Raw genomic sequence first — 878,061 nt, forward strand, 5'->3', positions numbered from 1 at the left:
ATTACTAATTGCCCGTTCACTTTCTTTCGGACTTGTACGGGGCGCGATATATACGTTTAGCGATTACTCCCTCAAAAGAGTAACAGACTATAATTTTACTTTTCATCATGTCATAACCTTATTTAGGTGGTTATAGCACGAGGGTTCCACCTCTTCCCATTCCGAACAGAGAAGTTAAGCCTCGTCACGCCGATGGTACTGCGTAACAGTGGGAGAGTAGGTAGCCGCCATTTTGAAGAAGCCCCTTGATTCGTAAAGAATCAAGGGGCTTTCTGTTTTTATACACCTCCTATTTTCCTCTATACACTTTGTTGTTTACTCTATATTTTCATATTTTACCCTTGTTTTCTACATACACGCCTCCTATCTTTTTCCTTCCTAAATACCTCATTTTGTTATTTAATCTTTAATATATCCGTTTTAGTATTCCGTTTGTCGTTTTCGGTATTTGCTTGTTTTCAGATGTCTTTTGTATTTCCTATATTTGCTTTCTCGCCTGATAAAATCAGAAAAGTGTCATTTCGTTATAAGAAAGGGGAAAAAACGGAATAAAAACGGTGTATAACTGTGATTTTTTCGCAAGGGAATCTATTTCTTTTCATCTTTCTCTTTTTTATCAAATTGATTTTTGTAAATTTGGCGAGAATCTAAAAAGGTACACAATTAATACAGTAATAATACTAAATACTCCTGTTGATATGGAAAACAAAATTCAAGAGTTGACCGATAAGATTTATCGTGAAGGCGTGGAAAAAGGAAACGAAGAAGCGCAGAAACTTATCGCGAATGCTCAGGATGAAGCAAAAAAAATCATTGAGGATGCTCGCAAAGAAGCAGAATCAATTGTAAATTCCTCTCGTAAATCTGCCGATGAATTGGTGGAAAATACAAAATCAGAGTTAAAACTGTTTGCCGGTCAGGCTGTTAATGCACTCAAATCTGAGGTCGCTACTATGGTAACTGACAAGTTAGTAACTACTTCTGTGAAGGATTTCGCACAAGATAAAGATTATCTGAATGCGTTTATCGTTGCATTGGCTTCTAAGTGGAGTATAGACGAACCTATCGTCATCTCGACAGCCGACGCAGAATCACTGAAAAAGTATTTTGCTGCTCATGCAAAAGCTTTGTTGGATAAGGGTGTGACTATACAGCAAGTAAACGGTATCAAAACTTTATTCACTGTTTCTCCGGCGGACGGTTCCTATAAGGTGAACTTCGGAGAAGAAGAATTCATGAATTACTTCAAAGCGTTCTTGCGTCCTCAATTAGTAGAAATGCTATTTTAAAAGAAGCGACTATGAGTAGTAAGTACTATTACTTGGTAGCAGGTTTGCCGGAGCTTTCGCTGGAAGACAGCAAACTGAGCTATACAGTAGCCGATTTTAAAACTGAAATCTACAACGGATTGTCTGCTTCAGACCAGAAGTTGATTGACTTGTTTTATCTGAAGTTTGATAATGCTAATGTGCTGAAACTTCTCAAAGATAAAGAAGCCGAAATCGACAAACGGGGAAACTATTCTGCTGCGGAACTCACCGAATATATTTCTATTCTGAGGGAAGGCGGAGAAATCAGTCCAAAAGAATTTCCGGCTTATCTCTCTACATTTATCATTAATTATTTGGATACGCCTGCTGAAAGTACGGCTTTGCACGAAGACCATCTGGCTGCATTGTATTACGAATATGCCATGAAGTGTGGAAATAAGTTTGTTTCTGCCTGGTTTGAATTCAACCTCAATATTAATAATATCCTTGTCGCATTTACAAGCCGTAAATTCAAATGGGATATTGCTTCCAACGTCGTAGGTAACACGGAAGTATGCGAAGCTTTGCGTACGTCGAGTGCTCGCGATTTCGGATTGTCCGGCGAGGTGGAAGTTTTCGAATCGTTGGTGAAAATCAGTGAGATTACAGAATTGGTGGAACGTGAGAAGAAACTCGATGCTTTGCGGTGGAACTGGATGGAAGATGCTATTTTCTTCGATTATTTCACTGTCGAACGCATTTTCGCTTTCTTGTTGAAGCTGGAAATGATTGAACGGTGGATCTCATTGGATAAGGAGAGAGGAAATCAGTTGTTCAGAAGCATCATCGAATCGCTGAAGAACGAAGTGCAGATTCCTGCAGAATTCAGATAATAAATTATTAAAAATATATGGCAACAAAAGGAACTGTTAGTGGCGTTATTGCCAACATGGTGACCCTCGTCGTTGACGGCCCGGTAGCTCAGAATGAGATCTGTTATATCTCGACCGGTGGCGATAAGTTGATGGCGGAGGTGATTAAGGTTGTAGGTTCGAATGTGTATGTTCAGGTGTTCGAAAGTACCCGTGGACTGAAAGTGGGAGCCGAAGCCGAATTCACAGGACACATGCTCGAAGTGACATTAGGTCCGGGTATGTTATCGAAAAATTATGATGGTCTACAGAATGACCTCGACAAGATGGACGGAGTTTTCCTGAAAAGAGGAGAATATACGTATCCGTTGGATAAGGAGCGTGTGTGGCACTTCGTACCATTGGCAAAGGTCGGTGACAAGGTGCAGGCTTCTGCATGGTTGGGACAGGTAGATGAGAACTTCCAGCCATTGAAGATAATGGCTCCGTTCACAATGAACGGAACGGCTACCGTAAAAACAATCATGCCGGAAGGTGACTATAAGATAGAGGATACGGTTGCTATCCTGACAGATGAAGAAGGAAACGATATCCCTGTGACTATGATTCAGAGATGGCCGGTGAAACGTGCCATGACGAACTACAAGGAAAAACCGCGCCCTTTCAAATTGCTGGAAACAGGTGTACGTGTAATCGACACGCTGAACCCGATTGTGGAAGGTGGTACTGGCTTTATCCCCGGCCCGTTCGGTACGGGTAAGACAGTGCTTCAGCACGCTATCTCCAAACAGGCGGAAGCGGACATCGTTATTATCGCTGCTTGTGGTGAACGTGCAAATGAGGTTGTGGAAATCTTTACGGAGTTCCCCGAGCTGGTTGACCCGCACACAGGACGTAAGTTGATGGAACGTACTATCATTATCGCCAATACTTCAAACATGCCGGTAGCTGCCCGTGAAGCATCTGTATATACAGCGATGTCACTGGCGGAATATTACCGTTCAATGGGATTGAAGGTTCTGTTGATGGCCGACTCTACTTCCCGCTGGGCACAGGCTTTGCGTGAGATGTCCAACCGTATGGAAGAGTTGCCTGGACCGGATGCTTTCCCGATGGATATTTCGGCTATCATCTCCAACTTCTACGGTCGTGCAGGATATGTAAAACTAAGCAATGACGAAACAGGTTCTATTACGTTCATCGGTACGGTATCTCCCGCCGGTGGTAACTTGAAAGAACCGGTAACTGAAAATACGAAGAAAGTAGCCCGCTGTTTCTACGCTTTGGAACAGGACCGTGCCGATAAGAAACGTTATCCGGCTGTGAACCCGATTGATTCTTATTCTAAATATATCGAATATCCGGAATTTGAAGAATATATCAAAAGTCATATCAATGGTGAATGGATTGGTAAGGTAAATGAATTGAAAACACGTTTGCAACGTGGTAAGGAAATTGCCGAACAGATCAATATCCTTGGTGACGACGGTGTACCGGTAGAATATCATGTTACTTTCTGGAAATCAGAATTGATCGACTTCGTTATCCTGCAACAGGATGCTTTCGACGAAATCGACGCGGTAACTCCGATGGAACGTCAGGAAGATATTCTGAATATGATTATCGACATCTGTCATACGGAATTTGAGTTTGATAACTTCAATGATGTAATGGATTACTTCAAGAAGATGATTAACGTATGCAAGCAGATGAACTATTCGAAGTTCAAATCTGAGGAGTATGAAGGATTCCAGCAGCAACTGAAGGAATTGATTGCCGAAAGAAGTGTCAAATAGTAAATAGTAACTAGCTAAATAGTAAATATATAGATGGCAACAAAAGCTTTTCAAAAGATATATACCAAGATTACTCAGATTACCAAAGCTACTTGCTCGCTGAAAGCGACTGGAGTAGGGTATGACGAGCTTGCCACTGTGAACGGAAAACTGGCACAGGTGGTAAAGATTGCCGGTGACGATGTCACTTTGCAGGTATTTGAAGGTACGGAAGGTATTCCTACCAATGCCGAGGTAGTATTCCTGGGCAAATCGCCTACATTGAAAGTAAGCGAGCAGTTGGCTGGACGTTTCTTCAATGCTTTCGGTGACCCGATTGACGGTGGTCCTGAGATTGAAGGACAGGAAGTGGAAATCGGCGGACCTTCCGTGAATCCGGTTCGACGCAAACAACCGTCGGAACTGATTGCGACAGGTATTGCAGGTATCGACTTGAACAATACACTGGTATCCGGTCAGAAGATTCCATTCTTCGCTGACCCGGACCAGCCTTTCAACCAGGTTATGGCAAACGTGGCACTGCGTGCCGAAACGGATAAGATTATCCTGGGAGGTATGGGTATGACGAATGATGACTACCTGTACTTTAAAAATGTGTTCTCTAATGCAGGTGCGCTCGACCGTATCGTGAGTTTTATGAATACAACTGAAAATCCGCCGGTGGAACGTCTGTTGATTCCGGATATGGCACTGACGGCTGCCGAATATTTCGCTGTAAATAATAATGAGAAAGTCTTGGTACTGTTGACGGATATGACTAGTTACGCCGATGCGTTGGCTATCGTATCCAACCGTATGGACCAGATTCCTTCTAAAGACTCAATGCCGGGTTCACTTTATTCGGATTTGGCGAAGATTTACGAGAAAGCGGTACAGTTCCCTTCAGGCGGCTCAATCACAATTATTGCCGTGACTACGCTGTCCGGTGGCGATATTACACACGCTGTGCCTGATAATACGGGTTATATCACTGAAGGTCAGTTGTTCCTGCGTCGTGATAGCGATATTGGTAAGGTTATTGTTGACCCGTTCCGTTCGTTGTCCCGTCTGAAACAGTTGGTTACCGGTAAAAAGACACGTAAAGACCACCCGCAGGTGATGAATGCCGCTGTACGTCTGTACGCCGATGCCGCTAACGCTAAGACGAAGATGGAAAATGGTTTTGACCTGACTAACTACGACGAACGTACGTTGGCTTTTGCGAAAGATTATTCTAATCAGTTGTTGGCTATTGATGTCAATCTGGATACTACTGAAATGCTCGATGTGGCTTGGGGCCTGTTGGGCAGATACTTCCGTCCGGAAGAAGTAAATATCAAGAAAGACCTGGTAGATCAATACTGGCCAAAAGGCGAATAATAATAAACTTGTAATTAATAATTTATAATTAGTAATTAACAACGTGGCTATAAAGTTTCAATATAACAAAACCTCTCTTCAGCAGCTCGAAAAGCAACTGAAAGTGCGGGTGCGTACGCTTCCTATCATCAAGAATAAGGAAAGCGCCCTCCGCATGGAAGTGAAACGCTGCAAAACGGAAGCGGCTGATTTGGAGGATAGGCTCGAACAACAGATTCAAGCCTATGAAGCCATGTTCGCCCTTTGGAATGAGTTTGACGCTTCATTAATAAAGGTAAATGATGTTCATCTTGGCGTGAAGAAAATTGCCGGTGTACGTGTACCGTTGCTCGAAAATGTAGAATTCGAGATACGTCCGTACAGTATGTTTAATGCTCCCAAGTGGTATGCCGACGGTATCCACCTTTTGGAAGAGCTTGCCCATACGGCAATCGAGCGTGAGTTTATGCTCGCCAAGCTGAATTTGTTAGAACATGCAAGGAAAAAGACCACTCAGAAAGTAAATCTTTTTGAGAAGGTGCAGATACCGGGCTATCAGGATGCATTGCGAAAGATCAAGCGATTTATGGAAGATGAAGAAAACCTGTCGAAATCTTCGCAAAAGATCATGAAGTCCCATCAAGAAAAAAGGAAGGAGGTAGAGGCATGATTACAAAAATGAAGAAACTCACATTCCTGGTTTATCACAAGGAGCATGAAGGATTCCTGAACAGCCTGCGCGAACTTGGTGTGGTCCACATTGTGGAGAAACAGCAAGGTGCTGCCGATAACACGGAGCTGCAAGAGAATATCCGTCTTTCCAACCGCTTGACGGCTACTTTGAAGTTGCTTCAGAATCAGAAGCACGAAAAGAATGCCGTGATTGCTACGGAAGGTGGAACGGCTGCACGTGGTATGCAAGTGCTGGACGAAGTGGACGCTTTGCAGACGGAACACGGAAAGTTGTCTCAACAGTTGCAAAGCTATGCGAAAGAGAAAGAAGCACTGGAGGCCTGGGGTAACTTTGAGCCGGCAGGTATTCAGAAACTGAAAGAGGCAGGTTATGTGATAGGTTTCTATAGCTGTTCGGAAGGTAACTACAACGAAGAGTGGGAGACGGAATACAATGCAATGATTGTGAACCGCATTTCTTCCAAAGTATTCTTCGTGACTGTAACGAAAGCCGGACAAGAAATAGACTTGGACGTGGAGCAGGCAAAACTTCCTGCATACTCTTTGTCGCGTCTTGAAACGCTTTATGATACTACCGAACAGGCGATTGAAGAGAACGAAAAGAAACTCGTAGCACTTTCCGAAGCGGATGTTCCTTCTCTGAAGGCGGCTTTGAAAGAGTTGCAGAGTCAGATTGAATTCTCCAAAGTCGTGTTGAGCTCTGAACAGGCTGCCGGTGATAAACTGATGTTGATTGAAGGATGGGCGCCTGCTTATAGTAAGGTAGAGATAGAAGCTTATCTGAATGACGCACATGTATATTATGAGATTACCGATCCGATGCCGGGTGATAATGTTCCTATTCGATTGAATAATAAGGGATTCTTTGCCTGGTTTGAACCGATTTGTAAGCTGTATATGCTTCCGAAGTATAATGAATTGGACTTGACACCGTTCTTTGCTCCGTTCTTTATGGTCTTCTTCGGACTATGTCTGGGAGACTCGGGATATGGTTTGTTCCTGTTCCTGGGTGCTACGGCATACCGTTTGATGGCGAAGAAGGTGACTCCGTCAATGAAATCAATTATATCATTGATACAGGTATTGGCAGTTTCAACATTCTTCTGCGGTTTGCTGACAGGTACATTCTTCGGAGCGAATATCTACGATTTGGATTGGCCTATCGTTCAACGCCTGAAACATGCTGTCCTGATGGATAACAATGATATGTTCCAGTTGTCGTTGATTTTGGGAGCTGTTCAGATTCTGTTCGGTATGGTGCTGAAAGCAGTAAATCAGACGATTCAGTTTGGTTTCAAATATGCGGTGGCAACAATCGGATGGATTCTTCTGCTGGTTTCACTGGCTGTTTCGGCTCTGTTGCCGAAAGTATTGCCGATGGGAGGCACGGTACATCTCGTTATTCTGGGTATTTCGGCCGCTATGATATTCCTTTATAACAGTCCGGGAAAGAATATTTTTATGAATATCGGACTGGGATTATGGGATTCATACAACATGGCTACCGGTTTGCTGGGTGACGTCCTGTCATACGTTCGTCTGTTTGCCCTCGGTCTTTCCGGCGGTATCCTGGCGGGAGTATTCAATAGCCTGGCAGTAGGTATGAGCCCGGATAATGTAATAGCAGGCCCTATCGTGATGGTGCTGATTTTCGTTATCGGTCATGCAATCAATATGTTTATGAATGTGCTTGGTGCCATGGTTCACCCGATGCGTCTGACGTTTGTTGAGTTTTTCAAGAACTCGGGATACGAAGGCGGCGGCAAGGAGTACAAACCTTTTAGAAATTAAGATTTTAAGAATTAAACAATAAAAAATAGAATAAGATTATGGAAATGAATTTGTTTATTGCCTATATTGGCATCGCGATTATGGTTGGTTTGTCAGGCATTGGTAGTGCTTACGGAGTAACTATTGCAGGTAACGCTGCTATCGGAGCTTTGAAGAAGAATGATAGTGCATTCGGTAACTTCCTGGTATTGACAGCCCTTCCGGGTACACAGGGTCTTTACGGTTTTGCCGGTTACTTTATGTTCCAGACTATTTTCGGCATCCTGACTCCTGAAATCACAGCTATCCAGGCATCTGCAGTTCTTGGCGCAGGTATTGCTTTGGGACTGGTTGCTTTGTTCTCTGCTATCCGCCAGGGACAGGTTTGTGCAAACGGTATCGCTGCTATTGGCCAGGGACACAATGTATTTAGTAATACATTGATTCTTGCTGTATTCCCGGAACTTTATGCAATCGTAGCTTTGGCTGCCACCTTCTTGATCGGTAGCGCATTGGTATAATTTTTTCAGAGGGATTATTCCCGATAAAAAAACATTCAATCCCCTTGTTTATGCAGCTTTGCATTCACAAGGGGATATTCTTTTTTTACTGCATGCTAACGCTTCTTTCTTCTTCTTAACTCATATTTTTTGTATAAAGCATTATTTTTCAAAGAATAATGCGTACTTTTGCACTCGCATACTAAAAAGAGTTTTAATATATTATATGGTAAAAGATTTATTAACCCCCGATTATATCTTCGAGTCCAGCTGGGAAGTATGTAATAAAGTGGGAGGGATATACACGGTATTGTCAACCCGGGCAAATACATTGCAGGAAAAATTCCGTGATAGAATTTTTTTCATTGGTCCTGATGTATGGCAAGGAAAAGAGAACCCTCTGTTCATCGAGTCGGATAATCTATGTGCAGCCTGGAAAAAGCATGCACTTGAAAAAGACGAACTTTCCGTTCGCATAGGACGATGGAATATCCCCGGTGAACCCATAGTCATTCTAGTCGATTTCCAACCTTTTTTTGAGAAAAAAGACGATATATACACAGAAATGTGGAATCGTTTTCAAGTAGATTCGTTGCACGCTTATGGCGATTACGACGAAGCTTCTATGTTTTCGTATGCTGCGGGCAGAGTGGTGGAGAGTTTCTATCGCTACAACCTGACAGAAACGGATAAGGTGGTATATCAGGCTCACGAGTGGATGACAGGAATGGGAGCACTTTATGTACAAGAAGCTGTACCCGAGGTGGCGACTATTTTTACGACTCATGCTACTTCTATCGGTCGTTCGATTGCAGGTAATCATAAGCCGTTGTATGACTATTTGTTTGCCTATAACGGCGATCAGATGGCGCAGGAACTGAATATGCAATCGAAACACTCGATTGAAAAACAGACAGCTCATTATGTGGATTGCTTCACCACGGTTAGCGAAATCACCAACAACGAATGTAAGGAACTGCTGGACAAGCCGGCAGATGTAGTCCTTATGAATGGTTTTGAGGATGATTTTGTGCCGAAAGGAAGTACATTCACCGGAAAACGTAAACGTGCGCGTTCCTTGATGCTGAATGTAGCGAATAAATTATTGGGAACAAATCTGGGTGACGATACGTTAATTATCGGAACCAGTGGACGATATGAGTTCAAGAATAAGGGGATCGATGTGTTCCTGGAATCATTGAACCGCTTGAACAGGGATAAGAACCTGCATAAGAATGTATTGGCATTTATCAATGTTCCCGGTTGGGTAGGCGATCCTCGTGAAGATTTGCAGGAACGCCTGAAGAGCAAGAATAAGTTCGATACTCCGCTTGAAGTGCCGTTCATTACTCATTGGCTGCATAATATGACGCATGACCAGGTGTTGGATATGCTGAAATATTTAGGAATGGGAAACCGCCCGGAAGATAAGGTGAAAGTTGTTTTCGTACCTTGCTATCTGGATGGTCGTGACGGTATCATGAACAAGGAGTATTATGATATATTGCTGGGACAGGATTTGAGTGTTTATGCTTCTTATTATGAACCTTGGGGATATACCCCATTGGAAAGCGTAGCATTCCATGTGCCGACAATCACTACTGACTTGGCAGGATTCGGACTTTGGGCTAATAGCCTGAAAAACCAGCATGGTATCAATGATGGGGTAGAGGTGCTTCATCGTTCGGACTACAATGATTCGGAAGTAGCGGATGGTATCAAAGATACGATTACGCTGTTTGCGGATAAGACGGAAAAAGAAGTGAAGGAAATTCGCAAGCGTGCCGCTGAAGTGGCGGAACAGGCTTTGTGGAAACACTTTATACAATATTACTATGAGGCTTACGACATTGCCTTGCGCAATGCTATGAAGCGTCAATTGAGTTAAGGGAAATTTATTCATCAATAAGTAAATAAAAACATTATGAAAATTAAAGTTAGTAATGTGAATACTCCCAACTGGAAAGAGGTTACTGTAAAATCACGTATACCGGCCGAGTTGGAGAAGTTGTCTGAAATCGCACGCAACATTTGGTGGGCATGGAATTTTGAAGCGACTGAACTGTTTAGAGATCTAGATCCGGAACTTTGGAAAGAATGTGGACAGAATCCTGTACTGTTGTTGGAACGTATGAGCTATGAAAAGCTGGAAGCTTTGGCAAAAGACAAGGTGATTCTGCGAAGAATGAATGAAGTTTATACGAAATTCAGAGATTATTTGGATGTAAAGCCGGATGACCAACGTCCGTCTGTTGCTTATTTCAGCATGGAATATGGCTTGAGCAGCGTCCTGAAAATATATTCCGGTGGTCTGGGTGTTTTGGCCGGTGACTACTTGAAAGAAGCTTCCGACAGCAATGTGGATTTATGTGCAGTAGGTTTCTTGTACCGTTATGGTTACTTTACTCAAACGTTGTCTATGGATGGACAGCAGATTGCAAACTACGAAGCACAGAACTTCGGCCAGCTTCCTATCGACCGTGTGATGGATGCAGATGGCAAACCGATGGTAGTGGATGTTCCTTACCTGGATTATTATGTTCATGCTAACGTATGGCGTGTCAATGTAGGACGTATCTCTTTGTATCTGTTGGATACGGACAATGAATTGAACAGCGAGTTCGACCGTCCTATCACTCACCAGCTTTATGGTGGCGACTGGGAAAACCGTCTGAAACAGGAAATCCTGTTGGGTATCGGTGGTATCCTGACACTGAAAGCATTGGGTATCAAGAAGGATATTTATCACTGTAATGAAGGACATGCTGCATTGATTAATGTTCAGCGTATCTGTGATTACGTAGCTACCGGATTGACTTTCGATCAGGCTATCGAGTTGGTTCGCGCTTCTTCTCTTTATACGGTTCATACTCCGGTTCCTGCAGGTCACGATTATTTTGACGAAGGCTTGTTCGGCAAATATATGGGTGGTTATCCTACCAGAATGGGTATCTCTTGGGACGACCTGATGGATCTTGGACGTAACAATCCGGGTGACAAGGGCGAACGTTTCTGTATGTCTGTTTTTGCTTGCAACACTTCTCAGGAAGTGAACGGCGTAAGCTGGCTGCACGGAAAAGTTTCTCAGGAAATGTTCTCTTCTATCTGGAAAGGTTATTTCCCCGAAGAAAGCCACGTAGGATATGTGACGAACGGTGTTCATTTCCCTACTTGGAGTGCAACGGAATGGAAAGAATTGTACTTTAAATATTTCAACGAAAACTTCTGGTTCGACCAGTCTAATCCTAAGATTTGGGAAGCTATCTATAATGTGCCCGATGAAGAAATTTGGAAGACTCGTATGACGATGAAGAATAAGTTGGTTGACTATATCCGCAAGTCATTCCGCGATACTTGGTTGAAGAATCAGGGTGATCCTTCACGTATTGTTTCGTTGATGGATAAGATTAATCCGAATGCGTTGCTGATTGGTTTCGGTCGTCGTTTTGCTACTTACAAACGTGCGCACCTGCTGTTTACTGACCTGGATCGTCTTTCCAAGATTGTGAACAACCCTGACTATCCGGTACAGTTCCTGTTTACAGGTAAGGCTCACCCGCACGATGGAGCAGGACAGGGCTTGATTAAACGTATCATCGAAATCTCTCGTCGTCCTGAATTCTTAGGTAAGATTATCTTCCTCGAAAACTACGATATGCAATTAGCTCGTCGTTTGGTTTCAGGTGTTGATATTTGGTTGAATACTCCGACTCGTCCGTTGGAAGCATCCGGTACATCAGGTGAAAAAGCATTGATGAACGGTGTTGTCAACTTCTCTGTATTGGACGGATGGTGGCTGGAAGGTTACCGCGAAGGTGCAGGTTGGGCGTTGACGGAAAAACGTACGTATCAGAATCAGGAGCACCAGGATCAACTGGATGCTGCTACTATTTACAGTATTCTTGAAACTGAAATCCTGCCGTTGTACTATGCTCGTAACAAGAAGGGATATTCTGAAGGCTGGATCAAGGTAGTGAAGAATTCTATCGCACAGATTGCTCCTCATTATACAATGAAACGTCAGTTGGATGACTATTATAGCAAATTCTATTGCAAAGAAGCAAAACGTTTCGCAGCTTTGTCTGCCGATAACAATGCAAAAGCAAAAGAAATCGCAGCTTGGAAAGAAGAAGTGGTTGCTAAATGGGATTCTATCGAAATCGTATCTTGTGATAAAGTAGAGGAATTGGCTAAGGGCGACATCGAAAGCGGAAAAGAATATACTATCACTTATGTAATCGATGAAAAAGGCTTGAACGATGCAGTAGGACTTGAATTGGTGACTACTTATATTACTGCCGACGGTAAACAACATGTTTACTCTGTAGAACCGTTCAGCGTAATCAAGAAAGACGGTGACTTATATACATTCCAGGTTAAACATAGCTTGTCGAATGCAGGTAGCTTCAAGGTATCTTACCGTATGTTCCCGAAGAACCCGGATCTCCCTCATCGTCAGGACTTCTGCTACGTTCGTTGGTTTGTGTAATTGAGAATAAAGTAGGGGAGAGCAAATCTCCCTGTTACTTTCAGATATAAAATTAGCCCCTGCAATCTTAGAAAATGCAGGGGCTAAATTTTTTCCAGCTTGGAGAGGATGTGTCAAAACTCCCCTTCTAACGAAATCATCCTCGCTACAACTATCTGTGGCGAGGATGATTTTTTATTTATAAGGGTTTTAACGCCCTCTCTCTTTTATTATTTTACAGCTTCTGCTATTTTAGCTTGAAGTTCTTCTCCATGTAAACCGCGGGCGATAATTGTACCGTCACCATCGATCAATACTGTGTGAGGAATACTGTTTACAGCGTAAAGTTGTGCGCCTTCACTTTGCCAGAACTTCAGGTCGGACATTTGCGGCCAAGTCATGTTCATTTTCTTGATTGCTTCTTTCCAGGCAGCATCGTCCTGATCGAGAGATACGCCAACGATTTCGAAGTTCTTGCCTTTGTTTTTAGCATATACTTCTACTAGATTAGGCATTTCGCGACGGCAGGGACCGCACCAGCTTGCCCAAAAGTCAACCAATACTACTTTACCTTTGCCTACGTAATCGGACAATTTCACTGCTTTTCCGTCAGGAGTCTGCATCTCGAAGTCAACGAACTTGGTGCCTACGGCAGTCTTTTTCTGCTTGTCAGTCAGTTCTTTGATTCTTGTGATTGCTTCATCATTCTGGAAGTTAGCGGGAATCTGTTGTAACAATGCTTCGTTTTCAGCAGTAGAATTATTGTAGAAAGTCTGTCTGAACAAGAATACGCCAACCGGGTTGGTGATATTCTTTTGTACGGCTTCTTTAATAATAGTGTCGTACTCTTCTTCCAGTTTGGCACCTTCCTTTTGTTTCGCTTCTTTCTGTTCGTCACTCAAAGTAGTGTCACCCATTGATTCATAGATGCCATTCATTTTTTTGCTGACAGCATTGATTTTAGCTCTGAGTTCCTGATAAGCATCATTGTTGATAGTACCGGTAACGGAATCATCATCTTTACCCAAAGTAACGTTAATCTTTCCGTTTTCAAGGAAGAAATCAACCATCAACGGTTCTCCGTTTACTTCACAAGTGACATAACGGTTTACAGCAGAATCCTGTGTACCTTTAAAAGTAAAAGTACCTTTGGAGATAACAGCCGTATCGAGTTTAGTCAAATTTCTGCCTGTAGCTTCCTGGAGATAAACAGTGTCACCGTCGGTTGCGCCCTCTACTGTACCGGTAACAACGTAGCCGGCTTTGTTTCCGGTACAAGCTACCATACCCAGGGCGGCTGTTGCGATAACTAAATAAGTTAATTTTTTCATGCTTTTGTAAGATTAGTGAATAAATATTTATGCAAAGATAGATTTTTTTTCTCTCGACTGCCGAAAAACACTGTTATATTAGATTAACACGTAGGTGAAAACCGCAGAAATGTGTACCTTTGCAGCCCAAACTTTAGTATGAATATGCAAGAAGATAAATCCATCATTGAGGTAAGCCATGTCTCGAAGTTTTTCGGCGAGAAAACAGCATTGGATGATGTGACACTGAACGTGAAAAAGGGCGAGTTTGTCACAATACTTGGACCTTCCGGTTGCGGAAAAACCACGTTGTTGCGTCTCATTGCCGGTTTTCAGACAGCTTCGGAAGGCGAAATCAGAATTTCGGGGATGGAAATAACACAAACTCCCCCTCACAAACGTCCGGTGAACACGGTATTTCAGAAATATGCCCTGTTTCCACATTTGAATGTATACGACAATATCGCCTTTGGCTTGAAGTTGAAAAAAACACCGAAACAGACCATTGAAAAGAAGGTGAAAGCTGCTCTGAAAATGGTAGGTATGACGGATTATGAATACCGCGATGTTGATTCCCTTTCCGGTGGTCAGCAGCAGCGTGTTGCCATCGCCCGTGCCATTGTCAACGAGCCGGAAGTGTTGCTTCTGGATGAACCGTTGGCAGCACTCGACCTGAAAATGCGTAAGGATATGCAGATGGAACTCAAAGAAATGCATAAATCTTTGGGAATCACATTTGTCTATGTCACTCACGACCAGGAAGAGGCGCTTACGCTAAGTGATACCATTGTCGTGATGAGTGAAGGGAAAATTCAGCAGATCGGTACGCCGATTGATATTTATAACGAGCCTATTAATTCGTTTGTCGCGGACTTTATCGGAGAAAGTAACATCCTGAATGGTACGATGATTCATGACAAACTGGTGCGTTTCTGTGGTACGGAGTTCGAATGTGTGGACGAAGGATTTGGTGAGAATACTCCGGTAGATGTAGTGATTCGCCCGGAAGATTTATATATTTTCCCGGTTTCGGATATGGCACAGTTGACAGGAGTGGTGCAGACTTCCATATTTAAAGGCGTGCATTATGAGATGACCGTGCTTTGCGGCGGCTATGAATTCCTTGTGCAGGATTACCATCATTTTGAGGTAGGAGCGGAGGTTGGTCTACTGGTGAAGCCGTTCGATATTCATATTATGAAGAAAGAACGTGTCTGCAATACTTTTGAAGGAAAGTTGCTGGATAACACTCATGTGGAATTCCTCGGTTGTAACTTTGAATGTGCTTCGGTGGAAGGTATTGAACCCGACACAAATGTCAAAGTAGAAGTGGATTTCGACAAGGTAATTCTTCAGGATAATGAAGAAGACGGAACATTGACGGGTGAAGTGAAGTTTATCCTTTATAAGGGTGACCATTATCATTTGACGGTGTTCTCTGACTGGGACGAGAATGTGTTTGTAGATACGAATGACGTGTGGGACGACGGCGACCGTGTAGGTATTACCATCCCCCCGGATGCTATTCGTGTAATTAAAATAATCGATTAACAGGAAAGGAAGTGAATAAGAGGTTTTTAGTCTTTTTGTCATCACGTAAGAGTTGGACTCTCCCTTACATTATTTTTTCGGCGATCTTTGTGGTCATACCGTTGTTCTTGATTGTTGTGTATGCGTTTACCGACGATAACGGTCATTTGACACTCGCCAATTTTCAGAAGTTCTTCGAACATCCCGAAGCAATCAATACCTTTGTTTATTCTATAGGTATTGCTATTATTACCACCCTTATTTGTTTTTTGCTGGGTTATCCTGCTGCCTGGATACTAAGCAACAGTAAGCTGAACCGTTCTAAGACGATGGTCGTTCTGTTTATTCTTCCGATGTGGGTGAATATCCTGGTGCGTACCTTGGCTACAGTTGCCCTATTCGACTTTTTCAGTGTGCCGTTGGGCGAAGGAGCATTGATATTTGGTATGGTGTACAACTTTATCCCCTTTATGATTTATCCTATCTATAACACTTTGCAGAAGATGGATCATAGTTATATCGAAGCTGCGCAGGATTTGGGTGCCAACCCCGTACAGGTCTTTCTGAAAGCTGTTCTTCCGCTTTCCATGCCGGGGGTGATGAGTGGTATTATGATGGTGTTTATGCCTACTATATCGACTTTTGCCATTGCCGAGCTGTTGACGATGAACAATATCAAGCTGTTCGGTACGACGATTCAGGAGAACATCAATAACAGTATGTGGAATTATGGAGCGGCACTTTCGCTTATCATGTTGCTGCTGATTGCCGCTACTTCTTTGTTCAGCGCTGACGATAAAGACAACTCTAACGAAGGAGGTGGGCTATGGTAAAGAAAATATTTGCGCAGACCTACTTGTGGATATTGCTGTTGCTGCTTTATTCTCCTATCGTGATAATCGTAATTTATTCATTCACCGAAGCGAAAGTATTGGGTAATTGGACGGGATTCTCCACCAAGCTTTATACTTCACTTCTTACTACCGGTGCGCATCACTCCTTGATGAATGCACTGATTAATACGATCACTATTGCCCTGCTGGCTGCAACAGCTTCTACCTTGTTGGGGAGCGTAGCTGCTATCGGCATCTTTAATCTGAAATCCCGTTCGCGCAAAGCGATTAGTTTTGTGAATAGTATTCCTATTCTGAATGGAGATATTATTACGGGTATTTCGCTTTTCCTTCTATTTGTTTCTTTGGGAATCACACAAGGATATACAACTGTAGTGCTTGCTCACATCACGTTTTGTACGCCTTACGTTGTGTTAAGTGTTCTGCCGCGTCTGAAGCAGATGAATCCGAATATTTATGAAGCTGCCCTCGATTTGGGAGCAACTCCCATGCAAGCCTTGTGGAAAGTCATTGTACCGGAGATTCGTCCGGGAATGATTAGTGGTTTCATGCTTGCATTGACACTGTCTATTGACGATTTTGCTGTAACTGTGTTTACTATCGGTAATCAAGGTTTGGAGACACTCTCCACTTATATTTACGCCGATGCCCGCAAAGGTGGTTTGACGCCGGAACTTCGCCCGCTTTCCGCTATTATTTTTGTTGTAGTGCTGGCGTTGCTTATCGCGATCAATTACCGGGCAGGGAAAGCGAAGAAAAAAGATTAATGGATTACTAAATGTGCTACTACGTAAATAATATGAAAAGAATAATTCCTGTTATCCTGTTATTGTTGAGTTTGACCGGGTGTTATAACTCCGGTGAACCTCGCGAGCGGGTTCTCAAAATCTATAACTGGGCGGATTATATCGGAGATAGTGTACTCGAAGATTTTCAGGCGTATTATAAGGAGCAGACGGGCGAAAATATCCGCATCGTTTATCAGACTTTCGACATCAACGAGATTATGCTGACGAAGATCGAGAAAGGCCATGAAGATTTTGACGTGGTTTGTCCTTCGGAATATATCATTGAGCGTATGTTGAAGAAGCATTTGCTTCTGCCTATCGATACGAACTTTGCCCATTCTCCCAATTATATGAATAATTTGTCTCCGTTTATTCGTGAACAAATCAATAAGTTGAGCCAGCCGGGAGAAGAAGCGAGCCGATATGCGGTATGCTATATGTGGGGAACGGCGGGTCTTTTGTACAATCGTGCTTATGTTTCCGATTCGGTTGCTTCCTCTTGGGATTGTCTTTGGAATAAAAAGTATGCCGGAAAAATCCTGATGAAAGATAGTTATCGTGATGCTTACGGTACGGCTATTATCTATGCGCATGCCAAGGAATTGGAAGAGGGGACGGTGACAGTGGAAGAACTGATGAATGACTATTCTCCACGTGCGATGGAACTGGCGGAAAAGTATCTGAAAGCATTGAAGCCGAATATTGCAGGTTGGGAAGCAGATTTCGGCAAGGAGATGATGACGAAGAATAAGGCTTGGTTGAATATGACCTGGAGCGGTGATGCGATATGGGCTATTGAAGAAGCTAATGCGGTAGGAGTGGACTTGGATTATGAAGTTCCCAAAGAAGGAAGCAATATATGGTATGACGGTTGGGTGATTCCGAAATATGCGAAGAATCCGAAGGTGGCCAGTTACTTTATCAATTTCATGTGTCGTCCGGACATCGCTTTGAGAAATATGGATTTCTGCGGATATGTAAGTTCGATTGCTACTCCCGAGATTTTGGAAGAGAAGACAGATACGACACTTACTTATTTTGCCGATTTGAGCTATTTCTTCGGACCGGGTGCCGATAGCATACAGATTGATAAGATACAATATCCCGATCGCAAAGTGGTGGAACGATGCGCTATGATTCGTGATTTTGGTGACAAGACGAAAGAAGTGCTTGATATTTGGTCGCGCATTAAGGGAGATAATTTAGGAGTGGGCATAACCATTCTTATTTTCGTTGTCGTTGCTTTGATGAGCGGTTGGATGATATATAAGAGATGGCAACGTTACAGTCGTCAGAAGCAACAGAGCCGCAGAAGCAGAAGAAAAAAGGTAAAGAGGAATCAACGCTAATTTCTCCGTATATATATTGAAAATAAAATAGCCCGGTGAACAGAATGTCGATAGCAGAATGTTCACCGGGCTATTTTTATATTGTCATTATTGTCATTATCGCCGTTTCATGTTTCGGAGCACGTCTTTAGTTTCCTTATCTACGCGAAGAGATTCGATCGTTTTCTGCAATGATTTATTATAAGTCCAGTTATCCAGTTTACTCTGTTTCAGATATTCCATTGTTTTTTCGGGGAACTTGATGAAGCAGATGGATATCATCCATGCCATAGCCATGCGTGCATAATAAGCATCGTGACAGAATGAGTCTGCGTATGCCAGCAATGAGTCGATATGCTCTTTGTCCACATAATGGAAAAGCATCACAATTCCGAATCGTATTTCGAATTCTTTGGGTGATGTCAGATAAGGCTGAATAAACTGCCACATAGTTTCTCTCCCCTTTTTTACGGCGGTCTTCAGTTCTCCGCAAAAGATGTCGCAAACAGCCCAATTGTCGATGCGGGGAACGAACATACTAACGTATTTCATTCGTTCGTCAATTTCCATTTTGGCTAATCCGATAGCCATTCCCTGAAGCATTGTCTCCTCATAAAACTTGGTATCTGTTGCTTCCACGAACATACGCCAGTCATCTCTTTTTACGATTTCTTTTGCCAATATTCGCAGTTGCGGAATACGTACACCGAGAATGTTTTCGGTTCCGGGGACCAGGGCAGAATGAAATTCCTGATACTTGGAGTCCACTAAAGCCTGCAATTCTTTCCGAATATTTTCTGTTGTAGTCATTTTTGTATAGTTCGTTATTTCGCAAAGGTATAAAAAAAAGAGTATGTCTTGTGCACAGACATACTCCATTTTTAGTTTTTTTCTTTCAATAATAGTTTTGTATTACTCCTTGACTATATTGAAAGTGAATGTTGTAGCAGGGAAATCAGTGAAATCTGCTTCACCGACTTTTACTTCTGTTGCTTTGATAATAAATGCAAGTTTTTTACCATCATAAGTGTACGTGCCGTTCTTTTCAGCTTCGATAGTCACTTTGATAATAATTTCGTCAGAGGGTTCTTCACCTTCTTCTGCTTGAGTCGGAGCAGGTTCATTAACGAATTTAATTTCTAGCGGTTCAGGTTTTAGTTGAAGTAAGATATTTGATTTACTTTCATCAAAAGCCGGTGTGTAAGGAATGTTGTAGTTAATATCACCCAGGTTTTCAATGATAGCTCCGGCATTTTCTTCACCAACGATGCTTTTGATAAGGTCGTCAACCGGGAGTTTCTTAATCATAATCTGATTGTCTTTTACTTCGGCAGTAATATCGGCTCCTGCCGGTTCTTCTCCCTCTCCTTTACTTTCCAAAGTTGAGACGAATGGTTCTGTCAGCATTTTGCCGGAATAGTTGCCATCAACATCTTTAAGGGAATATACAGGAATGTTTGAATCATCGTCATCACTGCTACACGCAGTAAAAGTAGTTACCAGGCTTAGTGCCATTGCAAATAAGACAAAGCGATTAAAACAACAAACTTTTTTCATTTTAGTTAAAGTTTTCATACTGTTTAAAAAATTAGATTATTAATTCTCAAAATTAAGGTGTACGTACATAGTGTAAATGCTACGATTAATAAAATACTGCATGAAGAAATAAAAAAAGAAAGAATTTTCTATATAAATATTGCATGAAGATCCCATAAACAGGGATCTTCAACTATAAAACTTTATTTTTCTTTTATTGTTTTTTCGTGATAGACTCGCTTGGCGTTATCCCAAAATACTCTTTGTACTTATGGCGGAAATTCTTCAGATTCTTCAATCCGATCATTTCAGGAAGAACATTGACAGAGTATTTCCCGCTTTCCAATAACTCACGTGCTTTTTCCATGCGGATCCGGTAAATAAAATATTTGGGCGCTTCTCCTGTCAGTGCTTTCCATTTATTGAAAAAAGCGGTTCTGCTCATATACAGTTCAGAGGCAATCTCATCTATCGTCAGATTTTCCTTATCTATATTTCTTAGAATAAATTCTTTCACCTGATTGATGAATGTATAATTACTTTCATCCAAGACTTTCTCTTCCTCCACCTCTAAAAACTGCTTCCCAAATACTTTTTGCAGGAATGATCTTCTTAGAAAGCGGTTGTTTTTGATAAGCACATTCATTTCTATCTTTAAATCTTCAATGTGGAAAGGCATATATAAGAATATGTCGGCCAGGGAACTTTCTCTTTTGTTACGTTGTCCTATGTCTATACGCGAACCGTAAAGGATAATGGGGATAACGGATGTCTCTCCTGATGTCTTTAGTCTTGACGACAGTTCATAGCCATACATTCCATGTAGCATTAGGTCGCAAATCACTAAATCGGGATACTCTTCTTTTATACATTCTAAGGCTTCAGCGCCATTTCCGAAACTTTTTACATTATAGTATTCTGACAAACGTTCTTCCAGGTAAAGTCTGAATTTCTCATTGCTGTCGGCGAGAACTATTGCGGGTTTAGCCGAGTTTCTTTTTTGTGAATCGTTACCGAATAATGCATCAATTTTTTCTTCTACCGGATTTGCCGCGATCTGTATGTTGGTATGCCTGGGAGTACTTTTCGGCGAATCTTTTGAAGGGAATTTCAGAGTAATGGTACGGTTGGGATGATTAATCAGAATCTTTCCATTACACATTTTTATTAGCCTTTTGCAGAATATATTTTTTGCAAAGTTGTATTCGAGTTCTTCTTTTCGTTTGAGTCTCTGCCGATTTTTGCATTTATAGCATTGAACTAATTTTATATTTTCAAAATCAGTGATTTTAATTTGCCAGTTTTCGGAATTTGAAGTGATTAGTAAAGTAATCGTTTTTTTTTGTTCGGTGTGGTCTATGGCGTTTTTTATAAATTTGTCGATGACCGGGGATATTTTGCTTTGGTCGAACCAGGCGCTTGCATAATGAAAGTCTGTTTTCATATTCAGCTTTACCGAGTTGTTGGCGGCATGCGTTCTTAAAGTATCAATCCTGTTTTTGATAAACTTCCCCAGTTCATATTCTGCGGAGTCCAACCTTTCGGAATTGACAAACAACTGTTTTAAATCCATTAACCACGTTAAATGTCTGTTGAGACAATCTATATTTTGAATGGCTAATGACAACTCTTGTTTTATATTTTCGGGACAGTTATCATTGCATACTATTTTCAGTGGAGTATGAATCAATGTGAGTGGGGTACGGATATTTTCAAAAGAGTCTATAAAATATTGAGTTCCCTCTTTGAGAATATTTTTTTCTTTCTGTATTGTAATGATATGATTTATAATCCAATAAATGGATATTCCTCCTGCCAGGAGCATTGAAGTAATATTTAATTGGTGAATAATAATTATCGCTATGGCGCTAGAAATGAGTGGGGACGTTTTAATTAAGTATTTCATATTAATTTCTGTTTAAGTAACGTCACTCAGATGAAATAAACCCATTCCTTTCGTTTGAGAAAAAAAGAGGAAATTCACTATCCTGACATTTTGAATCATTCTTTTGAGAAATGGTGAATATCCTCTAAGTAACAATAATTGATTTTATCAATTTTATTTAATGAACGCTTTGTTTACTGCATAAAAAAGTGCGTAGGGGAGCGTATTGTATATTGGGTATTATTGGAAAATATCTCAATAAATACCGTTTTGCATTTCCTCATATATATAAACTGAAAAGATAATCTGGCTTAGGTTTCTATAAGAAGGTATGATTGGCATCTTTTCTACGAAGTAAAAATACTTATAAGTTGTAACAAGTAGATGTTGCAATTTGCATTGAATCCTAGTTAGTTCTTATTTGGTTTCAATAAAGAGATAATTGGTGTGATGTTGCTGTATTTTATTAATAAATTGATGTTCAAATACCTGTAAAAGCGTAAAAGAGATGTACCATTTTTCCATCAGGTACATCTCTTCTTTATTTAAACAGTGCCAATACTGTATTTTTCGGCTATCAAATCTTTCTCAATGTTTCCAACAACTCACGTGGTTTTTCCATACGGACACGGTTTATAAATTCTACAGGAGCTTTTATATTGTTAGTTATTCGGTTATCATATTTTTTAATTCTTCGCAATCCGCCTCATATTGTTTAAGTTTCAGGTACTTGATCCAACTTTTTAGGATAGTAATTTCTTTTGCTTTTTTTATTGCATTGAGTAGTTTTTTGAAAGTGGGATCCTCTTTGCTCGTTACTTGTTTGGTTCTTTTGGTGAAAGACTTTAAATCAGACGGCAAACCGAAATCTTCCATTGTAACATTTGTTTCTGATGCACATTTAAGTATAAAACTATCCATTGCGGGATAAATCATTATCAGAAAATGAGGTTTTGATGGATGTTTGTATAAATAAAGCGATTCACTATGGGCTACTTCTTCAAATTCTTCTACATATTTTACTTGCTTTTTATCTTTGTCGACGATGCCTATGGCAAAACTATCTTTTAGTTTCTCCTGCATTGTTTTTACAACAGTATTACAACCTTTTTGGTGATTATAACCTTGAGGGGTTGGAACTAATGTTTCAATACAATTGGTGTCGATGAAACATTCCGGAATAATATATAATTCGGCCATTATTTTAAGAATGTTTCAGTATTAAAGAAAATATCAGCCCCATATTCATACATTTCTTGTAGTTCATTAGAAGTCGCTCTTTTAATAATAGTTTCTCCGTTTTTAAAGTCTATTAGAAAAATAGCCAAATCTTTTTCGGCTTGTTCCAATAAATCGTTTACCACATAAGGACTGTGTGTTGTTATAAAGAATTGGTTCTGTTCCGAGTTGATAATCTCTTGTGTAATTTTTGAAATGTAGGGTGGATATGAATGTGCTTCCGGTTCCTCGAAAATTAATACAGAGTTTTGATTACTTTCAATCGCAGCTTTATAAAATATCATTCGTTGCAGTGTATCAGCAATAGAATGAAAGGGTATTAGAAAGATTTCTCCAGCACCTTTTTCTTTCATTATTTTTATTTCCTGACTATTTGTGTCGAAGACATATTTCAGCCCGTACTCTTTGAATGTTTCAGTCAACTCTTTTTTTAGTTCAGTTTGCTGGGTGACTACTGTCATTAAGTTACTTCCATCGGGTGGGAGAAGATAGTTTATTGAAACTTTATCCTTCTCAAAGATTGTTGGGTAGAAATAACTTTTAAATGGATTGACAGCTGAAAGGTCATCTATATTTTTCTTGGTAGATAATAATAAATTGCTGAAAGGTAATGTGATAGTTTCTTTATCGGAATAAGACAAAGTAACATTGATGCCTTTAGAGTCCATTTCAATTTTTGCCTCCATATTGTCTGCTTTCACAGATATATTCTGGTCGATATTGCCATTAAAAAAAAGTTCCGCATCGTTTTCTACCCGGATAAATTGTTGGATACTTTTTTTCTTGCCATATTTCAAATAAGGTAAGCAAAAAAGTGACAAAGCCTCCAATATGTTACTTTTTCCAACATTTGGCCTTCCGATCAGCAAATTTACTCTTTTACACTCGTTGAGTGAGATTTCTTTAATAGATTTAAAATTACTGATATGTATGGAATTTATAAACTTCTGCATAGGGCACTCTTTTGAATTTGACATGATTGCAAAGATAGATAATCTATGTTTGTAAAGCAAAAAAAGGATAAGCTTTCTACTATCTACCTTATCTATCGGAATAAAATCAAAAATCAATCGCAGGTTGCAGAATGAATAGCTGCATAAAAGAATATATTCATTAGGTCAATTTAAGGTTTTCTATAGCATAAACTAATACATTCAGGCGTTCTATTAGCTATCTTATACGGGTGATTTAGTCTGCCGCTGTTGAGTAACTGTCGGGATACACAACTGTGACACGCTTGTTGCACCAGTCTGTCCGGATGGATGCACAAGTGTAACTTTATAGCTCCTTTATTATTGGATAGGCTATGTAGTGAAAAAGTGCAGTTTTCTTCTGATAAAAGGTGAAAAGACTATAGATGATTTTTGTAAACTTATAGAAAAGATGGCGGCTTTTGAGGGGTAAAGTGCTGATTATTAATAATGCCACATTTTTGTTTCTCCCCTTATAATATTTAAAATAAGAGCAAAAATGTCACAGCGTTTAAAGTTTAAAAATCTCCGGTTGTTATTACTCTTGTTTTTGCTTGAAACTTTCCCTCTGTTCATGTTCAAGGTAAATAAAGGCGGTACGCGCTTCGGTGTTGTAAACCACGGCTAGTGATACTATTTGTTGGAGAGTACCAGTTTGCTATTGTCGGCGTAGTGTGTTTTGTTTTCCTCGGCGGTGAATTGTAATTACTGCAAGGGGAATTCGGTGTCACCAAGATGAAAAAAATAGTACTACTTTTTGTTGGGTATCGTCGATGTAGATGCATCGAATAGGGGAATTGTTGTAGTCTTTGCCTTGTCAATTATTGATACAATAAAATGCAGAGGAAATTTATATCAAATAGAATAGAGCCTCCTTCTTTTTGGGAAGGAGACTCTATTACGATTATTTCATCAGAGATGATTTATAGAGAACTTTCAATTAATAATTCTTTGAATAAGATTTTCCGTCATAAGTACAGGTGGAATTAAATGCGCCTTGTGCAGCTGCATTCAAAGTAGTTACTTGACTTGACATTTTTAGATCGTAATAGCAGATTGCACCATAACCATTGTTAAGTGTATTTTGTGCATTACTTTTGACTGTTCTTATTGATTGCGAACTATTAAAGTTGATGGTATAAGGTGCCCATTTTGATTTTGGCATTCCAAAGTCTGTTCCATCATAAAACCAATTGAATGAAGAATTCATCCCGTAGTCTATGTTGTCTGTTACGCCTGAAAGTTCGGAAGTGTAACCATAGTCGAATACAGTAATAGTTTTGTTTGGCATCTTATTACGAAGTGCAGTTATTAATTTAGAGAAAGAACCCGTACTTCCGGATGGATATCCGTTTCTTCCATATTCTGCCCATTCGTCATCAAAATCAACACCATCCAGATTATAAGTAGTAACTGCATTGGCAACAGCTGTTGCAAATTGTTCAACTTGGGCGTCGGTCATATTAGCAAATCCCAATCCCGTATGGTCACCTAATAATCCCAGTAATACCTTGATTCCTTTGTCTTGAAGCGGCTTCACAAGCGTATCCTTGTTGTCAAGAATGTGTTGTATATTAGGATTATTATAAAGAATAGCATTGTCACCATCGCCACGAATATTGGCTGCGAATAATATCACATGAGTGAAGAATGATTTTCCATCCATTACGTATGAACCTGCATTCAAAGGATTGACATCATTTGCTTCTATATAAACGATGTTTTGGATAGAAGTTGCAGCACGTGTTGTAGTAGTCTGCTGAGCGCTGGACTGGTCTACTAAGTTCTCATCATTGGTACATGCATTGGTAACTAATGCCAATGAACATAAGCTTACAAAATAATAAAATAATTTTTTCATAAATCTTTCATATTAGATTTGGTGAATTGGTTTATTATTGAGTCTTTTATTTTTAGAGAAAAGGCTGATAAATCTCAAAAAGCAGTGAATGTTTTCCTCCTTCCTTCTGGGGATTTAAAGTTAGTAATTAGTTTGTTATATGCGCATATCAATTTTTTCAATAATCTTTTGGTACTAAAGGGATATATATGCTTTCATATCCACGTGGACCTATTTGTGTGGCATCATATTCATCATACAAGTTATTGTCACTACCCCATATCATATACCATACATATTTGTTATCAGTCGCTAATGATACATTTTCCACTCTATTCACTACGAATACATGATTTATATTTTCATCTGTCATAGAAAGATTATTTTCAATTTCATTTATTAAATAATCAATTTCTTCATTCGTTGCGTGTATATCAGAGTTTAGTGCTCCCCATTTCTCTTTGCTAATTCCGGCAATGGGATTGCTCCACCACGAGTCGGGATGTTCCCAAGGGTTAATGATTTTGTTGAGTTGGTCTGTCCAAGCATAATCAACAAGGTTACCTAATTTGATTTCACTTTGGTCATTCATAATTCCTTCCGGTGATTCTTTAGTTTGTGTATAACTGATAATTTTATCACTGCCTAAAGTCTTTCTTAGTGATGCAACAAATTTACATAAACCTTTTGATAAATCAAAATTATTCTCTGTATTTTTTATCTCAAATTCACAATCGTATAAGTTTACACCATCTAAATGATATTTATCTACTATTTTCTTTATTTCGTAAATAAATTTATTCATTTGATATTCATCTAAATTGGAGAATCCAATCCCTTCTTTTCCACCCTTGATAGCAATGCAAACTTTATGTTCCGCTTGTTGTAAGGGGGTGATGTATTTATTCCTGTGAGACAATACATATTCCAGGTCGTTTTTAAAATATAGATAAGGAAGATTGCTCTCATCCTTCCAGACGGTGGCAAATTGCAAGTTGACGATGTCGGCTACATTAAAGTAATAAGTAGGCTTACTTGTCGTGAATATGTGCAATTTGTTTATAATTAGAGGATTGGTGAGCTCCGGATCTACTCCAACTATTTGAATATAGTTTTTTTCTGTCCACTCATATTCCGGCATCGTTTCTCCCCATACGTTTATTTTATAATACAATGTATTTCGTTCTTGTGAAAGTGCGGATGCGCCGTTGTTGGCTTTCACTGTAAGGGGAAGGAGATAAGTGCCTGCTTCAAGGGATTCATCGAAAACGAATGTGGTGGTTATCGTGTTCGATAATTGCTTTCCACTCTCCAAAGTAAGTTTTCCCTCACTACTCAACGTGACGAACTGTGACGGAAACGATTTGTACTCTGTCTTGTTTGCTTCGTTGTAGGTATCTACCTTGGAATCATCAATGGCTACGGTGTAGGTGGATGCTTGTATTGCCGGCTCGGTAAGTTCGATACGAAGTTCGTCGCTTGCGTTGGCTTGCTCTAAATTTATGAGAGGGTTTTCTGCATAATTAATGCTCCGGAGTATCCCCATGGATATGCCGATTCCTCCCGTTTCAGGAAATGTTCCGTTTATGGGAGTGATATCGTCTTCTTCGCAAGCGGTGAAAACAAAACCTGCGGCAAAGGCAAATGGCAATATGTATTTCAATATTTGTTTCATATCTAAGTCTTTTAAATTAAAGATTCATACTTTTTATCACTTATTCTTTTTTGTTCACCTGAGGTACTTCGAGCCCTGACGGCCAAAGATCTTCGTCTTTCACTTCATACTCGTTTTTGGATTGGCTATCTTTCCAATAACGTACAATTTGTGCATTATTGCCCCATCGGGAATAGTCTTTGATGTCGTTGCCTGTTCCTTCATTAAATTTCCAGTAGGCAGCGAGATGCTCTTCGGTAGTAGGATTATTTATGTCATACATATTTTCCCATATCTCTTGTGGTGTGCGTGCTACATCCCAAATTCGAACTTCGCAGACGTTACCATTCAGCTGGCGGTCGATAAGCCAACGGTCGTTGTAAGAGCGTCCGATGTAGAAGAGCCAGTCTCCGTCACCCTTTCCGGGAGAACTTTCCTGCACGCGGTTAGCAAGGTTGATTTCGTTAAAACTGGTGCTGGAATAGTCTGTGTTGCGGCTTTGTTCTTTTCCGTTGACATAGAAGATTATAGTCTTTGTGGCAATGTCGTATGTAAGAGCAAGGTGATACCATTCTCCTGCGTTAAGAAGTTTTGCTTTACTGCTTTCAGGAAATTTGCCGGCAGGAGTTTCTACTTGTAGCTGCTGACGTGGAAATCCTGCATCTCCGACACGGAAGCAGAGGTGCCCTTCGATGCCCATCAGGCTGGAAATGTCAGTGTTGTCGTCAAATTTATTAATGCGTACTATCATTTCATAGGTGACTGCTTTCATCCCGTTTAGATGAGCGGCGTTGCCGCTAGGTTCCTGGCTTCCGTTGGGAACGTAAAATCCCGGTACTTCAATATAGCAATACTGAAGATTGACGGCGGTGGTGATAGCACTGGAACGTTTTACGACATACCAATAAGTGGAAGAGCCGTCAAGTAAACCGATTCCCTGTGCTGAAGTGAGGGTGACAGGACAGAGGTAGGCTTTGTCAATTTCAAGTTCTGTAAGATCATTAAAATAGATATGTACAGGTTGAGAATTAAGCTTTCCGGCAGGTATGGCAGTCTCGTTAGCCTCCAGGCGATAGTGCTTGGTAGGCAGAACATCGTATGAAGTATTATTACGCATATTATAATCGACTACTCGGGAAGGATCAACAGTAATACCGACACTGACTTCCGCATCTGCGGGGAATGCCAGGCGGGCAGTGAATTCTTTTTCGAGTTTAGTGATTGTTTTGTTGAAGGTCATCGTTTCCGACGTTTTGGTTTCGGCCATGCTGAGGTATATGCTGTTGTCACAGGGGGTGCGCTCGGTATAGTCGGTATTATCACAGGCACCGGCAGCGAATAGCATAAGAAGAGTTACCGGTAGTATTGATAGTTTTCTTTTGTTTTTCATATCTGTTCCTCCTGTTAGTTATTTTAAGGGTGATGGATTAAGGGTCTGTATCGATTTCCGTGTCTCTTGGTAAGTCGCATTGGCATGTGCATAATCTGCTATTACATTTTGTATCAACAAACCTTTCACGGGACCTGCGTCTATCACTTGTCGGGTAAAGGCAGGCAGCTGGTCAACGGCTTTCATATCTACCGTAACGGTTTTATCCGGATTGGTAGTGATAAGTAGGCGGTTGGCTGCTATGCCGGCATAGTCGGTAGCTTGTTGAATTTGTGAGTGAAGCCGGCTGATGTTATCTGCGGAAACAGTGTTGAGTATATAGTAAGAGAACACATCCCGATCAGCTTGGGGGATGAATAGTGGATCGGCCTCCAGATAAAAGGTTTTGCCCGTTTTTGCCTGTTGGATTAACTTGTCCAGTAAAGTACGGCGCATTTCTGAAACAGATGTATAATCGGGGTCGTCGCTGTTGATGCCCAGACTGCCTGTGTAGATGATGGAAGCCCCGTCAAGATTATGCTCATTGATAATGGTGAAGAGTTTGTCGAGTGTGGTGCCAACCTCTGTAGCCGTTTTTTTACCGGAACTGACGGCTTCATCGTAAATGGTGCTTAAGTTGAAGCTTGCCATTACTTTAGTGCCGAAATGCTGCTGTAAAGGCGGAAAGTCTTCAAGATCGGATTCTGTCAGGGCATCGGCATGTTCCAGAATAACTGCATCGAGGCTGTCTGGCAAGGAACGAAGATAGTTTTGTTCTCCGGCATTATCGGAACGTCCGTTGTCGAAGCGTGCGAAAACCAGATAGTGGGCACGCGTTTTGTAGTCGCGTATGGCTTGTGCATAGCGGGCAAATAGCTCCGGATTCTGGTCTTCGGGCAACTGGGGAGCTATGGTCAGGCTTTCCGTTTCGGTCCAGTCGTCACATGAGACGGTGAGGAGCCCGGTTCCCAAGGCAAGGGTAGCGGCTGCCAGTAGGTTGAATAGGATATTTCTTTGTTTCATAACTTTTTATGCTTTTATTTTATTTAATCTGTCGTTTTCTTGTCCCACCACACTTGAGTGCCTCCGGTGTCGCCGCCACTGTTGTGGCTGCTTTCTTGTATTAGCAGATTTACGGCATCAGGCATATGAGCGGCGTTCTGCTTGTATTCTTCCGAAGGGTACATGAGTCGGCGCATGCCACGTTCGGTGCTCACATTGCGTCCGTTGTTAACTTTGACAGGGAGTAATTGGGGGTACCCGGTCCGGCGATGTTCGCTCCATGCTTCAATGCCGTTAGGGTATAATGCAATCCACTTTTGTGTAATGATACGCTCGAGATTCTCTTCGAATGCTGCGTCGTTGGTAGCGGTGTTCCACTGCACGCAAATTGTGCTGACGGGTGCGGATTCTGTGTAAGGACCCAAGTTGTCTTTATATGCCATGGGCGTTGCGGTGCTTTGCAAATATTCATTGCTTGCGCTGACGCCATGTTCCTCGCAGGAAAGTTTAATACCTGTTTCATAGAATGTTTTTGCTTCTCCGCCCATGTTCCATTTACGTAATGCTCCTTCGGCGCGAAGGAATGCTACCTCAGCAGCAGTCATCCACACATAAGGATCGGTAGCTGTCATCAGACGATTGGAATATGACTTGATGAGCATATCGTCATTCATTACTGAATTAATGCCAATGCGAATACCAAAATAGCTTTCTGTATCCCCGCTTTTTATTTTTGTGAAATAGGCGGCACGACGTGGATCGTTATAGCCGTTCATGTATGAAACGATGTCGGCGCCTGCACGGTAGTCATTCCAGTCGTTGAAACACAAAGCGGAGCGGTTCTCGGCTACATGGAACATGGCATTGTCTGCATTCTTTTCGATTACTCCTGCTGCTACGGCATTCTCAGCGATAGTCTGAGCTTCTCCTGTCATATCGGTATAGGTAAGACGCATAGCAAGGCGAAGTTGTAGTGAATGAAGGAATAATCTCCATTGTTTTAGATTGCCATAGTAAACATCATCCAGTTTCTCATATCCGCTTTCGCCTTCGACCAGATTGTCGGCGAGGACTTGGTCTGCTTCTTCCAGTTCTTTAAACATTTGTATGTAGACATCTTTCTGTGAGTCATATGCAGAGCTTAGTCCGTCGGTTTCTATGGCGCTTCCGTCTTTTAAAACTTTGCTGTAGGGGATAGGTCCATAAACATCTGTGATGCGATGCATGATGGCTACTCTCAATAATTTTGCCAAAGATTGGGCTATCGGACTATCTTCCTTTTTAAGAATTTGAAAATAAAAAGGATAGGTGTCGGAGATAACATCGCAGAATGGAGCTTTCAGCCAGTCTACCTTAGGATTATAGGTGGAATATTTTTCGAGCCATGCTGTACGTGTGTCGCCAAAATATCCGCTGTAAGAACCACCGCACATGGCTTCCATGAATTGGTAAAGATGTTCCTGCGTTGGTATAACAAGACCTTGCATTCCTCTGATGACGGATCCCAGATCATAATTATCCTGACCAAGTTGTTTTTGGGTTACTTCGTATTTATTGCGGTTGATGTCCGCATCCATGCAACTTTCCAATGTCGGAAACAGCAATAGTACGGTTAGTGTAAATAGTGTATACTTTATTTTTTTCATGTGATTCGTAGTTTTAGAAGTTTATCTTTACGTTGAATCCGATATTACGTGTGCTTGGCATCATAAAGTAGTCGATTCCTTGATAATAATTGTCTGTAGTAGCTACCGATTCAGGATCGAAAGGAGCTTTACAGTAAATCATCCAAAGATTTCGTCCTACGAGGGATACGTTAATATCGCATATGTTATTTAGCCAGCGTCGAGGGATGGTGTATCCGATATGAGCTTCCTGTAGACGAAGGTTTGTAGCATTGTACGTGTAGTATTGGGGTAATCCGCCTCCGCTTCCAACAGCTTCGTACCATCTTTGTGCGGATATTTTGGAACGTCCGTTGATTATAACCCCGCCTTCATCGCGCGCTTTGGCCGAAGCTTCTGAAACTCCGTACTGGTCAAGAGCAGCTTGTGTCGCGGAGTAAACAATACCTCCCAAGCGGCAGGACAGCAGGAAGCCGGCGGAGATACCTTTGTATGAAAATTCATTATTCCATGCTAGATGAGCTTTCGGAAAGACACTGCCTAACTTGATAGGAGCCACATTGGCGTCTTTTGATAAAGTGCCGTCAGCATTTAGTTCGATATATCCTTTGTCGTTGGTTAGAAGAGCTGCCTCAGAGTATAGGTCGCCCAATGTTCCCCCTTCTTTCAGTATAAAGCGTGAACTGCCCAGGCCGCTCATTTCCAGTTCAGGCATATTGATGATCTGTCCGGTTTCTGGGTGGAGATAGTTTTTTACCAACTCTATGATTTTGTTCTTGTTCCATGAGAATGTGATGCTGCTATTCCAGCCAAAATCACTCCAATGATGCCCGTAAGATAACATTCCTTCCACACCCATGTTGCGTACATAGCCGGTTTGTACATAAAGCGTCGAATAGCCGGAAGATACGGAAATCTTCGGGTCGAAAGTTTGGTTATAAGTGTTAGCGTAATAGAAAGAACCACTCAAACGGAAATCTCTGAATATGGTGGCATCCACACCTGCTTCCCACGAATCTGTGCGTTCGGGATATAGCTTTCCGATTGGATAGTGTGTCTTGGGTGTCCATGATTGTGTGTTGGCATCGTATTTATATGTAGGGACAGTTAGAAAGCGTGGATAAGGCATGCCTACGGAACTGAATGAACCGCGCACTTTCAGATAGTCTATCCAGCTTGGCATTTTCACCATTTCACTAATAACTGCTGAAAGTCCTACAGAGGGATAGAAAAAAGATGTCTGGGTAGATCCTTTTAGTTGTGAAGCCCAGTCATTACGACCGGTCAAGGTGAGGTAGAGCATGCTTTTCCATCCTACTTCGACACTGGCGAATATAGACTGAGTCATTTCTTCCCAGCCTTCCTGGGTAGCACGTTTTTTGGTATTGTCTAAATCAAATACGTTGAATACATTCGGAATACCTTTTTCTTGTATTGGACCGTTATAACCTAACATGTCATAGCTGTTATTGCTAAGCGATGTACCTATATTGGCTACGATGGTAAAGTCGTTTAGTCGTTTGTTAATGTTTACCAGAAAGTCGGCATATGTTTGCGTATTATTACTTTTTTCTATGCCGTAAAAACCCTTATCACTGCCTTCTGTCAAGGTAGCGATAGTTGTAGCATAAAGCTTTTGCTCGTAAGTGTTGTTTGAGTTATCTATGCGGATGCGTCCGGAAAGGTTCATCCAGTCGAACACGTCGTAAGTGAGCCCTGCCGAAAGCATGTAGCGTTTTTTATTGTTTTCACGAAGGTTGCGGTAAGCTATCCAATATGGGTTTTGCATACGAAGATCACCTTCTCCCTGTGGCCAGAATTGCACATTGATTTTGCGTGCTTCATTATAACGTTCAAATGTTTTCACTACCGAAAAATCGTCGCCACGCGGGAAAAGATAGGCTGATACCAATGGGTTGGAATATTGCCCCTGATTGGTCATGTTACGGTCATTTTGGATAATGTAACTAGCTCCTACGTCAAGTTTTAGTTTATCATTCAGAAAACTAGTCGTATTGCGGAAGGTGAAGTTATATCTGTTGTACCTATTGTTTGGAACTAGTCCGTCTGAGTTTAAAGCGGCTGCTGAGAAGAAAGTCTGATTTTTCTCAGTACCGGTGGATAGGGTAATGGAGTTGTTATATATGGCTCCTGTCTCAAAGAAATCAGTTGGTTCATATCCGGGGCTGTTGCTCATTTTGGGTCCCCAACTCCAAATAGTTGACCCACTAGTTTTTCCATTACTTCCTGTGCCATAGCGGTTTTGGAATTCGGGCATAGAGAATGGTTTTAGCCAATCAATGCCACTGGATACACTAGCCTGTAGTTTCCCTATTTTTCCTTTTTTGGTCGTAATTACAATAGCACCATTAGCTGCATTGCTGCCGTAAAGTGCTGCCGCTGCTGCGCCGGTTAGTACGGACATGCTTTCGATATCATCTGGATTGAGATCGGCGATAGCTTCTGTGGCGCCACGTGAACCGAATTCTGTATCACCGCCGCCACCGAAATTGTACATTGGTATACCATCGATAACATAAAGTGCATTACTGCTCTGTTCGATAGATTTAGTACCACGCATAACTACTTTGCTGGCGCCACCCACACCAGAAGAACTGCTGTTGATTGTTACACCTGCTACTTTCCCGTTCAGGCTGTTGACGAAATTGGCATCTTTGATTGTTGTTAGTTGATCGCTTTTTACTTGTTGTACATTATAGCTCAAAGCTTTTTGCTCGCGTTTAATACCGAGGGCGGTGACAACTACTTCATTAAGTTGTTTTGCGTCTGATGCCATTTGTATATTGTATGTGTTCTGCATACCTACTTTGACGCTCTGCGGTGTGTAACCCACGTAGCTGAAGTTTAGCAAACTTCCAACAGGGCTTTCGATAGAGAAATTGCCGTCAATATCAGTGATTACTCCGGTAGCGGTTCCTTCTATATGAACGTTTACTCCGATAAGCGGCTCGCCTGTTTCATCCTTTACATGCCCTGTGATACGTTTGACAGCTGCTTCCTCCTTTTTTTTCTGTTGGGGGATAATCATTATATACTTTTCTTTATACTGGTAGGTGAATCCTGTTCCTTCCAGTATCTTTGAGAGGGCACCATCTAATGGTTCATTGGTTATGTTGAGACTGATAGCTGTTTTGTTTTTTAGCTGAGAATCGTTGTATCCGACGGACATGCCGGATTGTTTTTCAACGAATTTAAGGGCCTCAATGACTGTGATATCTTTCTTCTGGATCGTAATCCGGATGTTGTTTTTCTGGGCGAATACTGCTGTCTGCGTCAGCAAAAAGCCTAAAAGAAGTATAAAGCTTCCTATTTTCGCCGTTTTATCTGCTATAAATGTGTATTTTTGTAGCATTTACTTTCGTATTAGTTTGTTAACTTAGGGTTTTATTCTCATAGTAACGAATGAATGGGGCATCTCATCTTAAGTCTGTCGCCATTCCGAGAGTAAAAAAATGATTTCATATCCGGGATGAAGTGTCGGCTTCGTTCCGGATACTTTTTTTTATGCTTTTCTTGATTTAATGGTTAGTATATTTCAAACTAGTTAAATGTATGTATTTATTATTTTATATATTAATGATTATATTGTTTTTATATATTTACAAATTTGTACTTTTTGTTTTGCTGAAATATGTAAATATATAAGTATTCAATATTATTATTTTTTATTTATAAAACAAATGTCTTTGTCTATACGATACTTGAGACCACCTACTACTCCAGTGACAATGTCCATCACTTCATTGAGCGGTGCTTTATCACGGAAGCGGAAACTATACCGATCTTGCTTCAACTCGTGCATACTATAAACGAAGGTATAGTTATATTTGCGTTCAAGTACATTAATAATCTCCTGTACATTCATTTCGCGGAATACGAGCTCACCTCTTTGCCAAGCTGTTATATCATCCATATCCGGTATAGATAATAAGTGGCTTTTATTGTTTCTGTTATATGCCAATTGCTCGTTAGGTTTCAGAATCATTTGAGAGTTTAATTCGTTATATTCCACGAGCACACTTCCTGAAATCAAGGTTGCCGCTACTATCGGATTCTCGGGGTATGCGGCTACATTAAATTCAGTTCCCAATGCTGTTACCTGAAAGTCGTTCGACTTAACGATAAACGGATGTTTTTTGTCCGGCTTCACTTTGAAATTGGCTTCACCGATCAAGAATACACTACGGTCTTTACCTGTAAATTCCTGCGGATATAATAGGGTGCTTTGTGAGTTCAGTTGTACTTTGGTGCCGTCGGGCAAGGTGAGGGTTCGCATTTCTGCTGTCGGGATGTATTGCTGCAATAGATTAGGTTCTGCATCTTTTCCTATAGTAGCAAGATATACAGAAGAAGAAGCTACTATAAAGAATACGGCTGCGACTACCTGCCAAATATGGATTGGGCGGATTCTGCGTTCTTTACGTACGGAAGGAATACCTGCGTTCTTTCTTAATTGCTCGTATGAACGGTGTATGCTTTGGGAAGGTTCCTGCTTTAAAGCTTCTTCCCAGAGTTTTTGTAATACCTCGTCTTTCTCGGAAGCATGTTCTTTATCTACCAACCATCTATAAAATTCTTGTTGAGTAGATTTCGGATACTCATTTTTGGTGAATAAGGTCAATATTTTCTGGAAATAATTCTTCATTTATGCTATTTATTATTGGAGTTACATAAATAGCACACTTGAAGCGGACTAACTACTTACACGAAATAGAAAAAAAATGCAATAAAAATAGTTTTTTTTAATTCCAGCATGGTTCGGTAGATTTGATGCTCTACTGTGCGGATGGAAATGTTCAGTTTTTCGGCAATCTCCTGGTTGCTCATATTTTTAAGACGACTTAGTACGAAGATTTCTCTACGACGCTCAGGAAGGCGGCTCAGGACGAGACGTACCAATAATTCTGCTTCTTTATAATAGATAGGTTCGAGCGTACTGTCTGTTTGAAAGAGTTCTTCGATGAGGCTTTTTTCGATAACACTTTCCTGATATTCTTCTACTATTCTTTTATGTTTGATGAAGTTGATAGTGATGTGTTTGGTCATGGCAAAGATATAATTGGATATCTCTGCGCTATCCCGATTCGTCCATATTTGAGGTTGTGTCCATAATTTGGTAAAAACATCTTGGGTGATGTCTTCCGCATCCGCTTCGGACTTTAGCAGCATAAAGGCGAAATATTTCACAGCCGAATAGTATCCGGTAAATATCGTCTCAAATTCTTGCGCTAAAAGTATGTCGTCTCGGTTTTCGGTCATTAGATTAACAAATTACAGGAAATTAAATGACAAATGTAAACAAATTAATTAAGATACGAAGAAAAAAGAATAGTTTATATAAAAAAAGAAAATAAAATAGTGACGCTATCCGGATGGGATGGCGTCACTATAAGTGTTGGATGGTGACGGTATCTTATCCGGATAGCGTCACTATTTTCAAGTCTGTATTTTACCAGTTTCTTTTCACCGTGCGATATCCGTATCCGATAATCACAAGGAAGCAAATAAACGGTAGAACGAATGATACATTGACAGCCGGCATCCAGCCGATTTCTTTCATATCAATGATACTTGCTTGTAGTGGAGGGAGAATAGAACCGCCTAAAATAGCCATGATAAGACCGGCTGCTCCGAACTTCGCGTCGTCTCCCATACCTTTCAGGGCAATGCCGTAAATAGTGGGGAACATCAGCGACATACAGGCGGAAACTGCAACTAAACAGTAGAGGCCGAAGATATTCTGTAGGAAGATGGTGCCTAACGTGAAAATACCACCGAAGATGGCAAGTATCATCAATAACTTTCCGGCATTGAGATAACGCAGGATGAAGGTACAGATAAAGCGGCTGATACAGAAAATAACCATTGCTATGATGTTATATTGCTGTGACAATACTTCCGCACTCTTTTCGTCCATACCGAAGTCCGGTGACATAAACAGGCGGGTTCCGTATTGGATAATAAATGTCCAACACATAATCTGTGCACCCACATAGAAGAATTGCGCAATCACACCTTCACGATAACGCGTTTCCTTGAAAATACGTTTTAGTGTAGGGAAGAAATCAATTTTATGATTCTGATCTCCATTTTTAGGCATTTTGACGAATCGTATTAATAGCAGCATGGCGACGATGACCAGTCCGATAATAAGATAGGGGGCAATAAGGACGGCAAGGTCGCTTTCCTTGATTGCTTGAAATTCACTATCGTTGAGCAAGGCACGGTCGGCTGTATCCATCGGGTGCAGTTTTGCTTGAATAAACTGCATCGCTACATACATTCCAAGTAACGAGCCCATCGGATTGAAAGACTGTGCGAGGTTCAGACGGCGGGTGGCTGTCTCTTCCGTTCCCATAGAGAGGATATACGGATTACAACTCGTTTCCAGGAAAGAGAGACCGCAGGTAAGGATGAAGTAAGCAATCAGGAACGGATAATATTCTCCCGTCATTTTTGCGGGGAAGAATAAGAAAGCGCCGAAAGCGTACATTCCAAGTCCTAGCAGGACACCGGCCTTGTAGGAAAATTTGCGGATGAATATCGCAGCGGGAAAAGCCATGGCAAAATATCCGCCATAGAAAGCTACCTGTACCAATGCACCATCGGTAGCGCTCATTCGGAAAATTTTGGAGAAAGCCTTCACCATCGGATTGGTAATATCATTTGCAAATCCCCATAACGCAAAACAAGAGGTAATGAGAATAAAGGGGATAAGGTAACTGATGCCATCTTTTGAAATGATGGACTGCTTAGTGTGTTTCATGGTCGTTTTGGGTATTTTTTTAGGTATTATATAAATGGAACATTCTCTCCATCGGTTTCCATTTTTCTGCAGAACTCATTCCGGGGGCGACTTGCTGGAAGATAGCCATGTATTCTTCCCATTCTTGCTGTCGGGGAAGTGTGTTCAGGCGTTCCATTGCTGTGTCCCAGTCAAAGTCGACAGGAGTTTCGACAATCATAAACAGGCGGGTACCGAGAATGTAGATTTCCATTTCGAGGATGCCTACTTCCCGGATGCCGGCAAGAATTTCAGGCCACGCTTCCGGTTCACTGTGCCTTTTGCGATATTCGGCAATTAATTCCGGGGAATCGCGTAAATCGAGCGTTTGGCAGTAACGTTTGACGGGAACGTTGTAAGATTGAACTTGATAACCGGTTTTGGGTGTTTCCATATACTTCTATTTTTTAGGATAATATACTTGCGGTGTAACGCTGTGAGTTACAATTTCTCTCAATTCACGAAGGTCGGCAATCTCACCTTTTGCCATGGCTTGTGTCAGGATGTTTCCTATCGCGGTAGCTTCTACCGGGCCGGCATATACGGGAATACCGAGCTTGTTGGCTGTCAGTTGGTTGAGAAGTTTATTTTGCGAACCACCGCCAATGATGTTCAGTTGACGGATCGGGGAGGGGAGACAACGGTTAAGTTGTTCTACTGCCTGCCGATATTTGAAAGCTAATGATTGGAGCACACATTTCACCATTTCTGCTTTATTCCGGGGAATCTGAAGTTTATGTTCCCGACAATAATCGGTGAGGGCAGTCTCCATATTTTCAGGATTCATAAATACTGTGTCATCTACCGGGATGATAGTGTCGATTTCTGCTTCAGCAGCTTGCGGAATGATGATATCGTAGTCTTGTTCTTCGCCACGCGCTTTCCATTCATTCATCAGGCGTTGCAGAATCCACAATCCTGTGATATTTTGCAGGAACCGGATACGTCCTCCCACACCGCCTTCATTGGTGAATTGAGCCTGGCGCGCTTCTTCTGTCAATATGGGTTCGTCTACTTCGACTCCTAATAGTGACCAAGTGCCGGAGCTTAGGAACGCGATGGGATATTCCGTAGCAGGAACAGCTGCCACAGCACTGGCTGTGTCATGTGAACCTACCGCAATGACATCTACAGAACCTAATCCTGTTTCCCGGGCAATATCCTCTTTGAGCGTTCCTCTGATTGTTCCCGGGAAGATGATTTCTCCGAACAGATGTTCGGGAAGTCCGAGAGTGCGGATGGTCGATGCAGACCAGTTTCGTTGGCGTGCATCGAGTAGTTCGGATGTAGAGGCAATGCAGTATTCGTTATTGGCTACTCCTGTTAGGAAATAGCTGAAAAGGTCGGGCATGAATAAGAGCTGACGGGCAACGTCCAGTTGCGGGTCTTGATTCAGCTTCATGCTGTATAGCTGGAACAGCGTGTTGATAGCCATCACCTGTATTCCGGTGTCAGTATAATGTTGTTGTTCGTCTAAAATCTTAAATACTTCTGCAGGTATTCCGTCTGTCCGTGCATCCCGGTAACAAACCGGATTTCCTAGCAGGTTTCCGTGTTTGTCAATCAGTCCGAAGTCTACTCCCCAGGTATCAATGCCGATTCCTTTAATGTCGTATCCCTTTTGTGCAGCTAGTTTTAATCCGGTTTTCATGTCCTCGAAGAGGGCAGGGAAGTCCCAGTAGATATGATTTCCGAGTTTAACCTGACGGTTGGGGAAACGGTGGACTTCTTCCAGTTCCAGCTTTCCGTGGTGAAGAAAGCCGGCGATAATTCGTCCGCTTCCTCCGCCAAAGTCTGCTGCCAGATATGTGTTTTTACTGATATTTTTCATGGTATGTATTCCCGGATACTATTTTGTTTTCTTTCCTAACACGTAGATTTCCAGGTCTTCTATTTCAGCCGGTGTCAGTACTGAATAATCACCGCCGGACTGAACGATAATGCGGCAAGCCATTTCGAAGAAGGTGGCACGTTCATAGACTTGGTCGAAGTCTTTTCCGCATACCACTTGTCCGTGGTTGGTCAGCAAGACGGAGTTGTGATTTAACATCGCTTCCACTACTGCTTTGGCCAGTTCGGGGGAACCTGGACGGTAGTAAGGAATGATAGGAATCTCCGAACCTACATGACAGGGAATTTCTGCTGTGACGTTGAAATTAGTCGGCTTGTTTTTCATGCAGGAGATAGCTGTGGCATATTCCGACTGGAAGTGGAGAACTACATTGACGTCCGGGCGTTCGCGGAGGATACCCAGGTGGAAAGTACTTTCCATGGATGGTTTTACACCATTAGTCGGTGTTCCGCTGGCTATATTACAGATGGAAACTTTTTCTTTATAAAGGGTAGGAACCCAGGAACCTGTGCCGGAAATCAGAGCTTCTTCGCCGATTCTCCAGGAAAGGTTACCGCTACTGCAAAGCATTAGTTTTGCGTCTCCGTAGCGGTGCGCTTGTTCAATGAACTGTTCGATATGTTCGTTGGTAATCATAATTGCAAAGATAAATCATTAATTGATAAGTAAATTCGTTTTAGGCACGGATTACACGGATTTCACGGTTTTTAGAAATATGCGTTGCATAAAGCAACAGCGTAATTCGTGGAATCCGTGCCTGAAAATTATTTGTAGATAGGACCGTAAGTGGTGCAAGCTCTGTAGTCTGCTCCTTCTTTATCCATGCCGAATGCATTCCATGCAGCCGGACGGAAGATTTGGTCTTCTTCTACATTGTGCATACATACCGGAATACGGAGCATGGAAGCAAGAGTGATTAGGTCCTGACCGATGTGTCCGTAGCTGATAGCTCCGTGATTGGCTCCCCAGTTATTCATTACTGAATATACATCTTTGAAAGCTGATTTGTCGCACAGACGGGGAACGAACCAAGTGGTAGGCCATGTCGGGTCGGTACGCATATTCAGTTTTTGGTGGATTTCCGGGTCGATTTCAACTGTCCATCCTTCTGCGATTTGCAGGACGGGACCAAGACCTTTAATCAGGTTCAGACGCATCATTGTAACAGGCATTCCGCCTTTTGACAGGAAGTTGGAGGAGAAGCCGCCGCCACGGAAGTAGTCACGGTCTGCCGGATACCAGGTTGTTGCTTTCAAACAATTCTCTACGTCTGCGTCAGTCAGGTTCCATGGTTCTTTCATTACCGGGTTGCCTTCTGCATCCAATGACTGGCCGGAACCGTCGAGAGTCGTTGCGCCGGAGTTGATAAGATGAATAATACCGTTTGCTGCCAGGCCGCTCAACTCTTTGCCGGTTACACGCTTCACAGCTTCAGGACTCCAATAAGTACGTACATCGGAGAATATTTGAGCACGGTTAGTCAATAAGTGACCGAACAACATGGCTACACCGTTGCAAGCATCGTTTTCAGTAGCTACGACATATGCTTCGCGGATACCGTTCCAGTCGAAAGAAGTATTCAGCAGAGCTTCAGGATAATCACCGTTCGGATAAAAGTCTGTCCATTGGCGTTGTCCTTGGAAGCCGGCTGCGATGGCGTTGTGTCCCAATGCTTCTTCCTTGAATCCCATTTCTTTCAGTTTCGGGTTTCCGGTCATCAGGTCGCGCATGATAATGGTCATTTTTACGATAAATTCCCAGTCAGCGTCTTTTTGTTCGCGGGTTTTACGTTTTTCGGGGCGATTCTTGAAGTCGTCGCCTTCGTTTACTTTGCAGTTCTTTTCAGTCCATGCCATTGCTTTGGCATATTCTTCATGGTCGTAGATACCTTCGTCCATGCGGCGTATAATCTCTGTCAGGTCGATAGATTCATTACGCATGCCCAAATACTCCTGGAAGAAATCAGGATTAACGATAGAACCGGCAATACCCATAGATACGCTGCCCATAGACAGGTAAGACTTACCTCTCATGGTAGCCACTGCCTGTGCGGCGCGTGCGAAGCGGAGAATCTTTTCCGCTGCATCTTCGGGGATTGTATTATCATCCAAATCCTGAACGTCATGTCCGTAAATGCCGAACGCGGGAAGTCCTTTTTGTGCGTGCCCTGCCAATACGGCTGCCAAATATACAGCACCCGGGCGTTCTGTTCCGTTAAATCCCCAAACAGCCTTCGGATAATGAGGATTCATATCCATTGTTTCCGCGCCATAGCACCAGCAGGAAGTGACGGTGATAGTAGAGCCTACACCTTCTCTTTCGAATTTCTCTGCACAAGCAGCGCTTTCAGCCACACGGCCGATAGTGCTATCGGCAATCACACATTCCACAGGACTTCCGTCACCGTTCTTCAGATTGTTGCTGATTAATTCGGCTACTGCTTTAGCCAGGTTCATTGTCTTTTCTTCAAGGCTTTCACGAACGCCACCCTGGCGACCGTCGATGGTGGGACGAATCCCGATTTTCGGATAATTTTTCATGGTTTCTTTTTAATTATATGGTTAATTAATATCTGTGCTGAACTGTGCTGATGGTATGGCAAAAAAAATTAGAGTGACTTTCGAAGCCTGACTTCGGTAGGCAGATACTTCTGTACAGGCGCATCATTGAGAACGAAGTTTGCCGCTTCATTCCCCATCATTTCCCAGTCGATACTCAATGCTGTAATTCCTTCGTCGATAACTTCGTAAGAAGGAATGTCATTGTATGCCAACAGACCGAAATCTTTTCCGCATTTCAGTCCTTCCAATCTTCCCTGTTTCACTACTTTCACTACATCTTGTTGCTTGATAGCGATGTAGGCTGTTCCTTTTCGCACCACCAGGTTTTCAATGTCTTCCTGTATCTCATAAGAGATTCTTTGTTCCTCGCAAAAGCGGATGAAATACTCTCTGCTACTTTGCGGATGCTTCAGTCCTTTGGAGAATAGAAAAACGATTTGGTGGTATTTGTGCATCTTTTCTTTCAGTGCCAGTAAAGCCTGATAGAATGACTCGTCAAAATCCTGACAGATATAGAAATACTTCTCCTTTTCGAACTTACCGAAGTCGAGTAGTAGTAGCCTGGCAGGATTAATCTTATTAAGAGCTGCGCTGAATTTCTCGTTATCGAAATTCATCACTATATATTTATTATATTTTCCGATGGATTCACGAATGATGGTATTGAATAACCGTTCGTTGTATTGATGAAACAGTAAGTCTACCTTATAATTAATAGGCAGATGCTTGACAAAGCTATTATATAATGCTTCTTTAAATGGAGTGTATTGGTCGAGGAGCAGTAAGACGTTTGTTACCTGGCTCGTCACATAGTATCCTTTTCCGGGAGTGGAGTCAATCAGTCCCCGTTCGCGTAAATCAAGAAAAGCCTTAAATACCGTATCACGCGATACGCCATAGTGTGCACTCAACTGATTGATAGAAGGCAAAGAATCTCCTTCAAGAAATTCTTTCCTGGAAATAGCCTGACTAAGTGCGTCCGCCAACTGCGTGACCTTACTCGACTGCTGTCCGAATGTTGCTTTCCTATCAGTTCGTTTCATACTAATTATATAAGTGATAACTGTGCTGAACTATGCTGATGCAAAGAAAGGCATTTTATTCTGAAAGAGATTAATTATTTACTATGTTTTATAGCATAAAAGAATAAAAAAATCCCCTCCGGCGAACCGGAGAGGATTTATAGCTTTTTCCTGATTTCTTATTCGGAATCTGCCGAAATTTATTCAGCAGCAGCTTCTGTTGCAGGAGCTTCTTCAGCCGGAGCTGCAGCTTCTTCTGCGGGTGCTTCAGCAGCAGCTTTTTCAGCAGCCTCAGCAGCTTTCTTTTCAGCGAGTGCTTTTGCTTTCACTTCGTTGATTTTCTTTTCTGCTTCCAAACGTGCTTTAGCTTCAGCTTTCTTAGCTTCGTCTTGTTTAGCTTTCAAAGTAGCCAAACCTGACTGCTTGTTGCTTTTCCAAGCTTCGAATTTAGCTTCAGCTTCTGCTTCTCCGAATGCGCCTTTTGCTACACCGCCCAGAAGATGTTTCTTCATGTAAACTCCTTCACGAGAAAGGATGTTACGTACAGTGTCGCTTGGTTGTGCACCTTTCAGTACCCATGCCAATGCAGCGTCGAAATTCAAATCTACTGTAGCAGGATTGGTATTAGGGTTGTAAGTACCAATCTTCTCAATAAATTTACCATCACGTGGTGCTCTGCTGTCTGCAATTACAATTGAATAGAACGCGTAACTTTTACGTCCGTGTCTCTGCAATCTGATTCTAGTTGCCATTTTAAATAATTGTTTTTAATGATTGATTTGAATTATGCCATTATCTCGTAATAGCGGGCACAAAGATACGGCTTTTCTTTTGATTGACAAACATTTCACTTCTTTTTTACGAATATCGCCTCGGATAGCGGAACAGGATAGCGAGCAACGCACAGGCTCCCATCGTAAAAGGATAATAGAGATTACCGATGATACTGATAGGGGAGATATTGGCAAGTCCCGCCGCAATCAGCATCTGCGCCCCATAAGGAATAATTCCTTGTATCAAGCAGGAGAACGTATCGAGAATGCTGGCGGTTTTTCTGCGGTCGAGATGGAACTTTTGGGCAATATCCTTGGCTATCGGCCCTGTTGTGATAATGGCAATGGTATTGTTGGCGGTACACAAATTGGCAATACTTACCAAGGCGGCAATACTCAATTCCGCCCCTCGCTTGCCGTTGACATGACGGGTAAGTTTCCGGATTATAAAGTCGATGCCACCGTTATAGCGGATAGTTTCCAACATACCTCCTGCCAACAGGGTAATGATAATTAATTCTCCCATTCCCGTTATTCCAGTTCCCATGGCTCCAAACCAGTCGAATACTCCGAAACTTCCGGTAGCGATACCGATAATACCGCTTGTCAGTATACCTATAATTAATACGAGCATCACGTTCATGCCGGCAACGGCCGTTCCTAATACTATTATATAAGGTATAACTTTTATCCATTCGATTGTCTGCACCTGTGCAGGAGCAGTAATGGATAATCCTTGAAAGATATAAATGCCCAGCACAATGATGGCTGCCGGAACCACTATCATCGAGTTTACCCGAAACTTGTCACGCATGACGCATTCCTGTGTCTTCGTAGAGGCAATAGTGGTATCTGAAATAAACGACAGATTATCTCCGAAAAAAGAACCGCCGACCACGACAGCTACCATAAAAGGCAGGGCTATTTCTGTTTTTTCCGCCAGTCCGACAGCCACAGGGGTAAGGGCAACGATGGTGCCTACACTCGTTCCGATGGATAGGGAGATAAAACAGGCAGCGATAAATATACCTGCCAGCAGCAAGTTATCAGGAAGAATATGTAGTGTCAGGTTGACGGTCGCGTCAATGGCTCCCATCTGCTTGGCGCTTTGCGCAAAGGCTCCGGCAAGAATAAATATCCATATCATCAGGAGAATATTCTTATTGGCGGCTCCCACGGAAAATTGGTAGATACGTTGGTCTAGCTTCAATCCCCGGGTGATAGCGATTGCGTAGCAGGAAGAAACGAGGAAAGCAACCGTGATAGGTACTTTATAAAAGTCATTGACAAGGATGGAAGTAACCAGGTAAAGGCACAAGAATACGAGCAACGGACTTAGCGCCCACCAGCTTCCGGTACGGTCTTTATGTATTTTTTCTTCAGTCATAAATGGATATTGCAGTAATAATTCAAGCTGCAAAGATAGTAAGGAAACACATAAGTACGATAAAAGGCTCAAAATTTCATCCTTTCTTTTTCCGTTTCGCCTCCTTCTTTTTCCGTCTCGGCAATTTAAAAACGGATACTTTTTCTCTTTTCGTCTATTTTCGCGCCGTTGATAACATAACTTATTTAGAATAGAATGACAACGACTAGATTCTTATTATGTATTTTTTGCCTTTGCTTGCTTGCCTCTTGTGGAAAGGGGGAGAAGAAGGCGGATGAACCTGTACGCGTGAAAGTAGCGGAAGCGGAAACACTGATTCCTTCCTCAGAGCGTGAGTTTTCGTTTATCTCAAAACCATTTAAAGAAACAGAGCTTTCTTTCAGAGTGGGTGGCCCGATTGACCGTTTCGAAGTGTATGCCGGAAATTTCTACCATCGTGGAGATATGATTGCTGAAATAGATTCCCGTGATTTCCGTATTCGCAAAGAACGTGCGGAAGCTATCTACAATCAGGCAAAAGCTGAGTTTGAACGGATAAAAGTGCTGTATGAGAAAAATAACTTGTCAGCTAGTGCCTATGAAAAGGCGCGTGCTGACTATACTTCTGCCAAAACAGCTTTCGAGACAGCAACGAATGAATTGAATGATACCCGGCTGGTTGCCCCTTTCGACGGATATGTAGGAGAAGTATATATTGAGAAATTCCAGGATGTAAAAGCGACTCAACCGGTCGTTTCTTTCATTGATATTACACAACTGAAGATAGAAGCTTATGTCACACAAGATATAGCATTGCAGGCGGAAAAGATAAAAGAAGTCGGCGTCCGTTTCGATGTTCGTTCGGATGCCGTGTATCCGGCAAAAGTGGTGGAAGTCTCCAAGAGTACTACCCGGAATAATCTTTCTTTCCTGTTGACTGCATTATTACCTAATAAGCAGGGAGAATGGCCGGCAGGTATCTCCGGGAAAATGTTACTAGACCTTCCTGTTGCATCACCTGCTCCAATGGTGGCCGTACCGCAAACTGCTCTTAGTCATCGTCCTACTGAAGGAGATTATGTTTGGACAGTGGATAATACGACAGGAACAGTCTCAAAGAAAAAAGTAGTGTTGGGTGAATTGCTTCCGAATGGAAAAGTAGAAGTGAAAGGCGGATTACAGGCAGGAGAAACGGTGGCTGTCAGTAAACTGCGTTTCTTGTCGGAAGGAACATCGGTAGAAGTCATGGGTAAGAAACAGGAAAAGCCGGTAACTGCTCAAAAGTAAGTGGAAGGGTATGAAATTCGTTAAATATTTCTTGCAGAAAAAGTCGGTGACTATTCTGCTGTTACTACTGGTATTGGGCGGTGGACTGTTTTCCTATGTCAAAATGGGTAAGTTGGAAGATGCCCCGTTTACAATCAAACAGGCATTGGTGTTGACTCCTTATCCGGGAGCTTCTCCTTCCGAAGTTCAGTCGCAGGTGACAGATGTATTGGAAGAATCCATACAGTCATTGGGAGAACTATATTATCTCAAAACGGAGAATCGCGCAGGACTTTCCAAGATAACAGTCTATGTGAAGAAAGAAATCCGTGCGGACGAAATGCAACAGTTATGGGATAAACTTCGCCGAAAAGTCAATGATGTACAGTCGAAACTTCCTGCCGGAGCAGGGCCGTCGGTAGTAAATGATGACTTTGGAGATGTGCTGGGCGTTTTCTACGGATTGACCGGAGAAGGACATTCTTATCGGGAACTCGAAGAACAGGCAAAGCTTATCAAGAATGAACTGCTAAAAGTGAAAGACGTAGCGAAGGTAGAAATCTACGGCGTACAGCCACCTACGATTGATGTAATCCTTAGTCCGTCTGTGATGGCGAGAAGCGGCATTACCACAGCGGATATTTCCTGTGCTTTCGAAGCGCAGAACCGGGTGGTGGATGCCGGTGGTATTGACGCCGGAGTAAACAGAATACGTATCGAATCTACCGGAAACTTTTATTCTTTGGATGATATACGAAATCTGACTATTGTATCCCGTACAGGAGAACACTTCCGGTTGGCGGATATTGCCGAAATAAAAGAAAGCTATCAGACACCACCGGGCAATAAGATGCGGATTGATGGAAAGCCTGCGGTAGGAGTGGCTATTTCTACCGTTCCCACAGGTAATGTGGTAGATATGGCGGATGCGGTTAAAATAAAGATAGAACAATTCTCGGAGACAATGCCCGAAGGCTTTGAACTGCAAACGATTTATGACCAGGGGTATGAATCCGCCGTAGCCAATCAGGGATTTATTTGGAACCTGATAATTTCCGTTGTAACCGTAATTGCTATTCTGCTCTTTTTTATAGGATTCAAAAACGGTATTCTGATTGGTAGCGGGCTGGTCTTTTCCATTTTAGCCACATTGATAGTTATGCTGACACAGGGAATCGCCTTGCAGCGTATGTCACTGGCAGCTATTATCATTGCCATGGGGATGTTGGTAGACAATGCCATTGTGGTTTCCGACTCGGTATTGGTAAATATGCAGCGTGGAATGCGTAAGCGGGTGGCTATCTTGAGAGCTTGTTCTGCCACAGCGTTACCATTACTTGCGGCAACTGTTATTGCGATTTTGACCTTTTTACCTATCTATTATTCGCCGCATATTACCGGCGAGTTGTTGTCATCCTTAGTTGTAGTTATCGGCGTTTCGCTGATGTTCAGTTGGGTCTTTGCGCTGACGCAGACTCCTTTCTTTATTCAGGAGTTTGTCCGTCGGCCAAGACCCAACGAACTTAAGGCTGCTCTTTTTTCCGGTAAGTATTATAATAAGTTCCGTTCAGCCTTGGGGTGGGTGATTAATCACCGGTATGCAACCGTAGGGTGTATGGTTGTAATGCTGGTATTAGCGGCTTGGAGTTTCAAGTTTATTCCGAAAGTGTTTGTACCTGCCTTGGACAAACAATATTTCACATTGGATATGTGGTTGCCCGAAGGAACACGGATAGAAGAAACGGATAAGATGGCAATGGAGATGGCAGACTTTATCCGTGGACAGGAAGGAACGGAAATGGTATCTACCTATATCGGAAGAACACCGCCACGTTATTATCTGTCTAACGTATCGTTCGGCCCCCAGTCCAATTATGCGCAGATATTGGTGAAATGCAAGACTTCGAAACTCTCCCGCCAGTTGCATGCCCGCTTGCAGGATACGATTTCGGTCAAGTTCCCGGAGCCATTGATAAAAGTAAATAAGTTTGAGCTAAGTCCGTTGACGGAAGCTGTCATTGAAGCCCGTTTCTTAGGCCCTGATCCTGCCGTGCTTGATTCATTGGTCGGACAAGCGATAGAAGTGATGCGGCGCAATCCCAAAGTAGCGGATGCCCGTAACGAATGGGGGAATATGTCGATGGTCATCCGTCCGGTGTACGATCCGGTGAGGGCAGGAGCGCTGGGGATTACCAAGGCTTCCATGATGGAATCGGTGAAGTCTATCAATGACGGACTACCGGTCGGTATCTATCGGGATGATGAAAAGAAAGTACCCGTATTGTTGAAGTCGGGCAATGTAGATATAACCGATGCGAGCTCTTTAGGAGATTTCTCTATTTGGAACGGAGAAAGATCGGCTCCGCTTTCGCAAGTGACGGAACAGATAGAAACAACCTGGGAATTTCCACAGATGCGAACCTACAACCGCCAACTTTCGATGGCTGCCATGTGTGGCGTAAAACCAGGACATACGATGGCGGAAGTACATGGAGAAATCCGGGAAGAAATTGAAAAAATGCAGCTTCCCGAAGGCTATACTTTCTTTTGGGATGCCCAGTATAAAGACCAGGGAGAAGCAATGCAAGCCATTGCCAAATATTTCCCGTTAGCATTTCTTGCATTGGTTCTTATTTTGGTCGCATTGTTCGGCAACTTCCGCGAGCCGATTATTATCATTTGCATCTTGCCCCTTTCCTTGATTGGTATTGCTGTCGGTATGCTGCTGACAGGCTTTGATTTCGGCTTCTTTCCGATAGCCGGTTGGCTGGGATTGCTCGGGATGATTATCAAGAATGTAATCGTGTTGATTGATGAAATTAATGTGCAGCATCGGAGTGGAATCGACCTGTACACCTCTATTGTTGAGGCTACGGTTTCCCGAACCCGTCCGGTCTTAATGGCGGCTACAACGACCATTTTCGGTATGGTACCCCTGCTGTTTGATGTAGCGTTCGGCGGAATGGCTGCCACTATTATCTTCGGACTGACGTTTGCTACGGGACTGACCTTGTTTGTCACTCCTGCACTATATGCCATGTTCTACAAAGTAAAAGGAAAATAAAAATGAAAAAGAGAATATTTTATCCGTTGTTTTGCTGTTGTGCTTTTTTGTCTTTGCCTGCTTTTGCACAGCAAAGCCCCTTGCTGGAGAAATACCGGATGATGGCACTGGACTATAACTATGACTTGAAAGCAGCAGAAAAGAATATTGCTGCCAGTGTAGAAATAGAGAAATCCGCACGTGCGGATTTAAAACCGAAACTTTCGGGAGCCGCTAATTTTCAATACACGGGCAATCCGTTGGAATTAACTTTGGATGTCCCTTCCATGGGATTGTCCAAGACGGTGGAAGGAAAGCAATTAAACTATGGAGCTTCGCTTTCCATCCTGCAACCGGTCTATACAGGCGGACGTGTACTCGAATCTATCCGTATGGCACAACATCAGCAGTCCCTTGCCGGCAATCAGGCGAAAGTGCTGAATGATGCAGTCTGTTATCAGACGGATATGCAATATTGGAGTGCCGTAGCCCGGCAGGAGATTGTGTCCGTAGCCGAAGACTTTCGTAATTCAATAGCATCTTTGGTAAAGACTATCAAAGAAAGGGTAGAAGTGGGGTTGGTAGATCCTCAGGACTTACTGATGGCGGAAGTGAAACTGAATGAAGCGGAATTTCAACTGCTTCAGGCACAGAGTAACTTTGAAACAGGCAGAATGGCTTTGAATTCCATGATCGGAGTGCAACTGGAACATACGACAGAATTGGATTCACAGATACCGATGGTAACCGTCAGCGATTCCATATGGTTGTCTACGGGTACAGGCCGCCCTGAAATCCAAATGGCGTATGACCATATCCGCATAGCCGAAAGTTCCAAAAAGTTGAATGACTCACAGTTTAAACCCCAGTTTTATGTAGGGATAGACGGCAGTTACTCTTCTCCCGGTTATAATTTCAAAAAAGATTTAGATCCTAACTATGCCGTTTATGCGAAAGTATCCGTTCCTATTTTTGAATGGGGAAAACGGAAAAGTGAGAAGCGTGCTTCTTCTTTCCGTATCGGCATGGCGGAAGATAATCTGAATAAGGTGATGGATCAGGTGGAACTGGAAATTGGTGTGGCGCGTAAAGCATTATCACAAGCCATCGAGCGTGTCCGGCTAAGTGAAAGTTCACTGGCAAAAGCAGAAGAAAATGAAGCCAAAGCTGTGGAGCGTTACAATGAGGGAAAGGTATCCGTAGTGGAAGTTATCGACGCGCAGACTTACCGTCAGACCTCCCAAGTGAACTATGTGCAGGCTAAAGCGGCAGCACAAGGACATTACTCGGAATTAATAAAAGCACTTCATGGCTATGATTATCAGTAAAAAATAGTAATTTTGTATGAAAAGAACCGACTGTAGTATGAATATAAAGTTGAATACCTTATTATATGTAGCATTATTTTCAGGATTGGGAGTTTTCTCTTTTCTGTTATTGATAAATTATGCTACCTTTCCCGATAAGGTTGCCGATGTATTTCATTCCGTCGGCACACTGGCTTTCTTTATACTGACATTTAATGTCTTGGGATATGCAACGATGCGGCTAAGTACATGGGTGGATAATCAGTATGCGCTGAATCTGCATCGTCGTTGGAAATTAATATCTATCTATATCATTGTAATGGGGATGTTTTTCCTGTTGAACTACGGATTGCTTGTTACTGCCAAACTGTTGGCAGGGGCTACCTATCCGTTTATGTTTCCCAATGGCGGATGGCGGATTCTGATTACAGTATGGCTGGTGGAGTTAGTTATTCTAGGATTGCTACTTGCCAACCGTTCCATGCAGAATACGTTGAAATTGCAACAAGAAGCGGCTGCCTTGCAAAAAGAAAACAATACGGCTCGTTATACGGCCTTGCAAAATCAACTGAATCCCCATTTCCTGTTTAATAGCCTGAACACATTGATTTCTGAAATCCGTTACAATCCCGCCAATGCGGAACGGTTCACCCAGCATCTTTCTGATGTATATCGTTATACACTTCAGTGTCAAAATCAACGGCTGACCACTTTGCGGGAAGAATTGGAATATTTAAATTCTTATATTTTCCTGCATCGTGTACGCTTGGGAGATTGTATCCATATTGATAACCGCCTGCCGGAAGCCTGCCTGGAATTTCAACTTCCACCGCTGACTATCCAGTTACTGGCGGAAAATGTGATAAAACATAATGTTATCCATATGGGCAAACCGATGACCATTGAACTTTTCTATATGGAAAAGGAAAAAGAACTGGTAGTCCGAAACCGGATACAGGCCAAAAAGAGTGCAACTACTTTCGGTACAGGATTGAAGAATCTTTCTGCCCGGTATAAGTTATTGTGTAATCGTGATATTGTGATAGAGAATAATTTGCAAGAGTTTACAGTAAAAATACCATTGCTTCATGAGTAAGATAAAAGCCGCCATAATAGAGGATGAAATTCCTGCCGCCCGTTTGCTTCGTGACACCTTGTTGGCGCTGCGTCCCGATTGGGAAGTACAGTTATTACCGGGAAATATTGAGGAAGCGGTGGAGTGGTTCGGTCAGCATCCCCATCCAGAACTTCTTTTTCTCGATATTCAGTTGACGGATGGTAACTCGTTCCTTTTTATCGAACAAGCCCATCCTGAAAGCATGATTGTCTTTACCACTGCTTATGATGAATATGCTGTGCGTGCTTTTACGGTCAACAGTATTGATTATCTTTTAAAACCGATTCATGAAGAGCGGTTGTTGCAGGCTATCTTGCGTTTTGAGGGATTGAGCAAAAGCTATATCCATGATTTCAAAGCTGAAAGCCGGATGATGGAAGTCTTGCAACAGCTTACTGTCGCACAAGAATCTTCTTTGTCCGCAGCTAAAAAGTATCGTACACGGTTTTTAATCTCCAGTGGGGAGAAGCTGCTAACTCTGCAAGTCAGTGACATTGCTTATTTCTATTCAGAGAATAAGCTGACTTTTGCCGTGACACATAAAAACCGTGAATATCTTATCGACTTGGCTTTAGACAGACTGTATGAGCAACTTGATCCCGATCGGTTCTTTCGCACGAACCGTCAGACTCTTGTCTGTATTGATGCAATTCAGCGTATTGAATCCTACTTCTTGGGAAAAGCAGTCGTACATGTGCTGCCCCCTTTCAAAGATAAAATCATAGTCAGTAAAGACAAAATGGCTTCTTTCAGAATGTGGCTGAATTACTAAATATCTGAAAGAATCAATGCTTGATTTATCAAATGACAGATGGTAACCTTACAACAAAACAATACGCTTCTGCATGATGTCTTTTAGCTGTGCCTTCAACAAGCGGGCATTAATCGGTTTCGGCATATAACCGTCAAAGCCACTTTCCATCACCCGCTGTTCATCCGAAGCAAAAGCAAAGGCTGTGATAGCTATAATCGGCACTTTGGCAGAAAAATTACGAATTTCCTTGGTCGCCTCATATCCATCCATGACAGGCATATTGATGTCCATCAGTACGATTTGCGGATTATACTCCTTAAACAGATTAATAGCCTCCTGTCCGTCCCAGGCATGTATCAAATGATAATCATATTTTAGAATCGACTCGAATAGTTTATAATTGCTTTCGTTATCTTCGGCAACCAGTATGACGAGTTTGTCTTTCTCTATACTGATGGTCTGTATCTCCTTTTTAGGAGCTTTTTCTACAGCCTCCGCCTGTTTGTAGGGTAATGTAAACCAAAACGTAGACCCTTTTCCCATCTCTGATTCTACACCGATCTTGCCACCCATATTGTCAACAAGCGTCCGGCAGATAGAAAGTCCAAGCCCTGTACCTTGCGCAAATGAGTTCAGCTTGACAAAGCGTCCGAAAATACTATCCTGTTTATCTTGCGGAATACCACAACCCGTATCAGCGACATAAAAATACAACTCATTATTTTCCCGTTTATATCCGAAACGGATACTACCCTGTTCGGTGAATTTAATGGCGTTTGTTATAAGATTGATGATTAACTGAGATAATCTGTTCTTTTCTATATGTGCGCAACAAGGTTCTTCGGGAGCTACAAACTCCAGTTTTACCTTGTCCGATTTGAGTTTTAACACGCAACTGTTTTCCAAGTCACTCATCAAATCATTAATCTCTACATTGGAATAATTAAAATCCAGTGTTCCCGCTTCTATCTTGGATAAATCCAATATATCACTGATAAGTTGCAGCAACAAAGTGTTATTACTTTCGATGATACTCACATATTCCTGTTTCTCTTCTTCCTCTTCAGTAGAAGCCAATATACCCGAGAAACCAACAATGGCATTAAGAGGCGTGCGTATCTCGTGGCTCATATTTGCCAGGAAAGCCGATTTCAGACGATTCGATTCTTCTGCACGGTTTTTGGCATTCACCAATTCCAGCTCCATCTTCTTTCGTTCGGTAATGACTAATGAAGAACCTACCAAAGTCAACGGATCTCCCTTTTCGTCCCGGGTTTCAACGGCTGCCTGAGCTTCCACCCAGTCTATTCTATGAAGTCCCTTATGAGTGTTGACTATGCGATATTCTTCTTTTACCTTATTCGAACGTCCTTCTATCAAGTCTTTGTAGGCTTGCTCCACCCGTGTCCGGTCTTCCTTGAATATTTTGGAGAAATATTGATTATCGGGCACTGCCAGTTGTTCTTCGGATACATCTTTTCCCAATGTACTGAGCTCTATCGGTTTATTGATGTCGCATAGGATAGTATGGCTTTGTAAGTCCCATTTCCAGGGTACGATATTAGCCACATCGAGAGACATGGAGAGCTTATTGTTGATAGTGCTTAGCTTTTGTTGTGCTCTGTGCAGTTCTGTACTATCCAGGCAGAATACATCAATAATATTGCTGTGCTGTGTCCCTTTGAGTATCACATCATAGAAAGTGTCGATTTTCTTAAAATAATAAGGAAAAGTGATTGCCTTATTTTCATCAAGTGCTTTCTTTATGAAATGCAAAAATTCCGGCATTGATTCCGGGAAAATCTCACTTGCCTTTTTACCGATCACATCTTCTTTGCGGAGGAAGTTCTTCTCGAAGTGCGCATTGACTTTCCGATAAATCAACTCGACAGGCACCCCTTTTTCATCCGTGATAAGTTCTTCCTGCATATAAAGGATAGGCATATTGTTCACCAAATTTTTGTAATTGGCCATAGCGTCTATTTCCTTCTGTTGCATTTTCTTTATGATATTAAAGTTGCGGATGCGATAAAAGAAAAACAGGGCAAGTAGAAATATAAAAGATAAAGAACTTATGATGAAATATTGGTTTTGTTCCCAAAACGAAAGTGGCTTATGCAAAAAGAGTGTGTTTGATGGACAGAGGGAAGGGGAGATCCCTTTGCGGAGTAATGATGCATAGTTAATGATGGGACGGCCGTCTGACGGCATATAAAAAGGAAGTTCGCGAGCCTGTTTCCCTTTAAGAATGGCTGATATGGCATGAACTAATTCCTGATTGTATCTTTTTTGATTGTAGGTATAGCCGCCTATCATTCCCCCGTTCTCTTCAGTAATATCTGTCATGTTCAGGGTAAATATAGGAGCGGTAGTTGTCACGATAAGTTTGTGATCGTTGGATACCAGTGATGCATTGCCGGCAAATGTTGTTTTATAAAACCAGGACGCGAATAATACACCTGTTGTTTGGCAGTCGACACGATACAGAGAGTCCAGTAGTTGATTGGTAGTCATCTTCTGTGGCGTTAAAAACTGATATTCGATCTGTGGATAGTTTGTTTTTAATTCATTTTGGATATCCAGGCTATTACTTAAATTAATTTCCCGTTCATCGCCAATGAATATAAATTTCTTGATATTGGGCTTTAGGTGATTGATAAACTGTACATTTTCCCGAAGATAAAGGTTTGAATACAGGAAAACCATATTATACAGATCGGCGAACTGCGATATTGGAATACGGTCGGCCGGCGCAATCATTTGTTTCCGGAAGTAGGCTTCTTGCGGCCCTTGAAAAGCTTCTTCCGAACAGAGAATAATAGGTATATCTCCCCAACATTTTCTGTATTCATCCCTTAACGTAAATGCGGGACTTCCCAATAATACCAATAACCGGGGACGTGGTTGCGAGTATTTTTGGGAAACCATATTTTTAAATTCTCCTAAAATAGAATCATTGTCCATCATCAACGTGTTCATATGCTCCGCATACAACGCCAGTTGGGGATCTTTCTGTACATATTCCGATATCGTAGAAATCATCCGGCTACTCCACGGTGTAGATTCTGCATAGGAATTGATACATAGAATGTAATTGGAAATATCAATATCGTTTCTTTGAGCTTGGATAGACGATGCAGAGAAGAAACATAAAAAAAAGAGCCATAGGCATTTTCTTATATCCATGAGAGATGTTTGTTTGTGGTATCCTTATTTTATTGTTTTATTTTAGTAGGGCAAATGTAGTGAAAAAAAGGATTGAAAAATTATTTCTATGATTAATTTTGCCGGAATACTTGTTTTATCGGATACTTTCGCTCTTTTTTTTATGCTAAACTCGCATTTTGCGAGTACTAGCATATCTTTTTTATCAGGCTGTATAGGGGTGAGTGAACCAAAAACGACTGCCGATTCCCAATTTGGATTCGACGCCGATAGTACCACCAAGGTGCTCGATAATACTTCTACAAATGGACAATCCCAATCCTGTACCTTTTGAGAAAGAATTGAGTTTTACGAAACGGTCGAACACTTTATCTGCTTTTTCGGGAGCAATCCCCATACCTGTATCTGTAACGGAGAATTCTATTTCACTCGTAATTTCATTTAGATGATATTCAAGAGTAATCTGTCCTGTCTCCGTAAATTTGAGGGCGTTATTAATGAAGTTCGTAATCACCTGCATCAAGCGTTTCTTGTCTGTATAGATATAATATTCGGGCAAACCGGATGCCAGCAAAACCGGTACGGGCTTATCCTCTTTTATATCATAATTGCGCATAATATCTTCACAGAAGCTCTTGATATCCAAATGATCCATCGTGAAATCGAGTGTTCCTGCTTCTATCTTTGATAAATCGAGAATGTCGGATATTAGTTGTAAGAGCAGGTCTGTATTCTCATGCATGATATTCACGTATTCCTGGCGTTCTTCTTTATCGTCCGATTCTACCAGTAGACTGGCAAATCCGACAATCGCGTTTAATGGCGTACGTATTTCATGACTCATATTAGCTAGAAAAGCAGATTTCAGCCTGTCCAGGTTTTCCGCTTTCTCTTTCGCTATCCTCAATTCTTCTTCTATCGTTTTCTGATGGTCAATATCGACACTGGTGATTACGTGTGCCATTTGTCCGTCTATCCAGGCAAACGCGGCACTGAACACACGAAACCAGCATTTGTCAAACGGGCGTTGGTAATCCCAGGAATAAACCTTGGTTGGCAACCCGTTTTCATCTATCAAATGCTTTTTCGGACAAAACTCACATTCTCCTTTCTTATCCGTGTAAAGAGCTTCCCAGCACTTCTTTCCTTCGAAATGTTTAATGCCGCCATAGGGGGCGGCCATAGATTCATTGGCATATAACATGTCATGAGAATCGAAAGAATTCACATAAATATCAACTCCCATATTGTTCATAATGCTGCCTAAAGTCTTACTGGCCCGCACTTCTCTTTCTTTATATTCGCGGACGGCAATTTCTTTAGACAGAGAATCTAATAGCAGATGAATAATTTGCAATTCATCATCAGTGAATTTTATTGTTTGTTCTCTGTCAGCAAATCCAACAAATCCGATGATTTTTCCTTCTGAATCTTTAAACTGGCGGACTAATAATGACTCCGCATTATAAAAATCCATGATGGCAATATCGTTCGGGGAAGTGGTCGTATTTCTATGACTATAAAAAGGAGTATTTCTATTCTTTGTATAGTCAATGTGTTCCCTGGTCATCTCGTTTATTTCAAAACGAGGTCTTAGGGTATTTCTCTCATTCCCAATGGTTTCCTTTAAATAAAAATAACGGAATCCGTCTGTCTGATACACGAATCCTCTTTTGAATCCATAGTACTTGCAAATATCTGTCAGAGATTCAGTGACTTTCTTCTCTATGGATTCACAGCCGTTCAATCTTTCTAAAAAATGAAGTAAAAATACATTAAAACCCTCTTTCTCTTTAATCATATAATTTTTTTAACACCATTAGTTTGTAATACCCTAGCTGAACATCCCACTTTTTTTCATAAAACTTCAAGCTGCTAATATACAAACTTTTAAACTGTTAGAATTTTTATTTCGGTATTTTATGATGTATTGTTTTTCTTTATTTTGGCACGAAAAGAGAAGTGATTTTTGAAAGTAAGATTGAAGGAGCAGATGTATATCGAATATCCATACATCTCTTTGATGGTATTTATTGTTGAATATTATTTGTGTTTGCTATAGGATATCTTCTTTTTGAATTTGATTTTCCAACTACTTGAATATTAGTGGAATACGGATAGCCTTTTTCCTTTAAAACCAACGGGTCGTTCCTTTTAAAGGAACGACCCGTTGCTCACCGAGAAACACACTGTTCCTTTTAAAGGAACGGACTACTCCATAAACAGGTATTTATATCCTATGTGTTTTGTTCGTTTTTATTGTCCGAATTTGGCTATGACCAACTTTTATTTCAATGCATCGATAACCTGCGGCATCATTGTCCAAATGGTGTTTTCATCTTGAGCCGTGAAGAAGTTACCATCCACCTCTGATTTTTCGTCAGTAGCCGTTCCGTTTTGAATAGCCGGTTTGGCTAATGGATGAACAGCTACTTTTTTACCTTTTGTAATTCCTGCAAAATCAAACATCATTGCACCTGCACAATGCCCGATCATCATTTTTCCTTTATCTCCGAATGTCTTGATGACCTGCATCAAATCTACATTATAAGGTTTATCCGCATTTTGCTGGAACACGGGAACTGCATCTCCGCAAGAGAAGACAAGTGCGTCAAATTCATCTTCATGTCCTTTAAGATTTGCAATCACATCGTCCACTGTCAGGCTGATTCCCGAATTTGTTTTAATCTCTTTAGTATCCGATACGGCAAATACTTTATACGAAATACCATTCTCGAAAAAGGCTTCCAGATATTGGAATAACCCACAACCATTTACCGGATTCACTGCTAAAACTGCTACTTTCTTTGCCATAATGATAATTATTTAAATGAAACAATAGTTATTATTAGTAAGTTTATTACTTTTGTGATGCAAATGTATCTTTCTTGATTGAGAAATGCAATAACGCACCTCTAAATAAGGAAGTTACATGAAGGTAACCATTGTTGAAACTCAATGAAATACAAAACGTTAAAAGATGAAAAACTTTTTACCTACAGGGAATTGTCCGGTCAGGAATGTACTTTGTCGCTTGGGCGATAAATGGTCAATGCTGGTATTGATTACTTTGAATGCCAATGGAACGATGCGTTTCAGTGATATTCATAAAACGATAGACGACATCTCTCAGCGGATGCTGACGGTTACTTTGCGTACGCTGGAATCGGACGGACTGGTAGAGCGTAGGGTGTATGCCGAAGTACCCCCTCGTGTAGAGTATTACCTGACAGCTACCGGTGGTACACTGATTCCGCATATTGAAGGCTTAGTAGGATGGGCCTTGGAACATATGGATGGGATTTTGGAACATAGAAATCATGAATAACTTTACAAAAAAATGGAAATACAACCAATTACTACAGACAAAAAACAGTTTTTAGATTTACTGTTGTTGGCGGATGAACAGGAAGATATGATTGATAGGTACCTGGAACGTGGCGAAATGTTCGCTTTATATGATAATGGTATAAAAGCGGCCTGTGTTGTCACCAGTGAAGGCCCCGGAGTTTATGAAATCAAGAATATCGCTACGATTCCTGCTTTTCAAAAACAAGGATACGGAAAACGTCTGATAGAATTCTTATTTGAATATTATAAAGGTAAATGCTCCGTTATGTTGGTGGGCACGGGCGATGTTCCTGCCTCTACTACTTTCTATCAGCGTTGCGGTTTCACCGTTTCACATCGGGTAAAGAATTTCTTTACGGATAATTATGACCATCCGATGTTTGAGGACGGGGAACAATTGGTCGATATGGTGTATTTGAAGAAAACATTATCATCAAGTGAATAAAAGAATAATATTGTTTGTTTATATTACTATTTAACGTTTGGACTTAATTCCTGTTCCTAATTATAAAATTTGCTGTTCCTGTATTTTTACAGGAAAAACGGATTCTCTTAATAAACGTGATTTCCGTTTATAATAAACTTTTTGATAGTTTATTAAAAACGGTATCAGAGTTTATTAAGAACTATTTTTTTGCTTTTTCGGGTTGAAACAAGATTCTTCGAGCTGAAATATATACAAAATGGGGCAATAATCATTCGACTATTGCCCCACGCTATATTGGAACTGGTACTTATCTGTACTAGAATAAAGACTAATTATGTATCTATTTTTCTTATTTTATTCATGCTGTTTTTTGTTTTTCTTTTCTCAAAGATACAACATAAAAAGTCATTTGTCAAGTGTTTCATCGAAAATACCGGTTATTCGTTGAACCAATCTATCTTCTTTGAGAAATACATTACCATTGCTAAAATGATAAATAATCCTAAGCTTCCTGCCAGTAGTGCGTAGGTTTCCAACTGAATCAGGACGAATATATAGAGATAGAGTACTCCCAACAGACCTGACATAATCAGTGCAGGTTTCTTTCTTTTGGTAATTCCGAACATATATCCACCGACCAGTACAATTGTTAGTGCAGCAGATAATAAATAGGCTGGATTGAAGCCGATATGCTCGGAGAAGGAGAGTAGTAGGCTATAGAACAAGCAGAGTGCCAATCCAACCAATAAATATTGTAAAGCATGAATCCGGGTTTTATTCATAATTTCGGTAAAGAAGATCACTCCGAATGTCAGCAAGATAATCAGGATAGCATACTTTGCAGAACGCGTGGATTGCTGATACTGTTCTACCGGAATTTTGAAGTTGACACCGAAACTGGAGTTTTCGATATCCTTGAGGTTGGAATTGTTGTAATCCACCATTACCTGTGAATAATTCCGGTTCAGGTTCAACACTTGCCATTGAGCCGAAAAGTCCTTTTCGGTAATGTCACGGTTATTGGGCAGGTAGCTTCCTGTGAAGCTGGGGGTATTCCAGTTAGCTTTCAAATCTACACGGGTCGTTTTGCCCAGGGGGATGAAGTTGATGGACTGCGAACCTTTCAATTTGATTTTTATTTCATAAGGCAGCTTTTTATTCTGCTTCAGTTCCGATAAGTCCGCGATGGCATGTACTCCGGTGCTACCTATTCCCCTGTTATCCATTCCCGGTTCGAATACATAGACAGAATCTCCCAGGGTAATGCTGATTTGTTCGCTGATACCTCGCATATCAGTCAGATTCAGGCAGATGGCTGCCCTGTCAAACTGCAACTGACTCATATCTATTCTGCTCTTTTTCAATTCTTCCGAGCTGAATGAACCTTTCATTGTTAGTTCCGATTGATAGACATTGACTTCGTAGATACTTCTTTTCAGAATCTCGGTTTTCAGTTGGCCGTTAACCAAAAGCTCATCGGGGAAAAGTATCAGGTCTTTAATAGAAACCTTTTTCTCTCCGTTGTTTTCTGTGACAACCGGAAACTGTAAGTTCAGATAAGGGCCGGTGATGGTCTGTGCAAGACTCCATTTTTCGCTTACCTCGTCGATAGCTTCTTCCTGTGTTCGTCCCCGTTCGGAAATAAGATTTTCAATCATGAACATCGGTATCATCAGGAGAATAATCAATATTCCGATAATGACCACCTTGATTGTTTTGGAGAAACGGTGAAGGCATCCCATAGGTTGCTGTGCCTGTTGCTCGTTTAAGTTTTCATTGAAATCGTCCATAAGCCAGTAGTGTTTTGATGAATTATTTATTTTGATTTTAAAAATTTCTCCAGGGCTTCAATATGAGATTTGAAAGCGTCTCTGCCCGACTTTGTTGCTTGAAAAGCAGTCCGTGGCTTTCGTCCGACAAAACTTTTGTTGCATACGATATATCCCAGTTCTTCCAGGGCACGGGTGTGACTGGCAAGGTTGCCGTCGGTCAGTGAGAGCTGTTCTTTCAGAAAATTGAAATCAGCTTCCTCATTCACCATCAGAACAGCCATGATACCCAGTCGCACCTTGCTTTCGAATGCTTTATTAATATATTGGAATGATTCTATCATTTATGATTTCTTTCTTTCGTAATGTAAATAGAACAATATGCCATAGAGGATATGGAAACCGCCGAAGCCTATCGTCCAAAATAGCAGTGAATGACCTGCCCAAAAGCAGTCGATAGCACCCAGGCAGATGAAAGCATAGCCCAACCATGCCACGCTGGAATAGGTAAACTTGGAAACATTGACCAATGCCAGTCCGTAAAATAAAAGCATGATGGATGCTAGGATATCGTAATACTCGTGCATCAGGATGGAAATACATACAATACCACCGGTCAGCATCGGAAGGGAAAAATTCCATAATGCCCGATAGGTGAGCCGGCTAAAAAACTTCTGTCCTGTCTTTTTTGATTTACAATAAGACAGGATTCCGGCAGTGACGGCAGCGGCTGCCAGTACCGACAGGGCTATGATAGCCATTAATTCCAACGCGACGATTAAATACGTGTCCGGTGTGATAACTTGTGTCGCGATGTACGCGCCAGCCAATGCGTAAATGCCTGCCATGATGGCGGCCAGACCACTAACGGAGATAAACTTTGAGGACTTTTCCATCAACTCTTTTATCTCAAAAACCGATTCTAATGCTTTATCTTTATTTATATTAAAAGTACTTTGTAGTGCAAAGTAAAATAAAAGATTTAAGATGAACAAGATTTTATCTGATTATTTCAATAAATAGATTCAAAAAAGAAGTTGGATAGATGAAATTAGTCAAATGTTTGACTAATTCGATGGGAATACGTACCTTTGTGCCCGAAAAAGATAAAAACGATTTTTGGAATGAGAGAAGGAGCGGAGTTCAGAGAACTCATGTTACAGATTGTCCGCACACGTATGGCTTTTCGCCGGTCTATGCAAAGGACACTAAAGAAGAATAACGCAGGTATTACATTCGAAATGCTTCAGGTATTGAGTAGTTTATGGCACGAACAGGGCATCAGCCAACAGATATTGGCGGAACGTATAGCGAAGGACAAAGCATGCTTGACTAATCTGATGAACAACCTGGAAAAGAAAGGGTATGTCTGCCGGAAGGAAGATCCGACCGACCGGCGTAATAAACTGGTGTTTCTGACTCTGGCGGGTGAGGAGTTCAAAGAGCAGATTCGTCCGGTTTTGGATCAGGTTTATGTATATGCAGAACGTGTTATCGGTATTGAAAGTATTGAAACAATGTTGTCTGAATTAAATAGTGTCTACGATGTTCTTGAAAAAGTCTAAACTATATCCGGCAATTTTATTCGGTTTGTTTTCTTTCCCCCAATGGATAAACGCGCAAACAGACTCTTTATTTCTTACTGTCGACCAGCTTTTCGAACGGGGGGTGCAGCATAGCCTGCAACTCCAGGCAGACGCAATGAAAGAATCTATGGCACAGGAACGGGCAAAGACTGCGAGAACCGCACAACTGCCGGAACTGCAAATCGGACTGAAAGGCGGATTCGTCGGGCAGCCCGTCGTTTGGGAACGGGGATTGTCCGACCCGCTCTATCCGGATGCGCCGGACTGGTCGCAAAACTATGCGATTGATTTGGCGCAACCTATCTATCAGGGTGGCAAAATCCGAAGTGCTATCCATAAGGCGGATATAGAGAAGCAAGTTGCTGAATTGCAGACTTTGACCGATCAGGCGGAGATTAAACTGAAATTACTGAATCAGTATATGAATCTGTTCAGTCTCTTTAAGCAGCATGATATCTTGATGCGGAATATAGAAGAGTCGGAACTCCGGTTGCGTGATATTCGCCGGATGAAAAAGGAAGGACTGATTACCAATAATGATGTATTGCGAAGTGAAATGCAGTTGACGAACGACCGCTTGTCTTTGCAGGAAACGGAAAACAGTATCACGCTTGTATCGCAACAACTCGATATTCTGTTGGGACAGGATGAGAACTTGTTATTGAAACCGGATACCAGCTTGCTTTATCAGGCAGTTGCCTTGCAATCTTATGATGATTATATCGTTCAGGCGTATGCGAATGAGCCGGCTATGAAGTTGCTTCGTGCACAAACGGAACTGGCAAGGAATGAAATCCGCTCTATCCATTCTCTCTCACTCCCCAGCGTATCGCTATATGCGTCGAATACACTGGCACGTCCCGTTTCGCGCACATTGGCGGATATGTACAACAATAACTGGAATGTAGGTGTGTCGGTTTCTTATCCTTTATCGTCATTGTATAAGAACAATCATAAAATAAAAGAAAGCAGAATGATGGTGTCGTTACGGAAGAATGAGGAAGAGCAGAAGATGCAGGGGATACGCATGGATGTACGTTCCGCTTTCTTGCGGCATCGGGAAGCATTGCAGAGGGTAGAGGCTTTAAAACTGTCTGTCCGGCAGGCAGAAGAAAATTATCGTATCATGCAGAACCGTTATCTCAATCAACTGGCTATCCTGACTGATTTGCTTGACGCAAATTCCGTCCGTCTGAATGTCGAGTTGCAGTTGGTTACTGCACGTACCCGTGTGATTTATACTTATTATCAACTTCAGAAGGCTTGTGGTCGTCTTTAATATACAGAACGGATATGGCAAATGAATGGAAAGAAAAACAGCAGAAGCTGAAGAAACTTAGAGTCCGTAACATTATTTTAAATTTGGTATGTATCTGTTTGGCGGGTTCCGGCCTTTGGTGGACTGCTACTTACTTTTGGCGTTATGTCAACTATGAGGTGACGAACGATGCTTTTGTAGACCAGTATGTGGCGCCCTTGAATGTACGGGCTTCGGGCTATATCAAAGAAGTGCGTTTCAAAGAACATCAATATGTTCATCAGGGAGATACGTTACTGGTGCTCGATAATCGTGAATATCAAATAAAGGTAAAGGAAGCGGAAGCTGCCTTGTTGGATGCACATGGTTCGCAGGATGTACTTCATTCGGGGATTGAAACTTCTCATACGAACATTGCCGTGCAGGACGCCAATATTGCCGAAGCTAAAGCAAAACTCTGGCAACTGGAACAGGACTATCATCGCTTTGAACGCTTATTGAAAGAAGAATCCGTCCCGGAACAACAGTTTGAGCAGACTAAAGCAGCTTATGAAGCGGCAAAGGCACGTTATCAGGCATTGGTTGCGCAGAAACAGGCGGCATTGTCGCAATATGCGGAAACAAGCAAGAAAACGACGGGTGCGGAAGCCGCTATTTTACGGAAAGAAGCGGATCTTGACCTGGCTACACTGAATTTGTCCTATACGGTTCTGACTGCTCCCTATGACGGATATATGGGCAGGCGTACACTGGAACCCGGTCAGTATGTGCAAACCGGACAAACTATCTCTTATCTGGTACGTAACAAGGATAAATGGATTACCGCCAATTATAAGGAGACACAGATTGCCAATATCTATATCGGCCAGCAGGTACGTATCAAGGTGGATGCAGTGCCCGGAAAGATTTTTCACGGCGAGGTCACTGCTATTTCTGAGGCGACAGGTTCTAAATATTCATTAGTTTCCACGGATAACTCCGCCGGGAATTTTGTAAAGGTACAACAGCGCATACCGGTACGAATCGAACTGGAAGATGTTTCTTCGGAAGAAATGGCACAGTTGAGAGCCGGCATGATGGTGGAAACAGAAGCATTGCGCAAATGATAACGATGAAAGAATTGGAAGCACCTGTCCGTCAATGGGTGCCCGATTGGCTTGGACTTGTCAGTATCTTCATCGTGATTCTTCCGGTCACCATGCTCAATGGTTCTTATACGGGTAGTATGCTGGAAGTTTCGAACACATTGGGGACTAATTCGGAAGATATAACGATGGGATATTATGCCGCTTCGGCAGGTATGGCTATTGCTTATCCTATCATTCCGAAAGTCTTGGCTGCCTTTTCCGTGAAATCGTTGTTGCTGATTGACTTGTTGCTGCAATTCTTCCTGAGTTGGATTTGTGCGCGTACGCAGAATGCGGATATTCTGATTGTCTGTAGCTTTGCCGTCGGTTTCCTGAAGGGATTTCTTATGTTGTGGTTCATTCGTTATGCCCAAAAGATTTTCAGCCGGAAGAATGTGCGTAGTGAGTTCTATTCTTATTTTTATCCGTTGGTTTACGGTGGGGGACAGGCTTCGATGTTGGTAACCGCTTTGCTGGCATATCATTATAATTGGAAATATATGTATTACTTTATGATGGTGCTGATTCTGATAGCCATTCTGTTCGTTATCATCTGCTTCCGTCATAATCGTCCTATCAAAGCTGTTGCATGGGCTGGCCTGCATATTCGTGAGATGTTTGTTATTTCGGCCGGGTTACTGATGTTGATGTACGTTATCAATTACGGAAAAGTGCTCGACTGGATGGCTTCTGACAAGATATGCATATATATCATTATCGCCCCTATGCTGATTGCCTTGTTCATTTGGCATCAGAGCCATTCGGAGAACCCTTATGTGAGCCTTGCGCCATTATTTCAGGCAAAAGCGATTGTCGGCTATCTCTATATGATGCTTGTCATGTTTTTCAGTACCTCGACCACGCTGCTGACTAACTATCTGACTGTTATTCTGAAAGTGGATACTACGCATACCTATTCCCTTTATATTTATTTGCTTCCGGGATATATAGTCGGTGCGTTTATCTGCTTTTGGTGGTTTCGCTGGCAGCGTTGGCGTTTCCGTTTTCTGATAGCGGGCGGGATGAGTTGTTTTGTGATATTCTTCGGTATCCTGTATTTCGGCATATCGCCGACCAGCACTTATGAAATGCTGTACTTGCCTATATTCTTCCGTGGCTTGGGAATGTTGACTTTGATTATAGCTTTTGCCTTGTTTGCCGTTGAGGATTTGAATCCGAAATACTTGTTATCGAATGCTTTCTTTCTGATTATTTTCCGTTCCGTACTGACACCTATTATGGCTACTTCTTTTTATAGTAATGTGCTGTATCGGCTGGAACAGAAATATATGTATTCACTTTCGGAGACTGTAACGGCTACCGACCCGTTGGCAGCATCCCGGTATAGCCAGTCTTTGAGTAATGCACTAACGCAGGGGCGCGGATATGATGAGGCTGCGCAACTGGCAACTAATTCTTTATATACTACCTTGCAGCAGCAAAGTTTATTACTCGCACTGAAAGAAATATTGGGCTACCTGCTGGTCATATCAATCATCATAGCCATTGTCTCCCGTTTTATTCCGTTTCATAAAACGCTTCGTGTCACATTTAAGAAAACAGGTGACGATATGGTTTAATACAAAAAAAGTTGCTATCCCGTTCAACTTATCGTTGAGTGAGGGATAGCAACTTTCATTATATAGTTCTAACAATATTACAAAGTCACGCCTGTCTTAAAGATTGCAATTTCGCGATAACCTTTCTTTTCGTTATTTACGAACTCGCCGCTTGCCACTTTGACAACATACTCAATGAAGCGTTCGCAAGTCTTTTCCATGGGTTCGTTCTCAACGATAACCCCTGCATTGAAGTCAATCCATCCCGGTTTGTTTTTAGCCAAAGTCGAATTGGTGGAAATCTTCATTGTCGGAACGAAAGTGCCGAATGGTGTTCCGCGTCCGGTTGTGAAAAGTACCATGTGGCATCCGCTTGCTGCAAGAGTAGTGGCTGCAACCAGGTCATTGCCCGGAGCAGAGAGCAGGTTAAGCCCTTTCTTCTGCAAACGTTCGCCGTAAGGCATTACGCCGGATACATAACTCTTTCCGCATTTCTGTGTACATCCCAGTGCTTTTTCTTCCAGTGTAGAGATACCGCCGGCTTTGTTTCCCGGAGACGGGTTTTCACCGACAGGCTCTCCGTGAGACAGGAAGTATTCCTTGAAGTCATTAATCAGATGTACTGTCTGCTCGAACAAATCTTTGTTTTCGCAACGGTTCATCAGAATCGTTTCCGCACCAAACATTTCGGGAACTTCCGTCAATACGCTTGTACCACCTTGTGCAATCAGGAAATCGGAGAACATACCCAGCAACGGATTCGCCGTAATACCGGAGAAGCCATCGGAACCACCGCATTTCAAACCTACACGAAGTTCGGACAAAGGAACGTCAGTACGTTCGTCTTTGGACGCTTTCGCATATAAATCGCGCAGGATTTCCATACCTTCCTCATATTCATCGCCTACCTTCTGTGTAACCATAAACTTCACGCGGTCTTCATCATACTCGCCCAGAAATTCACGGAATACATCCGGCTGGTTGTTTTCGCATCCTAAACCGACTACCAGTACAGCACCCGCATTCGGATGAAGCACCATGTCACGAAGAATCTTCTTGGTGTTTTCGTGGTCGTCACCGAGTTGCGAGCAACCGTAGTTGTGCGGGAAAGCGACAATGGCATCCACGCCTTTGCCTTCCGTTTCGCGACGCAGTCCTTCGGCTAATTGTCCGATGATGCCGTTCACGCAACCTACAGTCGGGATAATCCATATTTCGTTTCTAATACCTACGTCACCGTTTTTACGGCGATACCCTTTGAAGGTGAGGTTTTTGTGGGCGATATTCAAAGAAACCTGAACCGGGTTGTAGGTATAGTCCAGCAATCCGGCGAGATTGGTCTTGATATTCGTTTCGTTCATCCAGTCACCCTGTTGCTTAGCCATCAAGGCATGACCGATGGGGTAACCATACTTGATTACATTTTCACCCTCTGCAAAATTCTTCAATGCGAATTTGTGTCCGGCGGGAATGTCTTCGTTCAATGTAATCTCAATGCCATCTACAGAAAGATGCTCTCCTGCCGGGAGGTTAACAATGGCAACGGCAACGTTGTCGGCAGGATTAATTCTTAAATACTTTGTTTCCATGTAATGTACTTGTAAAGTTGTATTTCGTTGTTATTTGCTATGGTAATAGTCAATTGTTTCTACTGTTAACAAGTCGATGGGCATATAGTTGATGCAAATTACCTCTTTTTTGAAGATGAGGTGGTCGCAAAGAGCTTTTATACCGTTGGCGCCTTGTAGTTCCGGTTGCTGGGCAATGAGGAAAGAGATGTTCCCTTCTTTCAGGCAGGTGACGTTTCGTTCCAGGAGGTCATAACCTATCAGATTAAAATCTTTCTTTCCGCGGCTTTGCAGGTATTCGCCGACGATGTAGACTTTGGAGTTGAAGGTGATTCCGTTTTTCACCGTCGGGTGGGCACGGAAGAATTCATCCAGCATCTCGTTGTCTTCGTCGTTGCGTTCGGCATGCAAGTCGAGCTCCAGTATATTACAAGACGGATGATGTTCTTCCATGTACTGCCTGAAACCGATTTCTCTGTTCTCTTGCTGGTTAGAACCTACAATTCCTTCATGTATTTTACGGAAAATGACGATTTCCTTCTCGTCCCGTGCCAATAACATCATCATCCGTGCGGCAAAATATCCGCTTTGGCGCGAGTTCTGACCGAAGAAGGCGAGGGGAGGAACGTCCTTGATATTTGAGTCTATATATATATAAGGTATATCCAGTGCCTGCAACTGGTCCGTGAATCCCTTTGTATATTGGGGAGCGGTAGGAGCTACCATGACTCCGTCCGGCTGAAGCTTCAGAATCGCTTCACTGGCATCGACAAACGAATGATAGTCGTATGGGTCGTAATAGTTGATCTTCACCGAAGTGTTGAAATCCGAATAGGTGGCGATAGCTTCATGGATACCCAACTCAACGGCTGTCCAGTATTCGCCTTCCAGGTGTTCCGGCAAAAGACAGATAAACGTATATTTCTTGTTGGATGCCAGGGCACTGGCGTACATGTTGGGCTGATAGTCGAGTTGCTTCAAGATTTCTTCTACGCGTTTTTTGCTTGCTTCCGATACTCCGCTGCGTCCGTGAATGACGCGGTCTACCGTTCCCACTGATACGTCCGCCAGGCGGGCGATGTCTTTGATTCTAATCCTTTCGGGCAATTTATTCATACGATAACCTTATTTATATAGGTATATGTGCTCGCACACAATAATAATCTTAATATTTTCGATACAAATATATAACAATTTTTGTAATTACGAAAATTGTTGTATCTTTGTGCCCGCACACGAAAGGTATGCGATGTTAACCTTTTGATGGTTTAATAATCATGTTATCAGTGTGTTAACCCTAAAAATAGGGCTAAAATGATAAATTGAAAGTTCATAATATTAATAACTTAGAAATTAAAACATAAAATTATGGGAAAGAAAGTCGTTACGTTAGGCGAAATCATGCTTAGATTATCAACTCCGGGTAATACTCGTTTTGTTCAATCTGACTCTTTTGATGTAGTATATGGTGGTGGAGAAGCGAACGTTGCAGTGAGCTGTGCCAACTACGGACATGAAGCTTATTTCGTAACTAAATTGCCGAAACACGAAATCGGACAGTCTGCTGTGAACGCATTGCGTAAATATGGCGTGAAGACAGACTTTATTGCTCGTGGTGGCGACCGCGTAGGTATCTACTACCTGGAGACAGGTGCTTCTATGCGTCCTAGCAAGGTTATTTATGACCGCGCTCATTCTGCAATTGCTGAAGCTGACGCTGCTGACTTCGATTTTGATGCTATCATGGAAGGTGCTGACTGGTTCCATTGGTCAGGTATCACTCCGGCTATCTCTGACAAGGCTGCCGAACTGACCCGCCTGGCTTGCGAAGCTGCAAAACGTCATGGTGTAACTGTTTCTGTTGACTTGAACTTCCGTAAGAAACTGTGGACTAAAGAAAAAGCACAGTCTATCATGAAACCGCTGATGCAGTTTGTAGACGTATGTATCGGTAACGAAGAAGACGCAGAACTTTGCCTGGGATTCAAACCGGATGCTGACGTTGAGGCAGGCCACACAGATGCTGAAGGTTACAAAGGTATCTTCCAGCAGATGATGAAAGAATTCGGATTCAAATATGTAGTTTCTACATTGCGCGAATCTTTCTCTGCTTCTCACAATGGTTGGAAAGCTATGATTTACAACGGAGAAGAATTCTATACTTCAAAACGTTATGATATCGAGCCGATTGTAGACCGTGTAGGTGGTGGTGACTCATTCTCTGGTGGTATCATCCACGGTTTGATGACTAAGCCTAATCAAGGTGAAGCTCTTGAATTTGCTGTTGCTGCATCTGCTTTGAAACATACTATCAATGGTGACTTCAACCTTGTTTCTGTAGAGGAAGTTGAAGCATTGGCTGGTGGTGACGCAAGCGGTCGCGTACAGAGATAAGTCGGGAACTGAGAGTTGAGAGTTTGAAAAATCAATTCATTTAAAATAAGAAAATTAAAATGGCAAAATTCGATAAAATAGCCGTATTGAATAAAATCGGCTCTACAGGTATGGTTCCTGTATTCTATCACAAAGACGCAGAAGTTGCAAAGAAAGTAGTAAAGGCTTGTTATGATGGTGGTGTTCGTGCTTTCGAATTCACAAACCGTGGTGACTTTGCACAGGAAGTATTTGCTGAAATCGTGAAATTCGCAGCAAAAGAATGTCCTGAAATGGCAATCGGTATCGGTTCTATCGTTGACCCGGCTACTGCTGCTATGTATCTGCAAATTGGTGCTAACTTCGTAGTAGGCCCGTTGTTCAATCCTGAAATTGCTAAGGTATGTAACCGTCGTTCGGTAGCTTATACTCCGGGTTGTGGTTCTGTATCGGAAGTTGGTTTTGCTCAGGAAGTAGGTTGCGACCTTTGCAAAGTATTCCCGGGTGACGTTTACGGAACTAACTTCGTAAAAGGCTTGATGGCTCCGATGCCATGGTCTAAGTTGATGGTAACCGGTGGAGTAGAACCTACTAAGGAAAACTTGACTGCATGGATCAAAGCCGGCGTATTCTGCGTAGGTATGGGCTCTAAACTGTTCCCGAAAGATAAAGTGGTAGCAGAAGACTGGGCTTATGTAACTGCAAAATGTGAAGAAGCTCTCGGCTATATTGCTGAAGCTCGTAAATAAGATTAGAGGGCGGAAGCCATTCTATATAGAAAAAGGGGCTGATGCGACAGTCTCTTTAAAATATGCCTCAATGGGTTAGTTAGTTTAGTTAGTAAATGAGGCATATTTTCATTTTGTTTAAAGGTGTTTAAAGGGGATAGGCCATCGGAATGAGCGACTCATTTCGGTGGCTTGTTTTTTATTTTTCGGGTACGTAGATGATTTCTCCATTATCTAACTCGTAGGCGATACCTACTTTCTTACCTCGTTTTCCTTCTTTCTTATCCTGGTCTTCGGATGGAGTATAACGGTTTATCTTTTCTCCTTCCTTAGTGATGATTTCCATGTTCTCCTTACCGGGATTCTTCACCATCGTGAAGTCTTCCTGCGAAAACACTTCCGTCATGTTGTACCGGGTGACAAGAGCCACCATCAAGGCAACCGCGAAAACCATAGCAACGTCGAACAGGTTGGAAACTACGCTGATTGGGTCGGCGTCCTCTTCTTTTCGTAATAAGTTGTGTTTCATTTCTCTACGGTTTTAGTATTGTTTCTCTTTTCGTTGAGTAACTCGGAGATAAATTCCAGGTTGGTCATATCCTGCAAATACCAGCGTTGTTTTACCTGTTGTGTGAGGAAACCTACGGCACCGGCTACCAAACCGACTACGGTCGTTGCAAAAGCTATCTGCATATTATAAGCCATGGAAGCGATATCACCACTCGCCAGCCCTGCGAGGGCAGGTCCCATTGGAATTAGTGTTCCCATGAGTCCCAGGATAGGGCCGAGTTTCGTCAGCGTTTTAGAGATGGCAAGGTCTTTGTCGGCCGCGATTTCAAAGTTGGCGAGCAAACGCTGTACCTGTGCCGGGGTGTCGCGGGCATCCAATATCTGGCGCATATACATAATAACGAGTGACCTTGATTTCTCCGGTAGTTTGGAGCTTAAATCCACGACGGTGTCTGAAGTTAATTTTCCCAGTTCATTGCGAAGCAGAGCTTCTGTTTTGCGGATAGATAAGTATTGACCGTAGAAACTGCCGGCAAGTAATATGGCACGGCAGAAAAGGATGATTAATAACACGATGACAGGAACGAGTAATCCTGTAGAAATCCAATATAAAATATCTGATATGTAGTTCATTGTTGTTGATTATTTAGTAAGTTATTTCTTTTTTTATTTCATGCTTTTTTCTTTTCGTTTGCTGCGGATGTTCCACCAGATAAGCCCTAAGACTCCTCCGGCCAATGCGATAGCTATCACGCCCAATAGCGCTTTCCAGTCTATCTCGCTGACACCTGCTGCCGAAGTCTTTCCGTTTACAGTGGCTACAATACCCAGTATGGCTACCAGTGCATTGGTCAGGAAGAAAAGTTCCAGTCGCAGTTCTTTTTCAGGCAGGAGGTAGAGTAGCAGGTATCTTCCGCACGGTATCACTACCAGTATGAAAGCTGCATAGCTCCAGGCTATCGTTTGGAAAGAAATACCGGGAAATGCGAAGATGAGGTAAACCAATCCACTGAATAAAACCGGGAAAATCAATAATCCCGGAAACCAGCGGAGGAAACGGTACATCACTATCATGCGCGGCTTGACCGGATAGTCATTGGCTACGTGGACAGCCAGCATGGCATAAGCCATTTGTATGCAGACTTCAATACTTAGAATCACAGATGTATCCAGCATCAAAGGCTGGTTACTGAGCCAGTTGGCTATCTGTGATTTCGACTGCTCGATGGCATACGGCCACATCAATCCGGCAAACACAGCGCAGATAGCGGCGATAATGCCCACCGCTATTGCTTTCCAAAACGTTTGCTTCAACAGAAAATTAAATGCTGTAAGAAGCATAAGTACAAGGACAACTGTATCCATTATTGTTAATTACAAATTACTGATTACAAATTCTAAATTACCGGTTTTTGATTTATACCTGACCGCTTTTGCGTCGTTTGCGTACAAAGAGTATCAAAGCAAGTATAACGATGATAACGGCGATGCCGACGGCTACATTGCTCAATGTATTTGTCTGCTGTTCCGCTGTCTGATTTATCTCTTCTTTTTTCATAACCATTCCTTTATCCTCTCCGCTTGTTTTAGCTTCGCGGATTTTGGAGATGTTCTCTTTATACTGAGCGGCAGTTTGTGCATTGGATTTTGAAGCGATGAAATCGCGGAGCTTTGCATTGTCGCAGACAAATCCCGAACAGGACGGACGATAGGTATTTACTATCTCCGTGTGCAATTTGCTCAATTCTGCTACTTGTTCCTCGCTTGCTTTCCACAATCCTTTGCGGACACTTTCCAGCATAACGGCTGTCATTTCTTCCAGGGCGGCAGGGTTCTGTTGCTCAAAGTATTTCTTTACTCCCAGGTTGAGCTCGTCCTTTACATATACATTATAGATGTTATCCCATAGTTCCTTGTCGATAGCGGCAGGTTTCATCACGTTCCATCCGTATGTATTGGTGATAACATCCGCAAATTCACTGGCTGAGGAAGCTCCACCTTTCATCTTCTCTTTGATATACGCAGGATTCAGAATCGTTGTACGGCTTTCCACTCCGACAGCTTCTTTAAGCTCCTGCATCTTCATATTGTTGCGGTTGCGGTAATCGCTAAGATAAGCATCCGGGTCTTTGCCGGTTACATTCCGCACCGCAAGGTTCATTCCACCCATAAATTCATAAACATGGTCAAGGCTTAAAGCTCCCCATGTATTGCTTTGGCGGGGCTGGACTACGACATCTGTACGGGTTAACGCAGCTTCGAAAGCAAATTTCTGAAAGGCTTCCCAATTCTTCTCGCTGCCATAGTAAGCTCCCATATTATTGAGATAAGTGGCGGCGATTTCCGATTCATTTTCCCAGCGGTCACCGGCTTCCACCATTTCCTGAATACCCGAACCATACGAACCGTTGGCTCCACCGAATACGCGGAATGTAGATATTTCACGGGCATCTTTCGGACTCAATCCTTTTTCCGTTAGTACACGTTCGGCTTCGACCACACTGGTAGCAACCTGATTTTCAAACTTGTCATCTTTCGCGGCGGCAGCCATTTCTACTGCCCGGTTTATTAAGAACAGGCGGGAAGCGGCAAGGTCACGGAGTTGTCCGGAAGTCTGTACTACTACATCAATGCGTGGACGTCCCAACTCTACGGAAGGAATCAGCTTCAAATCACTGACACGACCGAAGGCATCACGTACAGGCTCTACACCCAACATATAAAGAACCTGTGCAATAGTAGCACCGCCTGTCTCTATAAATTCGGATGACCATAAAGTGTAGCTCACTTTGCGTGGTATGGAATCGTTGTGACGTTGCTTGTAAGTATCAATCGTTTGTTTGGCAAGAGCGATACCTTTTTCCCAGGCAGACTCCGTAGGGGTTGCTTCGGCATTGATGGCATACATATTACGTCCCGTAGGTAATGTATTCGGATTGGCAATCGGGTCACCGCCCGGAGTAGGAGCGGTGTAGCCGCCGTCCAGTGCGTTAATCAAACTGCTAAGTTCCTTTTCGGGACTTGTGAGAAGTGCATTCTTATAGTTACCCACATTCTTGATGGTACGTTCCACTTCAGCTATTGCAAGTGCAAATTCCACTTCTTCCTTGCTATATTCTTTCGGAGCTTGTCCCATAGCCGCCATCATGGCTGCCATACCTTGTGGCTTTTCCTTTTTATCTGTTGCAACTTCTTTACCCTTTGCGGCTTCTTTATCTGTTGCAGCTTCCGGTTTATCCAAAGAATCGGCAGCTTTCTCTTTGTGAGCCTTCATTCCGGCTTCCATCTTTTTCAGAGCTTCAGGACTTGCTCCCATTGATTTAGCCATTTCCATAGCTTTTTCCGGGTCCATATTAGCCCCCATCTTCTTCATGGTTTCTCTCATACCTTCAGGCATTTTGCCGTGCGGAGATTTCTCTTTTCCTGCCATGCCCGGATGGCCACCGGTTTTTCCTTCCTTTGCATTTTCTTTTTTGGCTGCCGCAGCCATCATCATAGCCATCATGCCTTTCGGGGCATTGCGGTCGGCTTCTATCTGACGTGCTTTGGACAGTTCTTGTGGTGTAATTCCGGCAGTACGGCAAATAAGTTCGTCCGTAGCTAATGCAGGATTGGCCATCAATCTTTCTACCAGCAGACGGGCAGGAGTCAGGTATTGTTGTGTAAAGAGACTACGGTGTTTGCTGACAGCATCCGTAGCTTTTCCACGCTGCTTGTCGAGAGCCAAAAGACTGTAAGCAATCGGTTCTGTTGCCATTGCATAGACGGAAGACGTAATTCGTTCCGGTTCGTATGGGACTCCCATTGTATAGAGCTGTCCGGTAATTTTCTCCGTAGCCAGTTCCTCTGCGAAGTTCTCTACGCGGGCGATTTCATCTTCTGTATAAGGTTGGTTGGCAATGCTGTCCAGTCCCAAATCACGATGAATACCCATTTTTACAGTCAATGTCTTGACAGCCAATGATTCCTGGTCTTTATTTTCTTTCTGCGAGTTATTATAGATTTTAATCTTTTCCATCAGCTCCCGGTAGATACCGCGTACACTGCTTTCGAGGAAAGGAGGGGTGAGATAAGACTGTATCGTTGCATAAGAGCGGCGTTTAGCCATCATGCTTTCTCCTACATTACCGATAGAATAGATATAGAAGTGGGGCACTGCACCTACCAGGCGGTCGGGCCAGTCATTGCTGCACAATGCCACCTGTTTTCTCGGGGTAAATTCAAGACTACCGTGCGTACCGAAATGAATCAGCGCATCAGCCTTGAAGCCATGCTGCATCCATAGGTAAGAAGCGACATAAGTATGCGGTGGAGCCATATCCGTGCCGTGCACCACCTGAAAAGAGTTATCACCGCTTCCGGCAGCATTTTGCGGCAGCAGGACAACATTTCCGAATTGCAGGCGGGCGATGCCCAGTTTGCCATCGGGAGTCACCATGTAATTTCCGGGGAACTCACCGAAAGCATCCACTACTTCCTTATATTTCTCCGGACGGAGCGATTCTTTCACCCAACTTTCGTATTGCTCTTTGGTTATCAGCTCGGGGTGTCCGTCCTGCATGAATTCATTGAAAGCTCCTTCGGCATAAGTGTTGAAAACAGCCCCTTGTGCCTGTATCATCTTACCTAATTCTTCAGCATTGGCAGGCAGATTGGAGACGTTGTATCCATCCTGTTTCATACGAACCAAAAGATTGTAAAGAGAAGGAACCACTTCCATTCCGGCGGCGGTCAGTGCGTTCTGCCCGGGGCCTTTGTAATAGTAGATAGCAACCTTTTTCTCATTATTTGGCTTGACATTCAGATTCAGGTAATTGTTTATCGTAGAAACGAAAGTCTTCAAGCGTTCGGGGACAGCGTAAGAATGGCGCAGTCCTTCTTTATCTTCGTACTGTGCAAATAACGCGAAAGGACGAACCGCACCGTCGATTTCCGGGGTTACGATACTTTGCGACATGAATCCGCCTGCCATTCCCATCGGGTCTTTTTCCCATTCATCTACAAGGCTGTTGATGGTGAGCGGTGCAAATAGCAGGATATTCTTTGCTTTCAGGTAATCCACCATTTTGTCGCCCATACGTCCATGAGCCATGTTGATGATAGCATTTGGCTCTATTTCGTCAATGAAAGACATAAATCTCGTCATTGACTGGACAGGATAAACATTGTAACCTTCTTTTTCGAGAGCTTCAATTAATCCGGTGGCATCCGCCATCTGTCCGGTAATCATAATTTTTTTTGCACCCTCTTTATACAGGTTGTTTTCCTTCATGAATTTCTCATAGTCTGCGACAGAGAGAAATTCCAGCTCATCATCCGGGTTCGTGAGTCCCGCATGATACAGCATATCGCTCGGTCTTTCCGCCGGGTCTTCCACTTCCGGAACGGAAGACATTTTACCGTCAATCGCTTTACGGATATAGTTCAACATATTCCGGTAGTTGGTTTTCCCGCCGTTCGTCAGGTAGCCGCGTATCAGATTCTGCTGCACGCTGTCAAGGTTGCAAATGTTGTTGGCGGGATTCGTTGCCATGGAAGTATATACAGGTACGCCTTTGTCAGCCGCCTGCTGTATTTGCTGACGCTGTTCTTCGACAACGCGCAAGCCCATGCCGTTGACAAATACCATATCGTAACTTGCCAGGCGGTCGAGGTTGTCAAGAGATACTTCACTCAGTTTGATGGATGAATTATCGTTGGCTTTCGAGATGCTTCCCTGTTGTATGGTCTGGAAGTTGACAAAGGCAACCTTTGTAGCGCTGAACCAGGCATTCCATACGGATATTCCTATCAGAGCCGCAGCAACGATGCATACACCTAAGATGATTTTGCTTTTCTTTTTCATTTCTCTTATTTTTAGCTTTGTATGTAGTTTTATTGTTGTCTATTTTTTGAAGAAACGGTCTATGTCCAGTGAGAGACCGAGAGTAAGATTGGTTCCCATTGTAGTGGGGGAGTTGAAATAATAGAAATCCGGTACGTAATCGAACAGGTTGTTTATCGCCAGGTTCATGTTAACTCCTTTGAATACTCCCAGCGAGAAAGTAAGGTCCCATATCATATATCCCGGATATGTGGCAGCATGACTTCCCGCAGAAGGGTTGTTGAAGCTGTCGTTATATACGTTCGTCTTTACCTTAGACAACACACGTCCGTTGAGCGAATAATTGAAATCCAGGTTATCCAGGTTTTTGCCCCAGTCTATTCTTACGGTTGCCGTGTGTGGGCGTGTATCCGTAAACTTCTTTTGACCGTTGCGCATAAATTCATGGATATACGTATATGACATGCGGAAACCCAGCCCGCAGGGATATTTGGCAGAAAGATTGGCATCTACTCCCGCGATGTCCACTTTGTCGGTATTGGTATATATCTGCCCTTTGGGATTGTCGCTGTAAACAGTGTTGATACGGTTGTGTACCAAATTATAGTATCCCGTAACAGAGAAGTTATAGCGGTTCTTGGTGTACTCGGCAGACAGGGAAAAGTTGTGGCTTGTTTCCGATTTAAGGTCAGGATTACCATAAATCATCATCATGTTAGCCATGTTGAACACCATATACATTTCTTTTAATGTCGGTGAACGGAATCCCTGAGAGTACGAACCTCTTAATGAACAGTTACCTATTTTATACATCATTCCCAAGTGTGGGGATAGATGGCGGACATTGGAGTCAGAGAAATAGTCGAATCGCAGTCCGGCTATCACATTCAGCCTATCTGTCGGATTCCAGTCGAACTGTCCGAAAGCATCCACTGTATGCATGGTATAGTCAGCATCGTCCGTGAACTGGTAGGACATCAGATAATCACGCAGGTAATCGGCACCGACAGTCAGTGTATGCTTGTCATTGAAAGTATAATTATAGAGTGCGTGTGCATTATGCTGAACATTGCTATAATCGCGCACGTCGTTTTTATAAAGCATCTGGTAGTCGCTCTTGTCATACTGGTCGAAAGTATAGCCGACTTCAAGATTACTCAATGTATTAAAGGTATAGTTGGCTTTCAATCCACCGCTGAAATCCCGGTATCTGTCTTGGGTATCTCCCGGCTTGTTCCGTTCGCGGAAATAATATCCGGCTCTTGCAGTCAGTTTGAGACTTTCCAACGGATGGTAAATCAACCGCTCCTTGAAGTTCCATACCCGGCTTCCGAATACAGTGGAGAAATCCCCCGTATTGTCCACATTGTAAGTATCTACATTATTATATTGTATATTCGTCAGACTGCTGAATTTACCAGCTTTAAATCCTACGCTACCGCCATATCGTTGGTCGTTATGCTCAGAAAAGCGTGAATTGAGATTCAGATTCCAGGGGTCATCCGATTCACGCGTGATGATATTGATAACACCACCGATAGCACTCGAACCGTAAAGAGTGGATGCCGCGCCTTTTACTATTTCGATGCGCTCCACATTGTCGAGATTCAGACGCTCGTAATCCACATTGTTCAGAGTTTCTCCTGCCAGGCGTTCGCCGTCTACCAGGAACAATACGGAATTACCGCCAAAGCCTTGCATATTGATGGCAGTCTGTTGGTCCATGGAGAAAGTGAACTCGATGCCGGGAAGCTCTGTTTTCAGCAGGTCGGCGACATTGTTGGCGTTTACTTTTTTAATATCGTCCGATGTAATCACCCGTGTGATGATAGGAGCGTCCTTCAGCAGCTTAGGAGTACGGGTACCGGTGACAACAACTGTTCCGAGGTCAACTTGATTCTCAGATAAACGGAAATTTATTTTCTTTCCCTTCTCAGTTGTGATTGTTTTTTCTTCTGTTTGATAACCGACATAAGAGGCGGTGATGATATATGTACCAATTCCGGGTAATTGCAATGTATATGTTCCGTCAGGTGCGGTGACCGCCCCGATTCCTGCTCCTTTGATAGCGATGGTAGAGCCGGGGAGTGGTTCGCCGTTTACATCAGTCACGCGTCCGCTGACGTGATAGGTTGATTGTTGGGCAAATGTGGAACAGGTTGCTATAAAAGAAAAAAATAAGATTGATACGATAAATATATGTTTCATTCCTGGTTATTGTTTTCTTAGTTATTTTAATCGAACTCAATTGGATATGAGAAATCGAAGTCGATGTATCCTTTTATGCCTTTAGCATTGGTGTAGTTGGTAAAACGGATAGCCGCATACGTATTGTCTTTCAAGCGTAACAGGTAGGCTTGGCTGGACATTGTATAGATAGGTGGCATAGTAGAAGTATCCACGTTCAGCCAACTGGATAAAGCGGCATTATAATAAGAGTCTGTATAAACGATATTTCCTTCCATCATGCCGGACATATCAATGGCTATTTTGTTTGTTGTCCATTCGTCTTCGACAAATTTTTCAGCTTCGGGCAGCTTTCCTGCTGCGATAAAATCATCAATGCTCGTATAGGTAGTCTGAAAAGCAGCGCCACCATTAGTCTTTATATCATAGCGGTGAATAGCAAAATCCCACTCTTCGGGAATTTGGCTTTCATATTCTTCTCCGATTTGTACAGTAGTAACTTTACGGGCAGACAGGTCGATGTATGCCCATTCTGTATATTCAACAGTCTTGACCTGTGAGAATTTATTCTCTTTGATTTCCATTTCGGTTTCTATGGGGTCATCATAGATATTTTCAAATATTCCATTACAAGCAGAGAGCGACATAGTCGCTCCCAGTATTATTGTATATTTGAAAATAGCGTTCCTGCTTCTTCTCATTTTTCCAGTCCGATTATTTATTCTACACTTGCTGTTTTGTTTCCGGTAAAGTTTGCAGTTATTGCCATTGGCATGCTACCCGGTTTGAAATCAGTAGTAATAGTAGCCGTACCATCTGCTGCGATTGTACCGCTGAAACTTACCCCTGTGATAGCTTTTCCTGTACTGTCGGTAGATTCATATCCTTCTTCCAGGCTAAGTGAATATGTTCCGTCTGTTTCGGCTGTTACTTTTACTCCACTGATTGTGAAATTACCAAGGCTCATACTACTGCCACCACCTTCTAAGTTGCCAAAACCATTCAGGGTAACGTCTACTGTTGTGTCCGATGCACGTGTGATAACAGCTTTGCAATCAGTGGTTAAACCGTAGGATGTATTCATAACAAATATCTCCAATGAACTGTTATATTGATAGGTAGCCGCTATATTATAAATGAACGGTACTTCTCCTTGAGTAAATACAATTGTCATCTCTCCCATAGGTGCAGGAATACTCACTTTAGCCTTCAGAGTTAACACTTTAGAGTCATTAACGCTACCTTCCAATGTGTAATCATAACTATTGCCTGTGCTACTACCGCTCATAGACATCGCTACTTCACCTGAACCACTGAACGATTTAGCAGAAAGTTTTAAATTATTCAGAGTGAAATCTCCTGCCCCCGACTTATATGCCAGGTTGATAGTTCCATCTTCGTTGGCAGTAATAGTCGCACTTGATTTATCACCCATTAAATAGTCAGAGAACATGTTGCATTCGCCGATTGAATATCCATTGTAGATACCTGCAATTTCTTTTGCAAGGTTTGTATCGTCGTCGTCGTTATCACTGCAAGAAACAAATGTTGTTGAAAGTGATAGTGCCATAAGGGCAACCATCCAAAAGTTTAAGATTTTCATACTTAATTTTGATAGATAATGATTAATTAATTTTTCAGCTGCAAAGTTACTGGGAACTGTAAAGAGAGAAAATACCTAAAAAAAATGAAAAACGCCTATGCTCTTAATCATATGTAGGTATTATGAAAAAGTTTGAACTAAATTTCTTGCTGAATGTTTTTCTATATATGATATAAAAAATACATAATATGGAATCTCATCATCATCACGAACATAATCATCGGTTAACGTCGCTCAATAAAGCCTTTATCATTGGCATTACTCTGAATATTGCCTTCGTCATCGTAGAATTTGGAGTCGGCTTTTATTATAATTCCCTCGGATTGCTATCCGATGCCGGACATAACCTGGGCGATGTAGCAAGTCTTGTACTTGCCATGCTGGCTTTCCGTCTCGAAAGAGTTCACGCCAATAGCCGCTACACTTACGGCTATAAGAAAAGTACCGTACTTGTCTCTTTATTAAATGCAGTCATACTATTAGTTGCCGTCGGCATCATCATTGCCGAGAGCATAGACAAACTGTTCCACCCGGTTTCGGTCGATGGCTCTGCCATAGCCTGGACAGCCGGGGTAGGAGTGATTATCAACGCACTCACCGCCTGGCTCTTCATGAAAGACAAAGACAAGGACTTGAATGTGAAAGGAGCCTACTTGCATATGGCAGCCGATGCATTGGTATCAGTCGGCGTAGTTGTCTCCGGGATTATCATCATGCATACGGGGTGGAGCATTATCGACCCGATTATCGGACTGGTGATAGCTGTTATTATCATTATTTCCACTTGGGGACTGCTTCACGATAGTCTCCGCCTGTCATTGGATGGCGTTCCGATGGGCATTGATACCCAGAAGATTCAGCAGTTGATAGTGGAGCAACCCGGTGTAGTAAACTGCCATCATTTACACATATGGGCATTAAGCACGACAGAAACCGCATTGACCGCCCATATAATCATTGATAACATTACACAAATGGAAGAAATAAAGCATCACATAAAAGAAGTTCTCGAAGAATCAGGCATCCAACATGTCACCCTGGAATTTGAAAATAAAGAGGTTACTTGTAATAAAGATTGTTGTGCGGATTGAAATAAAATCAGTACCTTTGCGCCCTTAAAACAAACTAACCTTTATTTTTTATGTTTACTGACTTATTACACTCCTCTTATTTCTCCGTTTTCCTGATTGTCGCGTTGGGATTTATGCTGGGAAGAATTAAGATTAAGGGGTTATCTCTTGATGTGTCTGCGGTAATCTTTATCGCGCTTCTTTTCGGACACTATGGTGTCATCATTCCCAAAGAACTGGGAAATTTCGGTTTGGTACTTTTTATTTTTACCATCGGTATTCAAGCCGGGCCCGGATTCTTCGATTCTTTCCGTAGCAAGGGAAAGACGTTGATTATCATTACCATTCTCATTATCAGTTCCGCCTGTCTCACGGCAGTAGGACTGAAGTACGCGTTCGACATCGACACACCCAGTGTGGTAGGTCTGATTGCCGGGGCATTAACCAGTACGCCGGGTTTGGCAGTCGCTATCGACAGTACACATTCACCTTTGGCATCCATTGCTTACGGTATCGCATATCCGTTTGGCGTGATTGGGGTGATTTTGTTTGTCAAACTGCTGCCTAAAATCATGCGGGTGGATTTGGACAAAGAAGCACGTCGCCTGGAGATAGAACGCCGCAGCCAATTCCCGGAGTTGACTACCTGTATCTACCGTATCACCAATGCGAATGTATTCGACCGCAGCTTGATGCAGATTAATGCACGTGGCATGACGGGAGCTGTCATTTCACGACTGAAACATAAGGAAGAAATATCCATTCCTACCGCTTCAACCGTACTGCATGAAGGAGACTATATACAGGCAGTAGGCAGCGAAGAATCACTAAACCAACTCGCAGTGCTGGTAGGTGAACGGGAAGAAGGTGAACTCCCTTTGGACAAAACACAGGAAATAGAATCCCTGTTGCTGACTAAAAAGGACATGATAAACAAGCAACTGGGAGACTTGAATTTACAGAAAAACTTCGGTTGTACAGTGACTCGTGTTCGTCGAAGCGGTATCGACCTGTCTCCATCTCCCGATTTGGCATTGAAGTTTGGTGATAAGCTAATGGTAGTAGGAGAGAAGGAAGGACTGAAAGGCATAGCACGCCTGTTGGGAAATAACGCGAAGAAGCTATCCGACACGGACTTCTTCCCGATTGCAATGGGTATTGTACTGGGAGTATTGTTCGGCAAAATAAATATCTCTTTCTCTGAGAGCCTGTCATTCTCACCGGGACTGACCGGAGGAGTGCTGATGGTAGCCCTTGTATTGAGTGCTGTCGGTAAGACAGGACCTATCATTTGGTCTATGTCGGGGCCTGCCAATCAGTTGCTGCGCCAGTTGGGACTACTTCTATTCCTTGCCGAAGTGGGAACTTCCGCCGGAAAGAACCTCGTAGCCACTTTCCAGGAAAGCGGATTGTTGATGTTCGGAGTAGGGGCTGCCATCACTTTGGTGCCGATGCTTGTTGCTGCCATTGTAGGACGTTTAGTATTTAAAATCAGTCTGCTCGATTTGCTGGGAACCATTACCGGTGGTATGACAAGTACGCCCGGCTTGGCCGCTGCCGATTCGATGGTAGACAGTAATATCCCCAGTGTGGCCTACGCAACCGTTTATCCGATTGCTATGGTATTCCTGATTCTGTTTATACAAGTGATAGCTTCAGCCGTATATTAACAGTATTCTGTCTGGACATTGATTGTTAAAAGAAATATTTGTATCTTTGCCGTCCCAAAGCAAAAATGAGGTGAAACGATTGTTATTGAATATTACACGCTACTTCTTGCCGATACTCTTTGTGTCGTATTTGGTAAGTCTTACATTCTTTGCCCACGTGCATGTGGTCAATGGCGTGACAATCGTCCATTCACACCCGTTTAAGAAAGGGGCGGCACATAAGCATTCAACAGTCGAACTGTTGCACATTCACTTCCTGTCTCATCTGACAACGGACGGTGCGGCTGTTGTTTTTGCTCTTACCCTTTTCATTCCTTTTTTATTGTGCCTGTTGCTCAAACGTCCGCAGCATACACATTTTCATGCTCCTTATCATGGAGTGACAGCACTCCGTGCTCCGCCTGCCATTCGTTTTTCTGTTATTTGAATGATACCATTCTGCCTTGTCTTTAGGGATTCAGGTAGGATATTATGTGATTTTTCACGCGAATACTTAACGAAGAACGAATTACAAACGAAAAATGAAGAAATACATCTTTTCGCTTGTCTGCTTGTGCTGTGCACTGTTGCCTGCCCATGGAGGACAAGCCCATGAACATCCCAATCATCCCGAATTACGTAAGTCGGATGCCAATATAATAGGTCATATCCTTGATAAAAACACGAAAGAACATCTGCCATATATCACAGTGGCACTGAAAGGTACTACCATCGGTACTGTCACCGATGTTACGGGACACTACTTCCTGAAGAATCTTCCCGAAGGAAATTTTGTGCTCGAAGTAAGTTCCGTCGGCTATAAAACCATAAGACGCAACGTGACACTGAAAAAAGGTCGCACCCTGGAAGAAGACTTTGAAATAGAAGAAGATGCAGTTGCCCTGGATGGCGTCGTTGTATCTGCCAATCGTAATGAAACCACCCGTCGCCTGGCTCCGACATTGGTCAATGTCGTTGATTTGAAAATCTTTGAGAACACGAACTCTACGACTCTAGCTCAAGGATTGAGCTTCCAGCCCGGAGTACGTGTGGAATCCAACTGTCAGAACTGTGGATTCCAACAGGTACGCATCAATGGACTGGACGGCCCTTATACACAAATCCTGCTGGATTCACGCCCTATCTTCAGTGCACTCTCCGGTGTATATGGCATCGAACAGATTCCTGCCAGTATGATAGAGCGGGTAGAAGTGATGCGTGGCGGTGGCTCGGCATTGTTCGGCTCGTCTGCCATTGCGGGTACAATCAATATTATTACCAAAGAACCGATTCGCAACTCAGGTATGTTGTCTCATACGATTACAGGAATCGGTGACGGAGACGCTTTCGACAACAGCACTTCCCTGAACGCGTCATTAGTGACGGACGACCAGTGCGCCGGCCTATATATCTTCGGACAGAACCGCCACCGTTCCGCATACGACCATGACGGAGACGGATATTCTGAAATTCCCAAGATACACGGACAGACCATCGGTTTCCGTTCCTTCCTGAAAACAACCACTTATTCAAAACTGACTTTCGAATACCATCATATGGAAGAATTCCGTAGGGGAGGAGACTTGTTGAACCGCCCGCCCCATGAAGCGAATGTGGCGGAACAGACCGAACACTCCATTAATGGCGGAGGTGTGAAGTTCGATTATTTCTCACCTAACGAGAAGCATCGTTTCAATGTATTCGCTTCCGCACAGCATATCAATCGCGACAGCTACTATGGTGGCGGACAAGACCTGAATGCTTACGGAAACACCACCGACCTCAACTGGATGGCAGGCTCACAGTATGTTTACAGCTTCGGCAAATGCATCTTCATGCCTTCCGACCTGACAGCAGGAATAGAATTCAACCAGGACAAACTGGAAGATAATATGTGGGGATACAACCGTACAGTAGACCAAAAAGTAAATATCGGTAGTGCCTTCCTTCAGAATGAATGGAAGAACGAACACTGGGGATTTTTGATAGGCGGCCGTTTGGACAAACATAACCTGATAGACCATATCATTTTCAGCCCGCGCGCCAATCTGCGCTACAACCCGACAGAGAATATCAATCTCCGTTTAAGTTATTCATCCGGTTTCCGTGCTCCGCAGGCTTTCGACGAAGACTTGCATGTCGAGAATGTAGGCGGTAACGTGGCAATGGTCGAACTTGCCGATGACCTGAATGAAGAAAGGTCACAAAGTTTGAGTGCTTCGGCAGACATCTACCATCGTTTTGGCGCATTCCAGGTAAACTTCCTCGTTGAAGGATTTTACACTAAATTATCCGATGTTTTCGCCCTTACCGATGGGGAGGTAGTCAATGGTATCCTGACACGAACACGTCACAATGCATCAGGAGCGAGAGTAATGGGATTGACACTGGAAGGAAAGATGGCTTACCTGAATAAAATTCAACTTCAGGCAGGAGTCACTTTGCAACAGAGCCATTATAGCGACCCTCACGTATGGAACGAAGATGCTCCGGCCGTGAAGAAAATGATGCGTACGCCGAATACTTACGGCTACTTCACAGCCACCTATACTCCGATAAAACCGCTGTCTATCGCTCTTTCCGGCACCTATACCGGTTCGATGCTGGTTCCTCACGAACCTGTTCCGGGATTCCTTGAAAATCCGATAACGGTAAATACGAAAGATTTCTTCGACATCGGACTGAAAGCTGCTTACGACTTCAAACTCTATAAGTCAGTAAACTTGCAGGTAAATGCCGGAGTACAGAATATCTTCAATGCCTATCAGAATGACTTTGATAAGGGAGCCGACCGTGACTCCGGTTATATCTATGGTCCTTCCTTGCCGAGAAGTTTCTTTGCCGGCGTGAAGATTAGTTATTAATAATGGTTTAAGAACATTTCAAGTCCTCAAATCATTATATATAGGGATTGATACATCATTAAACAATCCCTATCTTTGTCGCACAAAACTAAACCTTGATTTTTATCTGACGAATGAAACAACTGTATCTGAATATAATGAAATGGTTTCTGCCTGTACTGTTTATCTCGTACATGGCAGGAATCACTTTGTTTACTCACTCCCATGTAGTAAATGGGGTTACGATTGTCCATTCGCATCCATTTAAGAAAGGCAGCGAACACAGTCACACGACTGTTGAGTTCCAGTTAATCCATCTCTTGAATCATGTCCTGACGACAGATAATGGATTATTGCCGCTATTTACCGCTGCCGTTTTATCCTTATTATGCATCCTGATTGCCCGTCCGCAGAGTGCGCGTTATTGTCGTACCTGTCTGGGCATTATATCTCTCAGGGCTCCCCCTGTTGCTTAGTCTACATTTTCGGAAGCAGGAATTATTAGATTTAGAATCAACGATTACTTATCGCTGCTTCCCCATTCTTATTACTTCTTTATTTAAACATTTAAAAGATTAACGACAATGAAAAAATATCTTTTAGTCCTGGTCAGCCTGTGTTGTGCTGTGTCGCATGCATTGGCTGAACATCCCGACTACCCTGAATTGAGAAAATCTGACGCGAACATTATAGGTCATGTATTAGATAAAAAAACGAAGGAGCATCTTCCTTATATTACAATAGCCCTGAAAGGAACTACCATAGGAACCGTTACCGATGCTACGGGACATTACTTCCTGAAGAATCTGCCGGAAGGCAATTTCGTACTGGAAGTCAGTTCGGTGGGCTACAAAACTGTTACCCGCAACGTAACCCTGAAAAAAGGGAAAACACTGGAAGAAGATTTCGAAATAGAAGAGGATGCGATTGCCCTGGATGGCGTCGTAGTCTCTGCCAATCGCAGTGAGACAACCCGGCGTTTAGCGCCTACTTTGGTGAATGTCGTTGACCTGAAACTTTTTGAAACGACTAATTCTTCCACTTTATCGCAAGGACTAAACTTCCAGCCCGGTGTGCGTGTGGAAACCAACTGTCAGAACTGCGGCTTCCAACAAGTCCGCATCAATGGACTGGACGGGCCTTACACACAGATTCTGATAGACTCCCGTCCGGTGTTCAGTGCCCTTTCGGGTGTCTACGGACTGGAACAGATTCCTGCCAGCATGATTGAACGTGTGGAAGTGATGCGTGGGGGAGGGTCGGCGTTGTTCGGCTCTTCGGCTATCGCAGGCACGATTAATATTATCACTAAGGAACCTTTACGCAATTCCGGTCAATTATCGCATACCATCACTTCGTTGGGTGGAGGTTCTTCATTCGATAACAATACCTCTCTGAATGCTTCATTGGTGACGGACGACCATCGTGCCGGATTATACATCTTTGGTCAGAACCGCCACCGGTCGGGATATGATTATGACGGAGACGGATTCACCGAACTCCCCAAATTGAAGAACCAAACGGTAGGCTTCCGCTCTTATCTGAAGACAAGTACTTACTCCAAACTGACATTTGAGTATCATCATATGCAGGAGTTCCGTCGTGGCGGAGATATGATGAACCGTCCCCCTCACGAAGCCCATATCGCCGAGCAGCTTCAACATTCCATTGATGGTGGAAGCCTGAAATTCGATTACTTCTCACCGGATGAAAAGAACCGTTTGAGTGTTTTTGCCTCGGCAGCCAATACAGACCGTGACAGTTACTACGGCCCCGGCAATGACCCCTTGAAAGCCTATGGAAAGACTACGGATTTGACAGCTATGGGTGGCGCACAGTATGTGCATACGTTTGATAAGTGTCTATTTATGCCTTCCGATTTGACAGCGGGACTTGAATACAACCGTGACCGCCTGAAAGATAATATGTGGGGATATGACCGTTACACCGACCAAACAGTAAACATCTATAGTGCTTTCCTACAAAATGAGTGGAAGAATGAGCATTGGGGAATCCTGATCGGTGGTCGCCTGGATAAGCACAATATGGTAGATAATGTTATCTTCAGCCCGCGTGCCAACTTACGTTTCAATCCTACGCAGAATATAAACCTGCGTTTGAGTTATTCTTCGGGATTCCGTGCCCCACAAGCCTTTGATGAAGATATGCACATCGAGAATGTAGGCGGAACAGTGGCAATGATTGAACGGGCAAAGGATTTGAAAGAAGAGAAATCTCAAAGTTTCAGTGCATCCGCCGATATGTATCATCGTTTCGGAGCGTTCCAAACGAACCTGTTGGTCGAAGGCTTTTATACAAGACTGACTGATGTTTTTGTATTGGGTGAACCTTACGACCGTGGTGACGGCATATTGGTGAAAACACGTAGCAACGGCCCCGGCGCTAAAGTTATGGGATTGACGCTAGAAGCTAAAGTTGCTTATCTTTCCTTACTGCAAATACAAGCCGGACTGACTTTGCAGCGCAGCCGGTACGATGAAGCGCATAAGTGGCACGATGATGCGCCGGCAGAAAGGAAGATATTCCGCACTCCCGATACATATGGTTATTTCACTGCCACTTATACTCCCATCAAGCCTTTGTCTATCGCTCTGTCAGGAACATATACCGGCAGTATGTTGGTACAGCGTATGGACATCAGCGCTGAGAACGCAAAACTGGGTGAAATGCCCGAAAGGAAGGCGGAAGCAATCAAGACACCACGCTTCTTCGATTTGGGAGTGAAACTTGCTTATGACTTCAAGCTATACAAAACTGTCGATTTACAACTGAACGGCGGAGTTCAGAATATCTTTGAGTCTTATCAGAAAGACTTCGATAGGGGAGCCAACCGGGATTCGGGTTATATCTACGGGCCTTCCATGCCGAGAAGTTTCTTTGCCGGGGTGAAGATTAGTTATTAACTATATAAAAGAACGACTCATGTATTAAGCATGAGTCGTTTTTTATAAGAAAAGCCCGGAACTTCACAGCCCCGGGGATTTTATTCTTAAACATCTCCTTATCCATAGGAAATAAGGGACTTCGCTTTTTGGAGCAAAAAAGGAGATGTTTCAGAAATGTAGCCAAAGGAATACCAATAAAAAATATAGGGAAGTACTCCTTTGCATGATTTTAAAAGTTCAGACTTTCACAAGCCCGAACTTTCTTGAGATGAGTTTCAGCCATTTCCATATATTATGGAAATTCTGAAACAGGGTTTATTTCGTTTTACGTTGAAAGTTCAAATTCTAAATTATTCTTGTTCGGTCTAAGATTCTGTGACTATTAAAGAAGGAACGATCATTTTCTATTTATGATTGCCTTAATGTCCGTTCGCCTGGCTTTCTCCGAGAATCGCAGGTCTTTCTCTATTTTCATATCTTTTCCCATGCCATAGGTGTGAATCCGGGAGCCTTCAATACCTACCTTTACCAGGAATTTCTTCAAAGCTTCCGCCCGTTTCTTTGTAATTTTGGCGTTGATTGCTTCTCCACCGGTATGGTCTGCGAATCCTAAAATATCAATTTGGGATGTAGGATTGCCCATCATCGCCTGAGCTATGGAAAACAATTGGATGGCATATTTATCCGTATCCAAATTTGATTTGCCACGTTCAAAATAGATAGCAGGCAGGTCGGGCAAGCCTTTACAAACTACCACTTCGGGAGATTTCTCTATGACTTTCTTTTCTATGTAGACAGTATCATGGATAATCTTTGTCACTGTACGCGTTGCACGCTTCCATTCCGGCAAATATCCCGGAGCATACATGATGTTCTCTTTCTTCTTATTTGTGCCATTGCCTATTTTCCAAACAACACCTGCCTGGACGGTTATCATACTGCTGTGCTTACAATCGCAAATTGTTTTCACTCCGTCGATGGTATTGTTATTTACCCATATCATGCCCCCTTTCACCTGTAAGTCGATGCAGGAGTTGATTCGATAGCGGACAGCCAAATCGCCGCCTAAGCCGAGATTCAGTTTATTGCTGACTTTGGAGGCAAATTGCTTGTCATCCGACTTCAGCTTTACCGTTGGCGAGAATTTTTGCAGATAGATGCCCGGAGATAAAATCACTCCCCAACGACGGTTGCCGTCACTTCTGCGGAATAGATTCAACAGGTTTGTTTCGAAATTCAAACCGACATTCCACATTTTGATGGAACTGTAAAGATTGCGATAGTATTCAGCGCCTTCAGGAAGGTCGATATTATAATAAGTTTCCGCATTGGGCAGTAAGATAAAACCATCCTCATAGTTTTTAGAACCGGCTTTGTTTACTCCGTAATCTATGGACATACGCACTCCGAAGAGAGGGTTAATCTGATACCCTGCCTGTATGCCGGCCATTCCGCCCCAATAGTTATTCCCCAATGACACGGAGCGGAAATCGCCGGCAAAGAAAGGGATACCGCCATTCAGCCCGACACTCCAATGCGAATAGTCAGCATACATTGCTTTCTTGGAAGGGTAGTTCGCATAGGGGTCTGAGATCTGTACATCTTGGGCTGAAACAGTCATATCCGGCAGATATACCCACCATATTATTGCAGCTATATAACGTAATATTTTCATTTGTATCAATTTTATTGTTTACAATAAATTCGGAATTAGTCTTGATTGTCTTTGTCGCCGAGTTTTACACAGATATAGACATGCTGACCATATTTGGTAGAGTTCTTTTTGGCTTGTAAGCCAATAAATATTTTAACGCCCTTCAGCGTTTTTGCATATTGGGAAGCATCTTGTGTTTGTGTGATAAACCCGCTGCTGGATATGGTAAAGCAATTTGCTAAATTAGCATCCACCACATCATTAGTGGTAGCAGCGGCAGCGATGGAAAAATCAACATTGTATTCTTCTTCAGAAAATCCTGATTTTTTAGCTATAATGGTAGCATCCTCAAAAATGGGATACGGTTGATTCAGGAAATTGCCTTGCTCATTTAAAAAGTTTCCCGAATAAACAATCGTTTCTGAAGAGGGTATGCTTTTTATAACCGTTAGTTTCTCTTCACCACCTTCCTTTGTCTTTTTATAGAAGTCATAAACTACATCTACATCAACAGATTCCGGCGCAACATAGTACACACCCATATATTCAGATAGTCTGTCATTCTTTGAAGCATTGTTGTCCACATCATTCAAAGCAAGAGCTACTTGGAACTTCATAGGAGCTGAGTAATCACCAACATTTTCAATGCCTGATGCTGATGCTGTGATTGTAAAAGTATGTTTCTCTTCATCTGCTATTTTAGACGTGATAGTAAATGTAGGAAGAATGGCAGTCGCGCGGGTTGGAGTGGGTTCTACCGATTTTACGGAAATTGAGAACGAGCCCATTTCAATTGCTTTCGCTATATCGAAAGGTCTGATATCAACTTCCATTGTTAGTTCATAAGTTTGTTTTGAGACATCGCCTTTAGACTCTAGCTTAACATAATTTCCCGTGTACTGTGGAATAATCACCATACTTTGGATGCGGTCAAACAGGCTCTTTATATCTTTTTTTATTGATTCTACTTCCTTTTCTATCGTTGAAATCCTTTGTTCATGCTCTGTAACTACTTCATTCAGTTTTTTAACCTGTGTCTTAACATCTGCCACAATATTGTTTGTAGATATAATGTCGGCTTTGTTTGTTGCAACACCTTCGGACAAATCATTTAAAGCCTGCTTGATATCTTCAATTTCTTTTGCTATTTCAGTCGGGTCTACTTTGCCAATCAGTTCTTCAAGTTCAGCTATTTTTTGACGGTACTCGCTTTCCAACTCATTGAATTTGTTGTTTAACTCTCCGAATTTTCCATCCCACTCCGCATATTTTGCTTTGATTTCATTGATGGCATTCCATAAATCTTCAAACTCGACAGCATTATCTGCCATTACTTGCTCTATTTGGATAGTAAGATTCGCAATCTGCTGTGCAACGTCCTTTATCTCCGACTCATGGCGTTGTACGTCCGTAGCAATATTTTTCACTTGTTCAGTAAGTCCATCTATCTTTGTAGTCAACTCATCTTGTACGCCTGTTAAATCAGCTACTGCCTTTTTCAGTTCGTCAATCTGCTCTTGAGAGTGTTTGTCGCCATTTGCTATTTTTTCTTCCAAGTCAGCTATTTTGTTCTGAATAGCTTCCTGCATATCTTTCAGTGCTTTCACTTGTTCTTCCAATGCATTTACGCGTCCGTCCAAGTGGTCGAGGTGAATGTCAATGCGTTGGATGTCAATAGAAATAGCCAGTAATTTATCATTAAACTGTTGTTCCAAAGACTGAATCAAGTCTTTAATACCAATCAACTCTTCATTGTTATCCGCAATTTTCTTTTCCAGGTTGGCGATGCTTCCTTCCAGTTCCGTTTTCACATCATCCAGTTTCTTCAGAACTTCCTGAATATCTTTTTTGTGTTTTTCCGTAGTTTCAACCTCTTCCAGTGCTTTTTGCAATGCCGTGACTTGTTCGTCAATAAGAGTTACTTTTGAATATAAATTATCCAAACTGATTTCTCCGCTCTTAATTTGGTTACGGATAATTTCCAATTGCCCGTCGTAGTCTTTCTGACAACTGCCCATTATAACATTTGTTGTCCCCAACAAGAACAACACTATAACAAAAATAAAATTGTATTTCTTAATATCCATTTTGCAGCCCTCCTTCTCTCATATCTAATCTTAATTATATTTAATTGTCTAATAAGGTCTTATCCCGCTAATGATGCCACGTTCAAACAGTTCTTTCAGTATGTCCGAATCCACATTAGTTACAGCCCGACTTCCATGTGCAAGTTTATAAATCTTCCAGGGAGAGACTTTAAACTTGATAGCTAGTTCATTATAAACACTGCGGTGTCTTGATTTCCAAAATTTCCGAATCTGTTGTATCATATCACTTTACGATTAATTATACCATCCCTTTTCTGTTACTTTGTAGGTAACAGAAAAAAACGTTATTCGTGCTTTTTCGGAGGAATTAGTACGGAAAACAATCCAATTAATGGTGAAACATTCTTACCCCTGCTTCCGAAGGGTAGTAGAGGAAAGGGGCTTTTTGCCAAATTCAGAGTGTAGATGAGCTTCCAGGCAAAAAACTATATGTTCTATTGTGTCAGTTCCTTTTTAGATTGATAATAAAGAAAAAAAAGTCGTCTTTTATTTGTTTAAATTAAGAAATATGCTCATATTTGCAGCGGAATTAAATCTCTGTTACCTACAAAGTAACAGTCTTACTATTAGGCTATTGCGCCACCTATCGCCCGCTTCACAAAGGTTATAATCTGCCTGTTTGCATCATCAATTTTCTGGCTATGAAACGGTTTCAAATACGTCTCCGTCACCATAATGGACGAATGTCCCATTGCTTCGGAGATAATGCCCGGGTGAATTTCGCAGTAATAAGCAGTCGTAGCCCATGTATGGCGAGCGGTATAAGAACTCAAGTGCTCTTTAAGTCCCAGGAATTTTCCCAGTAAAGCCAGTTGATAATTAAAACTACGCAATGCCAGTTGATATTCTCGATAGGCTTCCTCCGTACTCTCTCCACTTTTCAGAACGGGAAATAAATAAGGAGATGCAACATCACGGTTCATATGCTTTTGCAACAGAATCATTGCTTCCGGTGTCAGTGTCACTGACAATGAACGTCCCGTTTTGCGTCGGCGATACGTAATGACATTTCCCCGTAAATCGCTTTTGCGCAGATAAGCAAAATCGACAAACGGCAATCCACGAAGCAGAAACATTAGGATAAACCATTCTTGTGCATCTCGCATGGCGGAAGTGACTGGTGAACCAGTTGCCTGCTGCAACCGGATAAACATCTTCTTTATATCTTCGATATCTAACGCACGCTGACGGTCTGCGCGTGTACCCGTATAGACTGAACGAAACAATTGAGGTACATATACCGCTACTTTTCGTTCTATTGCCCGATTGTAGACCGCGCGCAAGGTGCGGATATAGGTGGACACCGTATTCCAACTACATCCACGATGCCGAAGGCTACCTTCAAAATGTTTCAACCATTCAGGCGTCAACTGGTGGAACATTAACTTTTCAGAACCATGGAAAGTGAGTATCGCATTCAAGCTGCTTCTATATACATGGGCAGTCCCTAAATTCCCACTTTTCTTTAATTCCCCTGCAATCTCTCTCATAAATGAGATTAAACTTTCTTTCTTCATTGATTTTTTTTACGATAATTATTATTTACTAATCTCCATGATTTTATATTCTGTAAAACAAAATTGCAAATATAATTTAACAGTCGCAATTTGTGACATGAAAAAATAAAATATTTGTGACCTTTGAATTAATATAATTTTATACTTTTGCAAAGAATTAAACCGACAAATGAGGTTTAATAAACTAAATAAAAGTATTGCAATGAAAGAAGACAAAGTAGTCTTAAAAGACTACGTCATTAACGGCTTCAAGCTCTTTTCACAGTTAGCCCTGGAATATTTTCCGGGTTATTCGACTCTGAATGGGGCTAGAAAACAAATGCGTGGCAGAATAGATCAAAATCTGTCACTGACTCTCGAATTGAACGCAGTAGGCTATACATGCCACACTACGCATTTATCTCCGAGAATGCAGGAAATCCTTTTCCGACACTGGGGGCCACCCCATATCATATTGCCCGGCAACCACCTGGAGCAACCATTCAGAATTGAACGATAATCTTCATAAAAACAAGAAAATCGAACTATATATTTTCAAATATATAGTTTTATTGTTTATATACTTATTATTGTTTCACAAAGTGTTTCAGGGTGCTTTTTGAGAGGGGGCATAACAAATTGTCATACAGATGATTATCTGACTCTTCAAGGTGTTTCACAAAGTGTTTCACAAAAAGGCCGTTTTTCACCCCTCAGACAGAGGCTCTGAAACCACTCGGTAGAGGGTCTGTTTCATGCAAACGGAGGTTCTGTTTCGTACAAACGGAGCCTCTGTTTTATCCAAACTAAGTTTATGCTCGTCTTCTCCATTGCCCGTTTTCCCCAAGCGTCTGATTTGGTATTATAAACGTTCGGGTATGGCAAATAGCATCCAAATGCGTCCGGACACGTCTACTGTTTTTGGTAATCGTCGTCGGGAGTTATAACTTTACCGAAAATTTTAAAATCATCGTATATGCCAAAGAACATTCATCTTCAAACCGCCGCCGGACAGTCCGGACAAAATGCCTGTGAAATAGAAAAATACCGGGTAAATGATTGTGGGGATTTTATTACAATATGTTTTAGGGGTAATAGTCTTGTTTTATTTTAAATTATTGAAGAATAGAAAATGAAATATCTGAATTTATCTCTTGGGGTTTCTGTCTTTCAGAAATTAAAATGAAGAAAGAAATATTATTACTTAAACCTTTCAGACCATATCTTTATCTACACCAAACTTCTCATCCGACTGACATTCACCGGCAGGTTCTACATGCACCAGGATATCATAAACATTGTCTACGGAGCTTTCTATGCTTTTTTCCACTGCTTCGGCAATCTCATGTGCCTGCGTGATGGTTATCTGCGGATTCACTTCAATGTCAAGAGTGATTATATATCGGTTGCCTATCATTCTCGACCTGACCCGATGCGGGTTGCTTGCTCCCGGTACTTTCTCGACAGCTTCGAATATCTTATTATATACATTGACATCCTTAACGCCATCCATAAGCTCCACATTCGAATCAATAAAGATTCCGATAGAAGATTTTATAATAAAGAGGCTGATGATTAATCCTGTTATCGAGTCGAGTATAGGTAATTTGAATATAAAAGTAAAAAGCAAACCAATCAAGACGCCTGCGGAAATGACAACATCATTACGCATATTAATCGCATTCGCCGTCAGCATGGAGCTGTCTATTTTCTTTCCTTGCTTATACTGATATGAAGCCAGTAAGAGTTTGCCGACAATAGAGAATATAGTCACATAAATAGCAATGGCCGATGGAATTTCTTTCACTTCATCCGAAAAGATGCTCTTAATAGATGACAGTAACATCTGCATACCGGCATAGAATATCACAAGCGATAGAATCTTGGTTGCAATCCCCTCAGCCTTGTCGTAGCCAAACACATACTTCTTTGAAGGCGGGCGACTGATGACACGTGCCGTAAATATCATAACGACAGAGATAATGACATCCGTTGCCGAGTCGATACCATCTCCAACTACGGCCAAACTCCCGGCTAATAAACCAATAATGATTTTTGATGCGGACAGGATTGCATTGCCAATGGTGCTAATCCATGAGGTTTTGATTAAAATATTCTCTCTTGACATTTAAGCAGGTCTTTATCCTTATTTGTTGTGATAATTGGTAACAAAGATAATCATTTATAGCAATTTGTGAACCTAAGCCACAAAAAACTTTTCATTTCCTTTTAGTAGTTTGAGGTGTTTAGTTGTATTATATATAGATGGTCAATTAAAACAGGACAATTAATTTATTAAATAGTTAACCTCATGTTCAAACAACTAAGTACCTCTCTACTGATTGTATCAGCTTGTGTGTTTTCTGCTTGCATGCCTACCGTCAAGCAAGAAATCGCAATTTTACCTACCCCCGTAAGTCTGACCGAGCAGTCGGGCGATTTCGTTTTTAAGGATGAAATGAAGATAGGAGTTTCCGACCAGTCGCTATTTCCGGCAGTCGGATACCTGCAAGAGATTCTTCGAAACGTAGTGTCGTCTTCTGTGGAAGTCACTGCTGATAAAAATCAGGTAGATGTCTATTTCCAATTGGGGAATACCGAAGGGAAGCCCGGCTCTTACAAGCTCCAGTCTACACCCGAATTTATTCAGGTGGAAGCCAATGACTATTCGGGCATTATTTCCGCTATTACCACTATCCGCCAGTTACTTCCCGCCGAAATAGAAATACAGGGCGTGAAGCAGACTTACTCCATTCCCGCCGTACAGATAGAAGATGCTCCCCGTTTTGAGTGGCGCGGATTTATGCTGGACGCTTCCCGCCATTTTTGGAATAAAGACGAAGTGAAGCATGTATTGGACTTGATGTCTCTGTATAAACTGAACAAATTCCACTGGCATCTCACGGACGACCAGGGCTGGCGCATAGAGATTGAAAAATATCCGTTGCTGACTGAAAAAGGAGCATGGAGAAAATTCAATACGCACGACCGTACCTGCATGGCACGCGCGATAGAAGAAGACAACACCGACTTCCTGATTCCTGAAAATAAGATACGGATTGTGGAAGGAGACACGTTGTACGGTGGTTATTACACACATGATGATATAAAAGAGATAGTAGCTTACGCTGCACAGAGAGGGATTGATGTGATACCTGAAATTGATATGCCGGGACATTTCCTGGCAGCTATCAGCCAGTATCCTGATTTAGCCTGTGACGGATTAATCGGATGGGGAGAGATATTCTCTTCTCCCATCTGTCCGGGCAAAGACGCGACTTTGGAATTCTGTCAGAATGTATTCAAGGAAGTTTTCGAACTTTTCCCTTACGAATATGTACATATGGGTGGAGACGAAGTAGAGAAGAACAACTGGAAGAAATGTCCCCGTTGTCAGAAACGTATCCGCACCGAGGGACTGGGTTCGGTAGAAGAACTTCAGGCATGGTTTGTACGTGATATGGAGAAATTCTTCCTTGCCAACGGAAAGAAACTCGTTGGATGGGATGAAGTGGTAAAGGACGGATTATCTTCGGATGCTGCCATTACCTGGTGGAGAAGTTGGGCGAAAGAAGCACTGCCTACGGCAACAGCGCAAAAGCAGAAAGTGATTGCTTGCCCGAACGAATATTTTTATTTCGACTATGCGCAAGACCAAAATTCGGTAAAGAAGATATTGGCATTCGACCCGTATGCAGACGACAGACTGTCGCAGGAACAGAAAGAATATATTTGGGGTGTGCAGGCTAATCTTTGGGCGGAATGGATTCCGACAATGAAACGCATTGAATATCTGATTGTTCCCCGCATGATTGCATTGAGTGAAATAGCATGGGCAGAACCGGCAGCGAAACCGGGGCTTGATGAATTTTACCGTCAGCTCGTTCCGCAATTCAAGCGCATGGATATCATGGGAGTGAATTACCGTATCCCCGATTTGCAGGGATTCTATAAGGTGAACGCATTTATTGATGATGCTACGGTGAATTTAACTTGTCCGTTGCCCGGCACTGAAATCCGCTATACGACGGATGGAAGTATGCCTACCAAGAAATCGTCTCTATACAATGGTTCACTGAAAATAAAGGAAACGACAGACTTTGCTTTCCGTACTTTCCGTCCGGATGGTTCTCCTTCGGATATAGCACGTACGAGATACGTCAAAGCTCCTTATGCAGAAGCAGTCGCTGCTCCGGCTTCTTTGCAACCCGGACTGAAGGCTGTATGGCATAACTTCCGTGGAAATCTCTGCGCGGATATTGACGCTGCTCCCGTAAAAGGAGAGTATGTCGTAGAATCTGTATCCATCCCCGAAGAAGTGAAAGGGGATATCGGACTGGTAATGACCGGTTATTTGGAAGTTCCCGCCGACGGTATTTATACCTTTGCCCTTCTCTCGGACGACGGTAGCACATTGATGCTTGACGGTGAACTGCTGGGAGACAACGACGGCGCACATTCTCCGGTAGAGATTATCGTGCAGAAAGCATTGAAAGCCGGATTGCATCCGATGGAAGTACGTTACTTCGATTGCAACGGCGGTGTGCTGCAAATGGAATTAGTAAATGATAAAGGTGAAAAGGAAGTTTTGCCCAAAGAATGGTTGAAACATGAATAAACGTTCTCTATTAAAATCAGTTTTCATTAGTAATGTAATATTAGGTCAAGTTTAGGTTAGGTCAGAAGCGGGTGAAAGTAGTGATACTTTTATCCGCTTTGTTCAATGAAGGCATGGCAAATAGCTATAAATAAGGAACGGATACTTATAGAATCAGTATTAATAGGTATTGCTCGAAAGTGTTGTATGGACTACTTTTGTAGCGTTATATATTCACACTGACTCTATGCAAATCTTAAAAGGAGATATACAGGAAAAAATAATAAATGCAGCCGAAGAGGTATTCTTGGAACGAGGTTACAAGGATGCCTCTATGCGTGAAATTGCATTGAGGTCGGGAGTGACGGTAAGCAATATCTATCATTATTTCACGAATAAGGACGAGATATTCCGTATGATTCTGAAACCGGTATTGAACGAACTGTATGCCATGATTTACAATCATAATGCCGAACAGATGACAATAGATGTCTTTATCAACCAGGATTATCAGAAAGCATGTGTGCAGGAATATATCGAACTGGTTTCCGTGCATCGGGAGCGCCTGCGCCTGTTGCTTTTCCAGGCACAAGGTTCATGCATGGAAAACTTCCGTTCCGAATATACAGACTTGATGACGCGCACGATTTCTGTTTTCTTCCAGGGAATGAAACAGAAATATCCGCATATCAATATAGCGATTACCGGTTTCTTTATTCATCTGAATACAGTCTGGCTCTTTGCCTTACTGGAAGAGTTGGTGTTGCATCACATAAAGAAAGAGGAGATGCAGAAATTTATAACAGAATATATAGCCTTTGAAACGGCTGGTTGGAAGGAGCTCATGAATGTATGAGCTCCTTCTTTTTTTGAACGAATCGGAATATTGTTCCTTTTTAAAAAACTTAGATATATAATGAATGAAAGAATGAAAAAGAAAAGTGGTGTAGCTCGTCTGTTCGAGATAGCGGGTGAAAAGAAAGGGTTACTGGTGTTGGCCGGGATACTTTCGGCAGCCAGTGCTTTATGCATGTTGGTGCCTTATTGGTCGGTGTACCAGGTGTTAAGAGAATTATTATTGCATGGCAGTAAGATAAGCGAACTGGATAGCGGGATTCTCGTCCACTGGGGATGGATTGCGTTTTTCGGCCTGGTAGGAGGATTACTTCTGCTGTATGCGTCATTGATGGCATCTCATGTGGCGGCATTCCGTATTCTTTACGGGCTGCGTATCCGGTTGTCGGAGCATATCGGGCGCTTATCTTTGGGATATCTGAACGGTACTGCAACAGGAACCATTAAAAAGATAATGGAACAGAATATCGAGAAGATTGAGAATTTTGTTGCCCATACCATTCCCGATTTGGTGAATGTGCTGGCAACGGTTATTTTGATGTTTATCATCTTCTTCTCCTTGAACGGATGGATGGCAGCGGTTTGTGTGGTATGCATTGCTTTGAGTATCGGTTTGCAGTTTATGAACTTCTTCGGTAAGAATGCGAAAGAGTTTACGAAAATCTATTATGATACACAGGGGCGAATGAGTGCTTCGGCTGTGCAATATGTACGTGGGATGCCCGTAGTGAAGATATTTGGTCAGAGTGTGCGTTCGTTCCGGCGATTTAATGCCGAGATTGAAGCATATAAAAACTATGCGTTGAGAGTTTGCGATACCTATTTGCCAGGTATGGTTGCTTTTACCGTATTGCTGAACTCGCTGGTAACTTTTATCTTGCCGATAGGCTTATTGCTTTTGAGCAGAGAACCGCAGAACATTGGCCTGGCGGCTATTTATCTCTTTTTTATTATTATGGGACCCGGGGTTGCTTCTCCTATTTATAAGTTGATGTATCTCGGTTCGAGTACCAATGAAATCGACGAAGGGGTGAAACGCATCGACCGCATATTCGATGAACAACCACTTGCTGAAACGGAAATCTCACATTTGCCTTCGTCCTATGATATTGAATTCTGCAATGTCTCATTTGCTTATGAGAATAAGACGGAAGCTACACGCACTGAAGCGTTGAAAGACTTGTCCTTTACGGCACGCCAGGGTGAGATAACCGCTTTGGTAGGTCCGTCCGGTTCGGGAAAGTCTACGGTAGCTAACTTGATTCCACGTTTTTGGGATGTCAATGAAGGTGAGATTCGGATAGGGGGAGTCAATATAAAACAGATAGCGACCGAAGACCTGATGAGCCTCGTATCTTTTGTCTTTCAGGACAACTTTCTCTTCTTTGATACGCTTTATGAAAATATCCGTGTGGGGGATGCTTCGGCTACACGGGAACAAGCGATAGAAGCTGCATGTGCTGCGCAATGCCATGAGTTTATAGAGAATCTGCCGGGCGGTTATGATACCCGTATCGGAGACAAGGGCGTATATTTATCGGGTGGAGAAGCACAACGTATCTGCGTGGCAAGAGCCATTCTGAAAAATGCTCCTATCCTGGTTTTGGATGAAGCGACGGCTTTTGCCGACCCGGAAAATGAATATAAGATGCAGCAGGCCATTCAGCAACTTATCAGGAATAAGACCGTCATCATTATCGCCCACAGGCTTTCATCCATCATCTCAGCGGAACAGATTCTTGTATTGAAAGAGGGGAAACTGGTGCAAAACGGACGTCACGAGGTACTGAGTACGACGGAAGGAGTTTATAAAAAAATGTGGAATGCCTATACCAGCGCATTCCGTTGGCAATTAACTATCAAGAAGGAGGAAAAGAAATGAATGCAATTAAAAATATAACGGTGGGGCATACCGAGTGTTTACGTAAGCCGGTAGGATATACGATGCTCGCCAATTTCGTGAATATTATCCCGTTTTGCCTTTCTATCGAAGCTATCAATGTTATATTCCGTACATTCGATGGTAGCGGTACTCCGCTGGATACCAGTCGACTTTGGATGATTTTTGGTATCCTGGTAGTATATATGTTGGTGATGGCTGTTGCCGAACGTGCCGCTTATAATGCCAATTTCCGCGGCGCTTATGAGATGAGTGCCGAAGGGCGCATTAATCTTGCCGAACATCTGCGTAAATTATCATTAGGATTCCTGTCCCGCCGCGACCCGGGCGACCTTTCTTCGATGCTGATTACTGACTTTACAATGGCTGAAACGGGCATTTCACATCATTTGCCCCAATTGATGGGTGCATTGGTGATGCCTGTACTTGCCTTCCTGGGTTTACTTTGGATTGACTGGCGCATGGCGGTAGCTATGTTTATTGCCCTTCCGCTTGCGGTTGCCGTTCTTTTGCTAAGTAGTGCCATTCAACATAAACTGAGCAGCCGTCAGATAGAAGCCAAGATTAATGCGGGGAATCGTCTGGAAGAATACCTGCAAGGTATCCGGGTAATGAAAGCATATAACCTGATAGGTGGTAAATTCGAGCGGTTGAAGAATGCATTCAGTGACCTTCGTCGTGCCTGTATCCGGCAGGAAGCGCTTCTCGGTCCTTTTATTCTGTTCTCCGTTACGTTGATTCGTGCCGGGCTGACGTTGATGATACTTTGCGGTACTTATCTGCTGATTGGGGGGGATCTTTCATTACTGACTTTCGTCATGTTCCTGGTAGTAGGTTCGCGTGTATTCGACCCTTTGACGTCTGCTCTGACTAATTTTGCCGAGTTCCGTTACTTCTCAATTGCGGGTGGTCGTATCCTTACTCTGATGAATGAACCCGAAATGAAAGGCACCCGTGAAGTTCCCGAAAGCGGGGACATTACATTTGACCATGTATCATTCGGTTATCAAGAGAAGGAAATATTACATGATATTTCCGTAACCCTGAAGAAAGGTACACTCACCGCTTTGGTAGGTCCTTCGGGAAGTGGTAAGAGTACTATGCTGAAACTTTGTGCGCGGTTCTATGACCCTAAGAAAGGCTCGGTTTATTTTAATGGGATGGATATGAAAGAACTGGAACCGGAGTCATTGATGAAGCATTGTTCAATGGTCTTTCAGGATGTATACCTGTTTCAGGATACACTGAAGAATAATATCCGCTTCGGCAAGACGGACGCTACGGATGAAGAGATTATTGCGGCAGCCAGGAAGGCTTGTTGCCATGAATTTATTATGCGGCTGCCTAAAGGGTATGATACGATGGTAGGAGAGGGCGGTTGTACACTTTCGGGTGGAGAGAAGCAACGAATTTCCATTGCCCGTGCCATTCTGAAAGAAGCTCCGGTGGTTCTACTGGATGAGGCTACTGCTTCACTCGACCCGGAAAATGAAGTGGAAGTACAACAGGCCATTAATACATTGATAGCAGGACGAACGGTAGTTGTAATCGCCCACCGGTTGAAAACGGTTAAGAATGCCGATAAAATTATTGTGCTTGAAGAGGGGAGAATTGCCGAGCAAGGTATGCATGAAGAACTGTTGAGTCAGCCCGGACTGTATGCCAGACTTTGGAATATACAAGAACAAACATTGGGATGGAAACTGTAAAGTTTCCATTTCCATATTCTGCTTGCAGTTTGCCGAATTAAGGAGATGGACAGGTGGCATAAAAAAACGTCCGGCTTTCACAAGCCGGACGTTTTTGCCTCTTTTAGAATATGTCATCTATTCATATTCCAAAATGAATACATTATATGGTTTTTTCAACTTAACAACCAAATAGAAGAAATACGGGTGAATCACTTCGGCCGATTCCTATGTATTTTTAATGTGGCTACGTAATATAATTATGACTAATTAATTCAATTCTGATACTGCAAAGATAGGGGCTTTCCGTTGCTCCCGCAATCCCCTAAAGTGGGTATTCTAATAGGTATTAGTAACTATTTGTAGGGGGTGGCAGCTTTATTCTGAGATTTAAGTGGAAGTATCTGTTAATCTATTCAGATGACATACCAATAAAAACTATTGATAGATTATTATTCATTATTGCACTGTTATGAATGAATTCAACGTAGGTTAAAACCGTACAGTTAAGAATGTATTTTATCATTACAGGGTCGAATACATTTTCCTACTGGAAATTTAATATCCATCTTTCTGCCTCCCCTTCACTTTATCTCTGTATCTTCGATGAATAAGGGGCTGCGGGTGAAACTGCCAGTTTTAATAATTGTTCCTCATAATGGAACACTTTGTTTCTCGGTGTGGAACACTCTGTTTCATTTAAAGGAACACATTGTTTCTCGGTGTGAAACAATTAGTTTCAAACCCAGTTGAAACTAATTCTGAAATAACTTTACTAATCATATTCATTTGAGAACCGTTTTAACCTGCGTTGAATTTATTAATTTCTGTACGGAAATGAATAAATTATTGTGGTATATCTTTAGACGCGGATGACGCGGATTTTAATAGGCTGCGCAATAAAAGAATCCGCGTAATCTGCGTCTAAAAAATATATTCATAACCGTACAGTTTTGAACTCTTATCTCTAAAACTGAGGGTCAACCATTTGCGTAGCTATGCATTCCACCCAACAGGAAGTTTACACCGAAATAAGTTATTAATACCGTCAAGAAAGCGATGACTGAGAAAATATGAAAAAACATCGGTTTGCGGAATAGAGGGAGTGAAGAAGGATGCAGTGCGAAGGCATAAACTAGCATCGTGATAAGTGCCCATACTTCTTTCGGATCCCATCCCCAATATCGTCCCCAGGAAACATTAGCCCAGATAGCTCCTACGAAGATACCGACAGTGAGTAAGAATACGGCAGGATAAAGGATAATCTCACTAATAATTTGTAGACGTTTTATCTGAATCTTGCTGTCTTTGCTGAAATAACGTAGTATTATGGCCGTCACTCCGTTTAGCATAATGAAAGCCAATAGTGAATAGGCAACCATTATTACCATTACGTGGATACTTAGTAATGGCGAAGAGAGTACTGGCATCAATTGAGTAATTCTTGGATTAGCTTCTCCGAGCATGGAAACTAGTAGTGTGAGTCCGCAGATTAGAAATCCGAATGGAATCGCCATGCTGAATCTGCGTTGTAATATGAAAGTGAGTAATATGCTACACCAAGCCATGCATTGCATTGTTTCAAATCCGTTAGAGAGGGGGAGATGCCCACTTATATAACCACGGAAAGCAATGATGGTACTTAAATAAATGAAAATAACTGCCAGCACAATATTCAATAAAAGATTCGTGCGTGTGTTTCCACTTTTTTGTACGATCATCCGTTGGCAATAAAAAATAAAAGCTAATAAGCCAATTGTGATGCAAAACATAGCCAGCGGGCGGTTATAGTTTATGTTATTATATATCTTCTCGACATTGAAACGTGTATCTGTGGGAAGTATTGCTTTAGCCTCTTTACGTTGATACATTTTAATTTTCTCCAGCAGCTTGTTTACTTCTTCATATTTCTTTTTGGCAATCATTTCGGCTATATAATTCATGCTTTTTCTAATGAAGATCCATTGCCCTTCAGGCATATCTTGCGGTAGCTTGTCGGCTAATGAATACCATATCACTTGTTGACCTTCTTCTTTACAATATGGATAGATTGTCAATAAGCTTCCAGTGCTGATCATACTGATAAGATTGAACTTTTCATTGGCACTTTCAATGCTTGCCCGATCTTTGATTTCGGTGTTGCCCTGTATGGCAGATTCTAGCTTATATCCATTTACATCTACAAAATCAGATAGGCATGCATACCCCTGTTCTATACCTAATAGTTTCTGTACATCTTTGCTTTTGATATGGATGATCGGTTCTTTTTTCCAATCATCGTAATAAAAGAACCAACCGGTTAGTACTTGCTCGGCGGTGAGCGTTTTATAGCTTGATTTATCATATAGCTTTATGGTAAAGTCTTTGGCCAATGTCTGTAACGGACAAATGCGATCGTTATAATATAGATATAAATTACCAAACTGTTCCGCTATCTGCTTCGGCAGTGTTTCCGGGTGTTCTGCTGCTTTCATGCTGTGAACGGAATAACAGGAAAACAGCAGGTATACGACCGCTGCTTTATGCAATAGAGGGTGGTGTAGCAGACTATAGAAGTAGCTTCTTTTCTGAAAGAAGAAAGAAAGTATACAGCATAACAGGAGAATATATCCGATATAGGTAATTGTTATTCCGTAGGGGTCATGTGATATTGCAAGAGTAACGCCTTTGCAATCTTCATCATATTTCGACTGATAGAAACGATAATTGCGATAACTATATATATGATTCATGGAAACTTTTCCTTCATGGTTTTCTTTTGCTCCATCATTGATGATGATAGTACTGATAAAATCCATTGGGGCGGAAGTTCCCGGATAATACTCTAAACAAAACTCTTTGAGGGAAACCTGAAAAGGAAAACTGGGTGTGTCTCCGTCAGGTACTATGAATGTAGTGACAGGGGAGGTGGCATCCTGACGCAGGTGCACTGCACCTTGAATACCGGACAAATGAGTAGTTAATGCGCCTGCCAGAATTAGGATAAAAGAAAGGTGTAGGCAAAAAGTGATAGCTTGTTTTGTGGCCTTTCGCTTGAGCAAATAGATGAAAGACGTCACGGCTACAACTCCCCATGATAGGATAAAAAGTGGGGAACCGTAGATGTAGCGGATTACGAATGTGGTATCTTGCGTCTTTTCAAGTATGGTTGCAGTGATTAATGCGAGTATAAGTACACCTGTCAGTCCGAAAGAGGAATATTTTAGTAGTTGATTGCTGGTAGTCATTGGATTGGAGTCGATAGTTAGGGCTGGCTAAAATCGTTTCTCAAACTTTTTTAGTCAGCCCCAATGTTTTGTAACCAAATTAGATGGAATCTATGAATTTGACCATTGCATCACGGTCAGCTTTAGATAGTTCGCGGAATTTTTCTATAGATTTGCGGGCATCACTTTGTGTATTTCCATGCCACATGATCGCTTCGACAACGTTACGTGCACGGCAGTCATGCAGACGATCGGATGTAGTCGAACCTGTACATTTCTGATGCAATCCGCGTCCCCATAATGGAGTCGTACGGCACCAGCCGGTACGAATATCGTTTTCCATGTGGAGTTTGTGCTGTATCATGTCTGTATAAGGCCATATCTTCTGATTCGGATATCTAGGCAATTTGGAATTATCAGTGAAAAACCTGGCCGGGTCTCTGATGTCATCTGTCCCAGTAGTCCATGAGGGGCGGTGGCAATAAGTGCAACCTATTTCTTCAAATAACTCTTTTCCTTTTAATACTTCTTTGTCATTGATGTTGCGGGCTGCTGGAACAGCTAACCCTCTATGCCATACCATCAGGTCAGTGTATTCTTCATCACTCATTTCTACAGGTAGGTCTTTAGCTGTCAGATAGGCTTTGATTCTTTCTTCCATTGTGCCATTCCACCATGTAGGATGCTCTTTGTTAGGATCCACTTGGGTAATATATTCATCGAATCCGCTCTGTACATCCGGGTCTTTGGCCGAATATTCGGCATAAGTACCGGCTCCGTCCAAATAGTGGAAACGGCGGTCGCTACGAGTTACGTTTGTGATATTCCAAATGGCGTTAGCTCCGGCGGCATCTTGCAACGGACCACGACTTAGAGCGTATGTATATCGGCGAGGGTATTTCGTTCCGTCACCTCCTTGCGCAGTATTGCTATATTGACTCACCCATTCGCCATTTTTAAAGAAAGCTGTGTTCAGCCCATTTTTCATGTATCCGTCATTCTCTTCTTTCGTATATTGGACTTTTAATTCTTCATCACTGATAGCATCCAGCAGACCTGTACCGTAGATACCAATTGTCGATTCCAATTTGACTACATAGTCTTTTGGAATTTGATAACCTTGATTCGCGACGTAAATAGCTTCTTTGGGCATGGTTACTTCCGGATATTGCAATTCGTAAGTTTCACCATCCGGGAATTTATTGCCCCATTCATCTGTATGGTTCTTCCATTCTATGTTAATCATGCTTTCGTTCAGTGGATTCTTGAATGGAGCTACTGCATGGCTTTGGGGCATACCGGACAGCCAACTTACATAATTATCGTCATCCGGAGTGTATACTACTAGCAAACAGCCATTACCTATTTCATTGGTATTGAATGAGCCGGCAGCAATACGTTTCCCATGTCCGTATCCCGGATGGCAATGCATACAGGAATTGCGCACATATACCGGACCCAGTCCTTTTCGTACGCCGGTATTATTTGTCATAAACGGTTTTTCGAACAATTGTTCCCCATTCTTAAAAGATTGGAACAATCCTGCGTTTTCTACGGCAGGAGTGGGTTGTTCGAAAGCATTGAAGGTAGACAGATAAGCTGTACCCAATTCGCCCCCTGTATAATACCATTCGGGGAGTTCATTTGGTTCCGGTTCGGGTGTCGGTTCGTTATTGTCATCACTACACGATACCAGTCCGGTGAATAAACAAAGACCGAATAAATAATGAATCTTTTTCATACTTTGATTTGCTTATTAATAATAGTTTGTTATAATGCATTGACAGCGGATAGGCTGTATTGTCAGCCTACCCGCTGGGGAATGTGAATTCTTCAGATTTAATATCTGGATAAAGCTGCCATAACTTTCTCCAGGACTTTTACCAGGTCAGTACCTACGATTGTAACAGCTGCCTTGGCGTCAGCGTTTGTCGTAGCGGTCTTGGCAAATGGCTCTGGAATTTTCTTAATAGCAGTAATTGCATTGTTGATGGCTGCTCTCATTGCTTCATCTAAAGCCGGATCGATATGTTTGATATAGACGCTGATAGACGCATCACCCGCATTGCTTCCCTGATATGCGTTTTGGATACTGATAATATTGTCAGTAAAGTCAACGATGGAGTTTAGGCTATATGGAGATTCAATATAATTTTTGTCTTCTTCTGAAGAACCATTAACAGGTCTGCCAATTTTAGTATTACCAACTTCGTCGGCAATATCTATACAGCCTTGGATAATATCTTCCGCTGCATCCTGATAATTTACATACTTGCTACCTCCATTTCCTGAATTCAACATACTTGAACCATAGTTGAAGGTGGGCTTGATATCCGTCAGTATCTCCTGTTTTTCACTGCTAATGTTTTCCAAACCTGCCCAGGAAGCTTCCAGACGAACGCATTGATTGCGTAAGTCGCCTGCAACAGATGTTAAGTAAATCATTTCTTGAGTTGTAAATTTATTAATGGCACGGGGAGCTGATGTTGTTTCGTTGTTTTCAAGTTGGAATAACATATATTCTACTGCATGGAATCCAAGCAAACCATAGCCCAGGTTATTGGCTACATAATCAGGACTCATTTGAGCCATTTGTCCGGGGTTGTTTAGCATTCTGTCCATAGCTGTCTTGTCCAAAGGCCATGAGTCGATATGCGGGTCGATATTGTAATCGGCAGCGGCACCAAACAGGAATGCTTCGCTCAATTCCCAGTATTTGCGTGATGTATTCCATGATTCTCCGGCTGTTTTTATCATATCTAAGGTTAAGTTGCCTGCTTTAAAAGCTTCCTGCATAATCACACATTTATCATACATCTCAATGGCAGCATCGGCCATAGCTTTATATGTGGGAATTACAGTCTTGTTGACATAAGGATTGACGGCAGCCTTCAATATGGTTTCTTTTGTTTCCTGATCAGAAGTATCTCCTTCACTATCACTGCAAGCAGTCATGCTTGTCACCATTAATGCACCCAAAGCCATACATATTGGCCATTTCATAAAAGTTCTCATTGTTTTTTGTTTTTAATTAGTAATACCTATTTTATTTTGTAAAAAAGCCTGCATAAGCCACTCCTAAAGATATAGAAGGCTCATTATTATAGTTGCTTTTTAATAATCCGATGGAATATTCACCTTTAATTACGATATCTTTAATAGGATAGTAATTAAGACCCGCTGCTATACGGTTTCGTCCGCACCAGTCGTAGTTGGTCACACCTTTAGTCTTGTACATGGAATCGTAATAATCATAACGCCCGAAGATATACAACTTCTTTTCGGTATCTTTCAGCTTGCTGAATTGTGAGAGTATATTATAGCCAGCTTCTAACCCGGTGGCGATAGCATCGGAAGCGACTCCTTGTTTTGGGGAAGGTGATGCATTAGGCATGCCTATGTTGTATTGGGAAATGAGCTTTGAGTCGGTCAAATGTCCATAATCGAAGTTTCCACGCACAATCCAGTTATGTGCATTATAATGAAAGTCGAAGGCACCGATAACGACTGTACCTTTTACATTTTTATAAGCTTGGCTTTCATTGGTATTTAGGGTATTGCTAAATGTATTACCTATATATCCACTGACAGACATACGAAGTCCGGGCACTGAAAAATTGTCAATTCGGAAGGCTCCGGCATAAGCATTGGCTATTTTAAATTCATAGGGGCTTCCGGCACCATCATGAATCCAGCCTTTACGTCCAAAGCGGTCAGAATCCAATCCGGGTAGAAAAAGTGCCTCATAACGCCAGTCTCCTGTACGCCCCCAAATGCTTATTCCGGTTTCATGCCATGTACATGGCATTATCGTATTTTCTCCTTCCGGACGATACACTCCGAAAAATTCGGTAGGCATATGGTGTTGGTTGGTTCCACCAACGGGGATTATGATATGTCCCATTCTTATATTAAATGCCGGACTGAATGATTTCTGAATCCAGAATTGTTCCAGAGCTACTTCACCACCGCGTTCTATTTCTGATTCATATTCACCTCCTTCTTCTTCTTCTATTTCGACAGCGCTTTCAGTTCCTCCGTGCTCAAATTCTATTTCACTACCCATGCTCCAACCTTTACCAAAGTCATAACCGATAAAAAGTACTACATGGGGGAGATCAAAGCGACCGTGACTTTTTGCATTTTTGTATTTTTCTGCATCATTATAACGTAAATAATTGTCGCTGAAAAAGTTTCGTGTCATTACCGCTTCACCATAACCGCCTATTGTCAGACGGGATTTCTTGGGACTGTCTTCTGTTTTCTTAGTGCTATCATCCGTATTTGTGTCTGCTAAATTTGTTGCAAACCCCTTTGATATTCCAGCTGCCAGACATAAAGAAAATAGTAATACTTTTCTTTTCATTTACTTTAATTTTTATAATTTTAAACTGCTGCAAAGGTATGTGAAGGTGAAATAACGGACAATACCTAAAAATAAGTATCTTTTCCTGAAGTGTGGTTATTAGTAGGTATGTGTTTTTTGTCCTAATTAATCTACTGTCGGAGACAAAACAAACAAAGGCGTATGTCAGTAAGAAGAAAATTACTGATATACACCTTTATATATGATAGTGTGTTAAGTTATCTGCTTTTAGTGGATGGCAATGTTTTGTTTCCAGGTAATACCGCTGATGTCAGTCAAAATTAGTTCATACTGACCTTCAGGCAAGTTCTTCAGCGCATTGTCTCTGATCGTCAGAGTTGCTTTGCTGCCTAGTGGAATAATAAGGCTGTGTTTGCCCGGAGCCACTTTGGCTACATAATCATTCTTTATATTGGTAAGTGGAAATTGTGCCAGTTCTTCTCCATCTTTTTGAATCACGACTTTGCCATTGGCCTCTTTTAGCGTAATACCTATAAGGAAAGAACCGTATACGTCGACACCTTCTACACGATATACTTTAAAGGAGAGAGTCCCATTATCAATCTTTGCATCCGAGAGTTCGATTTTGGGTTTTACGGATTTGTTATGTAACGGCCCCCATACACCATTATGAAAAACCTGATTGGTGTATAGCGCAAGTATGAACAATACGACTGCGCCGCTGATTGCCACTTTACTGACTCGTTTTATAGACAACGGAAGTTCGCCGGAAGTAATCCATACCAGCCATTTGTTTTTGGGTAACTTGGATTGTAACAGATAGTCCAAAGAATATTTGCCACCTCCGGAAAGGAAGATAGTAAATCCCGCCGATACGCCTAAAATACCTATTTGCCATTCATCGAGACAAGTGGTTCCCAACCAGCCGGAGCCTAACAGGATACCGAATGCAAGACTGAATACACCAATGCTCATCAATCTTGTAAAGAAGCCGAACATATACAATAATCCGACTATACCTTCGACGATGGTGAAGATAACCATTGCCCACCAAAGTAAATCGGGGGTGCTGACAAGATATTCAATGATAGGTTTAATTCCTAGTGAGTTAGGAAGGAAATGATTGAACTTTTCTCCGATGTATCCGGCAGAATCCGGGATGAGTTTGTTTTCGAGAACGAGTCTTCGCCAAAAGGCGGAAAAATAAGTCCAACCGACAATAAGTCGTAACGAAAGGGTGAAAATACCGGCCAATGTATAGGCGGTGAGTTGTTCTTGTTGTTGCTTCATTGCAATGTTTGATTTGGTTGTAATTGAGGGAATCGTTTCTTTTATAACAAGTTTCCATTGGAAAATGTTCTGACAGAAACCTGTTTTTTTGAAGAAACGATTCCACTCAAGACAAACTACATACAAACAAAGCTAAACTTATGCTAGGGTTATCGCTTACACTGCAATCTTTATACTTTCTTTTTTATTGCAATACCGTTTGCATTGCTGGCAAAGGTCATATCCCAGCATAGCTCCTAAAATAAAGTCTTCTTCGGCGGTCAGTTGATTCAAAGGGCGAATGATGATATGCCGCATAGCTTCCATACATTCGGGCTTTCCAAAAAACAGGTTGATTTTATTAGTACCTACTTCTTGTATCATATAACTGATTTTTTGATTTTTCAACCGGCGGATGGCAAACTCTTCGTGCTCTCTGCTCATTGTGTAGAGTACCATGTTGCGTACGCCTTTCTTAAACTCATAAATGTGATTAAGGAAAATCCTGATTTCACCGGGAATGATTCTTTCAGTAGCCATGATGCAAAGTATTCTTTAATATATGAAGGTAAAGTTAGCTAATTTCTTGTTTCACTTGTTCAGCCCATGCGCTGATACGTTCGTCTGTCAGGTTGTCTTCGTTGACTTCGTCGAGCGGAAGTCCTACGAACTTACCGTCCACAACAGCGATGGAAGCGTCGAACGTATAGCCTGCCGTATCTACCGAACCGCAGAACTTGCAACGGGTATCTTTCAAATCTTCATAAAGAATTCCTATTGCGTCACAGAATGTATCTGCATAAGAATCCGAATCCCCGCAACCGAACAAGGCTACATATTTGTGAGACAAATCACATTTCTTTAAAACTTTCACACCGTCATACCAGTCGTCCTGAAGTTCGCCTGCTCCCCATGTGGAAGAACCAAGTACTAACACATCATATTCATTTACTAATGCTTCCGTAAGTTTGGATACATCAAATACATGTTCCGAAGAAACATCCAACTTATCTGCAATTCGACGGGCAAGGTCTTCTGTTGTTCCGGTAGTGGAACCATAAAATACTCCAATTTTATTCATCTTGAATTTGTTTTTAAATGTAATGCCACAAAGATAGGGTGTCCTTTAGAAATAGAAAATCCCTATTTATAATGGAATAATTGTCTCATTCTCATTATAAATAGGGATATAGTAGGAACAGAAATTGAAGTTTACATTGGTAAAAGTCAAGATTCACAGATGTTAATCCTAACTTTTATATGAAACTGTTATTTAATGGTGGAACAAACGGATACCTGTAAATGCCATTGCCATATTATATTTGTCGCAAGTACTGATAACATGATCGTCACGTACGGAACCACCCGGTTGCGCAATATAGCTGACACCGCTTTTGTGTGCTCTCTCTATATTATCTCCAAACGGGAAGAAAGCATCCGAGCCTAAAGCTACGCCCGTCATGGTATCCAACCAGGCACGTTTTTCTTCGCGAGTCAACACTTCCGGCTTTTCAGTAAAGAACTGTTGCCAAACGCCATCTGCCAATACGTCTTCATAATCTTCTGAAATATATACGTCGATGGTATTGTCGCGGTCTGCACGACGGATTTTTTCAATCCATGGCAGGTTCATAACTTTCGGGTGCTGGCGTAAATACCAAATATCAGCTTTATTACCAGCCAGGCGTGTGCAGTGAATACGGGATTGCTGACCTGCGCCGATGCCAATTGCCTGTCCGTCTTTTGCATAGCATACGGAGTTGGACTGCGTATATTTCAAAGTGATTAAGGCAATAATCAAATCACGTTTGGCATCAGCCGGAATTTCCTTGTTGGCTGTGGGCATCTCTTTCAGAAGACTTTCATCAATCTTCAGTTCGTTTCTTCCCTGTTCGAAAGTCACGCCGAAAACATCTTTGTGTTCGATAGGAGCCGGGTGGTAAGCAGGATTCATCTTGATTACATTATAGGTTCCTTTTCTTTTATTCTTCAGAATTTCCAATGCTTCGGGAGTATAATCCGGTGCAATGACACCGTCAGATACCTCACGGTTGATGATACGTGCTGTTTCTTCATCACAAGTATCGGACAATGCGATAAAATCCCCGTAAGACGACATTCGGTCTGCGCCACGTGCACGTGCATATGCTGTTGCTAGCGGCGACAGTTTCACATCATCCACAAAGTAAATCTTTTTTAATGTATCGCTCATTTCTACTGCAACAGCAGCACCTGCCGGACTGACATGCTTAAAGGAAGCGGCAGCCGGTAGTCCGGTAGCTTCTTTCAGTTCTTTTACTAACTGCCAACTGTTGAATGCATCCAGCAGATTGATGTAACCGGGACGTCCGTTCAGTACTTCGATAGGGAGTTCACCTTCTTTCATGAAGATACGGGCAGGCTTTTGGTTAGGGTTGCAACCGTATTTCAATTCGAGTTCGTTTGCCATTTTATTAATTATTACGAGTTATTAATTACAAATTGATAGCGACAAAATTACTAAAAAAAGAGATGCTCGCCTATACTTGGGATACAAAATAGTAGCATGTAATTAGTATTTAGTAATTTGTAAAGAATCAAAATACCTATAAATGATGATTGTATATCCGTGAAATATTCCGTTTCTTTGTAGTCTCTAATATAAAGTAGGTATCGATGGATAATTTACAAAAATATAAATCAACTGATAAGATGATTGAACTTATCAGTGATGACTATTCTTTATTGCAAGTGATGAGCCGCTTCGGGCTATCATTAGGTTTCGGTGATAAAACAGTAAAAGAAGTCTGTGAACAGAACGGAGTAGACTGCCAGACCTTTCTAATTGTGGTCAATTTCATAGCTGAAGGCTTTTCACGGTTGAATGGTGATAAGGATAATATTTCCATACCGGGATTGATAGACTACCTGCGACAAGCGCATAGTTATTTCCTTGATTTTTCTCTTCCCGCCATACGGCGCAAACTGATCGAAGCTATTGATTGCTCACAGGATGACGTCGCTTTTCTTATTCTGAAGTTTTTCGATGAATATACACGCGAAGTGCGTAAGCACATGGATTATGAAGAGAAAACCGTATTCAAGTATGTCAATGCGTTGATTGCGGGGAATGCTCCGAAGAATTATCAAATCAGTACATTCTCCAAGCATCATGACCAGGTAGGAGAGAAGTTGACGGAACTGAAGAATATTATTATTAAATATTGTCCTGCCAAGGCCAATGAGAATCTTTTGAATGCGGCTCTTTTCGATATTTATGCTTGTGAGGCCGGTTTGGAATCTCATTGCAAGGTAGAAGATTATATTTTTGTTCCTGCTATTCTGAACTTGGAAAGGAGGATTAGAGAAAATGAAAAATAACGAAGTTGTCCGAATAGCGATTGCTGAAACCTCTGTGATTATTCGCGGCGGATTGACTGCCGCTTTAAAGCGTCTTTCTAATGTAAAGATACAACCCATAGAATTGCTTTCTGTCGAAGCGTTGCATGATTGTGTACGGACGCAGTGTCCTGATATGCTGATTGTCAATCCGACTTTCGGTGATTATTTTGATGTGGGTAAGTTTCGGGAAGAAACATCCGGCAAAAGAATACGTGTGATAGCTTTGGTTACTTCCTTTGTAGACGCTTCTTTGTTGAGCAAGTACGATGAATCTATCTCTATTTTCGATGACTTGGAGATACTTTCAAAAAAGATTACCGGTTTGTTGGATATGGCTTCAGAGGAAGAAGAAACAGATAGCCAGGATGCGCTTAGTCAGCGGGAGAAAGAAATTGTGATCTGCGTAGTGAAAGGAATGACTAACAAGGAAATTGCGGAAAAACTGTTTTTATCCATTCATACAGTCATCACTCACAGGAGAAATATTAGCAAAAAATTGCAAATACATAGCGCAGCCGGTTTGACTATCTATGCTATTGTAAATAAGCTGGTTGCGTTGAGTGACGTGAAAGATTTATAACCTGGAAAAGTGTTATAAAATACAAAACCGTTTGCGCACACGAAAATTATTCGTACCTTTGCAGAGTAGTTGGGAAATTGCTATTTAGTTTTATAAGGTAAAAGAAAATATGAAGGTATTAGATTAGATAATAAATTTAGGGTATTAAAGTTTTTAGTTCAATAGGAAAGTTTTTAATAGAAGGTAAAAGATAAAAGGATAACAATAGGTAAAATGTTTTAGGGTAAAAAGAAGATTAGTTTTCAGGAAAAGTGTGGTACTATGGAAAAGCCTCTAGGCTTTTCTGATGCAGTGGCGAGTGATTCGATAAAGAATTAGCTCGTTTTTTTATTTGTATGAAGTGATAGCTCTATAAGAAGTATAACGGAATTAAAGAGTGCGGCGATTGCGGGTTATAAAAAACAAAATCCCGACGAAATCGCTTCGGCGGGACTCTATTTCATTTTTACTTAAATGTGGCTACGTAATAAAATTATGACTAATTAATTCAATTCTGATACTGCAAAGATAGCGTGTTTCAGTATGTGTCACAATCACCTATATAAGGTATATTACGCAGCTATTCTCATTATTTATGGTTACCGATAGGCGTTTTCTCTACTTTCTCCCATTCTTTTGTTTCAAAATTGTATGCTTTGATGATTCTTGCAGGGCATCCCGCACATATGGAATAGGGTGGAACGGAATGACTGACTACACTTCCGGCTGCCACTACGCAATGTTTACCCAAAATAACTCCCGGAAGAATCACTGAATTGGCGCCTACCCATACATCATCCTCGATAACGACCGGTTGTGTACTCACCCCCTGTTCATCAATCATCTTTTCCGCATCCTGATAATTGTGGTTGAGTCCGGTGGCAGTTACGTTTTGTGCCAGGTTGACATGATTACCAATGGTAACGGGGCCTATGATTGTATTTCTTAGTCCGATACGGGTATAATCCCCGATAGCCAAATCTCCGACTGCATTGTTAAGGCAGGAGAAGTCTTCCACCACAGAATATCTTCCTAAAGAGAATCGATTGAAAGGAGGAAGGTCTTTGCGTACACTCCGGTAGATAACGGAACCTTTTCCACGTTTCAGATAGAGGAAATCGAAAAGACGTATCCACCAATTAGGGCGTGTCTTGACGGGATGCATGATGAAACGATGAATAGCCTGCTTTAAACCGGGGTTTCCTTTAATTCGCTGTTTAAGTGTTTTTTTCTCCATATTGAATGTTTTTTCTTCTTCTTATCTTCTACCAAATAATCAGGGATTGCCAGGCTGTATGCGATTAGTAAACCGAAGAGTAGAATCCACCAGCCAAATGATGAAGTCCAGTCGTATCCTGTCATCAATGTAGCCCATACACCTACGAAGATACACAATTTTAGCGGAGAAGGTATCAATTGCTGTATGATTCGGTTAAAGAAGCTCCAGTTTCCTTCTAATAGCGAAGGAATCAGATAGGAAGCCATCTTCCGGATACGTTTCCGATAAGGGCAGACAGGGGAGGACTGGCAGTAAACGATTGCGTCCGGCAGGTAATCTATATAAATATTCTGTCGGAGTAGCTTCCGTTCAATATTAGTTTTAGAGCTTTTCAAATTCTTTTGCAGCCATTGCAAATCAATAGCCATATTGGTCCCGAGTAAATTGGATGATAATCCAAACTGAGTGTTTCCTGCTCTGCAAATGCTGTTTTTTATTTCATCACACAGGATGCGAAAACGGTTTCGAAAGCCTTTGCGGTTTTCGGTAATTGAATGTAATTGGATTGCCTGTATGCCTGAATCGTAGGCATCGTATATCTTGTCCATCAATCGTGGTGACAGGGCACAAGCTGTATCAGATAGAATAACTACCAGGTCATACTGTTCTTTGTCCAAACTGTTGATACATTGGTACAAGTCATTATAGGTGATAAACTCGTAAGGCTCTTCTTTATAGGTAGTTATAAGTGGACTATCTTCCGGGATAAGAATCGCACAATGGTACTTTTTCTTGGTTTTTGAATAGATGATATGCTTGAAATGTGACGCCACTGCCAATACAAAAAGATATAGAAATAAAACTCCCGTGAAGAAGAATATCAAATCATCTAGTATATAGATATAGGAGTCCATCGTCCGAAAGGGAATTATACGTTCTCTTTTTGAATAAATGCAGTGACTGTCTTCAGGATGATTTTTATATCCAGCCAAAAAGAGAAAGTCTTTGCATAGGTGATGTCCAACTGCTTACGCTCTTCGGCGGAAAGTTTGCCGGCTTCTCCTCTTTTTTCCACTTGCCACAGGCCGGTTAGCCCTGCCGGACCCATAAAGCGGTCGATATGTTCGTCGCTGGTCAGCAGTTCAGCTTCATAGAGTGGGAGAGGACGGTTGCCCACTATGGACATATCCCCCTTTAATATATTAATGAGTTGTGGTAACTCATCAATACTATATTTGCGGATAAAACGCCCTATTTTTGTGATTCTGGGATCATTCTCCAGTTTCACGAAAGCATTGCTCTTTTCTTTGGATTTCTTGTGAATATAATCTTCTTCGGTGATAACGAAGTCGTCAGATATCAAGAGAATTTCTTCTTCGTCAGCATTCTCATTAAGTTCTGCTTCCGGTTCTTCTTCCTCTCCCCAAATATCCTGCTCTTCTTCCTGATATTGGTTGAGAGCGTTGAAGTCTTTTAGATGCTTGTCGGCATCGGTGTACATCGAGCGGAACTTGAGGAAATCGAATATCTGATAATTGCTTCCTACACGTTTGGATTTGTAGATAATCGGTCCTTTGCTTTCTATCCGGATGGCTAGTGCTGTAAATATCAAAAGAGGAGAAAGACACAATATTGCCATTCCCGAGAAAAATATGTCAAAAGCTCTTTTCCATAATGGTAGTTTGAAAGCATTTATATTTTGCGCTTTAAGTTGAAGAGCTTTTATTTTCTGTTCTTTCCTGCGTTTGAGGAAGGTTGATAAGTCAGTCAGAGCTTCGTGTGTAGTCTCATATTTGACTGTATTATTAATTCCTGCTTTAAGATACTCTGATGCTTCCTCTTTGGATAACGAATCAATGACTAGTACCATATAAAGCCCCGGATACTTTTTGCGCATATAGCGTATATCAGCAATATCTTTAGATAGGCTTATCTGCTCAAAAAATAGAGCAGCGTCATATTTCTCCCGTATCTTATCCAGTACTTTGATAGCTTTGTTACAATTCGATGCCGCATAGAATACTCCTATACTTAGTTTAGAGAACAGCTCGATTGTTTTACTATCTTTGCCTATGTAAACAAAATATTGCATGTAGAAGCCCGGTATTAGTCGATAATCTTTTTTATTCGGATTTTGAGTTCCAATGGATTGAATGGCTTCAAAATGTAGTCTTCAGCTCCTTCTTCCAGTAATCTGATTCTCTCTGTTGTACTCTCTTCACTGGACAGCATAACAATAGGAATTGATTTGAATAACTCGTTATTCTTCATGTACTTTAAAAATTCATCTCCCATCATAAGTGGCATACGGATATCCGAAATGATAAGATCGGGCATATTTCCTTCATTAAGCCACTCTATAGCTTTAATAGGATCTTCCAAATAGGTAAAATCATAGTCTTTCCCTAAATAGACCCCTGCTACTTTTCCGATTGTCGCCTTATCGTCGACTAGTAATATTTTTTTCTTCATACGAATAGATCTTTCTATCGCTTGCTTTGTTATTTGATATATAGATTAATTTGCTATCACATTAAATTTGGCGATGCAGTGCAAATATAGATATTATTTTAGAATAATCTCTCATTATAGGTATCTAAAATTTATGATATGTATAATTTTCTCTATAAAATACTAATCAGCGATATATTAGTGAGAAAAACATGGATTTCATCAAGGATGAAATCCATGTCAATAATTTATGTTTAGTTTTTATTTGTATAATTTGGAGGAATCGAAAGTCTTCCACCAATCTTGATTCTTAGTACCGCCACTTGTCACCCAGCTTTCAAACAGCGAGTAGGCATTTTTAATGTTCGTATATTCCAAAGGCCATTGGAATTCAGCCGGAACCATGATTCCCCATGCCAGATTCTCCTTACTGATATAATATCTCTTACGTGAAGTAGAACTGTCATCATTGTTTCCACCAAACAAATCAGTATTCGCCAGTTTGCTTGGCTGATAACCGGCAACGTGAATTTCTTTACGATTGTTTCTGTTTCCTTCTACAAAGATGAAAACATTCAACTTATTAATGTTGAGTTCGTCAACAGAAATCGGATTACTGAATTTAATCGTGAAACTAATCTTTTTAGGGCTTTTATTGTTTGAACTGTTTTTGATGGTGTTAATCTGTTCATAACGATTGATTCCCAATGCTTTATGCGCATCGTCAAACAATGGAATAACAGCAAATTCCTGTCCGTTTTCAATTCGGTTATTATTCACATTGAAGTTTTGGATAAGCGAATTATCATCGAACTCTACTGGTTGCGTGATGGCACTGGCAGGAACGCCGTCCAGCATGATAGCAGCTCCGATACTCTTCATTGCTCCGGCAGCTGCTAGATCAATACTTAGTTTGAACTCTTGCGCCTTATTATCTTTATTAATTAAAATCTTTCTTTCTTTGATAATCAGAACAGCGTCATTCATATCATAATCTCCGTATAGCGGCCATTGATCCTCAAATAAATAGGTATAGTTATTAGTATCATCTATTGTTATCGGATAGTCGGGATCTTTAGGGGATTCACCTTCGTTTCCTCCGTTCTTAGTACCTGTACAAACTTCGATTATTATTTTGGATTCTCCTATTTTAGTGATGTATGCGCCATTTTGTACGTGATAATTAGCCCACCATCGTTCTTTCGCTACGTGACTATCAGACTCAATTGCTAAATTGCCGTCGTATGTGAAACCTTGCCCGGTTATTACCGGAGATTTTATCATAGAAGTATTTTCACCTTTTCCATAGAATTTGGCAGTACCCGGCGGTATAGCCAGGCTTGTAGTTGCGTCCAGCATTGAACCGTTAGTTAGGTTGACCACACCATTTTCAAATTTCATTGTAGGTGCTTTTAGGTATCCTTTGTTGAAGTTGAATGTAGCCCCATTGGCATGGAAAGAAGTAGTTGCTTCCATACTACAGGAATTGTTAACAGTAGTATTAGTGAAATTCATCGTTTCAAATACCATTATATTCGTGTTAGTAATAACGGCATTTGCATTGGCGATTATTTTTTTTCCATAAATCTCTCCATTATTTTCTAATGAAAAATTAGATGGTAAGTTAAAATCTCCCGTAAGCTCAATCTTGTTATCATTTACAATTTGCGTATTAGAGTTGATTGAGATGTCTTTACTTGTGATCGTTCCTTTGTTATAGAGTGATGCACCATCATGTAGTGTAGTTCTAGCTGCTACTGATAATGTACCCCAGTTTCTTAATGCTGCGGGCTCACCATTCGTGAATGATATATCATTCGTTGTAACACTGCCTTGATCCATAATGGTCAGCACTGAATTTCTAACAAATGACATTGTTCCTGACGCTTCAATTTTAGCACCATTCATGACGATGATTTCAATACCATTCTGAAACTGGAATGCTGACGGAATAGTCCATTTTGCATCTACGTAGACTCTAGTAGTGATTGCGCCTTCGTAGCCATGATAAGTAAATGTACCATTATAATCCGATGTAATTTTATAAGAAGAGCTAGATTGCAAAGCACTTCCGCCCATATCAGAGATTTCTTTTGCATCACCCGGTATAGTAGAATAATCTGGCTTTTCAAATGAAATACCTCTTGTTGCGACAGCACGGCTCATTAACGCTCTATTTTGTGCAGCGGATTCTACATAATAGAGTTTACAAGTCATATTATCACTGTTTTCCGGTACGTCGAACTGATATACCTGTTCGCGTCCTCTAGGGTCGATTTGTTTGATGTAAATCCCCTTTTGAGTGGATAGCAGGCTGATAGCTGCTGTAACTTTGAAGTTATTGCCTTTGTTAGCCGTCATTGTAGTAAGTGCGGAAGCACTTTCGTTAGCAAGAGGATCATCTGCGTATATTTCTACTAAATAAGCAAAAAGACCACCTTCTTCATCTTTCACTTCAACTGAAACATTCTTTGTTACCATCATGTTCCAATCAAAACCGTCGGGAGCGGCAAAGCCATCGCCCATAGGATTAGGTGTTTCATAAGACGGATCGTACAAATCCTTTCCCGAATCGACACAACTTAACATAGTACCTACCATTGCTATTGCAATGATTGGTATGAATTGAATAGTTTTTTTCATCATACAGTTATATTGCTTGATTGTTTGTAACCAACATCTTATACAAAAATAGTCGCATATCTTATATTTAAGATACATTTCATACTGTTTTATGTAAGGAAAACAAATCTACTTCCGTTTTGGCTTCATTTTGGCTCCATTGGGATTACCCGAGGCTCTGCATGAATACAAAAGAAATCCCCTAATGCTCTCTTTTACAGGAATCTGCAAAACGAAAATTAGGGGATTGTACTAAATCAGTTTATCTTTTAGGACTTGGTGATTTCTCCTGTTAAACAGGAGTTCATTTTGTATCGGATGTCTTGGTTGGATAATCCGTGTCCCAATAAAAACATGAGTTTGGTTATAGCACATTCGGGAGTACTATCATATCCACTGATAACACCGGCTTCCAACAGATGTATCCCTGTCTCATAGCGTCCCATCTCTACCGCTCCCGAAGCGCATTGGGTGATGTTTACAATAATAATCCCCCGTTCGGTAGCTTCCTTCAATTGGCGGATAAACCATTCTTTTTGTGGCGCATTTCCCGATCCGAAAGTCTTCATTACTACCGCTTTTAATCCGGGAACATGTAGGAGAGAAGTTACTATACTCTCTTGGATACCAGGGAAAAGCGTTAGTATAACCACATTTGTGTCAAATAGATAATGTGGTTTTAAAGGCTTGGTAAGGTCGGGCTTACGGATAAGGTTAGGCTCATATTTGATATGAATACCTACCCGTGCTAACGGTGGGTAATTAAAAGACCGGAATGCATTAAAGTTTTCCGCGTTTATTTTGGTAGTACGGTTACCGCGCATTAAGTGATTCTCGAAGAATATGCATACTTCGGGAACAATGGCAGTGCCGTCCGGGTTCTTGGCAGCGGCGATTTCAATAGCGGTAATGAGATTTTCCTTTCCATCCGTCCGTAAAGTTCCGATAGGGAGTTGCGAGCCGGTGAGGATGACGGGTTTGCTTAGGTTCTCGAGCATAAAGCTTAAGGCAGAAGCAGTGTAAGCCATGGTATCCGTTCCATGAAGAATAACAAAACCATCAAAATAATCGTAGTTATAATTGATAATCTTCACCAGTTTGGCCCAATAAGCAGGTTCCATATCCGAAGAGTCGAGAGGTGGCTCGAATTGATAGGAAGAGATGCGATAGTTGAATCTTTTCAGCTCGGGAACATGATTGAGCAGATGGTCGAAATTGAAATTCTCTAAAGCACCAGTTTCAGGATTTTCTATCATTCCGATAGTTCCACCCGTATAAATTAACAAAACAGAGGGAGTATCTACTTTCATAACCGTTGAATTTCTGTTAAAACGCTGACAAAGATACCGATTAATTGGATATTATGAATAGTAAATGACGAATTTGTTTGTAGATTAGATTGAAATGTTTTAAACCTGAATATTTATACGGGCTTATCCGATGATTTAAAAGAAAAAGCTCCTGTGTCTTTAAAAGTAAGTAGTTAAAGACCGGTTGACTGTGCGAACATATCCGTCCCGGTTACTTTAACTGCTTACTGTTGATTATCCTTATTTATTTCAGTGCTTCTTTCAATTTGAGAATAGCCTTCTCCGGATCTTTTTCTTCTTCGAGCAGAGTGACAAATTTGCTACCAATGATTGCTCCCGAAGCATATTCGCATGCCGCCTGGAAAGTGGCTTTGTTCGAGATACCGAATCCCACCATCAATGGATTGTTCAGATGCATATCTTCTATCTTTTTGAAGTAAGACCGCTTCTGTTCGTTGAAGTCCTGTTGTGCTCCGGTAGTTGCTGCGGATGAAACCATGTAGATAAAGCCGTCTGTATGTGCATCGATTTCACGTACACGCTCTTCACTGGTTTCCGGTGTGATAAGCATAATAACTTTGATGTTATAACGTTCGGCGATGATGCGGTATTGTTCCTGATAATCACGGAAGGGAAGGTCGGGAATGATAACTCCGTCGATCCCACATTCTACACATTGACGGCAGAAGTTCTCAAATCCGAACTGCATGATTGGATTTAGGTAACCCATAAATACAAGTGGTATTTTCACATCCTTGCGAATATCGCGCAATTGTTCGAAAAGGAGTTTTAGGGACATACCGTTGCGCAGTGCCTGGGTAGCGGCATTTTGAATAACAATACCATCCGCCATCGGATCACTGAAGGGAATCCCGATTTCAATCATACTGACTCCGTGCTTTTCGAGTGTACGGATTACATTGGCAGTGCCGTCCAACGTTGGATCACCTGCACAGAAATAAATGGAAAGTATATCTTTCTTATTACTATTGAAAAGTTGATTAATTCTATTCATGATTATTGGAAATTTAAAATTAGGATTTTAGTTCATTCAGGAATGTCCGGATACGTTCCGTATCCTTCTTTCCCGGTTTTAATTCAAAACGGCTGTTGAGATCATATCCGGCAAGGCGGGGATGCTTAAACTCTTTCAGCGCATTGACACTGTAAGGATTGATGCCACCGCTTAATAGAAAAGGTACATGTCCGTTATACGTGTGCAGGATACTCCAGTCGAACTGATTGCCCGAACCACCATACTGTTCGCATTTCGTATCGAACAGGAACAAGTCGCAGACCTTTTCATACTCATATACCTTTGCCAAATCCTTAGGACGGGCTATTGAAAAGGCTTTGATGATTTTCAATCCCGCCATATGCAATGACCGACAGTATTCCGGTGATTCGGTTCCATGCAGTTGCACATAGTTCAGTCCGAAACGATCGGCATACATGCTGACCACTTGCTTATCCTCATTCACAAACACTCCGACACGTCGGGTGTAGATAGGGAGATAAGCCGGAAGCTCGTAGACATATCGGGGAGATTTGGGATAAAAGATAAATCCCAGCATATCGATGCCTTCAAGTGATTCTACATCCCGTATGTTTTCAGCTTCACACATTCCACATACTTTGATAATTTTTCCGTTGATCATAGGGCAGGCCGTTTTGAATAATTAGTTTATTGTATGGCTCGCAGGAAATTCTGTAAGGTTTCTCCCGGTTGCTCAGTTTTCATAAATGTTTCACCAATCAGAAATCCATGGAATCCGGCTGTCCGGAGACGTTTTACGATTTCAGGATCGGAGATACCGCTTTCGGATACCAATACCGCGTCTTGGGGAAGTTGCCCGGCCAATCGGAACGAGTTTTCCACATCGGTGAAGAAAGTTCCCAAGTTACGATTGTTGATTCCTACCATATCTATCTCTTTATTAATATACGCCAATTCTTCCGAACTGTGGATTTCCAGCAGAACTTCCAGTCCCAAAGAATGAGCTTTCTCTGTAAGTTCATTACATTTTTCCTGTTCAAGTGCGGCTGCAATAAGAAGCACAGCGTCCGCACCGACAATTTTTGCCTGATAAAGTTGATATTCGTCAATGATGAAATCCTTTCTAAGAATAGGAATCTCTACCAAAGGGCGCGCAATACGAATATCTTTCAGACTTCCCCCGAAAAACTTTTCATCGGTGAGGATAGAGAGGGCAGAAGCCCCTACTGTCGCATAAGAGAGAACAATTTCTTCCGGGCGGGCGTCCTGCTTTATCCATCCTTTAGACGGAGAACGTCGTTTAAATTCTGCAATCACGCCCGACTTTGAAGAAGCCAATGCCTGTTTCATGGAGCGAATAGCCGGAGCCTCACTGATACCTTCCTGCAACTGTTCGATAGAAATAGCCTGCTTTTGCAGGTCTACTTCAAATCGTTTGTTGGCTATTATTTCGGATAATATATCTTTCATTGATTTTGAATGATTAGTTTTGGATAGTGGATTTACAAAAATACAATATTAACTGTTTAATTCAATGAATTTCTTCAAAGTTGTTAATGCCCGTCCACTTTCCAGTGACTCTTTAGCCATGGCAATGCACTCCTCAATCGTCTTTTCCGGACAAACTACATGGATGGCAAAAGCAGAGTTGATAACTACCACATTCTTTTGGGCTTCGGTCGCTGTATTATTCATGATGTTATCGAAGATTTTTGCGGCATCTTCCGGTGTCTGTCCGCCATCCAAGTCGGTATCTTTGTAGCGGGAGAACCCGAGACTTTCAGGAGTATAAATCTTTTCGTTGGCACTGGTTGCCACTTTAAATTCATTGGTCAGGGAGATTTCATCATATCCGTCCAAACTATGAACGACGGCAAATTTCGTTTTACTTTCCTGATAAGTATAGGTATAAAGGCGCAGCAGCGGGAGATTATAAACTCCCAGAAGCTGATAAGCCGGCAATACCGGATTCACTAACGGACCGAGCATATTGAAGAAAGTACGCACTGCCAGTCCCTTACGCACCGGAGCGACAGCCTTCAGAGCCGGATTGAACAAAGGAGCATGCAAATAAGCAATATTACACTGCTCCATGCTGCGACGCAATTGATCTACATCATTGGTAAACTTCACGCCATGCTGTTCCATCACATTGCTGGCACCACTGACTGACGTTGCCCCGTAATTACCATGCTTCACCACCGGAAAGCCTGCCCCGGCAACCGTGAAACAGGAAGCAGTAGAAATGTTGAATGTATTTTTTCCGTCACCGCCTGTTCCTACAATATCTATCGGAGCAAACTCGCTCAAATCTACCGGAACGCGCATCTCAAGCAATGCATCGCGGAAACCGCATAATTCTTCAACGGAAATATTGCGCATCAGGAAAACTGTGATTAGCGAAGCCACCTGTACATCATTATATTTTCCTTGTGCGATGTTTTGTAAGATAGTACGGGCCTCATCGCGTCCCAAATACTGATGCTCAAAAAGCTTATATAGAATCTGTTTCATAACTTTAATCGTTTAAGAAGTTCTTGATAATTTCTTTTCCCTGAGGAGTCAATACCGATTCGGGATGGAACTGGATGCCATGTACATCATAAGTTTTATGGCGGATTGCCATAATTTGCCCCTCCTTGCTTTCTGCCGTTATTTCCAGGCAATCGGGAAAATTTTCCCGGCTCACTACCCAGGAGTGATATCGTCCGACGGGAATTTCCTTCCCCAATCCTTCGAAAAGTATATCCCGGCTGAGGATGCTGATCGGAGTCTGTACCCCGTGATATACTTCTGTCAGGTTTTCCAAACGTGCTCCGAAAGCTTCGCCGATGGCCTGATGTCCCAAGCAAACCCCCAAGATACTTTTGGTGGACGCATACCTTTTAATAATAGGTAATAGCAATCCCGCTTCTTCGGGTATACCCGGGCCGGGAGACAGAATGATTTTATCGAACCGTTCTACTTCATCAAGCTCTATTTGGTCATTGCGGACTACTTCTACATCCGTAGCTCCCAGTTCTTTCACTGCGTGCAGTAAATTGTAGGTGAAAGAGTCGTAGTTATCTAAAAGTAATATTTTCATTTTTTCTAGTCTTTGTAAAATTGTTGCTCAAATCGTTTTCCTTGTTTTCGCTTAATTCTTTAATTTTACAGCCAAATCAATTGCCTTCTTCAACGCTCCCAATTTATTATTCACCTCTTGCAATTCATATTCATCCTGGCTGCGTGCCACGATACCACCTCCGGCCTGGAACCATAATTCATTGTTACGGCTCACAAACGTACGGATTGTGATAGCCTGATTCAATTCACCGTTCAGCCCGATAAAACCGATGCATCCGCCATACGCTCCCCGGTTGTGAGGTTCGATTTCACTGATAAGCTGCATGGCACGAACTTTAGGCGCACCGCTTAATGTGCCGGCAGGGAAAGTATCGATGAAAGTCTTTATTTTATCCGCCCCCTCGTTCAGTGCGCCACTGACACGGCTAACCAAATGGATGACATGACTGTAGTATTGCGGCTCTTTGTAGAATAGCACCCGTACATCATGGCAATTTCGTGAAAGGTCATTTCGTGCAAGGTCTACCAACATCACGTGCTCTGCATTCTCTTTTGGGTCGGCAAGTAATGCTTCTGCCAGTTCACGGTCTTTTACAATATCTCCGGTACGACGGGTAGTTCCTGCAATCGGGTCGATATACGCCCGGCCTTCTTCAATCTTGCAGTGTGTTTCAGGTGAAGAACCAAAGATACGGTATCCGCCGAAGTCGAAATAGAAAAGATAAGGAGAAGGGTTAATGCTGCGGAGTGCGCGATAAACTTTGAAATCATCTCCGGCGTAAGGCTGAATAAATCTTCTGGAAAGTACGATTTGGAAAACATCGCCACGCATGCAATGGGCAATTCCTTTACGGACATTCGCTTTATGTTCTTCATCCGTGATGGGGCTGGTGACGGGGCCTGTCACAGAGAAATTGTATGAAGCAAAATTTCGGTTTTCGATAGCTGCTTCCAGTTCCGGCAGACCGCTTTCTTCTCCTTCGGCCGACATCTCTACTAATGTCAATTCATTCTTGAAATGGTTGAAGACAATGATATACTTATATAATATGTATAGCAAATCCGGTGCGTCGTTCTCTTCATCGTGACTTTCTTTCACTGGGATATGCTCGAAATACTTCACAGCGTTGAAAGTGGTATATCCATAAAGTCCGCATACATTTTTGTTTTCTCCGCTCACCTTGAACTGACTGATAAAGCGGTTCATGGCTTTTTCTACGGTGAATGTTTTAGTCAGCGGCTCTTCTGTACGGCTGCCGTCCGGGTAATTGGTGGTAACAATACCACAGTTTACGCCGATATTTGCCAGTGGACAAAGAGCGATAAATGATAAAGAATTCTCTCCGGCATGAAAATCAGAACTTTCCATTAATGCAGATTGCGGATACATATCGCGCACTTTCAGGTAGATGCTGACGGGAGTATGCATATCTCCGAGCACCTGTTTGCTATGGGTAGTATAATTAAATGTTTTCATATCTGCTTTTATTAATTACAAGTTATAAATTACGATTGGTTCTCTTATTATTCTTCATTGAAAGATAAATAAGTCTCGATGTCCTTATCGCCCCGTCCCGAAACCGTCAGTACAACCACATCTTCCGGTTTGAACTTCAGTTTCTTTAAAGCGCCCAGCGCATGAGCCGATTCGAGTGCGGGGATAATCCCCTCCAGTTTGGTCAACTCGTAAGCAGCTTCTATGGCTTCGTCATCGTTGACAGCTAATACATTGGCGCGTCTTTGTGCGGCGAGGTTGGCATGTATTGGACCAATTCCCGGATAATCCAGCCCGGCAGAGATAGAGTAGGGCTCTTCAATTTGTCCGTCCTCGTTTTGAATGACGTAAGTACGTACACCGTGGATGATTCCCATTTTTCCGAGTTGGATGGTAGCGGCAGTCATTCCTGTCTCTATACCTTTGCCGCCTGCTTCTGCCAAAATAATACCTACCCGTTCGTCATTGATATAGTGATAGATCGTTCCGGCAGCATTACTTCCACCGCCTACGCAGGCTATCAGATAATCGGGATATTCGCGTCCCTCTTTCTCCTGAAGTTGCTTTTTGATTTCTTCGCTGATAACAGATTGCAGGCGTGCCACCATGTCAGGGTAAGGATGAGGACCAACGGTAGAACCGATGATGTAATAAGTGTCGACGGGATGACAACACCAGTCGCGGATAGCTTCGTTCGTGGCATCTTTCAGAGTCATGTTTCCTGAAGTGACGGGAATCACGGTTGCTCCCAGCATCTTCATTTTCTCTACGTTGACATGCTGGCGTTCTATGTCCAGTTTTCCCATATAAACGATACATTCCATATCCATCAACGCACATACGGTAGCAGTTGCCACACCATGTTGTCCGGCACCTGTTTCGGCGATGATGCGTTTCTTTCCCATGCGACGCGCCAGCAGAATCTGTCCGATTGTATTGTTGATTTTGTGAGCACCCGTATGGTTCAGGTCTTCCCGTTTCAGATACAGTTTGCAGCCATACTTTTCAGAAAGGCGTTTCGCCAAATAGAGTGGGGAAGGGCGTCCTACGTAGTCACGTAGCAACTGGTCGAACTCTTTTTTGAAGTCTTCACTTTCAATCACTTCGAGGTACTTATTCTTCAGTTCCTCAACACATTTGTGGAGAATCTCCGGTACATAAGCTCCACCGAATTCTCCGTAATAGCCATCCTGGTCAACTAAAAAACTTTTCATAATCCTATTTTTTTTATGTTATTATTTGGTCTTGTTCAAAAACGGGCAAATAAAAAGAGCCCTGTCGCAAGCTGCGACAGGGCTCTTTTTAATCTGTTATATCTTTAATGAGGTATATACATACGAGCGCTGCTCCCTTACGACTGTCGGAGTTGTAAAGAGCGCCACCAATATGTATTTACTAACATTGTTCTCATTGTCTTTTGTTATTTTATGGGGGCAAATATAGACACTTTGTTTGAAACGACAAACAAAATATTGCTTTTTTTCTCTTTTGCCTTCATTTTTCTGATTATAGAACAATTTCAAATCTGAACTGTTCTTATAAATATTGAATTTTTAAACAAAAACAATTATGAAACAGAGAAAAGTCTTAGTAGGCATTGCTATTGCCATTTTCGTTATATTATTGCTTTATTGGTTATTAGTGGCAGAAGATATGAAACCTTGGTTGTCGGCTATGGTTCCTTCCGTTGCGCAACAATTCATGGCTTGATTCTGACGGGTTTCAGATAATTCGAGTATCTTTGCAAGGATAGTGACTAATAAACAAAATAAGAACAAAAGACAAGATATGGAAAATTTTATCTTTCAGAATCCTGTGAAACTGATAGTGGGTCACGGGATGATTGCCCGACTGGCTAAAGAGATTCCGTCCGACAAACGTATTATGATTACTTTTGGCGGCGGAAGCGTGAAGAAAAATGGTGTGTACGACCAGGTAAAGGAAGCACTGAAGAATCATTTTACCGTAGAGTTCTGGGGGATTGAACCCAATCCCTCCATTGAAACTCTCCGTAAAGCGATTACTTTGGGAAAAGAAGAGAAAGTGGATTACTTATTGGCTGTGGGCGGTGGTTCCGTTATTGACGGCACGAAATTGATTTCTGCAGGTATTCTGTATGACGGTGATGCCTGGGACTTGGTACTTGCCGGACGTCGTGTCACTCATACCGTGCCGCTGGCTACTGTTTTGACTCTTCCCGCCACTGGCTCGGAGATGAATAACGGAGCAGTTATCTCCCGTCATGAAACAAAGGAGAAATATCCTTTCAACGCTAATTACCCGGTATTTTCTATTCTTGACCCGGAAGTAACCTTTACGTTGCCACCCCATCAGGTAGCGTGTGGACTGTCAGACACCTTTGTTCATGTGATGGAACAATATATGACTACTCCCGGACAGAGCCGTATTATGGATCGCTGGGCGGAAGGAATTCTGCAAACATTGGTGGAAATAGCTCCCAAAATCCGTGAGAATCAGCATGATTATCAACTGATGGCAGACTTTATGCTTTCGGCTACAATGGCATTGAATGGTTTTATAGCTATGGGAGTGTCCGAGGATTGGGCGACTCATATGATTGGTCATGAAATCACCGCATTGCACGGATTGACGCATGGTCATACACTGGCAATTGTTCTTCCGGCTACCCTGCAAGTGCTTCGTGAAGCAAAAGGCGATAAGCTGGTACAATACGGTGAAAGAGTATGGGGAATCACTTCCGGCACGAGAGAAGAACGGATTGATAAAGCGATTTGTTGTACGGAAGACTTTTTCCGTTCACTGGGACTCACTACTCGCCTGCATGAAGAAAACATAGGGCAGGAGACTATCCTGGAAATTGAACGCCGTTTCAATGAACGTGGTGTTAAATATGGAGAGAACGGAACTGTGACAGGAACTGTTGCCCGTGAGATATTGGAGACTGCTCTTTAATTGTCTTCCCTGTCTATAAGAGAATAAATGACTGTCCTGTAAGTTTCATAAGAAAAGTGCAGGACAGTTTTATTATTTCACAATAATCTCCCGCATCGGAATCCTGAACCAAAAACAAGAGCCTTCCCCTTCTTTGGAATCTACACCAATCACTCCGCCTAATCGTTCCACGATAATACGGCAGATAGCCAGTCCGAGCCCTGTTCCTTTTATAAAAGAGTTCAGTTTGACAAAGCGTTCAAATACCTTGTCTGTCTTATCAGCAGGAATCCCGATTCCTGTATCTTTTACATAAAAGTATATTTCATCTTTTTCCTCTTCAATCCGGTATCCCATTTGGATAGTGCCTTTCGGAGTAAACTTCATGGCATTATTGGCGAAGTTTATAATAACCTGTGACAGGCGCACGCGGTCAGTGTTAAGGATACATTGCTCTGCTTTTTCCGCAAAAATGATTTGTACGTCCGGTGAGGTATTCTTTTCTTGCATTTGCCGGCAGATACCGTCCATCAATTCATTAATATCAGTCGGCCCTAATGTAAATTCCATAGTACCCGCTTCAATTTTTGACAAGTCGAGGATGTCATCTATCAACTGCAATAATAATATATTGTTGCTGGAGATGATTTTCATGAATTCCTGTTTTTCTTCTTCCTCCTGCGATTGGCAAATCATCTCGGAGAATCCGACGATAGCGTTCAGTGGCGTACGTATTTCATGGCTCATGTTGGCAAGGAAAGCTGATTTCAACCGGTTGGATTCTTCTGCTTTTTCCTTAGCTTCTTGCAGCATCTTGTCCATTTTTAATTTCTCGGTGATATTTTCGAAACGGAGTAATCCGCCTATGATTTCAGTTTCATCTTTATCGCTGAATACGGGAGTTGCCGTCACTTCAAAGTCAACATCATCCACTCTGATTGTGTGTCGAATAATTTTCCCTTGCTCGATTGCTTTTTTAAAAGCACATTGTTCGCATGGTTCATTTCGGAGAGCACTGGTCTGATAGCAAATCTTTCCCGGAATGTATCGTCTTCCTTTTACCAAACTGGTAATCTGCGTTGTCTCCTCCCATTGTACACGGTAATTTTTATCAATATAGATAAGCCCGAAATCAATACTTTTCAGAGCTAACTTCTGTTTTCTTAATACCTTCTCCAACTGCTCTTTGGCGGCCACCACTTCTCTTTCATAATTCTTGAGTTGGGTAATGTCCCACCGGATTGCCAGCAACCATTTTTTCTCATCTTCCCACGAGATTACTGATTTCACGGCGATAGTATCATGTATAATTCCATCCGGAGTTATGTATTTCTCTTCTCCGCGATATACTTTTCCTTCGTGTACAAGTTCTTTGTCGATATTACGGTACTTTTCTCCCCGTTCTTTGCCGTATATTTCATAGTCTGTATGTCCGGTAGCCTCTTTACTGTCAATCTCTGATTGAATAGACGCTTCTTTGTTCCAGTAATAATACCTGAAATCGTTTGTAATGTCTTTTACTATGATTGGGAAAGGGAGATTATCGAGAATATCAAATGAGAAGCGATAGGAGTGATTGGTTTTCTGAATAGTTTTTCGCAGTTTATGAACTCTGTACAATAGGATGCATATAATAAGGAGTAAAATAATTATTAGTAAATAATTATAACCCATATAAAATTCGTGAATCCAGGAAATCAATAAAATATTGTTTGCCATACTATGTTTGCTATAAATACGGCGTAAAGATATAAATTGTTCTGTAATTTTCAAAAGATAATACATAAATATATTGTTTATCAATAATATATTGTGTCGGTGTAATGATATATGATGTGCTAGATGTGGTGCTATGGTATTGTATATTTCTTGTCTAGTATTATATTATTGAGCAATTTCTGCTTTTTATGTCACGGAAGAATGTATTAATATATTAAATGATGTCTTATGAACTAAAAACGGGTTGGATTTGTTTTAATCAAGTGGAAGTATTTTCTATTTTTGTCGACCCAAATTGATTTTTCAAAAAGTCAGAATAAAACAATCATTTAATTACTTATGTTAATAACCATTATTATTCTTGTTCTTTCGGCTATCTTTTTCGTGAACGGAAAGATTCGTTCAGATATTGTGGCATTGTGTGCATTGGTAGCCTTACTCATTTTTCAGATATTAACCCCTGATGAAGCTCTTTCCGGTTTTTCTAATTCGGTAGTCATTATGATGATCGGATTGTTCGTAGTGGGCGGAGCTATTTTCCAGACAGGGTTGGCAAAAATGATAAGTTCACGTATTCTTAAACTTGCGGGAACGAGTGAGACTCGTCTGTTTCTGTTGGTGATGCTGGTAACTTCCGCGATTGGCGCTTTTGTCAGTAATACCGGAACGGTAGCACTGATGCTTCCTATTGTAGTCAGTTTAGCCATGAGCGCCGGAATGAATCCGAGCCGGCTGTTGATGCCGTTGGCTTTCGCAAGTAGTATGGGTGGTATGATGACCTTAATCGGTACCCCGCCTAACCTTGTGATACAGAATACACTGACTTCGGCAGGTTACGAACCACTTTCTTTCTTTACTTTTCTGCCGGTAGGTCTTATCTGCGTAGCTGTCGGAACACTCGTGTTGATGCCGCTTAGTAAATGGTTCCTTTCAAAGAAGGGGAAGAAAGACGATAACAGCCGTTCGGGTAAATCACTGAAGCAATTGGTCAATGAATATGGTCTTTCCAGTAATTTGTTCCGTTTGAAGGCGATAGGAGACTCCCGTCTTTTGGGCAAAACCATTATTGATTTGGACATCCGTCGCAAATATGGTCTGAATATCATAGAAGTGCGACGTGGTGATGCATCGCAACATCGGTTTTTGAAAACGATCACGCAAAAGTTTGCCGCGCCGGATACTGTGTTACAAGCGGAAGATATTATATATATAACGGGAGATTTTGAAAAGATTCAATTGTTTGCTGAAGATTATCTGCTGGAAATTCTGGGTGACCATGCAACAGAGGAAACAAAAAGCTCTGCGAATTCTCTTGAATTTTATGATATAGGTATTGCGGAAATCGTATTGATGCCTGCATCCAATCTGATAAATCAGACCATTAAAGAAGCAGGATTCCGTGATTTATATAATGTAAATGTATTAGGCATCCGCCGTAAAAAAGACTATTTATTGCAAGACTTGGGGAACGAACGGATTCATAGCGGCGATGTTCTTTTAGTGCAGGGTACATGGAACAACATAGCCCGCCTTAGCAAAGAAGATTCCGAATGGGTTGTTTTAGGTCAGCCATTGGCGGAAGCCGCTAAAGTTACTTTAGATTATAAAGCTCCGGTAGCCGCTGCTATCATGGCGCTGATGGTGGCAATGATGGTATTCGACTTTATCCCCATCGCTCCGGTTACTGCTGTGATGATAGCAGGTATATTGATGGTACTAACCGGGTGTTTCCGTAATGTAGAAGCTGCTTATAAAACAATAAACTGGGAAAGTATCGTGCTGATTGCCGCCATGCTTCCTATGTCTCTGGCTTTGGAGAAAACAGGAGCTTCAGAGTATATATCCAATACATTGGTGAATGGGTTAGGAGCTTATGGACCTTTGGCTTTGATGGCAGGTATTTATTTTACGACTTCATTGATGACGATGTTTATCAGTAACACAGCTACGGCAGTACTGCTTGCGCCTATCGCTTTGCAGAGCGCAATACAAATAGGAGTCAGTCCGGTGCCGTTCCTGTTTGCCGTAACATTGGGCGCAAGTATGTGTTTTGCTTCCCCTTTCTCTACACCACCTAATGCATTGGTGATGCCGGCTGGGCAGTATACCTTTATGGATTATGTAAAAGTGGGGTTGCCGTTACAGATTATCATGGGTATTGTGATGATCTTCGTTTTACCTTTACTTTTCCCCTTCTGATAAAAGAGTAAAAAAAATGTGAAGGCTGTATTGAAAAATGCAGCCTTTTTTTATTTAATATCTGCAAATACGATTATCTTTGCAGACAGATTACCAGCATATTAATGGTAGCGGATTTTTTCGCATAAATAAAACGAACTCAAGAATTAAGGGATTATGAAACAGAACATTGCAAAAGTATTGACTTTATCATTGTTGGCAACCTCTGCCAGTTTTATCAGTTGTGTGGATAATGAGAAAAATCTGTTTAATGCAGATCAACTAAGGCAAATTTACGAAGAAACTTTTCCGGTAAAGAATATCGATCCTGACGGAGACTGGACTATGTCTCGAAGCGTTGCTGCGCAGGTGGCTGTGGTCGGTGACTTAGGAGTAGATTATCCGATACGGATATTTGATGCAAATCCATTGACTTCAGGAAGTACAGCGAAACTTTTAGCAGAAGGTGCTGTGAATCTAAATACATCATTGGATGTTGTGATGGACTGTCCGACAGCGCTTGACAGAGTGTTTGTAGCACGTGTAGATAAGAAAGGGCGTTATCTTGTGCAGCCGGTAGCCGTTCAAAATGGAGAGGTAAGGGCTTATTTCGGAGATAAAGATATATCTACACGTTCTACACGGGCTACGACGGGGATTCCTACCATGGAAGCTCCTTATACTGCTGAGTTTATCAGTAGTAAAAAATCAACAGCTACTGAAATTCAAGCAGATTGGGATTTGGGGGCAGGCTCAGGTTGGAGCGGTAACTATAGTGAATATCCTGTTTTCGGGCAAAGTGAACGTTGGTTTATGATTAAAGAGGGAAAGACTTTTAAAGGAGGATTCAAAACCAGTGGAACTAGTGGTGGTGCTCAGACCGTGAAAGCGATTATTTCTCAAGGAAGTACATGGGTTATTGAAAACAGCTATCAATTTGATAATATTGCAGAAATTATAGTTGAGGACGGTGGAAAGATAGAGATTACTAAAAATGGAAATCTGATATTGACTCAAGCTTCCTACATAACTGTAATGCCGGGAGGAAGTATTACTGGTGAAGGAAGTATTAAAATAACCAATGGGTCTGCTGATCGTAAAAATTATAATGCAGGTACTATACAATGTTCTTTGTTAGATTTCAATGGCGGAGGCGCTGGTGGATTCTATAATTATGGAACACTTAAACTGGATCGTTACGATGCTTCTACTAATGATATGTTGTTGGTAAATCATGGCACTATTGAAGCAGGTAGCATTAATGGTAATAACAATACCCACATAAAGAACGGATGCTATATGAAGGTGACAGGAATGTTCCAATTTGGCACCCTTGTGATGGGGAATACCTCCGAAGCTATTTGTGGAGAACTCGGTTATAATGGAAATAACAATGATATTGTGATGGAAAAGCAATCCATGTTAACTTGTACAGGACAAGCCAGCCTATATAGAAATGTGACCGGTCCAACAGAAGGAACTGCCTTATTAAAAATTCATACGATTGCTAATACTCAAGGTTTGGCTTATTCCAATTCTAAAGTGACGAATAATATCATTTGTGAAATAACAGACCAAACATCGAATGGTAAAAATCAATGGGAATGGAGTCCTTTTGATTGGTTGGTATATAAAGGATTGCAAAACTCCGCAACCTATTGTAATCCGGGCAAAGCCGATTTTATACTTCCTGCTGACGGAGACTGTATAAAGGGTGGATATGATTCAGATGAAGAACCGGATAATGTAGAAACTCAATATGCCGTTTATTCATATGCTTTTGAAGACAACTATCCCAAAGCTGGTGACTATGACTTTAATGATATTGTGCTGAATGTAACTTTACCGGCAGCTGGTAATGAAGTGAAAGAGTTGAAATATACCATTGACCTGCGTGCGGTTGGTGCTGTCAAGCAGCTGGGTGCCGGACTTAGAATACTGGGAATAGATAAAAGCAATGTGGAATCAGTAAGCTTTGATAGAGGTGCTACTCAACGTACCGGCTCTTTGAATTCCGGTATATTTGAAAATGCGTCTTACGAGACGAATGGTAACGAACTGGTAATTCCATTATTTGGTGATGCACATTATATATATGGATATACAGGGGGACAGCGTCCTATGATAAATACAGGAAATACAACTACTTCTCTCACAGATATATATACTCTTGATGTAACGATCAAACTTAAAAATGCCATATCCATTCCCAGTGCGACAAAGGCTTTAGACTTCTTTATTGCCTATCAAAGTATCGGCAAAAAGAGAACGGAAGTCCATTTGAACCAGTTTAATTCGGCAACAGCGAATGGTCAGCTAGCGGATAGTAATGTACTTGAAGTTATTAAAGCGGTCAATAACACATGGGCTCTTTGTGTTCCGGATAAATTTGCTTATCCAACAGAAAGTACAGTGATAACGGATGCCTATGCAAAATTTGCAGACTGGGCACGTGACCAAAGTACGAATACTGATTGGTACAACACACCGATTAGTACTAATAAGGTGATACGCTATTAATAGATTAAAATCATACTTGGAGTGATGATAATTTCTAAAATCCTCTGATAACGAGCTGGCTTTTTATATGGTAATTTTTAATCGTCCATACTACCATATATCCACCTGCTCCGTCGCTATTCATCATAAAGAGGAAGAAGGTATTGTCATCACTCAAAGCTATGTGAGTAAAGTTATCACCAGGTTCATATAAGTATTGCAAATTCTCTTTCGGGAATTGTAATACCCCACCGGGATAAGTAACAGTGACAGACTCATATTCATATCGGGGAATATTACCATCTATTCCCCATAAACTTTCCACTCCGTCAATACTCTTCAACCATCCGTTTTCCTGATCTTTCACCAGTTTGTGACTCTTGGCATTGAATGGTCGTCTTTTGATTTCTATACTCAAAGTATCATTCCCATACTTGAAGATGTCTTTAGAAGATGATATTTGAGGTAACTGTTTCAATTCAGAAAGATAACGGATACGGCTTTTATGTATTCTTCCCGTTTTCGATTCTGTTCCTGAATAAATCATTGTCATACCATTTTTTGCTCCATATTCGATATGATGCCAATTATCCTTAGCCTCATCCTCTATTTCCGAACGAGTATTCCAGTCGAAAAATACCTGATTGTTATAAAGCTTGTCAATAATCAGCATGCTGCTGTCAGCACGTACATTGGTGTATCCATCAGGATCATAGATAATTCCCAACCATTCAATTTGGGCATGAACAGAAAATATACTCAGGAATAGTAGTATTGATAGTACAATTGGCTTCATAAATAAGGACTTTTTCCAAAAGTATGAAAAAGTAACGTATCTGATACTATATTTATGTATTATTTTAGTTCAAAAATTATTTTCTCAATATGTTTGATAAAAGCCTGTTTATGTATCTATTTTCTATGAAATAGTCAGAAATATTATTCCATATGTTTTTAGTTTTTCCTCTATTAGATGAGAAAAGTGCTTCCGTCTACCTAAATATACGGTTGTTTTAGGGAAAAAGACCGTATGATTACACTAAAAAGACCGTAATGTTTGTTGAAAACATGTGGATGAAGTAAGCAAAACATGCGGATGGCGTCACTAAAAGCTATGTATAAAGACACTAAAGCATTGCTTTAGCGTCACTATACCTAATGGTTTGTTGGCATTTCTCATTTTAGAGCCCGTTAATTCTCTATTTATACCGTTAATCTGAATAAATGAAATCTGATAAATTGACCTCTATTGGCTTAAATTGTAACTAATGGAAAAGATAAGGATGAAAGAAATGTCTATTTGTGAAAAATAGAGCCTTTTGACTAAATTGGTGATTTGTACAAAAGGCTCTGTAATGGCGAAAAAATAGTAACCTTGTAATCGGATTCAGAAAACGCTCTTCTAGCCGATTACAAATTACAAAATGTCAGAATGTCAAAGAACGAGGCTAGTTATCTGCTTTATTGAAGCAGAATAATAATTAGTACTTTTATTATCGGATTGAAAATCCTAATGTTTAAAACTGCTGGATAACATATCCAGCAGGACGGGCTGAAATAGTCAATCTATAATTAGAGTAAAATACATGTGCTAATAAATTTATAATTTCCCACCTCCTATTTTAAACATCATTTCATAATATTCAATTTTATCTTTGGGAAATACTATTACTATTTTTTTTTCTGGGATTCTTTTTTTACCAAAACCGCCAAGCAGAATTCCTAATTTGTAAAAATTCATATATTTCCCATTGTCTGGCGTTGGCGTGTCGAATTTTGATAACTTACATACGGCCTCTTTGTCGTTTAAAATTTCTATATCTTTAAATAAGACTTTTAAGCCACTATTTATAGGTATCTCTATAGAAAATAAATTATTATTTTCATATTTAAAGATTGCACCATTTCTTGGTTCATGAATTTGATTAATCAAATTATTTACATGAAATGACGTAGGAGGGCCTAATAACAGTTCAACTTTTTGTTGTGTCATACCAAAGACTATTTCCTTTTCTTTAAAAAAGATACCTTTAAGGGGGTTGATTATAATTTCCATATTTACAAAATTTATGAACCTTTGCATTGATTTTTTAACATTTTTGCTTCTTCTGGGGTTACCATTTTTTCTTTTCAGCATAATCAATAGCCTCCATTAGGTCATTATCATATTTATTACTTATACTTTGTACATCTGCAATATCTCTTGACATTGCTTCATAATACGACTTAGTATTTGCAATACTTACAGCTTGTATATTTACATAATCTTTACCACTTCCTCCGTATGAGGCTGTTTTGGCATGATCTTCTGGAGATATTGCTATAGCAGGAGTTCCATATTCTGGTTTTCCATTTGCTGCTAATGCAGCTCTTGGTGGAATATGGTGAATTTCTACATTTTTCCCTCTGTGTTGCCTTTTCTTTGAACTATAGGATCCTATTAAGCCTAAAATATCAACATATTTATTGGCATTTACTACATAACTATAAAGATTGCAGCGTTCACCTTCTAATCTTATCGGATCTTGAGAAACATACATTCCCTCCTCAGCCGAGTAGTACCTGAACCGATTATAGTACAACCCCGTCTCCTTATCCTCATACTGCCCCTGATAGCGGAACGGACAATCCCTCTCAACTCTTCATCATACCAACAGAATCAAAGAACGCAATTCAAAGATACGAGCTTTTTCATGAATCCCCAACACACAACTACATTTTTTATAGGAAAGCCGAAATTCTTATTAGTATCTACAATAATTCTTAGTTGATAAACCCAGCAACATTTTTAGAACGGCTAACAATAATGAATAACTTCAAGTATCAGGCAAATTAAGTTCAGTTTATCCCTTTGTCTATATATCCAAAACAAACTAAACTCATTTATACCGACAGTAACATAGATGCTGGCGAAAAAAGAAAGATTATTTTCTTTTCGCCTGTTTTATTTCTCTACCTTTACCATAGAGAATGCACAGAGAAAGAATACCAATACTTAAAAAAGACTAATAACTCCTTGCACCCAGAATCAAGTATTCACTTGCCTACAATCTCTATATATGTATGCAAATTGTATGTGTTTTAAGATAATATAAATCTAATATTTACAATATAAATATTTAATTATCAATAATATAATAAGCGTCATTTAACATTTTGTATTTTAACATTTTGTTATTAAGATTCTCGGTTTCATTATAATCCGAAGGTTGTTCTGTTCTTAGTTTTATACCCATAATATTTAAAGTGTGTGGTATGGATGCAAATATAAAGAACAAAATCCGAATATCTGATTAATAAAGATTAAGATTGCTGGGAAACAGGCTTATTCATATTCTGCGTATATAGACTATCAATAATACCGTCGGACAGTCCGATAGTAGGTACGATGATTCCAACAGCTTTTACTTGAGTGGCTATCTCAAGGAATATTTCCGCAGCAGGAACAATGACGTCCGCCCGGTCCGGTTTCAGCTTATATTGTTTGATGCGCTGTTCGGTGGGAAGAGTTTTTAATGCTTCATATATCTCTTGTAACGATTCTACGGGTAGGAGAGAAGCCTTTTTGTCTTTCTTGTCTGCAAGTCGAAATAACTTATTAATATTACCGCCCGAACCGATGATACTGACAGGAGCATATTCGGTGGCAAGACCGATCAGGTCAGTGCGTAATGCCTCCTTTTCTTCTTCTTTTACCATGCCACTCAACATACGTACTGTACCGATATTGTATGAACGGGAGCTTTTCAATTCGCCGTTGCTGATAAGATTAATTTCTGTACTACCACCGCCTACATCTACATATAGATAATTTTGTCCTGAAGTGAATAACTGTTCGATGTGATTATCATAAACGATGTGTGCTTCTTCCTGTCCGTCGATAATCTCCACACGGATACCTGTTTTCTTGACTATCTGCCGGACGATGTCTTTACCATTGCGTGCATCACGCATGGCAGAAGTGGCGCAGGCACGATAATCCACTACATCATATATTTTCATCAATTGTTTGTAAGCTTTCATCAGTCGAATCAGTTTCTTTTCTTTTTCTGCTGAAATCACGCCTATGGTGAAAGCGTCTTCTCCCAATCGTAGAGGGATGCGTATGAGCTGTATCTTGCTCATTAATTCGGGTGCATTTTCTTCGTTTACACATTTAATCAGCAATCGAACGGCGTTGGAACCGATGTCGATAGCTGCATAATTAACTTTTTTCATACTTATCATAATGTATTCTTGTATTCGTTGTATAATTCTTCCTGGGAACGGAAGGAAGCATGTCCTTCTTCACATTCTTTTTCATGGTTTTCACCTGTACCGTCCACAATCCGGCCTTTGGCGGTATCCTGAAATCCGTAGCAGACGATTCGTTTCAAATCAGCCTGTATCTCTTTATCATATACAGGGGCCAGGACTTCGATACGATTATCCAAATTTCGGGGCATCCAGTCGGCAGAGCCGATATAATACTTTTCGTCTCCATCATTGGCAAATATGAAAATGCGCGAATGTTCGAGATAGCGGTCGATAATTCCATTGATATGTATATTTTCACTAACTCCCGGAACTCCTCCCACTAAGGAACAGTTGCCACGTACCACCAAATCTATCCGGATTCCGGCGGCTGAAGCTTCGTAGAGCTTTTCTATAAGTGCAAGGTCGGTGATATGATTTACTTTCGCCAGGATATAGGCATCTTTTCCCTGCTCTTTGTTTTTTATTTCTTTGTTGATAAGGGCGATTAAACGTTTACGCATATCATTGGGAGAAACAAGCAACTCTCTGAAGTTGACAGGCGTGTAAGGTTTTTCTATAAAATCGAACACTGCATTGACTTCCCGGACAATGGGACGATGGGCAGTCATAATGGTGTAGTCGGTGTACATACGTGCATTTCCTTCGTGGAAGTTTCCCGTGCTGATGCAGGCAATATCTCCGTGCCGGGTACCGATATATACCAGCTTGGAATGAATCTTCAAACCTTCTACTCCGAAAATCACATGAATTCCTGCGTCCTGCATTCTTTTGCTCCAGTTGATATTCGACGCTTCGTCAAAATGGGCAAGCAACTCGATGACTACGGTAACTTTCTTTCCATTTTTGGCTGCGCAAATCAATGCTTTTATTACTTTAGACTCTTTAGCCAACCGGTAAAGAGTCATTTTGATGGTCTTTACTTCTTTGCTGATAGCGGCTTCACGCAATACACGGATAAAAGTATCGAAACTATGGAAAGGATAATGTAACGAACGGTCTTTCTGACGAATTAGAGCCAGCAGGCTTTCCGGCCCGTTCAGTTCCGGTTTGAAGATGGGTTCCCAAACCGGATATTTCAGTTCGTTGTGTCCACAGACCGGGAATTTCATTAAATCCTTGAAGTTATGATAACGTCCGCCGGCTACACGGGTGTCGTTCTTATCCACATTCAGCCGGTCAACCAGTTTTTTCAGTAAGTCTTTGGGGATTTGCTCGTCATAGACAAAGCGAATTGGTTCTCCTTTCTTACGGCTTTTCACTCCTTTGGAAATTTTCTGAAGTACGCCTGTGCGCATGTCGCTGTCTATTTCCATTTCCGCGTCTTTTGTGAATTTGAAAGTATAGGCTTCGTAGTCGGTGTACTTCATGCCGACGAAAATCATCGGCAAGCAATAACGGATTACATCATCAAGAAACATCAGAAATGTTTTGCCTTCCGAATCGGGAAGTTGGATAAAGCGGCCGAATTCTCCGGTAGGGAGTTCAATAACCGCATAGTCTTTTTCCCTAATCTTTCCTGTTTCGTCTTTGCGGAGCAGGCGGATGGCAAGGTAGATGTCTTCATCTGTCTGATCGTCCAGCGGACGGGTACCACTAAGGAAAAGAGGGTTGGTAGACCCATTCAGTTTGTTACGGTAGAAAGAGGTAATGAACGTTTTCTGTTCACTCGTCATCTCCGTTTCTTTGATAACGTAGATGTTTTCTTTCTTTAATTCTTCCATGATAGAAGCGAACGTTTCTTCGAACTGGTTGTAGTAGCGATTGTGAAGTTTACCGATCAGCTTCAGTGTACGTGCAGCGATTTCTCGTTCTTTCTGTATGTTTTTATCAGCGTATTCAATAATCCGGTTGAGTGTTGCTATACGAACACGAAGAATTCGTCGAGATTATTAGAATAGATGCCAAGAAAGGTGAGCCGCTCCAGTAATGGTACTTCCGGGCGGGCTGCTTCGAGTAGAATACGCTGGTTGAAATACATCCAACTGATATCACGTTCTACATAAGGACACTTCTTTTTTGTTTCGCTTGATTTCATGATGAAGAATCTATTTTATTTTTTGCAAAAATATCGGAATGAGATGTAATGGTTATAACGATTTTGTTACGAACTAATTACAATGTTTATTTGTTATTTTTATATATCAATAGAAACACTTATATTCGCAAAAGTATTGTAACAGACCCGGTTAAAAAATATAGAATTTATGAAAACAATGAATTATTCCCTTATTCGTATTCTTTTTGCACTCGTGATAGGTTTGGTCCTGGTGATTTGGCCGAATGCAGCAGCTAGTTATATTGTCATTACAGTAGGAGTCGCTTTTTTGATTCCTGGTGTTATCACTCTTTTCGGTTATTTCGGACGAAAAAGGACGGAAGGTGAAGTTGCTCCCCGTTTCCCGGTTGAAGGTATCGGCAGTTTATTATTCGGACTTTGGCTGATTGTGATGCCGGAGTTCTTTGCAGATGTCCTGATGTTCTTATTAGGATTTATCCTGATTATGGGTGGTGTGCAACAGATTGCTTCTCTGTCTGCTGCTCGTCGCTGGACGCCTGTTCCCGGAGCATTTTATCTGATTCCTGTTTTGATTCTTATTGCGGGTATCGTTGCTTTGTTTAATCCGACAGGTGCACGTAATACTGCATTTATCATTATCGGTATCAGTAGTTTGGTTTACTCGATTTCTGAATTGATAAACTGGTTTAAGTTTGCACGCCGTCGTCCCAAGACTCCGATTGTACAAAATGATGATGATATTGAAGATGCGAAAATTGTAGAATAAAAAGAAGAGGACTGCTTCACAGCACCCCTCCCCGCAAACTTAAAACAACCAACAAAAGAAATAGATAATCTCTATTCCATGCCCAATGAAAAGTTTTCATTGGGCATTTTCTTTTTCTATCTTACAAATAATAGTTCCCTGTATTTCGGAAGTGTCCACATTTGGTTGTCGACAATAAGTTCCAACTTGTCAATGTGGTAACGGATTTCTTCCAGTGCCGGAACGATGGTATCGTGATAAGCAATGGCTTTCTCGCGTTCACTTTCCATCTTGTTTGCGACTTTACGGGCTTCAACCATTGTATCTACATGCTCTTTGATGAAAGCTGTACGGTCGGCAATCTCTTCGATAAGTTCCAGGTTTTTGGATGACAGTTTGGCTGCCTTTTCTGCCGGGAACAGAGATTGCATCTTGTAGACGTTGTTAATCAAATCCGTCTGATACTGCGTAGCTACCGGGATGATATGGTTCATCGCCAGGTCACCCAATACACGGGCTTCAATCTGAATCTTCTTCGTGTAGGTTTCCCATTTCACTTCGTTGCGGGCTTCCAGTTCTTTCTTTGTCATTACGCCGGTAGCTTCAAACATCGCAATAGTTTCGGGTTTAAGGTAATTGTCGAAGATGAGAGGAACGCTTGTTTCGCAGTCCAGGCCACGGCGGGCAGCTTCTTTTTTCCATTCGTCGCTGTAACCGTTGCCGTCAAAGTGAATGGCTTTGCACTCTTTGATGTATCCGCGGATAATTTCGAGGATAGCAGAAATCTTCGGCTCTCCTTTTTCAATTAACGCATCTACGTCTTTCTTGAATTTCGCCAACTGGTTGGCTACCGCAGAGTTTAATGCAATCATGGCAGAAGCGCAGTTTGCTTCAGAACCAACGGCACGGAACTCGAAACGGTTGCCGGTAAAGGCGAAAGGAGAGGTGCGGTTACGGTCGGTATTGTCAATCAGCAATTCGGGAATCTGTGGTATATCCAGTTTCATGCCTTGTTTGCCGCTGAGGCTGATTAAATCATCCTTTGTGCTGTTTTCTATATGATCCAGTACTTGCGACAACTGCTTGCCCAGGAAAGACGAGATAATTGCCGGCGGTGCTTCATTCGCTCCTAAACGGTGGGCGTTGGTGGCACTGGAGATGGATGCTTTCAGTAATCCGTTATGATGGTAAACTGCCATTAGCGTATTTACAACAAATGTAACGAAACGCAGATTATCTTCCAGAGTCTTGCCCGGGCCCATCAACAGGATACCCGTGTCGGTTCCCAATGACCAGTTATTGTGTTTGCCGGAACCGTTGACTCCTTTGAACGGCTTCTCATGAAGCAGTACGCGGAAGCCATGACGGCGGCTAACTTTACGCATCAATGACATGATTAGTAAGTTGTGGTCGTTTGCCAGGTTACATTCTTCAAAGATGGGAGCTAACTCAAACTGGTTGGGCGCCACCTCGTTGTGACGAGTCTTTACGGGGATGCCCAGTTTCAGGGCTTCAATTTCAAGCTCTTTCATAAATGCGGCAACACGGGTGGGGATAGCACCGAAGTAATGATCTTCCAACTGCTGGTTCTTAGCGCTGTCATGTCCCATCAATGTACGGCCTGTCATTAGCAAGTCCGGACGTGCGGCATACAATCCTTCATCTACCAGGAAGTATTCCTGTTCCCAACCCAGGTAAGCTATTACTTTCTTTACTTCCGGGTTGAAGTAGCGACATACGTCTACGGCTGCCTTATCCACAGCACGAAGTGCTTTCAATAGGGGAGCTTTGTAGTCAAGAGCTTCACCGGTGTATGCGATAAAGACAGTCGGGATGCAAAGCGTGTCATCCACGATAAATGCAGGAGATGAAGGATCCCATGCACTGTATCCGCGAGCTTCGAACGTGTTGCGGATGCCACCGTTCGGGAAAGAAGAAGCATCCGGTTCCTGCTGTACAAGCAACTTACCAGTGAATTCTTCCATCATACCGCCTTTACCGTCATGCTCAACAAAGGCGTCATGCTTTTCTGCCGTACCTTCGGTCAGCGGGGCAAACCAGTGTGTGTAATGAGTGACACCCATTTCGATGGCCCACTTCTTCATACCGGCTGCTACTTCGTCGGCAATGCTGCGGTCTAGTGGAGCACCGTTGTCAATAGCGTCAATCAGTGCATTGTACACCTTACTCGGAAGGTACTTGAACATCTTCTCCTTGTTGAATACATACTTGGCAAAATACTCCGATGGGCGTTCAACAGGGGTTGCCACCTCAACCGCTTTCTTCTTGAAAGCAGTTTCTACTACTCTGAATCTTAGTTTTGACATAATACCTAATTTGATTTGTTGTTAATATGTTAGAGCAAATAATCTTTCTCTTTATAGTTCCCGGGAAGGCGACCAAACCCGCCCGGGATAGAAATCTGTTTTTAAATCTATATAGTCTGTGTCATTCATATGTGAACAGACGTTCTTTTTTTTAGTTGTAAGCGGATTCTCCGTGTTCGTAAATATCCAGACCTTCTTCTTCGACACGTGCCGGAACGCGAAGACCGTGAATTTTATCAAGAACTTTGAAGATGATGAATCCCATACCTGCTGCCCAAGCTCCGACTACAAGTGCTCCGAAGACTTGCGCTCCGAGGAATCCGATCCCATATCCATAGAACCACCCTTCGCTGGTGGAGAATAAGCCTGTGAGAATGGTTCCTAAAAAACCACATACACCATGCACGGAGGAGGCGCCTACCGGATCGTCGATTTTCAGGATTTTATCAATAAAGTCTACCGAGAAGATCATTACCACTCCACAGATAGCGCCGATCAGTACAGCTCCTGCGGGAGATACGGCGTCGCATCCGGCAGTGATACCTACCAAGCCTGCCAATACACCATTTAGTGTGAATGACAAAGAGGGCTTTCCGTATTTCATCCAACTGACTATCAGAGCGAAGAAGCCACCGGCGCAAGCTGCAAGATTAGTTGTCAGGAATACGTGTGAGATTGCATTTGCGTCTGCTTCGGTACTTGCAGCCAATTGAGAACCGGGATTGAATCCGAACCATCCGAACCAAAGGATAAATACACCCAATGCGGCAACTGTCAGGTTATGTCCCGGAATAGCTCTTGATTTACCATCTTTTCCGTATTTACCGATACGCGGGCCGAGAATGGCAGCACCTACCAGGGCAATCCATCCACCTACCGAGTGAACAACGGTAGAACCTGCGAAATCATGGAAGGTAGTTCCAAAAAGGTTCATCATAAAAGAATCTGCTTCACCGTTCATCAGCCAACCGCCACCCCAAGTCCAATGACCGGAAATCGGGTAGATCAGTACACTGATAAAGATTGTGTAAACCAGATACATGGAGAATTTGGTACGTTCAGCCATTGCCCCTGATACGATGGTAGCGGCCGTTGCACAGAACACAGTTTGAAAAACCAGGAAACCTTCTTTGGGCAGACCGTTATCCATGAAAGACAGGTCGAAGAAGTGTGGCATTCCGATGAATCCGCCTGCGCCGAACATAAGCCCGAAACCGATAAACCAGTAAAGTAGAGAACCAAACATAAAATCTACAAAGTTCTTCATCAGAATGTTAGCGGTGTTCTTCACTCTTGTGAAGCCTGCTTCTACCAAGGCAAATCCCGGCTGCATGAAGAACACGAGCATAGCTGCAAGTAACATCCAAACCGTATTTAATCCTAAAGCCAGTTCGCCGATAGTATCCGGAGCCTCTGCTACTGGAACCTGTGCGGCAGAAGCCTCAGCAGGGGCAACTGCAACTTCCTTTACTTCAGTAATTGTCTTTGTAACTGCTGCAACAGTATCGGCAATAACTGTATCCTGTGCTAGCGCGCCAGTAGCAAAACAGCACAACATGAACATAGTAGTGGCTATCCACAGCTTTACGAAGCCATGGCTTTTATATTTTGTATCCATAATAATTATCTTATTTTATACCTATTATTAGTGATGTTGTAAACCTCTTTTATAAACGTTATAATCCGCAAAGAAACCTGGTAGCGGCACCTTGCCGCTGCCGCTGCGTTAGCGTTCTTGTTCGGCGTTGTAGAGGGCAATGTCGCCGCGTTCGGCAGTACGGATGCGGATGGCGTCTTCGATGGGGATGACAAAAATACGTCCGTCGCCGATTTCTCCGGTTTGTGCAGCCTTGATGATGGCTTGCACCGTTTTCTCGGCATTCTTGTCGCGTACAACAATAGAGATTAAGATTCGTTCGATGGTGCTGGTGTCATAGACTACACCGCGGTAGATGCGTCCTTGGCGTGCTTTCCCAATACCTCTTACATCATAATAAGAGAACCATTCGATGTCCGCTTCGAGAAGAGCGTCTTTCACGTCCTCGAATTTAGTTTTACGGATAATAGCTTCAATCTTTTTCATATACCTTAAATATTAGTGTTGATCTGTAAAGAAAGAGGTATAGGGTAGTGGCAGCCATAGCAGGTTACCATACAACAAACCGATAAAATCTAAACTCTAACTACCTTTATCCCTATACACTCTTTTGATATTCTAAATTCTCTCTCTTAAAAACTTAGTCCGAATGTGAAGTAAGCTCCTTCCGTACGTGGATTGACCGATACTTTGGCAAATGCCGGGACGGAGAAGGAATCTGTTATTTTGATGTCCTTGGAAGCTCCGAGACTGACGTCTGATACACAGAACCCACTTGTATAACCATTGTAGAAAGTCGTTTCCCAAGGTACCATACCTAAATCTACTGCCCATTCAAGGCCACCCAATCTGAACGGTGCGCTAAGGGCAAGATAGGAAGAGTAAGCCCTTTTACCATTCTCTTTCACGCCGTCAGCACCTGCAAAGTTCGTGTACCAGTTGACGGCTAGCAGACCGAAATCATATCCAACTTGTGCTTCAAACACATGAGCCGTAGAATGAGCGCCATACTTAAAATACTTATTGGTTGCATAAAGCGTTTCTCCATCATCGTCTACACCAGTTGCCACCTGTATGTTAAACCAATAATCCGTCACCGAAACGCTGAAACCACCCATCGAATAACCAAGAGTTAAATCCAACTCTTTCGTATCTGTCGATTCGAATCCTACAGACCCCCATGCTCCGAGTGAGAAACCTTTGTAAGCGATTCCCAGTGAGGGCTGAATACTTACTCCGCCCAAATCCTGGCCACGCCAAATGTAACCGCTTACTAAATCAGCTCCTACGGAAGCTTCTACCTTATCTTGTGCCATCGTTGCCGGTGGGACAAGCCCTGTCAGTAATAATGCTACTGTTATTACCTTCATTTTTTTGTTAATCGTCGTTTTCATCGTCTTTTTACCTTTAATAGTTAGAAAAAATGTGGATGTACGGTCCATGTATATAGTAGCGCGCGAAATACTATCAAAAAAATGAAGAATTCTTTATGATCAGAGCCAGTTCTTAATTCTTTTCATGGCTTCAATACAATCGTTGCGTTCACCAAATGCAGTCAGTCGGATATATCCTTCACCACTTGGCCCGAAGCCTACACCGGGAGTGCCGACAACATTGGCTTCATACAACATCTGTTCAAAGAATCGCCATGAAGAAAGCCCATTCGGAGTTTTCACCCATAAGTAGGGAGCGTTGACTCCGCCATATACTTTCAATCCGGTGGCTTCTAGACCTTCCTTCATTATTTTGGCATTGGTCATATAATAGTTGATCGTTTCTTTAATCTGTGCTTTGCCCTCTGCACTGTAAACAGCTTCCGCAGCCCGTTGGGTGATGTAGGAAGTACCGTTGAACTTAGTGCATTGGCGACGGTTCCATAATCTGTTGAGCGGGATACGGTCGCCTCCCAAAGTGGCGGCTGTAAGCTCTTTCGGCACCACGGTATATCCGCAACGTACTCCGGTGAATCCGGCTGTCTTTGAGAAACTGCGAAATTCAATGGCGCATTTCTTCGCCCCTTTAATTTCGTAGATAGAGTGGGGGATACTCTCATCCTGTATATACGCTTCGTATGCGGCATCAAACAGTATTAACGTATCGTTTGCCAAAGCATAATCCACCCACTTTTTCAGTTCCGGCTTGGTTAGTGTGGTACCTGTCGGATTGTTCGGATAGCAGAGATAAACAATGTCTATCCGTTTGTCAGGGATTTCAGGAATGAAGTTGTTCTCACTCGTACAGGGCATGTATGTGACATTGCTCCATTTGCCGGTTTCCTCTTCCAAAACTCCGGCACGTCCGCACATGACGTTACTGTCGATATATACCGGATAGATGGGATCTGTAACCCCTACACTATTGTCGTGGCGAAGAATATCACCTATATTTCCGGTATCGCTTTTTGCTCCGTCACTGACAAATATTTCAGAAGTCGAGAAGTGAATCCCGCGCGGAGCAAAATCGTTCTTTATGATTGCTTCAATCAGAAAATCATAACCCTGTTCAGGACCGTATCCACGGAATGTATCTTTGCTTGCCAGTTCTTCTACCGCCTTGTGCATGGCTTCGACACATGCTTTCGGAAGCGGTTGGGTGACATCACCGATACCCAGCCGGATAATATCCTGCTTGGGATGCGTTATCTTGAACGTATTTACCTTTTTCGCTATGTCCGAGAATAAATAACTTCCCGGTAGTTTCAAAAAATGTTCGTTTACTAATGCCATCTTGTTATTGTTTTAAGTTTTGCAAAATCTAATGCCTGATACTTGATACTTAATCTCTAATCATTATCCTCAATCTCCCCATCAAAAACCTTCGTTGCCGGCCCCGTCATTAAGATATGACCGGAGGATTCCTCCCATTCGATGGTGACGGTACCCCCGTCCATTATAATCTCACTCTTTCTTCCTGCCAGTCCGTTGATAAAGGCGGCCACTGCTGTGGCACAGGCTCCTGTCCCGCAGGCTTGAGTAATTCCCGAACCTCTTTCCCATACTCTCATGCGTATCGTATCTTTACCGATTACCTGTGCGAATTCTACATTCGTTCTGTCCGGGAAAAGAGGATGTTTTTCCAGTTCAGGACCAATCTCCGGCAGATGGATTTGGGTAATATCCTCTACAAAAGTGACCAAATGAGGATTTCCCATGGAGACTTGAGTCGATTGGAAAGGGTATTCATCTCCGAAACTGATTTCTCCCGTTTCTAACGGACTGCCCATATCCACCGTGACTTCGGTTACCGTTTTTCCTTCTACGTGAAGTTTCAGGATTTTAATACCCGACAGTGTATCCAGTGTAATCTCTGTTTTATCCGTCAAACCGTATTCATATACGTATTTGCCTACACAGCGGCTACCGTTTCCGCACATCATGGCTTCCGAACCATCTACATTGAAAATGCGCATGCTGAAATCTGCCTTTTCTGAAACTCCGATCAAGATAAGTCCATCGCTTCCAATCCCTGTGTGAAACTTACTCCATTCGATGGATTTCTTTTCAGGATTTGCTATGGGATATTTGGTAGTGTCTACGTAGATGTAGTCATTGCCTGCTCCATGCATCTTGGTGAACTTAATCTTATTTATCATTTTGGTTGATAATTATTGGTTGTTGTATCCTTTTGTTTTATTACGATGCAAAGATATGACTTTTTGCTTTATATTTTATTGGAAAGTATATCTAATATCTATTTATTTTTATAATACTTTCAATCGCTCCGTATATGTGGCCTGTAAGTTTTAATATGAAATAATATGGTATCATATATCTTTAAATTATTATTTGATGGATGCATTTTGTATATCTTTTCATTATATATGAAGGATTTTAGAGGTGTTTTCCTTCTGTTTCTAATCTAAAAACAAGAAAAAGTCCCTTTTGGTTTTGACGATATGCAAGCGGATCGGCTGTTTTTTGTGACATACTGCTTATTGGATATTCTGAAGAACCTTTTTTTATATTCATTGTTCTACCACATACAATATTACAATAATATAGAAGATTATGGATATACAAAGACAACTGGAAGTAGCTGCAAAGACCAACCATTTAGTATTGGTTGTATTTTATGCAGACTGGTCTCCCCATTATGAGTGGATAGGACCTGTGCTCCGGACCTATGAAAAGAGAACGGTAGAATTGATAAGAGTGAACGCTGAAGAAAACAGAGTAGTGGCCGATGCGCATAATATAGAAACAGTACCGGCTTTCCTTTTATTACATAAAGGACATGAACTTTGGCGGCAGGTAGGAGAGTTGACAGTAGAAGAACTGAAAGATGTATTGGATGATTTCAGATAACGATATTGTCCTGATATATTTTTAATACAGATAACGTGGATAAAATGAGTACTGATACTCACTTTATCCACGTTATTTTATATCTGAAAGTCCGTTTATTTTAGTATTTCTTGCAATACAACCGGCTCATTAGTAGTAATAAAGTCTACTTTCTGTTCAATCAACCATTTCATATCCTCTGCTTCGTCTACCGTCCAAACGTTTACCTTCAAGCCGAGGTCATGGGCTTCTTTGATCCATTCGGGGTGTTTCTTAATCACTCCCATGTGATAGTCGAGGCCGGCAGCACCGAGTTCTTTCAGTTCTTTCGGAGAGAGTTCTCCGTTGAGGTAGAATACCGGAGTTCCGGCAGGTGCCAGGCGGATAAACTCTTTCATAGCATGCAGCGAGAAAACGATATATTCCATACGGTCCTCCAATTGCATCTTCTTTACCATAGCAATGATTTCCTGTACGGCTTTTGTTTCGCGCTTCTTGGTGCTATGTGATTTCAGTTCAAGTATCAGTTTAGTGGTGCATTTGCTTCCTGCTTCCAGATATTGCTTCAAGCTAGGGAGGTTTTCTCCGTTAGAGAGTTTCAGTCCGGTTAGTGCATCGCCTTTGGAATATTCCATCGGTCTCATTTTATAAACCGGATCATGGTTGACAACCAGCTTATTATCCTTGGCAATCCATACATCAAATTCTGAACCGTAGCATCCGATGGAATCAGCTTTCTGAAGTGCTGTAATACTGTTTTGTGATGAACCCGGAGTTTTCCAAAAACCGCGGTGGGCAATTACTTTTGTCTGTGCCTGCATACAGCAAGCAGCCATTAAAAGGGCAGAAGCCATCATCATTTTCTTTAAATTCATTTGTTCTATCTTTTAAAAGTTTTATAGACTTAAATTAGGTTGGCGTCAAAATTATAAAAAAGAAAACGCAAATCAGACAATAAAATGCTAATCTGCGTTAATCTTCTAGGTTTTGGAATAGAAATGTTGCATTTGAATAACAAAAATCTCCTTTGTTATTCTTTTTATTAGTTAAGTATAGGCTTCTTCGTGTACACCCTTTACTGCCCGTCCACTTGGCTCGTTCAGATTTCTAAAAGTAGCATCCCATGCCAATGCTTCTGCTGTGGAACAAGCTACACTCGGAACACTCGGCACGGTACGTGCCGCACTCTCACTGGGAAAATGTTCTTCAAAAATGCTACGATAGTAATATTCTTCCTTGTTCTGCGGCGTATGGATGGGGAAACGTTCGGCGGCGTGCTCCATTTGTTCGTCGCTTATGGCTGCCGATGTAATCTCCCTTAATGTATCAATCCAAGAATAACCCACACCGTCACTGAACTGTTCCTTCTGTCTCCACGCCACACTTTCCGGCAGCATATCGGCAAAAGCTTCCCGTACAATACGTTTCTCTATTTCCTTTCCGGGGCACATTTTAGCTTTCGGATTCAGCGTCATTGCTACGTCGAGAAACTCCTTGTCGAGGAAAGGAACACGACCTTCTACACCCCATGCGGATAAACTCTTATTAGCCCGGAGACAATCATACAGATACAATTTTGAAAGTTTGCGTACGGTTTCTTCATGGAATGCCTGTGGGGTAGGGGCTTTATGAAAATACAGATAACCTCCGAAAACTTCATCAGCACCTTCACCGCTCAACACCATTTTGATGCCCATTGATTTGATGACACGCCCCAGGAGATACATGGGAGTGGAAGCACGAACAGTTGTCACGTCATACGTCTCGATGAAATAAATCACGTCACGCAGGGCATCCAGTCCTTCCTGCACTGTATAGTTTATTTCGTGGTGGACCGTGCCGATATATTCGGCTACTTCACGCGCTTTAATCAAGTCGGGTGCGTTCTTTAGTCCGATGGCAAAGGAGTGAAGTTGAGGCCACCATGCATCACTTGCTCCGCCTGTTTCTATACGCTTCGCCGCATATTTCTTGGCGATAGCGGAGATGACGGAACTGTCCAGTCCTCCCGAAAGAAGTACTCCGTAGGGTACATCACTCATTAGCTGGCGATGAACGGCATCTTCCAATGCTGTTTTCACATCACGGGTCTGCGCGCTATCAGCTTTTGCGGCTTCGCAGTCTTTTACGGTTTTATCGTCTTCTATTGTTTCATAGCCTTTTACAGCTTCATAATCTGTCCAGTCGCGCGAATACCATCGTTTCATTTTTCCCTCTTTACTGTAAAAGTAATGTCCGGGAAGGAATACTTCATATTCGTCGCAAAATCCTTCAAGGGCTTTCAGTTCGCTGCCGAAGTAGATTTTCCCGTCTTTGTCTTTACCTATATATAAAGGTATGACACCTATCGGGTCACGGGCAATCAGAAACTCATCCCGCTCTTCGTCATAAAGGACGAACGCAAAGATTCCGCTAATATCTTCCAGAAAATGAATACCTTTCTCTTTGTAAAGGGTAAGAATAACCTCGCAGTCGCTTCCTGTCTGAAAATCGTATTTCCCTGCATACTTCGCACGAATATCCCGATGATTGTAGATTTCACCGTTCACGGCGAGCACTTGTTTACGGTCGGGCGAGTATAAAGGCTGTCCGCCGCTTTGCGGGTCGACGATAGAAAGGCGCTCATGTGCCAGGATGGCACTTCCGCCTACATAGATTCCACTCCAGTCCGGTCCGCGATGACGGATTTTCTGAGCCATTTTCAGTGCTTTATCCCTTAGTTCTTTTGTTTGGGATTTTATGTTGAGTATACCTGCTATTCCACACATAACTTTAAGTTTTTGGGGGTTATTGAAATAAGTTGATTGTTTATTCGCTATGATTAATGGGCTTATTTGCCATGGTTAATAAGTTTATTAGCTATTCTTAATTCGTTCCACAATGGTTTTCCTTTCGTTCCACCTAGGTTTCCTTTAAGTTCCACCCATGTTGTTCTTTAGTTCTACCATGGTGGAACGAACCAGTAATAACGGTTAAACTTCTTAGTATTTCTTACTTCGGAGATTATTTCATCAAGTAAGCGTCTATATCCGAAACCGCCTTTCGTCCGCCTGCCATAGCACGCACAACGAGACTCGCTCCTGTATCCGCATCTCCGGCAAGGAATACATTTTCTGCAAACTTCGGTTGTTCCGGTTTCAGAAATCCCATGGCGAGCAAGACCATGTCCGCTTCGATGACCTTCTTTTTTCCTGTTGGCTGCATCGTAGGACGTCCGCCATCCGCTGCCGGAATCCATTCTACTTCCTCCACTTCAACACCTGCCACTTTTCCATTTTTTCCGAGAAATTGATTGGAAGTCAGGCACCAATGGCGTGTACAACCTTCTTCATGGCTCGAAGTCGTCTTGAAAACTACCGGCCATTGCGGCCACGGGGTAGCGGGATTGTATCTGACGGGTGGTTTCGGCATGATTTCAATTTGAGTAACACTTACTGCTCCTTGGCGTATACTGGTTCCGATACAGTCAGAACCGGTATCACCACCGCCAATCACGAGCACTTTCTTTCCTTTGGCATTCACTAGCTTGTCTTTAGGGAAAGTCTGCCCTTCCAAAATCCTGTTTTGTTGCGCCAACATTTCGAGGGCGAAGTGAATGCCTTTCAGTTCCCGTCCCGGAATATTCAAATCCCGTGCCGTCGGTGTTCCCGTGCAGATGCAGTAAGCGTCGAAACCTTCCGGCAAATGATTGACATCTATTTCCACACCCATCTCAAACTGAATACCCTCTGCTGCCAATATTTTCATACGCCGGTCGATTACATTTTTATCCAATTTGAAGTTGGGAATACCAAAGCGCAGCAATCCGCCGGGAGCTTCGTCCTTATCAAATAATGTGACGCTGTACCCTTTCAGGTTCAACTGGTTGGCTACGACCAATCCGGCAGGGCCTGCGCCAATTACTGCAACTTTCTTTCCGTTTCTTTCGGGAGTTTGTACCTGTATATATCCTTCACGGAAAGCAGCTTCCACAATCGCAGCTTCATTCTCACGGATAGTCACCGGTTGGTCACACGAAAGTTTCAACACGCATGATTTCTCGCAAAGAGCAGGGCAGATACGCCCCGTAAATTCCGGAAAATCGCAAGTAGATGACAACACTTCATACGCTTCTCTCCATTTGCCCCTGTACAACGCATCCTGCCATTCGGGTTGTTTATTCCCTATCGGACAGGTCCAGTGACAGAAAGGTACGCCACAATCCATGCAGCGCGAAGCCTGCAACTTACGGCTATTCGTATTCAACGTCTGTTCCACCTGACTATAGTCAGTGATTCGCTCGCTCACAGGACGGTATCCCGCCTCTTGTCGAGGTATATTTAGAAATGCTTTAGGATCTCCCATATAAATTAAAAATTGAGAATTAAAAATTGAAAAATAGTTGCTAAATTGAAAATTGAGAATTAAAAGTTGAAAAATAATAGAATCGGAAACCACTATTCACTACATTTATTTCTCAATTTTTAATTTTCAATTCTCAATTAACCTAATAGTCTCTTTGCATGTCTGCGATTTTCTGTTGTAGCTTTCTCATTTGTTCTTCCTGCAATACCTTTTTGTATTCGATAGGTACTATCTGGATGAATTGGTCTACGTAATGATTCCAGTCATCGAGCATGGTTCGTGCCAGTTTGGAACCTGTGTACAGGTAGTGTTGGCGAATCAGTTCGTGTAATTCTTTCCGGTAGCCGGCTTCTTCGATAAGAGACAATTCTACCATTTCCATGTTACAGAAATAATCGAAATTACCGTCTTTGTTCCATACATACGCCACACCGCCACTCATGCCGGCTGCGAAGTTACGTCCGGTTTGTCCGAGAACTACTACACGACCGCCGGTCATGTATTCGCAACAGTGGTCGCCTACACCTTCTACTACAGCGACAGCACCCGAGTTGCGCACGGCAAAACGTTCACCTACACGACCATTAATATAAACTTCCCCGCTCGTGGCACCGTAAAGCAAGGTGTTGCCTGCTATTGTGTTCTTATCAGCTTCGAAGTTGCTGCGGATCGGGGGAAGTACGGCGATACGTCCGCCACTCAAACCTTTACCCAGGTAATCGTTTGCTTCACCTTCCAGTTTAAAGTTAACACCCGGCACAAGGAACGCTCCGAAAGACTGACCTGCCGAACCTTTGAACTTCACATTCAGCGTATGTTCCGGCAATCCCCTGGTACCCTGCTTCTTCGCAATCACTCCTGAAAGCATAGCACCTATGGCACGGTCTGTATTCGCAATCGTATATTCTAACGAAATTTCTTTCTCGTGTTCGATGGCATCCCGGGCAGCATCAATGATAGCCACATCTTTGACAGTAGAAATTCCATGATCCTGGTCGATGACGTGACGGATAGCGGCACTGTTGTCAATGCGTGCCAGCATCTTCGTGAAATCAATTAATGCATGTTTCGGATTCGGAATATAGGCTTCGGAACTATGCTCAATAGACATATGTTCAACGGATTTAAGTTCGGCAGACTTACGTTCAATCAAATCCGTACGCCCGATAATATCATCCATCCGAGTAAATCCCATTTCAGCCAAATGCTCACGGACTTCCTGAGCGAGGAACGTGAAAAAGTTGACTAAATATTCGCTGCGTCCGTGGAAACGTTTGCGCAACTCCTCATTCTGTGTGGCAACTCCTACCGGGCAAGTATTCTGATGACATTTGCGCATCATTACGCAACCCAATACAATCAGCGCAGAGGTGGCAAAGCCATATTCTTCAGCTCCCATCAACGCCATTAAGATAATATCCCGTCCGGTTTTCAATTGTCCGTCAGCTTGCAGAATTACCTGACTGCGAAGCCCGTTTAGAACCAAAGTCTGCTGAGTCTCGCTTAATCCCAGTTCGGGAGAGATACCCGCATAGCGGATAGAAGAAGCAGGAGAAGCTCCCGTGCCCCCTTCGGCACCGGAAATAACAATCAAGTCCGCCTTCGCCTTTGCCACACCCGCGGCAATCGTACCTACGCCACTTTCCGCAACCAACTTCACACTGATTTTAGCCTGCGGATTCACATTCTTCAAATCAAAAATCAATTGAGCCAAATCCTCAATCGAATAAATATCGTGATGGGGCGGGGGAGAAATCAGAGAAATTCCCGGAATGGAATGACGTGTCTTAGCAATCACATCATTCACCTTGAATCCCGGAAGCTGTCCCCCTTCACCCGGTTTCGCACCCTGTGCCACCTTAATCTGAATCTCATCCGCATTTACCAAATATTCCGCCGTCACACCGAAACGTCCCGAAGCCACCTGCTTGATGGCACTTCGCAAGGAACTGCCATCCGGCAGCGGTTGAAAACGCGAAGCATCTTCGCCACCCTCACCGGTATTACTGCGTCCGTGAATCTTATTCATAGCGATAGCCATTGCCTCGTGCGCTTCCTTACTGATGGAACCGAAAGACATGGCACCCGTAACAAACCGATGCAGAATATTCTCTACCGGTTCTACCCGGTCGATAGAAATCGGATTGCGTCGGAATCCCAGGAAATCACGCAAGAAGATAGGTTTCTCCTTTTCATCCACCAAGTGCGTGTACTCTTTGAATTTCTTATAACTACCCAACCGGGTAGCCAATTGCAGCGTACTGATCGTTTCCGGATTCCACGCATGTTTTTCTCCGTCTTTCCGGAAAGCATACAACCCTTTGTTCGGCAGCAAGCTACCGACTTCCTTCGCAAATCCTTCCTCATGGAAGGCAATGGCATCTCTGGCAATCTCTTCTAGACGGATACCCCCAATCGGTGAACCGAGCCCGCCGAAGTAAGCCTTGCTCAACTCCTCGCTCAAGCCGACCGCTTCGAAAATCTTTGCCCCCCGATAGGAACGAATGGTAGAAATACCCATCTTACTCATAATCTTGAACAGACCTTTGCAGATGGACTTCATATAATTCTTCTCTGCCGTAGCATAGTCTAACTGAATATCTCTGCCTTTCACCAATTTGTCAAGAACTGCAAATGCCATATACGGATTCAGTGCGCTTGCCCCGAAACCAAGTAATAATGCCGCATGCATCACTTCGCGTATCTCACCGCTTTCTACTACCAGTGCGGTCTGAACACGTTTGCCTACCGAAATCAAGTGATGATGAACAGCACTTACCGCCAAAAGAGACGGAATTACCGCATGTTCGGCATCCACGTCACGGTCGCTCAGGATGATGTAGTTCACACCTTCCGTCACCGATTCTTCCGCCATTTTGCAAAGACTGCCCAATGCTTCCTGCAATCCGGCTTTCCCTTTCGCTACCTCAAAGAGCATTGGGAGTTTGACTGTCTTGAATCCCTTATAGCGGATATTACATAAAATATCCAATTGAGTATTGCTTAGAATCGGATGATTCAAACGTACCATTTTACAATGGCTTTCGCTCGGAGTGAGAATATTCATCCCTACGGCTCCGATATATTCAGTCAGTGACATGACCAGTTCTTCACGCAATGGGTCAATCGGAGGATTGGTAACTTGCGCAAACTGTTGGCGGAAATAATTGTAAAGCAATTGCGGTTTGTCTGAAAGAACAGCCAAAGGAGTATCGTTACCCATCGACTGAATCGGTTCTGCGCCGGTACTTGCCATGGGCATAATCAGTCGTTCTATATCCTCTTTCGAGTAACCGAAAGTGCGCAGCATCCGGTCATAATTCTCTATATGATGAGGCACTTTACGTCCGCTTTTCAATTCGTCCAGTTCGATGCGGTTGGTAGACAACCACGTGCGATACGGTTTGGCTTCCGCCAATTGTCTTTTCAATTCGCCGTCATAATAGATTTCACCTTTCTCCGTATCCACCAATAAAATCTTGCCGGGTTGCAAACGGCCTTTCTCCCTGATATCCCCCGGTTCAAAATCCATCACGCCCACTTCGGATGCCACTACCATCATATCGTTTTTTGTAATCAGATAGCGGGCGGGACGAAGACCGTTACGGTCGAGCATACCACCGGCAAAGCGTCCGTCGCTGAAAAGCAGGGCAGCCGGACCGTCCCACGGTTCCATCAGGATGGAGTGGTATTCATAGAATGCTTTCAATTCTTCACTGATAGGATTCTTCTCATTAAATGATTCCGGCACAAGCATCGCCATTGCATGCGGTAAACTCAATCCCGACATTACGAGAAATTCCAGTACATTATCCAATGAAGCGCTGTCACTCATACCCGGCTGTATAATCGGACGAATCTCCTTGATGTCTCCCAAAGTGGGACTGGAAAGCACGCTTTCGCGCGCTTCCATCCATCCGCGGTTGCCACGGATGGTATTGATTTCACCATTGTGTGCCAAGAGACGGAAAGGTTGCGCCAACCCCCATGTCGGAAACGTGTTGGTACTGAAACGGGAGTGTACCAATGCCAGTCCGCTGGTAAAATAACTGTTCGTCAGGTCGGGATAGTAGTTGCGCAGTTGCAACGACGAAAGCATACCTTTATATATAATACTTTTTGTAGAGAGCGAAACGACATAAAAATCATCTTTTGCCGGAATGGATGACAATCTGACTTTATTCTCAATTCTTTTACGGATGAGATACAATTTCCGGTCAGCCGTTTCTGTCTCCGTAAATCCGGTGATAAACACCTGCTTGATGTCCGGCTCGTTGGCTAAGGCAGCTTCTCCCAGGATTTCAGGACAAGTGGGCACGTTGCGCAGATGCATCAATGTAAGTCCTTCTTTTTCAATTTCCTCAATAATGATACTTAAAATAGCTGCCTGGTCTTTTTCATTTTTCGGGAGAAAGAGCAGACCGGTACCATACCGCCCCTTTTCCGGGACGGGAATACCTTGCAATAAGATGAACTCATGCGGAATTTGCAGCATAATACCTGCACCGTCCCCGGTCTTGTTATCCGCACCTTCAGCACCGCGGTGGCGCATGTTTTCCAATACCTTTAAAGCCGACTCAACAACGTCGTGTGACTTTTCTCCGTGAATGTTGACCAGCATACCAACACCGCAGGCATCGTGTTCGTATGCCGCATCGTACAATCCCGCTTGGCGGGGCTGTCGTTGGTAAGGGAATCCTTTTGTTTCGTTGTTAAAAAGTTCTTGTTTTTTCATTCTTACTAGCTTTATTGTATGATAATACCTATTTGATGTGTCAATTTGTTCGGCAAAATTAAATATTTAATTTCATAATGATAGTAAAATATTGCTTTTCTGTGACACGAAATAACAACCAAGTTCTTTCCTCTTTTAATTTGTAAACAAAAACACGGAGTTTGCTTTTAATCTGTTATTTAATACGGGATGATTCTATTCTAATTGTAATCTGTTTCTTTTTGAGCTTAAAATAATATATTATTTAACTTTTTGATGTGTTTACAACTTTTTTATGCGTTTATGTCAAATAAATATTGGTTTTGTTGTCTTTGTGTTATTTCTAATATGTATATTTGCAGCCGAAATAAAAATATCATAATATGTGTGGAATAGTAGGCTATATTGGTAAAAGAAAAGCCTACCCTATCCTTATCAAAGGGCTGAAGCGACTGGAGTATCGTGGATATGACAGCGCAGGGGTAGCATTAATTAGTGATGACCAACAGTTAAATGTGTACAAGACGAAAGGAAAAGTCTCCGAACTCGAAAATTTCGTCACACAGAAAGATATTTCCGGTACAATCGGAATTGCCCATACCCGCTGGGCTACCCACGGGGAACCTTGTTCAGCTAACGCTCATCCTCATTACTCTTCTTCCGAAAAACTCGCTCTCATTCACAACGGTATCATTGAAAACTACGCCGTTCTCAAAGAAAAACTTCAAGCCAAAGGCTATATCTTCAAAAGCAGTACAGATACCGAAGTTCTCGTTCAATTAATAGAATACATGAAAGTAACCAATCAGGTCAGTCTACTGGCAGCCGTTCAGTTGGCGCTGGGAGAGGTGATTGGTGCTTATGCGATTGCTATTCTTGATAAAGAGCACCCGAATGAGATTATTGCGGCACGCAAAAGCAGCCCGCTGGTAGTGGGGATTGGCGAAGATGAATTCTTCTTGGCTTCGGATGCCACTCCGATTGTAGAATACACGGATAGGGTGGTTTATCTGGAAGACGGAGAGATTGCCGTTATAAACAGGGGAGAAGAATTGAAAGTAGTCGACCTGAATAATGTCGAAACGACTCCTGAAGTGAAGAAGGTGGAATTGAAACTCGGCCAGTTGGAGAAAGGCGGTTATCCGCACTTTATGTTGAAAGAGATTTTCGAGCAGCCGGATTGTATCCATGACTGTATGCGCGGACGTATCAATGTGGACGTGGACAATGTAGTGCTTTCGGCTGTGATAGATAATAAGGAAAGGCTGCTGAATGCCAAACGGTTTATTATCGTGGCTTGCGGAACTTCCTGGCATGCCGGACTTATCGGCAAACAACTGATTGAAAGTTTCTGCCGCATACCGGTAGAAGTAGAATATGCTTCCGAATTTCGTTATCGCGACCCTGTGATTAACGAAGAAGATGTCGTGATTGCCATCTCGCAAAGCGGTGAGACAGCCGATACACTGGCTGCGGTGGAATTGGCTAAGAGCCGCGGAGCATTTATATATGGAATTTGTAATGCCATCGGCTCATCCATTCCGCGTGCCACTCACACCGGTTCGTATATCCACGTAGGCCCGGAAATCGGAGTGGCTTCTACCAAAGCGTTTACGGGGCAGGTCACTGTGCTCGCCATGTTGGCATTGACACTTGCCAAAGCGAAAGGAACCATCGACGAATCCTATTATCTTTCAGTCGTGCGCGAATTGAACCATATCCCGGAGAAGATGAAGGAAGTCTTGAAACTGAATGATAAACTAGCGGAACTCTCGAAAACTTTCACCTATGCGCACAACTTTATTTATTTGGGACGCGGATATAGTTATCCCGTAGCTCTCGAAGGTGCGTTGAAATTGAAAGAAATTTCGTATATTCACGCCGAAGGTTATCCGGCTGCGGAGATGAAGCACGGACCGATTGCCTTGATTGACGCGGAAATGCCGGTAGTGGTGATTGCCACCCAAAACGGTCTGTACGAAAAAGTACTGAGCAATATACAGGAAATCAAGGCACGGAAAGGACGGGTGATTGCCTTTGTGACAAAAGGCGATACGGTTATCAGCAAGATTGCCGATTGCTGTATCGAGCTTCCCGAAACAATAGAGTGTCTTAATCCGTTAATTACTACGGTACCTCTCCAATTACTTGCGTATCATATTGCCGTATGCAAGGGAATGGATGTAGACCAACCGAGAAACCTGGCAAAGTCGGTGACAGTAGAATAAATTACCAGATGGCAAATTGGCAAATAGTAAATAGTAAATTGTCAAATAGTAAATAAATAGATGGAACAATTGAAACATGAATGTGGCGTTGCCATGATACGCCTGCTCAAACCGTTGGAGTATTACGAGAAGAAGTACGGGACATGGATGTACGGTCTTAATAAACTCTACCTGTTGATGGAAAAACAGCATAACCGCGGACAGGAAGGTGCAGGATTGGCGTGTGTGAAACTGGAGGTGAATCCGGGTGAAGAATATATGTTTCGTGAACGTGCCTTGGGTTCGGGAGCCATCACGGAAATCTTTGAGAATATCCAGAGCAATTTCAAAGACCTTACTCCCGAACAACTACATGACGCGGAGTATGCCAAACGTACTTTGCCTTTTGCCGGCGAAGCCTACATGGGACATCTCCGTTACTCAACCACAGGAAAGTCGGGAATCTCCTACGTACATCCGTTCTTGAGAAGGAATAACTGGCGTGCCAAGAATCTGGCTCTCTGCGGAAACTTCAATATGACGAATGTGGACGAGATATTTGCTCGTATCACTGCCATCGGCCAGCATCCGCGTAAATATGCCGATACATATATCATGTTGGAACAAATGGGACATCGTCTCGACCGTGAAGTGGAACGTGTCTTCAATCTTGCTGAAGCAGACGGGCTCACCGGCATGGGCATCACTAATTATATAGAAGACCATATCGACCTTGCCAATGTCCTGCGTACTTCCAGTCGTGAATGGGATGGGGGATACGTTATCTGCGGACTGACCGGAAGCGGTGAATCTTTCGCCATCCGCGACCCGTGGGGGATTCGTCCCGCATTTTGGTATCAGGATGATGAGATTGCCGTATTGGCTTCCGAACGTCCGGTGATTCAGACTGCCTTGAATGTTCCATTCGAAGAAATCAAGGAACTGCAACCGGGACAAGCGTTACTGATTAGCAAAGAAGGCAAAATCCGTACTTCGCAGATTATCAAACCGCGTGAGAAACACGCTTGTTCTTTCGAGCGCATCTACTTCTCCCGTGGCAGTGATGTCGATATTTATAAGGAAAGGAAACAACTGGGCGAGAAACTAATCCCGAGAATCCTGAAAGCTGTCAATAACGACATCGACCATACGGTTTTCTCTTTCATTCCCAACACCGCAGAAGTCGCTTTCTACGGAATGTTGCAGGGATTGGATGATTATCTCAACGAAGAGAAAGTGCGGCAAATCGCCGCATTAGGGCATAACCCGAATATGGAAGAACTGGAAGTGATTCTTTCCCGCCGTATCCGTAGCGAAAAGGTGGCTATCAAGGATATCAAACTCCGCACTTTCATTGCCGAAGGAAATAGCCGCAATGACCTGGCAGCCCATGTGTACGACATCACTTACGGAAGTCTTGTCCCCGGTGTCGACAACCTGGTGATTATCGACGACAGCATCGTGCGTGGCACCACCTTGAAACAAAGTATTATCGGTATTCTCGACCGTCTCGGCCCGAAGAAGATTGTTATCGTATCTTCTTCCCCGCAAGTGCGCTATCCCGACTATTACGGTATAGATATGGCAAAGATGAGCGAGTTTATCGCTTTCAGAGCGGCTGTCGAACTTCTGAAAGAACGCGATATGAAAGACGTGATTGCGGCTGCTTACCGTAAATCCAAAGACCAAGTAGGATTGCCGAAAGAGCAAATGGTGAACTACGTAAAAGATATCTATGCGCCTTTCACCGACGAAGAAATCTCTGCCAAAATGGTGGAACTGCTGACACCGAAAGGAACGAAAGCGAAAGTCGAAATCGTCTACCAACCGCTCGAAGGACTCCACGAGGCTTGTCCGAATCATACGGGCGACTGGTACTTTAGTGGCAATTATCCTACACCGGGTGGTGTGAAGCTGGTGAATAAGGCATTCATCGACTACATCGAGCAGATGTATCAATTCTAACAACCATACAACGATTCAATAATAAGAATGAGAAATGTGACATTAATCCTTGACGACGGGAGCCGGTTTTCCGGCAAGTCGTTTGGCTACGAGAAGCCGGTGGCGGGCGAAGTAGTTTTTAATACCGCCATGACCGGATATCCGGAGAGCCTCACTGACCCTTCATATGCCGGACAGTTGATGACTCTTACCTATCCTTTGGTGGGTAACTACGGTGTTCCGCCTTTTACAATCGAACCGAATGGACTGGCTACTTTCATGGAAAGTGAAAAGATTCATGCGGAAGCGATTATCGTAAGTGACTATTCTTATGAATACAGCCACTGGAATGCAGTGGAAAGCCTGGGCGATTGGTTGAAACGCGAACAAGTTCCCGGCATCACAGGTATTGATACCCGCGAACTGACAAAAGTGCTTCGTGAACATGGGGTGATGATGGGAAAGATTGTCTTTGACGACGAACCAGACAATGGAGAGTTGAGAGTTGAGAGTTATGAGGATATTAATTATGTAGATAAAGTAAGCTGCAAAGAAATAATCTCTTATCTTCCCGACGGAACCTCTCAGGGTTTCCCTACAACCACTCCTATTGCGCAGCTCAACTCTCAACTCTCAATTCTCAATTCTCAACTTAAGAAGGTTGTCCTGGTGGATTGCGGTGTAAAGACGAATATTATCCGTTGCCTGCTGAAGCGCGATGTCGAAGTGATTCGTGTGCCTTGGGATTATGATTATAACGGACTCGAATTTGACGGACTGTTTATTTCCAACGGCCCGGGTGACCCGGATACTTGTGATGCTGCCGTCCAGAATATCCGCAAAGCAATGAAGAACGAAAAACTCCCTATCTTCGGAATCTGTATGGGTAACCAACTACTTTCCAAAGCAGGTGGAGCGCGGATTTATAAATTGAAATATGGACACCGCAGCCATAACCAACCGGTACGCATGGTAGGCACGGAACGTTGCTTCATCACTTCACAAAATCACGGTTATGCCGTAGACAACAATACGTTAACAGCAGATTGGGAACCGCTGTTCATCAATATGAATGATGGCTCCAACGAAGGAATCAAGCACAAAAAGAATCCTTGGTTCTCTGCACAGTTCCATCCGGAAGCTGCCAGTGGTCCTACGGATACAGAATTTCTGTTCGACGAATTTGTAAACCTGCTTAAATAACCGACCATTATGAAAGAAAATATAAAGAAAGTATTACTGCTGGGTTCCGGTGCCCTGAAAATCGGTGAAGCTGGCGAGTTCGACTATTCCGGTTCGCAGGCACTCAAAGCCTTGAAGGAAGAAGGGATTGAAACGGTTCTTATCAATCCGAATATTGCTACGGTGCAGACTTCAGAGGGAGTGGCAGACCAAATCTACTTCCTTCCCGTGACTCCGTATTTCGTAGAAAAGGTGATTCAGAAAGAGAAACCCGAAGGTATCATGTTGGCATTTGGCGGTCAGACAGCTCTGAACTGCGGTGTTGCCTTATATAAGGAAGGGATTCTTGAAAAATATAACGTCAAGGTGCTCGGTACTCCGGTACAAGCTATTATGGATACCGAAGACCGCGAACTTTTCGTTCAGAAACTGAATGAAATCAATGTAAAGACCATCAAAAGCGAAGCCGTAGAAAATGCGGCAGACGCCCGACGTGCAGCGAAAGAACTGGGCTATCCGGTGATTGTCCGTGCTGCCTACGCATTGGGTGGCCTGGGTTCAGGTTTCTGTGACAATGAAGAACAACTGGATGTCTTAGTAGAAAAAGCATTCGCTTTCTCCCCCCAAGTGTTGGTCGAGAAATCACTCCGCGGTTGGAAAGAAGTAGAATATGAAGTAGTGCGTGACCGCTTCGATAATTGTATCACCGTTTGTAATATGGAAAACTTCGACCCGCTGGGTATCCATACGGGTGAATCTATCGTTATCGCTCCGTCTCAAACGCTGACCAATAAGGAATATCATAAGCTTCGTGAACTTGCTATCCGCATTATCCGTCATATCGGTATTGTGGGTGAATGTAACGTGCAATATGCATTCGACCCTGAATCCGAAGATTACCGTGTGATTGAAGTAAATGCCCGCCTTTCCCGTTCATCGGCTCTGGCATCCAAAGCAACCGGTTATCCGCTAGCTTTCGTTGCTGCCAAGTTGGGATTGGGCTACGGTCTCTTCGACTTGAAGAACTCTGTAACAAAAACGACTTCCGCTTTCTTCGAACCGGCATTGGACTATGTAGTATGCAAAATCCCCCGTTGGGACTTAGGCAAATTCCACGGTGTAGATAAGGAACTCGGCTCTTCCATGAAATCTGTCGGTGAGGTAATGGCTATCGGCCGCACCTTCGAAGAAGCTATCCAAAAAGGTCTTCGTATGATTGGACAGGGAATGCACGGATTTGTGGAAAACAAAGAACTGGTTATTTCTGATATTGATAAAGCTCTGCGCGAACCGACCGATAAACGTATCTTCGTTATCTCAAAGGCTTTCCGTGCTGGATATACTATCGACCAGGTGCATGAACTGACGAAGATTGACAAATGGTTCCTTCAGAAGTTGATGAACATTATGAAGACTTCGGAAGAACTGCATAGCTGGGGAAACAACCACAAACAGATTGCCGACCTGCCGAACGATTTGCTTCGCAAAGCAAAAGTGCAGGGCTTTTCCGATTTCCAGGTTGCCCGTGCCATCGGCTACGAGGGCGATATGGAAGACGGCATCCTCTATGTCCGCAAGCATCGTAAGAGCGCGGGTATCCTTCCGGTAGTAAAACAGATTGATACCCTGGCGGCTGAATATCCGGCACAGACCAACTATCTGTACCTTACTTACAGCGGTGTAGCCAACGACGTACATTATCTGGGCGACCATAAATCCATTGTCGTACTTGGTTCCGGTGCGTATCGTATCGGTTCTTCCGTAGAGTTCGACTGGTGCGGTGTTCAGGCATTGAATACTATCCGTAAAGAAGGGTGGCGCAGTGTTATGATTAACTATAATCCCGAAACCGTATCTACAGATTATGACATGTGCGACCGCCTGTACTTCGACGAACTAACCTTCGAACGCGTCATGGATATTCTTGAACTTGAGAACCCTCACGGCGTCATTGTATCTACCGGTGGGCAAATTCCGAATAACCTCGCCTTGCGCCTGGATGCACAGAATATTAATATCCTCGGCACAAGTGCCAAGAGCATCGACAATGCCGAAGACCGCGAAAAATTCTCTGCCATGCTTGACCGTATCGGTGTAGACCAACCACGTTGGCGTGAATTGACATCTATGGACGACATTAATGAGTTTGTCGATGAAGTAGGTTTCCCGGTGCTTGTTCGTCCGTCTTATGTACTTTCAGGTGCCGCAATGAATGTCTGCTCCAATCAGGAAGAACTGGAACGTTTCCTGAAACTGGCAGCCAATGTATCAAAGAAACATCCGGTAGTAGTAAGCCAGTTTATCGAACATGCCAAGGAAGTGGAAATGGATGCCGTGGCACAAAATGGAGAGATTGTAGCTTATGCTATCAGTGAGCATATCGAGTTTGCAGGAGTACACTCCGGTGATGCTACTATCCAGTTCCCACCGCAGAAACTCTACGTGGAAACAGTTCGCCGTATCAAACGTATCAGCCGTGAGATTGCCAAAGCATTGAATATCTCCGGTCCGTTCAATATCCAATACCTGGCAAAAGACAATGATATCAAGGTGATCGAATGTAACCTGCGTGCCAGCCGTTCTTTCCCGTTTGTCAGCAAGGTACTGAAAATAAACTTTATCGAACTGGCAACGAAAGTAATGCTCGGCCTTCCTGTTGAGAAACCGGAGAAGAACCTCTTCGAACTGGATTATGTCGGCATCAAGGCTTCACAATTCTCCTTCAACCGCTTGCAGAAAGCCGACCCTGTCTTGGGTGTAGATATGGCTTCTACCGGTGAAGTAGGGTGTATCGGCATGGATACTTCTTGTGCCGTTCTGAAAGCAATGCTTGCCGTAGGCTATCGTATTCCGAAGAAGAACATTCTGCTTTCAACAGGTACGATGAAGCAAAAAGCCGATATGATGGACGCTGCCCGTATGCTGGTGAACAAAGGATACAAACTCTTTGCAACCGGAGGTACACATAGGACACTTGCTGAAAATGGTATTGAAAGTACCCATGTCTATTGGCCGAGCGAAGAGGGACATCCGCAAGCATTGGAAATGCTTCACAGCAAGGAGATAGATATGGTAGTCAACATTCCGAAGAATCTGACAGCCGGAGAATTGAGCAACGGATACAAAATCCGCCGTGCTGCCATCGACTTGAATATCCCGCTGATTACGAATGCCCGTTTGGCCAGTGCTTTTATAAATGCTTTCTGTACAATGAGCATTGATGATATTGCCATTAAGAGTTGGGCAGAATATAAATAAGAAGATAAGTTGTTGTATAATAAGTAGAAAGAGTCGTCTTCATGTTTTGGAGACGGCTCTTTTGGGATGATATGCCAATTTAAGTATTAAATCGTATAGGATTTTAAAAACTTTATAAGAAAACTGTAGTTAATTACCTTATTTGTTGGAAATTCGTTCTATTTCTCGTAATATCATACTGATTTTATAAATTAATAGATTAAAAATTATGAGAAAAGACGGATTTACCGTATGTGCAAACAATTATGTGGAGTGTTTGCGCCGGGAAGGGCGCTATGCAACAGCACATGTTTATGAGAATGCACTTCGCTCTTTCACAATGTTTTGTGGAACAGCGTGTGTGTCATTCAGCCAAATCACTCGTGAGAACTTGAAGCGATACAGCAATTATCTGCTGTCTTGTCGCTTGAAGCTCAACACCATTTCTACGTATATGCGAATGTTGCGCTGCATATACAATAAAGGGGTAGATACACATCAAGCCCCCTATGTTCATCGTTTGTTTCGTGATGTTTTTACCGGAGTGGATACCCGTCAGAAGAAAGCCATTCCTGTGAACGAATTGCACACATTACTTTACAAAGACCCACAGTCCGAAAAACTGCGCCGAACGCAGGCTATTGCTAATTTATTGTTTTTATTCTGTGGAATGCCTTTTGCCGATCTCGCCCATCTGGAAAAATCGAATTTAGAAGGGAATATTCTGAAGTACAATCGTACCAAGACAGGAACTCCCATGAGTGTGGAAATCCTAGATTCGGCATCAGACATCGTTTCCCGGCTTCGCAATTCCCATCCGGCAGTTCTACCCGAACATCCCGACTATCTTTTTTATATATTAAGTGGGAAAAACAAACGAGATGAGGAAGCCGCCTATAAAGAATACCAATCCACCTTGCGGCGTTTCAATAATGAGTTGAAGATTTTAGCCAGGAAATTACGTATCCGTTCATCCGTAACTTCTTACACGTTTCGTCATTCCTGGGCTACTACTGCTAAATACCGGGGTGTTCCTATTGAAATGATAAGTGAATCACTAGGACATAAATCTATTAAGACAACACAAATCTATTTGAAAGGCTTTGACCTGAACGAACGTACAAAAATAAACCGACTGAATTATTCTTACGTGAGGAATTATAGGGGAATTCTGTGAGAAACATATTAAAGTTCTGATATCCAGTCGAATTGCACGGTTGTTACTTCTTAGGTAACGGAAATTATTCGGTGCAAATATAGACAAAATAGTTAATAGCGTACAAGCAAAATTCCTTTTTTTTCTCTTTTTATTTAAATATATAGTAAAAATGTATCCGAACATGAAACACTTTTGTCTCATGTTCAATGATTTCTATTGTCTGCACTGAACGATTTTCCTCTGTAAATCAGGCAGAAAACTCCCAAACTTCCCTATTTGTATGCATTTCTTCTTCTTATTGTGGTAGGTTGTCAGTAGCCTATATTTCCGTTACCTAAGAAGTAATGGAAATATAAGGGGTAAAAAAGTATGATTCTAAGAAAAGAAGGAACTTTAAATGCTGGGCCTAATATTGGGACAGGGGAAGGCGTAGCACACTCTAAGCGCTGGTATGTAGCTCTCGTGCGAATGCACCACGAGCGGAAAGTAGCAGAACGTTTAGCAAAGATGGGAATTGAAAATTTTGTACCAATTCAACAGGAGGTACATCAATGGAGCGACCGTCGCAAAGTAGTTGAATCTGTGCTACTTCCAATGATGGTATTTGTGCATGCAGATACGAAAGAACGTAAAGAGGTTCTTTCCTTTTCTACAGTAAGTCGGTATATGGTAATGCGTGGTGAGAATAGTCCGACTATTATTCCGGATGATCAAATGGCCCGTTTTCGTTTTATGCTTGACTATTCAGAAGATGCAATTTGCATGAATAGTGCTCCTTTGGCACGTGGAGAAAAAGTACGTGTTGTCAAAGGACCTTTGACAGGGCTTGTAGGGGAACTTGTAATGGTAGATGGAAAGAGTAAAATTGCTGTTCGACTAAATATGTTAGGATGCGCTTGCGCAGATATGCCGGTGGGGTATGTAGAGCCAATTGAAGAAAAGAATTAAGCCTAAAATACGATAAATTATTATGATGTATATTTATATTGGAGGTACTTTTTTACTTTCAGTACTGTTAGCTACTATTGTTATTCCAAGAATAATATTTATTTCTTATAAGAAACGTCTCTTTGACGTTCCTGATGGTCGTAAAGTACATAAAACTCCCGTCCCTCGTTTGGGCGGTCTGGCTTTTTTGCCCGTTATATTAATTTCTCTCTGTATTATTACAGGAGTTCGTTATTACATGAATGAACCTGTTGCTCCCGTATGGTCATCCTGTTTATTTATGCGTTATCTTTTCCTTGTTGCCGGAACAACATTGCTTTATCTTGTTGGTGTAGCGGATGATTTAGTAGGGGTGGGGTATCGATACAAATTTGTAGTACAGATTCTTTCTGCTTCTTTTCTTCCACTTTCCGGTCTATGGATTAACGATTTAGGCGGATTATTAGGGCTTCATGCCATCCCAGCATTTATTGGTATGCCTCTAACTGTTTTTCTTGTAGTCTATATTACGAATGCAATTAACTTGATAGATGGAATTGATGGTTTGGCTTCAGGGCTTACTTGTATTGCGTTGGGTTTACTCATTATTGTATGCATGTTTGTAGGTCAATGGACTCATGCCCTTTTAGCCTCTGCTACATTAGGAGTTGTCATTACTTTCTTCTATTATAATGTGTTCAGTATATCTGGTCGAAAGCTGTTTATGGGAGATGCGGGAAGTCTGACTCTCGGCTATATCCTTAGCTTTTTGATTCTTCATTTTTGGACAAGACAAGAGTATTGGAATCCGTTCGAACTAAATCTAAATATGGTGACTATATCTACATTGCTTATTCCTTTACTTGATGTAGTACGTGTGTTTTATTCTCGTGCTAAAGATGGACGCAATCCTTTTTTGCCAGATAAAAATCATATTCATCATAAATTGTTACGTACTGGAATGAGAGTGCGTAGCGTGATGGTTACATTGCTATTATTATCTTTATTTTTGGTAGTGTCCAATTTTGTATTATCATTTTATATTAATGCAACTTTCATGCTTCTTTTCGATTTGATATTTTGGTGTACTTCACATCTTGTTATTAATCGAGCTATCGTAAAGCACGAAAAGCTAACTGGGAAAAAGTGGTACAAGACTTATATACATGTGCCATCCAATAAGTAAATTCAATCATATTCAAAATAAAATAATCATGAAAGCTTGTTTTATGGGGTTAGGCTATATTGGCCTGCCTACAGCTATTATTGCCGCTAAGCACGGTATTCAGGTAGTCGGAGTTGATATCAATCCGAAAGTCGTTGAAATGACCAATCAAGGCAAATTGCATATCATAGAGCCGGGGATGGAAGATATGTTGCAAGAAGTTGTTAAAACGGGTAGCTTGAAAGCTGCTACTGTTCCTGAAGTAAGTGATGCCTATTTTATGGTGGTTCCTACGCCGTTCAAAGGAAATCACGAGCCTGACATTTCATATGTTGAAGCAGCGACTCGTGCTGTGCTTCCTTTATTAAAGGAAGGCGATTTATATGTTATAGAATCTACTTCACCTGTAGGTACTACCGATAAGATGAAAGACCTTATTTTTTCAGAACGTCCTGAACTGACTGATAAAATTTATATAGCTTATTGCCCCGAACGTGTATTGCCTGGTAATGTTATTTACGAGCTTATACATAATGATCGTGTTATTGGTGGTATGGATGATTCGTCTACTGATAAGGCTATTTCTTTCTACAGCCAGTTTGTACAAGGTACACTTCATCGTACAAATTGTAAAACTGCCGAAATGTGTAAACTGACTGAAAACTCAAGTCGTGATGTACAAATAGCTTTTGCTAATGAACTTTCGCTTATTTGTGATAAGGCTGGCATTAATGTATGGGAGTTAATTAATTTGGCAAATAAGCACCCGCGTGTTAATATTTTGCAGCCGGGATGTGGCGTAGGCGGACATTGTATTGCAGTGGATCCATATTTTATAACTGCTGAATTTCCTATGGAATCTAAGATTATCGGTCAGGCGCGTGAAATTAATAATTATAAATCATTTTGGTGTGCTGAAAAAGTTCAGAATGAAATGTTGAAATTCGAACTTGAACATCATCGTAAGCCTTGTGTTGCTATGATGGGACTTGCTTTTAAACCCAATATTGATGATTTGCGTGAATCTCCTGCCAAATACATCGTAACTAAAGTAATGCAAAGTTGTAATAATGCTAATATTTTGGTTGTTGAGCCTAACGTGAAAGAACATAATGTATTTAAGCTTACAGATTATAAAGAGGCTTATGAAAAGGCAGATATCATAGTTTTTTTGACCGCTCATGAACCGTTTAAAAATCTTGATTGTCGTGAAGATAAAGTTATTTTAGATTTCTGCGGTATTTTCAAAAAATAAAACACACATAATGAAAAAGATAATGTTGGTCTTCGGGACTCGTCCCGAAGCTATTAAAATGGCACCATTGGTGAAAGAGTTTCAGAAACACCCTGATAAATTTCAAACCATTGTCTGTGTTACTGGACAACATCGTCAAATGTTAGATCAAGTGTTGGGCTTATTTGAAATCACGCCTGACTATGATCTTAATATTATGAAACAAGGGCAGGATCTTTATGATGTGACAGCACGTGTTCTTATTGGTATGCGGGATATTTTAAAAGAAGTGCAACCAGATATTGTATTAGTGCACGGTGATACTACTACCAGTACTGCTGCTGCTCTTGCTGCTTTCTATCAACAAATACCTGTAGGACATGTAGAAGCGGGACTTCGTACACATAATATCTATAGTCCGTGGCCAGAAGAAATGAATCGTCAAATAACAGGTCGTATTGCTACTTATAATTTTTCACCTACATCTTTGAGTAAGAGTAATCTTTTGAAGGAAAATATTAATCCTGATTCAATTGTTGTTACTGGAAATACAGTTATTGATGCCTTGCATCAGGTCGTTACAAAGATAAAAACAGATACTACTCTTGCCACTGAATTAGATAAGGTTCTTGAACAAAGCGGATACGATGTAAAACGTCTGCAGAATGATAGGAAACTAGTACTTATAACAGGACATCGTCGTGAAAATTTTGGCGATGGTTTCATTCAAATGTGTACTGCCATAAAGGATTTAACGCAAAAGTATCCTAATGTCGATTTTGTTTATCCGATGCATCTTAATCCTAATGTGCGTAAACCTATTCATGAAGTATTTGGTGAGAATCTCTCTGATTTGAGTAATATGTTTTTCATCGAGCCTCTTGAATATTTGAGTTTTGTCTACCTAATGGAGAAATCAACCATTGTATTGACTGATAGTGGTGGTATTCAAGAAGAGGCACCGGGATTGGGTAAGCCTGTATTGGTAATGCGCGATACGACGGAACGTCCGGAAGCTCTATCTGCAGGGACAGTTAAGTTAGTAGGAACAGATTATAGTAAAATACTGAATGAAGTATCTACTTTATTGGATGATGTAGAAGCCTACAAGAAGATGAGTATGGCTGTCAATCCTTATGGAGATGGATTGGCTTGCGGAAGAATTGTGAAGTCCTTAGGGTAATTAATAGTGAGCTTATATTGCAAAATGTAATACGAAATAGTTGAAAAAAGTCTTGATTATAGTGAAAGTTCTAATTCTATTTGCACAAATAAGGCTTAGAATAAATGTATAGTTAAGTGTTGTTTTAATAATAATGAACACGAGAATAGATAAAAAAAACACTAGTTTCAAGGAAATGGCCAAGTCTTCAGGTATTGTGGCTTTTGTGCAAATAGCTAAGATGATATTTGGTTTATTAAGGAATAAACTGATAGCACTAATGATAGGGGCATCTGGATTTGGAATTTGGAGCTTATATTATACTTTTATAGAAATGGTTTCAACATTCTCCGTATTCGGACTTGATCAAGGGGGCGTTCGCGAAATAGCAAAGTCAAGTAATGATAAAGAATCAATAGGAAAATGTATATATACCTTTGGATTAGCTATTTTGTTAATATCTTTTCTATCGGGCCTTATCGTTTTTATATTGGCAGAAAAAATAAGCTTATATCTATTCAATACGTTAGAATACATAAATGGCATACGCATTATCTCAGTAGTGGTGCTTGTATACGGGATCTCTAAAGGTGGATATGCAATTTTAAATGGTGTGCATGCTTTAAAATATTTAGCTATAAGTCAGATTATTAGTGCTATTGTAGGTTCTCTTTCTGCAATTTTATTGGTTTATTGGGGAGGGACATTAGGCATTCCGTATGCTTTAGCAACAGTTATTATATCTTCTGCTATAATGACCGTTTTCTATGTTAGAAAACTAAAAATCAAGATTGTAGTTCCAAAGAAAGCTGAATTTTATTTACGTATAAGGTCTTTGTTGTATTTGGGATTAGGATTTACTGTAGCTGGGCTTATATCATCTGTAATGACATTACAATCAAGAAGTTTTTTGAGCTCTCATTACAATATGGATGCTGTGGGAATATATCAAGCGAGTTGGACTATTTCAAATCTATATATAGGAATAATCTTATCTGCGATGGGAATAGATTTTATGCCTAGGTTAGCTAAAGTTTCTGATGATAATCAGGCTATGAATAAGCTAATTAATCAACAAATAGAATTTGGAGTGGCTTTGTCCTCTATAGGGATAACTTTTATCCTATTATTATCTCCTATAATTCTGCAGATTTTATATTCTTCAGAATTTATTGCGGGGAGTTCAATCATTAGGTGGCAAGTATTAGGCGTAGCTTTGAGAGTATTGGCTTTTCCATTTAGTTATTCCATTATGGCAAAAGGAAAATCTATTCAATATGCATTTATTCAAGTATTTTTTTGGACTGGGGATTATTTATTGCTTATGTTATTTTCTCATCTATGGGGATTTGATGCTTTAGGAATCAATTATTTTGTTGCATATTGCTTTTATTTAGCTTTCACTTATTGTGCATGTCGCTATAACCATAGTTTCGCTTTTAGTCGAAATTCATATCTCGTTATTTTGCTCTCGGCTATTTTTATTATTATAACTTTAGTAGTATGCTTCGGGATTAAGAGTTATTGGGTATATGTGGTCGGATGTTTCATATGGTTAATTCAATTTGCTCTTACTTATTTTTATGTGAAAGAAAAAATGGGGATTGATATTTTGCAGTTAGTTAGAAAAAGAATTTTAAAGAAATAGGTGAGATGAAGATTCAATTAGCGTCTCGATTTGAGTGTACAGGATGTATGGCATGTGCTGATGCTTGTGCTCATAAAGCAATAAATATTGTTATAGCAGATGATGGGCATTATTATCCGCGAATAGAAAAAAGTAAATGTATAGAATGTGGATTATGCATGAAGAGCTGCCCTATAATATCTGATTTTTCGTATGAAAGAGAAGATAAAATGTCTAGACCTTATGCGGCTTGGGCAAAAGACGATAAAATAAGGTCTAAAAGTTCTTCTGGAGGGGCTTTTGCTGCTATAGCTCAACAAATATTGCAAGAGGGAGGCATTGTTATAGGTGTTACTATTGAGAGTTCTATAGCTAAGCATATTGCTATTGAATCAATATGTGAATTATATAAGTTACAAGGCTCAAAATATCAACAAAGTAAGGCTGTAGGAATATATCAACAAGCTTTGTCGTATTTGAAAACAGGTAGAAAAGTTTTATTTTCTGGTACTGCTTGCCAAATAGCAGGATTATATGCTTTTCTTGGTAAACGAACTTTTAAGAATCTTGTAACAGTAGATTTAATTTGTGCAGGAGTACCATCACGTCTTCCTATTGATAAATTTTTGTGTCAAAAAGATTTTGTTGAAATAGTAAGTTATAGAGATAAGGTGGATGGTTGGGGAGGGTGTTGTTTAACAGTTCTCAATCAGAGTAGAAAGATGGTAAGAAAACCTTTGAATGGGGAGCTGGTGATTTCATCTTTTTCGTCATCATTGACAGATCGCTATTCCTGTTTTAATTGTAAATTTATTGGATTGTATCGTAAAGCTGATATAACTTTAGCTGATTTCTGGGGAGATAAAGACTTTAAGGAAGAACATAGAGCAGGTATTTCATTAGTTATCATTCATTCTTTGTTAGGAAAAAACTTAGTAAATACTTCAGATTTGAAGCTGTACGAGTCAACATGGGAAAAGTGTTTATTACATAATCCAAGACTTGTATATGGTAAAGTTTTAATGGCTAAATATAGATTGGAGCGTAGGCTATTAGGGTATTTTTGGGGACGAAAATCTTTATCTTTTTTGTTAGCTTTATATTGTGGTATTTATTCCAATAAGCTATGGTATCCATATAAAGTTTTTAAATATCTGGTATGGAAATATAATATGTATGTAATAAATAAGAAACTAACAGAATTTATATCTACATTAAAATAATTATGAAGGCTATTATATTGACTTTCTCAAAAGAAGATAATCGGGGAGCAAATTTACAGGCATATGCATTGTCTAGCTATTTGAAGAAAAATGGTTTTTCTGTTGATTTTTTAGATATTCAACTTCCCGGTAAAAAAATAAATTTTAAGGGAAGAATATTACAAAACGTGAATAAATATTTGGCAGGAAGATTTAGGAAGAAAAATGAATTTACATTTACTAAGAAATATTACACTTTAGATGAGTTAAAGTTGAATCCACCCAAAGCGGATTTATACATTGTAGGAAGCGATCAGGTTTGGAATACTGAAATAACTAATAGCTTAGATCCTAGAATTTATTTTCTGACTTTTCTCCCAGATAGGGTGCGTAAAATAGCATATGCGGCTAGTTTTGGAAGAAATAAATGGGCTATAACTGCTTTTGATTCTGAAATAAAGCAAAGTCTTCATACGTTTCATGCAATAAGTGTAAGAGAAGATAGTGGTATTATTATATGTAAAGAAAAATTTGATATTGATAATGTGGAATGCGTTTTAGATCCGACATTACTTTTGGATGACAAAAGTCTTGAATCACTATTGCCCAATAATCGGCTTGTGCGGAATCAAATTTTTGGATATTATTTGTATAGGAATGAATCAATCCATAATATGTCAATTCGCATATCAGAAATTCTTCATCTACCTTTTGAGAAAACTTTTAAAGCTAAAGGTGCATTTCGATTTTTTCATTTTTACGGTATTAAAACTTGGATAAAAAAAATCTGTCAGGCTGAATTTGTAATAACAAACTCTTTCCATTGTATGGTTTTCTGCATTCTATTAAGAAAGAGTTTTGTTGTATTGCCAACATTTCCAGGGAGAGAGATAAGGATGTTATCCTTATTGAGGAAAATAGGACTGGGTGAACGTTATTTTGATAATATAGAAGATATTGAAAAAAGACAAATAGTCTTATTTGAGAAAATTGATTATAATTTGGTTTTTAAATTGTTAGAGAAATACAGATCTAATTCCATTCAATTCCTTCAAAAAGCAATTACATTTTAATGGATATATTTCTGTTTCTAATTGGAGTTTATTTTTTGTTGAAGGGTAGATATGCTTATGTGCTATCTATTGTGGTTGTATTAACCACCAGTTACCTTCAGCTTCCGGTAAATAGCAAATATCTGAATGTTTTGTTTGTACATAATGTATCGGATTTCGGATTATTGCTGTATTTATGTTTTTTTGGAAAGCTAGCAAGAAAATATGGAATTACAACAAAGTTCGTAATAACAAAATATGTCAATATTTTTTTTCTGTTCATTCTTCTGAATGGAATTTATGATTATGCTAATGGAGTAAATATTGGCGACATAATAAAATATGAAAGGAATTGGGTATTATTGTCAATTGTTTATATTGTTCCTTTTGTAAAAGAAAAGGATATTCTTAAAAGTCTGAAAATTATATATAATATAACATTGTTATGTTGTTTGTTGTTGATTTTTCAAAGACTAACGGGGGTGGAATTAATAGAATTACGTTTTGATGCAGGACGTGGAACTAAACCTCCCAGTTATAGTATTTATTGTGCGGTTATGGCATTAATAAATATATGGAAGTTTAAACAAGGTAAGAGATTGCTTCATTCGTTGATATTCATTTTACCGATCATACTGAATCTAAAAATGACGTATGCGATTTCTGTTTTTGGAATATATATGTTATATGTATTGCTGGCTTCTAAATGGTCTTTCAAACGTAAACTGGTTGTTTCGATAGGTTTTGCTTCATTATCATTATTCTTTTTATTATCCTTTTCATCATTTACGGAGCGTTTTTTTAATATGACGCAGGAAGTGAGTACGATTAAAAATTATGAGACATCAGGAAATTTCTCTTATAGAATATTACATACTAGGGAGAGACTAGAATATATTTCTTCTGATCCAATGATGTTACTTCGTGGTATAGGATATGTTTCAGAGACAAATTTCAATCGTAATATTTTCACTTTAGGTACTTATGACTCTGATTCCAATACTTACGCTCAGTTAGATACTGGTGATATTGTTTGGTCGTTATTATTTGTACGACTCGGCTTATTAGGAACGTTGTTCTATTTATTGATATATTTTGCATTGATTCGTGTCTTTTATAGATATAGAGATAGAAATATCTTTAATGCTTATTGGTTTTCTTTGCTTATTGTTTTTTTAGTTTTTACTTCCTTGGGAAATGCATTGATTGGTTATGATAATTTCTTCTTATATCCAATATTATTTGCTAAGTTAAATTTTTATTTAAAATGAGAATAATACACTGTATATATAGTTTGAATACTGGAGGGGCTGAGACTCTTTTGATTGATATATTGAATGAACAGATCAAGAAAAATCAGGTTTTCTTAATAATAGTAAATGCTGTTTATGAATCTGATTTGCTCTCGAAAATAAATAAACAAGTTAAAGTTTTTTTTATTAATCGGTCTCCTTCTAGTAGATCTATATTTCCGTTACTTCAGTTTAATTATAGGTTATTATCTTTGCATCCTGATGCGATTCATGTGCATAGTACTTCCTTGGCTGCTGTAATGTTACCGTTTTTTCGTCATAAAATGTTTTTCACAGCTCATTGCATTGGTATTTCCAGCTTGCATTTTCATTGTTTTAAAAAGATTTATGCTATCTCTGATGCAGTTAAGAGAGATATTTTATCTAAAGGTGACTTTCCTGTTATTGTAATTCCTAATGGAATATCGGTGGGACAAATTTTGCGTAGGTCTAATTTGATGATTTCAGGTACTTTTAAAATAGTTCAGGTTGCTCGATTATATAGTGAGGTGAAAGGGCAAGATATATTAATCCAAGCAGTTACATTGTTGAAAAGACAGAGGCCGGATATTAATTTTCGAGTCGATTTTATAGGTGAAGGTATTTCCAGAGAAAGTTTGGAAACGCTTGTAATCAAAAATAAACTTGTGAAATGCGTTCGTTTTTTAGGACTTCGAGATAGAAATTATATTTATAGTCATTTAAAAGATTATGATTTGTTATGTCATCCTGCGCGAACTGAAGGGTTTGGTCTAACTGTAGCTGAAGCAATGGCTGCGAATTTACCAGTTTTAGTAGCAACGGGGGATGGACCTTTTGAAATTATAAAAGAGGGCGAACTTGGTTCGTTTTTTAAGAATTCTAGTGTTGAGGATTGTGCAAACAAGATAGCATTAGTTTATGATAGATACCAAGAAATGCTAGGTAAAACTAGTGGAGCTAGGAATTATGTCCAAGAGAAATATTCAATAGAAACCATGGCTCAACAGTATACTGAAAACTACAATTAATGTAAAGACAGAAGATTATTACTAATTTCATATTAAAATAATATTTCGATATTATATTAATATGAAATTCTAAATTGAGTACTAACAAATAACGGTCAACAAGAATGAGAATTTTAGTTAATACCCCTCGCTTGATTCCTCAAGGGGGGGTTGCAAATCATTATTTGGGTTTGCAGGATTATTGGACGGAACAAGTGTGTTATAATCCAATTGGGAAAAAAGGTAGTAAATCTGGAACAGGTATTTATCGGTTACCTTTAAATATACTTGTATTTATATTTAAGATATTCAAATATAGACCTGATGTTGTTTTGCTTAATCCTTCATTGTCAAAATCTGCAGTAATACGGGATATGATTTTTTTATCTATAACAAAACTCATGGGATGCAGGGTTGTGGTATTTTTTCATGGATTTGACAAATCTGAAATTTCTAAGATGAACACAAAATCATTGGCTAGAAGACTTAATAGGTGTAAATGTATCTTTGTTCTAGCTAAAGAATTTGCTAATATTCTGAAGTCTTGGGGAGTTACTGTTCCTATTGAGCTTACGACAACCAAGGTTGATGATAAACTGATTGAAAGTTTTGATATTAGAAGCAGAATAGGTGAAATTGAGACAATTTTATTTCTTGCAAGAATAACGGAAGAAAAAGGTGTTTTTATAGCATTGGATGCTTTCCAAAAATTGAAAGTTAAATATCCGCAGCTAAAGATGAGGGTAGTTGGAGATGGCCCAGCATTAGAAAAGGCAAAACGAAGATGTTTATCTATAGGTATTGATGATGTTACTTTTTTAGGGGCATTATCGGGAAATAGACTTGTGGAGGAGTATAAACATTCGGATTTATATTTGTTTCCGACTTTTCATTCGGAAGGTATGCCTACTTCGGTATTGGAAGCTATGGCTTTTGGTTTACCTGTGGTTACACGTCCCGTTGGTGGAGTTTGCGATTTCTTTCGAAATGGAGATATGGGGATGTTGGTAGATAGTTTGAATCCTGAAGATTTTGCAGCAGCTGTTGAATATATAATGGAAGATAAAAAAAGAATAGAAAAAATGTCACATATCAATTATGAATATGCAATTAATCATTTTCTGGCATCAAGAGTGGCAAAGCAAATAGAAAATATTCTAAGGAAAAACCTTTAATTCAGATGATTCCAGATACTAACATAGAAGATAATTGTGTAATAGGACTTCTATTCTTTACGAAAGGAAAATTTTAATTAAGAAGGTTCTAAATTGGTAATAATGTTTGGATTGAAAATATTGACTAAAATTTAATGATATGTTTGATTTGATGCTTCTTTATAGAATGGCTAATTGGTGTTATATACATCGGATACCAATTATACCATCCTTATGTAGACTTTGTATGTTCATGTTTCATGGTTCTCGGGTGCCCGCAAAAACTCAGATAGGTAAAGGTACTAAATTTACTGCTAGAGGGATGGGGGTTATAATGAATGGTGATGAAGTAATTGGTGAAAATTGCCAGATTGGTCATCATGTAAAGATGTTGCGTAAAAATCCATATAAGTATTGTGCCCATATCGGGAATAATGTTTATATCAGTTCAGGGGCTGTTTTAATGGGGAATGTGAGAATTGGTAATAATGTAATAATTGGAGCTAATTCTGTTGTTACTAAAAGTATACCTGACGGTTGTATTGTAGGTGGAATTCCTGCGAAAATAATAGGACATACAGCTGACCTGGATTATGATCTTTTTGCAAATTCTAGAGATAGAGATGGTTTTGCTGATTATATGGTTGAAAAGAAATGAGTATGCTTGATTCTTTTCGTTTATTACGTTCTTATTGTGAAAAAGAACAGTTTAGAGGATGGGATCCTTATGATGGACTGAATTCACGACTGTTTAATGCAATACCATTTTTGAAGGAATTGCCTTTATGTAGATTAATTGTAATTCAATGGTTTAAGCGTTCTCCTCTCAATTTGCGTTTATTAGCATTAGTCCCTAAAGAATATAACGCTAAGGGGATAGGACTTTTTTTACAAGGATATTGTAACTTGTATAAAGCGGTTTCTGTAAATCCAGATTTAGCAGATAAATTGGGAACAAGAGAAATCTTGCTAGAAAAAATTCAAAATCTGGCAAATTTGTTAATTTCTCTTCGCTCGAAAGGAGATTATAGTGGAGCTTGTTGGGGATATAATTTTGATTGGCAGGCACGTCGGTTGTTCTTATTTCCCAAATATACACCTACAGTAGTGGCAACAAATTTTTGTGCTACTGCTTTGATGGAAGCCTATGAAGTAACAGGAGAAAAGAAGTTTTTGGATGTGGCACTTTCAGCAGCAAACTTTGTTATGAATGATTTGCATCGGACTGATTTTAATGGAGGCTTTTTATTTTCGTATAGTCCTTTACAAGGTAATGATACTGTGTTTAATGCTTCGCTGTTGGGAGGTAAACTACTAGCTTATTGCTATCACTATACAAGGAATGAAGAATATAAGAATGCTGCAAGAAAGTCTGTAATAGCTTGTTGCAATGCTCAAAATGAAGACGGTGGGTGGGTATATGGAATGTTGCCTGTTCAATCGTGGATTGATAGTTTTCATACCGGATATAATTTGGATGGGCTAATTGCTTATGAAGAGCAGACTGGCGATGATTCATTTCATTTATATATTGAAAAAGGATTTGATTTTTATATCAAGAATTTTTTTGAAGAGAACGGTGCTCCTAAATATTATTATAATCGGATGTATCCGATAGATATTCATTGTCCAGGACAATTGCTAATTACCTTATATCGTTTGCATAAATTCGAACAATATAAGGAATTGGCAAGTAAGGTGGTAGAATGGACGATACAGAATATGCAAGATAGAAAGGGGTATTTTTACTATCAGCTAAAGAAAGGTATTAGTTCTAAGATTTCTTATATGCGTTGGAGCAATGCATTTATGTTTAACAGTTTAAGCTATTATATATTATCACAATGCAAGACAGTAGAATAACACTGAATGGTGTGAAGGTGCATCCATTCAAGGGTTTCACCGAACTATTAGATTATGTGCAGGGGCGTAAAGGTATTTTGGTCGCAATAAATGCGGAAAAAATACTCCATGCGACAGAGCAGACACGAGAGATTATCAATCGAAATATTGGTTATTGTGATGGTATCGGAGCAGTGATGGCTTTGGAAAAACATGGCTATAAAGATGTCGTAAAGATACCAGGATGTGAGTTATGGTTAAAAATAATAGGTTCTCTTTATAAAAAAGGAAAGAGCTTTTATTTGATAGGAAGCCAACAATCTGTGATTGGGAATACAGTAGTGAAATTGAAAGAAGAGTTTCCTGGCATTAATATTGTTAATTATCGGAATGGATATATTAGAACGGAAGAAGAGAAAAGACTGCTGATTACTGATATTGTAGAAAAGAAACCGGATGTGGTTTTCGTTGCAATGGGATCTCCTAAACAGGAATTGTTAATGGAGGAAATGTATCAACAACATGAGGCTATCTATCAAGGATTGGGAGGGAGTTTTGATGTATATACCGGAAATGTGAAGCGTGCACCAAAATGGTGGGTAGATCATAATTTGGAATTTGCTTATCGGTTAGTCAAACAACCTTCGCGTATCAAGCGACAAATTCATTTAGTTCGTTTTCTATTGATGGTGAAGTTAGGAATGATTTAATAATAAAAATAGATATGATGAGAAATATAGACGAAAAATTGTTTTGGTTAATATTGCCTTTTCTTTTGGTTGGATGCCAATCTTACAAGAGAGTTCCCTATTTGCAGGACTCCGAAATTATAAATCAGTCAATGCAACAGACGGAAATATATGATGCAAAGATTATGCCGAAAGATTTATTGACGATTGTAGTATCTTGTACAAGTCCCGAATTGGCAGCACCTTTTAATTTAACGGTAGCAAGTCCGGTGGGTATTGCTACTAGTAATATGAATACAACAGCTCAACCAACTTTACAGACTTATTTGGTTACTAATAATGGTACGGTAGACTTTCCGGTATTGGGTGAACTGAAACTTGGAGGAATGACAAAAAAAGAGGCTGAACAGTTGATTGTAGAAAAGTTGAAGCCATATATCAAAGAGACTCCTATAGTGACTGTTCGTATGGTAAATTATAAAATATCTGTAATAGGTGAGGTAACCCGGCCTGGAACATTTACTATTAATAATGAGAAAGTAAATTTGTTGGAAGCTTTGGCTATGGCTGGTGATATGACGGTTTGGGGACTTCGCGATAATGTGAAATTAATTCGTGAAAACGCCGATGGCAAACAGCAAATAATAACACTTGATCTTAATAAGGCGGAAACAATCCTTTCTCCTTATTATTGGTTGCAGCAAAATGACATTGTATATGTGACTCCTAATAAAGCAAAAGCCAGGAATTCAGATATTGGTAACAGTACAAGTCTTTGGTTTTCTGCAACTTCAATCATTGTATCTTTGGCAAGCTTGCTAGTAACAATCTTCAAATAATAAAAGTATATGATAGAGGAAAAAATAGAAAAACACGGAGAACATTCTGAGGAACAAGTAAATGTCCAGGAGATTCTTTTTCGCTATTTGATTCATTGGCCATGGTTTGTTGTTACAGTAGTAGTCTGTGTGATATTAGCTTGGACTTATTTACATATGGCGACTCCTGTTTATAATATTTCAGCTACCGTTCTTATAAAAGACGAAGAGAAAGGTGGTGGGGCTAGTATGGCATCCGAACTGGAGAGAATGGGGTTGGATGGTTTTGTTTCTTCATCAAAGAACGTGGATAATGAAATTGAAGTATTGCGCTCCAAATCATTAGCGCGGGAGGTGGTTGGCCACTTAAACTTATTTGTTACTTATATGGATGAAGATGAATTTCCTAAAAAAGAATTATATTGTACTTCTCCTGTGCAAGTGACTTTGACTCAACAAGAAGCAGAAAAACTTCAAAAACCCATGGAGGTGGCGATGACTCTATTTCCGACTGGAGCAATGGATGTACAAATTAAGGTAGGAGAGAACGAGTATCAGAAACGATTTGATAAACTCCCTGCTGTATTTCCAACTAATGAGGGGACATTAGCTTTTTTTGAGAATAAAGATACGTTGGCTGTAGTTTTACCGACTATAAAAGGAGAGGAACGTCATATTACTGCATTAATTAATAATCCTTTATCTGTGGCTAAGGAATACTGTAAAAATATGTCTATATCTCCGACATCGAAGACTACTTCAGTAGCAGTTATTTCTTTGAAGAACTCGAATACACAACGTGGAAAGGACTTCATCAATAAGTTGCTTGAGATGTACAATATCAATACCAATAACGACAAGAACGAAGTGGCGCAAAAGACTGCGGAATTTATAAATGAACGTATTGGTATTATTTCGAAGGAATTAGGAAGTACAGAACAGGATTTGGAAAACTTCAAGCGTAGTGCTGGTATTACTGACTTAACAAGTGAAGCTCAAATAGCATTAACGGGTAATGCAGAATATGAAAAGAAGCGTGTAGAAAATCAGACTCAAATTAATTTGGTGATGGACTTACAACGCTATATGAAAGGTAATGAGTATGAAGTGCTGCCAAGTAATATTGGACTAAGAGATGCTGCATCAGCTGGCGCAATAGATCGATATAATGAAATGTTGGTTGAAAGAAAACGTTTACTTCGTACATCAACTGAGAATAATCCGACAATTATTAATTTAGATACTAGTATTCGAGCAATGCGCAGCAATGTGCAGGCTACATTGGATGCTACATTGAAAGGATTGCAGATTACAAAAGACGATTTAGCTCGTGAAGCAAATCGTTACTCTCGTCGTATTAATGATGCACCTACCCAAGAACGTCAATTTGTTAGTATTGCCCGTCAACAGGAAATTAAGGCCGGGCTTTATCTGATGTTACTCCAAAAACGGGAAGAGAATGCCATAACCTTGGCTGCTACTGCTAATAATGCAAAGATTATTGATGAAGCATTGGCGGACGATAAACCTGTTTCTCCTAAAAAAATGATAATTTATTTGGCTGCATTAGTAGCAGGAATGGGGATTCCTGTTGGTGTTATTTACTTGATTGGATTAACTAAATTCAAGATTGAAGGCCGCGCTGATGTCGAAAAATTAACTTCACTTCCTGTAATTGGTGATGTTCCATTGGCTGATGAAAAGTCCGGTTCTATTGCGGTATTCGAGAATAAAAACAATCTAATGAGTGAGACTTTCCGAAATGTACGTACCAATCTTCAATTTATGCTTGAGAATGGTAAAAATGTAGTTTTGGTAACTTCCACTATTAGTGGTGAAGGTAAGTCTTTTGTATCCGCCAATTTAGCTATCAGTCTATCTTTATTAGGCAAAAAAGTAGTGATAGTCGGTCTTGATATTCGTAAGCCGGGATTGAATAGAGTGTTCAATCTTTCTAAGAAAGAACATGGTATTACTCAATATTTGACCAATACAACTACAAATTTGATGGATTTGGTACAGCCTTCTGATATAAACAAGAATCTGTTTATCCTTCCTGGTGGAACGGTTCCGCCTAATCCGACAGAGTTATTGGCTCGTGACGGATTGGAGAAAGCTATCGAAACATTGAAGAAGAATTTTGATTATGTGATATTGGATACGGCACCGGTAGGTATGGTTACTGATACTTTACTTATAGGACGTGTAGCTGATTTATCCGTATATGTATGTCGTGCAGATTACACCCGTAAGGCAGAGTTTACTTTGATTAATGAACTTGCTGAAAACAATAAATTACCTAATCTCTGTATCGCTATTAATGGTTTGGATTTGAAGCGAAGAAAATATGGCTATTATTACGGTTATGGTAAATACGGTAAGTACTATGGATATGGTAAACGTTACGGTTATGGCTACGGCTATGGCGAACAACACAATAATGATAAAGAATAACTGTCATTTATTGTTGTTTAGAAACCCCGAAAGATTTATCAGTCAATAAGACATAAAGCGCTAAAGTAAAGTGCTTTACCCCAAGTGAGATGAAATATGTAGGTCCCTAATCTTCATGCTACACACATGGAGAACCCTACATTTTGTAGGTCAGGAAATGTACAGCGGTATGTTCCTGATCCACGCCCTCATGTCGGCGAAAAGCCGGTGTGATTTCCATTTATATCAACTGTCTGTGAAGATCGTTGATATATTGAAATGACAATATTCAAACAGGGCATACGCTCAAATAAAAAATACGTTCACCAAAAATATTTTGAACGCAATTTGCTCCCATGCTACCACTATTTCATTCAAATGCCCTATCCATCAATGTTCCGGATATGGCAGCAAGAATGGTGGTAGAGTGGGAGCAACTTTTTGCCCTCATCATTCCGTCTTTACCAAATGATAAACTGTCCCCCAACTAGCCTTCCGGCTAGGAATATTCAGTTTCTGAAGCGCGCGGCCAAACGTGGCTACTTTGTTGATAGCCAACTTATCACGTGTCTTTGTCTGCAAATAATTCAAAATTTGCATGGACGTCATCCACTCGCTGGCCTCGCCTTCTTCTGCCGGACGGAGATAACAATGAAATAATTGTTCCAGCGGACTTGTCTGTTCGAATTCACGGTTCGTCTGTTTCAGAATCCGCTCATCCTCTTCGTTCAACCAGTATCGTTCACCTTTATAAATAGCATCCATTGCTTGGGCATAAAGCTGCTCGTAGTTAATGGTGACATTGGTGTTGATAGGCGCTGTCACCTCAATGCAGATGAAACGGCGGCTGCCACTGGGGTCGGTCAGCAAATCTTTCTGATTGCTTGTACCGATAAAAGAAGCATAGCGACGCATTTCACGGATAGTGTTGCCATATGGCTTGCGCAGGTTCGCAACCGGTTTTTGCAGTAAATGTTTCAGAAATCCCTGTTGGCTGACGTTGATTTGATCGAATTCATCAATATTAATTAAGAAAAAACGACCTAAATAACGTTCGGCTTCCTGCTTGCTTTTGAAGTCGATACTGTCTGTATAGCCGAAACGCAATTCCGGTGGCAGGATGATGCGGCAAAACGTTGATTTACGAAAACCCTGCGGACCGACAAGCAGAGGGGAAGTACTGTTTCCATGCTGTTTATCAACTCCACGCCAATGAGCCACCGTACTAAGGAACCAACGATAAAACAACTCCTGCCAGTATGGGTTATCGCAGGGAACCAAACTTGCCAATGCACGAATGCGGTCTTTCCCATCCCAATGACCAACTTCGTAAAGATACTCCTCAACGGGATTATACAAAGGGATATATTCTGAATTCAGAAAACGATCTACATCACGATCCCATACACTAATGCCTTCTTTCAAGGCGCAGATGGAGATACTGTTGCGAACACGTTTGTCTACAGGCTTAAAGCAAAAATGGATCGAATCACGCTGACGGTATTCCAAATCATCCAATACGGTGTTATAGCGGAACTCATAGCGACGGTTCATGAATTCTTCGAGTAGGAAAGCCGCTTCCTGTTCTCTGCTTAGGCTGCTTTTCTTGCCAAAACCTTTACATTCCTGATAAAGATTATGCAATTCCAAGCGTATCGTCTGTTCCTCTTCCTGATGGTAATAGTGGATAAGCGTTTGTCGTACAGCCTCTTCTTCGGGAATGCCTGCTTTGAAACAATGTTCGGCAAGATGCACAAGTAAAGGTTGCAGGGCATCCCCCCGTTTCCAGTCCTCCATTTCCTGAAATGCGCGGTTCAATGCAGCTTCAAAAATCTTAGTGAAAGTCTTTGCCGAGTCGTATCCCGGAGTCAATCGCATTAATGGATTCTTCTCACCCTGTTTCCGTTGTCGGAAAGTTTCTTCGCCCGGCATGGCAAGTGGCTGTTCCAGACAAAAAGGGACGGCATTGGGGTTATAGTAGGGCAATGCGTCCAGTGTCATGCGGCACTTTTGCGTCAATACCGGTTCTTTCAAGTTAATGGCGAAAGGGAACATAGGCTGATAACATTTCACTGCCAACCGATAAGCATGGACATGAAACAATTCAGCTTCCAGTTCCTTCGTCGGTAACCCTCTGTCGTCCGGCAGGGCAAAGCGTACCCATATCTTCACGCTGCGACCACTGGAGCCGCAAAAAGCTGCAAAAGTCTGCGGTAATAGTGCCGCCTGCTGTTTCACATATTCCATTTCGGACGGGTTGGCGAGTCGTTCTACTTCCAGTTGTACCAGTCCGTTATATTGTTTCATTTTTCGTTCGCCTTCTTTGGTACGGGTATATTCTACGGCGGAGTAGATGTACGGTAGTTTATCTATGTGTTCGTACTTCCCATATGTACCTTCCAGCATAGGTATGATATTTCGCAAAGCCGTGATGTGTCCCGACTTTGTTTCTGTCTTTATTTTTTCGAACAATGTATTTGTCTCACAAACGCTTAGAGTTTCTTTTCCACTCCCGTTATCTTGTCTGATTAATGTAATTTTCATCCTGTTTTTACCTGTTTTTTCTTTTAAAACGGCGTGCCGTTAAATCTCTGTAAAGGTACGCTATATTCTTGTTGAATGCAAGTAATTTTCTTAATAAATACTAGTGTTTTATTTGTATTCACCCTATTGTTTATGTATCTTTGCTAAGTAGTTATGAAGGGCTCACTACTGTGAATAAATAAGCTCTCATTTGTAGATAAATATGTCTACATACGTGAACGAATTTATTCACAATAGTGAGCCCTCGTTAAGCATTATACGTTAACAGAAGAATCATAGGGCGTTGATGCATTTACTATAAGAGATAACAGAATAATGACAGGTACTTAAAACATAAAATTATGGCAATATTATTTGATTGGTATGAAGACCCGAAACCTTCGGATAAACAGCAAGGGGAGAAAACGTTGCATCCGCGTATAAAATATAATGGTTCGATAGGAACAGACTTGGTTCGCCACCGTATTCAGGAACGTTGTTCGTTGACTGAAACTGACGTTACTGCTGTGCTCGATGCCCTTTCGCATATATTGGGGGAGGAATTGGCAGATGGAAAACAGGTGCATTTGGATGGTATCGGTTATTTTCGTCCCTGTCTGACTTCTACGGAACCCGTAACGATAGGTACGAAACGGAAAGCGACTAAAGTTAAACTGAAAGCCATCCAATTTCGCGCCGATCAGGCATTGAAAAATGAATTTGGCATTCTAAAGGTGCAGAGTCTCAAAGGAGGGTTGGATTTTAGTCAATTGACGAATGATGAGATAGACCGTCAACTGACAGGGTACTTCAAAACACATCAATTCATGAGAAGAAATGACTTTCAAAGTCTCTGCGGAATGGCAAGAAGCACTGCAATGCGTCACATCAGGCGTTTGCGTGATGAAGGAAAGCTAAAAAATGAAGGTAGTATGATGCAGCCGATATATGTGCCGGGAAGTGGGTATTATGGTAGTAATGAGTGAATTATGATACAATTGCATAAGTCTGCATAGTGAGGGCAACTGTTTGCTACCACTCTGCTACCATAGTTACTACCATAGGTGTAACCACGATGAATAAGCGGTTTGAATGGTTAGTGGGAGCATGGGAGCAAAATCATCAATAACATTTATTTGTTGTTGCTCTTGATGGCGAATCCCCAGGGTATTTATATTATAAGTAAAGAGATGAATTGCCATTAGATAATTATCGAATGTTATCTAATGGCGATTTTTATATGCAATTGAGTCAAATCGGCTGAAATTTTAAATAATAGTTTATATTTGCCACCAATTCATGCTAAAAGCGCCCTGTTTCCTTGTCTTTTAGGATATTTTGGAGTAAATTGCGCAATTATTTTTAAAACTGGAGAATAACAGGTATGGATAATCATGTTGTGATAATGGCTGGCGGTATTGGCAGCCGTTTTTGGCCGATGAGTACACCGGAATGTCCAAAACAATTTATTGATGTAATGGGATGTGGACGGTCACTGATTCAGTTGACCGCTGATCGTTTTGACGGTGTTTGCCCGAAAGAAAATATGTGGGTGGTAACTTCTGAAAAGTATATAGATATTGTTCGGGAGCAGTTGCCGGAGATGCCGGAGAGTAATATTTTGGCGGAACCTTGCGCACGGAACACCGCACCTTGCATTGCTTATGCCTGCTGGAAAATCAAAAAGAAACATCCGAATGCAAATATCGTAGTGACTCCTTCGGATGCATTGGTTATCGATACGGGAGAATTTCGCAGGGTAGTGGAGAAGGCTCTTCGCTTTACGAATGATAGCAGCGCTATTGTTACATTAGGTATCAGGCCGACTCGTCCGGAGACGGGATATGGATACATTGCTGCCGGAGATCAGATAACGACGGATAAGGAAATCTTCACAGTAGACGCATTCAAGGAAAAACCGGATAAGGAGACTGCGGAGAAATATTTGGCAGAAGGAAATTTCTTCTGGAATGCCGGAATTTTTGTTTGGAATGTACGTACCATCACTTCAGTGATGCGTGTATATGCTCCGGGCATTGCACAGATTTTCGACCGTATCTTCCCGGATTTCTATACGGAGAAAGAGGGCGAAACGATTAAAAAACTGTTCCCGACTTGCGAAAGTATCTCTATCGACTATGCAGTGATGGAGAAGGCGCAGGAAATCTATGTGTTGCCTGCTTCTTTCGGCTGGTCGGATTTGGGTACGTGGGGAGCGCTTCATGGACTGCTGCCACATGATAAATCAGGAAATGCTACGGTGGGAACTGACATCCGTTTGTATGACAGTAAGAACTGCATTGTGCACACCAGTGAAGAAAAACGGGTGGTAGTGCAAGGACTGGATGGATACATCATTGCTGAGAAAGATAATACGTTGCTGATCTGTAAACTGGAAGAAGAACAACGTATCAAGGAATTCTCGAAATAAGAGTTATTTCGAGTTCTGATATTCATGTGGTGTCATTCCCGCCATCCGTTTGAAAAACTTGCAGAAAAAAGAAGGATTAGGGAAATTCAACTCATCAGAAATTTGATAAACAAGCAGGTTGCTATGTTTTAGCAATACTTTAGCTTCTAGTATAATGGACTGGTTTATCCAGTCCATTACTGTTTGTTGACTGGCTTGCCGGACGACTGTATTCAGGTAACGCGGGGTGAGGCATAGTTTGTCTGCGTAGAAACTGACATTGCGCTCTTTCTTGCTATAAGTATTGACGAGGGAAATAAAGCGTTGGAAGATTTCTTCCTGACGTGTCTGGCAGGACTGTTCTTTTTGATTATTATTTTGAGCGAGGTATTCTATATTACACAGGAGACTGGTCAGTAAATGTTGCATGGTTTCGCGGTGAAAAGCCGGTTCCTGCAATATATCCCACATTAGGGCGAAATAACTTAGAAATTGCTTGTTCTTCTGTGGTGTCAGAGATAGTATGATATTTTTCTGTAATTGCGAGAGGTGGGTGAAAAAGTCATCTTTTCCGGATAAAAGGAGAAAATCGTTATCCATAGCTACCATTTGCATGTCGAAATCGGGAGAAACTTCTGTAATCTGAAGAATGGAGTTCGGGACAATCAATAGCAGTTTGTTAGGTTCAAACGTTTGTTCGATCAGATTAATGAGTACGCGTGCGCATCCTTGTTTGATAATTGCGACACGTCCTTCTTTTATACGATAAGGCTGATCCAGCACGATGAGACTGGATTTTAATTTAGCGAAGCTGTTCACAAAACCGAAATGCGGGGATATGAAGCGGAATTCATTATACTGCACAATATCCGGATTATCTAATATATCAAGACCTATGTTTAAAGGAGTTTTCTTTTCCATTTCTATCTGTTTTTTCCGGTAAAGATAATAAAAAGCCCCCAATAACCTCTTTTTCTTTAGTCTTATCGAACTATCGGAACATATTTACCAACTCATAGAATGTGAACGTATCTCCGAAAGGCCTATCTTTGTCCTTTGAAGAAATCGAAGAATTTAAAGTAATGATGCGTATGAAAAGAATGATTTTCAGTTTCTCCTTTTTATTGTTTGTATCGGGCATGTATGGGCAAATTACGTTGGAAGAATGTCAACGAAAAACGCAGGATAATTATCCGCTGGTACATCAATATGGTTTGGTGGAGAAAACAAAGGAATATAGTTTGGAAAATGCAGCCAGGGGATATTTACCTCAATTGGCTCTTTCTGCCAAAGCTTCTTATCAGAGTGAAGTGACGGAAATCCCTGTGAAAATTCCCGGAGTGGATATAAAAGGTTTGCCTAAAGACCAGTATCAAGTTGTGTTGGAATTGCAACAGAAGATTTGGGATGGTGGCGGAATCCGTATGCAGAAGAAACAGACAACGGCGGAAGCTGACATAGAGAAAGAAAAACTGAATGTGGATATGTATGCACTGAACAGTCGTGTGAATGATTTGTATTTCGGAATCTTGTTGTTGGACGAGCAATTGCGACAAAATGCATTGTTGCAGGATGAACTGGAACGGAATTATCGTCAGATTACTGCTTATGTAGAAAATGGAATAGCCAATCAGGCGGATTTGGATGCAGTGAAAGTGGAGCAACTGAATACCCGTCAGAAGAGAGTGGACCTTGTTTCTTCACGTGTTGCGTATTTGAAAATGCTTTCACTGTTGGTGGGAGAAGAACTAACACTGGAGACTACTTTAGAGAAGCCCGTTCCATCGAATGAGGTTTCGGCTATCAGTGAAATACGCCGACCGGAATTGTCTCTGTTTGATGCACAGGGAGCTGGATTGCAAGTTCAGGAGAAAGCGCTTAATGTGCGCCATCTTCCGCAATTCGGATTGTTTGTACAGGGGGCTTATGGAAATCCGGGACTGGATATGCTGAAAAACGAATTCTCTCCTTATTATATAGCGGGTGTACGGCTTTCGTGGAATTTCGGTAGCTTGTATACGTTGAAGAATGACCGTCGGGTGATTGAAAATAAGCGTCAGCAATTGAATAATAACCGGGATGTGTTTCTTTTCAATACGCGGTTACAAATAACACAACAGGATCAGGCAATCCGTTCGTTGGAGAAACAGATGCAGGATGATAGCGAGATTATCCGTTTGCGTACCAATATCCGTAAAGCGGCAGAGGCAAAAGTGGCTAATGGAACATTGACTGTGACCGAGATGCTTCGGGAGTTGACTAATGAGAGCCTGGCACGTCAGTCGAAAGCCCTGCATGAGATTCAGCGGTTGATGGGTATTTATCAATTGAAATATACTACGAATTATTAAATAACTTCTCTGAATATGAAAGGAATAACAAAGATAGGAATGTGGGGGATGGCATTGATAATGTTGTCTGCCTGTGGAAATGGAACACCTGATTATGATGCTACCGGTACGTTTGAAGCTACGGAAGTCATTGTTTCTGCCGAAGCTGCGGGAAAATTACTGAAGTTGGATATAGAGGAAGGAACAAGATTGAAAGCAGGTGAGGAAGTGGGGTTGGTTGATACGGTACAGTTGTATTTGAAGAAGTTGCAACTGGAAGCCAGTATGAAGTCTGTGGAAAGTCAGCGTCCTGATCTTGCCAAGCAGATTGCTGCTACCAAACAGCAGATTGCTACGGCCGAACGCGAAAAGAAGCGAGTGGAGAATTTGCTTGCTGCGGGTGCAGCCAATCAGAAACAGTTGGACGACTGGGATGCACAAGTCAAACTGCTCGAAAGACAGCTTACAGCGCAGGAATCATCCTTGCTGAACAGTACGAATAGTCTGACAGAACAGGGAAATTCGGTGGCTATACAAGTGGCACAGGTGGAAGACCAGTTGGATAAATGTCATATCCAGTCACCTATTGAAGGTACGGTGCTCGCTAAATATGCGGAAGCCGGTGAACTGGCATCTGTCGGCAGGCCGTTGTTTAAGGTGGCAGAAACGGATGGAATGTACCTGCGGGCTTATATCACTTCCGAACAGTTGTCACAGGTGAAGTTGGGAGATAAAGTGACTGTTTATGCCGATTATGGAAATTCGGAACAGAAAGCCTATCCGGGCGTGATTACTTGGATTTCCGATCGTTCGGAATTCACTCCCAAGACTATTCTGACAAAAAATGAACGTGCTAATTTGGTCTATGCGGTGAAGATAGCTGTGAAGAATGACGGAGCGCTGAAGATAGGCATGTATGGTGGAGTGAAAATGAAAGTTGAGAACCAATAAGAAGGAATTTAGATGAAAGGGGCGGATGAAAGAGAACCCATAGTGGTTGTGGAAGAAGTCAGCAAAAGTTATGGAAAGGTGGAAGCACTGAAAGGAGTTTCTTTTGCGGTGGAGCAGGGAGAAATCTTCGGACTGATTGGACCTGACGGTGCGGGAAAGAGTACCTTGTTTCGTATCCTGACTACTCTATTACTGGCTGATAAGGGTACGGCAACTATCGGCGGATTGGATGTGGCTTCAGACTACAAGCAGATTCGTACACGGGTAGGATATATGCCCGGCCGCTTTTCGCTCTATCAGGATCTTTCGGTAGAAGAAAATTTGGAATTTTTCGCAACGGTATTCCATACGACTATTCAGGAAAATTATGATTTAATCAAGGATATTTATCAGCAGATAGAACCGTTCAAGAAGAGAAGGGCAGGAGCCTTGTCGGGTGGTATGAAACAGAAGCTGGCATTAAGTTGCGCATTGATTCATAAACCGGATATTTTATTTTTGGATGAGCCTACTACCGGTGTAGATCCTGTGTCGCGTAAAGAGTTTTGGCAAATGCTCAGGAATTTGCGGCAGCAGGGAATTACGATTATCGTTTCGACTCCTATTATGGACGAAGCCCGTCAGTGTGACCGGATTGCTTTCATCAATCATGGACAGATTCATGGCATTGATACACCTGAACGTATTCTCCAACAATTCGCTTCTATCCTTTGTCCGCCTTCGTTGGAACGGGAGGAAGTACGGCATGAGATGACGCCTGTGATTGAAGTAGACCGGCTGACAAAATGTTTCGGGAATTTTACGGCAGTAGACCATATATCCTTCCAGGTGAACCGGGGAGAAATCTTTGGCTTTCTGGGTGCTAACGGAGCAGGGAAAACAACCGCTATGCGTATGCTTTGCGGATTGAGCAAGCCGACATCGGGTGTGGGGAAAGTTGCGGGATATGATATTTTCCGGGAAGCTGAACAGGTGAAGAAGCATATCGGATATATGAGTCAGAAGTTCTCTTTATACGAAGATTTGAAAGTATGGGAGAACATTCGCTTGTTTGCCGGAATCTATGGAATGAAAGAACAGGAGATAGAACGAAAGACCGAAGAACTGTTGGAACGTTTGGGATTCTCTGACGAACGGGATACTTTAGTGAAGAGCCTGCCTTTGGGATGGAAACAGAAATTGGCCTTTTCGGTTTCAATCTTTCACGAACCAAGAATCGTTTTCCTGGATGAACCTACGGGTGGTGTGGATCCTGCCACACGAAGGCAGTTTTGGGAGTTGATTTATCAGGCTGCCGACCAGGGAATCACGGTTTTTGTGACTACGCATTATATGGATGAAGCGGAATACTGTAACCGGATTTCTATCATGGTGGATGGGCAGATTAAAGCGCTTGATACACCTGTTCGTCTGAAGCAGCAATTCGGAGTGGAAACGATGGATGATGTTTTCCAAAAAATAGCCCGCGATGCGGTGCGTAAAGCAGATTGATTATGAGACAGTTTATAGCTTTTGTAAAGAAAGAGTTTTATCATATTTTCCGTGACCGACGAACAATGCTGATTCTGTTGGGGATGCCGGTTGTGCAGATTATTCTGTTCGGTTTCGCTATCAGCACGGAAGTCAAAAATGTTCGGTTGGCGGTGCTCGATCCTTCGAATGATATGGTGACACGGAAAATCATTGATCGCCTGGATGCGAGCGAGTACTTTACTGTTGCCGACCGTTTTCATTCGCCGCAGGAGATGGAGGCTGCTTTTCTGAAAAGTGAGGTTGATATGGCAGTTGTTTTTGGTGAACGTTTTATGGATGGACTTTATGCGGATGATGCCCGTGTGCAGTTGATTGTGGATGCGACGGATCCGAATATGTCTACTTCGCAGGTTAACTATGCGACCGGAATTATTTCTATGGTGGGGCAGGAGATGCTACCCCCGAATGTTTCGGCTGCCCGTCTGACTCCCGACATCAAACTGCTGTATAATCCTCAGATGAAGAGTGCTTATAATTTTGTGCCCGGAGTGATGGGATTGATTTTGATGCTGATTTGTGCCATGATGACTTCTATTTCTATTGTTCGCGAGAAAGAAACGGGTACGATGGAGGTACTGTTGGTTTCGCCCGTGAAACCATTATTTATTATTTTGGCAAAAGCCGTACCTTATTTTGTTTTGTCATTTGTCAATCTGATAACGATTCTCTTACTTTCGGTTTTTGTACTTGATGTCCCGGTGGTGGGAAGTTTATTTTGGTTGATAACAGTGTCCTTGTTGTTTATCTTCGTATCCCTGGCTTTGGGATTGCTGATTTCGTCGGTCACACAGACGCAGGTCGCTGCTATGTTGGCGTCCGGTTTGATGCTGATGATGCCCACGATGCTTTTGTCGGGAATGATTTTCCCTATTGAGAGTATGCCATTGATACTTCAGTGGATTTCGGATATACTTCCGGCACGTTGGTATATTCAGGCGGTGCGGAAGTTGATGATTGAAGGCGTTCCGGTTATATTTGTAGTGAAGGAGATTGGTATTTTATTGTTGATGGCGACGGTACTTATAACGGTCAGCTTCAAGAAATTCAAGTACCGGTTGGAATAATAATGGGCTAAATGGAGAATTATTTATGATAAAGTTCCTGATAGAAAAAGAGTTTAAACAGTTGCTCCGCAATTCGTTTTTACCTAAATTGATTCTTGTTTTTCCATGCATGATTATGCTGTTGATGCCTTGGGCTGTGAATTTGGAAATCAAGAATATCCAGTTGAATATAGTGGATAATGATCATTCGGCTATCTCTCAACGACTGGTGAATAAGATTGCTGCTTCCACTTATTTTCGTTTGGTGGAAGTGCCGGTTTCCTACGAAGAAGGTTTTCGGAATATTGAAAACGGAACGGCGGATATTGTAATGGAGATTCCGAGACATTTGGAACGGGATTGGATGAACGGTGAAGATGCTCATATCTTAATCGCTGCCAATGCTGTGAATGGAACGAAGGGGGGACTTGGAAGTTCTTACTTAGCTTCCATAGTTAATGACTATGCTGCCGAATTACGTTCGGAACGTCCTGAAACTGCTGTCGTTTCTGGTACTTTTCCTTCTATTCGCATTGATACTCAGGGATTGTTTAATCCGAATTTGAATTATAAGCTATACATGATTCCGGCATTGATGGTTATGTTACTGACATTGATTTGCGGATTTCTACCTGCCTTGAATGTAGTTAGCGAAAAGGAAGTAGGAACGATTGAGCAAATTAATGTAACACCGGTTCCGAAATTCATTTTTATTATTGCCAAACTGCTGCCTTACTGGTTGATTGGATTTATAGTGCTGACTTTATGCTTCCTATTGGCATGGCTGATTTATGGCATAGTGCCTGTCGGGCATTTTATAGTGATTTACTTCTTTGCGGTTCTTTTTGTATTGGTAATGTCCGGTTTCGGACTTGTTATTTCCAACTATTCAGCCACGATGCAACAGTCGATGTTTGTGATGTGGTTCTGCCTGTTGATTCTGATATTGATGAGCGGGTTGTTTACTCCGATCAGCAGTATGCCGGAATGGGCACAATGGATTACCAGGTTAAATCCCTTGCGTTATTTTATGGAAGTGATGCGAATGGTATATCTCAAAGGAAGTGGGTTCTTTGATTTATTGCCACAGTTGGGAATATTGCTGTTCTTTGCAGTTGTGTTTAATAGTTGGGCGGTGGTTAGTTACCGAAAGAATCAATAGAAGAATCAATAAAGGATATATCTGTAAGTATATAAAAAGACAGCTCGTTTCCTTCTATCGGAAAGAGCTGTCTTTATTTTTATCTATCACCGTTTTCGGTGATGAGTTGGTTCTGTATTATTTTATTTCAATTTGTCTATTGGGCTTCTTCACTTCTTCTTCAGAGAGTTTGGGAAGTTCGACATTCAGAACACCGTTATCTACGGATGCAGCAATTTTTTCTTTGTCTACATTATCCGGTAGAATCATTGTTTGCTGGAACTTGGAGTATGAGAATTCACGACGCAGATAGCGACCTTCTTTCTTCTCCTCTTTGTTTTCAGTCTTCTTCTCCATGCTGATGACGAGGTTGTTGTCTTCATCAATGCGAACATTGAAATCATCCTTTGTCATACCCGGAGCAGCCAGTTCTACTTTGTATTCCTTTTCTGTTTCCAAAACGTTAATTGCAGGTGCGGTAGCATTTGCTTTTACCATCCAATCGTTATCAAAGAAATCATTAAAGATACTTGGTAACCAACTTTGAGTTCTTCTAACAGGCATCATAATTTTAGTCTCCTATCTTTAAGTTAAACATTCAATTAATTCAAATTTTGACTCCGGTACTTTCACTTCCAGTGACAGGAATTATCCCGACTTCCACCGTCCGTTTTTGAACCGTCGTTCACTCTTAAATATGCAAACCTCATGCCAAGAGATTTTAGAGACTAAAATTGCCTATTTGACATTTATACAATGCCAATTTTACTTATTCGATGACAAAATGTATCCTGTTTTTATTTATTTTATATAAGATAGATATTAATTTGATAATCTGCTTACTACTTTCCGATTAGCTTGAATCTTAATCTAAGCGTCTGTCTTTCCTCATCATAATCATAACTGATGATTTTGAAAGTTCCCACTTCTGAAGTGTTGGATACGTGTAATCCTATACAGGCACAGGCATCGTAATCTCCAATGCGAATGATACGAAGTGTTTCGCTGGCATCAGCAGGTAGCTTACTGAGGTCTACGATGTCTTTAGCCTGCTCATGCGTCATAAATTCAATAGTCACCGGCAAATTCTGACTGATAACTTCATTCACTCTATCTTCGACAGATTGTATCTGTTCCGCTGTAGGGCAAGATGAAAGAATATAATCGCACTTACTCTTTTTTCTTTCTATATGGGCATTACGGGAGCGGGGGCAACCAAAGGTCTTTACCATGGTAGCGTTAAGTAAATGCTCCGCTGTATGCATGGGTGCGATTGACACATCCTGAAATTTTGGGGCTGCTTGGTTTATTTCCATCATGGACAAGTTTTTATTTTTAGACATAAAGACAAAAGTACATATTTGATTTCATTTTTTTGTTCTTCTGTTCTTTTACCTTAAAAAATATATGTCTCTTTGTTTTAGACATAAGAACAAAAGAACATATTTTTCTGATGGGTGATTATATATGTTTATATTCTCTGAATTTTCTTTTTATTTCGATACGTTCACCACCAAAGTTTATTAATAAGCCGTGGTCTGTATTGGTAGCAGTTAAGTAATTTACTAATTGGGTTTCGTGTATGGGAAGGAGATGCTGTACCGCTTTAAGCTCAATGATTATTTCTCCTTCTACGATTATGTCCGCTCTAAATTCTCCTACAATTTCATTTTTGTAATATACATTTATAGGAGTTTCTGTATCTGCACGGATACCTTTTTCTTTTAATTCTATCATCAATGCTTTCTGATAAACATTCTCAAGAAAACCCGCAGCAAGATGTGTTCTTACATTATAAGCACACTGAATAACAGTTTTTATCAGACTTTCTATTTCCATATTTCTTTTTTGTTCTTATGTTCTTCTGTCTTATAGACAAGATAATATGTCTCTTCTGTGTGCATCGGAGGATATTTCTGTTTGTTGTGATCGTTGAGTTGAATTTCTTGTTCCATTGGATTTACTTATTTTGATTGATTATTTTTCCAATTATTATCTTTTCCCCTAAGAAATGAGGTTGTTTGTCTATGGCTAAATCAATAAACATTTTCACTCTTGCAAGTAATTCACGGATATTGGTCTTCAGTCCTGCATAGGCGTTCACGTCTTTGGCATTGTAACCGATAGCATTTATTCCATTCTTTTCGGCAAGATATATAGCACGTTCATTATGGAAGCGCTGGGAAATAATAGTCAGTTGATTTTGTCCGAATACCTCTTTGGCGCGTACGACAGAGTCAAGCGTACGAAATCCGGCATAATCTAAGTAGATAAACTTTTCGGGAACTCCTTTTTGCATGAGAGCTTTCTTCATTTCTTCCGGCTCATTGTATTCTTCCCTACGATTGTCGCCACTAATAAGGATATATTTTATTTTTCCTGCTTTGTATAGTTCAACTGCTGCAAGAATACGATAGTCGAAATATAGATTATTATTGCCATTCTTTAGTTTTGGAGAAGTGCCGAGCAATAATCCTACTTTGTTTTGAGGAATAGTAATAACCTCACTATAAATCTGTGCAGCAGTATGTTTCTTGATGGTTTGGTTACAAACAATCAGGCTGATTACACATGGAATTGCAATTATAAGTGTTATATAAAGTAGTTTTCGTTTCATGCGATAAAAATACAGATTTTTGTGAAATAAATAAGGCAGAATGAAAGAAGTTTAACATCTTTCGTTCTGCCTTATTGGTTAGATGAGTATTACTTTCTAGAAAGTAATACCGATACGGAGTCTAGGTTCGATATAAGTTTTGAAGTTAGTTATCCGATGGTTATCGGTTGTTTCTTCATCTATAGTATCTTCAGTTGTAGTCGTTTTTCCATCTGAAGTTGCTTTGCTGATCTTTGTTGCATCGAATTCCATTTTTAAACTTTTCTGAGAGCTGTAGCCTATTCCTAATTCTGTTCCGATATAAAGTCCTTTATATATGTAGAAATCTAAACCGGCAAAGATAGCAGCATTGATATTCCATGTGGCTCTTTCGGCATTATCAAAAATATTATTGCTTGTGAGACCTGTGATGGCACCATTCTTAAGTTTTCCTGAATAAGATATTTCAGTTGTGTATGAGTAATTGTATTCATAGGTTGTATATTTAGAATAAGTCTCAATCTTGGTTGATGCAAAGTTTTTCCCAACCCCAATACTACCACCAAGATATGCATCCAATTTTTTTCCTAAGTTAAAATGGCGTTCATATCCTAAATCAATATTGAAATTTCCTTTCTTGTAATCATATTGATAATCATGACTTCTACCTGTTTCTTCATTGGAATCTTCATCTGTGTATTTGGAATTTGTAGTTGAGAATCCTATTTTCAGCCGTATAGCATTCTTGTCGTTGAAGAAATAACGTACTTTCAATCCATCCAAGCTAAATGTTTCTCCATCTTGATCAAAAGGATTGATTTGAACTTCAGTGCTCCATGAACCTTTCGTGGGTTTGTGTTGTGCGAATGTAGTTCCAGTCATCAATAGGGTGGCTAATAGGATAAATGCTAGTCTTTTCATAAACTTAGTTTTATTTGTTTTGGTGAATAAAATTAAAAAACGGTGCAAATGTATGAAATATTTGCAGAATTGAATGAAAAATGTTTTGTTTATAAAAAGTTAACGTAATGTTGGGCTGTTTGGGAAAACAGTAAGGTGTGCGTGCTGTGTAAACGTATAGGCATAAAAAAAGGAGCAACGCCTTGCTCCAACCTTTGTTAACCTTAAATCTAATACTATGAAAAACACATTGCAAATGTACGGACTTTTGTGATATCTGCAAATAATCCAAGAAAAAACGCATGTTATATAACATAGATTAAGAAAAACGAGTCTTGCCTTAACGGTTATTCGTCATTTAGGCACCTATTTATAGAGATTTTTTTATCTTTGCACGAAATATCATATTACTAATACTTAATATAAACATGAATAAAAGTAGATTAGGCCAATGGTTATTGTTGGCCATTGTTTGTTTGAGTTTCTCGATAGGAGAAAGCTATGCGCAAAAAAAGGATTTTGCAAATTTAGGCCGTTATTCAAAAGAAAATGCGGCTCTTCCGCAAGCGACAAAGAAGGAAAAGAGAGTTGTTTTTATGGGGAACTCCATTACAGAAGGCTGGGTAAGAACTCATCCCGACTTTTTTAAATCGAACGGCTACATCGGTCGTGGAATCAGTGGACAAACTTCCTATCAGTTCCTGGTACGTTTCCGGGAAGATGTGATTAATCTTTCTCCGGCACTGGTCGTGATTAACGCCGGAACAAATGATGTTGCTGAAAATACACAAGCTTATAATGAAGATTATACGTTCGGAAATATTGTTTCTATGGTAGAGTTGGCCAAAGCAAATAAGATCAAAGTGATTCTGACTTCCGTATTACCTGCCGCCGAATTCAAATGGAGAATGGAAATTAAGGACGCTCCTCAAAAAATCAAATCATTAAATGACCGGATAGAAGCTTATGCAAAAGCTAACAAGATTTCGTATGTGAATTATTACCAGGCATTGGTTGTCCCGGAGAATCAGGCTTTAAATCCCCAATATACAAAAGATGGAGTACATCCGACGGGTGAGGGATATGATGTTATGGAACCAATGATAAAGAAAGCGATTGAAAAAGCACTCTAAACGAGTTTGTTGATATTACAATGTAATCTATGAATGCTGCTTGATACTCATCTAATCAGGCAGCATTTTTTATGAAGTTATCCGTTGAAGAGTAGGGTAGCAGAGGTATGGACATAAAAAAAGGAGCAACGCCTTGCTCCAACCTTTGTTAACCTTAAATCTAATACTATGAAAAACACGTTGCAAAGATACGGACTTTCCGGATATCTGCAAATAATCAGTCTATAATTGGTGTTTTTATAACACCAATTAATAAAATTGCCGGTCTGTTATAGATTTGTTGACATTTTAAGTTGTGGGATAGAAGAAAAACGGAGACTTCCTATCCCCATTTTTCCTTCATTAAATCCTCCAGTTTCAATAACTCGTCACGATATTGTGCGGCTTCGATAAATTCCAGCTTCTTGGCAGCTTCCTGCATGAGTTTGCGGGTACGTTCGATGCTCTTTTCCATTTGTGGTTTGCTCATGTATTGTACTATCGGATCGGCTGCTATATTGGGTGTAGCAGGTTCGATATAAGCATGTCTTTCTTTCAGCAATTCATTAGCTTCAGAACTTGCATTGCCAAATACAGCCAGATTTCTGGCTTTCTTGATCTGTTGCGGAGTAATACCGTTTGCTTCATTATAAGCCAACTGTTTCTCGCGACGGCGATTCGTTTCGTCAATGGTCAGTTTCATGCTATCCGTCATCTTATCGGCATACATGATAACCTTTCCGTTCACATTACGTGCGGCGCGTCCTGCGGTTTGTGTCAGGGAGCGATGGGAGCGAAGGAATCCTTCCTTATCTGCGTCAAGAATAGCTACGAGCGATACTTCAGGAAGGTCTAGTCCCTCACGAAGTAGATTCACTCCAATGAGTACGTCGTAGATTCCTTGACGGAGATCATCCATGATTTTGACACGTTCAAGCGTATCGACATCGCTATGGATATAATTACATCTTACATTATTATTAAGAAGATATTCCGTCAACTCTTCCGCCATCCGTTTGGTCAGCGTAGTGACAAGTACACGTTCTTCTTTCTCGATCCGCAGTTGGATTTCTTCCATTAAATCATCAATCTGATTAAGGCTCGGACGAACTTCAATAATAGGATCCAGCAAACCAGTAGGACGAATTACCTGCTCCACAACAATACCTTCGGATTGAATTAATTCATAATCTGCGGGTGTAGCACTGACGTAAATGACTTGTTTTGCCATCTCTTGAAATTCTTCAAATTTCAACGGGCGGTTATCCATGGCGGCAGGCAGGCGGAAACCATATTCCACAAGATTGATTTTACGCGCACGGTCACCACCATACATGGCGCGGACTTGTGGGACACTTACGTGACTTTCGTCAATTACAATCAGGAAATCATCCGGGAAGAAATCAAGCAAACAGTAAGGACGGGTACCTGCTGTGCGACCGTCGAAATAACGGGAATAATTTTCAATGCCGGAACAATGCCCGAGTTCCCGAATCATTTCCATATCGTAAGTAACCCGCTCATATAATCGTTTAGCTTCATACTCTTTGCCGATAGACTCAAAAAATGCCACTTGCTTGGTCAAGTCATCCTCTATTTCATGGATGGCACGGAGAGTCGCTTCCTTAGTAGTCATAAACAAGTTGGCCGGATAAATTTTATAAGCATCGAAAGGAGCGATAGTGACACCTGTAATAGGATCTACCTCTTCTATGCCATCAATTTCATCTCCCCAGAAGGTGACGCGAAGCAGATTGTCCGTGTAAGCCAGATAAACATCCACCGTATCACCTTTCACGCGGAAATTGCCACGATTGAGATCAATATCGTTGCGTACATACAAGCTATCCACCAAACGGCGAAGAAACACATTGCGATCCATCATGCGTCCCCGTTCTATTTCAATCACATTTTTATAGAAGTCCGAAGGGTTTCCCATACCATAAATGCAGGAAACGGAAGAAACCACTACCACATCTTTTCTTCCGGAGAGCAGGGCAGAAGTGGCGGCAAGACGAAGTTTATCTATTTCGTCATTAATCATCAAGTCTTTTTCTATATATGTGTCACTACTTGGCAAATAGGCTTCCGGTTGGTAATAATCATAATAAGAAACGTAATATTCCACTGCATTATTTGGAAAGAAACCTTTAAACTCGCCATACAACTGTGCAGCCAGTGTTTTATTATGGCTCAAGATTAATGTCGGTTTATTGATATTGGCAATTACATTGGCAATGGTAAATGTTTTTCCCGATCCGGTGACTCCCAATAAAGTTTGTGCAGGAACTCCCTGAAGTACCCCTTCAGTCAGTTGCGCAATAGCTTCCGGCTGATCCCCGGTAGGCTTGTAAGCTGATGTTAGTTCAAAATTCATAGTTAATCCTAAAAAGTGGAGCAATATTCGGCAAAATAATCGAGATTACAAATCATTTTTCCAAATAAATCCTTTACTTTGCAACATATTAATATCAAAAAACAGATTCATACAACTAGTAATACCAGAAACACATGATTTGGAATGAGAGCATTGAGTGTATGGACCGCGAAAGTCTTCGCAAGATTCAAAGCATACGACTCAAGAAAATTGTAGATTACGTTTATCACAACACGCCCTTCTATCGGAAGAAGATGCAGGAAATGGGAATTACTCCCGACGATATCAATAGCATTGATGATATTGTAAAACTGCCGTTTACCACGAAACATGATTTAAGAGATAATTATCCATTCGGACTTTGTGCCGTGCCGATGAGTCAGATTGTACGTATCCACGCATCTTCCGGTACTACCGGAAAACCGACAGTCGTTGGATATACCCGTAAGGACTTGTCCTCATGGGCGGAATGTATCTCCCGTGCTTTTACAGCCTACGGAGCTGGCCGTTCTGATATATTTCAGGTATCTTATGGATACGGGCTTTTCACGGGTGGACTGGGTGCGCATGCCGGAGCCGAAAATATCGGAGCTTCCGTTATTCCGATGTCCAGTGGTAATACCGAAAAACAAATAACCCTCATGCATGATTTCGGCTCTACAGTACTTTGCTGTACACCATCTTATGCACTCTATCTGGCGGATGCCATTAAGGATTCCGGTTTGCCACGCGAAGATTTCAAACTGAAAGTAGGAGCTTTCGGTGCAGAACCCTGGACGGAACATATGCGTCATGAGATCGAGGAGAAACTCGGTATTAAAGCTTACGATATTTATGGTTTGAGTGAAATAGCTGGCCCTGGTGTCGGTTATGAATGTGAATGCCAACAGGGTACTCACTTGAATGAAGACCATTACTTCCCTGAAATTATTGCTCCGAATACGTTGCAACCGGTAGAACCCGGACAAACAGGTGAATTGGTATTTACCCATCTGACGAAGGAAGGTATGCCGTTGCTTCGTTACCGTACGCGTGACTTGACTGCCTTGCATCATGATAAATGTTCATGTGGACGTACATTGGTACGTATGGATCGTATCTTGGGACGTAGTGACGATATGTTGATTATCCGCGGTGTGAACGTATTCCCGACACAGATTGAATCCGTTATTCTTGAAATGGCAGAATTCGAACCGCATTATCTGCTGATTGTAGATCGTGCAAACAATACCGACACCATGGAACTTCAGGTGGAAGTACGTCCTGAATTCTATTCTGACGAGATTAACAAGATGCTGGCCTTGAAGAAGAAACTGGCGGGACGTCTGCAAAGCGTACTCGGATTGGGAGTCGGCGTGAAGCTGGTAGAGCCGCGTAGCATTGAACGTAGTGTAGGCAAAGCGAAACGAGTGATTGATAACAGAAAAATTTAATACCTGAACTTACATATAATACTTTACGATCATGGTAGCAAAACAACTTTCTATCTTTTTGGAAAATAAGTCAGGCCGTCTGACGGAAGTGACTGAAGTGCTGGCGAAGGAGAATATCAACCTTTCTGCCTTGTGCATCGCAGAAAATGCTGATTTCGGCATTTTGCGTGGAATAGTATCCGACCCGGATAGAGCATATAAAGCTTTGAAAGATAATCATTTTGCAGTGAATGTGACCGATGTGGTCGGCATTAGCTGTCCCAACGTACCGGGCGCTTTGGCTAAAGTTCTGGGATTTTTATCCGATGAAGGAGTGTTTATCGAATATATGTATTCGTTTGCTAATAACAATATCGCTAACGTAGTGATTCGCCCGAGCAATCTGGATAAATGTATTGAGGTACTGAAAGAAAAGAAGGTCGATCTGCTGGCAGCAAGCGATTTGTATAAACTGTAAATATAGCAGTGAGTGATAAACATAGAAAAAATAGTGACGCTATCCGGTGGGGATAGCGTCACTATATAATAACGATACCGTCACTATCCCGGGCATATACCGTCATTATTGTTTATTGACCCCGTTTACGGTTTATCACTAACAATTCACCGTCATTTTCTCCCCTTTTGTCGATGTTTAACGCCTTTTATGTATTAAAAAACATAGATTAATTGCTAAATTCCCGGCGAATAAGTAACTTTGCGCATTATTTTTAAATAGGATGAAGAAAAATATCATTATAACTTTGCTTGCGGCAGCCACTCTTACGTCATGTGGGGAGTATAATAAATTGCTGAAAAGCACCGATTACGAATACAAGTACGAAGCCGCCAAAAACTATTTTGCGAAAGGACAGTATAACCGTTCGGCTACTCTGTTGAATGAGTTAATTACCATTCTGAAAGGAACAGACAAGGCAGAAGAGTCTTTGTATATGTTGGGAATGAGCTACTATAATCAGAAAGATTATCAGACGGCTGCCCAGACATTTATCACCTATTTCAATACCTATCCGCGTGGTACTTTTACCGAGCTGGCACGTTTCCATGCAGGTAAGGCATTATTCCTGGATACTCCGGAACCACGTTTGGATCAATCAAGCACTTATCAGGCTATCCAGCAGTTGCAGATGTTCATGGAATACTTCCCGAGCAGCACAAAGAAGCAGGAAGCACAGGATATGATTTTCGCTTTGCAAGATAAGTTGGTGCTGAAAGAGCTTTATTCAGCCAAACTATACTATAACCTGGGTAATTACATGGGTAACAACTATGAGTCTTGTGTCATCACAGCACAGAATGCCCTGAAGGATTATCCTTATACAGATTATCGCGAAGAACTTTCCATTTTGATTCTGCGTGCAAGACACGAAATGGCTATTTTTAGTGTGGAAGATAAGAAGATGGATCGTTATCGTGAAGCGATTGATGAATATTATGCTTTTAAGAATGAATTCCCTGAAAGCAAGTACCTGAAAGAGGCAGAAAGAATATTCAATGAATCACAGAAAGTAATTAAAGACTAAATTTAAATAGATTTATGGACTACAAAAAGACGAATGCTCCTGTTACAACAGTAACTCGTGACATGATGGAACTCTGTTCTGATACAGGGAATGTTTATGAAACTGTTGCCATTATCGGTAAGCGTGCAAATCAGATCAGTGTGGAAATCAAAAGTGATCTTTCTAAGAAATTGGCAGAGTTTGCTTCTTACAATGACAACTTGGAAGAGGTATTTGAAAATAGAGAGCAAATCGAAATTTCTCGTTACTATGAGAAATTGCCGAAACCGGACTTGATTGCTACGCAAGAATACATCGAAGGGAAAATATATTATAGAAATCCTGCTAAGGAAAAGGAAAAACTTCAGTAATCTATTTTCTGACGAAAAGATTGATAGTCAAGTAGTAAGTGGGATAATAATCCCTGCTCCTTATTGCTTGGCTATTATTGTTTAACTTAACTACTATAAAAAAGACTTATGATTCAACGGATTCAAACAGTTTATTTACTGATTGTTGCAGGTTTGCTGATTGCGGCAATGTGTTTGCCGATGGGCTACTTTACTGATACAATGGGAGAGCATCCTTTTAAGGCTTTAGGAATGGGCGTAAACGGCGCTTTCCAGTCCACATGGGGGTTGTTTGGCATTTTAATGCTTAGCACCTTGGTTGCTGCCGCTACAATCTTATTGTTTAAGAACCGTATGTTGCAGATTCGTATGACGATTTTCAATAGCCTGCTGTTAGTCGGTTATTATATTGCCTTCCTTGCTTTTTATTTTGCATTGAAGAATGACGCGAACTTGTTCCGTATTGGTTGGGCGCTATGCTTGCCGCTTATTTCTATTGTTCTGAATGTATTGGCTATTCGTGCCATTGGACGGGATGAAGTAATGGTAAAAGCTGCGGATAGATTGAGATAATTTGAGCATTCATATTTGATACAAAAAGCACCGCTTTAGCCATTCTAAAGCGGTGCTTTTTGATCTCTAAAGCGGTGCTTTATTTCTTCAGATCGAACAAGTAAGTGAGCTTTATGGTAATTGTGCCATGCGCCGCACGTGCAAAATAATCTTTTTTCGTAGTACTATAGAAATCGGACAGGGCAAAGTAATAACGCCCTTCTACAATAAAACTACCTGCTTTCTTTGTTCTGAGTTCCACACCGCCACCGCCGGCAATACCATAATCAAATTTATTCTGAATCTTGACGCCATATACTGCTTTTTGAGTGTTGGACAAGTTATCCATATTTATTCCATCTATTGTCTCGGATTCACTGATTAGGAAACCAATTTGAGGACCTGCATGGATGAAAAATTGCAATCCTCTGTCTCGCCCGAAAGCAAGATGTGCGAGGAAGGGAATATCAATATAGGTCATTTTACGAGTATAGATTTGACTTGGGTCCTTTACTGGTTCTCCATTTTCTCCGGGTATTTCGAAATACTGTTCCCAACCTCGTTGCGAGACGTTCAGTTCGACTTGTGCACCGCAAATCATGGCAAAATACTTTTCGGAAATATAACGTGCTGTCAATCCACCGGTAATACCCATCAGGCTATTTTGCTTGATGGTCGGAGTGAAAGAGGCGCTATTTAGGTTGACGCCGCCGTTGATACCCACAGATAAATTACTTCGTGCTTCTCCGATTTGGGCAGTAGCAGGCAGAGTAAAACCTGTAAGCAGGAGTGCTGCGATCAAAAATGGTTTTATCTTTATCATTTTCGTATTATTCGAAGTCTAGTTTTACTAATTCAAAATTCTTAGTGAAACGTATGAAGAACACCTTCTTATTAATAAATCCACCCCAGTTGTTCACACGCTGGAATTTGAATCCCGTCTGAATAGGAGTCAGGCTCATTTTAGGCAGATTATTTTCAAGTTCCGAGCCATAGCGTGACAAGCCTTTCAGGAAGAAGAAACCAGTATCAAATCCAAGCATTGCATAGTTTGGAAATTTGCTTGTTAAATCCTTGCTGTACCATTTATGGTAGTCATTGGTGAATTGCACAGCCGCCGGGAATAATGTATTCGTATAAAACGAAGAGTAGAAATATACATCCAGTTCAAAGAAACTATCTAAATGGTCTTTAGTATAAATTTGCCATTCCGGGTAGCCAAACAAGTGAATATTTTGTTCGGGGTTGTCTCTGACTAACAGAGTTAACTGTGGTAGTGCCTTAATTAGTAACACATTCGTGCTTGACGTTGGAATAAAGATGTTCTCTTTGTCATTACGAAGTGCTGCCTTCAGTGTTTCTTTCGTAGCGCTTTCGTTGACTGTCTGCATTGAGATTCCCTTGCTTTTCAGCTCCTGCTTCAAGCCACTGATAAATTCCGCTTTCTCCTTATCGGCAATTGTCGGCTCAATAAAGATAACGTGTGCATTAGGAAATTGACGGGTAAAATGCTCATAGACTTCCGAATACAAATAAGATTGTGGCGTATTGATTTGATAAACGGCAGGATTATTGAATACCTCTTCACCTTTCTGTGAGAAAGGAATCACCAGACGGATATCATTCTTTTCTGCAAAATCGGATAAAGGTTTAATTTGGTTCTGATGCATCGGGCCAAAGATTACATCCATCTTCTTCATCTCGTTTTTGGCAAGAATCGTATTTAAGGTAGAAATATCCTTACCACTGTCATATACATATAAATCGAGCGAAGTACCAGTGCGTTTCAGGCTATCTACTGCCATGAGGAAACCTTCGTAATATTCCACCATACGTTTGTCTTCCTGGAAAGGCAGTATTAATGCAGCTTTAATGGTAGACATCTCTTTGGGAGTCTCTTTGCTCTTACGGAAAAGTTCGCTGTTGCTCGGTGGAATAGCATAAGGATCTTCTTTTTGAGTAGGCTGTACGGTAGTTGCTGCCGGGTAGGGGATACAAAGGAACTGTCCTTTTTTCATTCCCTTTTTCAATTCGGGATTGGCGGCAATCAATTCCTGTTCGCTGATACCATATTCACGGCTCACACTGAAAATAGTTTCTTTACGTTTCACCTTATGCATATCCTTGCATCTGGGAACCACAGGGCCTTGGATATTGCTTTGCTCAACCGGTGGTGTCTGCACGGCAACTTCCTTTTCCTCTTTCTGTGGAATCAGGATTACTTGTCCGATACGGAAATTCTCGGCACTTAAACCGGGATTGGCTTCACAAATATCTTTCGCGGATACATTATACATGGTTGTCAGTTTGTACAAAGTCTCTCCGGCTTGAATCGTATGGAAGGTTTCTCCTTTCTGGCTTTCTTTTCCTTTAGGAATCTTAATCGTTTGTCCGGCATAGATTTTCTTGTCACAACCGGGATTCAAACGGATAATATCCGATGTAGTGACATTGTACATCTTGGAAATAGAGTATAAACTTTGTCCTTTTTCGATGGTATGCAAGAAATATGACTGGTTTTCCTGTGCATAACTGACGGCGTATGAAACGCTTATAAAAAGCAGAAATAAGAATATTCGGTTTATCGGTTTCATCAAATTATAACTATTGGTTCTTGAAATCAAGGAACAAAGGTACAAATAATGCCCTATATCTTCATAAGATTTGAGTTAAGAAAATAATATTGTGCTTTTTTAGGAGCATATTTCGGGCGGAAACATTAATTTTGCAACATTTATGGAAGATATGAATATGCAGGAAACAGAATATATCAACGTGTACGGTGCGCGCGTACACAATTTGAAGGATATTGATGCCGAGATTCCCCGCAACAGTCTGACTGTCATCACAGGACTAAGCGGAAGTGGTAAATCTTCTCTGGCTTTTGATACGATTTTTGCTGAAGGACAACGCCGCTATATCGAGACCTTTTCAGCGTATGCCCGTAATTTTCTGGGTAACCTGGAACGTCCGGACGTCGATAAGATAACAGGCTTGAGCCCGGTTATTTCCATTGAACAGAAAACAACGAATAAAAATCCTCGTTCTACCGTAGGGACAACGACCGAGATATACGATTATCTCCGTCTGCTCTACGCCCGTGCGGGAGTGGCTTATTCGTACCTGTCCGGTGAGGAAATGGTGAAATATACTGAAGAACAGATTCTGGACTTGATCCTGAAGGATTATAAGGGAAAGAAAATATATCTGCTTGCCCCGCTGGTTCGTGCCCGTAAGGGACATTACCGGGAACTGTTCGAGCAAGTACGCAAAAAAGGATACTTATATGTACGGGTAGATGGTGAAGTGCGTGAAATAACGCATGGCATGAAACTCGACCGCTATAAGAACCACGATGTCGAAGTGGTTATTGATAAATTGGTGGTGACTGAAAAGGATGACCGACGCCTGAAACAGAGCGTGGCAACTGCCATGCGCCAAGGTGACGGCCTGATGATGATTCTGGATACCCAGTCGGAAAACATCCGTCATTACAGTAAACGTCTCATGTGTCCGGTCACCGGATTATCATACCGTGAACCGGCTCCGCATAATTTCTCGTTCAACTCTCCGCAAGGAGCGTGTCCGAAGTGTAAAGGACTGGGTGTAGTCAATCAGATTGATGTGGATAAAGTGATTCCCGACCGTGATCTTTCTATTTATGAAGGTGCAATAGCGCCTTTGGGAAAATATAAGAATGCCATGATTTTCTGGCAAATCGGAGCGCTGCTTGATAAGTACGACGCAACATTGAAAACTCCCGTAAAGGAATTACCCGATGATGCGATTGACGAAGTCCTGTATGGCTCTGACGAACGGATTAAAATCAAAAGCTCCCTGATCGGAACTTCCTCTGACTACTTCGTCACTTACGAAGGTGTGGTGAAGTATATCCAAATGTTACAGGAGAAAGACGCCTCTGCTACGGCACAGAAATGGGCGGAACAATTTGCTAAAACAACTGTTTGTCCCGAATGTAAAGGCGCCCGATTGAATAAGGAAGCGTTGCATTTCCGTATTCACGATAAGAATATCAATGAACTGGCCAATATGGACATCAACGAGTTATATGACTGGTTGATGAAAGTCGATGAATTCCTTTCCGATAAACAGAAGAAAATTGCGGTGGAAATCCTGAAAGAGATCCGTACCCGTTTGAAGTTCCTGTTGGATGTCGGTTTGGACTACCTGGCGTTGAACCGTAGTTCTGTCAGCCTTTCCGGTGGAGAGAGCCAGCGTATCCGTTTGGCAACGCAAATCGGCTCCCAATTGGTGAATGTACTTTATATTCTTGACGAGCCGAGTATCGGTCTGCATCAACGCGATAACCTACGTCTTATCAATTCATTGAAAGAACTCCGTGACATGGGAAACTCCGTGATTGTAGTGGAACATGATAAAGATATGATGTTGGCTGCCGATTACGTTATTGATATGGGACCGAAAGCCGGTCGTCTGGGTGGAGAAGTAGTCTTTGCCGGAACTCCGCAGGAGATGGTGAAGACCGACACAATGACTTCCCAATACCTGAATGGACAAATGAAGATAGAAGTTCCCGCCAAACGTAGAAAAGGGAACGGAAAATCTATTTGGCTGAAAGGGGCGAAAGGCAATAACCTGAAAAATGTTTCTGTCGAATTTCCATTGGGAAAACTGATTTGCGTAACGGGAGTATCGGGAAGTGGAAAGTCTACCTTAATTAATGAGACATTACAACCCATCCTTTCGCAGAAATTCTATCGTTCCTTGCAGGATCCTCTGGAATACGATTCTATTGAAGGATTGGAAAATATAGATAAAGTGGTCAACGTTGACCAGTCTCCACTGGGGCGTACCCCCCGTTCCAATCCTGCCACTTACACCGGTGTGTTCTCGGATATCCGTAACTTGTTTGTCGGATTGCCGGAAGCGAAGATTCGCGGTTATAAACCGGGGCGTTTTTCCTTTAATGTTGCGGGCGGTCGTTGCGAAGCGTGTACGGGGAATGGCTATAAGACTATTGAAATGAATTTCCTGCCGGATATCTATGTGCCCTGTGAAGTCTGCCACGGCAAACGTTACAACCGTGAAACACTGGAAGTCCGTTTTAAAGGGAAATCCATAGCCGATGTACTGGATATGACAATCAATCGTGCCGTGGAATTCTTCGAGAACGTACCGCAAATCCTGAATAAAATCAAAGTCATACAGGATGTCGGACTGGGATATATCAAGTTGGGACAATCTTCCACCACTCTTTCCGGCGGCGAGAGTCAACGTGTGAAACTGGCAACGGAACTCTCCAAAAGAGATACCGGCAAGACCCTCTATATCCTGGACGAACCGACTACCGGACTCCATTTTGAAGATATACGCGTATTGATGGGCGTCCTGAACAAACTTGTAGACAAAGGCAACACGGTAATTGTGATCGAGCATAATCTGGACGTGATTAAAATGGCGGATTATATCATCGACATGGGGCCTGAAGGTGGTAAGGGCGGGGGAGAACTCCTTAGCTACGGAACACCCGAAGAAGTTGCGAAGAGCCCTAAAGGATATACACCTAAGTTTCTTCGCGAAGAACTGGGACTTTAATCGGAATCATAAAGTGCCAACTTGTCGGACAGTCTCCGGCGGGTTGGCACTTATCATAGTATACCTTATAAATACAACGAAAATGAAAATCAATAAAACGAATGCCGCACGGCTGCTGGACAAGGCGAAAATAGCTTATGAGCTAATTCCCTATGAAGTAGATGAAAATGACCTGAGCGCCGTTCACGTAGCAGCAAACTTAGGCGAGAACATAGAGCAAGTATTCAAAACGCTCGTTCTTCACGGCGACAAGAGCGGATATTTTGTCTGCGTCATACCGGGCGAACACGAAGTCGATTTAAAATTGGCAGCAAAAGCTTCCGGTAACAAGAAATGCGATTTGATACCTGTGAAAGAACTTTTGCCGCTTACAGGCTATATCCGGGGTGGTTGTTCTCCTATCGGCATGAAGAAACATTTTCCTACCTATATTCATGAAACTTGCCGGCAATTTCCGTATATCTATGTCAGTGCCGGAGTTCGGGGACTTCAGATAAAATTGGCTCCGGCAGATTTGATTCGCGAATCGCGGGCGGAAATTTGTCGTTTATTTGAGGAATAAATCCTATTATTTATAGAGCAAATATGACTGCATATTCTTTGAATGAATTAAAAAAAGTATATATTTGCAGAAAATATCAATTTTATTAATCTAATATTCTAGTTTATATGTTTGAAGGACAACCGAAAGGGCTATACGCTTTAGCCTTGGCTAACACGGGCGAACGTTTTGGCTACTACACGATGCTTGCTATCTTTACACTTTTCTTACAAGCGAAATTTGGTTATACAGCAGCAGAGACTTCTACAATTTTTGGTTCATTTCTGGCAGCAGTTTATTTTATGCCTCTCATTGGCGGTATCTTGGCTGACAAGTGTGGTTATGGTAAGATGGTGACGACAGGTATTGTTGTCATGTTTATCGGTTATCTGTTGCTGGCGATTCCTACGGCAGCGAGTCTCACCGGTAAGATGATGATGTTCGGTTCACTGTTTCTGATTGCTTGCGGAACAGGACTCTTTAAAGGAAACTTGCAGGTAATGGTAGGTAACCTCTATGATTCTCCGGAATATAGTTCAAAGCGCGACACTGCTTTCAGCTTATTCTATATGGCAATCAACGTAGGGGCTTTATTTGCTCCGACGGCTGCAACCAAAGTTACCAACTATATCTTAGGTGGTGCAGGATTTACTTATAACGCTCAAATTCCTTCATTGGCACATCAATTCCTTAACGGAACTATTACTCCGGAAGGAAACGCCGCCCTTAGCGGATTGCAGGCTGCGCAAGGCTTTGCCGGTGATACAGCCGCATTCTGTAATATCTATATTGAGAAACTGTCAGAAGCCTATAACTATGGTTTTGCCGTAGCCTGTATTTCTCTGATTATTTCAATGGCAATCTATGTGTGCTGCCGTTCCATGTTCAAACATGCGGATTATAACTCCAAGCAGGCTAAAGCTGTAAACAGCAACAATAATGAACCGGAATTGACTCCGGCACAGACGAAAGAACGTATTGTTGCTTTGTTGCTTGTATTTGCTGTGGTTATCTTCTTCTGGATGGCATTCCATCAGAATGGTTTGACAATGACATTCTTTGCACGTGACTATACGACTCAATCCGTGACTGGACTTGATCGTCTTGGATTCGATGTATGGAATCTGGTTCTTGTCATTATTGCCGTTTATGGTGCATTCTCTCTTTTCCAGTCCAAAACAGGTCGTGGTAAAGCGATTGCAGGTGTTGCTGTGCTAGCTTCATTGGGTATATTGGCGTGGAGCTATTCTTCCATGGATTCAACCGTAGAAATCCTTCCTCAAATATTCCAGCAGTTCAATCCGTTCTTTGTAGTGGCTCTGACTCCGGTTTCTTTGGCTGTCTTTGGTTATTTGGCCAAGAGAAAGAAAGAACCTTCCGCACCCCGTAAAATCGGTATCGGTATGGTGATTGCAGCCTGTGGTTTCTTGATTCTGGCTATTGGCTCTATGGGGTTGCCTACTCCGAAAGAAGTGGAAACAGCAGGTATTAGCCCGGATGTCTTGGTTTCTCCCAACTGGTTGATCTCTACTTATCTCGTATTGACTTTTGCAGAGTTGTTGCTTTCTCCGATGGGTATTTCTTTCGTGTCGAAAGTAGCTCCTCCCAAGTATAAAGGTATGATGATGGGTGGCTGGTTCGTAGCTACGGCTATCGGTAACTATCTGGTTGCCATTATCGGTTATCTGTGGGGTGGCATGCAACTGTGGATGGTATGGAGTGTATTGATCGTATGCTGTCTGTTATCAGCCCTGTTCATCTTCTCTATCATGAAGAAACTTGAAAAAGTAGCTTAAAATAAATCTAGTAAATAATACCGGATTATAATCATAAGAAAAGGCTTGCAGATTGTGTTCTGCAAGCCTTTTCCATTAAATATCCAGTCCCATTATATAATCATTCATATAATAACCGTTACCAATTGGAAAATCCCCTTCCCGCAGTTTCCTCATTCCCATATGCTCATAAAACTGCAATGCCTTATTGTTACGATTCACATTCAACTCCATCAGGCAAGGTTCCGGATGCACTTCCTTTATATACTTGACCGCTTCTCTAAACAGGAAACTACCACAGTGCGTTCCCTGAAAGCGGGGTAGGACATAAATCTTCTGAAGATGAAAAACGTCTTTTTCCTGTTGCTGCACAGAAACATATCCGCATAGTTCACCGTCTTTGTGAGCGATGAAATAGACATGCCCTTCTTCTTCCATCTGCTTGAGAATATTTCGGGGGGCATACATCCAGTCCATCATATAATCCAGTTGTTCGGGAGATAAAATCTCATTGTAAGTGACGGGAAACACTTCCTTTGCCATCTTATTGATAAGTTCGCAATCGTCGGCCGTTGCTCTTCGAATAGTAAACATACGTATTTTCTTTTTTGTGGTTTAACGGGCACAAATATAGACATTATTTCTTTTTATAATAAGGTGTAAGCTCTCTAATGTTTTAATTATTATTAATTTATAGTACTTTGCAATGCAAGGTACTAAAGTAATGCATATATTTGTGCCATACAAAAGAAGAGAATAATGAAAGTAGACAATGTAAAATCCCAGATGAGAAAAGGCATGCTTGAATATTGCATCATGCTTTTGCTGCATAAGGAGCCTGCTTATGCTTCAGACATCATTCAGAAACTGAAAGAGGCCCAACTAATTGTGGTAGAGGGTACTTTATACCCTTTGCTGACACGTTTGAAGAATGATGATTTGTTGAGCTATGAATGGGTGGAATCCACGCAGGGGCCACCCCGCAAATATTACAAACTCACAGAGAGAGGAGAAGCCTTCCTGGGAGAACTTGAAATCTCCTGGAAAGAATTGAACGAAACAGTGAACCATATTGCCAATAGATAATCCGAAAAGAAAAAATTAAAATGAAAAAGACTTTGACCATCAATTTAGGAGGAACTGTCTATCATATAGATGATGATGCCTACCGTCTGTTAGATAATTACCTGTCTAATCTGAAGCATTACTTTCGTAAACAGGAAGGTGCGGAAGAAATCGTAAACGATATTGAAATGCGTATTGCCGAACTGTTTGCCGAAAAAATAGCCGAAGGAAAACAAGTCATAACTGTATCGGATGTGGAAGAAATTATAGCGCGTGTAGGTAAACCGGAAGACTTCGGAATAACTGACGATGACACGGATTCACAGAAAAAGACGGAACAGTCAGCTTCCGGCAATCAGAGTTATGCACATACTGCCGCTCCGCGCCGTTGGTTTCGCGATCCGGACAATAAGTTACTGGGTGGTGTAGCATCAGGACTGGCGGCTTATTTTGATTGGGATATCACCCTGGTGCGTATCCTGATGATCATTCTGGTATTTGTCCCTTACTGTCCGATGATCATACTCTATATTATCGGATGGATTGTTATACCGGAAGCTCATACAGCGGCAGAAAAGCTGAGTATGCATGGAAAAGCGGTGACCATCGAAAATATTGGTAAAACGGTGACAGACGGCTTCGAACGGGTAGCGGACGGAGTCAATAACTATATGAATTCCGGAAAGCCCCGTACCTTTCTTCAGAAAGTAGGAGATGTGTTTGTTTCCATTGCTGCCGTCCTCTTTAAGATATTTCTGGTAGCTTTGGTGATTATCTGCTGCCCTGTATTGTTCGTATTGGCTGTCGTATTGGTAGCCCTGGTGTTCGCTGCTGTTGCGGTAGCGGTCAGTGGTGGGGCATTGCTTTACGAAATGCTGCCTGCCATCAATTGGATACCGGTTACTTCCGTATCTCCTATGATGACATTGCTTGGCACGATTGCCGGAGTCGCCCTGATTGGTATTCCATTGGGAGCTTTCCTTTATACTATTCTTCGCCAGTTATTCCATTGGTCACCGATGGGGACAGGCTTGAAATGGTCGTTGCTGATTCTATGGATATTGGGTGCAGTCATTATGGTAATTAACCTTTCAGCCCTCGGATGGCAACTGCCTTTATACGGCTTACACTGCTCTTAACTAACTCTTGTTCTATTAAAAAAGGATAATATTTATTCTTTTATAACTAAATGTACCCCGATAGTGTGTCCGGGGTACATTTTTTGTTTGTTCTTATTTATAGTAAATCGAGAATTTTTTATTAAGTTTGTAAAGACGTATTCAAGAAATAAAAATGGGTGAACATATATGTTTTAGGAGAAACGAACGTTTGGCTACCGTCAATCCTTATTGGAGAGGAAACCCGATGGTGCGCGGACGCTTTTTTAACAGACAGCATCGCTTCCGTCCGGGGATGGGAAGTGTACTGAAATGGCGTCTTTCGCCCAATCCACAACGAAAAGAAAAGAAGACGGTGAAGTGGAATCCGAAAGTCTGCTATCTTCGTTCTCTGGACGCAGTGGTAGGGGGCTCACTGGTATGGTTGGGACATAATTCCTTTTTTCTCCAATTGGCAGGCAAAAGAATCATGTTCGATCCGGTGTTCGGCAGCATCCCTTTTGTAAAGCGTCAGAGCGAATTTCCCGCCAATCCTGACATCTTTACAGGGATTGATTATCTGCTCGTCAGCCACGACCATTTCGACCATTTGGATAAACAAAGTATCGCTCGTCTCTTGAAGAACAATCCGCAAATGAAACTCTTCTGCGGACTGGGAACAGGAGAATTAATCCAGAATTGGTTTCCTGAAATGAAGATAATTGAAGCCGGCTGGTATCAGCAGATGGAAGACGAAGGACTCAAAATAACCTTCCTTCCGGCACAGCATTGGAGCAAACGTTCCGTGCGTGACGGCGGACAACGATTGTGGGGAGCCTTTATGCTGCAAGGCGATGGCATCTCACTCTATTATAGCGGTGACACAGGATATTCCAGTCACTTCCGTGAAATCCCGGACTTGTTCGGTTCACCGGATTATGCTTTGCTGGGAATCGGTGCATACAAGCCCCGTTGGTTTATGCGTCCCAATCATATCTCGCCTTACGAATCCCTGACCGCTGCCGAAGAAATGCGCGCCGGGCTTACTATTCCGATGCATTATGGTACGTTCGACTTGTCTGACGAACCTTTGCACGATCCCCCGAAAGTCTTTGCGGCAGAAGCAAAGAAAAGAAAGATTCCGGTAGAGATTCCATATCTGGGAGAAATTGTAAAACTGAATAAGAAGAAATAACTATAAACGAACGAATAAAGAGATGAAGAAGTTAGAAGTTAAAGACCTGAAAGAGAATTTTTTCGAAACAATCGGAAAAGAATGGATGCTGGTCACAGCCGGCACAAAAGAGAAGTTCAATACAATGACAGCAAGTTGGGGTGGCATCGGCTGGTTGTGGAATAAGCCCGTAGCCTTTGTTTTTGTTCGCCCCGAACGCTATACATATGAATTTATAGAGAAAAGCGACTATTTGACGTTGTCCTTCTTAGGAGAAGAAAATAAGAAAATTCATGCAGTCTGTGGCTCCAAGTCGGGACGGAATATAGATAAAGTGAAAGAAACCGGATTGAAACCTGTATTTACAGAAGAGGGAAATGTATTGTTCGAGCAAGCCCGTCTGAGTCTGGAATGTAAGAAACTCTATGCCGACGGTATCAAACCGGAATGTTTCTTGGATAAAGAATCAGTAGAAAAGTGGTACGGTGGCGCCCACGGCGGTTTCCATAAAATGTATATTGTAGAAATTAAAAATATATATTCGGAATAAATTTAGCGGATTTTTTATGAATGTAACGGAGAAGGCTCTGAACTCAAGAGATTGAGAACAGAGCCTTCTTTTATTTTGCTATGTTTTTATACTACTATGATTAGTATCTTAAAAACTTATTTGGATGGAGCTTTCTTTACCCATGTGTCCAACCATTCAAAGAAAGTACGTTGCCACAATACCCCGTTTTGAGGTTTCAGTACCCAGTGGTTTTCATCCGGATAAATCAGCAGCTCGGCAGGGACACCACGCATCACGGCAGCATCGAAAGCAGCCATTGCCTGATTAGCCAGGATACGATAGTCTTTTTCTCCATGGATACAGAGAATCGGAGTATCCCATTTTTCTACGAAGAGGTGAGGGGAGTTAGCGAAAGTACGCTGTGCCACCGGATTTTGTTTTTCCCAGTAAGCGCCGCCCATATCCCAGTTGGCAAACCATTTCTCTTCAGTTTCCAAATATTGCATTTCCATATTAAAGATACCGTCATGGGCAATAAATGCCTTGAAGCGCTTGTCATGATGTCCGGCCAACCAATATACAGAGAATCCTCCGAAGCTGGCACCCACACATCCCAAACGGTCCTTATCCACATACGGTTCTTTAGCCATCTCGTCAATAGCCGTGAAGTAATCCTTCATACACTGGCCGCCGTAATCACCGCTAATCTGTTCATTCCATTCCACACCGAATCCCGGCAGACCGCGACGGTTCGGAGCAACGATGATATAATCATTAGCTGCCATAATCTGGAAGTTCCAGCGATAAGACCAGAACTGACTTACCGGGCTTTGAGGGCCACCCTCGCAGAACAACAAAGTAGGATATTTCTTATTCGGATCGAATTGAGGCGGATAGATTACCCACGTCAACATCTCCTTACCATCTGTTGTCTTCATCCAGCGACCTTCCACTTTTCCCATCTCCAACTGGTCATAAATCTGCTTGTTTTCCTGTGTCAGTTGAGTGGTTGTTCCGTCCAGTGCCACTGTATAAATCTCATCACCCATACTCATGGAATGACGTTTAGCAATCAGCTTGTCACCGAAAAGAGCCACACCTTCGTAGTCATACATTCCCGAAGTAATCGCCTTTACCGAATCATTCGCCAAATCAAGCGCATAAATCTGCGATTCTCCATGCCATACACCTGTGAAATAGATTGTCTTGGCATCTGCACCCCAAACAAAAGCATCCACATTCGATTCGAACGCCTTGCTGACAAAACGCTTTTCACCCGTTTCCAGGTTCATGATAAACAGACGGTTCAAATCAGCCTCGTAACCGTCACGCTCCATGCTCTGCCAAGCAATATACTTGCCGTCCGGTGAATATTGTGGATTGGTATCATATCCTTTATTCTCTTCGGTGATATTCTCCGTCTTCTTCGTATTCAGATCATAGATATAAATATCCGAATTGGTAGAAATCGCATACGCCAGTCCGGTCTTCTTGCGGCAAGTATAAGCTACTTTGTCCGAAGTCGTGTTCCAGGCAAGTTGCTCGATGCCACCCCAAGGCTTCATCGGACTTTCATACGGCTCACCGTCCAGAATATCCACGACATTGGAAATACCGTTACCGTCAAAATCAGCAACGAAAGGATGCGGAGCAGTCGTCACCCATTCATCCCAGTGCTTGTACATCAAATCAGTGATGATAACCCCCGAAGCTTTCGGCAGATCCGGATATTTATCGGCTGTACTTTCTTTCGTCTTGACTTGTGAGATAAACAAGAGTTTCTTGCCATCCGGCGAGACAGAATATCCTTCGATGTCACCGTCGTAGTTGGTCAACTGCTTGCGTCCACTACCATCAGGATTCATCTCATAAAGCTGGCTGCTTCCGTTGTCATTGCTTAGAAAAGCGAGCTTGGTACCTCCTTTAATCCATGTCACCTCATTCTCCTGATAGGGGGTACGGGTGATTTGCTGATTGTCGCTTCCGTCTGCGTTCATCACGAAGACTTCGCGGTTACTCTTGTTTTCCGGTACACTGTAATATGCCACCGTATACGCAATTTTCTTTCCGTCGGGCGATACCGCGAATCCGCCGATACGTCCCATGGCCCAAAGTGCTTCGGGAGTCATGCGCTTCCCTTCAATCTTAATATCCGATTTCTCGATAAGCACCTGGTCCGTCTTGCCTGCGTCTTTGGTTCCACCGCAGGCTGCTAACAACATTGCTGCCGACATCATAAATAAATTAGCTTGTCTCATATATTTTATAAAATGTTTATTTTCTTGCGAAGATAGTGAAAAAAGGATTTAAATCTTCTTTTTCTGCCAGTTTCCTTTCTTCATATACTGATAACAGAAGATGAGGATAAAAATACCGTATATATGTTCCGTAGTCCAGCAGAAGGCAATATCAACTCGCAGATAATAGATAAAGTATGACGCGTAAGCCACATAGATAGCCAGTACACAAAGCTCCATAGCCAATGCGGTACGCGTGTTTCCCGTACCCGATACCGACTGGAAATAAACGTTGGCAGGTACTAACACCAGATAAGCCGAACACAATACCCAAAGCGAAGGCACAGATGCCGCCCTCAAATCCGGTATATCCGTATAGATACGCAGAATCAGATCCGGGAACAGACAGAAAAAGAGCAATATCGGCAGTACAAATACATACCCGATACGGATATGTTGCCGGATTGTTCCCCGTACACAATCCTGTTCACCTGCGCCAATCAGGTTACTGACCAGTGAGCCGCAAGTAGCGGCGAACGCCATCGCAACCATAAACGGAATCCCCGACACATTACGGATAATATTAGCGATTGCCAACGAACGTTCTCCCAAATGTTCCACGAACAGGAAGAACATGAACCACGTAGACAACGAAACGAAATTCTGAATCATCGTCCACACGGAAACATTGAGAATCCGTTTCAACGTATCCCCCTTGAACTTAGGCAGGATATTCAGCGCATACTTCTTGCAGTCGATCCGTTTCCATGTATAGATGATAAAGAAAATCACCGACACCATCTCCGCCAGTGAAGAACCGATGGCAGCACCGGCAATTCCCAGCTGTGGGAAACCGAATTTACCGAAGATCAGGATATAGTTGAATACCACATTCGAGAGTACCATCACGATGGAGTTCAACGTCAGTGTCTTGGTTTGCGTCGTACCTACGAAGAAAGCGCGGAACATCACCATGACAAAAGAGAAGAAGAATCCATATACACGCCAATGAATATAACTCTCGGCAGCTTCATAAATATGAGGTGACGAAATAATATTCTTCAATATATGCGGTGAAAATACAATAGAAAGCGTGAATAAAATCGCGGCAACTACCAATAAGAAGTAAACACCCTGATAGAAAATCGGTCCGATTTCCTTGTAGTTTCCTTCCCCGTTGCGGCGGGCAATCAATATCTGCGCACCGATACTGAAACCGAATGCCATCATAAAAATAGCCAGATAATATACACCGGCAATAGCGGACGCGCCCAACTCGATTTCACCGACACGTCCCAAAAAAGCCGTGTCCGTCATACCAATCATTTGCTCCATAATCAGACTGATTAGGATAGGGTAGGTGATTGTCCAGATTTGTTTATACGTATATTTAGTTTTCATCATGTCTTGTTTTTTTAGAGAAAGAAAGCCGGGCAACCAAAATAGGATGTCCGGCTTTCGTAGAATATAATAGGATTTTATACCTTATTTCTTATTCTGTCTTTGCTGCTGCATTTGCTCCTGTTGCTTTTGCATTGCTTCCAGGCGTGCAGCAAATCCGGTCTTTTTCGCTTGTTTCGGGTCTTTCTTTTTCGCTTCAAGGATAGACAACAATTTTGTTTCGTTAGTCGTCTTACGAAGCAGAATCATAGTACCCACACTAATCAACGTCGACACGAAATAATAATAATTCAAACCTGACGGATAATCGTTCAAGACAAACAAGAACATAATCGGCATCAGATACATCATCCATTTCATGGCAGCCATTTGCGGTTGCGCGCCTGTATCCTGCATAGACATTGTGTACTTCGTGTTCAGTACATTGGTCACCGTCATCAGCAAGCAGAACAAGCTAAGGTGATTGCCCAGGAACGGAATATTGAATGGGAATGTAATGAACGCATCATAAGTGGAAAGGTCATCCGCCCACAAGAAACTCTGCTGGCGCAACTCGATAGCACTCGGTACAAACATAAACAAAGCCATCAAAATAGGGAACTGCAATAACATCGGCAGACAGCCACCCATCGGACTTACTCCGTATTGGCTGTAAAGGCCCATCACCTCCTGCTGTTTCTTCATTGCATCTTCCTGCTTCGGATACTTCTTGTTGATTTCGTCGATTTTCGGTTTCAATACACGCATCTTGGCAGACGACATATACGTTTTCCAGGTAGCCGGATAAACCACGACTTTCACTATGATAGTCAGAATTAACAGCACAATACCCATGCTCAAGCCCCAACCTGACAACCAGTCGAATACGTTGATCGTGATAAATTGGTTGATCCAGCGAATCAACGGCCAGCCCAGATATACCAGTCTGTGAAGTTCCCATTTCTCGGTACGACCTTTATCCAGCGCTTTCAGCGTCTTGAAGTGGTTCGGACCAAAATAGAAATACATCTCAGTCGGCTCTTTGCCTGTCGGGTCGAAGAATGTGTTCATTTCAGCAGAGTAATCCTTGATATATCCGCTTCCCTGCTGTTCCATTCTCGATTTTACAGAAACCTTTTCGAAGTCCTGTTCGGCGATGAATACAGAAGAGAAGAACTGGTTCTTGAAAGCCACCCAGTCAATGCGGTTTTCCAACTTCTTGTCATCATCTTTGGCAGCTGACAAATTATCTACACTTTCTCCCGTAACCTTATAAGTCAGTTCAGACAAACGATTTTCATAAGTGAATCCTTTTTCCAGTTGGCGGGCACGTTGTGACCAGTCAATGTCCACATACTTGGTGCTTGCCAGTTTGTCTGCCATACCTGTAGCCTTGATTTCAAAGTTCATCAGGTAGCTGTCCGGTTTCAGTGTATAGATGAAGTCGATATAGCTTTCGCTGTTCGCAGCCAGACGCATGGTAACACTGCTATCCGTCTTGTTCACTGCTTCAAAGAAACAATCCTTTGTCTGAATAGCCCCTTCCTTGTTGTAGAAGTTGAAGTTCATCGAAGCATCATCACCGTCGAACAGCATGACCGGAGTCTTCTTATCCTGTGCCATGTAATCCTTCAGCATAGCTGAATATACACGTCCGCCCTTCGTCGTGAAAGTGATTTCCGCTACATTATTCTGAATGCTGATTTTAGAGTCTGTTCCATGCATGGCATTGAAAAACAGGGCGGAAGAATCGGCTACTGATGCAGCTACTTCTTTATTACTGTTAGCCAGTGCAGCTTCCGTTTTCGCCTTCAGCGCTTCCTCTTGCTGCTGTACCACGGCAATAGAATCGTAGTATTTCTTTTGTGCAGCTATCTGCTCCTCGCTGGGACGGCTCAGAAAACTGAATCCTACCAATAATATACCTATTAAAACGAGACCTGTGATGGTGTTTTTATCCATTCTTATTTTAATTACAAATTACTAATTTACTTTTCGTTTTCGATAGCAGCTTTCACAAACGCTACGAACAACGGGTGCGGGTTCAATACCGTACTACCGTATTCCGGATGGAACTGTGTACCAACGAACCACTTTAATGCCGGGATTTCTACAATTTCCACCAAATCCGACTCAGGGTTGATACCTACACATTTCATGCCGGCAGCTTCGTACTGTACTTTATAGTCATTGTTGAACTCATAGCGGTGACGGTGACGTTCCTGAATGTGTTCCTGTCCGTAAGCCTGATAGGTCTTGGAGTCTTTATTCAATACACATTCGTAAGCGCCCAAACGCATCGTTCCACCCATATTGGTGATTGCTTTCTGTTCTTCCATGATGTCGATCACGTTGTGCGGAGTCTTTTCATCCATCTCGCGTGAGTTGGCATCGGCAAAACCCAGTACGTTGCGTGCAAATTCGATAGCGATACATTGCATACCCAGACAAATACCGAAAGTCGGAATATCATGTGTACGCGTATATTTGATAGCCACAAACTTACCGTCAATACCACGTTGGCCGAATCCCGGGCCAATCATAACACCAGCCATGCCTTTCAACGCTTCACCTACATTCTCGTCTGTCAGCTTTTCACTGTTTACGAAATGCACTTCCACCTTGCGGTCATTGTAAGTACCGGCCTGTGACAAAGCTTCACGGATAGATTTATAAGCATCCTGCAAATCATATTTCCCGACTAAAGCGATATTAACCGGCTCTTTTGTCTCTGCAGCGTGACGGCGTTCCAGGAATTTGCGCCATGGGCCTAGTCCCGGAGTTTCTCCTACCGGCAGTCCCATCTTTTCAAGAATGGTGCTGTCCAGTCCTTGTGCTTGCATCAGGATAGGTACTTCGTAGATTGTTTCTGCGTCGATAGACTGTACTACGGCCTTATCGTCCACATTACAGAACTGTGCCACCTTTTTGCGCAATCCGTCGCTTAGCGGATGTTCGGCACGGAGTACCAGTACATCCGGCTGAATACCTACACTCTGAAGTTCCTTCACCGAATGTTGTGTCGGTTTCGTTTTCAGTTCTCCGGCAGCAGCAAGATAAGGAACATAAGTCAAGTGCACGCAAAGAGCATTCTTGCCAAGTTCCCATTTTAACTGACGGATACTTTCGAGGTAGGGGAGTGACTCGATGTCGCCGACCGTACCACCGATTTCAGTGATTACAAAATCGAATTTGTACTTGTTGCCGAGTAGTTTCACATTCCGTTTGATTTCATCCGTGATATGAGGAATCACCTGGATTGTCTTACCCAGATAATCTCCACGGCGCTCCTTATCGATAACGCTCTTGTAGATACGTCCCGTAGTGATGTTGTTCGCCTTTGTCGTTTGAATGCCCAGGAAACGCTCATAGTGTCCCAGGTCGAGGTCGGCTTCGTGTCCGTCTACGGTAACATAGCACTCTCCGTGCTCATATGGATTCAATGTTCCCGGGTCGATGTTGATGTACGGGTCAAACTTCTGGATGGTTACATTATAACCTCTTGCTTGTAGCAACTTACCGATGGATGATGAGATGATACCTTTTCCTAATGAAGAGGCAACACCACCGGTGACGAAAATATACTTTGTTTCTCCCACAGCTATAACTGTTTTAAAAATTGTTTACTTAGTAGTATTCTTACGAACTTAAAAAGCGCAAAATTATAAAAAAAAGAGGAAGAATGCTGTCTTTCACCGCTACAAATTTATTAAAAAATGCAATTTTAAAAGATTCCTATGATTTCTAAACAAAATAATGTAGCTTTGCACCCTAAACCATAGACAAATATGATGAGAATTACTACTTTATGTTCAGCTTTTATCCTGTTCTTATTATCGTTATCGCTTTCTGCACAGGAACCTGTCGATAATTCTGCACTTCCGGTCGATTCAGTACAACCTGCCCCCGAAGTGGTCAAACCTGTCAAAACTACTAAGTCTTCAACCGTTGTGGCAAAAGCCAGAGTTGTGAAAGCGGATACGCTTTCTGCGGAGCTTCAGAAATATTTGATGCTCAGACTTAATATGTCGGGTCCGACACCCAAACTGGATACCGTTTCTTATTTATATAATAAGTATATCGCCCAGTTGGACTATCTGAATGACCTGTCCGTGCCCGTACGTTATATTCCGTCCGATCCCGACTACTTCCGCCTGTTTACCCCATTAGCATATTATTATGCTCCGATGGAACAATATTCAAAATTGGAATGGAAGCCTGCACAACCGGATACCACTCCGCAACTGACAGCGGAACTCCTTCCTTATGATACTTTGGCATTTACCAAAACCAAACGTGCCAACACATTGGTCAATAAGGCGCTGATGGATCTTTATCTGCAAAAACCGCAACTGGTAGTCACTACGGAAGACCGTATTATGAGCCGTGATGTTTTCCGTCGCGACGTGAAACCGAAAATTTCTCCGAAAGCTAGCGTTGTCCACTTGTTCCAACGGGAAAATATGGATGACAATGTAGGTAAGGCCGATATAAAGATTAGCCGTCCTAACTGGTGGGTAACCGGTGGTAACGGATCGCTGCAAATCAGCCAAAACCACCTTTCGGACAACTGGTACAAAGGAGGTGAGAGTAACTTCTCCGGTCTGGCAACTTTTCAGGTGTTTGCCAACTACAACGACAATGAAAAAGTCCTGTTCGAGAATCAACTTGAAGCCAAAGTGGGTATGACTTCCACTCCTTCGGACGAATACCATAAGTATCTGTTTAATACCGACCAATTTCGTCTATATAATAAATTAGGTCTAAGAGCCTTCAAGAACTGGTACTATACCATTTCTTCCGAATTTAAGACCCAGTTCTTCAACGGATACAAAGCAAATAGTGAAGACCTCGTTTCGGCATTCATGTCTCCGGCGGATTTGGCAGTCAGTATTGGTATGGACTACAAACTGTCCAAGAAGAAATTCAACCTCTCCGTATTTGTGGCACCATTGACCTATAACCTGCGTTATATCGGCAGCTCTGAAGTAGACGAAACCAAATTCGGTCTGGACAAAGGAAAATGCTCCAAGAATGACTTCGGTTCCCAATTGCAATCGACATTCAACTGGACCATTATCTCTGCCGTAACATTGGAATCCCGTCTCAACTACTTAACCAACTACCATTGGGCACGTGTAGAATGGGAAAATACCTTCAACTTTGTTCTGAACCGCTATCTTTCTACCAAGCTTTATCTACATACCCGTTTTGATGACAGCTCCAAACCAACTGAAGGCGATAGCTTCTTCCAGTTGAAAGAGTTGCTTAGCTTCGGTATTAATTATAAATGGTAAAAAAGGCAGGAATAACTTGAAAACAAAATAGGAGGCTGAATAACAATTAAAGTTATTCAGCCTCCTATTTTTATCCCCCATATTTGTAAACCATTAGTCATGTTCAAAGCCGATTTAACCACATATTTAGAATTGTGAGTAAAAAGAAAGTGTTTTTTCTTGTTTACTATTTATTATTTTATCTATATTTGCAACCAAATTCATTCCGTTGCCGAATAAGTGGCGGAGAAATGAAGGGTAAAAATACATGATCATTAACAAAAATGACGATCGAAAAGTTCTGCCAACAGATGTGATTGGCAGAAGCGTAGCACGCTCAAAACGTTGGTTAGTGGCTATTGTGCGCATCTGTCACGAGAAAAAGACGAGCGAACGTCTCACTAAAATGGGGATTGAAAACTTTCTACCAATTCAACAGGAAGTCCATCAATGGAGCGATCGCCGTAAAGTTGTTGACCGGGTATTACTTCCGATGATGATCTTCGTTCACGTTGATCTGAATGAACAAAAAGAAGTTTTGACATTATCTTCCATTAGCCGTTATATGGTACTACGTGGTGAAAGTACTCCGGCTATCATTCCTGACCAACAAATGTTGCGATTCAAATTTATGCTCGACTATTCGGATGAAACGATCAGTATGAGCACATCGCCATTGGCACCGGGAGAAAAGATAAAGGTGATCAAAGGGCCATTAGCAGGACTGGAAGGGGAGCTGGTAAATGTGAATGGAAAATCAAAGGTTGCTGTCCGCTTGACAATGTTAGGGTGTGCATGCGTAGATATACCGGCAGGATGTGTAGAGTCGGTATCAGGAAATGGGGAATTACACGATTAATCAACCAATTTATTTTATGGGGGTATGGGGATTTTACTACAAGAACGTAATGAAAGGCTGCAAAATCTAGCAGGCTGTCTATCTGACATCGGTGATAAAAAGCTAGGTATGTGCACCGATGACCTCTCTCGAGTGAATAAAAATCCATGAAAGTATTTATGAATTGTGTCTTTTGAAAGATGCAGTGTAGAAGTGTATGTAATTGATAAAGATCTCTTTGTACGGTTGAAATACCGACATTGACGTCTTGATCATATCCTTTGTGCTGATAATTGTCGATCAGATAAATCAATTTCGAAATATAATTTATTCGTTTATACTACAATGGAAAAAACATTGAAGGGCATAGTACAATATGTTCGTAAAAATTATTTTAGCTATTGGGCTATTTTAGGTATTGATACAGTAATATCTGTATTATGCTCATTGATAGCTTATGCTGTCATTCATTATATGGCACATGTTCCAATGAGCGATTGGATGCTTTGCCAATTTGTAGGCGTTTCTTTAGTGGCAAGTATTGCGGGAGCTCTATTATTTCATACCTATCGTAACACCATCCGCTTTTCCCAGGCACGTGAGCTTTGGCGCATCATGTGTGCTGTACTATTCAAAGTCGGATGTTTATTAGTAATTTCTTTTTTGATTATATCCGAATCCCAATTACAATACAATTATATAACAGCCTATCTCCTGCTTGACGGTTTGCTGACTTTGGCTGCTTTAACCGCTTTCCGTGTATCACTCATCATCGTTTATGACCTTCTGCTGGATTGGATGAATAAAAAGAATACCCGTATTCTTATCTATGGCATTGATGAGAAGAGTGTGGCCTTAAAACTCCGCCTCCGGGATAGTGCACATTATAAAGTTGTAGGCTTCTACATATATGGAAAAAATAATAGTAGACGTCGCTTGACAGATCTTCCCATTTATTATTTTGAAAATGAAGAAGATTTCAATAGCGTTATAAAAAAGCATAGTATCCAGGGAATTTTGTTTTCTCGTTATGAAGATACCCGCTTAGAAGAAAATCGTCTTTTAGAATACTGCAAAAGTAGTGCTGTCAAAACTCTGATTGCTCCTACTATCAATGAGGCTGATTCTGACGGAAACTTTCATCAATGGGTGCGTCCTATTAAAATTGAAGATTTATTGGGACGTGCTGAAATCAATATCAATCTTCGTCAGGTTGCTGAAGAATTCAGAGGTAAAGTCGTATTGGTAACTGGTGCAGCCGGTAGTATCGGTAGTGAACTTTGCCGTCAATTGGTACAGATGGGTATTCAAAAACTCATCATGTTTGATTCAGCTGAAACTCCTTTGCATAATGTCCGTCTCGAATTTGAGAAAAATTATCCTGCTATAGATTTTATTCCTGTGATTGGTGATGTGCGTGTGAAGGAACGGGTACGTATGGTATTTGATCTATATCATCCTCAGATTGTCTTTCACGCTGCCGCTTACAAGCATGTACCTTTGATGGAAGAAAATCCTTGCGAAGCTGTACTTGTCAATGTTACCGGTTCCCGTCAGGTAGCTGATATGGCAGTAGAATATGGTGCTGAGAAGATGATCATGGTTTCTACAGATAAAGCTGTGAATCCTACCAATGTGATGGGCTGTTCCAAACGTCTGGCCGAAATCTATGTACAGAGTTTAGGCTGTGCTATTCGTGAAGGAAAAGTGAAAGGTCACACCAAATTTATTACCACCCGTTTTGGTAATGTATTGGGTAGTAATGGTTCCGTTATACCTCGCTTTAAAGAACAGATTGAGAATGGCGGTCCTGTCACTGTTACTCATCCTGATATAATCCGTTTTTTCATGACTATTCCCGAAGCTTGTCGTTTGGTGATGGAAGCTGCTACAATGGGAGAGGGGAATGAGATTTTTGTCTTTGAGATGGGGAAAGCTGTGAAGATTGTTGATTTAGCTACTCGTATGATAGAGTTGGCTGGTTATCGTCCGGATGAGGACATAAAGATTGAATTCACAGGTTTACGTCCTGGTGAGAAACTTTATGAAGAGGTGTTGAGTGATAAGGAAAATACGATTCCGACCGGGAATAAGAAAATCATGATTGCAAAAGTGCGTCGGTATGAATATACTGATATTCTTGATACTTATGAGGAGTTTGAAGAACTGTCTCGTGCTGTAAAGATTATGGATACTGTGAAGCTAATGAAGGAAGTGGTACCTGAATTTAAGTCGAAGAACTCACCTAAGTTCGAGGTACTGGATAAAGAATAATAAACTTGGTAATTTTATGAATAAATCATTTTACATTAATATGAGTATACAAAGAATGGGTAGAAATATGATTGCCTGCTTGGTTGCGATATTTCTGTTCGCCTCCTGTCAGTCATACAAAAAAGTTCCTTATTTGCAGGATACAGAGGTTGTAGAACGAACAGTTCAACAGGAGAAGCTGTATGATGCTAAGATTATGCCGAAAGACTTGCTAACTATTGTGGTGTCGTGTACCAATCCAGAGTTGGCGGTTCCGTTTAATTTGACGGTGGCTAGTTCTGTTACTGGTAATGCACAAGGTGCTTCTCAATCTAACCTACAAGCCTATTTGGTCGATAATGAAGGAAAAATTAATTTTCCTGTTTTAGGTGAATTGAAAGTAAGCGGCTTAACAAAGAAACAGGCTGAACAATTAATTGTGGAAAACTTAAAACCTTATATCAAAGAGACTCCGATAGTTACTGTTCGTATGGTAAATTACAAAATCTCAGTAATCGGAGAAGTTGCCAGTCCCGGTACATTTACTATCAGTAATGAAAAAGTGAATATGTTTGAGGCCTTGGCTATGGCGGGTGACATGACTGTTTGGGGAATTCGTGATAATGTAAAATTGATTCGTGAAGGTATTGATGGCAGACAAGAGATTGTGACATTGGACCTGAATAAGGCGGATATAATTCTTTCCCCTTATTACTGGTTGCAGCAGAACGATATTGTCTATGTAACTCCTAATAAGGCGAAAGCACGTAACTCAGATATTGGTAACAGTACAGGTCTGTGGTTCTCCGCTACTTCTATTTTAGTGTCATTGGCAAGCTTATTAGTAACAATCTTAAGGTAATAGTGTCGTATGATTGAGGAAAAAAAAGAGAAATTTGGAGAGCAGTCGGCAGAGCAGGTTAATATTCAGGAAATTCTTTTCCGATATTTGATTCATTGGCCATGGTTCGTAGTTTCAGTCATCATCTGTGTTGCCTTTGCATGGGGATACCTGCGTCTTGCTACACCGATTTACAATATTTCTGCCACTGTTCTGATAAAGGATGAAAAAAAAGGAGGTGGAGCAAGCATGTCCTCTGATTTGGAGAAAATGGGACTGGATGGTTTTGTCTCCTCATCGAGCAATGTAGACAATGAGATTGAAGTTTTGAGATCCAGATCATTGGCAAGGGAGGTGGTTAATCACCTGGGACTATTTGTTACTTATATGGATGAAGATGAGTTTCCTGTTAGAGAATTGTATCGCACTTCTCCGGTATTGGTGAGTTTGATCCCCCAAGAAGCAGACAAACTTCCACAGACAATGAAAGTGAGCATGTCTTTGCAACCTACAGGTGCTATGGATGTACAGATTACAGTGGGGAAAAAGGAGTATCAGAAACAGTTTGAGAAGTTACCGGCTGTGTTTCCAACTGATGAGGGGACAGTTGCTTTTTTGGCGAATAATGATACCTTGACAATGGTTCGTCCAGAGAGTGTTACAAAAGAACGTCATATCACGGCTTTCATAAACAGGCCTTTATCGGTGGCAAAAGGATACGCTAATTCTCTATCAATAGTTCCCACATCGAAAGCGACTTCCGTAGTGTCTGTTTCACTGATAAACTCGAGTACTCAGCGTGGTAGGGACTATATAAATAAGTTGCTTGAGATGTATAATATTAATGCTAACAATGACAAGAATGAAGTAGCGCAGAAAACAGCAGAATTCATAAATGAACGTATTGGTATTATTTCAAAGGAGTTAGGCAGCACAGAACAGGACCTGGAGAATTTCAAACGTAGTGCAGGTATTACGGACTTGAGTAGTGAGGCTCAAATTGCATTGACCGGTAATGCTGAGTATGAGAAGAAACGTGTGGAGAATCAGACACAAATCAACCTAGTGACAGACCTTCAACGCTATATGTCCGGGAATGATTATGAAGTGTTACCTACTAATGTCGGATTACAGGATACGGGGTTAGCTGGTGCGATAGAACGATATAACGAAATGCTGGCTGAGCGTAACCGTTTGTTGCGCACATCCACGGAAAGTAATCCAACCATTATAAATCTTAATACCAGTATTCGTGCTATGCATGGTAACGTAAAAGCGACTTTGGACGCAACCTTGAAAGGATTGGAGATAACGAAAGCGGATTTAGCTCGTGAAGCCAGCCGTTATTCCCGTCGTATCAGTGATGCTCCTACTCAGGAACGTCAGTTCGTGAGTATCGCTCGTCAGCAAGAAATAAAGTCCGGTTTGTATTTAATGTTACTTCAGAAGCGTGAGGAAAATGCGATAGTCTTGGCGGCTACAGCCAATAATGCTAAAATTATCGACGAGGCTTTGGCGGATGGTAGTCCGGTTTCTCCTAAACGGATGACGATTTATTTGACGGCTTTGTTATTGGGAATAGGGATTCCGGTAGGTATCATTTATCTGATCAGCCTGACTAAGTTCAAGATCGAAGGTCGCACTGATGTTGAGAAATTAACTTCATTTCCTGTTATTGGTGACATTCCATTGGCAGATGAGAAGTCAGGCTCTATTGCGGTATTCGAGAATAAGAATAATCTCATGAGCGAGACTTTCCGAAATGTTCGTACGAATCTCCAGTTTATGCTCGAGAATGATAAGAATGTGATTCTGGTGACTTCTACTATTAGTGGTGAAGGTAAGTCTTTTGTATCAGCCAATTTGGCTATCAGTCTTTCTTTATTAGGAAAAAAGGTTGTGATTGTAGGTCTTGATATTCGTAAGCCCGGTTTGAATAAAGTATTCAACATACCTAAAAAAGAGCATGGTATTACACAATATTTGACTAATACTACGACGAATTTGATGGATTTGGTACAACCTTCTGACATCAATAAGAATCTGTTTATTCTTCCCGGTGGAACGGTTCCTCCTAATCCAACAGAATTATTGGCTCGTGAAGGATTGGATAAGGCGGTCGAAACTTTGAAGAAGAATTTTGATTATGTGATATTGGATACGGCACCTGTTGGCATGGTGACAGATACTTTACTCATAGGACGTGTAGCTGACTTATCGATTTATGTATGTCGTGCTGACTATACTCGCAAGGCAGAGTTTACTTTGATCAACGAACTCGCTGAAAATAATAAATTGCCAAATCTCTGTATTGCTATCAATGGCTTGGATCTTCGGAAGAAGAAATATGGTTATTACTATGGTTATGGTAAATATGGTAAGTATTATGGATATGGTAAACGCTACGGTTACGGCTATGGTTATGGAGAGCATAAAGTAAAGAATAAGTAAATAAACAGAATGTGTAACCAAAAATAACATCAAAGATATGTCAGTGTTTAAAGACAAAGTCCTGCTAATTACAGGTGGTACAGGCTCATTTGGTAATGCTGTACTCCGCCGCTTTCTCACAAGTGATATTAAGGAAATTCGTATTTTCTCACGAGATGAGAAGAAACAGGATGACATGCGTCATCATCTTCAGGCACAACACCCTGAACAAGCATCTAAGGTGAAGTTTTATATTGGTAATGTTCGCAACCGTGAATCTGTAGATGTTGCGATGCGTGGGGTGGACTATGTGTTTGCAGCTGCTGCTCTCAAACAGGTGCCTTCCTGCGAATTCTTCCCTATGGAAGCAGCCATGACCAATGTGATGGGCACAAGTAATGTGTTGCTTTCAGCTATTGACCACGGTGTGGAGAATGTCGTTGTTCTTTCTACTGACAAAGCCGCATACCCCATTAATGCTATGGGTATTTCTAAGGCTCTGATGGAAAAGGTCGCTATTGCGAAGGGGCGTGAACTAGGTGAAGATGCCCGGACAACTATCTGCTGTACCCGTTATGGTAATGTAATGGCATCGCGTGGTTCGGTTATTCCTTTGTGGGTAGAACAAATTATGTTAGGTAAATCTATTACCATTACTGATCCTAATATGACTCGCTTCATGATGACCCTTGATGACGCAGTAGATCTCGTAATCTATGCCTTTACCCATGGTCGCAATGGTGACCTCTTTGTACAGAAGGCCCCTGCCGCCACCTTGGATGTGCTTGCTGAAGCTTTGAAGCAGATTTATTCTAAAGTTGATTATAAATATGGGGAGACCGAGGTTAAAGTCATCGGTACACGTCACGGTGAGAAACTTTATGAGACTCTTGTTACTCGTGAGGAAATGGCAAAGGCTATTGACTGCGGCAACTATTATCGCATCCCTTGTGACACCCGTGACCTTAATTATGACAAATTCTTTGTGGAGGGTAACGAGAAGGTTTCAACAATTGAAGACTACCACTCGCATAATACCGCACGTTTGGATGTTGAGGGAATGAAGGAACAGCTCATGCGCTTGCGCTTCATTCAGGAAGATCTCGGCTTAATCGACCGCGCAAAGTCAAAAGAAATTCGTTCTGAATAATGAAGATACTGGTAACAGGTGCTAAAGGATTCGTAGGTGAGAACCTTTGCGCCGAACTCTGCAATATCAAGGAAGGTAAGGCTCGCTGTTATGGTGGGCTTGTCATTGATGCTGTCTATGAATATGATATAGACAGTAGTCTGGAGGAACTGGATGCCTACTGCTCTGACTGTGATTTCGTTTTCAACTTGGCAGGTGTCAACCGTCCCAAAGAGAACAGCGAGTTTATGAGCGGCAATTATGGCTTTGCGTCAACACTGCTCGATAGCTTGAAGTTTCACAAGAACAATTGCCCCGTGATGCTGTCAAGTAGTATTCAGGCAACTCTGATAGGGCGGTATGGTACCAGCGATTATGGTAAGAGCAAGTTAGCTGGTGAGGAACTATTCTTTGAGTATGGCGAGGAAACAGGTGCTAAGGTATTGGTATATCGTTTCCCAAACCTCTTTGGTAAATGGTGTCGCCCCAATTATAACAGCGCAGTTGCTACATTTTGTAATAACATTGCCAACGATCTTGCTATACAGGTTAATGACCCTAGCGTAGAACTTGAGCTCCTTTATATCGATGATCTTGTAAAAGAGATGATAGATGCTTTGCAAGGTAATGAACATCACTGTGAGTTCAACGGTGTGGAGACAGTTCTTAATGTTAATGGCCGCTACTGTACCGTGCCCACCACCCACAAAGTAACTCTTGGTGAAATCGTTTCATTACTCGAATCCTTTAAGTTACAGCCTCAAACATTGGTAATGCCTGAGATTCCCGACAACTCATTTGCAAAAAAACTATATAGTACTTTCTTGAGTTATTTGCCCAAGGAGAGGGTCATCTTTCCATTGAAGATGAATGTAGATGATCGTGGGAGTTTCACCGAACTGTTGAAGACCGCCAATTGCGGGCAGTTTAGTGTGAACATCAGTAAACCCGGCATCACCAAGGGGCAGCATTGGCATCATACGAAATGGGAGTTCTTTATTGTTGTATCGGGCAAGGCTCTCATTCAGCAACGCAGGATAGATACTGACGAAGTGTTAAACTTTGAAGTAAGTGGTGATAATATAGAGGCCGTACATATGCTGCCTGGTTATACGCACAATATAATAAACCTCTCTGATACCTGTGATTTGGTGACCCTCATGTGGGCCAACGAGGCATTTAATCCGAATTGTCCCGACACTTATTTCTTACCTGTAGAATAATACAATTATGGCTGACATTAAAACAGATTATAGCGGCATAAAGTTTGCAGACAATGGCAAACTGAAACTTCTTATCATAGTAGGTACAAGACCTGAGATTATTCGTCTTGCAGCAGTTATCAACAAATGTCGCAAGTACTTTGATACAGTTTTGGCTCATACTGGTCAGAATTATGACTACAATCTTAACGGAGTATTTTTCAAGGATTTGAAATTAGCAGATCCTGAGGTTTATATGGATGCCGTGGGTGATGACCTCGGTTCAACTGTTGGTAACATTATCAACTGCTCATATAAGTTAATGAATGCAATCAAACCTGATGCATTGCTTATATTGGGTGATACTAACTCTTGCTTGAGCGCCATCGCAGCCAAGCGTCTGCACATCCCCATCTTCCACATGGAAGCAGGTAACCGTTGTAAGGATGAATGTCTGCCTGAGGAGACTAATCGACGCATTGTTGATATCATTAGTGATGTGAATTTGGCATACAGTGAGCATGCAAGAAGATATCTTCATGAATGTGGTCTTCCCAAAGAGCGTATCTATGTTACTGGTAGCCCCATGGCTGAGGTATTGCACGCAAATCTCGCTGACATAGAAGCCAGCGACATTCATCAACAGCTTGGCTTGGAGAAAGGTAAATATATCTTGCTTAGCGCCCACCGCGAAGAGAACATTGACACGGAGGAAAATTTTCTTTCGTTGTTTAATGCTATTAACGCCATAGTCGAGAAATACGATATACCTATCCTTTATAGCTGTCATCCTCGCTCACGCAACCGTATAGAAAAGAGTGGTTTCCAGCTGGATAAACGTGTAATCCGTCATGAACCTCTTGGTTTCCACAATTACAACTGCTTGCAGATGAATGCTGCCGCTGTCATCAGTGATTCAGGAACTTTACCCGAAGAGAGTAGCTTCTTTACCAGTGTGGGACATCCTTTCCCGGCTGTCTGTATTCGTACTAGTACCGAGCGTCCCGAATCGTTGGATAAGGCTGGCTTTATTCTTGCTGGCATTGACGAAAAATCTCTTATTCAGGCTGTTGATACAGCTATAGCTATGAATGCCGAGGGCGACAACGGAATACCTGTGCCTATGTATGTGGAAGATGTTGCTAATAAGGTGGTGAAGATTATTCAGAGCTATACGGGGGTTGTTGATAAGATGGTGTGGAGGAAGAGGTAATTTTTGTGTAAGTAGAAAAAGATACACAAAAGTGCTGAAGTATTAATAGCGGATGATGTGGTAATTGCTATAAATGCAGTATATCTCATTTAAGAAAACCAACTACGGAGTATTGTAGTTAGTTATTCTACTAAAAAATGTGTGATACTGACTTTTTTATTATTCAAACAAGAAGTAATTGGATTTTACATAAAGTTTTTAATGACAAGTAGAATACAGAAATCTATAAAAAATGCCAAAGTGAATGTGATTTTTTATGTTGTCACGGCTGTTTTGGCTTTCTTTTCTCGTAAATTTTTTTTAGATAACCTTGGAACGGAGTTTTTGGGATTATCATCAACATTAGGTGATATACTTAATCTGATGAACATAACCGAACTTGGTATTGGTACAGCTGTGGGTGTGACCTTATATAAACCTCTCTTTGACGATGATCATTCGAAAATAGCCGATATTATCTCTGTGTATGGTTTTCTCTATTCGCGCATTGGTGTGATAATAGCAGGAGTAAGTATCATATTATCATGTTTCTTCCCATTAATGTTTAAGGATATTGATATGCCACTTGGATTGGTGTATTTTATGTTCTATTCAATGGTGTATGGAGCTTTACTCAGTTACTTTGTTAATTATCGTCAAATTATACTTAGTGCCTCACAAAATAACTATGTTATTATGTATCGTTATCAGACTATCAATGTAGTCAAGATATTATTGCAGATAATATGTTCATTTTTTCCATATTCGTATATTTGGTGGATTGTGATGGAAATTGTGGCTGGTACAGCTAACTCTGTTTTCTTGTACTATTCTGTAAAGAAACGCTATCCTTGGCTACAGACTCAAATCAAGTTAGGTAAGGCTAAATTCCAAGACTACAAAGACCTTTGGATAAAAACTAAGCAGATATTTGTGTTGAAGTTGTCCCATCTTATGTTCACTGGTTCTATCAATTTCTTTATAGGGATGTTGGTTTCATTACCAATGGTTGCTCTATATGGTAACTATAATATGGTGATGGCAAAGATAACAGGCTTTGTGGATGGGCTTTTCATAGGTATGGAAGCTAGCGTGGGCAATATGATTGCAGAAGGTGACAAGAAAAAAACTCTTGGAGTATTCTTTGAGTTACTAAGTATTCGCTATTTCCTTGCGAGTCTGTTGAGTATAGTACTATATTTTACTACACCTGTGTTTATTCTTGTGTGGTTAGGTGAGAAATACATATTGGATCATTGTGTATTGATTCTGCTCTCACTTCACGTATTTTTCCAGCAGGGACGCTTAACTGTTGATAATTTCAAAAATGGCTATGGCTTATATTCTGATGTGTGGGCTCCAATTGCAGAGGTAGTAATATGTGTAGTCTTGTGTGTTTGTTTGGGGAAATACTTTGGATTGGCTGGTATTCTTGTAGCTTTTGTTATTTCAGAGTTCCTTATCAAGATGTTATGGAAACCATATTTTCTTTTCAGCAGATGTTTTGAGGTATCGGTTGTTATGTATTATTGGCCTGTGTGGATTAAATATATTGCTATAATGGGTGTTGTGGCTACAGCAACTTTTTTTGCAAGTAATCAGTTGTTGCATTGGGTAGATTCTGCTACTTGGCTTGGTCTTGTGACATACTCATTGTGTATAGGCTCTTTGGTATTGATTCTCATGGCGGCAATGTACTGGATATGCGATAGCCACTTTCGTGCATTTGCTAACCATATTAAAAGTTTTAGAAAATGATGGCACAGACGAATTATAATATTGCAGATCGTTTTAGAGTTTCTCTTGTTTATGAGGGGGCTTGTTCTGTTGTTAATGAGATACAAGGTCAGTATGCTTTCTACAAAACGGAAGATACGTCACTGCCTGTTATTGGCATAATCATGCAAAAGTCTAAGATCAAATTGCCAGAGGGAGCACTTGAATTGGTAAAAGATACGCTTTATGAAAATAAAGAAAGCCTATATGTAACCCTAAAAGGGGTGTTTAAGATAGTTGCACAACAGAATAACTTTACCATTGAGTATTCGACGGAATCAAGTGGTGAAATCGTGTTCCACGTAATGGAAGTGCTGATACGTTTTTATGCACCATTGTATGACTTTATGTTCATGCACTCATCTGGCTTTATTAAAGATGGTAAAATCTCGCTTATAAATGCTTTTGGAGGTTCTGGAAAAACAGAGGTTATGCTCAAAGCGTTGCTTAATGGCGCACAGTTTATATCGGATGACTTAGGTATAATCAATAAGGATGGTAAGGTTTATCCATATCCGGTATTAATACCTCTTCGTGTCCATCATTATGACGTAGAGTTACGCAGAAAATTGAATGTATCAGAGCATTATTACCGCTTTGCTATCTGGTGTATGAAAAAAAATGGTAAAATCACACGTCGCTTATATAATGCTTTCAATTTGAGATGCTTTGTACGTAATTTGCCTTATACAGCATTTACTGATAAAACCACAGAACTGCGATATTATGATATAGATCACTTTTATTGGGTACAGAGTAGTGATACAACAGCTTTAATAGAAGTTTGTAAGAAAGAATTCTACGACAGAATGGTGGTTTGTTTGGAAAATGAGTCACATAAGTATTTCGATTTAGATGGTTTTCTTCGCTATAAGTTTCCTTTCTTGAACGATTACAAAGAAAAACAGAACGAACTGATGATACAGATTCTTGAAAAAGTATCTATTCAAGGTGCTACAATAAAGGAACGCTATTTCGATGAACTTGCACAATTATTATTTGATAACAATAAAATATGAAATATGGATTATCGTATCAATCATGCAGGAATGGACATTGTTTTTAAGCTCAATGACATTCAGAATTCATACCTTAGAGAATGCGTATTAGACGCCTTAAAACGTTTCTATGGTCATTTCCTTCAAAATACAGGTGAACAGCCTGTAGTTATGACATATCGTTTAACAGACCATATAGATGATTATTTCGATAAAAATGCCAATAATGTATCTATGACTGAGGCTGCAAAAATAAATGATTACCAATGCTTTTTTGCAGGTCATGGGAATCGTTTCGGTTATGAGTTTACAAATGGATTATTGTCAACTATCTATTATAGTGTATATACTCCAGGTCGAGTGAATAATACTAAACAAAGAATTGTTTCACGAGATTTTGCATCAAATATAGAAAAACAAGTCGCAGCAATGTACACACGAGGTTTTTTACATCCAATGCAACTTGTTAATCTTCAGAACGGAGGTACTTTTCTTCATGCATGTGGCTTTTCTATTGGTGAAAATGGTTATATTGTAGCAGCAACTCCAGGAGCGGGAAAGAGCTCGTTACTTTTATCTATGGCATTTTCTAATAAGGTTGATGTACATTTCATATCTGATGATTTTTCTTGCGTAGATGCTAAAGGTTATGTCCATCAGATAGGTCGTTCTATGGCAATAAAAAGTCATCAGATCCAATATTTCCCTGAACTAAAAGATAAACTCCAAGATATGTCGTTTTGGCAAAAAATGCAATGGTTTACTTTAAAAAAAAGAGGTTTACATAGATATGCTGCACCTGAAGATATATATCCGAATCGTATAGCAACGAATAAAAAGGTTAGTGGTATTGTTTATCTCACCAATCATGGAAAAAATACTTTTGAGCATACATCTATGTCTGTCTCGGACTTTGCTGATTTAAATGCAAATATGCTGTTTGGAGAATTATTTCTTGGTATTCAAATTGCTAATAATGCTTTGATTATACCAGGATATAAGAATGTCAAAAGTGTAGATGCTTTTATTTCTCAAACAAGAACAACTATTGAAAAGATATTTAAAGATGTACCATGTACACTTGTAAAACTACCATTTCGTTCGGATCCAAGGCTGGCTTTTGAATATCTCGTAAATCAAAAGATTATAAAATAAAAATGTATCAGCTTGAAGATTATATTAAAGCGGATTTGCGAAAAGAAAAGGTTTGTTCTAAATTTTTTTTGATTCGAAAATGGGCTTGCTTATGGATAGATCCAATTGGTGATAGAAGATATATTGTTAAGTATATGCTTGCTCTTCGTCATACAGAATATTGTATAGATAGAATTAGTTCTATTCACAACCCTTTCTCAAAAGTTTGTTATCAGATAAAATCATTCTATTGGCTGTCGAGGTTAAGAAAACTGTCATATATTACGCAATTTCAAATTCCACCTTTTACAGTTGGAAAAGGTTTGGTAATATGGCATTGGGGACCAATTATTATTAATCCTAATGCGCGAATTGGTGAAAACTGCACGCTCAATCCAATGGTTGTAATTGGACATAAAAATCCCGGTGAAGGGGCTCCTAAGATAGGAAATAATGTTTTCATTGGAGCAGGGTCTAAAATAATAGGGAATATACATATTGGGAATAATGTAATAATAGGACAGAATGTGGTGATAACGAACGATATACCAGACAATACTATAGTCGTGTCACAAAAGCCAAGAATATTATAATAACAAATATAGAAAATGATTATGAAAATCGTAGCACTTTTGACAGGTCGTGGTAACAACACGATGAAAGACAAGAACGTGAGAACTGTATTGGGTAAACCTTTACTTTATTATCCTGCTATGGCAGCTAAGACTTGTAGTCTGATTACTGATTTTTATGTAAGTAGCGACTGTGATAAGATTCTTAATGCGGCCGAGGAATGCGGATATAAAAAAATAGTGCGTCCGGCTGAGTTAGCTATGCCTACAGCGCAGCATGTGGATGCGATCACTCATGCACTTAGTGTAATGAAGGATGATGGTGTTGAACCAGATATTCTTGTCGTACTTCTTGCTAATTCTGGGATTATTAAGACTGAGTGGATTGAAGAGTCAGTGCAGAATCTTCTTAAGAATCCTGACCTCTCAGCATCATGTCCCGTTGTGCTTGAAATGGATAACCACCCATATCGTTCAAAGTGCCTTCGTGAAGATGGGTGCCTTGGTACATGGTTTGATTTTAAAAACAGGAATATTTCTACAAATCGCCAGGATTTGCCAATGAACTTTGTACTCTGTCATAATTTTTGGACTCTTAATCTTAAGAATTCGCTTTACGAAGAAGAGGAAGGACAGCAGCCTTGGACATTTATGGGTAATAATATCAAGCCTATTGTTGTTAAGGAAAGTTTCGATGTGCATGACGAAGAGGATATCATCCGTACGGAAAAGTGGTTACAAGAAGAAGCTATTTCATATGAATAATGATAGATGATATACTGAAATCATTTGTACAGTTTGCTAAACATGTATTGTTGGGTAAACGTCCAGATGTTATATTGTTTTATCCACAGCACTTTAATCGTTCTGTAGATGGTACTAATCCATATTTCGCACCATTAGTTAAGCTGTGTAAGGATAATGCTTTGCATTACCTTGAGATGGAAGAACCGGATGGAGGAACACCACAGCCTCGAGACCCTCAGTGTATGAAGGCTGATGTGTTTTTCTGGTTTGTTACGGTATTGAGAAAACTGATAAGGAGCTGTAATAAGAATAAATCGCAGGTTGTAGTTGACAGGCAGATAGCAAAAGTGATAGATTTTTTGACTTTTCACAAACTGAGAGCGAAGTGTTATGTCACGATATCAAATTCTATGATTGATGTACTTGCGGAAATAAATCCGCGAGGTATCGCTTACGACTATCAGCATGGTATTATATACAATGGTCATGAAGGGTATTTCGTTGAAAAAAATGTGGTCACATTGTCTCATACCTTAGCGAATCGGCGTATACTATTGTGGGGTGATATGTACAAGAAATGTTTTACTACTGTGCAAATACCTTTTAATGCTGAAAAACAGATTAAGGTTGTCGGCTATCCAATAACAACTGCTGTTATAGAGCAGAAAGAACGTAAAACTATTGTAATATGTTTGCAGTTTAGGTCAGGAGGAAGTTATGAACTGCACGCAAATATGCATGATATGCTTTGTGAATGCCTTGATGTTCTTAAAAAATATAATTATAAAGTATTATTGAAGCATCATCCTCGTTTTAACGATGTATATGATTTAAGTGACATTACACAAAAATATGGATTTGCAGAGTATACGGATTTTCAGATGCAGGAATTGGTAGAAGAGGCTTTTTTGCAAATCACTTGGAATTCAACTACGATATTTGAATATGCAAATTACGGTATCCCATCTTTTTTACTGACTGACGAACGGTTGGATTGGGGTGAAACAACGTTCTATCAACAATATTATTATCCGCTGTATCATAATGAGAAATTGGAGTTTGTTATGGAACGAATTGCTTCTAAAGAATCCTATGGACAGGATTGTGTAACAGTTAAGGATTGGTATGATAGTGCATATGCTCCGTTTGATAAGAATTTAATGCTGAAAATATTAAAAGGTAATGACTAAAAAGATAAAAGTATTTCTTGGAGGGTATGTCAATTTTACAAATGCACAGAACTTGAACTGTCGTGCTTTGGCAAAATATTTAAATAAAGATAAGTTTGAGTGCGCTGCAATGTTGTTCCCTAATGGTAATCTTACAGTAGATGAAGACCTTGATGGTGTGAAATTAATAAAGCGGCATCGACCATTGCGTATATCGGCATGGTTGGTATATCTTAAAGGGATTATGTGGTGTGATGTGGCTTATTTACCTAAGGGAGAACTTTGGCATTTTTGTAACAAAATTCTCCGTTTGTTTGGTAAAAAGTCATTTACCACAATGGAAGGCGTCTGTGATGATGTTTACGCCCAAAGTATGCGCAATGTATATGGGACGGATAACGATGTTAGAGCAGGGTATAGTTACACAACTAAAACATACTCTATAACCAAATATATGGCATCTGAAAACGAGCGTCTGATGGGTATAGTTGCTCCAGAAGTTCTATATCTTGGATGTGAGGTTGAAAAGTTTGTAGCAACTCCCCGGGAACATAAAAAATTGCGTAATGTTGTATTCATAGGTACGGATATGCGAAGAAAGGGGGTAGTTGATATAATGGAGTTGGCAAAACGTTTTCCTGAACTTACTTTCAATCTCGTAGGTGGAGGATTAGGTTTTGATGCAATATCAGAGATTAAGCGATTGAATTTAATGAATTGTAAGTATCATGGTGTGTTGAGTCATGAGCAGATTGCGGAGTTGGTTGAGAATATGGATTTACATATCTTTCCCTCACGTTCTGAGGGATTCCCAAAAGTAACACTTGAAACTGCTGCCATGGGTGTACCATCTGTAGTTTATTCTGATTATGGGGCTGCTGAGTGGATTACTACAGGCAAAAATGGTTATGTTGTTGATACTATAGATGAGATTGGATCAGTTATTAAGCATTTGCAACAGTATCCTGAGGAACTTGATACTCTTGCAGAGGAGGCTATTAAATTAGCTAAATCTTTTGATTGGAAGGTATTGGTGAAGGATTGGGAAAAGGTGATAGAGGATATGGAAAGATGAGATTCATTGGGTATAATTAGTCGAAATAAATATGGGAGTTAAACGTATTAATGAGCTTGATTATATAAGGTGCATTGCAATGTTTATGGTTGTGATGGGATATGTGTTGTTGTTTAGTCTAAAAATTGAGTACACAGTTTTAATTGGGATTATTGGTTGATAGAATATTATCGCTTAATCCAATTATACGTGTGATGTTTTTTTGAGAAAGTAAAAAACGTTGTTGGTAAGTTTATAAATTAAAGATTAAAATGTATAATACTCTCATACTTCTCTTACTTTTATCTGCGATATTTGTATTTGCAAAAAATGTACAAAATGCTGATAATATCCCCCCTCTATCTCACAATTCGGATGAGTTGTTAGCAAGAAAAAACACAGATGTTTATCGTGGTTGGGCTATACTCATTATTATGATAGGACATATCAGTGGGTGTTGGAATTGGGTGGGACTTGGAGGCATGGGGGTAGCGATGTTTCTGCTTTTGAGTGGATATGGATTACATGAGTCCTATAAGAAGTGTGGAATAGAGGGATTCTGGAAGAAAAAACTATTGAGAATTGTGTTTCCTTATGTGGTTTTCCGTATAATTTGGATGATGGTGGACGGAGACATGAGTCTTCATAGATGGCAAAGTATCGTTGATTGTGCAAACTCTTCGTTTTGGTATATTGATTATTTAGTACGTTGCTATGTTGCTTTTTGGGTGGCGTGTTTATTGGATAAATGGCATATAAAATATGTGGTGTTGATTGTGTTTGCGTTGTATTCGTTTTTCGGTTTGTCGATTCTTTGTGGACAACAGGCATTGAGCTTTATTGTCGGCATTGTTCTTTCAGATAATGCAAACAAGGTTTCTGACGTGAAGAATAAAGGTTGGGTAATGGCAATGTCAATATCTGTTGTTTTGGGTCTTGTAGCATTAGTAATTAAGCATCATCCTATGATATATGATAATGGTGGTGTAATGTTTGTGGCTATGCTATTGGTGCAGAATTTTACTTTGGCTATAACTTTTATTATTGCGTTATACTTCACTCGTAGATGGGTAGGTGGTCAGTTAATAACACTGTTTGGAGCGTTGAGTTTGGAACTTTATATTATCCATATGCGTTTACTGAAACCAATGGTTGGAGATAGTGTTTGGCAGGGATTGGCAATGATGATAACTACAACATTATTGGCTTATGCGTTTAAAAAAATGACTCAACAGCTTATAAAGTATAAAATTATTTTCAATTAATCTAATATGTCTGATAGAAAATACATATATCCATGTTTGTCGTCTCAAGATTGGGGGTGGTTTCGCTTAAGTGGTGCTGGACTTGCAAACACAATGTTTGTAGCCGCTCGTGCATATATTAATGCTAAGGAGCAAGGTCTTGAGATGTTATCGCCTACATGGCGTAAATGGAGTATAGGGCCTTGGTTTCGTCGTGAACGCGATAAGCGTATATATAGTTGTTTGTTCTATAATAAAGGCATATCAGGTTTTCATAAGTTGTGGATATTGAAGTTCCAAAAAACGAAGTTGTTGACATATCAGGGTAATGGTGTTCATTTTGTAGACTTGGAACCACAGCATGAGTTAGTGTATGAGTATTTTCGTGAAATTACTCGTCCAGAAGCTATTGCTCAAGTACCTAATGTAGAAGAACTGAGGAATTGTATAGCTGTACACGTGCGTATGGGTGATTATAGTGCGAATTGGCGTATCCCAGTTGAATGGTTCAAAGGTATTATAGAGAATGCACAGAAATTAAATCCCAAAAGTAAGTTCTTAATATTCTCGGATGGCACTGACGAAGAATTAGCTATGCTTACTGCGTTACCTAATACAGAACGGGTGTTCTATGGTAATGCGTATGCAGATATGGTAGCAATTTCTCGTTGCAAAATGTTGATAGCTTCAGACTCAACTTTCTCCTGTTGGGGTGCATTCCTTGGTAGAGTGCCAACATTATTCTACAGAAGAAACTTTCCTTCGATATTTTCTGGTAATGTGCCTGAGGAGATAATTGGCGCTTCGACTGAGATTCCGGAAGTCTTCAAGAATATCATATTAGGCAATAAATGAAGCCAATATATTTAGTAATTACTCCTTTTTTTCCTACTGTGGAGTCATTTCGAGGTCCTTATATATATGATCAGGTGAGGGCTTTGGAGCGTGACGGACGTTATCATGTAGTGGTGCTCAAACCTACAAGCTGGATACATAAGGAAGAGAATTATGAGTATGGTGGGGTGAAGGTATATCGCTTTACCACTTTTGACCTACCTACGAATGCTTGGCCGGGATGGGGGGATTCGTTGAGTTATCGTTCACTTAACAAGTGTCTTAAGAGATTGAATATTGATTGTGATAATATAGCGGTAGTCCATTCACATGTAACGGCTTTAGGTAAGTTTGCAAATTTTGTCAAATCAAAAAATCCGAAATGTCTGACAGTGCTGCAGCATCATGGGTATGATGTGCTTGGGGTGACAGATGGACGCTTCGCTGGGAAAGAATGGCATAAAACACATTGTATCAATTATGGTGTGAATATTTGCAGTAAGATAGATTTACATATAGGTGTCAGCCAAGAGATTCTTAGGTATCTTGGAAAATATGAGGGGATTATGTTGAGGGATAAGTATGTACTTTATAATGGAGTTGATACATCTAAGTTTTATCCTATGGGTGCCAGAAAGAAAGTTAATGATATCTTTAGAATAGGTTGTGTTGCTAATTTTTGGGAATTGAAAGATCAAATTACTCTAATTAAATCGGTGGAGATACTGGTAAAGAGTGGTATGAAAAATATTAAAGTTTCGTTTGTTGGAACAGGTTATACTCGTGAATCGTGTGAGCAGTATGTTAATGAGAATGGTTTAAACAACTATTTCGAATTTAAAAATGAGGTTGACCATTCGCAATTAAATGCCTATTATAATACTCTTGACCTATTTGTATTACCATCATATTGGGATTCCTTTGGATGCGTTTATACTGAGGCATATGCTTGTGGAGTTCCGTTTATGACAGCGAGGGGGACAGGAATAACGGAACTGATACCGGAAGAGGATTTTTTTAAATGGATTATTGAACCAAAAGATTATGCGGCATTAACTCGTAATATCATGTATTATATAGATAATCGTGAGAAACAGCTATTAAATACTTCGATAGATATCAAAGTTTTGGTTACCGAGTATTTAGATTATCTACAATTAAAACTCCATAAATAGAATATAAATTGACAGGAAGGGTTAATTTGTAACAAATTCCATCTGTTTCTAAAAATATTCAATTACATTATTGAAATGGAAAAACTAAAAAAATATCTTTTATTCCTATTCTTGCTAGAAAACGTGGCAGCACAGACTCGTTTGATGGGGGGGATCTCTACATACTTTTTTTATGCATTCTTGGTATTAGGTGCTATGTTTATATTACAAAGAGATTTATGGAAGAGTGAAACGATGAGTACATATTGGCCTTTATATGTAATGGGTGGAATATATGTGTTGTACGAGTTTACCTTTGGTCAAAGCACAATAAGTACGCAGACATTGGTATATCTAATAGCAAAACTCACAACATTTGCTATTATTGTGGTGAGTGTGGACAATAATTTTAAGTTCTATGAGCGGAACATGCTTTACGGATTATCTGTTTTTATTTGTTTCTTTGTACTTTATGGTATGCTAACAGGAGGTTTGGAACACTCACATTCAACTCGTATGCTTGTGGGGTTTGGCAATGCAAACTCTACGAGTGGTATGGGGGCATTTGTGTTAGGTGCAATGTTGTTTATTACTGAAAAATGGAATTTGAAAAGCCTCTTGATTACAGGTATTGGACTTTACGCTGTATTGGCAGGTGGTAGTCGTGCGAGTATTATGGTAGTAGCTATTCTGATGTTTATTAAATATGGTTTTTCTCCTAAAATGGTATTGGTTGTTGCTGCGATTGTTTTTGCTGCTGTTTATATTCTGCCAGCAATTGGCCTGAATACGGTAGGTGTAGAACGATTTTTGCATACAGTAGATGGTACAGAGGGTTCTAACCGAGATAATGAACGGGAAGCTTGCTGGGTGATGATTCGTGAAAAACCATGGAATGGTTGGGGATTTGAGGCTCAGAATCAAGGAATAGCGTTAGAAATGTCTGAACTTGGGTCGCACAATGGGTATTTGGAAACTCTCAAATTTATGGGGTATCCTTGTGGAGGTGCTTGGCTTGGCATTCTTGTACTATCTATCCTGGTAATATTCAAACGTTATCACAAACTTGGTATTGCACGGGATATGTTTGTTGGTATTGTTCTAGCTTTTGCAGTAAATGCATACTTTGAAGGCTTGTTTGTTGGTGTACATGAGTTTGCTACTAATGTGTTTTTTGTGTGTCTTGCTGTAGCTTATAAGAAAGCTGCACTTTATGAAAAGGGATATCTCTTTAAAGAAAACAATAAGTAACTATGATCAATATATTAAAAACAAAAGATGAGTTCATTGCTTTCAAACAGGATTGGAACGATTTCTATTCTCAACTTGATTATGTGACTCCGTTCCAAAGTTATAGCTTTAATTTTGATAGTTGGAGTAAGTTGGAGAGTAATGAGCGATTACATATTATTTGTATTTATCGTCAGGTAAATATGTCGCTTCAAGCAATCTTTCCTTGTATCATAACGAAGAAGGGCATATTGCAATTTATCAATGGCATTCATTCCGACTTCTGCGGTGCCTTAATACTTGAAGATGTGCGCAAGGATTATCATCTATATAAGGAGTTTGTAGACTATATTAATGATACTGCGGATATAAAAGGCTTCATATTTGACAACTTGAAGGAAGATAATTATATGTCTGCGGTGTTTGGGTATTTTTTCAAAGGGTTGCAGACTCGTATGACTAATAAATGGTCATACCTCCATGTTAATGCTAAACAAGAGTCAGATAAAACCTATTTGGATAGTATGATTCACATATCCAAGAAAGATAAATATAAACTTGTTAAAATAAACAAGATGCTTGTTCCGTATAACATGAAGTTGTTCAAGATTAGCGAGAATCCTTATCCAAAGGATATTGTTGATAGTATAATACATGCTATGCTGACATTTGGCATTCGTACAGAGGCATATTTTTCAGATGATTTTAAGAGTATCATTGAAAATTTGTATAATGATGGTGTTTTATCTGTGGCTGTGACATACAAAGGAAATGAACCTCTTGTGGCAAATTTATACTTGATACAAGATAACGAATATATCAATTGGCTTGTTGTATATAAAGAGGGACGGTACAATACGATGAATCTTCTACAATCGGTTGAATATATATATAACAACGGTGGAGGAATACTGAATTTTGCTCGCGGTATATATGAGTATAAAGTAAGCAATTTTCGTCCAGAAATCCATAACTTGTATCGTGTAGAGTATTCAAAGAGCTTTATGGGGAAGGTGGGGGATCTGCTTTCGTTTTATAAATATTATTTAAAGGTTTTCCTAAAGCCTTATATTAGAAGGTAATGAATAAAATATTTGTATTTCTATATGAACCAGCCAGTTATACGGTAGACCGAAACCTAAAGATGTATGTACCAATAGGTGTGGATTATTGCTATTTGCATGGTGACAGTGAGGCAAAGAATACTACCGAAGGGGAGTGTAATAAGGATAATTTGGAGAGGATGAGTCGTTGGAAGCAGTGGTGTTATATACTGAGGGTGCTGAAAAAGTATGATAAAATTATCTACAATGGCTATTCAGATCTTGGTTTTATTATGTTGTTTATTCTCAACCTTTGGTATCGTAAGCCCATAGGTATAGATTCAGACACACAGTATCGTGAGCCGGTGAATTTAGTGATTCGATGGATAAAACACATATATCTGAATGTGGTATTTGGTAACAGGAATATATATGGTTTGGCAGGTGGTAACTATGCGCATAAGGATTTGTTCCGCAAATTTGGTATGAAGGAAGATAGAGTTCGGTTGATGCCAATGATGGTGGATAATGTACACTTTGATAATCCTGATTTTCGCAAGAAGAAAATGGAACCTTTACGCTTTGTGTATGTGGGTAGATTGATAGAATGCAAAAACATAGAGTTTATGATTCATGCATTTTTGAAGTATCGTGCTGAATGTGTAAAAAGTGAACTGCATATCGTTGGCAGAGGTTTGCTTGAGGACGAATTGAAGGGCAGGTATGCTGTCTGTGATGGAGTGTGTTTTGATGGTCCAAAATATGGGGATGAGTTGCTTGATGTTTATCGTAAAAATCATGTGTTGATATTGCCTTCTACTTATGAACCTTGGGGATTGGTTGTAAATGAAGCTATGTCGGCAGGAATGCCGGTATTGGTGAGTAACGAGGTAGGGGCACATTATGACCTTGTAGACGGTAACGATACAGGTTTTGTATTTGATGCATATAATGAACAGTCACTTGTTGATGTCATGAAGCAAATATCAAATATAGATACATACAAGGAATATTCTGATAATGCATACGAGTTTATGCATAATTATTGGAACTATTCACTCTACCGTAAATGTTTGGAAGATTTTATAAACGAAACTGCACAATGAGAAAACTAATAAAAAAAACTCTGTTATGTTTTTCGAGCATATTGCATCATAATGAGAAGAGTAAAATAGTGTATTATCATGATGTGTATAGCGATAGAAAATATACTGATATGGGTACTTCGCTCAGTATGTTTGCACAACATATTAAAGTGATACATGATGAGGGATTTACTATAAAAGCGAAAATACAGAATCCTAACAAAGAAGTAATGATATGCTTTGATGATGGATTCCGTGGTATTTATGATACCAGACAGTTTTTTATAGATAAAGGTTTACGTCCAACAGTATTTCTTGCAATAAGCCTGATCGGAAAGCCGGGGTATCTCAATAAAGCCGAAATTCTTGAACTCCAGAAGGAGGGTTTTATATTTCAGTGCCACGCTTGGAGTCACAGTGATTTAACAGAATTTACTAAAGAGGAATTGGTACGTGAACTTTGTGAATCGAAAAAAAAACTTACTGATTTTCTGGGTAAAACGGTGGATGAGATATGTTTCCCTATAGGTTATTTTTCTCAATTAGTACTTGAAGAATGCAAACGGTATGGTTACAAGACTTTGTATTCCAGTATACCAGGTAATTACTTTGATCAACTGTATGTAGATGGTTTACGAACCCGTAACCTGTTGCAGTTTGCTGATCCCAATGAAGCAAAACTCATACTGCATGGTGGCAACGATATGATACATAATAGATACGTTAAAATGCATTGGAGATAGTCATAATTATGAATATTTTTGTAATAGCCACAACCTTGCAAGCTGGTGGTGGCATAACCATTTATAAACAATTCTTGTCGCATTTGCCTGAGCATATAGGGCAAAACAAGTATTGGATATTTGTTAATCCTGTATTACCACAAGTGGTAATTGAAGGGGTAATATATATATCATTCCCTTTGCAGTCCAAGATAAAACGCACTTTATTCGAGGACAAATTGTTAAAAGCAGAGATTACCAAGTTGAGGGTGAAGCCTGATGTGGTGGTGTCGCTTCAAAACAAAGGATATAAATGTTTTAATGCTTGTAAACAACTCGTTTATTTTCATCAGTCGTTACCGTTGTATCCTGGTTCTTATAATCCTTTTAAACGTAGTGAGAGATATTTATTTAACTACAAGCATATATTTCCTCGTTTAGTGAAACGTACATGGGTTAAGAATACGCAGTTTGTTGTACAAACCCCTGTTGTAAAGAAACGTTTCGCATCATATTTTGATATTCCTTTGGAGAATGTACATGTTTGTTTTCCTGATATTGAAAAGATTGATCCCTCTCAAGGTGAAATTCATGATTGGGGCGATGAATGTTTTCATTTTTTATATGTTAGTGCTTGTGCAAAATACCAGAACGGAATTACACTTATAAAAGCAGTTGAACTATTATATAAGAAGAATCCGGATTTGGCAAGTAAAATTAGAATACACATAACAAGCAACCCTCATCGGGCTCCAGTAATGTATAAACAGATACAAAAGCATGGTGTAGCAGACAATTTTATATTTGAAGATTCTATCAAGCATGATTTGTTGATGAATTATTATAAATCTATATCAGCATTGCTTTTTCCTAGCTCCATTGAGACAGTAGGGTTACCTATGCTTGAAGCTGCGGCATTTGGTACACCAGAGATTGTGGCTGATGTGGATTATGCTCATTATGTAGTAGATGGATACGAAGGGGTTACATATAAGAATGTTGAGGATTATGGTGCATGGGCTGAAGCAATAGAGAATGCTTGTAATAATAAGAGGATAATAATCCCTCTTGTTCAAATACGGGAAAGTGAGTGGTTTACTTTTTTTAAACTTACACAAGGATAAAATGAAGAAAATTGGAATAATAACCATAGTACGCGTAAATAACTATGGGGCAGAGTTACAAGCATATGCATTACAGCGTAAATTGGCCAATATGGGATATGATTCAGAACTTATTGACTATTTGTACTATATACATCCCAATTATATAAAGGAGAAGAAAGCAGTGCCACAGTACGCGAAGTATTACCCTTTAGTGAAACGTATAAAGGGGATTCTTTTTCCAATGATGGAGACGGCGAAATCATACATGAACAAGGCTGTATATGAAAAACGTAATGCTCGTTTTGTTGCATTCCATAAGGCTAATACACGTTTCTCGCGTTGCTATGATAAATTTTCTGCATTATATGAAAATCCGCCAAAATATGATGTGTATTGTGTTGGTAGCGACCAGGTGTGGAATCCGTTTAGCTATACGTCACTAGACCCTTATTTCTTGACATTCGCTCCCAAAGATGCGGTGAAGTTTGCTTATGCTTCAAGCTTTGGAGTGTCGGAAATTCCAGCTATGGCTATAGAGTCTTTCAAACAAGGTCTACAGAATATCAATGCAATATCAGTACGTGAGAAAACAGCTGTAAGTATTGTTAAGGCAATGACGGGGCAGGATGCTGTTGCTGTAGCCGACCCAACCTTGTTACTCAATGCATATGAATGGAGTGAAATTTTGGATAATAGTATGGTACCGCAAGAAAAGTACATGCTTCTTTATGTATTAAAAGAATCGGCATATATCACTGAAACTGCATTGCGTATAGCAAAAGAAAAGCGGTTGAAGGTGGTGAGAATATGTAGAGGAGCATATCGTCAGGATCCTAAGAATAGTTCGATACTGAATATTATGGATGCAGGACCGGCAGAATATTTGGCATTATTTAAAAATGCAACGATGGTGATGACAAACTCATTTCATGGCACTGTGTTCTCTATACAGTTCAATAGAGATTTTTACACAATTGTATCTCGAAATACTAGTAATAATTCGCGTCAAATTGATTTGCTTTCAACGCTTGGTATTGACAGAATAAAATATACTGATACTGAATTTTCAGAGAAATCGGCCATTGAATGGGATGTTGTCAACAAACGTGTGGAGGAATATCGCTTGGAGTCTATTAACTATTTGCAAAAAGCAATAAACAATGGAAAATAAACTGCCACAACTTTGTGACTTGGATAAATGTACTGCTTGTACTGCTTGTGTGAATTCATGTGCTCAGGTTGCGATAACGATGTTAGAGAATGAGAAGGGAGAATTGCATCCTGTGATTGATGCAGAGAAATGTATCGGGTGTGGATTGTGTGAAAAGATTTGTCCTGAGAAGAATGATTCTCTTTCTCGTAATGAACTGCCCACAGTGTATAGCTGTTGGCTGAAAGATTCTGTAAATCGCAAGCAGAGTACATCAGGTGGTGTAGCTTATGCCATAAGTTGTTCAGTAATAGAACTGGGTGGCCATGTCTGGGGGGCTGCTTATGCTGACGATATGTCTCCTGTATATATTGAGGCAAATACAATTGAAGAATTACGGCCAATTCAAAAGTCAAAGTATGTGCAATGTGCTCCTCGCGATTGCTTTAAGAAGATTAAAGAAGAATTGAAGAGAGGGGAGCTTGTGCTTTTTACAGGTACATCGTGTCATGCAAAAGGTTTGTTGTCGTTCCTTCGCAAGAAATATGATAATCTTCTAACCCTTGATTTGGTTTGTCATGGTGTACCGGGACAAGGAGTGTTCCGTAAGTATAAAGAGTATCTTGAGAGTCGTTACAATGACGATTTGGATTTCTTTACTTTTAGACCCAAGCGAATGAGAGATGGCCAGGAAGAAACATACTATACATTAGCTCACTTTAAGACTAAGGGCGATGTGAAAGTACAAAAAGTGGAGAATGGATATTTTGTGGGCTTTCAACGTAATATATTTTTGCGAGAATGCTGTTATAACTGTCTAGGTAATGGTTATCAGCGTTATACTGATTTTACTGTAGCTGATTTTTGGGGCGTTGGTAAAGTTAAACCTTTCCCTAAATGGCGAGAACGAACTCGTGGCATCTCTATGTTAGCTCTCAATACCCCCAATGCAAAAGTTTTCTTTGAGAAGATTAAGGATAAGATGGAATATGAATTACGTTCTATTGAAGAAGCTGTATTTAGTAATCTACCCTATACCAAATCTTCTGTAAAATCGCCAAGAGCAGAAGCTTTTTGGGCAGATTGGCAGACTTTGACATGGGAAGAACTTACTGCCAAGTATTTTATGATGGTTAGAAAAGATAAGATATTGTACAACATCAAAAGGATATTTCCTCCTATCTGCTATTATATGATGAACTATTGGCGAAATGGATCAAGTGGGTAATAATTTTCAACAAATGCAAGACCTTTCAATAATAATCCTAACCTATAATGAGGAAAAACACATTGCACGAAGCATTGACAATGCAAAACGTATAGCCAAGCAGGTGTATGTCGTAGATAGCTACTCAGCCGATAAAACTTGCGACCTAGCGCGTGAACATGGTGCAATAGTACTCCAAAACAAGTATGTGAATCAGGCGCAGCAATTTATTTGGGCGATGGAGAATTGTCCAATTAAAACAGAATGGACCATGCGCTTGGATGCCGACGAATACCTTACTGATGAATTGATAGCAGAGTTAGAGGAAAGGCTGCCTTCACTGCCTGCTAATGTTACAGGCTGCAAGATGCCTCGCAATGTGATGTTATTGGGGCGCGAACTAAAACATGGGAAGTTGCGTACAATTCGCTTGATGCGCTTATGGCGTACGGGAAAGGCGATGATGGAACAGCGATGGATGGATGAGCAAATTTATGTCACCGAAGGTGACACAGTGGATATGAAGCATTTATTTATTGATGAAAATCTAAACGGACTCACTGAATGGACTCAAAAGCACAACAACTATGCCAACCGCGAGATTGTAGCAGCTTATGAAAGCTATTGGAATGATACTGTTTCGGGAGGAAATGGATTAGAGAATCGAAACCAAGAGAAAGGAAAATATTATAAGCTACCCAAATTCTTGCGTGCGTTCATCTATTTTTTTGTCCGCTACATCTGCTTTGGTGGTTTTCTCGATGGTAAGCCCGGCTTTATCTGGGCTACGCTGCAGGCATATTGGTACCGGTATCTTATAGATGCAAAGATTGAGGAGATGGAATATTATATAGGAAAGAACCCTACACCGCAAGAGATGCGGACATATTTTAAAGAACGATTCAATATCAACGTTGATTAAATGAGCAAGAAAGTCTTAATCCACAGTCTTATCTTCAGCCCCGACGGTGTTTCCACTGCATATCTCTATAACGATATTGCGCTTAGATTTCAAAAAGAAGGTTACGAGGTGGTAGTGCTTTCCACAACGCCACACTTTAATGTGGTGAAGGAGCAGCTGGCGAAGCAACCACTAAAGTGGAAAATCCCCGGAATATATAAAGAAAGCAACTTCCATGGCATAAAGGTGATACATGTACCACAGAAGAAGTTCAAGAGCACCGCGTTACGTATCCTGGGTTTTGTATATTGGCACATCATTTCGTTTATCCTTGGTTTGTGTGTACGCAATGTGAGTGTAATAGTATCACCCTCACCACCACTTAGTATAGGAATGCTCAATCTCATCCTCGGTAAGCTAAAAGGCTGCAAGGTTATATATAATGTGCAGGAGATTTACCCCGATATTCTAAAGAAAAAAACAGGACCGATAATTGCTTGTTTAAAGAAAGTCGAACGTTGTATTTACAACAAATCTGCTGCTATCACTACTATTGATGATGTTTTTTACAACACGATTGTAGATCGCTTTAAAGATCCGGGTAAGTTACATGTTATCCCCAATTTTGTAGATACTGACCTCTATAATCCAATTAATGTCGAACCTCTTGACGAAAAAATATTCCCCAAGACCAATTCCTTGAAGTTGCTTTATGCCGGGAATATAGGACATGCGCAAGACTGGCGTCCGCTGGTGGCGTTGGTAGAAAAAACAAAAGAACTGAATGTTGAGTACTTTGTGATAGGTATGGGGGTGCAGCGACCCTATTTGGAAGAACAGAAAGCAGGGAAGGGATTGGACAAGTTGCATATGCTTGATTATCAACCTCGCCATCTGATGCCAAGTATATTGGCATACAGCGATGTACAGTTCATCTTTATGGCCCCCGAGATGGAGATGATGGGATTTCCGTCTAAGGTTTATACTATTATGGCGTGTGAGAGACCGCTGCTTATATGCTCCGGTGACAAAACTCCTATCGTAAACTTCACCAAAGGTCATAACTGCGCAAAGCTCATTACCGAGAAAAATTTCGATAAGAAGGTAGATGAAATGGCACAGTGGCTGGCATCGGTATCCCGTGAAGAACTTCAGAAGATGGGGCGCAACGGATACGATGTGATACAGCGCTATTACACTAAAGAAAAGGTTACAAAACAATATGTTGATTTGGTGAATAAAATAATATGAAGATACTTATAACCGGAATCCACGGCTTTGTAGGAAGTAATCTTGTAAAAGTCATGGGACAGAATAATGAAATTTACGGTCTTGACATTGTTGCTCCTGAAAAGGAGGGTGTAGTTAAAACCTTTTCTTGGAACGACCTTGATGAAGATAAAGTTCCACAAGTAGATGCAATTATTCACCTTGCCGGTAAGGCGCATGATTTGAAAAAAAAATCGGGGCCGGAGGTCTATTTTAAGATTAATACTGGGCTGACGCAGAAAATTTACGACTGGTTCCTTAAATCATCAGCCAGAAAGTTCATCTTTTTTTCGTCAGTAAAAGCCGCTGCCGATTTTGTTCCAGGTGATATTCTTACTGAGGATATTGTTCCCAATCCTGTGGGGCCTTATGGTAAGTCCAAGATTAAGGCCGAAGAGTATATCTTAACTCATCCCGCAACCGGTAAACAAGTTTATATCCTGCGTCCCTGTATGATACACGGTCCCGGTAACAAAGGAAATCTAAATTTGCTTTATGGCGTGGTAAAAAGGGGGATACCTTGGCCACTGGGTACATTTGAGAACCGTCGTTGCTTTACTTCTATTGGTAATCTTTGCTTTGCCATCGAAGGGTTGCTCACCAAAGATGTCGCTTCGGGAATTTACAATATGGGAGATGATGAGTCTTTGTCAACCAATGAGCTTATTGCAGTCATTTGCAATGCGCTGGGTAAGAAAACACACATCTGGCATCTACCTAAGGGGCTGATGAATGGTATGGCGAAGGTGGGAGATGTGCTGCACCTGCCGCTGAACTCGGAGCGTTTGACAAAACTTACCGAAAACTATGTGGTAAGTAATGCTAAAATTAAAAAAGCATTGGGTATAGATAAAATGCCCATTCGTGCCGAGGAGGGACTCGCACAAACCATTAAATCATTTGCAAATATAAAATAAGCATGGTCACATATCTGTTGATAGCAGTGTTACTGCTTGTCCTTGAATTGGTCTATTTTAAGATTGCCGATAAGTTCAATATAATAGACAAACCCAATTTGCGTTCATCTCACAGTTCTATTGTGCTGCGTGGCGGAGGTATTATTTTCTTGTTTGGGGCCTGGCTTTATGCTGCTTTTTATGGTTTCACATGCCCTTGGTTCTTGCTGGGGCTCACTATGCTGGGTGGCATTAGCTTTGCCGATGACATCCATTCGGTACCCAACAAGTTTCGTTTGGTTGTGCAGTTCACCGCTATGATACTTATGTTTTATCAATGGGGGATTCTGCTGCCCGAATATTGGTGGATAGTTATCGTTGCGCTCATAGTATGTACCGGTATTATTAATGCATATAACTTCATGGACGGCATTAATGGTATTACCGGCGCTTATTCATTGGCAGTATTGATTCCATTGTTGCTCTTAAATATGCAGGAGAAATACACCGATAACAATTTCATTATTGTGATTTTGCTGAGTGTGTTGGTGTTCTGTCTTTTCAACTTCCGCACTAAGGCAAAATGTTTTGCCGGTGATGTAGGTAGTGTCTCCATCGCATTTATTCTGCTCTATTTCCTGGGATCTTATATTATAAAGAGCGAGAACTACTGGGCTATTCTGCTGTTGATGGTATATGGTGTGGATAGTGTGCTTACTATCTGCCACCGCATCATGCTACACGAGAATATTGGTCAACCCCATCGCAAGCATGCTTATCAACTGATGGCTAATGAGCTGCATATTAAGCATGTGATAGTGTCCACCATTTACATGGCTTTGCAGTTGGTAATTTCTTTGGGTGCCATCTATCTGCCGGTAAACAAGTATCTGTATCTCGTAGTGGTATTGGTATTGCTGTGTGTAGCCTATATATTGTTCAAAAAGAAGTATTATCATTTGCACGAAGAGTATCTGCGTGCTAAAGCTGACGAAAAGAAAGATGGAAATTAATGACAAATTGCTTGATGAATTATTGTCTCAGGCCGAAACTAATGAGAGACGCCGTGTCAATCTTGATTTGCGTAACGGCGATGGAGACACTTCACAACGTATGCTCAATGCCTTGCAACCGGGAACGCTTGTTCCTATTCATCGCCACACAACAACTAGTGAAACCGTAATTTTGCTTAGAGGCCATGTCACCGAACTTTTTTATAATGAAAAAGGAGTTGAATGTGGGCGCTATGAATTGAATATGGGAAAAGGTATTTACGGTGTTCAGGTTCCTGTCGGGATGTGGCACACGCTTGCCGTACATGAACCTTCCGTTATCATAGAGATGAAAGATGGCGCTTATGTACCTATTACCATGGATGACATTTGGCAATACGAATAAATCCAAACTTATTATTGGGAAAATTATAGTATGAGGCGAATGTTTAATAAAAAAGAATGGCTGACAGAATTTTATTGTCAGCCATTCTTTTTTATTTGCTTATACTTGCGAATACTCTTTTGTACAGCTAAAACACGGACACCCTTTCATCGGATTCAAATCACGATGCCCCACAATCAACGCTTTCGGAAACTGTCTCCTTAACTCACGCAATAAAGCGAGCAGTGTTCCTCGTTGTGCCAATGTACGAGTATCCTTCGGCTTTCCCTCCGCATCCAATCCACCCTCATAGCAAACACCTATCGAGTGAGCATTATGATTCCGGCAATGTGCCCCGACCTTCTCAATAGAACGTCCCCTGTGGATTTCCCCATCCCGTGTGATATAAAAATGGTAACCGATGTCACGGAAGCCACGGTGATGGATGTGATCCAGGCGACAGGCTTCCGCCGAAAGGGATTTCCCTTCCGGCGTGGCACTGCAATGAATGATAATCAGTGTAATAGTCCTCATCAGCCTACATACAACTTTGTACACCGAGCAACCCGCCAATGGCGGTAGCTACAGTAATGATGACTTTGAGAACGAAGCTCCATACAGAGCGGGGAGATTTGGGAGATTGTGACGATGAATTGCTCATAAAACTACATTTTTAGTGATAAGATAATAAGAATTTAAAAGTAAGTCCTTCCTTAAATGAAGGACTTACGCATAGATAGAGGCGGGGGATTAAGCTGCCGGGTCAGGAGTCTCTCCGCCATCATCCGGGTTCGGGTCAGGCGTATTGCCCGAATCGGAACCACCGCCACCGGAAGTGGTAGGCTTCTGATACTCCGCCTGCTGTCTTAGTTGGCTGTCGAGCCTCAGGTTGGTCGTTGACAGATTGCCGGTGGCACGTGCCTTGAGCTTCATACCGGTGATATTCTTCTCCAGCGAGAATTCTTCCAACGTTTCAGCAGCCTTGCTGCGGATACCTACACCGAAAATGGCAAGGTCGTCAATTTTCACGCATTTGCCGTCGAGCAGCAACTCCTTGATGCAGTCTACCATATCGGTGAGCACACCCTTGATGACACCGCCGGAATACGGTGAATTGTGCTTCGACATATGTTCGGCAAGCTTGGCCAAATCATACGTCTCATCGCTTACCGCACGGGCGAACCACTTTCCCGCATTCAAGCCTTTCTGTTGCTGGTTCTGATAAATTTTGTAACGAATCATAAAACAATAAATTAATGGGTTATACATGGTGTCTCCGGGATTCTTTCCCCTTTTGACGATACAAATATACAACCCCGGAATACCGGAAAATCGGTTATGTACCGTTATGCTCATACCTTGTCGGTTATATGCAATTAGAGTCGGTTATTCAAAGGAAAATCGTTGGGTATGTGGATATATTTTGTTACTTTTGTGACAGTAAATCAGAAACTTATCCATCATGAAAGAATTCAGAATACGTGCGTATGGACGCATGGAGCTGGCACAACTCTATTCTCCCGAACTTACCGATATTGCCGCTTACCGGAAAATGAAAAAATGGATCGCACGCTGTCCCGGACTTTTACAACGCTTGTATGATTTGGGCTATCAACCGGAGCGGCGCTCTTTCACACCGTTGGAAGTGAGGGTGATTGTGGATGCGTTGGGCGAGCCTTAGAAGGGCTGTATCTTACAAGTGCTAAGGCTGCGTTTTACGAGTGCTAAAGCGACGCTTTAGAGGACGTAAAGCTAAGCTTTAGCACTCGTAAAGCGCAGCTTTGATACAGACAAATCACTGCGTTGTTCGAGTCACTGCGTTGTTAATAACGGGCAGGTACAGAAGGTACACTTTTCCAGGCCTTCCTTACACACACACACATGCGCATACACATGCGAGCATACATACGCACACACACATACGCACGTATTCACGCGCGCGTATAAGTCCCTTTGCCATCTATATTAATAAAAACCCCGTTTTGGGTCAGTCGTTTCAGCCAGGTGAGTGCGGTGTTTTCCTTGATTTCCATGTCGGCAGCCTGCTGGCGTACTTGTGCACGGGTAAATGTTGTTCCCAGTTTGTTGAAGAAGAAATCCTGGTCGGCGTTCATCCGGTGGCTGATTTTCGTAGTAGGAAGGAAAGACAGGATATGCGTGGCATGGCAGTAGAGAGGCTTCGCAAGTTGAAGCACAGCTTTAAAGTCATCGGGAGTAATGATTACATCCCAGCGGGTGATGATGCCGTCGTTGATGTTGTCGGCAGGAATCGCCTTGTCCGGAGTCAGATAGGGGTTGGGAGATGTTTTGAACTGGTAGGGGTGAGGACTTTCGAGTGCACGCAGTACGGCTACTTCCGCCATGATACGGCATATGTTGACACCCAGGCGGGCTACGAAACTGTACATCTCGTTGCCGTTGGCTATGCTCGAACGGGAGAACAGGTCGGAAAAGAGGGTGTCGAATTCCTGTTTCTGTTCCTTCGTGAGCCGGAGTGTGTGGAGTCCGTGGGCTTTCAATTCATCCAGTTTCTGTTTCCATTCCAGGCCTATGGAAATAAAGACTTCTTCCAGATTTGTCTCATCCTCGGAAAACTGGCTTACCCATCTCCAGATACCGGGCATGTAGTAGAACAACTGGCGGGAGAAAAGCCCGTTTTCTGCTGATGGGATGAGGGCTTTTACTTGTCCTGGTGTCCCTGAAATCAGGACGGAAAGATAGCTCTTTTTTACTTCCCGGTATTCCCGGTCGGTGCGGCGGTTGTAAGACAGGCGGTCATGGTCGAAGGCTTTGCGGAGGGTGTCGCTCCAGTGACCGTAATCCGAACCTATGGCGGTGGACAGGGTGTCTGCTTCGGCTTCAAAGATAAGTCCTGTTCCGTTGGCGTCCATGATGTTTTGCAGAATGCCCGTGCCGGTATTGTTGCCCGAGATGAGGAACATTCTGTCGGCGGGCATTTGCGGGGCTTCCATAGTAGCCCGTTCTTTGCCCATCGCGTCGTAGGCGGCTTTCTCTTTTTTATAAACTTTCATTTCTGCCGCAACTTCTGCACGGAGCTGGTCGTGGATGGGTTCTACGAGTTGCCGGATGTGCGCAAGGGCATGCTTGCCGGAAGCGGAAGGGGCAATGAAGAAGCTTTGCATGCAGGGGGACTGGAATTCACCACCATAAGGGCATCGTACGTATCGTTCCATACTCGAACCCAAAGTTGTCAATGTTCCCAGTAATAGGGCGTCGTGCTGTACTGCGGTGCTTCCGTAGCTCATGATACGTTGCAGGAGTTCCGGCCAGTCGGCTTCGGGGAAAGTGGGCAACGGGTGTTTCGGTTCGCTGCCAGGCAGCAATTCTTCTTCTCCTTCTTCGTACATTTCGTCATTTCTCGCCTTATTATACGCGCACGTGTGTGTGAAAAAAATGTGCGGTGTACCTGCTGTACCTCTTGTACCTGCCGGGCTGTTCATAACTTCGTCTTTGCGGATGGTGACTCCTGCGGTTTCGGCGAGGTGGAACACTGTGCCTAGATGTATGTCGCCATGTTTCGTGGTGAGTGCGTTGGAGAATACCCTGTCGGCTTGTTCACGTTGATATTTGGCGGACATGCGGCAGAGACGGTGAAAATAGTCGCGCCCGGCTTCGCCGCAATCTGTGGCGATGGCAAATGCCAGTTGTACGTACTCGATGTAAGTCGGGGCGATATCCGCTCCTGCCGCTTCGACTGTCTCGGTGAGGTGGCGTAGTGATTCAATGTCGTTCATTTTTCTTGGATTGGGAATTATAGATTATATCAGATGTTTCTGAACAAAGCTTCGGGGTCGTGGCTGAGGAAACAGGCTCTTACCAGGTCTTTTCCCGAACCGTCCACGCCTTTGGCAGTTGTCCGGGCAGCGATGTCCGTTGCCGTGGTGTAGGCCATTTCGACATATTGCATGGCTCTGTGGATGCTTTCTGTGACATTCTGTATCTCGTCTGCCGGAAATGGCGTGCCGCTCGGGACGAATGCTTTCACGCCCCGACCGCTCGGACTGATATAGGCAAGCACGGGGCAGAGGAAGGGATCGTCGAACAGGGTGCGGCGCATTCCGGCGGCTTCTTCGTAGGAGTCGAGATGGTCTACATCTATCACTATCAGCCGTGAGGGAGATACGAAACACTTGCTGGCGCGGCGGGTGAATGTGCCGCAGGGAGTCACGTAGGGCAGGAGTGTGGTTTTTGCCGTTCGTATATCCGGGGCGTTGTGTACCTGTTCGGTCAGGAGCCTGAGGTCTTCGTTGCAGGTAATCATCTGGAAAACCTGTTCTACGGAGACTTCGCAGAAGGGGAGAAGGGTGGCGGGAGTGACGATACGTCCTCGTTCGTCTCTGACAGGCGCGATGGGTGGCATGAAATAGGACATTCTGTAATTGTTTGACATATTGTTTTGCTGTAATAAGTTTAAATTTTTACCTTTGCGGAAAAATACAAATGTGCTTCAAAACACGGCGTAAAATTAGCAAAGACAAAATAAACATCATCCCGACATACGGGATGAAAGTTGAAATAATTAATTGTTATGGTGTATTTTTAACAATAAATAAGTATGAAGAAAGAAAAAGCATGTTATGAAAATTTGGGCGCTTGCATTTCGGAGTTGCAAGACCGTTTGGACTTGAAGAATCCTGAAGTGTATAAGGCAATAAACATCGGCCATTCTACCTATAATAATGTAAAAAAGGGATGGATGGCAGATTGAGTCATTACGTAGAAGTTGTCGATTTCTTTTTTGACTCCTTTAGTGAGGAGGAAATCGAGGCGTATTGGGATAAATGGAAGTTGCTGTATCTGGAGCACAGGAAGAGAAGAGAGGAGGAGCGGGGAGAACAGTGAAAAAACAGATAAAATAAACGAGTTGCAGGCGGGAAACTTTTTCCCGCCTGCTTTTTTCTGAACGGATATTTTTTGTAGCTTTGTGAAAAATATGATTGATATGGAAGATTTGCAAAGATTATACCCTATTGGGATACAGACATTTTCGAAGATACGTGAGGATAATTTTCTTTATATTGATAAGACGGAATATGTGTACCGACTGACACATTCGGCTTCCAGCTATTTGTTTTTGAGCCGTCCGCGACGTTTCGGTAAATCTTTGCTTACCAGTACCTTTCATTGTTATTTCGAGGGGCGGAAAGAGTTGTTTGAAGGACTGGCCATGGAGACATTGGAGAAGGAATGGATACAGCATCCGGTATTACACTTCGACATGAGTACTGCCAAACATGTAGACAAGGAACAACTGAACGCGGAACTGGAATTGAAACTCATGGCTTATGAGGAGATTTATGGACGTGTAGAAGAAGAACTGTATGTCAATCAGCGTTTGGAGGGGCTTATTAAACGTGCTTACAAACAGACCGGCAAGAAAGTGGTGGTCTTGATAGACGAATATGATGCCCCTTTGCTTGATGTGGTTCATGAAGAGAAGAACCTGCCGCTGTTACGTAACGTGATGCGTAATTTTTATAGTCCGTTGAAGGCGTGTGACCCTTATTTGCGCTTTGTCTTTCTCACGGGGATAACTAAGTTTTCGCAACTCAGCGTGTTCAGTGAACTTAATAATATTACCAATGTGAGTATGTTGCCTGATTATGCTGCCATTTGTGGTATCACAGGTGAGGAACTTCGCACTCAGATGCTTCCGGATGTAGAACGTCTGGCTGTCCGCCTGGGGATTACTGCTGAGGAGATGTTGGATAAATTAAAGGAAAATTATGACGGTTATCATTTCGCGTGGCCGTCACCGGATGTCTTCAATCCTTTCAGTCTGCTTAAGGCGATGGCTTTGGGGGAGATTGGCTCTTATTGGTTTGAGAGCGGTACACCCACTTATATTATAGAGATGCTGCGCAAATATGCTGTATTGCCGTCAGAGATTGGTGGGGAGGAGGCATCGCCCAGTGATTTTAACGTGCCTTTGGAGCTGGCTACCAATTATATGCCGTTGCTTTATCAGGCAGGCTATCTTACGATAAAGGGGGCAGATTTGGAATTTGACGCTTACATGCTTGATATTCCTAATAAGGAGGTACGAGTCGGTCTGATGAAGAGCCTGATACCATCTTATGTGATGAGCGACACGCACGAGGTGAACAGTGTGGTGCGTAATTTGGCGCGTAACATTGTGAGGGGAGATATGGAAGGCGCTTTGAAGTTGCTTCAGACTTTCCTTGCCACTGTGCCTTATTGCGATAACACAGATTATGAGGGTCATTATCAACAGATGCTTTATGTGATATTCTCATTACTGGGTATTTATACGGATGTGGAGGTGCATACGCATAAAGGACGGGTGGACATGGTGCTTCGTACCAGGACTACTCTCTATCTGGTAGAATTGAAGTTGAACCAAAGCGCGGAAGCTGCCATGAAGCAAATTGACTTGCAGCAATATTCCGACCGTTTTGCTCTTTGCGGGCTTCCGGTGGTGAAGGTTGCGATAAATTTCAGTGCGGAGACCCGGACGATTGCAGATTGGGAGATTGTTTTATAATAAGTTTGGAAGATTTTTTTAAGGTATTATGGTGACAGGAAACGAATATATATTTCCAAATATAGATGACGCATTGGCTTATGTGTTGGATAATGAACAAAGAGCGTTGGCGGCAGATACAAAAAGGCAGACTGCTCCAATTATGATAAGACCACCTTTTCAGACGTCAAATGTGACAAAAAGGCAGATAACAGTGGATAATTTAGATTTTCCTTTAAGCGGATATTTTAACAGTGCGCCATCAGATAGTTTTATTATGTCTCGGTTGGCATCAGGTAGATATGCTTTGAAGCCCAATCTTCGTGAAAGAAAATATTTGTTCCGTGGTGAAACGGAATTTCATTCTCCGTGCAGTCCTAATTTATTTCGCAACGTGAAACAAAAGCGATACATCGGAGAGTTGGCTACCGGTCAGGAAATGATGCTTCTGATGTTATCACATCCTTTGGTGCAGTTGCTGGATCTTGGTGTTGAGCTAAATGGTCGGCTATTCCGCTTTGAAATGAATTTGTTTGGTTTGACTCAACATTATTATAATAGAACTTCATTATTAGATTTGACTAGCAAACCACAAGTGGCGTCATTCTTCGCAACAACTTGTTATGATTGGAAAACTGATAGCTATTGTCCCATTCTGGATGAAAATCATGCACCGGGTGTCCTCTATTATTATTCGTTGGATATTGCAAGTGATTTTAAAATGAATTCACTTTCTACGATAGGATTGCAGGTCTTTCCACGCAGTGGCAGGCAGTGTGGCTTTCTCTATGATGTACAAAAAGGACAAGACTTTAATCTTCTCTCAAAATTGCAGATGGTGCGATTTAAACATGATTCTGTAATTGCCAAACGTATATTTGATGAATTTCATGGTGGTGTGGACCTTTTCCCTGATGATATTTTGATGAATCATTGGAAGGCTTTCAATCGTGATAGAATGGTGCTGTCTGATAGAACTGTTTTGGCTAATCAGATAATGAATCCTAATTCTTCAGTAGAAGAGCTAACTCATGAATTGGAAGATTTAGGATATGAAATTCAAGATTATATACCAGCTTTTACACAAGATGAATTAGATAAACATTATGATGCGGTTAAAAAAGGACTCTGGGATGAATTTTGCTCAAAGTTGTACATTCCAGGTGATGATGGCTCTATGATGGCTGCATTAAAGTCTCTTCCTAACGATTATCGCTATCAATGGGCTTTTGAAGCTGGTGTCTCACATTCTATAGATTACAATCAGGGATTTGTACTAAAAAGGTTTGCTAATTGTTTGAGATAGGAAAGTGTTTACCTGTTCGAAAGAATTTTATTCATATTGTATATGTTGTGAGTGCATATGTGTGAGATTAAGAAGTGATAAAAGTTACTATTGATTTGGTTATGGCTGTTGTGCATTAGGAGACTAGAAGAATGAGATAAGATGATAAGTCTTTCAAATAGTAGCCATATCTTTTCCGTGTGCGATAACGAAAACACAAAAAATAACATTTTATTATGTATAAAAAATAAGAGAGAATGCTTCGTAGTTCACAAATAATGATTAAATTTGCCGCGATTTGTAATGTTGAGTTTGCAAAATGACGAATAATACTATAAAGCATCTGGGTATTGTGGAAAACATACAGGATTCTCATCTGTCGGTGAGGATTGTTCAGACATCGGCTTGCGCGGCTTGTAGCGCAAAGGGGCACTGTTCCTCGGCGGATAGTAAGGACAAAATCATAGATATAATCGATACTGCGGCTTCTTCCTATCAGGTGGGAGAGAGAGTGATGGTAGTCGGCGAAACGTCGATGGGCATGATGGCAGTGGTATTGGCATTCATAATTCCTTTCGTACTTCTGATTTTTTCATTGTTTCTTTTTGTGGCTCTGATAGGGAATGAATTGTATGCGGCACTTCTTTCTCTGGCTATTCTTATTCCTTATTATTTTATTTTGTGGCTTAACAAAACACGACTCAAACAAAAATTTTCATTTACTATAAAACCAATAAATAACTAAGAACATTATGAATTTGATTCTGATTGCAGTGATTTCATTGGGAGCGATAGCGCTCGTGCTGGCCGCTATTCTATATCTTGCTTCCAAGAAATTTGCCGTGTATGAAGACCCGCGGATTGCCCAGGTAGGAGAAGTTTTGCCCCAGGCTAATTGTGGTGGATGTGGCTACCCCGGTTGTAGTGGATTTGCCGACGCTTGTGTCAAAGCCGGATCACTGGATGGCAAGTTCTGCCCCGTAGGCGGACAACCTGTCATGGCACAAATTGCTGATATTCTCGGACTGGCAGCAGGCGAAGCTGAACCGATGGTAGCAGTAGTGAGATGTAACGGAACATGCGCCAACCGTCCGCGTACCAACCTGTACGACGGTGCGAAGAGTTGCGCTATCGCCGCTTCACTGTATGGTGGGGAAACCGGTTGCAGCTACGGCTGTCTGGGTTGTGGCGACTGTGTGGCTGTCTGCCAGTTCGACGCTATCCACATGAACCCCGAAACAGGGCTTCCCGAAGTGGACGAAGCAAAATGTACGGCTTGTGGCGCTTGTGTAAAGGCTTGTCCGAAGGCGATCATCGAGATCCGCCCGCAGGGTAAGAAGTCACGCCGTGTGTACATCTCTTGTGTGAATAAAGACAAGGGTGCTGTGGCACGCAAGGCTTGTACTGTTAGTTGCATCGGCTGTGGTAAGTGTGTGAAGACTTGTCCGTTCGAAGCTATCACGCTGGAGAACAACTTGGCTTACATTGATCCGAACAAGTGTAAATCTTGCCGCAAGTGTGTGGAAGTTTGTCCGCAGAACACGATCATCGAGCTGAATTTCCCGCCGCGCAAACCGAAGGCGGAAGACGCTGCGGCTGCTCCGAAACCTGCCGCTCCGAAATCCGTTGCTCCGGCTCCTGCTGTAAAGGTGGTGGAAGAAGCTGCGAAGGTGGCTGAACCTGCAAAGAAAGATGTAACAGAATAATAACAGAATAAAATACAGAATTGTATGTTAAAGACATTTTCAATTGGTGGAGTTCATCCACACGAAAATAAATTGTCGGCACATCAACCTATTATCACGGCGGAAGTTCCTGCAAAGGCCGTTATTTTGCTGGGGCAGCACATCGGTGCGCCTGCAAAACCGATTGTTGCGAAAGGTGATGTGATAAAGGTGGGCACTAAGATTGCCGAACCTGCCGGCTTTGTTTCGGCAGCAATTCACTCTTCAGTCAGTGGCAAAGTGGCGAAGATTGATACGATAGTCGATGCCAGCGGTTATGCGAAACCTGCCATATTCATTGATGTGGAAGGTGACGAATGGGAAGAAACAATCGACCGCAGCACGACGCTGGTGAAGGAATGTGAACTTCCGGCGGAAGAAATCGTGAAGAAGATTGCCGATGCGGGAATCGTCGGTTTGGGCGGCGCTTGTTTCCCTACGCAGGTGAAACTTTGTCCTCCTCCTTCTTTCAAGGCTGAATGTGTGATTATCAATGCGGTAGAGTGCGAACCCTATCTGACAGCCGACCATCAGCTCATGCTGGAACATGCGGAAGAAATCATGGTAGGTGTCTCTATCCTGATGAAAGCCGTGAAAGTAAACAAGGCATTTATCGGAATCGAAAATAATAAGCCCGATGCTATCGAGTTGATGACAAAGGTAGCTTCCAGTTATGCAGGAATCGAGGTTGTGCCTTTGAAGGTGCAATATCCGCAAGGAGGTGAAAAACAACTGATTGACGCGATTACCAAACGCCAGGTGGCCAGCGGCGCACTGCCTATCTCTACGGGAGCGGTGGTACAGAACGTAGGTACAGCGTTTGCTGTATATCAGGCTGTTCAGAAGAATAAACCGTTATTTGAACGTGTGATTACCGTGACGGGAAAATCGGTTGCGAAACCTTCCAACTTCATGGCTCGTATCGGTACGCCGATGAAACAGTTGATCGACGCTTGCGGCGGTCTGCCGGAAGATACGGGAAAAGTAATCGGTGGCGGCCCGATGATGGGCAAGGCGCTGGTGAATATCGAAGTTCCCACTGCGAAGGGCAGTTCCGGTATCCTGATTATGAATCAGAAGGAAGCCAAGCGTGGCGAGGCAGAGACCTGTATCCGTTGCGCGAAGTGCGTGAGCGCCTGTCCGATGGGACTGGAGCCGTACTTACTCGGAGCTTTGTCCGAAAACGGGGATTTTGAATCAATGGAAAAAGAAAGAATCATGGATTGCATCGAGTGTGGCTCCTGCCAGTTCACTTGTCCCGCCAATCGTCCGTTGCTCGACTACTGTCGTCTGGGCAAAGGCAAGGTGGGAGCTATGATTCGCGCACGTCAAGCTAAAAAATAACGAATATGGAAAATAAATTAATCGTATCACTATCACCCCACGTTCATGGCGGAGACAGCGTGAAGAAGAATATGTACGGCGTGCTGATCGCACTGGTTCCGGCTTTTCTGGTGTCTCTCTATTTCTTCGGCCTGGGTGCTCTGATTGTTACAGCTACTTCCGTTGCGGCTTGTTTGTTCTTCGAATGGGCGATCGGAAAATATTTGATGAAGAAACCGACCACGACTATCTGCGATGGCTCTGCCGTTATCACAGGTGTGTTGCTGGCATTTAACTTACCTTCCAATCTGCCCATCTGGATTATCATCCTCGGCGCACTGTTTGCTATCGGTGTAGGCAAGATGTCTTTCGGCGGACTGGGTTGCAACCCTTTCAACCCTGCGTTGGCAGGACGTGTGTTCCTGTTGCTCTCTTTCCCGGTGCAGATGACAAGTTGGCCGGTAGTCGGTCAGTTGACCGCTTACACGGACGCCACCACCGGAGCTACTCCGCTGGCATTGATGAAACAGGCTATTTATGGCGATACTTCTGCATTGAGCCAGATTCCGGACGCTTTGAACCTGCTGATCGGACAAAACGGCGGATGTATCGGTGAAGTCAGTGCGTTGGCACTGCTGATCGGGTTGGTTTATATGTTGTGGAAGAAGATTATCACGTGGCATATTCCCGTTTCTATCCTGGTGACTGTATTCGTATTTGCGGGTATCATGCACTTGGCAGATCCTGAGAAATATGTTTCTCCGGTATTGCAGTTACTCACCGGCGGTCTGATGCTGGGCGCTGTCTTTATGGCAACCGACTACGTGACTTCTCCGATGAGCAAGAAAGGAATGTTGATTTATGGTGTTTGTATCGGTCTGCTGACGGTCATTATCCGTCTGTTCGGCGCCTATCCCGAAGGTATGTCATTCGCCATCCTGATTATGAATGCGTTCACTCCGCTGATTAACACCTATTGTAAACCTAAACGCTTTGGGGAGGTAGCGAAGAAGAAATGAAAAAGTTACAATCATCTTTAAAGAATATGTTGCTGGTGCTTACGGGCGTGACTGCTGTCTCCGTAGCGTTGCTGGCTTATGTGAACGAACTGACCAAAGGCCCTATCGCTGAAGCGAACGCAAAGACGCTGAACGAGGCGCTGAAGAAGGTTCTTCCTGAATTTACCAATAATCCGGTAGCGGAAAGCGATACGATCTTCAGCGAGAAAGACGGAAAGAAAAACGTGGACTTTATTGTTTATCCGGCAAAGAACGGTGAAGAATTGGTAGGTACGGCTGTTGAAGCCAAATCTATGGGATTCGGCGGAGAACTGAAAGTACTGGTAGGCTTCAATGCCGAAGGTAAAATCTATAATTACTCCCTGCTGGCTCACACGGAAACTCCGGGACTGGGTTCGAAAGCTGACAAATGGTTCGGCGCTTATGATCCCACGAAAGGCGAACAGGGCGTGACGCATGAAGAAAGTACGAAATCTATTCTGGGCATGAATCCGGGTGAAGCTCCGTTGACGGTCAGCAAAGACGGTGGCTCGATAGATGCTATCACAGCGTCTACTATCAGCTCACGCGCATTCCTGAATGCTGTGAATGCAGCTTATCAGGCATACAAAGCAGAGGGTGGGGAAGTGAACGGCGTTACCGGTGCTTCTCAAAAGGCTGCCGGTGAAAATGCGGATGCGGATGCGGCTACGGGAGCTACTATTAAAGTTGAACTTACTGATTCTATCAGTGCTAATTAAGAAAGGAGACAGGTATGAATAACTTTAAAGTAATGATGAACGGGATTGTCAAAGAAAATCCTATTTTTGTGCTCCTGCTTGGTATGTGTCCTACATTGGGTACGACTTCATCGGCTATCAATGGTATGGGTATGGGACTTGCCACGATGTTCGTGTTGATTTGCTCGAACGTGGTAATCTCTTCCATCAAGAATCTGATACCGGATATGGTGCGTATTCCTTCATTTATTGTGGTGATTGCGTCTTTCGTGACATTGCTTCAGATGATAATGCAGGCTTATGTGCCGGATTTGTATGCTACGCTCGGTCTTTTCATTCCGTTGATTGTAGTAAACTGTATTGTGTTGGGACGTGCCGAAGCGTTCGCTGCGAAAAATAATCCGATTGCTTCCATGTTTGACGGTATCGGTATGGGGCTTGGTTTTACCATCGCCCTGACTTTGCTGGGTGCTGTCCGCGAATTCCTGGGAACAGGTAAGATTTTCGACCTGACAATCATGCCTGAAGAATACGGAATGTTGGTATTTGTACTGGCTCCGGGCGCTTTCATCGCTTTGGGATACCTCATTGCAATAATTAATAAATTGAGAACTGAAAATTGAGAATTGAGAAATAATAGATATGAACCATATTCTTAATTTCATTTTCACATTCTCTGATTTTTTAATTTTTAATTCTCAATTTTCAATTTAACAACTATGGAATATATATTGATTTTTATTTCGGCAATCTTTGTAAACAACATCGTGTTGTCGCAGTTCCTGGGTATCTGTCCGTTCCTCGGCGTATCCAAGAAAGTGGAAACTGCGATGGGTATGAGTGCTGCGGTTGCTTTCGTGCTGACCATCGCTACCATCGTTACCTTCCTGATTCAGAAGTTTGTCCTCGATGTTTTCGGTTTGGGATACTTGCAGACGATTACTTTCATTCTGGTCATTGCCGGACTGGTGCAGATGGTGGAAATCATCCTGAAGAAAGTCTCTCCGGCCCTTTATCAGGCATTGGGTGTGTTCCTGCCGCTGATTACGACCAACTGTTGTATTCTTGGTGTGGCTATCCTGGTGATTCAGAAAGACTTTGATCTGCTGACAGGTGTTGTGTATGCATTCTCTACGGCTTTGGGCTTCGGCCTGGCATTGGTACTCTTTGCCGGACTGCGTGAGCAGATGAGCCTGGTGAAAGTCCCGAAAGGGATGCAAGGCACTCCGATTGCCCTGATTACCGCCGGTCTGCTTGCCATGGCATTCATGGGATTCTCAGGTGTGGTGTAAGACTTACAGTTGATAATTAAATATGGAATTGGAAACTCCGATGTATGGCGACATACAGGCTGCGGGTTTCCAATTCTTTTTTTGTACCTGAGTGATGTTTTTTTAATACCCGAATACCATCGAATCGTACCAAAACGGTCTTTTGATAAATAATTTCGTGACAATTTATTGCAAATCCATTTTATTTCCATAAATTTGTAGCTCAAACGACAAAAAGCCGAGAAACTAACCATTTATAAAGAATATGAAAGAAAGAATTTTAGTAACGGGCGGAACAGGATATATAGGTTCGCACACCGTAGTAGAACTACAAAACAGTGGATATGAAGTAATCATTATCGATAATTTATCAAACTCAAGTGCTGACGTTGTTGACAATATAGAGAAGGTATCCGGCATTCGCCCGGTTTTCGAGAAATTGGATTGTCTCGATTTGGAAGGTCTGGATGCTGTGTTTACTAAATATAAAGGAATTAAGGCAATTATTCACTTTGCAGCGAGCAAAGCAGTAGGAGAATCAGTAGAGAAACCGTTGCTTTATTATCGCAACAATCTCGTTTCTTTAATCAACCTCCTCGAGTTAATGCCTAAACATGGAGTGGAAGGTATCGTGTTCTCTTCTTCTTGTACAGTATACGGTCAGCCGGATGAGCTGCCGGTGACAGAAAAGGCCCCGATTAAGAAAGCGGAATCGCCTTATGGAAATACCAAACAAATTAATGAAGAGATTATTCGTGATACAGTAGCTTCCGGAGCTCCGATCAATGCTATCATGCTGCGTTATTTCAATCCGATTGGCGCGCATCCTACCGCATTGCTGGGTGAACTGCCGAATGGTGTTCCTCAAAACCTGATTCCTTATCTCACTCAGACTGCTATGGGTATCCGTGAGAAACTTAGTGTGTTTGGTGATGATTATGATACGCCTGACGGCTCTTGTATCCGTGACTTTATCAACGTTGTTGACTTGGCTAAAGCACACGTAATCGCTATCCGCCGTATCTTGGAAAAGACACAGAAAGAAAAAGTAGAAGTATTCAATATCGGTACGGGACGTGGTGTTTCCGTTTTGGAATTAATCAATGGCTTTGAAAAAGCTACCGGTGTGAAATTGAATTACCAGATAGTCGGACGCCGTGCAGGTGATATCGAAAAGGTTTGGGCAAACCCTGATTTCGCTAATAATGAGCTGGGTTGGAAAGCCGTAGAAACTTTGGAAGATACTTTACGTTCTGCATGGAACTGGCAACTGAAACTCCGTGAGAGAGGCATTCAGTAAAAGAGATAAATGTTTTAAATAACATAAAAGTTTAAACAAACCGTGCATGCGGTTTGTTTAATAGATGCTAATCAACCTGAAGCTATTTATGAGTATGTGAATATACGTAAGTAGTACTTATGCCTCTCCGGTATAGACAGGTAGATTGCATAGTAGTTTTGTCGTGTTTTATTTTGTGTTTGTGTTGTGACGGTACTACGACGTGAGTCGTGGTACCGTTTTTTAATTATATATCGTTTATCTCAGGTTATTGATCATTTTGTTTTGAAAAAGAATAGAATGTTTTGTATTTCAAAATTAAATAGCTACATTTGCATAAACAAAAGCGCATGAGAATAATAGCCAAAAGTCAAATAGTAAATTACTATACAGATAATCCGAACGCTGAAATAGCCCTTGAGGATTGGTATCAGAAAACAAAGAAGGCGGAATGGACATGTTTTGCTGATATGAAAAAAACATTCAATAGTGTTGATAATGTAGGCAATCAGCATTATGTATTCAATATCAGAGGTAACAATTATCGGTTAGTGGTTGTTATTAAGTTTACTATAAAAACAGTATTGATTCGCTTTATTGGCACTCATGCTGATTATGATAAGTTAGATGTTAAAAATGTATAGTTATGGCAAAGATTCAAAATGAAGCAGCTTATAAGGTTGCGATGGAAAGAATAGAAGAACTTCTTCCATTGGTGAATGACAATACTCCTTTGACAGATAGAAATCTTATAGAATTGGATTTATTGTCAGACCTTGTAGAGGAGTATGAAGATGAGCACTATCCTATTAAGGCACCATCCTTGGTGGATGTCATGAAATTGCGAATGTACGAGATGGGAATAAACCAAGCTAAGTTATCAGAACTACTTGGAGTAAGCCCCTCTCGCATTAGTGACTACCTCACAGGAAGATGTGAGCCGACATTGAAAGTAGCTCGCGAAATGAGCCGAAAACTGAATATTGATGCTGATATAGTATTGGGAGTATAATTATAACTTTCCTTTAAAACAGAAAGTATTGGGCTCCCAGGTGATTTCCGGCAACGTGGCATTCGGTGCGAACAGTCCGAAGACGGAAGAGCCGGAACCGCTCATGGATGCGTAGATTGCTCCCTGATTATAGAGTTCTTGTTTGATTTCTCCGATGACGGGGTGTTGCGGGAATACGCTTGCTTCGAAGTCGTTGATTAATGCCTCTTTCCATTCGTGAACCGGACGCTTAATTACTTCTTTAACCGGGTATTCGGGGTGGTGAGGGCGGATATTAGAAAAGGCTTCCCGGGTGGAAATAAAGACATCGGGTTTGACAATCATTATTTGGTAACCGCTTAATGAAAGTTCGATTGGCGAGAAGATATTGCCGATTCCTTCGGCAAAAATCGGTTTGTTCTTAATGAAGAAGGCGCAGTCCGCTCCTAAGGTGGCGGCGTATATTTCCAGTTGTTCTTCGGATAAGTTCAGGCGGAAATGTCCGTTGAGCAGTTTCAGCATAAAGGCGGCATCTGAGGAGCCGCCACCCAATCCGGCTCCTGAAGGGATATGCTTATATAGATGAATCTCGACAGGAGGAAGGTGAAATTCCTTGTCCAGCAGTGAATAGGCTTTTGCGACCAGGTTGTCTTCCGGGTTGCCGGCTATCTCCATTCCATACTGGTGGAGGGTAATTTTCTTTTCTGCTTCGGGGAGGCTTGCTTCGGTGAGAGTACGGATTTCGAGAGCATCCTCAAGGGCTACCGGATAGAAAACTGTTTCCAAGTTGTGATAACCGTCCGGGCGTTTCTCCGTGATAGAGAGTCCCAGGTTTATTTTGATATTCGGGAAAGCGATCATATTTACTGTTTTACGATTTACAATTTACTGTTTACAGTGCTCCACATTACAATTAATCATAGTTGGATAATGTGAATCGGGAGCAAAGTTACTAAAATCTTCATTTTTCCTTATCCATTCTTCGTGATTATATTCTATCTTTGTCGTCCCGACTGGAAGAACTCTGTTATAAAGGAGTCTGTCCGGTCGTAAAATAGTAAATAGTAAATTGAAAAATAGTAAATATCTTCATGGCCGAACAGAGAAAAAATACCCGTAATACAAAGTCTACTAAAGTGCAACCGGTAAATGACTATGGTCGTATCCAGCCACAGGCACCCGAGTTGGAAGAAGCTGTGTTGGGAGCTTTAATGATTGAGAAGGATGCTTATTCACTGGTGAGTGAAATACTTCGTCCCGATTCTTTTTATGAACGCCGGCATCAGTTGATTTATACTGCTATTACCGATCTTGCCGTGAATCAGAAACCGGTGGATATTCTGACTGTGAAGGAGCAACTTAGCAAACGGGGAGATTTGGAAGAGGTCGGAGGACCGTTCTATATTACTCAGTTGAGTAGTAAGGTTGCTTCTTCGGCACATATTGAATACCATGCGCGCATCATTGCGCAGAAGGCGTTGGCACGTGAGTTGATTACATTTACAAGTAACATTCAGAGTAAGGCTTTTGACGAAACACTGGATGTGGACGACTTGATGCAGGAAGCGGAAGGCAAGCTTTTCGAGATTTCGCAGCAGAATATGAAGAAGGATTATACGCAGATCAATCCGGTGATTGACGAAGCTTATAAGCTGATTCAGAAAGCTGCGGCACGAACCGACGGTTTGAGTGGTCTTGAGAGTGGCTTTACGAAACTGGACAAGATGACTGCCGGTTGGCAAAATTCCGACCTTATTGTTATCGCTGCCCGTCCTGCCATGGGTAAGACTGCTTTCGTACTTTCTATGGCGAAGAATATTGCTGTCGATTATCGTAATCCGGTGGCGTTGTTCTCTCTTGAAATGAGTAACGTTCAGTTGGTGAACCGTTTGATTACGAATGTCTGCGAGATTCCGAGTGATAAGATTAAGAGTGGACAGTTGGCAAACTATGAATGGCAGCAGTTGGACTATAAGTTGAAGGATTTGCTGGATGCGCCGCTCTATGTGGATGATACTCCGTCCTTGTCGGTTTTTGAACTTCGTACGAAAGCGCGCCGTCTGGTACGCGAGCATGGGGTGAGAATCATTATTATTGACTACCTTCAGTTGATGAATGCAAGCGGTATGGCGTTCGGTAGCCGTCAGGAAGAGGTAAGTACCATTTCACGTTCACTGAAGGGACTGGCGAAGGAATTGAGTATTCCGATTATCGCACTGTCACAGTTGAATCGTGGTGTGGAAAGCCGTGAAGGTATCGACGGTAAGCGTCCGCAGTTGAGTGACCTCCGTGAATCGGGAGCCATCGAGCAGGATGCCGATATGGTGTGCTTTATTCACCGTCCGGAATATTACAAGATATTCCAGGATGACAGGGGAAATGACTTGCGCGGTATGGCGGAGATTGTGATAGCCAAGCACCGTAATGGTGCGGTAGGCGAGGTGCTGCTTCGATTCAAGGGTGAGTTTACCCGGTTCTCGAATCCGGAAGACGACATGGTTATCCCGATGCCGGGCGAGCCTGCCGGTGCTATGCTGGGTTCTAAAATGAATACAGGAGGAGCGGGTTCCGTTCCACCGCCGCCGGCACCTGACTTTGCTCCGCAGGCGGAGAATCCGTTTGCCGCACCGATAGGAGGGGATGGGCCATTGCCATTTTAGTTGAGAATTGAGAGTTGAGAGTTGAGAATGGGCTGCGCAATGTTTTCTCAGATTGTTTGTTGTTCTGCCTAGTAATTTTTCACTTTGGTCTTTGAACTTTCAATTTTCTTTTGAATCCTTTTCGGTCAACCGAAAAATCTTATTAACTTTGCAAATCTTTTTGAGAAACAATAAAAAAATAATGATATGAATATCTCTTACAACTGGCTGAAAGAGTATGTCAACTTCGATTTGACGCCCGAAGAAACGGCGGCTGCGTTGACTTCTATCGGCTTGGAAACAGGTGGTGTGGAAGAAGTGCAAACCATTAAAGGTGGTTTGGAAGGTCTTGTGATCGGCGAAGTGCTGACTTGCGTGGAACACCCGAATTCCGACCATTTGCATATTACTACTGTCAATCTGGGAGAAGGCGATCCGGTGCAGATCGTTTGTGGTGCTCCGAATGTGGCTGCCGGACAAAAAGTGGTGGTAGCTACTTTGGGAACAAAACTCTATGACGGTGACGAATGTTTTACCATCAAGAAATCAAAAATCCGTGGGGTGGAATCTACCGGTATGATTTGTGCTGAGGACGAAATTGGTCTTGGTACGGATCATGCGGGCATCATCGTATTGCCGGAAACTGCTGTTCCGGGTACGCTCGCCAAGGATTATTATAATATCAAGAGCGACTATGTGCTTGAAGTGGACATCACGCCCAACCGCGCGGATGCCTGTTCACACTATGGAGTAGCCCGTGACTTGTATGCCTATCTGATTCAGAACGGCAAGCAGGCCACTTTGCAACGCCCGTCGGTGGATGACTTCAAAGTGGAAAACCATGACTTGAATATTGAAGTGAAGGTTGAAAACAGCGAGGCTTGTCCGCATTATGCCGGAGTTACCGTGAAAGGGGTGACGGTGAAGGAAAGCCCGGAATGGTTGCAGAACAAACTGCGACTGATAGGTGTGCGTCCTATTAATAATGTAGTGGATATTACCAATTATATCGTTCATGCTTTCGGTCAGCCTTTGCACTGCTTCGATGCTGCCAAGATAAAAGGCAATGAGGTGATTGTAAAGACAATGCCCGAAGGAACTCCGTTTGTCACATTGGATGAAGTGGAACGTAAATTGAACGAACGCGACCTGATGATCTGCAATAAGGAGGAAGGCATGTGTATTGCCGGTGTATTCGGTGGACTGGATTCCGGTTCTACGGAGGCTACGACGGATGTATTCATCGAAAGTGCTTACTTCCATCCTACATGGGTGCGTAAGACGGCACGCCGTCACGGTCTGAATACGGATGCTTCTTTCCGTTTCGAGCGTGGTATCGACCCGAACAGCGTGATTTATTGCCTGAAACTGGCTGCCATGATGGTGAAAGAACTGGCTGGCGGTACGATTTCTTCTGATATTAAGGATGTATATACTACTCCTGCGCAGGATTTCATCGTAGACCTGGCTTATGACAAAGTCAATTCACTGATAGGCAAGGTGATTCCGGTAGAGACCATCAAGAGTATTGTAACCAGCTTGGAAATGAAAATCACCAATGAAACGGCTGAAGGTCTGACATTGGCTGTTCCGCCTTACCGGGTGGATGTGCAGCGCGACTGTGACGTGATTGAGGATATTCTCCGTATCTACGGATATAATAATGTGGAGATTCCGTCTACACTGAAGTCGAGCCTGACTACGAAGGGTGAGCATGACAAATCAAATAAATTGCAGAATCTGATTGCCGAACAGTTGGTTGGCTGCGGATTCAATGAAATATTGAATAACTCGTTGACCCGTGCCGCTTACTATGATGGGTTGGAGACGTATCCGTCCAATCATCTGGTGATGTTGTTGAACCCGTTGAGCGCGGATTTGAATGCTATGCGCCAGACTTTGTTGTTCGGCGGACTGGAAAGTATCGCTCATAACGCGAACCGCAAGAATGCCGACCTGAAATTCTTCGAATTCGGTAATTGCTATTATTTCGACGGAGACAAGAAGAACCCGGAAAAGGTATTGGCTCCTTACACAGAAGATTATCACCTGGGCTTATGGGTGACCGGCAAGAAGGTTTCCAACTCATGGGCACACGCTGACGAAGATAGTTCTGTATATGAGCTGAAGGCTTATGTGGAGAATATCCTGAAACGTCTGGGACTGGACCTGCATAATTTGGTTGTAGGTAACCTGACCGATGATGTTTTTGCTGCTGCGCTTTCTGTGAATACGAAGGGTGGCAAGCGTCTTGCGTCTTTCGGTGTAGTGACTAAGAAATTGCTGAAAGCATTCGATATTGATAATGAAGTGTATTTCGCCGACCTGAACTGGAAAGAACTGATGAAGGCTATCCGTTCCGTGAAGATCAGCTACAAGGAAATTTCCAAGTTCCCGGCTGTGAAGCGTGACTTGGCTTTGTTGCTTGACAAGAACATACAATTTGCCGAAATCGAAAAGATCGCTTACGATACGGAGAAGAAATTGCTGAAAGAAGTGGAACTCTTCGACGTGTACGAGGGTAAGAATCTTGAAGCGGGCAAGAAGTCGTATGCTGTCAGCTTCCTGCTTCAGGACGAGAACCAGACATTGAATGACAAGATGATTGACAAGATTATGTCGAAACTGGTGAAGAACCTGGAAGATAAGCTGGGTGCGAAACTTAGATAGTCAGATAAACTAAAAATTTCAATCTAAAATATACAAACCAATGGGAAGAGCATTTGAATATAGAAAGGCCACCAAGCTGAAAAGATGGGGTCACATGGCTAAAACATTTACAAGACTGGGTAAGCAAATCGCTATCGCTGTGAAGGCGGGCGGTCCGGAGCCTGAGAATAACCCGACACTGCGTTCGGTGATCGCTACTTGTAAGCGTGAGAATATGCCGAAGGATAATATCGAACGTGCTATCAAGAACGCGATGGGTAAAGACCAGAGCGACTACAAGAGCATGACTTACGAAGGATACGGCCCGCATGGAATTGCTGTCTTTGTGGACACATTGACAGACAATACTACCCGTACGGTGGCTGACGTTCGTTCGGTATTCAACAAATTCGGCGGTAACCTGGGTACAATGGGTTCCCTGGCATTCCTTTTCGACCACAAATGTATGTTCACTTTCAAGAAGAAAGACGGACTGGATATGGAAGAACTGATTCTCGACCTGATCGACTATGATGTGGAAGATGAATACGAAGAGGATGACGAAGAAGGAACAATCACTATCTACGGTGATCCCAAAAGTTATGCCGCTATTCAGAAGCACTTGGAAGAATGTGGTTTCGAAGATGTCGGTGGAGACTTCACTTACATCCCGAACGACTTGAAAGAGGTGACTTCCGAACAGCGTGAAACTCTGGATAAGATGATCGAACGTCTGGAAGAATTTGACGACGTGCAGACTGTTTATACCAATATGCAACCCGAAGAAGGCGAAGAAGAATAAACGGTCATGGAGTATGTGTATAGGACAAAAGGTACTTGCAGCACGAACATCGAACTGAATGTGGAAGATGGAGTGGTGAAGGAAGTGGCCTTTTGGGGTGGATGTAACGGTAATCTGCAAGGGCTTTCACGCTTGGTAAAAGGGATGAAAGTGGAAGAGGTGATAACCAGGCTCGAAGGAGTGCGTTGCAGTGGCAGACCGACATCTTGTCCCGACCAGTTATGTCGTGCATTGCACGAGATGGGATATTAATAGTAGACATTTCCCTTTTTTATAGTTATATCGGAAGGGAGTGGCAAAAAACTCCCTTTTGATTTTTATTTAGGCACGGATTACACAGATAACACGGTTTTGATTGATTTTGAACCGTGAAATTTGTGGAATCCGTGCCTGAATCTTATTTACTTACTTGTTGGTATTTTGAACCAAAATAGAGCTTCAGTCGTTATTTATAAGTATATTTGTACTGGATAAACTATTATGCAAAAATGAAGAATATTTTTCAAGACTTAAAACGCAAAGATCATAAACGTTATTTGGGCGGACTGGATGTTTTCAGATACATCGGCCCGGGACTTTTGGTAACTGTCGGGTTTATTGATCCGGGAAACTGGGCGTCTAATTTCGCTGCCGGTTCCGAATTCGGGTATTCATTACTTTGGGTGGTTACCTTGTCCACTATTATGCTGATCGTTCTTCAGCACAACGTTGCTCACTTGGGGATTGTCACCGGACTTTGCCTCTCGGAAGCAGCCACTAAATATACTCCAAAATGGGTATCCCGTCCGATATTAGGCACGGCGGTGCTGGCTTCCATCTCTACTTCGCTGGCGGAGATTCTGGGTGGTGCCATTGCGTTGGAAATGCTGTTTGATATGCCTATCATATGGGGGGCTATATTGACGACCGTTTTTGTCTCTATCATGCTTTTCACCAATTCTTATAAAAAAATAGAGCGTTCCATTATTGCGTTCGTTTCCGTGATCGGGCTTTCGTTTATTTACGAGTTGTTCCTCGTGGAGATAGACTGGCCGGCGGCGGCAGCGGGGTGGGTGACTCCGGCTTTTCCGAAAGGAAGTATGCTGATTATCATGAGTGTATTGGGCGCGGTAGTGATGCCGCATAATCTGTTCCTTCATTCGGAGGTGATACAGAGCCACGAGTATAATAAGAAAGACGATGCGTCCATCAAGAAGGTGTTGAAATATGAGTTGTTCGATACGCTGTTTTCGATGATTGTCGGCTGGGCGATTAACAGTGCGATGATTCTGCTGGCTGCCGCTACGTTCTTCAAGAGCGGTATCCAGGTAGAAGAATTGCAGCAGGCGAAATCGCTGCTCGAACCGTTATTGGGAAGCAATGCCGCCATTGTATTTGCGTTGGCGCTGTTGATGGCGGGAATTTCGTCGACTATCACAAGCGGGATGGCGGCAGGTTCTATCTTCGCAGGTATTTTCGGTGAATCGTATCATATCAAGGACAGCCACTCGCAAGTCGGGGTTCTTCTGTCTTTGGGTATTGCCTTGCTACTGATTTTCTTTATTGGAGATCCTTTCAAGGGATTGATTATTTCGCAAATGATACTTAGTATCCAGTTACCCTTCACGGTGTTCTTGCAGGTGGGGCTGACTTCTTCACGAAAAGTGATGGGAGATTATGTGAACAGCCGTTGGAGTACGTTTGTGCTGTACACCATTGCCATCATCGTGTCGGTGCTGAATATCATGCTGTTATTCTCATAAAATGAACATGAATTAATAAATATGTGACAATGAAGATTATTACTTATAACGTGAACGGGCTGCGTGCTGCTGTTTCCAAGGGTTTCGCGGAATGGTTGGCGCAGGAGAATCCCGATGTTCTTTGTCTGCAAGAGACAAAACTACAACCGGATCAATATCCGGCAGAGGTGTTTGAAGCACTGGGGTACAAGTCTTATTTGTATTCTGCACAGAAGAAAGGGTATAGCGGAGTGGCGATACTTACCAAGCAGGAACCGGATCATGTGGAATATGGGATGGGAATGGAAGCCTATGATTATGAAGGTCGTTTTATCCGTGCTGACTTCGGAGATTTGTCGGTAGTCAGTGTGTATCATCCTTCGGGAACGAGCGGGGATGAACGCCAGGCATTTAAGATGGTGTGGCTGGAAGATTTTCAGAACTATGTGACGGAGTTGCGGAAAACCCGTCCGAACCTGATTCTGTGCGGGGATTATAATATTTGCCATGAACCGATTGATATTCACGATCCTGTGAGAAATGCGAAGAACAGTGGTTTCCTTCCTGAAGAACGGGAATGGATGACCCGTTTCCTTTCTGCGGGATTTATTGATTCTTTCCGGTTGCTTTATCCCGAAAAGCAGGAATATACGTGGTGGAGTTACCGTTTTAATTCGCGTGCCAAGAATAAGGGTTGGCGGATAGATTACTGCATGACGAGCGAGCCGGTACGTCCTTTGCTGAAGAGTGCACAGATTCTGAATGATGCTGTGCATTCCGATCATTGTCCGATGGTGCTGGAAATCGAACGTTAAGCTTTTAGAACTTGGAGGGTGGATTGAGGTCTACATACGGGTCTTTGATGGCGGATGCCATCATCGCATTCACTGTGATGCCGGCATCTTCTTTGTAAACCCTCCTTTTGTTCCATTCGCGTATGTCCTTAAGGGTGACTTCCCGCTTCTTTTTCTTTTGGGGGAAGTTGATCCTTCTTTTTCCGTCAGCGTATTCGTCCTTACGGGCGGCGCTCATCATCGCCTGGATGGCAATGGCCGTTGACTCTTTATAGGGTGTTGATTTGCCCATACTCTTAATTTTAGATTTAAATCTTTGTATAATATCCGATAACAAAGATACTTTTTTATATTTTTGCATGAAAATAAAAAGCGAAAAATAGATGGAAGATAGAGTAGAAAAAGCGGTAGAGCTTTTTAAGAGCGGATATAATTGTTCGCAGTCGGTAGTGGCTGCCTTTGCGGATATGTATGGATTCACACAGGAACAGGCTTTGCGCATGGGTGCGTCCTTCGGTGGAGGGATAGGACGGATGCGTGAAACTTGCGGAGCGGCCTGCGGCATGTTCCTGGTTGCAGGACTGGAAACAGGGGCGACGGAAGCAACCGACCGGGAAGGCAAGGCTGCTAATTATGCGGTAGTGCAGGAACTGGCGGCGGAGTTCAAGAAACGCAATGGCTCGCTGATTTGCGGTGAATTGTTGGGATTAAAGAAAAAAGAGACGGTTTCCACCGTTCCGGAAGAGCGTAATGCTCAATATTATAGCAAGCGCCCTTGTGCAAAAATGGTGGAAGAAGCGGCAAGAATTTGGTCAGAATACCTCGAAAATCATCCTAAATGAGGGAAAAATGCTTTTTTATTACAAAATCAATAAAAAAACATTCAATAAAGTGTTATATAACATAAAAATAACTATCTTTGTCCCCGAAATAAAATCTGAAAGTCTTTAGGACCGGATGATTTAAAGCATGTCTAACTAAAATTTCAAAGCAAATGTTGAAAGAAAAAGCTGGTGTAATCGCAGGAACTATCTGGAGTGCACTGAATGAAACAGAAGGAATGACTGCCAAGCAACTGAAGAAAGCTACTAAGTTGGTTGACAAAGATCTGTTCCTCGGACTTGGCTGGTTATTGAGAGAAGACAAAGTCTCTGTGGAAGAAGTTGAAGGTGAACTCTTCATCAAATTGATCTAAGCGAGTTACTCACTTAAGCAATAAAAAAATGCGTTGGTACATTGTCAGAATGTTATCAACGCATTTTTTTTTATTCCGCCATTTACGTATCTTTGCACACCAAAAAGATAAAATAATAAGAATTCGAATGAAGAATATACGCAATTTTTGTATTATTGCTCATATTGACCACGGTAAGTCGACGCTCGCTGACCGTTTGCTGGAGTTTACCAAGACTATTCAGGTGACTTCGGGGCAGATGCTTGACAATATGGACCTGGAGAAGGAGAGAGGGATTACCATCAAGAGCCACGCTATTCAGATGGAATATACCTACAAGGGCGAGAAGTATGTCCTTAACCTGATCGACACTCCGGGACACGTGGATTTCTCGTACGAGGTGTCCCGTTCCATTGCGGCTTGTGAAGGTGCATTGCTGATTGTCGATGCGTCGCAGGGCGTACAGGCACAGACCATTTCCAACTTGTATATGGCTATCGAGCACGATCTTGAAATTATTCCGGTTATCAATAAATGTGATATGGTGAGTGCCAACCCGGATGAGGTGGAAGATGAGATCGTGGAACTGCTGGGCTGTAAGCGCGAGGAGGTGATCCGTGCGTCAGGTAAAACCGGTATGGGCGTGGAAGAAATTCTTGCGGCTGTTATCGAACGTATCCCTCATCCCGAGGGTGATGACGATGCTCCGTTGCAGGCGTTGATTTTCGACTCTGTGTTCAACTCTTTTCGTGGAATTATCGCTTATTTCAAGATTGAGAATGGTGTTATCCGCAAGGGTGATAAGGTGAAGTTCTTCAATACGGGGAAAGAATATGATGCCGATGAGGTAGGGGTGCTGAAAATGGATTTGGTTCCTCGTAACGAGCTTCGTACGGGAGATGTAGGATATATTATTTCCGGTATCAAGACTTCCAAGGAAGTGAAAGTGGGAGATACCATTACCCATATTGCCCGTCCGTGCGACAAGGCTATTGCCGGTTTTGAGGAAGTGAAGCCGATGGTGTTTGCGGGAGTTTACCCGATTGAGGCGGAAGATTTCGAGGATCTTCGGGCTTCTTTGGAGAAGCTGCAACTGAATGATGCTTCCTTGACATTCCAGCCGGAATCTTCGTTGGCTTTGGGCTTTGGTTTCCGTTGTGGTTTCCTCGGATTGCTTCATATGGAGATTGTGCAGGAACGGTTGGATCGTGAGTTTGACATGAATGTGATTACTACGGTGCCGAATGTATCCTATCATATCTTTGACAAGCAGGGGAATATGAAGGAGGTGCACAATCCGGGCGGTATGCCCGATCCGACTATGATAGATCATATCGAGGAACCGTATATCAAGTCTTCCATCATTACGACGACCGATTATATAGGCCCTATCATGACGCTTTGTCTGGGTAAACGGGGTGAACTTATCAAGCAGGAGTATATTTCCGGCAATCGTGTGGAGATATATTATAATATACCTTTGGGTGAGATTGTGATTGACTTTTATGATAAGCTGAAGAGTATCTCCAAAGGGTATGCTTCGTTTGATTATCATCCGAACGGTTTCCGCACTTCCAAGTTGGTGAAGCTCGACATTCTGCTGAACGGCGAACCTGTGGACGCTCTTTCTACGTTGACGCATATTGACAATGCCTATGACATGGGCAGACGGATGTGTGAGAAGTTGAAGGAGCTGATTCCCCGCCAGCAGTTTGATATTGCCATTCAGGCGGCTATCGGTGCGAAGATTATTTCCCGTGAAACGATTAAGGCAGTTCGTAAGGATGTGACTGCAAAATGTTACGGTGGTGACGTCAGCCGTAAGCGTAAGCTGCTTGAAAAGCAGAAAAAAGGTAAAAAACGAATGAAACAAATCGGTAACGTGGAGGTTCCTCAAAAAGCCTTCCTCGCTGTACTGAAGCTGGATTAAAATAAAGCCGCAAGCAATTTTTTCAGAGATATATCTGAACAAATTGACTTGCGGTTAGTTTTTTAATACACCAGGGTGACTGCCTTCTGTCCGCAGAGCTTTCCTTGGCAATCACTTTTAAAAAACAAACGACTAAAAATATGAGAAAAGTTCTGTCTTTTTCGGGCTTCCTTATGTTGGGGCTCATTATTTCACAATTCCTGCCGGTACTGGCAGGGCAAGGCTATGGAGCCGTTAAATCCATTTCGAATGTACTGCTTTATGTATGTCTTAGTTTTATAATGATTAATGTAGGCCGGGAGTTCGTGCTCGATAAGGTCCGGTGGAAAAGCTATGCGGAAGATTACTTCATAGCGATGGCGACGGCAGCTCTGCCGTGGTTTATGATTGCCATTTATTATGTGTTTATATTGTTGCCGCCCGATTATTGGAATAGTTGGGAAGCGTGGAAGGAGAATCTGTTGTTGAGCCGTTTTGCGGCGCCGACATCGGCGGGTATCTTATTTACGATGTTGGCTGCTATCGGGCTGAAGTCCAGTTGGATTTATAAGAAGATCCAGGTGTTGGCTATCTTTGATGATTTGGATACGATTATCCTGATGATTCCTCTTCAGATAATGATGATCGGATTGCGCTGGCAATTGATTATTGTGGTGGTGGTCGTGTTTATGTTGTTGGCTATCGGCTGGCAGAAGTTGAATAAATATGACTGGCGCCAGGACTGGAAGGCTATTCTCTTTTATTCGGTTATTATATTCCTGGCCACGCAGATTCTTTATTTGGGCAGCAAGGAGTTGTATGGAGAAGAGGGGAGTATCCATATTGAAGTGCTGTTGCCGGCTTTTGTCTTGGGTATGATTATGAAACATAGGGAGCATGATACGCCCGTGGAGCGAAAAATGTCAACCGGAATTTCTTTCTTGTTTATGTTCCTGGTGGGGATGAGTATGCCTCATTTTATCGGGGTGAACTTTGCGGAGACTCATGCCGGTACACATTCTGTAACGGGTTCGCAGGAGATGATGTCTTGGGGAATGATTATGTTCCATGTGGTGATTGTCTCTTTGTTGTCGAATGTAGGAAAACTCTGCCCGATGTTCTTTTATCGTGACCGGAAATTGAGTGAACGGCTGGCTCTTTCCATCGGTATGTTTACCCGTGGGGAAGTGGGCGCCGGAATTATCTTCATTGCATTGGGATACAATTTGGGCGGCCCTGCGTTGGTGATTTCTGTGCTGACTTTGGTGTTGAACCTGATTTTGACAGGAATCTTTGTGCTTTGGGTGAAAAACCTGGCATTAAGGAGCTATACTGAATAGAAAAATCCGTATATTGCCGACTTTAATACTATAAAGCATTTTCTTATGACGATCTTACGGACCATGCGAAACTTCTCGTCGATGAATATCACGGCGAGCATCCTTCTGTTTTTGGCTGCAATTTCCGCCGCTGTTATTGCTAATTCTTCAGTTGCTCCGGTTTATCAGGAATTTCTGTCTCATGAGCTTCATTTGCAGATTGGTAGCTTTAATTTACTTTCGCATGGTGGGGAAAATCTACGGATGATTGAGTTTATCAATGATGGTTTGATGACGATTTTCTTCCTGATGGTGGGACTGGAGATCAAACGGGAGTTATTGGTTGGTGAACTTTCTTCTTTCCGCAAAGCGTCATTGCCTTTTATCGCTGCTTGCGGCGGTATGGTGTTTCCGGTGCTGATCTATATGCTGTTTTGCCCGCCGGGTAGTGACGGTGGACGGGGACTTGCCATTCCGATGGCGACGGATATTGCTTTTTCATTGGGAGTGTTGAGTTTGTTAGGCAAACGTGTTCCGATAAGTTTGAAAATCTTTCTGACGGCTTTTGCGGTTGTTGATGATATTGGCGGTATCCTGATTATCGCTATCTTTTATAGTTCGCATGTATCTTATGGTTATCTTGTAGTGGCTGCGTTACTTTATGTTTTGCTTTACTTTGTTGGAAAATGGGGAGCGACAAATAAAATCTTCATTTTGGTGATTGGTATCGTTATTTGGTATCTATTCTTGCAATCGGGTATTCATAGTACGATTTCAGGGGTTATTCTGGCTTTTGTGATTCCTGCGAAACCCCGTCTGAATGTTGGGAAGTATATTGAACATATCCGTCATACAATAGCCGGTTTCCCGACAATGGAATCGGGAAGTATTGTGTTGACCAATGAGCAGATTTCTAAGCTGAAAGAGGTGGAGTCGGCTTCCGACCGTGTGATTAGTCCGTTGCAGTCATTGGAGGATAATCTGCATGGAGCTGTCAATTATCTGATTCTGCCGCTTTTTGCTTTTGTTAATGCGGGGGTGGTGCTTGGTGGTGGCGGTGAGTTGGTCGGCAGTGTGGGCATTGCGGTGGCAGCCGGATTATTGCTGGGAAAATTCATCGGTATTTATTTGTTTACTTGGTTGGCTATCAGAATTAAATTGACTCCCAGGCCATTGGGGATGAATTGGATGAATCTTGCGGGCGTTGCCTTATTGGGCGGTATTGGTTTTACCGTTTCGCTGTTCATTGCGAACCTTTCTTTCGGTGCTGATTATCCGCTATTGTTGAATCAGGCTAAGTTCGGTGTATTGTCAGGCTCTATACTTTCCGGATTATTGGGATATCTTCTGCTTCGGCTGGTGCTTGTCAAAGGGCAGGGATATTGATAAAAGTAACAGATTGTTAGGCACGGATTACATGGATTTACGTGGTTGTTTTCGTATTCATCATTCTAAAAACCGTGAAATCCGTGTAATCCGTGCCTAATTTATTATATAAGCTTTCGTTTCTGAAACCGGAATGAATGAGGTTGTTTTGACGTTATTCTCGTCATTCATCTGTAAGTTCATCATCTATTCCGTCAATCGGCAGAATCTTCTGACTTTCTTCATGAGGTAACTGTTCCACTTGCCGCAGTTTCCGTTCGATGGCACGTGTCCGTTTTCCCATCACTTCTTCCAGTTGGTCTCCGGCACTTTGCAGGTTCTTCTGTACTTTTTCAAGTAATCCGCCGAATTTTCCGAATTCTGTTTTGACAGCTCCTAACACCGTCCATACTTCTCCGGTACGTTTTTGAATGGCAAGAGTACGGAATCCCATCTGCAGACTATTCAGAATAGCGCCCAGCGTTGTTGGCCCGGTCACTACAATCTTATATTCCTTTTGAAGTGTTTCTACAAGGCTTGTCCTTCGGATTACTTCCGCATAAATGCTCTCGAAAGGCAAAAACATAATGGCGAAATCAGTGGTAAAAGGTGGATCTACATATTTGTCATGGATGTCTTTTGCCATCTTCTTGATTGTGTTTTCCAGTTGCTTGCCGGATGATTCCATCAGTGCGGCATCTCCTGCTTCGAAGGCATCGTAATATTGCTCGTATATGTCTTTCGGGAATTTGGCATCAATCGGAAGGTAAACGGTGCTATTGGCATCGTCTTTTCCCGGAAGTTTGATGGCAAATTCAACGAATTCGGTTCCGCTCTTTTTCGTTTTAACGTTAGCGTCATACTGTTCGGGGCTCATCATCTGTTCGAGTAATGCTCCGAGTTGTACTTCACCGAATGTTCCCCGCATTTTTACGTTGCTCAATACTTTTTTCAGTCCGCCGACGTCCTGTGCCAGGGATTTCATTTCTCCGAGTCCTTTTTGTACGTTCTCAAGCTGTGAACGGACGATTTCAAACGACTGGCCAATTCGTTCGTTCAGTGTCTTTTGCAGCTTTTCTTCTACCATCAGGCGCATATCGTCCAGGCGTTTCTCGGTAGATTTCATCAGTGCTTCCTGTTGGCGTGCCATCGTGTCGAATTTCTGGCGTTGTAACTCTCCGCTGGTCATCATGTTTTTATGCAGGACATCCTGGAGTTGCTGCATATTCTGATTGAGCGTTTGCGTCATTTCCATGCGAAGCTCCCGGATGCTGCGGTTCAGTTCTTCCCGGTTCTCCTGCATCTGCTGGCGCAAAGCTATCTGTAATTGTTCCGCTTGAGTTTGATTGTTGCCTTTTGTCAGTGATAATACCAGTAGGACTATCACTAATACGGCAATTACAATAAGTAGAATCAGTTCCATCAATAGGTTAGAATTTCGTTTCCGGTTTCAGTAATCAGAATCATATTTTCCCATTGGGCCGAGGGAAGTCCGTCGTCAGTGCAGACTGTCCATCCGTCGGCTTCGTCTATAAATACTTCGTAGGTTCCCATGTTTATCATCGGCTCGATGGTAAAGGTCATACCGGGTACGATCATCATCCCTGTGCCGCGGCGTCCGAAGTGTTCTACATCCGGCTCTTCATGGAACTTCATCCCCACACCGTGTCCGCAAAGGTCACGGACAACGCTATATCCATTCTTTTCGGCATGTTCCTGAATCGCTGCACCGACATCGCCCAGTTGTTTCCAGGGCTGTGCCGCAGCAATTCCTATTTCCATGCATTCTTTGGTTACCCGAACCAACTTTTGCATTTCGGGACTTACTTCGCCAATCATAAACATGCGGGATGCATCGGAGAAATAGCCATTGTAAATCGTAGAAACATCCACATTGATAATGTCACCGCTTTTAAGGATTTCGTTTTTGTTCGGTATCCCGTGACACACTACATCATTGATACTTGTACAAACGCTTTTGGGAAATCCTTCATAATTGAGCGGGGCGGGGATAGCTCCGTGACCGGTAGTGAAATCATACACCATTACATCAATCTCTTCAGTAGACATTCCTTCACGAATATTCTCCGAGATATAATCCAACAATGCTGTATTGATTTTGGCACTTTCACGAATCCCTTCCAGTTGCTCAGGCGTACGAAGCACTTTGCGTGGAGGGAGTTTATAACCTTGCTTTCTGTATTTTTGTATTTTCTCTTCTACTGCTGCCGGATAATTGGAGGGGGTGAACCGGAATCCCTTGATAAAATTCTTCATTATTATAAGATGTTTTTTAATCGTACAACAAAGGTACGAGAATTAATGGAATTTACCATTCATATGAAACACTAACTTGAGGTATCCATTCCCATCTTTTTCGCAGGGCATTGTATTGATATTGCATACCGGTTTTGATTTTCCAGTTTTTATTTATTTTCAGTACAACATTGCTACCTAGTTGGGTGGGTTCTACTTCGGAAGGGAGTCCCCGGTGTTTTCGGGTATCGAGGTTTTGCGTACCATATATATTGAGCGACCATTTTTTAGAGAACTTATATTCAATAAGAGTTTGGATATGGAAGTTGTTGGGATTTTCTGCAAAGTTACTTTTGCTATGTAAAATGAGATTTTTATTTATTCTCATTAAAGAATAAGTCGGTAAAAAGGTAGAGGCAGACTTGTGGAGTATATTATAGGTATTAATGGATGGTTTTGAAAAGATGGCAGATTTTTTTATAGTTGGTAATGTCAGGTCAAAATCCATAAATGACTTTTTGGGATATATGTTCTGCTCTGTGTTTTCAATGAGCTGTCTATTTATTTTAATTTCCTGTTCAGAGTTTAGTATTTGTTGTAATCTCAATGAGTCCTGTTTACTCCATTCTTGTCCTGCTGCGGATAAAGGGAGTAATGATAGGCAGAGAATCATCAACTGATATTTTCGGGTATCCATACTGTGCGTGCTAGTAAAGTTTACTGTATGGACGGTGGAAAATAGGAAATGCTGCTTTGAATGATATGTGAATAGGAATTATTTCACAAAATATGGGAATACTTTTCTTTTTTTATTTGGACAGTTTTTCTGTTTTGAGGGTGGCTTTTATTAAGTTGTAGCTTTAAATACGGGTTGTATTTTCTGAATCTCCGATTCAAAACCAAACCAGTAACCATGGCCTTCTTCGTCAGTGGGAAGAAAGCATAAACGTAGGTTCTCACGGTATGAACCGTATATAACTTCCCAACTTTCGGGAGGGACTTGCCGTTTGGTTCTAACTCTTTCGGCAGGGGCTTTCTTCAGCGACATTCCTGCTTCTATCCATGCGATGCTGACTTGCGTCGGGTAATCGGGGTATTGTTTTTTACAAAAATCGTATAGAATCAATCCTCTTCTTTCTAAACTTAAAGGAGTGTCGATGACATCTGTTTGCACCAAATGGTTGAGGAATTCATGTAAGAAAGAAGGATTCTCCAAAATTAGTGTCCGGGTAATGCTTTGCCAGGTAGGAGTATTGTAGAATCCGTCTAAAAGGCGGGACAGATAATGTGCTGTCTGTAACTCATCTACTGATATTTCACGGGTTTGCAGTACTTCGTACGGTGGGAGTGGCGAGTATTGGATGCCTAGTTCTTCTGCTCTTCTTCGCATTTCAGTGCCGGGAAGTAACTTCAGAGATTCCAGTTGGATTTCTCCTGCGCCATATTCTGCCAAGGTGTGGACATCTTCGAATATCTCGGATAAGTGATAGAGTGGGAGTCCTGCTATCAGGTCGGCATGCGTCTCCATGTTTTTCAGAGAGCAGAGATATTTTAATCCTTCAAGGGCATCGGATAATTTTCCGATGCGCCGGCTTTGTTGCAGGACAGACTCTTTTAAGCTCTGAATGCCGGCTTCCAGGTGTAATAAACCTTTAGGGAGAACGGATAATTCTTTTTTAAGTTCTTCGGAAAGGAGAGCCGGATGGATTTCAAGATGGAAACAGATATCCGGATAGTTGCGGAATAGGTCGAGTAATTCTTTGGCACGCTTATTATTATAATTAAAGGTGCGGTCGAGCACACGTACATTTTTGATGCCATGTTGGTGAATATCGTTCAGACGTTCACAGATAGCTTCCAAAGGAATGGTGCGGACAGGCTTTTCACCGCCACTGACACAAAAAGCGCAAGTGTTGAAACATCCGCGGGTCGTTTCAAGCTGTACAAAGGGCTTGCTCCAGTTGAAGAAACGACTCTTTTCGGGTGAGATGAGTTGTGAGAAATTCATGACACGGGCAATGCCGTTATCCTGATATTGATTTGTTTCATCAATGTAGCAGAGTCCGGTTACGGATTTCCATGCTTGCTTTGGGTGATTCCATACTTTAAGCCATTGAGGAAATACTTCTTCGCCTTCGCCGCGGAATACTCCGCTGACAAATCTATTTTTTAATAAAAAGTCTTCGTTATCTCCCAAAAACTCGGGACCGCCAAGTACGACACAAGATTGGGGAAGTAATGCTTTGGCACGTGAAACAATATGTAATAGTTGTTCGTGATTAAATAACCAATTGGTGGCTGCAATGATGTCCGGTTGATGGTGATAGATTTGTTTGACAACGTTACCTATGTTCTCATTGATTGTTGCAGAAACCATACACCATTCGATAGTAATGTCATTTGCTATTTGTGCATGTAGGGCGGGTAATGCCAAAGATGAATGGGCGTATGAACTATTTAAATCAAGCCAAAGAAGTTTCATGTGAAAATTTTAATATTATGTGGCAAAGGTACAAAAAACTTATGGCTTGCTGCCTATAGTGAATAAAAAACGCTAATTTTGTGCATAATTCATATTTCAGCAGAAAACAAAAACTTTGAGTCTCATCTATTTGTTTTAAGAAAGAGGTTGTTTTTGTGAAAACGAAATTATATATTTGTATCAATAAACGCAAAAAACTAGATAATTATGAAAATGATTAAGAGATATGCAGGTATCTTGATGATGCTGACTTTATTGGTTGGCTTTACTTCGTGTGAAGACGATGAAGATATTTACGATGACTTGATGGGGCGCACCTGGGTAGGTGACCTATGGTTTGGTTCTGACAGAGATCCGATAGAAAGCGGTATTCGTTTAGATAATAACGGATTGGGAATAGATTATCAGATTTATGATTATGATGGTAGACCTGCGGGCGATTTGCCTTTCCGCTGGTGGGTGGATTATGGAACACTGTATCTCGATTACGGACGTGATTTTGCATTACGTGAAATAAGAGGTGTTCGTGTCAGAGGACGCTATCTGCAAGGGGATTTATATCTTGACGGTGGGTATATTGATTATATAGAGTTGCAAATGCAGTAATAGAATAAGATAATAGGATTAAAAAGAAAAGGAGTTATATCAACATTCAAATTGATATAACTCCTTTTTTATTAGGTATACTTGCTTATTTCTTCAAAAACAACTTCTTGAAATCTGCCGGATAAGGAGTCTCAAACTCCATCAAATCTCTCGTCACCGGATGATAAAAACAAAGTTTGAAAGCATGAAGGGCTAATCGTCCGATAGGGTTAGGAGAGTTTTCTCCACCGTATCTTCCATCACCGATAATCGGATGACCTAAATCCTGCATATGTACACGAATCTGATTCTTACGGCCTGTCTCCAAATCAAGTTCCAATAAAGAATATCCGTTCGCACGTTTGATCGTCCTGTAATGTGTGATTGATTTTGAACCACCATCGTCATATTTGCTGGAACTTACATACAAAGTCTTGTCTGTCAACCAGGATACCACCGTATCATAATCCTTCTCCATATTTCCTTCGACTACAGCTACATATCTACGATCGGTCACTATCTCTTGCCAATTGTCGCGCAAAATTTGCTGTGTCTTTTCATTTTTGGCAAACATCATCAAACCGGAAGTATCTCTATCTAGGCGGTGAACGATGAATACACGGAATTGGCGACCGGAACGCTGCACATATTCATTAAGAATAGTGTAAGCGGTACGTTCCTTCTGACGCTCCGTATTGACGGATAAGAGTCCTTGTGTCTTTTCAATGACGATAATATAGGCATCTTCATACACAATCTTCAGCAATCTGTTGCTAAATTCTTTCTTTCCTTTTACTTTGCTGATTTGCACTTTCATTCCTGCCTGAAGCGGGAAATTAAATTGCGTAGTGATTACATTGTCTACAAGCACTACTCGTTTGCTCAACAAAGCCTTCAGTTTCGTACGACTTGCATCCGGCATTTTAGCAGCCAAGAAATCCATGAGTTCCATCGGCTCTTTGACTGCATAGTTTGTATATTGGGCGCGTGCTTTTTCTGCAAGCGTCTTTCTCGGTCTTTTTTCCATTCTTTTCTCTTTTATCGAAGTTCTAGCAATACTACGTTCTCCACATGATGAGTATGGGGGAACATATCTACCGGTTGCACAGCTTTCACTTTATATTTGCCGTCGAGTAATTGCAAGTCGCGTGCCTGGGTAGCAGGATTACAGCTTACATAAACAATCCGTTTAGGTTCGGCGAATAAAATGACGTCCACCACATCCTGATGCATACCTGCACGAGGTGGGTCTGTGATGATAACATCCGGGCGTCCGTGCTGATTGATGAAATCCTGTGTCAGCATATCCTTCATGTCACCAGCATAGAACAAAGCGTTTTTAATATCATTGATTTCCGCGTTTACTTTTGCGTCTTCAATGGCTTCCGGTACATATTCGATACCAATCACCTGGCGTGCCTGTCGTGAAACGAAGTTGGCAATCGTTCCCGTTCCGGTATAAAGGTCGTACACCAGTTCATTTCCGGTCAGCCCGGCAAAGTTACGGGCTATCTTATATAGATTGTATGCCTGTTCCGAGTTAGTCTGATAGAACGATTTCGGTCCGACTTTGAAACGCAGACCTTCCATCTCCTCAAAGATGTGATCCTTACCTTTAAATACGTGCACATCCAAATCGTTGATTGTATCGTTGCACTTATTATTAATAATGTATAGCAGAGACGTTATTTCCGGGAAAGAATCGGCAATGAACTGAAGCAGTTGCTTGAACAGGTCCATTTCGTGATCTTCCGTAATCTTACAAATCACAATAACCATCAATTCGCCTGTCGAAGAAGTGCGGATAATCATATTCCGCAGCATACCTTCCTGTGAGCGCAGATTGATAAAGGAATAATCATGCTCGTAAGCATAATCACGTATCGCGTTACGGATACGGTTGGATATATCATCCTGCAACCAGCATTTCTCGATGGCCAGCACCTTGTCGAACGCACCCGGAATATGGAAACCTACCGCATTCATCTGATCGTACTTCACATCCTGGCGCACTTCTTCGTTTGTCAACCAACGTTTGTTGGAAAAAGTGAACTCCAGTTTATTTCTGTACCATTCTGTTTTTGCCGAACCAAGAATCGGAGAGATTTCAGGCAGCTCGATTTTCCCGATACGTTTCAGGTTATCTTCCACTTGCTGCTGCTTGTATCTGATTTGTTCCGCGTAGGGGAGCACTTGCCATTTGCAGCCGCCGCATACACCATAGTGTTGGCAGAAAGGAACGGCGCGATTGGGCGATAGTTCATGAAACTTCACCGCTTCTGCTTCGGCATATTTATTCTTTTTACGCTTGATCTGAAGGTCTACGACGTCACCCGGCACTACGTAGGGGACAAAAATTACCAGGTCGTTTACTTTTGCGATGGCTTTTCCTTCGGCAGCCACATCCATGATTGTTACCTTCTCTAATAAGGGAAGCTCTTTTTTCTTTCTTGCCACTTTTACACCAGTCTAATAATTACTCTGCAAAAGTAGGTATTTTTTTTGGAAAATTTTCGTGTCTGTAGAAATAATCCAGATTGTAATGTCGAAATTGCATTTTGATAGAAAGTTTTTTCGCAAAAAGTTTTCTGGTTTGCGAAATATCCTTAGATTTGCGAACAGAAGATAATCATAATGTAACTTTAAACACAGTATTATGGATAAAAAAAGAGTTTATACCTTTGGTAATGGTCAGGCAGAAGGAAAGGCTGACATGAAGAATTTGCTAGGTGGTAAAGGTGCCAATCTTGCAGAAATGAATTTAATCGGAATTCCAGTCCCTCCCGGATTCACAATAACTACAGATGTTTGTACGGAATACAACACGTTAGGACGTGACAAAGTGGTTGAGTTGCTCAAAGATGAAGTCGTACAAGCTATCTCTAATGTAGAAGGCTTGATGAAATCAAAATTTGGTGACATTGAAAACCCTCTGTTGGTGTCTGTACGTTCCGGTGCCCGCGCATCTATGCCGGGTATGATGGATACAATCCTGAACCTGGGTCTGAATGACGAAGTTGTGGAAGGTATTATCCGTAAGACTGGTAACGCACGCTTTGCATGGGATTCTTACCGTCGTTTTGTACAGATGTACGGTGACGTGGTTTTGGGGATGAAACCTACTAATAAGGAAGATATTGACCCGTTCGAAGCCATCATCGAAGAGGTGAAAGAATCGAAAGGTGTGAAACTCGACAACGAGTTGGAAGTGGAAGACCTGAAAGAACTCGTGAAGAAATTTAAGGCTGCCGTAAAAGAACAGACAGGAAGAGATTTCCCGACTTGCGCATACGAACAACTTTGGGGAGCTGTTTGCTCTGTATTCGATTCATGGATGAATGAACGTGCTATCCTTTACCGTAAGATGGAAAGCATTCCTGACGAATGGGGAACAGCCGTAAACGTACAGGCAATGGTATTTGGTAACATGGGTGAAACATCGGCAACCGGTGTTTGTTTCTCACGTGATGCCGGTACGGGTGAAGACCTTTTCAATGGTGAATACCTGATTAACGCGCAAGGTGAAGACGTGGTAGCCGGTATCCGTACTCCGCAACAGATCACTAAGATCGGTTCTCAACGTTGGGCTCAACTAGCCGGAGTAAGCGAAGAAGAACGCGCCGCAAAATATCCTTCTATGGAAGAAGCTATGCCGGAAATCTACAAAGAACTGGATGCGCTTCAGACTAAACTGGAAAATCACTATAAAGATATGCAGGACATGGAGTTCACCGTACAGGAAGGCAAACTTTGGTTCCTTCAGACACGTAACGGTAAGCGTACGGGTGCTGCCATGGTGAAAATTGCTATGGATTTGCTTCATCAAGGTATGATTGATGAGAAAACTGCTTTAATGCGCGTTGAACCGAATAAGCTGGACGAATTGCTTCACCCTGTATTTGATAAAGAGGCTTTAAAGAAAGCTAAAGTTCTGACTCGCGGCCTTCCGGCTTCTCCGGGTGCTGCAACCGGTCAGATTGTATTCTTCGCCGACGATGCTGCTGAATGGCATGCTGCCGGAAAACGTGTAGTGATGGTTCGTATCGAAACTTCTCCTGAAGACCTGGCAGGTATGGCAGTTGCCGAAGGTATCCTGACAGCTCGTGGCGGTATGACTTCTCACGCTGCTGTGGTTGCCCGTGGTATGGGTAAATGCTGTGTGTCGGGTGCAGGTGCATTGAATATTGATTATAAAGGCCGTACGGTAGAAATTGAGGGTGTAGTGCTGAAAGAAGGCGATTACATCTCTCTGAACGGAAGTACGGGTGTCGTATATAATGGTAAGGTGGAAACACAGGCTGCTGAACTTTCCGGTGACTTTGCCGAATTGATGACGTTGGCTGACAAATATACCCGTCTGCAAGTACGTACCAATGCGGATACTCCGCATGATGCGGAAGTAGCCCGTAATTTCGGTGCGATAGGTATCGGCCTTTGCCGTACGGAACATATGTTCTTCGAAGGTGAGAAGATTAAGGCAATGCGTGAAATGATCCTGGCAGAAGATGCAGATGGACGTCGGAAAGCATTGGCTAAGATTCTTCCATACCAGCAGGCTGACTTTAAGGGTATCTTCAAGGCAATGGCAGGTTGTCCGGTGACTGTACGTCTGCTCGATCCTCCTTTGCATGAGTTCGTTCCTCACGATTTGAAGGGACAGCAGGAAATGGCGGACACAATGGGCGTAAGTCTGCATTATATCCAGCAACGTGTAGAATCATTGTGCGAGCACAACCCGATGTTGGGTCACCGTGGTTGCCGTTTGGGAAATACATATCCTGAAATTACACAGATGCAGACACGTGCTATCCTGGGTGCTGCATTGGAATTGAAGAAAGAAGGAGTGGAGACACATCCGGAAATCATGGTTCCGTTGACCGGTATCTTATATGAATTCAAGGAACAGGAAAACGTGATCCGCACAGAAGCAGCGAAGTTGTTCGAAGAGCTGGGAGACAGCATTGACTTCAAAGTAGGTACAATGATTGAAATCCCGCGCGCAGCTTTGACAGCCGACCGTATTGCTTCTTCTGCTGAATTCTTCTCATTCGGTACAAATGACTTGACGCAGATGACCTTCGGTTATTCTCGTGACGATATTGCTTCCTTCCTTCCTGTTTATCTGGAAAAGAAGATTTTGAAAGTAGACCCGTTCCAGGTGCTCGACCAAAATGGTGTGGGACAACTGGTACGTATGGCAACAGAAAAAGGCCGTGCTATCCGCCCGGATTTGAAATGCGGTATTTGTGGTGAACATGGTGGTGAACCTTCTTCAGTGAAGTTCTGCCACAGAGTAGGATTGAACTACGTTAGTTGTTCTCCATTCCGCGTGCCCATCGCAAGATTGGCAGCGGCGCAGGCAGCAATTGAGGGATAGTTGAATACGCTGGTTAGGTACTTAACTATCTGATAAATAGACTGTGGATACTTGTGAAAGTATTTGCAGTCTATTTTATTTTGTACAAACCGAAGTTGTGTATTTTATAAAAAACTAACTAAAAAGTTGTTTTAATGGAAAAAGGGTTATACTTTTGCACCCCGGAAACGGATCTAAATGGGGTCTAATGGTATAATTTTAAAAAAAAGAAGATGAAAAAGAGTTTATTATTGGTAGTTATCATGTTGGTAGCTATCGCTGTAAAAGCACAAGACATTTACGTAGGCGGATCTTTGAACGTTTGGCGTAACAGCACAGGCAACACTACATCATTTAAAGTTGCTCCGGAAGTCGGATATAACTTTAATGAAACATGGGCATTGGGTGCCGAGTTGAATTATTCACATGAGTATAACGAAGGTGCAACTGCCAATGCAGTATTTGTAGCTCCGTATGTTCGTTGGTCTTATTATCAGAACAGTGCTGTTCGTCTGTTTATGGACGGAACTGCTGCTCTCGGCTTTGTGAAAGTCAAAGATGGTGATACCAGCAAAGCAGGACAGATCGGTATCAGACCGGGTATTGCTGTGAAACTGAACAAGCATTTCTCTTTTGTTGCTAAATATGGCTTCTTGGGCTACCGTAGAAACATAAATACTTCAGGAGATTCTTTCGGTCTTAAGCTGAGTAGCGAAGACTTGTCATTTGGATTCCACTACGAATTCTGATAAGAAAAACCGAACAAAAAATAGGAAAGGGGGTTCTCTAAAATAGGGAATTCCCTTTCTTTATGTATAAACTCTATAATTTATGCACTTGTTAACGAAAAAGTTGTTTAATACGAATTACAATTATACATTTGTATTGTTAAACAATAAGGAAGTATAATCCTTGAATATTAATTTAAAACTTTAAAATTATGAAGAAGAGTGTTTTATTTGTATTATTTGCGCTGATTTCAGTAGCAGGTTTTTCTCAAATTGCAGGTTGGAATGCCAAAGTTGGTATGAACATCAGTAATTACACAGGTGATGCTGATATGAATGCCAAGATTGGTTTCAAACTTGGTGGTGGTTTTGAATATGCTTTTGATGATACATGGTCACTGCAGCCTTCATTGTTTCTGACAACAAAAGGTGCAAAGAAAGATGGAAATAGTGTTAATGCAATGTACCTGGAATTACCGGTAATGGCTGCTGCCCGTTTTAATATAGCGGATAATACTAATTTTGTTGTTAATGCCGGTCCTTATTTTGCTTGCGGTATTGCTGGTAAAACAAAACATGATTTAGGAAATAATACAGAACGTAAAGTAGATACCTTTGGAGATGATGCTTTGAAACGTTTTGATGCAGGTCTTGGTGTAGGAGTAGCATTAGAATTCGGAAGAATCATTGCCGGTTTGGATGGTCAATTCGGTTTGGTAGATGTACAAAAAGCCGGTAATCCTAAAAACATGAACTTCTCTATCGTTGTAGGATACAAGTTCTGATAACAGGATATAAAGAAAAAGAAAGCCGTTGCAGAAGATGATTCGCAACGGCTTTTCTTATATTATTGAAGGTACACTATCAATTTCGATAAACTTCTTTCTTTAATCCGACAACTTCTTCAACTTCTTGAAATGCTCGATTACAGCAAGATAATTTTGATCCGAACATGCATCGAACCTGTTCCAAAGGTCTCCTAGTACGACAGCTCCCCCAAAACCGAAATCTTTAATTTCCAGTAGGTTGTCTTCGTTGATACCCCCCAATGCCATTACTTTGGAATCAATGATTTTGGCCTTTTGGGCTTCACGCAATTCTTCGGCAGTATATGTTGAATAGTAATTCACTTTAGAGATACTGTCATAGATAGGACTCATGAAGACATAATCATAGAAATGCTTTTTGTTTTTCACCTCCTCGACAGAGTGGCACGAGCAACTGATATGTCCGTCATAGTCATGCGGCTCTTTCGGATTTCGTGCATTCAGATGAATCCCCATCAGGTTGAATTCCTCCTTCAGATAAAAATGCTCGTGAGTGACAATGCGGCGGTGATATTTTTCCGGGATAAGAGTCAGTAATCGTTCTGAATACATGGCCGGAGTTTCCGGTTTTCTAAGATGTAGGATATCCAGGCCCTCTTCGAAAAGAGCAGTAATAATCTTATCTTCTTCAACGAAGAAAGTGGGTGTGGTGACTACAATTAATTTCATTTCCTTTGTTAACTTGGATTGTTTAGCAAAGTTAGTGATTAACTATATCAGAAACCAACGTTTATAGTGAAAATTTGTTAGATTGCAATGTACGCAAGTCAATAGTCCATAGTTCACCTGCCAAAACATCGCCAAATCCGCCAATAACTTTCAGAACTTCCGTAGCTTCAATGCTTCCTACGACGGCGGGAGTAATCCCCATTACACCTTTTGGCGGTGGTGGCATCCGCTTCATTTCTTCTTCGTCAGGATAGAGATCACGGTAGCTTTTCTTCCGATCCCCGAAATTGAAAACCGAAACTTGTCCTTCAAAACCGCAGATGGCACCGTATATATACGGCTTTCCCTGCTGGATGCAAATATCATTAATCAGATAACGTGTGGCGAAGTTATCGCAACCATCCACAACCATATTATATTCCCCGATAATATCAAAAGCATTATCCTCGGTCAATCGGGTAGAGTAGGGCTGTATCTTAATTTCACTGTTAAGGGCGGATAGTCGCTCCGCCGCACATACTGCCTTGAACTTGCCCAGTTCTTTCTCGGAATAGAGCACTTGCCGTTGCAGATTGCTGATACTTACCACATCATCATCCACCAACCCGATACGGCCTACACCGGCACCTGCCAGGTAGAGGGCGATGGGAGAGCCTAACCCTCCCACGCCTACTATAAGAACTTTGGCATCCAACAACTTCTTCTGACCTTCTTCACCGATTTCGGGAAGAATCATTTGTCTGTCGTACCGCATCCGTTTATCTTTTAAAATCGAAAGACTGGTCCCAATCCTTCCAAATCGGTTCACGGCCTAACTTCCTCAAATCACGTTCCACTTCCACCGCTTTCCGTTCATCGCTGACATGAAATTGTTCCAGCGTTTGTGGATAACTGTAATATCCTCCCGGTTCTGTTTTACTTTCCGCACTCATGGTCGTTACACCCAGTGTAGCCATGTTATTCCGGATTTCAGCACTTTCACGGGTAGAATAAGAGATGTCCACATCATGGTCGAAGATACGCATGGCGAATGTCAGTTGAGCCAGTTCCCGGTCGTTCATAATTACGTTCGGTTGGAAACCGCCATTCTCCGACGGGCGCATACGCGGGAAGTTGACGCTGTATTTTGTTTTCCAGTAATGCTTTTGCAGATAACGCAGATGATAAGCCATCATAGTGACATCCGTCCGCCATTCTTCCAGTCCGATCAGGACACCCATACCAATCTTGTGCACACCTGCCTGTCCCATACGGTCGAAGCCATCCACGCGCCATTCGAATTTAGACTTCATGCCTCTTGGATGATACGTCTTGTAGTTTGACTTATTATAAGTCTCCTGAAAACAAATCACTCCGTTCAGTCCATGATCCGTCAGTTCTTTGTATTCTTCCACCTTAAGCGGCATCACCTCAATTTGCAGATTACTGAAATAAGGCTTTGCCAGATCCAGTGCACGGGCGATGTACGGAACTCCGGCTGCCGCAGGGTTCTCACCCGTCACAAGCAGAAGATTCTCAAAAGGAGCCAATCGCTTGATAGCCTTGTATTCATTGATTATCTCTTCCTCGGTCAGTATCGTTCTTTTCATCGGATTACTGATGTGAAAACCGCAATAGACACAGGAATTGGTACATGAATTAGTCAGGTAGAGCGGAACAAACATAGAGATTGTTTTGCCGAACCGTTCCATTGTATATTTTTGGCTAAGGCGTGCCATCACTTCCAGGTAAGGAGTGGCGACAGGTGAAATCAGCGCCATAAAGTCGTTGACGTCCAAATGTTCTTTCTTGCTTAATGCACGGCGTACATCGGCATCAGTTTTGGAATAGATGGCTTTTGTCGTCTCTTCCCAGGATATTTTTTCTAATTCGTCAGAGAACATTTTATTAGTGATTAGTTTTTTAATGCTTAGTGATTAATGGTTGCTGTGTGTGATTAGTGATGACTTTTTGTAGGTTCATCACTAATCACTATTCCGTTTATCACTTCTTTTTACTCTTTTTTAAATCACGTGATAATCGCATCGCACAGAAGTTAGGCCCGCACATCGTACAATATTCTCCGTCGATGTGGTGTCCTGCGCGGAAATAAGTCTGTGCCCGTTCCGGGTCGAGTGACAAGTCGAACTGGTCTTTCCAGCGGAATTCATAACGCGCTTTGCTCAGTGCGTTGTCACGTACCTGCGCACCCGGATGCCCTTTGGCAAGGTCGGCGGCATGAGCAGCTATCTTGTAGGTGATAACTCCTATGCGAACATCTTCTTTGTCCGGTAGGGCAAGATGCTCCTTCGGAGTCACATAGCAAAGCATTGCCGTACCCAGCCATCCGATTTGTGCGGCACCGATAGCGGAAGTGATATGGTCGTATCCCGGAGCAATATCCGTCACCAACGGGCCGAGTGTGTAGAACGGTGCATCGTGGCACTTCTCAATCTGACGTTCCATATTCTCTTTAATCTTGTGCATCGGAACATGGCCGGGCCCTTCGATAAATGCTTGTACATTCTTGTCCCAAGCACGAAGTACCAGTTCTCCCATCGTATCCAGTTCTGCAAACTGAGCTTCATCGTTGGCATCATAGATAGAACCCGGACGAAGTCCGTCTCCCAAAGACACCGCTACATCATACTCTGCCAGAATATCGCAAATATCATCGAAGTGATCGTACAAGAAACTCTCCCGGTCATGTTCCAGACACCATTTACTCATAATACTTCCCCCGCGACTGACAATACCGCACAAACGATTATCGGCAAGGTGTACATTATGGCGACGGATACCCGCATGAATCGTAAAGTAATCCACTCCCTGCTCGCATTGTTCGATCAAAGTATCCCGGTAGATTTTCCATGTCAGGTCTTCCACTACACCGTTTACTTTTTCGAGCGCCTGATAGATTGGAACCGTGCCTACCGGAACGGGGCAATTGCGGATAATCCACTCACGTGTCTCGTGGATATTTTCTCCTGTAGAGAGATCCATCAAAGTATCACCGCCCCATTTGCAGCTCCACAATGCTTTTTCCACTTCTTCGTCAATGCTCGAAGTAGTAGCAGAGTTTCCGATATTCGTATTGATTTTCACTAGAAAGTTCCGTCCGATAATCATCGGTTCAGCTTCCGGGTGATTGATGTTGGCAGGCAATACGGCACGTCCTTCCGCAATCTCTTGGCGGACAAATTCAGGAGTGATATGGCTTTTTATTCCCAGTTCCTCGCAGTTCATATTCTCACGGATAGCCACATACTCCATTTCGGGAGTGATGATACCTCTTTTGGCATATGCCATTTGAGTGATAGCTTCTCCTTTTTTGGCACGATAAGGCAGGGCGATATGTTCAAAACGCAGATGGTCGAGACTCTTGTCATCCCGTCTCATGCGTCCGTATTCGGATGTAATTTCAGGGAGTTGTTCTACATCACCGCGACCTACAATCCATTCTTCGCGTATTCGTGGCAAACCTTTTTTAAGGTCGATACTCATATCCGTGTCGCTGAACGGACCGCTGGTATCATATACATATACTTCGGGATTCGGTGTCGCAATCTTTTCTTCGCCTTCAAAACTGACGCTGGGCACTTGTTCCACTTTCCGCATGGCTACACGGATATTCGGATAAAGTTTGCCGGGCAAATATACTTTTTGAGAGCGGGGAAATTTTATTCTTTGTTCCATAATTGTTCTTTTAGTAGTCAGCTACTCATTCATATTATTTATCCAGGAAAGCAGTCAGAGGTGAGCTTGCTTCGGCTATAAAGTTGTCCGCTTGCAGTCCTAATCCCGCTTCGTAAGCCCGTCTTCCGGCTTCGGTGGCAGCTTTGAAAGCCTTTGCCATCTCTACCGGGTTTCCGGCAACGGCGATTGCCGTATTTACCAATACGGCAGAAGCACCGAGTTCCATTGCTTCAGCAGCATGGCTTGGAGCTCCGATACCGGCATCAACGACAACGGGGATACCTGCCTGCTCGATAATAATTTGCAGGAACTCTTTGGTTTGCAATCCCTTATTCGTGCCAATCGGAGCACCGAGAGGCATAACGGTAGCTGCACCGGCTTCTTCCAACCGTTTGCAAAGCACAGGGTCAGCCTGGCAATAAGGCAACACGACAAAGCCCAGTTTTACCAACTCTTCCGTAGCCTTCAGTGTCTCGATAGAGTCGGGGAGCAGATAACGGGGATCGGGATGAATTTCCAGTTTCAGCCAGTTCGTACCGAACGCTTCACGCGCCATCTGTGCGGCAAAAACAGCTTCTTCCGCATCACGTACACCGGAAGTATTGGGCAATAACTGGATATTCGGATGGATAATATGTCTCAGCATGTCGTCCTCTTTATTGTCCATGTCGATACGTTTCATGGCAACCGTTACCATTTCTGTGCCCGAAGCCAGAATGGACTGTTCCATAACTTCATTGGAATTGAATTTTCCTGTTCCCAGGAAAAGGCGTGAGTTAAATTCACGTCCCGCAATTACTAACTTTTCCATGTCTTTTGGAATTTAGAATTATAGATGTTGATTTATGAATTACTTAGAATTTTTCGTGTTTCCTCTACCGGATTTTCCGCCCGGAGAATCGTGCCGGACATGGCAATCCCGTTGACTCCTGTGCGGAGAATATCAGGAATATCCTCGTTGGTGATTCCACCGATAGCCACTACGGGCAGTTCGATATTCGCTTCCTTCATTTGGGAAAGGATGGACGAATATCCTTCCAAACCCAGTACAGGGCTTAGATTCTTTTTGGTAGTGGTGAACCGGAAAGGCCCGATGCCGAGATAGTCGGCTCCGGCGCGATAATGCTGTACGACATCTTCAAATGTATTTGCCGTGCCGCCGATGATAAAGGCTTCTCCGAGTATCTGCCGTGCCTGGTCGATAGGCATATCCTTTTTACCCAGGTGCACACCGTCCACTTCCAGCTTTTTGGCCAGTTCGACGTGGTCGTCAAGGATGAGGATAGCTTCATACTCTTTACAAAGCGGTTTCAGTTGCAGTGCTACCGCTTCCACTTCCTCGAGAGGAGCATCCTTCATGCGTAATTGAATCCATTTGCACCCGCCTTCGAGTGCCATACGTGCCGATTCGAGGTATGAATACCGTTCGGTCTGATGCGTGATAAATTGTAGACTGACCATCACTTTATCCTCCGCAAGCTGCCTTGATAATTACCAGGTTGTCATTCTCATGCAGCATGAAACGCTCCCACTCGGTGCGGGGAATCATTTTGTTGTTCACGGCGATAGCGATACCCTGAACCGGAAGTTCGAGTTGTGCTGTCAGTTGTGTAAGGGTAGAGTCAGGAATAATTTCCACCTCTTTGTTGTTCACTTGTACTTTCATTGTCCTATCAGAATAAATAAGTTGAAAGTAAATACAAAGAGCGTGCTTTTATGGAAAGGCGATAAGAAGAAACACAATCCCTACGTCAGTACTAACTGCCTCAGGTTCCTAGGGTATAATCTCAGCCCCTCATGGGGCACCCCTTTGTCTTTACAGGGGCAAAGTAAGCGAAAAAGAAACAGAAAAAGACTAATTCGACAGATTATTTTTCATTTTTCTGCCGATTCCTGTTTTTTGATAGGATGGGAAAAGACAAATCGTGCGCCATTTTTGTAGTCCTTGTCAATCCATATATCACCACCCATATACTGGATAGTCAGCTTGCAAATAGCCAGCCCCAGTCCCGTTCCCTGAATAAACTCGTTCAGTTTTTCGAAACGCTGGAATACGAGTTCCTGTTTCTCTTCGGGGATTCCTGTACCGGTATCAGTTACGGAGAATAACATACATTGCTTTTCCTCGTCCACTTTGTAGTCCAGCGTGATACTTCCTCCCGCAGGTGTGAATTTCAACGCATTATTCAGCAGATTGATAATGATTTGTTGCAGGCGTAGCGGGTCGGTATAAAACTTATACGGCTCTTTGGGCATCTGGAGACTGATGTTTACATCTTTCGTTTTATTCTGATTCGTCAGAGTAATCATATTCTGACAATGATTCATCAATTCACACCACTCATATTTGAATTGCAATTTTCCTGATTCCAAGCGTGATATGTCCAATACATCGCTAATCAACTGGAGTAACAGATTGGAATTAGTCTGAACAATATTCGCGTATTCCTGAAGTTCTCCGCTATGGTCTACCGAATCAACAATCAGGCTGGAAAAGCCTACGATGGCATTCAGCGGTGTCCGTATCTCGTGACTCATGTTAGAAACGAAGGCACTCTTTAATTGATTGGCTTCCTCGGCACGTTCCTTGGCGTCACGCAGTTCGATTTCAGATGCTTCCAGTTTCTTTTTGTCTTCCCGCAGTTGCTCTGTCGTTCTTTCAAGATGATTTTTCAGTGTTTTAGTCCGGTAATAGTAATAAAGTGAAATCATCAATCCGCCTATCAATACCAGAAATATGAGCAGAATAAACTGTACCTCCGTCTTATAAGCCACAAAGAAAGGAATCGGGCGATTGATAACAAGTGAGTTGACAGGCAGCTTCTTGTTTTCGAATCCCCATTCTTTCAGCTTGTTGGCATCAAATTTATACCTGTTGGGCAGAATATTCATGCTGCTGATATCAGTTTTCCCCAGGTCTAAAAATTGGTAGGCATATTCACCCATGCTTTTTCCCACACCTTCATATTGGGGAACATATCCTCCGATAGCCCAATAACCTATGGCGGTGGAAGTCATGCTGAATACCGGCAACAAAGGATTGGCTTTGGAAAAAGCATAAACGGAGTTGTTCATATAGGTAATTCCACGGTTGTCCACCCGCCAGATGCCGAGTAGCATAACCGATTTTGGAGAGAGATTCCGTAGCTGGCTGACAGCCGTATCAATGGTATGAATACGACCGTCGATATAAGTGACCGACAGTTCCGGATAATTTTTCAGGTTCTGCTTGAACCAGGCAAGCTCGGCCAGTCCATTGTATGTATTGTCCGATACGAATACCAGATTATCCATTTCCGGATAAAAGTCCTGCATCATTTCTATATCTTTATTGATGTCATATTCGTATGTGTTACAGTATTTTATATTATATTCCTTCATCCTCTCCGTTAAGTCGATGCTTTGAGGATTGTAGTTCTGGATATCAATCGAATCGTTCGGGATACGGATGCCGTTGCGTGACGCCATTGCACAGAAAACGGGAAGCTGCTTGTATTTCTCGTCTTCGAGATGAAGGAAACTGCTCCATGCTTCACCACCCAGCAGGACAACCAACTTCGCTTTCGGATGCTTGTCCAAAATATCGGTTAATGTCTTTTTCCATTTATGAGCCTGGGTTAAATCCGTTGCGTTCATATTTTCTACGATGGTAGAGTATTTTCCGCCCAATTGCGTATAAGTCTTTATAAATGCACTGATGTTATCGTAGGTATATTTAGTATCGGCATTATAAGAAGTGATAAAAAGTATTTCTTCCTCAGATTCTTCTGCGGTAGCGGCATTGCAGAAAATGGGGAAGAAAAGGAGAAAGGCAATGGCGATAATCAATCGTATGTTTTTTCCTTTATGTAATGTCATAATTGTTTGTTATGCTGATATGAGTACTGCAAAAATACAACTAATGTAGCTTATATACAATAAATATTTATTTTTTATGTGAGAAAAAAGGTCGCTGTGAAAATCACAACGACCTTTTCATTAGTATAGTTTAGTCAGTAAATCCGGTTACATTCTTTTTTCAACCACATCCCAGTCGATGATGTTCCACAGGGCGTTTACGTGGTCGGCACGGCGGTTTTGGTAATCCAGATAATAGGAGTGTTCCCACACGTCGAATCCTAGAAGCGGTTTCAATCCGGCACGTACAGGGTTGCTGCCGTTTCCTTCTTTGGTGATGTGCAGTTTGCCGTCTTTGTCAACGGACAACCAAGCCCATCCCGAACCGAACAATCCTACTGCTGCTGCATTGAATTCTTTCTTGAAGTTTTCAAAGCTGCCGAAGTCACGTTTGATTGCTTCTCCCAGTTTGCCGGCCGGTTCCTTCTTCGCAGGTTTCGGGGCAAATTGCAGGAAATACAGATTGTGGTTCAATACTTGTCCGGCGTTATTGAATATAGCTCCATCCGGTGCTACGGCAACGATTTCCTCCACCGTTTTACCTTCATATTCTGTTCCCGGTACGAGGCTATTCAGATTATTTACATACGTTTGTAGATGTTTTCCATAATGGAAATCTATCGTTTGCTGACTGATTACAGGTTCCAACGCATTGTTTGCGTAAGGAAGTTTAGGCATTTCGTAAGTCATGGTCATCATAATTAAAGACATTAATATAGTATTCATAATGTTACAAGTTTTAATTGGCTTGTTATACTATAATAACAGAAGCCTTCCGCAAAATGTTCACAGTATCTTCTTTTTATTTATAAATATACTGTATCCGCTCCATATCTTTCGGGTTGTCCCGGCTCGTGCGGCAGACCCATTGTCCCGTATTGTCATACTCATAGTAAGAATTTCCATCAATCCGGTTACCGTATTTATCGTACAGGCAAGTCAGGCAGCCGGACGTTTTCTGATTATTCCCTAAAATTCGTTGGTAGACAATTTGCGTCAGATACCCGTACTTGTCATATTCATAAGCGTCTTTCTGTGAAATAATCTGATCGGACGAATTAGCGAAAAGCAAGTTCTGATGTTGTGAGGCAATCAATCTGCCTTTGTCATCATATTTGTTTGCGGTGTAGCCCTGGAGTTCTCCGTTCTTATTATATTCTTTGGATTCGGTTAATAAGCCCTGCTTATCATAAGTACTTATGATGAGTCTGCCATCCGTATATCTCAGAGAATCGCTCTCGATGCTTCCATCGGCACCGATACGGCGTGTCCGCCGGTAAACGTCCGTCTTGGTCTTCGGATTCGTCTGTACCTCAAAGATGCAGTGACCTTGCGGGTCGTACAGTCTGTTTGTCTGCATTTCATTGCTTGCCTGCCCGTTTTTCATGGTTAGTGATAACGTGGAGATGAGATGCCCCTTGTCGTCATACGAATAAGTGGTAGAGATATTCCCCGTGCTGTCGTTTTCGGCAGACTTTATCAGCCTTCCTGCATTATAATATTTCACGGAAGTGGGAGTGGAGATGATTGTTTGCAGGATAAACGGTGTCCGTAACGCATTGGCCTGGTCACGAAATTCCTTGTATCTGTGCGTACTAAGAAATTCCTGCAACAGACTCAGAGATTCGGAACTGACTATCGCCGGCTTTAAAAGCTCGAAATCCGCTTTCTCACTAAGATATTCCAGGTCATTCAGATGCGTACGTGCTGCGGTATTCAGATAAGGAGTACGCTTGTAGTCGTCGATGATTTGCCGGATAGCCGTTGCATTTCCCCCTTCCCGTAAGCTGTCAATGCTATGGAACAGGTAATTGTCGTATAACGCTTGCACTTCACCCAGGAACGGGCGGGTATCCGTATCCGTGAAGAACTTTTGCATGGCGGGATTATCAAAGAAAGCTTTGAAATTCTCCGGTGTCGGATTCTTTTTCACAATCTGATAAAGCCGTTTGTTCTCGGCGGCATTGACCTGGGAGATAAATTTTCCGTTCGGATACTCGGTCATATACGTCTGATAGATGCCGGGCGCAGGTGCTTTCAGCATACCTTCCAGCAGTGCCATTTCGCGGATATCCCGTAACTTCTGCACCAGTGCGGAATCTGCGGGATAACCGCTTGAACGGATACTGTCCATCAGTGTCCGGCTAAAAGGAATCTGATCCTTCGAAGCCTCTAAAATATAGACGATAGATTGCTCCGCTTTGTTCTGCACGTTGGAAAGCTGTATCTTCTCCTCATCGCAGATGTTGGGGAAATAGGCTTTGGCGGCTTTCTCGTAACATCCGAAATAGTCGGTGGCAGCCTGTTCGCTCTGCTTGTTCCACAATCCGTTGAGAACATCCAGTAAAGCCAGTTCCTCGGCATAATACGACTGCGTTTCGTCATCTACCTTTTCGCGGTTCTTCTGCCATTTGTCAGCGTCGTTGTCATTCAGATACCTGAGCAGTTTTTCCAGACGGCTCTGTTTCTGTGCCATGGCCTGTGGAATACAGGCAAACAGGCTTAAACTCAAAATAATCGATAAAAATATACTTCTTTTCATTGCTTTTGGGGGTTAGGTTAAAATAGTTAGTGATGAAAAATCATAAAAATACCTTCATTCTCGAATGAATATTATACTTTTGCATTGAGAACAAATTTGAATGCCAAGGGTTTGTTAAAAAACCACATTGTTTTTATAATGCTGTTATGAGTACCAATTATATAGAGGAATTGAACGAGAGTCAGTGTGCAGCAGTGACTTACAATGACGGACCTTCACTGGTGATAGCCGGTGCGGGTTCGGGAAAGACGCGCGTATTGACTTATAAAATCGCCTATTTGCTGGAGAACGGTTACAATCCGTGGAACATCCTCGCGCTGACCTTTACCAATAAGGCAGCCCGTGAGATGAAAGAGCGTATTGCCCGCCAGGTAGGTATGGAACGGGCACGTTATCTGTGGATGGGGACTTTCCATTCCATTTTCTCCCGTATCCTTCGTGCCGAAGCGCAACATATCGGATTTACCTCCCAGTTTACCATTTATGATACGGCGGACAGTAAAAGCCTGCTCCGTTCCATCATCAAAGAGATGGGACTTGACGAAAAGACCTATAAACCGGGCGCCGTGCAATCCCGCATCTCCAATGCCAAGAATCATTTGGTTACTCCTACGGGATATGCTGCCAATAAAGAAGCCTATGAAGGCGATATGGCTGCTAAAATGCCTGCCATCCGTGATATCTATACCCGTTATTGGGAAAGATGCCGCCAGGCGGGAGCTATGGACTTTGACGACCTGCTGGTATATACCTATATCCTGTTCCGTGACTTCCCGGAAGTCCTGGCACGCTACCGTGACCAGTTCCGTTATGTGCTCGTAGATGAGTATCAGGATACCAACTATGCCCAGCATAGCATCGTCCTGCAACTGACGAAGGAAAACCAGCGGGTATGTGTCGTAGGAGATGACGCGCAAAGTATCTATTCCTTCCGTGGAGCGGATATTGACAATATTCTCTATTTTACGAAAATCTATCCCGATACGAAAGTCTTTAAACTGGAGCAGAATTACCGTTCCACGCAAACCATTGTCTGCGCTGCCAACAGCCTGATTGAGAAGAATGAGCGTCAGATACGAAAAGCTGTATTTTCCGAGAAGGAGAGAGGAGAAGCTATCGGCGTGTTCCAGGCATACAGTGATGTGGAAGAAGGTGATATTGTGGCTAATAAGATAGCCGAATTACGCCGGGAGCACGATTACGGCTATGCAGACTTTGCCATTCTGTATCGTACGAATGCGCAGAGTCGTATTTTTGAAGAAGCTCTTCGGAAGCGGACAATGCCTTATAAGATTTATGGCGGACTCTCTTTCTATCAGCGAAAAGAGATAAAAGACGTTATCGCTTATTTCCGGTTGGTGGTGAATCCGAATGATGAAGAAGCGTTCAAGCGTATCATCAATTATCCTGCCCGTGGTATCGGAGATACGACTGTCGGCAAAATAATATCGGCAGCTACCGATAATGGAGTCAGCCTGTGGGCGGCGCTCTGCGAACCGTTAAGCTACGGACTGAATATCAACAAAGGGACGCATACGAAACTTCAGGGTTTTCGTGAATTGATAGAAGGTTTTATTACCGACCAGGCGGATAAGAACGCTTACGAGATAGGAACAGATATCATCCGTCAGTCCGGCATTATCAATGATGTTTGCCAGGACACTTCTCCGGAGAATTTGAGTCGTAAGGAAAACATAGAAGAATTGGTGAATGGTATGAATGACTTCTGCGCTTTGCGGCAAGAAGAAGGTAATCCGAACATTTCCCTTACCGATTTCCTTTCAGAGATTGCCCTGCTTACCGACCAGGACTCCGATAAAGCGGATGATGGAGAGAAGATTACTTTGATGACAGTCCATTCCGCCAAGGGATTGGAATTTAAAAACGTGTTTGTGGTCGGGTTGGAAGAAAACTTGTTCCCTAGCGGTATGGTGGGTGATTCACCCCGGGCATTGGAAGAAGAGCGCCGTTTGTTCTATGTAGCCATTACCCGTGCCGAGGAACATTGTTATCTGTCTTTTGCCAAAACCCGTTTCCGTTACGGAAAGATGGAGTTTGGAAGTCCCAGCCGTTTCTTGCGGGATATTGATATTGATTTCTTGAAGATGCCGCATGAATCGGGAGTCAGCCGTTCGGTTGATGAGGGTGCGGGACGTTTCCGCAGAGAGATAGAAGGCGGATTTACCCGTTCTGCTTCTCCGTCGCGTACGTCTTTCGGAAGTTCCTCTTCCGGGCAGCGTGAACGGCCAAAGGCGCAGATAATAGCTCCCAGTGTACCAAGAAACCTGAAGAAGGTAAGTACGGTAGGCAGCAGTGGGGGAACTCAGGCGGCATCTTCCGGTTCGGCATCGGTAGCAGGTGTACAAGCCGGGCAAATGATAGAACATGAGCGTTTCGGACTCGGAGAAGTCATAAAAGTGGAAGGAACGGGAGACAATGCGAAAGCAACCATTCATTTTAAAAATGCGGGTGACAAGCAACTATTATTGCGTTTTGCTCGTTTTAAAGTGGTAGAATAGATAATAACACTAAATAGAGAGGTTCATGAAGAAACAACTAACAGTATTTTTGCTTTCCGCTTTGATTTTGAGTGGATGTGCGTCGGGGCGTATGGGAAATCCGGGAGCTATCGTGGCAGGTGCTTCTATCGGTGGCAGTTTGGGGAGTTCGATAGGTGGACTTGTCGGGGATAATAATCGTGGATGGCGAGGTGGTTACCGTGGCTCTGCTATCGGAAATATTGTAGGAACCATTGCCGGTGCGGCAATAGGAAGTGCGTTGACAGCACCGAGACAGGAACAGATTGAAGACGATGCCTATGTTCCCGAAGTGCGTGAAGTCCGTGTTCAGAAATACAAGAAACAACCACAGGTTCAGCAACCTATCTCTCAATTGAAGCTGCGCAGAATCCGTTTTATTGATGATAATCGCAATCATGTGATTGATGGGGGAGAGAACAGCAAAATTATTTTTGAAGTTATGAATGAAGGGCGTAGACCTGTTTATGACGTTGTTCCTGTGGTAGAAACCGTTGGTAAAGTGAAACATATCGGCATTTCTCCTTCCGTTATGATAGAGGAGATTCTTCCGGGTGAAGGTATCCGTTATACAGCCTCTATCCATGCAGGCGAAAGGCTGAAAGATGGTGAAGTGACATTCCGTGTAGCAGTGGCGGACGAGAATGGGATCATTTGCGATTCGCAAGAGTTTACTTTGCCTACACAGCGCTGAATTTAAAGGGATAATAGTCCGGAATATTCGGTATGAATATAGTGACGGTATATGCTCGGGATAGTGACGCTATCTTAGGCATATACCGTCACTATATTGATGGGATAGCGTCACTCTTTTAAGAGCCATTTCCATATGGGAATAATCTGTATTTTTTTGTTATCGATAGTTACTGTGTATTTTTGCTTTTTAATGAGAAATCGAAGCATATATGCTTGAATTCAAACATTTTCTGCTTACCTTTGTTGACATGAAGAAATACAAGCTTTGCAATATATATGAAAGAGACATTTAGAAGATATCCTATCGGAATACAGAATTTTGAGGATTTGCGTAATAATAATTGTGTGTATATTGATAAAACTGCATTAATTTATCAATTGACTCATACAAATAAGATTTATTTCCTTAGCCGTCCGCGTCGTTTCGGAAAGAGTCTTCTAGTTTCTACTCTTGAAGCCTATTTTTCCGGGAAGAATGAACTATTCGAAGGATTGGCTATGGAACAGTTGGAAAAAGAATGGATCGTTTATCCGGTATTACATATTGATTTCAGTAGAACGAAATATACCACTATCGAAGATTTGCAGGAACAATTGAATCTTTATTTGAGCGAGTGGGAGAGAACTTATGGGAAAAATGAAGAAGAAACGAGTTATGCAGCTCGTTTGACAGGCTTGCTTCGGCGGATCTACCAACAGACAGGAAAACAGGTTGTTGTATTGATTGACGAATATGATGCGCCTTTATTGGATAGTAATAGCGAATCAGCTTTACAAGGACAATTGCGAACTGAAATGCGTAAGTTCTTTAGTCCCCTCAAAGCACAAGGACAATACCTTCGTTTCTTATTTCTGACAGGTATCAGCAAATTTAGCCAAATGAGCATATTCAGTGAGCTAAACAACTTGCAGAATATCAGTATGAGCGATGATTACAGTGCTATTTGTGGCATTACAGAGCAAGAGTTGCGGAGTCAGATGCAGTCGGATATTGAGAGGATTGCTCAAGCCAACAATGAGACATATGAAGAAGCCTGCCAGCATTTGAAACGGCAATATGACGGTTATCATTTTAGTAAGAACTGTGAAGATATTTACAACCCGTTCAGCCTTTTCAATGCTTTTTCTCAAAGGGACTATAAAAGTTTTTGGTTCTCTACCGGTACGCCCACTTTCTTGATTGAGATGTTACAGCGAATGGACTTCAATCTCAATCTACTGGAAAAGATGGAAGTGAAAGATGAAGATTTTGATAAAGCGACAGAGGTTATCACAGATCCGATTCCTGTACTTTATCAGAGTGGATATTTAACTATCAAAGGGTATGAACCTCTTTTCCGTACATACACATTAGGTTATCCGAACGAAGAAGTTAAAATAGGCTTTATTGAGACGCTGATTCCTTCCTATCTCAATCAGCCAACCCGTGAAAGTAATTTCTATGTCGTCTCTTTTGTTAGAGACCTGATGAAAGGTGATATTGAGCAGTGCCTTCTTCGTACCCGCTCTTTCTTTTCATCTATACCTTATGATTTGGAGAATAATCAGGAAAAACATTATCAAACCATATTCTATTTGTTATTCCGTCTGATGGGGCAATATGTAGATGTAGAAATAAAAAATGCTATTGGCAGGGCAGATGCAGTAATTAAGATGTCTGATGCAATTTATGTGTTTGAATTTAAGGTGGATGGCACTCCTGAAGAGGCATTGGCACAAATTAATAGTAAACAATATGCCATTCCTTATGAGGTAGACCATCGTAAAGTTGTTAAAGTTGGAGTGAATTTTGATAGCACAACGCGGACTTTGGGACAGTGGGAGATAGAAGATTCTTTCACGTCAGATTTACATTAAAATAAGAACATACATAAAAGCAAAGATTTTTTCTGCTAGCATGAAGAATTAATCCATTGTCGAGATGCTCACTATAAGGCAACTAATTCATTGCGAGTTAGTTGCCTTATATTTTTAATTGTTTTAGGAATATCCTTGGGATAGCGTCACTCTTTTAAGAGCCATTTTCCCAAATTCCGTTTCTCGGCATCAAAGGAAACGCCTACTTTTATGAGCTTCCTGCCATCAATACTATAAGGCAGCATATAACCTTTGTCATCTATCTGCTGTAAGGCTTCCTCGGCTGTACCCTCTAGCTTGAATTCGAATACGTAGATATAATCTGCGGTCTTTACTACTGCGTCTGCACGACCGATAGCGGTACGTACTTCCGCTTGTGTAAATTGTCCCATTAGTTTGAAGACCAAATAGAATACAACTTGATAATGACGTTCCGTTTTCGAATTCAATTCGTAAGGAAAGTCAGCAAAGAAACAGTTCAAACGGGTAAGGAATGCATTGACGTCACCATTACGTAGTTCGCGAATGAATTTTCCAATATAGAAAGTTGTATCAGTAGACGAAACCGGAGTATAAAAAGGAGCGGCAAAGTTGAGAAAACCATATTTTACTTCTTCATTAGGAAATCCCAATGTATATACACGAAACTCCGTATCATAAGACTTTATCGTCAAATACCCGCTTTGATAAATCATCGGTACAGGATTGCTGATATTTGCCCTGTCGTCACTTAAAGAAGCGGAAGAAACTTCGATGCCATCAAGTTCACGAAGATCGAAATCGGTTCTCTTGAGTATCTCTACCAGAAAAGTAGGAGTACCGCTGGCAAACCAGTAGTCACCGAAACGCAGCTTGTCGAGGGCGCTAAGTACGCTGAACGGGTTATACATCGGAGCAAATCCTTTGCTCGGAGTAAATCGGTATCCGTCATATTGCCGGGTAAGTTGCTCCACTACATTATCATAAGTCGTTTCCGTTTGCACGGCCAGTGCCTGAAGCTCAGGAGCAAAAGTCGCTTCTATTTCAGGGCAGGTCATACCACAGAGAGCATTATATTCAAGATCAAAGCTGATATCATTGAGTTGATTCAGGGTGCTGAATATTCCCATTTGTGCAAATTTTGTCACTCCGGTGATAAAGACGAACTGCAAGTAAGCATCGGCACTCTTAAGAACGGTATAAAAGGCAGTCAGCGTTTTACGATAGTCGTCCTGTAATTCCGGATTATCGAATGATTGTAGCATAGGCTTATCATATTCATCCACGAGCACAACTACCCTGCGTCCGGTTTGTTCGTATGCCTGTTGAATGATTGTGGCGAATCTGCCGGAAAAAGTCATTGTTCCTTTATCGACACCATATTGTGTTTCCCATCTTGCCAGTTGAAACTCCAGCATTTTTTCCAATCGTTCTTTACTGTCATATTTTTCGGCATTCAAGTCGAGATGAAGCACTGGATATTCAAACCAATTCTGTTCCAATTGCTCAATAGCGAGCCCTTTGAAGAGCTCTTTCTTTCCTTTGAAATAAGCCTCAAAAGTAGACAGCAGCAAACTTTTTCCGAAACGCCGCGGACGACTCAGAAAACAAGGTGCACCTGCTTGTGCCAGGCGAAAAACCAATGCAGTCTTATCCACATAAAGAAAACCTTCGGAGCGAAGTTTTTCAAAGCTTTGTATTCCTATCGGGAGCTTGCGGAGCATATTAACGGATGCATTCATAACAACTTTCGTTTTGATATAACAATGATATGGGCAAAGATAACAAATTCGGACCGTATTTGTGCATCATACGTGTAAAAACGTAATCCTTCGGCTATAATATGTCCATTCTCACGCATGATAAAATTACATTCAGTTCTCATTGTCAATGAACGAAAATGGATAAAAATGTTCATTAGTAATGAATACTATTCCTAATATACTTACGATGATGTTGTATTCTTGAACCAATTGTGTCTTTTTGCTTTTTAAATGAGAAATTGAAGCATATATACTTGAAATCAAACATTTTCTGCTTACCTTTGTTAGCATGAAAAAAGAAAACGAGGAAGGAGACGAACTTATGGCAAGTAATTATATTCGTTTCGATTGGGCTATGAAACGCTTATTGCGTAATAAAGCCAATTTTGCAGTTCTCGAGGGCTTTCTTACCACTCTTCTGAATGAAAAGATAGTCATTCAGAAGTTGTTGGAAAGTGAAAGCAATCAAGAGGACGAGTTTGACAAGTATAATCGGGTAGATATGCTTGCGGAAAACTCAAAAGGTGAACTTATTTTGATTGAAGTTCAAAATAATAATGAGTATGCGTATTTCCAACGTATGTTATTCGGTACCTCGAAGTTAGTGACTGAATATATAAATCGTGGGGAAGGGTATGATAAGGTAAGGAAAGTATATAGCGTCAATATTGTATATTTCTCTTTAGGGAGCGGAAAGGATATTGTATATCATGGCAAAACAGAATTCCGCGGAATCCATCAGGGAGATGTTTTGGAATTGACTCCTTTCCAAAAACAGACATTCAAAGTAGATAGTGTCAGTCAGCTTTATCCCGAATATTATATTCTGAAGGTCAATGATTTTAATCAAGTGGCTCGGAGTCCGTTGGAAGAATGGATTTATTATCTAAATACAGGTGATATACCCGATAGTGCAACAGCGCCGGGGTTGGATGAGGCTCGTCAACGCCTGAAACTGGATAAGATGACTAAAGAAGAATTAAATGCTTATTATCGTCATTTGGATAATATAGTGATTCTACGTGATAATATATATACCGAACGTGCCGAAGGTCGCATGGAAGGTCGCATGGAAGGTCATGCAGAGGGGCTTATGGAAGGACGTATGGAAGAAAAAAGAGAAATGGCACATAATATGAAATCTTTGAATATTCCACTTGATACTATTTCGCAAATAACAGGACTATCCATTGAAGAAATAAAAAGTTTGTAATAAGATTGCCACAAAATATTGTGAATTTAAAAAAGATAAAGACAACGCTTCCATTTTACTGGGAGCGTTTTTTTGTTGGATGCATATCTATATAAACGTTAGTATACAAACATAGTAACTTTTGTACAATATTGTTTTCTAGTTCTATTTGAATTGCATACATTTGCTTTATCTAAAAACAAAATAATATGAAAAACATACTATTAGCAGTCGGAATTTCTATGATGGGAATATATGCTGCAGCACAAACCAAGGTTATTGAATATCCGGTAACAGGAACACGTACTACTGACGTATTGGAGTTGTATCAAGTTGAGATCTCAGATACTGCTCTTATTCTAAAGGGCGATATGTATAGCCGTCCCAATTCATGGGTTAGCATAGCAGCTTCCTCTGTACTGAAAGGGAAACATACTGGGAAAGAATACCGTCTGAAACGTGCGACAGGTATAAAACTGGATAATAAGGAATATATGTCCTCATCCTGGAACCGTTCATTCACGTTGCAATTTGAACCGGTAGATAAACGTGATAAATCGGTGGATTTTGATGAAATGCTGACCGGAGGTAATGGCTTTCAGATAAATGATATTTTCTTAGAGAAGTCAGAGCAAAAGAAGAAAATACATTGCCATATTGAAGGAAAGGTGATTGATAATCCCGCATATAGTCGTTTGATGTTGATGCCGGAAGGGACCGATCCACGTGTGAAAGATTGGATTTCTATTCCGGTACGTGACGGAAAATTCTCCTATGATTTATATGTTGACAGAGAAGAACCCTACGAATTATATGCCTGGAGTGACCAAATGAATGGTGGTTGGTATCCGGTTTCTTTCCTTTCTGAGAATGGTAATATGAGACTAACTTTATACTCAATGGAGAAAGAACCGGAAATTCATTCGGATGCACCATTGACAAGCGAATTACTTCGCTTTCAGAAAGAGACTGATGACAAATTCATGATTCCTCTTCGGATGGAAAGAGAGCGTTTGGAGCAGGAAGGAAAAATAGAAACTCCGGAGATGAAAGCTTTGTATGAACTGTTTAAAAAGGCAAAAGATGAACAGGAAATGAACGAAATTCGTAGAAAGGCACAACAACTGGAAAAAGAAGGGAAGGCATATACGGAAGAATATAGAGCATTTGAGCAAAAAAGCCGGGAGGTGTATGGCAAATATGCGGAATATCAAAATAAGTATATTCAGTCAAATCCTACCTTAGTGGGACTTTATCTGCTGACGCGTCAGGTAAGAAGGATGCGTGGTTCCGATGAAAGTGTTGCTACTTATATAAATCTATATCGTACAGTATATGCTGATAAATTTGCAGACAACCCTATGGCAGAGTATATGAAATCATGGGTTTCAAGTAACGAAATAAAGGTTGGTGGAAAGTTTATTGACTTTACAGCACCTGATTTGCAGGGTGTACAGCATACATTATCCAAAGAGATACAAGGGAAAGTTGCACTGATCGATTTGTGGGCTTCCTGGTGTGGTCCTTGTCGCCGTACTTCTATCAGTATGATTCCTGTCTATGAAGCATATAAGGATAAAGGATTTGTGATAGTGGGCGTAGCTCGTGAACGGAAAGCAGACGATATGCGAAATGCTGTTGCCAAAGATAAATATCCGTGGCTCAATCTTCTGGAATTAAATGATGCGGGTAAGATATGGGAACAGTATGGTGTTGGCAATGGTGGCGGATGTACATATTTGGTTGATAAGGACGGAAAAATATTGGCTATTCATCCCACCGCAGAGGAAGTAAAAGTTTGGCTAGAGAAACTGCTTGCGGATTAAAATAAGGCCATACATAAAAATAGGACACTTTATGCGTTTTCCTGCTTGAAAATAGAACAGGAGAATAACGTATAGATAAATATCCGATAAATTGGATGTTACGAAAATCCGTTGTGATTCAATTTATATGCTATTTTAGTACTTATTGCTTGCTATTATGGGGAAATAGTAAATATTCGTCTGAATATAGGAAGTCTATATGGTATTCTGTTATATCTAAATTTGACAGAATAAAGTCTGAAATAGCTGGAAATATACTAGTTATATCGAGCGATACCGATGAACACCTCGTTGGTCGGTGAGAAAAGAGTCGTTCCTCACCGACCAACGAGGTGTTCCTTTAAAAGGAACAGGGCTTATTGTAAGGAGGATACTTCGTTTTTTATCCCTTAATTATGCACTTATCAGATTAGAAATGCATATTCTTGCATTAATTTATGCATTTATTTTTCTCTTTCCTTCAATTTTGATTCAATATAAACGAGTGAAATCTTAAAAATAGAACAGGACTTCTTACTATGAGTGACAAAGCTAGTGCTTCCTTTGTTACTGGAATTGCATGAATCTTGTTTTTCATTGTATGGATATTCTTTAGCTTATTCGTTGATTAGTACTAATAATACTATCTTTGTAGTCGAAAAAGATATAAAATAAAACATGATGAAGGCCTATAATATTATCCTGTTAGCTATTGCTATTTGTATCGGTGGAGTTGCATTTTTCTTTGCCTGCAAGTACACATACGAATCTAAGTTATCTACACTTAAACAGAAAGCGAAAGATACTTTTATTGAGGCGGTTGACCAGGAAGTGAAAAACCGAAAAGTGGAAGGCCCTTTGGTATCTTATTTTGATCCTAAAGCTGTAGCTGCTGAAATACCGGATTCAGTTTATATTAGAGATTCTTTGGGGGTACATTGGTATCCTTTAGATCGGAAAAAGCATTATATGAATATAACAGACAATACACATTTACGTACTTTGCATAGTTACACTTTTGGAATACGACCTATTGTAGCAGATTCATTAAATATTATATGGAGAAAATATTTGTTGAAGACTCATCTTCCTGTCGAATCTGCTTTGTCTATTTCGGTAACGGATGAAAAGGAAAAAGTAAAATCTTGTGATAAAACCCAATGTGAATGGTGTAATTTCTCAAATATAGTATTTACGTTTTATATTGGTTATGCTTGTGAAATAGAAGTGAAAGGGTATATCCATTATTCCATATGGAGTATAATGCACGTTGAGCTTTTACTATATTTATTACTGTGTGTGTTTCTTGTTTATGGAATATACAAAACTGGAATCTTGGCTCGGAAAAAACTCGTTTTAATGCAACAAAAGAATACTATAGAAGTCTTGAAAGTAGTAAAAGAAGTAGATGCTACTCCTGTACGTGCCTATATGTTAAAAGAGGATATAATATTTTATGCGGAGGAAAAGACTATAGAATTCAGAGGGATAAAAACAAAGCTTGCCCCTCAAGCTAGTGAACTGTTGGAGTTGTTTTTGAACAATAAAGAAAAGCATTATGTTCTAAAAGATGATGAAATAATGAGTAGTTTATGGTCTTATAGGATGGAACGCGTAGATAATGTACATAAAGCAGTGGGGCGTTTACGTAATATACTTAATAAATTGAATCCTGATATTGACATAGAGAGGAGAATTGAAGCTTATCAATTGCTTCTTTAGCTGTTTTGTAAATATTTTGAAATGTTATAAGTACCGATGAAATCGGTGTTTTTTGAAAAAATGCAGTTGGTCCGAAATGGTCCGCTGCTTTTTTTGTCTATATCTTGCCAATCTCCTACATTTGCTCACATAATTAATCCTATTAAGAAAGTACAATGAAAAAGTTATCTATTCTTTTATTTCTATTATGTATAGTGGCTATTGGAGCTATTAAGAAACAAAGTTCCCACCAAGATAAAGTGAATTCTTTACTTTTATATAATATTGAAGCATTGGCTGCAGGTGAATCCATGCGACCAGTTATGTGTTTGGGTAAGGGATCCATAGATTGTCCTGCATCGCATGATAAAGTTGATTATGTTGCCGGGGGATACAGCCTTGAAGAATGGCGTTAGCTTCCTATTGCTTTTTCTTTTATTTTTTGTCTCATGTTGTAATAGCCATAAAGAATATGGAGAAAATGTATTTCCTTATTCTGGATTTCCACAAGAGAAAGAATTAAGAGGAGAAGTAATAGAGCTTGATACAGCCTTGTTCCGTTATCCTTTTCGGATACGGATAGAGGGAGATAAAGCCGTAGTGATGGATTTGCATGGTTCTGATTGTTACGGACATCTATTCCAATATCCCAGCTTTCAGTATTTATCTTCTTTTGGTAGACGTGGAGATTCTCCTACGGAAATGCTGTCAATGGAAAACTTTCGTTTTCATAATTATAAAGTATGGACGTTGGATGCTAACAAGAGCGAATTAACTAGGTTAGATTATTCTTCATCCGGTGATTCACTGCTTCGTGAGGAAGCGGTAACATTGGATGAAGATATACTTCGACCGCTTGATTTTGCTATATATAATGATACTACTGTCATTGTTCCGGATTATTCCGGTGAAAACCGTTTCTGTTGGATAAATCATAATGGAAAGCTCATTAATAAATCAGGAAGTATTCCATCTGCTAATGAAGAAGCGTTACAAAATGCTCGTCCGGCATTGGCGCAGGCGTGGCGTAGCTTCTTGGATTATAATCCACACAATGGTATTTTGGCTACGGTAACCCAATTGGGAGAGGTCATTGAAGTCTATAACTTGAAAGATAGTACTTATGTAGTACGTATAGGTGAACATGGTGAACCTGAATTTAAAATCTCCGATGGGTATGGCATACCAACAGGTATTATGGGATTCAGCGATATTCAAGTAACTGATAGTGCTATTTATGCGGTCTTTCATGGAACTACTTTTAAGGATATAGCCAAACAAAACGGGCATTTGCCTGACGGTGGAAAGTATATATATGTCTTTAGCCTAAAAGGAGAACCATTATGTAAATATGTACTCGACCATTATATATATGGTATTTGGGTAGATGAAGCTACTAAAACAATAATGGCGACCGATGTAAATAACGATCAGCCAATACTAAAGTTTAGCTTTGGTTGAATTAGATAATTAACTTGATTAAAGGAGCAGAATGATGAGTTTGTTCATCTTGCCGGATTTGCTTACATATCATCTGCTCCTAAACCTTTAAAAAAGATTCCGATGCAAACATAAGAATAAAAAGTTAATGTGGCAAACTATTGCTATTCTGTTGAAATGATAAATACAGAATAAAAAGGAGAAAGTATGAACTAAAAAGACACAGAATGAAAAAGAAAGTAATGGGCATTATTGCCATTATTGCTATCGCTGCTGTTGCAGGATACAATGTATATACTTCGCAATACAATGTGAAGTTATCGGTTTTGGCTTTGGCTAATGTAGAAGCATTGGCACAAAGTGGTGAATACCCTGATATGGAAATTACATGTAATCAGAGTAAACATCATGGTGGTAGATGCTGGCATATGTATGGTGATTGTTATACAGGTTCTATTCTTTGGGATGATTGTAGATTTACTGGAGATATGCGAGATGCGTGTATTACTCCATGTGACTGATTAATTTAAGATTTATGGGGTTGTGGGTATTACAACCTCATAATTTAAAAACAAGTATAATGAAAAAAATAAATATAATAATATTATTGACTATTATTTGCTCATGTTCTCCAAATAATAAAAAAATATCAGATGGAATTGAAAGGATACCTGTAGAAGTTGATAAAGTATCCCGAGATGCTTTGTCTTTTTTAGAGAAAATAGAAATAATTCCTTTAGAAACGAATGACTCATCTTTACTCTATAGATGTAATAAAGTTATTTATGATAAAAGTACAGACCTATTTGCGATTTACACAAGTGATCAAATTATTTATACATTTTCGGGGAACGGGAAATACATTGATAATTCAAAGAGAAGGAATGGGCAAGGACCAAAAGATTATATTATGGTATTGGATATAAATTTTAATCCATATTTAAAAGGGATTGACCTATTAAATCCTTATGGGACAATATATACTTATAGCCCAACATTTGAACTATTGGCTAAGAGAAAATTTAAACCTGAATTTCCTGTGGACTATTTTTTGGCTTTAGATACTAACGATTATATTTTTACTAATCCTTTTATTTGGACAGATCAAGAGGTTTCATTTGTTAATTTAGAAACCCAACAAGTAATTAATGCAAATTATGAGGGTACTATCTCGGGAAATACGATGGCTCATAGCTGTTTTTATAATATAGGGGAACATTTTTACTTTGTGCCTTTAGGTCTCAACTATTATTTCTATCGAATAGATACGAAAGAAAAAAAACTTGAGGCTATTATGTATCTTGATTTTGGTAAATCAGAAGTTAAGGCTGATGGTTTGCCTGGGCGAGCTGGGGGAAAGCGGACAGATTCTGATGATGAAAGAAGAAAAATAACAGAGGAAGCAACAGAAAGATATCAGTTTTTGAAGAAGTCTGGGGAAATTTTGCCTTTACTTAAATTTTTTAACGATGATTATGTGTATCTCTATCTAGCTAAGGCGGTGAGAGGATATGGAAGTCATTTTATCTATAATAGGAAGACAAAAAAAGGTTTCTTATTGAAAGATGGAAAGCCTTTCGTAATGTATCCTTGTTTTGGAATAACTGATAATATATTATTTGCCATTTGCCAACCGGATATGGTATCTCAGTATATAGATCGTAGTTTGATGTCCCCGCAAGAGATATATAAAATGGAAAAGTTGAAAGAAGATGATAATCCTGTAATTTTAAAATATTATTTAAAATGATGATACGTTTCTTGAAGTTTCTAATTTTAGTAACATTGTTGGTTTCTTGTAAAGAATCAGAGCAAGATAAAGTCGCTCGTTTAGTAAATGAATGGAGTGGGAAGGTTATCCATTTTCCTGATAGTATATGTTTAACGGCTTATGGGAGTGATACTGTTTTGACAAAGTATACAAGAGAGCAATCTTTCTACACTATATTGAATTATGTTGATACAATAGGTTGCGTAAGCTGTAGATTACAATTGTCACGGTGGAAAGAGATGATGGAAGACTTAGATTCTATTTATCCTAATAGAGTGACCTGCTTAATGGTTTTTAATCCGCAAAGAAAGAGGAAATTGATTAAGCATTTAAGAAATAATGAATTCAACTATTTCGTTTACATTGATGAAACGGATACATTGAATAAGATGAATAAATTTTTGAATGAAGAAAATTTTGCTACATTCTTATTAGATAAAAATGATAAGATAATAGCAATTGGAAATCCTGTTCTCAAGCCTGGGGTAAAGAAATTGTATTATGAAATAATCTTAGGGGGAAAAATGTTAACATCTGTAGATAAGCAAGCTTTGACTGTTGTTTCTTTATCAAAAGAAAAAATAGAACTTGGAGATTTTTCTTGGGATAAAAGAAAAGAAGTTGAAGTTGTTATTTCAAATGTAGGGAAATCGCCATTAGTGATAAATGATGTAATTACTTCTTGTGGTTGTACTACAGTAGATTATACTAAAAAACCAGTCTTACCAGGTGATAATATTATTTTGAAAATAAGGTATAAGGCAGAGCAGCCCGAACATTTTAATAAAACGATTACAGTCTATTGCAATGCAGAAAGTGCTCCATTAAAATTGAAAATTAGTGGAAATGCAAAATGAATAAGAATATGATAAAGCACTTACTATATATTCAACTCATAATTATTGTTGTGTTAGGATGGTATCTTGTAGATAAAGTAGCGTTTAGAGAAGAATCAATGACTTCTCTAGAAGCTATATTACAAGTTGCGAAAGATAATAGGATGGAGTTGGAAAAAGTGCTTTACTGTTATCAAAAGAATTCCACTGATAGTTTAAAGTATAGAGCTGCTTGCTTTTTGATAGAAAATATGCCTTTTTATACTTATTCCGATGGAGAACAATTAGATAATTATAAGTCTTATTATATATGGTTGAAAAAAAGTAGAGGGAAAACACCACAACAAGTTGCTGATTCAGTTAAGAATGTGTATGGAGCTATAAATGAACTTGAGAAGAGATGTGATATTATGGAGATAGATTCCGCTTATTTATGCCATAATATTGATTGGGCATTTAAAGTTTGGCAGGAACAACCGTGGGGGAAAAATATCTCATTTGAAACGTTTTGTGAGTACTTATTGCCTTACCGGATAGGTGATGAACCATTGACTTATTGGCGTGAAATATACTATGAAAAATATAATTCGTTATTGGATTCATTGCGTATGTCTGATTCACTGGATATCGAAGATCCGGTGGTTGCCGCTAATTATCTAATAAGTAAATTGCCTGATAAGAGTTATTACTATACCTCTGTAACTCCATATCCATTTGGACATATAGGACCAGAATATGTACAATATTTATCAGGTACTTGTCGGGAAGTAACGGATTTTGCTATGTACTTATTTAGAGCTTTGGGTATTCCTTGTGCCATTGACTTTGTTCCTGTACGAAGTTACATAAATGCCGGACATTTTTGGTTGACAACATGGAATAAAGACGGTGAGGAGTATATGACTGACTTTCCGCAAAAGTTACGACCTGTACGCAAGAACTGGTGGTATCGATGGGATGATAGTTCTAAAGTATATAGATATACTTTTAGTGTGAACGGAGAGTTGTACGAGCAAATAGCGAAATATGGTGAAGACATATATCCATTTTGGAGTTTACCCAAATTTATGGACGTAACTCATGAATATGGCTATAACTTTAAGAAAGAGTTGGTTATCCCTTTAGAAAAACAGTATAAAACGAAACGGAGCGGAAAGATAGCTTATTTGTGTGTCAGTGACAGGGACCGCTGGACTCCTGTCGACTGGACTGAATATAATGCTGGTTGTTTGTCGTTTCAGTATGTACGGAATGGTTCGTTTATGAGAGTGGCTTCTTATGAGAATGGGGCATTATGCTTTTTAACCGATCCTTTTTATGTTGATAAACAGAATGGTGAGATCTGCTATTACCCTGCAGGAAAAGAGAAGGAAGATGTGATATTATATGCCAAGTGTGATATTGGTAGAGAAAATATGTATAGAGACCGGATGATAGGAGGTGTTTTTGAAGGGAGTAACCATCCTAATTTTTCTCAAAAAGACACCTTATTTATTATACAGGGCAGACCTGGCCGTTTGAATACAACTGTAAAAAGTTACTCTGATAAAGCATATCGTTATCTCAGATATTTTGGTCCGCCTAAAAGCGCATGTAATATTTCGGAAGTCGCTTTTTACGAAAAGGATGATACCGTTGCTTTATCAGGGAAAATTATAGGAACTCCCGGATGCTACCAACATGATGGAACGCATGAATATACCAATGTTTTTGACGGGAAAACATGGACTTCTTTTGATTATTTTGAAGCTACCGGAGGATGGGCGGGACTTGACCTAGGCAGAAAAATCTGTGTAGACCGCATTGTTTATACTCCGCGTAACAGGGACAATTATGTTCGTCCTGATGATGTGTATGAATTATTCTATTGTGACAGAGATTGGAAGTCTGCCGGGAAAATCAAGGCGACTGCTGATTCACTGGTATTTCGGGATATTCCCGTAAATACAGTTCTACTTTTAAGAAATCACACGCGTGGACTGGATGAGAGAATTTTTATTTATGAAAATGGAACTCAATTATGGAAATAAGAACTCATATCAGGTTTGTTGTGGTATGGAGAGTGATTATAATCTCAGGTATTATTTCTCTGATATATGCTTGTTCACATTTGGATAAGAAGCCTTTACTTCTTTCCGATATTGCTTCTTCCGGGCATACACCGTTGGCTATCTCCCCCGGATTTAGTATTAAAGTAATGGGGGATACATTAAATGAAAGTTACCCATATCTGAGACCTGGAAAGATATTTCCGATAACCGGTATTTTACGTGTAGATGGCAAACCTTATCGTTTCATGGGAGATGATTCCTTGCGTATATCTCCTTTGGCCCCTCTTTCGGAGGATACTATCGGATGGACGGGGAAATATTCGTTTTTGTATCCGGGAAAAGGATGGGAATTAAAAGAATATAATGATTCTTTGTGGAATGAAGGTTCTGGGGCTTTTGGTCCGACGAAAGGATATTATTATCCGGCTCACACTTTATGGGGATCAGAAAATATTTATGTCCGCAGGTATATCAAGGTGGATAATAAAGATGTTTTGAAGAATCATAAAGTCTATGCCCGTTATGTATGCGACGACCGGATAAAACTTTATTTCAATGGGGAATATGTATTAGAGAATGGATTTACGTATCAAACGAAATGTCAGTGCTTGACTGATGACATAATTAATCAAATAGTTGAAGGAGATAATGTTTTGGCTGCATATTGCCGCAATACGGGAGGTGCCGGCTTATTGGATTTTGGTTTGTATATAGAAAATAAAACTTATGCTGATGCTGAACCTGCAACATTGAAGAAAATAGATGTACAGGCTACGCAAACCCAATATCTTTTTCAATGTGGAGATGTAGAGCTTCAAATCGGCTTTGTTTCACCTTCCTTGTCGGAAAAGTGGGATATGACAGGATGGCCTGTCGGTTTTCTTTCCTATCAGGTTCGTACGGAAAACGAAAAGGAGCATACGGTGGAAGTCGTGTTTGATGTAGATGCGGAATGGATGTTTGGCAATAGGAAAGTTAATAGTTGGGTTGAACAGGATTGGCGTTTTACGAAGTCCGATAGTTTGTATTTAGCTATGGTAGCGGGTGAAACGACGTTTTCATGTGAAGATAATCATATTATCCTATCTCAAAAATTGTGTGTGAGAAATGAAAATAAAGGTGTATTACTTATTGGATATGAAGAAGGTCAGACTTTCCAGTATAGTGGTGAGAGTTTGCGCCCACTTTGGAATAAGGATGGAACAAGAGAAGTAAAAGAATTAATGATGTCTGTAGGAAACAGATACCAAGAACTTAAAGCAGAATGTGATAAATTGGATTATTGGTGGAATATCAAAGCATTTCAAGCAGGAAATAAAGCCTTTGCTGAACCAATGCTTTCTGACTATCGTGATTTTATGTCTTCTCACAGGTTTGTGTCATCCTCGGATAATAAGCTTTTTTGTTTTGCTGATACACTGGGGAATGTAAGAGAAGCTTATAAAAGTTTTCCAACGTTGTTATTTTTTAATCGTATAGACTGGATGAAAGGTTTGTTGAATCCTATTTTTGCATATTGTGAAGATATTCATTGGGTAAAGAAGTATCCACCTTACGATATAGGTTTGTATCCCATTGCCAGCAAACAGGTAAAACAGGAAGACTGTGCCGTAGAAGCTGCTGCCAATATGTTGATGATGACAACTGCTATTGTTGAAGCAGAACAGGACTTTGGTTACGCTGATATGCATTGGAGGCAATTGTGTTTATGGGCGGATTATTTGCAGGAAAGAATGAAGAAAATGACTTTTACATCTGTAGGGTTATTGGATCACGATGACGAACGTGTGAAATGTGTGTTGGGACTGATGGCTTATCGTAAATTGGTTCAATTAAAGGAAAACTTATGAGCAAAGTGAAGAGAATGTGGGCTATATTGGAGAATTTGGCATTCTTCGTATTCGGTATGGTGGTAATTCTATTCTTGATGCAATTGTTCTGTTTTACTTCATTCAGGATACCTTCGGATTCTATGGAGCCAGCGTTGAAGGATGGCGACCGGATATTAGTCAATAAGATGATAAAGGGGGCTCGTCTGTTCAATGTATTTGCTGCTTTGAATAATGAGGACGTTGTTATTCATCGGACACCTGGATTGGGGAATTTCAAGAGAAATGATATATTGGTTTTTAATTTCCCTTATCAAATGAATCGTTGGGATAGTGTAAGGATCGATGTAATGCAATATTACGTAAAGCGATGTATCGCTCTGCCGGGCGATACGTTAGAGATTCGGGGAGGATTTTATAAAATACGTGGATGTGATGAACAACTGGGAAATAACAACGCTCAACACTATCTTGTGAGCTTGGAGCATCCGGAGCAGCATGGCATTGTGGTCGGTACATTTCCGTATGACAAACAAATAGGATGGAACATCCGTGAGTTCGGACCTTTGCCGATTCCCAAGAAAGAACAGACGGTAATGATGAACCGTACAAACTGTCTTTTGTACAGGCAGTTGATAGGTTGGGAGCAGAAAAAAAAACTACGTATAAAAGACGGACAAATAGTATTGGGTGACAGTGTGATTATTCAGTATCGCTTTAAAAAGAACTATTATTTTGTTTCCGGTGATAATATGGCAAACTCGCAAGATTCAAGATACTGGGGGATGTTGCCTGAAGAATATATTGTAGGTAAGGCTACCCGTATTTGGTATTCGGAAGATAAATTTACAGAGAAGCCTCGTTGGGATAGAATAATGAAGAAAATCAAGTGAAAAATGAAACATTGAAATTGATGCGAACAGCAAAAAAATACATAGCAGATGCAGTGGCGCTATTAGGAGTGGCAGCAATCCTGAGTGTGGTGGTTTTTGCCACTTCGAATGACATTCCTGTCGGTGAAATGGCCTATCAAAAACTATGGTTAGGACGCATGGTCTTTGTTTTTGTCGTTTGCTTTGTGTGTGCTCTTTGTCTGAACGAAAAACAATATCTGTCTTTTCCATCCATCGTAACATGGGTATTGATTGCACTGGGAGGTATTGAAGCTATTGGGGGATTGAGGCAGATATACGGTCTTGCTGTTTCCAATCACTCCTTGTATGCACTTACGGGCTCTTTCTATAATCCGGGCCCTTATTCGGGGTATTTGGCGATGATATTCCCGCTCTGTCTGCATGAGTGGCTAAACCTGAGAGAAGAAACGGAACGCACATGGGTAGAACAAGGGAAATATTATATGGCATTGGGAGTGATGCTGTTGATTCTTTGTGTACTGCCTGCCGGAATGAGCCGCTCGGCTTGGATTGCTGCCGCTATATCAGGTGTATGGATGTATGGGATGCACGCTTCATGGGGAAGCAAATTAAAGGAGATTAGAAAGATATATAAAAGAAAGGTAGGACTGGTTTGTATCGCAGGCGGTGTTATAATCATAATGATTGGTTATGCACTTTTCCAACTGAAAGCAACTTCCGCCAATGGACGCTTGTTCATGTGGAAAGTCAGTGCTCTTACTATCGTTGAAAGTCCTGTTATAGGACATGGAATAGGGAATTTTGTTTCAGCTTATGGCAGAGCGCAGGAAGATTATTTCGCCAACGGTGAATATTCGGAGACAGAAGAATTGGTGGCAGGAAGTCCGGAATATGCTTTTAATGAATACTTACAAGTAGCGGTGGAATACGGGATTCCTTTTTTATTAGTTGTCTCTTTGGTTATTGGATTTTGTCTTTGGAAGGGGAGTAGTGAAGGAAGGATAGGTCTTTGTGGGAGTGTAATTTCAGTTTTGGTATTTGCTTTTTCTTCTTATCCGATGCAGATTCCCGGATTTGCAGTGACATTCTACTTCTTGTTGGCGGCTTGTGCTATTGGGCGTTCGAGGATAATACTATTACTCTTTATGTCAATGATGGTACTATTGGGAGCATATTATTGGAAAAACAACCAATATGATGCGTGTAAGGACTGGCATCGTGCTAAGATGCTCTATAATATAGGAGCTTACCAGTCTGCTAAAGAAGACTACGAGAAGTTATATCCCGAATTAGTGAATCGTGGAGCATTTCTTTTTGAATACGGATATTCTCTGCATAAATTAAAAGAATATGATAACTCGACAAGGATATTGAAGGAAGCGATGACACATAGTAATGATCCTATGATTCTGAATATTATCGGTAAGAATTATCAGGCAACAGGAGATTATGAGAAAGCGGAAGAATACCTGATTCGGTCTACGCACCGACTTCCGGGGCGTATCTATCCATATTATCTGTTGACGAAACTTTATGCGGAGCCAAAATATCGGCAATCTGAAAAATTAAAATATGCTGCTGAAATAGTGCTGACGAAAGAACCGAAAGTACAGTCTACGGCAGTTAAAGAAATGAGAGAAGAAGTAAAGAAATTATTGAAATAAAAGAACCAATAAACATGAAGAAACACAGTTGTATATGGTTACTGTTATGTTTGACATTAGGAATAAACACCTCTTGCTCTGACAAGAAAAACAATACGGAAAAGGAAGAGCAAGGAGTTTCCACCGTTCTTCCTGATGTAAAAAATGAGGTAACCATTCAAGTTCTGAAACGGCAGAATTTTAATCACGAGTTGGTAAGCAATGGCAAGGTGAATGCCCGTAATAAAGCTGATTTGCGTTTTGAGACAAGTGAAGTCATAGCCCATATTTATGTGAAGAATGGCGACCGTGTGCATAAAGGGCAAAAACTGGCGGAGTTGGACAAATTCCGTTTGGAGCAGAAACTGTCCCAGTCGGAGGATGCCTTGTTGAAAGCCGAACTGGAACTGAAAGATATATTGATAGGACAGGGGTATTCCGTTGATGATTTCAGTAATGTTCCGGCGGATATAATGAAGATTGCCAAAGTGAAAAGCGGTTATGACCAGACGAAATCACAATATGAGTTGGCAAATAGAGAAATGGAACATGCCACACTGGTCGCTCCTTTTGACGGGGTGGTGGCCAACCTTTTTTCGAAGACTTTTAACCTGGCTAATACGTCTGAAGTATTTTGTACTATTCTTGATACTAAAGGTATGGAGGCCGAATTTACCGTATTGGAGAATGAACTTGCTTTTATAAAGAAAGGTGATAAAGTAATGGTTCTTCCCTATGCCGGAGGAAGCTCGTTTGAAGGCAGCGTATCTGAAATCAATCCGTTGGTGGATACGAACGGGATGGTAAAGGTGAAGGCTGACGTAAATGGAGAAGGCAAGCTGTTCAGCGGAATGAACGTAAGGGTGAGCGTCAGAAGAAACCTGGGTGAACAGTTGGTGATTCCCAAGACGGCTGTGGTACTGCGCTCCGGCAAGCAAGTCGTGTTCACATTGAAAGATGGCAAGTCCATGTGGAACTATGTGAATACGGGACTGGAGAATGCAACGGAATACATCGTTTCTGATAAATCTCAAAAAGGTGTTGTAGATGGCTTGCTGGAAGGAGATACGGTAATTGTGACCGGAAATCTGAATTTGGCGCATGAAGCGGAGGTAAATGTAAAATAATCCGTGCCTAAAATCAAGTAATATGATAAAATTTTTGATTCAGCGTCCCATTGCCGTATTGATGGCCTTCACCGCCTGTTTTATTATCGGGCTGGTGACGTATTCCACCTTACCCATATCCTTGCTTCCGAATATCGCCATTCCGGAAATCACCGTCCAGGTATCCGCCGCCAATACTTCCGCCCGCGAACTGGAAAATACGATTGTGAAACCTTTGCGCGGACAACTGATTCAGGTTTCGACATTGAAAGACATTCATAGTGAATCAAGGGACGGGGCAGGCATTATCCGCTTGTCTTTTGACTATGGCACGAATACGGACCTCGCCTTTATCGAGGTGAACGAGAAGATAGACGCCGCAATGAACTTTCTTCCGAAGGAAACGGAACGTCCGAAAGTGATAAAGGCAAGCGCTACGGATATTCCCGTATTTTACCTGAATCTGACATTGAAGAATGACAGTGCCTATCATAGTACACAGCAGCAGTCTTTCCTGGATTTGTGCGAGTTTGCCGAATCGGTCATCAAGCGCCGGATAGAACAACTGCCGGAAGTCGCCATGGTGGACGTGACCGGAATACTTGAACGCCAGGTACAGATTGTACCCGATGAGGACAAGCTGGCAATGATGGGACTAACCATCGAGGATATTGAATCGGCCCTGTCATCCAACAATGTGGAACCGGGCAGCATGACGGTGCGTGACGGATACTATGAATATAATATTAAATTTTCCACACTGCTGCGCACGGCGGAAGATGTGGAAAATATCTATTTGCGCAAAGGTGACCGCATCGTACAATTAAAGGATTTCTGCAAAGTCAGCATCGTACCCGTGAAGGAAAAAGGCGTATCCGTGTCGAACGGCAAACGTGCGGTGACACTGGCCGTCATCAAGCAGGCGGACGAGAACATGGATAAGATGAAAAACTCCCTGGTAGGCACAATGAATTATTTCCAGCGGGTATACCCGGACATTGATTTCAGCATCAGCCGGAATCAGACCGAACTGCTGGATTACACGATTTCCAATCTGCAACAGAATCTTTCCCTGGGCTTCCTGTTTATCTGCTTGGTGGCGGTTTTGTTCCTGGGTGATGTGAAATCACCGCTGGTTATCGGACTTAGCATGGTGGTCTCCATCGTCATCAGTTTCGTATTCTTCTACCTTTGCCATATGTCACTGAACATCATTTCCCTTGCAGGGTTGATTCTAGCCTTGGGAATGATGATTGACAGTTCGATTATCGTGACCGAGAATATTTCGCAATACCGGGAAAGGGGATATTCCCTGCGGCGTGCCTGTATCACGGGAACGAGTGAAGTGGTGACCCCCATGTTGAGTTCTTCGCTGACTACTATTGCCGTATTCGCCCCCCTGATTTTTATGAGCGGCATTGCCGGAGCCATCTTTTATGACCAGGCTTTCTCTGTCACGGTAGGGCTGATGGTGTCTTACTTTACAGGAATCATGCTTCTTCCCGTCCTTTATCTGCTGGTCTATCGTACAGGCGTCCGTACCCGGAAATGGAAGTGGCTCTCCTTCAAATTCAACAATCCGATAAAAGACCATACGCTTGACCGTTTCTATGATACCGGAGTCGACTGGGTATTCTCTCATAAAACGTTCAGCGTGCTATTCTGTGTCGTTTCCATCCCGCTCTGCGTATTCTTCTTTTTCTTTATAGACAAGCAGCGGATGCCCGATATAGAAGAAAACGAATTGATTGTCCGCATAGAATGGAATGAGAATATCCACGTGGATGAAAACAGGAAGCGTGTGGACGAACTTTTTAAGGAACTGGACGGCCAGTCACTGGAACAGACGGCTTCTATTGGCAGACAGGACTTTATCCTGAACCGGGAAAGGGAGCTTTCATCTTCCGAAGCGGAACTTTATTTCCGTACGGAGACTTCCGGCGGCATTGCCCCCTTGGAACAGGAGATATACCGGAGACTGAAAGAACGCTATCCGCTCTCTGTCGTTTCTTTCGCCCCGCCGGAAACGGTGTTTGAGAAACTCTTCGTAACGGGTGACCCGGATGTCGTTGCCGAGTTATATGCCCGTAACAGGGCGCAGGCACCGGACGCGGAAACGATTCGCAAAGTGGAACAGGAATTGGCGAAGGAAACCGGAATCAACCCTACGGGCATCGCTTTTGAGAACCAGTTGAACCTGAGTATCAGCAAGGAAAAGCTCTTGCTATACCGTGTTTCCTATAATGAGCTTTACCGCGTCCTGAAAACTGCTTTCCGTGAAAACAGCGTGACCATGCTGCATTCCTACCAGCAATATCTTCCGATTAATATTTCGGGGAATGAGAAAACGGTGAACAGGGTTTTGCAGGAGACATTGGTACAGACACAACCGGACAGCAAAGGGGATGTGGAATATATCCCGCTTCGGGAACTGGTGAAGGTGACTCCTGCCGAGGACTTGAAAAGCATTACTTCCGGGCGCAACGGGGAATTTGTACCCTTCGACTTCTACGGGGTACGGGATGCGGACAAGCTGATAAAGGATGTGAAGCGGGTAGCCGAGGAAACAGGAGACTGGGACACGGGCTTTTCCGGCAGCTTCTTCTCAAACCGGGAAATGTTGGATGAACTGGTAGTGATACTTATGATTTCACTGTTGCTGATGTATTTTATCCTTGCGGCACAGTTCGAGAGTTTTTTACAGCCTTTGCTTGTCTTGGCGGAGATTCCGATAGACGTGGCATTTGCGCTGTTATTGCTTTGGCTTTGCGGGCATACACTGAATCTGATGTCTGCCATCGGGCTGATTGTCACTTGCGGTATTGTCATCAATGACTCCATCTTGAAACTGGATGCCATCAATGAACTGCGTAAGGCGGGTGTTCCCTTGGTGGAAGCCATCCATGAAGCCGGACGCAGACGTCTGCGCCCTATCATCATGACTTCGCTGACTACGATTTTTGCCATGGTTCCGCTATTGTTCTCTTCGGATATGGGTTCGGAACTGCAAAAACCGTTATCCATTGCCATGATAGGAACGATGTCGATAGGTACGGCAGTGAGCCTGTTTGTCATCCCGCTGCTTTATTGGTTTATTTATAGGAATAAGAAAACTCAAACGCAGATTAACGCGGATTGACGCAGATTATTTTTCACGTATAAAATTGTCAGTTATGAATTATCAGTTATTAGTCAAGTGTTATTTTACTTTGGCGTTGGGTTGCGGAATTTGTTTTTCCGCAAATGCCCAGGAACGTTTGGTACTGGACCTGAATCAGACGATTGCTTTGGCCAATGACAGTTCGCTGGAGTCATTCCGCACACAGAATATGTATCTGTCCGGTTACTGGGAATACCGGACATACCGTGCGAACCGCTTGCCCAGCCTGACACTGGACCTTACTCCGGCACAATACAACCGGGATATAACGAAGCGTTATGATTCGGGCTCCAACCTGGATGTATACCGTACGCAGCAATCTTATTACGCCTATGGCGGATTGAGTGTGAAACAGAATCTCGACCTGACCGGAGGTACTTTCTATCTGGAATCGAATCTTGCCTATATGCGCAACTTCGGTGATAACAGCGCGACACAACTTACCAGTGTTCCCGTACGAATCGGATATTCGCAGAGCTTGGTGGGGTACAACCCTTTCAAGTGGGAACGAAAGATAGAACCGTTGAAATATGAACGTGTGAAGAAGGAGTTTCTCTATAATGTGGAGAAAGTGTCGGAGACAGCCACGAATTATTTCTTTTCCCTGGCTATGGCACAGGCGGAATATAAACTGGCAAAAGATAACCTGGCTTCCACGGATACTCTTTACCGTATCGGGCAGCAACGGCACCGGATAGCCGCCATCTCACAGGCCGACCTGTTGACATTGAGACTGGACCGCGTGAATGCGCAAAATACATTGCAGAACAAGGCAAGCGACCTGAAACGGGCGATGTTCTCTCTAGCGTCTTTCCTTAACCTGGATAAGAATACGCAAATAGAACTGGAACTTCCTTCCCGTCCGAACAGGATAGAGATTCCAGTGGATGAGGCTTTGAGCTGGGGAAGGAGCAACAACCCCCAATTGTTGGAATTGAAACAGAATGTATTGGAAGCGGAACGGAATGTGGACAGGACAAAGAAAGAATCCCGCTTCAATGCAAGTGTGAACGCGAGTATCGGCTTTAATCAGGTGGCAGATAATTTCGGCGATGTATATCATAAACCGATGCAACAGGATTTAGTGGCGGTCAGCGTTTCTATTCCCATAGTGGACTGGGGGGTTCGTAAAGGAAAGTATAATATGGCACGTAACAACCTGAATGTAGTGAAAATCTCTGCCCGGCAGGATGAGATAAGCATTGAGGAAGAAGTGATTATGACAGTGAGTGATTTCAATATCCAGCAGCAGTTAATTGCGAGTGCGGAAGAAGCGCTGGATTTGGCCGTACTTGCGTATAATGAGACAAAGCAGCGCTTTATCATTGGCAAGGCGGACATTAACAGCCTGACTCTTTCACTTAACCGTCAGCAGCAGGCACAACGGAATTATATTTCCGCCTTGCAGAACTACTGGCTGAATTACTACAAGATACGCCGTCTCACTTTGTTTGATTTCGCTGCGAATCTTTCACTTTCTGACAGGTTCGATTTCAATGGAGGAAAGTTGGTTAAATGATAATTTATTTGCAGACAGAATAATAAATTTCTTTTTAGACAGAAGAACATAAGAACAAAAGAGGAAACAGTAATAGTTTAATGACCGGCAGAAATAATTTTCCAGGCGCAGCTTTTATGTTCTTTTGTTCTTATGTCTAAATTAAATTCCTATTTATATAAATAACGATAATGCAAAACATGGGTTCTGACATAAAAAAGTCTTCAAAGGCTTCCGCTTTTACACTGATTGTCGCATTTATTTGTGTGGCACTGGTCGGGTTGGCGCTCGTTCCGCTGTTGCCTGTCAAGCTGAATCCGTCGCGGACATTGCCGGGTTTTAGTGTCGGCTTCAGTATGTCCGGGACTTCGGCACGTGTGGTGGAAATGACGGCTACCAGCAAATTGGAAGCGATGCTTGCCCGTATAAAAGGGATTCGGAGTATATCTTCCACTTCGGGAAACGGGTGGGGAAGAATTAATGTAAGCCTGGACAAACACGCGGATGCGTCGGTCGCACGTTTTGAAGCTTCGACGATTATCCGGCAGACATGGCCGGAGTTGCCGGACGGGGTGAGTTATCCGTATATACAGATGCATAGTCCGGAACAACAGAGCCAGGGCCCTTTCATGTCGTTTACGATTAATGCGCCTGCCACTCCCATTCTGATTCAGCAATATGCGGAGGAGCATATCAAGACACGTTTGGCACAGCTTCCGGGCATTTATAAGATAAATCTTAGCGGAGCTACGCCGATGGAATGGCGGTTGGAATATGACAGTGAGCAATTACGAACATTGGGAGTGAGTACGGATGATATTCGTCAGGCAGTCGGACTGCATTATCAGAAAGAATTTTTAGGTACTTATGATGCGGAACAAGGGGCTTCGGGTAGGCAATGGATACGCCTGGCGTTGGTTCCCGAACATGATAGTCGGGAGTTTGATGCCAGTCAGATACAGGTGAAGATGAAGGACGGGAGAATGATTGGCCTGGATGAGCTCGTGAAGGTTTCCCGGGTGGAACAACAACCGCAGAGTTATTACCGGATTAATGGGCTGAACTCAATTTATCTGTCGATAGTTGCGGAAGAGACGGCTAATCAATTGGCTCTGAGCAAGGAAGTAAAGGCATATATGGATGATATTCAGCTATTGCTTCCAGTAGGATATGAGATTCATACGAGCTATGATGCTACGGAGTTTATCAAGGATGAGCTGAGTAAGATTTATCTGCGTACGGGAGTCACGGTGGCTATCCTGCTTCTGTTCGTATTGCTGATTACGTTCAGTCCTAAATATCTGTTTCTGATTATTGTCAGCCTGTCTGTTAATATAGCGATAGCGGTTATTCTTTATTACGCTTTCGGGTTGGAAATGCAGTTGTACTCTTTGGCGGGTATCACTGTCTCGTTGAATCTTGTGATTGATAATACGATAGTGATGAGCGACCACTATCTGCGACGTGGCAACCGGAAAGCGTTTATGTCCGTGCTGGCGGCTACATTGACAACGATGGGAGCATTGGTTATCATCTTCTTCCTCGATGAGAAGATACGGCTTAATTTGCAGGACTTTGCTGCCGTGGTGATTATCAATTTGGGAGTTTCTTTGTTGGTTGCCCTGTTTTTTGTCCCTTCCCTGATTGATAAAATCGGATTGAAGCGACGGAAAAGAATTTCTCCTTCAAAACCAAAGCTGAAACTGAAGCTGAAACTGAAATTGGGACAGCGGATAGGGAATGTACGTTTCTTTGTGTGGATACGCTCAAAAATGCGTCGTTTCCCTGTTTACTTCAGCCGCTTTTATATGTGGCTGATACGGATTCTTTGCCGTTGGAGAGTGGCGGTATGCATACTGCTATTATTAGGATTCGGATTACCTGTATTCTTGTTGCCGGAAAAGATGAAGGGGGAAGATAAGTGGGCGGAAGTTTATAATAAAACGCTGGGTACTTCTACCTATAAAGAAAAGGTGAAACCGGTTGTGGATAAGGCGTTAGGTGGAAGCCTGCGGCTGTTTATACAAAAGGTGTATGAGGGAAGTTATTTCTCACGGAATGAAGAAGTGGTACTTCATGCCAATGCGAATTTACCGAATGGGAGTACGCTTGAGCAGATGAATACATTGATAAAACGGATGGAAACCTATCTGAGTGGATTTAAAGAAATCAAGCAGTTTCAAGCGTCTGTGGAAAGTGCCCGCAGGGCATCTATCCATATTTATTTTACAAAAGAGCATCAGAGAAGCGGATTTCCCTATACATTGAAAGCGAATATGATAAGTAAGGCTCTTCAATTGGGAGGTGGAGACTGGAGTATCTACGGATTGCAGGACCAGGGATTCAGCAATAGTGTGCGTGAGAATGCGGGTTCTTTTCGGGTGAAGATGTACGGGTACAATTATGACGAACTTTATGCGTGGGCGGAGAATCTGAAGGAAAAGCTATTGTCTCATCGACGAATCAGGGAAGTGACGATAGGTTCTGATTTCTCGTGGTGGAAAGATGATTATATGGAATTCTACTTCGATCTGAACAAGCGGCGAATGGCTGAAGAAGGAATTGGAGCCGGAGGGTTGTTTTCCGCTATCCGTCCGATATATGGGCGAAATATGGAAATCGGTTCGGTGCTGACAGAGGAAGGAACGGAAAAGATAAAGTTATCTTCCCGGCAATCGGAAGAACGGGATGTATGGGCTATGCAGTACTATCCTTTTCAGTCAGGCGGTAAGGAATATAAGATGTCGGAACTGGCCGTCGTTGAGAAAGGGCAGATGCCGCAGGAAGTGGCAAAGGAAAACCAGCAATACCGCTTGTGCCTGCAATACGAGTATATCGGTTCTTCGGAACAGGGACATAAATTGCTGAAGAAAGATTTGGAAGAGTTTAGTGAGATACTTCCGATGGGATATACCGCAAAATCGGAAGATAACAACTGGTCATGGGGCGGAAAGGATAATAAACAATACCGTTTGCTCCTGATTGTAATCGCTATTATTTTCTTTATTACAAGTATTCTTTTTAATTCATTGAAACAACCGTTAGCGATTATCTTTGTGATTCCGGTATCTTATATCGGTGTGTTTCTGACATTCTACTGGTTCAAACTGAATTTTGACCAAGGTGGTTTTGCTTCCTTTGTCCTGCTTTGCGGTATCACAGTGAATGCAAGCATTTATATATTGAATGAATACAATGCCATCCGCAAACGTTTCCCGCGTCTTTCATCATTACGGGCTTATGTGAAAGCCTGGAATACAAAGATAATACCTATCTTCCTGACAGTAACTTCTACTATTCTGGGGTTTATTCCTTTTATGGTGGGAGCGGAAAAAGAAGGTTTTTGGTTTCCGTTGGCGGCGGGCACTATCGGTGGATTGATAATGTCTGTCGTTGGAGTATTTATCTTTTTGCCGGTGCTGACACTGAAAAAGAAGCATTGCTTTGTGTCCTCTAAAGCTATACTTTAAAGATGCTAAAGCGTAGCTTTAGACTAGGTAAAGCTACGCTTTTTGTTTTACCAATTATTTCCCGCATTACTACTGCTGATAAGCATTTCTACCCTCTGCTTATACAGATTTGCTCCTTCGGCAATATTCTTTCCTGCATCCGCAGTTCCCATTCCGTAAACAACAATAGGCGTCTGCCACGTCATGCCGGAATGAATCGCACTGCCCTGATAAGGACGAAGAAGTTCGTCTGTAGTGAAGCGGTTTCGTCCGCCGCTACGATAAGCGTCGTACTCGGAACCGGTAGTTGTTACCACTACCAACGGCTTGCCTGCAACAGCCGGAGTTTTGGATAAGTAAGTAAAGACTTCGTCCTGCCATTTCTTTAGTAATGACGGCGCAGCCATCCAGTGGAAAGGAAACTGATAGATAACGGCCGAAGCATCGGAGATTATTTTACTCCATTCGTCTACGTTGAAAGCGATGTCTTCTGCCAGTTCATAGAGATTGAAGACCGCTACTCCTTCAATGTCACTCACGGCGTCGATTAATGCCTTGTTTGCTTGTGATTCTTTAATGTTGGGATGTGCCAGCAGAATCACGACTTTTCTTAAATCTTTATTCATATTCAATCAGGTATTTAGGATGATACAACTACTTATATATTATTAAGGTCTAAAAATAAGAAAAAGTTCTCGAAAACCAATATCTTAATTAAAAATAAAACAATCCCTCTTTGCTTTTGAATTTGTATTTTTGCATCCACGTTCGTAAGACGTCACTTTAGATAATAATAGTAGATATGATAGATTTTACCCGGTTTCCTTCTCCTTGCTATATCATGGAAGAAGAACTTTTAAGGAAGAACCTGTGTTTGATAAAAAGCGTAGCCGACAGGGCGGGAGTGGAGATTATCCTGGCTTTCAAGTCATTCGCCATGTGGCGCTCTTTCCCCATCTTCCGTGAATACATCAACCATTCAACAGCCAGTTCGGTATATGAAGCCCGCCTGGCGTTGGAAGAATTCGGCAGCAAGGCACATACATATTCTCCTGCCTATACAGAACAGGATTTCCCCGAAATCATGCGATGCAGCAGCCATATCACGTTCAACTCGATGGCGCAGTTTGCCCGTTTCTATCCGATGACGGTAGCCGAAGGAAGCGGCATCTCCTGTGGTATCCGTGTGAATCCTGAATATTCAGAGGTAGAAACTGAACTTTATAATCCGTGTGCACCCGGTACCCGTTTCGGGATAACGGCTGATTTGTTGCCGGAGACGTTGCCGCAAGGGATTGAAGGTTTCCACTGCCATTGCCATTGCGAATCTTCTTCTTATGAACTGGAACGCACATTGGAACATCTGGAAGAGAAGTTTGCCTGCTGGTTCCCGCAGATAAAGTGGTTGAACCTGGGCGGCGGACATCTGATGACCCGCAAAGATTATGATACGGAACATCTGATAAAACTATTGCAAGGATTAAAATCACGCTATCCGCACTTGCAGATTATCCTGGAACCCGGCTCGGCTTTTACCTGGCAGACGGGTGTCCTGACTTCCGAGGTAGTGGACATTGTGGAAAGCCGTGGAATCAAGACAGCCATTCTGAACGTCAGCTTTACCTGTCATATGCCCGATTGCCTGGAAATGCCTTATCAGCCGGCAGTCCGTGGCGCGGAAATGGGAAATGAAGGCAAATACATTTACCGCCTTGGAGGAAATTCTTGTTTGAGCGGTGACTATATGGGACTGTGGAGTTTCGACCATGAGTTGCAAATCGGAGAGCGGATTGTGTTCGAAGACATGATTCACTATACAATGGTAAAGACAAATATGTTTAACGGAATTCATCATCCGGCCATCGCTTTATGGACAAAAGAGGGAAAGGCTGAAATATACAAGCAATTTTCTTACGAAGATTATCGTGACCGAATGAGTTGATAATCAATTTGATTGTTTTGCGGTGGGGGCAAAGTGTGCAGATTTCTTTAAAAAAAGTATGCAGAATGTTTGCATGTTTACGGAAAATCCCTACCTTTGCAACCGCAAACGAAAAAATGCGGAAATAGCTCAGTTGGTAGAGCATAACCTTGCCAAGGTTAGGGTCGCGAGTTCGAGTCTCGTTTTCCGCTCATGTTTCTTTGAAATGTTGGAACAATAATCTTTGCCCAGGTGGCGGAATTGGTAGACGCGCACGTTTCAGGTGCGTGTGTCGAGAGGCATGCAGGTTCGAGTCCTGTTCTGGGCACAGAGATTAATAACTTTAGAATTATGGAGAGGTGGCGGAATTGGTAGACGCGCTACTTTGAGGTGGTAGTGACAGAGATGTTGTGGGAGTTCGAGTCTCCTCCTCTTCACAGTTCATTAAAGTTTATTTGCGGAAATAGCTCAGTTGGTAGAGCATAACCTTGCCAAGGTTAGGGTCGCGAGTTCGAGTCTCGTTTTCCGCTCTTGTTTCTTTGAAATGATGGAACTAAGTTTTGCCCAGGTGGCGGAATTGGTAGACGCGCACGTTTCAGGTGCGTGTGTCGAGAGGCATGCAGGTTCGAGTCCTGTTCTGGGCACCAATCTTTCAGTTTTCTGAATGACGAAATTTAGTTTGCGGAAATAGCTCAGTTGGTAGAGCATAACCTTGCCAAGGTTAGGGTCGCGAGTTCGAGTCTCGTTTTCCGCTCCATATATATAACATAAGAGGTTGTCAGTCGATACGATTGACAACCTCTTTTTTTGTACCTTATTGGAAGTTTGCCGGACGATTCTATCAATAGATTGAATAGAAAAGCGTAATTTTGCAGATGAAAAAAATCAATGTACTCCCCCCCAAAAAAGAGCGTCATTGATTCACACAGACCTATAATTAATTTAATAACAGATGATATGTTAACACAAATCATTAATGCACGCATCCTGACCCCGCAAGGCTGGCTCAAGGATGGGTCGGTGCTTATCCGCGACAATAAAATTCTGGAAGTAACAAACTGCGACCTTGCCATTATCGGAGCCAAACTGATTGATGCCAAAGGAATGTACATTGTTCCCGGTGGAGTGGAAATCCACGTTCATGGTGGCGGCGGAAGAGATTTTATGGAAGGCACGGAAGAAGCTTTCCAAACAGCTATCAAAGCTCATATGCAGCACGGCACTACCAGTATTTTCCCCACACTTTCTTCTTCAACCATTCCTATGATTCGCGCAGCCGCGGAGACTACCGAGAAAATGATGGCGGAACCGAATAGCCCGGTGCTCGGACTTCACCTCGAAGGGCATTATTTCAACATGGAAATGGCGGGCGGACAGATTCCCGAAAACATCAAGAATCCCGACCCTGAAGAATATATCCCGTTGCTGGAAGAAACGCATTGTATCAAGCGTTGGGATGCCGCACCGGAACTTCCGGGAGCTATGCAGTTCGGTAAGTATATCACGACAAAAGGCATATTGGCTTCGGTAGGACATACACAGGCTGAATTTGAGGATATACTGACGGCTTATGAAGCGGGCTATACTCATGCCACCCATTTCTATAACGCCATGCCGGGATTCCATAAACGGAAGGAGTACAAATATGAGGGTACGGTAGAAAGCATTTATCTGATTGACGATATGACGGTGGAAGTAGTGGCGGATGGTATTCATGTGCCCCCGACGATTCTTCGTCTTGTCTATAAAATAAAAGGAGTGGAGCGTACCTGTCTGATAACGGATGCATTGGCTTGTGCGGCCAGTGACAGTCAGACGGCTTTTGACCCGCGTGTAATTATCGAGGACGGGGTTTGCAAACTCGCAGACCGTTCTGCCTTGGCAGGAAGCGTGGCGACAATGGATCGCCTGATTCGCACGATGGTGCAGAAGGCGGAGATTCCACTGGCGGATGTGATAAGGATGATTTCCGAAACACCTGCCCGCATCATGGGAGTGCTGGACCGTAAAGGTACGCTCGAACGCGGTAAGGATGCCGATATCATTGCTTTGGACAGAGACTTGAATGTAAGGGCTGTATGGGCAATGGGAGAGCTGGTAGAAGGCACCAATAAACTGTTTTAAATCCTATAAAAAAAGAAGACTATGTTAACTCAGATAATAAACGGAAGAATACTTACCCCGCAAGGCTGGTTGAAAGATGGCTCCGTATTGATTTGCGATGGAAAAATATTAGAGGTGACGAACAGTGACCTGGCGGTTATCGGTGCAACGATTGTTGATGCCCGCGGAATGACAATCGTACCGGGATTTGTGAGTATGCATGCGCACGGCGGTGGCGGGCACGATTTTACCGAAGCTACGGAAGAGGCTTTCCGTACGGCGACTACTGCCCATTTGAAGCATGGTGCTACCAGTATGTTCCCTACTTTATCATCCACTTCTTTCGAAAGGCTTTATCAGGCTGTCGATGTCTGCGAGAGTTTGATAAAGGAGAAAGATTCTCCTATTCTCGGTCTGCACATGGAAGGTCCATACCTGAATCCGAAGATGGCAGGTACACAATATGACGGTTTCCTAAAAACACCGGATGAGAATGAATATATTCCTTTATTGGAACATACCTCTTGCATCAAGCGTTGGGACATCAGTCCTGAACTGCGTGGAGCGCATGATTTTGCGAAGTACACCCGTTCAAAAGGAATTATGACTGCCGTGACACATACCGAAGCCGAGTATGATGAAATTAAGGCTGCATATGCGGTAGGCTTTACCCATGCCGCGCATTTCTATAATGCGATGCCGGGTTTCCATAAGCGTCGTGAATATAAATATGAAGGTACGGTGGAAAGTGTATATCTGACGGATGGAATGACGGTGGAAGTGATTGCAGACGGTATTCACTTGCCGGCTACTATACTGAAACTGGTATATAAATTGAAAGGTGTGGAGAATACCTGTCTCGTAACGGATGCTTTGGCTTATGCCGCTTCTGACGGCAATGTGCCGATTGACCCTCAGTATATTATTGAAGGCGGAGTATGTAAGATGGCAGACCATTCTGCGTTGGCTGGTAGTTTGGCTACGATGGATATACTGGTGCGTACCATGGTGAAGAAAGCGAATATTCCTTTGGAAGATGCTGTACGCATGGCTTCTGAGACTCCCGCCCGTCTGATTGGAGTTAGCGACCGGAAAGGGGCATTGGCTAAAGGAAAAGATGCCGATATTGTGATTCTTGATAAGGAATTGAATGTGCGTTGTGTGTGGTCGATGGGAAAGATTGTCCCGGGGACTGATATCCTGTTGCACAAATAACGGTTGAAGTCACACAGGCGCAGATTAACAAATAGTATCTGAAATCATATAGGCACGGATTACGCGGATAACACGGTTCTGATTAACTAAAACCGTGAAATCCGTGTAATCCGTGCCTAAAATATATACTAATTATAAAAGCAAATGTTTCAACGTATCATATATTATGAAAGCAAGCTGGTTTCAATCAGTTCTTTCAATTGCGCTTTGTTCATCGTACCGAGTTTCATAGTCGGCTTACCGTCTTTGGTACAAAGCAGCAGATTGGGAATAGTACGGATATTGAATGCACTTTCCAGTTCCGGTTCCTGGTCAACATCTACCTTATAAATATCTAATCTCCCTTCGTATTCTTTCGCCAACTGGTCTAATATGGGCGACAGCGCTTTGCAATAGATACACCACGGCGCATGAAAATCTACCAGGCAAGGTTTGTCACCTTTAAATTCCCATTGGTCGGGATAACCCTTGAAGTCGGCCACTTTTTCAACGAAACTATCTTTATTCAAATCTTCTATTTTCATACTTCTAATTTTTAGGGGTTAGTGTTTATCTTTTCACTTTGCAAAGATAGGGCTATCTGCATGAAGTACGGATAGCTATTTTTCCTGTTGACTTTACAATACTTCCTTTCTGTTGCCTTTTATGATTTTCTAATCGAATTCTAATCTGAAATGAGAGCCTTATAATGGCTTTTTTCCTTCTCTACGATTGCAGAATTGTAATTTTGTCGCAAAAACTACGATAAGGTAAAAAGATGATTGCAATGAACAGAGTATTTCTAATTTCCTTTTTTCTTCTATTGACAAGGGGAGTATTATGTGCCCAGCAGATTCCGGGCACGCTGACACTAAAGGATGCAGAACAACGTTTCCTGGAACGTAACCTGTCGCTGATAGCCGAACGTTATAACATCGACATGGCACAAGCGCAGGTTCTGCAAGCCAAACTATTTGAGAATCCGGTGATTTCGCTGGAACAGAATGTCTATAACCGATTAAACGGAAAGTATTTCGATTTTGGTAATGAAGGTGAAACGGTTGTGGAGATTGAGCAGGTGATTCGCCTTGCCGGACAGCGGAACAAGCAAGTGAAGCTGGAAAAAATCAACAAGGAAATAGCCGAATACCAGTTTGAAGAAGTGATGCGTACCCTTCGCCAGGAACTGAATGAGAAGTTCGTACAGATTTATTTCCTTTCCAAATCCATCTCTATTTATGAGAAGGAAGTCAACTCCCTGCAAAGTTTACTTGCCGGGATGAAGTTGCAGCAGGAAAAAGGAAATATTTCATTGATGGAAATGTCTCGCCTGGAGTCCATGCTATTTTCTTTAAAGAAAGAGAAGAATGAACGGGAGAATGAATTGCTGACTCTAAGAGGGGAGTTCAACAGGTTGCTCAATCTTCCGGGAGATACCCGGATTCAATTGTCATTGGATGAAGAGGTACTGAAACAGCTTGATTTGTCCCAACTGTCATTCGCTGATTTGAAAGCGATGATTAATGAGCGTCCGGACTTGAAAATCTCTCGGAGTACGGTAAGCGCTTCCCGTGCCAATTTGAAATTGCAGAAGTCGATGGCTTTCCCTGAGTTTTCTGTGAAGGGTAATTATGACCGTGCCGGAAACTTTATCAATAATTATTTTGCGGTAGGAGTGAGCCTGTCCGTACCTATTTTCAACCGTAACCAGGGAAATATAAAGGTTGCCCGTTTCAGTATCCAGCAAGCGGGAATACAGCAGGAAGATGCTGCCAACCGTGCGGATATGGAGCTTTATACGGCTTATGTTTCTTTGGAAAAGGCAGTGCAGCTTTATCAATCTACCAACATGGACCTGGAACGCAACTTTGAGAAACTGATAACAGGCGTGAACGAGAACTTTAGCAAACGCAATATCAGTTTACTGGAGTTTATTGATTACTATGACAGTTATAAAGAAACCTGTATTCAGTTGCATGAGATAAAGAAAGATGTGTTTCTCGCCATCGAAAACCTGAATACAACTATCGGACAGAATATATTGAACTACTAATATCTATAAATTATCAAAGACTATGAACTGGAATAAATTCCTTCCTTGCATATTGCTTACTACTTTATTGGGAGCATGCTCCGGCAAAGGCGAACAACCGAATGTTACCCCGGCTGCCTTATGTCTGACGGACAGCTTGCTGAAAGTCGTATCTGTCGATACGGTTCACGTTCAGGAAGTGATAGACGAACTGACACTGAACGGACGGGTCACTTTTAACGAGAATCAAGTGGCACATGTATATCCGATGTTTGGTGGTACGGTGACGGAACTGAAAGCTGAAATCGGAGATTTCGTCCGTAAGGGAGATGTGCTGGCAGTCATCCGCAGTGGGGAAGTGGCGGAGTATGAAAAGCAACTGAAAGACGCGGAACAGCAATTACTGTTGGCCCGCAGAAATATGGATGCTACACAAGATATGTATTCGTCCGGGATGGCTTCGGATAAGGATATACTTCAGGCAAAACAGGAATTGACAAGCGCCGAAGCGGAAGAGAGAAGGATAAAGGAAGTGTTCTCTATTTATAATTTCTCCGGAAATGCCTATTATCAGCTGAAATCACCTGTAACGGGCTTTATTGTAGAGAAGCAAATCAGCAGGGATATGCAGTTGCGCCCCGACCAAAGCGAAGAGCTGTTCACGATTTCGGGACTTTCCGAGGTATGGGTGATGGCGGATGTATATGAAAGCGACATCAGCAAAGTGTCCGAAGGGGCTTCGGTGCGTATCTCTACACTGGCCTATCCTGACAAAACGTTTGCCGGAACGATTGACAAAGTATATCATCTGCTGAATAATGAAAGCAAAACGATGAACGTCCGTATCAAACTCAAGAATGAGGATTATCTGTTGAAGCCGGGAATGTTTACGAACGTCAGCGTAAAATGTCGGGCGGACGGAACCTCGATGCCCCGCATTGATTCTCATGCGCTGGTATTTGAAGGGGGCAGAAATTATGTGGTCATAGTGGAACCGGACCAGCGGTTGCAAGTGAAAGAGGTGGATGTATACAAGCAGTTGAGCAGGGAATGTTATATCCGCTCTGGACTTTCCGAAGGAGACAGAGTGTTGAATAATAATGTATTGTTAGTGTATAATGCTTTGAATGCAGATTAAAAACAGAGAATAGAGTTATGCATAAATTCATAGATAATATAGTGGCTTTCTCGCTGAAGAATAAGTTCTTTATCTTCTTCTGCACGGCGATTGCCATTATAGCCGGAGCTGTCTCTTTCAAGCACACTCCGATAGATGCCTTCCCGGATGTAACCAATACGAAAGTAACGATTATCACGCAATGGGCGGGACGTAGTGCGGAAGAAGTGGAGAAGTTTATCACGATTCCTATCGAGATAGCCATGAACCCGGTTCAGAAAAAAACGGATATCCGCTCGACTACGCTTTTTGGACTTTCCGTTATTAATGTGATGTTCGAAGACCGTGTGGATGATTTTACAGCCCGTCAGCAGGTATATAATTTGCTGAATGATGCCGATTTGCCCGATGGGGTGACACCGGAAGTCCAACCTTTGTATGGCCCTACCGGAGAGATTTTCCGCTATACGCTGCGTAGTGACAAACGCAGTGTGCGGGATTTGAAAACCATTCAGGATTGGGTAATCGAGCGTAATCTCCGTTCGGTATCCGGTGTGGCGGATATTGTGAGTTTCGGTGGTGAAGTGAAAACTTTCGAAGTGAGTGTGAATCCTCACCAGTTGATTAATTACGGCATTACTTCCCTCGAACTTTATGACGCGATAGCCAAGAGTAATATCAATGTAGGGGGAGACGTGATTACTAAAAGCTCACAAGCCTATGTGGTTCGTGGTATCGGTCTGATTAACGACCTGGACGAATTGCGGAATATCGTAGTAAAGAATATCAATGGTACTCCGATTTTGGTAAAGAACCTTGCCGAGGTACACGAATCATGCCTGCCCCGTCTCGGACAGGTAGGGCGAATGGATGAGGACGATGTAGTTCAAGGTATCGTAGTAATGCGGAAAGGGGAGAACCCGGGCGAGGTAATCGCCAACCTGAAAGACAAGATAGAAGATTTGAATCAGAATGTGCTGCCGAAAGATGTGCAAATAGTCTCGTTCTATGACCGTGAGGATTTAGTGAATCTGGCTGTCAGGACGGTGACGCATAACCTGATTGAAGGAATATTGTTGGTTACCTTTATTGTTTTAATTTTCATGGCAGATTGGCGGACCACTGTGATTGTTGCTGTTGTCATCCCATTGGCACTGTTATTCGCATTCATCTGTTTACGCGCAATGGGAATGTCCGCCAATCTGCTTTCTATGGGAGCCATCGACTTCGGTATCATTATTGACGGGGCGGTGGTGATGGTAGAAGGGGTATTTGTCGCCCTGGACAAGAAGGCACGTCAAGTGGGAATGCCTGCTTTCAATGTCATGTCCAAAATGGGACTCATCCGTCATACGGCAAAGGACAAGGCGAAAGCGGTATTCTTCTCCAAATTGATTATTATCACGGCACTGATTCCTATTTTCTCTTTCCAGAAAGTAGAAGGGAAGATGTTCTCACCCTTGGCATATACGCTGGGTTTTGCACTCTTGGGGGCACTGATTTTTACGCTTACCTTAGTGCCGGTCATGTCTTCCATGCTGTTGAAGAAAAATGTCCGTGAAAAGAATAACCGTTTTGTCCATTTTATCAATACGAAATGCTCGGCTCTCTTTGATACGTTCTATGCGCATAGAAAGCTGACTATCGGACTGGCTACGGTGGTAGCAGGTGTCGGCCTGTGGCTTTTCTCTTTCCTGGGTACGGAGTTTCTTCCGCAGTTGAATGAGGGTTCTATCTATATCCGCGCCACTTTGCCGCAAAGTATCTCATTGGATGAATCAGTGACGCTTGCCAATAAAATGAGAAGGAAGTTATTGACATTCCCTGAAGTACGGCAAGTATTGTCGCAGACCGGGCGACCGAATGACGGTACGGATGCTACCGGATTCTATAATATAGAATTTCATGTCGATATTTACCCCGAAAAGGAATGGGACAGCAAATTGACTAAAATGCAACTGATTGATAAGATGCAGGACGACTTGTCCATCTATCCCGGCATTGACTTTAACTTCTCGCAGCCGATTACCGATAACGTGGAAGAAGCGGCTTCGGGCGTGAAAGGCTCTATTGCCGTGAAAGTCTTCGGTAAGGATTTATACGAGTCGGAAAAGTATGCGGTTCAGATTGAGAAGATTCTCAGTACGGTGCAAGGAATTGAAGACCTGGGAGTAATCCGGAATATCGGTCAGCCGGAACTTCGTATCGAATTGAACGAACAGCAGTTGGCACGTTACGGAGTAGCCAAGGAAGATGTACAGTCGATTATCGAAATGGCTATCGGTGGTAAATCGGCTTCACTGCTCTATGAAGATGAGCGGAAATTCAATATCATGGTGAGATATAGCGAACAGTTCCGTCAGAATGAAGAGGAGATAGGCAAGATACTTGTTCCGGCAATGGATGGAACGATGGTGCCTATCAAGGAACTGGCGGATATCACGACCATTACAGGCCCGTTATTGATTTTCCGTGATAACCATGCACGTTTCTGTGCTGTTAAGTTCTCCGTGCGGGGACGCGACATGGGTACGGCAGTTGCGGAAGCGCAGAAAAAGGTGAATGCGTCTGTACATTTACCTGCGGGATATTCTTTGAAATGGACGGGTGACTTTGAGAATCAGCAACGGGCAACGAAGCGGTTGGCGCAGGTGGTGCCTGTCAGTATCGCTATTATCTTTATCATTCTGTTTATCCTATTCTCTAATGCGAGGGATGCCGGACTGGTATTGCTGAATGTACCGTTTGCGGCTGTCGGGGGGATTGTAGCCCTTCTGATAACTCGGTTCAATTTCTCTATTTCAGCGGGTATCGGCTTCATAGCCCTGTTTGGTATCTGTATTCAGAATGGGGTGATTATGATATCCGATATAAAAGCGAATCTGAAGCTGGGCTCTCCGTTACAGGAAGCGACGAAGGAAGGAGTGCGTTCGCGTATTCGTCCCGTGATAATGACGGCGGCAATGGCAGCTATCGGTTTGATGCCTGCCGCCATGAGCCATGGCATCGGTTCGGAGTCACAGCGTCCGTTGGCGATTGTTATCATTGGCGGATTGATAGGAGCCACTTTCTTTGCCCTGTTTATTTTCCCTCTTATTGTGGAAGTGGTATATGAACGGATGCTGTATGATAAAAACGGTAAGATATTGCAAAGACGTATATAATTCATTTTCTATTCTATGAAAAAAACTCTCATAGATTAAATGTGTGTTTTCAGTAGGTAAGAGTGAGAAAGGGATAAAAGAGGGGAGATTAAAAAATCACCCGTACTTTTGTCCCTTTTTCTATTTCTGAAGATATTTCCAGTTTTCCGTTGTAGGCAGATATAATCTTCAGGGTCAGGCTAAGGCCGATTCCCTGTCCTGCATAGTCATGGGTATTACTACCTCGGTAGAAAGACTGGAAGATATGCTCTATTTCTTCCTGCGGAATACCGATTCCCCGGTCTTCTATTTCAATCACGACTTGTTGGTTTATCCGGGAAAGGATAATGTCTACTTCCTTTTCAGAATATTTGCACGCATTGTCTATGATATTCTTCAATGCTATTTTTAGCAGGTAGGAGTTTGCCTGTAGAGTAGCCGGTGCGCCCGATTCCTGGGTATGAAGCCGGATTCTGTCATTGTCAGCCGTTAAATCGGCCAGCATATCCTGAAGGGAGATTTCTTCGATGTTCGTTTTCAGCAGTTCTTCATCCTGTCGGGATAGGAAAAGGAGATGGCGTATTAAATTGGACAGCCGTTTGCTTTCCGATGAAATACGTTGCAGGGCTTCCATATATTCTTCGGTGCTTCTTTCTTTGAGCAGGCTGATTTCACATTCTCCCTGAATGGCGGTTATCGGGTTGTTCAGCTCGTGTGACGCATGGCTGACAAAGGATTTCTCTGCTTTGAAGGCACTGTCCAGGCGGTCGAGCATATGGTTCAGAGTGACTATGATTTCTTCCAGTTCGTCATTGTTTCCGGTTTGTTTTAATCGCCGGTTGAGGCTGTTGGCACGTATTCTTTTCAGTTCCTTCAATATATGCTGAAGGGGAACAAGGATGCGTCCCGAATAGATTTTTCCTATAAAGTAGATTAGGATGGAACTGAATAGCACCAGGAAGATGGAAAGCAGCAGCAGATGTTCCTGAATCTCCGTTCCGTAAGCATTGCGGGACATGACGAGAACGATAAAATTACCTTCATTGTCGGGATAATAGAGGGCTGCACCCAGTTGGTCTTTATATTTGAAGGAGAAAGGGATGCTGTCTTCGCCTGCTATAAGAAGTGCCTGTTGCTGTTGGGTGAGATATTTATTCAGTGTATCGCGTACTTCGGAAAGACTATCCATATTCAAAAGAATCTCATGGGCTTCGGGCAGAAGCTCGTCATATTTGCGTTGGATAATCTGATAACTCTGTTCGTCCACTTCGTCTTTCTCCCAATGTTTCTGCGCGGTCAGGTAGGCTTTTTCACGAAGGTAGGAAGCATAGAGCCTGTTGATATACTGCGTGCTGAAAATATAGAATACAGCAATGATAATAACAGTAGTCAGCACACTGGCTAATGTATAGAAAAGAGCTATTTTAGAACCTACTTTCATACCCTTGACGGTTGGTAATGTGTTTAAGCATTCATTATATATCCTAATCCTACTACCGTGTGAATCAGTTTCTTATCGAAATCACGGTCTATCTTTACCCGAAGATAATTGACGTAAACATCCACGATATTGGTATTCGTGTCGAAGTTCTTGTCCCATACGTCTTTGAGCAGGGTGATACGTGAGAGGGCTACCCCCTGATGAGTCATAAAATATTCGAGCAGGCGGTATTCCTTGACAGTAAGTTCAATGTCTATATCTCCTCTTTTAGCTTTCCGGATGTTGCAATCCAATATCAGATTGTCACAAGTCAGTTGGTTGGCGGCAACTTCCTTGCCGCGGCGGAGCAATGCCTTGATGCGTGCTTCCAGTTCCTGGAAACTGAACGGCTTGACAAGGTAATCGTCCGCCCCCGCGTCCAGTCCTTTGACAATATCCTCTGTTGTGCCCAAGGCCGTCAGCATGATAACGGGAGTCTGGTAACCGAACATCTGGCGATAGAGACGGCAAAGTTCCAAACCGTTTATTTTCGGCATGATAATATCCAGTATTAAAAGGTCGAAAGGTTCTTCCTGAAGGATTTTCCAACCGGCATTGCCATCGTGACACACGGTGACCGTATGTCCGAATTCTTTCAGTCCCCGTTCAATAAAAGAGGCGATATTTATTTCATCTTCCACCAATAGTATCTTTGCCATAATCGTACTGTTTACGTGCAAAGATACTTTTTCTTTGCATTTAGAGAAAGAAAATCGCCTTACATTTAAGTGTTTCTTGTTTTTGAATTGTACTATATATAAACAAGAATATGCTATGAAAATAAATTATTTCGTCGGAGCTTTTCTGTGTATGCTGGGATGTTATGCGTGTAGCAGTCCGAAAACAGAAGTCAAATCACCGGACGGTCATATTAAAATGTCTTTTACAGTAGATGAAAACGGCAAACCACTTTACAATGTTTCAGTAGGTGATTCCTTATTAATTGAAAATTCGGCAATGGGGTTCACGGAAGGCAACGGCGTTGTCTTGGGAGAAGGATTCCAAATAAAGAATACAACTTTTACCAGCAAGGATGAGACTTGGACACAACCCTGGGGCGAGAATAAAACCAACCGCAACCATTACAATGAAATGGCAGTCAACCTGACTAACGGGAATCAAGTGGAACTAACACTCCGTTTCCGTGTATTCGATGATGGAGTAGGGTTCCGCTATGAATACAATGTCCCCACGGTGGATTCATTGATGATAACGGATGAACTGACTACCTTCCGTTTCCGTCAGGACGGCACTTCATGGTCGATTCCTGCCAGTGCGGAAACTTACGAGTTACTATATAAGCAGCAACCTATCTCTGAGGTTGAAACAGCCAATACTCCCTTTACTTTCAAAACGGCAGACGGCGTGTATGGAAGCATCCATGAAGCGGCTTTGTATGACTTCTCCGAAATGACTCTGAAGCAGGCAGGTAACTATACATTGAAAGCAGAGCTTACCCCGTGGCCCGATGGCATCAAGGTGCGCAAAGGCAATCACTTTACCACTTCATGGCGCACCATTCAGATTGCTCCCGAAGCTGTCGGACTTATCAATTCTTCATTGATTCTGAATCTGAATGATCCTTGTGTACTGGAAGCTACCGACTGGATTCGTCCGTTGAAGTATGTCGGAGTCTGGTGGGGAATGCATCTCGGCGTAGAAACCTGGAAGATGGACGAACGTCACGGAGCCACTACGGTCAATGCTAAAAAATATATCGACTTTGCAGCCGCCAATAATATAGAAGGCGTCTTGTTTGAAGGCTGGAACGAAGGCTGGGAAAGTTGGGGCGGTATGCAGAACTTTGACTTTACGAAGCCTTATGCCGATTTTGATATTGACGAAATAGTCCGTTATGCCAAAGAGAAAGGCATTAAAATCATCGGTCACCATGAGACAGGTGGAAATATCCCTAACTATGAGCGTCAAATGGACCATGCGATGCAATGGTACACCGACCACGGCATTTATATTCTGAAAACCGGTTATGCAGGAGCTTTCCCGGACGGACTTTCACATCATGGACAGTATGGGGTCAATCACTATCAGAAAGTTGTAGAAACGGCTGCCCGCCACAAAATGACGCTCGATGCACACGAACCGATTAAAGATACCGGAATCCGCCGTACATGGCCTAATATGATGACTCGCGAGGGTGCGAGGGGGATGGAATGGAATGCATGGAGCGAAGGAAATCCGCCTTCCCATCATGTGATGTTGCCGTTTACCCGTCTATTGTCCGGCCCGATGGATTACACTCCGGGAACTTTTGACATTCTGTTCTTGCAGACAAAAGATTCTCCCCGTCGTCAGAAATGGAACGACCAGGATAAGGGAAACAGCCGTGTGAATACAACATTGGCAAAACAGCTCGCTAACTGGGTAATTCTGTATTCTCCTCTGCAAATGGCTTCTGACATGATAGAACATTACGAAGGACATCCTGCTTTCCAGTTCTTCCGTGATTTTAATCCGGATTGTGACGAATCGAAAGCATTGGCAGGAGAGCCGGGAGAGTTCGTAGCAGTCGTGCGTAAAGCAAAAGGCAATTATTTCTTAGGAGCAGCTACCGACGAGAAACCGCGTACACTGGAGATAAAATTGGATTTCCTGGAACCGGGCAAGCAGTATAAAGCTATCATCTATGCTGATGGAGAAAAAGCGGATTGGAAAACGAATCCTACGGATTATCAGATAACAGAGCAAACGGTGACTTCCGAAAACACATTGACTGTACGGATGGCTGCCGGCGGTGGACAGGCTGTTTCGTTCATGCCGCTTTAGCGAAGAATCAATTGAAAATAGATTAGGTTAACAATAGTAGAGACAATAGGTTTAGTCTTTTGAGGTAAGAAGATTGTTGGGAAATAAAGAAGATTGTCAGGAAAATAAATAGGTATAAATAAAGTTGGTTAAGAGGTTAGAGAAAGGGGATGTGTCAAAGCTCCCCTTTTAATGAAATCTCCCTTGTTACAGATAGCTATAGCAAGGGAGATTTTAGTTTATGAGAGTTTAGACATACTCTCTTTTGTTTTATATCTTATCGTTTTCTACGATTGGATTATCCTTTCGCTTCCTGATACATAAAGCGTTTGATCGATTTCTTCGCAGTCTTTTCAAATTCCTCAAAATGGATTTTAATCTTGCTTATTTGAGAATAGTTGGGAAGCTGCTGATTCAGTTCGATACGGTTCTGTTCCATCACTTTCTGAATATCCGTTTGCTGCAATCCATGAGCAAAAGCATCATCAAAATCAGGATAGATAAGAGCTACCAGTTTCTCATGCTGTAAGACGATGATTGATTCCGATACATACGGCAGGTTGTTCAATTTGCTTTCAATCTCTTCGGGATAGATATTCTGTCCGCTCGAAGTAAGAAGCAGGTTTTTGCTACGGCCACGAACCGTTACGTATCCTTCTTCATCCATTGTTCCGAGGTCGCCCGTATGCAGCCAGCCGTGCACATCTATGATTTGTGCGGTAGCTTCGGGATTTTTGTAGTATCCCAACATCATATTGGTTCCTCTGCAAATGATTTCTCCGGCATGGGTTTTGGGGTCCGGTGAGTCAATTTTTACTTCCATGCGTGTCGTTGCTTTTCCGCAGGAAGCCAGTTTCAACGTTTCCCAACGGCTGGAGCAGATAATCGGGCCACATTCGGTCATGCCGTAAGCAATAGTATAGGGGAATCCTATCTTTTTAAGGAAAGCTTCCACTTCGGCATTGAAAGGAGCGCCGCCGATAATGATTTCATCAAAGTTACCACCGAATATTTCCATAGCCGCCTGACGTGCCGAAGACTTAATCTTATCATTGACAATAGGCACTTTGAGTAATAGTTTACCAATCTTGTTGTCCACTTTAGGCAGAATATCCTTCTTGATAATTTTTTCTACAATCAAAGGCACACAAGAAATTACTCTTGGTTTGATTTCCGAGAAAGACTGGGAAATGATTTTCGGAGACGGCATACGTGTCAGGAAGTAGATATGCGCACCTGCCGAGAATCCGTACAGAAAGTCGTACACCATACCGAATACGTGTCCCATAGGAAGCATGGAAACAATATTGTCCCCCGGTTTAAGCGGAAGCATTTCGAAGCAATATGCCACGTTCGACCAAATGCTGCGGTAGGGGAGCATGACTCCTTTTGAATATCCCGTAGTGCCTGAAGTATAGTTGATAATTGCCAACTCTTCCGGTCTGTCTTTCCGGTAACAGATATGTTCAGGGCGGAAATTCTTGGGATATTGCTGGCCATATATAGCGTTCCGATGTTCGAAGGCATAAGTGAGTTTCTCGTTCCGCGATACTAAGGCGGAAAAGTCGGTCAGTGAAGCGATACCTTCCAGTAAAGGCATGGCATCCTCATTCAGATTTTCCCAAGCCTGGTCGCCCACGAAAAGTAGTTTGGCTTCGGAGTGATTGACGATATTATGAATGTTGTCCGCCTTGAACTCATGCAGGATAGGCACGATAACGGCTCCGTAAGTAATAGTGGCTAAGAAAGTAACTGCCCAGTGGGCACTGTTGCGTCCGCAGACTGCTATTTTATCTCCCGGCTTAATTCCGGCGCTTTCCAGTACGATGTGAAATTTAGCGATTTTACGCGCTACGTCTTTATATTGAAGGGTGATTCCTTTATAGTCAGTTAAGGCATCTTTGTCCCAGTTTTTGATAATACTTTGCTCAATATAATCAATGAACTGATGTTCTTGTTCCATTCGATTCTTGCACATTTAGTTTAAAACTGCGCAAAATTAATACTTCATATGTGTAAACCGAATTTTAAATTCAAGTTTTACGGTTAATTAACGGAGGATGAACGAACAATTTCTTTCGGCCTGCCGGCGGGTTTTTCCCGTTTCTTCCTTAAAACTAATGGGTGGGTATATCTGAAACGTTTCGTCTCCATGCGTGAAGACGAAATGAGCGTCGTGTGAGGACGAAAGATTTCACGCATGGAGACGAATAAGTTTTTGTATAAAGGATTTCTTTTCAGATGTTAGGTGGATTCCATTTCTTCCTCTTTGGATTTCTCGGAAATGAGCAATAGTTTGTCCCCCTCGTGCAGCTTCAATGTTCCGTTGGGAATCAGGAACTCATCTCCACGTTTCACAATCATTACCAGTGTGCCTTTGGGAAGATTCATATCTTTCAATGTATCCGCTTCTTCCAGCATTTCGCGGGTGATTGTCATGTCGCTGAGGTCGGAGTCTATTTCTTCCGGGAGTTCGACACCAAAGTCATTGCCTGTTTTTTCCAAAGGTTCGGAGAGATGCAGTAGACGTGCCACAAAAGAAATGGTAGTACCCTGCACGACCAGTGAGACAATGGTAATGAAGAACACAATATTAAAGATAATATTCGAACCTTCGACTCCTGCAACCACCGGATAAGTGGCGAAGATAATAGGAACCGCTCCGCGCAATCCTACCCAGGACACGAAGAAACGTGATTTCATCGTTATTTTCCGGAACGGGAGCAAGCAGAGGAATACGCTTAACGGACGACCGATAACAATCATAAATACGCCAATCAGCAAGGCAACAACAGCTACTTCCAACATTTCGTGAGGATTGACAAGTAATCCCAGGCAGAGGAACATAATGATTTGGAACAACCAGGTCAGTCCGTCCATAAATGTATAGATTTCCTTACGATGCATGATTTTGTTGTTTCCTACCATTATACCAGCGATATATACTGCCAGATACCCATTACCTTTCAGTAAGTCGGTGATGGAGAAAGTAAAGAAAACAAAAGCCAGTAACAAGATAGGGTATAATGCCTGATTGTCAATATTAAGCTTATTCAACATGCGGATGGCCAGTTTGCCGAGTAAATATCCGGCAGCGGCACCTACGATAAACTGAATGATGAACGACATTGCGATAGCACCGACTCCCATGCCTGCCGATTGGATAAACTGTATCAGGACGATGGTAAGCATATAAGCCATCGGGTCATTACTTCCACTTTCCAACTCCAGCATGGGGCGGAGATTGTGCTTTAAATTCATCTTTTGTGAACGAAGAATGGCGAACACTGAAGCTGAGTCGGTAGATGACATAGTAGCTGCCAATAGCAGGGAAGTAGTGATAGGTAAATAAATATTTGTCCAACTCATGCCGGATAACCACCAAATAAAGAGACCGGTGAAAAGGGCTGTTAGTAACACTCCGACAGTGGAAAGCACGATACCGGGACCTAATATAGGTTTTATTTCTCTGAATTTCGTGTCCATACCACCCGAGAAAAGGATGATACTCAAGGCGACCATACCGATGAACTGCGCCTCTTTGGCATTATGGAACTGGAGTCCGAAACCGTCGCTTCCGAATATCATTCCCACTACAAGGAACAGTAATAACGTGGGTACTCCAAAGCGGTATCCGGTCTTTCCAACGACTATGCTGACGAAAAGTAAGATAGAACCGATAAGTAAAGTGTTTTCTGCTGTAAATATCATAGGCAATATATTATAAAGTTATAAAAATGTCGTATTGGTTTTCACTGTGCGAAGTTACACATATTTAACAACAAATAAAACCCCCTTTTGGATGTAATTTTGTGAAAAAAGGTAGTTAAATTGTCTAAAAATACTAATTTTGCACTCAATTATCTACATTATACTTATGGATTCAAATAATCTAACACCTTTGAAGAAAGGGGTGGTGGGAGTACAATTTTTGTTTGTAGCTTTTGGCGCTACGGTACTCGTGCCGTTATTGGTGGGGCTCGACCCTTCGACAGCTCTGTTCACAGCAGGCATTGGTACACTCATCTTTCATGCCGTCACCCGGGGAAAGGTTCCTATCTTCTTAGGGAGTAGTTTTGCCTTTATAGCACCCATTATCAAAGCGACGGAACTGTATGGACTGCCCGGCGCGCTGTCCGGAATGGTTGGAGTGGCATTAGTCTATTTCCTGATGAGTGCGCTCGTCAAATGGCAGGGAGTAAGAGTGATTGAGCGTCTTTTTCCGCCTGTTGTCATAGGCCCTGTTATTATACTCATCGGTCTGTCATTGGCGGGAACCGGAGTGCAGATGGCAAAGGAGAACTGGGTATTGGCTCTGCTGTCACTGGTTACTGCGGTTGTCGTTTCCATGAAGGCGAAAGGACTTTTGAAGCTGATTCCTATCTTTTGTGGAATTATAGTCGGCTATGTAGCTGCGTGGCTTTTTTATGATTTGGATTTGTCAGGTGTCAGGGATGCTGCCTGGATTGGACTTCCGCAGTTCGTCTTTCCTAAATTCTCCTGGGAACCTGTCTTGTTTATGATTCCGGTTGCGATTGCTCCGGTGATAGAACATATCGGAGATGTGTATGTGGTGAATACCGTCACGGGCAAGGACTTTGTGAAAGACCCGGGTCTGCATCGTACTTTATTAGGAGATGGACTTGCCTGCTGCTTTGCGGGATTGGTAGGTGGCCCGCCGGTCACTACTTATTCGGAAGTGACAGGTGCCATGTCATTAACGAAAATCACAAATCCGCAAGTCATACGGATTGCCGCTATTTCTGCTATCTTATTCTCCGTGATAGGTAAAATCAGTGCACTCTTGAAATCTATTCCAAGTGCGGTATTAGGTGGAATCATGCTCCTTCTTTTTGGAACGATTGCTTGTGCGGGAATTGCCAATTTGGTAAATAACTGCATTGACTTGAGCCGTACACGGAATATTATCATCGTATCTTTGACACTGACTGTCGGCATCGGTGGCGCTGCTTTTACCTGGGGTGATTTTTCACTCTCGGGCATCGGGCTGGCGGCCTTGGTAGGAGTACTTCTGAATCTGATATTGCCGAAAAACGATTGATAGAATCAACTCCTTTTCTACAAGAATCAATCCTTTTTCTAAAAGAATCACCCACGCTACAGATTGAACTGCACCCCAAAAGTTGAATACCAAACTTTAGGAGTGCAATTCAGAATAGCTGTAGCGCAGGTGATTTTTATTTATAAAGGTTTATGACAAGAATTTCATTATGTCTTCGTCCACAGTACTGATACCACCGATACCGAATTGCTCAATCAATACATTCTTTACATTCGGTGACAGGAAGGCGGGGAGAGTAGGGCCTAAGTGGATATTCTTCACACCTAATGCCAATAGAGCTAACAATACGATAACCGCTTTCTGCTCGTACCAGGCAATATTGTAAACAATAGGCAGTTTATTGACGTCGTCCAAACCGAAGATTTCTTTCAGTTTCAGTGCGATAACCGCCAATGAATAACTGTCGTTACATTGTCCTGCATCCAGTACGCGGGGAATCCCGTTAATATCACCCAAAGCTAATTTATTGTACCGGTATTTAGCACAACCGGCAGTCAGGATAACGGTATCCTTCGGTAGCTTCTGCGCAAATTCCGTATAATACTCACGGCTTTTCATACGTCCGTCGCATCCTGCCATGACAAAGAACTTGCGGATAGCTCCACTCTTGACAGCATCCACTACTTTATCAGCCAGCGCTGTCACCTGTGCATGGGCGAATCCACCGATAAGTGTTCCGTTCTCGATAGCTACGGGTGGCTGGCATTGCTTGGCATGGGCAATCAGTGCGGAGAAGTCTTTCGGCTTTCCGTCTTTCCGTTCAGGGATATAATGTGCGCCTTCCAGTCCGCAGGCTCCTGTGATATAAATACGGTCTTTGTAAGTAGCATTCGCACGCGGAGGAACGATACAGTTACTGGTAAACAAGACAGGGCCGTTGAAACTTTCAAATTCTTCTTTCTGCTTCCACCAGGCATTTCCATAGTTTCCTGCCAGGTGTTTGTATTTCTTCAATTGCGGATAGTAATGTGCGGGAAGCATTTCGCTGTGGGTATATACATCTACTCCTGTACCTTCGGTTTGTTCCAACAGTTCTTCGAGGTCTTTCAGGTCGTGTCCGCTGATAAGAATACCCGGATTGTTGCGGACGCCGATATTTACTTCGGTGATTTCGGGATTTCCGTAACTGCTTGTATTCGCTTTGTCCAGTAGTGCCATAGCGGATACGCCATGTTTCCCTGTTTCCAAAGTCAGTTGTACCAACTCTTCTACGGTAATATCATTACGGGTTAATTCAGCCAATGCGTGTTGCATAAAGGCAAAGATTTCCGGTGACTGGTAACCCAGGTTGTTGGCATGCTCTACATAAGCCGCCATTCCTTTCAGTCCGTAGTGTACCAGTTCTTTCAGCGAACGGATATCTTCGTTCGGGGTACGAAGTACGCCTACCGTCTTGGATTTCTCTTCAAATTCATCTTCATTGCCATCCCAAAGACATTCGTCGGGAGCATTTTCAATCGTTACCTTACTGCCGAGTTCTTTTTTCAGTTTCAGTCCTTCTTTGATTTTCCGGGTGATGGCATCCTTGTCAAAGTTGGCGTTGGTAATGGTGATAAACAGGGCATCGTAGATAAATTTGTCTGCGGCTTCAGAAGGATGTCCCTCTTTGCGCAGGTGCTCGTTGTAGACAGCAATTCCCCGTACTACAAAGAGTAACAAGTCTTGCAGATTAGCCACTTCGGATGTTTTACCGCATACTCCTTTCAGGGTACAACCTGTACCCATTGCAGTCTCTTGACATTGATAACAGAACATACTCATAACTTTTACGTTTTAATTAGTCTTATAGTTTATTAAACGCAAAAGTAGAGGAAAGGTTGAACGTAATTCTGTAACCAATGTTACAAGAGTGAATATTTTTTCATTAATTCTCCGGATTTTCTATTAATTACCCGAATTTCATTATTGAATGAGTCGGATAAGCGATTCTTTTTGGAGAATCGTGATATGCTTCCGGTCGGCTATCAGTAAACCATCTTCCTGCATATGAGCCAGTTCGCGTGCCAAAGAAGGGCGGGAAACTCCAAAATAATCACTCAATTCCTGTTGCGAACGGTCGAGAGTGATATGTAATTGTTGCTGCTGTTTATGCAGCCGGAGCAGATAAGAAGCCAGTTTCTGCCGAATCGTTTTGAAGGACATAAAGAACAGCTTATCCGATAACGTCCGTGCATAATTGGCGGAAAGATTCATATAGTTTTCCAAAAACTGCTCGTTCTTACGAAACAGCGTCAAGACGCTCGATTTGGGAAGTTCGATAACTTCCGTCGGTTCGTTGGCAGTCACTTCTACCGGAAAGCGATTCTCTTCTCCAAAGAGGAACAAGGGAGCAAGAGCCCTTGGCGCAGCTATATCTTCCACTTTGATAAGACGTCCCGAATAGTCAATCATTTCTCCACGCACACTGCCTTTTGTCAGAATCACAAGACGGTTGCACACATCTCCCTGGCGGGCAAGAATTTCCCCTTTCTTATAAGAGCGGGTATGGAAGTTGATAGCTTCCAAATCAGCGGAAAGCCTTTCAGGAGTAATACCGCGAAATAACGGATTATTGATGAGTGTAGGTATCATAATGAGTGTTGGTTATTTGAATTTTAAAATAAACTTGGTTTCCTTATCCGGCAGTAGCGTAAGGCTTCCGCCCGAAAGGCGCATAATCTGACGGGAGATACTTAATCCGATTCCGCTACCCCCTTCCTTGGTGGTAAAGAAAGGAATGAATATATGCTCCGCTATCTCTAACGGGATTTCAGGGCCGTTGTTTTTTATTTCAATCAGTATTTCTTCCGCGTCATTGCAATAAGCCTGAATCTCAATTCTTCCATCCGGTTGGCTACCGATAGCTTGAATGGCATTCTTCAGGAGATTGATAACCACTTGCGAAACCAAATTCTCATCTGCATATAGAATTAAGTCCGCAGGAGAAATCTCCGTATGGAAGAGGATATTATCACACGGATTCTGATGGCGAGCCAGTTCGACCATTCTTTCTATAAATGCCTTTACATAGAATAAAGAAGGTTCGGGAGCCGGTATGCGTGTGAATTGCCGGTAAGATTCTACAAAGGAGAGCAACCCTTTTCCCGTAGCACTGATAGTCTGCAATCCGTGACTGATTTCTTCGTCCTTGCCCTCCGACATGGAAAGAAGCGTGTCGCAAAGGGAAGTGATGGGAGTGACCGAATTCATAATCTCATGCGTAAGTACACGCGTCAGGCGAATCCATGAATCTATTTCCTTTTCGTCAAGTTCGGTATTAATGTCATTCAGAGCCAGGATGCGCAGATGTTCTTTGCGCACATTGATTTCAGATACGCGTATAGACAGGTTGACCGTTCCCCGTTCATTATGGAAAGTTACTTGCAGCTTATCTCCGGGACGGCAATTTTCCATCTTGTTCATCAATTCAGTATCTACTTTGCTTAACTGGCGAACGTGCGTGAATATATTCAATCCTATAAGCCGCAGAGCTTCTTTGTTCTTCTGATAGACTGCCCCGTTGTCATTAAGCACCAACAATCCGGTGCTGACAAAGTCCAAAATCAGTTCGTAGTATTTTTCCTGTTGTGCCGTTTCCGACTTTACATTATATAAGATATGTCCCACCCGGTTGAGTGCTACATTAATTTGCCTGCTCTCTGTTGTTCCGTCCTCTTCGGGAAAACGAAAAGCAGTGTCATTATTCTCCAAAGCATCAATCATGAAAAGTACTTGCTTGATATGATGGCGGTATAGCCGCACTTGCCATATGACGCTTAGGATTAGCAAAATGGCGCAGATGCCGAATCCTATATATTCCTTCTGAAAGCCAAACCAGGCAGTCAGCAAACAAGCGCAGATAGTCAGTACTATTCTGAACCAATATCGGTAACTAAGTTGCCGGAAAAACTTTCTCATAATCCGAACTTTTTCATCTTGTTATAAAGAGTCTGCCTCGTTATTCCCAGTTGGCAGGCAACTGCCGATAGATTTCCTGCACAGGCGTCCAGGGCTTTCCGTATCATCTGTATCTCCATCTCTTCCAGTGTAGAAATACTTTTCTCCTGAATCCCTGCCGTACGTGGAACGGATAATTGAAACAGCTCGGCAGGAATCAACGGGCTGTCATTGATGATGATAGCCTTTTCAATCACGTGTTCCAGTTCGCGGATATTTCCATACCAGGGGTGCGCTGTCAGTTTCTCTTTTGCTTCGGGCGTAAATTCCATCACAGCCTTGTCATATTGCTTGTAGAACCGTACGATAAACCTTTCCGCAAGTGGAATAATATCCTCTTTCCGTTCCCGCAAAGGCGGTATTTCCACATGAATGGTATTGATTCGATACAGCAAATCTTCCCGGAATTCTTCTTTCCCCACCATCTCTTGCAGATTCCGGTTCGTTGCGCATATCAGCCGGATATCAATGGGAATGGGAGTGTTGCTTCCTACACGCACAATGCTTCGGCGTTGAATGACAGTCAGTAGTTTGGCTTGCAGATGATAAGGCAGGTTTCCTATTTCATCCAAAAACAAGGTGCTTTTATCGGCAGATTCGAACTTACCTGCACGGTCGGTATGCGCATCCGTAAAAGACCCTTTCACGTGTCCGAAAAGCTCGCTCTCGAATAAAGATTCCGTGATAGTTCCCATATCAACAGCAATCATTTCCTGATGTTTCCGATGGGAGAGAGAATGAATCTCCCGTGCCAGCATCTCCTTTCCCGTTCCGTTTTCACCGGTTATCAGGATATTGGCATCGGTAGCGGCCACCTTTTCAATCAGCGTGTGGAGTTGGCGCATCACTTTGCTTTCTCCCCAGTACATAGCCGGGTGAATCGGTTCTTCTTTAGTGTTCGATTTCTTTTCTTGAGATGTAGATGTAGATGTAGATGAGGATGCGGCTTGCAGGGTTGCCACTAGCTTTTGGTTATCCCAGGGCTTCACGATAAAGTCGTTAGCCCCTTCCTTTATCCCCCGGATAGCCAGTTCAATATCCGCATAAGCCGTAAAAAGTACGACCGGCAGCCCCGGACGTACTTTCTTTATTTCTTGCAACCAAAACAATCCCTCATTACCGGTATTAATGCCCGATGTAAAATTCATATCCAGCAATATTACTTCAGGCATCTCTTCCCGAATGACGCTTGTCAGCGTGACGGGCGAGGAGAGTGTAACGACTTTTGAGAAATAACTTTTTAAAAGGATTTGTACTGCAGTCAGCACCCCTTTATTATCGTCTACAATGATGATTGTTCCTGATTTACCCATTCTTGTGTAAGTTTGTAATGCGCAAACTTACGAAAAAAGTAGTTGATAATTCAATATTTGGATTTCAAAATTAAATTTACAGCCATTGGAACTTCAATCCGAAGGACAGGCTCAGATAATCACGCGGACGGAGATAACTGTTATTGACAGCACTAATCAGATACAGGTCGCACGTACTTATTTCATAGAAGAACGTCACCGATTTGGCCAGAAATCTGTGTTTCGGGTCAATATCATAAGTCAGCCGTTGCCCCATAAAGACATGGAAACGCACTTTACTTGAAAAACCATAGTAACCTTTCGGATATCGCTCAGGTTCATTTACCCAAAATTGATTTCCGAATACTGTATTCACATAAAGACCACAAGCAAGTGGCTCCGCAGAGAAGCCTTTCCCTATATTAAGGCTCCAGGGCATATAATTCTGCTTGAGCGTCAAGGTTGCCTTCGCCTTCTTTGACGAATACTTCGGGATAAATCCGAGCAAAACATCTGTTTCCCATTGATTCCGCTTACCATAATCCCAGCCTGTACCGAAAGAAAGCAATCCCATATTTCCGGCATATTGTATCTTGGAATGAGTCGGGATAATTCGTTCCCAGTTTCTGCGCAAACGATGCACCCGTTTATCATAACGGGTATGCTTGACGGGCTTGGGCGTGGCAGGCAATACTGAATCCGCCTTGATAATGGTAAAGACCGAATCCCCAGCATGAAAAGCAATAATCGAATCTTCCTTAATAACAAAATGGAGTGATTCCATTTTAAATGTATTAATGAGAGTATCCGTCTCGCAAGTGGCCGAAACCAGTAAGGGGAAGGAGAGGAGTACCGACAGCACTCCTGCCCGTAAGATATATTTAGTATTTAACCAGTTCATATTCGTATTTTTCCGGAGTTATGGTAAATACCAGGTAACTGCGATAATCCATGCAGTCACTGGTGATATAATGTATTCCATCATCAAATATTACATCATCCTGATAATGGTGGGTATGTGCAGCCGTGCAGAATTGTATTCCCGGATATTGAGTGACATAACGATGGAATACTTTTGCCACGTTATCATTGAATACATCCGTATAAGGACGCGCATGCATACTAATCACTGTCTTTTCAAACTCATCGCTTCTGCTCGTCATCTCCTGCTCCATAAAGGTGAAATCGGGAACAGGCTCCGAATAATCATATTCCAGCGCATTGGTATTCAGGCAAACAAACTTCACATTCCCTGCAATAAAAGAGAAATTCGTAGCCCCGAACACCGCTTTGTATGTTTCCGCTCCCGTACCCAAACAGTCATGGTTTCCGATAATAGCCACATAAGGTACGTTTAGCCCGTTCATGATATCACGTTGCCAAAGAAACTCTTTCGTCACTCCGAAGTCACTCATATCCCCGCCATGAATGACGAAATCAATATCATTCCGTTTATTAATCGCTTTCACGAAATCTTCCGTTTCGTCATACCAACGTTGTGAATCGCCCATGGTTACGAAGCGCAGTGTAGTCTTCCCTTTGCAATTCGCTTCTATCTTTTCGATATTGTGTGCATTGACATTAGTTTCGCCACTGATGCGGACATCGTACGGATGATAATCTATCATACCACATCCGGAGAGGAACAGACACGACAAGAGTACATATAAATTCTTTCTCATCATAATTAAATATTATAGTTTAGAAAACTTTGTGCAAAGATAGAGTTTTCTATTTGGATGGACAACGGCTAAAATGCAAATGTGGACTGATTGAACAATAAATGTGTGAAATTGAACAGTTCGCTGTTGTCTAATAATTAGACGATGCTGTCTAATTATTAGACAGTATTTGCAAGACTCTAAAAGGTAAACGGTTGATAATGAGCTGCTATTTTTTTTTGGCACGCTTTCTGCATTAATAAATAAAGAAAAAACAGAAAAACATTGAATAACTTTATAGTATTCTATTGTTCACCCGTGTTAACAGTCTTAAAAGCGAATAATTAAAAGCATAAAATAAAAAGAATATGATTGAAGTAAACAATATAAGTAGAGTCGGCTATGTTAAATTCTTCATATAAACCAATATGAGACAATTCTACTATAGCATAAAAACATTGACTAACGAGTGGAAGACGAACATTATCAAAATCATTTCGTTAACGTTGGGAATATTTGTCGGTGTTCTGCTGTTTGCGTGTGTTGCCTTTCAGTTGAACTACTACAACTTTTGCCATGAACCGGAGCAACTGTATGTCACGCATATGAATAATAGTTCCAACGTTTATGGTCCTCTTTCTGCTGCCATACAAGAGAACTTTCCAGCGGAAGTGGAAGAAGCTACCATTCTGAGAGATATGGGCGTCAATGTATTCTATAATGGAGATGTTCGTTTGACTGAAGCTATGATATATGCTGATGAGCATTTATTCTCTACATTGGGATTGAGAATATTAGTTGGCTCGGTAAAAGAATTGAATCGTCCGGATGCTTTGTTCATCTCCCGTTCATTAGCAGAAAAAATCAAGGAAGACAGTACTTTGGAAGAAATAAGAGGAAAAGTGTTATCTATTAATAGAGAAACTCCTATGACTATACAAGGTGTCTTTGAGGATATGGGAGAAAATACTGATATTGATTTTGATGTAATAGCTCCAATGAATAAGTTGTGGAATGATAATCGTGCAGGTTGGGGATATGATGCAAGTTATATTTCAATTATCCGTTTTCGCAATCCTAGTAAAGATGTCAAGACAGTAGAGGCACGATTAACTGATATGCTTAAAAAATATATGCCTGATTCTACAACGAAAGGAAAAACATATATTTTCTCTTTTCTTCCATTACAAGATTTTCATACGCAAAATCCGACGGTACGGATTATGATACTTATTATGTCCGTCTTGGGTATTTCTATTTTGTTGATAGCAGCCTTTGATTATGTGCTTATAGCTGTCTCCTCATTGGCTCGTCGGGCTAAATCTATTGGAGTACACAAATGTTGTGGTGCCACAGATAATGGCATTTTTTGGATGTTTTTGACAGAAACGGCTATTATTTTATTCTTTTCTGTATTACTCACTGTGTTGCTTATGTTTCAATTTCGGGAGTTTGTAGAAGAAGTGGCAGGCGTGCATTTAAGTTCTCTGTTTGCTTGGCAGACACTTTGGGTGCCGTTAGTTGTCTTGTTGGTGATGTATGTACTGGCAGGAGCTATTCCCGCAGGAGTATTTGCATCTGTTCCTGTGACGCAGGTTTTTCACCGTTATGCTGAGCGCAAAACATCTTGGAAACGTCCATTGCTTTTCATTCAGTTTACAGGAATGATTTTTATTCTAGGCTTTTTGGCAGTTGTATTTAGCCAGTATCGTATGGCGATGAATAAAGACTTGGGTTATAATCCCGAAAGAGTTGTTATGTGTTGGTATAAAATAGGAGATAAGCAGCAAAATGCAAAAAGTTTTTTTTCAAACTTGCCTATGGTGGAAGCTTATGGAGCAGGAACACAGCCTATTTGGAAAGGTTGGAGTGGCGACTCGTTTAAGGTAGAAGAAGGACATACTATCATAGGTCGGATAGAAAGTATAGGTTCTGATTTCATACCTATGATGGGAATACAAATAGTGCGTGGCAAGAATATTACATCCGGTGAAGAAGTTCTGGTGAATGAAGAATTTGTTCGTCAAGCCCGGTGGACAGACGACCCTATTGGTAAACAATTATTTATATGGGGTAGAAGAGTGACAGTGGTTGGAGTTATGAAAGATTTTTCGGTTCAAAGTATTTATTATCCACAGTCTCCTGTGTTGTTGAAAGGTAGTAATTCTACTCCTTCATTTCATTATCTACGTTTAAAAGAACCCTTTGACGATAATTTGCAAAGACTAAATGAATTGATGTCAGAGGCTTTTCCTACCAATGATGTCGTATTTTATTCATTGACTAAAAAACTGGATAGTCAGTATGCGGATGTTACCCGTTTCCGAAATGCTGTGCTTTTGGCATCCATTTCTATTTTTCTCATTGCTTTGATGGGACTACTGGGGTATGTTGAAGACGAAATTCGTTTCTGTAGAAAGGAGATAGCTATCCGAAAGGTAAATGGTGCCGATACGTTTGATATTCTAAGGCTATTTTCGGCAAATATATTATGGACAGCTATTCCGGCCGCTTTTTTCGGTACAGTACTGGCTTGGCTGGTAGGAGTGAAGTGGTTGCAACAATTTAGTGAGACCATTCAGCTAAGTGTTTGGTTGTTTGCCGGAGTTGCTGTGTTTGCCTTATTAGTTATACTTCTTTGTGTTATACTAAAATCCTGGCACATAGCGAATGAAAACCCTGTAAACAGTATTAAAAGCGAATAATTAAAAACATAAAATAAAAAGATTATGATTGAAATAAACAACATTAGTAAAGTATTCCGTACTTCCGAAGTGGAGACAGTAGCTTTGAATCACGTAAGCCTTGACGTAAAAGAAGGAGAGTTTGTAGCCATTATGGGCCCTTCCGGCTGTGGTAAATCCACCTTGCTGAATATCCTCGGACTACTGGACAATCCCACCGAAGGCTCTTACCGACTGGTAGGCGAAGAAGTAGCCGGACTGAAAGAGAAGGAACGTACCCATGTGCGCAAAGGCAAATTAGGCTTCGTATTCCAAAGTTTCAACCTGATAGACGAACTGAACGTCTACGAAAACGTGGAACTTCCTTTGACCTACTTGGGCATTAAATCTTCCGAACGCCGCCGCATGGTAGAAGACATTCTGAAAAGAATGAATATCAGCCACCGCGCCAAGCACTTCCCCCAACAACTTTCCGGTGGTCAGCAACAACGTGTAGCCATTGCCCGTGCCGTAGTGACCAACCCGAAACTGATTCTTGCCGATGAGCCGACAGGTAACCTCGACTCAAAGAACGGCGCGGAAGTAATGAATCTTCTGACAGAACTGAATAAAGAAGGAACCACCATCATCATGGTGACACACTCACAACACGACGCCAGCTTTGCACACCGCACAATACATTTGTTCGATGGTAGTATTGTAGCAAGTGTAACAGCATAAAAAATACGAAACAGTATGAGACAAATCTACTATAGTATACGCACATTACTACGTGAGCGCAGCTCGAATATCATAAGAATCATCTCTCTTTCACTGGGGCTGACCATTGGTATTCTGCTCTTCTCTCAAATTGCTTTTGAACTAAATTACGAACAATGCTATCCTGAATCGGAACGCCTGGCGATTGTGCGTGGTCAGATAACCAATCTTACTTCCGGTGAAACGATGGGAGATGATGGTTCTAACTACGACTATACGGTTTCTGACCCGGTAGCAGCTACCCTGGCACAAGATATGCCGGAAGAGATTGAGTCCGCCAGTTGCGTTCTTTCCGGTGGACAATATAAGATGTACTACGAAAACAAACTAATACAAGACACTCATTATATATATGCCGATACCTGTTTCTTTCAGACTTTCGGCATCCCGGTATTGAAAGGCAATCCGAAGGACATGATTATGCCGGGCTGTGTTTTTGTTTCAGAGAGCTTTGCCCGTAAAATCTTCGGAGATGAAGAACCGGTAGGAAAAATCCTTTCGGCAGATAAACAGAATGACTTTACCATCCGCGGCGTCTATAAGGACGTACCGGAGAATACGATGTTGACTCATGACTTTGTTGTTTCCATCCATCGTGACGGGGGATACTATGCTGGAGCCGGTTGGAATGGTAATGATGTCTTTTATGCTTTTCTTCGCCTGCACCATGCTTCGGACATTGATAAGGTAAATAGTAAAATCCAGCGGGTAATCGAGAAATACACCTCTTCACAAATAGACGACTGGAAAGAAGATTATAGTATCATTCCTTTGGTGAAATATCATTTGGAATCTTCCGAAGTACAGAAACGCCTGTTCATTTATGGTTTCCTGGGTTTCGCCATTTTCTTCGTGGCTATTATGAACTATATGTTAATCTCCATCGCCAACCTGAGCCGTCGAGCCAAAAGCGTAGGAGTGCACAAATGCAATGGAGCCAGTTCTGCTAATATCTTTGGAATGTTTATGGCGGAAACCGGACTTTTGGTCATCTTATCCGTACTTGTCAGCTTTCTACTGATAATCAACACACGCGGTATTATTGAAGACCTGCTTTCCGTCCGTCTATCGTCTCTGTTCACTTGGGGAACACTGTGGATACCGTCACTCACCATTGTTATACTGTTCCTTTTGGCAGGCGGCATGCCGGGACGATTATTCTCACGCATACCTGTCACACAAGTATTCCGCCGTTACACGGATGGCAAAACGGGTTGGAAACGTTCTCTGCTATTTATACAGTTCTCCGGTGTCTCCTTTGTCCTCGGGCTATTATTAGTCACCCTATTGCAATACAATCATCTAATGAACCGCGATATGGGAATCAATATACCGGGACTTGTTCAAGCTGAAACCTGGCTGCCTAAGGAAACCGTGATACACGTCACGGACGAACTACGCCGCCAACCTATGGTGGAAGGAGTAGGAGTTGCCACAAACAGCGTACTCGGTCAGTATTGGACATGTGGACTGATGAGTAACGATGGAAAACGAATCTCTGTACTCAACTTCAATAATTGTAGTTATAACTATCCCGAAGTAATGGGAATGAAAATTATCGAAGGAACTACCCTTAAGAAACAAAATGATTTACTGGTGAATGAAGAACTGGTTCGCTTGATGAAATGGACGGATGGAGCAGTAGGCAAGAAGGTGAATAATATTTCGGGAACCATTGTCGGCGTCTTCCGTGATGTACGCAATTATAGTTTCTATGCCAATCAGGCACCTATTGTCCTGATAGGAGACGAGAATGCCAATCACGCATTTGATGTCCGTCTGAAAGAACCCTATAAAGAGAATCTGAAACGCTTGAACGAATATGCCGAAAGCACCTTCCCCAATGTGGCTTTGCGCTTCATTTCTATGGACAGTATGATAGAGAGTATGTATAAAGATGTATACCGTTTCCGTAATTCTGTTTGGATTACCTCCAGTTTCATTCTGCTGATTGTAATAATGGGACTGATTGGCTATGTGAATGATGAAACCCAGCGTCGAAGCAAAGAGATAGCCATCCGAAAAGTGAATGGAGCTGAGGCTTCTCATGTCTTGCGCCTGTTGATACGTGACATCCTGTATGTCGCCGCATCTTCCATACTGATTGGTATAGTTACTGCCTACTTTGTAGGAAAAGCCTGGCTCGAACAGTTTGCCGAACAAATAGATATGAATCCACTGCTTTTCGTAGGCACAGCATTCCTTGTTCTTTTGTTGATTGTGGTCTGTGTTGTATTGAGAGCTTGGAATATAGCTAATGAAAACCCAGTGAACAGTATCAAGGCGGAATAAAAACAAATAATAGAAATAAGAAAAGAAAAAGGAGAAGAAATAGAGAAAGGCTGTCTTATTAGACAGCCTCTATTGTATGTTGTTTCGACACCTTCTTAATATAAATCATCAGACTGACAACCGCCGTAATAAACGCCAATGCATCCGATACCGGCATACTAATCCAAATCCCTTTTAATCCTAATCCCCACCAATTAGGGAAAAGCAACAGGCAAGGCAACAAATAAAGTAACTGCCTTGTCAGCGAAAGGAAAATACTGATTTTCGCCTTACCGATACTTTGGAAGAAGTTACCGATAACAATCTGTGCCCCTACGAATGGGAACATCAACACCGTCAAGCGCAGCCCTTCTACGGCAAGTCCGATTAGTTCATCATTATCCGTAAAGAGCGCGGACACCGCATGCGGGAAAAGCTCACAAATCAGGAAACCGCTGCTCGTGATAACCACTCCCGAGATAATCCCCAGTTTCAACGTCTGCTTCACCCGGTCTATCTTCTGTGCCCCGAAGTTATAACCGACAATCGGCTGCATACCCATCGTCAATCCCAATACAATCATGACATAAAGCGTCAGCAACCGGTTGATGATACCATATGCGCCGATAGCCATATCGCCCCCGTATTCCTGCAAACTGTTATTGATAATAATGACAATAGCACACGCGCAAACATTCATAAGAAACGGCGACATACCGATGGCGAAAATACTCTCCACGATTCTCCGCTTCATCTTCCATACCTTCCCTTCGAAATGCACCGTGCTGTCTTTCTTCATAAAATGGCTCACTACCCACACCATACCAATCAACTGCGAGATGACCGTTGCCGTAGCAGCTCCGCGCATTCCCCATCCGAAGTGGAAGATAAAGATAGGAGCGAGGATGATATTAGCTACCACCGTCACCATCGAAGTAAGCATCGCCTTCTTCGGATAGCCGGTAGCACGCATCACGTTGTTCAATCCTATCATCGTATAAGTAATAGGAGTCCCCAATAAAATAACCTGCATAAAACTACGTGCATAAGGCAACGTATCAGGACTTGCCCCGAAGAAAGTCAATATATCATCCAAAAAGATAAAAGACAATATCCCGAAGAAGAAAGAATTTGTGATACAGAGCATCAGCGTATGCGACAGAATCTCCGTAGCCCCCTTCATATCCTTTTGCCCCAGGCGGATGGAAGCAAGCGTAGAACCGCCCGCTGACACCAACGTACAGAAAGCCACCACAAGATTCATCAGCGGAAAACTGATAGCCAATCCTGCAATAGCCATCGGACCGACCCCATGCCCGATAAAAATACTATCAATAATATTATAGATAGAAGTAATCGTCATTCCTATAATAGCAGGAATGGAATATTGTAACAGCAGTTTGCCGATACTCTCTTTTCCTAAGATATGTGGGTCGTTCTTGCTCATGCGTCAGTCGATTTGTTGGATAAACCAGTAGAATTGTTGGATAAAAACGTATGTTACGTTTTTTTTAGCTTTGCAAAGGTACGAATAATTTGTCTGATTCGATGATTATTCGGAACTTTGCGCCCGACGATACACAAGGTTTAACGTTTTAGGTAATAAGAAAGTTTGATATGAATACAACAAAGACAATTGCGGCACTGTTCGACTTCGACGGTGTCATTATGGATACAGAGACACAGTACACCGTTTTCTGGAACGAACAAGGACTGAAATATCTGAACGAAGAAGATTTCGGACGCCGAATCAAAGGACAAACCTTGGCGCAAATCTACGAGAAATACTTCTCGACTCTCCCCGAAGCACAGCAGGAAATCACAGCCAAGCTCAACGTCTTCGAGAAACAAATGTCCTACGAATACATCCCCGGTGTAGAAGCCTTTATCGCCGACCTGCGCCGCCACGACGTAAAGATAGCCGTAGTCACCAGCTCCAACGAGGAAAAGATGCAGAACGTCTACAACGCCCATCCCGAATTTAAAGGAATGGTAGACCGTATTCTCACCGGAGAGATGTTTGCCCGTTCCAAACCCGCTCCCGACTGTTTCCTATTGGGAATGGAAATATTCGAATCCACCCCCGACAGCACATACGTCTTTGAAGACTCCTTCCACGGCCTGCAAGCCGGAATGACTTCAGGCGCAACCGTTATCGGACTCGCCACCACCAACTCCCGCGAAGCCATCACCGGAAAAGCCCATTACATCATGGACGACTTTACCGAAATGACCTGTGATAAACTCTTGACGCTGCACCGCTGACCCCGTTCCGCGCTTAAACGTCTCCATACTATCCTCCAACCGCCCGCCAGCTATCCCTAGCGAGCGGTTGAGAGGAATTTTTTGTATTTCCTTCTCTGTTATGAATTAAATGTTATAACTTTGCCCCGATTTTTTTGGCTGGTGTTCAACGACACAGCTCAAAACACATAATAATTAATTTATAATTAAAACTTAAAAGACATGGCTGGTTATATATCAGATGACACAAGAAAGGTGACTACTCATCGCTTGGTTGAAATGAAACAGAGAGGCGAAAAGATTTCTATGCTTACTTCCTATGACTACACGATGGCACAGATTGTAGACGGCGCGGGAATGGATGTTATCCTCGTAGGCGACTCCGCTTCCAATGTAATGGCAGGTAACGTAACCACGCTGCCCATCACGCTCGACCAAATGATTTATCACGCTAAGTCCGTAGTACGTGGTGTAAAACGTGCCATGGTAGTCGTTGATATGCCTTTCGGTTCCTATCAGGGCAACGAAATGGAAGGACTTGCTTCCGCTATCCGCATCATGAAAGAGAGTCACGCCGACGCTTTGAAACTGGAAGGCGGAGAAGAAATCATCGGCACGGTGAAACGCATTGTCAGTGCAGGTATTCCGGTGATGGGACACTTGGGATTGATGCCACAGTCTATCAATAAATACGGAACTTACACTGTACGCGCCAAAGACGACGCCGAAGCGGACAAACTGATTAGCGACGCTCATTTACTCGAAGAAGCAGGCTGTTTCGCTATCGTGCTCGAAAAGATTCCGGCAACCCTTGCCGAACGCGTAGCCAGTGAACTGACTATACCTATTATCGGTATCGGTGCAGGCGGTCATGTAGACGGTCAAGTACTGGTTATCCAGGATATGCTTGGCATGAACAACGGCTTCCGTCCCCGTTTCTTACGTCGTTACGCCGATTTGTACACGGTGATGACCGATGCCATCAGCCGTTACGTATCCGACGTGAAGAATTGCTACTTCCCTAACGAGAAGGAACAATATTAAACCAATTATATGGCAGTTAAATTGTGGACAGTACATTTTATGCGGATATGTGTAGCTAATTTGCTGTTGTTTATATCCTTGTATGTGTTATTTCCGGTACTTTCCGTTGAGATGGCCGACCGTCTCGGAGTGCCGGTCGCACAGACAGGAGTAATCTTTCTCTTTTTCACGCTGGGAATGTTCCTTATCGGCCCTTTCCATGCCTACCTCGTAGATGCATACAAACGTAAGAGTGTGTGTGTATTCTCTTTTGCCCTCCTGGTAGCGGCAACGGTAGGTTATGCTTTTGTGACCAACATCACGGAACTTATCCTGTTGAGCACCGTACAGGGATTAGCATTCGGCATAGCCACCACAGCAGGCATCACCCTGGCAATCGACATCACCAACTCCACACTGCGCAGTGCGGGGAATGTCAGTTTCTCATGGGTGGCACGCCTGGGAATGATACTCGGTATCATCCTCGGAGTATGGCTCTATCAGAGTTACTCCTTCCAAAATCTGCTGTCCGTCTCCGTTATCACCGGAGCAGCGGGAATCCTGGTAGTGTCCGGTGTCTATGTGCCTTTCCGCGCGCCGATTGTCACCAAGCTCTATTCCTTCGACCGCTTCTTGCTGTTGCGGAGTTGGGTTCCTGCCATCAATATGATTCTGATTACGTTCGTGCCGGGACTATTGATTCCGCTCGTTCATCCTTTCCTTAACGACTCTGTGCTCGGAACTACGGGAATCCCCGTACCTTTCTTTGCAGGAGTGGGAGTAGGATACCTCGTATCCCTGTTCCTAGCTCGCCTGTTCTTTATGAAAGAGAAAACGCTCAGAATGGTCATTATAGGAATCGGACTGGAAATGCTCGCTATGTCCCTGTTGAATGTCACTGCATCCGTAGTGGCCCCTTCCATACTCCTGGGACTTGGACTGGGACTTATCATGCCGGAATTTCTGGTCATGTTTGTGAAACTGTCCCATCACTGCCAACGTGGAACGGCAAACACCACCCATCTCCTGGCAAGTGAAATCGGTATCTCTTTAGGAATCGCCGCTACGTGCTACATGGATATGGATACTGACAAGATGCTTCATGTCGGACAGATGGTAGCTTCGATAGCCCTGGTATTCTTCGTTATCGTGACATACCCTTATTATAAGCGTAAGAAAGTAAGATAAATCCTTCCTGAAAGATGGCGTTACTATCCGCATGATATAGTGACGCTATACTATAAAAATAGTGACGCTATCCGTACATGATAGCGTCACTATTTTTTATATGCCTGTATGCTGTTGTTAATTCCTTAATTCCGGCTAACCTGTTTTACTCCCTTCACCGTTCTCAACTTCTTGATAAGCGCTTCCAGTCTTCCCGTATCGCCAACCATAACCGTCAGCGTCCCCGAGAACAAGCCGTCATGCGAATCAATGCCGATAGAACGCAGGGTAATTCCGTTCTCCTTAGATATAATAGAAGTGATATTCGTCACGATACCAATATCATCATGTCCCACAACGCGCAGCGTGATAGGATATTGCGTACCTACCGACTTACCTGCCCAGCGAGCCTTCACAATACGGTAGCCGAAACGTTCACGCATCTGATTCGCGTTCGGGCAGTCTTTCCTGTGAATCTTGATTCCCCCGCTTACCGTCACGAAACCGAATACATCATCACCATAAATAGGATTACAACACTTTGCCAGTTTAAATTCCAGCCCTTTCAGATTCTGGTCAATCACAAGCACGTCCTCTTTTGAAGTCGTCTCTTCCTGCACCACCTGCATATTATATCCCTCGGCGCTACGATACACAATCTCGTCATGCGTATCATTATCCCGCTTCTGCTGCTCGATATATTTGTCCAAAACCTCGTTGACATCCAGTGCTTCATCAGCTATTTTCTGATAAAACTCCGTCACGTTCTTGAACCCTAAACGCTTGATAAGACGCATCATTGTCGCCTCGTCATACTCCAGTTTACGGTTCTTGAACTTCCGTTCCAACGTCTCCTTCGCAAAGTCATGCTGACGTGCCACCATCTCTTTGAGAGCCTGCCGAATCTTCGTGCGGGCTTTGGAAGTCGTCACGATATTCAGCCAGTCCTGTTTAGGTGTCTGTGTATTCGAAGTCATAATCTCCACCTGGTCGCCGCTGTTCAGCTTCTGCTTCAGTTGAACATTCTTTCCGTTCACCCTCGCGCCGATGCACTTGCATCCCAATTTGCTATGGATATGGAAAGCAAAGTCGAGCACCGTAGCTCCCTTTGCCAACTTGAACAAATCCCCTTTGGGCGTGAAAACGAAAACTTCGTCCTCGTAAAGGTCCATTTTGAACTGGTCCATTACCTTCATCGAGTCGTTGTCCGCATTCTCCAACGCTTCCCGTACCGAAGTCAGCCATTCGTCCAGGCCCGTTTCGCCCTTGATACCTTTGTATCTCCAGTGCGCGGCCAGTCCGCGTTCCGCGATTTCGTCCATGCGGCGGGTACGTATCTGCACTTCCACCCATTTCCCTTCCGGGCCCATCACGGTGATGTGCAACGACTCGTAACCATTGCTTTTCGGGATAGACAACCAGTCGCGTAGCCGCTTCGGATTCGGCTGATACATATCCGTTACGATAGAATATACCTGCCAACATTCCTGCTTCTCCTTCGCCGGTTCCGGTTCCGAATCCAGGATAATACGGATAGCAAACAAGTCATAAATCCCTTCAAACGGAGTCTTCTGTTTCTGAATCTTGTTCCATATTGAATGGATGGACTTGGTACGCCCCTTGATGTCGAACTTCAGTCCCGCTGCCGCCACCTTCCTTTGGATAGGCTCGATAAAAGCAGCGATATACTTGTCACGTGACGCCTTCGTCTCGTTCAACTTATCCTTTATATAATAATAGGTATCCCGCTGCGTATATTTCAGCGACAAATCTTCCAATTCCGATTTCAACTTGTAAAGCCCCAACTTATGCGCCAACGGAGCATACAGATAAGCAGCCTCGTTCGCCACCTTGTTGCGGTCTTCCTCCTTGCCCGTATCCTTGATTTTGCGCATCACGTTCACGCGGTCGGCAATCATAATCAGAATCACACGCATATCTTCGGCAAACGAGAGCAGCAGGTTACGGAAATTCTCCGACTCAATCGCCGGACTCTTGGCATATAGCTCATTCGTCTTCACCAATCCCTTGATGATGCTCGCCACATCTTCCCCATATTCCGCATTCACTTCCTCGATGGAGAGTATATGCGATTTCACAATCTCGTGCAGCATGATACCAATCAGGCACGAGCCCTTCATTCCAATTTCCTCGGCCACGATGACCGCCGTTTGTAAATCTCTGATGACGGGATTCATCCCGAAGTTATTGCGTTGCAGCCCGTTACATTGTGCCGCTTTGATTAGATGTTTCTTTAACTTTAGGCAATCCTGCCAGGAAATGCTGTCTCCGGCAGATAGCATCAAATGCCGGTAGAGTGAAAAAAGCTCCTTTTTTTCCTCCGATGTAAAAAAGACGTCCATATTCAATCTTGTTAATTCGATGTAAAAGTACTTTTTTTCTTGGTTATTCGGTAAGAAGTAAATAACATTTTGTATTTTTGGGCATCAATTAATAAATTTAGATAGTATGATAACGACACAGGACAAAGAGTTGCTTGCCAAGAAAGGCATCACGGAAGAACAAATAGCCGAGCAACTGGCTTGCTTCCAGACAGGTTTTCCTTTTTTGAGACTGGACGCTGCCGCTTCCATCGAGAAAGGTATATTAGCCCCCGGCGCTGAAGAGCAGAAAGCATATTTGGCAGCGTGGGACGCATATACAAACACAGATAAGACTATTGTGAAGTTTGTACCGGCTTCGGGTGCCGCGAGCCGTATGTTCAAGAACCTCTTCGAGTTTCTGTCTGCCGACTATGACGTGCCGACTACAAAATTCGAACAAGTATTCTTCGACGGTATCAACGATTTTGCTTTCTATGATGACCTCAATGTAGCTTGCCAGCGTACAGCCGGAAAAGACATTCCCGGATTAATCGAAGCAGGCAACTATAAAGCCGTAGTTTCCGCATTGCTCGAAACTGCCGGGCTGAATTACGGCGCACTGCCGAAAGGTCTGCTCAAATTCCATAAATATCCCGAAGGCGCACGCACTCCGCTAGAAGAGCACCTTGCCGAAGGAGCCATGTACGCAGCCGGAAAGAGCGGCAAAGTCAACGTGCACTTCACCGTATCTACCGAGCATCGCGAACTCTTCAAGAAACTGGTGGAAGAAAAGTCCGGCGAATTTGCCAAACGCTACGGAGTGGATTACTACATCACCTTCTCCGAGCAGAAACCGAGTACCGACACCATTGCTGCCGATATGGACAACCAACCGTTCCGCGACAACGACAAACTGCTGTTCCGTCCGGGTGGACACGGCGCGTTGATTGAGAATCTGAACGACCTCGATGCCGATATTATCTTTATCAAGAACATCGACAACGTTGTCCCCGACAAACTGAAGGAAGATACCGTTACTTATAAGAAACTGATTGCCGGCGTACTCGTCTCCCTGCAAAAGCAGGCGTTCGAATACCTCGAACTGCTCGACAGCGGCAAATACACGCACGACCAAATGATGGAAATGCTTCAGTTCCTGCAAAAGAAACTTTTCTGCAAGAATCCGGAAACGAAAGACCTCGAAGATTCCGTACTCGCCATCTATCTGAAGAACAAACTGAACCGTCCGATGCGTGTCTGCGGAATGGTGAAGAACGTAGGCGAACCGGGTGGAGGCCCGTTCCTTGCATACAACAGTGACGGAACGATTTCCCTGCAAATCCTCGAAAGCTCGCAAATCGACATGAACGACCCCGAGAAGAAGGAAATGTTCGAGAATGGTACGCACTTCAATCCGGTAGACCTAGTATGTGCCGTACGTGACTATAAAGGTCATAAATTCGATTTAGTGAACTACGTAGATAAGGCAACAGGCTTCATCTCCTACAAATCAAAGAACGGCAAAGACCTGAAAGCTCTCGAACTCCCCGGATTGTGGAACGGTGCGATGAGCGACTGGAACACCGTATTTGTAGAAGTTCCCCTCTCTACCTTCAATCCGGTGAAGACGGTGAACGACCTGCTGCGCGAGCAACATCAGTAAAGCAAAAAGGCGACCGCCCGGTCGGGGAAAACCGGGCAGCCGCTTCCCACAAATTAACAGCCCGGTTGCGTTTGAGCGGCTTTGCGTCCGCAAGCAACCGGCTATTTAAAAAAGAGTGTTTAGAATGAATCAGATTGAGAAAATCATTGATATTGCTACCTGGAACAGAAAAGAACATTTCGAGCACTTCTGTGCTTTTGACGACCCGTTTTTCGGAGTGACGGTCAATGTAGACTGCACCCGTGCGTATCAGGAAGCCAAGGACAAAGGCGTATCTTTCTCCCTCTTACTCCTGCACCGGATTATCACCGCTGCCGCCAAAGTCGAAGAATTTCGTTACCGTATCGAAGGGGATAGGGTAGTGTGTTATGACAGTCTTCTGCCCGAAGCCACCGTAGGCCGTGCCGACCATACGTTTTCTTTCGCCGCCTTCGAATATGACCCGGACGAACTTACCTTCATCCGCAAAGCGAAAGCCGAAATGGAACGTCTGCAAGCCACCACCGGACTGAACAAAGGGGGAACATTCCACCCTAACGCCATCCATTACTCGGCTGTTCCGTGGCTCACTTTCACAGATATGAAACACCCCACCAATATGCGTTCGGGCGATAGCGTCCCCAAAATCTCCACCGGAAAGTATTTCCGCGAAGGAGAGAAACTGCTGCTGCCTGTCTCCGTCACTTGTCATCATGGACTGATGGATGGTTATCATGTCGCCAAGTTTATTGAAATCCTCGATTTATAAACTTCGTTCTAAAAAGACAAAGTAGACGTCTATGAGATTCAAAGCACCAAGATGGAAAGCCATCGCCTTCCGCACTGCCTTCCGTTATGTATTCCGTTCGGCATCCCGCACTGCCTTCCGTTTTACCTTCTGTTCGACATTACTTTTTCCGGGAGCTTTCTTACATTCACAGGAAGTCCGGCAGGATACACTGGAAGCTACCCGTCAGAATGTGGAGCAACTTCAGGAAGTTGTACGTGAACTCCGTCAAGAAGTCAGGAAGCTACAGGAAGAAATCCGCGGACTCCGGCAGGGAAATTTCCCGGAATACGGGGAATACGGATTCGATTCCGTTTCGGCATACACTTCCCATCGCTTTATCCATCGCCTGGGCATAGAAGCCCGCCCGCAATACGTATTTCCCACCAATCCTTTCCTGCGAGGAGAGAACGAGCGGTGGAAACCGATTCAGACGTCTTTTTCCGCCCATCTGAAATATTCATTCAAATTTCGTCCCAATACTTGTGCCGACCGAATTTATGGCGGTGCCTATCAAGGTTTCGGCTTGGCATTCACTACCTTTGGCGACAAAAAACAGCTCGGTGACCCTTTCACTTTCTACCTGTTTCAAGGCGCACGCATCGCACGTTTCAATCCGCGCCTTTCGCTCAATTACGAGTGGAATTTCGGTATTTCCGCCGGATGGCAGCCGTATGACAATGATTATAATTCCTATAACGGAGCTGTCGGCTCCCGCATGAATGCTTACCTCAATGCAGGCATTTACTTGAACTGGGCGTTCTCCCGCTATTTCGACCTGATAATTGGTGGCGACTTCACGCATTTCTCCAACGGAAACACCAAGTTTCCCAACGCAGGAGTGAACACTACCGGAGCTAAAATCGGACTGGTCTACAACTTCAACCGTGAAGAATCCGACCTGACCAAATCGCTGGTAACTCCTTTGATTCCCCGCTTCCCGCGCCACATTAGTTATGACCTTGTCATGTTTGGCTCATGGCGACGGAAAGGAGTATATGTAGAGAGTGGAAAACAGATTGCTTCTCCCGGCAGTTATCCCGTGGCAGGATTCAACTTTGCCCCGATGTACAATCTCAATTATAAATTCCGTTTCGGAGTTTCGTTGGATGGTGTCTATGATGGCAGTGCCAATGTCTATATCGAAGATGTCATTACAGAATACGGAGATACCGGTGCCCGCCGTTTTTGCAGACCGGGACTTCAGAATCAGCTTGCCCTGGGACTTTCGGGACGTGCGGAATACGTGATGCCTTATTTCACAATCGGCGTCGGCCTTGGCTCGAACGTACTTGGACGTGGCGACTTGCGTGGCTTATACCAGGTATTTGCCTTAAAGATGAACATCACCCGTAGTTCATTCCTCCACATCGGCTACAACCTTCAGAACTTCCAGACTCCTAATTATCTGATGCTCGGACTCGGTTTCCGTTTCCATAATAAATATCCCAAAGTACGTCACTAAATACACAGCGTTATGATGAGGAATCAGCCTCCTGCAATCATTGAGGTTATCAGTCCTGAAGAGTGTCAATCTTCCGGCAAGGGTTGGACGATGGAATACGGCTTTGCCGATACTCCTTTCGGACAGTGCTTCATAGCTTCCACCCCGCAAGGCATCTGCAACTTCCAGTTTGTGGACGATGACGCAGAAGAAATCTTGTCCGCCCATAAGGATGAATGGAAAGAAGCCGACCATGTACGCAACGACTCGATGGCGACCGATATTGTCTGGCATCTTTTCTCAGACCCACTCGGGAAACGCAGCGAACCTCTGAAACTTCACGTCAAAGGAACTCCCTTTCAGGTAGAAGTATGGGAAGCCCTGCTCACCATCCCTATGGGAACGGTAGTGACTTACAGCGAACTGGCTCAAATCATGCACCAAGAGAAAGCAGTACGTGCCGTAGCTTCTGCCATCGCACGCAATCCTGTCGGGCTGATTATTCCCTGTCACCGCGTGATTCGTACCGGCGGTGCTATCGGACAGTATCACTGGAAAAGTGAGCGGAAAGCGACTATCATAGGTTGGGAGAGGGCGCAATGCGAAGTCTTGTCTCATGGCAAGATATAGCCTGACTCCACAAATTGCATTTCTGCCGAACTATTTCCCTTTTATGGGTGCGATAGTTCATTGAAATATACTAATTTTGCATCACTAATATAAAACACTCAAAATGATGAAGAAAATACTGTTACTCGGTTCAGGAGAACTTGGAAAAGAGTTTGTAATCTCAGCTCAGCGCAAAGGTCAGCATATCATTGCCTGTGACTCTTATGCGGGAGCACCCGCTATGCAAGTGGCCGATGAATTTGAAGTATTCGACATGCTGAACGGTGAAGAACTGGAACGTGTCGTAAAGAAACACCAGCCGGACATTATCGTGCCGGAGATTGAAGCTATCCGCACAGAACGCCTGTACGACTTCGAGAAAGAAGGAATCCAGGTAGTGCCCAGCGCACGTGCCGTCAACTTCACGATGAATCGCAAAGCCATCCGCGACCTTGCCGCTAAAGAACTAGGACTGAAAACAGCCAAATATTTCTACGCCAAGACACTGGAAGAACTGAAAGAAGCTGCCGCTCAAATCGGTTTCCCCTGTGTGGTAAAACCTTTAATGTCATCATCCGGTAAAGGACAATCCCTTGTGAAGAGCACCGACGAACTCGAACACGCCTGGGAATACGGATGCAGTGGCAGCCGTGGTGATATCCGCGAACTTATCATCGAAGAATTTATTAAGTTCGACAGCGAAATCACCCTGTTGACAGTTACTCAAAAGAACGGCCCTACCTTGTTCTGCCCGCCCATCGGACACGTACAGAAAGGTGGCGACTACCGTGAAAGTTTCCAACCCGCACATATCGACCCCGCCCATCTGAAAGAAGCGGAAGAAATGGCAGAAAAAGTAACCCGTGCCCTGACAGGCGCCGGACTGTGGGGAGTAGAATTCTTCCTGAGCCACGAAAACGGAGTTTACTTCTCCGAACTTTCTCCACGTCCGCACGATACGGGTATGGTGACATTGGCAGGAACGCAAAACCTGAACGAATTTGAACTCCATCTCCGTGCCGTCCTCGGTCTGCCTATCCCCGGCATCAAGCAGGAGCGGATAGGGGCAAGCGCCGTTATCCTTTCTCCGATTGCCAGCCAGGAACGTCCTCAATACCGCGGACTGGAAGAGGTGACCAAAGAAGAAGATACCTATCTCCGCATATTCGGCAAACCGTTTACCCGTGTCAACCGCCGCATGGGAGTAGTACTCTGCTATGCTCCGCTGGATTCCGACCTTGACGCACTGCGTGACAAGGCAAAGGCAATCGCTGAGAGAGTAGAAGTGTGCTAAAGCCCCAAAAAACATATTATGAAAGCAGCCAATTTCTTTGCAGGTGCAACCCTGTTGTTACTGACCGCTTGTTCGCCTAAAGTAACGACTCATATTACGAAATCCTATCCGGGTATTATTCCTGTGGATTCGGTGTCTGTGATTGAATTGGGGGAAACCATCCCCAATACAGCCAAAATGATAGGGCGTGTCTTTGTGGCAGACCGGAGCACTTCCACAAATTGCGAATACGACCAAGTGCTGCGCCTTGCAAAGGAAGCTACCGGAAAGAATGGTGGAAACGGGCTTGCCATCACCGAGCATCTCGCACCTTCTCGCTGGAGAAGTCCCTGTCATCAGATTTCCGGCCTGATGCTTCGTCTTTCGGATATGGAAGTGGATACCCTGAAAGTAAATTCGCTACAAGATATGGTTGACCTCGAACATTTGGAAGCTAGAAAGCGGAAAGAGGGAAGGCGTGCTCCTGCCAACACTTTCGAAGGAAGTATAGGTTACGGATGGATAACAAGCAGTATTTATGATGCCGATGGATATTCTATGGGAAGCAAAAGCGGACTGGAGTGGAAGTTTTCTTATGAATATACCTGGAGCAGCAATTGGGGTGTCGGATTACAATATTCCGGTTTCCGGACATCTTTCCCCGGTGGAAATATGACGCTTTCTTATATCGCTCCGGAATGGGTGGCACGCTACCGATGGAATAAATTGATATTGAAAGCGGGTTTGGGTATAGGCGCATTCCTTTATCATGAACCTTTTTATAATTCCGCCGGAGTGGGAGCACATGTTACGGTAGGTTTAGAATATATGCTTACTAATCATTGGGGCGTCGGCGTTTCTCTTAACACGGTTAATGGAACGCTGCCCGACCGCGGCGATGTGATACTGAATGATAATGAGCGTACCGGAGTTAGTCGTATCAATGTTCTTGGGGGATTGCGTTACTATTTCTGATTATCACTGGAGTGTTCTTCATGAACTTCGTAATCGCAAGCTGAAAGAAATGGGTATGACAAACGATTTTATATCCGAATCTACCGGACTTTCAAAAGAAGAAATAGAAAGACTCTAAAATCAACTGATTATAATAAGATATAATGATAACTATTCCCGTTTCAAAATTATATTGAAACGGGAATTTTGTATTAAAGATTAAAATTCATCACTCTTGCCTGCACTCCGGCTCTCGTCTCTATTGCCCCCAAATTGATGGGAACAAGCGGCGTGCCTATTCCATAGAAATGATTGGCAATGATGGGGAAGCGATAAACACCTTGCGGGTCGATAATACCCGTACCGTTTCCGGTAGAAGAATTAGAGTCGTCACTATCAGAGAGAGTGACACGTGCCGAGCGTAACGTATTTCCGGCAGCATCCACAAGTTCCACTTTCAGCGAAAAATCATTTGCATTCACGACGGCAGGAGCCGGAACAGGCAACACATAAGACCCTTTGGATAACGTGGCGATAGGCAAAGTGCCTGCGGGCACGGGGATTTGTACCAATACCTGTCCGCCGGTGGAAGCGGAGAGGGGACTAGCTATGTAATCCTTGAATACAGGAGTCTGGCTGCGTTGCAATAAGGGGACACTCTTGTTCTGCTGCGTATAGAGAGTAATGCGTATGGCGGATACCGTAGTAGCCCCAACCAATGTAGGGACATTCGTAAACCAACCCATCACGCCCGCTACCCGTCGCCAAAGGTCTACATTGCCCTGCGCACCGGCATAGGTGGGTGTCAGCACGGTGGCTCCGGCGAAAAGTTCGGAAGTGCGTATATTGCTCCAAGTAGCTGTTTCCGTACCTGACAAGGTAGCGACAGCATTGCCCAGCGTAGTGGTATTCACTTGTATCGCAGCGGGGAGTCCATAGGTAGTGCGGGAAGACGCATCCATGCCGACAGCGAGGAAAGTATAAGGAGTATCCTTTACAAGTCCTTCATACTTCACGTGATACTTCATAGTAGCCGTCACCGTAGGCGGAATATTGCCGAAATAGGCAGACCACCCCACATCTTCGGACGCTATGCAGACAGCAGCATCACCCGTACCATTGAAAATATAGAGCTGAACGGACGTCACATGCTGAATATTCCCCGAACCGGGCAGCTCGGTACGGGTGCTCGCCGGGTCGGCACTCAGCGACAGTTCGCCTGCTACGGTAAAATCAAGAATTACTTCTCCCGCTTTTTCCTGGGGGACGGGTTCTGTCAGTTCTTCTATCTCTTCTCCTTGTTGGCAGGCGGCCATCAGCACCGCCGACAGCCAAAACGCTAACTTTCTTCCTATGTAATTCCGTTTCATAAGGTTCTATTTTTCAGATATTATTCTTGATTATTCATTCCTCATCAGGTAAAACCTTCCCACGTTTGTGGATAGTATTCCTAAGTCAAGCGTCGTTTCCGATGCGGATAATGACGTTCGTTTTCCCGTCTGCGTATCCACGAACGACCAGTTTTTCCAAGTGTCTCCACTGCCGTGGGAGAGTTTCAGCGTCACCCGTGCAGGGTCGCGCAGGCTGAATCCCAAAGGAATCTGAACGGCGCTGTTGAGTTGCTGTATATCGAGCGCTTTCCCGTCGACAATGCTGAACACGGCAATGGCGGGAGCTACTTCGTTGTCCATCAACAGTTCGGAGTCTTCGCCTGCACGAAAATCGTCACGGGCGGAAGAGGACAGGCGTATCAGGCAACCGGAGGTGGTGCTTCCCGCTGTTGCCGAGAGTAGCAGGGCGGGGCGTGAAGCGGAGGAAGTACCGGATAAAGACAGGGCACGGGTGCTACGCATCAATCCGCCCGAACCGGGAGCTTGTGTCAGGGCAGCTTCGGTGAATTTCACGGATAGTCCGGTGGAAGGCACACTGACAGTGACAAAAAACGACTGCATCGGCGCGATGTACTGGAAATTGCTGCCGTTCGTCAATAACTGTCCGTCTGCTTTGATGACGGAATTGTTGCTGTTGCCGTCATATACCTTGGCAGACGTAACCGTAGGATTGTCCGTCATGAAACGGTCGATACGTATATGCGTCATAAACGGATTTCCGATAAGGAAGCTCGTTCCGATGGCTTTGTTCGTAGCGTTTACGGTATAGGGGAAGGAGACTGCCCCGCTACTGTTCTCGTAGATAAAGCGTCCGGAAAGCGTGCGCGTCAGGTTTTCGCTGTACGAAGTTCCCTGTCCCGACATATTATAATAGGTATAATGCGTATGCACTTTCGGGAAACGGAATGTGAGCGTGCTGCCCGATACCGATTCTTTGTCGGCAAGCAGGGAGAAGCCCATGCCTGCGGTGTAGGCTTGGTTCAACGCGTTGAAAGGCGGTGTCCAGTTGGTCTTGTCCGGGGTGACGGTGACGGGGGTAAGCGTTCCGCCACTTATCTTCTGTCCGGGGGCGTCATGGCTCCATAGACGTTGGTAGATACGGGGGCTGAAACGATTTTCGGGGGAAGTCGTTTCGTTCAGGGTCACGAAGAAGTCGTTGTTCTGAGTTCCGCTCATGGAAGCGGGGATAAACATATCTCCCGTGAAAGTGGCTTTCAATGGGGCTGACAGCATATAGTAACGTCCGGATTGCAGAGCCATTTCCGCCCATGCCTGCGAATAGGTGAGATAATGAGTGTTTACTATCTCCGCGTTCGGGGCAAAGTGGAGATTGTTGCAATAGTTGGCGTCGCCTTGCACGAGTACAGGGTAGAGGGCGGCGCCGGACGGGATAATGACGTCCGTACATTGCCACGGGCTTCCGTCGCTCCAGTTGGCCCACGTGTTCCAGTTGGAAGTTCCTGCGTTGGTTTTCCAGGTGGTGCGCAGCGGGTGGACGGTGGAGTGGATGCCGTTGTAATATAACTTCGTGCCGCCGGCATCATAGATGGAGATATAATAATCGCCTGCGGGCATATTGGCAATGGTAAAGGTCTGATTGGTGAGGGTGACTGTTTTATCCGTCACTTCATTATTCTTGGCGACGTTGTAGAAACGCAGCAGATAATTGTTGCCGTTCGTTCCGCCCTTCACTTGCAGCGAGATGGGGCTGCCCTGGCAGAGATGCGAGGTGACACCAAGGAAATCAATCGTCTCATCTCCCCCCGGAGTGACTTCGGCGCAGTCGGGGATACCGTCGCCATTACTGTCCTGACGGGTATAGACTCCCGCCAGTTGGATGGTCTTCAGCGCATCGACAACTCCGGCAAAGGTAATCCGCACTTCATCAAAAGGAGCGGAAGTAGGAGTCGTCTCCATGTATTGCTTGCCGCCCGTACCGATGACATCCAGTCCCAGCACACCGCCTGTTCCGGTCTGTCCCACCAGTACGCCGGCGTTATAGACGGAGAGGGTAGTCCAGTTTATCAGGTTGGCTCCGGCTATTCCGGCAGGGTCTACCACGATAAAGCCCACGGGTTGTTTCTGCTGTATCCGGTTGAACTTCACAGCCACGGTGACCGCTCCCAATACGTTGGTGGCGGTAATGGTGGAATAGCTGTTCTCGTCGGCATCTATCAGGTTACCCAGGTTGTTGATGGAAGTTCCTACATTGGCTACGCCCGGACTGCCGGTAGCGGCATAGTTGATGGTCGCTCCGTAGGTGGAAGGCGTCATAAGCTGAAGGCAGGCATTGGCTACGCTGCTGCTGTAACAGTTGTCGCTCACGTTCTCCCAATAGACGTAGTAGATGCGGAAAGCATTCAGATTGAGGTTGAGTATGCCGCCTGTCCAAAGTTCGATGGCATCGAACTCCTGGTTGGTAGTGACACCGACGCGTACTTTATTGCCACTGTCGCCTATCAGTCCGGCGGAGATGGCATTATTATCGTCTGCGGTGCTCTCAAATACTTTCACGCCGTTTCGATAGAGGCGGATGATAAGGAATTTGAGCGCATTGACACTGATCAGTTTCGCGGAAGTCTGGATGACAAATCCCGTGCGGATTTGCGCTTTTGCGCTATTGACGGGAGTGGCGGCTGCCGTCTGAACACCTACGATGGAAGTATTGGCGGCAATGCTCGCTACATTATAATAGGTGATATAGTTGTCGGGATTGCTGTCTATAAGGTTGCTTTTCCCTGTGAAATTGGTGCCTTCGCCTACGCATAACAGGCATCCGCCGCCGGAAGGGGCGTAAACGGTAGCTCCGTTGCTAGTGGCGGTTATCATTGTGTTACAGGAAGCGGAGCCATTGGACACGGCGTTGCGGGTGATGGTAGCGGTCTGTGTGTAGACTGTACCGTTAGCTGCGGTGTAGGTTCCTGTCACTTGATAGTCGCCGTTGACGGTCATTCCCGTTATTTTATTGTTGCTGATGGCGGGGGCAGCTCCTGACGGGTAGCTGTTGAGGACGTAACTCACGCTTCCGGTGGCAGGGGTAACTAATTGGTAAGAATTGCCTGTGATGGTAGCATTGCTTAATGAGAAAAAGCTCGAAGGGTCTACTACCGACGCGTCACGCACAAAGGCGTAATTGATGGTGGTAGTGCTTAGATTGACATTCACTCCCGAAAATTGTATTTTGATCTGTGTGCAGGGTTTCTTCAAAACCATGCTGACTTGCGTGCCACCGCCCACAATGGCGGAGATACCAAGCAGGTTACTGACGGAGACTTGTTCCTGTTGCGCGTCGTTGGCGTCATAGGTAGTCAGTACGGTTGTCCCCAATAAGCTGATATTGGCTAGTCCGAGGTTGGAGAGGTTGAAACCGACTTCGGCTCCTATGGGGATTACTTGTTTGAAATTGATTGTGGCACGAGGTTGTAATAATGCACCTATCAGGCCGAAAGAAGGCCCGTTGGTCAGGTTGGCATCTATCAGTTCGCCACTGTTGGGGACGGTAGTCCAAGTCAAATCGAGACCGGCATTGGCATGCACTGCCACACCGTTTGTATAGTAAGCGTTTCCGGTTACGGCAGGCTGTATGGGGTTGTCGCCTACAAAGGCGTAATATAGTTTCAAAGCTGTGAGTACGGTGGCGGAGATGCCATACATACCTATTTTTATTTCATCAAAAGGTTTGGTGAGCGAGGTAGTGATGGAAAGTGCCTGTTGCCCGCCGTTGTTGGCTGCGCCGATAAGGTTGAGTTGCAAGGTTTCCACTACTTGTGAGTCGCTGCCTTTCATTTCCTGTTCCACACCTTTGAGGTAGGTTTTCAGGTAGAAACCTTTCAGCACATCGAGCGTGAGCAGGGAGGAATTATCAAGTAAATAGACAAATCCGGCAGCTTGTCCGCCGGCATAGGTGCGGTTAACGTCACGCACGGACGCTATCTGGTTGCCTATCAGATTGGCGGTTGCCACGCCACTGAATGAGGCGGAGTTGGTGAGGTCGGTATCAAGCATATTGGCGATACCCTGATTGGCGTTGAGTACTTCTATCAAAGCGTTCGACATATCGTCTACGATACGTCCTTCACCCACTAGAGGAACCCTTCGGCTGGCTGTCCATGTCTTTCCACCATCGACGGATGTGAGGACGGATGTTGAGCCGGAAGTGGCTGCTATGGCTCTCGACGGAGGTATATCTGCGGGAGCGGGTATGATTTCTTCGTCCTGACACGCGAAAAGGCAGAGGAAGAAGGCGCAGCTTAGAAAGATATGTTTTGTTTTCATTGCAGGAAGAGGTTTTTTTAGTAACAGGGGTAAAAAGTGAAGAGGGTGTGCAGGGATTCTGTGGCTAAAATCTGTTCCGGCACACCCGCTTACTAAAAAAAGATTATTCTATACCAAGGTTGTAAATCGTATCCCAAGCATCGTTGATGGTGATGGTGATAACAGTTTCTTTGGACAGGTCAATCGGCTGGTCGTCATCGCCGGTTTCTCCGGGGTCGCTTGTACCGCCGTCGGTAGAACTGGCTACGTATTTCTGACCGATGGAGTAGAAGTAGTTACGCTGAACGTCGAATTCTTTTTCTCCTGCAAGGCCGTTATTTACTACATCCCAAGATTTCAGGATTACTCCGGCAGCGTTTTCCAGTTGTATGGTAAAGGTCGGTGTACTTGTCACTTTGGCAAACGGAACAAGGAATTTACCACTGAGAATACTGTTGGCTACAGTAGCGGTCAGACCGGTTTTGGCTGGAATATTAAATGTTTTGGTCAGATTTGTTCCGGCAGCAACGGTTTGGGCTACGAAGTCGGATATCAACGTGGCAAGATTGAACTCTAATACTTTGGTCTTAGTATTGTTTCCTGTACCATTCACCGGCAATGCACTCGGGAAAGTGAATGCTGACGCATGAGAAGATGCATATACGCGAACGTATGCTACAATGTCGGGGAGGTTGGTAGACGGGTTGGTGTACAATATAGGTACATTCTTGAAGTACCCCAGCAAACCGGCTACATGGCGACGTAGTTCGACTTCGCTGCTGGTTCCTGATTGTATATTACCATTCACTACGGTAAAGGTGTTCTTTCCGGCAAAAAGTTCGGACTCGTTGGTAGCTCCAGGAAGGGTAGCCGTGAACGCATCGTTGGCAGCACCGCCACCACTGATGGTATAGTCGGTCACTAGATTATAACCGTATGCCACTACAGTATATACCCCGTCAGTCGCCAGTTTGTTCAATTTGATGGTTTGGCTTGCTTTATGAGCCGGGCTGGGGTTGTCACCGGGAGCGGCGGGATCTGTCGGCCCTGCTGTCCAAGTGATTGGGTTCAGTGTACCTGCTGACAATGCAGCAGCCGTAACGTCTGTTCCTGACGGATTGTAAATGTACAGTTTGACGGCAGTCACATTGTTGGCTGCTTCGGAACTGTTCACGGGACGATTGGCACGAGTACCCAGTCCGTCACCGCCACTGTTGAGCGTCAGGGTAAGTTCAGAGCCGGGTTGAGCTGCGTCGGCACCTTCGACAGGCACTGTGTCATCATTGCTACAAGCTGCCAGCATCATCGCGCCGACAGCGGACAAAAATAAATACTTTTTCATTTGAGTTAAGTTTTAGAATTAAACAATATGTGAAAAAAACAAGATTAGTCTATATCCAGGTTGTAGATGATTTCCCAGGCATCATCTATCAACAGGAAGATGTTGAAGTCCCTTTTCTCGTCATCGTAGACGTATTTTAGGGTAGTCAGTTCATTACGTTTCAGGGTGACGTTCACATCTTTTGGGGTAAGGATGGGAGCTGTCCGCTCTGCTTTATCGTATAGGTTGATATGGACGGGAGATTGTAATTCTCCTATCGAAGGAGCTAAAATAGTGTACAGCACAACATTCGGAGCTGTATTCCAGGCGTCTTGCTTGCGCACGGTAATCGGATTACTGTATTCGAACTTGTGGTTCACTCGTTCGTATATCTGTCCGATGCTGTTGTCTTCATAGAGTACGGTGGCGGGCAGGTCGACGATTTGAACCAACAGTTTTCCCGTGGTGCGTTGAAGGTCAAGGGAATAGTGGACATGCTGGTCGTCATATACCAGTGTGTCATGTGCCAGGTAAATATCTTTTGCCTCTACTTGACTGGCGTGCAGGATGCTGGTCAGTGAATTGTCCGTCAACTGTGAGTTGTCCGCCAATCCGCCCCATACAGTCAGCACGTACTTACCGAACGGCAGGCACTCACAGAAAGTTACGGAGTGTACGGGTTCATTGTCCGTCACGTTGAATACTCCCTGTTCTTCTACGATGTCGCCGGTTGCCACATCGCGGAGCGTATAGTAGAGGGTGGGGACGTAGGCACGGAAGGCAAGGGATTCGCTCTTGCGTGTTTCCAACGGCACATTGTTGATATTAAAATAGTTCTTATCCTTCACAGTGAGTTCCACTTGCAGGGGCGGACAAGGTTTCAGGTCGTCTCTGATGCAGGAAGACAACAGCGGAAAAGTGGCAATGAGAAGGCACTGGATGCTTCTTTTGGCATACTTACGGATACGCAATCCATATAGGGGAATATCGGCTTTCATGTCGGTACGGATGAGGTTAGAAGATAAAATAGGTCAGGGATATGGCTATTTTGGTAGGACCGAAATAGTTCTTATGCTTCCGCTCGTAACATTTCTCGCAGGGCACTCGTGGACTTTCTTTATACCACAGATGGGCATATCCGATACCGATTGCTGCTTCCAGGTTCCAGTGGGGAGACAGAATCCAGTCATATCCATAAGTGAAACCGCCGCCCGCAAGGTAACCGTCATATCTTTTGGAACTGAACCCGCCATAGTACTGCGCACCGTGAAGGTGCACTCCGATGAAGTGTCCGTTGAACTTTTCGCAAGTCCAATATTTGAATTCCGGTTGTACCAGCCAGAAATGCATTTTCTTGTCATCCTTGAATGTCCACGGATTGTATGCGCCTACAACTTCGAAGGTTGTCTTGCTACCCAGGGAAAATTCAGCTCCAAGAGTGGGAGTTGTGGTCAGCCAGTAGAGCGTATTTGTCTTGATAGCTACATTCTGGGCTGTGAGAATTTGCCATATTCCGATGGTGGAAATTAGCAGCAACAGCGTTCGTTTCATAGGCTTGCTTCGTTTTCGGAAGACAACAGAAGCTGATTCTCATTTGTTTCGGAAATTTCAGGCTTTAATCTTCGTTAAGGAAACTATGGCGGGAGAGCGGATATATTGTATTTGAATATTATTGTGTTCGGACACAAAACTAGTTGTCTTTGCCACTATTTTATCTCTCCGGTAATGTGTTGATTTTAAATATAGGAGAGGAAAACTTTGCCTGAATATTCAGTTTATTGTTATTTTATCAGTAGAATATGTGATTTGCTGTGCAATTGTAATTAAAATATTCCTATTTTGGTACTTTTGTAGTTCTTCTTGGTCTAACAAGTGTTATCGAACAACAAATAATGAAAAAGGATGAACAATCTCACGGATTTGTTTCTACATTTGTGCCGTTGTTTATATAACTATTTCTTTTGGTGATAGTTTGCCGGAAATAGAAAAAGGATGAACAAAAATTGAACTTAGCTGTTTATTATAATAGTGAACAGGTAAAACGCGAAACGTTCCTTGCCATACTATTATTTTCAATAGGAATAGAGAAAGAATAATATAAATAAAAGATTGCTTATGTCACAGATTATCGGACATATCTCGCAGGTTATCGGCCCTGTGGTCGATGTGTACTTTGAAGGTACGGATGCAGAACTGGTGCTGCCAAGTATCCATGATGCACTGGAGATAAAAAGGCCAAACGGCAAAACACTGGTTGTGGAAGTTCAGCAACATATCGGTGAGAATACGGTGCGTACCGTAGCAATGGACAGTACCGACGGACTTCAGCGAGGCGTGAAGGTGTATCCCACCGGAGGCCCGATTACCATGCCAATCGGCGAACAGATTAAAGGCCGGTTGATGAACGTGGTCGGTGATTCTATCGACGGTATGAAAGACCTCAACCGCAAAGGTGCCTATTCCATCCACCGCGATCCCCCTAAATTTGAAGATTTGACAACTGTGCAGGAAGTGCTCTTCACAGGTATCAAGGTTATCGACCTGCTCGAACCGTATGCCAAAGGTGGTAAAATCGGTTTGTTCGGCGGTGCCGGTGTAGGAAAGACTGTATTGATTCAGGAACTTATCAACAATATCGCCAAGAAGCATAACGGATTCTCTGTATTCGCCGGAGTAGGTGAGCGTACCCGTGAAGGTAACGACTTGCTGCGCGAAATGATTGAATCGGGCGTTATCCGCTACGGCAAAGCATTCAAGGAAGGTATGGAGAAAGGTCACTGGGACCTCTCGAAAGTCGATTATAACGAACTGGAGAAATCGCAGGTATCACTGATATTCGGTCAGATGAACGAACCGCCGGGAGCACGTGCTTCCGTTGCATTGTCCGGACTGACGGTAGCGGAATCTTTCCGTGATGCCGGAAGCGAGGGCGAGAAACGCGATATCCTGTTCTTCATTGATAATATTTTCCGTTTCACGCAGGCCGGTTCAGAAGTGTCCGCCCTTTTGGGACGTATGCCTTCCGCCGTTGGCTACCAACCGACACTGGCTACGGAAATGGGTGCGATGCAGGAACGTATCACGTCTACCCGCAAAGGTTCTATCACTTCTGTACAGGCTGTGTATGTGCCTGCCGACGACTTGACAGACCCGGCTCCCGCAACGACTTTCAGCCACTTGGACGCGACTACCGTGCTCGACCGTAAGATTACGGAGCTGGGTATCTATCCGGCTGTAGACCCGTTGGCTTCTACTTCCCGTATCCTCGACCCGCACATCGTCGGCCAGGAACATTATGACGTAGCGCAGCGGGTGAAACAGATTCTGCAACGCAACAAGGAATTGCAGGATATTATCTCTATCCTCGGTATGGAGGAACTTTCGGAAGAGGACAAGATGGTAGTGAACCGCGCCCGCCGTGTGCAGCGTTTCCTTTCACAACCGTTTGCCGTAGCCGAACAGTTTACTGGTGTGCCGGGCGTGATGGTGACTATCGAAGATACGATTAAGGGATTCAAGATGATTTTGGACGGCGAAGTGGATTATCTTCCCGAACAGGCTTTCCTGAATGTCGGAACCATCGAGGAAGCGATAGAGAAAGGTAAGAAACTGCTGGAACAGGCAAAGAAATAAAAACATAGAGTGATGAAAGAACTGCATTTGAGTATAGTATCGCCCGAGAAGAGCATATTTGACGGAGATGTGAAGATTGTCACATTGCCGGGCACTATCGGGTCGTTTTCCATTCTTCCGGGGCATGCGCCCATCGTCTCGTCATTGAAAGCGGGTACGCTGAGTTACACGACGCTGGAAGGAGAGGAGCATACAATGGATATTCAGGGTGGTTTTGTCGAAATGAGTGACGGGACGGTTTCTGCCTGTATTTCCTGACGGAAACGGGAACTTTCCACAGAAACTTCTCCGCACGGAGAAAGACATCACACAAGATTGAAAAAGACGAGATTAAATAAGTACAGAAGAAAAACACAGTGACATTATGGTGAACATTAGTAAAACGAAACGGAACTTTATCGGTTTGCATACTTTATTTGCAATCTTAAGCGCGGCACTTGGGGCGGTTATTTTACACTTTGCTCTGCCCGGGCATTATTTCGGCGGATATCCGTTCATTCCGGTTTATTTCTATTTATTCGGTTTGTTTAGTATCTATATGTTTGACGCGTGCCGGCTGCACGCACCGCAGAGAATGTTACTGTTGTATATGGCGATAAAGATGGTAAAGATGATTCTTTCTATTATCCTGGTCTTGATTTATTGCCTTGCCGTACGCGAAGAAGCCAAAGCGTTTCTGCTTACGTTTATCTCGTTCTATTTGATATATCTGATATTCGAAACCTGGTTCTTCTTCTCCTTTGAAGTGAACCGGAAACTGAAGAAGAAAAATAAGAAGAAAAATGAAACAGTTGCATAACATAGTAGCTCCGTTGGTTCTGTTCTGCCTGATGATGGCGGTCGGCTTGCCTGTTCTTGCACAAGAACAGGCGGGGGAAGCGACTTCTCAAACGCAGGACGGGATTACTCCGAAAGAAGAAAAGGAGAACACGGTGGACGTGAAGGAAATCGTGTTCGGGCATATCGGCGACTCATACGAATGGCACATTACGACGTGGGGTAAGACGCAGATTATTATACCATTACCCATCATCGTTTATAGTGGTAGTACAGGTTGGCACGTGTTCCTTTCTTCCCGTCTCGAAGAGAATGGCGGTACGTATGAAGGACTCTCCATCGCTCCCGCAGGAAGTAAGTACGAAGGCAAATTGGTGGAATACGACGCGGCAGGTGAACAGGTTCGCCCCTGGGATATTTCTATTACGAAAGTGACGTTCGCTCTGCTGTTCAACAGCGTATTGCTGCTGGTTATCGTGTTGAGCGTGGCGCACTGGTACAGGAAACGTCCGCAAGGAGCCAAAGCGCCGGGTGGATTTATCGGATTTATGGAGATGTTCATCATGATGGTGAACGACGACATCATCAAGAGTTGTGTCGGCCCGAATTACCGGAAGTTTGCCCCGTATCTGCTGACAGCGTTCTTTTTTATCTTTATCAATAATATGATGGGATTGATTCCGCTCTTCCCCGGAGGTGCGAACGTGACGGGAAATATCGCTATTACGATGGTACTTGCGATATGTACATTCCTGGCAGTGAATATCTTCGGAACGAAGCATTATTGGAAAGATATCTTTTGGCCGGATGTGCCCTGGTGGCTGAAAGTGCCGGTGCCGATGATGCCGTTCATCGAGTTCTTCGGAATCTTTACGAAACCGTTTGCCTTGATGATTCGTCTTTTCGCCAATATGCTGGCGGGACACATGGCAATGCTAGTGCTCACTTGTCTGATATTCATCTCGGCAAGCATGGGGCCTGCGCTGAACGGCACGCTGACAGTGGCTTCCGTATTGTTCAACATCTTTATGAATGCGCTTGAACTATTGGTTGCTTTCATCCAGGCTTACGTATTTACCATGTTGTCGGCAGTGTTTATCGGACTGGCACAGGAAGGAGCCAAGGTCAAAGCAGAAGAGAAATAAATAATAAACAAGAGAAAATATAAACCATTTTAAAACTGAAAATTATGATCCTATCAGTATTGTTACAAGCCACTGCAGCAGCAGTAGGAGTAAGTAAATTAGGTGCAGCTATCGGTGCAGGTCTTGCAGTAATCGGAGCTGGTTTGGGTATTGGTAAAATTGGTGGTTCGGCTATGGAAGCTATCGCACGCCAGCCGGAAGCATCAGGTGATATCCGTATGAATATGATTATCGCAGCCGCCTTGATTGAAGGTGTGGCATTGTTGGCGGTAGTAGTTTGTCTGTTGGTATTCTTCCTCTAAGCCTATGTCATTACTATTACCTGATAGTGGCCTGTTGTTCTGGATGTTCCTCTCATTCGGGATTGTGTTCGTGATATTGGCAAAATACGGCTTCCCCGTCATCATCAAGATGGTGGAAGGCCGTAAGACCTATATCGACCAGTCCTTGGAGGTGGCGAGGGAAGCCAATGCGCAGTTGTCCAAGCTGAAAGCGGAAGGCGACGCATTGGTGGCTGCTGCCAACAAGGAACAGGGACGCATCTTGAAGGAAGCAATGGAAGAACGTGACAAGATTGTTCACGAGGCCCGCAAGCAAGCCGAGATAGCCGCACAAAAGGAACTGGATGCGGTGAAACAACAAATCCAGATTGAGAAGGACGAAGCTATCCGCGACATACGTCGCCAGGTGGCTGTTCTTTCGGTCGACATCGCCGAGAAGGTGCTCCGCAAGAATCTTGCGGACAAAGATGCGCAGATGGGCATGATTGACCGGATGCTGGATGAAGTATTAACCCCGAATAAGAACTAAGGAAGATGGAAGTCGGAATACTCTCAATGCGTTACGCAAAAGCGATGATTGAATACGCGCAGGAAAAAGGTTTGGAGGACAGGATATACCAGGAGTTTATGACTCTGGCTTATTGCTTCCGTGCCCAGCCCGGGTTGCGTGAAACGCTTGAAAATCCTGTCGTCACGACGAAGGAGAAATTGGCGCTGGTCTGTACCGCTGCCGATGGTGACGGTAAGTCAACGAGGGAGTTTGTCCGTTTCATCACTTTGGTATTGAGAAACAGGCGTGAGGGCTATCTGCAATTTATCAGCCTGATGTATATGGACCTTTACCGGAAACTGAAACATATCGGCACAGGCAGGCTGATTACGGCCGTGCCTGTCGATAAGGAGACGGAAGACCGGATTCGCTCTGCTGCCACGCATATCCTGCACGCCCAAGTGGAACTGGAAACGGTGGTAGACCCGTCTATCGACGGTGGATTTATCTTCGATATCAACGACTACCGGCTGGACGCGAGCGTTGCCACGCAGTTGAAGCGAGTGAAACAACAATTTATTGATAAGAATAGGAGAATTGTATAATGTCTGAAAATATAAGAGTAAGCGAAGTATCGGATATATTGCGCAAGCAGCTCGAAGGAATCAACGCCAATGTGCAACTTGACGAAATCGGTACGGTGCTCCAGGTGAGCGACGGCGTTGTCCGTATCTATGGACTGCGGAATGCCGAAGCGAATGAACTGCTTGAGTTTGACAATGGTATCAAAGCAATCGTGATGAACCTCGAAGAGGACAACGTAGGTGCTGTGTTACTGGGGCCAACGGACAGAATCAAAGAGGGATTTATCGTGAAGCGTACCAAGCGTATCGCCTCTATCCGTGTGGGAGAGGGGATGTTGGGACGTGTCATCGACCCGCTGGGCGAACCGCTCGACGGTAAAGGACTGGTTGGCGGTGACCTGTATGATATGCCGTTGGAACGGAAAGCTCCGGGAGTTATCTTCCGTCAGCCGGTAAACCAGCCATTGCAGACCGGATTGAAGGCTGTGGATGCCATGATTCCTATCGGCCGCGGACAGCGTGAGTTGATTATCGGTGACCGTCAGACAGGAAAGACCTCTATCGCGATTGACACGATTATCAACCAGCGTAATAACTTCCTGGCGGGTGACCCTGTATATTGTATCTATGTGGCTATCGGTCAGAAGGGTTCTACTGTTGCTTCTATCGTGAATACGCTTCGCGAGTACGGCGCGCTGGACTACACGATTGTAGTTGCCGCCACGGCGGGTGACCCGGCTGCCTTGCAGTATTATGCACCGTTTGCGGGTGCCGCCATCGGTGAGTATTTCCGTGATACCGGTCGTCATGCATTGGTTGTCTATGATGACCTTTCCAAGCAAGCGGTAGCTTATCGTGAGGTTTCTTTGATTCTTCGTCGTCCGTCGGGACGTGAAGCATACCCGGGTGATATTTTCTACCTGCACTCCCGTCTGTTGGAGCGTGCGGCAAAGATTATCAGCCAGGAAGAAGTGGCGCGCGAAATGAACGACTTGCCGGACAGCTTGAAAGACATCGTCAAAGGTGGTGGTTCTCTCACCGCACTGCCTATCATCGAAACGCAAGCAGGTGACGTCTCGGCCTATATCCCCACGAACGTGATTTCTATCACCGACGGACAGATATTCCTCGAAACTGACTTGTTTAACCAGGGTGTACGTCCTGCCATCAACGTCGGTATCTCGGTATCCCGTGTAGGTGGTAACGCACAGATTAAGGCGATGAAGAAGGTTGCCGGAACATTGAAGATGGACCAGGCGCAATATCGCGAACTGGAAGCTTTCTCCAAGTTCAGCAGTGATATGGACCCGATTACCGCCCTGACCATAGACAAGGGACGCAAGAATGCCCAACTGTTGATTCAACCTCAATACAGCCCGATGCCCGTAGAGCAGCAGATTGCTATTCTCTACTGTGGTACGCACGGACTTCTCCGTAATGTCCCATTGGATAAGGTGCAGGACTTTGAACGCAGCTTCATCGAATCTCTGCAACTGAATCACCAGCAGGATGTATTGGATGTCTTAAGGACGGGTGTTATCGATGATAGTGTAACGAACGCCATCGAAGAGACTGCCGCCATGGTTGCGAAACAGTACTTATAGAAATGAATAATGAAGAATTAAGAATGAGGAATTGACTGCATTATAAAGGCATGATCGTATTATAAAGGAATTGCCGGTATTATACCTATAAAAGTATTGACCGTAATTATAATCGTATTGTCGTCCACCATCTTATTCTTCATCATCTGTACAGGATTTTATTATTAATTAGTTGACTGTACGGTATAGTAAATTCTTCATTCTTAGTTTTTCATTTTTAATTTAAAAAGTTATGGCTTCACTGAAAGAAGTAAAAACCAGAATAAATTCGGTAAAAAGTACCCGAAAAATCACTTCAGCAATGAAGATGGTGGCTTCTGCCAAATTACACAAGGCACAAGGAGCCATTGAGAATATGCTGCCTTATCAGAGGAAGTTGAACAAGATTCTGACTAATTTCCTAAGCGCAGACCTTCCTATCGAGTCTCCTTATGTGAAAGAACGCGAAGTGAAGCGTGTTGCCATTGTCGCTTTTTCCTCGAACACCTCTCTATGTGGTGCTTTCAACGCCAACGTCATCAAAATGTTATTGCAAACGGTTGGCGAATATCGCACCCTGGGCCAGGATAACATCTTGATTTTCCCAGTAGGCAAGAAGGTGGATGAAGCCGTGAAACGCATGGGTTTCCAACCACAGGAAACTTCTCCAACGCTCTCCGACAAACCGACGTATCAGGAAGCCGCCGACCTGGCTCACCACCTGATGCAAATGTATGTATCCGGCGAAGTGGACCGTGTAGAGGTTATCTATCACCACTTCAAATCTATGGGCTTGCAGATTCTTCTCCGTGAAACGTATCTCCCCATCGACCTGACGCATATCATAGATGAGGAGGAGCAAAAGAACAAGGAGGAAGTGGAAGACCATGAAATAGCGAACGACTATATCATCGAACCCAACGCCGAAGAACTGACTGCCAACCTTATCCCGACTGTATTGAGCCAGAAGTTATTTACGGCTGCCGTAGATTCGAATACTTCGGAGCACGCTGCGCGTACATTGGCTATGCAGGTAGCTACGGATAATGCGAATGAGTTAATTCAGGATTTGACGAAGCAGTACAATAAGAGTCGTCAACAGGCGATTACAAACGAGTTGCTGGATATTGTTGGGGGCTCTATGAAATGATGTCTTGGGGGATGTTCTTTTCTTTTGTCTTGAAACAAAAGAAAGAACCAAAGAAAAATTCAAGGCTGACTTTTTTCTCCTACTCGTTCCCTTCACTGCGCTAAAGGGCAGAAACTCGCCTCGCTCAAACAGTCTGCCCTTCTTAACGCTTCGTTCCGGTCTCTCGCTTAACGGAGAAAAAAGTAGGCCGGGAACCCATTCGGTGTGCTCGTTGCTTGCTATTCGGTGATGGATGTTTGTTAATAGCTGTATATTGCTTGCTATTAGTTGCTTTCTGCTCGTTGATAGTTATCGTTTGTTACTATTCGTTGATGGCTGTTGTGAGAGAGTTAATATATTTATCAAAAAGGGATTGAGGTTGAATCTAAGATTTATTCTGGTTCAACCTCAATCTCTTTTTGATATGGCGGGTAGGTATTATTGTATAATCATTAGTCTATTTTTCACTACATATGCATTTTACCGGAACATATGATTGCTTTCTTTCGTTTTATAAGTAGAAGTCTTTTTTGGCTTTAAAACTATTGGCTTTTTTTATTATACATCATTGTAATATTCTTAATATGACTAAGAAAATAGATTATATCTCCTTGTTTGCCCGCTTTGCCATTGCTTTAGGTTTTTTGTCTGCTGTTGCAGACCGTTTAGGGTTATGGACTCCGTTATTGGGAAGTGAAAATGTTGTTTGGGGTAATATGGATAGTTTTACTGCATACACTGGTGTCTTATTACCGTGGATTCCTCAGTTCTTAATACCACTATTTGCATGGGCTGCTACAATAGCAGAAACTGTTTTGGGAATACTACTATTAATTGGTTTCCAAAAACGTTTGGTCTCCCTTCTTAGCGGTATTCTACTGTTGACATTTGCATTTGCCATGGTGTTTTCCCTAAATGTAAAAGCCCCCTTCGATTATAGCGTATTTGCCGCTGCCGCGTGTGCTTTCTTACTATATAAAGAAAGCGAACCAGTAACCCCTAAAGCAGATTCATAATTATTACAACTACCAAACAGTTGCACCGAATTATTCAGCCCTTCCCGCAAGGAACTACTTACATATCATTGACTTAATGCCACAAGGATTTACACATCGCATTAACTTACACTATTCATGTGCAACATCGCATATATCCTCAAAAATTATCCATATTGACATCATATATATTGGCTTACATCCCGAATGGTTTCCCGGCCTCGTTTTTCCGGCGCTTGACGCCGGAAAAACGCAGCCTTGATTCTTTCTTTTTGGTTCTTTTTCTTTCGTATCAAGACGAAAGAAAAAGAATATTAGCTACCTTTGTTGAAAATTTGAAGCACATGGAAAATAACCCTGAACTGCAACTCGCATGGCAGTTCATAGAAAATACAGGCACACATCTATTTCTTACCGGTAAAGCAGGAACCGGAAAAACTACATTTTTGAGACGATTGAGAGAACAAAGTCCTAAACGCATGGTTGTTTTGGCGCCTACGGGTATTGCAGCTATCAATGCGGGCGGAGTTACCATTCATTCCTTCTTTCAGTTGTCCTTTGCACCATTCGTGCCCGAAACCACATTGAACTCTTCTCAAACACATTATCGTTTCAGTAAAGAAAAGCGGAATGTCATCCGGAGTATGGACTTGCTGGTCATAGATGAGATTAGTATGGTGCGTGCAGATTTGCTGGATGCGATAGACGCTACATTAAGGCGGTATCGGGATAGAGAGAAACCATTCGGCGGGGTGCAGTTACTGATGATTGGAGATTTGCAGCAGTTGGCACCTGTGGTAAAAGATAGCGAATGGGAATTGCTGAAAAATCACTATACAACACCCTATTTTTTTGCGAGCCGAGCTCTGAGAGAGTCGGTATATATGACGATTGAGCTACAGAAAGTCTATCGTCAGAGTGATACCTTCTTTCTTTCCCTGCTGAATAAGATTCGTGAGAATCAAGCAGATGACGAAGTACTGAATGAACTGAATCGCCGGTATCAGCCGGGATTTCGTCCGCCGAAGGAAGAAGGCTATATTCGTTTGACGACACATAATTATCAAGCACAGAAAGTGAATGATAGCGAGTTGGCATCTTTGCCGGGGAAGACATATAGCTTCCGTGCAGAGATAAAAGACACCTTTCCCGAATACCTGTATCCGGCGGATGAAGTCCTCACAATAAAGGCAGGGGCACAGATTATGTTCCTCAAAAATGATGCATCATCAGAAAAACGGTACTATAACGGCATGATTGGCGAGGTGATAACTGTCAGTGATGCGGGGATGATTGTACGGGGAAAAGATAATGGAGATGAATTTCAGTTGTTGCAAGAGGAGTGGGGAAATTATAAGTACGTGCTGAATGAAGAAACGAAAGAAATCACAGAAGAGATAGAAGGAACGTTCCGTCAGTATCCTATTCGACTGGCGTGGGCTATTACGATACATAAGAGTCAGGGGTTGACGTTTGAACGTGCTATTATTGATGCACGAAATTCTTTTGCGCATGGGCAGACGTATGTAGCATTGAGCCGTTGCAAAACTCTGGAAGGAATGGTGTTGGAATCCCCTTTGCGGAGAGAAGCTATTATTAGTGACAGTACGGTAGATAGTTTCACAAAAGAAGTGGAAAAGAATAAACCGGGAAACCAGCAGTTGAATGATATGCAGAAGGCTTATTTCTTTGACTTGTTGAGTGATTTGTTCAGTTTTTATTCCCTCGAACAGGCATATAAGCGGTTGCTTCGCTTGATGGATGAAGACCTTTACAAACTCTATCCGAAGCTGCTTGCTGAATATAAGGCGTTGGCTCCTCATGTTAAAGAAAGAATTGTGGAAGTTTCCCAGCGTTTTCGTAATCAATATACGAGGTTGATAAATGAAGATGAGGGCTATGCGGTAAACCAAGAGTTGCAGGAACGGATTCGTTCCGGTGCGGGATATTTCAGTAAAGAGCTGGCACCTGTTCGTGCGTTGTTTGAAAAGACGAATATGCCTCTCGATAATAAAGAATTGCGGAAGCAGTTGAATGAACGTTTGCAGGCGTTGGATGATGCCTTGTGGATTAAAGAATCTTTGTTGGAAGCAATGATTGTGCAACCGTTTACTGTCACGGGATATTTGAAATTGAAAGCTAAGGTAATGTTGAACCTTGAAGATGACTCTTCTTCCAGTTCTTCAGCAAAGGCTTCGAAAGAGAAAAAAGAACCGAAGGAACGCAAAGAGCGTATACGTAGCAGCTCTGCAAAAGCCAAAGTCGAGGTTCCTACGGATATTCTGCATCCCGAGCTTTATCGTGCGCTGTCTGAATGGAGAACGGCTAAAACACGTGAAAAGAATCTTCCGGCTTATGTCATTATGCAGCAGAAAGCATTGATGGGAATTGTCAATCTGTTGCCGGATACTCCGGCGGCTTTGGAAGCCATACCGTATTTCGGTGCGAAAGGAGTGGAGAAATATGGGCTTGAAATTTTGGGGATTATTCGCAAGTTTGTGAAGGAAAACAAGGTAGAACGTCCTGAAATAAAAGAAATGTTGATTTCGGATTCGGGTGATACTGCTGAATTACGGAAAACGGAAAAGCAACGGAAAGAAGAAAAAAAGAGACTGAAAGAAGAGGAAAAAGGGAAGAAGAAAGATACCAAAATTGTCAGTTATGAGATGTTCCGTCAGGGGATGAGTATAGCTGAAATAGCTAAAACACGTGATTTGGTGACTGGGACGATTGCAGGACATTTGGAACAGTATGTTCGTTCGGGTAAGATTAAGGTGGAACAGGTGGTGAAAGCTGAAAATCTGGCGAAGATACGGAAGTATTTGGAAGAACATGAATATATGGGGATGTTTGCTATTAAAGCAGCATTAGGAGACGATGTCTCCTATGCTGATATTAAGTTTGTCCTCATTGCTTCCGGATTAGTCCGTCCGTCTTAGAGATTACAGAAGAAAGAGACGAAAACCGGAACGCTGATATCAATCAGGATACCGTGCAGGATGGCAATGGGAATCATTTCCTTTCCCGAATATCTGCTGATAGACGGCAACAACACATCCATCGAATTGACTCCGGCTACTGAGATAGGGGCTAGTTTCCCGAAATATTTCTTGATAACCGGAGTGCCCAGCAGAGCCATCATTTCACGGAAGATGTTGGTCAGCAAGGCGATAGTTCCCAGTTCCGTTGCCAGTTGAAGGCCGATGGATGGTTCCTTGAATTGGGTGATAAGGATAGAAGAAAGCGAGTAATATGCAAATCCGCTTCCCACTGCCATACAGTCGAATACACTCCATTGACGCAGTAGCAGGCTTGCCAGGGCCGAGAATAACAGTGTGCCGACAATGGTTCCCAATGGAATCAATAACATTTTGGGATGCAGATGTGAAACAATGGCTTTCAGATTCTTATTAGAACCGATACTGATTCCCACTTGCAGCATCAATGCGTAGAGTATATACATAGAAACGGTATGTGTATCAAATTCGAACTTATTGAAAAGTCCCATGACACAGCCTACGCAAAAGAATAATATAACAATCAGACTTCCTTTCATTGTTTACCTCCTTTCTTGAAAAATAGTTGTAATACTAAGCGGGCAGCAATCAGGCTTCCCAATACACCGGATGAAGCAAGAATAACAGCTTGCCATCCGAACTTTCCGAGATTGTTCACAATCAGGCTATTAGAGCCGATAGACACACCGAGAATAAAGAGTAACAAGAATATTGTAAGAGAAATTGTCTTTTCTGTCTTTTGCAAAATACTCCAGTTACGCAATACATAACCGATGCCGATTCCTAAGAACATAGTAGATATAATAGAGAACATAATGTATATATTTTTGGTTAGGTTAAACGAATAATTGAATTACACACTGCACATTTTCAAAAAAGATGATGCATCTTATTGAAAATCAAGTAGGAATACTGCTTATGAGTAACAAAATAAGTCGATAGGCAGTTCCTTTAAAAAAGGATGGGTGAATTTAGATGAATCCGCTGAACCAATGCACATGCACGCAACTAGAGTTGCAGAAAGAGGGTATCCCTGCAAGAGTCGGAGAAGCGGTATGTAATTGTAATATTTGATTCATCACTGGTCTTTTTTAATTTTGGTGCAAAGATAAGGCTTTATTGCATATTTTCAAAATAAATATGCAATAAAGATAGATTCTTGAAAGGTTGAAGTCGGAAAATACTGTTGTAATAAGTTGGTAATGTGTCCTTTCCCTTATAGAATTTCCCAATCTGAAAGAATCTTTTTTAGCTTTCGTGGTTCGTATCCAAGTATCGTTTTAGCTTTTTCAATACTCATTCCGCTGAAACGGGGACGGGGAGTGGCTTCTTTCATCTCTTCCGTAGTGGCAGGATGGATAAGCGAACGGTCGAGATTCATATAGTCTGCTACCTGATAAGCAATCTCGGCGATGGTCATACATTCATCCCCACAAATATGAAATATTCCGTTGGTCGTATTTTCTATCAGGAGTTGTATTCCGTTCGATACGTCTCCGACATAAGTCGGGGTTCGCCATTGATTGGATACAACGCGAATTTCTTGTCCGGCTTTCAAACGGTTCATCACTAATTGGACGATATTTCCATGCTGACCTGGCAAGGCTTTGCCATAAACAATTTCCACCCGAGCTATTGCGTAGTTGCTACAAATCCCGGCAACCTTTTCTTCGCCTTTCCATTTGGTAAATCCGTAATAATTAACGGGAGCGGGAACGTCTTCTTCCGTATATAATTGTCCGGTACGCTCATTCATCTTTCCGTCAAAGACGAAATCGGTAGATAGATGGATGAAGCGGCTTTTGTATTCCTCACAGAGATGTGCCAGTTGCTCTACTGCTGTAACATTGGTAAGACAGGCTTCTTCGTGGTGCGTCTCGCAATAATCGGGGACGGACAGAGCAGAACAGTTAACGACTACATCGGGATGAACTTCTTTGAAAAGGTCTTTCACAGCCGCCGCGTCCCGTATATCAGTTTCAATGAAATGATAGCTTCCAGCCTTGTCCGGAGTGGGAAGAATATCCGGGTGCAGGGAGCATCCGGTGACGTTATATTGTTTATGAGCAGACAAATCATTCAATAACTGGCGTCCGGTAAACCCGTTAGCGCCGATAATCAGTATATTTTTCATGAGTCCTTTTATAAGAAATTAGGGGCTGTTATTTTTGATACATCCACAAAAGTAGAAAATAAATTCTATTGCGCAAATAGATTTCGTACTTCCCTTTTTACTTTGCACCCGATAACAAGATTTACATGAATTGATAAAAGAAAAAAGTATGGAAAAAGTAATTATGGGAACACGTGTACCCGCCAAGTTGTGGTTGAGTGAAGTAGAAGATTCCTGTCTATCGCAAATCCGCGATTTGACTTCACTTCCTTTCGCATTCAAGCATATTGCTATTATGCCCGATGCGCATGCGGGAAAAGGAATGCCCATAGGCGGTGTATTGGCTACGAAAGGAGTAATTGTTCCCAATGCTGTGGGAGTGGATATCGGATGCGGAATGTGTGCGATTAAGACAAATCGTAAAGCAGAGGATTTCAGTTATACGGATTTGACTTCCATTATGTCAGAGATTCGTAAAGTTATTCCTTTGGGATTCGACCATCAGAATAAAAAGCAGGATAAAGAACTGCTTCCCCAAGGATTTGATTTTGAAGAAATGCCGATTGTGAAGAATCAATACGAAGCCTGCTTGAAGCAGATAGGTACGTTGGGTGGTGGTAATCACTTTATAGAAATTCAGAAAGATACGGCTACTTCCGATGTGTGGGTGATGATTCATTCGGGAAGCCGAAATGTCGGTCTGAAGGTTGCCAATCATTATAATAAGATAGCGCAATACTGGAATGAGAAATGGTATTCTGAAATGATTCCGGGATTGGCTTATCTGCCTATGGAGACGCAGATGGCAAAAGATTATTTCCATGAAATGAATTTCTGTGTGGCTTTCGCCTTTGCCAACCGTCAGTTGATGATGACACGTATCTGTGAATCCATTCAGGCAGTGAAACCGGATACGGACTTTGAACCGATGATTAACATTGCCCATAACTATGCAGCCTGGGAAAATCATTTTGAGCACGACGTGATTGTACACCGAAAAGGAGCGACACGGGCTTATGAAGGCGAGATTGGTATTATTCCCGGTTCTATGGGCACTAAGTCTTATATTGTCGAAGGTTTGGGTAATCCGGAGAGCTTCAAGAGTTGCTCGCACGGTGCAGGCCGATTGATGGGAAGAAAAGATGCCTGTCGTCGTTTGTCACTGGAAGAAGAAACGGAACGAATGAATCAGCAAGGTATCATTCACGGACTGCGTACGCAGGATGGTCTTGACGAAGCGCCGGGAGCTTATAAAGATATTGACCAGGTGATAGCCAATGAACGGGATTTGGTGAAACCATTGGTGGAACTGACTCCGATGGCAGTGATTAAAGGATAATGCCAATGAAAAGAGGAATAGAGAAAATCATTGCAGGAACGAGAAAAAAGCCGTCTATTGTCAATCAGTATTGGATGACAATAGACGGCTTCCCTTTTATTTGGACTTTATATTATTTCATTAGCCAATGTTTTCTTAACCACTCGCGCACAGGTATGTCATAAAGTTTAAGACTGGCGTAAGCCAAACCTATGGAGAGGATGAAGATAGAAACGCTAAGACAAATAATTGTGCCGAGAGGAGCATCCGGATGGCTGTTTGCCCAAGCTATTTGCATATAAATCAGTGGGAAGTGCGTGATATAGAGCGGATATGAAATCTCTCCAAGGAAAGTGCAGATAGCTACGGATTTTTTGCCTTTTATATCACTTCCTGCCCCCATAGCTACAATCAACGGGCATATGAGAAGTATGCAGAATGCTTCGTAGGCTCCATTCATCCACATATTTTCCTGACCTCCCAGACGGGGCATTGCCAACATTACAATAATAAGCACCGAACACCACCAAAATCCTCTTTTAATCTTGATGAGTTTATTGATTCGTGACAATAACAATCCCATGAAGAATGGATAAAGTAACCGGCTGATACCTATGTATATTTGGTCGGGAGTGATGCTCCAACCGCCTATGACTGTGTAAGCCGCACTTCTATTGGCAGAGAATATGTTGAATACATCTAGGTTCATCGTCAGGTCGATTGTCAGAAAGGCAGTTCCTATCACAAAGATGGTAAGAAGTGTTTTTGAAAAATGCCGGATAAATAGTGCATAGAGGATATTTGCGATATATTCGAGCATCAATGACCATGTAGGCCCGTTCAATGAATTTGTTTCCGCCCATCCACGTATATCCCATGAAGTGATTGCCGGAAGCATGGTACAACCTAAAAGGAACAAGATGAGCATCTTCCACCAAGGTGTTTCACTGATAAGCGGAAATGCGGAACAGTCGCCGAAATAAAAGAGCAAAGCTCCGAGCAATGTCCCCATGATTACCATCGGATGAAGACGTACAAGCCGGCGTTTGAAGAAATCTTTCAGTGTCATTTTGTTCCAGCGGTCATCATAGGCATAGCCGATAACAAATCCGGAGAGGACAAAAAAGAAATCGACAGCCAAATAACCATGATTCAGTATCTGATGTAAAGGGTCGTGAGAGTAAGTCTCGAAAAGATGGTAAGCTACTACCATCATTGAAGCTACGCCGCGCAATCCGTCTAAGATTTCATATCGCGGCTTGGATGCTAGATAATTACTGTGTTGCATAAAGAATAAAAAGTTTTTCTTGTGGTGGTATTCTATATTTCATATTAAAGACGGCGCAAAAATACACCGCAATCTTATATAACATTTGCCCTATTGTTTATTAGAATAGTCTTATATTTGCATTTTAGAGAGGAAAAAGAATATATAACTCTTTATATTTTAAATATAGTCCAATGTCGCAGACTGAAAAACATTCATATACTTTTGATAGTGTCCATCTTGCACCTGACGAGCAGATTGGTTTGCATCAGCATCCCACCTGGGAACTCTCTCATGTAATAACCGGTGCCGGAATACGAACGATAGGGGATATGACGGAGCCTTTTACCAGTGGAGAGGTTGTACTTGTACCGCCTGGAATACCACATTGCTGGTATTTTGACAACAAGGTTACAGATGCCGAAGGTAAAATAGAAAATATCACTTTGATAGTTGAGAATACTTTTCTGAATAACTGTGCCTCCTCCTTTGGAGAATTAAGTGAATATACAGACCGTTTCAGGAAGAATACGAATGCTGTTAAGTTTACAAAAGAAAAGTCCGGTGCGATGATTAGTATATTGAAGGAGATGTGCAGACAGAACGCCGCAGAGCGTATCGCATCTATTATAAAACTAATTATTCTGATTGGAGAAGGTGACGGAATACAGGTTGTCGGTAAGTATCGGAAGATTGATAAAGATAAAGAACGGATGAAGCAGATTCAAACATACGTTGTCTGTAACGCAAAACGGAATATAACTCTTGATGATGTGGCGCGGCATGTAGGTATGAATCGGGCGTCTTTTTGTGTTTTCTTCAAGAAAGCAACGGGACAGACCTTCGTCACATATCTGAATGAACACCGGATAAAATTGGCGTGCCAACTTTTAAAACAGAAAAAAATGTCTGTTTCCGAGATTTGTTATGCTGTCGGGTTTAATGATGTACCGTACTTCAATCGTGTGTTTAAGCGTTGTAATGGGACTACTCCGAGCGAATATAAATAGAAGAACAGCGGAAATGTAACGTATGGACATAAAAAAAGGAGCAACGCCTTGCTCCAACCTTTGTTAACCTTAAATCTAATACTATGAAAAACACATTGCAAAGGTACGTACTTTCGCGACATCTGCAAATAATCCAAGAAAAAAAGTATGTTTTATAACATTGATTAAGAATTTGTTTTCTCGATTCAATTTTTATTAAGAGATTTTGCCGAAAACTGTCAGAGTGATGGCATTTATTCTGACAGTTCCCTGCCTCTTCAATGTGTAGCCATATACCAGGCTGTCTCTTTCTTTTTAGCAGCTTCCGTACTGGTACTCGGGTCGGAAATAGTAATACCCGAGAAAGTATCTATTTTTATTTTTCCTCTAGTCATTGTATAGTAATAATCTGTATTTCTTTTGAATGGAACAGTCTTATCCAACTGTTCTTTAAATTGGGCTAATAATCCCTGGTCAGGACACAACTTTGAAACATAGTCTTCGCAATCGAAGAATATAACAGGCGAATAGCCGTCCAGTCTTTGTAAAGAACTGATTGATGTCGGGTCAAATGTATATTGACTATTAATGTCTTTCATTATGGCTGCCAGATTTTCCAATTCCGAGCAATCAGTAACAGCAAGTGTACCGCACGGCATTGCTGTATAATTTGAATAAAAAGAATGGAATCCTTCACAAATCTTCTCGTAATTGACTTTGCCTATCAAATACTCTCCAATCTCTGCGTAAGGCATTCCATACGCCATCACCTCACTGGTAGATGCAATTAAATGCTCTGTTACGTCCTTGAGGTCATAAGCTACCTCTACGCCCGACATATAGCAATCATCAAAAAGTATATATTCCATTTTCAGGCCGACACGGGTTATTCCTTCGGCAAGCGTAGTTATATCCGTCTGATATTCGGGAGATGTCCCGCCGAATAAACGTGTCATAGGCACATTCTCATATTCCCAATGTCTCTTGGTAGCACTGAATCTACTGCGGGATTGAGTATTTGATACGGGTATCCATCCCATTCCGTGACATCCGATAATCATTGAATATCGTTTGGCAGGAGCATAGGTTTTAACATCGTTCAGAATAGAGGCAATACCTTCTACTGTTGTATATTCAGGATTTGGATACTCATAATTTTTATAGTTCTTTCTTTCTACTTCCTTTTCATCCTTATAGACAAGTTCGAAAAGAGCTGCTTCTGTCGGTGTGGTACACATGAACACGATAACTCGTTCATTCTTCAGTACATTCTTTGCGACTACTTTTCTCAAGTCGTTAATATTCTGTTTGAAGTTAGTTGTAAGATTGGTAGACCAGGGAAGATACATGAATACGGTCTGTTCGTTATCCGGACGTATGATCGGATCGCTAATATTGAAATCAGCTAATTTATCGTCCGGAAGCTCTGTTTGTCTTGTACTCGGGGGTGTGGAAACAGGTTCTTCTTTCTCACACGAACTCATGCTGAAGGAAAGAAGTAGTATGAAGATAACTGATTGTATCAGTCGAAAATATTTGTGCGTTGTCTCCATGATTCTACGGGGGTTAAATTTTTCTTTTTATATATAACGTAAAAAGAGAACTTTTTGATTTACTAATCGAGAGAAATTAGATTTTATACATCCCTCTTTATGCAAAGTTACTGAAAATTAGCGGATTTCTCACTATTGGGCATAAAAAAAGGAGCAACGCCTTGCTCCAACCTTTGTTAACCTTAAATCTAATACTATGAAAAACACATTGCAAAGGTACGTACTTTTGCGATATCTGCAAATAATCCAAGAAAAAAAGTATGTTTCATAACATAGATTAAGAATTTGAACTTCCAATTCTATTCTTATTAAACACTTTTTTTAATTAGGCATTCTAAAATCATTCGGTGAACACCCGGTAATCTTCTTAAATAGCCTGCTGAAATATTGCAGATTCTGAAACCCAAGCTCTTGTGTTATCTGACTAAGCGGCTTATCGGTATTTATCAGCCACTCTTTCGCTTTCTCGAAACGTTTGAACTGGACATACTCTTTAAATGATTTCCCCGTTTCATATTTCAATAAATCATTGAAATATTCAGAAGATAAATGAAGGAGATTGGCATATGTCTCATTCGAAAGCATATCAAGAGTCTGAGCAGGCTTCGTCTCAAAATGATTATCGAGGATTTTATCGAATCGTTCAATAATTTGTTTATTCACTTCGTTGCGTGTAATAAACTGGCGTTCGTAGAAGCGTACACAATAATCGAGCAATAACTCGATATATTGAGAGATAATCTTCTTGCTGTGACGGTCGATGCAACGTTCCAGCTCCTGATTTATCTTATCCATAAATTCCAGGATTACCTGCTTCTCACGTAAGGAGACGTGCAGTGCTTCCTTGAGCTGATAAGAGAAAAGAGTATAGTCCTTTATATTCATCCCGAGGGGAGTACCGCGAATAAGGTCGGGATGGAATGCCAATATCCATCCTTTGGAAGGAAGTCTTTTATTATTTGCTTCTATACTGATTGACTCTCCGGGGGTAAGGCAGACAAGAGTACCGTCCGAAAAATCATAATACTGATGACCGTATGTATATGCTTCGCACTTGCACTCACTCAACAGAATCGTATAAAATCCGAACTTGATGTCAGTGTGTGGTGACAAGTCAGCCTTTGAGAGGTCGATGACACTCACCATCGGGTGTAGTGTCTTACTTCCCAAACAACAGTTACATTGATGTACGGTTCCTATTTTGAGTACTTTATCTCCCATGACGTAAATTATCTCCTATATCTGATACCCTAAAAACGATGTTTTAGTTATTTTGTTTATATTCGTTTGGTGTGCATCCGACGTGCTTTTTAAACAATCGGCTGAAGTGCTGCGGATACTGGAATCCCAATTCATAAGCCACCTGGCTGACGGTTTGATTTCCTTCCAGTATTCGTTCCTTGGCAAGCTCTATAATCCGGCACTGGATATATTCTTGCGCAGTTTTTCCTGTTTCCTTTTTAATCAGGTCACCGAAATAATTAGGAGAAAGACAAGCTTTGTCGGCAAAGTATTTCACGGAAGGCAACCCTTCTGTCAGCGCATGCTGACTCAGGAAATATTCATCCAGCAGTTGCTCGAATTTCACGATTATATCTTTATTCTCCTGATTACGTGTGATGAACTGACGTTCGTAGAAACGCATACAGTAATCAAGTAACAACTCAATGTTACGGACGATAAGCTGCTTGCTATGCTTGTCGATAGGATGCTCCAGTTCCAGTTTTATCTTATGGATACAGTCGGTTACGATTTCTCTTTCCTGGTCGGAGAGATGAAGTGCTTCGTTCACTTCATAAGAGAAAAAAGTATAGTTTTTAATTGTCTGTCCCAATGACGTTCCCCGGATTAAATCGGGATGGAATAAAACGCCGATAGAATTTGTACGGGATGCAGTTCTATTGCGGTTGTCTATTCCAGTAACCTGTCCGGGAGCCATGCACACCACTGTCCCTTCCTGATAATCGTAATATTTGCGACCATATCTAAGGTCACCGCATTTCGCTTCCTTCAGAAATAAACAATAAAATCCGATATTCATGCGGATGTATTCAACCGTCCTTGTGGACTTCGCGAATTCAATCACATTAACTAACGGGTGCAGCGTTTCCAGTCCAAACAGTTGGTCGTACTGGTCAATAGTCTCAATTTTAGTTATTTCATCCATAGTGCCTTGTTATTTATCTTCTTTCGCAAAGATAAAACATTTCGATATATCTTTTTCATTCTGATATTCAAATCAGTAATAAGGGTACAAGAATCAGTAATTTGTATACTACATGACTTTATGGGCAGATTGTTTCCCCTGAATAAAAGACATACGCAAGCAAATTAATACCAACGATTGAAGGAAATAAACCATAGAATTGATATATTTGTTCCACAGAATTTAAAGACCTATTTTATGAAAGCATTATTCATTGGTGGAACAGGTACAATCAGTACCGATGTCGTTGCATTGGCACAACAAAGAGGGTGGGAGATTACCCTTCTCAATCGCGGTTCGAAAAAGATGCCGGAAGGAATCCGCAGCATCCTTGCTGATATAAACGACGAAGACGCTGTGGCAAAAGCCATCGCAAATGAAAGCTACGACGTAGTTGCCCAATTCATAGCCTATACGGCAGAAGATGTGAAGCGTGACATTCGCCTGTTTCAGAATAAAACCAGGCAATATATCTTTATCAGCAGCGCTTCCGCCTATCAGAAACCAGTGGCTGATTATCGCATAACGGAGAGCACCCCTTTGATAAATCCTTACTGGCAATACTCCCGGCATAAGATAGAAGCGGAAGAAGTACTAATGGCAGCCTGCCGCGCAGATGGATTCCCGGTGACTATTGTCCGTCCCAGCCACACCTATAATGGTACAAAACCACCTGTCAGCGTACATGGAAACAAAGGGAACTGGCAAATCCTAAAACGTATCCTTGACGGGAAACCGGTCATTATCCCCGGCGACGGAACTTCATTGTGGACATTGACACACTCTAAAGATTTTGCCAAAGGATACGTGGGGCTGATGGCGAATCCCCATGCCATAGGAAATGCCTTTCATATCACTACGGATGAAAGCATGACCTGGAATCAGATTTATCAAACGATTGCCGATGCTTTGGGAAAAAACCTGAACGCATTGCACGTTGCTTCCGACTTCCTTGCCAAACATGGAGAAAACTATGATTTCAGAGGTGAACTGCTGGGAGACAAGGCAACTACCGTTGTCTTTGATAATTCGAAGATAAAACGTCTCGTACCTGATTTTAGTTGCCATATTTCCATGGCAGACGGTCTGAGGCAATCCGTACACTATATGCTTACTCATCCTGAATCTCAAACACCTGATTTGGAATTTGATTCATGGTGTGACCGTGTAGCCGATTCAATGCGGGCTGCGGACGAAGCTTTCCTAAGGAACTCTCGTTGATTTTTTCCAGTAGTCGATTCCCTTAGGATTATCGATTCCTTTTTATTTTAGTAGGGGACATTGCGCCCCTGCTGCACTTCAATCCGTATACCGAAATTACCGTTAGCGGATTTTAGTTCGAATGCCCCCCGGAAATTATTCTTTTCCCAAGGCATGGCGCTCCGGTTGGGAACTCTCCAACCGTCTTTATCATAATCTCCATACGTATTGATTCTCATTCCGTTTTTCAGCTTGAAAGAGCCCATCTGCATAAATTGCGGAGAAGAAGACAATCCCCAACCATATCCATATCCGAAACCGGAAAAAGAAGAAGAAAAAGCATCCGTAAATCCCTGTGTATAGGTCGCATCCGTATTGAAACGGAATATTTGATTGTAGTCTTTACTTAAATCAGGCATACTCAAATCAAACTTAGGCAGTTGGGGAGCAGTGACATTCATCAATCCCATATCCAGCAAGAAACCGCCAAACTCTTTTACATTGGCTGACGGGGCACGACGAATACTATCGGAAGGAATTTCCGACTGTGCGGATGCAAAACCGACTGATAATGCCAGCGAAAGAAATAGAATCAGTTTTTTCATCTTCGTAAAGGTTGATTTACGACAAAGATAGAAATTTTCAGCCTGACTACCCACCTTCGTTATATTTTCTTAGAGAAAAACTCCTTAAAACATGCTGACATTATTTGTATGCCAGCTTAAGTGGCTATTTATATGCCAGTTTAAGTAGCAATCAATTTATATCCGATTCCCCGTACATTTACGATACGAATCTGTTCGTCCGACGAGAGCTTATGCCGTAATTTCGTGATAAACACATGCAGGCTCCGGGAATTGAAGAAACTGTCATCTCCCCAAAGTTCGAGCAATACATCCTGCGTGTTGACTACCAGGTTACGATTCTCACATAACCGTTTCAAAATCTCCGATTCACGATGGGAGAGTTCCTGTTTCACTCCGGCATGCAGCAATGTCTGTGCTATGGGGTCGAACAGATAACTCCCAATCTCGAAACGATTGGAAGTTTTATTTTCAGAGAAAAGGAACGCTTTCCCCATAAGTGCCTTAATACGGATAATCAACTCCTGCATGCTGAAAGGCTTCTTCAGATAATCATTGGCACCGAGCTCAAATCCTTCCACCACATCATTGATACCCGAGCGGGCAGTGAGGAACAGGACAGGAGTCTGCTTGTCCGTCTGACGAATCCTGCGCACCATTTCGAAACCATCCATTTTGGGCATCATTACATCAGCCACCAATACATCCGGTCGGAGTTCGAAGAAAAGGCGCAAACCTTCCTCGCCATCGGCGGCTGTATGGATAGTAAAACCACTGTCTTCAAGCGTATCTTTAATAATCATGGCGAGAGTCAGCTCGTCTTCTACCAACAGTACTTTAATTTCGTTTTTGCTCATGACTCAAGTGTTTTATAGAGTTCAAGTGTATTTTATAGAGTGATGGTAAATATACTTCCTTTTCCCGGTTCACTTTTTACGGTAATCGTTCCACCGTGTTTCTCCACCATGCTTCTCACATAGAAGAGTCCCAGCCCATATCCTTTCACATTGTGAAGGTTGCCTGTCGGAACCCGGTAAAACTTATCGAATATATGCTTCTGTTTATCCAAAGGAATTCCGATTCCCCGGTCAGCAATACTGATGGTAACCGTCTGCTCCGTCTGCCGGCAACGGATGGTAATATCGGCTCTCTCTTTCGAATACTTCACGGCATTGTCTATCAGGTTACTGATAATATTACTGAAATGTGTCCGGTCTACTACGATAGTCAGTGCTTCCGGTTCAATCTCCAAAGTTATCTGCACCGGCTTGTCCGCCTTCAGTTGATGTTGTTCTACCAACGAAACGATTAACTCTTTCAGATTGACCTCCTCGGGATGCAGGCGGAAAGTCTTGCGGCGTTCCATACTCATAGATAAAATCTGCTCCACCAAACTACTCAAACGTTGCAACTGTTCCTGACTGATACGCAGATATTGGTCTCGTTTCGTCTTTTCTTCCGCCTGATTAAAATTGAGTAACGCATCATTCGCCGCGTATGCCACCGCAATCGGTGTTTTCAGCTCATGCGTGATATTATTGGTAAAATCACTTTTCATATCTTCCAATGTCTTTTGCCGGAGTAGCGTCCGGATAAGAAACCAAAAGGAGAATCCCAAAATAAGGAGAATAATAAAAGAAGTAGTCAGAATTCCCGTCATATGTTTCCATACCAGTGAATCGACAGGTTCAAAGACAAGTTGGTAACGCTGGCTGCGACTCATGTTAAAGTCGTAATCGTAACGAATTGCCCGTGGGGTAGGGATATAGCTGCTGTCTCCCGCCATACCGATGGTATCAATATACATAACGGTGGAATCCGCATTTCTTCCGGTATGAATCAATAAAGTATGATGCGGAATTTCAATATCATGCTCCCGCAATACATTGTTAAGCAGACTGTCATATCGTTGCAGATTAATGTCGATATACGTATCTACTCCCGCATGAATACCTTGCTGAATGCTAAGCAGCAGTTCCTTCAGGGAATCCTGTTTCTTCAATAACACGTCCAGCCCGCTGCCACTAGACGCAATTGCCTGGGCTTCGTCACCTTCCGTATTCGTCTTTACCGTGTCGGCTATCGTCTCCGTCCGTGAATGTACAGTATCCTTATAAGTACTGTCCGTATAAGAAATCGTCTGACTTGTCACTAATGAATTACCGTCCGCGCCATATCCGGCAGACACCGTCACCGAGCCATGCTCCACATTGTCCTTCTGAAGTTCATTCACCCGGAGCACTATCTCGTTGAAGTCACTCGTGCGCATGGCATCCCTGATTGTATTCTCCATATCCTGCTTCATAGTCCGGTAAAGCCCTGTCAACCAATAAGCCTGATAGACAAAGATACCCGCTAACGAGCAAATGACTAGAATAACGATATATTTCAATGGTAATTTCATACCCACAAAGATAAGAGGAAACAATTATATCTCTTCTCTTTGATAAGACTAAATAACACTAGATAAGTGGACGATAACGCAAAATCTCGCTTTTTCTGCCGTATTTTGCAGAGTACCAAAATAAATACAATACGATATGAAACGAATTTGTTTACTACTTCCGCTTTGCGTCTGCGCATGGATGCCGGTAGCAGCACAGCAGGAACAAACAGCACAGCAGGAACAGCAAACGCAAGTCCCTGTGGATAGCGTGAAAAATATAGCTTATGTCGACAGCATATTCAAAGAACTGCCCGAAGTAATGATAACCGGCGAACGTCCCATCGTTAAGGCAGAACAGGGAAAGCTGGTCTATGACCTTCCGAGACTGGTAGGTAACCTGCCTGTAGACAATGCCTATGACGCTGTGAAAAATCTTCCGGGAGTCATGGACTTGGGTGAAGGACTAATGCTGGGCAGTCAGGAAGTAACCGTCGTTATCAATGGGAAAGTGACTACCCTCTCTACCGAACAATTAAACGCATTATTGAAATCAATCCCCGTCAGCCGAATTGAAAAGGCGGAAGTGATGTATTCCGCCCCGGCACGTTACCAAGTCCGGGGCGCTATGATAAACCTGGTACTGACTTCAGGCACAGGACACGAACCTTCCCTTCAGGGAGAACTCTATACCGCTTTTAATCAAAACCATTACGAATCCTTGACCGAGCGTGGAAGCCTTCTTTATTCCGGTCATAAATTCTCTGCTGACCTTCTTTACTCTTACTCTTACGACCGCGACCGGAGAGAAACGGATAAAGAAGCGCTTCACACGCTTGCCGATGGTTCAACGCATCAGATGGATATGTATGAAAACACAATCTCCCGCAACAACAGCCATCAGATACGTCTCGGAATGGATTATGCCTTTACAGACCAACATCTGCTAAGCCTTGTCTATACAACAGCCTTTACAGACTCCAAACACAATGCCACAGTGACCGGTGCACAAAACTCATTGACAAACTCGCACGCGGACAATCAGCTCCATAACACAAAACTCGACTATCAAACCCCGTTCGGCCTGAAAGCCGGTGTGGAATTTACCTATTATCGTTCTCCCGGCAGCCAACTTCTATACAGCACCCTGGGAAACGAAACCATGAACTTCCTAAGCCGGGATAATCAGCGAATCAACCAATGGCGTTTCTATGCCGGACAAGAACATTCCTTAGGCAAAGACTGGGGCTTGAACTATGGCATGGCATACACGACCGCCTTAGACCATAGCTTCCAAAGATACTACGACCCCGAAACAGAAACCCTGCTACCGGACAATAACATGCAGTCCCGCCGCTGCGAGCAAACCCTGAACTTCTACGCCGGCCTGAGCAAAAGCTTCGGGCAGAAATTCTCAGCGGATATTTCTTTAGCAGCCGAGCAATATCATACGGACATTTGGAACGAATGGAGCTTCTACCCGGTTGCCAACTTTACTTATACACCCGCCGCCGGGCATATGCTGCAACTTTCATTAAGCAGCGATAAGGAATACCCCGAATATTGGAGCGTACAGAACTCCACCTCTTATATGGGCGCCTATTCCGAAATCCAGGGCAACCCCCTGCTCAAACCCGCCGCGAATTATGAGACGACACTTAGCTATATCTTAAAGGGCAAATACGTCTTTTCCGCCTATTACAGCTATACGAAAAATAATGAAATGCAGACTCTCTATCAATCTCCCGACCGCTTGGTAGAAATCTATAAATTCTTCAACTTCGATTTTTCGGAACAGGCGGGCATTATGATGGTCGTCCCGTTTAAAATAAAGAAATGGCTGGATTCCCGCCTGACGGCAGTTGGACTTCGTTATCACCAAAAGGACAGTGATTTTTGGGACATCCCGTTCGACCGTAAACTCTATACATTCGTACTGACCATGAACAACACCTTCACCCTCTCCACCAAACCGGATTTGAAACTAACCCTGACCGGCTTTTATCAAAACAGAATGATACAGGGAACATTCGACCTTCCCCGTTCGGGAAACCTGAATACGGCACTGCGTTATACCTTTGCCAAAGGTAAAGCACAACTGACGCTGAAATGCGATGATATATTCAATACCTCTACCATTTCCACACGCATCCGTTTCGGCAATCAGAACGTGAAGAACCACTATATGAGAACTACGCGTGAGTTTGGCGTTTCCTTCAGCTATAAATTCGGCGGATATAAAGAGAAGAAAAGAGAAGACGTGGATACTTCCCGCTTTAAATAACCTGAATCTTGCTTGTAGAATGTATTAGCAATAAAATAGGGTATCCTAATTGAAGGATACCCTTATACATAAATAAATTGAGTACTTTTATTGAATAGATGCCTTCCACACTTCGGCATATTCTTCCAATACCCGCTTGATGCTTTGTCCGATTTTTACATAATCAGCTTCATTCAGATTGGCGAGTGATACGCGGACACTCCATTTTGGCCCCGCAAAACCACCGCCATTCAGTAGCACGAGCGAAGTCTCATTGGCGAGACGGAACACAATATCCAACGGATTATACGTCTTTTGCAGATAAGCAACGAAGTCATCCCCATAAAATTTCTTCGCCCACACCAGCATGTCAATCTCCGAATAATATCCGGCACGCAGCGGATCTTCGATCAATGTGAAACCGGTGTTATCCCATAACGCATGCAGACGACGACGGATAATCTCCTGCATCTTGGCCTTATAACGGTCTTCCTTATCAAGCAAGGAAAATAAAGCAAACAAACTCATCTGCATTTGTTGGGGAAGAGAAAGCCCTGCCGTATGATTCAATGCTATCTGACGGCTATCAGCCACCATACGGTCAATAAACTTCATCTTTTCAGGATGCAAATCAAGACTCGAATAACGCTTGTTTAAGATTGCCTTCTGCTCATCCGACAGGCGAGCTATCATTTTGTCGTAGATGTTGTCTTCGTGTAAAGCTATCACTGCATTTCTCCATCCTGTAGCTCCGAAATATTTGGAGAAAGAATAAACGCAAAGCGTATTATGCGGTAATTCCGCCATCAACGAACGGAAGTGGGGGATAAACGTTCCATACACATCGTCCGTGATAACCATCAGATTCGGATTGTCATTCTTCACGATGTTGACAATACGTGCGGCAGTCTCCGCGCTAAGCGCATAGCTGGGCGGATTGCTCGGATTCGTGATAAACAATGCTTTGATTTGCGGATTTTTCAGCTTGTCAATATCTTCATCTTTATACTGCCACGTATGTAATCCGTCAGCAGTCATCTGGTCGGCAGATATTTCGGTAACATCGAACTGATAACGCCGTAATTGCGGAATCTCGATATAAGGCGTAAATACTGGAATCATCAACGCGATAGCATCTCCCTGATTCAACAGAAAATTCTCCTGAAGCGAATCAAACAGATAACACATGGCAGCCGTTCCCCCTTCAGTAGCGAAAAGATCGAAAGTCCCTTTCGGCGGACGGCGGTCGCACATTTCCTGTGCCAGATAATCCTGTACAATCAGTTCCGTGAAATGCAGAATACGGTCGGGCACAGGATACTGGTCGCCGATAACGGATTCCGCCCATTCGTGAACAAGCGTGTCCGGATCGGCCGCATGTTCCATCAACATATAATTATACCCCTCTTTCAGCAGATTGACACCCGCTGCTTTCTCATTATCTTTCAGGAACGCCTCGAAACGGGCGGCTATCCCTGCTTTTTGCGGAATACCCGCTACTCCTTCTTCCAGTGAAAATACACGACGACATTCGCAAAGCCCGAATTGTCCCAACAGGAAGAATGCTTCCCGGGGTTCGGTAGCAATCCAGTTCGGATTTCCCCGACCGGCATTCAGCATGGTATGCGCTATTTTCTTGATACTTTCATCCGCCATATCAATGAGCTTGTTTTTAAGCTCGAAAGGGCTGATGGTTTCCATTTTCCTGGCGTAGCTTTTGCTAATAGCCGGGCTATTGTCTTTCTTTTCCATAATGTGAAATCTATGATTAGTTAATGAATTGTCTAAAATATCCGGCCAACGTCTACATCAGTAGCACGATAACCACTCCCCAAATAATCAGCAACGTGTTGCCGACAGCATAGGTAACCGTATATCCCAAAGCCGGAGTATCACTTTCCACCGCATCCTGGATAGCTCCCAACGCGGCAGTTGTAGTACGTGCCCCCGCCGTACATCCCAAAGACAGGGCAGGGTGGAATTTGAATACATATCTTGCCATCAATAACCCGCAAAGCAACGGAATTGCCGTAGCCAGCGCACCGACGATAAACAGACTGAAACCTACATCCTTGAACCCGGCTACGAAACTGGGGCCTGCGGCAATACCGACCACTGCGATAAACATATTCAGCCCTACATTATTCAGTACCCATAAAGAAGGTTCGGGGATACCGCCGAAAGTAGGATGCTTGCTGCGCAGCCAACCGAATATAAGCCCTGCAATCAATGCGCCGCCACTCGTGGAGAGACTGATAGGAATACCACCCAAATGGATTGCCAGCGCACCGGCAAGCCCGCCGACCAAAATACCCAGCCCTACGAAGATCATATCCGTCTGATTAGTCGGACGGTCAACATACCCCATCTGCCTGGCAGCTCCTTCCACTTCATGCTTCATTCCTGTAAGTTCGAGAATATCTCCCGAATCCACCACTGTCTGCGCAAGTACAGGAACATTGATACCTGCACGCTTGATACTGCGGATACTGACACCATGCATAAATTTCTGTGCCCGGATTGTCGCTATCTTTTCTCCCGCGAAAGTCCGGTGAGTAACCATTACCGGAAGCGTCTCCGCCGGAAAATCGAGCAACTGTGCGTCTACCACTTCCGGCCCGATCCAATCTTCTTCACCGATAACGAACTCCCGTCGTCCGCTCAATACGACTTCATCTCCCGATTGAAGAACCATGTCGGGACTGACTTCCTTCACGACTCCCTGTTGGCGAACCCGTTCTACAAATAACCGTTTGTCTTTTCCGGTCAGATAGGCTTCCAGTTCGCTGACATTTTTCCCTTTTCCAAACCACTTATTTGTGATTTTGTAAGCACGGAAGACTACGGGGCGAAGGGCAGGAGAGAATCCCGGCTCATCTACTTCCGAAGTTCCCATTTGTGCTTCCAACGCTTTGCAATCCGCCTTTACCTTATCCAGCCCGCCCAGCATCTTCGGGCCGAGAGAAGCCAGAATCCATGCCGAGCCTGCCGTACCGAAAATATATGTCACGGCGTAAGCCACCGGAATAGCATTGATATACGTAGCTTTCTGTGCTTCGCTGATACCCAACTGATTGATAGTATCGCTTGCCACACCGATAACGGCTGAAATAGTCTGCGAACCTGCCAGCAATCCGGCAGCTTCTCCCACATGATACCCCATAATTTTGGCCAGTATCCACGGGGCTACCAGGCTGACAATACACATCAGTACGGCAAATCCTACCTGTGGCAGACCGTCCTTTTTCAATCCCCGGAAGAACTGTGGCCCTACCTTGTAGCCTACGGCAAATAAAAAGAGCAGAAAAAACACAGCTTTCATCGGGCCGTCTACGGTAATATTTAGTTGTCCTACCAATACCCCGACCAGCAGAACACTGGTCACTGTGCCTAAAGAAAACTTCCCGATTTTGAGTCTGCCCAACCAAAATCCCGCAAAGAGAGTGAGAAAAATGGCAAGCTCCGGGTGTACCCTTAGTTGATTAATAATCCATTCCATAATTAAGTTGTTGTTTAGGTTATGCTACTTACAACAGTTTTTGGATGAAAAGAGTTTGTTTCTTTATAGGTGTTTTGCTCTTTTGAAATATAATATTAAATTTGTAAGATTAATAATTAACGACAACTACTTGTATGATAAAGACAAAACTGCTATTAGGTCCTCTGTGCTGTTTTCTATCCTTATTTGTTCAGGCACAAAGAAAAGAATTTACTTTGATTCCGGATAACTATATCTCAATAAAAAAAGGGGATACTTTGGCAATACGCCAGTTACAGAACGAGAGTACGAATATGACTGTGCGCGTGAAGAAAGATATGCTGATTTATGCAGCATACACCTGCTTTACAGGTGTGAATTCAGAAAAGCCGACTTTAGATTTCTGGTTGCAACAGACAGAAGGAATGTCTATTGATGATAAAGATTTCAAATCCAACAAATATCTGGATGCCGTTACATCAGAGAGAATGAAAAGAGAAGTTCTTCGTTATATTGACAAGAGACGCCGTCAGCTGGCGGAAGAAAGAATCAAACAACAGAAAGCGCAGGAACGTAAACTGGCAGAATTGCATGAACAGGATAGCCTGCGCCATTTGATGGAAACAGGTAACTATGATAAAAAGAAATGGGTATTTAATTCCTTCTTCCGCGTTATTATAAACAACGGCGTCGGGACAACCACACACTGGATAAGCGTTTCACCCAGAATAGACTATATCTCCAATAAGATTGGAGAAGAAAATGAGTGGCTATTGGGATTGTTGGCAGCAGTGATAGCAGCAGTCTTTATGTCTATAATGTCGAAGCATGCCTTGGCTTCTATGGGCAAAGAAAACGGTAAGTCCGAGCTTCTCATCTATTTGGGAATCTTCCAGTGTGTCGCTCTCTATATGATGTTTGTTTGTGTATACTCTGATATTGACGAGTTGATGGTACGAAGTACGGGAAAAGAATATATAGCCCAATATAAATATGATAACTTTTGCTTTGTGACAAGTGATAGTATTGCAGTAGAAGTGAGCCAGGGTGAGTGTACTTTTGACTGGGTGGGACAGGGAACCGAAGTCCCCGTCCGTTATGATGAAACGGCCATGAAACTGGCGGTCGATATGCAGAAATATACGCTTCGTAACTGGAACTGGATACTTTTCATCAGCCTTCTCTTATTGCTCAATCTTTTGTTATGCTATGGAAAGTTCAATTGGATATTCAAGAAAATCTTTCGTAACCGGACTACGGTACATGATTCTCCTTATCAGAAGTATATATATTTCCCGTGGCATTTCAAGAATAAGAAGTATGAAACATTCGACCAATTCAAGAAAGAATTAGAGCATTTTCGTTTCGAATGGGATGAGATCGATGAGGATGATAAAATATACGAGACGCCACGTATTCTCATCCGATACAATAAAGAATATGCGGAGAAACCTGTAAAATTTGAATTAGAGATTCGCCCGGACAATGGAGAGAGTATTCGTATGGATCAATGGATGTATAAACTACAGAATGAGCTTGTCCCCTATATGGAACGTTTGGGAGAACCGGATACAATGAATGGCTGGATTCACAAAGGATGGACAGCAGGAAAAGAAATGATATGTGACTTGTCATGTTGTTCCTCTTTGGATGATGATGACGTTCTGTTTGCTGATATTGCCTGGAAATTTACAGAAACCGAATATACGGATTATCGTACTTTTATTCATGATGTAATGGCGTTTCAAACGGAACATGGAAAACATTTCTGGAACCCCGATGTTATAGTAGTTAAACAACCGTCCTTTACTCTTTGCTACTATAATCCGCGAACAGGACATTTGGAATTATATGATATGGAAGCTGATAATGGCGTCACGTTGACAGAAGGAGAAATTCTGTATAAACTGCATAATCAGATGAGAGATGTGCTGCCCGGTCAGGAGTTCTGTTATCTCCAGTATCTTGTTTTCAGACCGGTGGAAGCGGATTCCCTGGAAGAACTGGAAGAGAAACAAAAAGATAAGGACATTTACGATTTGTTTACGACGAATGAGATATAATATCCGATGAGCCTATAATTTCTCAATCTCGCTTTTTTGTTATACTTTTGCCTTTTCAAAATAAAACTAATCATATTCTGTATGAAATCAGACATAGAAATTGCTCGCAGCATTGAGCTGAAAAAAGTAAAGCAAGTTGCCGAAAGTATCGGAATCCCCCGCGAGGAAGTAGAGAATTATGGTCGCTATATCGCAAAGATTCCCGAACAACTGATTGACGAGGCGAAAGTAAAGAAGAGTAACCTTATCTTGGTAACTGCCATTACAGCCACCAAAGCGGGTATTGGTAAAACTACGGTATCTATTGGTCTTGCCTTGGGACTCAACAAGATAGGAAAGAACGCGATTGTCGCTTTGCGCGAACCTTCTCTCGGCCCATGCTTCGGCATGAAGGGCGGAGCAGCCGGCGGCGGATACGCCCAGGTACTCCCGATGGATAAAATCAATCTCCATTTCACCGGTGACTTTCACGCCATCACCTCTGCTCACAACATGATTTCCGCCTTGTTGGACAATTACCTTTATCAGAACCAGTCAAAAGGTTTCGGACTGAAAGAAATCCTTTGGCGCCGGGTGCTCGATGTGAACGACCGTTCATTGCGCAGCATTGTCGTTGGCTTGGGACCGAAATCAAATGGTATCACCCAAGAATCCGGTTTCGACATTACACCCGCTTCCGAGATTATGGCCATCCTCTGTCTCTCTAAAGACATAAACGACCTGCGCCGCCGTATTGAAAATATCCTGCTCGGATTCACCTACGACGACAAACCTTTCACAGTCAAAGACCTGGGAGTGGCAGGAGCCATCACCGTATTGCTGAAAGATGCCATCCATCCCAACCTTGTTCAAACCACTGAAGGAACTGCCGCTTTCGTACACGGTGGCCCGTTTGCCAACATCGCCCACGGTTGCAATTCTATCTTGGCTACCAAATTGGCTATGTCTTTCGGCGACTACGTAATAACAGAAGCCGGATTCGGTGCCGACCTCGGCGCAGAAAAGTTTTATAATATCAAATGCCGTAAAAGCGGACTCCAGCCATGCCTGACAGTAATTGTTGCCACCGCGCAAGGACTGAAAATGCACGGCGGTGTCAGTCTCGACCGTATCAAAGAACCGAACATGGAAGGACTGAAAGAAGGATTGCGCAACCTGGACAAGCATGTCCGCAATCTCCGCTCTTTCGGACAGACTGTGATTGTAGCCTTCAATAAGTTTGCGACTGATACAGACGAAGAAATGGAACTGCTTCGCGAGCATTGCGAACAACTGGGCGTAGGCTTTGCCATCAACAACGCCTTCAGTGAAGGCGGAGAGGGGGCAGTAGACATGGCACGCCTGGTAGTGGACACCATCGAAAACAAACCATCCGAATCTCTGCGCTATACGTACAAAGAAGAAGACGGCATCGAACAGAAGATTGAAAAGGTAGCTACTAATATCTACGGGGCAAGTGTCATCACTTACAGCAGCATTGCCCGCAATCGCATCAAGCTGATCGAGAAAATGGGAATTACCCATTATTCGGTCTGTATCGCCAAAACACAATATTCATTCTCTGCCGACCCTAAAATTTATGGTGCAGTGAATAATTTCGAATTCCATATCAAGGATATAGTTATCAATAACGGTGCGGAAATGATTGTGGCGATAGCAGGAGAAATTCTCCGTATGCCGGGACTGCCTAAAGAACCGCAAGCGTTGCATATAGATATCATAGACGGAGAAATAGAAGGATTGAGCTAGTATTACCGCAGGGAAATCTTGCTCCAACACTACATTGATAAATCCCCGTCTTTCCTTATAAATCAATAGGGAAAGACGGGGATGCTTGTATATAGAGTCCAGTGCGCTTTTTTATATCTCTTCTTGCACACTGTACGATTGAATTCATTTCTGTTGAAGAGATATTTTATATCCTTTTTGTAATAAGAAAAACGAATTTTCTGACAGATAGTTCGGACAGCATGGTTAATAAATATAAAAAACAGGTCTGCTCTTTTCTCAAAGAACAGACCTGATATAAAAATGTAAAAAGGTAACTGATAGCCTGAACTATCAGAAAAGAGTTTTTTAATCAGCAAAAAGAGGATACTTCTTCATTGTCTCATTGACACGTGCACGTACTTGTGCGATAACCTCTTCGTTTTCTACGTTAGACAATACAGTCTCAATCATTTCAGCAATTTCAATCATCAAGTCTTCCTTAGCACCACGGGTAGTGATGGCAGGAGTACCCAAACGGATACCGGAAGTCTGGAAAGCCGAACGGCTGTCAAACGGAACCATATTCTTGTTAACGGTAATGTCAGCAGAAACCAATGCTTTTTCTGCCACTTTACCTGTCAGGTCAGGATATTTGCTACGCAGGTCTACCAGCATAGAGTGATTGTCAGTACCACCGGAAACGATGGTAAAGCCACGGTCTACAAGAGCCTGTGCAAGTACAGCCGCATTTTTCTGTACCTGTTTTGCATATTCCTTAAATTCAGGTTGCAGGATTTCGCCGAAAGCTACTGCTTTAGCAGCAATCACGTGTTCCAACGGTCCGCCTTGGATACCGGGGAATACAGCAGAATCCAGTAATTGAGACATCATTTTGATTTCACCTTTCGGAGTCTTCTTACCCCACGGATTGGGGAAATCCTTACCCATCATGATGACACCACCACGAGGTCCGCGAAGTGTTTTATGTGTAGTAGAAGTGACGATATGTGCATATTTAACCGGGTTTTCGAGTACTCCGGCAGCAATCAGACCGGCTGGGTGAGCCATGTCGATCATCAGGATAGCGCCTACTTTGTCAGCGATTTCGCGCATACGTTTATAGTCCCATTCGCGTGAGTAAGCAGAACCACCGCCGATAATCATTTTCGGTTTCTCGCGCAGAGCGACTTCTTCCATCTGGTCGTAGTCAACGCGTCCTGTTTCCTGATTCAGGTTATATTCGCAAGGAGTATAGATAATCCCCGAAGTATTCACCAGTGAACCATGAGAAAGGTGTCCGCCGTGTGCAAGATTCAATCCCATGAATTTGTCGCCCGGATTCAGGACAGCCAGGAAAACAGCTGCGTTAGCTTGTGCTCCTGAGTGCGGCTGTACGTTCGCCCATTCGGCTCCGAAGATTTCTTTCAGACGGTCGATAGCGATTTGTTCGCTTTGGTCTACAACTTCGCAACCACCATAGTAGCGTTTGCCTGGATAACCTTCTGCGTACTTGTTAGTCAGACAAGAACCCATTGCCTGCATTACCTGGTCACTCACAAAGTTTTCTGATGCAATCAGCTCGATACCTTTCAGCTGACGTTGATGCTCTTTTTCGATGATGTCGAAAATTAAGTCGTCTCTTTTCATTCTTTTATAAGTAAGATTAAATTTCTAATTCGAGATACCTATTTTTAAGCGCACAAAGTTAATGAAAATAAATAAAGAATGAAGGAAGTGCAAGAAAAATGTTAGTAAAAAGCCGGATTTAATGATATTTTATTTCTAAAGGATGAATCCCAGCGAAAAACTTAATGCGCTGTCGCGACGGCGGAAAGTGATATTGCTGACCCCCGTACTACCGTCGGAATTGATATTATCATACACAATGGACTTGGATATATTTCCCACTCCCTGCTCATAGCGGAAATCAAAGAAGATACGGGAGATATTGACGCCAACGCCAATCACGACACTGACATTGAACGGATACAACTTTTCGTGAATACCTTTCTGGTCGAAGTTCTTGAAAGTGATTTCATTCTGCTTTCCCCATAAATAACGGAGCTTGGGACCTGCAAAGATAGACATCCCATACGGCCCTTTCTTCACCACATTATATCCATACAAGACAGGAAAGTCAATACTATGCAGTACAGACTGCACCGAAGCATAATCCGGCTCGATGGCAGGATGCTGCGAACCCAACTTGTCAAAAGTAATTTCGCATTTAGTCACATTGTACGATACTTCCGGCTGGATGAAGTGCTTCTTCATATTGATGCGCATAAAAAGAGCGCCGAAATAACCGATTTTATAGTTATTCTGGACCTCGTCAATCGTCACATCCTTGATTTTCAATTCAGACACCATGAACATAGAAGAATTGAATCCCGCCTTGATACCGAAATTTATTTTCTTCGTATTGGGGCGGTCTACTCTTTCTGTGTTAAAGTTCTGTCCGAAAGCCGTGCAGGCTACGGATAACGAACCGAGAAAAAGGATTTTACGCAGCATATTCATGGTCATATCGTCCTTAGTTTATGTCTTTTTCTTTTCTACACTCCAGCCGAACTTACCGATTTTCTCTCCCAAGTCATAATATCCGCCATGTACGTACACCAACGGATTAGCTTCCGCCAGTTCGAGTTTTCCGGTCTCGGGATTCAGATTCCGGTCGTCAGCACGTACATTCACCACATCTGCTATGAACATATCATGCGAACCGAGAGAAACAATTTCCTTCACACGACATTCGATGCAAAGAGGAGATTCTTCAATCAGCGGTGCGCTGACCACAGTACAGCGTCCCGGAGTGAGCTTCATCTCATCAAATTTATGATAATCGCGTCCCGAACGAACCCCGCACCAGTCGGTGGCAAAAGCCATGTCTTTAGTTGTCAGGTTGATAACGAATTCCATGTTTTTTTTGATAATCTCATAAGAATGTCGTTCCGGTCGTACGGATATATAGCACATGGGCGGGTTTGTACAAATCGTACCCGTCCATGCCACAGTGATAATATTATATTCACTTTCTTCTTTTCCGCAGCTGACCAGTACAGCCGGCAGCGGATAAATCATCGTTCCTGGTTTCCAGTCCTGTTTCAATTTGAATAAAGATTTAAAAATGAGGAATCAAAGAATTCAGAGGATGGTAATTTCCTCACGCTTCTGTTCTTTCTCGCAATAATGGCATTTTACGATGCAATTATCCTTGTCTATCACGTGGAATAACGTAGCCATCGGCTCATTGTTCGTGATACATTTCGGATTGGCGCATTTCACGATTCCGCGAAGCTCGTCCGGCATCTTCACTTCCTTCTTTTCCACTACCTCGTAATCACGGATGATATTCAGTTTGACATGAGGCGCAACCACTGAAATACGGTTAATCTCCTCATCGCAGAAAAACTTATCCGCAATCTTGATGATACCTTTCTTACCCAGCTTCTTGCTTTCGAGATTGAATCCGATAGTGATATTGCTCGTCATATGCTCCACACCGAGCAACTGTACTACGGTAAAGAGCTTTTCGGATGGAATATGGTCAATCACTGTCCCGTTCTCGAGGGCAGCTACTTGCAGTTCTTGTTTATTTTCGCTCATAATAAAATATCGTTTTTAACGTCGTCTAATGTGATACCTAACACATCGCAAAGGATTGCTTCGCGAGCATACAGACCATTCTGTGCCTGTTGAAAGTAATATGCTTTCGGGTTGTCGTCCACGTCGTATGCAATCTCGTTGACACGTGGCAGCGGGTGCAAAATGCGCAGGTTCGGACGGGTATTCTCCAGCATTTTGTTGCGGAGGATATATACGTTCTTTACCCGTTCGTATTCCATCAGGTCGGTGAAGCGTTCGCGTTGCACACGGGTCATATACAGGATATCGGCATCCGCTATAATTTCTTCGGTAAAGTCCGTATGTTCAACGTATTTTATTTGATGAGTCTTGCAATAAAGCTTGTATTCTTCCGGCATTTTCAGTTCTTCGGGAGCGATGAAATGGAAAGTAGGGTTGAAGTGGCGCATGGCCATCAACAGTGAATGTACGGTACGTCCGTATTTCAAGTCGCCTACCAGGAAGATGTTCAGGTTTTCCAGTGTGCCCTGCGTCTTGTGGATAGAGTAGAGGTCAAGCATGGTTTGCGACGGATGCTGGTTGGCTCCGTCTCCTGCATTGACAATAGGCACCGGGGCTACTTCGCTGGCATACCGTGCCGCTCCTTCAAGATGGTGGCGCATGACGATAATGTCTGCGTAATTACTTACCATCATAATCGTGTCTTTAAGTGTTTCCCCCTTGGAAGAGCTGGTCGCTTTGGGGTCGGAGAATCCGATAACCCGTGCACCGAGACGGTTGGCGGCTGTTTCAAAACTCAAGCGGGTACGTGTGGAAGGCTCAAAGAACAAGGTTGCTACTACCTTGCCTTGCAATAACCGGCGATTGGGGTTCATTTCAAACTGCTTCGCCATTTCGAGCATGTAGAGGATTTTTTCTTTAGAATGTTCGGCAATGGTTACTAAACTTCTGTTTTCCATTTTGTTATCTTTTATGTGGATAGAACTTGTTTTACCGGAGTGTAAAGGTACGAAGAATTTGTGAGAAGCACAGAATTTTCGTACCTTTTTTATCGGCTTTTTATCAGCCGGCTTGTTTTCGTCCGCCGGCTAACGCCGCAATGATATATTTCCCCGGCGCCCCAATCTTGTTCCAGGACGTATTGGAAAGCAGTTTCCACACCTGAGTACCTTTCCTGCCATAATCCGACAGCCGAAGAATCGTCTGCCTCTCTTTCGGATTCGTCACTTTATGGCGTTCCAGGCTTTCTATCAGTCCGTTCATGTTGTGTGTAGCCTGATTGTAAGCATACCCCGGAATTTCAAACGAAGTATCGTTTATTTCTTCTTCCTCAAGATTTAGTTTAGTTTCCTTTAGTTTAGTTTGTCCGGAAATGTCGTCATTTTCCGGGTTCACGTCCTCTTGAGTTGGAAAAATGTCTGCATTTTCTTCATTCACGTCCTCTTTCCGTATCCCTTTTTTCTTCTTGTTTTCTAATATATATGGTTATTGCTTCGAACCACACTTCCTGAATCCGTTCCGAAGTCAGTACACCATATTTTTCGTAAATCTCCCTGTGGAAAAATCCCTTTTCCAATAATAATTCGACAACCTTTTCCATCATTTCCTCTCTTATCCCGCCGCCTACTTTGCGGATGAAAATCAGGTTTTGTTCTTTTCCCCAAGAGATGTAATATCCCTCTTTATAGATTTTGCAAAGTAGCCGCAAAACAATATAAGAAGCTAAAACTCCAAATTTGGCTTCCAGTAATTCCATAATTTCTTCATCGAAAAAATTAGCCGGTGTAGGGAAATAAGGTATCCCTTTGTTTATCATACTCATTATTCAGTATTTTTTATTATAAATTATACGATTGCTTTCCACTCCAACAGGTTACTGATTCTGAATCTTCTCCACCCATTCTGTTCCTCACTCCAGTAGATAACAGACTCCTGTTTTACAGTGCATCTGAATTCACGGTGGAAAAATTTTTCGTATCCTACCAATGTGCCTTTTTCCAGGCAGAATGTTCCGTCCTGTTTCTGAAAAGCTATCATTACATTTCCATATAGCATATGTTTTACCAGTTCCATACACTTCTGCACAATTCTTTCCGCACATATTTCCGAAATACCTTTTTCTGCGGCAATACGTTTCTTCCATATTGACATGTAGTCTTCAGACTTTTTTTTCTTACAATTTCTTTTCATTGTATAAAATATTTGATTAAAATTACTCGTGTTTATTGTATAAACTTCTCCCTTTCGGGATAGTAACGGTATACTGCAGATATAGCGTCACTATCCTCGTCTTATAGTGACGCCATCGCGACAGGATAGCGTCACTATTTTTTAGGGGAGAAGTTTACTGTTTTTCAGCCGGTTGAAAACGGCGGCAAAAGTAGAGCTTGCATTTCACCTGCACAATTATTTTTGTCAATACTTATTAGAAGCCTTTTCTTTAGCCTGTCTTTCTTTTTCTTCCCGCTGCTCCCGGAGAGTTCCTCTGATTACGGATAGCTTTGTTTCTATACTACTGATTTCCATTAACTTATACCCACCTTGCTTGGAGACGTATAAGTGCTCTTTTTCATGGATTTGTTTGGCTAAATCTTTTAGCTTTTTGGAGTATCCCATATGGATTTCTCCCTCGTCCAACTTTTGCAGATATACTGTGAAAAGTGCCGTTTCATCTCCGGTCATTCCGCCTCTTCTTTCCAGTTCATCCCAACTGATGATTTCAGTCTTCTTGCATCTGCCGCCACTCTTTTTCCAATTTTGGGCATTGTTTTTTACTCGTGTTTTTGCTTCTCTTTTGGGTGTCTTTTTACTAGCCATAATTGCTAATTTTCACATTAGTTAAAAATGATAAATATTAAAATATACTTTGGCAACTGTGCGATAAAGCTGCAAAAAGATTTGTTTTTTTGTCGCTTGCCAAATAGTATATATATAAAATAACTAGTGATGCAAATGATGAACAAAAGTGGATTTAGTCGGTGTGGAGAGCTCTACATCGGCCGTTTACGAAAGGAGGGGCGTCATTCTACGGCGCATGTCTACAAGAATGCCCTTTTCTCTTTCAGCAAGTTCTGCGACACTCCCAATGTGTCGTTCAGACAAGTCACCCGTGAGCGTTTACGATGCTACGGGCAGTATCTTTATGAGTGTGGCTTGAAGCTCAACACGATTTCTACGTATATGCGTATGCTTCGTAGTATTTATAATCGTGGAGTGGAGGCGGGGAGTGCTCCCTATGTGCCGCGATTATTCCATGATGTTTATACAGGGGTGGATGTCCGTCAGAAAAAAGCCTTGGCTGCTTCTGAATTGCACAAGCTCTTGTATGAAGACCCAAAATCGGAACGATTACGCCGCACGCAGGCTATTGCCGCCCTGATGTTTCAGTTTTGTGGAATGTCGTTCGCCGATTTGGCTCATTTGGAGAAATCTGCATTGGAAAGCAATGTGTTGCGATACAATCGTATCAAGACTAAAACTCCTATGAGCATAGAAATACTGGATAGTGCGAGAGGAATGATTAATCAACTTCGGAATAATCAGGATGCTCTGCCCGATTGCCCCGATTATCTGTTTGATATTCTTCGTGGTGATAAGAAGCGAAAGGATGAAAGAGCTTATCGGGAATATCAGTCTGCTCTCCGTCGGTTCAATAATAACTTGAGGGAGTTAGCCAGGAAATTGTATTTGAAATCTCCGGTCACTTCCTATACGTTTCGCCATTCTTGGGCTACTACTGCCAAGTATCGGGGGGTATCCATTGAGATGATCAGTGAATCATTAGGACACAAATCTATAAAAACCACACAAATCTATTTGAAAGGCTTCGGACTTAAAGAACGTACAGAGGTAAATAAAGGGAATTTATCTTACGTTAGAAACTACTGCATGGGGCGATGATAAATATGTAATGTGTTAATAAACAGGGATAAAACATGTGTGTTACTTCTTAGGTAACGGATTTAAATTTGACGCAAAGATAGACAAAAACATAGATAGTAAACAAGTAATTCTTTAATTTTTTTCGTTTTATTTGATTTTTCAAATAAAAAATGCTTGAACATGAAAATAAGATTATTTCATGTTCCAACTTTTTATTGCCTAATTTCGAGAAATTTCTCGCTGAGTATTAGGTCGTTCCATTTTTGTGCCCTGTCAATGCCTGTAATTTCCATTTTTATGATTGTGTGTGTTCCGTAACTGTGTTTTCCGTTACCTAAGAAGTAACGGATAAACATGGGGTAAAAAAGTATGATTCTAAGAAAAGAAGGAACTTTAAGTGCTGGGCCTAAAATTGGGACAGGGGAAGGCGTAGCACACTCTAAACGCTGGTATGTCGCTATGACCAGAATGCATCATGAGAAGAAAGTGCAGGAGCGTTTGGAGAGAATGGGGATTGAAAGTTTTATACCTGTTCAGCAGGAGATTCATCAGTGGAGCGACCGCCGTAAATTGGTCGAAACAGTATTACTGCCAATGATGGTCTTTGTGTATGTCGATCCGAAAGAACGCAAGGAAGTTTTGTCACTATCTACAGTCAGTCGGTACATGGTAATACGAGGTGAGAGTAGTCCGACTGTAATTCCAGATGATCAAATGGCTCGTTTCCGTTTTATGCTTGACTATTCTGAAGATGTCATTTCTATGAATAGTGCTCCATTGGCACGTGGCGAGAAGGTTCGTGTTATCAAAGGTCCTTTGACCGGACTTGTAGGGGAGTTTGTTACAGTAAATGGTAAAAGCAAGATAGCTGTCCGGTTAAATATGTTGGGATGCGCTTGTGCGGATATACCTGTAGGGTATGTGGAACCGATAAATCATTGAGAAAACAAATGGAAAAGACATTGAAGGGTATAGTTCAATATGCCCGTAAGAATTATTTCAGTTATTGGATTATTTTAGGTATTGACACGGCAATATCTGTATTATGTTCATTGGTAGCTTATGCCGTCATTCATTATATGGCACATGTTCCAATGAGTGATTGGATGCTTTGTCAATTTGTTGGCGTCTCTTTAGTAGCAAGTGTTGCTGGTGCTTTATTATTTCACACCTATCGTAACACCATCCGCTTTTCTCAGGCACGTGAGCTTTGGCGCATCATGTGTGCTGTACTATTCAAAGTCGGATGTTTATTAGTAATTTCTTTTTGGATTATATCCGAATCCCAATTACAATACAATTATAAAACAGCCTATCTCCTGTTTGACGGTTTGCTGACATTAGCAGCACTAACCGTTTTCCGCGTATCACTCATCATCGTTTATGATCTTCTGCTGGATTGGATGAATAAAAAGAATACCCGTATTCTTATCTATGGCATTGATGAAAAGAGTGTATCCTTGAAACTCCGTCTCCGGGATAGTGCGCATTATAAAGTTGCGGGCTTCTATATATATGGAAGGAATAATAGTAGACGTCGTTTGACAGATCTTCCCATTTATTCTTTTGAAAATGAAGAAGATTTCAATTGTGTTATAAAAAAGCATAGTATTCAGGGGATTTTGTTTGCCCGTTATGAGGATACCCGTTTAGAAGAAAACCGTCTTTTAGAATACTGTAAAAGTAGTGCAATAAAGACTTTGATTGCTCCTACTATTAGCGAAGCTGATTCTGACGGAAACTTTCATCAATGGGTACGTCCTATTAAGATCGAAGATTTGTTAGGACGTGCTGAAATAAATATCAATCTTCGTCAAGTTGCAGAAGAATTCAGAGGCAAAGTTGTCTTAGTAACTGGTGCTGCTGGTAGTATTGGTAGTGAACTTTGTCGCCAGTTGGTACAGATGAATATTAAAAAACTTATCATGTTTGACTCTGCGGAGACTCCTTTGCATAACGTGCGTCTTGAGTTTGAGAAGAATTATCCTACTATAGATTTTATTCCTGTGATTGGCGATGTACGTGTGAAAGAACGTGTACGTATGGTATTTGACCTTTATCATCCTCAAATTGTCTTTCATGCCGCCGCTTACAAACATGTGCCTTTAATGGAGGAAAATCCTTGCGAAGCAGTTCTGGTGAATGTCACCGGTTCCCGTCAGGTTGCTGATATGGCGGTGGAATATGGTGCTGAAAAAATGATCATGGTTTCTACCGATAAAGCCGTGAATCCTACCAATGTGATGGGTTGTTCCAAACGTCTGGCGGAAATCTATGTGCAGAGTTTGGGATGTGCAATTCGTGAAGGAAAGGTGAAAGGCAATACCAAATTCATTACGACCCGTTTCGGTAATGTATTGGGCAGTAACGGTTCGGTTATTCCCCGTTTCAGGGAACAGATAGAAAATGGCGGTCCTGTTACAGTTACCCATCCTGATATCATCCGTTTCTTTATGACCATTCCCGAAGCCTGCCGCTTGGTAATGGAAGCCGCTACGATGGGAGAGGGTAATGAAATTTTTGTCTTTGAGATGGGTAAGGCTGTTAAGATTGTCGATTTGGCTACCCGTATGATTGAACTGGCCGGTTATCGCCCTGGTGAAGATATAAAAATTGAATTTACAGGCTTGCGTCCTGGTGAAAAACTTTACGAAGAGGTTCTGAGTGATAAAGAAAACACAATTCCAACAGAGAATAAGAAGATTATGATAGCTAAAGTGCGTCGGTATGAATATGCTGATATCCTTGATATTTATGCGGAGTTTGAGAATTTGTCTCGTGCGGTTAAGATCATGGATACGGTCAAACTGATGAAGAAAGTAGTACCTGAATTTAAGTCAAAGAATTCTCCTAAGTTCGAGATGCTTGATAACGAATAATAAACTTGAATATTTTTATGAATAAATCATTCTACATTGCTACAAGTATGCAGAAAAGAACTAAAGGAATACTTTCCTGTCTGGTTGCGATATTTCTATTCGCTTCTTGCCAGTCCTATAAGAAAGTTCCTTACCTGCAAGATGCGGAGGTTGTGAGAGAGACGGTTCAACAGGAAATTCTGTATGACGCTAGAATCATGCCGAAGGACTTGCTTACTATCGTAGTGTCATGTACTAGTCCTGAACTGGCAGTTCCGTTTAATTTGATAGTAGCCAGTCCTGCTAGTGTAGCTACAGGAAATACACAAGTAACTACTCAATCGGTTCTGCAACCTTATCTCGTGGATAATAATGGGAATATAAATTTTCCTGTTTTAGGTGAATTGAAGGTGGGGGGATTGACTAAGAAAGAAGCCGAGCAATTAATTGTAGAAAAATTGAAACCTTATATCAAGGAGACTCCGATAGTCACTGTCCGCATGGTGAACTACAAAATTTCCGTAATTGGTGAGGTAGCTCGTCCCGGTACGTTTACCATCAGTAATGAGAAAGTGAACTTGCTTGAGGCTTTGGCTATGGCAGGTGACATGACCGTCTGGGGACTTCGTGACAATGTAAAACTGATTCGTGAAGGCGCTGACGGTAAACAAGAAATTGTGACTCTGGACTTGAACAAGGCGGAAGCCCTCCTTTCCCCTTATTATTGGTTGCAACAGAATGATATTGTTTATGTGACTCCTAATAAGGCGAAGGCGCGTAACTCGGATATTGGTAACAGTACGAGCCTTTGGTTCTCCGCTACTTCTATCCTAGTGTCACTGGCAAGTTTATTGGTAACAATCTTCAAATAGTATTATCGTATGATTGAGGAAAAAAACAAGAAACGTGTAGAACAATCTGAGGAGCAGGTCAATATTCAGGAACTCCTTTTCCGCTATCTGATTCATTGGCCCTGGTTTGTGGTCTCTGTAATCATTTGCCTGGCTGTTGCCTGGGGATACTTACGTCTGACAACACCTGTATATAATATTTCTGCCACTGTTCTGATCAAGGATGAAAAGAAAGGTGGCGGCGCAAACATGTCTTCGGAACTTGAGAGGATGGGACTGGACGGCTTTGTCTCCTCGTCTAATAATGTGGACAATGAAATCGAGGTTCTCCGTTCGAAGTCTCTAGCAAGGGAGGTGGTGAATTGTTTAGGACTGTTTGTTACTTATATGGATGAAGATGAGTTCCCTGTCAGGGAACTGTACCGCGCTTCTCCTGTTCTAGTGAGCCTGACTCCTCAGGAAGCGGACAAACTCCCGGGTAGAATGGAAGTCAGTATGGTTTTGCAGCCTGCGGGTGCGATGGATGTACAAATAACAGTAGGTGAGAAGGAATATCGGAAACGTTTTGACGATTTGCCTGCTGTGTTTCCGACTGACGAAGGTACTGTTGCCTTTTTTGCAAATAGTGACACAACCGCATCAGTTCGTCTTGAAAATATGGCCAAAGAACGCCATATCACTGCTTTCATCAACAGACCTATTTCTGTGGCGAAGGGATATGCCAATTCTTTGTCGATAGCCCCTACATCGAAGACAACTTCCGTAGTGGTAATTTCACTGAAGAATTCCAGTACCCGGCGTGGAATGGATTTTATCAATAAGCTACTTGAGATGTATAATATCAATGCTAATAATGCCAAGAATGAAGTTGCGCAGAAAACAGCCGAATTTATTGACGAACGTATCGGTATTATATCTAAAGAATTAGGCAGTACGGAACAGGATTTGGAGAATTTCAAGCGTAGTGCGGGCATTACCGATTTGAACAGTGAAGCGCAGATTGCCTTGACGGGGAATGCCGAGTATGAAAAGAAACGTGTGGAGAATCAGACACAGATTAATTTGGTGATGGATTTGCAACGCTATATGAAAGGTAATGAGTATGAGGTACTGCCAAGTAATATCGGGTTACAGGATGCCGCTTCAGCGGATGCGATAAATCGGTATAACCAGATGTTGGTTGAGAGAAAGCGCCTGCTGCGTACATCGACGGAGAATAATCCGACCATCGTGAATCTGGATACCAGTATTCGAGCAATGCGCAGCAATGTGCAAGCGACATTGGATGCTACATTGAAGGGATTGCAAATCACAAAAGATGATTTGGCTCGTGAAGCGAACCGTTATTCCCGCCGTATCAATGATGCCCCTACTCAAGAACGTCAGTTTGTAAGTATTGCCCGCCAGCAAGAAATCAAGGCAGGGCTTTACCTGATGCTGCTTCAGAAGCGTGAAGAAAATGCTATCACCTTGGCTGCGACAGCGAATAACGCCAAGATTATTGACGAGGCATTGGCAGACAGTCACCCCGTTTCTCCCAAGCGGATGATGATTTATTTGGCGGCTTTGGTATTTGGAGTAGGTATTCCGGTAGGTATCATTTATTTGATAGGATTGACTAAGTTTAAGATAGAAGGTCGTGCAGATATTGAGAAGCTGACTTTGCATCCTGTTGTTGGCGATATTCCGTTAGCAGACGAAAAGACAGGTTCTATTGCCGTATTTGAGAATAAGAACAATCTGATGAGCGAGACCTTCCGAAATATCCGTACCAATCTTCAGTTTATGTTGGAGAATGGTAAGAATGTGATGCTGGTAACTTCTACTATCAGTGGTGAAGGAAAGTCTTTTATATCAGCCAATCTGGCTATCAGTCTTTCATTACTAGGAAAGAAAGTTGTGATTGTGGGACTTGACATTCGTAAGCCGGGTTTGAATAAAGTATTTAATATTCCTAAAAAGGATCATGGTATTACTCAGTTCCTCACTGATCCGACTACAAATTTGATGGATTTGGTCCAACCTTCTGACATAAACAAGAATCTGTTTATCCTGCCAGGTGGAACAGTTCCGCCTAATCCGACAGAGTTGTTGGCTCGTGATGGACTGGAAAAGGCTATTGAAATCTTGAAGCAGAATTTTGATTATGTGATATTGGATACAGCCCCTGTGGGTATGGTAACTGATACTTTACTTATCGGCCGTACAGTTGATTTATCCGTTTATGTCTGTCGTGCTGACTACACCCGCAAGGCTGAGTTTACTTTGATTAACGAGCTTGCCGAGAATGATAAACTGCCTAATCTGTGTGTTGTAATCAATGGTTTGGATCTTCAGAAGAAGAAATACGGGTATTATTATGGCTATGGTAAATATGGCAAGTACTATGGTTATGGTAAACGTTACGGTTATGGTTATGGGGAGAATCATGGAAGTAAAGAATAAATTTTTAATAGAATGAATTGGTTTTGAGAAAAACAAAAGTCAATGCTGATAAAACTTTGTCCAACATAATGGGACGAAATATGTCGGTCTTTAACTTTACACGTGAGCACCTAATTTTGACGTATGGTTACAAGAAAGCAATGTCTGTAAAAAAACTATTTTTGCAACAAATCTTGAAAGCTGTTTTCTACTGAATTTAATAAAAAATAGTAACATGGAGTTAAGAACAGATTATTCAAATGTAAGTTTCCAGAATAATGGTAAACTGAAATTGTTGATTATCGTGGGCACGCGTCCTGAAATTATCCGTCTTGCTGCCGTTATCAACAAGTCTCGTAAGTATTTCGACGTCATCCTTGCCCACACCGGGCAGAATTACGACTACAACCTCAATGGTGTCTTCTTCCGTGACCTCAGACTTAAAGATCCTGAGGTTTACATGGATGCCGTAGGCGATGATCTCGGAGCTACCTATGGTAACATTATCAATGCCAGCTACAAACTCATGGTGGTCACAAAGCCGGATGCTGTTCTTGTCTTGGGTGACACCAATAGTTGTTTGAGCGTTATTGGAGCAAAGCGTCTACATATCCCTATTTTCCATATGGAGGCTGGTAATCGTTGTAAAGACGAATGTCTTCCAGAGGAGACTAATCGTCGTATCGTTGATATTATTTCTGATGTAAACATGGCGTACTCCGAGCATGCTCGACGATACCTTGCCGACTGTGGACTCCCTAAAGAACGCACCTACGTCATCGGTAGCCCTATGGCCGAAGTGCTTCATGGGAACCTTACAGAAATCGAAGCCTCCGATGTTCACCAGCGCTTCGGCCTCGAGAAGGGCAAGTACATCCTTCTCTCAGCCCATCGCGAAGAGAATATCGACACCGAGAAAAATTTCCTCAGCCTCTTTACCGCCATTAACAAGATGGCCGAGAAGTATGATATGCCCATCCTCTACAGCTGTCACCCACGTTCACGCAACCGCTTAGCCGCATCCGGCTTCCAGCTCGACCGTCGTGTCATCCAGCAGGAGCCTCTCGGCTTCCACGACTACAACTGTCTCCAGATGAATGCCTTTGCCGTAGTATCCGATTCAGGCACCCTTCCCGAAGAGATCAGTTTCTTCACCTCCGTAGGTCATCCCTTTCCGGCCATCTGCATTCGCACCTCCACCGAGCGCCCTGAGGCCATCGATAAGGCTGACTTCATCATTGCAGGTATCGATGGGGACTCTCTTCTTCAGGCAGTAGATACTGCAGTCGACCTCTGCAAGGATGGTAACCACGGTATTCCCGTTCCCGACTATGTTGAGGAAAATGTCTCTACAAAGGTTGTTAAGATCATCCAGTCATACGTCGGTATTGTGAACAAAATGGTTTGGCGCAAAGACATATAATAACGAAAAATTACTCAATGAAGATTTTAGTAACAGGAGCAAAGGGTTTCGTTGGAAAGAACCTCTGCGCTCAACTTAATAATATCAAGGAGGGCAAGGCCAAGTGCTATGGCGATTTGGTGATTGATGAAGTCTATGAATATGACATCGATTCCACACCCGAACTGCTTGATACTTGGTGTCGTGATTGCGATTTCGTCTTCAACCTCGCCGGTGTCAACCGCTCACAGAATCCCAAGGAGTTCATGGATGGCAACTTTGGTTTTGCTACCACTTTACTCAACACCCTCAAAAAATACCAGAACAATTGTCCTGTCATGATCAGCAGCTCCATCCAAGCTACCCTCGCAGGTCGGTTCGGAACGAGTGAGTACGGTAAGAGTAAAAAGGCAGGAGAGGAACTCATGTTCCAGTATGGCGAGGAAACAGGTGCCAAGGTGCTTGTTTACCGCTTCCCTAATCTCTATGGCAAGTGGTGCCGCCCTAACTACAACAGTGTTATAGCCACCTTCTGTAGCAACATTGCCAACGATCTTCCCATAATAGTCAACGATCCCAACGTCGATATGGAACTCCTCTACATCGACGATCTCATAGAGGAAATGATTTGTGCGCTCAAGGGCGAAGAGCACCATTGTGAGTTTGATGGTGTAGAGACTGTTCTTAAGGGCGATGGCCACTATTGTGCAGCACCTATCACCCATCACGTTAAGTTAGGTGAGGTTGTTGATCTCCTTCACAAATTTGCAGAGATGCCCAAGACTCTCATGATTCCTGAGATTCCTGCCGATAGCTTTGCAAAGCGTCTCTACAGCACCTTTCTTTCTTATCTTCCTAAGGAGAAGGGCATCTTTGATCTCAAGATGAACTGCGATGCCCGTGGTAGCTTCACTGAATTGGTCCACACCCTCAAGTGTGGTCAGGTCTCTATCAACATCTCCAAGCCTGGAATCACCAAGGGTGAGCACTGGCATCATACCAAGTGGGAACAGTTCATCGTGGTCTCTGGGCATGGTCTTATCCAACTTCGCAACGAGAATGACCCCAATGCAGAGATCCTTAATTATGAGGTTAGTGGTGACAAGATCCAAAGCGTCATCATGCTCCCAGGCTATACTCACAACATTATTAACTTATCAGACACCCAAGATTTGGTCACAGTGATGTACTGCAATGAGATCTTTAATCCTTCTCACCCAGATACTTTTTTTGATAAAGTGATAAAATAATAACTAACAATTATTGAAAAATATAAAACTATGAGCATTTTTGCAGGCAAAACTCTCATGATTACCGGTGGTACCGGTAGCTTTGGTAATGCTGTATTGAATCGTTTCCTGAAGACCGACATCGCAGAAATTCGCATCTTTAGCCGTGATGAGAAGAAGCAGGACGATATGCGTCACGAATATCAGGCCAAGATGCCTGAGGTGGCCCATAAGATTAAGTTTTTCATTGGTGATGTGCGTAACCTCCAAAGTTGCCGTAATGCCATGCCGGGAGTAGATTACATTTTCCATGCAGCAGCCCTCAAGCAGGTTCCAAGCTGTGAATTCTTTCCAATGGAAGCTGTAAAAACAAATGTAATCGGTACCGATAACGTCCTCACTGCCGCTATTGAGGCCAAGGTGGGTGCTGTTATCTGTCTTTCAACTGACAAGGCAGCCTACCCAATCAATGCTATGGGTATTACTAAGGCCATTGAGGAGAAAATTGCAGTGGCCAAGAGTCGCTACTCGGGCGATACAAAGGTCTGCTGCACCCGTTATGGTAATGTTATGTGTAGCCGTGGGTCTGTTATTCCTTTGTGGATCGACCAGATCCGTAATGGCAACCCTATCACTCTCACCGAGCCTAAAATGACTCGCTTCATTATGTCGCTCGAAGAAGCAGTCGATCTTGTCCTCTTCGCATTCGAACATGGTCAGAATGGTGATATCCTTGTGCAGAAGGCACCTGCTTGCACCATCCAGACTCAGGCAGAGGCAGTATGCGAGCTCTTTGGTGGTAAGAAGGAGGATATCAAGATGATTGGCATTCGTCATGGGGAGAAGATGTACGAAACCCTCCTCACTAACGAAGAATGCGCTAAGGCAGAGGATATGGGTGACTTCTATCGCGTACCAGCTGATAACCGCTCACTGAACTACGAGCAGTTCTTCACTGAAGGTGATGCAAAGCGTTGCAAATTATCGGAGTTTAATTCTGACAACACCCGTCGTTTGAATCTTGAGGAAACTAAGGCTAAAATTGCAAGCCTTGAGCATATTCAGAACGAACTCAATGGTGTCGTGAATCTTGTTAAGTAATGAGTAAGAACCATATAGAGTTTATAGGGTGAGCATTATTCTTTCCTTTCTTTTTACCTTTTTTTACTCTCTATATTCTCTATATTTAACCACCTTGTTTGGGAGATAAGAGAAAATAATTGAAAGTTGTAGTTTCGCGTTAACAGTTAACACTCGTCTTTTTCCAATGCAAAATGGAAGATTATAAAACTTCATCTTTGGTTCAAATTTAGATACTACACCTCTCTAGCAGTTGTCAGAAAAGAACATTGATCGAACTGGTTGCGCATGGTTCAATACTACTTGCTAGTCTTTAATAAAATAATTACTATTAATATGAATAGATTCTTTGAGCTTACGTTGAAGGTGCTTAAACGCAAAGTTTATCCTTGTTTTTTCAAACAGACTCAGTTACCTGAGATAAATTTACCATCGAACCCAGAGGGAGTAAATCAAATGATGTTCAATGCTATAAAAAAAGGAAACCCTTTTATGGTAGCACGTTTTGGCTCTACCGAAATGTGCGCGATCGCCAATTATGTAGGTGTTCGTGATAACCCTCATTCTGTATTGAAATACATAAAGGGAGAAATTAATGAATGGTGGTGGAGTATGCCTTCAATAAATCAGTTGCAGACACATTCTGGATTTTTTCCGATAACAATAGAAAATGTTATTCGCTTTTCAGAATTAATGATTAATGATGCAAAAGAAACTGATATACTTGGAAGTTGGGTACCTGAAGAATATTATATTAGAGAGGAAATCAGTCATGTCCGTAAAGCAAGGATCGAGGATATACGCCCAAATTACTTTTGGGATGGAACTGGTCTTAATTGGACCCAAGCATTGAAAGGGAAGCGTGTTTTGATGGTGCATCCATTCGTTGAAACAATGACGGCTCAATATCAAAAAAAACATTTACTATTCAAACACCCAGACTTTTTGCCTGATTTTGAACTACTGACTGTGAAAGCCGTACAGTCATTGGGAGGATCAGCTCAATGTACATCTTGGTTTGATGCACTTGATTATATGAAGGCAGAGATGGATAAACTGGATTATGATATTTGCATTATCGGATGTGGAGCCTATGGTATGCCGTTGGCAGCTCATGCAAAGAGAACTGGTCATGTAGCCATCCATCTTGGAGGCATCACTCAACTTATGTTTGGAATTAAAGGTAATCGCTGGGAGAACAGAAAAGAATGGGATGGCTTGTTCAATGATTATTGGGTAAGACCAAGTAAGGATGAAACTCCTATGGCTGCAAAAAAGGTTGAGGACGCTTGTTATTGGTAATAGATAACGGTTATCAAAAAATGAATGAAAATAAAAGAATTGCAATAAACAGTATTATTATATTTATTAGACTATGCATTGTCAGTCTGGTAAGCATTATTATATCTAGAGTAGTACTCGATGCTTTGGGAGCATCAGACTACGGACTATATAATGTTGTTGGCGGTTTAGTCATGTTGCTCAACGTGATCAATATGGCTATGTCGAGTGCGACCTATCGATTTATTACCACCGAGATGGGCAAGGGTAATAATGGCAATATCAACAAGGTTTTCAATACTAGTTTGGCAATCCATTTTCTATTTGCTTTTTTTATAGTTCTTCTTGGATTGACATTAGGTGAATGGTACGTCAATTGTGGATTGAACGTGCCGGTTGAAAGTATGAGAGATGCTAGAGTCGTATATCACATTACCATCTTTACAACTTTTGTTTGCACTCTTCTTGTTCCTTACAATGGAATGCTGATAGCATGCGAAAACTTCAAATTTACTGCAATTACTGAGATAATTGTCAATCTTTTTAAACTGACTGCTGTACTAACGATTTTATTTCATGTTCCGAACAGGCTAATCTGCTATAGCATAATAATGTCAGCCACTACAATTTTCCAATGGCTTGTGTATGTTGCTTATTCTACAAAAAACTATAAGTCGTATGTGCGTATACATTTCAGTAGAGATAAGCAGTTGTACAGAGAAATGTTGGGCTATTCCGGTTGGACTGCTCTAGGCTCTTTTACAAATGTTGGTAAGACACAAATTGTTGCTGTCCTGATTAACTACTTCTTTGGTACTATCGTGAATGCAGCTTTTGCAGTTGCCAATCAGATTAACAATTTCATTGTGATGTTTGCCAACTCATTAAACACAGCGGCAGTTCCTCAGATAACCAAGAGTTTGAGTGCTGGTAATGCCAATAGGTCTTTTAATCTTGCAGCACGCATATCTAAATATACATTCTTCCTCATGTTGGTTGTGTCATTCCCAGTATTGATGGAGATTGATTTCCTGTTAGATTTGTGGCTGAAAGAAGTTCCTGAGGGAGCTAATATTTTTTGTGTGCTGATTGTAGTTGCGGGATTGTTTACCTGTGTATGTCAAGGAACACAATCTTTGGTTAATGCATCCGGCAAGATCAAATGGTTTCAGATTATAGGTAATACTTACGTTTTATTATCACTTCCTGTAGGTTGGCTGTGCTTCTATCTTGGAGCTAACGCGTATGCGCTTTCGTTCGTGATATGCATATTTATGTTCTTCAATATTCCGCTTAACCTCGTGTTGTTAAAGAGAGTTCTAGATTTTGATATAAGGAATTTCTTTAAGATATCATATTGGCCGATGCTCAAAGTCTTTATTCCTCTTGTTGTTATTTACATTTTTTATAATCCTAATTCTTTCTCACTCATGGGACATATCTTAGGGTTGGGGATATCTATGTTGCTGGTTTTGGTATTAATCGCAACCGTGGGTATTGACCAGAAGGAGAAAACGATAATTAGAGAGAAAATCGGTTCAATTTTAAATAGCTAATTAGAAATAAAAACGATTATATAATGTTGAAAATTTTAGATTGTACCCTTCGTGATGGCGGTTACTACACGAATTGGGACTTTAATTCGGAAACAGTTGATGCGTACATTCAGGCAATGAATGTACTTCCTGTCGATTATCTTGAGTTGGGTTACCGCAATAATCCTACAAAGGAATATATGGGCAAATTTGGCTATTGTCCTGTAAGTGTACTGAAGCATATCCGTCAGAATTGCACCAAGAAACTGGATGTAATGCTCAACGAAAAAAGCACGAAGATAGAGGATTTGGATACACTTCTTAGCCCTATCGTAGGTCTTGTGGACATGGTTCGTATTGCCATTGATCCCAAGAATTTTGATCGTGCAGTGATTCTTGCCAAAGCTGTTAAGGCTATGGATTTTGAAGTGGGCTTCAATGTTATGTACATGAGTAAGTGGCAGACCGAATATCCAGAGTTCATCACTAAGTTGGGCGTGTTGGATTCGTTTGCAGATCTCTTCTGTATGGTTGATAGCTTCGGTGGAGTTACCCCCGAGGATGTAACCGATATCGTGAAGGTAGTTCGCGAAAACACTAAGTGCCCAATCGGCTTCCATGGACACAACAATCTGCAGTTGGGCCTTATTAACACGATTACAGCTTTGAAATTAGGGGTTGACTATGTGGACGCAACTATCCTTGGCATGGGTCGTGGAGCTGGCAACCTCAATATGGAGCTGCTGTTAACTTATCTCAATGCACACGAAGATCTGAAGGTTGACTTTAATGTTCTTGGTGATGTGATTACTGCCTTTACGCCACTTTTGGACAAGTATCGGTGGGGAACTAATCTCCCTTATATGCTCGCAGGTGCAAACCGCATCCCTCAAAAGGAGGTAATGGATTGGGTAACCAATCGCGTTTATTCATTCAACAGCATTGTGCGTGCTCTTGATAATCGTAAGAACAATGCTAAAGATAATGCACAGTTCCCACACCTGAATGTCGAGAAGAAGTTTGATAAAGTGCTTATCATCGGAGGCGGTAACAATGCCATTGAGCATAAGGATGCTATCAAAGAACTAATTGCCCAAGAGGAGAATATTACGGTTGTGTTTGCAACAGCTCGTAATGCGAAGACATATCAGGATATCAATGCTCCTGTCTATTATGTGCTTGTAGGCAATGAAGGTCGCAGACTTTCTGCCAATGTAGGTGAGAAACATTTCAATGGCACATGCGTCCTTCCACCTTATCCTCGCACAATGGGTACTGAAGTTCCAGCTTATGCAGAGAATCATACCGTTGAGCTCACATCAGTCAATTTCACTGATCTGTTCAAGGATTCAGTTACTACCATAGCCCTTCAGTTGGCAATGAATCTGACTGATGGCGATATCTTCGTGATCGGTTATGATGGTTATCCAGGCAATGTGCTTTCTGAAAAAGAGGTTGCACTCACTAATGAAAATAAGACCATTTTCCAGTCATTTAAAAAGGCTAAGGGCGAACAGTTGAAGTCGCTCACCCCTTCACTCTATAAGGATCTTGAAGTCGTATCAGTGTATCAATTTATTTAATTATGACAAAGGAAAAAGTTGCATTTTATCTTCCTACCCGTAAAGGTAGCGAGCGTGTGATAAATAAGAACACTAAGCCTTTCGCAGGTATCGAAGGCGGTTTAGTAGAGAACAAGGTTAAGCAGCTTCTTGAAACAAAACTCATTGACGAAATCATTTTTTCTTCTAACGATGATACTTGTATGGCAATTGCTGAGAAGTATAAAGACAGCCGTTTGAAGATAATCAAGCGTCCTACTGAATTGTGCTTGAGTACGACCAATCTTCAGGATCTGATTTGCTACGTACCTACTGTTACTGATGCGGATCATATCCTTTGGGGACACGTTACTACTCCACTCTGTGGTGCAGATCAGTATGATGCAGGAATCAAACTCTATCTTGATAAACTAGATGAGGGCTATGATTCCCTCGTTGGTGTAACTGAATTGAAGAATTTTCTCTTGAATAAGGATGGAAAGCTCATTAATAATACCACAGATATTCCTTGGCCTCGAACCCAGGACTTGGAGCCTTTGTATCCTATCAACCACACTATGTTCCTTGCAAAGCGTGAGGTTTATACCGAGCAGAAGAATCGTATTGGGCAAAAAACTCTCCTCCATATTATGGGCGAACTTCATTCCTTTGATATTGACTGGTCGGATGATTTCATCATTGCTGAGGTAATGTATAAGAACCTTTACGAGAAGAAATGAAAGTAGTAACATTCGGAGAGATTATGGTGCGCCTTGGTGCACCTGACTATCTCAAACTCATACAGACTGATAAGTTCGAAGTAAGTTACGCTGGTGCTGAAGCCAATGTAGCTGTATCCATTGCTAACTATGGTATGGAAACTGATTATATCACTTGTCTACCAGATAATCCTATTGCAGAACGTTGTATTATGGACCTCCGTGGGCACAGAGTTGGGGTAGAACATATTCAGCGTTCAGGTAAGCGTATGGGCATCCTCTATCTGGAGAGAGGTAGCAATGCTCGTCCTTCAAAGGTTTATTACGACCGTGAAGACAGTTCCATCGCAACTATACAAGAAGGTTCCATTGATTGGAATGAAATCCTTAAGGATGCTACTTGGTTTCACTGGACAGGTATCACACCTGCTCTCAGCGAGAATGCCGCAAAGGAGTGTCTGAAAGCAATCAAGACTGCCAACGAGTTGGGTGTAACCGTATCGTGCGACATCAACTATCGAGGCAACCTTTGGCGATATGGTAAGACTGCTGCCGAAGTAATGCCAGAGATGGTTGCTGGTTCGGATATCATCCTCGGTAACGAGGAGGACTGTGAGAAGGTATTCAGCATCAAGCCTCAGAATTTCGATGCAGCCAATACTGGTGGACAGGTCGACCAGAGTTCCTTTATCAGTGTCTGCCAACAGATGATGCAGAAGTTCCCTCGATGCAAGAAGATAGTTGTCACCCTTCGTGGTGCTATCAATGCCAACCACAACACTTGGGGTGGTGTGCTTTATGATGGTAAGCAGCTCATCGAGAGTTGTCGTTACGACATTACAGATATCGTTGATCGCGTAGGAGGGGGAGACAGCTTTATGGGCGGACTTATTTTCGGTCTGCTCTACTACGAGAACGATGAGAAGGCACTGGAGTTTGCCACAGCAGCTTCATGCCTCAAACATACGTTAAAAGGTGATTTCAACTGGGTCACCATCTCTGAGGTAGAGAGTCTTATAGGTGGAGATGCTAGTGGTAGAGTAAAAAGATAAAAAACGGAGAGAAACATGGATATTTTTGCTGATGTTCGTAGGCTTTGCTATGTAGTGACTAAAGGATTTTTTGAGTTATATAATTTTAAACATTCGTTTGGCAAAGACAGACGTCTTGTAAAAAAAGAGATGCAGAAACTTCCTAAAGAAGGTATTGGAAGGGATTTGTTTATTATCCTCAATGGACCATCATTGAAGAGGCAGGATCTTTTAAGTCTTAAAGGCAAGGATCTTATGTTTGTAAATCGTGGTTTCATGCATCCGCTTTACAAGCAACTTCAGCCTAAGTACCATGTGTTTGTTGATCCTAAGCTTGCTAGCGGTGTATGGCCACTCAATTGGTTGGAACAAATTTTTGAGATGTGTCCGGATATTCGTATTATTTTGCCTGTTCAATGGCATAATATGGATCACTTTGCCAAGTATAAGGATGATAAGAGAGTCTTCTGGTTGTATTGGGGCATACCTTGCTATATCAATGGTGTATCCAGCGGATGTTTCAGTTATGCCATTCTTCAGGGCTTTCAGAATATCTTCTTTACGGGCTTTGACGCAAACAGTTGTGCTTTTGATATGATAAAAAGTTCAGAGAGTCATTTCTATGGTGCCGACCCTGAGTTAGCCGATATGAATAGCTCTCAACATATATCTGCACTTTACACTACCTCACTGCAGTTGATTGACCTTCAAGAATTTTCAAAGTACTGCAAGAAGAGAAAAATTAATATATATAATCTTACCGACGGAGGCCTTCTTGATATGTTTATTCGTCGAGACTTCAATGATCCATATAATGTGGAGAAGGAGATTACCATACCTAAGGGTGTAATAGACTAATTGATATGAAAATTCTTTGGATCACAAATATTCTCTTTGAACATCACTGTACGATGGTTGGGCTTGATGCCTCGAAGGTGACAGGCGGTTCATGGCTCAATGCTGCTTATGTTGCATCGTTGAGTAATTCTGACATCCAGTTGCATATTGCTACATCTGGGAACAATAAAGAAATACTCCAGTCTGAGAGAGATGGAAATGTTTTTTACATAATACCAGGAGGTGGGACTTGTGGATACGATGTTGAATCAGAAGCTAACTTTAAGCAGTGGCAGAAACTCAGGTTTCGAGTGAATCCTGATGCTGTGATAATCTGGGGAACAGAAACCAGATTTGCTTATGTAGCAATGAAAGCGATGGGTGGTATTCCGATGGCTATCTATATGCAAGGAGTAATCGAAAGCATTTACAATCATTACTTTGAGGGATTGCCTGAAAAATATCAGAATGCGACATTTCGCGATATAGTAGATAAACTGAATAGGAAATCTTCTTATAGAACATTCCAGAGTCAGGTGTCTCTTGAACGGGGAATGTTCCGAATGGCAACTGGAGTTATAGTGGAGAACGATTGGTGTGAGGATATGTGTAAGAGTGTAAATCCTAATTTGAAAGTGTTCAGAAACAATCTGCCTATACGTGAGGTTTTCAAATCTAAAGAATGGTCTTTAGAAAATATGGAACTTCAGTCTATTTTTACTAATGCAGGTGGTTATCCTATTAAAGGTCACCACATACTTTTTCAAGCTTTAGGTCTTGTTAAAGAGCGTTTCCCTGAGTTTAAATGCTATGTCCCTGGACCCAAATTATGTGCCTTCGATAGCATTAAGCGTCAAACTGGCTACACTAAAATGCTGAAAGAATTGATACTTGCTTATGGTTTGTCAGAAAACATAATTTATACAGGATGTCTCAGTTCAGAAGAGATGGTAGAATATTTGGCAAAGTGCAATGTGTATGTCATGCCTTCAATAATGGAGAATCATTCGTCTTCGTTGATTGAGGCAATGATGGTTGGCACTCCTTCAATCAGTTCTTTGGTTGGCGGTACTGCATCGCTTGTTAGACACAAAGAGAATGCAATTCTCTACAATAGTTTAGATGTATATTCACTTGCAGGTAACATCATCAGAATATTCGAAGATAATATGTTGGCAAAAAAACTCTCAAAGAATGCGTTAATGATTCGAAAAGATAGAGAAGGTAACTTCGGTGAAGAAATGAATGAAATTTATAAATGTCTAATAGAATAATTAGTCCACTTAAAAAATGGACTAATAATTAATAAATTATCATTTTAGGCTTTTTCAACTCTAAAATAAAAGCTTGATTTTATAAATAAATATAGATGTATTTTGTACTATTTTGTAATTTTTTAGCGGTATTGTTTACTTTCATGGATGTGAATGGACAGTTGAAGAACGGAATGAAAGTCGGATTTTTTCTGATTACTATTATCGCTTGTCTGCACTATGATTTCGGTAGTGACTATAACGCTTATTATAAGGGATATCTGGAGATTACATCTCTGCCGTTTGACTTTGATATGTTTATGTCAGGGGATATTCACAGAAATCCAGGTTGGGCAATACTTAATTGGTTGTTTCAATATTTAGGTGGATTCTTCACATTGGTAGCAGTCCTGAATATTATCCAAAACTTTATATATTTTAAGTTCATTAATAATAATGCTCATGGGTATCAAAAAGTATTTGCAGTCTTTTTATATCTGTTTTTAGCTAATTATTATATGATGAACTTCTCCATGATGAGACAAGGTTTTGTAGTTGCAGGATTCTTGGCATTGTGGCCTTGGATTAAAGAGAAGCGATGGCTTCTTTCTCTTGGAGTTATCTTTATTCTTACTCTTATTCATAATTCTGCCGTAATCTTGTACCCATTTGCATTTTGGGGGGGTCTTCCATTGAAGAACTCACGTCCTTTTGCAATTGTTATGATTGTAGTTTTGATCGCCCTATATCTATCTCAGGATTTTCTTAGTACTATTTTTAACAGAATGATGGTATTTGAAGACATCCAGTCTTTCGCAGAAAGATATGAAGAAAGTAAAAAACAGATGACATTTGGTATTGGTGCTCTGATTCAATTCTTTCCAATTGTTTTCTCAGCCCTTTATCTGTTTCATAATAATGAAACAGATGAAAAAAAGAAAAGTTTGGTGGCTTTGTCAATGATAGGAAGTATAGCAACTCCGTTTAATAGTATTATTTTTTTAATTGGACGAATAAGCCTATATTTTGGTGTATTTTCTCTTGTTGCAATACCAATTGTATTTCAGTCAATTAGGAATAGACTATTAAAATTGTGTGTTATAATCTTGTATGTACTAATAACAATCTATAACATTACTATATATTATATACAACCTCAGTGGAATATGGATACGTATCATACAATTTTTGATGCATTATGATCGGACAGTTATACAAATTTATATTTAAACAGATACCGTCCATGTTTTATGGCTACATTAGTGGTTTAGGGTATAAATCTAATTGGGTAATACAAGGAATGCCAAGAGTATGTCATTCTTCATGGTTATTGCGTAAAAAATATCCAACCGTTATAAAGGGACAAATAATAATCGGTGAAAACTTTCAATGCGTGAATAAGTTTACCTCAAATTCTATAGGTCTCATTCAGCCATGTCTCTTCAATGTCTCTGCCTCAGGGAGTAGGATTATTATTGGTAAGAATGTAGGTATTTCAGGCTCTACAATTAACGCAACTACTACCATTACAATAGGAGACAATACCATTATAGGTTCTGGATGCTTGATTACAGATACCAACTCGCATCCTATTATGGCTGCCGTAAGATTGCTTCCGAATGGGGGCGAAGAGTACACTAAAAAAGCTCCTGTTACAATAGGCAAGAATGTTTTTATTGGTGCACGTAGTATAGTTATGAAGGGAGTCACCATCGGGGATGGAGTCGTGATAGGTGCAGGTTCTGTAGTAACTAAAAATGTGCCTGCTAATGCCATTGTGGCAGGTAATCCTGCTAAAGTGATTAAATTTATCGAACAATGAAAATAGCTGTTTTATATACTTGCTTTAATCGCAAGGTTAAGACATTGGCCTCTTTGCAGTCAGTGTTTGATGCCGCTGAGGCATATAACAAAATAAATGTGAATAAACTGGATATTGAAGTTTTTCTGACCGATGATGGTTGCACCGATGGAACACCTGAGGCTGTGTGTGAACTGTTTGTCGAAAAGAATGTGCATATACTAAAAGGAACTGGTAACCTCTTTTGGACTCGTGGAATGTGCTTAGCTTGGGAAGAGGCAAGAAAGCGACATTCCGAGTGGGATTATTATCTACTTATGAACGATGATACTACTATGAATTCATATGGGTTCGTTGAGTTGCTTAATGCCCAAAAATATTGCGTAAAACAATATAGGCAAGAAGGTGTTATCTCCGGTATTACCTGTTCGACAACAGACCCGACTGTCATTACATATGGAGGTGATGTTATAGTCAATAGATTTACCGGAAAAGCCATTAGGTTAGGAAAAAGTTCTGTCCCCCAGATGGTAGATATGGCCAATGCTAATATTTTTATGGTTCCATGCTCTGTTGTTGATAAAATCGGAATATTTTATGACGGCTATGAGCATGCAAGTGCCGATAATGACTATTCGATGCTCGCCTGTAGAAAGGGTATTCCTGTGTTGGTAACATCTGCTGCTTGTGGTGAGTGTGACAACGAACATCACAATTCTGATGTGGATAGCCAGCGCTTCATTAACATGACTCTTACTGAAAGAAGAGCATACTATAACCATCCTTTGCATTCAAAGAAAGATTATTTGACCTTCGTAAGACGTAACATGCCATTGCGTTATCCTTTGTCTTGGCTATTTACGATGCTGAAGGTGTATTGTCCGAAAATTTATTATAGAATTAACAATCATAAATAAAAAACATTTTAATTTTTTATTAGTCATGAAAGAAATTAAAATTGCCGTAATCGGCTTGGGCTATGTAGGTCTTCCACTTGCCCGTCTGTTTTCAACTAAGTACAAGACCGTAGGTTTTGACATGAATGCAAAGCGCTGTGAGGCTCTTATGGCTGGACATGATGCTACACTTGAGGTGGCTGACGACATCCTTCAGGATGCTATCAACAACTACAGTTTCGTTTGTACCTCAGATATTGAGCAGATTCGTGCCTGCAACTTCTATGTTATTGCTGTACCTACTCCTGTCGATTCTGATAACCGCCCTGATCTCAAGCCTCTCTTGGATGCAAGCGAAACTGTAGGTAAGGTTATCAGTAAGGATGACATCGTAGTTTACGAGTCAACCGTTTATCCTGGTGTAACCGAGGAGGAGTGTTTGCCTGTAGTTGAGAAGATTTCTGGTCTGAAGTTCAATGTTGACTTCTATGCTGGATACTCTCCTGAGCGTATCAACCCAGGTGACAAGGAGCATACTGTAGAGAAGATTAAAAAGGTAACTTCTGGTTCAACTCCTGAGATTGCCAACATTGTTGATGGCGTATACAATTCTGTTCTAATCAATGGTACTCACAAGGCTCCTTCTATCAAGGTGGCTGAGGCCTCAAAGATCATTGAGAACAGCCAGCGTGACGTGAACATTGCTTTCATGAACGAGCTTGCCAAGATTTTTAACGCTATGGGAATCGATACTCACGATGTGATTGAGGCAGCTGCAACCAAGTGGAATTTCATCAAACTGAGCCCGGGTCTCGTAGGTGGCCACTGCATCTCTGTCGACCCTTACTACCTCATCCAAAAGGCTCAGGTTTATGGTGTTCTCCCACGCATCATGTCTGCCTCTCGTCGTCTGAACGATGGCATGGGTGCTTACGTTGCTAACCAGACCATTAAGTGCATGAACAAGAAGGGTGTAATGGTAAAGGATGCTAAGATTCTTATCCTTGGTATCACTTTCAAGGAGAACTGTCCTGACCTCCGCAACTCAAAGATTGTAGATATCTATGCCACTCTTCAGGAGTACACTGATAACATCTCTGTTTATGACCCATGGGCCAATCCTGCTGCTGTTAAGCACGAGTATGATATCGACATTACTAACGAACTTCCAACCGAGAAATTCGATGCTATTATCCTCGGGGTTGCACACAAGCAGTTCCTTGAGCTCGATCTGAAGGACCTTTTGAAGAAGAATGGCGTGATTTATGACGTGAAGGGCTTGCTTCCACGTGATATTATCAACGGTCGTCTGTAAATAATGGGTAAGTGTGCGCATGGTGCTAATGGAGGTTCGAATCCTCTGCATGCTTCAAAATTGTACAAATATGGAGAAGATAGAAAGATCCTCTAATATTGAATTACTGAGAATAATAGCAATGATAATGATTGTCTTGTATCATTGCTTAACAGAGTGCATAACTGCAAATCCTAATAATAGAATATTATTGTCTGCATATTACCTGTCTCATTGGGGGGTACCTGTATTCTTATTAATATCAGGATATTTCTCAGTCAAGCTATCTTTCAAGAAAGTATTCAACTTTTGGATGTATTGTGCTATATGGATGCTGATATCCTATTTACTATCCTGTACCATGGGATATCACGTTATTGAGGTTGGCACACTTATCAAATGTATGCTACCATTCTCAAATACCAATTTATGGTTTGTTCCTTTCTATTTTTGGTTGATGCTTTTGTCTCCTATGTTGAATGCGGGTGTTAAAAATCTCAACACAAAAGAATTGGGCATATATACTATAGTCCTATTGTCAGCAACTTTATATTTTTCGCTCGTTTGGAAATCTCCTATTGTTGATGCCGGTCATAGTATAGTTTATTTTATCACACTATATATGACCGGCGCATTTTTGAAAAGAATCAACGGCTTTTATAGGTTAAATTTTAGAAGGTTGGCAATGGGTGTTTTTACTATGCTACTTATAGTAACAATGTTGACATTGATAATACCTCTTTCGTATCAAAAATTGCTTAAAGGTCTTGTCTTTTTCTATGTGAGTCCAATACTGTTGTTGTGTGCAGTTATTATTTTTATGTTATTCTTACAGATTAACATAAAAAGTCGTTTTGTAAACAACATAGCAGGAAGTTCATTCGCTATTTATCTTTTTCATGAAAATGGGTGGTCACACGCTTTCTTCTATGGAATAGTTGGAAAAATCATAAATGATTTTTCAGGCTTAGAACAGTTTGGTTTACTTTTATTATTTATTCTCGGATTGTGCATCGCGATAATAATGGTTGATAAGGCTATAAGGGAGCCAATTACAAAGCTGGTGAATAAATTGTGTTGAGGCTATCTTTATTGTTTAAAAGAAAAGAAGGTATACAAATGGAACCTTTGGTTTGTGGCTCGAAACTACTACCTGCTACAAGATAAATCTATGTTGTATATGGTTAAGAAAAAAATAGCAATGGTTTTCCCCTACGCGCCATCGTATAGGGAGCCAATATATAAGTTAATGGACGAGGAATTTGAGTGTACCTTTTTCTTTTGTGGAAACTCCAATCGAGGGTTGAAACATATGGACTACTCTCATTTGAAAAATGTAAATCTGCAGTTACAAGAAGGTAAGAAGGGACCATTTCTCTTTTACAATGGAATCTCTAAGATCGATTTCTCGGATTTTGATATAGTGATGCATCCAGGAACTATACGTAATCTATCCTCCTGGTATCTGAATATCAAGTTACATCTTATGAAGAGCAGACCTCAGATTGTAATATGGACTCATGGTTGGTATGGCAAAGAGAGTAAACTGGAGATGTCCTTGAAGCGCATATATTTTGGCCTCATCGACCGAATTTATGTATATGGAAATTATGCAAAACAAGGTTTATCGAAAGACGGGGTTTCCGCTTCTAAAATAACAACAATTTACAATTCTCTTGATTACGACAGCCAAAAAGCAGTTCGTGCTGAAATAGAGCCATCGGATGTGTATAAGAAGCATTTTGGTAATGATTATCCAATAATTATCATGATAGGTAGATTGAATATCCGAAAGAAACTCGATATGCTGATTGAAGCCATGTCTGCTCTGGAAAAGAGGGGAGAACATTACAACCTTATGTTTATAGGTGACGGAGAGGACAGGAAGAAACTTGAGACATTAGTGGCAAAACATGGACTTTCTGATCGGGTTTGGTTTTATGGTGCATGCTTTGATGAGAAGACTAATGCTGAACTTCTCTATAACGCCGATTTGTGCATAATCCCGGGAGATATAGGATTGACGGCTATTCATGCCATGACTCTTGGCGTGGCTGTTATCTCCCATAACTGCTTCAAATTGCAAGGACCTGAATTTGAGGCAATCGTCCCTGGTGTCACTGGCGTTTTTTTTGAACATGATAGTGTAGTGTCCTTATGTGACACTATTAGTGGATGGTTCAAAATAAAGGATGGAAATCGACAAGAGGTTCGTGAAGCTTGCTACGCTGAGATTAAGGCTCACTGGACTCCACAGGTGCAACTTGATATACTTAAGTCAACATTCTAACTATGAGCCTAATAAGAAAAGTAACCTGCAAACTCAGCCATATATACTATGAACGTCTATCCATAAAAAGACATGCGGTCGGAAAGGTACTGATGCTGCATTGGGTAGACGATAATGCGAAAGAATCGGAAATAAGCCCATATCATATATCTACAGAAGGTTGTCGAAAACTATTGAAATGGTTGAATGGTCAAAACACCATAAGGTTAGAGAATTGGGAACAGGAGAAGGACTTTTATGCACTCTCGATAGATGATGTGCCTGAGAATTTTTATCATAATGTTTATCCTCTTCTGAAAGAGATGGAGATTCCTTTTACCATTTTTGTGAATACTACCTTACTTGATGGGCGGGGCTATATTACAGTAGACCAATTAAAAGAAATTGCTCGATGTCCGCTTTGCACAGTTGGCTCTCATGGTGTCAGCCACTCTTTATATTATAAAATGAGTGCGAATGAGGCTTTGAAAGACTTACAGAAGTCAAAGAAGATTCTTGAAACTATCATTGACTGTCCAGTTGAGATGTATGCGTTTCCTTACGGTTCGTATTATGCATGCGGTTATCAGAACAAATTCCTAGTGATGAAAGTGTATAAATATGGCTTTGGAACGATAGGAGCACCGATAACCTTCCCTAATACGTTACCTAATTACTATCTCCCACGCATTAATGTAGATTGTGAATTTATAAAAAATATAAAATGAATAAGAAAGTTTCAGTTATCATGCCGTTTTATAATGGAAAAGAATGGCTTGAAGAGGCTTTGGATAGTGTTTTAGCTCAGACATATACTAATATGGAGGTTCTTTTGGTCAATGATGGATCTTTGGAAGATATTACTGATATTGTCAGAAAGTATAAAGGGAAAATCCGTTATTTTGAAAAGGAGAATGGTGGAGTATCGACAGCTCGCAATCTCGGTATGAAAGAGGCAAAAGGTGATTATATCGCCTTCATGGATTCTGACGATTATTGGATGCCGGAGAAGACGGCAAAGCAGGTTGCCTTTATGGAAGAGCGTAATATAGTCTGGTCACATACTGGCTTTGTATACTGGTATTACGAAGAGGGCAGAGAGGTACGTGTGCATAACAACAAAAACTATGGAGAAGTTCATGAAGCGGTAAAGATTCACTTCCAGGTATCTACGCCTTCAGTTATGATTAGTCGTACAATATTGGATGATCATACAGATTTCATATTTCCTGTAGAATTCCGTACAGGTCAAGATTCTGCTTTTTACCGAATGTTAAGTAAGTACTATCAGTTAGGATTCATTGAAGAACCCTTGATGAAAGTACGCATCCGTGGAGACAATAGTGGCAGAAGAGCTATGGTGCGATTGCATATGTCAAGCCAGTTGAACGAACGACGTATCGTAGGTTCAGACGGATTTGATGTGGAGGATTTTTTCGTGCGCACTATGATTCGATATAACGCATGGGGTTACAAGATGATTAGCAAATTAAAGTTTTCTGATACCATTAAAGAGAAATTGGCTAAAGCGTATTGGGCACCTGCTTTTATATTTGAGCGTGTTTATTCGAAGAAATACCAGTCCAAAACAGAAATTGAAGAGAAATATATACTCAGGTATGACTCGTAAATTAACTTCAGAAAATAGCCTTATTTAAATTTAATAATTAAACATCCGCCCGCGTAAGTGGTCGAAATGTGGTACAATACCATCGGGCGGAACAGATAAACTTCCTATATAAAAAAGCCTATATGATTCTGAACGTATTCTGCTACCATCTGTCGAGTAGTAACTATACAGAGGTAAACGACTATCTGACGCTCAATCAAGTGAAAAGTCGTAATGCTTTAGGTCAATATTATCGCTTACTGAGCTGTGGGTATGAATACAGAAAGATTGAGGTAAAGACAATTTTAGAGGCGATAGACAAGGAAGTCCCTACCATTGTGATAATGGTATGAATGAAACGTCTGGAGCCAATTTGGGGATATTAGAAGATGTAGGATTGAAGGATGCTTAGTGGGAAGGTGCATTTTGTATGGGGTGCCTATACACTATCCGCTGCCATTTGGGATTGATCATATCATGTACTCCAAGGAGCTGATCGTACATTATACCGTTATGATTAGATTTGAAATTAAGTAAAAATATATGAGAATACTGATAGTAACACAATATTATTTTCCAGAACAGTTTCAGATTAATGAGATTGCTTCCGAACTGGTGAAGAGGGGCCACAAGGTGACTGTGCTTTGTGGTCTGCCTAATTACCCCAAAGGCGTAGAGTTTGAAGGTTATAGAACGGTGACAGAATGTGAAGAAAGGGAAAGAGAGTATCTGGAGCAGACGGGGGTGAAGGTGATTCACGTGAAACAGGTGTTGCGCGGGAAGAATCCTTTATCGCTGGTGCGGAACTACTTCAGCTTTGTGAAAGAGAGTAAGAAGAAGGTTCGGGAGCTGGTGGCTATGGGCAAAAGGTATGATGTGGTGCTGGGTTATCAACTGTCACCAATCACCTCGATGTATGCGGCCCTAGAATACAAGAAACTGACGGGCGTACCGGTGGTGTATTATACGCTCGATCTGTGGCCTGTGTCGGCCGAGGGTATCCTAAAGTCAAAAAAGAATCCGCTGATGCTACCTGTGGCGAGGATGAGCAAGGAATTGTATCTGGGTGCTGATAAGGTGTTGGTGACTTCACGCCCCTTCATCGATTATCTGCACCGAGTGAATGGTGTGCCGGAAGAGCGGATGGTGTATCTGCCTCAGCATGCGGGCACAGAGATGCTCGACAAGGATATGAGGGCTGAAGAGAATGGTGTGGCGGACTTCATGTTTGCGGGAAACATAGGCAAGGGGCAGTGTGTGGATGTGATCATTAAGGCTGCTCAGCTGCTGGGTAAACGAGATGACTACAGGATTCACATGGTGGGCGATGGGCGTATGCGACAGGAACTGGAGCAGATGGTGAAGAGGATTGGATTGCAGGAGAATGTGATCTTTTACGGTAACCAGAAGCGCGAGGATATGCCAAAGTTCTATAAGATGGCCGATGTGCTACTCATCACGCTGCGTGGCAACAATGAGGTGGGCAATACCATCCCGGGTAAGTTACAGATGTATATGACTACGGGTAAGACGATTATGGGTGCTATCAATGGTGGTGCTCATGAGGTGATTAAGGAGGCGAAGTGTGGCAACTGCGTAGCTGCTGGCGATTATCAGGGTCTCGCCAAATTGATGAAATTCTATATTGGGCATCCCAATGGTTTTAGTTTTTGTGGAGAAAATGCCCGTAAATATTTTTTAAAGCACTTTACGCTTGAACATTATATGAACAGCTTGGAGAAGGAATTTCAGAGTCTTGTTAAATAAAGAATACTTATGGTTGAATTCAAAAAGTTAATAAATGGACGTGCTCTTTATCAGGAGGGCGATAAGATATGGGTGGCGAAGGGTAGAAGGTTCTTTGCTGTGAACTATAATGGCAAAAGGGTAAGCAGTATGTTCGTGGTTCCTGGGGGAGTGAAGGAACGTCTGATGACCTGCGACCGCATCTTGACTCAAGGTACACGCAACGATATTCGTATTCTGCTGCTTTTGAAGAACGGCAACATTCTGATTGCGGTCAAGAGAAAGGTGCTGATTTTCTCGCCTCAGGGCGAGGTGGTGAACACTTGGACGGAGTTTCAGGGAAACAAACCAGGACATCAAGGTGCGTGTGTGACACCCGACGGTACGGTGTTCTTCACGGAATATTTGCTCAATCCAAAGCGTGACCATGCCGTCCGACTGTGGCGTTCACAGGATCACGGCATGACTTGGCAAGTAGTGAAGGTGTTTGTCCCAGGTGACATTCGTCATCTTCACTTCATCAAGTGGGATGTATATGCGGAGTGCCTTTGGATGGGTACAGGTGACTATGGTGAGGGAGGTTGCGAGAATCGTCTTTATCAGAGTAAGGACAATGGCGAGACTTGGCGTTTGGTGGGACAGGGCAGTCAGGACTGGAGAGCCATTGGCGTGTGTCTGACAGAGGATGCCCTCATTTGGGGTACGGATGCCGGTAGTTGTCCCGATACTGTACACTTTGTGAAGATGGATCGCAAGACGGAGCAGCTGGAGGTATTGGAGGATATGGAAGGTCCTTGCCACGGTTGCGCTTCATTTGCTGACGGTCGCATTTTCTTTTCGACGGGAGTGGAAGGTGGTGAGAATGAGAAAGATAATATTGCCCGCATGAAGATGCTGACACCTCAAGGTCTACAGACGGTATGGGAGTGTGAGAAGGATTGCCTTCCGTTAATCATTCAGTATGGCGTAATGCGCTTCCCTCTCGGTACCGACCAGTGCAATAGAGTGGTATTTACTACGATGGGACTCAAAGGACACGGTGAGAGTGTGATGATTGAAAAATAATACCATGGCAGTAGTAAAGAAAGATAATAAGTTGATAGCTCTGTTGTCTGTATGGGGTATTCTGCTGGTACCATTGGTAGTCTGCAAGGTGGTGGAGAAGGTGGGCTTGCTAAACAGATAAAAGTGGCTCTATTTGATGATAGGATGTTGATAAGGCTAAGGACCAGAGATTAAGGACTGAAGGCTGGTAGTTGACAGTTGAAAAAAGAATATGTGACAGAAATAGTATAAAATCTAAATAAGTATGGGGCAGAGAGTAACTTTGACATATAAATTCCTTTGTTTACTGGGTTTTAAATATCCGGTAGAGGATTATGGAAATGTAAGCTTATGGAAAGTATTTAAGCAATCTTTCAAAAACTGGTATCATAGACTAATTATCAATGCAATGAATTGGGCAATTTTGGAGCCATTCAATCCCAGAAAACTACGACCTGTGATTCTTCGTAAACTTGGAGCTAAGGTAGGCAAAGATGTATTCATTGGCGACTATGTTCGTGTAGACTTGAATCACTCTGACTTGATTGAGATAGAGGATGGTGTACATATTGCTGGTGATTGTCGTTTGCTTTGTCATAAAAAGGAACTTACGGAATATAAACAGGGGATGACTTATGGAATGATGCCTTATAAGTATGGAAAGATTCATTTGTGCAAGAATTGCGCTATTGGAACAGGTTGTATTGTGATGCCAGGTGTGACTGTAGGTGAAGGTGCCATTGTAGGTGCTGGTGCTATGGTGACTAAGGATATTCCCGCTTGGACATTGGCATTGGGGAGTCCGGCTAAAGTGGTTAAAGAATTTCCTAAGATTGATGTTTAAGTTAGCTAGTGTTAAAAACTCTTTGGTAAGGACCTTTACTATCAATATTGGATTTATGGTGATTTGAAGCTTAACCCCTAATCTCTAAACTAATAAAAAAAGAATATGATATATAGATTTGTAAAACGCACATTCGATTTTATCTGTGCATTGATTGGCATCATTGCTACTTCACCACTGTGGATTATTGGTATAGTGGGAATTTTGATTTCTGATTGGGGACCGATTTTTTATACGGCTCATCGTATAGGCAAGGATAACAAACCGTTTAAGATGTATAAGTTCCGTTCGATGAGGATGCTAAAAGTTCCGAAGAAGGGGGTGGAGGCGAGTTTGCGTCCAGATGAGGATCGTATCTTCCCATTCGGTCATTTCATTCGTAAGGTGAAGATTGATGAGTTGCCGCAGTTATTGAATATATTGAATGGTACAATGTCAGTGATAGGTCCACGTCCAGTAGCGCAGGATCAATTTGATATGTTCCGTTATAACAAGTGGAATGAGGCGGCTAAAGTACCAGTAGGTTTGAGCGGACCGGCAGCTTTGTATGACTTTATCTATGGTGACCAAATTATTGACGAGAAGGAGTATATGGAAAAGGTATATCCTACACGTCGCGAACTGGAATATACATATGTGCAGAAAGCAGGTATCTTCTACGACTTAAAAATGATTGTATATACAGTTATTTGTATCCTCTATGCTATCTGTGGTAAAGAATGTACTTGGATGTTGAAGGAGTTTGTGGAAGATGCTAAGAAAACAATGTAATTTTTTATTATATCGTATAAAAAATATGAAATACTTATTGGTAGTAGCACACCCCGATGACGAGGTCCTCGGAGCAGGTGCATCTATGTGGAAATGGTCACATGAAGGTGACGAAGTCGACGTGGCAATAATGTGTACCGAAGCGAAGGCTCGTACATTCCGTCCTTCTGACGAGGAATTGGAGGGCGATACGGATGCTGCCGTATCTTTTCTTGGTGTGAAGAAAAAGTACGAGGCAACGTTTCCGAATATTGAGATGAACACTGTTCCACATTTGAAACTGGTACAGTTTATAGAAAGCGCAATCATAGAAAGTGCTCCTGATATTATCATCACTCATCATCCTGCAGACACAAACAATGACCATCTTCAGACATCAATGGCTTGTCAGGAGGCAATTCGTTTGTTCCAACGCCAGCCAAATGTAAAGCCTGTGAAGGAGTTTTGGTATATGGAAGTGCCTTCATGTAGCGAGTGGGCAATTAATGATGCTATGAATTTGTTCCGTCCTAACTGTTATGTTGAGGTGGGCAAGGAGGGTGTGAATGCCAAATGTGAGGCATTGGCTATGTATCGTGGTGTAATGCGCCCATATCCTCATCCTCGTAGCAATGAGTATATTTCAGGTTTGGCCACAATGCGAGGCAGTCAATGGGGATGTAGTTACGCAGAGGCGTTCCAAGTGGTGTTAAGACGTTATTAATATTTTATGTATGAAATATTTGAAAGCTTTATGGATATTTTGCTTCTACTTTTTTGTCCCTAGAAGAGCAAAACGAGTGCCCAATAATTGAATGTACAGTATGGAAATAAATAAAAAAATGCTTGAAACTCTCTTTGCGGAGGCTAAAGAAAATTCACGTTTGCGTCAGAACTTCGACTTGCGCACTTCATTAGCAGATACTAGCCAACGAATGCTTAACGCATTACTGCCAAAAACAAAAGTGCCTATCCATCGACATGAAGATACCACAGAAACAGTAATTTGCTTGTGTGGTAAGTTGGACGAAGTTATTTATGAAGAGATTGTTTCATATGAGAATGATATAACAGGACTTCCACAAGGTATGGATGCTCAAAATGTATTTCGTAAGGTATCTTATCGAGAAGTACAACGCATTCGGCTTTGCCCGGCAGAAGCCAAATATGGCTGTCAAATCCCCAAAGGTGCATGGCATACTGTAGAAGTAATCGAGCCTTCGGTGATATTCGAGGCTAAGGATGGGGCATATCTACAATAATGAAAATATTAATAGATAACGGACACGGTAAGGAAACTCCCGGCAAATGTTCGCCTGATGGTCGTTTGAAGGAGTATGCATATACTCGTGAGATTGCTGACAGGGTAGTAGCCGGATTGCAGGATAAAGGTGTTGATACTATGCGTATTGTGCCTGAAGAAGAGGATGTGTCGTTATCAGAACGTGTAAAGCGTGTCAATACATTCGGAAAAGAAGCTATATTAATATCAATCCACTGTAATGCGATGGGTAATGGTTCTGAATGGATGTCTGCGCATGGATGGAGTGTATTTGTTGGCAATAATGCTTCAATGAATAGTAAGTGGCTTGCCTGGCAATTGGCACAAGCAGCCTTGAACAAGAAGGTAAAAGTACGTCGTTCATCTCCACAAAATCTTTATTGGACTGCCAATCTTTATATCTGTCAGAAAACGAATTGTCCGGCAGTGTTGGTCGAGAATTTCTTTCAAGACAATAAGGATGATGTTGAATTTCTTCTCTCGGAAGAAGGGAAGCAATGTATAACGGATATACTGTTGGAAGGTATTACGAATTATCTGAAGGAGTACTTAAGAAATATGTAGGTCCCTGAATCCATGAGATTTTCATGAATTCCCTGCATTATGAAGGTCAGGAGGACTACAGCGGTATATTCCTGACTTATACACCCTCATATTGGCATAAAAGCTGATATGTATTTTGTATGTGAAGATATATCAACTGTCTGTGAAGATGGTTGATATATTTATTTTAGGGGAATGTTGGTTAATGTTTTACTTTCATAGGATAGAACGTTGAAAAATGGTATAAATAAAGACAGAATTTGTGTGTAAGAAACGAATAATAATGTTATATTTGCAATATATATAAAGAAGAAAATGGCAACAGCATCCTTGAAAATACGTTTGGGCTATAATCAGGTCTTAGACTTGATACGTCAATTATCTGATGAAGATAAAATGAAGTTAAGCCGTGAATTAAAAGCAGAAACACGGAAAATTAAGTTGCAACATTTGCTGGAAGTATTCAAAAATGATGAGATTTCATTGTCTGATATAGATGCTGAAGTAGAATCGGTCAGAAAGGCAAGATATGAAAATAGATAATGAAATTAAAGTGATTGTTGATACCAATCTATGGATTAGCTTTTTGATAGGTCGGAAACTTTCGTGTCTACTAAGTTTGTTATCACATCCAAATTTTGAATTGGTCGTTTCCCAAGAACTCTTAGACGAAATACGGGAAGTAAGTTCACGACCCAAATTGATGAAATATTTTTCTCAAGAACAAATAGCTTTGCTATTGGATTTTATGAGTGAAGAGACTCAATCTTATCAATTAGAAAATATAATGCCACGTTGTCGTGATCCAAAAGATGATTATCTCCTAGAATTGGCTATTGTTTCTAAGGCAGATTATTTGGTGACTGGAGATAAAGATTTATTGGATTTAGATAAAATTGGTTCGTGCCAAATTGTGTCCGCTATTGAATTTGATTCTCTGACTGCGAATTGGGGATATCCTGCTTTAATGCACGAAGGATTAGAAGAATATATCAGTATAATCATAGACAGCGAATAAAATGCTATGTTATCTTCCTTTACACACTTTCATAACATACTCCTTTATATTGTAGTGAAATAGATATTAGAGGGATAGAATTCGATATTTTTTTGTAGCTTTGTGACAAACATTACTGATATGGAAGATTTGCAAAGATTATACCCCATTGGGATACAGACATTCTCAAAGATACGGGAGGGAAATTACCTCTATATTGATAAGACAGCTTATGTTTATCGGATGACTCATTCGGCGTCCGGATATATGTTTCTGAGTCGTCCGCGACGTTTCGGAAAATCATTATTGACTTCTACGTTGCACAGCTATTTTTCCGGGCGTAAGGAGTTATTTCATGGATTGGCTATAGAGAAACTGGAGAAGGAATGGACGGAATATCCGGTATTTCACTTCGATTTAAGTATGGCAAAGCATGTGGATAAAGGTGGCTTGGAACGGCTTCTTGACTTTATGTTAGCAAGGCATGAGTCTGTATTTGGCCTCAATGCTACGGGAGGCGATCCTAACTTACGATTGGTTGATTTGATAACCACCGCTTATGAGCAGACAGGTAAAAAAGTGGTTGTTCTTATTGATGAATATGATGCTCCTTTACTTGATGTGGTACATGAACGGGAAAATCTTGACATCTTGCGTAATATCATGCGTAACTTCTACAGTCCGTTGAAAGCTTGTGATCCTTATTTGCGCTATGTGTTTCTGACTGGTATCACTAAATTTTCTCAGCTTAGTATTTTTAGTGAACTGAACAATATAAAGAATATCAGTATGGATGAGCCTTATGCTGCTATCTGTGGAATCAGTGAGGATGAGATACGTTCGCAAATGAAAGATGATTTGGATGGATTGGCAAGGAGATTGGAGATTACGTCGGAAGAAGCCTTGATGAAGCTGAAAGAAAATTATGATGGCTATCATTTTACTTATCCGTCTCCTGATATATATAATCCGTTCAGTTTGCTTAATGCTTTTGCAGATGGTAAGTTTAATTCTTATTGGTTTGGTAGTGGTACACCTACATATCTGATAAAGATGCTGGAAAAATTCGGGGTAGAACCTTCTGAAATAGGAAATAATCATGCGGAGGTTTCTGCTTTCGATGCTCCTACTGAAACGATGACTGATATAATTCCGTTATTGTACCAGAGTGGCTATATCACTATAAAGGATTATGATAAGAGTCTGGATTTGTATACACTGGATATTCCTAATAAGGAAGTACGGCTGGGATTGATGAAGAGTCTTTTGCCTAATTATGTTGCCAGCAAGACCAGAGAGACTACTACTATGGTAGCTTATCTTTCTCGTGATATCCGTAACGGTGATATGGATGCTGCCTTACGTCGTTTGCAGGAATTTCTCTCTACGATTCCTTATTGTGACAATACAAGGTTTGAGGGTCACTACCAGCAAATGTTTTATGTCATATTCAGTCTATTGGGTAACTATGTCGATGTGGAGGTACGTACTCCGCGTGGACGGGTGGATATAGTACTCCGTACAGAGACTACGTTGTATGTGATGGAACTGAAACTGGATAAGAGTGCGGGTGAAGCGATGGAGCAGATTGATTTGAAGAATTACCCGGAGCGTTTTGCTTTATGTGGATTGCCTGTCGTGAAAGTAGCTATCAGTTTTGATAGTGAACGCTGTACGATAGGAGAGTGGGAGATTTTGGAAGCCTAGCTATGTCGTTGATTAATAGTTTACTATGTATTTGTTTAATAAAAAGAGCTTCGCAAGGGGCTTTTTCCTTTTCTATCCGAAATAAAAGCCTCACCTTTGCATTGTTGATCAACAAAACGTGAATAAATAACTTGAATTTAAATCTTTTAAAAAACGTATTATGAGTGTAATTTACAAAGTCATTACGCGACCTACGGATCCGCGTGTTCCCAATTCTCCCAAGAGATTTTATCCGCATCTGATTACTTTAGGGCAGTCTGTCAATTTGAAATATCTAGCAGAGAAGATGAAAGACCGTTCTTCTCTTTCTGTCGGTGATATCAAGAGTGTGATTCAGAACTTCGTGGATAAAATGAAGGAGCAACTGTTGGAAGGTAAGTCGGTGAATATCGAAGGCTTGGGAGTGTTTATGCTGGCTGCCCGTTCAAAAGGTGCGGAATTGGCGAAAGATATCACAGCTAAAAGCGTGGAGAGTGTCCGTATCTTCTTTCAAGCGAATAAAGAACTGCGTGTTACAAAAACTGCAACACGTGCAGATGAGAAACTGGATCTGATCAGCTTGGATGAATATCTGAAGAAAATAAGTGTTACTGTATCTCCGGAAAATCCGGATGACGGTGGTAATGAAGGCGGCGGCAATGAAGGTGGAGATGGTGGAGAAACACCTGATCCGGCTGCTTAACTAGCTGAGGATTGACGGTTAAGAAGTATAATGAATGTTTAATTTAAAAAGAAAAATGTCTATGAAAAAAACTTGGAGTTTGATTTTGAAAGTGATTATTGCTGTTGCCGGTGCGATTGCCGGAGTGATTGGTGTACAGGCGGCAACGATGTAATTGATATCTTATAAATAGACATAGTTAGGTATGAATGACAGGCGGGATTTTTCCCGCCTGTTTTGTTTTGGAGGATTATCAATGTATTTCTTCGCACACTTTCATTTCCATTCCTTTGTATACTACCACAATCTTATGTAGTTGTGTAGTACCAATAGCATTTTTTACCGTATCAGTATCAGCATAACGATTTGCTTGGGCGATACCCTCTTGTCGCAATTCTTCTACACGATTTTCGGGGTCTTTGTATTTTGCATATTTCAACTCTATAATGTAGCTATGTTTCATATCGGGATAAATCTCCAGCAACGGGGACAGGAAAATGTCGGCATATCCTTCTTGGGTGTCTGCTTCTGAAATGGGGCGATAGAATCTATTCTGAGCTGTCATGGCTAATGTGAAACCGTGGACGAAGAATTCACCCTTCTGCTTGTCTCGTTGGGAAGCGTAGCGTTTCAGGCAGTCGGCTATGTAGCCAAAATATGTTTGCCATGTACCTCGATAGGCAAGAGCACTAGCTAACTCATTTTTCTCGTAGTTACTAAAACTTAGGTCAGCTTCATTATAGGTGTTTAATAGATAGGTGTAAAGTTGCTCGCGAACTACTTGATTGGGGATGGTCAGTTTGCACTTTCCTTCGTGTGTACCACTGATGGTGAGCATGCCAAAATAATATAGCAGACTCACGAAATTGTCAGGATCGATAATATTAATAGCTGGAAAACCTTTTTTAAGTTCTCCTGTAATATATCCTTGACTAATCAAGGTTTGTATGATGGAAGCGTCATGAGCAAATTCTTTATCTTTGCGGATGAGCATGCGTAGCTTTTCGTAATCAATACGAATATTGTCCTCTATCATGTTTTTCGGAACTTCACCATTATATTCGATATAATTTTTGACGAAATAGAGCACCATATTCGAATTATACATAGTGGTTCGACCATAACATTCTTCTGCAAAACAGTAATTGTCATACCATGGTTTCATAATCTGAATTAATTCATCAACGGTGTGATTGAAATGGCTTGTGGTGGAATAGTAAGTCAGCATCTCACGTACTTCACTTTCTGTGAATCCCATCATTTCGTTGAATCTTGGCGAGAGTGAATAGTTGGTACCGATATTAAAGCCGCTAGTCAAATCGTCCATCGTCACGGGGCTGACACCGGTAATGAAACAACGCTTGATGCTGGAGTCTGTACCGGATTTTATCTTGTTAAAGAAAGCACGCAGATACCCTTCTTTATGTGTTTCGTCAGTATAACGGTTCAGGCTATTGACATCAGAGAGTATTGTATTGGTGAAGTGGTCATATTCATCAATGAAGAGATATATCTTTTGATTGACGCGGGCACATTCCGTAAACAAATATTCGAACTGATTGATTGCTCCGTCTTTTTCATCCATTTTTTCCTTGATTCCTTCGGGTAGATAGTCAGCATAGACATCGCAAAAATAGTCGAACACGATTCTGCAATGCTCGTCCAGGCCTTTGCGATAGCTCTGCAAGTCTCCACTGATTCCTGAAAAATTCAATTTTATCACTAAATAGCTGTTGCGGTCTTTTGTGGGATGCTTTCCGATATATAGATCACCAAATAGAGCATCAAATTTATCTTTGGCACGTACATCATAATAGTGTTGTAGCATATTCAATGTCAGACTTTTCCCAAATCGGCGTGGGCGGATAAAGAAGAAAAAGCGGTCTGATTGTTCTATCAAGGAGATGAATGAGGTTTTATCCACATAATAATAATTGTCCAGGCGGATGTCCTCAAAGTTCATCATGCCATAAGGTAGCAATTTTCTGTCTGATGGTACATATTCCATAATCTATGTCTTTTTATGTCTACACTTTGAATAAGTGTAGACAAAGATACTTTCTTTCCACTACTTTCCCAAACAAATGTTCTTTCTTTTTGTTTCAGGTCTTTGGTTATGAGTATCAACCTATATTTTAACAAAACTGAAATAATAATCAAACTCGTTGGCTGAGTACCGGATTTTATCTACCTTTGTACCTTAATTATTTGCGTCTTTTTTAAGCTAGAAAAAACATGATTCGAAAAATAATAAAAGCTCTTTGGATTTTATTGGCAATTGGAGTAGTGGCTGTTGTCACTATATTTGTTTCCATCTCAAAAGGTTGGATAGGTTATATGCCTCCTGTAGAGGAATTGGAGAATCCAAGTTATAAATTTGCGACGGAGATTTTCTCGGAAGACGATAAGGTACTGGGTACTTGGTCTTACAGTAAAGAAAATCGTGTATATACTGCCTATAAGGATTTATCACCCAATATCATTAATGCATTGATTGCTACGGAAGATGTTCGTTTCGTCGAACATTCAGGTATTGACGCCAAGGCGTTGTTCCGTGCATTTGTAAAACGCGGTTTGATGTTCCAGAAAAATGCGGGTGGGGGTAGTACCCTGTCACAGCAACTTGCCAAGCAGTTGTTTACGGAAAATGTGGCGAGGAATACTCTTCAACGTCTTTTTCAGAAGCCTATTGAATGGGTGATTGCAGTGAAGCTCGAACGCTACTACACTAAAGAAGAAATTCTGAGCATGTATCTCAATAAGTTCGACTTCTTGAATAATGCGGTCGGTATCAAGACGGCGGCTCATACATACTTTGGCTGCGAACCGAAGGAATTGAAGTTGGAAGAAGCGGCTACTTTGGTCGGTATGTGTAAGAATCCATCGCTCTATAATCCGGTACGCTTCAATGAACGTTCTCGTGGACGTCGTAATGTGGTGCTTGAGCAGATGCGTAAAGCAGGATATATCACAGAAGCCGAATGTGATTCTTTAAAAGCTCTTCCGTTGAAGTTGACTTATAATCGTGTAGACCACAAAGAAGGTTTGGCGACTTATTTCCGCGAGTATCTCCGTGGTGTAATGACCGCACCGAAGCCGGTGAAAAGTGATTATCGCGGTTGGCAAATGCAGAAGTTCTACGAAGATTCTCTTTCTTGGGAAACGAATCCGCTATATGGCTGGTGTGCGAAAAACAAGAAGAAGGACGGAACGAATTATAATATCTATACGGATGGGTTGAAGATTTATACTACTATCAACTCACGTATGCAGCAATATGCTGAAGATGCTGTGAAAGAGCATTTGGGCGATTATCTGCAACCGGTATTCTTCAAGGAAAAAGAGGGCAGTAAGAATGCTCCTTATGCAAGGTCATTGCCGGAAAAACGGGTGGAAGAATTGCTGACTAAGGCGATGAAGCAGACCGACCGTTACCGTCTGATGAAAGAAGCGGGAGCTTCGGAACAGGAGATTCGGAAAGCGTTCGACAAACCGGAAGAGATGACTGTCTTTTCCTGGAAAGGGGATAAGGATACGATTATGAGCCCGATGGACTCCATCCGTTATTACAAGTCTTTCCTGCGTACAGGATTCATGTCGATGGACCCGATGAACGGACATGTGAAGGCTTATGTAGGCGGACCGAATTATGTATATTTCCAGTATGATATGGCTATGGTAGGACGCCGTCAGGTAGGATCTACTATTAAACCCTATCTGTATACACTGGCTATGGAGAATAATTTCTCTCCTTGTGACCAGGTGCGTCACGTAGAACAGACATTGATCGACGAGAATGGAACTCCTTGGTCACCGCGTAACGCTAACAACAAGCGTTATGGTGAAATGGTGACTTTAAAATGGGGATTGGCCAATTCGGACAACTGGATTTCTGCTTACCTGATGGGTAAACTGAATCCGTATAATCTGGTGAGACTTATTCATAGTTTCGGTGTACGCAATAAAGCTATCGACCCGGTTGTTTCACTTTGTCTCGGCCCTTGCGAAATCTCTGTCGGCGAAATGGTGAGTGCTTATACAGCTTTCGCTAATAAAGGTATTCGTGTAGCTCCGCTGTTTGTTACCCGTATTGAAGATAGTGACGGCAATGTGATTTCTACATTTGCACCACAGATGGAAGAGGTAATCAGCGTTTCGAGTGCTTACAAGATGCTTGTCATGCTCCGTGCCGTTATTAATGAAGGAACGGGTGGACGTGTCCGCCGCTATGGTATCACTGCCGATATGGGTGGAAAGACGGGAACAACCAATGACAACTCTGATGCCTGGTTTATGGGATTCACTCCCTCACTGGTATCTGGCTGCTGGGTAGGAGGTGACGAACGTGATATTCACTTCGGCAGAATGACTTATGGACAGGGAGCTGCTGCTGCACTGCCTATCTGGGCACTCTACATGAAGAAGGTATATGATGACCCGACTTTGGGATACGACCAGCAAGAAACGTTCAAACTTCCTCAGGGATTTGACCCTTGTGCCGGTTCGGAAACTCCGAATGGCGAAGTGGAAGAAATGGGGTTGGACGACTTGTTTAACTAAGCTTCTTCTCCTGCCATGCATAAGTGTATCATCTGCATTGGAAGTAACTACAACCGGAAGGAAAATCTATTTTTTGCACGGCAAAAGCTGACGGATCTGTTTCCTTCCATTCGTTTCACGTCTGAACAGGAAACGCAGCCTTTGTTTTTCCGGAGTCCGGCGTTATTTTCCAATCAGGTAGCACAGTTCTTTTCCGAAGCCGGGGAAGAGAAAGTAAGGAAGGAATTGAAAGCCATCGAGAAATCTGCCGGCCGTCGTCCGGAAGATAAGAAAGAAGAAAAAGTTTGCCTGGATATTGATTTGCTCACTTTTGATGACAGGGTATTGAAACCCGAGGACTTGAAAAGGGAGTATATCGTGAAGGGATTAGAAGAATTAAAATAGATTCAGATATGAAATTTCTGGGAATAATACCTGCCCGTTATGCATCCACACGTTTCCCCGCGAAACCGTTGGCTATCCTGGGTGGAAAAACAGTGATACAACGTGTATATGAACAAGTAGCGGGCGTATTGGATGACGCTTATGTAGCTACTGACGACGAACGGATCGAAGCGGCTGTAAAAGCCTTTGGGGGCAAGGTGGTAATGACCTCTGTTCATCATAAAAGCGGTACGGACCGTTGTTACGAAGCCTGTACCAAGATAGGTGGTGGTTTCGATGTCGTTGTTAATATACAGGGGGACGAACCTTTTATCCAACCTTCGCAGCTGAATGCTGTAAAGGCTTGTTTTGAAGACCAGACTACACAAATTGCCACATTGGTGAAGCCTTTCACTGCCGATGAATCGTTTGCCGTACTCGAAAATGTGAATTCACCGAAAGTGGTAGTCAATACAAACTGGAATGCACTTTACTTCAGTCGTTCTATTATCCCTTATCAACGTAATGCTGAAAAGCAGGAATGGCTGAAAGGACATACCTATTATAAACATATTGGCCTGTATGCTTATCGCACAGAAGTGCTGAAAGAGATAACGGCACTCCCGCAGTCTTCTCTTGAAATAGCCGAGTCGTTGGAACAGCTTCGCTGGCTGGAAAACGGCTATAAGATAAAGGTAGGTATCAGCGATGTGGAAACGATTGGTATTGACACTCCTCAGGACTTGGAACGTGCAGAGGAATTTTTGAAAAACAGAGGATAGTCTTATGGATCGCACGATACAACCTGAAATACAAACCCTGAAAAACTTCCGGATACTTACTCCCGTCCGGACTACTTTGCCGAATGGTATTCCGCTGACCGTTATCAATGCCGGTGAGCAGGATGTGGTACGTATGGATATACTTTTTTCCGGAGGTCGCTGGCAGCAATCGCAGAAATTACAAGCGTTGTTTACCAACCGGATGCTGCGTGAGGGGACTACGAAATATACGGCGGCAACAATTGCCGAAAAACTGGATTATTATGGTTCGTGGCTCGAACTGTCGAGCTCTTCGGAATATGCCTACATCACAGTCTATTCGTTGAATAAGTATTTGGCGAAAACATTGGAGGTAGTGGAGTCCATGATTAAGGAGCCGCTTTTTCCGGAAAAAGAACTGAGGACTATTCTGGATACGAATATCCAACAATATTTGGTCAATACTTCCAAAGTTGACTTCCTGGCACATCGCAGTCTGCTGAAATCCCTCTACGGAGAACAGCATCCATGCGGAAAGATAGTAATGGAAGAAGATTACCATACTATCGCTCCGGATGTACTTCGTGATTTCTACGAACGGCATTATCATTCGGGCAACTGCTCTATTTTCCTCTCCGGGAAGGTGACGGAAGATAGTATTCGCCGGGTGACGGATACTTTTGGTGTCCCGTTCGGACAACATCAATTACAGATGCCGAAATTAAGTTTTCCTTTTGCTGCTGTTCCTGAAAAGAGAATTTTTACGGAGCGTGAGGATGCGATGCAGAGTGCAGTGAAACTGGGATGTACCACTATTACCCGTGAACATCCGGATTATCCGAAATTGCGGGTACTGATGACTTTATTCGGTGGTTATTTCGGTAGCCGCCTGATGTCTAATATCCGCGAAGAAAAAGGATATACATATGGCATTTCGGCAGGTATCATGTTCTATCCTGATAGCGGGATGCTGCTTGTTTCCACGGAGACGGACAATGAATATGTGGAACCGCTGATACAGGAAGTGTATCACGAAATAGACCGCCTGCATCAAGAACCTGTGTCTATGGAAGAACTGACAATGGTGCGCAACTATATGCTGGGCGAAATGTGCCGGAGCTATGAGTCGCCTTTCTCACTTTCGGACGCGTGGATATTTATAGCTACTTCCGGTCTGACTGACGACTATTTTTCTCATTCCCTGCACGCTGTGAATGAGATTACACCTGCGGAAATACAGGATTTGGCACAGCGTTATTTATGCAAAGAGACATTAAAAGAGGTCATCGCAGGTAAAAAGTTGTCATAATTTGCTTTCCGGTAGGGGAATGTATGGGAGAGAAATTGTATCTTTGTCCAAATTGTAAATCTAAAAAAGAGTAACTACTAAAATAAATGAGGAAATATCTATATACTACACTTTTATTGGCTCTCCTTGCACAAGCGGGAGCGATGGCACAAGAAAATGAAGGAAAAAAAAGCGGATTTTTCGGAAAAATAAAAGATACATTCTCTACGGATATAAAGATTGGCAACTATACTTTTAAAGATGGTAGCGTCTATACTGGTGAAATGAAAGGGCGCAAACCGAATGGAAAAGGAAAAACAGTCTTTAAGAACGGTGATGTTTACGAAGGAGAATACGTAAAGGGAAAACGTGAAGGCTACGGCATTTATATGTTTCCCGACGGTGAAAAGTATGAAGGACAATGGTTTCAAGACCAGCAGCACGGAAGAGGTATCTATTATTTTATGAATAATAACCGTTATGACGGTATGTGGTTTCAGGATTACCAGCACGGTGAGGGAACGATGTATTATCACAACGGCGATTTGTATGTAGGTAACTGGGTAAATGATAAGCGCGAAGGCAAAGGCACATATACCTGGGCGAACGGCGCAAAATATAGCGGTCATTGGAAGAATGACAAGAAGAACGGCAAAGGTAACATGAACTGGGACGATGGCTGTAAGTATGACGGTGACTGGAAAGATGATGTTCGCCATGGCAAAGGGGTTTTTGAATATACCAACGGTGATAAATACGATGGTGACTGGGCGGATGATATTCAACATGGAAAAGGTACGTATTTCTTCCATACGGGTGACCGTTATGAAGGTTCTTATCTTTTAGGTGAACGTACCGGCCCGGGTGTTTACTATCACGCGAATGGTGATAAATATGTAGGAAACTTCAAGGATGGTATGCAGGACGGCAAAGGTACTTTCACGTGGTCGAACGGTGCTGTGTACGAAGGTTCTTGGAAAAACAACAAACGTGACGGAAAAGGTATCTACAAATGGAGCAATGGTGACGTTTACGATGGTGACTGGAAAGATAATCGTCCGAACGGACAGGGCACTTTAAAGACTGTCGCAGGTATGCAATATAAAGGTGGTTTCGTTGACGGACTGGAAGAAGGACAAGGTGTACAAGTCGACAAGGATGGTAACCGCTTCGACGGCTTCTTCAAACAGGGAAAAAAGGACGGTCCGTTTGTGGAAACGGATAAGGACGGAAAGGTTATCAAGAAAGGAACCTATAAATTAGGAAGACTTCAATAAATTGAGAATTGAGAATTAAAAATTGAGAAATAAGAGCTAGCGCCATGGTGCTGCATAGAATTTCTCAATTTTTAATTCTCATTTTTTAATTTAGATAATGTATTGTGAACTGATAGACTCGTTATTCATAACGCGTTTGATAGTTTCAGCAAACATTTCGGCAATACTCAACTGTTTTACTTTTGCGCATTTCTTAGCGTAAGGAATGCTGTCGGTAAATACCATTTCAGTCAGACCGGATTCTTGCACACGGAAAGAAGCAGGATCAGACATTACACAGTGGCTGGCGATAGCCCGTACAGATGCTGCACCAGCTTCTAGCATGATGTTGGCAGCTTTAGTGATTGTTCCTGCTGTATCTACGATATCGTCAATCAGTACAACGTTCTTGTTGGTCACATCACCGATGATTTGCATGGAAGCAACTTCATTTGCTTTTTCACGTGATTTGTTACAGAGTACCAATGGCACACCGAGATATTTGGAGAAAGTGCTGGCGCGTTTTGAACCACCTACGTCCGGCGTAGCAATCACCAGATTTTCCAGGTTTAATGACTGGATGTAGGGGAGGAATACGGCTGATGCATACAGGTGATCTACGGGGATGTTGAAGAATCCCTGAATCTGGTCTGCATGCAAGTCCATGGTAATCAGTCGGTCGATACCTGCTACAGAAAGCAGATCGGCTACCAACTTAGCTCCGATAGATACACGAGGTTTGTCTTTTCTGTCCTGACGGGCCCATCCGAAATAGGGGACTACAGCTACAACGCTCTTTGCAGATGCACGTTTTGCAGCGTCGATCATCAGGAGAAGTTCCATTAAGTTGTCTGAGTTTGGGAAAGTGGATTGAACCAGGAATACATGTGCGCCACGAATTGACTCCTCATATGAAACCGCAAATTCACCATCGGCAAAATGCGTAATGTTCATATTTCCCAGAGGACAATCCAGGCTTGCGCAGATTTTTTCTGCAAGATATCTCGAGTTCGTTCCCGAGAATACCATAAAGGGTGCTTTTTCGCTCATTTTGTAATAGATGTTTTACCTATTTGTTAATTTGCCTGCAAAGGTAGGAATTTCTCTTATTATTTAGAAGGACTTATTGTATAAAAAATATATTTCTCTCCAACTTATCGGAAATATTTGTAGATTTGCAATAAATAATGGGGAATATCCATTATCCGTTGTTAATTATCCGATAATAAAATGAGTTCACGCTTTCCTCTATATATAATAGGTGTAGTGTTATTCGCCTCTTTTTTCTCGTGCACTGATATGGTGCCGACTAAAGAAGTGCGTCTGATTGATTCACTGAACGGGAAAGCGTATGCTTTTCGTTACCGGAATCTCGATTCTTCTTATAGATATGCCGAGCAGGCTTATCGTAAGGTAAACTTATATAAATCGGGAAAAGCCGAGGCATCCAACAACCTAGGATTCTGGGCTTACATGAACATGGATTTCGACCGCGCCGAAGCCTTGCACAAAGAGGTGTACAAACTGACCAAGAATGAGCTCGAACTACTGATTGCCGACATCGGATTGATGAAAATCTGTCAGCGGACGGCTATGAACAAGGAGTTTTATGACTACCGGAATAGTGCACTGAAACGCATGAAGCGTATCCGTGAAGAAAGTGACTTGTTTGCCGACCGGCATGAGGAGCTCCGGCTGGATTATGCTTTTACGGAATTTTTCATCGTTTCTTCTATTTATTACTATTATCTTCAGCAACGTCAGGAAGCGATTGCTTCGCTCAATCAGATACCGGAAGATGAAGCATTGGCAGATACGAATCAATTGCTTTATTATCATTATCTCAAAGGTTCAGCTTCTTTGGTGGAAGCCGGTAAACCGGAAGATAGGAAGCTCCGCGAGTTCGACCACCTTTATTATACTTGGCGGACGGCAGTTCAGAGCAATCATCTCTATTTTGAAGGAAATGGCCTGCAAGGGCTTGCCAACCTGATGATTGCTCCAAATGACTTCGATTTCTTTCAGGCGAGACGGGGACATGCGTTAGACCAGTTCGGCTTTTCGATAGATTCGCTTTTACCTTTACGTCTGGCACAGCTTGCACTCGAAAAATTCCGCGAATATAATGATTTATATCAGATTGCCGGGGCGTATGTCTCTATCGGCAAATATCTGAATACACATGGGCGATATTCGGAAGCGTTGGATACGCTTACGAAAGCATTGGATTGTGTGAACCGCCATCATATGCTCTATTATCACCATGAGGCGGATACACTGGATAAGCTATATACGTTTGCCGAAGGAGATACGACCTATACGGGAGTGCCGTGGATTACGCAGGAGAATGTAAAGACTGTCCCCGAATGGATTTCGAGAATCCGGGAACAATTGAGTGTATCGTATGCGGGATTGGGAATGAAATATGCCTCTGATTACAACCGGAATATTTATCTGGATATTCTGAACTTTACCCGTCAGGATAAGGAACTGGAGAGCCGTTATGTTTCATTGGAAGCCGGTTCGCGGCAGATGACACTTGTGCTTTCTTTGGTGATTGTCGGATTGGTGCTGGTAGTGATTCTTTGGTGGTTCTTCAACAGGCGTTCCAAGATAAGGAATCAGATTGATGTGGAACGTCTGCAACAGATTTTGGGGCTTTGCCGGGATATTACTTCTTCCATTCCAATGAATGTTCCGTTGATTCAGGAAGGAATAGACAATCTGTTTGGTAAGGGTAGGATGAGACTGGATATTCCCGAAGAGGGGAAAGCGGCGCTTGTTCCCGCACATCGGTTGAACCGTGATGAAAAGGCTTTAGTACATGTGCTTGAACCTTATATTATTTGGGCGGCGGACAATGAACAGATGGTGGAAGCATTGAGCGACGAACGGATGCAGTTGGAAAAACAACGGTATATCTATGAGCAGCATATTGCGGGAAACAAGCGTCAGAATCTGATAAAGAAGGCTTGTATGGCTATTGTGAATGGTATCAATCCTTATATCGACCGTATTCTGAACGAGGTACACAAGCTTACGGAGAAGGGATATATTGATGATGAAAAGATAAAGAAGGAGAAGTATCAATACATTGATGAATTGGTAACTACTATTAATGAGTATAACGACATTCTGGCTCTGTGGATTAAGATGAAGCAGGGATCGTTGAGCTTGAATATCGAAACGTTCAGTCTTGACGAGTTGTTTGAACTGTTGGGAAAAGGACGGCGTGCCTTTGAGATGAAAAAACAGACGTTGGAGATTGAACCGACTACTGTTATGGTGAAGGCAGACCGGGCACTGACTCTGTTTATGATTAATACGCTGGCGGAGAATGCCCGTAAATATACTCCGGAAGGAGGAACTGTCAAGGTCTATGCACGTACTACGGATACGTATGTGGAGATTTCTGTGGAAGATGACGGACGCGGTATTTCGGAGGAAGATGTGGCGCGTATTATTGGTGAGAAAGTATATGATTCGCGGGTGATAGGAATCAAGAATGCGGAGAATCCTGACGAATTGAAAGAAAATAAGGGCAGTGGTTTCGGACTGATGAACTGTAAGGGAATCATTGAGAAATATAAGAAAACGAATGAACTCTTCCGGGTATGTACCTTCGATGTGGAGAGTGAATTGGGGAAGGGAAGCCGTTTTTATTTCCGTTTGCCTTTGGGAGTACGTAAGGTAATTGGCGTATTGCTTTGCTTGTTGCTTCCTATGGGAATGGTGTCTTGCTTGCATGACCCGATTCCGCCTATGTCGCAGGAGAGAGATTCGATAGTGGTAGTTACTGATTCTGCTTATGAAGACTTGCTGGATGCTGCGTCGGACTATGCCAATGCAGCATATTTTGCCAATGTAGATGAAAATTACGAGCTTGCCTTGCAGTATGTGGACTCTGCCATGTCGTTGCTGAACGAGCATTATGAAAAGTATGCGCGTCCGGAAAGTCCGCATCGTTATATGAAACTTGTAGGTACGGGAATACCTGCTGAAGTCAGTTGGTGGAATGAATTATTTGATTCGGATTATCATGTGATTCTGGATATAAGAAATGAAGCGGCGGTCGCTTTCCTGGCTTTGAAGCAATTGGATGGGTACAGTTATAATAATTCGGCTTTTACGGATTTGTATAAGTTGCAGGGGGAAGACCAGACATTGGAAGCATATTGCAGGCAGTTGGAGCGTTCGAATACTAATAAGACGGTGGGGATTATCCTATGCTTTGTCTTGTTGATTGTTTCTTTGGTTGGTTATTATTTTCTGTATATGCGAAAACTGTTACAGAATCGGCTGAACCTTGAACAGGTGCTTGAAATAAATCAGAAAGTATTTGCGGCATCTATAGTTAGACTACAGGAGCAGGAGGATGCGGAAGCGCTTCAACGCGAGGAGAGTACGCTCAAAGAAATTCCACAACGTATTGTGAATGAGGCATTCGGTTCGGTGAATGAATTATTGACGATTGACCGGATGGGAATCGCAGTGTATAATGAATCGACGCATCGGCTGGAGTATGCTTCGCGTCCCGGACAGGAGATGCCGGAAATGGTGCAACAGTGTTTTGACTCCGGCGAGTATCTTGCGGAACAACATCTGCTGGCTATTCCGTTGAAGGTAGAAGCGGGAGGAGAACATCAATGCGTCGGTGTATTATATCTAGAACGTAGGGAAGGTTCGGAGCAGGAAACGGATCGTTTGCTTTTTGAATTGGTGGCTCGTTATGTGGCTATTGTGGTATTTAATGCGGTAGTGAAACTGGCTACGAAATACCGGGATATTGAGTCGGCGCATGAAGAAACGCGTCGGGCTTCCTGGGAGGATAGTATGTTGCATGTACAGAATATGGTGCTTGACAACTGCTTGTCTACAATTAAACATGAAACGATTTATTATCCGAATAAAATCAAGCAGATTGTAGGACGGCTGAATACGCTGAGTCTTTCGGAAAAGGAAGAGCGCGAAGCAGTGGAGACTATGACGGAATTGATTGAATATTATAAGGGCATCTTTACTATCTTGAGTTCGTGTGCTTCCCGTCAGTTGGAAGAGGTTACTTTCCGGCGGACGGTGATTCCAGTGCAGGAGCTTTTTGATGCTGCCGGAAAATATTTCAAGAAGGTGATGAAGAACCGGACGGAGAGGATAGAACTGGAGATGGAGCCGATGGAAGCGAAGGTGATAGGAGATGTGAATCAGTTACGTTTTCTATTGGAAAATCTGATTGACGAAGCGTTAACGGTTCGTGAAGATGGCGTGTTGCGTTTGCAGGTTCGCAAGGATGATGGATATATTCGTTTCCTCTTTACGGATACGAGACGTGAAAAGAGTGTGGAGGAATTGAATCAGTTGTTCTACCCGAATTTGGCACGTATGACTTCCGGTGAAAAAGGAGAGTTGCGGGGTACGGAATATTTGGTGTGCAAGCAGATTATCCGTGACCATGACGAATTTGCGGGACGCAGAGGATGTCGTATTAATGCCGAACCTGCTGCGGATGGAGGATTTACGGTCTATTTCACGGTTCCGCGCAGATAAAAAAGAAAACACATAAAAGTTATTAGATAAGGAAATGGAAGAACAGAAGTTTAAAGTTATTATCGTAGAGGATGTAAAACTGGAGTTAAAAGGTACGGAGGAGATATTCCGCCACGAAATACCGAATGCGGAAGTGATCGGTACTGCCATGACCGAAAGCGAATTTTGGCCGTTGATGGAAGCGCAGCTTCCTGATTTGGTATTGCTGGATTTGGGATTGGGTGGTTCTACTACTATCGGAGTCGATATTTGCCGGAATATATTCAAACGCTATAAAGGTGTTCGCGTACTGATTTTCACAGGTGAGATTCTGAATGAAAAGTTGTGGGTGGATGTACTGAATGCCGGTGCTGACGGAATTATCCTCAAAACGGGAGAGCTGCTAACCAAGACAGATGTACAGGCTGTGATGGACGGTAAGAAGCTGGTATTTAACTATCCCATTCTGGAAAAGATTGTAGAGCGTTTCAAGAAGTCTGTTGCCAATGACGCGAAACGTCAGGAAGCGGTAATCAGCTATGATATTGATGAATATGACGAGCGTTTTCTCCGCCATCTGGCTTTGGGATATACGAAGGAGATGATTGCGAACCTGAAAGGTATGCCCTTCGGCGTGAAATCATTGGAAAAACGGCAGAATGATCTTATCGGACGTCTTTTCCCGAATGGTGAGCGGGTGGGAGTGAATGCTACCCGGTTGGCTGTCCGTGCATTGGAATTACGTATTATTGATCTGGATAATTTGGAGCCCGACGAAGAATAACGAAGGAAAATCGACGAAGAATAAACCTGAAAAGCGATGAAGACAAAATGGTGTATGCCCCATCCTGCTACGATGTTCATGCTGCTGACAATGGCAGTGGTCTTTCTTTCATGGATATGTGATATCTATGGACTGAAAGTGACATTGCCACAGACTGGCGAGGATATTCGTGTGCAAAGCCTGTTGAGTCCGGAAGGAATTCGCTGGTGGTTGAGGAACGCTATCAAGAACTTTACAGGGTTTGCTCCGTTGGGCATGGTGATTATTGCCATGTTCGGACTGGGGGTTGCCCAACATTCAGGCTTTATTGATGCGTGCATCCGTATGGGGGTGGGGAACCGGAAGGAAAAGAAGAAAATCATTTTGTGGGTGATTATTCTCGGATTGCTGTCGAATGCTATTGGTGACGGTGGATATATTATCTTATTACCTATTGCCGCCATGCTGTTTCAGTGGGTGGGGCTTCATCCGATTGCGGGAATTGTGACGGCTTATGTCTCCGTTGCTTGCGGATACAGCGCCAATATTGTGTTGAGTACAATGGACCCGTTGCTGGCTCATACCACGCAGGAAGCTGCATTGGCTCAAACAGGCTATCAGGGGAATACGGAACCTCTTTGCAATTACTTCTTTATGAGTGCTTCTACGGTAGTTATTACTGCCATTGTTTATTGGGTGACTCAAAAATGGCTTCTTCCCAGGTTGGGTAAATACGAAGGAAGTGTAAAGGTGGAAGCCTATCGTCCCCTGTCACGCAAAGAGAGACGGGCGATCATGATTTCTATTATGGTGGCGGCTGTCTATGTAGTTCTTGTTTTATGGCTTACTTTTTCTTCTTATGGAATTTTGCGCGGTGTGAATGGTGGCTTGATGCATTCGCCATTCATTGCTGGTATTTTGTTTCTTCTTTCTTTGGGAGCAGGTATCACGGGCATGGCGTATGGTTTCAGTTCTGGTCGCTATCGCACGGATAATGATGTGATTGAAGGACTGACGCAGCCAATGAAGCTTCTTGGCGTTTATTTCGTGATTGCTTTCTTTGCTGCTCAAATGTTTGCCTGTTTCGAATATTCGCATTTGGACAAGTGTCTTGCCATTATGGGTGCCGAACTGGTTTCTTCTTTTGAGCCGGCTCCATTGGCGGCTTTGGTCTTGTTTATCCTGTTTACGGCATTTATCAATCTGATTATGGTATCTGCCACTTCCAAATGGGCTTTTATGTCTTTTATCTTTATTCCGATGTTTGCGCAGATGGGTATTTCTCCCGACGTGGCGCAATGTGCTTTCCGTATCGGAGACAGTTCGACAAATGCCATTACGCCTTTCTTATTTTATATGCCTTTAGTGCTGACTTATATGCGTCAGTATGATAAGCAGATCACTTATGGTACATTACTAAAATATACCTGGAGATATTCATTGGCTATCTTATTTGCGTGGACATTGCTGTTTATCGTTTGGTATTTGCTGAAAATACCGGTAGGCTTGTAATTATAGATGGATAGCAATACTTCGGTTTCATCAATCGGAGTTTTGTTTCTCTGAATTAATCGCTATATTTGCAATCGTTCCTTAAAGAAAAACAGCGAATGAGTCTACCGGAAATTTCTGAAAAAGTAATCGAACAACTGAATCACGATAATACAAAGGCATTTGATAAAATCTATCATACGTACTATCTTTATCTGTGTGCGATAGCTGTTTATTATGTACATGACAAGAGGGTGGCCGGAGAAATTGTGAACGATGTCTTTGTAGCTTTTTGGCAGAACCGTCGTCATATCACTCATCCCGTTCTTCCGTATTTGCGGCGTGCCATTCAGAACGCAAGTATCAGTTATCTCCGTTCGTCTTATTTCAATGAGTCGATGATGACGGAGCAGATGGAGGAAATATGGGCTTTTCTCGAAAATCATATTCTTTCTTCCGATAATCCTTTGCAGGCTTTGGAACGCAGCGAAATGAACGCGATCATTATGAAGAAAGTGGAAGAACTTCCTGCCAAATGCCGTGCCATATTTAAAGCAAGCCTGTACGAGGGCAAATCGTATAGTGAAATTGCAGAAGAGCAGAATATCAATGTTGCAACTGTAAGAGTACAGATGAAAATAGCATTGACCAAGCTGCGCGAATCACTTGGTACACCGTATATGATAGCTATTTTGATGTTTCTCTAAAAAAAATCGCATTTCTTTTAAACGTATTTTTTTCTTTTGCGTATCTAGTTATATACACCCATAGAAAAAGTACGCTTTATGAATAAGTTTTATGATATAGAGGAATTGGAGTTACGGATCAGCAATTATCTGTCCGGTAGCTGTACGGAGGAAGAAAAAGAGACTTTGCTTGCATTTTTGGCATCTAATGAGGATGCTGCTAAAACTTTCCGGGAAATGTCTGCCGTATGGGCTATTTCTTCTGTTCCTGCATTTGCTAAGAATGAGGATACCAATCTGTCACATATAAAAGAAGAAATCGCTGCTTCTGAAATGAAAACTGTCCGGACACGGAAGTTGATTCCTGTTTGGCTGAAGGTGGCTGCTGCAATTATCCTGTTGATAGGTTGCAATTATTTCTGGTATAACTACACTGAGAATCTTACGGAAGTATATACGAAAGCGGATTCACCTTATGAAATCAAGGTGCCTGCCGGTTCGCGGACAAATATTGTGCTGCCCGATGGAACGGAAGTTTCTTTGAATGCAGGTTCGGTGTTGCGTTATTACCGCGGCTTTGGTATCCGTGGACGTGATGTCACTTTGGATGGTGAAGGCTACTTTAAGGTGGCAAAAAATGAGGAGATTCCTTTCTTTGTAAATACGAATGGTGTACAAGTGCGGGTAGTGGGAACGGTATTTAATGTTCGTGCTTATGATGACGATGATTATGTAATGGTGTCTTTGTTGGAGGGCCGTGTCAATCTGTCTGCTTCGTCCGGTTCTGTGATGAAATTATTCCCCAGCGAACAGGCTTTGTATGATAAGAATACGGGACGTATGGAGAAGATGAAGTCGAATGCGAGTACTGCCTGTGATTGGCTGGACGGAGGCTTGACCTTTGATAATGTTTCGTTTGCGGATATTGCGCATCGACTGGAACGGAAATTCCAGGTGAAGATCAGAATCGAGAGTGAACGTTTGGGAGAGGAACGGTTCTCAGGATGCTTCAATAGTAATCAAAGTATCAATGATATATTGGAAGAAATCAACGTTGAAAAGCAATATACATGGAAAGTGAGTGGCGACACGATCTTTATAACGGATAAAAAAAGGAGGTAAAATAAAAGAAAGATACAGTATATGGTTGGGAACATGACCGGTAGATATACGGGCGGTTCGTCGATATATAGAAAGATATTAGTTAACCTTTAATAGTGAAAAATATGAGATTAATAGTAAAGAGAATATTATTAATGTTTTTGCTGTTGTCTGTCGGAAACGTTTTAGCCGGCTATCAGCTATCGGCACAGGAACAGAGCAAGAGATTCAGCGTAAAAGTAGATAACGTTACTTTAAAAGAAGCCATTGAAGTCATCAAGAAACAGGGAAATTATTCTTTCCTGATTCGTAATAATGATATTGACTTGAGCAGAAAGGTTTCTGTGAATATGAGCAACGGTACGATTAATGATGCAATGGGACAGTTGCTGGCAGGTATGAATGTCAGTTATGAAGTGAACGGAAACAGGGTAATTATGTTCCATGCAGTGACTCCTCAAAATGAACAGGGAAAATCATTTGTCTTGAAAGGTCGGGTCACCGATCCTACGGGAGAGGGAGTGATTGGCGCAAATGTAAAAGTGTTGAATTCTACGGAAGGCACTATTACGGATATGGATGGTAACTTCTCATTGATGGTTACTTTGAATGACCGCTTATCTGTTTCTTATATTGGATATGCTACCCAGGAAGTAGTGGTAAAAGAACAGCGGCCTCTTAATGTGACGCTGAAAGAAGATACCCGTCTGATAGACGAAGTGGTAGTTGTAGGCTACGGTGTACAGAAGAAGGCAAACCTAACCGGCGCGGTTAGTAGCGTGAAGATGGATGATGTATTGGGCGACCGTCCTGTGGTATCTGTTAGTGATGCCTTGAAAGGAGCGATGCCCGGTTTGCAGATTACGGGCAATTCAGGAAGACCCGGTGAAGAAATGAGTTTCAATATCCGTGGTGTCAATAGTTTGGATAAGAATGGAAAACCGTTGGTGTTGGTAGACAACGTGGAGATGGATATTAATATGCTTGATCCGAACGACATCGAGTCGGTAACTGTCTTGAAGGACGCGGCTTCTTCTGCTATTTATGGAGCACGCGCAGCATTTGGTGTAATTTTGATTACGACAAAGAAAGGCTCGGACGCAACTAAACTTTCTATCAATTATTCAAATAACTTCTCATTTAGCAGACCGGCCAATATGCCGCATAAGGCTACTCCGCTTCAGACGGTACAGGCTTATAAAGATATGGGAACTATCAATTATCAGAGTGGTCAGAACGTAGATACCTGGCTGGACTTATTGAAGGAGTATAATGCCAATCCGTCTGCTTATCCTGATGGGTATGCAATGGTGGACGGGCTCAGGTATAGCCTGGCAGAAACAAATCTCTTCGATGATATGATGGAGACGGGTTTTCAGCAAACGCACAATATCTCGGTAGGCGGCGGTACGAAGGATATTTCTTATCGTTTCTCATTCGGTATGGTGAATGAAAATGGTGTACTTGCTTCGGATAAGGATACGTACAAGCGTTACAATGTTTCTTCTTATCTTCGTTCGGATGTGTTCTCATGGATTACTCCCGAATTGGATATTAAATATACAAATTCTAAATCTTCATTGCCGGAAACTTCCGCTGCATACGGTATTTGGGGAGCGGCTGTTGCATTTCCTTCTTATTTTCCTACCGGGACAATGAATATTGATGGTGAAGATCTGCCGAACAACACTCCGAGAAATGTGATAAACCTGGCTTATCCGACTACTATTCAGAAAAATAATCTTCGCATTTTCGGTAAAGTCACTATTACTCCTTTGAAGAATGTCAAGTTGATTGGTGAATATACATTCAATCATTTGAGCAATGAAAAAACGAAGTTTGATAAGAAATTCTATTATGCACATGGTGGCAATTTTGTGAAAGAGGTTTCTACTGCAAACTCCAAGTATGAATATTCGGATGGTATTACTGATTATAATGCATTGAACTTCTATGCTAATTATAATAATTCATGGGGTAAGCATGATGTGACTGTCATGGGCGGCTTCAATCAGGAAAGCAGTGATTACCGGTATGCGGAAATGTCACGCATGAATATGATTAATGAGGATTTGCCTTCTATCTCACAGGCAACGGGTGATTATTTTGCCAAGGATAAATTCGAGCGTTATACGGTAAGAGGTTTGTTCTATCGTATCAACTATTCGTTCGCAGGTAAGTATCTGATTGAAACGAACGGACGTTATGATGGTTCTTCCAAGTTCCCGAAGAATAGCCGTTTCGGATTCTTCCCTTCGGTTTCTGCCGGATGGCGTATTAGTGAAGAAGCATTTATGCAGCCGTTGAATACAGTTTTGTCTAACCTGAAATTGCGTGGTTCCTGGGGTAATATTGGTAATCAGAGCATCACTCCTTATGCATATATTCCCGGCATGGATGCCGAACAGGCTTACTGGACTGTTTCCGGTATCAAAGTGACCACCCTGAAACCTGCTGCTTTGGTAAGCAATAGTTTTACTTGGGAAAAAGTTACGACGATTGATGTTGGTTTCGACCTTGGATTATTGAACAACAGGCTGAATGTGGTATTCGATTGGTATCGCAGGGATACGAAAGGTATGCTTGCTCCGGGAGCTGAACTTCCGGGTGTATTGGGTGCAAGCGCTCCTTTACAGAATACGGCCGACCTTCGTTCCAAAGGCTGGGAAATTTCAGTGGATTGGAATGACCAGATAGGCAAGGTAAAATATAATTTGGGATTCAATCTTTATGATTCAAAGACGAAGATTACCAAATACAATAATGAAACAGGTTTGTTTGGTAAGGATAAGAATGATAAAGATACTTATCGTGTAGGTATGGAACTGGGTGAAATCTGGGGATATGTGACCGACCGTTTGTACACTGTGGATGATTTTGACGAGAGTGGAAAGCTTAAACCGGGCATTGCCAAGGTGGAAGAATATAATCCGAATCCGGGAGATATCTTGTATAAAGACCTTGATGGTAATAATATCATCAATAGCGGTACGAGTACGACGAAAGATCCGGGCGACCGTAAGATTATCGGTAATAATACCCGCCGTTACCAGTATGGTATTCATGGTAGCGCAAATTGGAACGGATTCTCTCTGTCTTTCTTATTGCAGGGAGTAGGCAAACGGGATTTGTGGGTGATGAATGACTTGTTCTATCCGCATTATGATGCCTGGACTACTGTTTACGATTCGCAATTGAATTATTGGACTCCGGAACATACGGATAGTTACTTCCCGCGTATCTATGAGAAAGCTGCCGGAAACACTGCTGCCAATACACGTGTTCAAACTCGTTATTTGCAAGACGGATCATATTTGAGTATTCGTAATATAACGCTTTCTTATAATTTCCCGTCCAAGTGGATTAGTAAGATTGGAGTGAATAATCTGGCTGTGTTCTTTAGTGGTGAGAATCTTTACACATTCGACCATTTGCCGAAGGGACTCGACCCGGAACGCTCTGTAACGGATGATTTGGGACAACGCGGTTTTACCTATCCGTATATGAGACAGTATTCGTTTGGTATAAACGTTTCATTCTAATTGTATCACATCTTAAAGAGTAATTATTATGAGTAAATATATACTATGTGCAAGCGTTAGTCTTTGTTTGTTGATGTCATCTTGCTTGAATGACGAATTCCTGGAAGTTTATCCGAAGGGACAGCAAACGGAAGCGTCAGTCTTCACTACCAATGATAATTTTAAAACGTATGCATGGGGACTGTATAATGTGTTTTTCGGATATACGTATAATACGGGACAGACGGATGAAATATTCCGTGGCGATTTTGAATCGGATAATATGATAAAAGGATTGGCCGGATATGAAGGTCAATGGGCTTACCGGAAGGCAAAGGCTAAGGATGAATCTACAGACTGGGATTATGATTATATTCGCCGTGCCAATCTGCTGCTTGATAATATTGATAAATCGGAAATGAACGAAACGGAAAAGGAACATTGGAGAAGTGTGGGATATTTCTTCCGTTCTTATAAGTATTTTCAGATGCTTTCCAAATTCGGTGATATTCCCTGGGTGGAACATGCTTTGACGGAGGAGAGTCCGGAGCTTTATGGAAAACGGGACAGCCGTGATTTGGTGGCTTCCAATATTCTTTCCAATCTGAAATACGCGGAAGAGCACATTGGCAATGATATTTTGGTCGATGGCAAAAATACGATTAATTTGTATGTGGTGAAGGCTCTTATTTCCCGTTTCGCTTTGTTTGAAGGTACTTGGAGAAAATATCATGGGTTGGCAGATGCGGATACTTATTTGAAAGAATGTGCCCGTGCTGCCGGAGATGTAATAGAAGAGTATCCGAACGTACATCCTCAATATGATGAATTGTTTAATTCGGAAACGTTGGATGGAGTAGCAGGAGTTCTTCTGTATAAAGCTTATGAAACCGGACAGTTAATGCATGGCCTGACACGTATGGTACGTACCGGTGAATCTTATATTGAAGCTACGAAGGATGCGGTAGACAGTTATTTATGTAAGGACGGGCGGCCTGTCAGCACGACAACAAGTAACTATGGTGGTGATAGGGATATTTACGGACAGTTCCGTGACCGTGACTATCGTTTGTATCTCACGATATGTCCTCCCTATATGGTGAAGAAGGATAAAGGTCCGAGTACACCTGACTGGCAATATACGGCTAATGCGGAAGATAGAGAGTTTATTGATCTTATAGCTACGATTTCCGGTGAAACTTATCACCGCTTGCCATCTTCCAACTTTAAAGGATTTACAGTTCAGGGACAACCGCACTTCAAGAATATGAACTGGGGACAAGGTTGGAACGCTTCGCAAATGGGATTTTGGGTTTGGAAATATTACAATACTCATACAGTAGCAACCAATGCCAATGGTGTAAATACAACAGATGCTCCACTATTCCGTGTAGGCGAAGTGATGGTAAATTATGCCGAAGCTATGTGCGAACTGGGAAAATTAGACCAGCCTGCTGCTGACAGATCAATCAATAAACTTCGCGCAAGAGCCGGAGTTGCTAAAATGATAGTGAACGATATTGGTGATAATTTTGATACGGACCGTGATCCTTCCGTTCCTGCTCTTTTATGGGAAGTGCGTAGGGAAAGACGTGTAGAATTGATGGGTGAAGGTTTCCGTTTGGATGATTTGCGCAGATGGAAAAAAGGAGAGTATGTCAATAAACAGCCATTAGGTGCTTATGTGACAGAAGCTGCTGCCAAGAAGCTGAAAGTAACAGGTGGTATGGGCGCTGATGACGGTTATGTTTACTTCTATGATACTCCGCTCGGATGGCAGGAACATTATTATCTCTATCCGTTGCCATTGAAGCAATTGGCTCTGAATACAAATCTGGAACAAAATCCGGTATGGACTAAGTAATTTTGAGTTAATAATATATACAAGACCTGTAATATTTTAGTATATTGCAGGTCTTTAAAATTTAACACGTAAAATGAAGAATAAATTCTCTGTAAAATACACTCTTCTTTGTGGAACGGCTTGTTGTTTCTCTTCTATGATGCGGGCACAACAGGATGTATCCCAAATGAATGTTCTTTTCATAATGGCGGACGATATGCGTCCCGAGTTAGGCTGTTATGGAGTAAAGGAAGTGAAGACACCTAATATGGATCGTTTAGCTGCAAGCGGTGTTTTGTTTCAGAATGCTTATTGCAATATACCCGTGAGTGGAGCGTCCCGTGCCAGTTTATTGACAGGTGTATATCCCCGGTATCCAAACCGTTTTATCAGTTTCTCTGCTTATGCCAGCAAAGATTGTCCCGAGGCAATACCTATTTCAGGATGGTTTACACAGAATGGCTATCATACTGTTTCGGATGGAAAAGTGTTTCATCATATGAGCGACCATGCTGATTCGTGGAGTGAACCGCCTAATCGGAATCATCCGGATGGATATGATGTCTACTGGGCGGAATATAACAAATGGGAACTTTGGATGAATTCGGAATCGGGGAAGACGATTAATCCGAAAACAATGCGGGGGCCTTTCTGTGAGTCTGCCGATGTGCCGGATACTGCCTATGATGATGGTAAGTTGGCGAACCGGGCAATTCGTGATTTAAAGAGAATGAAGGAGATAGGTAAACCTTTCTTCCTGGCTTGTGGTTTTTGGAAACCTCATTTGCCGTTTAATGCTCCGAAGAAGTATTGGGATTTATACAAACGTGACGAAATTCCCATGGCTACCAATCGTTTCAGACCTGAAGGATTGCCGGAACAGGTGCGTAATTCGTCAGAGATTTACGCTTATGCACGGGTTACGAATACGAGTGATATTGATTTTCAGAGGGAAGTAAAGCATGGATATTATGCTTGTTTGAGTTATGTGGATGCGCAAATAGGAAAGGTATTGGATGCGTTGGATGAGTTGGGATTATCAGAGAATACGATTGTTGTTCTGTTGGGAGATCATGGGTGGAATTTGGGCGAACATGATTTTGTAGGAAAGCATAATCTGATGGATACTTCTACTCATGTGCCGTTAATTATCCGTGTACCAGGAACGAAAAAGGGAGAAACAAAATCTATGGTAGAATTTGTTGATTTATATCCCACTTTATGCGAACTTTGCAAACTTCCTGTACCTGCTGAACAACTGAGCGGCCAAAGCTTTGCCGGAGTTTTCAAGAACTTGAAGGCTAAGACTAAAGAGGAAGTTTATATTCAATGGGAGGGGGGAGATAATGCTGTTGACCAGCGTTATAGCTATGCTGAATGGATGAAAGGTGACGTGAAGAAAGCAAGCATGCTGTTTGACCACCGGATTGATAAAAAGGAAAATAAGAATCGGGTAAATGAGAAAAAATATAAAGAAAAAGTTGAATCATTATCTTCTTTTATCAAAGTAAAGAAAACATCATTAAAGAAATAGTATGAGAACATGTTTTTTACACTCCAGCCGTTTGTTGGCGGTTGTTTTATTTGTGCTTTATAGTCTGTCTACGTTTGCGCAGCGACAGGACATCTTATTAAATGATAATTGGAAGTTCCGGTTCTCACATCAGGTGCAGAAGGGAACGGAAGTAAGGGTTGACTTACCCCATACCTGGAATGCGCAGGATGCTTTATCCGGTAAAATAGACTATAAACGAGGCATTGGCAATTATGAAAAGAAACTATTTATTCGTCCCGAATGGAAAGGCAAGCGTCTTTTTCTACGCTTTGAGGGAGTGAACAGTATTGCTGATGTTTTTATAAATCGTCGTCATATCGGTGAGCATCGCGGAGGGTATGGAGCTTTTATCTTTGAAATTACTGGAAAGGTTGAGTATGGGAAAGAGAACTCTATATTAGTACGGGTGAACAATGGAGAACAACTGGATATCATGCCTTTGGTGGGTGATTTTAATTTTTACGGTGGAATCTACAGGGATGTGCATTTGATGATAACTGATGAAACGTGTATTTCTCCTTTGGATTATGCCTCTCTGGGAGTACGTCTCATACAGGATAGTGTGAGCCATAAATATGCCAAAGTACGTGCACTTGTTGATTTATCAAACGGAAATACTGCTAATCAAGAAGTAGAACTCAATATCCGTCTCCTGGATGGAAAAAAAGTTGTGAAAGAAGGAGTGAAAAAGGTAGCTCTTTCCGGTACTTCGACTGTGCAGCAGGAACTTGTATTTGAAATTAGTCAACCCCATTTGTGGAATGGGCGTCAAGACCCATTTCTTTATCAAACGGAAATCTCTCTTTCCCGGAATGGTAAAATTGTAGATTGTATTACGCAACCTTTAGGGCTTCGCTTTTATCGGATTGACCCCGATAAGGGTTTCTTCCTGAATGGAAAACATTTACCCCTTCAGGGAGTATGTCGTCACCAGGATAGGAGTGAGGTCGGAAATGCTTTACGAACTCAACATCATGATGAGGATGCTGCATTGATGCTGGAAATGGGAGTGAATGCCGTTCGTTTGGCGCATTATCCGCAAGCTACCTATTTTTATGACTTGATGGATAAGAATGGTATTATTGTGTGGGCTGAAATTCCTTTCGTTGGCCCCGGCGGATACAATGACAAAGGTTTTGTAGACCTGCCTGCTTTCCGTGCCAATGGTAAAGAACAACTTAAAGAGCTGATTCGTCAACACTATAATCATCCTTCTATCTGTGTATGGGGGCTGTTTAATGAGTTGACAGAGATTGGAGATAACCCGGTGGAATATATAAAAGAACTGAACGTATTGGCTCATCAGGAAGACACCACACGACCTACCACCTCTGCAAGTAACCAAATGGGAGATTTAAACTTCATTACGGATGCTATTGCCTGGAATCGTTATGACGGATGGTACGGTGGTACTCCCGCTGATTTGGGTAAATGGCTTGACAGCATGCATAAAAAACACCCGGAAATATGTATTGCTATCAGCGAATACGGTGCCGGTGCCAGCATCTATCATCAACAGGATTCATTAACGAAAACTGTACCTACCAGTTGGTGGCACCCGGAAAACTGGCAAACATTTTATCATATTGAAAACTGGAAAGAAATTTCTTCCCGCCCATATGTATGGGGAAGCTTCGTTTGGAATATGTTTGATTTTGGCGCTGCACACCGTACAGAGGGCGATCGTCCTGGTATTAACGACAAAGGCTTGGTTACTTTTGACCGAAAAGTCCGTAAAGACGCTTTCTATTTCTACAAAGCCAATTGGAATAAGGAAGAACCAATGCTCCATCTAACAGGCAAACGTAACATTGTACGTTCCCAACGCCTACAAACGATTACTGCCTTCACCAATCAGCCTGAAGCTGAATTGTTTGTAAATGGCAAAAGTTGTGGTAAAGCGACAGCAGACCAGTACGCTATTTTAGAATGGAAGAATGTGGAATTACAACCGGGAGAGAATGAAATCAAAGTGGTTTCTACCAATAAGAAACAGCCTTTGAGTGATAGCTTTCGTTGTAAACTAGAAGGTACCCTGATATTGAAATAAATTTAAACGCTGAACTCTAGAATTTATTATTTGTATAGATCCTAGAGTTCAGCGTTATCAATAAACGTTCAGCGTTTAAATCTGTAAATCCAAAATGATTTGAATTTAGTCAAGCTGTAGCATTTTATATTCTAAAATTTATTATTTAATTCTTTAGTATTGGGAGGTGAAATCCTACTTTCGTTTTCATTTTTTTGAGAGTTGAATAGATTGTTTCTGTATATATTGGCTACAACTCTATACTTATCACCTTGTATAGATTCTTCTATTCCTATCTTTATTGTTTTGTTTGACGATTCCCATATATTACACCATCTTACTGTGCCAGGGATTAATTCATCTCTTACAAGTGAATATGGTTTTCCGATAATTTCAGCATCACCATATTTAGACGAAATAAGTTTATCTAAATTATAGAAATAGTCGCAAACACTGTTCTTATTTTTATTGGTCGCTTTTAAGTATGCATTTGTCTCATATGAATATATTTGGATAAGATAAAGGGAATCTTTATAAAATTGTGTTGTTACTAACTCATATTCAAAGTCCCCTATGTTTTTGTCTTTAAATATTAGAATATGATCATATTCTGTTTTATTAAATAATTCAGTGCTGAATGCTTGCTCATATGAAATTTCAAATCTAACTCCGTTGAAAGCAGTATCTGCTGATAATTCTAATCTAGAATAGTCATTATCTAAAATTACCATATCTGGATTACTGCGTTTTTGAGAACATCCTATAAATATTAGGATAATTGTCACGAATAAAAAGTTTTTTTTCATTGTATTATATATATGCTTTTATTCAAATACCTTTTTAGCATTTTCAAAAGTGGAAAATTTATTGAATTCTATAAATGATGAAGCGTTGTCATATCTTTTTTTGTATTTGTTTTCTATTATACTAAACTTCTTTGTGTATTCAATGTCCTCTGACATAAATGTATTAGCTGAGACTTCTGAATATATTTTGTATACATCAAAAAGGAATTCTCTATATGCCATTTCTTTAGCTTTTTCAACATTTCCTATGATAAACTCTATTTTAGCAGGAGAAATGCCGGATGGATATCCGCTTGCTTGAATTGTATTCTTTATCTTTTTGGCATCATTGGTCATTCCCCAAACTTTGAAGAATAGAATGATTTGTAATACTCCAAATGTAATAATGATAACTGATGTGATTAGTGTGATTGTTTCCATATTTCTTATTTTTCTAAAAGTTAAAAAGTAACTTTTACATTTACTATTATTGTGACTTTGCTAATTTACTGCTTTGATAAAATATTCGTGAGTTTAGAGCACTTACAATGCTATTCTTTCTATTGTAGTTTTTATTCTTATTCAACATGTTTAAGCCTAAATTCTTTGATTTTCTTTGTAATAGATATTACTAAATCAGAGGTTAAGGCAGAATATGAACTCAATGAGCCAGATGGACTATCGGCATATCCAGTTAGCTGGTCAACATCTGTATAAAGTGATACAGCTTCATTATAGGCTTTTTCATATTCAGATGGATACTCTTTCAATTCTCTGATTAACATATCTAATGTATCTTTTTTAAGATGAATGGTTTGATATAAAGATGTTCCTTTAACAAACTCCATATGTTTTGATAATGCTTCGTTAAAATCAGAACAGTAATTTCCTTGGTATCTATTATCATATATTGCAGTTCTCCAAACTTCTGTATAATCATCTGCTATATGCCCGCTAAAATATGTAAGTTCTGCCATGACTTCCGTTGTTTTCTTTAATTTATCATTATATTCTTTTTTGTTGCCACATCCAATAATAAATATTGCTATTATGATAAATAATACCTTTTTCATGATTCTGTGTTTTTATTGTTTATACTATGACAAAAGAACACACAATTATGAATATAATCAAATGTTTTCTTACTTTTCTTTGATTTCGAACAACTTTCTTCAATTCAGCTTAAGTTATGACTTTGTAGAAGTCAACTTTGTGATTGATGAAAATGCTAGAAAAACTGGGTTATGATAAAACCTATGGTAAATCAGTATGTTATCTTGAAATGGGAGAATGTAGAATTATAACTAAAAGAGAGGAACATAAAAGTGTTTTTCATAAATAAGAAATGGCCTTTGAAGCTTGACTCACTCCTTAGAATGTTAGCACGAATCGTAATAGAAAACCGCTTATTATCAGCTGTTCATATTTGTGATTTTGAACCTAATAAAACACATCTATTATACATTTGCAGGTTTGTCAGTAGGGTTAAAATGTTAATGAAAGTGTTTTAAACGTACAGTTACAAGAAAAGCTCTGATTAATCTATATGATAATCAGAGCTTCCCTTTAAGTGATTCCGAAGCGATTCGAACGCTTGACCCACGCCTTAGAAGGGCGTTGCTCTATCCAGCTGAGCTACGGAACCATCCTTATTTGCGGATGCAAAGGTAGTGCTTTTTATGAAATCTCAAAAACTTTCCGACACTTTTTTATTCATATTTTTCTTTATAGCTATGAATCAGTAATTTATATAGGTATAATATTTTGTCTATTTCTCTGTTATAGTATGGATGAGTATTGAATCATTCTTTTCACGAAGAATAACGAACGTTATATAGGTTTCAAAAAGCTCAAAAAACTTAAATAGGGTTGTGTTTTTGTATTATAAGGCTTACTTTTGGGCGATAAACAACTAAAAAACACATAAAGTTATGAAGAAATTTATTTTTTTATTCGCATTTTGTATTACAGTAGCTAACCTTTTTGCTCAAACCGACCCTAACCAAATTAAGAAAGAAGGAAATGATGCATTCAATGCCAAAAATTATCCTGTGGCGTACGCTAAATTTAGTGAATATTTGAAGCAGACTAATAATCAAGATTCAGCAACAGCGTATTATTGTGGTATGGCTGCTGATGAAATAAAGAAGTATGCTGAAGCAGTTACATATTTTGATATAGCAATCGAAAAGAAGTTCAATACAGGAAATGCATATGCACGTAAGGCTTCAGCTTTGGATGCATTGAAGAAGACTGACGAATACGTTGCTACATTGGAAGAAGGGTTGAAAGTTGATCCGAACAATAAGGTAATGATCAAGAACTATGGCCTTCATTTCTTGAAAGCAGGGCTTGCTGCTCAAAAGGCTGGTAAGGCTGAAGACGCAGAAGAAAACTTCAAGAAAGTAATTCCTTTGAATCACAAGACTTATAAGACAAATGCTCTGTATAGCTTGGGAGTTCTTTGCTACAATGATGGTGCTAATATCCTGAAGAAAGCTGCTCCTTTGGCAAATTCAGATGCTGACAAATATGCTGCAGAAAAAGAAAAAGCTGATGCAAGATTCAAAGAAGCAGTAGATTATCTGGAAGAAGCTGCCAAAATATCACCAGAAAACGAGAACGTGAAAAAGATGCTTCCGCAGGTGAAAGCTGCCATGAAGTAATTTAGACTATAATAAAGAATATAAAGGGTTGCCAATAGATACATTTGGCAACCCTTTTTTATTGCATTTTTTTCTAATCTATACTTTTTGTGTACTTTTGCCTTCCCTAAACACTGAAGGATTCTTATGCATTTACATACGAAGGAACAAGCCGTCAAACGGATGAATAATTGGGGGCTATTACGTCGCCCTTTTATCTTTATTATTAATTATCTACAAGATACTTCTTATGTAGAAGAAATTTCATCCGTAGATCCTACTGAATTATTATATAATCTGAACGGATTTACTAATCAATCAACATCGGATAAAAGCAATGAGAATTTTTGTCTAAATAATAAGAAAGAACATATTCATTGGCAATCATTTCCTGAATCTTTTGATATCTATCGGCATTCATTCAATATTGTTCAACGGAATATTTTCGCAGGAAACAGTTTTCTTACTAATCTGACTTGCCGCACTCCAATAGAAACCAATCTCACTCTGCAAGATATTTATTTCCGTTCAAAAGCTATCTACAAGTTATGGCTTAAAGGTTTATTTACGGTATTTTCTCCTGAAATATTCGTTCGAATCCATCAAGGGAAAATCAGTTCATATCCGATGAAGGGAACTATTGATGCTTCAATTCCTGATGCCTCCCGGTTATTGATGAATGACCCGAAAGAAGCCGCAGAGCATGCTACCATTGTAGATTTGATACGTAATGATTTAAGTATGGTTGCCAATCAAGTATCGGTATCTCGTTATCGGTATATTGATACGCTGCAGACTAATCAAGGTGCAATTCTTCAGACAAGTTCGGAAATTCAGGGTGTTTTGCCGGAGGATTATCAGGAACACTTGGGAGAAATCATTTTTAAACTCTTGCCAGCAGGTTCTATAACTGGTGCTCCGAAGAAAAAAACGATGCAGATCATTCAAGAAGCAGAAAACTATGACAGAGGATTTTATACAGGCATCATGGGATATTTTGACGGTGAAAATTTGGATAGTGCTGTTATGATACGTTTTGTAGAACAGGAAGGAGAGAAGATGTATTTTAAAAGTGGCGGTGGAATCACCTGTCAGAGTGATGTGGAAAGTGAGTATAATGAAATGAAACAAAAAGTATATGTGCCCATTTATTGAAACCATCCGGATAGAAGATGGAAAGATTTACAATCTCGACTATCATACAGAACGCTTTAATCGGACTCGTGCTGCTTTTTGGAAAGACAGTACTCCACTCGCCCTGCAGGAATTTATATCTCCGCAATCATTGCAGGGAATTCATAAATGCCGGATTGTATATGGCAGAGAAATAGAAGAAATTACATATGCACCATATCAGATGCGGGAAGTTTCTTCGTTACGCCTGGTTGTAGCCGATACTATTGATTATACTTATAAAAGTACGAACCGGGAAGAATTGAATATTTTGTATGCCCAAAGAGAAACCGCGGATGATGTCTTAATCGTGAGAAACGGTTATCTGACAGATACTTCCATAGCCAATGTGGCTCTCTATGACGGGAAAATGTGGTATACACCCTCTCATCCGTTGCTCCAGGGAACAAAACGTGCCGAGCTTTTGGACAGGCAACTGATCGTGGAAAAAGACATTTCGCAGACACATTTAGGCGAGTACTCTAAAGTCATGTTATTCAATGCAATGATTGATTGGGGACGTATCATACTACCTATTGATGATAAACATTTTATTCTATAAACTATAATTAACTGAAATATACAGAGAACTGCTGAACAAAAGTCACTTTTGTACTGTTATATTTATGTGTTTTTCATAGTATTAGATATAAGATTAATTAAAGAGATTGTACTCCACTTGTGAAAGCTAAAGTACGTCAGAGACAGAAGAGTCTGTTTTTTTGATAAATGTGTTAGAGCATCGGTTTACCAGGCCGATGCTTTTTTTATGTCCTTTTGCCCCCTTTTGTAGTTTATATGAAATAAAATTTGTACGTTTGTGGGATAATAATAGAAAATGATAAAGATGAACATACCCGTTATCTTTCAGTTTTTAAAAGATCTTTCCGCGAACAATAATCGTGAGTGGTTTAATGAGCATAAGGCAGAATATGAGATAGCCCGTGCCGAGTTTGACAATTTTTTGGCTACAGTGATTGCCCGTATTTCCCTGTTTGATGAAACAATTCGGGGAATCCAACCCAAAGACTGCACCTATCGCATTTACCGGGATACCCGCTTCTCTACGGATAAAACACCTTATAAGATACATTTCGGTGGTTATATCAATGCAAAGGGTAAGAAATCCGATCATTGTGGATACTATGTGCACCTGCAACCCGATGGTTCTATGCTTGCCGGCGGAAGCCTGTGCCTGCCTTCCAATATCCTGAAAGCCGTTCGGCAGTCTATTTATGATAATATCGAAGAGTTTGTCACTATCGTGGAAGACCCGGAATTTAAGCAATACTTTCCGGTCATAGGAGAGGACTTCCTGAAAACGGCTCCTAAAGGTTTCCCGAAAGATTTCAAGTACATTGATTATTTGAAATGCAAGGAATATGTTTGTTCTTATAATGTTCCCGATAACTTCTTTACCCAACCGGATGCGTTGGAACAGATAGATAAGGTATTCCGTCAATTCAAGCGGTTTGCCGATTTTATAAATTACACGATTGATGATTTTGAATAATATCCGAAATATAAACTTTAAAATTAAAATTATATGGTAGTAGATACTTTAGAAAATCTGGAGAAATATGCGTCTTTAAATCCTTTATTTGCACAGGCCATTGAGTTTCTGAAATCTCATGACCTTCAAGCCATGGAAATCGGTAAGACAGAATTGAAAGGAAAAGATCTGCTGGTGAATATCGCACAAACCAAACCTAAGACCAAGGAAGAGGCCAAACTGGAAACACATAACGAATTTATAGATATTCAGATTCCATTGTCAGGAACAGAAATTATGGGTTATACTGCTGCTAAGGACTGTGCTCCTGAAGACGCTCCTTATAACGCAGAAAAGGACATTACTTTCTTTGAAGGATTAGCTGAAACATACGTTGCCGTGAAACCGGGAATGTTTGCTATCTTCTTTCCACAGGACGGACACGCTCCCGGCATTACCCCGGATGGTGTGAAGAAAGTAATCGTAAAAGTAAAAGCATAATCTAAATTCAATTCTGATATGGAAAAGACACTTAATCTTATCAAAAATGATCCTTGGCTGGAACCTTTTGCCGATGCTATTGCAGGTCGTCATCAGTTTGTGTTGGACAAGGAAGCCGAACTGACCAATAAGGGAAAACAGACTCTTTCAGACTTTGCATCGGGTTATCTTTATTTCGGATTGCATCGCGCTGATAAAGGATGGACCTTCCGCGAATGGGCGCCGAACGCTACACATATATATATGGTAGGTACGTTTAACAACTGGGAAGAAAAAGCTGCCTACAAGTTGAAAAAACTAAAGAATGGGATTTGGGAGATTAACCTGCCGGCAGATGCCATTCATCATGGCGACTTGTACAAGCTGAATATATATTGGGATGGTGGTCAAGGTGAGCGTATTCCTGCTTGGGCTACACGTGTTGTTCAGGATGAACAGACCAAGATATTTAGTGCACAAGTATGGGCACCGGAGAAACCCTATAAATTCAAAAAGAAAACATTTAAGCCTACCACCAATCCTTTGCTGATTTACGAGTGTCATATCGGAATGGCGCAGCAAGAGGAAAAGGTTGGAACCTATAACGAATTCCGCGAAAAAACGCTTCCACGCATCGCTAAGGAAGGATACAACTGTATTCAGATTATGGCAATCCAGGAACATCCCTATTATGGAAGTTTCGGATATCATGTATCCAGTTTCTTCGCTGCTTCTTCACGTTTCGGAACTCCCGACGAATTGAAAGCATTGATCGATGCTGCCCATGAGATGGGAATTGCTGTAATTATGGATATCGTTCATTCACATGCCGTAAAGAACGAAGTGGAAGGATTAGGAAATTTTGCCGGTGATCCGAACCAGTATTTTTATCCGGGCGGTCGCCGCGAACATCCGGCTTGGGATTCTCTTTGCTTTGACTATGGTAAGAATGAAGTGATTCATTTCCTGCTGTCCAACTGCAAATATTGGTTGGAAGAATATAAGTTCGACGGATTCCGTTTTGATGGAGTAACGTCTATGCTATATTATAGTCATGGATTAGGTGAAGCTTTCTGTAATTATGGAGATTATTTCAACGGTCATCAGGATGATAATGCAATTGGCTACCTGACATTGGCCAATGAAGTGATTCATCAGGTTAATCCGAAAGCAATCACAATTGCAGAAGAAGTTTCCGGTATGCCGGGACTGGCTGCGAAGGTAGAAGACGGTGGTTATGGATTTGATTATCGTATGGCCATGAATATTCCTGATTACTGGATCAAGACAATCAAAGAAAAGATTGATGAAGACTGGAAACCTTCCAGTATGTTCTGGGAAGTAACCAATCGCCGTCAGGATGAAAAGACCATATCTTATGCAGAAAGTCACGACCAGGCATTGGTCGGAGATAAGACAATCATCTTCCGTCTGATTGATGCTGATATGTATTGGCATATGCAAAAAGGAGATGAAAATTATGTAGTCAATCGGGGTATTGCTCTGCATAAGATGATTCGTTTATTGACCTCTTCTACCATTAACGGTGGTTATCTGAACTTCATGGGAAATGAATTCGGTCATCCTGAATGGATTGACTTCCCACGTGAGGGTAACGGATGGTCTTGCAAATATGCCCGTCGCCAATGGGATTTGGTGGACAATAAGAACCTGACTTATCACTATATGGGTGACTTTGACGCAGAAATGCTGAAAGTAATCAAGAGTGTAAAAGACTTCCAGGCAACACCGGTTCAGGAAATCTGGCATAATGACGGCGACCAGGTATTGGCTTATGGACGTAAGGATTTGATATTCGTCTTTAACTTCAACCCGAAACAGTCATTCGCTGATTATGGTTTTCTGGTAGAACCGGGAGCCTATGAGGTTATACTGAATACGGATGATGTAGCATTCGGTGGAAACGGTTTGGCAGATGATTCTGTCGTTCACTTTACAATAGCCGATCCACTGTATAAGAAGGAAAAGAAAGAGTGGTTGAAACTTTATATTCCTGCACGCACTGCCGTAGTGCTTAGAAAGAAAAAGTGATTTTTTGTTTTAGAATAAAGAGCCCTCGCAAATCATTGAATATTTGCGAGGGCTTCTTTTTTATATATAACAGTCTCTTCTAATTGGATAAAAATGTACCTGGACCAAGAATATCATACATATAACTGACGTTCCGTGTTTTCAGTAGCATTCCTTGTGGAGTATAGAATAATTGATATTTGATGTCTACATTGTCTTGTCCTACCTTAACTACTATAATAGCCTGCCATTTCGGAAATTCTACCATAGTCACATCATCCACTACCCAGCTCGCATAAGGGCCGGATACAAATGCATTGTAAACAGTGGGTGACAAGCGGTCGAGACTGACAAGGTCAGTCTGTGTCATAGCCCATTGCCCCTGTGTATTGAACCATACATTTTTAGTAAATCCATTCTTTACAAAATTCGCGCAATAATAGCCGCCATCCTGCGACCAGGCTATACCAGTAGCCTTCGGATACATCTTCTTAAAAGTGGTCTGCACATTACCAGGAGGGGTGCCCGCAAAAGCAGATATAGATATTAACAAAAGCAATACGAACGCCCCGATATTAATCTTCTTCATAAGCCTTGAGTTTAGAGTATTATTTATCTACCTAAAACAGCCTTTGAGAATATTTGTTTGGGTGATATACATAAAATAACCCGGCCATTCATAATGACCGGGTTACAATGAATATATAAATCTTAGCCTTTTACTTAAAAAGTAATCTTCAGTATCTTTCCATTATAGGCTCCGACTGAAACGTCTGTCGGTTTATAAGGCAATAAACTGATTTCTTCTTTAACGCCAGTCATCAAGTCTACTGCCTTGTAAGATTCCATTTGAGGAATCTGCAAGAAGTCGAAAGCATGTGAAGGGATGTTGATTGCCACATCTACCAACTGGCTGTCGAAATTGATAACAAAGAACAATAACTCATTTTTATATTTCCTCATAAAGGTATATTGCTTACGTTCATTGAAGCGCCAGCCATTTATGTTGGCATACATTAAATCAAAGAATACACCTTTGGTGATTGCTTCTTCCTCGTTACAAAGCGTCAGTACTTTCTGATAAATGTCATAAAGCCGTTTGTGGTCTTCGGTAAGCATCTTACCATCAAATTTTCCTCCGTTGCGCCAGCGGCGAATCGTGTCTACACTCCAATAATCAAATATAGTAGTCCTTCCGTCCCTGCCACTGAATCCTTCACTGTCCATTCCCATTTCCCCAAATTCCTGGCCAAAGTAAATCATCATAGGATTTGTGTTCATACAGGCTGAAACAATGAGTGCAGGAATCCCCTTGCGTGGATTTCCGGCAAAGAAATTAGAAGCGATGCGTTGCTCATCGTGATTTTCGAGGAAGTTGAGCATCCTTTTCTCAATTCCGTTCAGGCTTTGCCAGCAATGTGTGATGGCAGCGGCAGATTCATATCCGCATGCTACATTGCGTAATGTATCATACAAGCCTACTTTATCATATAAATAATCAAATTTGCCGCGCATCAGATAGTTGCGGTATTCATTCGGATTATAGACTTCTGCGATGAAAAGAATTTCAGGATAAGCCTCTTTGACTTGTGGAATAGCCCATTCCCAAAACTCAACGGGAACCATTTCAGCCATATCGCAGCGGAAGCCGTCAATATCCTTGGATGCCCAAAAGAGAAGGATGTCCAGCATCTTGATCCATGTGTCCGGAGTCGGGGAGAAGTGACATGTGCCACCATTCTGATAGTCCACTCCATAGTTCAGTTTGACTGTTTCGTACCAGTCAGTGATATTGGGAGTAGCGTCAAAACGATTATTACCTGTTGCCTTCGCCGGAAATTCCCGATAAGGTTCAGCAGCACCGTCTTTCATGTCAAACTGTGCATGAAGTTCTGCCTGTGGAATATAATAGAAGTTATTATAAGGGCTGAAAGACAGGCTTGAATCATCATTGGCTCCCAGTTCCGTAGTGCCATCCGGTTGTGCATCCGAATGATATTGGCGGGCCACATGATTGGGAACAAAGTCAATGATAACTTTCAATCCGGCACGATGGGTACGGTGTACCAGGTTCTCGAACTCCTTCATACGTCCTGGCACATCGTTTGCCAAATCCGGGTCAACATCGTAATAATCCTTGATGGCATAAGGCGAGCCGGCTTTTCCTTTCACGATAGCGGGATGGTCGGGACTGATGTTGTATCGGCGATAATCTGTCTGCGTAGCATGTTCGATGATACCTGTATACCAAATATGCGTACTACCCAGTTTCTTGATTTCTCCAAGTGCCTTTAGGGTGAAATCGGCCATTTTTCCACAGCCGTTGGCGCTTATGTCACCATTGTAGACACAATGGTTGTTATTATTTCCAAACAGGCGGGTGAACACCTGATAGATGATTATTTTCTTTTCGTCATTCATATCGAGTAGATTTTTATGATTCGTATTCATTGTTCTTTGGGGAGAATATGAGTTATTTCCATATCTTCCCCTTTTCTGCCAACAATTGATTCAACACTTCGTTGGCTGTATTATATCCATGTTCAAAGATTTCTTCTGCTTTTTCCAGTTCCGTATTGCTATACCCATATAAGTTATAAGGTTCAATCAGCAAATCACATTTTTCTCTTTCGGGAAAAGTATTGGCACGAAACATAAAGTGGAATGAACGCATGGCGATGCTTACAATATTCATCTTATAATCTTGCGCCATGATGGGACTTACATTGACAGCCACCACCTTATCACAAACACGTCGAAGAGTGGAAACCGGAAGATTCATCATCAATCCGCCATCCACATAATTAGTTCCTTCTATATTGACGGGAGCAAACATGACAGGCATACAGCAGGAAGCAGCCACCCGCTCCGCTATGGTGCCACGATGAAAATGAACCATACGCCCGTGGTCGAGGTCGGTTGCTGTGATAATCAGGGGAATCTGTAAATCTTCCAGATTCTTAGCCTTTACGTTCGTCCGGAGAAAATCAATAAATTCACAGAGGTCGAATAACCCTTTCTTGGGAATAACCAATTTGGTCAAGTCCTGAAATTTATGTCCGGAGAAATAATCAAGCACTTTGTGGGGTTCGTTGCCGTCCGCATAGAAAACTCCTGCGAGTGCTCCCGCACTTACTCCGGAGATAATGTCCGGTTTGATGTCATGCTCCAAGAGAGCTTGCATTGCCCCCAAATGGGCAAATCCTTTAATAAATCCTCCGCTCAGAGCATAGCCAATCTGATATTTCCGGCTATTCCAGTTATTTGTATATACCTCCATGAAATCCTATTTTCTTTAGTTCGCCACGAATTTAGTGAAATTATTGAAAGTAGGCGGAATATAATGAATAGTTTTTTTGGAAGTTAGAATCCGAAGCCATCAATTTCAACTTTATGTTCTTCGCTTTCTTTAAATGGTTTTGCTTCTTTTTGTACAGGATTTCCTTCAATATATACAGCCCGGAACGGACGTGCAGGACAGACATATTCACAACCTCCGCAACCTACACATATCTCTGTATTCACATGAGGGATGGTCAGCCCATCCCTGTAAGGTACCATGGCGATGGCTTGAGTGGGACAGTGCTCCGAACAAGCCCCGCAACTGGTTCCGTCTGTATAGACAATACAGTTTTCTTCGATAAATACCACGGTTCCCATTTGAGTGAGGTGCTTCTGCTCGACAGTCAAAGGAAGAATGGCACCATTGGGGCATACATCTCCGCAAACCGTACAATCGAAATTACAGAATCCTTTATCGAAATTGACAGTAGGTTGCATTATGCCTGCCAGTCCATATTCCATGAAAGCCGGCTTCAGAACATGCGACGGACATTTGCTTACACAAAGATGACACGACGTACATTGCTGCTGGAAATGCTCCTGGCTGACAGAACCCGGCGGAGTAATCGGATTTTCCTTTTTATAAGCCTTTTTCCCTTGCATGGTTGCCACAGATTCCTGGACTTGTGAGAGAATCTTAGGTGCTGCTCCGGCAGTAATAAGGCCGGCAACAAGGAAACGTCGTTTGGAAGAATCAGTAGTTGCCGATGTGGCAACTTCTTCCGAAAGCGATTGTTGCTTTTTTGTTGCAGGACTATAAACTAAAGCCTTCTGTTTGCAAGTCCCTAGACAATCGAAACAATCTACGCAGCGACTGTGGTCAATGATATGTTCCTTACTGTTGATACAGGCAGCTTTACATTTGGTAGCACAAAGCCCGCAACCATTACATTTCGTAGCGTCAATGCGAACCTTGAATAAAGAAAAACGGCTTAAAAATCCGAGTACAGTCCCGACAGGGCAAATTGTGTTGCACCAGGTTCTTCCATGTTTCCATGCCAATATAATAATGATTCCGAACGTAAGTATTGCGATAAGCAGGGAGGAAAGACTAAGCATGGACGTATCTACCTGATAGAACGTATAATTCTCAAATTTTGAAAAGACAGATTCCAGCAAGTTATTCCCTAACATATAGACAGGCTTGAATACATGCACCGCAATACGCCCGTAAGCACTATATGGGTCCAATATTCCTATTGCAGCAGTAAATTTGCCAATAAAAGCAATTACCAGCACTCCGACGATGCTCCATCGCAATATGTTTTTGGCAGGGCTGTATTTGTACCTTTTCTTTTTCTTTCCTGTCGATTTGGAAATGCGTGCAACGACATCTTGCAGAATACCCATCGGGCAAATCGTTGAGCAATAAACGCGTCCGAACAGCAAAGTCAGTACAATAAGAAAAAGCAATATACCTACGCTGAATGATATCAGCGCAGGTATAAATTGAATATGTGCTAACCTATGAAAACTATTCGGTAATATCCCTGCGAAATCTATAAAATAAAAAGTAATCAGTACAAAAGGCAGGACTGATAGTACGATACGTATCTTTCTTAACATTATAATTTACATCTTAATTCGCTTGACATTCAGTTTGTCAAGGTTCATGGTACCTACTTTCAAAGCTTCTCCCTTGGAGAGATGTCCTACGGTATCCAATGGCATCTCACGTACCTGGTTGAAGAACTTGGCAGCAGCCGTATCTACAGCTACAATATCCGGTGAAATGAACAATCCTTTTGCCAGGACAACATCTGACGCCGAACGTCCTCGTGGACCATTAGTTTTCATAATTCGATAAGCGTCTACTACATTGAGCACAGCCTTTTTCTGTAACGTACATATATCCGCTATGCACTGTTGCAAATCATTCTGATGGAAGAAACCACGATCCCATACAATTCCCATATGATTTTTCATTGAGATTGTCAGATTGGCTCCGCCATGATTCTTCAGAATAGGGACATTAATCCACACGTCACAATTCAGAATCGCTTCATGTACTTTTGCCTTCTTCATCTTTTTGCCATTTGGCAGATCTACCGGTTTGTAGTAAGATTCCAAATGAGCAGGCATTACCTTAGCTCCCGCACTTTTGGCGGCAGCTTCGATACCGCTATTTTTGTAACATTTCTGCCAATCATCACAAGTATGGTCGAATACCGTCACTTCTTTAGCTCCGGCAGCAAAACATTGCTTCACGATTTCTTCAACCAGCTTCGGGTTTGTATTACCTGCCAGTTCCGGTACTTTATCCCAACCGATATTAGGTTTCACAACTACTTTCTGTCCCGGTTTCACAAACTGTTTCATTCCACCCAGTTCGCTGATGGCACGGCGGAACATCGCTTCCGGCTCTCCACCCATAACAGCCACCAGGTCGGGATTGTCTCCATTTGCTTTATTGATAGTCTGAGTTAGTATCTCCATAGCTTCTGAACGCTGTATAGTCAGAGCTGCTCCGGTGATCGCTACTGTTTTTAAAAAGTCCCTTCTATCCATCTTTCTATTTGTTTAGAGTTTTGCAATCGCTTTCAAGAGCGCATATCCGCCGAACCATTGAATTAACATTCCCGGGATACCGATACGGAAATCCTGTACGGCTACATAGAAACTTCCGGTGAGTACCCATTCAAAAGCGGTTCCTATAATCTGATAGGATAGTACGATGCCAAGAATACCAAGTAAAGAAACTGATTTCATGGTACGTGCGGCGAGAGCGGAAGCTCCGGCGAGCAACGTAGATTTTATTAATAGAATCGGAAGTACCGCTTCCGAAGGCATGGCAAATAATAAATGATTGAGAACAGGAGAAAAAATAGCTGTCAATAATCCTACAAAGAAACCATATTTATAAGCGGCAATCAGTGTGAAAAAATAAATCGGCAATAGAGTAGGACCGCCGTAAGGCACAAGATGACATAATTGTGGAAGTGCAATGTTACCGGCTACAAAAAGCAAGGCAAACAGATAAGTTTTCACATTGCTGTATTTCAGCGAATAGAGTTTGGCAGATGTTTCCATTTTCGTTGATACTTTAATGGTTAAATAGAACGATAATATATTAATAATAAGACTTCTCACCTGATAAAAGGTTTAATCCTGCCGGCATATTTTTTTAGTCCGGTGGGAAAGAATTTGTTTCCCGCAGGGCAACTATAGTTTCCCCGCAGTACAACTGTTGTTACCCCGTAGGGGAAACTATAGTTTGTCTACGGGGAAACTATAGTTGCACTACGGGAAACTTTCAAAGGCAAACGGGGGACTTATCCGTTCATCCTTTCTTTTATCTTTCCCCATGCGTGCGTATCGAACAGACAGCTTTGGCGCATAGTCAGATACATCTCTTTAAACCTTGACATAGGTATAGTGTAGCTTAGTTTATCCGGCTCGAAGTAGGGGCGGACGGAGGGATCGAAGAAACCGATGAAAGTACGTTTACCGCCTTTCCGGTTTTCTATGGTAGCTTGAGTCACTACGCTGCTGCAACCGGAGCCAAAAGTAGAAACTACAGAGTCTTCTGCATTGTTATCATAGAAAGCCCAGGTCGTCAGCCCGGAAAGCATATCAGGATTGGCTAGAAAAACAATCCCCTCTACCTCTTCAAAGCTCTTCACCTTATCTATTCGTACAAAGTGGAGATACTTCTTTTCCGTTCTCGAAACCCCGATTTGCTCCACAAAGTCAATAACCATTTGCGGAGTCTTCTTGTATTTCTCTTTGAGTGAAACAAAAGTCGGCACACGTTCCGGCATTTCAGTAAAACCTGTATAGAACTTGCCGCCACCGCAGCCGATATTCTCTTCATTCAGGCTGATAATGCCACCTTCTCTAACCGTCTTCATACCTTTGAAGAAGCAACCGTTTATCTTCTCGGTTTCCCCTTCCAGCTTATCCGAATACCAAAATACGAGAGGCAGTTCGGCAGTTTCTCCGAATGCCTCTCTAAAGTTTTGAATAAATACTTGAATGTTCATAGCTTATCAATTTTTGTTTTATATGTAGGTCTTTCTACAAAGTTAGAATAAAAAAGGATAAGCGCAAGCAAATCAAAAGTTAATGTCTGATACACTTTTCTTACATTCTTCCAATTTCTCTAACCCTTCTTTTGACAGTTTGGGATAATGCAAGTCCAATTGTTGCATCCGGTCGCAAATGATTCGTCCCACTGCATACCGCATGAACCATTTATTATCTGCTGGAATCACATACCAGGGAGCCACTTCAGTCGATGTCTCCGTCAATACATCCGCATAAGCCTTCATATACTCATCCCAAAACTGGCGTTCCTTGATATCTGCGGAAGAGAACTTCCAGTTTTTTGCCGGATCGTCCAGTCGCTCCATAAATCGCTTTTTCTGTTCAGCTTTCGATACGTTGAGGAAGAATTTCAGAACGACTGTTCCATTTTCTGTCAGGTAACGTTCGAAATCATTAATCTGCCGATACCGGCGTTTCCAAAAGTCGGGATCAATATCTTTCACCGTTTCAATCCCCGGCAGTTTATTGGATAAAATGATTTCCGGATGCACCCTGGCAATCAATACATCTTCGTATTGCGAACGGTTGAAGATACCGATACGTCCTCTTTCAGGCAGTGAACGATTGATACGCCAAAGATAATCATGGTCTAATTCTTCGGCAGAGGGCTGTTTGAATGAATACACCTGGCATCCCTGCGGATTAATGCCGGACATCACATGCTTGATAGTCCCGTCCTTTCCGGCTGCGTCCATCGCCTGAAAAATAATCAGAATCGAATACCGGTCTTGTGCATAAAGCATACTTTGCAGCTCTGAGAGTTTCTCAACATCTTTAGCCAACTGTTCTTTAGCGTCCTGCTTGGACGAATCACCCGTGAATGACGAATCGAAATCCGATACCAGATGTTTTTTTCCGGGCTTTGCCAGCAACTCTTTAAGCATATCTTTTTTCATGTGCCTGTAATTTAAAAGTTTCTACTGAAAATAAAACAGTTGAAGCGACCAATTAGTTTTTCAGGTCAGCACGTTTGGACGTCGGGCACATGCTGTTCATCCCTTTAATCGGAAGAAAAACAGACATTCGTCTTCGTTTTAAATAATAATTACTTATATTTGTCTCACACAACTTAAAATATACATTATGGGAAATAAACTCAAGATAGCACTGACCTTTTCAGGAGGAGGTTATCGTGCTGCCACTTTTCATTTGGGTGCCTTGTCATATCTTCATACAATAAAAACAGGAGAGTCTACCTTATTAGAAAATGTTGTTGCTTTGTCGACTATATCAGGAGGAACAATAACAGGATTGCGCTATATGCTTGGGCTGACTCGTGGCGAGCCTGTCAATGAAATATTCAGTGATTTATATCACTTCTTCACTCAAATAGATTTAGCTACTGTCGCTATGGATAATTTGTCAGAATACGGAGAAGAACAATGTGCTTCTCTGATTCGTACAATGGCAGATATTTATAATACGGAATTGTTCAAAGGAGCGGTATTAGGCGATTTGATGGATAAAATAAATGATATTCATATCAGGCATTTTGCGGCCAATGCGACGGACTTTACCAACGGGCTTGCTTTTCGTTTCCAGGCTACTGAGAACACAGGTACGAAGCCCGGCACTACATCCGGTTATGGAATTGTAGGTAATAATAAAATTCGTATTCCCCGCGAAGTAGCCAGGCATATTCGTTTGTCTGAAATACTGGCGTGTTCATCTTGTTTCCCCAGCGGTTTTGAGCCGTTAGTTTTTCCGAAAGATTTCGTGCTGGGGGATTCGGAAGAAGTGAAGAACTACATTTCTAAAATAGAACCCTTTGGTATTATGGATGGAGGAGTAGTTGACAATCAGGGAATTGAACCTATCATTTTGGCTGAAGAACGGATGGCAAGATGCGCGGGCAGCACTGACGGGAAATGTCTGGACCTGGTGATTATCTCCGATGTAGCCAGTCCTTACATGAATGCATATGCTCCTTCCGCTTTCTGTTTGCCCAAGTCTATTGGGAATTTAAGTCTGAAGAAACTATCAGGACGTTTATGGATTGCCGGAATTGTGTCGACCGGAATTGTTGCCGCTTCCTATATCTTTACTTCGTTTTCTTTCTTATCCGGTTTTCTAACGGCTCTTTGGGTACTTTTGGTTGGGATTTTTATCACTTATACTGTCTTGAAAAAGAAGCTGATTCGTATTGCCAAAACGACTGTTATACAGGATAGTATTCCCTCTGTACTGAACTTACGCTTCAAGGATATTGCAACATTGGCTGCCAATCGGTTAAGCTCGGTATTGCTGCTGGTTTCTTCTGTGTTTATGAAACATTTGCGTCGCATGGGATATCGTAGCGTTTATCAGGATGATACTTGGTATAACCGCACAATGATGAATGGAGTCTATGAGCTTCGTCCCGGTGAATCCTGGATTTCCAAATTGAAATATGGACAACTTCCCGAATATTTGCGACCGGGTGATGCTATACAACAGAATTCCCAAAAAGCGGCAAGCATGGGTACCACACTTTGGTTTACACAGCAGGAAAAGGAAACAGGTATGCCGGACGCGTTGATTGCTGCCGGGCAATATACAATATGTTGGAATCTGCTTGAATATATAGAAGATATCAAGAAAGATCCAACGAATACGAATGAGCATCATCAGCAGATTATGGCCTGTGAAGAACAATTGAGAAAAGACTGGGAGGAATTCCAGCAGAATCCGCTTTGCAAACTGGATGAATGGAAGAAATAAAAGGATATGAAAATAAAGTATTTGCTAATGTGTGCAGGGATGTTTATTACTGTCCTGCACTCACAGGGACAGGAAAAGATAACGGATAGAATTGCTCCTCCGTCGGGTTATGCCAGGGAGGTTTGCCCCGACAATTCGTTTACAGCTTATTTGCGTAATTTGCCTTTATTGCCTAAAGGCAGCAAAGTGTTACTATACAATGGAAGAGAAAAAGGGAATCAGGCAGCTGCATTTGCGGTTGTGAATATGGAGATAGGTAATCGTGATTTGCAGCAATGCGCTGATGCGGTGATACGTCTGCGGGCAGAATATCTATGGAAAAATAAAAGGTATGAAGACATAAAGTTCAATTTTACTAGTGGATTTACTGCGGAATACAAAAAATGGGCGGAGGGCAACCGAATAAAAGTTAGTGGTAATCATGTTCAATGGTACGCTTCGGGTAAAGGGAAAGATTATTCTTATCAGACTTTTCGTAGCTATCTGGATATTGTTTTCATGTATGCAGGAACGGCTTCTTTATCCCGGGAGCTCCCAACTGTACCCTATACTTCCCTACAACCCGGTGATGTATTTATTAAAGGTGGTTCACCCGGTCATGCCGTTATTGTTATGGATGTTGCTATTCATCCGGCTACCAAGAAGAAAGTATTTCTCCTGGCACAAAGTTATATGCCTGCCCAACAGATTCATATCCTCGTCAATCCAACCAATCGCAGTCTTTCTCCCTGGTATGAGTTGGCGGAGACCGATACAGGGAAACTATACACTCCTGAATGGATTTTTGAAAAGAAAGATCTGAAGCGTTTTAAGTAGTAGAATAGACATAAACGAAATATAGTAAGGAAATAATCTTACCTATTTTTATTTGTTTTTCTATCTTTTCCTTATCTTTGGCGTTCAACAAACCGTTTTTAATCATACAACAACGAAAAACAACCGATTATGAATCAAGATTTATCAATGAATGCCAACCAATTGGTAGCATTCCTTCAGAAGCCGACTTCTGAATTTACCAAAGCTGACATTATCTCATTTATCCAACAAAAAGATATCCGCATGGTTAATTTTATGTACCCTGCGGGAGACGGCCGTCTGAAAACTTTGAACTTTGTTATCAATAACCAGGCTTACCTGGAAGCTATTCTCACTTGTGGAGAACGGGTAGACGGTTCCAGTCTTTTCTCTTTTATAGAAGCAGGAAGTAGTGACCTTTATGTAATTCCCCGTTTCTGTACTGCATTTGTTGACCCCTTTGCGGAGATTCCGACTCTGTCCATGCTTTGCTCTTTCTTCAATAAGGACGGAGAACCGCTCGAAAGTGCACCGGAACATACTCTTTACAAAGCAAGCAAAACCTTTACGGAAGTTACCGGAATGGAATTTCAAGCTATGGGCGAACTGGAATATTATGTAATAGCACCGGATACCGGCATGTTCCAGGCAACCGACCAACGCGGTTATCATGAATCAGGCCCTTATGCCAAATTCAATGAGTTCCGTACCCAATGTATGTCTTATATCGCACAGACGGGCGGACAAATAAAGTACGGACACTCTGAAGTTGGTAATTTTACCTTGGACGGTTATATCTACGAACAGAATGAAATAGAATTCTTGCCTGTTCCCGTGTCACAGGCAGCAGACCAACTAATGATAGCCAAATGGGTAATCCGTAATTTGGGATATAAATATGGATATAATGTGACGTTCGCCCCTAAAATTACAGCAGGTAAAGCAGGTTCGGGCTTGCATGTTCATATGCGTATTATGAAGGACGGAAAGAATCAAATGCTGCAGGACGGTGTTTTGTCTGAAACAGCCCGTAAGGCAATTGCCGGAATGATGGTACTTGCTCCTTCGATTACTGCCTTTGGAAATACGAATCCTACTTCTTACTTCCGCCTTGTCCCTCACCAGGAAGCACCTACCAATGTTTGCTGGGGAGACCGCAACCGTTCCGTATTAGTGCGTGTTCCCCTGGGCTGGGCTGCCAAGACGGATATGTGTACATTAGCAAATCCATTAGAAGCTGAAAGCCATTTCGACACCAGTCAGAAGCAGACTGTGGAAATGCGTTCGCCGGATGGTTCGGCAGATTTATATCAACTGTTGGCTGGTTTGGCTGTTGCCTGCCGTCATGGTTTTGAAATAGGAAATGCATTGGATATTGCCCGGGAAACATATGTGAACGTGAATATCCATCAAAAGGAGAATGAAGATAAACTGAAAGTATTGGCACAATTGCCGGATAGCTGCGAAGCTTCTGCCGACTGCCTGCAACAGCAAAGAGCAATCTTTGAACAATATAATGTATTTAGTCCGGCAATGATTGACGGTATTATCCGCAGACTTCGCAGTTATGAAGATAAGACGCTGCGTGCTGATTTGGAAGGAAAGTCACAAGAAATGTTGGATTTGGTACATAAGTATTTCCATTGTGGATAATTAAAAAATGGAATATAAATAAAAGACTATCTTGCTTTGGGAAGGTAGTCTTTTTTGCTTTATTTCTTGGATACGAACCATTTTCTGAAGATTTTAGGTAAAACAAACAAATCTGTAATTAGAAAAAGGATACCAATGACGATTAGAATAATATATAAGAATCTTTTATGTTCGATTGCAGGAATTACAGAATCGTTTACTGAATTATGCGTAATAATAAGTCCACAGCTACCGGCAATAATAAGCCCGACACTTACTGAAAAGACTGTTATGAGAACTACTCTTCTGATAAATCTTTGATTTCCCATCTCCGCAACCATTCTTCTTGTGTTTATTTGATAGAGCAAAGTTAGAATAAAAAAGCAGATAACAAGAAATGGAGTCACAAATTCTTCGTTTCGTATATTGAAAACCGTGTTTGGTCTACAAATTCCTGATACAGATTGGTAAAGCTCTATTTTTGCTTCATTCAAATTCAAAAACAGATAAAAGAATGAAGTCTATTTTATTAAGTATGTTCGCCTTGCTTTTATTACTATCTGAAAATATGCAGGCACAGATAACGATTAAGACAGGGTATATATCTTCTTCGCAATATAAGGATGAGGATGGGCAGAAAACGGGTGGGAAAGGAGATATGCGATTTGTGGAAGGTGGCATCAATATCCCTGTCTCGCAGAAAATGAATGAGAGAAATCAGCCTACGGTTTGGATGATTTCGGCCGGAGCAGGCTATACATCTATGAACAATAAAAATCTCCAATCCTACATAGATGTAGATCAAATAATAAACATGCAGTTGAATGTGACCAATATCCGTCCGATTAGTAAGAGATGGCTGTTACTGACTACGATTGGTGCAGGAGTCTATACAACTTCCGATGTGAAACTGAAAAATATTCTTGGACAAGGGGGAGCAGTCTTTATCCGCCAGTTTAAGCCGAACTTGTTTTTAGGGGCGGGATTGGCTATCAATAATACCTTTGGCTATCCGATGCTATTTCCGGCAATCTATTTCGATTGGAGTACGGAAGGGCGTTATCAGATAAAAGTATCCATGCTGAATGCAATGGAAGTTTCGGCAGGAATGAGAATGAATAAATACCTGAACCTGAAAGTGGTTGCGGAAATGAACGGTTCACTGGCATTATTGGAAAGAGAAGGGAAGGATGTCGTGTTTTCCCAGCAATTCATTATTGCAGGCTTGCAGCCGGAAGTGAATTTTGGAAATTCTTTTTCCGTGACCGCTACTGCCGGTGTTTCATGTAGCCGGATTGCTTATTACACCACCCGCACTTTAAAAGCCTTTTTCAAAGATATGTCCAAAGATGCAGACCCTTATTTCAAACCGGCAGCATATGTTTCGATGGGAATGAAATATAAGTTCTAAAAAAGTAGTAACTTTATCGCCAGATGTCAGTTAAGATACCCTTATATAGATTACTGAAACAGACAGGCCTATTTCTTATAGTTGCCTTTTTGGTATTCAGAGGCACCTTTGTCGAAGATAACAGTCTGGGACTGAATCCGGTGACAGGTGTCAACTTGATACTTTCGCTTATACTTTGGGGAATAATTAACCTGCATACTTATTGGCTGATTCCTAAATATCTCTTTCAAGGACGATACAAAGCATATATTAGTTTTACCATTTCCCTTGTCCTATGCATGCTGTTGGCGCTTTTCATAGCTACCTATATCATGGGGCAGTATTATACAGTACCCGATAATATCAGAACATTCAATTCAGATTTCTTCTTCTCCCTGTTCCTGAATGCTCTTGCCCTTATCCTTTACTTTTTCGCATTTTCCTTCACTCTCTTCTTGCGCCGTTGGGTTTCTTATCATCAGCGCCTGAATGAATTGGAAAACAGTGGGCTTCAAACCGAACTGAATCATTTGAAAGAACAACTGCAACCTGATTTTCTTTCCAAAATGTTGAATAAAGCCCGTGACCTCTCCCTGGAAGATGCCGACAGGGCATCAGCACTGATTTTTAAACTGAGCCGTTTGCTCCGCTATCAGTTGTATGAAAGTACACATAAGAAAGTGCTATTAGGTGACGATATGCGTTTTATGACTGATTATCTGGAACTGGAGAAAATATGTAATCCTGCCTTCACCTATGAAATCCGAATGGAAAGTAAGGTGGCTTATATACAAATTCCGCCTTTATTATTTGTGCCCATTATAGAATATGCAATTCAGGAAAGCCTGGATTTAGGAAAAGATATTGCGTTTGAGTTGAAGACGGATAAAGATATGCTACTTTTTGCTTGCACTTATTCTATAAAAGAAAGCACATCGCGAAAGTCACTTCCTGCTTTTACCAAACTTCAGCATCGGTTGAAACTGTTATATTCGAAAGGGGATTATCTATTGGAGAACCGTTGTGATAACCAATCGCAGTGTGTCACTGATTTAAAAATTAAATTATGAAAGATACTTGGAATATATATAATTGGGGGAAGAGCCTGGCCGATAATCGATTCAGGCTTTTGGGACATCTGCTATTATTGTTTTTGATACTCTTTCTCGGTTTTCAGAATATCAATGGAAATTTTAATAGAGATGGATTCTTGTATGCATTTGTCGCAAGCACACTAGTGTTTGCTCTCCCCATTTATTTAAGTATTTATTGGTTGGTTCCCCGCTTTCTGAATAGACATCAACTTATCCATTATTGGATTCTGTTTTTTGTGATAATTCTTTTGAGCGTATTGTTGGGGCTTGCGTTCTTGTATCCTCTCCATCAGCACTACGGGATTCATGAATTCAGCTTGCAGGATGGGCGGTCTTTTTCTTTTTTAAGCTTTATGCATTCCATTCTCACCTTAATGTTGATAGCGAGTGGATGTACCAGTTTCGAGCTTTTCCGACGCTGGATAGTCTCCGGCAGAAAAATAATGGAACTGGAGAAAGCTACCAAACAGACGGAATTGCAACAATTAAAGAATCAGATTAATCCCCACTTTCTTTTCAATATGCTGAATAATGCTAATATTCTAGTGAAAGAAGATGCAGTGGAAGCGTCGCAAATATTAGAAAAGCTAGATGATTTGCTACGATACCAGTTCAATGACAGTGCTCGGAAAGAAGTGTTCTTAAAGGCAGATATTCAATTTCTTGTCGATTATCTCGAACTGGAAAAAGTGCGGCGGGATCATTTTGAATATCAGGTAACAACGGAAGGTGAACTCGACGAGGTTTGCGTTCCGCCATTACTCTTTATCCCTTTTGTAGAGAATGCAGTGAAACATAACCCGGACAGCAATAATCTGTCCTATGTACATCTTTATTTTACGGTACGTGATAATGAATTGCTATTTCGCTGCGAAAACTCCAAACCGCCTGTTCCGGCGGTAAAGAAAGAAGGCGGAATCGGATTAGTCAATATACGGCGCAGACTGGATTTGCTTTATGGCCCGAAGTATGTGCTGCAAATAGAAGATAAGGAAACCACTTATAATGTCAACTTACATTTGAACCTATGAATTGTATTATTGTCGATGACGAGCCGGTAGCTCGCAAAGGAATGAAATCATTGGTGGAGCAGATTCCCCAACTGGTATTGATAGGCAGCTTTAATAATGCCATCGCTGCATCCGTTTTTATGAACGAACATACGGTCGATTTAGTCTTTCTCGATATTCAGATGCCGGGAGTTACCGGACTGGAATTTGCGCAAAGCATTTCTAAGGACACATTGGTTATCTTTACAACAGCCTATGCGGAGTACGCACTTGACAGTTACGATGTGAGCGCTATTGATTACTTAGTCAAGCCCATAGAAATGAATCGTTTCTTAAAAGCAGTCAACAAAGCCGTCGCATATCATAAACTGCTGTTGTCGGAAACCCCTGAAAGGGTAGAGGAGATTCAGGAAGAATACATCTTCATCAAGTCTGAACGACGCTATTTCAAGATAAACTTCAGTGATATTCTTTTCATCGAGGGATTGAAAGATTATTCGATTCTTCAGTTGGAAGATCAACGGGTGATAACTAAGATGAATTTAAAGAATATCCATGAACAACTGCCCGACAAGCAATTTCTCCGGGTAAATAAATCCTATATTGTCAATATCTCCTGTATTGACTCTTTCGATACGAATGATATTTTTATCAAGTCCTATGAGATAGGCATAGGCGGAAGTTACAAGAAACTCTTTTTCGACGAGTTTGTGATGAAAAATCTGCCGAAAGAATAGCACTTCGGTGATTAGCCTGGAAAATCCCTGATAATAGGGGATATGAACGTTAAGTATTGGGCTATTTTCATAAAAAAGATGTTTTGCAAAAAGAAAAATGGGAGAATATAGTGCAATATATCTAAATAATGCTTTCCTTTGTGCCCAACAACAATAAAGAGGTTTATTGCGATTTGATTATTTTACGTGAATCTTCTCATTTATTTGAGCATATCCATCTCTAATTTAGATCTTCCCAAAACTTTCTTGTTGAATTATTAATTTTTTATATTTGTATTTTATGAATTTGTACATTGGAAATCTTAGCTATAACGTTAAGGAATCAGACTTGAGAAATGTAATGGAAGAGTATGGAACAGTTGCTTCAGTAAAGTTAATCACAGACCGTGAAACTAGAAGATCAAAAGGTTTTGCGTTTATCGAAATGCCGGATGATACAGAAGCTAACAATGCTATCAAACAATTGAATGGTGCTGAATATGTAGGTCGTTCAATGGTAGTAAAAGAAGCTTTGCCAAGAAACTAAGACTGGATATACAGCCGATAATAAAGAAGGGCGTGTCAGGATAAACTGACACGCCCTTTTTCTGTTCCAGCTAGTCCTCATTATTATCTTCTTCATCATCCACCAGGTTATTGAGTTCCAGTTCCAGGTCTACCAGTTCTTGTTCCCATAACTTCAGGATATTCTTTGGCGTATCCTTAGCCGCTTTCTTTATTCTTTCCTGTGCCAGGGATACTTCATGCTCCAATTGCCTACGTCTGCCCATATTGTTCTAATTTTTAAGTTATGAAATAAAAACAAACGAAAGAAAGAAATGGTTCGGCAGAATATGTGACTAAATAAACTGCTGGATAAATGAATGCTTTCTTGCTATCTTTTCAGTAATTCTGGTATATCCGAAGGTTCTTTCGCTACCCGGATACCGGCAGCTTCCAGTGCTTTGACCTTCTCTTCTGCCGAACCGGAACTTCCTGATATAATGGCTCCCGCATGTCCCATCTGTTTTCCCGGAGGAGCGGACTGCCCGGAAATAAATGCCACAACAGGTTTGCTGACATTCTGACGAATATACTCGGCAGCCTGTTCTTCCGCGTTTCCACCGATCTCTCCAATCAGGACGATAGCTTCTGTTTCCGGATCGTTCTGAAACATCTCCAGTAATTGGAGGAAATGCAGTCCTACGACAGGATCACCACCGATGCCGATAGCGGTGGATTGTCCCATGCCATTGGCGGTCAAGTGATATACTATTTCATATGTGAGTGTTCCGCTGCGGCTGATAACTCCAACCTTTCCTTCCTTGAATACTTGTCCCGGCAGGATGCCAACCATACTTTTTCCCGGAGAAATAAGTCCCGGACAGTTTGGCCCAATCAACATGGCGCCTTTCTCTTCAACAAACCGGTGCGCTTTAATCACATCCAGTGTAGGAATCCCTTCTGCGATGCAGACAATCAACTGAATACCTGCATCTGCCGCTTCCATGATAGCATCCGCCGCAAAACGTGCCGGAACGAAGATGATGGAAGTATTAGCCTGTGTCTGTTCGACAGCTTCATACATGGTGTTGAATACCGGAATACCGTCTACGTCCGTTCCACCTTTGCCCGGAGAAGTCCCGCCAACTACATTGGTTCCGTATTCTTTCATCTTTTTGGCGTGGAAAAGTCCGTCTCTGCCTGTGATTCCTTGTACAATCAAGCGAGTGGATTTATCTATTAATATGCTCATAATTGTTTTACTTTTAAAGTGATTCGTTATGTATTATGACTTCAAAGCCATCAACGCTGCTTCTTTCATGGTCGTGGCTATCTGAAAACGGCTATGATTCCGCAGCAGCTCCCGTCCGATATTCTCATTAGTGCCTGTAAGCCGGACGATGACAGGTATATCGCTCTTTATCATGTCGAATGCCTGGATAAGTCCCAATGCCACATCATCACAGCGGGTGATTCCGCCGAAAATATTAATCAGAACCACTTTGACTTTTTCGTCCTGCAATAGGAGCTTCATGGCTTCCACTACTTTAAGTGGGTTGGAACTGCCACCGATATCCAGAAAGTTGGCCGGATTTCCACCGTGCAGTTTAATCATATCCATTGTAGCCATGGCAAGTCCGGCGCCATTCACCATGCAGCCGATATTGCCGTCCATATGAACATAACTGAATCCTTTATCTTTCGCATTTGCTTCAACCTTTTCTTCTTCCGTCGGGTCAAATAATGCTTGTATGCCCGGATGGCGGTAAAGAGCATTATCGTCAAAAACAATCTTGGCATCAATAGCTATCAGCGTACCCTTTGCGGTGAGTGCCAACGGATTGACTTCCACCAATGATGCATCGTTTTCTATAAATACTTTATAAAGTTCCTGAAGGATAACGGCCATTCTGCCTGCCTGTTCCATCTGTGGAAAAAGGGAGAAGGCGAAACGCCGTGCTAAATAATCAGGAAGGCCGATAAACGGATCTATTGAATACCGGATGATTTTCTCCGGAGTTCGCCGGGCTACTTCTTCAATGTCCATTCCACCGGATGCGCTCAGCATAAGAACAACGGAACGTGTATTCCGGTCGATAGTAAAGCCGACATAATATTCGGCTGCAATATCAATGGCTTCACTCACCAGTACCTGATTGACGGGGAGCCCTTTTATGCTCATCCCAAGAATATTTTTTGCTTCCTGATAGGCATCTTCCATGTTATCTACCACTTTGACTCCACCGGCTTTTCCCCGGCCACCCGTCAATACTTGCGCTTTAATAACGACTCTGTCCGTCCCGATAGTCCGAAACGCGGCTACAACACCCGCGGCTGTACGGCATAGCGTGTGCCTCTCAACAGGTATTCCATACTTGGAGAAAATCTCTTTCGCTTGATATTCATGTGTTTTCATGGCTCACAAATTTGAGTAAATGATTCCTACTAATAAAACAGAAGCAAGATACGGAAAGTTTACTGAAAAGAATTCTGCTTGAATGTTTTAGAACATGTTAGTATCCTTTTGGTATGAAGATTGAGAATAAAAAAAGCGTGTTGACAATCCTGCCAACACGCTGTAAACTAATGAATAGTGTATTTTACTGACGTTTATGCAATGCCATGAGCACTAACAGAACCGTCTATCTTTTTAATCAATCCCTGAAGTACTGCACCCGGGCCACATTCTGTGAAATCAGTAGCGCCGTCAGCAATCATATTCTTCACTGATTGAGTCCAACGTACAGAAGCAGTCAACTGAGCAACCAGGTTTTTCTTAATTTCGGCAGGATCAGTATGAGGGAGGGCATCTACATTCTGATATACCGGACATTTGGGAGCATGAATTTCTGTTGCCTTGATAGCAGCTTCCAGTTCTACTTTAGCAGGATCCATTAACGGAGAGTGGAAAGCACCACCCACTTTCAACGGAAGAGCGCGTTTTGCTCCGGCAGCTTTCATCAGTTCACAAGCTTTCTCGATACCTGGTATAGAGCCGGAGATAACGATTTGTCCCGGACAGTTGTAGTTGGCAGGTACACAAACTTCACCTTCTGCATTTACAGACGCACAGATTTCTTCTACTTTTTCATCCGCCAAAGCGATAATGGCAGCCATGGTAGAAGGAGTTGCTTCGCAAGCCTTCTGCATAGCCATTGCACGTGCGTAAACCAATTTCAAACCATCTTCGAAGCTCAAAGCACCGGCAGCTACCAATGCAGAGAATTCGCCGAGGGAGTGTCCCGCAGTCATTTCCGGTTTGAAGTCGTCTCCCATGCAAAGAGCAGAGATAACAGAATGAAGGAATACGGCAGGTTGAGTAACCTTTGTCTGACGCAGGTCTTCGTCTGTACCGTTGAACATGATATCTGTAATGCGATATCCAAGGATATCATTTGCTTTTTCAAACAATTCTTTTGCTAAAGCTGAGTTTTCATACAGGTCTTTACCCATTCCTACGAATTGAGCGCCTTGCCCGGGAAATACAAATGCTTTCATATTTTTATTATTTAATTGATTTTTAATTGCGGGTGCAAAGTTACGGATTTTTATGATATGACCGCACAAAATGTACACATTTGTGCAATGGAGTCAGGAAAATGCCATAACGGTCCGTTGCCATGACCGATGTGCAAATCCTTGCCTGCAATGATTGCCTGGGTGATATAGGCTTTGGCATGTTGGATGGCTTCCCGCATGGGATAGCCTTTTGCCAGGTTGGTGGCAATAGCAGAGGAGAGGGTGCAACCTGTTCCGTGCAGATTATTGCTTTCTATCTTTTTTTCTTCATATATATGATATATGGATTCGGCAGTGTGAAGAAGGTCGAACATTGCGTCGCCTTCCAGGTGCCCGCCTTTTATTAAAATGCCGGTATGGAAATTATCTGTCAATATTTTAGCTGCTTCCTGCATCTCCCGGATGTTATGGATGCTTTTGCCCGTGAGCACAGTTGCTTCATCAATATTGGGAGTGAGTAAGGTAACGAGCGGCAATAACTCTCTTTTTATTTCTTCTATGGCTTCATCCGTCATCAGTTTTCGTCCGCTGGTAGATACCATAACCGGGTCATATACCACGTATTCCGGCGCATACTTTCGCAGGCAATCGGCAATGACATGAACAATCTGAATATCATTCACCATGCCTATCTTTATAGCAACAGGCTGAAGGTCTTCCATCACAGCCTCTATTTGTCCGCGTACAATTTCAGGAGACATAGCTTGCACGGCACGTACTCCCAGTGTGTTTTGTACGGTAACTGCGGTGATGGCTGATGCTGCATATCCGCCTAAAGCCGAGATTGTTTTTATATCTGCCTGAATACCTGCGCCACCCGAACAATCGGAGCCGGCAATGGATAAAATGACTGGAGGATGTTCCATTTTAGTTTTTTTAATATTTACCGGCAAAGATAGGATAAAAAACGATAAGGTACAAAATAGCATATCGTTTAAAGTACAATAAGTACCCTTGTTGCAGCTAACTGGAATCTGTATGAAAAGTGCTGATAATAAAGCGTAAATCTGGTTTTTGTACTTTATACAATTACTCATCCCGAAAATGACTAAAATACATATTGTAAATCATAAGATAACACCCTCCGTACATATTGTAGTATGTATGATATGTATTTATGTGAAAAACAATGTTTTATAGCATATTTGATAAACTTGTTTTGATGGTATTTCCCCTCTATATTTGCATCGTCTTAAAGAAATATATATGCAGAATATACAGAAAAATACCCCTTTGGCCAACAATCACATATCAGTAGACTGTGTAGTGATTGGTTTTGACGGAGAACAACTGAAAGTATTACTTGTAAAACGTGCAGGTGAAGAAAACGGTGAGGTATATCACGATATGAAACTTCCCGGAAGTCTTATATATATGGATGAAGATTTGGATGAAGCTGCACAACGCGTATTATTTGAATTGACAGGACTTAAAAATGTGAACCTGATGCAGTTCAAAGCATTCGGTTCTAAAAACAGGACCAGTAATCCCAAAGACGTACGTTGGCTGGAACGTGCCATGCAGTCGAGGGTGGAACGTATTGTGACTATCGCTTATCTGTCAATGGTAAAGATAGACCGTGCACTGGATAAGAACCTGGATGAGCATCTGGCTTGCTGGATTGCCTTGAAAGATGCCAAGACTTTAGCTTTCGACCATGATTTAATTATCCGGGAGGCAATGACTTATATTCGGCAGTTTGTGGAATTCAATCCTTCTATGCTATTCGAATTGCTTCCTCGTAAATTTACGGCTGCACAATTAAGAACTCTTTTTGAGTTGGTATATGATAAGCCTGTGGATGTACGCAATTTCCATAAGAAGATAGCCATGATGGAATATGTGGTTCCTTTGGAGGAAAAACAACAGGGAGTGGCTCACCGTGCCGCTCGTTATTATAAATTCGATAAGAAGATATATAATAAGGTAAGGCGGTAAGCTTAATTCAAGTATTAAGTATCAGATATTAAGTATTATGCGTTAAGTATTAAATAGTAACTAGTAAATCGTTAAATCGTAAATATCATCATGTTTCTATTAGGTTATGACATAGGTAGCTCGTCTGTAAAAGCGAGTTTGGTAAATGCTGAGACAGGCAAATGTGTATCATCGGCATTTTTCCCGAAAACAGAAGCGAATATTATCGCAGTAAATCCCGGATGGGCTGAACAAGACCCGGAAAGTTGGTGGGAAAACTTGAAGTTGGCTACGCAGGCTATTATGACTGAATCGGGTGTCAGTGCTGCCGAAATTAAAGCTATCGGTATTTCTTATCAAATGCATGGGCTGGTGTGTGTTGACAAGAATCAGCATGTATTGCGTCCTGCTATTATTTGGTGTGACTCTCGTGCCGTGCCTTACGGACAAAAAGCATTTGAGACAATAGGAGAGGAGAAATGTCTTTCCCATCTGTTGAACTCTCCGGGTAATTTTACTGCTTCCAAACTGGCATGGATTAAAGTTAATGAACCTGCCATCTATGAGCAGATTTACAAGATAATGCTTCCGGGTGATTATATCGCCATGAAACTAAGCGGAGAAATCTGTACAACAGTTTCCGGCCTTTCGGAAGGAATGTTTTGGGATTTCAAGAACAACCGGGTAGCTGATTTCTTAATGGACTACTACGGATCTGATTCTTCTTTGATTGCGGATATCAAACCGACTTTTGCAGAGCAGGGACGTGTCAATGCTGCGACAGCCAAAGAACTGGGACTGAAAGAAGGAACTCCAATCACATACCGTGCCGGTGACCAGCCTAATAATGCCCTTTCTCTGAATGTATTCAATCCGGGCGAGATAGCTTCTACGGCAGGAACATCAGGAGTGGTTTATGGAGTAAACGGTGAAGTGAACTATGATCCTCAATCACGTGTCAACACTTTTGCACACGTCAATCATACAATCGACCAGACTCGTTTGGGTGTATTACTTTGTATTAATGGAACAGGTATTCTTAATTCATGGGTAAAGCGTAACATTGCTCCTGAAGGAATATCGTATAATGAAATGAATGTGCTGGCCTCTAAAGCTCCTATCGGCAGTGCGGGAATCAGTATCCTTCCATTCGGCAATGGCGCCGAACGTATGCTGAACAATAAGGAAATCGGTTGCAGTATTCGCGGACTGGACTTCAATGCACATGGCAAGCACCATATCATTCGTGCTGCCCAGGAAGGTATCGTGTTCTCTTTCAAGTATGGTATTGATATTATGGAACAGATGGGTATCCCTGTGAAGATGATTCATGCCGGACACGCCAATATGTTCTTAAGTTCGATATTCCGTGATACGTTGGCAGGAGTAACGGGAGCCACTATCGAGCTTTATGATACGGACGGTTCGGTAGGTGCAGCGAAAGGTGCGGGCATCGGTGCAGGTATCTACAAAGATAATAATGAAGCATTTGCTACCCTCGACAAGTTGGATGTGATTGAACCTAATGTAGCTAAACGTCAGGAATATGCGGACGCATATGCTAAATGGAAGCATCGTTTAGAAAAATCTATGACCGACAAGGTGCCCGCTCCGGTTCTCTCTTCAGATAAATAACTAATGATATATAAATAATAACCATTTAAAAATAAAAGAATTATGGCAACAAAAGAATTTTTCCCGGGAATTGAAAAGATTAAGTTCGAAGGTAAAGATAGTAAGAACCCGATGGCATTCCGTTACTATGATGCTGAAAAGGTAATCAACGGTAAGAAGATGAAAGATTGGTTGAGATTCGCCATGGCATGGTGGCATACATTGTGTGCAGAAGGCGGTGACCAATTCGGTGGCGGAACAAAACAATTCCCTTGGAATGGTAATGTAGATGCTGTTCAGGCTGCAAAAGATAAAATGGACGCAGGTTTTGAATTCATGCAGAAAATTGGTATCGAATACTACTGTTTCCATGACGTAGACTTGGTATCTGAAGGTGCTAGCGTCGAAGAATACGAAGCAAACTTGAAAGCAATCGTAGCTTACGCAAAACAGAAACAAGCTGAAACAGGAATCAAACTGTTGTGGGGTACTGCAAATGTATTCGGTCATGCCCGTTATATGAATGGTGCTGCTACTAATCCTGATTTTGATGTTGTAGCCCGTGCTGCTATTCAGATTAAGAATGCGATTGACGCAACTATCGAACTTGGTGGTCAGAATTATGTATTCTGGGGTGGACGTGAAGGTTATATGTCTCTTCTGAACACAGACCAGAAACGTGAAAAAGAACACTTGGCACAGATGTTGACTATCGCTCGCGACTATGCCCGTGCTCGTGGCTTCAAAGGTACTTTCCTGATTGAACCGAAACCGATGGAACCGACTAAACATCAGTATGATGTAGATACGGAAACTGTAATCGGCTTCCTGAAAGCTCATGGTTTGGATAAAGACTTTAAAGTAAATATCGAAGTGAACCACGCTACTTTGGCAGGTCATACTTTCGAACACGAATTGGCAGTAGCGGTAGACAACGGTATGTTAGGTTCTATCGACGCTAACCGTGGTGACTATCAGAACGGATGGGATACAGACCAGTTCCCGATTGACAACTACGAATTGACTCAAGCAATGATGCAGATTATCCGCAACGGTGGTTTGGGTAATGGTGGAACAAACTTCGATGCTAAGACTCGTCGTAACTCTACTGACCTGGAAGATATCTTCATCGCTCACATTGCAGGTATGGACGCTATGGCTCGCGCATTGGAAAGTGCAGCAGCTTTGTTGAACGAGTCTCCGTACAAGAAAATGTTGTCTGACCGTTACGCTTCATTTGACGGTGGTAAAGGTAAGGAATTTGAAGATGGCAAGCTGACTTTGGAAGACGTAGTTGCTTATGCTAAAGCAAACGGTGAACCGAAGCAGACTAGTGGCAAACAAGAACTTTATGAAGCAATCCTGAATATGTATTGCTAATTAAAATCTAATACTAAGACGATAGGGCAGTGGTGAACTGCTGCTTTATCGCCTTCTTTTTATATCTAATCCAACTACTACACACTACTTTATCCAACTTATAGAAACTATGAACAATACAACGAACGAAGGAAGCAAACTTTATTTGTATTCCATCACATCCGTTGCTATCCTGGGCGGACTGCTTTTCGGTTACGACACGGCAGTTATCTCCGGCGCAGAAAAAGGCTTGGAAGCTTTTTTCCTTTCAGCCTCTGATTTCCAATATAATAAAGTAATGCATGGAATTACTTCATCCAGTGCATTGATAGGCTGCGTGCTTGGTGGTGCTCTCTCCGGTATATTCGCTTCCCGCTTGGGACGCCGTAATTCGTTGAGACTTGCCGCCGTACTTTTTTTCCTTTCAGCATTAGGTTCTTACTATCCGGAATTCCTGTTTTTCGAATACGGAAAACCGAATATGGACTTGCTGATTACATTTAATCTTTATCGTGTCTTAGGTGGTATCGGCGTCGGACTGGCATCTGCCGTTTGTCCGATGTATATCGCGGAAATAGCCCCTTCCAACATCCGTGGAACACTTGTTTCGTGCAACCAGTTTGCCATTATCTTTGGTATGTTGGTGGTGTATTTTGTGAATTACCTGATTATGGGCGACCACCAGAATCCTGTTATCCTGAAAGATGCTGCCGGAGTTTTATCAGTTAGCTCCGAATCTGATATGTGGACTGTATTTGAAGGCTGGCGTTATATGTTCGGCTCTGAGGCTTTCCCTGCCGCTTTCTTCGGTCTGTTACTATTCTTTGTGCCGAAAACTCCCCGTTATCTGGTATTGGTACAACAAGATGAAAAAGCTTACTCCATTCTGGAAAAAATCAACGGTAAGACAAAAGCGCAGGAAATCCTTAATGATATTAAAGCTACTGCTCACGAAAAGACAGAGAAACTTTTTACTTATGGAGTGGCAGTAATTGTTATCGGTATTCTTCTTTCCGTATTCCAACAGGCTATCGGCATCAATGCGGTGCTTTACTATGCTCCGCGTATTTTTGAAAATGCAGGTGCAGAAGGTGGCGGTATGATGCAGACTGTTATTATGGGTATTGTAAACATTATCTTCACACTGGTTGCAATCTTCACCGTAGACCGTTTCGGACGTAAACCGTTATTGATTATCGGTTCTATTGGTATGGCAGTAGGGGCATTTGCAGTGGCAATGTGTGATAGCATGGCTATAAAGGGAATCTTCCCGGTACTTTCAGTTATCGTATATGCCGCATTCTTCATGATGTCATGGGGGCCGATTTGCTGGGTACTGATTTCAGAAATCTTCCCGAATACAATCCGCGGCAAGGCAGTTGCCATCGCCGTAGCTTTCCAATGGATATTCAATTATATTATATCTTCCACTTTCCCGGCATTGTACGATTTCAGTCCGATGTTCGCATATAGCCTTTACGGAATTATCTGTGTAGCGGCTGCTATCTTCGTATGGCGTTGGGTACCCGAAACGAAAGGCAAGACACTGGAAGATATGAGCAAACTTTGGAAGAAAAACAAGTAAATTAGGTTAGTGTAATTTCATCGTGTCGTCAGGATTTCAGTGTGACGGCAGGATTCTATCAAGATTATGACATCATGCCAATGGTATGGTGTCATAATCATTTATATGCATATCTTTCAGTAAATCAATAGCTTATTTTGCATGATTGATGCAATAACCAACAGTTTTGCATTTTTGAGTAAATGCATAGTCTGACAATGCGCTTATCTTTGCATTGTAAAATTTGAAAAGTCACATTATTGAAAGATTATGATAACAGAGCAGCATAAAGATACCGTTTATTTTTCAAACCTTTTCGCAAGGCACTATCCTGAAATTTATGGAGATTTATCCGATATTCTTTCTCGTCATCATGTAGCACATGGTACATTGATGCACACTAAAGATTATTGGTGTCGAGACTATATGCCAATACAATGGGGGTATAAAACTTATATTCAATTCCGTTATGAACCCGATTATTTAGCAGACAAACCACAGTATAAAACTAATATTAATCCTGTATTGAAGGCTATGAGGGAAAGAATGAATATTACGCAATCTCCACTTATAATTGATGGTGGAAACGTGGTTGTGTGTGAAGTAAAAGAACCATATATGAAAGATTGGAGACCAATTATTATTATGACAGAAAAGGTATTTCAGGAAAATTCTCTGATTGATCGGAAAGAAGTGCTCGCAATATTAAAAAAGAATTTTTATGGGGCGGAGATTGTATTTCTGCCATGGGACAAATCTGATGTCTGTGGTCATACAGATGGGATTATTCATAATGTTGGTGATGGCAAGGTTTTGGTTAATCTGAATGCCTATCCCCTGAAAATAGCACGAGAGATGAGACGTAGATTGAGTAAATTTTTTGTGGTTGTAGATTTAAAACTTAGTGAGTATCATCATAATAGTTGGGCATATATAAACATGCTTCAGACACGTGACGTAATCATTGTTCCCGGACTTGGACTACCGACAGACAGAGAAGCATTAGAACAGATAAAAGAATTGCATCCTTCTTATGAAGGTCAAATCTATCAGGTAAATATCGCTTCGATTGTAGAGAAATGGGGAGGTGCATTGAATTGTTTGTCTTGGACTATGAGTAAATATATATCTGGCTTAGAGTGGTTGCTTGAATTTGATGAATAAGTGATGGCTGTCACTACAAACAAGATAATTCATAAACTCAAAATGTCGTTGATTATTTAATATCATCTAAGCGTGAAACAAAAAGTCAATATGTTCGACATAAATTTACACTAAAAAGATTATCTTTACCCAAAGAAACATTAACCTTATAATAATCATGGATACTTTAAAAAAAGAAATTGCAATATTAAGGCAATGTAGTGACTTTAAGGAAATAGAGAAACAACTTCAAACGATTAATAAATTGATAGTTACAAATTATATGTTTGAGTTGAGTAACGGGCTACGGATTTATCCAATTGAAGTAGAAGCTTATTTTAAAGATTCAAAGTTTAATGATGAGTCTGTGCATGGAAATGAACTGCAAAAAAATAATTATGGAAGATTTTATGTCCATCGTACAGGTAAAACGGAGGATTCAAAAATTAAAGGTGGAACAAGAGGAGGCGTTGATATTTGTTTGTCTGATGATGTTGATACATATTATGGTATTCTGATAAGAAGCGCAAAGTTTGATGATGGTACAACTAAATTTGGCCCGAATAATGTTTTAAAATTTATTATTGAAGATAAGAATGTAGATTATAAAACTTTGGAAAATGATTTTGTTTTAAAAGAAGCTGTTGAAGATTGTCGTGATAGGGAAAATAAATCAATTATCTTACATTCGACACGCTTTGGCCTAGGTAGAAAACAAAGTGATGATTTCAAAGATTTGCAATTGCGGACAATAGTGGGATTACTGCTCTCGTCTTATGCATACAAGGAAAAGGAAAATGTGTTCAGGAACTATATTGTTAATGAAAACTTATCAAAAAAAGAAGCTGAAAAGAGATCTATTGACATTCTAGGGTATTGTCCTAAGTCTTTGATAAAAAGTATATATGAGGTATTATAGCTATTAATTTTATATAAGGGTGATAAATATATGTCACCCTTATATGAATTAGCGAACGATTGGAATCCAGATTTCAGTAAGAAGTCCTTTCGTATCTGTGTCAGTAGGGGAATTCAAGTAATGTTCTAAAACAGGAGTTTCTCCTAAGCGGTAAGATTGTGGTAATTGTTTCAATATTGTTTCATAAAAAGCATCTAACAATACGTAATCTCCTTGATGGGTATAGACTGCATATGTGCTTTGTGGCAGCTCCATATACTTTATTTGACTGGTAAGAGAAGGATTGAATCCTGTTTCTTTTTGAATAGTCATGCAAGCATAAAAACGGCATTTTTCTGATGAGGTAATACCTGTATCGTCATAAGCTATGCCCCAATAATCTTCCTTATCTGGTAATAAAGAGTTTTCTTCTGCATATTTATATAGGTAATCCCAAGTTTCTGTTTCAAAAGTAGCCGTATTGCAGGTTTCATAATCACCGATATAAGATAAAAATAAGACAGGTATTGTTTCGGATTCCACTATACGGCAAGGAGGGATAGGTGAAGGATAAACATGTGCTGTTTCCAATAATTTCTTTTGTAATTCTCGAGGAGTAAGATTGTATTTTTTTTGAAGTGTATTATTAAACGCTGGTTGGTTGGCAAATCCAATATATTCATATATTTCAGTTATACTCATATTATTGTCTTTGAGTAACTGCTGGGCATATTCCATGCGTGTGCGAATGATATATTGATGTAATGATTCGCTTGTATAAGCTTTAAACATCAACTGAAGGTTACGAACAGACATACATGCTATTTTAGCTAATTCAGGTATGGATAACAAACGGTTGAACTCATCCGCCGTTTTACCTGTCCAATTCTTTTGTATCATGGAATTTAGATAATGAAGAATTGTTTCAATTTGTCCTTGATAGGAGAATTTGTTAGAACTCATATTTTTTTACTTTATATGCATATCTTTCAGTAAATCAATAGCTTATTTTGCATCAACTATATTTCTGGATATTCCAAACCATCCCGGCACAGGAAAATAAAAAGGAGAACGAAGATACCCCGGATGGGATAATTTCCCTTCATCCACCCGTTTCTGTAATCTGCGAAGCGCAGTTGCCTTCCGTAACCCACAGATAGAGCAAAGCTGTTGTGTAGTGATGTAAGAGTTGTCTCTAAAAAACTCTGCCAGTTTTCCATCAATTTCTATATCGCTTAATTCTTGTGAACGCCGGGGCTCGCTCACTTTCTCAAAAGTGGTAGCTTTTAATTCACGAAGCAAGTCTTTCTCCGGTGTGAAGACGATTCCACTGCAATGGACGTTTTCGGCACGCATCTCTTTTGGAGAACGTACTTCAGGAGATTCAGCCTTGATACGGAATGAACCGACCCCGGGAATATGAATGCTGTTACCATTGGATAATTCTTGTTTGAAAACATCTGCGAACTCTATAAAAGAGCCTATTACGTCGCTTTGTCTTAAACTACTTCTGGATTCAATCCTTTCGGCAATATCCTCTAGTGTAATGGTATCCCGTACGACCAGTCGGGCGTGATATCTCGTTTTATTGGAGTCTTTGGGTTGAGGAGTCAGGAAGAAATCATAAAGTGCATTCATTGCTTTAGTTGTTTTGTGCGCATCAATTAGCAGATTTACGCAGTTGTTTTATTTTTTTGTGCCTATCTATTGATTGGCTCACATTATGTGCAACAGCTAACTCACATATTGTGCAACAACTGTTGCTCATTATGTGCGACAGCTATCGCACAATTGGTGCTACAACTAATATGATGCGTCAAAATTACTAATTATTCTAATCAAAAACAATACTTCAACGGTTTATTTCTGTTAGTTCATTTTATTAAAAAGAATGAAGCTACTTATTTGCAAATCCGGTCTTTAGTATTATACTTTTGTGTCTCAAATTTCATAATAATTAAAAGAATGACGAATATGAAGACAATGATTAGAGAAATGGTAGAGACAATAAAACAGTTATTTGTACAGAAACAGTTGCAGAAACCGGTAGCTGCGGAATCTGCAATACCGGAGAAGGCAGAACAAGCGGTTACGGAGAATAAACCGGAAAAAAATCCTAAGCCTAATAATAAATGGAACAAGTCGTTGACCTTACAATTAAAGGAGTATTTGGATAATAATTTTGTATTTCGCTATAATAGCCTGACAGGTGCAACGGAGTACAGAGGGATAAGTGAAAAGAATGTTTTTCGCCCCATTAATGAACGCGAAATGAATGGTATTATTGTGGACGCCCGTTTGGATGGAATTCCTTGTTGGAGAGGGGATGTGCCTACCTTTGTCCTGTCAAACAAAGTTGAGTCTTATAATCCTTTTCATCTTTATGTAAAGGAGTTGCCGCCTTGGGATGGAGTAGACCGGGTGACCCCTTTATTATTAAGGGTTTCGGATAATGAACTTTGGCTGAAAGGAGGGCGTTGTTGGTTGCGGGCGATGCTTTCGCAATGGAGTGGGGAAGAACGTTTGCATGCCAATGTACTTACACCTGTATTAATAAGTGGAAAGCAGGGATTGAGCAAAAGTACCTTCTGCCGTTTATTAATGCCGGATTCACTGCGATGTTATTTTCTGGATAATTTGAATCTGGCGACAGGCAGTTCCCCGGAGAAAAAACTGGTAAAGAACGGCTTGATTAATTTGGACGAATTTGATAAAATAAAAGAGAGCCAACAGGCTACATTAAAAAATCTTCTCCAAATGGTGAATGTATCCGTTTTTCATGGCAAGCGATTGGGATGGGTGAACGAGCCCCGTCTCGCTTCTTTTATTGCAACAACAAATGTTTATCAGGTTCTAACCGATCCTACGGGAAGCCGCCGTTTCCTTTGTGTAGAAGTCTTGAAACCGATATCGGAAGAGCCATTGGAGCATAAACAGATATACGCACAGCTAAAAGAAGAATTGGAGTCCAATGCACCGGAACATTTAAACAAGGAAGAAGAAAAAGCTTTGCAGAAATACAACAAGGCATATTATCGTCAGTCTTTATTGGAGGATGTGTTTCATTGCTGCTTCCGTCGTCCTCTTGATACGGAAAAAGGTATTTGGCTGACAACTGCCGAAATATTTCAGATAATGCGTAAATTCAATTCGGCTGCTTTGAGGGATATATCTGCACGGCAATTAAGTCTAAGACTATCTGCAATGGGATTTTTTGCCAAACATACGTCTTTTGGGAATCGCTATTATGTATTTAATCTTTTGGCTACGAAAGAGTAGTGTCATTGTATTAGGCTATGTTTAAGGTGATTACGTTGAAAAGTGATTTGCTGATTAGGATATCTAAAAAAACAAACTCCCGCTTTACGTTCGTCTGGTGATACGACGGAAAGCGGGATATTTGAACGAATATCAGTTTGTGTTATTCGTTGGTTACATTCTGAGTTTCGGATGGTTTGCCACCCAAGAGTCTTTCCAAGTCACGTAATTGGCGATGATAGTCTTGCAATATCTGACTGATGAAACCACGATGAAAGGAAGCCGCGATCAGGAAGTCCGACCATTTCGTCCATTCTTCAAATATTTTTTGGCATTCTGCACGAGGTGAATTTTGTAAAGCCAGAAAATGCAGGCAAGCCTTTTGCATCTCCGGCATTCCATTTTCCCATGGACGGTCAAAGTTGGCCAACGCTTTAATAAAATGCTTGATTTTGTGGTGTAACGCTCCCAAACGTTGCGTTTCCGAACAATCGGCCGATACGGTAGGGCATAGTCGTCGTGATTGGTCTAAATAAAACTGCTTTAATTTCTCTTTTTCTTCCGGATTGGAAAAATCTGCTTCCTGCCGATTGCTTCGAACGGCTTTTACAGGTGCATTGCTTTGTTCTTCATGCATGATGCAACGGTTTTTAAAATAGGCGGGAATAAAAAAACGGTTCCGCCTTTCCCGTTGACTAACACTCCACAGAAGCTGGGGACGCATTAACGTTCCCCACGGGGGTACGAAACCGCATATCTACGACAGTAACAGGCATAAAAATGCCTGCCACTGGAGTTGAAGCAGGTTCACTGCTTCTGTGGATATAAAATGTTAGTCGTTGCAAATGTACGATAATTTTTGGAAGTCACAAATTAAATAGCGCAAGAATCTGTGTGAAAATTATGTGATGTTATGAAGTGCTGTAGCTATTTTTAAAGCACATCTTAAAATTAGGTATAATGCATTTTTTATTTTGTAATGACTAATGTATAAAGATAAACAGTACCTTTGCATTGTCTTTATATAAAAACACGTATTGTTATGGAACAACATCCGATTAAAATTAATAAAGTGCAGATACGTAACCTTCAAATAGAAGATTACACACAATTATCCCAATCGTTTACCCGTGTTTATTCTGACGGTAGCGATGTGTTCTGGACTCATGCCCAAATCAAGAAATTAATAAGTATTTTCCCGGAAGGACAGATTGTAACAGTGGTTGACGATAAAATTGTAGGTTGTGCCCTGTCTATTATTGTCGATTATGACAAAGTGAAGAATGACCATACTTATGCGCAAGTCACTGGTAAGGAAACTTTCAATACGCATAATCCCAAAGGGAATATCCTATATGGTATTGAAGTGTTTATTCATCCGGGATACCGTGGATTGCGCCTGGCACGCCGTATGTATGAGTATCGTAAGGAACTTTGTGAGACATTGAATTTGAAAGCCATCATGTTCGGCGGACGTATTCCTAATTATCATAAGTATGCTGATAAGATGCGTCCGAAAGAATATATCGCACGGGTTCGCCAACGTGAAATTTATGACCCGGTTCTTACTTTCCAATTATCGAATGATTTCCATGTTCGCAAGGTAATGACCAATTATCTTCCGAACGATGAAGAATCGAAACATTATGCTTGTTTGCTACAATGGGATAATATCTATTATCAGCCACCTACGCAAGAATATATAAATCCTAAAACGACCGTTCGTGTGGGGTTGGTACAATGGCAGATGCGTAGTTATAAAACATTGGACGATTTGTTTGAACAGGTCGAATTCTTTGTAGATGCAGTATCGGATTATAAAAGTGACTTTGTACTTTTCCCGGAATATTTTAATGCACCTTTGATGTCGAAGTATAATGATAAAGGTGAATCACAGGCTATTCGCGGATTGGCGCAATATACAGATGAAATTCGGGAACGGTTTGTAAATCTGGCTATTAGCTATAATATAAATATCATAACCGGTAGTATGCCATACGTAAAAGAGGACGGACTGCTTTATAACGTAGGATTCCTTTGCCGGCGTGACGGAACATACGAAATGTATGAGAAGATGCACGTCACTCCTGATGAAATAAAAAGTTGGGGACTTAATGGCGGCAGGCTGTTGAATACCTTTGATACCGATTGCGCGAAGATTGGCGTTTTGATTTGCTATGATGTAGAGTTTCCCGAACTTTCCCGTTTGATGGCAGACCAGGGAATGCAGATATTGTTTGTACCTTTCTTGACAGATACGCAGAATGCTTATTCCCGTGTTCGTGTCTGCGCACAGGCACGTGCCATTGAAAATGAATGTTTCGTAGTCATTGCAGGAAGTGTGGGCAATCTTCCCCGTGTACATAATATGGATATTCAATATGCCCAGTCCGGCGTATTTACTCCATGTGACTTTGCTTTCCCGACCGATGGAAAGAGGGCAGAGGCAACTCCGAATACGGAAATGATTCTGGTGTCGGATGTTGACCTGGACTTATTGAACGCGCTGCATACTTATGGAAGTGTCCGTAATTTGAAAGACCGTAGGAATGATGTTTACGAGGTCAGACTAAAGAAATAAAATGGTAACGCTATCCTGTTAAGATGGCGTCACTATATGCTTCGGATAGCGTCACTATTTGGAGCATATAGTGACGCCCTTTTTATGATGTGAAAACGGCATATGCAAGTGTGACTGATTTGACTATAAAACTAGCAGGAGAAGCCCGATTTCATTGAAAAGGTCAGATTTTGTCCTTTTTTGAATAACGATTGTCACTGTTCTTATGAACTTATTGCGATTTTTGCCAACGTAATTATGCAATAAAACAGAAATCTTCTTATTAATAAAAAGACTTAAGCAAAAAATGAAACGTATTGTTTTTTTAGATTACGTACGCGTATTCGCATGTTTCCTGGTTATGGTGGTCCACGCCAGTGAAAATTTCTACGGTGCTGCCGGTTCCACAGATATGGCAGGGCCGCAATCTTTTCTGTCCAATGAGGCAGACCGGTTATGGGTAGCCGTGTATGACGGCTTTTCACGTATGGCAGTGCCACTGTTTATGATTGTCTCTGCCTTTCTTCTTGCGCCGATGAAAGAAGAACAGAGTATGTGGCAATTCTACCGCCAGCGATTCCTTCGTATCATACCACCGTTTTTTATATTTATGATACTATACAGTACCCTGCCAATGCTGTGGGGACAGATGGATTCAGAAACCTCATTTACGGATTTGTCACGGATACTCCTGAACTTTCCATCACAGGCCGGACACTTTTGGTTCATGTACCCTTTAATCAGTCTTTACTTGTTTATACCAATCATATCGCCATGGCTGAAAAAAGCTACGGCAAAAGAAGAACGTTTCTTCATAGGGCTGTTTATGTTGTCAACGTGTATGCCGTATCTAAACCGTTGGTGCGGTGAAGTGTGGGGACAATGTTTCTGGAACGAATACCATATGCTATGGTACTTTTCAGGCTTCTTGGGATACCTTGTGATGGCACATTACATACGTGTCCACCTGACATGGAACCGTTCACAACGCCTTACTACAGGAGTCATTCTAATGGTTATCGGTGCTGTATGGACTATCTATTCGTTCTATGTTCAGGCTATACCCGGAGAGGTTCTTTCCACACCTGTGATAGAAATAGGGTGGGCTTTCTGTACCATCAACTGTGTACTTCTCACAGCAGGCACATTCCTTATTTTCACATGTATAGACCGCCCGTCCAAGCTCGTAACAGATATGTCGAAACTAAGCTATGGAATGTATCTTATGCATATATTCTGGCTCGGATTATGGGTAACAGTATTCAAGCACACTTTGGCTTTGCCTACCGTTGCCGCTATACCATGTATTGCAGTAAGTACATTCATCTGCTGTTATGTAACTACGAAAATTATTTCACTCATACCGGGCAGTAAATGGATAATAGGATAAGTATTTAAAAAGGCTGTTTTGGGTTTAAAAGGAAGACCCCGTTGGTTTAAAACCAACGGGGCGTTTCTTTTAAAGGAACGATGTCTTCCTTTTAAACCAATAAAAAGACGCTTTTTAGCCCTTCCCGGAAGTACCGCTCTCCAAAATACTAACGATAGAAAACAGGGTAAAACAGATTGCTCCAAGACCTGCCAAAACACGTGCCGGAATGAAATAATCGGCATGTACTGTTGCTAATTCAAATACGAAAGCTGCAAGAAACAAACAAGCTAACGCTGTCAACACCGGAATCAGAGGGATGCGATTGGAGAGTTTGAATTCCTGACGCCATATTTTTGCCAAAAGAATAACTTTACTGGAAATACTGTAACACACTAAGCCAAGTCCTAGCATGATGTATCCGGTAGTACCGTTTGCGCTACCCGAATCGGCGAAGATTACAAAAAGCCCCCAAATAAAAGAGATGGATCCCATCAATAAAACAAGTTTCGGCCATTGTGAACGCTCCTTTTCTGAATAAACATTGCGTACCTGGCGGGCAATAGTGGCTACCAGTGCTATAAGACTGGTGCAAATACACGCAAGGCCTACCATTACGTGGCCTGCTACAAAATAAGCCGGATGAACATGACTATTGGCTAATAAAACAAATGCCCATATCCATGCAGCCAAAGAAATAATGATTGCAACGATTTTCATTGCTCGTTCCTCTACTAAAGAAAATGCTCCTTCCGGAACTGTATTTCCTGTGCTCTTAGAATTTGAAGGAATTAAAGCAAAGCGGGTAGAAGAGGTGGCAGCAGTAGCTACGCATCCTGTGATAAACCCTACGCCGGTTATTACGTGCCCCGCAACGAAAGCCGAAGAAGAAGTAGCGCCACTAAAGATACATATTCCCCCGATAATTGTCACTATGGCTGCCAGATAACCAAGTATCGGAAGCCCATACTTTGCAGCCTGATTATAAGTATGTATGATTTGTCGGATAATAGTGGCTGCCGTACAAAACAGCGCAATACATATCATACCTAGTGAGAACACGACAGGGCCTGCCACAACACGGCTTCCTGCATCTCCGTAACCATAAATAAATGCTCCGTATCCGAAGCAAAAAAGTGCCATCACCAAAGGGATTGCTCTGAATAAAATACTAATACCGTAATTCATAAGTTAAGTGCTTTTAGGTTTTTCACTAGAACAAGGATATATCCGTTTTGTTTAGGGCACAAGTGGTTTATAATCATTAACTTCACATGATTCTGATTAAAAGTCATTGCTTTTTGCTCAACTAAACAAATGTTTTTGTAAATTTGCACCCTTAAAAACGGGGATACCCCTCAAAGTGTAAATTGTAAAATAGTAAAATCGTAGATATAGCTATGAGTAAGAGATTTACTGAGTATTCGCAGTTTGACCTTTCGCAGGTGAACAAAGATGTGCTGAAGAAATGGGACGAAAACCAGGTTTTCGCCAAGAGTATGACAGAACGTGACGGCTGCCCTTCATTCGTATTTTTTGAAGGACCACCCTCGGCTAATGGTATGCCGGGTATTCACCATGTAATGGCTCGTACTATTAAGGATATTTTCTGCCGTTACAAGACGATGAAAGGTTACCAGGTAAAGCGTAAAGCCGGATGGGATACGCACGGACTGCCTGTGGAACTAAGTGTGGAAAAAGCATTAGGTATCACAAAGGAAGATATTGGTAAGAAAATCTCTGTTGCCGATTACAATGCAGCTTGCCGCAAAGACGTGATGAAATATACTAAAGAGTGGGAAGACCTGACTCATCAGATGGGATATTGGGTGGATATGAAGCATCCTTATATCACATACGATAACCGTTATATTGAAACACTGTGGTGGTTGTTGAAGCAATTGCACAAAAAAGGACTATTATATAAAGGATATACTATCCAACCGTATTCTCCGGCTGCCGGAACAGGATTGAGCTCACACGAGTTGAATCAACCGGGTTGCTATCGTGACGTAAAAGATACAACAGCCGTTGCCCAGTTCAAAATAAAGAACCCTAAACCGGAAATGACCGAGTGGGGTACTCCTTATTTCCTGGCTTGGACAACTACTCCCTGGACATTGCCTTCAAATACAGCGCTTTGTGTAGGACCGAAAATTGACTATGTTGCCGTACAGTCTTATAATGCTTATACCGGAGAACCGATTACGGTTGTCTTGGCAAAAGCTTTATTGAATGTACACTTCAATGCGAAAGCAGCAGATTTGAAACTGGAGGACTACAAGCAGGGTGATAAATTGATTCCGTTCAAGGTAATAGCTGAATATAAAGGCCCTGAGCTCGTAGGCATGGAATACGAACAGTTGATTCCTTGGGTGAAACCGGTTGAAGTATCCGAAGACGGAACTTGGAAAGCCAGTGATAAAGCCTTCCGCGTAATCTTGGGTGATTATGTAACTACGGAAGATGGTACAGGTATCGTTCACATTGCGCCGACCTTCGGTGCGGACGATGCGAACGTGGCACGTGCCGCAGGAATCCCGTCACTGTTTATGATTAATAAGAAAGGTGAAACTCGCCCGATGGTAGACCTGACTGGTAAATTCTACCTGATTGATGAACTGGACGAAGACTTTGTGAAGGAATGCGTTAATGTAGATAAATATAAAGAATATCAGGGCGCATGGGTGAAAAATGCCTATGATCCTCAATTTATGGTTGATGGCAAATTTGATGAGAAAGCCGCACAGGCTGCCGAATCTTTGGATATTGCTATCGCTATGATGATGAAAACCAACAATCAGGCTTTCAAGATAGAGAAACATGTCCACAACTATCCGCATTGCTGGCGTACAGACAAACCGGTACTTTATTATCCGTTGGATAGCTGGTTTATCCGTTCTACTGCCTGCAAGGAACGTATGATGGAACTGAATAAAACCATCAACTGGAAACCGGAATCTACCGGAACAGGACGTTTCGGAAAGTGGCTGGAAAATCTGAATGACTGGAACCTGAGCCGTTCCCGTTATTGGGGTACTCCGTTGCCAATCTGGCGTACGGAAGATAACTCTGATGAGATATGTATCGAGTCTGTAGAAGAGCTTTATAATGAGATAGAGAAATCGGTAGCTGCCGGATTTATGAAATCCAATCCATACAAGGATAAAGGTTTTGTTCCGGGCGAATATACCGAAGGAAACTATGATAAGATTGATCTCCACCGTCCCTATGTAGACGATATTGTATTGGTATCGAAAGACGGTCAGCCAATGAAGCGTGAATCCGACTTGATTGACGTTTGGTTCGATTCAGGCGCTATGCCATATGCGCAGATTCATTATCCGTTTGAGAATAAGGAAATGTTGGATAACCGTGAGGTATATCCGGCCGACTTTATCGCAGAAGGAGTGGATCAGACACGTGGTTGGTTCTTTACGTTGCATGCTATTGCCACTATGGTATTTGATAGTGTGTCATATAAAGCTGTAATCTCCAACGGACTGGTGCTTGACAAGAATGGCAACAAAATGTCCAAGCGTTTGAATAACGCTGTCGATCCGTTTACTACGATTGAAAAGTATGGTTCAGACCCGTTGCGTTGGTATATGATTACCAACTCTTCTCCGTGGGATAACTTGAAATTTGACGTTGAAGGAGTGGAAGAAGTTCGCCGTAAGTTCTTCGGTACTTTATATAATACTTATTCGTTCTTCGCGCTTTATGCTAATGTAGACGGATTTGAATACAAAGAAGCTGATGTCCCGATGGCGGAACGCCCGGAAATCGACCGTTGGATTCTGTCTGTATTGAATACATTGATTAAAGAGGTAGATACTTGCTATAATGAATATGAGCCGACAAAGGCAGGTCGTCTGATTTCTGACTTTGTGAACGATAATTTGTCTAACTGGTACGTTCGCCTGAACCGTAAACGTTTCTGGGGCGGTGAATTTACACAGGATAAATTGTCGGCATACCAGACACTGTACACCTGTCTTGAAACAGTTGCCAAATTAATGTCTCCCATATCTCCGTTCTATGCAGACCGGTTGTATACAGACTTGATTGTTGCAACTGGGCGTGATAACGTGGTTTCAGTCCACTTGGCTAAATTCCCGGAATGTCAGGAAAATATAATTGACAAGGAATTGGAAGCCCGTATGCAGATGGCGCAAGATGTGACGTCTATGGTATTGGCATTGCGCCGTAAAGTGAATATCAAGGTTCGCCAACCGCTGCAATGTATCATGGTTCCGGTAGTAGATGAGGAGCAGAAAGCTCATATCGAAGCTGTGAAGAATTTGATTATGAATGAAGTAAATGTCAAAGAAGTCAAGTTCGTAGATGGTGCAGCCGGTGTATTGGTGAAGAAAGTGAAGTGTGACTTTAAGAAGCTTGGACCGAAGTTTGGAAAACAAATGAAAGCGGTGGCCGCTGCTGTTGCGGAAATGTCACAGGAAGCAATTGCCGAACTGGAAAAGAACGGAAAATATACATTGAATCTGGATGGAGCGGAAGCTGTCATCGAAGCGGCGGATGTGGAAATCTTCAGTGAAGATATTCCGGGATGGCTGGTTGCCAACGAAGGTAAGCTGACTGTTGCGCTTGAAGTGACTGTTACCGAAGAGTTGCGCCGTGAAGGTATTGCCCGTGAATTGGTGAATCGTATCCAAAATATACGTAAATCAAGCGGTTTCGAGATTACAGACAAAATAAAAATAACAATCTCGAAAAATACGCAAACAGATGATGCGGTAAAGGAATATAATACTTATATTTGTAACCAGGTTTTAGGCACATCTTTGGAACTTGTAGATGAGGTGAAAGACGCTACAGAGCTCAACTTCGATGATTTCTCACTGTTCGTGAATGTGATAAAAGACTAATACTATATTGATTAACCTTTTAAAATTGTAAGATTATGGCAGAAAAGACTAGATACTCAGATGCGGAACTCGAAGAATTCCGTGCCATCATAATGGAGAAACTGGAATTGGCACAACGTGACTATGAACAGTTGAAGAGGAGTCTGATGGGATTGGACGGTAATGATACCGACGATACATCTCCTACATACAAAGTGTTGGAAGAAGGAGCTAATACGCTTTCCAAAGAAGAAACTACCCGCCTGGCACAACGCCAGTTGAAGTTTATTCAGGGATTGCAAGCTGCTTTGATACGTATTGAGAATAAAACGTATGGCATTTGCCGTGAAACGGGAAAGTTGATTCCGGTAGAGCGTTTGCGTGCTGTTCCTCATGCCACTTTGAGTATTGAGGCAAAAAACAGTGGTAAAAAATAATAGATAGCTACATAAGCTACGGGTAACGAGCTACAAGTAGCTGCGCAAAGTTTACGCACGGCACTTGTAGCTCGTTATGTTTAATTTATAATGAACACATGAAGAAACTATTCACGAAGGGGAGAATTGCTCTCATCGTTATCTTTTCCGTATTAATTATTGACCAGGTCATTAAAATCTGGATTAAAACAAACATGTACTGGCACCAGAGTAACCGTGTGACAGATTGGTTTTATATCTATTTCACCGAAAACAACGGGATGGCTTTTGGTATGGAAATCTTTGGTAAGTTATTCCTCACCACATTCCGTATTGTCGCTGTGGCGTTGATAGGCTGGTATCTTTATAAAATAGTGAAGAAAGGCTTTAAAACCGGATACATTGTTTGTGTAGCTTTGATTCTGACCGGTGCATTGGGAAATATTATCGACAGTGTATTCTATGGAGTCATTTTCAATGAAAGCACTCATTCGCAGATTGCGACTTTCATGCCCGAAGGTGGGGGATATTCTACCTGGTTTTACGGTAAAGTGGTGGATATGTTTTATTTTCCCATTATAGATACGAACTGGCCTACATGGATGCCGTTTGTAGGCGGGGAACATTTTATATTCTTCAGTCCGATCTTTAATTTTGCCGATGCTGCCATCAGTTGTGGTATCATTGCTTTGTTGCTCTTTTATAGTAAATATCTGAATGAATCATATCATTCGCTGGATAAAGATAAAAAGGAAGAAAGTGCGAATCATGAATAATAAATTTCGGTTTCATCTGTGTCTTGTCTGCATGCTTGCTTTTGCAGTAGCCGGGTGCAAAGTGAAAAGGCCCAGTGATGTTATCTCTGAATCGAAGATGGAGAATCTGCTGTATGATTATCATTTGGCAAAATCCATGGGAGATAACTTGCCTTATAGTGAAAACTATAAGAAAGCGCTGTATGTGGATGCCGTTTTTAAGAAATACGGGACTACACAGGCTGCATTCGACTCGTCTATGGTTTGGTATACACGTAACACAGAAGTGCTATCGAAAATTTATGAAAAGGTAAGAAAGCGTTTGAAAGACGAACAGGAACTTGTTGGTGACCTGATAGCCAAACGTGACAAGAAGCCGAAAATGACTAAACAAGGTGACAGCATCGACGTTTGGCCATGGCAGCGCATGGTGCGTATGACCGGTGAAATGATGAATAATCAGTATATATTTACTTTGCCGACCGATTCTAATTATAAAGATCGGGATACTTTGGTGTGGGAAGTGAGATATCGTTTCCTCGAACCGATGCTTGCCGATTCTTTGAGATTTGTAACTATGGCGATGCAGGTGATATACGAAAAAGATACAATCAACTGTTGGGAGACAGTGACCGAACCGGGTGTTCAGCAGATTCGTCTTTTTGCAGATACATTGGGACAGATGAAGGAGATAAAAGGTTTCATTTATTATCCGGTGGAAAATCAGCAGAAGGTAGGCACATTATTGGCCGATCGTTTTTCAATGATCCGCTACCATTGTACGGATACGCTTGCTTTCGCTGTCCGTGATTCGTTGAATAAGATAGAAGCTTTGCGGGTGGATTCTTTGAAAAAACTTGCTGATAAAGAAAAAGTTGATTCACTACAGAAAGTGGTAGAAGAAAATAAAGAAGATGCCCAACGTCTGACACCGGAAGAAATGAACCGTCGTCGCTCGGGAACCCAGCGTGAGAAGAAACCGGAGCAGATTGAGGTAGAGCAGCATATCCAGCAAGAAAGGATAGACCAAAGAAGAGAACGGCAGATGAACCAGCGTAAGCAGCAACAGCAAAGACGTCAAACCCGTTAGGCATTATGAAACGATTTGCATCGCATTATTTGCTGATACCTGATGTGGGATTTATGAAACAGCAGGTGGTAGAGATTAATGACGAAGGAATTACGCAAAGTATATTTCCATTGACTGAAGAAATAGAGTCGGTTGAATGGATGCCGGGAGTTATCGTTTTGTTTTCTGCACGTCAGATGGAAGAAATAAAAAACACTGGGATGATTTTAAAAAATATCCCAGTGTTTCAATCTAATCTTCCCATTGTTTCCAATCAATCTTCTCAATATTTAAGTGAGCTTCTTGATGAGTCCCAAGGGAGAGGAGAAGCGTTGCTTCCTTATTTGTTCTATCCCTTTGATTTTATTTCCATGCAGCCTGTCGACGGAACTCGGCACAGATTACTGCGGTAGCGATGGCTACATTGAGTGATTCGGAAGTTTCCTGCCCCTGTGGATAATTGGGGATATAAAGTTTTCTATTGATTAGTGCTTCCACCTCTTTTCCTATTCCGTTTCCTTCATTTCCCATAACGATCAATCCGTTGGCAGACAGTGGCTGCTCGTACATGTTTTTTCCATCCAGGAAAGTTCCGAATACTGGAGCGTCTCCAAGTGAGCGGATAAAATCGGGAAGAGAAGTATAATGTACCTTTACCCGCGCGATTCCACCCATGGTGGCTTGTACGGTTTTAGGGTTATATACATCTACCGTATTCTGTGAACAGATAATATGCTCGATACCGAACCAATCGGCTAATCGGATAATAGTCCCCAAATTTCCGGGATCCTGAACATCGTCCAGTGCCAGGCAAAGAGACTGGTGTACAACTTCCGGATTTAAAGTATAGTGGGGTTGTTCAAAAACAGCGAGTACCTGTTGGGGAGTTTTTAGCAAGCTGGCTCGTGAGAGTTCTTCCTGTGAAACTTCTGCGATTTCATTTGCATGAATATCGGGATGTTTTTGAAGCCATACTGAAGTAGCGGCCAAAAAACGACAAGGAAAATGTTCAAGTAAATCACCTACCAGTTTGGGACCTTCGGCAAGAAATACCCGTTCTTCTTTACGTGTTTTCTTCTGTTCCAGCGAGTGGATATACTTTATTTTGTTTTTACTTAATGATGCCATATATTTGATATTCTTTTGCAAAGCTATAAAGATATTTCCAATCTATCCTTACTTTCCCCTCTTTTTCTTAATTTATTTTCCCCATCGGAAAATATAAATTATCTTTGTAATCGCATTTTTATGCTATCGATGTAGAAACTGTATGAGGAGAAATTTTCTTTTTTTGATTACTTCCGCTGCTGTCCTGTCACTTGCTTCGTGCACTGCCACTAAGTTTGTGCCGGATGGTTCTTATTTGTTGGATGAAGTCAAGATTCGTACGGATCAGAAGAATATCCGCCCTTCTTCCTTGCGCATGTATGTGCGTCAGAATCCTAATGCCAAGTGGTTTAGTTTGATAAAGACGCAGCTGTATGTCTATAATCTTTCGGGACGTGATTCTACCAAATGGGGGAATAAGTTTTTGAGAAGGATAGGGGATGCTCCTGTGATATATAGTGAGGAAGAAGCGCTACGTTCAGAGGAAGAAATTACGAAGGCTGTACATAATATGGGATATATGGCAGCAACAGTGAAGCGTTCTACGAAGACAAAAAAGAAAAAGATAAAGTTGTATTATGACGTGACGGCAGGGAACCCATATGTTGTCCGGTCTATTAAATATGATGTGCCCGATCCAAAGATAGCCAGTATCCTGAAACAGGATTCTGCTCGGAATTTGCTGAAAGAAGGGATGTATTTTGATGTCAATGTATTGGATGCAGACAGGCAGCGCATTACGGACAGGTTACTGCGGAATGGTTACTATAAATTTAATAAGGATTATATTGGCTATACCGCTGATACGGCTCGTAATACATATAATGTGGATTTAATCCAACATTTGCAACCCTATAAAGTTCATGCAAGCGATTCTGCAAGAGCACATCAGCAATACAGGATAAACAAGATTAATTTTATTACGGATTATGATGTCTTGCAGTCATCTGCAATGAGCAGTGTAGAAATCAATGACTCTGTTCATTATAAGGGCTATCCGATTTATTATAAAGATAAACTTTATCTTCGTCCCAAAGTGCTGACGGACAATCTTCGTTTCAGTTCCGGAGATTTGTATAATGAACGGGATGTGCAGCAGACGTATTCCAGTTTTGGGCGTTTGTCTGCCTTGAAATATACAAATATTCGTTTTGTTGAAACGCAGATAGGTGATTCGACCAAGCTCGATTGTTACGTCATGTTGACTAAGAGCAAGCATAAATCCGTAGCTTTCGAGGTGGAAGGGACAAACTCTGCCGGTGACTTGGGGGCAGCGGCTTCTGTTTCTTTTCAGAACCGGAATCTTTTTCGAGGTTCGGAGACTTTTATGATAAAATTCCGTGGTGCTTATGAAGTGATTTCCGGACTTCAGGCTGGTTATTCGAATAATAACTATACGGAATATGGGGTGGAGACAAGCATTAATTTTCCTAACTTCCTGTTTCCCTTTCTTTCATCGGACTTTAAACGGAAAATCCGGGCTACTACGGAGTTCGGATTGCAATATAATTATCAGTTGCGACCTGAATTTTTACGTACGATGGCTTCCGCTAATTGGAGCTACAAGTGGACTCAGCGTCAGCGGATACAGCATCGTATTGACTTGATTAATATTGGTTTTCTCTATTTGCCGCGTATCTCCGAAAAGTTTAAAGAGGATTATATAAATAAGGGGCAGAATCAGGTTTTCCAGTATAATTACCAGAATCGCTTGATTATAAATATGGGATATAGCTATAATTATAATAGTGTAGGCGGATCGATAGTTAATAATACAATCGCTGCTAACTCATATTCTATCCGTTTTAATTTCGAATCTGCAGGAAATGTAATGTATGCTTTGTCTAAGGCTACCAGTATTCGGAAGAACAGTAATGGTGAGTATGCTATTTTGGGTATTCCTTATGCCCAATATCTGAAGGGGGAATTTGATTTTGCTAAAAATATAAGGATTGACCGTCGTAATTCATTTGCGTTTCATGCAGGTATAGGAATTGCTGTTCCTTATGGAAATGCGAAAACAATTCCGTTTGAGAAGCAATATTTCTCTGGTGGAGCTAATAGTGTTCGTGGTTGGTCTGTGCGTGATTTGGGCCCGGGCTCTTTTGCCGGAAATGGAAATATGCTGGATCAGTCCGGAGATATTAAGTTGGATGCCAGCATTGAGTATCGGAGTAAATTGTTTTGGAAGTTCCAGGGAGCGGTATTTGTAGATGCGGGTAATATTTGGACGATCAGGAATTACGCGAATCAGCCGGGTGGCGTATTTGAATTTGATAAGTTCTATAAGCAGATAGCAGTGGCTTACGGATTAGGGTTACGCCTTGATTTGGATTTCTTTATCCTTCGTTTTGATGGAGGTATGAAAGCGGTTAATCCGGCTTTCCAAACAAAGAAAGAGCATTATCCTATTTTTCATCCTAAGTTTAGTCGTGATTTTGCTTTCCATTTTGCAGTGGGATATCCTTTCTGATTAGCCATTTATTGTATTCTCTTACCAGTTCGAGCGTATCTTGCAGAGCGTTTATCTGTTTCATTTCCCCATTTATCGGATTGATAATAAATGCATTTTTTATTTGGCAAACAACTGTTGCTCTTTCGGAATTGGCATCTATTTCACTTGAGACAATTGAAACTTTAGCGGCTCCTTGCTCCTTTAACTGGTCTAGGTGAGTTTGCCTGACATTAGATGCTAAAAAGCTAAGGTAGGACAGGGAAGAAGGAGTACTCCATTCTTTGGCAACCGGATAATTGAAATTATAAAATGCTTCACAAAAATCTATGGCTGTTTGCTCTATCTGGTTTTGCGGGGTTTGTTGCTGACATGATAAACATGTGAATAATAAGGCTGAAAGGATTAATATGTGTAGCTTATTCATAGTATGAAGAAATTTGTAATCGGAAATGATAATGAAAAAAGGAGATGAAACTCACCTGAACAGGTTCCATCTCCTTCATATTTGTTTTCTTTTGATTGTTTAACGGGCTGCAAACATAAGGTTGCTTGTTGTAGCCTGACGGGCTGCCATCATACCTTGGGCATCCAATGTAACATTCATCTTTTCGCCGTTTGGTAAGAACAGATCAGCTGTGCCGTCATTGTTCATCTTAATTAATTCTGTGCTTTCACCGTTTGCTACAACATTCCAAGTATTGGCTTCTTTGTTGTAAATCAGATCCATGGAAGCAGTTTCACCTTCTTTAGTGATAGAATAACCATTCTCAAGTGTTTTTACCATGTAGTTGCCGTTTTCTCCTTTTACTTTCTTCACGTCACCTACATTAGCCATCGGATTGGAGCCACTCCAGAATTCGATAGAGTTGATAACTAAAGCATCAGCCAGATAAGCTACTCCATAAACCGGAATGATGTTGAAAGCCAAAAATACAAGTTCGTTTACAAATTTGTTTCCAACAGACTGGTTCCAGGAAGATAAACGATTGAATAAACCAAATGAACCTACACAAGAACTGAATAATAGACTGCCGCTAAGTACTACTGCGACTAAAGACAGTTTCCCTCTTTTCATGTCAAAATGTTTTTGATTAATAAAAAATGTTTATATATTCTCTTTTAAATGTATGCAAATATAATATTTTTTAATTAATCAGGGTTATTATTTCTATTTTTTATAAGATTTAGATTTTCGCCGTTCCAATTCGTAGCCGATTATATGGTCAATTGAGAACTTACCGGGGCCGGCAATGTACATGATGATAAATACGACTAAGTAGATGAAAGCCATTTCTTTAACTGCAAATACATCATTTGCGTGAACTATAAAGAATGCTACAATCATGGTGAAAATCATTGGAATCATTGCCAACCGATACAGGAAGCCAACGATAAATGCCATTGAACACACGAGCTCGCCAAAAATAGCTAATCCGAGAGAGATAGGACTTCCTATTCCCAATGGGTCGGGAAAGGCTGTCGACAGCTCTTGAAAATTACTCCATTTTTGTATACCGTGATTCATTAATAATATTCCGAAGATAATTCGGACTGCCAATAAAAGCAAAGAAGCTTTTGTCGTATTGGGCTTTGTCGGAAATAAAAGATTATAAATCATAAGTTGTTCTATTTTTAAGTTCATCTCTGTTTATATAAACATAAAAAATCTTGATTTTGTTCTTTGAAGATTATAAAAAATAGACACGTTTGATATTGAAAAGAAATAAATAACCTTGTTCGTGAATAAATAAACTTTGTATCTTTGTCGAAAAATATAAAAGATATATGGCACAACATACTTATGACAATGATTCTGTTCAGGAGTTGCTGGACTGGGCAAAAAAGATGATTGAAACTAAAAATTATCCGACTGAAAAATATCAGCTTAATAAATGTACTACAATTATTGATGGTAAACAGTATTTGGAGTCTTTGGTGGCGATGATTGCCAGGAACTGGGAAAATTCAACTTTCCATCCCATTATTGAGCAATTATGGGAGTTTCGGGAGAAATGGGAAAACAAGGAGTCGTAATGGGAATACGATGAATGTTTTTAATGTCCTGTTTATAATAAAGAAATGCACTCTCATCCTGCTGGATAAGAGTGCATGACTATATAATGATTCACCTTTGCCGGAATATTAGAAAGGCAGCCATCTTTTTTTCTTTTTCATCGGTGTTTTTTCTTCATCGTCATTTTGACTATATATATCTGCAAAAGTTTTTTTATTCTTTATCATTTCATAAATGACTCCCCAATCCGGCAAGCCGCCCAGGTTCCGGTCGTCGATGAACATATCGGCTTTCAGTTTACGGGAGAAACCCTGATGGTCTTTTTGTTCTTCAGGATAATCCTTATTCACTGCGTAAAACTCTAAACCTCTGGCCTTGCACCATTCGACAGCTTCGTCCAGAAGTGAGCCTTCACGCACACTCCATAATATTAAACGATGCTTTTCTTGTTGCAACAACTTCAGTGTATCAACTGCGAATGGAATTTCTTCACCAATACGCGGGTAACGATGTTCTACAATCGTTCCGTCAAAATCAACAGCTATAATCATAGTTCTTTTTAATACCTAATTTTACACAAAGATACGGACAGTAAGCCAAAAAAACGTATCTTTGTTCCAAATTAACATTTTAATAAAAATTATCGATACATGAACAATTCCCCTCAGCGTGCTGCCAAAGGCTTTACGAGAGCTTTTTGGGTTAGCAACACAGTCGAACTGTTTGAACGTATGGCATATTATGCCGTTTTTATCGTTCTCACGATTTATCTATCCTCTATTTTAGGTTTTAACGATTTTGAAGCAAGTATGATTTCCGGTCTATTTTCCGGTGGATTATACCTGCTTCCTATTTTTTCCGGGGCTTATGCCGACAAGATTGGTTTTCGGAAATCAATGATTATAGCATTTTCCTTATTATCTATCGGATATTTGGGATTAGGAGTTTTGCCTACTCTATTAGAAGCGGCCGGGCTGGTGAATTATGGTGCGACGACACAATTTAACGGCTTGCCCGATAGCAGTTCCCGTTGGCTGATTGTGCCTGTCTTATTTATTCTTATGGTAGGTGGTTCTTTCATTAAATCTATTATTTCCGCCTCCGTAGCCAAAGAAACAACAGAAGCCACCCGTGCCCGTGGTTATTCTATTTTTTATATGATGGTAAATATAGGTGCCTTCACCGGCAAAACAATTATTGATCCTTTGCGGAATGTAATTGGTGAACAGGCGTATATCTACATCAATTATTTTTCCGGTGCCATGACTCTTATTGCTTTGCTTGCCGTTATTTTTCTTTATAAATCTACTCATACGGCAGGAGAAGGGAAAAGCCTTCATGAGATTGGGCAGGGATTTATGAGAATTATAACGAATTGGCGTTTGCTGATTCTTATATTGATTGTCACAGGTTTCTGGATGGTGCAACAGCAACTTTATGCTACGATGCCCAAGTATGTGATCCGTATGGCCGGCGAAACGGCAAAACCGGGATGGATTGCCAATGTGAATCCTTTTGTGGTGGTATGTTGTGTTAGTTTTATCACACGTTGGATGGCAAAACGCAGTGCTATCACTTCAATGAATGTGGGAATGTTTCTGATTCCTATTTCGGCTTTATTGATGGCATGTGGCAATTTGCTTGGCAACGACTTGATTTCAGGTATGAGCAATATCACATTGATGATGGTTGCGGGTATTGTTGTGCAGGCACTTGCCGAGTGTTTCATCTCGCCGCGTTATCTGGAATATTTCTCTTTGCAGGCTCCTAAAGGAGAAGAAGGGATGTATTTAGGGTTTAGTCATTTACATTCTTTCCTTTCGTCTATTTTCGGTTTTGGGTTGGCAGGAATCCTGCTGACTAAATATTGTCCGGATCCTGCTTTGTTCGAGACGCGTGCAGCATGGGAGGCAGCCAGCGGAAATGCCCATTATATATGGTATTACTTTGCTGCAATTGGTCTGATTGCCGCTATAGCGCTGCTATTATTTGCAAAAATCACCGAATCCATCGACAAAAAGAAGAAGGCTAATCAGTAATTCTCTTCTTTTTTACGTATATTTGCCGTCACTTTGCTGTAAAAGTTGACGGCATTTTTATTTTTTAATAAAGAAGATAAAACATGAAAGTAAAATTTATAAGCTTGGCGAGTGGCAGTAGCGGGAACTGTTATTATCTGGGCACTGAAACCTATGGAATACTGATAGATGCTGGAATTGGTATTCGTACTATAAAAAAGACACTGAAGGATTTCAATATCTTGATGGATAGTATCCGTGCCGTATTTATTACACACGATCATGCGGATCATATCAAAGCCGTAGGCCATTTGGGTGAGAAGTTAAACATTCCGGTCTATACAACAGCACGTATTCATGCAGGAATCAATCGAAGTTATTGTATGACGGAGAAACTTAGTTCATCGGTTCGTTATCTGGAAAAACAGGAACCTATGATTTTAGAGGATTTCCGTATTGAATCTTTTGAAGTCCCGCATGACGGTACGGATAATGTAGGGTACTGTATCGAAATAGATGGCAAAGTATTTTCTTTCTTAACCGACCTTGGGGAAATTACGCCTACAGCAGCTCATTATATTAGTAAGGCTCACTATTTGATTCTCGAAGCTAATTATGACGAAGAAATGCTCAAAATGGGTCCTTATCCTCAATATTTGAAAGAGCGGATCACAAGTAAGACCGGACATATGAGTAACTCCGATACTGCCGAGTTTCTAGCGGAAAATATCACGGAACACTTGCGATATATTTGGTTATGCCACTTGAGCAAAGACAATAATCATCCGGAGTTGGCTTTTAAAACAGTAGAATGGAAATTAAAGAACAAAGGGGTAATTGTTGGCAAAGATGTGCAACTACTTGCTTTAAAGCGAAATACGCCTTCCGAGCTTTATGTGTTCGAATAAAAGCGAAAAAAAGATAGTAAAAAAGCTGCATTATTGTTTGGTCAAATAAAATAAAAGACCTACTTTTGCAACCGCAAACGAGGAAATAAGCACTCTTAGCTCAGTTGGTAGAGCAACTGACTCTTAATCAGTGGGTCCAGGGTTCGAATCCCTGAGGGTGTACAAATTCCGAAGTTGCAACGTAAATTTAATGTTGCACTCTTAGCTCAGTTGGTAGAGCAACTGACTCTTAATCAGTGGGTCCAGGGTTCGAATCCCTGAGGGTGTACGAATAGAAGAAGTAACAGATGTTGCTTCTTTTTTTATTTATATAAGTCTTTCTATTAATTGAAGGCTTTTGGAGCATGGAAACATACCTAAATTCTGAGAAATCTTGAGGAATGAGATAAAATAAAATGCCGCTGCTTGAATTGAAACTCAAACAGCGGCATTTGTATTTTAACTACGATATATTAGAACTTGAAGAAGTTCTTTGCGTTGTTATAGCTGATATCTTCAATCATCTGATTAACGCGTTCCATTTCAGACGCCGGGATTTCTCCGTTCTCTACATCACGTCCTACCAGGTTACATAACGTACGACGGAAGTATTCGTGACGAGGATAGGAGAGGAATGAGCGAGAATCTGTCAACATACCTACAAAGCGGCTTAAAAGACCGAGTACGGACAAAGCGTTCATTTGTTTTTCCATGCCGTCTTTTTGATCCAGGAACCACCATCCAGAACCGAATTGGATTTTCCCTGCTACGGAACCATCCTGGAAGTTGCCTAACATAGTAGCGATTACTTCATTTGCACATGGATTCAGATTATAGAGGATTGTTTTAGTCAATTTGCCGTTGGTGTTCAGACGGTCGAGGAATTTAGCCATTGCTTTAGCAGTTGTAAATTCACCGATAGAGTCAAAGCCGGTGTCGGCGCCTAACAGTTTAAACATCTTAGTGTTGTTGTTGCGGATAGCTCCATAGTGGAACTGCTGCGTCCATCCTTTTTCCCAATCCATCTCTCCGAAAATCACGAGCATAGCTGATTTGAACTTCAGAATTTCTTCTTTTGTCAGCTCTGCGCCACCATATACCTTATTAAATATAGCTTTGATTTCTGCATCTGTATAGTCTTCTGCGTAGAATTCTTCGATACCATGGTCAGACAAGCGGCATCCTTGTTCTGCGAAGAAGTCATGGCGTTTGCGTAATGCAGCAATCATATCATCAAAGTTGGAGGTAGTAACACCACTTACTTCTGCAAGTTTTTCTACGTAAGCACGGAAATCGGCAGGAACTTCTACCGCCATTGCTTTATCCGGACGCCAAGTCGGCAACATCTTTACTTCAAATCCGCTTTCACGTGTTTTGATGTGGTATTCCAGTGAATCGATAGGATCATCTGTAGTACATACTGCTTCTACATGGTAACGACGCATCATTCCGCGAGCAGAATATTCAGGTTGAGCCAACTTCTCGTTACATTCGTCGTAAATCTCACGTGCTGTTTGCGGATTTAATATCTTATTGATACCGAATGCTGTCTTTAATTCAAGATGAGTCCAGTGGTATAACGGGTTGCGGAACGTATAAGGAACTGTTTCAGCCCATTTCTCAAATTTTTCCCAGTCTGTGGTATCTTTACCTGTACAGAAGCGTTCGTCTACGCCATTTGTACGCATTGCACGCCATTTGTAGTGGTCACCACCCAGCCAGATTTCTGTTAGTGATTTAAACTTGTAGTCGTCAGCTACCATTTGTGGGATTAAATGACAGTGATAGTCGATGATCGGCATTTTAGCCGCATGCTCGTGATACAACTTTTGTGCAGTTTCTGTCTGCAACAAAAAGTTTTCGTCCATGAAGTTCTTCATTATTACTGTGTTTTAAGTATATAAAATTATTACTTTCTGTATTTATACCTATATAGTATTGATTTTAAAGCTAATAGGTGTAAATCTCGTTTTAGTTTTATTAACCGTTATCGAACACAAAAATAGAAAATTTACTTGGAGTAACAAAATAATTCGTATATTTGCAGCGATTATTTATAATATTTAAGTTTTAGCACTATGGAGGACCAGAACTATACCATTAAAGACATAGCCCGCATGGCCGGTGTTTCTGCCGGAACGGTTGACAGGGTATTGCACAATCGCGGTGACGTATCTCCCAAAAGCAAAGCTAAAGTACAAAAGGTGCTGGATGAGATTCATTATCAGCCTAATGTATTTGCTATCGGATTGGCTGCTAAAAAGAAATACTCTTTCATTTGTCTGATTCCTCATTATATAGAACATGATTACTGGCACTCGGTAGTAGGTGGTATTGAACGTGCCCGGCAAGAGTTGCGTCCATTCAATGTGAGCGTGGATTATCTATGCTATCATCATGGTGATGAGCAAAGTTATCAGGAAGCCTGCCGTTCTATTAAAGAAAGTAATGTGGATGCCGTATTGATTGCTCCGAATTTTAGGGAAGAAACACTGTCATTGACAGCTTATCTGCAAGAGAATAAGATAGCTTATGCCTTTGTCGATTTCAATATGGAAGAGGTGGATGCATTGACATATATCGGGCAAGATTCATATAAAAGTGGATATATCGCGGCTAAAATATTGATGCGTAATTATTCGGTAGGAGAAGGGCAGGAGCTGGTTCTGTTTTTAAGTAATAATAAGGATAATCCTGCTGAAATACAGATGCAACGCCGCTTGGAAGGTTTTATGAATTATATTACCGAAGAGTATGATAACTTGGCGATCCATGAAGTGATACTGAATAAATCCAATCAGGAAAACAATCAGCAGACACTGGACGAGTTTTTTCAGGCGCATCCGAAGGCTGTGCTCGGTGTGGTGTTTAACTCCAGGGTATATCAGTTGGGAGAATATCTCCGTCACGCAGGCCGTAGCATGAAGGGATTGATAGGATATGACCTTCTGAAAGCGAACGTAGAGTTGCTAAAATCGGGTGATGTACATTATTTAATCGGACAGCGTCCCGGATTGCAAGGATATTGCGGAGTGAAAGCTCTGTGCGATTATGTCGTGTTTAAGAAGCATACTGAGCCTGTAAAATATATGCCTATCGACATTCTGATTAAGGAGAATATTGATTTTTATTTTGAATTTGTATAATATCAACTTTATAAATTACAACTAACATGAAAGCATTAAACAAAGAAACTGCTCCTAAGGTACAACGTCCGGAGCGTATTATTCAATTTGGCGAAGGTAACTTTTTACGCGCTTTTGTAGATTGGATTATTTATAACATGAACCAAAAAACAGACTTTAACAGCAGTGTTGTAGTGGTTCAACCTATTGATAAAGGCATGGTCGATATGCTGAATGCACAAGATGATCTTTATCATGTCAATCTTCAAGGATTGGATAAAGGAGAAGCGGTTAACAGCTTGACAATGATTGATGTAATCAGTCGTTCGTTAAACCCGTATACTCAAAATGATGAGTTCATGAAGTTGGCAGAACAACCGGAAATGCGTTTCGTTATTTCGAATACTACAGAAGCCGGAATCGCTTTTGATCCGACTTGCAAGCTTGATGATGCTCCTGCTTCATCATATCCGGGTAAATTGACTCAATTGCTGTATCATCGTTTTAAAACATTCAACGGTGACAAAACGAAAGGTTTGATTATCTTCCCTTGCGAACTTATTTTCCTGAACGGCCACAAACTGAAAGAAACGATTTATCAGTATATTGAATTGTGGAACCTGGGCAATGAATTCAAAACTTGGTTTGAAGAAGCTTGTGGCGTATATGCAACATTGGTAGACCGTATCGTTCCGGGATTCCCGCGCAAGGATATCGCTGCTATCAAGGAAAAATTGCAATATGATGATAACTTGGTTGTTCAGGCTGAAATTTTCCATCTGTGGGTAATCGAAGCTCCGCAGGAAATTGCCAAAGAATTCCCGGCTGATAAGGCAGGTTTGAATGTATTGTTTGTTCCTTCTGAAGCTCCTTACCATGAACGTAAGGTGACTCTGTTGAATGGCCCGCACACTGTTCTTTCTCCGGTTGCTTATCTGTCCGGAGTGAATATTGTTCGTGATGCTTGTCAGCACGAAGTAATCGGTAAATATATCCACAAAGTGATGTTTGACGAACTGATGGAAACATTGAATTTGCCGAAAGATGAATTAGAGAAATTTGCTAACGACGTATTGGAACGTTTCAATAATCCGTTCGTAGACCATGCAGTTACAAGCATTATGCTGAACTCATTCCCGAAATATGAAACTCGTGATCTTCCGGGATTGAAAACTTATCTGGAACGCAAAGGTGAGCTTCCTAAGGGATTAGTACTCGGTTTGGCTGCTATCATAACTTATTATAAAGGTGGTGTACGTGCCGATGGTGCTGAAATTGTACCGAACGATGCTCCTGAAATCATGAACTTGCTGAAAGACCTTTGGGCTACTGGCTGTACAAAGAAGGTTGCGGAAGGCGTCTTAGGTGCTGAATTTATTTGGGAAGAAGATCTTAATAAGATTCCGGGACTGACAGAAGCAGTGAAAGCGGATTTGGATTCAATTCAGGAAAAAGGTATGTTGGAGACTGTGAAAGGTATTCTGTAAGACATAAGGTTATATAATCTAAGTTGATAAATAGAGGGCGTTTTGATAGTAGATATGACTATCAAGACGCCCTTTTTGTTTACTTATTTAAAACGGTCGGTTAATGATTCTTAAAAGTGAAAGTTCTCAGTTTCTGCATTTTTTATTTTTCTTAATCTTGATTTTCTTACTTTCCGCGTTTTTTAAAGCTTCAAATCCTTAGTAGGCCATTTGATTTTTAAATATCGCATAATTTCTTTTTAATATAATATTTAACTCTTTGATTATAAGTTATGTACATTGTTTATTTAACTGGAATTTTCTCTTTATGTATTGTGCTTGATATTTGTAAATAAACTAAGAATAAAACAACCTTTTTCCATAATTTGCCCATTAGGAAATCTCGAATGATACTGATACCTTTGTTGTGAAGTCAAATGTGTGATTTCCTTTTATTGTAAAATTTAATATCTGAAGATTATGGCAATTCGTTATAAAAAGAAGCAGATCACTTTGTGCTTCGATAAAGAAAACAAAGTGGAAAAGTACGTTGCAGCAAACGTATTAGTGGGAAGCATCAACTATAGTAAGTTGTGTGACGAGGTAAATCAGCGAACTGGTATTCATCGTGCGATGGTGGATGTGGTGCTGAAAGGAGTGCAGGATACTATGGTATCCTTTATCGAAGAAGGATTTTCTGTGAAGCTAGGGGAGTTCGGTTCATTCCGTCCGGCTATCAATGCGGAAAGTCAAGACAAAATGGAAGATGTGAACGCCAATACTATTATTAGGAAGAAGATAGTCTTTACTCCGGGAAGTGCGTTCAAGGAAATGCTTGGCTCGGCAAGCATAGAGTTGTTCGGGGATAATGTGACAGGTAGTAATAATGGCAATAGTGAAAATCCTGATGGAGGAGGTGATTCGGGAGAAACGCCGGATCCGGCAGCTTGATTTTACTATAAGTTACTTTGGCGTAGGGGAGTTCTTTCGGGAGCTTTCCCTTTTTTTTACTTTTTGGGTAGATATGGTTTAAATCGCCGTTGGGCAACGGCGAATTTGTGGTTGCCCAATGATGAATTCACCGTTGCCCAACGATGAATTTTCTATTAGCCGTAGAGGTTTGGTAATAATTGCATATAGGTAAACGGCTACTCGATACAGACTTTTAATTCACTTCGCTGCTTCCTATTGTCTTTCCATTTAAAGGAATGAAAACCGGAGTTTAATTTTTATATTATCAACTTCTCTAAAGATATCATTAATGAGAAATAATTTTTATCTTTGTGGCGCTGTAACGATGTACGTCGTTCAACATCGTGATTATTTGATGAAAGTGTTTAGCTTTTATCCTTATACAGGAAATCTGGTAAATTTCAAAAGACATAAGGATGGCACACTCATCACTTGTATTGATATGTGTAATTTCATTACATATACTTTATGAGTGTGGGGTATTGTTTATTTATGTCTTGGGCTTACCAGAGCCTCCTGTATAGATAGACTAATAACTCCACACTTTTTTTATTGTTTTATATAACTGCTATTGGATTTGTGGTAGTGAAATTAATTCTACTTATTATGACAAAATTACTCTTATAATATATGCTTTTCATTTCTCTTAAAGAACCATTTTTGAAGAAATAATACTCTCATTAGAGCGCCATATTGAAGAAAAAACCTATCTTTGCAATTGTTAAAACACAATATGTGTTTTAGCAGACATAAGAAAGCGTTTTTGCTTTGTCCCGAAACTGAAATTCGCCAAATTTTATTCTAGTGGGCAGAGGCAATATGACGCTCATTCTGTTTTGTATATGTTCTTATAGCCTATGCTGTATCCATATATCAAAATGGCGTGAGAGTATTGTTTCTTCTCGTTCATACTAGAATAGGCGTTTGGCGATGCCTCAGTTTCGATGAACTGGCAGACAAGTCTCACGCCTTTCTTGTATCCAATAAATTAATAATCATTGCTGATTTAGGAGACTTATAGGCATATAGGAGGAGTAATTATGTCAATAATTAAATCTATTCATTGGGAACAAGACAACTCAAAGGAATTGGTTTACAAATTTCCTTTCAACAATATTGCTTTCGGCAATATATTAACTGTAAACGAAAGTCAAGAAGCTTTTTTCTTTAAAAATGGAACTCTTTGTGACTCATTTACTTCTGGTAGGTATACCTTATCTTCTGCCAATCTACCGTTATTACAGAAACTTGTAAACTTAGCTAGTGGAGGTGAAACTACTTTTATTACAGAAATTTGGTTTGTTAGTAAGTTGGATAAAAGAAATTTGCTTTGGGGAATTGGTGGATTACGCATTATTGATCCATACTTCCAGATACCAATTAAATTATCCACTAGAGGACAATATGGAATTCGTATCTCTGATGGAGGGATATTCTTAAAGAAACTTATCGGAACAATTGGATTCTGTGATATATCGTTAATAGAGGACCAATTCCGTATAGATATAGCAGAATCGGTAAAGGTTTCTATTGCAAAGTATATGAAGGAGAACAAAGTTAATATCAATGAACTAGGAACAGAATATAGAGAATTGGCAAAAGATATAGCAAAGAATTTGCAGATTACTTTTGATGAATACGGAGTAGAAATACTTAATTTTAATATTGAAGATATATCTTTTGACGAAAAAGATAAAGGATACCAGACTGTTATGGATGGAATAGCTGAGCAAGCAAGATTAAGTAAACTTGGAGTCAACTATTTACAGCAGAAACAACTGGATATCGCTCAGGCAGCAGCAGGAAATGAAGGAGCTGGAAATTTTATGGGAATAGGTATGGGATTAGGAGTTGGAAATAATCTTGGAGAAGTGGTAGAAAACTCAATAAAACAAAGTGGTCTGACCTCAGTACCAACCAGAGATGTACCACAATTATCATCTTATTATGTAGCAAAAAATGGTCAGATTACGGGAGCATATGGTAGCGATATTATCCAAAGTATGATACAGCATAAAGAAGTAACAGCTACCACATATATATGTAAAGTTGGTAGTCAAACATGGATACTAGCGAGTGAAGATCCTGATATATCTAAAATTCTATCTCTGATGACTCCACCTCCCCCACCACCAACATTCTAAATAGCAGGAACACCAATTAAAAACAAAGTTATTATGAGAAATAAAATTATACTCATTGCTACAATATTACTGACAATTGTATGTACTATTGTCGTATACATATTACTATTTGAAGAGCAGAACGCGCTCTTTTATATCAATGTCGGGATAGCTTGTTTTGCGGAAATAATCTTATTGGCTAATATTCCGATATTATCAAGTGGAAAGCTGTTAACTATCAAAAATGCCTCATTATCCATATCTCTAAACCTATTTGCTATTGTGATATTTCTATGGACAACTGGATGCAGTCTATTAATGAAGCAAGATGGTAATCTGAAAATTCTGTATATTGGCTTATTGATAATTATCACTATATTATTTGTTATAAATGGAGCAATCATTATAATAGCTAGTGAAGTTGCCGAAAAGCAGGCAAAGAATATTCAAAGTACTATAGAAAATAAAAAAATATTTTCTATAGCAATCGATAGTTATTGGATCGAAACTAGGAATGGACTGGAAAATATAAACTCTGACTGGAAAGACAAGACATTGCAGTCATTTAAAATAGTACTTGACAAGATATCTATGATTCCATCCAATAAACTTGATAAACATTCAGATATCGCTAATGAACTGACAAGAGAACTGAATGAAATTCATGACTTATTTCAAAAAGTAGCAACGGAAGAGGAGACTAGTGAATTTCAATCATGTATTACACTAAAGATAAGCCACCTTAAAAACTATATACAAACAATTAAATCATCATTATAATTATGCAGGAAGAAATTAAATGCCCCAAATGTGGTGGTAATAAATTTAATGACCGTGGAAATGATACATATAGATGTATGTATTGTGGAACTACATTTGGTGTGAATAAACCGGAGGAAATCAAACCTCACGAAATTGTAAATCAAGCTAATACTTCACCGAACGTTACAGTAAATGTAAACCTGGATACCTCAAGGCTGCAAAAACCTCAAAGCAGTATGGAAAAAGAAGTTGCCAAAGGGATAGTCGGTGGAGCAGGAATGGCAGCAGGTGGCTGTCTGACTGGTACAGCTATAGCTATTATAATACCAATAATTATTTTCCTTTTTATTATAGCCTTTATCAATGGTTGTGTAGAAGGATGTGCTTCTGCTCTTCGTGGTTTCTAGATTGTACAAACGATATATAAGGATAGGAGTTAACTTAAGTTGGTTTTATACAAGATTAATATGGAAAATCTGATTGAATTATCGTATACTGAAGTGATATTAGTATTTGTAGCGTCCTGCATTGAAAGTACGGCATGCCGATTAGGTAAATCATATCAAGAAGTTTTTGTCCGCATGAAGCGTGTAGGCATGATTGAGAAAATCCTTAGCCTTTGACTTGACTGAATGCAATTAATTTTAATATATACTATTATGAGAAAATTGTTTTTATTGTGTATGGCTATTTTTCTGCTGTCAGCGTGTGGCCATAAAGAGGAAAAAGTGTCTTATCTAGCGTTTAAAACAGATGTAAAAGACCGTTGGGGGATAATCGACCAAGAGGGCAAGGTTTTGTTTGAAAATGAATTTCAGGAAGAACCTGTCGCTATAATGAATGATAGATTTTTTGTGAAAAACAATGAAGGGTTGTACGAGTGTTATACTTTAGAAGAAAAACCTAAAAAGATAGGAAAGGAGTATGTATCTATACACCCATTTGTAGAAGATGTTACTCCTGTAGTAGAGGAAGATCAGCCTATTTCATTTATTGATAAAGATGGAAAAACAGTTTGTACTTTCGATAAATATGAGAATAAAGCAGTGATGAAAATTACAAATTTCTCGGATGGATTAGCGGTTTTTCAAACGGAAGATGACTTGTTTGGATATGTAGATACTAAAGGCAAAGTCGTGATCAAACCGCAATATGCGGGTGCTTCTATTTTTCAAGAAAAGATGGCACTGGTTAGGGATAAGGATGAAAAGGTTTTTGCCATTGACCGTAAAGGAAAGAAATTGTTTGATATAAATACTTCTCAACTGTCTATCTTTCAACCTTATCATAGTGGCATGCTTGTGTTTTATACGAAAGATAAAGATGAGCCCGGATGTTTGGATAATAAAGGTGAGAAAGTGATAAAACCTTCCTCTAGGTTCGATATAATAGATGCTTTTGAAGGTGATGTAGCTCCTGTTAAGGAAGGAGAATATTGGGGTTTTATAAATAAAAAAGGAGAGGTGTTAATACGGGCGAAGTATCAAAGCGTAAACTTTTATAATTCAGAATTTGCCTGTGTGATGGATAAAGATAAATGGGGAATCATAGATTATAATGGTGAAATTCTTTGTGATTTTGAATGCGATGAGATAATGCCTTTCTATAATGGAAAATACGCTTATGCCAAAAGTCATGATTATTATGTACTAATAGATAAGAGAGGAAAAGAAATTAATAAAAAAGAGTATTCTTTTATTCGATATTATCGGGCACCAGAAGAACAGATAGAGTCTGATTATTTGGATTATGAAGGAGTGTTGCGTAAGGAGTTAAATATTAGTATGACTGGAGCTGATGGAATTTCTTTTTCAGATACTCCAGGAGTGGTGTATAATAATAAAGATGAAAAATATTCTAAAGAGGATTATAGGGGTTACAGTTATATCCTTTACGAGAAAGATACTAAATATTTTAATTTGGTAGTCGCCAGCCGATTTCCAGAAGAAGTTGTTACACCTATTAAAGAAAGAGTTAATTACGGTTGGGGATTCTATGATGAAGAAATAAAAGGATACAACTTTAACAATAAACAAACGGTTACAAGTATTAATATATATATTACTGGAAAAGGAAAGGCTAATAAAAAATATGTAAACATGATCAATGCAATAGAAAAAGTTTTTATTCACTTGGGATTCAAGGTGGAAAAGAAGGGAGAAGGTTCTCCGATTTTATTCCAATTTGATAATAAGGCACGAGCCATGGTTTATAAAGATGATAATGATAAGATTCTGGTAGAATATACAAGTCCGAATTATTGGATTAGTGATGATTTTTGGCAAAAAATAAAAGGTCAGAATTACGGAACTAGAAGTAATTATAATCTTAGTGCTGAAAAGCGCTTTCGTAACACGGCTGATTCAATTAGAATAGCAGATTCTATTGCTGCTGCTGAAGCTATTGCTGCTGAAACAGCCGCTCAAAATTGGGAGAGAGTCAATGAATAAGAAAAGTAAAAGATTACTTTCTTTTTGTTTAGTTACTTTGCTTATGATTAAATAATTTCGAAAATAATTCAATTGATATGACTATGACAAAAGTTAGATGCGTTGTCCTATTTGGGCTGATTCTGTTTTCTGGTCAGATATTTGCTCAAAATTATATGAAGAACTTGGAGCGATTAAAAGCTAGATTACCCTATATAAATGCAGAAATTGGTGCTTATTCATCGTCTAGGCATTATGTGTTGTATATAAGACAAGATAAAGAGCCTAATTATGATGATTTTGATATGGGACAATCGTCTCTATGGTATTATGATTTGAGAACTCAAACGGAAAGGATGCTTTTCAGAAGTCAAGAAACTATTTTTAGTATAAAGCGAGATGGTAAGATAACAAAAGCTCCTTTGGAAGATTTAACTAAAATACAGATGCTTGGAAATAGTGATGGATTTCTTATTCATTCTCTTGAGTCAGCGACATGTATCACTTATTATTTATATAACTTAAATAATCCACATACATTGTTTTATATCGGGGCAGGAATAGACCTAAAAATTAATTCCAATGGTGTCATTGAAGTGGATAACATTGGATATTACCCTCAAGGAGGACGTTATTATAGAAAATGCTATGTCTCTCCTTCAGGTAATATAACTCTTGGAAAAGAAATAGTAGATGAAGAAACGGGTGTGGTGCATGATGCTAATATTTTGAAGAAGCATGATTGAAAAGTATTAGGATATTAGAACAATAGGGATAGTAATATTGCTAATAAATGTAATTTCTATCCTTTTTTCCTATCTATTTGAATTGACAATATCTCTTTCTCTAAGAAGCAGATGATTCAAAAACAATAAAAAGAAGATTAAACTTTATCTGTTTCCAGATATATTCATTAACTTTGTAATTAGCTCAAATTGGTTTTATATAGGATTAATATGGAAAATTTGATTGAATTATCACATACAGAAGTGACATTAGCATTTGTAGCGTCCTGCATTGAAAGTACGGCACGCCGATTAGGTAAATCATATCAAGAAGTTTTTACCCGCATGAAGCGTGTAGGCATGATTGAGAATTACATATTACCTTGCTATGATGTATTACATACTGAGAGTCGCGAGCATGTGACTGATAATATGATAGAATGTCTGACAACTTGGGAGGCAAAACAATGAAAATAACTGTATATCATGGAGGAACGGAACGAGTTGATGCACCTATTTGTCGTTTAGGAAGGGAGAATCTTGATTTTGGTCGTGGATTCTATGTTACAGACATCAAAGAGCCGGCTTGTCGTTGGGCTATTGCAACGGCTAAGCGACGCAATACCCAAGCTATTATTAATATTTACCAACTTGATAGAGAACTTGTTTTGGAAAAGGCTCGTTGTAAGGTGTTCAAAGCTTACGATTCGGAATGGTTGGAATTTATTGTAGCCAGTCGTCGTGGACTGAATCCTGCGGCAAATTATGATTATATAGAGGGAGGTGTTGCGAATGACCGAGTAATTGATACGATAAATTTATATATGTCTGGTTTGATGAGTGCTGATGTGGCATTACAGCGTCTTGCTCAACACCAACCAAATAATCAGATTTGTTTGTTAAACCAAGATATTACGGATAAATACCTTACCTATGATGGAACAGAATTGGCAAAGTGACCCTGTAAAGTCTCTTGAAATTCAAGAGATAATATTAAGTAATCGTATCGGTATCATTGCTGCCGAACTTTCAAAGCGCTTGGAAATAGCTCCAGTCAGAGCATTGCAATTGTTTTATGAAAGCAAAACTTGTGCAGACTTACATGACAAGGAAACGGGGCTTTATCTCTATGGTAATCTCTATATAGCTGATGAATTTATGCGAGAGTATCAAAATAAGCTATAAATTCATTCATCAGAAATACATCTGTCAGGCTGCCATTTTAGAGATTGGCACTGTCCAGAAAATTGTAGGCAGTGCTTTAGAAATCTTTATATTGCTGATGAATTTATGTCTATTCAAGGTTCACTTTTATTCCTTCCAACTCATTATTATAAGCGCGTGTATTGAGAATATCCACATCGGAAGTGAGCCAAGTCAATCGCTTTCGTAATTCTTTTCGTTTGGTGGACATATTGGTTTTGGCCCGTCGCAGTAAATTTTCGGTTGAAACATCTAATTCCACCCATGCAATTACCTTCAAGTTGCCATTTTCAATAAGGTGTTCCACATGGTTCTTCCATACATCTGGTAGATTTGTTGAATTTCGTGCACCGCCAATGATTGTAGCTAAAGAATCTTTCACTTTTTGAGCAATCTCTACCGTAATGTCGTCTTTCTCTCCGGTTAATCGCTGCACATTCTTTTTATCGCCGTATCCTCTAAAACCTTTGACTTCAATAAATAATAAGATTTTATCTGCTTCATTAAATCCAATAAAGTCTATACACCGGGTTTCAGGTATTTGTTTGCATATCTTTTGGCGATAATCAGCTTCCTCATCCAGTTGGTAAACTTCCCATCTATCATCAAATCTGAAAATAAGACCACTCTCCTTAAATTCTTTCATTGTGCCTCTTTATATATTCGTTCTCCAAATCATAAAAAGCCGAATATTCTTCCAAAATAGGATTATGGGCTATATTTACTAACTGATCAGCAACTTCTGCTTCTACTTGATGCCCATTTTTATACAAACTAAAGAAGCGCATTGCCGGACTAGTTTCCGCAGCATATTCTGCCATCATCGATAACTTATGTGATAATAGATAATCATGTGTTGACAAAAAAATCTGGACTCCATGCTTTCGTGCTAGTTCCATTAATAAATCAACAATAATTGAGATTAGGTTCGGATTCATATTTGACTCTGGCTCATCCCAAAATAGGATACTACCCGGCCTTAGTTCACCGTTGATACACAGGTACAGGATAGTAGCCACTTTTCTTAATCCTTCTGCTACTAGATGAGCTTCGTATTCTTGGCTGTCATCAAGAACATAAAAACGATTTCCTTTTCGCATTACATCTATATTCCATTTTGCCAATATAGGAGCTAGTATGTCTTTGGCCTCTTTTAATGCTTCGTTTTTCAATGGGGAGATATCCATTGCTTTGGCTAAATCCAAATAGGTTTCATCAAAAGAAATCTCTCTCCGTTCGTATAGGCTAATGAATCCTTCAAATAACGAAAACATTTCTCTTGGGGGAATATAAATGAAGTGTGGCTGCTCGATATATACATTATTATCGGTCTTTACTAAGGATGCCCTTTCTCCGAAATTATAAGCAATATCTCCCGCAGTCAGCTTTACTTTTACCGAAGTAGCTCCCGATCCGTATTTATTAACCAAATGTCCCAAAGTATCAGGTTTGAAATAACCGATTAACTTCTCTGATAACAAATCTCCGAACTTGTCTTTGGTTTTTGATGTTGATTGGTTAAACAATGCATTGGCTTTCATAGATGCTGCCAAACATTTTAATATGTGGGTTTTCCCGGTTCCGTTACGGCCTATAAGAACATTGATGCCTTTGCAGAAATCAAAGACAGAATCATCAAAGCAGGTAAAGTTGTTTAAATATAAATGTTCAATCATTATTGCTATGTTATTTTAATCCCATTGAGAATTCATTGCGAAGATAATAAAACAATTTTACCCACTCATCTTTTTTCGCAATTTCTTATTCTAAATAACTGCAAAATATTCAAGTATAATAAGATTAGGGTGCTATTCAGCCGCATGTAAAATAAACGTAGTAGCCCCAATAGTCACAATAGCTCCGTCTTCAATACGAATACGATCTTTATCCCCAAGAATTTCATTCATAAGAAATGTTCCTGTCAGGCTGGGAGCATCGCGTAATGTATAAACAAGTTTTCCTTGTTTATTGCGTTTTATATTGATGATGCAGTGACGGCGATCCATACTCATATCGCCACTTTCGATAGGAGTATTAATATTGGTTCCTACGCAACGGCGTCCTATGACATTATCTCCTTCTTGTAATGGAAGTATTTGTTTGAATCCAAAGACATTTTCGATTACTGTGATATATCCGAACTCTTCCTTGTGTGCTTCGGCTTCCTCTTCCAGATTTTCTTCGTTTCTAAGGGCTTTTACTTTGCTTTTCCCAAGCCGGATGCTGAATTGTTTGCCACAATGTTCACATTCAAATACAAGTGATTGGCCTTCACTATATTTGGTTTCATCAAAATAAAGATAATTCTCACATTTGGGACAAAGAACTCGTTTCATGCTTTTAATAAGGGGATTTTTTATTTAGCCAGTAACCAGGCATTCTTGTAGGTTTCATTTTTTCTAAGCTCCAATAGCTGTTTGGTAGCTTCTTCACGATTTGCGAATGAACGGATGCTGACACGTACTTTACCGTCTGTGTTCAGTGCTTTTGCTTCTGCAAATCCTTTTGAATTCAATTGATTTGCCATAGTTTCCGCATCTTTAAGACTAATTCCGCCTGCTACTATAATATGATAAGGATGATTCACATTCGCTTGTGCCTTGACAGATACAGGAGCGGGGGCAGCTTCTTGTTTGGCAACTTTTACTTCTTTTACAGCAATAGGTCTTGATGTCTGCGCTTTATCCACTGTCAGTTTTGGAGTGGATGAAGTTTTGACTGAAGCAGAAGTCTTCTTTGTTTGTTGCGCAACATTGTTCTTTACGTAAACAGGAGTTACTGCAACCGATTGCTTCTCTATTTGCTCAAAAAGTTCGCCAGGTAATAACTGTGCATAATTGTTTTTCTGAACATCGGTATTCTCTACCGGAGTTGAAAAAGCAAAGAACAATACGATAGCGGCAATCATGGCGGCTGCATTACGAAGGAATGCACGATTGATGCTGATTTCATAAGTTTTCTTCTCTTTTTCCAAATTGGCAGGTACTAATACCTTTTCTCTCTGCTGCAACGTGGATAGTTCGTGCATTTCAAAAGAGTCCAAGCCATAGAGTGAAGGAGTCGTTATCTTATAATCATAAGGGATAAATTCATAATTCCCATAAATGTTATAATGAATCTCACCTATATTCTCCAAATGCGCTTTACCTTCCTCATGAAGAAGCCCGATAAACTCGCTTACTTCCTTTTCTACGATGCGGTTGGCATCAGCAAAACTCGTATCGTAAGCTGACATATAAGATTGTACTAATACTCCGTCATTCAGCTTTAATTGAGGATTAAAGCCAATTGTGCGGGTAGGTGGTAAAAAAAGATTCTCTTCTTTTACATGAGTTGCAGGAGCGTAATGCGCTACAAATCCACCAAATCCCGGAACGATAACGCAATCGTTTTCCAGTAGTAAAACCTCTATATGTTGTGCCAATTCAATCATGTCTGCAAAATTAAGAGATAAATTGAATATATCCCAGAAAACTACGAAAAATTCACTACTTTTGCATCGTTTTATTTATTACTATTAACGATGAACTATATACAGACGGAAATAGACGGAGTGTGGCTGATAGAGCCGAAAGTGTTCTCCGACGAACGTGGCTATTTTATGGAAGCCTTTAAGCAAGAAGAGTTTGAAGCCAATATCGGACCTGTAAATTTTATACAGGATAATGAGTCGAAATCTTCTTTTGGCGTATTGCGCGGATTGCATTATCAGAAAGGTGAATATAGTCAGGCTAAATTGGTTCGCGTCATTAAAGGTGAAGTGCTGGACGTTGCCGTTGATTTGCGTAAATCATCACCCACATTCGGAAAACATGTGTGCGTATTGCTTAGCGAGGAGAATAAGAGACAGTTTTTTATTCCACGCGGTTTTGCACATGGTTTTGCTGTATTAAGCGAAGAAGCCATCTTTACGTATAAGGTAGACAACAAGTATACTCCACAGGCAGAAGCTTCTATTTTATATAATGATGAAACATTGGGAATAGATTGGCCGCTGACTGATTCGCAGATGGTATTGTCTTCCAAGGACAGAGAGGGCGCGGCTTTCAAAAATGCTGCATATTTTGAATAACTTCTAAACAAACAATAAAATATAAAGTATGAAAATTGCGATTGTAGGAACCGGATATGTAGGTCTGGTGTCAGGTACATGTTTCGCTGAAATCGGCGTGAATGTAACTTGTGTAGATACTAACAGCGAGAAAATAGAATCTTTGCAGAAAGGAATCATCCCGATTTATGAGAATGGATTGGAAGAGATGGTGCTCCGTAATATGAAAGCAAAGAGATTGAAGTTTACCACGTCATTAGAGAGTTGCCTGGATGATGTGGAAGTGATATTTAGTGCTGTGGGTACACCGCCTGATGAAGACGGGAGTGCTGACTTGAAATATGTGTTGGAGGTAGCCCGTACTATCGGTCGCAATATGAAACAATATAAACTGGTGGTTACCAAGAGTACAGTTCCCGTAGGTACTGCCAGTAAAGTTCGCGCAGTCATTCAGGAAGAACTGGATAAAAGAGGAGTGAAGGTGGACTTCGATGTTGCTTCTAACCCGGAATTTCTGAAAGAAGGAAATGCAATCAGTGACTTTATGAGTCCGGACCGCGTGGTAGTAGGAGTAGAGTCGGCACGTGCGGAAAAACTGATGTCTAAGTTGTATAAGCCATTCTTATTAAATAACTTCCGTGTGATTTTCATGGATATTCCGTCTGCCGAAATGACTAAATATGCGGCAAATTCAATGTTGGCAACCCGTATCAGCTTTATGAATGATATAGCAAACCTTTGCGAGATAGTTGGTGCGGATGTAAATATGGTACGTAGCGGAATTGGTTCAGATACGCGTATTGGACGTAAATTCTTATATCCGGGCATTGGATATGGCGGCTCTTGCTTTCCTAAAGATGTGAAAGCCCTTATTAAAACCGCAGAGCAGAATGGATATACAATGCGAGTGCTTAGTGCTGTGGAAGAAGTGAACGAACAGCAGAAAAGTGTTTTGTTCGAAAAGCTTATGAAGCATTTTAATGGTGATTTGAAAGGTAAGACCATCGCTCTTTGGGGCTTGGCATTCAAACCGGAAACTGATGATATGCGCGAAGCTCCGGCACTAGTCTTGATTGATAAGCTGCTGAAAGCCGGCTGCCAGGTACGTGCGTATGATCCGGCTGCCGTACAAGAGTGCAGACGTCGTATTGGAGATACAATCTATTACGCTTGCGATATGTATGATGCGGTACTTGATGCTGATGCTTTGATGTTGGTTACCGAATGGAAAGAATTCCGTTTGCCCTCATGGGCTGTCATCAGAAAAACAATGGCGCAGCAGATTGTGTTGGACGGACGTAATATATACGACAAAAAAGAGATGGAAGAACTCGGATTCGTTTATCATTGTATTGGTAAATGAAAAAATAAGAGTATCTTTAGGCAAAACTAAGACAGATGATGAAATATGTGGCTATATCGTTAATGGTATTTTTTTCTGCGGCATGTAGCGGCAATAAGAATCCAAATTCTCCCGAACAGAGAAAAGAGGATACGAATGCTAAGGAACTGTTGCAGGGAATTTGGCTGGACGATGAGACTGAAAGCCCGTTGATGCGTGTAGAAGGGGATACTATCTATTATGCCGATGCGCAAAGTGCTCCGATTACATTTAAAATCATGCGGGATACTCTTTATACTTATGGTAATGATACAACTTATTACAAGATTGATAAGCAAGGGGAGCATATATTCTGGTTTCATGCCATAACAGACAACATCATCAAGCTGCATAGATCTGAAGACCCTAATGATTCATTGTCATTTGCCCGTCAGGAATTAGTGATTCCAACTTATAATGAAGTAACTCAACGCGATAGCGTGGTGACCTATAATGGCACTCGCTATCGTGCTTATGTCTATATCAACCCTTCTAAAATGCGGGTTATAAAAACTACCTATTCCGAAGACGGGATTAGTATGGATAATGTATATTACGATAATGTGATGCACATCTGCGTTTATGAGGGTAAAAAGAGTTTATTTGCCAGTGATATTACTAAACAGATGTTTGACCAGGTAGTTCCCGGAGATTTTTTGATGCAAGCTATTTTATCTGATATGAAGTTTGTAAAAGTAGACCGGAATGGTTTTCATTATCAAGCTGTTTTAGCCATTCCGGAAAGTTCTATATATAGCATTGCAGATATTGAAGTAAGTTTTGAAGGAAACTTAACCATCACTTCTACGAAATAACGGATTTCGTATTAATTCTGCCTGGGAGAGGGGCGATTGTTGCCTTTTCCACCATTGTTTTTTCCACGGAAATTTCTTCTTTTTGAGTTGTTGCCATACTTACCTTTATTGAAAGAGCGCGGCTTGTATTCCGGTGCTTCTCCCAACTCTGCGGGAATAGGTATCTTATAGATTTCTTTTTCCAGGAAATTCTCAATACTTTTAAAGTTACTCTGTTCTTTTTCGCTGACAAATGTAAGCGCTACTCCATCATTATTGGCACGTGCCGTACGTCCGATACGATGCACATAGTCTTCACTGTCATGGGGAACATCAAAGTTGATAACCAGACGGATGTCATCAATATCAATACCACGGGCAACAATATCTGTGGCGACTAATATATTGATTCGGCCGGCTTTGAATTCATGCATCACTGCTTCCCGTTGAGCTTGTTCTAGATCCGAATGCATTTCTCCGACATTCAATTTCATTGATTTCAAAGCTTTAGCCACCTCTTTCACTTTGATCTTGGAAGATGCAAAGACGATGACACGTTCGGGAACTTCGTCCACAAAGAGACTGCGTATAATTCCCAGCTTTTGATTTTCATAACAAACATATGCAGCTTGTATAATCTTATCAGCAGGTCTTGAAACGGCCAGCTTTATTTCCGACGGATTATTCAGGATAGTATTTGCCAGTTGTTGTATCTTGGCGGGCATGGTCGCAGAAAACATGATAGTCTGTCGTTCTTTCGGCAAATACTTCACGATCTGCATGATATCCTCATAGAATCCCATGTCGAGCATCCGGTCTGCTTCGTCCAAAATAAAATAAGAAACCTTGGAAAGATCTACATATCCAAGGCTTAGATGGGCGATCAGGCGTCCGGGAGTGGCAATAACAACATCTGCTCCTAATGTGAGACCTTTTTTCTGTTGCTCAAACAAGATACCATCATTTCCGCCATATACGGCAACACTCGATGCCGGCATAAAATAGGAAAATCCTTCCATTTGCTGGTCTATCTGTTGAGCCAATTCCCGGGTAGGAGACATAATGACACAATTGATTGCATCTTCAGGATGTTTTCCTTCAGATAATTTATTCAGTACAGGAAGCAGGAATGCTGCTGTTTTACCTGTACCGGTCTGTGCTACGGCTATCAAATCTTTCCCCTCAAGTATGATTGGGATTGCTTGTTCCTGAATAGGAGTGCATTCGTCAAATCGCATGGCATCAAGCGCCTCAAGCACATTTGCGTTTAATTGTAGTTCGGAAAACTTCATTCTTTTATTTAATTTGTCAGCAAAGATAATTTATTTTTCGGTCTAATTACATATTCAAATAAGAATCTTTGAATCCGAGGAAATAGAGCACTCCGTCAAGCCCGATGGTATTGATAGATTGCTTAGCGTTTGCCACTACTTTAGGCTTAGCGTGAAATGCGATTCCCAGTCCGGCAACTCCCAGCATGGGGAGGTCATTAGCGCCATCTCCTACGGCAATAGTCTGTGCAATATCGACTTTTTCCACTTGGGCGATCAGTCGTAGTAGTTCAGCCTTTCGTTTGCCGTCTACAACATCTCCCAGGTAGCGTCCGGTCAGCTTTCCATCTATAATTTCCAGTTCGTTTGCATATACATAATCTATGCCATATTGCTTTTGCAGGTACTGACCGAAATAAGTAAATCCACCGGAAAGTATCGCGATTTTATACCCGTATTTTTTCAGTACATACATCAGCCTGTCTACTCCTTCTGTGATGGGCAAGCTTTCAGCTATTTCTTGCATAACAGATTCGTCCAAGCCTTTCAGTAAGGCTACGCGGCGAGTAAAGCTTTCTGTGAAGTCTATTTCACCACGCATAGCGCTTTCCGTGATCGCTTTTACTTCATCACCAACGCCGGCACGGATAGCCAACTCGTCGATTACTTCTGTCTCAATCAACGTAGAGTCCATATCGAAACAAATCAGACGGCGCATACGACGGTACATATTATCCAGTTGGAAAGAGAAATCCATATCCAGTTCGCTGGCTAACTTCATCAGACTTTCCTGCATAGCAATACGATCCTTAGGAGTACCTCTCACTGAAAATTCGATGCAGGCACGAGTACGTGCGTCTGTATTGCATTCATCCAATGGAATACGACCTGTCAGACGTTTGATTGCATCAATATTCATGCCTTGTTCTGCCAATACTTTTGTTGCTGCTGATATTTGGCGTGCAGAAAGTTTGCGGCCAAGTACAGTCAGGATATAGCGGTTTTTTCCTTGCATACCCACCCAATTCTCGTATTGTTCTGTTGTAATCGGTTCAAAGCGGATGGTAACTCCTATTGAAGATGCTTTGAACAACAATTCCTTCATTATAAAACCGGAATGTCTTTCCTCACTTTTGAAGAGAATACCTAATGACAATGTATTATGAATATCTGCCTGACCGATGTCAAGGATGGTAGCATCATATTTGGCTAATATTTCAGTCACAGATGAGGTAAGTCCCGGACGATCTTCGCCGGTAACTCGAATCAGAATCAATTCAGTATTTGATGGTTGCATAAGAAATAGACTTTTATCCTGCAAAAGTAGAGAAAAAAGTTCGTTTTTATGCTAAATAACATAAAAAGTTATACCTGAAAAGTGAGATTTTTGCTTATTTGCTTGGAAGTTTATTTAATAATAACTTACCTTTGCACCCGGTTTCAAAAATAAAGGCTCTGATAATCAGCGGATTCCTCTTCGCCTGATGCCTGAAAAGACAACGTTTCGGGAAGAAACCACTGTTTAAGGACAGTCCCGGATAGTATTAACTAAAACCGAATTACATGAAGCATGTAAAGTGGATTTTTGTTGTATTACTAATTTGTTCCTTGACCGCTTTCGTTGAGAAAGACAAACCTACCGGAGGTTTGAGTGAGGGTGATGTAGCCCCGGATTTTAAAATCGAATCTACATCAAATGGGCAATCCGCCTTTAAATTGGGAAATTTGAAAGGGCGATATGTGTTGCTAAGTTTTTGGGCAAGTTATGACGCGCAGTCCCGGATGCAAAACGTAAGTTTGAGCAATGCGCTTCGTTCTTCTCATAATGTGGAAATGGTTTCTATTTCATTTGACGAATATCAGTCAATTTTTAAGGAAACCGTTCGTAAGGACCAAATAGTTACGCCCACTTGTTTCGTGGAAACAGAAGGCGAGGATTCCGGATTATTTAAAAAATACCGTTTGAACCGGGGATTCACTAACTATTTATTGGATGGAAATGGTGTAATTATAGCCAAAAACATCTCTGCTGCAGATCTTTCTGCTTATGTAGAAAAGATTGGTTGACAATCTTGAGAATGTAAGGAGAAAGGGGTATTTTCCGAATAAAGCACCATCTGGTGAATGACGGAGAATAGACAAAAGAGGAAATGGATACAACAAAAAAGTTCCGCCTATACTTGCTTTAAGCAAGAATAGACGGAATTTCTATTTTATCTATATCCTTAATTCTTATTTAGGAGCTTTTTGATATAAGAAGAAAGCAATACCTGCATAGAGGATATTCGGAATCCAAACTGCAATGGCAGGAGGTACGTTTCCGTTGACGGCAAAGGTTGAAGTAATCGTTTGGAACAGGATATACGAGAAACTTAATCCAAGTCCTATACCCAGGTGAAGCCCCATACCACCTTTCGTTTTTCGTGATGAAAGAGATACGCCGATAATTGTCAGGATGAAAGAGGCGAATGACATGGCAATTCGCTTGTGATATTCAATTTCAAACTCTTTGATGTTAGCGAATCCTCTTCGTTTCTGTTTTGCAATATAATCACTTAATTCGGGGCTGGTCAACATTTCCTGCTGGTTCTTCATAATAAGGAAGTCAGAAGGCTCCATGTTGATAATAGAGTCAATCCGGTCACCTTTGGTGATCTTCTCTTTTAATCCATCCAATTCACGCACCATATAGTCGTGAATAGTCCATTTATGAACGGTAGTCGTATCGTAAGTAATACGGCGTGCAGTTAAATGCGAAACCAGTTTCTTATCGACAAATTTATCCAGTGAAAAGCGGTTTCCGGTTTTCATCGCATTATTATAATTGTCAATGTACGCAATGACACCGCTATCAACTTCTAACTGGACATTACGTGCAGTATTCTGCTTTTTGGGCTTGATATACCGGTCTTCGAAGTTCAGACGTGTCACACTTCCTTTCGGGATTACGTATGAACTAAGCATAAAGGTAGTCAATGCAATAATGGCGGCAGAAATCATATAAGGGCGCATCATTCTCTTGAAGCTCATACCAGTAGAGAACATGGCAATAATTTCAGAGTTCTCTGCGAGTTTGGAAGTAAAGAAAATAACAGCAATGAATACAAACAACGGACTGAACAGGTTGGAGAAATAGGGAATAAAGTTCATGTAGTATTCAAGAATGATTTTACTCCATGGGGCTTCATGTTCCATCAGCTTGTCCATCTTCTCGTTAAAGTCGAATACCACTGCGATAGAAATGATTAGTGCAATAGCAAATACGTATGTCCCCAAGAATTTCTTGATGATATACCAGTCTAGCCGTTTTATAAATCGATTGCTTTTCATTCTTTATAATCTAGTTGATACTCTTTTGACCATCATCGGCTTCCAGGTCGAGAAATCTCCTGCAATGATATGTTTTCGTGCTTCACCTACCAGCCATAGATAGAAGGCAAGATTATGTATAGAGGCGATTTGCATTGCCAATAATTCTTGTGCAAGGAAAAGATGGCGTAAATAGGCTTTGCTGTATAATGTGTCTACACAGGAAGCTCCGTCTGCTTCGATGGGAGAGAAGTCCATTTCCCATTTCTTATTTCGCATATTGATAATACCATCTTTGGTGAACAACATGCCATTTCGTCCGTTTCGTGTAGGCATTACGCAGTCGAACATATCCACTCCACGTTCGATTCCTTCAAGAATATTGACGGGAGTGCCTACTCCCATTAGATAGCGAGGTTTGTCTTTGGGAAGAATCTCATTGACAATCTCGATCATTTCATACATTTTGTCTACCGGTTCACCTACTGCCAAACCGCCGATAGCATTGCCATCCGCCCCTTTGGAAGCGATAAACTCAGCCGATTGCTTGCGCAAATCGGGATAGACGCATCCTTGAACGATGGGAAAAAGCGACTGATTGTAGCCATATTTAGGTTCCGTTTCATTAAAACGTTTTATACATCGGTCGAGCCACCTGTGTGTCAATCCCAATGACTTTTTGGCATATGCATAATCAGAGTCTCCCGGAGGACACTCGTCGAAAGCCATCATAATGTCGGCACCAATCGTACGTTCGATGTCCATCACTTTTTCCGGAGTAAAGATGTGTTTGCTGCCGTCAATGTGTGAACGAAACTCAGCACCTTCTTCACGGAGCTTTCGGATTCCGGCTAATGAGAATACTTGGAACCCGCCACTATCAGTCAGCATGGGACGGTCGAAACTGTTGAAGCGATGCAGGCCACCTGCCTTTTCAATCACGTCCAATCCCGGGCGTAAGTAGAGGTGATAGGTGTTGCCCAGAATAATCTGTGCCTGAATGTCTTCTTTCAGCTCTGTCATATGTACTCCCTTGACAGTGCCCAGTGTGCCTACCGGCATAAATATAGGTGTCTGTATCTGCCCGTGGTCCGTGGTTATCAGACCGGCACGGGCATTACTTTTAGTGTCTGTATATTGTAAGTCAAATGTCATTCCTGGCTAGCTTTCTTTACAGATAAATCAATGGCATCCGCAACCTTTTCATTGGTCAGTGCGATGGCGAATACTTCTTTTATGTCGTTTACATAGTGGAAAGTCAATCCTTTCAAATAGAGATCCTGAATTTCGTCTATGTTCTTTTTATTCTCGGCACTCATGATGATTTCCTTGATTCCGGCACGTTTGGCTGCTAAAATTTTCTCTTTAATGCCCCCAACCGGAAGTACTTTGCCACGAAGTGTGATTTCTCCTGTCATGGCAAGATTAGCTTTCACCTTTCGTTGTGTCAGGGCAGAAGCCAAAGAAGTAGCCATAGTGATACCTGCGGATGGACCGTCTTTAGGAATTGCTCCTTCGGGTACATGAATATGGATATTCCAGTTATCAAAAATCTCTTCATTCAAGTTCAGGATAGAAGCGTGCGCTTTGATATATTCAAGTGCCAGCATAGCAGATTCTTTCATTACATCTCCCAGGTTACCGGTCAATGTAAGGCGTCCGCCTTTGCCACGGCTCAAACTGGTTTCTACGAAAAGAATTTCACCACCTACGGCTGTCCATGCCAATCCGGTAACTACACCGGCATACTCATTTCCCTGATACTTGTCACGTGTATATTCCGGTGCTCCCAAGAAATCATACAAGTCGGCAGGTTTGATTTCCGTTTTGGCGAAATAACCATCGGTTGCGTATTGACGAGCTGATTTACGGAGAATCTTACCGATTTTCTTTTCCAGTTCACGAACGCCGCTTTCGCGGGTATATGATTCAATAATCGCTTCCAGTGTGTCTTTAGGAAGTTTGATATTTGTCTTTTTAAGTCCGTTGGCTTCCAGCTCTTTAGGTAGTAAATGCTTGCGGGCAATCTCGACCTTTTCTTCTGTGATATAACCGCTTACTTCAATCAATTCCATACGGTCAAGCAATGGACCGGGGATTGTATTCAAATTATTGGCTGTTGCAATAAACAGTACTTTTGATAGATCATAATCTACATCCAGGAAGTTATCATGGAAAGATGTATTCTGTTCCGGGTCAAGAACTTCCAGTAATGCAGAAGAAGGATCTCCCTGACGGTCGGCACTGACTTTATCTATTTCATCCAAAATAAATACCGGATTGGAGGCACCTGCTTTTATCAAGCTCTTGATGATTCGTCCCGGCATAGCGCCTATATATGTTTTGCGGTGACCACGGATTTCAGCTTCATCATGTACGCCGCCTAAAGACATACGTACATATTTGCGTTTGAGTGCAGACGCAATGGACTTGCCGAGGGATGTTTTACCAACTCCCGGAGGGCCGTATAAGCAGATAATCGGTGATTTCATATCATCCTTCAATTTCAATACTGCCAAATGTTCCAAGATGCGTTCTTTCACTTTTTCCAGTCCATAGTGGTCTTTATTCAACGTCTTCTCTGCATTTTTGAGGTTCAGATTATCAGTTGTGTAAACGCCCCACGGAAGGTTGAGCATTGTTTGCAGATAATTAAGCTGTACGCTGTAATCCGGTGATTGAGGATGAGTGCGTTCCAGTTTCGCGAGTTCCTTCATGAAAGTCTCTCTGACTTCAAAATTCCAACGCATTCTGTCTGCCTTTTGGCGCATTTCTTCTATTTCCTGTTCTTGGCCGCCACCACCCAATTCATCTTGGATAGTTTTTATTTGCTGTTGCAGGAAGTATTCACGTTGTTGTTGGTCAATATCTTCACGGGCACGCATCTGAATGGATGCCTTGATTTCAGCTAACTGTACTTCACGATTCAAAATTTCCAATAAGTGATAAGTACGTTCACGCAATGAATTGATGCTTAATAAATCAATCTTCTCGTCTTTCTTGAATGGCAGATTCGAGCAGATGAAGTTAATTAGAAACATCGAACTATTAATGTTTTTAATAGCAAATGCCGAATCTTGATGCATTGTATCCGATGATTTGATATAACGCATCGTCAAGTCCTTGCATGTCTCTACCAGGGCTTGGAATTCTTTATCGGTTTTATTCGGAATTTCTTCTTCCAGAAGTTCTATTTCACCCTTCAAATATGGATGCGTATCGGTAATACTTTTCAGACTCAAACGCTTCATTCCCTGAAGAATGACAGTGGTTGTCTGGTCCGGCATTTCCAATACACGAACAATACGTCCTATAGTACCGATATTATGTAAATCTTCCAGTTTAGGATCTTCCGTATGTGCTGATCTCTGACATACTACTGCAATATCTTTATGTTTTTTCTCAGCATCACGTATGAGCTTCAGAGAAGACTTACGACCAACCGTGATAGGCAGGAATACTCCGGGAAACAACACCATATTACGAAGGGGAAGGACCGGAAGAATTTCGCCAGATTTAATATTTACATCGAATGCATTCTCATCGTTACCATCATAGTCAGTAATTAACGAGAAGCCGTTGTTATCACCTACATCTTCCAATAAGTATCTTTCTTTCATCTTTTCGTTTTAATTTAGTTTATGTCATACAAATATGCATAAATCGTTTGCAAAGTTAATTGATTCTCTCTAATAATAAAGCACAGCTTGGAATAAAAACACAAAAACAATGCCAAAATATAGGGCGATAAACAAAGTATTCCATAATAATTATTTATTTTTGGCGGTTTGCAGTAAGAAAGTAGAATAAAACAGGTCTAAAATATTAAGATAATTAAGATAAGCAGATACAATGTCGAATCCTTATTTTCAATTTAAGCAGTTTACGGTGTGGCATGATAAATGTGCCATGAAAGTCGGCACAGATGGGGTATTACTAGGTGCTTGGACCCCTGTTTGGGAAGTCCGTCATATTTTGGATATTGGTACAGGAACGGGGTTAGTTGCTTTAATGTTGGCGCAACGCAGTCCGGTTGATACCAAAATAGTTGCATTGGAAATAGATGAATCAGCAGTAGAACAAGCTAAGGAAAATGTAGTCCGTACTCCCTGGAAGGAGAGGGTAGAAGTAGTTCAGGCTGATTTCATACAATATCAATCTTCTGATAAGTTTGATGTAATAGTTTCCAATCCACCTTATTTTATAGATTCACTTGAATGCCCGGACCAACAAAGGAATGCAGCCCGTCATAATAACTCCCTGACTTACGAGGAGTTATTGAAAGGAGTGGCTGGATTATTGGCAGAAGATGGAGCTTTTACAGTAGTCATTCCGGCAGATGTAGCAGATAGGTTAAAGACAATGGCTCTGAAATGGGATTTATATGCAGTTCGTCAATTAAATGTGGTAACAAAGCCTGGCGGTGCACCAAAGCGGGTATTGATTACCTTCTCTTTCAATAATCAAGAATGTATTATAGAGAGCTTATTGACGGAAATAGCTCGTCATCAATATAGTGAAGAATATATATCGTTGACTCGGGAGTATTATCTGAATCTGTAAAATGTGTTATATAATAGCTGCAATTTGTGAGATATAGGTGAAAATCTGTTCAAAGATAGTTCAAAGATTTGATCTCTTTATTCTTGTTATAGTAGTTGGAAGTTACTATATTATATCGAAATAAAAAAGCCGATACAAAAAGTATCAGCTTAATTATATGGAGTTTAACTTGTTTTTTTCGTCGGGGTAGCGGGAAAGTCACTCCATACGTTCTATACACTTCCTATGCTGATATTTTTAGTCTATAATTGTCAATCGGTTGATAATCGTCTATTAATGTCTATATTTTATTATATAAGGTGTATTCTAAGGATTTCACTTTCAATAATAGTCAGATTCAATGTATACTCTAGTCTGCTTTTTAAATTAGAAATTACATTCTCTATATCATCTAATGGAACTAAATTATATATGAATACCTCATTTTCTTTATCAATAGTTTGTTTCGCTACAAGACAAGTAGGTATTATTTCATAAATATTCTTTTCTATATCCTTATATTGGGATTTTATAGATTTATCAAATATAAGTTTTATATCTACTATTCTCTTTGGGGTAGAACGTTCTGTTTTTAATATGGGGATTCTTTTCTCAATATTATCAAGTTTGTTAATAATATATAGTAATGAATTCTTTTCCTCTTTATCTTCAAGGCGTTCTATATTTTTTATAATAGATTTTTCTTTCGCGACTCTATAAATAGGATTGTCAATCTCTGTATCATTCAAAGTAGCTTTAATCTTCTTTTCCAGTTCAGACTTCAATTCTATTGCTCCAAACATGTCATCACAGTAAAATATAGTACGTTCTGTAGTTATGTCAAAAGGTAATTCCGTAGATTTTTCTGCTAAACATAAAATAGGAAGTCCCACAGCGTGTCTAATAGCAAGTTCATACATAACATTAGGGTTAAGTCCTGTTAAATTTGCTATTACTAATTTAGAGTCAAGTATTAATTTAATTACTTGATTAGTAATTGAACCACTCTTGTCTATTTCGTGTGCAGGAATTGCCTTGAAATTTAATTTCTCACATACGGGTCTTATTACATTATTTATCAGGCCATCTGTTTTTCTACGTATTATACTAGTGTCATCTCCAATGGGGGTGATGATAAAGCAAGTTTCAGTTTCTTGAACTTTTTTAGTTTCTTCTTTTAATGTTTTGTCAGTCATCGTTTTTCTTATTTATTCATTAGAATTTGAATAGTTCTTTCTTTTTCAGCCAAAAGTTCTTTCAAATGAGCTATTTCTTTTTGATATTCACTTAGGGTTATATCACCAGAAACATTGTTACCGTTGCCTTTTACTTGATGTCCGATGTTTAAATTGGATATATCTATTTCTCTATTGAAGAAAAAGTCAATAGGCATCTTGAAAAAATCTGCAATTTTTTCAATAGTTGTACATTTGGGATCATTAATACCTTTGATAATATTATCTAACGTAGACTTTGTAATACCAGCATAGGTGTATAAATCGACCTTTTTTACTCGCCTTTCATCTATTAATTCGTTTATTATATGTCCTTTAAGCATAAATTTCTTATTTAGAAAAAGTATAAATAATAATACCATTGTAAAATAATGGATGATTTATTATACCTTATGGTTTTAAAATAATACCTTTGCGTTATAAATTTAATAATAAAAATGATAACAACTATGAGAAAGGGAGAAAAACAGCCCAAAATGGTATTTAAAAACCATTATGATCTCTTATCACGAGAGAAGAAGATAGAGCTACGAGATGAATTTCTTCGCCAAAGTGGTGTATCTCTACCATCTTTTTACAATAAAATGTCAGGAAATTCATTTAAACCTCTTGAGGTAAATTTACTTAGACGTCTTTTAAACGAATCTATTAATGATAAGGTATGAAACAGTTTGTTAATATAGAATTTTATAATACTCCTGAAGGGGATGTTATGTTGAAAGAAGAAGGTAAAGCCGCTCGTCTTTTTGAAGAAACTGATTATGAGATAGTAGCTTGGTTGCTTGCCATCATTCGCGACAGGTATCCTAATGCTCATGCGGCCTTGATGGAATTATACTCAAAAAGTAATAGAAACAAATCATTTTATGAGTATAAGGTAGCGCATCGGTTTGCTCGTTGTAATTTCGGAGAATATGACCAAAATAAATATGATATTGATTACTTGGGCAGACTTCAATTTGAAGAGGTTAAATGTCCATTAAGAGGAGAATGCATCTTTGAAGGTGTTATCTGTAAACCTAAGCTTTCTACTAAACTTTCTGAAAGAGAAATAGAAGTCTTTCGATTAATAGCTAACCATCTGACAGCAGAAGATATAGCTTCTGAATTATCAATATCTATTTTGACTGTTAACCGACATCGTGAAAATATCAAAGCTAAAATCGGAGCAAGGAACGTAGGAGAGATGATTTCTTACTGGCATGCTAATAATCTACAATAATTTAGCATTTTCCGGGTTCGATTCCCGGCTTCGAACGACGATTTACTAACTAATAAACTTATTATTATGGATGCAAAGAACAAACCTTTTGTGACTCTTCAGAATCGGAATAACGAAGATGTATTTTGGATTCCGAAGCCTACCTCTAATAATGTATTGAATTGCGTAGCTGCTTTTGATGTAATGAGGTATCTTCCTTTTATTGATGCACTAAATAATCTCTCTTATGTAGAGGTGAAAAATGTATCATCAATAGATGAATCTATGAGTACAGTAACTATCAAGCTAATTGAAGAGAATAGTTTAACTCAGATTATTGAGGATATTCCACAGTTTTTATTCCAATTTGTAGAGCAGGCTATGCCAACAAATAACATTCATCAGGGGAAAGGAGAATAAAGATGGATGTGATTAGATTCTCAGATGGTTGGAACGGAAAATTAAAATGTAAATGCTTCACGACTTTTCGTCTTGCTACTGCCAAGTATCAGATTAACAAAACGTATCGTATTGAGTTGAAAGGGCAATACATTGGAACTGCAACGATTAAGGGAATGCGTATAATGAAGCTTTATCGGGTGAATGAATTTATAAGTTTCCTTGATACGGGGTATGAACCGGGAGCATTCGTAAATATGATGAAGCGAATGTACATGAATAAAGTGCCTGATGTAATGCAAGCTGATTTTTACTATATCCTATTAAAATGGGAAGGAGAACAAAAATTGGATTTTGATGGAAAAGAAAAGACAGAGGAAGTTAAACAATCTCCGGTATCGGCTTAGGAAGAACGGATACCAAATCAATGATGAAGTAAAAGTCGTTGTTTTACCAGGAATGGAAGAAGAGCGAAGCCTTCTACGAGAACGAGAAATAAAGAAGTTCGGATACGATTTACAAGAAAGGTTATTTAAATAATTCAAGTAAAAAAAATGAAGATACATTATTTCTACAGAAGAGAATATTCGGAAGGCTTCTATAATCTTGAAATAGTAGCTTGGTTAGAAGAGGAAGAAACTTCAAAACAAGGTACTGAGAGACTGAGTTTTACTCAATTAGAAAAACTTAGAATATTCCTATCTAAGAGCGTTGATTATCATGTGCATACAATAAACCACGATTTTGGTAATGATAGTTGCTACGGACATTTTGCTCATACCCGGAAAGAATTGATAGCGGATATGAAAAAATGGGGATGTAAACCTATTACTCGACATAATTATGAACGATTTCGTAAAGTGGCTTTAGCTCTTTATCACAAACAATCTTTAGTAGATTTCTCCAATTTTAAAGGGAAACAAAAATATGCTATTCGTCAAATAATTGGAGATTAACAAATCAGAAAGGAACTAAAGTATGATGTTTATATTATCAGAGGACGAATATAATTCCTTAATAAAAAAGGAAGTCCATGAAAAGGTTGTTGAGAGTTTACAAGAAGTAATAACACAAGATGATGCTATTATTTCCAAGCTAAAGGAAGAAGTTCTCCATAATCGTCCCTGCTATCAAAAAGGAGATAATGTCTATTGCGATGGTTGCCCTTTGGGGTTTGAGAATCTTGGGATATGTAGAGACAGTAAAAATTATTCAAAATAAATCAGAAAGGACCTAATATGCGTAAAGATATAATGTACATGATAACCTACCCGGATGGTACACTTGTGATGAATACTCAAAAATATTACCGAAGAGATTGCGTTAGGTACTGGCTGGACGGAATTAACTTGACATGGAAACAGGTGTATAAGAAAGGCTTTCGCTGTAAAAAAGTGAAAGTAACATTTGAAATAATTGATTAATAACAGAATAGTAATGAGGAAATTTAAGATAAATGCTATTCGCACAGACGAATATATCATTGAGATTGATGAATCAGTTTGGAACCAGGAAGCATTAGACGCCTGGAATAGTGTTTTTGGCGGTTGTGATGACTTAGAAGAGTTAGCTGAACACATCTCATTCTTATTATTAAGATTTGGTTATGAGAGATTTCTTGAAGGCTTTGGCTATTTATATACTCAAAATGAGGATGGAAACCATTTGAAACAGTGGGATCGAAACGATAAGGGAGAGTTGGAAACAGTCACTGAGTTCGCAAATGGTATTAAAGTTACCATTATTACCGAAGACGATGATTATGAGTATGAAACAGAAGAATTGGCATAAAAAATGAAGGAATGAAACAAATAATGACACTAATAATCACCACTTGTTTGCTTATTGGATGCACAAGGGATACCATAAAAACAAATGATGAGATTGTAGCTGAAAAAGGAGTAAAACTTCTTTTTGAATATGATGGAGTAAAAGTATATCGGTTCTACGATTGTGAACGCTATGTTTATTTTACGAATACAAGTGGTAAAGTAGAGTACTCAAAAACGTATCGTAACGGGAAAATGGTAAGAACTAAAAAGGTTCAAACACTATGTAATTAACTAATAATAGAAATATGAATGAGAAAGAAGATTTTTTCTTCATGGTATATGTAGAGGGTGAACATAGCCCGGCGTATAAACACAACGATCTGACAAGTGCAGAGACAGAGGCTAAACGATTAGCTGAATCTTTGAATAGAAAGGCTTATGTTCTTTGCTCTATCAAATCTTTTGAAGTAAACAAGTTTACGGTTAGAGATTGTCGTCCGGCGCTGGGTGATGACCTTCCGTTTTAATTAAAATAAAACTGAATGAACTTGCAAGTTCTTTATAAACCTTCAAGTATTTGTGTGAAAAATGCTCCTTCAGGAGTCAATTATAAATAACTAACTTTAATATGCCAGCTTTAAGGAGAGCTGTTGGGTATCAGCCCCAGTTTGGGTTTGTTCATTGGGACCGGGTGAAATCCCCGGTCTTTTTTAGAATGACTTAAATAGCTGAAGATATGCAGAAAGTTTGGAATATATTATGGAAACAGTTTGAATGTGCCACTAATGAGTTTAATGCTTATATTGATGGCGGTATTCCTGCTATTGCACAACAAAAAATAGCAAAGTTTATCAAAGAATGGGATAAACTGAAGGAGCAGGCAATGAAGTTTGACGAATTAATGCAGAATCCCATAGAGCCGATTGAAATCAAACTACCATTCGAAGAAGAAGAGTTTCTGCAGACTTGGCAATATTGGAAAGAATACCGTCTTGAAACGTTTGGTAAGACCTATAAAAGCAGGGAAGAACAGAAGGTTTTGGACTATCTTGATGAAATAAGTGAAGGAAGCCCGGATATAGCAATTAGATATTTGAACTTCGCTATGGCTGGTAGTTATCCTAAGTTTTTTAAAGTGACTGATAATAGCTATACTAACCCACCTAAAGAGATAACCCATGACAGCGACTTTTAGTGACTTCATTAATACCTGCAAACAAAAGCAGCAAGAACTGGATCGGGAGCTATGGGCTTTTCATTATTCTCATATTTCTGACATCGAGTTTTGGACGCTATTGAAAGCAAAGGCAGAAGCTATAATGATGCAAAGAGGTATTAAGTCAACATTCATTGTTGACCAGTACAATAAGGACATAATTCGTCAGTTATATTATTATCTGACCGGAGATGTGGGGAATTGCAAGTGGAATGTACATAAAGGCATATATTTGATGGGAAAAGTCGGATGCGGCAAATCCTTATTGATGTACTCCTATTTGTCTGTACAGGATTATCTCACTCGTAAGATAACTGAAACTATTCATGCAAAGCAACTGATAGAATTACTTCAATCTGAAGGTGGAATTACTGGTCTAAGAGAAAGACCTTTGTTCATTGATGAGTTGGGACGTGAAAATTTGGAGATGAAAGACTATGGAAATGTAGTCAAGCCGGTTATAGACCTGTTTGCTATCAGGTATGAATATGGTGGTAGGACTTACGCTACTTCGAACTTTACTCTTGATACACTTGAAGCTGCAAGAGATGTAAAAGGAAAGGTTACTGCGCAAAGGTATGGTAATTTCATCCGAACGAGAATGGACGAAATGTTTAATGTGGTGGAACTCCCAGGAGAAAACCGCCGATTAAGATGGGGAAATAATGGCTAAAAGAGGACTGGCAAAAACTTCTTCGGCTGCCAAAGCTGCTGGAAAGGTACAAGCGGTGAAAGAGTGGTTGGATATGAACTATGAAATTAAAATCAACATATTCGATCACTCAAAATCGTATATAGAGAGTAAAGAACGTGAGTACACAACGTCTATCACAGAAAATGATATTTATATGCATATGATTGACGATGGTTTGGCTTGCAGTAAGTCATTATTAAAAGCAATATTGACTTCTCCTAATCAGATGACAGCCTATAATCCGGTAACAGAATACTTCGATGGCTTACAAAACAAATGGAATGGTGTCAGCCAAATAGATTTGTATTGCAGTTTTCTCCGGGCACATGACTTTAAAGATAAAGAAGATTCACTTTTTTATCAAGACCGGATGAAATACCTGGTAAAAAAGTGGTTGGTAGCTGTTGTTGCGCAAATATATGGTAAGCGGCAGAATGATGTAGCAATTGGATTTGTTAATGCTCAAGGTGGAATAGGCAAGACTACATTGATTGAGTTTCTGATACCCCGGTGTTTGGAAGAGTACTATGTTGTTTCAGATAAAGACGAGCGTATATTCAGAATGACAGAGTGTTTTGTTTCCCGCTTTATTATCAACTTTGATGAGTTTGTCGGAATAACAAAATCAACAGAGAACAGTTTTAAAAATAACATGAGCCGGCTCATGGTTGACATCAAGTTACCCGGAGAAAGTTTCACCACAAAGATGCAACGTATTGCTTCCTGTGCTTTCACCAGTAATAAGACACAGGAGATGGGCGGCTTTCTGTTCAATTCGGATTCCGGACTTCTCCGTAGAATTGCCGCAATCGAGATTGACGAAATTGGGGATTACAGAGAAGCCGTTGACGTGGATCAGCTTTGGGCGGAAGCCGTGACCTTATACAATGGAACTTTTGATTATACCTTTAATAGAAAAGATTATGATGACTTTCAGGAATATAATGCAAGGTATGTGATTGAGTCTACTGCATATAAATTGGTGAAGGAATGGTATCGGAAACCGGAGGAAGATGAAGAACCTTTGTTCCGCATGCCGATGGACATTGTTCGGGAACTGAAAGCTGCACGAAAGATAACCAGTTCTATGACACGTATTGATGATATAACTATTGGACAGGCACTGCGCCAGCTAGGATATGAACGTATAGGCAAGAAACTGCCAGGAATGGGCACGCGCTATGGATATAAGGTAGTACAACTCTATTAATCAGATATTTGTATATATGTATATTAGATCATAAGGTCTAATATATAAAAAACTCTTTAAGAGAAAAATAATTAAAAATGTGGTTACAACCTTACAACCTTTATAAAATATGAGTGATAATCTGTTTATAATCAGACTTTTAAAGGTTGTAAGCAGGTTGTTTAATATTCGCTTACAACCTGCTTACAACCACTTACAACCGCATTGATGGTTACAACCGGTTGGATAAGGTCAAAGTGTTTGTTCTCAATGTTTTATGTGTAAGTTGTAGGTTGTAAGCTAGTATGGGGAATTATTAAAAAAAACGAGGAATATGGAAAAACCAAATGTAACAATAGAACTAGCGCCCTATTTACATGATTACTTATATCATGAGTTTGGGTGTAGAAAAGAAGGTGGAGTAATGGTAGCAACTACCAATGATCTCGGAAAAATGATTCAGTCGATGGTGACAATAAAAGACCGTCCGCCACGTCTTCCTTTGAAAGAGAATCCAATTACACTATATTTGCCAACACAGGAATGGAACCACTTCATATTAAATGAAAACTTTCTGTATATTCCTGAATGGAAACAAAGGATGTTGCAGGATTACATTGAAGCATCTTTCCGCCTTCGTATTCGCGAATATTTTGTTGCGGGATATGAGAAGGGATTCAAGCAAGATAAGATTATAAAAGCGTTTTTGATGGCATATAACATTAAAAATAACGCAATAAACTATGATGCGGTAAAGAAATACGATTATAGAAACCGGAAAAAGATGATAAAAGAGGTAAATAAGGAAATACAACTGTCTCTTTTCTAGGTGATTGTATCTTTTTTACGATTAATCTATAAGCAAAAAGATGTTTTTTACCTTTTTTATACTTATGGTTTTAAGTAAATTATTCATTATTAGATATATAGACTATGATTTTAGATGATAAAAGAGCACAAATATGCGCAATGTCCTATCTTTCAATAGACGATGCGGATATTGATGATTGTTTGGGTGCCAGTTCCATCTCCGTTTCCGGCAACTGGATAGATTTTAATATATCCAAATGTGAGTTGAAAGAAACAAGGTCTGCACCGGGAGAATTGGTGCAACAAGAGTTGAACGCTACTTGTACAGATTCGAGCGAAGCGAATGAAACACTTATCAGGGAACAATGCGGTGGATATGGAATACTTCGTATTGATTATACCAATGGAGAGAAGAAAGTGGTTGGAACGGATAAAAATCCGGTACTGCTTTCTATTGAGAGAAGTGGTTCTCCTGCCGCCATCACTCTATCAATAAAACGCTCTAGTGCCGAGTTCTCAAAGTTCTTGAAGTCCTTTTAATAGGTACTAAGTCATTGTAATTTTGTATCAAACAAATAAAGTATAAAATTACATGGCTTTTTCTTCTTTATATAGTGCTGTTTTGAGAGGTAAATGGTTTATCTCATTCCGGGATGTGGAAGCCAACCAAATCTTGGTTAATCTTCTTCTGGAAAGAGGAGTCGAGAATGAAGATATAACACAATTATCTGATAAGTCTCCCATAGTTGTATGTGCGATGTCTGAAACGGAAATGAAAACCGGACATGATTTTTCAGATGCGCCGCAAGACAGTGTGGCCATTATAGGACTACAAGGTTCTATGTTGAAATATGGTTCATACTGTAGTTATGGAACTACTGAAGTGGCAGAGATGGTAAATCAGGCAGCAGATTCTCCCAAAATTTCTGGTATTTTGCTTGACATAGATTCCGGTGGCGGTAGCGTTGATGCTATCGCCCCGCTTGTTGATGCGATTCAGTATGCACAGAAAAAAAAGAAATGTGTGGTCGCATATTGTGATTTGTGTGCATCTGCTGCTTATTATGTGGCCTGTTATTGTGACGAAATTATTGCATCTAATACAATCTCTTCAGAATTTGGCTCTATCGGCGTGATGATGAGTTTTCCTGATTATGCCAAATACTATGAAAACGTTGGGGTCAAGGTACATACAATCTACAGTAATTTATCATCTTATAAAAACGGGCCGTTTGAAGCGGCGAAGGAGGGAAAATATGATGCAATCAAAACAGAAGAACTTGATCCACTCGCAAGAGGGTTCCAAGAAGCAGTTAAAAATAGAAGAGGTAGTAAACTTAACCTCGAAACAGAAGGGATCATTGCCGGGCGCATGTTCTATGCGAACGACGCCAAAGAAAATGGCTTGATTGATTCGGTCGGTACCAAGGATTTTGCCTTGGGAAGAGTGAGAGAATTGCGCAGAGATGCGTATGTAAATGAATATATTAATTCAAAAAGTGCATAATTATGTTTGAAAAAGTAGTTGCTGCCGTATTTGGCTATTTGGGAATCTCTGCTTTTGCTAAAGACAAAGATGGAAAATCTTCTATGAGCAAGGAGCAAGAGACTAAACTGGAAGAGAAATACGGGAAGAAGTTCGTGGAAGAATTCAAAAAGGATCTTTCCGAGTTCGAAAAAGAAGGTAAAACTGCAGAGAGTGCGGTTACAGAAGAACTTCTCGTTGAAATGGAAGCTGACAAGAAGCAAAGTGCGAAAGAACTGAAAGAAGCCCGTGAACGTATTGCCAAATTGGAAAAAGAGAATTCTGAAGCTGAAGCTAAGATTGCCAAATTGGAAAAAGAAGAAACGGCTGATGCGGGAAAGGTTGTAGCAGGAACAAATGCGGCGAATATGGGAACAGGATTTAAACCGGATATGAATTTGGCGCATAATAAATATGTTGATGCTATTTATTATGGCAAACCGGGTGCTTCTTATTCAGGCAATACTACTATTGAAACTACTGAATTACAGAATGAATTTGGTAAGTATGTGAATAGTGAACGCCTGGAAATACTTCGTAGTTTGATGGGTAAGACCGAATCTACGCAGTACATGACGACTATTGCAACTGACAAAGTGGAAGTTCGCGCACAACAGGCGGCAATCGACTCAGTACTGCAACAGTTCACCCCACACTGGACACCCAAAGGGAAATCAAAGTTCACCCCGCTCACCATTAAGAACTTCAAATGTAAAATCAATGTTGCCATCGTTCCTTCCGATGTGATGGAAGATATTATCGGATACCTGTACGATGAAAACTTGAAGCCGGAAGATATGCCGGTTGTGAAGTATATCCTGAATCAGCTTGTGTTTCCTAAATTGGATGAAGAGCGTGAAGTTGCTTTGGCTACAGGTAAGTTCGTTGAGTCTAAGGCTGTGAAAGACGGAGATGATGCTACGGACGCCAATGAAGTTATGGATGGCTATGTAACTCAGCTTGTTGCATTGAAGGAAGCAGGGAATAAGGCTATCACCTGGCTGCTTAATGATGAGAAACTGTCGGATGAACAGTTGGTGGATCAGATCGACAAGGCGGTTGAAGAAGTTAAACCGTTGTACAAGAAGAAGCAGATGTTTATCCATGCCGATCCGGATATTGTAACACGCTATGGAAAAGCATACCGTAAAAAATATCCCTGGCTGAAGAATGAAGATGGGGAAAAGGTGAAGGTTGATTTTTCAAAATTCACGTTTGCTCCGCTTGAAGGTATGCGCGGTACCGGAGTATTCTTTATTACTCCAAAAGAAAACTTCAAGCATCTGCGGAGCAAAGACCCGCAGGCTACAAAGATTTGGATGCAGGGAGAGAACTATAAAGTGAAAATCTTTGCGGAATGGTGGGAAGCTACCGGTTTTTGGATTGCAGAAGCTATTTTCGCATATATTCCACCTACCGCTTCAGGTGCATCCGCATCCGAAGCTGGTGGACTTTAATCAATGAAAGGAGTTTAAATTATGGCAGAAACAGTATATCAGTTTGCTTCGGTTCCTAAAAAGTCATCGAATGCAGGGCGTCCGAAAGGTAAGAAATCGTATATTGTCTATTTTCGTTGGAACGATGTAAAGACATACGCACGTGATGAAAAGGGAGTACGGGTCAAGGAATTCGCTTTGATGGATGGTAAGAAACCTATTGCAGTCTATGCAACGGATTCCACAATCAACATCTATCACACCAGTGAAGGAGAAGACGATGCACGCGGCTTTATTCATCATGTAGATTATGAACATCCGGGAACGGAAGTTGAACATGACGAATTTGTAAACAACAATATCAATGAGGATTTGGGGGCTATTGTCTTTGGGTGCTCAGGCGAGGATGCAAAGGTGGCGGGTACTCCTTGTACTCCGTTGAAACTTACAAAAGCAGATTCGCAAGATAACAAAGAGGGTGACAAGAACACTATTAACCTGGCAAGCTCTCTGCGTGGGGCTACGATTGGTCACATTGCCAAAAGCCTTATCCCGGCTACTGATAATGAGGAAATCAATGCAGTATTGGGATTGAGTACCGTATCAGGTTCATCTAAGGGTGGTCTGTAATTAAGTTTATTGGTTGTATTGGAAAGAGGTGCATATTCTACGGGATATAGCACCTCTTTTTGTGTCCTTTTGCCTGTATTGGGATAATGATACTTTTGTGTATCAAAAAAATCAAGAACATGAGAACAAAAAAAGAAAAAGAAGAAAAGGTAGAAACCAAGTTGGAAGTAAAACAGACTTCTGAGGAGAACCCCACATTTAAAGTTGAGGACAGACCAAATGAGGACTCGGACGCTAAAGAGAATTTCATCACTATGGAGCATGTAACAGTCGTAATCCCTTATGTCAAGGAAAAAGCACAAGGAGACGAGTTAAGAATGGCATTGCGCTCTTTGCATAAATTCTTACGTTTTGGCGTCAACGTTGTGGTTATTGGCGACCGGGAAGAATGGATGAGTGATGAAGTTACGGTTATTGAACATGATTGTGTGTCTGATAATCCTCAGATTGATGCGCTGGAGAAGTTGAAGTTGGCGATAGCTGCCGATGAAGTTACAGATAAATTCATTTGGTCGAATGATGATATTTACCTTGTTGCTCCGGTGATGTTATCACACTTTGAGATTCCTAAAAATAAAGGGTTCTTACGACCGGAACTTTATAAAGGGATTTATAAAGAAAATATGCTTCGTACCGTTGAACTGCTGGCGGTCTTCCCTAAATTAGATTTTGGAACACATACTCCTGTTGTTTATCAGAAACAGAAACTTGTGGATATGTTTGAAAGGTTCCCTGAACTGAACGCAGGTGGCTATCTGATTTCATCTGTCTATTTTAATACTCTTTTTGGCACTGAACCAATCTCCTCTATCGAACTGAACTGGCAAAGTGATAATATTGCATTATCCATCATATCCAAACAGCCGGATTCTAAGAAGTTTGAGGAACTGGTATCAAAGAAAATGTTCCTGAATAATGCAGAAAGTGGATATTCAGATTTTCTTATGAAATATCTGCTTGGTATGTTTCCGGATAAATCAGATTTTGAAGAGTGAAGGAAACCGTTATAGCTTGGCTGAAGAGTGGTGCAAATGCTCAAGAAGGAATACGCCTGATGGAACAATCGGGCGTATCCTCATTGACATTGCGTCTTGTTCGTTCTAACCCTTCAGGAAACAAAAGAATGATGGTTGCATTTCTTTGCAAGAAATATGGAATTAATCAGGAATTTACGGCCAATTGGAAAGAAACGGAGATAACATTCAGCCGAAAACCGAAGTCTTTCCGTGATGAGTTCTCTTTTTTAAACGATAAATCATGCCCGGTGGAATTGGAAGCTCTTGCTTCGCGAAAATTCTCACGCTACCATACCTATGTCGAACTGCATTCTCAACTACATGACTGCACTAATCTGAATCAATGTGCTTCTGTCAGTAGACAGTTGATAGATAATTATATTGAAAACCGGATGATATGGGACGAACTGAATTATTACCAACAGAACAAAACTCTATTGGGGAAGCATCCGATTTTTAATGAGTTTAAACGAAGAAAAGAGTTATTAGGACTACCGATAAAAGAACTTGTAAAACGTCAAAAGCAGATAGAAAACAACATTTGGCGGGTTACTAACGAGTTGAATAAAGGAGATAAACCGCATTTGGATATTGAGCGCCAAGAAAGATTGTCAAGCTACAAGGTTGAATTGGAAGAAGTGAACCGTTTACTTGAATGAGTTATTATTTTGATTTGAACGAACTGCGTGAAGAACTGCGAGAATCACGGATGTATTCGAAGCGGTTTGAAATGCTTCAAACATATAAATTGAATAATCTCAAGGAGCTATGTGGCAGACTTCCAAGAGAGAATGAAGTTTTTTTTATTGAGACACGGAAAAGTTTTACAGCATTTACTTTTATTGTTTACTTGCTTAGGAATACCGGATATTTGGAGCACCTGTATATAGCTACTTATTCAACCAATGAACGCATAATCAATGCGTTGCTCCGATGGAAGGACAAAGGGGCTATCGGGAGTATTCATTTACATATTTCCGAGACAATAAAGTTTCGTATGCCTAAGATTTTTGAAAGGTTGATGGCGCTCCATCAAGATGGAGTTATTGAATTGTCTTTTGCGTGGAGCCATAAAAAGATTACTTGTTTGGATACACCGAAAGGCTTTTTTGTTGTGGAAGGGAGTGGGAACTATGGTGAGAATGCGATGGAAGAACAATATGTATTTTTAAAAAGTAAGGAAGTCTATGAGTTTCGTTGCGGACGAATTGGTTAAGTGGAGAGAAAATCCGGCATGGTATGACCGGATTAACTTTGATGAATATGAAAAGCTGGCAGCTATAGGATACACTCCTAAGCAGATAGCCATGTTTTACAATGTTCCTCTGAATGATTTTGAGTGGTATTTTAATTTGGTCGGTTCCCCGCTGAAATATCACTATGAACGCGGACAGTTGATACAACAGGCTAAGGAAGGACTATCAATGACGGCCAGTGCTGAAGTTGGTGATAATGTAACTCAGGCGCAGCGGCTTGATAAACTACGTCGTGAAGTCGGTTTTAAGAATGCGATTAACCAAGTTTTTTTCGGAGATATAGAGAATGTTTGAGACTTCTTATTTTGACAGGTTACAGGATTATCTGGCATCCGGTTGTTCAATGGAGCTTACGGATGATGAGATGGACTATTATAATGCGCTGTACGCCTTGATTGGCATACAACGAAAGTACGGTAAGGATAATGCAATATCTTTCCTTATGCATGATCCTTTTCAGGTAAAAAGGGCTAGAGCCAGGGAAATGTACAATGAAGCTATAAACCTGTTTTTTGCGAATGATTCAATAGAAAATAACGCCCACCGAAATATAATGTATGACAATCTGCAGAAAGCGGCACAGGTGGTATTAATAAATGCACATTCTTCTAAAGATATGGAAGTGTATGGAAACTTGATGATACAGGCAGCTAAAATCAAACAACTTGATAAACCTGATCCGCAAAAACGGAAGGAAGTAAGCGATAAACCTATCAAAATTTATATGCTTGATACGCAGGCCGTAGGAATTCCACAGGTTAACAGGCAATTGCTCGCTGAACAGATTGATTCTATTCCTGATATTCCGGAGAGGGAGAAAGTTCGTTTAAAGAGAGATGCGCAAGTGATTGATGTGGATATAATTGAAATGCTCGATGACCAGGAAACAAAAACTAAAGACATCGACTGACGAAGTAGAACAGCGATACTCGAATTGGATGGCACAGCTCATATCAATAATGATGCCGTGGGCGCTTTATTGGATTGCCGGGCGTGCATCCGCTAAAACAGTACAGGTGTTAGCGGAACGTGTGCAAGAAGCTGCACAGGATTGCCAGGGAGCACCGTTCGCATGGGTAGCCGATACGTACTCAGATTTACATAAGAATGTCATTCCCTCGCTTATAGATGGACTTTCTCTGCTAGGGTGGGAAATCGGTACTCACTATGTTATCAATCAGGAACCGCCTAAAGAATGGCAGGAAAGGATGTATAATGTGTGCACGGACTGGCGCAACACTATGGTTTTCTATACCGGATTCAACTTTACCTTTATCTCTTTAGACAGGCCCTCTATCGGTGCGGGACGTTCGTATGTCGGTGTGTTCGGTGATGAAGTAAAGTACTTCCCGGAAGAGAAATTCACGAATCTGTTGAAGGCTGTACGAGGTTTCAGGGTAAAATATGGAATGAATGTTTGGTATCGTAGCCGTACTCTTACTACCGATATGCCTAATCCCAACCATATTGGCGAATATGACTGGGTTCTGAAACTGGCCAAACAGAATGATAAAGATAAAATTCTGCTGATGCTACAAGCCGGATTTGTCTATAATGAGACGAAAAAGACATATGTGGCTACCTTGCAGGAATATAATGAAGTGCATAAGAAATATCGCTTTGATAAATCATTAGCACCTAGTCTCAATAAACTTCAGCGGGCACTGGAGCTCGCAGGACGTAATATGAAGCGGTGGGAAGAGCGATGGATTAAGACACGCTCACGTACATCCTTTTTCTTCATTTCATCCTCTTATGTCAACGCAGATGTTTTGGGACTGGATTGGTTTAGTGATGAATTCTCCGAAGGACTTGAAGGAATTCTTTGCAATATTCTTTCGATTATTCCCAAGTTGGAAGCTGGACAAATGTTTTATTGTAACTTGGCTATCCGACATTTTTATGCTGATGGGTTTATCAATGAGATTATTGAAAATAAACCATTAGGCTGGAAGGAAGATTGTACGGTGCTTAGACACCTGGATATGAATCGACCGCTTGAAGCCGGTATGGACTCAGGTAATATGCTGTCTATGGTGTTGGGGCAACAAGATAAAAAGAAATACAAGGTATTGAAAGAACTATATACGTTACCACCCAATACAGCCAGAGAGCTAGCAGATAATTTCTTGGAGTATTTTAAACCGCATAAACGGAAAATATTGAAACTCTATTATGATCGTTCTATGAATAACTATCATAAGGTTAAAGCGGACATGGCTACTCAAATAAAAAAGAATATAGAATTTTATGCTGATGGCTCACGTACTGGATGGCAAGTACAGTTAATGAGTCTTGGACAAGGCAACATAGGTAGTAATTTGGAATATCGCTTTTTCATGGATTTATTAAGTGGCAACTTAGAACGTGGATTGTTTACTATCCAATTCGATCAATATAATTGCTCCAATCTAAAGAGTGAGATGGAGATAACAGGCACAAAGACTGTGACCCGTTCTGATGGTAGCTCAGAGATAGTTAAACTAAAGACCGGAGACAAGCTGCCTACAAACCGGTTGCCCAAAGAATCAACCAATCTGACGGATGCCCTGAAATATCTTGTGCTTCGTAAAGAGTGGATACGGATATGGAAGACAGGACGCAACCTGTCTGTTGCGTCTAGGATGTAGTTCGTTTTTTATTCGGATGGTTAGCCTCGTGGTCTGTGAAGATAGCGGGGCTTTTTCATGCGCACCTGCCTGGGGCAGGCAGATAGGTGGCATTTTCTTTGGGGAAAATGCGATAGTGGTGGAATTGTAAAGATTTAGTCATATTTCCCGCCCCAAAAAGGGCTTGCGACCGCAAAAAGGGGTCGGCGCGTGTCGGGCAGAACTTCGTTTCATTTGCGGTTTTTTAGAAACCGCAAATAGTTTTATGTCTGAAAATCAATTAGTTAAATATTGCAAATGACTTTTTGAGCACAAATATCGCCCCAATTTGGAAGAAACACGACCGTGTTGTAGTTTTAAATCAAAAAAAAGTTGTTTTGGGGAATTAGTGGAAGCATAGCTGTTAAGAAAGTATTTATTTTCTGATATGTGTTTAACTATCTGAGTGATAGTTTTTTATGTGTTGTTTATTATAGATATAATTCGTATCTTTGTTATGTAATCAAAAGGGGATAATTCGCACTTTGAACCTTTTAAATGTTTAATTTTTAACGTAAAACAAAAATGAAAAGTAATGGAAACAGCGTAAAAGGCGCACAGGCTAACAAAGCCGCAGTTTTGGGTAATGTAGTGACTAATAACAAAAAAGAAGAAACAATACCATTGTTACTACTTCCGACCACTCCGCAAGAGAAACCGCAAGAGAAAAACGAAGTCAAAGAGAAGCCCCAAGAGAAAACGGTAAAACAAGAAGTTGTTGAAGCCCCTAAAAAGTCCTCTGCTGCAATGAGTATTGATACCTTAATGGATAAGGCAGATAGAACTTATTTACTACGTCAAAAGTACCAAGAAATCAGAGAAAAACGCAAGCAGTTGGAAGCGTTCACAATCTCGCATGATAAGAATAATGCGCAGTTGACTTTAGTAGATGCAAAGGGATTAACGATTTCGACCTCAAACCCTGTATCTATATCTAAGCTTTTGGCGGACTGGATGGATGATTTGAATATTCATTTGAAGAAAACAGAGGATGAAATTCGGGCGGAGCTTGAATCACTTAACTAAAAAAAATCCCCCTACGGCATTCGCACTGTCGTAGGGGGAAAAATCAAACGATTGTTTAATTTTTAACGTAATGCAAAGATGGAAAATTTATTTGATTCAGCAAAAACAATTCAAGAAAAAAGAGAGATTTTGAAAGGTTTATCTAAACCACTTCAGCAATTAGCTAAAGAGGGTGCTATTAGTTCAGTAAATGACGGTTTGAAGGAGATATACGCCCAATCGGGGCACACACAACTAAAGACGTTGCAGCAATGGAACAGAGCCGGGAAACGGGTTGTAAAAGGCTCGCACGCTCTTTGCTTATGGGGTGCACCGAAGCAGATAGACAGGCAACAGCAGGAAGATAACCAGGACGGGGAGAACGACCCATCAGAATTTTATCCGATTTGTTTTGTGTTCTCTAATCTGCAAGTGAATGAAAAACAATGACTTTAAAACTTTCGGGGAATACTTGGAGGGTATTTCCCGAATCCATGGACGTGCAAAAGTGTTTGATGATTTTTTGCAAATAATTGTTTGTTGTCTGTCGATGGGACGCAAAGAGGAACTTTATTTCAAGACTATAAAGCCGTATGACAGGGAAGAATTAAATTTGTTTTCACAGGCTTTTGCATCTCTTGTTATGCAGATGGATAGCGCACCGCTAGACGACCCTTTCGGAGACTATTACGAAGAATTTTTAAGTGATTCGAGAAACGGGCAGTTTTTTACTCCTATGCCTATTTGTGATTTAATGACACAGCTAACGACAGCTGTAAAGCCAGGAGAAGAGCGAAAAAGCGGAGATGTGAGGGTATATGACCCCACGTGTGGCAGTGGACGGCTTTTGCTATCTGCCGCCAAGCAGGACAGGAAGCAGTTTTTTGTAGGTGCGGACATCTCTTATAGTTGCTGTTTAATGACAATCATCAACCTTTGTTTAAATTCGCTCAACGGTGAAGTATTACACATGAATACGCTATCTTTCAACTGTTGGCATCATTGGTGCGTTATAGTAGACAGCTTTACGAAGATTCCAACTGTTTACGAAGTCAATCCGGATAAATTGAATCAAGCCCCAACACAAGCAGCAGAACTGAAACCGCAACCAGTTAAGGGGCTGATACAACCTGTTGAGAGTGTTCCGGCTATTTCCTTTGTTCGTTACACAAAAAAATAAGAAATGGAGAAAGTTCTGCAATGTGTCCGACTTCCGCAAAATGGAAAAGGCACGATAGGTTTTAATCTTAAAGGAGAATATTTGAAACTATTTGGATTTAAACAGGGTGATAAAGTTAAGGTCGAATTAAGCGAAAATAAGATAGTTCTTTCTAAGATAGGCAATGTGTTGGAATAGGCAAGAAAGTCTCTAAAATGACAGCAAAAGCAGCCCAAAGCCCTTTATTTGGGTTTGGTGGGATGCTTTTGCGGTCGCCCCTGCGCTGCGCTCCGGGGAAAGTGGAGTCCGCGATTGTCTTTCAGACCAAAGAAGGCGGGATTGTTTGACGCCTAAAAACGGCGGTTGTTTGACGTAATAAAATTACGATTGTTAAAAGGTAGTAAAACTTCTACTGTTTATTTGTAAATAGTAGAAGTTTTACTACCTTTGTGGTGTTGAAAAAATAATTGATATGGTAAAGTCATCCGAATTTCATCGACAGATAACAAAGAAAGGTAAAAAAAGAGGTTGGACATGGACAGGAGTTTCAGAAGGCAGCCACCGGATTTACGAAGACAAAAATGGTATTAGATACCCGGTTCCCTATCACGGTGCCAAAGAAATGGGAGAGGGGTTAAGAAAGAAAATTATCAGGGATATGGAGCTTGAATAAAGCTCCCTCTTTCCTTACCATATATGATTGATTGATTTATGATACAAATAAAATTCTAACTAAATGGGAAAAATTAAAGTTACTATCGAAAAAGGAGCTGATTTGTTCGGCGCATGGGCTGAAAATATCCCAGGGATTTACGGTGAAGGCAATACCGTACAAGAAGCTAAAAATAGTATATTGGAAGCTGTTGAATTATACAAAAAGTATAATGATAAAATTCCTGTGGAATTACAGGGCGATATGGAAATTGAATGGGTTTTTGATGTACAATCCTTCTTGCAGTATTACAGCGGTATTTTTACTAAAGCCGCTTTGGAAAGAATTACAGGTATTAATCAGAAACAACTGGGACATTATGCTTCAGGATTGAAAAAGCCACGACGGGCACAAGTAGAAAAGATTGAAAATGCACTGCGTGGATTTATTGAAGAAATGGGTTCAATACATTTTGTATAATTTGCCTTTCTGCTTCATTGGCAGAAGGCAGAACTTTGACAAGTATAAGGGCTTTCACGAGGTGAGAGCCTTTTTTATAATTTCATTTTAGTGCTTGCACTACCAAATTTACTAATATCTATAGGCTTTTCATTGATGTCTTTAATCATAAATTGAATGCGTCCAAATGCTTTAACACCCTCTTTGAGAGCATCAAGATCGTTTAACCATACGTCTAAAATTTCATCTCCCTTGATTACGACAAAACCACCCAAAGGATTTTATTCGCGAAGATGTGCCAAATTCTTGTAATAAGTTGCTAACTCTGTTTCGAACATATTGTTTGATGTTTTCCACAAAAATAATCTTTTTCTTTTGTACCATCAAATATTATCCACATATTTGCATTGCCAAATATAAACCGACAAATTCATCTCCTCATATCGTGTAACCCGTAAACAATCGGGTTCCGGGTGGTTCCGGTTGGCGCACGATATGAGGAGATGATTTTTAAATTATGGAACTAAAAGATTTTATAAAAAAAACGGTGATGGAAATTTCAACAGCCGTGATAGAATTGAATGAAGAGAATGATACTCTACAGCAACTAATTGTTAATCCAATACCGGACAATCATACAGAGGGAGCACGGTATTCTGATGATGGTCGTATTATTCAAGATATTGAATTTAACCTTCAAGTTGTTGCATCGGAAAAGACTGATGTTGGAGGAGGGCTGAAGATAAATGTTTTGAAGGCAGGAATTAGTAACGGAAAAAGCGAAGAAACTGTTAATTCAATAAAATTCTCATTGAGTGTTGCTTTGCCTACGGGTTCCCGGTAATTCAAATTGTATTATTTCGCCGGTAGTAAGATAGCGATATAAGATATCGGCAAGAATAACCGGATTAAGTTCGGGGCGTGGCCGAAATGTTGTAGCCGTCCACCCAATGATAGTCACAGCTTGATCAAGGCAGTATTTTCTTAATTCAATCTCATTCATAATTAATGTTTTAGGCAAAAATACAATAGAAATACTAGAAAGTGAAATTATTAACTATTAAATATCTGATATTATGAAGAAAATTTTATTTGCACTGTTGTTAATGTTTTCGTCTGGAATAATGGCGCAATCTATTAAATCTATTGAAGATGATCCTTTCGAAGGAACAAAGGTGATTACTACTGACAAGGAAAGACTTAGCAAAGAATCATTTAAAGATGTCAGAGGGCAATCTATGTTTTATCTTCAAAATAGAGGGAAAGTAGTATTGCTACATCTTTTATGGCAATGTCGTGATATAATTATTGTTTCAAAAGGACAGAAAGCGATATTCTTGGCGGATGATGATTCCAAAGTTACGTTAGAAGCAATGGCTGATGTAAAACCCATTGCTGGTATAGCATCCACTGCGGCAGTAAAGCCTGCGGGGGTACTAGGGTTAGATATACCTTATTCTGGAATGGATATATTTCAACTTGTAGGTAAAAAAATAAAGGCAATTAGAATATATACAAGTGATGGCTATCAGGATTTCTCAGTTGATAAGAAAAAGCAATCTATGATTAGCGATTGCTTTAAGCTTCTAGTGGAAGAAATGTAAATAAGAAATTGATTAAAAAAATCACTTATCTTTTGCATTTTCAAATATTATCCTCATATTTGCAGTGCTAAACATTGATAGGATGCTTCTTATCCCGAAGAGCTCGGTTAATGCTCACAATAGTTGCGGGCTTTTTTTATGCCCATATCTAACGTTTTCCTGATATTAGGAAAACGATACATATAAAATAGGCGGCTGCCTTCCCATGTGGATTTTTGCTCTTTGGAGTAGGATATCTATCAATGTTTAGCGACACGGGAAATGGCAGCCGTTTTTTTCTGCCTAAATGCTAAACATTGATAGATATGAAAAAAGGAAAAAAAGTCCTCACCAAATGCGTAGAGGCAGAGAAAATTCAAGAGTTTTTCAACAAAATTAGTGATTTGATTACTTCCGGGCACGATAAAGTCTGGACGAGTAAAGATGAAAACGGTGAAATGAATTTCATCGTAGGCAATAGCCGGGTAAATGTGCGTATTAGTACATCTATGATGGAAGGGGGTGGAATATGAGGAATCCGGTATTCAAGATTATAAAAAGTTGCAGCTATTCAGGTGGCATAAAAAGTATGGAAGAATATACTATTGCTTTATATTCTAAATATATATGCACATGTGCTAGAGAAGAGTTAATTGAACTTCGCAATCAAGTGGATTTGGCTTTGAATGACCAAAGAATAGTCGCAAACGAGAAAGGAGATTCAAATGAAAGACAGTGAGATTCATTATTATCTTTCAGGTCTGAAAAACCTACATGAGTTATTTCTAGTTATTGATGAAATTAAATCAGAAACAGGTATGACACCTGATATGGTTAAATATGGAGATAAAAAACTGAAATATAACGGCAAAGATGGTAAGTCTTTAAAAAACGGTGAATTGGACGAAGAAACGTATATTTCCCGAAATCAAATTTCATAACCACCATTGGCGATTTATAGATAATGCCCCGATAGCTCCGGCTCTTCGGGGCTTTTTTGTGTCCTTTTTTAAGGGTGTTTTCAGATGTAATTTTGCATTATAGTAAGTACCATAATGCAAAGTAACGAAAGTAAGGAATTAAAGACTCTTTTTATTGAAGAAGAATTATCACAGCATGGCGAATGGCTTTGTGATATATTGACTGAAGCTATTGAGCAACGCAAGCTCATGCAGACGGATACTCTGCATGATAGCATTGATTACAAGACTTTTCATGATGGGGAGAATCCGGGGCTGAGAGTTAGTTTCTTTTCTTACGGTCGTGCTTTTGAAATTGCGGGGAATAAAAAGAACCGGCATAAAGTTGATACAAACCGGGCGGTCTGGGGAATGAAAGCAAATCGGAATCCGGTGAAGAAAAATACAAAGTGGTACGCAAAGAATATGTACGGCGGTCTGAACCGACTGATTTCAAGAGTTATGTATGGCTTGAGTGATGCGGAAATTGCTCGTTTAAAAGGTATATTGGAAAATAGAAAATTGAGTTATAATGGCTGAAATAAAGGAGAAAATTGGCGGATTCCGGTTTGTTGATGCTGGAGTCGGCACCTATGCTATTCACATGGGTGTAGATTACAATGAACTGAGTAGTTTTTTTAATGGCTCATCTTCGAATTGGGATGGTGATCCGGTAACGGTGGCCGGAGTTCGCATTGTTCCTTGGGGAATTGACAACAATTTACCGAAGACAGTACGAGACATTCTTGAAAAGAATAATTTAGGCCCCGGTATTTTAGACCGAAAGACGGGCTTAATGTATGGACAAGGCCCGATGCTTTATCGGGTGAATGTTATCAATAACGAACGCGTGCAAGAATGGTTGATAGATGACGAGATACAGGAGTGGCTTGAAACATGGGATTACCGGAGCTATATCCGAAATGCTTTTGTGGAATATAATCACATGAAAGGGGTATTTGTGAAATACTACGCAGCTAAATCCATTCGTATCGGAAAGCCCTGGATAACTCGTTTAGAAGCCCTTCATAGTACAGACTGTCGGATGGTATGGCCGGAAAATGACAGCCGGAGACTGGAAGACGTGAAACAGTTCCTCGTTGGGGATTTTGATAGCTATACCAGTAAGCGGATGGTACTATATAGTATCTTTGATAAATGGAATCCTTTGATTGCTGAAACAGCCGTAAAGTATCATAGTATGCGCAGTTTCGGGCGCAATATGTATGCGATATCCAGCTTTCACGGCTCTATCCCCTGGCTGTTGGATGCAAATACTCTTCCTGAAATTATCCAATATCTGAATGAGAATCTGATAGCATCTGCATATATCGTCCATGAGCCGGAAGAGTACTGGAAACAGAAGGATGAAATGGTACGTGCCATGCATGAAGAATGGACGGAGCAACAGGTTTATGCAGAAATAGATCGTTTGAGAGACGAACTGACTAAAAAGATAGCTGATGTCATGGCGGGGAAGAAAAATGCAGGTAAGTTCTTTACTTGTGTAGACTTCGTTGACCAGGACGGAAATCTGCAATCATGGAAAATTGAGCCGATTGAAATGAATGTGGATAAGTATATCAAGGCACAGGCAGAAATATCAAGGATAGCAGACAGTTCGACTACAAGCGGGTTTGGGCTTAATCCTGCGTTGTCTAACATCATCATTGATGGCAAGGGAGATAGCGGAAGCCAAATGTTATATGCGCTGAAGATATTTTATGGAGCTGACACGCAGATACCGGAAGAAATAGCATTAGAAGCCTTGAATGATGCAATTCGGATAAATTTCCCACATAAGAAAGGCATTTTCATTGGAATGTACCGCAAAGTAATCAATAAGGAAGATAATGTTACAGCGGGCGAACGGGCTACAAATCAAGTATGATATGAAGAACAGACAGATAGAATTCCCGGATTGTTGGGAAGACGTTTTACCGGCAGAATGGTTGTACCTGCTCCGATTACGTCAGAAATTAGTTGAGCATCCCAAAACGACTTTGGTAGATGTGAAACGTGAGTGGTGCCGTTTCGTCCTTTCTAATCGTGGAATCCGGAGAAAGAATAGTTATGAATACTATATTTTGATTAATGAGCTGGCATTAACACTCGATTGGATGTGGAGCGAATCAAAGGAAGGCAATGAAGTGGAGCTTATCTTTTCAAGTACAAAGAATCTGTTACCTGAATGGAAGCATTTTAAAGGCCCGCTTTCTCATGGTAGTGATTTAACGTTTGGAGAATTTCGTAGTGCAGTTATGATGTTAAACGGATACAATGACACACAGGAGCCTGCAATGTTACAGGCTTTGTGTGGTATTCTTTATCGTTATCCAGGGAAAAAAGTCGGAAAGCCGGATTTTGATGGTAAATACCGTGAAGAGTTTAAACAGGAGCGAATCAATTTCTATTCAAATAGAGTGAGGATGATGCCGGTACAGATTCAATGGGGAGTATATGCATGGTTTGCTTTCTTCTGTAGCTATTTGCTTACAGGCACGTTTATTATCGACGGAATGGAGATTTCTTTTGAATCCATCTTTATGAGGGAGCAGGAAGCTGCAAATAAACCTAAAGAACGTAGTTTGGGAATGAATGGGATTTTATTCTCAGTAGCGGAGTCTGGTATTTTTGGAAATATAGAAAAAGCGGATGAAACATTGTTACTCCGGGTATTGATGAAATTGCTGGATGATAAATACAAAGCGGATGCTTTGCTGAAACGTAACCATTAAGTGATGTATTATGATATTCAACAGGGATAATAGTGGAAGTAAGGAATTACGTGAGCTGACAGGAAATTATTATGCAAATAATGATTTCGATAAAATCACAACTGATATTGAACTGGCAACAGAAGAAGTATCTGGGCTGATTGGAGAGGAACTATACAAGAAAGTGGAAGATTGGTATAAGGAGAAGAAAAAAGATGCAGATCAGGACTTGATAAAGAAAGTGCAACGTCCTATTGCCATACTTGCCACACTGCGTATGTATCAGAAGAATGATTTAAGCCACGAAGACGACGGGCGCAAATTTAAAATGGCTACGGACAACAGCGAAAAATTGCCTTGGGAGTGGCAATTGGACAGGGATGATGCCCGGCACATGGAAGATTATTATAAGGCGGTGGATGCCCTAATACGTTATCTCAATACTTCTAAGATGCAGGAATGGATATATCTGCAAGTGGTGCGATGAATAGTGAGCCGGCATCTATAGGGGATATCAAGTTATTATCCGAGTGGATGAATGATGATGCAATGATTTGGATTGATGAGATGAAGAAAGCCAGGGACGGCGGAACGGTTACTTATAATCTGCTACCGGAGAATGATAAACATAATAAATACATACGATTATGAATGTGATTCAAAGGCCAAAACCGGAAGAGTTTTGTGCGACAATGCAGGATTATATCATAGATACAGATTCTACTATCACCTTTTCCGTGAAATATGGGGGAAAGACGGTTTTGGAAGAGGAGTATGTTCCTGATGCCAATTATCAGGTAAGGGTGAGAAAACTGGGTAAGTTTTGTGAATTGGCTCTATGGGGGGTATGGTGTGCGGGAGAAACAAGTTGGCAAACAAATGCTGCCGGCACTTTTTCTTTTTTAATTAACGGGATGCAAGACGCGCAAAGTTATGTGATGTTCAGCCGTCTGCAAACAAAGAAAGAAGCGTCCGCTCCAGGGTGGCTGAGTGAGGTGCGGGAGAAAGTAACACGTAGCGGGGCGCTTGAATATGCTAGTAATGTATTTGCGGATGGTGATAAAGTAGTGCTTAATGTCCGTACTGTATCCGGAGCAGTCTACACAGAGCAGTTGTATGTTCATGCCGGAGAGAAAATGCCTGTAACTTTGGATGTCAGTATAGAAAGAGTACTGAAGATTCTACCTGAAATAAATGAAATGCTCCGTAGTTATGAATTGGTGAAAGAAAGTCATGTTTTTAAATTCTTGGTAGATCAGACAAGATATGAATCCGTTCAACGTTTCCGATATAAAAATGTATATGATATGCCGGAAACTATGACTACCGTTGGCAGTATGACTATGAAGGGGAACGATGAAAGTGATACAGCAAAGATGTTTGGTGTGGATCGTAAGTTCGGAATAAAGCCGAAAGATGAATATACTGTTAGCAGTGGGGTTATCTTTTTGCAGAGTGATTATAGGCTATGGCATAACTTGCTGAATGCTCAGGAAGTAGATATTTGGCATGAAGGTGATTGGTATCCTATTATAGTGACAAAGCAGAATTATGAACGTAGTTTTAATCGTAGTATCCTAAAAGCCATAGAGTTTACATTTAAAATGGCAGATGTTGAACAGAATAACTTAATTTCAATATGATAGATATTACTCGATTCAGGGAACTGATACTGGAGCTTCAGACTAAAGTTAATCAAGAAAGCGAAGAGAAGATTAACGGTTGTTTTTTGGCAGTAAAGGAAGAACATATGGTAAAGAAAATCAAGGATAAGCCGGGGGTTCTTCTGTGTGCTAATTATCCCGATGCCGAATACGATATTGAGAATTCAGATAACCGGAGAGAAGATAACCAGGTTATTTTCTTTATTTGTGAGAAAGTTTCTCCGGGCAGTGAGACTGATGAAGAAGAATTGCTTCATTACGCCAAATTACAGCGTATTATGGAAGCATTGAAGAGAGTACTTCGTCTGAATGAATTTTGTGACCGGTTTTCTTCAGGAGACAAAATGCGGACAGAATGGGAATACAGCATATTTGGTGGGTTCAATGGATTGAGTTTAGGGCTAACGATAGTAGATTATGACTGAATTATATATTGATGGAACCTCGGTAGTGCTTCCTGCTGACTTTAGCACTACCGTAAAGCGTGAGAATCCTTTCTTCACAAAGAATGGTGAATATACGTATGATATAACTCTTCATCTTGATAATTCAATTAATGCCGGGCTATATGCGCACTTGAATAGATTGAATTCCATTTTGGAATTGAAGGCTAAACGTCAGGCTGTTTTGGTAGCAGATAACCGGGTGTTTTGTAATGGTACAGAAATAATAACTGGATGGACGGATACAACAGTGTCTATACAGATAGCATCCGGAAATTCAGAATTGAATTCTTTTATAGGAAATGATTTGCTAATATCTTCTCTGAATATGGGAGAAGATAAAATACCAAGCGGGGCTGTTATTAACTTTATAAAAAAAGTATATCCTGAAGTAGATTATTGCCTGCCACCCATAATGACAGATAGTGGTATCCTTAATGGATGGAGAGTATCTATCAACGTGGTTACTTCATCGAAGCCAAGCATAGGTGCATTATATTTAAGAGATGAAGGAGTTGATGTTTATCTCCAGCCTTATTTATGTGCTTATATTAAAAAGCTAATGAAAGCGCTTGGATATACGGTTTTGACTAATCAACTTGAAGATTCAGAATGGAATTTGATTTACTTGCCACAAAATGGGCATCCTAATCAATATGCAAAAATGTTTCCCGGCTGGACTATTAATGAATTTATTACAGAATTGGAGAATCTTTATAACCTATGCTTTCTCATTAATAACAGAAAGAAAGAGGTTTCCATATTGTTCAGGGCAGAGTATTTTAAAAATGCAAAAGTATGCCATGTGCAAGAGGTCGTTGATGAATACGAAACGGAAGAGGGAGAAAATGATAAAGACCCTTCTCAAAGTAATGTGTTGATAGAATCGACAGACAGTGAATATTATAAGCCACAACATATAGATAAGAATATTCTGTCATCTGCAACTCGCAAGGATTTCGATACAATACTTGAGTTTAGCAAGTACATAGAAAGTATTTCTTCAGTCGGTTATCAGACAGTTAAAAATTATCTATTTTATACACATGATAGTTGCCGATATTATATAACGGTGCCGGATGAGTCTGGATGGCATACAGAGGAAATTAATATGTTTGGTGACGTTCTACGGGAGAAAAGTGAAAATGAAATCAAATTGAATATCATGCCTTCTGATATGACAAACTATGGCGTAGAACGACTTACTTATGAAAGTGGTATGGAGCCGGTATTTATGCCTGATTCAGAACGCTCACTTGTGATGGTTCCTAGAATTTCAGGAAGTAAAATAGGCACTAGCGAAGAAAGCAGTGGCATCTATGAGTTAATACAAAGTGGAATAGATATTCCTACAGAGAAAGATAAGAACCAGCAGAAGCTATATGTGTCCTACTATAAAGGTATGGCACCAATGACTTTGTATGTAAAACGCAGGGGTGATAAGGATTTTGATCCTAAAGTTTTCACTATTGACTATCCGCACTCTTTCAATTGTGAAGATACACCATATACAGGTAATCTACGATTGGCATATTTGGATAAAATGCTATATTCCCGTATGTATGATATTGATTATAAACATGGCGTCAAAATAAAAAGCTATGATACTAATGTGTATGATACACAGAATATATTTGAAATCCGCAATAAGCGGTATGTATGTAAGGAGATAGAGAATGTTATTAATGCCGACGGGCGTCAAGGTGCCTGGCAAGGAATATTCTACCCGATTCATATTAGTGACGTGGAAGCTGAAAAACGGTGGATTCTTACGGATGGTAAATGGCGTGATGGTGGAGCATGGCTGGATAACGGTCGATGGATGGACAGCTAGAATGTAAGGCTCGCAAACAAGTGCGGGCCTTTTTTATTGTCCTTTTTTAGGGGTGTATGAGAAGGTACTTTTGTGTATTAATTAATTAGTTGGGAAACTATGAGTTTAAAGATAGACAGAGTACAACTGGAGATTGTTATTCAGCAAGATAGTGCAAGGCAGAAAATGATTGAATTGGAAGAGAAGATGCGTTCTGCCAATAAGACATTAAATGCAGTGAAGAAGCAATTTGGAGAGAACAGTGCTGAATATAAGGCGCAAAACAATGTAGTAAAAGCACTGAAGGCTGAATACGATAAACTTTTTGAGAAGGTAGGTATCGGAAGCCTGAGCCTGAAAGAGCTTCAAAACAGGCAAAAAGAACTGAATGCCATCCTGCGGAATCTGCCGGGCAACAGTCCGCTTTATACCCAGTATAAAGCACAACTGGACGAAGTTAATCAAAGGATGAAGGAGTTAAAAGGTACGGCGGAATCTACTAAAATTTCGTTGTCGAAATTGACTGATGGATTTAATAAATATGCTGCTATCGGTGCGAGCGTAATTGCTTCATTGACCGGAATAACTATGACTGCGCGGAAGTGTGTGGATGAATTCGCTCAGATGCAGGAAGCGGAAAGCCAGGTGCGCAAATATACGGGGATGACAAGTGAGCAGGTGGCTGATTTGAACAAGGAGTTCAAGAAGATTGATACCCGTACAGCTCGTGAGCGTTTAAATGATTTGGCCGGGGATGCCGGACGGCTCGGCATTACAGCCAAAAAAGAAGTTTTGGAGTTTGTAGAAGCTGCTAATATGATTGATGTTGCTCTTGGAGAAGATTTAGGGCAGGATGCTATCAAAAATATTGGTAAGCTGGCAGATATGTTTGGAGATAGCGAACGCTCAATGAAGGAGAATATGTTAGCTATCGGTAGTGCAGTGAATGAGGTTGCACAGAACTCCAGTGCTGCCGAGCCATATTTAGTGGAATTTAGCGCACGTATGGGGGGAGTCGCCAAGCAAGCGAAGCTATCAATAACCAATGTCATGGGATTTGCTTCCGCTCTTGACCAAAATATGCTCCGTAGTGAAATGGCTAGTACAGCATTACAGGGACTCATATTGAAACTTTATCAAGAGCCGGCGAAATATGCGAAGTTAGCGAAATTGGATGTTGAGCAATTTACTAAGTTGATGCAGACAGATGCTAATGAAGCAATACTCCAGTTCCTCGGCAGCTTGGGTAAATTGGGCGGTATGGATAAGATGGCTCCTGTATTAAAGGCTATGAAACTCAGTGGGGCAGAAGCGGCAGGAGTTATTAGTGCATTGGCCAGTAATGTCGAGAAAGTTCGTAAAGAGCAGGATACGGCTAATCAGGCTTTCCGGGATGGGACAAGTATCACTAATGAGTATAATGTACAAAACACAACAGTTCAGGCAGAACTGGACAAAGCGAAGATACGTTTTAAAGAGATCCGGATTGAACTTGGTGAACGGTTGCTTCCGGTAATGAAATACATGGTAAGTACTGGTAGTCTTACTGTAAAAGGGCTAATAGAAGTGATTTCATTCTTTGGTGAATATAAGAATACCATTTTGACGGCGATCATTGCTATTGTTTCCTATAATGCAGCAATGAAACTTCAATGGTTTTGGACGAATAAAGTGAAGACTGAAACAGGAGAATACATCATAATACAGAAATTAAAGCAGTATTGGGATAAAGCTGTTGCAGCATCAACGTGGTTATATATAGCTGCTACTTCTGCACTAACAGGAAAAACACGTCAGGCTGGATTAGCAATGCAAGCTTTTTTTAATATACTGAAATTAAATCCTTTTGCTTCAATAGCCACCCTTGTAATTTCTGTAGCAGGCGCACTATATTTATTTTCAAGAAGAACCTCAGAAGCACATCGTGCCCAACTCTTGATGAATAGCGTGATGAATGACGCCAAATCAAATATAGCTGCAGAAAAAACAGAGGTTGAGTCCTTATTGAAAATAGCTAAGGATGAAACTGCGTTAAAAGGTGAGCGCCTTAAAGCCATAGAAAAATTAAATAAGATTTCTCCTGAATATTTAGGCGCACTAAAATTAGAAACCATTGCGACAGATGAAGCGAAAAAATCTGTAGATGAATATGTACAAAGTCTATTGACAATGGCTGAAATAGAATCGGTAAAGTCTCGTCTTACTGATACTGATAAGCAATTGGACGAAATGAAGAGTAAGCAACAAGAATATTTACGTGAGAGAAATTCTTTTTTGGGTGCTTTAAAGACGCTACCTCGTAATATTGGCAGTATGTTAACTTTTGGGGCTGTCGAAACTTCGGGCGACAAGCTCAATGCTGATATAGAGGAATTGCAGCAAAAACGTGAGCAGCTAAAGAACCTGCTGGAAGGAATGATTAAAGATAAGATAGCGATAGAAACAGAAAATGCAGTAGAAGGTGATAACGGGAAATGCCCCATATGCGGTAATAATCCTTGCACTTGTGATACCAAATCCGACAAGAAACCGTGGACTACCCGTCTACAAAATGCAGAGAACGCACATAAAGAAGAATTGCTATTATTACGGAAGAGCTCTGATGCTTTGGCTAGAACAGAGAATGAGTATCAGTTGGATGCTCTTCAAAAAGAACTGAAGTTTCAAGTAGAAAAACTGGCAATCATAAAAAAGTATCAGTCGAGTGAAAAAGACAAGAAACATCTGGCTGAATTAGGCAAGATGGAAAGTGAGACTCAGACCGCTATTTATAACACACTTAAAAAATCCGAAGACACCCGGCTTGATTTGATTAAAGAATATCGAGATAGAAGACTGAATACAATTAGCACCGGGGAGAAGAATCTACAACTAGAGCAGTCTAAACTCAATGCTAATGGTGAGCTGACAGAAAAGGATTATAAAAACCGTCTTTTAACCATTGAAATAACCTCTTTGTATTCTAGGCTCGAAGTAGCCAAAGATTTTCAGAATGATGTTTCTGAACTTGAGTTTCAAAATGGAGAGGTCAAAGCCAAAGCATTGAAGGAAGCCGGAGACAACATTCTCTACCTGGAACAACAGATCAATGAGAAGCGCGCCAAAATCATCCGTGATAGCGTTACTCAGATTCAGGGTTTCAATAACCAGTTTAATAAGACGAATGGCCTGACTTCTACTGAAGAACAACTTAGTGCGCTGAAAACTTTCTATCATTCCCAATTAGACTTGGCGAAAAAGAATGGATTGGATGTTACCATGCTTACGGCCGTATATGAAGAAGCGAAAAGGAAAATAGAAGTTCAGGGAGCGAAAGACAGAGCGGCAGTAGTACAAAAATATGGGCTGGAAACTGCTGAAAATACTAAAAACCTAAAACTGAAAGCTCTTGAAGAAGAGCATCAAAAAGGTTTGCTTTCAGAAGAAGAATATGAAATCGCAAAGAATAAAATCAATAATGACTATATTCAAAAGAAGATAGAAGGAAGCGAACAATATTTCAATGCTGTTAGTAATATAATGAGTAGCGCTTCTTCTGCAGTTCAGGGATTCCAAGATGCAGAAATGAGCAAGGTTACCAGTAAATACGATAAAGAGATAAAGGCTGCTAAGAAGGCCGGAAAGGATACTACCAAGCTAGAAGAAGAAAAAGAAGAAGCACTTAATCAGGTAAAGAAAAAGTATGCTGACAAGCAGTTTGCTGTATCAGTATTGCAAATCACTGCCAGTACTGCTGTTGCTGCAATGGAAGCATATAAAGCAATGGCCGGCATTCCTATAGTTGGGCCGGCGCTCGGTGCAATAGCTGCCGCTGCTGCCGTTGCCAGTGGTGCGGCTCAGATAGCTGTAGCCAAACAACAGCGTGACGAAGCTAAAGGATTAAAATCTGGTGGTTATTCTGATGAATACGTAGAAGGATATACTAGAACAGGAAACCCTGATGATGTTGCAGGCGTCATTCCAGTTCACAAAAATGAATTTGTGACTAACCATGAAGGAGTTGCGAATCCTCATGTGCGGCAATTCCTTGATGTTTTTAATGTGGCACAAAAGAATGGGACTATTAGAATGTTGAATACGACGCAGATTTTGGAGCAGGTTCGTACTAGAAGCGGGAAATATAGTGGTGGTTATTCGGAAGAGTCATCCACAGCTTCTTCCTCTGTGTATTCAGTAAGTGGGCATATTATGGATGAAGATACTTTGCGGAAATTATTCATCTTGTTGAATACTAATAACGACTTGCTTCAGGCGATTCTTGAAAAGGATTTGATTGTAGATTCGCGTGCTGTTCGTGATGGGTTAAAGAAATTGGAGAGAATGGAAAAGAATGTCAGTCGTGGCTAATGTCCTTTTTTGATGGCTATGGAAGGTATATATTTGCAATGTGTTTGTGTGCTGAAAAGATGATCGCGTCGTGAGATGCTGTTCTTTTCATGTTTATTTTAAAAATTAAAAAGAAGTAACCCCGAAATCCGTGAGGACTCGGGGTTTATTTGTGTCCTTTTTTAAGGTCATTCTCAGATGTAATTTTGCTGTATGGAAATATATGATGCAATACGACGTATGAAGGAGAAAAGTGAAAGGGGAGAAACCTTTTCTTTTGCTTTCATGAGTTATAGTTATGAACGAAATAAAAGTAATGGCATAGTCAAAGTTGAACATGCAAAGCTTCGTAAACAGAGCACTTTGGAAACCAATCGCTTTGCTGACTATATGCTGAATTTTATAGATATGGATACTCTTGAATATGGTATGTGCTGGCAAATTTTATTGTTGGAATTTGATGGAAATGAGTTGGAACTTACATAGTGCATGATGGATAATATTTATGAAAATATAGTTCCGTGGAACGGAGCGAATGATACCGGGCGCGATGTCCGGCTCAAATGGCAACGGAATTTCGCAAAAATCGGAATAAACTTTCAGGAGTTAGAAGGAAAGTTCACTACGGTAGATGATTTGTTTGATTTGATAGCACAGGAACTTGATAAGAAACTTAGCAAGACAGAAGATGACCAGGCCGCAGGAATCGTTACCTTCTTGAAAGGTTTAGTTGCAGATGGACTTCTTGAAGCTAATGCCGGTCTTGTTGTCCGCAAAACAGAAGTTGTCGAACCTTTGATGATATCTTTATTATCAGAAGAATTGGAAGATAGTATTGTAGAAGAAGACGTAGATGTATTCATTGAGGAAATACGTACTAGTACAGGTGGTGCAGCGACAATAGGCGAACTTGATAATGTAGTTGATGGAGCAGATAAAATATCAGATACAGATGATTTGCTTGTACGTTTGGCCGGGACATCGGAATGGTCTATCAATGCTACTTTATTTTCTCAAGTTTCACAACTAATGTCTAAGGTATTTCCATTTACTATTAATTTAACAGGTGGCGGAATTTATGAGAAAGGTAGTTCACAGATTATTAACCTTTCGTGGACTTTTGACCGAGATATTGAATCACAATCAATCAATAATGAATCCCTGCTAATCGGAATCAGGGCAAAGCAATACACGGATGTTATCACTGATACAACCTATACTCTGAAAACAATACAGGGTGGGCAGGCTTATACAAAATCCGTATCGGCACAGTTCAAGACAAAGAAGTTCTATGGAGTATCTGCTAATACTTCACTTGATAATGACGAAATCTTGTCTTTATCAAGCGCGTGGTCTGGGCGCACTCAATCTACAACAGTATTTGATTGTACAGGTGGCAAATACCCCTATTACATTCTTCCGACCAGTATGGTATCCGGTATTCAATTTTGGATTGGCGGGTTACGTAATACAGACTGGAACGAAGAAACTCGTGAAGTAACTAACAGTTACGGCTACAAGGAGAGTTACACAATATTCAGGTTGAACAGCATCCAAACGGGTGTATTAAATATTGAGGTGAGATGAATGAACTAAAAGGAACAAACGTTTATGCTCCGCTTGTACCGGGGACTGACAGGGACTCCTATCCGACACACTATAGCAAGTATGGTAAAGGCGGGCATAAAGAAGTAGCTACCATTGACGAAAGAAACGCCATTACAGCCGAACGCCTAACAGAAGGCTGTGTTATTTATGTAGAAGAGACAGAACAGGAATATCAATATAAAAATGGTGAATGGATAGACTACCCTCTTGTTAAGGGTACAGACTATGATGATACGGAATTACGTAAACTTATTGGGGAAAAAGTAGATAAAGTAGAAGGCAAAGGACTTTCTACCAATGACTTTACTGATGTGGACAAAGAAGTTATTGCAATCCATTCAGAAGAAATAGACAGTTTGCAGGATTCAGTTAACGATATCTACCAGCGTCTTGATTCCACCACAGGAGTTCAATACTATATACGTGTACAAAATAATGGTGACAAGTCTTTTACTTCACAGAAAGGGGAGCCATGCGTACTTAACTTCACATTCATTTCACAGGAACGGTATAGTTACAGTGATCCATACGAAAATACTGGAGAACGTGGTAAGTGTGAGATATTTATCAAAAACTCTGTCAGTACTGATTATACACTGATAAAAACCCTGATGGTTAATTCTATCACTGCTACAAAAGTTGATATTGCCGAATATCTGGCGAATGGAGCTAATTCAATCATGGTAAAGATAACCGGTGAGGTAACCGGACAGGCTACTCCGGCTTATACGTATAACGTAACGATGACATCATTGTCCGTCAAGGCGGATACTTTCCAATGGTGGACGCTGTACTCTACCGCAATATCCATTCCTTTGTATATTTCCGGTAACGTAAATAAAACCCTCAAAGTTACTCTTGAAGGAGAAAATTACGCGAAAGCGTATGAACAGGTACTTGGAAACGTAATCTATACGGATACAGCTTTGAATTTTTCTATTAACCACCCGGAACAGACGGGTGTCTATAATCTATCCATATATCTTGAAAATTCGGATGGTACAATCAAGACCAGGACTGTATCTTTCAATATCATGTGTGCCGGAGAAGGAGAACAGGTGAAATTGATGTGCGTGAATAATATTGCGGAGAAAGCGTCTAACTGGGCTAATAATAAATTGTTTGAGTATTCAATATATGACGGGGACGCTACGGCTACAGGCGGGACGTTTTCCATCCAAATGGATGGTAATACGGTATATACCAGTGAAGAAAGCACAATGCCGACCAATACCAGGAACAGTTTCTCCTATGCAATGGAGATTGAAACCGTTGACGATACGGACTTTGAAATCTCTGTAGCTGTATCAGATAATGGGGAGTCTTTGACCGGTACTATGATATTTCCGGTGAGCAACTCTTCCGGCTATTCGGCTACGGCCGGATCGGTCTTTTACATGAACCCTCGCACACGTACTAACAGTCAATCAAATTATCAGAAGATCATAAATGAAATCGACAGTTCCCAAATTGATGCAGAGTGGGAAGGCATGAACTGGAACAATGACGGGTGGACTGTAGACAGTGACGGCAATCGCGTACTAAGAATGATGGCCGGGAGTTTATTGGATACCGGTTACAAGCCTTTTGTAGAAGAAAGCGCCCGTAACGGGAAAACCATTGAACTGGATTACAGGATTTATAATGTTACTGACTACTCCGAGCCTATTATCACATTGTCTGTACCGGATGGAAAAGGATTTACCGGACTCAATATCTACGCAAATAATATATGGCCTTGCAGCCAGTCCCTTAAAAATGAAGAATTGCAGTCAATCCCGACCGATGATGGTGTGCGTATCAGGATAGCCATGACCATTTCGCCGAACATGTATGGAAATTCAGGATTCAATCTTTGCTCTATTTATATCAATGGAAAAAAGAACCGTACTTTCCTCTACGAATCAAATGATTACTGGGCGCAGAACGGAAATATAGCTATAGGTTCTGACTATGCCGATGTGGACGTTTACGGAATCCGCATATATGATACCGGGCTAGGCTCCAATGCGGTACATAAGAACTTTATCAACTGGTTACCCGGTACGGATGAGAAGGCTGAGGAAAGCGAGAATAATAATCTGTATGACGCAATGGCTACGCAGCTGGATTTCGATGCCATACGGGCAAAAATGAATGTCTTTGTTTTTGATAATATCTTCCCTTCCTATGATGATACGGCAAAAAGAACAGGTACTCTTGAGATACAATATGTAAATCACCCTGAACGTAACGTTTCCATCACAAATGCAGAAATGGGCGGTCAGGGTACGTCGTCCAAAAAATATTGGGAATGGAATGAAAAAGTGAAGGTCAATAAAACAAGCTCTGTTATTACCTATGCGGACGGATCGACAACGACCAAGAAGTTTATCATGTTCGATAATGTCCCCGCATGCGCATCCGTAACATTTAAAAAGAACTGGGCGTCTTCGATGCAGGATCACAAAGCTGGCTCCGTCAACTCATTCACTGACCTGTACAAACAACTCGGACTCACCAATGAAGCGATGGAATTGAATCCTGACGTTCGTGTATCCGTTTATCAGGAGCCGTTCATGGCTTTCCGTAAGGAACTCAATGACGAAGGGGAAATAGTCTATACCTGCATGGGAGAGTTTACAGGTGGTCCGGATAAAGGTGATAAATATTGTTTCGGCTATGATACCGACCTTTTTCCCGGACTTATCTCCATCGAGGGCGCTGACAATTCGCCACTTCCAGCGCTATTCCGTGTTCCCTGGAATACGTCGAGGATCACATACAATGAAGACGAGGAGTCATGGCAATACAATGGAGAAAACAGTATCGGCTTTGACGGTGGTGCTGCAGAGAATATAAAATACTGGATACCGGCGTATAACTTGGCCTATTCATGTTCGGATAGAATCCGCCCGTTTAGCGGGACATTGGCTGAACTGAATGCTGATGCTACCGGCTATAAAGAGAATGGTGTGGAATATTGGATAGCAAAGCCGGGAGATACAAACCTGTATAACCTGTATTATTATGAAGCTGCAGAAAAACAGTTCATACCATCCGATATCGGTGAAGGACAAGTAAACCTGATATCACAACTTGTAGATAAGGGGTACGGTTTATCAAATGCTGATTTTATAGGAAAAACAAATGATGAACTGAATATGCTTTTCATCAATGCGCGTGTTGCCAAATTCAGGATTGAAGCTAAAGGTTACTTTGATATTCCCGACGCTGTATTCCATCACAATTTTATCGAATTTGTAGCGGCCACTGACAATAGGGCAAAAAATACCTATCCATATTGTTTCGGTGAAGGTTGTAAATGGAAATGGAGACAGGATGACCTTGATACGATTATGCCTATTACTAATCAAGGACAACTCCGGAAGGGGTATTATGTTGAAGTACATGACAACTATGATACCGGAGCTTCGGTGTGGAATGGAGAAACCTCTGTGTTCTGGAATCTGCTGGAACTTGCATTCCCTGATGAGCTTGCCGCAGGAATGCGTTCCATGATGTCGGCCATGGAGGTATTAGGTGGTTTGAAATCCGGTACTCATGCGGAAAAAGTCTACGCCTGGTATCAGAAGTATTATCTCAACGTGAAAAACTACTTCCCGGCTGCTACTGTAAATGAGGATTCCAAGCGGTATGAGAATGCAAAATTAATGATGAATGCTGGCCGGTACACGAATGATACCGACCCGTTGACTCAGGAACTAGGAGATTTGTACAGCGCTGAAACTGCATGGATGAAGAAACGTATCCAGTACATGTCATCAAAATACAGTTTTGGGGAGTATTCGGCAAATGGAACGGACTCAATAAATGTGCGTGCTGCCGGAAATGCAATCACATATGATATTATTCCCGCTATTGATATGTATCCTACCATTGCGAATGGCACAAGTATCGTTCGTGGACAGAGAACCAAAGCCGGCCAGGTGTGCCGGATGATAATAGACCTTGGCGGGACGGGTGACCAACAGAATATCATTCAGGGAGCCAGTTGGTTGATGTCAATCGGGAAATGGCATGATAAGAATGTGAATGGTAATCTCATTATCAAGGGCAGGATGCTGCGCGAACTGGAGTTGGGAAGCCGGACTGACCCGATAATAATTGCTATTACCGGGCTTACCATTGCTGATTGTGTATCTCTGCAGTCCATTCTTTTGTCCAACATATCCACGCTGGCAGGCTCTCTCGATCTTACTGTATGTACTCATTTGCGTAGAATATGGGCGGATGGAACATCACTGACGCAAATAAAGCTTCCACAAGGTGGTTGCTTGGAACTTGTACGGTATCCGTCCACAAACAGGTACCTGATGTTACAGAACTTTCCTCTTCTGAAACAGGATGGAGTGCTCATAGATGATTGCGCTGAAAGAATTACGGACTTTTTCGTTTCAGGTTGTCCCAGGATAAATCCTGTTGACCTTCTGATTAATATTATGAATGTACAGAAAGAACAGGCTGAAGAGCACGCTCTAAAACGAGTGCGTGCAGTGTTTGGGGAATACACATACAATGAAAACGGTGCGGAAATGCTTGACAGTCTTGGAGTGCTGGCAGACGGAACTTATGTCGGCCTTAACAGTTCCGGTGTGGCCGGTGATGATCCCCGTCCGGTTCTTGATGGCATACTCAATATTAATACAAATTGTTATGAGGATACAGTTATTGCTCTTCGTAATTATTTCAACAGGCTGATTCTTAACATAACAGGAGAATTCTACCTCAGATTCAAGGATTCTGTAATAGGGGCTTATATGATTTCAAATTTTGGTCAAGGTACTGGTATAACTAAAGCGCAAATGGCTTCAATTACGCAAAAGCTGTTTGGAAAACCGTTTAAAGGTAATACGACTATTACAGAGTTTGATGAACTTCAATATATGACTTCCTTATTAAACGTTGATTCAGAGACATTCTCAGGTTGTAGTAACTTAAAATCAATAATATTTCCTGCTAATTTAATTGCAATATATAATAATGCCTTTTATCAATGTGATTTAAGAGAAATAGTAATACCGAAAACGGTAACAACAATATATCAGGCTGTTTTTGAGAAAAACGTTAATTTGGAAAGAGTGTCTTTTGAAGAACGAACAGAACTCATAACTATGAGATGGAGTCTTTTTGCAGGCTGTACTTCTTTAAGAGAGATTACTATACCTGACACGGCGGTTTTAGATTCTAATTCCGGCTCTTTATTTGATGGTTGTACAAACTTAGAGAGTGTACATCTATCCGACCGCTTTAATACACTCGGTTCTTATATTTTTAGAAACTGCTCCTCATTGACAGAGGTAAATATTCCATCAAGTATAACTTCGATTGGACGTTGTGCGTTTCAAATGTGCGGAATAAAATCCATTCTCTTGCCTGACATACAAAATGTGACAGTAGACGGCTCTGCATTTGACCAATGCATAAATTTAGAGAAAATAGATATTCCCGGTGGCTATAATATATCAATTGCTTCCGGTTTATTTAGTTCTTCTACAGCTTTGCAAGAAGCAACGATGGGCGAAGGTATTACCACAATTCCACCTACCTGTTTTAATAGGTGTACAGCTTTAAAGAAAGTTGTATTTCCTTCTACTGTATCTATGATATATGCAAACGTTTTTTTTAATGATTACTCTATGGAAACATTAGTTATTAAATCAATAAATCCGCCCACAGTGGATGGCAATGATTTTGGATACAATTTCAGTAAACAGTGTAAGATTTATGTGCCCGATTCATCTGTAGAGACATATAAGGGAAATAGCTGGTGGGCGCAGTATTCCACATGGATATATCCAATGTCATCATTACCAATAGAATAATAATAAAGATATATGGCAATACTAAGTAACGGTAAGTTTTATGGCTTCCTTTGTTCTGTTAAAGAAACCGGGCAAAAACTAGCAAATGGAGTTAAAGAATATGTGGAAGATTTTGTGTCCGGTTTTTCCGGATATGGATGGAAGTTATGGGAATATGTGACCGGTAAGTGGAAGTTAGAGATTGATACAATCGTGGTGCGGGAAACTATGCTTGTTTTTGAAATGCTGATAAGCAAAGTGCGGGCGATAATAGGAGCACAAGCTATTACACAAGGCCATGGAAAAGTGAAATCAGCCCGTATCTCAGATGATGGTACAGAATATCTCATAGTTCTTGAAGATGAAGATATGAGTATTGTAACACATGATTTTGTGCGTTGTCAGACATTTACGAGTGGTAGGACAAAACTTTATCATGTGGAAGTCTTTTCTGTCGATGTAGAAACAAAGACTTTACACATTCCTTTATCAGAATTTGAACAGGATGAATTGGGTAATGTGCTTTATCCTCCTGTATCGGGCGATGAGTTGGTCCAGTTCGGTAATTCGCAGAATAAGGTTCGTCAATCTGCTATATACATGCATGCTGATGAAACAGGGCAACCGGCTATTGACGTGATGTTTGATATTGATTCAAAAAACTGGGATGGTAAAGTGAAGGTACGCGTCGGCGGCGATATTCCTGATAGCGGAGGTTTGAAAGGTTTTTATTGCGAAAACGGCATGATAAAAGGTGCTGACTCAAATGGACACACTGTGTATTGCATCTATCCTGACGGTACAGCTGAATTTGGTGACGGCTCCGCAATGTTCTGCACTGACAAGTCTGGACATATTGCTGGTGGTGCAATCTCTTGGATATGGAATGCTGAGAAGAAAAAGTGTATATGCACCATGAAGGATGTTGTTTTAACGTGGGATAATTTGTCAGATGAAGCGAAAGAGAATTTAAAGGGCGAACCAGGTACTGATGGAAAAGATGGGATGAGAGTTTATATAACCTATAATGACAATGAGGAAGAACCGGTAAAGCCTATGGGTGATGGTACAACGGAAGGTTGGCACACGAATTTAACTGCATCCGTCATTTGGATTTCTCAAAAGGTGGCGGAAAGTCCATCTACTGGAGAATGGGGTACACCAATAAGGTTTAAAGGTAAAGATGGAAAGCCGGGACAAGATACAAATCTTCTTCCGTGGATTGAGAAATGGAATGGGTATGCGACCGAATTGGGAGAAGACTATATTGTAACTCCTAAAATGTTTTCAGGTACGAGATCTGCTGACGGAAAACTAACAGGCATAGTTCAGGGGAAGGACTGTTTAACAGATAATAAAACTGGAGAGGTTCGTACAGGTATCTTTGCACTAGTTGATAATAAAATTGTATTTGAGCTTGATCCAGTGTCCAAGAAATATAGGTTTACAGGTGATTTGAATTTATTCGCTGACGATGACCATAAGATATTGGAAATAACGAGTGAGAATTTGGGGGGAAATCGTGTAATTAGACCTATGTTTACGATGAAATCATATTCACCTAATTATCAAAAATATAACATGATCTTATTAAATGGGGATACTTTGGATATGGTAAGTGATATTCTTGGCTCGAGGTCAGCTTCAATATCTCCTGGGTATGTTTCTATATCTGATAGGGGTGAAAATGAAAGCATAATAAATCAATTAAAAATAAGTACAAGTGGTGGCGCTTCATTATCTAGCACAGAATGGAAAACTCCTAATAGTCTTTTGGGAGTAGGAGAGACATATGTAGACGAAAATGGCTTTTTAAGAGTTAAAATGTAAATGCATATATAAAAGAATATACAGAAAGAAATGGGACTAAACGACTGGCTAACAATACTCGGAGCTTTAGGTGGCTTGGAAGCAATTAAATGGGTTGTTAATTTCTACGTTAACCGAAAGACTAACGCGAGGAAAGAGGATGCGGCAGCAGATGCAGCAGAAAATGAGAATGAGAGAAAACAGATCGCCTGGCTAGAAGAACGTATTGCCCAACGAGATGCAAAAATTGATGCTATTTATGTAGAACTTCGGCAGGAACAAGCTGCTCATCTTGATGAAGTCCATAAACGGCATGAGACTGAATTAAAATTGAAAGAGTCTGATATGAAACGTTGCGAGGTACGAAAATGTCTGGAACGTGAACCACAGACTGGTTATTAATAAATAAAGAGGATTAAAGATGAAAGTATTAATCGACAATGGTCATGGTGAGAACACTCCGGGCAAACGTTCTCCGGATGGTAGATTGAGAGAATGGACTTATTCACGTGAAATTGCTGATATGGTAGTAGCCGGATTACGCAAAAAGGGAATTGATGCAGAACGAATAGTGAAAGAAGATTCGGACATCCCTTTGTCTGAGCGATGCCGGCGGGCGAATGCCATTTACAAGGAGACAGGAAAGAAAGCTATTCTAGTTTCTATCCATTGTAATGCAGCCGGTAGCGGGACAAGTTGGGTGAATGCACATGGATGGAGTGTATTTGTTTCAAACAATGCGTCGGCCAGTAGTAAAAAGCTCGCTGCATGTCTTTGTGAAGAGGCTGAAAGTCTGAAATTGCAGGTTCGCAGGCCAGCGCCTAAACAACCATATTGGCAGCAGAATCTTGCAATCTGTCGGGATACAAATTGTCCGGCAGTGTTGACTGAAAACTTCTTTCAAGATAATAAGGATGACGTGGAGTTCCTTTTGTCTCCACAGGGTAAGGATGTTGTTGCACGGATTCATATTGAGGGAATAACTAAATACTTAGGATTATGAAAGCACTGATTTATATAACCATATTCCTGATGTCGGGAATATGGTTTGCTTCATGCCGGACTCAATATATCCCTGTAGAGACTGTGAGAACCGAATATAAAGCACGTGATAGTATCCGGGTTGACAGCATCTATAATCAGGATAGTATCTATGTACTTGTTAAAGGTGATACTGTATATCAGTATAGATATAAGTACCTGTACAAGTATCAATATCTAAACAGGACGGATACGATGATTAAGATTGATTCAGTGCAGGTTCCTTATCCGGTAGAGAAGCAATTAAGCCGGTGGCAATCTATCAAAATGGAGTTGGGCGGGTGGGCATTCGGAATTATAATATTGTTTATTCTGATAATAATCGGCCGAATAATATTCAAATTAAAGAAGAGGTAGCTCAAAATAAGCTACCCTTTTCTTTTAATAAATACCCCTTAGAATATTTTGTTGTAGGTTGTAAGCTATATGTCTGGAAATTCATTCAGAATTTTATTGCTTTTTACTGCAAAATTTCTTTTAATATATCTTTCTGTTGTATCAATTGACTTATGTCGGAAATGACGCTGTAATTCCCATGTATCTATTCCCTCATTTACTAATTTAACACCACCTGTATGTTTAAAACTGTATAGTTTATATTGAGGTGAGATATTGAGTCTATTGCGTATTTTATCAAACCTAAATCTAAAATTATTCTTTCCTAACATAACTTTGCCAGGGATGCCATTATGAGAAAATAGATAAAATTCTTTTGGATGGGTGTCGAGATTCAGAACGCTATACATGTATTCATATAGTTGCCGCGGAATGTTTACTGATTCCGTTTGTTGATTCTTGCTAATATCTTTAGGAACTGTTATAATGTGGTTGTCGAAGTCTATATCTCCAATTTGTAACTGCCGAAGTTCATTTGGACGGATGGCACAATAATATTCCATCTGACAGACTAACCATAATTGAGGATCATGTTCTTTCATGTGCATTGACAGAAGTTGACGCTCCCGATCAGGAATAGGCTTTGCAGCTTCGTCTTTAATAGCTCCCATATTAGGGATGTCGTGTACAGGGTTAACATCTATGACTTTTTTAGCTTTTAATAAGTAGTCAAAGAATCCATGTAGTATTTGAGCATACTTCTTCACGGTTCTTCTACTAACGTTATGTTTTTCTACGATATAACACAAAAACTCACAGATTGACTCTTGCCCAAAGAAGCAAACACCTTTTTTGTCTAGTTCAGATTGTTCTGCCCATTCACAAAATATGCGGAGCTTGGATTTATATGTCTGAAAGGAGTGTGGGATTACTTCTACTTTTTTAATAGCCAAGAAATCCGATAGGTATGTGCGTAGGCCAATAGAACCTTTTCTTTCATTACCCCATCTTTTTACTATATTATGATATAATAATTCATCATTATAGTTAATCTCTTTTTCTAAGAATGGAATTTCCCCCTTAGCAAATTTCTCCTTAATACCATTTATGATTTTCTCTGCGAAAGCGTAACGCTCCTCTTTGGTCTTTAATTTTGCGAAGCCTGTATAAACCCGGAAGCGTTTCATCTCATCTGTTCGAGGATTGCGACAAGAGTATTCCACGAACCATGTTTTAGCCAAATCGCCACCACAATCTTTAAGCTGTGGTAGGATAACAATAGATTTTTGTTTTGCCATAATAATCACTTTTAATTGTATGTTGACGATTTACCAACTAAAAGACAATTATAGACATTTTTAAGAACGACTTAACTTAGAATCCAAATTGCTTGTAACTCATTGATATTCTTTGTTTTTGTCGGGATACCAAGATTCGAACTTGGGCCCCCCTGCTCCCAAAGCAGGTGCGCTAACCGGACTGCGCTACATCCCGAAATGCTTTATTCATCGAACTTCCTCTTTCTTTGTAGTCGGGGTAGCGGGATTCGAACCCACGACCCCCTGCTCCCAAAGCAGGTGCGCTAACCGGACTGCGCTACACCCCGCTACTTTTTGAAGGGTTGTTCTTTTCAAAAGCGGTGCAAAGATAGGGAGTATTTTTTAATTAACAATAGACAAACGGATGTTTTTTATTGATTAATTTTCAATACCCTGAATTTCATAGCTTTGCGGCTGCACTTTTTTTCTTGGCAGAAATCAAAAGCATCATAGGACGCCGCAATTCATCCTTCATTCCCGGAATAGTGTTTAGCATCACTTCATCGGGTTGTGGCTCTATCAGTTCACATATCTCAAAACCGGTTTGAAGAAGACCATTGATGTAAGTTGTTAGTGTTTTGTGGTACTTAATGACTTCTTCACCTAAAAAGACCGCGGTGCGTTTACCTTCTGCAAAATAGCGGTCTACCGGCCAATGAACACGATTCCCGGCTTGGTCGTAATGCCAATCCTGATTACCATAGGCAGTGAATATCGGGTGCTCCACTGAAAAGACAAAGGAACCGTCTAAGGTCAGGCAACTATTGATTTTCCGGGAAATATCCATAAAATTCTCAAGATAATGGAACGTTAAGGAACTGATAACAATGTCATAAGAATCCACTTGAAAGTCAAAATCTTCAATTGCCATACATTTATATTCGATGAGTGGAGAAGGATTTCTTTTTCTGGCTTCTTCCAACATCTTTTCAGAAATATCAATGCCGGTCACTTTTGTTGCCCCATGCTCTATGGCATAAATGCAGTGCCATCCGAATCCACATCCTAAGTCTAATACTCTTTTGCCTTTGAAATCCGGTAGCATTTTTTGTAATGTATGCCATTCTCCAGCACCTTTCAGTCCTTCTACCGAACGACTCATTTGAGAATATTGACTGAAGAAACGGTCATCATCATATTTATTTTCTTTCATAATTTACTTAAGCGGATTGTTGAATAAGGATACAAATATATGATTTAGTTCATATACTATATGAAAGATATGCATAAATAATCCGTAAGCATGAACCATCTTTTGATGTTTTCTGTTCTCTAAGTAGAAATTTAAAATAGAATTGCCTTATGAAAACGAAAAAACAGAAAGGAACAAATGAAAAAGAAATGCAGCATTTGTTGGAACAAAAAGGATATGAAAGAATGGTAAATGAGATTGTGCCCGTGCAACAGGCAGAGGCTTATCGTAAACCGACTCATAAAGCTGTAAAGGAAGCCGTAAAGGAATTGAATCCTGATACGAACAGCTTAGGCAGCAGAGGGTGAATCCACTCTCTGCCACCTGTTGGCGGAATTATTTAATAGATAAGTTTCATTTAGGGAAAGTGAGGATAAAACAGCTTCCTTTTCCTGATTCGGATTTTACATTGATACTTCCATCATGTAAAGTCATAATTTGCTTGCATAGGCTTAGTCCAATGCCCGAACCGGATGTTTTGGTAGTGAAGAAAGGAACGAAGATTTTATCCATAACATCGGGCAGAATGCCTTCTCCATTATCGGATATTGTTATAGCTTTGTTTATAGTGGTAGAGACTATTTTTATTTTTATCTTTTTTTCAGTTCTCCGGTCGCATGCTTCACAGGCATTTTTCAGCAGGTTGATAAGCACCTGTTCTATTTGTGTCCGGTCTACATATAGGTATAAATCAGATGCCGGCGTTTCGAAATGGATATATTCTTCAGGAAATAACTTTTTTAGATCCATAAACAATTCTGCTACAAATACCTTGGAGAGGACAGGAGTCGGAATTCGTGTCAGTCGTCTATAATTTTCTACAAATTCTAATAATCCTTTGCTTCTTCTATGGATGGTCAACATGGCTTGTAACATGACAGAGTATTCTTTATCTTCAAGGTGTGCTGAAACTTCTCTTTCACTTAATGTTTCCGAAAGAGAAATAATAGGGGTGATGGAATTCATAATTTCATGTGTCAATACACGAATAAGTTTTTGCCATGCTTCCATTTCATTTCGTTCCAGTACGGAATGAATATTTTTCAAGCTGATGAGCCGTTGTTCTTTTCCCTGCGTGGAAAATGTGGTATAAGAAATCGCCATCTCCAAAATAGTACTGTTTCGCTCGATTCGGATAATGGAAGTATCATTGATATTGGATACTTCTTGTAATGTTTCCGGTAGTTGCGATATCTGTCCCAAATGAATAATTGCTGCTTGATTCATCCATTCTATATGTCCCGCAGCATCGGCCACAAGTACAGCAGTATCTACCTTATTTAATAAGTTTTCATAATATTGATGCTTGATTTCTTCCGCTAGCAGTTTTTTACGAAAGTCTTTTAGGGTATCAGACAGCTCTTCAGCCCACTCATTCATCATTTTATTTTTGAAAGGCGGATGGAAAGTCTGCATCATATCGTTGTAGCGAAGTCCGTCTGTCAATCGCCTTAACAGGGCAATTTGCTTAAACTGTATACGGTAGAGATGTACGCCGGTGACTATCAGAAATATAATGCAGATGATAGTACTGAACCATAATTGCTTTTGAAACAACAAACAACTGCTGATAGAAAGCAGGAATATAAATAAAATATGCAGGATTATATTGATTTCAAATCGTTTCATAAGCCTAGTTTTTCAAGTTTGCGATATAATGCAAAGCGGGTAATCCCCAAATAGTCAGCAGCACGGGAAATATTTCCTTCACTGATTCGTAGTGCTTTTTCGATAGCTTGCCGTTCAAGTTGTTCCAGGTTTAATATTATTTCCTCGTCCTTTTTCTGTTTGGGAGTGGCATGGAAAAGGAAGTTTTCGGGTTTCAACATAGAGCCATCTCCTAAGATTACGGCGCGTTCTATCGTATGTTGCAGCTCTCTTACATTTCCCGGCCATGTATATTTCAGTAATTTGCTTTTTGCTTCCCGCGTCAGTCCGCGCATTTCTTTTTTATATTTACGTGCATAACGGTCTAAAAAATATTCGGCAAGCAAGATTATATCATTACCACGTTCACGGAGAGGAGGTATATGGATTTCAATCGTGTTGATGCGGTATAGTAAGTCCTGGCGAAAATTTCCCTCTTCTACCATTTGCCGGATATCAGCATTGGTCGCACAGATTAAGCGGACATCAATAGGAGCAGTTTGCGTACTTCCCAAACGACTGATTTGTTTCTTTTCGATGGCTGTAAGTAGCTTGGATTGCATAGGGATTGAAAGATTTCCGATTTCATCCAAAAATAAAGTTCCGTTGGTTGCCACTTCCATTCGTCCGGCTTTTGACTTCCTGGCATCTGTGAAAGCTCCTTTCTCGAAACCAAACAATTCACTTTCAAATAATTGTTCGGGAATACTTCCCAAGTCAATGGTGACAAAAGGCTTGCCGTATCGTGGGGAACAGCGGTATAGCAAGCGTGCAATTACATCTTTTCCTGTACCGTTTTCTCCAAGAATCAGTATATTAGCATCTGTATTACTCAATTTGTTTATTGTTGCAAATACTTCTTGCATAGCCGATGACTCTCCTATGATTTCGTTATCCGAAGTGCTTTGTCCGCTAAGGACTTCGACTTGTTCTTTCAGAATATTCACTTCTTGCCGGGATTGACGTAACCGCATACCGGAAGTCAGTGTGGCCAGTAGCTTTTCTTTTTCCCAAGGCTTAGGTATAAAATCTGTTGCACCGGCTTTAATAGCCCGGACGGCTTTATCCGTATCCGCATAGGCAGTCATGAAAATAACAATAGCTTGTGGATCCATCTGCAATATCTGTTGCAGGCTTTCAAACCCTTCTTGTCCACTGATGGCATCACGGCTGAAGTTCATATCCAATAAAATAAGATCGGGATGGAAGGTATTCATGAAATGTTCTATTTTGTCGGGACTGGTTGCCACTTTAATCTTTTCCGCATAAGGTTCCAATAAGAGGTTGAGCGCAAAGAGTACATCCTCGTTATCATCTACTATAAGTATCTTTCCTAATTTGTTTACTTCTTCCATATACTATGTTTATTAGATTCAGTCCTTTGCTTACTGACATCCGATGTACGAGATGCTCATCTGGAGCATAACGAGATGAGCATCTCGTGCAACGTTCCTTATAGACATACTTGCCGGATGAAAGCAGTAAACAGCATGGATGGTATCATCCAAGCGCAAAGATAGAAATAATAATCATGTGTTGTATGTGCGTTTATGCACTAATTATGTGCTTTATCGCACACTGAATATAATGAATTAATATTGATATGTCGTTGTAAAACAATGCTTTATTGAGATGGCACGAGTTTTGAATGATAAATAGCAAATAAAACTAAGAATGAACCTGAAATTAATCTTCATAAGTATCGGATTACTATCAACAGAACTACTGACCGCTCAAAATCGAGCCATGGAGTTGTCACTAGAAGAAGTAGTGAAGATTGCTCGTATGGAATCCCCTGATGCGCAAACGGCACGTCATAGTTTTCGCTCTGCTTATTGGAACTATAAATATTATCGTGCCAATTATCTGCCATCTTTAAGCCTGACTTCCGATCCTAGCTTGAACCGTGCTATTAATAAGATAACGATGGGAGACGGCTCGGTAAAGTTTGTCGAGCAGAATTTGCTGAACACAGATTTAAGTTTAAACCTTTCGCAGAATGTATCCTGGACCGGTGGTGCTTTCTTTCTCGAAACATCTGCCCAACGGATGGATTTGTTTAGTGAACATAAATACTCATGGCAAACTTCACCTATTATGATAGGTTACCGCCAGTCTCTTTTTGGTTACAATAATCTGAAATGGGATAAGCGGATAGAACCTGTGCGCTATCAGGAGGCAAAGAAAAGCTATGTAGAGACGCTTGAACTCGTATCGGTCAATGCGATTAATAAATTCTTTGCTTTAGCCACTGCTCAAAGTAATTATGATATTGCTTCTTTTAATTATGCCAATGCTGACACTCTTTACCGCTATGCACAAGGTCGCTACAATATTGGAACAATCACAGAAAATGAAATGCTTCAACTGGAACTTAACCGTCTGACAGAAGAGACGAACCGTATGAATGCCCGTATTGAAATGGATAACTGTATGCAGGAACTTCGTTCTTATCTTGGCATACATGAAGACCGTGAGCTTAGAGTGCTTATCAATCCCCAAGTGCCGGATTTCAGTGTGAATCTGAATGAAGCATTGGCTTTAGCCTACGAAAACAGTCCGGACATACAGACGATGGAACGGCGGAAACTGGAAAGTGAGAGTGCAGTAGCGAAAGCTCGTGCCAATGCAGGTTTAAAAGCGGATATTTATCTCCGTTTCGGATTGACGCAGACTGCTGACAAACTGCCCGACGCTTATCGGAACCTGTTGGATCAACAATATGTAAGCGTCGGAATTTCTCTTCCTATATTAGATTGGGGACGTGGAAAAGGACAGGTACGAGTAGCCCGCTCCAATCGTGACCTAGTGTATACGCAGGTAGAGCAAAGCAAGACGGACTTTGAATTGAATGTCCGCAAACTGGTCAAACAATTCAATTTGCAAACACAACGTGTCCGCATCGCTGCCCGTACGGACGAAACGGCTCAACGGAGAAGTGAAGTAGCCCGCAAACTTTATATATTAGGCAAATCGACCATTCTTGACTTGAATGCGTCTATTTCAGAGAAGGATAGCGCACGTCGTAACTATGTTTCGGCTTTATATAATTATTGGAGTTTATATTATACACTCCGTAGCATGACACTGTACGATTTTGAGCAGAATACAATATTGACAGAAGATTATAATCTTCTTATTCAATAAAAAATAGTGCATTGAACCATAGTAGTATATATAAAATACAGATAATCTTATGGATATAAAACTAGAAAAGAAACCGTGGTACATTCGTTACAGATATTATCTGATAGGAGGAATTTTGTTTGCCGCCTTTTTGATTTACGTGATAACTTTGTCTTTAGGGCCTAGAAAATTACGGATTGACGCTGAAAATATACAGATTGCAGAAGTGAAAGAGGCTAATTTCATGGAATATGTAGACGTGGAGGGATTGATTCAGCCGATATTGACTATTAAAATCAACACTCGTGAAGCGGGAAGTGTGGAAAGTATAGTCGGTGAGGAGGGGAGTTTGCTCCAGCAAGGTGATACAATTCTCATTATTTCCAATCCGGATTTACTTCGTAACATTGAAGATCAGCATGATGAATGGGAAAAGCAAATGATTACCTATCAGGAGCAGGAGATTGAAATGGAACAGAAAAGTCTGAACCTGAAACAACAGGCTTTAACGAATAATTACGAACTGGAGCGTCTGAAAAAAAGTATTGCTCTTGACCGTGAAGAATTCCAGATGGGAGTAAAGAGTAAAGCTCAACTCCAGGTAGCTGAAGATGAATATAGTTACAAACAGAAGAATGCAGCTTTACAACAAGAGAGTTTGCGGCATGATTCTGCCGTAACGATGATACGTAAAGAGCTGATTCGTAACGACCGGGAGCGGGAACGGAAGAAGTATGAACGTACTCGCGAACGACTGAATAACCTGGTTGTCACAGCACCTATAAAGGGGCAGCTTAGTTTTGTAAAGGTTACTCCGGGACAACAGGTTGCTTCCGGTGAAAGCATTGCTGAAATAAAAGTACTCGACCAATATAAGATACATACTTCACTTAGTGAATATTACATTGACCGGATTACCACCGGATTGCCTGCTACGGTGAATTATCAGGGGAATAAATATCCGCTGAAAATAACGAAAGTAGTTCCCGAAGTGAAAGACCGCATGTTTGATGTCGATCTTGTCTTTACGGGGGGTATGCCCGATAATGTCAGAGTTGGCAAAAGCTTCCGTGTACAGATAGAATTGGGACAACCGGAGCAGGCGCTCGTTATCCCACGTGGCAATTTTTATCAGTCTACAGGTGGGCAGTGGATTTACAAAGTGAATGCATCAAAGACAAAAGCAAGTCGTGTTCCATTAAATATTGGTCGCCAAAATCCGCAGCAATACGAAATAACAGGCGGTTTGCAGCCGGAAGATTGGGTAGTTACGACCGGATATGATACCTTTGGCGATGCGGAGGAATTAATATTAAAATAAAAAAACACGCAATTCAATGAAGATAATACAGTTAGCCATTTGAACATTAATTGTTATATGCCGTCTTTTGGCAAATAAACAAGATTGTGCATATCAATCCTGTTAAAATTATAAATGCTGAATAAAATTAAGATAACTATGGTGAAATATTATTTAACAGTTGCGTTCCGCAACTTGTTGAAATACAAGACACAGAATATAATCTCCATTATCGGTTTGGCAGTCGGGCTACTATGTTTTAGTGTATGCATGTATTGCAGCCGTTTTGTAGAGACTATCAATCATTGTTTTGAGAATTACCCCCGTATCGCAGAGTTACGTCTGTATGATTATCAGACTGCTACCAGCTTCTCCGGTACGCAGCTAGCATTATCCGAAGAACTCCGTACCTGGTCGATGGGAGAAGTGGAAGCTATTTCATGTATGACCTACTCGCGTGAGCGTTCTTACTTTGCCGAAATATCAGAGGATAAATCATTACCCTACGAGCTCGAAACAATCGAAGTGGATACTTTATATAATAAGGTATTTACACCGGAAATGGTAGCTGGAAGTTGGAAAATGGCGAGCCGGACAGCCAATGCCGTTATTTTGAGCCAATCTACTGCCATTAAGATATTTGGTAGTGCCGCAACGGCTATCGGCAAGCATCTGACTTTATCGAGGAGACTTAACACTTCCCCTGACAGTACCCCGAAAACAGGTGGCATTGTCTATACCGTTCAGGCAGTTATGGAAGATATTCCGCTAAACAACGGTTTTGTTTTTATGGGACACATAGACGCGCTGACAGTAAACGACAGCGAGGGGCTTTTTCAGAGTCCGCGACGGAACGAGATGGTAGCTGCCCGGACATACGTCTTGTTAATTTCCGGAACAGATCCGTCTGTCCTTGAAATGGAGTTCGCTAAACGCAACTATACCTATACATTGAACAATCAGGTTTGTGACGTCATAGCTAAAAACATAGGACAGATGATGCAAAAGAAGGGAGCCTTTGTTTTGGGAATCACTACCGGAATAGTCGGTACACTGATTTTGTTAGTCGGATTGGTCAATTTCTTTCATTTTCTCATCGGTTCTTTCTTGAATCGTACCCGGGAATACAGTATCATGAAAATGCTGGGGGCTAACTGGAAACAACAGTTTCTCCTGTTATTTATACAATCGCTGATTATCGTGTTTGCATCTTCCTTTCTGGTCGTGTGGGGGATAGAGTTGATTGGCAACAGGATCGATTTTTCTTTGTCGGGTGTTACAATGACGTTCCCACCCGAAATCCTGTTGAAACACGCCCTGCAATATATCGCTTTTCTTATTCTGCTCTGTGCTGTAGTCTGCTTATTCGTATCTATCCGTATCCGCAGGATTTCCATACAAACCGGTATGTATGGGGGAAACAAACGCCGTGGAAAACAATGGGGACGTAACTTCATGTTAGGTATCCAATTCTTTATTTGCTGGATATTTGTTGCATTCACCGTTGGATTGTTCTTGCAATCGGATAAGACGACTAAAACGTTGTTTCATACATTATCATCTCAAGAGAAAGAAGCGATTCTTAGCATTCCGCTGGACTATCCATTTCTGAAGAATGAAGAGAAACTGGCTATGGTGGAACGTTTCAAACAGCATGCCGGTGTAAAAGATATGCTGTTATCGGATATTGCTTATACACAGGGTACGTCCGGAAACATACTGATGACGGAAAAAGGGAACGACAATTCATGGACTAACATAGATATATTGTGTGTACCGCTAAACTTTTTCACTTTTATGAATATTCCGATAAAGGAAGGCAGAACCATCCGGACGAAGAACGATCTTGTTATGGATGAAGTTTGGCAGGAGAAACAAAAAAAGAATGTGATTGGGATGAACTTTTATGATCAAGCAACAGATTTCACGGTGTGCGGAGTGTGTGCGCCTTTTCAGACAGATGTACACAATCATAGTGGCGGATATGCTTTCACGCTTTATGACCCTTCTGTCTACGTAGGACATTGCTATGTGAAATGCTATCCCGAACAGCAAAAAGAGGTTGTGAAATGGGTAGAGAAAATCCGCCGGGAAGTGCTTCCTGAGAATATACCTTATCAGGTACGAACGTTTCAGAACGATTTGTATGAAGTACAGGCTATGGAATATATTCTGAAAGATATTATTCTGTTTTTTGCCATAGTCAGTATCATCATTACATTGTTGGGGGTATATTCCAGTATCACTCTTGATACGGAACGGCGGCAGAAAGAAGTTGCTATCCGTAAGGTAAACGGGGCAGGGATACGTCATATCGTATGGCTGTTTGCCCGCTTATATATAATTTTGTTGGTGGTTACTGCCGCCATTACCTTCCCGCTTATATACTTGGTATTGCAATTATGGAAACAGATATATACGGTATTCTTTAATGATGGATTTTTCTTTTGGGCAGGAATATTTATATCTGTTGCTATGCTGACGGCATTAACAATTTGGCTCCGTATCCTGAAGATCGCAAAAATTAATCCGGTGGAAGCAATAAAAAATGAATAGAACAATAATTTTAAAACAATACAATTATGATTAAGACTATTAACTTACAGAAGATTTTTAAAACGGAAGAGGTGGAAACCTGGGCGTTGAATAACGTTAGTATCGAAGTAAAACAAGGTGAATTTGTTGCTATTATGGGGCCATCTGGTTGTGGAAAGTCAACATTGCTCAATATTTTAGGATTGCTCGATAATCCGTCAGGAGGAGAGTATTACCTGAACGGAAAGGAAGTTTCCAAGTATACAGAATCACAACGTACCAGCCTTCGTAAAGGTGTGATAGGCTTTGTGTTTCAGAGCTTTAATCTGATAGATGAACTGAATGTATACGAAAACATTGAACTGCCTTTACTTTATATGGGAATCTCGTCATCCGAACGGAAAAAGAGAGTAGAGACAGCTATGGAGAGAATGGCTATTACTCATCGTAGCAAGCATTTTCCCCAACAACTCTCCGGAGGTCAGCAACAACGTGTTGCTATTGCCCGTGCAGTAGTTGCCAATCCTAAACTGATTCTTGCCGATGAACCGACTGGTAATTTGGACTCCAAAAATGGTAAGGAAGTCATGGGGTTATTGAGCGAGCTAAATAAAGAGGGGACAACAATCATAATGGTGACCCATTCGCAGCATGACGCCGGCTATGCCGATCGCGTCATCAACTTGTTTGATGGCCAGGTGGTAACGGAAGTAAGTATGTAAGTACATTGCGTCAAGCAACTATAAATGAAGTATCATGATAAGACACTATCTTAAAGTAGCCTTTCGCAATCTGATGAAGTATAAGACACAAAGTCTTGTCAGTATCATCGGATTGGCTGTCGGATTTACTTGTTTTGCGCTATCAGTATTGTGGATTCGCAATGAAATGACTTATGATAATTTTCATGAGGGGGCCAACCGCATTTATCTGATACGTGCGCATTACACCAATCAGCCCGGTATAAGCAATTCTACTCCATATCCTTTAATGGAATATTTGCAGGAAAAAATGCCGGAGATAGAAGACATAACTACTCTTAGCGCACGTTATGTGAAATTCCGTTTGGGAGATAACGAGCAAGATGTCGGGATGGTTGCTGTTGATTCTACTTTCATGACCTTCTTTGATATACAATTATTAAAAGGTACTGTCAACTTCTTGAAGAGTGGTAGTCCGGAAGTTGCTATAACAGAAGAATTTGCACAGCGACTTTTTGGTAAAGAAGAGGATGCATTAGGAAAGGAGGTGGAGATAGGCAGACGTTCTTGTAAAATAGGGGCAATTGTGAGTGGATGGTCCCATCACTCTAATATTCCTTATTCTGTACTAACTTCGGCGAGGCATTATCCCCGTTGGGGAAGCTCGGATGAGCAACTATTTATTCGTGTGCGTGAAAAAGTTGACATGAATGTTTTTCAGACAAAAATGAGTGCTATTCGTATAAATGAGATTGATAAAGAGAGTGAACTCTCAGATCTCTCAGATCTATTTATTACTCGGATATCAGCTTTGCGTTATTCGGATTATGTAGATAAAGCGGATGTTATAATCTCTTTCAGCTATATTTTCTATTTTTCGTTGGCAGGCGGATTAGTGATTATTTGTTCATTATTCAATTATCTGACTCTTTATGTTAGTCGTCTTTGTATGCGTAGCCGTGAGATGGCACTTCGTAAGGTGAATGGAGCCAGTAATAAAGCTTTATCAATGCAGTTTGCGATTGAATTATTGCTGATTTTATGTGTTGCTTTGTTGGGTGGATTATTGTTGATAGAGATAAGTATGTCACAATTCATAGAATTCACGCAGATAGAACCTGGTTCGTATTATGGAGAAATAGCAGTGTATCTTTTAGTTGTAATTATGTTGTCTTTTTTGTTTGCACAGATACCATTATTGTATTTTCGTCGTCGAACATTGCAGGAGACTATTAATGGAAATACTGTTACTACCAGACCATATTTATTTCGCAAAATAGGAATTGTCGTACAATTAATTGTAAGTCTCACTTTTATCTTTTGTACGTTTGTCATTATGAAGCAATTGTATTTTCTGAAGAATACAGACTTAGGAATGGAACGTCATAATGTTGCTAATGTGGCATTGTGGAATGGAGATATTAAGCAATGGGTAGAGAAAATTAACGCTTTGCCTATGGTGACACAGAGTCTGACTCCTATGTATTTCCCGATCATTCCAACTGGCCCGATGATGTATGTTGAAATAACAGACTGGGATGGCTTGTCGAGTACAACAGAAAAAAAAGTCTCTATCGGTATGATGCCCGCAAAAGAGGAATACTTCAAGTTTTATGATTTAAAACTATTGGAAGGCGAATTTATATCGGAAAAGAACCAGTGGAATGAGGTCGTAATTGATGAAAGTACGTGCCGTAGATTCGGATGGAAACATGGTTTAGGAAAGAACTTCACTTACCATTACAATGGTAGTCAGGATATGATGTATAAGGTCATCGGAGTAGTGAAGGATTTTAGCTATCGTTCTCCTACCAGTGCACCGGGACTTATTGCATTTCAGCATCCCAAGGCACAAGAATATCTTCTGAATCGTGCGAGTATTCTTTTCAAATTCAAAGAAGGGACTTGGCATGAATGTCGTGAAGCAATAGAGACACTACATAAGGAAGAATTTCCCAATGCTCACTTACGATTGTTTAATGATGAAGAAGAATATGGTAAATATCTCCGTTCTGAAAATGCACTAATGAAGTTATTGAGCTTCGTATCTTTGGTTTGTGTTCTGATTTCCATATTCGGAATCTTTTCACTGGTTACTTTATCATGTGAGCAACGTCAGAAAGAGATTGCTATACGTAAAGTAAATGGGGCACAAATTTATCATATCTTACAAATGTTCTTCCGTGAGTATCTATTATTGTTGGTTATTGCTGCTGTAATAGCATTTCCAATGGGATACCTTTTAATGAAGAACTGGATTGAAAGCTATGTGAGACAAACTACGATAAATAGTTGGATATATGTAGTCATTTTTGTCGTGGTTGCACTTCTTATCTTACTTTGTGTCATATGGAGAGTATGGAAAGCTGCCAGGCAAAATCCGGCAGAAGTTATCAAGAGCGAATAATGAAATAACAATATTATGATAAAACACTATTTAAAGGTAGCCTTTCGTAATCTGATGAAATATAAGACACAAAGCCTTGTCAGTATCATCGGATTGGCAGTTGGATTTACTTGTTTTGCGCTATCTGCTTTGTGGATTCGTTATGAAATGACTTATGATAATTTTCATGAGGGAGCAGAGCGTATCTATCTCGCCGGCAATAAATTCCGCCTTAAGGGAGATGGCTTTTCACCTTATTCGTCCTCTTTATTGGCAGGTTATATAACCCAAAACTGTCCGGAAGTAGAGAAAGCATGTCGCATAAAATACGCTTATGGGAACAAGGCAAAGTACGAAGATGCTGAATTTGAGATGCTTCAGATGGAAGCCGATTCTAATTTCATTTCAATGTTCAATATCACTGTATTGAGTGGGGATAATTATTTACGAATGGGTAAAGGACAGATAGCAATCACTGATAAGGCAGCCCGGAGAATATTTGGAATAGAAAATCCGATTGGCAAACGTTTGGTGTTCCCTCAACAGAATGATGACGAGATGACTATCATTGTAGTAGTAGAGTCATGGAAAGGACACTCTCAATATGCTTTCGATATTCTGTTACCTTTTTACGACTCAGAACCACATTGGGGACTCCAGCAATGGCATACCCTTTTTAGGGTTTATCCCGGCAGCGATATTAATGCGTTGGAACAAAGGCTGGCTGAATATAAAGTACAGCAGGATGGTGATATGTGGGTTTCTGAATCTACTCCTATTGCACCGCTTTCAACGCTAAGAAGTACTCATCCGAACGATGACGTCAATGTCAAGTTAAAGCATATTCGTCTCTTTGCTGTTATTGGAGCTTTAGTCATTATTTGCGGGTTATGTAATTATCTGACCATGCTTATTACCCGTATCCGGATGCGTAAGCGTGAGTTGGCACTTCGAAAAGTGAACGGGGCATCCGATGGCAGTTTATTGATATTACTTCTTTCCGAGTTAATTTTCCTGCTTATTATATCTATGGGAATAGGCATTATGCTGGTCGAACTGATTTTACCTGCCTTCAAACGTATGTCGCAAATTGATGAAAGCGCTTCATTTTTCTATAATGAAGTCTTTGCGTATATGTTTTTATTAATAATGGTTACAGTAGGGATCGCAGCATTGCTTATTAGATATGTCAGCAAACAAAGTTTGCTTGACAGTATCAATCATAAGGCTAATTTTTATCTTTCCGGTTGGTTTTATAAAGCCAGCATCTTATTCCAACTGTTTATAAGCATAGGTTTTGTGTTTTGTACTCTTGTCATGATGAAGCAAATGGATTGTTTGCTGAATACGAAAGAGTTGGGATTGGATCGGCATAACGTAGGTGTCATCACTTATGGCAGAGGTTTAGAAAACGTTCCGCTCGAGAAGATATTGGATCAGATGCCAGAAGTGGAAAAGCGTTTACATGGTTTTTATACCCCTGTTCCCAAAAATATGTATTCTTCGTTAAGGATAAGTGATTGGGAAGATAAGAGTGGGGAAGAACAAGATATTAATATGGAAGATGAAGCGCTCAATGAGGATTATGTGGACTTCTTCGGGATTGAACTGTTGGAAGGGAGTATGTTGGATGAGAAAGACGGAGAAAAAATGGTGCTAATCAACGAAGCGGCAGTGAAAGCCTTCGGGTGGAAACATCCGTTAGGAAAGAAATTCAGGGATTACACGGTAAAAGGGATTATTAAGGATATATGTTATAATGCTCCGATACACGCTGTAGCTCCAGCAATGTTCTCTTATTCGAAGGGGAGTGAACGTAAACATATTATTTTCAGAACACGGGAAGGCAGTTGGAATGTTGTTTCTGAGAAATTGGGAATGGAAATCCGAAAGATTAATCCTGATAGTGAATATACGTTACTCAATATGGAAGAAGTCTATGATGACTATATGAAATCGGAGGAAACTTTGAGCAAATTATTGGGAATAGTCTCATGTGTTTGCATACTAATCGCAGTGTTTGGTATTTTTTCTTTGGTAACCCTGTCCTGCCAGCAACGTCGTAAAGAAATAGCTATACGTAAAGTAAATGGTGCCAGCGCAAGGCTGATTCTGAATTTATTCTTTAAAGAATACCTGCTATTACTTGTTATGGCATCATGCATTGCTTTTCCATTAGGGTATGTCATTATGAAACGTTGGCTTGAAAACTATGTTAAACAGACTCCGGTTAACTTGTGGATATACATAGGAATATTTGCGGGAATGCTTCTTGTCATATTTTCAAGCATTGTGTGGAGAGTTTGGAAAGCAGCTATTCAGAATCCGGCAGAAGTGATTAAAAGTGAGTAATAGAATCGTATAACATATAAGATGGATATGAAAAATCAACTATCATCAATTAAAGCATTATTCCGTTTCAGGATTTATACGATAATCAATATTATTGGTCTGGCGGTGAGTGTAGCGGCAACATTAGTCATCATACGCTATATTCATCAGGAATTAACGGTTGACCATTTCTGTAAAGACCTGGATCAGTTGTATATATTAACGGCTCAAAGAAGTAACGGCAGTATTTCTATCATCGACAATACAGACAGGAATCATGACCCCAATTTCATTGACCCGATGAAGAATCCCGAAGTAGAGGGGTATTCATACTGTATTTCTTATAAAGATGACTATATCGTATCTGACGAACATCGTTATCGAGTCAATGTTTTAGTGACAGACAGCTTGTTTCTGCAATTAATGGAGTATCCAGTCATATCGGGGATTAAGACTATTCAACGGCCGGATGATGCAATCATTACCCGACAGTACGCCAAGCATCTTTTTGGAGATGAGGAGCCGCTTGGAAAGCAGTTTGTTTCTTCGGCAGGTTATACGCTTACCATACGGGGAGTTGTAGATGAACCAAATACCAAGTCTTCATTGCAATTTGACCTGATAACTCCTGTGAATCAGGGAAAGTACATGGATTGGAGCCGGATGGGATTCTGTATAGCACGCTTGGCTAAAGGGACGGAACTAAAGAGTTTTAATGAGAAAATATCAAAACCACAATCATTGATCAGTTTTGGTCATTCACCTATACAATTCAGACTCTTACCCTTGAAAGAGTTATACTTTGATAAAGTGGTAAGTTCGGAATCAGGTTTTTTCTTGAGAGGGAATAAAGAGCATATAACGATTTTATCTGTCGTGGCATGTATGTTATTGTTGGTAGGAATCTTCAATTTTATCAATATCTATACGGTTATTATCTTGAAACGGGCGCGTGAGTTTGGAGTTAAAAAAGTGTATGGTGCCAGCGGTATGCAGATATTCTCACAGATATATATGGAAAATGTGTGTATGATTGCCGTTTCGATGCTCCTTATTTGGACGCTAATTGAAGTTACGGCCGGTGTGTTTGCGTCTGTATATTCCATTCCAGTGAAACCGGAACTGAAATTCGACATCTCATTATCTTTCATTCTATTGTTCGGATTGCCGTTAATTACCTCTGTATATCCTTTCTTGAGATATAACTATTCTTCTCCGATTACCTCTTTACGCTCGGTAAGTGTCGGGGGATACTCGATTGTATCCCGTGCCGTTTTTCTATTTATTCAATATATCATCACTTTCTGTTTGATAGTGGTTTCATTGTTTTTTGTACGTCAGTTATATACTATGCTTCATGCTGATCTTGGTTATCAGGTGAAGAATATTATATCTTGCCAGTTTTTATCGCATGATACACAAAATAAAAGGTACTCTAGCGATGAAGAGTGGCAGAAAGAACGTGATTCAGAACGTCATAAAGAACAAGTTATCAGGCAGAAAATGGATGCATGTCCTTTGTTCGTTTCATGGAATTATGGTGAACTGCCGATTCATTTGGAACCCCAAGTAGATGTGGAAGCGAACAATGGAGAAAAGCATAAAATAGCTCTTATGTTTGCCGACAAGAAATATATGGATATGTTCGGGTTGAAACTGAAGGAAGGAAGAGAGTGGAATGATAAAGATCAGTTTGCTCAGTATAAAATGATTATTAATGAAACTGCTAAAAAACTTTTCCGAATAAAAAATATAGATGAGGTTTTGTTACAAACGAACTCACGTTTATGGTGGAGTATGGGAGTGGACGAGGGGAAGAACCCTCCCTTTCAGGTGGTAGGAGTGATAGAGGATTTTCGTACCGGGCATTTGTCTAAAGGAGATGCACCGCTGGCTATTTTATATAATGAGAGTGATAATCCGACAGACCCTCTGTTAGCGACGATTGCGGAGGGAAAGCGTAAAGAAGCTGTTAATTTCCTGAAAGGCTTGCATGACGAAGTGTTGGGACAAGGAGAGTTTGATTATCTGTTTGCAGAAGATGAGGTTAAAAAGTTATATAATGATGATAAGAGGACGACTCGCATTTATGTCACTTTTGCCGGATTAGCTATCTGTGTATCTTGTCTTGGCCTGTTTGGTCTGTCCCTGTATGACATTCGTCAGCGATACCGGGAGATTGCATTGCGTAAGGTAAACGGAGCTACTGGCAAACAGGTAGCTTTATTGTTAGTGCGCAAGTATCTCTATATTCTAGGAGCGGCATTTGCGGTTGCTATTCCTTTAGCCTACTATATCATTCAGGATTATACGAAGGATTTTGCTGTGAAAGCTCCGATAGGAATGGAGCTTTTTATAGCAGGCTTTATTCTTACCTTAGTAATTTCTTTAGGAACATTGTTATGGCAGGTTTGTAAGGCTGTCCGAATTAATCCTGCACTGATAATGAAGAATGAATAAGCTTTGCATAAGGTGGAATGACTATTGGAATAAATGGAATGATTTCACAGATTTTACATCAAAAGACATTTGAAAAAACAGTATCTTTGCATAATTCCAAGTTTATTTCAAATAAGAGAATGTATATGAATAGAATAAATGTGTTTTTATTGTTTGCAGTCTGGATTGGTCTTAACGCGTGTCAATCGAAAGGAAAACAGGCTATCGAGAAGGAAATGGGAGAGGAAACTTTAATAATAGCTCCAACAGAAGAAGAGAAAACAATAACCGGAATTGTAGGAGACGCTTCGACGGATCACTTCGTGCTAATTACCTCAAAAGGAGATACGCTTTTTATCAGTACAATGGATCAGGAACCGAACGATGTCACAGGTTTTGAGCTGGGAGACACGGTGAGAGTGAATTACATAGAAGAAGAGGAAGAACCTGGTTCGAGTACTATACCGACCGCTCAAAAGGTGATTGTGATAGGAAAGAAAGATCGGGATAAATAATTAATCTAATAATAACACAGAATGAAAAAGAAAATGTTGGCGGCAGCCCTGTTGGCAGGGGTATTGGCTGCATGTGGCGGTAGTGCTACTTCGGTGGTAGGTGCATGGGTAGAACCAGTACCGGGCATGGAAGGGCAAGTGCAAGGTATTAAAATGGAAGAGGGTGGTGGTGCATCTTCTGTTAATATGGCTACATTAGTTTATGAAAGCTGGAAACAGGAAGGTGATAAACTGATTCTGACCGGAAAAAGTATTGGTAATGGACAGACAATTGAATTTACAGATACAATGGCGATTAAAAAGCTGACGGCTGATTCATTAGTTTTAGATAATCGGGGAATGGAGATTCGCTATGCGAAACAGAAATAATGTAATTAATAGGTGAATATTCACCTCATTGAATAAATAAAAAAGCTACTTTCCCGATTCAATACAGGAAAGTAGCTTTTTTTATAGGATTCCAAATGATGATTACAAAATATCTAAAGCTTTGAAAGCTTTCGTCAACTTTTCTACAGCACTATCAATTTGTTCCTTTGTATGAGTAGCCATTAATGCAACGCGCACCAATGTATCCTGTGGAGCACATGCCGGTGGAATAACCGGATTGATGAATACACCTTCGTCGAAAGCCAGTTTCGTAACCATGAAAGTCTTTTCCGTGTCACGCACATAAAGAGGAATGATAGGCGATTCTGTTGCACCAATCTCAAAACCAGCTTCGCGGAAACGTTTCAATGCATAGTTGGTAGCTTCCCACAATGATTCAAGTCTTTCCGGTTCGTCTTGGATAATATGGAGAGCTGCCAAAGCAGATGCAGTAGCTGCCGGAGTATTGGACGCACTGAATATATAAGTACGCGCATTGTGACGCAACCAGTTGATGATAGAAGAATCAGCAGCAATAAAACCGCCGATAGAAGCCAATGACTTGCTGAAAGTACCCATAATCAAGTCAACTTCGTGAGTCAGACCGAAATGGTCGCAAACGCCACGTCCTTGCTTTCCGAATACGCCCAAACCATGAGCTTCGTCTACCATGATAGTAGCATTGTATTTATGTTTCAAGCGTACGATTTCAGGCAGATTTGCCAAGTCACCTTCCATAGAGAACACACCGTCTACTATGATTAGTTTTACTGAGCTCGGATTGCACTTTTGAAGTTGCTTCTCCAAATCAGCCATATCGTTATGCTTATATTTTAATTGCTGTGAGAAGGAGAGACGACGGCCGTCTACGATAGATGCATGGTCACGGTCATCACAGATGATATAATCATTGCGGTCTGTCAAAGCAGGAATAACACCCGAATTCACAGTAAAACCGGTAGAAAAACAGAGAGCTTCATCTTTACCGACGAAAGCAGCCAGTTCTTTTTCCAGTTGGACATGCAGGTCAAGTGTACCATTCAAGAAACGCGACCCTGCGCATCCGGAACCATATTTATGCATGGCTTGAATGCCAGCTTCAATAACTCTTTCATCTCCCGTAAGGCCAGTGTATGCATTGGAACCGAACATCAACACTTCGTGTCCGCCCATTTCTACCTCTGTACCCTGTTTTCCTTCAATCTCACGGAAATATGGGTAAACGCCCTGTGCCATAAATTTCTGTGGCAAGTCGTACTTAGCTAACTTCTCTTGTAATAATCCCATGAATTATAATTTATAATACTCATACTCAGACCGTTCGCTGACGGTCTAACATCTTTTTATCTTAACAAGTGTTTAAAAACAGGGGGCAAAGATAACAAATTTTGCTTTCATATGTTCTTTTTAAGAGAAAAAAGTTGCCCTCTTGAGATTAGAAACCTCTAATAGATTAAAATTTAAGATATTTATATTACTTTTGTCGTCTACAATCGACAAGAATAGCATGAACGAAAGTATGAGAAAAATAAAATTCGTCGTCAATCCTATTTCAGGAACACAAAGTAAGGAATTGATTCTTAGCTTGCTGGATGAGAAAATAGACAAGACGAAATACTCTTGGGAAGTAGTATATACGGAGAGAGCCGGTCATGCAGTAGAGATAGCTGCCAAAGCTGCGGAAGAAAAAACGGACGTGGTAGTAGCTATCGGTGGAGACGGGACAATCAACGAAATAGCTCGTTCGCTGGTGCATACTGATACCGCTTTGGGGATTATCCCTTGTGGGTCGGGTAATGGGCTGGCGCGGCATCTACATATACCTATGGAACCGAAAAAAGCACTGGAAGTGCTTAATGAGGGGTGTATGGATATAATAGATTATGGTAAGATTAACGGAACGGATTTCTTCTGCACCTGCGGAGTGGGATTTGATGCTTTTGTTAGTCTGAAGTTTGCGCATGCCGGTAAACGCGGATTGTTGACTTACCTGGAAAAAACGTTGCAGGAAAGTCTTAAATATCAGCCGGAAACCTACGAGTTGGAGACTGAAAACGGAGTATCTAAGTATAAAGCCTTCCTCATTGCCTGCGGAAACGCATCACAATACGGAAATAATGCCTATATTGCCCCGCAAGCCACATTAACAGACGGTTTGCTGGACGTCACCATATTAGAACCGTTCACTGTGTTGGATGTGCCTTCCCTTGCTTTTCAGTTATTTAATAAAACAATCGATCAGAATAGCCGTATCAAGACTTTCCGCTGCAAGCAGCTGTGCATTCGCCGGGCTACTCCGGGTGTTGTGCATTTCGATGGTGACCCTATGGAGACAGATGCTCATGTAAATATTGAATTAATTAAAAGAGGGCTTCGGGTTGTAGTACCGCGTGCGGCGGAGAAAGATGCTGCGAACGTACTTCAAAGAGCACAGGAGTATATGAATGGTATTAAATTGATGAATGAAGCCATCGTTGACAATATAACAGACAGAAACAAGAAAATATTGAAAAAACTGACTAAGAAAGTCTGATAAAATTACGGATAACTAATCACGGATTACAAATTATTGCGTATTTTTGCGGAGTTTTGGTTCAGCCAAAATGAAAACGCGAGTGATAATCGTTTAAATAAAAAAAATATGTTCAGAACACACACATGTGGAGAACTGAGAATCTCTGATGCAAATAAGCAAGTAACGCTGTCCGGATGGGTACAGCGTAGTCGTAAAATGGGAGGGATGACCTTCGTTGACCTTCGCGACCGTTACGGAATAACTCAATTAGTTTTTAACGAAGAAATCAATGCAGAACTTTGTGAACGTGCCAATAAATTGGGACGTGAGTTCGTCATTCAAATCACAGGAACAGTGAACGAACGTTTCAGTAAGAATGCCGGCATTCCTACCGGAGACATTGAAATCATTGTTTCCGAACTGAACGTACTGAACACTGCCATGACTCCGCCGTTCACCATTGAGGATAACACAGATGGTGGTGACGATATTCGTATGAAATATCGCTATCTGGATTTGCGTCGTAATTCAGTTCGTTCTAATTTGGAATTACGCCACAAAATGACAATCGAAGTTCGAAAATATCTTGATAATCTTGGTTTTATCGAAGTTGAAACACCTGTTTTGATTGGATCTACTCCAGAAGGTGCACGTGATTTTGTTGTTCCTTCACGTATGAATCCGGGTCAGTTCTATGCACTCCCGCAATCTCCGCAAACATTGAAGCAATTATTGATGGTTTCCGGTTTCGACCGTTATTTCCAAATTGCAAAATGCTTCCGTGACGAGGATTTACGTGCCGACCGTCAGCCGGAATTTACACAGATCGACTGTGAGATGAGTTTCGTAGAGCAGGAAGATATTATCACTACCTTCGAAGGGATGGCTAAACATCTGTTTAAGACCCTTCGCGGTGTAGAACTAGCCGAACCGTTCCAGCGGATGGCTTGGGCTGACGCCATGAAATATTATGGTAGCGATAAGCCTGACTTGCGTTTCGGTATGAAATTCGTAGAATTAATGGACATCCTGAAAGGCCATGGATTCTCTGTATTCGATAATGCCGCTTATATTGGTGGTATCTGTGCAGAAGGTGCTGCAACTTATACCCGTAAACAACTGGATGCATTGACTGACTTTGTGAAGAAACCGCAAATTGGCGCGAAAGGATTGGTTTATGCCCGTGTAGAAGCAGACGGAACGGTGAAATCCAGTGTAGATAAATTCTATACCCAGGAAGTACTTCAGCAGATGAAAGAAGCGTTCGGTGCTAAACCGGGTGACTTGATTCTGATTCTGTCAGGTGACGATGTAATGAAAACACGTAAACAGCTTTGTGAACTTCGTTTGGAGATGGGTGCACAACTGGGGTTGCGTGACAAGAATAAGTTCGTTTGTCTTTGGGTTATCGACTTCCCGATGTTCGAATGGAGCGAAGAAGAAGGCCGTTTGATGGCTATGCACCATCCGTTCACACATCCGAAAGATGAAGATATACCATTGTTGGATACCGATCCCGCAGCAGTGCGTGCCGACGCTTATGATATGGTAGTCAATGGCGTTGAAGTAGGCGGTGGCTCTATCCGTATCCATGATGCACAGTTGCAGGCAAAGATGTTCGAGATTTTAGGTTTCACTCCTGAAAAGGCAGAAGCACAGTTCGGCTTCCTGATGAATGCCTTTAAGTATGGTGCACCGCCTCATGGTGGTTTGGCATATGGTCTTGACCGTTGGGTATCTTTGTTTGCCGGTTTGGATTCTATTCGCGACTGCATTGCGTTCCCGAAGAATAATTCAGGTCGTGACGTGATGCTGGATGCACCATCCACAATTGATCAGACTCAACTTGATGAATTGAATTTGATTGTTGATATCAAAGAGGGAGAGTGAAAGAATCTGTACGCATATTCCGTTTTATAGTAATCGGTACAATGAATGCCATAATCATGGCGTTGGTTGTATGGTTGATGATGAAGGAAATCTCATTCGACGGTGACTATATGGTGGCTAATATAACGGCGTATCTGATAGCTCAAGTTCATAACTTTATTTGGTGCAAATACTGGATATTCCCTGTAGAAAATAAAAAGAACAGTCTCTGGAAACAGATACTGCTCTTTTGTTCTGCTTTCGGTCTGGCTTATACAGCACAATTCCTATTTCTTATTTTATTAGTGGAAGGATTGGATGTCAATGAATATTTGGCGCAATTCCTGGGTCTATTTATCTATGGAGGTGCCAATTTCCTGGCTAATAAGAAACTCACATTTCAATGAGATAGAAGATTATAAAGTATACAGAAAGGGCACAGAGTAAAATGTAAATTTAAACTCTGTGCCCTTTCTGTATACCTGTATCGTAGTTTTCAGCCTAATCTAAAAAACGTTTGGTCAACCCCTCGTATTCGTCAATACGACGGTCGCGCAGGAATGGCCACCAACGGCGCACGTTTTCCGAGCGTTCCATATCAATTTCCACTACTATATTTTCCGGACGATCGTTTCCGGCCTGTGCCAGGAATTCTCCTTGTGGCCCTGCCACAAAACTGTTTCCCCAAAATAAAATGCCGTTTGTTTGTCCTGATGGATCAGGCTCGTGACCTACCCGGTTGACAGAGATAACGGGAAGTCCGTTCGCAACAGCATGCGCACGTTGTGAGATAATCCAGGCATTGAGTTGGCGCGCTTTCTCATCGTCCGTGTCACTGCTTTCCCAACCGATGGCAGTAGGGTAGATTAATAGTTCCGCACCCTTTAGAGCCATCAAACGGGCAGCTTCCGGATACCACTGATCCCAGCACACCAATACTCCTAGCTTTCCCAAAGAAGTTTGAATCGGCTCAAAACCTATATCACCGGGAGTAAAATAGAATTTTTCGTAATAAGCGGGGTCATCGGGTATATGCATCTTTCGGTATTTACCTGCAATGCTTCCGTCACGGTCGAAAACGACGGCTGTATTATGATAAAGTCCCGGTGCACGTTTCTCAAAAAGAGAAGCCACAAGAACTACTTTATTAGCTGCTGCCAACTCTGAATAGAATCCCGTGGAAGGGCCGGGGATAGGCTCGGCAAGATCGAACAGGTTCGTATTCTCTGTTTGGCAGAAATAAAGCGAATTGTGTAATTCCTGAAGAACAATCAGTTGTGCGCCATGTGCGGCACAAGCCTCTATACTTTTGGCGAGGTTCATCAGGTTCACTCGAATATCTGAAGTGTTGGATTGCTGGATAAGTCCGACTTTTATCTTTTTCATGATATATAATTATTTAATAACTCCTTGTGGGTATTGCATGGTGACACAATGCAAAGAACCGTGTTGCTTGATTAGCGCACGGCAATCAATACCGATAACCTGACATCCGGGAAATGCTTCTTGCAGTACTTCACCCGCTTTCCGGTCATTTTCCGGCTGGTTATAGGTAGGATAAAGAATAGCGTCATTCAGAATTAAGAAGTTGGCATATGTAGCAGGCAGGCGTTCGCCATTTTCTTCTATTTTGTCCGCCATTGGCAAAGCCAATAGGCGATAAGGTTCTCCTGCCAATGTACGGAATGTTTTTAATTGTTCTTCCATGGCGAGCAGCGCTTCATAATGTTCGTCTTCCTTATCTTCGCATTTCACATAAGCGATGGTATCTGTAGAGCAGAAGCGTGCTAAAGTATCAATATGGCTATCGGTATCATCGCCTGTAAGATACCCATGATCCAGCCAAAGAACTTTTTGCAGGTGGAAAGTTGATTTCAGGTATTCTTCTATCTCTACCTGATTAAGTTTTCCATTCCGGTTGGGAGAAAGCAGACATTCTGAGGTAGTAAGAAGCGTACCCATTCCGTCACTTTCGATGGAACCGCCTTCGAGGACAAAATCCAACCGATCTATATATTGCCCTTTTAAGGCTCCGGCTTCTACGGCTTGTTTGGTGATTTTGTTGTCAAGTTCAGAGGCAAATTTCAATCCCCAACCATTGAAGGTAAAGTCAAGTAATGAGGGCGTGCCGGTGTCTATCATGGTAATAGCTCCGTGGTCACGTGCCCATGTGTCGTTGGTTGCGCATTGCAGAAAACGGACATTATCCATATTGACAACAGTACTAATCTGCTTTTTTACCTCTTCAGGCTCGGGAGTGACAATTAATAGTAGTTCACGTTCCGCTATTTCTTTGGCTATATTTACAAAACATTCTTGTACTTCTGCCAGCATATATGCCCAATCTGTGCCGTTGTGCGGCCATGTTAATTGTACACCGCTCTGCATATGCCATTCGGCAGGCAAATGAGGTGCTCTCATTTCGACCTGTACGGTCATATTTTTGCCGAAATTCAGTTGCAAATCTTTCTCCGAGCCGCTCGGGCTAGGCAGTCCAACCATGATTCCCATTAGACTATTCTATTTAATTGTTTATATAAATCGGTTTATTCATTCACCGATACGGTATTAATCTTTATTTTCCTGTTTCGGCTTCCGGTCAAAGAACGGATTTTTCGATGATGCGCTGACCGGAATCGCCATTACCATTTTACAGTCTTTCAACCAGTTCAGTCGTTGGGCTGCCAGTCCGGCAGAGAACATCACACGCGTATCTACACGCAAATCGGCTGCTGTGGCACAGGCGGAACCTATTGCGATACCCACATCAATACTGTTCAATGCACAGGGAACGCCTTCTGTACGTCCGGCGCAAGTTGCAAATCCGCAATGACCGCAATTCAGCCCTTGTGCTTGCTCACGCGTTCCTATTAATAGAACACATTCGGCATTGAGTATGTTGTCAGCATCACGCAGAAAAAACTTCATTCCATGTTCTTCTACCATCGCTATCATTGTATCCGATAATTGCTTAATTTCTTCATCAGTTATTAAAGCCATTTCGATAATGTCTATGCCTTTTCCTTTGGGAGCAGTACGCGCGGCAGTCATCATTTGACGTGCTACTTGCAATATATGCTCATGGCGAGCATCTCTTTCGTTCAGTATCATAACTTTTCTTGAATTAATTAGTCAGGCAAAGATAACGTTTTTCAAGAAAATAGTACCTTTGCCGGAAAGAAAGAATTCAAAACGCCATGTTACATATCAATAATGCCTGTATTGCTTTTGGGACAGAAGTGCTTTTCTCCGGTTTTAACTTGAAACTGGAAAGGGGAGAAACTGCCTGTATTGTAGGGCAATCCGGCTGTGGAAAGACCTCGTTGCTGAATGCGGTAATGGGCTTTGTCCCGTTAAAAGAAGGCTCTATTCAAGTAGGAGAGACACTACTCGATATATCAACCATTGACAGTGTCCGCCGACAGATAGCATGGATTCCGCAGGAATTGGCATTGCCGTTCGAATGGGTGAAAGAAATGGTTGCCCTTCCTTTTGAATTGAAAGTGAATCGTTCTATCCCTTTCTCGGAAGAAAGGCTTTATGCTTACTTTGACGAATTGGGGCTGGAACATGAATTATACACCAAAAGAGTGAACGAAGTATCGGGCGGCCAACGTCAACGAATAACACTGGCCGTAGCTGCCATGCTCAACAAACCTCTGATTATCATAGATGAACCGACTTCTGCTTTGGATGCTGGCTCAACTGACAAAGTACTGTCCTTTTTCCGGCGACAGGCAGAAAAAGGGGCGGCTGTGCTGGCGGTGTCTCATGACAAGGACTTTGCATTAGGATGTCATTATGTAATTGAATTATAAGAATATACACTGTGGGAACGATTGACATATCATATTATAATCTTTTTATAGGCTTGCTTCTGCTTGCCATTCCGTTCTTTTATCTATGGAAATTTAAGACGGGGCTACTGAAACCGGCCGTGATTGGTACGCTACGAATGATAATCCAATTATTCTTCATTGGCATGTACCTGAAATATCTCTTTCTATGGAATAATCCCTGGATTAATTTCCTTTGGGTGATTATCATGATATTCGTAGCCGGACAGACCGCATTAGTACGTACCCAGCTGAAACGTAGCATTCTCCTAATCCCGATCACAGTAGGGTTTCTTTGTAGCGTTGTGTTGGTAGGATTATATTTTATCGGAGTTGTTCTTCAACTGGATAATATTTTCAGTGCTCAATATTTTATTCCTATATTTGGGATTCTGATGGGTAATATGCTTTCCAGTAATGTGATCGCCCTGAATACCTATTATAGCGGATTGAAACGTGAACAACAATTATACAGATATTTATTAGGCAATGGAGCTACAAGGCAGGAAGCCCAGGCTCCATTTATTCGGCAAGCCATTATTAAATCCTTCAGCCCCTTGATTGCGAATATCGCAGTCATGGGACTGGTTGCCCTTCCAGGCACGATGATTGGGCAGATTTTGGGTGGGAGTAGTCCGAATGTTGCCATCAAATATCAGATGATGATTATGGTAATCACATTCACAGCATCCATGTTGTCGCTGATGATTACAATCTCGTTGGCTTCACGGCGTTCTTTCGATGCTTACGGAAAACTGTTGGAAGTAACCAAAGAACCAAAAAAATGACTATCACCGACCGGATATTCCACCAAGTAGCCGAAATTTCGATTCCCCGTTTCTTTATAACAGTGGAGTTTTCGGCGTCAGGAACAGAAATGCCCGAACACATCGAAACCTTCCTGTGGGAAAAGTACAATGTCATACTTCATGGAGCTACCGGACGTAAATTCACCTATAAAGAAGGAGAATGGCGACTTATTTTCACATTCTTTCCTACCGACAGAGTGGTAGACGAACGATATGCGCTAAAGAATAAAGTGCGTCATTTACCTTTAAGCATACCCCATAAACAACGGAGTTGAACAGCCTGCTCACCCGGCTGCACATAACCACCTTCAAACATCTTATCTGATACCTGGAATTTATCTAAATGATGGCGGATATATGTTTCTACTCCCGAAGATTGCTTCTTGACAAACGACAATAAATTCACTTTGCCGTCTTCACGAATAAAAACTTTGGCTTTAATCGTGCGGAAACCATATTCTCTGCAGTGTTTGGTCTCTGCTTTGTCTATCCAAAAAATGGCAGTAGCCTTCACCGTATCCGCAATACTGCTTTCTATACTGTCATTCACAGCATCATCCACCCGCATCTCCGCGGAATTATCACTCTTTTTAAGTTGGCAGGAAGCCATGAAGAGAACCAGAAAAAAGAAAAAAAAGCTCGTTTTCATCGTATTTATTATTGATAACGAAGTAAAAATACAGAATTTTCCACAAATAATGGAAGCATTCATCATTATTTTATAGATGAAATAAAAAAAGGCAAGAAGGAAACTACTCCTTTTTGCCTTTTTGATAGAAACTTATACTTATATAGTTAAAGCCTAACGGAAATCCTTCAGTTCTTCCTGCAATTTTTGACGGGTAAAGAAAATACGGCTCTTTACTGTGCCTAACGGAAGATTCAACTTATCCGCAATTTCACGATACTTGAATCCTGAAATGTGCATTGCGAACGGGATTCGATATTCTTTCGGAAGAGCATTGACTATACGGTGCATCTCTTTGAGGTCATATGACTTTTCCGTGCTTTCAAAACCGGCATCCTGCGGCAGATTGAGGTGATAGAGATTATCAGTCTTGTCGATAAATGTCTGGTCGCGAACTACTTTGCGGTAGTTATTAATAAAGATGTTGCGCATGATAGTGTACATCCATCCTTTGAAATTCGTATCAGGCGTGTATTTATCTTCATTATCTAATGCTTTCAATGAAGTTTCCTGCAACAAGTCATTTGCTTCTTCGCGGTCGGTTGTCAATTTATAAGCAAAACGTAGTAATTCATCTTGTACTCCTACTAAATCTTTTCTGAAACTTAAACTTTTCATATGCGTTGTTTTTTTGATTGTGATTATTCGTTGTTATCATTTTCATGCTGCAAGTTTACGGCATTTTATCAAATCCGACAGGGGAGAAATTGACGGATTTTAGCCTAAAAGCTATCGGCTGATAGTTTTTAGGTCATATTAGATAGTTTTTAGGTGGTTTTTTCCTTCATTTTCTTTCTCCATCGCTGAAATGTTCTCATCAAACTTTCCTCTTCTACAATTTCTACCATATTATAATGTATAACAAATTGCTCCATCGACTTTTTATACATCACCCCATTCTTGAATTTATTCTCTAGCAGAAACGAATAAAGCTCCGCTCTCATCTCCACCTCAATTTCTTTTTCTATTAGAAAGATACTATCCTGCCCAAAATAATTATATACCTCCGGATTCTTTCCATTTCTAGGTTTGGGAAGAACGAAGCATATATTTCCACTCTCTTTCCAGGAGACATCTTGCGGATGAGGAATGGATAATTGATGGAGAAAGTGATAGACAGGAGTGAGATGGGAGAGATGAATCGGGATGGGAAGTTGGGAATGTGCATTACCTTGGAACTTGATTTCTAAACATTGTCCATATCGGACATACATGTACCTAGCCAAATAAGGCTTGATGGCAAACGTAACTGTAACCATGAATTTTGAATTTTAATTTGTAAAAAGTTATATACAGATAGCTACTTGTGAAGCAGCAGATTCCATCGTGTGTTGTGAGTGATAATCCCATGGGTTGCGGGGACGGAATCATGTTTCTGCAATAACTTGAAATTCAAATGGTTACAACTGTTGTTTTTCCTTTAAAACCAACAGGCCGTTCCTTTAAAAGAAACGACCTGTTGCACACCGAGGAACGACCCGTTCCTTTTAAAGAAACGGGTAGCTCCTTAAAATCCATTCGGCAAAGCTATAAGTTATATTCTGAATTTTCAAAATTAAACACTTTGCAATATGTGTATATATGTAATAATAAATAACTAATATGTCACATTTTAATTTTGCGCGCATAGATATATAATATATGTAATAATTGTTGAATATATTTTCAAGAATACAATTTAACCATATTTAGTAAATAGTTATCCTGAAAGCGACAAAACATTTCACTATACCACTTGTTTTGCGTTAGAACTATGTAATTTTACCATAAACAAAAAAACAAGAATATGATAACATCAGTTAGATTAATGCTGAATAAGAGCAGGAGATTGAATAATGGTAGTTACCCTTTGGTATTTCAAGTTATACATGAGAGAAGAAAGAAGCTGATGTATACAGGTTACCATGTGGAAGAAGGTATCTTTGACGAATCGAAAGAAAAGGTTGTCTATGATAAAGACTCCTCATTTACCGTTACGGATATAGCGAAGATGAACCGGGAATTGCAAAAGATAAGACGTACGATTCATGCACAGATTCGCCAGCTTGAACGGTCAACGGATTATTACACGGTGGAAGATGTTTTAGCGCAATACATTCATAGGAACGCCAGGCAACAATTTTACTTATTACGCTACATCGACACACAAATTGAGCGGAAAAAGACATTGAAAAAAGAGGGGACGGCTGCGGCATATAGAAGTACACGTTTATCTTTGGCCAAATTTTTGAATGGGTCGGATATTCGTATGGCGGTGGTTGACTTGCGTCTTATCCGGCAATATGAAGATTTTCTGTATAACAGCGGGGTCACTGGCAATACGGTGAGCTATTATTTGCGGAATTTACGGACGCTTTATAATCAGGCTATAGTGGACGGCTATCATCCTCGTGGAGAATATCCTTTTGTAAAAGCACAGACTCGTCCCGCCAAAACCGTGAAGCGTGCTCTGGCCCGAAAAGACCTTCAAGCCTTGGCAAAACTGGATCTAAAGGATATGCCGGAATTAAAATTTGCCCGTGATTTATATTTGTTCAGTTTCTATGCCCAGGGAATGGCTTTTGTTGATATTGTACTTCTGAAGAAATCTGATATTTGCAATGGTGTACTGATCTATTCCCGCCACAAGTCCAAGCAATTGATTCGTATTGCTGTGACCCCTCAGATGCGGAAACTGGTGGACAAATATGCAACTGAGGGAGAGTATGTGTTTCCAATAATCAGTGAGAAATCTCCTTCGTTATACAAACAATATCGCTTGGCTTTGGGTCGTATAAACCGACATTTGAAGAAAATAGCTTGTATGATTGACGTCACAGTACCTTTGACTACTTATACCGCCCGTCACACCTGGGCAAGTCTTGCTCGTTACTATGGTGCGCCGGTTTCTATAATTAGTGCAGGTTTAGGGCATACTTCGGAAGAAATGACACGTATTTATTTGAGGGAATTCGATGTATCACAACTTGATAAAGTTAATAGTATGGTGACTAAATTGTCTTAGATACAAGATTTTTTTGTATTATAATTTATAAAAGAATGTATAGTATTAATATTTTATATATATTTGCAGTATTGTAATCTATTCCATAATAGAGATGGTATTAAAAAACTATCTATTGATTAATTAATTTTTCCGCTGCAAAGTAAACTGTTTTTTTTCTAATATCATTTATCATAATGTACAATAAACTATTCATTTTGTACAACTGGAGAGGAAATGTCTTGAATGGACTTATTTTCTGCTTGACAGCGCTTTATCAGTTCGCTTGGAGTACATCCGAAATGTTGTTTGCAATAACGACTGAAATAAACCTGTGAGTCGAATCCCAGTTCTTCAATGATGTCTTTTATATAGATACCCGGTTCAGTCAGTTTCTCCAAAATAAGTTGGTTTCTTTGTTTCAGCATCCATTGTTTGGCCGTCATCCCAAACGTCTCATTGAATTTTGCGAAAAAACGACTTCTTCCTAATTTGGATAGAGAGATGAGTTGTTCGATGTTGCTCACTTGTGTGTAGTTACGCATGATAAAATCCTTAAAATCCATTTCTTTCCCAATGATAGGATGAAATAACGCGGCAATTTCTTCCTTCTCATAAAATCCACGTATCAGGAAGAAGAACTCCCGTTGCATCAGTTCGTGCAGATGTAAACAGTTCATTTTACTTTTAATGCAGTAGGTCAGCAATTCCACAAAAGGAGTTAGTGGGTAACGAATCTTAACCGGTTCAAAATTATATTCATCTTCTTTGCAAAAATCTGATAATGAATGTAATGCAAGTTTGTCGCAATTCCATCCGGGGTTATCGAAAAACATTGAAAGTAAGTTTGCGTTTCCCTTCGTCCTTCCTTTGAAATGTGACGAACGCGGAATTAATATCATATCTCCTTCATGGAATAACCTGTTATGGAATTGATTGCAACTCACGCTAAAATCTCCTTTGAGAAAGAATAAGAGATAATTCTTACTTGCATTGTTTTCCCCGAATTCCGTATCTTCGAAAAACTCAGCGTATTTGAATCCTGTTTCGGCAGTTGCCATATAGTTTTGGCATGAAAGATGCTCCTCAATGTAAAGTAGTTCGTTTTGCATAAACTTGGTCTTTTAGCTATAGTTATTTAATTTGTTTGGCTTGTATGTTTCACAAATGTTTCAGTATTTGTGTTTCTAATAGGCTTAATGATAGAATTTTATTTTTCATCTATCTTATTTTCACTCGTAATATAATAATTCTGAAACAAATATCTATTCTGTTTGTGATGTAATCAATTAATAATCAATGTTTTATATATAAATTTCATTGTTCTAATCTCTATTATGGAATAGAGATTGAAAAGAAACCTCAAACAAAGCATTATATATGGATAGATATATAAAAACTAAAGTAAGCATATTCTTCTTTATGCTTTTTCTGACAAAAAGTTTCCTTGTCAATGCGCAAGATATAACCATAAAAACAAACTTATTGTATGGCGGTATTATGCAGGCTCCGAATGTTGGCGTAGAGTGGGGGCTTTCTCCTAAACTGACTCTTGATTTATGGGGCGTCTATAATCCTTTTCCGTTGGGTAAAAATGGTCATGGGGCAAGCAACCATAAGATGAAACACTGGTTGGTTCAGCCTGAACTTCGTTATTGGCTATGTGAATCGTTCAATGGGCATTTTTTCGGCCTGCATACATTCTATGGGCAATATAATATAGGTGGTGTCCGCTACCTCGGGCTAAGTGATTATCGCAGACAGGGGAATGTGGCAGGAGCAGGGTTTAGTTACGGTTATCAATGGCTCCTTTCGACACGCTGGAGTCTGGAAGCCTCTTTGGGCATAGGTTATGCGCGTTTCAATTATGATGTGTACCCGTGTAAGGAGTGCGGCAAACGCATTCGGAAGGAGAATCGTAACTATTTGGGCCCTACACGTGCCGCAGTTTCTGTCATTTACGTAATTAAATAATATAAAGATGAAGAAATATCTGATTATATTGATTCTCTGCTTTAACATAGCTGCTATCTCGGCGCAGCAGCACGAACAAGTTTCCATTGAAAATATCATTGCAACTAAAGACACGAAAGGGCAGGTCTTGCTGGAATTCACCTTCTCAGTTCCTTCAAAGACGCTTGGCGCAAATGATGTATTGATGCTGACCCCGGTTTTAATAACGAAAGATGGAAGTGAGCAACGTACCCTTTCTCCCATATATGCTTATGGCCGTATCAGCGCTTTAAGCGCTCGTCGCAAGCGGACTTTTAACGGAACAACTGGTGAAACAACGGATGCTACCCGCTTTTCAATTCATAATGGCGATACGTTAGTTTATTCCTCTACGTTTGCTTATCAGTCCTGGATGCGAACTGCCACCCTTGTGATGCGCAGCCAGCTCAGGAACTGTTGCAAGGAACATGAATTGCCAGTTCGTGAACTGTATACCTGTTCTTTTGAAGAAGAACGTTCCGAAAAGCAACCTTGTATTGTGGTGCCGGAACAACCAACGGTCACTTTGGGAATCACTGAACACCTGGCACAAACCGAACATTTCGTAGAGCCTGTAGAGAATTATGTTCCCCGACAGAAAATCATGGTAGGCGAGCAAGAAGAAGCACAAATTATCTATTTCAAATGGGATAAAATGGAAATAGACAGCGAATATTTTGACAATGAAAAAGTATTGCGTCATGTGATAGATGTGACTCGCCAAATACATGACGACCCGGAAGCGGAAATTGCACGTATCGTGTTACTGGGACTTTCGTCCCCCGAAGGACGCTATACTTATAACGTAAAACTGGCAGGGCTTCGTTGCGAAGCGATGAAACAATACATCCTCAATCATATATCGCTTCCCGACAGTTGCTTTGAACTGGTAAATGGCGGCGAAGGATGGGATGAACTGCGTTATCAAGTTGAAAATTCGGAGATGTCCGATAAAGAGGATATTCTACGTATCATAGATGATGTTCCGATTTTGAAGGGACGTGAAGTACGTTTGATGAAACTGAATCAAGGCATACCGTATCGGTATATGAAGGAACATTTCTTTCCTAAACTCCGACGTGCCGGATATATAAAGGTATATTATTGCAAGAAAAAGTAACTATATAATGTAGACCGAATTAGGGATATAAATAATCAAAATCATTTAATTTTTTAATGTAACAAAAAGATGAGAAAAAACATTTTTTTAGTTGGTGCCTTTACAATGGCAATACTGGCGTTTTCCGCCTGTAGTAATGAAGAATTACCCGCAGAAAATCCGGGTAATAGTGAAAAAACAGAAGTGGTGGAAGGGGTACCTACTTACGCACGATTCACTATCAAAATGGATGGCATGAAACCTGGCACACGTGCTACTGATGACGGAACTGCTGCAGAAAAAGCCGTGAAGAACGTTCATGTGTATGTGTTTTCGAATGGAGTTTTTGAGGCATCAACTACTCCTGCAGGGACTACTGTAAATGGTAGCACTGGAGTATTTCATAGCGAAGTATTGAAATTGACTTCCGGTGAAAAAACGATTCTGGTAGTTGCTAATACAAGTACCGGTTGGTATCCGGTGCCGACAACAGGCACGTCTCTTACTACATTCCAAAATCAGTTGATGGATATGTACACTACTCCGGGGCGTCTTGCACACGATGGTGAGGCAGCTATTGACCGTCTAGGTGAAGGATTCAAGCATATGCAAGGTTTTGGTGATGCTCCGAATAATGGCATTTTAATGACTAACTTATTATCCCAATCCAGCTTTATCTTGAAACCGGGTATTTCTCAGGCTGATGCTGAAAAAAACAATTATGGTGCTGACGATCCTAAAGACTTCAATCATTTTGAAATTCCTCTTTATCGCGTAACTGCTAAATTGCAAACTACATACAAAGATGGGGATGCATTGATTTATAAGGCAGTGTTAGGTAATGAATTGACTAATAAAGTAGAAGTCGGTACTTTGAAAAATCCAACTTTCACAGTACGCAACTTGCCAAAGGATGTATATCTTTTCAAACATGGAAATACTAACTTCCCATTGCAGACTCCGTTATATGATAAAACACATACAAGTTCAACTTGGGCAGATTTTAAAGTTTTTGACGAAACAAATGAGCCGACTCTTGCAGTCACAGAGGCAACAGGAACACCTAAAACTATGTATATACCGGAAAATGCCAATGCAGTACCCGTTATCGGAAATACTTCTTATGTACTGGTGAAAGGTACCTTTGAACCCAATAGAGAGTATGTAATCACAGATGTGGATAAAGATGGAAACAAGGTATATGGATTTAAAGATAATACGGATAAGATTAGTGTGTTTACCTATGCACCGGATTGGGGTGTCGAAATTTATGCCGTACCTGCATCTGTAACCGGCGATGAGAATCGTGTGAAGCATGGAATGAACACTACATTGAAAGCTTATTTGGTCAAAGCAAATTTGAAACAGTATATTGGTAGTACTAAAGATGCCCCGGTATATGATGGTATCACTGGTAAAAACATTTACTATAGTGTAGTTGCAGGGGTCAAGAGTGGTATTTATAATACTGTGGTTATCTCTAAGAATGTTCAGAATGATGGTAAGACAGGATATGATGCAACAGCGGTAGAAACAGTGAAATATTTGCAATATACTAATGGAGAGACTTATTATCGCATCAACATACAGGATAATACATATCCGGAAAATAACAACTTGTACTATTCGGTTACTCGCAACAATTTCTATAAAGTGAACGTGAAATCAATCTCAGGTGTTGGATATCCGAATGATTCAGATGTCACAGTAACTCCGGAAAATCCGATCAGCCAGAAAACTTATATGCAGGCTCATATTACTGTTGAGCCGTGGAAAGTTATAGATCAGGAAGCTGATTTGAACTAATAACAGAGTATTAAAGAAGTTTCATCTCCGGGCGTTACTGCCCGGAGAAAACTTTCTCAAAATCATAAATTAAGAAATAAGATGCATTTCAAATTTACAAGATTGTACCGGTATGCCGGAATAGCCGCACTCATATGGATGTTGCCATGGCTTGCTACAGGATGTGTAAAAGAAGACCTTTCCGGTTGTCCGACTGGTTCTTACTCAATCAAATTTGAGTATGTGAATCATACCGACACTGAACATTCCAATCGTTTTTATATGGATGTACACAGGGTGGATCTATATGTATTCGATTCAACCGGACATTTTGTGAAATGCATAACCAATAGCGGAACTCCTTTTGATGAAAACTTTCATATTAAACCGGAGCTTCCCGAAGGAAACTACACCTTGGTAGCTTGGGGAAATTTGTCTGATGAAGTAATGGTAAAACCTGCTTTTGTGAGTGGAAAAACGACACTTGAAGAAGGTTTACTTTCACTAAAGACCATAACCAATCAAAGCGTGAACAAAAAACTGACTCCGGTCTTTCATGCCATTAAAGAAATAATAGTGGATGATTCCACTGATAAAACCGATATTCTTTCATTTACGAAAAACGAGAACCAGTTGGGCTTGACAATCAAATGGTTTGAAAAAAGCGGCATACCATGTATTCATGGTAGTGCGGACGGCGTACGCATACGCGTGGTTGACCCCAAAGGGGCAACTTATAAATTTGATAATTCTATAGTTGCTTCGGGCAACGAACTAATATATTATCCTTATCAAACAGTCGGCAATGACAAACATAACGAGTTGACTGGGAGTTTCTCATTGATGAGACTGATAGAGGGTGAAGAAATGACTTTGTTGGTAGAACGTCCGATGGAGGACGGAAGCGTGAGGGAACTCTATCGTTACAACCTGGTGAATCTGATTCGGGAGCATCCCTATTCGCGTGCTCAAGAAGACCTCGACCGACGCGATTTCTATGAAATAGAACTTTCACTGGTAGATGATTTGGATGGCGATACGGACACATTCATGCAGGCAGCCATTACAATAGCCGGATGGAAAGTCATATTGCAGGACACCGGAATATAATATCACATGGGAATATAGTATCACATTATAATATAGGAGAACATGAAAATAAAATATTTATCGAAATTGGGTTTGACGACTCTGCTGTTATGGTTGACGGCTGCTTGCACTGCCGGCTTAGAGCAGTCTTTGGATGATGAGGGACAGGACAGTGGAATGGAGATTCCTGTCAGTATATCGCCCAGACTTTCGGTAGGGCAGGATGAGACGTTGTCTAAATTGCGTGTAATTATTTTTTCGACACGCAACTCCAACCCTTATGCTTCCAAAGTCTTGATAAGTAATGAACTGATAGATGTGAATAAAGACTATACGACCACTACTTACGTGGGTTATAATGACATCTATGTGATAGGTGACGAACCGGTGGATCTTTCGAAGGTAAAAGAGCCTAAAGATTTAAAAGGTATCAAAATGAATACTGAGACGAGTTTGACAGCTTCGGAATTTGTGTTCTACAAGGAGTTGCTCAATGTGAACGTAAAAGGCAAGAATGAAATATATCTTGAAGGTGAATCTACACCTATGTCAAAGTTGGATGTGAAGTTGCAACATGTGGTGGCTAAACTGACAGTCGATTTTGCTCTTGGCAGACAAATTTTTGTCGACGGTGTAGCTACTGGGAAGTTTTTAGAATTCAAGTCGATGGAGTTGGTACGTATTCCTAAATACAGTTACTTGAGCCCGGAAAAGTATGGGCAGGATGACGGATATTCAGACAACAAGTCATTTGACTTAACAAAAAACAATACTGCTACACAGGTTAATCGTTTTAAGTGGTTATCCGGTGAAATATACCTGCCGGAATATTTGCTTACAGATAATAAATATAGAATGGCTTTACGCATAAATGGCGTTGAAAATGGTGTAAGTCACACTTATACTTTACCTATTGGCGATGGGATGAACCCCGCAAGTTCTAAATCTACGGACTGGAATATCACCCGCAATCGTCATTATAAATTAAAGATTACAGCTATCAAAGGGTATGGCGAAGCGTCTCTTGACGTGGATGCAAAGGTAGAGGGCTGGTCGGAAATCAGTATTCCGGTTGACATTCCGACATCAAGTTTCATTGCTGTTAGTACACAAGAGGTAGATGCCAAATCTCTTCGCTTTTATACATATATTCGTTTTATTAGCAATGGGGAAGTTTCGGTAATAAAACCTGCAGGGGTAGCAGATAATAATCTAGCACATACGGTAGAGTATGATGATGCGACAAAAACAAGCGGTCGTATTGGATTCAGACTGGGAAATTGGAATGCGGGAAAGAAAAATACATTCGTAGTGGAAGTGAAGTCAGGAACATCGTCACTTAATATTAATGTAAATGTTTCTAACAGAAGAGCATCCTCGGAACAAACGAATGAGGTCTCTTGGGCTGCCGCTATGGGGTATCCCGATGAGGCGAATCGGAACAAGGTGGACTACTATAATGCAAAATACCATAAACAAGGTCCCATGAGCGGATGCAAGAACTATTTTGTAGGAAGCGAAAATGATCCAACAACGGGAAAAGGATGCTGGAGAGTCGCTACTATTGGAGAAAATCAGGATTTGTTTATTTCAGGGAATTATTGGGCTATTGAGGACTATGCTGCGACTCAAGCATATTACGTAAATAAGACTGGATTCCCTGTTGCAAACAAAGCTTATACGCGGTGTAAATATTTTTGCGTGCTAGATGTGCTTCCACCTGAATTATCGGAATTTATCGTTTCAGATACTGATGTGAATGACATAGCCCAAGCAGATGCATCCAAGGTTTGTACGGACTTAGGTACCGGATGGAAATTGCCTACAGGAGAGCAAACGAAGTATGTATTCCAGTATGCGGGAACTAACGGGCTGCCTAATAACTTTTTTTCCGACAGTTATTGGGGACAGAATGCGGATGGTACTTTCATTGTAGCTACAATGAAAGATTCCGAGGGCACAAACACAACTGATGCCCTGCGAAACCAACCTCATGCGGTACGTTGTGTAAAATCACGTTATTAAAAGAGAATAGTATGAAATTAAGAATGAAATATCTACATATCGCTTGCTTGTTTTTATTTTCCGGTCTGACAGCTTGTTCGGAAGAGGATAATATATCGGGACAAGAAATACAAACAGGCGAATCGGAACAGATTGTTTTGAAGTTGAGTGTACCGAAAGAATCGGTTGTTCAGACCCGTGCTGCCGCCGATACACCAAATGATGATGAAAAGGTGGAAAGGATAGACTTTTTAGTTTTCGATGACAATAAAAGGTTAGTTTGGCACGAACAACCGACAGTGAAATGGACAGGTATAGACTATAAGATGACAGTAAGTGTACCATCATATAAAGGTAAGCATCAATTATATCTGGTCGCTAATTATCCTATGACAGAAGAGATGATACCCGATTTAGACGCCTTGTTGGCTGCTCGAAGCAAAACACTCAATGCATCTGTTGCTTCTCCCTTTGTGATGTCTACGCGTCTGATTGAACTATCGAATTTGAATGCTACGACTATAGGGGATGCAATGAAAACTGACGGAGGGGCTTTCAAACTATGGAGAAATGTTGCGAAATTTAGTGTAAGTGTGAGCGCGACCAACTTTTCCCTAACTTCGGTAAATTGGATTAATTGCTCTGCGGAAGCTCCCGTTGTATACGAATCCGATTATGAGGTGTCATCGAAAAGTGCATTCCAAAATATTGCTTCTCCGGCTTCTCCGGTTTTCCTCTATAACATACCGGATTATGGGACAAATAAACCCAATCAATCGGATGGGTTTTATGTGGTGATTGGAGGAGAGTATACAGCAAAAGATGGAACAAAAACTGCTGGATTTTACAAAATCCGCTTGTTCACTCTAGGTGCAGATTCTAAGACAAAAGTGCCACTCTCTTCGATTGACAGTAACAAATATTACAAGATAGACGTAAAAAGTGTCTTTGGGGCAGGACTCAATAGTTTGAATATGGCAAAGAAGAACGGTTTTTCCAATGATATGGAAGCATTGACTTTTTATGAATATAAGGGTTCGCATGATTATCGGGAAAACTTTTTGCAAAATGGTTATCAATTGGGAATGGAAAAGTCACATTTGAAGATATATAACGGCAATTATTTTGATGGACTTTCATTAGGGTATTTTTATCGGTGCATTCGGGATGCTTCTCTAGGTGATTATACTATATTGGACCCGGATTACCCCAATAAGAACCGTGGACGTGTGAAGGCGTATGGAGTAGGGACGGACACGTCAATAATATTGGCGTCGACTCAAGTGTACGACAAACCAGATTCACCGATAGAAATGGAATTGCGGTTTACTGACGATAAGAGTAAATTTAATAATAGTAATATAATAAAGGTGGATAACTATACAATAAATAGTATCCTCCAATATGGTACGATTAGAAAAGAGATGACTATTGACCGCTATCGCTCGATTCCTAACATATATACAGTACTGACAATGCAGAACACTAGTAATGCGGAAGTGGTAGGAGATGCTACATCATGGGTCGGCATTGCCGAGCAACGTCACGAAGGAGTAACCACTTATCCGAAGATAGACTCTGAAAATGCATACATATTTATTCACGTAAAAGCTAATAATACGGGGCAGCCACGTGATGCTGTCATTCGCCTGTTTGGCAAGGATGGTTATTATGAAGTTCATCTTCGTCAAAAAGCGTAAAAAGTAAATTAACACATTGAATAATGGAAGATATAATGACATCATTTGAAGAAATTCTACTGGAAGAAAACAAGGATGAGAAGCATGTTTACTTTCATTGTATAGAAGAGAGTTGGAGAGCATTCGGCCGGTCGGCTTATTATTCGGTTTTGCTTTATCCTGAACTGAAAGTAATAAGAGAGAAGGGACATGCAGGAAGAGCGTGTTACGTGAATATCTCTAATGAGCGTTTGATGCAGATTGAGGAAACGTGCCGTCTTTTTGTAGGAGACGAATGTATAAAGGCGGAAGTTCCGCCAATAGTTTATTGCAGGAGAAAAGGATATACGGAATGGGAGAGAGGGTTATAGAAGTGGTTGCAGGTACAAGAGGCCTAGGATACATCGGTTGTATCATATGGAGCATCCTGGTTTCTTGTGCTTGTTCATCAGGTAAATATCGGGAAGAACGTCGTGATATTAAACATTTTTGGGATGAGTATGATTTCACGGACACGCTGTCGGATGCAAAACTGGGTGTTACCGGACAAATGTTGGTGGATTATCTGACACTGTTGCCTCAGGTTTCAAACGAACAGGCCTGCAACAATCTGAAACAGCTTGTCGCTAAGTCCGTAGTCAATAAGGAACTGAACATCTGGCTTTTGCAGCAAATGGAGCAGTTGCTTTATGAGTCTAATTCGTCCCTGCGGAACGATGAATTTTATATAGCAGTCCTGGAAGAAGCGCTTGCTTCGGAAACTATAAAAGGAATGATGCGTGTGCATCCGATGTATCAGTTAAAGATGCTTCGGAAGAATCTTCCGGGTGAAAAAGCCACAGATTTTGTTTTTACTACCGCTGACGGGCGAACAAGGTGCTTGTGGGATGTTCCGGCTAAATATACATTATTAATGTTTTATGACCTGACTTGTGAACATTGTCAGAAAGAAATTTGGGAGTTGTCCGCATCGCCTCTTATCAATCGGTTGTTATCAGCCAGGGAGCGGAATAGTCCCAGTCTATCATTGGTCGCGATTTGTATGGAAGGAGACGTGGACACATGGAAGAGGTGCTGCGCTGCACTACCCGCCGCATGGGTACATGGATATGATTCGGAAAATAAGTTGGTTGAAAAAGAACTTTATTTTCTACGTTCGTTACCATCTCTGTATCTTTTGGGAGAAGACAAAATGGTATTGTTGAAAGATGCTCCTATAGGGAAAGTACTGGATTATTTGAATTGAAAAGAAAGTATGATTATATATAATAGTAGGCTGGCTAGAGCATTTTGTAATAAGAAGAGACAACATTATTTTATGATTTTCGGATGTTGCTTCACCCGCTATAAATATTTGGAAGTGTGGGAGGATATGGAGCTGCGGATTCATGAACGCCAATATCTCGAATGTTTCTTATTGGCTTTGTTACCTGCATTGGTGTTGTCCATCTTATTTTCCTGGTGGTTCATGTTGATTGCTTTTTTATGCTATCATTCATTATATTGGCTTGAAAGATGGTTCGGTCATCATTCTTCGTTTGATTGGGAAGCGTTGGAACATTGTGGTGACACGTTATATCTGAGGAAAAGGAAATCCCGCGCCTGGATGAAATGGTATGGAAAGAAAACATTGCCGCCATCAGAGTGGGATGATGATTAAATAATATCGCCGTTGCTGTGAAGCAACTTTTTCCCCATGAATTCATTCCCCTTGCCATTTTCTATCTGAATGACATGTTGTAGAAAATGGATTTATGAATTCAGAAACTTGCCTGTGAAGGTAGGAAACTATTGTTTGTTTTGTTTGTGTCGTGCATCTTTTTCCCGGTGGGGAGGGAGATGCACGCTTTTTTATGTTGAAATGGTGCTCATTCCTATTTTATTTATTATCTTTGCAACCAAATTTTCTACCAATAATGAAAATTAAAGAAATAGTAAGCGCCCTTGAACGATTCGCGCCTCTGCCATTGCAAGACGGATTTGATAATGCCGGCCTGCAAATAGGATTGACAGAAGCGGAAGCAACAGGGGCTTTGTTGTGTCTTGACGTTACCGAAGCTGTGTTGGATGAAGCTATCGCGTTAGGGTACAATCTCGTTATATCACATCATCCGCTCATTTTCAAAGGCTATAAGTCCATCACGGGTAAAGATTATGTGGAACGTTGCATACTGAAAGCAATAAAGAATGATATTGTAATCTATTCAGCGCACACCAATCTTGATAATGCCCAGGGTGGAGTCAATTATAAGATAGCCGAGAAAATAGGACTGAAGAATCTGAAAGTGCTTGAACCGAAAGAGAATAGCTTGGTTAAGCTGGTGACTTTCGTTCCTTATGCACAAGCCGATAGCGTACGCGAAGCACTGTTTGCTGCCGGATGCGGAAATATAGGTAACTATGATTCATGCAGTTATAATCTGAAAGGAGAGGGAACTTTCCGGGCAAACGAAGGAGCACATCCTTTCTGTGGAGCTATCGGAGAACTGCATCATGAAGATGAAGTGAGGATTGAAACCATTCTTCCTATATATAAGAAGGCAGAAGTCGTGAAAGCTTTGCTGTCTGTTCACCCCTATGAAGAACCGGCGTTCGACTTGTATCCGTTACAGAATGACTGGTCGCAGGCAGGTTCGGGAATTGTAGGCGAACTGGATGATTCGGAAACGGAACTTGAGTTCCTGAAACGTATCAAGAAAATCTTCGAAGTGGGCTGTGTTCGTCATAACAAGCTGACGGGAAGAGAAATACAGAAAGTTGCCTTGTGTGGCGGTGCCGGAGCTTTCCTGCTTCCACAGGCAATTCGGACGGGTGCGGATGTCTTTATTACAGGAGAAATCAAGTATCATGATTATTTCGGCCATGAAGGTGATATCCTGATGGCGGAAATCGGTCATTACGAAAGCGAACAATATACAAAAGAAATTTTTTATTCTATAATCCGGGATTTATTTCCTAATTTTGCGCTCCAATTGAGTAAAATAAATACGAATCCCATAAAATATTTATAAGTAAAATGGCTAGAGAAGCAAAAAAAGATCCGAATGAGTTGACGGTGGAACAGAAAGTGAAGACTCTGTACCAACTGCAAACTATGTTGTCTAAGATTGACGAGATCAAGACATTGAGAGGTGAACTTCCATTGGAAGTACAAGACCTTGAAGATGAGATTGCCGGTTTGAGTACCCGTATCGACAAAATTAAAGCTGAAGTGGATGAATTGAGATCTGCTATTTCCGGCAAGAAGGTAGAGATTGAAACGGCTAAAGCTTCGGTTGAAAAATATAAGTCACAACAAGACAACGTTCGCAACAACCGTGAATATGACTTCCTGACAAAAGAAATTGAGTTCCAGACACTGGAAATCGAACTTTGCGAGAAGAGAATCAAGGAATATTCTGCTGACAGAGAAGAAAAAGAGATTGAAGTAGAGAAGAACGAAGTGATTCTGAACGAAAGAAAAAAAGACCTCGAACAGAAGAAGAGCGAACTGGACGAAATTATCTCTGAAACCAAGCAGGAAGAAGAGAAACTGAGAGACAAAGCCAAAGATTTGGAAACTAAGATTGAGCCGCGTCTGTTGCAGTCATTCAAACGTATCCGTAAGAACTCCCGCAACGGACTGGGTATCGTGTACGTACAGCGTGATGCATGTGGTGGTTGCTTTAACAAGATTCCGCCTCAGAGACAGTTGGATATCCGTTCTCGTAAGAAAGTGATCGTTTGCGAATACTGCGGACGTATCATGATTGACCCGGAATTGGCTGGTGTACAGCTCGAGCATAAGGTAGAGGAAGCTCCGGCACCCACTACCAAAAGAGCAATCAGAAGAAAAACAGCAGAATAAGAGTTGGCTGTTTCACTATATTTTTCAAAGCTCCGCCTGATGGCGGGGCTTTTTTTATACTCCTTTCTTAACATTTCCGAAATAAACAAACCAAACCTTTAGTTGTTATCTTATCATTTCATAAAAACCTGAACTGATATGAATATACGAGTGTGGGGCACATCGCTCCTTATGTTTCTTTCGACTGTATCTGCGGTTGGACAAACTGCAAACCGCTATCTGAAAGCGCCTCTCCCCAGCGAATGGGAGGAGAGCGGAGAAGTATTTCAACAGACGCTTCCGGTGGACGATCACTGGTGGAAATCTTTCCAGGACACCAAGCTGGATTCTCTGATTGCCTTGGCTGTAGACCGCAATTTTTCTGTCGCAATGGCTATTAACCGTATATCTGCCGCCCGTGCCAATCTTTGGATGGAACGCAGCAACTTTTTTCCTTCCATCGGACTGAATGCCGGGTGGACGCGTGAGGAAACAAGCGGAAATACCAGTGCCCTGCCACAATCTACGGAACATTATTACGACGCTTCACTCAGCATGAGTTGGGAGATCGACGTCTTCGGCAGTATCCGCAAACGGGTAAAAGCACAAAAAGAGAATTTTGCCGCAAGCAAAGAGGAATATACGGGAGTGATGATTTCAATGGCCGCGGAAGTAGCCTCAGCCTATATCAACCTGCGGGAATTGCAGCAGCAACTTGAAGTGGTGAAAAAGAATGCCGCTTCGCAGGAAGAAGTGCTGAAAATCACGGAAGTACGCTATAACACCGGACTTGTCGCCAAATTGGATGTCGCACAGGCCAAGTCTGTTTTGTATAGCACAAGAGCTTCCATTCCGCAACTGGAAGCCGGCGTCAACCAGTATATTACGACATTGGCTGTTCTACTGGGCATGTATCCCCAGGAAATTCGTCCTGTTTTGGAAACGGTAGGAACACTGCCCGATTATATGGAACCTATCGGAGTGGGGATGCCTGTCGATTTATTATTGAGAAGACCCGATGTGCGGAGCGCGGAACGGAACGTAAATGCGCAGGCAGCATTGCTCGGAGCCTCTAAAGCCGATTGGTTGCCGAAAGTTTTTCTGAAAGGTTCATTTGGTTATGCAGCGCGTGATTTGAAAGACTTGGTGAAAAGTAAAAGTATGACTTATGAGATTGCTCCGGCATTGAGTTGGACGATTTTCAGTGGCGGGCAGTTAGTCAATGCCACAAGACTGGCGAAAGCCCAACTGGAAGAAACGATTAACCAGTTTAATCAAACGGTGTTGACTGCCGTACAGGAAACTGATAATGCAATGAATTCCTATCGAAATTCTATCAAGCAGATTGTGGCACTGAGAGAGGTGCGCAATCAAGGCATCGAGACATTGAAACTTTCCTTAGAACTTTATAAACAGGGGCTTTCACCTTTTCAGAATGTGCTTGACGCACAGCGTTCGCTATTATCTTATGAGAATCAGTTGGTACAGGCGGAAGGAAGTTCGTTGTTACAACTCATTGCCCTTTACAAAGCCTTGGGCGGTGGATGGCGAGAATAAATAGAATCTATAAATAAAATATAACCTAACGGATATGAAAAAACTAATGTATATCTTTCTTGCGCTACCGATATTGACAGGGTGCAAGGAGAAGAAAAGCGCAGGAGCGATGGGAGGGATGCCTACTCCTGAAATTAGCGTGACTAAACCCATAGTGGAGGATATTACCCTGACGAAAGATTACCCGGGTTATCTGACAACGGAGCAAACGGTCAACTTGGTGGCAAGGGTAAATGGTACATTGCAGTCCACTTCTTACACTCCGGGAGGAAGGGTGAAGAAAGGGCAGTTGCTGTTCGTTATTGAACCTACCTTATATAAGGATAAAGTGGAACAGGCGAAAGCGGATTTGCAAACTGCCCAGGCTCAACTGGAATATGCACGGAGTAATTATAGCCGTATGAAGGAAGCTATCAAGAGTGATGCGGTAAGTCAGATACAGTTGCTTCAGTCGGAAGCGAATGTGACAGAAGGCATTGCGGCCGTGAATAATGCGGAAGCGGCTTTGAGTACGGCACATACAAACCTGGGATATTGCTATGTCCGTGCCCCGTTTGATGGGACTATCACGAAGTCGACTGTGGATATAGGAAGTTATGTAGGCGGAGCATTGCAGCCTGTGACATTGGCTACTATTTATAAGGACGATCAAATGTATGCATATTTTAATGTAGCGGATAACCAATGGCTGGGAATGGCGATGAACAATGAGCAATCGGCAAAGAATCTGCCACAGAAGATTATGGTACAACTGGGTAAGGACGGAACGGAATCTTATCCTGCCGTATTGGATTATCTGTCTCCGAATGTGGATATGAGTACGGGAACATTGATGGTGCGTGCCAATTTTGACAATCCGAAAGGAGTTTTGAAGAGTGGATTGTACGTGAGTATTACGCTTCCTTATCGGGAAGCCAAAAATGCGGTATTAGTGAAAGAAGCTTCTATCGGAACCGATCAGTTAGGTAAATATCTGTATGTTGTAAATGACTCGGATATAGTTCATTACCGCCATATTGAGGTGGGGCAGTTGATGGGTGATACCTTGCGCCAGGTGATGAGCGGGATTTCTCCGCAAGAGCGGTATGTCACGGAAGCTCTGATGAAAGTCCGGGACGGAATGAAGGTGAAACCCATACCATAAAGGGAAGTTCTTTCATTTTAAGTATTAATCCAAAACTCATAGATTTATGTTTTCTAAATTCTTTATAAACCGACCGATCTTTGCTACGGTGCTTGCCCTGCTCATCGTGGTAGCCGGTTTGGTGACACTAAATATATTGCCTGTTGCGCAGTTTCCGGAGATTACACCGCCAACTGTACAGGTATCCGCCGTTTATCCGGCAGCAAATGCCGAGACGGTGGCTCAAACGGTAGGTATTCCTATCGAACAGCAAGTGAATGGTGTAGATGGTATGCTCTATATGTCTTCCAATTCTTCTTCTTCGGGAGCATACTCTCTGACTATCACTTTTGCTGTCGGTACGGATATTGATATGGCAACCGTGCAAGTACAAAACAGGGTAAGTATTGCACAATCTTCACTTCCTGAACCGGTAGTGGTGCAGGGGGTGACTGTACAGAAACAATCTTCGAATATTGTTATGTTCCTGACGATGACTTCACAGGATTCTGTCTACAACAGCTTGTATCTGACCAACTACGCTAAATTAAATCTTGTCGACCAACTGACACGTGTACCGGGAGTCGGTGCGGTGAACGTTATGGGAGCGGGCGATTATTCAATGCGTGTCTGGCTGGATCCCGAAGCCATGCGGATTCGTAATATTTCACCGCAACAAGTCTATCAGGCCATACAGTCACAGAATGCGGAAGTTTCTGCCGGATATATAGGTCAGCCCATCGGACAGGATAATAAGAATGCGTTTCAATATACGCTGAATGTGCAGGGAAGGCTTAATTCGCCGGAACAATTCGGTGATATCATCATCCGGACAGAGAAAGATGGAGCGATGCTTCGCCTGAAGGATATTGCCCGGATTGATTTGGGTTCTGCTTCTTACAGCGTAGTGTCCCGGTTGAATGGAAGACCTACGGCCGCCATCGCTATTTATCAGCAGCCGGGCTCAAATTCATTGGATGTTTCGAAAGGGGTGAAAGCCAAAATGGAGGAATTGGCTGCCAATTTCCCGTCAGGAGTCTCTTATAATGTTACACTGGACACAACGGATGTGATTCATGCTTCTATTGACGAAGTAATGGTGACGTTCTTTGAGACAACCTTGCTGGTGGTACTTGTTATTTTCCTCTTCCTTCAGAATTGGAGGGCGGTTATTATTCCTTGTCTCACTATTCCGGTTTCTCTGATTGGTACGCTTGCTGTGATGGCGGCATTCGGTTTCTCTATCAATACGCTGACTTTGTTCGGATTGATTTTGGCCGTTGCCATTGTGGTGGATGATGCGATAGTGGTGGTGGAAAATGCTTCGAGGTTGTTGGAAACCGGGCAATATTCACCTCGTGAAGCTGTGACGAGGGCAATGGGAGAGATTACCGGCCCGATTGTAGGTGTGGTTCTTGTACTGCTCGCCGTGTTTATTCCTACAATGCTGATTAGCGGTATTTCCGGCCAGTTGTATAAACAGTTTGCCTTGACTATCGCTGCTTCAACGGTGTTGAGCGGTTTTAATTCATTGACATTGACACCTGCGCTTTGTGCGTTGTTCCTTGAAAAGAGTAAGCCGTCCAAGTTCTTCATTTACAGAGGATTCAATAAAGCTTATGATAAAACGCAAGGTGCGTATGACGGGATAGTGAAATGGCTGCTCAAACGTCCGGGATTCAGTTTTATATCTTATGCCATTCTGACGGTGATTGCCGTTTTGCTCTTTATGCATTGGCCTTCTACGTTTGTTCCCGATGAAGACGACGGGTATTTTATTGCTGTGGTTCAGTTGCCGCCGGCTGCCAGTTTGGAACGTACGCAAGCGGTTGGAGATAAGATAAATGCCATACTTGATTCGTACCCTGAAGTACAGAATTATATCGGTATCTCGGGTTTCTCCGTCATGGGCGGTGGAGAACAGAGTAATTCGGCCACTTACTTTGTCGTGCTGAAAAACTGGAGTCAGAGGAAAGGGAAGGAGCATACGGCTGCTGCCGTTGTCAATCGTTTCAACGGTGAAGCGTACATGACGATTCAAGCCGGACAAGTATTTGCGATGGTGCCGCCGGCTATTCCCGGATTGGGAGCTTCGGGTGGTCTGCAACTCCAGGTGGAAGACCGGAAAAACCTGGGGCCGACTGAGATGCAGCAGGCCATCAATGCACTGCTGGCTTCTTATCATACCAAACCTGCTTTGGCTTCCATATCCAGTCAGTATCAGGCAAATGTGCCGCAATATTTCCTGAATATCGATCGTGATAAAGTTCAATTCATGGGAATTGCCCTGAATGATGTCTTTTCTACGCTGGGATATTATATGGGAGCGGCATATGTGAATGATTTTGTAGAATTCGGACGCATTTATCAAGTGAAAATTGAAGCACGCGATCAGGCTCAACGGGTCATTGATGATGTGCTGAAGTTGAGTGTGCCGAATTCGGCAGGAGAGATGGTGCCTTTTTCTTCCTTTACGAAAGTAGAAGAACAGTTGGGACAAGATCAGATCAATCGGTATAATATGTATTCTACTGCGGCTTTGACTTGCAATGTAGCTCCCGGAAGTAGTAGCGGACAGGCTATTCAGGAAGTAGAAGCACTGTTCAAGGAACAGTTGGGAGATGAGTTCGGTTACGAATGGACGTCTGTTGCCTATCAGGAAACACAGGCGGGCAGTACGACGACTATTGTTCTGATTATGGCTCTGATTGTTGCCTTCCTGGTGTTGGCTGCTCAATATGAGAGTTGGACAAGTCCGGTAGCGGCTGTCATCGGATTGCCGGTGGCACTGTTGGGGGCAATGATTGGTTGTTTGATTATGGGTACTCCGGTGAGCATTTATACACAGATCGGTATTATCCTGTTGATTGCCCTTTCGGCAAAGAACGGAATCCTGATTGTGGAATTTGCCCGTGATTTCCGTGCCGAAGGTAACTCTATCCGTGAAGCGGCATTTGAAGCAGGACACGTTCGTCTGCGTCCGATTTTAATGACGTCTTTTGCTTTCGTTTTAGGAGTAATGCCATTGTTGTTTGCCACGGGAGCAGGTGCCGAAAGTCGTATTGCATTGGGTGCCGCAGTGGTATTTGGTATGGCTATGAATACTTTGTTGGCTACTGTTTATGTTCCTAACTTCTATGAACTGATGCAGAAATTGCAGGAAAGATTCAGCAAGAAGAAAGATGACGACGGGAAGAAAGAAACCGTAACGCAGAGCTAAAAAAGCTGATTGCAGGCTATCAGGAGCATGGCTGATTATAGTGTCGCTATATGCTCGGGATAGGGTAAGTATAACAAGTAAATAGCGTCACTATCCCGAGCAGATAGTGACGCTATTTTTATTCAATGGACAGAGCCTTTTTTCTAACGGGTAAACAGATGTGATTCTATTATAGAGAAGCGTAGTCCGGAATATCTTTCAGAAAAGTATAGCTCTGATTCTCATAATCCATCCGGCAGCAATAATGTTGCATCCCGTTGCTGACAATCAGATAATCTACTTTCAGCACCATATTATATCGGGTAATTTGGTCGAAGACTGCCTGTGTGATTTCAATATGCGGAGCTTTATATTCTACAATCATCCGGGCGGATAAATCTCTACGGTAGAGCACCGTATCACATCTTTTGATAGTACTGTTCAGCTTTACCATCACTTCATTGGCAAGGAGTGCGGATGGATACCCTTTGTGTGCAATAAGAAAGTGAACGAAGTGCTGTCGTACCCATTCTTCAGGGGTAAGTGCGACATATCGTTTGCGAATCACGTCGAAAATTACATTTTTTCCGTTTCGTACGTTTATTTTAGTGTCGAATACTGGTAGGTTTAACGATAACATTTATTATTTTTGTAAGTTAAATAACGGGTTCCTTTATTTGGAACCACAAATTTAATGAAATTATGAAAACAAAAGAAGAAATCGTCACTAATTGGCTGCCGCGTTACACAAAACGTAACCTGGAGGATTTTGGAGAGTATATTCTGTTGACTAACTTCAACAAGTACGTAGAGATTTTCGCCAATCAATTTGATGTTCCAATATTAGGTAGGGATGCTAACATGATCTCTGCTACTGCTGAAGGTATTACAATGATTAACTTTGGTATGGGAAGTCCTAATGCCGCCATTATCATGGATTTGCTGGGTGCCATTCGCCCGAAGGCGTGTCTGTTCCTTGGTAAATGCGGAGGTATCGACAAAAAGAATCAGCTTGGTGATTTGATTCTTCCCATTGCCGCTATCCGCGGTGAAGGAACTTCCAATGATTACTTCCCACCTGAAGTTCCGGCATTACCCGCATTTATGTTGCAGCGTGCCGTTTCTTCATCTATCCGTGACTATGGGCGTGACTACTGGACGGGTACTGTATATACCACCAACCGCCGCATTTGGGAACATGACGAAGCATTCAAGGAATATCTGAAAACGACTCGTGCCATGGCAGTGGATATGGAAACGGCTACTTTGTTTAGTTGTGGCTTTGCCAATCATATTCCTACTGGCGCATTGTTACTGGTTTCCGACCAGCCAATGACTCCTGATGGAGTGAAAACGGATAAGAGTGATAGTCTGGTTACCAAGAATTATGTAGAGGAACATGTGGAGATTGGTATCGCTTCTTTGCGTATGATTATTGATGAAAAGAAAACTGTAAAACACTTGAAATTTGACTGGTAACTCCCGGTCTTGAAAGATATATATGGCAAAACAAGAATTGACGTGCGATGATATTCTCAAGGAATTGAGGGCGAAGCAGTATCGTCCTATCTATTATCTGATGGGGGAAGAATCGTACTATATCGACCTGATCGCAGATTATATTACGGATAATGTGTTGAACGAGACGGAAAAGGAGTTCAACCTGACGGTTGTGTATGGTGCCGACGTAGATGTAGCCACCATTATAAATGCCGCGAAACGTTATCCGATGATGTCTGAACATCAGGTGGTAGTGGTGAAGGAAGCACAGGCAATCCGTAATATGGAAGAGTTGTCTTACTATCTCCAGAAGCCGTTGCTCTCTACTATTTTGGTGATATGCCACAAGCACGGCACATTAGACCGAAGGAAGAAGCTGGCTGCCGAAATAGATAAAGTGGGCATACTATTCGAATCGAAAAAAATAAAGGATGCGCAGTTACCGGGCTTTATATCTTCTTATATGAAGCGTAAAGGTGTGGATATGGAGCCTAAAGCGACGGCCATGTTGGCTGATTTTGTTGGCTCTGATTTAAGCCGCCTGACGGGTGAACTGGAAAAGCTGATTATTACTTTGCCCACTGGTCAGAGGCGTGTGACCCCTGAACAAATTGAAAAGAATATTGGTATAAGCAAGGATTATAATAACTTCGAATTGCGGAGTGCGCTTGTAGAAAAGGATATTCTCAAAGCAAATAAGATAATAAAATATTTTGAGGAGAATCCGAAAACTAATCCGATACAGATGACGTTGTCTCTGCTTTTTAGCTTTTACTCTAACCTTATGCTGGCATATTATGCTCCTGATAAATCGGAGCAGGGAATTGCCGGTATGCTGGGGCTAAAGACGCCTTGGCAAGCTAAAGATTATCTGGCTGCCATGCGAAAATACAGCGGAGTAAAGACGATGCAAATCGTTGGTGAAATACGATATGCTGATGCAAAATCAAAAGGAGTAAAGAACAGCTCAATGACAGACGGGGATATTCTCCGCGAATTAGTGTTTAATATTTTGCATTAGGAAGAGCGGGATTTTGATATAAAAAGAAGGCGTATACTTTTACTATATATAGAATAGAGTATATGCCTTTTTTATATTCCCGAAATTACGTTTTTATTCTGATAGTATAGCTTCTATATTTTGAATAAAAAATTGAACAATAAATTCACTCAATTTTTCCTATCTTCTCTTGATTGCTAATCTGCCTTTAGCGAACTTTTTATTTCTGCATTTTAATTCCGTTTAGTTGTTCTCGATATTATTCTTTAGTTGGATGAGGAGATTTTTCCTATTGAAAAATTCGGATTTCTATTGAAATATAGTAGAAGCAAAAATAGGAACAGGCTAAAACTGATTTAGTCCATGACAAAGTGGAAAATCCTTTTTAGATAATGATTTCAAAATATCATTTTGATAGTTTGAGGGTTTTTAGTCGATAATTACTGCTATTTTTCTATTTCAATTAAATAGAGAGCTTGAATAATATAGCTTAAATATCTATATTACAGTATATTATGTGTAATTTGACCTTCCTAGAATTGAAAAAATACAATGAATTGGGAGATGGGACGGAAATATCGCAAGGATTTGATATTTAAGGGTGGAATGTAAAGGATGATTTGATGAAATCATAAAATACATTCGTAAATAATGGTGTTCATCCTTTATTTTATTGCAACTGCAACTTCTTGTATTTACGTTTGTGTATTTCTTCTTGTATATTTGTGATTAGTATATGTGTGAATGATATACATATGTGTTTAATTGTACGTTGTCACAAATGTACATTTCTTGATTTACAAAACTGAATTTTATTGTATAAATGTAGTAGGAGAGTGTTTAACACTCATATTTACATGTGTTATATACTTGAATATCATATATATATACTGATTATATGATTTATTGCTGTAAATCAATGGTTTATCGGTGGTATATTTTTGTGAATATCGTAATTGTACTTACGTTGTTTATACATAATACGCTTATAATCTGATGATAATAGCTATTATTTAAATAGGAGATATAATGATAAAATACGGCTTATTATCTATCGTACAAAAGTAATATTCTAAATGTGAATAATTAAATACGTTTGTAATATTGATATTTTTATATTTGTAATTTGCTTTTGTGAAATGTAATATTTACCTTTGTATAGTGATTGATTTTATATGTATTTTTGTGAAACCAGCATTTAGTACTACAATTGTAATTCAATAAAGGCGCAGTATGGAAATAAAAGACAGAATTAGAATGATTATGGAAAGGGAAAAAGTTCCCCCCAGAGTTTTTGCTGAAACAATCGGAGTTCAACAGTCTACTCTTTCTCATATTCTAAATGATAGAAACAAGCCGAGTCTGGAAGTAGTGATGAAAGTTCACCAAACCTATAGTTATGTAAATCTTGAATGGTTGCTATATGGAAAAGGTGAAATGCTGGCTTCTGCAGAAGAGTCTTCACTAGCTTCTCCTAATGGTGATTATCAGCCTTCTTTATTCGACGAGAATCCTGTAAATCCGTCCAAAGAGACGATTGCTCCGGAAAATCGCAGGGAAATGCCGTTAAGAAACACTGAAAATGCACCTAAAGAGATTGTAAAACAGGAGATTAGGTATATAGAAAAGCCTGCCAGAAAAATCACTGAAATAAGAATTTTCTTTGATGATAATACCTATGAAACGTTTAGACCTGAAAAATAAGAGGTAAAATCGCTGGTTTGAGCAAATTCCTGTATCTTTGCACCCGGAATACGAATTTATACTTTTTATATCCATACATGAAGAAATTTATTTTAGATCTGACGGTTACGGAGAATATCAAACTGCATGCTAATTATGTATTGCTAAAACTGACTTCTTCGTCGTTACTGCCCGAAATGTTGCCTGGGCAGTTTGCCGAACTCCGGGTGGACGGTTCGCTTACTACATTCCTGCGTCGCCCTATTTCCATTAATTTTGTAGATAAACAACGAAATGAAGTATGGTTTCTGATCCAAATGGTTGGAGACGGAACAAAGCGCCTGGCAGAGATAAATCAGGGAGATGTAATCAACACGATACTTCCGTTGGGAAATGGCTACACAATGCCGCAAACGCCTTCAGATAAGCTTCTGTTAGTTGGTGGTGGTGTCGGAACAGCTCCTATGTTGTATTTGGGTGAACAATTGGCTAAAAACGGGCATAAACCTACCTTCCTTTTAGGTGCCCGTAGCGATAAAGACTTGCTTCAACTGGAGGAATTTGCTAAATACGGTGAAGTATATACTACTACGGAAGATGGCAGCCATGGAGAAAAGGGATATGTCACCCAGCATTCTATATTAAATAAGGTACGGTTTGAACAGATTTACACTTGTGGCCCTAAACCTATGATGGTGGCTGTGGCAAAATATGCCAAAAGTAATCAGATAGAATGCGAAGTATCTTTGGAAAATACAATGGCTTGTGGTATCGGAGCATGCTTATGCTGTGTGGAAAATACGACAGAAGGTCACTTGTGTGTATGTAAAGAAGGTCCTGTTTTTAATATAAATAAACTACTATGGCAGATTTGAGTGTAAACATTGGTGAATTACAAATGAAGAACCCGGTGATGACAGCATCCGGTACATTTGGATATGGTGAAGAGTTCTCAGATTTCATTGATATAGCGCGAATAGGCGGTATTATTGTAAAAGGCACTACTCTTCACAAACGTGAAGGAAATCCTTATCCGCGTATGGCCGAAACTCCTTCGGGCATGTTAAACGCTGTAGGACTGCAAAATAAGGGTGTTGACTACTTCGTAGAACATATATATCCCCGTATAAAGGACATCCAAACGAATATGATTGTAAACGTTTCGGGTTCTGCTATCGAAGATTATGTGAAAACAGCCGAAATCATTAATGAACTTGACAAGATTCCTGCCATAGAATTAAACATCTCTTGCCCTAATGTGAAGCAAGGTGGCATGGCTTTTGGTGTGTCAGCAAAAGGTGCGTCAGAAGTAGTGAAAGCTGTGCGTTCTGCTTACAAAAAGACACTTATCGTAAAACTCTCTCCAAACGTCACTGACATCACCGAAATAGCTCGCGCAGCAGAAGAAAGTGGTGCAGATAGTGTGTCATTAATCAATACATTACTGGGAATGGCGATTGATGCGGAGCGTAAACGACCTATTTTATCAACTGTAACAGGCGGAATGTCCGGTGCTGCCGTAAAACCTATTGCATTGCGTATGGTATGGCAGGTTGCTAAAGCGGTAAATATTCCTGTCATTGGTTTGGGTGGTATTATGGACTGGAAAGATGCGGTTGAGTTTATGCTTGCAGGTGCATCTGCCATCCAAATTGGTACAGCAAATTTCATAGATCCGGCTGTTACTATCAAAGTAGAAGATGGTATAAATAATTACTTGGAAAGACACGGATGTAAGTCTGTAAAGGAAATTATTGGTGCGCTTGAGGTATAACTACAAATATACAATAACCATTCGCACCAAGTATACAAGAAAAATGCTATTTTCCTTCCAGGTTTTGGAGTGTAGAACTGAACGTGAAATGAGGAACGAACAAGATGTTTGCGTTTAGAGGAAAAGGTAACCGGTAAAACCTTCGGGCGGTGGATATAATAAAAACGACGGTGAGAATTTGTTTGATTCTCACCGTCGTTTTTATTTACATTGTACTTTTAGTCTTCCAATAAGTCGGGACGAAGCTTTTTGGTGCGTTCCAGAGATTGCTGCAACTCCCATTCTTTAATCTTCGCTTCATGGCCTGATAATAGAATATCGGGAACTTTCCAACCTTTATAATCAGCAGGACGAGTATATACAGGAGCTGCCAATAAATTGTCCTGAAAGGAATCGGAAAGCGCGGATTGTTCATCGGAGATAACTCCGGGAATAATACGTACGATAGCATCGGCCATAACTGCTGCGGCCAGCTCGCCGCCTGTCAGGACATAATCTCCGATACTGATTTCTTTAGTAATCAGATGCTCGCGAATACGATAATCAATGCCTTTGAAGTGGCCGCAAAGAATGATTAGATTCCGCGCTAAAGAAAGGCTATTGGCCATCGGTTGGTTGAATTGCTCTCCGTCAGGGGTTGTGAAGATCACCTCGTCGTACTCCCGTTCCGCTTTAAGAGCATTGATGCAACGTTCGATTGGCTCTATTTTCATGACCATTCCGGCGAAACCACCAAAAGGGTAATCATCGACACGACGATATTTGTCTTCGGTATAGTCACGCAGATTGTGGATATGTATTTCTGCAAGTCCCTTGTTTTGAGCCCGTTTCATAATAGAACAATTGAAGAAGCCTTCAATCATTTCGGGTAAAACTGTTATAATATCAATACGCATAATCTTTAATTTTTCGCAAAAGTACAAATATTCAAAGATAAACCTGTATTTTTGCCTTAAACAATCGAAGAAATATGGATATAAAGGAAAAAATAGAGGAATTGCGTGCCGAACTTCATCGGCATAATTATAATTATTACGTGTTGAACGCTCCCGAAATTTCGGATAAGGAGTTTGATGACAAGATGCGTGAGCTCCAGGATTTGGAACAGGCGCATCCGGAGTATAAAGACGAAAACTCGCCTACTATGCGTGTAGGTAGCGATCTGAACAAGAACTTCACGCAGGTGGCACACAAATATCCTATGTTGTCATTGGCAAATACGTATTCGGAAGCCGAGGTGACAGATTTTTATGAACGTGTTCGCAAGGCGCTCAATGAGGACTTTGAGATCTGTTGCGAAATGAAATATGATGGTACATCAATCTCATTGACTTACGAAAATGGGAAATTGATTCGTGCCGTTACTCGTGGTGATGGTGAAAAAGGAGATGATGTGACGGATAATGTGAAGACGATCCGTTCCATTCCACTTGTGCTTCATGGTGATAATTATCCTGCCACTTTTGAGATTCGTGGGGAGATTCTGATGCCGTGGGAAGTATTTGAGGAATTGAACCGTGAGAAGGAAGCACGTGAAGAGCCGCTTTTCGCTAATCCGAGAAACGCGGCTTCCGGTACATTGAAGTTGCAGAATTCTTCTATTGTTGCTTCTCGCAAGCTGGACGCGTATTTATATTATCTGCTGGGAGATAATCTTCCTTGTGACGGACATTATGAAAATCTTCAGGAAGCTGCAAAATGGGGCTTTAAAATATCTGATTTGACACGTAAATGCCAGACATTGGACGAAGTTTTTGAATTTATCAACTATTGGGATGTCGAACGTAAGAATCTGCCGGTTGCTACAGATGGAATTGTTTTGAAAGTAAATAGCTTGCGGCAACAGAAGAATTTGGGCTTTACGGCTAAATCTCCGCGTTGGGCTATTGCTTATAAGTTTCAGGCTGAACGTGCTTTGACACGCTTGAATAAAGTGACTTACCAAGTAGGCAGAACAGGTGCTGTTACTCCAGTGGCGAACTTAGATCCTGTACAGCTTTCGGGAACAGTTGTGAAACGTGCGTCTTTGCATAATGCGGATATTATTGAAGGACTCGATTTGCATATTGGAGATATGGTTTATGTCGAAAAAGGTGGTGAAATCATTCCTAAAATCACGGGTGTTGACAAGGATGCGCGTAGTTTTATGCTTGGTGAGAAGGTCAGGTTCATCACTACTTGCCCCGAATGTGGTAGCAAATTAGTCAGATATGAAGGAGAAGCTGCGCACTATTGCCCTAATGAAACAGCTTGTCCCCCGCAAATCAAAGGTAAAATAGAGCATTTCATTAGTCGGAAAGCTATGAATATAGATGGATTAGGCCCGGAAACGGTAGATATGTTCTACCGGTTAGGGTTAATTGGAAATACGGCCGATTTGTATAAGCTTACAACTGATGATATCAAGGGATTGGAGCGCATGGGCGAGAAATCAGCGGAGAATATTATAACAGGAATTGCGCAAAGTAAAACGGTTCCCTTTGAACGGGTAATCTTTGCTTTAGGAATACGCTTTGTCGGTGAAACTGTGGCAAAGAAGATAGCGAAGTCGTTTGAAAATATAGATGAACTGCAGCAGGCAGACCTTGAAAAGTTGGTTAGTATCGATGAAATCGGAGAAAAAATAGCTCAAAGTATCTTGCTGTATTTTGCGAATGAGTCTAATCGTGAGTTGGTTAGCCGCTTGAAAGATGCCGGATTACAGCTTTATCGCACCGAAGAAGATTTAAGTGGGTATACGGATAAGTTGGCAGGACAGTCTATCGTTATCAGTGGTGTATTTACTCATCATTCACGTGATGAATATAAAGAACTTATCGAGAAAAACGGTGGCAAAAATGTAGGAAGTATTTCTGCGAAAACAAGTTTCATCCTTGCCGGAGACAATATGGGGCCTGCGAAACTGGAAAAAGCGGAAAAACTTGGAATAACCATACTTAGCGAAGACGAATTTCTGAAACTTATATCGTAAGATAAGAAAAATATTCGTACTTTTGCGGCTAAATAAATTAGAGATTATAATAAAAACTCATGATACAGACTAAATTGAAAGGAATGGGGGTAGCACTGATTACTCCTTTCAAAGAGGATGAGAGCGTTGACTATGACGCATTAATGCGCATGGTGGACTATCTATTACAGAATAATGCGGATTTTTTGTGTGTGCTGGGAACTACAGCCGAAACCCCGACTCTTACAGAGGAAGAAAAGAAAACCATAAAAAAAATGGTGATTGACCGCGTTAATGGAAGGATTCCTATTCTGTTGGGTGTAGGTGGTAATAATACTCGTGCTATTGTCGAGACATTAAAAAATGATGATTTCACGGGAGTCGACGCTATATTGTCTGTCGTGCCATATTATAATAAACCTTCGCAAGAGGGCATTTACCAGCATTATAAGGCAATCGCCGAAGCTACAGAGCTTCCTATTGTGTTATATAATGTTCCGGGTCGTACGGGCGTAAATATGACTGCTGAAACGACTTTGCGTATTGCACGTAACTTCAGCAATGTGGTCGCCATAAAAGAAGCATCCGGCAATATCACGCAAATGGATGATATTATTAAGAATAAGCCTGAAAACTTCAATGTAATCTCCGGTGATGACGGTATTACTTTCCCTCTCATCACTTTAGGGGCTGTCGGCGTTATTTCGGTTATCGGTAATGCTTTTCCTCGCGAATTTAGCCGTATGACACGCCTGGCGCTTCAGGGAGACTTTGCCAATGCACTGACTATCCATCACAGATTTACAGAATTATTTGATCTGCTATTTGTAGATGGAAATCCTGCTGGCGTGAAATCAATGCTAAATGCTATGGGAATGATTGAAAATAAACTTCGATTACCGCTGGTTCCTACCCGTATTACTACGTTTGAGGCGATACGTAAGGTCTTGAACGAATTGAATATTAAATGCTAATACAGGAAAACTATAAATTCCTGATATATTTATAAAATAAGAATTCACCCTTCACCTCTTGGCTCTGTTCCTTATCAATAGGCAGATACAAGGTGAAGGGTGACTTTTTTTTGCCCTTGCCCACAATTATTTAGGCAATGTTATAGGATTAACACTAGTCCGGTCAACTAAAATCAGGACGCTACACAATCAAGATATGAAAATCGGATGAATAGATTGCCCTTCACCTTGCATCTACCTGTTTATTTGGCTGAAAAGTGAAGGTGAAACTAAAAAAACATTGAAGTGTTTGAAATAAACTTCTCAATGATTGAATTCAAACATACGGTTGATTGAGAACAAACGACCGTATGTTTTCATCAAAAGGAGCGGTTGCTTATGTCAGAATGACTGCATCTTTTTAGCGAAAGGAACGGTCGTTTATATTAAAATGACCATATGTTTTCAGTGAAAAGACCGGTTGAATAAATTCGTTCGATTATTCGTTTCTCAAAGCCAATTTCTTCGATGAAATGGGGTGAAAAAAGAAATCCTCTACATGAAAATGCAGAGGATTTTGTGATCGCGACAGGATTCAAACCTGTAACCGGCTGATCCGTAGTCAGCTACTCTATTCAGTTGAGCTACGCGACCCAATATGTGATTTCTTTTTCAGTGACCGCGACAGGATTCAAACCTGTAACCGGCTGATCCGTAGTCAGCTACTCTATTCAGTTGAGCTACGCGGCCAATCTGTTAATTCAAATAAGTGATCGCGACAGGATTCAAACCTGTAACCGGCTGATCCGTAGTCAGCTACTCTATTCAGTTGAGCTACGCGACCGTTATTTTGTTTTAACGGGTGCAAAGATACGGACTTTTCCCGAACTAGCAAGCATTTCAACATTTTTTTTGTAGAAAAATTATTCTATGAACCGATAATTGAATAGTTGCCAACCTATGCTCAATCCGACATTCCACTCCCTTTTCGGTGAGCTATAATGATTTACATATGCGGAGATGTCTCCGAACGGTAATTGGCATACAACAGAAATTTCTCCCAAATATTCGAATTTCGAGAAAGCTTTTCCGTAATATGCTTTATTCAGCGAGTTTCTTTCGATCGGATAAATGGGCATAAAACCGTAAAATTCTCCTCGCAGGTGGAACATTTGGTTCAAACGATAAACGGGTCTGATCCCGGCACCTACGAATTGATTGGCACGGAAAGCTTCGTTATAGGTCATTTTGCTGTGCAGTGTGGGAGAAAACTCTCCGGCTTGCATCATTGTTGCTGTATAGTTCTCCGAGAAGTTCTTAGAGGCGTATAATGCTTTCAAATACCATCCCAAAACCCAATGCTCACTCATATTATGATATTTTTCTTTCATATAGGATAATTGCAACCAGGAATGGTGGTCTTTATTGTTACTTCCTGTTGTGGTAGTTACTTCTCCTGGATAGAATCTCTCCCTACCAACGAAAATCTGCGCTATAAGAGCTTCTCTGTATCCACGTGTCGGATACTGCCGGGAGTTAAGTGTACTTCCGTTAAAACTAATCGAACCGCCAAATAAGCCATAGCGGCTTTTATCAAATTTATCATTTCCAAAGTCAATGACGCTTTTTTGAAAATATTTATCCTCTATTTTGGCAATTCCTACTCCGAATTCGGCACGTTTGCTCGAAAGGAAAGGCAAACCGACCTGTAATTTCAGGAATCGTTCGTCTTTTTGGTTAAAGGCAGGCTTGTCATTTCTCGAAAAGAGCTTGTCTTTCTTAAAATAATCGAAAGTACTGATTGAACCTATAAGACGGTATGAGGTAGGAATGGCTGTGGCAAAGTCTATCTTGGCCATAAATTGGACGTTATTATATACTTTTCCAAGTTGCCCGTCGAGAATAAATTCCTTGGCATAGTAATTTAAATCCTGATAACTCAATCCCAGGTATATTTGATTGGAATTGGAAGTAGATATATTACCACCCAATCTGACAGCGAAATTATTCTCTAATTTGACTTTCAGGTGTAGATCATAAGTATCGTCTTCCGGGTTATAAATCGCATGAGGGATGATTTCAGAAATCATTTTATCTGAAAGCAACCGGAAATAGCCCTGTTTTAAATCCTCATAGGTGAATTCCTTATTGTCTGATTTATGAAATTCTTTTTTAATATAAACCTGTTGCTGGGGATTGGCTCCGTCGATAATGATGTTTTTGAAGCGTAGCTCCGGGAGATTACTCCGGTATACCATTCTTCGCAAACGTATATTGTCATAGTTGACACGCCGATGAATACGGCTTTTAATGGAATCCATCATGCTGATGGTCCGATTATACCCGATGTCATGTAGTTCATCAATACGTTGAAAATCCATAAGATTGACATTATCATATTTGAAGGTCATTGAAATTCCCACTGAATCAGGAATAGAATAATCGGTTTTTTGCATCACCATATTTTCTATTTGACTCATAAGGTCGTCTTCCTTGGGCTTGGTGGGATTGGTTGACACTACACTTCCTATGATAATATCCGGATGAAAATCATCCCGCATGACATCTGTGGGGAAATTATTATAAATTCCACCGTCATAGGCTAATACGTTGTCAATTTCAATAGGTTTGAACATGAATGGGAAACTCATTGAAGCTCTGACAGCATCTCCCAAGTCTCCGTTTTGCATTACTAACTGCTTCTTGTTGTATACATCGGATGCAATACAACGGAAAGGGACGAAAAGTTTATCAAAATCCCCTTTACAAGCGGCTGTAGCACGTGCATACAAATCTACAAAAACGAGATTCATCTGAATCGGGTTCACCACACTGGTAGGCAGAAACTGAGGTTTCAGGCTTTTTAGTGAATCTTTGAATGAGAAGCGTATATTGAAAAATTCAGGAGTAGGAAGATTCTTCTTGAAGTGATATACGTATTTTTCTTCCACTTCTCCGGAATACCATCGTTTGAAATCTTCGGATTTCAGCAGTTCTACCATGTCGTCAGGAGAGTATCCCATGGCGTACAAAGAGCCGACGATAGCCCCCATAGAGGTGCCTGCAATATAATCAATGGGAATGTTGTTTTCTTCCAAAGCGCGAATAATACCGATGTGTGTTAATCCTTTCGCGCCACCGCCACTTAGTACAAGTCCTACCTTTTGGGCGTGGATAGCCGGAATAGTCAGCCACAAAGTAATTAACACTAAAAGAATTTTTCTCATAACCCGAATCAAGCAATTGGTATTTCTGTCTATTAAGTGTTCAAATATATGCAATACTTTTCAATTTATCGATATTTTTCCGGTCGTTTTAGAATGAAAAAGAGCATTGCAACGTGTATTTTAACGTTGAATGCTCTTTTTGTAGTTATATTATGTTATAAAGGGGCGATATTTAAATCAGCTCGATGCTACGTTTTACGAAGTTATTCAATGCTTCACCTCTCAACATATTATTTTGCAATAAAGCTAAGTCAATAAGCTGACGGATTACTTTGTTATTGCTGGCGTAACCAATGAAGATAGCTTCTTTCTTGCTCTTCAGGTCATCCCATTTCTTATCCAAATCATTCAGTTCGTCCTTTTCTGCTGTTGGGATATCTTCATCTTTTTTATCCTTCTGCTTGTCTTTCAATTCATTACGCAGTTTGTTGACGTTATCCATTTCAGACTGTATCGGAGCGACTTCAGCATGACAAGCACCTTCTTCTTCGCTTAATACCTGCTTGATCAGCTTGTGGTCAGAATTCAAAATTAAGTTGAACATATCAGGCATTTCACCATAGAAACTCATTCCGGCCTGAATATTTGCCATTTCTTTCATACGGCGCATATATTCGCTTTGGGTTATCATCACTGGAGCGGAGTTTTCTCCTAATGCCTGTGCCATTACATTGAATTCAACTTTATCCATTTTGGGTAGTTGGCTCTTGAAGGCTGTTGTGATAGCATCTTGCTTATCGGCTTCCAATACTTCACTTTTCTTGTCTTCTTTAACGATAAGGTTGTCTACCACATCACTATCGACACGGGTAAAGCGGGATTTTTCCAATTTTTGTTCCAGCATGCTTACCATCGCTACATCCAGTTGACCGTCCATGAGCAACACATTGTATCCTTTGTTGGTAGCAGCTTCAATGTAACTATATTGTTCATCCTTATTATTGGCATACAGATAGATTAGATTTCCATCTTTGTCTGTCTGATTATCTTTAATAAGAGTCTGATACTCTTCGAATGTGTAATGTTTGTCATTTGTATCGGTGAAAAGGGCGAATTTTTGCGCTTTATCATAGAAATCCTCCTGTGTGAGCATTCCGTAATTGATAAATATTTTTAAATCATTCCACTTCTCTTCAAATTGCTTACGGTCATTCTTGAAGATAGATTGCAGACGATCGGAAACCTTCTTGGTGATGTATGTTGAAATCTTCTTCACGTTCGAATCACTTTGCAAGTATGAACGGGAAACGTTCAATGGGATATCCGGTGAGTCTATTACTCCATGTAACAAAGTAAGGAAGTCCGGCACTATGCCTTCAACTGAATCTGTAACATATACCTGATTGCAATATAGCTGAATCTTATTTTTATTTAGTTCGATGTTGCTCTTTACTTTCGGGAAGTAGAGGATACCAGTCAGATGGAATGGGTAATCCACATTCAGATGAATCCAGAAGAGTGGTTCGTCAGACATCGGATACAACTTGCTATAGAATGATTTATAATCCTCATCCGATAGTTCACTAGGTTTACGAGTCCAAAGAGGAGTAGTATCATTAATGATGTTATCTTCAGTCGTTTCTACTTGTTTACCATCTTTCCATTCTTTCTTTTTTCCAAATGCAATAGGAACAGGAAGGAAGCTGCAATATTTCTTCAGAAGTTCAGAGATACGTGCTTCTTCCAAGAATTCTTTGCAATCATCGTCAATGTATAAAATGATATCTGAACCGCGATCTGCTTTTTCTACGTTTTCGATAGTGAATTCAGGGCTACCGTCGCAAGTCCATTTTACAGCTTGTGCGCCGTCTCTATATGATTTAGTGATTATTTCTACTTTCTTCGCAACCATAAAGGCGGAATAGAAACCGAGTCCGAAATGACCGATAATGGCATTTGCGTCATTTTTGTATTTCTCGAGGAAATCGTTAGCTCCTGAGAACGCAATCTGATTGATATACTTTTCAATTTCTTCTGCTGTCAGACCGATACCACGATCAGAGATGGTAATGGTATCTTTACCTAATTCGACATGAACGGTCAGTTCGCCCAGTTCGCCTTTGAACTCGCCAATAGAAGCCAATGTATTCAGCTTCTGGGTAGCGTCTACCGCATTGGATACTAACTCACGAAGAAAAATTTCATGGTCACTGTACAAAAACTTCTTGATGATAGGGAAAATGTTTTCTGTTGTAACCCCAATATTACCTTTTTGCATAATACGTATATTTTTTAGTTTATCTATTGATTAATTTTAATTGATATTTGCTCAGATAGAGACAAAAAAAATGCCAGACCCGAAGGTCTGACATTATGGCATATTTAAGATTTTCTTATTCTGAAAATAATTCTACTCCGCAGCGATAACTTTCATTTCAAGTTCACCTTTTTCTTCATTGAGAGAGACTTGAATATTATCTCCTTCTTTCAAAGATGAAGAAATGATAAGCTCGGACAGGCCATCTTCCAAATAAGTCTGAATTGCTCGTTTCAAAGGACGGGCGCCATATTGTACATCATATCCTTTACTTGCGATGAATTCTTTTGCTTTATCTTCAATAACAAGCTTATATCCAATGGACTCAATCCTGTTATATAGCCCTTTCAACTCTATGTCTATAATCTTTGTTATAGCCTCCAGAGAGAGTTGGTCGAATGTGATGATTTCATCCACACGATTAATGAATTCGGGTGCGAACGATTTATTTAAAGCCTTTTGTATTACACTTCGCGAGAATTCTTTATCGTCCAGGCGGCTTTGTGTCGCAAATCCGACACCTCGTCCGAAATCTTTCAATTGGCGGGTTCCGATATTGGAAGTCATGATAATAACGGTATTTTTGAAGTCTACCATTCTGCCATAACTGTCAGTCAAACGACCTTCGTCCATCACCTGAAGCAGGATATTGAATACATCAGGATGTGCTTTTTCTATCTCATCAAGCAATACGATAGAGTATGGTTTACGACGTACTTTCTCCGTCAACTGGCCACCTTCTTCATATCCTACGTATCCCGGAGGCGCTCCGACCAATCGTGAAACTGTGAATTTCTCCATATATTCACTCATGTCTATACGAATCAACGCATCGGCAGACCCAAACATATATTTAGCCAACTCTTTTGCTAAATGGGTTTTACCAACTCCTGTCGGGCCTAAGAACATAAATGTGCCAATCGGCTTATTAGGATCTTTCAGTCCTACACGGCTTCGCAAAATCGCTTTCACCAACTTCTCTATGGCTGTATCTTGCGCTATGACTTTAGACTGCAAGTCTTCTTTCATACCTGCCAGTTTAATGCCTTCAGCTTGAGCCATACGCTGCACGGGAATACCTGACATCATTGAGATGACATTAGCTATTTCTTCCGCATCCACAGTTTGTCTGTTCTCCTTGAGATTAGCTTCCCATTCTTTCTTCATCTCATCCAATTGGAGAGAGAGTTCTTTTTCCTTATCCCGGAAGCTGGCTGCAAGTTCGAAATTCTGCGATTTTACAGCTTCATTTTTCTTGTTTTTAGCTTCTTCGATCAGTTTTTCCTGTTCTTCTATCTCTTTAGGGACATTGACATTGGTTAGATGTACCCGTGAACCGGCTTCGTCCAAAGCATCAATGGCCTTATCAGGGAAATTACGATCTGTGATATAGCGGTCTGTCAGCTTGACACATGCTTCCAGGGCTTCATCTGTATAATATACATTGTGATGATCTTCGTACTTATCCTTGATATTACGCAGAATCTGAAGAGTTTCTTCAGCAGTAGTAGGTTCTACTATTACTTTTTGGAAACGACGTTCCAAAGCGCCATCCTTTTCGATGTTCTTACGATATTCATCTAGTGTGGTGGCACCAATACACTGTATTTCTCCTCTTGCTAATGCCGGTTTCAGCATATTTGCGGCATCCATAGAGCCTGCTGCCGAACCTGCACCTACAATCGTGTGAATTTCGTCAATAAACAAAATCACATTCGGATTCTTCTGCAACTCATTGAGAATGGAACGAATACGTTCTTCAAACTGTCCACGGTATTTGGTTCCTGCCACGACAGCTGTCATATCAAGAGCTACCACTCGTTTGTCAAACAGAATTCGTGAAACCTTTTTCTGAATGATTCGCAAGGCAAGTCCTTCAACGATAGCTGATTTTCCGACACCCGGTTCGCCGATCAGAATCGGATTATTCTTTTTACGACGACTCAAAATTTGAGCCAGGCGTTCGATTTCTCTTTCTCTGCCGACTACAGGGTCCAATCTTCCTTCTTCTGCCGCTTTTGTCATATCCGTACCGAAATTATCGAGTACCGGTGTGTCATTGGACGGCTTTTTTGAAGCAGTTTGTGCCTGCTGACGTTCTTCAGAACCGCCTCTGCCACCTGAACGGGGAGAGGACATTTCTTCGTCATCATCATCGTCTTCCGTAAAGCCCATACCTGAGTTGATATCAGGTTGTAACGTAGCTTGCTCCAATACTTTTGCGTAATTTATATCATTTGCTTCAAGTACGGAAGCTGCCATATTATTTTTCTCTCTTAAAATAGCTAACAGAACATGTTCTGTATCAGCGATGTTACTTTTCATTCCACGTGCTTCTAAAATACACATTTTTAATATCTTTGCCGCATCATTGGACAACGGCACCTCTGCATCAGGCAGTAACATATCATCAGCTTCTGCCTTCAATTGAGCTTCAATCTGCTGTTTGATTATAGCCAGATTGGTGTTGAGTTTAGACAATATCTCGATAGCTTTTCCTTCACCGTCACGGAGCATTCCCAGAAGCAGGTGTTCAGGGCCTATGTACCTACTTCTCAACCGATTCGCTTCTTCCTTACTATAGACGATAATGTCGGAAACTCTTTGTGAGAATTGATTATTCATACTTTTTCCTTTTCTTCTAAGGGTTATTCACTGGCAAATATACGCATTAAATCAGGTTTGTATTGCAATATTTGCTTTATTTCTTATATCTACAAATGGCGTGCCATAAAAACGGTGTATTTGCATTATATATATAAGGTATAACAAATATCAAGGCATTTTTTACTGATGTTATACTAGCTTTATACCTTATATTTATTGTTTTTCTCTTTTTGTTTTCGTATTTTAAAGCTTGCCCGGATGTCCTTCCGGTCATAATAAAAGTTTCTTCTCAAAAACTTTCGTATATCCGGGAAAAGTAGTACTTTAGCGTGGTTTTTCACAAACCGTAGAATGTATAATTAATAATCATTTTAAATGCTTGAACAAGACAGAATTATAAAGATTAACATCGAGGAGGAAATGAAGTCATCGTACATTGACTACTCCATGTCGGTCATAGTTTCACGTGCCCTTCCGGATGTTAGAGATGGATTTAAGCCCGTTCACCGTAGAATTTTATACGGAATGATGGAATTGGGTAATACTTCAGACAAACCTTATAAGAAATCTGCGAGAATCGTTGGTGAAGTACTTGGTAAGTATCACCCTCACGGAGATTCTTCTGTTTATCTTGCAATGGTACGTATGGCACAGGAATGGGCAATGCGTTATCCATTGGTAGACGGACAGGGTAACTTTGGTTCAGTAGACGGTGATAGCCCTGCGGCTATGCGTTACACCGAGGCTCGTCTTAATAAGTTGGGTGAAGCAATGATGGATGACCTGTATAAGGAAACTGTCGATTTCGAACCTAACTTTGACAATACGTTGGTTGAGCCGAAAGTAATGCCGACCCGTATTCCTAACCTTTTAGTAAATGGTGCATCCGGTATTGCCGTAGGTATGGCTACCAATATGCCACCTCATAATCTTTCGGAAGTAATCGATGCTTGTGATGCATATATCGATAATCCGGAGATTACGGTGGAAGAGTTGATGAACTTTGTTAAAGCTCCGGATTTTCCTACAGGTGGATATATATATGGTGTAACTGGTGTTCGTGAAGCATATCTGACAGGTCGTGGACGTGTAGTTATGCGTGCAAAAGCTGAAATTGAAACCGGACAGACGCATGACAAGATCGTAGTAACCGAGATACCGTATAATGTGAACAAGGCAGAATTGATTAAATACATCGCTGACCTTGTGAACGATAAGAAAATAGAGGGTATCTCGAATGCAAATGATGAGTCAGACCGTGACGGTATGCGTATTGTTATTGACGTGAAACGTGATGCAAATGCAAGTGTAGTGCTGAATAAGCTCTATAAGATGACAGCTTTGCAGACATCTTTCGGTGTGAATAACGTTGCTTTGATCCACGGACGTCCGAAGACTCTGAATCTGAGAGATTTAATTAAATACTTCATCGAACATAGACACGAGGTTGTTATCCGTCGTACACAGTTTGAACTCCGCAAGGCAAAAGAACGTGCACATATTCTCGAAGGTTTAATCATTGCCTCGGATAATATTGATGAAGTAATCCGTATTATTCGTGCTGCCAAAACGCCCAATGATGCTATTGCAGGCTTGATAGAGCGTTTCAACCTGACAGAAATTCAGTCTCGCGCCATTGTAGAAATGCGTTTGCGTCAGTTGACTGGTCTGATGCAGGATCAGCTTCATGCAGAATACGAAGAAATAATGAAGCAAATTGCTTATTTGGAAAGTATCCTGGCTGATGATGAAGTGTGCCGCAAGGTGATGAAAGAGGAATTATTAGAAGTAAGAGCAAAATATGGCGATGAACGTCGTTCAGAAATTGTTTATTCTTCAGAAGAGTTCAATCCGGAAGACTTCTATGCGGATGATCAGATGATTATCACAATCTCTCATATGGGATATCTCAAACGTACACCGTTGACTGAATTCCGCGCGCAGAATCGTGGTGGAGTAGGTTCCAAGGGTACAGAAACTCGTGACGAAGACTTTGTTGAGCATATTTATCCGGCTACCATGCACAATACTATGATGTTCTTTACACAGAAAGGTAAGTGCTATTGGTTGAAGGTATATGAAATACCTGAAGGAACGAAGAATTCTAAGGGACGTGCTATCCAAAACTTGCTGAATATTGATTCTGATGATAATGTAACAGCATACTTGCGTGTCAAGAGCCTGGAAGATTCTGAATTTATTAATAGCCATTATGTATTGTTCTGTACTAAGAAAGGTGTGATAAAGAAAACACTGCTTGAACAATACTCTCGTCCTCGTCAGAACGGTGTAAATGCGATTACTATTCGTGAAGATGACAGTGTTATTGAAGTTCGTATGACGAATGGAAACAACGAGATTATTATTGCTAATCGCAATGGACGTGCAATTCGTTTCCATGAAGCAGCAGTCCGCGTAATGGGACGTACTGCAACGGGTGTACGTGGTATTACATTGGATAACGATGGTCAAGATGAAGTTGTTGGAATGATTTGTATCAAGGATTTGGAAACAGAATCGGTAATGGTTGTTTCTGAACAGGGATATGGAAAACGTTCTGAAATCGAAGATTACCGTAAGACTAACCGTGGTGGTAAGGGTGTCAAGACCATGAACATTACGGAGAAAACAGGTAAATTGGTAACAATCAAGTCTGTAACAGATGAAAATGACTTGATGATTATCAATAAGTCTGGTATCACTATCCGTTTGAAAGTGGAAGATGTTCGCATCATGGGACGTGCTACGCAAGGCGTCCGTCTGATTAATCTTGAAAAACGTAACGATCAGATTGGTTCGGTATGTAAGGTTATGACTGAAAGTCTTGAAGATGAAATACCGGCAGAAGAAACAGAGGGAACTATTGTGAGTGATCCAAATGCAGATTCTCCCGATGTTGAAGATGTAGCTGACGTTAATGAAAACGAAAGCAACAATGAAATTGAGGAATAGACATAATATTAATAATTAATCAAACAACAATCATGAAAAGAGTATTATTTTCGATGGTTTTATTGATGGCTGTTAGCTTCTCATTCGCTCAGGTGAAGAATGTGAAAGAAGCAAAGAGTATTGCCAATGACGTAAAACCTAATTTTAAGCAGGCTGAACAGCTCATTAAGGAAGCTATGAAGAATCCTGAAACAAAGGATCTTGCTGACACATGGGACGTTGCTGGATTTATTCAGAAGCGTATCAACGAAGAGCAGATGAAAAATGCTTTTTTGAGAAAACCGTATGATACATTGAAAGTGTATAATAGTATTTTGAAAATGTATGAGTACTATACAAAATGTGATGCTTTGGCAGAAGTTCCCAATGAGAAGGGTAAAATTAAAAACAAATATCGTAAGACAAATGCTTCCAGCATGTTGGCTGAACGTCCGAACTTGATTAATGGTGGTATCCAGTATTTCAATTTGGATAAGAATAAAGAAGCTCTGAAATTCTTCGCAACATACGTAGAATCAGCTTCTTATCCGATGCTGGCTGACAAAGAAATAGCTAAGACTGATACTTTGCTTCCGCAAATTGCTTATTATGCAACATTGGCTGCCGATAGAGTAGGTGATAAAGACGCAATCATCAAATATGCTCCTTCGGCTTTGGCTGATAAAGACGGTGGTAAATTTGCAATGCAGTTGATGGCTGATGCTTATAAAGCTAAAGGTGATACTGCTGCATGGATCAAGGCTTTGGAAGAAGGTATCCTAAAATTCCCAGGAAATGACTATTTCTTTGCAAACTTAGTTGATTATTATAATAGTTCTAATCAAGCTTCTAAAGCAATGGAGTTTGCTGATAGAATGTTGTCTAATGATCCTAATAACAAACTGTATTTGTATGTAAAAGCATATCTTTATCATAACATGAAAGAGTATGATAATGCAATCGAATACTATAAGAAAGCCATTGCTGCTGATCCGGAATATGCAGAAGCATACTCTAACGTTGGTTTGGTATATTTGATGAAGGCACAGGATTATGCTGACAAAGCTACAACAGATATCAATGATCCTAAGTATGCTGAAGCACAGGCTATAGTGAAGAAATTCTATGAAGAAGCTAAACCCTTCTATGAAAAAGCCAGAGTTTTGAAACCTGATCAACAAGATTTGTGGCTACAAGGTCTTTACCGAGTTTACTATAACTTGAATATGGGTCCTGAATTTGAAGAAATTGATAAGTTGATGAAATAATCAATCTTTTTGAATAAAAAAGATAAAGAAGGTTACTTGTAAAATAGTAACCTTCTTTTTTTATTTCATTTTTTAAGAGGGCGTTTGGAGTTCCGACTTTCCCGATAATTTAAGAATCTTGCTACTTGGAGGATATAGGATGAAATATTTTTTAAATGACACAAAAAACAAAAAAGGAGCAAAGTCTGAATTTACTCCTTTTTTATATTAAACATAATAAGTATTATTCCCTAATCGTGAGTCGCTTTTTATATCCGTTTTGATCATCCATTAATAACAAGTAATGGCGTATCAGAGTGAAATATCATCTTTCGGGCAATACTTGGATTAAATAAGCGAGCGAATATGTTTCTTTTATATGAAGTCAGTGTGATTATATCTATTTGATTCTCTTTGATATAGTGATCAAGTCCTTTTAATAAATTGTCACTCATTACAACATCATAATGAATTTCAAGTCCTGGATATTGCTTATGGAAATATTCTTTTATTCCTGCAAGTTTTATTTCATTCCAGGTATCTTTGGATTCAGTAAGATGTATCAAAGATACTGAAAAATGAAATGATTTCCAAGTATTGAAGAATGCTTCAAATGCAATTAAATCTCTCTGGTCGAAATTAGTTATGAAAGCAATATGTTTGACTTCACTGAATTGTTTGAATGGTGTATTTTCAGGAATGGCTAACACTGCAGTGCGACTTCTTTCAATAACTTCAGCGGTTACACTGCCAATCAAATCAATATCCTTTTGATTCTTGCCTCGAGTTCCCATAATAATCACAATGGGACGTTGCTCTTTAGCATATCTAAGTATTTCTTCTTCAGGAATACCTTCCCGAAGAATACAACTATATTTGATATCCGGAAATTCTCCTGAGGCAATTTTTTCTTTTATTTTTGTTGATAAAGCATTGAGATCAGAATGTACCTTGTGAATAATAGTTTTCACAGTTTCTTCATCTCCAACCTGATAATTGAAAACATCCCCATATGGCAATGATGACGCATATATAGGCGTAAAATAAACATGCAATAAGATGACTTCTGCATTTTCTGTTTTCGCCAAATTAAAAGCAAATTCACACGCTTTCATCGAATAATTAGAGAAGTCAACAGGGATTAAAATCTTATTTGATTTGTTTTCAACCTTAGGCTCCTTCTCTCCCACTATACTTTCAGATAGCCAAGTCGAACTTTCTGTTATTTTTAGTGCACGTGGTAAATCACTTTCCTTAATTCGTAATCGAACACCCGAAGAAACGACCGGCTGTATTTGGTTTACGTTATGAATGTATGTCTCAATACCTTCATTTTCAAGGACATTCTTTAATATCTGAGCTTTGGTATATGTCAGAATGGCTAGGGTTACTAATTTGTCTTCCATAAATGTACATTTTGAAGGGTGAACAAATAAGAAATCCCAATTGTTTACTCAATTGGGATTCAGTTTGTTATATTTTAAACTTGCACAGATTCGGTAGCCTGTTCTTTTTGCATTCTCATATTCAATTCATCCAATATCCTTAAAGCCCGATCAAGAACTGTCGTATCATCCAGCATTACAAGCCCACCATCCGGACCGGGCTCAAGATGTATTCCGACACTTTTTCCTTCCTTGAAATTGTGGCCGCCGAAGAAGTTTCGCACAGTATCTACGTGCAAACCAAGTTCGTCTGCTATTCTATGCATGCTACCGCTAGGCAATGAATCTTTAATCTTACGAAGTTCATTAAATGTTATTGTTCTCATGTCTCGTAAATTTAATGGTTAATACTATGTGATTTTTTTATCACGCTATAAACTTAAGCAAAAAAAAAGATAAAACAAATTATTTGCTTATCTTTTTTCTGAATTTATAAAATCTTTTATTTGGCTCTATATCACCTCAATAGCGGAAGTCGGCACCCAGCCTACTTTTCCGTCTTCCAAGCGGATTTCTTTCCATTCTTTCATCGAATTGTCCTTGATGCTTACCTTTCTTCCTTCATGGAGAATAAATAAGCTAGTACCACTTTCACTAGGCGTACTTCGAACTGTGACACTTGGATTCATAACAATCGCTTCATTCCGGTTTACTAAATGTTCTTTTTGCTCTGAAGCAAAGAGATTGGTACATATAGTAATAATCAAAAAGATGACTCCTGATATGAAACCGGCTTTCTTCCACATAATTTGTTTAGAGAATATGAAAAAGTAGAGTGCAACAATAAATAAAATAAAAGAGATGATTCCCCATGTTGCCCATGCATCTACACTCATACTGTTTATCAAAGACTTAGTCCATGAAACAAAGAATACTTCGGGAACTGGTTCTACTTTATCTATTGTTTTCGCACGTGCTACTTCAAGATTAGCACGGATATCATTATTACCAGGTTGTAATAGTAAGGCACGTTCATAGTTGAGGACTGCTTTCGCTATTTCCCCTATTTTATAATAACTATTTCCTAGGTTATAATAAACGTCAGCAGCTTCTCCATTCTTCAACAGCGTTTCGTATACTTGAATAGCTGTGGCATAATCTTCCTTTATGTATGCGGAGTCCCCTTCAGCTTTTGCAATATCTCCGGATGTATCATTAGAGAATATAGTAGAACCTGCATGGATAGAATCGTTAACTTGTATAGAATCAATATTTTGCGAATCCTGTCCAAAACAAGTCACCGACATTAATATTAATATAAAAAATAATATTTTTTTCATAACACAATCTCTTATGGGTTAATGTTTTATTGAATTCTCCATTTTGCTTATTACTTCTATAGAAGATGAATAAACTTTATCCATAGCCTGATTTTCATCTCCTGGAGCGAAACGGGCAAATTCACAGTCATTCAGTGCATTCAGGAATCCTTTAATTAGTTCCTCATTCACTCCATGATTTCTCAGTTTTTCTTCAATATTATCTTTGGATAAACGGGATACCGGAATATTTAACTTATCACTAATATATCCCCATAATGCTTTCAGAACCTCATCATAAAAAGCATCCTTTTTGTTTTCAGAAAGTAGCTTACCTGCTAATTTCATACGTTTTGTAGCGACTTTATTAGCTTTCTTTGTCCGCACCTTAGCAACATTGGCATTCTCTGCTGCTTGTTTGCGATAAATAATAAAGAAGATAATAAAGGCAAGAGCCGGAATAATATAGAATAACCAATAGGTCATTGAGCCGTAGAAGAAACTACCTTTAGGTTGAAGAGTTACCTCGTTTTGCTTGATATAACGTATATCTTCTCCTAATACTTTCAAGTCCTCTTTATTAGTAAAGTTTGCAATCACTTGATCTGCATTTCCTGCACCTTTTTCAATATTCACTACATACTCTTCCGTTTTCAAAGTTTTGTATGATTTAGAACGAATATCGAAGTAACTGAAAGATACTCCCGGAATCTTATATGTTCCGGCATGTCTGGGAATTGCCAGATATTCAATTACTTTATTACCAGTAAGTCCTTCACGAGTCAATCTAACCTGATTATCTACTTTGGGATCATATACCTCAAAGTCATCTGGGAATTTTATTTCCGGATTAGAAATCAACTTCAAGTTTCCTGTGCCGGAAATAACCAGTTTGATAGTAATAGCATCATTAGTTTTCAACTCTTTACTATTAATAGATGAAGAAATAGTAAACTCTCCTACTCCACCAGAGAAGTCTGAAGGCTTACCGACTGGAAGTGGATTGACATTTATTGCTATTTTAGGAGTAGCGATATTTTTTTTAATCTCCATCACACTACTTCCGCCATTAAAAAATGCATCGAAAGGATCAGCTGATTGTACAGGTTTTCCTACTGTCATCTGAAATTGAGCCGGATCTATATATAATTTACCTGATTGCTGTGGAAAAAGTACAAACTGACGATAAACTGTTGTATAGTAATTACGTCCCTGATAATGTTCAGGAGTCCACTTTGCATTTGTTGTCATTTCGATTTCCTGTGAATGGAAACCTTTAAAATCAGGGAGTTTGGCATTATTTAGCTGCAAATTCGACTCTCTGGTATAGATTTTATATGTAAGAACAAATGCTTCCTGTTCGAATACATTAGTTTTGCTGGCAGATGCAGTGATAAACAAGTCCTGATTAGATACAGTCGTACCGGACGAAGAATGTATGGAAGAGTTGTTATTACTACTACTGTTTTGACCTCCATTATTGCTTTGATCCTGTGGTAGTACTTTAATTTTTACCGAGTTCGATACCATTTGATTACCATCGGCTACAATCGAAGCACCACTAATAGTGTATTCACCGGCAGTATTAGCCATTAATATATATGTAAATGTAATACTACTGGTAGATGTAACATTGCCATTTACAATTTGGGTATTACTTTGCTGTGAACGGCTTGGCCCCATCAGTACATCGAATCCTTTAATTGAGGGAGCCTGAAAATCTTTAATTTTCTGTGTAGTTACAGTGTAAGATAGCCTGAATTGATCGCCTACCACCACTGCGTCAGGAGCAGAAGCAGTAAAAGACACTTTATCAGCTAATGCCTGAGTGCTATATGCTATCAATGCCATCAATATAATAATCAGTTTTTTCATTGCTTATGAAGTTTATATCGTCAACTTTATATTACCAATCTTTTTCTAAACGACCACCCTGCAGTACTTTCTGTTGTTTCTTTACTTTATCCTGTACGTCTTTTTCATCCTGCATCACAGAATTCAGTAATTGTTCAGCGTTCTCCTTTGACATCTGATTATTTTGTTTTTCAGATTTGGGCGGTTGTTGCTGATCTTTTTTTTCATCTTGCTTCTGATCGTTCTGTTTATCTTTATTTTGGTCTTGTTTTTGATCTTGCTTTTGTTGATCTTTATTTTGATCCTGATTCTGCTGGTTCTGTTGTTGATCTTTCAACATTTTTTGTGCAAGAGCCAAATTGTATCGCGTTTCATCATCTGTAGGATTATTGCGCAATGACATCTTATATGCATCCACAGCTTTTGCATAATCTTTACCAGCCTGGAAAAGTACTCCCATGTTATGGTAAATATGCGCTAGTTTCATTTTGTCTTTTTCTATATTGCCAGCCGCTACATATTGCTCCATAGCATCCTGAAACTTTTGCTGTTGTGAAAGCGTATTACCCAAATTATACATGGATACTGAAGATTTAGGATTTACTTCCAGAGCTTTCCGGTAGTTTACCTCTGCATCTACAAATACACTATCATTAAACAGGCGGTTTCCTTTACGGATATAGTCACGTTCTTCTTTCTGCGCTGAAACAGCAACAGCCGATAGTAGAAACACGACGAATAGAATATATTTACTTTTTAACATGCGCATAACTATTTCTTATTAGAAAACAGATGAATGTTCTTAAATAAAGGATTCTTGCGATCCAAAATTAATATTTCTGCCAATAGCAATAATAGAATAATCCAGGCAATTGCTTGGAATTGTTCGTTAAACTCTGTGTAGACTTTAGATTCTACATCAGATTTTGCCATTTTGTTCACTTCTTGATTAATAGCTTTCTGTGCCGAATTAGAGTTGTCTACCCGTACATATATACCTTTTCCTTCTTTGGCAATCTCCTGACACATAGCTTCATTCAGACGGGTAACGATTACATTACCTTCCCGGTCACGGCGATAATCATTTGTACCTTCAGCCGGTATGGGAGCTCCATCAGGCATACCTACTCCCAATACATTCACTTGGATATCTTTTTCTGCCGCAGCTTTAGCTGCTTCCACTGCGCCGCCTTCATGGTTCTCACCGTCCGTAATAACAATGATAGCACGCCCTACTCCTTCTTGAGGAGTGAAACTACGGGTAGCTAAATTTATAGCTTCTCCAATAGCTGTACCTTGCTTGGATATTAAGGAAGGATTTATAGACTCCAAGAACATTTTAGCGGAAATATAGTCGCTGGTAATTGGTAATTGTGTGAACGCATCACCGGCAAAAACAATCATGCCGACTTTATCATTATCAAGTTCATCTACCAATCTGGATATTAATCTTTTTGCCTTTTCCAAACGACTTGGTTGCACATCCTGGGCAAGCATAGAGTTTGAAATGTCTAATGCGATAATCACTTCCACTCCTTTACGCTTTACCGTTTCCAATTTAGAACCAAATTGAGGACGTGCTAATAGTACTGAAAATAAACCGATAGCAGCAAATAAGATCCAGAATTTTACATCCGGACGATATTTAGAGACGTCGGGCATTAATTGAGCCAACAAAGCAGGATCACCAAAACGGCGAATATTCTTCCTTCTTTTGTAATTGGAATACAAGTAGAAAGCTGCTAAGAAAGGTAATAGCAGCAATAAATATAAATATGTAGGTTCTCCAAATCGAAACATCTTCTTTACTATTTTACGATTGACAAATTACAATTGACAAACCACCTTATGGAATTTTCTTGAGTATTGAATTACGTAGCAATACTTCCAATAACACGCAGAGGAAAGCAGCTAATGCAAACCAATGATACTCTTCATCGCGTTTGCTGTACTCTTTTACATTCAGTTTGGTTTTCTCCAGTTTATCAATTTCTTCATATACTTCTTTTAGTTTCGAATTGCTCGTAGCCCGGAAATAGTTACCATCTGTTGTTCCGGCAATCTGCGTCAATGTCTTTTCATCGATTTCTACCGGCATATTAACATATTGCACTGTATTGCCGACTGGATAAGGATAAGGTGCCATTCCATTCGTTCCTACACCGATAGTGTATACACGAATTCCAAAGCTCTTAGCTATTTCGGCAGCTGTCATCGGAGAAATATCACCTTTGTTGTTGGTACCATCCGTCAACAAGATGATGACTTTCGATTTAGCTTTACTATCTTTCAAGCGGGTTACAGCATTCGCTATTCCCATACCCACTGCAGTACCATCTTCGATAAGGCCACATTTGATATTATGAATCATATCCAGCAATACGGCATGATCTACAGTTAATGGACATTGAGTGAAAGTCTCACCGGCAAATAATGTGATACCGATATTATCATTCGGACGTCCATTAATAAACTCCGCTGCAACATCTTTTGCAGCTTCCAGCCTATTAGGTTTCAAGTCTTCAGCCAGCATACTGGTAGAAACGTCGATAGCCAGCATAATATCAATACCTTCTATCTCGCTGTTTTGCCACTTATTAGTCGTTTGTGGGCGTGCAAGAACCAGAATAACCAACACTAACGCTATGATACGTAGTATAAATGGAGCATGTAACAAATAATTCTTATAACTTTTGGGTGTATGCGCATATACCCTGGCATCAGAAATTTGAAGAGTAGCTTCACTTTTTCTTTGCTTCAGAATATACCATACAATATAAGGTATAAGCAATAATAGCAAAAACAGATATTCAATATTGGCAAAAACCATTTTATTTATGATTTAACAGTTTACTATTTAGTATTCAAGTTACACATTCTTTATACAAAAAGATTGTATATCTGCATACCTATATATATAAAGGTACCAATCAATGCTACTGATAAAAGCGTAATTCCGCAAATCAGCATTGCTTTAACCCGCAAAGAGCGTTTCTCAATGATGGTAATTTCTGTTGGTTGCGGTTTCTGATTTTCCTCTTCCGGTTGTTTCGTCTCATTGATAAAGTCGATAGCATTAATCAAGTTTGCGTCATTTTCATTCATTTGAGGATCATGTTTGGCAAACTTCACTAAATCGGCAGTTTGGAAAAGATATTTCAAATCAGACATCGCTTCTTTGTCATTCATTTCCAGTAATTTATCAATGATTTCAGAAGAAGTCATTTCCAATGCATTAAATCCGAAACGTTCTTTTATATAAGTACGAAGAGTATCAGTTAATTCTGTATAGTATTCCTTCGGTTGTCCTTTCTGCCATATCTTTTCAGTTTTGATACGTTCTATCTCCTTCATGGCAGCCTGATGTGGCGGCAACTTAGGTTCAACTTTTATCTTACGGATAATTGGCTTATTATCACGGATACGTACGATAAGATAGATCAATAAACCAAGCAGAGGTAAAGCCAGGAATGAACAAGCAATCAAGCCATACCAATCTTCCCATGCAAAAGGTGCCTTCATTACAGGTTTCTGCCCGAAAAATTGGTCAGGGTGTAATGTGTCTACTGGAATGGAATACACTTTCAATGCCAAGGCTTTTGATTTATACTCTTTGCCATCTACCGTTACGGGCATTGGTGGCAGATAATATAAAGCCGAATCAAAAGAAGTGATAACATATTCCTGAGTAATCAACATTCGCTGTCGATCGTTCAGAAATTGGGTATCCGGTTTGACGGTTTCTATAATTTCTACACCTTTTATTAAAGTATCGGCATAAGCAGGAAAAATAGCACGCTGCTTGGCATCCATGGCGACTTGCAATTGCAATTTCGCTTGTTCACCAATCAGTATCTGCAATGAATCTATCTTTGCTTCCACTGTAACAGATTGTGCTGTTACTTTGCCGATAGATAGTAGACCTAATAATGCTATCAGAATAATATTTCTATTCATATTTGATTTCATTAATTTCGTTTGGCAAATAAGTTCAACAATGCCTTTACGTAATCCTGGTCAGTTCTGACCGACACAGAGTCTACATTACTTTTAGTAAACGTATCGCTCAGCTCAGCTTGCTTCTGTATCCACCAGTCACGATGTGCACGACGTACTGCTTTAGAAGAAGTATCGATCCATTGCTCATGGCCAGTCTCTGCATCTTTTATCCGCATTAATCCTACAGGAGGAAGATCACTCACTCTTCGGTCGTAAACTTGTAATGCTACTACGTCATGTTTCCGATTGGCTATGGTTAATGCATTTTTAAAGCTTTCCTGGTCGATGAAGTCTGATAGAATGAATGCCGTACAGCGTCTTTTCATCACATTAGTCAAGTATTCCAATGCAAGACGTATATTGGTACGACGGCTTTCCGGTTGAAAGTCAATCAGTTCACGGATAATATATAGAATATGTTTACGTCCCTTTTTAGGTGGAATAAACTTTTCTATCCGGTCTGAAAAGAAAATCACGCCGATCTTATCATTATTCTGTATGGCAGAAAAGGCAAGAGTAGCTGCAATTTCCGTTACCATGTCCTTCTTTAGCTGTTTAACAGTACCAAATTCCAAACTTCCGGAAACATCAACCATCAACATGACTGTCAGTTCGCGTTCTTCTTCAAACACTTTCACGTAAGGTTTGTTGAAACGTGCCGTCACATTCCAGTCTATGTCACGTATATCATCGCCAAACTGATATTCCCGGACTTCGGAGAACGACATACCCCTACCCTTGAAAGCCGAATGATACTGGCCTGCAAAGATATTGTTAGACAATCCCCGTGTCTTAATTTCAATCTGACGAACTTTTTTTAGTATTTCACTTGTCTCCATTTATACAGTAGTTAAGTAGTAAGTAGCTAAAGTAGTCTAGTATAACACTATGACTACTTATTGACTGTATTATAACTACGAATTAGGGCACTTCAACCTTATTCAGAATCTTGCTGATGATTTCGTCCGAAGTCATATTGTTAGCTTCCGCTTCATATGTCAATCCGATGCGGTGACGAAGAACATCATGCGCAACAGCACGTACATCTTCCGGAATTACATAACCACGACGTTTGATGAAAGCATATGTACGGGCAGCCAAAGCCAAATTGATAGAAGCACGAGGCGAACCACCAAATCCGATCATATCTTTTAATTCTTTGAGATCATATTTTTCCGGGAAACGGGTAGCAAATACAATATCTACGATATAACGTTCAATTTTCTCATCTAAATATACCTGACGAACAACTTTGCGTGCTTCAATAATCTCATCAGCTTTTAGAATCGGTTTCACATTGAACTTTTTCCCATTGATATTCTGGCGAATAATCAACTTCTCTTCTTCCAGCTTCGGATAGTCAATAACCACTTTCAGCATGAAACGGTCGACCTGTGCTTCAGGAAGAGGATAAGTTCCTTCTTGTTCAATCGGATTTTGAGTAGCTAATACAAGAAAAGGTTCCTGCAATTCAAATGTTTCTTTACCGATAGTAACCTGACGTTCCTGCATAGCTTCCAGTAAAGCACTCTGTACTTTGGCCGGAGCACGGTTTATTTCATCAGCTAATACAAAGTTGGCGAAAATCGGGCCTCTTTGTACCTTAAAAGATTCATCTTTCTGACTGTAAACCATTGTTCCTATAACGTCGGCAGGCAATAAATCCGGTGTGAACTGGATACGGCTATATTTCGCGTCGATCAGAGAAGCGAGTGTTTTAATAGCCAAAGTTTTTGCCAAGCCAGGTACACCTTCCAAAAGAACGTGACCATCGGAAAGTAATCCGATAAGCAGTGATTCAACCAAATGTTTCTGACCAACAATGATTTGGTCCATACCTGTCGTAAGATTGGTAACGAAAGCACTTTGTCTTTCAATCCGCTCATTTAGCTCGCGGATATCAATTGATTCAGCCATAAATACTTAATATTTTATTATTTAATTCTCATTATTTTTATGCAAGCCTTGCCTGTGTTATAAGGCTTTTAATTTTGCTCCCAAAAGTACGCCATATAATTAACGATTGCAACTAATTTTTATTAAAAAACTATGCGAAATCTTTAGATTAAGGTACTTTCATACGCTTTTGCACATCCATAACATTTCACCCGACCAATACAGGATTTGTACGGTCGGGTGAATGGATTATTATTACTTATTCTTTGATGAGTTCCGGTATTTTAATTGTTGTACCATATGGTACATTATTGGGATTCTTGATTACGTCCGGATTATGTTTCACAATGTACGGCCACATAGCTTTTGTGCCATAGAATTGCAAAGAAACTCTTGTCAAGGTTTCACCCTCTTTGATTGTGTATTTAGTTTTGGTTCCTGTAATCTTATAAGATGCCGAATCCAAATAAGCAGAAGCTGAAGGTTGTTGTTGCACAACTTTATTTTCAGTTTTTGTAGGGGTGATCACCTCTTCCTTTTTAGCAACTGGCTGTGGAGTAACAACTGCTTTAGGTATATCAGGCGTTATTTCTTTAATTGTATCTTTATGCTCGATTGTATCAGAAAGTTGCGTTTCCGGTTGAACAGGTTGAGTGGTTACGGGGGGCATATCAAGAGCATTTTTATCGGATGAAGAAGAAAACAGATCCGGATAATAAATGAATAGAACAACACCGCCGCATAGCAACAAAACAAGGATAATGACAGCAACCAAGTAAGGTACAGGCGACTTCTCCTTCGCAGGAGTTTTCTTCTTGGAACTTGGAGAAACAGTAGTCTGTGCCGGCTTGACAGGGTTTGCATTTTCCTCTTTAGCTGGTATTATTGGAATTTCAGGCTTCAAATTTGCTTTCAGAAGTTCTTTCTCTATAATCTCTTCGGCAGTGAATCCTTCTTTTTCTTTTATAGGAGTTGGCTGTTGTTCAATGATAGATGTTTCTTTGACAACTTCCTCTTCTTTTGGCTGTTCTATCGGTTCCTCTACAACTAAGGGAGCGATTTCATCTGTAATCTGCTCTTCAATAGTCGTTTCTTCAGATTGTTCGGTTACTTGTTCTTCTTGTACAGCTTCCTCTTCCGAAAGATTCTCACTCTCATCAACAGCTTCATTTATTTCTACTACAGTAGAGCTATAATCACCCTCTTGAACTTCTTCTTTCTCGCTTGCCGGTGTCTTTGCAGGAATTTCTTCTCCTATTTCTTCCTCTTCCGTTTCTTCTACCGGAGTATCTTCTAAAATTGTATTTTCATTTAGAACGACAGTCTCAAAATGCGCAAAAGGCTTGTTGATAATATCTCTCAGACTAGCATCCGGAGAAAAGGAGACTTTTGTATGACCTTTTATCTGAAAGCGCTCTCCAGTATTGACATTGACACTTTCCCTACTATCTACATCAATAAGTTTGAAAGTACCCAATCCTTTGATTTTTACAGTATTCTCGCTTTCCAAGGCTTGTTCTATCAGGAGAAAAAACTCTTTTACGAACGCCTCGGCATCCTTCTTGGTCATGCTATGTTTGGCAGCCAATAAGTCAGTAAGATCTTGAATTGTTAGTCTTTCATTCATAACGGGAAATATTTATTTAAACTTATCTTTCAGTGTATTGCTAGGTCTATAAGATAATACCAATTTGGGAGGAACCAGCATGCGCTGTTTACTCGCCGGATTAATAGAAATGCGTTCCGCTTTCTTCTTTACTTCGAAAGAACCAAATCCCTGGACCGCAATCATATTGCCTTCCTCCAGTTCTTGTGTCATGCTGGACAGCAAAGAGCTTATTAATTCAGAAGTATCTTTGATGGTATATCCCAATCTTTCTGCCAGTTCAGATGTAAATTCCTTATTATTCATAGTCATCTATTATCTTTGCATATAAATCAAAATCATCTGCATCTATCACTTCCACCTGATAGAACTGTCCGATTTTAAGTTCTTTTTCTGAGCGATTTATCAACACTTCCGGATCTACCTCCGGCGAATCGAATTCTGTTCGCCCAATATAATAATCTCCCTCCAGTCGGTCGACGATAACTTTCATTTGTCTACCGACCTTTTCGGCACTTAGTTCAGCAGAGATTGCTTGCTGAATATCCATCAGTTCATCAAGTCTGGCTTGTTTTACCTCTTGTGGAATAGAGTCTTCATATGCTTCTGCTGCATAAGTCCCCTCTTCTTCTGAATAAGTAAAAGCTCCCATTCTATCAAAACGTACTTTTCGCACAAACTCTTTCAACTCCTCAAAGTCTTCTTCGGTTTCCCCCGGATGTCCTACCATTAAAGTCGTTCGCAGATGAATCCCCGGTACTTCTTTGCGGAATTGCTCAATCAGTCTATAAGTATCTTCCTTTGTAACTTGCCGACGCATCAATTTCAACATATTGTCGCTGATATGCTGAAGGGCAATATCCATATATTTACATACATTATCGCGCTCACGCATTACCCGGAATAAATCAGTCGGAAAATGTGCAGGATATGCATAATGCAGACGAATCCACTCCACTCCCGGAATATCAGAAATACGTTCAATCAATTCAGGAAGCATTTGTTTCTTATACCGGTCGATGCCATAATAAGTCAATTCCTGTGCAATCACTTGAAACTCTTTCACTCCTTGAGACACCAAATACCGAACTTCATCCAGAATTTCTTCTATGGGTTTGGATATATGACGCCCCGTAATTATCGGAATGGCACAATAGGAACATTTGCGATCACACCCTTCTGAAATTTTCAGATAAGCATAATGCTTGGGGGTAGTCAATGTCCGCTCAATGTACAATTCGTCGTGATATGTTTTCCCTAAATCCTGCAATAATTCTTTCCAATTGAATTTACCATAAAATTTATCCACCTGTGGTATTTCAATCGCCAATTCTTTAAGATAGCGTTCGGAAAGACAACCCATTACAAAAAGTTTCTTCAGCTCACCTTCTTCTTTCCTTTCGGCAAATTCCAGAATCATATTGATAGACTCCTCTTTGGCATCACCGATAAAACCACATGTGTTGATAACGGCTATTTCTCCTTGAGGTTCTTCCGTATCATGAGTTACGCTGTATCCGACTTCTTCCAACTGACGCATCAATTGTTCCGAGTCAACCAGGTTTTTGGAGCACCCTAAGGTGATTATATCAATTCTTTTTCTTTTCATGCATTCTCACCAAACAAGGAATCTACAAATTCGTTTTTACGGAATACTTGTAAGTCCTCCATACCCTCGCCTAATCCAATATATTTAACGGGAATCTTGAACTGATCGGAAATACCAATCACTACACCACCCTTGGCTGTACCATCCAACTTTGTGATAGCCATCGCAGTTACTTCTGTTGCCAAAGTAAATTGCTTGGCCTGCTCAAAGGCGTTCTGTCCGGTAGAGCCATCCAATACCAGCAAGACTTCGTCCGGTGCATCAGGTACCACTTTTTTCATAACGTTCTTAATCTTTGTCAGCTCATTCATCAAGCCAACCTTATTGTGAAGACGCCCCGCCGTGTCAATAATGACGATATCTGCATTGTTGGCAACAGCAGAACTAAGAGTGTCATATGCCACAGAAGCAGGATCGGCCCCCATTTTTTGTTTGATAACCGGCACACCTACCCGTTCTCCCCAAATCATAAGCTGTTCTACTGCAGCAGCACGGAATGTATCAGCAGCTCCTAAATAAACGGATTTACCCGCCTTTTTAAATTGATAAGCCAGTTTACCGATTGTCGTAGTCTTACCCACTCCATTCACTCCCACCACCATAATCACATATGGCTTTCTTTCGATGGTTACGTCGAAATCGGCTACATCGTCCGAATTGTTTTCGGTCAGTAAGGCGGCTATTTCTTCACGCAATATATGATTCAGCTCCTGGGTATTCACATATTTATCGGCAGCGGCACGTTTTTCTATGCGCTTGATTATATTCAAAGTGGTTTCCACACCTACATCAGATGTTATTAGCACTTCTTCCAGATTATCCAATACTTCGTCATCTACCTTTGACTTTCCAGCCACGGCACGAGCTATTTTACTAAATACGCTCTCTTTGGTTTTAGATAATCCTTTATCTAAAGTTTCCTTCTTCTCCTTTGAAAAAAAACTAAAAAATCCCATATTTACGGTTGTTTGTATAATACATTATTCTACAAAGATATAACAAAGGATTGAAAAAGTAAAAAAAAGAAGCAATAAAAAATCCTCTCACTGATAAACAATGAGAGGATTTTGAATTTATAGCGTGTATGCTATTTCAATTATTTTTTGAAAAAGTCTTGTACTTTTTCGTTAGGAACCATTTGCTCATCAAAAATGTAAGCTCCAGTTTTCGGAGATTTTACCATTTTGATAACCTTGGTATAAGCACGACCTTCTTTAGAACCTTCGTGCAAACTTGCTACTGTTTTCTTTGCCATGGGTTATACTACTTTATTATTTAATTTCCTTGTGTACTGTTACTCTCTTCAGGATTGGGTTGTATTTCTTCAACTCAAGTCTTTCTGTAGTATTCTTTCTGTTCTTAGTTGTGATATAACGAGATGTTCCCGGCATTCCACTGTCCTTGTGTTCTGTACATTCCAGAATCACCTGTACTCTGTTACCTTTTGCTTTCTTTGCCATTGTAAGTTTTCTCCTCTACGTTTAGCCGATTACTTTAATGCTTTTCCAATCACAAAAACCTTTAGCTACAGCATCAGTAAGCGCAGCATCCAGTCCCTTTTTGTTGATAATACGCAGCCCGTTAGCACAAATGCTAAGGCTGATCCAACAATCTTGTTCTACATAATAGAACTTTTTGTTAAACAAGTTCAAATCAAAGGTTCTTTTAGTTCTTCTCTTTGAGTGTGAAACATTGTTGCCAATCATGGCTTTCTTTCCGGTAATTTGACAAATCTTCGACATTTCTATCTTATTTTTATAGTTTTATATCTATACTTATTTCAAACAGGACGCAAAGTAAGCACTTTTATCCGTATAAAACAAGGATTTCTTAAAATAATTCACTTATAAGCAGCTATTTTTCTTTATTTGAGTAAATCCCGAAGCATTAGTAGCGCATTATTGCCTGCCCGCTCAATATTCATGGCTCTTCCGCGATTTGTTTCCTGCTTGTAAGTATGAATTTCGTTTTTATAACCAGCAGCTATCCAAACGGTCCCTACAGGTTTTTCCGGAGTACCTCCGCCCGGGCCGGCTATTCCTGATGTAGCAACGGCGCAGTCAGTTTTCAATGCTTTCATCGCACCTTTTACCATTTCAATTACAGTCTGCTCACTTACAGCGCCATAGCATTCCAATGTCTTGGAAGACACGTTTAAGAGCCCCATTTTTACATCATTGGAATAAGCCACCACACTGCCATTGAAATATTCCGAGCTTCCGGCGATGGATGTTAGCCGTGCGGCAATACTTCCTCCTGTACAACTTTCTGCGGTGGAAACGGTTATTTTTTTCTTTTTCAAGAGTTCGCCCACTATGACCTCCAGCGGTGTATCTTCCTCGCTAAAGATATCATCACCTAATATTTTCTCTAGTTTTACTTTTTCGCAGTCGAGAAGGGCTTTTATTTCTTCTTCTTTTTGTCCGCGTCCGGTTAATCTCAGACGAATTATCCCAAGTTTGGGCAGATATGCTAATTTGATACATTCCGGCAAAGCACTTTCCCAAGGCTCTAGTTTTTCAGCCAATACCGATTCCGGATAATGTTGTACAAGGAAAGTTTGGTGGATGATTACATCCGTTTGAAACCTTTCGTGCAACTTAGGTAATACGCTTTCGGTCATCACGGCAGTCATTTCCTGTGGAACTCCGGGCATAGATACAAGTACTTTTCCATCCTTTTCAAACCAACTGACAGAAGCACTTCCTACAGGATTATTGATTACCGTGCAATCTTTAGGAACCATCGCCTGACTTTTATTCAGCGCATTCATAGGGATTTTTCCCGCTAACACCCGCTTTACATTCTCAAAGACTTCTGCACTGAATATCAGTTCCGTATGGAAGTATTTACAAAGAGTCTGTTTGGTTATATCATCCTTAGTAGGGCCAAGGCCTCCGGTCACTAAAACAATATTTACCCTTTTCATCGCATTATCAATTGCTTCTAGGATCTCTTCCTCCCGGTCACGGACTGAAACAACACGAAGAACTTCAATACCTATTTTGTTTAACTCCTGCCCCATCCAGGCGGAGTTAGTATCGATAACCTGCCCTATCAGCAGTTCATCGCCAATGGTTATAATCTCGGCAAACATATCTCCCTGCTTTATTTTAATTATATATATTCCCTATATAATATAGGTACGAGAAAACAACTTATAATGTCACGCGAGAATATGCCGGAAGATCAATGGAGCAGAAGTCTTTATCCAGATATTTAAAATATCCGGTAATGGCAATCATTGCCGCATTGTCGGTCGTATAGCTAAATTTAGGAATGAATATATTCCAGCCATATTTTTCGGCATGTTCACGGAATGAATTACGCAATCCGTTATTTGCGGAAACACCACCTGCCACAGCTACTTCCTTGATCTTATATTCTTTCGCTGCTTTCCGCAGTTTATCCATTAGAATATCTACAACCGTTGCCTCCAACGATGCAGCTAAATCGACCTTGTGATGTTCGATAAAATCAGGATCATCCTTCATCCAATCACGCAATGAATACAGGAATGACGTTTTCAACCCACTAAAGCTGTAATCCAAACCCGGAATATGCGGTTTGCTAAAAGTAAATGCTTTCGGATTTCCCTGGCGTGCCAATTTGTCAATAATCGGACCTCCCGGATAACCTAATCCCATAACTTTCGAACATTTATCTATTGCTTCACCTGCTGCATCATCAATCGTTTGCCCAAGAATTTCCATGTCATTATATGCTTTTACCAATATAATTTGGGAATTTCCCCCGGAAACCAACAGGCAAAGGAATGGGAATTGAGGTTGCTTATTCTCTTCTCCTTCTGCTTTAATAAAATGTGCTAAAACATGTCCTGTCAAATGATTAACATCAATCAAAGGAATGTTTAAAGAACGGGCAAATCCTTTTGCGAAAGAAACACCGACAAGCAAAGAACCCATTAATCCCGGACCACGGGTGAAAGCCACCGCACTCAATTCTTCTTTGGTAATGCCGGCACGTTTCAATGCTTCGTGTACTACCGGTACGATGTTTTGTTGGTGTGCCCGTGAAGCCAGTTCGGGTACTACTCCACCGTATGCTTCGTGTACGGCTTGACTTGATACCACATTTGACAGCAGATAACCATCCTTGATTACAGCTGCCGACGTATCGTCACAAGAGGATTCAATTCCTAATATTATTGCACTCATAAATATTTAAACTATTAAACGGTGCAAAAGTAATCATAAAACTACGATTCATAACGAACTATTTTATATTTTTGTTCGCAAAATAAAAGTAATCGCTTATCAGAACGCTGAAAAAGACTGTACGCTGGGTAGTCGGTATTGTACTGGGAGTATATATCGGGGCTATTATCTTGTTGAATATACCAAGTATTCAACGGGCTATGAGTTCATTTGTAGCCGAAGAACTTTCCGAGGTCTTGAATACAAAAGTCATGATTGGTAGGATCAATATCGGATTATTGAACCGTATTATTATCGACGATGTATTACTAGATGATCAAAAGGGACAGGAAATGCTCAAAGTTACCCGTCTGTCCGCCAAATTTGATATAATGCCTTTCTTTAAAGGAAAGATTTCTATCAGTAGTGTCCAACTTTTCGGTTTTAATATCAATCTTCAGAAAGAGACGCCGGATTCTCCACCTAATTTTAAGTTTGTTTTGGATGCCTTCGCATCCAAAGATACTGTAAAGAAGGAAAATTCACTTGATTTGCGTATCAATTCCATCTTGATTCGTCGGGGTCGGATGGCCTATCATGTACTTTCGGAAGAGGATACGCCGGGGAAATTCAACGCCAAGCATATTCAGCTCCAAAATATCATTGCTAATATTTCTTTGAAAGCATTGAGCAAGGATTCTGTGAATTTAGGGATTAAACGATTGAGTCTTGACGAAAAGGTGTCGGGAGTTTCTTTGAAGAAAATGAGTTTAAAGTTGGTTGCTAATAGTAAGCAGACGAATATTGAAAACTTTGCTATCGAACTGCCTGAGACTTCTCTGAAAATGGACACCATACATTTGGTATATGATAGTCTGGAAGCTTTCAATCATTTTGCAGAACAAGTTCATTTTTCTTTCCGTACATTACCGTCGCAAGTTACTTTAAAAGACATTTCGCCTTTTGTACCTGTTCTGTCACATTTCAAAGAACCGGTTACGTTGGATATGGAAGTGAAAGGCACAGTCGACCAATTGAATTGTTCGCATTTGGAGATTACAGCGGACGACCGGCAGTTCCGCCTTAGAGGAGACGTGTCACTTCAAGATTTGTCACATCCGCAAGACGCATATGTATATGGTACCCTTTCTGAACTCTCAGCCAATACTCGCGGCGTTGGCTTCTTAGTGCGTAACTTGAGTCACAATTACAACGGAGTTCCTCCTGTTCTCGAACGTTTGGGGGATGTAAGCTTCCAGGGAGAAATTTCTGGGTATTTCACAGATTTGGTTACTTACGGACAATTGCGTACCAGTTTGGGAAATGTAAAGACTGACTTAAAGCTAAGTTCGGATAAGAGTAAAGGGTTGTTTGCTTACTCCGGCGCAGTGAAAACTGAAGATTTCAAGCTTGGTGAACTATTAGCTAATGAACAGTTGGGAGAAATCACTTTCAATCTTGATGTACATGGGCGGCATATCACCGATCAACTTCCGATTGTAGAATTAAAAGGATTGATTGCTTCTATAGATTATAGCAGATATAGATATGAGAATATAACATTGGACGGAGAATATAAACAAGGCGGTTTTAATGGTAAGGTGGCATTGGATGATCCGAATGGTTCTATCTATTTGAATGGAGATGTCAACGTCACTTCCAAGATTCCGACTTTTAATTTTCTTGCAGTGGTTGATAAGGTACGGCCCAATGATTTGAATCTTACTACTAAGTATCCGGATGCAGAATTCTCCCTGAAGCTGAAAGCTAATTTTACAGGTGGATCTGTGGATGAGATGATCGGAGAAATCAATGTAGACAGTTTGATGTTTACGGCACCGGATAAAGAATATTTCATGAAAAACATGAATATCCGGGCAACAAAACAGAATAACGAAAATCAGCTAAGGCTGACTTCCGAGTTCCTGACAGCAAGCATAGAAGGAAAATTCCAATATCACACGTTGCCTGCCAGTATTTTGAATATTATGAGGAAATATGTCCCATCCTTGATATTGCCACCTAAAAAGCCGATTGAAACACATAATAATTTCCTGTTTGATATACATATATATAATACGGACATCTTATCTACTATTTTTGATATTCCACTGACAGTATATACTCATTCTACTTTAAAGGGATATTTCAATGATCCCATGCAACGTTTGCGTGTGGAGGGATATTTTCCTCGTTTGCAATATAAGAATAACTACATAGAATCCGGGTTGATTCTCTGTGAGAATCCGGCGGATCATATTCGTGCTCGGGTTCGCTTGACCAATTTAAAGAAGAAAGGAGCAGTTAACCTTTCCTTGGATGCACAGGCGAAAGATGATAATGTCAGTACGACATTAAACTGGGGAAATAGTGCAGTGGCAACGTATAGCGGACAATTGGCTGCCGTAGCCAAGTTTTTACGTACCGAGGGAGAAAAGCCATTATTGAAGGCAATGGTAGATGTGAAGCCTACAGATATTATTTTGAATGATACTCTTTGGAAGATACATCCTTCGCAAGTAGTGGTAGATTCGGGAAAAGTAGATGTGAATAATTTCTATTTTAGCCATCAGGATCGTTATGTACGTATTAACGGGCGTCTCTCTGATAATCCCAAAGACACGGTTAAAGTTGATTTGAAGGATATTAATATGGGATATGTATTTGATATTGCAAGTATCTCTGATGATGTAAACTTTGAGGGTGATGCTACGGGGACAGCTTATGCAAGCGGTGTGCTGAAAAAGCCTGTGATGAATACCCGTTTATTCGTTAAGAATTTCTCGCTTAACGAAGGACGGTTGGGCGACCTGGACATATATGGTGAGTGGGATAATGAAAACAGAGGTATTCGCTTGGATGCATCTATTCAAGACATAGCTTCTGCCCCATCCCGTGTCACAGGCATTATTCATCCATTAAAACCGGAAAGTGGACTTGACTTGAATATCGAAGCTCAAGAATTGAATTTGAAGTTTCTTGAGCATTACATGAAGTCTATTGCTACTGATATAAAAGGACGAGGAACAGGGAAGGTACATTTCTATGGAAAATTCAAGGGATTGAACTTGGATGGCGCGGTCATGACAGACGCTTCCATGAAGTTTGATATATTGAACACTCATTTTGCCGTTAAGGATACGATCCGCCTTGCTCCTACCGGATTGACATTTAATAATATGTATATTTCCGATATGGAGGGGCATACCGGAAGAATAAATGGATATTTGCATTTCCAGCATTTTAAGAACTTAAATTATCGCTTTGAAATACAAGCTAATAATATGCTTGTGATGAATACGAAGGAGTCGACAGATATGCCTTTCTATGGTACGGTATATGGTACCGGAAATGTGCTACTTTCCGGAAATGCCACACAAGGATTGGAAGTTAATGCTGCTATGACCACCAACAGAAATACTGTCTTTACCTATATTAATGGAAGCGTAGCATCGGCCACCAGCAATCAGTTCATTAAGTTTGTGGACAAAACGCCCCGTCGCACTATTCAAGACTCCATTCAAATCATCTCTTACTATGACCAAATACAGCAAAAACGTCAGGCAGAGACAGAGGAACAAAAGACGGATATTCGATTGAATATTCTAGTGGATGCAACTCCTGATGCTACTATGAAAATTATCATGGATCCAGTTGCCGGAGACTATATTAGTGGAAAAGGTACAGGAAACATCCGAACGGAATTCTATAATAAAGGTGACGTGAAGATGTTCGGTAATTATCGAATTACGCAAGGTGTATATAAGTTTAGTTTGCAGGAAGTCATTCGCAAGGATTTTGTAATCAAGGATGGAAGTACGATTACTTTCAATGGTGCGCCTTTGGATGCCAATATGGACATACAAGCTTCGTATACGGTAAACTCTGCTTCGTTGAATGATTTGATACCCGATGCTTCAGCTATTATACAACAGCCCAATGTGCGGGTAAATTGTATCATGAATTTGAGTGGAATGCTGGTACGTCCGACTATTAAATTGGGTATTGATCTTCCCAATGAAAGAGATGAGGTGCAGACATTGGTGCGTAACTACATCAGTACGGAAGAACAAATGAATATGCAGATTCTTTATTTGTTAGGTATTGGTAAATTCTATACAGAAGATGCCCGGAATAATAATCAGAATTCGAATGTAATGTCATCAGTGCTTTCTTCTACCCTTTCCGGCCAGCTAAATAATGCACTATCACAAGTTTTTGAAACAAATAATTGGAACATTGGAACAAATTTGAGTACGGGTGATAAAGGTTGGACAGATATGGAAGTTGAAGGTATCTTGTCCGGTCAACTCTTGAATAACAGATTGTTGATTAATGGAAACTTTGGTTATCGGGACAATCCAATGGCAAATACAAACTTTGTAGGAGACTTTGAAGCGGAGTGGCTGATTAACCGTTCAGGCGATGTTCGTTTGAAAGCGTATAATGAAACGAATGACCGTTATTATACGAAAACGAACTTGACCACACAAGGTGTAGGTATTATGTATAAGAAAGATTTCAATAAATGGAGTGATCTGTTCTTTTGGAATAAGTGGAAGTTACGTAATAAACGGAAACGGGAAGAAGCAGAAAAGGTTGAACAACAAACGGATAGCATTCAAACCGATGAAACAGCAAAATCAGCAATAAAAAGACAACGCTCACAACCCTAAGCAAGGTTCATTGTTTAGGGTGACAACCTTGTTGTCGATAATCTTGGATATTTATTTTAAGTACATTTGCCGTTATTCTTAATTTAATATATCCATATTATGAAAAGTAACAATCAAAACATTTACAAATTCATTCTTATTCTCACTTTAGTTTTATTCTGTAGCTGCTCTAAAGAGTCAGATGAGGAGCAAAAAGATTCAGTGCCGACAATTACATTATCTATTTTACAGGTAGGTTCGGATGGTACTTATATAGATGGTGTTTGGTTTCGGTTTGTCTCCTGCACAGGTACAGTTGAAAACAATGGTGGCAGTCCTATCACTGAGTATGGTTTCTGTTGGGTAACCAATGGGCAAGACACTCCGGATATTAAGAATGGTGAGAAGTTGATAATAGGAACCAAAGATATAACAGGCTCTTCTTCGAAAACTGAGTTTCCTGTCCAATTATATAAGAATTATCATGTACGGGCTTATGCTATCAATTCGTTTGGAGTGGGCTATAGTGAAGTGAAAATAGCTAATGGTGGCAAGATAGTGGCAATAGTTATTTATTACCTTTGCTTAATGTGTTTATGTGGCTTAACTAATGTATTTATGCGGCAATAAGAATTCGTTCCACATACATGAAGCATTCGGTTCACATACGAGAACTAAAAAGTTCACGTACATGATATGAATGCTTCACGCACATGAAACGAAAACGTGGTTGCTGCTAAATACATTACTAATGCCTTGTTTATATATTAAGGTCACTGGTTTTTATTCTAATGCCTGCGTCCTTTGTAGAGAACATATCCACCAAACAACGCTTTATTGAAAGGAAAAGCTTTGCAAAAGCTCAATCTTTGAGTCAAAAAAGGTATTCTTAAGACATAGGAAAACGGATACGGGATTATCCATCAAATGGCTGATGTACAACTGTGTAGACAATAAAATAGTGATAAGTAAGGTGATAATAGAAAGCATTGTTTTTTCTATTATCACCTTATTGTCACTCATTATTATCACTGAATATTTATTGATTATCAGTTTGTTAGACACGAAAAGTGACAAGTGACAATAAAAAAGAGTTTTTTAAATCTATGTAACTGAAAAACAATTTGCGAAGATTGGAGTCTTTGTATTACCATGCTGGATTATGTCATTATCAGTACCTAATCCATCTTTAGAAGGCACTCACTACCCATCATTTTGTGTAAATAGGATGATGTTCATACCTTTATTGAATAACATTTCCATTTATATCTATATTTACAGTGAGTTCGTTCTCCCCCCTTTCTAATTCAATACGATAATATACTGTATCGTCAGCTTTCTCAATATATTTTGCATCATCAAAACGATATTCTCCATATTGATTGTCAATAGTATTATTTACTGTGTCTGGGAGTTCATTTTTACGTACTTCCCATGATGTAGAATACCAGTTGCCACTTTGGTTGAACAGTACATCTTTAGAAATTCCGTTATGAATGATGTCTACTTCCGTATATCCATAATCCCAATCATTTCGGTCATTTTCTACATCCACTTCCATGATTTTGGCATTCGGATACCTTTCATTGATGACGTTTTTCATAACATCCGTCAGTTGTACGGGAAGATACTCATCCTTATCATTGTCTGTGTCAACAACACTCTTAATCAGCTCCCCATTCACAGAATAATACAAATCCATCTCTTGATTCTGATTCTCCACTTCAATTACGTAAACAGTTTCAAAACCTTCCCGTTCCAATTTGTCTACATCGTCTATTTTCCATGACTTGTATTCACTTGTTTCAAAGGACGTTTTTACAGCTTGCGGCAGTGCATCATACGGAATATCCGTTTCTGTCATCTTCCATTTGCCATCTTGTGTGAACCAGGCAGACGCTTCGTAGCCGTCATAGAAATCAGCTACATAATATCCGGATTTATTCTCCCATTTTACATTAGCTGCATTCGGATATTTGGACGAAAAAGCATTTTGTAATTCAACAGGAACATCAATTGATTCATCATCGTTATTATCACAACTATGCAAACTCCACGCAGTACCTAGTACCAACAAAAGAGTAAAAATGTTGAGTTTCATCATTGTTTAATTTTAAAGGATTCAATTATCTATATCAATCAGATTAAATTTCAGGTCAAATTTTAATTCAACGCGATTGGATAGTTTCACCTCATATTCCTTTTTATCACGTTCTATTTTCAGTACTTTTACATCAGGATAATTAGTCGTTACGTATTTCTGAATAGCCGTCGGAATTGTCGCTGTGGGAACGATAGTATGTTTACAATCTATTTCCGTCCAATTTCCTTTCTTGTCAAATTCCACTTTATTACCATTCGTGAAAATCACTTCATAGCTTTTGTAAAAGAAATCATTTTCCATTTTCGCCAATGCTACTTTGTTATCAGAGAAATGCTGTTTGATAAACTGTTGAGCCGGTTGTGGCATTTGAGTAACCTGAATTGGTTTGTCATCGTCCGCACGTGCTACTGTTTGCAAAGTAAAAAGACATACTAATAAGAATACTAACTTTTTCATAATCGTTGTTTTTTTAATTGGTTTTACTATTATCATTTAATTTATACTGCAAAGATGAGAGCAGAATCTGAAAAGATTTGGGAATTTTGAGAAATTTCGCAAAAAACTCATAGAAAATTATAGTGACGCTATACTGTCGTCATAGCGTCACTATATCTATAGGATACCGTCACTATCATACAAGGATAGCGTCACTATAATTTTCTACAGGAATTAGATTCTTTATAATTCTTTTAGCAGCAATTAATAAACACATCACTTATTTTTGCAATCACAAATTTGACAATATTCATATTAAATAACCATAAGAACTTTTGTATGACTATGAGAACAAATTATCTCTTATTCTTAGCAATTTTATTGGGCTTGATTCCCATGAATTACACACACGCAAATGATTCGATTTCTAAAAGCGTGGTATTGTACACACCTTACACAAAAATTTCCGTATCACCGGGAGCGTCAATTGATTACAGTATTGACCTTATCAACAACACTGACGAATTGACGAATGCAACCCTTTCTGTCAGCGGGCTGGGCAGTAGTTGGAAACATGAAATGAAATCCGGTGGATGGAGTTTAAGTCAATTATCCGTGCTTCCTAAGGAAAAAAAGACTTTTAACTTAAAAGTCGAAGTTCCATTGAAAGTAAATAAAGGGAATTATCACTTCGTTGTGTATGCCGGAGAGACTAAACTTCCGTTGGATATCGTCGTGGCTCAAAAAGGTACTTATCAAACGGAGTTTACTACCGACCAGCCTAATATGCAGGGAAACTCCAAATCCACTTTTACGTTTAGTGCTACTCTGAAGAATCAAACGGCCGATCAGCAATTATATGCATTGATGGCTAATGCGCCAAGAGGGTGGAATGTTATTTTTAAACCCAATTACAAACAAGCCACTTCAGCCCAAGTGGAAGCAAACAGCACTCAGAACGTAAGTATAGATGTTACTCCACCTGCTAATGTTGAAGCCGGCAGTTATAAAATTCCGGTACGTGCGGCCACGGGAACAACTTCGGCAGAATTAGAGTTGGAAGTCGTTGTTACCGGCTCTTATCAAATGGAATTGACTACCCCACGTGGATTGTTAAGTACAGACGTTACAGCCGGCGATGTGAAGAAAATAGAGTTGGAAGTCAAGAATACAGGCTCTTCATTGCTGAAAGATATCCAATTATCCGCCAATAAGCCGGCAGATTGGGAAGTAACCTTTGAACCATCCAAGATTGATGCGTTAAAAGCCGGAGAAACATCAACTGTGACAGCTACATTGAAAGCTTCTAAAAAAGCACTTCCCGGCGACTATGTCACTACCATGATGGCCAAGACCCCTGAAGTAAATGCGGATGCACAATTCAGAATAGCTGTAAAGACTCCAATGATATGGGGATGGGTAGGTGTACTTATTATTATTGCTACCATAGGTGTTGTCTACTATCTGTTCCGTAAATATGGAAGGAGGTAAATATGGGCGAACAAGTGATCGTACTTACCGATTTAACCAAACAATATGGTAACTTTACTGCTGTAGATCATATTCGCCTGAACATTCAGAAAGGAGAAATTTTCGGATTACTAGGTCCGAACGGTGCCGGAAAGTCAACGACTATATTAATGATGCTGGGATTGACAGAACCCACATCGGGAACGGTCGAAATTTGTGGAATAAATTCCACTACACATCCTATTGAAGTGAAAAGGAAAATCGGATATCTTCCCGAAGATGTAGGATTCTATGATGATATGACAGGTCCGGAGAATCTGATCTATACAGCCCGGTTGAATGGTATTCCTGATAGGGAAGCAAAAGAAAAGGCAATGGAGTTGATGAAGCGTGTAGGTCTTGAAGACCAGTTGAAGAAAAAGGCCGGAAAATATTCCCGTGGAATGAGACAGCGTTTGGGGCTTGCCGACGTACTAATAAAGAATCCGGAAATTATTATTTTGGACGAACCGACTTCAGGTATTGACCCTGCGGGTGTTCAGGAGTTTATCGAATTGATTCATTGGTTAAGCAAGAAAGAGGGTTTGACTGTGCTGTTTTCGTCTCACCATTTGGATCAGGTACAAAAAGTTTGTGACCGGGTCGGATTGTTCAGTAGCGGCAAATTGCTGGCTTTGATTGATATGGCAGAACTGAAAGAAAGGAAACAGGAATTGTCTGATATTTATAACCATTATTTTGAGGAAGGAGGAGAAAGACATGAATAAAGTCAATCATCCTTTTTGGGTTATCGTCAACAAAGAAATTGCCGATCATGTCAAGAGTTGGCGTTTCATTATCTTGATTGGTATTATAGCACTTACCTGTATGGGATCGCTATATACGGCGCTCACCAATATAAGTGCAGCCATAAAGCCTAATGATCCGGACGGCTCATTTTTATTCCTGAAGTTATTCACGGTATCGGATGGGACTCTCCCCTCTTTTGTGTTGTTTATTAACTTCCTGGGGCCATTGTTGGGAATTGCCTTAGGCTTTGATGCTGTTAATTCCGAGCAGAATAAGGGAACATTAAGCCGTATGCTCTCCCAGCCTATTCATCGTGATTGTATTATTAATGCCAAGTTCGTGGCGGCTTTAATAGTCATTGGTATCATGCTGTTTGTACTGGGCTTTTTAGTAATGGGATTCGGATTGATTGCTATCGGTATTCCTCCTACAGCAGAAGAGTTTTGGAGAATTGTTTTCTTCATTATAACGAGCGTTTTTTATGTTGCCTTTTGGTTGAATTTGGCTATTTTATTTTCGCTTCGTTTCCGTCAGGCTGCTACTTCTGCACTGGCATCGGTAGCTGTATGGTTGTTTTTTAGCATATTCTATACGATGATTGTCAATTTGGTGGCAAAAGGACTGAGTCCGTCAGAAATGGCATCGCCTTATCAGATAATCAGTTATCAGAAGTTTATTCTTGGTTTGATGCGTCTGGCACCGAGCGAACTGTTTAATGAAGCTACTACCACATTGCTAATGCCTTCTGTCAGAAGTCTCGGTCCACTGACTATGGAACAGGTACAGGGAGCTATTCCAAGTCCACTTCCTTTGGGACAAAGCCTTTTGGTAGTTTGGCCGCAACTGACCGGATTGATTGCAGCGACTGTTATCTGTTTTGCTATTTCGTATAGTATGTTTATGAGAAGGGAAATTCGTTCCCGATAAACTATCATACAATTTAATTCTAATAAAATTCCCCTTGTTTAAATCATGCTTATCTACAATATGATTTGAATAAGGGGAATATTTTATAGGAGAATCAAGCTCTATTTAGAAATTTCAAAGCAATGCTCTCCCTGTTCGTAATAATACCGTAGACTCAGATGTTGCAAGCGACAAATAGATTCGGCTATTGCTAATCCCAATCCGGTAGAACCTTCCTTCTTAGTCCCCTGGTAGAAACGCTCAAAGATATGTTCCTTATTTAGCGGATGTTCTATTCCTGTATTTCGGAAAGTGATATTATTTTTAGCAACAACTATTCGGATATGTCCTCCGTCTACATTATGCACAAATGCATTTTTTAGAAGATTTGTCAATAAAGCTACTGCCAAAGATTCATTCATTGTAACGTTGAAAATATCTTGTTCTTCAATGCTTGTATCTATATTGCGATAATCATACACTTCTTCATAGTCTTGCAAATACTGTTTGAGAAGTGTATTCAATTCCAATTGTTTGGTATCGGTAAACTGCCCATTATCTATCTTAGTAAGCAATAATAGGGATTTGTTCAGTTTGGTAATGTACTCCAAGGTCTGATGTGTTTTCATCAGTTCTTCCAGTTGCTTTTCTGATAATGAATCATCTTCCATCAGCATTTCCAACCGGTTGCGGCAGATGGCAAGCGGCGTCTGTATCTCATGTGAAGCATTTCCTATAAACTGTTTTTGCTGTTCAAACATCTGTTCTGTACGTTCTACATAACGGGTAGCGGCATCATTCAATTTTCTAAATTCTGTAATTTGAGTGTTATTGTTCAATGGTTCATTCTTTTTCCCGGTTTGATAATTGTCCAACCAATGAAGAAGTACATACAGAGGGCGCATGTTCCGATAGAATACCCACACAGAAATTATAATAATACAGAATAGTAAAGTCACATACAGAAAGATAATCCATACCTGAACAGCATCTTTCAAATCATCTTTTTCTATACTGGGAGTAGATACTGTAAGTTCATGGTATCGTCCCTCGTCATCCTGAAAAATAGTGGTAAGAATACGTGCCGGTTCGGTTTCTCCTTTTTCTTCAATATATACCATGGAGTCCTTGTACTGAATATCTTCCCTATTTTCTGCATACTCTTTACTTACTTCCGTCATATAATACTGATTGTTGGAACCGTTAGTTTTAGAGGGTAGCTCCTCGCCTGCCAATGCACGGATAATAATTGTTTCCGAGTAGTCTTCCAAGGCATCATCCACTTCATCATTCACTTCGTCAATCATCGTGACATAAAAGAAAATAGCCCAAACAGTCAAGATGAGAGTCAGAGCAAGAGTAATGCGAAGAATGATGTAATATATTAATTTCATGGACAATAACTCCTTTTTATTCAATAATTAATTTATATCCGAATCCGTAGACAGCTTTTATTTCAAGGCTTGCACCTGAATCTTTCAGCTTTTTGCGCAGGTTCTTGATTTGGGCATATATGAAGTCGAAGTTATCTACCTGGTCAATATGATCTCCCCACACAGATTCAGCCAGCGTATTTTTATTGATTAACCTTCCGGGGCGATTCATGAAATACAGCAGAATATCATATTCCTTTCTGTTCAGTTCCAGTTCACGACTATCAACGAATACACGGAATTTATCCGGTTCTATCCGAACATTTCCCTGACGAATATCAATCTCTCCATCCTGTTGATGACGACGAATCACGCTTTTTATCCGGGCATTCAGTTCCACTAAATGAAATGGTTTCGGTAAGTAATCATCCGCTCCGAGCTCAAGCCCCAAGACTTTATCTTCTAAAGAATCCTTTGCAGAAATGATAATCACGTTTTCCCGTTTATGGAGAGCTTTCAATCGTTCGAGAAGGTCAAGTCCGCTTCCATCCGGCAACATAATATCCAGCAAGATACAATCATAGTCGTAATCCTCAATTTTACGTAATGCTGAATTGAAGTCACCCGCTGTTTCCACAACATAACGTTCTTTTTCAAGTGAACATTGGATCAGTTCCCTTAAAGACGGCTCGTCTTCTACAATTAATATCTTCATGATTCTTTCTCCTTTCTTTATAAATGCATTACAAAGAAAGGGGATATTTCTGAAATAAAACTGAAATGGGCATAAAAAAGTCGGAAACCATTACTGGTCCCCGACTTTTGATTCTATCAGATTTACTTTCTATAAGCTTAATAAGAACGCGCAAATACTACACGACAAGCAGAAGGTTTACCTGTAACCATACATTTGCCCGGTTCCTTGTCACCCGCAACAAATGAGTCGAACGGGATACAACGGATAGTAGCTTTTGTATCTTCTTTAATCTTTTCTTCTGTTTCGGTAGTTCCGTCCCAATGAGCAAGAATAAAGCCACCTTCTTCGATTTTTTCTTTGAATTCGTCATAGGTATCTACCGATGTAATCTTAGAGTTACGATAGTCTAATGCTTTCTTGTAGATATTTGCCTGTATTTCTTCAAGCAGGTTCTGAACGTATGTCTCGATACCGTCACATGTAACAGTTTCCTTTTCCAATGTATCACGACGCATCACTTCCATTGTATTGTTTTCGAGATCACGACCACCCATTACCAAACGAACAGGAACGCCCTTCAATTCATAATCTGCAAATTTGAATCCCGGACGCTTGTTATCTGCATTATCATATTTCACTGAGATGCCCAGTGCCTTCAATTTAGCAACAATACCTTCCACTTTAGCGTCGATTTGTTTCAGTTGGTCGTCGTTCTTATAGATAGGAACGATAACTACCTGAATCGGAGCCAAATGCGGCGGTAATACCAAACCGTTATCGTCAGAGTGAGTCATAATCAATGCGCCCATCAAACGAGTGGAAACACCCCATGAAGTAGCCCAAACATACTCCATCTTGTTTTCTTTATTAACAAACTGAACATCGAATGCTTTTGCGAAGTTCTGTCCCAAGAAGTGGGAAGTACCACTTTGCAATGCTTTTCCATCCTGCATCATCGCTTCGATTGTGTAAGTATCAAGTGCACCGGCAAAACGTTCGTTAGCTGATTTTACACCTTTTACTACCGGAACAGCCATATATTTTTCAGCGAATTCACCATACACATTCAACATTCTGATAGCTTCTTCTTCCGCTTCTTCACGGGTAGCGTGAGCAGTATGTCCTTCCTGCCACAAGAATTCGGCAGTACGCAAGAACAAACGGGTACGCATCTCCCAACGGAAAACGTTCGCCCATTGATTGCAAAGGATGGGCAGGTCACGATATGACTGAATCCAGTTCTTATAGGTGTTCCAAATAATCGTTTCCGATGTCGGACGGATAATTAATTCTTCTTCCAATTTGGCAGCAGGGTCTACTACTACGCCCGAACCATCTTCCGCATTTTTCAGACGATAGTGTGTGACTACGGCACACTCTTTTGCGAAGCCTTCCACATGCTCCGCTTCGCGACTCAGGAATGATTTCGGGATTAATAACGGGAAATATGCATTTACGTGTCCTGTCTCTTTAAACATGTCATCCAGTTGACGTTGCATTTTCTCCCAAATAGCGTATCCGTAAGGCTTAATCACCATACATCCGCGTACGGCAGACTGCTCTGCCAAATCAGCTTTTACCACCAAATCGTTGTACCACTGTGAGTAGTTTTCACTACGTTTGGTAAGGTCTTTCAGTTCTTTTGCCATTATATTCTTCTATTTAAAATTTTTCGGGTGTTAAAACAGGGTGCAAAAATACGAAAAATGAACGAACTGCGCTCATTCTTCATACATTATTTTCTTTATATCTCATCTAATTCAGAGTCTTCTTCAGTACCATAGGAACAATAATCCGATGAAACGGTTTAATGCAAAAGAAATAAGCTTTTCCCACCCAATTATGATATTTTACCAAGGTCGTGACTTCAATGATTTGTTTATCTGCCAGCATTGAGGTAATAAAAACGTCTACATAGAATAATAAATGCTTATCATCCTTCTGCATAATTGCTTCCCGGGCGTCTTCCTCAATAATAAAATCTTTTGTTTTAAAAGGTTCAGTTTCTATGCCGAAAGGTTTCACAAAACAGGCCCTTATTTTGTATAATAGTTGCAGCCAAGCGGGGTTATGAGCAAAAACTTTTAGAATAATATCTCCAGGAGACAGCTTGTTTCCTGTAACTTCTATGGAAAAAGTATCGCAATAATCTACAGGGAGGTATTTATCTATTTTCTTAGTCATACTCATGCATATTAGAATAAACAAAAAAAAACAGGCAGTATGTAAATATTAACTGCCTGATTTTCAAACGAGCGGTAAACGAGGCTCGAACTCGCGACCCCCAGCTTGGGAAGCTAGTGCTCTACCAACTGAGCTATTACCGCATTGTTATGTTTCTCTGCAAAAAGCCTTCTGAAACGGTGATGCAAAGGTAAACATAATTTTTATATCTCAAATAAAATCTTTGAAATTTTAATGCAAGAAAAAGTATCTTCCATACTTGTTTTGCCAATGGAATAATCTCTGTGCCTTGTAGAATGAACAAACCTGTCTTTTTATCTGTTAGAATAGCTCAAAAATAGATATAACCTAACCAGTATGAAAAAAAATAAGTTACTTTTTGTACTATTGACTTTGTGTTTTTCCATTACCCGAGTAGATGCACAGACACCATTAAGTTTCGAAGAATCGTTGCATCTCCTTAACCAGGGAAATCAGAGCCTGAAGATTGCTGACAAAGGAATTGAGATTGCCAAAGCAGAACGTGACAAACTGAATGCTTTTTGGTATCCCAGTCTTCAGTCTACGGGAGCATTTGTACATATGTCCGAGAAGATTGAAGTAAAGCAACCGTTATCTCAGTTTACAGATCCGGCGAAAGACTTTGTACATTCCATCATTCCGGATGATCAGATTATTTCATCCATATTGGATAAAATTGGGGCGAATACACTTGTGTTTCCTTTAACTCCGAGAAACCTGACAACTGTGGATTTATCAGCAGAATGGGTATTGTTTTCCGGTGGTAAGCGTTTTCGTGCTACTAATATAGGTCGGACAATGGTAGACCTGGCTCGGGAAAACCGTGCACAAGTATCCGCCAGCCAACAGAATTTATTGGCCGAGAGTTATTATGGATTACGATTGGCGCAACAAATCGTGACTGTTCGTGAAGAAACTTACAACGGACTGAAGAAGCATTATGAGAATGCTTTAAAACTTGAAGCTGCCGGAATGATTGACAAAGCAGGACGACTCTTTGCGCAAGTGAATATGGATGAAGCAAAACGGGCATTGGAAGCCGCACGCAAGGAAGAAACCGTAGTGCAAAGCGCGCTCAAAGTATTATTAAATAAAAAGGATACCGATGAGAATATCATTCCCACCTCTCCTCTTTTTATGAATGATTCAATTCCGCCTAAAATGCTTTTTGACCTCTCTGTAAATAGTGGGAACTATGTACTCAACCAACTGCAATTGCAACAACATATCGCCAAACAAGAAGTGCGGATTGCTCAAAGCGGCTACCTGCCCAATATAGCTCTTTTCGGGAAACAGACTTTATATTCACATGGGATACAAAGTAACTTGCTGCCACGTACCATGATAGGAATTGGCTTTACTTGGAATCTCTTTGACGGGCTAGACCGTGAGAAGAAAGTGCGGCAGTCTAAACTGACAGAGCAAACATTGGCATTAGGGCAAATGAAAGCTCGTGATGATCTTGCCGTTGGGGTAGACAAACTCTACACACAATTGCAAAAGGCGCAAGATAATGTAAAAGCATTGAATGCAACGATTGCTTTAAGTGAAGAACTGGTACGCATCCGAAAGAAATCTTTCACAGAAGGGATGGCAACCTCTACCGAAGTTATTGATGCTGAAACCATGCTTGCCAATGTAAAAGTGGCTCGCCTGGCGGCATATTATGAATATGATGTGGCACTGATGAATCTACTTTCACTTTGTGGCACACCTGAACAATTTGCAAACTATCAACCTAAACCGTAACAAACAATGAAACTAGCCAGTAGAACCCTTTCATGGGCTTTCGTCATTATTATGTTAGCTGTGGGCATCTTCACGGCTCTTGGAATCATATTGATGCATAAACAACCGATGGTGCTTCAAGGACAAGCAGAAGCAACAGAAATCCGTATCAGCGGAAAACTTCCCGGACGAATAGATACATTCCTTGTTCAGGAAGGAGACTGGGTGCGCCAAGGTGATACACTTGTCGTAATCAACAGTCCCGAAGTACATGCCAAGTATCAGCAAGTGAATGCATTGGAGCAAGTCGCCGTGCAACAGAACAAGAAAATAGATGCGGGCACCCGTCGTCAGATTGTAGCTACCGCATTGCAACTATGGAATAAGACAAAGAGCGACCTTAGTCTTGCCCAAACGACCTATAACCGTATTCTTACCTTATATAAAGACAGTGTGGTCACTTCTCAGAGAAAAGACGAAGTAGAAGCGATGTACAAAGCGGCTGTCGCAGCCGAGCGCGCTGCTTATGAACAATATCAAATGGCCGTAGACGGTGCGCAGCAGGAAGATAAAGCATCTGCTGCCAGTATGGTAGACGCTGCCCGGAGCACAGTGGACGAAGTCTCTGCTCTATTAGTCGATGCCCGGCTGACAGCGCCTGAAGACGGACAAATAGCAACCATCTTCCCCAAACGTGGAGAATTAGTTGCGCCGGGAACTCCAATCATGAACCTGGTGGTAATGGATGATGTGCATGTCGTTCTCAATGTACGCGAAGACTTGATGCCCCAATTTAAGATGGGAGAAACATTTGTCGCAGATGTACCTGCCATCGGCAAAAAGAATATTGAATTTAAAATCTACTATATTAGTCCATTAGGCAGCTTTGCCACCTGGAAGTCAACCAAACAAACCGGAAGTTATGACTTACGTACATTTGAGATTCATGCCCGTCCTACCCAAAAGGTAGACGACTTGCGTCCCGGTATGTCCGTGTTATTGACACTTAATTAATTGATATAGTAAAATTAATCATAGAATGGATTCATCACAAACATATTCTCCTTTTCGTTCCGTACTGCTCAGGGAGTGGCGGCGAATGACTTCGCGACGTCTTTACTTCGGCGTCTGCATCATTTTGCCGTTGTTTACCCTCTTCTTTATGGCTACAATCTTTGGCAACGGACAAATGGAGAATATCCCTATCGGCATTGTCGATCAGGACAATACAGCCACTTCCCGTGCTATTGTCCGGAATATCTCTGCTGTACCCACCTTCAAAGTGACGAAGCATTATGTGAATGAAGCGGCTGCCCGTGAAGCGGTGCAAAAGAAAGAGATATACGGCTATCTTTCCATTCCTCCGAAATTCGAGCAGGATGCTATCACCGGAAAGAATGCCACCCTCTCCTATTATTATCATTACGCCCTGTTATCGGTAGGTGGTGAACTGATGGCGGCATTTGAAACTTCATTGGCTCCCGTATCCCTTTCACCTATTGTGATGGAAGCTGTATCTTTGGGAGTAGAACAACAGCAGATTACCACATTCCTATTGCCTGTGCAAGCCAGTAATCATCCGATATACAATCCAAGCCTGGATTATTCGGTTTATTTGAGCCAGCCTTTTTTCTTTGTTCTGTTTCAGGTATTGATTCTGCTGACTACCGTATATGCAACCGGCATTGAAATCAAATTCCGTACGGCGACCGATTGGCTGGCTACTGCCAAAGGGAATATGGTAATTGCCATTTTAGGCAAATTACTCCCCTATACCATTATATATATTCTGATAGGATGGTTTGCCAATTATGTGATGTTCGGTATCCTGCATGTTCCGTTTCAAGGGAGTTGGTGGTTTATGAATATGATAACCGCGCTCTTTGTTATCGCGACGCAGGCTCTCGGATTATTTTTATTCTCATTGTTTCCGGCGGTATCACTGGTTATCAGTGTGGTTTCCATGGTTGGTTCTTTAGGCGCAACCTTGTCGGGAGTTACTTTTCCGGTTCCCAATATGTATCCGTTGGTAAGAGATGCTTCTTATCTTTTTCCTGTCCGTCATTTTACGGAAATAATGCAAACCATGCTCTATGGGGGTGGCGGATTCACTCATCTCTGGCCATCGGCCGTGATACTCTGCATCTTCCCGCTACTGGCCTTGTCGCTGCTTCCTCATTTAAAACGAGCCATAGAAAGTCATAAATATGAAAACATTAAATAGAATCCAACAGCTATCGTTCATTATCCGTCGTGAATTTCTCGCCATAAGCACCAGTTATGCCGTTCTGTTAGTGCTGATGGGTGGAATCTTCATGTACGGATTACTCTATAATTATATGTATGCCCCCAATATTGTAACAGATATACCTGTTGCCGTGGTAGATAATTCGCATAGTGAATTGAGCCGGAATTTTATCCGTTGGCTGGATGCCACTCCCCAGGCGGAAATTTATGATCAGGCGATAGATTATCACGAAGCCAAAGAGTGGATGAAGGAAGGGAAAGTACAGGGAATCGTCTATCTTCCACACGACTTCGAAGAGCGGGTCTTTCGCGGAGATGAAGCCGTATTCTCTTTGTATGCCACAACCGATGCTTTTTTATATTTTGAAGCCTTGCAGGGAGCTTCTTCCCGTGTCATGCTGGCAATCAATGATAAATACCGCCCGGATGGAGCAGTATTCCTTCCACCTCAGGGATTACTGGCCGTAGCTATGGCAAAACCCGTAAATGTGGCGGGAACAGCACTCTATAATTATACAGAAGGATATGGCTCTTATCTGATTCCGGCAGTTATGATGATTATTATTTTCCAGACTTTACTGATGGTTATTGGTATGGTGACCGGAGACGAATATACCAATAGGGGAATTCGTGCTTACACTCCCTTTGGGCATGGTTGGGGAGTCGCCATTCGCATTGTGGCGGGAAAGACATTCGTATATTGCGCTCTTTATGCCGTTTTTTCCTTCTTCCTGCTAGGCTTACTTCCTTATTTCTTTAGTATTCCCAACATAGGAAACGGATTGTACATCCTGCTATTGTTAATTCCTTACCTGATGGCAACTTCTTTCCTGGGATTGGCAGCTTCCCGTTATTTCACTGATTCGGAAGCGCCGCTGCTTATGATTGCTTTCTTTTCAGTCGGATTGATTTTCCTTTCCGGTGTTTCCTATCCGATGGAGTTAATGCCCTGGTATTGGAAGATTGCACATTATATTCTTCCGGCTGCGCCGGGCACACTAGCCTTTGTCAAATTGAATTCCATGGGAGCCAGTATGGCAGATATAAGACCGGAATATATCACCTTGTGGATTCAGGCAGCTGTTTATTTCGTATTGAGCATATGGGTATATAAGAAGAAATTAAATGTAAGGTCTAATTAATTAAATTAACCAAACAAACGAGATGCGTAATTCGTGTAGAATGGAAAAATATTTCTCAAATAATGCAAGTTATTTAAATGAATAGTCAACTTTAGTAACAAAAGCTATTCTAAATGAAATATTTAGGGCAGAATATCTCCTATTTCTTTGCTTTTTTCATTGTTTTTGTATAATTTCGTTAACCATTATTTTCTATAATCGTTAGAAGTAATTTAAAAACATATGTTTATATGAAATACATTATCTATCTTCTCTTCCTTTTTCCTATTTGCGCCACTGCACAAACATACAAATACATAGGAACAGAAAACGGTTTAAGTAATCGTAGAATATTCAGTATTAAGAAAGATGCTCAAGGGTATATGTGGTTTCTTACTGACGAAGGCATGGACCGTTATAATGGCAAAGATATTAAACATTATAAACTAAACAAAGAAGACAGTACGCTCGAAGCTCCTATTCATTTGGGATGGATATACACAACCCCACAGATAGGAACATGGGTTATCGGCAAACAAGGACGCATTTTTCATTATGAAACGAAATATGACGATTTTAAGATGGTGTATAAGTTGCCGGATAGCATGGAAACTATTAGTTATGGTTATATGGATCGTAACGACAATTTTTGGTTATGCCGCAAACATTCCATATTACTCTATAATGCCAAAGATGGGCAGATCATCCAATTCCCCAATGTATTACATAGCAATATCACAGCAATAGAACAGGTAGATGAACAACATTTCTTTATAGCAACAGAGACAGGCGTCCGGTATACAAAGTTGGAAAACGATGTTCTTGAAATCATCCCTGTTGAAACACTTGACTATTTTCATGCACAAGTCAGCGAACTCTATTATCACCAGCCATTGCAAAGGCTGGTGATAGGTTCATTCGAAAGAGGAATGTTTGTATATGACATGAAGAGACAGGAGATAATAAAACCTGAAGCAGACTTGAGCGATGTCAATATAACCTGCATCGTACCATTGGACGAATCGCAACTATTGATATCAACGGAAGGAATGGGAGTATATAAGATTGATATAAACACCTGTAAATTGGATCATTATATTGTGGCAAACTATCAAAGTTATAATGAGATGAACGGTAATAATATCAATGATGTCTTTGTCGATGAAGAAAAGCGGATATGGCTTTCCAATTATCCAACCGGAGTCACGGTGATAGATTATCGCTACGAAAATTATCATTGGATGAAACATGCCATGGGCAATAAACAGTCGTTAATCAATGACCAGGTACATGCGGTAATTGAAGACAATGATGGTGATTTATGGTTTGGAACCAGTAATGGTATCAGTCTTTATAATTCCAGGACAGGTCAATGGTATTCGTTCCTGAGTTCCTTCGATCAGCAATTGAAAGATAAAAACCATATCTTCATTACTTTGTGTGAAGTATCTCCCGGCATTATTTGGGCAGGGGGCTACACTTCGGGCATTTATAAAATAAACAAGCATACCTTATCAGTTGAATACTTCTCCCCTTACCTGCTTACTCCTATTAATATGCGTCCGGATAAATATATTCGTGACATGATAAAAGATTCGAAGGGATATATATGGTCGGGCGGATACTATAACCTGAAATGCTTTGATTTGACCACTAACAGCGTTCATCTATATCCCGGAGTGACTTCGATTACTTCTATAGTAGAACATGACAAAGACCATATGTGGATTGGAACGGCTGCCGGTGTATATCTGTTAGATAGAAACACAGGCAAATACCAATTTGTTGAAACAGGGATAGGAGCTTCATATATCAATTCACTTTATCAGTCAAATGATGGACTACTATACATCGGGACAAACGGTGCGGGTGTTCTTGTATATGATATAAAGAACCAAAACATTGAGCACTATTACACTGATAATTCGGCATTGGTTTCCAACAGGATATTTACAATATTACCGGAAGCGGACGGACGTATCATGATGAGTACGGAGAATGGAATCACTTGTTTCTTCACCAAAGAAAAAGTATTTCATAACTGGACCAGAGGCGAAGGATTATTACCTGCCTATTTTAATGCTTCTTCGGGTACATTACGTAAGAACAAGAACTTTGTATTCGGTAGTACAGACGGAGCCATCGAAATTCCGGAGAATGTAACATTCCCGCATTACAAATTTTCCAAAATGATATTTAGTGACTTTCAACTGTCTTATCAGCCCGTTTATCCGGATGAGAAAAACTCCCCTTTAAAAGAATGTATAGATAAAACAGAAGTCTTGAAACTAAAGCATAATAAAAATACGTTCTCTCTCGTAGTTTCCACTATCAATTATGATTCTCCGGGAAATGCGCTCTATTCCTGGAAATTAGAAGGATTTTATGAAAAATGGACACAACCTGGAGCAAGTAATTTAATACGTTTCACCAATTTGCCTCCGGGAAAATATACCCTCCGTGTACGTGCCGTATCCAGGGAAGAACATGATGTCGTCTTTGAGGAACGTGCAATGAAAATCATCATTACACAACCATTTTGGTCTACCTGGTGGGCTATCCTATGCTACGTATTGTTAGTTATTTGGGGATTCTCTTTTATCATACGCATGATAAACCTGCGAAAGCAAAAGAAAATATCGGATGAAAAGACGCAGTTCTTTATTAATACAGCGCATGATATACGTACTCCGCTAACTTTGATAAAAGCGCCTTTACAAGAATTACTTGAGGAAGAGACCCTCTCCGAGATTGGCATTACCCGTACACAAACCGCATTAAGGAATGTAGATTCGCTCTTGCGAATGTCTTCCAATCTCATTAATTTCGAACGTACCGATGTATATTCTTCCAAGTTATGCATTTCGGAGTATGAGTTAAATACCTATATGAAAGAAGTGCGTGACGCATTTACCAATTATGCCACCCTTAAAAATATAGATTTTACTTACGAGAGTACTTTCAATTATTTGAATGTATGGTTCGATAAAGATAAAATGGATTCTATTTTGAAGAATATAATATCGAATTCATTAAAGTATACTCCTGAAAGTGGGAAGGTCAGCGTCTCCGTTTCTGAAACGAGTGACTCCTGGAAGGTAGTAATTACCGACACAGGTATCGGTATTCCTTCAACGGAACAAAGTAAGTTGTTCAAACTTCATTTCCGTGCCAGCAACGCTATTAACTCTAAAGTTACAGGTAGCGGTATAGGATTGATGCTGGTAGGTAAACAGGTTCGTCTTCATGGCGGTAAGATTAATGTGGAGAGCGTTGAGCAGCAAGGCACTACTGTGAGAATCGTTTTCCCAAAAGATACCAGGCATCTTCAGGATTCAGAACAGAAGCCGTCTACCGAATCAGACCTGAAAACACCGGAACTGACTGTTCCGGGTACATTTAAGAGTGTTGCAAATGCTGCGGATAATGCGGACGCGCAACGTGTGCTTGTTGTAGAAGACAATGACGAGTTACGTTCATATCTTGTCAGCCTGCTTTCCCCTTTATATAATGTACAAGCCTGTGGCAACGGTAAGGAAGCATTGATTATCGTGAAAGAATTTTGGCCGGAGCTTATTCTTACTGATGTTATGATGCCCGAAATGCGGGGTGATGAGCTGTGCGTTGCCATAAAGAACGACATTGAAACTTCACATATCCCGGTACTGCTGCTTACGGCATTAGGAGAAGAAAAAAACATATTGGAAGGACTGGCGATTGGTGCGGACGAATATATTATCAAGCCTTTCAATGTGACCATATTGAGAGAAAGTATCAAAAACCTGTTGAACAACCGGGCATTGCTGCGTAGCAGATATGCCAATCCGAATATGGATATGGGGGCAATGGTACCATCGGCAAAAGGAGCCAATAGTCTTGACTGGAAATTCATCTCAGAGGTAAGGCAAAGTGTAGAGGACAATCTTGATAATACAGGTTTGACAGTTAATGTACTTTGCGAGATACATCATATGAGTCGTACAAGTTTCTATAGCAAACTGAGAGCCTTGACCGGGCAGTCTCCTACGGCATTTATTCGAACTACCCGTTTGAAACGTGCAGCCGAACTCTTAAAGGAAGGAAGGCATAACATTACTGAAATATCAGAAATGACCGGTTTCTCTGAAACCAAATATTTCCGGGAAGTATTCAAGAAATATTATAAGATGAGTCCGAGCCAATATGCTAAAAGTGGCGGAAGCACCTCTCCTATCCTTACAGAAGAGGATGATTCCGAAGATGAAGATTCAGACGATTGATTAGTTACGAATCAGGTACTTAATGAATAAGTAACCACCAAATACTTGCAGGCACATTCCGGGAATACCGATGCGGAAATCCTGGATGGCCTTGTAGAAGCTGCCGACGTAGGCCCATTCTCCTAATGTTCCTATGACTTGGTAGGTAAGTACTACGCCTGCCAAAACGGGTATTGATATGTGTCCTGAACGTTGTGCAGTCCATCCGGCGGCAATAGCCAGCAATACGGATTTCAGCAAAATGGCAGGCAGCGCGACAGGCATTGGCATTCCGAAAAGCAAAGAGTTTATAACAGGTGAAAGGATAGCAGTCAGCAGACCGACTTTCCAACCATACTTATAAGCTCCGATGAGCGTAAAGAAATAAATAGGTAGCCAGGTTATTCCTCCTTGCGGTATGAGATGAAATAACTGGGGCAAAAGCAAATTACCAATGATGAATAACGAGGCTACCAAATAAGTTTTCACATTGTTATAGTGTAGCGAATAGAGTTTTACAGTTGTCGATTCCATATTCATTTTATTATTTAAAAGTTCAAATTAATACCACCCATACATGTAGCTTTCGGCATGGGATAACCTGCATTTATTTCATAACGTTGTGCCAGCAGGTTCTCTCCTTTCACAAAGAGATTGGCGAAACGGCAGAGACGATAATTCCCCCGAAGGTTCCATAAAACAAAGTTTTCTTGTTGTTCGTTTCTTTTAATAACAGAGGTATAGAGCCCTTTCACATATTGCAGTCCTGTTGATACGCTCCAACGTCCCGAAGAATAATCGACTCCTGCATACAGTTTATGTTCAGGAGCGGCAAGAACCGGATTCTCCATATGCAACCAGCTATAATTGGCATTGACATTCCAATGCGAGTTAATATGGTAATTGATATTGGTTTCAATACCCCAATTCTCAATTTCCCCGGAATTGATATTTAGTGGCGGAACCAGTCCGTTTGACATGATTACGTTATCACCATTGATATAATAAAGATTCACTCCATAAGACAATGCATCCCCTAATAAACGCTGTGAATACGAAAGTTCATAGCTCATCAGTTTTTCCGGTTTCAGTTCAGGATTGGCGGGAGCAAACATATACATTTCACGAATCGTCGGATTGCGGTACCCTTTGCTGACCATTGCTTTAAGTTCCGCACTTTTCGGCAAATGAAAGGCTAATCCTCCTTGTGGAATCCATTCTGTGCCTACATGAGAATGATAATCTACACGGATACCCGCATCCAATGAGAACCAGTTATTTATATCCTGACGGAAATCAACATATCCTGCAAATTCATCCAGTTGCTTGTCAACTCCCGGTTTACGTTCACCCGTAGCTACCACCTTATTCCAGGATTCACCGCCGAAATGCTGATAATCAAACCCTACTGTAATACGATTGCTGGTAAAGAAAGTAGCGCTCTGATACCACGATACACCCAGCATTTTGTCTTTAGAATTAAAATGCGCCGTCTGCGGTTCCTTTCCCGGCTGATAACCGTCGTTTATCTTATGCCTTCCCCAGTTATAGAAAAAGCTCAATGCACCCGATGTATTGCCATAATGGTTCTCCAATGCAAATGAAGTCATTCCACGAGTGATGCGTGAATCATTGTCGATAAGCGGAGTCTGAACCGTTCCCGGATTAGAAGCATTGAAATGGGTAACGTTGACATCTCCCCACAGTTTCCAAAAAGAGCTTATATCGTATCCCAACTTTGCATATCCGCCATATTGTTCGAATTCCATATCCGGTCGATGCCCGTCTGTCCGGTTGTAAGAACCAGTTACAATACTGCTGAAACGCCCTTTCTTAACACGATTGGAAAATTCAGTCTGCAATGTATTGTATGAACCATATCCGACTTGCATATTGGTATTTACTCCTTCTTCCTGTTGCTTCCGGGTGACAATATTGATAACTCCACCCATAGCATTCGAACCATAAAGAACAGATGCCGGGCCACGCAAAACCTCCACTTTTTCAGCCATCATAGACTGATAAGCATCCGCTATCGGATGTCCCATTAACCCCATATATTGAGGATGACCGTCAATTAAAACCAATAATCCTGTCGTAGGGCTGCCACCGATACCACGCAGGCTCATACCGCCCGCAGCTCCGTTTGACACCCCATATCCCATCATACCACGGCTGGTAGTAAACAATCCCGGAACTTGTTCCGTCAGCAACGGTAAAAGAGAAGGCTCATATCTTTTCTCAATCTGTTGTCTTCCTACGACGGAGATAGTCATCGGAAGATGGCGTACATCCGTTTCATTCCGTGTTCCTGTGACTACCACCTCGTCGATAACATAATTCTTTCGGACGTGCGCGCTGTCTCTCTTTGTCTGCGCCACTCCCGAAACGGAAAGCAGGCCGGCAAACAGAAACAGACAAGTTACATTCTTTCTTGTACTCATACTTTATTTCGTGTTTCTAATTCCTTTCTTTTTCATTTCTTGCTTCTGATTCTTTCAAGAAAATCACGAATCAGTGGCAAAATATCTTCAGCCGATTCTTCTTCGCTACACATCGTTTCCACAGGGCACCATCCCGTGTGGTCGCGATTCCATATAAAAGGTACTTCCTCTACAAAATCGACTTTCACATCCGATGTCCGAAACAAGTCCATAGCTTTCGAACTGATAACGTCTGTGTACAGTTCTTTTATACCACCTAAAATCATCAAGGCAGCAGCCCCTTTTCCAACTACTTTATCAGCAATCAAAGCCCCTTGAAGAAACTCCGGCTCCTGAGTCAGCAAATCGTATAAATCGGCTACCCCACGTTGGGTAAAAGTACGTACTTTACCTTTATTGGCAATCACACAGGAATATCCTCCTATATGCAAAATATTAATTAACTCTTTCATTATAAAGTACCTTGTTTCAATTGTTCTACAAATTGGTCAATCCGATGCAGTTCTTTCGGTATATCAATATTCTGCGGGCAATGCGCCACACACTGGTTGCATCCGATACAGTGGCTTGCCTGACGAAGTTTCGGTACGCTACGGTCATACCCAATAAGAAATGCACGACGGGCTTTTGCATAATTTTCATCCTGTCCGTTCTTGGGCACATTACCTTCATTGACACAACGATTGTAATGCAGAAGAACAGCCGGAATATCCAGTCCATACGGACAAGGCATACAATACTTACAGTCATTGCAGGGAATAGTAGGATATTTCAGCATTAACTGTGCCGTCTCTTCAAGAAAATCCTTTTCTTCATCCGTCAGTGGTTCCAACGGAGAATAAGTGCGGAGATTATCTTGCAGATGCTCCATATAAGTCATGCCACTTAATACTGTCAGTATATCCGGGAAAGAACCCGCAAAGCGGAAAGCCCAGGAAGCAACACTGTTTTCGGGACGGCGTTGTTTGAGACGTGCCACCAGGTTATCATTCAACTTAGACAGACGTCCACCCAAAAGCGGTTCCATAATAATAGACGGGATTCCTCTCTTGTTCAATTCACCATACAGATATTCGGCGTCCGTATTTCGTGTATTCGTTTCTTTCGCATGTTTCCAGTCCACGTAGTTGAGCTGTATCTGCACAAAGTCCCATTTAATTTCATCATGCCGTGACAGCAGATAATCATATACCTCTATATCTCCATGATAAGAGAATCCAAGATTACGAATACGTCCCGCTTCGCGTTCTTTTATGAGGAAGTCAAGCATACCGTTATCCAAATACCGCCCTTTAAGAGCATCCATTCCACCCATACCAATGCCATGAAGCAGCATATAGTCGATGTAATCAACCTGAAGGTCAGTAAATGATTTATGATACATTTTGAGTGATGCTTCCCGTGACCATGTATCCGGTGAAAAATTGGATAATTTGGTAGCGATAAAGAATTTATCCCGGGGATGGCGGCTTAACGCAATTCCTGTTGACCGTTCGGAGAAGCCCTGTACATAAGCCGGAGACGTATCGAAATAGTTCACTCCATGGGCAATGGCATAATCTATCAATCCGTTGACAGCCTCTTGGTCTATCACTTCACCGTTACCGTCGGGAGCTGGTTTGAGCGGCCAGCGCATACAACCATATCCCAAAAGTGAAACACGATCACCGGTAGTTGGAGATGTCCGGTAAGTCATTTTATCAGTCGGTATCTCCCCTTCTCCCGTGGCACTGCCCGAAGCGGAGTTGTTTTTTGAAGAACATCCGTATAGTAAGCCTGTCGACGTGGCAGCACTGATACCTACAATCTTAATGAAATCTCTTCTGTTTATATCTTTTTTCTTTTTTTCTTCCATAATCTTATACTGATTTATTAAATCAAATAATTCTGTGCATTTGATGTCCGGTCACGTAGATGGCACTGAACGGACGAGAAGGACAAAGATTCTCACAAGCTCCGCAGCCGATACACTTCTCTACGTTCACTACCGGAATCTTTGGAGAATCCGACTTTTCAGAATCGGATGCCACCATCTGAATAGCTCCAGTAGGACAATGGCGGGCACAGTTGCCACACTCCATTCCATCGGTCAATGGCACACAATTCTCCTTTATCCATACAGCGTGACCGATTTGAATAGCTGATTTTTCAGCCAAGCTGGTCAAGTGAATAGCATCTGTCGGGCATACTTCCGCACATTTCGCACATTCAGGACGACAATATCCGCGCTCATATGACATTTCGGGTTGCATCAGAGTCATCAGATTATCAGAAGGGCGCAACACTTGGTTGGGGCATACGGAGACGCACAACTGGCAAGCAGTGCAATGCTGCGCAAAATTACGGGCACTTAATGACCCCGGCGGATAAATAGGATTCTCCCGACTGGGAATCTTCTTGTCTTCAATAGCAGCCAATCCTCCATCCACTTTCTTTTCCTGGGCTTTCAATACGGAAGTCGTAGCAAAGATTGCCGATGCTGAAAGAAAACTACGGCGGGCATTGTCTACCTGTTCCGCAGTAACAGAGTGCACTTTGACTGTTTCTACCGCAGACGCATCTTTTGTGGCAGTCCGTCTCGTGTACTTGATAGCTCCACGTTTGCACTTATCCAGGCAATCCATACAAGCTACACACCGGCTGTAATCAATCTCATGGTTTTTGGAATTAATACATGATGCTTTGCAGTTACGCGCACATAAGCCACAGCCATTACATTTGGAAGTATCAATCACGGGTTTGAATATCGCATACTTGGAAATGAATCCCAATACAGTACCCACAGGGCATATTGTATTGCAATATGTACGCCCGTTGCGCCATGCCAAGACGCCGAGAACTATAAAGGTAACTACAGCGAAAAGAAGCGTTGAAAGGCTTTTCATCCAAACATCCACTTCATAAAAGGCATAACTGTCCATTCGTTCGGCAAAATATGCCAACAGGTTATTTCCCCATTGCCATACCGGTGAAAAGAGACTGGAAGCTATCCGGCCGTACGCACTATAAGGTGCTATCAGAATAGCCAAAGAATTCAGCCCTGCAGCCATCATAATAATAAATACTCCTAAAACACCATATCGCAACCATTTCATTGCAGGTGAATAGCGAAAGCGGTTCTTCTTTTGCTTGCCTGATACCCAGGAGATAATATCCTGGAATACCCCCAACGGACAAATAATCGAGCAATACACACGCCCGAAAAGGAAGGTAAGCACAACAAGAAACAATACGACACCTATATTCAAGGCTAATAAAGCCGGCAGAAATTGAATTTTCGCCAACCATCCAAACCAAGTGTGCAATGTCCCTGTGAAGTCAAGAAACAACAGGGTAATAAGCGTGAAGCACACGATGGCGGCTGTAAGTCTGATAGTACGCAGCATAAATTTATTAATTTTCAAATATACTCTAATTTATCGATGCAAATTTAGACAGATAGATTTGTTTAAAGAGTATATATATTACCGAAAGTTATACCAAAATTACAGATTCATTATCTTTTAACACAAAATAGTCTGTCAATATATCATTTGGATATATTGACAGACCATCTCATTTCGAATATATTGAGTAAAACAAATGATACCTTTTTTATTCCTGACTAAAGTTCGTTTTTAAGTCATAATATAGTTGTCGTGTGTGAAAATCATCTTTATCACTTTCGGTTAATGGCTGAAATTCATTTTTTAAATAAAACGGAATTGCATTGATATAAGCATCAACCGTGATAAACCGGCATCCGGTTTTGTTATTCGTAATAAAATACCACTTAATAAAATTTATCAGTTGGGTTCCCAAATGTAAATTACGAACAGATACATCTACGCCAAAGCGACAAATTTTCACAGCAGGATAGCTTTTCAATCTCTTTTCATTAATGAAACGGTGCTTACGGAAGCGATTAAATTCCGTCTTATTATCAAACTCCGATAGAGACACTTTATCATTAGCTAAACTAAAATATGCAATAACTTTGCCTGATTCGTTCTCCATGATATAACTGACAGCTAACAATTCGTCTCTATATAAGAATGATTCATTTAAAATAAAATCGTTCAAATCTGCGTCTCCGCAATCGAACGATTCAATTCTTTCATTTATTCCTAAACGACGTACTTTGTAATCAGGATTATTTTTTTTCACTATTTATGTTATTATCTTCAAAAATACTCATTATATAGTCATAATCCCGCTTCATTTCTTTTTGCTTTTCCCTGTTTACTTGAGGTGGCTCTTTCATTCTTGCTTCAAATCTTCGAGCATCTTCACCAAAAAGTATAGGGGTTTCTTTTATAGGTCTTGCCATACTATTACTCCTTTCTCTTATTTCAGACAAAGGTACGACAATATTCTGATAAACAGTCGAAATTAAACATTTTTTCAGCTAACTAAAATTGCGTACTATTGAATCATCTATCTATTTTAATTCAACTATTTCTCCAATCTCAGGTATCAGTATATCCAAAGAATCTTTCTTTTTCATATTTTCTTCATTCTGTAAGGGTTCATCCCAACGATGCTTTGCCAATGCATACTTAGAATGATGTACGGTCAGGATCTTTTTAGCTCTCAAATCCTTTGCTGCTTGTGTCATATATTGCGGCATCAGATGAATATATTTCCATTCTTCGTTATACTGTCCGTTTTCGAGGATAGCCAAGTCAATATTCGGGAAGCGTTCTCCAATTTCTGCGAAATGAGTGTCATATCCGCCGTCTCCACCTATATATATATTCCGTGAAGGAGTCTCTAATAAGAAAGAAGCCCAAAGCGACTGATTAGCGGAAAGTCCGCGACCGGAGAAATGACGGGCAGGCAGACAATAGGTTTTAAAACCGTCAGCGAGGTCTGCATCCTCGTTCCAGTCAAGTTCGACAATACGTTTCTTATCGAATCCCCAGTACTCGAAATGCTCGCCGACACCTAACGGACAAATAACAGTTCCAATCCTGTCTTTTAGTTTCTTGACCGTGTTATAATCCAAATAAATGGTCCCAATGGTCGTGGCTGATTATCAGATAATCAATTTCCGGCATATCTTCCGGTTTATAAATATCTGTTCCTTTGAATGGTTTATTGACGAAAGAGACGGGAGAAGCCATGCAAAATACCGGGTCGACCAATACCCGCTTTCCGCCCGTCTGAATGAGATAAGAAGAATGTCCGAACCAAACTAATACTTCTTCATTCGAAGCAATTTTCCGCAGATCAGTCTTTATCGCTTTGACAGGTTGGTCGGGACGCAACCCGTCTATCTTTCTGAAAATAAATTCCCATATACCTTCGAAACGTCCCCTATCCGAAGTCATCATTATCGTTTCATGCTGATTCTGAAACGCTCCATTCCTGTAATTGGGAGATTTTAGAACTCTTTCCAACCGTTCGCCACGAGGTGTCCGACCAAAACTGGGCTGATGAATAAAAACTATGACAGATACTGCCAATAACGCTATTATAACTAATACACATCCTATAATCATACGTGTCCGGGATTTCTTGAATATACGCATATAATTAGTAACCAAATTTATTTATGCAACAAAGATACGGGAATTTAGGTTGGTGCTAAGTATATATATTCCGGTTTATTATACCATAATTACCGAAGAAACAAAGCATATCATGACTTGCACTCATATTTATAGTGCAAAACGAACAGTAGCCCCGCCCCTGTCAACGCAAACGGAATACCTATCAATGCCGGATAACGATAGTCATAACCTGCATACAGCACTAAGCCTCCCAACCATGCGGCAAAAGCATTTCCTATATTAAAGGCAATCTGTATGCTGGCTGCTCCCAGCATTTCTCCACCCTTTGAAAAACGGATTATCAAGTACTGTAGCGGACTGCCTACGCCGAACAACCCTGCCGTACCTATTACCATTAGTACTACGGAAAGCCATGGAACAGATGAAAAGAAAAAGATAAGCAACAAAGTAGCCACCATACACGACTGTACTACGGCAGCCACCATTCCTGCTTTAAAGCGATCAGCTAGACGTCCGCTCAGAATATTGCCTGCCATCATACCTAAACCTGCTATTACCATCAGCCATGTCAAGCTTGATGAAGGGAAGGCAGACACTTGAGTCAACAACGGTTCGATATAGCTGTACCAACAGTACACTCCTCCTTCACCCAACAGAGTGCCGCCAATAATCAACCAAGGTGCAGGTGATTTCAAAAAGCGGAATTGACCTTTGATCCCCGAATCAGGCAGACTTTCCAAGCGAGGTATCCAAAAACAGATTCCTAGAAGGGCAACCAAGCCCCAAAGAGCTACCAACAGAAAAGTCAGTCGCCAAGAAATTCCTGTACTTAAAACAGTTCCTAGCGGGACGCCCAACACTGTTGATACTGTCATCCCTGCCATCATCATAGATACTGCCTGCGCACCTTTACCCGGTCTGACAAGATGTTGTGCCACAATTGAAGCGACTCCGAAATAAGCTCCATGAGGTAAACCGGATATGATACGGGCTATTAGCAATGTTCGATAATCGGGAGCTACAGCAGCAAAAAGATTGCCTGTCAGAATAATTGCTGCCAATAATAGTAAAATCCGCTTTAAAGGATACTTACGCACCAAGAGTAATGCAGGAGCACCCATACATACACCGAGAGCATAAACAGAAATCAAGTGCCCCGCTTGGGTGATAGTGATTTGTAGACTTTCGGCTACACTACCCAAAATACCCATCATTGCAAATTCTGCAATGCCCAGGCCAAATGTCCCGAAAGCCAATGCAATAAGACTTTTTTTCATAAATGGTTCTATCATTAAAAACATAAAAAAACATCATCAAAACTCATTCGTTTTGATGATGCAAAAGTAGTGGCAAAATCTTCCAGCCTGGTTTTCTATATCGTCAATTCTGCTTTTCTGAAGCGTCTTTCTTACCGCATTATATAGCATTTGCTGCTGTTGCCGTCATTGAAGGCGGAAAGCCGAACTCTTTTTTAAAGGCAGTCGAAAAATGCGAAAGATTTTTAAACCCGACTTTCAAATATACATCTGCAGGTTTCTCACCATGTTTATCCATCAGACACTTTGCTTCTTCCAGTCTCTTTTTGACAATCCATCTGCTCGGCGTAGTATTGAAAAGCAGGGAAAAATCCTTTTTAAAAGAAGAAAGGCTGCGCCCTGTATAATGTGCAAACTCTTCAACCGACAAATCACATTTATAACTCTTGTTCATAAAATCTCCCAAATCAATTTTCCAAGGTTCTGCAAAGTTGAACAGGACAGCTCCTAAATCAGGTTTCAATTGCAATAATATAAACACAGCTTCTTTCAGTTTGGCTTCCATCAGTTCTTTTGAAGGATATTGGTGTGCATCAAAATACTGTTCAAGGGAATAGAACAGCCCTTTCAGGAATGGATGTTTTTCCAACATCACATAAGTGGCATCCCTAATGGCCGGATTGTTTTTCAAAGAAACAGTGATTTGATATTCGCTTACTATTTTCTTCAGGAAAGGCATCTTTAATTGAAGAAACAGTCCCTTAAATGGTTCTCCGTTTTCAGATGGCTGTTTGATTTTATGCACTAAATGGTTACGCTTGATAAAGAATGCATCTCCTTTTTTAAAATGATATTGCTTCTCCGGTGTTATCAGTTCCAATTCTCCTGAACACAGATATACCAACATATGTTCGGTCACCATCTCTTCACACCATCTATCCTTTTCTACCATGCAACAGTAAAACGTGTCCATGTAATCATATACAACAATTCCTGATTTCGTGTCCATAATCTGTATTCTATTTTCACATTACCTATATTCTATCGATATTCACGATACAAAAATACGCAATTTTACAATCACTTAGTTTTCTCAAAAGTTATTCTGACTTTTCTAAAACGTTAAAGGTAAACTTGCTTTTAGTACTTGTTTGAATATTTGCGTTGTTTAGAAATAAATCTTGTAGCTGATGTTGGGAATCAGACCTGTTCCTTCTTTTTCTTCAATAACATTTGTTCTTTCATTATATTGATAGAAATGTATTCCGGTGCGCATACCGACATTCAGAATCTTCAAAGAGAACTCATGGGAAACCCTTTTCTTGTTGATACGGAAGCTGACAGAAACATCACCGTTTATAGCAGGATTGAATCTTTTACTGTATGCTCTGCTTTCATCGAATACGATGTCATGTTCCTCCATCGATTTTTCTTCGTCAACGGGAGTGTAGCGCTCTCCTCCCTGAAAGAATAAACGCCCATTAATACTTAATACATTCTGCTTCAGTCTACCAACCATCCATTCCTTTCCGGCAAGTAAATTCAACAGAAAACCCTTATCCAACCGGGTGTTGCGCCATATACCATCCCCACCCTTATATTTTGATTTAAACAAAGAACCTGTAATCATATAATAGAATCCATCTTTCATATACTGTTCCAATGTAATATCTATACCATAGTTTCTGCCTGTTCCTTTGTTCGTCAGAATCTTTTCCAAATAGAACTCTTCATGGTTAATGATTGAGAAGGAAGAATTATCCTCAACCGGTATATGGTACAGATATTGGTAATAAGGTTCTATCTTCAAATGCAGATTCTGATTAATATTCCAATCATACGTAAGTCCGAAATGATGTGCCTTGGAGAAATCCAGGTATCTGTTGGATGCTGTCTTGCCATTTATCTCTTTCTCTACAAAATAGTAATCCAACTTTTCCCGGCGACTATGCAAGCCGTAGGCTATGGCAAAGGAATGATTGGGATTGGGACGCCATTTCAATGCTACACGTGGTTCTACAGACCAGTTGTCGTTTAAAGTAAAATATTGGGCGTTAACTCCCAGGCTAGTTGTCAATTGATTGCTCAAATTAATGACGGAGTTACTGTAAGCTGAAAACACAGTGCTTTCTCCGCTGCCTTTGGAAATCTGTTCCATTGGTTTGTCTAACCCGAAGTAAGGACTAACTTTATAATCGAGGTCATATCTAAGCCCGGTAACCGTGATACCCGTTCTGTTGGTATGTCTTGAACTGAATCTCTTATTTAAGAAGGTATTAAACACAATATCCCATTTACTGTTTTGAATATCCCCTACCTTGACTATTAAATCGTTATCAGTTTGTTGTTCTACCATCGTATGGTCTTTGGAATATGTAGCAGACAGAGATGAACGGATATACGTATTCTCATTGATACTATATTGATGTGTCAGTCCTCCTGCCGATTTATCCATTTTGTTCTCTCCCGACTGGCGATCTCCCATTATTTCCCATTCAGAACGATCCAGTTTTTCAGACTTATTCCTATCTATCAATCCCAGTCCCCAAATCGAGAAAGTTCCCGCTTTGCGCGTAGGGAAGTTAAGTTTAAAGGCTAAATCCTGATATTTAAGATTGATGTCATTACCCGTTGCCAATGAGGTAGTAGAAAATCGGTAGTTTATAAGATAGGAACTTCCCCGTTTTTTGTTGATAGGTCCTTCTGAAGCCAAATCTATTCCCATCAGTCCAACCTGAAAAGCGTGCTCATACTTTTGATTATTTCCATTGCGCAGATGCATATCGAAAACACCGGATAAAGCATTATTATATTCCGCCGGGAAAGCTCCATTATAAAAATCGGAATTACCGATGACCTGCGTACTTAATGCGGATAGAAACCCACCTCCTAATCCTGATATATCAGCAAAATGAGTAGGATTAGGAATTTCAACACCTTCCAGTCTCCATTGGGTGAACTGCGGGGAGTTTCCTCTGATGGCAACGGCATTTGTACCGACATCACCCGCTACTCCCGCAAATGCAGTACTTAATCGTGCAGGATCGTCGAAACCATTGGCAAACCGGGAGGCTTCTTCTATACTAATCATGCGCCCTCCGGTGATTGCCATCGGATTCACCGTCCGGTCTTTCTTAATTTCCGGCTTCACAAGAACTTCTGCCAAGTCCTGTACACTTTCGTCAACAGGTATTTCCACATATACTTCTTTGGATGAGGTCACGGACACTTCGCTGATAATCCTTGTTTGGTATCCCATAAAAGAAGCCTGAATATTATAACGCCCTATCGGGACATTATGAATACGGAAATTTCCCCGGTCATCCGTGGAACTTCCCAATGAAGGCTCCCCTGCTATGCAGACAGAAGCATATTCTATGGGTGTATTGGTTTTGGAATCTACAACGATTCCCCTTATGGTTTGAGTTAGCTTTTGTGTATTTTCGTTGACGGGTTTAGGTTTGTTGTCCGGCAGGGAGATAATAATATGGTATCCCTTTATTTTATATACATATCCGGTTCCTTTTAATAGTTGAGTCAGGGCTTTGTCGATAGTCGTATTTTTAATAGACAAGGATTGCTTCTTTTCTATATCCAAATTTGATTGTTCATAAGCAATGCTATATTCGGTCTGCATTTCTATTTGTGCAAAAGCATCTTTTAATGAGATACTTTTATTGTGTATGGTGATTTTCTGTTCCTTATTCTGCGCGATGGCCGTAAGAAAGAGAAAAGTAAAAAATAAAAAAATGGCTAGCTTACCCAGCCGTTTATTTGTATTTATTCGATTCATTATTCTATATTTGTATGTTGATACTTCATTTTACGTCACTTGTTTAATGAGGATAGACATTTCAGAACCGGGGAGAGGGTCTCAAGCTGCTTCCCGGTTCTTTTTGTTCATAGGCTGTTTTTTTATGGTTGGGTTAATACTATTTTGTTTTCATACTGCCGGTAGTTGAAGCCGATTATATCTTTCAATATATTGAGTATTTCATCCAGGTTTTCATCTTTCAGGAATTTGACCGTATAGCGTTTGGATGCAGGAATGTTTGTCATATTATCCATTGTGATGTTGTAACGGCGTTCCAGGGTTCGGAATATTTCTCCGGCAGTGGCATTGGTAAAAGTTAGTTTTCCGGTTATCCAGCTATCCGTATCAGCAGTGTTTACGGTCGATATATGGACAGACGATGTATTCTTGTCGTATGTAAGACGCTCATTGGGTTTGAGAATTTGGGGAGATTGGGATTGAACGCTTACTTCCACTTTGCCGCTTGTCAGGGTGGCAGTTATGTTTTCATCATTAGGATAGGCTTTCACATTGAATTTAGTTCCAAGAACTTTCACAGAAAGCCGGGAGGTCTCAACGATAAAAGGTTTTGCCGTTTCCTTTTTGACGGAGAAATATGCTTCTCCATTAAGAGTTACCAATCGCTTGTCTTTTGCAAACGTTTCAGGATACCTGATTATACTTCCCGAATTGAGCCATATCTCGGAGCTATCCGGCAATATCAGATGTTTTTGCTCTCCGTAAGCAGCGGATATTTCTATCATCTCATTATTGGGCGAGAAATAATAAAACAATCCCCCTGTCAATAAAAACAAAGGTATGAGGACAGCTGCCACACGGCTGAATTTCTGATAAGCTACAATATTGTCAAGATGTTCTTTATTATGTCCGGTTCTTAGATTCACCCGTTCCAGTGCGGCATAAGTATCCGGCCCGGCTTCTGTTTCCAGTTCATTCCAATACTCCAGGGATGCTTTTTTCTTTGCTTCCGTATCTTTATCTTTTAAAATCCACTTCTGAACTTTCTCTTCCGTCTCGGAAGGGAAGCGTGCAGAAAGAAACATTCTGATGATTTTTGTTATATTGTTTTTCTCCATTTTTACTGTGCTTTACTATATATACAGTTTGATGGCAAAAAGCTCAGTAAGAAAATGAAGATTTCTCACTAAAAACTGATACTTATGGAGAAATAATGAATAATCTGTAATTGGGGTTTAATTATCAGTAATTTGTATACCATGGTGAAATTAGAAATGCCGTACTTTTGCATTAAACAATATTTGAAACATTATTATGAGAAAGATTCTATGTATAACCTTATCACTGCTACTTGCCGGAACAGTCACGGCGCAATCTGAAAAGGAAGCAGTTGATAATAGAAAAGGGAGTGAAAGAAAAATGGAAAAATTGAAATTAACGAAAGAATGGGACAAGGTATTCCCTCAAAGCGGTAAAGTAATGCACAGCAAGGTAACTTTCTGTAATCGCTACGGCATCACATTGGCTGCCGATATGTATATTCCTAAAAATGCGACGGGCAAGTTGCCTGCCATTGCCGTAAGCGGGCCCTTTGGAGCTGTAAAGGAGCAGTCGTCAGGACTATATGCGCAGACGATGGCTGAACGTGGTTTCCTCGCCATTGCTTTCGACCCTTCCTTTACGGGAGAGAGCGGCGGTCAACCCCGGTATGTAGCTTCGCCCGACATCAATACTGAGGATTTTTCTGCTGCTGTGGACTTTCTATCCACACGTGACGACGTAGACCCGGAGCGCATTGGTATTATAGGTATTTGCGGATGGGGCGGTATGGCTCTCAATGCAGCAGCTATTGATACACGTATCAAGGCAACCGTTACCTCTACTATGTATGACATGAGCCGTGTAAATGCTAACGGATACTTTGACGCAATGGATGCTGACCAGCGTTATGAACTGCGCCGGCAACTCAATGCCCAACGCACGCTCGATGCCCAAAATGGCATGTATGAACGGGGCGGTGGTGTAGTCGACCCTTTGCCTGCCGATGCTCCGCAGTTTGTTGTAGATTATCATGCCTATTACAAAACTCCGCGCGGCTATCACAAACGTTCGCTTAATTCCAATGAAGGATGGAACAAAACTTCCTCTTTGCCATTCATCAATATGCCCTTGCTTTCTTATAGCAACGAGATACGCAGTGCCGTATTGATGATTCATGGTGAAAAGGCACATTCACGCTATTTCAGTGAAGATGCATTCAAGAAGTTGAAAGGCGATAATAAAGAATTGCTTATCATTCCCGGTGCCAGCCATGTGGATTTATATGACAATAAGGCTAGTGTAATACCTTACGACAAGATGGAAAAGTTTTTCCATGACAATCTCAGATAACGATTAATAATCATAGAAAAGCGTGTCTGCCAAAGATAAATTGCTCGCGCACTATAAAATGGATATCAGGAAATACGGAATAGCTTTCCGTATTTCCTTCAGAGCAAGACTTAGCTGGCTCTCGACATTTCTTTTAGTCGTATTCAGGCGTTCGGCAATCTCGCTATTAGTCAGTCCGTCATTGCGGCTCAATGTATAAATCATTTTCCGCTGTTCGGGCATTTTTTCAACAAGCTCGTTTATCAATATTCCCAATTCCTTGGCGATAAGGTCTTCTTCAGAAGTAGAACTGTATTCAATATTCTGATTATTCATTAAATAAGTATCATGCACATATTTATGTTGCAGGAAGTTTATCGCTGCGTTTCTTGCAATCGTGTGCAGATAAGAATTAAATGACTTGGACGTATCAATAGAGTGTCGATTTATCCAAAGATTGACAAATAAGTCCTCTGTCAGTTCTTCAGCGTCCGGTTCTGATTTTATGTATCCGTCAATGAATACTTTGGTTTTATCATAGTACGCAACAAAAACAGTTTCAAAAGCCTTATGATTTCCATCCAAAAAGGCTTTCAATGTTTTTATATCAATAGCATCACTCATACCGTTACTTCCAAGTTTCATTTTCGTGAGAGCAAAAGAAGTAATAAATTATTTTATAGAGATGTTCTTTTTTGAAATATTAATGATATTAGAAGTATTTATTCTATTTTTGTAAGAGTCTTATAGTGAAAAGAGAAACAACTAATAATGTGAATATGGAAAAGAAAAGTTCAACTCTCCGTTTTATTTATCCTCAATGGCAAGGGGGAATTGTAGACCATTGGATGCCTGATATTCCGACCGAAGATTCATCCAGAGGGTATTACCTGGGAGCGCAGTTATTGAATTATCTGGCTCCGCAAACGAATCAAAAGCCAGTCGAAGTCCCGGTGTCATTGGATATAAATGACAGAGCCATAGAAAAAGGTATAAGTGCGCGTGGTGTACTATTGAAACAAACTAAAGCAGCACTCGAACTGCTGAAAGAGAATAATCCCGACAGGATTGTTACTTTAGGAGGAGAATGTTCTGTGAGTGTAGTTCCGTTCACATATTTGATTGGTAAATATCCGGACGATGTCGCTATCATTTGGATAGATGCGCATCCCGATATAAATCTGCCATATGATGATTACAAAGGTTATCATGCCATGGCACTCACAGCCTGTATGGGAATGGGTGATGAAGAAATCATGGGATTACTGCCCGGAAAGGTGGATGCTTCCAAAGCATTACTCGTCGGACTTCGCTCCTGGGATGAAGGCATGAAGGAAAGACAACAAGAATTGGGTATAAAAGGATTGTCGCCGCAAGAAGTTGCCAATGACAGCTCAAAAATCATGGAATGGCTGAAAAACACAGACGTATCAAAAGTCGTTATTCATTTTGATATGGATGTGTTGGACCCGGCAGAAATCATCGCTGCCGTGGGCGTTGATCCCGACGGCATGAAGATTAAAGAAGCAGTCCGTGTCATTAATGACATTTCATCCGAGTATGATTTAGTAGGGCTGACCGTCGCCGAACCTATGCCACGGATAGCAATCAAACTTAGAAATATGCTCAATCAGTTACCTTTGATGAAGGATTAAGTTTTGTTTATTAAAAAATTAAAGTTCCTTTTGATTAGGACGATAAAGGATGCCGAATATATTCAGCAAGTATCCCAGTAAGCATAGTATGGGTGCTACACCTATACGCGACTTACTGAATATATCGGGATTATAGGCGGCAAGGGTACTCCCCTCGCCGCTCATTACTATATAACCCGCAATAATTAATATGGAACCGACCATCAGAATGATATAATTTCTTTTGCCAAAGACAGTTCCCGGTTCTTTTTCTTTCATTATTTTCGACTTCATATTCTTTGAGTTTAGTTTTTGGTTTTAGTTTTGGGATTTCATTAGTTGGGTAAATACAGCGTATTTTTGTTCAAAGCGTTGGTCACTCTGTTTGTAAAGTTCTTCATTTGTATTCCTCAGTAATTCATTGCACTGATTCCATAGCCAAAACTTATACATACAATCCCGCTGAACCATCTCTATCCGATTGTCTCCCAATGAGAAAGCCCAGTTGATATAATCTTCCGATTCGGCTATCAAATGATTCAATAAAGTAGTTGCTTTCGCTTTTTCACCTATCGAAGCATAAGCTACGGCTATCTCATACGAACCACTTTCATAGACTTCGGGGACATTATATGCCGGGATAGCCTGTTCGGCATACGCAAGCACATTCTTTGCACGGATGCTATCACCTTGCTTTACCAATTCTTTGGCAAGCTGCGCAAAAAGTCGTCGGTGGGAATAGCAGATACGCAGCGTTGTTTCATCCAAATAAAGGCCGGGAGTATTCAAACCGCCATATTTGTATCTGTTCATCACGTTCTCATAGAGCTTTTCCGTATCTATCGCATAACCACTTTCTCCTTCCACATCTCCCCATTTCTTATAGTCGAAAGGTGTGAAACGGAATGCCAGTCCTTCCTGCACAAAGTAATTGTCGAACTTTAGTTTAGTAGCTTCGCCTACGGAGATAGCCATATACAGCGGACGTTCCCAATTACAATTTGCCAGTATTTCAAGGATGAGCAGGTCTACTTTAGTCAACATACGTATATCCTTTAGGGAAATAGAAAGCTTGTCCGGTATCGCATTTTTCAGTTCTTCCCCTTTCAAATGACGGATTGATTTGGGAAGCATGATGCCCGAACGGAGTACAGCGTCCTTATCTATGCGGATATTTATCGTATCGGTAGGAATCACATGAAATTCCTTCTTTTCTGAAAATGCCCAGTATTTCAGGATATTCTTCACTTCAAACGGATCATCTCCGAAGCTGTCACAGGCTTCTTCAGGATGTTTCTGATATAAATCCTTTATCTGTTTCTTCAGTTCCGGACGTACAGCCACATATTCATTCTTGCCTTCCTGATATTGATTCTGATTCCAGCTTATCGGCAAGCCGGGGGCATCATATAGAGGGCATTGCTGCTGATAAATATACCAATCAGTCTGCGCATAACTAAGGTTGCAGATACGTGCATCCCTACGTACTTCTTCCGTGTCCTGATTATACCACAAAGGGAAAGTATCATTGTCTCCATTGCAGAATATAATAGGATTTCCCGCATCGGGAAGTGTCATCAGATAGTTGGCGCCAAAGTCTCGACAGGTATAGCGGTTACTCCGGTCGTGGTCATCCCAGGTCTGGCTTGCCATCTGTATCGGAATTAACAGGCAAAGAAACATTAACACGCTGATTTGAACGACTGTTCCCTTCTTTTTGCGGAGCGTGTCACACAATCCCGCAGCGCCTATTCCTATCCAAATGGCAAAGGCATAGAATGAACCTGCATATGCATAATCCCGTTCACGAGGTTGCCCGGGGGCTTGATTCAGATAGAGTACAATGGCCAGTCCCGTCATGAAGAACAGGAAAAATACGACACTGAATTGTTGCTTCCCTTTCTTCCCTCGTGCCCACTGCCAATAAATTCCAATTAGTCCTAATAATAAAGGTAAGCCATAAAAAACATTGTGACCTTTATTCTGACGCAAGGACTCGGGCAAAAGTTCCTGATTTCCCAAACGCAGGTTGTCAAGCCATGAAATCCCCGTAATCCAATTCCCGTGTTCCGGTTCTCCGCTTCCTTGAATATCATTCTGCCGTCCGACAAAATTCCACAGGAAGTAACGCCAGTACATATAATTGAGCTGATATGAAATGAAGTAAGTCAGGTTCTCTTTTTGTGTGGGAGCACCATCCGTTCCTCCCGACCATCCCTTGTAAGAAGAAGTCAGCCGGTCATTCCACATGCGGGAGAACAACATATTTTGAGCATAACACACATCTTCTTTATAGCGGATAATTTTATATTTCCCTTCTTCCTTATCAGGACGATATACTGCACTGCCTTTTTTTGTTTTTACCTTATAATATTCTCCTTCAGGTATATACTCCGGTTCGGAAGCATAAGTTCTTCCGTAAAGTAAAGGGGCACTTTCGTACTGTTCACGATTCAAATAGCTTTTGAGCGTGAAAATGTTATCCGGTGCATTTTCATTGAGTGGTGTATTGGCGTTGGCACGGATTAATATCACCGCATAAGTGGTATATCCTACCGTGAGCATAAGCAAACACCATAAAGCAGTATGTATCATGCGCTTTCTGAATCGGTAAATAGCTCCTGCCAATAGACCAAATACCAAAAACAGGAAAATAATCAATCCTGACTGGAAAGGAAGACCTAATACATTGACAAAGAATAATTCGAACCACCCTCCTATATCAGCCATACCGGGAATGTAGATAAAGAGAATCAGCACAATAAGAAGACCGGACAGGATAATTGCGCCAATCACTCCTTTAAGGGATATTACCTGATATTTCCGGTAATAGAACACCAACACAATTGCCGGAATACAAAGGAGATTGAGCAAATGCACTCCGATTGACAGTCCGATGATATAGGCTATCAGGATAATCCATCGGTCACCGGATACGGAATCCGCTTCGTCTTGCCAGCGAAGAATCATCCAAAAGACCAAAGCTGTGAGGAAAGATGAAAAAGCATATACTTCCCCCTCTACCGCACTGAACCAAAAGGTATCGCTAAAGGTATAAGCCAATGCACCTACAACTCCGGAGCCTAAAATAATAATGAAGTCTGTAACCGACAACTTCTCTTTGTCACTCGTAATCAAAGATCTCACTAAGCGGGTAATGCTCCAAAAAAGAAATAAAATACAACCGGCACTTAACAATGCATTCAGAAAGTTAACTGTATATGATACAAACTTTGCATCAGAAGTAAACTGGGTAAACAGATTTCCGACAAGCATATAAAAAGGTGCACCGGGCGGATGACCAACCTGTAATTTCTCGGCACATGAAATAAATTCGGGACAGTCCCAAAAACTGGCAGTAGGTTCAATAGTCATTCCATAGACAAATGCTGCTATAAGAAAGACCATCCAACCACTAAAATCGTTCCATCTTTTAAATAATAAGTTGCTCATTGTTCCGTAACTTTTTTGTTTGCAAAGTTAGGGAACACGCAACTAAAAATAGCCTTTTTTACCGGACGGATACGGACATAGGCGTTCTATAATACTTTGATATTCAAAGATATTAAGCAAGAATGACAGACAAAAACGGACTGGCATATCAGACGTGTGTGGTAGACTTCAAAATTGGGACCGATATGTATGAAACCAAGCACGAGAAAGGCAAACTTTTCTAATACTTAGGACTGACTTTTGAAAGGTCTAAAAGCTGTTCCCGTTTCCTCGTAGAGAAACGCCCGTTTCCACACCGGGAAACGCTAGTGTCCTCGTAGAGAAACTGCAGTTTCCTTAGTAAGAAACTACAGTTTCCATTGCAGGAAATTATAGGAAACTGTAAGCGATTAATTAATAGATATATAGCTATTTCTATCAAAGGTCAGTGAAGGCCAATTTTTCCAATTAAAGTGGAGAACTTCCCAATGACTTCACAATATCTTCCAATGATTCTTTAGAGTTGGTAAGCATCAGTTTCTCCGTCTTTATTCGGGAGATTCGCCGGGTTAGTGTTTCCGTAGTCAGTTTCATTAAATCCGCAAAATAAGCCGGCTGAACTCCTTCCCGTAGAAAGGCGCATACTCTTAAATCTTCTTCTGTGAGTTTAGGGCTCATTCCTTTTAATTTGGATACGAGTCCATAGACATTTTCCTGAAGTCGGAGCAATTCATTCCAGTCCTTTTCGGAGAAAGAAGGTATTTTGGAAGATAATGCCGTCCGTTCCTTAAACTGGCGGACTTTTGAAATGACAGGAGAAGTTTCGTAAATATCTTGTTGGAGAGATTGATATTTCTCCTCGAGATAATTACATTGCAGCATCAGTTTGTCTGATTCGACGTTTTTCTTCTGCATTTCTTCTTTGAAGGTGCTCAGTTGGGAATGTACATACTGATTCTTTCTCCAAAGCAATCCGAGTAATAGAGACATGATGCCGAACACACTCAATGTCGAAGATAGAATGACAGAAGAATTACTTTTGCTATCATTCAGCATCAATTGACTGGCATAAGCCTTTCTCTCCATTTCCAGTGCTTCGTCAAAGTTCCCGTATTTCTGATAATAAAGACTGCATCGTTTGCAAATCTTTGCCATATAGTCATATTCCTCTGTTAGTGCAGCGAGTTTTATGGCTTCCTTAAAGTGGATTTCAGCATTGTCTCTCTGCTCCAAATCGCTTTCTACACAGGCGAGGTAATAATATGCTTTTGATTTCTGATACTCATTGCCATGCATCTCATAGTAGGATGCCGCCTGCTTGATTTGCGCATCGGAAGAATGGGGAATATTCTTATCTTCATTGACCTGCGTGCACAGCAAATTGTACTCTGCAAGTTGGGCCTCGCTCATTTGGTTCATCTGAATGTTTTCAAGAATAATAGATGCCGTATCCGGGTCTTGTTCCATTAATTGCGCGGCTTTGTCTAATCCTTGTTTCACATTTGTGCCTTCCGGATGACATGCAGCCAGGGAAAGGACAACCATATACAATAAAATTCGAAGATTATTCATAACTCTACTTTTACTTTGCCTATCAATGATTGGATTTGCAAATATAAAAAATAATCAGTATTTATACTTCTCTTAGCCATACAAAAATGGTGACGCCATCCCATTCTTATAGTGACGCTATCCTGACTACATAGTGACGCTATAAGAATGGGATAGCGTCACTATACTTTTTTGACAAATATCAAGCCATTCTGAACAATGAATTAAGAAGATAAGCCGTATCTTTGTAGCAAACATAAATTATATATCATGATTAAAAACATTGTATTTGATTTTGGGGGAGTGATTGTAGATATTAGTCGTGACAAAGCGGTGCAGGCGTTTATCAAACTAGGATTGGCAGATGCGGATACCCGCCTTGACAAATATCACCAAACCGGAATCTTTCAGGAACTCGAGGAAGGCAAACTCAGCGCAGATGAGTTCCGCAAGCAACTGGGTGATTTATGCGGCCGTGAACTGACTATGGAAGAAACGAAGCAAGCATGGCTTGGCTTTTTCTATGAAGTGAATTTAGACAAACTCGACTATATACAGGAATTAAGGAAAAACTATCATGTATATCTCTTGAGCAACACCAATCCTTTTGTCATGTCATGGGCTTGCAGCCCGGATTTTTCTTCAAGGAAACTTCCATTGAACGATTATTGTGACAAGCTGTACTTATCTTATCAGGTAGGTCACACAAAACCCGCACAGGAAATCTTCGATTTTATGATAAAGGATTGTAATATCATCCCTTCCGAAACTTTATTTGTGGACGATGGAGCTTCCAATATCGAAATAGGAAAGGCACTTGGATTTGAAACATTCCAACCGGAGAATGGAACGGACTGGCGGGAAGAACTGACAAGTATATTGAATAAGTAAGTATTGCCGGAACTATCGCGTTCGCAAATAGAAAAATATGCAGTCACAGATTATACTTATCACCGGAGCGTCTTCCGGTTTTGGAAAGTTCACAGCTCAAATGCTATCGGAACAAGGACACATCGTTTACGGAACAAGCCGGAAACCTTCCGAAAATATGAACAATGTAAAAATGCTTGTTGTCGATGTCACCAGTCCTCTTTCTATCCGCCAGGCTGTGGAGCAGATTATATCGGAACAGGGACGGATTGATGTATTGATTAATAATGCCGGTATAGGCATCGGCGGTGCGCTCGAACTTGCCACGGAAGATGAGGTAAGCAAGCAGATGAATACCAATTTCTTTGGTGTAGTGAATATGTGCAGGGAAGTATTACCTGCCATGCGCAAGGCACGGAAGGGAAAGATTATCAATATCAGTTCCATCGGCGGAGTGATGGGTATCCCCTATCAGGGATTTTATTCGGCTTCAAAGTTTGCCGTAGAAGGATATAGTGAGACTTTAGCACTGGAAGTGCATCCGTTTCATATTAAAGTATGCCTGGTAGAACCGGGAGATTTCAACACCGGATTCACGGATAACCGGAATATATCCGAGCAGACAAGGCTGGATGCCGATTACAGGGAAAGTTTCTTGAAATCATTGGAGATTATAGAAAAGGAAGAACGTAACGGATGCCATCCGCGGAAATTGGCTGCTGCAATCTGTAAGATAGTAGCCCGCAAAAATCCTCCTTTCCGAACTAAAGTAGGTCCGTTGGTGCAAGTCCTGTTTGCAAAAAGCAAAAGATGGCTGCCCGATTCGGTTATGCAATATGCCCTTCGGATATTTTACGCAATTAAGTAAATGATAGGAAACAAAAAAAAGTCTTTCCAGCTATCGGCTGTGAAAGACTTTTTTGTATGGTTAAACCTACCTGCCCGGATTAATTCTTTGGAACCAATTCCAAAAACATCGTTGTAGTCAATAATATAGCCAGTCCGACACAAACGGTAATCAACAGCCAGTTAATGTATTTCGCTTTCGGCTTGGTATCGGCATGCAGATTATTCAGGAAGTACTCTCTGAAGAAAAGATACAGGCCGGGAATCGTAGCACTTGCCAGTAGAAAATCTTCGGGAATCTGAAAGAAATAAGTTTTGGACAATCCTATCAATGACCAATGGCAAAGGAAAAGTACCAGGAACATATTTACTTTGTGGGCAAACAGCAGCAATAATCCGATAGTAAACACCACCACGGAGCAAGGCATTACCGGAGAAGTCATTTCCGGGAAAGAAAGTCCGCGTGCCAAGGATACCAAAGGATATATGAAAGGCATTGCCAACAGAATATAAGATAATATGTCATACTTATGGGTACGTTCAAAGGTAGTGTATCCCGTAATCGCGTCCCATATCCAAATGATAGCCATTACTCCCCAAAACATCGCCATCACTCCATTATAGCTTCGTTCTTCGCAATAGATATAATAGTAAATGATAGAAATCCATGCATAAAGTCCTATCATATAGAACTTCATAGCCATCTTCACCCACGGACGCGGTTTACTGATAAGCAATCCGGTCAAAGCTATGCCAATCAGGATGATAAATATCTGTAAAATCCAGGTAGCCGAATTATAATAGGCAATTGTTCTCCAAAAAATCTCCATAAAAGTAATTTTAGTGTCTTGTTAACGAAAAAGCTCTGTGTGGGAACAGGAACATCGGGAATGTAGCTCCTACTGCCAGCATGAAAATAACTGTGCTTGCTATCATCGTGTTGGAAAAGAACATGGACATGAACTTATCCAGTTTTTCCGGGTCATTCACATTCTGCAAACACATGATGAGTGAAAATACCATGTTGTACGCAAACTTACCCGGAATCATGGGAAGCAATGCCGGAATATAAAGTACCGTCATCGGACAATATACCTTTTTCCCTAACCATAAGCTACCGAAACCGATTACCAATCCGGCAAACAAGGAAGCCGTAGCAATATCCACGCCTAAATAAGTCATCAGACAAAAACGGCAGGCGTGTCCCAGTGCCGCCAATATGGCAATCATTTTGAATGCACGCAAAGGCGGGTCGGAAATCGCACCAAATCCTATACCTGCTACTGCAGCAAAAAATCCATCAGTAAGAATATCAAGTGCTATCATATCAAATTAAACTGTTTTTTACCATTAATAATGTGAAGGAAAGTCCGATAGCGATGCTGACAATCAGCAGAGAGGCTTCCGTCAGACGGGCAAACCCTGTAAGAACGTATCCTTCGACTACATCAATCACGCCGTTAATCAAGGGAACGCCGGGAACAAGATAAAGGACACTGGTCGCCATGGCTATTTCGGATGTCGTATCGAAAATAAGGGCGGTAGAAGCACAAAGGGAAGCAACGAAAGCCGAGACTATAAATACGACATAGTGGTTCATTTTCTTCCTCTGCATCTGCTGTTTCAGATAGAATCCAGTGATAGTGGCCGAAAAGACAATTCCCATGGAAATCAAGTCGCCGCCGAATAATTTGCAGAAAGATGCATTGGCGAATCCTACCAGCAGTAAGACGAAAAGAGGATGTATCATCGGGGCGGAAACAATCTTCCTGTATTTCGCAGTCAGTTCTTCCAACGACAGATGATTGTCCACTGCTTCCCAACTTAATGCGCTTAACTCTGAATTGTGCTCGAAACTGATAGGATGTGCAGGAATATCTATTACTTCATTACAGGCTTCGTTTGTTTCCTTGTCTATAATTGTGAGAATGATATTTTTATGAAATACACCTAATTTTACATCTAAACCAAAAGCTTCTCCGATACGTTTGGAGTTACGCACTACTCGTGAAGTATGCACTCCGGCCCCCATTAAATGGGCTGAATATTCCGCTATAAACTTACCTATGGATAATAAAGATTCGCTTGTCTTCATGAATGTGATATTTTTAAATCGGGCGCAAAAGTACAAAAAAAATAGATACCTTTGCCCCGATTAAAAATAAAAAATGCATGAATAACCAATTTACGCATCCGAAAGAGAGAATACGTTTTGCCATATTGACTTTCTTCTTTGCCCAGGGACTTTGTATGGCAAGCTGGGCGAGTCGAATACCTGATTTCAAAGATATTTTTGCGGCCAATTATGCTTTTTACTGGGGATTGATTCTGTTTATGATACCGGTTGGCAAGTTTGTAGCTATCCCATTGGCGGGCTATCTTGTTTCTAAGTTGGGAAGCCGGAGTATGGTACAGGTCAGTATTATAGGGTATGCTTCTGCTCTGCTTTGTGTGGGATTGGCTCACGAAGTTTATCTGTTGGGATTCCTATTATTTTGTTTCGGGGTATTTTGGAATTTGTGTGATATATCGTTCAATACACAGGGAATCGAGGTAGAGCGTTTATACGGTAAGACCATTATGGCTACTTTTCATGGCGGATGGAGTTTGGGAGCATGTGCGGGAGCGCTTATCGGCTTTGTCATGATTCTGACGGGTGTTTCTCCTGTGTGGCATTATGCGCTGATATTTCTGATTATTCTTATTATAGCCTTATCGGGACGGAAATATCTGCAAGATAGTATGTCGCAGGAAGTGGAAGTTCCCGGGACAGATAAAACGGGTACGGATAAAGAAGAAGCCACCCGGAAAGCTCCTAATGGTTTCCGCTTGTTATTTCAGAAACCGGAAATGTTACTTTTGCAGTTGGGACTTGTAGGACTGTTTGCTTTGATTGTAGAAAGTGCCATGTTCGACTGGAGTGCGGTTTATTTTGAATCAGTGGTTCATGTGCCCAAGTCATTGCAGATTGGCTTCCTGGTATTTATGGTTATGATGGCGACAGGACGTTTTCTGACTAATTATGCATATCAGCTTTGGGGAAAGAAGAGAGTACTGCAACTGGCAGGTAGTTTTATCTGCATCGGTTTCTTTGTTTCCGCTTTGTTAGGGGGAGTTTTTGAGTCTATGGCAATGAAGGTGATTATTAATTCATTGGGCTTTATGCTGGTGGGCTTGGGTATTTCGTGCATTGTTCCTACTTTATATAGTTTTGTGGGAGCCAAATCGAAAACACCGGTCAGCATCGCACTTACTATTCTGTCAAGTATCAGCTTTATAGGTTCGCTGATTGCTCCTTTGCTTATCGGTGCCATTTCGCAGGCATTCGATATTCGCGTTGCTTATATGATTATCGGTATATTGGGCGGATGCATTGTATTCATTGTCAGTTTTACTAAAGCATTTGAAATTAAACAATAACTATCGACTTTTTTTAAAAGAAAGTTAATACCTTTGCAGCAACAAACGACAAGACAAGTGAAAAAAGTTGCTGCTACTGTTGGACGCTATCTGCTGATTCTGTTTTTTCTATACTATTATATAGGAATCACGGCATTCGTGCATACCCATCAGATTGCAGAATATACCATTGTCACTCACTCCCACCCTTTCTTTCCGGGAGCACATCATTCTCATTCCGAAGCAGAATATGAGACGGTCGGTTTCCTGAATATGCTTATCGCGGAAGCGCCTCTTATGATGGCGGTCTTCTTCGCGCTTTCTTTTATAGGAATCATTTTACAAACCTATCATTGTCCGGCTCCCCGGAAGGAGTTTCACCATCCGTCTTACCGCGCCCCGCCTTTTGCTCTATCATAAACCGGACTGAAATCTTTCAGTCGCCTACACATTTATTATAGAGTCAAATCAAATTATAATAGTTTATACATGAAACCATATACATTGCTGTGCCTTGCAGGTATAGTGACTTTTTCGTGTACGGGTAATTCCCAGGATGCCACCGAGCAGGAGATTACCGTACAAGGGGATACAATTACCCTGACTTCAGAATCAATTCTGCCTAAAATTAAAGAGAGTGAAGTGCAGATGGAATCTTATCAGAAATCATTTACCACATCAGGTGTCGTGAAGGCGATACCGACAAATTACGCGGAAATCGCTTCTCCATTTGCCGGACGCATCACCAAAACATTTGTCCGCCTGGGACAGAAAGTATCCAAAGGAAGTGCCATCTTTGAAATAAGCTCTCCCGATTTCTTTGAAACAAGCAAGACTTACTACCAAACCAAACAGGAAATGGAACTGGCATTGAAAAGCCTGAAACGCGAAAAGGACTTATTTGCCAATAAGGTAGGTGTACAAAAAGAAGTGGAAGAAGCGGAAGTCAACTACGAACTGAAAAAGAAGGATTATGAGAATGCCCTGGCAGCCCTGAAGGTTTTTCAGATTGACCCTTCCGATTTGGTATTGGGACAACCGCTGATTGTACGCTCTCCCATCAATGGTGAAGTTGTTTCGGACAAAATCATCATCGGGCAATATCTGAAAGAGGATGCCGACCCGGTGGCGATTATTGCCGACTTGAATAAAGTATGGGTAGCCGCCAACGTGAAAGAAAAGGATATTCCATTGATACGCTCACTGGCTAACGTAGAAGTATCTCTTGTATCCATGCCCGACCGTCATTTTACGGGAACAATCTATCATATCAACGAAATGCTGGACGAAGATACCCGTGCCGTGGAAGTATTGATAGAGTGTGATAATAAAGAACGGTTGATGAAACCTGCCATGTACGGAACAGTCAAACTGACCGATACGGCTGCCGACGAGATATTGATACCTACTTCCGCTATCCTGCAAAATGAAGACAGTAATTATGTACTCGTAGCTTTGGGCAACCATCAATATCAGAAACGTACTATCCGGACTGCCGGTACAGACGGGAATAGAACCGTTATCCTCTCCGGCTTGCAACCCGGAGAAAAGATTATTTCCGAAGGAGCTTTTTATTTAGTAGACGCCCGGTAACAGAAGCAGTATGAAGAAGATTATTTATCTGGCGTTACATCGGCGGGGGCTGATGTTCGTATTGTTTGCGTTTATCGGTATCGTAGGTTACTATTCGTGGACGCAGTTGGCTATTGATGCTTATCCTGATATTTCCGACACAACCGTACAAATCGTCACACAAGTGCCGGGACTTGCCGCGGAAGAAATCGAACAGCAAATATCCATTCCTATCGAACGGGCTGTCAACGGTTTGCCGGGACTCAATGTGATGAGAAGTAAAAACACTTTCGGACTTAGTACGGTAGTACTGGTATTTGATGATGGTGTGGATGATTATTGGGCGCGTCAACGGGTACAGGAACGACTTGTAGATGTCGAGCTTCCATATGACGCAGTTCCCGGATTGAATCCGTTGACCTCTCCTACCGGAGAAATCTTCCGTTATGTTATTGAGAGCGATAATCTGGATTTGCGCGAGATAACCGATTTGCACAAATGGGTTATCATTCCCCGGTTAAAACAGGTGACGGGTGTGGCGGATGTCAGCAACTATGGCGGCATCACTACCCAATATCAAATAGAGATTGACCCTCGCAAGATGGAACAATACAATGTCTCATTAGGAGATATTACGGAAAAGATTGAAAAGAATAATGTGAATGCCGGTGGTAGTATGTTGAGCCATGGTGACCTGAGTTATGTAATCCGGGGCATCGGACTGGTGAAGGACTTGCAGGACTTGGGGAATATCGTTATAAAAACAGAGAAGGGTGTTCCTGTTTATCTGAATGACATCGGCAAACTGAAATACGGTAGCCTGGAACGTAAAGGGGTGCTTGGATTCAATGACGGAGTGCATAGCTACGATGATGGCGTGGAAGGTATTGTGCAAATGCTTCGCGGTGAAAATCCGTCGAAGGTATTGGAAGAAGTACACGCGGCAGTAGACGAGTTGAATAATGAAATATTGCCGAAAGGAACACAGATTCATCCTTTTATGGACCGGACGGATTTGGTCAACACGACCTTGCGCACCGTATCGCATACATTATTTGAAGGAATGATATTGGTAGTACTGGTATTAATCATGTTTCTCCGAAGTTGGCGGGGTGCGTTATTGGTTGCACTTACCATTCCGCTGGCATTGCTGATTGCTTTTATCCTTATGCATCTCACGAATATTCCGGCGAATCTGCTTTCTTTGGGAGCGATTGATTTCGGTATTATTGTGGACGGTGCCATCGTCATGACGGAAACCATACTGAAAAAGCGTGAACGCCATCCTGGGGAAATCCTGACGGAAGACTCTATTCTCCGGCGTACTGCTGAAGTAGCCCGCCCTATCTTTTTCGCTACACTGATTATCATTACCGCCTATTTACCACTCTTCGCTTTTGAGCATATCGAAAAGAAACTGTTTACTCCGATGGCGTACACCGTAGGTTATGCGTTGATAGGCGCTCTGCTGGTCGCTTTATTTCTGACTCCCGGACTCGCTTTCGTTGCTTACCGTAAACCCAGAAAGGTATCGCATAATCAATGGCTGGAAAAGTTGAGCAGTATTTATCACGCACAGACGCTGAAGATTATCGACCGCCACAAACCGGTACTATTTTTCCTGTCTGTTATCCTTCTTCTTGCCGGCGGATTGAGTTGGATGGTAGGAAAAGACTTCCTTCCCCCGCTGGACGAAGGTTCTATTTGGATTCAGGTGCAACTCCCTCCGGGCATATCTATTGAGAAATCCAAGCAGATGGGAGCCGACTTGCGAAAAGCGGTTCGGAAGTTCCCGGAAGTTTCTTATGTAATGACACAGGTGGGACGTGACGATGAAGGCGCGGAAGCTTTTTCTCTTTCTCATGTAGAGTGCGCCGTAGGGCTGAAACCTTACTCGACCTGGAAAAACGGAAAGACAAAAGCAGACCTGATTGAAGAAATGAATGATACTTTATCCCGGATGCCCGGCTATGACGTCAGCTTCTCTCAACCGATAATCGACATGGTAATGGACCAAATAGCGGGAGCACATAGCGACCTCGCCATCAAGATCTATGGAGATGACATTGCCGAAACCCGTCGTATCGCCGAGCAAGTAGAGGGAATTGTCAAACGGATTCCCGGTGCAGTAGATGTGGCTATCGACCAGGAACCGCCTATGCCCCAATTGCAGATTATTGCCGACCGTGACCGCATCGCCCAATATGGGTTGAATGTTTCGGATGTGGCGGATTTGATTGAATTGGCTATCGGTGGCAAAGCCGTCTCACAGATATTTGTCGGCAGTAAGTCGTATGACGTGATTTGCCGGTTCAATGATGAAAGCCGCAATACACCCGAACGGATTGGTAGTCTGATGGTGACTACGGATTCCGGCAGTAAAATTCCTCTTAGCCAGATTGCTAATATAAAAATGACTACCGGAGCCAGTACTATTTCACGGGAGATGAACAAACGTCATCTGACGATTCATGTAAATCTGAGGGGCATCGACCTGACTTCTTTCCTGAATCAGGCAAATAAGGCAATCGGCCAACAAGTGAAATATGATCCTAATGCGTATCGTCTGAAGTGGGCGGGGCAATTCGAGAATCAGCATCGTGCCTATTCACGCTTAGGTATTATTGTGCCTTTGGCACTTGGATTGATGTTGCTTCTGCTTTTTGCGGCATTGGGACATTTCCGACAGGCGGCATTGCTTATGTGCGTAGTACCGCTGGCTCTTTTCGGTGGAATGTTGGCTCTGAATGTGCGTGGCATGACTCTGAATGTATCTTCGGCCGTAGGTTTCATCGCTCTGATTGGCGTGGCTATTCAAAACGGGGTGATTATGATATCACATATCAATAATTTACGCTCACGCGGAAGAACATTGCGGGATGCGGTTATCACGGGAGCACGGCATCGTTTCCGCCCTATCTTGATGACAGCAACCGTTGCCGTACTGGGACTTCTTCCCGCCTCCCTATCCACAGGAATCGGCTCGGATGTGCAACGCCCATTGGCAACTGTGATTGTCTATGGTTTGCTATTTGCCACGATTATTACTCTTTATATTCTCCCATCCTTATATTATATGATGGAGAAACGAATAGAAGAAAAAGAAAATCATCTCAATGAATAAAGTATGATAAAGAAAATCTATATATGGTCCATGCTTGCTGTCGGAGTATCCCTGCAAGCACAAAACAAGCCTTTCCCACTCTCTTATCAGGAGTATTTGGGAAAAGTAAGCAGCGGCAACCTGGAATATGCTGTGGAGAAACTGAATGTCAGCACAGCACAGGCAGACCTCGTAGCCGCACGAGTGTTTAATGACCCGGAGTTGTCCGTCAGTTACTTCAATAATGAGAACAGTAAGTTGCAGATGGGTGAAGGATTCGCTGTCGGTCTGACTCAAACCGTAACTTTAGGCAAGAGAAGTGCCGCCATCGGTATGGCACGCAGCGAAAGCGAATTGACGCAGGTGTTACTGACCGATTATTTCCGCAATTTGCAGGCGGATGCTACACTTACCTATTTGGAAGCTATCAAGCAGCAAAAACTTTACGAAGTGAAAAAGAATGCCTACAATAATCTCCGTCAGTTGGCTGAGTCGGATAGTGTACGCTATACCTTGGGAAAAATCATGGAAGTGGATGCTATACAAAGCAAATTGGAAGCGGGTATTCTCCGCAATGAATTTCTACAGGCAGGAACGGATGTGAAAAACGCTTATGCGGCAATGGCTGTAATGATGGGTACATTCAGTACTGATACGCTTTATCAGCCTGTCTCGGAATTGCAGACACAACATAAGGATTTCATTCTTAGTGACTTGATTGCCACTGCTGTTGACAGCCGTTCTGATTTGGTAGCTTTCTATAAGAATACGATTGTGGCTCATAAAGCGGTGAAAGTAGCCCGGAGAGAGAATATCCCTGATATTGACCTTTCAGTGGAAGTGGGAAAAAATGCCCGGGTTAAGAATGAAGAAGCACCTGCCCCGCCCTTCACAGGGGTTACCGTAGGAGTAGCTTTTCCATTGAAGTTCTCGGCGATGAATCGTGGAGCTGTCCACGCTGCCAAATTCAAAGAGCAACAGACGCATTTGCAATATGACCAGGCACGTCTGCAAGTACAAACAGAAGTATTGCAGGCTTACCATCAATATCAGTCATTGGTGGAACAGGTGAAACATTATGAGAATGGTATGCTTCAACAGGCTAAGGAAGTTCTGAATGGAAAGATTTACAGTTACAACCGCGGAGAAGTTTCGTTACTGGAGATTTTGAATGCGCAGCGCACCTATGACGAGGTGCAGGCGCAATATATAGAAACTCTCTATAATTACAATGCGGCACTGGTGGAATTGGAGAAATCTGCCGGTATATGGGATATACATTTATAATAGGATAAAAACGCAGTCTTTCATAGAGTTCCCCAGCGAAACTTCTATGAAAGACTGCGTCAATCTTTTAATGCCTTAACTAACCTAACTTTTATCTAACCTAACTACAAAATACCCGAAAAATCTTTTATACTACTAACAATCCTATCTTTCAATCTCTTATTTTCATCTGCTGAGAAATCACAGACAACATCTGCCGGAGCCAGTAATACGGCTTTAGCTTCTTCTGCATCTGCCATCTCTTCCGGGTGTTCTCTGAAATAAGTTTCCCATTGGGAAGCTGATTGTGGAGTTACACCCAGCACATAGTTAATGAAATCATCGTCCGTCAAAAAATCTTTTACCTTAGAGCACATATCGCATCCTTTTTTAAGCGTTTACATAAATAGGACGTCATTATTCTGTATATGTACTCAACAAAATATCCTTTTTACTAAAATTAACTTGCCAGTGTGCGCAACTTGGACAATCCGCGGTGCATCAAATTGCGTACGGACTGATAATTCATATTCATAATCTCGCAAATATCTTCGTATTTCTTTTCTTCTATATAATATAAGGTAAGTGCTTCACGCTGGCGGGGTGATAATTGGTTCAATAAACGCTTTACCAATGAAAACTCGCTTTTGCGCTGCTCTCTTTCCACATAATCGTCTTCTACATCTGTGGGAGTCGGTATAATCACTTCTTCTATGGCTGTATCAGAAGTGTACATACGTCTGCGAAGTTCGTCGCAGAGTTTATTCTTTAATGAGATGAATAAATAGGATCTGACATTATCAATGGCTCCTAATTCTTCTCTCTTAGTATAGAGTTTTACGAAGACGTCATGGATGCAGTCTTGAAGTAACTCTTTATCAATAGTCAACTTTAATCCATAATTAAAAAGGACGTTGATGTGCAAATTATACAGTTGAGAAAACGCTGCCATATTTCCCGCTTGAAAAGAAGCGAATAAAGTTTCGGTTGAATTATTAGTCTGTTCCATCATAGCATTAATTCGATTGATTTGATGTTGCAAAACTAAGCAGTATTGACCGCAACATTAGGTAATATTTGATTTGTGGATTGAAAAAACAAGTATCATGTTATATAACACTCTTTTACTAGAAATTACCGGTAAAAAAGAAAAATCCCGCTGAATAGTCTTCAACGGGATTTTCTATTTTATAGTTTATGGAACCAATAAATACCTTCTTTCTTATCAGTAACCTTTAGCTTGTATAATACGTTTATTTTCAACGATTTACTTATCACTTCTATCTTTCCTGAAGCAGGATGAATGTACTTTAATGCATACTTCCCGGACGATAATTGAACTGGAATATCTGTTCCCGACTTGGAATAAATGATACTTCCAATATCAGATTTTACCATTCTCCTATATGCATCGGTATTTGTTTCTTCCACTTCCATCACCGCAGCATCCTTCAAGAACGCCTTATCCGTGCACGGGATTACAGGACATGAACCACCTGCCATGAATACAGCCCATCCCATAGCCGGATAATTCTGTGCATAGAATGTCACAGCCTTTTGAGGGTATTTCTGCCGATACTCATTTACTGCCTTATAGGCTTCATCGAAAGTAATCTTTCCTACTTTCATCTTACGCATATGTTGGCGGGGAGCCATATTCTTTCCACCTTCAGGCGCAAAGATTCCATCCGTCTTATAATGCCAGTAGCGAATATCAATAATATCAACTACCGCAGCACGTTTGGAATCTGCAAGAATCGCATCCTGCACATCTTTTGTTGTACTCAATGCTACTTTAGCTTTCTTTCCGGTTTCTGCTTCCCATTCGGCAATTACATCCAGCCAAAATTGCACAAAGTGCAACGGGCCTGTAAATTCCGCACTTGTCAGTTGGATGACATTTGAATTATCTGCAAAGTTGTTCAAGCATTGACGGATATATTGTCTGTGCAGTTCGCGGCGTACCGGATGGGTAACGTCGTAGAACATATCTGCCACGAATATTCGTTTATCTCCGGCAAACGGAACAGGCTCTGGGAATCCGGTCTGATTGATATTGTTGCTACTTCTCCACGGACTATCCACCCAGTGTGCACCGGCTTCTATGATATTATGTTGGAAATAGTTTTCATGGAACAGAAGCAGGCCGTCTTCACTTCCTTTCTCTGCAAATTCCTTCAATCGTGACCAATACCATGCGTTAGGACGGTTCAAGTCGTATTTACTCAATCCTTCCCAAGCTGTTCCCTGACCGCTGCGTCCGAAAGGTTGTTCATAGAAAGGTCCCCATACATCTCCATCCCGACGGCGGATACGCTCGTGGTCGTCCCGGCGACGGTCATACCACAATCCGTAATTTTGGTCGAAAACGAGAATGTTTTTCTCTTTCATAAAGTTGACGACAGAGTCGATACGGTCGGTTAATCCTAATCCTTCACGTCCCGGAACAAAGCGGGTAATGGCAGGACTTGCCTTTTTCAGGAAACTGGTTTTAAGTCTGCCGTTCCACCAGGGAGTGGTATGACTGCCACCTACCAGCAAGGCGCCGTCCATTTGGATGCGTCCATTGACGATAGTTACTTCCGGTTGAACCGACAACTTCTTTAAGTTTGAAGAAGTCTTTTTCTCTTTGATGTCCTCTATTGATTTCACGCCGGCGGATGCTACTGAAGGAGCAAACTTATTTTCTTCAATCCAGTGTTCCAATGTCAGACGGGGAGTATATGCTTCTTTTGCCAATTCCATCGCTACTTCAACAGTCGGGCTGCTGGTTGCGCTTGTGTTTCGGGGCAGGATACGGGCACGTTCGCCACAGTCTTTTTGCAGTCGTTCCGCTAATTGGGCATAAAAGATACTGCGCGGTTGTACATGATTATTAGATTGTGCCCACTCACCGTCTCCCGAAAACTGTGCCCAACAACCGTATGCACGGTTCTTCGCATCTTTTGATAGGGCATAACATTCGATTTCTGCGGCGGTACACTGCCAAAACAGGCTATTTGCCGTATTCCATCCGGCTCCGTTTTTATCTTGTCCCAGGTTCTTGAAGGTAAGATTATGTCCGTCAATATTTACTACATCAAACAGCAGTCCACATGCCCAGGCGTCAATAGAGCCGCTAAATCCCAAAGATTCATACGAATCGCATTGTACGAAAGCATTAGGTCCGGCTGCACAGAATCCGGCAGCAAAGTCATGAATCCCCTGTTCAGAGTAACAACGTTGGAACAAAGTCTGTTGTCCCAATGTATGGAATGTACTACGACGCATACCACCAATTTCAGAAATAGGTTCTCTCGAAATACAGTCCTCGACGGTAATCCTAGAGCCTGTACGCTGAACGATAACGGCACTTCCGGCAAAATGCTTGAAGTTTACCTGTCTTACCCAGCAGTTTTCCGCATTTTCGATGGAGATACCCGTCCAACAATGGTCTTCGTCTTTGGGATAACGCTTATCGTAATCGGAAACCAAGGTCATATTCTCGACTCCACAATGATTGATACGTCCGTTCCATTGGTAGGCCATAACCACCGAAGTACCGTATTTGGCATCCAAAGCTACGGTCAATGGGGCATCCAATGTGATTTGATTGCCATTTACTTCGCTGACAGTTCTGTCCCAGGTCAAATCCGTATCGCCTTCCTTCCACCCCAAGGCACTGATTCCACCGCCAAAGATGTCACAGCCTAAAGAAGCAATCCATGTTTTATCGGAAGGGCGGGTTACCATTACCCGGTCGCCTTTTTTCAGAGAAGTTCCCAAAGCAACCTCCAACGTTCTTGCATTTACCGGAACGTAATTGGAGAGTACCTGCAAGGTGTCTTGCATATTCAGGTCATTTGTTCCTTCCACATAGATAAGTGCTCCTCTGTCTACTCCTTTTTTCAGTAATATTGTTTTTTCCTTATCCATTCCTCGCAGTACGATTCCAGATGCAGGAATACGGATGCTGCCGGATAGAGCAAACTCTCCTTGACCGACCAATACCGCTCCGCGAAAACCGGAAGCATCGGGAGTCAGTGAAGCTACATAATTAATGGCCCGTTGAATTCTTGCTGTGTTGTCTCCTTCCTTCCAGGATACAAATACAACATTCCGAACAGAAGGGATATCCTGTTCGGATGCCTGATAACCGCAAGTCGAGAAATCGAGAATCCGGTTTCCCTGTTCATCGGTCAGATAGGTAATTTGGTCATTCTTTACCTGCAAAGCAAAGGTTTGCGCATGATTCTGCGCAAACCCAATACTTAATAGTCCCAAAAGGATAGTTCTTATTCGTATATTCATTACAATAAACTTTATTATCTATTTATTCGGCTAAAATAAACTTTTCCGTTTAGATAGTGTATCGTGATTGTTCTTTATATTTGTCCAATCCACTTTTTTCTTGGTGTCCATACCATTAATGTATTTTTCGATGTTGGTATAGCCGTCTCCGTTGCAATCCATAGTTGCGTCTGCCGGGTCATTCGGATTCAGCCCGTTAGCAATTTCCCAGGCATCCGGCATACCGTCACCATCTGTGTCGATATACGATTCTCCCTTATATTCGGGAAGTCCGCCTACCTGACGAATATCTGTAATGATACCTTGCTTGTAAGAGTCAGCCGGTAAGCGTCTCTTTACATAAGGAGAAACAAATTCAGGCGCATCTTTTACATAAATGGCTTTTCCTGTACGTACGGTTTTAATAACACGTGTATCTACGGCATCACGTTTCGGGAAATTGGCTCCTACATTATCCAATACAAAATCAGATGCTTTTTTAGTATCCATAATGGTTACATGAGGCATTTTAAACGGTTCATCTGATTTAATCTGCGGAAGGAACTTATTTTCATCTACTTCGCTGGCTAGTTGTACGCCACCGTCCCAGTTATTCTTCGTTACCTTAGCGTTGCCATGAACGATATTACCGTTTACATAGGCTTTTCCGAAAGACAGGGGTTTACTCTTGTCACGTCCGGCTTCCGGCTTGAGGATACGATAGGAAATCGGCTTATCCAACGGAGTGATAGGTCCCGGCTTGAAGTAGTTATTAATCATGTTGTAGAAACTCTTGTTATCTCCCCCGTCTACGGAACGGTTCCACCAGTTGAAAACAACATTGTTGACGAAGTTAAAGTCTCCATCCATACCTACCGAACTGTTACGACTGATATTGGAAGCGAAGAGATTACGGCAGAACATACTGTTGTGCCCGCCGATAGTAGCGCCGAACGCATGATTATAAGTATCCAGCGCTTCGGAGAATATGGAGTTTTGAATGGTAATATTTACCGTTGGAAGTTTCAATCCATGTCCATCCGCACCTCTATTATATACATGGCGGTAGATAGACATATTCTCATCCAGCCCCCAACTTGCCGAGCAATGGTCTACTATGATATTTCCAACTGCATTTCCGCCTACCGCATCATCACGGAAAGCAACATCCTGCGCACCGCGACGGAAACGCATATGACGGATGACAACATCATGCGTATCAATCAGAAAGGATTGACCTGTCACGCAAATACCGTCTCCGGGTGCTGTCTGACCGGCAATCGTCACATAAGGAGCGCGTACGTTAATCGGGCTTTTCAGGCGAATTATTCCTGATACATTGAAAACGATGATACGTGCACCACCGGTTTCGCAAGCTTCGCGCAATGTGCCGGAGCCCGAATCTTCGAGGGAAGTGACTACGATTACTTTACCTCCGCGACCGCCGGGAGTATACATACCTCCGCCTTCCGCACCGGGGAAAGCGGGAATATTGCTTTTTATCAAATCTTCCGGTTTAGAAGCCCACGGCTTGTAGGGACGTCCTTTTTGTGCTTCTTCCAAAACTGTCGGCAGAGCTTTTTCCCATGCCGCATCTGATTTCCGTTCGAACTCCGCTTCTTGTTTTGCTGCTCTTGCCTTTACTGAGTCCGGAATCACTGGATACTGCGCTGCCACAGGTAGTACGCAGGCAACCAGCATCCACGCTGATAATACTTTCTTGATGTTATTCATTCTTTCGAATCTTAATAGGTTTACTAAAAAGACGATTAAGAAAGCATTTTGTAATCGGTTATTTCTCTCCTTTCCGCCATTCATTCATATATTCACGGGGAGTTTGGTTATATTTTTTCCGAAAACACTTGCTATAATAGCCGGAATCTTTGAATCCGACGGCAAAAGCAACTTCTGAAACGCTTAAATCCGTGTTCTTTATCAGTTCGATGGATTTATTCAGGCGAATCTCTTTTACCAGGTCTACGGGTGCTAATCCGGTAAGGCTCTTCAACTTCTTGAAGAATGCCGAGCGACTCAAGCCAATGCCGGAAGCTATCGTGTCTATATTGAAATCGCTGTCGTCCATATTTTCCTCAATCACTTGATGAATCTTTTCGAGGAATTGCACGTCTTTCTTTACCAAATATTGTTCGTAGCTGTCTTCTTCCGTCGTTGTCTGATTTTCCATTTGCTGACGGATACGTTCACGGAATATTTTTCGTTCGGCAAGCAACTGATCGATACGTGCCAGCAGGTATTCTTTGCTGAATGGTTTCGTAATGTAAGCGTTTGCTCCTAGCGTAATCGCTTTTGTCTTGGCACCTTCATCGTTCTTTGCAGTCAGGATAATCACAGGAATATGACTGATTTGGAAGTCTTTACGGATAGCTTGCAACATTTCCAAGCCGTCCATTTCGGGCATCATCTGATCAGTCACCACAATATCAGGATGATATAGATGTACTTTCTTCAAGCCTTCCACTCCATTATTGGCAACGTGAATATTGAATTTATCCTCAAGCTGAAGTTTTATCAACTGGCAAAGGTCTTTATTGTCTTCCACCAACAAGAGAGTTGGCAACGAAGCATCAATTTCCGGTTCTTCTTCCGTTCCTTCCGATGAAGAAAGAGTCTCGGCCGATTCCTCTTCGGAAGCAGCCGGAGCAACTTCAGTATCACTGACATAGAAGTCTACTTCGGACGGGCGGTAATGTTCCTTATCCATCAGAAGTTCCACAGTAAATACAGCCCCCTGCCCTTCAGGGCTTTCAGCACGAATCAACCCATGGTGCAGGTTGACTATCTCTTTGGAAAGTGCCAATCCGATGCCTGTACCTTGATAATATGGGTTCTTTGTATTTTCCCCTTGCGAGAAACGTTCAAAGATTTCGGTTAGTTTGCTTTGCGGGATACCTTCTCCGTTATCTTCTACCCGCACATAACAGCGTTTTCCGTCGTCCGTCAGTCCGGCAGTAACATAAATACTTCCACCGGCATGGGTAAACTTGAATGCGTTTGATATGATATTACGGATTACAATACTTAATTTATCTTTGTCCGCCCATACCATAATTGATTCATCCGGCAACTGGAAAGTGAAACTGATTTCATTCTCTTCCGAAAGTACCCGGAATTCTTTTTGGAAAGAGGCAATCATCTCGTTGAAGTCAATCAGGGAAACATGCAGGCGCATCTTACCATTCTGAATCTTGCGGAAATCGAGTATCTGATTGACTAACTGCAACATCTGATTGGTATTCTTCTCCATCAGTTCCACATATTGCAATCCTTTCGGAGATAGTTGCTCGCGTTCTTTCAATTCCTGTATCGGGCCTTTAATCAATGTCAAAGGCGTGCGGAGTTCATGGGAAATATTGGTAAAGAACTTGATTTTCAGTTCCGAAACCTTTTGCTCGATATAGATGTCATTCTTCATCTTAATCATAAAGAAAGCCAGTCGTAAAGCAAAATAAAGAGCTGCCAACCCAAGAATAACATAGATAAGTGTAGCCCACCAGCTTAGCCACCAGGGTGGAAGGATGGTAACAGCTAAAGTACGGTTGGAAACAAGTTCCGAGTTAGCTTCGTCAATCGTTTCTACACGGAATGTATAATCACCGGGCGGTACGTTGGTGTAAGAAGCGATACGGTTCTTGCCGGTATAGTGCCATTCTTTCTCGTAACCTTCGAGTATATAACGATAAGATACCCGGTTCTGATTGTAGAAATTCAGGGCAGCAAATTCTATCGTGAACATGGATTGGTTATAGTTCAGTTGAATTGCGTCGGCATAGGTAATGGATTCTTTCAGAATCGGGCAATCCATGAAACTACGCAAATCACGGTTGGAAACTTTGAAATCAACGATACGTGTATCATAGTTCGTGTGTTGTGTTTCCAGTTTATCGGGAGAAAATGCCAGGATTCCTTGTCGGGTGCCCACCCATAAATCTCCATTCAATGTGCGGAGCGCGCTCCCTTCTTCCAGTTCCACATTCAAAAAGCCGTCATATCTATCGTAGTTGCGAAACTGTTCGGTTGCCTTATTGAAGCAGGAAATGCCGATTTCTGTTGTAAACCACAGGTTACCGTTCTTATCTTCTACAATCGACTTGACTACATCGTTATTCATGCCTTCACGTATGCCGTAAGACTTGAAAACCGGTTCGTGCTTCTCTTTGTCATAGCTGACTAGCCGGTTCAGTCCCCCACCGAATACACTTACCCAAATTTGTGAATCGGCATCTTTATATAATACATAGATATCATTGTCCGCTACGTTGGAACGTTCGCTAACCTGGCGGTAAGTCTCAAACTGGATTTGTTCGGGTGCGGTGAAATGTCCGTCAAAAGACATCAGACCATCCATCGTTCCCACCCAAATACGTCCGTCTTCATCTTCCGTCATTGTACGCACTTCCATATAAAGACCGTAGGGCGGATATTGTTTCAGTCCGTTGTATTTATGCTTAAAGACAATCTCTCCATTTTCTTCGGAAAGCAGGTTCAATCCCCCGCCTAATAATCCTACCCAAATGCGTCCCTGACTATCCTGATAGGTAAAGTACACATCATTATTACTGATAGAGTTCGGATTTTTAGGGTCATTCTTATAACGGGTAAAGCGCAGGCCGTGAGGTGAGTTCATATCCGGCTCGGCTTTGACAAGTCCGCTGCCTTTGGTAGAGAACCATAGATTTCCGTCTTTGTCTTCCATAATATGATAGACTGCTCCCAACAGATAGTTCTTGTCAGAGAAAATCTGTTTCACCTGTCCGTTACGGTCCAAACGATACAAAGTTTGCCAGCGGGTACCTACCCATATATCTCCGTTTTGGGCTTGAAAAAGGGCACGTATTCCTTGATTCCAGGAAGTGGGCTTCTCAGCAGAAACGGGAACAGGAGATACTTCCGTCAATAACTGGAATTGTTTTTTGGGGAAGTTTACTCTATATACGCCACTACCCGTAGATGCCAGCCAAAGGATTCCGTCCTTATCTAAGAGAAGATGGAAGAACAGTTGGTTGGGAATGTCGTCGGAGAAAGGTTTCATCTGATTGATTCGGGTCATTTCCAGTTTGTCTCTGTCGAATAGGAGAATCTCTCCGCCCGGAGTCAGGAAAAACATACCTTGCTCACCGGCATCCTGCATTTCGAAGTTTCCGATGGCATTATGATTAGGAAATGTAAAACGATGGCTACTTCTGTTCAGAGGGTCATAGTATGTCAAAGCATGGTTGCCTTCTTGGAACCATATTTTGTCATATTTATCGTAGAATATGATTCCACCCTCTTTTTCGGGAATGGTGAATGGAAGTTTGGTCAGTTGCTTGTAGCCTATATTGTATTCATAAGCTCCTTCATTGGTGGTAATATACATTAAACCGGATTCGGTAACCAGCAAGTTGGAGATGGATTGTTTGATTTCCGGTATTTCATAACGGTTCACGACTCCGTTTTGCGGGTCAATGCTGTAAATATGCCCATTCTTATCCCCTAGCCACAGGAATTTGGAACTGTAGGAAGCACAAGTGAACTGTTCGGGATTAGCGGAAACTTTTTTCTGTATGAAGTCGCCCGGTTTATCTTTCAGGGCTGCACCTTTTCTTAGGGACAGTATTTGATAGTCCATACCTATCCAGTTGATAAATTCAGGTGTTTCGCAGAATACGTTATGTTTCAACCGCATATCATAGACATTCACGTTAGGACGTGAGTCGTGCAACTGCTTCATTGTAATCTTGCCATCTTTATCGGTATAGGCACGCAAAAGGCTTTTATCTTTGGTAAGTAACAGGACATCCCCGTCTTCTGTTGTCTGAATCTTGATGATTTGGATATTTTCGGAGTATTCTTTCACATCGTCATAGACTGCGTGAAAGCTTTCGTGACGTTTGTCAAACAGATAGAGTTTACGGTCAATGGTCTTAATCCATAGAAAACCATTTTTGTCTTCTACGATACGCTGAATCTTGCGAGGGGGAATATCGGCGGAATAAAATCCGTCGCGGTTGTCATAGGAACGGAATTTAGTCCCGTCAAAACTACATAGTCCATACCATGTACCGAACCAGATAAAACCATCTTCTCCTTTTAAAGTGCAGTTAACGATATTATTAGGCAATCCGCGTTCAGCCGTGTAGTGTTCCACAATCATATTCGGATAGGCAAAAGCATAAACGCCTATCATCAACAGTAATAGTATTAGAATATTCCGTTTTCTCATTGATGGTAATAATTGGAATTAAATGTGTACTCAAAGATAAGCTTTTTTTTGAAGATAGTGACCTAAATCACTATCTTCTTATCTTTTATTGTGCTATTTTTCAGTTCCAAATTCGGTCTGCTGGCGTTCTACTTCATCCAGTACCCGTTGGCGTTCTTCTTCTGTCAATTGGACTTTACCTTCAGGTTTATGATTCGATGTACCGACTTTTATCGTTGATGAAGTTGTCGTCTGCTCTTCATAGCAGAAAGGATATTCTGCCGGGATACTTTCAAATTCTAATTCGGTAGCTGTCGGAGCTTGAATACCTTCAAACTGTACATGTGCTTTTACTTTTATCTTTCCGGCTTTCCGGGTAGAACGTATTAGTATGGGTGCAGAGCCAAACTCCACAGCACGGGGATTGGCATTGATTGTGGCATCGCCGATAATTTCCCCCTCTCCTTCTACCGTGAATACGATGTTTTCTTTTGCCAGTCGGCGAATATTTCCGCTATCATCGGTCACTTCGGCAACTACCACAATAAAGTCGGAACCGTCTGCTATGAGGTTTACTTTTTGGGTGTCTGCATACATACGTAGTTTGGTAGAACGACGGGAAGGCATCTTCTTTTGTGTACATACTACTTTTCCGTTGATAATACCCTCGGCAACCATATTGACTTTCTGCCAGTTCTTTTGTGTATAGCTATATCCGCGTGCTTCCCAAAAATCCCATACATCATCGAAAATAACGGGTGCGCTTGGCATATGCCCTTTGGCATGAACCACAGGTTTCGTCCATGTTTTTGTTCCGTCGTAGATAGAAAGGCGGACTGAATCACAATTACTGAATACTACTACGTCTTTATCAGAGAATTGTGACATCTCGTGAGCGATAAACACCATCGGGCCACATTCTGCCAATGGATGTTGAAGACTGGCAGGTGACTGGCTACGGAACATTTCGTAAGCGTATTTCTTTTGACGGAAAGCGTCGTAAATACCGCCCCAATATGGGTCAGGATGATAACCGCGCTGATGGTCGAACGGATGCCATTGGGCACCACCGATAAACAAGCCAGTGGTGCGATACATTTCATCATAGCTTTTTGCTAAAGATAGAGCCTGTACAAGCAGCGGACGTTCTCCCCAGCTACGACTTGCACGGTTGTTATTATTATGGGCATACCAGTCGTCCACATTTTCTCCGAATTCACGGGTAAAGATACACTGTTCCGGTCTGTCCGCTTTTTCATCGTCTCCCGGCCAACCGTAAACAACATCGTAATGCTCTTTTACTCCTGCCGAATGTACATCGGCAGCAGCTACCGGACGTCCCGGATAAGGATATTCTTCTTTGGTTATTTCTAATGCTTTCAATGCAAAATCGAGTGGATAGCGGGTTTCATTCAGAATCGGTTCCCACATCAATACAGACGGATGATTGCGGTCACGGCGAATCATTTCACGGGTGTTTTGATGAACCAGTTCTCCGAATTTCGGGTCTTTATTCCAGTATTGCCATCCGGGAGTGGCTACGATAACAAACATTCCAAGCTCGTCACAAGCATCCATAAAGGAAGGGTCTTGCGGATAGTGTGCTACACGAATAATGGTACATCCTGCATCACGCAGACGCTTCGCATCACGCCATTGCTGGGAGTTGGGCAAAGCATTGCCTACATAAGCGAAATCTTGGTGGCGGTTTGCTCCCACCAATTGACCGAAAGGTTTTCCATTCAGCCAAAAGCCGTCTTTGCCACGGAACTCTGCCAGACGGATACCGACACGGGTGATTCCTCCGTCGATGGATTGATTACCTTTCTTTATACGTGATTGTACTCTATATAAATAAGGTGTATCCGGCGACCATAATTTCGGGTTCTTTACTTCCATTTGTTGTTGGATGGATTTCTTTTCTCCGGGTTTCAAAGAAAGTTTTCCGGATGTACGTCTGATAACCTTTCCGTCTGCATCGGTCAAAGTTGTTTCTACGATAACGGATTCCTGATGTTGAGCATCATTCTGTAATTCTGTTTTTACATAGACCTGTGCGCTCTTTTCGCTGATTTTATCACAATGAACGAATACTCCACCACTTGCAATGGTTTGAGAATCGAGCGCATCCGTGATGGCAACCGGAGATTTGGCAATCATCCATACATCGCGATAGATACCGCCATGATAGGCAAAGTCCAGGGTGTATTGACGTTTGCCGGGAGGATAAGATTTGTCGTCGCTGTTATCTGTAAAAACAGCAAGCAGACACGAGTCTCCTGACTGTACACCGTTGGCGGTCAAGTCTAACGTGAATGGCAGATAGCCACCAATATGTTCTTGAATACGTTTTCCGTTCAGGTAGAGTATCTGTTTGCCCATGGCTGCTTCGAAATGAAGCATTACCCGCTGTCCCTTGGTTTCGGCAGGAAGTACAAAATGTTTGCGATACCAGGCAGGGCCTTGATAGTTACGGCATCCGCTGGCTTCGGCAGGCATTAGCTCCACTGTATGAGGGGTGGAGATTATTTCCCAGGAACGGTCGTCAAAATTCACAGCTTCCGCTCCGCGGATGTCTCCTTTAAAGAATCGCCATCCCGGATTGAAATTATACACTTGTCGTCCACTACCGGGAAGCTGGATAAATCCGGCTACCGATGTCTCGGGACGGTAAGTTTCTGTTGCTTGTCCTTTTCCTGTCCATGAAAACAGTAAGAGAAAAGCTGATAAGATTAAAAACGGTCTTTTATTCATAACTTTATTATTTTTTACTATAACCAGCGTAGTGCCGGAGTAAGGTTTCCTTGCGGTGTGTTGGCATTTTATTTATATTTCTCTAACATAATCACTACATCTTTTTCCCGGCTTTTCGGAAAAACTTTCAAATCTGTGACCTTTCCATTTTTCAAGGTTGCTTCTACGGTTGTTTCTCCCGGTGCATGGAGTTTGAAATGTACATTCCATTCTTTAGGCCATGCAGGAAAAAGAAGTATTTGTTCTCCGTTTGTCTGCAATAACATTTCCTGAAGCCCTATCATGCCGCTACCTCCCCAATTATGGTCGGGTGTCCAATCATAGCCCGGCCCCCAAAAGGCAGGGAAACGGTGTGGTCCGTTGGAGAGTTTGGCAAGAGACAATCGCTTCGCTTCTTCGGTCAATCCCAGACAAGCCGCCCAAATATTGTCCTGTTTCCATCCGGTATGTGAACGGAACTTGATAGCGTCCGGGTCATAGAAGTAGGTATTGCGGGCTACTTCCAAATTCTCCTTACCTACTCCGTAGATACGCCATGGAAATATGGGATAAAGTTGTGGGGTTTCTATATTATTGATTCGTTCCCAGCTTACGGCAGGAGAAATCATTTGCTTTCCTTCTATCGACCGCAACGGAATCGGGGGAATTGTTTTCAGCATTTCTTCTTTCTTGCCATAAGTTTCCAGTACAGTCCGCAAGGCTGCGATGGTGCTGCTGGCATTATTGGTCATCTTATAGGTTTCACAAGCTGAACCGGGGAAAAGAATCAGATGTCCGTCACCATCCAATGTTTTCCGTCCACGGCGGGATGCAAGCTGTCGATAATGTTCGTCGAAGAATGTCAGTGAGCTTTCAATCAGAGGTAAATATTGGGTGATGTCAGCGTTTGCATAGTTCTTTGTTTCCAATATCATTTGACAAAACTCGAGAATCGTATCCCATTCATATTCCAACCAGGCATTATATTCCAAGCCTTTATCGAACCAGTCCGGGCGCTTGAAACCGTATTCTGCCGGATTTGGCAAACCGAAATTCTCTATCTGTTCACTGAAGCATGCTCCATCATGCTGCCAATATACACGACTGCGTAATTCTGCATTTTTCAACATTCGGTTGTAGAAGTTGAATTGGGCGGGCATCATATCGTAATCTCCGCTTTTCAGCATCGGCCAATAGACCAGGCGTTGATTCTGTGCGGTCATTGTACCACCTCCCCATTTTCGGTAATCGGGGGTAAATGATTGTTTTTCGTCTATATGACAAGGGTCGAAAGTAAATAATCCGCCATTAAATTTAGTTGGAACACTACCGTAGGCGTTGCAGCCTAACATATAGCGGAATAGTGTATAATTCCGGGCAATTTCCTGTGCTTCTCCTTCAGCTTCGATAAAGCTACGTTGCCAAAAAGTATTCCACCATGAGCGGGTTTGCTTTTTATCCTGCGCTATGGTTTTTACTGCATATTTTCCTTTCGGAGCAATCCTCTGTAAAACAGTTTGCAGTCCTTGTTCCCATTGTGACAGGGTTTCTGTTTGGTCTGTATGCAGAACGATACAGAATTGTTCTTTCCTGGATGCTTTGGAAGAACGGAAATTCCAGGCACGGTAGTCCGTTCCTGCATACACATCTTCTGTCGTATTTACAAATTCTAAGTTTTCTCCGAAAAGAGTTCCGCCAAAAGTCAGATTCTTTAGGGGATTCATCATTTGCGGTTTCACTTCGTCCATTCCTTGTTGTGCTACGGCAACATCAAAGATGGTTTGTTCGGGATTGCGATGGTAAAACAGAAGTTGGTTCTTCTTCCCGGACGCATTATCTTTTAAGGAAACGAAGTCCGCACTTGTTACTGTTCCTTTCGGGGGTGCCCATTTGTAGGAGCATTGTTGCCCCTCTCCTTTTCGTATGAGACGTTCTTGATAACGCCAGTTTTCATAAGATACTTCTGCCTGCAAAGGCTGTGCATTCGTTATTTCAACATGGATAACCGGATGAAAGACATCCACCCAAAACTGAATTTGTGTGCCACTTGCTTCAACTTCTACATATCCGTCTTTCAACTTCAATTCCTGACGGAAGTCTTTCGTTTCTTTGAAAGGATTAGGCGACAGGCGAAGCCGGAAACGGCCTTGTTTCAGTTGGCAGTTATTTTCGTCGAATGTACCGCTACGGCTTACATAAAACAGAATGTCACCCTTTTCTACCCATATATTCATACCAATATCGCCACCACCACAAGGCATAGACTCCGAGGAATTATGACTGGGGGTATTCCAAACGACATTGGCATGCTGGCTCCAAAGAGCCGACACGCCAACAAATAGCATAACTACAATCAGATAAAATTTCTTCATATCTTATATCACCAATTATCCGAGCGGAAAGACCCTAAAGGTAATCCGTCACAATATACATCTCCTTCCACATAATTCTTAAATCCGTACCGTACGGCTACCGGATGCGGAACTTTATCACTTTTCACAAGCATCTTGCTGCGTTCAATCCAGGCTTTTGCGGGATAGAACACTTTATCTTCACCTGCTACTTCAAAGTTCTTTGATTCGAAACAGTTCTTTCCGCTAATCCACATACCGGCACGTTCGAAGCTTACAACAACTGTATCATTCTTAATTTCAATACTTTTATAGTATGGACTTTCCCCGTTCACACCTTCCACTCCATAAGTTTTAGTCAGGGCGAGAAGTGCCAAACGTTCTCCGGCTGCTTGTTTTTTTGCCGGATGGATTCCTTTTTCCATTCCTGCATCCAGTAATACGGCCATACCACTGTTCGGGACACGATGTTCCACTTTGGATTGTGCTTCCCGCAGATAGGCGGAGTTTATCGCTTCTTTGCCTTTTTCTGTGATAATCCCATAATCATACGGAGCTATTTGGCAATAGTAAAAAGGAAAATCTCCCTGCTTCCATTCGGCACGCCAGCCGTTTATCAATGTAGTAAACATATCCGCATATGTATGGGCACGATTCCAGTTGTCTTCGCCCTGGTACCAAATCACTCCTTTCATCGTCATGCCGATAAGAGGATGTAACATACCGTTGTAAAGTACGGTCGGAGTACGGTTCTTTGATTTTATATCAGCTTCCGACTGAGGAATCTTTGCGTCGGGAAAAGCTTTCAGCCAATCGGCAGTCATCCATGCTTCGCACGCCGAGCCACCCCAAGCCGCTACGACCAATCCTACCGGAGCATCTAATATTTCATTCACTAATCTACCGAAATAATAAGCCGTAGCACTGAAATCGCGAACACTGGCAGGAGTTGCTTCTTTCCATGAGCCGACAACATCATTCTGCGGAGTAAACGTAGAAGTACGTTTTACCGTAAATAGGCGAATCTTCGGATTCTTACTGCGAAGAACATCCATATTGGCATTCTCTACCGGCTGATTCTTGAATCCTTTCATCGGCATTTCCATATTGCTCTGTCCGGAACATAGCCACAATTCACCTATCAGGATATTATTCAGTGTCTTTTTACTTCCATCGTCAAAGGTGACAGTGTACGGCCCTCCTGCTTCGGGAGTAGAAACCGAAAGTTTCCATGCACCGTTCTTATCAGCAGTTGCCACGTATTGCTTTCCATTCCAACTCGTCGTTACTGTTATTTTTCTGTTGGGAGTGGCAGTTCCCCAAAGATTTGCATTTGTCTGCTGCTGCATCACCATGCCATCAGAAAAGATAGCAGGCAGCTTCACTTCTGCGTGTGCTGACAAGCAAACTGCCAGTAGGAAACCGGCAAATATCATGCTTGCTTTAAATCTTAAACGTCTCATTATCATATAGTATTTTTTATCTGTGTCAAAAACGAATTTAATCTATTGTTAGACTTAAAGGACCAAGTAATCCTGCCGGAAGCAAAGTGTTTTCCTGTTTCCGATATTTGGCATTCGTCCAAATTCCATCAAATGGGGCTTTGTCTTCATCAGCCCCTTTCAACGCATTCGCCCAGGTATTTGTGACTTCTATTTCAAGTTCGTTTGTTCCTTTCTTCAGAGCAGTTGAAATATTAGCACGGTAAGGAGCTGTCCAAACTGTTCCACAATCTACACCATTCACACGAACCGTAGCCAAGTTGCAAACCGTTCCCAAATTCAAATAGACCTGTTGTTCTTTTTTCAGTTTGTTCTTCCAACGGAAAGTCGTTTTATAAATTGCTGTTCCTGAATAATAACGTATCTGTTCATCTGTATCTTTACTCCAGTCGAAAAGTTCTTTTCGTATAAGCGTCTTTCCATTAGCCATAAAGGTAACTGCATACTCTCCTACTTCCAAAGGCAATTCCAAAGATTCTTTTACTCTGTCTTTCTGCTCTTTCTGTAGTTTATGAGAATCCTTTTCATTGCTTTCAAGAACTTCTTCCGCAGGATATACTATGAATACAGACTCATTGGGAGCTAACGTCAAAGTTACTTCCGTTCGGTTGCCATTGATATGATAGGAAGGTTCAGCATTCATCTCACCCGTCACCGGGTTCCAACATTCCGGCTTCCTTCCGTTGATACGCATACTTGCAGTAAATGTGCGCGTCTCTTCTCTTTGATTGGTGACAAAGTAAATATCTCCAAGTTCACCACAGCGATGTGTCCAGGCTATATCTTCCGGTACAATCATGTCACGTTCCAGTCCATATGCAGAGAAATCATCTGCTGTATAAGGCAGGGAAGGTATCAATACCCCCGCTTCTTTTAATTCATTAATCTTCTTCTGTACTTCCGAAGATAATACAGGTTCGGGATTCATCGGACGTGCAAGAGGAATTACCAATGCTTTATAGCTAGCTCCACCCGGCAATGTCATTCTGCCGTTTTCCACTTTAGCCAAACGCAATAATGCATCTTTATTAAAACTATCGTATGCATATCCGCGAAGTGGATTCACCCATTTTTCAGGGTCAGCCATATTGGCTGAATGTGTAACGCCTACCGGACGTACACGCAAAGGTTGTCCCTCATTCGCCAAACGAACACGTTCGCTTTCGACACGTTCCGCACCGAAAATTCCCGGAAGAGACGGCACCAATCGTTCCGGCAATATCGAACGCCGTGGAATTTCTTCACCTGTAAAGACGGCTATATCCGTCACCGGATGCCCATATTGCAACAATGCCTGACAACGGGTAGCATATTCGGAAAATGCCTTTGCACCTTTATCCCACCAAGTCTGGTCGCGTTGGAAGAAAAGTCCGATACCATCCAATGTCATACCGGGTTTACGGTCTAACCAGGGATTATGTACATATACATGATAGAAAAGACGGTTGATTCCTAATGCGTAATTACGGTCCAGCAAAGCCTTCAACATAGCAGGATGTTCATCCCATGTACCGCGTACTTCGGTGAATCCTTCTGCCTGAATGATATTCTTTCCATAGATATGTGCCCCACTGATAGCATCCAGCATATCATTCGGTTTATCGTGGGTAGGGCTGTTCAGCCAAAATTCTCCCATAGGAAGGTCTACCTTTTGGTAATGCAGCAAGCCGTCACTAACCATTGTCGGTGCTACACACTCCGCTGAAAACTGGCAATCGTATTCTTTGGCACAATTTGCTAATACCTGATAGAATACATCCACCACCAATTCGGCAATCGTTGTACGGACATCTCGCAGAATCTTTTCGCTCTGTTCTGCACTTCCCATAGGAATACCTGCCAATAGTGGTAAATAAGGCGTTAGGTCATATCCACGGCGTTTCTGAAATTCTGCGGCAAAGTCAGAATTCCAGTTCTGACTTCCACATTCCCAACTGTCGACATGCATATATTTCAATACACGGCGTGCCACTTCGGGATTCGTCTTTACGAATGCTTGTGCAAACCAGTTGTCGAACTGTTTTCGTACCGTTTTCGGATTGAACTTATCACATTCCAATCCTTTTCCACCACCGGCTGTAGCATTAGTATGTCCGGTAGCTGTATGCCCCATGCGGAGCAATTTCCATTTACCTTTAGGGAGAATAGTAGTTAATGTTTTCTCTTTAGAATGACCAGCCGGGATGTTATTGTATTGTTCCGTCAGATTAATAACCTGTGAAAGTGAGTAGCAATCTTTCTTTCCTATTTCCTCTTTCTTAGTAGATTCAGCAACACGCCATACCAGCCCGGCTTTTCCTTCCCACTGATTCAAACGGGCTTCCCGATGCAGACGCAGTTGTTTTATCTTCAGATTGGGTTTCCATTTCGCGGCGTCCATATCTTCGCTTCCCGGTTCGCTTCCTTCGGGTGTCCAGTAAAAACGGAAATAACGGGCAGTAGTTGCAGGAATACTATGAGTCGAATTTTCATCCGTATTCTGCCATCCCTGGCGGGCAGGAACTAACTGTTTCACGAAACGATAATTCACCCCATCATCACTTGCCATTACTTTCAAGCGATGTGCCTGGTAATTATTACCATTTAAAATGACTTCGATATTCCGACAGGTAAAAGGCTGCTCGTATTCGTACTGAATATAGCATGGATACGAAGAACGAATCACTCCTGCCGCATCCATATTCACTATTTGGGCAGGCTTTACATTATCTGCTGTTGCCAAGTTTATGCAAGTAATCTTGGCAGGCATTTCATCTGCTGCATCCACTATCGGTAAAGCAAACAGCGCAATATCTTCATAATAATTCTCATAAGCTTCCGGTTGCGGCAATCGTAACGCATTAAGCTTTCCTCCATCAACAATCGTATCGCTCCAAACGACTTTCTGCATTGATTCTTTCGGAGTAATCCAGGGACCTCCCGCCAATGCAAAACCATCACAAATATGCATTCCCAACTTCAACCCTAACCGGTCGGCTTCCTCCATACTGAAACGCACCATTTCCCACCATTCAGGAGTCAACTGTTGTGCTTTGCCATTATATTGTACTCCTTCATTAATGCCTTTAATCGGCATCAGATAAGTACCGCCGAGTCCTGCATGCTTCATTGCTTCCAAATCGGCAGTAATTCCTTCTTTGGACACGGCACCATACATCCAGTACCAAAAAGTCCAGGGTTTCGCTTCGTCAGACGGGTTCTGAAATTGATCGCGAAGTGAGCGTGTTTGTTGTGCATCGGCAGGACATATAACTATCCATGCCAATAAAGAGAGTGTAACTATTTGTTGTTTCAGTCGGCTTTTCATTCCAATCTATATTTTACTATTAAATAAGACGGGAAAAAGGCTGTTTTGTACTCACTATTTGTTTCTAAGATTGGAAAAGGATAAACTTTACGGAAGCAAAGTTATAGGATACTCATTGGATATTTGCCTTGTCTTTGTCAGGATATCGACTTTTTTATTGCTACATTAATAGTTTTATCTCACTTTTCTATTGTCACTTGTCACTTTTTGAAGTTAAATATCTCATAATCAAACGTAAAGCGGTGACAATAGCCGGTGATAATAGAGTGACAATAGCAAAATATCCGTTTTCTATTGTCACTTTTTTCTTTCCGGGATTTCTTTCTAAGTACCTTTTCCTAAACGTCATTCCCTGTTAATATGCCTTATATAACAGGATACAAAGCGTTGATTTAGCTGCTTTGAAACCTCATCTAATCTATTCTATCGGTAATATGAATTTGTTTCATGTATGTAAAGTATATAGATTACGTACGAGAACCATCAAGTCTACGTACGTAATCCAAACAGTTTACATACGTGAAACGAAGACAGGATGCCTTCTAAATACATTGGTTACGCCTTGTATATCTATTAAAGTCGCCGCTTTTTATACTAATGTATGTGGCAGTTTGTTGCTGATATGCCGGAAAAGTGACAATAGAACGGCTTTAAATTCCTATTATCACCTTATTATCACCGACTATTGTCACTGTCATATATTGTAATTCTCTCAAAGCAAAATATTCTTCTGAATCATCATAATTCTATATCATTTTTTATTTTAGATTTTCATCGGTTTGATTTAACCGATTGAAGGATAAACTTTTAGCGGAGTATTTGAGAAATAGAGGTAACGATTTAGCAACCGTGCGAATTTTAGCGTTTTGCGTTGCTATGCTGTCAAATAACTCTTTCTTTTTACAAAAGTACAATAATTCTTTTTTAGAAGCAAACTCCATCACTAAAAATCATGTGTTTATGATTGAAACGTCCACTATTATTCGTTTATATTAATCTCTTCCAAATCGTCAGGAACAAACACTTTCCCCTTGAAATTCAGTAAAACTTCTTCCATGTAATTTTTTTTGCGTGTACTTAGAGTCTTATCTTCTGTGTGATACAGTAATAGATTCTTTACGTTTAATTTTTCAGCTAATAATCCAGCTTCCAATGCAGTGCTATGGTGTTTTTCGTATGGTTTGAATACATGACGGTCTTTATATAAGCAAAATGCTTCACACAAAAGCCAATCTGCACCTTCTACATAATGACGGTTAGCTTCATTATAGGGTTCATCGCCCAAGCAAACTAACTTTGTTCCATTAAGCATTTGTGTACAAAAGCCAAACTGCTTTTCTTTGGTAGACAATATATCAAAGCATTGGAAATCAGCGCTGTCTACATTGAAAAGATCTTTATCTTGCAATTCATGAAAAAAGACAGACTTACCTAAATAAGATAAATCAATTTTAGGTAATGTCATACGGCAAATCCAATCCAACACTTTTAAGACTTTATCATGGCTATAAACTGTAAATGAACCTTTATATTCTTTGTCTTTCATTCGATGTATAACCGTTCTTACCATCCACACAGCCCCTAAAATATGGTCTGTATGCGCGTGTGTTATAAACATATCATGTATATCCGAAATGTTTATTTTTGCTTTTTCTAATTGTACCAATATACCATTTCCACCACCAGCATCAACAAGCAACATAGTTTTTGCCATTTTTAATATGAAACAGGTATTATAACATTGGGTTGCAATTGCATTTCCCGTGCCCAGCATTATTATTTGATTGTTGCTTATTTCCATTGTTTTTTTACTTATTTTGTGTTGCAAATATACGAAAAGAGCTACTCAATTTGGATAGTGAGTGGCTCTTTTTTATTGTTTTTCAGTGAAATAAATGGCTATAGCTTCTTCGCCTGCTCCTCCTGTTTGTGTTCTCCCTTTCGATGCGTTCCATGTCCTTGTGTGTTCCCGACACGTTGATGCGGATTGCCCGTACTTGGTTATTGCCGATTTTACGTGTCAACCCCGCTTCCTCCAATCTCCGCCCGATAGCTGCCGAACGGTATTTTATCCCGTCGGGGTACGCAACGAGTTTTCGGTTTAGGTGCGTTCGTGTCGGGGCGGCGTTCTTCAGGATGATGAAACGTTCGATATGGGCGGTGCATAACTCACTCCTTTGGGGGTTACAAAATTAGTTTATAGTAAGTTACCGACAGCTATGCAAATCGCCGCAAAACGCAGTAAAATAACCTCTTAGCAAAAAAACTGCACCCGTTACGGGGGTAATGAGATGGTAACTGAACTTCTGCACCGTTTGGCTTCGAAATAGCATTTCATTGGCTCTGTCTAATAGAAAAACAAAGCGTAACGAACGCTGTTTCAGCTAATTCGCTACGCTTTGCTCTAATTTACAAATCCGCTATGTGTTTATTTTAAGCATCACATAGCTGGAGTTAATTCAACTGTCATTCCTAATGCTGAAGCAATGCGATAGAAAGTAGAAACTTTAGGTTCTGTCTTCCCTGTTTCAACACGAGAAATATAAGATTTATTTGTCCCTATCTTTTCAGCAAGTTCCGCTTGTGTCATCTTAGCTTTCTTCCTAGCCTCTTCAATTATCTGTCCAGTAAAGAAAGCATTAGCTCTATCTTCGGCAGCTTTACGCTCCGGGGTCCCTTCTTTGCCAAACACAGCATCCAACTGTGCATCGACATCAAACATCTTTAGTTCTTTTTCGCTCATAATATTCTTTCTTTAGTTTTAATGCTTTATCAATTTCTCTATCAGGGGTTTTCTGTGTTTTCTTTTGAAAGCCATTGAATAATATAACAATGCGTCCCTCATCATAACAAAAGAAAATCCGATAGATCTTATTACTTTACGATTTCCTCGATTCTCCGTAACAGTCCCGGATTACTTGGACGAGCAGCAGTACCATAATCAACGACTTGTCCTTTTCTATTAATCAAGATATAATATGGCAATTTATTAATATTGAGTTGTTTCTTAATCTTCTGATAATTCTCCAATCCAATATAATCAGCAGCATAAACACATTCTATATCACGATTCCTCATCGAATATTTGTCTAAGCACATTTCCCATTGCTTTTTGGTATCATTACCACCGGAACAGATAGAATAAATAATCAAATCTTTCGTTGAATATTTGGTACGTAGCTTCTTCAAGGGTTCCATCTCTGCCAAACAAGGCGGACAAGTTGTAGCCCAAAAATCGAGATAAATAACTTTTCCCCGGTTTTCTTCAAGTATTTTATATATGCTCTCCATGTACGATACCGGACTGGACATATTTGAATTTTCGTTATATTTACCATACAATAAATTGTCGGAAACAGACTGTGGATTCTCCAAAAACGCTTTAGTTTGCCTGTACATCTGTGCTATTTGTCCCTGTAAATGAGGCATTTTTACGATTGAGTCAAACTGCGAACGCTTCTTTGAGAGAGAAATTGTATCATTAGCTTCGAGGCTATTAGCTGTAACTTTAGCATATAGATATTGATTTAACTCATTTTCTCCTATTTCGGACATAATATCATCTATTGTTGGGTGCTCTTTGTTTTTAAGAATCATTCCTGTAGGAATATAATTTTCTATCCAATCCGCTATATCAAATAAACGAGCTGATAATATTCCTGTTTTATAAAGTTTATTGATTTCGGGTAATAGTGCGTGATATCGTGCGAACTCTTTTCTTGTCCGATATTGACATTGGGTCGCATAAATAAGGATAGTGCAATAATAATCCTGTTTCAATAATTCCTCTGTGAACATGACGACATCCGGCATAGGTTTGTATTTCCGCAAATATTCAGCCCTGCGTTCTAAACGTGTTTTATATTCTTTCTTTAACTCTGCTTCAAAATCTTCGACACTCAAATCATGCATGATACCATAGTCACGCATATAATAATATCCGCTCTCTGTAAAAGCCAATATTTCCTGATTCAATTTTTCCGCATCACCCGTCACTTTAGGATGAAACATATCCTTGAAATCAATCTCTATATGGATACTGTCCCCCGGATGCACATACAAGTGCTCTGCATAGTTACGAATAGAAACCTCCCGTATCTTAGCGAAAACAGGAAAAGTGAAATAGAAAGAACCATCCTCTTGAATGGGGGTACGGTACTGATTCTCCATGCCGCTGAAAAATGGAATAATAAGTGTAAGTTCCTTTTCTTGCGGATAAAATTCCCGATTCAAGACTTTACCTGTGATAGTTATTTCTTCAGCATATTCTTCCGGAAAATCATAAAAGATTTCTGTTTGGCTGGATGTATCCGGCTGAAAGTTACTTTGTGCTTTTTGCTGGCAACCAACAAACAATATAAATATCGGCAAAAAAACGAATAGACAGTGCTTCTTTTTCATTTTGGGTGTTATTTGTGTTTAGTGAATACTTATTTTGCGAATATAGTTATTAAATTCAGCATTTTACATTGTGCCCTGTTAAATAAACCTTTATGACAAAACTAACAGATAATGCAAAATGTTATTAGATAAAACAAAAACAATATTGTATTAATTACAAATTTTATTATCTTTGTTTTCGAATCGGTTTCGGATAACCTTTCGGTTATTTCGGATTAAAAGGGAATCGGGTGTAAATCCCGGACAGTCCCGCTGCTGTGAATCTTCATAACTTTCTGATAAAGACTTTAGCCACTGGCTGTGAATTGTAGGCCGGGAAGGAATCAGGAAGGGAGTAAGTCAGAAGACCTGCCATTCATTAAAGACTGTTTCTACTCGTGGGATTAGGGATACAGCTCGAAACTATACAACAACATATTTTATAAACTTCTCATGCAAATAACCAAAAGAAATGGGACGACGGAATCCTATAACAGGGAGAAAATTGCCGTTGCAATTAAAAAAAGCTTCGCCAGTACAGGCCAGGAAATAATAGAAGAAACCATTCAGCAAATGGTAAATGAAGTAGAACAGTTTGTGCATAGTAATAGTGCAAACTGCAATGTGGAGCGGATACAGGATGAAGTGGAACGCTGCCTGATGGAGCATGGCTTTTATGCAGAAGCCAAAAACTACATTCTCTATCGCTGGCAACGCACGGAGCGCAGAAAAGCTCTCAATGATATTACCACAGGAACGAGTAATCCGCAAATGATGGATGTGCTAAAAGAAATACAGAAAGACTTTATCCGTAATGAATATAGTCTGACTGTGTTGGCGGAAAAGTTTTCAAGTTTCTGCAAACCGGAAATGTCGTCAGACGAACGCTTGTCGGCACTTATCAAGGCTGCCGTAGAACTGACCACACAGGAAGCACCGGACTGGGAGTTTATAGCCGCACGGTTACTCAACTTTCAACTGACAGAAAAGCAGGAAAAGCAAGCTAAAATATCAGGTATACATTCATTTTATGAAAAACTGCGTTATCTGACGAATGAAGGTTTATATGGCAGCTATATCCTGGATTCTTATTCACAACAGGAAATAGAAGAAGCTGCGGAATTTATCTGTTCGGAAAGGGATAAACTATTTAATTATTCGGGACTTGACTTGCTTTCCAAACGTTACCTGATTCGTACTCATTCACATGAACCCATGGAATCAGTACAGGAAATGTATTTAGGAATAGCTTTGCATCTGGCTATGTCGGAGACACACGACCGGTTGCAATGGGTAAGAAAGTTCTATGACTTATTAAGTAAACTGGAAGTAACGATGGCAACTCCTACCCTTTCCAATGCCCGCAAGCCTTATCATCAACTTTCCAGTTGCTTTATTGATACGGTGCCTGACAGTTTGGAAGGCATTTATCGGAGTATAGATAATTTTGCTATGGTCAGCAAGTTTGGCGGTGGTATGGGAATGTATTTCGGAAAGGTACGTGCCGCGGGTGGAAACATACGAGGTTTCAAAGGCGTTGCAGGTGGAGTAATCCGATGGATGAAGCTCGTGAATGACACTGCCGTAGCCGTCGACCAGTTGGGAATGCGTCAAGGGGCAGTTGCCGTATATTTGGATGTTTGGCACAAAGATTTACCCGAGTTTCTTCAACTTCGTACCAATAATGGGGATGACCGGATGAAAGCGCATGATATATTTCCTTCCGTATGCTATCCTGACTTATTTTGGCAGATGGCTAAGGAAGATTTAAATAAACTATGGTATTTGTTCTGTCCCAATGAGATTATGACCATCAAGGGATATTGCCTGGAAGATTATTACGGGGAAGAATGGGAAAAGAGATATTGGGATTGCGTGAATGACCCGCGTCTTTCCAGGAGAACTATCAGCATTAAAGATATAGTCAGACTGGTATTAAGGTCGGCTGTAGAAACGGGTACTCCTTTCACATTCAACCGGGACATAGTGAATCGTGCCAACCCGAATGCTCACCAGGGAATTATCTATTGTTCCAATCTCTGTACGGAGATAGCACAAAATATGTCGGCCATTGAATCCGTTTCCACTGAAGTTAAAACAGAGGACGGCGATACGATAGTAGTAAAGACAGTGCGTCCCGGAGATTTCGTTGTATGCAATCTTGCCAGTCTTTCTCTCGGACATCTGCCTTTGGAAGATGAAGAGTCGATGAAAGAAAAGGTGGCAACAGTAGTTCGTGCACTTGACAATGTTATTGACCTGAACTTCTATCCTATTCCGTATGCCCAAATCACTAATCATCGCTATCGCAGCATCGGACTTGGAGTAAGTGGCTATCATCATGCACTCGCTATACGCGGAATCCGCTGGGAAAGCGAGGAACATCTGAACTTTATGGATAAGGTGTTCGAGCGCATCAATTATGCGGCTATCGAAGCTAGCGCCGAATTGGCAAAAGAAAAAGGAAAGTATGCTTACTTTGAAGGAAGCGACTGGCAGACCGGAGATTACTTTACCAAGCGCGGATATGTTTCATCCGCATGGAAGAATCTTTCGGAAAAAGTAGCCAATTATGGTATGCGAAATGCTTATTTGCTGGCTATTGCTCCGACAAGTAGTACAAGCATTATCGCCGGAACTACAGCCGGCACCGACCCGGTAATGAAGCGTTTCTTTCTGGAAGAAAAAAAGGGTGCCATGCTCCCACGAGTAGCACCGGCATTATCTGACAAGACTTATTGGATATACAAAGGGGCTTATCTGATTGACCAGACATGGAGTATTCGCGCTGCCGGTATTCGTCAGCTTCATCTTGACCAGTCACAAAGCCTGAATCTCTATATCACCAATGATTACACCATGAAACAGGTGCTCAATCTCTATATATTGGCATGGGAATGTGGAGTAAAAACCGTTTATTATGTCCGTAGTAAATCATTGGAAGTAGAAGAGTGTGAAAGTTGCGCATCCTAATAAAGAACTAAAAATATATAAGAACAAATGGAAACAAAAAAGCTAAAGCGAAACGCCTTATTCAATCCTTCGGGCGATACGGAAACCCGTCTCAGGAAAATGATTGGCGGGAATACAACGAATCTGAATGATTTTAATAATATGCGATATAAATGGGTAAGCGACTGGTATCGCCAGGCCATGAATAACTTTTGGATACCGGAAGAAATCAACCTGACACAGGATGTCAAAGACTATCCACGGCTGGACCAGGTAGAACGGACTGCTTACGACAAAATTCTGAGTTTCCTTGTATTTCTGGATTCTCTTCAAAGCAATAATCTGCCGACTATTAGCGAATATATAACCGCCAATGAGGTTAATCTCTGTCTGCATATACAGGCTTTTCAAGAGTGTGTTCACAGTCAAAGTTACAGCTATATGCTCGATACTATCTGTAGCCCTGAGAAAAGAAATGAAATTCTCTATCAATGGAAAACAGACGAACATTTATTGAAAAGAAATACGTTTATCGGCAATTGCTATAATGAGTTTCAGGAAAGTCAGAACGGATATACGCTGATGAAAACATTGATTGCGAATTATATCCTCGAAGGTATCTACTTTTACAGTGGTTTCATGTTCTTCTATAATCTGAGCCGTAATGGAAAGATGTCCGGTTCGGCACAGGAAATACGTTATATCAACCGGGATGAAAATACGCATCTTTGGTTATTCCGTAATATTATCCTGGAACTGAAGAAAGAAGAACCCGAACTGTTTACCCCTGATAAGGTGAAAGTATATGAAGGGATGATGCGTGAAGGAGTGGAACAGGAAGTAGCATGGGGACAATATGTAATAGGTAATCATATTCAAGGACTCAACCAGCAAATGATTGCTGACTACATCCACTATTTGGGGAATCTTCGTTGGAGTAGTTTAGGATATGGTTTCTTGTATGAAGATAACCGGAAAGAACCGGAAAGCATGCATTGGGTATCTCAGTATTCAAATGCCAATATGGTGAAAACAGACTTCTTCGAGGCTAAAAGTACGGCTTATGCCAAGAGTACAGCTCTCGAAGATGATTTATAATCTTTTTATTCAGCTTAAATAATAATAGTAAAAAGCCTGTAACATAACAATCCGCTATTTACAGGCTTTTCTTTTCGCTTATCCGGGAGATTCAGATATGAGGAAGTTGTACTACAAAAGTAGTACCTTCCCCCTGCCTGGAAGTTACTGCCAGTTCTCCTTTATGCAGATGAATGATTTTCTGAGTCAAGGTCATACCTATTCCATATCCGGGAGCTATATCCTTATTTTCTCCACGATAGAATAGTTGAAACAGGTTTTCTTTGTCTTTATCAGACATTCCGACGCCGTTATCAGATAATTGAATAACCGCCCATTGCTCCTTGTACGAAATCAGGACACGCGATGTCTGATTGGAAGAATATTTGCAGTTATTCTCCAGTAAATTCAGAAAAGCCGTTGTCAGCAAATAACTATTTCCAATGACTGTCAGGACATTATCATCTTCGGCTTCCTGCTCAAATATCAGTTCTATATGATAATCGGAATGGGCTTTCAATACTAATTCCCGGGCATCCAGTAACAATTCATCCAAACGCACTTCTTCCATTTTAATCTGTTCCGATTGGTAATCGGCCTTAGCTAAATTCAATAGCCCGTCAATCAGTTTTACAATACGATGTGAGTCTTGCAATGCATTACTGATAGCAGCCTGATATTGTTCCGGTGTACGATCTTTGAGTAATGCTAAATCTAATTCTGCCGTAAGGGCGGCCATCGGTGTGCGTAATTCGTGAGAGACATTGCTTACAAACATTTTTTGCGAATTAAAGGATTGTTCCAAACGTTCTAACAAAGCGTTGAATGTGATACACAGTTCTCCCAGCTCGTCTTGTTCGTTTTTTACCGGCAGTCTTTTATTAATGCGTGACGCGGTTATCTTTTCCGCTTCTTTCACTATGCTGCGTATCGGTTTCAAGGTGCTTCGGGATAAGATATAGCCCACTATCACCAATACTGATAATCCTCCGATAAATAAAAGGATAAGCATATTCCTTAGTGCTTCCCGGTTGGCATAACCGTAGCCATCGTAAGCAGCGGCGGTCACAATATAGTCTTTTCCCTCAAAAGAATATACAAGTCCTACTGCCTGATACTCGCCGACATAGAAGCTGATATTCTTCCGTCTCAAAATGCGTTTCACCATTTCCGGTGTTTCCTTGATTATATCATTTTGAAGTGCGTCATGATACAAGATGTGAAAATCGGTCGTATAGACCGCTACTTCTACTTCATTGATAAACTTCTGATTATTGAGATAGATGGATTGCATTGTCTCAGCATCTACCTGATTATTAAGGAACAGATGGGCTTTGGTTATCGCTTCACTCTGTAAATTGCGGAAGAAGGCATTACTACGTGAATGTTCGCTGACATAATATACAGCAATAACAAATACAAGAAATACCGCTGCGGTAAGTCCGGCATACTGCAAGGTTAGTGTCGTCCTGATTTTCATAATTTATCGGTCAGGATAAAGCCCATACCCGCTTTGGTATGAATGAGCTTAGGTTCAAAATCTCTATCTATCTTCTTGCGGAGATAATTGATATATACATCAATAAAATTCGTTCCCGTATCAAAATGGGTATTCCATACCTTCTCGGCGATCTCTACCCGGCTCAATACTCTATCGGCATTTTCAACCATGTAAAGCAAGAGGTTATATTCCTTTGGAGACAGTTTGACAGGAATACCATTCCGTTCCGCGTTCTTTTTCTGCAGGTCGATGTGTAAATCCGCATAAACCAATTCTTGCGGCAAATCCTGCGTATTTCCATTTCCCCGTTTAAGCAAGACCTTGAGCCGGGCATTCAATTCTCTGAAATCGAATGGTTTCACCATATAGTCATCTGCACCCGCATCAAATCCGTCCAGTTTATCATCTGTCGTTCCTAAGGCTGTCAGCATTAATATAGGAATGTGAGGGTTCAATTTGCGTATTTCCTTGCAAAGTTCGAATCCGTCCATTTTAGGCAGTACGACATCAGATATTACCAAATCAAATGAATGCGCCTGAAATAGTCGTAGCCCCATTAATCCGTCATAAGCTACCATTGTCTGATAACTATTCTCTTCCAATCCATTCTGCAACAAACTGGCAACCCGGGACTCGTCTTCTATGATTAGTATCTTGTACATAGGCAATAACGTATGATAGTGATATACGGACAAAAGTAATAAAAACCGGCTAAAGGCAACAGAGATTATAAAAAATATGCCAAAAGAGGATAGATAATCCTCTCTTGGCATATTCCATGATTTGTATTTTAAATCTGACTTCTTTGTAGTTATTCAAACCGGAAAACAATGCGTCCGGTCTGCGTACCGTCTACCCATTTGGGTTGTGAAGATGGCCCGCATAAGTCTGTCGAATTTACTTTATTACGAACCGGTGGAATCACATTCAGTACGGAGATACCACTTTCGGGAAGTGTATAAAGCAAACGGTCACGGCCGTCACGCGGTTGATATACTCCGATATAAGCATCGGGTGTTTCATTCGTCAGGCTGATTGTACCCTCTTTCGTGCGGATATTCATCCAGGAAACATCTCCGAAGTAACCTTTAAACTCAGGATAAGTAAAGGTTTCACCCGGGATGGGGTCATTATAGTCATTTTCCCAAATATCATATTGTGTACCATGAATACGGTTTTGCCATACACGATAAGGACCCGCTCCTAACCAGCGTTTGCTGATTACTTGTTCTTCAGGATAGTCGAAACAGATTCCCATCAGGTCTACTACGCCGGAGAAGTTATAAGTATAGTCGAGAGTAACAATTCCGCTCGGGTTGATTGTCCACTGGGCTTTATCCAAGTTTCCTAATTTATAATTAGCTGTGATAATTAGGTTTCCACCGTCTTCCTTTACATCAAGCTTGGTAAATACGGCTGCATCGGGAAATTCGCTGTACGTGCGGTCTTTTTCTTTTGCTTTCTCATCATCGTGATTGTAGAACTGGTCTAATGAACGGTCTGCACGACGGGCTCCAATAAAACGGGGACCATTGGCGAAACTAATCTTACGATTATCTACAGATACACCTTTAAGCTGTCCGTCTTTCTTTGAGAATACGAAAGTACGCTTATTGGCTTTTACTGTAAGGTCGTTTTCTGTTTCTGTATAGGCAGGACGGCTGGATAATGGAGAGTATTGCTCTGTTTGTTGGTTCAGTTTATTCACCGGGAAAGTCCAACGCCAAAGTTCATGCCCATATTTATCAATCGCTGTCAGGAAGAGTGCATCCACATTCGGAAGAATAGTTGTTTTAATATCCAATGTACCTGTTGAATGAGGTGCCAAGTCACTTCCCTGCATTTCACCTTCTTTCAATACTTTAGCAGTAGCACTGGCGGCATCTGTCGCCAAAGGGAATTTTACCTGTTTCCAAACGAAACGGCAAGTATTCAGATTCAGATAATCATAACGGTTTTCTACGGTAAACTTACCGTCAAATTGTTTGTCGATGGAAGTATTTATTATTTGTATCGGACTCCATAACTGCTTGATAGTATAGTAACTACCTTCCTTTTCGTGATGTGGTCCTACAATACCGTCTGCGCCAAAGTTTCCCTGATTATCAATGAATCCGTCCATATCCACACGCTTCACTCCTTCGTCTGCCAATACCCAAAGGAAACCACCGATGCAACGGGGGTGTTTGCGCATCATTTCCCAATAGTCATACAATCCGGCACCATGACCGCCATCATACAGACCATGCAGAAATTCCGTCGGCATAAAGATTTCCGGTAGACGCATATAGTTCTGACTTTCTCCGTAAGAACGATAATGCATCGTTTCAAAACCGGAGAAATTACCCTGCGGATGAATCACCGGACGTTTCTGTGGGTCGTATTTATGGAATTCTCCATCCAATTCGGTATTCCATCCTTTTTCGTTGCCATTGCTCCACCAAATTATGGACGGATGATTCACATCACGTTCTATCATTCCTTCTATCAGGCGTACTCCTGTCGGGGTATCATATTTGCCGTGCCAGCCACCCAATTCGTCCATTACATAAAGTCCCAATGAATCGCAGGCTTCCAGGAATTCCGGGTCGGCAGGATAATGGCTCAGACGAACGGAGTTCATATTCATACCCTTCATCAGAAGGACATCTTCTATATTCTTTGCTTTGCTCAATGTGCGGCCACTTTCGGGACGGAAACTATGACGATTGACACCACGTACATTGATACGTATTCCATTTACATACAGCCCGTCACTTTCGCGCACTTCAATCGTGCGGAAACCGAAGTTTTCCGTTTCGTTATGCAGAACTTTACCGTTTTTATCCAGCAGAGAGAATTGTGCTTTATAAAGATTCGGAGTTTCAGCAGTCCACAAGGCAGGATTGGAAACATTCAGTTGTAAAGAAGTCCAGTCTCCACCGGTCTTTACGGGTACAGTTGTTTCTGCCAACTTCTTGCCTTTATTATCCAAAATCTGCGTGCGGATACTCATTCCGTCGTTTGAAATATTCGTGTAGCAGTTAGCACGGAAAGAACCGTCCATTTGTGCGTCAATGGCGATATGCCGCAGATTGATAGCGGGCTTCACTTCAAGAAATACCGGACGGAAGATACCGCCGAAGTTCCAGTAATCGGCACGACGTTCGGCAAGGTTCACACTGGCATTTTCGCTTTCTTTCGCTACGGTGACTTCCAGTACGTTCTTTTTTCCATATTTCAGGAAATCGGTGACGTTATATGAGAAACGGTAGAAAGCCCCCTGGTGTTTTGAACCGACTTTGCGTCCGTTCACTTTGACTTCCGTATCTGTCATGGAAGCTTCGAATACAAGATTTACCTGTTGTCCTCGAAATTTCTCCGGTACTTCAAATTCATACTTATACATACCCTTTTCATCGGCAATGCCTTCGGGAAAGGGTTTTCCATAAAAGGTGATTCCATACTGATAAGTACCGAAGCCCTGCAACTCCCAACAGGATGGTACACCTATCTTCGTCCATTTGCCGGAGTTGCGTCCGTCAGTACAGAAGAAGTCCCATTCTACCATGTCATCACAGCCGTGGCCGGAAAGATATTGCCTTTCCGTCTGTGGGAGATTTTGGGCAGCCAGGGTAGTTGCCAATGCTAAGGTTGATAATAAAGTGGTTACTTTTTTCATTGTTACTTTTATTATTGTGTTATTTGCTTATTTATTATTATTTGCTCATTTATCATCGTTTACTTATACGTATATGCAGAGTGTGTTCCTTCTTCTCTATTGCATATTTCTTCAGTACGCCCGGTCCGCAACTGCTGTTTCCCAGTCCGAGCACAGCAGCATCCATACTCAGGATAACTTCCGCCCGTGGTTTTAAATCACAATCATGAGTCTCTTTGTATAAATCTGATGCCGTATAGTGTAAGGCAGACGCAGAAAACGTGTTCTCTACCGCATCGACACGGATACCTTTATTTTGCTTATCGGTCAAAGTAAGAGATTGTACTTCTTCTTTGTTTCCACTATCTTGTGGACGCGGATAGTGCACATATTGTTCCGCTACTGTTCCTTTCCAAAGTCCTATGGCAGTGGATGTCTTACGGTCGGGATAGTTATCCTGCGGGCCTCTGCCATACCAGGTAAACGTATTATAAGCAGGTGCCAGACTGAATGCAATTCCTAAACGCGGTAGTTCAGGAAGTACTCCTTGTGGCAAGAATGTGGTTTTCAAGTCTATTATTCCATCGGAAGATATAGTATAGACAGAAGTTGTCGTGACTTTACCTTCCTTATATAAATTATTCGTTTGAATCCGTACCATCACTGCCCCGTCTTCGCGTACTTCATGACTGAAAGATTCAAGACTGACCTGTGGATTATCCATCATGTGCAGTTTCCAGTCTTTAGCCAACCAGTTTCCGAAACTTTTATCATTATCCGTCGGAGCACGGAAAACTTGTGTTACGGGTTGAATAGGAAAATCTTCAGAGTTTGCCAGCATTTCTTTTCCATTGTAAATGAGCGAAGTCATACTTCCTGTCACAGTTTTCTTCCATTGAGCAGAAAATCCACGTCCGCTAACTGACAAATATTTATCATTTTCTTCTATCCTTAACTCTCCCTTGTTAACTAAATCAGCAGATAGTAAATCGCCCTTATGCAAGCAGAATTGTTCCCATGTCACTTCATGTCCGGCTTTCGCCCAAAGAGCGTCGGATTTCAATACAAGACTTACTTTCAGTTGGCAATCAGATACTGTTTTCGTGAGATTACTCTTTCCTTTCCCATTTAAAGCGGAGTTATCTTTCAATGACCGGAAAGTCGGTAAATCTATTGTGTTACTCTCCCCCGGAGCTATTTCAGGGAGTAGAAGTTCTCCCTGCTCTTTCTGCTTTCCATCAATTGATACAGTCCATAGACAGCGATATTGAGATAAGTCAATGTGATGATTCCGGTTTGTCACTCTCAATTTGCCATTTTCCATTTTCAACTCAATCGGTGCATATACCTTCTTCACTTCCCAATACTTGGGCGTAGTTTCACGATCGCTCATCAGCAAACCATTAAAACAAAAAGCTTTTAAATTCGGCTTATCGCCAAAGTCACCACCGTAAGCTACCATTGTACGACCATCAGGCAATGTTTTATAGATTCCCTGGTCTACCCAGTCCCATATAAAACCACCCAACATACGGGGATTACTATATATCTCGTCCCAATATTCCTTGAAATTACCTAATGCATTCCCCATAGAGTGCGCATATTCGCTTGTCATAACGGGACGGTCATCATTCGTGCGTTCCGCTATCTCCAACAAACGTTCCCAACGTGCATTCTCCGCCCGTTCTTTATCTTCTCCTTCTGCAATGCCAGGATTCAAGTATTCCTGTTTCACACGAGTATAAAAGCGACTGATAACGTCTACGGTCTTCGGGTCAGGATTACCGTCTACTCCCTGCGCACCTTCGTAATGTACAGGACGAGTCGAGTCAAAATCATGCAACCATGCGGAGATAGCAGCGAAGTTTGGTCCGTAACCACTTTCGTTTCCCATGCTCCACATCACGATGGATGGATAATTCTTATCACGTTCCGCCATGCGAACCGCACGATCCATAAATGCAGCATGCCAATCGGGAGTGCTTGCCAATGTACCACGTAGTCCATGCTCCTCAATATCCGCTTCGTCCATCACATACAATCCTAAACTATCGCATAGTTCGTACCAACGGCTTACGTTCGGATAATGGCTCGTACGTACCGCATTTATATTAGCCTGCTTCATTAAAAGAATATCCTGCAGCATTCGTTCCTCACTCATGACGCGTGCCGTCCGAGGGTCATGTTCGTGGCGGTTCACCCCACGAAAACACACCGGATTCCCATTAACTAACAACTGTCCTCTTTTTATTTCTACAGAACGGAAGCCCACTGCCTGTTCTATTTGCTCTATCACTTTTCCATCATCGCTCAACAATGTCAAATGTAGTTTATACAAATAGGGAGTTTCCGCTGTCCATCTCATCGGGGATTTTATCAGAGCACTCATACGTCCCATTTTCCGGGGACCGCGTTGCGGATACCATTCGTTCATTCGGCTAGCCTTATGTTCCAAATCGAGAATATCTTCTACATCCCCTTTCAATGTGATGACTTCCTTGCCTGAAGCATCCTTCAACACTCCTTGTAGAGTATAACCTTTGCCGGTCATTCCTTTATATACGCTGAACTGCGGGTCTATCTGTAAAATGAAGTCTTGATAATCATTTGTTGATGCGGGAAGAGTACGCACTGTATAATCACGGATACGAATATCCGGTGTATGTATCAGATGGATACTGCGATGAATTCCCCCAAAACGCCAAAAGTCCTGGTCTTCCAAATAAGAACCATCGCTATACCTGTACACTTCCAATGAAATCTGATTCGTGCCGGATTGTAGATACTTAGTGGCATTAAACTCGCTAGGCTCCATGCTTCCCTGGCTATATCCTACCCGTTCACCATTTATCCAAACATAAAAAGCGCTCATTACGCCCTCAAAGCGAAGAAAGACTTGTCCTTCAGTTTCCCATCCGGCAGGCAGAATAAACGTGCGGCGATATTGCCCTACGGGATTTCTCTCTTTGTACGTAGTATAGTCAGCTTTCGGCTCTCCCATCACTCTAGGCGGGTCTATCTTAAACGGATAACCAGCTGATACATAAATAGGTGTGCCATATCCGTTCACTTCCCAGTTTGCAGGTACTTCAAAATCAGTCCAGCCTTTATCATCAAAATTCTTCTGATAGAAATCAACGATTCTTTGTTCGGGAACAGGAGTCCACCGGAACTTCCAGGTTCCATCCAAACTCATGGAACAATCGCCTTTCTCTACAGAGTAAGGTACGAAAGCAGCTCTTGCCGGCTCACGGTTGATTTGGAGAACATGATGATTTTCCCAGTCATGAACAGTTTGTGCTGATATTGAGCCGGGAAGTAGTACTCCAAGTAGTAAAGTATATATTTTCATTCTTCGTGCTTTTTACTTCATATCAAGAAGACGGATAAAGCAAGATTTTGTACCCTTTTCTTTTACGAAAATATTAAAGAATAATAAAGATTAGTGCACCCCTTAAAGAAAAACTTTACCTTGCGAACCATTTCTAATTCTAAAAATAATATTATGAAAAAACGACTATTCAGCAGCCTTCTTTTATTAAGCTGTCTCGCTATGCAAGCACAACAGGAATATACTATCGAAGGTCACGTGGAAGGAGTAAAAGACGGAACTCTTGTTTCGTTATTTCTGCTCGATGGCAATGTGGGAAGTACAGTTGCCACGGATAGTATACGCAATGGCACATTCCATTTCAAAAGGAATGCAGGAGAAAGTGGTTTGGACCGATTATCTCTTATGTGTACGCGTGATGCAGATTTTCCCTCTATGTCGTTGTCTATTTATGCAGCCCCCAATGCTAATATAAAAGTGACCGGCACAAATACCTTAATATATACCTGGAAAGTAGATAGTCCGGTAAAAGAGCAGCAGGAGTATAATCGTTTCATAGATGTTTCACGTGATTTATGGGATGAATACCAACGATTGGCTATTAAAGAAAAAGGAATGCGCTCCGCTCCGGAAGCAGAACGAAAGGCAATCCGTGCAAAAAGAAACAGTATATCAAACATAATCAGTAGTCGGGAATTAAAATTAATGCAAGAACTGCCTGTTTCTACTATTTGGATGGAAAAGTTGGGAAGACTAAGTATATCTGCAAAATATAATCCGAAATTCTCTTATAAGGAAGAAACAATAGCTTTGTATAACAGATTGAGCGATGAGCAGAAGTCCTCTATTCAAGGACAGGAAATAACAGTAAACCTCTTTCCGCCTACAGTAGTTAAAGAAGGAGATGATATGGCAGATACCGACCTTTTTGATTTGAACGGAAAACTTCATCATTTGGCAGATTTCAAAGGAAATTATATATTACTCGACTTTTGGAGTAGTGGTTGTGGCCCTTGTATTATGGCATTACCCGAAATGAAGGAAATTCAAGAACAATACAAAGATCGTCTTACGATTGTCAGCCTTAGCTCGGATACTAAAAGCCGATGGACAACTGCTTCAGCACAACATGAAATGACTTGGCAAAATTTAAGCGACTTGAAACAAAGCGCCGGATTATATGCTAAATATGGTGTTCGCGGTATCCCTAACTACGTTCTTATTTCTCCGGAAGGCAAAGTTATGAAAATGTGGTCGGGATATGGTAAAGGCAGCTTGAAACTAAAGATGCGTAGATATTTGGATGCGCCCAAGCATGAAACAAGTATCATTCTGCAAGGCAATACGAAAATTGTGAATTATCCGGTGGCGGAGTTTACGAATACCGATATTGTCGAGATAAAACAGGTGGAACTGACAGACACAGCTACGGTTCTTCGTTTGAAAGCTTTCTACATTCCAAAATATTGGATACAGGTTAGTCCGAATATTAAATTAGTAGATGAAAAAGGGACATCCTATGCCTTAAAAAGAGCTGATGGAATCAAGCCCGGTGAACACTTCTTTCTACCCGAGAGTGGAGAAGCCGAATTTTCTCTACTATTTGAACCCTTATCTACTCAAACAAAGACATTTAATATCATTGAAGGTCAGAACAAAAATGATTGGCAGATAAATGGAGTAAAACTCACTAAATAAAGGAAAATAGAAAAGTTAATAATAAGAACAAAACGACTCTCATATGTTTTGAATGGTAATAAATAAAACACTAAATTATGAGAGCAGTAACCCATTAAAAAAACTGGTTTTTGAGGAGCCTTCCGTTTCTTTAAAAGGAACAGAGTGTTCCTCGGTGAGAAACAGGTCGTTCCTTTTAAAGGAACGACCTGTTGGTTTTAAACCAAAAACAGGATTTGCATTCAATTGAATATCAACCTCTTAAAACAACACATACCTATCTTGGTAATCACATATGTTTTCTCTGCAAATCGAAAAGAATGTATATTCTAAGACGCCCATCAGTACATAGCATATTTTTACATTTTAAATTCTAAATTCGGTGATTACTGCCACAGTTACCATCAACCTATATCAATCTTGTATATGATATCATCAATTAAAATCGAAACATCGAATATTAAATTCGGAATATCATATTAACATAAGAAGTATTGCTAATTCAAATAAGTGTATTTTGAGAAAAAAGAGAGCTGCCCGGTCGATACTACTTCTCGAAAAAATCACGTTATTTGTTATATATTCTTCGAATTGTCGAAGGTATGACTATAAAAACAAAATAAAGATGAATATTGATAAGAGAATAGAATACGACAAAGAGTTATTGAATATTCTGCCTGACGGAGTACTTGTATTAAACTCTGACGGAGAGGTGACTCAACTTAATCAGCAAGCACAAACAGAGTTGCATATAAAATCTTTTCCTGATAAATCCACCCAACCTTTGCGAATAGAAAATATAATTAATTTGATATATCATAAAGAAAATATTCTTCCTGTCGTTATGGAAGGTCTACGCAAAGGTGAGCAAGGATACACATTGCCCGAACACATAGATATTCAGGAGAAAAACAATTATACTCAATTTCCTGTGAACGGACGATTCGTGACGGTCAGAGAAGATGGTGAACTGAAAGGTATTCTATTCTTTTTTCGTAATATTACAGTGGAACTTACTCAGGAATATATTCTGAACACAGCTTTGCAGCGGACTAAAATATATCCGTGGTATTATGATATAGCCCGAAGTGAATTTACACTCGATTATCGTTATTTTGAGCATTTAGGCATCACTCCGGGTATGAATAATACGCTGACGATGGAAGAATATGTGGAAATGATTCACCCGGATGACCGTCAGGCTATGGCTGACGGTTTCAAGATTCAACTTAGTGGTATCGAGACGTTTGAAAAACCTGTCCCTTTTCGCTTACATCGCGGAGATGGAACGTGGGAATGGTTTGAAGGACAATCCACGTATATTGCAAATGTATTGGGACATCCGTATCGTTTGGTCGGTATTTGCATGAGTATTCAGGAATATAAAGACATTGAAAACACACTGATAGAAGCCCGCAAGAAGGCCGAAGAAAGTGACAAGCTCAAAATGGCTTTTCTCGCTAATATGAGTCATGAGATTCGTACTCCGCTCAATGCGATAGTCGGCTTTTCCGATGTCATAGCTTCCACTTATTATGAACTGAGCGACGAGGAACGGGCAGACTTCGTACGATTAATCAGCATCAATAGCGAGCACTTGGTAAGGCTGATTGATGATATACTCGACTTATCCAAAATCGAATCTAATACAATAGAATTCACTTTTGAAAATTATCCTCTTAAGTCCCTGTTAAGGGATATAGAAATGGAGCAAGTAATGAAACCTGTTCCCGGAATAGAAATCAAAGCATTACTGCCGGATGCTGACACCAATGTTGTCACAGATGCCACGCGTTTGAAGCAAGTAATCTGTAATTTGATAAATAATGCCCGGAAATTTACTGAAAAAGGGCATATCCATTTCGGTTATACAGTGGATTCGAATCATGCAGATTCGGTTCTGATATTCGTAGAAGATACTGGTGAAGGGATTCCGAATGAATGTCAAAAAGAGATATTCGACCGTTTTTATAAGGTGAATACTTTCAAGCAAGGAACAGGCTTGGGACTCTCTATCTGCAAAACCATTGTGGAGCACTTACAGGGAGAGATTTCCGTCTCATCAGAACCTGGAAAAGGCAGCCGCTTTGTGGTTACACTGCCATTGAACATACAGAGGGAATACTAATTTTCCCTATACTCCTGGGGAGTGACACCGGTGTGTTGCTTGAAAAACTTATTAAAAAAAGAAAGATTGCTGAATCCTAAGGATAAGGCAATTTTCTTCACAGGTTCATTGGTTGATTTTAATTGGGATTTGGCATCCATCAGAATCACGGAAGCAATAATTTCTAACGGGGTATCTCCTGTCACTTTCTTGATAGATGAACAAAAATGTGGCAAACTGATGCCTAGAAGTTCGGCATAAAACGAAGCCCCGTGATGAATTGTATAATATTTCATAACCAATTGTAGAAACTCCTGATAAATTTCTGATTTTCTGGATGAAGAAAATAACTTTAGCCCGTTCTGCGTTTTATAAATTTCCGTTGCGCCCTGAATAAATATGGTAAGAACTGCTTTTATTATCTCCTTATTCGATTTCGTCCACGACGATTTATAGGAACAAATAAATGATTCATAAAACATTTTATAATTATGGACATCTGTTTGAGATAATCTAATGACAGGATTTTCCTTTATGAGCGGAAGAAGATGTTGCGTGGATTTCATCAGATTAATACTCTCTATAAAGCGGGATGAAAAACCGGCATAATAAATCTGAATATCCGGTGAGCAGCTATGAATTTCCATAAAATAATTGGGTGGTAAAGTCATTAAATCATTTCCGCCAATATCATATGTATTAGTATTGATTGTTACCCGCATAGTTCCTTTCATACATAAAATAAAGAAACCGGATTCTATCTTGCAAGGAAAATTCATATACCTGTCCGATAAGTCTCTTTCAAATCCTTCTCCTACAATATAATCAACCTGCAAATCATACTTGGGTATATCGCTTCCCATTGTTATTTTGTTTTTGATTTCAAATATAGAGATTATTTAAAACTTACTCTCCGAATAATTAAAATCAGAATATCGAATCTTAAAAAAATAACATCTATATTCTATTTCTAAGAAAGCAATCTGAGAAGAAAGAGACAAAATAAAGAAACGGAACATTAGAAAGTTGATTTTGCTTTTTATGTTCCGTTTCTTTATTATCTATGAATAAGATAATTCAATTCATAGGGGAGGATTTATTGAATATCCAATGCGTCAAAGGCAAGTCCTTCCATATTTTCTGCTGAAAGTACAACTTTATAATGTCCGGCATTGATAAATGTTCCTGTCGTAGTGCTCATCATCTTCCATTTGTCCGGAGTTTCCGGGAAGGTTAGAATGTCTTCTTTCAGGATAACTCCTTTGGAGTCAATGAACTTCATCCGTACTGGCATTGGTTTCCCGGTTGTGTTCATATACTTGAAGCGAAGGGCATATACTTGTGCTAATCCGGTAGAGATATTCCACTCGATACTGTTCCCCTTTCCTTTGCCGAAGAATATCCCTGTCTGTTTCCGATGTTCTTTCTTCTGATATTTACCTTTCAGTATAGCAGCTTCCGCTTCATAAGCTACACTGACACGTGCGTTCTTATCTTCGGGAAGAAGTTCTTTCGGGGTCTTTTCCATCACTTCCTTACTTACTTTCTCCCAGCTCCAATCGGATGCAGGAAATAGCGTCGGTTTCATATTCATATCTGTAGAAGCAATGGCAATGCCTGAAATCAAAGCCTGTCCTGCTTTCACTTCCGGGAAGTCTATCTTCAGGATTCCACCTTTCACAGTGGCATATACAACTTTCTTGCATACTCCGTCGTGTCCGCTTTCTGCCCATATATCCAAATCGTCCAGCACAACCGAATCATTCACGGCAACATCGAAAATACGCAATCCCTCACAATCGGTAGAAGCGCTTCCGCCTGTTCCATGCCAGGGTTCTATGAAATACAGTTCAATGCGGTATGTACCGTCCGCTACCGGGAAACGATATTCCAACTGATGGCGGCCGAAACGGAAATATTGGAATAATTTCCAGTCACGGGTTCCACGAATCGGGTCGTTAGTAGTGCGCTGGCTTGCAAGATACGGATTCAAGTCCTTGAAGTTCTCTGCCCACGAGTGAGAATAATTTGTATTGTCCTGCAACCACAGTTGGCCGAAGCTGTCTATATAATCGTCACCACCGCAGTTGATACGATATACGTAATTGTATCCGGATTCGCCTTTCAATACTGGCTTTTCTTCCTGGTAAAGGACTTCGAAACCGGGAGCTTGCTCCAAGCCGTTGAGCACAATCAGGTCTTCCGCAACGGGCTTTCCTTTATAATAACCTACGGCACGAAGGATATTGTAGCGAATATCCCGGTTTTCCCACATGAAATGAGTTCCTGTTCCGTTATTCTTTTTGCGTCCCAGAAAAGTTGCCTTTTCATTTGTCATATCATTATATAGTAATACTGAATCACAGTTACTATAAGCTTCGATAGTGGCGCGGCGACGGCCTTTCTCAAAACGGTTTGTCCATGTATGGGATACGAGATAAACCATCGGGTCTTTAGCTGCCGGAACATAGTTCGCGCGATACATATAATATACATCCAGCGGCTCTTCCCACGGGGTGGTCAGTCCTTTATAATTGAACGGGCCTACTTTATCTATTTTACGATATGCTTCGTCCGGTTGGCGACGCCCGGGATTGTCATGGCTGCTATATATCCACTGAAATTGTCCGCAGACACTATCTTTTGCCTGTTCTGCCAGGCGAATTTTAGTTTCCATCAGTTGGCACATACGGCTTTCACTCCATATTCCATTGACTTCGAAATCTCCCGGTTCCGTATGAAGGTCGATGCTTCTCCAGGCTCCATATTCACCGTTCAATAATTGGTTGGATTGAGAGAGTTCACGACCATACTTAGTCACGTCACCGCCATATGTGCCACTCCAATTCTGAATCACGTTCCAGTCTGTACCTTCCCCGCCATTGCAAGTGGTGATGACACGCATAGTACGTGCGGTCGGGTCTAGTTCGCGGATAATTTCACTACATTCCTGTGCAAATTCACGAGGCAATGTGCTCTCATTCTGTAATCCCCACATCACTACCGATGGAGAATTGCGACGTTCTTTCACCCATTGGCGAAGCAATTTCTTAAAATTCTCACGAAACTCCGGTGTGTCATACCACACGTGAGCAGATAATTGTGTCCAAAACAGAACACCTTCTTCATCCCAGTATTTCTGATAATCGAGATGGTGAGGTTGGTGCGCATCACGGAAGGCATTGAAACCTGCCGCACGTATTTGCTTCACTCTTGCGGCTACTTGTTCCTTACTGAAAGCATGGCTTTGTCCGAACTGGTGTTCATACTCGCATACTCCATTGATAAATACCGGCTTTCCATTCAGGTAGAAGCGACCGTCTCCATCCTTTCGTTTCACCGGCCAACTGATAGTGCGAATACCAAACGGTGTAGAAATCTCATCCGTCGTTTTCGTATCACGTTTTATCATACTGGCAAGTTTATAGAGATACGGATTCTCCGTATCCCACAAAACAGGTTTCTCAACAGGAGACTGCTGACGAATCAGTTTCATCTCTCCCGGAGCTAAAGTGACTTTCTCTACCAGGCGGAAAACCTGTTTGCCATCCGCATTGCTCAATTTATTGACTAACTCTATCGTTTCAGCCGTCTTGCCATAATTCCTGACTTCCGTCTCTATAAAGACATTCGCTGCTTTTTCATCATTCCAAATATGTACACCGAAAGGTTCGATACGAACCTCGTCCGTTGCTTCAAGCACCACAGGACGGAAGATACCTAACGGTTGAGAACCCTCACTGAATCCCCATTCCGAGGAACAGCCACCGCATACCCAAGGCATATCCGCTATCATTTCCGGATGTTCGGCCTTTACTTCCAGTCGGTTTGTTCCCTGTTTCAAGGCATCTGTAACATCCAGTGTTAATGTAGTACGCCCCACAGGGTGGCAACCGAAGTCCTGTCCGTTCACTTGAATGGTAGCATACGTACCTACTCCTTCAAAACGCAGGAAATAGCGTTTTCCGGCTTTTACATCCGTTGTAAAGTCTTTCACATACATGGCAGTTCCATGCATATTCCCATGTGTAAGTTGACGGTATCCGTAATAATCATCCCAGTTATGAGGAATATTCACCGTTTTTGCAGGCATCATGAAATTACCTTTCAGATGAGTAGCTTCCGTAATCCAGGTTTTCCAACCTTCATTCAGTTCTGTGATTTGTCTGCGGTTCTTAGTTTCCGGTTTTGGAAAGCGAACAGCAGAACGCCCCATCGGTTTACTGGTAGCAACGGCGATGCCACGTTGCTCTGCATTATTCACCGCACAATAGAAATGATAAATCACTCCGTCATGTTTCACCACATAGCTTTTATGGGCAAACAATTCATCATAATTTTTAGAAGGAATAATCAAGTCAGCCCCTTTCCAGTCTGTCCAGTTCACTAAGTCATAGCTAGCGGCGAACGTATTGAATGCCTTATACTTGCGCGAAGGCTCAAAAGCGGAGAAATAGAACATCACATACACATCTCCCATCTTTTGGATATGTGCGTCTCCTGTAATCGTTCCGTCCGCTTCGTGTGCAAAGACTGGATTTCCCGCATACCGCTTCCATGTCTTCATATCTTTGGAAAGAGCGATACCGACACGCTCTCCTTTCAAGTCCGTTTCAGGATGGCGACCGCCCGCATTGTAGAACATCACAAACGGTGCTCCCAATGTCTTGTCTTTATCCCAATAAACGATGCTTTTATATTGAGTCAGTTTCTCCCACCATTGCGCATCCTTATCATGGATACTCAAAATTGGTTTATCCAAAGCGTCCCATTCATGTGCAGTGGAAATATCTCCTTTCGTTGATGCCAGGCCGACAAAAAGCGGAGCTTTCACAGCCTCGTAACCGGTACCCTCGCCACCAATATAAGTCATCCAGTGACGACCTTTGTAAGTTTGAAGTTCGTAGCTTCCACCCCACTCCATATCCGGCAATGCGGGAAAACCGCCACGCTGATTGCAATCCCATTTTCCATCCCGGAAAGAAAGGATACGTCCCAAGGTACGCCATTCAAGCAAATTATCGCTCTCTGCTATCCAAGTCTCATACCCACGACCATCCATTCCGGTTTTACCGTTGTAGACAACGTAAGTCATCAGCCATTTATCTCCTTGCCGAAAGACGGTGGGACAATCAATCTTATGATAATTATCCGCCGGAGCAACGGCAAGCCCATACTTATAGGGTGTCTTCACCTCCTCGTAAATCTGTTCCATCCGTTCTTGCGGAACTTCACGTTGCGCAAATACGGACAGAGCAGTTGTAATACAGGAGATTGTCAGTAATAATCTTTTCATTATTCAATATTGATAGAATATTATCCTATATTAATAGAACAGCATTCGATATTAATAGAATAGCCAATCCATTGTTTCTTCATCTCCGGCAAGTCCGGCATTACGGGACTTCATGTCCGAAGCGGTGAATCCCAGTACCTGAAGATACCCTTTCGGCAGCATCAATGTATGTTTTCCTGCCGGGAAACTATAAGCATGTACATTAGCCAACGGCATTCCATTGATACGAACTGCATTGGTCAACACAGGCTCTGCCTGGCCGTAATCATTGGCTGAAGCATCAATCTCCAGTTTCGGTGCTTTCGCATACTTCTTTTGGTCGTCCTTGAAATAAGCAACTAACAGTTTCACAGGAGCATCCGTCTCGAAAGTAATGCTTGTTCCTTTCTCACGTTGCTCGTTTGCATTGAAACGGAAAGCCTTCATTCCTTTCAGTTCGGGAGCTATCGCTTCTATCTTGCCTGGAAGGTCAGTAAACAAAGATACACCTTCATCGACTTTTACACCCGGATAATTCGACATGAGTTTCACAACGGCAGGAGTCCAGGCGGTGATTTCCACAGTTTCAGCGACCGCATTGCTATTCTGTTTCTCTTTCAGCAAGACGAGATTAGCTTTAAAGTTCTCTAGCTCCTTTTCGTAATGTACCAATAATTCTTTCCACGTCTTGTTCTTGCCATCATCTCCACCGATAGGGATACGACGTTGTGCGGTCTGCATACTGTTTGCATACAAATAATGCTCGTCTGTCAACTCCACCAGTTTGCGATAATGCTCCAGGCTTTGCTCCATCAACGGAATAGCTTCTTCCAGGTTTTTAATGTCTTTTCCCCATTGATAATCCAATACCAACTTCGCAGCTTTCACTTTCAGATTGAATGCGTACGCAAATTCACGATAGCAATGCATATCATTCTGTAGACGTGCAAATTCATCTTTATTGGACGATACGGAAGCGGCTGCTTTGTCAATGGCTGCCACTGCCTTGTCACCATGCTCTATTACCTGAGCCACAATATCCAATGGCATTTCACCTACATGAGGTTGTTTATTCCACTCTTTCTCTACATATTCAATCAACTTCTCCCCTTCCGGACCGCAACTTTCATAGAATCCCGGATAGATAGTGTACTTATACGGATTGACAAGCTGGCTCATAAACATACCCAGCAACAATGTCTGACGATTTCCCTCTGTGATACCAAAACGGCGTAATAGCTTCGGAGCAATCTCCCCGCTTTCTTCGTAAGCTACACGAATGTTGCTTGCATTCTCATCGGATGTTCCGTAGAACTTACCCAACTGGTGATTCCAGTAACCCATTTCATCGGTACGGTCACGATGACAGTTCCATGCATACCGTCCCCATGTCTGATACCAAATCCAGTCACGATCCAACTGGAACTCACGTTCTCCATTCGGCAATTTGTCGGCAGTATAAGGCCAGTCCCAATAAGAAGCCTGCGGGTAAAGATGCAACGCATTAGCACCGTGTACATTGTGCATGGCAGTGACAGCCTTCTGCACAAAATCCGGAGAGCCCCAACGGAACGGTTCCAAATTAGCCAAAATATGTACATTACTGATATGGATAGAACCAAGCGAACTCAAATCCGTATGAATCTTCGACCAGGGGCCGCGAGGCTCGTAAGTCGTCAATGACTCGCCGTTGTACTTATGCATGGTATAGAGATTCTTATATAATGGCAATGCAGCATCCATCACCAACTTACAATCCGTATCGTGCGCACGCAATAAGAGCGGTGGTTCGTCTGTACGACCCAATGCCTGCAATCCGTCCTTCACTCCCGGAATAATGGTTTTTGTAAACCATTCCACGTCATCTTCCACCGTACACATCGCTTCGCCCAGGCAGACGAGTAATCCTACATTAGGATACTTCTCGATAAAGGCGGCAATACTCTTACGCGTATAATCGGCAATCAACGGAGTGATAGGACGGTTACGGTCTTGCGTCTTCAACCCGTAATGCTCTGCAAACGGCTTCGAAAGAATGATATTATAAAACATCTGTATCACGAAGATACCGCGTTTGTCTGCTTCTTCGGTCAGGAAAGAAAACATCTCCTCGTTCATTTTGAACGTCTCCTCGTCCACTTCCAGCGCAAACGGATAATCTTCCAGTTTCACCAAAGACGCAAACGGATGCCCGTTCCAAAGATACAGTGAGTTCATGCGGTTGGCAACCAACATATCCAAATATTTAATCCACTGCTCCTTGTCATAGAACCAGGGAAAACTTTCCGGTGTATACGGATATTCATATACGCCGTGTCCCGGCAAGTACGTCATTTTCTGTAATCCGACGCAAGCTCCGCGCAATACCATTTCGGGGCCGTCTTTTAGCTCGGCCGGGAAGTTCAGTTTCCCTTCATTATCGTTCACACGGTCTATTAGTTCACGGCATCCGTAGATGACACCGCTTCCATCCCTGCCGGATACTTTGGTCAGGTTGCCTGCGGTCGTAATATGGAAGCCTTCTTTTTTCAGGGTTGTATCATTGACTTCCGTCAATAAGATTGTCTTGATTTCAGGGTCGGAGAATGTGGTGTCCCCCTGTTGCATCATTACCTGATAACCGGCTTTATCCAAGGCAGTCTGTAACTGCTCCGCGCCGAACAATACGCGATTGGACGCATCCGGCGGAGTCATAATTTTCACGGTTTGCTTGCCACACGCCACTAAGAGAAACGTGCATGCCGCAAACATGAATAATTTGGTATTTTTCATTCTTCTGATATATATTATTAATTATATAAATTCAGTTCTTGTCTATGAAGAAGACGAAATAAACCGCTGTTTGTACTCATTCGTCTATTTTTCCACTATTCGATACCAGATTTCCATTTTCTCACCACAGGAGTATGCAAGCCCCTCATTATTTAAAAGTTATACTTATATTTGCCAGCTAATCCCCCGAATCATAAACAGTAAACAAGGAACAAACAATATGAATGAACAATCAAATTTTGACTATGACAAGTACCTTCAGATAGCACAAATGGCCAAAATGGGATGGTGGGAGTCAGATTTGAAAAATAAAGAATATATCTGCTCCGACTTTATTGTAGACTTGCTCGGTCTTGACAGTAATCGTATCAGTTTCACGGAGTTTCACCAAAGAATACGTGAAGACCACCGGTTGCGTCTTAAAAAAGAATATCTGTCTCTCTCGAATCTTGGAACTTATGAACAAATGTTTCCCATCCGGGCTAAAGGTGGTGAAAGATGGGTATATTCTAAAATCAGTTTCCAAAAACCGGATAACGAAGGATATCGAAATATGATCGGTTATCTGCAATGTATAGACCGCCCTGTCGATCATTCAAATGAAAACATAGATTTCCTGCAAGTCAATAGTTTGCTTTACCAGCAGAACAGCATTTCATATTCATTGCTTGCTTTTTTGCAATCCGATGATGTACCACTGGTGATTAATAGAATATTAGGAGATATCCTTAAACAATTCGAGGGAGATCGCACCTATATTGTTGAAATAGATAGAAAAAAAAAGGTACAAAACTGCACATATGAAGCAACTGCGCAAGGAGTTTCCGAAGAACGGGAAAATCTGCAAAACGTACCATGGGATGCTTTTTCCTGGTGGGACAGCCAAATCTGTGAAAGGAAATCTATTATCTTGAATACATTGGACGATATGCCGCCGGAAGCTCAGGAATATCGCTATATGCTGGAAGAACAAAATATCAAGTCATTGATGGTTGTTCCGCTCCTATCCAAGGATCAAGTATGGGGATATATGGGCATTGACATAGTGCAAACCGACCGTAGTTGGAGCAATGTCGACCATCAGTGGTTTTCTTCATTAGCCAATATTATCAGTATTTGCATAGAGCTGCGCAAATCGGAACTTCAGGCAAAGGAAGACCGCATGGCATTGGATAATAGTGAAAAGATTCTGAGAAATATCTATAAAAATCTTCCGGCAGGTATCGAACTATATGATAAAGAAGGCTATCTGATTGATACTAATGATAAAGAACTTGAGATATTCGGGCTTACCGACAAAAGTCAGGCATTGGGAGTCAACTTGTTCGATAATCCCAATATCCCGGAAGAAGTAAAGGAGAAGCTGAGAGCTAAAGAAGATGTGAATTTCTCAATCAATTATGATTTTTCGAAGATACACCGATATGTAGAGAGCCACAGAAAAGGAGTTATCAATCTCACTACGAAAGTGACTGCTCTATATGACTCCCAAAACCGGTTTATCAACTATCTGTTTATCAATATTGATACGACAGAAACCACCAATGCATATACTAAGATACAGGAATTTGAGAATCTGTTTCTTCTGATCGGTGATTATGCCAAAGTGGGATTTGCCCATTTCAATGTGATGACAAGAGACGGATATGCCCAGAATACATGGTACAGGAATCTAGGAGAAAAAGAAGGGATTCCCATGCCACAAGTTATCGGTGTGTATGCCCATGTAGTTCCCGAAGACCAGGCTGTTCTGAAGAAATTTGTGGGTGAGGTGAAAGAAGGAAAAACTACCAGCCTGCGCAAAGAAGTCCGCGTTTGCAGGGATAACGGCAAATATACATGGACAAGCATCAATGTGATGGTCAAGGATTATCGTCCGCAGGATGGAATTATTGATATGCTGTGTATCAATTATGATATTACACCACTGAAGGAGACTGAACAGAAATTGATTATTGCCCGTGACAAGGCAGAGGAACTGGACCGTCTGAAATCGGCTTTCCTTGCTAATATGAGTCATGAAATCCGTACTCCACTCAATGCTATTGTCGGTTTTTCCAGCCTGATGGCAGAGACGGACAGCAGGGACGAACGGCAGGAATATATCAAAATTGTGCAAGAGAATAATGAACTGCTCCTACAACTGATATCGGACATTCTTGACCTTTCTAAAATAGAAGCCGGAACATTCAACTTTGTATATACTAATGTGGATGTAAACGAGACTTGTTCCGAAATTATCAAGTCGATGAGCATGAAAGTGAGTGATGATGTTGAAGTGATTTTTGAGAAGACGATGCCGGAATGTTATATCTACACTGATAAAAACAGATTTGTACAAGTGATTAGTAACTTTATAAATAACGCACTGAAATTCACCCAACAAGGAAGCATTGTACTGGGATACGAACAAGTGTCACATCAAAGAATTAAATTCTATGTACGCGATACGGGGCTTGGCATACCGGAGGATAAGCAAAAAAGTGTATTTGAGCGTTTTGTAAAACTGAATACTTTCATCCAGGGTACAGGTCTCGGACTTTCCATCTGTAAAAGTATCGTTTCGCAAATGGATGGAGAAATCGGCGTTGAATCAACCGAAGGAGTCGGTTCCTGCTTTTGGTTCACACATCCGTATCACGCTGCCGATTAATTTAGATTCTGACTAAACTAGATTCAATATAGGGACGGGCACTTTCTATAAATGGTTAGTACAAATTATTGAATAGTGCCCTACCTAAATCGGCTGCATTTTTTGCAGCCGATTTCCTTTTACCATTCCCCTTTCCCTTTTTCTAATGGAATACCATCACAAAAATGCATACTGGCATGCGTTCCATCACAGAACGGTTTATTGGACGACTGCCCGCAACGGCACAAAGTCACCCTGTTTCTTATTTCATAACTTCTTCCGTCGGCTCCTTCGATACGGATGCCACCTTTCACCCAAATAGGGCCGCTCACCTTGATACCCGGGTCTTCAATAATCCCGATAGCCGGTACGAAAGGTGGTTCAAATATCTCTTCTGTCTCTTTATCCCATACGACTAATCTTCCTGCAGGACAGTGTCCGGCTTCCCGACGTACCAATTCGCGCTCTTCTTCCGTTTCAGCCCTTTCCACCAAATTCCATATCCGACCGCGTGCATCACAAAAACGGGCGAAAGCGCAGTACTTTTCATTATCGGCTAGTACCATGGCAGGTCCGTCTATTTCTTCTGCATCTTCCAATAAGGGACGATGAGGAGCTGTCTCCCTCGGATCCCAATCGGCATTTTTGTGTGAACCGTCACAAAATGGTTTATGCTTGGAATGGCCGCAACGGCACAAATGAACAGGATTCTCGGATGTCTCAAAATGTTTTCCTTTTTGATAGACCCAGGAAGAGCCTTCCGCATTCGGCATAATAATTTCCTGGTCAATAGGCGGATTACCATAAACGAAATACGGGCCGTCAGCCATAATTTTAATGTAGAATTGTTCGGGTGCTTCCTTACTACCCTCTTCGATTGGAAATTCTTCTTTTTTAGTCATAATGATACGCGTTAAAGAGTGAATTAATTACGTTAACCTTTATTACTAACACTGCGGTATTCAAAAAAGTTCTGGCAAATTCTTTGTTTATAAAATTTCAGACTATAAAGGTATATATGTAATCAATTCTTTGTAGATGAAAGGAAAAAGAATTGTACCTTTGCAGACATTATTATCGTAATTATGCAAAACTACATAGAAACACCCCGACTGATTCTCCGCGACTGGAAAGAAGAAGACATTCCATTTTTTGCCCGTATGAATGCCGATCCTCATGTGATGGAATTTTTTCTCAATCCATTATCTCAGGAAGAGTCTTATGCTTTTTATCAGCGTATTCAAAAAGAGTTTCAAACCTGTGGCTTTGGTTTATATGCCGTAGAGCGTAAAGAAGATCATGCTTTTATGGGATACACCGGATTACATCAGATTACATTTGATGTCGACTTTGCACCGGGCGTAGAAATTGGTTGGCGACTGGCACATGAATATTGGGGACATGGCTATGCTCCTGAAGCTGCAAATGCCTGCCTGAAATATACCCGCCAAAAGTTGGATATTAAAGAACTGTATTCGTTCACTTCTCTGCTGAATCTTCGTTCGGAACGTGTAATGCAAAAGATTGGAATGATACGTATGAAAGAATTTGACCATCCACTTGTTCCTGCTGAAAATCCTTTATTCAGGCATGTGGTTTATCATATAGGATTAAAATGAGCATGATAGTTTATTTATTTGATACTTACAAAATTCAACGGTTTTTAAATTAGTCCTTCTTTATCTCATTAGAACAAACATCACCAGCCCGCAAATGATGATAAGTACTGATATGATTATAATGCCTATACGCACTCCGTTCTCCCCGAACCAGTCATGCATCACAGAAAGGAAGGCAAAAGGCTTATTCGACTTTTGCCCCGTCATGTCCAATACCCATTTCCACCGACGGATAGCACCGACCAGTAATAAAACACCTGCTGCTACGAAAACAAGCCCTACATATTCTTTTGGCAGTTGAGCAAAAAAATCCTGTTCATTTTTCATCTTTTATAAGTTAGTTTGCATATAGGATATTATCATTCATCATGCGCCCACCTCCAAAGTCAATTCTCGTACAGTGTTATTTTTCCATATAAAGTCAAAATAATCTTTCAAGTCATCCTTCCTGGCAAAAGTTATTTCCCAGCCATCACTAGTTGGTATAGCCGGATTTATTGCTTCGGGATAAAATGTATCCTGCCAGGAAACATATATTTCTTCTTTGTGTGCCAACCGACTTTCGTTAGGCAACATACTATCCAATCGTGTAATCATTGATTTCCAGTTTTGCAGCAGTGTCTGTAATTCCAATAATTGCTGCGCGAACGGAGCAGATGCATCCCCTTCTAACAGAATGACGGTTTCTTCTGAATAGAAGGGTAATCGCACTGTGCCACCCCATGTATATTGTTTATCCTTCCACCAATTACAGACCTTACAGGTGAAGATACCCAAATCTTTCACCGCATATTCTTTCTCTATTCCAACCAAGTCATTTACAAGTGTCTTAAATATTCCCATTGTTTATGTGTTTTTGAATTTTAATAACGTCCGGTGGATAATCGACTATTAGGACGATTTATCCGCTTACTATAAATTTATTTGAAATTTGCGAGTATAACTTCTTTCTCATTAGAAGCCAACATTTCCAGCAATTGATTGAAGTCGCCACAAACAAAAACTACCGATTCTTCAAATTCAGGCTCAACTCCATAATAGATCTTACCGTAATTATCCGGTGATAAATCTATACATAAATATTGGTATTCGCCCTTTACAGACATAAGAATAGGAATATGATTATTCCAAAATTGGCAGATCATATCACAAGCATCCTCGTCATCTTTCAATGCGTCAAGCCCCATCACCTCAAACTCATTCCAACGGAATCCGCTATCGCTTTCTCCATTAAAGTCCTCAATGGAATTGAACCATACATTATCGCTTTTATTAGTGATGGTTTGAAATTGTTGCAAAAACTCCTGATAGTCAGAAGGAAGATTTGAATACCGATCTCGAAAATCAGAAAGCAGTTCTTTCCTTTCTGACCGTTCTGTAACAATAAATCCTGTGTTTTTTAATTCTTCAATCATATTTATATTTTTCTGCTATTAATATTAGAGTAGACAGGCAAAGCAATTGTATTCTTTTGCAGAATTTCGATACACTTAAGAAGGTACTCAAATGATTGGTTTGAATCTGCTCCATACATATCCGCTAACCCCACCTCAACAACATATTCGTGTAACAGACTAAATTCAGCCAAACGTTCTTTAGGAATTCGAGTTAATAATGAATCAGGTAACGGGTCACCTCGCCCCGTTAATTCTAACTTTGCCCCGATAGATTCCCATTTACTCAAATCATCAAAGACTTTGATTGCATATAGGTGTTCTATCAAAGTATCAATAGAATCATCTACTATATTAAAATGACCGCAATAAGTATACAGACACTTTGCCGCATATACCTGCTTATCTCGCATTGTCAATTTTGTCAATTGTTCTATATCCATCTCTATATTATTCACATTACTGTTTATCAATATATTATCTAATACAATTGTAAGTATATTATTGAAAACCATAAAATTACACTTTTATATGCTCACATACAAAAGAAACAAGTAGATTTTTCTTGAAGAAAACCGTCAACGGTTGTACAACGTATTAGGCTACTTGTGTCACCTTGTGTTTCAATCGTTCGCAATCAGCTCCTTTCAAAACGTGGCGGGAAATTTGAAAAACACAATCGTCTTTTTCAAATTTCCCGCCACGTTTTAAAGAAGTCTAAAGTTAGTTTAGACCAGTGTCAATCTGTTGTTTATATAGTAATATCCATAAATTTTCATTCCATGTTATCTGTTTTAGGTCTTAAAAAGTACAATTGTAACCCTAGTGCGAGCGCAACTACAATACTTAGCATGGCAAATCCTTCGCCTAAACTTCCTCCATCTGTCCATTTTCCGAGCAATTGAGTCACGGCTGCTCCTGCAAAGACTCCTGTCATATTCATAATTCCATACGCTGTTCCTCTATATTTAGCAGAAACAAACTGGCATAGAATAGGCATATTATTAGCATCGAAAATTCCGAAACCAATGCCGAACAGCAATCCCGCACCTATGACACTGACGAATCCATGTCCGAAACCTAACAGCAATAAGGCAGGAATTGTCATCCCCAGTCCGATTGCTCCTGTATAAACACGTCCACGAATATTCTTCAGCACCCATCTATCCGACAAGAATCCACCAAGTATTACTCCGACAAATGAAGACAGAGCAATGGTAATCGTAGATATAGGCCCTGCCTGCGACATCGGAATATCCAAATTCTCAGCAAACAAAGTTGGTAACCAGTTCTTTGTAGCCCAACCCGGCAAACTCGGAGCCGCAAAATAAAACAATATCACCCAAAAGGAAATATTAGAGAACAACAACAATAATCCTTTCCCTATCGAATCGCCTTTGCTAACACCGTTTGCAACAACTTTTTCTATTTTCATCCGAATAGGATTCTCATGCAATAAGAAGATTAGGACTACAGAATAAGCAATGCCGACAATTCCAAACCAATGGAAAGTACTCTGCCAGGAAAATGCAGCCGCGGCCGTAGCACCAAACCCGCCGATAGCCTGACCGACATACAGCCCGGTCATATGCACTCCGATAGCTAACGAACGTGATTTATCCTGATGCCAGTCGGCAATCAGTGATAAAGCGGAAGGAATATACAGTGCTTCGCTAATGCCCATCACAGCACGCAAACCATATAATTGTTCGAATGTCGTTGCATATCCCATCAGGAAAGTCACGGCAGACCACACAAACAAACTCCCGACAATTAGCCATTTACGACTGAGCCTGTCTGCTATGATACCGGCAACTGGACTCATAAAGCCGTAAATCCAAAGAAATACTGCCATCAACGCACCGAAGGCTTCCGCTTTCGTCAGTTCTACAATATCTATTTTCATTGCTTCCTGCATTGTAGAAAGCATTTGTCTATCCATGTAGTTGAGCAACGCTACTACCCAAAGCAACGCAACTACTACCCATGGATAAATATTCTTATTTTTCATGGTAGTTGTATTTAAAAGATTTTTGAGACTGTTTTTTAGACTCTTACTTTGGCTATCAGTTTGCGTATCCAGCCTTTACCGATAGCCGGAGCATGGGGGGCTTCCGGGTATACGATGACAAATTGTCCGGGTAAGAGATTGATGAAAGTAGTAGGAACGTCGCCATAGAGAGCGCAATCACTCTTTTTATCATAAGCCTGCCTTTCCACTTTTAGTTCTTCCAGGGCTTTCCAACCAATCGTTTCTTTACCTTCAAGCAATATGTGCACGTCTATATAATCGTGATGCAGTTCTAATAAACGTTTCCCTTCAGCGATACATTCGGGATAGATGTTATTCACAATCAGATTATCACCATCCAGTCTGACAGTTCCCAGTTCTTCGTGTAGCAGGTCATGTGATTTCACGTAATCGAAAAGCTGTTTGAACAACGGGTGAAGTTTCTCCACCCGTTGGCTATGTTGTAAATTGGATACAATCATCTTATTTCTTTTTTATTTCAGACATTATTTCCTCACAAAGCATATATCCTTTTGTCATCATGCGGGGAATATGGAAAGGACCTTTAAACAAATTTCCCTTTGCCGGTTGCGCTACCGTACCATCCCGATGAAGATACCCATACCATTCTCCATATTCCTTATCCGGGAAATGGGCGTAAGTCCATTCACTGATTTGCCGATGCATTTCCAAGTATTTATCTTCTTTCGTTATCAGATAGGCATAGAGAGTGGCGATAATTGCTTCTGTCTGCGGCCACCAGAATTTCATATCCTGCGCGTAGTCTTGCGAAGGATGATTTTTGCAATCCCGGAAGTTGATAATACCGCCAAACTCTTTGTCCCAGCCCCACTCCCATGACCAGTCCAAAATCTGCAATCCCAGTTTTTCTATCTCTTTATCGCCACCCCTCGATTTTGCTTCTTCCAACAGGAACCAGGCTGTTTCGATACAATGTCCCGGATTGATGGTACGCCCCATATTGGTATCTATAAACTCACCATTCGGTCCTACTGTCTCCAGCAAAGCCTGAAATTCTGGATGCAGGAAATCATTCTTTAATTGAGCGATAGATTCATCAATCTGTCGCGTCAGACATTCGTCCTGGATAGCTTCCCGAATCCGGGAAGCTACATTTATCAGTATCATAGTGATAGAATGTCCTTTCATGGGAAGTGTATCCAAATATTTAGGCGCCAGCAATCCGGGAGTTTGCAGGAAATACTGCATACGTTTGAACAGTTCAAGCGCTTTTACTGCATAGGTTCTATCGCCCGATGCTATGGAGTATTCGGACATAGCTATGGCTGCAAATGATTCGGAGAAAATGTAACGCCGTTTGCGTAAAGGGCGTCCGTCTTCCGTTACTTCAAAGTACATATGTCCGTCCGTATCAAAGCAATACTTCTCTATAAAGTCAAGTGTGCTTTTCGCCGCATGCAGCCATGCCGGATTCTTTTCGATATGATTATAGGCATAAGAACAGGTAAAGGCAAAGCGCCCCTGAAACCAAACGGATTTCGTGGTATCCATCAATGTGCCGTCGCGGTCTACACAAGTATATATCCCGCCATTCACTGTGTCCAGTCCATGTTTCATCCAAAAGGGCATGATATTATTCTGCATATCTCCCTTGTAGGTATCCGCCCAATGCTGTATATATTCAGTTATATTCTTCATATTTCCCTCCTGTCAGAATTTATTGCAACGGTCGAAGAACCGGATTTCTTCCAGTTCCGCTTTCATTTGTCTTTCTTCGTCAGCGGTCATGTTTTGGAAGGGAGTACGGTTACCGCCCAAATCAAGATCGATTAGTTTCATGATACGTTTACCGCCGACAATATTCCCACGGAAATGGCAGATTACGTTAATCACTTCCTGCGAGAAATTTTGCAGTTCACGGGCTTTTTCCAAGTCACCGGATTTCCAGGCATCAATTATTCCTACCAAGTTGATACCATTATAATTGGTCGTTCCGCCAATTCCTCCTTGTGCTCCTCCCATTGCCAGGCAGGGAAGAATCGTTTCGTCCTGTCCGTGAAGCATATCAAACTTACCATCCTTATACAAACGGCATTGATTATATTCATATAGACTTTCAAAGGTGTATTTGATACCCGCAAAATTAGGGATACGATTCTCAACTGCTTTCAGGAAAGCAAGCATCGGCAGGAATGCTCCGTTAAATGCGGGAATATGATAATAATAGAAAGGCAGTTCCGGTGCTCCGGCGGCAATTTCTTCGCAGTACTTTACCAATTCTTCTATCCGCCCGATTTTCGGGAAAGGAGGTGCCATTGCACCAATTCCCCAAACTCCGATTTTCTGTGCGTGTTCCGCCAGCATCCGGCTCGACTTCACACAGCAGCTACCCACGTGCACAATCACTTTAAACCCTTTCGGGGCAACTTCCATCCAGCGTTCAGCCAGTTTCATCCGTTCTTCATCAGTCAGCATATACCCTTCCCCGGAAGAACCGTTGATAAACACACCTTTCAAGCCATTTTTTACAAGCAGCTTTGCATACGCTTCGATAGGTTCATAATTTACTTCTCCATTTTCATAAAACGGAGTAAAAGGAGCATTGATTAATCCTATAATCTTTTCCATAATACAGTTTCTTTTTAAAATTTATATTGATGTTCTATTTTTGTAAACCGGTACGTTGCGGGTTCTGTCCCTTCATCGGCCATGCAGAATCGGCATAGGAAGTTGCTCCCGACGAGATACATACCATATCCGACGCACCTGCCACAGCTTCGAGCCCCACATACAAATATCCTTTTGAATCCATCACCGGACTGGAGAAACATTTAACTCCCAGTTCTGCGGAAGCTAGCAAGCTGCCATCCTGTTTCACAATATAGTAGACGGCTTTGTCCGAGATGATATGGATATATCCCCTGTTATCGACGATAGGCACGCAGTTGTTTACATCATCCGTCGTAGCGTAATGCCATTTCAGAGAACCATCCGTATTCAGAGCGACCACACCTGCCGAAACTTCGCCGGTAACAGTTTTTCCGCCATTGGCATAAATCGTTCCATCTGCACCAATCGCAACACCACCGTTGAGAATGGCCCCCGGAGTCTTATATACCCATTTTTCCGTCCCGTCAGGATTCAAGGCTACTATGGCGCCGCCCGTTGTCAGTTCGGCTACGGTGTAAATCGTTCCGTCCGCTCCTATCGTGTAGGAGTTGCCTTTCAATGCGGTGCTGCCCAAATCTTTCTGATACACAAACTTTTGAGTACCCGTTGCAAAGTCATAACCGAAAGAACCGTTTTTGCCTGAAGAACCGAAATAAATCGCTCCGTCCTTGGATAAGGATATGCCGGACAATACTTCCACATCCAATGCTATTTCCTTGATAACACTACCTGCCGGGCTCAGGACAATCAGTTTCTTACCTCTATGTCCGAAATAGATATTACCTGAAGCATCGATAGCCGGAGTCACTGCGTATAGATTAGAGTCGGCCGCTTTATAAGCCCATTTCATGCTTCCGTCACTTCCCACAGCAAACAGGAACAATGCACGGGGATGTTCCGCATTCGCCGGTTTCAAGTCGCGAACTGTTATGTATATGTCTCCATTCGGTCCTACTGCCGGACTGGCATATACCATACTGGCTCCACCACCTGGATTCAGTTCGTTCATCTTGGCCGTTACATCGAATGCCCATCTTTGAGTTCCGTTGGCAGTATCATATGCGAAAAGTTTCACATCAAATGCTCCGGTAGCTGTCTGACTGGTAATCATGTAAACAGTCTTGCCATCTGCTGATAATGCGGGAGAAACAGTATTTTCGATAGGACCGCCCATTTCCTTTTGCCACATTACATTGATTGCTTTTGCCGGGTCCAGGATAGTAAGGTCTTTCTTTGTGCTGGCACGCAATCCGTTATTATCGGTAACGGTCAGTTTGATGGTAAATGTGCCATCCGTCCGATAGACAAACGTAGGATTCTGCTCCGTTGAAACAGATTTGGCAACATCTCCGAATTCCCATAGCCAGGACACAATCTGACTTCCTTCATCGGGGACGGAAGCATCTTTAAAGACAGCAGTCTGTCCTAATTCGTACATATCTTCACCGATGGTGAAATCTGCTTTTGCCGCAGTGTTATAATATACTTTATCTTCTTCGCATGAAGAAAACATAAGAATACAAATCAACGATACTAAATAAGTTACTTTATTCATAGTATTTATTTTTTAATTGGTTTTATCTATTCCGGAAATATTCAGTCCTGGACCTCCACCTGCAGTATAGCCCATACTTTCCCCATTCGTGGAAGGAGAAATCCAAAAAGCGAATAGTTCACCGTTGTCAATATAGAATTTCACTTTTATTGGTTTGTCTTTTAGAGAAGCCAGCGACGCATTGCCTGTCCATTCTATCCTGGCTTTTACGTTATCGCTTTTAAAGACTTTGCACTCGTCTTTAGAGAAGCCTTCGATTACTTTATTATCAGAGCCTAAAAGTTCAACTTTCATTCCTCCTGTAACGTTGGCATTCACAAAGAAGTAAGAGCCGTCAAATTTCAGTAAAGAGGTTTGCAATTCCCCTGTTCCTTTCATAGATGCAAATCCATCCCGGCGAAGCATAGCCAGTCCGGTGGTGGTGATTTCCTGTGTTCCTCTCAGGCGTCGGCCACTCAGATAGAAGTAGAGCTTATCGCCCACAATCAACGGAGTTCCGGCAACGGACTGTAAGTTGCCCTGATTCCAGGCATCCGGTGAGGTGGTGTTCACCGCATGGAAAGGATTCATGTCTTCACGAAACCAACTATATCCATCCCGGCTATATCCTACCATTACTTGATTTCTCTTAATCACATTGTCCGATGCGCATACATCATTTTCCGGGCCTTGCCAAACAGAGAAGAATCCCAGCATAATGCTTTCGTACGGAGTGGCATCCTGATTATATATCGCAGGAGCGATGTCCGGATAGTCAGGGTGGCGTTGTTCGTTCGCCCACGGACCGAACCAAAAGGCACTCAATAATGCTTCCGCTTTCTTTGTACCGGCTTGCGGGTCGGCATTTTCGTTATAATCCCTTGCACGAACTAATTTGTTTGCATCCACCCGGACGTTGTGCCGCATACTATATATCCATACGTTTCTGAACGGATTCTTATAGACTGTAGAACGGTCGGCAATCGGTTCCGATTGGGCGGTCGCACGCCATACTTTGCCATCTGAAGAAGTTTTATAATTATATCTCCATTTTCCGGCTTCCCGTGCCACTAAGAACATCTTGTATCTTTTCGAAGCATTACTTTCCTGCTTGTCTATCCAAACAACGGATGCGTCACGCTCCGAATTATAGTCAACGATGTTAGTTCCGGGCACAACAGAAAGAGCCGGTTTCGTCCAGTTAATGCCGTCCGTCGATTCCGCATAGCAAGTTACTCCTGCTCCACTGGTTGCATAAGAGCCGCCGCCTGCCATGTACCACATTTTGTATTTTCCCTCTTTTTCATCATACCACACTCCATCGCTGAATGGAGCGGCAAAGGCAGCACCTTTCGTTCCGGTCTTCTCCCAATCCTTATCCGGTGCCAATATCGGATTGCCCGAATAGTACTCAGGATAATAAAAGGTACGTTTCAGATTGGTAGATTCTATCAGAAAATTGTCTACGAATAACTGGCGTCCTACTGAAATATGAATGACAGAAGGTTTATCCGACAGATAAAAAGGTGACATTCCCTTTTCCAGTTCGGACGAAGATGAACGTACCGGGGGCCATTGTTCGGGTAGTCGAATCCCGTTGTATAACAGCCGCGGATCGGCCGGTTCTTCGCTAGGCGGAACTACTACCGATGGATTGTCATCTCCACCCGGAGTATCATCGCTACCACCACAGGCTATCAGCATACAGGACAACCAGAAGAATAATATATAAAAAAAACGTTTCATAGTCATTTATCTTTTTATTGATTCGCAGGAACATCTATACCACTGGCAGACAGTCCCGGTCCGCCACCGCTTGTATATCCACGGCTTTCCCCCGTTTGCCACGGAGAAATCCAAAATGCGTAAATATCAGCATTATCCAAATAGAACTTCAATCGGACGGGTTTTCCGGTAAGCGATGCTATATCCTGCTGTTTCTTCCACGTAATCAGCAGTTTTGTTTTATCCGTTTTCTTCACCAATACACAGTCTTTCCGGGTGAATCCTTCCAATGGATTTCCATCCGCATCCAAGACTTCGACGGACAGGCTCCCTTTCACATCTGCATTGACAAAGAGGTATTTGCCATCAAAAGTAATTTTCTCGGTCAGCAGGTAGCCGCCTTTATCCCCATGCATGGATATGAAACCATCCCTGCGCAAAGTTGCCAGCCCGGTAGAAGTATAGCTATCCCACATAATCTTGTTTCTTTGTCGTCCGCTGGAATAGAAATAGAGTGAATCCCCCACTACCAAAGGTACACCGTTGATAGACTGCATATTTCCCCAATTCCACGCTCCTTCTGTCTCATTCACTGCCATGAAAGGCTTGAAAGAGGGACGGTAGAAATGGAAACCGTCACGGCTGTAACCCAGGAAGATTTCGTTCTTCTTCTGAATACCCAGTTTGGCGCAAACTCCATTTTCCGGGCCTTGCCATACGCTGTACAGTCCCAACATAATGCTTTCATAGGCAATGGCATCGAAATTATAGATACCCGGATCTACTTCCGGGAACTTCGGATGACGCGGTTCCTTATCGCTCGGAGTAAACCAGTAGACTATATTTTTATCGGGTACTCCTTTTCGGATACGATGCGCGAAACTTACCGCTTCTTCGGGATCCTTGTTTTCCAAATAGCTACGTGAGCGGGAAGATACATTAGTTCCATAGCGCATACTCAATGCCCAAACATTACGGAAGGGATTGTAGAAGACGGATGAGCGGTCATATAAATCACCGGACTGCGCCACTCCTTCTCCCCAATGAATTCCATCGGACGAATATTTCAGGATAAATTGCCATCGGCGGTCAGTGGGACGGCGTTCTACGTTGAACATTTTATATCGTTTGGACGGGTCTTTCTCCTGCTTATCCAACCAAATGGTAGCTGCATCACGATTGCAGGTATCTACGATATTGGTATGATTCCAAATATCCAGTGTGGGTTTTGTCCAGTGCTTGCCATCTTCGGATTCGGCATATCCGGTATAGAATGTCTGATTGTCTCCTTTATGAAGAACACCTGCACCAGCCAGATACCACATTTTGAACTTCCGGTCTTTTTCATCATACCATATTCCGTCACTGAAGGGGGCTGCGTAGAGTCCGCCTTCGGTTGTCTTTTCCCATTCCTTATCAGGCTCGAGTACCGGGTTTCCTTCATAAAACCGGGGAGTATGGATTACTTTTTCCAGGTTCGTTTCCGCAATCAGGAACGAGTCAACAAATAGTTGCCGCCCTACATTTACGGGGATTACTTCAGGCTTCTGCGTTAGATAGGACATCGGCATATCCTGTGCCTTTTGTGGCTCCCCATAGCGGGGAGGCCATTGTTCAGGCAAGTGGATACCATTATAAAGTACTTCTGTTTGGGCAATAGTCAGGCCCGGTACTAACAAACTGAAGAGTAGTACCGCTATATTTTTTATGTTTATCATGCTAGTTCTTTCTTATTTAATATCCCGGATTATTTTCTGTGATATAAGGGTTAGAATTCACTTCATTGATAGGAATCGGGAGCCATTCATGTTTATGGGTGACGAATCCTTTGAAATCATCTGCTGATATGAATTTCTTGAAGTTAGGGTCAGACTCTTGCAACTCTGCAAAGCGGCTGGATAGTTTGCCCCAACGGAGTAAATCATAGAAACGATGTCCCTCTAAGGCAAATTCCAAGATTCTTTCATTCTGGATATCAGTCATGGTTACAGAAGGCAGATCGCTAAGGTTGGCACGGCCGCGTACTTTGTTTACTGCTTGCAAAGGAGTCATGTCCGACGCTTGTGCGCCGCCGCTTACGACAGCTTCCGCATACATCATCAATACATCTGCATAACGGATATACCGCCAATTCACACCGTGCGCGCGGGGCTGATTATAGACATATTCCTTGACGCCTGCACCTACACCAATCAGCTTGGGTGTTCCGTCTGCTTCTGTCTGTACAGGCATGGAGCAATCAATTCCTTTCTTAATACCCGCTTTAAACGGATGCGCCAAAGGATTGGATACGGTGGCAAATCCTTCTTTTCCGTTCTTTGCCGGATAAAGTTCTTCCCATTTGTAGCCGCCGGGGCCTTCCAGACGTATCGGCTGTCCGCCGGCGTCATTTCTCAAATGTATGTTCGCATCGAGGTCATTGAACATCATTGTAGAGAACATACGGATATCTGTATGACCATCTTTATCTATTGAATTCACAAATGCGTTGTAAAGCCAGTTGTGTACCACTCCTTCATAGCCTACTCCTGCTCCTGGCAACATCAATCCACGCGAATCGAATGCCAGGCCGGAAGTGGCAAGTCCAGGATTAAATCCTGCATTATCAACATCACCCAGGAATTGGAATTCAAGAATGGATTCTTCGTTGTTCTCATGGGCGACATCGAAGTTATCCGCATAATTAGTAGTCAGGTCATAAGTTCCGTATTTCCCATCTATAATGTCGGCAAATTCTTTGGCAGCTTCACTGTAAAATGTAGTCTTGTCTTCGCCATAATAGGATTCAATTCCACTACGATAGAGGTAGGCTTTTCCCAATAAAGCGGCTGCAGATGCTTTTGTTACACGACCTGCGTTTTTGCTGTCCCAGTATCCTTTTACGGGCAACAGTTCTTTGGCATGTGCCAGGTCTTCCTGGATAAAACTCCATACATCGGCAGGTTTCTCCAACGGACGTACATAGTCATCGCCATTTCGCGGCATCTGTCTGATTGGAGATATGTTACGGAAATTAATCAATAGGTAATAATGAGCGAATGCCCGCCAAAAATAGGCTTCACCTATGTATGCGTTCCGTAGCTCCTCATTACCGCTGAAATCAACAGACGGAGCGGTTTCAATGATATAGGACGCTTGCGAAGCAGTAGTGTACATTAATGTATAAGGTTGCTCGATAGTGTAATAACTGGCATTGAGGTCTGCCCCGAACATACCCGGTTTCCCATAATCCGAGTTGGATGATGCTTCATCGGAACGAATAATCGTTGTTTTGGAACCGGAAGCTCCCAGGCAACGCTGCGTAGACATATACCCGTACATGGTCATTACTGCGTCATTGACAGCGGACGGACTGGTGAAATAAGCTCCCATACTCGGCTGGTTCGGATTAATCGCCAGGTCATCGAAGATACCGTTGCATCCGTGCAATGTCAAGCCGCCCGCCAAGATAAATGCGGCATATACTTTTTTATAGTTTTTCATATGAATCATGTTTTTAGTTATCAGAATGATGCGTTAAACCCAAAGGTGAATGTTCGGGCATTGGGGTATGAACTGATGTCGATACCACGTGAGAACAATACGTTCGAACTAACTTCGGGGTCGTAACCTGAATATTTGGTGAGTGTAAACAGATTCTGTACGCCTGCATATACACGCAGTTTGTTGAATCGAATCGCTTCCAGCCACTTTTTAGGTAATGAATAGCCCAATTGAAGGTTCTTCAAACGTAAATAGGAACCGTCTTCCACATAAAATTCACTGGGCAATGAGTTACCGCCACTTGTATTTTGAGTTTTCATGATAGGTATACCTGTATTCTTATTGTTTTTTGACCATCCGTTCAGGGCATCTTTGACTACATTGTTAGAGTAGTCGAAGTAATAAGTGTATTTTTTCTGATTGAATATATCATTTCCTTGTACCCCCTGGAAAAAGATGGTCAGGTCAAAGTCCTTGTACTCCATATTGATATTCAGGCCGTATGTGAAATCCGGGATAGGGCTACCCAAAATCACTTTGTCATTGGCGTTGACTACTCCATTCTTATCCGTATCCTCAAAGATGAAGTTTCCTTCCGCGTCAAAGCCTTCTATCTTGTAGCCATAGAATGAACCGATAGCTTCTCCCGGCATGGTAATGGAAGGTGCATCGTTAAAATAGCCATTCATTGCGCCGGAAGTAATCGGCTGTACGTTTTCTCCCAGTGACAACACTTTATTTTTCAGGGTTGCGATATTGAATGTCGCGTCTATATGAAAATCTTTCGTCAACTGTTTCCTGTAATTCATCATAAACTCCCAACCGGTATTCTTTACGGAAGCTGTGTTGACATACGGTTTCTCACGCGAGCTGTTGATTTCAAAGATTTGTCCGGAAGACAGGTTCAAGTCAATCTGTGCCAGCAAATCCACATTCTTCTTTACGAAATAATCCAAAGATAAAGTCAGGTCGTTATTGAAGAACCCCAACTCAATACCGATATCGGTGGTCTTTGCAGTTTCCCATTTCAGGTCTTTCGATTTCAGATAGGCAGCACGTCCTGTCACATAGCGTTCTCCGCCTACTGTGTAGGGAATAGGACCATAAGCGATAGCATCGAAATTGTAGGGGTTGAGGAAGTTTGCTCCCAACTCACCATAACTGGCTCTGAGTTTCAATTTACTCATTACAGGATTTTGGAACCATTTCTCCTGATGTACATTCCATCCGGCGGAAACAGAGGGGAAGTAGCCTACTCTATTATCTTTATGGAACTTGGAAGATTCATCACGGCGGATACTGAGAGACAGCAGATATTTATTGTCATAATCATAGTTCACACGGGCGAAGAAAGAGAGCAATGCCGCATTGCTGTTGCCTGCCGAAATCTTGCCATCCTCATTTTGGAATCCGGTAATATCCGTTCCTCCCAAATCGTTAATTGTGGAGTTGGTCATGTAGCGGTAGTATTCTCTCATCCAGCTTGTACCCAGTAAAGCGTCTATGGAGTGACGAGCTATTGTCTTGTTGAAAGTCAGCAAGTTATCAATCGTATAAGTAAATTCTTCTCCCCTTGTTTCGGATACGCTGTTGCGTGTGTTGCCGTAATCTTTATCGGGCGTTCCATCTGAATTCCATTTGGTGTAATATTCGGGAGTATGGGTGTAATTATGCTTGTTGCTATAATTTCCACTTAATGATAATTTGTATTTTATTCCTCCCCAAATATCCAGTTGGGCGTTCAAAGAACCAATCAAATCCGTTACTTTATTAAATTGATCCGTATAATGTAACGGAGCAATTTTATTCTGCGCCTTGCCATCTTCAGGATTAATGTAATAATCCGGACCGCCGGAAGTGAATCGTCCCTGTTCATCATAGATAGGCAACGTTGGCAGTGCGATGTTGAAAGCCGTTGTAGGAGTCTTGTCCTTATGGGTCAGTCCGAGAGTTTCGGTAAACGAGAAACGACCTTTCTTATAAGAGGTATTCAGGCGGAAGTTATAACGTTTGTAATCCGAATAAATCGTCATACCTGTTTGGTCAAGATAACCCAGGCTCGTGCTGAAAGTCGAGTTATCGCCACCTCCTGCGATACTGGCATTCAGATTCCATACCGGAGCAAATTGAATCCATTCTTTTGACCAGTCGGTGTTCAGGTTAGGATTCGTCGGGTTGTCATTTTCCGGTGCGTGGGGCAGGCCGCTATTATCCGCTACCATATTCGCAAATGTTCTCCATTCTGTTGCATTCAGAAAATCAGGGATATTGGTAGGCGTTTGGAACGCAAACGAACCGTCTATCTGAATAACAGGCTTACCGGATTTTCCCTTTTTGGTAGTAATCAAAACAACACCATTGGCTGCCCGTGAACCGTAGATAGCTGCTGCCGCACCGTCTTTCAGCACTTCGATGGATTCAATATCATTGGGATTTAATGAGCTTAATCCGGCATTACTGAATGCACCGTCAATCACATACAACGGCTCGGTAGCACCAAAAGAAGCGGCACCGCGAATCACGATGTTTACATCTGCTCCCGCCACACCGGCTTGCTGTACGATGTCCACACCCGGAGTACGTCCCTGCAAGGTAGAAGCAACATTGGAAGATACCTGTTTGCTGATTTCCTGGGAAGAGATGGAAGCGACGGCACCTGTCAGGCTCGATTTCTTCTGCACACCGTAACCAACCACTACTACCTCATCCAGCACTTCCGTATCGTCCTGCAATTGAATGGAATATGAATTTCTGTTTCCTACCCTTACTTCCTGTGTTTTATAACCAATGTAGCTAACCGCCAAGAGTGCATCTGCCGGAGCATCCAGTGTAAAGTTACCGTCCACATCTGTCACAGTACCTGTCCCCGCTCCTTTCACCAAAACACTGGCGCCAATCACCGGCTCTCCTTTGGTATCTGTCACTGTTCCCGTTATCTTCTTCATTTTCTGATTTCCCTGTGATGCAACGGGGGCTTCTTTTGCTTTCAGGTATATTTTCTTCTCTCCAATTTCATAAGCCACATTGGTACCCGCAAATAAGTCATCTAATACTTTGGAAAGGTCTTTGTCTTTTGCCTGAACGGAGACAATCCGTTCGGGGTTGACAATCGTACGGCTGTAAGCTACCGTAAGTCCTGTTTGTTTGGTAATGAGCGAAAATACTTTCTCCAACTTGACTTGTTGAAGATTCATTGTTATTTTCTGAGCCGATGCCGCAAGGCTTACAGCAAAGCTCAATAACAATACAAGCAATACTCTGTTCTTCATACTTAGTTTGTTTAAAGTTATAAATTGATTCCTAATCTCTTTGTATTTAGTGGACACACGAGATCAGGAAGCGGGTGAGACAATATACGTTTTTTTTCGAAGTTTCTTTGTTTATCAAAAAGTTAATCTAGTTAGTTCGTTCATTTTCAACGGAATAGTGTTTGTTATTTATGGAGATAAAAAAAAGAAATAGAAAGAAAAAAGTCCTTCCGGTTTTCATTCGGAAGGACTTTCTATAATTATTAATTATTATCATTCGGGGATAGTGACGCTATCTTGATGATATAGTGACGCTATCGGTCGGGGATACCGACACTATCACAACAGGATAGCGTCACTATGTTTTTTTTCGGAAATCTAATAAAGTTCCTTGTGTACCAACTCGTCAAAGAGCTTTGCATACTTTTCTGCAACCGCTTCAGCGAATATCTTTCCTCTCTCTGCGGAAGCTCCTCTCGGATTGCCTACACCAGTATCCTCGGAAATCTTTTTCCAGTTTCTTGGAATCCATGCCACTTTCTCATTCAAAGACTCCACGGCAAATGTTTTATATTCGCCTGAGCCAGCTTCTTCCAAATTGACCAGTTCGGGATGATAATGCATCATGACCGAAGTTTCGAGTTCGTCCGCATGGTCGCCCGGATTCTCAAAATAATCTTTGGCTTTCAATACGGTGTACCATTCGCTCGATGCTATCAGGAAATCGGGATAGTCTACGGACAGGTCACGAATCATACTCTTGAATGTATTTCCGCCGTGGCCGTTGATAATCACTAATTTCCGGATACCCTGGGCGTAAAGGGAAGACACAATATCGGTCAGTATGGCTTTCTGAGTTTCATAACGGGTATGGATGCAGAATGGCAGTTCCCGTTGTCCCGGATTTTGAGAACCCATAGTCACAGGTGGCATTACCATGCAATTTACATTATATTTATTTTGAGCTATCAAGGCGGCGTCTACTGCTACATCGTGAGAAAGAATACAATCCGTCATATAGGGCAGATGCAAGTTATGAGGTTCAGTAGCTCCCCAAGGCAATGCCACGATATCATATCTCCTGTCTTTTACTTTTCCATAACAAGATACGGACAAATCAACTTCTTTATTCATATTATCTTTTTATTTGAGTGTTTTTACTATTTCATTTTTACTATGACTTCTTTCTTATCTTCATTATAGTCGAACTTCACCGGAGCAATTTTTTCCAAATCCATCAAGACTTTTTCCAGTAAGGTATTGTCCGATGTCAGTGTATATACATAGGTCAGGGCACGTTCATCTTCTATCTTGAAATCTACGTCATACCAGCGGTTCAGGACTTTGATTACTTCCGGCAACGGGGTATCTTTAAATACGAGTACGTTCTGTTTCCACATTGACAGACGGTGCATATCATCCATTTTGGAAATGGTGCACTGGCTACTTACCTTATTATAAACCAATCTTTCGCCGGGAAGCACCGGATATTTCTTTTCAGTAGGAAGAGTCAGGTTTATGTTTCCTTCGTCCAGGCATACCACAATATCTTTGTTCTCCGGGTAATCCTGTACGTTGAAAGAGGTTCCCGTTACCTGAATGGCAGGACCGTTCAGATTAACAATGAAAGGACGTTTTTTATTCTTGGCTACAACGAAGTAGGCTTCGCCTTCAAGATAAACTTCGCGGCTGTTCAATGCGAATTTCTTTGGATATTTCAGTTTCGAATCGGAATTGATATATACTCTCGTTCCGTCCTGAAACATGATTTGTATCCGTTCTCCTTTGTCTACGATGACTTCTTCATATTCAGAAGTTCCGAACAGGTCGACTTTGGAATTCAGTTGTATATAGAATCCGACAATGAACAGTACAGGTATCAGTACCGCCGCCACTCTGAAACAAATGCGTTTCAGCTTTTTCATCCGAATATTCTTTCGTATCTGTTCCAACATCTGTCCGGAAGGAATATCATGATTCACATACAAATCCGCCACTTCGTTTTTTATCAATTCCGAGTCCCGTGTCATTGCGGCTTCCAGATAGTCACTGCCTTCTTCGGTAGTAAACCATTCGGCTACCGACTTTGCATCTTCCGGGGTGGCAATTCCTGCCAGTACTTCTTCTATTTGTTTATCAGTAGGTCTGTTCATCTTTATCACTTTATTAAATGGACACTCAAGACAGTCATCAGAGTGGTGAATACAACAATTATTAACATCTTACTTAAATGGATACGGAGAAGTTTCAACGCTTCCGAATAATGCGTTTTGATGGTATTTATGGATAAGTTCATCCGTTCCGCTATCTCCTGATTCGTCAGTTCTTCCTGAACTTTCATCAGACAGATATCCCTTTTCTGTGCAGGAAGCATATCCACCGCTTTATAAAAGCTAGACATCAATTCTTTCTTTTCTAAATTCTCTATCAGATTATCTTCGTAGGGGGAAGCTGCTTGTGCCATCTCGTAGTTCTTTGCAATCGCACTGTTTTCATTACGAATCAGGTTCAGGACATGATTTTTCGTCATTGTAAAGAGGTAGTTTTTCAGGCTGATTCCGACACGCAGTTCTGAACGAAATTCCCACAAACGGGTGAAGACGTGCTGTACTACATCTTCTGCCATATCGGAACTCATTAAATAACGGTAAGCTAATACATACAATAGTTTATGGTATCTTTCATAAGCTTGGGTGAAAGCTCTTTCATCACCTTGTTCTATCAAGGCAAAGAGTTTTTCATCATCTGTATTAGCGTATGGGGCAATCTTGTTTTGCATTCTCCGGATTTTGTTTATTTGTTTCCAAAAGAACAAAAAGTGTATTACTTGCTTCTATCTTTAGAAAAAGCAAATGTAGCAAATTACTTAGAAAACATGAATGTATTTATGAAAAAAGTCCCCGATTAACAATTCCCTTTTTCTAATGAGGAATTATCAATCAAGGACTCCATCCACTAACTAATTAACAAATAGATTACAAACGATAGGTAATAGTTCTTTCTTCCGGAGAATCAATCCAAAGACGCCATGTATTTTCAGATACTTTTTCTGTTGTTCCTATGTTGGCTTTCGGTTGACGCTTGCTCTTAATGGTAAGGTAGCCTTTGCCTTCCGTAGCTTTTACTTTGATTGTTTTCTTGTCCATATAGATATGGATGTCTCCATTCGGAGTAGGCACGGTACCTTCCATCCATTTCAATCCTCCCAATACGGGAGCAATGGAGAATTCCTTATATCCTTCTTTTACAGGTTTTACTCCCAAGTAATATTTGCCTAACAGATAGATAGGGCTTGCTCCCCAGGCATGACAGAGACTCTTTCCGTAAGGACGGCCATACATGGCAAGATGCTGTGTTCCCGTTTCTTCGGGGTTATATTTCTCCCAAAAAGAGGTTGCACCTTCTTTCAACATACCTCCCCAATAGGCTTTCATTTCTTTCATCACTGCGTCTTGTTCACCAAGCGCACAGAGGGCTTCCAGTTCGTAAAAACGCATATAGGGGGTTGTTATTTTCAATATATTATCATTTAGTAGAACTGAGTTTTTAATAGCTTGTTGCTTCTTATCATCCAAGTATTGAAAGAATACGGAAAACATATTTGCATAGCGGGTCACTGCATCACTTTGCTGACCGTTCACACAATTGTGTACAAAGGCTTGTTTTTGGTCATTCCAAAAAGTCGGTTCCAACTTTGATTTCAAAGCATCAGCCAGTTTTTCATATTTCTGTTTACTATCTGTATCTCCGACCAGGTCTGCACACAGAGCCATTGTTTCAAGGCTTCTACAGAAAAGAATTTGTTCAAAGGAAAGTTCTCCCTTCTTATCCAAATAACCGTCTGCCCAATCTACAAATACCCAGTCACCGGTCATTCCTTCCACCATGCCATTCTTATTGGTACGTCCCAGTACGTAGTCCATCATCGTCTGCATACGCGGATAGAGTTGGGTTACGAAATGACGGTCACCGCTATACATATAATAATCGTATACGCTGAGGAACCAATAGAATGTATAATCCATGATTGTATTACTATGGCTCGTCACAGGGTCTTTACCACGAAGCAGCCAAATAGTGCGTTTCACTGATTCATTATCGAAGAAAAGATAGTAATTCATCAGATAACTTTGGATGGCATCACCGCTCCATACCCAACGGTCGCGCTTGATACCGTCAATGAAAAACTCACGGGTGGTGAGATGCATCGTATAGGCTCCCACTTCCCAAATCCGGTTCAGTTCTTCATCATTGCAACGGAAGCTGCCACGATACTCTTCGGGGAGATATTCATATTGCATGGAGACATCACCGATTGTTACTCCCGGTTCGTGAGTGATATAGACATAACGGAAAGCCTTGCTGTTCTCTAATGTATATTCATTATCAAAATCGTTCAAAGGAGATATACTGCGTATGGCAAGGTCGGTTATCTGCCCCTTTTCTAATAGAAATTTATCTAAGGTTTCACAATAGGCTTTATCTTTGGCTTCTTCCGGGCTTTCACCATAATAGATTTCAATAGTGCCTTTTCCTGAAAGATTCTTCAGGGTGATATAGCCGAAAGTTTCTTTTCCGAAGTCATATAGAATACCGCCTTCGGGTTGTTCTGCCTTGGAGGCGGGTTGATGCGGTTCACGCATTAATTTGAACTGTGAAGGACGTTGGGTAGCTCCGTCAAAGTTCCAGCATCCGGCATCCATGTAAATAGTGGCGGATGTGTCACTGGCTTTACCGCTTTCGTCAATCCATTCTTTATCCTCATATGTCACCCGCCAGGAAGAATCAGAGTTGACAGTTTTTCCTTTTACATAGATTGCAGGTGGAGTAGACTGATTCCAAACCTTTATATTCAAATTGTGCTTACCGGCAGGAAGAGCCATCGTTTCCGGCATGCCGAATTGGAGTTTTCCGTCTAGCTTAACGCTGTATTTCCCTTCGGCAGCAATGAATATTTCTTCCGGTTCGGCGAGATTCAGTTGTTTGCTGAACTCTACGACTACATAGTGGCTATCTGTCTTCCAAAAAGGTGGAAAAAATGCACCACGTTCCGTACGTCTGTTGTTCATTTGGTTGCCTAACCAAATTTCATAATCTCCCGGATACCATATCCAGGTTTGTGCAAATGTGCTGCTTGCCAAAGACAAGGCAGCTAGTAATATCTTATATTTCTTTTTCATTGTTCTTTCTATTGCTAACAAACTGCGTTATAAGAAGTAATTCGTTCCACTATGGTTGTTGTTTAGTTCCACATCTGTTTCCCTTTAGTTCTACAATTGTTTTCTTTTAGTTCCACATCTGTGTAACGAATCATGTCTTACAATTAAATGAGTTATCACTCACTATCGGATATTCTGCAAATCCTTGTATTCACTCTCCAAACCTGCACGTTCACGAATAGCAGTATCCACTTTCGGACCATTATTCTCCCATACATTACCGGGGCCGTTGGCATTTTGCAAATACTTCTCTCCTTCCGTCCAGTTATCACGAACCGTAATAAAAGAAGAGCCTTCATCCGTATAAAGATAAAACCAATGATTCGGGTCATGTACATAACTTGGTTTATAAATACTATGAACACAATTCTCTGTCACATAGCTTTTAGGTTGGGAACCAAGCGTGTAAATCCCGGCTACATCATACATATGCTTCGCATAATGATGAATCAGATTAGCATGTACATGGTTATTGCGCATACAATTTACAGTCTGCGTCCATCCCCAACCAAGGCTGATACCACTATAAGGAACTTCACAAATCTCGTTATGCTCTATATGTATATCCCTCACATATCCTGCCGCAATAGCAAGACATCCCCAGTCTTCATTACCAATCTCTGTAAAATAGCAATTATTGATTTGCTGATAGGCGCATACTTCCCGACTGTCAGCAGGATCATAAGGCAAATGCGTTTCATGGGCAGCCGGAGAAAAACTGCCAACCAGTAAACCATTCCCCGCAATATCACGGAAAAGGCAACCACGAACAACACCACCCTGAACAGCTTCTTCATAATCCAACCCCGTAGAACCTAAATGTTCAAAACTGCAACGCTCAAAATCAATCTGACTCGCAGCTATTACACTAACAGCTGCTGCTGGACGTCCTAGCCATCCTTGATTATCCAATTGATGATTCAAATAATCCCGTTGCATTTTAGGGTCAATGCGATATCCATCCGTCAAGTACATTCCTGCCTGAAGCGGTACGTGTCCTTTCTCTGACGGACGCATCCAGGTAGTATAAGAAAAAGTAATCTTCTCAAAGCGGATATTGGAGACGGGACGGTCTAGTGTCCCTTCTATTTGCACCAATGTTTCAACAGCAGGTACTATCACTTCTGTACTCGCATCCTGCATCTTCTCCCCTTCCCGTGGATAATAATAAACCTTACGGGCTTCTATATCATGGTACCATTCTCCCGGCACATCCAACAGTTCACGGGCATTTGTCAGATAGAAAGCGGAGTTATGTCCGTCCGTTGTTACCATCGGTCGCGGCCAGGGATGCTCGAACTGAATCCGGCTTTCCGGCTGATGAAAACGTATCGCCGCACTATCTCCCTGCATTTCAATAGAACGAATACGGAGATTGGCGACACACCACATTTGATGAAGTACCATTTCAGCATATCGAGCCTTCAAATTCCCTTTGCTGTCTACGAGCTTACGCATCGCAACCGCAGGAACATAAAGAATTTCGTTCTTCTCATCTACACTGCAAATGCGATTCATCTTCTCGAAATCTTCCACATCCCGTGCACGAACAGCCTTTTCTCCATTCACCCATAACTGACGGAAATCCAACGGCCGTCCATTAAATGCCGAGACATCTGCCACCCACACTTTTCCTTGTTTCTTCCAGTCATTGATACGGATACCACCGCTCAATATAACCTTTTTATCGGCTGCGGCACGAATCATTGTCGGAGACTCTTTCGTACCACTATCTTCCGGTCGGATAAACACCGGCTCATAAAGGGCATACGTTCCTCCTTCCATATAGATAGTGATTCCTCCCCGGACACGCTCATCTCCTGTCCTGCGCCACTCACGTGCTTGTCGTAAAGCAGAAGTCAGAGTCGCTTTCGGAGATTGGCGGGTACCGTCGTTCAAATCACTGCCCTGGGGAGAAATCCATATCTCACCCGCTGACAACAGATAAGTACACAACAGGCATATAGTCGTTAAAAATAACTTTCTCATAGTTCTTCTTTCGTTTCTGTATAAGAGAATTATCTAGCCAATGGCATCCAAACAGTCATTTCTCCCTTTCCTCTGTTTCCCCATGCATAATAGGGAATCAAACGAATATTTACTGTCTTTTCCGCTTGAACGACCGGGCGATAAAGCACGCCTTCCCAAGAAGGAGCAGACGCCAAACGTGCCATCCCTTCAAGTGCGACAATCGGACTGCCTTCAATACTGATTTTCTTTGGTGTCAGTTTAATATCCGCAGGAATCAAGACATTATCAATCTTTTCTCCAGTAGCTATATCCATACTTTCCAGGCAGTAAACCAACGGGCCACGCCTCACTACTACCTGATTGCGAATTTCCTCTGCCAACGGATGAGCTTCGAGCAAACGTACAGGCATATCCATTATCAATTCCACCACGTCTCCCTTCTTCCATGCGCGATTCACTTCCGCATAGGTATTCGCTTTTGCATTTATCTGCATCGCCTGTCCGTTTACTGTAAGCGTAGCTTTCTCACACCATTCGGGAATACGCAGGAAAAGAGAAAAAGCACCTGCTTTCCGCGGAACTTTATCCAATGTCACACGTACATTCCCATCCCATGGATAATCTGTTTCCTGTGTCAAGGCAATTTCTCCTTTATCTTTCCAAGTTGTAGTCAATGTATTCGCACCATACAGATTGCAATAAATACCTTCAGTTCCCAGCGTATAAGCATAATTCTGCGCCTGACAAAGAGTGCGCAATGTATTGGGCGGACAGCAGAAACAACTGATATATTCCGTCCGTTCTTTCGGCCAACGAAGTGTATAAGGCAGATCGGCGCTAATACGCAATGGGTTCGTATAGAAATACTTCTTTCCATCCAGACTGATACCGCTCAACACACTATTATAAAGGCAAGTCTCTACGAGTTCCGCATACTTCGCATCTCCCGTCACCTCCAGCATACGCCAGTTGAACAACATATTCCCTATATTGGCACATGTTTCATTATGCGCTGTACTATTCGGCAACTGATAAGGACGTCCATAACTCTGATGGACTTTCTGAATACTATCCGGTTCGTAGCAAGTACCATCCGGCGATATACCGTCATAAAGTGCCCCGCAAGCTCCGGTCACATACATTTTGCGAGTGACAATATCATTCCAAATACTGGTCAGGTTTTTCATTAACTGCTGTTCGCCTGTCTCTGCATATACATCCGCTACACCTGCATACAGATAATTGGCACGTACGGCATGTCCCATAGCGCGATACTGGTCACGGAAAGGAATACGATCCTGATTATCATCCGTACCATTCTCCACCATACCGCGAATATCAATCAGATTCTTTGAAAGTTCAAGATAACGGAGATCTCCGGTAGCGCGATACATCTCGACTACACCCATATAATGAGAAGGGCAAATAGCATTACGAGCCAGTTCGGCAGAAGCCGTTTCGTAAAAGTGACAAAGGAAATTCGTTGCCTTCACAGCAGCATCGAAAAGAGTTGTTTTTCCGGTGGCACGACGATGAACGATACCCGCCATCATCAAGTGTCCCAAATTATAAGTTTCAAAATTCAAGCGATTGGCAAAAGCCCCCTTCTCATCTTCCGCACCTACTTTCGTACCAATCACAGTCTGCTTGTGCTGATCGTCCAATGCATGAGAATCAATCCCTTTATTCAGTTCTTCAATGATAACCGGGGTATGTATGTAACCATCTGCACGTTGGGCTTTTATGACGCAAGTAATAAAGTTATCCATTAACTTATCCAGCTCCGGATCTTTATTGACGGCATAGACAGAAGCTACTCCTTCCATCCACTTATACATATCTCCGTCATGGAACGGCGGGCCCCAATGCTCCCCTTTGCATACACCGGCAGCAATCTCAAAATTACGGAAGCCGTGAGAGACTTCCGGTGTATTCCAGGTATTCCACATACTTTGCAGGGAAGTATGGCTGAACACATTAAAACGATCTCCCCAAAATCCGTTTGTCCATTGTACTGCATCGACTCCGGTATTCGCCATTTTAGCAAAACGGCTCTGGCTCATATCCGTCAATCCGTTACTCTGCGCAAATGCTCCCGTAACGGTGGCGGAAGCTAAAAGAAATAACAGCTTTATCTGTTTCATTAATATGGATAATTTAAAATTCACACAATATCTTTATAAAAAGACGTGATTATCCATATTTTGTACTCAAATTCAGGGAGTGTAATTTATTTCCGCCTTCCTTGCCTGCGAATGTTGAAACTGGCGGGCTACCTTATATTCATGCCCTTCTTTCAGCAAATAACTGCCTGTCTGCTTGAACCAAAAGCTGACATTCGCTTCCACACACTGCCGTCGAATATCCAACACCCAGTCATAATCGCACACACGAGCTTCTTTTCCTGATTCTCCCCCGGCAACGACTTGTTCCACCCAATCTCCCAGTTCTCCCCTAAAGTCAATCCGACTAAGAAGCGGCTCACAGATAATAATTTTATGTTTAATAGGAATTGCCTTATAAATAGGCAGACGATAATCCACCCTATCCTGATTCTCCATTGTGCAGCAAATCGTCACATTATCATACCCTTCTCCCCAATCGGGCGGCAGACATTGCTGTAACCTGTCAATTCGCTTGGTAATAAAAAGGAAACGGAGATCTTGGCGTATCCGCATCATCTCCCATGCTTCGGCACGCCATTCGTCGGCATCCTCTATCAGAAAATCAGAGGTAAAACAAGTATATACCAAGTTGCCCGATGGAATCTTATACGTCCCATTCTTTTTCTGTTGCAAAGGCAGGTCAAACTTTTCCGTCTTTGCCACGACCGAACTGTCTTTCCCATATTTACCATCCGTACGGTACACATAGCAATGACGACACCCTTCACTCAGTTTGTGACAGCCATGCCAAAGATTCCACATTGATGCTTTTTCGCCCATTCTCTTTTTTTCTTCAAATGTATGTTTTATCTGTCATATATCCATAAAAAAGAGTGCACCTTTTTTCTATAAAAGAAAAAGGTGCACAAAACACAAACAAAACAAACAATAGAGCGACCTTCACAGGCAGCCGGTCGGTTAAGACCATATCTTTAATCCGCCCATCTCGATGCGGGCAGTTTTTTCTTGCAGTATGCCTTCGTCCAACTATAGGATTTTCTTTTCCTCAGATAAAGCGTATCTCCACAATGCTTCTTCGCTTCCCAGTCAAAGATAGAATGATTTCTTATCATCCTTTCCCACCAATAAAGAAAATGATATGTACACAAAGGTATTAACATAAACCACCACGATAACCACAATGATAGCCCCAAAGCCGGCAATAATGTGAGAAAGAAACACTCTGTATATTGTCTCAAATGAATCCGGTTTTCCATTTCTTCCCAGATTTCCAAATATTTATAGCGAGTAAAACAGAAACCAAAAATCATAAATGAATGTTTCTTCTTACTAAGAAAACACTTCGCCAACCGACTGTTATATAAAATCATTATCCCTAATACTGTTTGTAAGTTCTGCTTTGCAAATGTCCGCATAATAACGAATATGGCAAATTGTATTCATGTCTAAGAGAACAATAATTATTCATCAATGTGACTATTAGCACAAATCTCAAACACCTATTTTCGCTATACGCAAAAACATCTATCCAAAACAGTTTACTCTTGTGTTATTTACTTTTCTCAGGCGCCCTATATTCTGGTTTTCATAATAGAGCTACCTACCCTTTTAAACTCATCACTAATTTTGGAACAGATAAAGTGAATATATATTCTATCTACTCCACATATTTCTACAAAGGTAATACATTTATATGTATTTTATATGAATTATAGATAAAAAAGGTTCAAAGGTACACCATTTTTTTCTTATAAAACAGATAAACGAGAATCAAAATTAACAATATTATTACTATTTTCAAAACATGACTAACGAAAGGTTTATACCGCCACTCCGTACTTTCATCCTTTTGATCCATAACTTTATTGTAGTCTGTTTTCACAAAACATTCTTTTTTAGTATCTTCTTTATCAGATAGCAATCGGTTCTTTTCTGATGTTTTATTTATCACCTTTCGAACACCGGAAATCAAATAAACAGGGGATGTTTTTTCTTTTGTCGAATCTTTTTTTTGTCATTAAAAATACATATTCGATACATTCTTCTGTTTTCTCCGATATTTTTTCCTCAAAACTCGAATCGCGTAAAATTTCATTGGAATAACGACTCAATGAACTTGAATCCATCTCAATTTTACTATTCCTGTTAAGCATTTCTTTTTTGCATCTGCATCCCGAAAATAACACAGGAATAATGAAAGCTAGCAACAGAATAAATAGCAGTTCTCTCCCACTCTTCATAAACTCCCTTACATCAAAACAAGGACAAGCCTTCATATATTCATAAGGTTCAATCACGCCATCCCCATTCAAATCCGGCGAAGTATCCCGATGCCCCAACACTTGAAGAATCCCATACTCCCGCTGCAAATCCATGATTACCTGATAAAGCACCCGCTTTTGAGCATTCGTCCGTGTATCTGCAGGCTGTCCGTTCTCATTCAATCCGCCGACATAACATATCCCGATACTTCGTTCATTCCAACCTTTACAATGGGCCCCGATTAAAGAGACATCCCGCCCTTTCTCCAATCTCCCATCCAAACGAATCACATAATGATACCCGATACCATTAAATCCACGCTCCCGATGCCAACGGTCAATATCAGCGGCTGTAAAATCCTGTCCTGCTTTCGTAGCCGAACAATGTACTATTATTGAATCTATCTTTCTCATAATATCTGTTTTTTTAATGAAACCCTCTTGTTAGTAATCCGAAGGAGGAAGACGTTTCACGCATCCCCGAATCTCACATTTCTTCACTTCCGATTCTTTTTGTATTAACTCCACTTCGTGACATTTGTGTATCCAGTTGATTTTTTCCTCTTGTTCCTTGCGAAGTTCAGCGTAAAGACCATCTATTTTCTCATCGCGTTGAGTCAGCCGTTCTTCCAGCCAATCTACTTTCTTTCGTCGATTTTCCTCTTCCAGGCTGTTGACTGACGCTTCTTCCTTACGCGCATCCGTCTTGCGGCAAGTCAGATACCGCACGAACCACTTCACTGCTTCCAAACCACCCATAGCGGTAATAAAAGTGAGGATTGTAGTTGTTTGCATATTAATATAATTATGTAGTTATAAAGAAAGAATGAGGCCGAAGCCCCATTCCTGTTAATGTAATTTTACCGGTCGAAAATTAAGCTGCCGGATCGGGTGTTTCGCCACCATCTCCCGACCCTTCGTCAGGATCAGGTGTTTCATCACCTCCATTTGTGTCGCCGTCATTTGTTTTTGCATCATTAATATGATCCAAATCTTTAAACTTCAATCCATCTGAACGAGTTGAAGTACCTGTGAAAAGACGAATATCTGAATTTGCCCGAAAACAAACCCTCAAACCACTAATATCAGCTACTGTAAAGTCTTCCGGTTTTTCTGTTCCCTTACTTTGAGCAGCCAAGAAAAAATATCCCAATCCTGCAATATTTACCGAACGGCCACCCAACAAAGTTTTCTTCAATAATGTACGAAAGTCTTTGAGAACACTAATCGTTTCACCTTCACTGACTCCTGAAGTCGAAGAAATCTCCTTCGCAAATTCATCCAGCGTTGCACTTGTGTCATATTGGTAAGAAATTATCGGATACACTTTCTTTCCTGCTTCTTTGTTCGTTGGGTCACATAGACGTTGAACTCTTTTAAATCTAATTGCCATAATACTTTTCTTTTTTAAATGAATACTGTTTAATTATTATCTCGCTAACGTTAACGATGCAAAGGTGCTGTATTCTCCCAAGAGATGAAACGACACTAAATAAAGTGTTCCGAAAGAGTCAACCCCCAACTGGCATATTTATAGAGGGCATCCGATACGACAAAAACGATTGGCAGGGAGATAATAATGACACAAATAAAAATTAAATAACTCCTTATTATATCTATATTCATCCTCATACACAACAAGAGTGCACCTCCTTCCCCACCGGGAAGAAGATGCACCACACAAACAAAACAAACAATAGCCAACCTTCACAGGCGCAGGTATAGAATCCATGCGGTCATTCCCTTACTACTATATAAGGAAATGATAGGGGCACATGGATTCTTCGGAAAATGGGCGCTTCACAGCGACATAAAAATACAAATTTAACAATGTTCCAATGCTTCCCGGTCATTTGTAATTAAACGTATGCACTTCATAAGCAGTTTGTTGCAGGGAATACTTTTTTTTGACAAACAGAACTATATCGTGTAATCCTGTCCGCCTTGTTCATCCTTTTTCGCTTCGCTCTAAGTGACAGAGCAGAATTTAAGATAATCGTTCCGCATCCATCCGTATTGGAAAATCCAAA

Annotated in this window: 713 protein-coding genes, 15 tRNA genes, 1 rRNA gene, 7 pseudogenes and 2 riboswitches; of the genes and pseudogenes, 424 read left to right on the top strand and 312 right to left on the bottom strand. The window is 41.4% G+C overall.

What is annotated here, in order from left to right:
• Positions 1–122 precede the first annotated feature (122 nt).
• The 10 genes from rrf to HC965_RS06645 all read left to right on the top strand — a co-directional run bounded on the left by rrf (position 123) and on the right by HC965_RS06645 (position 12,708).
• Positions 123–233: ribosomal RNA gene (rrf, locus tag HC965_RS06600) — 5S ribosomal RNA — on the top strand.
• Positions 234–698: 465 nt separating this feature from the next.
• Positions 699–1,289: a V-type ATP synthase subunit E family protein gene (locus HC965_RS06605; RefSeq protein WP_191030750.1), complete on the top strand. Its 591-nt coding sequence runs from the start codon at positions 699–701 to the stop codon at positions 1,287–1,289.
• 11 nt (positions 1,290–1,300) lie between these two features.
• A complete protein-coding gene (locus HC965_RS06610; protein WP_191030751.1) occupies positions 1,301–2,143 on the top strand; it encodes a DUF2764 domain-containing protein in 843 nt (280 codons plus the stop codon).
• A 17-nt stretch (positions 2,144–2,160) separates the two neighbouring features.
• Positions 2,161–3,918: a V-type ATP synthase subunit A gene (locus HC965_RS06615; RefSeq protein ID WP_191030752.1), complete on the top strand. Its 1,758-nt coding sequence runs from the start codon at positions 2,161–2,163 to the stop codon at positions 3,916–3,918.
• Between the two features lie 33 nt (positions 3,919–3,951).
• Complete coding sequence (locus tag HC965_RS06620; protein ID WP_167965943.1) at positions 3,952–5,277, top strand: V-type ATP synthase subunit B; 1,326 nt, start codon at positions 3,952–3,954, stop codon at positions 5,275–5,277.
• Positions 5,278–5,320: 43 nt separating this feature from the next.
• Complete coding sequence (locus HC965_RS06625; RefSeq protein ID WP_004297640.1) at positions 5,321–5,926, top strand: V-type ATP synthase subunit D; 606 nt, start codon at positions 5,321–5,323, stop codon at positions 5,924–5,926.
• Complete coding sequence (locus HC965_RS06630) at positions 5,923–7,740, top strand: V-type ATP synthase subunit I (RefSeq protein WP_191030753.1); 1,818 nt, start codon at positions 5,923–5,925, stop codon at positions 7,738–7,740. Before HC965_RS06625 ends, HC965_RS06630 begins: the two co-directional genes overlap by 4 nt.
• 38 nt (positions 7,741–7,778) lie before the next feature.
• Entirely contained in the window at positions 7,779–8,240 is a 462-nt protein-coding gene (locus HC965_RS06635) for a V-type ATP synthase subunit K (protein ID WP_191030754.1), read from the top strand.
• A gap of 205 nt (positions 8,241–8,445) precedes the next feature.
• Positions 8,446–10,107, top strand: a complete 1,662-nt coding sequence (locus tag HC965_RS06640) for a glycogen/starch synthase (protein ID WP_191030755.1) — start codon at positions 8,446–8,448, stop codon at positions 10,105–10,107.
• A gap of 36 nt (positions 10,108–10,143) precedes the next feature.
• Positions 10,144–12,708: a glycosyltransferase family 1 protein gene (locus HC965_RS06645; protein WP_191030756.1), complete on the top strand. Its 2,565-nt coding sequence runs from the start codon at positions 10,144–10,146 to the stop codon at positions 12,706–12,708.
• A gap of 209 nt (positions 12,709–12,917) precedes the next feature.
• Here the strand turns inward: HC965_RS06645 and HC965_RS06650 are convergent, their stop codons facing one another.
• A complete protein-coding gene (locus HC965_RS06650) occupies positions 12,918–14,018 on the bottom strand; it encodes a TlpA disulfide reductase family protein (RefSeq protein ID WP_191030757.1) in 1,101 nt (366 codons plus the stop codon).
• A 138-nt stretch (positions 14,019–14,156) separates the two neighbouring features.
• Here HC965_RS06650 and potA point away from each other — a divergent pair, with 138 nt between their 5' ends.
• The 4 genes from potA to HC965_RS06670 are packed head-to-tail and all read left to right on the top strand — an operon-like array spanning position 14,157 to position 18,518.
• Positions 14,157–15,548 carry a polyamine ABC transporter ATP-binding protein gene (gene potA / locus HC965_RS06655; protein ID WP_191030758.1) on the top strand — a complete coding sequence of 464 codons (1,392 nt, stop codon included), beginning with the start codon at positions 14,157–14,159 and terminating at the stop codon, positions 15,546–15,548.
• A gap of 11 nt (positions 15,549–15,559) precedes the next feature.
• Positions 15,560–16,360 (top strand): ABC transporter permease, encoded by an 801-nt coding sequence (locus HC965_RS06660; RefSeq protein WP_191030759.1) that lies wholly within the window; start codon positions 15,560–15,562, stop codon positions 16,358–16,360.
• Complete coding sequence (locus HC965_RS06665; RefSeq protein WP_191030760.1) at positions 16,354–17,148, top strand: ABC transporter permease; 795 nt, start codon at positions 16,354–16,356, stop codon at positions 17,146–17,148. Before HC965_RS06660 ends, HC965_RS06665 begins: the two co-directional genes overlap by 7 nt.
• A gap of 32 nt (positions 17,149–17,180) precedes the next feature.
• Positions 17,181–18,518, top strand: a complete 1,338-nt coding sequence (locus HC965_RS06670; protein WP_191030761.1) for an ABC transporter substrate-binding protein — start codon at positions 17,181–17,183, stop codon at positions 18,516–18,518.
• Positions 18,519–18,614: 96 nt separating this feature from the next.
• Here the strand turns inward: HC965_RS06670 and HC965_RS06675 are convergent, their stop codons facing one another.
• The 21 genes from HC965_RS06675 to HC965_RS06775 all read right to left on the bottom strand — a co-directional run bounded on the left by HC965_RS06675 (position 18,615) and on the right by HC965_RS06775 (position 46,018).
• A complete protein-coding gene (locus tag HC965_RS06675; RefSeq protein WP_191030762.1) occupies positions 18,615–19,307 on the bottom strand; it encodes a DNA alkylation repair protein in 693 nt (230 codons plus the stop codon).
• Positions 19,308–19,409: 102 nt separating this feature from the next.
• Complete coding sequence (locus HC965_RS06680) at positions 19,410–20,072, bottom strand: DUF4840 domain-containing protein (protein WP_191030763.1); 663 nt, start codon at positions 20,070–20,072, stop codon at positions 19,410–19,412.
• A 175-nt stretch (positions 20,073–20,247) separates the two neighbouring features.
• Positions 20,248–21,939, bottom strand: a complete 1,692-nt coding sequence (locus HC965_RS06685) for a response regulator (protein WP_191030764.1) — start codon at positions 21,937–21,939, stop codon at positions 20,248–20,250.
• Positions 21,940–22,584: 645 nt separating this feature from the next.
• Complete coding sequence (locus HC965_RS06690; protein ID WP_191030765.1) at positions 22,585–23,118, bottom strand: hypothetical protein; 534 nt, start codon at positions 23,116–23,118, stop codon at positions 22,585–22,587.
• Positions 23,118–24,110, bottom strand: coding sequence for an AAA family ATPase (locus HC965_RS06695; RefSeq protein ID WP_191030766.1), 993 nt, complete (start codon positions 24,108–24,110; stop codon positions 23,118–23,120). The genes HC965_RS06690 and HC965_RS06695 overlap by 1 nt, the downstream gene beginning before the upstream one ends.
• 958 nt (positions 24,111–25,068) lie before the next feature.
• Positions 25,069–25,989: a glycosyl hydrolase family 18 protein gene (locus tag HC965_RS06700; RefSeq protein ID WP_191030767.1), complete on the bottom strand. Its 921-nt coding sequence runs from the start codon at positions 25,987–25,989 to the stop codon at positions 25,069–25,071.
• A 157-nt stretch (positions 25,990–26,146) separates the two neighbouring features.
• Positions 26,147–27,643 carry a BT_3987 domain-containing protein gene (locus HC965_RS06705; RefSeq protein ID WP_191030768.1) on the bottom strand — a complete coding sequence of 499 codons (1,497 nt, stop codon included), beginning with the start codon at positions 27,641–27,643 and terminating at the stop codon, positions 26,147–26,149.
• Positions 27,644–27,683: 40 nt separating this feature from the next.
• Positions 27,684–29,012 (bottom strand): DUF1735 and LamG domain-containing protein, encoded by a 1,329-nt coding sequence (locus HC965_RS06710; RefSeq protein ID WP_191030769.1) that lies wholly within the window; start codon positions 29,010–29,012, stop codon positions 27,684–27,686.
• An 18-nt stretch (positions 29,013–29,030) separates the two neighbouring features.
• Entirely contained in the window at positions 29,031–29,963 is a 933-nt protein-coding gene (locus tag HC965_RS06715; RefSeq protein WP_223854757.1) for a glycoside hydrolase family 18, read from the bottom strand.
• Between the two features lie 74 nt (positions 29,964–30,037).
• Entirely contained in the window at positions 30,038–31,639 is a 1,602-nt protein-coding gene (locus tag HC965_RS06720; RefSeq protein ID WP_191030771.1) for a RagB/SusD family nutrient uptake outer membrane protein, read from the bottom strand.
• A gap of 13 nt (positions 31,640–31,652) precedes the next feature.
• Positions 31,653–34,991, bottom strand: a complete 3,339-nt coding sequence (locus tag HC965_RS06725) for a TonB-dependent receptor (RefSeq protein ID WP_191030772.1) — start codon at positions 34,989–34,991, stop codon at positions 31,653–31,655.
• 306 nt (positions 34,992–35,297) lie between these two features.
• Positions 35,298–36,284, bottom strand: coding sequence for a FecR family protein (locus HC965_RS06730; RefSeq protein WP_191030773.1), 987 nt, complete (start codon positions 36,282–36,284; stop codon positions 35,298–35,300).
• Positions 36,285–36,340: 56 nt separating this feature from the next.
• A complete protein-coding gene (locus HC965_RS06735) occupies positions 36,341–36,898 on the bottom strand; it encodes an RNA polymerase sigma-70 factor (RefSeq protein WP_191030774.1) in 558 nt (185 codons plus the stop codon).
• A 190-nt stretch (positions 36,899–37,088) separates the two neighbouring features.
• The gene (gene fucP, locus HC965_RS06740; RefSeq protein WP_191030775.1) at positions 37,089–38,405 is read right to left on the bottom strand and encodes an L-fucose:H+ symporter permease; all 1,317 of its coding nucleotides are present in this window, start codon (positions 38,403–38,405) and stop codon (positions 37,089–37,091) included.
• A 19-nt stretch (positions 38,406–38,424) separates the two neighbouring features.
• Positions 38,425–38,817 carry an L-rhamnose mutarotase gene (locus tag HC965_RS06745; protein ID WP_191030776.1) on the bottom strand — a complete coding sequence of 131 codons (393 nt, stop codon included), beginning with the start codon at positions 38,815–38,817 and terminating at the stop codon, positions 38,425–38,427.
• A 6-nt stretch (positions 38,818–38,823) separates the two neighbouring features.
• Positions 38,824–40,254 carry a rhamnulokinase family protein gene (locus tag HC965_RS06750; RefSeq protein ID WP_191030777.1) on the bottom strand — a complete coding sequence of 477 codons (1,431 nt, stop codon included), beginning with the start codon at positions 40,252–40,254 and terminating at the stop codon, positions 38,824–38,826.
• 18 nt (positions 40,255–40,272) lie between these two features.
• Positions 40,273–40,911 carry a class II aldolase/adducin family protein gene (locus HC965_RS06755; RefSeq protein WP_191030778.1) on the bottom strand — a complete coding sequence of 213 codons (639 nt, stop codon included), beginning with the start codon at positions 40,909–40,911 and terminating at the stop codon, positions 40,273–40,275.
• Between the two features lie 128 nt (positions 40,912–41,039).
• Positions 41,040–42,815: an L-fucose isomerase gene (gene fucI, locus HC965_RS06760; RefSeq protein WP_191030779.1), complete on the bottom strand. Its 1,776-nt coding sequence runs from the start codon at positions 42,813–42,815 to the stop codon at positions 41,040–41,042.
• A gap of 68 nt (positions 42,816–42,883) precedes the next feature.
• Positions 42,884–43,879, bottom strand: coding sequence for a GntR family transcriptional regulator (locus tag HC965_RS06765; RefSeq protein ID WP_191030780.1), 996 nt, complete (start codon positions 43,877–43,879; stop codon positions 42,884–42,886).
• A gap of 179 nt (positions 43,880–44,058) precedes the next feature.
• Entirely contained in the window at positions 44,059–44,610 is a 552-nt protein-coding gene (locus HC965_RS06770) for a 30S ribosomal protein S16 (protein WP_191030781.1), read from the bottom strand.
• Positions 44,611–44,716: 106 nt separating this feature from the next.
• Entirely contained in the window at positions 44,717–46,018 is a 1,302-nt protein-coding gene (locus HC965_RS06775) for a Na+/H+ antiporter NhaC family protein (RefSeq protein WP_191030782.1), read from the bottom strand.
• 195 nt (positions 46,019–46,213) lie between these two features.
• On the opposite strand from HC965_RS06775, the gene HC965_RS06780 reads away from it, so the two are divergent.
• From HC965_RS06780 to HC965_RS06800, 5 genes are read left to right on the top strand one after another with little or no spacing between them, the layout of a single operon-like run.
• The gene (locus tag HC965_RS06780; protein WP_191030783.1) at positions 46,214–47,284 is read left to right on the top strand and encodes an efflux RND transporter periplasmic adaptor subunit; all 1,071 of its coding nucleotides are present in this window, start codon (positions 46,214–46,216) and stop codon (positions 47,282–47,284) included.
• 10 nt (positions 47,285–47,294) lie between these two features.
• Entirely contained in the window at positions 47,295–50,327 is a 3,033-nt protein-coding gene (locus HC965_RS06785) for an efflux RND transporter permease subunit (RefSeq protein ID WP_191030784.1), read from the top strand.
• A 2-nt stretch (positions 50,328–50,329) separates the two neighbouring features.
• A complete protein-coding gene (locus tag HC965_RS06790) occupies positions 50,330–51,634 on the top strand; it encodes a TolC family protein (protein WP_191030785.1) in 1,305 nt (434 codons plus the stop codon).
• 16 nt (positions 51,635–51,650) lie between these two features.
• Positions 51,651–52,709, top strand: coding sequence for a sensor histidine kinase (locus tag HC965_RS06795; RefSeq protein WP_191030786.1), 1,059 nt, complete (start codon positions 51,651–51,653; stop codon positions 52,707–52,709).
• Positions 52,702–53,502, top strand: a complete 801-nt coding sequence (locus tag HC965_RS06800) for a LytTR family DNA-binding domain-containing protein (protein ID WP_191030787.1) — start codon at positions 52,702–52,704, stop codon at positions 53,500–53,502. The genes HC965_RS06795 and HC965_RS06800 overlap by 8 nt, the downstream gene beginning before the upstream one ends.
• A 48-nt stretch (positions 53,503–53,550) precedes the next feature.
• Here the strand turns inward: HC965_RS06800 and HC965_RS06805 are convergent, their stop codons facing one another.
• The 3 genes from HC965_RS06805 to HC965_RS06815 all read right to left on the bottom strand — a co-directional run bounded on the left by HC965_RS06805 (position 53,551) and on the right by HC965_RS06815 (position 59,463).
• Positions 53,551–56,670 (bottom strand): ATP-binding protein, encoded by a 3,120-nt coding sequence (locus tag HC965_RS06805; protein ID WP_191030788.1) that lies wholly within the window; start codon positions 56,668–56,670, stop codon positions 53,551–53,553.
• Between the two features lie 184 nt (positions 56,671–56,854).
• Entirely contained in the window at positions 56,855–58,450 is a 1,596-nt protein-coding gene (locus HC965_RS06810; protein WP_191030789.1) for a HAMP domain-containing sensor histidine kinase, read from the bottom strand.
• Positions 58,451–58,935: 485 nt separating this feature from the next.
• Positions 58,936–59,463 (bottom strand): DJ-1/PfpI family protein, encoded by a 528-nt coding sequence (locus tag HC965_RS06815; RefSeq protein WP_191030790.1) that lies wholly within the window; start codon positions 59,461–59,463, stop codon positions 58,936–58,938.
• A 166-nt stretch (positions 59,464–59,629) separates the two neighbouring features.
• Here HC965_RS06815 and HC965_RS06820 point away from each other — a divergent pair, with 166 nt between their 5' ends.
• Together HC965_RS06820 and HC965_RS06825 are read left to right on the top strand one after the other, a co-directional pair.
• Positions 59,630–59,977: a helix-turn-helix domain-containing protein gene (locus HC965_RS06820; protein ID WP_191030791.1), complete on the top strand. Its 348-nt coding sequence runs from the start codon at positions 59,630–59,632 to the stop codon at positions 59,975–59,977.
• 12 nt (positions 59,978–59,989) lie between these two features.
• A complete protein-coding gene (locus HC965_RS06825) occupies positions 59,990–60,445 on the top strand; it encodes a GNAT family N-acetyltransferase (RefSeq protein ID WP_191030792.1) in 456 nt (151 codons plus the stop codon).
• A gap of 419 nt (positions 60,446–60,864) precedes the next feature.
• Here the strand turns inward: HC965_RS06825 and creD are convergent, their stop codons facing one another.
• Genes creD through HC965_RS06840 form a run of 3 tightly spaced genes read right to left on the bottom strand, consistent with a single transcriptional unit; the run spans position 60,865 to position 63,140 of the window.
• A complete protein-coding gene (gene creD, locus HC965_RS06830) occupies positions 60,865–62,217 on the bottom strand; it encodes a cell envelope integrity protein CreD (protein WP_191030793.1) in 1,353 nt (450 codons plus the stop codon).
• Positions 62,218–62,243: 26 nt separating this feature from the next.
• Positions 62,244–62,540 (bottom strand): transcriptional regulator, encoded by a 297-nt coding sequence (locus HC965_RS06835; RefSeq protein ID WP_191030794.1) that lies wholly within the window; start codon positions 62,538–62,540, stop codon positions 62,244–62,246.
• Positions 62,541–63,140, bottom strand: a complete 600-nt coding sequence (locus HC965_RS06840; protein WP_191031390.1) for a hypothetical protein — start codon at positions 63,138–63,140, stop codon at positions 62,541–62,543.
• 180 nt (positions 63,141–63,320) lie between these two features.
• On the opposite strand from HC965_RS06840, the gene HC965_RS06845 reads away from it, so the two are divergent.
• Genes HC965_RS06845 through HC965_RS06860 form a run of 4 tightly spaced genes read left to right on the top strand, consistent with a single transcriptional unit; the run spans position 63,321 to position 67,747 of the window.
• Positions 63,321–63,761 (top strand): MarR family winged helix-turn-helix transcriptional regulator, encoded by a 441-nt coding sequence (locus tag HC965_RS06845; RefSeq protein ID WP_191030795.1) that lies wholly within the window; start codon positions 63,321–63,323, stop codon positions 63,759–63,761.
• The gene (locus tag HC965_RS06850; RefSeq protein ID WP_191030796.1) at positions 63,742–65,061 is read left to right on the top strand and encodes a TolC family protein; all 1,320 of its coding nucleotides are present in this window, start codon (positions 63,742–63,744) and stop codon (positions 65,059–65,061) included. Before HC965_RS06845 ends, HC965_RS06850 begins: the two co-directional genes overlap by 20 nt.
• A 14-nt stretch (positions 65,062–65,075) precedes the next feature.
• Positions 65,076–66,146 carry an HlyD family secretion protein gene (locus HC965_RS06855; protein ID WP_191030797.1) on the top strand — a complete coding sequence of 357 codons (1,071 nt, stop codon included), beginning with the start codon at positions 65,076–65,078 and terminating at the stop codon, positions 66,144–66,146.
• Entirely contained in the window at positions 66,143–67,747 is a 1,605-nt protein-coding gene (locus HC965_RS06860; protein WP_191030798.1) for an MFS transporter, read from the top strand. The genes HC965_RS06855 and HC965_RS06860 overlap by 4 nt, the downstream gene beginning before the upstream one ends.
• A gap of 77 nt (positions 67,748–67,824) precedes the next feature.
• Here the strand turns inward: HC965_RS06860 and HC965_RS06865 are convergent, their stop codons facing one another.
• Positions 67,825–69,315: a UxaA family hydrolase gene (locus HC965_RS06865; RefSeq protein WP_191030799.1), complete on the bottom strand. Its 1,491-nt coding sequence runs from the start codon at positions 69,313–69,315 to the stop codon at positions 67,825–67,827.
• A gap of 30 nt (positions 69,316–69,345) precedes the next feature.
• Positions 69,346–70,410 (bottom strand): LacI family DNA-binding transcriptional regulator, encoded by a 1,065-nt coding sequence (locus tag HC965_RS06870; protein WP_191030800.1) that lies wholly within the window; start codon positions 70,408–70,410, stop codon positions 69,346–69,348.
• Between the two features lie 252 nt (positions 70,411–70,662).
• Here HC965_RS06870 and HC965_RS06875 point away from each other — a divergent pair, with 252 nt between their 5' ends.
• Together HC965_RS06875 and HC965_RS06880 are read left to right on the top strand one after the other, a co-directional pair.
• Positions 70,663–71,688: a sugar kinase gene (locus HC965_RS06875; RefSeq protein WP_191030801.1), complete on the top strand. Its 1,026-nt coding sequence runs from the start codon at positions 70,663–70,665 to the stop codon at positions 71,686–71,688.
• 59 nt (positions 71,689–71,747) lie between these two features.
• A complete protein-coding gene (locus HC965_RS06880; RefSeq protein ID WP_191030802.1) occupies positions 71,748–72,416 on the top strand; it encodes a bifunctional 4-hydroxy-2-oxoglutarate aldolase/2-dehydro-3-deoxy-phosphogluconate aldolase in 669 nt (222 codons plus the stop codon).
• 178 nt (positions 72,417–72,594) lie between these two features.
• Here HC965_RS06880 and HC965_RS06885 read toward each other — a convergent pair whose 3' ends face one another.
• The 7 genes from HC965_RS06885 to HC965_RS06915 are packed head-to-tail and all read right to left on the bottom strand — an operon-like array spanning position 72,595 to position 82,519.
• Positions 72,595–72,924, bottom strand: a complete 330-nt coding sequence (locus tag HC965_RS06885) for a DUF2149 domain-containing protein (protein ID WP_191030803.1) — start codon at positions 72,922–72,924, stop codon at positions 72,595–72,597.
• Complete coding sequence (locus HC965_RS06890; protein WP_191030804.1) at positions 72,921–73,538, bottom strand: MotA/TolQ/ExbB proton channel family protein; 618 nt, start codon at positions 73,536–73,538, stop codon at positions 72,921–72,923. The genes HC965_RS06885 and HC965_RS06890 overlap by 4 nt, the downstream gene beginning before the upstream one ends.
• A 33-nt stretch (positions 73,539–73,571) precedes the next feature.
• The gene (locus tag HC965_RS06895; RefSeq protein WP_191030805.1) at positions 73,572–74,270 is read right to left on the bottom strand and encodes a hypothetical protein; all 699 of its coding nucleotides are present in this window, start codon (positions 74,268–74,270) and stop codon (positions 73,572–73,574) included.
• Positions 74,271–74,322: 52 nt separating this feature from the next.
• Positions 74,323–78,750: a cobaltochelatase subunit CobN gene (locus HC965_RS06900; protein WP_191030806.1), complete on the bottom strand. Its 4,428-nt coding sequence runs from the start codon at positions 78,748–78,750 to the stop codon at positions 74,323–74,325.
• 39 nt (positions 78,751–78,789) lie between these two features.
• Positions 78,790–80,937, bottom strand: coding sequence for a TonB-dependent receptor (locus HC965_RS06905; protein ID WP_191030807.1), 2,148 nt, complete (start codon positions 80,935–80,937; stop codon positions 78,790–78,792).
• 26 nt (positions 80,938–80,963) lie between these two features.
• Positions 80,964–81,617, bottom strand: a complete 654-nt coding sequence (locus tag HC965_RS06910; RefSeq protein WP_191030808.1) for an HmuY family protein — start codon at positions 81,615–81,617, stop codon at positions 80,964–80,966.
• Positions 81,618–81,634: 17 nt separating this feature from the next.
• Positions 81,635–82,519, bottom strand: a complete 885-nt coding sequence (locus HC965_RS06915; protein WP_223854761.1) for a calycin-like domain-containing protein — start codon at positions 82,517–82,519, stop codon at positions 81,635–81,637.
• Positions 82,520–82,707: 188 nt separating this feature from the next.
• Here HC965_RS06915 and HC965_RS06920 point away from each other — a divergent pair, with 188 nt between their 5' ends.
• From HC965_RS06920 to HC965_RS06945, 6 genes are all read left to right on the top strand, one after another.
• Entirely contained in the window at positions 82,708–83,610 is a 903-nt protein-coding gene (locus HC965_RS06920) for a cation diffusion facilitator family transporter (protein WP_191030809.1), read from the top strand.
• 50 nt (positions 83,611–83,660) lie between these two features.
• The gene (locus tag HC965_RS06925) at positions 83,661–85,259 is read left to right on the top strand and encodes an aspartate:alanine exchanger family transporter (protein WP_191030810.1); all 1,599 of its coding nucleotides are present in this window, start codon (positions 83,661–83,663) and stop codon (positions 85,257–85,259) included.
• Positions 85,260–85,305: 46 nt separating this feature from the next.
• Positions 85,306–85,686, top strand: a complete 381-nt coding sequence (locus HC965_RS06930) for a hypothetical protein (protein WP_191030811.1) — start codon at positions 85,306–85,308, stop codon at positions 85,684–85,686.
• A gap of 94 nt (positions 85,687–85,780) precedes the next feature.
• On the top strand, positions 85,781–88,102 hold the full coding sequence (locus tag HC965_RS06935; protein WP_191030812.1) for a TonB-dependent receptor: 2,322 nt from the start codon (positions 85,781–85,783) through the stop codon (positions 88,100–88,102).
• A gap of 113 nt (positions 88,103–88,215) precedes the next feature.
• Positions 88,216–88,557, top strand: coding sequence for a hypothetical protein (locus HC965_RS06940; protein ID WP_191030813.1), 342 nt, complete (start codon positions 88,216–88,218; stop codon positions 88,555–88,557).
• A gap of 108 nt (positions 88,558–88,665) precedes the next feature.
• Complete coding sequence (locus HC965_RS06945; RefSeq protein WP_191030814.1) at positions 88,666–91,005, top strand: TonB-dependent receptor; 2,340 nt, start codon at positions 88,666–88,668, stop codon at positions 91,003–91,005.
• Positions 91,006–91,384: 379 nt separating this feature from the next.
• Here the strand turns inward: HC965_RS06945 and HC965_RS06950 are convergent, their stop codons facing one another.
• From HC965_RS06950 to HC965_RS06965, 4 genes are all read right to left on the bottom strand, one after another.
• Positions 91,385–92,662 carry an OmpA family protein gene (locus tag HC965_RS06950; RefSeq protein WP_191030815.1) on the bottom strand — a complete coding sequence of 426 codons (1,278 nt, stop codon included), beginning with the start codon at positions 92,660–92,662 and terminating at the stop codon, positions 91,385–91,387.
• 35 nt (positions 92,663–92,697) lie between these two features.
• Positions 92,698–94,659 carry a hypothetical protein gene (locus tag HC965_RS06955; protein ID WP_191030816.1) on the bottom strand — a complete coding sequence of 654 codons (1,962 nt, stop codon included), beginning with the start codon at positions 94,657–94,659 and terminating at the stop codon, positions 92,698–92,700.
• A 117-nt stretch (positions 94,660–94,776) separates the two neighbouring features.
• Complete coding sequence (locus tag HC965_RS06960; protein ID WP_191030817.1) at positions 94,777–94,971, bottom strand: hypothetical protein; 195 nt, start codon at positions 94,969–94,971, stop codon at positions 94,777–94,779.
• A gap of 344 nt (positions 94,972–95,315) precedes the next feature.
• A complete protein-coding gene (locus HC965_RS06965; protein WP_191030818.1) occupies positions 95,316–96,266 on the bottom strand; it encodes a site-specific integrase in 951 nt (316 codons plus the stop codon).
• A 202-nt stretch (positions 96,267–96,468) separates the two neighbouring features.
• Between HC965_RS06965 and HC965_RS06970 the strand changes: the two genes are divergently transcribed.
• Both HC965_RS06970 and HC965_RS06975 read left to right on the top strand, forming a co-directional pair.
• Entirely contained in the window at positions 96,469–96,765 is a 297-nt protein-coding gene (locus HC965_RS06970; RefSeq protein WP_191030819.1) for a DUF4248 domain-containing protein, read from the top strand.
• 235 nt (positions 96,766–97,000) lie between these two features.
• A complete protein-coding gene (locus HC965_RS06975; RefSeq protein ID WP_191030820.1) occupies positions 97,001–97,192 on the top strand; it encodes a hypothetical protein in 192 nt (63 codons plus the stop codon).
• 266 nt (positions 97,193–97,458) lie between these two features.
• Here the strand turns inward: HC965_RS06975 and HC965_RS06980 are convergent, their stop codons facing one another.
• Complete coding sequence (locus tag HC965_RS06980; RefSeq protein ID WP_191030821.1) at positions 97,459–98,373, bottom strand: cation diffusion facilitator family transporter; 915 nt, start codon at positions 98,371–98,373, stop codon at positions 97,459–97,461.
• A 183-nt stretch (positions 98,374–98,556) separates the two neighbouring features.
• Here HC965_RS06980 and HC965_RS06985 point away from each other — a divergent pair, with 183 nt between their 5' ends.
• The 4 genes from HC965_RS06985 (at position 98,557) to HC965_RS07000 (ending at position 105,306) form a co-directional block, all read left to right on the top strand.
• Positions 98,557–100,863, top strand: a complete 2,307-nt coding sequence (locus HC965_RS06985) for a family 20 glycosylhydrolase (RefSeq protein WP_191030822.1) — start codon at positions 98,557–98,559, stop codon at positions 100,861–100,863.
• 226 nt (positions 100,864–101,089) lie between these two features.
• Positions 101,090–101,698 (top strand): TetR/AcrR family transcriptional regulator, encoded by a 609-nt coding sequence (locus tag HC965_RS06990; RefSeq protein ID WP_191030823.1) that lies wholly within the window; start codon positions 101,090–101,092, stop codon positions 101,696–101,698.
• A gap of 60 nt (positions 101,699–101,758) precedes the next feature.
• On the top strand, positions 101,759–103,579 hold the full coding sequence (locus tag HC965_RS06995; protein ID WP_191030824.1) for an ABC transporter ATP-binding protein: 1,821 nt from the start codon (positions 101,759–101,761) through the stop codon (positions 103,577–103,579).
• On the top strand, positions 103,576–105,306 hold the full coding sequence (locus HC965_RS07000) for an ABC transporter ATP-binding protein (protein ID WP_191030825.1): 1,731 nt from the start codon (positions 103,576–103,578) through the stop codon (positions 105,304–105,306). Before HC965_RS06995 ends, HC965_RS07000 begins: the two co-directional genes overlap by 4 nt.
• Before the next feature lie 959 nt (positions 105,307–106,265).
• Here the strand turns inward: HC965_RS07000 and ccsA are convergent.
• From ccsA to HC965_RS07040, 8 genes are all read right to left on the bottom strand, one after another.
• Entirely contained in the window at positions 106,266–108,512 is a 2,247-nt protein-coding gene (gene ccsA / locus HC965_RS07005) for a cytochrome c biogenesis protein CcsA (RefSeq protein WP_191030826.1), read from the bottom strand.
• Positions 108,513–108,591: 79 nt separating this feature from the next.
• Positions 108,592–110,232, bottom strand: a complete 1,641-nt coding sequence (locus tag HC965_RS07010) for a di-heme oxidoredictase family protein (RefSeq protein WP_191030827.1) — start codon at positions 110,230–110,232, stop codon at positions 108,592–108,594.
• 98 nt (positions 110,233–110,330) lie between these two features.
• Complete coding sequence (locus tag HC965_RS07015) at positions 110,331–111,494, bottom strand: imelysin family protein (RefSeq protein ID WP_223854763.1); 1,164 nt, start codon at positions 111,492–111,494, stop codon at positions 110,331–110,333.
• A gap of 43 nt (positions 111,495–111,537) precedes the next feature.
• A complete protein-coding gene (locus HC965_RS07020) occupies positions 111,538–112,857 on the bottom strand; it encodes a hypothetical protein (RefSeq protein WP_191030829.1) in 1,320 nt (439 codons plus the stop codon).
• Positions 112,858–113,085: 228 nt separating this feature from the next.
• On the bottom strand, positions 113,086–114,108 hold the full coding sequence (locus HC965_RS07025) for a TQO small subunit DoxD (RefSeq protein ID WP_191030830.1): 1,023 nt from the start codon (positions 114,106–114,108) through the stop codon (positions 113,086–113,088).
• Between the two features lie 156 nt (positions 114,109–114,264).
• The gene (locus HC965_RS07030; protein ID WP_191030831.1) at positions 114,265–114,627 is read right to left on the bottom strand and encodes a DUF2023 family protein; all 363 of its coding nucleotides are present in this window, start codon (positions 114,625–114,627) and stop codon (positions 114,265–114,267) included.
• 34 nt (positions 114,628–114,661) lie between these two features.
• Positions 114,662–115,168: a flavodoxin FldA gene (gene fldA, locus HC965_RS07035; RefSeq protein WP_191030832.1), complete on the bottom strand. Its 507-nt coding sequence runs from the start codon at positions 115,166–115,168 to the stop codon at positions 114,662–114,664.
• Between the two features lie 192 nt (positions 115,169–115,360).
• Positions 115,361–116,536 carry a phosphoribosylaminoimidazolecarboxamide formyltransferase gene (locus HC965_RS07040; protein WP_191030833.1) on the bottom strand — a complete coding sequence of 392 codons (1,176 nt, stop codon included), beginning with the start codon at positions 116,534–116,536 and terminating at the stop codon, positions 115,361–115,363.
• A gap of 206 nt (positions 116,537–116,742) precedes the next feature.
• Between HC965_RS07040 and HC965_RS07045 the strand changes: the two genes are divergently transcribed.
• Both HC965_RS07045 and HC965_RS07050 read left to right on the top strand, forming a co-directional pair.
• Complete coding sequence (locus HC965_RS07045) at positions 116,743–117,447, top strand: hemerythrin domain-containing protein (RefSeq protein ID WP_191030834.1); 705 nt, start codon at positions 116,743–116,745, stop codon at positions 117,445–117,447.
• Positions 117,437–118,048, top strand: a complete 612-nt coding sequence (locus HC965_RS07050; protein WP_191030835.1) for a LuxR C-terminal-related transcriptional regulator — start codon at positions 117,437–117,439, stop codon at positions 118,046–118,048. Before HC965_RS07045 ends, HC965_RS07050 begins: the two co-directional genes overlap by 11 nt.
• A gap of 568 nt (positions 118,049–118,616) precedes the next feature.
• Here the strand turns inward: HC965_RS07050 and HC965_RS07055 are convergent.
• The 13 genes from HC965_RS07055 to trpB all read right to left on the bottom strand — a co-directional run bounded on the left by HC965_RS07055 (position 118,617) and on the right by trpB (position 132,401).
• Positions 118,617–119,264 (bottom strand): DapH/DapD/GlmU-related protein, encoded by a 648-nt coding sequence (locus HC965_RS07055; protein ID WP_191030836.1) that lies wholly within the window; start codon positions 119,262–119,264, stop codon positions 118,617–118,619.
• Positions 119,216–120,160: a glycosyltransferase family 2 protein gene (locus HC965_RS07060; RefSeq protein WP_191030837.1), complete on the bottom strand. Its 945-nt coding sequence runs from the start codon at positions 120,158–120,160 to the stop codon at positions 119,216–119,218. Before HC965_RS07060 ends, HC965_RS07055 begins: the two co-directional genes overlap by 49 nt.
• A 14-nt stretch (positions 120,161–120,174) precedes the next feature.
• Positions 120,175–121,338: a sugar transferase gene (locus HC965_RS07065; protein WP_191030838.1), complete on the bottom strand. Its 1,164-nt coding sequence runs from the start codon at positions 121,336–121,338 to the stop codon at positions 120,175–120,177.
• 14 nt (positions 121,339–121,352) lie between these two features.
• Entirely contained in the window at positions 121,353–121,718 is a 366-nt protein-coding gene (locus HC965_RS07070; protein ID WP_022137887.1) for a PleD family two-component system response regulator, read from the bottom strand.
• 240 nt (positions 121,719–121,958) lie between these two features.
• Positions 121,959–124,343: an LruC domain-containing protein gene (locus HC965_RS07075; RefSeq protein ID WP_191030839.1), complete on the bottom strand. Its 2,385-nt coding sequence runs from the start codon at positions 124,341–124,343 to the stop codon at positions 121,959–121,961.
• Between the two features lie 245 nt (positions 124,344–124,588).
• Complete coding sequence (locus HC965_RS07080) at positions 124,589–125,629, bottom strand: asparaginase (RefSeq protein WP_191030840.1); 1,041 nt, start codon at positions 125,627–125,629, stop codon at positions 124,589–124,591.
• A gap of 244 nt (positions 125,630–125,873) precedes the next feature.
• Positions 125,874–126,644: a tryptophan synthase subunit alpha gene (trpA, locus tag HC965_RS07085; protein ID WP_191030841.1), complete on the bottom strand. Its 771-nt coding sequence runs from the start codon at positions 126,642–126,644 to the stop codon at positions 125,874–125,876.
• A 19-nt stretch (positions 126,645–126,663) separates the two neighbouring features.
• Positions 126,664–127,287, bottom strand: a complete 624-nt coding sequence (locus HC965_RS07090; RefSeq protein WP_191030842.1) for a phosphoribosylanthranilate isomerase — start codon at positions 127,285–127,287, stop codon at positions 126,664–126,666.
• A gap of 26 nt (positions 127,288–127,313) precedes the next feature.
• On the bottom strand, positions 127,314–128,096 hold the full coding sequence (gene trpC / locus HC965_RS07095; protein WP_191030843.1) for an indole-3-glycerol phosphate synthase TrpC: 783 nt from the start codon (positions 128,094–128,096) through the stop codon (positions 127,314–127,316).
• Positions 128,097–128,144: 48 nt separating this feature from the next.
• Positions 128,145–129,140 carry an anthranilate phosphoribosyltransferase gene (trpD, locus tag HC965_RS07100; protein ID WP_191030844.1) on the bottom strand — a complete coding sequence of 332 codons (996 nt, stop codon included), beginning with the start codon at positions 129,138–129,140 and terminating at the stop codon, positions 128,145–128,147.
• 4 nt (positions 129,141–129,144) lie between these two features.
• Positions 129,145–129,711, bottom strand: a complete 567-nt coding sequence (locus HC965_RS07105; protein WP_191030845.1) for an aminodeoxychorismate/anthranilate synthase component II — start codon at positions 129,709–129,711, stop codon at positions 129,145–129,147.
• A 51-nt stretch (positions 129,712–129,762) separates the two neighbouring features.
• Positions 129,763–131,169 carry an anthranilate synthase component I family protein gene (locus HC965_RS07110; RefSeq protein WP_191030846.1) on the bottom strand — a complete coding sequence of 469 codons (1,407 nt, stop codon included), beginning with the start codon at positions 131,167–131,169 and terminating at the stop codon, positions 129,763–129,765.
• A gap of 47 nt (positions 131,170–131,216) precedes the next feature.
• On the bottom strand, positions 131,217–132,401 hold the full coding sequence (gene trpB / locus HC965_RS07115; protein WP_191030847.1) for a tryptophan synthase subunit beta: 1,185 nt from the start codon (positions 132,399–132,401) through the stop codon (positions 131,217–131,219).
• Positions 132,402–132,756: 355 nt separating this feature from the next.
• Here trpB and HC965_RS07120 point away from each other — a divergent pair, with 355 nt between their 5' ends.
• A complete protein-coding gene (locus HC965_RS07120; protein WP_191030848.1) occupies positions 132,757–132,897 on the top strand; it encodes a hypothetical protein in 141 nt (46 codons plus the stop codon).
• Positions 132,898–132,975: 78 nt separating this feature from the next.
• A complete protein-coding gene (locus tag HC965_RS07125) occupies positions 132,976–134,121 on the top strand; it encodes an iron-containing alcohol dehydrogenase (RefSeq protein WP_191030849.1) in 1,146 nt (381 codons plus the stop codon).
• Between the two features lie 72 nt (positions 134,122–134,193).
• Here the strand turns inward: HC965_RS07125 and HC965_RS07130 are convergent, their stop codons facing one another.
• The gene (locus HC965_RS07130; protein ID WP_191030850.1) at positions 134,194–135,819 is read right to left on the bottom strand and encodes a PAS domain-containing sensor histidine kinase; all 1,626 of its coding nucleotides are present in this window, start codon (positions 135,817–135,819) and stop codon (positions 134,194–134,196) included.
• A 339-nt stretch (positions 135,820–136,158) separates the two neighbouring features.
• Between HC965_RS07130 and HC965_RS07135 the strand changes: the two genes are divergently transcribed.
• Positions 136,159–138,018 carry an SLC13 family permease gene (locus HC965_RS07135; protein WP_191030851.1) on the top strand — a complete coding sequence of 620 codons (1,860 nt, stop codon included), beginning with the start codon at positions 136,159–136,161 and terminating at the stop codon, positions 138,016–138,018.
• Positions 138,019–138,174: 156 nt separating this feature from the next.
• The gene (locus HC965_RS07140; RefSeq protein WP_191030852.1) at positions 138,175–140,517 is read left to right on the top strand and encodes an LruC domain-containing protein; all 2,343 of its coding nucleotides are present in this window, start codon (positions 138,175–138,177) and stop codon (positions 140,515–140,517) included.
• A gap of 34 nt (positions 140,518–140,551) precedes the next feature.
• Here HC965_RS07140 and HC965_RS07145 read toward each other — a convergent pair whose 3' ends face one another.
• The 5 genes and pseudogenes from HC965_RS07145 to HC965_RS07165 all read right to left on the bottom strand — a co-directional run bounded on the left by HC965_RS07145 (position 140,552) and on the right by HC965_RS07165 (position 146,788).
• Positions 140,552–141,292, bottom strand: a complete 741-nt coding sequence (locus tag HC965_RS07145) for a hypothetical protein (protein ID WP_191030853.1) — start codon at positions 141,290–141,292, stop codon at positions 140,552–140,554.
• Positions 141,293–142,096: 804 nt separating this feature from the next.
• On the bottom strand, positions 142,097–142,552 hold the full coding sequence (locus tag HC965_RS07150; RefSeq protein ID WP_223854765.1) for a hypothetical protein: 456 nt from the start codon (positions 142,550–142,552) through the stop codon (positions 142,097–142,099).
• A gap of 58 nt (positions 142,553–142,610) precedes the next feature.
• Positions 142,611–143,114: pseudogene (locus tag HC965_RS26845) on the bottom strand (RHS repeat-associated core domain-containing protein); the annotation flags it as partial.
• Positions 143,115–143,799: 685 nt separating this feature from the next.
• Entirely contained in the window at positions 143,800–144,723 is a 924-nt protein-coding gene (locus HC965_RS07160; protein WP_191030856.1) for a Ppx/GppA family phosphatase, read from the bottom strand.
• Positions 144,720–146,788, bottom strand: a pseudogene (locus tag HC965_RS07165) (RNA degradosome polyphosphate kinase). The gene HC965_RS07160 and the pseudogene HC965_RS07165 overlap by 4 nt, the downstream one beginning before the upstream one ends.
• Positions 146,789–146,957: 169 nt before the next feature.
• Between HC965_RS07165 and HC965_RS07170 the strand changes: the two are divergent.
• On the top strand, positions 146,958–147,536 hold the full coding sequence (locus HC965_RS07170) for an HdeD family acid-resistance protein (RefSeq protein WP_191030857.1): 579 nt from the start codon (positions 146,958–146,960) through the stop codon (positions 147,534–147,536).
• Positions 147,537–147,652: 116 nt separating this feature from the next.
• Here the strand turns inward: HC965_RS07170 and HC965_RS07175 are convergent, their stop codons facing one another.
• The 6 genes from HC965_RS07175 to dapF form a co-directional block, all read right to left on the bottom strand.
• Positions 147,653–149,842: a glutamine synthetase III gene (locus tag HC965_RS07175; protein WP_191030858.1), complete on the bottom strand. Its 2,190-nt coding sequence runs from the start codon at positions 149,840–149,842 to the stop codon at positions 147,653–147,655.
• Positions 149,843–149,993: 151 nt separating this feature from the next.
• Positions 149,994–151,460, bottom strand: coding sequence for an ammonium transporter (locus tag HC965_RS07180; protein ID WP_191030859.1), 1,467 nt, complete (start codon positions 151,458–151,460; stop codon positions 149,994–149,996).
• 108 nt (positions 151,461–151,568) lie between these two features.
• The gene (locus HC965_RS07185; protein WP_010538423.1) at positions 151,569–151,925 is read right to left on the bottom strand and encodes a P-II family nitrogen regulator; all 357 of its coding nucleotides are present in this window, start codon (positions 151,923–151,925) and stop codon (positions 151,569–151,571) included.
• 146 nt (positions 151,926–152,071) lie between these two features.
• Positions 152,072–152,833 carry a hypothetical protein gene (locus HC965_RS07190; protein WP_191030860.1) on the bottom strand — a complete coding sequence of 254 codons (762 nt, stop codon included), beginning with the start codon at positions 152,831–152,833 and terminating at the stop codon, positions 152,072–152,074.
• 99 nt (positions 152,834–152,932) lie between these two features.
• Positions 152,933–154,165 carry an LL-diaminopimelate aminotransferase gene (locus HC965_RS07195; protein ID WP_191030861.1) on the bottom strand — a complete coding sequence of 411 codons (1,233 nt, stop codon included), beginning with the start codon at positions 154,163–154,165 and terminating at the stop codon, positions 152,933–152,935.
• 56 nt (positions 154,166–154,221) lie between these two features.
• Positions 154,222–155,031 carry a diaminopimelate epimerase gene (dapF, locus tag HC965_RS07200; protein ID WP_191030862.1) on the bottom strand — a complete coding sequence of 270 codons (810 nt, stop codon included), beginning with the start codon at positions 155,029–155,031 and terminating at the stop codon, positions 154,222–154,224.
• Between the two features lie 415 nt (positions 155,032–155,446).
• Between dapF and HC965_RS07205 the strand changes: the two genes are divergently transcribed.
• Positions 155,447–155,743 carry a thioredoxin family protein gene (locus HC965_RS07205; protein WP_191030863.1) on the top strand — a complete coding sequence of 99 codons (297 nt, stop codon included), beginning with the start codon at positions 155,447–155,449 and terminating at the stop codon, positions 155,741–155,743.
• Positions 155,744–155,838: 95 nt separating this feature from the next.
• Here the strand turns inward: HC965_RS07205 and HC965_RS07210 are convergent, their stop codons facing one another.
• The 4 genes from HC965_RS07210 to gltB form a co-directional block, all read right to left on the bottom strand.
• Positions 155,839–156,597: a glycerophosphodiester phosphodiesterase family protein gene (locus tag HC965_RS07210; protein WP_191030864.1), complete on the bottom strand. Its 759-nt coding sequence runs from the start codon at positions 156,595–156,597 to the stop codon at positions 155,839–155,841.
• 171 nt (positions 156,598–156,768) lie between these two features.
• Positions 156,769–158,490, bottom strand: coding sequence for an asparagine synthase B (gene asnB / locus HC965_RS07215; protein ID WP_191030865.1), 1,722 nt, complete (start codon positions 158,488–158,490; stop codon positions 156,769–156,771).
• A gap of 235 nt (positions 158,491–158,725) precedes the next feature.
• Positions 158,726–160,066: a glutamate synthase subunit beta gene (locus HC965_RS07220; protein ID WP_191030866.1), complete on the bottom strand. Its 1,341-nt coding sequence runs from the start codon at positions 160,064–160,066 to the stop codon at positions 158,726–158,728.
• Between the two features lie 142 nt (positions 160,067–160,208).
• Entirely contained in the window at positions 160,209–164,801 is a 4,593-nt protein-coding gene (gltB, locus tag HC965_RS07225) for a glutamate synthase large subunit (protein WP_191030867.1), read from the bottom strand.
• A gap of 362 nt (positions 164,802–165,163) precedes the next feature.
• Between gltB and glmS the strand changes: the two genes are divergently transcribed.
• The 20 genes from glmS (at position 165,164) to HC965_RS07325 (ending at position 192,116) form a co-directional block, all read left to right on the top strand.
• Positions 165,164–167,008 carry a glutamine--fructose-6-phosphate transaminase (isomerizing) gene (glmS, locus tag HC965_RS07230; RefSeq protein WP_191030868.1) on the top strand — a complete coding sequence of 615 codons (1,845 nt, stop codon included), beginning with the start codon at positions 165,164–165,166 and terminating at the stop codon, positions 167,006–167,008.
• Positions 167,009–167,068: 60 nt separating this feature from the next.
• The gene (locus HC965_RS07235; RefSeq protein ID WP_191030869.1) at positions 167,069–168,952 is read left to right on the top strand and encodes an amidophosphoribosyltransferase; all 1,884 of its coding nucleotides are present in this window, start codon (positions 167,069–167,071) and stop codon (positions 168,950–168,952) included.
• A 27-nt stretch (positions 168,953–168,979) separates the two neighbouring features.
• Positions 168,980–170,134 (top strand): glutamine-hydrolyzing carbamoyl-phosphate synthase small subunit, encoded by a 1,155-nt coding sequence (gene carA / locus HC965_RS07240; protein ID WP_191030870.1) that lies wholly within the window; start codon positions 168,980–168,982, stop codon positions 170,132–170,134.
• Between the two features lie 9 nt (positions 170,135–170,143).
• Positions 170,144–173,371, top strand: a complete 3,228-nt coding sequence (carB, locus tag HC965_RS07245) for a carbamoyl-phosphate synthase (glutamine-hydrolyzing) large subunit (RefSeq protein WP_191030871.1) — start codon at positions 170,144–170,146, stop codon at positions 173,369–173,371.
• Between the two features lie 208 nt (positions 173,372–173,579).
• A complete protein-coding gene (locus tag HC965_RS07250; protein WP_191030872.1) occupies positions 173,580–174,527 on the top strand; it encodes a site-specific integrase in 948 nt (315 codons plus the stop codon).
• A 351-nt stretch (positions 174,528–174,878) separates the two neighbouring features.
• Complete coding sequence (locus tag HC965_RS07255; RefSeq protein WP_191030873.1) at positions 174,879–175,457, top strand: UpxY family transcription antiterminator; 579 nt, start codon at positions 174,879–174,881, stop codon at positions 175,455–175,457.
• A 22-nt stretch (positions 175,458–175,479) separates the two neighbouring features.
• A complete protein-coding gene (locus HC965_RS07260; protein WP_191030874.1) occupies positions 175,480–176,622 on the top strand; it encodes an MraY family glycosyltransferase in 1,143 nt (380 codons plus the stop codon).
• Positions 176,623–176,650: 28 nt separating this feature from the next.
• Positions 176,651–177,856, top strand: a complete 1,206-nt coding sequence (gene wecC / locus HC965_RS07265; protein WP_191030875.1) for a UDP-N-acetyl-D-mannosamine dehydrogenase — start codon at positions 176,651–176,653, stop codon at positions 177,854–177,856.
• Positions 177,857–177,866: 10 nt separating this feature from the next.
• Positions 177,867–179,018 carry a non-hydrolyzing UDP-N-acetylglucosamine 2-epimerase gene (gene wecB, locus HC965_RS07270; protein WP_191030876.1) on the top strand — a complete coding sequence of 384 codons (1,152 nt, stop codon included), beginning with the start codon at positions 177,867–177,869 and terminating at the stop codon, positions 179,016–179,018.
• A 133-nt stretch (positions 179,019–179,151) separates the two neighbouring features.
• Entirely contained in the window at positions 179,152–180,645 is a 1,494-nt protein-coding gene (locus HC965_RS07275) for an oligosaccharide flippase family protein (RefSeq protein ID WP_191030877.1), read from the top strand.
• A 5-nt stretch (positions 180,646–180,650) separates the two neighbouring features.
• The gene (locus HC965_RS07280) at positions 180,651–181,847 is read left to right on the top strand and encodes a Coenzyme F420 hydrogenase/dehydrogenase, beta subunit C-terminal domain (RefSeq protein WP_191030878.1); all 1,197 of its coding nucleotides are present in this window, start codon (positions 180,651–180,653) and stop codon (positions 181,845–181,847) included.
• 2 nt (positions 181,848–181,849) lie between these two features.
• Positions 181,850–182,899, top strand: a complete 1,050-nt coding sequence (locus tag HC965_RS07285; protein ID WP_191030879.1) for a polysaccharide pyruvyl transferase family protein — start codon at positions 181,850–181,852, stop codon at positions 182,897–182,899.
• On the top strand, positions 182,899–184,149 hold the full coding sequence (locus tag HC965_RS07290) for a hypothetical protein (RefSeq protein WP_191030880.1): 1,251 nt from the start codon (positions 182,899–182,901) through the stop codon (positions 184,147–184,149). The genes HC965_RS07285 and HC965_RS07290 overlap by 1 nt, the downstream gene beginning before the upstream one ends.
• Positions 184,146–185,180, top strand: coding sequence for a glycosyltransferase (locus HC965_RS07295; protein WP_191030881.1), 1,035 nt, complete (start codon positions 184,146–184,148; stop codon positions 185,178–185,180). Before HC965_RS07290 ends, HC965_RS07295 begins: the two co-directional genes overlap by 4 nt.
• 104 nt (positions 185,181–185,284) lie before the next feature.
• Positions 185,285–186,334 (top strand): glycosyltransferase family 4 protein, encoded by a 1,050-nt coding sequence (locus tag HC965_RS07300; RefSeq protein ID WP_191030882.1) that lies wholly within the window; start codon positions 185,285–185,287, stop codon positions 186,332–186,334.
• A 139-nt stretch (positions 186,335–186,473) separates the two neighbouring features.
• The gene (locus HC965_RS07305) at positions 186,474–186,971 is read left to right on the top strand and encodes a serine O-acetyltransferase (protein WP_223854767.1); all 498 of its coding nucleotides are present in this window, start codon (positions 186,474–186,476) and stop codon (positions 186,969–186,971) included.
• A 2-nt stretch (positions 186,972–186,973) separates the two neighbouring features.
• Positions 186,974–188,176: a glycoside hydrolase family 88 protein gene (locus HC965_RS07310; RefSeq protein WP_191031393.1), complete on the top strand. Its 1,203-nt coding sequence runs from the start codon at positions 186,974–186,976 to the stop codon at positions 188,174–188,176.
• The gene (locus tag HC965_RS07315; RefSeq protein WP_191030883.1) at positions 188,158–188,865 is read left to right on the top strand and encodes a WecB/TagA/CpsF family glycosyltransferase; all 708 of its coding nucleotides are present in this window, start codon (positions 188,158–188,160) and stop codon (positions 188,863–188,865) included. Before HC965_RS07310 ends, HC965_RS07315 begins: the two co-directional genes overlap by 19 nt.
• 17 nt (positions 188,866–188,882) lie before the next feature.
• Positions 188,883–189,683 carry a polysaccharide biosynthesis/export family protein gene (locus HC965_RS07320; RefSeq protein ID WP_191031394.1) on the top strand — a complete coding sequence of 267 codons (801 nt, stop codon included), beginning with the start codon at positions 188,883–188,885 and terminating at the stop codon, positions 189,681–189,683.
• Between the two features lie 9 nt (positions 189,684–189,692).
• The gene (locus tag HC965_RS07325) at positions 189,693–192,116 is read left to right on the top strand and encodes a polysaccharide biosynthesis tyrosine autokinase (protein WP_191030884.1); all 2,424 of its coding nucleotides are present in this window, start codon (positions 189,693–189,695) and stop codon (positions 192,114–192,116) included.
• A 429-nt stretch (positions 192,117–192,545) separates the two neighbouring features.
• On the opposite strand, the gene HC965_RS07330 is transcribed toward HC965_RS07325, so the two are convergent.
• On the bottom strand, positions 192,546–194,639 hold the full coding sequence (locus tag HC965_RS07330) for a BT4734/BF3469 family protein (protein ID WP_191030885.1): 2,094 nt from the start codon (positions 194,637–194,639) through the stop codon (positions 192,546–192,548).
• Between the two features lie 341 nt (positions 194,640–194,980).
• Between HC965_RS07330 and HC965_RS07335 the strand changes: the two genes are divergently transcribed.
• The gene (locus HC965_RS07335; protein WP_191030886.1) at positions 194,981–195,604 is read left to right on the top strand and encodes an HU family DNA-binding protein; all 624 of its coding nucleotides are present in this window, start codon (positions 194,981–194,983) and stop codon (positions 195,602–195,604) included.
• Positions 195,605–196,002: 398 nt separating this feature from the next.
• Entirely contained in the window at positions 196,003–197,049 is a 1,047-nt protein-coding gene (locus tag HC965_RS07340; protein WP_191030887.1) for a mannose-1-phosphate guanylyltransferase, read from the top strand.
• A gap of 3 nt (positions 197,050–197,052) precedes the next feature.
• Here the strand turns inward: HC965_RS07340 and HC965_RS07345 are convergent, their stop codons facing one another.
• A complete protein-coding gene (locus HC965_RS07345; protein WP_191030888.1) occupies positions 197,053–197,949 on the bottom strand; it encodes a helix-turn-helix domain-containing protein in 897 nt (298 codons plus the stop codon).
• A 170-nt stretch (positions 197,950–198,119) separates the two neighbouring features.
• Between HC965_RS07345 and HC965_RS07350 the strand changes: the two genes are divergently transcribed.
• From HC965_RS07350 to HC965_RS07370, 5 genes are read left to right on the top strand one after another with little or no spacing between them, the layout of a single operon-like run.
• Positions 198,120–199,379 (top strand): TolC family protein, encoded by a 1,260-nt coding sequence (locus HC965_RS07350; RefSeq protein WP_191030889.1) that lies wholly within the window; start codon positions 198,120–198,122, stop codon positions 199,377–199,379.
• A gap of 15 nt (positions 199,380–199,394) precedes the next feature.
• Positions 199,395–200,309, top strand: coding sequence for an HlyD family secretion protein (locus tag HC965_RS07355; protein WP_191030890.1), 915 nt, complete (start codon positions 199,395–199,397; stop codon positions 200,307–200,309).
• Positions 200,310–200,321: 12 nt separating this feature from the next.
• Positions 200,322–201,800 carry an ATP-binding cassette domain-containing protein gene (locus HC965_RS07360; protein ID WP_191030891.1) on the top strand — a complete coding sequence of 493 codons (1,479 nt, stop codon included), beginning with the start codon at positions 200,322–200,324 and terminating at the stop codon, positions 201,798–201,800.
• Between the two features lie 2 nt (positions 201,801–201,802).
• Positions 201,803–202,906, top strand: a complete 1,104-nt coding sequence (locus tag HC965_RS07365; protein ID WP_191030892.1) for an ABC transporter permease — start codon at positions 201,803–201,805, stop codon at positions 202,904–202,906.
• Between the two features lie 25 nt (positions 202,907–202,931).
• On the top strand, positions 202,932–204,047 hold the full coding sequence (locus HC965_RS07370) for an ABC transporter permease (RefSeq protein WP_191030893.1): 1,116 nt from the start codon (positions 202,932–202,934) through the stop codon (positions 204,045–204,047).
• Positions 204,048–204,164: 117 nt separating this feature from the next.
• On the opposite strand, the gene HC965_RS07375 is transcribed toward HC965_RS07370, so the two are convergent.
• From HC965_RS07375 to HC965_RS07395, 6 genes are all read right to left on the bottom strand, one after another.
• Positions 204,165–204,593: an Hsp20/alpha crystallin family protein gene (locus tag HC965_RS07375; protein WP_191030894.1), complete on the bottom strand. Its 429-nt coding sequence runs from the start codon at positions 204,591–204,593 to the stop codon at positions 204,165–204,167.
• Positions 204,594–204,868: 275 nt separating this feature from the next.
• On the bottom strand, positions 204,869–205,342 hold the full coding sequence (locus HC965_RS07380; RefSeq protein WP_191031395.1) for a hypothetical protein: 474 nt from the start codon (positions 205,340–205,342) through the stop codon (positions 204,869–204,871).
• Between the two features lie 145 nt (positions 205,343–205,487).
• A complete protein-coding gene (locus HC965_RS07385) occupies positions 205,488–205,865 on the bottom strand; it encodes a GxxExxY protein (RefSeq protein ID WP_191030895.1) in 378 nt (125 codons plus the stop codon).
• Positions 205,856–205,981 (bottom strand): hypothetical protein, encoded by a 126-nt coding sequence (locus HC965_RS26760; RefSeq protein WP_255508694.1) that lies wholly within the window; start codon positions 205,979–205,981, stop codon positions 205,856–205,858. Before HC965_RS26760 ends, HC965_RS07385 begins: the two co-directional genes overlap by 10 nt.
• Positions 205,982–205,986: 5 nt before the next feature.
• Positions 205,987–206,643, bottom strand: coding sequence for a vancomycin high temperature exclusion protein (locus HC965_RS07390; RefSeq protein WP_191030896.1), 657 nt, complete (start codon positions 206,641–206,643; stop codon positions 205,987–205,989).
• 96 nt (positions 206,644–206,739) lie between these two features.
• Entirely contained in the window at positions 206,740–207,543 is an 804-nt protein-coding gene (locus HC965_RS07395) for a hypothetical protein (RefSeq protein WP_191030897.1), read from the bottom strand.
• Positions 207,544–207,950: 407 nt separating this feature from the next.
• Here HC965_RS07395 and HC965_RS07400 point away from each other — a divergent pair, with 407 nt between their 5' ends.
• Positions 207,951–208,655: an SGNH/GDSL hydrolase family protein gene (locus HC965_RS07400; RefSeq protein WP_191030898.1), complete on the top strand. Its 705-nt coding sequence runs from the start codon at positions 207,951–207,953 to the stop codon at positions 208,653–208,655.
• A gap of 322 nt (positions 208,656–208,977) precedes the next feature.
• Here HC965_RS07400 and uvrB read toward each other — a convergent pair whose 3' ends face one another.
• Positions 208,978–211,011: an excinuclease ABC subunit UvrB gene (gene uvrB, locus HC965_RS07405; RefSeq protein ID WP_191030899.1), complete on the bottom strand. Its 2,034-nt coding sequence runs from the start codon at positions 211,009–211,011 to the stop codon at positions 208,978–208,980.
• 134 nt (positions 211,012–211,145) lie between these two features.
• Between uvrB and HC965_RS07410 the strand changes: the two genes are divergently transcribed.
• From HC965_RS07410 to HC965_RS07430, 5 genes are all read left to right on the top strand, one after another.
• A complete protein-coding gene (locus tag HC965_RS07410) occupies positions 211,146–212,444 on the top strand; it encodes a phenylacetate--CoA ligase family protein (RefSeq protein ID WP_191030900.1) in 1,299 nt (432 codons plus the stop codon).
• Positions 212,445–212,475: 31 nt separating this feature from the next.
• Complete coding sequence (locus HC965_RS07415; RefSeq protein WP_167965643.1) at positions 212,476–212,901, top strand: amino acid-binding protein; 426 nt, start codon at positions 212,476–212,478, stop codon at positions 212,899–212,901.
• Positions 212,902–213,163: 262 nt separating this feature from the next.
• Positions 213,164–213,967: an outer membrane protein assembly factor BamD gene (locus tag HC965_RS07420; RefSeq protein ID WP_191030901.1), complete on the top strand. Its 804-nt coding sequence runs from the start codon at positions 213,164–213,166 to the stop codon at positions 213,965–213,967.
• Between the two features lie 14 nt (positions 213,968–213,981).
• Positions 213,982–214,317, top strand: a complete 336-nt coding sequence (locus HC965_RS07425) for a DNA-directed RNA polymerase subunit omega (RefSeq protein ID WP_167965641.1) — start codon at positions 213,982–213,984, stop codon at positions 214,315–214,317.
• A 108-nt stretch (positions 214,318–214,425) separates the two neighbouring features.
• Positions 214,426–214,869: a DUF4293 domain-containing protein gene (locus HC965_RS07430; protein WP_191030902.1), complete on the top strand. Its 444-nt coding sequence runs from the start codon at positions 214,426–214,428 to the stop codon at positions 214,867–214,869.
• Between the two features lie 79 nt (positions 214,870–214,948).
• Here HC965_RS07430 and HC965_RS07435 read toward each other — a convergent pair whose 3' ends face one another.
• Complete coding sequence (locus HC965_RS07435; RefSeq protein WP_191030903.1) at positions 214,949–215,671, bottom strand: porin family protein; 723 nt, start codon at positions 215,669–215,671, stop codon at positions 214,949–214,951.
• A 7-nt stretch (positions 215,672–215,678) separates the two neighbouring features.
• Positions 215,679–217,442 (bottom strand): LysM peptidoglycan-binding domain-containing protein, encoded by a 1,764-nt coding sequence (locus tag HC965_RS07440; RefSeq protein ID WP_191030904.1) that lies wholly within the window; start codon positions 217,440–217,442, stop codon positions 215,679–215,681.
• 157 nt (positions 217,443–217,599) lie between these two features.
• Between HC965_RS07440 and uvrA the strand changes: the two genes are divergently transcribed.
• The 3 genes from uvrA (at position 217,600) to HC965_RS07455 (ending at position 222,762) form a co-directional block, all read left to right on the top strand.
• Positions 217,600–220,425: an excinuclease ABC subunit UvrA gene (gene uvrA, locus HC965_RS07445; RefSeq protein WP_191031396.1), complete on the top strand. Its 2,826-nt coding sequence runs from the start codon at positions 217,600–217,602 to the stop codon at positions 220,423–220,425.
• Positions 220,426–220,507: 82 nt separating this feature from the next.
• On the top strand, positions 220,508–220,987 hold the full coding sequence (ybaK, locus tag HC965_RS07450; RefSeq protein ID WP_073346101.1) for a Cys-tRNA(Pro) deacylase: 480 nt from the start codon (positions 220,508–220,510) through the stop codon (positions 220,985–220,987).
• Between the two features lie 107 nt (positions 220,988–221,094).
• Positions 221,095–222,762: a peptide MFS transporter gene (locus tag HC965_RS07455; protein WP_191030905.1), complete on the top strand. Its 1,668-nt coding sequence runs from the start codon at positions 221,095–221,097 to the stop codon at positions 222,760–222,762.
• A gap of 75 nt (positions 222,763–222,837) precedes the next feature.
• Here HC965_RS07455 and HC965_RS07460 read toward each other — a convergent pair whose 3' ends face one another.
• Positions 222,838–223,335, bottom strand: coding sequence for a GNAT family N-acetyltransferase (locus HC965_RS07460; protein WP_191030906.1), 498 nt, complete (start codon positions 223,333–223,335; stop codon positions 222,838–222,840).
• A gap of 165 nt (positions 223,336–223,500) precedes the next feature.
• Here HC965_RS07460 and HC965_RS07465 point away from each other — a divergent pair, with 165 nt between their 5' ends.
• The 4 genes from HC965_RS07465 (at position 223,501) to HC965_RS07480 (ending at position 226,627) form a co-directional block, all read left to right on the top strand.
• Complete coding sequence (locus HC965_RS07465) at positions 223,501–223,827, top strand: PadR family transcriptional regulator (RefSeq protein ID WP_044653137.1); 327 nt, start codon at positions 223,501–223,503, stop codon at positions 223,825–223,827.
• A gap of 20 nt (positions 223,828–223,847) precedes the next feature.
• Positions 223,848–224,945, top strand: a complete 1,098-nt coding sequence (locus HC965_RS07470; RefSeq protein WP_022139284.1) for a PspC domain-containing protein — start codon at positions 223,848–223,850, stop codon at positions 224,943–224,945.
• 154 nt (positions 224,946–225,099) lie between these two features.
• On the top strand, positions 225,100–226,098 hold the full coding sequence (locus HC965_RS07475; protein ID WP_191030907.1) for an MBL fold metallo-hydrolase: 999 nt from the start codon (positions 225,100–225,102) through the stop codon (positions 226,096–226,098).
• A gap of 22 nt (positions 226,099–226,120) precedes the next feature.
• Positions 226,121–226,627 carry a flavin reductase family protein gene (locus tag HC965_RS07480; protein ID WP_191030908.1) on the top strand — a complete coding sequence of 169 codons (507 nt, stop codon included), beginning with the start codon at positions 226,121–226,123 and terminating at the stop codon, positions 226,625–226,627.
• A gap of 116 nt (positions 226,628–226,743) precedes the next feature.
• On the opposite strand, the gene HC965_RS07485 is transcribed toward HC965_RS07480, so the two are convergent.
• The 4 genes from HC965_RS07485 to HC965_RS07500 form a co-directional block, all read right to left on the bottom strand.
• Positions 226,744–228,846 carry a S9 family peptidase gene (locus tag HC965_RS07485; protein WP_191030909.1) on the bottom strand — a complete coding sequence of 701 codons (2,103 nt, stop codon included), beginning with the start codon at positions 228,844–228,846 and terminating at the stop codon, positions 226,744–226,746.
• Positions 228,847–228,894: 48 nt separating this feature from the next.
• Positions 228,895–230,226 (bottom strand): multidrug efflux MATE transporter BexA, encoded by a 1,332-nt coding sequence (gene bexA, locus HC965_RS07490; protein WP_191031397.1) that lies wholly within the window; start codon positions 230,224–230,226, stop codon positions 228,895–228,897.
• Between the two features lie 84 nt (positions 230,227–230,310).
• Positions 230,311–232,167: a membrane protein insertase YidC gene (yidC, locus tag HC965_RS07495; protein WP_191030910.1), complete on the bottom strand. Its 1,857-nt coding sequence runs from the start codon at positions 232,165–232,167 to the stop codon at positions 230,311–230,313.
• A gap of 26 nt (positions 232,168–232,193) precedes the next feature.
• On the bottom strand, positions 232,194–233,804 hold the full coding sequence (locus tag HC965_RS07500) for a CTP synthase (RefSeq protein ID WP_191030911.1): 1,611 nt from the start codon (positions 233,802–233,804) through the stop codon (positions 232,194–232,196).
• A gap of 189 nt (positions 233,805–233,993) precedes the next feature.
• Between HC965_RS07500 and HC965_RS07505 the strand changes: the two genes are divergently transcribed.
• From HC965_RS07505 to HC965_RS07650, 30 genes are all read left to right on the top strand, one after another.
• On the top strand, positions 233,994–235,502 hold the full coding sequence (locus HC965_RS07505) for a DUF3078 domain-containing protein (protein ID WP_191030912.1): 1,509 nt from the start codon (positions 233,994–233,996) through the stop codon (positions 235,500–235,502).
• 247 nt (positions 235,503–235,749) lie between these two features.
• Entirely contained in the window at positions 235,750–236,340 is a 591-nt protein-coding gene (locus tag HC965_RS07510) for a UpxY family transcription antiterminator (RefSeq protein ID WP_191030913.1), read from the top strand.
• A 324-nt stretch (positions 236,341–236,664) separates the two neighbouring features.
• Complete coding sequence (locus HC965_RS07515) at positions 236,665–238,593, top strand: nucleoside-diphosphate sugar epimerase/dehydratase (protein WP_191030914.1); 1,929 nt, start codon at positions 236,665–236,667, stop codon at positions 238,591–238,593.
• A 16-nt stretch (positions 238,594–238,609) separates the two neighbouring features.
• The gene (locus tag HC965_RS07520) at positions 238,610–239,434 is read left to right on the top strand and encodes a polysaccharide biosynthesis/export family protein (RefSeq protein ID WP_191030915.1); all 825 of its coding nucleotides are present in this window, start codon (positions 238,610–238,612) and stop codon (positions 239,432–239,434) included.
• Between the two features lie 9 nt (positions 239,435–239,443).
• Complete coding sequence (locus HC965_RS07525; protein WP_191030916.1) at positions 239,444–241,864, top strand: tyrosine-protein kinase; 2,421 nt, start codon at positions 239,444–239,446, stop codon at positions 241,862–241,864.
• A gap of 37 nt (positions 241,865–241,901) precedes the next feature.
• The gene (locus tag HC965_RS07530) at positions 241,902–242,993 is read left to right on the top strand and encodes a polysaccharide biosynthesis protein (protein WP_191030917.1); all 1,092 of its coding nucleotides are present in this window, start codon (positions 241,902–241,904) and stop codon (positions 242,991–242,993) included.
• Entirely contained in the window at positions 242,993–244,195 is a 1,203-nt protein-coding gene (locus HC965_RS07535) for a capsular polysaccharide biosynthesis protein CapF (RefSeq protein ID WP_191030918.1), read from the top strand. The genes HC965_RS07530 and HC965_RS07535 overlap by 1 nt, the downstream gene beginning before the upstream one ends.
• 7 nt (positions 244,196–244,202) lie before the next feature.
• Complete coding sequence (wecB, locus tag HC965_RS07540; protein WP_191030919.1) at positions 244,203–245,387, top strand: non-hydrolyzing UDP-N-acetylglucosamine 2-epimerase; 1,185 nt, start codon at positions 244,203–244,205, stop codon at positions 245,385–245,387.
• Positions 245,388–245,528: 141 nt separating this feature from the next.
• Positions 245,529–247,124: a sugar transporter gene (locus tag HC965_RS07545; protein WP_191030920.1), complete on the top strand. Its 1,596-nt coding sequence runs from the start codon at positions 245,529–245,531 to the stop codon at positions 247,122–247,124.
• Complete coding sequence (locus HC965_RS07550) at positions 247,121–248,161, top strand: hypothetical protein (protein WP_191030921.1); 1,041 nt, start codon at positions 247,121–247,123, stop codon at positions 248,159–248,161. The genes HC965_RS07545 and HC965_RS07550 overlap by 4 nt, the downstream gene beginning before the upstream one ends.
• 3 nt (positions 248,162–248,164) lie before the next feature.
• On the top strand, positions 248,165–249,295 hold the full coding sequence (locus HC965_RS07555) for a hypothetical protein (protein WP_191030922.1): 1,131 nt from the start codon (positions 248,165–248,167) through the stop codon (positions 249,293–249,295).
• Positions 249,296–249,297: 2 nt separating this feature from the next.
• The gene (locus tag HC965_RS07560; RefSeq protein ID WP_191030923.1) at positions 249,298–249,867 is read left to right on the top strand and encodes a serine acetyltransferase; all 570 of its coding nucleotides are present in this window, start codon (positions 249,298–249,300) and stop codon (positions 249,865–249,867) included.
• A gap of 21 nt (positions 249,868–249,888) precedes the next feature.
• On the top strand, positions 249,889–250,611 hold the full coding sequence (locus HC965_RS07565) for a cytidylyltransferase domain-containing protein (RefSeq protein WP_191030924.1): 723 nt from the start codon (positions 249,889–249,891) through the stop codon (positions 250,609–250,611).
• Entirely contained in the window at positions 250,611–251,783 is a 1,173-nt protein-coding gene (locus HC965_RS07570) for a hypothetical protein (RefSeq protein ID WP_191030925.1), read from the top strand. The genes HC965_RS07565 and HC965_RS07570 overlap by 1 nt, the downstream gene beginning before the upstream one ends.
• Complete coding sequence (locus tag HC965_RS07575; RefSeq protein WP_191030926.1) at positions 251,776–252,837, top strand: glycosyltransferase family 4 protein; 1,062 nt, start codon at positions 251,776–251,778, stop codon at positions 252,835–252,837. Before HC965_RS07570 ends, HC965_RS07575 begins: the two co-directional genes overlap by 8 nt.
• Before the next feature lie 251 nt (positions 252,838–253,088).
• A complete protein-coding gene (locus HC965_RS07580; RefSeq protein ID WP_191030927.1) occupies positions 253,089–254,081 on the top strand; it encodes an acyltransferase in 993 nt (330 codons plus the stop codon).
• Between the two features lie 6 nt (positions 254,082–254,087).
• Positions 254,088–254,915, top strand: a complete 828-nt coding sequence (locus HC965_RS07585; protein ID WP_191030928.1) for an alpha-1,2-fucosyltransferase — start codon at positions 254,088–254,090, stop codon at positions 254,913–254,915.
• Entirely contained in the window at positions 254,912–256,069 is a 1,158-nt protein-coding gene (locus HC965_RS07590) for a glycosyltransferase family 4 protein (protein ID WP_191030929.1), read from the top strand. The genes HC965_RS07585 and HC965_RS07590 overlap by 4 nt, the downstream gene beginning before the upstream one ends.
• 75 nt (positions 256,070–256,144) lie before the next feature.
• Positions 256,145–257,299, top strand: a complete 1,155-nt coding sequence (locus HC965_RS07595; RefSeq protein ID WP_191030930.1) for an O-antigen ligase — start codon at positions 256,145–256,147, stop codon at positions 257,297–257,299.
• Positions 257,300–257,301: 2 nt separating this feature from the next.
• Positions 257,302–258,360 carry a hypothetical protein gene (locus HC965_RS07600; protein ID WP_191030931.1) on the top strand — a complete coding sequence of 353 codons (1,059 nt, stop codon included), beginning with the start codon at positions 257,302–257,304 and terminating at the stop codon, positions 258,358–258,360.
• Positions 258,360–259,427, top strand: a complete 1,068-nt coding sequence (locus HC965_RS07605) for a glycosyltransferase family 4 protein (RefSeq protein WP_191030932.1) — start codon at positions 258,360–258,362, stop codon at positions 259,425–259,427. The genes HC965_RS07600 and HC965_RS07605 overlap by 1 nt, the downstream gene beginning before the upstream one ends.
• Entirely contained in the window at positions 259,424–260,149 is a 726-nt protein-coding gene (locus HC965_RS07610; RefSeq protein WP_191030933.1) for a polysaccharide deacetylase family protein, read from the top strand. Before HC965_RS07605 ends, HC965_RS07610 begins: the two co-directional genes overlap by 4 nt.
• Before the next feature lie 8 nt (positions 260,150–260,157).
• Positions 260,158–261,252: a glycosyltransferase gene (locus tag HC965_RS07615; RefSeq protein WP_191030934.1), complete on the top strand. Its 1,095-nt coding sequence runs from the start codon at positions 260,158–260,160 to the stop codon at positions 261,250–261,252.
• A gap of 1 nt (position 261,253) precedes the next feature.
• Entirely contained in the window at positions 261,254–262,405 is a 1,152-nt protein-coding gene (locus HC965_RS07620) for a polysaccharide pyruvyl transferase family protein (RefSeq protein ID WP_191030935.1), read from the top strand.
• On the top strand, positions 262,395–263,612 hold the full coding sequence (locus HC965_RS07625) for a Coenzyme F420 hydrogenase/dehydrogenase, beta subunit C-terminal domain (RefSeq protein WP_191030936.1): 1,218 nt from the start codon (positions 262,395–262,397) through the stop codon (positions 263,610–263,612). Before HC965_RS07620 ends, HC965_RS07625 begins: the two co-directional genes overlap by 11 nt.
• Positions 263,613–263,625: 13 nt before the next feature.
• Entirely contained in the window at positions 263,626–264,513 is an 888-nt protein-coding gene (locus tag HC965_RS07630) for a glycosyltransferase family 2 protein (RefSeq protein WP_223854769.1), read from the top strand.
• The gene (locus HC965_RS07635) at positions 264,514–265,743 is read left to right on the top strand and encodes a glycosyltransferase family 4 protein (protein ID WP_191030938.1); all 1,230 of its coding nucleotides are present in this window, start codon (positions 264,514–264,516) and stop codon (positions 265,741–265,743) included. It begins immediately after the preceding gene.
• Positions 265,740–266,678 (top strand): NAD-dependent epimerase/dehydratase family protein, encoded by a 939-nt coding sequence (locus HC965_RS07640; protein WP_191030939.1) that lies wholly within the window; start codon positions 265,740–265,742, stop codon positions 266,676–266,678. Before HC965_RS07635 ends, HC965_RS07640 begins: the two co-directional genes overlap by 4 nt.
• A 2-nt stretch (positions 266,679–266,680) precedes the next feature.
• On the top strand, positions 266,681–267,670 hold the full coding sequence (locus HC965_RS07645) for a glycosyltransferase family 4 protein (RefSeq protein WP_191030940.1): 990 nt from the start codon (positions 266,681–266,683) through the stop codon (positions 267,668–267,670).
• A complete protein-coding gene (locus HC965_RS07650) occupies positions 267,660–268,055 on the top strand; it encodes a WbuC family cupin fold metalloprotein (protein ID WP_191031398.1) in 396 nt (131 codons plus the stop codon). The genes HC965_RS07645 and HC965_RS07650 overlap by 11 nt, the downstream gene beginning before the upstream one ends.
• Before the next feature lie 99 nt (positions 268,056–268,154).
• Here the strand turns inward: HC965_RS07650 and HC965_RS07655 are convergent, their stop codons facing one another.
• The 3 genes from HC965_RS07655 to HC965_RS07665 all read right to left on the bottom strand — a co-directional run bounded on the left by HC965_RS07655 (position 268,155) and on the right by HC965_RS07665 (position 269,276).
• Positions 268,155–268,568: an N-acetylmuramoyl-L-alanine amidase gene (locus HC965_RS07655; protein ID WP_191030941.1), complete on the bottom strand. Its 414-nt coding sequence runs from the start codon at positions 268,566–268,568 to the stop codon at positions 268,155–268,157.
• Positions 268,569–268,572: 4 nt separating this feature from the next.
• Positions 268,573–268,695, bottom strand: a complete 123-nt coding sequence (locus tag HC965_RS07660; protein WP_191030942.1) for a smalltalk protein — start codon at positions 268,693–268,695, stop codon at positions 268,573–268,575.
• Between the two features lie 89 nt (positions 268,696–268,784).
• Entirely contained in the window at positions 268,785–269,276 is a 492-nt protein-coding gene (locus HC965_RS07665; RefSeq protein ID WP_191030943.1) for a DNA-binding protein, read from the bottom strand.
• Between the two features lie 220 nt (positions 269,277–269,496).
• Between HC965_RS07665 and HC965_RS07670 the strand changes: the two genes are divergently transcribed.
• Positions 269,497–269,715 (top strand): DUF4248 domain-containing protein, encoded by a 219-nt coding sequence (locus tag HC965_RS07670; RefSeq protein WP_191030944.1) that lies wholly within the window; start codon positions 269,497–269,499, stop codon positions 269,713–269,715.
• A gap of 250 nt (positions 269,716–269,965) precedes the next feature.
• On the opposite strand, the gene HC965_RS07675 is transcribed toward HC965_RS07670, so the two are convergent.
• Together HC965_RS07675 and HC965_RS07680 are read right to left on the bottom strand one after the other, a co-directional pair.
• Complete coding sequence (locus tag HC965_RS07675; RefSeq protein WP_191030945.1) at positions 269,966–271,789, bottom strand: DUF3987 domain-containing protein; 1,824 nt, start codon at positions 271,787–271,789, stop codon at positions 269,966–269,968.
• 29 nt (positions 271,790–271,818) lie between these two features.
• Positions 271,819–272,445, bottom strand: coding sequence for a BT4734/BF3469 family protein (locus HC965_RS07680; RefSeq protein WP_191030946.1), 627 nt, complete (start codon positions 272,443–272,445; stop codon positions 271,819–271,821).
• A gap of 165 nt (positions 272,446–272,610) precedes the next feature.
• Here HC965_RS07680 and HC965_RS07685 point away from each other — a divergent pair, with 165 nt between their 5' ends.
• From HC965_RS07685 to HC965_RS07745, 13 genes are all read left to right on the top strand, one after another.
• Positions 272,611–272,763 carry a hypothetical protein gene (locus tag HC965_RS07685; protein ID WP_191030947.1) on the top strand — a complete coding sequence of 51 codons (153 nt, stop codon included), beginning with the start codon at positions 272,611–272,613 and terminating at the stop codon, positions 272,761–272,763.
• Positions 272,764–272,997: 234 nt separating this feature from the next.
• Complete coding sequence (locus HC965_RS07690) at positions 272,998–274,560, top strand: ATP-binding protein (protein ID WP_191031399.1); 1,563 nt, start codon at positions 272,998–273,000, stop codon at positions 274,558–274,560.
• 28 nt (positions 274,561–274,588) lie between these two features.
• Positions 274,589–275,845: an FRG domain-containing protein gene (locus HC965_RS07695; protein WP_191030948.1), complete on the top strand. Its 1,257-nt coding sequence runs from the start codon at positions 274,589–274,591 to the stop codon at positions 275,843–275,845.
• A 298-nt stretch (positions 275,846–276,143) separates the two neighbouring features.
• Entirely contained in the window at positions 276,144–276,569 is a 426-nt protein-coding gene (locus HC965_RS07700) for a SoxR reducing system RseC family protein (protein ID WP_191030949.1), read from the top strand.
• Positions 276,570–276,576: 7 nt separating this feature from the next.
• Positions 276,577–277,530, top strand: coding sequence for a Fe-S cluster domain-containing protein (locus tag HC965_RS07705; RefSeq protein WP_191030950.1), 954 nt, complete (start codon positions 276,577–276,579; stop codon positions 277,528–277,530).
• Positions 277,531–277,554: 24 nt separating this feature from the next.
• Positions 277,555–278,892, top strand: coding sequence for an electron transport complex subunit RsxC (rsxC, locus tag HC965_RS07710; protein WP_191030951.1), 1,338 nt, complete (start codon positions 277,555–277,557; stop codon positions 278,890–278,892).
• 5 nt (positions 278,893–278,897) lie between these two features.
• Positions 278,898–279,890 (top strand): RnfABCDGE type electron transport complex subunit D, encoded by a 993-nt coding sequence (locus tag HC965_RS07715; protein WP_191030952.1) that lies wholly within the window; start codon positions 278,898–278,900, stop codon positions 279,888–279,890.
• Positions 279,887–280,630, top strand: coding sequence for an RnfABCDGE type electron transport complex subunit G (locus HC965_RS07720; RefSeq protein WP_191030953.1), 744 nt, complete (start codon positions 279,887–279,889; stop codon positions 280,628–280,630). The genes HC965_RS07715 and HC965_RS07720 overlap by 4 nt, the downstream gene beginning before the upstream one ends.
• A 14-nt stretch (positions 280,631–280,644) precedes the next feature.
• Positions 280,645–281,232 (top strand): electron transport complex subunit RsxE, encoded by a 588-nt coding sequence (gene rsxE, locus HC965_RS07725; RefSeq protein ID WP_191030954.1) that lies wholly within the window; start codon positions 280,645–280,647, stop codon positions 281,230–281,232.
• Positions 281,233–281,328: 96 nt separating this feature from the next.
• Complete coding sequence (gene rsxA / locus HC965_RS07730) at positions 281,329–281,901, top strand: electron transport complex subunit RsxA (RefSeq protein ID WP_191030955.1); 573 nt, start codon at positions 281,329–281,331, stop codon at positions 281,899–281,901.
• Between the two features lie 244 nt (positions 281,902–282,145).
• Entirely contained in the window at positions 282,146–283,180 is a 1,035-nt protein-coding gene (galE, locus tag HC965_RS07735) for a UDP-glucose 4-epimerase GalE (RefSeq protein ID WP_191030956.1), read from the top strand.
• Between the two features lie 329 nt (positions 283,181–283,509).
• Positions 283,510–283,803 carry a type II toxin-antitoxin system HigB family toxin gene (locus HC965_RS07740; RefSeq protein ID WP_191030957.1) on the top strand — a complete coding sequence of 98 codons (294 nt, stop codon included), beginning with the start codon at positions 283,510–283,512 and terminating at the stop codon, positions 283,801–283,803.
• 2 nt (positions 283,804–283,805) lie between these two features.
• Positions 283,806–284,171: a type II toxin-antitoxin system HigA family antitoxin gene (locus HC965_RS07745; RefSeq protein ID WP_191030958.1), complete on the top strand. Its 366-nt coding sequence runs from the start codon at positions 283,806–283,808 to the stop codon at positions 284,169–284,171.
• Here HC965_RS07745 and ispE read toward each other — a convergent pair whose 3' ends face one another.
• Positions 284,172–285,011 (bottom strand): 4-(cytidine 5'-diphospho)-2-C-methyl-D-erythritol kinase, encoded by an 840-nt coding sequence (gene ispE, locus HC965_RS07750; RefSeq protein ID WP_191030959.1) that lies wholly within the window; start codon positions 285,009–285,011, stop codon positions 284,172–284,174.
• Positions 285,012–285,241: 230 nt separating this feature from the next.
• Here ispE and dnaB point away from each other — a divergent pair, with 230 nt between their 5' ends.
• From dnaB to HC965_RS07780, 6 genes are all read left to right on the top strand, one after another.
• On the top strand, positions 285,242–286,810 hold the full coding sequence (gene dnaB / locus HC965_RS07755) for a replicative DNA helicase (RefSeq protein WP_191030960.1): 1,569 nt from the start codon (positions 285,242–285,244) through the stop codon (positions 286,808–286,810).
• A 186-nt stretch (positions 286,811–286,996) separates the two neighbouring features.
• Entirely contained in the window at positions 286,997–289,459 is a 2,463-nt protein-coding gene (pheT, locus tag HC965_RS07760; RefSeq protein ID WP_191030961.1) for a phenylalanine--tRNA ligase subunit beta, read from the top strand.
• 40 nt (positions 289,460–289,499) lie between these two features.
• Positions 289,500–290,240, top strand: a complete 741-nt coding sequence (locus tag HC965_RS07765) for a YebC/PmpR family DNA-binding transcriptional regulator (RefSeq protein WP_191030962.1) — start codon at positions 289,500–289,502, stop codon at positions 290,238–290,240.
• 6 nt (positions 290,241–290,246) lie between these two features.
• On the top strand, positions 290,247–290,492 hold the full coding sequence (locus HC965_RS07770) for a TIGR03905 family TSCPD domain-containing protein (protein WP_191030963.1): 246 nt from the start codon (positions 290,247–290,249) through the stop codon (positions 290,490–290,492).
• Between the two features lie 236 nt (positions 290,493–290,728).
• On the top strand, positions 290,729–291,982 hold the full coding sequence (locus tag HC965_RS07775; protein WP_191030964.1) for an Nramp family divalent metal transporter: 1,254 nt from the start codon (positions 290,729–290,731) through the stop codon (positions 291,980–291,982).
• Positions 291,983–292,011: 29 nt separating this feature from the next.
• Complete coding sequence (locus tag HC965_RS07780) at positions 292,012–292,776, top strand: exodeoxyribonuclease III (RefSeq protein ID WP_191030965.1); 765 nt, start codon at positions 292,012–292,014, stop codon at positions 292,774–292,776.
• Between the two features lie 4 nt (positions 292,777–292,780).
• On the opposite strand, the gene HC965_RS07785 is transcribed toward HC965_RS07780, so the two are convergent.
• Positions 292,781–293,047, bottom strand: a complete 267-nt coding sequence (locus HC965_RS07785) for a hypothetical protein (protein ID WP_191030966.1) — start codon at positions 293,045–293,047, stop codon at positions 292,781–292,783.
• 91 nt (positions 293,048–293,138) lie between these two features.
• On the opposite strand from HC965_RS07785, the gene HC965_RS07790 reads away from it, so the two are divergent.
• The 5 genes from HC965_RS07790 (at position 293,139) to nhaA (ending at position 298,543) form a co-directional block, all read left to right on the top strand.
• A complete protein-coding gene (locus tag HC965_RS07790) occupies positions 293,139–293,597 on the top strand; it encodes a C-GCAxxG-C-C family protein (protein WP_191030967.1) in 459 nt (152 codons plus the stop codon).
• A 152-nt stretch (positions 293,598–293,749) separates the two neighbouring features.
• Entirely contained in the window at positions 293,750–293,950 is a 201-nt protein-coding gene (locus HC965_RS07795; RefSeq protein WP_191030968.1) for a winged helix-turn-helix domain-containing protein, read from the top strand.
• Between the two features lie 127 nt (positions 293,951–294,077).
• Positions 294,078–295,859 carry a translation elongation factor 4 gene (gene lepA / locus HC965_RS07800; RefSeq protein ID WP_191030969.1) on the top strand — a complete coding sequence of 594 codons (1,782 nt, stop codon included), beginning with the start codon at positions 294,078–294,080 and terminating at the stop codon, positions 295,857–295,859.
• 140 nt (positions 295,860–295,999) lie between these two features.
• Positions 296,000–297,178: a sodium:proton antiporter gene (locus HC965_RS07805; RefSeq protein WP_191030970.1), complete on the top strand. Its 1,179-nt coding sequence runs from the start codon at positions 296,000–296,002 to the stop codon at positions 297,176–297,178.
• Positions 297,179–297,223: 45 nt separating this feature from the next.
• Complete coding sequence (gene nhaA / locus HC965_RS07810; RefSeq protein ID WP_191030971.1) at positions 297,224–298,543, top strand: Na+/H+ antiporter NhaA; 1,320 nt, start codon at positions 297,224–297,226, stop codon at positions 298,541–298,543.
• A 163-nt stretch (positions 298,544–298,706) separates the two neighbouring features.
• Here nhaA and HC965_RS07815 read toward each other — a convergent pair whose 3' ends face one another.
• The 4 genes from HC965_RS07815 to HC965_RS07830 form a co-directional block, all read right to left on the bottom strand.
• Positions 298,707–299,945 (bottom strand): DNA recombination protein RmuC, encoded by a 1,239-nt coding sequence (locus HC965_RS07815; protein WP_191030972.1) that lies wholly within the window; start codon positions 299,943–299,945, stop codon positions 298,707–298,709.
• Positions 299,945–300,799, bottom strand: coding sequence for a type I methionyl aminopeptidase (gene map, locus HC965_RS07820; RefSeq protein ID WP_191030973.1), 855 nt, complete (start codon positions 300,797–300,799; stop codon positions 299,945–299,947). Before map ends, HC965_RS07815 begins: the two co-directional genes overlap by 1 nt.
• A gap of 52 nt (positions 300,800–300,851) precedes the next feature.
• Positions 300,852–301,475: a DUF4858 domain-containing protein gene (locus HC965_RS07825; RefSeq protein WP_191030974.1), complete on the bottom strand. Its 624-nt coding sequence runs from the start codon at positions 301,473–301,475 to the stop codon at positions 300,852–300,854.
• A 150-nt stretch (positions 301,476–301,625) separates the two neighbouring features.
• The gene (locus tag HC965_RS07830) at positions 301,626–303,260 is read right to left on the bottom strand and encodes a B12-binding domain-containing radical SAM protein (RefSeq protein WP_191030975.1); all 1,635 of its coding nucleotides are present in this window, start codon (positions 303,258–303,260) and stop codon (positions 301,626–301,628) included.
• A 207-nt stretch (positions 303,261–303,467) separates the two neighbouring features.
• Here HC965_RS07830 and HC965_RS07835 point away from each other — a divergent pair, with 207 nt between their 5' ends.
• A complete protein-coding gene (locus tag HC965_RS07835; RefSeq protein ID WP_191030976.1) occupies positions 303,468–303,866 on the top strand; it encodes a hypothetical protein in 399 nt (132 codons plus the stop codon).
• A gap of 85 nt (positions 303,867–303,951) precedes the next feature.
• On the opposite strand, the gene HC965_RS07840 is transcribed toward HC965_RS07835, so the two are convergent.
• On the bottom strand, positions 303,952–304,872 hold the full coding sequence (locus HC965_RS07840; RefSeq protein ID WP_191030977.1) for an RluA family pseudouridine synthase: 921 nt from the start codon (positions 304,870–304,872) through the stop codon (positions 303,952–303,954).
• 11 nt (positions 304,873–304,883) lie between these two features.
• On the bottom strand, positions 304,884–306,254 hold the full coding sequence (gene rlmD, locus HC965_RS07845; RefSeq protein ID WP_223854806.1) for a 23S rRNA (uracil(1939)-C(5))-methyltransferase RlmD: 1,371 nt from the start codon (positions 306,252–306,254) through the stop codon (positions 304,884–304,886).
• A gap of 247 nt (positions 306,255–306,501) precedes the next feature.
• On the opposite strand from rlmD, the gene ppdK reads away from it, so the two are divergent.
• The 3 genes from ppdK (at position 306,502) to HC965_RS07860 (ending at position 310,714) form a co-directional block, all read left to right on the top strand.
• Positions 306,502–309,222, top strand: a complete 2,721-nt coding sequence (gene ppdK / locus HC965_RS07850; protein ID WP_191030978.1) for a pyruvate, phosphate dikinase — start codon at positions 306,502–306,504, stop codon at positions 309,220–309,222.
• 212 nt (positions 309,223–309,434) lie between these two features.
• A complete protein-coding gene (locus HC965_RS07855; protein ID WP_191030979.1) occupies positions 309,435–309,950 on the top strand; it encodes an outer membrane beta-barrel protein in 516 nt (171 codons plus the stop codon).
• Between the two features lie 191 nt (positions 309,951–310,141).
• Complete coding sequence (locus tag HC965_RS07860) at positions 310,142–310,714, top strand: porin family protein (protein ID WP_191030980.1); 573 nt, start codon at positions 310,142–310,144, stop codon at positions 310,712–310,714.
• A 102-nt stretch (positions 310,715–310,816) separates the two neighbouring features.
• Here the strand turns inward: HC965_RS07860 and HC965_RS07865 are convergent, their stop codons facing one another.
• The 10 genes from HC965_RS07865 to HC965_RS07910 form a co-directional block, all read right to left on the bottom strand.
• A complete protein-coding gene (locus tag HC965_RS07865; RefSeq protein ID WP_167965486.1) occupies positions 310,817–311,425 on the bottom strand; it encodes a thiamine phosphate synthase in 609 nt (202 codons plus the stop codon).
• A 61-nt stretch (positions 311,426–311,486) separates the two neighbouring features.
• Positions 311,487–312,179 (bottom strand): HesA/MoeB/ThiF family protein, encoded by a 693-nt coding sequence (locus HC965_RS07870; protein WP_191030981.1) that lies wholly within the window; start codon positions 312,177–312,179, stop codon positions 311,487–311,489.
• 4 nt (positions 312,180–312,183) lie between these two features.
• A complete protein-coding gene (gene thiH / locus HC965_RS07875; RefSeq protein ID WP_191030982.1) occupies positions 312,184–313,308 on the bottom strand; it encodes a 2-iminoacetate synthase ThiH in 1,125 nt (374 codons plus the stop codon).
• A 100-nt stretch (positions 313,309–313,408) separates the two neighbouring features.
• Positions 313,409–315,100, bottom strand: coding sequence for a phosphomethylpyrimidine synthase ThiC (thiC, locus tag HC965_RS07880; RefSeq protein ID WP_191030983.1), 1,692 nt, complete (start codon positions 315,098–315,100; stop codon positions 313,409–313,411).
• 34 nt (positions 315,101–315,134) lie between these two features.
• Positions 315,135–315,911: a thiazole synthase gene (locus tag HC965_RS07885; protein ID WP_191030984.1), complete on the bottom strand. Its 777-nt coding sequence runs from the start codon at positions 315,909–315,911 to the stop codon at positions 315,135–315,137.
• Positions 315,912–315,943: 32 nt separating this feature from the next.
• Positions 315,944–316,561 carry a thiamine phosphate synthase gene (locus tag HC965_RS07890; protein WP_191030985.1) on the bottom strand — a complete coding sequence of 206 codons (618 nt, stop codon included), beginning with the start codon at positions 316,559–316,561 and terminating at the stop codon, positions 315,944–315,946.
• Positions 316,562–316,565: 4 nt separating this feature from the next.
• Positions 316,566–316,766 carry a sulfur carrier protein ThiS gene (thiS, locus tag HC965_RS07895; protein WP_191030986.1) on the bottom strand — a complete coding sequence of 67 codons (201 nt, stop codon included), beginning with the start codon at positions 316,764–316,766 and terminating at the stop codon, positions 316,566–316,568.
• Positions 316,767–316,826: 60 nt separating this feature from the next.
• A riboswitch (TPP riboswitch) is annotated at positions 316,827–316,920 on the bottom strand.
• 55 nt (positions 316,921–316,975) lie between these two features.
• A complete protein-coding gene (locus HC965_RS07900; RefSeq protein ID WP_191030987.1) occupies positions 316,976–318,958 on the bottom strand; it encodes a HAMP domain-containing sensor histidine kinase in 1,983 nt (660 codons plus the stop codon).
• A 147-nt stretch (positions 318,959–319,105) separates the two neighbouring features.
• Complete coding sequence (locus tag HC965_RS07905) at positions 319,106–319,723, bottom strand: superoxide dismutase (protein WP_191030988.1); 618 nt, start codon at positions 319,721–319,723, stop codon at positions 319,106–319,108.
• 76 nt (positions 319,724–319,799) lie between these two features.
• Complete coding sequence (locus HC965_RS07910) at positions 319,800–321,539, bottom strand: RHS repeat protein (protein ID WP_191030989.1); 1,740 nt, start codon at positions 321,537–321,539, stop codon at positions 319,800–319,802.
• Positions 321,540–321,685: 146 nt separating this feature from the next.
• On the opposite strand from HC965_RS07910, the gene HC965_RS07915 reads away from it, so the two are divergent.
• The 3 genes from HC965_RS07915 to HC965_RS07925 all read left to right on the top strand — a co-directional run bounded on the left by HC965_RS07915 (position 321,686) and on the right by HC965_RS07925 (position 326,629).
• Positions 321,686–324,058 (top strand): ATP-dependent helicase, encoded by a 2,373-nt coding sequence (locus HC965_RS07915; protein ID WP_191030990.1) that lies wholly within the window; start codon positions 321,686–321,688, stop codon positions 324,056–324,058.
• 25 nt (positions 324,059–324,083) lie between these two features.
• The gene (locus tag HC965_RS07920; RefSeq protein ID WP_191030991.1) at positions 324,084–324,770 is read left to right on the top strand and encodes a glycine zipper family protein; all 687 of its coding nucleotides are present in this window, start codon (positions 324,084–324,086) and stop codon (positions 324,768–324,770) included.
• Between the two features lie 278 nt (positions 324,771–325,048).
• Positions 325,049–326,629 carry an ATP-binding protein gene (locus HC965_RS07925; RefSeq protein WP_191030992.1) on the top strand — a complete coding sequence of 527 codons (1,581 nt, stop codon included), beginning with the start codon at positions 325,049–325,051 and terminating at the stop codon, positions 326,627–326,629.
• Positions 326,630–326,775: 146 nt separating this feature from the next.
• Here the strand turns inward: HC965_RS07925 and HC965_RS07930 are convergent, their stop codons facing one another.
• Positions 326,776–328,350, bottom strand: coding sequence for an ATP-binding protein (locus HC965_RS07930; protein ID WP_191030993.1), 1,575 nt, complete (start codon positions 328,348–328,350; stop codon positions 326,776–326,778).
• A 310-nt stretch (positions 328,351–328,660) separates the two neighbouring features.
• Between HC965_RS07930 and HC965_RS07935 the strand changes: the two genes are divergently transcribed.
• The 16 genes from HC965_RS07935 (at position 328,661) to HC965_RS08010 (ending at position 352,748) form a co-directional block, all read left to right on the top strand.
• A complete protein-coding gene (locus HC965_RS07935) occupies positions 328,661–329,584 on the top strand; it encodes an Rpn family recombination-promoting nuclease/putative transposase (protein ID WP_191030994.1) in 924 nt (307 codons plus the stop codon).
• A 188-nt stretch (positions 329,585–329,772) separates the two neighbouring features.
• Positions 329,773–331,389 carry a TlpA disulfide reductase family protein gene (locus HC965_RS07940; RefSeq protein WP_191030995.1) on the top strand — a complete coding sequence of 539 codons (1,617 nt, stop codon included), beginning with the start codon at positions 329,773–329,775 and terminating at the stop codon, positions 331,387–331,389.
• A 657-nt stretch (positions 331,390–332,046) separates the two neighbouring features.
• Positions 332,047–333,090 (top strand): helix-turn-helix domain-containing protein, encoded by a 1,044-nt coding sequence (locus HC965_RS07945; RefSeq protein ID WP_191030996.1) that lies wholly within the window; start codon positions 332,047–332,049, stop codon positions 333,088–333,090.
• 155 nt (positions 333,091–333,245) lie between these two features.
• The gene (locus HC965_RS07950) at positions 333,246–333,485 is read left to right on the top strand and encodes an NVEALA domain-containing protein (protein WP_191030997.1); all 240 of its coding nucleotides are present in this window, start codon (positions 333,246–333,248) and stop codon (positions 333,483–333,485) included.
• Positions 333,448–334,530: a BF3164 family lipoprotein gene (locus HC965_RS07955; protein WP_191031401.1), complete on the top strand. Its 1,083-nt coding sequence runs from the start codon at positions 333,448–333,450 to the stop codon at positions 334,528–334,530. Before HC965_RS07950 ends, HC965_RS07955 begins: the two co-directional genes overlap by 38 nt.
• A gap of 206 nt (positions 334,531–334,736) precedes the next feature.
• Positions 334,737–335,030: an NVEALA domain-containing protein gene (locus HC965_RS07960; protein WP_191030998.1), complete on the top strand. Its 294-nt coding sequence runs from the start codon at positions 334,737–334,739 to the stop codon at positions 335,028–335,030.
• Between the two features lie 59 nt (positions 335,031–335,089).
• A complete protein-coding gene (locus HC965_RS07965; protein WP_191030999.1) occupies positions 335,090–336,259 on the top strand; it encodes a 6-bladed beta-propeller in 1,170 nt (389 codons plus the stop codon).
• Positions 336,256–337,137 carry a DUF1573 domain-containing protein gene (locus HC965_RS07970; RefSeq protein ID WP_223854771.1) on the top strand — a complete coding sequence of 294 codons (882 nt, stop codon included), beginning with the start codon at positions 336,256–336,258 and terminating at the stop codon, positions 337,135–337,137. The genes HC965_RS07965 and HC965_RS07970 overlap by 4 nt, the downstream gene beginning before the upstream one ends.
• 8 nt (positions 337,138–337,145) lie before the next feature.
• Positions 337,146–339,146, top strand: coding sequence for a transglutaminase domain-containing protein (locus tag HC965_RS07975; protein ID WP_191031000.1), 2,001 nt, complete (start codon positions 337,146–337,148; stop codon positions 339,144–339,146).
• Entirely contained in the window at positions 339,137–341,017 is a 1,881-nt protein-coding gene (locus HC965_RS07980; protein ID WP_191031001.1) for a glutaminase domain-containing protein, read from the top strand. The genes HC965_RS07975 and HC965_RS07980 overlap by 10 nt, the downstream gene beginning before the upstream one ends.
• A complete protein-coding gene (lepB, locus tag HC965_RS07985; RefSeq protein ID WP_191031002.1) occupies positions 341,014–341,889 on the top strand; it encodes a signal peptidase I in 876 nt (291 codons plus the stop codon). The genes HC965_RS07980 and lepB overlap by 4 nt, the downstream gene beginning before the upstream one ends.
• A gap of 20 nt (positions 341,890–341,909) precedes the next feature.
• Complete coding sequence (locus tag HC965_RS07990; protein ID WP_191031003.1) at positions 341,910–343,535, top strand: O-antigen ligase family protein; 1,626 nt, start codon at positions 341,910–341,912, stop codon at positions 343,533–343,535.
• Between the two features lie 14 nt (positions 343,536–343,549).
• Positions 343,550–344,641: an efflux RND transporter periplasmic adaptor subunit gene (locus HC965_RS07995; protein WP_191031004.1), complete on the top strand. Its 1,092-nt coding sequence runs from the start codon at positions 343,550–343,552 to the stop codon at positions 344,639–344,641.
• Between the two features lie 22 nt (positions 344,642–344,663).
• Positions 344,664–347,759, top strand: a complete 3,096-nt coding sequence (locus HC965_RS08000) for an efflux RND transporter permease subunit (protein ID WP_191031005.1) — start codon at positions 344,664–344,666, stop codon at positions 347,757–347,759.
• A 34-nt stretch (positions 347,760–347,793) separates the two neighbouring features.
• Positions 347,794–349,299, top strand: a complete 1,506-nt coding sequence (locus tag HC965_RS08005) for a TolC family protein (protein WP_223854773.1) — start codon at positions 347,794–347,796, stop codon at positions 349,297–349,299.
• Positions 349,300–349,469: 170 nt separating this feature from the next.
• On the top strand, positions 349,470–352,748 hold the full coding sequence (locus HC965_RS08010) for an efflux RND transporter permease subunit (protein ID WP_191031006.1): 3,279 nt from the start codon (positions 349,470–349,472) through the stop codon (positions 352,746–352,748).
• Positions 352,749–352,795: 47 nt separating this feature from the next.
• Here HC965_RS08010 and HC965_RS08015 read toward each other — a convergent pair whose 3' ends face one another.
• A complete protein-coding gene (locus HC965_RS08015; RefSeq protein WP_191031007.1) occupies positions 352,796–353,353 on the bottom strand; it encodes an NAD(P)H-dependent oxidoreductase in 558 nt (185 codons plus the stop codon).
• A 176-nt stretch (positions 353,354–353,529) separates the two neighbouring features.
• On the opposite strand from HC965_RS08015, the gene nspC reads away from it, so the two are divergent.
• The 9 genes from nspC (at position 353,530) to nagA (HC965_RS08060) (ending at position 357,966) form a co-directional block, all read left to right on the top strand.
• A complete protein-coding gene (gene nspC, locus HC965_RS08020) occupies positions 353,530–354,669 on the top strand; it encodes a carboxynorspermidine decarboxylase (protein ID WP_191031008.1) in 1,140 nt (379 codons plus the stop codon).
• Between the two features lie 118 nt (positions 354,670–354,787).
• Positions 354,788–354,860: transfer RNA gene (locus tag HC965_RS08025), tRNA-Gly, on the top strand.
• A gap of 34 nt (positions 354,861–354,894) precedes the next feature.
• Positions 354,895–354,976, top strand: a tRNA-Leu gene (locus HC965_RS08030).
• 25 nt (positions 354,977–355,001) lie between these two features.
• Positions 355,002–355,085: transfer RNA gene (locus HC965_RS08035), tRNA-Leu, on the top strand.
• Positions 355,086–355,105: 20 nt separating this feature from the next.
• Positions 355,106–355,178 (top strand) — tRNA-Gly (locus HC965_RS08040).
• A gap of 32 nt (positions 355,179–355,210) precedes the next feature.
• A tRNA-Leu gene (locus HC965_RS08045) sits at positions 355,211–355,295 on the top strand.
• A 34-nt stretch (positions 355,296–355,329) separates the two neighbouring features.
• Positions 355,330–355,405 (top strand) — tRNA-Gly (locus tag HC965_RS08050).
• A 200-nt stretch (positions 355,406–355,605) separates the two neighbouring features.
• On the top strand, positions 355,606–356,772 hold the full coding sequence (gene nagA, locus HC965_RS08055) for an N-acetylglucosamine-6-phosphate deacetylase (protein WP_191031009.1): 1,167 nt from the start codon (positions 355,606–355,608) through the stop codon (positions 356,770–356,772).
• 21 nt (positions 356,773–356,793) lie between these two features.
• Positions 356,794–357,966 (top strand): N-acetylglucosamine-6-phosphate deacetylase, encoded by a 1,173-nt coding sequence (gene nagA / locus HC965_RS08060; RefSeq protein WP_191031010.1) that lies wholly within the window; start codon positions 356,794–356,796, stop codon positions 357,964–357,966.
• Between the two features lie 164 nt (positions 357,967–358,130).
• Here nagA (HC965_RS08060) and HC965_RS08065 read toward each other — a convergent pair whose 3' ends face one another.
• The gene (locus HC965_RS08065; protein WP_191031011.1) at positions 358,131–358,490 is read right to left on the bottom strand and encodes a co-chaperone YbbN; all 360 of its coding nucleotides are present in this window, start codon (positions 358,488–358,490) and stop codon (positions 358,131–358,133) included.
• Positions 358,491–358,732: 242 nt separating this feature from the next.
• Between HC965_RS08065 and HC965_RS08070 the strand changes: the two genes are divergently transcribed.
• Genes HC965_RS08070 through HC965_RS08080 form a run of 3 tightly spaced genes read left to right on the top strand, consistent with a single transcriptional unit; the run spans position 358,733 to position 364,258 of the window.
• The gene (locus HC965_RS08070) at positions 358,733–359,998 is read left to right on the top strand and encodes a TolC family protein (RefSeq protein WP_191031012.1); all 1,266 of its coding nucleotides are present in this window, start codon (positions 358,733–358,735) and stop codon (positions 359,996–359,998) included.
• A 22-nt stretch (positions 359,999–360,020) separates the two neighbouring features.
• Positions 360,021–361,115 carry an efflux RND transporter periplasmic adaptor subunit gene (locus HC965_RS08075; protein ID WP_191031013.1) on the top strand — a complete coding sequence of 365 codons (1,095 nt, stop codon included), beginning with the start codon at positions 360,021–360,023 and terminating at the stop codon, positions 361,113–361,115.
• A 17-nt stretch (positions 361,116–361,132) separates the two neighbouring features.
• Positions 361,133–364,258: an efflux RND transporter permease subunit gene (locus HC965_RS08080; protein WP_191031014.1), complete on the top strand. Its 3,126-nt coding sequence runs from the start codon at positions 361,133–361,135 to the stop codon at positions 364,256–364,258.
• An 88-nt stretch (positions 364,259–364,346) separates the two neighbouring features.
• On the opposite strand, the gene HC965_RS08085 is transcribed toward HC965_RS08080, so the two are convergent.
• Both HC965_RS08085 and HC965_RS08090 read right to left on the bottom strand, forming a co-directional pair.
• On the bottom strand, positions 364,347–365,678 hold the full coding sequence (locus HC965_RS08085; protein WP_191031015.1) for a HAMP domain-containing sensor histidine kinase: 1,332 nt from the start codon (positions 365,676–365,678) through the stop codon (positions 364,347–364,349).
• A gap of 23 nt (positions 365,679–365,701) precedes the next feature.
• Positions 365,702–366,376, bottom strand: coding sequence for a response regulator transcription factor (locus HC965_RS08090; RefSeq protein WP_191031016.1), 675 nt, complete (start codon positions 366,374–366,376; stop codon positions 365,702–365,704).
• A gap of 115 nt (positions 366,377–366,491) precedes the next feature.
• On the opposite strand from HC965_RS08090, the gene HC965_RS08095 reads away from it, so the two are divergent.
• Positions 366,492–368,501 carry a glycoside hydrolase family 97 protein gene (locus HC965_RS08095; protein WP_191031017.1) on the top strand — a complete coding sequence of 670 codons (2,010 nt, stop codon included), beginning with the start codon at positions 366,492–366,494 and terminating at the stop codon, positions 368,499–368,501.
• 277 nt (positions 368,502–368,778) lie between these two features.
• Here HC965_RS08095 and HC965_RS08100 read toward each other — a convergent pair whose 3' ends face one another.
• Together HC965_RS08100 and HC965_RS08105 are read right to left on the bottom strand one after the other, a co-directional pair.
• Positions 368,779–370,443, bottom strand: a complete 1,665-nt coding sequence (locus tag HC965_RS08100) for a long-chain fatty acid--CoA ligase (RefSeq protein ID WP_191031018.1) — start codon at positions 370,441–370,443, stop codon at positions 368,779–368,781.
• Positions 370,444–370,724: 281 nt separating this feature from the next.
• Positions 370,725–372,191, bottom strand: coding sequence for a potassium/proton antiporter (locus tag HC965_RS08105; protein WP_191031019.1), 1,467 nt, complete (start codon positions 372,189–372,191; stop codon positions 370,725–370,727).
• Between the two features lie 166 nt (positions 372,192–372,357).
• Here HC965_RS08105 and HC965_RS08110 point away from each other — a divergent pair, with 166 nt between their 5' ends.
• Entirely contained in the window at positions 372,358–373,542 is a 1,185-nt protein-coding gene (locus tag HC965_RS08110) for a uracil-xanthine permease family protein (RefSeq protein WP_191031020.1), read from the top strand.
• Between the two features lie 150 nt (positions 373,543–373,692).
• Here the strand turns inward: HC965_RS08110 and hcp are convergent, their stop codons facing one another.
• The 6 genes from hcp to HC965_RS08140 form a co-directional block, all read right to left on the bottom strand.
• Positions 373,693–375,324 (bottom strand): hydroxylamine reductase, encoded by a 1,632-nt coding sequence (hcp, locus tag HC965_RS08115; RefSeq protein WP_191031021.1) that lies wholly within the window; start codon positions 375,322–375,324, stop codon positions 373,693–373,695.
• Positions 375,325–375,465: 141 nt separating this feature from the next.
• A complete protein-coding gene (locus tag HC965_RS08120) occupies positions 375,466–376,134 on the bottom strand; it encodes a Crp/Fnr family transcriptional regulator (RefSeq protein ID WP_191031022.1) in 669 nt (222 codons plus the stop codon).
• Positions 376,135–376,146: 12 nt separating this feature from the next.
• A complete protein-coding gene (locus HC965_RS08125) occupies positions 376,147–377,460 on the bottom strand; it encodes a PAS domain-containing sensor histidine kinase (protein WP_191031023.1) in 1,314 nt (437 codons plus the stop codon).
• Complete coding sequence (locus tag HC965_RS08130) at positions 377,457–378,812, bottom strand: sigma-54 dependent transcriptional regulator (RefSeq protein WP_191031024.1); 1,356 nt, start codon at positions 378,810–378,812, stop codon at positions 377,457–377,459. Before HC965_RS08130 ends, HC965_RS08125 begins: the two co-directional genes overlap by 4 nt.
• Positions 378,813–378,888: 76 nt before the next feature.
• Complete coding sequence (locus tag HC965_RS08135) at positions 378,889–379,692, bottom strand: hypothetical protein (RefSeq protein ID WP_191031025.1); 804 nt, start codon at positions 379,690–379,692, stop codon at positions 378,889–378,891.
• Positions 379,673–380,476 carry a metallophosphoesterase gene (locus HC965_RS08140; protein WP_191031026.1) on the bottom strand — a complete coding sequence of 268 codons (804 nt, stop codon included), beginning with the start codon at positions 380,474–380,476 and terminating at the stop codon, positions 379,673–379,675. The genes HC965_RS08135 and HC965_RS08140 overlap by 20 nt, the downstream gene beginning before the upstream one ends.
• A gap of 404 nt (positions 380,477–380,880) precedes the next feature.
• Here HC965_RS08140 and HC965_RS08145 point away from each other — a divergent pair, with 404 nt between their 5' ends.
• Genes HC965_RS08145 through HC965_RS08155 form a run of 3 tightly spaced genes read left to right on the top strand, consistent with a single transcriptional unit; the run spans position 380,881 to position 386,187 of the window.
• A complete protein-coding gene (locus HC965_RS08145; protein WP_191031027.1) occupies positions 380,881–383,157 on the top strand; it encodes an FtsX-like permease family protein in 2,277 nt (758 codons plus the stop codon).
• Positions 383,158–383,181: 24 nt separating this feature from the next.
• Positions 383,182–383,856: an ABC transporter ATP-binding protein gene (locus HC965_RS08150; RefSeq protein WP_044654743.1), complete on the top strand. Its 675-nt coding sequence runs from the start codon at positions 383,182–383,184 to the stop codon at positions 383,854–383,856.
• 15 nt (positions 383,857–383,871) lie between these two features.
• Positions 383,872–386,187, top strand: a complete 2,316-nt coding sequence (locus tag HC965_RS08155) for an ABC transporter permease (RefSeq protein ID WP_191031028.1) — start codon at positions 383,872–383,874, stop codon at positions 386,185–386,187.
• Positions 386,188–386,245: 58 nt separating this feature from the next.
• Here the strand turns inward: HC965_RS08155 and HC965_RS08160 are convergent, their stop codons facing one another.
• Positions 386,246–387,613 carry an MATE family efflux transporter gene (locus HC965_RS08160; protein ID WP_191031029.1) on the bottom strand — a complete coding sequence of 456 codons (1,368 nt, stop codon included), beginning with the start codon at positions 387,611–387,613 and terminating at the stop codon, positions 386,246–386,248.
• A 170-nt stretch (positions 387,614–387,783) separates the two neighbouring features.
• Between HC965_RS08160 and HC965_RS08165 the strand changes: the two genes are divergently transcribed.
• From HC965_RS08165 to HC965_RS08175, 3 genes are all read left to right on the top strand, one after another.
• Complete coding sequence (locus HC965_RS08165; protein ID WP_191031030.1) at positions 387,784–388,431, top strand: HAD family phosphatase; 648 nt, start codon at positions 387,784–387,786, stop codon at positions 388,429–388,431.
• Positions 388,432–388,632: 201 nt separating this feature from the next.
• Positions 388,633–389,454, top strand: a complete 822-nt coding sequence (gene panB, locus HC965_RS08170) for a 3-methyl-2-oxobutanoate hydroxymethyltransferase (RefSeq protein ID WP_191031031.1) — start codon at positions 388,633–388,635, stop codon at positions 389,452–389,454.
• A 9-nt stretch (positions 389,455–389,463) separates the two neighbouring features.
• Positions 389,464–390,621 (top strand): MFS transporter, encoded by a 1,158-nt coding sequence (locus HC965_RS08175; RefSeq protein ID WP_191031032.1) that lies wholly within the window; start codon positions 389,464–389,466, stop codon positions 390,619–390,621.
• A 125-nt stretch (positions 390,622–390,746) separates the two neighbouring features.
• Here the strand turns inward: HC965_RS08175 and HC965_RS08180 are convergent, their stop codons facing one another.
• On the bottom strand, positions 390,747–392,963 hold the full coding sequence (locus HC965_RS08180) for a bifunctional (p)ppGpp synthetase/guanosine-3',5'-bis(diphosphate) 3'-pyrophosphohydrolase (protein ID WP_191031033.1): 2,217 nt from the start codon (positions 392,961–392,963) through the stop codon (positions 390,747–390,749).
• A 106-nt stretch (positions 392,964–393,069) separates the two neighbouring features.
• On the opposite strand from HC965_RS08180, the gene HC965_RS08185 reads away from it, so the two are divergent.
• The 6 genes from HC965_RS08185 to HC965_RS08210 all read left to right on the top strand — a co-directional run bounded on the left by HC965_RS08185 (position 393,070) and on the right by HC965_RS08210 (position 399,654).
• Positions 393,070–394,587 (top strand): DUF4301 family protein, encoded by a 1,518-nt coding sequence (locus HC965_RS08185; RefSeq protein ID WP_191031034.1) that lies wholly within the window; start codon positions 393,070–393,072, stop codon positions 394,585–394,587.
• A gap of 124 nt (positions 394,588–394,711) precedes the next feature.
• Positions 394,712–395,335, top strand: coding sequence for a chloramphenicol acetyltransferase (locus HC965_RS08190; protein WP_191031035.1), 624 nt, complete (start codon positions 394,712–394,714; stop codon positions 395,333–395,335).
• Positions 395,336–395,366: 31 nt separating this feature from the next.
• Positions 395,367–396,818: an acyloxyacyl hydrolase gene (locus tag HC965_RS08195; protein WP_191031036.1), complete on the top strand. Its 1,452-nt coding sequence runs from the start codon at positions 395,367–395,369 to the stop codon at positions 396,816–396,818.
• A 12-nt stretch (positions 396,819–396,830) separates the two neighbouring features.
• Positions 396,831–397,427: a methylated-DNA--[protein]-cysteine S-methyltransferase gene (locus tag HC965_RS08200; RefSeq protein WP_191031037.1), complete on the top strand. Its 597-nt coding sequence runs from the start codon at positions 396,831–396,833 to the stop codon at positions 397,425–397,427.
• 106 nt (positions 397,428–397,533) lie between these two features.
• Positions 397,534–398,700 carry a formate-dependent phosphoribosylglycinamide formyltransferase gene (gene purT / locus HC965_RS08205; RefSeq protein WP_191031404.1) on the top strand — a complete coding sequence of 389 codons (1,167 nt, stop codon included), beginning with the start codon at positions 397,534–397,536 and terminating at the stop codon, positions 398,698–398,700.
• 18 nt (positions 398,701–398,718) lie between these two features.
• Positions 398,719–399,654 carry an outer membrane beta-barrel protein gene (locus HC965_RS08210; RefSeq protein ID WP_191031038.1) on the top strand — a complete coding sequence of 312 codons (936 nt, stop codon included), beginning with the start codon at positions 398,719–398,721 and terminating at the stop codon, positions 399,652–399,654.
• A 191-nt stretch (positions 399,655–399,845) separates the two neighbouring features.
• Here HC965_RS08210 and HC965_RS08215 read toward each other — a convergent pair whose 3' ends face one another.
• From HC965_RS08215 to HC965_RS08235, 5 genes are all read right to left on the bottom strand, one after another.
• Positions 399,846–401,003, bottom strand: coding sequence for a FimB/Mfa2 family fimbrial subunit (locus tag HC965_RS08215; protein WP_191031039.1), 1,158 nt, complete (start codon positions 401,001–401,003; stop codon positions 399,846–399,848).
• A 30-nt stretch (positions 401,004–401,033) separates the two neighbouring features.
• Complete coding sequence (locus tag HC965_RS08220) at positions 401,034–405,299, bottom strand: hypothetical protein (RefSeq protein ID WP_191031040.1); 4,266 nt, start codon at positions 405,297–405,299, stop codon at positions 401,034–401,036.
• Positions 405,300–405,402: 103 nt separating this feature from the next.
• Complete coding sequence (locus HC965_RS08225) at positions 405,403–406,620, bottom strand: hypothetical protein (RefSeq protein ID WP_191031041.1); 1,218 nt, start codon at positions 406,618–406,620, stop codon at positions 405,403–405,405.
• Positions 406,621–406,664: 44 nt separating this feature from the next.
• Positions 406,665–407,597, bottom strand: coding sequence for a hypothetical protein (locus tag HC965_RS08230; protein ID WP_191031042.1), 933 nt, complete (start codon positions 407,595–407,597; stop codon positions 406,665–406,667).
• Positions 407,598–407,613: 16 nt separating this feature from the next.
• Positions 407,614–408,150 (bottom strand): DUF3575 domain-containing protein, encoded by a 537-nt coding sequence (locus HC965_RS08235; protein ID WP_191031043.1) that lies wholly within the window; start codon positions 408,148–408,150, stop codon positions 407,614–407,616.
• Between the two features lie 564 nt (positions 408,151–408,714).
• Here HC965_RS08235 and atpD point away from each other — a divergent pair.
• The 11 genes from atpD (at position 408,715) to HC965_RS08290 (ending at position 420,155) form a co-directional block, all read left to right on the top strand.
• Complete coding sequence (gene atpD / locus HC965_RS08240) at positions 408,715–410,232, top strand: F0F1 ATP synthase subunit beta (RefSeq protein ID WP_191031044.1); 1,518 nt, start codon at positions 408,715–408,717, stop codon at positions 410,230–410,232.
• Between the two features lie 12 nt (positions 410,233–410,244).
• Positions 410,245–410,490 carry an ATP synthase F1 subunit epsilon gene (atpC, locus tag HC965_RS08245; RefSeq protein ID WP_022137275.1) on the top strand — a complete coding sequence of 82 codons (246 nt, stop codon included), beginning with the start codon at positions 410,245–410,247 and terminating at the stop codon, positions 410,488–410,490.
• Between the two features lie 106 nt (positions 410,491–410,596).
• On the top strand, positions 410,597–411,031 hold the full coding sequence (locus tag HC965_RS08250) for a hypothetical protein (protein ID WP_191031045.1): 435 nt from the start codon (positions 410,597–410,599) through the stop codon (positions 411,029–411,031).
• Entirely contained in the window at positions 411,015–412,154 is a 1,140-nt protein-coding gene (gene atpB / locus HC965_RS08255) for a F0F1 ATP synthase subunit A (protein WP_191031046.1), read from the top strand. Before HC965_RS08250 ends, atpB begins: the two co-directional genes overlap by 17 nt.
• 44 nt (positions 412,155–412,198) lie before the next feature.
• Positions 412,199–412,456, top strand: coding sequence for an ATP synthase F0 subunit C (atpE, locus tag HC965_RS08260; RefSeq protein ID WP_024988623.1), 258 nt, complete (start codon positions 412,199–412,201; stop codon positions 412,454–412,456).
• A gap of 4 nt (positions 412,457–412,460) precedes the next feature.
• Complete coding sequence (atpF, locus tag HC965_RS08265; protein WP_191031047.1) at positions 412,461–412,964, top strand: F0F1 ATP synthase subunit B; 504 nt, start codon at positions 412,461–412,463, stop codon at positions 412,962–412,964.
• Between the two features lie 5 nt (positions 412,965–412,969).
• Positions 412,970–413,530, top strand: a complete 561-nt coding sequence (locus HC965_RS08270; protein ID WP_044656831.1) for a F0F1 ATP synthase subunit delta — start codon at positions 412,970–412,972, stop codon at positions 413,528–413,530.
• A complete protein-coding gene (atpA, locus tag HC965_RS08275) occupies positions 413,530–415,113 on the top strand; it encodes a F0F1 ATP synthase subunit alpha (protein ID WP_191031048.1) in 1,584 nt (527 codons plus the stop codon). Before HC965_RS08270 ends, atpA begins: the two co-directional genes overlap by 1 nt.
• Before the next feature lie 232 nt (positions 415,114–415,345).
• Positions 415,346–416,242, top strand: coding sequence for a F0F1 ATP synthase subunit gamma (locus tag HC965_RS08280; protein WP_191031049.1), 897 nt, complete (start codon positions 415,346–415,348; stop codon positions 416,240–416,242).
• A 563-nt stretch (positions 416,243–416,805) separates the two neighbouring features.
• Positions 416,806–417,237, top strand: coding sequence for a DoxX protein (locus tag HC965_RS08285; protein WP_191031050.1), 432 nt, complete (start codon positions 416,806–416,808; stop codon positions 417,235–417,237).
• Between the two features lie 323 nt (positions 417,238–417,560).
• Positions 417,561–420,155, top strand: coding sequence for a helix-turn-helix domain-containing protein (locus HC965_RS08290; protein WP_191031051.1), 2,595 nt, complete (start codon positions 417,561–417,563; stop codon positions 420,153–420,155).
• Here HC965_RS08290 and HC965_RS08295 read toward each other — a convergent pair.
• The 3 genes from HC965_RS08295 to HC965_RS08305 all read right to left on the bottom strand — a co-directional run bounded on the left by HC965_RS08295 (position 420,152) and on the right by HC965_RS08305 (position 422,367).
• A complete protein-coding gene (locus tag HC965_RS08295; RefSeq protein WP_191031052.1) occupies positions 420,152–420,772 on the bottom strand; it encodes a lysine exporter LysO family protein in 621 nt (206 codons plus the stop codon). The two genes, HC965_RS08290 and HC965_RS08295, sit on opposite strands and share 4 nt — an antisense overlap.
• The gene (locus HC965_RS08300) at positions 420,769–421,047 is read right to left on the bottom strand and encodes a LysO family transporter (protein WP_022138007.1); all 279 of its coding nucleotides are present in this window, start codon (positions 421,045–421,047) and stop codon (positions 420,769–420,771) included. The genes HC965_RS08295 and HC965_RS08300 overlap by 4 nt, the downstream gene beginning before the upstream one ends.
• Before the next feature lie 402 nt (positions 421,048–421,449).
• Positions 421,450–422,367, bottom strand: coding sequence for an SDR family oxidoreductase (locus HC965_RS08305; protein ID WP_191031053.1), 918 nt, complete (start codon positions 422,365–422,367; stop codon positions 421,450–421,452).
• 148 nt (positions 422,368–422,515) lie between these two features.
• On the opposite strand from HC965_RS08305, the gene HC965_RS08310 reads away from it, so the two are divergent.
• Positions 422,516–423,685, top strand: coding sequence for an RtcB family protein (locus HC965_RS08310; protein WP_191031054.1), 1,170 nt, complete (start codon positions 422,516–422,518; stop codon positions 423,683–423,685).
• 112 nt (positions 423,686–423,797) lie between these two features.
• Here HC965_RS08310 and HC965_RS08315 read toward each other — a convergent pair whose 3' ends face one another.
• Entirely contained in the window at positions 423,798–424,952 is a 1,155-nt protein-coding gene (locus HC965_RS08315; protein ID WP_191031055.1) for an acyltransferase, read from the bottom strand.
• A 173-nt stretch (positions 424,953–425,125) separates the two neighbouring features.
• On the opposite strand from HC965_RS08315, the gene HC965_RS08320 reads away from it, so the two are divergent.
• A complete protein-coding gene (locus tag HC965_RS08320; RefSeq protein WP_191031056.1) occupies positions 425,126–425,941 on the top strand; it encodes an AraC family transcriptional regulator in 816 nt (271 codons plus the stop codon).
• Between the two features lie 257 nt (positions 425,942–426,198).
• On the opposite strand, the gene HC965_RS08325 is transcribed toward HC965_RS08320, so the two are convergent.
• The 3 genes from HC965_RS08325 to HC965_RS08335 all read right to left on the bottom strand — a co-directional run bounded on the left by HC965_RS08325 (position 426,199) and on the right by HC965_RS08335 (position 429,640).
• A complete protein-coding gene (locus HC965_RS08325; protein WP_191031057.1) occupies positions 426,199–427,473 on the bottom strand; it encodes a clostripain-related cysteine peptidase in 1,275 nt (424 codons plus the stop codon).
• A 321-nt stretch (positions 427,474–427,794) separates the two neighbouring features.
• Positions 427,795–428,694, bottom strand: a complete 900-nt coding sequence (locus HC965_RS08330; RefSeq protein WP_191031058.1) for an AraC family transcriptional regulator — start codon at positions 428,692–428,694, stop codon at positions 427,795–427,797.
• Between the two features lie 43 nt (positions 428,695–428,737).
• Positions 428,738–429,640, bottom strand: a complete 903-nt coding sequence (locus tag HC965_RS08335) for an AraC family transcriptional regulator (protein WP_191031059.1) — start codon at positions 429,638–429,640, stop codon at positions 428,738–428,740.
• A gap of 237 nt (positions 429,641–429,877) precedes the next feature.
• On the opposite strand from HC965_RS08335, the gene HC965_RS08340 reads away from it, so the two are divergent.
• Positions 429,878–430,900: an SDR family oxidoreductase gene (locus HC965_RS08340; RefSeq protein WP_191031060.1), complete on the top strand. Its 1,023-nt coding sequence runs from the start codon at positions 429,878–429,880 to the stop codon at positions 430,898–430,900.
• A gap of 47 nt (positions 430,901–430,947) precedes the next feature.
• Here HC965_RS08340 and HC965_RS08345 read toward each other — a convergent pair whose 3' ends face one another.
• The 3 genes from HC965_RS08345 to HC965_RS08355 all read right to left on the bottom strand — a co-directional run bounded on the left by HC965_RS08345 (position 430,948) and on the right by HC965_RS08355 (position 433,867).
• Positions 430,948–431,484, bottom strand: a complete 537-nt coding sequence (locus HC965_RS08345; RefSeq protein ID WP_191031061.1) for an occludin — start codon at positions 431,482–431,484, stop codon at positions 430,948–430,950.
• Positions 431,485–431,624: 140 nt separating this feature from the next.
• Positions 431,625–432,320 carry a response regulator transcription factor gene (locus HC965_RS08350; protein WP_191031062.1) on the bottom strand — a complete coding sequence of 232 codons (696 nt, stop codon included), beginning with the start codon at positions 432,318–432,320 and terminating at the stop codon, positions 431,625–431,627.
• A gap of 32 nt (positions 432,321–432,352) precedes the next feature.
• A complete protein-coding gene (locus HC965_RS08355; protein WP_191031063.1) occupies positions 432,353–433,867 on the bottom strand; it encodes a sensor histidine kinase KdpD in 1,515 nt (504 codons plus the stop codon).
• Between the two features lie 136 nt (positions 433,868–434,003).
• On the opposite strand from HC965_RS08355, the gene HC965_RS08360 reads away from it, so the two are divergent.
• Entirely contained in the window at positions 434,004–436,130 is a 2,127-nt protein-coding gene (locus HC965_RS08360; protein WP_191031064.1) for an outer membrane beta-barrel family protein, read from the top strand.
• An 87-nt stretch (positions 436,131–436,217) separates the two neighbouring features.
• Here the strand turns inward: HC965_RS08360 and aspD are convergent, their stop codons facing one another.
• Positions 436,218–437,861 (bottom strand): aspartate 4-decarboxylase, encoded by a 1,644-nt coding sequence (gene aspD / locus HC965_RS08365; protein ID WP_191031065.1) that lies wholly within the window; start codon positions 437,859–437,861, stop codon positions 436,218–436,220.
• Between the two features lie 52 nt (positions 437,862–437,913).
• Positions 437,914–439,608 carry an aspartate-alanine antiporter gene (gene aspT / locus HC965_RS08370; RefSeq protein ID WP_191031066.1) on the bottom strand — a complete coding sequence of 565 codons (1,695 nt, stop codon included), beginning with the start codon at positions 439,606–439,608 and terminating at the stop codon, positions 437,914–437,916.
• Positions 439,609–439,742: 134 nt separating this feature from the next.
• Here aspT and HC965_RS08375 point away from each other — a divergent pair, with 134 nt between their 5' ends.
• Together HC965_RS08375 and HC965_RS08380 are read left to right on the top strand one after the other, a co-directional pair.
• Positions 439,743–441,650: a hypothetical protein gene (locus HC965_RS08375; protein ID WP_191031067.1), complete on the top strand. Its 1,908-nt coding sequence runs from the start codon at positions 439,743–439,745 to the stop codon at positions 441,648–441,650.
• 81 nt (positions 441,651–441,731) lie between these two features.
• Positions 441,732–443,399: a formate--tetrahydrofolate ligase gene (locus tag HC965_RS08380; protein ID WP_191031068.1), complete on the top strand. Its 1,668-nt coding sequence runs from the start codon at positions 441,732–441,734 to the stop codon at positions 443,397–443,399.
• 327 nt (positions 443,400–443,726) lie between these two features.
• Here HC965_RS08380 and glyA read toward each other — a convergent pair whose 3' ends face one another.
• From glyA to HC965_RS08420, 8 genes and pseudogenes are all read right to left on the bottom strand, one after another.
• Positions 443,727–445,007, bottom strand: coding sequence for a serine hydroxymethyltransferase (gene glyA / locus HC965_RS08385; protein WP_191031069.1), 1,281 nt, complete (start codon positions 445,005–445,007; stop codon positions 443,727–443,729).
• 135 nt (positions 445,008–445,142) lie between these two features.
• Entirely contained in the window at positions 445,143–445,880 is a 738-nt protein-coding gene (locus HC965_RS08390; protein ID WP_191031405.1) for a porin family protein, read from the bottom strand.
• An 18-nt stretch (positions 445,881–445,898) separates the two neighbouring features.
• The gene (locus tag HC965_RS08395) at positions 445,899–446,468 is read right to left on the bottom strand and encodes a flavin reductase family protein (protein ID WP_191031070.1); all 570 of its coding nucleotides are present in this window, start codon (positions 446,466–446,468) and stop codon (positions 445,899–445,901) included.
• 36 nt (positions 446,469–446,504) lie between these two features.
• The gene (gene pyrI / locus HC965_RS08400; protein WP_044654188.1) at positions 446,505–446,966 is read right to left on the bottom strand and encodes an aspartate carbamoyltransferase regulatory subunit; all 462 of its coding nucleotides are present in this window, start codon (positions 446,964–446,966) and stop codon (positions 446,505–446,507) included.
• Complete coding sequence (gene pyrB / locus HC965_RS08405) at positions 446,963–447,904, bottom strand: aspartate carbamoyltransferase (protein ID WP_191031071.1); 942 nt, start codon at positions 447,902–447,904, stop codon at positions 446,963–446,965. The genes pyrI and pyrB overlap by 4 nt, the downstream gene beginning before the upstream one ends.
• A 103-nt stretch (positions 447,905–448,007) precedes the next feature.
• Positions 448,008–448,767, bottom strand: a pseudogene (locus HC965_RS26850) (DUF4373 domain-containing protein).
• Positions 448,768–448,790: 23 nt separating this feature from the next.
• Entirely contained in the window at positions 448,791–449,135 is a 345-nt protein-coding gene (locus HC965_RS08415; protein WP_191031072.1) for an SH3 beta-barrel fold-containing protein, read from the bottom strand.
• 225 nt (positions 449,136–449,360) lie between these two features.
• The gene (locus tag HC965_RS08420) at positions 449,361–449,762 is read right to left on the bottom strand and encodes a DUF4119 family protein (protein WP_191031073.1); all 402 of its coding nucleotides are present in this window, start codon (positions 449,760–449,762) and stop codon (positions 449,361–449,363) included.
• Between the two features lie 129 nt (positions 449,763–449,891).
• Here HC965_RS08420 and HC965_RS08425 point away from each other — a divergent pair, with 129 nt between their 5' ends.
• The 36 genes from HC965_RS08425 to HC965_RS08600 all read left to right on the top strand — a co-directional run bounded on the left by HC965_RS08425 (position 449,892) and on the right by HC965_RS08600 (position 486,486).
• Entirely contained in the window at positions 449,892–450,845 is a 954-nt protein-coding gene (locus tag HC965_RS08425) for a tyrosine-type DNA invertase cluster 3b (protein WP_191031074.1), read from the top strand.
• A gap of 351 nt (positions 450,846–451,196) precedes the next feature.
• A complete protein-coding gene (locus HC965_RS08430; RefSeq protein WP_191031075.1) occupies positions 451,197–451,769 on the top strand; it encodes a UpxY family transcription antiterminator in 573 nt (190 codons plus the stop codon).
• Between the two features lie 8 nt (positions 451,770–451,777).
• Positions 451,778–453,706 (top strand): nucleoside-diphosphate sugar epimerase/dehydratase, encoded by a 1,929-nt coding sequence (locus tag HC965_RS08435; protein ID WP_191031076.1) that lies wholly within the window; start codon positions 451,778–451,780, stop codon positions 453,704–453,706.
• Between the two features lie 17 nt (positions 453,707–453,723).
• A complete protein-coding gene (locus HC965_RS08440) occupies positions 453,724–454,557 on the top strand; it encodes a polysaccharide biosynthesis/export family protein (RefSeq protein WP_191031077.1) in 834 nt (277 codons plus the stop codon).
• 9 nt (positions 454,558–454,566) lie between these two features.
• On the top strand, positions 454,567–456,981 hold the full coding sequence (locus HC965_RS08445; RefSeq protein ID WP_191031078.1) for a polysaccharide biosynthesis tyrosine autokinase: 2,415 nt from the start codon (positions 454,567–454,569) through the stop codon (positions 456,979–456,981).
• A gap of 214 nt (positions 456,982–457,195) precedes the next feature.
• Positions 457,196–458,383: a UDP-N-acetyl glucosamine 2-epimerase gene (locus HC965_RS08450; protein WP_191031079.1), complete on the top strand. Its 1,188-nt coding sequence runs from the start codon at positions 457,196–457,198 to the stop codon at positions 458,381–458,383.
• A gap of 17 nt (positions 458,384–458,400) precedes the next feature.
• Positions 458,401–459,612: an NAD-dependent epimerase/dehydratase family protein gene (locus HC965_RS08455; RefSeq protein ID WP_191031080.1), complete on the top strand. Its 1,212-nt coding sequence runs from the start codon at positions 458,401–458,403 to the stop codon at positions 459,610–459,612.
• Positions 459,613–459,642: 30 nt separating this feature from the next.
• Positions 459,643–460,692 (top strand): polysaccharide biosynthesis protein, encoded by a 1,050-nt coding sequence (locus tag HC965_RS08460; protein WP_191031081.1) that lies wholly within the window; start codon positions 459,643–459,645, stop codon positions 460,690–460,692.
• 315 nt (positions 460,693–461,007) lie between these two features.
• A complete protein-coding gene (locus tag HC965_RS08465; RefSeq protein ID WP_191031082.1) occupies positions 461,008–461,973 on the top strand; it encodes a hypothetical protein in 966 nt (321 codons plus the stop codon).
• A gap of 20 nt (positions 461,974–461,993) precedes the next feature.
• Positions 461,994–463,508, top strand: a complete 1,515-nt coding sequence (locus HC965_RS08470) for an MATE family efflux transporter (protein ID WP_191031083.1) — start codon at positions 461,994–461,996, stop codon at positions 463,506–463,508.
• A gap of 23 nt (positions 463,509–463,531) precedes the next feature.
• Positions 463,532–465,070 (top strand): aldolase catalytic domain-containing protein, encoded by a 1,539-nt coding sequence (locus tag HC965_RS08475; protein ID WP_223854779.1) that lies wholly within the window; start codon positions 463,532–463,534, stop codon positions 465,068–465,070.
• A gap of 2 nt (positions 465,071–465,072) precedes the next feature.
• Positions 465,073–465,768 carry a cytidylyltransferase domain-containing protein gene (locus HC965_RS08480; protein WP_191031084.1) on the top strand — a complete coding sequence of 232 codons (696 nt, stop codon included), beginning with the start codon at positions 465,073–465,075 and terminating at the stop codon, positions 465,766–465,768.
• Positions 465,765–466,799, top strand: coding sequence for a sugar kinase (locus HC965_RS08485; RefSeq protein ID WP_191031085.1), 1,035 nt, complete (start codon positions 465,765–465,767; stop codon positions 466,797–466,799). Before HC965_RS08480 ends, HC965_RS08485 begins: the two co-directional genes overlap by 4 nt.
• Before the next feature lie 15 nt (positions 466,800–466,814).
• Positions 466,815–467,636 (top strand): hypothetical protein, encoded by an 822-nt coding sequence (locus HC965_RS08490; protein ID WP_191031086.1) that lies wholly within the window; start codon positions 466,815–466,817, stop codon positions 467,634–467,636.
• Positions 467,637–467,641: 5 nt separating this feature from the next.
• Positions 467,642–468,889 (top strand): glycosyltransferase, encoded by a 1,248-nt coding sequence (locus HC965_RS08495; protein WP_191031087.1) that lies wholly within the window; start codon positions 467,642–467,644, stop codon positions 468,887–468,889.
• A gap of 143 nt (positions 468,890–469,032) precedes the next feature.
• Entirely contained in the window at positions 469,033–470,070 is a 1,038-nt protein-coding gene (locus tag HC965_RS08500) for an EpsG family protein (RefSeq protein WP_191031088.1), read from the top strand.
• 392 nt (positions 470,071–470,462) lie between these two features.
• Complete coding sequence (locus tag HC965_RS26635) at positions 470,463–470,690, top strand: DapH/DapD/GlmU-related protein (protein WP_304522377.1); 228 nt, start codon at positions 470,463–470,465, stop codon at positions 470,688–470,690.
• Positions 470,687–471,586, top strand: coding sequence for a glycosyltransferase family 2 protein (locus tag HC965_RS08510; protein WP_191031089.1), 900 nt, complete (start codon positions 470,687–470,689; stop codon positions 471,584–471,586). The genes HC965_RS26635 and HC965_RS08510 overlap by 4 nt, the downstream gene beginning before the upstream one ends.
• A 25-nt stretch (positions 471,587–471,611) precedes the next feature.
• A complete protein-coding gene (locus HC965_RS08515) occupies positions 471,612–472,880 on the top strand; it encodes a nucleotide sugar dehydrogenase (RefSeq protein WP_191031090.1) in 1,269 nt (422 codons plus the stop codon).
• Between the two features lie 70 nt (positions 472,881–472,950).
• Positions 472,951–473,940: an acyltransferase gene (locus tag HC965_RS08520; protein WP_191031091.1), complete on the top strand. Its 990-nt coding sequence runs from the start codon at positions 472,951–472,953 to the stop codon at positions 473,938–473,940.
• A gap of 99 nt (positions 473,941–474,039) precedes the next feature.
• Positions 474,040–475,149 carry a glycosyltransferase gene (locus HC965_RS08525; protein ID WP_191031092.1) on the top strand — a complete coding sequence of 370 codons (1,110 nt, stop codon included), beginning with the start codon at positions 474,040–474,042 and terminating at the stop codon, positions 475,147–475,149.
• Between the two features lie 2 nt (positions 475,150–475,151).
• Positions 475,152–475,856 (top strand): polysaccharide deacetylase family protein, encoded by a 705-nt coding sequence (locus HC965_RS08530; protein ID WP_191031093.1) that lies wholly within the window; start codon positions 475,152–475,154, stop codon positions 475,854–475,856.
• Complete coding sequence (locus HC965_RS08535; RefSeq protein ID WP_255508675.1) at positions 475,853–476,758, top strand: glycosyltransferase family 2 protein; 906 nt, start codon at positions 475,853–475,855, stop codon at positions 476,756–476,758. The genes HC965_RS08530 and HC965_RS08535 overlap by 4 nt, the downstream gene beginning before the upstream one ends.
• 122 nt (positions 476,759–476,880) lie before the next feature.
• The gene (locus HC965_RS08540; protein WP_191031095.1) at positions 476,881–477,090 is read left to right on the top strand and encodes a hypothetical protein; all 210 of its coding nucleotides are present in this window, start codon (positions 476,881–476,883) and stop codon (positions 477,088–477,090) included.
• A 190-nt stretch (positions 477,091–477,280) separates the two neighbouring features.
• Positions 477,281–478,504, top strand: coding sequence for a glycosyltransferase family 4 protein (locus tag HC965_RS08545; RefSeq protein ID WP_191031096.1), 1,224 nt, complete (start codon positions 477,281–477,283; stop codon positions 478,502–478,504).
• A gap of 9 nt (positions 478,505–478,513) precedes the next feature.
• On the top strand, positions 478,514–479,548 hold the full coding sequence (locus HC965_RS08550; RefSeq protein WP_191031097.1) for a hypothetical protein: 1,035 nt from the start codon (positions 478,514–478,516) through the stop codon (positions 479,546–479,548).
• A 244-nt stretch (positions 479,549–479,792) separates the two neighbouring features.
• Positions 479,793–480,371, top strand: coding sequence for an acyltransferase (locus tag HC965_RS08555; protein ID WP_191031098.1), 579 nt, complete (start codon positions 479,793–479,795; stop codon positions 480,369–480,371).
• A 105-nt stretch (positions 480,372–480,476) separates the two neighbouring features.
• Positions 480,477–481,142 (top strand): sugar transferase, encoded by a 666-nt coding sequence (locus HC965_RS08560; protein ID WP_191031099.1) that lies wholly within the window; start codon positions 480,477–480,479, stop codon positions 481,140–481,142.
• Between the two features lie 25 nt (positions 481,143–481,167).
• A complete protein-coding gene (locus HC965_RS08565) occupies positions 481,168–481,845 on the top strand; it encodes a PIG-L deacetylase family protein (protein ID WP_191031100.1) in 678 nt (225 codons plus the stop codon).
• Between the two features lie 100 nt (positions 481,846–481,945).
• Positions 481,946–482,383 carry a WbuC family cupin fold metalloprotein gene (locus HC965_RS08570; RefSeq protein ID WP_191031101.1) on the top strand — a complete coding sequence of 146 codons (438 nt, stop codon included), beginning with the start codon at positions 481,946–481,948 and terminating at the stop codon, positions 482,381–482,383.
• Positions 482,383–482,967: an N-acetylmuramoyl-L-alanine amidase gene (locus HC965_RS08575; RefSeq protein ID WP_191031102.1), complete on the top strand. Its 585-nt coding sequence runs from the start codon at positions 482,383–482,385 to the stop codon at positions 482,965–482,967. The genes HC965_RS08570 and HC965_RS08575 overlap by 1 nt, the downstream gene beginning before the upstream one ends.
• Before the next feature lie 294 nt (positions 482,968–483,261).
• Complete coding sequence (vap15, locus tag HC965_RS08580) at positions 483,262–483,489, top strand: type II toxin-antitoxin system VapB15 family antitoxin (protein WP_191031103.1); 228 nt, start codon at positions 483,262–483,264, stop codon at positions 483,487–483,489.
• Positions 483,476–483,964, top strand: coding sequence for a putative toxin-antitoxin system toxin component, PIN family (locus HC965_RS08585; protein ID WP_191031104.1), 489 nt, complete (start codon positions 483,476–483,478; stop codon positions 483,962–483,964). The genes vap15 and HC965_RS08585 overlap by 14 nt, the downstream gene beginning before the upstream one ends.
• Positions 483,965–484,084: 120 nt before the next feature.
• Positions 484,085–485,650, top strand: a complete 1,566-nt coding sequence (locus tag HC965_RS08590) for an ATP-binding protein (RefSeq protein ID WP_191031105.1) — start codon at positions 484,085–484,087, stop codon at positions 485,648–485,650.
• Positions 485,651–485,810: 160 nt separating this feature from the next.
• Entirely contained in the window at positions 485,811–486,332 is a 522-nt protein-coding gene (locus tag HC965_RS08595; RefSeq protein WP_191031106.1) for an HU family DNA-binding protein, read from the top strand.
• Between the two features lie 61 nt (positions 486,333–486,393).
• Positions 486,394–486,486, top strand: coding sequence for a smalltalk protein (locus tag HC965_RS08600; RefSeq protein WP_191031107.1), 93 nt, complete (start codon positions 486,394–486,396; stop codon positions 486,484–486,486).
• A 78-nt stretch (positions 486,487–486,564) separates the two neighbouring features.
• Here the strand turns inward: HC965_RS08600 and HC965_RS08605 are convergent, their stop codons facing one another.
• Complete coding sequence (locus tag HC965_RS08605; protein ID WP_191031108.1) at positions 486,565–488,319, bottom strand: AAA family ATPase; 1,755 nt, start codon at positions 488,317–488,319, stop codon at positions 486,565–486,567.
• A gap of 227 nt (positions 488,320–488,546) precedes the next feature.
• Between HC965_RS08605 and HC965_RS08610 the strand changes: the two genes are divergently transcribed.
• The 5 genes from HC965_RS08610 to HC965_RS08630 all read left to right on the top strand — a co-directional run bounded on the left by HC965_RS08610 (position 488,547) and on the right by HC965_RS08630 (position 494,560).
• Positions 488,547–490,871, top strand: coding sequence for a transglycosylase domain-containing protein (locus tag HC965_RS08610; protein WP_167965234.1), 2,325 nt, complete (start codon positions 488,547–488,549; stop codon positions 490,869–490,871).
• A 15-nt stretch (positions 490,872–490,886) separates the two neighbouring features.
• Positions 490,887–491,255 carry a 2-amino-4-hydroxy-6-hydroxymethyldihydropteridine diphosphokinase gene (locus tag HC965_RS08615; RefSeq protein ID WP_191031109.1) on the top strand — a complete coding sequence of 123 codons (369 nt, stop codon included), beginning with the start codon at positions 490,887–490,889 and terminating at the stop codon, positions 491,253–491,255.
• An 8-nt stretch (positions 491,256–491,263) separates the two neighbouring features.
• Positions 491,264–492,016, top strand: a complete 753-nt coding sequence (gene kdsB / locus HC965_RS08620) for a 3-deoxy-manno-octulosonate cytidylyltransferase (protein WP_191031110.1) — start codon at positions 491,264–491,266, stop codon at positions 492,014–492,016.
• A 4-nt stretch (positions 492,017–492,020) separates the two neighbouring features.
• Complete coding sequence (locus tag HC965_RS08625) at positions 492,021–493,304, top strand: pitrilysin family protein (RefSeq protein WP_191031111.1); 1,284 nt, start codon at positions 492,021–492,023, stop codon at positions 493,302–493,304.
• 86 nt (positions 493,305–493,390) lie between these two features.
• The gene (locus HC965_RS08630) at positions 493,391–494,560 is read left to right on the top strand and encodes a phosphatidylinositol-4-phosphate 5-kinase (protein WP_191031112.1); all 1,170 of its coding nucleotides are present in this window, start codon (positions 493,391–493,393) and stop codon (positions 494,558–494,560) included.
• Positions 494,561–494,650: 90 nt separating this feature from the next.
• On the opposite strand, the gene HC965_RS08635 is transcribed toward HC965_RS08630, so the two are convergent.
• Positions 494,651–495,589, bottom strand: a complete 939-nt coding sequence (locus HC965_RS08635) for a ribose-phosphate pyrophosphokinase (RefSeq protein ID WP_191031113.1) — start codon at positions 495,587–495,589, stop codon at positions 494,651–494,653.
• A gap of 180 nt (positions 495,590–495,769) precedes the next feature.
• On the opposite strand from HC965_RS08635, the gene HC965_RS08640 reads away from it, so the two are divergent.
• From HC965_RS08640 to HC965_RS08680, 9 genes are all read left to right on the top strand, one after another.
• Positions 495,770–500,083: a DUF5113 domain-containing protein gene (locus tag HC965_RS08640; RefSeq protein ID WP_191031114.1), complete on the top strand. Its 4,314-nt coding sequence runs from the start codon at positions 495,770–495,772 to the stop codon at positions 500,081–500,083.
• 34 nt (positions 500,084–500,117) lie between these two features.
• Entirely contained in the window at positions 500,118–500,846 is a 729-nt protein-coding gene (locus HC965_RS08645; protein ID WP_191031115.1) for a DUF5932 domain-containing protein, read from the top strand.
• A gap of 36 nt (positions 500,847–500,882) precedes the next feature.
• Positions 500,883–502,337 (top strand): AbgT family transporter, encoded by a 1,455-nt coding sequence (locus HC965_RS08650; RefSeq protein WP_191031116.1) that lies wholly within the window; start codon positions 500,883–500,885, stop codon positions 502,335–502,337.
• 98 nt (positions 502,338–502,435) lie between these two features.
• Positions 502,436–503,023 (top strand): RNA polymerase sigma-70 factor, encoded by a 588-nt coding sequence (locus tag HC965_RS08655; protein ID WP_191031117.1) that lies wholly within the window; start codon positions 502,436–502,438, stop codon positions 503,021–503,023.
• Positions 503,024–503,101: 78 nt separating this feature from the next.
• Positions 503,102–504,124: a FecR family protein gene (locus tag HC965_RS08660; RefSeq protein ID WP_191031118.1), complete on the top strand. Its 1,023-nt coding sequence runs from the start codon at positions 503,102–503,104 to the stop codon at positions 504,122–504,124.
• 134 nt (positions 504,125–504,258) lie between these two features.
• Positions 504,259–507,645: a TonB-dependent receptor gene (locus HC965_RS08665; protein WP_191031408.1), complete on the top strand. Its 3,387-nt coding sequence runs from the start codon at positions 504,259–504,261 to the stop codon at positions 507,643–507,645.
• Positions 507,646–507,673: 28 nt separating this feature from the next.
• Positions 507,674–509,488: a RagB/SusD family nutrient uptake outer membrane protein gene (locus tag HC965_RS08670; RefSeq protein WP_191031119.1), complete on the top strand. Its 1,815-nt coding sequence runs from the start codon at positions 507,674–507,676 to the stop codon at positions 509,486–509,488.
• A 73-nt stretch (positions 509,489–509,561) separates the two neighbouring features.
• Positions 509,562–511,001, top strand: coding sequence for a sulfatase (locus tag HC965_RS08675; protein WP_191031120.1), 1,440 nt, complete (start codon positions 509,562–509,564; stop codon positions 510,999–511,001).
• A gap of 1 nt (position 511,002) precedes the next feature.
• The gene (locus HC965_RS08680) at positions 511,003–513,072 is read left to right on the top strand and encodes a glycoside hydrolase family 2 TIM barrel-domain containing protein (RefSeq protein ID WP_191031121.1); all 2,070 of its coding nucleotides are present in this window, start codon (positions 511,003–511,005) and stop codon (positions 513,070–513,072) included.
• 131 nt (positions 513,073–513,203) lie between these two features.
• On the opposite strand, the gene HC965_RS08685 is transcribed toward HC965_RS08680, so the two are convergent.
• The 4 genes from HC965_RS08685 to HC965_RS08700 all read right to left on the bottom strand — a co-directional run bounded on the left by HC965_RS08685 (position 513,204) and on the right by HC965_RS08700 (position 515,481).
• Positions 513,204–513,857 (bottom strand): hypothetical protein, encoded by a 654-nt coding sequence (locus tag HC965_RS08685; protein ID WP_191031122.1) that lies wholly within the window; start codon positions 513,855–513,857, stop codon positions 513,204–513,206.
• Positions 513,858–513,875: 18 nt separating this feature from the next.
• Positions 513,876–514,277: a hypothetical protein gene (locus tag HC965_RS08690; protein ID WP_191031417.1), complete on the bottom strand. Its 402-nt coding sequence runs from the start codon at positions 514,275–514,277 to the stop codon at positions 513,876–513,878.
• 137 nt (positions 514,278–514,414) lie between these two features.
• Complete coding sequence (locus HC965_RS08695; RefSeq protein WP_191031123.1) at positions 514,415–514,909, bottom strand: hypothetical protein; 495 nt, start codon at positions 514,907–514,909, stop codon at positions 514,415–514,417.
• A gap of 498 nt (positions 514,910–515,407) precedes the next feature.
• A tRNA-Arg gene (locus tag HC965_RS08700) sits at positions 515,408–515,481 on the bottom strand.
• A gap of 286 nt (positions 515,482–515,767) precedes the next feature.
• Here HC965_RS08700 and HC965_RS08705 point away from each other — a divergent pair.
• The 6 genes from HC965_RS08705 (at position 515,768) to HC965_RS08730 (ending at position 521,678) form a co-directional block, all read left to right on the top strand.
• A complete protein-coding gene (locus tag HC965_RS08705) occupies positions 515,768–516,502 on the top strand; it encodes a hypothetical protein (RefSeq protein WP_191031124.1) in 735 nt (244 codons plus the stop codon).
• 126 nt (positions 516,503–516,628) lie between these two features.
• Positions 516,629–517,636 (top strand): aminodeoxychorismate synthase component I, encoded by a 1,008-nt coding sequence (locus HC965_RS08710; protein WP_191031125.1) that lies wholly within the window; start codon positions 516,629–516,631, stop codon positions 517,634–517,636.
• The gene (locus tag HC965_RS08715) at positions 517,620–518,216 is read left to right on the top strand and encodes an aminotransferase class IV family protein (protein WP_191031126.1); all 597 of its coding nucleotides are present in this window, start codon (positions 517,620–517,622) and stop codon (positions 518,214–518,216) included. Before HC965_RS08710 ends, HC965_RS08715 begins: the two co-directional genes overlap by 17 nt.
• A 276-nt stretch (positions 518,217–518,492) precedes the next feature.
• Positions 518,493–519,167, top strand: coding sequence for a DUF2461 domain-containing protein (locus tag HC965_RS08720; protein ID WP_191031127.1), 675 nt, complete (start codon positions 518,493–518,495; stop codon positions 519,165–519,167).
• 33 nt (positions 519,168–519,200) lie between these two features.
• Positions 519,201–519,647: a YhcH/YjgK/YiaL family protein gene (locus HC965_RS08725; protein WP_191031128.1), complete on the top strand. Its 447-nt coding sequence runs from the start codon at positions 519,201–519,203 to the stop codon at positions 519,645–519,647.
• An 18-nt stretch (positions 519,648–519,665) separates the two neighbouring features.
• The gene (locus tag HC965_RS08730) at positions 519,666–521,678 is read left to right on the top strand and encodes an alpha amylase C-terminal domain-containing protein (RefSeq protein ID WP_191031129.1); all 2,013 of its coding nucleotides are present in this window, start codon (positions 519,666–519,668) and stop codon (positions 521,676–521,678) included.
• Positions 521,679–521,757: 79 nt separating this feature from the next.
• On the opposite strand, the gene HC965_RS08735 is transcribed toward HC965_RS08730, so the two are convergent.
• The 8 genes from HC965_RS08735 to HC965_RS08770 all read right to left on the bottom strand — a co-directional run bounded on the left by HC965_RS08735 (position 521,758) and on the right by HC965_RS08770 (position 529,942).
• On the bottom strand, positions 521,758–522,246 hold the full coding sequence (locus tag HC965_RS08735; protein ID WP_191031130.1) for a PepSY-like domain-containing protein: 489 nt from the start codon (positions 522,244–522,246) through the stop codon (positions 521,758–521,760).
• A 134-nt stretch (positions 522,247–522,380) separates the two neighbouring features.
• Complete coding sequence (locus tag HC965_RS08740) at positions 522,381–524,078, bottom strand: alpha-amylase family glycosyl hydrolase (RefSeq protein ID WP_191031409.1); 1,698 nt, start codon at positions 524,076–524,078, stop codon at positions 522,381–522,383.
• A gap of 52 nt (positions 524,079–524,130) precedes the next feature.
• The gene (locus tag HC965_RS08745) at positions 524,131–524,937 is read right to left on the bottom strand and encodes a patatin-like phospholipase family protein (protein WP_191031131.1); all 807 of its coding nucleotides are present in this window, start codon (positions 524,935–524,937) and stop codon (positions 524,131–524,133) included.
• Between the two features lie 83 nt (positions 524,938–525,020).
• The gene (locus tag HC965_RS08750; protein WP_191031132.1) at positions 525,021–526,565 is read right to left on the bottom strand and encodes a 4Fe-4S binding protein; all 1,545 of its coding nucleotides are present in this window, start codon (positions 526,563–526,565) and stop codon (positions 525,021–525,023) included.
• A gap of 6 nt (positions 526,566–526,571) precedes the next feature.
• Entirely contained in the window at positions 526,572–527,507 is a 936-nt protein-coding gene (locus HC965_RS08755; RefSeq protein WP_191031133.1) for a DUF362 domain-containing protein, read from the bottom strand.
• Between the two features lie 12 nt (positions 527,508–527,519).
• Positions 527,520–528,029, bottom strand: coding sequence for an ECF transporter S component (locus HC965_RS08760; protein WP_191031134.1), 510 nt, complete (start codon positions 528,027–528,029; stop codon positions 527,520–527,522).
• A gap of 242 nt (positions 528,030–528,271) precedes the next feature.
• Positions 528,272–528,982, bottom strand: a complete 711-nt coding sequence (locus tag HC965_RS08765) for a DUF169 domain-containing protein (RefSeq protein ID WP_191031135.1) — start codon at positions 528,980–528,982, stop codon at positions 528,272–528,274.
• 72 nt (positions 528,983–529,054) lie between these two features.
• A complete protein-coding gene (locus HC965_RS08770) occupies positions 529,055–529,942 on the bottom strand; it encodes a polyphosphate kinase 2 family protein (protein WP_191031136.1) in 888 nt (295 codons plus the stop codon).
• Positions 529,943–530,129: 187 nt separating this feature from the next.
• Here HC965_RS08770 and HC965_RS08775 point away from each other — a divergent pair, with 187 nt between their 5' ends.
• From HC965_RS08775 to HC965_RS08810, 8 genes are all read left to right on the top strand, one after another.
• Entirely contained in the window at positions 530,130–531,746 is a 1,617-nt protein-coding gene (locus HC965_RS08775; RefSeq protein WP_191031137.1) for a patatin-like phospholipase family protein, read from the top strand.
• Between the two features lie 12 nt (positions 531,747–531,758).
• Positions 531,759–532,562, top strand: a complete 804-nt coding sequence (locus HC965_RS08780; RefSeq protein WP_191031410.1) for a DUF4846 domain-containing protein — start codon at positions 531,759–531,761, stop codon at positions 532,560–532,562.
• Between the two features lie 129 nt (positions 532,563–532,691).
• On the top strand, positions 532,692–534,194 hold the full coding sequence (locus tag HC965_RS08785) for a glutamine synthetase family protein (RefSeq protein WP_191031138.1): 1,503 nt from the start codon (positions 532,692–532,694) through the stop codon (positions 534,192–534,194).
• 493 nt (positions 534,195–534,687) lie between these two features.
• Complete coding sequence (locus tag HC965_RS08790) at positions 534,688–535,584, top strand: DUF6268 family outer membrane beta-barrel protein (RefSeq protein ID WP_191031139.1); 897 nt, start codon at positions 534,688–534,690, stop codon at positions 535,582–535,584.
• An 89-nt stretch (positions 535,585–535,673) separates the two neighbouring features.
• Positions 535,674–536,633: a sensor histidine kinase gene (locus HC965_RS08795; protein ID WP_223854783.1), complete on the top strand. Its 960-nt coding sequence runs from the start codon at positions 535,674–535,676 to the stop codon at positions 536,631–536,633.
• On the top strand, positions 536,630–537,688 hold the full coding sequence (locus HC965_RS08800) for a sensor histidine kinase (protein WP_191031141.1): 1,059 nt from the start codon (positions 536,630–536,632) through the stop codon (positions 537,686–537,688). Before HC965_RS08795 ends, HC965_RS08800 begins: the two co-directional genes overlap by 4 nt.
• Complete coding sequence (locus tag HC965_RS08805; RefSeq protein WP_191031142.1) at positions 537,685–538,404, top strand: LytTR family DNA-binding domain-containing protein; 720 nt, start codon at positions 537,685–537,687, stop codon at positions 538,402–538,404. Before HC965_RS08800 ends, HC965_RS08805 begins: the two co-directional genes overlap by 4 nt.
• 280 nt (positions 538,405–538,684) lie before the next feature.
• Positions 538,685–538,930, top strand: coding sequence for an RNA-binding protein (locus tag HC965_RS08810; RefSeq protein ID WP_007755457.1), 246 nt, complete (start codon positions 538,685–538,687; stop codon positions 538,928–538,930).
• A 70-nt stretch (positions 538,931–539,000) separates the two neighbouring features.
• Here the strand turns inward: HC965_RS08810 and HC965_RS08815 are convergent, their stop codons facing one another.
• From HC965_RS08815 to thiD, 5 genes are all read right to left on the bottom strand, one after another.
• On the bottom strand, positions 539,001–539,174 hold the full coding sequence (locus HC965_RS08815) for a hypothetical protein (RefSeq protein ID WP_162842109.1): 174 nt from the start codon (positions 539,172–539,174) through the stop codon (positions 539,001–539,003).
• Between the two features lie 104 nt (positions 539,175–539,278).
• A complete protein-coding gene (sucD, locus tag HC965_RS08820) occupies positions 539,279–540,139 on the bottom strand; it encodes a succinate--CoA ligase subunit alpha (protein ID WP_191031143.1) in 861 nt (286 codons plus the stop codon).
• 33 nt (positions 540,140–540,172) lie between these two features.
• Positions 540,173–541,303, bottom strand: coding sequence for an ADP-forming succinate--CoA ligase subunit beta (gene sucC, locus HC965_RS08825; protein ID WP_191031144.1), 1,131 nt, complete (start codon positions 541,301–541,303; stop codon positions 540,173–540,175).
• A 194-nt stretch (positions 541,304–541,497) separates the two neighbouring features.
• Entirely contained in the window at positions 541,498–542,385 is an 888-nt protein-coding gene (fabD, locus tag HC965_RS08830; RefSeq protein WP_191031145.1) for an ACP S-malonyltransferase, read from the bottom strand.
• Between the two features lie 50 nt (positions 542,386–542,435).
• Positions 542,436–543,272, bottom strand: coding sequence for a bifunctional hydroxymethylpyrimidine kinase/phosphomethylpyrimidine kinase (gene thiD, locus HC965_RS08835; protein ID WP_191031146.1), 837 nt, complete (start codon positions 543,270–543,272; stop codon positions 542,436–542,438).
• 340 nt (positions 543,273–543,612) lie between these two features.
• Between thiD and HC965_RS08840 the strand changes: the two genes are divergently transcribed.
• From HC965_RS08840 to HC965_RS08865, 6 genes are all read left to right on the top strand, one after another.
• Positions 543,613–544,344 carry an NUDIX domain-containing protein gene (locus tag HC965_RS08840; RefSeq protein WP_191031147.1) on the top strand — a complete coding sequence of 244 codons (732 nt, stop codon included), beginning with the start codon at positions 543,613–543,615 and terminating at the stop codon, positions 544,342–544,344.
• A gap of 90 nt (positions 544,345–544,434) precedes the next feature.
• Positions 544,435–545,958 (top strand): xylulokinase, encoded by a 1,524-nt coding sequence (locus HC965_RS08845; RefSeq protein ID WP_191031148.1) that lies wholly within the window; start codon positions 544,435–544,437, stop codon positions 545,956–545,958.
• 42 nt (positions 545,959–546,000) lie between these two features.
• Positions 546,001–547,317 carry a xylose isomerase gene (gene xylA / locus HC965_RS08850; protein WP_191031149.1) on the top strand — a complete coding sequence of 439 codons (1,317 nt, stop codon included), beginning with the start codon at positions 546,001–546,003 and terminating at the stop codon, positions 547,315–547,317.
• A gap of 109 nt (positions 547,318–547,426) precedes the next feature.
• Entirely contained in the window at positions 547,427–548,881 is a 1,455-nt protein-coding gene (gene xylE, locus HC965_RS08855; protein WP_191031150.1) for a D-xylose transporter XylE, read from the top strand.
• A gap of 249 nt (positions 548,882–549,130) precedes the next feature.
• Positions 549,131–550,024, top strand: a complete 894-nt coding sequence (locus HC965_RS08860) for an agmatine deiminase family protein (RefSeq protein WP_191031151.1) — start codon at positions 549,131–549,133, stop codon at positions 550,022–550,024.
• A gap of 157 nt (positions 550,025–550,181) precedes the next feature.
• On the top strand, positions 550,182–550,922 hold the full coding sequence (locus HC965_RS08865; RefSeq protein WP_191031152.1) for a hypothetical protein: 741 nt from the start codon (positions 550,182–550,184) through the stop codon (positions 550,920–550,922).
• Between the two features lie 48 nt (positions 550,923–550,970).
• On the opposite strand, the gene HC965_RS08870 is transcribed toward HC965_RS08865, so the two are convergent.
• Positions 550,971–551,864, bottom strand: a complete 894-nt coding sequence (locus HC965_RS08870) for a GyrI-like domain-containing protein (protein WP_191031153.1) — start codon at positions 551,862–551,864, stop codon at positions 550,971–550,973.
• A gap of 42 nt (positions 551,865–551,906) precedes the next feature.
• Positions 551,907–552,539 (bottom strand): HU family DNA-binding protein, encoded by a 633-nt coding sequence (locus HC965_RS08875; protein ID WP_191031154.1) that lies wholly within the window; start codon positions 552,537–552,539, stop codon positions 551,907–551,909.
• Between the two features lie 336 nt (positions 552,540–552,875).
• Here HC965_RS08875 and HC965_RS08880 point away from each other — a divergent pair, with 336 nt between their 5' ends.
• Positions 552,876–554,180, top strand: coding sequence for a VapE domain-containing protein (locus HC965_RS08880; protein ID WP_191031155.1), 1,305 nt, complete (start codon positions 552,876–552,878; stop codon positions 554,178–554,180).
• Between the two features lie 142 nt (positions 554,181–554,322).
• On the opposite strand, the gene HC965_RS08885 is transcribed toward HC965_RS08880, so the two are convergent.
• A complete protein-coding gene (locus HC965_RS08885; protein WP_191031156.1) occupies positions 554,323–554,796 on the bottom strand; it encodes a hypothetical protein in 474 nt (157 codons plus the stop codon).
• Positions 554,797–555,201: 405 nt separating this feature from the next.
• On the opposite strand from HC965_RS08885, the gene HC965_RS08890 reads away from it, so the two are divergent.
• Complete coding sequence (locus HC965_RS08890) at positions 555,202–556,740, top strand: carbon-nitrogen hydrolase family protein (protein ID WP_191031157.1); 1,539 nt, start codon at positions 555,202–555,204, stop codon at positions 556,738–556,740.
• A 286-nt stretch (positions 556,741–557,026) separates the two neighbouring features.
• On the top strand, positions 557,027–558,109 hold the full coding sequence (locus HC965_RS08895) for an acyltransferase (RefSeq protein ID WP_191031158.1): 1,083 nt from the start codon (positions 557,027–557,029) through the stop codon (positions 558,107–558,109).
• A gap of 114 nt (positions 558,110–558,223) precedes the next feature.
• Here the strand turns inward: HC965_RS08895 and HC965_RS08900 are convergent, their stop codons facing one another.
• Complete coding sequence (locus tag HC965_RS08900) at positions 558,224–559,276, bottom strand: DUF2776 domain-containing protein (protein ID WP_191031159.1); 1,053 nt, start codon at positions 559,274–559,276, stop codon at positions 558,224–558,226.
• Positions 559,277–559,488: 212 nt separating this feature from the next.
• Here HC965_RS08900 and ileS point away from each other — a divergent pair, with 212 nt between their 5' ends.
• The 5 genes from ileS (at position 559,489) to HC965_RS08925 (ending at position 565,609) form a co-directional block, all read left to right on the top strand.
• On the top strand, positions 559,489–562,977 hold the full coding sequence (gene ileS / locus HC965_RS08905; RefSeq protein WP_191031160.1) for an isoleucine--tRNA ligase: 3,489 nt from the start codon (positions 559,489–559,491) through the stop codon (positions 562,975–562,977).
• A 35-nt stretch (positions 562,978–563,012) separates the two neighbouring features.
• Positions 563,013–563,393 carry a TraR/DksA C4-type zinc finger protein gene (locus tag HC965_RS08910; protein WP_022138809.1) on the top strand — a complete coding sequence of 127 codons (381 nt, stop codon included), beginning with the start codon at positions 563,013–563,015 and terminating at the stop codon, positions 563,391–563,393.
• A gap of 98 nt (positions 563,394–563,491) precedes the next feature.
• Positions 563,492–564,148 (top strand): lipoprotein signal peptidase, encoded by a 657-nt coding sequence (locus HC965_RS08915; RefSeq protein WP_191031161.1) that lies wholly within the window; start codon positions 563,492–563,494, stop codon positions 564,146–564,148.
• The gene (locus HC965_RS08920) at positions 564,141–565,217 is read left to right on the top strand and encodes a DUF4296 domain-containing protein (protein ID WP_191031162.1); all 1,077 of its coding nucleotides are present in this window, start codon (positions 564,141–564,143) and stop codon (positions 565,215–565,217) included. Before HC965_RS08915 ends, HC965_RS08920 begins: the two co-directional genes overlap by 8 nt.
• Before the next feature lie 5 nt (positions 565,218–565,222).
• Positions 565,223–565,609, top strand: coding sequence for a hypothetical protein (locus tag HC965_RS08925; RefSeq protein WP_191031163.1), 387 nt, complete (start codon positions 565,223–565,225; stop codon positions 565,607–565,609).
• Here HC965_RS08925 and HC965_RS08930 read toward each other — a convergent pair.
• Positions 565,560–566,324, bottom strand: a complete 765-nt coding sequence (locus tag HC965_RS08930; RefSeq protein WP_191031164.1) for an RNA methyltransferase — start codon at positions 566,322–566,324, stop codon at positions 565,560–565,562. The genes HC965_RS08925 and HC965_RS08930 overlap by 50 nt on opposite strands.
• Positions 566,325–566,466: 142 nt before the next feature.
• On the opposite strand from HC965_RS08930, the gene HC965_RS08935 reads away from it, so the two are divergent.
• Positions 566,467–568,776 (top strand): BamA/TamA family outer membrane protein, encoded by a 2,310-nt coding sequence (locus tag HC965_RS08935; RefSeq protein ID WP_191031165.1) that lies wholly within the window; start codon positions 566,467–566,469, stop codon positions 568,774–568,776.
• On the opposite strand, the gene HC965_RS08940 is transcribed toward HC965_RS08935, so the two are convergent.
• The 3 genes from HC965_RS08940 to HC965_RS08950 form a co-directional block, all read right to left on the bottom strand.
• The gene (locus HC965_RS08940; protein ID WP_191031166.1) at positions 568,730–569,182 is read right to left on the bottom strand and encodes a hypothetical protein; all 453 of its coding nucleotides are present in this window, start codon (positions 569,180–569,182) and stop codon (positions 568,730–568,732) included. The genes HC965_RS08935 and HC965_RS08940 overlap by 47 nt on opposite strands.
• 99 nt (positions 569,183–569,281) lie before the next feature.
• Positions 569,282–569,833 (bottom strand): DUF3332 domain-containing protein, encoded by a 552-nt coding sequence (locus HC965_RS08945; protein WP_022138802.1) that lies wholly within the window; start codon positions 569,831–569,833, stop codon positions 569,282–569,284.
• A 93-nt stretch (positions 569,834–569,926) separates the two neighbouring features.
• Positions 569,927–570,376 carry a DoxX family protein gene (locus HC965_RS08950; RefSeq protein ID WP_167967245.1) on the bottom strand — a complete coding sequence of 150 codons (450 nt, stop codon included), beginning with the start codon at positions 570,374–570,376 and terminating at the stop codon, positions 569,927–569,929.
• Positions 570,377–570,543: 167 nt separating this feature from the next.
• Between HC965_RS08950 and HC965_RS08955 the strand changes: the two genes are divergently transcribed.
• Positions 570,544–570,792 (top strand): hypothetical protein, encoded by a 249-nt coding sequence (locus HC965_RS08955; RefSeq protein WP_191031167.1) that lies wholly within the window; start codon positions 570,544–570,546, stop codon positions 570,790–570,792.
• Between the two features lie 108 nt (positions 570,793–570,900).
• Here the strand turns inward: HC965_RS08955 and HC965_RS08960 are convergent, their stop codons facing one another.
• Positions 570,901–571,323, bottom strand: coding sequence for a BT0820 family HAD-type phosphatase (locus tag HC965_RS08960; protein ID WP_191031168.1), 423 nt, complete (start codon positions 571,321–571,323; stop codon positions 570,901–570,903).
• A 99-nt stretch (positions 571,324–571,422) separates the two neighbouring features.
• Here HC965_RS08960 and HC965_RS08965 point away from each other — a divergent pair, with 99 nt between their 5' ends.
• The 4 genes from HC965_RS08965 (at position 571,423) to HC965_RS08980 (ending at position 573,966) form a co-directional block, all read left to right on the top strand.
• The gene (locus HC965_RS08965; RefSeq protein ID WP_191031169.1) at positions 571,423–572,811 is read left to right on the top strand and encodes a peptide MFS transporter; all 1,389 of its coding nucleotides are present in this window, start codon (positions 571,423–571,425) and stop codon (positions 572,809–572,811) included.
• Between the two features lie 83 nt (positions 572,812–572,894).
• Positions 572,895–573,698: an MBL fold metallo-hydrolase gene (locus HC965_RS08970; RefSeq protein WP_191031170.1), complete on the top strand. Its 804-nt coding sequence runs from the start codon at positions 572,895–572,897 to the stop codon at positions 573,696–573,698.
• An 89-nt stretch (positions 573,699–573,787) separates the two neighbouring features.
• Positions 573,788–573,860: transfer RNA gene (locus HC965_RS08975), tRNA-Lys, on the top strand.
• Between the two features lie 33 nt (positions 573,861–573,893).
• Positions 573,894–573,966: transfer RNA gene (locus tag HC965_RS08980), tRNA-Lys, on the top strand.
• Between the two features lie 184 nt (positions 573,967–574,150).
• Here the strand turns inward: HC965_RS08980 and uxaC are convergent.
• Positions 574,151–575,557 (bottom strand): glucuronate isomerase, encoded by a 1,407-nt coding sequence (gene uxaC / locus HC965_RS08985; RefSeq protein ID WP_191031171.1) that lies wholly within the window; start codon positions 575,555–575,557, stop codon positions 574,151–574,153.
• A 198-nt stretch (positions 575,558–575,755) separates the two neighbouring features.
• On the opposite strand from uxaC, the gene HC965_RS08990 reads away from it, so the two are divergent.
• The 11 genes from HC965_RS08990 (at position 575,756) to HC965_RS09040 (ending at position 586,464) form a co-directional block, all read left to right on the top strand.
• Positions 575,756–576,823: a substrate-binding domain-containing protein gene (locus HC965_RS08990; RefSeq protein ID WP_191031172.1), complete on the top strand. Its 1,068-nt coding sequence runs from the start codon at positions 575,756–575,758 to the stop codon at positions 576,821–576,823.
• Between the two features lie 26 nt (positions 576,824–576,849).
• Positions 576,850–578,289, top strand: coding sequence for a tagaturonate reductase (locus tag HC965_RS08995; protein ID WP_191031173.1), 1,440 nt, complete (start codon positions 576,850–576,852; stop codon positions 578,287–578,289).
• A gap of 459 nt (positions 578,290–578,748) precedes the next feature.
• Positions 578,749–579,219, top strand: a complete 471-nt coding sequence (locus HC965_RS09000) for an HU family DNA-binding protein (protein ID WP_191031174.1) — start codon at positions 578,749–578,751, stop codon at positions 579,217–579,219.
• A 1,061-nt stretch (positions 579,220–580,280) separates the two neighbouring features.
• Positions 580,281–581,384, top strand: coding sequence for an SPFH domain-containing protein (locus HC965_RS09005; protein WP_191031175.1), 1,104 nt, complete (start codon positions 580,281–580,283; stop codon positions 581,382–581,384).
• Positions 581,385–581,417: 33 nt separating this feature from the next.
• Positions 581,418–582,143, top strand: coding sequence for a hypothetical protein (locus tag HC965_RS09010; protein ID WP_191031176.1), 726 nt, complete (start codon positions 581,418–581,420; stop codon positions 582,141–582,143).
• A gap of 2 nt (positions 582,144–582,145) precedes the next feature.
• Positions 582,146–582,532, top strand: a complete 387-nt coding sequence (locus tag HC965_RS09015; RefSeq protein WP_191031177.1) for a hypothetical protein — start codon at positions 582,146–582,148, stop codon at positions 582,530–582,532.
• Positions 582,533–582,784: 252 nt separating this feature from the next.
• A complete protein-coding gene (locus HC965_RS09020; RefSeq protein WP_191031178.1) occupies positions 582,785–584,575 on the top strand; it encodes a WG repeat-containing protein in 1,791 nt (596 codons plus the stop codon).
• 77 nt (positions 584,576–584,652) lie between these two features.
• Positions 584,653–585,300 (top strand): hypothetical protein, encoded by a 648-nt coding sequence (locus HC965_RS09025; RefSeq protein WP_191031179.1) that lies wholly within the window; start codon positions 584,653–584,655, stop codon positions 585,298–585,300.
• A gap of 210 nt (positions 585,301–585,510) precedes the next feature.
• Positions 585,511–585,750 (top strand): DUF3791 domain-containing protein, encoded by a 240-nt coding sequence (locus HC965_RS09030; RefSeq protein WP_191031180.1) that lies wholly within the window; start codon positions 585,511–585,513, stop codon positions 585,748–585,750.
• Positions 585,720–586,238 (top strand): DUF3990 domain-containing protein, encoded by a 519-nt coding sequence (locus HC965_RS09035; protein WP_191031181.1) that lies wholly within the window; start codon positions 585,720–585,722, stop codon positions 586,236–586,238. The genes HC965_RS09030 and HC965_RS09035 overlap by 31 nt, the downstream gene beginning before the upstream one ends.
• Complete coding sequence (locus HC965_RS09040; RefSeq protein WP_191031182.1) at positions 586,213–586,464, top strand: hypothetical protein; 252 nt, start codon at positions 586,213–586,215, stop codon at positions 586,462–586,464. Before HC965_RS09035 ends, HC965_RS09040 begins: the two co-directional genes overlap by 26 nt.
• A gap of 109 nt (positions 586,465–586,573) precedes the next feature.
• On the opposite strand, the gene HC965_RS09045 is transcribed toward HC965_RS09040, so the two are convergent.
• The 4 genes from HC965_RS09045 to HC965_RS09060 form a co-directional block, all read right to left on the bottom strand.
• The gene (locus HC965_RS09045; RefSeq protein ID WP_191031183.1) at positions 586,574–587,128 is read right to left on the bottom strand and encodes a hypothetical protein; all 555 of its coding nucleotides are present in this window, start codon (positions 587,126–587,128) and stop codon (positions 586,574–586,576) included.
• On the bottom strand, positions 587,115–588,158 hold the full coding sequence (locus tag HC965_RS09050) for an ATP-binding protein (protein WP_191031184.1): 1,044 nt from the start codon (positions 588,156–588,158) through the stop codon (positions 587,115–587,117). Before HC965_RS09050 ends, HC965_RS09045 begins: the two co-directional genes overlap by 14 nt.
• Positions 588,159–588,290: 132 nt before the next feature.
• Positions 588,291–588,818, bottom strand: a complete 528-nt coding sequence (locus HC965_RS09055) for an FHA domain-containing protein (RefSeq protein WP_167965109.1) — start codon at positions 588,816–588,818, stop codon at positions 588,291–588,293.
• A 20-nt stretch (positions 588,819–588,838) separates the two neighbouring features.
• Positions 588,839–589,915, bottom strand: coding sequence for an SPOR domain-containing protein (locus HC965_RS09060; protein WP_191031185.1), 1,077 nt, complete (start codon positions 589,913–589,915; stop codon positions 588,839–588,841).
• Between the two features lie 90 nt (positions 589,916–590,005).
• On the opposite strand from HC965_RS09060, the gene rfbC reads away from it, so the two are divergent.
• From rfbC to HC965_RS09075, 3 genes are read left to right on the top strand one after another with little or no spacing between them, the layout of a single operon-like run.
• Positions 590,006–590,554 (top strand): dTDP-4-dehydrorhamnose 3,5-epimerase, encoded by a 549-nt coding sequence (gene rfbC / locus HC965_RS09065; RefSeq protein WP_191031186.1) that lies wholly within the window; start codon positions 590,006–590,008, stop codon positions 590,552–590,554.
• Between the two features lie 28 nt (positions 590,555–590,582).
• A complete protein-coding gene (locus HC965_RS09070; RefSeq protein WP_191031187.1) occupies positions 590,583–591,896 on the top strand; it encodes a UDP-glucose/GDP-mannose dehydrogenase family protein in 1,314 nt (437 codons plus the stop codon).
• Positions 591,897–591,931: 35 nt separating this feature from the next.
• The gene (locus HC965_RS09075) at positions 591,932–592,729 is read left to right on the top strand and encodes a DUF4738 domain-containing protein (RefSeq protein WP_191031188.1); all 798 of its coding nucleotides are present in this window, start codon (positions 591,932–591,934) and stop codon (positions 592,727–592,729) included.
• A gap of 11 nt (positions 592,730–592,740) precedes the next feature.
• On the opposite strand, the gene HC965_RS09080 is transcribed toward HC965_RS09075, so the two are convergent.
• Both HC965_RS09080 and serB read right to left on the bottom strand, forming a co-directional pair.
• On the bottom strand, positions 592,741–594,000 hold the full coding sequence (locus tag HC965_RS09080; RefSeq protein ID WP_191031189.1) for a DEAD/DEAH box helicase: 1,260 nt from the start codon (positions 593,998–594,000) through the stop codon (positions 592,741–592,743).
• Positions 594,001–594,046: 46 nt separating this feature from the next.
• Positions 594,047–595,276 carry a phosphoserine phosphatase SerB gene (gene serB, locus HC965_RS09085; protein ID WP_167965097.1) on the bottom strand — a complete coding sequence of 410 codons (1,230 nt, stop codon included), beginning with the start codon at positions 595,274–595,276 and terminating at the stop codon, positions 594,047–594,049.
• A gap of 266 nt (positions 595,277–595,542) precedes the next feature.
• Between serB and HC965_RS09090 the strand changes: the two genes are divergently transcribed.
• On the top strand, positions 595,543–596,046 hold the full coding sequence (locus tag HC965_RS09090; RefSeq protein WP_167965095.1) for a thioredoxin family protein: 504 nt from the start codon (positions 595,543–595,545) through the stop codon (positions 596,044–596,046).
• A 165-nt stretch (positions 596,047–596,211) separates the two neighbouring features.
• On the opposite strand, the gene HC965_RS09095 is transcribed toward HC965_RS09090, so the two are convergent.
• From HC965_RS09095 to lon, 3 genes are read right to left on the bottom strand one after another with little or no spacing between them, the layout of a single operon-like run.
• Positions 596,212–597,309, bottom strand: coding sequence for an LptF/LptG family permease (locus HC965_RS09095; protein WP_022137496.1), 1,098 nt, complete (start codon positions 597,307–597,309; stop codon positions 596,212–596,214).
• A gap of 3 nt (positions 597,310–597,312) precedes the next feature.
• Positions 597,313–598,443: a tRNA guanosine(34) transglycosylase Tgt gene (gene tgt / locus HC965_RS09100; protein WP_191031190.1), complete on the bottom strand. Its 1,131-nt coding sequence runs from the start codon at positions 598,441–598,443 to the stop codon at positions 597,313–597,315.
• Positions 598,440–600,908, bottom strand: coding sequence for an endopeptidase La (gene lon, locus HC965_RS09105; RefSeq protein WP_191031191.1), 2,469 nt, complete (start codon positions 600,906–600,908; stop codon positions 598,440–598,442). Before lon ends, tgt begins: the two co-directional genes overlap by 4 nt.
• A 232-nt stretch (positions 600,909–601,140) precedes the next feature.
• On the opposite strand from lon, the gene HC965_RS09110 reads away from it, so the two are divergent.
• The gene (locus HC965_RS09110; RefSeq protein WP_191031192.1) at positions 601,141–601,851 is read left to right on the top strand and encodes a tRNA1(Val) (adenine(37)-N6)-methyltransferase; all 711 of its coding nucleotides are present in this window, start codon (positions 601,141–601,143) and stop codon (positions 601,849–601,851) included.
• 290 nt (positions 601,852–602,141) lie between these two features.
• Here the strand turns inward: HC965_RS09110 and HC965_RS09115 are convergent, their stop codons facing one another.
• Positions 602,142–603,026: a hypothetical protein gene (locus HC965_RS09115; protein WP_191031193.1), complete on the bottom strand. Its 885-nt coding sequence runs from the start codon at positions 603,024–603,026 to the stop codon at positions 602,142–602,144.
• Between the two features lie 8 nt (positions 603,027–603,034).
• Positions 603,035–603,388, bottom strand: coding sequence for a helix-turn-helix transcriptional regulator (locus HC965_RS09120; protein ID WP_032852607.1), 354 nt, complete (start codon positions 603,386–603,388; stop codon positions 603,035–603,037).
• 126 nt (positions 603,389–603,514) lie between these two features.
• Here HC965_RS09120 and HC965_RS09125 point away from each other — a divergent pair, with 126 nt between their 5' ends.
• From HC965_RS09125 to HC965_RS09270, 30 genes are all read left to right on the top strand, one after another.
• Entirely contained in the window at positions 603,515–603,730 is a 216-nt protein-coding gene (locus tag HC965_RS09125) for a hypothetical protein (RefSeq protein ID WP_032852479.1), read from the top strand.
• A complete protein-coding gene (locus HC965_RS09130) occupies positions 603,727–604,287 on the top strand; it encodes a response regulator transcription factor (RefSeq protein WP_008647657.1) in 561 nt (186 codons plus the stop codon). The genes HC965_RS09125 and HC965_RS09130 overlap by 4 nt, the downstream gene beginning before the upstream one ends.
• A gap of 66 nt (positions 604,288–604,353) precedes the next feature.
• Positions 604,354–604,686, top strand: a complete 333-nt coding sequence (locus tag HC965_RS09135; protein WP_008647656.1) for a hypothetical protein — start codon at positions 604,354–604,356, stop codon at positions 604,684–604,686.
• Between the two features lie 2 nt (positions 604,687–604,688).
• Positions 604,689–605,072 carry a hypothetical protein gene (locus tag HC965_RS09140; protein WP_008647655.1) on the top strand — a complete coding sequence of 128 codons (384 nt, stop codon included), beginning with the start codon at positions 604,689–604,691 and terminating at the stop codon, positions 605,070–605,072.
• A 147-nt stretch (positions 605,073–605,219) separates the two neighbouring features.
• Positions 605,220–605,621, top strand: a complete 402-nt coding sequence (locus HC965_RS09145; protein ID WP_191031194.1) for a hypothetical protein — start codon at positions 605,220–605,222, stop codon at positions 605,619–605,621.
• Positions 605,622–605,643: 22 nt separating this feature from the next.
• On the top strand, positions 605,644–605,886 hold the full coding sequence (locus HC965_RS09150) for a hypothetical protein (protein WP_191031195.1): 243 nt from the start codon (positions 605,644–605,646) through the stop codon (positions 605,884–605,886).
• Positions 605,887–605,903: 17 nt separating this feature from the next.
• Entirely contained in the window at positions 605,904–606,089 is a 186-nt protein-coding gene (locus tag HC965_RS09155; RefSeq protein ID WP_191031196.1) for a hypothetical protein, read from the top strand.
• 13 nt (positions 606,090–606,102) lie between these two features.
• The gene (locus HC965_RS09160) at positions 606,103–606,456 is read left to right on the top strand and encodes a hypothetical protein (protein ID WP_191031197.1); all 354 of its coding nucleotides are present in this window, start codon (positions 606,103–606,105) and stop codon (positions 606,454–606,456) included.
• Between the two features lie 11 nt (positions 606,457–606,467).
• Positions 606,468–606,728 carry a DUF4884 domain-containing protein gene (locus HC965_RS09165; protein WP_191031198.1) on the top strand — a complete coding sequence of 87 codons (261 nt, stop codon included), beginning with the start codon at positions 606,468–606,470 and terminating at the stop codon, positions 606,726–606,728.
• Positions 606,729–606,742: 14 nt separating this feature from the next.
• Positions 606,743–606,964, top strand: coding sequence for a hypothetical protein (locus tag HC965_RS09170; protein ID WP_191031199.1), 222 nt, complete (start codon positions 606,743–606,745; stop codon positions 606,962–606,964).
• A 209-nt stretch (positions 606,965–607,173) separates the two neighbouring features.
• Positions 607,174–607,632 (top strand): hypothetical protein, encoded by a 459-nt coding sequence (locus HC965_RS09175; protein ID WP_008647646.1) that lies wholly within the window; start codon positions 607,174–607,176, stop codon positions 607,630–607,632.
• Positions 607,616–608,326 carry a hypothetical protein gene (locus HC965_RS09180; RefSeq protein ID WP_008647645.1) on the top strand — a complete coding sequence of 237 codons (711 nt, stop codon included), beginning with the start codon at positions 607,616–607,618 and terminating at the stop codon, positions 608,324–608,326. Before HC965_RS09175 ends, HC965_RS09180 begins: the two co-directional genes overlap by 17 nt.
• Entirely contained in the window at positions 608,319–609,557 is a 1,239-nt protein-coding gene (locus HC965_RS09185; protein ID WP_191031200.1) for a VapE domain-containing protein, read from the top strand. Before HC965_RS09180 ends, HC965_RS09185 begins: the two co-directional genes overlap by 8 nt.
• 313 nt (positions 609,558–609,870) lie before the next feature.
• Positions 609,871–610,365 (top strand): transcriptional regulator, encoded by a 495-nt coding sequence (locus tag HC965_RS09190; RefSeq protein ID WP_191031201.1) that lies wholly within the window; start codon positions 609,871–609,873, stop codon positions 610,363–610,365.
• Positions 610,366–610,469: 104 nt separating this feature from the next.
• On the top strand, positions 610,470–610,886 hold the full coding sequence (locus HC965_RS09195) for a hypothetical protein (RefSeq protein ID WP_191031202.1): 417 nt from the start codon (positions 610,470–610,472) through the stop codon (positions 610,884–610,886).
• 52 nt (positions 610,887–610,938) lie between these two features.
• Positions 610,939–611,853 carry a S49 family peptidase gene (locus HC965_RS09200; RefSeq protein WP_191031203.1) on the top strand — a complete coding sequence of 305 codons (915 nt, stop codon included), beginning with the start codon at positions 610,939–610,941 and terminating at the stop codon, positions 611,851–611,853.
• Between the two features lie 2 nt (positions 611,854–611,855).
• Complete coding sequence (locus tag HC965_RS09205) at positions 611,856–613,328, top strand: hypothetical protein (protein ID WP_191031204.1); 1,473 nt, start codon at positions 611,856–611,858, stop codon at positions 613,326–613,328.
• Between the two features lie 21 nt (positions 613,329–613,349).
• Entirely contained in the window at positions 613,350–613,937 is a 588-nt protein-coding gene (locus HC965_RS09210) for a hypothetical protein (RefSeq protein WP_191031205.1), read from the top strand.
• 119 nt (positions 613,938–614,056) lie between these two features.
• A complete protein-coding gene (locus HC965_RS09215) occupies positions 614,057–614,932 on the top strand; it encodes a hypothetical protein (RefSeq protein WP_191031206.1) in 876 nt (291 codons plus the stop codon).
• Positions 614,929–615,612, top strand: a complete 684-nt coding sequence (locus HC965_RS26640) for a hypothetical protein (RefSeq protein ID WP_223854785.1) — start codon at positions 614,929–614,931, stop codon at positions 615,610–615,612. Before HC965_RS09215 ends, HC965_RS26640 begins: the two co-directional genes overlap by 4 nt.
• Positions 615,609–616,169 (top strand): hypothetical protein, encoded by a 561-nt coding sequence (locus HC965_RS09225; RefSeq protein WP_191031207.1) that lies wholly within the window; start codon positions 615,609–615,611, stop codon positions 616,167–616,169. The genes HC965_RS26640 and HC965_RS09225 overlap by 4 nt, the downstream gene beginning before the upstream one ends.
• A complete protein-coding gene (locus HC965_RS09230; RefSeq protein ID WP_191031208.1) occupies positions 616,141–616,503 on the top strand; it encodes a hypothetical protein in 363 nt (120 codons plus the stop codon). Before HC965_RS09225 ends, HC965_RS09230 begins: the two co-directional genes overlap by 29 nt.
• Complete coding sequence (locus tag HC965_RS09235; protein ID WP_191031209.1) at positions 616,496–617,119, top strand: hypothetical protein; 624 nt, start codon at positions 616,496–616,498, stop codon at positions 617,117–617,119. The genes HC965_RS09230 and HC965_RS09235 overlap by 8 nt, the downstream gene beginning before the upstream one ends.
• Positions 617,085–618,839 carry a hypothetical protein gene (locus HC965_RS09240; protein WP_191031210.1) on the top strand — a complete coding sequence of 585 codons (1,755 nt, stop codon included), beginning with the start codon at positions 617,085–617,087 and terminating at the stop codon, positions 618,837–618,839. Before HC965_RS09235 ends, HC965_RS09240 begins: the two co-directional genes overlap by 35 nt.
• 543 nt (positions 618,840–619,382) lie before the next feature.
• Entirely contained in the window at positions 619,383–619,883 is a 501-nt protein-coding gene (locus HC965_RS09245; protein ID WP_191031211.1) for a hypothetical protein, read from the top strand.
• A gap of 129 nt (positions 619,884–620,012) precedes the next feature.
• Complete coding sequence (locus HC965_RS09250) at positions 620,013–620,312, top strand: hypothetical protein (RefSeq protein WP_223854786.1); 300 nt, start codon at positions 620,013–620,015, stop codon at positions 620,310–620,312.
• Positions 620,299–621,042: an N-6 DNA methylase gene (locus HC965_RS09255; protein ID WP_191031213.1), complete on the top strand. Its 744-nt coding sequence runs from the start codon at positions 620,299–620,301 to the stop codon at positions 621,040–621,042. The genes HC965_RS09250 and HC965_RS09255 overlap by 14 nt, the downstream gene beginning before the upstream one ends.
• A 3-nt stretch (positions 621,043–621,045) precedes the next feature.
• Positions 621,046–621,219, top strand: coding sequence for a hypothetical protein (locus HC965_RS09260; protein ID WP_191031214.1), 174 nt, complete (start codon positions 621,046–621,048; stop codon positions 621,217–621,219).
• A 274-nt stretch (positions 621,220–621,493) separates the two neighbouring features.
• Positions 621,494–621,694 carry a type II toxin-antitoxin system HicA family toxin gene (locus HC965_RS09265; RefSeq protein ID WP_191031215.1) on the top strand — a complete coding sequence of 67 codons (201 nt, stop codon included), beginning with the start codon at positions 621,494–621,496 and terminating at the stop codon, positions 621,692–621,694.
• Positions 621,695–621,757: 63 nt separating this feature from the next.
• Positions 621,758–622,153 carry a type II toxin-antitoxin system HicB family antitoxin gene (locus HC965_RS09270; RefSeq protein ID WP_191031216.1) on the top strand — a complete coding sequence of 132 codons (396 nt, stop codon included), beginning with the start codon at positions 621,758–621,760 and terminating at the stop codon, positions 622,151–622,153.
• 74 nt (positions 622,154–622,227) lie between these two features.
• On the opposite strand, the gene HC965_RS09275 is transcribed toward HC965_RS09270, so the two are convergent.
• Positions 622,228–622,407 carry a hypothetical protein gene (locus HC965_RS09275; protein ID WP_191031217.1) on the bottom strand — a complete coding sequence of 60 codons (180 nt, stop codon included), beginning with the start codon at positions 622,405–622,407 and terminating at the stop codon, positions 622,228–622,230.
• 242 nt (positions 622,408–622,649) lie between these two features.
• On the opposite strand from HC965_RS09275, the gene HC965_RS09280 reads away from it, so the two are divergent.
• From HC965_RS09280 to HC965_RS09375, 21 genes are all read left to right on the top strand, one after another.
• Positions 622,650–622,976 (top strand): trypco2 family protein, encoded by a 327-nt coding sequence (locus tag HC965_RS09280; RefSeq protein ID WP_191031218.1) that lies wholly within the window; start codon positions 622,650–622,652, stop codon positions 622,974–622,976.
• Positions 622,977–623,208: 232 nt separating this feature from the next.
• Positions 623,209–623,736: a hypothetical protein gene (locus HC965_RS09285; protein ID WP_191031219.1), complete on the top strand. Its 528-nt coding sequence runs from the start codon at positions 623,209–623,211 to the stop codon at positions 623,734–623,736.
• A 305-nt stretch (positions 623,737–624,041) separates the two neighbouring features.
• Positions 624,042–624,248: a hypothetical protein gene (locus HC965_RS09290; RefSeq protein ID WP_223854788.1), complete on the top strand. Its 207-nt coding sequence runs from the start codon at positions 624,042–624,044 to the stop codon at positions 624,246–624,248.
• 56 nt (positions 624,249–624,304) lie between these two features.
• Complete coding sequence (locus HC965_RS09295) at positions 624,305–624,454, top strand: hypothetical protein (protein WP_223854790.1); 150 nt, start codon at positions 624,305–624,307, stop codon at positions 624,452–624,454.
• Complete coding sequence (locus HC965_RS09300; protein WP_191031221.1) at positions 624,441–624,656, top strand: hypothetical protein; 216 nt, start codon at positions 624,441–624,443, stop codon at positions 624,654–624,656. The genes HC965_RS09295 and HC965_RS09300 overlap by 14 nt, the downstream gene beginning before the upstream one ends.
• A 114-nt stretch (positions 624,657–624,770) precedes the next feature.
• Entirely contained in the window at positions 624,771–625,214 is a 444-nt protein-coding gene (locus HC965_RS09305) for a hypothetical protein (protein ID WP_191031222.1), read from the top strand.
• Positions 625,207–626,565 (top strand): hypothetical protein, encoded by a 1,359-nt coding sequence (locus HC965_RS09310; RefSeq protein ID WP_191031223.1) that lies wholly within the window; start codon positions 625,207–625,209, stop codon positions 626,563–626,565. Before HC965_RS09305 ends, HC965_RS09310 begins: the two co-directional genes overlap by 8 nt.
• A 1-nt stretch (position 626,566) precedes the next feature.
• Positions 626,567–627,412 carry a hypothetical protein gene (locus HC965_RS09315; RefSeq protein ID WP_191031224.1) on the top strand — a complete coding sequence of 282 codons (846 nt, stop codon included), beginning with the start codon at positions 626,567–626,569 and terminating at the stop codon, positions 627,410–627,412.
• A 10-nt stretch (positions 627,413–627,422) separates the two neighbouring features.
• Positions 627,423–627,878 (top strand): hypothetical protein, encoded by a 456-nt coding sequence (locus HC965_RS09320; RefSeq protein WP_223854791.1) that lies wholly within the window; start codon positions 627,423–627,425, stop codon positions 627,876–627,878.
• A complete protein-coding gene (locus tag HC965_RS26645; RefSeq protein WP_223854792.1) occupies positions 627,851–628,042 on the top strand; it encodes a hypothetical protein in 192 nt (63 codons plus the stop codon). Before HC965_RS09320 ends, HC965_RS26645 begins: the two co-directional genes overlap by 28 nt.
• On the top strand, positions 628,039–629,034 hold the full coding sequence (locus HC965_RS09325) for a hypothetical protein (RefSeq protein ID WP_191031225.1): 996 nt from the start codon (positions 628,039–628,041) through the stop codon (positions 629,032–629,034). The genes HC965_RS26645 and HC965_RS09325 overlap by 4 nt, the downstream gene beginning before the upstream one ends.
• On the top strand, positions 629,031–629,480 hold the full coding sequence (locus HC965_RS09330) for a hypothetical protein (protein WP_191031226.1): 450 nt from the start codon (positions 629,031–629,033) through the stop codon (positions 629,478–629,480). Before HC965_RS09325 ends, HC965_RS09330 begins: the two co-directional genes overlap by 4 nt.
• On the top strand, positions 629,473–631,332 hold the full coding sequence (locus HC965_RS09335; protein WP_191031227.1) for a hypothetical protein: 1,860 nt from the start codon (positions 629,473–629,475) through the stop codon (positions 631,330–631,332). Before HC965_RS09330 ends, HC965_RS09335 begins: the two co-directional genes overlap by 8 nt.
• A gap of 99 nt (positions 631,333–631,431) precedes the next feature.
• A complete protein-coding gene (locus HC965_RS09340; RefSeq protein WP_191031228.1) occupies positions 631,432–635,658 on the top strand; it encodes a phage tail tape measure protein in 4,227 nt (1,408 codons plus the stop codon).
• A gap of 219 nt (positions 635,659–635,877) precedes the next feature.
• The gene (locus HC965_RS09345; RefSeq protein WP_223854794.1) at positions 635,878–636,123 is read left to right on the top strand and encodes a hypothetical protein; all 246 of its coding nucleotides are present in this window, start codon (positions 635,878–635,880) and stop codon (positions 636,121–636,123) included.
• 3 nt (positions 636,124–636,126) lie between these two features.
• A complete protein-coding gene (locus HC965_RS09350; protein WP_191031230.1) occupies positions 636,127–637,224 on the top strand; it encodes a hypothetical protein in 1,098 nt (365 codons plus the stop codon).
• Positions 637,221–643,070, top strand: coding sequence for a leucine-rich repeat domain-containing protein (locus HC965_RS09355; RefSeq protein ID WP_191031231.1), 5,850 nt, complete (start codon positions 637,221–637,223; stop codon positions 643,068–643,070). Before HC965_RS09350 ends, HC965_RS09355 begins: the two co-directional genes overlap by 4 nt.
• 12 nt (positions 643,071–643,082) lie before the next feature.
• A complete protein-coding gene (locus HC965_RS09360) occupies positions 643,083–644,879 on the top strand; it encodes a hypothetical protein (protein WP_223854795.1) in 1,797 nt (598 codons plus the stop codon).
• A 30-nt stretch (positions 644,880–644,909) separates the two neighbouring features.
• A complete protein-coding gene (locus tag HC965_RS09365) occupies positions 644,910–645,260 on the top strand; it encodes a hypothetical protein (RefSeq protein ID WP_191031232.1) in 351 nt (116 codons plus the stop codon).
• 19 nt (positions 645,261–645,279) lie between these two features.
• Positions 645,280–645,861, top strand: a complete 582-nt coding sequence (locus tag HC965_RS09370) for an N-acetylmuramoyl-L-alanine amidase (protein WP_191031233.1) — start codon at positions 645,280–645,282, stop codon at positions 645,859–645,861.
• Complete coding sequence (locus tag HC965_RS09375) at positions 645,858–646,256, top strand: hypothetical protein (protein ID WP_191031234.1); 399 nt, start codon at positions 645,858–645,860, stop codon at positions 646,254–646,256. The genes HC965_RS09370 and HC965_RS09375 overlap by 4 nt, the downstream gene beginning before the upstream one ends.
• A 65-nt stretch (positions 646,257–646,321) precedes the next feature.
• Here HC965_RS09375 and HC965_RS09380 read toward each other — a convergent pair whose 3' ends face one another.
• From HC965_RS09380 to HC965_RS09395, 4 genes are all read right to left on the bottom strand, one after another.
• Positions 646,322–647,533 carry a site-specific integrase gene (locus HC965_RS09380; RefSeq protein ID WP_191031235.1) on the bottom strand — a complete coding sequence of 404 codons (1,212 nt, stop codon included), beginning with the start codon at positions 647,531–647,533 and terminating at the stop codon, positions 646,322–646,324.
• Positions 647,534–647,654: 121 nt separating this feature from the next.
• Positions 647,655–647,729 (bottom strand) — tRNA-Pro (locus HC965_RS09385).
• Between the two features lie 37 nt (positions 647,730–647,766).
• A tRNA-Pro gene (locus HC965_RS09390) sits at positions 647,767–647,841 on the bottom strand.
• 113 nt (positions 647,842–647,954) lie between these two features.
• Positions 647,955–648,707: a bifunctional 2-polyprenyl-6-hydroxyphenol methylase/3-demethylubiquinol 3-O-methyltransferase UbiG gene (locus HC965_RS09395; RefSeq protein WP_191031236.1), complete on the bottom strand. Its 753-nt coding sequence runs from the start codon at positions 648,705–648,707 to the stop codon at positions 647,955–647,957.
• 149 nt (positions 648,708–648,856) lie between these two features.
• Here HC965_RS09395 and HC965_RS09400 point away from each other — a divergent pair, with 149 nt between their 5' ends.
• Positions 648,857–649,054: a hypothetical protein gene (locus HC965_RS09400; RefSeq protein ID WP_191031237.1), complete on the top strand. Its 198-nt coding sequence runs from the start codon at positions 648,857–648,859 to the stop codon at positions 649,052–649,054.
• A gap of 46 nt (positions 649,055–649,100) precedes the next feature.
• Here HC965_RS09400 and HC965_RS09405 read toward each other — a convergent pair whose 3' ends face one another.
• Together HC965_RS09405 and HC965_RS09410 are read right to left on the bottom strand one after the other, a co-directional pair.
• Complete coding sequence (locus HC965_RS09405; RefSeq protein WP_191031238.1) at positions 649,101–650,375, bottom strand: PAS domain-containing sensor histidine kinase; 1,275 nt, start codon at positions 650,373–650,375, stop codon at positions 649,101–649,103.
• Positions 650,372–651,748 (bottom strand): sigma-54 dependent transcriptional regulator, encoded by a 1,377-nt coding sequence (locus tag HC965_RS09410; RefSeq protein ID WP_191031239.1) that lies wholly within the window; start codon positions 651,746–651,748, stop codon positions 650,372–650,374. Before HC965_RS09410 ends, HC965_RS09405 begins: the two co-directional genes overlap by 4 nt.
• A 319-nt stretch (positions 651,749–652,067) precedes the next feature.
• Here HC965_RS09410 and HC965_RS09415 point away from each other — a divergent pair, with 319 nt between their 5' ends.
• The 9 genes from HC965_RS09415 (at position 652,068) to HC965_RS09455 (ending at position 666,095) form a co-directional block, all read left to right on the top strand.
• Positions 652,068–653,540 carry a TolC family protein gene (locus HC965_RS09415; RefSeq protein ID WP_191031240.1) on the top strand — a complete coding sequence of 491 codons (1,473 nt, stop codon included), beginning with the start codon at positions 652,068–652,070 and terminating at the stop codon, positions 653,538–653,540.
• Positions 653,541–653,589: 49 nt separating this feature from the next.
• Entirely contained in the window at positions 653,590–654,840 is a 1,251-nt protein-coding gene (locus HC965_RS09420; RefSeq protein WP_191031241.1) for an efflux RND transporter periplasmic adaptor subunit, read from the top strand.
• Positions 654,841–654,978: 138 nt separating this feature from the next.
• Complete coding sequence (locus HC965_RS09425; RefSeq protein WP_191031242.1) at positions 654,979–657,375, top strand: ABC transporter permease; 2,397 nt, start codon at positions 654,979–654,981, stop codon at positions 657,373–657,375.
• A gap of 26 nt (positions 657,376–657,401) precedes the next feature.
• Complete coding sequence (locus HC965_RS09430; RefSeq protein WP_191031243.1) at positions 657,402–658,076, top strand: ABC transporter ATP-binding protein; 675 nt, start codon at positions 657,402–657,404, stop codon at positions 658,074–658,076.
• Positions 658,077–658,110: 34 nt separating this feature from the next.
• Positions 658,111–660,462, top strand: coding sequence for an FtsX-like permease family protein (locus HC965_RS09435; RefSeq protein ID WP_191031244.1), 2,352 nt, complete (start codon positions 658,111–658,113; stop codon positions 660,460–660,462).
• Positions 660,463–660,477: 15 nt separating this feature from the next.
• A complete protein-coding gene (locus HC965_RS09440) occupies positions 660,478–662,793 on the top strand; it encodes an ABC transporter permease (protein WP_191031245.1) in 2,316 nt (771 codons plus the stop codon).
• Positions 662,794–662,820: 27 nt separating this feature from the next.
• Positions 662,821–665,232, top strand: coding sequence for an ABC transporter permease (locus tag HC965_RS09445; RefSeq protein WP_191031246.1), 2,412 nt, complete (start codon positions 662,821–662,823; stop codon positions 665,230–665,232).
• A 125-nt stretch (positions 665,233–665,357) separates the two neighbouring features.
• Positions 665,358–665,726 (top strand): hypothetical protein, encoded by a 369-nt coding sequence (locus HC965_RS09450; protein WP_191031247.1) that lies wholly within the window; start codon positions 665,358–665,360, stop codon positions 665,724–665,726.
• Positions 665,727–665,747: 21 nt separating this feature from the next.
• Entirely contained in the window at positions 665,748–666,095 is a 348-nt protein-coding gene (locus HC965_RS09455; protein WP_191031248.1) for a lipocalin family protein, read from the top strand.
• A 102-nt stretch (positions 666,096–666,197) separates the two neighbouring features.
• Here the strand turns inward: HC965_RS09455 and HC965_RS09460 are convergent, their stop codons facing one another.
• Complete coding sequence (locus HC965_RS09460) at positions 666,198–667,382, bottom strand: aminotransferase class I/II-fold pyridoxal phosphate-dependent enzyme (protein WP_191031249.1); 1,185 nt, start codon at positions 667,380–667,382, stop codon at positions 666,198–666,200.
• 220 nt (positions 667,383–667,602) lie between these two features.
• Between HC965_RS09460 and HC965_RS09465 the strand changes: the two genes are divergently transcribed.
• From HC965_RS09465 to HC965_RS09475, 3 genes are all read left to right on the top strand, one after another.
• Entirely contained in the window at positions 667,603–668,628 is a 1,026-nt protein-coding gene (locus HC965_RS09465) for a diacylglycerol kinase family protein (protein WP_191031250.1), read from the top strand.
• A gap of 108 nt (positions 668,629–668,736) precedes the next feature.
• Positions 668,737–670,500, top strand: a complete 1,764-nt coding sequence (aspS, locus tag HC965_RS09470; protein ID WP_191031251.1) for an aspartate--tRNA ligase — start codon at positions 668,737–668,739, stop codon at positions 670,498–670,500.
• Positions 670,497–670,886: a GtrA family protein gene (locus tag HC965_RS09475; protein WP_191031252.1), complete on the top strand. Its 390-nt coding sequence runs from the start codon at positions 670,497–670,499 to the stop codon at positions 670,884–670,886. The genes aspS and HC965_RS09475 overlap by 4 nt, the downstream gene beginning before the upstream one ends.
• Before the next feature lie 94 nt (positions 670,887–670,980).
• Here the strand turns inward: HC965_RS09475 and HC965_RS09480 are convergent, their stop codons facing one another.
• Genes HC965_RS09480 through HC965_RS09490 form a run of 3 tightly spaced genes read right to left on the bottom strand, consistent with a single transcriptional unit; the run spans position 670,981 to position 673,590 of the window.
• On the bottom strand, positions 670,981–671,865 hold the full coding sequence (locus HC965_RS09480) for a carbon-nitrogen hydrolase (protein ID WP_191031253.1): 885 nt from the start codon (positions 671,863–671,865) through the stop codon (positions 670,981–670,983).
• Between the two features lie 9 nt (positions 671,866–671,874).
• Positions 671,875–672,990, bottom strand: a complete 1,116-nt coding sequence (locus tag HC965_RS09485; protein ID WP_191031254.1) for an agmatine deiminase family protein — start codon at positions 672,988–672,990, stop codon at positions 671,875–671,877.
• 57 nt (positions 672,991–673,047) lie between these two features.
• Entirely contained in the window at positions 673,048–673,590 is a 543-nt protein-coding gene (locus tag HC965_RS09490) for a ferredoxin domain-containing protein (protein WP_191031255.1), read from the bottom strand.
• Between the two features lie 86 nt (positions 673,591–673,676).
• Between HC965_RS09490 and HC965_RS09495 the strand changes: the two genes are divergently transcribed.
• Genes HC965_RS09495 through HC965_RS09505 form a run of 3 tightly spaced genes read left to right on the top strand, consistent with a single transcriptional unit; the run spans position 673,677 to position 675,399 of the window.
• Entirely contained in the window at positions 673,677–674,297 is a 621-nt protein-coding gene (locus HC965_RS09495) for an ATP-binding cassette domain-containing protein (protein ID WP_191031256.1), read from the top strand.
• Positions 674,298–674,308: 11 nt separating this feature from the next.
• Positions 674,309–675,103, top strand: a complete 795-nt coding sequence (locus HC965_RS09500) for an ABC transporter permease (protein WP_022137473.1) — start codon at positions 674,309–674,311, stop codon at positions 675,101–675,103.
• The gene (locus tag HC965_RS09505) at positions 675,100–675,399 is read left to right on the top strand and encodes a hypothetical protein (protein ID WP_191031257.1); all 300 of its coding nucleotides are present in this window, start codon (positions 675,100–675,102) and stop codon (positions 675,397–675,399) included. Before HC965_RS09500 ends, HC965_RS09505 begins: the two co-directional genes overlap by 4 nt.
• On the opposite strand, the gene HC965_RS09510 is transcribed toward HC965_RS09505, so the two are convergent.
• From HC965_RS09510 to HC965_RS09520, 3 genes are all read right to left on the bottom strand, one after another.
• Positions 675,360–675,773, bottom strand: coding sequence for a DUF4891 domain-containing protein (locus HC965_RS09510; RefSeq protein ID WP_191031258.1), 414 nt, complete (start codon positions 675,771–675,773; stop codon positions 675,360–675,362). The genes HC965_RS09505 and HC965_RS09510 overlap by 40 nt on opposite strands.
• Positions 675,774–675,926: 153 nt before the next feature.
• Positions 675,927–676,430, bottom strand: a complete 504-nt coding sequence (locus tag HC965_RS09515; protein ID WP_191031259.1) for an RNA polymerase sigma factor — start codon at positions 676,428–676,430, stop codon at positions 675,927–675,929.
• Positions 676,431–676,579: 149 nt separating this feature from the next.
• Entirely contained in the window at positions 676,580–677,071 is a 492-nt protein-coding gene (locus tag HC965_RS09520; protein WP_191031260.1) for a hypothetical protein, read from the bottom strand.
• Between the two features lie 527 nt (positions 677,072–677,598).
• On the opposite strand from HC965_RS09520, the gene HC965_RS09525 reads away from it, so the two are divergent.
• Positions 677,599–678,816, top strand: coding sequence for a site-specific integrase (locus tag HC965_RS09525; protein WP_191031261.1), 1,218 nt, complete (start codon positions 677,599–677,601; stop codon positions 678,814–678,816).
• A 188-nt stretch (positions 678,817–679,004) separates the two neighbouring features.
• Here the strand turns inward: HC965_RS09525 and HC965_RS09530 are convergent, their stop codons facing one another.
• Positions 679,005–679,907, bottom strand: coding sequence for a helix-turn-helix transcriptional regulator (locus tag HC965_RS09530; protein ID WP_191031262.1), 903 nt, complete (start codon positions 679,905–679,907; stop codon positions 679,005–679,007).
• Between the two features lie 310 nt (positions 679,908–680,217).
• Between HC965_RS09530 and HC965_RS09535 the strand changes: the two genes are divergently transcribed.
• The 14 genes from HC965_RS09535 (at position 680,218) to HC965_RS09600 (ending at position 698,169) form a co-directional block, all read left to right on the top strand.
• The gene (locus tag HC965_RS09535; protein ID WP_370539971.1) at positions 680,218–680,769 is read left to right on the top strand and encodes a DUF3575 domain-containing protein; all 552 of its coding nucleotides are present in this window, start codon (positions 680,218–680,220) and stop codon (positions 680,767–680,769) included.
• Between the two features lie 7 nt (positions 680,770–680,776).
• The gene (locus HC965_RS09540; protein ID WP_191031264.1) at positions 680,777–681,907 is read left to right on the top strand and encodes a DUF3868 domain-containing protein; all 1,131 of its coding nucleotides are present in this window, start codon (positions 680,777–680,779) and stop codon (positions 681,905–681,907) included.
• Positions 681,908–681,976: 69 nt separating this feature from the next.
• Positions 681,977–683,692: an Mfa1 family fimbria major subunit gene (locus HC965_RS09545; protein ID WP_191031265.1), complete on the top strand. Its 1,716-nt coding sequence runs from the start codon at positions 681,977–681,979 to the stop codon at positions 683,690–683,692.
• A gap of 81 nt (positions 683,693–683,773) precedes the next feature.
• The gene (locus tag HC965_RS09550; protein WP_191031266.1) at positions 683,774–684,781 is read left to right on the top strand and encodes a FimB/Mfa2 family fimbrial subunit; all 1,008 of its coding nucleotides are present in this window, start codon (positions 683,774–683,776) and stop codon (positions 684,779–684,781) included.
• Between the two features lie 42 nt (positions 684,782–684,823).
• The gene (locus HC965_RS09555) at positions 684,824–686,785 is read left to right on the top strand and encodes a hypothetical protein (RefSeq protein ID WP_191031267.1); all 1,962 of its coding nucleotides are present in this window, start codon (positions 684,824–684,826) and stop codon (positions 686,783–686,785) included.
• Positions 686,786–686,796: 11 nt separating this feature from the next.
• Positions 686,797–688,464 (top strand): fimbrial protein, encoded by a 1,668-nt coding sequence (locus tag HC965_RS09560; RefSeq protein ID WP_191031268.1) that lies wholly within the window; start codon positions 686,797–686,799, stop codon positions 688,462–688,464.
• A gap of 23 nt (positions 688,465–688,487) precedes the next feature.
• On the top strand, positions 688,488–688,814 hold the full coding sequence (locus HC965_RS09565; RefSeq protein WP_191031269.1) for a hypothetical protein: 327 nt from the start codon (positions 688,488–688,490) through the stop codon (positions 688,812–688,814).
• Positions 688,796–689,689 (top strand): DUF5106 domain-containing protein, encoded by an 894-nt coding sequence (locus HC965_RS09570; RefSeq protein ID WP_191031270.1) that lies wholly within the window; start codon positions 688,796–688,798, stop codon positions 689,687–689,689. The genes HC965_RS09565 and HC965_RS09570 overlap by 19 nt, the downstream gene beginning before the upstream one ends.
• 9 nt (positions 689,690–689,698) lie before the next feature.
• Positions 689,699–690,103 carry a hypothetical protein gene (locus tag HC965_RS09575; protein ID WP_191031271.1) on the top strand — a complete coding sequence of 135 codons (405 nt, stop codon included), beginning with the start codon at positions 689,699–689,701 and terminating at the stop codon, positions 690,101–690,103.
• A 256-nt stretch (positions 690,104–690,359) separates the two neighbouring features.
• On the top strand, positions 690,360–691,454 hold the full coding sequence (locus tag HC965_RS09580; RefSeq protein WP_191031272.1) for a Nif3-like dinuclear metal center hexameric protein: 1,095 nt from the start codon (positions 690,360–690,362) through the stop codon (positions 691,452–691,454).
• A 5-nt stretch (positions 691,455–691,459) separates the two neighbouring features.
• A complete protein-coding gene (locus HC965_RS09585) occupies positions 691,460–692,290 on the top strand; it encodes a zinc ribbon domain-containing protein (protein WP_191031273.1) in 831 nt (276 codons plus the stop codon).
• Positions 692,291–692,428: 138 nt separating this feature from the next.
• Positions 692,429–693,826, top strand: a complete 1,398-nt coding sequence (locus tag HC965_RS09590; RefSeq protein ID WP_191031274.1) for an efflux transporter outer membrane subunit — start codon at positions 692,429–692,431, stop codon at positions 693,824–693,826.
• 34 nt (positions 693,827–693,860) lie between these two features.
• Complete coding sequence (locus tag HC965_RS09595) at positions 693,861–694,970, top strand: efflux RND transporter periplasmic adaptor subunit (protein ID WP_191031275.1); 1,110 nt, start codon at positions 693,861–693,863, stop codon at positions 694,968–694,970.
• 46 nt (positions 694,971–695,016) lie between these two features.
• Positions 695,017–698,169 (top strand): efflux RND transporter permease subunit, encoded by a 3,153-nt coding sequence (locus HC965_RS09600; protein WP_191031276.1) that lies wholly within the window; start codon positions 695,017–695,019, stop codon positions 698,167–698,169.
• A 169-nt stretch (positions 698,170–698,338) separates the two neighbouring features.
• Here HC965_RS09600 and HC965_RS09605 read toward each other — a convergent pair whose 3' ends face one another.
• A complete protein-coding gene (locus HC965_RS09605; RefSeq protein WP_191031277.1) occupies positions 698,339–698,788 on the bottom strand; it encodes a type I restriction enzyme HsdR N-terminal domain-containing protein in 450 nt (149 codons plus the stop codon).
• Positions 698,789–698,850: 62 nt separating this feature from the next.
• On the opposite strand from HC965_RS09605, the gene HC965_RS09610 reads away from it, so the two are divergent.
• The 5 genes from HC965_RS09610 (at position 698,851) to HC965_RS09630 (ending at position 704,105) form a co-directional block, all read left to right on the top strand.
• Entirely contained in the window at positions 698,851–699,627 is a 777-nt protein-coding gene (locus HC965_RS09610; protein ID WP_191031278.1) for an AMP nucleosidase, read from the top strand.
• A gap of 22 nt (positions 699,628–699,649) precedes the next feature.
• A complete protein-coding gene (gene holA / locus HC965_RS09615; protein ID WP_191031279.1) occupies positions 699,650–700,669 on the top strand; it encodes a DNA polymerase III subunit delta in 1,020 nt (339 codons plus the stop codon).
• Positions 700,670–701,881: 1,212 nt separating this feature from the next.
• Complete coding sequence (locus HC965_RS09620; RefSeq protein ID WP_191031280.1) at positions 701,882–702,352, top strand: helix-turn-helix domain-containing protein; 471 nt, start codon at positions 701,882–701,884, stop codon at positions 702,350–702,352.
• Between the two features lie 77 nt (positions 702,353–702,429).
• Positions 702,430–703,206, top strand: coding sequence for a dihydroorotate dehydrogenase electron transfer subunit (locus HC965_RS09625; protein ID WP_191031281.1), 777 nt, complete (start codon positions 702,430–702,432; stop codon positions 703,204–703,206).
• Positions 703,194–704,105, top strand: coding sequence for a dihydroorotate dehydrogenase (locus HC965_RS09630; RefSeq protein WP_022137460.1), 912 nt, complete (start codon positions 703,194–703,196; stop codon positions 704,103–704,105). Before HC965_RS09625 ends, HC965_RS09630 begins: the two co-directional genes overlap by 13 nt.
• 218 nt (positions 704,106–704,323) lie before the next feature.
• On the opposite strand, the gene trmD is transcribed toward HC965_RS09630, so the two are convergent.
• The gene (gene trmD, locus HC965_RS09635; RefSeq protein WP_191031282.1) at positions 704,324–705,001 is read right to left on the bottom strand and encodes a tRNA (guanosine(37)-N1)-methyltransferase TrmD; all 678 of its coding nucleotides are present in this window, start codon (positions 704,999–705,001) and stop codon (positions 704,324–704,326) included.
• 74 nt (positions 705,002–705,075) lie between these two features.
• Here trmD and ligA point away from each other — a divergent pair, with 74 nt between their 5' ends.
• Together ligA and dapA are read left to right on the top strand one after the other, a co-directional pair.
• Positions 705,076–707,076, top strand: a complete 2,001-nt coding sequence (gene ligA, locus HC965_RS09640; protein ID WP_191031283.1) for an NAD-dependent DNA ligase LigA — start codon at positions 705,076–705,078, stop codon at positions 707,074–707,076.
• A gap of 59 nt (positions 707,077–707,135) precedes the next feature.
• On the top strand, positions 707,136–708,029 hold the full coding sequence (gene dapA / locus HC965_RS09645) for a 4-hydroxy-tetrahydrodipicolinate synthase (RefSeq protein ID WP_073345374.1): 894 nt from the start codon (positions 707,136–707,138) through the stop codon (positions 708,027–708,029).
• Positions 708,030–708,588: 559 nt separating this feature from the next.
• Here dapA and HC965_RS09650 read toward each other — a convergent pair.
• From HC965_RS09650 to HC965_RS09675, 6 genes are all read right to left on the bottom strand, one after another.
• A tRNA-Arg gene (locus tag HC965_RS09650) sits at positions 708,589–708,662 on the bottom strand.
• A gap of 22 nt (positions 708,663–708,684) precedes the next feature.
• Positions 708,685–708,758: transfer RNA gene (locus tag HC965_RS09655), tRNA-Arg, on the bottom strand.
• A 20-nt stretch (positions 708,759–708,778) separates the two neighbouring features.
• Positions 708,779–708,852: transfer RNA gene (locus tag HC965_RS09660), tRNA-Arg, on the bottom strand.
• 79 nt (positions 708,853–708,931) lie between these two features.
• Positions 708,932–711,235 (bottom strand): patatin-like phospholipase family protein, encoded by a 2,304-nt coding sequence (locus HC965_RS09665; RefSeq protein WP_191031284.1) that lies wholly within the window; start codon positions 711,233–711,235, stop codon positions 708,932–708,934.
• 172 nt (positions 711,236–711,407) lie between these two features.
• Positions 711,408–713,453, bottom strand: coding sequence for a molecular chaperone HtpG (htpG, locus tag HC965_RS09670; RefSeq protein ID WP_191031285.1), 2,046 nt, complete (start codon positions 713,451–713,453; stop codon positions 711,408–711,410).
• A 132-nt stretch (positions 713,454–713,585) separates the two neighbouring features.
• Positions 713,586–716,117, bottom strand: coding sequence for an ATP-dependent Clp protease ATP-binding subunit (locus tag HC965_RS09675; protein WP_191031286.1), 2,532 nt, complete (start codon positions 716,115–716,117; stop codon positions 713,586–713,588).
• Between the two features lie 357 nt (positions 716,118–716,474).
• Here HC965_RS09675 and gyrA point away from each other — a divergent pair, with 357 nt between their 5' ends.
• Positions 716,475–719,051 carry a DNA gyrase subunit A gene (gyrA, locus tag HC965_RS09680; protein WP_191031287.1) on the top strand — a complete coding sequence of 859 codons (2,577 nt, stop codon included), beginning with the start codon at positions 716,475–716,477 and terminating at the stop codon, positions 719,049–719,051.
• Between the two features lie 32 nt (positions 719,052–719,083).
• On the top strand, positions 719,084–720,298 hold the full coding sequence (locus HC965_RS09685) for a lipopolysaccharide assembly protein LapB (protein ID WP_191031288.1): 1,215 nt from the start codon (positions 719,084–719,086) through the stop codon (positions 720,296–720,298).
• Between the two features lie 263 nt (positions 720,299–720,561).
• Here the strand turns inward: HC965_RS09685 and HC965_RS09690 are convergent, their stop codons facing one another.
• The 19 genes from HC965_RS09690 to tsaD all read right to left on the bottom strand — a co-directional run bounded on the left by HC965_RS09690 (position 720,562) and on the right by tsaD (position 738,123).
• A complete protein-coding gene (locus tag HC965_RS09690; protein ID WP_191031289.1) occupies positions 720,562–721,683 on the bottom strand; it encodes a universal stress protein in 1,122 nt (373 codons plus the stop codon).
• A 74-nt stretch (positions 721,684–721,757) separates the two neighbouring features.
• On the bottom strand, positions 721,758–722,048 hold the full coding sequence (locus HC965_RS09695; RefSeq protein ID WP_191031290.1) for a DNA-binding protein: 291 nt from the start codon (positions 722,046–722,048) through the stop codon (positions 721,758–721,760).
• Between the two features lie 126 nt (positions 722,049–722,174).
• Positions 722,175–723,002: a tetratricopeptide repeat protein gene (locus tag HC965_RS09700; RefSeq protein ID WP_191031291.1), complete on the bottom strand. Its 828-nt coding sequence runs from the start codon at positions 723,000–723,002 to the stop codon at positions 722,175–722,177.
• Positions 723,003–723,020: 18 nt separating this feature from the next.
• A complete protein-coding gene (locus tag HC965_RS09705) occupies positions 723,021–724,856 on the bottom strand; it encodes a BatD family protein (RefSeq protein ID WP_191031292.1) in 1,836 nt (611 codons plus the stop codon).
• 31 nt (positions 724,857–724,887) lie between these two features.
• Positions 724,888–725,598 carry a tetratricopeptide repeat protein gene (locus tag HC965_RS09710; RefSeq protein WP_191031293.1) on the bottom strand — a complete coding sequence of 237 codons (711 nt, stop codon included), beginning with the start codon at positions 725,596–725,598 and terminating at the stop codon, positions 724,888–724,890.
• 8 nt (positions 725,599–725,606) lie between these two features.
• Entirely contained in the window at positions 725,607–726,635 is a 1,029-nt protein-coding gene (locus tag HC965_RS09715) for a VWA domain-containing protein (RefSeq protein WP_191031294.1), read from the bottom strand.
• Positions 726,636–726,681: 46 nt separating this feature from the next.
• The gene (locus HC965_RS09720) at positions 726,682–727,665 is read right to left on the bottom strand and encodes a VWA domain-containing protein (RefSeq protein WP_191031295.1); all 984 of its coding nucleotides are present in this window, start codon (positions 727,663–727,665) and stop codon (positions 726,682–726,684) included.
• A gap of 50 nt (positions 727,666–727,715) precedes the next feature.
• Complete coding sequence (locus HC965_RS09725; RefSeq protein WP_191031296.1) at positions 727,716–728,792, bottom strand: BatD family protein; 1,077 nt, start codon at positions 728,790–728,792, stop codon at positions 727,716–727,718.
• Positions 728,793–728,803: 11 nt separating this feature from the next.
• Positions 728,804–729,673 (bottom strand): DUF58 domain-containing protein, encoded by an 870-nt coding sequence (locus tag HC965_RS09730; RefSeq protein ID WP_022138238.1) that lies wholly within the window; start codon positions 729,671–729,673, stop codon positions 728,804–728,806.
• Between the two features lie 82 nt (positions 729,674–729,755).
• Entirely contained in the window at positions 729,756–730,751 is a 996-nt protein-coding gene (locus HC965_RS09735; protein ID WP_191031297.1) for a MoxR family ATPase, read from the bottom strand.
• 238 nt (positions 730,752–730,989) lie between these two features.
• Positions 730,990–732,357 (bottom strand): HU family DNA-binding protein, encoded by a 1,368-nt coding sequence (locus HC965_RS09740; RefSeq protein WP_191031298.1) that lies wholly within the window; start codon positions 732,355–732,357, stop codon positions 730,990–730,992.
• Positions 732,358–732,369: 12 nt separating this feature from the next.
• Complete coding sequence (locus tag HC965_RS09745; RefSeq protein WP_073346459.1) at positions 732,370–732,642, bottom strand: HU family DNA-binding protein; 273 nt, start codon at positions 732,640–732,642, stop codon at positions 732,370–732,372.
• Positions 732,635–733,945, bottom strand: coding sequence for a 30S ribosomal protein S12 methylthiotransferase RimO (gene rimO, locus HC965_RS09750; RefSeq protein WP_191031299.1), 1,311 nt, complete (start codon positions 733,943–733,945; stop codon positions 732,635–732,637). Before rimO ends, HC965_RS09745 begins: the two co-directional genes overlap by 8 nt.
• A complete protein-coding gene (gene ftsY, locus HC965_RS09755) occupies positions 733,942–734,901 on the bottom strand; it encodes a signal recognition particle-docking protein FtsY (RefSeq protein ID WP_191031300.1) in 960 nt (319 codons plus the stop codon). Before ftsY ends, rimO begins: the two co-directional genes overlap by 4 nt.
• A 140-nt stretch (positions 734,902–735,041) precedes the next feature.
• A complete protein-coding gene (locus tag HC965_RS09760; RefSeq protein WP_005777897.1) occupies positions 735,042–735,200 on the bottom strand; it encodes a DUF4295 domain-containing protein in 159 nt (52 codons plus the stop codon).
• A 16-nt stretch (positions 735,201–735,216) separates the two neighbouring features.
• Complete coding sequence (gene rpmG, locus HC965_RS09765; RefSeq protein WP_002560155.1) at positions 735,217–735,405, bottom strand: 50S ribosomal protein L33; 189 nt, start codon at positions 735,403–735,405, stop codon at positions 735,217–735,219.
• A 21-nt stretch (positions 735,406–735,426) separates the two neighbouring features.
• Positions 735,427–735,687, bottom strand: coding sequence for a 50S ribosomal protein L28 (gene rpmB / locus HC965_RS09770; protein ID WP_022138245.1), 261 nt, complete (start codon positions 735,685–735,687; stop codon positions 735,427–735,429).
• 122 nt (positions 735,688–735,809) lie between these two features.
• Positions 735,810–737,042 carry a competence/damage-inducible protein A gene (locus HC965_RS09775; RefSeq protein ID WP_191031301.1) on the bottom strand — a complete coding sequence of 411 codons (1,233 nt, stop codon included), beginning with the start codon at positions 737,040–737,042 and terminating at the stop codon, positions 735,810–735,812.
• Between the two features lie 61 nt (positions 737,043–737,103).
• A complete protein-coding gene (gene tsaD, locus HC965_RS09780) occupies positions 737,104–738,123 on the bottom strand; it encodes a tRNA (adenosine(37)-N6)-threonylcarbamoyltransferase complex transferase subunit TsaD (RefSeq protein WP_191031302.1) in 1,020 nt (339 codons plus the stop codon).
• 200 nt (positions 738,124–738,323) lie between these two features.
• Here tsaD and HC965_RS09785 point away from each other — a divergent pair, with 200 nt between their 5' ends.
• A complete protein-coding gene (locus HC965_RS09785) occupies positions 738,324–742,778 on the top strand; it encodes a translocation/assembly module TamB domain-containing protein (RefSeq protein WP_191031303.1) in 4,455 nt (1,484 codons plus the stop codon).
• Positions 742,779–742,979: 201 nt separating this feature from the next.
• Complete coding sequence (locus HC965_RS09790) at positions 742,980–743,387, top strand: hypothetical protein (protein WP_191031304.1); 408 nt, start codon at positions 742,980–742,982, stop codon at positions 743,385–743,387.
• Positions 743,388–744,000: 613 nt separating this feature from the next.
• Here HC965_RS09790 and HC965_RS09795 read toward each other — a convergent pair.
• Positions 744,001–744,858 carry a PepSY-like domain-containing protein gene (locus tag HC965_RS09795; RefSeq protein ID WP_191031412.1) on the bottom strand — a complete coding sequence of 286 codons (858 nt, stop codon included), beginning with the start codon at positions 744,856–744,858 and terminating at the stop codon, positions 744,001–744,003.
• A 21-nt stretch (positions 744,859–744,879) separates the two neighbouring features.
• Positions 744,880–745,317 carry a PepSY-like domain-containing protein gene (locus tag HC965_RS09800; RefSeq protein ID WP_191031305.1) on the bottom strand — a complete coding sequence of 146 codons (438 nt, stop codon included), beginning with the start codon at positions 745,315–745,317 and terminating at the stop codon, positions 744,880–744,882.
• A 318-nt stretch (positions 745,318–745,635) separates the two neighbouring features.
• On the opposite strand from HC965_RS09800, the gene HC965_RS09805 reads away from it, so the two are divergent.
• From HC965_RS09805 to HC965_RS09815, 3 genes are read left to right on the top strand one after another with little or no spacing between them, the layout of a single operon-like run.
• Positions 745,636–746,787 carry an NEW3 domain-containing protein gene (locus tag HC965_RS09805; protein WP_191031306.1) on the top strand — a complete coding sequence of 384 codons (1,152 nt, stop codon included), beginning with the start codon at positions 745,636–745,638 and terminating at the stop codon, positions 746,785–746,787.
• Between the two features lie 2 nt (positions 746,788–746,789).
• Entirely contained in the window at positions 746,790–747,533 is a 744-nt protein-coding gene (locus tag HC965_RS09810; protein ID WP_191031307.1) for an ABC transporter ATP-binding protein, read from the top strand.
• A complete protein-coding gene (locus HC965_RS09815) occupies positions 747,526–748,482 on the top strand; it encodes an ABC transporter permease (RefSeq protein ID WP_167964957.1) in 957 nt (318 codons plus the stop codon). Before HC965_RS09810 ends, HC965_RS09815 begins: the two co-directional genes overlap by 8 nt.
• A 101-nt stretch (positions 748,483–748,583) precedes the next feature.
• On the opposite strand, the gene HC965_RS09820 is transcribed toward HC965_RS09815, so the two are convergent.
• The 5 genes from HC965_RS09820 to HC965_RS09840 form a co-directional block, all read right to left on the bottom strand.
• Complete coding sequence (locus tag HC965_RS09820; protein ID WP_191031308.1) at positions 748,584–749,855, bottom strand: HAMP domain-containing sensor histidine kinase; 1,272 nt, start codon at positions 749,853–749,855, stop codon at positions 748,584–748,586.
• Between the two features lie 16 nt (positions 749,856–749,871).
• Entirely contained in the window at positions 749,872–750,549 is a 678-nt protein-coding gene (locus HC965_RS09825; RefSeq protein WP_191031309.1) for a response regulator transcription factor, read from the bottom strand.
• A 137-nt stretch (positions 750,550–750,686) separates the two neighbouring features.
• Positions 750,687–752,180: a proline--tRNA ligase gene (gene proS, locus HC965_RS09830; protein ID WP_191031310.1), complete on the bottom strand. Its 1,494-nt coding sequence runs from the start codon at positions 752,178–752,180 to the stop codon at positions 750,687–750,689.
• A 106-nt stretch (positions 752,181–752,286) separates the two neighbouring features.
• On the bottom strand, positions 752,287–752,715 hold the full coding sequence (locus HC965_RS09835; RefSeq protein WP_191031311.1) for a DUF2867 domain-containing protein: 429 nt from the start codon (positions 752,713–752,715) through the stop codon (positions 752,287–752,289).
• 70 nt (positions 752,716–752,785) lie between these two features.
• Positions 752,786–752,858 (bottom strand) — tRNA-Gly (locus tag HC965_RS09840).
• 214 nt (positions 752,859–753,072) lie between these two features.
• Between HC965_RS09840 and HC965_RS09845 the strand changes: the two genes are divergently transcribed.
• The 5 genes from HC965_RS09845 (at position 753,073) to HC965_RS09865 (ending at position 762,091) form a co-directional block, all read left to right on the top strand.
• A complete protein-coding gene (locus HC965_RS09845) occupies positions 753,073–754,485 on the top strand; it encodes a TolC family protein (protein WP_191031312.1) in 1,413 nt (470 codons plus the stop codon).
• A gap of 6 nt (positions 754,486–754,491) precedes the next feature.
• Positions 754,492–755,478 carry an HlyD family secretion protein gene (locus tag HC965_RS09850; protein WP_191031313.1) on the top strand — a complete coding sequence of 329 codons (987 nt, stop codon included), beginning with the start codon at positions 754,492–754,494 and terminating at the stop codon, positions 755,476–755,478.
• 25 nt (positions 755,479–755,503) lie between these two features.
• Positions 755,504–756,688, top strand: a complete 1,185-nt coding sequence (locus tag HC965_RS09855; protein ID WP_191031314.1) for an ABC transporter permease — start codon at positions 755,504–755,506, stop codon at positions 756,686–756,688.
• Positions 756,672–757,853, top strand: coding sequence for an ABC transporter permease (locus HC965_RS09860; RefSeq protein WP_191031315.1), 1,182 nt, complete (start codon positions 756,672–756,674; stop codon positions 757,851–757,853). Before HC965_RS09855 ends, HC965_RS09860 begins: the two co-directional genes overlap by 17 nt.
• Before the next feature lie 230 nt (positions 757,854–758,083).
• A complete protein-coding gene (locus tag HC965_RS09865; protein ID WP_191031316.1) occupies positions 758,084–762,091 on the top strand; it encodes a two-component regulator propeller domain-containing protein in 4,008 nt (1,335 codons plus the stop codon).
• Here the strand turns inward: HC965_RS09865 and HC965_RS09870 are convergent, their stop codons facing one another.
• From HC965_RS09870 to HC965_RS09925, 12 genes and pseudogenes are all read right to left on the bottom strand, one after another.
• On the bottom strand, positions 762,092–762,604 hold the full coding sequence (locus tag HC965_RS09870) for an ECF transporter S component (protein ID WP_191031317.1): 513 nt from the start codon (positions 762,602–762,604) through the stop codon (positions 762,092–762,094).
• 14 nt (positions 762,605–762,618) lie between these two features.
• Positions 762,619–764,514 (bottom strand): TonB-dependent receptor, encoded by a 1,896-nt coding sequence (locus HC965_RS09875; protein ID WP_223854799.1) that lies wholly within the window; start codon positions 764,512–764,514, stop codon positions 762,619–762,621.
• A 32-nt stretch (positions 764,515–764,546) separates the two neighbouring features.
• A complete protein-coding gene (locus HC965_RS09880) occupies positions 764,547–764,966 on the bottom strand; it encodes a DUF1893 domain-containing protein (protein WP_191031318.1) in 420 nt (139 codons plus the stop codon).
• A complete protein-coding gene (locus HC965_RS09885; RefSeq protein ID WP_191031319.1) occupies positions 764,966–766,369 on the bottom strand; it encodes an aldo/keto reductase in 1,404 nt (467 codons plus the stop codon). Before HC965_RS09885 ends, HC965_RS09880 begins: the two co-directional genes overlap by 1 nt.
• Positions 766,370–766,391: 22 nt before the next feature.
• Positions 766,392–767,900 (bottom strand): 4Fe-4S binding protein, encoded by a 1,509-nt coding sequence (locus HC965_RS09890; protein ID WP_191031414.1) that lies wholly within the window; start codon positions 767,898–767,900, stop codon positions 766,392–766,394.
• Positions 767,901–768,108: 208 nt separating this feature from the next.
• Entirely contained in the window at positions 768,109–768,660 is a 552-nt protein-coding gene (locus HC965_RS09895; protein ID WP_370539969.1) for a GNAT family N-acetyltransferase, read from the bottom strand.
• Positions 768,647–768,823 (bottom strand): hypothetical protein, encoded by a 177-nt coding sequence (locus tag HC965_RS09900; RefSeq protein ID WP_191031320.1) that lies wholly within the window; start codon positions 768,821–768,823, stop codon positions 768,647–768,649. The genes HC965_RS09895 and HC965_RS09900 overlap by 14 nt, the downstream gene beginning before the upstream one ends.
• Before the next feature lie 111 nt (positions 768,824–768,934).
• Positions 768,935–770,027 (bottom strand): annotated as a pseudogene (locus tag HC965_RS09905) (MBL fold metallo-hydrolase).
• A gap of 110 nt (positions 770,028–770,137) precedes the next feature.
• Positions 770,138–771,286 (bottom strand): MFS transporter, encoded by a 1,149-nt coding sequence (locus tag HC965_RS09910; RefSeq protein ID WP_191031321.1) that lies wholly within the window; start codon positions 771,284–771,286, stop codon positions 770,138–770,140.
• A 139-nt stretch (positions 771,287–771,425) separates the two neighbouring features.
• Entirely contained in the window at positions 771,426–772,274 is an 849-nt protein-coding gene (locus HC965_RS09915) for an AraC family transcriptional regulator (RefSeq protein ID WP_191031322.1), read from the bottom strand.
• 159 nt (positions 772,275–772,433) lie between these two features.
• Entirely contained in the window at positions 772,434–775,058 is a 2,625-nt protein-coding gene (locus HC965_RS09920; RefSeq protein WP_191031323.1) for a carboxypeptidase-like regulatory domain-containing protein, read from the bottom strand.
• 122 nt (positions 775,059–775,180) lie between these two features.
• Positions 775,181–776,155, bottom strand: a complete 975-nt coding sequence (locus tag HC965_RS09925) for a FecR family protein (protein ID WP_191031324.1) — start codon at positions 776,153–776,155, stop codon at positions 775,181–775,183.
• 196 nt (positions 776,156–776,351) lie between these two features.
• Between HC965_RS09925 and HC965_RS09930 the strand changes: the two genes are divergently transcribed.
• Entirely contained in the window at positions 776,352–777,428 is a 1,077-nt protein-coding gene (locus HC965_RS09930; RefSeq protein ID WP_191031325.1) for an alpha/beta hydrolase, read from the top strand.
• A 51-nt stretch (positions 777,429–777,479) separates the two neighbouring features.
• On the opposite strand, the gene HC965_RS09935 is transcribed toward HC965_RS09930, so the two are convergent.
• Complete coding sequence (locus HC965_RS09935; RefSeq protein WP_191031326.1) at positions 777,480–778,031, bottom strand: RNA polymerase sigma-70 factor; 552 nt, start codon at positions 778,029–778,031, stop codon at positions 777,480–777,482.
• A 155-nt stretch (positions 778,032–778,186) separates the two neighbouring features.
• Between HC965_RS09935 and HC965_RS09940 the strand changes: the two genes are divergently transcribed.
• Positions 778,187–779,062 (top strand): arginase family protein, encoded by an 876-nt coding sequence (locus tag HC965_RS09940; protein WP_191031327.1) that lies wholly within the window; start codon positions 778,187–778,189, stop codon positions 779,060–779,062.
• 18 nt (positions 779,063–779,080) lie between these two features.
• Here the strand turns inward: HC965_RS09940 and HC965_RS09945 are convergent, their stop codons facing one another.
• From HC965_RS09945 to HC965_RS09955, 3 genes are all read right to left on the bottom strand, one after another.
• Positions 779,081–779,335, bottom strand: coding sequence for a DUF3098 domain-containing protein (locus HC965_RS09945; protein WP_191031328.1), 255 nt, complete (start codon positions 779,333–779,335; stop codon positions 779,081–779,083).
• A gap of 24 nt (positions 779,336–779,359) precedes the next feature.
• Positions 779,360–782,494 (bottom strand): DUF2723 domain-containing protein, encoded by a 3,135-nt coding sequence (locus tag HC965_RS09950; RefSeq protein WP_191031329.1) that lies wholly within the window; start codon positions 782,492–782,494, stop codon positions 779,360–779,362.
• A gap of 447 nt (positions 782,495–782,941) precedes the next feature.
• Positions 782,942–784,045, bottom strand: coding sequence for a tetratricopeptide repeat protein (locus HC965_RS09955; protein WP_191031330.1), 1,104 nt, complete (start codon positions 784,043–784,045; stop codon positions 782,942–782,944).
• Positions 784,046–784,294: 249 nt separating this feature from the next.
• Here HC965_RS09955 and HC965_RS09960 point away from each other — a divergent pair, with 249 nt between their 5' ends.
• A complete protein-coding gene (locus tag HC965_RS09960; RefSeq protein ID WP_191031331.1) occupies positions 784,295–784,915 on the top strand; it encodes an HAD family phosphatase in 621 nt (206 codons plus the stop codon).
• Positions 784,916–784,952: 37 nt separating this feature from the next.
• A complete protein-coding gene (locus tag HC965_RS09965) occupies positions 784,953–785,762 on the top strand; it encodes an SDR family oxidoreductase (protein ID WP_191031332.1) in 810 nt (269 codons plus the stop codon).
• A 79-nt stretch (positions 785,763–785,841) separates the two neighbouring features.
• Here HC965_RS09965 and HC965_RS09970 read toward each other — a convergent pair whose 3' ends face one another.
• The 3 genes from HC965_RS09970 to HC965_RS09980 are packed head-to-tail and all read right to left on the bottom strand — an operon-like array spanning position 785,842 to position 787,835.
• Positions 785,842–786,570: a DUF6064 family protein gene (locus HC965_RS09970; protein WP_191031333.1), complete on the bottom strand. Its 729-nt coding sequence runs from the start codon at positions 786,568–786,570 to the stop codon at positions 785,842–785,844.
• A 10-nt stretch (positions 786,571–786,580) separates the two neighbouring features.
• Positions 786,581–787,066 (bottom strand): threonine/serine exporter family protein, encoded by a 486-nt coding sequence (locus HC965_RS09975; protein ID WP_191031334.1) that lies wholly within the window; start codon positions 787,064–787,066, stop codon positions 786,581–786,583.
• A 1-nt stretch (position 787,067) separates the two neighbouring features.
• The gene (locus HC965_RS09980; RefSeq protein WP_191031335.1) at positions 787,068–787,835 is read right to left on the bottom strand and encodes a threonine/serine exporter family protein; all 768 of its coding nucleotides are present in this window, start codon (positions 787,833–787,835) and stop codon (positions 787,068–787,070) included.
• Between the two features lie 77 nt (positions 787,836–787,912).
• Here HC965_RS09980 and HC965_RS09985 point away from each other — a divergent pair, with 77 nt between their 5' ends.
• The 5 genes from HC965_RS09985 (at position 787,913) to HC965_RS10005 (ending at position 795,101) form a co-directional block, all read left to right on the top strand.
• The gene (locus HC965_RS09985) at positions 787,913–789,160 is read left to right on the top strand and encodes an MFS transporter (protein WP_191031336.1); all 1,248 of its coding nucleotides are present in this window, start codon (positions 787,913–787,915) and stop codon (positions 789,158–789,160) included.
• A gap of 57 nt (positions 789,161–789,217) precedes the next feature.
• Positions 789,218–789,559, top strand: a complete 342-nt coding sequence (locus HC965_RS09990; RefSeq protein ID WP_191031337.1) for a hypothetical protein — start codon at positions 789,218–789,220, stop codon at positions 789,557–789,559.
• A 69-nt stretch (positions 789,560–789,628) separates the two neighbouring features.
• Positions 789,629–790,732, top strand: a complete 1,104-nt coding sequence (locus HC965_RS09995) for an efflux RND transporter periplasmic adaptor subunit (protein WP_191031338.1) — start codon at positions 789,629–789,631, stop codon at positions 790,730–790,732.
• A 10-nt stretch (positions 790,733–790,742) separates the two neighbouring features.
• Positions 790,743–793,835: an efflux RND transporter permease subunit gene (locus HC965_RS10000; protein WP_191031339.1), complete on the top strand. Its 3,093-nt coding sequence runs from the start codon at positions 790,743–790,745 to the stop codon at positions 793,833–793,835.
• A gap of 3 nt (positions 793,836–793,838) precedes the next feature.
• Positions 793,839–795,101 carry a TolC family protein gene (locus HC965_RS10005; protein ID WP_191031340.1) on the top strand — a complete coding sequence of 421 codons (1,263 nt, stop codon included), beginning with the start codon at positions 793,839–793,841 and terminating at the stop codon, positions 795,099–795,101.
• 104 nt (positions 795,102–795,205) lie between these two features.
• Here HC965_RS10005 and HC965_RS10010 read toward each other — a convergent pair whose 3' ends face one another.
• The 14 genes and pseudogenes from HC965_RS10010 to HC965_RS10075 form a co-directional block, all read right to left on the bottom strand.
• Positions 795,206–795,457 (bottom strand): hypothetical protein, encoded by a 252-nt coding sequence (locus HC965_RS10010; RefSeq protein WP_191031341.1) that lies wholly within the window; start codon positions 795,455–795,457, stop codon positions 795,206–795,208.
• Positions 795,458–795,540: 83 nt separating this feature from the next.
• Positions 795,541–796,092, bottom strand: coding sequence for an RNA polymerase sigma factor (locus HC965_RS10015; RefSeq protein WP_191031342.1), 552 nt, complete (start codon positions 796,090–796,092; stop codon positions 795,541–795,543).
• A 176-nt stretch (positions 796,093–796,268) separates the two neighbouring features.
• Entirely contained in the window at positions 796,269–799,370 is a 3,102-nt protein-coding gene (locus HC965_RS10020; RefSeq protein WP_191031343.1) for a DUF6298 domain-containing protein, read from the bottom strand.
• A gap of 30 nt (positions 799,371–799,400) precedes the next feature.
• Positions 799,401–801,083 carry a thrombospondin type 3 repeat-containing protein gene (locus HC965_RS10025; RefSeq protein ID WP_191031344.1) on the bottom strand — a complete coding sequence of 561 codons (1,683 nt, stop codon included), beginning with the start codon at positions 801,081–801,083 and terminating at the stop codon, positions 799,401–799,403.
• Between the two features lie 58 nt (positions 801,084–801,141).
• Positions 801,142–805,572 carry a two-component regulator propeller domain-containing protein gene (locus HC965_RS10030; protein ID WP_370539970.1) on the bottom strand — a complete coding sequence of 1,477 codons (4,431 nt, stop codon included), beginning with the start codon at positions 805,570–805,572 and terminating at the stop codon, positions 801,142–801,144.
• Positions 805,573–805,665: 93 nt separating this feature from the next.
• Positions 805,666–808,305 (bottom strand): glycoside hydrolase family 2 protein, encoded by a 2,640-nt coding sequence (locus tag HC965_RS10035; RefSeq protein ID WP_191031345.1) that lies wholly within the window; start codon positions 808,303–808,305, stop codon positions 805,666–805,668.
• A gap of 68 nt (positions 808,306–808,373) precedes the next feature.
• Entirely contained in the window at positions 808,374–810,656 is a 2,283-nt protein-coding gene (locus tag HC965_RS10040) for a DUF5703 domain-containing protein (RefSeq protein ID WP_191031346.1), read from the bottom strand.
• A gap of 8 nt (positions 810,657–810,664) precedes the next feature.
• Entirely contained in the window at positions 810,665–812,098 is a 1,434-nt protein-coding gene (locus tag HC965_RS10045) for a sialate O-acetylesterase (RefSeq protein WP_191031347.1), read from the bottom strand.
• Positions 812,099–812,135: 37 nt separating this feature from the next.
• Positions 812,136–815,444, bottom strand: a complete 3,309-nt coding sequence (locus HC965_RS10050; protein WP_191031348.1) for a glycosyl hydrolase — start codon at positions 815,442–815,444, stop codon at positions 812,136–812,138.
• Positions 815,445–816,423: 979 nt separating this feature from the next.
• Positions 816,424–817,245, bottom strand: a complete 822-nt coding sequence (locus HC965_RS10055; RefSeq protein ID WP_191031349.1) for an MBL fold metallo-hydrolase — start codon at positions 817,243–817,245, stop codon at positions 816,424–816,426.
• A gap of 133 nt (positions 817,246–817,378) precedes the next feature.
• A pseudogene (locus HC965_RS10060) lies at positions 817,379–817,606 on the bottom strand (mobilization protein); the annotation flags it as partial.
• A gap of 278 nt (positions 817,607–817,884) precedes the next feature.
• On the bottom strand, positions 817,885–818,187 hold the full coding sequence (locus tag HC965_RS10065) for a helix-turn-helix transcriptional regulator (protein WP_191031351.1): 303 nt from the start codon (positions 818,185–818,187) through the stop codon (positions 817,885–817,887).
• Positions 818,159–818,314, bottom strand: a pseudogene (locus tag HC965_RS26800) (type II toxin-antitoxin system RelE/ParE family toxin); the annotation flags it as partial. The pseudogene HC965_RS26800 and the gene HC965_RS10065, both read right to left, overlap by 29 nt.
• A gap of 4 nt (positions 818,315–818,318) precedes the next feature.
• A complete protein-coding gene (locus HC965_RS10075) occupies positions 818,319–819,845 on the bottom strand; it encodes a TlpA disulfide reductase family protein (protein ID WP_191031352.1) in 1,527 nt (508 codons plus the stop codon).
• 167 nt (positions 819,846–820,012) lie between these two features.
• Positions 820,013–820,216, top strand: a riboswitch (cobalamin riboswitch).
• A gap of 61 nt (positions 820,217–820,277) precedes the next feature.
• Here HC965_RS10075 and HC965_RS10080 point away from each other — a divergent pair.
• Together HC965_RS10080 and HC965_RS10085 are read left to right on the top strand one after the other, a co-directional pair.
• Positions 820,278–822,797: a ribonucleoside-diphosphate reductase subunit alpha gene (locus HC965_RS10080; protein ID WP_191031353.1), complete on the top strand. Its 2,520-nt coding sequence runs from the start codon at positions 820,278–820,280 to the stop codon at positions 822,795–822,797.
• A gap of 27 nt (positions 822,798–822,824) precedes the next feature.
• Positions 822,825–823,874 (top strand): ribonucleotide-diphosphate reductase subunit beta, encoded by a 1,050-nt coding sequence (locus tag HC965_RS10085; RefSeq protein ID WP_191031354.1) that lies wholly within the window; start codon positions 822,825–822,827, stop codon positions 823,872–823,874.
• A 91-nt stretch (positions 823,875–823,965) separates the two neighbouring features.
• On the opposite strand, the gene HC965_RS10090 is transcribed toward HC965_RS10085, so the two are convergent.
• The 4 genes from HC965_RS10090 to HC965_RS10105 all read right to left on the bottom strand — a co-directional run bounded on the left by HC965_RS10090 (position 823,966) and on the right by HC965_RS10105 (position 832,346).
• Positions 823,966–825,333 carry a HAMP domain-containing sensor histidine kinase gene (locus HC965_RS10090; protein ID WP_191031355.1) on the bottom strand — a complete coding sequence of 456 codons (1,368 nt, stop codon included), beginning with the start codon at positions 825,331–825,333 and terminating at the stop codon, positions 823,966–823,968.
• Positions 825,330–826,016: a response regulator transcription factor gene (locus HC965_RS10095; protein WP_191031356.1), complete on the bottom strand. Its 687-nt coding sequence runs from the start codon at positions 826,014–826,016 to the stop codon at positions 825,330–825,332. Before HC965_RS10095 ends, HC965_RS10090 begins: the two co-directional genes overlap by 4 nt.
• 149 nt (positions 826,017–826,165) lie before the next feature.
• Positions 826,166–829,015, bottom strand: coding sequence for a glycoside hydrolase family 2 TIM barrel-domain containing protein (locus tag HC965_RS10100; protein WP_191031357.1), 2,850 nt, complete (start codon positions 829,013–829,015; stop codon positions 826,166–826,168).
• A gap of 52 nt (positions 829,016–829,067) precedes the next feature.
• A complete protein-coding gene (locus HC965_RS10105; protein WP_191031358.1) occupies positions 829,068–832,346 on the bottom strand; it encodes a glycoside hydrolase family 2 TIM barrel-domain containing protein in 3,279 nt (1,092 codons plus the stop codon).
• A 153-nt stretch (positions 832,347–832,499) separates the two neighbouring features.
• On the opposite strand from HC965_RS10105, the gene HC965_RS10110 reads away from it, so the two are divergent.
• Together HC965_RS10110 and HC965_RS10115 are read left to right on the top strand one after the other, a co-directional pair.
• Complete coding sequence (locus HC965_RS10110) at positions 832,500–834,023, top strand: TlpA disulfide reductase family protein (protein WP_191031359.1); 1,524 nt, start codon at positions 832,500–832,502, stop codon at positions 834,021–834,023.
• Between the two features lie 604 nt (positions 834,024–834,627).
• Positions 834,628–836,130 (top strand): PAS domain-containing sensor histidine kinase, encoded by a 1,503-nt coding sequence (locus tag HC965_RS10115; RefSeq protein WP_191031360.1) that lies wholly within the window; start codon positions 834,628–834,630, stop codon positions 836,128–836,130.
• Here HC965_RS10115 and HC965_RS10120 read toward each other — a convergent pair.
• The 3 genes from HC965_RS10120 to HC965_RS10130 form a co-directional block, all read right to left on the bottom strand.
• Entirely contained in the window at positions 836,127–836,972 is an 846-nt protein-coding gene (locus HC965_RS10120; RefSeq protein WP_191031361.1) for an AraC family transcriptional regulator, read from the bottom strand. The genes HC965_RS10115 and HC965_RS10120 overlap by 4 nt on opposite strands.
• A gap of 233 nt (positions 836,973–837,205) precedes the next feature.
• Positions 837,206–841,405 carry a malectin domain-containing carbohydrate-binding protein gene (locus HC965_RS10125; RefSeq protein ID WP_191031362.1) on the bottom strand — a complete coding sequence of 1,400 codons (4,200 nt, stop codon included), beginning with the start codon at positions 841,403–841,405 and terminating at the stop codon, positions 837,206–837,208.
• Positions 841,406–841,456: 51 nt separating this feature from the next.
• Positions 841,457–844,156, bottom strand: a complete 2,700-nt coding sequence (locus tag HC965_RS10130; protein WP_191031363.1) for a hypothetical protein — start codon at positions 844,154–844,156, stop codon at positions 841,457–841,459.
• A gap of 220 nt (positions 844,157–844,376) precedes the next feature.
• Between HC965_RS10130 and HC965_RS10135 the strand changes: the two genes are divergently transcribed.
• Entirely contained in the window at positions 844,377–846,809 is a 2,433-nt protein-coding gene (locus HC965_RS10135; RefSeq protein WP_191031364.1) for an ATP-binding protein, read from the top strand.
• Between the two features lie 119 nt (positions 846,810–846,928).
• Here HC965_RS10135 and HC965_RS10140 read toward each other — a convergent pair whose 3' ends face one another.
• Positions 846,929–847,690 carry a CDGSH iron-sulfur domain-containing protein gene (locus HC965_RS10140; RefSeq protein WP_191031365.1) on the bottom strand — a complete coding sequence of 254 codons (762 nt, stop codon included), beginning with the start codon at positions 847,688–847,690 and terminating at the stop codon, positions 846,929–846,931.
• 183 nt (positions 847,691–847,873) lie between these two features.
• On the opposite strand from HC965_RS10140, the gene HC965_RS10145 reads away from it, so the two are divergent.
• On the top strand, positions 847,874–848,407 hold the full coding sequence (locus HC965_RS10145) for a GNAT family N-acetyltransferase (protein WP_191031366.1): 534 nt from the start codon (positions 847,874–847,876) through the stop codon (positions 848,405–848,407).
• Between the two features lie 60 nt (positions 848,408–848,467).
• Here the strand turns inward: HC965_RS10145 and HC965_RS10150 are convergent, their stop codons facing one another.
• From HC965_RS10150 to HC965_RS10265, 24 genes and pseudogenes are all read right to left on the bottom strand, one after another.
• Entirely contained in the window at positions 848,468–848,734 is a 267-nt protein-coding gene (locus HC965_RS10150) for an immunity 17 family protein (protein ID WP_191031367.1), read from the bottom strand.
• A 39-nt stretch (positions 848,735–848,773) separates the two neighbouring features.
• On the bottom strand, positions 848,774–849,250 hold the full coding sequence (locus HC965_RS10155) for a hypothetical protein (RefSeq protein ID WP_191031368.1): 477 nt from the start codon (positions 849,248–849,250) through the stop codon (positions 848,774–848,776).
• Between the two features lie 77 nt (positions 849,251–849,327).
• A complete protein-coding gene (locus tag HC965_RS10160) occupies positions 849,328–849,822 on the bottom strand; it encodes an SMI1/KNR4 family protein (protein ID WP_191031369.1) in 495 nt (164 codons plus the stop codon).
• 2 nt (positions 849,823–849,824) lie between these two features.
• Positions 849,825–850,316 carry a hypothetical protein gene (locus tag HC965_RS10165; protein ID WP_191031370.1) on the bottom strand — a complete coding sequence of 164 codons (492 nt, stop codon included), beginning with the start codon at positions 850,314–850,316 and terminating at the stop codon, positions 849,825–849,827.
• 260 nt (positions 850,317–850,576) lie between these two features.
• Positions 850,577–851,812 (bottom strand): MFS transporter, encoded by a 1,236-nt coding sequence (locus HC965_RS10170; RefSeq protein ID WP_191031371.1) that lies wholly within the window; start codon positions 851,810–851,812, stop codon positions 850,577–850,579.
• A gap of 35 nt (positions 851,813–851,847) precedes the next feature.
• Complete coding sequence (locus HC965_RS10175; RefSeq protein WP_191031372.1) at positions 851,848–852,294, bottom strand: YhcH/YjgK/YiaL family protein; 447 nt, start codon at positions 852,292–852,294, stop codon at positions 851,848–851,850.
• A gap of 1 nt (position 852,295) precedes the next feature.
• Positions 852,296–853,492, bottom strand: a complete 1,197-nt coding sequence (locus HC965_RS10180) for an AGE family epimerase/isomerase (protein WP_191031373.1) — start codon at positions 853,490–853,492, stop codon at positions 852,296–852,298.
• A 12-nt stretch (positions 853,493–853,504) separates the two neighbouring features.
• Entirely contained in the window at positions 853,505–854,422 is a 918-nt protein-coding gene (locus HC965_RS10185; protein ID WP_191031374.1) for a dihydrodipicolinate synthase family protein, read from the bottom strand.
• A 34-nt stretch (positions 854,423–854,456) separates the two neighbouring features.
• Positions 854,457–856,019 carry a PQQ-binding-like beta-propeller repeat protein gene (locus HC965_RS10190; RefSeq protein ID WP_191031375.1) on the bottom strand — a complete coding sequence of 521 codons (1,563 nt, stop codon included), beginning with the start codon at positions 856,017–856,019 and terminating at the stop codon, positions 854,457–854,459.
• Positions 856,020–856,031: 12 nt separating this feature from the next.
• Complete coding sequence (locus HC965_RS10195; protein ID WP_191031376.1) at positions 856,032–857,744, bottom strand: hypothetical protein; 1,713 nt, start codon at positions 857,742–857,744, stop codon at positions 856,032–856,034.
• Between the two features lie 14 nt (positions 857,745–857,758).
• Positions 857,759–859,441: a hypothetical protein gene (locus HC965_RS10200; RefSeq protein ID WP_191031377.1), complete on the bottom strand. Its 1,683-nt coding sequence runs from the start codon at positions 859,439–859,441 to the stop codon at positions 857,759–857,761.
• Positions 859,442–859,457: 16 nt separating this feature from the next.
• Complete coding sequence (locus tag HC965_RS10205) at positions 859,458–861,206, bottom strand: RagB/SusD family nutrient uptake outer membrane protein (protein WP_191031378.1); 1,749 nt, start codon at positions 861,204–861,206, stop codon at positions 859,458–859,460.
• A 20-nt stretch (positions 861,207–861,226) separates the two neighbouring features.
• A complete protein-coding gene (locus tag HC965_RS10210) occupies positions 861,227–864,475 on the bottom strand; it encodes a TonB-dependent receptor (protein ID WP_191031379.1) in 3,249 nt (1,082 codons plus the stop codon).
• Positions 864,476–864,832: 357 nt separating this feature from the next.
• Positions 864,833–865,588 (bottom strand): creatininase family protein, encoded by a 756-nt coding sequence (locus tag HC965_RS10215; protein ID WP_191031380.1) that lies wholly within the window; start codon positions 865,586–865,588, stop codon positions 864,833–864,835.
• A 26-nt stretch (positions 865,589–865,614) separates the two neighbouring features.
• Positions 865,615–866,607, bottom strand: coding sequence for a FecR family protein (locus HC965_RS10220; protein ID WP_191031381.1), 993 nt, complete (start codon positions 866,605–866,607; stop codon positions 865,615–865,617).
• 5 nt (positions 866,608–866,612) lie between these two features.
• Positions 866,613–867,233: an RNA polymerase sigma factor gene (locus tag HC965_RS10225; protein ID WP_191031382.1), complete on the bottom strand. Its 621-nt coding sequence runs from the start codon at positions 867,231–867,233 to the stop codon at positions 866,613–866,615.
• Positions 867,234–867,429: 196 nt separating this feature from the next.
• The gene (locus HC965_RS10230) at positions 867,430–869,634 is read right to left on the bottom strand and encodes an alpha-L-rhamnosidase C-terminal domain-containing protein (RefSeq protein ID WP_191031383.1); all 2,205 of its coding nucleotides are present in this window, start codon (positions 869,632–869,634) and stop codon (positions 867,430–867,432) included.
• Between the two features lie 162 nt (positions 869,635–869,796).
• The gene (locus tag HC965_RS10235) at positions 869,797–871,662 is read right to left on the bottom strand and encodes a right-handed parallel beta-helix repeat-containing protein (RefSeq protein WP_191031384.1); all 1,866 of its coding nucleotides are present in this window, start codon (positions 871,660–871,662) and stop codon (positions 869,797–869,799) included.
• A 29-nt stretch (positions 871,663–871,691) separates the two neighbouring features.
• Positions 871,692–873,788 carry a glycoside hydrolase family 127 protein gene (locus tag HC965_RS10240; RefSeq protein WP_191031385.1) on the bottom strand — a complete coding sequence of 699 codons (2,097 nt, stop codon included), beginning with the start codon at positions 873,786–873,788 and terminating at the stop codon, positions 871,692–871,694.
• A 72-nt stretch (positions 873,789–873,860) separates the two neighbouring features.
• The gene (locus HC965_RS10245) at positions 873,861–874,589 is read right to left on the bottom strand and encodes a DUF5131 family protein (RefSeq protein WP_191031386.1); all 729 of its coding nucleotides are present in this window, start codon (positions 874,587–874,589) and stop codon (positions 873,861–873,863) included.
• 152 nt (positions 874,590–874,741) lie between these two features.
• Positions 874,742–875,140: a hypothetical protein gene (locus HC965_RS10250; protein WP_191031387.1), complete on the bottom strand. Its 399-nt coding sequence runs from the start codon at positions 875,138–875,140 to the stop codon at positions 874,742–874,744.
• Positions 875,141–875,785: 645 nt separating this feature from the next.
• Positions 875,786–876,445, bottom strand: a pseudogene (locus tag HC965_RS26650) (N-acetylmuramoyl-L-alanine amidase); the annotation flags it as partial.
• A gap of 30 nt (positions 876,446–876,475) precedes the next feature.
• Entirely contained in the window at positions 876,476–876,826 is a 351-nt protein-coding gene (locus HC965_RS10260; protein WP_191031388.1) for a hypothetical protein, read from the bottom strand.
• A 79-nt stretch (positions 876,827–876,905) separates the two neighbouring features.
• Positions 876,906–877,424, bottom strand: a complete 519-nt coding sequence (locus tag HC965_RS10265; RefSeq protein ID WP_191031389.1) for an HU family DNA-binding protein — start codon at positions 877,422–877,424, stop codon at positions 876,906–876,908.
• Positions 877,425–878,061: the final 637 nt, after the last annotated feature.

The organism is Bacteroides sp. GM023 (assembly GCF_014750685.1).
Lineage (GTDB): Bacteria > Bacteroidota > Bacteroidia > Bacteroidales > Bacteroidaceae > Bacteroides.

Coding starts and splice junctions, on each gene's coding strand:
- fucI (WP_191030779.1), bottom strand. CDS start 42,815: ATGAAAAATTATCCGAAAATCGGGATTCGTCCCACCATCGACGGTCGC.
- HC965_RS06915 (WP_223854761.1), bottom strand. CDS start 82,519: ATGAAAATCTTAAACTTTTGGATGGTTGCCCTTATGGCACTATCACTT.
- proS (WP_191031310.1), bottom strand. CDS start 752,180: ATGGCAAAAGAACTGAAAGACCTTACCAAACGTAGTGAAAACTACTCA.
- HC965_RS08900 (WP_191031159.1), bottom strand. CDS start 559,276: ATGAATTACGGTATTAGTATTTTATTCAGAGCAATCCCTTTGGTGATG.
- HC965_RS07780 (WP_191030965.1), top strand. CDS start 292,012: ATGAAGATTATTACTTATAACGTGAACGGGCTGCGTGCTGCTGTTTCC.
- HC965_RS09360 (WP_223854795.1), top strand. CDS start 643,083: ATGGCAATACTAAGTAACGGTAAGTTTTATGGCTTCCTTTGTTCTGTT.
- HC965_RS06630 (WP_191030753.1), top strand. CDS start 5,923: ATGATTACAAAAATGAAGAAACTCACATTCCTGGTTTATCACAAGGAG.
- HC965_RS07910 (WP_191030989.1), bottom strand. CDS start 321,539: ATGAAAAGAAGTATATTTTTATCGATTATTTTGAGTTTAAGCCTGTTT.
- HC965_RS08075 (WP_191031013.1), top strand. CDS start 360,021: ATGAACTGGAATAAATTCCTTCCTTGCATATTGCTTACTACTTTATTG.
- HC965_RS10000 (WP_191031339.1), top strand. CDS start 790,743: ATGAAGAAGATTATTTATCTGGCGTTACATCGGCGGGGGCTGATGTTC.
- HC965_RS07255 (WP_191030873.1), top strand. CDS start 174,879: ATGATTCTAAGAAAAGAAGGAACTTTAAATGCTGGGCCTAATATTGGG.
- HC965_RS06610 (WP_191030751.1), top strand. CDS start 1,301: ATGAGTAGTAAGTACTATTACTTGGTAGCAGGTTTGCCGGAGCTTTCG.
- HC965_RS09430 (WP_191031243.1), top strand. CDS start 657,402: ATGATTAAGACTATTAACTTACAGAAGATTTTTAAAACGGAAGAGGTG.
- HC965_RS07835 (WP_191030976.1), top strand. CDS start 303,468: ATGAAAATGATTAAGAGATATGCAGGTATCTTGATGATGCTGACTTTA.
- HC965_RS06785 (WP_191030784.1), top strand. CDS start 47,295: ATGAAATTCGTTAAATATTTCTTGCAGAAAAAGTCGGTGACTATTCTG.
- HC965_RS10040 (WP_191031346.1), bottom strand. CDS start 810,656: ATGAAGAAATTTTATCTGATTGTAGTTATGCTATTTGTTGGCGTGTCG.
- HC965_RS08555 (WP_191031098.1), top strand. CDS start 479,793: ATGGGGCAGAGAGTAACTTTGACATATAAATTCCTTTGTTTACTGGGT.
- HC965_RS10230 (WP_191031383.1), bottom strand. CDS start 869,634: ATGAAAAAGAAATATAAGATATTACTAGCTGCCTTGTCTTTGGCAAGC.
- HC965_RS06910 (WP_191030808.1), bottom strand. CDS start 81,617: ATGAGAAGAAGCAGGAACGCTATTTTCAAATATACAATAATACTGGGA.
- HC965_RS07590 (WP_191030929.1), top strand. CDS start 254,912: ATGAAGCCAATATATTTAGTAATTACTCCTTTTTTTCCTACTGTGGAG.
- HC965_RS07325 (WP_191030884.1), top strand. CDS start 189,693: ATGATAGAGGAAAAAATAGAAAAACACGGAGAACATTCTGAGGAACAA.
- HC965_RS06675 (WP_191030762.1), bottom strand. CDS start 19,307: ATGACTACAACAGAAAATATTCGGAAAGAATTGCAGGCTTTAGTGGAC.
- rfbC (WP_191031186.1), top strand. CDS start 590,006: ATGAACTATATACAGACGGAAATAGACGGAGTGTGGCTGATAGAGCCG.
- HC965_RS06730 (WP_191030773.1), bottom strand. CDS start 36,284: ATGAAGAATTATTTCCAGAAAATATTGACCTTATTCACCAAAAATGAG.
- HC965_RS09800 (WP_191031305.1), bottom strand. CDS start 745,317: ATGAAAAAGTTAGTATTCTTATTAGTATGTCTTTTTACTTTGCAAACA.
- HC965_RS09530 (WP_191031262.1), bottom strand. CDS start 679,907: ATGCAAAACGAACTACTTTACATTGAGGAGCATCTTTCATGCCAAAAC.
- potA (WP_191030758.1), top strand. CDS start 14,157: ATGAATATGCAAGAAGATAAATCCATCATTGAGGTAAGCCATGTCTCG.
- HC965_RS08765 (WP_191031135.1), bottom strand. CDS start 528,982: ATGAACATTCAAGTATTTATTCAAAACTTTAGAGAGGCATTCGGAGAA.
- HC965_RS08300 (WP_022138007.1), bottom strand. CDS start 421,047: ATGTTCTCTATTATATCTACTATGTTCTTAGGAATCGGCATCGGTTAT.
- HC965_RS09290 (WP_223854788.1), top strand. CDS start 624,042: ATGAAAAAAGGAAAAAAAGTCCTCACCAAATGCGTAGAGGCAGAGAAA.
- HC965_RS08665 (WP_191031408.1), top strand. CDS start 504,259: ATGTTTTTGCTGTTGTCTGTCGGAAACGTTTTAGCCGGCTATCAGCTA.
- HC965_RS08130 (WP_191031024.1), bottom strand. CDS start 378,812: ATGGGTAAATCAGGAACAATCATCATTGTAGACGATAATAAAGGGGTG.
- HC965_RS07180 (WP_191030859.1), bottom strand. CDS start 151,460: ATGGATACAAAATATAAAAGCCATGGCTTCGTAAAGCTGTGGATAGCC.
- HC965_RS07640 (WP_191030939.1), top strand. CDS start 265,740: ATGAAGATACTTATAACCGGAATCCACGGCTTTGTAGGAAGTAATCTT.
- HC965_RS10030 (WP_370539970.1), bottom strand. CDS start 805,572: ATGAGAAAACGGAATATTCTAATACTATTACTGTTGATGATAGGCGTT.
- HC965_RS10085 (WP_191031354.1), top strand. CDS start 822,825: ATGGAAACAAAAAAGCTAAAGCGAAACGCCTTATTCAATCCTTCGGGC.
- HC965_RS10125 (WP_191031362.1), bottom strand. CDS start 841,405: ATGAAAAGATTATTACTGACAATCTCCTGTATTACAACTGCTCTGTCC.
- pheT (WP_191030961.1), top strand. CDS start 286,997: ATGAATATCTCTTACAACTGGCTGAAAGAGTATGTCAACTTCGATTTG.
- HC965_RS07350 (WP_191030889.1), top strand. CDS start 198,120: ATGAAAAGAATGATTTTCAGTTTCTCCTTTTTATTGTTTGTATCGGGC.
- HC965_RS09535 (WP_370539971.1), top strand. CDS start 680,218: ATGCTTTTTCTGACAAAAAGTTTCCTTGTCAATGCGCAAGATATAACC.
- carA (WP_191030870.1), top strand. CDS start 168,980: ATGAGAAATGTGACATTAATCCTTGACGACGGGAGCCGGTTTTCCGGC.
- HC965_RS08015 (WP_191031007.1), bottom strand. CDS start 353,353: ATGAATAAAGATTTAAGAAAAGTCGTGATTCTGCTGGCACATCCCAAC.
- HC965_RS09310 (WP_191031223.1), top strand. CDS start 625,207: ATGGCTGAAATAAAGGAGAAAATTGGCGGATTCCGGTTTGTTGATGCT.
- HC965_RS07470 (WP_022139284.1), top strand. CDS start 223,848: ATGAAAAAGACTTTGACCATCAATTTAGGAGGAACTGTCTATCATATA.
- HC965_RS08190 (WP_191031035.1), top strand. CDS start 394,712: ATGAATCAGATTGAGAAAATCATTGATATTGCTACCTGGAACAGAAAA.
- HC965_RS08650 (WP_191031116.1), top strand. CDS start 500,883: ATGAAGACAAAATGGTGTATGCCCCATCCTGCTACGATGTTCATGCTG.
- fucP (WP_191030775.1), bottom strand. CDS start 38,405: ATGAAACACACTAAGCAGTCCATCATTTCAAAAGATGGCATCAGTTAC.
- HC965_RS09715 (WP_191031294.1), bottom strand. CDS start 726,635: ATGTTTCGATTTGGAGAACCTACATATTTATATTTATTGCTGCTATTA.
- HC965_RS26635 (WP_304522377.1), top strand. CDS start 470,463: ATGGCTGCCGTAAGATTGCTTCCGAATGGGGGCGAAGAGTACACTAAA.
- HC965_RS08520 (WP_191031091.1), top strand. CDS start 472,951: ATGGAGAAGATAGAAAGATCCTCTAATATTGAATTACTGAGAATAATA.
- HC965_RS07860 (WP_191030980.1), top strand. CDS start 310,142: ATGAAGAAGAGTGTTTTATTTGTATTATTTGCGCTGATTTCAGTAGCA.
- HC965_RS08960 (WP_191031168.1), bottom strand. CDS start 571,323: ATGATTATAGCTGTTGATTTTGACGGAACGATTGTAGAACATCGTTAC.
- HC965_RS07840 (WP_191030977.1), bottom strand. CDS start 304,872: ATGGAAAAAAGACCGAGAAAGACGCTTGCAGAAAAAGCACGCGCCCAA.
- HC965_RS06665 (WP_191030760.1), top strand. CDS start 16,354: ATGGTAAAGAAAATATTTGCGCAGACCTACTTGTGGATATTGCTGTTG.
- HC965_RS08910 (WP_022138809.1), top strand. CDS start 563,013: ATGGCAGAAAAGACTAGATACTCAGATGCGGAACTCGAAGAATTCCGT.
- HC965_RS07555 (WP_191030922.1), top strand. CDS start 248,165: ATGGATTATCGTATCAATCATGCAGGAATGGACATTGTTTTTAAGCTC.
- HC965_RS06865 (WP_191030799.1), bottom strand. CDS start 69,315: ATGGAAACAAAGTATTTAAGAATTAATCCTGCCGACAACGTTGCCGTT.
- HC965_RS08800 (WP_191031141.1), top strand. CDS start 536,630: ATGAAAGATACTTGGAATATATATAATTGGGGGAAGAGCCTGGCCGAT.
- vap15 (WP_191031103.1), top strand. CDS start 483,262: ATGGCAACAGCATCCTTGAAAATACGTTTGGGCTATAATCAGGTCTTA.
- HC965_RS09915 (WP_191031322.1), bottom strand. CDS start 772,274: ATGGACACGAAATCAGGAATTGTTGTATATGATTACATGGACACGTTT.
- HC965_RS08435 (WP_191031076.1), top strand. CDS start 451,778: ATGGAAAAGACATTGAAGGGTATAGTTCAATATGCCCGTAAGAATTAT.
- HC965_RS10035 (WP_191031345.1), bottom strand. CDS start 808,305: ATGAATAAAAGACCGTTTTTAATCTTATCAGCTTTTCTCTTACTGTTT.
- HC965_RS09810 (WP_191031307.1), top strand. CDS start 746,790: ATGGGCGAACAAGTGATCGTACTTACCGATTTAACCAAACAATATGGT.
- fldA (WP_191030832.1), bottom strand. CDS start 115,168: ATGAATAAAATTGGAGTATTTTATGGTTCCACTACCGGAACAACAGAA.
- HC965_RS07375 (WP_191030894.1), bottom strand. CDS start 204,593: ATGATGCCTGTTAGAAGAACTCAAAGTTGGTTACCAAGTATCTTTAAT.
- HC965_RS08235 (WP_191031043.1), bottom strand. CDS start 408,150: ATGAAACGAACGCTGTTGCTGCTAATTTCCACCATCGGAATATGGCAA.
- HC965_RS08455 (WP_191031080.1), top strand. CDS start 458,401: ATGAAGATTTTAGTAACAGGAGCAAAGGGTTTCGTTGGAAAGAACCTC.
- HC965_RS06960 (WP_191030817.1), bottom strand. CDS start 94,971: ATGATACAACAGATTCGGAAATTTTGGAAATCAAGACACCGCAGTGTT.
- HC965_RS08310 (WP_191031054.1), top strand. CDS start 422,516: ATGGAAAAAGTAATTATGGGAACACGTGTACCCGCCAAGTTGTGGTTG.
- HC965_RS09435 (WP_191031244.1), top strand. CDS start 658,111: ATGATAAGACACTATCTTAAAGTAGCCTTTCGCAATCTGATGAAGTAT.
- HC965_RS08490 (WP_191031086.1), top strand. CDS start 466,815: ATGGATATTTTTGCTGATGTTCGTAGGCTTTGCTATGTAGTGACTAAA.
- HC965_RS09010 (WP_191031176.1), top strand. CDS start 581,418: ATGAGAAATAAAATTATACTCATTGCTACAATATTACTGACAATTGTA.
- HC965_RS08500 (WP_191031088.1), top strand. CDS start 469,033: ATGGATGTGAATGGACAGTTGAAGAACGGAATGAAAGTCGGATTTTTT.
- HC965_RS08725 (WP_191031128.1), top strand. CDS start 519,201: ATGGTAGTAGATACTTTAGAAAATCTGGAGAAATATGCGTCTTTAAAT.
- HC965_RS07300 (WP_191030882.1), top strand. CDS start 185,285: ATGAGAATTTTAGTTAATACCCCTCGCTTGATTCCTCAAGGGGGGGTT.
- HC965_RS08195 (WP_191031036.1), top strand. CDS start 395,367: ATGAGATTCAAAGCACCAAGATGGAAAGCCATCGCCTTCCGCACTGCC.
- HC965_RS08635 (WP_191031113.1), bottom strand. CDS start 495,589: ATGAGCGAAAAAGCACCCTTTATGGTATTCTCGGGAACGAACTCGAGA.
- HC965_RS07855 (WP_191030979.1), top strand. CDS start 309,435: ATGAAAAAGAGTTTATTATTGGTAGTTATCATGTTGGTAGCTATCGCT.
- HC965_RS09260 (WP_191031214.1), top strand. CDS start 621,046: ATGGAGAAAGTTCTGCAATGTGTCCGACTTCCGCAAAATGGAAAAGGC.
- HC965_RS10170 (WP_191031371.1), bottom strand. CDS start 851,812: ATGAAAAATAAGAATATTTATCCATGGGTAGTAGTTGCGTTGCTTTGG.
- HC965_RS08550 (WP_191031097.1), top strand. CDS start 478,514: ATGGTTGAATTCAAAAAGTTAATAAATGGACGTGCTCTTTATCAGGAG.
- dapF (WP_191030862.1), bottom strand. CDS start 155,031: ATGATAAATAAGATTAAGTTCACCAAGATGCATGGAGCAGGCAATGAC.
- HC965_RS07015 (WP_223854763.1), bottom strand. CDS start 111,494: ATGAAATGGCCAATATGTATGGCTTTGGGTGCATTAATGGTGACAAGC.
- HC965_RS09035 (WP_191031181.1), top strand. CDS start 585,720: ATGTCTGACAACTTGGGAGGCAAAACAATGAAAATAACTGTATATCAT.
- HC965_RS08565 (WP_191031100.1), top strand. CDS start 481,168: ATGAAATACTTATTGGTAGTAGCACACCCCGATGACGAGGTCCTCGGA.
- serB (WP_167965097.1), bottom strand. CDS start 595,276: ATGCAACCATCAAATACTGAATTGATTCTGATTCGAGTTACCGGCGAA.
- galE (WP_191030956.1), top strand. CDS start 282,146: ATGAAAGAAAGAATTTTAGTAACGGGCGGAACAGGATATATAGGTTCG.
- HC965_RS10020 (WP_191031343.1), bottom strand. CDS start 799,370: ATGAATATACGAATAAGAACTATCCTTTTGGGACTATTAAGTATTGGG.
- HC965_RS08790 (WP_191031139.1), top strand. CDS start 534,688: ATGAAGTCTATTTTATTAAGTATGTTCGCCTTGCTTTTATTACTATCT.
- HC965_RS07890 (WP_191030985.1), bottom strand. CDS start 316,561: ATGGTCAGTCTACAATTTATCACGCATCAGACCGAACGGTATTCATAC.
- HC965_RS07535 (WP_191030918.1), top strand. CDS start 242,993: ATGAAGATACTGGTAACAGGTGCTAAAGGATTCGTAGGTGAGAACCTT.
- pyrB (WP_191031071.1), bottom strand. CDS start 447,904: ATGGAAAACAGAAGTTTAGTAACCATTGCCGAACATTCTAAAGAAAAA.
- HC965_RS07110 (WP_191030846.1), bottom strand. CDS start 131,169: ATGAAAACATTTAATTATACTACCCATAGCAAACAGGTGCTCGGAGAT.
- HC965_RS09595 (WP_191031275.1), top strand. CDS start 693,861: ATGAAAAAACTAATGTATATCTTTCTTGCGCTACCGATATTGACAGGG.
- HC965_RS09625 (WP_191031281.1), top strand. CDS start 702,430: ATGAAGAAATTTATTTTAGATCTGACGGTTACGGAGAATATCAAACTG.
- HC965_RS07720 (WP_191030953.1), top strand. CDS start 279,887: ATGAAAAAGTTACAATCATCTTTAAAGAATATGTTGCTGGTGCTTACG.
- HC965_RS09970 (WP_191031333.1), bottom strand. CDS start 786,570: ATGGAGATTTTTTGGAGAACAATTGCCTATTATAATTCGGCTACCTGG.
- HC965_RS07615 (WP_191030934.1), top strand. CDS start 260,158: ATGAATATTTTTGTAATAGCCACAACCTTGCAAGCTGGTGGTGGCATA.
- HC965_RS06990 (WP_191030823.1), top strand. CDS start 101,090: ATGCAAATCTTAAAAGGAGATATACAGGAAAAAATAATAAATGCAGCC.
- HC965_RS10155 (WP_191031368.1), bottom strand. CDS start 849,250: ATGGGAATATTTAAGACACTTGTAAATGACTTGGTTGGAATAGAGAAA.
- HC965_RS08445 (WP_191031078.1), top strand. CDS start 454,567: ATGATTGAGGAAAAAAACAAGAAACGTGTAGAACAATCTGAGGAGCAG.
- HC965_RS09525 (WP_191031261.1), top strand. CDS start 677,599: ATGATAACATCAGTTAGATTAATGCTGAATAAGAGCAGGAGATTGAAT.
- HC965_RS07510 (WP_191030913.1), top strand. CDS start 235,750: ATGATCATTAACAAAAATGACGATCGAAAAGTTCTGCCAACAGATGTG.
- HC965_RS07040 (WP_191030833.1), bottom strand. CDS start 116,536: ATGGCAAACGAACTCGAATTGAAATACGGTTGCAACCCTAACCAAAAG.
- rsxE (WP_191030954.1), top strand. CDS start 280,645: ATGAATAACTTTAAAGTAATGATGAACGGGATTGTCAAAGAAAATCCT.
- HC965_RS08495 (WP_191031087.1), top strand. CDS start 467,642: ATGAAAATTCTTTGGATCACAAATATTCTCTTTGAACATCACTGTACG.
- HC965_RS07050 (WP_191030835.1), top strand. CDS start 117,437: ATGAAAAATAACGAAGTTGTCCGAATAGCGATTGCTGAAACCTCTGTG.
- HC965_RS08080 (WP_191031014.1), top strand. CDS start 361,133: ATGCATAAATTCATAGATAATATAGTGGCTTTCTCGCTGAAGAATAAG.
- HC965_RS08535 (WP_255508675.1), top strand. CDS start 475,853: ATGAATAAGAAAGTTTCAGTTATCATGCCGTTTTATAATGGAAAAGAA.
- HC965_RS09445 (WP_191031246.1), top strand. CDS start 662,821: ATGAAAAATCAACTATCATCAATTAAAGCATTATTCCGTTTCAGGATT.
- HC965_RS07785 (WP_191030966.1), bottom strand. CDS start 293,047: ATGGGCAAATCAACACCCTATAAAGAGTCAACGGCCATTGCCATCCAG.
- HC965_RS10215 (WP_191031380.1), bottom strand. CDS start 865,588: ATGAATAAAGAAGTTGATTTGTCCGTATCTTGTTATGGAAAAGTAAAA.
- HC965_RS08840 (WP_191031147.1), top strand. CDS start 543,613: ATGCAGAATATACAGAAAAATACCCCTTTGGCCAACAATCACATATCA.
- HC965_RS09700 (WP_191031291.1), bottom strand. CDS start 723,002: ATGAAAAAAATATTATTTTTTATATTAATATTAATGTCGGTGACTTGT.
- HC965_RS09330 (WP_191031226.1), top strand. CDS start 629,031: ATGATAGATATTACTCGATTCAGGGAACTGATACTGGAGCTTCAGACT.
- HC965_RS10015 (WP_191031342.1), bottom strand. CDS start 796,092: ATGATGGAACAGACTAATAATTCAACCGAAACTTTATTCGCTTCTTTT.
- HC965_RS07320 (WP_191031394.1), top strand. CDS start 188,883: ATGAGAAATATAGACGAAAAATTGTTTTGGTTAATATTGCCTTTTCTT.
- HC965_RS09335 (WP_191031227.1), top strand. CDS start 629,473: ATGACTGAATTATATATTGATGGAACCTCGGTAGTGCTTCCTGCTGAC.
- HC965_RS09880 (WP_191031318.1), bottom strand. CDS start 764,966: ATGAAAGAGTTAATTAATATTTTGCATATAGGAGGATATTCCTGTGTG.
- HC965_RS09270 (WP_191031216.1), top strand. CDS start 621,758: ATGGGAAAAATTAAAGTTACTATCGAAAAAGGAGCTGATTTGTTCGGC.
- HC965_RS08185 (WP_191031034.1), top strand. CDS start 393,070: ATGATAACGACACAGGACAAAGAGTTGCTTGCCAAGAAAGGCATCACG.
- HC965_RS08085 (WP_191031015.1), bottom strand. CDS start 365,678: ATGAAAGTAGGTTCTAAAATAGCTCTTTTCTATACATTAGCCAGTGTG.
- HC965_RS10055 (WP_191031349.1), bottom strand. CDS start 817,245: ATGGAAATAAGCAACAATCAAATAATAATGCTGGGCACGGGAAATGCA.
- HC965_RS09695 (WP_191031290.1), bottom strand. CDS start 722,048: ATGAGAACAATAACATTTAATGAACTTCGTAAGATTAAAGATTCATTG.
- HC965_RS06735 (WP_191030774.1), bottom strand. CDS start 36,898: ATGACCGAAAACCGAGACGACATACTTTTAGCGCAAGAATTTGAGACG.
- HC965_RS07410 (WP_191030900.1), top strand. CDS start 211,146: ATGATTTGGAATGAGAGCATTGAGTGTATGGACCGCGAAAGTCTTCGC.
- HC965_RS09725 (WP_191031296.1), bottom strand. CDS start 728,792: ATGAATAGAAATATTATTCTGATAGCATTATTAGGTCTACTATCTATC.
- HC965_RS09425 (WP_191031242.1), top strand. CDS start 654,979: ATGGTGAAATATTATTTAACAGTTGCGTTCCGCAACTTGTTGAAATAC.
- nagA (WP_191031009.1), top strand. CDS start 355,606: ATGTTAACACAAATCATTAATGCACGCATCCTGACCCCGCAAGGCTGG.
- HC965_RS07580 (WP_191030927.1), top strand. CDS start 253,089: ATGTATAATACTCTCATACTTCTCTTACTTTTATCTGCGATATTTGTA.
- HC965_RS07670 (WP_191030944.1), top strand. CDS start 269,497: ATGAAAGAATTCAGAATACGTGCGTATGGACGCATGGAGCTGGCACAA.
- HC965_RS10165 (WP_191031370.1), bottom strand. CDS start 850,316: ATGGTTTTCAATAATATACTTACAATTGTATTAGATAATATATTGATA.
- HC965_RS07390 (WP_191030896.1), bottom strand. CDS start 206,643: ATGAAACGAAAACTACTTTATATAACACTTATAATTGCAATTCCATGT.
- HC965_RS09805 (WP_191031306.1), top strand. CDS start 745,636: ATGACTATGAGAACAAATTATCTCTTATTCTTAGCAATTTTATTGGGC.
- HC965_RS07055 (WP_191030836.1), bottom strand. CDS start 119,264: ATGGAGAAAAAAACACTTAAACAGCGAATTAAAGGAAACCCCGGTTTA.
- HC965_RS07505 (WP_191030912.1), top strand. CDS start 233,994: ATGATGAGAATTACTACTTTATGTTCAGCTTTTATCCTGTTCTTATTA.
- HC965_RS06945 (WP_191030814.1), top strand. CDS start 88,666: ATGAAAAAATATCTTTTAGTCCTGGTCAGCCTGTGTTGTGCTGTGTCG.
- HC965_RS07665 (WP_191030943.1), bottom strand. CDS start 269,276: ATGATTCGTTACAAAATTTATCAGAACCAGCAACAGAAAGGCTTGAAT.
- glyA (WP_191031069.1), bottom strand. CDS start 445,007: ATGAAAAGAGACGACTTAATTTTCGACATCATCGAAAAAGAGCATCAA.
- HC965_RS07645 (WP_191030940.1), top strand. CDS start 266,681: ATGGTCACATATCTGTTGATAGCAGTGTTACTGCTTGTCCTTGAATTG.
- HC965_RS08545 (WP_191031096.1), top strand. CDS start 477,281: ATGAGAATACTGATAGTAACACAATATTATTTTCCAGAACAGTTTCAG.
- HC965_RS08165 (WP_191031030.1), top strand. CDS start 387,784: ATGAATACAACAAAGACAATTGCGGCACTGTTCGACTTCGACGGTGTC.
- HC965_RS09675 (WP_191031286.1), bottom strand. CDS start 716,117: ATGAATAATCAATTCTCACAAAGAGTTTCCGACATTATCGTCTATAGT.
- HC965_RS09460 (WP_191031249.1), bottom strand. CDS start 667,382: ATGGGATTATTACAAGAGAAGTTAGCTAAGTACGACTTGCCACAGAAA.
- HC965_RS08290 (WP_191031051.1), top strand. CDS start 417,561: ATGGAAAATAACCCTGAACTGCAACTCGCATGGCAGTTCATAGAAAAT.
- wecB (WP_191030919.1), top strand. CDS start 244,203: ATGGCTGACATTAAAACAGATTATAGCGGCATAAAGTTTGCAGACAAT.
- HC965_RS09240 (WP_191031210.1), top strand. CDS start 617,085: ATGACCAGGAAACAAAAACTAAAGACATCGACTGACGAAGTAGAACAG.
- ppdK (WP_191030978.1), top strand. CDS start 306,502: ATGGATAAAAAAAGAGTTTATACCTTTGGTAATGGTCAGGCAGAAGGA.
- HC965_RS09760 (WP_005777897.1), bottom strand. CDS start 735,200: ATGGCAAAGAAAACAGTAGCAAGTTTGCACGAAGGTTCTAAAGAAGGT.
- HC965_RS08120 (WP_191031022.1), bottom strand. CDS start 376,134: ATGATACCTACACTCATCAATAATCCGTTATTTCGCGGTATTACTCCT.
- HC965_RS08630 (WP_191031112.1), top strand. CDS start 493,391: ATGAGGAAATATCTATATACTACACTTTTATTGGCTCTCCTTGCACAA.
- thiD (WP_191031146.1), bottom strand. CDS start 543,272: ATGGAACATCCTCCAGTCATTTTATCCATTGCCGGCTCCGATTGTTCG.
- HC965_RS10010 (WP_191031341.1), bottom strand. CDS start 795,457: ATGTGCTCTAAGGTAAAAGATTTTTTGACGGACGATGATTTCATTAAC.
- HC965_RS07330 (WP_191030885.1), bottom strand. CDS start 194,639: ATGAAAATTACATTAATCAGACAAGATAACGGGAGTGGAAAAGAAACT.
- HC965_RS08295 (WP_191031052.1), bottom strand. CDS start 420,772: ATGAAAGGAAGTCTGATTGTTATATTATTCTTTTGCGTAGGCTGTGTC.
- HC965_RS07130 (WP_191030850.1), bottom strand. CDS start 135,819: ATGGCAAACAATATTTTATTGATTTCCTGGATTCACGAATTTTATATG.
- HC965_RS07305 (WP_223854767.1), top strand. CDS start 186,474: ATGTTTGATTTGATGCTTCTTTATAGAATGGCTAATTGGTGTTATATA.
- HC965_RS07465 (WP_044653137.1), top strand. CDS start 223,501: ATGAAAGTAGACAATGTAAAATCCCAGATGAGAAAAGGCATGCTTGAA.
- HC965_RS08145 (WP_191031027.1), top strand. CDS start 380,881: ATGAGACAATTCTACTATAGCATAAAAACATTGACTAACGAGTGGAAG.
- HC965_RS07940 (WP_191030995.1), top strand. CDS start 329,773: ATGAAAAACATACTATTAGCAGTCGGAATTTCTATGATGGGAATATAT.
- HC965_RS08965 (WP_191031169.1), top strand. CDS start 571,423: ATGAACAATTCCCCTCAGCGTGCTGCCAAAGGCTTTACGAGAGCTTTT.
- HC965_RS07825 (WP_191030974.1), bottom strand. CDS start 301,475: ATGGATACCCGAAAATATCAGTTGATGATTCTCTGCCTATCATTACTC.
- HC965_RS06965 (WP_191030818.1), bottom strand. CDS start 96,266: ATGAAGAAAGAAAGTTTAATCTCATTTATGAGAGAGATTGCAGGGGAA.
- uxaC (WP_191031171.1), bottom strand. CDS start 575,557: ATGAAGAACTTCATGGACGAAAACTTTTTGTTGCAGACAGAAACTGCA.
- HC965_RS07980 (WP_191031001.1), top strand. CDS start 339,137: ATGGAAATAAGAACTCATATCAGGTTTGTTGTGGTATGGAGAGTGATT.
- gltB (WP_191030867.1), bottom strand. CDS start 164,801: ATGAAAAAACAAGAACTTTTTAACAACGAAACAAAAGGATTCCCTTAC.
- HC965_RS07865 (WP_167965486.1), bottom strand. CDS start 311,425: ATGAAATTAATTGTAGTCACCACACCCACTTTCTTCGTTGAAGAAGAT.
- HC965_RS08560 (WP_191031099.1), top strand. CDS start 480,477: ATGATATATAGATTTGTAAAACGCACATTCGATTTTATCTGTGCATTG.
- HC965_RS08325 (WP_191031057.1), bottom strand. CDS start 427,473: ATGGAGACAACGCACAAATATTTTCGACTGATACAATCAGTTATCTTC.
- HC965_RS09910 (WP_191031321.1), bottom strand. CDS start 771,286: ATGAAAAAAAGTCTTATTGCATTGGCTTTCGGGACATTTGGCCTGGGC.
- panB (WP_191031031.1), top strand. CDS start 388,633: ATGGCTGGTTATATATCAGATGACACAAGAAAGGTGACTACTCATCGC.
- HC965_RS06970 (WP_191030819.1), top strand. CDS start 96,469: ATGAAAGAAGACAAAGTAGTCTTAAAAGACTACGTCATTAACGGCTTC.
- HC965_RS08680 (WP_191031121.1), top strand. CDS start 511,003: ATGAGAACATGTTTTTTACACTCCAGCCGTTTGTTGGCGGTTGTTTTA.
- HC965_RS07520 (WP_191030915.1), top strand. CDS start 238,610: ATGAATAAATCATTTTACATTAATATGAGTATACAAAGAATGGGTAGA.
- HC965_RS09975 (WP_191031334.1), bottom strand. CDS start 787,066: ATGATAGCACTTGATATTCTTACTGATGGATTTTTTGCTGCAGTAGCA.
- HC965_RS09415 (WP_191031240.1), top strand. CDS start 652,068: ATGAACCTGAAATTAATCTTCATAAGTATCGGATTACTATCAACAGAA.
- HC965_RS09205 (WP_191031204.1), top strand. CDS start 611,856: ATGTTTGAAAAAGTAGTTGCTGCCGTATTTGGCTATTTGGGAATCTCT.
- HC965_RS07575 (WP_191030926.1), top strand. CDS start 251,776: ATGACTAAAAAGATAAAAGTATTTCTTGGAGGGTATGTCAATTTTACA.
- HC965_RS09965 (WP_191031332.1), top strand. CDS start 784,953: ATGCAGTCACAGATTATACTTATCACCGGAGCGTCTTCCGGTTTTGGA.
- HC965_RS06815 (WP_191030790.1), bottom strand. CDS start 59,463: ATGGCAAAGAAAGTAGCAGTTTTAGCAGTGAATCCGGTAAATGGTTGT.
- HC965_RS09000 (WP_191031174.1), top strand. CDS start 578,749: ATGGCAATTCGTTATAAAAAGAAGCAGATCACTTTGTGCTTCGATAAA.
- HC965_RS07190 (WP_191030860.1), bottom strand. CDS start 152,833: ATGAAAACGACGATTAACAAAAAAATGAAGGTAATAACAGTAGCATTA.
- ybaK (WP_073346101.1), top strand. CDS start 220,508: ATGAAAATCAATAAAACGAATGCCGCACGGCTGCTGGACAAGGCGAAA.
- HC965_RS09845 (WP_191031312.1), top strand. CDS start 753,073: ATGAAAAAAAATAAGTTACTTTTTGTACTATTGACTTTGTGTTTTTCC.
- HC965_RS10175 (WP_191031372.1), bottom strand. CDS start 852,294: ATGATTGTATCCAATTTACAACATAGCCAACGGGTGGAGAAACTTCAC.
- HC965_RS08775 (WP_191031137.1), top strand. CDS start 530,130: ATGGGAAATAAACTCAAGATAGCACTGACCTTTTCAGGAGGAGGTTAT.
- HC965_RS08160 (WP_191031029.1), bottom strand. CDS start 387,613: ATGAGCAAGAACGACCCACATATCTTAGGAAAAGAGAGTATCGGCAAA.
- HC965_RS07210 (WP_191030864.1), bottom strand. CDS start 156,597: ATGAATTTAAAGAAAATGATGATGGCTTCTGCCCTTTTAATGGCTGCT.
- HC965_RS07290 (WP_191030880.1), top strand. CDS start 182,899: ATGGATATATTTCTGTTTCTAATTGGAGTTTATTTTTTGTTGAAGGGT.
- HC965_RS06935 (WP_191030812.1), top strand. CDS start 85,781: ATGAAGAAATACATCTTTTCGCTTGTCTGCTTGTGCTGTGCACTGTTG.
- HC965_RS08460 (WP_191031081.1), top strand. CDS start 459,643: ATGAGCATTTTTGCAGGCAAAACTCTCATGATTACCGGTGGTACCGGT.
- HC965_RS08430 (WP_191031075.1), top strand. CDS start 451,197: ATGATTCTAAGAAAAGAAGGAACTTTAAGTGCTGGGCCTAAAATTGGG.
- HC965_RS09745 (WP_073346459.1), bottom strand. CDS start 732,642: ATGAATAATAAGGAATTTACATCTGAACTGGCAGAAAGATTGGGATAT.
- HC965_RS08690 (WP_191031417.1), bottom strand. CDS start 514,277: ATGGAAACAATCACACTAATCACATCAGTTATCATTATTACATTTGGA.
- HC965_RS07935 (WP_191030994.1), top strand. CDS start 328,661: ATGAAAAAAGAAAACGAGGAAGGAGACGAACTTATGGCAAGTAATTAT.
- HC965_RS09985 (WP_191031336.1), top strand. CDS start 787,913: ATGAATAACCAATTTACGCATCCGAAAGAGAGAATACGTTTTGCCATA.
- HC965_RS09265 (WP_191031215.1), top strand. CDS start 621,494: ATGGTAAAGTCATCCGAATTTCATCGACAGATAACAAAGAAAGGTAAA.
- HC965_RS09820 (WP_191031308.1), bottom strand. CDS start 749,855: ATGAAATTAATATATTACATCATTCTTCGCATTACTCTTGCTCTGACT.
- HC965_RS08510 (WP_191031089.1), top strand. CDS start 470,687: ATGAAAATAGCTGTTTTATATACTTGCTTTAATCGCAAGGTTAAGACA.
- HC965_RS07440 (WP_191030904.1), bottom strand. CDS start 217,442: ATGAAACCGATAAACCGAATATTCTTATTTCTGCTTTTTATAAGCGTT.
- HC965_RS09575 (WP_191031271.1), top strand. CDS start 689,699: ATGATTATATATAATAGTAGGCTGGCTAGAGCATTTTGTAATAAGAAG.
- HC965_RS08475 (WP_223854779.1), top strand. CDS start 463,532: ATGTTGAAAATTTTAGATTGTACCCTTCGTGATGGCGGTTACTACACG.
- HC965_RS07345 (WP_191030888.1), bottom strand. CDS start 197,949: ATGGAAAAGAAAACTCCTTTAAACATAGGTCTTGATATATTAGATAAT.
- HC965_RS07140 (WP_191030852.1), top strand. CDS start 138,175: ATGAAACAGAACATTGCAAAAGTATTGACTTTATCATTGTTGGCAACC.
- sucC (WP_191031144.1), bottom strand. CDS start 541,303: ATGAAAACACATGAATATCAAGCGAAAGAGATTTTCTCCAAGTATGGA.
- HC965_RS26760 (WP_255508694.1), bottom strand. CDS start 205,981: ATGGAACAAGAAATTCAACTCAACGATCACAACAAACAGAAATATCCT.
- HC965_RS09835 (WP_191031311.1), bottom strand. CDS start 752,715: ATGACTAAGAAAATAGATAAATACCTCCCTGTAGATTATTGCGATACT.
- HC965_RS06920 (WP_191030809.1), top strand. CDS start 82,708: ATGGAATCTCATCATCATCACGAACATAATCATCGGTTAACGTCGCTC.
- asnB (WP_191030865.1), bottom strand. CDS start 158,490: ATGTGTGGAATAGCAGGTATACTCAACATAAAATCCCAAACAAAAGAA.
- HC965_RS08305 (WP_191031053.1), bottom strand. CDS start 422,367: ATGAAAAATATACTGATTATCGGCGCTAACGGGTTTACCGGACGCCAG.
- HC965_RS07705 (WP_191030950.1), top strand. CDS start 276,577: ATGAATTTGATTCTGATTGCAGTGATTTCATTGGGAGCGATAGCGCTC.
- HC965_RS08350 (WP_191031062.1), bottom strand. CDS start 432,320: ATGAGCAAAAACGAAATTAAAGTACTGTTGGTAGAAGACGAGCTGACT.
- HC965_RS10100 (WP_191031357.1), bottom strand. CDS start 829,015: ATGAAAAAAGTAACCACTTTATTATCAACCTTAGCATTGGCAACTACC.
- HC965_RS07315 (WP_191030883.1), top strand. CDS start 188,158: ATGCAAGACAGTAGAATAACACTGAATGGTGTGAAGGTGCATCCATTC.
- HC965_RS06745 (WP_191030776.1), bottom strand. CDS start 38,817: ATGGAAACACCCAAAACCGGTTATCAAGTTCAATCTTACAACGTTCCC.
- HC965_RS08675 (WP_191031120.1), top strand. CDS start 509,562: ATGAAGAATAAATTCTCTGTAAAATACACTCTTCTTTGTGGAACGGCT.
- HC965_RS07295 (WP_191030881.1), top strand. CDS start 184,146: ATGAGAATAATACACTGTATATATAGTTTGAATACTGGAGGGGCTGAG.
- HC965_RS06885 (WP_191030803.1), bottom strand. CDS start 72,924: ATGAAACACAACTTATTACGAAAAGAAGAGGACGCCGACCCAATCAGC.
- HC965_RS06615 (WP_191030752.1), top strand. CDS start 2,161: ATGGCAACAAAAGGAACTGTTAGTGGCGTTATTGCCAACATGGTGACC.
- HC965_RS07075 (WP_191030839.1), bottom strand. CDS start 124,343: ATGATGAAAAAAACTATTCAATTCATACCAATCATTGCAATAGCAATG.
- HC965_RS08600 (WP_191031107.1), top strand. CDS start 486,394: ATGAAAAAAACTTGGAGTTTGATTTTGAAAGTGATTATTGCTGTTGCC.
- HC965_RS08730 (WP_191031129.1), top strand. CDS start 519,666: ATGGAAAAGACACTTAATCTTATCAAAAATGATCCTTGGCTGGAACCT.
- HC965_RS07955 (WP_191031401.1), top strand. CDS start 333,448: ATGTTGCCGGGGGATACAGCCTTGAAGAATGGCGTTAGCTTCCTATTG.
- HC965_RS07970 (WP_223854771.1), top strand. CDS start 336,256: ATGATGATACGTTTCTTGAAGTTTCTAATTTTAGTAACATTGTTGGTT.
- HC965_RS08610 (WP_167965234.1), top strand. CDS start 488,547: ATGATTCGAAAAATAATAAAAGCTCTTTGGATTTTATTGGCAATTGGA.
- HC965_RS09080 (WP_191031189.1), bottom strand. CDS start 594,000: ATGAAGTTTTCCGAACTACAATTAAACGCAAATGTGCTTGAGGCGCTT.
- HC965_RS08225 (WP_191031041.1), bottom strand. CDS start 406,620: ATGAAAAAGTATTTATTTTTGTCCGCTGTCGGCGCGATGATGCTGGCA.
- HC965_RS09315 (WP_191031224.1), top strand. CDS start 626,567: ATGAAGAACAGACAGATAGAATTCCCGGATTGTTGGGAAGACGTTTTA.
- HC965_RS06875 (WP_191030801.1), top strand. CDS start 70,663: ATGGGAAAGAAAGTCGTTACGTTAGGCGAAATCATGCTTAGATTATCA.
- HC965_RS09235 (WP_191031209.1), top strand. CDS start 616,496: ATGTTTGAGACTTCTTATTTTGACAGGTTACAGGATTATCTGGCATCC.
- HC965_RS09590 (WP_191031274.1), top strand. CDS start 692,429: ATGAATATACGAGTGTGGGGCACATCGCTCCTTATGTTTCTTTCGACT.
- HC965_RS06800 (WP_191030787.1), top strand. CDS start 52,702: ATGAGTAAGATAAAAGCCGCCATAATAGAGGATGAAATTCCTGCCGCC.
- rlmD (WP_223854806.1), bottom strand. CDS start 306,254: ATGGATGTGGCTGCCGAAGGAAAAGCCATCGCAAAAGTAAACGACCTG.
- HC965_RS09060 (WP_191031185.1), bottom strand. CDS start 589,915: ATGATTGAATTGGCACAACATATAGAGGTTTTACTACTGGAAAACGAT.
- HC965_RS09815 (WP_167964957.1), top strand. CDS start 747,526: ATGAATAAAGTCAATCATCCTTTTTGGGTTATCGTCAACAAAGAAATT.
- atpC (WP_022137275.1), top strand. CDS start 410,245: ATGAAAGAACTGCATTTGAGTATAGTATCGCCCGAGAAGAGCATATTT.
- HC965_RS10130 (WP_191031363.1), bottom strand. CDS start 844,156: ATGAAAAATACCAAATTATTCATGTTTGCGGCATGCACGTTTCTCTTA.
- HC965_RS09545 (WP_191031265.1), top strand. CDS start 681,977: ATGAGAAAAAACATTTTTTTAGTTGGTGCCTTTACAATGGCAATACTG.
- HC965_RS06955 (WP_191030816.1), bottom strand. CDS start 94,659: ATGGGCAGTTGTCAGAAAGACTACGACGGGCAATTGGAAATTATCCGT.
- HC965_RS09740 (WP_191031298.1), bottom strand. CDS start 732,357: ATGAATGAAAGACTAACAATTCAAGATCTTACTGACTTATTGGCTGCC.
- htpG (WP_191031285.1), bottom strand. CDS start 713,453: ATGCAAAAAGGTAATATTGGGGTTACAACAGAAAACATTTTCCCTATC.
- HC965_RS06695 (WP_191030766.1), bottom strand. CDS start 24,110: ATGCAGAAGTTTATAAATTCCATACATATCAGTAATTTTAAATCTATT.
- HC965_RS08215 (WP_191031039.1), bottom strand. CDS start 401,003: ATGAAACGGAATTACATAGGAAGAAAGTTAGCGTTTTGGCTGTCGGCG.
- HC965_RS10245 (WP_191031386.1), bottom strand. CDS start 874,589: ATGGGCGAAAAAGCATCAATGTGGAATCTTTGGCATGGCTGTCACAAA.
- trpC (WP_191030843.1), bottom strand. CDS start 128,096: ATGAAAGATATATTATCCGAAATAATAGCCAACAAACGATTTGAAGTA.
- HC965_RS09400 (WP_191031237.1), top strand. CDS start 648,857: ATGAAAACGAAAAAACAGAAAGGAACAAATGAAAAAGAAATGCAGCAT.
- HC965_RS10195 (WP_191031376.1), bottom strand. CDS start 857,744: ATGAAACGTTTTTTTTATATATTATTCTTCTGGTTGTCCTGTATGCTG.
- HC965_RS09620 (WP_191031280.1), top strand. CDS start 701,882: ATGGAAATAAAAGACAGAATTAGAATGATTATGGAAAGGGAAAAAGTT.
- HC965_RS08570 (WP_191031101.1), top strand. CDS start 481,946: ATGGAAATAAATAAAAAAATGCTTGAAACTCTCTTTGCGGAGGCTAAA.
- HC965_RS07280 (WP_191030878.1), top strand. CDS start 180,651: ATGAAGATTCAATTAGCGTCTCGATTTGAGTGTACAGGATGTATGGCA.
- HC965_RS09300 (WP_191031221.1), top strand. CDS start 624,441: ATGAAAGACAGTGAGATTCATTATTATCTTTCAGGTCTGAAAAACCTA.
- HC965_RS07655 (WP_191030941.1), bottom strand. CDS start 268,568: ATGAGGACTATTACACTGATTATCATTCATTGCAGTGCCACGCCGGAA.
- HC965_RS08670 (WP_191031119.1), top strand. CDS start 507,674: ATGAGTAAATATATACTATGTGCAAGCGTTAGTCTTTGTTTGTTGATG.
- HC965_RS10160 (WP_191031369.1), bottom strand. CDS start 849,822: ATGATTGAAGAATTAAAAAACACAGGATTTATTGTTACAGAACGGTCA.
- HC965_RS07950 (WP_191030997.1), top strand. CDS start 333,246: ATGAAAAAGTTATCTATTCTTTTATTTCTATTATGTATAGTGGCTATT.
- dapA (WP_073345374.1), top strand. CDS start 707,136: ATGATACAGACTAAATTGAAAGGAATGGGGGTAGCACTGATTACTCCT.
- HC965_RS08485 (WP_191031085.1), top strand. CDS start 465,765: ATGAAAGTAGTAACATTCGGAGAGATTATGGTGCGCCTTGGTGCACCT.
- HC965_RS07370 (WP_191030893.1), top strand. CDS start 202,932: ATGATAAAGTTCCTGATAGAAAAAGAGTTTAAACAGTTGCTCCGCAAT.
- HC965_RS06685 (WP_191030764.1), bottom strand. CDS start 21,939: ATGAAATACTTAATTAAAACGTCCCCACTCATTTCTAGCGCCATAGCG.
- thiC (WP_191030983.1), bottom strand. CDS start 315,100: ATGGAACAAAGAATAAAATTTCCCCGCTCTCAAAAAGTATATTTGCCC.
- HC965_RS09900 (WP_191031320.1), bottom strand. CDS start 768,823: ATGGCAAGACCTATAAAAGAAACCCCTATACTTTTTGGTGAAGATGCT.
- HC965_RS08280 (WP_191031049.1), top strand. CDS start 415,346: ATGGCTTCACTGAAAGAAGTAAAAACCAGAATAAATTCGGTAAAAAGT.
- HC965_RS06755 (WP_191030778.1), bottom strand. CDS start 40,911: ATGATTACCAACGAACATATCGAACAGTTCATTGAACAAGCGCACCGC.
- HC965_RS08525 (WP_191031092.1), top strand. CDS start 474,040: ATGGTTAAGAAAAAAATAGCAATGGTTTTCCCCTACGCGCCATCGTAT.
- HC965_RS09130 (WP_008647657.1), top strand. CDS start 603,727: ATGAAACAGTTTGTTAATATAGAATTTTATAATACTCCTGAAGGGGAT.
- HC965_RS07885 (WP_191030984.1), bottom strand. CDS start 315,911: ATGGAAAAGTTAGTAATTGCGGGACGTGAATTTAACTCACGCCTTTTC.
- rpmB (WP_022138245.1), bottom strand. CDS start 735,687: ATGTCGAAGATTTGTCAAATTACCGGAAAGAAAGCCATGATTGGCAAC.
- HC965_RS07455 (WP_191030905.1), top strand. CDS start 221,095: ATGTTTGAAGGACAACCGAAAGGGCTATACGCTTTAGCCTTGGCTAAC.
- HC965_RS08955 (WP_191031167.1), top strand. CDS start 570,544: ATGGCACAACATACTTATGACAATGATTCTGTTCAGGAGTTGCTGGAC.
- HC965_RS08360 (WP_191031064.1), top strand. CDS start 434,004: ATGAAACGAATTTGTTTACTACTTCCGCTTTGCGTCTGCGCATGGATG.
- aspS (WP_191031251.1), top strand. CDS start 668,737: ATGTTCAGAACACACACATGTGGAGAACTGAGAATCTCTGATGCAAAT.
- HC965_RS07000 (WP_191030825.1), top strand. CDS start 103,576: ATGAATGCAATTAAAAATATAACGGTGGGGCATACCGAGTGTTTACGT.
- HC965_RS10075 (WP_191031352.1), bottom strand. CDS start 819,845: ATGAAAAAGAAGCACTGTCTATTCGTTTTTTTGCCGATATTTATATTG.
- HC965_RS09775 (WP_191031301.1), bottom strand. CDS start 737,042: ATGTTTGCCGAGATTATAACCATTGGCGATGAACTGCTGATAGGGCAG.
- HC965_RS09345 (WP_223854794.1), top strand. CDS start 635,878: ATGAAGGAGAAAAGTGAAAGGGGAGAAACCTTTTCTTTTGCTTTCATG.
- HC965_RS09825 (WP_191031309.1), bottom strand. CDS start 750,549: ATGAAGATATTAATTGTAGAAGACGAGCCGTCTTTAAGGGAACTGATC.
- HC965_RS07205 (WP_191030863.1), top strand. CDS start 155,447: ATGGATATACAAAGACAACTGGAAGTAGCTGCAAAGACCAACCATTTA.
- HC965_RS08605 (WP_191031108.1), bottom strand. CDS start 488,319: ATGGAATATGTACCATCAGACAGAAAATTGCTACCTTATGGCATGATG.
- HC965_RS08010 (WP_191031006.1), top strand. CDS start 349,470: ATGCAAAACATGGGTTCTGACATAAAAAAGTCTTCAAAGGCTTCCGCT.
- HC965_RS08615 (WP_191031109.1), top strand. CDS start 490,887: ATGCATAAGTGTATCATCTGCATTGGAAGTAACTACAACCGGAAGGAA.
- HC965_RS08930 (WP_191031164.1), bottom strand. CDS start 566,324: ATGGCATCATTAAGTAAAAACAAAATAAAGTATATCCACTCGCTGGAA.
- HC965_RS09200 (WP_191031203.1), top strand. CDS start 610,939: ATGGCTTTTTCTTCTTTATATAGTGCTGTTTTGAGAGGTAAATGGTTT.
- HC965_RS08320 (WP_191031056.1), top strand. CDS start 425,126: ATGTCGCAGACTGAAAAACATTCATATACTTTTGATAGTGTCCATCTT.
- HC965_RS08575 (WP_191031102.1), top strand. CDS start 482,383: ATGAAAATATTAATAGATAACGGACACGGTAAGGAAACTCCCGGCAAA.
- HC965_RS06700 (WP_191030767.1), bottom strand. CDS start 25,989: ATGAAAAAATTATTTTATTATTTTGTAAGCTTATGTTCATTGGCATTA.
- HC965_RS08110 (WP_191031020.1), top strand. CDS start 372,358: ATGGATTCAAATAATCTAACACCTTTGAAGAAAGGGGTGGTGGGAGTA.
- HC965_RS08340 (WP_191031060.1), top strand. CDS start 429,878: ATGAAAGCATTATTCATTGGTGGAACAGGTACAATCAGTACCGATGTC.
- HC965_RS08150 (WP_044654743.1), top strand. CDS start 383,182: ATGATTGAAATAAACAACATTAGTAAAGTATTCCGTACTTCCGAAGTG.
- ccsA (WP_191030826.1), bottom strand. CDS start 108,512: ATGACTACCAGCAATCAACTACTAAAATATTCCTCTTTCGGACTGACA.
- HC965_RS09155 (WP_191031196.1), top strand. CDS start 605,904: ATGCGTAAAGATATAATGTACATGATAACCTACCCGGATGGTACACTT.
- HC965_RS07355 (WP_191030890.1), top strand. CDS start 199,395: ATGAAAGGAATAACAAAGATAGGAATGTGGGGGATGGCATTGATAATG.
- trmD (WP_191031282.1), bottom strand. CDS start 705,001: ATGCGTATTGATATTATAACAGTTTTACCCGAAATGATTGAAGGCTTC.
- HC965_RS09785 (WP_191031303.1), top strand. CDS start 738,324: ATGAGTTCATTTGTAGCCGAAGAACTTTCCGAGGTCTTGAATACAAAA.
- HC965_RS06870 (WP_191030800.1), bottom strand. CDS start 70,410: ATGAATAAATTGCCCGAAAGGATTAGAATCAAAGACATCGCCCGCCTG.
- HC965_RS08625 (WP_191031111.1), top strand. CDS start 492,021: ATGGATCGCACGATACAACCTGAAATACAAACCCTGAAAAACTTCCGG.
- kdsB (WP_191031110.1), top strand. CDS start 491,264: ATGAAATTTCTGGGAATAATACCTGCCCGTTATGCATCCACACGTTTC.
- HC965_RS08005 (WP_223854773.1), top strand. CDS start 347,794: ATGAATTATCAGTTATTAGTCAAGTGTTATTTTACTTTGGCGTTGGGT.
- HC965_RS08470 (WP_191031083.1), top strand. CDS start 461,994: ATGAATGAAAATAAAAGAATTGCAATAAACAGTATTATTATATTTATT.
- HC965_RS10115 (WP_191031360.1), top strand. CDS start 834,628: ATGAATATTGATAAGAGAATAGAATACGACAAAGAGTTATTGAATATT.
- HC965_RS10135 (WP_191031364.1), top strand. CDS start 844,377: ATGAATGAACAATCAAATTTTGACTATGACAAGTACCTTCAGATAGCA.
- HC965_RS07975 (WP_191031000.1), top strand. CDS start 337,146: ATGATAAAGCACTTACTATATATTCAACTCATAATTATTGTTGTGTTA.
- HC965_RS08645 (WP_191031115.1), top strand. CDS start 500,118: ATGGAAGAACAGAAGTTTAAAGTTATTATCGTAGAGGATGTAAAACTG.
- HC965_RS08175 (WP_191031032.1), top strand. CDS start 389,464: ATGGCAGTTAAATTGTGGACAGTACATTTTATGCGGATATGTGTAGCT.
- HC965_RS07690 (WP_191031399.1), top strand. CDS start 272,998: ATGGAAGATTTGCAAAGATTATACCCTATTGGGATACAGACATTTTCG.
- HC965_RS07565 (WP_191030924.1), top strand. CDS start 249,889: ATGAAAATCGTAGCACTTTTGACAGGTCGTGGTAACAACACGATGAAA.
- HC965_RS09030 (WP_191031180.1), top strand. CDS start 585,511: ATGGAAAATTTGATTGAATTATCACATACAGAAGTGACATTAGCATTT.
- HC965_RS07830 (WP_191030975.1), bottom strand. CDS start 303,260: ATGAAACTTCTTTGGCTTGATTTAAATAGTTCATACGCCCATTCATCT.
- HC965_RS07660 (WP_191030942.1), bottom strand. CDS start 268,695: ATGAGCAATTCATCGTCACAATCTCCCAAATCTCCCCGCTCTGTATGG.
- HC965_RS07945 (WP_191030996.1), top strand. CDS start 332,047: ATGATGAAGGCCTATAATATTATCCTGTTAGCTATTGCTATTTGTATC.
- HC965_RS08845 (WP_191031148.1), top strand. CDS start 544,435: ATGTTTCTATTAGGTTATGACATAGGTAGCTCGTCTGTAAAAGCGAGT.
- HC965_RS08140 (WP_191031026.1), bottom strand. CDS start 380,476: ATGATGAGAAAGAATTTATATGTACTCTTGTCGTGTCTGTTCCTCTCC.
- HC965_RS07425 (WP_167965641.1), top strand. CDS start 213,982: ATGGACTACAAAAAGACGAATGCTCCTGTTACAACAGTAACTCGTGAC.
- HC965_RS08200 (WP_191031037.1), top strand. CDS start 396,831: ATGATGAGGAATCAGCCTCCTGCAATCATTGAGGTTATCAGTCCTGAA.
- HC965_RS06850 (WP_191030796.1), top strand. CDS start 63,742: ATGTTCTTGAAAAAGTCTAAACTATATCCGGCAATTTTATTCGGTTTG.
- HC965_RS08125 (WP_191031023.1), bottom strand. CDS start 377,460: ATGAGAAAGTTTTTCCGGCAACTTAGTTACCGATATTGGTTCAGAATA.
- wecB (WP_191030876.1), top strand. CDS start 177,867: ATGAAAAAGATAATGTTGGTCTTCGGGACTCGTCCCGAAGCTATTAAA.
- HC965_RS07795 (WP_191030968.1), top strand. CDS start 293,750: ATGTTGAAAGAAAAAGCTGGTGTAATCGCAGGAACTATCTGGAGTGCA.
- HC965_RS08750 (WP_191031132.1), bottom strand. CDS start 526,565: ATGTTAAGAAAGATACGTATCGTACTATCAGTCCTGCCTTTTGTACTG.
- atpF (WP_191031047.1), top strand. CDS start 412,461: ATGTCATTACTATTACCTGATAGTGGCCTGTTGTTCTGGATGTTCCTC.
- HC965_RS06750 (WP_191030777.1), bottom strand. CDS start 40,254: ATGAAAAATATCAGTAAAAACACATATCTGGCAGCAGACTTTGGCGGA.
- HC965_RS08220 (WP_191031040.1), bottom strand. CDS start 405,299: ATGAAAACAAAACATATCTTTCTAAGCTGCGCCTTCTTCCTCTGCCTT.
- HC965_RS09945 (WP_191031328.1), bottom strand. CDS start 779,335: ATGAAGTCGAAAATAATGAAAGAAAAAGAACCGGGAACTGTCTTTGGC.
- HC965_RS08465 (WP_191031082.1), top strand. CDS start 461,008: ATGAATAGATTCTTTGAGCTTACGTTGAAGGTGCTTAAACGCAAAGTT.
- HC965_RS06705 (WP_191030768.1), bottom strand. CDS start 27,643: ATGAAACAAATATTGAAATACATATTGCCATTTGCCTTTGCCGCAGGT.
- HC965_RS06985 (WP_191030822.1), top strand. CDS start 98,557: ATGTTCAAACAACTAAGTACCTCTCTACTGATTGTATCAGCTTGTGTG.
- HC965_RS06845 (WP_191030795.1), top strand. CDS start 63,321: ATGAGAGAAGGAGCGGAGTTCAGAGAACTCATGTTACAGATTGTCCGC.
- HC965_RS07250 (WP_191030872.1), top strand. CDS start 173,580: ATGAGAAAAGACGGATTTACCGTATGTGCAAACAATTATGTGGAGTGT.
- HC965_RS06805 (WP_191030788.1), bottom strand. CDS start 56,670: ATGGATATAAGAAAATGCCTATGGCTCTTTTTTTTATGTTTCTTCTCT.
- pyrI (WP_044654188.1), bottom strand. CDS start 446,966: ATGAGCGAAAATAAACAAGAACTGCAAGTAGCTGCCCTCGAGAACGGG.
- HC965_RS08715 (WP_191031126.1), top strand. CDS start 517,620: ATGTGCCCATTTATTGAAACCATCCGGATAGAAGATGGAAAGATTTAC.
- HC965_RS09600 (WP_191031276.1), top strand. CDS start 695,017: ATGTTTTCTAAATTCTTTATAAACCGACCGATCTTTGCTACGGTGCTT.
- yidC (WP_191030910.1), bottom strand. CDS start 232,167: ATGGATAAAAACACCATCACAGGTCTCGTTTTAATAGGTATATTATTG.
- HC965_RS09920 (WP_191031323.1), bottom strand. CDS start 775,058: ATGAATCGAATAAATACAAATAAACGGCTGGGTAAGCTAGCCATTTTT.
- HC965_RS07090 (WP_191030842.1), bottom strand. CDS start 127,287: ATGATCAACGGAAAAATTATCAAAGTATGTGGAATGTGTGAAGCTGAA.
- HC965_RS10260 (WP_191031388.1), bottom strand. CDS start 876,826: ATGCAAACAACTACAATCCTCACTTTTATTACCGCTATGGGTGGTTTG.
- HC965_RS07775 (WP_191030964.1), top strand. CDS start 290,729: ATGAAGAATATTTTTCAAGACTTAAAACGCAAAGATCATAAACGTTAT.
- HC965_RS09135 (WP_008647656.1), top strand. CDS start 604,354: ATGGATGCAAAGAACAAACCTTTTGTGACTCTTCAGAATCGGAATAAC.
- HC965_RS07285 (WP_191030879.1), top strand. CDS start 181,850: ATGAAGGCTATTATATTGACTTTCTCAAAAGAAGATAATCGGGGAGCA.
- trpD (WP_191030844.1), bottom strand. CDS start 129,140: ATGAAACAGATTCTATATAAGCTTTTTGAGCATCAGTATTTGGGACGC.
- HC965_RS07870 (WP_191030981.1), bottom strand. CDS start 312,179: ATGCGGTACGACAGACAAATGATTCTTCCCGAAATCGGTGAAGAAGGT.
- HC965_RS08710 (WP_191031125.1), top strand. CDS start 516,629: ATGCATTTACATACGAAGGAACAAGCCGTCAAACGGATGAATAATTGG.
- nhaA (WP_191030971.1), top strand. CDS start 297,224: ATGACGATCTTACGGACCATGCGAAACTTCTCGTCGATGAATATCACG.
- HC965_RS09280 (WP_191031218.1), top strand. CDS start 622,650: ATGGAACTAAAAGATTTTATAAAAAAAACGGTGATGGAAATTTCAACA.
- HC965_RS09255 (WP_191031213.1), top strand. CDS start 620,299: ATGAAAAACAATGACTTTAAAACTTTCGGGGAATACTTGGAGGGTATT.
- HC965_RS08070 (WP_191031012.1), top strand. CDS start 358,733: ATGAACAGAGTATTTCTAATTTCCTTTTTTCTTCTATTGACAAGGGGA.
- HC965_RS09720 (WP_191031295.1), bottom strand. CDS start 727,665: ATGGTTTTTGCCAATATTGAATATCTGTTTTTGCTATTATTGCTTATA.
- HC965_RS10045 (WP_191031347.1), bottom strand. CDS start 812,098: ATGAGACGTTTAAGATTTAAAGCAAGCATGATATTTGCCGGTTTCCTA.
- HC965_RS08940 (WP_191031166.1), bottom strand. CDS start 569,182: ATGAATAAGCTACACATATTAATCCTTTCAGCCTTATTATTCACATGT.
- HC965_RS09195 (WP_191031202.1), top strand. CDS start 610,470: ATGATTTTAGATGATAAAAGAGCACAAATATGCGCAATGTCCTATCTT.
- carB (WP_191030871.1), top strand. CDS start 170,144: ATGAAAGAAAATATAAAGAAAGTATTACTGCTGGGTTCCGGTGCCCTG.
- HC965_RS08595 (WP_191031106.1), top strand. CDS start 485,811: ATGAGTGTAATTTACAAAGTCATTACGCGACCTACGGATCCGCGTGTT.
- HC965_RS06905 (WP_191030807.1), bottom strand. CDS start 80,937: ATGAAACATATATTTATCGTATCAATCTTATTTTTTTCTTTTATAGCA.
- HC965_RS07485 (WP_191030909.1), bottom strand. CDS start 228,846: ATGAGACAAGCTAATTTATTTATGATGTCGGCAGCAATGTTGTTAGCA.
- HC965_RS09995 (WP_191031338.1), top strand. CDS start 789,629: ATGAAACCATATACATTGCTGTGCCTTGCAGGTATAGTGACTTTTTCG.
- HC965_RS07630 (WP_223854769.1), top strand. CDS start 263,626: ATGCAAGACCTTTCAATAATAATCCTAACCTATAATGAGGAAAAACAC.
- HC965_RS09855 (WP_191031314.1), top strand. CDS start 755,504: ATGGATTCATCACAAACATATTCTCCTTTTCGTTCCGTACTGCTCAGG.
- HC965_RS08250 (WP_191031045.1), top strand. CDS start 410,597: ATGGTGAACATTAGTAAAACGAAACGGAACTTTATCGGTTTGCATACT.
- HC965_RS07680 (WP_191030946.1), bottom strand. CDS start 272,445: ATGTCAAACAATTACAGAATGTCCTATTTCATGCCACCCATCGCGCCT.
- HC965_RS08590 (WP_191031105.1), top strand. CDS start 484,085: ATGGAAGATTTGCAAAGATTATACCCCATTGGGATACAGACATTCTCA.
- HC965_RS07360 (WP_191030891.1), top strand. CDS start 200,322: ATGAAAGGGGCGGATGAAAGAGAACCCATAGTGGTTGTGGAAGAAGTC.
- HC965_RS09165 (WP_191031198.1), top strand. CDS start 606,468: ATGAAACAAATAATGACACTAATAATCACCACTTGTTTGCTTATTGGA.
- HC965_RS10105 (WP_191031358.1), bottom strand. CDS start 832,346: ATGAAAATATATACTTTACTACTTGGAGTACTACTTCCCGGCTCAATA.
- HC965_RS07695 (WP_191030948.1), top strand. CDS start 274,589: ATGGTGACAGGAAACGAATATATATTTCCAAATATAGATGACGCATTG.
- HC965_RS09465 (WP_191031250.1), top strand. CDS start 667,603: ATGAACGAAAGTATGAGAAAAATAAAATTCGTCGTCAATCCTATTTCA.
- HC965_RS09665 (WP_191031284.1), bottom strand. CDS start 711,235: ATGAGAAAAATTCTTTTAGTGTTAATTACTTTGTGGCTGACTATTCCG.
- HC965_RS08685 (WP_191031122.1), bottom strand. CDS start 513,857: ATGAAAAAAAACTTTTTATTCGTGACAATTATCCTAATATTTATAGGA.
- HC965_RS06645 (WP_191030756.1), top strand. CDS start 10,144: ATGAAAATTAAAGTTAGTAATGTGAATACTCCCAACTGGAAAGAGGTT.
- HC965_RS06820 (WP_191030791.1), top strand. CDS start 59,630: ATGAAAAACTTTTTACCTACAGGGAATTGTCCGGTCAGGAATGTACTT.
- HC965_RS08210 (WP_191031038.1), top strand. CDS start 398,719: ATGAAAGCAGCCAATTTCTTTGCAGGTGCAACCCTGTTGTTACTGACC.
- HC965_RS09455 (WP_191031248.1), top strand. CDS start 665,748: ATGAAAAAGAAAATGTTGGCGGCAGCCCTGTTGGCAGGGGTATTGGCT.
- HC965_RS06900 (WP_191030806.1), bottom strand. CDS start 78,750: ATGAAAAAGAAAAGCAAAATCATCTTAGGTGTATGCATCGTTGCTGCG.
- HC965_RS07525 (WP_191030916.1), top strand. CDS start 239,444: ATGATTGAGGAAAAAAAAGAGAAATTTGGAGAGCAGTCGGCAGAGCAG.
- HC965_RS10185 (WP_191031374.1), bottom strand. CDS start 854,422: ATGGAAAAGATTATAGGATTAATCAATGCTCCTTTTACTCCGTTTTAT.
- HC965_RS08920 (WP_191031162.1), top strand. CDS start 564,141: ATGAATAATAAATTTCGGTTTCATCTGTGTCTTGTCTGCATGCTTGCT.
- HC965_RS06950 (WP_191030815.1), bottom strand. CDS start 92,662: ATGAAAATATTACGTTATATAGCTGCAATAATATGGTGGGTATATCTG.
- rpmG (WP_002560155.1), bottom strand. CDS start 735,405: ATGGCAAAGAAAGCAAAAGGTAACAGAGTACAGGTGATTCTGGAATGT.
- HC965_RS08660 (WP_191031118.1), top strand. CDS start 503,102: ATGAATAAGTTTTATGATATAGAGGAATTGGAGTTACGGATCAGCAAT.
- HC965_RS09395 (WP_191031236.1), bottom strand. CDS start 648,707: ATGAAAGAAAATAAATATGATGATGACCGTTTCTTCAGTCAATATTCT.
- HC965_RS09440 (WP_191031245.1), top strand. CDS start 660,478: ATGATAAAACACTATTTAAAGGTAGCCTTTCGTAATCTGATGAAATAT.
- HC965_RS07550 (WP_191030921.1), top strand. CDS start 247,121: ATGATGGCACAGACGAATTATAATATTGCAGATCGTTTTAGAGTTTCT.
- HC965_RS07530 (WP_191030917.1), top strand. CDS start 241,902: ATGTCAGTGTTTAAAGACAAAGTCCTGCTAATTACAGGTGGTACAGGC.
- HC965_RS09930 (WP_191031325.1), top strand. CDS start 776,352: ATGAGAAAGATTCTATGTATAACCTTATCACTGCTACTTGCCGGAACA.
- HC965_RS09120 (WP_032852607.1), bottom strand. CDS start 603,388: ATGCTTAAAGGACATATAATAAACGAATTAATAGATGAAAGGCGAGTA.
- HC965_RS10225 (WP_191031382.1), bottom strand. CDS start 867,233: ATGCAAAACAAGATTGCCCCATACGCTAATACAGATGATGAAAAACTC.
- HC965_RS08890 (WP_191031157.1), top strand. CDS start 555,202: ATGGAACAACATCCGATTAAAATTAATAAAGTGCAGATACGTAACCTT.
- HC965_RS07065 (WP_191030838.1), bottom strand. CDS start 121,338: ATGCAATATTTTGTTTACATAGGCAAAGATAGTAAAACAATCGAGCTG.
- HC965_RS06780 (WP_191030783.1), top strand. CDS start 46,214: ATGACAACGACTAGATTCTTATTATGTATTTTTTGCCTTTGCTTGCTT.
- HC965_RS08090 (WP_191031016.1), bottom strand. CDS start 366,376: ATGGCAAAGATACTATTGGTGGAAGATGAAATAAATATCGCCTCTTTT.
- HC965_RS09110 (WP_191031192.1), top strand. CDS start 601,141: ATGTCGAATCCTTATTTTCAATTTAAGCAGTTTACGGTGTGGCATGAT.
- HC965_RS07275 (WP_191030877.1), top strand. CDS start 179,152: ATGAACACGAGAATAGATAAAAAAAACACTAGTTTCAAGGAAATGGCC.
- HC965_RS09180 (WP_008647645.1), top strand. CDS start 607,616: ATGACAGCGACTTTTAGTGACTTCATTAATACCTGCAAACAAAAGCAG.
- HC965_RS06980 (WP_191030821.1), bottom strand. CDS start 98,373: ATGTCAAGAGAGAATATTTTAATCAAAACCTCATGGATTAGCACCATT.
- HC965_RS10065 (WP_191031351.1), bottom strand. CDS start 818,187: ATGAGCGAAAAAGAACTAAAGATGTTTGATGTCGATGCACAGTTGGAT.
- HC965_RS09380 (WP_191031235.1), bottom strand. CDS start 647,533: ATGGCAAAACAAAAATCTATTGTTATCCTACCACAGCTTAAAGATTGT.
- HC965_RS07335 (WP_191030886.1), top strand. CDS start 194,981: ATGGCAATATTATTTGATTGGTATGAAGACCCGAAACCTTCGGATAAA.
- tgt (WP_191031190.1), bottom strand. CDS start 598,443: ATGACATTTGACTTACAATATACAGACACTAAAAGTAATGCCCGTGCC.
- HC965_RS07990 (WP_191031003.1), top strand. CDS start 341,910: ATGCGAACAGCAAAAAAATACATAGCAGATGCAGTGGCGCTATTAGGA.
- HC965_RS09210 (WP_191031205.1), top strand. CDS start 613,350: ATGGCAGAAACAGTATATCAGTTTGCTTCGGTTCCTAAAAAGTCATCG.
- HC965_RS09875 (WP_223854799.1), bottom strand. CDS start 764,514: ATGAGTACAAGAAAGAATGTAACTTGTCTGTTTCTGTTTGCCGGCCTG.
- lepA (WP_191030969.1), top strand. CDS start 294,078: ATGAAGAATATACGCAATTTTTGTATTATTGCTCATATTGACCACGGT.
- HC965_RS09040 (WP_191031182.1), top strand. CDS start 586,213: ATGATGGAACAGAATTGGCAAAGTGACCCTGTAAAGTCTCTTGAAATT.
- HC965_RS08135 (WP_191031025.1), bottom strand. CDS start 379,692: ATGAACTGGTTAAATACTAAATATATCTTACGGGCAGGAGTGCTGTCG.
- ispE (WP_191030959.1), bottom strand. CDS start 285,011: ATGATCGCTTTCCCGAATATCAAAATAAACCTGGGACTCTCTATCACG.
- HC965_RS09190 (WP_191031201.1), top strand. CDS start 609,871: ATGGAAAAACCAAATGTAACAATAGAACTAGCGCCCTATTTACATGAT.
- HC965_RS07235 (WP_191030869.1), top strand. CDS start 167,069: ATGGAACAATTGAAACATGAATGTGGCGTTGCCATGATACGCCTGCTC.
- HC965_RS07480 (WP_191030908.1), top strand. CDS start 226,121: ATGAAGAAGTTAGAAGTTAAAGACCTGAAAGAGAATTTTTTCGAAACA.
- HC965_RS08105 (WP_191031019.1), bottom strand. CDS start 372,191: ATGATATTTACAGCAGAAAACACTTTACTTATCGGTTCTATCTTACTT.
- HC965_RS06860 (WP_191030798.1), top strand. CDS start 66,143: ATGATAACGATGAAAGAATTGGAAGCACCTGTCCGTCAATGGGTGCCC.
- HC965_RS09160 (WP_191031197.1), top strand. CDS start 606,103: ATGAGGAAATTTAAGATAAATGCTATTCGCACAGACGAATATATCATT.
- HC965_RS08000 (WP_191031005.1), top strand. CDS start 344,664: ATGATAAAATTTTTGATTCAGCGTCCCATTGCCGTATTGATGGCCTTC.
- HC965_RS10090 (WP_191031355.1), bottom strand. CDS start 825,333: ATGAAAATCAGGACGACACTAACCTTGCAGTATGCCGGACTTACCGCA.
- HC965_RS07610 (WP_191030933.1), top strand. CDS start 259,424: ATGAGAAAACTAATAAAAAAAACTCTGTTATGTTTTTCGAGCATATTG.
- HC965_RS10095 (WP_191031356.1), bottom strand. CDS start 826,016: ATGTACAAGATACTAATCATAGAAGACGAGTCCCGGGTTGCCAGTTTG.
- xylE (WP_191031150.1), top strand. CDS start 547,427: ATGAACAATACAACGAACGAAGGAAGCAAACTTTATTTGTATTCCATC.
- HC965_RS10080 (WP_191031353.1), top strand. CDS start 820,278: ATGCAAATAACCAAAAGAAATGGGACGACGGAATCCTATAACAGGGAG.
- HC965_RS09245 (WP_191031211.1), top strand. CDS start 619,383: ATGAAAAGTAATGGAAACAGCGTAAAAGGCGCACAGGCTAACAAAGCC.
- HC965_RS08925 (WP_191031163.1), top strand. CDS start 565,223: ATGAAACGATTTGCATCGCATTATTTGCTGATACCTGATGTGGGATTT.
- HC965_RS09610 (WP_191031278.1), top strand. CDS start 698,851: ATGAAAACAAAAGAAGAAATCGTCACTAATTGGCTGCCGCGTTACACA.
- HC965_RS08970 (WP_191031170.1), top strand. CDS start 572,895: ATGAAAGTAAAATTTATAAGCTTGGCGAGTGGCAGTAGCGGGAACTGT.
- HC965_RS09055 (WP_167965109.1), bottom strand. CDS start 588,818: ATGAAACGAGTTCTTTGTCCCAAATGTGAGAATTATCTTTATTTTGAT.
- HC965_RS09480 (WP_191031253.1), bottom strand. CDS start 671,865: ATGAAAAAGATAAAAGTCGGACTTATCCAGCAATCCAACACTTCAGAT.
- HC965_RS07220 (WP_191030866.1), bottom strand. CDS start 160,066: ATGGGAGATCCTAAAGCATTTCTAAATATACCTCGACAAGAGGCGGGA.
- HC965_RS08530 (WP_191031093.1), top strand. CDS start 475,152: ATGAGCCTAATAAGAAAAGTAACCTGCAAACTCAGCCATATATACTAT.
- HC965_RS06825 (WP_191030792.1), top strand. CDS start 59,990: ATGGAAATACAACCAATTACTACAGACAAAAAACAGTTTTTAGATTTA.
- HC965_RS09925 (WP_191031324.1), bottom strand. CDS start 776,155: ATGGAGAAAAACAATATAACAAAAATCATCAGAATGTTTCTTTCTGCA.
- HC965_RS09295 (WP_223854790.1), top strand. CDS start 624,305: ATGGAAGAATATACTATTGCTTTATATTCTAAATATATATGCACATGT.
- HC965_RS08875 (WP_191031154.1), bottom strand. CDS start 552,539: ATGAATGCACTTTATGATTTCTTCCTGACTCCTCAACCCAAAGACTCC.
- HC965_RS09230 (WP_191031208.1), top strand. CDS start 616,141: ATGAGTTTCGTTGCGGACGAATTGGTTAAGTGGAGAGAAAATCCGGCA.
- HC965_RS08745 (WP_191031131.1), bottom strand. CDS start 524,937: ATGGAGGTATATACAAATAACTGGAATAGCCGGAAATATCAGATTGGC.
- HC965_RS06925 (WP_191030810.1), top strand. CDS start 83,661: ATGTTTACTGACTTATTACACTCCTCTTATTTCTCCGTTTTCCTGATT.
- HC965_RS08270 (WP_044656831.1), top strand. CDS start 412,970: ATGGAAGTCGGAATACTCTCAATGCGTTACGCAAAAGCGATGATTGAA.
- HC965_RS06995 (WP_191030824.1), top strand. CDS start 101,759: ATGAATGAAAGAATGAAAAAGAAAAGTGGTGTAGCTCGTCTGTTCGAG.
- HC965_RS10150 (WP_191031367.1), bottom strand. CDS start 848,734: ATGAAAAATGAACAGGATTTTTTTGCTCAACTGCCAAAAGAATATGTA.
- HC965_RS08810 (WP_007755457.1), top strand. CDS start 538,685: ATGAATTTGTACATTGGAAATCTTAGCTATAACGTTAAGGAATCAGAC.
- HC965_RS07400 (WP_191030898.1), top strand. CDS start 207,951: ATGAATAAAAGTAGATTAGGCCAATGGTTATTGTTGGCCATTGTTTGT.
- HC965_RS09485 (WP_191031254.1), bottom strand. CDS start 672,990: ATGGGAATCATGGTTGGACTGCCTAGCCCGAGCGGCTCGGAGAAAGAT.
- HC965_RS08770 (WP_191031136.1), bottom strand. CDS start 529,942: ATGAAAAAAGATATGCTTAAAGAGTTGCTGGCAAAGCCCGGAAAAAAA.
- HC965_RS07430 (WP_191030902.1), top strand. CDS start 214,426: ATGATTCAACGGATTCAAACAGTTTATTTACTGATTGTTGCAGGTTTG.
- rimO (WP_191031299.1), bottom strand. CDS start 733,945: ATGAAAAGAAAAAGAATTGATATAATCACCTTAGGGTGCTCCAAAAAC.
- HC965_RS08065 (WP_191031011.1), bottom strand. CDS start 358,490: ATGAAAATAGAAGATTTGAATAAAGATAGTTTCGTTGAAAAAGTGGCC.
- HC965_RS09690 (WP_191031289.1), bottom strand. CDS start 721,683: ATGGAAGACAAATTAGTAACCCTAGCCATTCTGACATATACCAAAGCT.
- HC965_RS08480 (WP_191031084.1), top strand. CDS start 465,073: ATGACAAAGGAAAAAGTTGCATTTTATCTTCCTACCCGTAAAGGTAGC.
- HC965_RS06690 (WP_191030765.1), bottom strand. CDS start 23,118: ATGGCCGAATTATATATTATTCCGGAATGTTTCATCGACACCAATTGT.
- HC965_RS09865 (WP_191031316.1), top strand. CDS start 758,084: ATGAAATACATTATCTATCTTCTCTTCCTTTTTCCTATTTGCGCCACT.
- HC965_RS08230 (WP_191031042.1), bottom strand. CDS start 407,597: ATGAAAGCCGATATTCCCCTATATGGATTGCGTATCCGTAAGTATGCC.
- HC965_RS08315 (WP_191031055.1), bottom strand. CDS start 424,952: ATGCAACACAGTAATTATCTAGCATCCAAGCCGCGATATGAAATCTTA.
- HC965_RS09520 (WP_191031260.1), bottom strand. CDS start 677,071: ATGGTTACAGTTACGTTTGCCATCAAGCCTTATTTGGCTAGGTACATG.
- HC965_RS07700 (WP_191030949.1), top strand. CDS start 276,144: ATGACGAATAATACTATAAAGCATCTGGGTATTGTGGAAAACATACAG.
- HC965_RS08950 (WP_167967245.1), bottom strand. CDS start 570,376: ATGATTTATAATCTTTTATTTCCGACAAAGCCCAATACGACAAAAGCT.
- HC965_RS10025 (WP_191031344.1), bottom strand. CDS start 801,083: ATGAATAACATCAAGAAAGTATTATCAGCGTGGATGCTGGTTGCCTGC.
- HC965_RS08945 (WP_022138802.1), bottom strand. CDS start 569,833: ATGAAAAGAGGGAAACTGTCTTTAGTCGCAGTAGTACTTAGCGGCAGT.
- HC965_RS10200 (WP_191031377.1), bottom strand. CDS start 859,441: ATGATAAACATAAAAAATATAGCGGTACTACTCTTCAGTTTGTTAGTA.
- HC965_RS09070 (WP_191031187.1), top strand. CDS start 590,583: ATGAAAATTGCGATTGTAGGAACCGGATATGTAGGTCTGGTGTCAGGT.
- HC965_RS09095 (WP_022137496.1), bottom strand. CDS start 597,309: ATGAAAAGCAATCGATTTATAAAACGGCTAGACTGGTATATCATCAAG.
- HC965_RS07105 (WP_191030845.1), bottom strand. CDS start 129,711: ATGAAAATATTACTTTTAGATAACTACGACTCTTTCACCTACAATTTA.
- HC965_RS07925 (WP_191030992.1), top strand. CDS start 325,049: ATGAAAGAGACATTTAGAAGATATCCTATCGGAATACAGAATTTTGAG.
- HC965_RS09025 (WP_191031179.1), top strand. CDS start 584,653: ATGACTATGACAAAAGTTAGATGCGTTGTCCTATTTGGGCTGATTCTG.
- HC965_RS08180 (WP_191031033.1), bottom strand. CDS start 392,963: ATGGACGTCTTTTTTACATCGGAGGAAAAAAAGGAGCTTTTTTCACTC.
- HC965_RS10210 (WP_191031379.1), bottom strand. CDS start 864,475: ATGAAGAACAGAGTATTGCTTGTATTGTTATTGAGCTTTGCTGTAAGC.
- HC965_RS06725 (WP_191030772.1), bottom strand. CDS start 34,991: ATGCTACAAAAATACACATTTATAGCAGATAAAACGGCGAAAATAGGA.
- lepB (WP_191031002.1), top strand. CDS start 341,014: ATGAGCAAAGTGAAGAGAATGTGGGCTATATTGGAGAATTTGGCATTC.
- HC965_RS08335 (WP_191031059.1), bottom strand. CDS start 429,640: ATGGATGAAATAACTAAAATTGAGACTATTGACCAGTACGACCAACTG.
- HC965_RS07135 (WP_191030851.1), top strand. CDS start 136,159: ATGTTAATAACCATTATTATTCTTGTTCTTTCGGCTATCTTTTTCGTG.
- lon (WP_191031191.1), bottom strand. CDS start 600,908: ATGAAAGAAAGATACTTATTGGAAGATGTAGGTGATAACAACGGCTTC.
- HC965_RS09605 (WP_191031277.1), bottom strand. CDS start 698,788: ATGTTATCGTTAAACCTACCAGTATTCGACACTAAAATAAACGTACGA.
- HC965_RS09950 (WP_191031329.1), bottom strand. CDS start 782,494: ATGAGCAACTTATTATTTAAAAGATGGAACGATTTTAGTGGTTGGATG.
- HC965_RS07060 (WP_191030837.1), bottom strand. CDS start 120,160: ATGGACTCCTATATCTATATACTAGATGATTTGATATTCTTCTTCACG.
- HC965_RS09510 (WP_191031258.1), bottom strand. CDS start 675,773: ATGAAAACGAGCTTTTTTTTCTTTTTTCTGGTTCTCTTCATGGCTTCC.
- HC965_RS09020 (WP_191031178.1), top strand. CDS start 582,785: ATGAGAAAATTGTTTTTATTGTGTATGGCTATTTTTCTGCTGTCAGCG.
- HC965_RS08440 (WP_191031077.1), top strand. CDS start 453,724: ATGAATAAATCATTCTACATTGCTACAAGTATGCAGAAAAGAACTAAA.
- HC965_RS09870 (WP_191031317.1), bottom strand. CDS start 762,604: ATGGAATCGACAACTGTAAAACTCTATTCGCTACACTATAACAATGTG.
- HC965_RS07170 (WP_191030857.1), top strand. CDS start 146,958: ATGAAAACAATGAATTATTCCCTTATTCGTATTCTTTTTGCACTCGTG.
- HC965_RS09540 (WP_191031264.1), top strand. CDS start 680,777: ATGAAGAAATATCTGATTATATTGATTCTCTGCTTTAACATAGCTGCT.
- atpD (WP_191031044.1), top strand. CDS start 408,715: ATGTCACAGATTATCGGACATATCTCGCAGGTTATCGGCCCTGTGGTC.
- HC965_RS06880 (WP_191030802.1), top strand. CDS start 71,748: ATGGCAAAATTCGATAAAATAGCCGTATTGAATAAAATCGGCTCTACA.
- HC965_RS08895 (WP_191031158.1), top strand. CDS start 557,027: ATGAAACGTATTGTTTTTTTAGATTACGTACGCGTATTCGCATGTTTC.
- HC965_RS09125 (WP_032852479.1), top strand. CDS start 603,515: ATGAGAAAGGGAGAAAAACAGCCCAAAATGGTATTTAAAAACCATTAT.
- nspC (WP_191031008.1), top strand. CDS start 353,530: ATGATAGATTTTACCCGGTTTCCTTCTCCTTGCTATATCATGGAAGAA.
- HC965_RS10180 (WP_191031373.1), bottom strand. CDS start 853,492: ATGAAGAATATAACTGAATATATACAGCATTGGGCGGATACCTACAAG.
- HC965_RS09325 (WP_191031225.1), top strand. CDS start 628,039: ATGAATGTGATTCAAAGGCCAAAACCGGAAGAGTTTTGTGCGACAATG.
- HC965_RS09225 (WP_191031207.1), top strand. CDS start 615,609: ATGAGTTATTATTTTGATTTGAACGAACTGCGTGAAGAACTGCGAGAA.
- HC965_RS07815 (WP_191030972.1), bottom strand. CDS start 299,945: ATGGAACTGATTCTACTTATTGTAATTGCCGTATTAGTGATAGTCCTA.
- HC965_RS10110 (WP_191031359.1), top strand. CDS start 832,500: ATGAAAAAACGACTATTCAGCAGCCTTCTTTTATTAAGCTGTCTCGCT.
- HC965_RS07185 (WP_010538423.1), bottom strand. CDS start 151,925: ATGAAAAAGATTGAAGCTATTATCCGTAAAACTAAATTCGAGGACGTG.
- HC965_RS07570 (WP_191030925.1), top strand. CDS start 250,611: ATGATAGATGATATACTGAAATCATTTGTACAGTTTGCTAAACATGTA.
- HC965_RS06680 (WP_191030763.1), bottom strand. CDS start 20,072: ATGAAAACTTTAACTAAAATGAAAAAAGTTTGTTGTTTTAATCGCTTT.
- HC965_RS08285 (WP_191031050.1), top strand. CDS start 416,806: ATGACTAAGAAAATAGATTATATCTCCTTGTTTGCCCGCTTTGCCATT.
- HC965_RS06620 (WP_167965943.1), top strand. CDS start 3,952: ATGGCAACAAAAGCTTTTCAAAAGATATATACCAAGATTACTCAGATT.
- map (WP_191030973.1), bottom strand. CDS start 300,799: ATGAAGAATTTTATCAAGGGATTCCGGTTCACCCCCTCCAATTATCCG.
- wecC (WP_191030875.1), top strand. CDS start 176,651: ATGAAAGCTTGTTTTATGGGGTTAGGCTATATTGGCCTGCCTACAGCT.
- HC965_RS07625 (WP_191030936.1), top strand. CDS start 262,395: ATGGAAAATAAACTGCCACAACTTTGTGACTTGGATAAATGTACTGCT.
- HC965_RS08860 (WP_191031151.1), top strand. CDS start 549,131: ATGATAACAGAGCAGCATAAAGATACCGTTTATTTTTCAAACCTTTTC.
- HC965_RS06835 (WP_191030794.1), bottom strand. CDS start 62,540: ATGATAGAATCATTCCAATATATTAATAAAGCATTCGAAAGCAAGGTG.
- HC965_RS07460 (WP_191030906.1), bottom strand. CDS start 223,335: ATGTTTACTATTCGAAGAGCAACGGCCGACGATTGCGAACTTATCAAT.
- HC965_RS09450 (WP_191031247.1), top strand. CDS start 665,358: ATGAATAGAATAAATGTGTTTTTATTGTTTGCAGTCTGGATTGGTCTT.
- HC965_RS09015 (WP_191031177.1), top strand. CDS start 582,146: ATGCAGGAAGAAATTAAATGCCCCAAATGTGGTGGTAATAAATTTAAT.
- HC965_RS08865 (WP_191031152.1), top strand. CDS start 550,182: ATGGATACTTTAAAAAAAGAAATTGCAATATTAAGGCAATGTAGTGAC.
- rsxA (WP_191030955.1), top strand. CDS start 281,329: ATGGAATATATATTGATTTTTATTTCGGCAATCTTTGTAAACAACATC.
- HC965_RS07125 (WP_191030849.1), top strand. CDS start 132,976: ATGGAAAATTTTATCTTTCAGAATCCTGTGAAACTGATAGTGGGTCAC.
- HC965_RS08990 (WP_191031172.1), top strand. CDS start 575,756: ATGGAGGACCAGAACTATACCATTAAAGACATAGCCCGCATGGCCGGT.
- HC965_RS09685 (WP_191031288.1), top strand. CDS start 719,084: ATGAAAAGAGTATTATTTTCGATGGTTTTATTGATGGCTGTTAGCTTC.
- creD (WP_191030793.1), bottom strand. CDS start 62,217: ATGGACGATTTCAATGAAAACTTAAACGAGCAACAGGCACAGCAACCT.
- HC965_RS08705 (WP_191031124.1), top strand. CDS start 515,768: ATGAAGAAATTTATTTTTTTATTCGCATTTTGTATTACAGTAGCTAAC.
- HC965_RS06810 (WP_191030789.1), bottom strand. CDS start 58,450: ATGATTAAAGAGAAAGAGGGTTTTAATGTATTTTTACTTCATTTTTTA.
- HC965_RS08375 (WP_191031067.1), top strand. CDS start 439,743: ATGATAAAGACAAAACTGCTATTAGGTCCTCTGTGCTGTTTTCTATCC.
- HC965_RS09795 (WP_191031412.1), bottom strand. CDS start 744,858: ATGAAACTCAACATTTTTACTCTTTTGTTGGTACTAGGTACTGCGTGG.
- HC965_RS09585 (WP_191031273.1), top strand. CDS start 691,460: ATGGCTAGAGAAGCAAAAAAAGATCCGAATGAGTTGACGGTGGAACAG.
- HC965_RS07650 (WP_191031398.1), top strand. CDS start 267,660: ATGGAAATTAATGACAAATTGCTTGATGAATTATTGTCTCAGGCCGAA.
- HC965_RS07715 (WP_191030952.1), top strand. CDS start 278,898: ATGGAAAATAAATTAATCGTATCACTATCACCCCACGTTCATGGCGGA.
- HC965_RS06940 (WP_191030813.1), top strand. CDS start 88,216: ATGAAACAACTGTATCTGAATATAATGAAATGGTTTCTGCCTGTACTG.
- HC965_RS08760 (WP_191031134.1), bottom strand. CDS start 528,029: ATGGAAACATCTGCCAAACTCTATTCGCTGAAATACAGCAATGTGAAA.
- HC965_RS08805 (WP_191031142.1), top strand. CDS start 537,685: ATGAATTGTATTATTGTCGATGACGAGCCGGTAGCTCGCAAAGGAATG.
- HC965_RS08720 (WP_191031127.1), top strand. CDS start 518,493: ATGATAAAGATGAACATACCCGTTATCTTTCAGTTTTTAAAAGATCTT.
- HC965_RS09285 (WP_191031219.1), top strand. CDS start 623,209: ATGAAGAAAATTTTATTTGCACTGTTGTTAATGTTTTCGTCTGGAATA.
- HC965_RS09960 (WP_191031331.1), top strand. CDS start 784,295: ATGATTAAAAACATTGTATTTGATTTTGGGGGAGTGATTGTAGATATT.
- HC965_RS09215 (WP_191031206.1), top strand. CDS start 614,057: ATGAGAACAAAAAAAGAAAAAGAAGAAAAGGTAGAAACCAAGTTGGAA.
- HC965_RS07150 (WP_223854765.1), bottom strand. CDS start 142,552: ATGGAAATTATAATCAACCCCCTTAAAGGTATCTTTTTTAAAGAAAAG.
- trpB (WP_191030847.1), bottom strand. CDS start 132,401: ATGAAAAGTTTTTTAGTTGACCAGGATGGCTATTACGGAGAATTCGGT.
- HC965_RS09375 (WP_191031234.1), top strand. CDS start 645,858: ATGAAAGCACTGATTTATATAACCATATTCCTGATGTCGGGAATATGG.
- atpE (WP_024988623.1), top strand. CDS start 412,199: ATGATCCTATCAGTATTGTTACAAGCCACTGCAGCAGCAGTAGGAGTA.
- HC965_RS09320 (WP_223854791.1), top strand. CDS start 627,423: ATGATATTCAACAGGGATAATAGTGGAAGTAAGGAATTACGTGAGCTG.
- HC965_RS07175 (WP_191030858.1), bottom strand. CDS start 149,842: ATGTCAAAACTAAGATTCAGAGTAGTAGAAACTGCTTTCAAGAAGAAA.
- HC965_RS06635 (WP_191030754.1), top strand. CDS start 7,779: ATGGAAATGAATTTGTTTATTGCCTATATTGGCATCGCGATTATGGTT.
- HC965_RS06605 (WP_191030750.1), top strand. CDS start 699: ATGGAAAACAAAATTCAAGAGTTGACCGATAAGATTTATCGTGAAGGC.
- HC965_RS06890 (WP_191030804.1), bottom strand. CDS start 73,538: ATGAACTACATATCAGATATTTTATATTGGATTTCTACAGGATTACTC.
- HC965_RS07740 (WP_191030957.1), top strand. CDS start 283,510: ATGAGAATAATAGCCAAAAGTCAAATAGTAAATTACTATACAGATAAT.
- HC965_RS09565 (WP_191031269.1), top strand. CDS start 688,488: ATGGAAGATATAATGACATCATTTGAAGAAATTCTACTGGAAGAAAAC.
- HC965_RS08870 (WP_191031153.1), bottom strand. CDS start 551,864: ATGAGTTCTAACAAATTCTCCTATCAAGGACAAATTGAAACAATTCTT.
- HC965_RS08155 (WP_191031028.1), top strand. CDS start 383,872: ATGAGACAAATCTACTATAGTATACGCACATTACTACGTGAGCGCAGC.
- HC965_RS07195 (WP_191030861.1), bottom strand. CDS start 154,165: ATGGCATTAGTAAACGAACATTTTTTGAAACTACCGGGAAGTTATTTA.
- HC965_RS07900 (WP_191030987.1), bottom strand. CDS start 318,958: ATGACATTACATAAAGGAAAAAACATACGATTGATTATCGCCATTGCC.
- HC965_RS07965 (WP_191030999.1), top strand. CDS start 335,090: ATGAAAAAAATAAATATAATAATATTATTGACTATTATTTGCTCATGT.
- HC965_RS10050 (WP_191031348.1), bottom strand. CDS start 815,444: ATGAAAAGCCGACTGAAACAACAAATAGTTACACTCTCTTTATTGGCA.
- HC965_RS06770 (WP_191030781.1), bottom strand. CDS start 44,610: ATGGCAACTAGAATCAGATTGCAGAGACACGGACGTAAAAGTTACGCG.
- HC965_RS08640 (WP_191031114.1), top strand. CDS start 495,770: ATGAGTTCACGCTTTCCTCTATATATAATAGGTGTAGTGTTATTCGCC.
- HC965_RS07585 (WP_191030928.1), top strand. CDS start 254,088: ATGTCTGATAGAAAATACATATATCCATGTTTGTCGTCTCAAGATTGG.
- HC965_RS06670 (WP_191030761.1), top strand. CDS start 17,181: ATGAAAAGAATAATTCCTGTTATCCTGTTATTGTTGAGTTTGACCGGG.
- HC965_RS09980 (WP_191031335.1), bottom strand. CDS start 787,835: ATGAAGACAAGCGAATCTTTATTATCCATAGGTAAGTTTATAGCGGAA.
- HC965_RS09515 (WP_191031259.1), bottom strand. CDS start 676,430: ATGAAAAGTTTAAGTTTCAGAAAAGATTTAGTAGGAGTACAAGATGAA.
- HC965_RS07765 (WP_191030962.1), top strand. CDS start 289,500: ATGGGAAGAGCATTTGAATATAGAAAGGCCACCAAGCTGAAAAGATGG.
- HC965_RS09710 (WP_191031293.1), bottom strand. CDS start 725,598: ATGTTAAAAAGTAAATATATTCTATTCGTCGTGTTTCTACTATCGGCT.
- HC965_RS09860 (WP_191031315.1), top strand. CDS start 756,672: ATGAAAACATTAAATAGAATCCAACAGCTATCGTTCATTATCCGTCGT.
- HC965_RS09185 (WP_191031200.1), top strand. CDS start 608,319: ATGGCTAAAAGAGGACTGGCAAAAACTTCTTCGGCTGCCAAAGCTGCT.
- HC965_RS10240 (WP_191031385.1), bottom strand. CDS start 873,788: ATGAAACAGATAAAGCTGTTATTTCTTTTAGCTTCCGCCACCGTTACG.
- tsaD (WP_191031302.1), bottom strand. CDS start 738,123: ATGAGTGCAATAATATTAGGAATTGAATCCTCTTGTGACGATACGTCG.
- HC965_RS07915 (WP_191030990.1), top strand. CDS start 321,686: ATGAGTACCAATTATATAGAGGAATTGAACGAGAGTCAGTGTGCAGCA.
- HC965_RS26645 (WP_223854792.1), top strand. CDS start 627,851: ATGGATATATCTGCAAGTGGTGCGATGAATAGTGAGCCGGCATCTATA.
- HC965_RS08515 (WP_191031090.1), top strand. CDS start 471,612: ATGAAAGAAATTAAAATTGCCGTAATCGGCTTGGGCTATGTAGGTCTT.
- HC965_RS07995 (WP_191031004.1), top strand. CDS start 343,550: ATGAAGAAACACAGTTGTATATGGTTACTGTTATGTTTGACATTAGGA.
- HC965_RS08415 (WP_191031072.1), bottom strand. CDS start 449,135: ATGAAAAGAAATTGTAAGAAAAAAAAGTCTGAAGACTACATGTCAATA.
- HC965_RS09850 (WP_191031313.1), top strand. CDS start 754,492: ATGAAACTAGCCAGTAGAACCCTTTCATGGGCTTTCGTCATTATTATG.
- HC965_RS06720 (WP_191030771.1), bottom strand. CDS start 31,639: ATGAAAAAAATAAAGTATACACTATTTACACTAACCGTACTATTGCTG.
- HC965_RS07685 (WP_191030947.1), top strand. CDS start 272,611: ATGAAGAAAGAAAAAGCATGTTATGAAAATTTGGGCGCTTGCATTTCG.
- HC965_RS10205 (WP_191031378.1), bottom strand. CDS start 861,206: ATGAAAAACTATAAAAAAGTATATGCCGCATTTATCTTGGCGGGCGGC.
- hcp (WP_191031021.1), bottom strand. CDS start 375,324: ATGAGTATGTTCTGTTATCAATGTCAAGAGACTGCAATGGGTACAGGT.
- trpA (WP_191030841.1), bottom strand. CDS start 126,644: ATGAATAGAATTAATCAACTTTTCAATAGTAATAAGAAAGATATACTT.
- HC965_RS08915 (WP_191031161.1), top strand. CDS start 563,492: ATGAAGAAACTATTCACGAAGGGGAGAATTGCTCTCATCGTTATCTTT.
- nagA (WP_191031010.1), top strand. CDS start 356,794: ATGTTAACTCAGATAATAAACGGAAGAATACTTACCCCGCAAGGCTGG.
- HC965_RS09505 (WP_191031257.1), top strand. CDS start 675,100: ATGACTATCACCGACCGGATATTCCACCAAGTAGCCGAAATTTCGATT.
- HC965_RS07365 (WP_191030892.1), top strand. CDS start 201,803: ATGAGACAGTTTATAGCTTTTGTAAAGAAAGAGTTTTATCATATTTTC.
- HC965_RS09175 (WP_008647646.1), top strand. CDS start 607,174: ATGCAGAAAGTTTGGAATATATTATGGAAACAGTTTGAATGTGCCACT.
- uvrB (WP_191030899.1), bottom strand. CDS start 211,011: ATGAATTTTGAACTAACATCAGCTTACAAGCCTACCGGGGATCAGCCG.
- HC965_RS08785 (WP_191031138.1), top strand. CDS start 532,692: ATGAATCAAGATTTATCAATGAATGCCAACCAATTGGTAGCATTCCTT.
- HC965_RS07920 (WP_191030991.1), top strand. CDS start 324,084: ATGAAGAAACAACTAACAGTATTTTTGCTTTCCGCTTTGATTTTGAGT.
- HC965_RS08935 (WP_191031165.1), top strand. CDS start 566,467: ATGAGGAGAAATTTTCTTTTTTTGATTACTTCCGCTGCTGTCCTGTCA.
- HC965_RS07025 (WP_191030830.1), bottom strand. CDS start 114,108: ATGAAGCAACAACAAGAACAACTCACCGCCTATACATTGGCCGGTATT.
- HC965_RS07385 (WP_191030895.1), bottom strand. CDS start 205,865: ATGGAAATAGAAAGTCTGATAAAAACTGTTATTCAGTGTGCTTATAAT.
- rsxC (WP_191030951.1), top strand. CDS start 277,555: ATGTTAAAGACATTTTCAATTGGTGGAGTTCATCCACACGAAAATAAA.
- HC965_RS09580 (WP_191031272.1), top strand. CDS start 690,360: ATGAAAATTAAAGAAATAGTAAGCGCCCTTGAACGATTCGCGCCTCTG.
- HC965_RS09555 (WP_191031267.1), top strand. CDS start 684,824: ATGAAAATAAAATATTTATCGAAATTGGGTTTGACGACTCTGCTGTTA.
- HC965_RS07310 (WP_191031393.1), top strand. CDS start 186,974: ATGCTTGATTCTTTTCGTTTATTACGTTCTTATTGTGAAAAAGAACAG.
- uvrA (WP_191031396.1), top strand. CDS start 217,600: ATGCAGGAAACAGAATATATCAACGTGTACGGTGCGCGCGTACACAAT.
- HC965_RS09730 (WP_022138238.1), bottom strand. CDS start 729,673: ATGGAGACAAGTGAAATACTAAAAAAAGTTCGTCAGATTGAAATTAAG.
- HC965_RS07675 (WP_191030945.1), bottom strand. CDS start 271,789: ATGAACGACATTGAATCACTACGCCACCTCACCGAGACAGTCGAAGCG.
- HC965_RS10190 (WP_191031375.1), bottom strand. CDS start 856,019: ATGAATAAAGTAACTTATTTAGTATCGTTGATTTGTATTCTTATGTTT.
- HC965_RS07960 (WP_191030998.1), top strand. CDS start 334,737: ATGAAAAAGAAAGTAATGGGCATTATTGCCATTATTGCTATCGCTGCT.
- HC965_RS06640 (WP_191030755.1), top strand. CDS start 8,446: ATGGTAAAAGATTTATTAACCCCCGATTATATCTTCGAGTCCAGCTGG.
- HC965_RS08735 (WP_191031130.1), bottom strand. CDS start 522,246: ATGAAGAAGATTAATATCGGGGCGTTCGTATTGCTTTTGTTAATATCT.
- HC965_RS06765 (WP_191030780.1), bottom strand. CDS start 43,879: ATGAAACGAACTGATAGGAAAGCAACATTCGGACAGCAGTCGAGTAAG.
- HC965_RS07030 (WP_191030831.1), bottom strand. CDS start 114,627: ATGGCTACTGAAAGAATCATTCCCGGTGAAATCAGGATTTTCCTTAAT.
- HC965_RS07595 (WP_191030930.1), top strand. CDS start 256,145: ATGGAAAAACTAAAAAAATATCTTTTATTCCTATTCTTGCTAGAAAAC.
- HC965_RS09150 (WP_191031195.1), top strand. CDS start 605,644: ATGATGTTTATATTATCAGAGGACGAATATAATTCCTTAATAAAAAAG.
- HC965_RS09890 (WP_191031414.1), bottom strand. CDS start 767,900: ATGCTGCGTACTATCAGACTTACAGCCGCCATCGTGTGCTTCACGCTT.
- HC965_RS07435 (WP_191030903.1), bottom strand. CDS start 215,671: ATGATAAAGATAAAACCATTTTTGATCGCAGCACTCCTGCTTACAGGT.
- bexA (WP_191031397.1), bottom strand. CDS start 230,226: ATGAAAACTAAATATACGTATAAACAAATCTGGACAATCACCTACCCT.
- HC965_RS09115 (WP_191031193.1), bottom strand. CDS start 603,026: ATGACTGACAAAACATTAAAAGAAGAAACTAAAAAAGTTCAAGAAACT.
- HC965_RS07930 (WP_191030993.1), bottom strand. CDS start 328,350: ATGAATGCATCCGTTAATATGCTCCGCAAGCTCCCGATAGGAATACAA.
- HC965_RS08345 (WP_191031061.1), bottom strand. CDS start 431,484: ATGAAAAAACTGATTCTATTTCTTTCGCTGGCATTATCAGTCGGTTTT.
- HC965_RS08655 (WP_191031117.1), top strand. CDS start 502,436: ATGAGTCTACCGGAAATTTCTGAAAAAGTAATCGAACAACTGAATCAC.
- HC965_RS09490 (WP_191031255.1), bottom strand. CDS start 673,590: ATGATACTGAACGAAAGAGATGCTCGCCATGAGCATATATTGCAAGTA.
- HC965_RS09420 (WP_191031241.1), top strand. CDS start 653,590: ATGGATATAAAACTAGAAAAGAAACCGTGGTACATTCGTTACAGATAT.
- HC965_RS07145 (WP_191030853.1), bottom strand. CDS start 141,292: ATGAAGCCAATTGTACTATCAATACTACTATTCCTGAGTATATTTTCT.
- fabD (WP_191031145.1), bottom strand. CDS start 542,385: ATGAAAGCATTTGTATTTCCCGGGCAAGGCGCTCAATTCGTAGGAATG.
- HC965_RS08540 (WP_191031095.1), top strand. CDS start 476,881: ATGATTCTGAACGTATTCTGCTACCATCTGTCGAGTAGTAACTATACA.
- HC965_RS08095 (WP_191031017.1), top strand. CDS start 366,492: ATGAAAATAAATTATTTCGTCGGAGCTTTTCTGTGTATGCTGGGATGT.
- HC965_RS07745 (WP_191030958.1), top strand. CDS start 283,806: ATGGCAAAGATTCAAAATGAAGCAGCTTATAAGGTTGCGATGGAAAGA.
- HC965_RS08380 (WP_191031068.1), top strand. CDS start 441,732: ATGAAATCAGACATAGAAATTGCTCGCAGCATTGAGCTGAAAAAAGTA.
- HC965_RS07790 (WP_191030967.1), top strand. CDS start 293,139: ATGGAAGATAGAGTAGAAAAAGCGGTAGAGCTTTTTAAGAGCGGATAT.
- HC965_RS08755 (WP_191031133.1), bottom strand. CDS start 527,507: ATGGATAGAAGGGACTTTTTAAAAACAGTAGCGATCACCGGAGCAGCT.
- HC965_RS07600 (WP_191030931.1), top strand. CDS start 257,302: ATGATCAATATATTAAAAACAAAAGATGAGTTCATTGCTTTCAAACAG.
- HC965_RS07380 (WP_191031395.1), bottom strand. CDS start 205,342: ATGGAAATAAACCAAGCAGCCCCAAAATTTCAGGATGTGTCAATCGCA.
- HC965_RS07340 (WP_191030887.1), top strand. CDS start 196,003: ATGGATAATCATGTTGTGATAATGGCTGGCGGTATTGGCAGCCGTTTT.
- HC965_RS09355 (WP_191031231.1), top strand. CDS start 637,221: ATGAATGAACTAAAAGGAACAAACGTTTATGCTCCGCTTGTACCGGGG.
- HC965_RS07020 (WP_191030829.1), bottom strand. CDS start 112,857: ATGAAAAGAAAAGTATTACTATTTTCTTTATGTCTGGCAGCTGGAATA.
- HC965_RS09885 (WP_191031319.1), bottom strand. CDS start 766,369: ATGGAAGAAAAAAAGAAAAAAGATATAAACAGAAGAGATTTCATTAAG.
- HC965_RS06775 (WP_191030782.1), bottom strand. CDS start 46,018: ATGACTGAAGAAAAAATACATAAAGACCGTACCGGAAGCTGGTGGGCG.
- HC965_RS08880 (WP_191031155.1), top strand. CDS start 552,876: ATGAAGACAATGATTAGAGAAATGGTAGAGACAATAAAACAGTTATTT.
- HC965_RS08425 (WP_191031074.1), top strand. CDS start 449,892: ATGCAAATGATGAACAAAAGTGGATTTAGTCGGTGTGGAGAGCTCTAC.
- HC965_RS09370 (WP_191031233.1), top strand. CDS start 645,280: ATGAAAGTATTAATCGACAATGGTCATGGTGAGAACACTCCGGGCAAA.
- HC965_RS09350 (WP_191031230.1), top strand. CDS start 636,127: ATGATGGATAATATTTATGAAAATATAGTTCCGTGGAACGGAGCGAAT.
- HC965_RS06975 (WP_191030820.1), top strand. CDS start 97,001: ATGCAAACGGAGGTTCTGTTTCGTACAAACGGAGCCTCTGTTTTATCC.
- HC965_RS07120 (WP_191030848.1), top strand. CDS start 132,757: ATGAAACAGAGAAAAGTCTTAGTAGGCATTGCTATTGCCATTTTCGTT.
- HC965_RS08995 (WP_191031173.1), top strand. CDS start 576,850: ATGAAAGCATTAAACAAAGAAACTGCTCCTAAGGTACAACGTCCGGAG.
- ftsY (WP_191031300.1), bottom strand. CDS start 734,901: ATGGGATTTTTTAGTTTTTTTTCAAAGGAGAAGAAGGAAACTTTAGAT.
- purT (WP_191031404.1), top strand. CDS start 397,534: ATGAAGAAAATACTGTTACTCGGTTCAGGAGAACTTGGAAAAGAGTTT.
- HC965_RS09340 (WP_191031228.1), top strand. CDS start 631,432: ATGAGTTTAAAGATAGACAGAGTACAACTGGAGATTGTTATTCAGCAA.
- HC965_RS07805 (WP_191030970.1), top strand. CDS start 296,000: ATGAGAAAAGTTCTGTCTTTTTCGGGCTTCCTTATGTTGGGGCTCATT.
- HC965_RS10145 (WP_191031366.1), top strand. CDS start 847,874: ATGCAAAACTACATAGAAACACCCCGACTGATTCTCCGCGACTGGAAA.
- HC965_RS09365 (WP_191031232.1), top strand. CDS start 644,910: ATGGGACTAAACGACTGGCTAACAATACTCGGAGCTTTAGGTGGCTTG.
- sucD (WP_191031143.1), bottom strand. CDS start 540,139: ATGAGCATATTAATAGATAAATCCACTCGCTTGATTGTACAAGGAATC.
- HC965_RS09090 (WP_167965095.1), top strand. CDS start 595,543: ATGAAGCATGTAAAGTGGATTTTTGTTGTATTACTAATTTGTTCCTTG.
- HC965_RS09145 (WP_191031194.1), top strand. CDS start 605,220: ATGAAGATACATTATTTCTACAGAAGAGAATATTCGGAAGGCTTCTAT.
- HC965_RS06710 (WP_191030769.1), bottom strand. CDS start 29,012: ATGAAAAACAAAAGAAAACTATCAATACTACCGGTAACTCTTCTTATG.
- HC965_RS06855 (WP_191030797.1), top strand. CDS start 65,076: ATGGCAAATGAATGGAAAGAAAAACAGCAGAAGCTGAAGAAACTTAGA.
- HC965_RS07475 (WP_191030907.1), top strand. CDS start 225,100: ATGGGTGAACATATATGTTTTAGGAGAAACGAACGTTTGGCTACCGTC.
- HC965_RS09495 (WP_191031256.1), top strand. CDS start 673,677: ATGTTACATATCAATAATGCCTGTATTGCTTTTGGGACAGAAGTGCTT.
- HC965_RS06895 (WP_191030805.1), bottom strand. CDS start 74,270: ATGGATACAGTTGTCCTTGTACTTATGCTTCTTACAGCATTTAATTTT.
- HC965_RS07070 (WP_022137887.1), bottom strand. CDS start 121,718: ATGAAGAAAAAAATATTACTAGTCGACGATAAGGCGACAATCGGAAAA.
- HC965_RS09630 (WP_022137460.1), top strand. CDS start 703,194: ATGGCAGATTTGAGTGTAAACATTGGTGAATTACAAATGAAGAACCCG.
- thiS (WP_191030986.1), bottom strand. CDS start 316,766: ATGAAAGTACAAGTGAACAACAAAGAGGTGGAAATTATTCCTGACTCT.
- HC965_RS09140 (WP_008647655.1), top strand. CDS start 604,689: ATGGATGTGATTAGATTCTCAGATGGTTGGAACGGAAAATTAAAATGT.
- dnaB (WP_191030960.1), top strand. CDS start 285,242: ATGGCCGAACAGAGAAAAAATACCCGTAATACAAAGTCTACTAAAGTG.
- HC965_RS08390 (WP_191031405.1), bottom strand. CDS start 445,880: ATGAATATGCTGCGTAAAATCCTTTTTCTCGGTTCGTTATCCGTAGCC.
- HC965_RS10120 (WP_191031361.1), bottom strand. CDS start 836,972: ATGGGAAGCGATATACCCAAGTATGATTTGCAGGTTGATTATATTGTA.
- holA (WP_191031279.1), top strand. CDS start 699,650: ATGGCAAAACAAGAATTGACGTGCGATGATATTCTCAAGGAATTGAGG.
- HC965_RS08100 (WP_191031018.1), bottom strand. CDS start 370,443: ATGGAACAAGAACATCAGTTCATTGATTATATTGAGCAAAGTATTATC.
- HC965_RS07260 (WP_191030874.1), top strand. CDS start 175,480: ATGATGTATATTTATATTGGAGGTACTTTTTTACTTTCAGTACTGTTA.
- HC965_RS09005 (WP_191031175.1), top strand. CDS start 580,281: ATGTCAATAATTAAATCTATTCATTGGGAACAAGACAACTCAAAGGAA.
- HC965_RS07415 (WP_167965643.1), top strand. CDS start 212,476: ATGGTAGCAAAACAACTTTCTATCTTTTTGGAAAATAAGTCAGGCCGT.
- HC965_RS08740 (WP_191031409.1), bottom strand. CDS start 524,078: ATGAATGACGAAAAGAAAATAATCATCTATCAGGTGTTCACCCGCCTG.
- HC965_RS09045 (WP_191031183.1), bottom strand. CDS start 587,128: ATGAAAGAATTTAAGGAGAGTGGTCTTATTTTCAGATTTGATGATAGA.
- HC965_RS10235 (WP_191031384.1), bottom strand. CDS start 871,662: ATGAGAAAGTTATTTTTAACGACTATATGCCTGTTGTGTACTTATCTG.
- HC965_RS07080 (WP_191030840.1), bottom strand. CDS start 125,629: ATGAAAGTAGATACTCCCTCTGTTTTGTTAATTTATACGGGTGGAACT.
- HC965_RS09075 (WP_191031188.1), top strand. CDS start 591,932: ATGATGAAATATGTGGCTATATCGTTAATGGTATTTTTTTCTGCGGCA.
- HC965_RS07770 (WP_191030963.1), top strand. CDS start 290,247: ATGGAGTATGTGTATAGGACAAAAGGTACTTGCAGCACGAACATCGAA.
- HC965_RS07160 (WP_191030856.1), bottom strand. CDS start 144,723: ATGATAAGTATGAAAAAAGTTAATTATGCAGCTATCGACATCGGTTCC.
- HC965_RS08815 (WP_162842109.1), bottom strand. CDS start 539,174: ATGGGCAGACGTAGGCAATTGGAGCATGAAGTATCCCTGGCACAGGAA.
- HC965_RS09405 (WP_191031238.1), bottom strand. CDS start 650,375: ATGAAACGATTTGAAATCAATATAATCCTGCATATTTTATTTATATTC.
- HC965_RS07045 (WP_191030834.1), top strand. CDS start 116,743: ATGGATAATTTACAAAAATATAAATCAACTGATAAGATGATTGAACTT.
- HC965_RS09935 (WP_191031326.1), bottom strand. CDS start 778,031: ATGAGTGATGCTATTGATATAAAAACATTGAAAGCCTTTTTGGATGGA.
- HC965_RS09170 (WP_191031199.1), top strand. CDS start 606,743: ATGAATGAGAAAGAAGATTTTTTCTTCATGGTATATGTAGAGGGTGAA.
- HC965_RS08450 (WP_191031079.1), top strand. CDS start 457,196: ATGGAGTTAAGAACAGATTATTCAAATGTAAGTTTCCAGAATAATGGT.
- HC965_RS08585 (WP_191031104.1), top strand. CDS start 483,476: ATGAAAATAGATAATGAAATTAAAGTGATTGTTGATACCAATCTATGG.
- gyrA (WP_191031287.1), top strand. CDS start 716,475: ATGCTTGAACAAGACAGAATTATAAAGATTAACATCGAGGAGGAAATG.
- HC965_RS07605 (WP_191030932.1), top strand. CDS start 258,360: ATGAATAAAATATTTGTATTTCTATATGAACCAGCCAGTTATACGGTA.
- HC965_RS07620 (WP_191030935.1), top strand. CDS start 261,254: ATGAAGAAAATTGGAATAATAACCATAGTACGCGTAAATAACTATGGG.
- HC965_RS10250 (WP_191031387.1), bottom strand. CDS start 875,140: ATGATTTTATATAACAGTCGGTTGGCGAAGTGTTTTCTTAGTAAGAAG.
- atpB (WP_191031046.1), top strand. CDS start 411,015: ATGAAACAGTTGCATAACATAGTAGCTCCGTTGGTTCTGTTCTGCCTG.
- HC965_RS10005 (WP_191031340.1), top strand. CDS start 793,839: ATGATAAAGAAAATCTATATATGGTCCATGCTTGCTGTCGGAGTATCC.
- HC965_RS07395 (WP_191030897.1), bottom strand. CDS start 207,543: ATGAAAAGACTAGCATTTATCCTATTAGCCACCCTATTGATGACTGGA.
- thiH (WP_191030982.1), bottom strand. CDS start 313,308: ATGTTCTCTGACGAATTAGAAAAAATATCCTGGGAAGAGACGACAAAA.
- HC965_RS08355 (WP_191031063.1), bottom strand. CDS start 433,867: ATGAAATTACCATTGAAATATATCGTTATTCTAGTCATTTGCTCGTTA.
- HC965_RS07560 (WP_191030923.1), top strand. CDS start 249,298: ATGTATCAGCTTGAAGATTATATTAAAGCGGATTTGCGAAAAGAAAAG.
- HC965_RS09050 (WP_191031184.1), bottom strand. CDS start 588,158: ATGATTGAACATTTATATTTAAACAACTTTACCTGCTTTGATGATTCT.
- glmS (WP_191030868.1), top strand. CDS start 165,164: ATGTGTGGAATAGTAGGCTATATTGGTAAAAGAAAAGCCTACCCTATC.
- HC965_RS06790 (WP_191030785.1), top strand. CDS start 50,330: ATGAAAAAGAGAATATTTTATCCGTTGTTTTGCTGTTGTGCTTTTTTG.
- HC965_RS09560 (WP_191031268.1), top strand. CDS start 686,797: ATGAAATTAAGAATGAAATATCTACATATCGCTTGCTTGTTTTTATTT.
- HC965_RS07420 (WP_191030901.1), top strand. CDS start 213,164: ATGAAGAAAAATATCATTATAACTTTGCTTGCGGCAGCCACTCTTACG.
- xylA (WP_191031149.1), top strand. CDS start 546,001: ATGGCAACAAAAGAATTTTTCCCGGGAATTGAAAAGATTAAGTTCGAA.
- HC965_RS09735 (WP_191031297.1), bottom strand. CDS start 730,751: ATGGCTGAATCAATTGATATCCGCGAGCTAAATGAGCGGATTGAAAGA.
- HC965_RS08330 (WP_191031058.1), bottom strand. CDS start 428,694: ATGGGAGATAAAGTACTCAAAATAGGAACCGTACATCAATGTAACTGT.
- HC965_RS09410 (WP_191031239.1), bottom strand. CDS start 651,748: ATGGAAGAAGTAAACAAATTAGGAAAGATACTTATAGTAGATGATAAC.
- HC965_RS09570 (WP_191031270.1), top strand. CDS start 688,796: ATGGGAGAGAGGGTTATAGAAGTGGTTGCAGGTACAAGAGGCCTAGGA.
- aspD (WP_191031065.1), bottom strand. CDS start 437,861: ATGGAAAAGAAAGACAATAGCCCGGCTATTAGCAAAAGCTACGCCAGG.
- HC965_RS06795 (WP_191030786.1), top strand. CDS start 51,651: ATGAAAAGAACCGACTGTAGTATGAATATAAAGTTGAATACCTTATTA.
- aspT (WP_191031066.1), bottom strand. CDS start 439,608: ATGGAATGGATTATTAATCAACTAAGGGTACACCCGGAGCTTGCCATT.
- atpA (WP_191031048.1), top strand. CDS start 413,530: ATGTCTGAAAATATAAGAGTAAGCGAAGTATCGGATATATTGCGCAAG.
- HC965_RS10220 (WP_191031381.1), bottom strand. CDS start 866,607: ATGAACAGACCTACTGATAAACAAATAGAAGAAGTACTGGCAGGAATT.
- HC965_RS07010 (WP_191030827.1), bottom strand. CDS start 110,232: ATGAAAAAGATTCATTATTTATTCGGTCTTTGTTTATTCACCGGACTG.
- ileS (WP_191031160.1), top strand. CDS start 559,489: ATGAGTAAGAGATTTACTGAGTATTCGCAGTTTGACCTTTCGCAGGTG.
- HC965_RS09550 (WP_191031266.1), top strand. CDS start 683,774: ATGCATTTCAAATTTACAAGATTGTACCGGTATGCCGGAATAGCCGCA.
- HC965_RS06650 (WP_191030757.1), bottom strand. CDS start 14,018: ATGAAAAAATTAACTTATTTAGTTATCGCAACAGCCGCCCTGGGTATG.
- HC965_RS09305 (WP_191031222.1), top strand. CDS start 624,771: ATGCAAAGTAACGAAAGTAAGGAATTAAAGACTCTTTTTATTGAAGAA.
- HC965_RS07515 (WP_191030914.1), top strand. CDS start 236,665: ATGGAAAAAACATTGAAGGGCATAGTACAATATGTTCGTAAAAATTAT.
- HC965_RS07635 (WP_191030938.1), top strand. CDS start 264,514: ATGAGCAAGAAAGTCTTAATCCACAGTCTTATCTTCAGCCCCGACGGT.
- HC965_RS10140 (WP_191031365.1), bottom strand. CDS start 847,690: ATGACTAAAAAAGAAGAATTTCCAATCGAAGAGGGTAGTAAGGAAGCA.
- HC965_RS09705 (WP_191031292.1), bottom strand. CDS start 724,856: ATGAAAAAACTGATTATTATATTGATGGCATTGATAGCATATAGCACT.
- HC965_RS07905 (WP_191030988.1), bottom strand. CDS start 319,723: ATGAATACTATATTAATGTCTTTAATTATGATGACCATGACTTACGAA.
- HC965_RS08695 (WP_191031123.1), bottom strand. CDS start 514,909: ATGAAAAAGGTATTATTTATCATAATAGCAATATTTATTATTGGATGT.
- HC965_RS09955 (WP_191031330.1), bottom strand. CDS start 784,045: ATGAATAATCTTCGAATTTTATTGTATATGGTTGTCCTTTCCCTGGCT.
- HC965_RS08885 (WP_191031156.1), bottom strand. CDS start 554,796: ATGCATGAAGAACAAAGCAATGCACCTGTAAAAGCCGTTCGAAGCAAT.
- ligA (WP_191031283.1), top strand. CDS start 705,076: ATGGATATAAAGGAAAAAATAGAGGAATTGCGTGCCGAACTTCATCGG.
- HC965_RS10265 (WP_191031389.1), bottom strand. CDS start 877,424: ATGGCAATTAGATTTAAAAGAGTTCAACGTCTATGTGACCCAACGAAC.
- HC965_RS08420 (WP_191031073.1), bottom strand. CDS start 449,762: ATGGCTAGTAAAAAGACACCCAAAAGAGAAGCAAAAACACGAGTAAAA.
- HC965_RS09940 (WP_191031327.1), top strand. CDS start 778,187: ATGGAAAAGAAAAGTTCAACTCTCCGTTTTATTTATCCTCAATGGCAA.